Source organism: Roseibium sp. Sym1, from assembly GCF_027359675.1.
GTDB lineage: Bacteria > Pseudomonadota > Alphaproteobacteria > Rhizobiales > Stappiaceae > Roseibium.
In genome coordinates this window covers 4,278,248-5,193,975 of record NZ_CP114786.1, presented here as the reverse complement: position 1 = coordinate 5,193,975, position 915,728 = coordinate 4,278,248, and the positions used below count along the sequence as shown (strand labels likewise).

The window sequence follows — 915,728 nt, the reverse complement described above, 5'->3', positions numbered from 1 at the left end:
CGGGAATGACGTTATAGTCGCCCAGCAGGAGGAACGGGGTTTCCTCGGCAAGGCGCTGCTCGGCATGGGCGATCAGGCGGTCCATCCAGCCGAGCTTGTAGGGAAACTTTTCCGTTCCAAGAGGATTGCCGTTGGGCAGATAAAGGCAACCGAAGCGGAGTGCGCCGCGTTCGGCGGAAACACTTGCCTCGATATACCGGGCCTGTTCATCCTCGTCATTGCCGGGAAGACCGCGCAGAACGTCCTCGAGAGGCAACTTGGAGAGGAGGGCGACGCCGTTGAAGCCCTTCTGTCCGTGGGTCTCGACATTGTAGCCGAGATCCTCGAACACTGACCGCGGGAAGTTCTCGTCCACCGACTTGATTTCCTGAAGGCAGGCGATATCCGGCGCGGCTTCTTTCAGCCACTGTTGCACCACCTCGATGCGAGCCTTGATGCCGTTGATGTTCCAGGTCGCGATTTTCATGACGGTTGCCTCGGTTAGCAGGAAAGTGCCGGGGCAACCGGCCGGGAGAGGGAAAAAAAGAACTCAGATCGTGAAGCTGGTGCCGCAGCCGCATCCGGCAACCGCGTTGGGGTTGTTGATCTGGAAGGACTGGCCGATGAGGTCGTCGACAAAATCGATCTCGGATCCGCCCATATACTGAAGAGACACCGCATCGATCAGCACGGTCGCGCCCGGCTTTTCAATCACAAGATCGTCGTCCTCGCTGGCATCGACCACGTCATATTTATACTGCAGTCCGGAACAACCGCCGCCCTCGACGCTGACCCGCAGCATGCTGCCAGAGGGTTCTTTCGACAAAATGGCGGCAATGCGCTTGGCAGCGCGGTCGCTGACTGTTACTCGATTTTCAAGTGTTTCGGTCATGTTCAGCCGACTCGCTCATCTCCCGTCCAGGCGGGAACCGTTAAACCTGATTTGTTCAGATAAGTATGTTTTGCAACCGCCCGCGTCAATGCTGGCCGACTGGTCGCAGGGGCGACGGACACGGGAAACGCCAACATGGATGGCAGGTGAGATGAACGCGGATATCGGATTTGGCGCACAGGCACGGGCTGTATACGCGGAAAATCCCGTTGAGAGCAGAGGACGCCTTTTTCCGGAGCCTGAAAGTCCGACTCGGACACCGTTTCAGCGGGACAGGGACCGGATCATCCATTCTTCGGCGTTCCGTCGGCTGAAGCACAAGACCCAGGTATTCGTCTATCACGAAGGCGACCATTTCAGGACGCGGCTGACCCACACGATCGAAGTGTCCCAGATTGCACGGTCGCTTGCCCGCGCGCTGCGCCTTGACGAGGACCTTGCCGAATGTCTCGCACTGTCACACGATCTCGGCCATACGCCCTTCGGTCACGAAGGGGAAGACGTGATGCATGACTGCATGGCCCCTTTCGGCGGGTTCGATCACAACGCCCAGTCGCTCAGGGTCGTCACGCATCTGGAGCAGCGCTACGCGGAATTCGATGGGTTGAACCTTGCCTGGGAAACATTGGAGGGCCTCGTCAAGCACAACGGACCGCTCGTTGACGCTGACGGCCTACCGCTCGGCAAGTTCAGGGGCAGCCAGCTGCCGTTCGCAATCCGGGACTACGCCACCCGTCAGGACCTGCTGCTGGACACATGGCCTGGCGCAGAGGCGCAGGCCGCCGCGATCGCGGACGATATCGCCTATGACGCGCACGATCTGGATGACGGTATGAGGGCCGGTCTCATCGACATCGAAGATATGCGGGAGGTGCCCTTCCTTGCCGACATCTTGAGCGAAGTGGATCGCAAGTATCCCGGGCTCGAAGAAAGCCGGCGCATCCATGAAATCGTGCGGCGTTCCATCACCCGCATGGTGGAAGATGTCATCCGGCACGCCATCGGGAACCTGGAGGAACTGGCGCCGAAATCCGCCCATGACATCCGAATGGCCGGGCGCTGCCTGGTCGGGTTTTCGCCCGAAATGTCAACGGCGGAAAAGGAAGTGAAGCGGTTCCTGTTCGCGAGGGTCTATCGTCATGAAGACGTTCTCGCGGTCCGCCGCTTGGTGGCAAGGGTTGTGAGGGACCTGTTCGGGAAGTTCCTGAAAGAGCCTGACCTCATGCCCAAGCCATGGAATGTCGGTCTGGGCGCGTTGGATGAGGCGCAAATTGCGCGCAGGGTCTGTGACTATATTGCCGGCATGACGGACCGCTATGCCATTGAGGAACACCGCAGACTGTTTGACGACACTCCCGATTTAGGGTAGGCGCATGGGCAACTTTCTGGTCCCGTGGCGCCGGGGGAAGTCCCTCGCAGCGCACGGGAGCTTTGTGTTTGAATAGCCAAACCCGATCGGTGCTCGATGAATATCTTCGCGGACTTTACGCAGCGCGTTAAAAATATCCTTCAAGATCTTGATCTTAAAGACTCTGGCGGAAATGCTCCCGACCTTTCACGCGTCGTTGTCGAAGCCCCGCGCGATCCGGCCCATGGGGATCTGGCCACCAACGCGGCAATGGTTCTGGCGAAGCCGCTCGGCGTGAAGCCCAGGGACCTTGCCGAAAAGCTGGCGGCTCGCCTGAATGAAGACGGGGACATCACCGAAACAACGATTGCCGGGCCGGGTTTCATCAACATGCGCGTGGCGCCGGCCGTCTGGCAAAGGGTTGTGCTGGCCGTGCTGGAGCAGGGCGCCGAATTCGGTTCGATCAAGCAGAGCCCTGCGCCCAGGGTCAACGTCGAATATGTGTCCGCCAACCCGACTGGTCCGATGCATGTCGGGCACATCCGCGGAGCCGTTGTCGGCGACGCCCTGGCCAATCTGCTGGAATTCGCCGGCAACGAGGTGGTCAAGGAATATTACATCAACGATGCCGGGTCCCAGATCGATACGCTCGCCCGCAGTGCGTTCCTGAGATACAGGGAAGCACTTGGCGAAGACATCGGGGAAATCCCGTCGGGGCTCTATCCGGGCGACTACCTCAAACCGGTCGGCGCGCAGCTCAAGGCGGAATTCGGCGAGAGCCTGAAGGACAAGGACGAAACCGACTGGCTGCCGGTCGTCAAGGAGCGGGCCATCGCCGCCATGCTCGACCTGATCCGCGAGGATCTGGCCGCACTCGGCGTCAAGCATGAAGTGTTTTATTCGGAGAAAACGCTGCATGCGCGTGACGGCGCGAACGGCTCCAAGATCGACCACATGCTCGACACGCTCAGGGAAAAGGGCCTTGTCTACCAGGGCACGCTGCCGCCTCCCAAGGGACAGATGCCGGAAGACTGGGAAGACCGGGAACAGACCCTGTTCAAGGCCAGCGATTTTGGCGATGACACCGACCGTGCCCTGAAGAAGTCGGACGGGTCCTATACCTATTTTGCCGCCGACGTTGCCTATTTCCAGGACAAGTTCGAGCGTGGCTTCGACGAAACCATCTATGTGCTCGGCGCCGACCACGGCGGATATGCCAAGCGCCTGCAGGCGGTCGGCAAGGCCATTTCCGACGGAAAGACGGATGTCATCGTCAGGTTTTGCCAATTGGTGAAACTGATGCGCGACGGCGAGCCGGTCAAGATGTCCAAGCGGTCCGGTGATTTTATCACGTTGCGCGATGTCGTGGACGAGGTGGGAAGCGATGTCGTTCGTTACATGATGCTGTATCGCAAGAACGATGCCCCGCTCGACTTCGATTTCAAGAAGGTCACCGAGGAATCGAAGGACAATCCCGTCTATTACGTGCAGTACTGCCACGCGCGGCTTCGTTCCAACCTGCGCAAGGCGAAGGAAAAGTTCGCCGGGGAAGGATTCGAGGACACGGACCTGCAGGGCGCGGACCTGTCGCAGCTTTCCGACAGCGGAGAGATCGAGTTGATGGCCAAGCTGGCCGAGTGGCCCAAGACCGTCGCTGTTGCGGCCGAAACGCACGAACCGCACCGCGTTGCCTTTTATCTCTATGAACTAGCAACAGCGCTGAGCCGGCAATGGAACCGAGGCAAAGATCTGCCTCATTTACACTTTATTCAGTCCGGTAACTTGAAATTAACCCTAGCGCGTCTTGCTTTGGTTCGTGCAGTATCTTTGGTGCTTGTTTCAGGACTATCGATTCTCGGTGTGAATGCTCCTGAAGAAATGCGCTAGATTTTTCGTGGCTGCAAGAAACACAGTTTTGGTTTCCTAAAGGCCGAAGTGGACCGGTTTTCGTAAAGCTCATGTCACAAGACTACGAAACGAAAAGACCTGATTTGAGTGCCACCCGGGACGGGCCGGGCAACGGTTCACCTGCCGCGGAAGATCCGCTTGTGGAACTGGCGCGAATTGTCCACAAGAACAAGCAATCGGGGGCAAATGTGAGCAGTGGCCGCGTCGGCAGCACGGACTATTTCGCGGGATTGGAAGATGTCGCCGGAGATTCGGCGGAACCGGTTGGCGAACCCGCTCGCCGGGAGCCCGCCTTCACACCTGCACCGGTAGAAACCGCTCCGGCGGAAGCAAGGCTTGGCGATGATGCGCCGGAAACGTCTGTCACAGCGGCCGCACCGTCTGTCCAGCCTCTCGCAGAAAGCACAAGCGTCCTGAAGCCGGGCGGAGCGGGCAGGTCCTCGCATGTGTCATCCCTTTGGCCGGACATACAGACACCTGCAACCGAAATCGGGACGCGGGGAGAGGCGGCGGCCCCTGCCGGACCGAGCACGAACGAACCGGACCTATCAGCTGCAATCCGCGATGAGGTGTCGAGGACTTTCGAACCGGTTGCGGCCAACGACGCGACCGAACGGGCTCCCGAGCTTTCGGTTGACCTTGAACAGAACCTGACAGCTGAACTGGAAGACGAGTTGATCGGGGCCTTGCGTCAGTCGGTCGACGAAAACCAGCCGGCTGCGCCTGTCCCGGATGTGACGGTCGACGACGTTTTTACCCGGGACTTTAGCGAACCGGTCCGGGAGCAACCGTCCGTTTCGGCTCCTGCACCCTACCGGGTCGAACCGGAAACACCTTCAGAGAACGATCTTCGTTATGGCGTTTCGTCTCCCGCCGTGGAAAGTTTTGGCAGGGATACGTCGCCGGTCGGCCCGGTTATCTCTGCTCCGGACCGTTCGGCTGCGCCTGCTTCAGGTGCGATCCCTGTTGCATCGGCCCAGCCTGGAGACGGACATCCGGATCAACCGTTGGAACCGGCCCGGACTGCACCTGTGCAGCGTCCGAAAATTGACGAAAACGATCTCTTTGCAGCGTTGAACCCGGTACGGGAAAAGCCTGTTTCGAACCAGAGCCACATGCAGCCGGAGCAGACCGGCGACCCCGCAGGCATCGATGCCCTGTTTGCCGATCTGGATTTTCCGCCACCTGGAGATCGCAAGGCGGCTCCGGACGATACGCAAACTGCGGAAATCAGTGACCCATCTGGTGCTGCAGATATTGATGACATGACCTGGCCTGCAGCGGCCGCCGAAGTGCCGCGCACGGAGGAAGAGGAAACGCCTCCGCCGCCCGAGGGCTACGATCTCGACGCGGTTGCCCGGGCCATGCAGGAGAGCGACCCGAGCCTGACCGGGGCCGGTGTCTTGCCGCCACATTCGACCGCCGAGAAAAAGGCCGTTCCGCATGCCGGAAACAGGTCGCGTCGTGGCCTTTACGTCGCAGCCGGCGTCATGGGTGTCGCGGTGCTCGGCGCTGCGGGGTTCTTCCTGATCGACGGTGACGGGGTCGTTGTCCCCAGTGGTCCGCCTCCGGTGATCAGCGGGCTCCAGGAACCTCTGAAGATCTATCCGGAACAGAGCCAGGCACCGGCGGACAACCAGACTGCCAAGCTGGATTATTCCAGGGTCGATGGCTCGGGCACCTCCGGACCCGACAGGCTGGTCTTGCCTGAATCTCCGCAACCCGCCGAATTGCCGCCTGCACCCGCCGGCACCAGTGGCGGCGCCGATCTCGTGCCCGGCGCGCCCAAGCAGGTGCGGACCGTGATTGTCCGTCCCGACGGGAGTTTTGTAACGGAAGATGATCCTGCTCCGCCCGCGGCGAGCGCACCTTCTGCGCCTGTCACGGAGGCCCCTGCGCCGGCGAGCCCGGTTCCAGCGGCTCCGGCGCCGGCCACGGATACTGATGGGGCGCGTACAGTAACGACGACGCCTGTCGTGCCCGATGCGGGAAACCAGCAGCCAACCACTCCGGAGCCGGCTATAACCGAGACACCGGCTGTTGTGGCCGCGACCGAGGATCCGGCTGTCAGCGAACCGGCGCCTCCGGTGCCGACCGTTCTGCCACGCAAGAAACCGGAGGCGCCGGTCCGGGTCGCCAGCACGCCACCGGCCGCAACGGCTCCGGCAACGACGACCCGCAATGATGGGCCGTTGAACCTGACCCAGCAGCCGAGCGTGCCCGCGCAGACCGCTACGGGGGCGACCGGAACCATCGCATCGGGAACCTATATCGTTCAGGTGACGTCACAGCGATCGGCGGCCGCCGCCTCCGATGCTTATTCGGGCCTGCAACGTCGTTACCCGTCCATTCTCGGGAACCGCAACGCCGTAATCGTCTCTGCAAATGTCGAGGACCGCGGCGTGTTTTACCGGGCGCGGATTCCGACCACATCGCGCGACGAAGCCATATCGCTGTGTGAAAACCTCCAGGCCGCAGGTGGCGACTGTTTCGTCCGTCGGCAGCCCTGACATCCGCAAGTCCTGAAAAGGCCGTCGCCTCTCGGGCGGCGGTCCCGACGGCTACTCTGCGGCAACTGCCGGGCCTTCCTCTGGCAGTCCGGTGAGCAGGGGCGCCATCGACCGGTAGACGCAGGCGATCGCATCCATGGCGGTGCGTACGGCGGGTTCGCGTCGCAAATCCCTGTGAACAATGATGTGCTCTGCATTGGTCAGCTCTGCCAGCGGAGAGGTTAGCTGAACCAGATCCGGGTTCTGAACGCCCATGAACACCGGCAGCAGTGCCAATCCGGCGCCGGATGCCGTCATGTTCATCAAGGTGGTCATGGTGTTTGAACGCAACCGCGGTTGCGCGGGCAACCGGGTCTCCAGCCAGCGCATGTGCGATGGATACCAGAGATCGTCGGGGGCGAAGCCGAGCCACGAGCAGCACGTGTAGCGTTCCGCCGTGCGGGCGGCCGGGTTGTCCCTGACATAGGCCGCCGATCCATAGACGGCGTAGGCAAGATCGCCGATCTTCCTGGCAATCAGCGTGTCGGTTTCCGGCAGGCAGTTCCGGATTTGCAGTTCAATGCTGCGGGACTGGTGATTGACGTGCTGGTGGCTGGAAATCAATTCCAGTTCAACGCCGCCCAACAGGTTAGTCAATTCGGAAAACCGGTCGGTCAGCACACGCGCGCGAACCTCATCCACGGCAACCCTGACAACCTTCAGCGCCGAGCTCGGCAAGTCGGGCAGCACCCTTGCGGCCGCCTCGGCGTTTTTGCGCATGTCGTTCGCGAGCGGAATGAGACGCAGACCGGCCTCGGTCGGTTTCAGCCCGCTCGGCGTTCGATCGAACAGGCGGGCACCAATCCTGTCCTCGAAGGCCTTGAGCCTGCGGCTGAGTTGAGGCTGGCTGATATCCAGCGCCCGTGCGGCTCCGGAAAGGGAGCGCATGCGCGCGGCAGCATCGACCAGTTTCAGATCATCCCAATTCATGATGTTTCATATACCGAAATGCAGGAAAACCCGCAATGCTATGCGTATTTGCATGCCCCTCATGGGAATTTCCGGACTGCCGGCAGCCTCTTCAAGCTGTTATGAGGACCGTCCCCAAAGGAACCTTGCCTCATGAAAATCAACGCCGCACATCAAAAAACCGAGAACGTGGCATTGGCGCTTGTTCTCGCTCTTGCCGGGATGTCTGCCTTCACGCCGATATTCGCCGCAGGAAAGATTGCCGACGGCGTGCTGCCGGTTGCCGTGCTCGTGTGGCTGAGGTTCGTCGGCGGGGCCGTGACAATTCTGTCTGTTGCCGCGGTCCGACGCGTGCCCGTTTTCCTGCGGGCGAGCGCCCTGTGGAAGTTGCACCTCTTGCGCGCCTTTTGCGGTGTTGGGGGGCTCGGCTGTTCCATTTACGCCGCCAGCGTTTTGCCGCTGGCCGATGCGACGGCCATCGGCCTGATCAAGGGCATTTTCGCGATCGTCCTGGCCGGCCTGGTCCTGAAGGAGGTGGTCACCGGGCGCCACTGGGTCGCCGGCGGACTGTGCGCGCTTGGGGCCTATCTGGTCGTGCGCGCCGCAGAAAGCGGAACAGGTTACGGTGATCTTGCCGTTGCGGGTGTTGCTGCAGCCCTGATGGGCGCGTTGTTCATGGCCTGCGAGGCGCTGATCATGCGCTATGTCGCACAAAGGGAAGACACGATCACAATCCTCGCCTGCGTGAACCTGTTCGCGGCGGTCATCCTGACCGGGCCGGTGCTCTGGCTGATCGTTTCTCAGGAGATATCCTGGTCAGACCTCATGCTCTTTGCCTGGATGGGCCCGCTGGCGATCGTCGGACAGTCACTCAACCTGTCGGCCTACCGCCGCGCCGGAGCCGCGACCTTGGCGCCGGTTTACTATGGGTCAGTGATTTTTTCGGCACTTTTCGGATACGTCGTCTGGAGCGAAGTCCCGGCACCCATCGCCGTGGCGGGAGCGCTCCTGATCATCGCCGGCGGCGCTGTCCTGACCATTCCAAACCCGTTTCGCAGGACACGACGGACCTGTTGACTAACTGTCAGTCTTCGGACAGGAGCCGGTTGACGAGAAAGGGAAGGCTCTCGTCCAGCCGGTAATCGATGGACGAATGATTGTCCGGAAATTCCCTGTAAATATGCGCGACACCGGCCGCCTCCAGCTTTCCGTGCATGCGGCGCGCGCCGTAGACCAGGTTGTACTGGTCGACGTCGCCGCACTCGATCCACAGTCCCTTGAGGCTCTTGAGCGCGTCGACATGGTCGTCGACGATCCGTACCGGGTCCCAGGCAAGCCACGCATCCCAGCGTTCCTCGATGATTTCGCACGTCTGGGGGTCGACGGGCAGCCTGATGCCGCAGAACACATCGGGATCCGGGTCAGGGTCATAGGTCGCGGCCATGGCGAAGGTCATCAGGTCGTGAAGGGCGTTGCCGGGGTATTTCGGTCCTCGTTCGAAATCCTTGACGAAGGCCTCGATCGAACCTGCCTTCTCAATCGAGCGCAAGGCGCTCGGCATTTCCGGCAGGTAGCAGAGTTCGAATGCCATGTCGCCGGAATGACACGCGGCTGCCGACCAGATGTCGGAGTGTTGCATGGCATGTATGAGGGCGCCGTAGCCGCCGGAGGATTTGCCAAAGATGCCGCGTTTGCCGTTGCCGCCGCATTTGAAGCGGCTTTCCACATCTTCCAGCATCTCGGTGGTCAGCCATGTCGCCCAGGGACCCATCACGTCGCTGTCGACATACTGGTTGCCGCCGAGACGCGTGAAACAGTCCGGAAAGGCGACGACGACCGGCGGCAATTCGCCGTCATGAATGAGACGGTCCAGTCTTTCGGGGATATTTTCGCCGAAATTCTTCCAGTTGACATGTGCGGGGCCACCGGCCGTGAAACCGACGATGTCCACCAGGAGCGGCAGACCGCTGCCGTCATGACCGTGAGGCGTATAGACGACGATCTCGCGCGTTGCCGTGTCACCGAGCCGGTTGCGACCGAGTATTTCGGACCGGTGGGAGAACCTGTGCAGGCTTCCGGTGGGAATGTCGAGACGCGCACGCATGGAAGGCTCCGATCAGGTCTGGGTCTTGAGGCAATTAGAAAGCAAGTTCACAGCCCAGGCGCAAGTGTCCGGGTCTGACTTTCTTGACGGGTCACCACGTGGCGGCTAAGCCGGTTTCATGACCAAAGCCTTTGTCACCGGTTGTGCCGGACCGCGCCTGAGCGCAGACGAATTTTCCTTCATGAGGGCAGAAAGACCCTGGGGATTGATCCTGTTTGCCAGGAATATCGAAACTCCGGACCAGGTCGTCGACCTGACAAACACCTTCCGCGACGCCGTGGGCCGCGATGATGCGCCCGTTCTGGTCGACCAGGAGGGAGGCAGGGTCCAGAGGCTCAGACCGCCACAATGGCGCAAATACCCTGCGCCTGGGCTATATGGCGACCTTCATGACAGGGAACCCGATGCGGGGAAACGGGCAGCATGGCTGGGGGCACGCCTGATTGCGGAAGACTTGCGTTGCGTGGGAATCACCATTGATTGCCTGCCATGCCTTGATGTCCGGTTTCCCGATACGGTAGATGCCATCGGCGACCGTGCCTTCTCACAGAACCCGGACACGGTCGCCCAACTTGGGCAGGCCATGGTGGACGGTGCCCTTGCCGGTGGTGTGCTGCCGGTGATCAAGCACATTCCGGGCCACGGAAGGGCGCGCGTCGACAGCCATCTGGTGCTTCCGAGGGTCGAAGCAGACCATTCTTCTCTGGAAAGCGTGGATTTCCGCCCATTCAAGGCGCTTTCCCACGTGTCATTGGGGATGACAGCCCATATTGTATACGAAGGGATCGATGCGCAAACGGCATGCACCCAGAGCACGAAGGTCATCGGAGAGATCATAAGAGGCGAGATAGGCTTCGAGGGGTGCCTGATGAGCGATGATATCTCGATGAAGGCACTTGGCGGCGGTTTCGGGGAGCGGGCGCACAAGATCATCGAGGCCGGCTGCGACATTGTCCTGCACTGCAATGGCGACATGGCGGAAATGCGCGCTGTCGCCGCAGCCGTGCCTGAGCTGTCCGGCAAGGCAAAAAGCCGCTGCGACAGGGCGCTGCAAGGGTTGCAGACGCCGAATGGGGACTTTGACGGTCAGGCGGCCTGGGAGGAATTCCGGACCCTGACCGGTTGGCAAGGTGTTTGACCGGAGCGTTCATGAGCGAACTGGAAGGGAACAAACAGATCACCGAGGAAAGCTCCTTTGACCTGCTGACCTCGGTCAGTTCCATGGAGGACCGTACCAGCTCCGATCCGCAACTTGTTGTCGATGTGGAGGGGTTCGAGGGGCCTCTTGACCTGTTGCTCGGCCTGGCGCGGACCCAGAAGGTCGATCTGGCCCGGATATCCATTCTGGAACTTGTTGAACAATATCTTGAATTCGTGGCCGAGGCCCGTCGCATGCGCCTGGAACTGGCGGCGGATTACCTTGTCATGGCGGCTTGGCTGGCATTCCTCAAATCGAAGCTTCTCCTGCCCGAGCAAAGGGACGAGGACGAGCCGACGGGCGAGGAACTGGCCGCTGCGCTGGCGTTCAGGCTCCGCCGCCTGGAAGCAATGCGCGAGGTTTCCGAAAGACTGCTGGCTCGAAACAGGCAGGGCAGGGACGTGTTCCACCGTGGGGAGCCGGAAACCATGTCCGTGGAGCACAAGAGCATCTGGGAAGCATCCGTCTATGATCTCCTGTCGGCGTATGCGACCCAGAGACAACGCCAGTCGGTGACATCCGTCAGGGTGCTCAGGCGAACGGTCTGGTCTCTGCAGGAGGCACGCGAGCTTCTGACCAAACTGGTCGGGCGGGTGAGCGAGTGGGCCCCTTTGAACGCCTATCTCCGGGACTACCTTTACGACAACAAGGACTGGGCAACGATCGTTGCCAGCACATTTTCCGCAAGCCTGGAAATGGTACGCGAGGGCCAGGTCGAGATCCGGCAGGGTGAACCGTTCTCGCCGGTCTATATCCGCTCGATAGCCAAGGAGCAGGACCAGGGTGTCTGAGATGGATCTTTATGAAGACGTGCCGGATGAAATGCACGAACGCACCGCAGGAACGGACTTGTCGGGGCTGCGAATGGTCGAAGCCCTGTTGTTTGCCTCGGCCGATCCCCTGTCTCTTGAGGAACTGACCCTTCGGCTGCCGGACAACACGGATGTCCTGGGACTGCTGGAAGAACTGCAGCGGATGTATGCGCCGCGCGGCGTCAATCTGGTGCGGGTTGCGGGAAAATGGTGTTTCCGCACGGCGGAAGATCTGGCGTTTCTGATGCAGCGCAATGTCGAGGAGCAGCGCAAGCTGTCCCGTGCGGCGCTGGAGACCTTGGCGATCATTGCCTATCACCAGCCGGTGACCAGGGCTGAAATCGAGGAAATTCGCGGTGTGTCGACCTCGAAGGGTACCCTCGATGTCCTGCTGGAAACGACATGGATCCGGATGCGGGGCCGCCGGCGAACGCCGGGTCGGCCCGTCACCTATGGAACGACGGAGCAGTTCATGGTCCATTTCGGGCTGGACAGCATCAAGGATCTGCCCGGGCTGGAGGAGCTGAAAGGTGCCGGATTGCTCGACAGTGCCGTTCCGGCGTCCTTCCTTGTGCCGACACCAAATGACGACTCGGCATTGACGGAGGAGGAGGATCCTCTAGAAGACGGTTCTCTGTTTGACGAAGATGCGGACGATCCCGCCGGAGCCTGATGCCAGACCACGACAAGATGAGCAATTCCGATGGCTCCGGTCATCCGTTGCGCTGGGGCGCGCCGGGAACCGCCGGTGCGACGATCGCTGCCGGTCTCGTTTTTGAAAATGTTTCGCACGATTATGACGGCGTCGCATCCGTCCGGGATCTGAGTCTGTCGATTGCTCCCGGTGAGATCCTGTGCCTGCTCGGTCATTCGGGCTGCGGCAAGACAACGCTCATGCGCATTGCGGCGGGCGTTGAGCGGCAGAGGCGCGGCCGGGTGCTGATCAACGGCCGGAACATTGCCGACGACACCACCTTCCTTCCGCCGGAAAAGCGCGGTGTCGGCCTGATGTTTCAGGACTATGCCCTGTTTCCGCATATGAGCATTCTGTCCAATGTCATGTTCGGTCTGACCGGCATGCCGAAAAAGGAAGCGAGGGCGGCGGCGCTCAGCGCGCTCGGTCGCGTGGGTCTTGCAGATTATGCGGCGGACTATCCCCATGCCCTGTCCGGCGGCGAACAGCAGCGGGTCGCGCTGGCACGTGCGCTGGTTCCCCGGCCGGGAATTCTTTTGATGGACGAGCCCTTTTCCGGTCTCGACAAGCGCCTGCGAGACAATGTGCGCGACGAGACCCTGGCCGTGATCCGCGAAACGCGGGCCACATGCATCATAGTGACCCATGACCCGGAGGAGGCGATGCGCATGGGCGACCGGATCGCCCTGATGCGGCGCGGCAGGCTCTTGCAGCATGGCACCGCGGCCGACCTGTACAAGGAACCGGTCGACCTGTTCGCGGCACGGTTCTTCTCCGAACTGAACCAGCTTGAAGGTCTGGTCACGGGAGCCGGCGTTGAAACACCGGTCGGTGTGCTGGATGCCGCGGGTCTTGCGCCCGGTCAGCCGGTCGATGTCTGTGTCCGCCCCCAGGGCGTGATCGTGAACACGGCCGGGCTGTGTGGCGTACCGGGACGGGTTCGTTCCAAACGGTTTGTCGGAGAGGTCGATCTGCTCTCCATCGCAATCGACGGTCTCGACACGCCGCTGCAGGCGAGGGTGCGTGCCGGAAGCCCGTGGGAACGCGGAATGGACGTTGCGGTAACGACTGATCCGAAAGACGTGCTTGTTTTTCCGAGGCACGAGGCCCAGTTTTAGGTTAGAACGGCCCGTTCATCATTCCGGACGAAAGGTTCGAAATGATGATGTCAGGCATGTTGCAGGGAGGAAGCCCTTTTTGTTAGAAGGGCTCAACGGCTTTAAAGCCAATTATCAGGAGTTTGGCGTATGGGCATTAGTATCTGGCAGATCTTGATCATCGCAGTGGTGGTGGTTCTGCTGTTCGGACGTGGCAAGATTTCCGACCTCATGGGTGACGTTGCCAAGGGAATCAAGAGCTTCAAGAAGGGCATGGCCGAAGACGACACAGCCGACTCCGCGAAGACGATCGATCATCAGGCAAGCGAATCGGCACCGTCCGCAAAAGCTGAAGATCAGACCAAAGCGAGCTGATCTCAATCTGCATCGCGTCTCCTTAAGGGACGGAACATCACATGTTCGATATCGGCTGGACCGAACTCTTGGTGATCGCCTCGGTGGCGATCATCGTTGTGGGGCCAAAAGACCTGCCGCGCATGCTGCGCACGCTTGGGCAGACGATGGGAAAGATGCGGCGCATGTCGCGGGAATTCCAGTCGACCTTCAATGATGCCCTGCGCGAAGCGGAGCAGCAGGCCGACATTGCCGACATGAAGAAGCAGGTTGAAGATGTCGGCAACTTCAATCCTCTCGGCGATCTGAAGAAGTCGATCGAGGAGGATGGGGAAAAGAAGAAGGTCGTCGGCAAGAAGCCGGAGCGGCCGCTTCCGTCCAAACCGGCCAAGGAATCCGAGGCCGAAGCGTCTCCGGAACCTGAAAAGAACGAGACAAGCGCCCCGGAAAGGGCGCCTGATGCTGACGCAGTACCGGCCGATCCAGAAACCAGACCGGACACCCGGCCCGTGACGGAAGAAGCAAAAGCATGAGTCAGGATGAAATCGACGCCTCCAAGGCGCCCCTGATCGAACACCTGATCGAATTGCGCCAGAGGCTGATGTGGTCGATTGCCGCGATTCTGGTGATGTTTGTCGTGTGTTTCTACTTCGCAACCGACATCTACAACATCCTCACCGTGCCCTATCTCAGGGCCGCGCCGGATCCCGACGCGGTGCAGATGATCTTCACAGCGCCACAGGAATGGTTCTTCACCCAGCTGAAACTGGCGCTTTTTGGCGCCCTGTTCCTGGCTTTCCCGGTTGTTGCCAGCCAGATCTACATGTTCGTGGCGCCGGGCCTCTACAAGAACGAACGCGGGGCTTTCCTGCCGTTTCTGGTTGCGACGCCGATCCTGTTCCTGATCGGTGCCTGCCTGGTCTATTTCCTGGTCATGCCGATGGCGATGGGCTTTTTCCTGTCCCAGGAACAGCTGGCCGGGCAGGGCAAGGTCGCGATTCAGCACCTTGCCAAGGTGAGCGAATATCTCGGCCTGATCATGATCCTGATCTTCGCCTTCGGCCTCGTTTTCCAGTTGCCGGTCGTTCTGACCCTTCTGGGCCGTGCCGGCCTGGTGTCAGCGGACGGGCTGAAGTCCAAGCGCAAATATGCGATTGTCGGGGCCTTCGCCGCTGCTGCAATTTTGACACCCCCGGACCCGATCTCGCAGATCGGTCTTGCGCTGCCAACGCTGCTTCTCTACGAAGTCTCCATTCTGTCTGTCAGACTGGTGGAGCGGCAGCGCGCCGAGCGGGAAGCCGCGCGCGAAGCGGAAGACGCGGCGGCCTGATCGCGGCAAGCAATCGCTCTCCGGACGACAGACGAATGCAACAGCAACGACCGTCGTTCGGGAAGCGAAGATGTTTGATATTAGATGGATCCGGGAAAACCCCGACGCTTTTGACCAGGCCCTGGCAAAGCGGGGCTTTGAAGCCTCCGCGGCCAAGCTGATTGCGCTCGACGATTCCCGCCGCTCCCATATCACCAGACTTCAGGAAGCCCAGGAACGGCGCAATGCCGCCTCCAAGGAAATCGGCAAGGCCAAGGGCGCGGGCGACGATGCGCGCGCCCAGGAACTGATTGACGAAGTCGCCCAGATCAAGGCCTTCATCCAGTCGGGCGAAGAGCAAGAGCGCAAGCTGATCGCCGATCTTGAATCGGCCATGGCCGTGATCCCCAACCTGCCGCATGACGATGTGCCGGAAGGGGCGGACGAGGCCGACAACGTGCTTCTGAAGACCCATGGAGACAAGCCCGCATTCACCTTCAATGAGGCGCCGAAGGAGCATTTCGAACTCGGTGAAGCCCTCGGCGACATGGATTTCGCGGCCGCCGCCAGGCTATCCGGTTCGCGCTTTGTCGTGCTGAAGGGCCAGATCGCGCGGCTTGAGCGGGCACTTGGCCAGTTCATGGTCGACCTGCACACACAGGAAAACGGCTACACGGAAGTGTCGCCGCCTCTGCTGGTGCATGGCGATCCGCTCTACGGCACCGGCCAGCTGCCAAAATTCGGCGAGGACCTGTTCAAGACAACCACGGATCACTATCTGATCCCGACCGCGGAAGTTCCCCTGACCAATCTGGTCGCCGGCGAAATGCTGGGCGAGGACCAGTTGCCCATGCGGGTCACCGCCCTGACGTATTGTTTCCGGTCCGAGGCCGGGTCCGCCGGGCGGGACACGCGCGGCATGCTGCGCCAGCACCAGTTCCTGAAATGTGAGCTGGTGTCTGTCACGAAGCCCGAGGACTCGCTTGGTGAACTGGAACGCATGCTTGGATGCGCGGAACTGGTGCTGCAAAAACTCGGCCTGCATTATCGTGTCATGACGCTGTGTACCGGTGACATGGGCTTTGGCGCGCGCAAGACCTATGACATCGAGGTCTGGTTGCCGGGGCAGGACACCTACCGGGAAATCTCGTCCTGTTCGGTCTGCGGCGACTTCCAGGCTCGGCGCATGAATGCGCGTTACCGCCCGGCCGACGCAAAGAACCCGGTTCACGTTCACACGCTCAACGGATCGGGAATTGCCGTTGGCCGTGCCCTGATCGCGGTCCTTGAGAACTACCAGAACGGCGATGGCACCATCACCGTGCCGGAAGTCCTGCGGCCCTACATGGGCGGTCGGGAAAAGATCGGCTGACCACTGCCGGGCGCGCCGGCGCCCGGCTCCAGGTCGGACAACCCGGTTGCTAAGGGCGGCGATCCGAAAAACTTGCCGCCCTTTTTTCTTCAGCTTTGACGATTGTGTGCACACCGCAGCACCGAACCATCGTCCCAATTTTCTTGGAGCAGGCCGAACATGCGCATTCTGATTACCAATGACGACGGCATTCATTCGCCGGGTCTTGCTGTCCTTGAATCCATCGCCAGGACGTTGTCCGAAGACGTCTGGGTGATTGCACCGGAAACCGACCAGAGCGGCGTCGCCCATTCCCTCACGTTGAGCGATCCGCTTCGCCTGAGGCGCATAGACGAACGTCACTTCGCGCTGAAGGGGACGCCGACCGATTGCGTGATCATGGGAGTTCGCAAGGTTCTTCCGGACTTGCCGGACCTTGTTCTGTCGGGGATCAACAGGGGCCAGAACCTGGCAGAGGACGTCACCTATTCCGGAACCGTCGCCGGGGCGATGGAGGCGGCGATACTCGGCATCCGGTCAATCGCCGTTTCCCAGGCCTATAACTGGGATGTCAGAGCGGAGCCGGACTTCTCGACAGCAGAAACACATGCTCCGGACTTGTTCAGGAAACTGATTGGCTTCGACTTGCCTCCCTACACACTCCTGAATGTCAATTTTCCGGCCTGTTCGGCGGAAGAGGTCAAGGGCGTGAAAGTCACGGTTCAAGGCCATCATGAGCAAAGCGGGCTCTCGATCGATGAGCGGCAGGACGGACGCGGTTATCCGTATTACTGGCTGCGCTTTCAGGACCGCGGAAAATCGGTGCTTGATAATTCGGACCTGCAGGCGATTGCCGATGGATATGTCTCTGTTTCACCGCTACGCATAGATCTGACGGCCCACGATCTGGTAACACAACTGGCGGGGGCGCTTCAGTAATCCCGAGCGGGGAGCAACAGATGGCCGGCCAGACGCCCGAAGGAGACGACGGGGCAGGATCCACAGGATTGCCGGACGAAGCCGAAGCACGCGCGGCACTGGTGCTGGCGCTGAGGCGGCGGGGGGTCGGAGCGCGCGATGTTCTCGCAGCCATTGAGCGCGTGCCGAGGCGCTTGTTCCTGCCGGCAAGACATCATGGGCTTGCCTACGAAGATACGGCGCTGCCCATCGAGTGCGGGCAGACGATCACGGCGCCGTCCCTTGTCGCTTTTGCGGTTCAGGCCCTCGGGCTTTCGAAAGACCATGCGGTTCTGGAAATTGGAACGGGTTCAGGGTACCAGGCCGCGATCATGGGGCATCTTGCTGCGCGGGTGGAAACGCTCGACAGGTTTTCAACGCTCACGACCCTGGCGACCCGGCGTTTCGAGGCGCTCAGGCTTGAAAGTGTCAGGGCCCGTCAGTCGGACGGCCTCGAGGGGTTCAAGCAGAAGGGGCCGTTCGACCGGATCATCGTCACCGCTGCGGTTGAGTCGATTCCGGACTGCTGGGTTCAGCAGCTAAAGCCCGGCGGCCTGCTGATCGCGCCCGTTGGCCAAATGAATCAGGTGCAATCCCTGATCAAATTCCAAAAGACAGAAGGTATCATGACCGCCGAAACGCTGATGCAGGTGCGCACGGTGATGCTGCAGGCAGGTCTTGCAAAGAAGCTTTGAATCCGGCCATTTGACCGATTCTGTCATGAGAATCGAATTGTTGCGCGACCAGGGCGATATGGGCGCTTATTTACTATAATCAGCCGGCAGGCGGGTTAAGCCGCGACCTTCAATACTGAAAAATCCGGGTTTTTCGGGAATTCGTTTCACCGCCTTTAGCCTTTATAAACCTTACTGCCGTCTACTCTTAACCATATCAGCCATAGTTAGCGGTTAGAGTTAAGGCGATGAAAAAGCGGATGCGTACCCTCCGCAGGGATCTGATGGGCAAGGTGGCCACGGTAGCACTTGTAGCTGCGGCCCTTGCAGGATGTTCCAGCGCGACGGAACGGTTTGGGGAACCTCCCTATTATACCGGCAACACCCAGAATCAGCGCGATATACTGAACGGCTCCGTGCGGCAGCCGACCTATCAGGATATTGCCAACGGTCCGGGAGGGACTCCGGCCGGATTGCCTCCGTCCTCATCGGAACCGTTGACCACCGCCTCTGTTCCCAAGTCGACGCCCCGGATCCAGTCGGCGCCATTGCCCGCGGTCCCGGCCGCGAGTGCCGCGCCGGTGAAGGCGTCCCCGGTTGCGACATTGCCGGCACCTGAAGTGTCTCAGGAGGCCCGAAGCTGGAAAGGCTGGACCTCGGCTGGCGGGACACGCGTACAACTCCGCCAGGGTGACAACCTCAATTCCGTTGCCCGCCGCTATGGCGTTCCTATTCAGGCATTGGTCGCGGTAAACGGAATAGACGACCCGTCAAAGGTCCGCCCAGGTCAAAGCGTCGTTATTCCGACCTACGTTTATTCGGACCGGAACGGGCATGCCAGCACGACCGAAGGCGAGAACGGACGGGTCAAGCTTCCCAGGGTTTCGGCAGGCGACAGGGTGGTCACCGGCTCGATCCCGTCATCGGCCCGCAACATGCCGCGCCCGGATGCCAAACCTGCCGGGCAGCCCAGTTTTGCCGACATCAGCCGCGGCGAGGTCGCATCGGACACTGTCAGGATCGCGCGTGTCAGCACCTTGCCGAAACGCAAGCCCGGCACCTCTTCGCGCCCGCTGACCACGGCGTCGATCTCTTCCGGCACACCTTCGTCCGACGTGCCGGCGCCGCGCCGGCAACCGAAGGCGCCGGCTGCCCAGGTCGCCGCAGCTCCGTCCGGAACGGTTGAAAAGGGCAGCTTGCCTCAGCCGGCCCTGACCAAGGAGGCCCGTCCGACAGCACCGATCAAGACCCCGACCACTGTCGCGAGCGTGCGCGAAGACGACGTCAGCACCGAACAGTTCCGCTGGCCGGTCCGCGGCCGCATCATTTCCGACTTCGGCGCCAAGCCTGGCGGCGGCCGAAACGAAGGTGTCAACCTGGCGGTGCCGGAAGGAACGGCGGTTCATGCCGCGGATGATGGCACGGTCATCTATTCCGGAAACGAGCTGAAAGGCTACGGCAACCTCATTCTCGTGCGCCACAGCGACGGCTGGGTGTCCGCCTATGCGCATAACAGCGAGTTGAAGGTCAAGCGCGGGGACACGATCCGGAGGGGCGACGTCGTTGCACTCGCGGGTGCGACCGGCTCCGTCAACCAGCCCCAGGTTCATTTCGAGCTGCGCAAGGGCAACAAGCCGGTCGATCCGCTGAAACACCTGCCGCAGCGCTGATCCAGCCTATTAAGTGTATGAAAGAAAACCCGGCCTCGTGCCGGGTTTTCTTGTTCAGGGAAGTTGCTTGCCGAGACGCCCCGCAAGGTCCTGGATGAACTGATAGGCCACGCGGCCCGAGCGGCTGCCGCGGGTGGTTGCCCATTCCAGAGCCTGCGCGCGCAAGTCTTCTTCCGGGATAGCGAGCCCGAAATGGGCAGTGTAGCCACGCACCATGTCGAGATAGTCGTCCTGGCTGCATTTGTGAAAGCCGAGCCAGAGGCCGAACCGGTCTGAAAGGGAGACCTTTTCCTCCACAGCTTCCGCCGGATTGATCGCGGTCGAGCGTTCGTTCTCGATCATGTCCCGGGGCAAAAGGTGGCGCCGGTTGGAGGTCGCATAGAAGATGACATTCTCCGGCCGTCCTTCAATCCCACCTTCCAGGACCGCTTTCAACGATTTGTAGGACGTGTCGTCATTGTCGAAGCTGAGGTCGTCGCAAAAGACGATGAACCGGAAGGGAGCGGACCGGATGGCTGCCATCAGTTTTGGCAGGGACTCGATATCTTCGCGGTGAATTTCGATCAGCTTCACGTCACTCGTACCGGCTTCCAGGTTGACGGCGGCATGGGCCGCCTTGACCAGCGACGATTTTCCCATGCCGCGCGCGCCCCACAAGAGCGCATTGTTGGCAGGCAGCCCCTTTGCGAAGCGTCTTGTGTTGTCGAGCAGGAGATCGCGGACATGGCCGACCGCGCAAAGCAGCGTGATATCGACGCGGTTCACCTTCTCGACTGCCTGGAGTTCGCCCGGCTCGGGCACCCAGACGAACGCCTCGGCGGCCCGCCAGTCCGGAGCCTTGGCGGCGGCGGGCACGGCCCGGCCGATCAGCTCGATCAGGGAATCGAGTTTGGCATTCAAGGTGGCGATGTCGTTTTGCGCGCTCATTCTTCTTGCAAGCCCTGTCAAAAAGGCCCATGTCAGGCCCTGAGTTAAGTGGAGGCAGGAGTAACACGGTCAAGGAATCGCGAAAACGCCAGTTATTCCCATACCGGTACGCTGGAAACTGCTTGCAAAGCTTGAAATGAGACGCGCCGCCGTTATAGTCCGCGCGACCAGAACGAGAGCGTTTTTCCCGGTTGCCAGAAAATGGAGGACCGGATGACGAAGGCGCCCCCTTAGGAGTAGTAAATGTTCATCACCCCAGCCTATGCACAGGCAGCCGGTCCGGCAGGGACCTCCGGTTTCCTGATCCAGATTCTGCCGTTCGTGGCAATTTTCGCCATCATGTATTTCCTGATCATCCGGCCGCAGCGCCAGCGGATGAAACAGCACCAGGAACTTGTGGCCAACCTGCGCCGCGGCGACACCATCGTGACCACCGGCGGTCTCATCGGCAAGGTCGCCAAGGTCGTCGATGACGGCGAGATCCAGGTGGAACTCGGTGAGGGTGTGAAGGTACGCGTGGTCCGCTCCATGGTATCGGAAGTGCGCTCCAAGACCGAACCGGCCAAGGACAACGGCTGATTTCCAACGCGCCGCTTTGATGATTATGCCGGGCCGGTTCCAGATCGGCCTGGCCGCTTTTAAGGCTTGACCATGCTCTATTTCGCCCGCTGGAAGATCGTGCTGATCCTGCTTGTGGTTGCCGCAGGCATCATAACGACTCTGCCGAATTTCTTCTCCGCCAAACAGCTTGAAAGCTGGCCGGATTTCCTTCCCAAAAGCCAGATGGTTCTCGGCCTTGACCTTCGGGGCGGTGCCTATCTGCTCTACGAGATCGATCAGAAGGACTACATCCAGAAGCGCATGAAGCAACTGGAAGGAGAGATCCGCACGGCTCTGCGGGAAGATCCCCGGATCGGTTACACAGGCCTTGGCGTGCAGGGCGAAGCGGCCCAGGTGCGTATCCGCGACCTGACCCGCCTCCAGGAAGCAGAGGAACGGTTGCAGCCGCTGGTCAATCCGCTGGTCACCAACCTGTTCGGTGGGCAGCCCGTCAACGAATTTGACATCAGCGTCAACGAAAACGGACTGGTTCGCTTCACCTATTCGGAGCAGGGCCTCGAGGACCGGATGACCAACATTGTCCAGCAGTCCATCGAGGTCATCCGCCGCCGCGTCGACGAACTTGGCACGACCGAACCGAGCATCCAGCGGCAGGGAGCGGACAGGATCCTGGTGGAAGCACCGGGTGAGGATGATCCGGAACTTCTCAAGGATGTCATCGGGACGACCGCCGTGCTGACATTCCACATGGTCGACACGTCGATGACCGGTGAACAGGCCATGCAGACCCGACCGCCGGTCGGAACAGTAGTCATGATGTCGGTCGACGATCCGCCTTTCCCGTATTTGCTGGAAGAAGCTCCGCTTCTGTCGGGAGAGGATCTCGTCGATGCACAGGTGGCCTTTGATCAGCGGTCAAACGAACCCGTTGTGAATTTCCGCTTCAACCAGTCCGGTGCGCGCAAGTTTGCGCTGATCACGCAGCAGAACGTCAACAGGCCGTTCGCGATTGTCCTCGACGAGGAAGTCATTTCGGCACCGGTCATTCGCGAGCCCATTACCGGCGGTTCGGGACAGATCTCGGGCAACTTCACCGTCGACAGCGCCAACAATCTGGCGGTTCTGCTGCGCGCCGGTGCGCTTCCCGCCAAATTGACGGTCATCGAGGAACGTTCCATCGGTCCGGGTCTTGGCGCCGATTCCATCGAAGCCGGCAAACTGGCCTCGATCATCGGCGGCATTGCCGTGATCGTGTTCATGATCCTGGCCTATGGCAGGTTCGGTATCATTGCCGACCTGGCGCTTCTGGCGAACATCTTCCTGATCTTCGGGGCGCTGACCTTCCTGCAGGCGACGCTCACGTTGCCGGGCATCGCGGGCATCGTGCTGACCATCGGTATGGCGGTGGATGCCAACGTCCTGATCTTCGAGCGCATACGCGAGGAAGCCAGGGCAGGAAGATCGGTGATCTCGGCCATCGACGCCGGTTACAGCCGGGCGCTCGGGACGATCCTCGATGCCAACATCACGACGCTGATCGCGGCTGTGATCCTGTTCCAGCTCGGTTCCGGTCCGGTGCGCGGCTTCGCAGTGACGCTGGCAATCGGTATCTTTACCACCGTGTTCTCGGCCTTCACGTTCAGCCGGCTGCTTGTGGCTCTTTGGATCCGCCAGCGCCGTCCGTCCAAATTGCCGATCTGATCCGGGAGACAATCAAATGTTGCTGAGACTCGTTCCGGACAACACCAAAATCAAATTCATGTGGCTGCGGAAAGTCAGTTTTCCGCTGTCCATCCTGTTGGTGGTTGCATCGCTCGCCGGCTTCTTCATGGTCGGCCTGAATTACGGCATCGATTTCAAGGGCGGCACGATCATTGAAATCAAGACCGACGGCCCCGCCGATGTCGGCTCCATCCGCGCTCAGCTTTCCGAGCTCAATCTGGGTGACGTTCAGGTCCAGGAATTCGGTGCCTCGGATGACATCCTGATCCGTGTCGAGGAACAGCCGGGCGGCGAGTTGGCCCAGCAATCGGTTGTCAGCCGGGTGCGTACCATCTTCGAAGGCCAGAATGTCGACTTCCGCCGTGTGGAAGTGGTTGGCCCGCGTGTTTCCGGCGAACTGGCCCAGGCCGGGGCAATTGCCGTGATCGCGTCTCTGCTGGCGATCCTGTTCTACATCTGGTTCCGGTTCGAATGGCAGTTCGCGCTCGGAGCGATCCTGACCACCGCCAATGACGTCGTCATCACGGTCGGATTGTTCGTCCTGTTGCAACTCGACTTCTCGCTGTCCAGTATTGCGGCCGTGCTGACGATCATCGGTTATTCGCTCAACGATACCGTCGTGGTGTATGACCGTATTCGAGAGAACCTGCGAAAATACAAGAAGCGCCCCTTGCAGGACATTCTTGACCAGTCGATCAACGAGACGCTCTCGCGCACGACCATGACTTCCGTCACCACGCTGCTGGCGCTGTTTGCGCTCTACATTTTCGGCGGCGAAGTGATCCAGTCCTTCACGCTTGCCATGATCTTCGGCATCGTGATCGGCACCTACTCGTCGATCTTCCTGGCGGCACCGTTCCTGATCCTTTTCAACCTCAGGCCCGACGCACTCGACAAGAAGGACGACGACGGCAAGGAGGGGACAGAAGCCAAGGCGTCTGTCTAGGAACCGCTGCGAATGGAAATTCGAGACGCGCATTTTCCCGGCCGGGCGCCGCTGGATGCCTATGGCAACGGCGGCTTCCGGTTCGCGGACATGTCCCATCGAGGCTCCCTGCTTTGCATCCCGAGCGGGATTTACGGCTGGGCGGTTACCGAACCGGCCGACTTTTCCGAAGACGCCTTTCAGAAGGTCTTTGAGGAACAGGCGGATATCGAAGTGCTGCTGGTGGGAACCGGCCGGGAACTGTGTCCGCTACCGGCGTTTTTGAAGGAACGGTTCCGCGAGGCGGGGATCCTGGCGGATCCGATGTCGACAGGCGCAGCGGTGCGCACCTACAACGTGCTCCTTTCAGAAGACCGCGCGGTTGCCACCGCTCTCCTGGCAGTGGACTGAGGTCTCCGGAATGCCATATGTGCGGTTATGACCACTGATTTCGACCTCGCGGCCGACGTTGTGCGCCAGTATGACAAGGATCGTTATCTGAGCGCGCTCCTGGCACCCGAAGCGCACCGCCCCGGATTGATGGCGCTTTATGCGTTCAACACCGAGATCGCCCGGATCCGCGAACTGGTTTCAGAGCCGCTGCCGGGCGAGGTCCGGCTGCAGTGGTGGCGTGATCTTCTGGCGGGAACCGAGCACGGAGCGGTTGCCTCGAACCCGGTTGCCAACGCGCTGCTTCGGACCATCGACACCTATAACCTTCCCAAGCAGGGCCTGGTCGCCATGACCGAAGCGCGGGTGTTCGATCTCTACAACGACCAGATGCCCAGCCTGAACGATCTGGAGGGCTATGCCGGAGAAACCGTCTCGGGACTGATCCAGCTCGCCTGCCTGGTCCTGAACGGCGGGGAAGACCCGGGAACCGCGACAGCGGCGGGGCATGCAGGTGTCGCCTATGCTCTGACGGGATTGATGCGTGCGTTGCCATGGCACGCTTCCCGCCGGCAGATGTACCTGCCACAGGATATCTGTTCCAGGCACAATCTCGATCAGGAAACCGTCTTCCGTGGGGAAACCACCCCGGAACTCAACGCCGTGTTGGCCGAGTTGCGTGGCCATGTTCGCCATCACCTTGGGCGCGTACGTCAGGTCGCTGCGGAGGTTCCAGAAGATTGCGAACCGGCTTTCCTGCCGCTGGTCCTTGTCGAGCCGTTTTTGAAAAAGCTCGAAGCGCCTGAATTCGACCCGCTGAAACAGGTCGCGGAAGTGTCGCAGTTGCGCCGCCAGTGGCTGCTCTGGCGGGCGTCCGGGTCTGTCATGAAACGGATCTGACCGTCCCGGCGTTTTTCATTTTCAGGTGAACTGCAGGCGGCGTTATTCGGCAGCCTGGTTCCGCAGGCCCACAGATGCCCGCCACACGGAAAAGTCTTCCTTGGCGCGTCTGGTCATGGCGAGTTTCTTGGCGCGCGCCTTGTCCTTGCCCTTCAACCGATTGCCGTCAGCGTCCCTGGTCGGCGCCTCGATCGGCGGAAAAAGACCAAAATTGACATTCATCGGCTGAAACGACCCCGGCTTTCCGGCCCCGTCCTCGCGCGTAATATGCCCGCCGGTGATGTGGCCGAGCAGGGCGCCCATGGCGGAGGTTTCGGGTGGCGGCACGATGTCCTGGCCGCGCGCTTCCATCACCTCGAACAGGCCGGCGAGACAGCCGACGCTGGCCGATTCCACATAGCCCTCGCAACCGGTGATCTGGCCGGCGAAACGAAGACGCGGGTCGGCCTTCAGACGAAGGCCGTGATCCAGCACTTTCGGCGAATTCAGAAAGGTGTTGCGGTGCAGACCGCCGAGCCGCGCGAACTGTGCGTCTTCGAGACCCGGGATCATGCGGAAGATATCCGCTTGCGCGCCGTATTTCAGCTTCGTCTGGAACCCGACCATGTTGTAGAGCGTGCCGAGCGCGTTGTCCTGGCGCAGCTGCACGACGGCATAGGCCTTGACGTCCGGATTGTGGGCGTTGGTCAGCCCCATCGGTTTCATCGGCCCATGGCGCAGGGTTTCCCGGCCGCGGGACGCCATGACCTCGATGGGCAGGCAACCGTCGAAATAGGGTGTGCCCTCCCATTCCTTGAAGTCGGCCGTTTCCCCGGCCAGCAAGGCATCGATAAAGGCCTCGTACTGGTCCCGGTCCATCGGGCAGTTGAGGTAATCCTTGCCCGTTCCCCCCGGTCCGACCTTGTCATAGCGCGACTGGAACCAGGCCTTTGACAGGTCAACGCTGTCGAAATGCACGATCGGGGCGATGGCGTCGAAGAAGGCGAGCGCGTCCTCACCGCTTTTTTCCAGGACTGCCTCGGACAGGGCAGGCGACGTCAGCGGCCCGGTGGCGATGATGACCTTGTCCCAGTCTTCCGGGGGAAGACCGGCTATTTCCTGGCGCTCGATCGAAATACGCGGATGGCTTTCCAGCGCATGTGTCACGGCATTGGAAAATCCGTCCCGGTCAACAGCAAGCGCACTGCCGGCCGGCACCTGGTGCGCGTCGGCACAGGTCATGATCAGCGAACCGAGCTGGCGCAATTCGTGATGAATCAGGCCGACGGCATTCTGCTCCGAATCGTCGGAGCGGAAAGAATTGGAACAGACCAGCTCCGCGAGTCCGTCGGTCTGGTGCGCATCGGTTTTGCGCACCGGCCGCATTTCATGGAGCACAACGTCCAGGCCCGCTTGCGCGATCTGCCATGCCGCTTCCGATCCGGCAAGGCCGCCGCCGATGATATGGATGGGGGTCATTATTCGTCCCTGGGACAAGCCGGCAAGTCAATGGATGCCACCTGGCACGCGATTGCCGATCCTCTGTATTGAGTGACCTGATACAGAGTCCGGTCCATTTCCGCAACGGGCAACCGACGTCTGGCCACTGGTGGGGCACGCGGACTTCCGGGAGATCACCCCGAACACAAAAAAACGCCTGCCGGTGGGAGGAGGATCCGGCAGGCGCTTTTTGAAGTCTGCGCCCGAAGGTGCAGATGGTGCGATCCGTTGGCTGGGAGGAGGATGCCGCGGGATCGCGAAACTGACTTACTTTGCGGACATGCGCGCGTAACGGGCGATGTCGGCACGGGCAATGCCCAGGTCGTTCAGTTCGCGGTTGGACAGGTTGGACAGCTCGTCATAGGTCTGACGGAAGCGTTTCCAGTTGTTGAATTTGCGAACAACGTTATCGATCATGGTTTAGGCCTTTCGCTTTATCTCTTGGCCATGGCACCGCGGATCGGCGTCTGGCCCGTTCATCGTTGATGATTGGAAGATAGGGACTTTGTGCAGTGCGAGGTAGAGGGCAAATCGCGAAGCAGGTATGCATTTTTTGCAGATTAATAACCGGTTAAAGGGCTTGAAATGCCACAATTGCCCGCATCAAACGCATAACAGGCGAAATATTCATCTCGCATGTGCGAGATAAAATGTTCTCCAGAAAGCCCGTTTTCGAACAGCTGGCCAGGGCCGGTCTTTCGAAAGACCGGGCGGGTTTGAGTTGGCGAGGCTGCACCGGGTGTCCTCAGCCCGGCGACAAGGCCGGGCAAAGTTGTTGCTCCAGGGGCCTATGTGGAAAAGAGCTGTTCGAAAAGTTCTTTGGACCGCTTGAGCCCATCCTCCGTCAACCACACGGATTTGGTCTTGCCAACCGGGTCGCTGATATAGCCTTTTTCATGCAAACGTCCCAGCACGTCCCAGTCATGGCCTTTCCAGGCTCTTTGTCCGTCATGCAGCGTCAGGGTCAGAAGAGCCAGAACGGCGTCGTCGATCTTGTTGGAATCAATGGACATTGAAGGTCTCCATCAGCAGATGAATACATCTGTAGATTAGAGACATGACTGAAAGTGCTGTTCAAATGAAAATCAAGCGCCAGACAAACGAACGCCCGCCAGTGGGAGGAGGTACTGGCGGGCGTCGTTTCGACGTGACAGGGCTGGGAGGAGGATGCCCTGCGTGTCACACGCCCGTCGGCTGGGAGGAGGATGCCTAGGGACGCGATCTCTAAATGTGTTAGCCGATCTGACGGCGAGCGATAAACTTGATATCGCTCCGGCTGATGCCGAGGTCGGCAAGCTCACGCGAGGACAGGCGGGACAGTTCGTCGACCGCGCGGCGGTAGCTTACCCAGTTGCTGTAGCGTTGGCGCACTGTGTCAAACATTTTGTTTTCCTTATTAACCGAAACGCCTCAGCGTTCCGCGCCGTTGTTGATACCTATATATTTCACCGCTCGAATTAAAAGAAGTGCCATCTCTGCATGCCTGTCATGCACGTGGTGCAATGCAGCAAAGAAAATCCAGACTGGTCGAGGTGATTCGAAAAACACCCGTAAAAACAAACAGCAGCATTCAGTGTGCACTGCACATAGAATGCTGCCGTTGGGGAAAGCGCCTGCTGCTTTGTGCTATTCCGCCGCGTCCGGTGTGCGCTGAGGACGCCGCTGCAGAAGTTCCTGCAGAAATTGGCCGGTGTAGCTTTCCGCCACCTCGGCAACATCCTCCGGACGCCCGGCCGCGACGACTGTTCCGCCGCCGTCGCCGCCTTCCGGGCCGAGATCGACAATCCAGTCCGCCGTCTTGATGACTTCAAGATTGTGCTCGATCACCAGCACCGTGTTGCCCTGGTCGACGAGTTCATGCAGCACGTCGAGCAACTTGGCCACGTCATGGAAATGCAGACCGGTGGTTGGTTCATCCAGGATATAGAGCGTGCGTCCCGTCGAGCGCTTGGACAGTTCCTTGGCGAGCTTGACCCGCTGCGCCTCGCCACCGGACAAGGTCGTGGCCTGCTGCCCGACCTTGATATAGCCGAGCCCGACGCGCGCCAGCGTTTCCATCTTGTCGCGCACCGCCGGTACCGCGGAGAAGAAGTCAGCGGCTTCTTCCACCGTCATGTCGAGAACATCGGCAATCGACTTGCCCTTGAATTCGACTTCCAGGGTTTCACGATTGTAGCGCTTGCCCTTGCAGACGTCGCAGGTGACATAGACGTCGGGCAGGAAGTGCATCTCGATCTTGATGACACCGTCGCCCTGACAGGCTTCGCAGCGTCCGCCCTTGACGTTGAACGAGAACCGGCCCGGCTGATACCCACGCGCCTTGGCCTCCGGCATGCCTGCGAACCATTCACGGATCGGCGTGAAGGCGCCGGTATAGGTGGCCGGGTTGGAGCGCGGCGTGCGCCCGATCGGCGACTGGTCGATGTCAATCACCTTGTCGAGAACTTCCAGTCCCTCGATCCGGTCGTGCGGTGCCGGATTGTCGCGCGCACCGTTGAGTCTGCGCGCCGCCGCCTTGTAGAGCGTGTCGATCAGGAAGGTGGACTTGCCGCCACCGGACACCCCTGTCACGCAGGTGAACGTGCTCAGCGGCACGTCGACGTCAATGTCCTTCAGGTTGTTGCCGCGTGCGCCCTTGACCGAAATCCGGCGTTTCTTGTTGATCTTGCGGCGGCCGTCCGCGCGCGAAATCATCATGGCACCCGACAGGTATTGCCCGGTCAGCGATGCGGGCGTGGCCATGATCTCCGACGGCGTGCCTTTGGCGATGACTTCGCCGCCGTGCACACCCGCGCCCGGACCGACATCCACCACGTAGTCGGCGGTCAGGACGGCATCCTCGTCATGTTCGACCACAATGACCGTGTTGCCGAGATCGCGCAGGTGCTTGAGCGTTTCGAGCAGCCTGGCATTGTCGCGCTGGTGTAGGCCGATAGACGGCTCGTCCAGAACGTAAAGTACGCCTGTCAGGCCGGACCCGATCTGGGAGGCCAGCCGGATGCGCTGGCTTTCACCGCCCGACAGCGTTCCGGAGGCGCGAGACAGCGTCAGATATTCCAGACCGACATCGTTGAGGAATTTGAGCCGTTCGCGAATTTCCTTCAGGATCCGTCCGGCGATCTCGCTCTGCTTGTCGTTCAGCTGGGCCGGAAGGGCCTCGAACCAGTCGCTGGCCTGGCGAATGGAGAATTCCGTCACCTGGCCGATGTGATGCTTGGCGATCTTGACGGCAAGGGCTTCGGGTTTCAGGCGGAAGCCGTTACAGGCCGGACAGGCATGGTCGGACTGGAACCGCGCCAGTTCCTCGCGCACCCAGGTGGATTCGGTTTCACGCCAGCGGCGCTCGATATTGCCGATGACACCTTCAAAGGTCTTTTCCGTCCGGTAGGAGCGAACGCCGTCGTCATAGACGAACTCGATCTTGGCCTTGCCGGTACCGTGCAGGATCGCATCCTGAACCTCCGACGGAAGATCCTTCCAGGGCGTTGCCATGGAAATGTCGAAATGGCTGCACAGGGCTTCGAGCGTCTGGGCGTAATAGGGCGAGGTTGATCCTGTCTTGGCCCAGGGCAACACGGCGCCTTCGCGCAGCGACAGGGAATGATCCGGGACGACAAGGTCCTCCTCGAACGCAAGCGTGGTGCCGAGCCCGTCGCAGGTCGGGCAGGCGCCGAACGGATTGTTGAAGGAAAACAGCCTGGGTTCGATTTCCGCAATGGTGAAACCCGACACCGGACAGGCAAATTTCTCCGAGAAGATCAGGCGTTCCGGATCCCCGTTCTCGTCCGTCTTGTCGGCAAATTCCGCGATCGCGATGCCATCGGCCAGCTTGAGTGCTGTCTCCAGGGAATCCGCCAGTCTGCCGGCGATATCGTCGCGCACGACCAGACGGTCCACGACCACATCGATGTCGTGTTTGAATTTCTTGTCGAGGGCAGGGGCGTCCGCGATTTCGTAGAACGTTCCGTCGATCTTGACGCGCTGGAAGCCCTTTTTCATGAGCTCGGCGAGTTCCTTGCGATATTCTCCCTTGCGGCCGCGCACCATCGGGGCGAGCAGATAGAGCCTGGCGCCATCCTCAAGGCCGAGAACACGGTCGACCATCTGGCTGACGGTCTGGCTTTCGATCGGCAGGTCGGTCGCCGGGGAATAGGGGATACCGACACGCGCGAACAGCAGCCGCATGTAGTCATAGATCTCGGTCACCGTACCGACGGTCGAACGCGGGTTGCGCGAGGTTGTCTTCTGCTCGATGGAGATCGCCGGAGACAGACCGTCAATCTGGTCGACATCCGGCTTTTGCATCATCTCCAGGAACTGGCGGGCATAAGCGGACAGGCTCTCGACGTAGCGACGCTGGCCCTCGGCATAGATCGTGTCGAAGGCAAGCGAGGACTTGCCTGACCCGGAAAGACCCGTCATCACGATCAGCTTGTTCCGGGGCAGGTCGAGATCGACGCCCTTCAGATTGTGTTCCCGCGCACCGCGGATGCTGAGCATCTTGGTGGGGTCGTCCTTCCAGGATTCATCCGGCATTGCGCCCTTGGATGTGTTCATTGCAGTTCTTCCTGACCTCATGCGCGTGCTGCCGGTCGCGCGACGCCGTGCGCGCAGTTTCCCGTCACGTATCTGTCCGTTTGCCCCGATATAGCAGTTTAGCGCGCCGCTTCCAGTAAGGCGTTTTCCGGTAGCCTTCAAAATACGGCACTGGCTGCTCTGGCTGATTGAATCGGTTTTACAGAAATGATAAGAACAAAACAAGTACGGTAAGCTGCGATACGTCAGTAGGAAAGTGCCGGAGACGCCGGAACGCGCCGCAATGACCGGCTCCCGTTCCTGACAAGGCCGGTGCAGGCGGTCGGAACAAAAGCGGCGCAAAATGTAACCGGATGCAATCACGGGTGGAGGTCGTGCAGCTTGAGCGGAAAATATGCATGGCAATAGGCCGCAGCAGGCCCGCTGCCTTGTGGAAAATGGGTGCCGGGCCAGAAAAATGCAGGCGCAGCTGTTGGCTGGCCGCTAGGGTTCTGGTTTCTAGCAGCATGGCTTGAAGCGCGATGGAACGGCCAAGCAAGGCCGATGTCTCAACAATGGCAGCATCGCGCGTGAACAACAGGAGTGCAGAATGGCGGGCAGCGTCAACAAAGTCATTTTGGTCGGCAATCTGGGTGCCGATCCGGAAATCCGCCGCACGCAGGACGGGCGTCCCATCGCCAACCTGCGTATTGCAACGTCAGAATCCTGGCGCGACCGCAACACCGGCGAGCGCCGGGAAAAAACCGAATGGCACCGTGTGGTGATCTTCAACGAAGGCCTCTGCAAGGTTGCCGAAAGCTATCTGCGCAAAGGGTCCAAGGTCTATCTCGAGGGACAGTTGCAGACCCGCAAATGGCAGGACCAGAGCGGCCAGGACCGGTACTCCACCGAAGTGGTCTTGCAGGGGTTCAACTCCAACCTGACCATGCTGGACGGCCGCGGTGAGGGCGCCGGCGGCGGTGGCGGTCTGCCCGACTACGGCAACGAAGGCCAGGGCGGTGGCGGCTTCGGCGGTGGATCCGGTGGCGGATTCAGCGGAGGCAGCAGCGGTGGAGGCTATGGCGGCGGATCAAGCAGCGGCGGCTTCGGCGGACCTTCCGGCGGTGGCGGCAGCGGGCCGATGGACGACGAAATTCCGTTCTGATCGGACTTTACCTGATTGGTGCGGTGGCTGGAATCGCCACCGCACGGAGTGCATTTCACCCGCCGATCGTCGGATCGTAGGGCGTGCGTGGATCGTCGATCCCTTGCAAATACTCTTCGGACGTTCCGAGCCCGCAGTGATAGACGGCTTCCTCGGCACTGGTGTCGCCGCCCGATATGGGTGCGCCGTTGTAGTGCGCCAGTTCGTGAATGATGGTTGCCAAAACCATCCAGCGGCCCATGTTGAAGGCCCTGTCACCAACCGCGATTTCGCCACTCGGCATATGGATTTCGCCGTGAAGCGGCGAAATGGTCGGGCCGTAATTCACCCAGATGCCGCTGTCTTTGATGAGGCTTGTGAGGCTGCGCCCCATGGGCAGCGTCCGGAAGTAGGCGTTGCAGGACGGGTTGTTCCCGACCATGCGGAAAAGCTTGCCGCGCGCCCATTTCAGCTGGGTATATTGGGAGATGTCGAAATTCTTGTATTTCAGGACCGGAGATACATGGTCTCCGACATTGAATTGGAACGGCATTAAGGTCTCCGGTGGTGTTTCACCATTTCGAGAGACCGGTTTAGGAAGCCTTTTGACCTTGCTGAGTGATGCGCGTCACAGCGTTGCGGATTGGCACTAATAACAGGTCATTTATCCGACTGTTTCGAGCCGGCACGGCGCGCGCTTCTGCCCAGGCGCAATTCAGGATGGAGGGGTTTGCCTCGTCTCTACCATAGGCTTATACAGGCGCGGCATTATCGTCACACCAAAGTGAATTCAAAACCTGTGCAAGACACGTGCCCTTAACCGACTGCACAGGCCTGATGTAGTATTAACCAGTTGCAAACGGGGCGTTGGCGTGGTTTCAGACAACGAAACCAATTTGCCGGCACCAGCGTGACACATTGCCCGGCTAAGTGGTTCGGGCTACGGTTTTCCTGGCAGGGAACGAACAAAGCCGGTTGCATCGGGCGCTGCGGCCGGCCCCAGAAGATTTAAACATTTCGGGTTGAGACAATGCGAGCAGATGAAGTCAAACATGGCGTGCGGGTCCGGGGCCATGCGCTGGCAGGACGAACGAAATTGTTCCTTGGAAATTCGCTGAAGGCCGGCCTTATGGCATCGGTGCTGGCGACCGGCTTCAGTTTCACCGCCGTTGAAACGGCCAGCGCCCAGAATTTTTTCCAACGCCTGTTCAATCCGGAACATCAGCGCAGGGAACAGGAACGTCTGCGGCAGGAGCAGCTCCGGCAAAAGGCCAGCAAGGCGAGGGTATCCGCGCCACGCTATCTGAACTACGTGCCGGACAGCTGGAAGCAGGTATCGCTCGAGGAACTGTCGGAGAAGAAAACCGCCGAAGTTCAGCCTGAGGCAGCCGTGGACGAAGCCGGTCAGCCCGTCCCCACCACGCAGGCGGACACCGCGCCTGCGGCACCGGTTGTGCTGACCGCCTTTGATGAGGCCCGACCGGCGCTGAAGGAAATGTCCCTGACCGTCCTGCCGGAAGTCGGCGACGCCCTGATTGCCTATTATCGGGAACACCCGGACTTCCTCTGGCTTGAGGACGGCAAGGCGACCGTCAAAGCCGCACAGCTGCGCCGGGCGCTCGCGGAAGCGGGCACTTTCGCGCTGAACCCGGACGACTATTTTGTCGCCCTGCCGGCGGCCTCCGGCCTGGAAGGCGCGGAACGCGACGCCGCCCTGATGCGTTTCGAAATGGAACTGAGTGCCGCTGCACTCACCTATGTGCTCGACGCGACGCGCGGCCGGGTCGATCCGAACCGGATCTCGCAATATCACGACCTTCCGCGCCACGAGGTCGATCTCGTGGCCGCGCTGGAACAGCTTGAAGGCGCAAGCGATGTCGCAACCGCGCTTTCCGGGCACCAGCCCCAGAACGAGCACTTCAAAAAACTGACCGCGGAACTGAAGCGCCTGAAGGCGGAGGACGAGGAAGCGGACCAGATCGTCATCGCTCCCGGCACATTCCTGAAGGCGGGCAAGTCCAGCCCCGAAATGAAGAATATCGTCGCGGCGATCGCAAAGAACGGGTCTGACGAGCTGCGGACTGCCCATGCCGAGACCCTGGAAGCCTATGACGATGGCGAGGTCTACACGCCGGAACTGGTCGCCCTGGTCAAGGCCTTCCAGAAGGAAGCCAAGCTGACACCAGACGGGATCGTGGGTAAAAACACCATCAAGGCCATGGTCGGCGAAACCAACGCGGCGAAGATTGCAAAGGTCGAACTGGCCATGGAGCGCAGCCGCTGGATTCCGGAAGAACTCGGCGAACGCAAGGTGTTCATCAACCAGGCCGCATTCACCGCAACCTATTTTGCGCCGGGCGAAGTGCCGTTGCAGATGCGTGTTGTCGTCGGCAAGAAGTCCAACCAGACCAACTTCTTCTACGACAAGATCGAGATCGTTGAGTACAATCCCTATTGGGGCGTGCCGTATTCGATCATTGTCAACGAAATGCTGCCGAAACTCGCCAACGATCCAAGTTACCTGGACCGCGCGGGTTATGAGGTCTCCACGCCGGGAGGACGCAAGGTGTCGTCGGCATCCGTCAACTGGTATGCAGTGGCCGCCAAGCAGCAATCCATCAATGTGAGGCAGTATCCCGGCCGTTCGAACGCGCTTGGTGAAGTCAAGATCCTGTTCCCGAACAAACACCACATCTACATGCACGACACGCCTTCGAAGAACCTCTTCAACAAAGACATGCGCGCCTTCAGCCATGGCTGCATCCGACTGCACGACCCGAAGGCCATGGCAGCCGCCGTGCTCGGCAAGTCCAAGGACTATGTGACCTCCCGCATCGCCCAGGGGCAGAACGAGCAGGAACAGGTCAACGGCGACATTCCGGTCTATGTTTCCTATTTCACGGCCTGGCCGGACCTCGACGGGTCGATCGGTTTCTACTCCGATGTCTACGACCGCGACCGGCACCTCCTGAAGGCTCTGGAAAAGACCGAAGCGGTGCGGGCCAAGGCACGACCGTCCTGAGCTGATCGCTTGTCACCAAGAAACAACCGCCGGCATTCGCCGGCGGTTTTTTTGTCAGCTCGATTGCTCAAGACAGTCCGTCAGGGCATCAGACAGGGTCTTGAGCAGATCCGGGTACAGATCCTTGCCATTGTTGAGCCGGGTTCCCAGCGGATCCAGAACGCCGGTCCGGGCATTGCTACCTTCCATGACCACATCAACCAGCTTCGCCTCGAACTGGGGCTCCTGGAAAACACATGACACATCGAGTTCCTTGATCCGGTTGCGAACCTGACCGATGCGCTCCGCGCTCGACAAGGTTTCCGGAGACACGGAGATCGCGCCGCTGGCCTCGAACTCAAAATGATGTTCGAAATGATGATAGGCATCGTGGAAGACGATGAATTTCCCGTCTTTTACTGCCTGGAGGCTGTCTTCGATATCCCGTTCCAGCGCTTCGATCCGGTTGCGGAAGGCCTCGGCATTTTCCCGGTAGGTTCCGGCATTGTCCGGATCGGCAGCGGCAAGTGTTTCGGCCATTTGTGCCGCGATGGCGATGCCGTTGTCTGGATTCAGCCAGATATGGGGGTCCCGAACCTCACCCGCATGGTCGTTGCCGTGGTCATGTTCCGTTTCAACATGCCCCTCCTGATCATCGTCATGATCTGAATCGGAATGTTCGTCATGCCCATGGTCATCGTGTCCGTGTTCCTCTTCGGCGTGATGCTCACCGTCCTCGTGATCATGCGCCTCGAAATTGGCGCCTTCCCGCAGGCCGAGATGGGAAATGCCGGGTACATCCATCATTTCGACCACTTCAGCACCGGTGGCCATGGAGGAGATCGGCTTGGCAAGGGACGCGGTCAAATCCGGCCCGATCCAGAACACCACGTCCGCGCCCTGCAGCAGAAACGCCTGGGACGGCTTCAGGGCAAAGCCGTGCGGAGACGCGGCGCCGTCGATCAGGATGTGAGGCTCGCCCACGCCTTCCATCACGGCCGCGGCAATGGAATGCAACGGCTTGATCGTGGTGACGACGGACGGCGCTTCAGCCATGGCGTCAAATGAGGTCGCGGCAAGGCTGCTGCAGAAAGCGGCTGACAACAGGCCGCGTTTGCCGAACCCGGCCAGGTGCCGGGAAAACTGGAATGTCATTGAGCGTGTCCAACATGATGTTACTTTATAACGCGTAACTATATAACGTTTCCAATTGAGAAGCGCAAGGGAGCATGAGGGCGTGTTGACAAGCACGATCAACGGGCCACTTGGTTTGAGGCTAGCGGACAGGTAAGGTCCTGCGAAAACAACTGGATCAATACCCGCATGCTCTCCAGCGCCGACAACATGGCAGTCAGTTTCCTGCGCTCAGGTCCGCCGAGGGCCGCCCAGCTTATCGTCACCATATATGGCGATATCGTCGAACCACGCGGCGGCGTGCTCTGGATGGGCGATCTCATCAGCTTGTGCGAGGGGTTCGGTGTCAATGAATCCCTCGTGCGCACCGCTGTTTCCCGACTTGTCTCAAAGGGGCAGCTAGCCGGTGAGCGGGAAGGGCGGCGCAGCTATTACGGCCTGACCGCCGCCGCACGGGAAGAGTACCACCTTGCCGCCGAGTTGTTTTTTGGCCCGGCAGATGGCGATTGCGGCTGGTTGCTGACGATATGTCCGGACCCGGATGAACAGGTGATCCTGCTCCGGAACGGGTTTGTTCAGCTCGGCGGTGCTGTCTTCGCGGGCGCCGACAGGCCGGCCCGGCCTCGACTGGGTACGGCTTTCCGTGCAAAAGCACTGGAACCGGATGCGGACGAGCTCCGGAATTTGATGGCGGCCGCCTTCCAGCTGGAGGATCTTTCCAGGGACTATGCCGGCTTTCTGGATCGGTTCGACGCGATGCGAGGTTTGGCGGGAAGCGATCTGCCGCCCAAGGCGGCGCTGCTCTGCCGTCTGGCTCTTGTTCATTCCTATCGTGAAATTCGCCTGCGCGATCCGAGGCTGCCGCTCGCCGCGCTGCCGGAACGCTGGCCGGGCTTTGCCGCAAGAGACCTGTTCGCGGACCTCTACCGTCAACTGTCCGCTCCGGCCGATGTCTATATCGGTGACCATCTGCTCGCAAGGCACGGTCCTTTGCCGGCGACACCCGAGGCCGTCCGCAAGCGCATAGCATCCCTGACGCCAACCCCTTGATTTCATGATAAAAACAGGGCTGGAACACGCGCGCTTTAAAAGCATCACAATATTTTTGAAAAACAGACTTCTTCTGTGACGTGTTGTACGGTATCTTCTTCGAAAGTCCACATGACGAGAGGAGGCGTCATGTACGCACAGATGGTGAAAACAGACGCGGACAAGGTGCGTGACATTTCCGAGATGTCCGCAGAGGAGCGCGCGTTTCAGGAACGCATCGACCGGGGCGAGAAGATCGAACCGACCGACTGGATGCCCGAAGGCTACCGTAAGACGCTGATCCGCCAGATTGGCCAGCACGCCCATTCAGAGATTGTCGGCCAGCTTCCGGAAGGCAACTGGATCACCCGGGCGCCGACGCTTGAGCGCAAGGCCATCCTTCTGGCCAAGGTTCAGGACGAGGCCGGCCACGGTCTTTATCTCTATTGTGCTGCCGAGACGCTCGGGGTCAGCAGGGACGAGCTGATCGACCTGCTGCACGAAGGCAAGATGAAATACTCATCGATCTTCAATTACCCGACGCTGACCTGGGCCGATATTGGTGCGGTTGGCTGGCTGGTGGACGGTGCGGCGATCATGAATCAGGTGCCGCTTCAGCGGACATCCTTCGGGCCTTATTCGCGCGCCATGATCCGTATCTGCAAGGAGGAGAGCTTCCACCAGCGCCAGGGCTTCGACATCATGATGAAGATGGCCAAAGGGACGGAAGCGCAACGCCGCATGGCACAGGATGCGCTTAACCGGTTCTGGTATCCGTCGCTCATGATGTTCGGTCCGTCGGACAGGGACTCTGTTCATTCCGCCCAGTCCATGGCCTGGAAGATCAAGATCAACACCAATGACGAACTCCGCCAGAAATTTGTCGATCAGACAGTGCCCCAGGCCGAATATCTCGGTTTGAGCATCCCGGATGAACATCTCGCGTGGAATGAGGAAAAGGGCGGCTACGATTTCTCCGAACCGGACTGGAGCGAATTTTTCGAGGTGCTGAAGGGCAACGGCCCATGCAACCGGGAACGCATGGAAGCACGGGTCAAGGCCTGGGAAGACGGCACCTGGGTGCGTGACGGCCTGATGGCCCATGCCGACAAGAGGGCTGCGGCCCGGGTTGCAGCGGAGTAGGGCGGACATGAGCGAATGTCATATTGCCGAATTGAATGTTGCCCGTCTCAAGCATGACATCAAAGATCCGTGCATTGCGGATTTCGTCAAGAATCACACACGGGTAAACGCCGCGGTGGACCGCAGCGAGGGGTTTGTCTGGCGCCTGAGGGACGAGGCGGGGTCCTCTGTTTCAATGACCGCTGAGACCGAGCCTATGGTGATCCAGAACCTGTCGGTGTGGCGTGGCGTGTCCTCGCTGGAAAACTTCGTCTTCAAGACGGTGCACAAGCGTTTCCATGACCGACTGGCGGAATGGTTCGAGATCATGGACAGGATGCATTTCGTGATGTGGCCGGTGGCCGTCGGCCACGAGCCGACACTGGAAGGAAGCCCGGCGGATGCTGGACCGGTACAACACTGACGGATCGACTGATCAGGCCATTGGCTGGGACCATGTGCCTGAAGCCGTTTTATGGCGCTCGGCGCGCTGCTCCGGCTCAGCCGCCTAAACTTCGGGAGAATTCAAGAATGAAAAAGGAATGGCCGCTTTGGGAGGTCTTCATCCGGGGGCAGCATGGCTTGAACCACCGGCATGTCGGATCCCTGCATGCACCGGACGCCGAAATGGCGATCAAGAATGCCCGCGACGTCTATACGCGCCGCAAGGAAGGTGTCTCCATATGGGTGGTGCCGTCCGCACAGATTTCCGCGTCGGACCCGGGCGCGAAGGACAGCCTGTTCGAGCCGTCGATGGACAAGATCTACAGACATCCGAGTTTTTATGACATTCCCGAAGACGTCGGGAAAATGTGATGGCCGACACGACCGATAAGATCGCGAACGATATTCTGTTCGAATGGCTCCTGCGAAGGGGTGACACCGCTCTGGTACTCGGCCATCGGGTCTCGGAGTGGTGCGGGCACTCGCCTGTGCTCGAAGAGGATATCGCGCTCGCTAATGTCGCGCTCGACTTGATCGGGCAGGCGCGCATGTGGCTCAGCCTGGCCGGTGAGGTCGAAGGCAAGGGGCGCGGCGAAAACGAACTCGCCTATCTGCGCGACGCCTGGGATTTCCGAAACGTGCTCCTGGCCGAGCAGCCCAATGGCGATTTCGGCAAGACCCTGATGCGCCAGTTCCTGATCGACGCGTTCCAGGTCCTGATGCTGAAAGCGCTGGAAGGTTCAGCGGACACAAGGATCGCAGCGATTGCCGCGAAGGCCGGCAAGGAAGCGGCCTACCACCTGGACCGGTCCGCTGATCTGGTCATCCGCCTCGGGGACGGCACGCCGGAAAGTCACCGGCGCATGCAGGACGCGCTTGACCAACTCTGGTCTTATACCGGCGAGCTGTTTGCTTCCGACGAGGTCGATGCCGCGATGTGCGCGGCCGGTCTGGCTCCCGACGCCAAGGAGCTGAGGGAAGACTGGCGGAAAACGGTCGACGAGGTTCTGTCCGAGGCAACACTGACACCGCCGGACTCCGATTTTGCCCATCTGGGCGGCCTGACAGGGCGACATTCGGAACATCTGGGACATCTGTTGGCCGAAATGCAGTTCCTGCAGCGGGCCTATCCCGGCGCCACCTGGTGACACCATGCCTGTACCGACTGAGACGGTCTGGAAATGGCTCGCCGATGTTCCGGATCCTGAAATTCCTGTCCTGTCGCTGACCGATCTCGGCGTGATCCGTGACGTCCACTGGCAGGACGAGACGCTCGTGGTCACGGTCACGCCGACCTATTCGGGCTGCCCCGCAACGGCGGTGATAAATCTGGACATCGAAACCAAGCTGCGGTCCTGCGGCATCGAAAAACTGCGCCTCGAACAGCAGCTCAGCCCGCCATGGACGACGGATTGGTTGAGCGAAAAGGGCCGCGAAAAACTGCGCAAATACGGCATCGCGCCGCCGGTGACGGGAACGGGAAGCACGAATGCGGCAGAGGGGCGCCTTGCCCGCCTCACCGGAGGTGGTGACTTCGCGGTTGCCTGTCCACGGTGCGGGTCTGAAGACACGGAAAAAATAAGCCAGTTCGGCTCCACCCCCTGTAAGGCGGCTTATCGGTGCCGGTCCTGCCTGGAGCCGTTCGACTATTTCAAATGCCATTAAACACGCCTTGAAGAGCACTTGGGAGGACTAGCATGTCACGGTTTCACGCCCTGACGGTGACCGGCGTTTCGCCGGAAACACGGGATTCGGTCGTTGTGACACTGAAACCGCGGCCGGAAGACGAGGATCTGTTCCGCTTCGACCAGGGCCAATACCTGACATTCCGCCGAGACTTCGACGGCCATGAAGTGCGCCGCTGCTATTCGATCTGCGCAGGCACGGAAGAGGGCGCACTGAAGGTCGGTATCAAGCGTGTGGACGGCGGCGCTTTTTCCTGCTGGGCCCATGAAAGCCTTGCAGTTGGCGACACGGTGGAAGCCATGCCGCCGCGTGGAAGCTTCAATGCGCCGATCGCACCTGACCAGGCACGGTTTTATGTTGGCTTTGCAGGCGGCTCCGGCATTACGCCGGTCCTGTCGATCCTGAAAACCGTTCTGGCGCGTGAGCCCAATGCCCAGTTTACACTGGTCTATGCCAACCGGCAGATCTCCTCGATCATGTTCCGGGAGGAGTTGGAGGACCTCAAGAACCGTTATCTCGGCCGTCTGCAAGTGATCCATATTCTCAAGAGCGATGCCCAGGACACCGAACTCTTTTCCGGCCGCATCGACGAGGAGAAACTTGCCGACCTTTTCGACACGCTGATCGACCCGCAGGACATTGATCTCGCCTTCCTGTGCGGTCCGCACGGCATGATGGAAACGGTGCGCAAAAGTCTCGAAGCGCGCGGTGTGGACGCCGACCGGATCAAGCAGGAACTCTTCAAGTCCGACCAGCCCGGCCGCCTTCCGCCCAAGCTTCGGCCGGAGGTCGTCGACGGGTCCGCCAAGGATGCCGATCTGAAACTGACCATCGACGGTACCACCCGCGACATTCACATGGAGCCGGGCGAAACCATTCTGGAATCTGCCCACCGAAACAACATCGATGCGCCGTATTCCTGTTGTGCCGGGGTCTGCTCCACCTGCCGCGGCAAGGTATTGGAGGGCGAAGTCGAGATGGCCGCCAACCATGCCCTGGAAGACGACGAGATCCGGGACGGCTACGTGCTCACCTGCCAGTCGCGACCGCTGAGCAAGCACCTCGTGGTCACCTACGACGCCTGAACCTCAAATCCGAAAGCCATTTCATGACCGTTCATCCGCAGAAAACCCGTATTCTGGAAAGTTATCTGGCCGGAAGCTGGCGCCCCGGAAAGGGAGACGGCAAGCCTCTACTCGATGCGTCGACCGGCGCACCTGTCGCCACCATAGATGCATCGGGCCTGGATCTGGCGGAAGCGCTCGAATGGGGGCGTGCAACGGGTGGCAGCGCCCTGCGCAAGATGACCTATCACGAGCGCGCCCTGATGCTGAAGACGCTTGCCCAGGCACTGATGGACAAGAAGGAACTCTTCTACCAGGAAAGTTTTGCCACCGGTGCGACCCGCAAGGACGGCTGGATCGACATCGAGGGCGGCATCGGCACCATGTTCGCCTATTCCTCCAAGGCACGCCGCGAAATGCCGAACACGAAAGTGTTTGTCGAAGGTGCGGTCGAGCCGCTCTCGCGCGACAACAGTTTCTCAGGTCAGCACGTTCTGACCCCCTTGCGTGGAATCGCCATACACATCAATGCCTTCAACTTTCCCTGCTGGGGCATGCTTGAAAAGATCGCGCCCGCTCTGATCGCGGGCGTGCCATGCCTGGTCAAGCCTGCCAGCCAGACCGCCTACCTGACGGAGCTGATGGTCCGTCACATCCTGGCAACCGGGATCCTACCTGAAGGCTCCCTGCAGCTCCTGTGCGGTTCGGCCGGAGATCTTGTCGACCATGTCACCGGCCAGGACGTGGTCACCTTTACAGGCTCGGCGGCAACCGGCCAGATGCTCCGCCAGAACAAGGCGATCGTTCGAAATTCCACACGCTTTACCATGGAGGCGGACAGCCTGAACGCGGCCGTTCTCGGGCCAGATGTGTCACCGGAAGACCCGGAATTCCAGCTCTTCATCAGGGAAGTTGCTGGAGAAATGACTGTGAAGGCCGGACAGAAATGTACGGCGATCCGCCGCGTGATCGTTCCGGGTCCTATGGTGGATGCCGTTGCGGACGCGCTGGGGCAGCGCCTTGGCAAGGCGGTGGTCGGCGACCCGCGCGACGAGGCGGTCACGATGGGCCCGTTGGCCTCGAAAGGCCAGGTAGAGGAAGTGCACGCACGCATAGAGGACCTGACATCGGAAGCGGAGATCGTGTCGGCACCAACGCGCGACCTGGCTTTGGAAGGCGCTTTTGCCGGACCCGTGCTGCTTCATTGTGCCAATCCGCTGAAGGGCGAGGCGGTGCATTCCGTGGAGGCCTTTGGGCCGGTCGCGACGATCATGCCCTACGACACCGTGGAAGATGCGGTCGAACTGACTCAAAAGGGCAAGGGGTCCCTGGTGGCTTCGGTCTTCACCAATGATCCGCAGGTCGCCGAGGAAGCCGTGCTCGGCATGGCGCCGTTCCACGGGCGCATCCTGATCGGCAATCGGCGAAGCGCCAAATCATCGACCGGACATGGCTCGCCACTACCGATGCTCGTCCATGGTGGACCCGGACGGGCCGGAGGCGGCGAAGAACTCGGCGGATTGCGCTCGATCAAGCATTACATGCAGCGCACCGCGGTGCAGGGGGCTCCGAACCTTCTCGGCGCCGTGACCGGGCGCTGGATTTCCGGGGCGCCGGGCCACGAAGACAAGCGCCACCCGTTCCGCAAGTCCCTGGCGGAACTCAAGATTGGCGACAGGCTGGTCACTAGGTCGCGAGACGTAACCCTGCAGGATATTGAACATTTTGCGGAATTCACCGGCGACACCTTCTATGCCCACATGGACGCGGCCGCGGCCGAGAGAAATCCCTTTTTCGAGGGCAGGGTGGCCCATGGCTACCTGATTGTGTCATTTGCCGCCGGTCTCTTTGTCGACCCGGACGAAGGTCCGGTCCTGGCGAATTACGGTGTCGACAATCTGCGTTTCCTGACGCCCGTCAATGCCGGTGACGCGCTGAAGGTCCAGCTGACGGCAAAGGAAATCTCGCCCCGGATCACAGCCGACTATGGCGAGGTTCGCTGGGACTGCCTTGTCACCAACCAGAACGACGAGCCGGTGGCACAATATGATGTGCTGACCCTCGTCGCCAAGGAATGGCAACCGAAGACCTAGGTCCCGGTGCCAAAAGAACGTCGGCAACGCCGCTGATCAGAGAAACAATCAGCGCCCGTCGCGGCGGTCTGCGGCAGGTTCCCGCCAGCCGCATGAAACTGGGAACTCTTGATCGAGATCAGAGCATTCAGGATCGAACCGGATAGTATAGACGTGTTCACGGTCAGGCGTGGCGTATTCCGCCGCCAAAAGGCCGGACTCAAGCGCCAGCCAGGTCGCGCTGCATTTCCGCTGATCTGACTGGCACGATGCTCCACGGAACCTGAAGGGAGTAAGTTGATGAACACTGTCGCGGTCTGGTGTTTGCGCCTGCAAGGTGCCATCGCGTTTGTGCTGCCGGGCACCGCCCTGGCACAGTCCACCCAGGATTTCGACCGTTATGGCTGGGGCCACCACATGTCGGGATGGGGTGGCGCCTGGTACGGTATGGTCTTCGGCCCGATCTTCATGATCCTGGTACTCGCTCTGGTGATCGCCATAGCTGTGCTCCTCGTGCGCTGGCTTGGCGGCGCATGGCATGCGTCGCCCGGGCATCACCAGCCTCAAACCCACAAATCCGTCGACATCCTGAAGGAGCGCTATGCCCGGGGTGAAATCGACAAGGAAGAGTTCGAGGAACGGCGTCGCGTCCTGGGCGAATAACCCGCCCCGGAGCAGAGCAATCGTGCGGCGGTGCGGAGGGGACGGAAATGCCGGGAGCACCAGGGTGACGGGAACACAGTCACCCCGGCTTCCTCCATCACACTCCTACCGGGACCTGTTGTCGACGACTCGCTTGGCTTTGCCGGCGGACCGCTCCACCTGGCCGGGTTCGGTCACATCGATCACCGAAGAGACACCAACCACGCTCTTGATGTGATGCGCAAGTTCCCTGGCTGAAGCCTGACGTGCCTCGGAGGACGCGGCCGCAGGAAGGGCTTCGACGTGAACCGTCATCACGTCCAGCCGGTCTTTCTTGGCCAGCTCGATCTGGAAATGCGGCGACAGGCCTTCGCATTTCAGGATCTGCTCCTCGATCTGGGTCGGGAACACATTGACACCACGCAGAATGATCATGTCGTCGGACCGGCCGGTGATCTTTTCCATCCGGCGCATGCTCCGGGCGGTGCCGGGCAAAAGCCGGGTCAGATCACGCGTGCGGTAGCGGATCATCGGCAAACCTTCCTTGGTGAGCGTGGTGAACACCAGCTCACCGATCTCGCCGTCAGGCAGGACCTCGCCGGACTGCGGATCGATGATCTCCGGATAGAAGTGATCCTCCCAGATGTGCAGACCGTCCTTGGTCTCGACGCATTCATTGGCGACACCGGGGCCCATCACTTCCGAAAGGCCGTAGATGTCGACCGCGTGCATGTCGAAGGCCTGTTCGATTTCCTGGCGCATGGCATTCGTCCAGGGTTCCGCGCCGAAGATGCCGGTCGCCAGGGAGCTCTCGCGCGGATCGATGCCCTGACGGCGGAATTCGTCGAGGATCGACAGGAGATAGGACGGTGTCACCATGATGACCCGCGGTTTGAAATCCTGGATCAGCGTTACCTGGCGCTCTGTCATTCCGCCCGAGACCGGCACCACCGTGCAGCCCATTTTTTCCGCGCCGTAATGGGCGCCGAGGCCACCGGTGAAGAGACCGTATCCATAGGCGACGTGGATGATATCGCCCGGACGGCCGCCGGAAGCCCGGATCGACCGCGCCACCAGATGCGCCCACATCTCGATGTCATTGGCGGTATAACCGACGACCGTCGGTTTGCCCGTGGTGCCGGAGGAGGCATGAACGCGCACGATCTTGTCGCGGGGCACGGCGAACAGGCCGAACGGATAATGGTCGCGCAGGTCCCCCTTGGTCGTGAACGGAAACTTTGAAAGGTCGGAGAGCGTCTTCAGGTCGGACGGATGCACGCCCTTGTCGTCGAAACGTTTCTTGAATAACGGCACGTTTTCATAGGCATGGTTGAGCGACCATTTCAGCCGTTCCAGTTGCAGCGCCGACAGTTCGTCCCGGCTGGCGGTTTCGATCGGCTCGAGATCTCCGGGAAGCGGAGCCAGATTTTCCATTGTTTCCTCCCTTGGCGTCCGGTTGGCCGCCACCATCATTCCGGCAGTATAGTGCCCTTTGTTGTTCTTGAATTGCCGCGGAATTCCGCGATCACGTCGCCAGTCTGGTTGCTGACCGTCACATCATAGAGGCCGGACCGTCCTTTCCGGCTCACTTCCCGCGCCGTGGCCGTCAGCCGGTCGCCCAGATGAGCGGGAGCCAGAAACGAGATGTCACAATGCTGGGCAACTGTCACGTTATTGTAGGTGTTGCAGGCAAAGGCGAAAGCACTGTCCGCCAGCGTGAAGATATAACCGCCGTGGCAAATGCCGTGACCATTGGTCATTGCCTTGGTCACCGTCATGGACATGGTCGAGTGACCGGCCCGCACATGTGCCAGTTTCATGTCCAGATGCTGGGTGGCGGTGTCCTGTGACCACATGCGCTCGGCACAGGCCTTGGCGAGTTCGTCCGGGGTCATTTTCATGTCAGGCTCCGGTGAAACGGGCAGGGCGTTTTTCAAGAAAGGCTGTCACGCCTTCGCGATAGTCGTCGCTCCTCCCGGCCAGGCGCTGCGCGTCCCGCTCCGCATCGAGATGCGGGTCGAGACCCTGGTCAGCGGCTGCCTGGATCAGTTGTTTGGTAAGCGAAAGCCCCCTGGTCGCACCGGCGGCGAGCTGTGCGGCCAGCTTGCCGGCTTCCGCCATAAGGTCTTCATCCGGTATTGCCTTCCAGATCAGGCCCCAGTCTGCTGCTGTTTCCGCCTGGAGCGGCTCGCCGGTCATTGCGAGTGCCTTGGCCCGAACTTCCCCGATCAGCCGCGGCAGCAACCAGGTGCCGCCGGAATCGGGCACAAGCCCGATCTTGGAAAAGGCCTGGATGAACCGGGCAGACTGCGCGGCAAGCACGATATCGCAGGCAAGCGCGAGATTGGCACCGGCGCCGGCCGCGACCCCGTTGACGGCACAGACAACCGGTTTTTTCAGCGACCGGATCTGACGGACAAGGGGATTGTAAAGCGTCTCCAGTGTCACGCCGAGATCGGGGGCTTCACCGCCGCCGCGCATGTCCCGGTCGGACAGGTCCTGTCCCGCGCAGAAAGCCCGCCCGGCGCCCGTCAGCAGAACAGCCCGGATATCGGCGCTTGTCGCTGCGTCTTCCAGTCGGGCCCGCAGGGCCAGGTGCATGGATTCATTAAAGGCATTGAGCCTTTCGGGCCGATTCAGGGTAATCATCAGATAACCGTCCCGCCGTTCAGCGAGAACAGGTTCGGCGTCCGCCATGCGCTCCTCCCAAAGCATCACGCTTTTCTTCAAAAGCTCTGAAATTTGTGACATTAATGCACGACATCAGGTCCCGGTCAAAGCCGGATTTTGTCAATCGGGTACGCAGTCCGGCTTTGCCGGCCATAACAGCGGGCATCAGCCAGGGGTTTCGGATCATCCGGGAAAACATGGATAAAAACCAGTTTGGTGATTCAGCTGATATTTACTTTAATCGCGGATAGTTAGCCCGGGTAAGGTCGGCGTCAGGGCGCAATGTTCATTCGTAAATCCACCATCGAGAATTTTTCTCTGGATGTCCCTCTGGAACTGGAGGAGGGGCCTCCGCCCGTTGCCTATCGCCGGGTTCTGCAGATCCTGTCCCTGAGCGCCGTGTCCTTTCTGGTCTGGGCAGCATTCGGCCAGGTGCGTGAGGTGGCCAATGCCACCGGAGAAATCGTACCGGCCGGAAAGGTTCAGGCCGTGGGGCATCTTGAAGGCGGTATCGTTGCCGAAGTTCTGGTCCTTGAGGGACAGTTGGTCGACAAGGGAACACCACTGGTCCGGTTGCAGGAAACGGCCACGTCGAGCGACCTGGAACGCGTGCAGACGCGCTTGAGGTTCCTGGCAACGGAAGAACAACGCCTTGCAGGCAGCAGAACACCCTCGACGGATCCCAACGGCCTGAGGCTGAGTGGTGGCGCGGACTTCAGCGAAGCCCAGCAGGCTGCTTTCGACGCGCAGCGCAAGGCTTTGGAAACCGAGCAGCAGGCGCTGAAAGCCCGGATCAATGAGAAACAGGCTGAACTGACCAGCATTCTGGAACGCATCGAACTGCAGGAAACCCAGCTCGAGATAGAGCAGGAAAAATTCAATATCCAGCAATCCCTCTATGACCAGGGCTATACGTCAAAACGACGGTATCTGGACGCGAAATCCTCCCTTCAAAACGCACAAAGCGAAATGAGCGAGCTGAAGGGCATGCGCGGCCGCACCCAGGCGCAATTGGCCGAAGCGCAGGCGGGACTGGAACGATCCCTCGCGGTGGCTCAGGAAGAACTTGCCGAAGAGCGCAGCCGGGTTGTTCAGGAACGCAGTGAACTGGCTTTCGAGGCGGAGAAACAGCGCGACCGGGTCGACAGGCTGTTCGTACGTGCCCCGGTGAGCGGCCACATCAAGGCGCTTTATCTGAAAGGCGCCGGAAGTGTCCTGGCGCCGGGCGATGTTGTTGCCGAAATTGTGCCGAGCAACAGCGACCTCGTTGCCGAGGTGCGCGTCTCGCCGCGCGACATCGGTCATGTCGAGGTCGGCGATGAAGCGGAAATCGCCGTGACCACCTTCGACCCGAACATCGAAGGCACGCTGAAGGGCGAAGTGTCGGTCATCTCCGCCTCCAGTTTCCGCGACGAGTACGGCAACTACTATTTCAAGGCGATCATTCCGCTGGCGTCCAATTCGATCGGCCAGGGAGCCAGCGCGGAAACGATCTCGCCCGGTATGGTCGTGGACGCCAAGATCGTGACCGGTTCAAAATCCGTGCTTCAGTACATGCTGAAGCCCGTCACCCGCGCAATCGGGGATCCCCTCAGCGAACGGTGAGCCGGCGACTGCTCTCGCAAGCCACACAAACGACAAACGGCAAAAGACGTCCTGAACGGAGCAAAGGCCCCACCGTTTCCGATGGGGCCTTCTGTCAGTTGCCGCTGTCCGGTGACATCAGCTACCAGCGGATTTCCTCGACATCGTTGAAGTTGACGCGGCTGCCATCCGAGAAATCGATGTAGCCGTCGGCATCCTGCGACAGTTCCATGATGCCGTTTTCCGTGTCGGTGGTCTCGATGGAACCGTTTGTGATGGTCACCGTCCAGTCGGTGCCGAATTCGCCCGCCGACGTCACGCCGGGGCCGCCGCCGAGATCTATGACGTCGGTCCAGGCCGCGCCGGTGCCGGCATTGATCGTATCGCTGCCGTCGCCGAGACCATGCATGAACAGGTCCGAGCCGTCTCCGCCATTCAGGCTGTCGTTTCCGGTGCCGCCGATGATCGTGTCGTCGCCCGAACCCCCGAATATGTTGTCAACGCCGCCACGGCCGAAGATCAGGTCGTCACCGCCACCGCCGTTCAGATTGTCGTTGCCACCATAGGTGCCGCCATCGATCCGGTCGTCGTATTCACCGGTCGTGATGTTGTCGTCACCACCTACGCCATTGACGTAGTAGGACTGGCCGGAACCGCTGAAACTGCCGCTTTCGGTACCACCCGTGAACTGGCTGTCGTAGTTGCCATTCACGGAAATGCTGAATGTCTCGGAACTTTCCGAACCGTCCGCGGAGATGGCCGTCACGACAAGGTCGATCGAACTTTCCACCTGGCTGTCGAAGAAGGCGTGATCAGCGACGGTAACAACACCGTCTGCACCGATCTCGAACCGGTCGTCGCTGAGAGAATAGTTGACTGCATCGCCATTCGGATCGGTCGCCGTCGCTGTGATGCCGACCTGGGTGCCGGCTCCGTCCGTCTCATGAATGCTGTTGGTGGAGCCGTCCGAATCCGTCACGGCGCCGACGTCGGTTTGGATCAGGTCTGTGGCCGCGACATCGCCATCGGCAAACCGGAAATTCTCGACATTGGCAACCGTATCGACACCGTCCGGCGCACCGGCGCGCAGGTCTGTGACCGTGTAGCTGCCATCCACGTTTTCGACGATGTCATAGTCTTCCCAGTTGCCGGAATAGACGGCCGTGTCCGCTCCGGCGCCGCCATCGATGGAATCGTTGCCGGCGCCGCCTTCAAGCAGGTCAGCCGCCTCACCACCGACAAGCGTGTCGTTTCCGGCACCGCCTTCGAGTGTATCGCCCGGCACCTGGTAATCGGTGTCCAGCCTGTTTGCGTACATGCTCGCGTCGTCGACACTGATCGAATCCAGCGAGATGCCCTGGATCGGCTTGCTTGCCAACAGGTCGGAATCAGCGTTCGACATGTATTCCGGCGCCATGTAGACGTCGCCATTGTCCAACTGGATGACAACCGCCGAGAACGTCCCGGTGGTTCCGTCCGTGAACGTCACCGTGGCATCAAAAACCTGCAGGGAATCGAGCGCATGATCGGCACCACCGATTGTGAAGGTTTCCGCCGTCCCCGAGTAGTCGTTGTCCGCCAGCACACCGTCACCATTGGTGTCATTGGCGGTGACGCTCACGGTTTGGGTGTAAAGCGGGGAATTCGCGTTACCATAGGCGCCAAGCAGACTGGACGCATTCTCGCTCACGCCGTTGCTTTCATCCGTGTCGATGTCCGCCATGGTGCCAAGATGAATGAACGAATATGTCGAGCCGACCGTGCCGGTTCCGCCAATGGCGTCTGTCGCACCGCTCCCGGCAATCAGCGTATCGTCGCCGTCGCCGCCCTGGAGAGTGTCGGTTCCCGCGCCGCCAGACAGCGTGTCGTTGCCTGCTCCGCCGATCAGTGTGTCATCACCTTCGCCGCCGGACAGGTTGCCGCCATCATCATGGGCCGTGATCGTATCGTTGCCCGATCCACCGGTGATCGACGTTTCCGACACGCCTGAATCCGTGAACGTGGCACCACCGTCAGAAAGCTGAAGATCCTCGGCCACGTCCGCAACATCAAGTGTGAAGGTTTCCTGTGACGTCGAGCCGTCCGAAGAGGTGGCCGTGACGGTTATCGACACTTCAGGCTCGGTTTCGTAGTCGAAGCTTGCGCCGTCGGCGACGGTGACCGCGCCATTGTCGTCGACACTGAACCGGTTGTCGTCAACGGTGTAGCTGACGGTGTCCGACGCATTGCCGTCGGATGCAAATGCCGTGATGCCAACGCTGCTTCCAGCGCCTGCGTCTTCCGCCATGCCGTCGGCGGAACTGTCAGCGTCCGTTACCGCACTTACATCTTGCGCTACTAGGTCGCCCGCCAGAACATCGCCGTCAGAGAAACGGAAATTCTCGACATTGTAGACAGTGTCGGTCCCTTCGGGCGATCCGTCTCGCAAATCGATCACGGTGAAGGAGCCGTCGCTGTTTTTGGTGATCGAATAGTCGGCCCGGTTGCCGGAATAGACAGCGGTATCGGTGCCGCTGCCACCGTCGATGTAGTCGTTGCCGGCGCCGCCTTCCAGCGTGTCATTGCCCGACCCGCCATAGAGCTTGTCCGAGCCGGCGCCGCCCTCGATCGTGTCGTCGTCATTTTCACCGTACAGGCGGTCACTGCCGTCACCGCCGACCAGCGCGTCGTTGCCGCCGCCGCCATAGATGGTGTCGTTGCCGTCACCCCCGTCCAGGTAGTTGGCGTCGCTGTTGGGCTGCGTGCCGATTTCATCGTCGATGAAATCATTGCCTGCGCCGCCATAAACCACGTCGGCGCCTTCGCCGTAGAGAATGGCGTCATCGCCGGCACCGCCGTAGACGGTGTCGTCTCCGGCGCCACTGTAGATCGTGCTGCCGTCGTCATGGGCCGTGATGGTATCCGCGCTGTCATTCCCGGTGATGGATGTTTCTGCGACACCCGTATCCGTGAAGGTCGTCTGGCCCAACTCCATTTGATAGGCTTCCGCCACGTCGGCAACGGACACTTCAAAGGTTTCCTGGGAAGTCGATCCGTCAGTCGATGTCGCTGTGACGGTCAGGTAGATGGTCGGTTCGTTTTCATAGTCGAACGAAGCATTGGCCGCGACGGTGACCTCTCCGTTCTCGTCAATCGTGAACCGATTGTCGGAAATGGAGAAGGTGACATCGTCCGTGACATCATCGTCGCCTGCGGACGCAGTCACGCCGATGCTGGTACCCTCGGCCGCGTTTTCGGCAAGGCCGTTCGCCGCGGCGTCAATGTCGGTGACGGCAGAAACGTCGTACTCATCAACATCCGAGACGGCAATCGAGAAGGTCTCGGTGGAGGTCGACCCATCCGTGGACGTCGCCGTCACGGTGACGTCGATGGAACCTTCGGTTTCCGCATCGAACGAGGCCCCATCGGCGACGGTCACAACACCATTTTCGTCAACCGTGAAGCGGCTGTCGTCAACCGAGTAGGAGACACTGTCGGTCGCGTCGGCGTCGGTCGCGAGCGCAGTGACACCGACCTCCGTGCCGGCCGTCGCGTCCTCGGCAATCGTGTTGTCCGAAGCGTCGCTGTCGGTGACGGCAGAGACAGCGCTCTCGTTGACGTCGGAAACGGCGATGCTGAAGGTTTCCGTGGAGGTCGACCCATCCGTGGACGTTGCGGTCACGGTGATGTCGATGGAACCTTCGGTTTCCGCGTCAAAGCTTGCGCCGTCGGCCACGGTGACAACACCATTCTCGTCAACGGTGAAGCGGGCGTCGTCAACCGAGTAGGAGACGCTGTCGGTGGCATCGGCGTCGGTCGCCAGGGCGGTGACACCGACCTGGGTGCCGGCCGTCGCGTCCTCGGCGATGGTGTTGTCCGAAGCGTCGGTGTCGGTGACGGCAGAGACAGCGCTCTCGTTCACATCCGAGACGGCAATCGAGAAGGTTTCGGTGGAGGTCGACCCATCCGTGGACGTCGCGGTCACCGTGACGTCGATGGAACCTTCGGTTTCCGCATCGAAGCTTGCACCGTCGGCGACGGTCACCACACCGTTCTCATTCACGGTGAAGCGGTTGTCGTCAACCGAGTAGCTGACACTGTCGGTCGCATCGGCGTCGGTCGCGAGGGCCGTGACACCGACCTGGGTGCCGGCCGTCGCGTCCTCGGCAATGGTGTTGTCCGAAGCGTCGGTGTCGGTGACGGTAGACACAGCGCTCTCGTTCACATCCGAGACGGCAATCGAGAAGGTTTCCGTGGAGGTCGACCCATCCGTGGAACTTGCGGACACGGTGACGTCGATGGAGCCTTCGGTCTCTGCATCGAACGACGCGCCGTCGGCGACGGTCACCACACCGTTCTCATCCACGGTGAAGCGGCTGTCGTCAACCGAGTAGGAGACGCTGTCGGTCGCATCGGCGTCGGTCGCCAGAGCGGTAACGCCGACCTGCGTGCCGGCCGTTGCGTCCTCGGCAATGGTGTTGTCCGAAGCATCCGTATCTGTAACGGCAGAGACGGCAGTTTCATTGACGTCAGAAACGGCGATCGAGAAAATCTCGGTGGAGGTCGACCCGTCCGTGGACGTTGCGGTCACGGTGATGTCGATGGATCCTTCGGTTTCCGCATCGAAGCTTGCACCATCAGCGACGGTGACAACACCGTTTTCATTTACCGTGAAGCGGCTGTCGTCAACCGAGTAGGAGACGCTGTCCGTTGCATCGGCGTCGGTCGCCAGAGCGGTAACGCCGACCTGGGTGCCCGCCGTTGCATCTTCGGCGATGGTGTTGTCCGAAGCATCCGTATCTGTAACGGCAGAGACAGCGCTTTCATTCACATCGGAGACGGCAATCGAGAATGTCTCGGTCGAGGTCGAGCCATCCGTGGACGTTGCCGTCACTGTGATGTCTATAGAGCCTTCGGCCTCGGCATCGAACGAGGCCCCGTCAGCGATGGTGACAACACCATTCTCATCCACGGTGAAGCGGGTATCATCGACGGAATAGCTGACACTGTCGGTGGCGTCGGCGTCGGTCGCGAGCGCAGTGACACCGACCTGCGTGCCGGCCGTCGCGTCCTCGGCGATCGTGTTGTCCGAGGCATCGGTGTCAGTGACGGCGGACACGGCAGTTTCATTGACGTCAGAAACGGCGATGGTGAAGGTTTCCGTCGAGGTCGACCCGTCCGTGGACGTTGCCGTTACGGTGATGTCGATGGAACCTTCGGTTTCCGCATCGAAGCTTGCACCGTCGGCGACGGTGACAACACCGTTCTCGTCAACGGTGAAACGGGCATCATTGACGGAGTAGCTGACACTGTCGGTCGCATCGGCGTCGGTCGCGAGGGCCGTGACACCGACCTGGGTGCCGGCCGTCGCGTCCTCGGCGATGGTGTTGTCCGAGGCATCCGTGTCGGTGACGGCAGACACGGCACTCTCGTTGACGTCAGAAACGGCGATCGAGAAGGTTTCGGTGGAGGTCGACCCATCTGTGGATGTAGCGGTCACCGTGACATCGATGGAACCTTCGGTTTCCGCGTCAAAGCTTGCACCGTCGGCGACGGTGACAACACCATTCTCGTCAACGGTGAAACGGGCGTCGTTAACAGAGTAGCTGACGCTGTCGGTCGCGTCGGCGTCGGTCGCCAGGGCCGTGACACCGACCTGCGTGCCGGCCGTCGCGTCCTCGGCGATGGTGTTGTCCGAGGCATCCGTGTCGGTGACGGCAGAAACAGCGCTCTCGTTCACATCCGAGACGGCAATCGAGAAAGTCTCGTTGGAGGTCGAGCCGTCCGTGGACGTTGCGGTTACGGTGATGTCGATGGATCCTTCGGTTTCCGCATCGAATCTTGCACCATCGGCGACGGTGACCACCCCATTTTCATTTACGGTGAAGCGGGCATCATCGACGGAGTAGCTGACGCTGTCGGTCGCGTCGGCGTCGGTCGCGAGCGCAGTGACACCGACCTGCGTGCCGGCCGTCGCGTCTTCGGCGATGGTGTTGTCCGAAGCGTCGGTGTCGGTGACGGCAGAGACGCTTGATTCGTTGACGTCGGAAACAGCAATCGAGAACGTCTCGTTGGACGTGGATCCGTCTGTAGACGTTGCCGTCACGGTGATGTCGATGGAACCTTCGGTCTCGGCGTCAAAACTTGCGCCGTCGGCGACGGTGACGACACCGTTTTCATCGACGGTGAAGCGGGCGTCATCGACGGAATAGGAGACACTGTCGGTGGCATCGGCATCGGTCGCGAGCGCCGTGACACCAACCTGGGTTCCGGCGGTTGCGTCCTCGGCAATGGTGTTGTCGGAGGCGTCGGTGTCGGTGACGGCAGAAACGGTGCTCTCATTCACGTCGGAAACCGCAATCGAGAAGGTCTCGGTCGAGGTCGAGCCATCCGTGGACGTTGCCGTCACGGTGACGTCGATGGAACCTTCGGTCTCGGCATCGAAGCTTGCGCCGTCGGCAATCGTGACCACACCGTTCTCATCGACGGTGAAGCGGGCATCGTCGACGGAGTAGGAGACACTGTCGGTGGCATCGGCATCGGTTGCCAGAGCAGTCACTCCGACCTGGGTACCGGCCGTCGCGTCTTCAGCAATCGTGTTGGCCGATGCATCCGTGTCTGTAACTGCAGAAACGGTGCTCTCGTTTACATCGGAGACGGCAATCGAGAAGGTCTCGGTCGAGGTCGAGCCATCCGTGGACGTTGCCGTCACAGTGACGTCGATGGAGCCTTCGGTCTCCGCATCGAACGAGGCACCGTCGGCAACCGTGACCACACCGTTCTCATCGACGGAGAAACGGGCGTCGTCGACGGAATAGCTGACACTGTCGGTAGCATCGGCATCGGTTGCCAGGGCGGTGACACCGACCTGGGTGCCGGCCGTCGCGTCTTCGGCAATGGTGTTGTCCGAAGCGTCGGTGTCGGTGACAGTAGACACAGCGCTCTCGTTCACATCCGAGACGGCAATCGAGAAGGTTTCCGTCGAGGTCGAGCCATCCGTGGACGTCGCGGTCACCGTGACATCGATGGAGCCTTCGGTCTCTGCATCGAACGACGCGCCGTCGACGACGGTCACCACACCGTTCTCATCCACGGTGAAACGGGCGTCGTCAACAGAGTAGGAGACGCTGTCCGTTGCATCGGCGTCGGTCGCGAGGGCCGTGACACCGACCTGCGTGCCGGCCGACGCGTCCTCGGCAATCGTGTTGTCCGAAGCGTCGGTGTCGGTCAGGTCCGACACCGCGTATTCGTTTTCATCCGCAATCTGGAGAGTGAAGGTCCGTTCGGACTGGGAGCCGTCTGTCGAGGTTGCTGTCACCGTGAAAGAAACAGAACCCTCGGTTTCAGCGTCAAAGGATGCATTTTCCGCGATGCTGACGACACCCTGGTCGTCAATGACGAAGCGGGGATCATCGATCGAATAACTCACCGTATCCGAAACATCGAGATCATAGGCGGAGACTTCGATGCCGGCGAGACTGCCACCTTCGACATGTTCGGAGATCTCGTCCGAAATAGAGCCAATCGTGCTGATCGGGCTGACGTCATGTTCGTTGACATCACGAATGGCGATCGTGAAGGTCTCGGTCTGCGTGTCGCCGTCAGACGCTGTCGCAAGCACAACGATATCGTGGCTGCCGGCGGCTTCCGCATCGAGCGCGCCAGCCACGGTGACAATGCCCGTTTCCGGGTCGATGCTGAAAAGTCCACCTGCATCATCAAGCAAGCTGTAGGTGACGGATGTGCCGTCCGAGGCTTCGGCGGAAGCCCGAAGGCCGGTTGCCGCACCGATACCGGCATCCTCGTCAACAGCATCGACCGCAGTATCGATATCGGTTACTGCGGACAGGTCGGAAGCGACAACACTTTCGCCAGGGTCAACGTCGTCCGTTTCCGAGGCGGCCACGGTCCGGGGCTGGCTGTCCTGTGCGACGGCGCCGTTGTCCGCGCTCGTATCGAGATCGGAGGCTCCTGAAATTTTCGGCTCAGAACCGGTCAGGCGCTCAGTTGCACCGCCAAAGGAACCCGTGAAGGACTGGGCGCCACCGGAAGATGTTTCCTCGACAGGGAGGTCGCCGGCGGCAGAAACCGGAAGTTCTGTGTCCTGATCAAGCTGCGGTTCATCGCCGGAGACATCGGCAAGGGCAGGGGCCAAGTCGACAACATCGGCCTCATAAGCACCGTTGCCCGGTTCCTCCTCAAGCCCGAAATGCTGCTCTTCCGACTGGCTTCCAAGATGCAGGTTCGAATTGACCTGTTCCATGGATTCACCCATGTCCTGGTCAAGATGGTAATCGTGCGCCTTGTCGAGATGCTGGTCCCTGTTGTCGAGCAATCCGGAATGAAGGGCGCTGTCCGAATTCAGGGTTGTTCTCGTTTCCGTCGAACCACCGTCACTCGGACCGCCGTTTTTGTCTTCACGGGTTTCAGTATCGCTTGCCATCTCGGTCGCTTATCCGCAAAATTTCCGATCGTGCCACTGAATGCCACCGTCCTTAACAAAGCGAAAAATTCCTCTTAGAATCTGGATGTTAGTTCTAATAAAATTCTGAATTTACACTGTAGGGTAAACGCTTTTTAAACCCGAACCGAACAGTTTGAACGAGTAGCTACTTGATTCTGGCCAATTGATGCTGAGTTCGGTTTTTTCATCCTTCTTCCTGCCCCGAATGCGGGTAAGGCACTCGCCGAGCGGAAAGTGGATTTCCTCTCCCGGATTGCCGCGTGATGTTGTCATTGGCTCCGTCGTCGCGAACGTCATGAGCCTGGCGATGCCGCTCGCCATTCTTCAGGTCTATGACAGGGTGCTTCCCAACGCTTCAACCGACACGCTCCTGGTGCTCACACTCGGTGTTTCCGGAGTGCTGATCGCGGACGCCTGTATCAAGATCGCGCGCGCGGCAGTTGTTGGACGTCTGGGCGCCGGGTTCAATCACCAGGCGCATACGGAACTGTTCCGGCGCGTGCTCAATGCCGAACCGTCCCAGTTCTCCAAAACCCCGGTGTCCGTGCAGGTCCATCAGCTTCGGTCGCTGCAATCGATCGCCGATCACTATGGCGACCAGGGTCGCCTGCTTGCGATCGACCTGCCGGCCGGCGGGATCTTTCTCGCGGTGCTGATATTCATTGCCGGTCCGCTTGCGCTTGTCCCTGTATGCCTCCTGGCAGTCTTCATGCTGTTTGCCCTGAACCGGAACCGGGAGCTGCAGCAGGTCGTTTCGGATCGTGCGGATCAGGACGACCGCAAATCCGATTTTGTTCTGGAAGTGCTTTCGGGCGCCAAGACCGTCAAGTCACAGGCGATGGAAGCCTTGATCATGCGGCGTTTCGAACGCTTGCAGAGAGTGACCGCCGATCTCAGTGCCAGATACATGCGCCTGTCCGGTCAGGCCCGTGATGCTTCCTCGTTGTTTGGAACCCTCACCACCGTTTTCGTCGTCCTTTTCGGTGCCCTGATGACGATCAATGGCAACTTCAGCATCGGCGGCGTTGCCGCCAGCACCTTGCTTTCGGGGCAGTTCGTGCAACCGTTTCTGCGCGCCATCAACCAGCTGACCGACATGCAGCGCCTGAAACACGATTACAGCCAGGTCGAGGACCTGTTCGAACTGCCGGAGGTGCCTGTCCAGAAGCCCCTGCCGTTTGAAACGGACGGGTCGATCCACCTCGACAACGTGACCGTCGAAGTTGGCGACAACGGACGTCGCGTGCTCCAGGACATCAACCTGTCCATCGAACCCGGACAGTTCGTAGGCTTCCGTGGAGCGGACGGCAGTGGAAAATCCACACTCATGAAGCTGCTGACGGGCGAACTTACCCCCACGTCCGGTTTGGTCACCATCGGGGGCCAGCAATACGACGAGGACCACCAGCAAGATTTGCGCAAGAGCATCGCCTACGTTGACAATCAAACCGCCATCTTCAACGGCACAATTCTCGAAAACATCACCATGTTCGGCGCGGTGTCGGATATCAACCATGCCCGCATGGCGGCCAAGCTGATCGGGCTGGAAAAGGAGATCCACCTTCTGCCACGCGGCTATGAAACGCAGCTTGGCTCCGATCTCGGCGGCAAGGTGCCGACGGCAACCCTGCAACGGATTAGCATTGCCCGGGCGCTGGCCGGCGAACCCAAGATCCTGATCCTGGACGAAGCCAATGCCCAGCTCGACCAGCAGGCGGAGAAGGGGCTGATCGATGCCCTGATGCGACTGAAAGGCTATCTGACGGTTGTGATCATTTCGCATAGACCTTCCATGCTCGCCGTCGCCGATCGCCAGTTCGAATTGAAAGACGGGCGGCTTTGCGCCCTTGACGATGCCTCCAGACCCGGCAATGACCGCAAAGCGGGGCAGTCGGCGTGAGCAGGCCTCTCTTCAATCTCGATGGTGTCCACATCGGTGAAAATGCGGTTCACCGCCAATGGCAGGACCTTTCCGAGGAACTCGAGCCGGGGACTGACCAGGACAGTTCTTCTGGTCAGGGCGCCGGCGACATGGCGGCCGCCGAGCGATGCCTCGTACCGTTGCTGCGGGAAATGCGCTGGCAAGGCAACGATCGGCTGCTGTTTGAAGCCATGCCGCATTTCGATCGGGTTGAAACCCTGCAGCAGCTCAGGACCGTCCTGACCCGTCTCAACGTCCGGACGGAAGCCTTTCACGGACGCGTGGCGGAGCTCAATCAGGCGCACTTCCCGTGTCTGCGCGTCACCGAGGATGATGTTCAGGTCATCGCCGGAAGGGCGGAAACAGGTGATCTGCGAGCCTATTCCGGCAAAGACAACGAGGCGATCATCCTTGCTCCCGCTAAGGTATCCGTCAGCGAAATCTACCTGGCGTTTGAAGACAAGGACGAAACCGGCCAGACCCAGAGCAACCGAAGCTGGTTTTCCTCGGTTACCCAACGTTTCCGGACAAGCATCTTTTCCATTCTCGCGCTCGGTTTCGTACTCAACATTCTTGCGCTTGGCCCCCCGCTGTTCATCATGGCGATCTATGACAAGGCAATGGGGGCCAAGTCCACGGAAGTGCTGATTACCATGGCAGTGGGCATCGGTATCATTCTCGTTTGCGAAACCGCACTCCGGCGGACAAAGACCTGGCTGCAGTCCTATCTGGGTGGACGGATCGACGCGATCGTGGGCAACAAGACCTTCGAGCGGATCCTGCATCTGCCGTATTCCATGTTGTCAGAAGCGCCGATCGGGACCCAGGTGATGCGCCTGCGCTATTTCGACAGCGTACGCGACATTTTCCAGAGCTCGCTGTTCAACGCGATTGTCGATATTCCGTTCACGATGATCTTCATCCTGGCGATTTTCCTGATCGGCGGTCCGGTCGCCTATCCGCCGCTGGCCCTGCTGGCGATCTATGTACTGATGGCCGTCTACGTCCTGCCCAAGGTCCAGCGCGAAGTTGCGGCGGTGGGAGAACAGAAATCGAAACTCAACAGCTTCATGATCGAGACGTTCCGCAACCAGCGCGCGCTCAGGAACCTGTCGGTGGAGGGCATCTGGCTTGACCGCTTTTCACAGCTCTCGACCCAATTCAACAAACTCAACATCCACGCCCGCAACATAACCCACGTGCTGCAAACTGTGTCACAAACACTGATGACGGTGTGCGGCGTGCTTGTTCTGGGCATCGGTGCCATGCGGGTCATGGAAGGCGAGATGAGCCTTGGCGCCCTGATCGCAACCATGGCACTGAGCTGGCGCGTGCTGAACCCGATGAACCAGGCCTTCCTGAGCATCACCCAGCTGGCACAGAGCCGGACGGTCATCGAGCAGATCAACAATCTGATGCAGGTTCCGCTTGAGCGGGAGCCCGGCCATTTGCCGAAAATCGCCCGCGATATCAAGGGTGACTTGAAAATGACCTCGCTGGTCCTGCGCTATCCGGGGGCAACCGAAGCATCGTTGAAGGGCCTGGAACTGACCGTCAAACAGGGCGAGCTGGTTGCCATCACAGGTCCGAGCGGATCCGGCAAGACAGCACTCTTCCAGTCCATCATCGGTCTGTTTCAGCCGCAAGTCGGCTCTATCCTGTTCGACGGTCTCGACGTGCGCCAGCTAGACGCGGCCGAATGGCGCGCCTCCATAGGCTATGCCCCTGACGATCTCGACTTTTTCTATGGAACGGTGAAGCAGAACTTGCTCATGGCGGACCCGGGCGTGAGCGATTCCCGGCTGATCGAAGTCACCGGCCAGCTCGGCCTGCTGTCCTATCTGGAAGATCATTTCGACGGGCTGGAAACCCGCCTGAACGGTGAAGTCCTCAAACAGATCCCCGACAACATGAAACAGCGGATCGTCCTTGCCAGGGCCTTCGTAAAAACCGTGCCGCTCTATCTGTTCGACAATCCTGGCACTCACCTCGATTTCGAAGGGGACAAGAAATTCATGGCCATGATCGAGGCACTGAAGGGCAAGTCAACGGTCATCATCAACACCCAGCGCCCAAGCCACATGAAACTGGCGGACAGGGTGGTGGTGATGAAATCCGGCCAGATTGCAATGATGGGAACACCGGACCAGGTGGTGCCTGCCTTGATGGGCCAACCCGCCAAGGCAGGTTGAGCACCCGCGGGTTCGGGTGCGCAGTTCCTGACCCGATCACAGGACCGAGGTCATCCCTCCGTCAACATAGATGATCTGCCCCGACACATAATTCGACGCATCCGAAGCCAGGTAGATGGCCGTGCCGGCCAGTTCGTCCGGCGCTCCCCAACGGCGCGAAGGGGTCCGCCCCACGACCCAGGCGTTGAAGTCCCGGTCCGCGATCAGCGCTTCGTTCATGTCGGTCTCCATGTAGCCGGGACCGATGGCGTTGGCCTGTATCCCCAGCGGGCTCCATTCGGCTGCCATGGACTGGGTCAACAACTTGATACCCCCCTTGGAAACCGAGTAGGGCGCGATCGTTGCGCGGGCGACCATGGACATGACCGAGCCGATGTTGATGATCTTTCCGGAGCCCCGTTGGCTCATCCGGCGTGCGGCTTCGCGGCCGACAACAAAGGCTGCCGTCAGGTTGACGTCGAGCACGCGCTGCCAGTCTGCCGTTTCAAGGTCGAGCATCGGTTTGCGAAACTGGATCCCTGCATTATTGACGAGAATGTCGATCGAGACGCCGTCGGCGTCGAACCGGTCAAAGGCGGCCCTGACCGCGCTATCGTCGGAAACGTCGAAGGCTGCACAGGTTACGTCAAGACCGCTTGCAGCCAATGTATCCGCTGCTGTGGAGAGCCTGTCCTCGTCGGTGCCGTTAAGCACGATCCTGGCACCGGCTTGTCCCAGCCCTTCGGCAAAGGCGCGGCCGAGCCCCCTGGAGGACCCGGTGACAAGCGCTGTTTTCCCGGTCAGGTCAAAGAGTTTGAGAGACATAGACTTCCTCGGATCTTTCTCGAAAAGGAACATACGGGCACGCAGACCTTACAAGTGAACACGCCGACAGGGAAAATTTGTTTGAGTGGTCATCCGTCAGCCAGAAGGCGCAACCGCGCAAACGAAAACGGCCGCCCTGGGGCGACCGCTTCCTGAACCTGATGGTCTCACCGGATCAAAGCACGGATTTCACCGCTTTTTCCGTGGCGGAAACCACCTTGTCGATCTCGCTTTCCGAGATGCAGAGCGGCGGAGCAAAACCGAGAATGTCGCCCTGGGGCATGGCGCGGCCGATGACGCCTTCCTTCAACAGCGCACCGGCGATCTGGGGACCGGTCTTCGCGCCCGGATCCAGATAGGTTCGGCTGTCCCGGTCGGCCACGAATTCAACAGCGCACATCAGGCCTTCACCGCGAATATCGCCGACATTGGGATGATCACCGAGCGCATCCACAAGCGCCTTCTTGAAATAGGCTCCGGTCGAACCGGCATTGGCGACAAGGCCGAGCTGATCGATCAGTTTGAGATTGGCAACCCCGGCGGCGGCGCCGATCGGGTGCGCCGAATAGGTCCATCCATGACCGATCGGACCGAACGCGTCGGTGCCGTCTTCAAGAACCTTCCAGACCCTGTCGGAGACAATCGAACCCGACAGTGGCGCATAGGCGGAGGTCAGGCCTTTGGCGATGGTAATGAAATCCGGCTCGATGCCGTAGTGGGCGGACCCGAACATGGTGCCCAAACGGCCAAAACCAGAAACAACTTCGTCCGCGATCAACAGGATGTCATGTTTTTTCAGAATCGGCTGGATGGCATCCCAATAACCGGCCGGCGGCGGCACGATGCCGCCGGTTCCGAGCACAGGCTCGCCGATGAAGGCGGCGATCGTGTCCGCACCTTCGCGTTCGATCAAGGCCTCCAGTTCAGCCGCGCAATGCGCAACGAAGTCGGCTTCGGACATGGACAGGTCCTCCCGGCGGAAATAGTCCGGGGCGATCGTGTGCAGCACCGTGTCCAGCGGCAGGTCGAACTTCTTGTGGAACAGTTCCAGGCCGGTCAGCGAACCGGTCATCAGTCCGGACCCATGGTAGCCACGCCAGCGCGAGATGATCTTCTTCTTTTCCGGACGGCCGAGGATGTTGTTGTAGTACCAGACCAGCTTGACGTTGGTCTCGTTCGCATCCGAGCCGCCCAGACCGAAATAGACCTTGGACATGTTGTCCGGCGCCCGGTCGAGAACCATCTTCGCTAGGGTGATCGATGCCTCGGTGCCGTGACCGACATAGGCATGGTAATAGGCAAGTTCCCGGGCCTGTTCGGCAATCGCGTCGGCAATTTCGCTACGGCCGTAGCCGACGTTGACGCAGTAAAGACCGGCAAAGGCGTCGAGAAGACGGTTTCCGTCCCGGTCCTCGATGAAGACGCCACTGCCGCCGGTCACGATCCGGCTCGGGCTTTCGCCGCGTGCATGCTGGGCCAGATGCGTAGAGGGATGAAAGAAATTTTCCCTGTCCCAGGCATCCAGTTGGTCGTTTTTCAGCATGATGTTTTCCTTCCAGTTGAGGGCAGGGCGGCTCAGCGCCAGTCCCTGCAGACAAATTTGATTTCGGTGAAAGCTTCAAGGCCAAATCTGGCGCCTTCGCGCCCGAGACCCGATTGTTTGACGCCGCCAAAGGGGATCGGGTAGCCGGTCACCTTGGTGCGATTGACGGCAACCATGCCGTATTGCAGTGCCCGGCTTGCCCTGTAGATGCGGCGCGGATCCTGGGTGTGCAGGTAGGCTATGAGACCGTATTCACTGTCATTGGCCCGGTCGATCACTTCGTCTTCCGTGTCGAACGGAGCGATGGCAGCAACCGGACCAAAGGTTTCCTCCCGAAAGATGGCGGCGTCGGCGGGAACGTCGGCAAGAACCGTGGGTTCGTAGAAGAGCGGCCCGGCCGCGTGTCGCTTGCCGCCTGTCAGAAGCTTTGCCCCGAGGTCCAGGGCGTCCTTGACCTGCGCCTCCTGCTTGGCAACCGCGCGCTTGTGCATCAAGGGTCCGATATCCGGGTCGTCCAGGCCGGCGCCGACAGTAAGATCCGCCGTCCTTTGGGCAAAAGCTGAACAGAAGACGTCATAGATCGGCCTTTCGACCATGATCCGGTTGGCCGCGAGACAGTCCTGGCCGGACGTCGCGAACTTGGCCGCGATCGCCTGCTCGACGGCATGATCCAGATCGGCGTCCGCGAAGACGATGAAGGGAGCATGTCCGCCAAGTTCGAGGACAAGCCGTTTGACCGTGTCGGCGCTTTGCCGGTAAAGCAACCGGCCGATTTCGGTCGACCCGGTGAAGGAGACGGCGCGCACCCGCGGGTCTTCCATCCACGGCGCGACGATCTCGGGCGCCTTGCCGGGCAGAACGTTGAAAACGCCCGCAGGCAATCCGGCCCGGTCGGCAAGTTCCGCCAGAGCCAGCGCGGAAAACGGCGTTTCTTCAGATGGATGTACAAGCACGGTGCAACCGGCTGCCAGCGCCGCGGCTGCCTTGCGGGTGATCATGGCGCAGGGAAAATTCCACGGTGTGATCAGGGCAGCGACGCCCAGAGGTTCACGCCAGACTTCCATCTCCGCGTCCGCCAGGTGTGACGTGATGCTTTCGATGTTCGGCCGTTTAGCTTCTTCGGCGTAAAATTCGATGAAGGAAGCCGCGTAGTCGATTTCACCGCGCGCTTCGGAAATCGGCTTGCCCTGTTCCCGGGTCATGATCAACGCGAGGTCTTCCTTGTTCTCAAGGATCAGCGCGTGCCATTCGTGCAGATAGCGTGCCCGGTCCTGCGGCAACAGGCCGGCCCAGGCGCGAAACGCCTTGTCCGCCTTGCCGATGGCGTCATGCGCCTGCGCGCCCGTCAGCCTGGCGACGTCGCCAAGCCAGCTGCCATCGGCGGGATCGGTGACCGAGAAGACCGAACCATCCTCGGCATCCATCCAGCGTCCGTCGACGTAACCGAAACTGCGCACGAGGTGCCGGTTTTCGATCTGACGGAACAGGTCGGTGGCGAGCGGAGCAGCTGCGAGAGACAGGTTTTGCATGGCGAAGCCCTTTGTGTTGTCTGGGCTCTAGCCTAGGGGCGATGCGGGGAACGAAATGACCAAACTTCCCTGGATGAAGACGGCAATCGTTCCTAATCCATGCCGTCTTCGTCGGGTTCCGTTCCCAGGAAGCCGGCCATCAGGTTTTCCAGGGGAGGGGCTGCGCTCTGTTTCACCGGCTTGGTCACCACATAGGTGAAGTAACGAACCACGCTGAGCTCCCGGTCGAGCAGCCCGTCAATGAACCGCTGGTAGGTATCGATGTCCCGGGCAACGATCTGCAGCAGGTAGTCGAGCCCGCCACCGATTGCCCAGCAGGAAACGACTTCGTCGCAATCCCGGATCACCCGCTCGAATTTCTGGAAATATTCGGCACGGTGATGTTCAAGCTCGATTGTGACGAAGACCGTCACATGGGGCGCCAGGTTTCTGAGGGAAATGTCGGCCGAATATCCCTGGATGACACCAGCCTTTTCCAGCCGTTCCAACCGCTTCCAGCAGGGGCTCGGGCTTAGGTTGATACGTTTGGCGAGATCCGCTTTCGAGATTCGTCCTTCCCGGGCCAGAACATTCAGGATTTCCAGGTCTCGCTTGTCGAGTTTCAGCATGAAGACCTTCTCTGTCAGGCGAGAACGGTGGTGCCGGCGTTCGCCCGCCGGACCTTGCCGAGCGCCAGGGTGGCAATCGCCGTATCCTGAACCCCGGTTCCGGTCAGGTCACAGACCGTAATGTCATCGTCGGACTGCCGCCCGGCCGAGGCGCCGGAAATCACGTCGCCGAGTTCCCGGACATTCCCGGTGCCTGCGAGGAGGCCCGTCTCCAGGGCACTGCGCAATTCCCCCATCTTTTCGCACTGGCTGATCCGGTCACAGATAATGGCATCCGCAACAGCGAGGATCTTGGGATCCAGTTCGTTCTTGTCTTCCTGGTCCGAGCCCATGGCCGTAATGTGGAGACCGGGATGCAGCCAGTCGGCGCTCAGGACCGGGTCCCTTGCCGGTGTCGTGGTGATGACGAGCTGGCTTTGCGCAACCAGGTCCGCCGGTTCCGGGCAGGCGGCAACGTCGATCCCGAGAGTCGTTTTCATCTCCGCGGCCAACAGACCGGCCTTGTCGCCGTCGCGCCCCCAGATCAGGGCCCTTGCGGCGGGGCGCACCTTTGCCGCCGCGATCAGCTGCAATTTCGCCTGGACACCGGTGCCGAGGATACCGATCGTATCGACGTCCTGCCGTGCAAGGTGCCTGGCGGAAACAGCTCCGGCGGCGGCCGTTCGCACGTCCGTCAGGTAGCCGTTGTCAAGAAAGACCGCATCGACCAGGCCGGTTGTTGACGAAAGCAGAACCATCAGGCCGTTGAGGCTCGGCAGGCCGAGTGAAGGGTTGTTGAAGAACCCGGGCGACACCTTCAGTGCGAATCCTTCCAGGCCCGGTACATAGGCGGTCTTGACGTCAACTTCCGCGTTGGCCTCCGGCAACGCCATGGACAGGACCGGGGGCATAACGACCTTGCCGGTGGCCAGTTTTGCAAAGGCTTCCTCGACACAGTCTATGACCTCCAGATCGAGATGCACCGTCCGGCGCAGCTCCGCCTCGGTCACAAGCTTGATCTCATGCGCCATAGGAGGTTCCCTTCAGGTGATAGTCGCCGAGCATGATGTCCTGGCCGGTGACGACTTTCGTGAACTGGCCCATGTCCACATTACGGCCTGTGATGATCGTGGCAACAGGTCCGTCCAGCCCGGTCAGTTTTCCGGCGAGGCAGGCGGCGATGCCGACAACGCACGCTCCTTCGGCAATGTGGCTGTCTTCGTAGTAGAGCACCTGCATCGCACGGTAGATTTCTTCTTCCGTGACCAGGATCACCTCGTCGAGAAGATCGCTGCACATCTGGAAGGACAGCTTGTTGTCGAGCCCGATGCCGCCGCCAAGGGAATCGGCAAGACTGGCAACTTCCTGCACCTCTACGGGGTGCCCGGCATCCATCGATGCCTTCATCGCGGCGCCACGATCCATGGTCAGACCGACCACTCGTATCTTCGGATTGATGGTTTTGGCGGCAAGAGCCACACCTGCCGCCAGACCGCCCCCGGACAACGGCACGAGCAGGGTCTGCAGACCGGGCAATTCCTCGAGAATCTCGAGCCCGATCGTGCCCTGGCCCGCAATCACGTAAGGATCGTCGAACGGCGAGATCTCCGCGATGCCATCTGCCTGCGCCAGTTTCTGGCATTCGGCCAGCGCGTCGTCCTGACTGGTGCCGACAATGCGCGCCTCGGCGCCAAGAGCCCGGATGCCGTCGACCTTGGTCTGTGGCACAAGCGAGGACATGCAGATGACCGCCTTCAGACCCAGCTCGCGCGCCGCATAGGCGACGCCTCGGCCATGATTGCCCGTCGAGCAGCAGGTCAGCGTAATGGTACCATCGGGAACGTTCAGGGCCGCATTGGTGGCGCCCCTCAGTTTGAAGGCACCCGTCGGCTGCATCGTTTCCATCTTCAGGAAAAACGGCACGCCTGCCACCGAACTCAAGTGAAGGGACGGCACCAGCGGCGTTCTGGTCACTTTGCCGGAAATCGCCTTCTGCGCCGCCAGGATGTCCGCGAGCGAGAGTTTCATGAATGTCCTTTCGGTCCGCAACCTGGCGGCGATTCCAATCGATCCGCGCATCTCTGCTGCATCGCTCAATTGTGTACAAATAGGCTAGTGACGTTCATTTGACTCGTCAACAACGAAGATTTTTCTTGCAAGATCCCCTGAAGATGATGTCATTTGTATACAAATATGGCAAAGAGGAGCGAGCATGCCTGGTTTGGATTTACCGTTCACACGCGCCGAGTATGACCGCCGGCTCGGCCTGATCCGCGATGAGATGAGCGCACGCGGACTGGATGTCCTGTTTCTTGAAGACCCCTCGAACATGGCCTGGTCCACGGGGTATGACGGCTGGTCCTTCTATGTGCATCAGGGGGTCATTGTCTTCCTGGATGAAGACCCGATCTGGTGGGGACGGCGCCAGGACGCAAATGGGGCCCGGCGGACCGTCTGGATGTCCGATGACCGGGTCTGCGCCTATGCCGACAATTTCATCCAGTCCTCCCATCGCCACCCGATGCAGGATCTTGCGCGACTGCTGTCATCCAAGGGCTATGCCGGCAAGCGTATCGGCGTAGAACTGGAGAATTACTATTTTTCGGCCAAGGCCTATCTCACCCTGTGCGAAGAGTTGCCGAACGCGGAATTCCTGGATGCGACAAGCCTGGTCAACTGGCAACGCGCCGTGAAGTCCGACGAGGAACTCGTCTTTATGCGCAAGGCGGCGCGCATATCGCAGAAGATCATGGACGGTGTGTTCGAACGGGTAACGCCCGGTATGCGCAAGGCGGATCTTGTTGCCGAAATCTATGCGGATGCCATTCGCGGTCTCGATGACGCCTGGGGAGACTATCCTGCCATCGTTCCGCTGCTGCCAAGCGGCGCCGATGCCTCCGCGCCGCACCTGACGTGGGACGGCCGCTTCATGCAGGAGGGCGAGGCGACCTTCTTTGAACTTTCCGGCTGTTTCCGGCGTTATCACGCCCCGTTTTGCCGGACCGTCTTTCTCGGAAAACCTCCGCAATACATACTTGACGCCGAAAAGGCGCTGGTCGAGGGGCTGGAGGCGGGCCTCGAGGCGGCGCGGCCGGGCAACACCGCCGGCGACATCGCCCGGGCACTCGCCAAGCCTCTGGAAGCGGCCGGGATTGAACGAGGCGCGCGTGCCGGATATCCGATCGGAATTTCCTATCCTCCGGACTGGGGCGAGCGCACCATTTCGATCCGTGACGAGGACACGACGGAGCTGCAACCGGGCATGACGTTCCATTTCATGCCGGGTCTCTGGATGGACGGCTGGGGCCTGGAAATCACCGAAAGCATCCTGATCCGCGACGGCAGCCGGGCCGAATGCCTGTGCAACCGTCCGCGCGAACTCTTCGTGAAGACCTGAGGCACCCATGGGACCGCTGCATCTCCTCGACCGGACCGAAACGATCCTGGAAAAGCTGGTCGGCTTTCCGACGGTTTCCGCCGACAGCAATATCGACCTGATCAACTATTCCGCAGAACTGCTGGCGGATTGCGGTGCCCGGCTGAAGGTCTCCAGGGACCGGACCGGAACAAAGGCCAACCTGTTCGCAACGCTCGGACCGGAGACCTCGGGTGGGGTGGTCCTGTCGGGACACTCGGATGTGGTGCCCGCCGATGCCAGCGAATGGACCAGTGATCCCTTCCGGATGCGGCAGTCCGACGGCCGGCTTTACGGCCGGGGCACCTGCGACATGAAGGGTTTCATCGCCGCCATGCTTGCGAAAGCGCCCGAATACGCGGCGCTGGACCTCAGGAGGCCGCTTCATTTTGCGCTGACCTACGACGAGGAAGTCGGTTGCTTCGGTGCCCGGCACCTGGTGGAGGAACTCGGTGAGACGGATCTGAGGCCCTCGGTTGCCATCATTGGCGAGCCCACCGAAATGCGAGTGATAGAGGGCCACAAGGGCTGCTACGAATATACGACGTCCTTCCACGGCACCGATGGTCACGGATCGGAGCCCGACAAGGGGGTCAACGCCATTCACGTGGCCGCCCGTTTCATCAACAAAATGCTCGAACTTGCCGAGGAGATGCAGCAAAAGGCGGGTGCGGACAGCGCGTGCTTCTCACCTCCGTGGACAACCCTGCAAACCGGCCGCATAGACGGTGGCCTGGCACGCAACGTCATTGCCCGGCACTGTTCGGTGGACTGGGAAATGCGCCCGGTGCGAGATGAGGATGCCCGTGCAGTCAAGGCGGCCCTGGAAAGCTACTGTCAGGATGTTCTTCTGCCGAATATGCGTGCCGTCTATCCGGACGCGGACATTGTCACCGAGGTGATCGGCGAGGTCGCCGGACTTGCGGTCATGAACCAGAACGAGGCGCGGGATATCGTGAGCGCGCTGACGGGGGCCAATCTGTGTGATGTCGTCGCCTTCGGGACCGAGGCCGGCCTGTTCCAGTCGCTTGGCATGTCGGTGGTTGTCTGCGGGCCGGGATCCATCGCCCAGGCGCACCAGCCGGATGAATTCGTTTCCGTCGAACAGCTGGAAAAATGTCTGGGCATGCTGACGGGACTGGAAAGGACGCTGGTGCAGCCGGCATGACAGACTTGCCCGACATAGATACCGACGATGTCGCAGGCCAGCTTGAGCAGGCCGCCAATGCCCAGGAACGTTTCCAGATACTCTATTCCGTTCTGCGTGACCGCATCTGCGTGCTGGTCTATCCGCCCGGCACGCAACTGAGTGAAGAGGCGCTGGCGGCGGAATTCGGCATCAGCCGATCCCCCTTGCGCAAGGCGCTGCAGATCCTGGAAGCCGACGGTCTCCTGCAATCTCAACAGGGGGTCGGTACGCTGGTGACCGATGTCGACCTGGACGAACTCGACCAGGTCTACCAGTTGCGCATGGAACTCAACGAGTTGACCGGCAAACTGTCACCGGCCGTAGTTGACGGTGTCTTGCTGCAGGCCTTCGGCAAGATCCGTCTTCGCGCCGACGGCCTGCGGCAGTCCCCCAGCCGCCAGGGCTTTGCCCGGCTGAATATCGACTTCTTTCACATTTTCCAGCTCCTGAGTGAAAACAGGCCATTGCACGATGTCGCGGAAAAACTGTTCTACCAGACCTGCCGGATCTGGTTGACGCTTATTCCGGACCGGGACCTCGTGAAGGAGGTCGAAATGTTCTGCGACGAAGTCGACGAAATCACCAATGCCGTTGCCACGGACGATGTGCGGGCCGCAGCCCTGATCCGCAGGGCCCACCTGTCCATGGGGTTCCGACGGCTGCAAAGGCACAAGAATATGGTGGTGGACAACCCTGGTGAATAGGGGGGCAGACGCCCCTTGAGATCCGGGTGTACAAATCAATCAGGTGTTGATTAGAAGGTTTGTCGTCGTGTAGGACATTACCTCGGAGCGCTGCTGTTCCGCCGATTCAGCCGACTGTTTGGAAATGTCAGAGTGCATCCGGCAGTAGCGCTCAGCTCAAGTCTCGTCTGCGCGGCAATGTAAGTGCAGTGTTGCTATTGCCTGTGGGTGGCCTGACTTTAAGCCGCGTTCTGCCGCTGATCTTTTCCTCCAGTCGTGACACCGCGCCGTTTCAGGAACAGGGCCATAGAATCGCCGTCGCTGCAGTCTTTCCTGGGCAGTTCTCCGCTCCCTTCATACTTCGAGCACTACCGGGTTGTTTTGATCCTGGGGTATCGCCTAGTCTGGCGGCCGCCATTGTCTCCACGGCGCCGATGCCTTCGGCGATCTTGCTCTTTCTCGCGGGTGACGGCAGCGTTAATCCGATCTGAGGAGACAACATGCCACTGAGTTTCATTACTCTTCACGCCCGCGACATCGAAGTCACTGCATCGTTCTACCGCCCGCTGGGGCTCGACTTCGTAGAAGAACGACACGGGAGCGGGCCGCTTCATTTGGCGAGCGAAACAGCCGGGCTCGCGCTCGAGATCTACCCGGCTGAGAAAGTGTACGGGGACGGGGTCCTGCTGGGTTTCGAAGTTGAGGATCTGAAGGACTGTCGGAACCGATTAGCTGCTGCGGGCGTCACAATCATTTCAGACATCACCAATCGCAACGGTTTTCTGCGCTTCATTGCTCAGGACGCTGACGGACGGCGCGTCCTCGTTTCTCAAAATTCCAACTGAAGGGGTGCTGTTTCAAATATAGATTGCTGCCATCGGCCAAATCGCGGCACTTGCCAAATGTAAGCGCCTCCTTCGCGTCGGGACGTTCCGCGCTGCGTGACTGGTGCGTCTATGTTGCACGGAAAAGCGGGATGACGTGGAGATTCGCGGGCATTCGCCGGATATGGGCGCAACAAACGCGCAAGAATGCTGTTTGGTTTATTCGCAAATGCTTTGGCGAACAGCACTGACAGAATTGTGAAAAAGTTGGCTGGGGAACCTGGATTCGAACCAGGACTAACGGAGTCAGAGTCCGCGGGTCTACCGTTAACCTATTCCCCAACTTGAGCTCGCTGGTGGAGCCGCCGATCGCGCTTTGGTGCTGAACGAAGATGTCCGCCGCGATTGGTGTGCCGCATATACATCCATCATAATCGGGAATGCAAGACCCGTGTCCGACTTTTTTGTGAAATCCGCCGGCTGTGGACGAACCCGCGTTTGCTCAGGCGGCTTTCGTAACACGCGGTGCTTTTCCCGCGCGGGTCTTCCTGTTACAGTTTTGTCAACGACAGACGCAGTTCCCGTCCGCGCCCCTTGAAAAAGGCCGGCTGCAGCGGGGATCTGAAAGGCATAAACGTGACTCAGTCAGGTCAGGAACCGCCCGAAGACGGGCGACGTACCGCTGACGCGTCCGTTTCCAGCGGGACTCCAGGCGAGTCCAAGGGACCCGGCAGACGGCGGCGCAAGCGCCGGTCTGGCAAAGGTTCGAAAGGCAACATACCGGCCCCCGTTTCAAATGGCGCGGCCGGAGTGCCTCCGACCAACGGACCGGTCCCGGTCCAGGCTGAGAACGGACCCGTCGACACCGGCGCCCGGAGGCAGACCGCCTCGCAGGCACCGGATGAATCTCCGCGCCCGAAAGACCAGCAGCCCGCCCCCGGAAAGGGACGCAAGAAGCGCAGGCGCGGCCGGTCCCGTCCGGCAGGCGATTCTCAGTCCGCGGTGTCTTCGGCGCAGCAACCCGGCGCGGACGGTGCCGGACAGGTCGACGCACTGACAAGCGCCAAGGGCAAGAAAGCGGCGCGCAGGCGTGGCCGGCGGCGCCGGCAGGCCGGTGCGAACGGCAACCTTGCCAGCACGGGCACCAAGGTGCCGGAGAACGGTGAAAAGACCGCCAGGGCCGTGGACCGGGTTCCGGCCCCGGGCCGTCAGCACAAGAAATCCGAAGGTCAGCAACCGGCCGGACAGGGCGATCGGCCACGCGCAGAGCGCCCGGGCCACCACCACAGGCCCAGGATCAACGGTTCTCGCGCGAATGCACCGCTTTACGCCGCGCTCGATCTTGGCACCAACAACTGCCGTTTGCTGATCGCGCGCCCGGAAGAGCGCGGGTTCCGGGTCGTCGACGCCTATTCCCGGATCGTCCGGCTTGGCGAAGGTGTCGGCTCGAACCGCCGCCTGAGCGATGCTGCGATGGAACGTGCCATCGATGCGCTTGCACAATGTCACCGCAAGCTGGCGGACCGGGGCGTCGGCCGGTCCCGGCTGATTGCGACGGAGGCCTGCCGGGCAGCCGAGAACGGCGAGGAATTCATCAACCGGGTCAGGTCCGAAACCGGGCTTGCGCTGGAGGTGGTCAACCGGGAAACCGAGGCACGGCTGGCCGTCGCCGGATGCGCCTCGCTGGTGGATCACGAGGCGGACGGTGTCATCCTGTTCGACATCGGCGGCGGATCCTCCGAGATCGTCTGGCTGGACCTGCGCAACCGATGCGGCGCCCGTGGCTATGCCCTGACGCGTTTCATCCGTTCGTGGATTTCATTGCCCGTGGGCGTCGTCAATCTGGCGGAACGCCACGGGGGCGTCCATGTCACCCCCGATATTTTCGAATCCATGGTCGAGGATGCAGGCGATCACCTTGCCGCCTTCAGCCTGGCCGACAATCTGACGGAAGCTATCGGGTCCGGACGGGTGCACATGCTCGGAACATCGGGCACGGTCACGACCCTGGCGGGGGTGCATCTCGGCCTGCAGCGGTATGACCGGCGCCGCGTCGACGGCACCTGGCTGGAGGACGTCGACGTTGCGCGCATGATTGATCAGCTGCGCGACATGCCGTATGAGGCGCGTGTGGAAAATCCCTGCATCGGAGCGGATCGCGCCGATCTCGTTCTGGCAGGCTGCGCCATCCTGGAAGCCATCCGGCGGCGCTGGACCTGCTCCCGCCTCAGGGTCGCGGACCGTGGGCTGCGCGAGGGTATTTTGACAGAATTGATGGCTGCCGACGGTGTCTGGTCGAATCGGAGATCCGGCCACAGGCACAATCGAGGCCGCCAGAGGAACGGATCATGAGCCGAGGAAAAAAGGGAACGGGAGACCGCGGTCTTCACGTCAAGGTCAAGACCGCGGCCGGTCGCCGGGAATCGTCCACCCGCTGGCTGCAACGCCAGTTGAACGATCCGTATGTGCGCAGGGCCCAGGCCGACGGCTATCGTTCACGCGCGGCCTACAAGCTCATCGAGATCGACGACAAGCACAAGCTTCTGAAACCGGGATACCGGGTGGTCGATCTTGGTTGCGCCCCCGGCGGCTGGTGCCAGGTTGCCGTCGATCGGGTCCAGTCCAGCGTCGATGCCCCCAAGGTGGTCGGCATCGACTATCTCGACATGGATCATGTCCGCGGCACGACGTTCCTCAAGAAGGATTTCCTGGATGATGACGCGCCGGACGCGCTGATGGAAGCTCTTGGCGGCCACCGCCCCGACGTCGTGCTGTCCGACATGGCGGCCCCGACCACGGGCCACAAGCAGACGGATCACCTGCGCACGACTCACCTGTTCGAGATCGCGATTGACTTTGCGCGGCGCAATCTCGTTCCGGGCGGATCCTTCCTGGCCAAGGTGTTCCGCGGCGGTACGGAAAACGCCCTGCTTCAGGACCTGAAGCAGGAATTCAAGTCCGTGTCGCATCTCAAGCCGCCGGCCAGCCGCAAGGAAAGCCCGGAACTCTACGTGATTGCCAAGGGCTTTCGCGGCAGCGACCTTCAAAACGACTGACCCGAGGGGGACTGAGGCACAGGGCGCGAGCGTGCTATTGCAGCCGGCCCTGCGCAAACCCCTTTTCATTCTGTCACCTGCGTGTTATTGACCCGCGCCAACTTCTCCGGCACAGCCGAAGCGACTCGAAAAACGCTGACCTTCCTCGAAAGGCCGGCGTTTCAGCTATTTATTCAAAGGGGAATTGGCCATGGCATCCTTTTTTGTCCCGTCGACCGGACAGCAAGCCCTGACATTCGACGATGTTTTGCTGATTCCAGGACACTCGGAGGTCATGCCCGGCGAGGTAGATCTCAAGACCCGTGTGACCAGGGAGCTGGAACTCAATATTCCGATCCTGTCTTCCGCCATGGACACCGTCACCGAAGGTCGGCTCGCCATCGCCATGGCGCAGGCCGGCGGCATCGGTGTTATTCACCGCAACCTGTCGCTGGACCAGCAGGCCGAAGAGGTCCGCATGGTCAAGAAATTCGAATCCGGCATGGTTGTGAATCCGCTGGTCATCGGCCCCGACGCGACCCTGCAGGACGCGCTCGACCTTATGAAGCGCCACGGCATCTCCGGCGTTCCGGTCGTTGAAAATGCCGGTTCCGGCGCACAGGTCGCCGGCAAGCTGGTCGGAATCCTGACCAACCGCGATGTCCGGTTTGCTTCCAATCCGGACCAGAAGATCCATGAGCTGATGACCAAGGACAACCTGGTCACCGTCAGCGAGAATGTCAGCCAGGACGACGCCAAGCGCCTGCTGCATCACAATCGCATTGAAAAGCTCCTCGTTGTCGACGAGAACCGAAATTGCATCGGCCTCATCACCGTCAAGGACATGGAAAAGGCGCAGCTCAACCCCAACGCCTCCAAGGATCCCCAGGGTCGCCTGCGGGTCGCGGCGGCCACCAGCGTTGGCGAAGAAGGCTTTTCCCGCGCCGAACGTCTGGTCGATGCGGGCGTCGACATGGTGGTGGTCGACACGGCGCACGGGCACTCCCAGAAGGTCCTGGACATGGTCACCCGGGTCAAGAAATTGTCCAATTCCGTGCAGGTCCTGGCCGGCAACGTCGCGACCTCCGAGGCCACCAAGGCGCTGATCGATGCCGGCGCGGATGCCGTCAAGGTCGGCATCGGACCGGGCTCGATCTGCACCACGCGCATCGTCGCCGGTGTCGGCATGCCCCAGCTGACTGCCATCATGGAATCGGTCAATGAGGCCGACAAGCACGGTGTTCCGGTCGTCGCCGACGGCGGCATCAAGTATTCCGGCGATCTGGCCAAGGCGATTGCGGCCGGCGCGGGGTCCGTCATGGTCGGCTCACTCCTTGCCGGCACAGAGGAAAGCCCGGGCGAGGTCTATCTGCACCAGGGACGGTCCTACAAGTCCTATCGCGGCATGGGGTCCGTCGGTGCCATGGCACGCGGGTCCGCCGACCGCTATTTCCAGGCCGAGGTGCGCGACAGTCTCAAGCTGGTGCCGGAAGGTATCGAGGGTCAGGTGCCCTACAAGGGCGCGCTCAGCAGCGTGCTGCACCAGCTGGCCGGCGGTCTCCGGGCCGCCATGGGCTATGTCGGCGGCAAGACGATCGCTGATTTTCAGGAAAAGGCGCGGTTTGTTCAGATTTCCGGCGCGGGCCTGCGCGAAAGCCATGCCCATGACGTTACGATCACGCGGGAAAGCCCGAACTATCCCTCAAACGTCTAAACAGGCTCTGGCGGTCGAAGACCCGCAAGCCTGCAAAGGAACAGCATGAAAGACGGCGGACGCCTTGCGGCGGCAATCGAAGTCCTGACAGAAGTGGAAACACGTCACCGTCCGGTGCAGATCGCCTTGAGGGACTGGGGGGCGTCGCACCGCTTTGCCGGGTCCGGAGACCGCACGGTCATCGGCAATCTGGTTTTCGATGCCCTGCGCAACAAGGCCTCGCTTGCCGCACGGCTGGGGGACGGGTCGCCGCGCGCACTTGCGCTGGCAACCTATTGCCTGACTTGGGCAAAGGGCCTCGAAGCGCTCGTTGCCGTGCTGGAAGAGGACCGGCACGCGCCGGAAGCCCTGTCCGACAGGGAAACAACCTGCCTCACCACCGCCGAGCCGCCGGTTCTCACTCCGGCCCAGATGGCGGACGTCCCGGACTGGCTCTGGGGCCGGTTTCAGGCTGTCTTTGGCGGCGAAGCCGTCGAGGAGGGCAGGGCGCTCGCCACAAGGGCCCCGGTGGATCTGAGAACCAACACGCTCAAGTCGGACCGGGAAAAGATGCTCAAGCGGCTTGCCCATACCGGCGCGCTCGCCACACCACTGTCGCCCGTCGGGCTGCGGATCGAGGCCAAGCCCGGCCTGGGACGCATGCCGCACGTCCAGGCGGAGGAAGGCTATCGCAAGGGCTGGTTCGAACTCCAGGACGAAGCCAGTCAGCTGGCCGCTCACCTGGCGCAGGCAAAACCCGGAGACCAGGTGCTTGATTATTGCGCCGGTGGTGGCGGCAAGACGCTCGCCTTTGCGGCGGCCATGCAGAACAAGGGCCAGCTCTACGCCTATGACGCCGACCGCCTGCGTCTGGCTCCCATTCACGAGCGTCTCCAGCGGGCGGGCGCGCGCAACATTCAGGTGCGCGATCCGGCCAGTTCAAGCCTGGAAGACCTTGAAGGGCAGATGGACCTTGTCTTCATCGACGCGCCGTGCACTGGCACCGGTGTCTGGCGCAGGAGGCCGGATTCGAAATGGCGGCTCACCGAAAAGGCCCTGGAAGACCGCATCGAGGACCAGCATCACGTTCTGGACAATGCCCGCAGGTATGTGAAGCCAGGCGGGCGCCTCGCTTATGCGACCTGTTCGGTGTTGCCGGAAGAAAATCAGGACCAGGCAGCCTGGTTCCTGGAAAAAAATCCCGACTTCCAACCGATCTCCGCGCTTGAGGTCTGGCAGGAAACCCTTCCTGACGCAAAAGCGCCGCGCTACGTCTCGGAAAGGGGGGACATTTTGCTCACGCCCGCCTCGACGGCGACAGACGGTTTCTTCATTTCGCTCTTTCAACGCACCGGCTGATCTGCGGCACAGGCGCCAGTCAGGTGTGATCCTGACGGCGAAGGCCGAGAACGTTGGGGAGCGGGTCGTTTCCGGTTGCGGCCGCCTTTTGCGGCTCCTGAGCGGAGTTTCCTGACGGTTCCGCCGCCGGCGAACTTTCCGGTTGCGGCGCGCGGTCCGGGTCATGGTCGTCCGCTTTGGCAAGGTCCTCGATCAACTGCCGGATCGGGGGTTCCAGGCCGTTTCCGGCAGACATGCCCGTCAGCACCGAACGTGCCTGGTTCTGAAACTTGAGCGCGGCCAGGGCTGCACCGAGAGCATTGAACGGCTCCCTGGCCGTCTTGTCCCGATCGTGGGCCGCAAGGGCAAATTTAAGCGCGTTCTTGTGATCTGACTGCTTGCGGCACAGGGTGCTGAGCCGAACCAGCGCCGACGGTGACTTCGCATCGAGCTTCAGCGCCGCTTCGGCTGCCTCGCGCGCATCGTCCAGCGCCCCTTTTCCCAGAAGGGCATCCGAAAGAAGTTCCAGGGGCAGGGGATCGGCGGGAGCGTTTTCGCTGGCCCGTATGGTCAACTCGATGACCTCGTCATAGCGCTTGCGCAGCAAAAGCGTCTGGGACAAACCGATGAGTGCCGGGCCGTAGTCCGGATCTTTCTTCAGTGCCTTGCGATAGGCCGCGATCGCCGCCGCCTTCTGGTCCGTGTTCGCCTGCGTATCGGCAAAGAGTGTCAGGACGGCGGCGCTGTCCGGCAGCAGCTCGACGAGACATTTTGCCGGCACGGCCGCCTCATCTGCCTTGCCTTCCTTGAGGAGTACGCTCGCAAGGCCGAACAGGGCGTTGCGATTGTCGGGAGCCCTGTCGAGAACCTCACAGAAGTTTTGACGTGCGTTTTCGGTGTCCCCCTGAAGAAGCTGGCAATTGCCGAGGCTTGCACGCGCCTGCAAGTGGTCCGGTTCGGTAAAGACAATCCTGCGAAGTTGCGACTGGGCTTCTTCGAGATAACCGGTCTGCAGCAACGCGGACGCTGTCCTGTAGGCTATCTCGGTGTCTTCGGGAGACAGCTCCTGGGCTTTCAGATAGGACACGAGCGCCTTGTCCATCTGCCCCTCGGTTTCAAGGGCAACGGCTTCTTCAAACACTTCACGGGCAGCTGCGGTCATCAGGTTCGGGTATCCTAAAACCACCGGGCAATCGCTTTGTCCGAAGACCGGACGAAGCACACGGTGTCTCATTAAGGTAAGGAGCGGGAAGACTCGGGTCAAAAGGGAAGTTCAACCGTACACAGCTTGTCCGCCGAATTGTTCGCCGCAGAACTTGCCCCAGTTTGCGGCGCCAGAAAGGCGCCTGGCCGGAAAATCCTGTGAGGGATCGCAAGGGGTGTGAAATTCGGGTTCATTTTGCGCAAAAGACCGGTTAGAAGCTGGCCATGACCCAGCATCAACGTCTTCTCATTATCGACTTCGGTTCCCAGGTGACGCAGCTGATCGCGCGGCGCCTGCGCGAGCTCAATGTCTATTGCGAAATTCATCCCTATCAGAATGTGACGGATGCGTTTCTGTCGGAGTTTGCACCAAGGGCCGTGATCTTTTCCGGCGGACCGGATTCGGTCACGCGGGACGGTTCGCCGCGGCCACCGGAAAGCGTCTACAAGCTGGGCATTCCCATTCTCGGCATCTGCTACGGCCAGCAGGTGATGATGCAGCAGCTGGGCGGCCAGGTCGAAGGCGGCAAGATCTCGGGCGGTGGCGGTACGGCCGAATTCGGCCGGGCTTTCGTGACACCGGCGGACGCGAAACTCGAAATCCTCGAGGGCTGGTTCGCCGACGGCCGGGAACAGGTCTGGATGAGCCACGGCGACCATGTCAGCCGGCTCGCTCCCGGGTTCGAGGTATTTGGCACGTCCCCGAACGCTCCCTATGCCATCACGGCCGACCCGGAGCGCAATTTCTACGCGGTCCAGTTCCATCCGGAAGTGCATCACACGCCGAACGGCAAGAAGCTTTATGAAAACTTCGTGCGGCTGGCCGGTTTCACCGGTGACTGGACAATGGGCGCCTACAAGGACGACGCCATTGCCAAGATCCGTGAACAGGTCGGCGACAGGAAGGTTATCTGCGGTTTGTCGGGCGGCGTCGACAGTTCGGTCGCCGCCGTCCTGATCCACGAGGCCATTGGCGACCAGCTGACCTGCGTATTCGTCGACCACGGGCTGTTGCGTCTCAACGAGGCCGATGAAGTCGTTTCCATGTTCCGGGACCACTACAACATCCCGCTGATCCATGCCGACGAATCCGGCCTCTTCCTGGGAGAACTGGACGGTGTGTCCGACCCGGAGACCAAGCGCAAGATCATCGGCAGGCTGTTCATCGACGTCTTCCAGAAACATGCCAACGAGATCGACGGCGCCGAGTTCCTGGCGCAAGGCACGCTCTATCCGGACGTGATCGAAAGCGTCAGCTTCTCGGGAGGCCCGTCGGTGACCATCAAGTCTCACCACAATGTCGGCGGCCTGCCGGAAAAGATGGGGCTGAAACTGGTCGAACCGCTGCGCGAACTCTTCAAGGACGAGGTGAGGGCGCTCGGCCGCGAACTTGGCCTGCCGGACAGCTTCATCGGCCGTCACCCGTTTCCGGGACCGGGTCTTGCCATCCGCTGCCCGGGTGAAATCACCCGACACAAGCTGGAGATTCTGCGCAAGGCCGATGCCGTCTATATCGACCAGATCCGCAGACACGGTCTTTACGACGACATCTGGCAGGCCTTCGTGGCCATCCTGCCGGTGCGCACGGTCGGTGTCATGGGCGACGGCCGCACATACGACTATGCCTGTGCCTTGAGGGCCGTCACTTCCGTGGACGGCATGACCGCGGACTATTTCCCCTTCAGCCACGATTTCCTCGGCGAAACGGCGACCCGCATCATCAACGAGGTCCAGGGGATCAACCGGGTCACTTACGACATCACCTCGAAGCCTCCGGGCACCATCGAATGGGAATAGGTGGGCGCCCGGATAACCGGTGTGGGCACGCGCCGGTTGCTGAATGACCGACTTGCGGCCTGCGCGTCCCTACGATCGGACCAATCTTGATGTCCAGCCCCTTCCTGGATGCGGCCTCATGATTGGCCTTGTTTCACCATGCGCTATCGGACATTGAAAAGATCCGGGGTAACTGAGAGGCTCTTAGAAATGAGCCTTAACTGATCCCGGGAAGCGGTCGTGAAGATGCCCGCCTTTAAGCTGTTTCGACATGTCTTCTGTCTGATTGCAGACAAATATCACTATTCAAGTCTTTCAACGCCCAGACTGTCATGCATTTTTGAGAACTTCGTCGTTCAGCTGCATGGTGGCAAGGTACGATTTTCCTACGACCACAAAACTGAACGTTTTTGCGCCAGGGAAGGGAGTGTTCAGCGCTTCTTTGCAAATAAACGTCGCGGATATTGGCTGTATGCCAACGGGTTGGACACGCGCGGTAAGTTTCTCTTTTCCAGTTATTGCCTGGATAACGTGAAATTTCACGAAGGTGATGTCGTTGTCGACTGTGGAGCCAATTACGGGGATCTAACCCTGGAACTCTTCAAAAGATCACCTGGTGTTCGTTACGTCGGGATTGAACCAAATCCTGAGGATTTTGAAATCCTGGTCGAAAACCTTGACCCGAAAACCTGCCAACTCGTCAACAAGGCGCTTGGCGACTACAATCGAACGCTACCGTTTTACGTTTGCACGGACAAAGGCGATTCAAGCCTGATTGAACCACCGTCCTATTCCGAGGTTCTGGACGTAGAGGTTGTCAGGCTGGACGACTTATGCCGAGAGCTTGGATTGGAAAAGATCAAGTTGCTCAAGCTGGAGGCGGAAGGGTTCGAACCGGAAATATTGAGAGGCAGCGAAGGAGTGTTGAAAGACATCGAGTTCATTGCAGTTGACGGCGGATATGAAAGAGGAAAGCACAGGCAGCAAACATTTACCTGGATAACGAACTTCCTGTTGAACCATGATTTCGAGATCCTGGATATATTTTTTCCCTGGTGTCGGGCGCTCTACAAACGGCGTAATTCGTGATGCCCGCAAACTGAGGCGACAGGACTTTGATGCATGAGGCTTGGTGAACGAGAAGAGAACCGAATTGTCCGTTGATTTGTGCCCTGACTGCTCGAAATGCGCTTCGTTATGCTGCGTGGTCTTTGCTTTCGACAAGTCCGAGTCCTTTGCCATCGACAAGGCCGCCGGGGAAGTCTGCCCCAACCTCGACGATTGCGGCGCATGCCGTGTCTTCGCCGACCGGGATCGTCTCGGTTTCCGGGGGTGCATCACCTACGACTGCCATGGTGCAGGACAGGTCGTCACCCAGGAGGTGTTCAACGGGAGAAGCTGGCGTGACGACGCCGCTTTGACGGAACGCATGGGAGCCGCCCTGTCGGTGTTGCGCCAGATCCATGAACAGCTGCTCCTGCTGGATGCCGCCGGGAACCTGCCTCTTGATGATGACGAATTGCGGCACGCCGACAGGTTGAAGAGCATTCTTGCTCCGGGCACGCAATGGACAGAACAGAACCTGGCGACCTTCCCGCTCGCCGATACGAGAAGGCAAGTCGAGGCGTTCCTGACGGGTCTGCGACGCCACGTATCAGGGGGTTAACGGGCACACGAGATGCAGAAGGCGGCCGCCGGGTCGACTTCGAGCCGCTTTGAACTGATTTCCTCTCCGCATTCGACACAATATCCGTAATCGCCGCTGTCCAGCCTGGACAGGGCCGCATCGATGCGCTGGATGGTCGCCCGTCGCTGGCGTTCGGAAGCCTGGGCCATGGCCTGTCCCTGGAGCGCGTCCATGCGCGACAGCCGGCCGACGGATTGCTGGTCGAGTTCAACGGTCGCACGGGCTTCGCCTGAAATCTCGCTCAGGTCTTCCAGTTCCGCCTTGAGCGCCAGCAATGTGGCCCGAATGTCTTCCGTCTTGCGTTCCGGCATCACCATCCTCCGCTGGCAGCATGGCGATGCCGGTGGGCGTATGCAAGCCCGGGTAGCGGGGTCGTGGTTTTGTCAGAAACCTGAAAGCACGATCTTGCCGATGGTCTTGTTGCTTTCGATCTTCGCGTGCGCCAGGCGCAGATTGGCGGCATTGATCGGTTCGATCGTTTCGGACAAGGTTGTCCTGACGCGGCCCGCATCCACGAGATCGGCAACCTCGTTGAGGAGCTTGCGCTGCTCGTCAATGTCCGGTGTCTGGAACATGGACCTTGTGAACATCATTTCCCAGTGAATGGAAACCGCCTTCGTCTTGAACGGCATGATGCCGAGCTCGCCCGGGTCGTCGATCAGCAGGAAACGCCCCTGTGGCGCGATCAGTTCGGCGATATCCATAAGGTGCTGGTCCGTATGGGTGGTTGAAAACACATAACCAGGAGCGTCGAGCCCAAGTGCCTCGACCTGTGGGGCCATCGGCCTGGAATGGTCCAGCACGTGATGTGCGCCGAGTTCCGTCACCCAGGCCCGGCTTTCGGGCCGCGAGGCCGTGGCGATCACGGTCATGCCGGTGAGCTGGCGGGCAAGTTGCACGGCGATCGAGCCGACGCCGCCGGAACCGCCGATGATCAGCAGTGTCCCGGTGCCGGAAGGGACCGGATCCTTGACCTTGAGCCGGTCGAAAAGCGCTTCCCAGGCGGTGATGGCCGTCAAGGGCAACGCCGCGGCTTCGGAAAAGTCGAGGCTCTTGGGCTTGCGGCCGACAATACGTTCGTCGACCAGATGATATTCGGAGTTTGTCCCTGCTCGGGTGATATCGCCGGCATAATAGACCTCGTCGCCGACCCCGAACCCGCTCACGTCCGGGCCGACTTCGGCAACGACGCCGGCGGCATCATAACCGAGCACGACGGGCTGGCCGTTCTGCCCGGGCCGGGACTCGCGCACCTTCGTATCGACCGGATTGACTGCAATTGCCTTGATCTCCACCAGGAGATCGCGTCCGGATGGAACCGGGCGGGGCAGGTCGAGATCGACAAGGGCACTGGCATCGCTGAGCGGATGTGGTTCGTTATAGCCGATGGTACGCATGTGAAAACCTCCTGAATTGCGTACCGCCCAATTTGACCATAAAATCGCATGGCGCAAGAATGCACATTTTTGGCACTTACACACAAATTGGAACCATAGGAACAAAATGGATACCGGTAAGAAGGCTCGACCGAAGAAGGATACCTACGGGTGTCATCCGGGATGCGCGGTCGAAGCATCACTCAGCCTGATCGACGGCAAGTGGAAGGGCGTTATCCTGTTTCTGCTGCTGGAAAACGATGTGATGCGGTTCAACGAATTCCAGAAGGCGCTTCCGGATATTACGCAGCGTGTGCTCACCGCGCAGCTCAGGGCCATGGAAACGGATGGTCTGATCAACCGGACGGTCTACCCGGTCGTGCCGCCGAAGGTGGAATACCGCCTGACGGCACTCGGCGCCTCCCTCGAGCCCGTCATCCGGGCCCTGGCAAAGTGGGGAAACGACAAGAAATCCCTTTGGCCCAAGGGGTTCAAACGAGACAGTCACCTGCAGCAGGCGGGATGAGGCATCAATCCGAGCCGGGTTCCTTTGCCGCCTGTTCCTCTGCCAGCATTTCCTCGTGATGTTCCTGCGCCTGCACCTCAATGAACAGCCGTGTCACCGCCGGCATCTCCATCTTGATGGTCCGCTCGAGGGAATAGATGGTCTCTTCGACTGTTCCCGCAGTGACTTCGTCGATGAAGTCGACGGAAAGAGCCAGCAGAATGTCCTGCGGCCCGCGATGCAACGTCCGGATTTCGTTGAGGTTCCTGATGGCAGGCGTCGCATCGATGATCGATCCGATCTTTGCAAGCACTTCGGGGGACGCACCTTCGCCGATAAGCAGCCCCTTGGTTTCATAGGCGAGCAATGCGGCCGTCCCGCCCAGAATGATGCCGATGGCGATTGACGCGGCACCGTCCAGCCAAGGCAAACCGAGATATTGCACGCCGAGCAGTCCCGCAAAGGCGACGACGAGACCGAGCATTGCGGCGCTGTCCTCGAACAGGACCGTAAAGACCGTCGGATCCTTGCTGTCCCGGACGGCTGCGATAATCGATTTCTTGCCGCGCACTTGATTGAATTCCCTGTAGGCAACCCACCAGGCCACGGCTTCGAAAACCATGGCAAGCGCGAGAACGACATAGGCAACGACCGGGTCCGTGACCGGGTGCGGATGCAGGACTTTCTGAATGCCTTCATAAAGCGACACACCCGCGCCGACGGCGAAGATCAGGATCGCGACGACAAAGGACCAGAAATAGAGTTCCGCGCCATAACCGAACGGATGCCGCTTGTCGGCGGGCTGTTTCGACTTCTTCAAACCATAGAGCAGGAGGCCCTGGTTGCCGGTATCGACAAGGGAGTGGATGCCCTCGGACAGCATCGCCGAGGAGCCCGTATAGGCGGCTGCGGCGAATTTTGTGACGGCGATCAGAGAATTGCCGGCCAGCGCCGCAAAAATCACTTTCCTGGAACCATGTCCGGCCATTGGAGCCCCCGAGATGTGCGTTTCATGTTCATGTCGCCGGAGCCTATGACGCATTCGTGACTTTGTTCAAGCTGCTCGGGCTTTCTAGGATGGTTGGAGTACACGGTCACGGAGGGCAGGGATGCGGAAGGTCACGGCAACGCTTGCTGGTGCGCTGTTCGTTGTTTTGGGAAATGGCGTCGGTTCGGTCCAGGCCGATACTGTCGATATAGTCGCCGCGACGGCAAGTCACTCCGGGAACAGCTGGACTTTTTCGGTCACCTTGAAACACGGCGACACCGGCTGGGATCATTACGCAGATCTCTGGCAGGTGTTTTCCGCGGACGGAACAATGCTCGGTGAGCGCGTCCTGCTGCATCCGCACGTAAACGAGCAACCCTTCACCCGATCCCTTTCCGGCGTCGACATACCTGCGGACGTGAGCGAGGTGATCATCCGCGCCCGTGACAGCGTGCACGGCGTTTCAGCGCAGGAATACCGGCTGAAACTTCAGAAGTGATCCCGTTTCATGCGCGGATGAAGGCCAGCACGCCATCGGCGACGAACTGCACCGAAAGAGCCGCCAGCAGCACACCGAGCAGACGGGTGATCACCAGCTGCGCGGTGTCCCCCAGTAGACGCTCGATCTTGTCGGCCAGCAGGAACGCGCCCATGCAGCTCAACAGAATAATTGCGATCACCCCGCCGAGACCGGCATAGGTCAGCGTGTCCGGTGCCTGGCCGGACAGGAGGATGATCGCGGATATGGCGGCGGGACCGGAAATGAGGGGAATTGCAAGCGGAAAGATCGCAAGCTCGTTGATCGTGCCGTGATGAGCTTCGGACTCCACCGCCTTTTCGGCGGTTTCCGTCTTGCGCTCCTGGCGTTTGCCGAAGATCATCTCGATCGCGATCAGGAACAGGAGAATACCGCCAGCAACCCGGAAGGCGGACACCGAGATGCCCAGGACGTTGAGGACGGTCTGCCCCGAAGCATAGAAAACAAGCAGGATGCCCGCCGCCGTCAAGGTCGCCCGGATGGCAACCTTGCGCCGGTCGTGCTTGCTCATTCCCGCCGTAACGGCCAGGAACATCGGCGCCAGGCCGACCGGATCGATGGTCACGAATAGGGTCGCAAAAGCGTTGATGTAATAGTCGAGCATCTCGGGTTCCCGGAGCGGTTTTTCAGGCGCGTTCGAGGGCTTACTATAGAGGTTTGCCGGTTGCTTCGAGACGTCCTCCAAAAATCATTTTTCCAGCCTGTGCATACTCCTTGCAACCCATTGTTTTCATGTCCCTTTTACTATGGCGAAAAAGCGCTCCAGATTTGGACGGGTGCACTGAATCGGATATAAAAGGCACAGCAATAACAATGAAATGAGTGTCATCCTTGGCTGACCAGGACAACAGCACCCCCGCAGACGGCCTTCCGTCGGACATCAAACCGGTCTCCATCGTCGATGAAATGAAGCGCAGCTATCTCGATTACGCCATGAGCGTGATCGTGTCCCGCGCGCTGCCCGACGTACGAGACGGACTGAAACCGGTTCACCGGCGCATCCTGTATTCGATGCACGAGAACGGCTACGAGTGGAACAAGCCCTACCGCAAGTCGGCCCGTGTGGTCGGCGATGTCATGGGTAAATACCACCCGCATGGCGACAGCGCGATCTACGACGCGCTCGTGCGCATGGCGCAGAACTTCTCGCTGCGCCTTCCGCTCATCGACGGTCAGGGCAATTTTGGCTCCGTCGACGGCGACCCGGCCGCGGCCATGCGCTACACGGAATGCCGTCTCGAAAAGGTCGCCCACAAGCTTCTGGATGATATCGACAAGGAAACCGTCGACTTCCAGGAGAACTACGACAACTCCGAGAGCGAGCCGGTCGTCCTGCCGGCGAAGTTCCCGAACCTGCTGGTCAACGGCGCCGGCGGCATCGCCGTGGGCATGGCCACCAACATTCCGCCCCATAACCTGGGCGAAGTGATCGACGCCGCCATCGCCATGATGGAAAACCCGGCGATGTCGCTCGAAGAACTGATGCAGATCGTCCCCGGGCCGGACTTCCCGACCGGAGGCATGATCCTCGGCAGGGCCGGGATCCGCAGCGCGTTTGAAAGCGGGCGCGGCTCGGTTGTCATGCGGGCAAAGGTCGACATCGAGGAAGTCCGCAAGGACCGGAACGCGCTGATCGTCACCGAGATCCCGTATCAGGTCAACAAGTCCACGATGATCGAGAAAATCGCCGAACTGGTGCGCGACAAGCGCATCGAGGGCATTTCCGACATTCGCGATGAAAGCGATCGCTCCGGCATGCGGGTGGTGATCGAACTGAAGCGTGACGCCGTCCCGGACGTCATCCTGAACCAGCTCTATCGTTTCAGCCAGCTGCAGACCTCGTTCGGTTGCAACATGGTTGCGCTCAACGGCGGCAAGCCGGAACAGATGAACCTGTCCGACATGCTGCGCGCTTTCGTTTCCTTCCGCGAGGAAGTGATCCAGCGGCGCACGCGCTACCTCCTGAAAAAGGCGCGTGACCGGGCCCACATCCTGGTCGGTCTCGGCATTGCCGTCGCCAATATCGACGAGGTCATCAAGCTGATCCGCGGTGCGCCGGATCCCGCAACGGCCCGGGCGCAGCTGATGGAACGCAACTGGCCGGCCCAGGATGTCGAGGCGCTGATCCGCCTGATCGACGACCCGCGCCACATGGTCCAGGAGGACGGCACCTACAAGCTGTCCGAAGAACAGGCCCGCGCCATTCTCGACCTGCGCCTGCAGCGCCTGACGGCCATGGGCCGGGACGAGATCGAGGAAGAACTCAACAAGATCGGCGCGGAAATTTCCGATTTTCTCGACATCCTGCGCTCCCGGGCGCGCATCCAGGAAATCGTCCGCGACGAGATGCTGGAGATCAAGGAAGAATTCGCGACGCCGCGCAGAACGGAAATCATCGAGGGCGGCCCGGATTTCGACGAGGAAGACCTGATCCAGCGCGAGGACATGGTGGTGACCGTGTCCCATGGCGGCTACATCAAGCGCGTACCGCTCGCCACCTACCGGGCACAGCGCCGCGGTGGCAAGGGCCGCTCAGGCATGGCCACCAAGGAAGAGGATTTCGTCACCCGGCTGTTCGTGGCCAACACCCATACGCCGGTCCTTTTCTTCTCGTCGCGCGGCATCTGCTACAAGATGAAGGTCTGGCGTCTGCCCCTGGGTGGTCCGACCTCGCGCGGCAAGGCCCTGATCAACCTGCTGCCGCTGGAACAGGGCGAACAGATCACATCCATCCTGCCATTGCCGGAGGATGAGGACAGCTGGGCAGATCTCGACGTCATGTTCGCGACCGTGCGCGGCACGGTGCGCCGGAACAAGCTGTCCGACTTCGTCAACATCAACCGGAACGGCAAGATCGCCATGAAACTGGAAGAGGGCGACGGCATTGTCGGTGTCGACACCTGTTCCGAACATGACGACGTCATGCTGACCACCAATTTCGGCCAATGCATCCGGTTCCCGGCAACAGACGTACGTGTCTTTGCCGGCCGTAACTCCGTCGGCGTGCGCGGCATCCGGCTCGCCGATGACGATCGGGTCATTTCCATGCAGATCCTGCATCACATCGATGTCGATGCGGAGGAGCGAGCCGCATATCTGAAGCTGTCGCGGGCCATGCGCGGTGAAGCCGACGAAAATGGCAACGGGCCGGATGAAGACGGTGTGGTTGCCGGCGACCTGCCTCAGGAACGCTACGCCCAGATGAGCGCCGCGGAACAGATCATCCTGACGATCTCGGAAAACGGCTACGGCAAGAGGACCTCGTCCTTCGAATACCGGGTCACCGGTCGCGGCGGCAAGGGCATCACCGCCATGGCCGTCAACAACCGCAATGGCGGGCTGGTGGCTTCGTTCCCGGTCGAGGACAGCTACCAGATCATGCTGGTGACGAATGGCGGCCAGTTGATCCGCTGTCCGGTCGACGGCATCCGCATCGCGGGCCGCGCGACCCAGGGCGTGATCGTCTTCAAGACGGCCGCCGACGAAAAGGTCGTCGCCGTCGAAGGCATCTCGGAAGTGGATGAGGAAGAGGATCTCGCCGTGGACGGTGAAGCGGTGGAAGGCGGCGAGGGATCTGCCGAAGGCGGAGCTCCGGACACCCCGCCCGCGGATGACGGGGACGACACTCCGGAAAGCTGATCCGGAAAAACACCTCTGCAAAACGACAACAGCGGCCAGGGTGAAACCTGAGCCGCTGTTTGCCGTTACGGGGAGGAGGGTCTTTTGAAAAGAACCTAGTTGGCCGTCGGGTACCGGGCCAGGATGGTTTCATTGACGCTTGGCTTCGAGGTCTGAACGGTAACGAAGGACACGTTGCGGACACGGGCCGCGCCGGTCAGGGATGCCGCGCAATCCTCGCTCCAGGCACCCCATGCCTGGGATTTGCACCTGTCATTGCTCTGCGAGACGGCTACCCGGTCGCTCTTGGTCGCTGTCAGACCCTGTGTTGCCGGGTTGGTCAGGTCCTCGGCCTGGGAAGCGTTGCTCGGGTGCATGGTCATGACGCCCGCTGCAATCATTGTCAGGAGGGCCAGCACGAAGACAGCGGCCATCTTGACATGGACGGCCGGATCGACGGCCTTCGCACGAAAGGAAAACGGCTGCGCCGCGCTTTTCGGTGCGGTCCGGGGGGTATTGGTAGTGCTCCTCATGGTACTGGCTCCTGCTCACGCCATTTGATTTCGATGGATCCACCTTGGAACATTGCTGAAAAGAGAGATGTGACGGCCGTCACATCTTGTCAGTTATTGGCAGATAGGCGGAATGGGTCGGCTTTCCCTTGTTCGCTCATGTCAGGCAGAGTAAGGAAGGAGCCATGACTCGTATTGCGCTTTACCCGGGATCCTTCGACCCCGTTACCAACGGCCACATGGACATTTTACGCCAGTCACTCGCGCTGGCCGACATGGTGGTGGTCGCGATCGGAATTCATCCCGGGAAGAATCCGCTGTTTTCGTTCGAGGAACGGGTTGAGCTGATCCACGCTTCGGCCAAGGCGGAATTCACACCGCAGGAAGCTGAACGGATCGACGTGATCGCCTTTGACGATCTGGTCATCAACACCGCCCGAAGCCAAGGGGCGGCCTATCTTGTCCGCGGTCTGCGGGACGGCACGGATCTCGACTACGAAATGCAGATGGCCGGCATGAACGGAACGCTGGAGCCGGATATCCGGACCGTGTTTCTGCCTGCGTCCCCGAATGTGCGCCACATCACCGCCACGTTGGTGCGCCAGATCGCAAAAATGGGCGGGGAAATCTCCGCCTTCGTGCCCAAGCCGGTTGCCGAACCACTGCGCAATCGGGCACGACCCGTCAACTGATACGTTTCACACCGAACCTGGACCGAACCCTAGGAGTTTCCAGTGTCACGATTTTTTGCAATCCTCACTGTTCTGGCCTCGCTGTTTGTTCTTCCCGCAGTTGCCAACGCACAAGGCGATCCGGAGAACACGCTCTTTCTGGACCTGAAGGACGGCCGTGTTGTCATCCAGCTCCGTCCGGATCTCGCACCGAACCACGTCGCGCGCATCAAGAAACTTGCGCGGGACGGATTTTATGACGGCATCGTCTTTCATCGCGTGATCGAGGGCTTCATGGCCCAGACCGGCGACCCGACGGGCACCGGTCGGGGCGGTTCCCCGGAACCCGACCTGAAAGCGGAATTCTCAAGTGCCCCCTTCAAGCGTGGCACCCTCGGAATGGCGCGCGCTGCCAACCCCGACAGTGCCAATTCCCAGTTTTTCATCATGTTCGACGACGGAGACTTCCTGAACGGCCAGTACACCGTCTTCGGTGAAGTCGTCGACGGCATGGAATTCGTCGACAACATCACCCGCGGCGAACCGCCGGCAAACCCGGACAAGATCGTCAAGATGCAGGTCGCTGCGGACGCACAATAACGCACGGGACACGTGCCCCCATTCAAACAGACCCAAGGAGCTTACCCGATGGCCGATATCAAAGACGCCGAAAACACCTTGCTGATGGAAACCAGCCAGGGACCGATCGTGATCGAGATGAAACCGGATCTGGCACCGACCCATGTTGCCCGTATCAAGGAACTCGTGCGCGAAGGGTTTTACGACGGCATCGTGTTCCACCGCGTGATCGACGGCTTCATGGCGCAAACCGGCTGTCCTCAGGGCACCGGTACTGGAGGCTCCGGCCAGAAACTGAAAGCCGAGTTCAGCAACGAGAAGCATGTTCGCGGCACCTGTTCCATGGCCCGTGCCATGGATCCGAATTCCGGCGACAGCCAGTTCTTCATCTGCTTCACCGACGCGCCCTGGCTCGACGGCCAGTACACGGTCTGGGGCCAGGTGATCGAAGGCATGGACAATGTCGACAAGATCAAGCGCGGCGAGCCGGTCGCCAACCCGGACAATATCGTGTCCTTGAAAGTGGCGGCCGACGCGGCCTGATCGGGTTTTACCTAGTTCTGCAAGGGCGCGGTCTTTTCGGCCGCGCCTTTTTCGTCCCTCTCCGGAGGTCCGAGTATGTCGCTGCAGCGTGCGCTGAGATAAACACCGACGGGAAACTCCTGGACCGCCTGCCTTGAAAGTTCCAGTTCGGGCCCATCGGAGCGGGTCCTGTCAAACGCTTCAAGACCTCCGCTGTCAACGACGGCGTAGTCGGCGAAACCCTGTAACACCATATTCAGGGCCTGATCCATTGCTTCCACGAAAACGAATTCAGCGCCTGCCTCTTCAAAGGGTTTCCAGGCCTGTGGCATGGAAACAGTTCGCAACAAGGCAATCCTTTTGTCTTTGAAATAGTCGGCATTTTCCCAGGAAAAGGCCTCCGTTCTCCTAATCCTCGCAAGACCCAGTGTAACCTTGCTGTTACCTATCCTTCTGAACACATGTGGAGTGTTTTCCGAAGGCGGGTAGAGGGCCATGCACCAGTCGACGGTATCGACCGCGTTCTGGGCACGCGCGGGCGGCAGAAACCGCGCCCTGATGGTGATCGGGAGATTGCGTGCGATCAGGTAGTTACGGAGTTCCCGAAACACGAGACCGTCGTCCGCGCGCTCCGAACTGGTATAGGGCGGATACTCGACTGCTATGACATCAAGAGTGGCAGGCGTCGTCGCCAAGGCCCCTTGAACGCCCAACAGACTGAACAAAAGAACTGTAAAACGCATGAAAACGCCTGATCTGTTCATGCTTAACATAGTCGCTCCCGCGCACCCGTCGATAGTGGCATTCCTGACAAGCCATGTTCCGACATGACAAAAAGAACCGAACTGGCAGCGGCTGTGTCCCGCATTCCGCCGGTTGACCGCCAGGGGGCATGAGGCTAAGAGCGGAACACCCGGCGCCGGGGCAAATGCCAGGGCGTTGTCTTTCCCGACTGAAACAGCATCAAGGCCGCCATGCGCGTCGACCAGTTCGATTTTGTTCTTCCCAATGATCGCATTGCCCTGCGTCCGGCGCGTCCGCGCGATGCGGCCCGCATGCTTGTCGTGCATCCAGGCGCGGATCAGGAATTGAGCGACCGGGGCGTCAGGGATCTGCCCGGACTGCTGGAACCTGGCGATGCGCTGGTCTTCAACGACACGCGCGTGATACCTGCCCAGCTGGAGGGAACCCGCCTGCGGGGCGAGATTTCCGCCGGTATCGGCGCAACCCTGCACCTTAGGGCGGGGCCGGACCGATGGAAGGCCTTTGTGCGACCCGCGAAGAAGCTTCAGGTGGGGGACGATGTCCTGTTCGAGGGCTTCGGCACCCGATTGACCGCGGAAGTCGCCGGCAAGGCCGACGGCGGGGAGGTCCTGCTGGTGTTCGACCGTTCCGGGCCGGAACTCGATGCGGCAATCGCGGCCGTCGGGCATATTCCGCTGCCGCCCTATATCGCCCAGAAACGGGGCGAGGACGACCAGGACCGGCAGGACTACCAGACGATCTTCGCAGAGAAGGACGGCGCGGTCGCGGCCCCGACCGCGGGACTTCACTTCACGCCGGATCTTCTGCAGGCGCTTCGGGAGCGAGGCATAGAACAGCATCGTGTCACCCTGCATGTGGGCGCAGGCACCTTCCTGCCGGTGAAGGCGGACGACACGGACGATCACAAGATGCATGCCGAGTGGGGCGAAGTGTCGAAGGCGACCGCCGAGGCACTTCTGGCGGTCAAGGCGCGCGGCAACAAGGTCGTCAGCGTCGGCACGACGTCGTTGAGGATCCTGGAAAGTTCGGCCCGCAAAACAGGGGCAATCTCCCCCTTCAAGGGCGAAACCTCAATTTTCATCACCCCCGGCTACAAGTTCAGGGCAATCGATGCCCTGATGACCAATTTCCACTTGCCACGGTCAACCCTGTTCATGCTGGTCTCGGCATTTTCCGGCCTGGAGACCATGCGCGCGGCCTACGCCCACGCGATCGACCGGGAGTATCGTTTTTACAGCTACGGCGACGCCTCCCTGCTGTTTCCCGGCAACGAGGCTGTCTGAGGACGTTAGATGAGCGACACCACCAACACATTCGACTTCAAACTGATCAAGACCGACGGCGCGGCCCGGTGCGGAGAAATCACCACGCCCCACGGAACCGTTCGCACGCCGGCCTTCATGCCCGTCGGCACACAGGCGACCGTCAAGGCCATGTACCCTGAGCAGGTACGCGAGACAGGGGCCGACGTCGTGCTCGGCAACACCTATCACCTGATGCTGCGGCCAACCGCGGAACGGGTGGCGAGACTTGGCGGCCTGCACAAGTTCATGAACTGGCCGCATACGATCCTGACGGACAGCGGCGGATTTCAGGTCATGTCGCTGGCGCAATTGCGCAAATTGGACGAAGACGGTGTCCGGTTCCAGAGCCACATCGACGGGCAGAAATATCACCTGACCCCGGAACGATCCGTTGAAATCCAGGGGCTGCTCGGCTCGGACATCCAGATGCAGCTCGACGAATGCATCAAGTTGCCCAGCCCCAGGGAAGAGGTGCAGCGGGCTATGGAATTGTCGCTCAGATGGGCAGACCGTTCACGACGCCAGTTCGAGGACATGGGCGGACCCGGTAAGGGGCAGGGGCTCTACGGCATCGTTCAGGGGGGCGACCAGCCGGACCTGCGCATCCGCTCGGCGGAGGAACTGGCGAAGATGCCCTTCGAGGGGTATTCGGTTGGCGGTCTGGCGGTCGGCGAACCGCAGGATGTCATGCTGCAGATGCTCGACATCACCACTCCCGCGATGCCCGTGGACAAACCGCGCTACCTGATGGGGGTCGGTACACCGGATGACCTGTTGGAAAGCGTGAAGCGCGGCATAGACCAGTTCGACTGTGTCATGCCGACCCGGGCCGGACGTCACGGCCTGGCCTATACGCGGTTCGGGAAGGTGAACCTCAAGAACGCCCGCCACCAGGAAGATCCGCGGCCACTCGACGAAGAAAGTGCCTGCCAGGCGACAAGCGTTTACAGCCGCGCCTACCTCCACCACCTTGTGCGGGCAGGCGAGGGACTGGCGGGCATGTTGCTGACCTGGAACAATATCGCCTATTACCAGACGCTCATGCAGGGTATGCGCGATGCCATCGAACAGGGCCGCTTCGAGGACTTTTACGCCGAGACCAAGGCAAACTGGGCGAAAGGCGACATCCCGGCCCTTTAGAGCCGGTATCGCCCAACCTGATCCTCACCTGGTTCAGGCGGAGAAGCCGGGAGACGTGGTCAGGTAGCAACCCGAAATGCGCCAGGTTCCGTCATCCTGCTGCTCGAAACTGTAGAGAGCCAGCCAGTTTTTGCCCTTTGGTCCCGTGACGTAGACTTCCTGCGTCGGACCGAGTTTGGTCATCTTCGACTGACCGAACGTGACGCTCTTGGGATGGTAAACCGGCTGGTAGCCTTGCCGGACCATCTCCATGAACAATTCGGGGTTCTGGAACCGTTGTTGCAGGGAATTGGTTGCGAACGAAAACGCAGCCTTGGCATTGCCAGAGGCAAAGGCGCTCATCTGGTTCTTGATGATCTTCTGAAATGCCGAGGCGTCGAGGCTGTCTTCCGCCGTTGCGGCACTGGTCGCAAGCAGCACGCTTGTCGCGGCCGCCGCAGCCAACTTCCAGAAACGAGCATGAGCCATGGTCGGTGTCTCCTTTTCTGAACCCGACCAGTATACGGCTCGAAATCTTTCACAGATCTCTAATTTCCGCGAAATCCCCTACGTCAGCACAGGCCCGATTGCCGACAGATGAACGTGCGGACAGGCCCGGCGATCAACCCTGCCGCGAAACCGGCGCACACGCATTCGAATTTGTGTCGCGAAATCAAAGGCGCCAGAGACGGACACCCTCAGGAATCGATTCCCTGTCCAAGGCGGCCGGAATATCTGCCACGAGGCCTTTTTTGTCCTTCAGAACGGCTGTGAGTGTTTGCCAGCCGGTTTCTCCTTGGCAAAATTTCGAATGCGGAACGGCAAGCACAGCGACATCCGCCTCTCCGAATTGATCTGCCGGGGTCAGAGTGATTCCATATTCTTCCGCCACCTCATCCGGATCGGCCAACGGGTCATGGACAAGGACCGTTGCTCCGAATTTCTCCAGTTCGCGGATCAGGTCGACGACCTTGGAATTGCGCGTGTCGGGCACGTTGGCCTTGTAGGTGATGCCAAGCACCGCGATTTTCGGCGGGCTCGGCAGTCTGAGACGGACACACTCCTGAATTATCTTGCCGGCGACAAAACCTGGCATAGCCTCGTTGGTTCCCCGTCCGGCCAGAATGACCTGGGGTGTCATTCCGATCTCATGCGCCTTGTGCGTCAGGTAATAGGGATCGACACCGATGCAGTGACCTCCGACCAGCCCGGGCTGAAAGGGCAGAAAGTTCCATTTGGTCGCTGCGCCCTTTAGCACATCACGCGTATCGATCCCCATCAGGTGAAACAGCATGGCGAGTTCGTTCATCAGGGCAATGTTGAGATCCCGCTGGGTGTTCTCGATCACCTTGGCAGCTTCTGCCACCTTGATGGACGGCGCGCGGTGAATGCCCGCGGTCACCACGGTGCCGTAGACGGTTTCCAGCACTTCGGCGGCTTTTGCCGAGGACCCCGAGACGATCTTGGTGATTTCGGCGAACCCGCGTGCCGAGTCGCCAGGGTTGATCCGCTCCGGTGAATACCCGACCTCGAACCCTTCACCGAGCCGCAAGCCGGATTCCCGCTCCAGGATGGGTACCGCGACCTCTTCCGTGGCCCCAGGGAACACCGTGGATTCGAACACGGCGATCGCGCCGGGTTTCATGTTCCGACCGACAGTTTCCGCGGCCTTGCGGAACGGCGTCAGGTCCGGCCGTTTGACCTCATCCACCGGGGTCGGCACCGCGACGATCAGGATGTCCCGGTCGCCGAGGTCCTGTTCGCGATCCGAAAATGCCAGCGTGGGCTGTTCGAGTTCCGCGCTGGATACCGAGGCGGTGCTGTCCCGGCCCTGGCGCAATTCATCGAGACGTCTGCGGTTGATGTCAAAACCGACCACGTCGAAGCCGCAGGCTGCAAAAGCCGTGGCCACCGGTAAACCGACATAGCCGAGACCGATGACGGCAATCTTGAGGGACTTCAGGGAGCTGCTGGGCATGGACATTCCGGATATGGGCCAAGGGAAAGGGCCGGGTCCCCGCGAGGAGACCCGGCCCTTCCTAGTCTGTTCTCCAAAGGATTTTCAAGTCCGCTCAGGGCGGTTGGCGACTTATTCCGCAGCCTCGGGATGATCGATCATTTCCTGCATGAAGGGAACAAGGTCGTGAGCGAGTTTGGGATCGTCCATTCCGAACGCGATATTCGCGCTCAGGAACCCGACCTTGTTGCCGCAATCGTAGCTGCGGCCTTCGAATTTCAGGGAGGCGAAAGGCTGGTTCTTCATCAGGGCCAACATGCTGTCGGTCAACTGGATTTCACCGCCCGCACCCGTTGCCTGTTTGGACAGAAGATCAAATATTTCCGGCTGGAGAATGTAGCGCCCGGTAATCTGAAGGTTGGACGGCGCCGTGCCCTGCGGCGGTTTCTCGACCATGTTCGTGATTTTGTGGGCGTTCTTGCCGATTTCGTTGGAGAGCTCGACAATCCCGTAATTGTGCGTCTGGTCTTCCGGCACTTCCTCGACGGCGATGATGTTGCCCCCGGCATGCTCGTAGATGTCCACCATCTGCTTGAGACAGCTGACTTTCGACTTGATGATCACGTCCGGCAGCAGGATCGCGAACGGCTCGTCGCCGATGATGTCCCGGGCGCACCAGATCGCATGTCCGAGACCAAGCGGCGCCTGCTGGCGCGTGAAACTGGTTGCCCCGGGCTGCGGGCGATGCTGCTCCAGAAGCTCGAGCGCCGCAGTCTTGTTGCGCGCCCTCAGCGTGTCTTCCAGTTCGTAGGCCATGTCGAAATGGTCTTCGATGACCTGCTTGTTCCGGCCCGTAACGAAAACGATGTGTTCGATCCCGGCCGCCCGCGCCTCATCGACGACATACTGGATAATTGGCCGATCGACGATGGTCAGCATTTCCTTCGGCACAGCCTTCGTAGCAGGCAGGAATCGCGTGCCAAGTCCGGCGACCGGCAAAACCGCTTTGCGAATGGGCTTGTTCATTTCAGGCCTTCCAGTGCTGTTTGCAGCGTTTCAATATTATTTCGCCCACTCTTAAACAAGACCGGCGCAAATCTCACGCTTTAATAAGCGCAGTTCGTGAGCCATCGGTTAAACACGGCCGCTCTGTCTCGGCCCGGCGGGTTTGGCGGAACGCAATCGGGCCCGGAAACCCGGCGAACAGGAAAAATCAATAAGGACACCAATGTGTTGAAGCTGTGGCGTTCTCAGTGGCTCGCGCGCTAAATCGATTTAAATAACTTTTTGCACTGCGTCAGGCCAGTGTTGCGGGCGGCTCAAAAGAACGCTATGGAACACGCAAATTCTTGCTGGGTGCGAACCCACTTATCGGACGCCGTCTGAAAGACAGGCTTCCCTCTGACATTTGGTGGAAAATGACCGAGGCAAATCGAGAAGTATCCGTCGGTAACGTGACCTTCAGCAACGATGCGGCCTTCAGCCTCATTGCAGGCCCCTGTCAGCTGGAAAGCCGGGATCACGCCCTGGAGTGTGCGGCTGCCATCAGGGAGATTACCGGATCGCTGGGAATTCCGGTCGTATTCAAGGCGTCTTTCGACAAGGCGAACCGGACTTCCCTGGGAGCTTCTCGCGGGGTCGGCTTGAAGGACGCACTGCCGATTTTCGCAGAGATAAAAGAAACCTACGGGATGCCGGTTTTGACGGATATCCATTCCGAAGCTCAGTGTGATCCCGTCGCGGAGGTCGTGGACGTCCTGCAGATACCGGCGTTCCTATGCCGTCAGACGGACCTGCTCGTCGCGGCCGCGAAAACCGGGCGGGTCGTGAACGTCAAGAAAGGACAGTTCCTGGCACCCTGGGACATGAAAAACGTCCTGATGAAGATCGTGGAAACCGGCAACCCGAACGTCCTGTTGACGGAACGGGGCGCCAGCTTCGGCTACAATACTCTCGTGAGCGACTTCCGGGCCTTGCCGATCATGGCCGAAACCGGCGCACCGGTGGTTTTCGATGCGACCCATTCCGTGCAGCAACCGGGAGGCCTTGGTGGCTCCTCGGGTGGAGACCGGCGCATGGTGGCGGTCCTGGCGCGTGCAGCCGTGGCGGTCGGGGTAGGCGGGCTTTTCGTCGAAACCCATCCTGATCCGGACAATACAATTTCCTCTGACGGTCCGAACATGGTTCCGTTGAAGGACCTCAAGGCCTTGCTGTCTCAATTGCAAGCGCTCGACAACGTCGTCAAGACCGACACGGCAACCGAATAAACCCAGTCAGCCGCGCGTTTCGCGCGGCTTTCTCATAAGGAGCTGTTGCTCCCGCAATCGAGCCGGATCTCCGGCATTCCTCGCAACCGGACACAATCCGGCACACCTCAGTTCAGTACCATGCCACAAGGGAGTTTCTTCCATGACCGCCATTATTGATATCGTCGGCCGTCAGATCTTTGACAGCCGTGGTAACCCGACCGTTGAAGTCGACGTGTTCCTCGAAGACGGCTCCTTCGGCCGTGCCGCAGTTCCGTCTGGCGCCTCCACCGGCGCGCATGAGGCCGTGGAACTGCGTGACGGTGGCGACCGCTACATGGGCAAGGGTGTCCAGAATGCGGTTGATGCCGTGAATGGCGAGATCTTCGAGACCGTCGGTGGTCTTGATGCGGAAGACCAGCTGCAGATCGACCAGGCCATGATCGATCTCGACGGCACCGCAAACAAGTCCCGCCTGGGCGCCAACGCCATCCTGGGTGTTTCCCTGGCGGTGGCGCGCGCGGCGGCCCAGGCGTCCGGCCTGCCGCTTTACCGTTATGTCGGCGGCACCTCCGCCCGCACCCTGCCGGTGCCGATGATGAACATCATCAACGGCGGCGCTCATGCGGACAACCCGATCGATTTTCAGGAATTCATGATCATGCCGGTCGGCGCCGACAGCCTCGGCGACGCTGTACGCATGGGGTCTGAAATCTTCCACACGCTTAAAAAGGCCCTGAACGCGGCTGGTCACAACACCAATGTCGGCGACGAGGGCGGCTTCGCACCGAACCTGGAATCCACCGACGCGGCCATCGGCTTTGTCATGAAGGCCATCGAGACCGCCGGCTACAAGCCGGGTGAAGATGTCTACCTGGCGCTGGATGCGGCGTCGACGGAGTTCTTCAAGGACGGAAAGTATGTTCTGGAAGGTGAAGGCAAGACGCTGGCACCTGAGGAAATGGCACAATACCTTGCTGACCTGGTTGCCAAATATCCGATCATCTCCATCGAGGATGGTCTGGCCGAGGACGACTGGGAGGGCTGGAAGGCCACCACGGATCTCATCGGCAACAAGTGCCAGCTGGTCGGTGACGATCTGTTCGTGACCAACTCCGAGCGCCTGCGCAAGGGCATCGGCATGGGCGTTGCCAACTCGATCCTGATCAAGGTCAACCAGATCGGCACCCTGTCTGAAACCCTTGACGCGGTCGAGACCGCCCACAAGGCGGCCTACAGCGCGGTCATGTCTCACCGTTCCGGCGAAACCGAAGACAGCACCATTGCCGACCTTGCGGTCGCGACGAATTGCGGACAGATCAAGACCGGTTCGCTGGCACGGTCCGACCGGCTTGCCAAATACAACCAGCTTATCCGTATCGAGGAAGAACTCGGTCCGCAGGCCATCTATGCCGGCCGCTCCATCCTCAAGGGCTGACACACCCATTGCCGGCATTGGCCGGCCCAAAACTGAAAAAGCCCCGCAACTTCCGCGGGGCTTTTTTTGCGCTGGTGTCGGGCGGCTATTGCAGGGCCGCGGCCTGAGGATTGGAACGGGTTTCCTCCGCATGGAGAAGAGCGGCCGCAAGAGTTTCGGCCTTCTCTGCACCGGCCAGGACAAAACGTCCGTCGATGATAAAGCAGGGAACTCCGGTTATCCCGGACTCCTGCGCATTGCGGATCTGAGCGACAACCTTGTCGAGATCCGTTTCTGTTTCCAGAAGCTGCTCGACCAGGTCATATTGCATGCCGGCCTCCTTGGAGATGCGCACCAACGTCGACGATTTCGTGAGATCTTCACCGTCGAGAAAATAGGCCTTGAACAGGCGTTCGACGACCTCGTCCTGCAAATCGTCGTCGCGGGACCACAGGATCAACCTGTGACAATCAAGCGTGTTGGGTGACAACTTGATGTCTTCAAAAGCGAAGTCGATGCCTTCTTCCTTGCCTGCCGCGCGGATTTGGCTGTAAACGGCGCCAGCCCTTTCCAGACCGCCGAATTTGTCGCTCAGGTACTGCTGTCTGTCCTTGCCGGCCGCCGGAAGCGTGGCGTCCAGCTGAAACGGGTGCCAACGCACCAGAACATTCAGCTGCGGCACCTTGCGCAAGGCCGCTTCCAATCGCCTCTTTCCGATATAACACCACGGACACATCACGTCCGAAACGACATCAACGGTAATTGGGGCTGCTTCGGTCATGCGATTTCCTGATTTCCGGACTGATGTTCCAAGGCTAAAGGCTCTGACACAATTTCCAAGCCCGTTTTCATGGCAACGTTAAGGCAAGCCGCCCGCAAGCCTGCAACCTTCCAGTCTCAAAGAACGGTGTGGGACAGGATCGAATTTATCCGCTTCTGCAAACGGGCGGTCCCTTCCTCGTTCTTGAGCACCGCAACAGGACCGAGTTCCTTTACAAGGCACACCAGGTCCTCGTCCCGGCTGGTTGCGTCGGCGATCGAAAGCAAGGTCGCGTTGATTTCCTCCAGTTCGTCCGAGGAACTGACCTCTATACCGAAATTCTCCGGCTGCAGCCGCATCTCCCAGAGGTCAAGCCCGCGTTCCGCCAGCGCATTGCTGCAGGCTTCCAGATAGTTTGTGTATTCCACGACGCCAAGACCGCCGACAGTCACTTGCTGACGCAGCCAGACATGGCTTTCGGCCAACACACGATCGGCGAGCCGGCGCCGCTTGCCGAACCGGATCGCCGCATAAAGCCGCAGAACCAGGGTTTCCTTTCGGTTTTCTCCGACCAGCACGTCCGATGCCCCGTTACGGAACAAGAGCACCAGGTCCTCCTCTCGCTCGCACACGGCAAGAACCGGCAGGCCGGCGAAGCGGGAGTCTCTCCTGATCTGTTGCATGTAAAAGACGGCGTCATCAAAGGGAGCGTCGATCACGACCGCGTCAAACGCCCGTTTCGACATGAATTCGACGGCCATGTTACCGTCGAAAGCGCCAACCACTTCGACTTTCTGCTCGCTGGCGTCCTGCCATTCCAGGAACCGGCCACTCAATCCCACGACCAGGAGACTGCTTGACCCGGAATGGTGAGGTGCTGTTCCGAAACCGGGAATGCGGCCGAAGATGCGCCGGCGAAGCTGAGCTTCCTCCGAGCGCAGCAGCGCGCGCTGATGGATGCAGATCAACATCAGCAGCACTTCGTCGGGGACGATCCGGTCGATGATTGCCGTTGCCTGCAGATTGTCGGGCAACAGGTCGTCGCTGCCGGTCAGAACGTAGAACGGCACTTCGCAGACGAGCCCGCGGACTTGTGGAAGCAACCAGTCAAAAAAGGCATCACGCTGACTGTCTTCCAGACAGGTTATGTCGACAACAACTGCCGCGGGCAGGGCGGTGGGAAGCCGGCTGCGCCGTTCAAACATATTAACAAGCGATACGTCCAGATCCTCTGGCGCATCCCCACTGTCACTTCGCCGGGGTCGACGCCCGGCATACCAGTAAGGACCGCGCCACGAGAGCGAGGTTTCTACATCCATTCCCTGTCCCCATCTATGCCACGGCTGCAGGCAGGCGCTGCGTCCGCATGGTCAGCCGTTCCCGGCAGATGGTTCCATCCGAGTTCCGTGGCAATGTCTGTAAAATCAGCACACGATGGGGGATCTTGGCAAGGTCTACGCCTTCGGCATCCAGATAGGCAAAGAAGGCACCAGCATCCGGTACATGGCCTGGCTCGGGAACCAGAGCCGCATACATCCGCGCACCAAGCACCGGGTCCTCGACAATGAATGCCGCCGCCTCACGAATGCCGGGATAACTTGCATAGACCACATCAACCGTCTCGAGGTTGCCTGTTCCAAGGGCGTATTGTCCCGGAATCCCGAAACCTGAAATACCGCCTTCGGTGAGCTCGACCTTGATGTTGGTATTAAGGTATCCCGTGCCTTCCCAACGCACCCGGCGCTGCTCACCGTTGAGCGTGCGCCAGCCGATGTCGGGAACCATGGGTCCTTTCACCAGGAGCGTCGGCGTTTGCGTTTCGACCTCATCGGTCACCGCGATTTCGAGAAGGGCTGGCCCGCTTTCGCACCCGTTCGGCCCGCTATGCTTTCCCAGCGCTGTCGCCTTCATCTTGGCGGAGGGACCGCGTGCCTTCGCAATCAGCGCGAATTCATCGGCAATATGAAGATCGACCAGGCGCCGCCGGGCCACGAAGGTGGTCGGATGAGGCGCCGCGATGTTCCAGGCAGCCAGCAACGTGGTCTTGGTGTTGGTCAGCTTCCGGTCGAGGGTCTGCGCCAGCGGACCCGGTGTCATGACCACATCCGCCTCGACCTCGTTGGCATGCGCGGCGAGGTTGGCGAGGGAAGTTGGGTGGTGCAGATGAAGGGTGCCACCCGTCGCCAGCCAGGGAACCAGCCCGCCACCGAGGCCGGTGAGGCCGCTCAGGGAGTAGGGCAGGACAAGACTGCCGCCTTCCTTGAAATGCGCTTCGTTCACGACCATCTGCGCCGCGGATGTCCAGTGATTGTGGCTCCGGGAGACCGGCACGTTTTCCTCTCCGCTGCGGCTCCAGCAGATCGTGGCCACATGATCCGCCGCGTCGGGGCGCTCACGAGGCGTGAACTTCAACTCGTTGCCCATTTCGGCAAGCATCGGCCCGAGTTCGATCAATCCGTCGGGGACATCCTTGCCGAGCCCGAACACGAAACGCAGCGAAAACAGATCGGCGGCAACATCCCGTGCGGCGACGCCGACATCACGGGTTTCGACCCTGTCTGCCGCCACAAACCCCTTGGCCCCAATCGAGTTCAGGGCTTCGAGAACGTTTTTCTGGCGCCAGTGCAATGGAAGCGGCGACAGGATCAGGTCAGCGCGCAACGCGGCCAGAACGGCGATAACCGTGTCGACCGTGTTGGGCGCCTGAAGACCGATGACGTGGTCGGCTGCCAGTCCGACGGTCTTGTAGAAGGCCGCCAGCCGGTCAATTTCACGGTCGGCCTCGCCATAGGTCAGCTTTCTCGGCGTTCCGCCGGTCCATGTCGCGCGGTCGGGCGCGTCCACAAGCGCCAGGCGGCCAGGGTATTCGGCAGCTGTCCGGCTGAAGAGTTCGTCAAGCGGCACATCGGACCAGGCTCCGCTTTCGTGATACTCCTTCGACAGGTTTTCTTGGGTGGCTTTCATCGTGATTTTCGTCCATTGGTCCGATTATTGAGCCGCAGCAGACCACCAGGTGTCATATTCATGGCCGTAAAGCGAATCCTGCTGCGGGGGAACAACCTTGTTCCAATACGCAACCCAATCCTCAGATACATGATAGAGAGGCACGGCATAGGCGCCCGAGATGAGCACGCGATCGAACGCCCTGACGGCGTCGACAAACTCCTCCCGGCTGCGAGCCGCGACAATTTCATCTATGAGTGCATCAATCGCCGGTTCCTTGGCGCCGACAAAATTGAAGGATCCTTCGGCGTCGGCGGACTTGGAAGACCAGCGCCCGTATTGCTCCGCCCCCGGTGACAGCGATGCGTACCAGGTGTTGAACACCATGTCGAAGTCGCGCTTGGTGCGCCGATCCTCGAACTGGGACGGATCGACACTTCGCACGCTGGCCTCGATACCGAGAAGTTCCAGCGTCTTGATATAGGCGAGGGCGAGCTTCTCCTCGTCTTCGTTCTTGGCAAGAATTTCGAAGGTCAGCGGTTCACCGCTGTCCTGATGCACCAGCTTGCGGTCCTTCAGTCCATACCCTGCCGATCCGAACATGTTGAGCGCTTCGCGAAGGACCTTTCGGTCCTGACCGGACCCGTCCGCATCCGCGGGACGCCAGGTCCCCGCCATGACGTCCGGATCAACAACGCCGGGGAAGGGCGCCAGCAGCTCCTTTTCGCGATCGCTGGCCGGATGCCCGATGGAGGACAGGTCCGAATTGTCCCAGTAGCCGGCCGTCCGCTTGTAAAGGCCGTAATAGAGATTTTCGTTGACCCATTTGAAGTCGAAGAGCATGCGCAGCGCCTTGCGCGTGTTGACGTCCGAAAACTGCGCCCGGCGGGTGTTGAACGCGATGCCGCTCATCGGGGCGGGAATGCCAAGCGGCAGATCCCGCTTCACCACATCGCCATTTTCGGCAGCGGGAAAGTCGAACCCTGTGGCCCAACGGGCGGGATCGCCGAATTTCAGCGCAGTCACAAGTCCCTTCTTGAAGGCTTCCTGAAGCGTTGTCTCGTCGCGGAAGTACTCGATGCGGATCTCGTCGAAATTGTCGAAACCGGCTTTCACGGGCAAATCCTTGGCCCAATAGTCCGGGTTCTTTTCATAAACGACCAGACGACCCGGCTCGATCGTCTTGAACGTATAGGGCCCGGTCCCGACCGGCGGGGTCAGTGTCGATTTGTCGAACGTATCGAAATCGGTGTGTTTCTTGGAATAGATCGGGGCAAGGGCAATCAGCAGCGGCAGCTCCCGGTTGTCGCCGTTTTCAAAGACGAGCTTCAGCCGGTTGGGCGCCGTGACCTGCTTCTCCTTGATCGCCGCATACCAGTTCCGGTAGGGCGGCCGGCCCTTGGCTTCGATCACTTCCAGAGAAAAGATGACGTCCTCGACAGTCACGGATGACCCGTCCGAGAACTTGGCATCGGGATTCAGTTCGAACTCGATCCATTCCCGGCTGTCCGGCATGCGCACCCGCTGAGCCAGCAGGCCGTAAAGCGAAAACGGCTCGGCGTAGGAACGAACCAGCAGGCTTTCCAGGATATTGTTGCCGAACTCCCTTTCACGCATGCCGCGCGCAGATGTCCATCCGCCCTGGACGATAAAGGAATTCAGGCTGTCGAAGGTTCCTTGAACGCCAAGGGTGATGCTCCCCCCCTTCGGCGCCTCCGGATTGACATAGGGAAAGGCCTGTCCCTCTTCCAGGGCCGGTTGTCCGTGCATGGAAATGGCATGCGTCCAGGGAACGCTCTCGTCGTCCGCCCGCGCAAAAGACGCCGGAAGACTGACGCTCAGCACCACCGCCGCGGTGACGGCAGCCAGTTTCCTGGTGCTTTTGAGAAAAAAACTGGAGACAACCGCATTACACATGACCACCGCCCGAGATTCTGTTGATTCTCAGCGGCCAGAGTACCACAGGGACAATGCAAACGCCCCCAAAGCAACCAACAATCAGCAAGATATTCAGTTTTGAATAGGGTCACCGGCCTGCGTTGCAAATCGGCCACCCTCTTGCCCAAATTAAGTGTCTTACCATGGTTTCACGGTTCGAATGTTCTGACGGGCCTTGCGGTTGATAGCGGAATGCCTCAGAACAACGCGAAAGTTTCATACACGCACGATTGAGGACGTTTCGATGAAGAGTGTTTTGAAAAGAGGATTGACCGGATGCGCGGCCGGTGCGTTCCTGGCCCTGTCTTCTTTTGCAGGTGCTCCCGCAATCGCCCAAGAAGAAAAGAGCCCTTGGACGAAGGCGTGTAACACCAATCCGAATACGCAGAAGGAAATCTGCTTCATTTCGATCGAACTGCGCACCAACACGGGTCAGTTCCTGAGCAACATCGCAATTCAGGAAACCGAGGGTGAAGCCCGCAAGAAACTGCTGGTCGCCGTTCCGACCGGCGTTCTGATCCAGCCGGGCGTGCGCATCCAGATCGACGACGGCAAGCCGGTACAGGGCAAATACAGCATCTGTGCTCCGAACGCCTGTTACGCGGAACTGGCAATTGATGAGTCCTTCATCAACACCATGAAGCAGGGTGGCGAGATGATCGTCGCGCCGTTCAACCAGCAAGCCAAGGAAATCGTCTTCAAGATGACCCTGATCGGCTTCACCAAGGTGTATGACGGCGAACCGATGAACCTCGCCGAGCTTCAGAAGCGCCAGGAAGAACTGCAGAGCGAACTTCAGAAGCGCGCGGATGAAGCCCGCCAGAAGCTGATCGACGCCCAGAACCAGTAAAACGGCATCCACTGCCGGAAACGAACAAAGGCCGGATCCTCATCGGATCCGGCCTTTTTCATGAAAACGGGATGTCGGACTAGTGAATCTCGACACTGCGCGGCAGATAGGAGCCGTCGGTCTGTTCCTCGAAGATCTCCTCGACCTGGGGATGGCGCACCGGCTCGCCCGTCATGTCGGGCTCGAGATTCTGCTCGCTCACATAGGCAACATATTCAGTTTCTTCATTTTCAGCGAGAAGATGATAGAAGGGCTGGTCGCGCAGCGGCCGCACGTCTTCCGGGATCGCATTCCACCACTCTTCCGTATTGCTGAAGGTCGGATCGACATCGAAGATCACGCCCCTGAAGGGGTAGATACGGTGCCGGACGACCTGACCAATTCTGAATTTTGCCGTACGCATGGTTCTTCGTCCGCTTAGTGCATGCAATGCCGGGATACCGTTTTGGCTGCCTGCTTGCAAGCGTTGTAACATTAAACATTAGACGCGGAGCCTTGCGAATTTCTAAAGACCGTATACGGCAGCCTGCTCCTTGTCTTTCGAGGCAACCAGTCGGGCAAGGTCCACAATGACCTTGGCCTGTTTCCAGGTTGCATCGTCCTGCATCTTGCCGTCGATCATGACCGCCCCGGTGCCGTCCGGCATGGCCTCGATGATCCGCTTGGCGAAGGTCACCTCCTGCGGGTCCGGCGAGAACACCTTCTTGGCAATGTCGATCTGGGTGGGGTGCAGGGACCATGCCCCCAGGCATCCCATGAGAAAGGCGTTCCGGAACTGGCTTTCACAGGCCGCGGTGTCCGAAAAGTCTCCAAACGGGCCGTAGAAGGGTTTCAGACCGTGGGCGAGGCACGCATCGACCATCTTGCCGACGGTGTAGTGCCACAGGTCCTGTTGATACGCCGTCCGCGCCCCGTCGGTGCCCGCGTCCGAGAGAACGGCATAATCGGGATGCCCTCCGCCGACGCGGGTGGTTTTCATTCCGCGCGAGGCGGCAAGATCCGCAGGTCCCAGGCTCATGCCGTGCATGCGCGGGCTTGCGGCCGCGATGTCCTCGACATTGTTGACGCCTTCGGCCGTTTCCAGGATGGCGTGGATCATCACCGGCTTGGTCAGCCCGGCCCTGGCTTCCAGCTGCGCCAGCAACTGGTCCAGGTAATGAATGTCCCAGGCTCCCTCGACCTTCGGCAGCATCACGACGTCAAGCTTGTCGCCGACCGCCGGTACGATTTCCAAGAGATCGTCCAGGAACCAAGGGCTGTTGAGGCAATTCACCCGTGTCCAAAGACCCGTTGAACCGAAGTCGTTGTCCTGTGCCATCTGGATGAAGCCCTTTCGAGCATCCGTCTTGGCTTCGGCCGGGATCGCGTCCTCCAGGTTCCCCAGCACCACATCGACCTTGTTGATGAGCTCCGGCACCTTGGACCGCATCTTCTCGATATGAGGCGGCACGAAATGGATCATGCGCTCCAGCGTGACCGGGCGTTCACGGAACGGCGCCGGAGCACCGATGGCGAGCGGCTTGTAGTAAGCGCTTGGGGTTTTCATGAAACGGCTGTCCTCCACCTTTTTTTGAAGATGTAGCTATAGCGCCAATGCTGCGCTGCAACCATCCCCCGAAAGGAGGACCGGGACAAGGTCAGTCCTGTGAGGCGATGGAATTCATTCCCGCGGCACGCCGGGCCTGTTTCTGGGCAGAAGTCTTTCCAGGAGGAGCCCATTTCTTGTGGATCCACATCCACTGTTCCGGTTGTTCCCTGATCCAGCTCTCGAAGATGGTGTGGATCTGAGCCGTCGCGGTTTCGATATCACGCTCGCGGTCTTCGGTCACCGGAACGGAAATGGCCCGGCCTTCAATCTCGAAATTGACACCGGTCTTGCGGACCACGCGGCCGAGCACGATCGGCACGTTGCAGGCGCGGGCGAGGGACGCCGGCACCGGATTGGCATAGGCCAATCTGCCGAAGAAAGGCACCTTGATGCCGCGGGTCTCCCTGAGGTCGCCCATCATGGCCACAACGCCGCCGGTCTTGAGGGTCGAGAGGATCTTGCGGGCGGTCTGGTGGCTCTTCGACAGAAGTCCCCCCTTGTAGAGATCCAGTCGAAGGTCCCGCAGGGCCCTGTCGGCTTCCGGGTTGCGCAGGGCCTGGTAGACACCGGTTATGGCCAGCCCCTGACGCACCGCCGGTTGAACGCACAATTCCCAATTGGCACTGTGAAAAGACACGAACAGGCAGGCCTGGTTTCCCTTCAGGACATCTTCGGTAATCTCGTCCGTGATCGCCGTGAATCGATGATCCTGCTTCAGCAGCCGGTCGATATGAAACGTTTCCGCCGCGACGCGCCCGAGGTTTTCCCACATGCCGCGAACGATCTGCTCGCGCCTTTTCAACGGCATTTCCGGAAACGCCTTTTCCAGATGGTCCAGTGCGCGTTTATGGCGTGCGTTAAACGGCGCCAGCAAGCGCCAGCTCTTCCCCATGAGGAACGAGGCAACATCCACCGGGATCAGTCGGAACAGCCGGATTGCGCAATTGAGCGCGATGCCTTCCACGAAATTCTGCACAGCGGTCAGTCTGGGATGCTTGCGCTGTTTCATTTTCCGGGACATAGGGAACAAATGCTTTCAAGTTACGCAGCGTGGTCCGGTCAATGGGGTCTTTCCGTCCTGTTCCAGACGTTAGAGCCCTTGCGGCACAGCCTCAGACCTGATTGGAATGCGGTTCATCCGTACCGGCCAACAGATCAAGCGTCCTTAGCCAAGCCCGGCGCAAGATGCAAGCACCAACCCCCAACCATTCCATCCACCGGCAGAGCGCACCAAACCTGGAAATAGAATGCAGGACGTCATCACACTGGCCCTCCCGTTCTTCGGGCTGATCCTTCTCGGCTTTGCCGCCGGCAAGCTTCGGAACCTGCCTGAAGCTGGCCTGAGCTGGATGAACTTTTTCGTGGTCTACCTGGCCTTGCCGGCGCTGTTTTTCCGGCTCCTGTCGGAAACCCCTTTCGAACAGCTCGCAAACATATCGTTTGTCGCGGCAACGACCTTCACCACCTATATCGTTTTTGCGATTTCCTTTTGCATCGGCGTGGTGGCAACGCGCGGCAATATCGGCGAATCCACGATCCTCGGGATTGCCGGCGCCTATTCCAATGTCGGTTACATGGGCCCCGGCCTGACACTTGCCGTCCTGGGAGAGCAGGCGACGGTACCGACCGCGCTGATCCTGGCCTTCGACAATGCCCTGATGTTCATTCTCGCGCCGTTGCTCATGGCGCTTGCCGGCTCGGATGACGACAATTTCCTGGACACCCTGAAGCAGATCGCGGTCAGGATCTTCACCCACCCGTTCATCCTGGCGACGATTGCCGGCGTTCTTGCCGCCGCGTTAGAGTTCCAGCCGCCCAAGGCGGTCAACACGATGCTGCTCTACCTTAGCAACGCCGCGGCTCCCTGCGCCCTGTTTGCCATGGGCGTGAACATCGCGCTCAGACCGGTTGGACGGATACCGCTGGAACTGCCCCTGGTCCTGTCGGTCAAGCTGGTGCTGCACCCGGTGCTCGTGTTTCTGCTGCTGAGCTGGCTCGGCGGCTTCGAACCGCTCTGGGTGGCCACCGCGGTGCTGATGTCCTGCCTGCCGCCGGCGACCAACGTCTTTGTCATCGCCCAGCAATATGGCACTTACGTACAGCGGGCCTCGAGTTTCGTGCTGATCGGAACCGCGGTGTCCATTGTCACGGTCACGGCATTTATCTGGGCCCTGACAACCGGTTTTCTGTAGTTGGGTTTCTGCAGGTGGGAGACAGGTCATGAAGGACAATCCGGACGTACTGGCTCTGCTCAAAGGCTATCCGGACGACCTGAGGGACGGATTGCTGAAGCTGCGGGCCCTGATCGTGGAAACCGCGCGCAAAAACGACGCGATCGGGACGCTCGAGGAGACCCTCAAGTGGGGACAGGCCAGCTACCTGACGGTTCAGCCAAGAACCGGAACAACCATCCGGATCGACGCGGACAAGTCCGACGCAGGCGACATCGCGCTCTATGTCAATTGCCAGTCCTCGCTGGTATCCGACTGGCGCGGCCTGTTTCCCCAGTTCACCTTCGGCGGCGACCGCAGCGTCCACCTTCGCCTGGATGCGCCGTTGCCCGAGGAGGAACTGCGCCAGATGATCGGGATGGCGCTGACCTATCACCTCAAAAATCGCAAACCGGGGACCTCCTGACAGGCAGGAGAGGCCGATTACCCGCCGGGCCGAAGGGAACTTCCCGGCGTCATGCCTTCGCGCATAAGTATCCGGCGCAAGGGCCCGATCTTGCCGGCCAGATAAAGTCCAGTGCTGCGCGCCGCCTGCACGGGCAGGAAAGACGTCAGCAGCGACCTGTTCAACAGATCGACGGCATTGGTTCTGGTCCGGATGTCACCGCGCCGCTTGTTCTCATAGGCCGCAAGCACGGCTTGCCCGCCATGATCGGCTTGCCTGACGCGGGCGGACAGCAGCGTCGTTCTCAAGTCCAGTATGTCCCTCAAGGACAGATTGAGGCCCTGGGCTCCGATTGGTGGAAACACGTGCGCCGTTTCCCCGACAAGCGCCAGCCTCTGGCCGACAAGGCTCCTGGCATTCATGCCGGAAAGCGGAAAACTCTGCGGTTCGGACGCCAGTTTGAACGCTCCCAGAATCGAATGCGCGCGCCGTTCCAGCTCCCGTTCCAGCTGTGTCGGCGCCATCGCCAGCATTGCCTCCGCGCCGTCCGCTGTCTCGACGCAGACCAGCGCGGACTGGCGGCCGGGCAGGGGCACCAGCGTGAAAGGCCCGGTCGCTGTGTGGAATTCCGTGGAAACATGCTGGTGCGGCAGCCGGTGTTCCAGGTTGAGAACGACCGCGACCTGCGGATAGGACCACCGCTTCACCTCGATGCCCGCGCTCTCACGAAGCAGGGAGTTGCGGCCATCGGCGGCAACCGCCAGCCGGGCCGACACGGTCCTGCCACCTGCTGTGGTCAATCGGGCAGCATCCGGCTCGAACGTGGCTCCGACGACACTTTCGGCATAGGTCGCCAGATTGTCCTGTTGATCACAATACGTTTGAAGAACAGCATTAAGTTCCGAATTCAAGATATTGAATCCAAATACCTCCATGCCAAGTTCGGCACTGTCGAATGTCACTTCGGGCGCCCGGAACAAGCGGCCCGTTGCATCGATCATGCGCATCTTCTTCAAGGGCGCTGCATTTGCCTCAATGTCGGTCCAGACGCCGGTTTCACGCAGAAGATCGATCGATTGCTGCCACAGGGCGGTTGTCCTGCCGTCCGTTTTCGCAGGCTCCGGGGCGAACAGCGCGCAGGCAAAGCCCGCTTGCGCAAGCGCAAGCGCTGCGATCCGTCCGGAGGGACCGCCGCCGACGATGGCAATGTCATAAATGTCCGGCTGATCTTTTTGTGCCATGGCCCTGTCCATCCAAATGTGTTTGGTCTCCAATGTGCTCCTTACGAAAAAGAATGCAACGGGACCAAAACACGCAGGCGTACCAAATGCACATGTTTGCAATGGCCGAGGTTCATGAGAAAAATCAAAGGCCATGGCGACAAACACAGTTATGGTCGCGCCAAATTGTAATCAGGATTCAAACGACCGACACCTTGCGATGACACTCTTGACCAGCTTCAACGCGTCCCGGAAGACAGGCCAACCCGCACCGGATCACCGGCATAGCTGGCCGCTGGTGCTGATGGTAATCGTTCTTCTGAGCCTCGGCGGCTGGCTGTATCTCGCGGCCATGATCGCGGACATGGTGCCGGTCATGGACATGAGCGAAGCCGGTCCGGGGATGGGGATCTTCAATACGTTCAACCTGTTCGCCGGCCTGTCGGCGGAGGCGCGCGCCGCCCTGGCCGTGCTCTGCCTGCCCGCGGGGGCCACGTTCGGCATGCCCGGAGCGGAATTGAGCCTGGCGGACCTGGGCAAGATCTTCACCATGTGGTCGATGATGGCCCTTGCCATGATGTTGCCGACCGCCGTTCCCATGCTCCGCAACTATTCCTTCGAGGTCGCGGACCGCAGCGGTTCGCCGGCGACAGGCCGTGCAGCCGGCCTTTTCGCCACGTTCGGATACCTTGCCGTCTGGATCGGTTACGCCGTGCTGGCCACCGCCGCCCAATGGCTGCTCGCCCGCATCGGCGCCCTCACGGACATGATGGCCCCGGCCAGTCTTGCCCTGACCACTTCGGTCCTGTTCGCCGCCGGCCTCTACCAGTTCACACCGGCAAAACAGGCTTGCCTTGCCAGATGCTGGTACCCCCGATGGGCGTTTTCCGGCGGACACGCCGAGCCCGGTGCGTTCAACGGTTTCCGGGAAGGGCTGGTTCAGGGGTGGGCCTGCCTCGGTTGCTGCTGGGCCGTGATGACCGTGATGTTCGCGGTCGGCCTGATGAACATTCTCTGGATCGCCATGCTTGGAGGCCTGATGGCAATCGAAAAGGCGTTTCCCAACCGGTATTTGCCTTACATCATCGGGGCCGGGCTGCTGGCCTGGGCAGGTTTCCTGGTTTTCCTTATCCTGACCGGGCACCTGGCGGCCTAAATGGCGGCCGAAGCCGTCCGGGACTGTTTTTTCGGTTCACACTGTCATACGATTGCAATAAAGGTCGACGTCAGCGTCTGTGTGATCGATGGGCAATTGCAATGCCTCACGCAAAGAAAGCGCTAACGCAAAACGGTAATCGCGCAAATTTCTTGTGAGTGAGGACAGCCCCGTGACGGACATTACGCCAGGCAAAGCGAAGACCGAGCCTGCTCTGTTCCTGATCCACATCCTGACAGCGTCCGGTGCACCGATTGCCCTGATTGCGCTTCTGGCCGGAGCGCAGGGCAACTGGGCGGAAATGTTCGCCTGGCTCGGCCTGGCCTTCTTCGTTGACGGAATCGATGGCCCGCTGGCCCGGCGGTACAACATCGCAGAACGGCTGCCACGCTGGTCGGGTGCGTCCCTCGACTTTGTCATCGACTATGCCACCTACGTTTTCCTGCCGGCTTTTGCACTCTCCTGGAGCCTGATGCTGTCTTCGCCCTGGAACTGGATCTGCGGCGGACTCGTGGTCTTCACCGGCGCCCTCTATTTTGCCGACAACGGCATGAAGACGCCTGACGGGTCGTTCAAGGGCTTTCCCGCCGGATGGAACATGGTCATCTTCGGGCTGATGGTGCTGTCGCCCTCCGAAACCTTCACGATCTTCTTCGTGCTTCTGTGCTGTGCGCTGACATTTGCACCGATCCGGTTTGTCCATCCCGTGCGGGTGCGCCGCTGGCGCCTGGTCACCTTGCCGGTGACCCTGTTGTGGATGGGTCTTGCCGCTTTCGCCATTCTTGACGGAATGTCGCTGACCGGTCTTTCCGCGTCCCTGTTCACGGCAGCCAGTTTCTACCTGTTTCTGGTATCCGCGGTCCAGCAACTGCTCGACAGGGTCGACTGACGCAGGGCCGTTGGCCCCTGTGAAGGGCCAAATCCGAAAAGGTGTTTTGACCCACTTCGCGGCACGAGCCGACCCGCGCGGTCTTTTCGGTTGCCCGGGAAGCCATTAAGCTTGCCGCCAGACTCAACCAACGCAAGGCCGCTTACAGGCCTCAACGCTCCGGGGATAATTATGGTTCAAGCTGTCTGTGTTCATGAAACCGGTGGGCCGGAAGTCATGCGCTGGGAACAAGTCGATGTCGGCGAACCCGGGCCGGGAGAGGCCCGCATCCGCCACACCGCGATCGGCCTCAATTTCATCGACACCTACTTCCGCTCCGGCCTCTATCCTGCGCCCAACGGCACACCGTTCAGCCCCGGCAACGAGGGGGCCGGCGTCGTCCAGACCGTGGGCGAGGGTGTCACACACCTGAAGCCGGGCGACCGGGTCGCCTATGTCGGACCGCTCGGCGCCTACGCGCAGGAGCGGCTCGTGCCTGCGGACCGGCTAGTGGTGATCCCCGAGGGCATCGACGACAAGACAGCCGCCGGGATGATGCTGAAAGGCATGACCGCCCAGTACCTGTTGCGCCAGACGTTCAAGGTCGGTCCGGATACGGTGCTGCTGTTCCATGCCGCTGCCGGCGGTGTCGGGCTGATCGCCGGACAATGGGCCGCCCATCTCGGCGCCACCGTGATCGGCACGGCGGGATCGGAGGACAAGATCTCCCTGGCAAAGGCCCATGGCTACCAGCACATGATCAACTACCGCACCGAGGACTTTGTCGAACGGGTCAGGGAGATAACCGGCGGCAAGGGATGTGACGTCGTCTATGACAGCGTCGGCAAGGACACCTATCCGGGGTCGCTTGACTGTCTGAAACCGCGCGGCCTGTGGGTCAGCTTCGGCCAGTCCTCCGGCCCCATCACGGATTTCAACCTGGCACTTCTTGCACAGAAGGGCTCGCTCTTCGCGACACGTCCGACGCTTTTCAACTACATCGCCAGCCGCGAAGATCTCGAGGCCACGGCGGGTGAGTTGTTCGACGTGGTCAGGAAGGGCGTCGTGAAAATCGAGGTCAACCAGGAATATCGCCTGGCGGACGCCGCCCAGGCGCACATGGACCTCGAAGGACGCAAGACCACCGGCACCACCGTGCTGATCCCGTAAGGACCTTTCGATGCTGTCCGGCCGGGCCCAGGACCTGTCCCGCAATCTTTACAGCCCGGCCATGCGCTATTTCCTGGCCGTTGCAGAGGCCGGCTCGATACGGGCCGCCTCGCGCGAGCTCAATGTCGCCTCTTCGGCGGTGAACCGGCAGGTGCTCTGGCTGGAAGAGGCCCTGGGGCTGCAGCTGTTCGACCGGGTGGGGCGGCGATTGCGTCTCAGCCAGGCAGGCGAATTGCTGCTGGCCCATATCCGGCGCACCTATTCGGACTTCGAGGGCACCGTTGCCGAACTCGACGCGCTGAAAGGCCTGCGCCGCGGAACGGTGTCGATCGCAAGTGTCGAAAGCGTCGCCGAGAAACTCCTCCCGGCCGTCATCAGCGGCTTTCGCCGACACTATCCCGGAATACACGTCAACGTCTCGGTTTCCTCTTCCATCGAGGCCGCGCGCAAGGTGGAGGCTGCGGAAGCCGATGTCGGTTTTACCTTCGATCCACCGGACACCTCGGCGCTGACAATTGCGTTCCACCACGACCTGGTGATTGGCGCCCTGATGCGCCCGGACCATCCTTTGGCCGGCTCCAAGGCGCTGAGTCTTCTCGACTGTCTGAAATATCCGGTTGTCCTGCCGGCGGAAGGGCTGTCACTCCGAACCCGCATCGATGCTGTCCGGCGCAGCATTCCGGGCGCTTCGCGAACCTACGTGGAAGCCAATTCCCTCAGGCTGATGCGTGTACTTGCCCGCGAGGAACAGGTCATCGGTTTCCAGACTATGATCGGTTGCGAAGATGAACTCGCAAACGGCACATTGATCTTCAAACCCTTGACGGACAAGCCTCTTCAGGCAGACCGCCTGTGCGTGGTAACGTCGTCCCTGCGGGCCCTGGCTCTTGCGCCGGGCATGTTCTTCGACCACGCTGTGTTCGCTCTAAGGGACCAACTTCCACCTCTTGATGCCAAATAGGCAACAATACGGTCTCAAATGAGCGCTTTGGTTCTGAGTTTTTTTAAGGCACATTTTTCATGACAGTTTTGCGGCAGACGGCCGGACGAGGGAGACGACCAATGGGGCGTTTGACAAGGCGCGTTCTGAACACCCCCGGATTGGGCCACGGATTGGGCCACGGATTGGGCCACGGAACCTGGACACGGTATCCTGCTCCGGTTTCGTCCGTCTGTCCTGTAAGCGTCCCGCGTCTCTGCGGAAGGCGGTGACCGATGCGTGATACCATACGCTTCCTCAAGGCCGGTGAAGTGGTCGAGCTTGAGAATGTCGGTCCGACGGAGACCCTGCTTGACTACCTGCGCCTGCGCCGAAGACAGACCGGCACCAAGGAGGGCTGCGGGGAAGGCGATTGCGGCGCCTGCACGGTTGCGCTCGGGCGCCTGATCGACGGGCGGCTTGTCTACCAGCCCGTCAACAGTTGCATTCAGCTCCTCGGGATGATCGACGGCGCGGAACTCGTCACCGTGGAAGACCTGGTGGAGGACAGCCGCCTCCATCCTGTCCAGGCTGCCATGGTGGAACTGCACGGATCGCAATGCGGCTTCTGCACGCCCGGTTTCATCATGAGCCTGTTCACGCTCTATCACGCGGAAGATGCAAAAAGGTCCCGCAAGACCGTCACCGACTGGCTTGCCGGAAACCTGTGCCGTTGCACGGGCTACCGGCCGATCGTCGACGCTGCTCTCCAGGCCTGCTTCGACGCGGCCGACGACGCCTTTTCCTGGCGGTCCAACGAAACCCGCGAGCAGCTGCGCGCACTCGCCGACGGACGTGACGTTTTCATCGGGGACAGCGATTGTTTCTTTTCCGCCCCGGCCACGCTTGACGGCCTGGCGGCGCTTTACGGCCAGCATCCCGATGCCACCCTCGTGGCCGGTGCAACCGATGTCGGCCTGTGGATCACCAAGCAGCTGCGCGAATTGCCGAAAACCATCTGGCTGGGAAATGTCGAGGGCCTCGACAGGGTCGAAGACAGCCCGTCGGGTGTCCTGATCGGCGCCACGGCGACCTACCAGGCGACGGAGCAGGCCATGACCAGCCTGTCGGCGGATCTCGGCGAACTGTGGCGGCGCATCGGCTCCAAGCAGGTGAGGGCATCGGGTACCGTCGGCGGAAATATCGCCAACGGCTCTCCGATTGGTGACACGCCACCGGCCCTGATCGCCCTCGGGGCAACGCTTGAACTGAGTTCGGCGGACGGATCGCGCGCACTTCCAATCGAGGATTTTTTCATCGAATACGGCAAACAGGACAGGCAACAGGGCGAATTCGTCACTGGCCTGTTCGTGCCTCGATTGTCCGCCAACCAGGGATTCCGCTGCTACAAGATCTCGAAACGGTTCGACCAGGACATATCGTCCGTGATGGCGGCCGTCCGGTTGACCGTGGATGAGGAAGGCACGGTAACCGAGGCCCGGATTGCCTATGGCGGCATGGCGGGCACGCCGAAACGGGCCGCAACCGCCGAGACAGCACTCCTGGGAGCCTCGCTGGAGGATCCGTCCACCTGGAGCGGCGCAATGCAGGCCCTGCTTGGTGATTTCACGCCAATGACCGATATGAGGGCCAGCGCTGAATACCGAATGGAGACCGCGCGGGCGCTGCTCGCCAAGGCTCTCATGGAAATGAGCGGCACGGCGGCCGAACAGGTCCGGGTTCTGGCCAATCGGGAGGCTGGCAATGACCGCGCCGCTTGATCCCGAAGGCTTGACCCAGCCGCTGAAAACCGTCCGCAAGGCCTTGCCGCATGACAGTGCCGCCAAGCATGTCTCCGGTACGGCCATCTATATCGACGACATGGTCGAGCCAACCGGAACACTGCACGTTGTTCCCGGCTGGGCACGAGATGCCGTTCGGGGCCGGATCCAGTCCGTCGACCTGGACGAGGTGAAGTCCGCACCGGGTGTTGTGGCGGTGCTGACCGCCGCCGATGTTCCGGGCCTCAACGACTGTTCCTCCGCCTTTGGCGATGATCCCGTTCTCGCCGACGGCGACATCCTTTTTCACGGCCAGGTGGTCTTCGCGGTTGTCGCCGAGACGCGGGACCAAGCCCGCAAGGCCGCGTTGAAGGCCAGGATCGAGGTCGCCCAGATCACTCCGATCCTGACAGCCGACGACGCCGTCGACGCCGATACCACCGTCCTGCCCGACTACCAGTTCCGCCGCGGTTCGCCGGAAACCGGCATGACCGCGGCCGAAACGACCCTTTCCGGCACCATGAAGATCGGCGGCCAGGAACACTTCTACCTTGAAGGCCAGGTCGCCATGGCCGAGCCGCAGGAAGACGGCGGCATGCTCGTCCATTCCTCGACGCAGCATCCGACTGAAATCCAGCACACGGTTGCCAAGGTTCTCGGCGTTCCGGACGCGGCGGTAACGACGGAAGTGCGCAGGATGGGCGGAGGCTTCGGCGGCAAGGAAAGCCAGGCCAATCAATGGGCGGCGCTCGCAGCCCTGGCCGCATGCAGAACGGGCCGGGCGTGCAAGCTGCGGCTGGACCGGGATGAAGACATGATCATGACGGGTAAGCGTCATGATTTTAAGGTCAACTGGAAGGTCGGCCATGATGGCGAAGGCCGGATCCGTGCCGTCGACATGGAATTCCTGGCGCGGTGCGGCTATTCGGTTGATCTCTCCCTTGGCGTCAACGACCGAACGCTGTTCCATGCCGATTCCAGCTATTTCTATCCCGATGCCCTGATCCGGTCGCGGCGTCTGCGCACCGATACCTGCTCCAACACGGCCTTCAGGGGTTTCGGCGGACCGCAGGGCATGCTCGCCGCCGAACGCATGATCGACGCGATCGCCATCCGTATCGGCAAGGATCCCCTCGAGATCCGCAAGCTGAACTTCTATGACGGCGAGCGCAACCTCACGCCCTATGGCATGCCCGTCGAGGAATATCAGGTCATGCATGACCTGATTGCACAGCTTGAAGGGAGTTCCGATTACTGGGCGCGCCGCGAAGATGTCCGCGCCTTCAACGCGGAAAACGCTATCCTGAAAAAGGGTCTCGCGCTGACGCCGGTCAAATTCGGCATCTCCTTCACCCTGAAGCATCTCAACCAGGCAGGTGCGCTGGTTCATTTGTATACCGACGGTTCCGTTCACCTGAACCATGGCGGCACGGAGATGGGGCAGGGGCTCTACCAGAAGGTCGCCCAGGTCGTCGCCGAGGAGTTCGGCATCACGCTGGACAAGGTCCGCATCACCGCAACCAACACCTCCAAGGTACCCAATACCGGCCCGACGGCAGCCTCGTCCGGCACGGATCTCAATGCCATGGCCGCCAAGCTTGCCGCCAAGGAGATCAGGGCACGGCTCGTCACTTTCCTGTGCGAGCAGCACCAGTGCGGTCCTGATGCCATCCATTTCGGGGACAACAAGGTGCTGGTCGGCGAGCAGGGTTTCGCGCTCGCGGAGATCGCCAAACAGGCGCACATGGCACGCATCCAGATGTCGCATGCAGGGTTCTACGCCACGCCCGGCATCACCTGGGACCGGGACAATGTCACGGGCAGGCCGTTCTACTATTTCGCGTTCGGTGGCGCCTGCGCCGAAGTGACCATCGACACGATGACGGGTGAAATGACGGTCGACCGCGTCGATATTCTTCACGACGTCGGACACTCCCTGAACCCGGCGATCGACCTGGGCCAGATCGAGGGCGGTTTCGTCCAGGGCATGGGCTGGCTGACCACGGAAGAACTGGTCTGGGATGACAGGGGACGCCTGCGCACGCACGCGCCGTCGACCTACAAGATCCCGACCGCGTCCGACATCCCGGAGGACTTTACCGTCCAGCTTTACGAAAGCGCCGGCAATCCTGAAGCCACGGTCTACCGGTCGAAGGCTGTTGGCGAACCGCCGGTCATGCTGGCAAATTCGGTATTCTGTGCGATCACCGACGCGATCGCCAGCCTTGTACCGGGTGAAGTGCCCGACCTGGATGCACCGGCCACGCCCGAAGCCATCATGAAGGCCGTGCAGGATATGCGCAGGAGGCGAAACTCCTGATGAAAACCTGGTCACGGATTGCCGATTGTCTGGAACGCGACGGCGTTTGTGCACTTGTCACGGTCGCCGGGGTGGACGGCTCGACGCCGCGCGAAGCGGGCGCGCGCATGGTCGTGGCTGCAAATGGCGGATTTTACGGCACCATTGGTGGCGGCACGCTGGAATACGAGGCCCTGCGCAAGACCGTCAGGGCGCTGCGGTCGGGCGAGGCAACATTCTTCCTGGAGAAGGTGTCCCTGGGCCCGGACCTGGGGCAATGCTGCGGCGGGCGCGCAAGGATTGCCATAGAAGTCCTGACCACGGCGTCTCTGAGCCAGGCCCGCCAGCTTGCCGGCCGGGAAACCGGCGGGATGGTGTTCACGACAGAGGCCAGGGTCCTGAATGGCCAGGTTGGCACTCGGAAAGTTACCGGAGAGATCTCGAGATGCCCGTTTGCCATGGAAGAGGATCCTGAAACGGGCGGAAAGCGACTCGTAGAGCAATTCGGTGCCGAACGGAGACCGGTATTTCTGTTCGGGGCGGGGCATGTTGGCAAGGCGCTGGTGCTGGCGCTGGCACCGCAGCCCTTCGAGATCACCTGGATCGACAGCCGGGTGGAGCAGTTTCCCGGGCCGGTTCCGGCCAATGTACGACAGATTGCAACCAAAGACCCTGCCACGCAACTGGACCACGCGCCTGACGGAACCTTCGTTCTTGCCATGACGCATTCGCATGCCCTGGATGAAGAGATCATGGCGCGCGCCTTGCTGCAGCAGAGATTTGCCTATTGCGGCGTGATCGGATCGGCCACAAAACGTGCACGGTTCCAGAAACGGCTGAAATCTCGCGGGCTGAACGACTCGCTTGTTGCAAACATGGTCTGCCCGATTGGGGTGACGGAACTCAGATCGAAACAGCCGGCCGCGATTGCAGCCGGCATCGCGGTCGACCTCCTGATCCGGGACGAAGCCACTTATCAACAGGACACGGCAGGCAAACGGCTTGCACAAAACTGACAATCAGTCAGTAAAGCGACAGCCGCCAAGGGGGGACGATTGGCAGACAGAACGGAATCAGAGGTGGGCAAGGACACAGGCCGGATAGACAGGTCCGGCAAGGATGCGCTGCTGGATGCACGCGGCCTGACCAAGCGGTTTGGTGACATTCTTGCCAACGACCGGGTCGACCTTGTCATCAACAAGGGGGAAATCCACGCCCTTCTGGGCGAAAACGGCGCTGGAAAGTCCACGCTCGTCAAGATGTTCTATGGTTCTCTCGAGCCGGACGGGGGCGAGATCCACTGGGACGGACGACGTGTCGACATCGACAATCCCGCCGCGGCCCGCGATCTTGGCATCGGCATGGTTTTCCAGCATTTCTCACTGTTCGAGGCGCTGAATGTCGTCGAGAACATCGCGCTTGCGCTGCCCAACCCCGGAAATATGCCGGAGCTTGCCAGGCGCATCGAGACCGTCTCGCGTGACTATGGCCTGCCACTGAACCCCTACGACGTGGTCGCGGACCTTCCGGTCGGCATCCGGCAGCGCATCGAGATCGTGCGCTGCCTGTTGCAGGAGCCAAGTCTGATCATCATGGACGAGCCGACATCGGTTCTCACGCCACAGGAGGCCGATCAACTGTTCCTGACGCTTGAGCGCCTGGCCGGCGAAGGCTGCGCGGTGCTCTATATCAGCCACCGCCTGGAGGAGGTGAAGCGGATCTGCCATCACGCCACGATCCTGCGCCATGGCCAGGTCGTGCGCGAATGCGACCCCACCAGGGAAACGCCCGCCTCGCTTGCCAGCATGATGGTCGGCGCCGATGTTGCCGCCGTCAATGCCAGCGAACACAAACCTGAAGTCGGAGACATCCGGCTAGGCCTGAAGGGCCTGTCGGCCCGGGCGGCGACACCTTTCGCGACAGCGCTCAACACTATTCACCTGGACCTGCACTCCGGTGAAGTCGTTGCCATTGCTGGTGTCGCAGGCAATGGCCAGGGCGAACTGTTCGACGCGATATCGGGAGAAATGCCGGTCGCACCGGCCATGATCGAACTCGATGGCAAACCGTGCGGGTCCAGAAACATCACCTGGCGGCGCAAACAGAATGCGGCCTTTGTTCCCGAAGAGCGGCTCGGCCACGGCGCCGTCCCGGGCATGAAACTGTCGCAGAACATCATTTTGACACGCCACAGCACCGGTGATGGGCTTGTGAGCGGCGGCATGGTGGCCACACAGAAGGCCAGTGCGTTGGAGAAGCGCATCAAGCAGAATTTCGACGTGCGCATGTCCCACGACGATCCGGAGGCCCGGTCTCTTTCTGGCGGAAACCTGCAGAAGTTTGTCGTCGGCCGGGAGCTCGACCGCAAACCGGGCGTACTGGTGGTCAACCAGCCGACCTGGGGCGTCGATGCTGGCGCCGCGGCTCTGATCCGCCAGGCCCTGATCGACCTGGCCCGGGCAGGCTCCGCGGTTCTGGTGATCAGCCAGGATCTCGATGAAATCTTCGAAATTGCCGACCGGATCGCCGTCATCTCCAGAGGCTATCTGTCGGCGGCCGAACCTGCGGCCGACATGACCCGTGAACGGGTAGGCCTGTTGATGGCCGGCGGCGCGGAAACGCAAGGGGAGATTGCCTGATGCGGATCGAACTGGTCAAACGCAAGGAACACAGTCAGCTGATGCTGCTTCTGTCCCCCTTGATCGCGGTTGGGCTGACGGCAATCGCCGCCGGACTCATTTTCTCAATATCCGGCCACAACCCTTTGATCGCGCTCTACAAGTTCTTCGTGGAGCCATTGACGCAACAGTGGTCGCTGGAAGCCACGATCGACAAGGCGACCCCGCTGATCCTGATCGGCTGCGGTCTGGCGGTCTGTTATCTTTCCAACAACTGGAACATCGGTGCCGAAGGGCAATTCGTCATCGGCGCCCTGTTCGGCTCCGCCTTGCCGATCCTCTATCCGGACTTCGAAAACGTCGCGACCCTTCCGCTGATGCTGGTGTTCGGAGCCCTTGGAGGTGCACTCTGGGCGCTGATACCGGCGGTGCTGAAAACCAGGTTCAACACTAACGAAATCCTGACCAGCCTGATGCTGGTTTATGTCGCAAGCCTGCTGCTGGATTATCTGGTACGCGGCCCTTGGCGCGATCCCGGCGGCTACAATTTCCCGGAATCCCGTATCTTTTCCGACGCAGCAACCCTGCCGGAAGTTCTCGGCGGACTGATGAGCCTGTCGACGCCGATCACCATCGTCATCGCATTGGTTCTGGCCGTGGTCCTGGCCAAAACGCGGAAAGGTTTTGAAATACGCGTGATGGGCGAAAGTCCGCGGGCCGGCAGTTTTGCGGGTTTTTCCGCCAAGCGCCTGACATTGTTCTCTTTCGCGCTCGCCGGTGCGCTGGCTGGACTTGCCGGGACCATGGAAGTCTCGGGTGCGCTGAACCAGCTGCTGCCGACGATCTCGCCCGGCTACGGTTTCACGGCGATCATCGTCGCCTTTCTCGGCCGGCTGAACCCGTTCGGGATTATCGTCGCGGGCTTTGTCCTGGCCCTGTCCTATATCGGCGGCGAAGCGGTACAATCCGCCATGGGCGTTTCCAACAAGATCGCCAGCGTGATCCAGGGTCTTCTGCTGTTCTTCGTGCTCGCCTGCGACACGTTTATCCTTTACCGCATCCGCATGGTGTCTCGCCGTGTACCCGCAGGGGAGGCGTCCCATGTTTGAAGCTGTTCTTCTGACCGTCATCACGGCGGCCACACCGCTCCTCATTGCCGCCCTCGGCGAACTCGTCGTGGAACGCTCAGGTGTGCTGAACCTCGGCGTTGAAGGCATGATGATCATGGGCGCGGTGGTGGGCTTTGCCGTTGCCAACCAGACGGGTTCCGGAGCGCTTGGCGTGATTGCCGCAATTGCGGCCGGCATGGCCATGTCGGCCCTGTTCGGATTTCTGGTCCTGGTGCTGGTCACCAACCAGGTGGCCACCGGGCTGGCCCTGACCATCCTCGGCATCGGCTTTTCCGGCCTGATCGGCGAGGCCTTCATCGGCGTGCCCGGCCTGAAACTGCCCGAACTCTACATTCCGGGCCTGTCCGAAATACCCTTTATCGGCCCGGTGCTGTTCCAGCAGGACGCCATCGTCTATATCGGTTTCGCGCTTGTGGCCGCCGTCGCCTATGGCCTCTTTCGGACCCGGATCGGCCTGGTGCTGCGTGCGGTTGGCGACAATCACGGATCGGCCCACGCGCTCGGCTATTCGGTTATCCGGATCCGTTTCGCGGCGGTCCTGTTCGGCGGCGCCTGCGCGGGTCTTGCGGGCGCCTATCTTTCGCTTGCCTACACGCCGCAATGGGTTGAGAACATGTCCGCGGGCCGGGGCTGGATCGCGCTTGCGCTGGTGGTTTTCTCGTCCTGGCTGCCTCTGCGGCTGGTGATCGGAGCCTACCTGTTCGGCGCGGTCAGCGTCTTGAACCTGCACGCACAGGCCATCGAGATCGACATACCCTCGCAGCTTCTGTCGAGCCTGCCGTATCTTGCCACCATCCTGGTTCTTGTGCTCATTTCGGCGAACCGCAGACTGACACTGGTCAACACACCGGCCTGTCTCGGCAAGCCATTCGTTCCCGACCGTTAAGCCTCCCAGCAACCGGTCAGTCCCGGCGCCGATGCGATCAGGCGCGGGACGGAAAACAAGATCGCTTCGAGACGTCAAACCAGAGGGGAAACCACATGAAGTCTCTTTTGAAAACCACCGTTGCCGCAATCGCCTTCGCGGCGGCCGGCTCCGCTGCTCAGGCGGCGGACGTCAAGGCCTGCTTTGTCTATGTCGGACCGGTCGGTGATTTCGGCTGGTCGTACCAGCATGACCAGGGCCGCCTGGCGGTCGAGGAACATTTCGGCGACAAGGTCGAGACCGCCTATCTTGAAAGTGTTCCGGAGGGACCGGACGCCGAACGCGCCATCGAGCGCTTCGCGCGTGAAGGCTGCAACATCATCTTCACCACGTCCTTCGGCTACATGAACCCGACCATCAAGGTCGCCAAGAAGTTCCCGGATGTGAAATTCGAGCACGCCACCGGCTACAAGACCGCCGACAACGTGGCGACCTACAACTCCAAATTCCACGAGGGCCGCTACATCATCGGCCAGATCGCGGCGAAGCAGTCAGAATCCGGTGTCGCAGGATACATCGCCTCCTTCCCGATCCCGGAAGTGGTCGCGGGCATCAACGCCTTCCTGCTCGGCGCTCAGTCGGTCAATCCGGACTTCAAGCTGAAGGTCGTCTGGGTCAACACCTGGTTCGACCCGGGCAAGGAAGCCGATGCGGCAAAGGCCCTGATCGACCAGGGAGCCGACATCATAACCCAGCACACCGATTCCACCGCACCGTTGCAGGTGGCCCAGGAACGCGGCGTGCACGGTTTCGGCCAGGCATCCGACATGATCAACTTCGCCAAGGACGCGCAATACACGGCGATCATCGACGACTGGGCGCCGTATTACATCCACCGCGTTGAGGCGGTTCTCGACGGCACCTGGGAAACGGGCAGCACCTGGGACGGCCTCGCCGAGGGGCACGTGGTGATGGCGCCTTACACCAACCTGCCGGATGACGTTGTCGCGATGGCCAAGGCCACCGAAGACAAGATCAAGGGCGGCTGGGAACCGTTTACCGGTCCGATCACCAAGCAGGACGGCTCCGTTGCCGCAGAAGACGGCGTCACACTGGATGACGGCGCAATCTTGGGCATGAACTGGTATGTCCAGGGCGTCGACGACAAGCTGCCGCAGTAATCATAGCAAGGATCGGCCCGGAAACACTTTCCGGGCCGATCCCCCCACCCAATGGCATACCGGAAAATTTGGAGCGATGATCGAAGAATCAAAGCGTTCCATGAAACACGGAGCCCGGTTTCCCAGCCGCAACATCCCCTGGTGCGCTGCTTGGGTCACTTTCCTTGGCTCGATAATTTGGTCAATGTATCAGGCGCTTAGTAAAGCCGGTTGCGCTGACGGACCAGACGTAAACCCTACAACTGATTTAGATAAAAATTATCTTAATTTGTATCTACGGAAATCTCCTTAGTTGGGCTTTCAACTTGGGGAACCGAAATGACTTTCAATTCGGAAATTGATACACGCACTGAACGTCTAAAATTCATTGGACTGGATGTTTCAGATTGCCGATTGCTCAGCGAGAACAAGTCGCAAATATTGAATATCCTGCCTGACGTTCTTGAGGCTTTTTACAAGAACGTGGTGTGTTTCCCGGAGACAAAACAATTCTTCAGGGATGACAACCACATCGACCATGCCAAGAATGCTCAATTGCAGCACTGGGGCATTATTCTGGACGCGGATTTCAACGACAACTATTTCCAGTCGGTGACGGCCATCGGCGAAGTCCACAACAAGCTCGGCCTCGAGCCGCGCTGGTATATCGGCGCCTACTGCTTTCTCGTAAACGGTTTGTGCGAAAGGCTCTGCCAGGCGAGCAGGCTGCCCTTTGGACGCAGAAAATCGGACAACGAGTTGAAGCACTTGCGCAGCGCGGTGATCAAGGCCGCCATGCTCGACATGGATCTGGCACTTTCGGTCTATATCGAGGCCGGCAGGCGGGACAGACGTCAGACAATCCAGCAACTGGCCTCGGAATTCGAAAGTTCCGTAGGTCTTGCAACGGACAAACTGACCTCATCAGCAGCTTCCCTGTCCCAGGCATCGTGTCTCCTGTCCGGAGCCACCGAACAGACGGAAACCGAGACTCTTGCTGTCAGAAACAGCTCCGACGACGCGGCTGTGAATGTTCAGACAGTAGCGGCGGCGGCAGAACAGCTGTCAGCATCGGTTTCCGAAATAGGCAGGCAGGTTGGCGAATCCCATCGAATCTCCGATACGGCTGTGTCACAAAGTGCACTCGCGATAGAGTCGATGAGCTCACTCACCAGTGCTGTCAACAGGGTCGGCGAGATCATAGGTCTGATCAACGATATTGCCGACAAGACCAATCTTCTGGCCCTGAACGCGACAATCGAGGCCGCCCGCGCCGGGGAGGCGGGCAGGGGCTTCGCTGTCGTGGCGACCGAAGTCAAGGACCTTGCGGGCCAGACTGCGAAAGCCACTTCGGAGATCAGCGGACAAATTGAAGGAATTCAGTCGGTTACCGGGAAATCAGCGTCAGCAATCGACAATGTCAACAAGACCATCGCACAAATGAACGCTATCTCGGCATCCATTGCGACTGCCGTGGAAGAACAGATGGTGGCCACATGTGAAATCAGTTCCAGCATTCAAAAGGCGTCCGACGGCACCCAATCGGTCTTGAGATCCATCAGCGGCATTGCCAGCGCCTCGTCTCAGGTGGCGAAGGTCTCGACCCTGGTGGGAGCTTCCTCGTCTGAAATGGGGGGGCAAACGGCGGAACTGAAATCGGACGTTCAGAATTTCATGAAGACACTGGCTTTGGCGGCAAACTGACAGAGGAGCGGTGGCAGGGCCATGCTCCGGAGAATAATTCACACCGCTACAGCGGCCTCCCGTGGCCGCCCCGCCACAGCACCATAATGGCTATATAGTTCCGAATATTCGAAATCTACTTCGACATCGGAATCAACGCTCCCACCTGAAGCAATCCTCCACCAGACCGAACTCTTTTTTCTGAAAGTGTTCACATAAATACTTCAAACAACAAAATACTTTCTTCAATAAAGACGCGATGAAAAGAAATACTAAATATTAAGTAACTCGAAAATGACTATTTATCCATCGAATATATAGGGTTTTAACGAATTTTCGATTGATATATTCTTTAGGTCAAAAATATTACGTAGACACACGCCCGTTCTAGAATGCAATCGAAAGTTGGAAGGATCTTATGCGTCTTACCGAGCGCACAGATATTGCGGTTAGAATACTGATGCACTTGGCCATACTGAGAGGCCGAAAAATTTCAATTGACGATCTCGTCGACAACTATATCGGACACAGGTCCCAAGTCATTGCAGCGGTGCAGGAATTGCGCAAGGCGGGCATGATTGCGTCATCAACAGGCCGGAACGGCGGCATCTGGCTGTACAAGAACCCCCGCGATATCGTCCTTTATGATGTCGTTCAGATCTTCGAAACCGATTTCTTTCTCGTAAAGTGCCTGGCAGGACGCAACAGTTGCCATCTGTTTCGAACCTGTCGGTTCAAGGCGGTCCTGGATGACTCGCTGGAAGGTTTCTTTGATCCAATGAAAAAAACCACCATCTCGAACCTTGTTGAAGGCATGGATATCCACTCCTTCGAGCCGCAAACAGCCGGCAAGGCCTGAAAAGCAATCTAGCGCCAATCGCCGTCAACATTATTTGCCAAACGTTCTTGCGGAACAGCCTGGACTTGTCTTTCATGTGGCACCGATACCATTTCGAGTAGGCGGGCGAACTCAAGATGATTCAGAGACGCGAACTCATGTTTGCAGCCGTTTCTGCCACCGGCGGATTTCTGCCGGTTTCCAATGAAGTTGACGCCGATACGATTGAGAACGTGCATCCCGAAACGCCCGGCGGGACGGAGTTCGCCCTCGCCCTTGGAGGAGGAGCCGCCAAGGGATTCGCCCACATCCCTGTGCTGGAAGCCATGGATGACCTTGGCATCCGGCCGGCGGAAATCGTCGGAACTTCCATGGGCGCCATTCTCGGGAGTTTCTACGCCAGCGGCATGAGCGGCCGCGAGATCCGGGAATTCACCGTCGACCTCTTCACCCGGAAAACCCAGCTTTACCAGAAACTCTTCCTGACGGACGGCCGCACGTGGTCGTCGCTGTTCAATGTCTCGAGGCCAGCGGTCATTGACCCGCTGGTCCTGTTCGAGACAGTGTTTCCAGCCGGATTGGCGGACAATTTCGTCGACCTTCGTATCCCGGTGAAAATCATCGCAACGGATTTCTACACGCAGTCCCAGGTGGTCCTGGACGATGGTCCCTTGCTGCCCGCCATCGCCGCTTCTTCCGCCCTTCCCATGCTGCTGACCCCGGTTGAAATCGGCGGACAGGTCCTGATTGACGGTGGATTTGTCAATCCGACGCCTTTTGATGTGCTTCAGCAGGATGGCTATCTCAGCATCGCCATCGACGTGACCGGCAGCAGCTTCATCAAGGGTGGGGGACTTCCAAGCGGAATGGAGACCTGGATCGGATCATTTTCAATCACGCTGCATTCGCTTGTTGCCGCGAAGCTGGCTTGCACCCGGCCGGATCTCCTGATCGAGCCTCCCGTCGGACGCTTCAAATCAATGGATTTCTTCAAGGTCGAGGACATCCTGACAGCGGCGGAACCGGCCAGGGAAAGCTTCAAGCGCGGACTCGCCACCCTCCTGGACAAGACCTGAACCTGGCTATCTCGCCGGCGGACCTACAGGGGTGGACCGCGCTCTTCGAAAATTGCCTTCAAGTGCCGTGCCCTGTCTTCGGACCATCCATCCGGTTCCACCAGCGCTGCCCAGGCATCGATGTAGTCCGGCGCAATGTAATAGTGCCCGAAGCGCGGCACATCGAGGGCAAACAGCGAATCCAGCGCCAGCTGAAGCATGGTCACCACCGGGAACCAGGAAAACTTGTCCGAAACATCCGGAGCCCGTGGCGCCTCCATCCACGCAGGGGGCCGGATTGCGCTGTCGAAAGTGAAATTCACGATCGGATCGCTGCCGTAGTTCAGGAACACCGCGCGTATGGGCGCCCAGGGGGCGAAGTCACCATCGAGACCGCCATATTGATCGAGCACCCTGACAAGCGAACCATTGCCGTAGGTTGGGCGCCAGGCCGGGCTGCCAGGATTGCGCTGGTCGCGGACCTCGGACCAGAAACGGGAAAAGAAGGGCGATCCGGTCCACATGGCTCCCTGGATGGGGTCGCCGAGCATGTCGAGCAGCGGCAGGGTCGCCTGCGAATTGAAGGCTCCCTGGCTAAGTCCGTGAACATAAAGATCCGGCCTGCTGTCCTTCGGCATCTCCGTCCAGTGGTCATAGACTTTCTCGAAAAGGGCACGCGCCTGCGCGACGCCATAGTCGGGGTGGGACAAAAGCGACAAGACGCTGGTCAGATACGAATACTGGACGGACACTGTCGCCACGTCGCCACCGAGCATGAAGTCGATGGTGTCATGGGCACCTGGATCCATCCATCCGGTTCCTGGCGGAACCACGACGATCAGGGCGGAGCGGTCGAACCCGCCGACCCTTATCAGTTCACGCAAGGCAAGGTCCGCGCGCTCCTCGGCTGTATCGGCAGACCGTCTGCCGACATAGACCCTGACCGGGTCCTGCACCGCTCCTTCGAAAAATTCCGAGATCTCTTCGCGCGTCGGCGCGGTGGCGACATATTCACGGCCTCGACGGCCCATTTCTTCCCAGCGCACCAGAGACGCGGCGCTGCCGGTCTTCATGGGGTCCTCGGGCTTGTCCACGTCCGGTTCGATCAGCATGTCGGCCGCGAGGAACGAGGCATCCGCGGCCTTGAAGGCGGTACGAACAAAGGCACCGTCGACCAGCGCCCAGAAAAGCCATCCCACCAGAGCGACAGAAAGCACGATGCCGATCCTGCGCGGCAACAACCGCTCCAGGAAAACGGAAATCAGTCTGCGGACCATCCCGGCAATCCTGAAACAGAACCACAAGCCGAGTGCCAGTCCGCCACCAACACCAAAAATAAAGAAGGGAGCGGCTGAATCGAGCGGTGCCAACCCGACCGCTTCCCGTGTCGCGTTCTGCCAGCTTGCCGCCTTGGAGAGCGAATAGAGCATGATGCCGGCACTCACGGCAATTGCCGCCACCAGCCAGGCACGTTTCAACCTGCCAGCCTCGGGCAGTTCTAGATAGCGCCAAAGAGTTCTGGCCAGAAGCGCAGCTTCGTAACCGAGAACCGCCGCGACCGCGGCCAGCGTGGCCTGAACGAAGGGATCCCGCGGCATCAGGGAAGGGGTCAACGCGGCACCAAAGCAGCTGACCGCAACAATCAACGCGGCCGGAGACAATGCGTCCTTGATCCGGCGGAGAAAATACATCGGCGACATTCCTGACCTGGTTCGCGTCCGACTTGCAGGATTTCGTTACTCAGCGCGCACGTCAAGCCTTTGCGCGACGTCCTTTTTGGCGGGTGATTTCTTCCGGGATTTGCACATGTTTTTGAACGCACCGGTCAGAAATGACGTTGCGTATATTAATATTTAGAGGGTTTTAACGGTTGATGGTTCAAATACCCTAGGTCGTGTAGAGAAGGCATTTCAGCCTCAAACACGATCGTGTTTCAGCCTGTTTCAGCGCAAGTTTCGTAAAAGATTGCTGGATTAGGGTCAGGCTGAGCATTCATGCACGGGAAGAGGTTCGGAAGGGGTTCCGGCACATCCCGCACAAGACGGCAAACCGGGGGGCACCGGTTCGTCCAGGGCAGAGAGACCGAACCGGAAAGGATGTTTCAACGCTCCCGTTCAGGGGCAATTGTTTCTGTCATCAGGACGGTTGAGCCGATGCGGTTTGAAAAAGTTATTCAATTAGGCATTCCGGTGCTTTGCGGCGCATTGGCGCTGTTGCTCGGTCTGAATTTCCTGCTTCTCGTCCATACACAGACGAATATGCACCAAAGCGTCGAGTTCGAGAGGACGATTCTTGAACAAGCCCGGCAGATAAACACCTCCGAACCGGAAAAACTTGTCGCACGGTTTGCAGCGCTGCGGGATCCCGCTGATGCGCGTGCTGCCGCTCGATCCTTCGAGACCCTCCAGGCGGCGCTGGCTACCTGGCCCGGAGAAAGTTATCGGGATCTCGTGGGCCCGCCTGACGACATCAAGGCGAATATCGCCGCCATCCTTCGCAACAGCAAGTCTTTGCAGGGAAATCTCGACAACCTCGAGGGCTCCGTCACCGCCGGCCAGGTGCTGGCCGGCCTGCAGGTCGTCGGCGATGCGCTGGAGCAAATCAACCGGCGTGTGTACCAGGAAGTCTCCGGGGCCCGTGAGGCGGCACGTGACCGGTTTCGCTTCCATCAGATTCTGCAATCCGGACTGGTCCTGTCTCTGCTGCTTTCGATGTTCGCCTGGCTCTGCAAAACTTACAGCCGCAATGCCAAATTGAAGGCGGCAGTGAAGGAGAATTCCGAGCGTACCGATCAACTCGCCCTGCAACTGAGCCACGACAGAGTAACCGGACTGATCAATCATCGTGTTTTCGCTGACCAGGTGAGCGCCGCCGCCGGGGAAAACCTGGCGGACGGTCAAACGCTGAACATTTTCAACATCTGCCTCGACACAAGATTGCCCGCTCGCAACACATGCAGCCAGGCAACCGAAGAGGCTCTGCTCGTTGCAATCGCGGATTTGCTTCGCCATGCCGTCGACAGGTTCGAGGCGAAAACATGCCTGGCACGCTCGCCAGGCAAGGGATTTTTGCTTATGGCCGTTTCCGACAGGGAGATCGGCCAGTCCGCCGCCGTAGTCGCCGAACGCATTCACGACATTTTCCTGCGCCCCGTCCAAACGCCTCTGGGCACGTTTCTGATTTCGCCGGCCATCGGCTATGCCGACTCGTTAACGTCCGACGGGGAGCCGCCAGACATCATCGCAAATGCCGGTCTTGCAGTTGCAAATGCCGACGAATGCGGACACCGCCAGGTCATCGCCTACGTCCCGTCCATGCGGGCCGTAGTGGAACGCAAGGCCATCGTCGAAACGGCCCTGGCGCGTGCCATTGAAGCGGACGAATGCCTGCCGCATTTCCAGCCGCAGTTCAATCTTAAGACCGGACGGATTTTCGGTGTGGAGGCCCTGGCACGCTGGTACCACTCCGAACTTGGCTGGATATCGCCCTCGGAATTCATTCCGATCGCCGAAGGCAATGGCGATATCGTCTCGCTCGGCTGGAAAATCCTGGAAACGTCCTGCTCCGAAGTGCAGCTTCTTCCCACTGAACTGTCCCTGTCCGTCAACCTGTCGGTGGCGCAGATCCTCAGTGATGATGTCGTCGGCATGATGGACGAATGCCTCTCACGCACCGGCCTGCCGGCTTCGCGGCTCAAGCTGGAGGTCACCGAGTCAACCCTGATGAGTGACCTGAAACGCATTCAGGCCACATTGTCGGATTTGCGCGCTCTCGGCGTGGGCATCTCGCTTGATGATTTCGGCATCGGATATTCCGCACTGTCCTATCTGACGGATTTTCACTGGGATGAAATCAAGATCGACCGGTCCTTCGCCATCAAGGCAGTGAAGGACAGGAAGATGCGGGACATCCTGAAGATGGTTCTCGGCATCGCCGAAACGATGGGATCCACCGTAATCATCGAGGGTATCGAGACCGTCGAACAGCGCGACGTCCTCGTCGATCTCGGCTGCACCAACGGGCAGGGTTACCTGTTTGGCGGGCCGATGGCCATCGACGATATCACCACGCTGTTCTTTAATGACGAAGGCCAGCAGAACCTTGCCGGTATCTGACAGCCGTCAGTCGCCGGGGGTCCGGCTGGCAGTCGCGCGCGAACGCCTCAGGACCAGTCCCGCGGCCACGGCGGCACCCAGCCCCGCAAGCACCAGCGCAACATGGAAAGGCGACCCGAGCAGGTGGGCCATGGCAGAAGCAATGCCGCCAAGATCGTCATGTGCGCCGGCGTGAGCGAACGCCGGCAGGGAGGAAGCGGCCAGGAATATCAGGGTCAGAAACGGTTTCATTCTTCGATTTCTCCATCTGTTAGCCGTTGTGAGAGAATGTCGATCAGGTCCATGTCGGCGCGTTCCGTCAGCGAGACATAGGTGAACGTCATGGTTTCCCGCGCCTGGACCATCGACCCGGGGAAGGGCATGTAGACGAGCTCGCGGGAGGCGAAGGCGGGCGATGCCGTGCCGACTTGCCAATTGCTCTCGATTTTCGCGTCGACAAGGTGCTGAACCAGCCCGTCCCGTCCGGTCCGGTGAAAGGGAACACCTGCGAGCCGCAAGTAGCTTGTCTTGTCGTCGGCGCCGCGGAACCCGTCGATGAAGCTCGCCGAGAGCGCCTGCAATTCCTCCGCGCGGTCCGATGACGAGCCCCCGTGGACATGCGAGTGCAGATGATCACCGGCAGCATGATTGTGGTCATGCGGATGGTGATGATGATGGTGGTGGTGGTGATGGTCGTGCGAATGCGATGAATGGTGTGCCATGGTCACGCCACCTCCGGACCGGCCGGAATGCTGACCGGCTTGTCGATGATCCCCTTGTGCGCGCCCATCTTGCCGTGTGACACAAGCGTGCCGAGCACGTCGACGATGACACGCGTCGCCAGCAGCGCGGTTATGTCGGAGCAGTCGTAGGGTGGTGAGACCTCCACCACCTCGAGACCGCAAATCCCTTCCTTGGCCACCAGCGAGACCAGTTCCAGCGCTTCGCGGGGCAGGAAGCCACCCGGTTCCGGCCAGCCGGTGCCCGGCACGAACCCGCAATCGACACTGTCGATATCGAAGGAGATATAGACCGCGTCGGCATCCTTCCAGGCAAGCTCCAGGGCCCTTGCGGCCGTTTCGGCAAGGCCCAGTTCCTCGACATCGCGCATGGTGAAGATGTTGGTGTTGCGCTCCCGCGCCACCTCGACGCCTTCACGCGGAACCTGCCAGCCGCCGATGCCGATCTGCACGAGGTTCACCGCCGGCACATTGACCAGGTCCGTGGCGTGGAACCACGGTGTCGTGTGCATGCGTTCGTCGAGATCCTTTTCCTGGATGTCGATATGCCGGTCGAAATGAACGATGCCGATGCGTTTCGACGTGCACTGGGCAATGCCGCGCACACAGGGAAAGCCGATGGAATGGTCGCCGCCGATCATGATCGGCAGGGCGCCCGACGACGCTACGTGCGAGACCGCGCGCGTGATCTGGTCGAAGGTCTTCTCGATATTGGCCGGGATTGTGAAGATGTCGCCGACATCGCACAGGGTCATCTGTTCGCGCAGATCGACGCCCATTTCGTAGTTGTAGGGCGTATAGAGCGCGGAGATCTTGCGGACCCCCTGGGGGCCGAACCGAGTACCCGGCCGATAGGTGGTGCCGCCGTCGAAGGGAATGCCGATCACCGCCGCGTCATAGGCGCCGACCTTGGTGACGTCCTCGACATAGGGCGCCTTGAGGAAGGTGTTGATGCCCGCGTAATGGGGCAGCTCGCCGCGGGCAAATGTGGGGATGGACTTGTCGGTCAGGCTGTCGGATCCGGTGAGCCCCATGCGCAACGCCCAGGCCTTTTCCTTCTCCCAGGCGGCCGAGGGAAGGGTGCCTTCCTTTTCCGCCGCCTTCCAGCCCCTGAGCTGAAGCTTGTCGAAATCCGGGTGATGGCACCGGCGCGCCGGATCGCGTGAAACGGCTCCGGCCGCCCTGTGCCGGGTCGAGGGACCGCTAGAAGATGGATCGAACATGGGAAACCTCATGTGGGGTTGCTGTTTGAAAAGGGAGAAAGCGGCGCTTCGACCGCTGCGCCGATCACACCGGCAATGTCTTCCGGTCCATCGCCGCTGCGCCGGCCTGGCTCATCGAGGGGAAGGTCGTAGGTGATCGTCGCACCGTAGGCCTGGGGGGCCTGCGGGTCGTGGCGGATCTTGTCGAACACCAGCAGCCGCGTGCCGAGCTTGAAGGCCTCGTGGATGTCATGCGTGACCATGAAGATGGTCATGCCGAAATCCCGCCAGAGCCCGAGCAGCAGGTCGTGCATGTCGACCCGGATGCCCGGATCGAGCGCACCGAAGGGTTCGTCCAGCAAAAGTATGCCGGGTTTCTTGATGAGCGCCTGGGCAATGGCCAGCCGCTGCTGCATGCCGCCGGACAGTTGAGCCGGGTACTTGTCAGCCGCCGCGCTCAGCCCGATACGCTCCAGGAGGTCGGCGATCTCGTCGAACGCGGCCTTGCGGGGCGCCCCGAACAGTCGCCCTGACCAGGGTGCTGCCTCGAATTCCTTCGCAAGGATCAGGTTCTGGGCGACCGTCAGATGCGAGAACACCGAGTATTTCTGAAAGACAATACCGCGATCCGGCGTCGGCTCGTCGGGCAGGGGCGTTCCGTCCAGCAGGATCCGGCCCCGGCTCGGCAGCTCCTGGGAAAGCAGCATGCGCAGGAAGGTGGACTTGCCGCAGCCCGATGCACCGACAATGGTGCAGAAGGACCCGGTTTCGACATCCAGGTCGACCCGCTCCAGAACCGGCATGCCGTCATAGAACTTGGCCAGCCCCTGGACGGAGAGTTTCGGTGAGGCGGTCATAGCGCATCTCCTCCGAGATGTGCCCAGCGAAAGGCCCGGCGCGACAGTTGCAACAGCAAAAGGTCCAGCAGGAAGGCGAGCAGGGTGATCCAGACGACATATGGCAGGATGACATCCATCGCGAGATAGCGGCGCACCAGGAAGATCCGGTAACCGAGGCCGGACGTGGAGGCGATGGCCTCGGCGGAAATCAGGAAGATCCAGGCCGGCACCAGCCCCAGCCGCAACGCCGTGATCAGCCTGGGCAGCAGTTGGGGCAGGACCAGCCGGGTGATCATCTGCCAGACGGAAGCTCCCAGCGTTTCGGCCTTGATGACCATTTCACGCGGAATGTCGAGCACGGCCTGCGCCATGGAACGGATCATCACCGGGGCGGTGCCGATGACGATCAGCGCGATCTTGGCGAGTTCACCGAGGCCGAAGGTGATGAACAGGATCGGCAGGATGGTGATCGGCGGGATCAGGGAAAACGTGGCGAGATAGGGTGCAAGTGCGGCACGCACATGTGGAATGAAGCCGATGGCAATGCCGAATGAAAGCGCAAGGGCGGTCGAGACGGCCATGCCCGTTCCGAGACGCCAGAGGCTGTCATAGGTATCGAGCCAGAGCAGCAGGTCTCCGGAGCGCCGGTCCGGAACCGTGGCCATGCGCCAGAAAGCGGCCGCCATGCTGTCCAGCGACGGCAGCAGCTTGTCCGCCGGATTGTCCAGCCGCCTGTAGTGGCTGGCAATGGCATAGCCGATCACGGTCGCAGCGAAGGGCAGCAACCCCAGCACCAGGGTCGTTAGCCTGGAAGGTTTCCGGTTGATGATGCGCATGAAGGCTCTTCCGTCTCTGGCTGTTGGCCCGGCACGTCATGCGCCGGACCCTCGGTGTCGAAAACGGAAATTCAGAGCGTGCCGTCGGCCGCCATGACCATGAAGCTCGGATCGAATTTCAGCTTCACATTCGCCTTGTCGCCATAGACGGACCCGTCCGGAAAGGAGACCCCGACAAATTCCGGGCTCGGCGCGCCTTCACCGAGAATTCCCTTGTCGAACAGGAACTCGGCAACGAACTTCATGGTCTCGGGAAGTTCCGCGGACTTTGTGAAGGCCACGGCCTCCTCGGGCGTGAAGAACATCTTGGTGGTGGCAAGCTGGGCGTCATAACCGGCCAGATCCGTTCCGGAAGCCTCCGCCATGGCGGTGCGCGCCGCGATACCTTCGTCGCTGTCGGAGGACATGATGCCCATCAGTTCATACCAGGCACCGGTCAGCGCCTTGCCGAAATCCGGGTTGTCGGCAAGCGTTTCGGTGTTCACCATCATGATGTCGATGATCTCTCCGGGAATGCCGGCGCTGTCGAACACCTTGGTGGCGTTGGACTGGGCCTCGATTTCCGACAGGAGCGGGTTCCAGGTGACCACAGCGGTGACATCATCGGTCGCATAGGCAGCGATCATGTCGGCATCCGAGGTATTGACCACGGTGAGGTCCTGTTCGCTCAGGCCGACCGTGTCGAGCGCGCGGGCGAGCAGATAATGGGAGACCGACAGTTCAACGAGATTGACGGTTTGCCCCTTGATGTCGGCAAGTTCCGTCTTGTCCTTCAGGATGATGCCGTCATTGCCGTTGGAATAGTCGCCGACGATCAGGGCGGTCGTGTCGACACCACCGCCGGCCGGAATGGACAGGGCGTCCATGTTGGTCATGGAACAGCCGTCATATTCGCCGGCCGTGTACTGGTTGATGGATTCGACATAGTCGTTGATCTGAACGATCTCGACGCTGATGCCGTATTTGTCGGCCCATTTCTTCATGATGCCGCTGTCTTGCAGATAACCCCAGGGCATCCAGCCGACATAGATCGACCAGCATACCTTGAAGTCGGTTTTCACTTCGGCTTTCGCGGGGGCAAGCGACAGCGGCATGGTGAGCGCTGCGGCGAGGAGGGTGGCTTTGGCAATCGATTTCAGCATCTGTGCGCGTCTCCTGTCTTGGGCCGAACCCTGGATCGGTCCGACGTCCGTCATGAGATTTCTGCGCACGTCCGGGAGCCAGGTTCGCGCGCGCGAAACCTCGTGCAGTTGTCTCCCGGGTTTTTGTCCCGCCGTGTCACCAGCCTATGTGGGTCAGAGCCCTTTTTGACCGGCTTGCGCCTCTCGGTCCTGCGTCGTTGCCGACCGGATCCCTAGGCGCGCTGCACACCATCAGCAAAGCAAGGGGGATGCCAGAATTGTCCAGAAGTGTATTTACCCCATAATTACAGCCAGTTAGATCGCCGCTAGTGCAAGGTTGCGCATCGCCTGGAAAATCGCTCGGAGTGGAGTGATCAAATTTAAGGCAGTTCTGGACAGATATCGATCAGCGGTCCACTCAATCCGGCTTCCGGTCAAAGAGGCGGACCGGACACACTCTGCAGACGTCCTGGTCGGGTAGCCTCGAAGGCCTTTTTTGCCCGTTCGATATTTGCGAGGAACTGGTCGGAGCACGCGGCCCAGCTCTGTTTCAGGGCAGCTTTCCTGCAGGCATCGCGCGGAAGTTCAAGGGCCTTGAGGCAGGCCGAACGCAGGTCCTCGGACAAAACGCCGACATTGCCGTTCCCGATCACGTCAACGGGCCCCATCACGGGAAAGGCCGCGACGGGAGTTCCGCAAGCCAGCGCTTCGAGCAGCACCATGCCGAACGTGTCCGTCCTGGATGGAAATACAAACACATCCGCACCGGCGAAATGGCGGGCCAGGTCCTCGCCCGACTTTGCTCCGGTGAAGTGGACACCCGGATAGGTTCCTCTGAGACTTTCCAGCTGTGGGCCGTCACCGACAACAACCTTGGATCCGGGAAGATCCAGAGCCAGAAACGCTTCTATGTTCTTTTCGACGGCCACCCGTCCGACATAAAGGAAAACCGGCCGCGGCAGCGTCTCGGGAAAAACCGATGTCTCAAACGGGTGAAACTGGTCGACATCCACGCCACGCGTCCAGGGCATCAGGTTCCGGAAGCCCCGGGATCTCAGGTCGTTTTCCAGCATCGAGGTCGCAACCATGCAGCCGGAGCCGAAATTGTGAAACCGCCGCAGCCAGGCATAAAGCGGTCCCAGCGGCACGGGAAATCTGGCCGCGACATATTCGGGGAACCGGGTGTGGTAGCTGGTCGTGAAGCACCGGCCCATTTTCCGTGCGGCCGCACCGGCCAGAAGGCCCAAAGGGCCCTCGGTCGCGATGTGAAGATGTTCGCAGTCGAATTGTTCGATGAGCCTGCGAAGCCTGCGTCGCGTCGTGAGCGAAAGCCGGATATCGGGATAGGTCGGACAGGGGACCGTTCTGAAATCCCGGGGCGTGACGAATTCCACGCGGATATTGCGCTGCTCAAGCTCGCGGGCCGTGTATTCAAGCGTGCGGACGACGCCGTTGATCTGCGGATACCAGGCATCCGTTACAAACAGCACCGATGTCATGATGCCAGGTGACGCTTATTGAGATGGCTCGGCCAACCGGTGCCGGGAACGGGGCGACAAAGTATCTTTCAGGTCCTTAAATGCGAATATCCGGACCACTATCAAAGAGATGCCGCCTCAATGCAACTTGTCTCCAACCTCGGGTGATCTTCACCCGGGACCGGCGCCGCATCACTCGCCTTGCGCCGGCCAGACAGTGCGAGAAACTGACGGGATTGATCCCGCTTCACCCGCCGAATGAACAGATCTGCAGCAGCGGAGCCAGGTGCCGGTCCGTCAGGCCGAAGCAGCAGGAATGCGCCACCAGCAGAAAAGCAGTCAACGCGGAGCCTGTGGCGAGAGCCAGCAGGAGCGACGGGTCTCGCACGATTTCTGTCAAGCCGGTGTCTCGGCGCATGTCTGTCTGAACCATGTTTTATCCTATCACGTGTCATGAGACCGGCGCCATGCGGCGCCGGCATGCGGCTCTTCTATTCCGCAGGTTCCGAAGTGCCCCCGACGGCTTCGTCCTGTTTCTTGCCGCCGCCGAACAGACCGCCCAGCCAGCCTTTTTTCCGGGTGATTTCCCCGTTGGCGTCTGCCGCGGTCTCCTGTTGATCGTCCAGTTCGGCGTCAGCCTTGGGTGCAACCTGTTCCCCGAATGCGGCAAAGAACTCCCCCGCCAGACGCTTCGCGGTGGAATCGATCAGCCGGGATCCCAATTGGGCAAGTTTGCCGCCGACCTTGGCGTCAACATCGTAATGCAGGATGGTTGCATCCGGGCCGTCTTCCTCAAGACGGACCCTGGCACCGCCACGCGCAAACCCGGCAACGCCGCCAGCCCCTTCACCCTCGATGGTGTAGCCATTGGGCGGATCCAGATCGTTCAGCGTGACCTTGCCGCCAAACGTCGCCTTGACCGGACCGACCTTCAGTTTGACCTTGGCCTCGAGTTCCGTGTCGCAATGCTTGACCAACTCCTCGCACCCCGGAATGGCGGATTTGAGGATCTCCGGATCGTTGAGGGCCTCCCAGACCTTTTCCCTGGGGGCTTCGATACGCTGGCTGTCGGTCATCTGCATGGGCAAGTCTCCGTCAAGATTTTCAAATGTGGTGAACGTTCGTCCGGCGCTGGTTGGTCCTGCGAAGCAGCAGCAGCTCCGCCAGTATGGACAGTGCGATTTCCTCCGGAGTGATGGCTCCAAGGTCCAGGCCTGCGGGGCCCTTGACCGGTTCCAGGTCTTCCCTGGAAAGTCCCTTTTCCGCCAGTTTTTCCTTCAGCGCAGCCAGTTTCCTGCGGCTGCCGACAAAACCGATGTGTCGCGCGGGGACATTCAGGGCAGCTTCAAGCGCCGCCAGGTCGCCGCGCCCCTGTGTCGATACGATGATGAACGTTTCGCCTGTCCGTCCGGGGGTGTACGAAAACCCTTCGACCAGCGCCGCGGGTGTCCGGATGGTTTCCAGTTCCTCGCAAGACGCGCAGACCGTGATGTCGAACCCGATGGTCGGCGCCTGCGCGGCCAGGGCCTGGGCAACAGGGCTCGCGCCGTAGATGACGAGGGCAGGGCGTGGCAGCACCGGTTCGATGAATATGTCCATCGTACCCTGGCTCGGACACATGTTCTTTGCGAACTGAACCCCTTCGCGTTCCTCTCCGGGCGCAACGCCGCGTTCGGACAGGAGATCTTCCGGCTGAATGGATATCAGTCTTGTCTCGCCATCCTCGAAGGCTGCCATCGCGGCCTTGATGACAGCAGCCCGGGCACAGCCACCACCGATCCAGCCAGCGGCAACCGTGCCGTCCTGTGCGATCACAGCCTTGGCGCCAGCCTTGGCGGCCGTTACCGCAATTGTACGTACGACTGTTGCTAAAACAAAAGGTTGCGACTCTTTTCTCAACTCGTTCATCAACGTCGACAAGTCACCGGAAAGGCCGACGGTTGCGTCAGGCCGAAGCCCGGGAAGGTCATGTTTCATTGGTGCGTCTCCCATGGATTCAGAGCCTTGCCAGATACGGTTCGAGAGCTGCGAGACTGTCCAGATTGTGCGCCGGAGCGAACAGATCGACATGTGGCAGGGCTGCCTGCATGCCGGCAGTGGCCGGTTCATAGCCTTCCCAGCCCAGCATCGGATTGAGCCAGACAATGCGGCGGCAGCGCCGCCTGAGGCGTGCCATCTCGGCTCCGAGAATGTCCGGGGGGCAAGTGTCATAGCCGTCCGAAAGGATCATCACGCAGGTGCGCGAATGGAGAACCCGCGCGGCATGCCAACGGTTGAAATCCGCCAGCGCCTCACCGATTTTTGTTCCGCCACCGACCCCTTGCGCCATCAGGCCCATACGGTCGAGAGCGCGGCCCGCGTCCCGTTCGGACAAGGCCGACGAGACATGCACAAGACGGGTATGGAAGAGAAAGGCTTCCGCCTCCCTGAAATTGTCCAGGATCCCGTGTACGAAACGCGTGAAAACGCCGGTGTAGTTGTTCATCGAGCCGGAAGCATCCAGCAGCACGACCAACCGGAGCTGACGCTCACGCGGTCCCTTGTGGATCAGCTCGAGCGGCATGCCGCCATGGGCGATGGAGTGGCGGATCGTTCGACGGAGATCCAGCCTTGGGCCTTTTCTTTTCTGACGGTCCCTGCGTGTCAATCGAACGCGCATTGACCGTGCAAGACGTTCTGCGAGCTCATGCGCCTTCTTGAGAGCGTCTGGATCCTGAATGTGTCGAAAATCGACCTGGCCTAGATTTTCAGCGATGCTGGCGCCTTCGCGGCGACCGGAAGGGGTCTCGCCGGTGTCCTCATCCTCCTCGCCCGGCTGACGTTCGACGTCTCCGGCGATCGTTTCCTGGCGCTGCCCTCGCGCATCCACCAGTTCGCGCAGTGTCTTCATGCCCTTGGCACGGCTGGAGCCGGACACCTTCACGCCGGACTTGACGCCCCGTCCGAGCCAATAGGCGTCGAACACCTCGTCAAACCGCTGCCAGTCGGACAGGCGACCGCAAAAAAGCGAGCGATACGCCGTCCTGAGAGATGCCGGCCGCCCGGAAAGGCGAGAGCGCAGAAGGACAAGCGCATCCTGTGTTTCCGCCAGGCCCACCTTGAAACCGCTGTCGCGCAGGGAGCGGACAAAACCGGCCAGACGCAGGCGCAGCACGGCACCGATGTCTTCGCGGGTCTCGAGGGGAAGGGCGGTCATGGTGTCAGGCCACCTTGCCCAGAAGCCGGTCGGTCACGTCCCGGGTAACGCGCGCACTGTCTTCGCGGGTTTTCAGGACACAGGACAGCGTGTCGAAAACGAGTTCCCGGCCCTCAGCCAGGTTTTTCACACCCAGGCCAAGAAGGGCGGCGGCCCAGTCGATGGTCTCGGCAACGCCCGGCACCTTGACCAGATCTTCCTTGCGCAGCTTGCCCATCAACTCTGCAATCTGCAGCGCCAGCTTCGCGTCGAGGCCGTCTACACGGTTGAGCAGGATCCGTGCCTCCCGGTCCGGTGTCGGGTAGTCCACATAATGATAAAGACAGCGGCGGCGCAGCGCATCGGACAGCTCCCGCGTACCGTTGGATGTCAGCACCACACGCGGGACAGAGACAGCAGCAACCGTTCCGAGCTCCGGGATGGACACCTGGTAGTCGGACAGGATCTCCAGCAGAAACGCCTCGAATTCCTCATCCGCGCGGTCGATTTCATCGATCAGCAGCACGGGTGGTGTTTCCTTCCGGATGGCCGCCAGAAGCGGCCGTTCCAGAAGGTATTTTTCCGAAAAGACCGCCTCTTCGACGCTTTCCGCATCCGCGCCGGATCCCTCCCGCGCCTTGATGGCCAGCAGCTGGCGCTGGTAGTTCCACTCGTAGATCGCGTCGGAACGGTCGAGCCCCTCGTAGCACTGAAGGCGGATCAATTCGGTGTCTTCCAGGCGCGCCAGCGCCTTGGCGACTTCCGTCTTGCCGACACCGGCTTCGCCTTCCAGCAGCAGCGGCCGGCCAAGCATCCCGGTCAGCAGGAGGGCGGTCGCCAGCCCTTCATCTGCGATATAACCGGCCTCGGCAAGCTGAAGCGCAATCTGGTCCTTGGTCTGGGTCATGCTGGTCCGTTATTTCTTGGAACACAAACTTCGTCATTGCCGGGCTTGACCCGGCAATCCATGCCGTATCCTCCCGTTCCGATCAGCGTCTGTGGTGGAACCGGGGCAACGGCATGGATCCCCCGATCCCGTCGAGGGCTGGCCCATGGTCGAGCCATGGGATGACAAAGGTGAAGGGCGGCACCGCGGGACAATACCACGGCGCCGCCCTGTCATGTCTTACCCATGCGCCCCCAGGTCCCGGGCCGCCTGCCAGATCCGCCAGGCATCGTGCGGCATCTGGATATGGGTGTTCCCGAGGAACTGGAACGCGTCGTTGACGGCATTGGAGAAGGCCGGAACGCCGCCGACATTGGGACTTTCGCCGACGCCCTTGGCACCGATCGGATGGTGCGGGCTGGGCGTCACCGTGTAGTCGGTTTCCCAATGCGGGGTCTCGACCGCCGTCGGAATGAAGAAGTCCATGAAGGACGCCCCCATGACGTTGCCGGTCTCGTCGTAACGGATCTCCTGGCCCATCGCGATGGCGAACGCCTCCGTCAGCCCGCCATGCACCTGGCCCTCGATGATCATCGGGTTGATCCGCGTGCCGCAATCGTCGAGCGCATAGAAACGCCGTGTCTTGGCAACACCTGTATCGACATCGATGTCCATCACGCAGAAATAGGCGCCGAAGGGATAGGTCATGTTGGGCGGATCATAGTAGCTGACCGCCTCCAGGCCCGGTTCCATGTTGGGCGGCGGAGCATGATAGGCCGCCCAGGCGATCTCCTTCATGGATTTGCGCGCCTGCGGATTGCCCTTCACCTGGAAACCGTCGACGTCCCATTCCAGGTCGTATTCGGAGACTTCCAGCATGTGCGCGGCGATCATCTGGGCCTTGTTGCGGATCTTGCGGGCGGCCAGCGCGATCGCTGCCCCGGCCACAGGTGTGGACCGCGAGCCGTAGGTTCCAAGGCCGTAGGGCGCCGTATCGGTATTGCCTTCCTCGACCATGATGTCTGCGGCCGGAATGCCGATCTCCGTCGCAATGATCTGCGCCCAGGTGGTCTCGTGACCCTGCCCCTGGGATTTGGTTCCCATGCGCGAGATCACCGAACCAGTCGGATGCACACGGATCTCGGCGCTGTCGAACATGGCAACACCGAGGATATCGCAGTTCTTGGACGGCCCGGCACCGACGATCTCGGTGAAGAAGGACACGCCGATGCCCATGATCTCACGGGTTTCGCCGCGCTTGAACGCCTCCTGCTTGGCCTTCTGCTCGGCGCGCAACTCGCGGTAGCCGATCGTGTCCATCGCCTTCTGCATGGCGGTGTGATAGTCGCCGCTGTCATACTCCCAGCCGAGCGCGGACTGGTAGGGGAACTGCTCCGGCTTGACGAAGTTCTTCATCCGGAGATCCGCCGGGTCCATGCCGAGCTTCTGCGCCAGGATGTCCATGCCGCGCTCGATGCAATAGGCGGCTTCCGTCACCCGGAAGGAACAGCGATAGGCAACGCCGCCGGGAGCCTTGTTGGTGTAGACGCCGTCGACCTCCAGATGCGCCGCCGGGAAGTCGTAGGACCCGGTGACGATGTTGAAGAAACCGGCCGGCCATTTCGATGGATCGGCGCAGGCGTCGAACCCGCCATGGTCGGCCAGCACGTGTACTTTCAGCCCGGTCACGGTGCCGTCACTCTTGGCGGCGATTTCCGTCGTCATGTGATAGTCGCGGGCGAAGGACGTGGTGGACAGATTCTCCATCCTGTCCTCGACCCATTTCACCGGAACACCGGTCACGATGGAGGCGACGATCGAGCAGATATAGCCCGGATAGGCGCCGACCTTGTTGCCGAAGCCGCCGCCGATATCCGGCGCGATCACGTGGATCTTGTGTTCCGGGATGGTCGACAGCAGCGAGGCCACCGTACGGATGACATGCGGCGCCTGGAACGTGCCCCAGACCGTGAGCTCGCCCTTGACCTTGTCCATGGACGCCACGCACTGGCAGGTTTCCAGCGGCGAGGGATGGGTGCGGTGATAGGAGATCAGTTCCTTGACCGTGACATCGGCTTCCGCGAAAGCCTTCGAGGTCTCGTCCTTGTCGCCGACTTCCCAGGTGAAGATGTGGTTGTGGTGTTTGCGCGGTCCATGCGCGCCTTCGGTCTTGCCGTCCAGATCCGGCCGCAGCACCGGTGCATCCGGCACCATCGACTGGAACGGGTCGATCAGAACGGGCAGTTCCTCATATTCTACCTCGACCAGTTGGATGGCATCGTCGGCGATGTAGCGGTTTTCCGCGACCACGAAGGCCACTTCCTGGTTCTGGTAAAGCACCTTGCCGTCGGCGAGAACCATCTGCACGTCGCCGGCGAGCGTCGGCATCCAGGCGAGATTGACGCCCTTCAGGTCTTCCGCCGTCAGGACGGCGATGACGCCGGGCAGTTTCAGGGCCTCGGTTGCGTCGATCTTGGTGACCTTGGCGTGGGCATAAGGCGAGCGAACGAAGTCGCCGAACACCATGCCCGGCAGTTTCAGGTCGTCGACATACTGGCCCTTGCCCTGCGTGAAACGGACGTCTTCCACGCGCTTGCGCTTGCAGCCCATGCCTTCAAGGGCAGCCTCGCGCTGTTCCCGTGTCGGGGTCATGTCGTTCATTCCGCAGCCTCCTGGAAATCCGTGCCGTTCAGCTTGGCTGCGGCATACTGGATGGCCTTGACGATGTTCTGGTAGCCGGTGCAACGGCACAGATTGCCCGAGATGCCCATGCGGATTTCCTCTTCCGTCGGGTTCGGGTTCTCATTCAACAACGTATGCGCCCTTGTGATCATGCCCGGCGTGCAGAAACCGCACTGAAGACCGTGCATCTGCCGGAAGCCTTCCTGAAGCGCCGACAGGGTGCCGTCCGGATTGGCCATGCCCTCGATGGTGGTGAGTTCAGCGCCGTTGGCCTGGACGGCGAACAGCGTGCAGGATTTCACCGACATGCCGTTCATGTCGACCGTGCAGGCACCGCAATGGGAGGTTTCGCAGCCGATATGCGGGCCGGTCAGGTCCAGTTCCTCGCGCAGGAAATGGATGAGAAGCGTGCGCGGTTCGACAAAGCGCTGCACCTTCTTGCCATTGACGGTCAGGCTGACCGGGATCTGTTCAATGTCGCTCATTTTTATCTCCCTCAGCCCTGTGCCCGTTCGGCGGCCCGCACCAGCGCGCGTTCCAGCATGATGCCGGCCATCTTCGTGCGGTATTCTGCCGGTCCGCGGCCGTCGGAGGCCGGTTCCGTGATTGCCTCGGCGGCCGCAACCGCGCGTTTGACGGTGTCGGGATCAAGGGCCGATCCGGTCAGGATGGCGCCTGCCTCTTCCGCATGGAGCGGTGTGTCGGCCACGTTTGTAAGCGCAACGGAGCAGCTGCCGACCGTGCCTGCGGACATCGTCAGCACGACCGCCGCAGCCGCTGTGGCATAGTCTCCGACCTTGCGTTTCAGTTTCTCATAGGCGTAGCCGTGGCCCTCAGGCGGGACAGGGATCTTTACGGCCGTCAGGATTTCTTCCGGGGCGAGGGCGGTGAAATAGGCCGCCTCGTAAAAGTCGCGCGCCGCGACCTCCCGTGCACCATCCGGTCCGCTCAGGACATAGCGCGCATTCAGGCACTGCATCAGCGCGGGCATGTCGTTGCCCGGATCGCCGTTGGCGACATTTCCGCCAAGGGTGCCGACGTAACGAATTTGAGGATCGGCAATCAGCAACGAGGTTTCGCGGATAATGGGCAGTTTCGCGGCCAGCACGTCCGATGCGATCAATTCATGCTGGGTGGTCATGGCGCCGATGGTGACGGTGCCGCCATCCTCGGAAATGCCCTTGAGATCGGCAATGCCGCCCAGATCGACGAGATGCTCGGGTGCCGCCATGCGCAGCTTCATCATCGGGATCAGGCTGTGTCCGCCGGAAAGCGGACGTGCCTCGTCGCCATGACTGACCAGGATGGCGATGGCTTCGGCCACGGATGATGGCCGGTGATAGGTGAACTCACCAGGGATCAATGGTTTCTCCTCCCTCATTCGGTCCGCGCCGGGACCAGCAGCCGAAAAGGAGGCAACTCAAAATCAGGTGCCCGCCTTCCAGCCGGATACGCCCTGCCCGAGAGGACAGGTTGTCGCATGCCCCAAGCCTGCGAAGGAGTGCACCGCACGCTCAAGATGCCATGCACAAACAGGTGCCGAATTGCACGGATGACGGGTCGAATTGCACGAACTGCGACAGCCTTACTGACCTTGCCTGTCGGGCATCACTGACGAAACCAGTTTATTTACTCATAAAATCAATGAGATGCAGATTCCCTGGGCAATCTGAGTTATGCAACCTGAACGGGTCGCTGTTCATGCGGGTCCGCATGAATAGCGGGCATCGCCGCGGATGCCGCGCCGCACAATGAAGGCAAACGTGTAGGCAGCAACGTTTATTGCGCGGCCACGGACTGTCCCAGAGACGGCAGTCCATCCTCCGCAGTCGCTATCAGGCGCTTCTTGACGCGCCCCCATCTGGAGCGGCTGACAGGCACGCTCGGTCCGTCCGTGCCGGCCAGCACGAGCAATCCGCCGTCACCGGAGCGCCGAAAACTGACCACACGGGTCAGATTGACGATGTGGCTGCGGTGAACACGGTTGAAGGTCTTGGGGTCAAGCTGTTGCTCGGCTTCACTGATCGACAGGGGACAGAAATATTCCCGGCTTCCGTCATAGAGACGGGTGTAGTGGGCATCGGCATGAATGGCGACGATGTCCTGAACACCGATCTGGCCCTTCCGGCCATCCCGCTCGATTGGCAAATACCGTTTCGCAGGAACGGATGCGGAGCGCAGCGAACTGGCCGCGGCCTGCAATCCGGCAGCGGACTTGCGGCCAGAGGCCATCTGTCTCTTTTGCTTCGTTTCATCCGACTGCGTTGCGGATTGACGTTGATCCGTCGGCGCGTTGTCCGTTTCCTCCTGCGACGGGACCAGGGTGAGCAGGAACAGGCCGGAAACCAGAAAAGCGACACAGGACACCACGATCGCAAGCACGCCCGGACTGAACATCGGCGCCCGGATCTCGGAAACCGGCTGGATCAGCTCGTAGCTCAGTCCGGTCATGGCGGTGTAATGCATGGCAGCGATTGCAAGCGCCAATACCGCGGCCGAAACGACGAAATGCGGCCGGCGGCCGGGGCCGAACAGAAGCCAGATGGCGAACCCGGCGGCATTGAAGGCGATCAGGAAACTGCCGAACACATAGGAAGGATCATGCTGCATGGCGAGGGAGTCATGCAGCGCATACATGCCAAGGTAATGCATGGTGCAAATGCCGCTTCCCATGACGAAGGCTGCAAGCCCAAGGCGAACGGGCGTCAACCGGCCGTTGCTGGCGGCAAAAACGGCGATGCCGACCACGAGCACGCAGACCAGGAAGGACAGGACGGTCGGCAACACCAGAAAACTGGCGGTTACCGGCAGGCGCGCCGCCATCATGCCGACGAAATGCATCGACCAGATGGCCAGCGCAAGCGTCAGAGCGGCGCCCGCAAGCAGTTGGCGCCGGCGCGCGGCATCGGCGTCGCCAACCTGAACGGCCAGATTCAATCCGACAAAACTGCCCTGAAAGGCCATCACGAGGGACAGCGCCACGAGCCACGGCTCGTGTGTCACCGGCATGCCTCACCTCCCAAATTGCTCCGCCGCCTCACGCGGCAGGTTCCTCCGAGTCAGATGATAGGGGAAAGGCAGGAGACCGGCAAATGGGCTTTGGGAGGGGACGCAAGCCGCCCCTGAACGACTGACACCGACAGGCGTCGATTCCCGTTGGGGCTTTCCGCCCCATGCGCGCCGGTTTGGTTCTCACGCCGCAGCGCCGTCGCCTCGTCTCCAGCGATCCGGAAAACCCGCCCTTATACGAAATCCGCAACCGGACAGGGACGCTCGGATCTTCCCGCAGGGTCCCGCCGGAAACACTGGACGCCCCATGACCGCGCTGCAAGGATGCCGGAGGTTTCCCTTACGACAACCGGAGGAGCAGGGCATGACGAACTACCTGGCAGGCATAGCAATCTCACTGGCTGCGGTTTCGAGCGCATCCGCGCAGGAAGTAAGAGCCTCGCGCCCGGGCGACATCGCCGTCGTTCTGGAACAGGCGCCGGGCGTTGGCGGCATTTGCGGAACCGGCGCCGACGGACGCACCATGTGCGTCAGCCCGAGCCACGGTTACGCGCCGTCCTCCATTGCCGAAAACACCCGGACCCGCTTCGACGAGGAGGCACTGGAATCGGCCATCATCGCCGCGGCGATGGGAGACGCCATCCCGAACCCGGGCGACCAGTTCGCCGTCAGGTTCAACTTCGCCGGAGACGGCGATACCTTCGCGGGCGCCTTCAGCTTCGGCCTCAACGCAACCGATAACCTGAGACTGAACCTGAACGTCGGGCAGGGGGCCTCCAAAACCATCGCGGGTGGCGGTTTCAACCTGTCGTTCTGACAGGAACACAAAACACTCAAGCGGCGGACTTCGTCTTCGCAGCGCGCAGACACGAACAGGGAAAATGTCCATCCCAAACATTTCATTCAAATGAATGGGTCCTGGCTCTCGCCGCGTTTGTGTCCGTTGGACCCAACCTGTTGCCGCCGGGTTGGTCCTCCGTGAGCAAGGTTTGGCATTTGAGCGAAAGCGGCGCGCCCCAAAAAACCTGGTGCGCTCCCTTTGCCTTAGCGAAAGCTTCTTATCGCTTGCAGTGCCATGCCGCCGATGACTGCGACAAGCATCGACAACAGCCAGCGCAAGAAGGCCGTGGTGAGTTTTGCGCCTGTTTCGACCAGTCTCTTGCCGAGGAACCGCATGACGACATTCACGAATTCCACGACCCGCTCTGCCGCGGCAAGCGACGATGCTGCCATGCTGGCCAGTGCAGCGGCCATCTTGTCGAGCACCGTCGCCCCTCCGAACAAGGTGAGACCAATGACGGCTCCTGCGGCCTCAAGCAACAATCCGAGGATCTTTTCGATGAGCCGCAAGACAACGACCGAATGCATGGCGGGCCCGATCGCCGATGATTGAGCCTGGGCGAGCAAATCGTCGACCGTGTCCAGTGAAAAACGCCGATGGATGATCACCGGCATGCCCGACCAACCCGTGAGGCCGACGGATTTGCCATACGACTGCAGGAAATGTGCACTGACGCTGACCAGGGCGCCGGGCCCGCGCAGCAAATAGGCCACCTCTCCAACGGGTATGTGACAGAAGGGAAAAATCGGCACCATCGGCACAGGGTCGGTATCGTGATAGACGCGATAAACATTGCGCGCGCCAAGTGCGGCGGTGACCACCTGTGCGTGGCTGTCCAAGCCTGCTCTTGGCGCGCCATAGGTGTAAAGCTTGATGCTGGCGGTGCCGATCAGCGCTTCCGCCAGAATGGTGGCAGCCGCGCCCCCCAGGCTGTGACCGACAATATGGAGCGTGCCCGGATTTCTGCCGCGCAGGGCGGTTTGTACCTGCTCGAGAATGCTTGCTGCGACATTTCGGAAGCCTTCGTGAACGGGCAAACCGAGCGGACTGCGCGCGGCGCTCATATGCGCATCCGTTATGAGATCATGAACGGAGGTCGGTTCCGTCCCCCGGACGCAAATGAGTGTTTCACCATGCCTGGGTGTTCCTGCCTTACCGTGCGCAACGTAGCCGAACCCCGTCCGGCTCGAACCGCCCGGAACGCTGATGCCGGAGACGCCAGTGAAGCGTGAACCGGATGCAATATCAAACTGGTCTCCGCCCGTACCTGCGGCCTGGACCGCCGTCAGCAGATCCGTATCGAGCCGAATTGCATAGGCACTTTGTGCCAGCTGGACCGTCTGAGCGGGGGACAGGGCGAGGGACAATGGCTTTCTCCGCGTGTCGACGCTAGGCGAGCCGGCAAACTCCAAAATCATCGCCGGAATTGCTGGGCGTGTGGTTCAAATCGCAAATGAATCGAAGCGGGCGATTGCGTTCGCCTTCTCGTTCGTAATTCGTCTTGGTGTTGAGCCAGCCGCGATATTCCTTGCCCTCAAACTCGATATTGATCTTCTGGACAATGGTGATTTCCCCCGGGAGCAGGTTGGAAAACCCAGCGGAGCGACTGATCTCGGGAAACGAAAACTGGCCGTTCTTGTCGGTTGTAACGAAGTTTTCGGGAACTTCCCCGGGCTTCGACCAAAGGGTGATCTGCACCACCTTGGCGCCTTCAACCGGTTTTCCGTCCAAAACAACTGTTCCCGTTACTTCCGAAAAGAGAACATTTGTTCCAAACAGTGCCATGGCATTCGTTCCCAAAAAGACTAAGACAATTGTGGCCAGCAAAGGCACAAGTCTGTTTCGAAAAACCGACAATCTGAACATCGGGTCGAGAGCCCAACCTTAAAGGTCCGAAGAAAAAACACTTCGGGCGAAAATGTATCGGCAAATTAAATCACACCCTCGCTCGAAATAACAACCGCATAAGCGACGATCTCGATGGATTTGGCGGTAAATTGAACAAGCCAGCGTTTTCAGGCACGGTCGGCATTCGTTATCTGCCGTTGTTCCAATTCGACGGTCAACGTCAACCGCACATGTCCGAGCCCAAGACGTCCAGGCGCTTCGGGTTTTGGAAAGTCACCGCGACTTTTCACAGCAAATAAAAAGACGGGAAATGGCGGTGAGGGTGGGATTCGAACCCACGGTACGCTCTCACGCACGGCGGTTTTCAAGACCGCTGCCTTAAACCACTCGGCCACCTCACCTGAACAGCCGAAAAGCGCCTGGGCGGCGCGGCTGCCCGAACCGTTTCGTCTGTCGGAAGCGGAAAGTCAAGAGGGTGTTGGCATGGGGCTTAAAAAGATCCTCTGGGATGTTCCGGCGCCGTCTGCGGACAGGGGTGGGGCAGGATGTGCACGACGGGCACCGGAACATCACCAAAGGGTAGGGGCCGCCGGTCCGGTGTCGTGGGCAGGGTTTTGAACCGGCGGCCGAAGCTGGAGGTGGGGTCCAGCATTGCCGTGACAGGGCGGTCACGAGCAATGAGGTCACCCTAGGCGGATTTGACAGGGCCAGATGTGACCTACGTCACAACTGGCTCGAATGTCGATTTCCTCGCAACCGTGTCCTTCGCGCAACAGTGCCGGCCCGGACGATTGCACCGGATTTTCGACATATATTTCAGAGTGTTACAAAAGCGCCGCAACGGCATGCCGGGCTTGGTCCGGGCAAAACCGGTGGAGAGCGCAAATCAGACCCCATTCAGGCCTCGACGCCCGGTTTACTTTGAAGTAACAAAGTTGCGCTTTAACAAGGGCATAGGCAGGATGAACAGCGGGGGCAGTGCGTCTTGCGGGGACTGATCAAACGATCGGAACAATGCCTTTTGAGAACCGGTGCGGGCAAAATCACGCGCCGGGAAGATCGCGTGAGCTGCGGGGCCGCCAGCGCGTAAGTGAGTAGGACGGCAGTATGCAAGGGACAGGCGGGCAGTCTAGCCGGAAGGCGGATAGGTCTCATGGGGTAACAGCCGAGAGGGAATCGCGTCCTGCGCGCTCCGTCTGGGCACAGGTCCGGACAGGCCTGATCACGATTGCCGCTGTATCCGCGGTCGCCGCCTGCAGCTCCGCTCCCCAGGAAAAAGCCAAGTTCAGCCCGAAAAAATACGGCGTCAAGGGCAGCCCGCGCATGGTTGCCGACGGCAAGCCTGTGCCGAAGGGCGGTGGACGTTATATCGTCGGCAAGAAATACAAGATTGCCGGCAAGTGGTACTACCCGAAAGAAGATCCAAACTACAGGAAGGTCGGTCTGGCCTCCTGGTACGGCCCGACATTCCATGGCCGCAAGACCGCGAACGGCGAGATCTTTGACCGCAACGCGCTGACGGCCGCGCACACCACGATGCCGCTGCCGTCTTACGCCAAGGTCACGAACGTTGCCAACGGCCGCTCCATGATCGTGCGTGTCAATGACCGTGGACCTTTCCACGGCAACCGAGTCATCGATCTCTCCGAGCGGGTTGCCACCATGCTCGATACCAAGTCGGCAGGTGTCGGCAAGGTGAAGGTGGAATATGTAGGCCGTGCACCTCTCCACGGGCAGGACGAACAGTATCTCCTGGCGTCCTACAGCGGTCCGGGTGCCGTCCAGCCGGGCGCGAGCCGGCCGGGCACCCTGTTGGCGCAGGCCGAACCGCAAGCACCGATTGCCACACCGCAAGTCACTTTCGGCCGTGTACCGGCTCCGGCCACGCGTCCTTACCTGACCGTGGCGTCCGCTGCCCCGGCACGTCAGCAATCCCTGACAGTCGCCTTCGACCCTGCGATTGCTTTCGAAGCCGACCAGCCCGCCATCAAGGTTGCCTCGAACAACCGGTTCCAGCCGGTTGGTTCCGACCCGGCAAACCAGACGCTGGGCGTGCTTCGCGTACCGGCCGCCGGAACCTTGAGCGAAGGCAGCGCGGTTTCCTCCTTCGCTGCGAACCGCCGTGTATCCGACGCCCATTCCGCACTGGCCGACCTTGGCGGATCCGGCTTGTCGATGCGTCAGCTTGCAGCCAAACTGGAAAGCGGCAGCTAGGCGATTCCCGGTGCCGGGCACCCGGAATCGGCACGCTGCCGGCTCTGACAGTGTTCTTGCAAGGCAGACCCTTTGATGCGTCCGGTACGATTTGCTGCCAGATTCCGGTTTCAACTGAAATCATGCCTGCTGGCGCTGCTCTCGCTTGCCGCGCTTGACGCCGCTGTTTCCGAGGCACACGCAGCCGAAACCATCGTCACCAAGGCGCCGATGGCGTTTCTCTATGAGCCGTCGTCCGGGACCATCCTGTTCGCGAAGGCTCCGGACCAGACATTTGCGCCGGGCTCTCTCGCAAAGGTCATGACCGCGGCAACCGTGTTTCAGGCGTTGAAGGACGGCGACCTGAAATTGGACCAGCTCTGCAAGGTGAGCGAACATGCCTGGCGCACCGGCGGCGCGCCATCCGGCCGCGGCGCGACCATGTTTGCCGCGATCAAGTCGGAGATCTCCGTCGAGGATCTGCTCAAGGGCCTTCTGGTCCACAATGGCAACGATTCCGCCATCATCCTGGCCGAATGCCTTGATGGATCGGAAGAAGCCTTCGCGGGCCGGATGACCACGCTCGCGCAAGAGATCGGCATGAAAAACAGCCGGTTCGCCAACCCGACCGGCTATGCGGAAAAGCCCAGCCGGACGACGGTGCGCGACCAGGCAAGGCTCGCCGAGTACATCCTGGAAAGCCATCCGGACCTTTATCCCATGTTCTCCATTCCGGAGTTCACCTGGAACAAGATCTTTCAGCGCAACAAGAATCCCTTGCTGGGCGAGATCCGCAATCTCGACGGCCTCGGGGGCGGCGCGGACACGGAAGACGGCTATGCCGGCCTCGGTTCGGTCGACCGCAACGACCGGCGGGTGATCGCGGCTGTTGCCGGATTGACCTCCGACAAACACCGCCTGCAGACAATGAAGGAAGTGATCGAGGGCGCGTGGGAATACTTCACCGTCAAGACCATCTTCACCGCGGGCGAGACGGTCGCGGACGGGCGGGTCTTCGGTGGTGACCGGAGCAGCGTGCCGCTGATTTCCAAACACGACGTCAATGTCCTGCTTCCGCGCGGCACAACCCTTGAATACCGGATCCGCGTTGTCTATCCGGGACCGATCAACGCCCCTTTCCAGGCGGGACTACCGGCCGGTGAAATCCGCGTCATCGGCAAGGACGGCATCGTCTATCGCGCGCCGCTGGTGACGGGCGCATCGGTCGGAGAGGGCACCTTGATCGGACGCGCCCTCGACGGGCTCCAGGAACTGCTTTTCGGCTGGATCGGATAATACCAACCTCAACAGACAGACAGGCCCCCATCTGATGGCTCTGGTCCGGTTCGGCCGGCAAGGCGCCCTGCTCAGGACGGCCCGGTTGGCCGTGCAAGCAGCGCAACACTGTCCGGCAGGCCGGAGCAGGCCACCAAAGGTCGTGTTTTGGGACAGGTCAGCTGCGTCGCAGGATTTGAACGATCAACCATATCCCTCTGCAACCTGTTCCTTGCTGACCTGTCCCAAAACACGGTCAGATCGGTTCCTGTCTGTTGAGGTTGGTATAAGGTCTTTTGCTGCCGGCAGGATAGCTGCTAGAAGCAGGACTGGCGGACAATAAGACTATGAGGCGGGGCCGAAGACAGCGTGGCTGGACATTTCATCACCTTTGAAGGCGGAGAGGGCGCGGGCAAGTCGACCCAGATAGCCCGCCTGAAGACCTTTCTGGAATCCCATGGAAAGACGGTCGTCGTCACACGCGAACCCGGCGGGTCCCCGGGTGCGGAGAAGATCCGCCAGCTGCTCCTGTCCGGGGAAGCGAAGGACCTGGGGCCGCGCGGCGAGGCCATGCTGTTTGCCACCGCCCGGGCGGACCATGTCGACACCACCATCAAGCCGGCGCTTGAGCGCGGCGACTGGGTTCTGTGCGACCGCTACGCCGATTCGACGCGTGTCTACCAGGGCGAGGCGGGTGTCGATGCCGCCTATCTGAAGCTGCTGGAGACAGCAGCCGTTGCCGGAATTTACCCGGACCTGACGCTTCTGATCGACGTGCCCGCCGAAATCGGCCTGAGCCGTGTTGCCGAGCGTTCCAGGAGCGACGACAGCGGCGGTCCGGACCGGTTCGAAGGCGAGGCCCTGAAAGTTCACAAGCGCCGTCGCGAGATGTTTCTGGCTCTGGCCAAGGAAGAAGCTCATCGTTTTGCCGTAATCGACGGCTCGCGGGATCTGGACAAGGTCGCAGCCGACATCCAGAAGGCGGTGACCGGCGCTTTCGCCGAGGAATTCGAGGGGACCGGCGGTGCGAAAAAAGTGTCGGAGGCGGCAACCTGATGGCCCGGTCCAGCATCCCGATCGACATTCCCGAAGTGGACGCCCTGCCCGGATTTCCGCTGCCCCACGAAAGGGATCACCTGATCGGCCACCGCCAGACCGAACAGAAGCTGCTTGATGCCTACCGGTCGCAGCGGTTGCATCATGCCTGGATCCTCGGCGGTCCAAAAGGCATCGGCAAGGCGACCCTGGCGTTTCGCTTTGCCCGATTTGTCATCGCCAATCCGGATCGTTTCGGACCGGACGTCACCGCCGCGACCGATCTCTCCGTTTCGGCAGATCATGCCGTTTCCAGGCAACTTGCAGCTGGCGGCCATCCCAATATCCTGCATCTGCGCAGGCCATGGGACGAGAAGTCCAAACGGTTCAAGGCGGACCTTCCGGTCGACGAAGTGCGCAGGACCGTTTCCTTCTTCGGCACAACCGCCTCGGCAAGGGCCTGGAGGCTGTGTATCGTCGACGCGGCCGACGACATGAACACCAGCTCGGCCAACGCGCTTCTGAAAATCCTCGAGGAACCGCCGAAACGCTGCCTTTTCCTTGTGTTGAGCCACGCACCCGGCAGATTGCTGCCGACCATTCGCTCTCGCTGCCGCCGCATCGATCTGACGCCACTGAGTGAAGCGGAAATTGCCGAGGGTCTGCGCGACCTGGCGCCGGACGCGGTGCCGGGGCCGGAAGACCTGCATGAAATAGCGTTGGCCGCCGACGGCAGCCTGCGGTCCGCGATCACGCTTCTGTCCGGGGATGGACTGGCAATCGCCAAGGGCATGAAACGGCTCACGGACAACCCGGCACAGCTCGACCTTGCAGCGGTCCACGCCATTGCCGACCTGATCGCCGCGCGCGGACAGACCGACAATTGGGAAAACTTCCAGCATATCGTGCAGATCCTGTTGCATGAACGCATGCGCCGCGATCTCGGTTCCAGCCTGCAAAAGGCCCATGGCCTGATCGGGCTCTGGGAAAGCACCAACCAGGCCATACGCGACGCCGATGCGCTCAATCTTGACCGCAAACAGGTGGTTCTGGACTTCTTTTTCGCACTCCGCGCCGCCTGATCAAAAGGTCGTTGTTTCAGGCAAAGGCCATTCCATGGTATGGCGGCCTCACATATCGTCTTGGGCAGGTGCCCGGCCAATCCACCGGCGCCCCCAGGCACATGACGCAATTGAGTGAACACGGGTTCCGGAACTTTCATGCTTGTAGACAGCCATTGCCATCTCGATTTTCCCGACTTCGACGGTGAACGCGCCGACCTGATCGAGCGGGCCAGGTCAGCGGGTGTCGAGCTCATGGTGACCATCTGCACCCATATTCGGAAATTCGACCAGGTCCGCGCCATCGCGGAGGAATTTCCGAACGTCTATTGCTCCGTCGGCACCCATCCGCACAATGCCGGCGCCGAACGCGGCATTCCCGTCGAGGAGATCGTTGCCCTGGCCGAGCATCCCAAGGTGGTTGCGATCGGGGAAGCGGGTCTCGACTATTTCTACGACAAGGCACCCCGCGACGCCCAGGCCGAAGGCCTGCGCATTCACATCGAGGCGGCGCGCCGGACCGGCCTGCCGCTGGTGATCCATGCCCGCGACGCAGACGACGACATGGCCGCGATCCTGCGCGAGGAAATGGGGAAGGGGGCCTTCCCGGCCCTCCTGCACTGTTTTTCTTCCGGCCGCGACCTGGCACTCACGGGCGTCGAGCTTGGCCTGTATGTCTCCTTTTCCGGCATTCTCACATTCAAGCGCTCCGAGGACCTGCGCGAGATCGCGAAGGAATTGCCCGCCGACAGGCTGCTTGTTGAAACGGACGCGCCCTACCTGGCGCCGCAGCCGAGACGCGGCAAGCGCAATGAACCGGCCTATACCGCGATGACCGCAGCGGTCCTGGCCGAAACCCGGGGTGTTTCGGAAGCCGAGATCGCCCGCCAGACAACGGGCAATTTCTTCCGCCTGTTCAAAAAGGTCCCTCGCGCCGCCCATGTCACAGAGGCAGCCGCGTCGTGAGCATTGAACTGACCATCCTGGGATGCGGTTCGTCCGGAGGGGTGCCGCGGATCGGAAACGATTGGGGCAGTTGCGATCCGCTTGAGCCCAGAAACCGGCGCACGCGCTGTGCACTTCTTGTGGAAAAGCGTGTGGAAAATGCTTGTACAACCGTGTTGATAGATACCGGTCCGGATATCAGGAACCAGCTGCTGGCGGCCAATGTCTCCCATGTCGATGCCGTGCTCTACACGCATGCCCATGCCGATCATCTGCATGGCATCGATGATCTGCGCGCGTTCTGGGTGCGCAGCAAGAACCGGGTTCCGGTCTATATGGACGCGGAAACCCATGACCGCGCCCGGACGGCCTTCGGCTATTGCTTCAAAACGCCTCCCGGCTCCAATTACCCGCCGATCCTCGACCGTCACGAGATCCGCGCAGGCGAACCGATTACCATTACCGGTGCCGCCGGTCCCGTGACCTTCGATCCCATTGAAGTGGTTCATGGCGAAATGAACGCGCTCGGTTTCAGGACAGCGGACGCCGCTTACATTCCCGATGTCTCCGACATTCCGGATTCAAGCTATAACAAATTGAAAAACCTGGATATTTTGATCCTGGATTGCCTGCGTCGCCATCCGCATCCCAGCCATTTCTGTCTGGAGGACGCCTTGGCCTGGACGCGGAAAATCGCGCCCAAAAAAGCCGTTTTCACGAATATGCACAACGACCTGGACTACCAGACGCTGACGTTGGAATTGCCGGCGAACATCGAGCCGGCCTATGACGGCATGCGCCTTGAAACGTTGGAACTTTCCGGGCAGCACGCCGTAACGGTCGATGCAGGCTAAGCCGAAATTCAAAGCGCCGACCGAAGAGCGTCTGAGGCGTTCAGCGCTGCATTATCTGGAACGTTACGCGACCTCCGAAACCAACTTGCGCCGGGTATTGGAACGCAAGGTCCTGAGGGCCTGTGTGGCACTGGAGCTGGATCCGGCCGATTTTTCGGACATGATCGAGTCGGTGGTCGAGAGCTGTGTCCGCATTGGACTGGTCAACGACAGGACCTACGCGGAAACCAAGGTCGCCGGTCTCAGGCGCCGAGGCGGTTCGGCGCGCAAGATCGAAGCGCAGCTCGCGGCCAAGGGCGTTGATCGCGACATGATCGAAACCGTGCTGCAGGACGATACGCACACCGATGAAGATGCCGCACGCGTCTTTGCGCGCCGGCGCCGGCTGGGACCATACAGGACCACGGACAAGCGCGCCGAGCGACGCGACAAGGATCTGGCAGCCATGTGCCGCGCGGGTTTTGCGTTCGAGACCGCGCGACGGATCATTGATGCGACCGATGCCGCGGAGCTGGAAGACTAAACCTGGAAGCACGCGTCAAGTCAGGCTGAACCTGCAGGACGCCTTGGAGCCGGTTTCAAATTGCTTCTCCAAGCCATTGATCAAGCAGCCCTAATCCGCTCATTCAAAAATGTTCCATAATATTGATTATGCGAATCGCGCATTTGGCAGCCATTTGTAATGCGACACTTGGGCCAGTTAAAGATGCGACACTTCCCGTCCGTCTGACGCTGGTCAATGTCACGTTGGAAGGAAGACTGGCTTCGACACGCCTGAGCGCTGACGGAGCCGTAATGTCTTTGATCACCATGTCGCAACATGAGCTGAACCTGCTGGAAGCCGTTTAAAAGTTTCGAGATAGCCGATTGAGCGTCGTCCCGGATCGTAGGACATCAAAGCAACTAGATGACAATCTTACCCGACTTAAACAGCCTATTGAGTTCTCTAGCAGTTGGAATCTGCCCACCTGGTAGAATTCCATGCCGTAGGCCTTCTGGGTTCTCGGGTTTTTCATGCCATTCACCATCATATCTGAAGTGCCCCATGATCATCGCAAGGTTAATCACATCAAGGCTGTCTTTCTCTCTTGCTTGTTGTGCGAATGGCATCCTGAACCTTTCAGGCATCGTGTTCCATATTTGCAGGAGTTCCTCTTCTCGCAATTGAAACGAAGTCTTGTCTCCAACCCACAACAAAGCGGCTTCCATTTGTGGCCTAACTTTCTCGGTCCAACGATATTTCTGCGCATTCGTTTCACAGTAACCGGCGTTCAATAGCGTGTTTACAGACTCGGCAAAATAATGAGGAGGAGTAAACCACTCCCAGTCGACTGGGAGTGCCGCTAGTGCTCGGCGACCGTCAATGGACGACTCAAAAGAGCTGCCAAAATTGGCAGCCTCTTCAAGAAATACAGAGACCAACTCACCTTCCTGAATGAAATCGCCAATGTTAGCATCGCATAGGCTGGTTCTCGTGTCTGGTCCCTTGAATTGAATTTCTACTTTAGCCCAGGGCTCGTAACGTGAATATCGCAGTGTGCATATTCCAGATACTTGAATCTTCCGTAGGAACTTCTCAAACCGAGATGGGAGTTCGTCGTCTACTTCAATGGTAAAATACGATTTGTTCTCCACCTGCAAGTTCGGCACAAAATTCAGCGTGTCGATTGCCTCACGGTGTTTATGAGCTTGACCCTTCGTTATGTTCATCCACAACAAGGAATGAACCAATTCAACGAAAAGAATTTTCCTATTCATCTAAATGGTCTCAATTTCGTTGAATCTGCCTAAACTGAGTGTAGTTTGATCACAATATAACCCGCCCCCTCACCTTCCTTGCAACCCGGCCCAGCCGGTCGGATCGGGGGCTGACCGCTTCAGCAAGCGGCACTATCCGAGTGTCGCATTTCTATCGGGCTGAACCTGTCGCACCTCTAAATAGCTTTGACATCACTTCAGGACGGGTCGTGCTCTGCTTGGGCTCTGCCCCGATGCTTCCACACGGACGCTCAGCAACCTGCTGTACAAGAACTAAGTACCGTACAAAGGTTACAACGAGAGGTCGGTTTCCCGGAAAGGGTTTTCAGTCGCCCTCACTATCGTCACCCGGACAGGTTTGCTACATCCGCCTACACATCTGACAGGAATTCTGCCGCTCCATACCGCTCTACATGGAAACGCCATTTTTTCTTGTCATTGCTAAGACTTAACGTGAATAGGGAACGCAATGACGGATACCAAAGAGAAAATCAGGATCGGCATTTTGTACGGCGGCCTGTCCGCCGAACACGACGTGTCGGTCATGTCCGCCACCAATGTGATGAATGCCCTGTCCCCGGAACGCTACGACGCCGTTCCGATCTATATCACCAAAACCGGAAAATGGTTGTTGAGCCGCTATGAAGACGGCGTGCTGGACCGCCCGTCGGAAGGATCCTTTCTTTGTTTCCTGCCTGGTGGACATGGCAGGTTGATCGCCCTTGAAGCCGACGGCTCCTGCATTGAACTTCCGAAAATCGACATCCTCTTCCCTGTCCTGCACGGTCTACCCGGCGAAGACGGCGCAGTACAGGGACTGGCCGAAACCGCCCTCCTCCCCCTCGCCGGTTGCGGCATTGCCGGATCCGCCAACGCGCTCGACAAGGATCTCGCGAAACGCCTGCTGTCGGCTGCCGACGTGCCAACTGCGCGCGCACTCACGATACACCCCGGCAAGGTTCCCGGCTTTGAGGAAGTGGCCCAGGCGCTCGGTCTTCCCGTTTTCGTCAAGCCGGCGCGCCAGGGCTCTTCTGTCGGCGTCAGCAAGGTAACCTCGGCAAGCGAGTACGACACCGCGCTCCAGGAGGGTTTCCGTCATGATTCCAAACTGTTGGCGGAGGAATTCATCGAAGGCCGCGAGATCGAATGTGCGGTTCTGGAGGATCCGGACGGCGGTCTTTTCGTCTCCCGCTGCGGTGAAATCGTGCCGGCGGAATCCCACGGCTTCTACACCTATGACGCCAAATATGTCGACGGCGATGGCGCGGCCCTGATCGTTCCGGCCGATCTCCCCGGCAAACTGGAGGACGAGATCCGCGACACGGCGGCAAAGGCCTTCCAGGCGCTTGGCTGCGACGGCATGGCCCGGGTGGATTTTTTCCTGTGCAAAGACGGACGCTTTCTCGTCAACGAACTCAACACCATTCCCGGCTTCACCGACATCAGCATGTATTCCAAGGTGATGGCGGTCAGCGGTGTCGGTTACGCGGAGGTGATCGACCGGCTGGTCGCACATGGCCTGGCGAGGGCAAAGCGGAATTTGTGACCTCATGTCGGCTTCAACACTCCATCCGCCGTTCGAAAGAAAGAAGCAGCGAGACTTCAATCTAGTCTGACCACTCCAAGCAGCAGGTCAGATCATGATACTCAGAGATCCTCCCAACCACCTGAAACTCTTCTTTGTCATGCAGGGGTCCATCGTTCCGCGAATTGCCCCCCTGATCGGCGCCGTTACGGGTTTTTCCCTGCTTGTGGTCCTGCTGGACCGCTACGTGATACCGCTGCCGCATATATCGCTGGCGGCCACCGGTGTCTTCGGGGTCGCGCTGTCGCTGTTTCTCGGCTTTCGCAACAACGCAGCCTATGAGCGCTGGTGGGAGGCACGAAAGCTCTGGGGCGGCTTGGTTGCCGACATGCGCAGTCTCGGCCGGGAAAGCGAACTGTTCCTGACCGACGCGGCCCATCGGAGCCGTTTTTTGCGCTGTGCGGTCCTGTTCGCACATCTTCACCGTTTGGCGCTGCGGGGCCACCTGGACGGCAAGCCGCCGGAAATCTGGACGGGAGACGATCCGGAGCTGAAGATCCTGGCGAGCCCTTGCGCGGCGCTCGACGCGGCCGGCCGCGTCCTGTGTGAAGCGACCGAAACGGGGCATGTCGACGGCTTCGGACGCAGGGCCCTCAGCGAACGGCTGGCCTCTATCAGCCTTGCCCAGGCGGGCTGTGAACGGATCCGCACGACACCCCTGCCCTTTGTCTATTCCCTGCTCGTCCTGCGGACGACCTGGCTCTACTGTCTCGCGGTTCCCTTCGCCCTGATCGAAGGCACCGGGATCATCGCTCCGGTCTTCGCAGCCGTGATTGCCTATGTGTTTTTCGGTCTGGCCGCCGTCACCGAGGAACTGGAGCACCCGTTTGCCGACAGGGCGCACGGTCTGCCGCTTGCCGCCATGACAAGGACCATCGAAATCGCGTTGGCGGAGCGGGTTGGTGAACCCGTGCCGGAACCACTGCGTCCGAGCCACGGTGTCTTGCTATGAGGCAGCATGGCAATGCGCTCAGTCGTCGTAGCGCCCGCCCCGGCCCCGCATCTTCTTGATCTGGCCGCGCTGTTTCTTGGCATCCAGGCGCCGCCTCTTGGAGCCGAGCGTGGGTTTGGTCGCCTTGCGCGGCTTTGGCTTTTCCGTCGCCTTGCGCAAAAGATCCAGGAGGCGTTCCAGCGCGTCCTCGCGGTTGCGTTCCCGCGTGCGGAACCGGTCGGCCTGCAGCACGATTTCGCCGTTCAGCGTCAATCGGCTGCCGGCAAGACGCGCGGCACGCGACTTGACGTCTTCCGGCAGCGTTTCGTTGCCGGCGAGGTTGAAGCGCAATTGAACAGCCGTCGAGACCTTGTTGACATTCTGACCGCCCGGGCCTGAGGCGCGAATGAAGTCCTCGCTCAACTCGTCCTTGAGGATGAACAGGCGGCCTGTGACCGGAATACGCGACGCGGCGCCGATATGGGCATCGTCACCCGTCATCCGTCCGCCTGGCCGTTTTCCGGCGGCCAGCTCAGACCGGCGCCGTTCAGGATCAGCGAGGTCACGGACGCCACCGTCTCTTCGAAAAAGTCGGGGTCGGAGAGATCCCTTCCCGTCAAGGCCCTGATCTGGACCGAAAAGTCCGCGTAGTGCTGCGTCGTCGCCCAGATCGTGAAAATCAGGTGCACCGGATCGACCCGGCGCATCTTGCCGGCCGCGATCCAGTTCTCGATCACCTGGGACTTTTCGGCGACCAGCCGCTTCAGGTCGGTTTCAAGGATCGGCAGGATTTGCGGCGCGCCCTGCATCACCTCATTGGCGAACAGGCGCGAGGCTTCCGGAAAGGTTGCAGACATTTCAATCTTCTGGCGGATATAGGCGGCCAGCTCCGCCGCCGGCTCGCCTTCCGGCCTCAATGTCTTGAGCGGCGCCAGCCAGACCTCGAGAATATGGGCAAGCGTTGCGTTGTAGATCGCTTCCTTGGAGGAAAAATAATAGAGCAGATTTGATTTCGACATCCCGGCATCGGCGGCAATCCGCTCCACCGTTGCGCCCGAAAACCCCTTTTTGGAAAACTCCCCGAGAGCCGCGTCCAGAATCAGAGATCTGTTCTTTTCCTGGATCCGGCTCAGACCACCCGTCTTGAGTGGATCCTGCGTCTGCCCGCTCATTTCTGTCATATACCGTCCCGCTTCCCGTCACATGGGCCCGTATCTAGATCGCCCAAACGCGCTGTTTCCCGTGGTTTCGGGGCGGATCGGGCGGGATCAGAAGCCTCCGGAGCGCGTATGACCACAAATTAGTCATGACGGCCGGATTTGCATCTTGACCATTTGGTCAAATCCCTCCTAGGGTAAATTGACCAGATGGTCAGAAGGCTAGTCGATCCCCTCCTGCGCCGCAACGGGCCAATTCACCTGACGCGGGAGGTCTTGTTGGAGCGCTTCCTTCGGACCATCATGACACCGTCCGGCATCGGCCGGATGGCCGGCCAGAGAGATTTGGGCCCTTTCCGAAAACGAGGCAAAAGCCCGCCGGAAAGGCCCCGGGAACAGTTTGGGGAGAGGACCACAGCTGACGGCACTGCCTTTGGCATGAGTCGCATGCTATGCCTTCCTCCAGGGATCAAAACAACAGTCGGTTCCTTCCATTCTGAAGGGCCGCAAGGAGGACGTATGTCAGCACCGAGCCAGGCTGCCACAAACAATCTCGAAGCCTTCTGGATGCCTTTCACGGCCAACCGCCAGTTCAAGCAGGCGCCGCGCATGTTCGTGGCGGCCAAGGACATGCATTACACCACCGCCGAGGGCCGCCAGGTGCTGGACGGCACCGCCGGACTGTGGTGCTGCAATGCCGGTCACTCCCGCCCGAAGGTGGTCGAGGCGGTGCAGAAACAGATCGCCGAGCTCGACTATGCGCCCGCCTTCCAGATGGGCCATCCGAAGGCCTTCGAACTGGCTGCCCGGCTCGCCGCCATGATGCCCTCCCCGCTGGACCATGTGTTCTTCACCAATTCCGGCTCGGAAAGCGTCGACACGGCGCTGAAGATCGCGCTGGCCTATCAGCGCTCCATAGGCCAGGGCACCCGTACCCGCCTGATCGGCCGCGAACGCGGCTATCACGGCGTCGGCTTCGGCGGCATCTCCGTCGGCGGCATCGTCGCCAACCGCAAGACCTTCGGCACCATGCTGACCGGCGTCGACCACATGCGCCACACGCATGATCCGGAGCGCAACGCCTTCTCGCGCGGCATGCCGGAAAACGGCGCCGAATATGCCGAGGAGCTGATCCGCATCATCCAGCTGCACGACCCCTCGACCATCGCCGCGGTAATTGTCGAACCGGTCGCCGGCTCCACGGGCGTGCTGATCCCGCCGAAAGGCTACCTGGAGCGCCTGCGCGAGATCTGCACCCAGAACGGCATCCTGCTGATCTTCGACGAGGTCATCACCGGGTTCGGCCGCCTCGGCTCGCCGTTTGCGACCGACTTCTTCGGTGTCACGCCGGATCTGGTCACCACGGCCAAGGGCCTGACCTCCGGCGTCATCCCGATGGGCGCCGTGTTCTGTTCCTCCGATATCTACAATGCCTTCATGACCGGTCCCGATCACATGATCGAGCTGTTCCACGGCTACACCTATTCGGCCCATCCGGTGGCCTGTGCCGCGGCGCTCGCCACCCTCGACACCTACGAGGAGGAAGGTCTTCTGACCCGCGCGGCCGACCTCGCCCAGCATTGGGAAGACGGCCTGCATGCGCTGAAGGATTGCCCGAATGTCATCGACATCCGCAATCTTGGTCTGATCGGTGCGGTCGAGCTGACGCCGATTGCCGGCGAACCGACCAAGCGCGCCTTCTCCGCCTTCCTGAAGGCCTATGACGACGGCCTGCTGATCCGCACCACCGGCGACATCATCGCGCTGTCGCCGCCACTGATCATCTCGAAGGAGCAGATTGACGAAGTCTTCGACAAGCTGCGCAGTGTCCTGAACGCGATCGACTGAACCTCCAGCCGGGGGCGCTGCCGCGTGCCGCGCCCTCCCACCTGAACACCGGAACCTTGCAGCGATGGAACGTCCACAGGCAACGGCAGCACAACTGATCGATGACGACCGCGTGCGGGTGACGCGGTTCGACTTCGCGCCCGGCGCCGAAACCGGCTGGCACAGGCACGAGATGGACTATGTCATCACGGCGCTGACCGATTGCCGCATGCTCTTGGAGGAACCCGGCGGCGAAACCCGTGACGCCGTCATTCCCGCCGGTACCGTCTATCGCCGCGACAAGGGCGTCGAACACAATGTCATCAACGGCGGGGACGCTCCGATGTCCTTCGTCGAAACCGAATTGAAATAGGAGATCATCATGGCAGCTCCCGGCGAAAACCTCAGGATCAACGCGGACAGGCTTTGGGAAAGCCTGATGGAAATGGCCAAGATCGGCCCGGGCGTCGCCGGCGGCAACAACCGCCAGACCGTCACCGACGAGGATGGCGAAGGCCGCAAGCTGTTCCAGAAATGGTGCGAGGAAGCCGGCATGACCATGGCGGTCGACACCATGGGCAACATGTTCATGACCCGTCCCGGAACCGATCCGGACGCCCTGCCCGTCTATGTAGGCTCGCATCTGGATACGCAGCCGACCGGCGGCAAGTATGACGGCGTGCTCGGCGTGCTCGGCGGGCTGGAAGTGGTGCGCACCATGAACGATCTCGGCATCAAGACCAAACACCCGATCGTCGTAACCAACTGGACCAACGAGGAAGGCACGCGCTTTGCCCCGGCCATGCTTGCGTCCGGCGTCTTTGCCGGCGTCCACACCCAGGACTGGGCCTATGACCGCGAAGACGCGGAGGGCAAGAAGTTCGGCGACGAGCTGAAGCGCATCGGCTGGGTCGGCGACGAGGAAGTCGGCGCCCGCAAGGACAAGATGCACGCCATGTTCGAACTCCATATCGAGCAGGGCCCGATCCTGGAAGCCGAAGGCAAGGACATCGGTGTCGTCACGCACGGCCAGGGCCTCTCCTGGACGCAGGTGACCGTCACCGGCAAGGACAGCCACACCGGCTCCACACCGATGCCGATGCGCAAGAACGCCGGTCTCGGCATGGCGCGGATCCTCAACAAGGTCGACGAGATTGCCTGGTCGCACGCACCGCACGCGGTCGGTGCGGCCGGTCACATCGACGTCTATCCGAATTCGCGAAACGTCATCCCGGGCAAGGTGGTGTTCACCGTCGACTTCCGCTCTCCGGACCTTGCCGTCATCAAGGACATGGAAGACCGGCTGAAGATCGAGGCCCAGAAGATCTGCGACGACATGGGTCTTCAGGTCGCGTTCGAGAAGGTCGGCGGCTTCGATCCGGTCGAGTTCGACAAGGGCTGCGTGGAAGCGGTACGCAACGCCGCCGAGAGGCTCGGCTATTCGCACCAGAACATCATCTCCGGCGCCGGCCACGACGCCTGCTGGGTCAACAAGGTTGCCCCGACGGCCATGATCATGTGCCCCTGCGTCGACGGCCTGTCCCACAACGAAGCCGAGGAAATCTCGAAAGACTGGGCCAAGGCCGGAGCGGACGTCCTCTTCCACGCCGTGGTCGAGACGGCGGGGATCGTGGAGTAACCTGAAGAGCGAATTGGGGGAAGCCGGTGAAGGTTCAAACGTTGGCCGCCATTCTGATCGTCGTATCTGTCGCGATCCTCGGATTCGCGGGATACCAATGGCCGTTTGTCTTCGCAGTCTTCATGCAGTTTCCCCACTTCCTGTTCCTGTTCTTAGGTGCAGTCGCAGGCACCATCTTTTTTGGGTTTGCACTAAGCAGTGCCGTTGCAGGAATTCTGTTCGCACTCGGTGTGTACTTGATGGGTGTAAGTGAACCGGAAGCGCTTTTAGGGGCAGCGGCAAGCTTTATTGTTCCCTTGGCGGTTGTTCAGCTATTGGTTGAGGCCGTGAAATACCTCCGAAGCATTAGCTGTCGTCAAGGCAGCATCCCAAAATAGTGGTGAAATCCATGACCATCACCGGAAAAGCATTGGCGATCGTCGGCACGCTGCTCATGGCGCCCGCACCCGCCCTTGCCTTTTCCGTTGGCGACAGCTGGGACTGGCAGCTGACCGAGCCTGCCAATCTCGACCGGTCTGTTCAGGTGATTGACCTGCATCCGGACCTGGTCTCGCCCGGGGACCTTGCCGCCCTGAAGACAAAGGGCATCGGGACGATCTGTTATGTCAGCGTCGGCACGCTGGAACGAACCTCACCGGACCGGGCGGCCTTTCCGCAAGAGGTCGTCGGCAAGACCTATGGCGACTGGCCCGACGAGAAATTTCTCGACATTCGCCGGCTCGACATCCTGCTGCCGCTGATGACGGCGCGGTTCGAGAGCTGCAAAAAAATGGGCTTCGATGCCATCGAGCCGGACAATATGGATGTCCATGACAATGACAGCGGGTTTCCCGTGACCGCCAAGCACACCATCGCCTATGTTCGCCTGCTGGCAGCAACGGCACGGGGCATGGACCTGAAGATCGGCCAGAAGAACGTGCCCGACCTGACCGAGGATCTGGTCGACGCTTTCGATTTCGCAATTGCAGAGAGCTGCTACCAGGACCGAAGCTGCAAGTCCTATGTCGCCTATGTCGAAGCCGGCAAACCGGTCTTCGACGCGGAATATACCGACCGGCCGATCCATTTCAGCAAGGCCTGCGAAATCGGCAGAAAATACGGAATATCGATGATCCTGAAGGACCGGGACCTGACGGCCCCGGCTCTTTGGTGTCCTGAAGAAAACTGAAGAACAGACCGGTCGGACGTACCGGACCATCCAGCGCAAGCAAGAGGGGACCAAAATGGCCAGCAAAGTGATCAAGGGCGGCACCGTGGTGACCGCGGACCTCAGCTACGAAGCCGACGTGAAGATCGAGGGCGGCAAGATCGTCGAGATCGGCCCCAATCTCTCCGGCGATGAAACCCTGGACGCGACCGGCTGCTACATCATGCCGGGCGGCATCGACCCGCATACGCACCTGGAAATGCCTTTCATGGGCACGTTCTCGTCGGACAACTTCGACAGTGGCACCCGCGCGGCGCTGGCCGGCGGCACCACCATGGTGGTCGACTTCGCCCTGCCCTCGCCCGGCCAGTCGCTGCTGGAAGCGCTGCAGATGTGGGACAACAAGTCGACGATGGCCCATTGCGACTATTCCTTCCACATGGCGATCACCTGGTGGGGCGAGCAGGTCTTCAACGACATGCAGGAAGTGGTCCAGAAGAAGGGCATCAACACCTTCAAGCACTTCATGGCCTACAAGGGCGCGCTGATGGTGAATGACGACGAGATGTTCGCGTCCTTCTCCCGCTGCGCCGAGCTCGGCGCCCTGCCGCTGGTCCATGCGGAAAACGGCGATGTCGTCGCAACGCTGCAGCAGAAGCTGCTGGCCGAAGGCAACAACGGGCCCGAAGCCCACGCTTATTCGCGCCCGCCGGAAGTCGAGGGCGAAGCCACCAACCGCGCCATCATGATCGCCGACATGGCCGGCGTGCCGGTCTATATCGTGCACACCTCGTCGGAACAGGCCCATGAAGCCATCCGCCGGGCCCGCCAGAACGGCATCCGCGCCTATGGCGAGCCGCTGATCCAGCACCTGACGCTCGATGACAGCGAATACCGGCATGCCGACTGGGACCACGCCGCGCGCCGGGTGATGTCGCCGCCCTTCCGCGACAAGAAGCACCAGGACAGCTTGTGGGCGGGTCTTGCCTCGGGTTCCCTGCAGGTGGTCGCCACGGATCACTGCGCCTTCACCACGGATCAGAAGCGCACCGGCGTCGGTGACTTCACCAAGATCCCGAACGGTACAGGGGGCCTGGAAGACCGCATGCCGATGCTGTGGACCTACGGCGTCGGCACCGGCCGTTTGACCCCGAACGAGTTTGTCGCGGTGACGTCCACAAACATCGCCAAGATCCTGAACGTCTATCCGAAAAAGGGTGCCGTCCTGGTCGGCGCAGACGCGGATCTGGTGGTCTGGGACCCGACCAGGGAAAAGACGATCTCCGCCTCGAACCAGCAGTCGGCGATCGACTACAACGTCTTCGAAGGCAAGAAGGTCAAGGGTCTGCCGCGCTACACCCTCACCCGTGGCCGCGTCGCGGTCGAGGACGGCACGGTCAACCACAGCCAAGGCCACGGCGAATTCGTCGCCCGCGAACCGTTCCAGGCCGTCAACAAGGCGCTCAGCACCTGGAAGGAAGTGACCGCGCCGCGCAAGGTCGAGCGCACCGGCATCCCGGCCAGCGGGGTCTGACACGATCCGCATCTGCTATCCGGTCCCGAAACGACCGAATGGCACTGGAAATTCCCTCCTGCAGAGCCACTTTGCAGGCACGGCCGCCCCCTCTCCCTGTGGGAGAGGGCTGGGGTGAGGGAGCAAACCCTGGAGAGGGACGGAAAGATCTGTCCCCTCACCCGGACCTGCGGTCCGACCTCTCCCACGGGGAGAGGTGACTTGGAGACGACGCCAACGCGTCGAAGAGACGGACAAGCTAGATCCGCTGCTGGCGTTGCTTGATCAGCGGAATTGGGACCCGGACCTCGACTCGTGTAGCGAGGAATGACATGAACGCTCTAGCCAGCGCAAAGGACACCGAAATGGTGGAAACAACAACAAGCGCCAGCCCGAACCGGGTGATCGACATCGAGAATCTCTCGCTGACGTTCGAGACCAATGACGGCCCGGTTCATGCCCTCTCCGACATCGACCTGAAGATCGAGGAAGGCGATTTCGTTTCCTTCATCGGCCCTTCCGGCTGCGGCAAGACCACGCTTCTCAGGGTCATTGCCGACCTTGAACAGCCAACTGCGGGGTCCATCACCGTCAACGGCGTCTCACCGGAGGAAGCCCGGCTCAACCGGGCCTATGGTTATGTCTTCCAGGCCGCCGCGCTCTATCCCTGGCGCACCATCGCCAAGAACGTTGCCCTGCCGCTGGAAATCATGGGGCTTTCGACCGCCGAGCAGCGGGAGCGCATTGCCCGCAACATGGAGCTGGTCAACCTGACCGGCTTTGAAAAGAAGTTCCCCTGGCAGCTTTCCGGCGGCATGCAGCAGCGCGCCTCCATTGCCCGCGCCCTTGCCGTCGAGCCGGATCTCCTGCTGATGGACGAGCCTTTCGGCGCGCTCGACGAGATCGTCCGCGACCACCTCAACGAACAGCTCTTACAGCTCTGGGCCAAGACCAACAAGACCGTGGTCTTCGTCACCCACTCGATCCCGGAGGCCGTGTTCCTGTCGACCAAGATCGTCGTGCTGTGCCCGCGCCCGGGCCGGATCTACGACGTCATCGAAAGCGACCTGCCGCGCGACCGCAATCTCGACATCCGCGAGACCCCGGAATTCCTGAAAATCGCCCACCGGGTGCGAGAAGGGCTCAAGGCAGGGCATTCCTATGAGGATTGAGGAATAGGTGAACTGAAACCACTGCAGCGGTTTGCATATGCAATTTGAACAGCCCTTCCCAGGCCGCCTGAGGATCGATCAGGCAAATAATGGCTCAGTGATTACTGTGACGGCAAAAATGCGTCCTGCCTCGTTCATATTCCTCCTCGCCCTATTCTGCGCTTGGTCCGCGGTTGGGGTAGTGATGGTACAGGCGATCCAATCCAGATGGACAGACGTCGGCGAATCCGAATTTCTTTTGGGCTTTTCCATAATTTGGGTACCAGTCTGGCTCTATGTCGGCACCGCATTGCTCTGGATGTTCGCGGGCAAAGAGCAACTTGTTGTTTCAAATACCGCAGTAGCCATTCGCTTCTCGATGCCGGTTCTGAAATGGTCCTGGCATTACGATCCCGGCCGCATCGCGAAGGTCCGGAGAAACGCCGAGTTACCGGCATTCAGTGAACGCCAATACCTGGCTGAACCCTTCGACGGTTTGGGCCGAGTGGGTATCGTTTATGGCCGAAGGACAATCAATTTTGGCAAAAGGCTGGACAATTCAGAAGCAGATTCCGTGGTTGCTTTGTTGAGAGACAAGCTGTGTTTGAGAAATGAGGCGACATGAGTGAAACAACGTTTCAGGTGACGGAGCGCCTCAAGCGTCTCTCTGATGGCGGCGACACGGCGTTCCGCTTAAAAAACCGGATGCGCCTCGCCACTCTGGGTGTGTTGTGCCTGACACTCTTTATCGGCGTTGAGACACTCTGGACGAATTTGAAGGCCCTCGAACACCTGTTCGCCCCGAGGTCTTGGTACGAGCCCCTGCTGATTTGCGTCATTCTGGTTCTAGCCCTTTCCTTCAAGCAATTGTTTTTCAAAACACTGGCCAAGACCTTTGGCGATCCGACAATCACAATCGGCAAAGAACTCGTCAGGCGGTACCGTCTGCTCGGCATAACGGTGACCGATACCAACTGGTCTTTTGAGGATATTCAGGCGGCCGAGATTTGCCATCGGGACGACGGCAAGACCTATGGCGTCGGCCCCATTCCAGCACCAGGTCAGTACTTTGTGCTTCTGCGCTTCAGGAAAACCACGCAAATGCTGACCGACTGGATCGAAGAAACAGAGGCGAAGGCCCTGGCGGACGCGATTAACAGGCGCATCAGAGACAATCGGGAGCCAGCATGACAGACGAACTGCTCACCTCGGATCACCTCGAGCTGCGCCAGGCCGCCGGTTTTGCCGTCGTTTCCATTCGAAACACGCGCTTCTGGGTCTGGCTATCGGCTTTCTGCGCCAATCTGCTCGTAAGTGTTTGTCTGGCGTGGGAAATTTGGCAAGGCTTTACTCTGACGGGGTCGAACTACAGCCAGATCGTTGCAGGAGCTCTCGGCATTGCAGCTGTTCTCCAGACGATTACATGGCAACGGCTCAGCTTGTCGTATCGAAACGCCTGCAGAGTTGTCGTAACGAAGGACTTCATCACCATCGAACGAATTGGTCCATTTGGCAGGACACATCAGCCGCTCACCTCTTCCGCGATTGACGCAGTATGGCTAGAGCCCGACACATTCTCCCGACCATTTCATGGCTACCCGTATCGTCGAAAAAACCACCACGTCTGTTTGCGCCACGCTGGCGAAGACCTCAGACTGTTCAGAGGACTTTCTCATGCGGAAGCCCTGACGGTCGCAGCAGCGGTTTTACCCGGAACCAGTTGCCTTAAACTGGAAGATCACGCGACAACACCCAAGGTGCCCGCGCTCGGCAACGTGATTGCCATTGAGAATAACAACGTTCCCAGCATATCAGCCGAAAGCCGCCAATACATTCACATTGCCCGGGTTTCGAAGGGGACGGTGATCGCCTTGCGGCCGCACTTCGACTTGTCCTTTCTTGCGCTTGTCCTTTTGGTTTCGGTCAATGTGGCGATCCTTACGACGTCCTTCATCCGCCCTGACCTGGACCTTGACCTGGCGCATATGGTTTTTCTGTCACTGATGGCAGCCCTCCTGGTCAGCATCTATCTGCGCTTCGGCTTCGATGCTTTCAGGCGAGAAATTGTCACTCTGTCTGACGATACGATTCAACACCAAACCCAAAAGCTCTTGGGCCAATCCAGTCGCCGCTACCAGACGGCTTGCATACGCAATGTTTCGATCACCACCACCCGTGACAAGGTGTTTGTCGACACGGATTTCGAAAACAAGACCATCTTTCAGGTCTGTTTCGATTATGGCCAGACAACGCGAACGGTCGGATACCGCATGACCTATGCCGAAGCCAATTATCTGAGAGATGTCCTGACCAAATCAATCAAAGAACGGAGACTGGCGGCATGACCGACGTCCCCCTCACCTCGCCCCGCAGCACCAATCCGTTTGCCGGCCTGATGTCCGGTACGGTTGGTCCGGTGACTGTCGTGGTCCTGGCCATCCTGGCGATCTGGTACATAGCCGCCGTAGCGCTGAACATGCCGTTTCAGAAGGACATGTACGAACGGGCCGGCCAAAGCGACGTCGCTATCAGCCAGATGGTCACGGACACGCTCTTCCAGGAACGGCCCGTTTTGCCGGCGCCACACCAGGTGATCGTCGAGATGTGGGACACGACGGTGAACAAGAAGATCACCTCGAAGCGCTCGCTGGTCTATCACACAGGCATCACGCTCTCCTCGACGCTGATGGGTTTCCTGATCGGCACCACGCTCGGCATTCTGCTGGCGATCGGCATCGTGCATTCGCGCGTGCTCGACAAGTCGCTGATGCCCTGGATCATTTCCTCGCAGACCATCCCGATCCTGGCGATAGCGCCGATGATCATCGTGGTCCTGAACGCGGTCGGCATCTCGGGGCTGCTGCCGAAGGCGATGATCTCCACCTATCTCTCCTTCTTCCCCGTGACCGTCGGCATGGTGAAGGGGCTGAGGTCGCCCGAAGTCATGCACATGGACCTGATGCACACCTATTCGGCGACGCGGATCCAGACCTTCTGGAAGCTGCGCCTGCCCTACGCGGTGCCTTATCTCTTCACCTCCATGAAGATCGGCATGGCGGCCTCCCTGGTCGGTGCCATTGTCGGCGAACTGCCGACCGGTGCCGTGGCCGGTCTCGGCGCACGCCTGCTCGCCGGGTCCTATTACGGCCAGACGGTGCAGATCTGGTCGGCGCTGCTGATGGCGGCTTTCCTGGCCGGGTCGCTGGTCGCCCTGATCGGCGTTCTTGAAAAACTCACCCTGAAACGCATGGGGATGGCACGATGAGCACGATATCCGCTTCAAAACGCCGTCTCGACATGCCGGCGCTGCTCGCCTGGTTTGTGGTCGCCATGGTCGTTGTCGGCCTGTTCAGCCCGATCTTCGGGCCGGAATACCGCATCATGGACGTGCCGCGGCTGGCGCTCTGCCTCGTCATTCTGGCGATTGCCGGCGTGCGCTACGAACTCGGTTTCATGCGCAATCTCATCGGCGACCTCATTCTCGGCCTTGTCACCGCAATCGCCGCCTGGCTGCTCATCGCCACCGTCACGAACCATGCCGGCGAGGCAACGCTCGGCTTTTGGGCGCTGACCGCGGCCACCTGGGCGGCTGCCTGGCTGTTCGTCGAGCGGCTCGCAATCTGGAAAACCGCGTCACCGCTTGCCCAGAGGATCGTCAACCTGGCGATCCCGGCCATTTTCGGCTTCACCCTGCTGGTGCTCTGGCAATTGATCGTGACCGGAGCCGGCGTGCCGAAGGTCCTGCTGCCGGCGCCGTCCGAAATCTGGGTTCGGCTGACGACCTCCGGTCCGACGCTCTGGGCGGATTTCCAGCAGACCTTCCTGAAGGCAGTTCTGGCCGGTTACATCATCGGCTGCGGCTCCGCCTTCATCGTCGCGATCCTGGTGGACCGCGTGCCGTTCCTGCGCCGCGGGCTCCTGCCCATCGGCAACCTTGTCTCCGCGCTGCCGATCATCGGCGTCGCCCCGATCATGGTGATGTGGTTCGGCTTCGACTGGCCGTCCAAGGCAGCGGTCGTCATCATCATGACCTTCTTCCCCATGCTGGTGAACACGGTCTCGGGCCTGGCCGCCTCCGACGCCATGCAGCGCGACCTGATGCGCACCTATGCCTCCAACTACTGGCAGACGCTCCTGAAACTGCGCCTGCCCATGGCAATGCCGTTCATCTTCAACGCCCTGAAGATCAATTCCACGCTCGCGCTGATCGGCGCCATTGTTGCGGAGTTCTTCGGCACGCCGATCGTCGGCATGGGTTTCCGGATTTCCACCGAGGTCGGCCGCATGAACGTCGACATGGTCTGGGCGGAAATCGCGGTCGCCGCGCTCGCCGGCTCGCTGTTCTACGGTCTCGTCGCCCTCCTGGAACGCGCCGTCACCTTCTGGCATCCGTCGGTCAGGGGGTGATGTGCCGGAGTTTTTCTCATCGAGCGGCGCTATCGCGGTTACCGCGGTCGTCCTTGCCAGCGCGTTTGTCATGGCCAAGCTACTCGCCTTTCGAGAACGAAGTTGGGTAAGGCGGACAGCCAATGGAGTTATTAAACGCCAAAGCAACTCTGCAAAACTTTTTACTGTGGTTGTCGCCATCCTGGGGTTCTGTGGTGCGATAATGATCTCGTATATCAAATTAAAACTCTGGCTGAGTTAGCTCGACTCTTCTTCTGAAACTGGATTAACAATGACCCCCAGTCGCGACATTTCCCGCCTTATCGAAATCATGGCCGCGCTCAGAACGCCCGTGACCGGTTGTCCCTGGGATCTGGAGCAGGATTTTGCGACCATCGCGCCCTATACGCTTGAAGAGGCCTATGAGGTCGCCGACGCGATTGCCAAGAACGATCTTGTGGAGCTGCGCGAGGAGCTCGGGGACCTTCTGCTGCAGGTGGTCTACCACGCCCGCATGGCCGAGGAGGACGAGCATTTCGATTTCGGCGACGTGGTCGAGGCGATCACGAAGAAGCTGATCCGGCGCCATCCGCATGTCTTCGGCGATGAAAACGGCGAAAAGCCGGAGCTGGTCAAGGGCATCTGGGAACGGATCAAGGCCGAGGAACGCGCCGAAAAGCGCGCCGCCCGTGAAGCCCTCGGTCTTGTGGAGGAACGAAAAGGGTTTCTCGACGACGTGCCGACCGCCTTCCCCGCCCTTCAGGAAGCCGACAAGCTGCAGCGCCGGGCCTCGAGGGTCGGTTTCGACTGGAACGACGCCCGGTTGGTGCTCGACAAGATCCGCGAGGAAACCCATGAACTCGACGAGGAACTTGCCAGGGGCACGCCGGACAGGGACCGCATGACCGACGAACTCGGCGACACGCTGTTCGCACTCGCAAATCTGGCCCGCCATCTCGACATCGACCCGGAAGAGGCCCTGCGCAGGACAAACCGGAAATTCCGCAAGCGCTTTGCCGCCATCGAGGCCCATGCCGATGCAAACGGCACCACACTGGAAAAGATGTCCCTGGACGAGATGGAAGCGGCCTGGCAGGCGGCCAAGAAACGCTGATCAGCCGTCGATGAAGGCGGCGAAGGTTTCCCGGAACGGCCCGCGCTGCTTGTCCGTGACCCGAACCTCGGCGGTCACGAAATCCTCCGCATCGTTTCGTTCCAGCACTTCCGCCATCTGGTAGAGCCTGGCCAGCAAAGCGCCTTCCGCCACCGGGATACGCACGGTCAGAATGTCGTCATTCTGGGCCATGAAGGCATCGATCCGCTGCGAAAGCTGATCGATGCCCTCCCCCGTCAATGCCGAAAGGGCAATCGGACCCTCGTCTCCGGCATCCTCGAGAAGCTTGTCCCGGTAGGCCGGATCGAGGCAGTCGATCTTGTTCCAGACCTCGACAACAGGCGCTCCCGTCAGGGCATCGACGCCGAGATCGGTGAGTGTCTTCTTGACGTCTTCGGCCTGTGCATCCGTGTCCGGATGGGAAATGTCGCGCACATGCAGGATCAGGTCCGCTTCCAGAACCTCTTCCAAAGTTGCCCGGAAGGCGGCAACGAGATGGGTCGGCAGATCAGAGATGAAGCCCACCGTGTCGGACAGGATCACCTCGCGCCCATGAGGCAGCGTCACTTTGCGCAGGGTGGGATCCAGCGTCGCGAACAAAAGGTCCTTGGCGAAGACATCGGATTCGGTCAGCCGGTTGAACAGCGTCGACTTGCCGGCGTTGGTGTAGCCGACCAGGGCGACGACAGGTTGAGGAATCTTCTTGCGTTTCTTGCGGTGCAGGTCGCGGGTCCGGCGCACCTGTTCGAGCTGCTTCTGCAGCGCGATGATGCGTTCCTGGATCTGGCGGCGGTCGGCCTCGATCTGCGTTTCGCCCGGACCGCCCATGAAACCGGCGCCGCCGCGCTGGCGTTCCAGGTGGGTCCAGGACCGCACCAGTCGGCTCTTCTGCCAGGTCAGATGCGCGAGATCGACCTGCAGACGGCCTTCCTTGGTGCGCGCGCGATCACCAAAGATTTCAAGGATGAGACCGGTCCGGTCGATCACCTTGGTTTTCAGGCGCCGTTCCAGATTGCGCTGTTGCACGGGTGATAGCGGGTGATCGATGACCACAAGATCGAGATCCTCGCTGGCCACGATTCCAGCGAGTTCCGCAACCTTGCCCTCGCCGAACAGCGTTGCCGGCTTCGGATTGTTGATCTTGACGACGCCCGAATGAAGGATGGTCAGGTTGATCGCGGCGCTCAGTCCGATGGCTTCTTCCAGCCGGGCTTCCGGGCTGCGATTGCCGCGCAGGTCCGACTGGGCGGCATCCCGCGTCAGCAGGACCGGTTCGATGATCATCGCACGAAAAGGCTGGGGCAGACGGTCCACCCCAGTATTCTTCAATCTCAGCGATTTTTGACCCGGCTCCTCGGAACCGTTTGATTTAGAGAAATCGTCCGCGCGAGACTTCGGTTTCAATCAGCTTGCCTTTTCAGCGTTTTCCTCTGCCTGGTCGAACAGTTGAACAGGACCATTGGGCATTATCGTGGAAATCGCGTGTTTGTACACCAGCTGCGAGTGCCCGTCACGGCGTAGCAGGACACAGAAGTTGTCAAACCAGGTGACCACGCCCTGCAATTTCACACCATTGATGAGGAAAATCGTCAGAGGAGTTTTTTGTTTGCGAACGTGATTAAGAAAAGTGTCTTGAAGATTTTGTGCGCGCTCAGCCATCAGTCTTTTTATCCTATTTGCCCCGGATGCGGCCGAGCATCCGGCGTTTAAGCGGCCTGCCGTCAAAAGCCATTGAACTTCAAAAGCTTAGACTTTGCGGACCATCCGCCTTTTGTCTTGCCCACCAGTCAGGACCGTCTGCCTCGGCCCGTCATTGTCTCGTTTTTCGCAGCCAATAAGGCCAATCGAATCATACCGCCTGCAAATCAGTAGCAGTATGGAAGAGTTCGCGCAATCGGGTAGCGACGGAACCGGGATGCCCGTTTCCGATCATTTTGCCGTCCACACGTGTCACCGGCATAACGACGCTGGTCGCCGCCGTGACAAAAGCTTCCTTCGCGTCAAAGGCCTCTTCCAGGCTAAACGGCCTTTCCTCAAAGGTCAGCCCTTCCTTTTGGATAATGTCCAGGACCACAGCGCGCGTGATGCCGCGCAGGATACCGCTATCGGCCGGCCGTGTCACCACGGCGCCGTCCTTGGTAACGATCCAGGCATTGGTCGATCCGCCCTCGGTAACGAAGCCGTCGGCATCCACATACCAGGCTTCCTTGCCGCCATGTTCCTTGGCGTTCTGCTTGGCCAGCACATTCGGTAGCAGTGCGACGGTCTTGATATCAACCCGCGGCCAGCGGTTCTCCGGGTAACTGACGACTGCAATGCCCTGGGCGGCCTGGGCAGCTGCCGCGGCTGGATTGGTGGACCGCGCCGTGACGACGATCGACGGAGCAACCTCCTCCGGCGGGAAAAAGTGATCGCGCTTGGAAACACCGCGTGTCACCTGGATATAAACAAGCCCGTTGCGGACGCGGTTTCGACGGACAACCTGATGCAGGACGAAATCCACGGCGCTGCGCGTCATCGGCCAGTCGATGCGCAATTCGCTCAAGGACCGGCCAAGCCGGTCCAGATGCCGCGGGGCATCGACAATGTTGCCTTGCCAGACTTCGCAAACCTCGTAAACACCGTCGGCAAACTGATAGCCCCGGTCTTCCACATGCACCGCGGCATCCGCGTGACGTACATACTGACCGTTGACATAGGCAATCCGGCTCATGGGGCCTCCAAATGGCGGGTTCTGGGCGAACCGATTGGTTTGACTTGAAATTTTGACCTTATGGTCAGGTAAATGCAAGGCCTGAAAACCGGCGCCGTGCCTTAAAAGAAGTCAAGGCTGACGCGGAACATCTGCTCAACCTGGCGGACCCGGTTCGCAACCGCAAAGATCACGATCCTGTCCTGAGCCTGGATCTGCAGATCACCGTCGGGGGTGAGGACCTTGCCGCCCCGAAAAACCGCGCCAACGCGAATTCCGGACGGAAGATCAATCACCCGCAACGGCTTGCCGACCAGGGGGGATGTGTCCAGCGCTTCGGCCTCGACGATCTCCGCCGCACCGTTTTGCAGGGAATGCACGCCCCTGATCCGCCCGCGCCGCACATGCTGCAGGATCCGCGAGATCGTCACCGCGCGCGGATTTATGAAGGCGTCGATGCCGAGCGCGTTCGCGAAGGCGGGATAACTCGGATTGTTCAGAAGCGACAGCGAGCGCTTGCAGCCGAGCTTCTTGGCCATGACGGAGGACAGGATATTGACCTCATCCTCGTTGGTCAGCGCCACCATCGTGTCGGCGTCACCGGCATCGGCTTCGCTCAAAATGGTCTGGTCGAGAGCACTGCCGTGCAGGATAACCGAGCGTTTGAGGTCGTCGGCAACGGCCATGGCCCGTTCGCGCGAGGCTTCGATCAGCTTGATCTTCGTGCCCGACTGACGTTGCTCGAGGGCCTTGGCGACATAGAGACCGATATTGCCGCCGCCGGCGATCACGACCTTGGCGGCCTCGGGTTCCTCGTGACCGAAGATGCTCAACGTGCGCCGCACCTGATCCCGGCGCGCAACCACATAAGCAAGGTCACCGGTCAGGATGGAATCGCTGCTCTTGGGCACGAACAGGCGATTGTTGCGGTAGAGACCGACAACGACCGCACCCAGATCGGGAAAGAGTTCCGTCAGCTGGCGCAAGGGCGTGTCGACCACCGGACAGTCTTCCTCGCAGATGATGCCGACCACGACCACCTGGTCGTCGGCAAAGCGGACGGTTTCGACGGCGCCGGGCAGAGCAAGGCGCCGCAGAACCATCTCGCCGACCTCGATCTCCGGCGAGATGATCACGTCGATCGGCATGTTGTCGCGGGAAAACAGGTTGCGCCAGCGCCCCTGCAGATACGACTGTGCACGGATGCGGGCGACCTTTGTCGGGACGTTGAACAGCGAATGGGCAACCTGGCAGGCCACCATGTTGACCTCGTCGTAGAGCGTCACCGCCACGATCATGTCCGCTTCCTCGGCACCGGCCTGCGCCAGGATGTCCGGATGCGCACCGTGGCCGACAAAGCCGCGCACGTCGAGCTGGTCACCGATCGCGTTGATCAGCTGCGGCGAGGAATCGATCACCGAGACATCGTTCTGTTCAGCAGCCAGACGCTCCGCGATGCCGTATCCGACCTGCCCCGCGCCGCAAATCACGATTTTCATGGGAACAACCCTTTCCCGCTCTGCCGTTTCCTACAGGTGTCCACCAGACCTCAGGTCATGCCCAGGGTTTTCAGCTTCCGGTGAAGCGCGGAACGTTCCATACCGACAAATTCCGCCGTGCGCGAGATGTTGCCGTCAAATCTCTTGATCTGCGCCTGAAGATATTCACGCTCGAAAATCTCCCGCGCCTCGCGCAAGGGAACCGACATCAGATGCTCTCCGGTCCCGGACGTCGGCAGGTTGGGAAGCGTCTCGCCGATTTCCGCCGGCAGCAAGTCCGCCGTGATCGTGCTGTCGGGTTCGCCCCGGCTCAGGATCATCAATCGCTCCACATTGTTGCGCAACTGGCGCACGTTGCCGGGCCAGTCGTGGGTCTGCAGAACCGCCATGGCGTCATCTCCGATAGGCCTGAGCGGAATACCCGACGCCGCGGAGATGTAGTCCATGAAATGATGCACCAGAACCGGAATGTCCTCGCGGCGCTCGGCAAGGCCGGGCACACGCAGCGGCACCACGCTCAACCGGTGATACAGATCCTGCCGGAAAAGACCCGAGGCAATATGCTCTTCCAGGTTCTTGGAGGTCGAGGACAGGATCCGGATATCGACTTGCACCTTCTGGGTGCCGCCCACGCGCGAAAAGCTCTGCTCGACCAGCACTCGCAGGATCTTGCCCTGGGTCTCGGCCGGCATGTCGGCGACCTCGTCGAGATAGAGCGTGCCGCCATGGGCTTCCTCCAGAGCGCCGACCTTTCTCAGGTTGCCGTTTTCATCCTCGATGCCGAACAGCTCTTCTTCCATGCGCGCGGGCGTGATGGTGGCGGCATTCAACACGACGAACGGGCTTTTTGCCCGCGGTGAGCTGTCATGGATCATGCGCGCGGCCTGTTCCTTGCCGGCACCGGACGGTCCGACGATCAGGATACGGCTGTTGGTGCCCGCAATTTTCTGAATGGTCTGGCGCAGGTTATGCGCGGCGGACGAATTGCCGATGATCTCGTTGCTTTCACCACTGCGCTGCTTCAGGTCACGGATCTCGCGCTTCAGGCTCGAGGCTTCCAGCGCGCGCTCGACGATATGGATCAGCCGGTCCGCCTTGAACGGTTTCTCGATATAGTCGTAGGCGCCGCGCTTGATCGCGGAAACGGCCGTCTCGATGTTGCCGTGGCCGGATATGATCACCACCGGCAAGTCCGGATCCGTCTCCTTGAACAAGTCGAGCAGCGCAAGTCCGTCCAACCGGCTGCCCATCAGCCAGATGTCCAGGATGACCAGCGAAGGCTTGCGCTCCTTGACGGCGGCGATGGCGCTGTCGGAATCATGCGCGGTGCGCGTTCCGTAGCCGTCATCGTCCAGGATGCCGGCGATCATCTCGCGAATGTCTGTTTCGTCGTCAACGACTAGAATATCATGCGCCATGGGCAGTCACTGTCTGGTTGTGCGGTTCTGTTTCCGGTTCTGCCTCGGCATGAGCAGCCAAGGTCAAGCGAACCAGGGTTCCGGTATCGTCAGGGCTCGATTTGGGGGCGTCGAGCAATTCGATACCGCCCCCATGGTCTTCCAGGATCTTGCGGACAATGGCCAGGCCAAGGCCGGTCCCCTTCTCCCGCGTGGTCATGTAGGGTTCCAGCAGCCGTGCGCGGTTTTCTTCAGGCAGCCCGACCCCGTTGTCAATAACATCGACGACAACCCGGTCTCCGCCGCTGGTTTCTTCCGTGTACAATCGTGCCGTCACCTTGCCCTTGGGCAATTCGTCACCTGGTCGCGCCGCCACCGCCTCCGTGGCGTTCTTGATCACATTCGTCAGCGCCTGACCGACCAGACGCGCGTCGAACACAGCCGGCACCGCTTCGGAGGGCACTTCGGCGGTCACGCTGATCTCGGGATTGGCCACCGACTGCATGAAGGCGGCATCGCGGACAGCTTCGCGCATGTCGCCGGGCACCTTGTTCGGCTTGCGCATCCGGGCAAAGGAGGAAAACTCGTCCACCATCTGACCGATGTCGCCGACCTGGCGCACAATCGTGTCGATGCACTGATCGAAAACTTCGCGGTCGTCCTCGATCTTCTTGCCGTACCGGCGCCGGATACGCTCTGCCGACAGCTGGATGGGCGTCAGCGGATTCTTGATCTCGTGGGCGATGCGCCGGGCGACGTCGGCCCAGGCCGAGTTTCTCTGTGCCGAGACCAGGTCCGTGATGTCATCAAGCGTCACGACAAACCCGTGTTCACGCCGCGTCGACTGTTCCCTGGTGATGCGAACGTTGATCGTTCGCAGCCGCCCGTCCAGGGTGATCTCGACCTGGGTTTCCGGCAGGCGTTCAATGCCGTTCGCCTGAACCTGGGCGATACAGTCCGTCAATTCGGGCACGACCTCAACCAGCGGCTTGTTCAGAATCTGCACTTCGTCCAGTTGCAAAAGCTCAAGCGCGGACCTGTTGATCAGCATGATCGAGGCTTCGTCATCCACGCTGATCACACCCGTCGAAACACCGGACAGCACAGCCTCGTTGAACCGCCTGCGGCGATCGATCTGCTCGTTGGCGGCCAGAAGCGCGTCTCTCTGTCCAAGTAGCTGTCCGGTCATCTTGTTGAAGGTTTCACCGAGATTTGCCAGGTCACCGCCGGACTTTTCGGTCCGCACCTTGACGGCAAGATTTCCCTTGGAGACATCGTCCGCCGCCGAAATCAGCGCCCTGATCGGCGATACCAGCTTGTTGGCAAACCCGAAACCGATCCAGATTGCCGACAACAGCAGCACCAGGGCGACGCCCAGATAAACCAGTGCAAAGGCGACCTGGACGCCGAAGCGGCTGTTTTCCATCTGCTGGTATTGCGACGCACCGGTTTCCGCGAGGCGAAGGTAATCCAACACACGCGGATCGATGGCGCGCACGGCATAAAGGTAGAAATCGTCATAGGCGGACAGTTTCATCACGCCGCCGACGATATTGGAACTGCCCGGAGCGATCAGGATGGGGTCGCCTGACTTTGCCTTGAAGAAACTGTCTGCGGGTGGCAGTGGAACTTCCGCGTTCGGGTCGAGGACGACCCGCGTCACGACCTCCCCGTTCTCGTTGAGGATAAACGCGGCGAGAATGCCTCTCAACGACACCTGTGCCGCAAAGAACTGGTCAAATCGTGTCGGCTCGAAATCATAGACCGCCTTTGCCCTGTCGACATCATTGGTCATGGCGATCAGGTCGCCGCGCAGCACCCTGGCATGCTCCTGCAGGTAGGCCTGCGCCACCGTCAGGGCGTTGTCTATGATTTGCCGGGTGCGGTCCTCGAACCAGCGATCAAGGCCACGGTCGAGCGTCACCGCCGCAAGGATCGCCATGAGAACGGCCGGCACGGCCGCAACCAGACTGAACAGGGCAACGACACGCACATGCAGGCGCGCGGCGGCACGCCCCCTTTGGCGCGCCTGCCAGAGTTTCAGGATCTCGAAGGCAATGACGCCGAGCAGGATGGCGGCAAACGCACCATTGATCATCATCGCCGTCATGATGACATCACGGGTCGGGTCGATCGACGTCAACCCCATCAGAATGGCGAAGGTGACGCCGATGGAAACGAGCGCCACCACCATGATGGCAAGCCCCACGCGTCGCCAGATCCTGCCGGCGGCGCTGGATTGCGCAACGGTCTGCTGTTCAGATTCCAGTATCATTCGGCCTCAAACGCCTTGAACGCACGCACCCGGGCACGCGCACTCCCAGTTTGCGGCAAACTTATCACACAATGTTGCGAAATTGCGACAGAGCAAAAGGCATCTTGAAAAAATGCGGTGGACGACGAAAGCGGGTTGATTAACCTGTTGAAAATACGAAAGGCTTTCAGGTCCGGAACAAATAAAATTCGTCCATACGCCACTCCGGACCGGCCGCGTTTCCGCGAGCGGGTCGGTCAGCCGGGCGGTGGCACACCTCCGCGCACAAACCGCCTCTCGCTGGTGACCAAAATTGTCCCGATCAAATGAGCCCGAATGAACGCGGCATGCTCTAGCGGCTCAGACGCATCACCTGCACGTCCAGGTCCCGGATCTTCTTGCGCAAGGTGTTCCGGTTCACGCCCAGGAGTTCGGCCGCCTTGATCTGGTTACCGCGCGTTGCCGCCAGCGCGGCACTGATCAGGGGATATTCGACCTCCCGAAGGATCCGGTGATAGAGCCCGGGCGGCGGCAAGGCCTCCCCGAAAGTATCGAAGTAACCCGACAGGTAACGTTCCACCGAACTTCCCAGATTGACGTTCTCCGGGGTCTCCTCCTCCATCGAGGAAACGGTCGGCTGGCTCAGTTCCTGTTCAAGGAGGCTTTCACTGATGACGTCCTGCGGATAAAGAGCGGCCAGCCTGCGAACGAGGTTTTCCAGTTCGCGCACATTGCCCGGCCAGCGGTAACGGCGCAGGAGGTTCAAGGCCCCCTGATCGATCTGTTTGGCCGGCAGGCCTTCCTTTTCCACGAGCGAAAAGAAGTGACGGACAAGATCGGGAATGTCCTCGACGCGCTCGCGCAGCGGCGGCAACCGGATCGGCACGACGTTGAGCCGGAAATAGAGATCTTCCCGGAACAGCCCCTGATTGATCAGGTGGCGCAGGTCCTTGTTGGTTGCGGCAATGATCCTGACATCCGTCTTGATCGGCGTACGCCCGCCAACGGTGGTGTATTCACCCTGCTGCAAGACCCGTAGCAGGCGCGTCTGCGCCTCCATCGGCATGTCCCCGATCTCGTCCAGGAACAGGGTACCGCCATCCGCCTGTTCGAAGCGTCCGGAGCTGCGGTTCTGCGCGCCGGTAAAGGCGCCTTTTTCGTGCCCGAACAGTTCCGCCTCGATCAAGTCACGCGGGATGGCCGCCATGTTGATGGCAACGAAGGGACCGTTGCGACGCTTGCCGTAGTCATGCAGCGCACGTGCGACAAGCTCCTTGCCGGTCCCCGATTCCCCGTTGATCATCACCGTCAGATCTGTCTGCATCAGCCGGGCCAGCACCCGGTAGATCTCCTGCATGGCGGGCGAACGCCCCACCAGCGGCATGCCCTCGCCGGCGTCATCCAGGTCAACGGCGGTTTTCTTCTTTGGCTCCTCCAGAGCCCGCTGAACGATGCTGGTCAGTTCCTTGAGGTCAAAGGGCTTTGGGAGATACTCGTAAGCGCCTTTTTCCGAGGCTTTGATGGCCGTCATGAAAGTGTTCTGGGCACTCATGACCAGCACCGGCAGTTCCGGACGCATCTTCTTCATGCGTGGCAGCACGTCGAAAATATTCTCGTCCGGCATGACCACATCGGTAATCACCAGGTCGCCGTCGCCTGACGACACCCATCGCCACAAGGTGGAGGCGTTCGATGTCAGGCGGACCGTATAACCGGCCCGGGACAGGGCCTGATTGAGGACGGTGCGGATGGCCGCATCGTCATCTGCAACTAGAATCGTGCCGCTTGGCATGGTCAATCAGTTCCTTTGCTGGTCGGGCCAGGCTGGACCTCGCCCTCGCCCGTAAATGCGGGCATCAGGATCCGGAAAACGGTTTTGTGGCGCTGGCTGTCGCATTCAATGACGCCGCCATGGTCGCCGATGATCTTGGCAACAAGAGCGAGCCCCAGGCCGGAACCGTTGGTCTTGGTGGTGATGAAAGGCTCGAAGAGATGCGGCAGCAGGTCGTCCGGCACCCCCGGACCGTTGTCCTGCACGCAGAACTCCAGCGGCAGGCTGACCTTTTCCTCTGTTCCGGGTACGGACAACCTGACGCCAGGCCGGAATGCCGTCGAAATACGAATCTCGCCGTCGGGATCATCGCCGATCGCCTCGCTGGCATTCTTGATCAGGTTCAGGAACACCTGAATCAGCTGGTCCTTGTTGGCATAGACAGGCGGCAGTGACGGGTCATAGACCTCGACGATGCGTTTGTTGCGCGCAAACCCGGAATCCGCCAGGCGTTTCACATGATCCAGAACAACGTGGATATTGACGGGCTCACGCTCGATCGGGCGCTCGTCCGAAAACACTTCCATGCGGTCGACCAGCTTCACGATACGATCGGTTTCGTCCATGATCAGGCGGGTCAAAGCACGGTCTTCGCTGGGGACGGACTGCTCCATCAGCTGGGCCGCACCGCGAATTCCGGACAGGGGGTTCTTGATTTCATGCGCCAGCATGGCGGCAAGACCCGTGACCGTCCTGGCCGCCCCTCGGGAGGTCAGCTGCCGGTCGATCTTTTCCGCCATGGTGCGTTCCTGGAACATCAGCACCACTGCTCCGGGCCGATCGGACACCGGAGCCGCGTTGATGTCGACCATCTTGGGGGCGCCAATTCTCGGCGAGCCGATGTCCACCTTGTATTCGTTGACGGGGGCGCTGCGCTCGCGCACCTGTTCGATCAGGGTCAGCAAGGGACTGCCGAAAGGCACGAAATCGCTGATCGGGTGCCGGCGCAGGACGGACACGCTGGAGCGCATGAAGATCTCGGCCGCCATGTTCGCGGATTCGATCACGCCGTCCGGAGCGACCAGAAGCACGGGATGCGGCAAGGCATCCAGGATCGTCGGCCCGTCACTGGCAAGTGCGGCCGTCCGGCCGGATGGAGACGCTGTGTCCGTCACGCTGCTGTCCGTTCGTTCGATATCGAGAACCACTCGTTCGCCAGCCGGATCACTTCGGCGGGCCGATTGGAGGTCATCAGGGTTTTTCGGATGGCAATCGGGATGCCACCATCGGGTTGCACCGGATTGGCGTCGAGATACCAGCCGAGATGCTTTCTGGCGATGCGAAGACCGGGGGCCTCACCGTATAGGCTGAGGAGGGCCTCGTAATGGCTCACGACCAGCTCTGCCAGGTCGGAGCCGGCGGGCGCCCGCAACCGTTCCCCGGTGGCCAGGTAATGTCCGACATGTCCAGGCAACCAGGGCCGGCCATAGGCGCCACGACCGATCATGACCCCATCGGCACCGGACTGCTCAAGCATGCGAACTGCGTCTTCAACGCCTTTGCAGTCACCGTTGGCGATCAGCGGCAAGGACACTGCCTGCTTGACGGCAGCGATTGCGCGCCAGTCCGCCCTGCCCTTGTAGAACTGGCAGCGCGTCCGTCCATGCACCGTAATCAGTTGAACACCCGCGGATTCGGCACGGCGCGCGAGCTCCGGAGCGTTGATCGATCCCTCGTCCCAACCCAGCCGCATTTTCAGCGTGACGGGTATGTCGACCGCCGCAACCGTTGCCTCGATCAGTGTCAGCGCGTGATCCAGGTCACGCATCAGGGCGGATCCGGAATAGCCGGAGGTGACCTTCTTTGCCGGACAGCCCATGTTGATGTCGATGATGTCGGCGCCGAGACCAGCAATAACCTTCGCAGCCTCGCCCATCCAGTGCGCCTCGCGGCCGGCAAGCTGCACCACGTGCAGCCCCTCGTCCTGCGCTTCCGCGCGCATCTGGGTTTCCGCGTCACCGCGCACGAAGGATTCGCTGGCCACCATCTCGCTGACGACCATGCCCGCGCCATGGCGCGCGGCCAGCCTGCGGAACGGCAAATCGGACACCCCGGACATCGGAGCGAGAACGGCCTTGTTGGACAATTGATGCCGGCCAATCGACAGCGTTTTGGTCATCAGTGATACGGCTTCTCTTTTCTGCTCATTGACTGTGCAGAATTTGATTTGCCTATATTGTAGACAAATATCGCAATGCAACAAGTCAAAAATTGCGGTTCAAACAGGTTCTTGAGTAAGACATTCGGACGATTCAGTCCGGCACAGCCCGCAAGGAGACCGCAAATGACAAAACCCGCAGCCGCCCTGGTTGTTGCGGCGGGACGTGGAACGCGCCTTGCGGATCCCGACGATGCCCTTCCCAAACAATACCGCCGCCTGGCCGGCCGCAGCGTGCTGACCCATACACTGAATGCCCTGGGGAATCATCCCCGGATCAACCGCGTTGCCGTGGTCATACATCGCGATGATCGCAATCTTTATGACGAAGCCGTGGCAAGCCTGGATGAAACCAGCGCCGCCAAGCTGGTCTCGCCAGTGACCGGCGGCCAGACCCGGCAACAATCCGTTCATGCCGGGCTGCGCGCCCTGGAGGCAACCGGATGCGACCACGTCCTGATTCACGATGCAGCACGCCCGTTCGTCTCGTCCGCCGTTCTGGACAGGCTGTTCCAGGCGCTGGATGCCGGAGCGGACGGCGTCCTTGCGGCCGTTCCGGTTGTCGACACGCTCAAGAAGGCGGACGCTGACGGACGCTCGATCGAAACCGTCGACAGGACAGGCCTATGGGCCGCACAAACACCTCAGGCCTTTGCGCTGGGCCGGATCCTTGCCGCCCATGAAAATGCCGCCGGAGAAGGCCGGCACGACTTCACCGACGATACGGGACTTGCGGAATGGAGCGGAATGTCCATTGTGTTGAGCGAGGGCGATCCCGCCAACTTCAAGATCACGACCGCAGCAGACCTTTCTCGCGCGCAAACGGAAGCAGAATCCCGCACCATGGCCAAACCCGACGAGACCCGGCGGCCACTGGCCGAGCTGACCGACATGCGAACAGGTATCGGCTATGACGTGCATGCCTTCGACGACGGCGATCACGTGGTGCTGGGCGGGGTTCCCATTCCCCACTCCAGGTCGCTGAAAGGCCATTCGGACGCGGACGTCGTGCTGCACGCGATCACGGACGCAACCCTCGGCGCCATTGGCGACGGCGACATCGGACAGCACTTCCCGCCAAGCGATCCGCTATGGAAGGGGGCGTCATCCGACAAGTTTCAACTCGACGCCCTGCGCAGGGTGGCTGCATTGGGGGGGCGCCTCGCTCATGTCGATGTAACCATCGTCTGCGAGGAGCCCAAGATCGGGCCCCACAGGCAGTCCCTGCGCGAGTCCATTGGACGGATCTGCGACCTTCCCGTCAGCAGGGTGTCGGTAAAGGCGACCACGTCGGAAAAACTCGGCTTCACAGGACGGAAGGAAGGGATCGCTGCGCTGGCAAGCGTCACCGTGCGCCTGCCGTTCGGAAAGGAAGAGTGAACCGATGAGCGATCCAACACCTCACAGCCTGGAAGACCTTGCACCGCTGGCGGCACAGGTGCTGGATGCCCTGAAGTCTGAAAACATGATGGTCGCAACGGCTGAATCATGCACCGGCGGACTGATCTGTGGCGCCCTCACGGAAATCGCGGGCTCGTCCGCCGCCGTTGACCGGGGCTTTGTCACCTATTCGAACGAGGCGAAAACCGAATTGCTCGGCGTCCCCGCCGCGCTGATCAAAAAGGTCGGAGCAGTCAGCAAGGAGGTCGCGGTCGCAATGGCCGAGGGTGCCCTGGACAGATCCGATGCCGATATCGCCGTCTCGGTGACCGGCATTGCCGGCCCCGGTGGCGGCACCCCTGAAAAGCCTGTCGGCACCGTGCATATCGCCCTTGCCCGCAAGGGCAGTCCGACGGATCACGTACACTGCTGGTTTGCCGACCAGGGCCGCCGTTCGATCCGCCTGGCCACGGTTCACACTGCACTTATATCGATTTTAAATGCAATTTCCTGAGTAAAAACCCATTAACGCTCCAACCAGATGGCACTGGCTTCCCTAGAAGTGATCCGTATAGTCAGCAGTGTTGACCTAAAGGGAACTCAAGAACCATCATCATGATGAAGACCATAATCTTCCTGGCCGCCACTGTGTGTTTGGGCGGCACCGCCAAGGCTGACGCAATCATGCGGCCGGGTGATTTCTATCTGATTTCGCGGGACAGCGGCGGCAGTTTTGTTGGCAGCCACAAATTGTTCCAGGACCAGTCTAGAGGCCTCAGGCTGGTTTCCTATTGCCAGCGCGACTATTTCGTCCGAAGCCATTCCGTCGCCTGGACCCAGATTGAAACCGAACTCGGTCATACCGTTCGCGTGGAATACAATTTCGGCCGGGGCTGGCGCCCGATCTGTGATCATCCAGAACAACAGGTCACCTTGAAGGACATTGGCATCGACATCAGCGCCCGTGACCTGCTGGCCGGGCCCGATGACAGTCAAAACCCGCAAAGCCGGCTGTCGGCTGTCGGTTCGCTTTTCCAGGCTCAAAACGGCAACGGATCTTTCCTCACCCGATAGCGCCCCGGCGGATCAACACTGTTGATTTACGTGAGGAAAACAAACTCGTTAGACTTTTACTTAAAATACATTGCATTTCAAAAGACGTTTTACAGACAAGTCTATTACAGTGCCCCTCCAGAAATGCACTTGCGAAATGATTTCGCGATACAGGATATGGATATGTCAATCCAACGGACACTCTATACGGCAGGCGCGCTCTGTCTTGCAGGCACATGCGCCGAGGCCGGGAGCGGCATCCCCATCGCCGGGGACACCTATATCATTTCGCGCGACGGCCAGACTTTTCGCGGTTCTCACCGCATCTATAACAGGATGGCCGAAGGCCTGATCAAGGTCGAATATTGCGGGCGGTCCTACTGGGTGCGGTATGCGACGGTGGCGTGGACCCAGCTTGAGGTGGAACAAGACTACGAGGTCCGCGTGGAGTTCAACTGGGGCAAGGGCTGGCGTCCGATTTGCGAACACCCGGAAGAACAGGTCACGCTCAAAGGCCTGGGCGTCAGCGAAGACCCGCGAATTGTCGTCCAGAGTGATGGCGCCACCATCAGTCGGGTCAACCGGTTTGCCGTCATTCGCAAATCCTTCCAGACCGAGGGCGGCGACAATGCCGCCAAGTCCTATCACGGGAACTGACCGGACTTGCGAAAAGTAAGTCTCGGGTAAGCAGCAAGCAGTATGATTGGTTTCGACTAGGGGTAACGGGGCGACACTGAATAGGGAAATCTGACATGAAACGCTTACTGGCGTTCCTTGCAGTTCTGGTGGCTGGCGGCTTCGGTCTTGCCGGCAACGCCTTCGCTCAGGGCGATTTTTACATACGCTCGCAATATTCCAACGGTACCTTCACCGGCTTTCACGAAATCCTGACAAAACCCAAGGAAGGCTATCACGAGGCCCGCTACTGCGACCGGACCTTCTGGGTATCTTCGACAACGGTCGTGTGGACCGAAGAGGAAGCGGCGGCTGGCCGAAAGCTCATCGTCGAGGAAAACTTCGGTTCTAGCCGGCGCACGGTTTGTGCCGACTATGCGGATTTCGCGACGCTGGATGACCTGGGTCTCAAGAAGCGTGAAGTCGAGCAGATCCGCAATCGCAACGAACCGCTCGACATGAAATCCAGCCGCATCCGCGTCATACGCGATGCCTTCAAGCAGTTCAAATAGGGATCTGCGCCTTTTACTGGCTCGTGAGACTTTAAAGTCTTGAAAGCGTAACCAAACACACCGCGTCATCCTGAGGAGGCGCGAACGCGCCGTCTCGAAGGATCGGTAACACATTCTGGAACAAGCGGCCCATCCTTCGAGACGGACCTGATGGTCCTCCTCAGGATGACGCCAATTTTCAAGCACTTGTCGGGTGTTCAGCCAAACGAACGCAGCTGTCTCCTAGGCTCCGTACACCTCGTCCGCGCGGGCCTCGAAGGCGCTCGAGAACTTGCGGAAGGCCTTGTCGAACATGACGCCCATGAGCGAGCCGAGCGTGCGGCTGCGGAATTCATACGAAATGTAGAAGCCGACCGTCGAACAGCCCTCCCCGGCCTCCTCGAAGGTCCAGGTGTTTTCCAGGTGCTTGAACGGGCCGTCCAGATATTCCACCTGGATCTTGCGCTCTGCGGGCTTCAACTCCACCCGGCTGGTGAAGGTTTCCTTGAACAGCTTGTAGGCCACGGTCATGTCCGCGACCAGCACCGCGCGCCCATCCTCCAGCTCCTTGCGACCGCGCACATGCAGATCCTGGCAGAGCGGCACGAATTCCGGGTAGCGCTCCACGTCGGCGACGAGGCGGAACATGTCGTCCGCCGCGTGATTGACCTTGTGGCTGGAGGAAAAGCTGGGCATGCAGGGTCCTGTCGCTGAAAGCTCAGTGGCCGAGCTTGGCCTTGCGTGCCGCCCGCAAGTCGGCAAAATCCTCGCCGGCATGGTGCGAGGACCGGGTCAGCGGGCTGGCCGACACTTTCAGGAACCCCTTGGCATAGGCGATGCGCTCATAGCCCTTGAACTCTTCCGGCGTGATGAAGTCCATCACCGGATGGTGTTTCTTGGACGGCTGCAGGTACTGGCCGATTGTCAGGAAATCGACATCCGCGGCCCTGAGATCGTCCATCAACTGCAGCACTTCGTTGCGCACCTCGCCGAGCCCCACCATGATGCCGGACTTGGTGAACATTTCCGGATCGAGTTCCTTCACCTTCTGAAGAAGCCGGATGGAGTGGAAATAGCGCGCGCCCGGCCGCACCTTCAGGTATTTCGAAGGCACGGTTTCCAGGTTGTGGTTGAAGACATCGGGCTTGGCCGCGACAACAATCTCCAGAGCGCCGTCCTTGCGCAGGAAATCCGGTGTCAGCACTTCCACGGTCGTTTTCGGCGAGGTCTTGCGGATCGCGTTGATCACGTCGGCGAAATGGGTCGCACCGCCATCATCGAGATCGTCGCGGTCGACCGAGGTGATCACCACGTGTTCCAGGCCCATGGCGGCAACGGCATCGGCGACCCCCTGGGCTTCCTTCGGATCGACCGGCCCCGGCATGCCGGTGCGCACGTTGCAAAAGGCGCATGCACGGGTGCAGGTATCGCCGAGGATCATGAAGCTGGCATGTTTCTTCGACCAGCATTCGCCGATATTCGGACAGCCGGCTTCCTCGCACACGGTGACGAGGTTGTTGTCGCGCACCACGTTCTGGGTTTCGCGATACACCGGAGAGGTTGGCGCCTTGACGCGGATCCATTTCGGTTTGCGCTGAACGGGATTGTCCGGGCGGTGCGCCTTTTCCGGATGGCGCGGCCGCGCTTCGGAGGACTCTTTCGGGCGATTGAGCGTGTCGACGATCGTAACCATGGGCCTTAAGTGTCGTTATTGCTGGAAAAGGTCAAGCCATAAAGCCGTTGAGCCAGCTATGTGCTTAACGCGGGACTGATGTAGCTTTCGAGTTGCTTGCGCGCGTGGTCGCTCAAGGGATGGGACCTGCGTGTCGCCTCGTTCATCTGCACGATGACCGTGACGGCCCGGGCGACAGGTTTGCCATCCTGGAAGACCTGCTGAAACAGCTTGAAGGAACTGCGGCCGACTTCGCGGACGGCCGTGCCGATCTCCACTTCGCCGGGCCAGTTGATCTCGGCGAGGAAATCCAGTTCCAGCCGGGCGATCACGAAGGCCGCGCCCTCGTCCGCCAGTCCCTGGCCGATGATGATCTCGACACGCCCCGTTTCCAGGAACGTCGCGAACACCGCATTGTTGACATGGCCCTGACGGTCCGTGTCGGCGTAGCGCAGCTTGTCACGGGCCTTGAGCGGAAAATCGTCGATTGTTGTCAAAGCGACTGCCCCGCTCCTACTTGAACAGCTTCTTCCAGATGAAAAGGAACAGGATCGCACCGACAACGGCAATGATCAGCCGGTCGAGAATGCCACCTGTCACATGCAGATTGAGAATGTCGGCAAGCTCGCCGCCGAGCAACGCGCCGATGAGACCGACAACGAGGCTTCCCAGGAAGCCGCCCCGGCTGTTCAGCACCCGGTGGGCAATGGCACCCGCGACAAGACCGATGATGACGGTGATGATCAGACCCATCGCGGGTACTCCCTATTTGAATTCCCTGTAAGCAAAATATCCACCGACCAACGCGACTGGAAACGCGATAAATGCGCTCAACGGCTCCGGGAGCAACAAATACAAGATTACCGCCTGACCCAGCAAGGCTATGCCAGATATGAAAAATTTGACGTCATTCGACTGTTTTTTCAGCCAATCAATCATTCACATCTCAGCTTTTGCCGACGTTTATCACGCAATCAGGCGCGCCAGCAGAACCACGACGATCGCCCCGACTGCCGCCACGACGATCTCGTTCACATACGGATTGCCCAGGTTGATGTTCACGCCGACAAGCTTGAACAGGAAACCGCCGACAAAAGCGCCGATCAGACCGGTGATCAGATAGCGGATCAGTCCGCCGCCGCCGACCACGACACTTGCTAGCCACCCCGCCAGAATACCGATGGCGACCCAGATCAGAATTGCTTTCACATCCATGATTGAAGGCTCCCTTTGGCCTATACCCAGACGGCCTCACGTTACCCTTTTCAGAGATTGCGTCCAGCGCCGATATGGCCGGACCGGGCTGACGTATCCGTCTTGCAGCGGCCCTCCGGGCCACGAGATGGTTTCAGGCAGTCCGCTCTCCAGACGAAACGGCCCCGGCGGATCTTGTCACCGGGGCCCTGTCCGATCAGGCGTTCAGAACCTTGCCGTAAGCATCGAGCACCGATTCCTTCATCATTTCCGACAGGGTCGGATGCGGGAAGATCGTGTGCATCAGCTCTTCCTCGGTCGTTTCCAGGTTCATGGCAACGACAAAACCCTGGATCAGTTCGGTCACTTCCGCGCCGCACATGTGCGCGCCGAGAAGTTCGCCTGACTTCTTGTCGAAGATCACCTTGATCATGCCGTTGTCTTCGCCGAGCGCGATGGCCTTGCCGTTGGCGTTGAACATGTACCGGCCGACACGGATGTCACGGCCCTGTTCCTTGGCCTTGGCTTCGGTGAGGCCGACGGAGGCGACCTGCGGGTTGCAGTAGGTGCAGCCCGGGATCTTGCGGTGATCCATCGGATGAACGCCCTTCTCACCGGCAATCTTCTCGATGCAGATGACGCCCTCATGCTCGGCCTTGTGGGCCAGCATGGGCGGACCGGCGACATCTCCGATGGCATAGAGACCCGGCACGTTGGTGCGGCCGTATTCGTCGATGACGACGCAACCGCGGTCGGTCTTCACGCCGAGGTCCTCAAGACCGATATTCTCGATATTGCCCTGGACGCCGACGGCGGAGATCAGGTGGTCGGCCGTGATCTGGCTGACCTTGCCGTCCTTGGTCTCGACATGGGCGGTGATCGAATTCGCCGCCTTGTCGACCTTGGTCACCTTGGCTTCGGTGATGATCTTCAGGCCGCGCTTTTCCAGAGCCTTGCGGGCAAATTTCGAGATTTCCTCGTCCTCGACCGGCATGACGTTGGCCATCAGCTCGACCACGGTGACGTCGACGCCCATGGAACGGTAGAAGGAGGCGAATTCGATGCCGATCGCACCGGACCCCATAACGACGAGCGATTTCGGCATCTTGGCCGGTTTCATCGCCTCGAAATAGGTCCAGATCAGCTTGCCGTCCGGTTCGATGCCCGGCAGCGCACGCGGGCGGGCGCCGGTCGCGATGATGATGTGCTTGGCGGTGTAGGTGCCCTCGCCCTTCACGCCTTTCGGCACCGGGTTCTGAGGTTCGACCACCGGCTTGGTGGACTTGCCGACAACGACCTCGCCCGGCTTGGTCAGCTTGGCTTCGCCCCAGATCACGTCGATCTTGTTCTTCTTCATCAGGAAGCCGACGCCGCCATTGAGCCGTGCCGAGACACCGCGCGACCGCGCGACGACATCCTTGACGTCGGCCTTCATGGTGCCCTCCAGCGTCAGGCCGAAGCTCTTGGCATGGTTGGCGTGGTCGAAGATCTCGGCGGAGCGCAGCAGCGCCTTGGTCGGGATGCAGCCCCAGTTGAGGCAGATGCCGCCCAGGTGTTCGCGTTCGACAATGGCGGTCTTGAAGCCCATCTGGGCGGACCGGATCGCGGTCACGTAACCGCCCGGCCCGGAGCCGATGATGATCACGTCGTAATTGGTATCAGCCATGGTGTGTTCCCCGGCGCAAGAAGTCATAGTTCAAAAACGGCGCGGCGTTGCCGCCGCGCCGGAGAGCCTTCATCAGACCAGCATGCTCATCGGATTTTCGATGTAGCCCTTGAAGGCGGCCAGGAGTTCCGCGCCGAGGGCACCGTCCACGCAGCGGTGGTCGGTGGAGAGCGTCACGGACATGACGGTGGCAACCGCCAGTTCGCCGTCCTTGACAACCGGGCGCTTCTCGCCGGCACCGACCGCCAGGATGGTCGCGTGCGGCGGATTGACGACCGCGGAGAAGTTCTTCACGCCCATCATGCCCATGTTGGACACCGCCGTGGTGCCGCCCTGGTACTCCTCGGGCTTCAGCTTGCGCTCTTTCGCGCGCTTGCCGAGGTCCTTCATCTGGTTGGAGATCACCGACAGGGGCTTTTCTTCCGCGCTGCGGATGATCGGGGTGATCAGGCCGCCCGGAATGGACACCGCGACACCGACATCGGCATGCTTGTGCATGACCATGTTGTCGTCGGTCCAGGACACATTGGCATCCGGAACATCGCGCAGCGCAAGGGCCAGCGCCTTGATGGTCATGTCGTTGACCGACAGCTTGTAGGCCGGCTTGCCGTCCTTGTCGGTTGCCGCCGCGCCGTTGAGCTGGGCCCGCAGGGCCAGCAGGGCGTCCAGCTCCACATCCACGGAAACGTAGAAATGCGGAATGGTCTGCTTGGACTCCGTCAGGCGCTTGGCGATGGTCTTGCGCATGCCGTCATGCGGCACGAGCTCGTAGCTGTCCTTGTCGAACAGCTTGAGCACCTGGTCCGCGGATGGGCCGGTTGCCGGGGCCGCGGCAGCAGCTGCCTTCGGAGCCTCGGCGGCGGCCGGTGCGGCCTTGCCCGTTCCGGCTTCCAGGGCTGCTTCAATGTCGCGCTTGACGATGCGGCCGTGGGGACCGCTGCCGGACAGGGCCTTCAGGTCCAGCCCGTTGAGCTGTGCCAGACGGCGCGCCAGCGGCGAGGAGAAAATGCGTCCGCCATCGGCCGCCTTCGGCGCGGGCACCGGATCGGTCGCTGCCTTGGCGCCGACCTCGATGGCCGGTGCACTTTCCGGCACGGCCGGAACGGCATCGCCGCCGGACGGCGCCGGAGCGGCCCCGCCACCGGATGCATCGATGGCACTGGCATCCTCGCCGTCTTCCAGGAGCACGGCGATCAGCTCGTTGACCTTCACGCCCTGGGAGCCCTCGGGCACGACGATCTTGCCGACCTTGCCCTCGTCGACGGCTTCCACTTCCATGGTGGCCTTGTCGGTTTCGATCTCGGCGATGACGTCACCGGCGGAAACCGTGTCGCCTTCCTTGACCAGCCACTTGGCCAGGTTGCCCTCCTCCATGGTGGGAGAGAGAGCCGGCATGGTGATATTGATTGGCATGTCCGTGTCCCTCGCCTCAGGCTGTGTAGGTGACGGCTTTGACCGCGTCGATGACTTCCGGAACGCTCGGCAGGGCCAGCTTTTCCAGATTGGCGGCGTAAGGCATCGGAACGTCCTTGCCGGTCACGCGCAGGATCGGCGCATCGAGATAGTCGAAGGCCTTTTCCTGGACCTGGAAGGCGATCTCCGAGGAGACCGAGCACATCGGGAAGGCTTCTTCCACCGTGACGATCCGGCCGGTCTTGCGGACCGAGGCCAGCACCGTGTCGATGTCCAGCGGACGGATGGTACGCAGGTTGATGACCTCGGCGGAGATGCCCATGCCGGCCAGCTCGTCCGCGGCCTTCAGGGCGTAGGTCATGCCGATGCCCCAGGAAACCAGCGTCACGTCGGTGCCGCCGCGCTCGATCTTGGCCTTGCCGATCGGCAGGACGAAATCGTCCATGTCCGGGATCTCGAAGGAATGTCCGTAAAGGATTTCGTTTTCGAGGAAGATCACCGGATTCGGATCGCGGATCGCGGCCTTCAGAAGTCCCTTGGCGTCCGCTGCCGAATACGGCTGGATCACCTTCAGGCCGGGCACATGCGCATACCAGGAAGCATAGTCCTGGGAATGCTGCGCACCGACCCGGGCTGCGGCACCGTTCGGACCGCGGAACACGATCGGGGCCCCCATCTGGCCACCGGACATGTACAGCGTCTTGGCGGCGGAGTTGATGATCTGGTCGATCGCCTGCATGGCGAAGTTGAAGGTCATGAACTCGACGATCGGCTTCAGCCCGGCCATGGCCGCGCCGACACCCATGCCGGCAAAACCGTGCTCGGTGATCGGCGTGTCGATGACGCGCTTGGCCGAAAACTCGTCGAGCAGGCCTTGCGTGATCTTGTAGGCGCCCTGGTACTCGGCGACTTCCTCACCCATGACGAAGACGTCCGGATCGCGGCGCATTTCCTCTGCCATGGCGTCGCGCAGGGCTTCGCGCACGGTGGAGGACTTCATCGTGGTGCCCTCCGGAACTTCCGGATCCTCGGGCGTATCCATTGCCGGGGCCTGCGGTGTCGGAGCGGACGCAACGGCCGGAGCGCTCGGTGCCTCTGCCGCGGCAGGGGCCGGTGCAGCAGCGGGAGCCGAGGCAGCGGCGTCGATGGCGCTGGCATCCTCGCCGTCGGCCAGGAGAACAGCGATCTTCTCGTTGACCTTGACGTTGTCGGTACCCTCGGCGACCAGGATCTTGCCAAGCGTGCCCTCGTCGACCGCTTCCACTTCCATGGTGGCCTTGTCGGTTTCAATCTCGGCGATCACGTCGCCGGCGGTAACGCTGTCGCCTTCGGCTTTCAGCCACTTGGCGAGCTTACCTTCTTCCATTGTCGGCGAAAGCGCCGGCATCAAAATGTCGATAGGCATGATAATCCCCGGCGTTAAAGCAGAATGTCGGTGTAGAGCTCGGACACGTCCGGCTCCGGATCGGTCTGGGCGAACTCCGCGGCTTCGGCGACCTTGGCCCTGACGTCCTTGTCGATGGCCTTCAGATCGTCTTCCGACGCCCATTCCTTGTCCAGGAGACGCTTGCGGACCTGCTCGATCGGATCGTGCTCGGTGCGCATCTTCTGGACCTCGTCCTTGGAGCGGTATTTCGCCGGGTCGGACATGGAGTGGCCGCGATAGCGGTAGGTGATCATTTCAAGGATATAGGGGCCTTTGCCGTCCCGGCACCATTTCAGGGCCTTTTCGGAGGCAGCCATGACGGCGCGCACATCCATGCCGTCGACCTGTTCACCCGGAATGTTGAAGGACGCACCGCGCTGGGACAGGTCGGTCGTTGCGGACGCGCGCGAAACGCTGGTGCCCATGCCGTACTTGTTGTTCTCGACGACATAGACGACCGGCAGCTTCCAGAGCTCGGCCATGTTGAAGCTCTCGTAGACCTGGCCCTGGTTGGACGCGCCGTCGCCGAAGAACGCCATCGCGACGTTGCCGTTCTCGCGGTACTTGTTGGCGAAGCCGAGACCGGTCCCCAGAGACACCTGGGCGCCGACGATGCCGTGGCCGCCGTAGAAGTGCTTTTCCTTGGAGAACATGTGCATGGAGCCGCCCTTGCCTTTCGACAGGCCGCCGCGGCGCCCGGTCAGCTCGGCCATGACACCCTTCGGATCGAGATCCATCGCCAGCATGTGACCGTGATCGCGATAACCGGTGATCATCTGATCGCCGTCCTTCTTGGCCATCTGCAGGCCGACAACGACAGCTTCCTGCCCGATATACAAATGACAGAATCCACCGATGAGTCCCATGCCGTACAACTGGCCGGCTTTTTCCTCGAATCGGCGGATCAGAAGCATTTCACGATAGGCGTGAAGTTCCTGGTCCTTGTCGAACTCTGCGATCGCAGGCTTCGCCTTCTTGGCGGAGCTGCGTGTCCGGCTGGCACTCTTGGAGCTAGCGGAAGTGGTCTTTGATGCTGTGGCCATAACCCTCTTCTCGGCGTGAAGTTTCCCCTAAGACAGGTAGTGGCAACTTATCCTGTAGTCGCTGTCAATCCAATCCATCAATCTCGCACTGCGAAACGCACGCAAGTTAATGACTTGGCTTGATATTTTTGATTTTAACCTGATTTCCGTTAAGTAGCAAAAATGAACCTGTTTTCAGTTCATGCTGTAACGATGCCCCGGACGCAGCACGACCAGCTCGTCAGGGTGGACCAGATTGAGATTGAGCCTGGCCCGTTCGTCCAGCATGTCCGGATCGAGGCTCTCCGGGCGCAGCAGACTGACACGGGCGACGAGTGCCTCGCGCGCGGCGGTCAGCGTCTCGAGTTCGGCTTCCAGTTCGGAAACCTGGCGCTCGATCATGGCCCGGCCGACCATGCCCAATTCTCCACTCATCGCGTGAAAGCCGAAATAACCAAGCGCCGCAATGGCGATGGCGGGCGTGATCAGGCGGCGGAGAATGGATTTTTTACGCTGTCTCGTGGCTGCTCGGGGCACTCTTGGGACCTTAACGCTATACTCTGGCCTCTTGGTGCCACCACTATGCGGTTTTAGGTTTAATAGAGTCTTGAGACAGCCGATCAAATGCACGGTAAATGTGTATTGAAAGAGAGGAGCCGTGGACCCGTTTGCGAACGAACGCAAGGAGATGGTTGAAACCCAGCTGCGCCGGCGCGGTGTCAGCGACGAACGGGTTCTGGCAGCCATGGAAAAAGTGCCAAGGCACTTGTTTGTGCCTGAGGACCAGCAGGACCGCGCCTATTGGGACGGCCCGCTGCCCATCGGATCCGGCCAGACCATCTCCCAGCCCTATGTTGTTGCCCTGACATGCGAATTGCTGGAAATATCGCCCGAGGACACCGTCCTCGACATCGGTGCGGGCTCAGGTTACGCCGCAGCAGTCCTCGGTGAGTTGGCAGCTTCCGTCATCAGCATCGAGCGTTTGCCAGAACTTGCAGATCTGGCGCGGACCAATCTTGAAGCCGCCGGCTACGGCAATGTGGAAGTCCTGTGCGCGGACGGCACACTGGGTTGTCCTGACAAGGCCCCGTTCGACGCCATCGCCGTCGCCGCCGGTGCCCCGACCGTCCCCGAATCCCTCAAGCAGCAACTGAAGGTTGGTGGCCGCCTCGTGATCCCGGTCGGCCCTACGAGGCGCATGCAGGATCTTGTCCGGGTCCGGCGGATATCGGAAACGGAATTCAATACGGACGATCTGGGCGGAGTGGCTTATGTGCCGTTGGTGGGGGCTGAAGGATGGGCGGAAGACAGCTAATCTGGCAGCCAATGACAAGCTGTCTGTCCACAGCAATGTGAGGCACCCATAACACCCATAACAGTGACGCGACATGCACGGTAGAACAACGGTCGAAATGGACGAGGACGACCACTCCGAAGGACTGCAAACGAAGGAGAAAACGACATCAAGAACCAAAGCTGCATACTCGGCTCAAGCAAACAGCAACTGTCAGATCAATTCGGTTTCAGTACGAACCGCGGCTCAAGAGCAAGGCATCCCCTCAAGATTTCATTCGCAGCATGAAATAATTTTTCGCCAAACGTCGAAGTAAAAATTTCAAACAATAAATATTTTGGCCACCTGCATGCCATTTTCCGTTTTATTCAAACGCACCAGCTAATTGATCAGAAAAACTACCAAGTTATTCGCTTTACCAATTTCAAAAATTTTACTCCTTCCCCAATACCTCAAAAGCAGATAGACATTCCTCTGAATACAGATATATTTTCGAAAGCACTCTCGAGTTCCGGGTAACCTCTTTACTTTCATCACCCCAGAGCCCTCTTCCTTGAACAAACGAAATCACGTCCACAACATCCTCTTTAGAAAATTTCTTGCCATACATTTCCGCATCGCAAACATCGCTAATTATATAGCTAAGTATTTTTCTAGATTTATTGTAATTCACATGATTCACCAATGTATTTCTATAGATGTAATGAATAGTTTCAGATGCTCTTTCATGATTAATTCTATTTGCCTTTAGCGCACTCAAACACTGTGAAATCTCAAACAATCCATCTTCCAATGTCGGGATCTTCACTTGAAAGAATCCCACACAACTCTCGGGAATATCAGCTCCAGAAACAAGACGGAGACGATTGTTATCGTAAGTATTATTATAAGAAACACCCACGTTTGGCACACTGATTACGGCAGTACTCGCTGCATTTAAACTGTTAAAAATATTGAAAAACAGAGCGGCCGCAATAATTGGCAATTTTATACAATCAGTCACAGAGAGTCCCCAGCTCGAGAAAGGCAAACAAATTCGATATTGCACCTTATTCCGCTTACTGGAAGAGATTTGAAAATTCTTAATTCATTTTCCCAGTTTCGCCAGATTGCGCCGCTGGAGCAATCCAGCAACTGTCACCATCTCGCAGTACCAAAAGAACTTGTGCGCATCTTCCACTTTGTCACCTTTTGACACGCATTATCATATTGGCCAGCTTCGTGCTCTGCCCCAGTACCGCTACTGAACACAGAATAGATCGGTCCGACACACTCCGGATGGTGCAATCCCGCCCCCCCCTGAAACAGCAACTGAGGGTTGGAGGTCGCCTGGTGATTCCGGTCGGCCCTACGAGGCGCATGCAGGATCTTGTCCGGGTCCGGCGGGTATCGGAAAAAGAATTCAAGACCGACGATCTCGGAGGGGTCGCCTATGTGCCGTTGGTAGGGGCAGAAGGATGGGCGGAGGGGGACTGAGTCTTGCGGTCCACGCCCCTGCTTGATTGTTTCATCAGCTGCCAATCAAAAAGATTGTCATCCCGGCCAAGCGCAGCGCGAGCCGGGACCCAGGACTCCCGGGCAATTCTTAGTGATCTCACGCGAACGATGAAGAATCCTGGGTTCCCGCTTTCGCGGGAATGACACGCGTTTTCTGGCGGCCTTTGATGAAATCAAACCGCTGCCAGCCGCGCCAGCTTGGTCAGCACCGTCGCCGTGCCCTTGAGCCGCGCATCCGTTTTGTCCCAGTCGCGGGTCAGCACGATCTTCTGGTCCGGCCGGATCTTGGCGAGCACACCCTGCTCGGCAATGTAGGAGACCAGCCCCGCCGGGTTGGCGAATTCGGAATTGCGGAAGGTGATGACGATGCCCTTCGGCCCGGCGTCGACCTTCTCCACGTTGGACTTGCGGCACAGTCCCTTGATGTAGACGATCTTCAGGAGATGCTGGACCTCGTCGGGCAGCGGGCCGAAGCGGTCGATCAGTTCCGCGCCGAAGGCATCGATTTCCTCCGCCTCGGTGACATCGCCGAGACGCCGGTAGAGCTGCAGGCGCAGCTGCAGGTCGGCGACATAGTCTTCCGGGATCAGAACCGGCGTGCCGATATTGATCTGCGGCGACCATTGCTCGTCGCCGAAATCCGCGCCGCCGTCCTTGAGCTGGGCAACCGCCTCTTCCAGCATCTGCTGATAAAGCTCGAAGCCGACCTCCTTGATATGGCCGGACTGTTCCTCGCCAAGCAGGTTCCCTGCCCCGCGAATGTCGAGATCGTGGCTGGCGAGCTGGAAGCCGGCGCCAAGCGTTTCCAGGGACTGCAACACCTTGAGGCGCCGTTCGGCCGTCGCTGTCAGCGTCTTGTTGGCCGGCACGGTGAAGAGCGCATAGGCGCGTGTCTTGGACCGGCCGACGCGGCCGCGCAGCTGGTAGAGCTGCGCCAGGCCGAACATGTCCGCCCGGTGCACGATCAGAGTGTTGGCCGTCGGAATGTCGAGGCCTGATTCCACGATCGTCGTCGACAGCAGCACGTTGTACTTGCCCTCGTAGAAGGCGTTCATGACGTCTTCCAGCTCGCCCGGCGGCATCTGGCCATGGGCAACGGCGACTTTTAGCTCCGGCACCTGATTTTCCAGAAAATCCCGCCGGTCAGCGATATCCGACAGACGCGGACAGACATAGAAACTCTGGCCGCCGCGGTAATGTTCGCGCAGCAATGCCTCGCGCACCACCAGCGGATCGAAGGGCGACACGAAGGTTCTGACGGCCAGCCGGTCGACCGGCGGCGTCGCGATCAGGGAGAGTTCGCGCACGCCGGTCAGGGCGAGTTGAAGGGTCCGCGGTATCGGCGTCGCCGACAGCGTCATCACGTGGACGTCCGACTTCAGCTCCTTCAGCCGCTCCTTGTGCTTGACACCGAAATGCTGCTCCTCGTCGATGATCAGCAGGCCGAGATCGCGGAACTGCACCGACTTGCCGAGCAGCGCATGCGTCCCGACGACAATATCGACCGACCCGTCGCTCAAGCCCTTCTTGGTCTGGGTCAGCTGCCGGGCGGGAACCAGCCGCGACGCATGGGCGACATTGATCGGCAGCCCGTGGAAACGCTCGGAGAAGGTCTTGTAGTGCTGGCGTGCCAGAAGCGTCGTCGGCACGACCACGGCAACCTGGCGCCCGGACATGGCTGCAAGGAATGCGGCCCGCAGCGCCACTTCCGTCTTGCCGAAGCCGACATCGCCGCAGATCAGCCGGTCCATCGGGCGTCCCGAAGCCAGATCATCGAAGACGGCATCGATCGCGGACAGCTGGTCTTCCGTTTCCTCGTAGGGAAAGCGCGTCGCGAATTCGTCATAGACCCCTTCCGGCGTCTCCACCACGGGCGCCGTCTTGAGCGCCCGTTGCGCAGCCGTCTTGATGAGCCCGTCGGCAATCTCCAGGATGCGCTTCTTGAGCTTGGCCTTGCGCGCCTGCCAGGCGCCGCCGCCGAGCTTGTCGAGCTGGGCTTCCTGGTCTTCCGAGCCATAGCGCGACAGCAGTTCGATATTCTCAACCGGCAGGTAGAGCTTGTCGCCGCCCTGGTATTGCAGCTCAAGACAGTCATGCGGCGCGCCGACGGCCTCGATGGTCTTCAGGCCGATGAACCGGCCGATGCCGTGTTCGACGTGGACGACAAGATCGCCTTCCGAAAGTCCGGTGGCTTCGGTGATGACATTGGCGCCCTTGGCCTTGCGGCGCGACTTGCGCACCAGCCGGTCGCCCAGAATGTCCTGTTCACCGATAAAGGCGATGTCCTTGAGCTCGAAGCCGTGCTCGATGCCGAGCACGCAAAGCGCCGTGGTCTTTTTGGGCAGGTCCTCAACGCCCGTCAGCGTGTCAGCCTCGTGAACGGCCCCGAGGCCGTGGTCACCGAGGATCTGGCCAAGCCGGTCGCGCGAGCCTTCCGACCAGCAGGCAATCACCGTGCGCTTGCCCTGTTTCTGAAGATCTCGCACATGACTTGTCAGCGCGTCGAAAATGTTGACGTCGCCGGCGGCCCGTTCGGCCGCGAAACTGCGGCCCTGACGCCCCTCCAGCTCAATGACGGTCTTCCCGCTGCCCGGCGGCGGCGTAAACGGATCAAGCGAGGCCGTGGCCCTGTCTGCAATGGCAGCCGTCCATTCGGCTTCAGAAAAATAGAGGCTTGCCGGTTCGACCGGCATATAGGGCACGTTGCCGGCGCCCGTCCCCATTTCCCGGGCCTCCTGGCGCGCCTGGTAATATTCCTGGATCTGGTCGACCCGTTCACGCACCGCGTCCGCCGCATTGGTGTCGAGGACCACCGGTGTCTCGCCGATATAGTCGAACAGGGTCTCGAGCCGCTCGTGAAACAGCGGCAGCCAGTGTTCCATCCCGGCATAGCGGCGGCCGTCGCTGATCGACTGGTAGAGGACATCCTCACGGCTGGCGGCGCCGAAATTCGCCAGATAGGAGCGCCGGAACCGGGAGATCGCGTCTTCCGACAGCACCACCTCGCTCATGGGCACCAGGTCGAGACGCTTGAGCTGCCTTGAGGTGCGCTGTGTTTCGGCGTTGAACGAGCGGATCGATTCCAGAGTATCGCCGAAGAAATCGAGGCGGACCGGTTCTTCCGAGCCCGGCGCGAACAGATCGACGATTCCGCCGCGTACGGCATATTCGCCGGTTTCACGCACGGTCGGCGTGCGCGAAAAGCCGTTCATTTCCATCCAGGCGGAAATGCTGTCCATGTTGACCTGGTTTCCGGGCGCCATGGAGAGCGTCTGTTCGGCCATGAACGAGCGTTCGGGCACGCGTTGCAGGGCGGCATTCAGCGTCGTCAGGAGAATGGTCTTTCGGCCGGTCTCGAGACCGCGCGCCAGCTGACCAAGCGCCAGCAGCCTGCGTGCGCTGATGGCCGGGTTCGGCGACACCCGGTCATAGGGCAGGCAGTCCCAGGCCGGCAGCTGCAGGATGTCAATTTCCGGATCAAAAAATCCGAGTGCCTCGCTGATCATCGCCATGCGGGTGGCATCGCGGGCAATGAAGACGAGCGACAGCCCGCTCGCTGCGCTTTCAGCCATCACCCGTGCGAGCGCATAACTTTCGGCGCCATCGGGCACGCCGGCAAGCGTGACATTGGCGCGGTCCTTCAGCAGCCTGTCAAACACGGCATGCGTCCTTAAATCTTGTTATCTGGCAAACCCGGCCGGACCGGCGGCTTCGTGATAGGCAATGATCCGCCGGTAAAGCGGCCCGTCCCACTCGTCCGGCAAGGGCGTGCGGCCCGTCATCCAGGCGTAGAGATCCTGGTCCTGCGCGGTCAGGAGATGTTCCAGCTCGCGCAGTTCGTCTTCGCTCAAGCTGTCGATTTCCGCATCCGCGAACCCGCCCAGCAACAGGTCCATTTCCTTCATGCCCCGGTGCCAGCAGCGGAACAGGATCTTCTTGCGGCGGGGATCGCGCGTATCCCCGGTAGCTTCGGTGCGTGCGCCGGTCGTCTCGGACATGATAGGCCTATGTGAAGCTGCCGGCGCGCTCGCAGGCTCGGTCAATCGCTCGCCGCTGCGCCGGATCAGGTGAAATCGTGACGGATATATAACGTCAGAGTCTCGGCTTGTCAGCGCCCAGTTCACAGATTGTTCTATTTGTTGCGCACTTGTCTGTCTTCGTGGCAGAACAGGTCCTCCAGTTGCCGTGCACCCGCCGATTTTTCGAAGGTACTCTCACCGAACATGCGCCCACCGGTTCTCGATCCCCTGTTTGCTCCGGTTTCCACGCTTCCCGGAATAGGACCGAAGATCGCCAAGCTGGTCTCGGGACTGGTCGGCGGCCAGCCGGACCGCGACGCCACGGTGGCAGATCTCCTTTTTCACATTCCGCACAGCCTGATCGACCGGCGCCACCGGCCCGGGATCGCCTATTCGGAAAACGGCGACATCGTCACGTTGGATGTGATCATCGGCCGGCATATGGCACCACCGCGACATTCCAAGGCGCCTTACAAGATCAGCGCCCATGACGACACCGGCCAGATCAGCTTCGTCTTCTTTCATCCGCGCCGGGACTGGTTGGAAAAAACGTTTCCCGAAGGCGAGCGGCGGATCGTTTCCGGCAAGGTCGAATGGTTCAACGACCGTCCCCAGATGGTTCACCCGGACTATTCCCTGAAGCCGGAGGAAGCTGAAGAGATGCCGGCAATCGAGCCGGTCTATCCACTCACCGCGGGCCTTGCCGCAAAGACCCTGCAAAAGGCCGTCCGTGCCGCTGTCGACCGTCTGCCAAACCTGCCGGAATGGCTGAATGAAGCCCACCTCCACCAGACCGGCTGGCCGGATTTTTCCGAGGCACTCAAGACCCTGCATGCCCCGAAGGAGCAGCAGGACATCGACCCGGCCTCGCCCTACATGCAGCGCCTCGCCTATGACGAATTGCTGGCCAGCCAGCTGGCGCTGGCCATGGTCCGCGCCCATATGCGCACGCTTGGCGGCATCGCGCGGCAGCCGAAGGGCGACCTGCAGAAGGCGGTGATTGACGCCCTTCCCTTTCAGCTCACTGGCAGTCAGGCAAAAGCGATCCAGGAGATCAACGAGGACCTCGCCCAGCCTGTGCGCATGCTGCGCCTGCTGCAGGGGGATGTCGGCGCCGGCAAGACCGTGGTCGCCCTGGCCGCCCTCGCCCAGGTGATCGAAAGCGGCGCACAGGGCGGCTTGATGGCGCCAACGGAAATCCTGGCGCGCCAGCACTATGCGTCGATGAAGCCGCTCTGCGACAAGGCCGGCATCCGCCTCGCCCTGATGACCGGCAAGGACAGCCAGAAGGAAAGGCGGATCCGCCAGGAACAGCTCGATGCAGGCGAGATCGACCTGGTGGTCGGCACCCATGCGTTGTTCCAGGGCACGGTAACCTTCAAAAATCTCGGCATAGTCGTTGTTGACGAACAGCACCGCTTCGGTGTGCACCAGCGCCTGGCGCTGTCGGCCAAGGGCCAGGGGGTCGATGTCCTGGTGATGACGGCCACCCCCATCCCCCGTACGCTGGTTCTGACCGGGTTCGGCGATATGGACGTCTCCCGTCTCACCGACAAACCCGCCGGTCGAAAGCCGATCACGACGGTCTCCGTCTCGCTCGACCGTCTCGACGAGATCATCTCGCGCGTTGGCGCCGCCATCGCCGACGGCCAGAAGGTCTACTGGGTCTGTCCGCTGGTGGAGGAGTCGGAGAAGATCGATCTCGCCGCAGTCGAGGACCGGCACCGGGTGCTGGAACATGCGCTGCGGCAGAAGGTGTCCCTGGTGCACGGGCGCATGAGCGCGGACGAAAAAGACGCCGCCATGGCGGACTTCAAGTCCGGGGTCACCAAGGTCCTTGTCGCCACCACCGTGATCGAGGTCGGCGTCGATGTGCCGGACGCGACCATCATCGTGATCGAGCACGCCGAGCGGTTTGGCCTTGCCCAGCTCCACCAGTTGCGCGGCCGGGTCGGCCGCGGCGACAAGCCGTCATCCTGCGTGCTGCTGTACAAGGGCCCGCTCGGCGAAACGGCCGGAGCCCGGCTCAACATCATGCGCCAGACCAATGACGGCTTCCTGATCGCGGAAGAAGACCTGAAACTGCGCGGCGGCGGCGAGATTCTCGGCACCCGCCAGTCCGGCACGCCGGGCTTCCGGATCGCACGCGCGGAAGAGCATGCCGACCTGATGGAAGTTGCCAGGGATGACGCGCGGCTTATCCTGGAAACCGATCCGGATCTGGAAAGCAAACGCGGCGAGGCACTCCGATGCCTGCTCTACCTGTTTGGACGGGACGCGGCGATCAGGCTGCTGAGAGCCGGATGACGCTCATCTTGTTGCGAGACCCGTCAAGAACGCGGAGAAGAGTGCCCGCCCCTCGCTCCAGTCGCCAAGCCCGCTGGCTTCGTTGACATGTCCCCTGGCGCCGAGACCGATCACCGTTCCCCCCGCGTTTCTGGCAAGGGCCGCACCGACACCCTTCGGGTCATACGGATCATCTGAACTCACAAGGGCCAGGATGGGCCGGTCTGCGGCCTTGATCCGCGAAATTTCAAATCCTGCTGCAACGGCCGGAAAATTTGGCCCATTTGCATCGGGAATACCGACGAGAAAGGCACCGCGCCAAGGACAGGCCGTCACCGCGGCCCAGTGCAGAAACGCAAGGCATCCAAGTGAATGACATACGAATACCGCGCCCGTCCCGGTCCTATCCGCTTCCCGTTCGATAGCTTCAATCCAGTCCTCCAGCACAGGTTCCGTCCAGGACGCAGGAGATATCCGGACACTTCCGGCGAAAAGACCTTCCCAACTGCTTTGCCAGTGCCCCGGCCCGGAACTGCCGATTCCAGGTACCGATACGAGTTTCGTCATGCTGAAATTTCCTGTAATCCATAAGATGAGAGGCCATTATTTAGCCCGCATCACAGAAAATGAATGAGACTTCATCGGAAAAAGAACCGAAAATCCGATAGTTTCAAGGACACGGACCGAGCTGCCTTGCAAATCAAAATAGATCCCACCGACATGGCAATTCTTGAAATCCTGCAGGAAGATGGACGTCTGTCCGTGTCCGAAGTCGGCCGGCGGGTTGGTCTGTCGCAGCCGGCGACTTCGGAACGTATCAAGCGGCTGGAGGAACGGGGAATCATCGGCGGGTATTGCGCGCGGATCAACCCGCAGGCGCTGGGGCTGGCCATGCAAGCCTTGCTTCGGCTCAGGACCACACACGAGAACATCCCCCGCGCCTTGCAGCTCTTTGCCGAAACGCCGGAAATCGTGAATGTGGACCGCGTCACCGGCGAAGACTGTTTCGTCTTGCGTGTGATCGTTCCCCGCCCCGTCGATCTGGAGCGGATTGTCGATACAATTGCACGGCTGGGGCCGGTGACAACGGCGGTCGTATTGCGCCAGCAACGCGCAAAACCCATTTCGCGTCAGCTGATGAGAAGCACCGGCACGATGGAATGACAGTCCCGGTTCAGGACCCTCAGGCGTCTTCCGGCGTCCGGACACGCTCCAGCTGCTCCGGATCGACGACCTTGTCCTTCAGGGTCTCCGGATGTCTCGGACTGACAAGTCCGGCTGATATCACCAGCTTGGCGGCATCCTCGACGCTCATGTCGAGCTCTATGATGTCCTCCTTGGGAACGAACAGCAGAAAACCCGAAGTCGGATTGGGCGTTGTCGGCAGGAACACCGACATGGTGTCCGCCTGATCTTCCAGTCTTGCGGCGACTTCCCCCTTGGTATCGGTGGAGATGAACACGATCGCCCACAGGCCCTTGCGCGGATACTCGATCAACGCCGCCTTGGTGAAACTGTCGCCCCTCTGATCAAGTATTGTCTCAAAGATCTGCTTCAAGCCACTGTAAATATTACGAACCAGCGGCATGCGGCCAACGATGTTCTCGCCGACAGAGAGCATACTGCGGCCAAGAAAATTTGCGGCCAGGAACCCCACGATGGTCAGGACGAAGATCGCGACGATCAACCCGAAGCCGGGGATCGGAAAAGGCAGGTAGGTGTCCGGATTATAGAGTTTCGGCACGAACGGCTTCACCCACCCGTCAACCCACTTGATGAAGGTCCAGGTCAGCCACAACGTGATTCCGATCGGACCGGTGATGACCAGGCCGGTCAGGAAGTAGTTGCGAAGACGTGTTGCCGCACCAGGCCGGTGATGGCCTATCTTGTGCGCGTCTTCTGATTTATGTTTGTGCCGGCTCATGGGTGATACCTGCTTGAAGTCCCTGTTGGCGCACGTCATTTAAAGGATCAGACCCTAGATAAGCATCTTTATCGCGGGGCGGTATCCTACGCTCGATTAATTTTTTAGCGATCAACCCCAAAAATGCCGATTTCGGAGGCAGTGTTGCGGCGAACCACGTTCAAACTTCTGGGAACCGGATGTGTTGGCCTCGGCATAGTCGGTGCTTTCCTGCCCCTGTTGCCGAGCACCATATTCTTCATTCTCGCCGCCGCCTGCTTCGCACGCTCCTCGCCGGCTCTCGAGGCGCGTATCCTGAACCACTCCGTGTTTGGTCCTCCGGTGGTTGCCTGGCGGGAACATGGAGCCATCAACCGCAAGGCCAAGACGGTTGCGGTTGCCGGCATGGCCTTCGGCTACGGCATGTTTCTCTATACAGCCTCGCCTTCGCTATGGCTCGGGGTACTGGTCGGCCTGTTCATCGGCGGATGCGCCGTTTACGTGCTCACCCGGCCGAGCGGTCCGAAAAACACGTCCATTGACGAATGTTCAAACCAGGTCTGAGGTCAATCGTCGGGAATAAGCCTTTTGCCCATGGGCACGGCGGCCTCCTCGGCATATCCCAGCCCTTCGTAGAACGTCATGACCGCCTCGTTTCCGCGCCGGACGAACAGGTTGATCTTCGGGCAGCCAAGATCCTTGAGATAGGCCTCGCAATGGGTCATGAGCTTCTTGCCAAGACCGCCTGACTGATACTCCGGATCGATGCTGAGATAATAGATGGATCCGCGATGGCCGTCATGGCTGACCATGACGGACCCGACGAGCCTGTCGGCCACCAGAAGAAGCAGGAAAACCCCGTTCCTGTCGGACAGCTTGCGATCGATATCCTTGTCCGGATCGTTCCACGGCCGGGTCAGCCCGCACTTGTCCCACAAGGCGATGACCTGGGACCGGAACCGGTCCTCGAAAGGAATGATCCGGCTGCTGTCGGTGTCTTCCGCCATCTATTCGACCGTGACGGACTTGGCCAGATTGCGCGGCTGGTCGACATCCGTTCCCATGAAGACCGCCGTGTGATACGCGATCAGTTGAACCGGCAGCGCGTAGATGATCGGGGCAACGATATCGGACATGTTCGGCAGGATCACCGTGTCCCTGGCCGCATTGCCGCATTCGGCAGCGCCGCGTTCGTCGGTGATCAGCACGATCCGCCCGCCCCGTGCTGCCACTTCCTGCATGTTGGACACGGTCTTTTCGTAGATCGCATCATAGGGCGCGATGACGAAAACCGGCATGTTCTCGTCGATCAGTGCGATCGGGCCATGCTTCAGTTCCCCGGCGGCATAGCCTTCTGCATGGATATAGGACAGTTCCTTGAGTTTCAGGGCCCCTTCAAGGGCGAGCGGAAAATTGGTTGCGCGGCCAAGGTAAAGCGCATTGTTGGCCTTGGACAGCGGATGGGCCAGCTTCTCGATATCCGCCTCGCTTGCCAGGGCCTTCAGGGCAAGGCTCGGCACTTCCGTCAGTTCCGCCACCAGCTCCTGTTCGCGTTCCTTGCTGAGCACGCCGCGTTCACGGCCTGCCTGGAGCGCAAGTGCGGCCAGCACCGCAAGCTGGCAGGTAAAGGCCTTGGTCGAGGCAACGCCGATCTCCGGACCCGCAATGGTCTGGAACACCCTGTCGGACTCGCGGGCAATCGTGCTTTCCGGAACATTCACGATTGCCCCGATGGTCGCGCCATGCGTCTTGCAATAGCGGAGCGAGGCCAAGGTGTCGGCCGTTTCACCCGATTGCGAAATGAACAGGGCCGCGTCCTTGTCGCTGACCGGTGTCTCGCGGTAGCGGAATTCGCTGGCTATGTCGATTTCAACCGGAAGCCTGGCATATTTCTCAAACCAGTATTTCGACACGAGGCCGGCCAGGTAGGCTGTCCCGCATGCCGTGATGATCAGCCTTGAGAGGTCCTTGAATTTCAACGCGTCGGCGCCGTCGACATTTGCCTTTTGCGACGTGTAGTCGAAATACCGCGACAGCGTATGACCAAGCACTTCCGGCTGCTCATGAATTTCCTTGGCCATGAAGTGCTTGTAATTGCCCTTCTCCATCAGGCTGGAGGTCACGGACGACCGCGCTTCCGGCCGTTCCACCGGCCGGTTGTCCTTGTCGAATATGCTGGCGCCGGAGCGGGTCAGCACTGCCCAGTCGCCCTCTTCGAGATAGGTGATCCGGTCCGTAAACGGCGATAGCGCAATGGCATCGGACCCGAAGAACATCTCGCCTTCACCGTGGCCAACCGCCAGCGGCGAGCCTTTCCGCGCCCCGATCAGGAGATCCTCTTCGCCGGAGAACAGCATGGCGAGCGCGAACGCGCCCTTCAGGCGCGGCAGAACCTCGGCAACAGCCTCGCGCGCCGTTTTGCCCCGTGCGATCACCAGATTGATCAGGTGGGCAACGACTTCCGTATCGGTTTCGGTTTCCAGAACGGCACCGGTCGCCGCGATCTCGTCGCGCAGTTCGAGATAGTTTTCTATGATCCCGTTGTGGACGACGGCCACGCCCCCCGCCAGATGCGGATGGGCATTTGAAACGGTCGGCGCGCCGTGTGTTGCCCATCTGGTGTGGCCGATACCGGCCGTACCCGGCAGGGGCGATTTTTCAAGGACCGCCTCCAGGTTGCGCAACTTGCCTTCGGCGCGGCGCCTGACCAGGTGTCCGTCAACCAGGGTGGCAACTCCGGCGGAATCGTAACCGCGATATTCCAGGCGCTTCAACGAATCCACGATCCGCGGCGCCACTTCAACACGGCCCAAAACGCCAACGATGCCACACATGCAATATGCCCTTTGATAAATGAACCTGAAAGACCGCTATGCTTTAGACGACAGAAGCGATCATTCTGAAATCAATCCCTGTTTCAGAAAGTGACAAGGGACGAATTCGTCAGGATTTGCTGTCCTTTGCAGCCTGCAGACGATCGCGCAACTGTTTGGCCTTGCCTTCCTTGACCGTCTGCCGGGCGCGTCCGAATGCCATCGAATCCCGCTGAACGTCATCGGTGATGACACTGCCGGCGGCGACAAAGCTGCCGTTCCCAAGTTTGACAGGCGCAACCAGGGTCGAGTTCGACCCGACAAAACTGCCCGCGCCGATTTCCGTGCGGTGTTTCAGGTAGCCGTCATAGTTGCAGGTAATGGTGCCTGCGCCGATATTCGACTTCGAGCCGACACTGGCGTCGCCGATATAACTGAGATGATTGGCCTTTGCGCCGGAGCCGAAAGTCGCGTTCTTGACCTCCACGAAGTTGCCGACGCGCGTGTCGCTGCCAAGAACGGCCCCGGGGCGCAGGCGCGCATAGGGGCCGACAACACTGCCCTCGCCGACCGTGGCGCCCTCGAGGTGACTGAAGGCACGAATGCGGGCGCCCTTGGCCACCTTGACGCCAGGGCCGAACACGACGTTCTGCTCGACCGTCACATCCGCCGCCAGTTCCGTATCGTGAGAGAAAAACACCGTGGCCGGCGCCAGCATGGTGCAGCCGTTCTCCAACGCGGCACGGCGCTTGCGTGCCTGGAAGTCGGCTTCGCAGGCGGCCAGTTGCGCGCGCGTGTTGATGCCTTGCGTCTCGACCTCTGAACCGGTCACCGCAACAACCTTCAGGCCGCGCGCATTTGCGATCTCGACGGCATCGGTCAGGTAATATTCGCCCTTTGCGTTGTCGTTGCCGATGGCTTCCAGAAGGCCTTGTGCGTGAGGGCCTGAAAAACCCATGATGCCGGAGTTGCACAGGGTTATTCTGCGCTCCTCTTCCGAGGCATCCTTTTCTTCGCGAATGGCGACAAGGCGGCCGTTTTCGGTCAGCAACCGTCCATAGCCGAAGGGTCTTCTGGTTTCGAAGCCGAGCACCACAAGGTCTGCCCCGCCGGAAAGCGCCTTGCGAACCCGCCCCACGGTCTCCGCGGTCACCAACGGCGTGTCTCCGAACAGGACCAGTACATCATCGGCGGGAAATTCAAGTGCCGGTCTGGCGGCCAGCGCGGCGTGTGCCGTGCCGAGGCGCTCTGTCTGGACGTAGCACCTCGCCGAAGGCGCCAGCGAATAGACCAGCTTTTCCAGCGTCGGCATGTCGGGACCGGTGACGACCGAAATCCGTTCCGACCCGGCCTTTTCAAGCGCCTTGACGACGTGACCGACCAGAGGCAGTCCGCCGATTTCATGCATGACCTTCGGCAGATCGGATTTCATTCGGGTTCCCAGCCCCGCGGCCAGGACAATGGAAAGGCAAGAACGCGCTGTCATAAAAGGTCCAGTGTCAAATATCCGTGCGTCGCCGACGCGATTGCGCTCCTATATGCCCCGATCCACAGAACATTGAAAGATCTGACTGCGCAGCCGTTCAGGTTTGCGTTTCATTAACCATAATACGCACCAGATAGGGTATCTTCGCAGAGATTCGCAAACTGGCCCGGGAACCAGGAATATTGACAAGACGGCAGGCGAAAAAGTCCATTCGGGACATCGTCAGGGAGACCATCACGCCCTCGCGTGTCGGCCTGCTGTCCTGGGCGTCTGCAGCGGTCTTCATGGGCACCGTAGGACTGGCTTCCTATCAGTTCAGCTACGACCATTCCGGATTTGGTCCGGTGGACCGCGTTCCGGCCGGTCTCGCCCTGCCACCGGCAGGTGACGTCGACAGCACCGCCTCCATTTCCCGAACACCCACTCCCGGTGCTGCCCTCGAGGTGATGCAGTTACCCGCCGAGACGCCGACCGCGCGGTCTGTTCCCCTGGACTCGGGTCAACTCGAAGTGCTGCAACTTGAAATCGTTGGCCTGCGGCGTCGCCTGAGCGCCCTGTCGGAACAGAATGCGGCCTATTCTCGTCGGATCGCCGCGCTGGAAAAGCAGTCCGCGCTTGAAAAACTCGCCGGTGCGGGACGCTCGGGCAACAACGCCGCTGAGCCAGGCCCCGGTGTGGTGATCACGAAAGCGGTGCCGGCACCGCCGCCCTCTCCTCAACCGGTTCCGTCTCCTGCCAAGAATGCGGACAGGTCCAGCGCTTCAACGTCCGCTGGAGAAACGCACCAGGCCGCCGACAGTCCTGTCCCGCAACCATCCCCCGGGCAACCATCCCCCGAGCAACCGGCAAAAACCGCGCCAAGGCTGATCAACCTCTATCGAAACACGCCTGGTACGGAAGCGCAGGATGCCGCCGAGAACAATCCGAACGCCCCAGTCCGCATCGTCCGGAAACAGGACAGCATCCAGCCGCCAAAGGTCCGGCTTCCGGACAGCACCGATGCGCCGGTTTCAACGGGCTCCATCCCGACCGGAGCCGAAACAGCACCTCCTGAGGCCTTTGATCCCACGCCGACGCAGACAACGCTGCGCCCCAAGGTCATCACGCCTTCCACTCCCTCCGGACGTTTGCGCGGCGGTGGCGACAGACAGCTGAAACGAAGCGATTTCGGCGCCATTATCGGCCACTACCGGACGTCGGCGGCGGCCGCAAAGGCCTGGGCTGATTTCAAGACCCAGAACGAGGAACGCATGCGGGACCTGCGCCCGCTGTTGATGAACAGGAAGACGGCCGACGGCGGAGTTGCCCTCATGGTCGGTCCGTTCGCAAACGCAGCCGACGCCGCCCTGGCCTGTTTCCAGTTGCTGGATGTCGCGGAGCTTTGCCACCCGGCACTCTATGCGGGCGATCCTCTGGTCACGGCTGCCGAGTTCCGGGACAGCGCGTTCTAAAAGACCCATGCGGCGCGACTGCCTCTACGCCACAATCTGCCCCCACGACGCGAGGGGACAAGCCCGCGCCTCCGTCAGCCGATCGTCTGCAGGGCCGGAAAGGTCTCGAGCAGCCAGTAGGACAGCACCGCCATCTGGCCGGTCAGGAACATGACCCCGGTGAGAACGAGCACACCCCCCATGGTCTTCTCGACCGCGCCCATATGCCGGCGGAAGCGCTTCATGAACTTGAGAAACGGCCCCGCGAAAAGGGCCGCGATCAGGAACGGAATGCCGAGGCCGAGTGCGTAGGCACTCAGAAGAACGGCTCCCTGTTCGACGGTTTCCTTGGTTGCCGCAACCGCAAAGATCGCCGACAGGATCGGTCCGATGCAGGGTGTCCAGCCAAAACCGAAGGCCAGGCCGATCAAATAGGCGCCGAATGGTCCCGCGGGCTTCTTCTCAACATGGACACGGGCCTCCCTGTAAAGAAAGCCGATCCGGAACACGCCGAGGAAATGCAGCCCCATGACGATGATGGCAACCCCTGCGAAATAGCTGAAATAGTCCAGGTATTCCCGAATGAACTGCCCCAGGACACTTGCCGTCGCGCCCAGGAGCACAAAGACGGTCGAAAAGCCGAGAACAAAGAACAGCGCGCTGAAAAACACCCTTTGCGTGACAGCATTCCCCTCGTTTTCCTGCCCGCCCAGTTCCTCCAGCGACACGCCTGCGAGAAAACCCAGATAGGGCGGCACAAGGGGAAGCACACACGGCGAGACGAACGACAGCACTCCCGCGAGCGCCGCGCCAATGATTGTCACTTCCTGGATCATGTTTTTTCCCGGTCCATGTGAAAACGGATCTGACTGCCGGACAGATGCGGAGCGCCCTGTTTAGTCGTTCCGGTGGCCACCGCAAAGACAAATGCCGCTCACCTTTTGGAGAGCCGGCCGGTCGGTCCGCTTCTACTGGTCGGCGTCAGTTGCGGGCAATAGGCCGCGTTCACGGTAGAAGGTCAATGCGCCAGGATGTAGCGGTGCCGCCATGGCGGTGCCGACCATGTCTTCCACCACGAGATTGTTCAGCGCCGGATGCAGGCGCCGGAAACTGTCAAAGTGATCGAACAGGGCCTGGACCATGGTGGCGACAATATCCTCGGGCATTTTGGACGAGGTGACGAACGTCGCCAGCACCCCGAAGGATCTGACGGTTTCGTTCATCCCGTAAAGGTCCGCCGGGATCTCGGCGGCCATGTAGTAGGGAGCCTCGTCGAGAAGGCGCGTCACTGCGTCGCCCTCGATACCCAGCAGCCTGATATCGCACTGCTGCTGCGTTTCCTCGATGAGACTGGCAGGATGACCGATCAGGACGAAATACGCGTCGATGGTACCAGAGCACAATGCCTCGGCAAGTTGGGACGTGTTGAGGTCGGACAGGCTGTTCTGATCGGCTTCGGTCCAACCCAGGCGGCTGATCAGCGCGCCCCAGGATGCTGCGGATCCCGACCCGGCGGCACCTATGTTGATCCGGGCTCTCTTCAGGTCGTTGAAGTTCCGGAAGTCCGACTCGTCCCGAACCACAACCGTGGCGACTTCCCTGTGAAGCGAAAACACCGAACGCAGATCCTCGAACGGTCCGGCTTCTTCAAAGACGGACGTGCCGTTGAACGCATGGTATTGCCAGTCGGACTGGACGTAACCGAAATCGATTTCGCCATCGCGGATCTTTTCGATGTTCACGATGGATCCAAAGGTCGTCTCGACGGAACAGCGTACCCCGTGCTCGGCGCGGCTGCGATTGACGATTTTGCAGGTTGCGCCGCCGGACGGGTAATAGACACCGGTGACGCCACCGGTTCCGATGGTGACAAATTGCTGTTCAGCCTCCTGCCCCAGCGCGGGACCGAAAAGGGACAAGAAGCAGAAAAGTGTCAGCACGACCGCCAAGGGCGACAAATATTCTTGCGGCAGTCTCCCTGCCGGAATGACGTGCTTCAACAATGTGATCAAAATACCGTACTCACAATCCGCTGACCACGGCGCGTGCCGATCATCTAGGGATAACAAACACTCCGCAGATTGACCAGCACGCTTCGTATCGAAAGCCCTGACCTCAAGGCGAAAGTGATCGCACGGCAGAAGAAAGTTCCGTTTTTTTGGACCGGCGCGAAACAAGTCGTTGCCGGACACAAAAAAAGGCGCCGCCGCGCCTTGGTCTGCCCTGATATGCTCCGGCCCCTACCCCGGCCGGCCATACCCGGTGGATCTAGTTTGTACGCCCTCCCCGGATCACCTCGAAGAGTTTGCTCTTCAGCTCCTCTTCGGCCTCACCGTCCCGGAGCCCCTGGCGCCACTGGTCGAGGATCAGCCTCAGCCCGAGCGTCTCCCGATTGTGCGGCAGGTCGCCAATGAACGCGCCGAAAAATGCGTCCAGACGTTCCCGGTCAATCAGGCCCTGGTCTATCAATCCGTGAATCAGGGTCATCGTGGCAGCGATGTGTCCCTTCACGAAATCGAACTCGACTGAGTTCGTATGGGTGTCGATTGTCGTTGTGTGCATGTAACCTCTCATGTGCAAGATAACGTTACATCACAATGCTTTATTGCGCTACCTGACAGTTTTTGCAGGAGAATGATCATTATTTGCTTAAAAATGAAACCTCTTGATTAGTGAATTCAGACATGCCGAATGTTGTACTTGTCAATACTGTCGATCGGTATTTTATTATTAATGGTTTCACTGAAAAGGAAGCCTCCCGGCACCTTAATACGGATGCGATTGCAATGCTGAATTCCGCCCGGGAGTGCTTTCCCCAGGGCTTTTGAAAAAATCCAATTTGCCTCTTGCAATCAAATCGGTGTCGGCCTAAACACACGCCACCAACGCGGCGGCGCCGGCAACGACGCACCCGCACGCACCGGAAATTGGTGAGAGCCGATAGCTCAGCTGGTAGAGCAACTGACTTTTAATCAGTGTGTTTTGATTTAAATTCAATGCTTTAACTGTAAATTCACCAAAAATCACCATATTATAAATCAATACCTTACAGATATGCTGTAAATTATTCGGATATTATTTTATTCTATGTTGCACCTAAGGACGGCAGCTGACAGATTGTCCGCTTCAGAAAATCTGGACACGAAAACGCAGCTTCCTAAAAGATGCAAAATAAAATACGTCGCGCGCTAAAAAACCACATCAAGGCAAACAAAATTACGGTAAGCGCCTGGTGTCGACGTGCAAACGTTCCGTCGCGAACAGTGTACTCTTTCCTGGATGGCACGACGAACGATCTCGGCGCATCTAAACTCGTCGCTTTAGCTGACGCGGAGCAGATTGGAATCGACCAATTAATCAATCGAATTACCTTCGATAGAACCGAAGTGTTGGAATTAGCCGGCCCGATCGTGGAGCGATTGGGATCACTTGTCACCTTGGAGGAAGTGGCTCGCTGCACTGGCGTAACCCTGCCATCACTGCAGACTGAATGGGTCACCCCGAACGATCTGATTATCGACGTCTATTTGAGGACCGTTCCTGTGCTCGCAATCGAAAATTTATCTAAGGTACAGGGCCAAACTGTAAGGGAACGTTTTGCATCGTCAACAACACTAGCACTAGAATGGGTTTCAACTCACCGGGATTTCTACTTGGCAGCGCAAACCGCGATCCTCAATGCTAGTAGGAAACGAAGGAGTAATTTTCAGCGCGCGAACGAAGAAGTGATAAAAAAAATCGCAGACGAGATCCTTGATGGTTCCGCTGATCTTTTGATCGTCGATAAAGCCCAGAAACTGATGATGGCACGCATCTATCTGCTTGTCTTTCGACATTTCGCAATGTCATATGCGCATACCCTCGATCTGTCTGAAACCACTGTCAAAATTGATGATGTCATATCCTTCATGTTATACGCGAGAGTCGCGAAATAGCGCAACCTGTGCGCTGCATATAACCTTAACCAGCGAACAATTCCTATTGTAAGAAACCCTGCATAAGTTTGTAATAAAAGCTTCATGTAGGAGGGATTGGTATGGTCAACGGTCGCATTTTGAATGTCATTTCCGCCTTCATCGAGATCATTGAAGACAGCGATGAGATAATCATCGCGGCGCGGATTAAACCAGAAGTCCTGGATGCGTTGGCCGCGGCCGGTACAGATCTAGAAGACCTAGAAGACGACGCGCATGGAGAAGTCGAGACATGCGTATAAATTTCTGCTATGCATAGCGGAATTAATCACCAGAGATGAAAAGAAGATTGCTGTGAATAAAACTCAAGGGTGGTACGTGCCGGACATTGACAAAGGCGTTCCGCGGTTTGTTCACGGTGTTGGAAAATCAAACAAATTTCAGATCAACCACTTGAAAGCGGCATTCAAATACGTGACCAAGTGGCGTGTTGCTTTGGACATTGGTGCCCACTGCGGCTTCTGGACTGCCTCTATGGCCAAGCGCTTCGACGAAGTTCACGCTTTCGAAATGGCCCCGGATACCTTTGAGTGTCTGCGGATAAATATGTCCGAAAAACACAATGTAACAGAACACCACATAGGTGTTGGCGAAGAGCACGGTACCGGATCTATCTGTGAGGACGAAAAACGGAAAGGAAGCACGGGCTCGCGATTCATCGGCCCGGGAGAAGATTTCGAAGTCACTGCAATCGACGAGTTCGCCTGGCCGGCCGTCGATCTCATAAAGATCGACGTCGAAGGATACGAATATCAGGTTCTCAAAGGCGCCAGGGAAACCATCGAAAAATTCCGACCTGTCGTGATCATGGAAACTGGCGGCAAATTCGCACGCTCACGTTATGGCACAGCGAACGACGCCGCGGAAAAATTCCTTTTGAAACGAGGCTACAAAGTCGCCGAGGACCTGAATCCGGATAAGATTTTTGTTCCGAATATGTAGCCATTGTCGGACACTTAACGCCTCCTGCGCCTGGCCATTTTCACCTCTATTCTGGGTCGCTGTAACTCAAAAGCTCATCAGTCGACAAGATTGTCTTTTCCCCGCGTAAAGCAGCTTCAGCATCCGTTATAAAATCCCACGCTGAATGTTGAGGTCCGACTGCTTCAGCTATGCGGCGCCAAGCCGTGGTCTTGTACATCAGGAGCCCTCTTTGCTCCTCGGTTATCTTTTCCTTTTCGAAACACGAAACCGCGGGCCCAGTTGGAGTGATCACAGATACCTCAACATCCGGACCGACCACGATCACATCAACACCGGGGAAACCCTGACTATGTAAGGGCTTCCTGATTTCGTTATTGATCTTGGACACGGCTTCAGTCGTAGGTTCATACGGCAACCGGATCAGAACGATATCACCGTTTTTAACCGGCAGCCGTTTCACGTCATCCAACTTTATTTCTGACATCTCCTTGCCTTTTCTCTCTCGCGTAGACCAAAGCCAACGCTTTAGCAGCCGCAATTGTGGCGTTGCGATCTCGAGTCCAAAAACGATAGGGAGGGTTATGGCCAGGATAGAAATCTCTACCCTGGCGTGGAGCAACGATCATTGGCTCTACCTCCTGCCATTCTCCGCTCACCCTTTCCCAAACCACCCAAGCGCCGGTGAAAAACGGGAAAACACCGACATCACCATTCACGAACCCATCCGCGTGCGGTTCCCAAGTCATTACCTTGAATCCTCATTCCTCAAACAGTAGTTCTATGCCGTTTTCGTCAAAGTAGGTCGGGATATCAAAATCTCCTGGATTGCAGTCGGGACACTGAAACTCGACAATGGCAGTACCATCCGGATCCGTAACATCCTTCCGAACACGCTTTTCCGCCTTACAGCCCGGACATCGGAGGGTGACAAAATCGCCAGGTTGCACACCACAAGCGGCGTCGATCATCTGCTGTATCGGCGTTGGCACTTGACTCTCCCTTGTTCAAATATTGTCAGTTCTGATACCCACCGGCCCCAGGTAGATGGATAACGGTGTCAGCAGCGCTCGTTGGCGCTGCGTCCGTCCCAAAGCGCGCCTGGTAAACTTGTTCGCCTGCTGGCGTAATTTCGAAATCGTGAAGGTCATGCAGTGCGACAAACTCACCAGCAGCGAGGCCAAGACCTGCCCACACCAGCTTCATCGCCGCCTCTTTCGGGATGGATTGAGAACTTAGAATTTCAAGGCGATGGACGCGGGTGACACCCCTCTTCTTGGCTTGCATCAGGAGATCAAGAAAACACCACTGGGCATCGGTCAATTCATTCATTTGAATCATCACCCTGTCGATCAACCTGTCTTTCCGCTAAGCTCTTAATTGTCTCAATCGACAGATCAACGAGAAAAGCGGCGTCATGTTCATTGTTGTCTGTCATATTATGTTGAAGCTTCCGCAAGCGGTCGCATAACGTTATTGGGCAAATCTTGATTTCTGTTACACGCAACATGCTCAACTCCCTTAACTGGACGGTCGATCTTCCACGAAGGTACCGCTACACCAAAATTCGGCTGCGCTTGCATCATGTCCGCAGTTTGCCCATCGCGTAACCTTCCCGCATGAGCACTTTGCGCGCTGATGGAACGCACCGCCCGGACGCCATTCGACCGCCGGTCGATTGCCGCAATCACATTTTAGGCCCTCATCAACGCACGTCTGCACAGCAGTGGCTCCCTTATTCACACAGGCCTTCAGCCCACATCACTTCAATAAAATCTTCAACATCCTTGTCAACGCGCTCCCATCGCGCGGTGCATGCAGCCGGGAACGAGATATTTCCCTCCAAGGACGCCAGGATCCCACACCCAGTGGTATCGCATCCTTTCAAATCCACTCGATGTTGAAGGTAGCAATCCTATCACCGTAAGACTCCGAAGGCTGTGCAAAACGAAAGTTCACCAACTCGTCTCGCGTCGCTAATGAATAGAGAATTTCCTTCGCTCTGCCAGCGTCTTTTGGGTTGGTCCACCGCAAGATGTCAGGCACGGGTATGCGATGTTTGACGAACGCCGCGCGAACCTCATGGAGCGCGTGTTCGATATCACTTACAGCTTCAGAGTGGTTCACGTGTGCCATCCTACAGATTTTCCTTAGGGGGAACGCCAGGCCGCCATTTCAGTGGCTCGTCGTCTGTTGGATCTGCCAATGGTCGCCATCGATGGCGACCATCAGTACAGACCGCCGACTGGTAGTTGGCGCCGAATGGGGTCACATCGATCCAGGAAGAAAAAGAGCCATCTGGATCATCGCCTTCACTGCTTGGCATTTCCTTCAGACCCGTCTCGAGAGACTCTGGAACCGGCGGTTCAAGGGAACCTTCGAAGAGCATCCCTAGCTCAAAGCGCCACAGGCTTGTTCCACCGCAGACACCACACGTCAGAACGTCCAAGTAGGGGTTCTCCTCGTACGTCTTGAAGTGCCAGTCGCCAGACGACTGGGCCCACTGCCGGCACCAAGGGCATCTTTGAATGCCGCCAAAGGCGTGCATCATTTTCTCTTCGCGTTTGCGATCGACCCAACGGCCGATGTATTCGACAATGCGGCTCATAATTTAAAACTTTTTCATGAAATATACACCGATTGTCACGGTTGCCTCCTCAGAATGGTGATGCGTCGGCGTAACCGTCACGCCGAAGTCGGTAAGGCCATCTTCAACCTCTCGCGCTCTGCTGCCACCATTGATCATTAGCGTGACTAGGCGTAGAAACTCTTCAGGGTCTTCTTTGATCCTGTAACCAAAGTCATGGTTGAACTCGACAATCGTTCTCTGGCTCATGATTAAAATTCCGCTTCCGTTATTGGGATATTTTCCAAACGGCGTAACTGCTGCAACCGAGATTGCAATCCCCAGCTATTACTAAGGAGTCGCCGACGATACTCATCGTAAACACCGTCGTGATTGCTTTCTGAAATTGAATAAATACGAACAAGACCACGCTCAACAACCTCATGTGATCTGTTTGTGAGCGTCATTATTTCGTGCATACGATGCTCGATTTTGACAACCTCGTCAAAATAAATTCGCCCACACGCGATCGCGGACAAACCATATAAATAAAAATGTGTAGCCTTGCGCATATGGAGATACCAATCCTTAAAAGTCGCGCCCGGATGATTTCGGTTCACCCGGGAAAACCCACCACGTGACGTATGGCTGCGACGGTTTAGATCCGCTACTCCGGTATTTCTGAGGTCCGGTTCCTTGCGCCGATAGGTGACGGCCATCCAAAGCGATACCTACCTAGGCGTACCGCAATTTTCCGCACTGCGTTCCGCAAGCGGTCGAAGAGGAGCGTCGCTTCGCAAATACAGTGGGTGACGGGGATGACCATCTTTCGTCCTTCCGAGACATTTGAGCCGGTCACCAAACATGTCCAAGACGACTTGGCCGCGATTCATAAACGAACCATGAACACCCCAACCAGCAATGATGGGCCCAGAGGCGAGAGCAAGTCCTTGCCGCAAATAGGTGTCGTTCGCGGGCCCAACGGGATCGTCAGCCGCCTTCATGGCCGCTGGATCCGTCGCGCGAAATGCGAACAAGTTCCAAACAGCCAGGCCTGCACATCCCTCTCTCAAACTGAATGAAATACACCGACGGATTGTCCGATCGTCTTGAGTCGAGTCAGCAGTCGACGGGTTCAACATTATGAAGTGGCAGAGGCTGCCGAACCCCCATTTCCGCGTAAGGCAATATCTGTAGAGCCCGCAGGAACTGATTATAGCATCGCCTGATGTAAGCAAATCTGGCATCGGGTTTCCGTGTTTGAACGTTCTTAGCGTCACAATATAACGTATTTTGCGTTGACGCAAACATATTCTCATGGTAGCAAAATAGGCATGGTCACGGATAGCCTGACGGGTTCGGCGGGCAGGATAGATCTCCCGAGCCGCGGCGGGACACCGCGGCCACACATTTTGCTTTCGCCGCGGCTAGATCATTTTGATTGAGGAACCTCAAGGGACGCTATGGCTACCAGAGACATGATGCTTGCCCTTCCTGAGGTGAAGGCGCTGACCGATAAAATACCAGCTGCCGCCCTCCTCATCGAGCCTGACCCGATCCATCTGCGCTTCTTCCAGTATGCGAGAGACTCACGCATGCCGCTCAGAGATCAATGCCAATATTTGGGACTTCCTTGGATAGCCCGGAAGATCCCACCAGGGTTCGAAACCATCGCGGCCATCAGCGTTGCAAGATCGCTAGCGCCAAGCGTGTTTAGTGCCGCTATGCCGCCAAACGAGGAAGAGTTTCACGACTGGGTCAGCGAGATAATTCAGATAGACGAACTTATCATAAATGAAAGTGCTCGTCGCTGGTATGCGTTCCATTGTCTAGAACTGAAGAAAAAATCCGAAGGAAACTCCATAAGGGCTTTTCAGTTATATGCGGAAATGAGAGACACCTTCCCGAAGGTTTCTGTTGATCACATTCTAGAACATTATGAAACAAATCTTCGTAGATTGAGAACACAGCGCGAGTGTGAATTAGTTTTTTCTGGCATAGGGACAATTGGTCAACATTTTTACTCCGCACGTAATAGCTTTCGCTTTCCTACGTTACCTTCTAGAGACTATGATTTATTTGATGTGCAGTCACCTAGGCAGCATAACTACGAAAATGGCAGAACTGGTCCACACATATTGCTCAACTTTGAGATAACACTCTTGGACAGCCAAGAACAATTTAGGACCATTGGCGATGAGATGGAAAACTGCATTTCAGACAAAACGGAAGATACTCCAAGAGGAGTAAAAGTTGATTACTTCGACCGTTTCGCGACCGGTCGAAGTCATTTCGCCGTTTTTCGAATCCACAAAAACGCTATGGCGGTGGTTGAATACACTCAAGATTGGCGCCCAATCCAATATGAAGGACCTCAGGGCAGCAGTATCTCTGATGAGAGATTACTGGACGTGATTTTGAGGTTGTTCCCCGATCTGATGCAAAACTGGCCTGCCTCAAAAGACGAACGTGATACGACAAAAAAACGCGACCCAATGGAAGTGCGCATCAGTCTCCATGATTTCGAGACACTCCCAGAAACGATTGAGATTGATAGTCGAGGATGGACCGGAGACTGGAATGACTGAGCGCGCGTTCCCCCTCCAATGGCCAGAAGGCAGGCCACGGACTCCAAAAAGATCCGTGACAAGATCCAGATTTGATGTCGCACCTGGAGTTGCTCAAGCGCAGATGATTGGAGAGATCCAGCGCATGGGCGGGCGGAATATCGTCATTAGCACCAACGTGCAGACAAAACGTGATGGCACTCCATACGCCAAAGACATCGGCCGCATTCCAGACGATGCCGGCGTTGCTGTCTATTTCGAGCGCAAAGGCAGCCGTGTCTGCTTTTGCTGCGATCTATATCAAAAGATCTGGGAAAACATGCGCGCAATCGGAAAGACGATCGAGGCAATGCGCGGCATCGAGCGTTGGGGTAGCGCCGAGATGCTTGACCGGGCTTTCACCGGTTTTGCCGCACTGCCGGCGCCGGAAGGTCACAACCAACCTCACTGGACACATGTTCTGGGGCTTGATCGGCATTCGACACCACAAATGATCGAGCTCCGGTATCGCACCTTGGCTAAAAAGCAGCATCCTGACCACGGCGGGTCGGACGAAGCGATGGCTAGGCTGAACAAAGCTCGCCGGGAAGGCTTGGAGTCTGCCGGTGCCTGATCCTGTAAAGTTCGACCGTCCACTGCGTGCCACGCACCATTGCCGGCACTACAGCTACAATACCGCTGCGCCACTGAATGATCCGGCTCGCGGTCCCTGCTGTGCCGCCGGCGTCGATATGAGCGCACCAGGATCGTCTACGAAATGTATGCCAGATCCCACCGCAAATTGCTCGAGCAGGCAGGAGTATACTCCTGAAGAGAGAGCGGCGTGGGAGATGTATGCAGCCGACGGCATAAACCGGCTCGGCAACGCCATCCAAGCGCTTCCCCTTAACCTTCCGGAACGTTCCTCTGGAACGGTCAAGTGCCCGAACTGCGGTGGGACACTGAGCTACATGCGGTGGCGTGGTGGCGCCGGGATTGAGTGCAGTACGCCTAATTGCTGCGAGGCGCGTTTAAATATCGACAAAGGTGCGAAATGGCCCGTTGGAGGCGGTAACGATGGCTGAAACCAAGATCGAATGGGCCCATTTCACCTATAATCCGTGGATCGGCTGCACCAAGGTCTCGATGGCCTGCGACTTCTGCTACGCAGAGACAGAGAACAAATTCCGGGGATGGGCGCCGGGATGGGGGCCGAATGCACCTCGATATCGGACCAAGACCCGGGTTAATCTTCCAAAATGGAACCGTGCCGCGGCCGAGCTCGGTGTCCGGTACCGCGTCTTTGTGGCCAGCCTGGCCGATGTCGGCGACAATCATCGGTCGATCGATCCGGCGTGGCGCCGCCAACTGGTCGACGACGTGCGCGCGAACCGGAACCTGGATTTCCTGTTCCTGACCAAACGTCCGCAGAACATGCCGAAGCTCTATCCCGATCTGATGGAGGAGTGGCCGGATAATGTTTGGATGGGGGCCACAGTCGAGAACCAGGTCGAGGCAAACCGGCGGATACCTTCGCTTCTCGCCGTTCCTGCGCCGATTCTTTTCCTTTCATGTGAGCCGCTTCTGGAGTGGTTGAACCTTCACGAGCTCAGTTTGCCAGGCACCTCGAGGAAGCTCGACGCATTCTTCGGCTTGGACAGCAAGGGGGTTGCTCACTTCGATCGCGGAATCGATTGGGTCATTGCCGGCGGTGAGAGCGGCGGTCCGGCCCGACCGACGAAGCCGGATTGGTTCCGCTCACTGCGCGATCAGTGCGCCTCCGCCGATGTTCCCTTCTTTTTCAAACAATGGGGCGAATGGGTGTCCGTGTCTGAGGTTGCCGGTCCAGGAGCTCACTTCCAGTTTGAAGACGGCGCCACAGTTCGCCGGGTCGGTAAAAATCGATCGGGCAGAACGCTTGACGGCGTCCTGCACGACGAATTTCCTACAACCAGGTGGGTTGCATGACCTTCAGAAAAGACACCAATAGCGGCGATGACCCGAAGCTCGATACATCGTGCCCTGTTCCAGACGATTCCAAGCGTCCTGATGGGCAACATGTCGACCACTGGGTTCTACCGGACGAGGAACGAGCGAAAGGCTTCGTCCGCCCTGTACGCCGAAGCTATGCGCACTTGACCTGCGGTACTGTCACCAACATGCCGCTCAAGATCGCTGAAACGTATGCACGCGAACCATCCTATTACGGCAGTACCTTCTGCTGCGGATGCCGCGACTATTTTCCTGTCGGAGAAAACGGCGAGTTCATCTGGGTTGGAACAACCGAGAAGGTTGGAACATGACGACAAAGCAATCTCCACTCAGCGCCCTAAAGAGACAGGCAAATCATATCGCAGCAATGCTCAAGGCAGCAGAGCGCGGCGAGAAGATCGATGTGCAATTCGCTGAGAAAATCCGAGAAGCGCGTGGTCGCAGAACATTCAAATTTGCTGTGGTGATGGACGACAAGATCCTGACTATCGAGATGCCATGGACGCAGATCAAAGGCACCAGCGAGACCGGCTTGTCTGAATACATCGTGGGACAGATGCGCGAGAGCCGCGACACAGTTCAATAACTTGGTTCGAAAGGCCTGACGATATGAAACACGGCAGAAAAGATCACGACCGCATTCAAGACCCAGCAGGGAAAATTCCGGAAAATGAGCCGGTATTTTTGATCCGCGGTCAGGACTTGGCAGGGCCGGAAACACTCCGCGCGTATGCGATGGAGGCGCACCGGAATGGCGCATCTCAACTCCTCATTGACGCGACGCTGCGCCAGGCACGCGAGATGGAAAAATGGCAGCGGGAAGTAGCCCGCAAGACACCTGACATGCCGCGTCTGCGTGGTGAGTGAAAGAAGTCTGGGTGCCCAGCAAGGAGACCAAAATGAAAGAGATTGGAATTGGTATCATTTACGTATCAATCGGCATTGCGCTCGCACTAGGTGTGATTGGCGGCGGTTGGTACGCTTGGAAAACCGTCCAGGTATGGGGAGCGGAGATGTCCGGCCGGGCAATTCTGGCTGAGGCGGAGTTCAGTAAGCAAGCGCGGGTCAAAGAGGCCCAAGCGAAGCGCGACGCTGCAGCTCTTGAAGGCGAAGCGGAACTCACCAGAGCTGAGTTTGCAGCTAAATCAAATGCCGCGCTTGCCGACGGTCTCGGCGGCCCAGAGGCCTATCTTCGCTATCTCTACATTCGGATGTTAGAGGAACAAGGTGCGGCCGGCCAAGTGATCTACATCCCTACAGAGGCTGGGATACCACTGCTTGAGGCAGGTAAGCGATGATTCATTTCTTAAATCTGGTCAAAGCAATCTTGGGCGTGACGCTGGTCTTCGGCGTTGCATATGCTTTTCTTCCAGCCTTTGAAGCAATACCCAACGTGCCGCGATCGCACGATTACAAACTACTCTGGGTTTCAGCCTACAACCCTGTCCGAACGTGCCTGCTTCTCAGGGGTGAAAATTTCACCGGTTGTCATCCAACGCATAAGGAAGAGGTGACCGATAATCTGCGCTGAGACCGCAATATCAACCGAAAAACTGGATAAATTTCTGCAGAACTAACTGGTATAGGAACAATCCTACCATGACCGAACTCCCAAAACTCGCACTTTCAGTCAGGCAACCCTGGGCCTGGGCCATCATCCACGCCGGCAAGGACATCGAGAACAGATCATGGCAAGCTTTCAATCACGGTCTGAATCACCGCGGTCGCGTCGCTATCCATGCTTCTAAGGGAATGACCCGGGCTGAATACGACCACGCAGCGAATTTTATCCGAAACCTCGGCCATCCATGCCCACTCCCAGCCGATTTACAGCGCGGCGGAATCATCGGATCTGTTGAAGTTGTCGACGCAGTGAAAGAGAGCGCTAGCCCGTGGTTCTTCGGTCCACGCGGTCTGGTTCTCCGAGAACCACAGCCTTGCGAATTCATTCCCTGCAAGGGAGTGCTTGGATATTTCCAGTGGAGAGCGACAGGCAAGACGAATCTGGTGAGGCCAGCGAAATGGATGCTTCCGGAACTGCCGAAGCCGCAGGGTGACTTGCTGTGAAACCAGTCCGAATTCAGCGCAAGCGCACCAAAGGGTGGAACGCGCACGAGGCTGCCGGCAACGGTCTTCCGATCGCCTATGTCCACCGGCCGCTGAAGTGGGGAAATCCGTTCGTCTTTCCGAGAGGAAACAAGGTTGCCCAAGAGCGTGCGGTACATTGCTTTGAGACAGCCCTGCGAGGCGGCCGTTTATCGTTCAACTGTGAAGAAGTTCGTCGCGAACTTAAGGGTAGGAATCTCGGCTGTTTCTGTCGTTTGGAAGATCCCTGCCACGCGGATGTTTTGTTGGCGATCGCAAACGAGGTCGATTGAACAATGTTCGACCAGCATGAGCTCCAACCAGGAGAAGTCCTGAAAATTTTGAATTCATGGACCCTAGACGTCGTCAGGTCGTTCGAAAACACAACGGACAAGCCAATATTGATCGCTGCTGTTCCAAGCATCCGCGGCGACCTTTTCATACATGCACATCGCATCGCGTCGGAGCAGTCGATTCCAATTATCCATGATGACGACGATGGAACTGTCGCAATCAAACGGGCCGGCGTGATCCTGAAATCATGGATATATAGGGATGACAACGAGCGTAAGGCTAAAATGGCCCGGGCGTGGGAATGGATGGACGGATACAGAGCCCATGATAATAACCCTGTAACCGAACTCATCGCCACCGAGACGCCCGATTGAAGAAGAAATCAGCGCCCAAAGCTACCTTCACCCGTCGTCTCAAGCAAGGCGACATTCTGCATATGGAGCTAGGAGAAGATGGGCCCCAGTATTGGTTCGAAGATCCATACCTGTTGGTAGACCGCTCGGATTTTGAAAACGCCAGGAGCTTACACAATCTGATCCCGGCAGGTGATTGTCTTTTCTCCAACAGTCTCTCTCAAAGTTGGAGGTACGACAATTCACCTGTGCGCAAAGAACGTAAAATGCGTTGATTTGCGTTGACTGCCACGCATTTTACGTTCTACCCTCTGGGTGTTCGATATCTTGTACAATGCCATCTGGCTAGAGGGGAAAGTGATGTCCACCAAAGATCCGCTCAGCAAAATCCGAAGCCATGACAACTACAAAATGCTCGTCCGAGTTTTGCAGGAATTTGGGATATCCAACTATCAGGTCAAAAAGAAAGGCGAACATCCTTCTTTTGAGTTCACATTTTGCGGTACACCAATCGATTTTCATTTCGCGTCGACGCCCGGCTCACGCCGGACTCCGCATGATGAATCCTGTCGGTTACGGAATCTTCTCAAGACGACGCGGATCAATGCTGCGACCGGCGCCAGTGCCCAGGACACGCTCCAAACACAAGTGCTCTCAAATCCGCGCGTTCAGGACCGAAACGGCACGGCGATGACAGGAAGTCATGACGTGGCTTCATTCTTCTCAAAACGCCATGACAATGTCCTCCGAGACATCGACAACCTCATCGAATCCGCGCCGTCATGCGCCCTCAATTTTGAGGAGACGGCGGTCGAAGTACCCATGCCACGCGGCGGTAGCAAGCAATCCCGTGCCTTTCTGATGACGAAGGACGGGTTCACACTGCTCACCTTTGGGTTCACAGGCCGTGAAGCTGTTCAATTCAAATTGGACTACATTCAGGAGTTCAACAGGATGGAGCGTGAACTGTCGCAGCTCCCACCCGTCAGTCTTCTGGGTGATGAAGCCAAAACCCAGGTCGGCGGAATAATAAAATCCGTGGTCCATAAGGAAATGAAGAGTTTTGTCTCGTCGTTTATGCACCTTTTGGAAGAGAACAGGGGCATCTTCGACAATAGCCGTGCGAGCACGACCGACTTCAAACCGGCCCTTCAAATTCTGAAGGATCACAAAGTCCCGCAGCACGGGCGCCGCGGTCTGGTCAACAGCACATCAAGCCGGCTCCGCCGGTTCTCCATGAAAAATGGTTTCCAACTCCGTGAAAGCCCGGAAACCGGAAGATACCTTTTTCACGTCGACTGCATCCGCCAATGGCTCGAGGTCGAGGGCCACATGCTGATCAGGAACCATATCGATCGACATGCTGGTCAGGGCACACTCAATCTGGTGAGCAAGAGATGAATCCCAACAAAGTTGTGTCCTTCCTCAATCCGCGCCGTTTTCCGCTTCACAGCGAAACAGCGCTTCAAGATGCAATGTTCGAGGAGCTCAAAAAGGGCGGCTTCAGACCTCAGCGCGAAGTTCGGTTATCCAAATCGGACGTCATTGATTTGGTCGTTGGTGACGTCGGGATTGAGTGCAAGGTGAAAAAGAATTGGAGCAAGAATGAGATCCTGAAGCAGTTGGAGCGTTACTGCGCCCACCGACGGATAAGATCGATCATCCTCGCGACGAACATTCCCATGGCGTTACCGCTATGGATTCAGAACAAACCAGCACATTTTCTCAATCTAGCCAGGACTTGGCTTTGAATGTTGTTCCCTACGGCTCTTTGCAGCGCCGGCAAGATATTTGGCTACTTGAGAACATAAAGCCTCATGTCGCAATCCGATTGAAGGCTATATTCCCTCGTATCGACAAAACCCAGGTTGGGTCTTTTACACTTCCTTTCACGGAGGAAATGTCGACTGATTTGGCGTGGTTTGTCGAGCGCTACCCGCTCAGTATGTCTGAGGAAGATCGAGCGGCTCTACTGGCTGGGAAACAGGCTTTTGAGGAGCATCGGAACCAAACAGAAGAGATCTTCCTACCCAGCTGGCAACCGGATGTCGTGCATGGCTTTAAGCCCGGCTATGGCCTTTATAGATCTCAGGCGCAGGCCGTCAAACTCCTGCATCAAAGAAAGAATTTGCTTCTGGGCGATTCAGTTGGTTTCGGCAAAACATTCGTCGCCCTGGGCGGATTGATGGGGTCGCCTTATCTTCCGGCCGCGGTCGTCGTCCAACCGCATCTTGCGACGCAGTGGGTCAATGAGTTCGTCTCTCCGTACACCTACATGTCGGCGCACATAATCGAAGGCCGAAAACCCTACGATCTACCGTCAGCCAACCTCTACATTTTCAAATATTCAAACATTTCCGGATGGGTTGATGTTGCCGCGGAAAGCTATTTCAAGGGGGTCGTGTTTGATGAGGTGCAGGAGGGACGCACAGGTATGGCGTCTGATAAAGGAAGCGCCATGCGTGTTTTCGCCAACCATGCGCAACTACGTTTGGCGCTGTCTGCCACGCCAATTTTCAATTACGGATCCGAAATCTGGAACATCATGCAATATGTCGATCCCAGTCTCTTGGGCGACTGGGATGAATTTGTCAGAGAATGGTGCCGGATGGGCCCAGGCGGCAAATGGCTGGTTTCTGATCCGCAGGCGCTAGGATCATATCTCCGCGAAAGTCAGGTCTTCCTGAGACGGGTACGACAGGGACGTAAGGTCAACCGTCTGGTCATCGAAGTTGACTTCGACGAGGATATTGCCCGTACCGCTGAGGATCGAGCGAAGTCCCTTGCAATGAGGGTGGTCACCGGGAGCTTTGGCGAAAGTGGCCAAGCAGCGCGCGAGCTCGATGCTCTAGCGCGGCGCATCACTGGTGTTGCGAAGGCGAGAAGTGTCGCTGCATACGTCCGGATGCTGATTGCTGACGGCCGAAAGGTCATCCTTGCCGGCTGGCATCGTGATTGCTATGACATCTGGCTGGATGAAATGAAAGATTTCAATCCAATACTCTACACGGGATCGGAAAACGCCAAACAAAAAGACAAAGCGAAGAATGCGTTCATAAACGGTGATGCCAACCCGCTGATCATGTCTCTCCGTTCGGGTGCTGGCTTGGATGGCCTACAGAAAGTTTGTTCGACAGTTGTTATCGGGGAACTGGATTGGTCGCCGATGATCTACGAGCAACTGTTCGGCCGAGTCGACCGCCCGGGACAGCCTGAAGAAGAAATCACAGCCATTTTTTGTGTGGCAAACGACGGATCGGATCCTACCGTCACTTCGGTCAACTCCGTTAAACGTGACCAAGCGAGAGGGATCACAGATCCTGATGCCGCGGTGGAAATTATCCACTCGGATGAAACTCATATTCAGCAATTGGCCAAGAGGTACCTGGGCCGATGACTCGACTACCCTAGGTGTATCAATCACCACCCCAAATAGCATCTGGATTCCGCAAACTTGCGCCGATTAGGCTATTGACGAACTGCAATGCGCCGTCATAGGAGCCCCATCCGTTGGAGGGGTTCATTTTGATCAGTTCGTCGTGATGATCTTCCATATAGTCACGGATACGCCGAAGAGGTTGTAGGGCTTGTCTGCCTGTCATGCCGTAGTGAGAACGAATACCGGCGTCCGGAATTGCCGCATACCACATCGGCGCAACGTTGAAGGTGTAGTTAAAATCTTCGTCAGCAATATGCATGTCATAAGACATATGCTAGGCCTTTCTATCACTCTTCCGCGGCGGCAATCAGCTCCGCAATTTCACTGCGGTGGAAGCAATCCAAAAAACGATCAGCCTCGTCTGGAAACTCCCGGGAGAATTCATCTTCTCCCGGTAAAATTTTTCCGGTCCTCAGTACGACATATCCATCGAAACTGCAGTCGTGTTCCATGCACCAGCAGTGCACGCCATCATCGGCCATCTGACCTTTGCATTTTGGGCAATGTCGCGGCATGACAGGGCCTTTATTTTGCTGTGGCCAGCGCCTTGCGCTGATCCTTGATGAACTGGTCGATTTCCTGGACGACTTCGCCGGCGTCGGCGCGAGCTTCGTCCTGCATGATCAGGCGCGTCATGTTGAAGGTCACCTTCAACTCGTGAAGCTTGTTCAACGTCTCTTCCGCAATCTGCTTCGCCTGCTTTGCCATCATCCAAGCCTCTATGATCACGCTTTAAGCGTGGTGGTTTCGATCGTTTTCCAATGACCAAAGCGGAGCCACGTGAGCGGATTTTTTGTACGGACGGCGGGCGTGAATTTTTGTTTTTCAATCACGTGCTGCCAGTGCGGCCGGTCTCCGTCGATTTCAAACCAACGGGTGAAACGCCCGGGCATATCGGCTCCGCACTTCGCGCAAATCTCCGGCAGGAAAAACACGGTGATGAAGCTGCTACTGTCGCTCCGTTTTTCGACGTGTCCGCATTCGGAACAAACAGCTTTATGGATCTCCTGATAATTCACTTCCGAGGCCCTTTCGATTGCAATCTTGCTTGATGCCTGGCGATGCGCTCTTCGACACCTTGAACAAGGCCCTCGTTGAGCACGCCGGCGGCAGTCTTGTGATCTCGATAAAGAGCGATCAGAACTGTTGCGACAGCATGCTCCAGCGTGACCATGATCGATGCGGCGTCATCTGGGCCGCGCTCATCAAATATGGCCTTTGCGGCAATCAGTGCGCGTTGTGTGTCTTTCTTCGGTTCGCTCATTTTATCGCCTATTTGCCCGTAGGACCCCCGTCAGTACGTGTTCGAGTATGCGTTCGACAGGTCTTCATCGATTGCTTCACGCGGCGAAAACCCATCCTCAAAAAAGTCGTACCAGCACTGCAGGCCAGTGCTCTCATGAAGCGGCGTGTCATATGGCTTCATCGGCATGCCCTCCATCTCTTTTTCGAGGTCAGCGATATATAAGGCAAACAGATCCCTCGTCGCGGAACTCATGTGACGGATAAGTTTTTCGTCGTTCGGATAGGTCGTTTGCATCGCTCGACGGGCCTTTCGAGGCTGTTTCAGATATTCGCTACGATGATGTCATGCACGGTCTTATTCCGGGGTCTCCATATGTGCCCGCAATCGCTGCAAAAGACGGTTTCTCCGGTGTGCCTGTCGCTCCAGAGTCAAACCTCGATACGACTTTCCCGCTGCGAAACTCGGTCATCTGCTCAACCGACACACACTCGCTAAGAAAGATAATTTTTGAGTGGTACTTGGGACAGCGCGGGCGCATAGGGCAATTTCTGGTTACGGTTTATCTGCAGCGATAATTTCAGCCACCCGCTCACGATCCATCCAGACGACAATGCCCATTTTGTCGGTACCGCTCGGGCCGATCCGCTCGGGTGTCCCGAAGGTGATTTTCGTGTGGCCGTTGTTCATATTCATGCTGTCGGCGCAGTCATCCAGCTTCTGAAACTGGACCTTGTCGTCGCCGTATGCGGCTATCAATTCTGATAAGGTCATAGCTCAAATGCCTTTCTGATCACGAGTCCGCAAACCTGCAGGACGGATTGTGCAAGCCGTCTGCGGGACAACCGCAGCACGGGTGATGCTTCGGGTTTTGCTCCCGCGTAATCTTGTCCATGATCGGGTCTGTCAGCGCGAAAACGACGGAACCTGGAACAGGTCCGCGGCTCGCCTCTGAGCGTAGCTTATCCATCTTTGATTTCAGCCACTCATTGTCCATGCCGGCGCTCCGTTATTTGATCTTGCTTACGAGATAGAAGAAGGCAAAAACGCCGATCATCACGGCGGTTCCGAAGCCTCCGGCGAACCATCCAATGTTTGCGAGTTCTGGCATGTCGAAACCTCTCCTATTCGCACTCTAGCCCCACCACGTGACCATCATCCAACACTTGGTATTGGCGTGGCCGCGCATGTCGACTCTCTATTTTTCTTCTTGAGGTATACCCGTCAGTCGTTCCAGATTGCAGCGCTGAGGCGGGTAAATAACAACCCTTTGGCCGGTCGCGATTTCATGAGTGCGCACCGTAGCCCAAAGCCCCTTGAGAGAGGTCAGCGCTTCACCACCGAGCATCAAGCGTTGACCCATTTCCTGCAGCACCTTTTCAGCAAGTTCATCGCTATCATCGGACATGAGTGGCCTCTATTTTCTGAACTCACCCCTAGGGAGCTCTTCAAGCGTCCCGACAGGCCAGACAGCCGCGAGTGTTGCGCCCAGTTCTGGAAGGTATTGTGTCGTTACTTTTTGGAGAGAGCCGCCATCGATACTCAGGACCGCATCGCCCACGATCGGTCCTGGGCAGACAAAATAGAATTTTGGTTTTGTGCTCATGTGACGCAACAGCCGTTCTGATCAGTTTCAAACAGAACACATACCTTTACACTAGTCAACGCAAAAAACGTTGACGTATGAGCGTCAAAATGTTATCAGCCGGGATCTCGGAAAGTGAGGACTCTGCGTTGGCAAACAGGACGGCGAAAATTCTCGATTGTGAAACGTGCTCCGGAACCGGTGAAGTCATTGCCGATTGGGAGAAATATCTCGAGCAGCACGAAGATGCGCTTGCGGAGTGCGACGACTGTGACGGGAAAGGCACCAGGTCCGCCGATCCGGAGCACGCACACATCCGGGAGGCTTCGTGAGAATCCTACTATCAACCATCGAGACAATTCTCAGCTTCGCTCTGCTACCGCTGGTCATTTTGCTTGGAGTGGTGTCAATACCCATCCGAGCTAGTATGTCACTACGACTGGACGACGATTTTGCTGACGACATTGATCCGTCTGCTTCTCCAGGGGAATGATGAAACCGACCTTGTTTGTCGCAGGTTTGGGTCGTTGCGGGACAAGCCTTGTGCTGCAGATGCTTGATGCAGCTGGCATGAAATGCGCCGGCAAATATCCAGATTTCGAACCAGTGGAAATGAAATCCTTCAGCAAGCCGGTAGATACGTCTTGGTTAAAGAGTAACGCCGGAAGCGCAATTAAGTGGCTGGATCCGCACAAAGTTCGTGTTGCTACATCGGAAATTGATGCGTCCGTGATCTGGATGCACCGAGACCACCATCAACAGGCAAAGAGCCAAGCGAAGTTCATGGAGGCGTTGCTTGGCGTGCACCTGGCTCGGAGCGATATTTCAAAGTTGAAAAACCAGCTTCGGACGGAGACGAAGCTCGCTCTGCGCGCGACCCGCCCTCTTCCGTTGCACGTTATTTGTTTCGAGCGCCTGTTATCGGAGCCAGCCGAGACTGCGGCGAACATCGTGCAATTTTTGCATGGAACCGGCCACCAGTTTTCCCACGACCCAGTCAGCTTGATGGCGGATCAAGTCATTCCACGAAAGCCAAAGTGCATGCCCGATCTATCGATCGAAGCATTTCTAGTCGAACAATCAAGGTGCTAAAATGAAGGTCAAGATAACGTCATCTGGAGACATTCGTGGGACCAAGGTGGAAGACCTGGATACCGGCGCAGATCTCACAAGCATGGTGTCAGAAGTTAGGTTTCACCATGTTGCTGGTGAACAACCCAAAGCCGAGCTCTTCGTAAATTTTGTCGAGATCGAATCCTCTGGCATCGCGCTTTTGCGCGGCCAGAAGGACGGATGGGCAACACTCAGGGTGGTGAGGTCTATCACTTTTGCCGATGGCGAAACGATGGATTTCAGTCAGGGAAAAGATTCATGAAAACAATCTGCTTGTATCATGGCAACTGCGCAGATGGCTTCACAGCTGCCTGGATCGTTCGAAACGCTTTGGGGGAATGCGTCGAATTTATTCCCGCCACTCATGGAAGTGAACCACCTGACGTAACAGGCGCCGAGGTCATTATTGTCGATTTCTCGTACAAGCGACAGGTCTTGCTCGAAATGGCGAAAGAGGCTGAATCCGTCCTTGTTCTCGACCACCATAAAACCGCGCAAGAAGACCTGACCGCAGGAGAGGGAATTATTGATATCTCTGGTTGGTCGAGGCCATGGGGCATAAGCCGGCATCGCCTGAACGCGGCACAGGACCAACTCGAAGGCGCAATGCACGCAAATATTTATGTCGAGTTCGACATGGAGCGCTCCGGCGCGCAAATGGTCTGGGATTTTTTCAACTTGGATCAGCCACGAAAGAGGTTCGTCGATTTCGTCGGCGATAGAGATCTCTGGCATTTCAAGATGCCATGCTCGAGACAAGTTGCAGCAACTGTCTTTTCGTATCCATATACATTCGATGCATGGGACCATCTGGACACCCTGATCAGTTCAGACATCTATCTTGCCGGGGTTGTGGCACAGGGTGACGCCATTCTTCGCAAACATGACAAAGACGTCGCTGAACTGCTCGAGGCAACAACGCGAACGATGGTGATCGGCGGGGTAGAGGTCCCTGTAGCAAACCTGCCCTATACCATGTCGTCTGACGCAGCAAACTTACTCGCGGAAAAAGCACCGTTTGGCGCTTGCTATTTTGACAACAAGGAAGGCAAACGAGTGTTCTCGCTTCGGTCCTCCGAGAACGGGGCCGACGTTGCTGAAATCGCGGCCCGGTATGGCGGTGGTGGACACAAGAATGCTGCTGGCTTCAGAGCGCCGGCCGGATGGTGTGGGGACGGATCTAGGGACATCTGGAAGGAGCCAGATGTACAAGCAACGCCTCTACGCGGTAGCAATCGCGGAGACGCTATTGCGGAAGAAATAAAGGGAAAAAAATCAAAATATCCGGATTAGGATCCAGTCACCGGCAGGCAAAGATGGCGCAAGACTAGATGGTAAACTTTTTCATTTATTTGTTCGATGCTGCCATCATTCTCCAACACGTGATCTACGTCAAAAACATGTGTCTCAGACTCGTGTGAGCTCACCTCAAGTGCAGATCGGTCGATCCTGATAAGAATACCACCAAGACTTCTTATCGTCGCAACTTCATTGGGGAAACGAATGTCGTCACAAACGACATCGCCTTCTGGCAGTGTAAAGCGCCACGCGTTCATCCAGAGATCAGGGTCAATCATTTTTCGACCCCACTCCGTTCCGAGCGTCTGCATGGCATACCGCGGCGTGCGACCGCCGAGAACGTCGCAAGGCGTGGTTTTCATGTCTCCGTATAGATGGCGGTCATCCAAACCCAAGCAGCGTAACATCGACTTCAGAGGGCTGGCCATGGAATGGCGGGTAAATCCGCATTCATCGACGAGAAAACCAGCAACGGTCGACTTGCCTGCTCCCATACGACCAGAAAGACCAACAATCATTATCCGTTCTCCATCAGTGTTGATTGCAAATTAATGCAAAACACGACAAAGACAACGCATAAAATGTAACTATCTGTCCAAGCTTATGTTGTCACGCTTTTGGCCGGCCCGCACCACCATATGCGATTTCTTTGCCAACCTGGGTCTGAGATCCGCGCGTGCATCCGCTACAGTCGAACCGAGATTGTTCTCCGGCGGTATTATCAACTTGAAAATGTTGCACTGCTCTTTAACGAGCGAGACAAAAAAATATTGGGCGACCGCTGTAGCGATCGCCCATTGCCATGGCATCAACATTGCTTTTCTTACGGTCTGTGAAGGCTTTTTGTTAACAGTGCAACCACTGCGTCGAGGCGCTGATTCAACTCTTTTCGATGCTCTCTGAGCTCGGTGCTTACCCGGTCCATGGACTGGTCCAGACGGACAATGTGGCTATCCAGATCTGACCGTCTGACATACTGATCGCGCACTTCGTTGATACGCTCGTGCAATCGGTCATCACCGGCTCGCATCGATCTGAAGATCTGGCGGTCACGCACAATTACTCCACCAATCAGCGCAACAAGAAAACCGCCAACGCCGATAAGCGTCGAAAACAGCCAGGTTGGTACTTCCATGGCTCTACCCCAATTTTTATTTGAAATTTTCCAGCTAACGCCGGGATTTGAACATGCCGGCAACTGCATCCTTGGCACCGCCGATCATGCCAATGCCAAGTGCGCCTCCCACGAGGGCATAGGCCCACTGCAGAAGATCGTCACCGGTCCGCGGAAACGAACCGCCGAAGATCTTCACATAGACCGGAAGGCCGACCTGATACCAGAGGAGCACCGTCGTTTGCGACCAAACAACATATGCCCATGCCTTGCGCACCATTGGGTCACTAGACTGAAAACTAGCCCGAATGGTCTGCTGGGCTTCGCCAAATATATCGCTCGCCGCCGTTGCAAGCGATTCCGCGATCTGTGCTTGGGCCTGGGACCACGCAGCATCTGCTTTTGCTTCTGCCTCTGCGGCCGTCATTTCACCTTTAGCGACGGCATTGATGATGTCCTTGACACTCCCCATGAAGCCGCCGCCTGTGACAACCTTCGCCACCAGTCCTACGACGGGCCCAACAAAAGCGAGAGGCCCCATTATTTCTGCCTCCAACCAGCCGGGCCGGTAGTGACATGCCTAAGCACGATGTTGGCCACGCCGATGCCCAGGATCACACCGGGCGCATATTCCGGCGGCAGAACTTCACGCCAGTTGAAGACGCTCAAATAGTTCAACAGTTCGGCGATGAGCGCAACGATTCCAAGACCGCCGTTGAAGAGGACTGTTTTCCATCCAGACATGATGTTTCCTTAGGTTGGAACGCGCTTTCCGGTAATCACACCGCGGTAGCGCAAAATGAGGAAGATGATGCCGACTGCCAGCAGCGCCCCACCGCCCCATAGAGCCACACTGAGAAGAAAATCACCTGACTGGACCGCTGCGTCGGTCGATCCAGCTCCCATGCCTCCAGCAGCCGTTGGAGCGGCTGCTGCAGCCTGTTTCCCGCGCTTGGTATCCAGTGCTCTGATGAGCGCCGCCCGGGTAGCGGGACCGACAATCCCGTCGACCGTTAGATCATTGTTGCGCTGGAAGCTTTTCACCGCTTTGATTGTATTCTTACCGGCGACGCCATCGACGACGAGTTCGTAACCCAGCGCGGACAGTTGCTTCTGATATTGCATCACCTCATCGGTGCGGCTGGACACAGATGATGGAACCGACCTGATTTGACCGTAATTGCCATGTTCGATCAATTCCGCTTCTTCCCGCCGACGTCGCACGAGACCGGCCAAGCGGCGCCCATTAGCGGTCACGGCGGTTGTGCGTAGCCGCTTGGCCGCACCGGGCACATCGCGGGCTTTCAGAAGTTTCGCCCAGGTCCAGTTAAGCGCACCGGTACCGCAGTTGTAAGCCATCGAGCCCGAGCCGTCGTATTCGTGCTGGACTGTGGTACCGATTTTAGCGTTGACGGCCGCACCGTATTCGTCGTTGAAGACCTTCGGAAGGAGCACATCGACGTCAGTTCTGCTTATTGTGTCGCCAAGACGAAGCCCGCGCCCATATTTTGCGCGCCACCATGCCGCAAAAACCTTGGACCGCATGGTGAAGCCTGGACCGATCGTTATCACGCCCGCGGGGCAGCGATACGCCTTCAGCGGACAGCCTTCATGATCCAAGACAAACGACGTTCCTTCCCTGCTCAAACTTGGCATGGTTTCACCTTCCGGCACATGTGCCGTCTGATTTTTAAGTGACAAAAAAGCCCTGAAATCCGGGCGATGAACTTTCTCTACCGACTATGTGTCAGTGGGAGCGTCACGGTCTCTAGCTACGCACGTGCTCCATAGGCACGACATAGGATCCATCATCGTGCGTCATGACCCTGATGTTGGCATTGACTTTCCCCATTGGGCTTCCTCGACCTGGGCGGTGCAACCGCGCGCAGCCGTTGCCGGCACTTTCCAAGAGGTCGCCACCTTTCACCGTTACATTCTTGTCGATTCGGCAAAAACCGGCGCCAAGACAGCTAATAGAAGCGTCAACGTCGAATGGTGTATTCGGCTTATCCCACCCGACAAAAGTGCCATAAACTCTTCGAGATCCGGCCTTTTTCGAGATCTCAAATTTCACCAGGCGATTGTTATCAATCAGAACCACCTTCGCATCTATTTTGAAGGTCCTGGGTTGATCCTCAACTGTCTTTTCTTTTATTTCGACGGTCTCCGTTTTCTCACGCGTCACGACATCTGGAACACGGGAGATCACTTCACCTTCCTCGTTGAGGACGTCTTTCATGATGGGATTTCCATCCTCATCAATCAACGGCAACTCCTCAATGACAGGGTCCCTTGCGAGTTTTATTACTTTTTTTCGAACAATCTTGCCGTTTATTTCTTCGTGCTCGTACCCAATAACTTCGTATTCAGGTCCTAGCACCTGTTTTGTTTCGTACCTGATGTGTTCTACTTCGATCTTTACAGTCCTTGAGACCTCGATTTCAATTTCACTGTCGAGCTCAAACGCAAACAGGTCCAACTTGTCAGAAAACTCTTCTGTTACAATCTTTTCGCCGGTTACCGGGTCTAGAAACTCCAGGCCGCGCCACTCGCAAAGTTCATCGATAGTATCGCAGACGGTGCCGAAAGGAATGTCAGGTTTTGACCGGTCTGAAAGTTGCGACCAGTGAGCTGCATGGAAGGCATTGTAGAAGACGCTGGTGCCACTGATGGAGATACTTCCCTCAGTGGTGTTTGCTTGGGCGAAGGTAGCGATCGAGCCATCATCAGTAAGACGATTCAGATGAAGGCAATGGGTACCATCTGCAGTTATGCTCAACTGCCCAGCATCGCCGCGGAATTCGGCACCAACAGACGTTAGATCCTGCGCTACTTTCGCGCCGATATAAACGTCGTTGTTATTGTAGGCAAACCGTTGGTTGCTTCCAGAAAGGTATTTTACGACACCGTTCTGGTGATCATAGGTATCAATCCAGCGAACGCTGTTCCCAGGATTACCGTGGATATTGTGGAACACCCCATTGGTGCCAACAATGTACTGGTTCGACGCCTGTCCACCGCCGGAGACATTCGCCTCGAAGACAGCCGTGGGATTGTAGGTAGCATTGGCGCCAACGCTGGTGATCTGTGGGTCTGTACCAAGCGAACCAGTCGGCGTAAAGACATGCAGTGGCGCATCGGCAGCCGGCACATCATTGGCGTCCCAGCCTGAGCCAAGCGTCAGGCTGGTACGGACACCCACCATCAAGAAGCGTCTGATCGCAACTTGGCTTTCCAAATTAATATTACCGGGCCGGCTCTTACCAGTGATTGTAGCCGTAACGGCTGTGAAGAATGCTTCTCCGGGCCAACTCGCGTGACCCTTCCCGTAGATGTTGAATTGCGGCGACACATTGGTTGTCGGCGTAGAATCTGCACCGATGGTCAGCGAGTAGGAATCGGCAGCGCCAGATGCCCTGATGACGCCACCCGAGGTTCCTTCGAAGACGAAAAGCGATGTCGCGCCACTCAACGAAGCAGCCCAACCCTCTAGCGTCGTCGATAGGTCGAACACCAATAGCCATGGATCCGGACTCAGCGTCCCAGGCTGTTCGTTCAGTGAACTTACCGATGTGTTGTAATATAACTTGTTCGAACTCGTGACGAACTGAGCCAACGTGTAGGTGGTTCCACTATCCCACACACCTTGATAGTCGATCGTCGCGGTCGTGCTCGAACTGACTAACTGACGCCACTCAGAACCTGATCTGAAAAGTAGTGTTCCGACACCGTCGACGATATCGCCTACGGCAAGGTCAGTGCCGGACGCAGATTTGATGTTTTCGGCATCACCGCTGTTCAGCGCGATGGTAACCGTCGTACTGGTATTTGTTCCAGGCGGATCGCCCAGAATGAGAATTTTGACCTCTGCCGGGTCGACGCCGACTTCAGTGTCGGCCGTGATGGCGTTTGCTGAACCGCTGACGTTGGTGAGAACGGCCGCAGTGTGTGGCAATCCTGCTAGTCGATCCCATCCATCGGGTGAACCTGTCGCATCGTACCTGTAAACACCGTTATTGCTGTCCGTGCTGTCACCCCACACAAAGCCGCCAGTGTCGTCAGCTACACCCGTCTTACCCTGCAATTCGGCGAGCGTTCTGACATGAACGGCGTTGCTGGCGGCAATGCGGGATACCGACTTCAAATACTGCCGCAATTGGCTCTTGATCGGCTTATGCTCGGTGCCTGAGACGCCAATAACAGCGTTATCTCGTAGGATGACGTCGATATCGAGTGACATGCGTTTTCCCAACAAAAAAAGCCGCACAAGGCGGCTTTGAATTCGTACTGAAGTTGTTTAACTAGTTGTGCGCTGCAGGGCCGGACTAGGCTCGTAGGGCGACTCCAACCCGGAGCCGGTCACTGCTTTGACCTGGAACTCGTATGTCGTTCCCGCCATCAGAGCGATGTCTGTAGCGGAGACGCCAGGCTCCATGCTGGCGTATGCATAATTTCCGTCATCGTCCGGACTTGCGCCTTCGACAACGCGGTACCGAATGAAATGGTAATTTGCGTCTGACTGATCGGTAATCACGCAGGATGCCGTGGTGCCGCTTATGGTGACACTCAGCGTCGGCGCATCAGGCGTTAAATCATTATCTGGATCGGGCTGCACCTCTGGCGGGGTTACGCCTTCCGTTTCCTCGTCATAGGAAACGTCACTTTCAGTGAGTGCGATGACCGCAAATTCAACTCCGTTCACGACACCATTTCTATCCAAGATCAGTTCTGGGTCGCTGACGATCTCAAAGCTCGTATTGATATCGCCGTAATTGATTTTGATAAAACGCTCACCAAGGACGGACAGTCCATAGATGTTAGTAGAAACTTCCAGGCTTGTTCCTGTATTTATTCTATTCGCCGCGATTTTCTGTAAGTGTCTGCACTGCCCATGGTTGGCGGACATTATAAAATCAACCGACTTTACCTTTCTACCAAAACTCGAAAAGTTTTCGTGTTCATATTCTTTTGCATCTTGTTCAATATAACCGTGCGCCGGAGAAAGGTATTGACTTTTTATTACGGTCGCCTGTTCGGACTCGTACTTACCCTCCGTACGTTTGATGCGCGTGATGTGGTCACCTGTGAGAGTGACTGTCGGCTCAACCCAGCCACCGACTGAAATCCCTATTTTCCCATTTGAAGTAAGAACCAGCCTGCCGTTGCAGGCGTCAAACATCCTAATCAGCGTCGCCGACGGAGCTTCGCCATAGTTATTCCAACCGTGAAGTTCCCACTTAGCCCTTGTCGTAGCCTCCGGGCCCGCAACCACGAGATCGCACGTATCCGCCGCGGCTTTAAAGCCGTAGGTAGCATCATCGTCGTCAATGAACTCGGTGGGTATGCCGTGCCCATTCTCCAGGGCACTTGCAGTCAACTGATCGCGAATAACCAGGGCTGCGTTCGCGGAATATGCATCCATAGAAATTCGTGGATCATAGATTGTAGAATATTCCGCGACCGCGCTGATCTCAGTGTTGACCCCCTTCGGGAGCATATTGAACGTGTTCTTGTCACAGAGAAAGCGTGCCAAGATCATGACGGTGCCGAGCCCGCGCCAGTCGCTATCGACTTCTGCGGAAAATTCACTTGTCAATTCGGAGAACGCAGTCTGGGAATCGCTTCCGAGTTTGTAGGCGAATTGGGCCTTGCCGCTATACTTCGTGGTGGTGACGTTCAAACTTCCGTCGACAGTCACCTCTGTGCCGTCGATATACCAGTTTGTGAACTGGCTGATTGGACCATCGGCTACAGCGACAACCATCGTCATGTTGTTGCCACTTTGGCCCGCAAATACCGTCGTGCCCTTCTTTACCGACTGAAATAGCAGATGCCCTCCACCTCGGAGCTTTCCCCAACCTTTCCTTCGGTAGCCGACTGCGGCACGGGATATCTGCGTCTGTGACGAAGGTAAGGCAGCTGGCGTAACCGCCGGCTGAGACGAACGCCCAAGCGCCAGTGAAGCGACGCCGAGACCAAGTGAGATAATTGTCCCAATGCCGCCGATGGCTGAGATGAAACCGCCAATTGCGAAGCCGATCGACGCGCCGGCACCATAGAAACCACCGGCGGCCAAACCGGCAAGAGACAGCGCCCCACCAAACCCCGCGGCCGCTGAAAGGCCGCCGGCGAAAGCAGCAACCGCCGCGATTACCGGAGGCATCTCAGAAAGTCCATGCCCTGAGTAGGCGGGCATTTGGTATCGGAAACTTCCCTTGCGTTCCCAACACCCACCAGTAGCCATCTTTCATGATGGCGCCGACTGCCTGTCCTTCGACGACCACACAACCGACGTCACCATTCTGAGGAGTGGAGGTGCGCTTCATGCCAGCGGTTTTCAGGCCTTTGTCCATGATACTCGGCACGCCTCCGCAGGCCTTGACAAATACCATCGCTTCAGCTTCTGACGAATACCGGCCGCGCCACTCTGCTACAGGGTCAACACCTGTCTGTTCCCAGACCCACCCTCCTGGAAAAGCGCAACAATCATTAGAAATGTAGTCGCACGGCGCAGCAGTCAGAAAATATTCATCAAGCGACTTCATACGAGTTGAATCGTCTTTCCTCGCGCCAGGATTGGCACGTAATTGAACATTTTGTCAGTGTCGGAAGGGTATCGGCCCTTTTGGTCCGATTCCGTATAGCGGCCAAATCCTGCCTCTGACCTTTGGCTGAACAAACTCTCAACCATCAGGTTCAAGGTGTAACTCGGCTGGCTGGTCGTCGTTGCGCCCTCTTGAACTGACTGAATTCCGCGCATGACGTAGATCTGATTCAAAACAGCTGGGCCGACGAGGGTCAGATCTTCTGCCGTCAGCAGCATGAATCGTTCGATGATATACCGGCCGATCACTTCAGCCTTCTCGTCCCAAATCATTTCTTCGATCGCACCAGGCAGACCGTTTATCTGAAAGAGGCCGGTGTCGTTTTCCGCCTTGTTCGAGAACGGAAAGCTTGGAGCCGTCAACTGTCCTCGCAGACCTTGATACGTATTGTTGTCATGCAGTTTTCGATCAACGTTGCCGTTCCAAATATAGACGGTTTCGGACGCGAATCTGATCTCCCAGGCGCGCGCTATCCTTGCCCTTGCCGATGCGAGAAGGGATATTTGTTCGGAATTGTAGATGCCCATTATATTGTCGGCGCCGTATCTTCGATGAATTCGATCTTTGGAAACGACCAGTCGCCGTACTGAAACTCGATTGCCATAGCTTCAGGATCGATAAGTCTGGACTTCACAACAGGATAGACGAAGTCGACTTCGTCCCTTGGGAACGCGTCCGCTCTCAGTTCTGGTGCTATCGTTATGCTCGCAGATGAGGTCGACTGGCTGACAATGGAACGAACTTTGTACTGGTGAAGACAGATGGTAAAAACATCTCTGGTCTGGATCGTTCCGCACTCGATTTTTGTAATATTGATGGTTGTTGCACCGGCCGCGGCAAAGTCCGTGACAATGACGTGGGTCCCGCTCGAGATAAACTCGGTTCCATCATCAAACGTAGCTCCGTCCGAGAAGGTGCATGTCTCGATCTCACCAAACTTCGGGTAACGGCCTTTGTGATAGTAGGGAACGGCGATAGGCAAGTCGCGGCCCATGATTTGTCCATCCAGGGCCATCCATTCATCCAGATTGACCGCTTCGTGGACAGGGATTTCGATGAAGGTTGGTTTCCAAATACCCCGCCCAGGTATGCCGCCATTGTTCAAGCGACCGGTTAGGGAGAGTTGCTGCCCTCCACCGGATTGAGCACTGAAGCCCGGGTTAACGTGCCTAGGGGGAAGCAGGTCACGTGGCCACTCGATGTAGGTTGGAACTGACATGTCAACCTTTGTTCACGTTGTTCTGTGTTGCATAGGCGCTGAAGTTTTTCTGAACGTCTCTTGCAACTGCGGCCGCGGCGCCTGTTGCAGCACTCTGCGCTTCGGTTTGCACCATGAGATTGAACTCATCAGAAGCGGTGGCATGAACATGGACATCTACGCGCTGCGGCTGGACATATCCGCTCGTAATGGAAGACGCTGCATTTGAGAGCGCGCTGACTGTTCTGTCCATCTGGTTGCCACGGAGGACATGCTCCGTGTTTTCCAGGACGGCCAGGAATTCCTTGTTCTTCATTTCAGTGCCGGCATGAAGCCGCGGCGCATATGCAACTGCTGCGGCTGGTACCGGCCTACCTTTTTCAGCTGATGCTGCCGTGCCACCTTTATGCAGGATCCCTGGGATGATGCTGCCACCCAGAAGTCCACCACCACCGAGGATATTGCCAAACAAACTTCCGAAGAAGCCGCCGCCACCTCCACCACCACCGCCGCCAACGGTACTTGCAAGCGTCGCTCTCAACCGATTGACAATCGGTTCCACGACCAGCACCTGCACCCCGATGTTGATTAGTTGCTTGAGGAAGTTCTTGACCGCATCTTCCATGTTGTCGAAATCGGTGATCACCGATCCGGCCAAATTTCCGAAGGCGTTGGCGACATCATCGATCCATTGGTATTGACCGAACTGCGTCACATAGTCAGCCCAGGCGACACTTGCCTGGTCTGCGGAAATTTTGCCCTGCTGAACGAGGTTGTTGAGTTTTTGCTGCTGGTCGGCAAAGTCTCCAGCGAGCTGCGAGCCAGTGCCATACTGTTTTACAATATCCCGGTAGAGTTCAGCGCTTGCAATATCCTGCAGGGCGCTCCTGATTTCCAAGAGACCGGCCGGCGCCGTTGAAAGGTTACCGGAGTTGACCGCGTCGATGTATTGCCGGATTGCGGTTTCCGCATCTTTGATATTTTTTGCCCTGGAGACGACCTCGCGATCTATATCGCTTAGACCAGCAGCGGCCCCTTCCCTCCTGATCTTGTCGATAATATCTGCGGTACGCTCTGCTTCCGTACCTGCCTTTTTTGTCGCATTTGCAGCGTTTTCCGCGGCAACAAAGTCACGAGCGTATGCCTCTGCCTCTTTGCGGAGTGCATCCGTAACGTCGATGTGCGCCTTCTTCGCGTCGTCCAGATATTTCTTCTCGATGGAAGCCCGGCGCTGCGCGTCGCGGCCAAGGCGCGCATCTGAAAGCGCGGAAGCCTTATTTGTGTTGAAAGCCTTCAGACGAACCGCTTGATCGAGTGCATTCGTCTGTTCAACACTCTGAAGATTAGTGTTTGCTGCTTCGAAGGCTGTTTGAACGCGAACAACAATCGGATCTTTGGAAGCGGATCGAAGTTTCTCAACTTCTTTCCTCATGATTTCCAAGGCAGTCGTTCCGTCGTCCAGGATCAGCGTAGATCTCTTTACGCCGTCAGCTATTTCATCGAAATACGGCGTCGACACCTCTTTTTTAAGATCTTCGACTCCCTGCTTGAATTGGGTATATTCAATTTCCTGATTTCTGTAAGCCTGAGACAATTCACGAAGCTGATTTACTTCGTCTCTATAGTTTATATCACTTCGAGCTCGCTCTTGAGATTGATATAGACTTAGAAGACGTTCGATTTCTTTCGATGCATTCTTTACAGCGTCCTCAAGCTTGAAAATCTGCTTTTCTTCTTCTTGAATCCTTATCGCCAGGATGCTGCGACGCGCACCGTTATCATTGTCTGCAAGATCGCGAATATCCCCAAGTCGATCCCGAATAATCTGCTCGGCTTCGGCAATCTTTTGCGCTTCTGCCCTGGCACGAGCACCGAGCACACCGAGTAGTGTGATAGCGCCCGTAATCGCGAAGCCCCACGGTCCTCCGAATAGATTGACCAAACTGGAAACTTGCCGGCCAACGAACTGCTTGGCTTGCCCAAACGTCGTTGCAGCCTTCGTGGCGGACGCCAACTGCACCTTTGTTTCCCTGATAGCGCTGATATTGGCCCGGTAGGCTGCCGTGGTCTCATTAAGACGCGTTCTGACAACCTCGGATCCTTCGCGCTCGGCAGCGTTGCGCGCTTTCCTGGAAGCTGCGACTGCAGCATTACGCTGAACATCGAGTTCGGATATACGCTGCTGCTCCGCAGAGATATTACGAAGTGAAGCGAGATGTTGTTCGCCGGCTTTTTTCTGCGCGGCGGAATAGGTATCAGCCATTTGAACGCTGCGCTTTTCAATCGCAGCCAATTCATTTTCGATCGCACGCGCGTTCGATTTGATCTTTCGCTCAACTCCTCGGAAATTCTGCTCAGCTTCCTTCGTGAAATCCACGCTCCCGGCCGTACCCACCTTCACCTGAACAGCCTTGGTATAGGTGTCGCGTGCCTTCAGAAGCTCACGATTCAGAGCCAGACGCTCACCATCCAATTTAACAAGACGGTTCTCGGATGAGATCTGATCGGAATTGAGTTTGGCAATTCGCGCCGGGACCTTTCCAGCATCAGATGCCATGTCTGCATAAAGTTTGCGCAGGCGCGCGTTGGCTGCCAGACGCTCCTTATCCAGTTTATTGATTGCTTCGCTGGCTCGCAGCGATTCCGATTGCGCTGATTTGGATGCATATCCGAATGCACCTTGGGACAAATCAGACTTTAATTTCTGACGCTCGACAGCTGACGCACGTGCTGATTGCGTCAATCTATCTTGCTCCTCCTTCAGAGCAATAACGTTTTCTTTTGCTTGGCGAGACTCGTCCTTGATTGACTGATAGATGGTGCCAATACCACTTCTTGTGGTTCTCTCGCCTTCCGCACCTGTTAGCTGACCTGCAGGAATTGGCCTTTCTCTGCCGGCAGCATATCCCGCGGTGCCGGCCAAACCACCACCTATCAAGGCGCCTTCAAGTCCGCCTATCTGATAACCTGCGGCACCGCCAAGAGCTAATCCAAGACCACCGCCAAGAGCTCCACGGTTCCGCGCTAGGAACAGCGCCGCGGCCAGTCCTCCGGCTTTCGCGAGCAGTGGTATGATGCGGTCGAGGTTGTCTCCTATCGAAACGAGGCCATCGGCCAGGAGCTGTGTGACCCCATAGGATTTGTTCACACCTCCGATGAAGGAGGTGAACGAATTGTCGACAGAAACAAGCGCCTGGTCGAGTGTTCTTACAGACTTCGAGAACTTTTCGTCGATCGATGCGGAAATCCGGTTCAAGGACTGGAAAATGCTGTTAGCCGTGAGCTCACCAGCATAACCAAGTTCTCTGAACTTACCGATCGTTACGCCGAGACCTTTCGCTAGCTCCAAGCCGAGTGGCGTCTCAAGGACAGCTCTAAGCTCTTCACCGCCAAGGCGGTTTGACGCCAGACCCTGGGAAAGCTGAATAGCCGTAGAAGCCGCTTCTTGTGCGGTCGCGCCACCGAGTGTCAGACCTTTCTGAATTGTCTCTGCTGCGCGGAGGATTTCAGCCGGGTCTCTATCCGGCGCCGCTTTTTGAATACGTGAATAGAGAGTCGCGGTCGACTGCAGTGTCGACCGACTTCGCGCCGCAACAGCCTCAACTTCGGCAAAGCGAGCAGCCAGATCAGAACTATCCTTGGAAACGACTCTGATCTGGTTGGAAATGTTGGTGAAAGTGTCCGCATAGCGCAGCAGGACGTTGGATCCCAATGCCGCGGTAAATCCACCTGCAACTGCCGTCAACGCCAGAAGCGAACCACGCAGGAGAGAAGCGCGGTCGTTTACTGTTTCGAAGGCACGGCTAGCGGCAATAATTGAGTATGGACGGAAAGACGTCGAACCGGCCGAGGCGTGGAATCGATTGATTGATCTTTGCGTCAACCCGACGTCCCGTCGGATAGCACCGGTCGTCTGCCGTGTGACAGACGCCCCGCGCTGCATGTTTGCCGCAAACGGCTGAATATCGGCCGTCAGGGCAACAAAGATCGATCCGATCTGTGCGGCCATTATTTCTTCTTAATTTTCTTGGGCTTCTTACCAATCTGACCGCGTTTTTTCGCTTCCTCGAAGCGTTTTCGCGCCGCAGCAACGTGCTCTCGGTTTGCTTGCTCAGTCGCTGTTTCTGCGTCCCAGGCGGCTTTCGCTGATTTCGGAAAGAGTTTGTGGTCCATTCGCTGGTAGAGAGCAAACGTCCATGCCGTTTCGATTGCGCCCTGTTTGAGGCAAGCGATGTAGTCTTCCGTTTCCGCGGGGGTCAGTTCGTTGAATTCGTCTGGGCGGATTCCTGCCCGGTAGGCTCTGTCTCTGAGTTCGACAAGATACCGCCCGGGCTCGCGAGGGAAGGGTTTTCATCCTCCAGCTTTGCCGCCTGCTCCTTCGTCCACTCAACCTGTTCCGAATAGGTTCGACCGTTGGCCGCAAGTGTGAAGGCGTCGAGAAGTTTGTCGCGAAGCTTCTCGAGTGGAAGGTCTTCATTCAGATCTTCGATCGTCAAGTCGACATTTTTTCCCTGCTTCTCGAGACAGAGCGTCAACATGGTTTCGATAAGGTCGAAATCGTAGAAGAGAAGGCCTTTTTCGACAACGGCGAAATAATCGAGTCCATACTTGTTGAAAAGCGTTGCAAACCCAGGATTTTTGAGACGAAGTTCCATCCCCGTCCCAGCTTCCGGGAACGGAACCCTACGCATGCTGTTACGGCTCATGCGGCGCTACTCCATGTCGTCTGTCCGGTCACGCGAACAGATGCAGCCCCGCCAACAGGATCATTTGGGTTGATGTTCAGATCGCCAGGGTTTTGCACAAAGCCAACGCCGTATTCGGCCATGGCGATGCCGGCGCCGGACCAGTTGATCCGCCAGTTGAAGTTCGCACCGGAGATGAACTTGTCGAGTAGATCGACGTGCGTCGTTTCCGTCGGTGTGAAATGCAATTCAAGCGGAATCGTGCCCGGATCTTTGAACCCCTGCCGGTATTCACGGAAACCGCCGGACGACGCAAGGTGCGTGAAGTCAATTTCTTCCGCCGTGCGGCCGTTGATCCCTGTAGACGCCAAGTTCGCGATCGCGACCCATCCATCAGGCGATTCACCATCACTGATTTCAAACGTGATGCCACGGCCTGTAACGCCAGTGCTCTGTGTCATGCTATGCTCCATGGAAAGCGCATCAAGCGCCAAGAAAAAAGGGCCGCTGAAGCGACCCCGCGTTGGCTATCGCCACGTGACTAGAAAGTGCAAAACTCTTCTGTAGGTGGACATGTCGTTAGAATGGTCTGTGAAGTCCGTGTCGGCGAACATGATGTCCACCCCGGTGAAATCGCCGACTGTTTCCTTGACGACATCTTCCAGAGCCGCGAGGACGTTGTCCCCCAAACTTACAGCTGACGTTGGTGTCAGGCCGATGCAGTCTACCTGGACACGACCGGTGTAGAATTTACCGGCACCATCCAACATTTGCCGATCTCTGGTATCGGCGATATTGCAAACGGCAAACGGAGGTTTCGAGGTCTGCTTCGCCGCGATTGGATATATTCCACCCTTACCGGTTACCGAAGTGACAGCCGAAACCGACTTCAGTTTATCGACGGTAATCTGGATTGAACTCATCGTTTGGCCAGCCTGACAACCGCCGCCCTGATAATTGACCACGCTCCACGAGAGAAGTCATCGACGACATTGTCTTTTTCCTGCTCGTAAGCGGATGTGAAGAACGGCTTCGCACGTGCCCCTGGATGCATAATTCCACGACGCGGCTGCCAGTGCGGAGCGGTACCAAAATTTACGAGGTGCGCGATCTTTCGCGCTCTTGCGCCGAATGCAACCCAGAAGTTCCTCTTGTACCTGGTTCCGCGACGCTTCCTGACAACCACACCTTCATCCAGATGTCCGCCCTTGGGGCGCCTACCCGGCTGTCTGAGAGGCAATGCGTTCTGCTTCGTCCGCATGCGCAGAGGCTCCAAACTCTCTTTGCAAAGGACATCGAGCTGACGCGTCGCGACCGCTGCCGGCATCGCGCGCATGGCGCGGATGACGTCTTTGTCTCCAGTTACACCTGCTCTACGTGGCATTATGAAATCGTTAGATCGAAGGCAGCCAGGTCCGCGGTATCTCCATCAGAATCCGTCACACGCAAAACAATGTCCGCGAATGTGCCAGTCTCTGTTGGAGTTCCTGATAGAATCCCGACCTGTCCATTTTCATAGGAGTCGACGCTCAAGCCCGCAGGCAAGGCTCCGGAAGCGAGCGAAAACGTATAAGGCGGCGCTCCAGCCTGTGCCTGGAAGAGGCCTTGGTAGAGCGTACCGTTCGTTCCGGTCGTCGGCAGAGTACCGTAAATTTCCAACGTGGCGTCGCCAACGACCTGGTTCTGAAGCGTCGCCTCGATTGTGACGTCTCTCGCATCCCACTTGTGCGGAATGGCCGACCGAATATCATAGGTCCCGCCATCATAGAGAATTTGCATATCGGTCGACAGACCAACAACATCGTCATATTCGCAGCGGAAGTGGCAGACGACTTCACTGAAGCGACGACGGGATCCGGCATCAAAATGCTCCTTCCCGCGCTTGAACATTACCTCGCAAAAAACTTCATCCCGCCAGCTTTGCCAACCATAGGTAAGTTCGCCAAGATCGCTGATGCCATTCACAACACTGTGCTGGATGGTGATAATCTGATTTTTGGCGCCGGCTCGCACTAGACGTTCTCATAGGTTACCGGCACGCGCAGTTGATCGATGCAATCTTCATAAGCGTGCAATGTCGCGCGGTTGACGAGCAGAACGCGCGGTTCGTTGATTGTGGCTTCTTTATTGGCGAGGTAGTGAGCCGCCAGGATCTTCATTAACCGTTTCAGCGTCTCTGGGTAGGTCGTGTACCCGGCCGTAAAAGTGATCTCCACCGCCCGGGGATGAGACGCCAGAACCGGCAAGGTGGTATCCGGCAGGAATTCTATCTCGCTGCTGAATGAGTTCTTTCGAACAATGTAATTTGTTGAAGCCAGCACGCTCAGCGGGCTCTCACCACTCTCACTCAGATACTCGATCGAGGTGACGCTCTGCAGTGGTGGATATGGCAGACTGATCTTTCTGACCAGACGGCTTCCCACATAATACCCGGCCGGAAACTTCGGCAGATACATTTTCCAGGTCCGCGGGAGAACTGTTCGGTTCAACACACCATCGCGGCCATCGAGGTGGCCTAATGCTTCCTTGATTTTATCTTGGATGTCATCGTCGAGTTGCGTTGAGATCGTCGCCGTCGAAATGCGGAGGTGCCGGCGCATATCTGATACCGACACAATATCAGTCGCAGACTGCGTTGGTTCTACAATGACCTCGATATCGCGCATTATCGTGTGAGGTAGCCCAGATTGACACGCAGAGGTGTCAGGTCACGATTCCCCCCCTCACCCCGGCGCGGAGGTTTCTTTTCAACCTGTTCACGCTCGTTGTCTTCCGGGATTGGCTTCTTATCGGTCATCAGAAATCCACCTCACATTCTGTTTGGAGTTCGCTTGCGAGATCCCCTAGCCGGAAACACTTGAGAGAAGTTCCAGGGGAACAATTCACAACATCGACGTCGCGTTTCCGTAATTCATCGGCGAGTTCGGAAAACTCGCTGATCCGACGCTCATATTTCGGAGCTGTCTTGAAACAACCAGTTGGATGATCACCAAACCAATGTTGCCCCTTCATATCGATACCGACCAGAATGATCCGTCTCACCCCACAGTGAACAAGATGGTTCATAACCTGATAGCACCCGTTTCCACCGGTGCGGACGTAACCTGGACGGTCATCAAACCCGGTTGTTCCGGATTTTGTTATGGAACTGATTTCGATATTTGGCGCGTTGGTATCGATGCCGTTAGCTGATGGTGTTGCCAACCTGAGTTTGTTGCCAGGAAACCGGCTCAAATCGCCGTGGGTATTCCACCACTGACGGTCACAGGCGTAAATAAGATCAGCAAACCAGCATGGGTAGATTGCGTCATTGATGGCAACAACGCGGATCTTATCGGTCGCACGGGCCATACCGATCATGCGGCAGTGTGCAACGGAAAGGGATTCGCCACCACCAACAACAACGGTGGCGAATCCCAGGAACATCGCTTAGATGTCGTAGCCGAGCTTGGCGCTGGCTTTGGTGAGCGGCACGCGAGATCCGCCATAGAGGATCAGCGTCGCCGACCAGTTCACCGTATCGGTTCCAGATGCCGACAGGTTCGGCGTGATCTGTGCTCGCACGTACTGCTTGGCGCCGGCCAGGTTGATGTCGAACTCGAGCGTGCCGGATTCCGTCGATCCGCCTGAGTTCCCTGTTGCGGCTGTCGTCGCGGAAAAAGCATCTTCGTAATCGGCGACACCGGTACCGGCGGAATCCGACGCGTCTTGGAAGTTGCCGGCAAACGTCAGTGTTTCGTCCTGGCCGAGCGCAGCGGTGAATTCGATGACAAGCTTGGCGGACTGGACCATGCCCTTGTCTTCAATCAGTCGATTGATCCAAGCACCGTTGACCTCAGTTGCATCTCCAGCGCCAGCGGCTGTCGCCGACTGATTGCCCGTCACCCGGGCGGAACGGCTGGCAGCACCGCCGTCAAGAAAATCAGAACGCATCTCGCGTCTCCTTCGTGTTGAACCCAAGGCCCGGGCGGGCAGGGTTAGTCTGCCGGCGCGTCGCGCCGGTTAAGTTCTTCCTCGATCACATTGACAGCGTGTTCCTTTGGCTTGGCGCCGTCAGGAACCGCCCAGTCGTCGCCGGCAATCCTCTTCGCAAGAGCAACCTGTTGCAGGTAGTGTGCCTCACGCCAGGTGTCGGGAATTTCGATCTCGCTGACGCCTTGATCGATCGTCGATTTCTCGTTCTCCGGCTCCTGCTTCTTCTTTGATTTCGGATTCGGTAGCGGGATCGTGTCGAATTCAACACCATCAGGAGGGTCCACCGGATCCGCTTCGCCGTCGAGAATCGCTTGACGAGCGCGAGCAGGCAAGAGACCGCAGACATCTCCGGCCGAGAACGAACCGTTCTTGACTTTGAGTTTAACCGGAACCAGTCCGGTCTTTTTGATCACTTTCAGGACGGTCATATTATCTCCGTTGAAATTGATGGGGCCGGGGCCCCATCAGATCGCCCCTTACGAGCCCCACTTGACCGCGCGAAGCACCGCAACGGCTTCCAGGTAACGCGCGTCGACGTCCGCTTCGGCCGACGCCTTGATCAGCGTCAGATCATTCTGGAAGGCGGATGTCGTCGTGCCGCCGGAAGTGAACGAAGCTTCAGTCGAAACCGCAAAGCTCAACGCCGGTCCGTAGCCGTAGTAAAGATGACCGAACGCCATGAGGAAGATCTCGGACTCGTTGGTTCCGGTTCCGCCATTGATCGGAATCTGCGTCGTGACTCTAACGCGTTTGTTGCGGAACATCGGTGTATCGCCCTGGAGTTCAGGGAAATACCGGTTGCCGTTGCCATCGCGCAGATCCTGCAGATACAGAAGCGTGCGCGGAGACATGCGCCATTCCGCGCCGATCATCGGCAGGTTGGCGTTCATCATTGTCAATTCGAGCGCCTGGCAATCGGATTCGATCTGCGTCACCGTTGGCGATGCCGTGTCCGTTGCAGTCACCTCCGAGATACCATCGATCTTGGTGAGGCCGAGAGGCTCATACTCGGTGCCGGAACCAAGATAGGCCGCGAGATCGACTTTCGTGCCCATTTCCTGGGACATATCCATCTCGATCCAGCTGCGAACATCCGGCAGCGAGAACCGGATCAACTGATTGGTCACGGGAACCAGACAGTCGAGGAACTTGGTCGACATCTTGATCGACTTGAAGGTCGGTGTAGAGACGTTCGCCGGCTTTCCTTCACCGCGCCATGCAGCCGTTGCACCAGACGCCGCTGCCGGAACGCTGTAGTTACCGTTCACCAGGGGCACCTGCCGAAGACCAGCGCCCTGCAGGAAGGTCGTGTTCGGACGCAGAATATCGATGATCTCGTTCTGCATGTTCTCTGGCACCAGAACACCACCGGCCGCGGCCGCCGAGGAATTGGCAGAACGCGCAACAGCGAATTCCTTCGCCACCTCACCGTAGCCCGCCTCCTCCAGGTAACGCATCGTCGCTTTGTATCCGCGCGCTCCCTCGTCCTGGTAGGCCTTGGCCATGGCCGCGACCATCAGTCCGATCTTTTCGGAAGCCACAAGCTTCACTTTTGGCGTCGCCGGCGTGCGGAGCTCCGGATCAGCTGGTTCATCAGCCGGAAGAGCCGCCGCCGCACGCGTCGCTTCTGCGGACTTCAGTTGCTTGATCAGATTCTGCTGATCTTCGATGTCCTTGGTAGCCTGTTCAAAGGCGCTGACATCTTCTGCCGTTGCGTCTTCGGCGACAGCTTTGGTTTCAGCCGCGTCCAGCGCAGCCAGAAGATCCTTCAGCCGAGCCATTGCTTTCTCGAGAGCAGTCATTCTCGTTCTCCATAAAAAAAGCCGCCTTTCGGCGGCTGCATTTCCCTCGGGTTGGCCCGGTGGGGATTAAGTAAGTCCAAGTCCATCTTGCCGAGCAGAAGCGCGAAGTGCTGCGCTACGCTCTGTCAGAATTCTCACCATCTCCGGGTCGGCCGGCTCAGGCTTTTCGACCTCCACGGTCGGTTCGATACGCTCTTCTGTCTTTGCTTTTGTGAGCGAAGCAAAGCCTTCGAGAAGTCGTTCCAAGAGACCACTTGATCTGGTGAGTTTTTCATCGAGAGCCGACGTATCGGCATCGATCTTGACGGTGATCGTATCCGACACGTCCGCATCATCTTCCTCTGCGATATCCGCGGTTTCAGCGATGTCGTCGGCAGCCAGTTCGACCGTTTCACTCTGTTCATCTTCATCGGCGGTCGAATCCACCTCGCCACCATCATGGAGCCCGGACGCCTTCAAAGCTTGCTTCAGAGTGGAATGAAACTCATCATCTGGTTTGGAAGGTTCGACTCGATCTTCTTGGATCTTTTCCGTCGTCGTCCTGTAGGCGGCCTCGAAGTCGGCACGACGAAGGATAAGGCCCTCTGGAGATTTGGCCCAGTTATCAAGGATATCCTCGATAAGCTCGGCCGCGAGGCGCATATTGCCGTCGGCACTCTTCACCAACGATTCTGGAGATGCTGGCACAGGTACGATGCTCGCCTCGACAAGTTCACAAGCGTTGAACTTCAGACCCCATGTCGGCTGGCCGTCTTCGTCGAGAATCATTTCGGCCTGTTCCCAATCGGGGACAAACCCAATCGAACAGGCACGAACACCGCCATGCTCGATCATCCAGGCGGTCTCATCAATCTCTTTCACAGGCCCGCCTTCTGGCAGAAGCATCACATCACCCTCTAAGCGAGGCGGGCGACCCTTCAGAATCTTTTCCAAATTTCCCCAAGAACCGACCGGCCAAGAGCGGCTGCTATGGAAGAGAAGAGCAACAGGATTCTGCTCGAAACGCTTTGTGTTGATTCCGGAGGTAACGACGATGTCACCATAGCGATCTGTTGCTTGTGCATTCATAATGAAGCGCGCGGAACGTGATTTTGCGTCCCACGAAGCTGGTGCTTTCGCAGCTTTTACGATCGGAGCAGCGTCTGACCCGATATCGGAGCGCTTCGCGATGATCTCATCAACGCTTACTTTCCGTGGCATTGGATTACCTCATATTTCGATAGGGAAGCGCGAAGCGAGGCAATCTCTTCACGGAGCTGCCTAATCAACACGTCTTTCTCAGCGTGCGTTTTCCAACGACCGAGTTTCGTCATCGCGTGCCTGCGGCGACCTACATCTGACTTTTCTTCAGCCGACTTTCTAGAATGACAAGCAACGCATAAAGCTTGCAGATTACGAAGAGTTGTGAGCCCGCCACGATAAACAGGAAGCACGTGATCTACGTGCCACTCATGAAATCCACCGTCGAACAGAAGTTCGCGTTCACATTCTGTGCACCGGCCATTCGTTTTGTAAAAAACGAACATCCTGGTGATTTTGTTATTAAGACTTCGGGAACCTAAATCATAATCCTGGTTCTCGACCCACTTCACACGCGAACTAAGCCGATGGTTGTGTCCTAGATGTTTGACACAAATTTCATGGTGTAAATTGCATAAAGGATTAGAGACATATCTCCCATACTTTGTGAAATCAGTCTTGTAGAGTGTCCGCGTGACACCACGCTTCGTACTAGTTGAACTACTAACTGTAATTTCATTTCCACAGCCAGGCCAGGAACACTGCATCGTTTTCCTTAAATGGCCGTCTTTGCACGCACGACTACAGAACTGACCTTGATTTAATCTCGATACAGTACTGACTGGTTTGCTAAATTCGACTCCACAGGTTTTGCAGATACCAACAAATCGCTTCGTTTCTAGGAAATCTCTTTGACATCCAACACTGCAGAAAAACTTCCTGTTGGAGGATTCAATCTGGCTCTTTTTCCTGTAAGTAAGGGACCCGCAACCTGTACACTTGCATTCATTACCAGTGCGTCGGCATTTTCTTGAGCAAAACCTCGGGCGTCCCCTCTTCATTTGCGATGGATAGCGTTTGAACTCAGTTCCACACGTTTCGCAATGAAAGGCCTTGAGCGAAGATTTCATCACTCGTAACATTGCTTCAGCCATCTATGTCTCCATACTAGACGTAATGGTTAGACCTGCTGAAGTGTTCCAGCACTTCGGCAGGTTGTTATTTATTCACTCCTCAGTCTCTCAGGGGACCAACTTCAATACCTTTTCACCGGTGTCTGCTGTGTCGTCTGTTTCATTTTCAGAATCATCCGTCTCATCAGGTTTGCCGGCGTGTATCGGATCCCCATTCTCGTCGAGGATGGTCATATTGACCGGGACTATCCGAAATTTACCCTGACCATTCGGCAGTTCGTTGAGCCCGATGATGGCACGATATTCGTCCCAGGTAATGCCTCCGCGTTCCAATGAACGGACCGCACGCTCAGTCTCCGCCTTGGTATCCTTGATCGTCATTTCCTCGCGATCGTGGCGGAGGAAGTAGCGCGTCCTGTCTTTTCTGGAGAGAAGGCCGCGGTCGTACCGCGCCTCAAAAGAAGAAGCTATTGGGACAAGCGTGTCACCGACGTAAGCTTTTTCTTGGGTTTCAAGATTTTCATATTTAGACCCGTCGAGGTTGAAGACCTTGTGCGGAGGAACGCGCAGCAGCCGACACGTTTGGTTGATCTGCGCTTCGAACTGCTTCGTGAGCTCCATTTCGGCAGGTTTGGACGAGATGGATTCGAATTTGATTCCGGATTCCAGAACGATCGGTTCAACCAGGTTCCGGAAATTCAGCATCAGTTCACGAAACTGAGAGCGGAGCCGGTTGAAGGCTTCATCCGGCAGGACCCCCTCTCCTTCCTTGGTGAACACACCGCGGAGCTGGCCGGCCTCACCAAAAAGTTCCGATCTATATTCCTCTAGATTTTTGCCAGTCTGAAGAGATGTTGCACCGGCAGCCAGCGTGGAAAAACCGCTCATTCCATCCAGCATACGTGAGCGGACATGAACAACATCACGCTCAGGCAACCTGACGTACATTGCGCCTAGCAGTGCCTCTTCCTGCATGGTGCCGGCCGTGATCTCGTAAAACAGCTCTCTCTCAGGGCTGATCAACTCCCGAACGCGACCTGACTGGATCGGAATCAGTGCAATTGGCTCTCCGGATTCGTTTCTTTTAATGACCGAATAGGCATTCTTGGTAAGACAGGCCCAGTAGACCATCATCTCGGTGTAGTCTTGCCAGATGTGCCGGCTATTGGGCTCCAGAGCCAGGAACTCTGCAATTTTGTGCTCTGACGGTTTAACGATACGCGCCGTCTTGGGAGATGTTTCCTCGTAGAGCCGGAGTTTGGCCTTCCCGATGTCCTGGGCGATAACATCGCAGCAAAGCATGAACGCTGCCTGCTGAAGCGCATCCTTAACCGAAAAACTGCCAACAAAATTCTGATTCAGCCAACCTACAAACTCGTCCATCGTCATTTCGGCCGAGTGTTCGCGCTGGATAATTTCCTCTTCCCTTCGCGCCGGGAGATCACTGCGTGCCCACGGAGATTTCTCAGACATGTCGTTCCTCGTATCCAAGAATTCCACGGGTTAGGTATGGGTCGTCTTTGCCGGCATCGTCCTTGCTCGGATCTTTGGCAAAATCAGGTTCCAGACGACAGCCATTGGCGAAGCAAAGGGCAACAAATCCATCGATCTTGCGCGGGGAGTGATCTTTTTCCTTACGCGGCATGATCGAGCCGTTACCCTTGCGCTCTCCGTAAACGTTTTGCGCATTCCAGGCCAAGACCGGGTTACCGTCATGCCAGATCGTCTTAGCGATGATCCGCCCGAGCACATCGTCAGTTGGAGGGGTCATCGTGTCAGCTCGGTTCGGATAAACCATCACCGGCTTGTGACCATCCCACAATTGCTTCACCGTGTTGTGCGCCTGCGCCGGATCGCAAGCAATCACCTGGACATCAAACACTTCACAGTAGGCTTCGACCTCTTCTCGCACACGATCGTGATCCGCGAGAGGTCCCTCCGTCAGTTCAAGCCAGCCACCTTCGCGCCAGATCTCTATCTGATCGAAAAGTTCAGGATGGCTCACCGTTTCAGAATCTTCCGGAAGAAAATATTTTGCGAAAACCGCGATCCGATCGCCTGGCAATTCAAAGACAAGAGCGATTGAGCACATGTCCGTTTTTTGAGCCAGGTCGACGCCGATCCAACACTTCTGCCCTATGAAGTCCTCGAGGCAGATATCGCGTTTGCACGACTGCCAATTGGAAAGATCAATCAGGCTGGTACCTGATCCCGTCCAGATGTTGAACCTGGTTCTGGCCGCTTCGCCGCGTAGATCTAATCTGCGTTTTGCGACCTTCAAGCTAGTCTTGATCTTTATCGGGTCCAGACTGATGCCATACATTGGATTTGCCTTAATCAGCAAATCCTCATCGGTGAACAATTTCTCCCACAAAATCGCGCTGGTGTCCGGATCCAGGTAGTCTTCCTTGTCCAGGGTATAGATCGCCGCGAATAGGCTGTAGTCCTCTTCCGTTCCTTCCAGGACGCGCGTCGCATCGAGGAGTAACTCGTATCCTGGGCCCTCTGGCCGATAGCCGGCCGTTGTGATCATCCGTCGGAGTGCATTTGGTCTGGCGCCAAATGCAGAATCTACAACCTTATAGACTGATGCCGCGCCGGCATGTCCTTCTTCAAAAAGAGCCAGTGACGGATTTAAGCCGTCCTGTCGCTCGCCCAGCGATGTCAGCTTGAAAATCGTGCCTGAACCGCACCGCACTTCGTCTTTCGTCGTCTCCAGTCCGTACTCAGCAGCTAGGTCTTCATCGTTCTCGACCATTGCCTTGATATCGCCGAACAACGTATCGTCTGCTTGTTTTGCGGATGCTGCCGCAATCGGTATTTGTGGCGCCACCTGACCAGAGCAGCAAAGATCAAAGAGAGCCGCGATTGTGGCTTTGAGACTCTTGGCCGACTTCCTCGGAATCACTTCTATTGCGGTTGTCACCAGCCGTTCACCAGTAAACCGTCTCCGAAATCCCTGAATTGCCGATTCTACCCAGATCTGCCACGGTTCGAGAATAATGCTCGGATCCGGATTGCCATCCTCATCCTTTTGCGTCAGTTCCCAGGTGCCACTCTCGAAGTGCTGCAGGCGCTCTGCAAAGTCGCAGTAGTCAACCACATGTTCCGGCGAGTAGTAGAAATCATTCTCTGGATCCTTGGCCATCTCCAGCATGTGCAGGTAGCGTTCCGCGGCCAGAATCATCAGCCTGTTGTTCGGTAGGAAACCTGAAACAACCCCATCCGCATATGCCTTAGCGATCGCCGGGTAATCGACGAATTCCTCTACCTCTCCCTCAATTTCAATTTTGATCTTCGGAAGATCAACGAAGTCAGCGCGCCTTAGACTTCCTGTGCGCGAAGCCGCAACGCGCGAACTTGCTTTTTTGCCCTTGAGGCGAACCGATCGGTTTTGCGTCTTCTGCGACGCGGAGCGCTTGGAGCGCTCTTTGGAATTGCGTGACATCAGAAGCGGACGGAAACTTGTTTTGCTCAGCCAGATTTTTGATTTTTTCGAACAACCTGGCGGCTACCTCCGCCTGCATACAACTGATCTGCGTTAGTTTGTTCTGTTCGAAGAGAGCTGTCGTCAGTTCGTCGTACTTTTTTTTCCCAAGCTTACCGAGAGGCAGTTCCGGATCCGGGATTCGCGTCAACCACGGGCCGGAAACAATCTTTTCGGCAGCCCGAGCGTTGTAAACTTCTGCGCTGTTATCAGGCCTGAACGTGCCTCGACGCTTCTTCTCTTCATCGCTGAGGCGATTGTGGCCGCCACTGCCTATCCCACCCATAACTGAACTCCAGCGCCGCTGACGCAGCCGCTCAAGAAGCCCAACGTGTCAGCACCTCTCTCCATTCATCCGCATAGGGCGCGTCTTCGTATCCAGGCATGAACGGCACACCGTCCGTATGATGACAGATCTTGGGGTCGATGTTGTCACCGGAATGGCCGGCAAGCCAATTCCACTCCTGACCCAATTCCCCGATCTCCTCGTCCTTCAACCAGCAAAACTGATGAAGGTGCAGGCCGCGTTGGGTATTCACGAACTCTGGCGTCAAAACATTGTTCGAAGGGTGCTTGCAGTTGAAAAGGATGACCGAAGACCAGTTTTTCTTCTGATATGACGTCTGGATCTGGCCATCCATTTTTGTGGCCGATGTAGGTTGGTGGTCATGCTTCACGACCATGACAGCCTTGTCGCTGTCTGCCTGGTCGAAAAGTTCGCGGAGATTGGCACGAACCAGCATGTCGCAATCCATAAACAGCGCCCAGTCGGTATCGGCCAAAAATGGTACAAGGAAGCGCGAGATAGCGAACTCAGTCGCCATCGGAGCTCCACTGATCGTGTCCCAAAGGCGGCCCTCACGACGCTCGGTCGGCCGAGTATAGATTCCATCCTTTTGGAGCTCGGAGAGCACCAGGCCTCTGACCGGAATAGGAAGCGTGAGCCGAGACCTGATAGAGGTCCGTGCGACTGCAAATGCCGCCGCTTCACGGGGGTCAAATCCGATCCAAACACTCGCGCTCATAACTACTTATTCCATGCCAGGCAGAAGTCGCCACTCTTCCGCCACTGAACAACAGCCCCCCAGCTTTCCAGCAGTTTTACCGCGGCAGTTTGCTCGAGACCGTAGCGCTCTGCATTGCCTTTTTTCTGTTCGATGACCATCACAGGCTTATCTCGCTTCAGAAGGTGTTCACCACCCTGAATTACGAAATATTCGAAGCCTTCAACGTCGATTTTGACGAAGTCGATGTCCTTGAAATTAAAGCTATCGAGCTTTCTCATACGGACGCCACCGACACCGCCATCTCTAACAAAAGCATTGCCGGTGTTCTCCGGTGTGGAAATAACGTTGGCCTTTCCAGACTTGGCGCCGAGCACCGTCTTGTGCAGTTTAACGTTGCTGAAATCAGCCGTATTCAACCGATAACAGTGAACATGCTCCGGAACCGGCTCAAACGCGACCACAGATTCAAAATATTCCGCGATCACCATCGACCAGAGACCAACATGCGCCCCGATGTCCAACGCGTGGCGCATCTTTGAATTTCGCGCTTTCAGGACTTCGAGCGCTTTTTCGATCTTAGAATACTGGTAGGTTCCTTTACTACGGAACAAAGGTCCGGAAAGGAGATGGTCGGCAAAGTGAGTGTCAGCAGCTGGAAGAAAAACGCCATTTACCTGCTGGGTCTTACGCTGCGCCATTCCAATATTTCTCCGGTCTCTTGACTTTCAGGTCTCTCGCCCAGGAGATTCCTGTATCCTTTCGCTTGCCCTTCAAGTGATCAAGCCGCTGTCCGATTGGCCCGTTTGCAATAGGATGGGCCGTATACTCAGCTCCACCTGACAAACTTACAGGCTGCGGCATCAATCCTTTATCGACGACACGTTTGACAATTTGTTGGATCACGTAACTGTCGTGTGTTTCCGGATAGTCGAAAACATTTCCGGCTCGGTAGCACTTCTCGAGTCTCTTCAAAAACTCATGAGCACCTGGATGCGAGCAACGAAACATCATAAATCCGCATTCCGGATAGCTACGCTTCCGAAAGAGCCAGGCCATCGCCGCGGAGCGGTCAAAAAACTTCGAGAGCCAACCAGATGTCACATCGGCATGCGTGAACATGTCGGCGTCGGACCAGATCGCCACACCATCATCGAAACGGCCAACAAAGTCACAGACAGCAGCAACTTTATGAGCAAACCGTATGCAGTCGCGTCGATAATTGTAGGTCCCCGAGGCCATTCCTGACGCATCTGGAACAGGGCCATATTTCCTCTTGAACTCGGTGAGCCAGTCCGGCAGTGCCGCGACTGTCACTCCTTCTACATCTGGCTCGAAATCTTCGGCATAGACTGTCAGTTTGATGTTTTTTTCCCAACGTGCGACGAAGCTCTCTGCCATTCGCCGGCCATAACTTTCCCAACCGTCCTTATGGACGGTGGTCAATACCCTAAATCTTTCCATTGAGCAGCAATTTCCGCAGATGCCCCCAGGCCTCGCCAGATCGCAATTCATCTAAAGTCCACTGGCAATAGGCCAGATTGGAAAACCATTGGAGTCGATCGCTCTCACTTGCCAACTTCGGCTCTTCTATATCTTCGAGCGAGTGGGATGAAATCGGCGCGGCGACTGCCTGCCCCAAAATAATAGAAGGAATGCCGGAGACCATTGCATCGAAGCAAGAATTCGATCCATTCGTGATCAAGACATGTGATCGATCAAGCACCTGCCTGATACGCTCAGGCGCCGTTGAGAACTCTACTCCCTCAATTTCGACCGCTTCTTTCCATGATGGCTTAGGTCGATAGATTATAGGCCTGTTGGAGAGCTTCCGGATCCTTCGTACGAGCTTGTGAACGTATTTTGTCGGATGAGGCAGCCCAGCAAATTCGTGATATTTCGCAGATGACCCTGCGTATAGAACGTGATCACCAGAATCACGCCACTCTCTAGGCGTGATTTTCAGATCTTCGAAACGATCAACCGGCGCGCTCAAATCCATCAGGTATTTTGTTGGATGATGGTCGTTGACCGCCACACGCCAATATTTGCATTCTCGTTCGGATACCCCGGGTATCTGGTCCCGAATATATCCCTTGTCAAAGTAAACGATCTGTCGTCCAGCCGCTTGATGTCTTTTGAATAGTTTCTGGGTCTTCACCCCAAGCATACATGCAACATCGTGGTCGACGGCACCATTATAGAGCTCTGATGGTATCGCAACGGCTTCATCACCATGTACCTTAGCGCCCAAAACAACAGCCCAAGCAAGACGTCGATCGAGGTCCTTATCTGAATGCCAAAAAACAACCTTCAAGGAATTAATCCTTCGGACTTCAGATGGCGCCAGACCTGACCAGTTGCCATCTCGTTCAGGTTCCACTGGCAGTAGGCAATATCTGCAGCCCACTGCTCACGCCCGTCCGGATACAGCGGCTCCTCGATTTTGGATAAATCATCCAAAGCCAACGGAGTTGCCACACCACGTATTGCAAATGCCGGGATACCTTCGAGGATGGCATCTACCGCGGCATTGGAATGATGAGTGACCACCGCGTGACAATTATGCAGCGCATCGACAATACGCTGATCAGCAGGACTCACCGGACAGCCGGGGATCTTGATCCCATATCTGCAAGAAGGTTTTGGCCGGAAAATGATCGGTCTTTTTGAATATCTTTTGATATCCTCAACAGCCAGGCTCTCCCACTCACCTGGCTGGAATTTCTGGCTAATAGCACCCTTTCCACTCATTCCGGCTATGAGAATCTGCTTACCTGATCGTCTCCACGGTTTGATTTTGATCCTGAACTTTGAAAGCCGGTCTGTCGGATGTCTCACCGACTGAAAATACGCCGTAGGATGCCGGTCGTTTACAGAAACTTTGTGATATCCAGCCAAGCGCCCACCGTCCCGCCGTCCCCAATATCCCAAATCGATATAGACGGCAGTGGCACCACTTTTTTTATAGTCCTTCATCACTCGTGGAAGCCGGCCGGACATTCCGTAGAACACGGCGATATCGGAACATGCGCTGGTGAAAGCACTTTCCGAAATCATTTTGATCCTCATGCCGTTTCGTCTGGCGCCTTGCAACATCGCCTCGCAAATCGTTCTAGATCTGCGATTTCCCTCAATGACATAAGCATTTACTGAAACAGACATTCGAATGGCTCGCCTGATGCTATCTCATCGGCTGACCACTGTGCCCATGAAAGCCGATGAAGCATTTCACTTCTATCGCCTACGAACGGGTGCTCGATGTCGTGAATCCCCAACTTGGCCGCCGGACCGCCTATCCATTTCTCCATCTCATAAAAAACAGGCGTCCCAGCCACTATCGACTTTATCGCAGCTCCACTGGCCCACGTCACAGCCGCCCAACATCCCTCCAAAGCAGCGTAAGGATCGGTTCTGTCTTTCCCAGGATGCTGGCGAATGGTGATCGGCCGGTCAGTATGTTTCCTCAATCTTGAGGTCACGTCTTCGAGCCATCCTTGTGGACTAGCAACGCCAGGCTCTCCAATACCTCGCTGCGCCAGAACCAGAATTGCATCTCCGTGTCGACGCCACGGGCGAACATCTACCCCAAAAATTGGCCACCGGTTGGAAGTTCCCACGCTCCATTGTCCGGCGCCGTTGTGGTGACTACGCGCCAAAGCGTAGAAGTGGTTTCCGTGCTGATCTTTCCCTATCCACCCATTCTCCGCGATCAATACTCTAGCCCCAACAGCTTCATGGGCCAGGGCATAGGCTTCATCGCGTCGATATCTATTCCACAAAACTAGCAAATCACCACGTTGCGGATTGCTCAGCGGATGAAATTGAACTTTGTAACCATAGCGACTGAGGCCAATAGAAAAAGCATCTCGCCGGTAATGGGGACTTTCCCGGAGAAGAACAGAAGCAACCGGCGCCCTCAAAGGACATCTCTCCGCCAGTTTTCGCTTTCTTGCGCATCGATATTTTGCACAACATCCGGTGTGTCAACTATGATTTCGTTACGAACAGAAGTATGAATAGATCTGGTCAAAACAAATATTCTGATAGAAAGAATCATATTTATAATTGATGACGCAGTCAGCAGTACCCACGGAGCCCATTGCGGTAGCGAAATCATGCCGTCACTTCCCGGAACGGCTCCAAAAGCGGCCGCATTTTTTCGAAAGCCCGCTGCTCGATCTGGCGGATTCTTTCTTTCGAAACCCCCATCTGAGTACCGAGCTCTTCCAATGTCAGCGGATCGTGTGAAAGACGACGTTGGCGTATTATACTGGCTTCACGTTCGTTTAGAACTTCAAGTGCCCGCTTGACGGCTGCAGCGAGGGAGGATCTCTCGACAGAATATTCCATCGTCTCAGGGGTACACGATTTATCCTCAAGCGAGATCGCTATACCCGTCGGCTCTGATAGAGTGACATCTCCTGCAAGGAAGTAGAAGTATTTCTGAACCAGATTACGACTGATTTCCAAATCATCAGCAATGTTGTCGACAAAATTAACGTCCAGGGTGTCCCTATCTTGTTCCGCTAGTGACTTTCTATGCTTTCTTAGCGACCTGTGAATTGCCGCTTTGTCTGATTTGGAGATATAAAGACGCACGTTTGAATTTAAATTGTGTAGCTCTTCATACACATGAGCCTTCAACCACCACGAAGCATATGTCGAAAAACGAACCCCTTTAGATTGCTCGAACTTTTTGGCAGCAATTAATAAAGCAACAATTCCTTCCGAAAATAGAAAACGACGCACATCATCGCTTGTTTTAATACTGTAAACAAATCTACGAACAAGTCTTAGATGCGCCATCACCAACGTATGCATGGCATCGACATTGCCGTTATTCTTCCAATCAGCTATCAGTTGGGCTTCCTGATCTTTAGAAAGATAAGGAACGCGATCAGCGATATTGAAGATAGGATCTCGAGCCACGAAAATCTCCATGCTGGTTGCGGGAGCAGGATTTGAACCTGCGACCTTCAGGTTATGAGCCTGACGAGCTACCGGACTGCTCCACCCCGACAAATTTTCAGCATGAGATCAAACGCATTAAGCGACGATGCCCACAAATAGGCACACATCTGATCCCATGTCAACGTTTTTTGCATTGCTTCGACGCTCTTTGCATTGTGACTATCCAAGTAAAACTGGCATGGGTGGAGGGACTTGAACCCCCGACACTCGGTTTTGGAGACCGATGCTCTGGCCACTGAGCTACACCCAACTGGTCCCTGGAACCGGGCTCGAACCGGTGACCTACAGATCCACAATCTGTCGCTCTCCCAACTGAGCTATCACAGGGTTGGTGTCGGAAGGCAGGATCGAACTGCCGGCCACCGGATTATGATTCCGATGCTCTACCAACTGAGCTATTCCGACTTGTTTGGATTGGTTACCGCCTTGGAGGCGAGCACGATGTGACCGGCAAAAGTGCCAATCCAGGAGCCGAGTTCCTTTGGGAACCAAATCGAGAACAAAAACGTTACAGCCAATACCCAACCAAAAAAATCCATTGCATAGCCTTTCTCGAAATTGGTTCGCCCTCTTGGATTCGAACCAAGGGCCTTCGGTACCAAAAACCGATGTTTTACCACTCAACTAAGGGCGAATAGGCGCCGGGTTCTGCCCGGCGCCAGGGACAGCAACTTGCCGGTCTCCACCTCTCCACATCGTGGAGCTTGGTACGGCCGACGGGATTCGAACCCGCGAAGTCCCAGCTTGAAAGGCTGGTACCCTTGACCTCCAGGCGACGGCCGTAAATCATCGTTCAGAAACCTGTTGCCTGGCGGAAATCAATCGCTTGGTGTCCGAGTGACGTGCGCGACGATGGCGGCAGGAACCTTGTCTCTTATGCGGCTTGCAAAGCAGGCAACCAGCGCGACTAGATTTAGGTCGCTTCCTCTTGTGGTGCATGTTTCTCTCCGGATATTTCCGGTGCGCCCCTACGGCGCCCGGGTATGTTCCGAAACAATTTGAAACTCATTGTGCCTCGCAATTTAACTGGAGCGGATAGCCGGGATCGAACCGGTCGTCTGCTGGTTGGAAGCCAGCGGCTCTACCATTGAGCTATACCCGCGGCGGAAGCTGAGGGAATCGAACCCTCGGAACCATCAGGTTCTACGAGTTAGCAACCCGCTGCCTTACCACTCGGCCAAACTTCCAGTTTGTGAATCTGGCGCCCCCGGCTGGGATTGAACCAGCGACCTACCGCTTAGAAGGCGGTTGCTCTATCCAGCTGAGCTACGGAGGTGGGTGGAGACGCGAGCCGGAATCGAACCGGCGTGAGTGGATTTGCAATCCACGGCGTAACCACTCCGCCACCGCGTCACCATGGGCGGCACAAGGCGCCGCCCATATTCATGATCTGATGAAATCAGCCATCAACTCCGGAACCCCGGAATCGAAACCTACAACATCAAGCATCCCCCCGTCGTCAGGGTCCGCAATGGAGAATCCCGTTGAGGTCATCCCGACTACGATCAGTTTCGCGTTGATACCGGTCTTTTCACGATATTGGCGAAGAGCCTGCACAGCGTGGATCGAACCGCACCAGGTTTCGTTGTCCGTGTAGATGACAAACACGTCGACCGACAATCCGTTCTCCATTGCGTAGAGCATTGGCAGGGCGCAGTCGGTACCGCCGGCAGGGAGCCTGGATATGCCAGCCACCACGTCGGTCAGACGCATTTTGGGAGAGATAGAAAGCGGAAGTATGGAACGCAGCCCGCCGGCAAAAGCAACAACATGAGATCGCTGCTCCGTTGCCATCGTCACCATTGCCAAAGCTGCTGATGCTTCACGAGCCGTGAGAACACCACCAATTCGGTTTTCGGGCCAGGTCATAGAACCAGAAACATCCAGCGCGAGAAGATGACGCTTTCCTGTTGGCTCAACATTGGAAAACGCCTTGTAGAAAGCGCCATCCAAAGCATCCATAACCGCCGTCGAAGGAACCCACGAACCGCTCCCGCGGACGCTATTTCCTGCCCGATAAACTGCCAGCGCCTGCAAAATCGCGTACGGATGAATACGCGATTTCCGGAGACCTTCTTCATTCTCCAGGCGATCAGAGATTGCGGCTTCTGCATCCGACAAGGGTTTGATCACACCGATTTCAGTGAGACGGCCCAGGTTTCGAATAAGTGCAGTCATCCCCATCGACGGCAGCATCGCACGCCAAATATCCGGATCCCGATGCACGCCCGTCGGAATAGCCTCCCACGGAAGACGATGTTCCTTGATCAGAGGAATCATGTCGGCCGGCCGGTCCATAGCCATCACCTTGAGATGCGAGTCGACGATTGCGGGCAACGCGTCTGGATCATAATCCCGATCGACAATCCACCGATGCAACGCATCCCTGGCCGGATCTGCGTCTGGCATCGGATGTGCCAACCGCAATAGACGCTTGTGGTCATAGTCGTGACGTGATCGATATTTGATAGCCTGCAGAGCGAGCGTGTTGGTTGGCTTTTCGCTGTACCAGGCTGCAACGGCGCGCTTGAATCCACGTCCCCAGCCCTTGCCCAGTTTGACGCAGATATCAATGAACATGAATAGGTGAGTGGCAGTCCGGCATACGATCGGAATCGCCTCGTAGGCGAGAGACCGCACATGCACGTTTTCGTGCACCGCAGCTAGGGCCAGCACAAAAATTGCCGGATCGTTCTTCGGGGCCCGGCCGGAAACCGAAATCTCTTTGGCGCGCTCGATCGTGCGCATGGAGTCGTGGTTCAGACATTCAATGACGCACTTCGCATTCTCGCGAGTAAGGGCGCGCGCCTTCTGATAGTAGGTGGCGCTGTCGGCACCCAGAATCAAAAAACGGTCAAGCCGCGACCAGCAGTCGATCTGGAAAACGAATCCGCCAGCATTGTTTTTAACCTGGCGATCATCCATTGGTTCGGTCTGCGGTGTTTTCTTTGGATTGTAGAGATCTGCGTAGTTCATATTGGCTCCTTTGGCCAATTGGCTGGAATGAACGCTGAGGTGAAATTCGGACGCCCAACCATCGGGGCACACTCCGCGTTGGAGTGACAGGAATCGAACCAGCGATAACCAAATTTCGTTGGGCTCATTCCAGCCAATTGGCCGGTAATGCGAAGCCTACTGTACGACGCGAACACAGGGTGAAAATCGGGTGTTAGCGCTCTACCAGCTGAGCTATACGGCCGCCTAGCAGCCGCAGCCGGACTCGAACCGACGACCTCTCCTTCCAGATAGGATAACCAATTTTCGGGGGCTCGCGCCCTGAACAGTAAGGCGAACGCAGGGACACAAGTCGGGGTTTTTCTCTTGGCAAAAAAGATAACCAACTTGCTGGGGCTCGCCTCTTTTCAGAGACATATGGTCGGTGCAGCAGGATTTGAACCTGCGACCCCCTGGTCCCAAACCAGGTGCGCTACCGTGCTGCGCTATACACCGAATTTCAGAATTTGGAGCTTCCGGCAGGAGTCGAACCCGCGACTTCGAGATTCGTAATCTCGCACTCTGTCCGCTGAGTTACGGAAGCACTAAGGCGAAACCCAGGTCTCGCCAGTTTTCAGATCAACGCGCCGACCGCTATCAGGATGACGGTGCCAGCCAGTTGGTTCACCAACATAGCCTCTTGCGGCCCATTCCTCGAGGGCTGCTGCAGCGCGACCAGGCTCATAGCACCATCGGTCATCATAACCGAGCGGATTGGTGAAGGAGCCAACAACAATCGCCTGGGTGAACATGAAGTTGACGGTTCCAGCCCATCGGTCTTCGTCAATTTCGCGGACATTTGAATATTCGATCGACGAAAGGTAGGCGAGATACTCCTGTTTCGTAACCGATCGAGCAGTATCGAACATGAGCACCTCCTGTTTGGCTCCCGTCTCTGGATTCGAACCAGACTTCATCGATTAACAGTCGACAGCCCTCGCCTAGATGGCTCGACGGGATAAACTTTGGTGGAGCCTACCGGAATCGAACCGGTGACCTCGTGATTGCAAAACACGTGCTCTCCCATTTGAGCTAAGACCCCAATTTTCCTTCTTCGGCGCAGATTTCGTCCGGCTCGCAGAAATGCTCTTCCGCGGCGTGTTCAATGCAATCATACCCTTGCTCATCAAGCCACCGCTCGAGCGCCAACTGGCTCGAACAGGCTTCAACAATATGCTGCGGTACGCCGCCGGCATAGATCTGATACTTTCGCATTGCCTAACCCTTGTGGTGCCTGAGGGAAATTTCGAGCTTCCGACCTCCTGTGCTTCAAACAGGCGCTCTACCGTCTGAGCTACCCAGGCGAAACTAGGTGTACGACCACGAGGCCGAACGAAACAAAGAATACAAAGAAAAGTATCTTATTGTCGCGAGCCCACATAGTTATATCGCATAGAAAGAAAATGAATTTCATAGCAACTACATCGCGTAATGAACTAATTATAAATACCAATAGGCGAAATAATGCCAAAATATTAATCTTTATATTGTCCATTTTTCACACCTTTCATGAATTATTGGTGGGTGAGGAAGGAGTTGAACCTCCAAAGCAATGCGACCGGTTTACAGCCGGCTGGGCTCGCCACATGCCCGGGTTGCTCACCCAAAGGCACACGATCTCTCGAGCGATCGCGGCCAACACCCTGCCAGTACATCCGTGGTCAGGGCGAAAATGGCGGAAGCGGTGGGATTCGAACCCACGGAACACAATGGTTCGCTGGTTTTCAAGACCAGTGCCTTAAACCACTCGGCCACACTTCCAATTTGGTGATCTCGCCCGGACTCGAACCGGGGACCCCGGCGCTCGGAACACCGTGCTCTATCCTGCTGAGCTACGAGACCAAACCCGGCCGGCCGCCGCCGGCCGGGTTACTGTTGTGCGAGCTCGCTGTCCCAGTAAATGAAGTCGAGCCAGCTCTCGTGCAGTTCGGTCGTTGGGTGACTGACCTGCGCCGCCGCTAACTGCCAGGGCTTCGGCTTGAACGGCCGACGAATGGGGACCATGTCCATTCCGGAACCCTTTCGGGTATTACATGGTTCACAGGCAGCAACGATGTTTTCCCAACATGTCGTCCCGCCGCGGCTCCGCGGTAGGACGTGATCGAACGTCAGTTCGGTCGAAGGGAATTTCGTATCGCAATACTGACACCTGAAGCGGTCTCTGAGAAAGATGTTGAGCTTGCTGAAAGTGACGTGCTCGACCTGGTGTTGGTAGTGCTTCAGAGCAATCACGGACGGCAACGGCACCGAGCATGACGGGGAACGAACCACTTCGTCATATTCCGCGACAACGATGACCTTGTCCAAAAGGACTGATCGCACCGCGTCCTTCCAGTTCCAGGTGGAAAGAGGAAACGAACTTAGCGGCCGGAAATCAGCGTTCAAAACGAGCGCGCTACGCGCCGCAAAAGACATATCTCACCTCACGTTGCCCGGGGCGATGCGATGCCCCGGGTCTTTCTACTATATGATTGTGCAGTCATCCCCATACCACGGCCAGACCTCGCGGCGGTCGAGAAACCAACACAGCCTCGCATCTCGCAACCATCGGCTGGTGTCCGATGGCCACGGCAAACTCAATCGGGGGTCCAGTGGGCAGATGGTAAATCACCCGCATCAACTCGAAAATCTTCATGCTCAAGCTCAAGATTTATCTCCCATTTGATGGTGCAGCCGGCGGGGCTCGAACCCGCAACCAATCCGTTATGAGCGGACGGCTCTACCGGTTGAGCTACAGCTGCGAATCTTGTTTCAGTAAGGAAGCGTGTCTTCGAAGCACCGATGCTGCGGCCCATCCAGGACCACTGCACCAATGTTTTCGCAGGACAACATCTGAAGACGCAAAGCGATGTTGTTCCCAGGACCGATCTGGTTCATCAGCCAACCAACACAGTGTGCCTCCTCACCGGGCGGTGATTCATGACACGCAAATGCGTGGCCAGTGCCTCGAACACTTCCTGGTTCAGCGATCGTTTGGCGTAGGCTTTCGTGGAGCTCTTCAGAGTATCCGTCCGGGATCGTCCGTGGATCCGTCGAGATCTTCCAGGGACATTTTTCACATTGGCGAACACGCTTCAGCTTCCATTTTTCCATAGGTAACCTCCAGTCAGACGGACCGGGCTTGATACCGGCTCGGCTTCTGTGCAGGATCCGCCGCCGCAGCGTTGCTGAGGCGTGTACTTCGCCGTCCCCCTGTAAGAGCGTGTCCTTCCACGCCGCCGTCTGACTATTTTCAGTGCACCTCATCACTGTTTGTCCGCTTGACTGGCGAGGCCACCAAACCAAGACGCTCGATCTGCTATGCACCGATCACTTTGCCCATAGGGCGAAACTTGAGGCGACTGCCAGCCCGTTATCCACTCGCATCACCAAGCGGTCCGGGGCTAGTGTCTTTCCTCCTGCAACAGATGCTAGTGATGAACCCAGCATTATTGCTGTTCAAATTGGCTCGGCGCTTTGGGTTGTCCACGCCCGGTGCTTTTAGGCCGTCTACTCGGTTGCGAAGCCTGAGCCGTTCCTATGGTCGCCTTTCACATCGTCATGATCGGGTTGATAGTCCGCCGACATCCCTACACGCTGGCATGCTTCTGTGCTGCTACGCCGATTTCGTTGCCCTTCGGGCTTGTTTCCGCGGTCTAGACTGCTGGCACGTTACCTCGATCCGCCGCACGGGACAGCTCTCTCGCACGTCTGCGGGCGCTGTGTACCGATCTCAAAACTTAGGCCGGCACCCTACCGATTGGCCCGGGTCGCTGGGCGACAGCGAAGACGCAGCTACGGGCCAATAGCGTGCTGCATTCTTATTGCTCTCGAGAAATCATGAGGCGTCAAGATATTATTGTTTTGGCTACTCCGCTTTTTCCGAAAACTCTTCTGGCAGCCTACCAACCATCTTGGTCGCATCATATTTCTTCATATTTCTTGTGGCGCATAAATTACAAAATCTTACATAAAACTTTCCGCGCCTACCTCTCCAGAGAAAGTTTTCTTCAGATTTATCAGTTTTACATTCTTTGCACCACATTCGAAGTTCCCCCTGGTGGCGACCCTGGCGGGTTTCGATCCCGCGGCCTCCGACGTGACAGGCCGGCGCTCTCCCAACTGAGCTACAGGGCCAAAAGGTGAGGCGGGTCTCCCCGCCCCGAGTCTAGGGAGGAACGCCCAAGGAGGGCGCGCATGCCAGGCTGCCCCAGCGTGCCTTTGGAGAACGCGGCCGGATTCGAACCGGCGAGGAGGACAAGCCTCGACTGATTAAAAGTCAGATGCATTCGACCACTTTGCTACGCGTTCTGGTGCTTCCACTTGGATTCGAACCAAGGACCACACAATTATCAGTTGTGGGCTCTACCCCTGAGCTATGGAAGCGGATTTGGTACGGGCGACAGGACTCGAACCTGCACGGATATACCGCCGAAGCTTAAATTCGGTGCGTCTACATTTCGCCACGCCCGCATAACTTTCCCGGCGCGCAGCCAGCGCCGGAGGGTGTTGACGATAAAAGGACAGGATCGCCAAGACCACAAATGGTACGCCAGGAGGGCATCGAACCCCCACGCCGAAGCACCAGAACCTAAATCTGGCGTGTCTACCAATTTCACCACTGGCGCCTGGTGCCCCCGGCATGGAATCGAACCTGCGACCTGATGCTTACAAAACATCTACTCTGCCACTGAGTTACGGGGGCGCGTGAATTTTGCAGGATGGTAGCATCGCAACATCGCGTTGCACTGCCAGCAACATGTGTAGATGGTGGGTATCGAAGCAGGCACACTACCATCCAGCAAAATCCACTTTTGGCCGGCCGCCGGTCAGTGAGCACACTACTCCTGCTGATCGGCGGCCGATCATTTTCCTTGGATAATCACAATGTCAAAGAGCAGAAGATCCGGCGTACCGGAAAATCGAATTCAGTTGGTGAGCTGTCTTTTACCCAGCTCAGTTGCAATCCAAACGAAGTTTGTTCCGTCTGGATGCGAGGTCAAAAACCGTTTTCTCGTAAGTCGTTCCGCGACCTTCATCACATCAGCGAGTTCCACGTGAAAGTCCGAGCAAAGAACAGGCAAATGGAAGGGATTACCTGAGAGCATTCTCAGCTCCAAGTCGGTAAACTTTTGATTTGTCTGTATTTCTTTGGACATCGTCCTCTCCGCCTTTGGCGGAAAGTCCGCCCTATTGTGTCGTTCGCCCGACCGTCAACATGTATCGATTGAGGCTGCCCGGCCATGCATCCGCTCGACACGCAATTCCACTTTCCGAGGACGCATCCCTGAGCGTCTCAGTTTGGAATATCTGCAGTGTTGGTTGCTGGTGTCTCATGACAGTTCCGAAGCGACGTTGTTGATTTGGATACTGTCAGATGAAAAACGCATCGTCAACACGAAATTCACGTTTTTTGCGTTATTTTTCCAAGATGCCGCTATAATAGTTCGAAACCTGGTTGGCGGCCACGCTATACAAGACTTGATTGTCATCATTAAGTACTTGTAATAACTTACTTATTTCCTTCATATAGACAACTGAAAAGTCTGGATCATGCGACGTTATAGATTTCGTATTGTCAATCAAATCGGCCAATTTGATGGTTTTTGCGTCGGCGGGCGCCTTTGCGATGTGCTCGCGGTCGATTGTTTTCCTAGCCTCACGATTGCCGTCACCTGGCTTGGAAACATCAGTCAGCCAATAGACGAGTTCAGACACCTCTTCCCCGAACAGTTCCTTGATCGTATCGAGCTCGACAAGTAGTATCTTCCACGACGTCATGCAGAAGTGCCGCGGCAATCATCTCCGGTGTGTGGTCGACGCTGCGAACTAATTCTGCGACGGCAAGCGGATGTGATGTAAGGTTCGTCAGTGTATTTGCGCTTCTGGCCAACACCGTAGTGAGCGCCGGCAGCGAAGGACAATGCCAACCATTCAAGTTTGCTAGCTAATTCGAAATCATACTGTTCCATCCCGACTCCCTACCGAAACATGAACACTCTTGTAATCCAGGTCCGACAGCGGCGTATTGGTACCGTAAAGATGCGATCCATGCTGAATCGTAATCAAATTCACGATACCTGGATTATTTTGCAGCACGAATCATCTCCTTCAAAGACTCCAGCTCCCTGGAGAATGTAGGATCATCAGGGAGCATACGGCTAATCTTTCGGTGAGCGTGAAGAACCGTCGTGTGGTCTCGATTCCCGAAGCGACGTCCGATTTCGGGCAATGAACGAGGCGTCATTTCCTTAGCCAGGTACATAGCAATTTGCCGAGGCAGAACGACAACACGAGCCCTTCTCCGAGACAACATGTCTGATCTGGCTATCTCATAGTGCCTGGACACTATTCTCTGAATGACAGCAATTTTTATTGGTTGCGCTTCTTCAACTGCAATCAGATCCTTTATTGTTTCCTCAGCCTCGGCATAGGTGGGGACCCGCCCCATCAACTGATGAAACGCTAGAAAGCGGTTCATTGCACCACCAAGTCCGCGAATTGTCGACTTTACCGAAGAAGCGACATACCTGAGTACATCCTCCGAGACATCAAATGATGGGTAGGATTTCCTGATCTCAGCCACCTGAGATACCAGGATGTCAGTTCTAAGACCGAAATCTGACTCCCCCAACTGGACCACAAGCCCGCCAGACAGACGTGAACGGGTCCGTTCATCGAAATCCAACTCCAATGGCAAACGATCGGATGCGACAATAACTTGCCGGCCTTCGTCCAGCATGAGGTTCAGCATGTGCGAGAATTCTGTTCTGGCCTTTTTTTCATGCAAAAACTGGATATCGTCGACGACGAGATAGTCGATCGAATTAAGCACATGCCTTAATGTTGAGGCTGCTCGGGAGTTTAATGCTACAACGAACCGGTACATGAAGTGCTCTGCCGTCAAATAGAGCGCCTTCTTCCCGTTCCGCCGGATACTAGCCGCTGCAGCCTGCAATAGATGCGTTTTCCCCATGCCGGTAGCAGCTTGAATAAATAGCGGATTGAACAAATCATCCTTTTTCAGAACGACATTCTTCACCGCAGTTAAAGCCGTGCGGTTAGATGCGCTTTCCAAAAAACTTCCGAATGACGACCGCGGGTCCAATACCGATCCGTCCATCGCATCTGTGATGTACTTCGAAAGTACATCATCCGCCTTTGGCGGTGACTTTGCGGTTTGCGCGATTTTTTGTACCGCGGCCCGCCGACTCTGTGTGTTGGGTGTCAGTGCAACCGCGACTGAACGAACCGCGCCGCGAACTGAAAGTTCGATATTCTGCACTGTTTCACATTCACGCTTCCAAAAGCCTAGGATCTGGTTTTGGTAATGTTTCTGGATCCATTGCTTCAGAAACTGGGTTGGAACCGACAAACGGACCGTGCCGTCCTGAAATTCCTCAAAGTCTATCCGAGCGAACCAGCTGGTGAATACATCATCACCAAGCTCAGCATGCAGCTGCTTTTTGACTCGATTCCATTCTAGGGATTCATTATCTCCGCTCATGCCAACTCTTTATCTCTACGCAGTTCGCGTTGTCGCAGCATGGACATTTTAACGTTCTCGCGCGTCGGGCCGTCCGACACTCCGTATAAGCCGTGCGGGTGCCAATCGCGTGTGTATTCACTCAGAAAAGAGATCTTGTTTTCTGGAAATATTCTCCCGGAAACTTCAATCGGCAACGTGTCCCCATGGATTTGGTCCGTGCATGTAATAAAAATACCTGGCCTAACCTCAATCCTGTGCTTCACTCGCCAGAGATCGTAGTTGATGGCGTGCACAATTCCGTCAACATCAAGAGGAGCAAGCCTTAGCTCCCCTTGCCAGTCGTTGGGCGTGTTGGTTTCGTCAACCACCTCAACCCCCTTCAGGGACTTGGTTTCATTCCGCAATGGTCCAGCGCCGTGCCTCGTCGAGTAGGCGCGGGTCATGTAGTGAACGTCGACTGAGGAAATGCCCGCCTCGGCGCAAACGGCGGCGATGTTCGGCATGCCCGTATTAGAGCGTGTTACGTGAGGAAAGGCTCCGTAATCCTGGTCAAGCATCAGGCCTTGGGCGCCTTCGAAAATGACGGTCCCCTCCCGGCCGATGTCGGCGTCATCTCGTATACGGACGAGTTCGACAAACCTAGCACAGTCCGTTACGAAGGATTCCAGGATACCGTCATCGAATATGAGGTCGATTTCCTCGTCGGTCAGTTCCTCCACACCCAACTTCCGGAGCCTCCTGGAGACCCACTGGCTACGAATCCTTATCAGGATAACGCGCAGATCCTTCCCTAGGTCTGCAACCGTTATTTTAAAGAACCTTTTGCTCGACCGTTCGATGGTTTCGCCGAATCCCATGCCACAACTGCCGTGCCTGACATCGCCGCGCCGAGATTCGATGATCTGGTTGACCATGATGTCATAAGGCGTGGTCACCAGCGCACGCGGATCGATCGTTACATTCGTGTTGGCTCCGATCCTCCGGAGTTTCTCGACTTCAGAGAGGAAGAACATCGGATGCGAGACGAAGAATCTCGAGAGGTGTGTTCTCGCGCCGGCCAGCGCGCCAGAACCGACGTGATGGAAGACGTGCCGAATTCCCTCCGGCGTAACGACAGTGTGTCCTGCCTGAGCGCCGCCGTTGGTTCTGACGACCACAGCGCCTGAATTTTCGGCGGCGAGGAAGTCGGTCATGAGACCCTTCCCCTCGTCGCCGAATCCAGCACCGATAACCGCTTTCGCGATCGTAATCATGACGCGGCTCCGTCAGCCCAGTCGTTGAATACCCCGGCCACCGCCGGTCGCGAGATCCCTGGTCGCATTTGCAACGACAAGGGATGTGTCCCCGCTCCAACTAGCCACGACTTCCGCTTTGTTAGCGCCTTCGCAGATCTGGATCGCGGACACGATGGACTCAGCCACTTTGTCCGGGTCCTCGACGTAGAGGATCCGCTGAGGCAGGATCGGCTCGAACGTCCGTTTCACCTCGTCCAGACGGTGTCTGGCGTGCCCGACGGTAGACAGGATCACGTGGAAGACCTCGTAGGTCCTGGACGCTAGGTTGATGCAATCCTCCGCCGAGAGGTTCGCCTGAAGATCGAGTCCGAGGAACCTCTTGGCCTGTTCCTTGGTGACCCCGTCCAGCGTCGGTTCGTCGCCGATGGTGAAGAGGTATCCCTTCTTCCGGCGCTTTTCGAACGCGTCGGTCCTGGTCTTCATCGCGGCGAACACGTGGGGCAGCATGTAGCTCTCGCCGCCATTGGCACCGCCGCCACGCTCGATGTAGAGCTCCTTGAGCTGCTCCGCGATCTTGATGTCGCCCTCAAACTGCGTGACCTGAAGCGGTGATCTGTCACATTCGGCGTCCCCTACGGCCATCGCCATGATGTGTGGATCGGTGACCGGCTTTCGGTTGTAGATCTCTGTTGCGACCGTGTTGAGGCCCTTTCGGATCATGGTTTCCGCGATCATTCCCATGGATCCCGTGACGTCGGAGGCCAGGATGATCGGTGTTGAGGCCGGATTGACGTCGGAGTCTCTCGACTCGCGGAATTCAATCTTCGAGGGGTCAAACGGATCCTTCATACTTGAGGAAGTGAAGATTTCCGCGGAAGATTTCCCCGCAACGTGCTTCTTGCTGTAGTCGCTCCAGTCGGAGGGGCTCCATCTTGCGTATCCCATGACGTTCTCCTTTCGTCGTTACGCGCCGTAGATTTCGGCGGCCGTGCAGGACATTTTCTCGAACCGTCTTGGTCCAAACGATTCAACGAGCGCGGTCATCCACGCCTCGTAATCCGCGGTCGCCCGTGTTGCGGGAGGCAGCGAAATCCAGTTTGCGAACGGTTTCGGCACCGTTCCCTCGGTCAGCAGCTGACCGCCGTGCGTCTTCCCGAGGCAATCGAGAGCGACGCTCCGAACGAGGGTCACGTCGATCTCCGGCGTGGCCGTCTGCCCCTTCACCGCGATCCTCGGATAAACCTCCGTGGTTCTTCCCGGCAGAGCCGTCGGTCGTTCGCCTATCTTCGTCGCGAACCCCCACCCTCCGAGGAGATGGATGGAATGCCTTTCGGGCTGGATCATCAGGGTTTCGGGTCCGATCGCTCCGTGGACGATCCCCGCCCATTCCAGGTAGCAGACGATGTTCATCATCCCCGAGACGATCCAGGCTACGTGTTTGACCGGAATTTGTCCGCCATGGTGTTTGATCAGATCCTTCAGGAGGATCGATCCGCCGGGGCGCTTCACGATGGTGAGATGCCCGCCGTCCTCGAGCGCTTCGGACTTGCCGGCACGCGGTAGTAGAATTTCCATTTGCTTGCGCATCGTGTCGTTGGCGAACTTCAGGTTCTCGATCCTCGCCTTCTCCGCTCGACCGATGTCGCTCAAATCCGCTCCGTGGACGAATGAAACCGTCTTGGCGCCGATGAAGGTTCGTCCAGAATCCGTAACGCTCTCCTTGAGGAATTTGAGGCGAAACGTCTTTCCGTCGTCGGTCTTCAGAAGTGTCTCGAGCGTAGGAGCCTTCACGCCGCCCTTTAGGGCTATCTCCTTCAGCTCGACCAGCTTTTGGAGGACGTCCTCGGATTTCGGGTCGCTGCTTCGATCGGGGTGCCATGACATCGCGAGACTGTGGAAACGCTTCTTGATCTCGGCTGCATCGCCAGGAAAGAGAGTTCCTGCCTGTGCGGCACTTAGATTAAGAATCTCATCAGCTGTTTGCATGGCGGATGTCCGTTCAGAACTATGATCTAGACCGCTATTGGCGCGGCAATGTTCGGATGAGGGTCGTAGCCAACCAGCTTGAAATCGTCGAACTTGAACCCAAACAGATCCGTCACATCCGGATTGATCTTCATCTCCGGCAGAGCCCGGGGCGTACGGGCTAACTGTTCGCGGGCCTGGTCGAAATGGTTGGAATAGAGGTGCACGTCGCCAAAGGTGTGCACGAAGTCGCCAGGCTTCAGGCCGGTGACCTGGGCGACCATCATGGTCAGCAGCGCGTAGGAGGCGATGTTGAAGGGTACGCCAAGGAACACATCCGCCGAGCGCTGGTAGAGCTGGCAGGAGAGTTTGCCGTCGGCGACATAGAACTGGAACAGGCAATGGCACGGCGGCAGCGCCATTTCATCAACCTGTGCTGGGTTCCACGCTGACACAATGATCCTGCGATCTTCCGGTTTTGTCCGGATCTGATGAAGAATCGCTGCGATCTGGTCAATGGAACGGCCATCCGACGCCGGCCAGGAGCGCCACTGGTAGCCGTAGACCGGGCCGAGTTCGCCGTTCTCGTCGGCCCAGTCATCCCAGATCCTGACGCCGTGCTCCTTCAGGTAGCGGATATTGGTATCGCCAGATAGAAACCAGAGCAGTTCGTGGATGATCGATCTCCGGTGCAGCTTCTTAGTGGTGAGTAACGGAAATCCTCGCGACAAGTCGAAGCGGATCTGATGGCCGAAAATGGAGCGCGTGCCCGTACCGGTACGGTCGCCCCGGTCGACGCCAGAAGTCAAAATCAACTGCAGCAGATCAAGGTATTGATATTCAGGTTGCTCAGATTGCAGCAAACGTGAATGGTGCAACGAAGTGTTCACAGTCCAATCCTTTCCCGGAAAAGCGCCCAAAAGTTCTTTGATTGTGGCCGGTCATCCAGGCGCGTTATTTCCGGAATTCTGGAGGTCTCAGGAGATGGATTCAGAGCATCAAGAATTGCTGCCCTCAGAGAACCAACCGAAATCGCTGTCTGTAAGGTCCTACAGGGTAGAAAAACCGGGTGGTAGAGCCGATCGATTTCCAGATTGATTAGAAGCCCGTTTTGCGTCTCAGTGACTCTCGCGGTATCTGCCATCCCCTTCAGCATGCCGGCGAGAACAAGCATGATTTCCCGCTCACCAACCACCATTACCGTTTCCATGCCTGGCCGCGGCACATCGACGTACTTCTTCACCTGTGGGGAGGGAGAAGACTCGATCGGCTCATCATTGGAACGGGAAACCTGGTCAAGATAGGCCATCACCACCACCTGAATTCAGTATTAAGTGCAAAGAGAGTCCAGGCGGCATAAATCGCCGCCAAGGCGAAGCCATGCCAAAGACGAATCCTGGATGGCAAGATGATCGCCGCCGCAATGACAACCGTGAAGACCAGCAGTCCGACTCTGATCGATTGGATTGCCTCATGTTCCGGTATCGCAATACTTCCATGAAGTAGCGTATAAGCGAGAATTGGGGCCCCCAGAGCAACGCAGATATCAAACGTGTTTGAACCAAGGGCGTTTGCGATCGCGTCGTCGTATTCTCCCTTCATTGCCATCTTTACCGACATGATGGTGTCCGGTACCGATGAAGCGCCGGCGCCGATGAAAAGAGCCGTGATGATTGGGTGAACTCCCAAAATATCTGCAGCGGCAACGATTACGTCAGCCAGCAGAATACAGAACAGAACGATCAGTAATGTCGACCAGGCGATCTGAAACCAAGCCTTCCAACAAGGCAGAGCGTAAGGTTCGTCTTCAACGTCGTGTGCCGGAGAAATTAGCATAAAGGAGCAGTAAGAGGCGTAGAATCCCAACATCACGCCTGCATGCCATGCAGTAAAAACACCTGCTGAAAGAAAGTAGATGAGGATCAGTTCTGCAATCACCAGGAAGATAAAATCTCGCGCAACTGCTGACTTATCGATCTTTATACCAGCAGCCGTCTGGCTGGCACTGGCAAAACCTGCGGCCGCCAATCTGACCGCGGATGGCGCAAGCACAACAAAAATCACTGCCATCGGTATAACGTTGGAATTGAAGATCGCCGAACCTGCAGTCACCGCGATCCCGGCCCCAAGAAGTTCGTTGCCAGCGTAGGCACCACCACCAACCACGAACAAAAGACCGACTGTCGTAAAGAGCTCGGGCATCGAGCTCCCGATTGCATTGATCGTCGCCCCTTTGACACCCGTTGGGAGTGAACGTCCAAGACGATGAGCTGCCTCCTCAAACGGGTCACATGCCCAGGCAAGGCAATAGGACAAGAATGCCGCGGCGAGCAGCAGAGAGGTAAACGCGACACCAAACGGCATCTCGCGTAGAATCTCGTAATAATCGAAGGGCATTGTATCCTCGCTGGCGAGCGCTCTGCGCTCGCCACGACCAGAGTCTGTTTCAGAAGTCGAAAACGATCTCGTTGTCGTCGACGGAATCCTCGATTCCAGCCTTGTCGGCCGGCGTGATGTTGAGCAGCCCGGCATACTTGTCCGCCATCTTGACTTCGGCCGGATCGAGAACACCGTCTGCCTTCGCCGTCTTGTAGATGCACAGGTACACCGCGTGCCTGATGGGATCATCTTCACCGGCAATATCCTCGAGCTCCTTGTCGATCGCTGCCATGCCGCTGGCCTTGATCTTCTGGACCATCTTGTTCATGGTGGAATCGATGACATCCTCACTGAAAAGTCTCGTGACGAATTCATCTGCCTTCGCGCTGGCGCGGACCTGCTCAAGTTCTTCGCGGTCGATCCTTCCGTCCGCGGCCGCCATGCCGATCCCGCCGGCGAGGTAGGCTTCCAAGATATCTGTGTGTCCGGTGATGCGGCCAATCGCAGTCTGCGCAAACGCTTTGAAATTGAACATGAAATTTCTCCTCTAAGGTTACTGTTAACCGCGCCGTTTGTAGGATGGCACGTGTTCCGACCCTGCCTCTGTCGGCTTGGATGTGGACGGTTTCTTCTCGGCGCTCCTGGCCGTAGTGGGCGGCCGCTTTTTCACACTCGGCGCCTGCTTCTCAGCCGGGCAAAAACCGAATGTCTGCTTGATGCGGTGTGCATCACTGTTTGCGATCTGGAGCGAAAGACGGATTTCCTCGCATCTCGCGGAAGTATTGGTATCAGATGACCATACCGCAGCTGCCATCGAGACAGCAGCACCGTAGAGCATCAAAACCTGGTCGCACCCGGCAACCTTCTGGATGACATCGAGCGCTTTCAGGCGACGCGATCCCAGGTCACCGGCGCGGTATTGATCGTTCACTTGCTCGAAGTCCATCAGCACCTGAGACACAGACCAATGAGAAAGCCAGTCAACCGAACGAACGATGCCTTCAAACTGTCGTTTTTGGTCCTCTGACGCGGGAGATTTCATGTCAGGCGCAAACACACATGCCCACAAAAACGCTTCGTATTTTGACTTCAGCAGTTTGCGTTGCACGCTATCAACGGCGTCGGTCAAACCGATCGATGCCATGGCTGACTTTAAATCGATCATCTTGCATTCCTCAGTTCCGGACCTGGTCATACTCGCCGCACCGCGTAGCACGCCGCATCTCGGGCAAAATCTACGTTTCTGTTTGTCTTTACGTAGGCGTCGTTTTCCACACTTCGGACAGCTCGCCATATTTCAACCTGCGTACCAGAAACCGGCTTCACCTTTGAAACCCCACGCCAGTCTCCGGTTTGCAGAATTTCTGACACACGTCAGAAAGGATCGCGCATGCGATCCATGGCCGCTCCTGTGGGGTCAGGCACCAGGTCACGGCTAGTTGTTAGAAATCGAAGGCGGAGGCACTGCCGGCTCGGCATCGTCGTGGCTCATGTCTGCCAGCGCCAATTCCTTGAGGGATTCTTCGTGATCGGCGAACATGCTCTTCCGCAACGCATCCCTCTTTCGACGAAGTTCCGCCGACTTCATCTTGGCGATGGCAACTTCTTCCTGCTCGACGTTTTTGTCGAACGTAGACGTATCGATGCGCGACACGATCCAGAGCACAGCACCAGCCTCGTCAACGTCAATTTCAACATCAACATCAACAACCTTCGCCGTGGTCATGTCCCACCGGGTACCCGACGGCACAACGACCATGTCGTCTTTCTTGATCGTCGGATCCAGGGTTTTGAAGAGGGTCGATTTTCCGTTCGGCTCGTACTGGCACTCGATAGCGCGCAGCCTGTTGTTGATAAGAAATACGGCGCGTGAAAAATTCATGACGTTTCCTTTTTGAAACTGCGAACCACTTCCAAAATGGAAGTGGTTCGCAGGCCTCATCCGTCGTCGTTCAGTCGACCTGCGCCTTGCCGAGCATCTCGCCGAAATTCATAGACTCGGCCACGTCTGACTTGATGGCGTCGACGCAATCGAACCGGGCACCGTTCTTCTCGAGCTCATCATCGAGATAGTCCAGGAACGCGGCCGCCCCGCGGTCGTGACCGATCTGAATGAACAGGAACGTCAACTGCTTCTCGTGGTCGAGCTCGTTGACCGCATTCACGATGACGTCGACGCAATCCTTCTTGTCGGTGGCTTCGCCGTCCGTGAGCACGATAACAAAGGCATCCTTGCCGTTCGTTTTCCGAAGATTGACGGCCTCCTGCAGGGCGCCGGCCAGGCGCGTGCTGCCACCGGGCGAAACCTGTGCGAAGACATCCCTGACGCGGGCCCGATCGATGTTGTTGAACGTTTTCGAACTCGACGCGAAAGTGATCACGCTGATACCGTCGTCGTCGACTTCGTCCGCGAAACCAGCGATCTCTTCGCCGAGAGCCTTTGCCTCGTCCCATCTGGTGCCGGTGACGCCGGGACGTGTCGAGGGCTCGCCCATCGAACCGGAAGAGTCGAGCAGAAGGTAAAAGTCATATTCGCTCATCTGAGCGGGTGACATCACAGGAAACCCGCCAGTATCTGCAGTCTGCACTGCTGCTGTCGTATTCATAAACTTCTCCTGTTACCGCTCCATTCCATGAAGCGAGTTATGAAGACCAACCTGCAAGCATTTCACCTGCAACGATTTTCATCTTCGATTTTCTTCGCCGAAATGATGTTTGGGAACTCGGTCCAGTCGGCGAAGAAGCCAAGACCGAGAAAGTTGCCGATGAACGGAATCTGGTTTTTGTAACGCCGCGTTCCGGTATCAACGAAATCAAAAACACCGCCCACTGCCATCAGATCGCGCGTTTCCGCGGAGTTTGAATGGTAGACAATCAGGGGAATAACGAGATCCCGCGAGACATATTGGCTCGTTTCGCAAGTGTCGTGCCGCTGAACGATGAAGACCTTCCGGACGCCAGTACCACCAGCCTGCTCATCCAAGCGTTGGGTAACGATGGTGCCGGCGTAAGAATCCCGGGTCAGGAAAAAGTAAGTGGTTTTCCCCAGCCACGGCATCGCCCAGTATCCGAAGCAGAGAAGAGCGATCGTCACCACCTTGGTAACAATACCCTTGCTCGATAACCCAAAAAGCAACCCGACAAGCAAACCGAACCAGATCAGTTCATCGATAAAAGAAGCAAAACCAGGTACAAAAAGACTTGCGATCCAATTCAACGGTCCGGACAGGATCCAGAGCAGCACACCCACTCCAAACGCTGCCACTCCAACACCCACCACACCGGGAGACCGAATATCCGTTGACATGATAACTCCTCTCCCCAGACGTCGCCCCAGGCCAAAGACCAAGGGCGACGGTCACCGCGGGAGGGCTGGGGGGCAGTTGCATTCCGTGGCGACAAGCGGACGTTACGACGCATTACGCGTTTCGTCAACGCCTTTTGCGTTTTTTTTGAATATTTTTTGTAGCGTTGATCAATCGTTGTTGTTAACTGGCACCGAAACGGACCAAATATGACCTACCTATAGAGAAGCACATATGTGAACCGGAATGAGATCAGTTGGTTTTCATAGTTGGCGCGTGCGCCACAAACTATCGCTGGCCCAGGCAAGCCAGGTTTTAGGCTGCTCCAAGACCTCGCTTGTGAACTGGGAAAAGGGCAGGACACGCATCCCTCTTTACATCGCCCTCGCCTGCTCAGCTTACTCGTTTGGTCTTCCGCCAATGGATTAAGTCTATTTCCCAACACATTGAAACCGTGAAGGTCTTTTGCCGTACTCGGAACACCATTCGACGAGCAGCCCAAGATCCCCCATCTCGCGCGCCATAGTCTCCATACGCGCCTTCATACTGTCGTGGTGAAACGAACAGAGGCCTTGAAGGTTGCTCCAGTCATACCGAAGCTCCGGGAAGTCCGCGGCCGGCAATATATGGTCCGCCACCTCGGTTAAACCCACCCTCTCCTCCTGGTCGCAAAACCTGCAGAATGGGTTCCTGCGACGGAATGCCAAACTCAACCGATCCCACTTCGCATCGTAACCTCGATTTCGAGGGGACGTTCTTCTGATTGCATTCTTTACCTTTTTTGCCCTTCCGGCGGAAAAAGGTCGAAAGGTTGGTGGGTATCCAGATCGGGCCATGCTGTCAGAATAACGCAACATACATCGAGGTCGAGTTTTTTTGCCTACGCCAGCGGAAAATCACTCCATGCGCGGTCCGACCCGTCCGCCTCCCATCTCTTAAGCGATGACCCCATACCCGTCGAGGCCAGGCGGGGCCTGGTGGCTGGGGCATCGAGGGCGTCAAGGCGTGACAGGGGCGGGGCGTGACGGCTGTCGGGGTGCGTGCACGCTGGGGGACTATCTGGGCGGACTGACCGCAGCGGACGGGGCTGGCAGGCGGCTTGCTGGCCACCTGCCGTTTGACTGGGGACGGTTGTGCGGGCAGCTGGTGCTGACGTGCAAGAGGTCATGCCCTGGGCGTGTTACCTGCCGGTGCGGTGCTGCGCTGCTAGCTGACAGGGGACCGGGGCGGGGCTGCGTGCTCATTGGAGCTTTAGTGTAAAGCCTGCCCCCTGCCCCCGCTGCGCGCTGCGCGCGCCGGGGTTAGATGCTTTAGAATCTATACGGGGTGTAGGCATGTTGGGGGTGGTGCATTTGGCGCTGTCCCTCAGCCCGTTTCCCAGCTGCAAAAGAAATTAAAAAAAATAACGCAGAATGTGTTGCATTGGATTGCGAGTCGCTGTAACGTGTTTTGCGTCAACAGTGACAAGCAAGAGAGCGGTTCAAATGTTCAAGACAACCAAAACTGCAAACATGACAATCGTTACCGTCCGTGTCTTTGGCCGGTTCTTCAATCTGTCGTTCGGCAAGGCTGCTAGTGCAGCGACACGGGCCGCAAAACAACGTGCAGCCGAGCGCAAGGCTTTCATGGCACGGCACTTTATCGACCATGCAGAAGAAGCACGGAAAGCGCGCATTTACGCCACCCGTATTGTGGCCACGTATGCCAGCGGTTGCGATTGATTGCCCGGCAGTGCTGCCGGTCCGCTGGCAGCATCCCCGGCAACCATGTCAAAAGAGAGGAATTCTATCATGAGTGCGAAAAACGATGGAAAGGGACGTGTAAAGCATTCCCCTCCGCTGTTTGAGACGTTCTGGGCAGCTGGGAATAAACGCTTTGACCCAGAAGCACGCGCGGACGGTAACGGCGGCTTTCTGAGGCACGGCTACTACTGGTCCTCAGAAGGTTTCAAAAGTGACGGGCCTTTCTCAAGCCGCCGCATCGCCGAAGCTCGCGCGCTCAAAGCTATCCGGGATAGCTGCGAAGACGAATTGAGCGACTACACAGACGCTTGTGAGGCACGACAATGAACGACATTTTTCAAGCTATTGCGTGCGCTCTGGGTCTAGTGACTGCCGGTCTCTGCACAATCCAGCCGGAACCGCCTTCCTACGTGGTGATTGCCCGGACGACTGACGGGCAGGAATTCATTGCCGGTGAAGGCGACAATTGCCGCGACGCCTGGCGCCGTGCGGTTCTTCCTGAAAACGTCGCAGTATCTATCTGCGTCAAATCGAAGTGAGACGGACCAATGATCAATAGTTTTCTTGTCCAAGGTGACCCGCTCAATCCCGGTGAAACTGATCTAATCGCGCAAACAGTTGATTTGCCCTTAGGGGAAGCCCCTTACGGACTTGGTTGGACAATTTTGACCGGGAACGCACTCACAAATTTCTGGACACGTTTGGTCTTTCGTCTGGATACCGAAGAGAAATCGTAAACGTGACGCGCCCTAGGCCGGTCCGTGAGACCGGTCTCAGCCGCAGCACGCGGAAACCGCCAATAGTGGCAATCAAGAGGGATTAGCTATGCGTGCCGAAACAATCAACGTTTACCAGTTTGACGAATTGTCAGACGCTGCGAAAGAGCGCGCCCGTGATTGGTGGCGCGAGTGTGAAAATCAGGACTGGCACGGTTCCGATTATGTCTTTGAAGACGCGGACCGCATCGCCGAAATTCTGGGAATCCGTTTCCTGCAGCATGACGTCAAGTTGAACAACGGCAAGACGCGGACTGAACTGTCAATTTTCTACTCCGGTTTCTATTCCCAAGGGGACGGTGCGAGCTTCAACGGAAACTATGCCTATCGGCGCGGCTCCTGCCGGGAAATTCGCAAATATGCCCCACATGCTGAGGGCCTGCATTCCATCGCTGACAGGCTGCAGGATATCCAGCGCCGCAACTTCTACCGCCTCACGGCAGAATGCAGGCACTCCGGCAACTATTACCATTCAGGGTGCATGTCTGTTTGCGTCGATAATGGCAACGTCATTTTGAGCGATGCGACGGAAAAAGAGTTAACTGCCGCTCTGCGTAGCTTTGCTGACTGGATTTTCCACCAGCTGCAAGACGCGTACGAAAGCGACATGTCGAACGAGTCGGTGGACGAAAATATCCGCGCAAACGGCTACGAATTCACCGACAACGGAAAGTTTTTCTCAGGGAGTTGATGTAATGACGTTGGATGAATTCCGCGCTAGCGCGCGCCGCATAAATGCAACTGATCCGGCCTTGCCGGATCATATCGCCGAATTGGCGCAGCCCGACATATTCCCGTTCGTGTGGATTTATGAAGGCGAAACGTCAATCAACGAAAGGCCGGACGGCACCTTTCATTTGCATATCGAGTGCAGCGAATACGACTCCAATGATCGTGCCGGGCTTGAGCTAGTTCTCTGGGACTGGATCACGGAACTATGGGCAACCGCCGGACACTGACACCAACTCGAACCGACTAAGGCCGGTTCCGGTGGGCGCCAAACGCCCAAATTCGCAGAATGCGAAAAACGTCAATTGTGACACTTGAAAGGTAAAGCCATGAAACGCACAATACGTCACGAATTCCCCGAACGCATGCCGTTCTCGGACTCGCCCCGCGCAAAGGACCGGCGGAAAGCTCGCCGCGCCGCGCGCGCCGCAAAACGTGCGTGGCTGCAAGGCTAGAGCCACCAATTCCCCAGCACTCAACGGAAGGAAAACCAATGTCTCAGATTATCAACCTGCAAGCCAATCACGTGAATTCGGCAAACGCGGAAAGCATCGAAAACAAACTAGGGTGGATCCGTCGCCGGTCCGATCGGCAGTTTATCAATCCGGACTCGCTTCTCGATCACCTGCAGGAACGTTCCGCCCGCTCGACAACCGACTTGCGCGAGAACGCGGAAATTGAAGTTATCGCCAACGATCAGCCGCGCACAATGGACGAAATGAACGCTGTGACAATGCTTGTCAACGGGCAAGAGCTTGACTTCTCTCACTGGTCATTCGGTCAACTCTGCCAGCTCGCGAAAGCCCCGGCGGGTTTCTTGCGCTCCCTGCCTGGCATGCTGGTGCGTGACAATCTCGACTACGCCCTGAAGCACAACAGGGAAGTTGAACAAGTCAAGCTCTACCACGATGACACCCATTTGCGCGCTATCACCGGCCCGAAATATGGCCGCGTCGATGATGCAGAAGTTGTCGAGGCCGTTCAAACCATTCTCGACGGTGGCCGCTGGGTTCCAGCTGAAAAACATATGGGGCTGCGTGTCTCTGATCGGTCGCTCAACATGTTCTTGATTGACCGGGAAAACCCGATTGTGATCGGGAAGGCGCCGAACGGTGCCGACGATATCATGTGGCGCGGTCTGCGCATCTCCAATTCGGAGGTTGGTTATTCGTCCCTGAAAGTCGAGGGCTTCACCTTCCGGGACTACTGCCTGAATGGCTGCATTTTCGGCATGCGTGAATCCGAGACTATCCACATTCGGCACAGTCTCAACGCTCCGCACCGCTGGGCCCGGGAAGTTCAGCCGGCAATCGAGCGCTATGCAAATCAGGATGCAATTACCTTTGTGCAGGCCGTCGAGGCGGCACAGAGCGCAAAAGTTGCCGACGACAACGACAAGGCCCTCGCCTGGCTCAACAATCGCGGTCTGACCGCAAAACAGGCGCGCGCGGCAATCGAACGCGTTCAAGTCGAGGAAGGCCGCGACCCGCGCACGGCTTGGGACATGGTGCAAGGTGTTACTGCCATTGCCCGGAAAGTTGCCCATGTCGAGGAACGCGCCGACCTTGAACGGATCGGCGGGAAGATCTTCGAACGCGTTGCCGCCTAACCGGTGATCATGGCGCGGCACCGCCGCGCCACTCCCTGCAAATTCGCTACCTGTGCCCAACTCGAGTCCCTGACGCCTGCAACGTCACATAGGGGGGCCACTGTTCTTGCAGTCCTGAAAGGGAGTGAACCAAACAGCTCTAGCGATGCTTTGCAAGGAAATTGACGTCAAAGGGATCCGGTCCGCCGGGCCGGTTCCGACAATAAACCGGAGAAAGCCGATGCAAGAATATTGGGCAACGCGGGGACGGTTGAAAACCGGGCCGCACGAAAGTCGGGACGCTGCTTTGACTGCGTTCAGGGAAAAGCACCCGTTCAAAGGACCGGTTTATCTGGCCGGTTCCAAGGGCAGAAAAATAACCACCGGGTACGGCTCACATGGTCCGTTCTTCGATATCCGGTTTCATGACGCAATCGACAAATCAGAGGGCTAGAATGGCATATACCCCGCTCTATCAACAGCCCGGTTTCCGGCAGAGTGTCCCTTCGGAAGGCACATGGCAGCACGTACCGAAAGACGGTTTCGGCGGCATTACCTGGCGCAACGCTGACACGGGCGAAACCGTGGTGTGCCCGGTCATTTGGTACACCCTGCCCGGCAAGACTTACGCCACTTCACTGCGCTTCAATGCTGTCCGTGCTGAGCAATCCGCCGAACGGCGGGAAGCTGAGGGAATGCCTTGGTCTGCCGGTGATGCTGAAAAGATGCGTCAGGATGCAAGGCGATTGCGCGCCATGGCGATGCTCTGTGACCGGTCCCCGGATTACCCCGCCGGATCTATCGACTTTCGCGGCCTGTCCGATCCCACAACGCCGAAAGACGTTCAAGACACCATTGTGACCGACATTGAAGCCGGTTTCTGAAATTCAAACGCCTGCCAATTGTGGCAACATGAAAGGAACTACAAAGATGACGACGATCACCGCAACATATAGCCCGGAAGACAACAAAATCCGGCTTTATGCCTCTTCTCGCCTCGACGCTGAGACCTATGCGCGGGTCAAAGAGGCCGGTTTCAAATGGGCCCCACGGCAGGAGCTTTTCGTCGCTCCGAAATGGACGCCACAACGTGAAGACCTGGCGCTTGAATTGGCCGGGGAAATCGAGCCGGAAGAAATGACGCTTGCCGAACGCGCCGAAGCAAAGGCCGCGCGCCTTGATGAACTCGCCGAAAAACGCCAGCGGGATGCAAACCGCTTTGCGGCGGCGGCCAATGAGCTATCCCGCGCCTTCGAATTCGGGCAACCAATTCTTGTTGGTCATCATTCCGAACGGAAAGCCCGGAAAACACAGGAGCGCATGCATTCCAACGAACGCAAGGCGCACAAGGCAACCGATCTTGCCAATTATTGGCTCTACCGGGCCGAAGGCGTGGAACGGCACGCCAACCGCAAGAATGATCCGAAGGTCCGCGCCCGCCGGATCAAGACATTGCTTTCTGAATTGCGCGAGGTGCAAGGCAACTTGAACCACTATCACGCCGCCTTGTCGCTTTGGGAACGGTTCACCGAACCGGAAGCAATCAAAAAGCTGATTGGTATCGGCCAAATCGCCACCGGTCCGATAACCCGTTTCGGTGACTACATGGCCGTGGAAAACGGGGAGAAAACGCCGGAACAGGTACGGCAGGAAAGCATTGACCGGTTCGAGCGTGCGCTTGCCTCCGGTCGCTCCGAACGCTGGATTGTGCACATCCTCAATCGCCTGTCATTCGAGCGGGAAATGCTCGGTACAGTGCCGCGCCACGAAGGCGAATTGCGGGAAACCGCTATCCAGATGTTTGCCCGCGAACAGGGGGCATACAAGCCGAAGGCCACCAAAACCGAAACCGGCTATGTGTTGGAATCGTCGGTTCCGCTTCCGGCTCACATTGCCAACGGCAAAGCGCTGGAACTCGACGCGGACGAATGGCGCAAGCTGATGGCAGATTGCGGCTATTCCGTGCCGCAGAAATCGAGGAACGCCAAAGCCCCGATCTTGAATTTTGACGTGGCAACGGTCCGCATTTCCAGGTTTGGCCGGGATGACGAAATCAACGTGCAACACATGACCAAAGCGGAATACAGCGCGATTTACAGCGAACACCGGGGAACGTTTACCGCGTCTGATGGCTCGTTCCGGGTCCGTGTTTGCCTCAATCCGAAACACGAGGGGCCGCGCTATCAAGCTGGCTGGGTCGCCGTGTTCCTGACCGACAGCAAGGCGCACCCGATCCCGGAAAGTGATTGCATCGTGAAGGAAGCGGCATGAAATCGGATCTCTACAAGATGCCGAAGCGACCGCAACGGCTTCACGTCAGAAAGCGGGACCGGTTCGCCGGTCCCAACATTGAACCGGTGGAAGTGGTCACGGTCGACAAGTTCACCGAATGCCACGTCACGCCGGGGGATGTTGCCGCGCGCATGGTCGATTACCTGGGGTCGCAAGGGGATTACCTGACCCTTGAGCCAAGCGCCGGGACCGGCCAGTTATCGCGGGCGCTCTTGGCGTCCGGGTATAGCCAAAGCGAGCTTGTGCAGGTCGAACGGCACCACAAGCTTGCGGGACAGCTTCACCGGTTCGGAACCGTGGTCAATGCCTGCTTTCTGGAATGGTCCGCCGAACGGGCCGGAAAGGTGGAATTCCCCCGAATTCTCATGAACCCGCCTTTCCGGGAGGTCCGCAAGCACATGGCCGCAGCTGAGTCCCTGATGGGGCGCGGCGGCCACGATTGCCCGCCTGTTCTTGTCGCATTGGTGCCGGTCACGTTCTCGCATGACCGCGCCGAAGAACTGGAAACGCTGGGGCCTGACACTTTCCAGACAGCGAAGGTCTACACCAAAATTATCCGGATCACGGGGGCTTAACCCGTGCTTCTCCTAAAGGACCTTTGCGCCTTTGCCGCCGTGCTTTTGTTTGGGGCGGCATGGCTGAACCTGGACCGGCTTTGGATGCTCTTCTGAGCCGGTCCGCGAAACCGTCAACAGTGACGAATGGAAGGAAAACAAATGACCAATACCGACGATTTGGCGCAACGGATTGCACAAGCCCGGGGTATCTGCCCGGAGGTGTTCGACGCCTTGGAAGATGTTCTCGAAGAGGCTGAGAACACTTCCGCTATGGACGATGCCAAGGCCGGTGAAGACGACATGATGTTGAAGGCCGTCAACAAGGCCCGGTCCATTCTCGGCGATGAGCCGGTTGAAATCGAATCCAGCGACGAGGAGGAGTGATCGACATGAGTTTGTTTTTCAATCGCAGCCAAATGACCGGCGCATACATCATCGACAACGGCGAAGACGAAGTCGCCGAGGTTTTCCCTGATAGTGTCGGACATGACGAGGCAAAGCGCCTTGCCGCTCTGTTCGCAGCATCTGAGACCATGCACTCGGCACTTATTGCTGTCGCTGAATGGTGCGATTTGATCGAACAAAATTACCCTGAAATGGCCTTCACAAAACACGTCCGCGCGGCGATGGGGGCGGCCAATGGAGAGTCTCCGGAACCGGTGAAAAACTACGCCGTTACGGGCCGGGCCTATGGCGACGATGAGGCTTCAACCCGCATCTATAACGGCTACACGTGGAGCGTAGCTATCGCAAAATTCAACGGCGATTTGGCACCGGATGAAATCGATGACACCACCAAATTTCTTGAAGGTGAGGATTTCGAGGGCGTTTACATCGATTCCGTGATCGAAAGCGACTCTCCTCTCCAGATCAAGTAACCGGCCCGCGCCGGTCCCGTCAATCGTGACACTATGAAAGGACAAAAAACCATGACAAACGCACACGTCGAAACACTCAAGTCCAACGGCTATGAACTGAAACAGAACATGTTTGCCAATCCCGGTTATTACTGGGTGCCGCTCGGTGACCGGGATGACCACCCGACCACCTTTCCGACGCCGGAGGAAGCTGCGCGCCACTACTGCCAGCTTTACGAACTGGAGCCGCAGAAACTGCCGTGGTCAATCGTTATCAACTGGGATGACGGCGACGTTGCTGAGCAAGGCACATATGCCTGGGCCGGAATGGCTTTTGATATTGATGATGCCGAGATTGAAGCCCGGTCAGAGATGTTCAACAGCTATGCCGATAATATGAACTGGGAAGACGAGGAAAGGGAGGAAAAGCTCGAGGGCCTGGGCGACATCCTGTATTTTGGCGGATCCGTGATCGAATCCTACTCCGGTGCCAATATCTGGGCCGCTCCGGACGGGCTGCGCGCGCTGAAAGCCATCATGGAATTCATCGACAACGGAACACCGATCTACCCCGGCGCGCTGATCGTCGAAGAAACCATCAAGCCCGCAATAGCCAGATTGGAGGGCCGGTCATGAGCATTTACTTCATCGCCGCACAGGACGCTGTGAGCGAAGACGACCACAGTCTTTTTGTTGAAGCGTCAAATGTCCCGGAGGCAATCGACAGTTTCTTTTCCTACGTCGAAGATGATGAATTAGGATGGAGTAAAGAGCCTGGCGAGATTGAAGTCGTCAATATTTTCTCTCTACCTCAACCATCCGGAGGGACTCGCGTCTTGCCCTGGTTCGACCTGGCCGGAGCGGAATGTGTCACTGATCAGTGGGAAGGCCGGGACAATGCCTGACAGACAGCAAAAACCGACATGCCCGGAGTGCAACGGTACTAAAGCATACAAACCAGACTGTTGGCTTTGCCAAGGAGAGATGGTCATTCCAATCAAGAAAACCATCGAAGAAGGCTATTCCGTGAATGATCTGGAAGACGCATACGACGGCCAGTGCCGGTGTCCGGCGTGGGACTGCAACGGCGATCCCTGTGACCTTTGTGACGGCTACGGTAAGGTTGAACCCCATGTGATCGAGCAAGAGATTACCCGTGTCTTGCTTTGCGCCATGAATGGAACAGTCCCACCAAGATGCTCTTCTAGCTGGTTCGGAAGGGCCTATGAGAGTGACGATCTGCTTGCCAAATTCGCGGGTGTTGAATGCCGTGAACGAGGATGGATCTGGTGGTTTGTTTCGGTCTTCGGCGATGAAATAAGCCTGACACAAGCCGGCGAGGAAGAAGCCAGGAAACGACAAGTCGAATGGCTTCGCACCAAGGATGTTTCACTTCGCCATATCGATGATATTGGCCGCTTCGAAGATGATGGAGGCCCGCCTAGTCCATAATTAACTCAAACCGCCAATCGTGGCAATCGAAAGGAGAGTACAGATGACAACCTTCCAGGAATTTCAGAAAATCTGCCGTCGCAAACAGCGCGAATACATCGCGTCCGAAAAGACGCGTATGGCAGCTGCCCAGGAACTCTACTGGCAATATCGCCAAGCCATGAACGAATTGGGCCTGCATGATCTACGCTTGGACGAGATCACCGACCGCATTCATGAACTCGATCGCATGGAAAAACAGGTCGATGATCAATTCGGCGATAATCCGACTATGCGTTGGTCATTCTCGCGATTCCTGAAACGCAGCGATCAACCGGCGCCACACCAGAGAAAGGCTATTCTTTGATGAAATACATCGGCGACAAACCTGAAGAGGCTTGGTTTTCAGTTTCAACGGCAGAAAGAGACGCACCGCGCGGCGAGAATTTTCTAGTCTACTATCCAACCATTAGGTTTGTAAGAACCTATGTTCCACCGCGTGTTTTGCTTGGAAGAATGGTTCGTATCCACAAAGATCGATGGGAAATTTTCACGAACGGTCAGGCTCTTGGTAAACCGGCCCTTTGGAAACCTATAACCTTCCCAGATCCAAAAGATTACCTCCCAGACGAACTTGAAGAGGGTGAATATGTCAGATAGTCAGGCTCAGCCTAAAATGAAATTGTTTGTTGTTGGTGAAAGCAATCCTGACCCAGAAAACTGGCATCGATCTGGTGAGATTCATATCGTATTCGCGGTGAGTACTGAAGAAGCGCGCGAACTCTGCGGTGATCTCGTAGGGAGCAGTGATCCAGTGACCGAGTTGGACATGGCGAAAATTTCCAAGCCATGCCTCATCGCATCCGAAGACAGCACAGATCGAAGGTGGTAACCAGGTTAGCCTGACGGCTACAATTATCTTTACCAAGTCAAGTGTGACAAACGACAGGAGAGCAAACATGAATCCCAAGACCAAAGTTTTCGACCTCACCAAGCGGACGCAGCAGCCACGGAGGCAGTCGAAGCGTTACGAGATCGCTACTCAAAAACTCGACAATGGTTTCTCAGCCGCTGTGAGCCTTCCCGGCAAAACCACTGAGCATCTGTTCGACCCGGATGGCGACATTGCCCTCTATAACGGTCGCTGGCAGGCGCTTGGCGCGGCCGGGCTGCATCTGTGCGATATTCTGAACAGCCAGACCCGCTCGACGATGAAGCATGGTTACGAGCGCATCGGCGGCGCCGAGATTGCCGCCGCGCTGACTGAACTCGACATGACACCGACGGAACTTGCGATTCACTACGGAACGGACCTGCGGCGCGTTATGAAGTGGATCCACGGAGAAGAAGACGCGCCGGTGCCACTCGCTCTACTCCTGCGTCTCCTGACACTTCCTGGTGTCCGCGAAGTCGCGCAAGAACACACAGACAGCGTCACCTGGGACAAGCGCGATGGGTAATCTTCTTGTAGGGATGCTGTTGATCGCTGGTACCGTCGCATTGTGCTGGCGCAGTTTCGCACCATATTCGGACAGCAAAAAATTGCACAGCAAGCTCACCAGGTTTCACCGGGAGCGGAAAAACATCCCCATGGCGGAACGTCAAACGGAACTGAGGGTGAGAACAGCAATGGTGCGCGTGCGCCGGTTGGCGTCAGATGCTGTTGTACAGAGACCGCATGATCAGAAAGCCATAATCACGAATATCCTGAAGGATGAAGTGAAGAGCCTGGCCATGTTCGATCGCAACGCAGCGGAATATCTCCAGAAATGGGGGGCTGAGGCGGATGTTGGGGAGATTCTTTATTCCAAAGCCCTCGAGGCCGTCTACCGCGATTCGTGCGCAAAATCAGCGCCAAGGATTGGAGAACAAGAGGCGGTTGACATGATCGCCGCGCTCTCCCAAAAGTCATAGACTGTTTTTCATACCGTCGATAATCTTCTGCGCCGCCTTCATGAAGGTAGATTTCGGAAGATTATTCGACTTGTTGTAAAACCCAGCTGCGGACTGCAGTGCGTTTCTGACACGTTCCCCGACGACTCGCTTCTGCCCGCAGCCGGACTTACTCATCTCGGTGATTGTCATCCCGTAGCCAATGAACAGCACCAGGGCGGCGAATGCCTCTCCGCCGATGACACCCTCCAGATCGACAAGCCCTGACTGTGCGACTACTGCTGTTGGCGGCTTTGCCTCCCCTGCGCCGTCCACTCGCGGATCGAAACCAACGCAGGACAAACCATCAAAATTCGCAGCGTTAAATTCCTTCTCGAAACGTTGGCCGGCAGCTATCATCTCCCGGGTCCACTCCCTTGGATTTCGCTTATGTTCGACCATCAACCGGCCGGCGACGGCGTCCACGCGAATCCGCTTGCCTTCCGAGTTAATTCCTTCGGTCGGAGTCACCTTGAGATTTTGAATGTCCTGCAATTTTCGTTTGTGCTTGTCTTTGCGCCTGGCCTTTACAACCTTCTTTTCTGCCTCCCGTTCTTCTGCCCATTTTGTGGTTGTCTGTCGAGATTTATCAACTACCTTGTCCAATAGGCCGAGAGCCTGGCGTCGCGCCATCTCGACTCGCTGTTTTTGGGAAGATTTGTTTTCCAGGTCCTGTTTTTGCTGAATTTTCCTCGCATCACGCCTTGCTTTAGCAGCAAGACTTCGCTTTTCTTTTTCTGCCTTGCTGTAATAACCCTTTGGTTTCTTCTTCGTGTCGCTCATTGTGCTTTTGACGGAACATATTGTTCTTAATATGTACCTGACATCCCTGCTGCGAGTTCTAACTAGAATGGAAGATCATCAAAACCAGTGACCGGATGTTCTGCCATCTCAGGTCTATCTTCTTGTTGTGAAGATGAATGTTCTTTCGATGTTTGTACTTTCGGATACGTTTCTGGCATGTTGTCTATCGGCCTACCTACCCACCACATATAAGGTTTACTCAAACCTAGAACGCGGTTTTCCAGTAATTTTGATTGAACCCGCGCGAATTCCTGGCGAATGGCTGCTGCTTCACGTTCCGGCGATCCATCGTTCGTCAAATTCAGCTTTTTGGCTGTGGCACGGTAGTTGTCCCAATGAAGGCACGTCTTGCCAACCGGGACCTTGTTTTTCTGGGAGAACTCTTGGTCAGAATAAACGCCATATTCTTTGACTGCCTGGAAGTACTGAACAAGCACACGACGCTCGGCAGGGGTTGGCCTGAAGGCATTCTTAGGAGAAGAGCTGCGCCGGCGCTCTTTAGCCAACTCCTTCACACCAACAGGCAGGCAGATACACGAGGTGATAGATTTCCCATCAAACGCACGACGACCAACTTCGATCGACATCAGTTCATATTTTATCTCTAGGCCGTTCTCGCCGTCCTTCTGTTTTTCGAGAAGAGCGGTGCGGACGCCAGTTTCCTCATCCTTCGTGACCAGGATGGTTTGGTCGATATTCGCAACGATGGAGCTATGTCCCCGTACTTTCGTGCCGCCAGCGTTCATATGGTGTACAAGGCAGACATGTGCTCCTGTCGCTATTTGAATTCGATCAATATTCGACATGACCGCGGCCATGTCTTTTCCGCTATTTTCGTCTGCCCCTCCCTGTGCAGTCGCGAGTGTGTCAAAGAAAACCGCCGCCAAAGGAACATCATAATCCAGACAGATTCCGCGAATCTCTTCGATCACTCCAGCTGTGTCTCCATCCTTTCGGTAGAGGTCAACTTTTGACATCAAAAGCTCAAAGGGGATGTCTTGGTCTGCTGGAACGTCAAAGTATTTCCGAAACGCTTTCAGGCGGTTTTTGATACCGAGCGCGCCCTCCCCTGCCTGGTAAATAACAAGACCTTTCTTTGGAACCAGACGCTCGAAGAACGGACGTCTGAGCGCGATCGACATTCCAGCATGGATAGCCAGGAACGATTTTCCACTCTGTGAGGCACCCGCAATGATGGATTTTCCACCTTCAGTCAGAAAGTCGTCAATGAGATAGGAATATTCCGGTCCAGGTTTATCAAGATCTCGCCACCGCAGCCGGCCATACTTCGAAACATGCGGTTTGATGTATCGGATAGATTCCCGTTCAAATTCCTTGAGGGATTTTACGACGGGAAGAGAATTGATCGCGATCTGCTCGTCTGCAGATCGCACGTCGCTCCAATCCATTTCGAATGGAGCCATGTGAATGAAAACAGAAACATCATCCCGATGTCGTCGGCCGGCGGTGATCAAAGCAGCCCTGGTAGCCGAAGGTTCACTATCACCATCACCGAGCAGGTAGAGCTCCTCCACTTCGGCCGGAAGAACCATCCCAGGACGTTCTGGATCCGGTTGACAGTTCCGGATCGATTGTTTTGGGTTTTCAGGATGTGGAATTGAACCTGTCGACGAGCCGCACATATTGCCCAAAGAAATACCTGCGGCAAAACCCAGGTCTGCCTCCATCAAGTCCAGAAGCGCCCATGCCCGGGTGGTTTCAATTCCCTCCCCAATCACGAATTGGGGACGAATAGGCGAAAGGCGGATAAGACCGCCTTTGTGTTCACCGATGATCTTCTTTGCCTTATTGCGTGTTACATCTCCAGGCGGATTCAATTTCCCATTGCCGGCGGGATCCAGATAGGTCCGGTGGAGACCAATAATTCGCATCGCAACGTCACGAATAGCGGCGAGCAAGACGGGAAATTCGCCAAGTTTCTCGGTCTCCTCTGCCTCTGCATCCCTATAGCCGTGGTAAGGCATGCTCGGCACGAAGCGGAAATCGAATGTCCAGGAAGAATCCGGCGAGAGATTCCGATCATCCAGGTACTTCCAAGCGAGAGTGCTATCGATCCCATCCTGCTTTGAGAAAAGCTCTTGGCAGTATTTTCTGGTGTCCGCTTTTTTTTTGCGCTCGTCTGCCTCCTCGGCCGCACGCTGATCTTCCAGATCTTTCTGCCGAGCTGCACGAGCTACTTCCCGCTCTTGTTGCTCTTCAGGAGTAAGAACCCTTCGATCTGGTGTAGGAGCTTCCTCCCCGAGGATAAATTCGGCAGCCTCGAAAAAATCCTGCTTGTTTTTGCGTACATCGAGTCCTTGTACGTGGGCGACCATATCGAAAACATCGCCGCCGGCTGCGCCGCGGCACATGAAAACGCTCTTGTCGGTATTTACTACAAATCTGTCTTTGCCGTTACAAACAGGACAGGGCCCGCTGTACTCGTTCGCACTGCTTTTTCGGAGTTTCGCGTCAAGTTGTTCGGCTACCTTTAAGATATCGGCATCGCGAGCACGATCGAGCCATTTTTCAATATCGCTCACCCCGCTCTCCCAAGAACAGAGCGACAGAAGTCCCGAAAACCATCTGGATCAAAACTGGCAATTTCCAACGCGCGAGCTGCGGCTCGCCACATTTTAGCATCACGCATATCGCCACGATCCGGTTGAAAACCGGGTAGATTCCGTTTGGCGTTGAATGAAGCTTCTCTACGCTCAGCCTCTTCCAAGACGAGCAACGATAATTCCAGAAGGGAGAATTGTTCTTCGGCCATGCTCTAACCTGGCGACGAGAATAAGGCTTCCGCTTTTTCTTTCGCAGTAGCGACGCGCCGCGAAAGTGCTTCTTTTTGAATGAGACCATCCAGGCAAAAATTCACTCCGACCGCCTCGGCAGCGTCGTGAGTATCTGGTGTGAGGCCTAATTGTTCGCACCGTGCAATAGCTTTTGCCTTATAGTATTCTGTTCGCGCTCCCTTATCTTTGAAAGGCCTTCCAAAGTCGTCGGTATTCTTAGTCCTGAAACCAAGGAAATCGTGTCGCCATTTTTGAACGTTGATTTCCATCATGGGAACGCGGGCTATGTGAGCCGTAACCATCGTAACGAATGCGAACCCATACGCCCCGCGAAGCGAAGCCATCGACGTCATAGGCTTGAAGCGCTCAACTATCTTATTGTCGAACATTCCGCCTTCGCTGACCTCCCTTCGCATTCTGTTGGAAGGTAATGGTTCTTCCATCGCCAGTTTTTGAATCTTAGGCCCACGTCGAACACCGTCGTGGTTTCCGCACAGGAAATGGAAAAGCCACTGCTGATAGTGGTAACCTCTCTCAGCTATCAAAACGCTTTTCGAAGAAAAGGTTCCACATGAATATTTGCCGTCGATATTAATCGACCAGCCAATATTATTGGATGAGACGTCTAAGCCAGCGGTGATCATCTATTCTGATTTTATTTTTCAACACGCTTCAGGAAGTCTGGTATTTCGTCACCAGACGTTTCATCAGAATCAGAGATATCGTCCTTTTCCGAAGACTTCTGATCGGCTTTTTCCTGCTGCTTGATGACCTTGGTGTCGTTCGGATCGTTTGCGGCCTTCAGTTTCTTGATCTTGGTGATCGAAGCCTGACCCGCGTGCCAGCCCTCGGTATATTTTTCATATTCCGCGGTGCCCGGGTCGAATGGAGGTTTGAGTGTTTTCCCCTCCTGGCCGGCAATCTTGCCTTCCTGGAAAGCGCGTTCATCCGCCGGAACTCGATCCTCATCAAAAAGAGTGCCCTGCATATTGAGCGGCATACCCGCCCACCGCGCACAGCGCATGAGCCGATCCATTTCGTCCTTGAACTTCTGCTCGCCTTCCGGCGTTTCCAAATCGATCAACACCTTGATATCGGCGAGACCTTTTGGACCAAGATCGGTTTTGATTTGCTTGCAGTAGTTCTTGAACACTGCTTCTGCGGCTTTCTTTGCCGAGAGCACCTTTTCGTAGCCCTGCTTATGCTGCCGTGTGAGCGTCTCAATGTCCTCTTCAGACAAAGTGACTTCACTGTTGTGCCCCTTGCCCGGCTTCGAATTTTTACTTGATTTGGCCATAGTAACCTCAGAGAGCGTCAGATAGTGATTTGTCAGCCTTGAATTTCACCACAGTTTTCGCCGGCACGACGATAGCTTCGCCAGTTCGGGGGTTCCTTGCCGACCGCTGGGCTTGCTCCTTCGGCGCCAATACGCCAACACCTGGGAGCTTCACCGGAACACCCTCGGCGAGAAGACCGGTCACAACATTGGTGAAGTGGCAAAGTGCGGTTTTTGCTTCAGTTTTTGTCCACCCAGTGGCCTCGGCCAACTTGGTTACAACGGTATCCACTGAAGGTCGTTGAGTCTTCATCTTGAGCTTCCCTTGACATCCCCAGCAATCAAAACAACTGCACCTGGTCACCCCAGGTATCCCAAAGATCGTCATTTTCAGGTCGCGATCGTCCGAATAACTCGAGAACACGCACATCTGGTCCGATGTATTCCCTGATCCGCTCCCGCGCCTCTTCTGGCTTGCGCGAATGTTCGCGCCTATTTGCAATGATCAGTTCAGATACTGCCTTCACACGCATCGACTTCCCGCGTTTTCCAAGCACACAATCTTCGATATTCTTCATCGTCGTCAAACCTAGACCACGATGGAAATCGTCTATTGTCATGAACATCTTGGGTGCTTTTGGATTTAGTTTCACCCAACGCAGTCCCATTGCAGTTGGCCTAAAACCCCAGCTTTTCATGATCGGAATGTGCGCGCCGATGACGAGAAACTGTCCGGGAACCCAAAAAAACAAGGCACAATCGGTGTCGATAACCTTTTTCACCGGTAAGCTTTTTGCGTCCTCCAAACTAACCGTCTTATAGTGTCTTCTCGCGTTCCTACCTGGTCGGGCAACAGAATTTCCTTTATGGTTCCATGGGATATCAGCGTAGATACACCCATATGTGCGATCGATTTCGTCGAAAGATGAAATATCCTTCACACCTTCCGACGTACTCCACTGACCAGCACCATCCATTACCGAATCAACCATTAGAAAACCAAAAAAACGCAATTTGCGTTGACGGTCCACAATCCATGTGCTAGGCATTGCAATAAATCACACCCTAGAGAAACAAAGCGCGCTTCGTTTTCCTAGAAGGTGATTTCTATTGCCCTGTCATTTGGGGGGAACATTCTGCGAGAAATCTTCCTCCTTGATTGCCAGCAGGCAAGAACATGGATCGATCACATCGGACAGACCCTCTTGAGAAGGATCTACCGTGCAGAAATCCATGATGTTGAGGCGTAAACCGAGCTTTTTCGCAGCCGCAATTATCGCCTCGTTGTGTTTTGGCGGGATCCAACCTGTCTCCTGCCAACGCTGTACTGTAGTCCCATGTTTGTGACCGAGAGCTTCTGCCAAAGCCTTTCGTCCACCAAACACTTCTACAATTCTGTCGGCTTGAGAGAACTCGACTCTCTCGGCCATATAAACTCCTATTGCGCTTTGCGCATGTCTTTTACGTCACTGACGTTACGCATTTTGCGTGCCAACGTCAACGTGGAATTTGCTGTGTGCATGTGAAAAAATCTGCACGCACTGCCAGGAGACGAAAAAATGCATGTAAGTGAACGCTTTAGGAAGTTGAGAGAGCGCGCAGGTCTATCTCGTGACACCCTTGCGAAGGAACTTGGATACACCGTTGGTTCTAGCATTCAACGCTACGAAACCCCGGAACTGTTCAAGGCGCAAGCATTCAAACCAGAACTGGTTCGTAAGTTGAGGAAGGTCCTTGTCGGCCGCGGAGATCCTGAAATCACCGACAGCGAAGTGATTGCACTTGGACAGATTCCTGGTGAGGAGCTCCCCACAATACCGCCTCCCCCCAACGCGTTGCCTCCCCAAACGGTAGATGCGTCCGGATGGCAACGCATTCCAATTTTCGGACAAGCGGTTGGGGGTGCTGACGGTAGGTTCGAACTGAACGGAAACTTTATTGATTCGATTTTCGCGCCGCCGTCGCTTTCTTCGGTAAAAAACGCCTATGCAGTGATGATTGTTGGGGAATCCATGGAACCGCGATATATTGCGGGAGAAACCGTTTACGTGCATCCACACGTTCCAGTGCGCGCCGGCGATTATGTCGTTCTGCAAATCAAGGATAACAAAACAGACGACCTGCACGGCTACGTGAAACGTTTCAAGAGTCTCACGAAGGACAAACTCACCGTGACACAACTCAATCCGCAAAAGAGCCTAACGTTCCCTAGAGACTCCGTAGAGTCTATCCATAGAATCGTATTCTCAGGGTCAACGATGACAGCCATTTGAAATGGCTGTCATCTTGACTCCTACCGTGCCGATATTCACCGGGAAACTGACAGGCACGAGCTCCCTACGCGCATGCGGGTGAACCCTTCCGTCCTTGGCTATCGAGAGCCGTAGATCGTCATGCGCATAGGGGTGTGCCTGTCAGAGAAACTGACGAGCTACAACCTTTTAGGGTGCATCGTTGTAGCCTGGCTTTGAATTCGTCCGCCGCACCCTGCGTCGGGCCCGGCCGCTCCGCTGCGGCCTGAGTTCTGGACCTGTCCCTTTTTCAGCCGGCGCCTCGGTAACTCTCTATTGCCGCGGCCCTACACAGCCGGCTCCCATATCCGCGACAAAATAAAACGGGACATGTTTTTCCCATATCGGTCAAACTGTCAAATCATTTTTCAACGTCTTTTACGTTGACAACAACGCTCATTGCGTCTTAGCCTGAGTCCCCGCAAGGATTTTAGATACTCTATCGGCAGGTGCTCTCATGCAAACTGTTGTCGACGCGTTGGCAGCGTTTTGGGACAAGCAAAGACTGGTTGAGCGCATGACAGAGCCGCCGGTCGACGTTATCGGCAGTAAAGAGCACGACACAATGTTGTTGCGGTGTTTCTCCACGTTACTCAATTCTGGCTCGCTTGAAACGATGATCCAGACGCTCCGTGACAGTATCAGTTTGCACGAACGTTTTTATAGCGACCGCGGAGATCGTAAGGTTCACACGCAAGAATATATGGCAGCGTGGTTGGATTTCATCAACGTACAAAAAAAGTGGCTGAAAGAACTTTCAGCCCAGCTCGAAAGTACAACAAGCTCAGAACAGAGAATAAAATGCTGAAGGAAGCACTAGTTTCCTGGGTTATTTCTCTCGCTCAGTTTGATTATACAACTGGCACAGAAGTCGACATGGAATTGGTTATTGCGGTCGATATCTCCCAATCCATGGATAAGGAAGAACAGGAAGTGCAACGCGCCGGCTATGTCGCTGCCCTGACTTCCCAGGAGTTCCTGGATGCCATTGAAGTCGGCCCGATCGGCCGCGTCGCCGTCACCTACATGGAATGGGGCGGGGTCGATGAGCACTTTGTCGTCGCGGACTGGACGGTAATCCAGGATGCGGCTTCGGCAGCGCACTTCGCCTCCAAGATCGCCGAAGCACCTCTCCGTCAGGTGCAGCGCACCTCGATTGCCTCGGCACTCGAGAAATCCGTGCAGATGGTCCAGAACAACCAGTATATGGGCCTGCGCCAGGTGATCGACATTTCCGGCGACGGTCCGAACAACCAGGGCGGCTCCGTGACCGACATGCGAGACCGCATGATCGCAGCCGGCGTGACCATCAACGGCCTTCCCCTGATGATGAAGTCGAACAAGAACACCTGGCAGGCCATGCTCAACCTGGACCACTATTACGAGGACTGCGTCATCGGCGGCCCCGGTTCCTTCGCCATCCCCGTCCGGTCGCAGGAAGGCTTCGCCGACGCTATCCGCATGAAACTGGTCAGAGAAAGTGTCGGCCTCCAGCCACCTCCGAACATCCAGCGTTCCGCAGGGCGTGAAAAGATCGCTTGCGACCTATTCGATTGAGATTTTTATGTTCCACTATCCACCAGAAATCCTCGAGATGATCGAAAGTGATCCTATTCCAGGAATCTATTTCGATTTGCCAGAGGACTGCTACCATCGGATCAAAGCCCTTGGGTCCACCCGTATCAAAGGACTGGTCGTCGATCCAATCGAGGAGCAATTCGACCACCTTTACGGGCCAGATATTTCTGACAACGACTACATCAAATTTGGAAACGCAATCCACGCCAGGATGTTGGAAGGTCGCGAAGAATTTGAGCGTCGGTTTTACGTTTCCAAACCGTTGGACATTCCTGATGACGCCCTGGCAACCAGTGATGACCTAAAAGATTTCATCAAGAAAAATGGCGGATCGAATTATTCAAAGCTCAAAAAACATGAGCTAGTGGCGGCCGTTCGATCAATCGATGCAGAAGTCCCGATCGCGGACGAGATCAAGGCAAGGTGGGAAAAGGAAAACGCTGGTAAGACGGAACTTAGTGAAAAGCGATGGACACAGGTACAGGTCGCTTGTGCGTGGGTTCAGGAAGATCCACTTCTGTCTGCAGTTATGAAAGACGGTACATTCGTGCAAGGTGCCCCGGAGGTAACCCTCATCTACGAAGAGGACGGGATTTTCTTCAAGGCGCGTCTCGATCGCTTTCTACGTCATGCAGTGATCGACCTTAAAACCTACGCTCCCCGCAGCAAAGGTAAACTTGAACATCTTGCTATTAAGGTGATCGACAATCACCAGTACGATCTTCAGGAGGCCGCATATCAACGCGCCTGGCGGAAGTGCAGGGAAATCTTTTCCGTGTTCGGCTCTGCCTGCGTGTTCGGTAATGAGCCAATGGATGGCTTTCTCTCCGAATGTTTCGATCGAGACAGGCCAGATTGGTTCTGGATCATGATCAAATCAACCGGTGCACCACAGCCGGTCGTCATCAAATGGGACGCTTCCATCGCCCGCGCCACCGCGGCCGATCAGGTTGAAGGCGCCATCAAAACCTACAAAAAATTCTGCGCTGAATTTGGTTCCGATGAAGTTTGGATTCCTCAGCGTGAAGCCATCCACGTGGGCGACCAGGACCTGCCTGCATATTTCGGAGTGAATAGGTGAATCAAGCTGTCGCTATCCGGGAGTCGGCCGGAAAAATCTTCGCCCTTGCTGGTGAGGATATCAAACTGATCCTCAAGTCGTCATCGATCAATTTCGACCGGTTCCAGACGACGTTCATGACCGCCGTCGCGCACAATCCGGACATCCTGAGGTGTGACCAGAAATCTGTCATCACTGCTCTCATGCAGTGCGCTTCGGATGATCTTGTTCCGGATGGACGCGAAGCGGCATTTATTCCCTTTAAGACGAAGGTCAAAAATATCGATACTGGCAAGGAAGAATACCTTCTGATCTGCCAGTATCTGCCCATGGTTCTTGGCATCCGAAAGCGAGCTAGAGAACTCGGCGGCATCACAGAGATCATCTCGAAATGCGTCTACAAAAATGATTACTTTGACCACGACGAAGGTGACAACCCCTACATCAAGCACAAGCCGGCGCAGCTCGGTCAGGAACGTGGCGACATCATCGGCGCCTACGTCATCTTCAAGGATGACAGTGGTCGGATTGTTCATCGGGATGTTCTCCCGCTTGATGAAATCAACAAGGCTCGATCAGCATCGAGGGCCCAGAATAGCCCTGCCTGGCGCGACTACTTTGACCAAATGGCAATCAAGACTGCCATCCGCCGCGGTTCCAAGGGCGTTCCATCTATGCCCCGGGAATTGCGGAATATCATCGAACGGGAAGATCAATACGTCGACTTTGACGGGTCTTCCGGTTCCGTGATCGAAGGATCCGTCGGCGGCGCTTCCGCCAATCCACTACTGGAGCCTCAAAAACCAAAACAGGAAAAGGTCAAGGAACCGGAACCTGAGGTAGACGATGCTGAGGAGCTCAATGCCGACCTGCTTCGTGGCTATTCCGAAGAACTGATGAAGGCATCGACAAAGGACGGCCTCGAAAAGGAAGCGAAGAAGTTCTGGGACAAAAACGGCGGCTGGCCGCCGAAGTCGGAAACAGACAAAAAGAAGGCCGAGTTCATCTTCGCCGGTCACGAGAAGAGAATTCAGGGTGAAATTGACCCAGACGAACTCGAAGGCGGCATCGAACAGATGCTTTCTGCGTGATGCTGATCAGATCGACCGATCTGGAGACGACAGGTCTTCCAACTGAGGAAGACCCACAAGCCGTCTGCGAGATCGGTTGGTGCGATGTGATGGATGGTGTGGTTGGCAATCCGCAGCAGCAGTTCGCCAATCCAGGAAGAATGCTTCCACCTGAATCGAGAGCTGTTCATCACATCTTCGATGAAGAAGTAGCAGATGCTCCTCCTCCTGAAGAGGCGATGAAGGTTCTTCTGCACCCTCGTCCGAACTTCTTCGCCGCGCACAATGCCTCCTACGAGTTACAATTCTACGACTTCGACGGTATTCCGGTTTTGTGCACTCGCAAGATAGCACTTCGGATCTGGCCGGAAGCGCCAAGCCATGCACTACAGTTCCTGCGCTACTGGCTACCGCTACACCTCGACCACCACAAGGCGATGCCTCCACACCGGGCTGCACCGGATTCCTATGTCTGTGCTCATCTTTTACTGAAGATCTTGGACACGGGCGTCAGTTTCGAAGACCTGGTTACATGGTCGATGGAGCCTGCCCTTCACACCATGATCAATTTCGGGAAAAAGCACAAAGGCGAGAAGTGGCTAGACGTTCCTGCCGACTACCTCGAATGGATCCGGGACAAGAGCGACCTCGACGAAGAAACCAAATGGAACGCAAAATATTGGCTCGCCGAAAAACGAGAGTGTTACCTGCAACAGGCTGAGATCGAAGCTGAGCAATATGTCCGATCCTTCATCGAAAAGCTCCAGAACATGCTCAGCCTTAACGACCTTTATGGATGGGCTTCCGGCCAAGCCGGAGAGATGGAAATGTATGGCATCGTCAAAGGCACTGAGCGGCACAGCAAGTTGTCCGACGCATACACACGGCGCGCTGAAGAATTAAAGCAGACGGAACATGGTACCTAATCTGCCCGCTCCAGCACCTCCAAAAGGATACCGTCCGCACATACCAGTGCGTACGAAACTCTACGCCGCGATGATCAAACTGGGTCTGGATCCTGTTTTGATCCTGGATCACCGGAAACCCCTCAAACTGAAACTCGACAACGTCTTGTTGGCCCTTGGCCTCGATCTGGACGACGTTCAATGGGACCACAGGCCACCAATCCAACAGCGAGTCTGGGATCCAGTCAAAAGAGATACCGTTCCGCCAGCTAACGCCGCCGGTTATCTGGAACCGGTTGTTGGCTCAACCCATAGTGACAGAACGGATGGTCCAAAGACCAAGGCAGTCGCACGCGGTGACAAGACAGAGATAGCAAAGACCAAGCGTTTAGCGGCGGCACACAAGAAGTTTGTCGGCACAATCCTCGCCAAAGATGAGAAGAAACAATCCAGTCGATCTATCCCGTCAAGACCGTTCCCTCAGGGGCGCAGTTCATTTCGGAAAAGACAAAAATGACTATAACCCCAAGGCTTTTGACCAAGGAAGCCGCTGCCGGCTATCTGAGTATCTCGACGGGAACATTTGACCTATGGGTACACGATGGACGAATCCCGTGTGCGATCCGGGGAACTAAGCGATGGGACAAGAGAGCGATCGACGTCGCACTGGACAAGCTCAGCGGTTTGCAGGAAGAATCGAAATCGCAATGCGAAAAAACTGATTATGATGATTGGTTGAGAGGAGAATAAAGCGATCACATGGATAGTGTCCAAATTCCAAATTGGGTTCTTCCTGGGAGGAGCTTCCATCTCTATTTTGGACCGGACAACCCAGAAAACCGGAAGATCCATGTTCGAGGATTCGTGGATGGGAGAGTTATTGTACGGAGTTGGTGCCCTAAGCGACGGTGGATATATGAGGTGCTCGATTCTACCTGGTTCCTCGCGAATAATGATTTACTGAGACCGTACGGAGAGACAGATGGCTGATCACTTCAAAGGCATGCATCGGGTCCAGTCCACTCTCAACGATGGCACGTTGCGAGTTCGATACTATGCTTGGCGCCGCGGCCCCTGTTTCTGGACCAACGACGGCGCTCCTTTGAAGCCTCCATATCCCTCAAAATTCAAATCGGCGTTCGACGCTGCAAAATCTGCTGCTAACGCGTCCATACGGACCGAGGACCGAGGACGCATCAAGGGGGTGATCGAGGCTTACAAGAGTGATCATTCCTACTTGAAAAACAAAGCAATCACGCGCCGGGAATATGACCGGTCACTTGCCAAAATTGAGGAAAAATTTGGTCGAGCTAAGATTGGTGCCTTTAAGGATCCGCGGATGCGAAGGGAGGTAAAGAAGTGGCACCAGAGTTTTGCCGTAACGCCCAGGCAAGCGGACATGCATCTTGGCGTTTTGGTCAAATTGCTCAACTTCGCTAAAGACGAAGGAGATATCTCCGGACACTGCGCCGAGGATATCGATCGGATCCACACTGCAAACCGTGCTTCAATTATTTGGGAACCTGATGAGTTCGCACTACTTGGTCAGCACTGCATGGTCCCATCGATTTGGCCGATTTTGACGGCGGGATATAGTGGGTTGCGGCGGACCGATATCGTTACGATGCCGAAGACAGCCGATAAGGGCGATCACCTGAATTGGTGGACTAGCAAGAGCAACGGCATGAACGAAGTGGTCGTACCAATCGTTTCCGAGTTTCGCCAGATTTTGGACCAAGCCAACGAATATAGGGAATGCAAGGAAGAAAAGCGTGGTGCAGAATGCATGACGCTGTTTTGCAACTCCCTCGGTCGGGCCTACAGTCCGGATGGACTATCCACCGAATTCCAGAAGGCCCGCTCTGCAACCGGAGTCGATAAGCGCTTCCACGACCTAAAAGGAACTGCGGTTCACAACTTTGTCCAAGCAGGATTCAAGGATGATGAGATTGCGGAGATTGTGGGCTGGTCGACAAATGACGTAAAGCAAATCCGTCGGCGCTATGCTGATCGAAAAGTTATTGTGTTGTCTGCGATTTCCCGGCTAGAGAGAAACCGTTAGCTTCTACAGCCGAACTAAGACATGAGTTCCAAAAATACCCCGCTAAAACACATTGATCCGCGACCTGCCACGGTACTGGTGATTTAGATTCAACCTAAAATAACGCGTTGTGGGTATTGACACACAACCATATATCGTGCGCTCTTCGCATACACTACCTAGTCCACCAAAGAGTACGCGCGCGATCTCTGCACGCGAACTGTAGCCCATATGGTGTTTGATATGCTCGAGACGAACATTCGACCGGAAAACCGTGTCACCGCAGAATATTCCAAGACATGGGCCGCCAAGATACGCCGGATCAACCGGTTCCGTGGCCCGGAGAGCGCCGATGCGCTCGACATCCTTAATCTCATTTCCGCGGATTCGAACCAGCGTTACGGCCTGCTCAATGACGAGGCGGTCGGCGACGACATACGCCTCGGTTTTGACGCCTTCGGCCTGCCCCACGATGGCATCGACACCCTGCACCGCATTGTCGCCTGCGGCGAAACTTACCACCCTCAAAGCCGCATGAACGTGGTCACCACCGCCAAGCGGCTTGTTGAACGCGGCGAGATTGACACGATCGTCGAACTGGGTTCCGGATCCGGCGACAACCTGTTCAGGTGCTTTCACGCACTCGACTGGCCGTTCAGGGACAAGGTCGAGTTTTTTGGGCTTGAGTTCACCGAGCAAGGGCGTGCCGCGGCCGAGCTTCTTGCCGGCCGGCAGCCAGGCATCCGGTTCATCGGTAAGGCATTCAACTACTATCAGCCGGATCTCGATTTTCTGCAGGACAAGCCGCGGCGGATCCTGTTTCTGACAAATCACTCGATCGAACAGATCACCGTGCTGCCGGAGCAACTGTTCGAAAACCTTTTGGGCTTCCCGGACGCCAAGGTGACGCACAGCGAACCGGTCGGCTGGCAGGCACACCCGATGCTCCTGGAAGCACGCAGCAAGGATGACGCGGCCTTTTTCCGAAAGGTCCGCCGCAACATGATGCTGCGGCCGACCTGGCGCGAACGCTGGTCGCTTGACCCGACCGTCCGCGCCTATGCCGCGGCGCCGGTGTCGTTCAATTCGGCATGGTGGAGCCACCACAAAAGCTACAACACCAATCTGCTGCCGATCCTGGAGAAATTACAGAAGGTGGGCAAAATCTCGATCGACACGCTGGAAATCAACCACGCCGCCGGGAACCCGTTCAACGCGTCGACATTCATAGAATGGCGGCCGGCGTAAATACCTGCCATCTAATAAATTCGGTAACCGAGATAGCCGCACGCCAGACAAGAAATCCTTTTCTTAGGCGGGTTTGAAAGAAGAACGCCTGTCGGATCGGTGTCCACCAATTCAGCCTCGCATTCCGGACATGCTATTCCGTTCGGTTGCGGGCTCGCGCGGTCAGCGTCCAGTTTCTCTAATGCTGAGCCTCTGTAGCGATTATGATCTTCCAGGGTTTTCAACCGGCCAAAGCGCACGGGCCATTGAAAACCGCAAACAGACATGTCCGGCAGCATGTCGGCTATCCTCTTACAAACGCTTTTCATCGGTGTCACCTTCCTTAGTCTCGGTTCATTTTCCAGAAACGAGCTGGCGCGGGTCCGATACGTTCAAGACCTCCGTCTTCCCGACCTTCCAGAATGACAGCGTTAACAAAATTCTGACGAGCGGCGTTCTCGGTGACACCTTGGGTGCAGATATCGCGCTCCAGACCTTGAACGATCCAGTTTTCGCCCTCTTGGAAGGCCACTGTCTGAATCTCACTTGCCGGGGTCTTGAAGCCACCCGAGGAAAAAGCGCGGTCGATGCAATTTTTGCAAATCTGAGCGAATGCATACTCTTCGCCAGAAGTATCACACTGCAGCACCAAACCGGCGTTGCCGCACAGATCACACTGCTCTTGGGCGGCAACGCCCACACAGACGCTTTTTGAATATGCGCCGCACTTGGCGGAGTAGTACAAATCGCTCATGTATCGGCTCCTTAGATTGACGCTTCAATTTCTGAAGCCTTTCGCCGCAGTTCATCAGCCTGCGCTCTTTTTTCATCGGCTTGGAACTCATCCCAGATCTTCTGCGGGATCGCATCAGAAATCGCCAGAATGGCCTGCTCTTCGTTACGAGCCTTTCGGACGGACTCGACAGACCCGTAGCAAACCGCATCAACAGTGTTGAACCCAGCGCCGCGAAGCTGCGACCGAATTTCATTCAGGAGGCGTTTAAGGTCTTCTCCTTCTAAATGCATGATATCGCTCCGTTATTTCAATTTGGGTTTATTGAATTTTGAACTCCACCAAGACTTGGTGCTGTCGGCGACACACTTCCAGCAAGCGGGCGCGCGCTTCGGCCCCATGAACCGGACACCACACTGGCTGCAATTGTTCCAGTAGCTCGTGTCATGCGGCCAATCCAACTTGGGGTCAGCTGCTATCGCCATGCCCGGCCTTGCTTCGTCCATGCGTCACGGCGCTCCTCAGTTTCCGTCGAGAATTATCGAATTGAACGCGGCAATAACTTCGCGGGCCTTCCGGCGCGCATCGTTCCGACGCTGCCCCCAGTAGACACCAGCACCATCTGTCTTGACGAATGGTTCAAACGCATCCGGATCGATGATCGCCGCCAATTTTTCAAGGTTTTGCGTCGTCGCCACGGCCAGGCTCCCTATGAGTCACGCTGAATTTCAGCGACAGTTGCGTCCACCCACTCGACATGCTGGCCGCCAGTTACGCGGCAAGACGCCGTCTTCGATATCTTCTTTCGGGTCAATCGCCCTGCGCGCGCCAAACGATCCAGCCGGCGGCGCGTATCGCTGATATCCCAGCCGAAGCGCATCGCCACACCACAAGTAAACGCCCCGTCGCCAATCCACGAGACGATATCGTCATCGGTTAGCTGGGGAGCAATGCGAATGATATCAGCCACAGCCTCGCCCCCTATGATCAATGACATTTTTCGCCGTAGCAGACCGCCAACGCACCATCGTCGGTCTTGAACCAGCCCTCGCCGCCGCAGTCACGATACTCGGCTGCAGCCTCACCCTCGCCCCTCAACCAGGCGTCGGCGTGACGCTTGCACAGGCTGTCCCCGTCAATCTCTGTGATTGCCTGCTCGTCGCAATATGCGCACTTCGCCATCGTCTCGGCTCCTCAGTTCTCTGGCGTTTTTTCAAACTCAGCCGCTTCAATTTTGGCCCTGAGCCGGTCGGCATAGGTGATATTTTCAGCCACCAGCACGGCGGCAACAGCAATGTAAATACCAACAACGACAAACGCCAATTGCCAACTCATGGGCGCACCGCCGTCTCGTTCCTCTTTCACGGCCTCGGCTCCCTTGTTCATTCTTCTGTTTTCGAAATCTGAAGGCGCCGCCAATCGCATTCAGGGGCTGGCGGATCGGTCGGCGCGGGCCGACATTGCTTCAGCTTGCCAGTCCGCGCATCCTGAAGGTCGATGGTGCGGAAAGCTTTCTGCGATGTCTTACCGCCAGTGATTTTGTCCAAGATACTATTCGTCGTGGTCACGATCTCGGCTCCCTTGTTTATGATATTGGTTTGTCGAATGCATCGAAGGGGTTGAGGTCGAGGCCAAGCGCCTCTGCTTTCGACGTCGCATCGGCGGCCTTGTCGTTGACGGCCGAAATCAATGCGTCAAGAGCCTCGTGCACGCTGCACTCAACATCCTCGCTGACTGGCACGACTTCAACGCATTCCAGCACCATGGCCTTGATGATCCGGAGGCGCGCGAGAACCGCTTCCGCACGTTCAGCTTCGAATTTAGTGACGGGCTTATTCATCGTCTCAGGCTCCCTATTTGGTTTCGTGAATAAAGTTAAACGAACCGCTATCGTCACAATACCCAATGCATGTGTAGGCGTTCGGTGCGAGCACGAAGGAAATCAGGATCAAGAGGCACCCAACCAAGACCATCGCAGCGATATCGACACCCTCTCGCATCGCCTTCGGCTCCCTTATTTCCGTTCGATATTTCTGGAATCCCAGCAAGGCTGACAGACAATCCGCTGCGTCGTGCTGCTGCCGATTTGATTGATCGCGCGCTGTCCGAGATAACATCCGCACCAAGCGCAGTTTTCGAGGCCGTCATAGATCAATCGCATGTGCCCGCTCCTATTTTCGCTCATTAATTTTCAAACGAAACAATGCCTGATACGCGGCGGAATACGCTGCCTTCGCAATGGCTGACAGTTCGCCGGCAGTCACCACATCTTTTGCGTTCTTGGATAGATTGGCATCGGCCGCGCTCCAAACAGAGCTCTTGACCTGCTCGGCAACAGCGTCAATTTCTTGGTCTGAAATCACGGCCTCGGCTCCCTTATGATCACGATGTCTTAAATGCAATCCGATGGCATCCACTCGGTTTCATTTCCAGAGGCCCATCAGACGCCGACAACGTCAGTTGTCCATTGCTCATCTCTTTCAACCGATAACGGCGACCAAACTGATCGAAGAAGTCTATTCGACCGTCATTTACAACTTCACGCCAAGTCATGGATTGGTCGTTGTATGCTAGCACTTTCACGGCTTTGGCTCCCTTGTTTTATCGGCTATTCGCTGAATTTCGGATGGCTTGGCTTTGCCGCCACAGTTCTCGCTCGCCGTCTCGCTCGGCCTGTTCCTGTCGGCGCAGGTTCTCCCTGTTGTCGATAAGCGGCGCTTGACCACATAGAGAGCAACCCGTCATCCACTCGCCGCAGAGTTTGCAAATGTATGTTCCATCAGTGATGCCCATGGCCTCGGCTCCTCTATTTCCTGCCTGGTTTCCGACCGGACGGCCCCAGATACTTACGAATGCGGGCATTCGACCATTTGTAGGCACATCTTGCCTTAACAATCTTGCGAGCGTCTTCGTCAGTCCGATACCTGACGGTGTCCATCCAAATAAGCAGGGCTTCATCAATACTGTCCTGAGAGGGCGCCGGCCATTTCGGCCGACCACGACCAGCTTGTACCTGTCTGGCCCCTGCCAATGCGTCTAGAACGTCGCGAGACAATCTACCAGCGTCTTCGAGCAACCTATATGTTTCAGCGGTATTGATCACATTGATCGACACCCCAGGCTTTTCGACAATTTCGAGCAATGCCATTGCTACCTTGCGCGGCTGGTAGTCCGCGGAGCGCTCGAACGCAAAACATTTGAGAGAATATACCGTCAACTCGAATCCCGGGCGGATCGCAGTCAATGTCTCTTCCGTAGGTTCTGGCAAAATACGTTCGCATTCCGAAAGTGCCTCACGTTGACTTTGGAGAGACGGTAGGTCTTTTCTTTTAGCAATCAATCCATAGTGCATGCCTTCTTATATATTTTCAAAAAATGCAAGTCAACGCAATTGACGTTATCATATTTCAATGTTAGCGTGCATTCATAACGTGAAAAACGTTGCCCACAAATCCATGAGATCATGAGCTGAACCTCATTTGACGGAGAAACATGCAATGACAAATAGAACACCGAACCCCGCGGACATCCATGTTGGAAGCCGTGTCCGCATGAAACGCATTATGCTCGGCATGAGCCAGGAAAAGCTTGGCGAGCATCTCGGCATCACCTTCCAGCAGATACAAAAATATGAGAAAGGCACCAATCGGATCGGCTCTGGTCGTCTTTTCGATATCGCGAACGCGTTCGGCGTCGAGCCTGGTTTTTTCTTCGAGGGGCTGACATCTTCCGGCGATGTTTCCGTCGCAGACCAGACGATTATGGACGCAGCGAACGTGCCAGGTGCGTTGGATTTACTCCGATCGTTCGAGCGCTTGGGGCCCAAGTGCCGGCAGGCGCTTCTTCAGTCAGCCAAAGGCATGATTGAAGCGACGGCGTAGTTCGCATCAAACCAGTTTTTGCCTGATACGAACTTGGGTAGGCCCGTCATGTCCGACAGCGCTCAGAGATTACGGCAGTGCGCCGACACGATGCGCCAGCACAAGGCTGCTTCGATCGATGCGCACGAGCTTGAAAGCGCAGCCGACGAAATCGATCGTCTGCGATCTGCGCTGAACCGCGTGAGGACATCCATTTTCAATATTGAAAATCGGGCGTGCACGCCGGTCTTTGTGACGACCGAAATTGACCTTATCGACGCCGCTTTGCGCGGTCCTGAGAAACCCTAACCACAAAGGCCCGGCAATGCAGGAATTCTATCAACGTCTCGATGGGCGGATCTGCGCGATTTCACCCCTTGGCTCGGGCGAATACTTCTTTTGCGGTGACGCATTCGACTGCGACGGCTCGGAAGAGGGCCAGGATTCCAAGGCGCTGAAAGGCGGCCGCCTGGTTACCTGTCCGGACTGCGTTGACGCCATCACTTCACTGCGCAAAGCACTGCCCAAATTGCGGTGCCTGCGCGCGTAATCAGAAAGGCCCGGACATGGCGACCTTTCTCACTGCCATCGGGGTTTATGTGCTGGTCGTTGTTGCGCTCGCGCTCATCATAAAATTCGCCATAAGGGTGCTAAATTAGAAAGCTTCAGCATGCAGAATGAATGGTTGAAATCGCAGATGGATAAGCTTCGCGCTGAAGCCAGTCGTGGGTCGGTTCCAGGTTCCGTCGTCTTCGCCCTGACAGACCCGATCATGGACAAGATCGCGCGGGAGCAGAACCCGACGCATCACCAATGCTGTGGCTATCCAATCGGCGGATCGCACAACGCTTCATGCGTATTCTACGAAACGTAATCAGAAAGGCCCGCCATGGCAGTGCAACCAGTCAGACGACTGCTGACAATTCAGCACAAACTTCGCGAACTGCACGAGGCTTTGGAAGCATCCAGTTCAGTGAAAATCTCAGACGATCTGAAGGCAAAAGTGAAAGAGGCAGAGCACGCGGTTCGCGCAGCTTCTGACGAAGCTCACTATTGCGGCTTCGGAACGTAATCACGGAGGCCCGGCAGATGGACACCGACGACGTTTTGCACGCGATCAGCGCCCTACCAGACCCGCTGCATCCCTCAACGCAGATGGCGCGCAGGGCCGCTGCCGAAATCGAGCAGTTGCGCACTGCCCTGCTCCCTTTCGTTTTGTCTCACAACATTGCGAAACGGACCCTTGGACCATTTGCGGATGTCGGCCATCTAGACGCCATCGCAAAGCAGTATTTCAAGTTCAGCGATCTTGGTCACGCAGCCAAGGTTTACGGCGAAGTCAAAGACTAATCAGAAAGGCCCGGCCGATGGATGACTACGGCTTGATGTGCAACTGCTGTAAAAAACAGCCCGCCGAAACACTGACGGAAGATGGTGAGCCGCTGTGCCAAGAATGCATGGAAAGCTACGTTGAATGCTGTCGTGACGACGGCCAATGTGAAACACAGAAATAGAGGCCCGGACGATGATCGCGCGTTGGAGATTGATCGGCGACATGGGCGGCCATAGGGCCTACCAGTTGAACGGAAAGAAGCTCTCTGCCTTTGCCTACACGGGTGGTGCTTGGGCGATCTACGGGCCGCCGAAACAAAACGGCGACGCTCATGCAGGAGGACAGGCAAATAGCCTGCCAGAAGCCAAATCAACTGCCTCCAAGAAGCTCAAAGAGCTTGAGGCGGAAACCGTGTGAAGAAAGACCCTGTCATGGCATTTCGCATCAAACTGTTTGAAGTGAACGTCAGCGGATTTCCGCCTGTGAACTATGCAGCCGCCTCACGTGGGAAAGCTATCGCGTCAGCCTGGCGAGACTACACGCACGCCTATGACGTGTCGTTCAAAGAGTTCCTCAAACGCGCTTCCGCGCGCCGAGCACAGGAACCGGAGGACTTCGGGAAACCGATCATCGTCTGTGGCCAACCCGGCTATCTGGTGACTGGCGTGTATCCAAATCCGAGCGGCTATGTGCGCTTCGCCCGCGACGACGAAGACTATACACATTTCAGCCACCCTGCGGACGTTGAAGCCGCGTAATCGAAAAGGCCCGTTATGTCCAAAATCCCTTTGGAAATCATCGCAACTGCTGACCGTATCGTGAACACAACGACCGGCATTTTTGGCGACGGTGACGCCCGCGACCGGCTCACAAAACGGATTGCGGCCGAAATCTATAACGAGCATGCCGAACGCGTGAAACTGGCGAATCTTCTGCATGAGAAAGACGCCGCAATGGGCGTTCTGTTTCAGCGACTGGCAGACAACAATATCGATGTCAGTGACCTGATCCCGTAAACCTGATTCGAAAGGCCCAGACTATGTCCAAAACCATTGCAACGATCGCTGAGGAAACACCGCGGGAGTTCACCGGCGGCAAGTACCAGGTGGAATTTGAAGACGGCAAGGCCATCTTTTGGGACGCCGAAACTCCGGTCTTCGCCGCACCGGAACGTCTCGCCGCTACGCAGGAAGCTCGGGACGAACTGGCCGACGTTTTTGAAGCAGGTCGACATCGCGGCTACTTGGAGGGCAGGAGGTCCTTGAAAACCGAATTCAAGCGCTTGCTCGATCTGTAATCACGGAGGCCCGTCATGTGCGAAGCATCAGCCACGACATTCAAAAATGACCCGATGGGAGAGCATGGCGCAGACTGTTATTGCTGCCGCGAGTTCATCCCTGAAGGCAATACACAATGGGGCTTTACATGGGGAAGCGATGGCTGCTTTCCCGATGGCGCAAGCGCTATGTATGCCTGCTGGGAGTGTCGAGACATGTGGATCGAATGGATGCACGAAGCCGCCGAGCAGGGCCGCGATATTTCACACGAAGACGAGCCGGAAGCGGCGTAATCAGAAAGGCCCTGTCTTAAACCAAACACCGATTTTGGTTGAAAGTCAGAGGCAGGATTAAACCGAAGTAGAAAGGCACGTCATGTCCGTGAAAGTGCTCAAGGCAAAGCTTCAAGACGACCTTGATTGGTACACCAGTGAGATGGCGACCATGGCGCAGTCTGGTGACCGCAAATACATGCTCGCCATGGCGGTCTGTATCGGAGCATGCACCGCACTTCGTGACGCAATCGAAAAACTGAACAATTGAGGCCCGGCAGATCATGACCGAGGAAGACTTGAAGCTTTATCGCCGCCTGATCGCAGAACGGGACGCCGCCCTGGAAGAGGCTCACGACGCCCTGCGCAGCAATGCGTCCGACCGGGAAAAGAACAACGCTCGCGCGGCAATCGAAACGGTTCTGCCGCACCTTCAGAAATAACGATCAGAAAGGCCGCCAAAATGACCAAAGAAGAACGCACACGAATGATTGGCGCCCGTGACGGTTTGGCTAGCGCGCTTATCTCCGTGAACTCAATTCGCGACGGCATCACCGGTCCACGTGGCGCTTACCTTCCGCCAGAGAGGCACACACGCAAGCGCGCAGCGGTGGAGGCTCGTCTTCGCGAGATAGACAAAATTCGTGCCGCTATCCAGCGGCAGTTAGACGACGTGAAATCTGCCTTGGCAGCATAATCGGAAAGGCCCCAAGGCTATGAAATGCCCATATTGCAACGGCTCTGGAACCTGCGAAGCGACGTTCGGTGCACGGCTACGCGCCGCCCGGAACGACGCGCGAATGACCCAAGAAGCGGTTGCGCCGCAGCTCGGCATTTCTCGTGCTCAACTCGCCAATCTCGAAGCCAATCGCAGCGAGCCTTCCCTGAAGGTTCTGCGCTCCGCAATGGAAGTTTTCAGCCACAGCGCCGACTGGTTTCTTGGCAACGACAACTCGTGACTCGAAAGGCCCGGCAGATGCAAAAAACACCCAGAGAAGAGGCGGCGTATCTCGCTGGCCGTGCTGATGCTCAAGTGCTGGTGAACCTCTACTTCGCAGGCACGAAAGTTAGGGCGCCAGTCGTGACGGCCATTCAGACAGATGAGCAAGACCTTTTGGAGGAATTGCGCAGTGTCGAAGCCGGAGAAAAAGAGCTGACCATGCAGCACTTACGGGACGCACGGTTTTGCATCGAACGCCTGCTTGGTCGAATGGACAAAATCAAGAAGCTCACGCTGTAATCGGAAAGGCCCCAGACATGCAGTGGCAGACAATGGACACCGCCCCGAAAGATGGCCGAGAAGTCCTTCTTGAAGTCGAGCAGCGCGCCGGAATTCCCGGCAAGTGCCTTGTCGGCCACTACATGCCGGTAGGTCACTACATCGAAGATCACCCGCCCATTTCTGAGGGTTGGTATTTCTGGAATGGCTGCATGTTCGACAGGGCCAGCAAGCCCGTCAAATGGTGCGAACTTCCACCCACATCTGAAACAGCAAATTAAGACCCACGGCTATGGAAACAATCTGGAAATTCACGATCTCTCCGACTGACGAGGTGTCCATCCAGATGCCGGAAGGTGCCACTGTTCTTTCCGCAGGCGTGCAGGGGGAAACCATGTGTCTTTGGGCACAAGTCAATCCTGAGAAGAAAACGGTTGTGAGGCGCTTCTATGTCGTCGGCACGGGCCATCTGATGCCAATCGGATCACTGCGCTTCATCGACACCGTTCAGATGATGAACGGAGCACTGGTCTTTCACATCTTCGAAGCATGCTAACGGAGGCCAGGACATGAGTAACGACTTCACAACCAGGTGCGCCGAATGCGGCTCGTATTCCGAGGCCGCTGCTGCCGCTTGTATCTATTGTGGCGCAAATAAAGACCTTTCGGCAAAGCCGTTCCGCGAAGTTTTGGAGGACGCGCAAGCAGTCATCGAAACCTATCGCGACCCGGAAATAGACGCCGCGATCACGGCTATCGATGATGTATTGAAGGTTATGGGTAATGGCCAAATTGGCAATGATCGTGTTGAGCGAATTAACTTCGAGCGCGGCGCCGTTCGGATTCATACCTCCTACAGCGTGAGAAGCTGCGCGATGCACGATGAGTATGAGATCCCGAGCCACGTCATCGACGCGGACGATCCGGTGGAGGCTGGTCGACGCTATGGCAAAGAGCGTCGTGTCGCCGATGCGCGGAACAAAGTCGATGATGCTCGCAAGGCGCTTAAGTACGCCGAAGAGCAGTTGGAAGAAGCAGTAAAATAAAGGCCAGTTTGGACAGAGAGGTGTTATATGAGCGTTTGGACGCACGTCGCAGCCTGCATCCGCTTCGATGCACTCAGGCTTCCAGGAATTCCCTCCATGAAACCGGATCTTGGTAATACCTGCGACTATTACAGCGAAGACGGTGATTGGGGAAAATGCGATGTCCCGTGCGGCTCTGAAGGTAGTCTCATGACGCATCTCTGGGAGAACCCACAAGAACACCAATTAGCAGCCTATACCGTTACAATATGGGGAGATCTCCGAGACTATGACGACGTTGAAGAAATAGCCGCATATCTTCAGCGTGTCACCGACGGGAAGATGGTCCGGAATGGCGTTGCTACTGTTGAAGTTGAAGGTCGACAGCCGACCATTCTGATCTACCGGGAAAACGGTTGGGCTCGAGGAACATGCGCCGACGTCGATACCTTATGAAGAAAGGCCAATCCTGTGAAAGCGACCACCTGCATAGACGTTGCCTGCAACGATCCTGACAGCGGATTGTTCGCCAGCCGGGCGGAGTACATCCAACTCATGGACGGGGAAATCGAGCTTGAGCGATACCTTGGCGTCCGCTTCACCGAGCTTTCGGGAGGCATCCGCATCCACCGTCGCCGTTTCCAGATTGAAGCGTCAAAAGATTGGGTCGGAAACTGGTGTTGGAACCGGTACGCGATGACACGCGACGAGGCAAAGAAGTTCTTCGCAACGCTCCGGGACAACGGCTGGCAGTGCACGACCGGCCCAACCCATTTTTACAACTGGTGGAACCGTAAAGGCCGGTTCGCCCAAACCAATGAATAGAGGCACAGTTATGCCGTTTTTCTCAAACAGCGAAATCAAGTCTGCTCCACCAAGCTACGAGCCCGCGGCGGTCATCGACGGAAAATGTGTTGGGCCAAAGTGCTGCGGTGAAAAGATGGTCGATGACGGCGGTTGCTTGGAAGGCTGTTGTGACGATTACAAGTGCCTGAAATGCGGTCACACGGTCCGCATCGAATGGCCAGACTGAAACCCGTGCTGAGAAAGGTCATCGTATTGGGAAAGTTACCGACAGTACCAATCGACAAAACGGAATTCCAAGCTCGACTAGAGCGGCATCACATCCCCGCCGTAACAGCGGAAAAGATCGCACAGGAGGCGGTTCTCGAGGCTGAACTTTGGAACAACTGCGGTGAAGCCGGCGCATGGGCGACACGAGAAATCAGGCGTTTGCGTCTGGCATTGGACGAGGTCGAAGACCGGAGCAAGCGACATTGGCAGGAGCTTTCAGCCCTGCGTGAAGCGATCCAGGGCGGACCGTCTCCTATGTGCCGTGATTGCGCGGATGAGAACGGTACCTGCCCTTATTCCGGCTACCCTTGTGACCCGCAGGAAGAGGCTTTGGCGCGTGTGAAAGAGATGCGCGAAAAGCGCTAAGTAGCAGGACAACCTAACTCAAAACTCAAACCTCCGGGGCGGACACGAAAGAAGAATTACAACAACCTTCCGGAGAATTATATCCTATCGCGACAGCTGCAAAATCAGGTTTCTAAAATTGCTTACGACACTGATGATTTTTCGACCCAATGCAGATTGACGTTTTTTGCGTTTTACACTAACGTTAATTCACATCAATGATATCGGCCGGTTCGTCGGTCGCCGTTGTTGCCACCTCGAACTGTGACAAGACTAGAAACGCCTCGCAGGCCGTCACCTAAATCCAGACGGTTCCCGGACGCGGGATATAGGTCGGTTAGAGACCGACAGGTGGTAGCTCCCTATGGAGGTCGAATGCAGTCTGGAACCTCACCCAATACCACGAACGACAACGAAGTCGTCCGTCAAGCTGCTGCCATCGCAAGGCGGTTCGTGGGGCAAATTACGATCTCATCTGAGGCTGTGGCTGAGAAGATTGCTTCAGCAATTGAAGCTGAGCTTTTGACCGAAGCGAATAAATTCCGTCTGCGCATGCCAGGCTGTGGCGACACAAATTGTCAAAACGATCGCGAGAAGAAAATGCGGCCACTTTCTGATGGGGGATGCTGCGACCCCTGCATAGAGTCGATCGTCCACGCCCTTCAATCGTCCGGGATCAAGACGCGAGCTTCTTGTTGCGGACATGGCTTTCGTCCTGGCTGCATCGCACTTGCTGACGGCCGAGAAATCCATATCGCGCGCGACTTTGAAGAGAGCAGGCTGATCGATCAGTTGTTCACTACTGACATCAACGGAATAGATGAACATCAGGCGCTGATATCTGGGTACAAACGCATGCAGTCAGCGCTGGAGAAAATCGCCTGCCTAACGCAGTCCACCGATCTGCTCTGGTGGCAGGTTGACGCACGCAAAGCGCTTGGTGTCGATACATGACCGCAGAGACCACTAGTTCCGGGCTTAGGGTCATTGTCTGCGGTGGCCGGGACTACAACGACTACGACGCGGTATTTGCGGCTCTGGACAGGATACACGCGGAACGCCCAATCCAACATCTGTGGCACGGCAATTCCCGCGGCGCGGACACCTGCGCCCACGTCTGGGGAATGAATAGGAAACGCGAAGTTAGTGTTCATCCGGTTCCGGCGAAGTGGTCGATGCACGGCCGCCGAGCCGGGCCGCTTAGAAACCAGAAGATGCTCGGTAAGGGAATCGATCTCGTTATTGCATTTCCTGGTGGTGATGGCACAGCCGATATGGTTCGCCGTGCCCGCAAGGCTGGTGTTGAAGTCTTCGAGATTACTTAGATCATGGGAGCTGATAATGGGTGAAATCGCTGATGCTGCTTTGTGGGCTGAAGAGAACGGGATCGATCCGTGCGACATGAGCCCCGAGGATTGGATCGAGTACTACGAAGACACTCAACCGGCTTCCCCCAGTTTCATTCACGGAGAAGCGTCGATGTTCCTGCATTATATCGACGAAAACAGAGATGATGAATCTCCTCCTACAAGGTCCGAGACACTCCTGATGCTCTTTCCGGACTTAGCCGCTGATCGTGCGGCGGACCTTATCCGCGGTCTGGAGGCTCTAGCCGAGCTCGATGAACCGGCGGAAGAAGAGATCGATATCTGAGGAGCACTATGCCTATAAGTCCCCTTGTCGCGAGAAATCCTGAAGAAGAGCATGCCGCCAAATTGGCATGCTTCGCCGACTGCTCGAAAGCTACACACATCGACATGGAGCACGGCTGTTGCAGTATGTGCCGGTCGGTTGACGAATGCACCGGCTGGGTTCCCTACTTGAGCGATATCCAAGGTGCTGAGCCGGCGCCTGTCGTCCGGCAATTCGTCAACGAACACGACCGGGAAATTACGATCGCGGTCGAAGGTCCAAGTTCGATCCCAGAGAACGTGCTCACGCAAATGGAAGCGCAGCAGGTACGCAACGCGCTGAATGATACCTTGCCGGCGACAACGGCTGAGACCGATCTGCTTTTCCGGTCCTTCCTGGGGCTCAGGGTTCTTCGGACCATGTGCGAGAAAGCCGGCCTATCTGCCGCAGGGATCACAGAGGAGCTCCTGGAAGACATTATTGCCGCGCATCCGGAATTTCCGGCGCGCGCTATGCTTCGATAAGGAGCGACAAATGGAAGAGATGCCAGAACCAGTTTTTGCCGACGAAGAGATCGCTTTCGCCAACATCCTGATCCTGCTCAAGTCACCGATCGATATCCGCTGCGACTACACCAATTGGCGCGGCGAAACGGCAGAACGACACCTGCGTGTTCTCCATATTTGGCATGGAGCAACCGAATGGCATACGGATCCTGGCTTGATGTTGAAAGCAATCGACCTCGAGAGAGCGGTGGAACGCGACTTCAAGGTGGTCGACTTCGATCTATCGACGCTGCGTGCGGCTTAACAAGGAGATGGCCTATGTCCGTGAGTTCTGAATGGGTGGTACCAGCTATAATCTTCCTGATTATGGGCGCTGGGGCTGTTGGAGTTGGGCGAGCGTCCGGTTGGCAAGCCCATATCGAAAATAATCCACGTGGCGACATAACAGGGTATGTCTTGGGCATATTCCTTTGGATTGTTTCCGTGGTCAACGCGGCGTATCTCGGTGCGTTTTTTGTCGCTCAATAGGGGATTGATCTGATGACTTCATTCATTTCTGATCCTCACAAAGCAGTCCTAGATATCGAGGAAAAGGTCCGCGAAATCTGCGAGCGCGAGGGGACCGATCCGGCGGAAGGCACCATGTTGCTGCTCACTGCCGCCTGCCACATGGCAGACACCTATTCACGCAAGCCAGTGAAGGAGTGGGCGCCCGTCCTCGCTGAAAGTCTTGGCCACGCAATTGTTGCAGCCGATGAGTTTTTCTCGTTGCGGAAAGTGTGACCAACAAAAGGAACCTGAAAAATGGCCGGATGGATAGGTGTCGATTTGGATGGAACGCTCGCTCACTACGGAGGTTGGCTTGGTGCCGGTCATATCGGCGAACCGATCGCGCCTATGGTTGAACGGGTCAAAGAATGGATCTCGAAAGGTATCGAGGTGCGCATCTTCACCGCCAGAGCCTGGCGGGCTGATCCTGAAGAAATCTCGTTCATTCAAGACTGGGCAGAAAGGCACATTGGCGCTCGCCTTGCTGTCACCTGCACCAAAGACTTCGGCATGATCGAGCTATGGGACGACCGCGCGGTGCGCGTCCAGGCGAACAAGGGTGTGCCATGCTGTTCAGATAGCGACAGCGGCGCCGGACATGGCGGAGAAATGGTCGAAGGTAGGACGGTTACGTCCTCGAAACCCGGATCGCAAGAACGAGTTGAAGAGATCGACGCTCTCTTAAATAGTATTCGCCGGCGATTGATCAACGGCCACTTCAGTTTGATCATGCTCGAGAACGAAATACGAAAAAAACAGCCATGGGAATCAACACAAAGGATCTGGTCTGAATTCGAACCAACAGGCGGCTTCAAACTTTCTGTGTCGATGGATCTCTAAAGAGGTTCGATTCCAGTCATAAAAACGGAGGCACTCATGAAGCCAACAGAACTCACTGTATACGGTCTTGGCGATCTCAAGGAAGAGAGCGAGGAAGCGGCACTTGATTTCATTGAGGCAATCATTGATGGCGTCGTTGATGAGGTCTGCAGCCTGCAGGATCAAAAACTACCAATCGATATAGGCGCCAAGCTGACCATCACTGCGGACGAGCTCCGCACAATTCTCCGCCAACAAATTCTCGACTAGGATTAAGCGCGTGACCTGCAAACATGAAGATTTTTCCGCAAACGTCGATGTTTACCGCTTGAAGGACAGCGGCCGGTTCATGGCTGACGTCACAATCAAGTGCGCGCAGTGTGGTGAGCCATTCCAGTTCCTCGGCATCGAGCCTGGACTGAACCTCAATGGAGCGACGGTGAGTATTGATGGGCAAGAAGTACGTCTTGCGATCTGCCCGGCCGGCGCAAAACCATCCCCGCTGCAGCGAATGGCGACCGGCTTCACAGTATCGAATTAACGAGTGGAAGCGTGATGGCCGAGATAAAGAGGACATGGATGAAAGAGTGTTGCGGTCTGTGTCCGTTTGCTCATACCGGCACCCTCGCACTTCACCCTGATCGCGCCGCGGACTTTGCCTTCATGGCATCCAGTCCATATTCGGATTTTCCCTGCCACAAGACGGCGGTTGAAGTCGAAGACGACTATGAGGGCGGCGGTACTTCTTATGTGCGCGGTGAAAAGTCCCTCACCTGTCACGGCTTCAAAACGCTTCAGATGGCAGAGAATGCCAGTGAAGAACAATACGAGCAGGAAGGCTTCAAACCCGATGGCAATGGCTTTGAAGATCCTTACGAGATGATCGATTGCCACACCGAGATTTTAGAAAGAGACAGATCATGAAACTTGATCCCAAGGCCATAGAGGCGGCGCAAGCCGTTTGGGGAAATCGCATGTTTCAACCGTCCAAGGCCAATCTCGAAGCCGCCATCCATGCTTACTGCAAAGAAGCAGGGGTGGTGATGGTGCCCACACATGTCCTTAAGACTGCCGCCAATTGTATAAACGACTTGGCTATTGGTGCAGGCGGTTGGGCACATGAAGAAGTAGCCGACGAACTCCGCGCCATGCTCCAAGCAGCTCAGGAGGAATGAGATGAACACGCTCAGAAAATTTGTTGCGCAACTCTCAAGGGAAGAGTGCTGCGCAATTCACGAGGATTATTGCGAATTTGAGAAGAAAGGAATGATCGGAGACGGAGCGCTTCGAAAGACCACGAATGCCTTTCTTCAGACGATCAATCATGCGGATAGCGCCGCTTTGACTACTTGGATGGACCAGCTTGTCAAGGAAGTCTGGCGCCGGTTCGCCCTGAAGGATTTGGAGTCCTGAGATGAGTAAATGCAAATTCATTCTGGCGTGGGTCGGTGAGTGCGGCAAGGAAGATTGCGAGGAGCACAAAGACCTGAAGTGCTCAAGCTGCAAACACGTCAAAAAGACCGAACAGAAACATGCGCCCTGGTATCAGCAAGAGTCCTGAGATGACCTTGGAAGAATTCATTTTCGAGCAGCATGAGGCTGTGAACCGCTTTTATCGCTTCTGGCAAACGCAGCAGCAAGGCGAGAACAGAGAGCACTTTCCAGCCGAGATGGAGCCGGGCGATTGGGATGACCAGCTCCGCACGTTTGAAAGCTCCGAGGAGTCCTGACATGTCCAAGACCAAGACAGACGTAGTAGAGGTGGTGGAGACAGGTGACCGGAAGGTCGTGAACCGTTTCGTTGATGGACTTTGCTGGAAAGCTTGGCAGAGCGAAGGTGACTTTCGCAGGTGGTTGGAGAATGAACACGCGAAAGCCCGTAACCAGGCACTGGAGGAAGCTGCGAAGGCGGCAGAAGATCATGGCATTACCTTGCCGCTCGCGGTTGGTATTGTAGATGGAGCGTCTATTGCATTGAACCAAATCACCGCTGCCATCCGCGCTCTCAAGACGTAGAGCGAAATGGAAATAAGGAACATTCGCGAACAAGATTGTAAATTCCAATATTTTTGCTGTAAATTTGATTTCCACAGGGTCAATTTTTCCGATTTTTAGGGTTGCGTTAAGTGCCCGGAACTATTAGACAACAGTTCATTCCAGCACGTGGTGAGAGCCGATAGCTCAGCTGGTAGAGCAACTGACTTTTAATCAGTAGGTCCAGGGTTCGAACCCCTGTCGGCTCACCAAACTTTCCGAAGATCTTTTCCTTACATTCGACAGTCTGAGGATGCGTGGGCGAGTTGCCCCGCGAATGACGGTCCATGTCGGCCGCGCCTGATCCAGCTCAGCATTTGGTGGTCGAAATCGCTGTCGTCCCATAGACTTGCAATGTCCAAAAAAACGAGGCGGCCCTTGCGAACCGCCCCGTCTGTTTGTTCTTGAGTATCTAACGGCCGGGTCAAGCCCAGCCGATTAGCCTGCGTCCTATTCCGCCGGAACCGCCGCGGCATCCTTCTTGCCGCCTCCGAGCCAGCCCTTGACCGTCTCGCGGGTCGCCTGCAGGCAGACATAGAGGATCGGGATCATCAGAACACCGATACAGGTGGCGAACAGCATGCCGCCGAAGACGGCAAAGCCGATGGCCTTCTGGCTGGCCGCGCCCGCGCTGGAGGCCGTCATCAGCGGCACCACCCCGAGCAGGAACGACAATGCGGTCATCATCACCGCTCGGAAACGCAGATGCCCGGCCTCCACGGCGGCATCCCGGATGGATTTGCCGCCGTCGCGCTGTTCCATGGCGAATTCCACGATCAGGATCGCGTTCTTGGCCCCCATGCCGACCAGCATGATCATCCCGATCTGCGTATAGAGATTGACATCGCCTCCCGTCACGAAGACGGCAACCAGAGCCCCCATGATCGCAAAGGACACCGACATCAGGATCGCGACCGGCATCGTCCAGCTCTCGTATTGCGCCACCAAAAACAGATAGGTGAACAGGATCGACAGGAGCAGGATGAACAGCACGATGTTGCCGGACCCGAGCTGCTGCAGGGCCGTGCCGGTCCACTCGTAGGTGTAGCCAGGCGGAAGCGCTTCCTGGGCCGCTGTCTGAACCTCGTTGATGACGACACCCGTGGACGCTCCCGGTGCCGGATCGGCCATCACGGCGGCGGACCGGAACATGTTGTAGCGCGTCAGGATTTGCGGGCCGAGCACGTTCTGTGTCGTCAGGATACTGCGCAGCGGCACCATGGTGCCGTCCGAAGAGCGGACATAGAGTTCGCCGATGTCCTCGATCTTGTCGCGATACTTGCCCTCGGCCTGGATCATGACCTTGTAGACACGGCCGAAAATGTTGAAGTCGTTGATATAGTAGGACCCCAGATAGGCCTGCAGCGTCGTGAAGACGTTGGAGACATCAATGCCGAGTGTCTTGGCCTTTTCGCGGTCAAGATCGACAAAGACCTGCGGCACGTTTGCCCGGAAGGTCGAATAGGCCCTGCCGATATCCGGGCTCTGGTTGGCCGAATAGACCATCGAGCCGACAGCCGACGCCAGGTCCTGAGGTGTTCCGTCGCTCTGCTGCAACATCATCTGAACGCCGCCCGTGGTGCCAAGCCCCGGAATCGGCGGTGGGTTGAAGGCGATGATGTTGGCTCCGGGGATCGTGGAGAATTCCGCCCAGAACTTGGCGAGGATCGCATCGATCCGCAGATCCGGAGCCTGGCGTTCGGACCAGTTGGACATGGTCGCGATCACGAGCGCCGCGTTGGAGGACGTGGCACCGTTCAGGATGGAATAGCCGTTAACGATGACGATGTCCTTCACGCCGGCAGTCTTCGACGCCAGATCGACCACTTGCGCGGTAACCTGCTCGGTCCTTCCGAGCGCGGCGCCGTCGGGCAGCTGTACGTCCACCATCAGATAGCCCTGGTCCTCCGATGGCAGGAAGCCCTGAGGCAGCGAGCTGCCGAGTGTCATGATGACGGCGATGGCGCCGCCGACCACGACGAGCCCGATAAAGGCCACCCTGACTAGGCGGCGGACGATCGCGGTGTAACCGTTGCGAACCCCCGTGATCCCCTTGTCGAACAGGCCCATGATCCCGCGCGGCGGACCGGAACGGGCCTTGAGGATCAGGCCGCACAGGGCCGGTGACAGGGTCAGGGCGTTGATCGAGGAAATCACCACGGAAATGGAGATCGTTGCCGCGAACTGGGAATAGAGCCTGCCCGTGATCCCCGGCATGAAGATCGTCGGCACAAACACGGCCAGCAGCACGAGGGTCGTCGCGATCACCGGACTGGTGATCTGCTCCATGGCCTTTGCCGTCGCTTCCTTGGGGGGCAGGCCTTCATCGGAAATGATGCGTTCCACGTTCTCGACGACAACAATGGCGTCATCGACGACGATGCCGATCGCCAGCACCAGGGCAAACAGCGAGATCGTGTTGAGCGTCATGCCGAGTGCAAGCAGAATGGCGAATGTACCGATCAGCGAAACGGGAATGGCAACGGTCGGAATGATCGTCGCACGCCAGTTTCCGAGAAAGACGAACACCACCGAGACCACAAGCAGGAAGGTCAGGAACAACGTGGTGACCACATCATCGAGCGATGCCTGCACGAAATCGGTGGTGTTGAAAGGCACCCCGTATTTCATGTCGTCCGGAAAGTTCTTGGACAGGGTTTCAAGACGCGCCAACACGTTCTGAGACACCTGGAGCGCATTGGCGCCCGGTGCCTGGTAGATGGCTAGCACCGTGGCGGGCTGACTGTTGTATTCACCGGAGGCGTTGTAGAACTGCGCACCGAGCTCGACCCGGGCCACGTCGCCGATCTTGACGACCGCGCCGTCCTCACCGGTCCTCAGCACAATCTGTTCGAACTCTTCCTTGCTCGACAGCCGGCCCTTGGCCTTGATCGTGTACTGGAACTGCTGCCCGTCCGGAACGGGTGGCGCACCGATCTGGCCGGCGGCCACCTGAATGTTCTGATCCTGAACGGCATTGATGAAATCCGTCGGTGTCATGCCCAGGCTGGTCAACCGGTCCGGATCCAGCCAGATCCGCATGCCATAGGCGAAATCGGTCATGACATCCGCGCGGCCGACTCCCTGAACACGCGCAAGCGGATCCTTCAGGTTGATCGAGGCGTAGTTGGACAGGAACACCGGATCATAGGTGCCGTTCGGCGAATAGAGCGTGACCACAAGCAGCATGTTGGTGCTGGCCTTCTGGACAGTCACGCCATTGCTTGTCACGACGCTCGGCAACTGGCTGGTTGCCTGGCTGACGCGGTTCTGCGTGTTGACCGTGGCGATGTCCGGGTCAGTTCCGACCGAGAAAGTCACGTTCAGGGAATAATTGCCGCTGTCGTTGCTGGTCGACTGCATGTAGATCATGTCGTCGACACCGTTGACCTGGCCTTCGATCGGCGCGGCAACGGTTTCCTCGAGAACCTCGGCGTTCGCGCCTGTATAGGTCGCAGAGACGTTCACCACGGGCGGCGTGATGTTGGGGAACTGCTCGACCGGCAAAGCCACATAGCCGAGGATCCCGGCAATGGTAATCACAATGGAAATGACCAGCGCGAATTTCGGCCGGTAGATAAAAAAGCTTGAAAACATTTAGCTTTTCTCCGCCGGCTTGGAAGCAAGAACCGGGTCCACCTCGACGCCCGGGCGTACTTTCTGCAGCCCCTCGACAATGACTTCCGTGCCTTCATCCAGGCCCTTGTTGACGACAAAATTCGTGTCGATCTGCTGGCCGAGTTCAACGTAAGTCTGCTGCACCTTCTTGTCGGCGGTAACGGACAGCGCAAAGGCACCCTGCTGATCGCGCTGAATGGCAGCCTGGGGCACGACCAGGGCAGTTTCCGTTTGCGGAGCCTCGAGCACGACCGTCACATAGGTGCCCGACAACAGCTTCGTGTCGCTGTTTGCGAACTGGCCGCGGAAGGAAATGGTCCCGGTGGTCGCGTCCACCTGGTTGTCGATATAGACGATCTTTCCCTTTTCGCCGTAGGTCTGGCCATTCGGCAGAACCAGGCTGATGTCGGGCGATTCATCCGCCGAGATGTCCGCCGGATTGAGCCCGTGCGTTTTCACCGCATTGAGATACTGGGCCTCGCTGACGGAAAAATTGACATAGACCGGTGCAAGTCTGATCAACTTTGCCAGGGCGTCGGTGGTCGGACCGACAACTTCTCCCACACTATAGGTGGTCTTGCCGATCTGCCCCGGAAACGGAGCCTTGACATCGGTGTAGCTGAGGTTGAGTTCCGCCTGCTGCAACCCTGATTGCGCGGCTTCAACCGACGCCTCGGCCTGTTGCTTCTGTGCCAGCGTCGCCTCGTATGCGGCTTCGGACACGTGTCCCTTTTCGAGCAGGTCCTTGTCGCGCTTCTCGTCGGCGGCTTTCAGCGCGGCATCGGCCTTGGCGCTGGCAAGATCGGCCTTGGCCTTGGTCAGCGCCGCCTGATACTGGGCCTTCTCGATCGTGAAAAGCAGGTCGTCCTTCTTGACGATCGACCCGTCCGGGACGGCCTTCTCTTCCAGGAACCCGCTCACGCGGGCAACGAGGTCGACCTGATCGACGGCCGCAATCTGGCCAACGAAACGGGCGCTCTGGCGAATGTCCTGCTTGACCACTTTCGCAACGGAGACAGATGGCGGCGGTGCTGCGGGCGCGGCCTGCTTCTTGCTGTCGTCGGAACAACCGACCAGCAGAGCCGACGTCACCACAGCAAGCGCAAAGGATCGGGAAAAAGGGGAAAAACGAACAAAGGGCATCTAGAAACTCCGCAGGCAGACCGCCGGGTCGAGGCATGTGGCCGGAGTTCACTATAAAAGGACTTGGTGATTCAACAAGGGAAGATTGCAGGCACGCACGCTGCGCGAAAAGAAAAATTCCTCAGCGTTTTCAATTCGTGTAGACGGCACAACTGACTTTCGGCAGTCATGCCGTCCCGTGCGGGGCGCTGCCCTGGGCGGCAGGCGAGAGGATCAAGGTCAGGCCAAAAAGCTCGGAGGCACGCACGACGCTGCGTTCCTCAAGTCCCTCGCAGGCAATCTCCAATGCCGCGATCTGCGGCAAAGCGCCGATCACTTCGCTCATGGCGTTCGAACCGGCAAGCGCCTCGTACGCGAGCGGGTTCAGAACGACGATCTTTCCCCGCGCGGTGGTCACTTCAAGACCCAGGCTCGTTGCCCGCATTTCCCGCTGCCCGGCGAACCCGCCAAGAAACTCATGATGGTCGGAAGGGTCTTCGGCGACCAGGTATACGGCCCTGGGGCCGGTTGCCCCGTTTGCATGGCTCTGGAACTCGGGTTTCCAGAAATTTTCCGGATACCTGTTGTAACACGTGAAGTAGCCGATTCCCGGGCTGAGGGGATCGCCTACAATGGTCAGGTCGAAACCGACCTTTGCGGTCGTCCCGTCGGCAAGGTTGGCAACGCGTTCGAAGGAAAACGGTTCATAGATCCTCAAACCGGCCTTTTCGAAATCGGCACGATCAAGATCCGGCCCGGCGCTGTCGAGAACCAGCATGCTGGCCCCTTCCCGCTTCGCCAGGAAATCCCGGTTGAAAGCACCGAAGGAAAACGTGTCGCCGGATGCTTCCGGGATTTTGTCCGGCTCCGCCACGGTCAGCAGTTCGATGAAAAAGCCGTCCAGCTGTACAAGCCGGTTTGCCGTTCCCCAGGAATGCCGGTTTTCGGGCGTGACGGTAAAGCCAAGCGCGGAATAGGCCTTGGCCGCCGCGTCAAGATCCTTCACCGCAACGACGAGGTGATCAAGTCCGCGCAGCATGGACAATCCTTTGTTAGAGCGACTTTATACCAGACGGCTCTGTTGTACGGCGGCACCGATGAAGGACGCAAACAGCGGATGCGGTTCAAATGGCCGGGATTTGAGTTCCGGGTGATATTGCACGCCGACGAACCAGGGATGACCGGCGATCTCCACAGTTTCCGGAAGAACCCCGTCCGGGGACGTGCCGGCGAAAATCAGGCCGCATTTTTCGAGTTCTTCCCGATAACCGATATTGACCTCATAACGGTGCCGGTGACGTTCCGAGACACTGGTCGCGCCATAGATTTCGGCAATCTTTGACCCGGGCTTGAGGGCCGCCGGATAGGCGCCGAGGCGCATGGTACCGCCGAGATCGCCGTCCTCGCCGCGCACTTCCTTTTCGTTGCCCTTGGTCCATTCCGTCATCAGGCCGACCACCGGCTCCTTGGCCGGGCCGAATTCCGTTGAGCTGGCTTCAGAAATACCGGCGAGGTTACGCGCCGCTTCCAGAACAGCCATCTGCATGCCGAAACAGATGCCGAAATACGGAATGTTCCGGGTCCGGGCAAAATGCGCCGCCGCGATCTTGCCTTCCGCACCGCGCTCACCGAATCCGCCGGGCACCAGAATGCCATGCACGCCTTCCAGATAGGGACTGGGGTCCTCTTTCTCGAAGGTTTCCGATTCGATCCATTCGAAGTCCACCTTGACCCGGTTGGCGATCCCGCCGTGAACCAGCGCCTCGATCAGGGACTTATAGGCGTCCTTTAGGACGGTGTACTTGCCGACAATGGCGATCTTGACCTCGCCTTCAGGATTGGCCACCGCTTCGGAGATGCCTTGCCAACGGTCGAGAACCGGAGCCGGAGCCGCCTTGATGCCGAACGCTGCCAGGACTTCGTCGTCCAGGCCTTCCTTGTGATAGGCAATCGGCACGTCGTAGATCGACTTGACGTCATAGGCCGGGATGACCGCGCCCTCGCGCACGTTGCAGAACAGCGACAGTTTGCGTCTTTCCGTTTCCGGAATCGGCCGGTCGCAACGGATCATCAGAATATCCGGCTGGATACCGATTGACCGCAGCTCCTTGACGGAGTGCTGCGTCGGCTTGGTCTTCATCTCGCCGGCACTCGGAATATACGGCATCAGGGTCAGATGCACATAGACCACATCGCCGCGCGGAAGATCGTTGCCAAGCTGGCGGATCGCCTCGAAGAACGGCAACCCCTCGATATCGCCGACCGTTCCGCCGATCTCGACCAGAACGAAGTCATAGCCGTCATTGCCGTCGATCACGAAATTCTTGATCGCGTCGGTGACATGGGGAATGACCTGAACGGTGCCGCCGAGATAGTCTCCGCGCCGTTCCTTGGCAATGATGTCCTGATAGATCCGACCTGTGGTGATGTTGTCCTGCTGATTGGCAGGACGGCCGGTGAACCGCTCATAGTGACCGAGGTCGAGATCGGTTTCCGCGCCATCATCGGTCACAAAACACTCACCATGCTGATACGGGCTCATCGTGCCCGGATCGACATTGAGATAAGGGTCGAGTTTGCGGAGACGGACCTTGTACCCCCGCGCCTGGAGCAAAGCGCCCAGTGCCGCTGAAGCAAGACCTTTTCCAAGCGAGGAAACCACGCCGCCAGTGATGAAAATATATCGCGCCATGGACCAATACCATATCCTTGCCGAGGGCATCTTGGCCACTCGGGAGTTGCGTTCTCAACACATAAAAATGCCCTGCGAAATCAGCCGCAGGGCATATGTCAGGTGAATGGGCCGAACGGCCCGTGTGGCCGCCTTACTGCGCGGCCGGGACCTGGGGTCCGGAGGGTTCCTGAGGCTTCAGCGAATCGAGGATGCCGCCGGAGCCGCCTTCTGCCGGGGTTCCGGCCGGCGTGGTCGCCCCATCGGTTGCGGCAGGCGCCGCGTCGAGGATCGATCCGGGACGGTCCTGATTCTTCGCGATCAGGCTGAGTGCCAGCGATGTCACGAAAAAAGCAACCGCGAGAATGGCCGTCGCGCGGGTCAGGATGTTTGCCGTGCCTCGGCTGGACATGAGGCCACCGCCTCCGCCGCCGCCAATGCCGAGCGCGCCGCCTTCGGAACGCTGCAGGAGGACAACAAGCACCAGGGCCAGCACGACCATCAGGTGGATTACGATGACTACGGTTTCCATCGAACGCCATTCTGTAATGAATTCAAGATTGGCGGCCTTCTACACCAGACGCCGCCCGCTTTCCACCCTTCAATTGCGCCTTCGCAACAGAACCTTCAAGGACACCGCTCACGAATAGGCGTCCAATATCCCGAGGAAGTCGTCCGCCTTGAGGCTGGCGCCGCCCACGAGCGCGCCGTTTACATTGGCAACCGCCATGAGTTCCGCGGCATTGGCCGGCTTGACGGATCCGCCGTACAAAAGGCGCATGGCCGCCCCTTCCGCGCCGAAGCGGGCTTCCAGATTGTCCCGCATGGCCTTGTGCATTTCCTCTACATCAGCCGCGGTCGGCGTCAGACCGGTTCCGATCGCCCACACAGGTTCATAGGCGATCACGGTGTTTTCAGCCGTCGCACCGTCCGGAACGGATCCGTTCAGCTGGCGCGCGACCACCTCGATCGCCTGTCCGGCCTTGCGTTCCGCCTCCGTTTCTCCGACGCACACGATGGCAACAAGACCGGCACGCCAGGCGGCCTGCGTCTTGGCATTCACATCGGCATCGCTTTCACCATGATCGGTGCGCCGTTCCGAATGACCGGTAATCACCGCATCGGCACCGGCGTCGGCCAGCATCTCCGCAGAAATATCACCGGTATGGGCACCGGAGACCGCAGCATGGCAATCCTGGCCGCCAACGGACATCGCGCCACTCCCGGCCCTTTCGGCCAGCGCCGAAATCAGGGTGGCCGGTGCGCAGATCATGGTGTCTACAGCGTCCGCCAGATCATCGGAGATCCCGGCAATCATCTTGTAGAATTCCGCCTGGTTGGATTTGAGGCCGTTCATTTTCCAGTTTCCGGCCACCAGCGGCTTGATCCTAGCGCTCATATTCGGTGTCTCCCGCAGCAATTTTCATCAGTCGCCGCCTATAGAGCAGATGCGCCGATACCTTGCAATCTTCCAGAAAGCGGGAAAACACATTTCGTACTGGAACTTTGTCAATGCCTGCCTTGCGGCCTGGGCGCCTCGTCTTTATGATCCGCCCGCTCCGGCCAGGGCCGGGCCTCGGGTCAGCCTGTCCAACGGCTGCGGGAATGAAAAGAATACGGGAGACGTCATGCTTGACGCGCTGCGCAAGGGCGCTGGCACCTGGGTTGCCAAACTGTTTATCGCCCTGTTGATCTTGAGCTTCGCCGTCTGGGGCGTTAGCGGCTTTCTTACCGGCGTCGGGCAAAACACCGCGGCCAAGGTTGGCGATACGGAGGTCACGCTTGTCGATCTTGACCGGACCTACCGTCAGGACCTCAACCGCTTCAGCCAGCAGTTCGGCCGCCCGCTGACCCCGGCCGAGGGAGCTGCGCTCGGTATTCCGCAACAGACGCTCGGCAAACTCATCGCCGAGGCGGCCCTGAACGACACCGCCAGGGCCATGCAACTCGGCGTCTCCGATGTCCGGCTTGCCCAGATCATCCAGAGCGATTCGGCGTTCCAGGGCGTCGGCGGACGCTATGACAAGAATCGTCTGCAGCAGGTCCTGCAGGCAAATGGTTACCGGGAAGACGAATATGTGGTCGAGCGCCGCAAGGTCGCCGAACGCGGCCAGCTGGCGGAGGGCCTTACCGGTGGCATGAAGGCGCCGTCTGCCTATCTGCAGGCTTTTGATGCCTATCAGCGCGAAAGCCGTTCCGTAGACTACATGCTGATCACACCGGAATATATCGGTGAAATCGAAGCACCGGCCGAAGACGTGCTGACCAGCTATTTCGATGAGAAACTGGCGGATTTCCGTGCACCGGAATACCGTACGATCAGGTATGTGGAACTGACACCGGCCAGCCTTGCCCGTCCTGAGGACATCGCTGAAGCCGATGCCCGCGCGGAATACGATCGTCGCATGGAAGATTTCTTCCAGCCGGAACGCCGCAAGGTCCGCCAGATGTCTTTCCCGTCCGAGGACGCGGCCAGCGAAGCCGCGGCGGCGCTCGCCGAAGGCAAGTCTTTCGACGACCTGATGGCCGAGCGCAACCTGTCGAGCAACGACGTGGAGCTCGGCATCATGGCCAAGGCGGACTTCCTGGACGAAGCGATCGGCGACGCTGCCTTTTCCCTAGAGGAAGGTGCGACCAGCGGCACCGTCGACGGCCGCTTCTCGACGGTCATCGTCAATGTCGAGGAAATCCTGCCGGAAAGCACCCGTCCTTTCGAAGAGGTCAGGGACCAGCTCGTCGAAGATCTTGCCAAGGAACAGGCCGAACGGGAAATTCTTGATCTTCTCGACGAGATCGAAGATGCCCGCGCCGGCGGTGCTCTGCTCGAAGAAGTCGGCGAACGCTTCTCTCTCAAGGTGGAAACACCGGCGGCTTTTGACGCCTCCGGCAACGGTATAGACGGTCAAGCGGTCAACCTGCCCGACGCAGAAGGCCTCGTGGGTGAAACCTTCGAAAGCGATATCGGCATCGAGAACGACGTCCTTCAGGTGGGCGACCAGGGTTTCCTCTGGTTTGAAGTTGCCGACGTTACCCCTGCCCGCGACCGGACGCTGGACGAGGTTCGCGAAAAGGTGATCGAAGCCTGGAAGAAGGACGAGCTCGACAAGCGGCTTTCCGACGCTGCCGCCGATCTTCTCGCCAAGGTTCAAAACGGCACGCCGTTCATGGCGCTGGCGATCGAGACCGGGCTTGAGGTGAAAAACGCCCAGGGACTGACCCGGAACACGCCGTCCGGAGATCTCGGACGGGACGCCCTCGCCGCAATCTTCGGCGGCCCCGTCGGCACTGCTGCCGAAGCGGGGACGGAAAGCGGAGGCAACCGGCTCGTCCTGAAAGTCACCGAATCTTCCGTGCCTGATTTCGATCCATCCGCACAACAGGTGGCGGCACTGGGCACTCAGGTCTCCCAGCAACTCCAGGACACATTGCTCGGCCAGTTTATCACTGACCAGGAAGACAAGGCGGGCGTCACCGTCAACAACGCCGGCGTCAGCCAGGTCCTCGGACTGGACAGAAACTGATCTGAATTGGGTGGGATGACGACATGAGCACATTCAAGGACCTCATTGCCAAGGTTGCGGACGGTCATGCCTTGAGCCCTGAGGAAGCCCGGGACGCGTTCGAGGTGATCCTGTCCGGGTCCGCCACGCCCTCACAGCTTGGCGGCTTCCTGATGGCCCTGCGTGTCCGGGGTGAAAGCATTGCCGAAGTCACCGGTGCGGTTGCCACCATGCGTGCGAAGATGCTGCCGGTGAAGGCACCGGCCGGTGCCATGGATATCGTTGGCACGGGTGGCGACAATTCCGGCAGCTACAACATCTCCACCTGTACCTCGATCGTGGTCGCGAGCTGCGGTGTCCCCGTGGCCAAGCACGGCAACCGTTCGCTGTCCTCGAAGTCCGGTGCCTCGGAAGCCCTGGCGGAACTCGGGGTCAATATCGACATCGGGCCGGAGCAGATTGCCGAATGCATCCGCAAGGCCAACATCGGTTTCATGTTCGCTCCGCTCCATCACGCGGCGATGAAACATGTCGGTCCGACCCGGATGGAACTGGGCACCAGGACGATCTTCAACCTGCTTGGCCCCCTTTCCAATCCTGCCAGCGTGAAGCGGCAGATGGTCGGCGTTTTTGCCCGCCAATGGGTCGAACCGGTCGCCGAGGCGCTCAAGGAACTCGGATCCGAGCGCGCCTGGGTGGCGCATGGGTCCGACGGCATGGACGAGATAACAACCACCGGCACGACCTATGTGACCGAACTGAAGGACGGTTCTCTTCGCTCCTTCGAGATTTCTCCCGAGGATGTCGGCCTTCCCATCGCCGATCCGAAGGATCTGAAAGGTGGCCTGCCATCTGAAAATGCCCGGGCATTGCGCGAGGTTCTGGCCGGGGCGAAGAACGCCTATCGTGATATTGTCCTGTTCAACGCCGCCGCTTCGCTGATGATCGCGGACAAGGTGACCAGTCTGAAGGACGGCGTCGATATGGCCGCGAACTCCATTGACAACGGCTCGGCTGCGGACACACTTGAAAAGCTGGTCGCAGCTTCGAACGGATAAGACATGGCCGACATTCTCCAGAAAATCGAAGCCTACAAGCGCGAGGAAATCGCCGCCGCCAAATCGGCGGTGCCGCTCGGCGAGCTCAAGGCCCGGATCGAGGATGTCGCGCAACCCCGCGGGTTTCGCAGGGCCATCGAGGCCAAACACGCTGCCGGTGACTATGCGCTTATCGCGGAAATCAAGAAGGCGAGCCCGTCCAAGGGCCTGATCCGCGAGGACTTCGACCCGCCTCTTCTGGCCAAGGCCTATGAAGAAGGCGGTGCCGCCTGTCTTTCGGTTCTGACCGACACGCCTTCCTTCCAGGGCAAGCCGGACTATCTGACTGCGGCCCGTGCTGCCGTGAGCCTGCCTGCTCTGCGCAAGGATTTCCTCTATGACCCGTACCAGGTCTTCGAGGCGCGCGCCTGGGGCGGGGACTGTATCCTGATCATTCTGGCCGCGGTCGACGACGACACCGCCAAGGGTCTTGAGGACACAGCCTTCGAACTCGGCATGGACGTGCTTCTGGAAGTGCATGACGGCGAGGAACTCGACCGGGCTCTCAAGCTCTCCTCACCTCTTCTCGGGATCAACAACCGCAATCTCAAGACCTTCGAAACGAAACTGGAAACCAGCGAGGAGCTGGCGCCCCGCATCCCGGATGACCGGATATCCGTTGGCGAATCCGGCCTGTTTACGCCTGCCGATCTGGCACGGATGAACAAGGTCGGGATATCGACCTTCCTGATCGGCGAGAGCCTCATGCGCCAGGACGATGTCGCCACCGCCACGCGGTCGCTGCTGGCGCGCCCGCCCTTGTCTCAGGCGGTCTAGGACAGGCATGGGCGAGCAAACCCCTAAACTGACGCATCTGGACGAAGCCGGCGCCGCCAACATGGTGGACGTCTCGGCAAAGGACGTCACCCACAGGATTGCCGTCGCCCGGGGCACCGTCACCATGCGGGCGGAGACGCTGGAACTGATCCGCTCCGGCAATGCCAAGAAAGGCGACGTTGTCGGCACGGCGCGTATCGCCGGGATCCTTGCGGCGAAGAAGACACACGAGCTGATCCCGCTTTGTCATCCGTTGATGCTGTCGAAGGTGACGGTCGACATCGAGGCGGACGAAAGCCTGCCCGGTCTCGTGGTCACCGCCACGACCAAGGTCAGCGGCCAGACGGGGGTGGAAATGGAAGCACTGACAGCCTGCTCCCTTGCCTGCCTGACCATCTATGACATGGCCAAGGCGGTCGACCGCGGCATGGTCATCGGTGACATACGCCTTCTGGAGAAGGCCGGCGGCAAGTCGGGTCACTGGACGATTGAAAATGACGGCAGCCAGGGCGGAACCTGATGAGCCTGATGCCCGTTTCCGAAGCGCTACAGAAACTCCTTGCGGACGTCGTTCCAACAGAGACCGAACATGTGCCGCTGGCACAGGCGAATGGCCGCATCCTGTCGCAGCCGCTTGCCTCGACCCGGACCCAGCCTCCCTTTGCCGCTTCCGCCATGGACGGCTATGCCATCCGGCACGCGGACCTGAGTGACGGTGTCACCACGCTGGAAGTGATCGGCGAAGCCCCTGCGGGTCACGGCTTTTCGGGCTCTGTATCCGAGGGCCAGACCGTACGCATCTTCACCGGCGCGCCGGTGCCGGATGGCGCCGACACGATCCTGATCCAGGAAGACGCCAAGCGCGACGGTGACCGGATCACCGTGCTGGAGCGGCCCGCACCAGGCGCTTTCGTGCGTCCTGCGGGACTCGATTTTTCGGAAGGTGACGTGCTGCTGGCCCCTCCGCTCAGGCTGGCATATCGACACCTGGCTCTCGCCGCCGCCATGAATCATGCGCAGCTGCCCGTCCACAGGCGTCCCGTGGTGGCGATTCTGGCCACAGGGGACGAACTCGTCCGGCCAGGCACCGAACCCGGTCCGGATCAGATCATTGCCTCCAATCACGCCGGCATTGCCGCGCTGGTCGAGGACTGCGGCGGCGAACCGCTGGATCTCGGAATTTCGCCGGACGACCCGGTGGTCCTGGCCAAACATGTGCGCAACGCCATTACGGCCAACGCCGACATCCTGGTCACCCTGGGCGGTGCGTCCGTCGGTGATCACGACATCGTCCAGGACGTCCTTGGACAGGAGGGCATGGATCTCGCCTTCTGGCGCATCGCCATGCGGCCCGGCAAGCCGCTCATGGCGGGCCGGCTCGGCCGGACCAAGGTGCTGGGCCTGCCTGGCAACCCGGTCTCCAGCCTGGTCTGCGGCCTCTTGTTCCTGAAACCGCTGATCGGCAGGATGCTCGCGCAGGACGTCGAGACGGATGGTGCCCACATGGCGGTTCTGTCCGCGCCGCTGCCGCAGAACGACCGCCGTCAGGATTACGTCCGGGCGACCTTGTCGGAAGATGCCGAAGGGCGCCTGCACGTCACGCCATTTGGCCGTCAGGACAGTTCGATGCTGAACCTTCTCGCCCGTTCCGGCGCCCTGATCATCCGGCCTCCACACGCCCCCGCCGTTGACGCGGGCACGGATGTTCCCGTCCTGATCCTGTGAACCGCATGCCGCCGGCTGTCAGCGCTCCCTGAGCGCATGGGCAATCTGGTCGGTGACGGGTTTGACCAGATAACTCAGTACGGTCCGGTCCCCCGTTTGCAGAAATGTCTCCACGGGCATGCCGGGAACAAGTGCCTTGTCCCCAAGCTTGGCAAGTTCCTCTTCGGCGATCACCAGCCTTGCCACGTAGTAGCTGTTGCCTGTCCGTTCGTCCTCGTTGAGATCGGCAGAGACCGTCAGGAGTTCGGCATTCAATTCCGGCGTCGTGCGCTGGTCGAAACTCGGAAAGCGGACGCGCGCTCTTTGCCCCGGGGACATCTGGTCGATATCGACCGGTCGCACCTGGGCCTCGACAATCAGCTGGTCCTCCCGCGGCACGATCTGCATGACCGTTTCCCCCGGAGCTATGACACCTCCGATCGTGTGAACGGACAAGTTGTGCACATAGCCGTTGCGAGAGGCCAGGATATCGACCCTGGTCAGCTCGTCCTCCGCGGCAATTTTCTGTTCTTCGAGCTGGGCGATGCGCGAACGTACTTCCTGCAACTGCTCCAGAACCTCGGCGCGATAGGATTCCTCGATCTGCAGGATCTGGATCCTGCGCTCGCTGATGGCTTCCCGGGTCCTTGCGATCTGCGCAATCAGGTCGCCATATTCACCAGACAGCCGCGCCTTTTCCCGCTTGAGTGCCGTGACGCGGCTCTTGGAAACAAGCTGCTTGTTCAACAGTCCGCCAAGATCCGCCAGTTCCTCCTCGATCAGTTCGATTTCGGAATCCTTGGCTTCGACCTGTGCTTCCAGCCCCTGCGTCTGCCGGTCGAACTGGCGAATCTGCTCCTCGAGCTGGTTCTTGCGGCCTTCCTTGGAGTTGCGGCGCGCATCGAGCAACAATTGCTGGCCGCGTTCGATATCGCCCAGCTGAGCCTTGCGGTTTTCCGGCCATTCGATATTACTCAAGTCGTCGCGTTCGGCTTCGAGCCGGAGCTCCTGCGCCGTCAGCTCCGTCAACTGCTTGGTAATCACGGAGAGGTTGGCCCGGGTAACCGTGTCGTCCAGGCTGATCAGGAGATCGCCGGCTTCAACGACATCTCCGTCCTTCACCCGAATATCGCGCACGATGCCGCCTTCCCGGTGCTGGACGAGCTTGGTGCTGGTTTCCACCACGATCGTGCCGGAGGAAACGACGGCCCCGGAAATCTCCGTGAAGGTTGCCCAGCCACCGATGCCGCCAACCACCACCAAAGCAGTGAAAAGCGCGAACAGGAGATGATTGCGCACGGTCTTGCGGAGCTCCTGATCGGTGTCCGTAACCTGGTTCTTTCCCGTCTCATTGCCATTGCTTGCTGACATGGTCACCGTCCCGTTCCGACGACGGCACGTTGCTGCTGTACCGGCTGCACCACTTGCCTGAGCACTTCTTCCTTCGGTCCGAAGCCCGCCATCCTGCCTTCCTTGAGGCACAGGATCTTGTCCACCGTGGCAATCGCACTTGGCCGGTGCGCGATGATCACCACGATCGATCCCTTTTCGCGCATCGCCTTGATGGCGTTGGTCAACGCACCTTCCCCTTCCGCATCCAGGTTCGAATTCGGCTCATCGAGCACAACCAGGAACGGATTTCCATAGAGCGCCCTGGCCAGGGCGATGCGCTGCCGTTGACCGGCGGACAACAACCGTCCGGAGCGGCCGATCACCGTGTTGTAACCCTCCGGCAGACCGACGATCAGGTCATGCACATCTGCAAGTTTTGCCGCCTCGATGATCAGGTCGGGCGAAGCCCCGGGACTGAAACGCGCGATGTTGTCGGCAATTGTCCCGTCAAACAACTGCAGGTCCTGCGGCAGATATCCGATGAACTCACCGCGCCTGCCACTGGGCCACTGGCCGAGTTCGGCGCCGTCGTAGCGAATGACGCCCTTGAGGGTCGGCGCAGCGCCGACAAGAGCGCGCGCAAAGGTCGACTTGCCTGAGCCGGACGGACCGATTATGCCCAGACCGTCGCCCGCCTTCAGGTCGAGCGAAACGTTCTGCACATAAGGCATGGCTTCTCCGAACGGGCCGCAAAACACCTGTTCGACGGTTATCGATTCCTTCGGCAGCGGCAGATCCATCTTTTCCGGCTCCGCCTCAGCCACCTGCAGGACTTCACGCAGACGCTTGAGAGCCTGCCGGCTGGCGACGAAACCGCGCCACTGCGCAACCGCCTGTTCGATCGGGGCCAATGCGCGCGAGGTCATGATCGATGCGGCGATCATCACGCCCGGGGTGATTTCCTGTTGAATGGCAAGCCAGGCGCCGACCCCGAGAATAGCCGATTGCAGGACAAACCGGATGGTCTTGATCGCCGTTCCGAACAGGCCGGTCCGGTCCGCGGCCTTGCGCTGGGTTGCCAGATAGTCGCCGTTTTGCGCGTTCCATTTTCCGGTCAGCGCATCCTGCATGCCCATGGCGGTCAGCACTTCGGAATTTTGCTGCCCCATTTCGATGTCAGCGGACCGTCGTCCTGCATGTCCCGCCGCCTCTTCGGCCGGACCGCGCGACATGATTTCATTCAGGCCGATCAGGACCGAGATGATCACCGCGCCACCAAGCCCGACGATACCGAGCAAGGGGTGGAACAGGAAAACAATGCCCAGGTAAAGCGGCAACCAGGGAATATCGAAAATGGCCGCCGGCCCGGGACCGGACAAAAACTGGCGCACCGTGTCCAGATCCTGAACGGGCCGCAACCGTGCCGCTTTCCGCCCGAGACGAACCGGAAGATTGTTCGAGACCCGGTAAACGATTCCCGACAGTCTGGCATCGACGCGCTGGCCGAGACGGGCCAGAAGACGGCCCCGCACTCCTTCCAGCACCCCGTAAAATGCATATAGGACCACTGCGAGCGATCCGATCGCCACAAGCGTCGGTACGGATCCGCTCGCCAGAACCCGGTCATAGACCTGCAGCATGAAGACAGGGCCGGTAAGCATCAGCACGTTGATGACAAAACTGACGACCGCAACACCCCAGAAAGCGGTGCGCACGGGCCGGAACGCCATGGATACCGGATTGGCGCTTTGTCCGCCTCTTGCAGTCTGTTGTTTCGTTCCAGCCATCGGCCCCTCGTCGATCCCTATGTGGCGTGTGTCGTCCAGCAATACCCTGCCGCGGCCCGAGCGCATGTGCCACCAGTCACAAAAGCTGCTTTCTCAGTCTACCTGTACCGGGATTGCGGCAAAATTGCCAATGACCCGTTCCCGGGTGGCGGACGTCCGCAGTGTCCCGATCTGCCGTCGCCTGCCGATAGCCTGTGAACCGGGTTTGTTCCTGAAAGTCGTGACGGCAATCCATCAAAAAGAACCCGGCCGGAAGCCGGCCGGGTTCAAGCTGTCATACATGTGTTGCCGGTCAACCGGCCGCGGCAACTGCGCGTTTTGCCATGACGGTCACAAGGTTTGCCCTGTAGGCCGCAGATCCATGCAGGTCGGAGAGGAGATCGCCCGCGTCGGGGGCGATGCCGGCGACGGCCTCGGGTGCGAAATTACCCGCCAGAGCGCTTTCCATTGCCTGCATGCGGAAGACGCCGTCCTGTCCGGCGCCGGTCACTGCCACCTTTACGCTGCCGTCCTTGCCTTTCGCCACGAACACACCCGCCATGGCGTAGCGCGACGCAGGATTGGGGTACTTGGCATAGGCACTGGCCGCCGCGCCCGGGAACTTCACAGACACGACCACTTCATCATCCTCCAGCGCCGTCTCGAACATGCCGGTGAAGAAATCTTCCGCGGCAAGTTCGCGCTTGCTGGTGACAACCGTCGCCCCGAGCGCAACAAGGGCGGCCGGGTAGTCGGCTGCCGGATCGTTGTTTGCAATCGAGCCCCCGATGGTTCCCATGTGGCGAACGGCAGGATCGCCGATGCCCCCGGCCAGTGATGCAAGCCCAGGCAGCGTCTGCTTGACAAGGTCGGACGAGGCAACCTCGGCATGCGTTGTCGCGGCACCGATGGCGACGCCGTCGCCGTCGGCACAGATGCCCTTCATTTCGGCTATTTTCGTGACATCGACCAGGTCGGACGGCGCGGCAAGCCGCTGTTTCATGGTCGGCAGCAGCGTCTGTCCGCCGCCCAGGAACTTGCCGTCTTCAGCGTTTGCCATCAGCGTCGCGGCCTCGGCCACGGATCCCGCCTTGCGATAAGTCGTTTCATACATGTTGGGTCTCCCCGCAAAAAGAACGTGTTCAATGACGGGCGGGTTGCCCCGCCCGGATCCCTTATTCGGCCGCCTGTTTCAGGCTTGCCTGACAAAGTGCCCAGACCTTCTCCGGCGAGGCCGGCATGGCAAGGTCGTTGTTGCCGATTGCGTCGGTGATCGCATTGATCACGGCCGGCGGCGAACCGATCGCTCCGGCCTCCCCGCAGCCCTTCATGCCCAGAGGATTGCCCGGGCACTCGGTCACATGGGTTGACAGCTGGTAGGACGGAACGTCGTCGGCGCGCGGCATGCAGTAGTCCATGTAGGACGCCGTCAGAAGCTGGCCGGTTTCGTCATAGGATGCGTTTTCGAGCAGCGCCTGGCCAATGCCCTGCGTGATCCCGCCATGAACCTGGCCTTCCACGATCATCGGATTGATGATGTTGCCGAAGTCGTCGGCCGCCACGAAGTTGACGACCTCGGTCTTTCCGGTATCGGGATCGACTTCCACCTCGCAGACATAGGTACCGGCCGGGAACGTGAAGTTGGTCGGGTCGTAGAACGCACCCTCCTTCAGGCCCGGTTCCATGCCTTCCGGAAGATTGTGAGCGGTATAGGCCGCAAGCGCCACTTCGGTGAAGCTCAGCTTCTTGTCCGTACCGGCCACCTTCAGCTCGCCGCCCTCGATCTGGATGTCGCCCTCGGCGGCCTCCATCAGGTGAGCCGCGATCTTCTTGGCCTTCGCCTCGACCTTGTCGAGGGCCTTGACGATCGCCGACATGCCCACGGCACCGGACCGCGATCCGTAGGTCCCCATGCCGAACTGAACCTTGTCCGTATCGCCATGAACGATCGACACCGCATCGCTGTCGAGGCCGAAGCGTTCGCTGATCAGCTGGGCAAAGGTCGTTTCATGTCCCTGTCCGTGGCTGTGCGACCCGGTCAGGACCTCGATGGTGCCGACGGGGTTCACGCGAACTTCCGCCGATTCCCAAAGTCCGACCCCGGCGCCGAGCGAGCCGACCGCTGCCGATGGTGCAATACCGCAGGCCTCGATGTAGCAGGACAGGCCGATGCCGCGCAGCTTGCCGCGAGAGGCAGCCTCCGCCTTGCGTGCGGCAAACCCGTCAAAATCCGCAGCCTTCAGCGCCGCATCCAGCGTCGCGTCATAGTCGCCTGCGTCGTAACACATGATCACCGGCGTCTGGTGCGGGAACGTCCGGACGAAGTTCTTGCGGCGGAACTCGGCAGGCGACAGGCCCACCTCACGCGCCGCGGTTTCCATCATGCGTTCCAAGAGATAGGTCGCCTCGGGCCGGCCGGCCCCGCGATAGGCATCCACCGGTGTCGTGTTGGTGTAGACGGTCTTCACGTTGGCGTGGATCGCCGGAATGTCGTACTGGCCGGACAGCAGTGTCGCATAGAGATATGTCGGCACGGAGGACGAGAACAGCGACATGTAGGCGCCCAGGTTGGCAATCGTCTTGACCCGGAAGCCGAGAATCTTGTTGTCCGCGTCCAGGGCCAGTTCCGCTTCAGAGCGGTGATCGCGGCCATGGGCGTCGGTCAGGAAGGCCTCGGTACGGTCCGAAACCCATTTGACCGGACGGCCGACACGCTTTGCGGCCCACAGGCAGACCATTTCTTCCGGATAGATATAGATCTTGGAGCCAAACCCGCCCCCGACATCCGGCGCGATGACACGCAGTTTGTGTTCCGGCGCAACGTTGTAGAACGCCGACAGCACCAGACGGGCAACATGCGGGTTCTGGGACGTCGTGTAGAGCGTGTAATGCTCCTCGGCAGCGTCATACCCGGCCAGCGCGGCACGCGGTTCCATCGCGTTCGGCACAAGGCGGTTGTTGTGGATCTCCATTCGGGTGACATGGGCCGCCTTCTCGAAAGCCGCGTTGGTTGCGGCCTCGTCTCCGATCTCCCAATCGTAGATCAGGTTGCCTTCCGCTTCCGGGTGGAGTTGCGGCGCGCCCGGCGCAAGAGCAGCCACCGGATCGATCACGGCCGGCAGTTCCTCGTAGTCGACGACCACCGCGTCGGCCGCGTCCCGCGCCTGGGCCGCGGTATCGGCCACGACAACGGCCACCGCCTGGCCGACATGGCGCACGATCTCCGGTTCCAGGGCACGCCAGCCGCCCATTTTCATAGGAGTTCCATCCTTCGAATGGATCATCCAGCCGCAGATCAGGTTGCCGATGCCGTCCCCGATCAGCTGGTCACCGGTCAGCACGGCATCCACCCCGGGCATGGCCAGGGCCGCGCTCGCGTCGATGCCGGTGACCTTCGCATGGGCATGTGGCGAGCGGACGAAGGCCGCATGGCCCATGCCCGGCATGGTCATATCATCGGTATACCGCCCTTTTCCGGTAATGAAGCGCTTGTCTTCCTTGCGCAGGGCGCGGGCGCCAATCCCCTCTACTGCCATTTTTTCTCTCCCAATATCTGATCCGGTTCCGCCTTGACCGGAAAACCTCCTGCGACCGGCACTGCCGGTGTCCGCCCGATGGGCGCCTGATTGATCAAGACCTGGCGGGTCGCCACCTCCTGCCCGTTTCCTCCCGGCATCTCGGTGGCGCAAAGGTCTTTTGGTGTCTGGGCGCGGCGCAATCCGCGCGACAAATCTGGGAAAAGCCGCCTATTCAGCGGCCTGGGCCATGTCGGCCATCTGGTCGGAGGCTGCCTTGATGGCCTTGACGATGTTGTGATAGCCCGTGCAGCGGCAGATATTGCCTTCCAGCTCGTGGCGGATCGTGGCCTCGTCAAGATTGCCCGCACCGTGGCGGTTGATCATGTCGACCGCGCTCATGATCATTCCAGGCGTGCAGAACCCGCATTGAAGCCCATGATGTTCGCGGAAGGCAGCCTGAACCGGATGTAGGTTCTCCGCCGTTCCGATGCCTTCCAGCGTGACGACATCGGCTCCGTCGGCCTGGGCCGCGAGCATGGTGCAGGATTTCACCGCCTTGCCGTCGACATGCACCACACAGGCACCGCATTGCGACGTATCACAGCCGACATGCGTTCCCGTCAGTCCACGAACGTCCCGGATAAACGATACGAGCAGCGTCCGGTCTTCGACATCCGCCGACACCGTCTTGCCGTTCAATACCATCGTTACTTTCGACATGAATTTCTCTCCCTCATGAAATTCCGTATTCGTTGCCCGTGTAAATCCCGGTTTGCCACCGTGTTATGTGGGGGCTGCCGAAGCGCTTCGGCCGTCAAACCCCGATCTTTTCAAAAATTGGACCGCCCGGTCAACTCGCAAGAGCAAGAACGACGATCAGGGCGCCGAGCAGAACGAGACCCCAGACCACCGGACCGCCATAGGCGTTGCGACCGGCTGCGGCCTCGATGTTTTCCTCCGCCTTGTGAATCCGGTCCTCAACCGCATGCTCCGCCTCTTCAATCGCATGCATGACTTCTCCCGGCGCTTCCTCGATGGCAATGCGCTTGGCTTCTTCGGCAAGACCGGGATCGAGAGCTTCACCGTCATCCGCTTTTGAAGAGGTCTGGCTGTCCTGGCCGCCGACCTTCTCGGAAAAGGCCGTGAAAAACTCTTCCGCCATCTTCTTCGCCGTGGAATCGATCAGGCGGCTTCCGAGCTGGGCCAGCTTGCCGCCGACCTGCGCCTTGGCTTCGTAGGACAGCACGGTCTCCTCGCCCTCTTCCGCAAGCGAAACATCCGCGGACCCCTTCGCGAATCCGGCTACACCGCCCTTGCCTTCACCAGTGATCGTGTAGCTTTGCGGCGGATTGATATTCTCCAGAGTAACCGCGCCTTTGAACTTCGCCTTGACCGGGCCGATTTTCGAGGTGACCGCTGCGGTCATTTCGGTATCCGATGTCTTTTCAAGGCTTTCGCAGCCTGGAATGCAGGCCTTCAGGATTTCCGGATCGTTCAAAGCCTCCCAGACTTTTTCCCGCTTCGCCGGAATCCGATGGGAGCCGCTCATATCCATGTTGTTTTCTCCCCAGATCGCGCTGTGGCGTTTTTTGAAATGGCATTGGGGATGTGCGGCGCAGTCGTCGCACATCCTGAAAACGCGTCCCCTTCATGAGAGCGTGTTTCGTGCAAAACTTCAATCGCTTAAATGAGCGAGACGTCAGATTGGCAGGATGCGCTGAAGGCACAATGGCGTGAACGGCGTTTGACCGCGCGCCGCAAGCGTGTCCGAACCGCAATTCCAAAACCGCGGCTCGGGGGTTTGACCACCATGGATGGTCCTGCGCCCTAGCCGAAAGCCACGCCCGGTACCACCGCTTTGGAGATGAAGGTGTTCAGATCGTCCACGCTGAGAGGCTTGGAATAGAAGTAACCCTGCAGGTAATCGCAATGCAGGTCCTGCATGAGCTGCCGTTGGGCAGCGGTTTCCACGCCTTCCGCCGTCACACTCAGATCAAGTGCCTGTGCCACCGCGATAATGGATTTCACAACCGCAAGCGCGTCGGCGTCCTGATCCATGTTCATGATGAAGCTGCGGTCGATCTTGATCCCGTCAACAGGCAGTTTTCTCAAATAGCTGAACGAGGAATAGCCGGTCCCGAAATCGTCGATCACGACCTTGGCCCCCTTGTTGCGCAGCCATGTGAGCAGGGACAGCGTCACCTGGTCATTGCTGAGGAAAAGGCCTTCGGTGACCTCGAACACCAGTCTGTCCATGGGCAATTCAGCCTCCGAGATGGCATCCTCGATGTCCTTGTAGATCCGGTTGGTCTGGACCTGCCGGGGCGACAGGTTCACGTTCAATCGCACATCCCCGGACAGGCCGCTCATGCGGCTGAATTGCGAAAACGCGTTCTTGAACATCCATGCACCGATCTCGGAGATCAGGCCACTGGCCTCAGCCGCTTCAATCATGCGCGCCGTATTGAGAAAGGTTCCCGATGGTGTCCGGAACCGCATCAGGGCCTCGAACGCGGCAATGGATTCGTCCTTTGCATGCATGACCGGCTGGTAATGCAACGAAAACTCTGTCTGGTTGCTTGTGCTGGTCAAAAGCGAAGCCAGCCGCAGCCGCTCAAAGGCCGCCTCCTGCATCAAGGGATGGAAAACCGCGTGGTTGGTCAGCCCCTTTTGCCGGACATCATTGAGCGCAATCGAGGCAAATCGCACAAGTTCTTCCGCGTTTTGGCTGTCCGACTCATCCGACGCGAAACCGAGTCGCAGACGCAACGTGATCTGGTTGTCCTCAAGTGTGATCGGCTCCTGGAACGCTTCCTCGATCCTCGTCACAACGTCCTGAACCTTGTTGGCGTCACCGCCCTTCAGGAGGATGAGGAACTCGTCCCGTTCCTTCCGGGCAATGGTCAATGCATCCGGGAATGTCTGAGACAGGCGATGGCCGGTTCTCTTGAGAACCGCACCGGCCTTTTCGTCACCTATCCCGTCCACGATTACCCGATACCGCTGAACGTCTGCATGCACGACAAGCAGCGACGCATGACTGGCGGCGTTGCGCTGGAAGGTTTCGACAAAACCGGAATAGGTCGACAGACCGGTGACCCGGTCAACATAGGCAAGGTTGCGGATGTGCTCCAAAAGCCCGGTCTTTTCGTAACCAAGGGCAACGTTCGACACGAACAGCTTGACGACTTCCGAACCGACCAGCTCCTCCAGCGTGTCCATGGACATGCCGATATAGAGTGCTCCGGTCATTCCGTTTCGGGTTACCAGCGGCAGGGAAACGCCGGTCCCGATTGCGTAGCTTTCCTGCGTATCGATGCACCGCGCCACGCAACTGCGGATGGTGTCGTCGCTGATGACGTCAACAGGGAGGTCGACCTTGTCCTCGAAATTTCCGGTTGCCGCCAGAACGCGGATGTTGGACCGGTCCAGAACGCCGTAATCCGGCATCGTGTCAAGGCCGCACAACAGGCAGTCGACCGGTTGACCGACGAGGTCGGAAAAATGGACAAGCACGGTCGAAGCGAATTCGCTGAGCGCATTCTTTTCAACGATTGCCGAAAATTGCTCGTTGAGCTGTTGCAGCTTCTTCCGGTTGGTTTCAAGAGACATCACAAGCTTGTAACCGCGCAAGGCGGTGATGATTGCCGTGATCAGCTTGGTCCGCGAAAGCTCGGCCTTTTCCGTGTAGCCGTCGATATCGAACTTCATGATCACGTCGGTCTGCGGCGCATAGCCCGGCTGGCCCGTGCGCAGGATCAGGCGTGTGAAGTGGTTGTTGAGCTCCGAACGGATCCAGCTGACGAGGCTCAGACCGGCGGTATCGCTCTCCATGACCACATCGACTAGCGCAACCGCTATGTCGGTCTCCTTCTGCAGGAGATCGCGCGCCTCCTGTGCGGAAAGGGCATGAAGAAGTTCGAAACTGCGGTTTTCGAACACACATCCGGCAACCGCAATTTTGGTCACCTCGTGCACATCCGGATCGTCGTCGACGATAAGGATCTTCCACGGCGCTTTGCGCGGCGTCTTGATGTCGGGTTCCGAAGGAGCGAGAAAGTCCATCACCATGTCAATGCACCTTCGACCTGTGACGACCGGATGTATCCGCCGGCATCAGCGCGGGGAACTCGATCGTGAACTCGGTTCCGGCCCCAACATTCGATACGACGGATATGGTTCCGTTCAATGCCTCTGTCACCAGCTGGTAGCAAATTGCCATTCCCAATCCTGAGCCGCCTTTACCGAACTTCGTCGTGAAAAAGGGCTCGAAAACTTTCTTGAGGTTCTTTTCCGGAATCCCTACACCAAAATCCTGGCACGTGAATGCGATCCTTTTGCCTTCTGGCGTTGCACGCCCCTTTTCCTTGGGGACAATGACGCGAGAAGTCACTTTGATCTTCCCTTCGCTCCGGCCTTCGTAGCCGTGTTTGATGGCGTTTTCGACAAGGTTTGAGACAAGCTGGCTCACCGCGCCGGGAAAGCTTTCTACGACCACGTCGGCGTGCAGATCCATCTCGATCGTAAAAGGTGTTTTCTTCAAAGTCGGCTGGAGCGTGGCCAGGGTCTCGCGAATGATATGGTCGAAATTGAAGGAGCGCTTCTTCTCGCTCTGCCTGTCGACGGCCACCTGGCGGAAATTGCCAACCAGCTCACGTGCCCGTCCAAGCGTCTTCTCGATGATATTTGCCGTGTCTGAAATGCGCTCGACCTCGCTTTCCAGCGCCTCCTTGCTCAAACTCTGCTCTTCGAGTTCCTTGCGCAGATACCCCGTTGAATCCTTGATTGTCGTCGCGGCCATGAGTGCATTGCCAAGAGGGGTGTTCAGCTCGTGCGACACGCCGGCGACAAGGGCGCCGAGCGCCGCCAGATTGTCCGCCTGGATGAGTTCTTCCTGAACCAGCTTCAATTGTTCCGTCCGATGCGCAACCAGATCCTCGAGATTGGTCTGGTATTCCTGAATTTTTTGCAGATCCAGATGACGCCGCTGCACCATGGATTGCAGGCTTGATGCGAGAATGCCGATTTCGTCGGCACGGCCCGGCATCAACTCTGCCTTTGGCGGGTCCTCAATGAGCCGTGGCGTCGACAGGTAATCGACAACAGCCGACAGCGGCTGGCCGATCAGTTTTCGGAAAACGGTCCGAATGACAATGGCCAGAAGCAACAGATAAATAATGATCGCCGTCACGATGAAACCGACTGTCGACACGATTTCGTAGGATATCGCATTCCTGTCGATCAGAATGAAAACCTGCCCGATTGCATCCTTGTGCAGGATCGTGCTGGGCGAATTCAGCGTATACTGGAGCGCCTCCCTGGCGCGCGCGCCGGTCACGGGCTCACCGAAATTGCCCGTATCAGGTGTCTCGACCCAGACCTTTTCGACCACCTCCAGGCTTTCCAGACCACGAATGAGCTGCAGGGTCGCATCCGCGTTCACTGTCCAGATAGCTCGTTCGAACGGACGCTTGGTGGCCTGGAAAAACGCCTCGGTCACACCAATTGCACGGGCATGCGAAGCATCCCAGGTGATTTTGGTGAGAATGCCAATGAAGATGACGCCGAGAATGGCAAACAGGCCGAGCGTATAGAGAATAAAGGTACGCGACAGGCTGGAGCGGCCCATCTCCCTGGGAGCATATGGCAACGACGTACTGCCGCTAATACTCAAGACGCCCACCCTGATCCCGAGTGCCTGCTCCCCAGATTGAAAATCCGGCAAACGCCCCGCCTCGACAGCACCCGCCGACAAGCGGATCCCGAACCTTCCGAGCGGGCCGTTGGTTTTTTCACGTCCATCACAGACACATCTACATTGCCCCTTGCCCCATCCTCCGGCGCGCCTGTTAGGCACCGTTTGATAAGAGCGTCAGTGTGCTGATCATTGTGGCAAGGTTTTCTAAATTTTCCATAAAAATCAATTGTAAATAGAAACAGGCGTTGCACGACAACAAAAAGGAAAAACTTCAGCTTCCGCGGAATTCGAGCCACGTAACGATCGAGCGGCATCGCGTCATGCGATTTTTCCTGGCAAAACACTCATGCCAATCCGCTCCGGCGCAACCTGTTTCTTATCCTGTCCCCGCAAGCCTTTCAAAACACGAAGCTATTTTGATCACGCGTTCACCACGGACAGAAACGGCTTTCCTTGTACACATGTATCCGCGGGCGTTTCGACGGGCTGAGACGTCGCGGCAGTTGCCTGCACCGGCCGACGGCTGTCACTCACCTTTTGCTTGGCTCCGGACCCGTCCTTGAGCATGTAACCGATGTAGCGCGTGGATTCGATTGCATCAAAACCAAGCTTCTTGCGCAGCTTTTTGCGCAATTTTGAGATGTGGCTCTCCACCACGCATTCATCGACACCGTCATTCATGACACCGTAGACCGCATTGAAAATCTGCGTTTTCGTGACGCGGCGCCCCTTGTTCTTGACGAGATATTCGAGGATCCGGCGCTCCCGACGAGGAAGTTCCATGACATCGCCGCCCACGAGCGGATCACGCCCGTCGAAAAAAACCTCGATCGCCCCCGTTCCTGCGGAATTGTTGCGAGAGGTTATCCGGCGCCGGAAGGCACCGACACGAGCGATGATTTCCCGGACATGAACCGGTTTTTTCAGGACATCGTCCATCCCCGACGAAAACAGCTCAAGCGTGCTATCAAGGGTGGCGGTGTCCTCGAGCGCAACGATCTGCGCTTCGGGACAGCGCGACCGAATTGAGGCGACATAGCCGCAGCGTTCCGCGCATTCCCCCAGCAGGATCGCATCGACAGACCCCAGATCCTGTGCACAGGTAATCTCGAGCCAATCAAGCAATTCGGACGGTTGCAGTTCCAGGGAGGCATAGCCTTCCCTCTCGAAGGCCGAGGCATAGCCTGCGGTCACTATCTCTCGTGAATCAACTATAATGAACATGTCAGCCCCTTGGATTTTTCCAATACTGAATCCGTAGAATTGACGGTTCACAAGGTCAACATTTCTTCCCTGTTTCGGAAACTATTTCCAAACTTAAGGTGGTGGAAATTCTTACATGCACATAGAAATATAAATCAAAACTCTCAGACATTGCGAACAACTTGAGAGAAAATTTGATTTAAATAGGAATGTTCGCCGTAAATCGGGAAAATTATTAAGAAGACACTGCACACATATACAAAAATTGCCGCTATTAAAAGCGGCAATTTCCGTTTTCTACTGCTGTCACAAACTATAGTTACCCGTCGGCAGCCAGCGCCTGAGCGAGGTCGGCGAACGGATCTGAAGGCACCACCTGGTCAGACCGCTGGCGAAGGGCCTCATAAATCTTCGGCACCAGCCGGCACGCTTTCTCGAGTTTTTCGTCACCTGCCGCCTGAAAACCACCCATCAGGCGCAGGTCCTTGGTGTCCTCGAAATGGGAAATCAGCCCCTTGATGCTATGGATCAGATCCTGCTGGTCGGAGGTCCAGGCACGGTCCGCAAGGCGGGAAGTCGACCGGAGCACATTGACCGGAGGATACCGGCCGGCCTCGGCAATTTGCCGGTCAAGAACGATATGACCATCAAGGAGCCCCCGGATCGCATCCGAAACCGGATCGTTGTGATCGTCACCATCCACCAGGACCGAAAAAATTCCGGTGATGGACCCCTCCCCGCAACTTCCCGGGCCCGCACGTTCGATCAGTCGAGCCAGGTCGGCAAAAACGCTCGGCGGATAACCGCGCGCGACCGGCGGTTCTCCGGCGGCCAGCGCGACGTCCCGGGCCGCATGGGCGAACCGGGTGGCGGAATCGAGAATGAGGAGAACCTTGTGTCCCTGTCCCCTGAAATACTCCGCCACGCTCATTGCTGTCTTCGGTGCCAGCCGGCGTTGCATCGCGCTTTCATCACCAGTGGACGCGACCACGACGGAATTCGCCAGGGTCTCGCCGAGAATGTCGTCGATGAATTCCCGGACTTCACGTCCCCGCTCCCCGACCAGCCCGACAACCACAGTGTCGAATTCACCAAATCCGGCGAGCATGCCGAGGAGCGTGGACTTGCCGACGCCCGAGCCGGCAAACACGCCGACACGCTGGCCGACGCAGAGCGGCGTGAACAGGTCGATCACACGCACACCGGTTTTCACACCATCTGAAATCTTGCTGCGGTTCATCGCCGGAGGCGGTGCCCTGTCCAGCAGAAAGGCCTCCACGCCGTGGCTGAGGCTCCCCGCCCCGTCGATCGGTTCACCCAGGGCATTTATGATCCGGCCTCTCCAGCTCATGTCCGGGTGTATAGCCAACCCGCCCATGACGGAGGCGACGCTGCCGATACCGATATCGGTCACACGCTCCAGTGGTTTGATCACTACATCTTTCTCGTCAAGCCGGATGATCTCGCCTTGGCGGATGCCCGAACGGCCCTCGAATTCCACCAGATCGCCCAGGCAGACGATCCGCGAAAGCCCGGACACCCGTATCGCTTCGGAAGAAACCTGAGTGACACAGCCACTCAGCTTGACCGGACCGACTTCCGTTTGAAGCGCTGCAAGCGACGCCGACAATTGATCAAGAGTGTTCAGATGCGGTGCGTTGGGCATGGCGTTCCTGGAGGGCCTTCAAGACATCGAGCGGAAGATGGTTCGACTGGTGGGTGGCAAGCCGGTTGAGGCCGCTTTCATTCGGGATCGCCAAGACCGGCTGGTCGGCCGTTTCGTGCACATCCAGATAGGCAACCGAAGAGGCCGCGGTGGCGGCGTCTGCCCTTTCGTCAGGAGCCATCTCCCGATTGATAACCTGGGTCAGGGAGGGCACGGCCGCGACGTCACGCCCGGTCGACACCACTGTATCGCCAAGCAGCGCGGTCCCGGCGGCAAGCCCAGGAACTTCACCCGGACCCGTCTCGGGTTTGCGCTGCGGCACCGGAACCGGCTCCGGATTCTGTCCAGCGGCTTCTTTTGCGGTTTCGGCCAGGCGCTGTACCGGCGCCGGCGACGGATCAACCCCGCCGTCCAACCGGTCGCCAAGGGCATTGTAGGCCAGCATGGCGCCCAGACCGACCGGTCCGCCAAGGGCAAAGCCATAGAGAGCATTGCCGGTCTTTCGGGCCTGGTCGGAAATCTGGTCATTGGTCACGGAGCGGTAGAGTTCCGCGACACCGGGAATATGCTGCAGGGGATTGATGACATCGATGAAGTCGCCGAAGCTGAACCCGGCGCGGTCGGAATTGGGAAGCTCGGGCCGCAGGGAACCTGCATCCGGTCTGTTCGCAACTGCGTCAAGGTCGAGCGGGCGGCCGACCGGGGCTGTCAGGTCCACGGCGGTCATGAGGTTGCCCCCAGTTCGCGAATGGCCTTTTCCTGGCTTTCATTGCTGGTATCGATCATTTTTGTCGCGCTTTCAAAGGCGCGCGAAATCATGATCATCTTGGTCATTTCCCGGACGGGATTGATATTCGCCCCTTCGACATAGCCCTGGCGGATCCCGTGCTGATCGTAGATCTGCACCGGGATCACCGGCTTGTCGGGAATGACCGCGGAGTTTTCCGCCCGGGTCAGTGCCGCATCATTCGGGATCAGGAACAGGCCGATCTGGCCGATCACACCGAAATCGTCCTGCCGGATTTCACCGGACTGCGTGATCAGGGGCGGCCCCGCCTCCGGGTCCAGCGAGATCGGCTGACCGCCCGAGCCAAGGATCTGCTGACCGGTCAGCGTCCGCAAGGTTCCGTCTTCTGCAATTTGCAGCCGTCCGTCACGGGTATAGGACATGACACCGTTCCGGTCGCGGATCGCGAACCAGGCATCCCCCTCGATGGCAAGGTCCAACGGATTGTCGGTCTTGTTGAGACCGCCTGTCTGCCGCGAGATGTATTTTTCGCCGCCGGTGGCGAAACTCACCTGGTCCTGGCCGGCCTTCGAAATCAGTTCGGCGAACTTGACTTCGTCGGCCCGGTACCCGGCCGTGTTCATGTTGGCGACGTTGCGGGCGACCGTTTCCAGACGGTTCGACAGGGCGACCTGGGCCGACAGGGCCACATAGAGAGCGGATTGCATGGATCAAAAGCCTCCCAGGCGAAATTTCTGGATACTGGCGAGAAGCCCCTCGCCCATTGGAATGATGCCGTTGGAGTTGCCGTACAGGCTGAGCACCGGAGAATTCACCGCCACCGGACCATTGGCGAGATCGTACAGCGCGGAAAAGCGGCTCAGGAATTTCGACAGGTAATCAGCATCGCCGAACATGTCGAAGTCGAGATGCTCCTCCAGGTAGGCCGCCTGCTTGTCGATGTCGGTCATGGCGAATTCCTGCGGCAGGCCGAGCGAGGTATAGACCGCTTCCGCCAGGGCCCGGTCGGCCAGGACATCATAGGCATTCGTGATGTCAGGCGCCCTGCGTTCGAAATAGAGCGCCAGGCGCACGCCCTGGTTCTGCTCCCCCTCGCGAACCTCCAGGGTCTGCCGGTGAAATTTGGCGACGATCCCGTCCTGGGTGCGCGAAAAGGACGTGGCCGTTTCCCCGTAACGCTTGAAATTGAAGGTCTCGGCGAAAGTCTTGTATTTCGTGTCGGCGAGCTGATTGGCAAAGGCGGTGCGATCGTCCGTGCCTTCTTCCAGAACCTTGCGCATGAACGCCTTCGCATAGGTCATGTCTTCCAGCCCCATGGCCGTCATCGCGTAATTGAAGATCCGGTCGTCGGCGAGGAACTCGTCGATCGACTTAATGTTGCGGATGTTCTCCAGATAGTACTCGCTCTGCCGCTCGACGGTCGGATCAGCCGCCACCGTCTTCAACGAGCGCTCCATGTTGGTTCTGACCAGCTGAACCTGCGTCAGGGTATTGATCATTGTCTTTTGTTCCCGTTGCGCCCGGATTACGGGCAGGCTTGCGGGGAACTGTTGCGGTCAAAGCTTACGCCAGGCTGACGACAATACCGTCGGCCAACCGCGCTCCCGGGTCAGCTTCGGACAAGTCTCGGCCTCTAGCGTCTGCCCAGTCTGAGTTGAATGCCAAACCAGTTGGGAGCTGTTCGGTGACAATATTAATCGGCCTGATCATTGCGGGCGCATCCCTTATCGGCGGCTTCGCCGCGCTTGGAGGCAAGGTCTCCGTTCTCTGGCAGCCATGGGAGCTTCTCATCATCCTGGGCGTCGCCATCGGTGCCTTTGTTGTCGCCAACCCGATGAAAGTGATCAAGGGAACGGTGGTTGCCGTCTCCGATGCCCTGCGCAACGCCGTGCCTGACAAACGGGAATATCTCGACGTTCTGGCGCTGCTTTACGGCCTGATGCGTGAATTGCGGGCCAAGGGCCGCAACCAGGTCGAACCGCACATCGAGGATCCGAACACCTCGCCGATCTTCCAGAAGTATCCCTCGGTCCTGCGCAACGCCAACCTGACCACGTTCATATGCGACTATTTCCGGCTGATCATCGTCGGCAATGCGAGAGCCCATGAAATCGAGGCACTTGTCGACGAGGAACTTCATACCATCCATCGGGACCAGATGAAGCCGTTTCACGCCATGTCGAGCATTGCCGACGCGCTGCCGGCCATCGGCATCATCGCCGCCGTGCTCGGCGTCATCAAGGCAATGGCCGCGATCGACCAGTCGCCGCAACTTCTCGGCAGCCTGATCGGCGCCGCCCTTGTGGGGACCTTTGTCGGGATCTTCTTTTCCTATTCGCTGTTCGGTCCGCTGGCGGCAAAGATCCGCACCGTCAGGGAAAGCCGCCTGAGGACCTACATCGTGGTCAAACAGACCCTGCTTGCCTTCATGAACGGTGCCGACCCGCAAATCGCGCTGGAACACGGCCGCAAGACCATCTCCGATGTCGACCGGCCGACCATCGACGAGGTCGAGAACGAGACCATGAGCGCCGGCTCCGCCGCCAACACGGACACTGTCCAGGACCTCCAGGGAGCCGCCTAAGCCATGATCGAAGCAGCGACCGCCAGTTCCAGCGCCTCCAATTCCGAACGGGCGAAAATCGCCGACCGCCTGTTGGACGCCGCCGGCATCTCCGTCGACCGTCTCCCGATGCTCCCGGTTGTGTTCGACCGCATGGCCCGCCTGATGGCCGACGCGATGCGCCAGAAGTCCCCCTCGCCGTCCTACATTTCGGTGAGCTACGTGGAAAACAACCGCATCGGCGACGTGCTTGACGAGTTTGAATCCAACGCACTTGTCGCCGTGCTTTATTCGCCGGAATGGGACGCACGTGTCCTGGTCGGCTTCGACCGGGACTTCATCTTCACACTGGTGGACGTGTTGTTCGGTGCCGACGGCATCGAGCCGCCGATCGACGACGAACGGCCGTTCTCCAACATCGAGACCCGGATCGCCCGCACCATGTTCGAGGTCGCCGCGAAATCACTCGCGGAGAGCTTTGCGCCGATCGCTGAAACGACCCTGAAGATCGAACGGATCGAAAGCCGGATGGATTTTGCCGTCGTCGGCCGACGCAACAATCCGGCCGTCGTGGCCCGGCTTCTTCAGCAGGCCATCGGCCGGGGCGGCGAGGTCTTCGTGGTCATGCCGCACTCGACCCTCAACCCGCTGCGTCAACGCCTCTCCCAGGTGCTTTCCGGGGAAATGTCCGGCCGCGACAAGCAGTGGACCCAGCACTTTCATAACGAGATCCAGCGAACCGAAGTCAAGCTGGAAGCCATTCTGGAAGAACGTGAAATGTCCCTGGGAGAACTCTCCGATCTCAGGGTTGGCCAGGTGATCGAGCTTCAGGCCACCGCGCGTTCGCCCGTCACGCTCGCCTGCAACGAACAGCCGGTCTTCACCTGCCAACTCGGTCAGTTGAACGGCTCCTACACGCTGCAGATCGAGGAACTCATCCACGAGGAAGAAAAGGATCTGTTCGATGATCTCCGCAATCGTTGATGGCGTCCTGCTGGTCGCGCTGGTCGCGACCACGGTCCGGATGCTCACCATGCACCGGGAACTGCGCCGGCTCGGAAACTATCATGACGACTACCAGCGCATTTTCGAGCAGACCGCGCTGGCGCTCGACGGCATCGAGGTGTCGATCCAGGAAATCAATGTCAAGAGCGCCCAACTGCTCAACGCGCTGGGCAGCCGCATGGATGATGCGCGCGACCTGATCGCCGAGATCGACGGCCTGACGCGTGAAGCCAAGCGCCAGCAGTCGGTCCTCAAGGCCGAACTCAAGGAACTGTCGCGCGCCACCGCCCTGATGGGCGCCCCCAAGCGGCACGCGCCGGACCGGGACGATCTTGACCTGTTCATAGACGACACGGTGACCGACCGGTCTGCCGGTGTCTCAGCCAAAACCGTGCCGGCGGCCACCATTGGCCGCAAACCCGCAACCATTCATCGCGCACCGGCGACGGAACCGGCCCCGACGCGGATCCACCGGATCGACAACTCGTTGCAAAGCCCGTTCCGCACCGTCTCCATGTCTCAGAAGGATAAGATGTAATGTCCGACACCATCATAGATCACGTCGATGCCGAAGCCGGCCCGAAAGCAAAACCTGCCGACGCCACCAATTTCGCCAAGGTGGAAGCGCCGGACAAGGACCAGGGTGCGGAAACCATCGGCGACGACCGCAACCTGGACACCATTCTCGGCATCCCGGTGAACATCCAGGTGGTCCTGGGTTCGGCGACCATGCTTGTCTCGAACCTCCTGAAACTTGGCCGCGGCGCGGTCATTCCGCTCAACCACCGTGTCGGCGAGCCGATCGACATTGTCGTCAACGGCCGGGTCATCGCCCGGGGGGAAGTGGTGGTCGTGGAGGACGACAATTCCCGCTTCGGCGTGTCGCTGACCGAAATCATCAGCGGCCAGAACGGCGCCCTTGAAATGTGACGAGGGCCGTTGCCCCCCCCTTCCCGCCGTCCCCGATCAGGCAGACACCTTAAGGTATAGAGAGTATGACGAGCACCGCCAATGCTGCCGCCGCAACCGCGGCTTCCCTGGCCAGGCCACCGGCTCCGCCGGCCCGCCGCCTGAATGGCGTACAGCGCGTGGCCGCCCTGCTGCTGTCGCTGGGAAAGACCAGTTCGCAAAAGCTGTTGAGCCACTTCGACCAGGAAGAAATCCGCATGATCACGGTGACCGCCGCCCAGCTCGGCACGGTGGCGTCGGAGGAACTCGACAAGCTGGCGGAGGAATTCATCGAACAGTTCTCCACCGGCACGACCCTGTACGGCTCGGCCAACGAAGTGGAAAAGATGCTCGAGGGCGTGCTGCCGGAGGACCAGCTCGCCGACATCATGTCGGACGTGCTCGGCAATTCGAACCGGTCCATCTGGGACCGGCTCACAACGGTTTCCGAGACCGTCTTCGCCAATTACCTGCTCAAGGAGCATCCCCAGACCGCGGCTCTGATCCTGACCAAGATCAAGCCGAGCGCGGCGGCCAAGGTACTCGGCCAGATCAATGTCGAGACCCGCAATTCGCTGGTCCGCCGCATGCTTTCCATCAAGGCGGTGGTGCCGGAAATCATGCGCGACGTGGAAAAGACCATGCACGAGGATTTCATGCTCAACCTGTCGGGCACGCTGGAGGCCGACAGCCACGCCCGCATGGCCGACATCCTCAACAAGATGGACCGCGAGCACATGGAGGACGCGCTGGACAACCTGAACGAAGTCCGTCCTAAAACGGCGGAACTCCTGAAGGGGCTCCTGTTCACTTTCGACGACATCACCAATCTCAATGCCCGCACGCGCATGGCCATCTTCGACCAGATCCCGACGGACCGGATTGTCATGGCGCTCAAGGGCACCGACGGCAGCTTCCGGGAAGTGATCCTGTCATCGCTGACGTCGCGCGCACGGCGCATCGCAGAGCACGAGCTGGCGGCCGGAGAACCGGCGGCGCAGCGCGACGTGCTCGATGCCCGCAGCGCGATCACCAACCTGGCCCTGGAAATGGCCGGCCGGGGCGAGATCGAACTCAACCCGAAGCAGGACGAAGGGGCCTATTTTGCCTGACCGGACCTGCCTGTTGTTGACCTCGCACCGGGACGGGTAAGCGGGCGGGCCGATGTCGGAAGAAGACAAGGACTCAAAAACAGAGGAACCGACCGAGAAGAAGATCAACGACGCCGTTGAGAAGGGCAACACGCCGGTCTCCCGGGAAGCCCCGGTCCTGGCAACCTTTGTCGCGACGCTTCTGATCGGAAGTTTTGTTCTGACCGCGGCGGTGCGTCAGCTGATTGAAAAGCTGACGCATCTCCTGGACATTTCAGGAGGAGTGGATCTTGGAAACAGCGCCGACGCACTTCTGCTCACTCACGTGGTCTCCGTCGAGGTGCTTACCTTCCTGGCGCCGATCGTCGCCCTGCTCGCGGCGGCCGGCCTCACGTCGGCCTTTCTCCAGAACACGCCCCGCTTTGTCCTTCACCGGATCAAGCCGGACTTCTCGAAACTCTCGCTCATCAAGGGCTGGAACCGGATTTTCGGAGCCCAGGGTCTCGTGGAATTCCTCAAGGCGGTTTTCAAGTTCTCCGCGGTCAGCGCCATTGTCTATGGCCAGTTCCGGGCGAATGAAGCGGAATTGATCAACGCCATGTTCACCGACCCAAGTGCCCTGCCGGAAGTGATCCTGCAGATCTCCATGAAGCTGATCGCAGGTGTCTGCATCGTCACCATCCTGCTCGTCACCGTCGATATCCTGTGGTCACGCGCCCATTGGCGCAAGAACCTGCGCATGAGCAAGCAGGAGATCAAGGACGAGCACAAGCAGATGGAGGGCGACCCGATCGTCAAGGCACGTCAGAAATCCCTGGCCCGTGACCGCGCCCGCAACCGCATGATCGCCGCGGTGCCCCAGGCAACGCTGGTTGTTGCCAATCCGACACACTTCGCCGTCGCACTGCGTTATGACGGGGATCAAAACCCCGCCCCGACTGTTGTAGCAAAGGGGCAGGACCTGATTGCGCTCAAGATCCGGGAAATCGCGGAGGCGAATGACATTCCCGTGATCGAAGACCGCCAGTTGGCCCGGTCCCTGTTTGCGGCCACTGAGTTGGAGAAAATGATCCCGCCGGAATTCTACAGGGCAGTTGCGGAAATCATTTGCTACGTGTACTCACGCCAGTCCAATACTTCTGTATAATTTTATGTATTTGGAGGTCCGGGGAATGCACGATATGCCTGAAGGCAAAGGCGGAAAGCCGTCACCCTTGGAAAACGACCGACAGCGCCAGGTCGCCATCGCCGCCGCCCTCACCGATTTCATCGAGGACCTGAAACTCGTCGATGCGATAGATTTCATCGCCTATATCCGCTCCGACCGTCACGGCAACATCGAGGAACTGGTCAAGACCTCTGCGGAGCTCTTTTTCAAGGAAGGGTCGCTGCGCTACTCCATGGCCGCCCAGGCGGACCTGGACTGGGAAAAAGCCCCCAAGGTCTCCCTCGACCTTGAGTTCTTCAACAAGGGCGTCTGGATCTATTTCACCGTGGTGCTCGCCTCTCCGGACAACGCGGTCAACGTCTCCTATGTCGAAGTGCCGGATGCCGGCGGCAACAAGGCCAGGGAAACGGAGATGCTGCTGGAGGCGCTGAAGGATGCGCGGCTGAGGTAGGGAGAGCGTGTTTCAACTGCCCTCACCCAAACGCAGACCCGGCGACACGCGGGACAAAGGGTCTGTCAGCGACGGGTCCAGTATTTTCTGTCGGCACTCAACTTCCAACGGCTTTTCAGGGCACGCTTGTCGATCCACTTGCAGGAGGTCCAGGACGGGGGTCTGACGCATGTCATGTCCGTGAATGGACCCGACTTGTCGATCACGAGCTTGTTGCCCGGTATTTTCTGGCAGGCCGTTTTCGGCGGGTTTACCGGAGCGGGCTTGAAGCCTTTCGACAGGTCTTTAAATTCCTGCTTCGAAAGCTTCAAAGCGGATTTTCCCTTCGGCAGCCTCTTTCGCATGTAATCGATCATCTGATCGGATGGATCCCGATAATTCTTGTAGTATTTCAATATTTTCTTGTAGTCCTGCCGCGTGTCGCAAAAATCATAGACATCTGTCACTGCGAGCGACGGACCTGCTGGGAGAAGACACATCAAGGGTGTCAGCAAGACCAACCTCAAAAAAAGTTTCGGCATAAATACATCTCCGGTATTCAACGGCAGGATTAAGGGTGAACATTTGCTTGCCTCATGCGAAGCTTTTGTTTCAGTCCTCACAAAGTTTACCCGTGCTTGCCTGACAGGCGCGCTGGCGGGCAGCCTCGCGATGAAGCCACTGGTTCGAATCCTTTCTGGACATCTTTTCAAAGATGCCCTTGCAAGTGGCATTGGCGACCGCCCGGCCCGTGTACGTGTGGTAGAACCCCTCACGTTTCAAAGCTTCACAACGATTTTCGGGAACGCTTGAACCTGACGAAGAGGTTGATCCAGTCGATTGACACCCAGCCTGGGCGGCAAAAAGCACAACGAGTATTGCGGTCTTGAACACATTTACTGACAAAAAGCACCCCATGATCTACAGGATTTCTCGAGACATCACTTTCCACCGGTTCGGTCGCGGCAAGTTCAGCGATCGACCACTTCAGACGATTCATATCGACCATTTATCTGATATTTTTAACAATCGTAAAAGCTGCAATTTCTTTGTGGGACAATTGGAAAAGTGAAATGAGCAAGGGCGAGAGGCGCTGATCATGCTAAATACCTCATGCACGATCAGACCCATCACCCCAGCGCGAGCAGTGTTCCGAAGGCTATGGAATGAAAAAGATCCCCATCCCGGACGACCCCGCCCACATGGTCACAGCGATTGTCGCCTATGCCGGGATCGCCAAGCGGCTGCACATGGAAATGTCCAATCTGGCGGGCGGACCGGGCGTCGATCTTGATACGGTCAAGGCGGACCTGATCCGGGAGGCCAAGAGGGCCGTGCCGCAGGGAGATTTCGCCAGGGATGAGATTGGCGTCTACAAGACCATCTTCCAGGCGATCGAGACGATTTTCGACGCGGACGAGTGACATTCTGCCGATACCCGGCAAGACCGGCACCGGCGGCATCCCGCTCGGCAACTGCCGGCCCTCAATCGTCCTCCAGTAGTGGCGAAAGCCGCTCCATGAGCGCATGCAGCTCCTTGCCCACATGCCGCATTTCCCTGGCCTGTTCCCCTTCCTCGATATCGGCATAGATCAGGATCTCGACCGCTGTTTCCATCAGCTGAATATCGACGCTCGTCAGCTCGGCTGTGGCGCTCCCTGAAGCCAACCTGACCGATTTGACAGGCTCGGGCGGATGGTCATCCTCCGACATCGCTTTGTTCTCCTGAATGCGCACTGGACTTTTCCGGCAGCTGACCGCCATTCAAGCAAGTCAGTGACGAGACCGAAAGTCACCCTTCAATAAAAAAGGGGCGCCCAACCGGAGCTGGACGCCAATGGCCTGGGAGGCGGCAGGAGGGGACATGCTGTGGCAAGGCTACGCCTAGTGGGTGATGACGTCGGCCTTGTCGAAATAGTTGAACTCTTCAACCAGAACATCATGCACGATGTCCTGACCGAGCCGGGCGTTGGTCGACTGTTTCAGGCGGTTCTTGAACGTCTCCAGGTCATAGCGTTCCAGACCGCGGAAATCCAAGGTCTCGTCGGAATAGAGCACCCGGAAGGCCTCGTCGATCAGGAAGGGGTGCGGGGGAACCGGCAGCCGGCGCAGCGTGTCGCCGTCGGCGGTGAAAACCATCTTGATGACGACATAGCCCTGCAGCACGCCGTCGGCGAGAATCGGCACGTTGACCGGGTCAACTGTTTCGTAGTCGAGCCCGACAAAGGACGGCTCCGTGTCGCCGACCCGTTTCTGGGCGGCAAGGTATTGCGTGGTTCCATAGCCCGACGCCAGCATCGTCGCGGACATCCACAGACCTGCGGCAACGATCTTGATCATCGCGCCGGCTCCGGAAACGGCGCCTGGTAGGTACCGTCCGAATCGAAGTCGATCATGGTCCGCGACATCAGCTGTACCACCTCGGACACCGCATTCAGGTGCAGTTTCAGGAGAGCGACATTTTCCTCCAGCGCGGATTTGAACACGGCCAAATCCGCCTTGAGGTCATTGGAGTAGTTGACGGGCGCCACCAGCGCCCGGGCACGCATCAGATCCAGGAGAGCCTGGCTCTTGCCGTATTCGAACGTTTTCAGGTCCGTGGTCGGATCGGCGCGCAAGGCCCGGGTTTCATCGCGGACGGCATCGATCGCGCGCCGGACCGCCACGTTCAAGGGTGTGCAACGGAGCGGATCCGGCTGACTGGTTTGCACGACGATCCCGGTCGGGCCGGCATCAGAATCCGTGTTTTGGGAAACGGCAATATCCGGGCTGGCGTCCATTATGCTTTTTCTCCGTGCTCAACCGTTGCCTGGTTCAGACTGTCCTTGATGATGTCGGCGATGCCGACACCGCCGCTCGCCGCCAATTGCGTGGCAACCTGTTCGGCCAGCATCGATTTCCAGATTTCGCCGGCAGAACCCTTGCCGAACACCATCTCGGCGTCATCGGGCAGCATCGTCTCGACAAACTGGGTCAGGATCATCGCTTCGAATTTTTCCCCCGGCGACCTGGCCTTGCTGGCCACTTCGGAGCCTGCCGTGCGGAAACTGTTGTCGGCCGAAGAGACCCGGTTTGAAGCCCCCTGAAAGGCCAGCGAGAACCCCTCCCCGGAACCTCCGGCGCCAATCGAGCGGAGGCGGCTGGTTGCTTCCTTCAGGCCGGCCGGATCGGCGGCCTTGGCAACATCCAGGATCAGGTCTGAAGGTGGCGAGATTGCCATTCTCGGGCTCCGTTCGTCGATTTCATGGGCGCAAACAAGATCCGGCGGGCGACAGGTAAGGCAAGCAAGAAGCTCTGCCGGACCTTGTTTGCGGCTTCAGGAGTAGCGTGCCCAGCTTGCGGGAGGCTTGCGTCATGCCTCATCCGTAGCGCCGGTCGAGAAACTCCTGCAGGTCGCGCTCCTCGTCGGCGCGCTGTTCCTCGCCGCGCATCCTGGCGAGGCGCTCCGCCATAAGTTTCAGCATCAGGCGCTGGCGGTCATATTCGGAATTGACCTTGGCGCGCGCTTCCGACAGGCGCGCCATGTCCTCGATGATCCGGCGCAGACGCTCCGCCGCGTTCGCGATGAAGCGGTCATGCTGGGCCAGGTCACCGTTGGACAGGGCCAGCAGGATACGCCGTTCCTTTTCGCTGAGCTGGTAGACCTGGGCGTCGAGTTTCTGCAGGAGCCACGAGGAGAACAGAAAGATCTGCTTCTGCATCCGGAACAGGCGTTCGATTTCCTGACTGTTGCGTGCCATGGGTTTAACCTAACTGAAGCCAATGGAAGTAGCCGTCGAGGAAGATCATGATGGCTTCCGCGATGACCAGGTAGAGGAAGTAGAGACCGCCGGCGATGACGAACGGCATGGAGATGAAATAAACCGGGATCTGGGGCGTCAGCTTGTTGATCAGACCGACGGCGAAATTGACCACGACCGTGTACACGACGAACGGGCTGCAGACCCGCAGGGCCAGCAGGAAGGTGCGGCCGAGCTGTTCGGCAAACTGCTCCAGACCGGTCACCGCCGCAAGCGGTTGCCCCGGCGGGATCGCCTCGTAGGACGCCGCCAGCCCCCTCAGGATTTCCCAATGCTGGTTGGTGATGAACACCATTGCGGTTGCGGTAACGGTAAAAAGGCTTGCCACCGGCGGCAGCGTGTCCGTGCCGTCGATCGGCATCCCCGGCATGTTTGACAGTCCGATCGCCATGGAAACCAGCGTTGTCAGGGTCTCCAGCGCGGCCAGGAAGATCCGGCCGAGGAAACCGATGAAGGCGCCGGTCAGAAGTTCCGTTCCGATGAACCAGGCAACCGTTCCCGGCTGTTCGTCCGGAAGCGCCGCCTGCACGCCCGGCGCCAGAAGCGGCGACAGGGCCAGCGAGACGGACAACGCCACGAACAGGCGCACGCGCGCCGGGATCCTGTTGCTGCCGAAGCCCGGTATGATCATCAGGCAGGCCCCGATCCGGCAGAACAGGAGGAACACCGCCAGAAGCAGCGACGCGCCATACGTGCTGAAGAATAGCCCGCCGGCGGTCACGACACGCTTCCGAGTGCCGCGACGTCGACACCGCGGGCGATCTCGAGATGCGACAGGACCGGCAAGGTCGGGAACATGCGCTCGACGATCATGCGCACATACGGCCGGGCATCGGGTGCGGCGACGATGGCAAATCGGCTGCCCTCCTTCATCTGCTTCCTGACCGCTTCCGACATCTGCGTTCCGAACTCCTCCACCAGCTGCGGCTCGATGTCGAACTCGATGACGTCCCCCTTGGGATCGCGTTTCAGGGCGTTGTGGAAAGCAAGGTCCCAGCGGTTGCCGAGCCGAAGCACCCTGAGCGGACCGCCTTCGGCCAGGTCGCCGCAGATCTGCTGGGCAATGCGCATGCGCACATGTTCGACCACCTGCTCGGACCGGCGCACATGCGGCACGATCTCGGCAACGGCTTCCAGGATCAGGTTCAGGTTCCGGATCGAGACCCGTTCGGCGAGCAGCAGCTTGAGCACCGCCTGCAGGCCTGAGAAGGACGTGTGCGCAGGACAGATGTCGTCGAGCAGCTTCTGGTACTCGGGATCGAGCCGGTCGAACAGCTTGCGCATGTCCTTGTAGGACAGGAGCTGCGGCAGGTTGTTGCGGATCACCTCGCTCAGGTGGGTCAGGATCACGGTGATGTTCTCCGCCGGCATCAGTCCGCGGCGCTTCAATTCGTCCCGGTAGGCCTGCGGCACCCAGTAGGCCGGCATGCCGAAGGCCGGCTCGCGGGTCTCGTCCGCCGGCACCGGCAGCGGCGCGTCATTGTTCGGAATCACCAGGAGTTCCCCCACCTTGATCTGCTGGGAGGTGATGATCGTGCCGTGGATCTTGATCTGGTAGCTTTTCGGGTCGAGGGTCAGACTGTCGGTGACCCTGATGTCCGGCACGACGAAGCCGTATTGCTCGGCAAATTTCCGGCGCATCTTGGCGACCCGGCGCGACAGTTCGCCCGTCTTGGTCATCAGGTCGGCGGAAAGCTGCTTGCCGAGCACCAGCTCGACCTCCGCGGACTTCAGCGTTTCCTTGACGGAATCCTTTTCCTCAAGCTTCGCCTGTTCGTCCGCGGCGCGTTTCCTGTCTTCTTCCACCTTCTTCTGCGCCGCGATCCGCCGCGGAATTGTGTAACCGATGAACCCCATCAGACCGGCGAGCAGGAGAAACGGCAGCATCGGCAGGCCGGGCATCAGGCCGAAGACCGCCATCAGCACCGCGGCGACAAACAGCGCACGCGGGTATCCGCCAAGCTGGCCGAGCACGGCCTTGTCAGCAGAGCCTCTGGTGCCACCCTTGGAGACGAGCAGGCCCGCGGCAAGCGACACGATCAGCGCCGGGATCTGCGAGACTAGGCCGTCGCCGACGGACAGCTTGGTGAACACATCGGAGGCGCTGGCGACCGTCATGTCGTAGCGGGTGACACCGATGACAATGCCGCCCAGAATGTTGACGGCCGTAATGATCAGGCCGGCGATGGCATCGCCGCGCACGAATTTCGACGCACCGTCCATGGCACCGAAGAACGAGCTTTCCTCCTCCAGTTCCTTCCGGCGATGCTGGGCTTCCTTCTCGTCGATGAGCCCTGCGGACAGGTCCGCATCGATGGCCATCTGCTTTCCGGGAATGGCGTCGAGGGTGAACCGCGCACCGACTTCGGCAATACGGGTGGCCCCCTTGGTGATCACCAGGAAATTCACGGTGATCAGGATCGCGAACACGATCAGGCCGATGACGAAGTCGCCGCTCATCACGAACTGGGAGAACCCGTTGATGACATATCCGGCGGCGTTCAGCCCCTCGTGACCGTTGGCCAGGATCACACGCGTGGTCGCGATGTTCAGCGACAGCCGCAGCATGGTGGCGATCAGGAGGATCGTCGGAAAGGAGGAGAAGTCCAGCGGCTTCTGGATCCACAGGGCCACCATCAGGATCAACACGCTGAGCGCGATCGACATGGCCAGGCCGATATCGATCAGGAAGGTCGGGATCGGCAGGAACAGCACCGCCAGGATGACCACGATACCGAGCGCAAATGCGACGTCCCGGCGGCTGTCCGGTGTTCCGTCCGCGACCGGCGAAAGGGATGTGTCTGTCATGCCGTTCCTCTGCTGCGTCTCAACTGTGAGGCAAAGTCGCCTCCGAAGCTTGCGCGAGGCTTTTTGAGAAGTGGGAAATCAGGAATGACAGCTTGCGCATGCTGATAGGGAAACAGTCTGCGTAACGAAGTAATTGAAATCAGGCCTAGTCCCCTCTCCCATGGGGAGAGGGTTAGGGTGAGGGGTAAACTGGTCCGTATCCACGAAAGGTCTGCCCCCTCACCCGGCGCCTTGCGCCGACCTCTCCCAATGGGAGAGGTAACTCCGAAGGCAAACATCGGCACGTCGGGTGGACCGCGGACCAGAAGTTTCGACCGAACGCAATTTGGTCAACAGTGAACCGAAACGCTAGAAGCCGGTCTCGATCCGGCTGTAGATCAATGTCGTCAGCGTGTAGATCTGGCCGCCGATGAACGGACCGGCAACCACGATCATCACCAGTATGGCGACGATCTTCGGGATGAAGGTCAGCGTGATTTCCTGGACCTGGGTCAGCGCCTGCATAAGCGCAATGCCGATACCGACGATCATGGCCGGCACGATCGCGGGAGCGGACCCGACCAGGATCGTCCAGATGGCGGACCTGACCAGGTCCAGGGCATCAACTTCATTCATCAGGCTCGGATCCCTCAGGAAATGACCACACCAGGCCCAAGCAGGATGCCCTCGCCGTTGTCGAGTGCGAGCACGGTTCCGTCCGAATAGACCTCGACGCGCTCAACCACACCGGTGGTGCCGTTCGGGTCCGTGACGGTGCGGCCGATGAGATCGTCCACCTGTCCGAAGGACATGTTGGTCAGCAGGGTCTCCAGCTTGGAATTCATCTGAATAGACTGCTCGACTTGACTGAAGCTTGCGAGCTGGGACAGCTGTTCCGAGGCATCCATCGGCTGCGTCGGGTCCTGGTTCTGCATCTGGGCCATCATCAGCTGGAGAAACGCGTCGTAGTCGACGGTCAGCTGTTTCTGGGCCGTCGAGGCGGCTCCGGCGGTCTGGGTGGCGGCAACGCCTTCTACACTGGTCATGTCAGTCTCCTTAAACGGCGGCAAACCGCGGTTCGATGTCAAACCTGCCTTGGGCAGCGGGCCGGGATGCCGGCTGTTCCTTCCGCCCGTCCGGTGTCCCCTTGCTTTTTTCCGACACCATCAGGTTCGCCTCGATCGGGTAGAGCGCACGCACCACCTTCATGGCCTCGAACCAGCGTTCGGACCGGGCCAGATCCTCGACCTCGTCGAGGCGCATCAGGATTTCCCGGGTCGTGAAGGCGGACTTCACCGACCCCAGAACCAGGTGGAACATGTCCTGAACCGTGCCTGCGGAGGCCGGATCCATGATGATCGTCTGCAGAATGAAATAGAGTTGCCGCAAGGGCGTTGTCGCCTCTTCCGGCTGCAGCACATGGGCTTCGAGCAGGAACACGGCGTCATTCATGAGTTCGATGTTGGTTTTCTTGTCGGCCCGGATCACCGCGCCGTTGATGAACAGGCGTTCGCCCGCTTTCAGTCCGATTTTCATGAGTTACCCGTCCAGGCTGTCGCGGATGATGGAATTGATCTGGATGATGTCGGAAAAATCCTCCTGCTCCCATTGGCGCAGGGCTTCGACTTCCTTCAGGATCCAGATGCCGACCGAGATCAGGTTGGCCCTTGTCTCGATGGGCAACTCGTTGGCATCGTCGGCCAGCTGTTCCAGGAAATAGCTCCACAGGCGTCTGGTATAGAACAGGGCGTCGACCGCTTCGGGCGACTTGACCCCCTGCTCCCGGGCCACGCCCAGCTTGTCGATCACGATCGACATCGCCTCATGTTCGTTGAGCCGCTGGTCGGAGCAGAGATCATCCATGACCTCGGCATAGGACAGATTGTACATGGGCCCTCTCAAGCTTGTGTTTGATCCAGAAGGTTGGACAGGTGGTTAGGGTCAGAGGTAGTTGAGGATGCTCAGCCCCTGCATGCGGGCGGTCACCGCGTAGCTGGTTTCCAGCTGGGTCAAGGCGGTGTTGAGCCGCACGGAGGTTTCCTCCAGATTGACGTTCTCGAGATCGTTGACACGTCGGTTGAGGATGTCCGTCTGGACGGTCAGGCGTTCGCTGGCGAGCTTGACCTGCTCCTGGACATTGCCGAGCTTGCCCATCTGACTGGTGACGCCGGCGATGCCGCCGCCGAGCTTCTCGATGGCCTTGTTGACGACAACCTTCCAGGTTTCCCCGTCGAGGTCCTCGTTGCCGAGATCCGACATCATCGTGTAGGCAGCGGCCAGATCGCGGAACGCCTGCTCGTTGGCACTTACCGAGCTCGACACCGTTTCACTTGCCGAGATACGGCTCACCATCACGTTGCTGGACGCACTCGACCAGGTTGCTCCCCAGGCCGGATCCTGGAACATGGCGTCAAAGGCACCGTTCAGGTAGGTGTCCATGGCAGCCGGCGTGATCGCCGCTACGCCGGGACTGGTCAGGGGAATGCCGAATTCGGTGAGGAAGGCGGCGTCCGCGGCGACCTTGTTGGCCGCAGCCGGATCGGCATAGTCCGCAAGGGGTTCCTGGTCGGAGTTGATACCTGCAAAGACGAAATTGCCGTTGAGCTGCGTGTTGAGCCGGGACGTCAGCAGTTCCAGATTGCCGACGGCATCTGCCTTGACGATATCGGCACTGCCGTCGTTTTCCCTCAGTGCGACCAGCGTCGACAGGAAATCCTGTGCGTCGGACAGAATATCGCCCATCGCAGCCTGGCTCACATCCAGCCGCGAGGCCGCCAGGGCATTGGTGTCGATAATGCCGTTCAGAAAATGAAACTCGGCGCGGACCGACACCGCCTCCCCGGTCTTGGTTCCGAGGTCCAGACCGACATCATATTTGCGGCCCGAGGACAGTTCCACGCTCAGCTTCTGCACCAGGCTGGACTGGCCCTGAATCTGTCTGCGCGAGGCATCCGACATGGAAATTGTTGAGATATGGGTGGTTTTCATGGCTGGTTACCTCGCTGCCGCCAGAAGATCTTCGAGCATGGCATCGACCGCCGAGATCAGGCGCGTCGCCGCCGAATAGGACCGCTCGATTTCGAGCAGCAGCGTCATCTCCTCGTCGATATTGACACCGGTCTTGTTGTTCAGGTTTTCAGCGGTGCGGCCGAGAATGACGCTTTGGACCTCGACATTGCTGGTCATGGTCTTGCGGTTGCTTTCCAGCCAGCTCACCGACGACGAGGCAAATCCGCTCAGGGAATCCGTCGGGTCCAGCTCGACGCCACCGTCAAAGACCGTGTCCGCGTCGAAAGCGGAAACCAGTTCCTGCAAACGATCCGAATATCCGGCCGCCCCCGAAGGGTTGTAGTTGTAGTCCGGGTCGACCGGGTCCGAGATGCCACCGTCGCGCAGCCGGTCGAGTGAACCGCCCTGGTCCGGATCCGCGTTGGCATTCACAGTGATTTCGGCTGCGAGACCCGGTGCGAGAGTGGCCGCGGCAGGCATGCCCGGTCCGCCGGACCAGGTGAAGAGACCGGCCTGATCCGGTCCGCCCCCACCGCTCTGGTCGCTTTCGGCAAAGGCCTCGATCAGGCCACGGGCGATTTCATCAAGCTGCCCCTGATAGGTCACCGCCACGTCATCACGCAATTCGGCGAGGCCGTGCAGGCGCCCGGACTTGATCTCCATGACCGCCCCCGGGCCAGCCACCGGAACGCCGTCGACCATCACCGCGTTTCCGGTCGTGGTCGCGTCATAGACGACGGTCTGCTGGAAGGCGACCTCGCGCGCCGTGGTTTCGAACAATGTCACGCCACTGTCCGTGTAGACGACGATGTCGCCATGACTGCGGTTCAGCGTCGTGATGCCGATTTCCTCGGACAACTTGAGAAGCACCTGGTCACGGCTGTCCAGCGCGTCGGTCACGTCCGCGCCGGACTGGTTGCCGCGCACGACCACCGCATTGAGATCCTCAAGCTGCGTCAGCAGCGTATTGATCTCGCGCACGGAGGTCGCCATGTCGGTATCCGCATTGGCGCGGACCTCCTGAACCAGGGCACTGCCAGATTGCAGGGTCTGGACCATGTCCTTGGAGGCCTGGAGCACGTCCTGGGCCTGGATGGCGTTGTTCGGGTCGGACGCGTAGCTTTGCAGCGACAGTTTCAGCGCCCCGAGCCGCGCCGCCGCCGACATCTGGTCCTGCGTGTCTCCGGTCGTCTCGGACAGGCGCGTCAGGCCGGCGAGGACCGTTTCCTGCGAGGTGCCTGTCGACGTGGACTGCAACAGGGAATGATACAGCGCGCTGTCGGTGACACGGCCGATACCGTCGACCTTGAGACCTCCGGCCTGGCCGCTGTCGGTATAGGTCTGGCTGAGGAGAACAGATTTTCGCGAATAGCCGGGATCCTGGGCGCCCGAAACATTTCGGGCAATGACCGAGGATTCCGTCTGCCGGGCCGCGAGCGCGGACTGGGCGACCTTGAGGGCTACGGACAAACTCATGATGAAGACTTTCCAGTTGGCGGAGTTGCCCCGTTAGCGGACCAGGTTGACAAGCTGCTCGAGCAGGTCGGATCCGGCCTTGAAGACCTGCGAGTTCGCCGTGTAGGTGCGCTGGGACTCGATCATGGAGGTCAGTTCGTTGCCGAGATCGACATTGGAGTCCTCCAGGCCACCGACCTTGATCTTGCCCATGCCGCCCTCGCCGGCAAATCCGACACGCACGTCTCCTGAATCGAAGGACGGCCTGTAGATGTTGCCCGACTGCGGCGACAGGCGATCGGGGCTCGGCACGTTGGCAAGCGGGATCTGGTAGATCGCCCGCCGGTCGCCGTTGGTGTAGATGGCATAAAGCGTGCCGTCGTCGTCGAATTCCACGTTCTTGACCGAACTCGGAGTGTTGCCGTTGGCATCCACGTTGGTGACGACGAAGTCCGCGTCGGTATAGGTCGACTGGTCGAGATCGATGTCGAATGTCGAGCCATTCGGGACCGTGACGTTGATGGTGGTCGCGCTCGCGGCGGTCAGCTGACCATTGGTGCGATCGAATGTGAGCGTCTGGGTGTTGAGAGCCGGTGCCGCATAGGGAAATCCGCCGCCGGGAGCGGCATCCGCCGCATCGTAGATCGCGACTTCCCAATCGGAGTCCGCGGCCGTCTCGGTGACCTTGGAATAATAGACATCCAGCTTCACTTCGTTGCCGAGGTTGTCATAGACGATCATGGAGGTCTTGTGGGAGAACGTCGCGGTCGCCGCGTTGGCGGACGGCAGGTCGACGGCCGGAACAACAGGCGAGTCCTCGTCCACATTCACCCGCAGAAACGCCTCGTCGGTCGGCGTCGCCTCAAGCTGGTTCTGCGTGATGTTGATCCGTTCCAGACCACCCAGGCCGTTTGCGACCGTCGTCGGCGCGGTGTTGCCGCTGATCGGGTAGCCCTGCAGGTAATAGCCTGCCGTGTTCAAAAGATACCCGTCCCCGTCCGGCACGAAGTGTCCGGCCCGGGTCAGAAAGCTCTCGCCGGCTTCATTGCCCACGACGAAGAAACCGTTGCCGTCCACAGCAAGGTCGAGCTTGGAAGTTGTGAAGCTGATATTGCCCTGCTTCGAGATCTGATACTGCGTGTGGGCCTCGACCCCGCCGGAGTTGAACGAGCCTGCCCCTTGCGACACCACGAGCGAGGAAAACTCCGACTGAGCACGCTTGTATCCGTTCGTGCTTGAATTCATGACGTTCTCGGCAACGGTACCGAGCTTGCTCGATTGCGCGTTCATGCCGGAAACGCCGCTGCGCATCACTCCGAAAAGGCCCATGACCGATCTCCTGTGTCCAAATCAACTGGACGTAGTCAAACCGGTCGAACTTGCGTGAAGCTGTTCTCCTGAAAATATTTATTGTTGAAATTCAGATACTTAATTATCTAAAATTGTATCTATCGAACAAAGAAGGAAACAGTGACGTGTGCAGCGCCAATGTTTCCTCTTCAAGCGCCGCAGAACTGCTTGGATTTGCGCGTCCAGTTTCCGAATCCCGAAGCAACCATGTTGCGGATCACCGTACAGACATAGCGTTTTTGTGCCGGATCGTTGTTTGGGCCGGCATGGTAGCGCGCAACGGCCATGGTCCAGGACCCCTGGCGGCGGCGCAGATCCTTCAGAAACCGGGCGGCATATTGCACATTCGCGCGCGGCTCGAGCATGTGTTCGACCGAACGGAACTTGTTGCCGTGGTAATAGTGGTTGATCTGCATGCAGCCGATGTCGATCAGTTTCTTGCCGTGCTTTCGCGCCTGTTCCACATCCTGTTCCGCCGCCTTGCGGCTGGGCGGGAACCTGGATTTCCCCTCGATGTTGAGGGCGTAGGGATAGAGGGAATTGCGCCGTCCCGTCTCTGTCAGTCCAACGGCATAGAGAACCCCGAGCGGCACCCGGTATTTCTGGGCCGCCGCGATCATTTCACGTTCACAGACATTCTGCACCTCCGCGGCGACCGGAAGGGTGGCGGCAATGCTAAAGATAGATGCCGTCAGACAGGCTGTTGCCAGTGTCTTCCTCATGATCTTTTCCTCTCGATATGTCTGTTTCCGGAAACATGTTGCCGTGGGCCTCTTGTCCCCGACGATCCGGGTTCTGGCCGAAATTACCGTTGCCGGAATTCTGCGGCTGACCGTCGCTGAACGTGCCATTGCCGGACGTGTTCTGGTTCATCGCCGAATTGCCGTTGGCACCGGATCCGGCGGATATGGAAGCACGATCATCAGCGGCCTGGATCGTGATCGCGTCGGCCTTGAAGCCGGTGGTCCGGAGCATCTGGTCCAGCAGTTGCCGGTCCTGCCTCAGAAGGTCCGCGGTCTGTGCCTTGCTCGTCTGAAGCGTTACCTCAACGGTATCACCAACCATTCTCAGGGACACTTTGACGGTGCCCAGTTCATGTGGCGTGAGCTGGATATCCAGCGTTTTCAGCACAGGGCCTTCTGCCTTGTGGGTAACTCCCCCCTGCGCCGCCAGTCTGGTGTCGGAAGCCAGCGATTTGAGGGCGGAGCCAACCTGATCCGCCACCTGCTGCGCTGGGGACAGGCGCAGGTTGGGTGCGAAATGGGTTTCCTGCCGGAGAACCTTGACCGCGCCGGTGGCCTCTTCCGGCAGTGTTGAGCCGCGCGCGGAACTCGTCATGGACCCTGACGCTGTCTCCGGCTCCACGCCGAATTGCGCAAAGAGAGAAGAGGTTCCGGTTCTGGCCGCGCCGTCCCGGCCGGCCAATGCTTGAGGGGCTGGATCGGGTGCCCCCCCGGGCGTTCCGCTTCCTGGCGGTGTCCGGGCAGCCGCCGCGGCATGGGGACTTTGCCCCGGCTTGCGCGCCGGCACCGCACCCGGCGGCAGGCCGATCGTCGCAGCGGCAAGCTCCGCGCCGGCCTGCCTCCGGTCTCCGGCGGGACCGGCGTCTTCGCCTTCGCCGGAGGATGACCCGTCGCCCGAGATCCCCGACATCACGTTGTGCGACACCTGGCGCAGGGCATCGACGAGATTGCTGGTGGAAAAAGTGACCTGGCCGCTCGTCTTGGCGCCGTCCTGAGCCGTCTTGCCGTCCAATTCGCCTGTCCCTGCCCCGGCGCCCGCTTGACCACCGGACCGGTTGCCGGTGGAGGCACCGTGACTGTCCTCCTCACCGCTCCCGGCCTGCGTGCCTTCCCGTTTCATTCCCTGCAGGATGGACTGGAACGCCGCAGCGGCGTCCTTGGCGGCCCCTCCTCCCCGGCCGTCTGTGGCGACCTCCGCCGCCTTGCCGGATTTGGGGGCCTGCGGGATCAGTGCATCTGTCTTGACCGTCATTTTGCATCTCCGCGCAGCTCGAACGCCTTTCCCGTCCTGCCCAGCAGGGCTTCGGCCAGGTCCATGTCCGCAGTGACCCAGTCGCGCTGTTCGGGGTCTTTCATCGAGCTTGCAACGTTGAATTCGCCAATCACGTTGTCCGGCGGTTCCGGAAAATGGCGCACGGAATTGAGCACCACATAGACGCCGTCAAGCACCGCGCGATCCTGGTCCGACAGCATTTGCGGGTCGACCGACCAAAGCAGGTCCCGGTTGGCGGTGATCATTTCCGGATCGAGCCGGGTTGCGGCCAGGTAGATTTTCAGAATCTCGTGTTCCCTGGTGCCTTCGACCGCAAGCAGGAGTGCCTCCCCGGTTGCCTTGCGCGCCACGTTCAGATGCCCGGCAAGGAGGGCGGACCGGGCAAGTCTCAGGTAGAGCCCCCGCCGGGAGTCGGCATCGAATTCGTGAAGCACCGGATCGAGCAAGGCGAACTTGTCCTCGCTTTTGACAAAGCCGAGCGTGTCCAGGGCCAACGCGAAGCGGCGGCGGAAATCGCCCGCATAGACTGAACTTCGAAAGCGGCGCAGATAGCGGATGCTGAGAACACGAAACCGGTCCACATCCGCCATCATGCCGGCAACGAAGACTTCCCTGCGCAGGGCGGCTTCCTCGACAAGGCTTCCGGGCATCAGCAGGCTTGCGACCTGCAGAAGCTGCATCGCCCTGGCCGGATCGGTGCGGATGTACGGGGCGGCCTTCACCAGGGCCACATGGCCTCCGAGACCCGCAGGCAGATCCAGGGGGTCGATATCCTCAAGAAGCCCCAGCATGTCTTCCTCCCGGCCCTCGACATAGGCCAGCGAGGCCTCAAGAAGTCTCCGGTCCACGGCGGGTGCAGGTTCAAGCGTGAGCAGCTTTCGCATGACGCGCGGGTGCCCCCCACTCAGGAGGTGTACGACTGCCGCACGTGCATTGCGCGGTTCCTGCCACATGTCGGCAGGCATGTTGAAGAAGTCCCTGTCCATTTTGACCAGCAACGAGCGCTGCGCGCGCAGGGCATGGCTGTTGCCCTGCGCGATCTGCTCCTGAAGAACCTGCAGCGACCGGATCATCTCGAAGGGCCGGGCATCCCGTGTCCCGGTGCCCTGGGCTTCCGCACTCGCACCGGCAATGTGTGCGAAGGTTGCATACAAGGCCAGCAACAGAGCGGACGCGAACCTTTTGAAACAGTCTGACAGGCGCATCACCGCTCCTCCAGCAGGTAGATTTCGATACGGCGGTTGCCCGCCGCAAACGGATCGTCGGGATACTTCAGGTGCCGGTCAGCCGAGCCTTCGACACGATCGAAACGGCTCTTTGCAACGCCGCCCCGCGCGAGCATGTAAAGCGCCATGTGCGCCCGGGCAGAAGACAGGCGCCAATTATCGTATGTCTTGCTCCTGAACGGCCGGGCATCGGTGTGCCCCTTGATGACAATCTGGCCTGACGTCTCGGAGATCTCGCTGCCGATCCTCTCCAGCAGCTTGACCAGTTCCGGACGCGGCTCTGCAGAGCCGATGGCGAACATGCCGAAGTTCTGATCGTCGGTAAGGCTGATCAAGGCCCCCTCGCCCAGACGGTCCACCGTGATCTGGCTGGCGGTCTCTTCCAGGATGGTGCCATCCGTCTCCTCAAGGATATCGGACAGGCGTGCGACCAGGGTATCGGCTGCGCTTTCGGAGACATCGACATCCTCACCAACGACCGGCTGAGCGCCCTTCAGGGAGGTCTCGCCGACCTGCGTAAGGTCAGTGCGTCCCGTCACATGTGCAACGACCGGATCGGTGCTGGTGCCTGTTTCGGCGAACCGGCCGCTACCGGTGCGCTCGAACTCCGAGGTCCCCGCGTCTCCTGCGTCCGTCGCGGGTTCGACCGTTGCCGGACCGGGGCGCGGTCCGGCCTCCGCGAGCCCGGCTCCCGTGTCTTGCGAATGCCCCTCGTCGAAAGGCGCACCAAAAGCCAGGTCACCCTCCAGCCGCGCTCCGCTGTGACCGGCACCATCTCCCGGCGTTCCGACGGAAGCCGTTTCGGACCCGTCGACACCCCGTCCCGGCCTGAACTGCCAGAACATCGGATCGAAGGGGTCGCGATAGGCTTGCCCGCCCTGGGCACCTTCCTGCTTCTGAAGACCGGTACCGATGCCCCGCGGGTTGTCCTCCAGCGTCTCGGCAACACGGATCTTTTCCGCAAGCGTGTCCAGAACGGCATAGGGATCCGAGAACAGGATCGATTCCGAATGCAACTGCGTGAATTGTCCGGAGGCCGGCGCGCCTCCCTGTTCGGGGCGTTCCGGAACCTCTTCCGGCTTGTGTCCGGCCTCGATGCCGGACCCGAAATTCTCATCCTGGTCGACCGGCTCTTCGGATCCGCCCAGCTTGCCGTTGAACAGCTTCGTGCCGTTCTCGTTTGTATCGCCGCTGACAAGAGGATCGTTGAGGCCCTTCCGGTTGGGCGCCGTCGAGGCAAGCTTGACCGGATTGAAATATTGCGCGACGCCGCGGCGGACGCTGTCATCGGTGACATTGATCAGCCACATCACCAGGAAAAACGCCATCAGTGCGGTCATGAAGTCCGCATAGGCGATTTTCCAGACGCCGTGTGGAAGGTAATCTTCTTCCCAGCTGTTCTTGCGCCTGACAATGACGATCTCGTTCGGGTGGCCCTCGAGCATCAGTCGGCCTCCTTTTCAATCATGTCGACCTGGGCCAGCCACTGTCCCAGCCTCGTTTCGATCGTGGTTTCATCAAAGAGTGCAACCAGCTCCACCTGATCAGCCTTGTGAACCTCGATCCGGTCGCGGAACGACGGCAATTGCTCAAGGACCCTGGCCACCAGCGTCTCGGGACCGCGCAACCTGATGATCTTGTCGGGATCATGTTCGGTGAGCTGCCGCAGGTTCGAAGCGAAGGCGGCGACAAGCTGATCGACAATCCGCTCCTTCAGGAACGGCTGCAGCAACCTGGCCACGGAATAGGACAGGCGCTGTTCGACAATGTCGACAAAGCCTTCGATTGCCGCACTCACATTCGCCGCTTCGCGCATGTCAAAACGGACGCGCTCTTCTTCCAGCAATCGGGTGTGGTTCGCGCGCTCCTCTTCAAGAATGGCCTCGTAATGGGCGCGCATGCGGTCATCGCCTTCGGTGAGCCCACGCTCGAATTCGGCCTGGAGACGCTCTTCGGCACTCGGTTCGGCCGGGGGCATGTCCGTGGGCTCCAGCACTTCTGCCAGCGCCCCGTCATAGGCCTCGAAGGTCTTGAATTTCGGAACAGACAGAACGGGAATATGGGAGGCAGCGGAAGTCGACATCAGACGCGCTCCGATTCATAGAGCCACTGGCGAAGGATCGCGGCGGACTGTTCTTCGTTGTATTCCAGCAGCGATTCCAGTTTCCGCAAAGCGGATTGGTTGCGCTTGCTGTTGAGGTCCTGAAGCATGTCGGAATGATCCGGAGGCATCAGGAAGCCCTGTTCACCATCGTAAGGTTCGGCTGCGGCTTCCGACCCGTCCGGCAACATGCCCAGTTCGGCCATCTCCACCTGGGGCTTCGAGACTTGCGGAACCAGCGCGGCGACCGCGGGACGCAATCCGAACCAGATCACGAGCATCGACACCGTCAGAATGGCGAGTGCATTGATGATGTTGCCGGATTGGCGCAGCAGGTATTCCGAAACGCTGATCGGGGGGATCGGCTCCAGCGACTTGCCTCCGTCGACAAAGTCGACGATGGACACCTTGACGAGATCGCCCCGTTCACTTTCAACACCCGCGGACGATGCAACCAGGGCCTCGATTTCCGTCAGCTGCTCCTGGATCTGCACCTGGCTGGGATCGCCGCCAAGCGACTGCACCAGCCGGGCCTTGTCGACAAGCACGGCGATCGACAGGCGGTCGACCTTGTACCCATCCTGGGAGGTTTCAATCCGCTTGGAGGAAATCTCGTAATTGACGGTTTCCTCACGGCGTTCATTTTCCTCGCTCGAGCGCTCGCCATTGTCAGCGGCAACGTCTTCTTCGGGCAGGTTCTGCTCCACGGTGGTCGGCGCGGATACGCTGGAGTTCTGGGCGTTCTCGTTCTCCCGGACCGTCCGCACGGAGCGTTCGATGCGGGAATCCGGATCGAAGATCGTCTCCGCGATGGTCTTGCGGTCCGTGTTGAGCTCCGCCGCCACGCTGACCTGGAAATTGTCCAGTCCCAGATAAGGCGTCAGGGTCTTGCGGATATTTTCCTGGATGCGGTTGCTGACGGCCGTTTCCAGGCTGGCCAGCTGTCCGGCGGACGCCTTGGTCGGGTCCTTGCCTGCTGCCAGGATGCCGCCGGACGTATCCAGCACCGTTACCTTGCTGGCTTCCATGCCCGGGACGCCGGCGGCAACGAGGTGGCGTATGGCATCCGCCGTGCGAATGTCGTCCGGGACATCGGAACGGATGACCACGGAGGCCGAAGGCGGCTGCTGATCGCGCCGGAAGGATCCCTTTTCCGGCAAGACGATATGAACGCGCGCGGCGCGGATCCCCTTCATCAGCTGGATGGTGCGTGCAAGCTCGCCTTCCAGCGCCCGCACACGGGTGACTTCCTGCATGAAGGATGTCAGGCCGAGCGATCCCAGCTCGTCGAACAGCTCGTAGCCGGAATTGGCTCCCCTCGGCAGCCCTTTTTCGGCCAGCAGCATGCGGGCCTTGGCCGTCTGTGCATGGCTCACCATGACGGCACTTCCGTCTGAGCTGATGTCGAACTGGATACCGGCGTCCCGCAGGGCCGACCCGATCCGGGTCACGTCTTCTCCCTCAAGGCCCGTGTAGAGGACCGTCTGTTCCGGACGGCTCAGGTAGTAGGCGCCCGCGCCAACGGTCGCGATGGTAGCGAGCCCGACAAGAGCGAGCGCGACCAGTCTGCGCACGCCCAGTTCCATCAGATTTGCCCACAGTTTCTCGGCGTGTTCACGGCCCGGCATGCATAACCCCTTCATGCACGTAACAACTTGTTCGCGTCACTATCGGAAGCGGAGCTTGCGCGAGCCTGTCACCGGGGCGTTGATCTGGCGATATTCGCCAGATACAAAAAAGACCGCGCCCCGGAGGGCGCGGTCCTCTTTTCCAGATAATCGCGGGGATTAACGGAACAGGGACAGAATGTTCTGCGAACCCTGGTTTGCGATCGAAAGAGCCTGGATGCCGAGCTGCTGCTGGGTCTGCAGGGCCTGAAGGCGGGTAGACTCTTTGTTCATGTCAGCGTCCACGAGCTGGCCGACACCACGGTCGATCGAGTCGATCAGAGCGGACACGAAGTCCTTCTGCAGGTCGACGCGCTTCTTGGTGGAGCCGAGCAGGGTTGCGGAGTCCGTGATGGCGCCCAGAGCGTCATCGACGTCCGAGATCATGCCTTCCAGCGTGGTCAGATCGGCTGCGCTGTCCGTCAGGGCGGAGATGTCGATGGTATCGACAACGTTGCCGTTTGCCTGGGCACCGTCGAGAATACCGGTACCGCCACCAGTCGTGTCGTAGAGCTGGGTGGCAGTGATATCAACGGAGGTGGTCAGGACGGACACGGCACCGCCAACGCGGGTGAAGGAGCTGACGATTTCTTTCGACGTCACCGTGGTCACGTCGGAAGACAGCCAGTTTTCACCGTTGAAAACGGCGGATTCAGCAGTCGAACGCAGCTGGTTCTGCAGTTCGTTGATGTCGGACTGGATCTTGCCGCGGTCGACACCCGGGGTACGGGCGGCAACAAGCTTGGCCTTGATTTCGTTCATGACATCAACGGTGCTGTCCATGGCGGTGTACATGACGTCGACGGTCGCGGCACCCAGACCCAGAGAGTCTTCAACGGCGCTGAGAGCCATGTTGTCGGAACGCATGGTGGTTGCGATGGACCAGTAGGCAGCGTTGTCTTCCGCGCCGGCCACGCGATAACCGGTAGAGATGCGGTTCTGCGTCTCTGCCAGGTTGTTGCTGGTGTTCCGCAGGGTCTGCAGAGCGGTCATTGCGGAAGCGTTTGTCATCAAGCTAGACATGATATGTCCCTTTCAATGTGTCAGTTAGGTACTGGAATTGGCACGGGACATGCCGGGTTTGCACCGGCACAGCAGGAACAGCGTCATGCTTTTGAACCTTTGTCAGGCAACGGTTCAACCTGCTGTAAAATCGACCCTAGCTCCCCGAACTTGCGTGAAGCTTACGCCGACAGGATCAATTTGATCTTTTTCCCGGATCAGGAGATTGCATCAACAAGGCGATATGATCGCACGCGATAAAAACTACCGGAAAAACAGAAGGCGGAGCCGAATGGCCCCGCCCGTTTCCGCTTGAAAAACGGCAGTATTCTCATATGAACGATCGAACCAGACTGCCGACCAGCAAGTTCCAACCATCGATCAGGACGAAGAACAGCGCCTTGAACGGCAGCGAGATAACGGTTGGCGGCAGCATCATCATGCCCATCGACATGGTGATCGTCGCCACGATCATATCGATCACGAGAAAAGGCAGCGCGATCAGAAAACCGATCTCGAAGCCCCGGCGCAGTTCCGAGATCATGAAGGCCGGAATCAGCACCCTCAACTCGACCTCTTCCGCAGACGCGGCTTCACTGTCCGTGATCCGTCCGGCGGCAAGCTCGTCAAACAGCACGAGGTCTTCTTCCCGGACCTGGCTGAGCATGAATTCCCGGAACGGCGTTGTGATGCGGACATAGGCCTCCTCTTCGGAAATCTCGTTGTTCATCAGCGGTTGAACGCCGCTTTCCCAGGCCCGGTCGAATGTCGGAGCCATCACATAGAAGGTCATGAACAGCGCCAGCGAAATCAGGATGAGATTTCCCGGCGTCGTTTGCAGACCTATCCCGGATCTCAGGAAGGAAAACGCAATCACGAACCGGGTAAAACTGGTCACCATGATCAGGATGCCCGGCGCCAGGGAAAGCACCGTCAAGAGCGCGATCATCTGGACAATGCGTCCGCTCGCGCTGCCTTCACCGGCCGGCAGCAATGTGGACAGGTCGGGGACCTGAGCGGAAGCCAGGCTTGTCAAAAACAGAAGCGAAAAACATGCAAGGAACAGCCGGATCATTGGATCACCACCGATTCCAGGATGACTTCGTGGATCTGGCCCGCTGAACGCGTGCGTGCCCGCTCGGTCAGATCCTCTTTCAGATGCTGAAGTCCGACGCCGCCCTCAAGGTGGGACAGCGTGAGCGTTCTGAGATAGGACAGAAAGTCGCCTTCGACCTTCTTCTTCATGACCGCGATTTCGCCATCCATGTCGTCTTCAAGGAGCACCGAGGCCTGCAGCCGGATCCAGGCGTCTCCCGGGCTCGCCAGGTTGGTGACGAGCGGCTTGAGCGTCTGGAGCCGGGTGGACGCGGAAAACGGCAGTGTTTCCGAAAAGCTCTGCTGCTGGCGAAGACGGCCGCGAACCTCCTGCTCGGTCTGGTCGACAATATATTTCGCAAGGCCCGCCCCGGCCCCGGACCCTATCAGCGTCAGCAGAACAAGGGCCGCCAGAAATCCGCCCCCCCGGGACGATTGCCTGGCGGTCTCGATCGGTACTTCGATAATGTTGGACATATCAGTCTTTCTGCGGCTTGCCGAAATCAGAACGGTGTCACGATGTCGTAGATCTGCTGACCCCACCCGGGCTGCTGGACCTCGGAAATCCGGCCTCGTCCGCCGTAGGAAACCCGTGCTTCCGCAATCTTGTCATAGGGAATGATGTTGTTTGCCTGGATGTCGCGCGGGCGCACGATCCCGGCTATCTGCAGGATGCGCATTTCGTAGTTCACCCGCATTTCCTGGGAGCCGGCTATGACGAGATTGCCGTTGGGCAAACGTTCGGTGACAACGGCCGCGATGGAGAGCTGGATTTCCTCGGACCGGTCGATTGACCCGGAGCCGGCCGATCCGGAACCGGAATCCAGGTCGAAATTGGCCTCTCCTTCGGTAGAGTTGCCGTCCCAGCTCGTGCCGAGCGCACCGCCAATGCCGAGATCGGAGGTCCGCCGCCGGTCGGAACTGTTGTCCAGGTTGGCGCGATCGTTCATCTGGATCGTGACTGTCAGAACGTCGCCGACCTTTTTCGCCCTCGGATCGGCAAAGAAGTTGTCGCGGCCGCTGGCCCACAGGGAATTGAAGTCTTTCACGGCACCCTGACCGAACGTGTTGATCGGATAAACCGTTGCCGGCTGGGCCGCGAGGCCGAAGCCGACAGGAGACATCTCCGGGGCTCTGCCGACATCTTCCAGCTGACCGGCGCAACCGGCCAACAAAAGAACGCCAAACGGAATCAGGAAAACGCGCATCAAAAACTCCGTTGTATTTCCGGGTTGGTCAGCCCCATCATGGATTGGGTCAGCTGCGCTGCCCGGGACGGTTCCATCTCGTCGAGAATGCTGCTGGCGACCCGGGCCTTCAGTTTCAGGAGAACGCCGACAGCGGCCTCCTCATCGGTGGTCGAGAGCTGGGCGGCGGCGGCGTCGGGACGCATCCTGCCGATAATGGAGACAACCTGGTCTTCAACCTCGTCCAGAAGGCCTTCGCGCCGCTTGACCCATGTCTCGAATTCCCTCTCCTTGCGTTGCAGCTGATCGATACGATCCCTCAGCCTTGCCTCGAGGCTGATCAGCTTCCAGGTCTGCCACTTGATGCGGGCGTCGCTCGCCGCCTCGGCAATGTTCTTGCAATAGAGTTCGCTGTCCTGCGGTGGCAGGATCGTTTCCGTTTCGACTTCCAGCGTCGGTTTCTGCCGCGGTGACTGCGCGATGGCGGCTGCCCCGCCGAGAGTGACCGTAACTGCCGCGATTGCCAGGAGACCGAGTGTCCGGCTGCGGTCCAATTGAAGTGGCATTGCGCCTTCCCTTGTGCTGAACCCGTTTCATCGCACCTTCGACGATCGAGCTTGCGCGGGGCTGGCGGACAAACGGAAAACGCCGCTTCGAGAAGCGGCGTTTGAACAAGACCACGAAGCCTCCAGGGCCGGGTGCCTATTGCACCACAAGTTCCGCCTGGAGCGCTCCTGCCGTCTTGATTGCCTGCAGGATGGCAATAATCCCTGTCGGCCTGAGACCGATGCGGTTGAGACCGCGCACCAGGGTGGGCAGATCCGTGCCGCCGACCACGGCAAGCTGTCCGCCGCTTTCCTGGGCGTCGACATAGGTCCTTGGCACGACGACGGTCTGGCCGTTCTGGGAAAACGGTGAAGGCTGCGAGACTTCAGGTGCCTCCGAGATACGCACCGTCAGGTTGCCGTGCGTGATCGCGACCGTCGAAATCTGCACATCCTTGCCGATCACCACCGTTCCCGTGCGTTCGTCTATGACCACCTTGGCCGTTTGGTCCGGACTGACGCGGATCGCTTCGATCTCAGCGATAAATCGTGTCATGCTCATGTCCCGGGGTGGCGTCAGAACGACGGAGCGATAGTCCCGCTCCCTGGCTACAGGAACCCCGTAGCGCTCTCTGGTGAAGCGATTGATGGCATCGGTGATGCGAACCGCGGTTCTGAAATCCGGATTGGCAAGCTCCAGTACAAGACCCGGAATCTGAGAAAATTTAGCCGGCAAATCTCTTTCTATCAGGCCGCCATTGGGCACGCGACCGACGGTCGGAATTCCCTGGGTGAGGCTCTCCGCCTGCCCCAGTTCCGCGAAACCGGACACCGCGACGGGCCCCTGCGCCACCGCGTAGATCTGGCCATCAGCCCCAAGCAGCGGGGTCGCCACAAGGGTCCCGCCGGCAAGCGACGTAGCATCGCCCAGCGAAGAGACGGAGACGTCGATCGACGAGCCTTTTCCGATGAAGGAAGGCATTTCCGCCGTCACCACCACGGCCGCAACATTCTGGGTACGCAAGCGCTCTTCGCGCACATTCACCCCCAGGCTGTCCAGCATGGATTGGAGCGACTGCTCGGTGAAGGGCGAGTTTCTGAGTGTGTCGCCCGAGCCCTTGAGGCCGATCACCAGCCCGTAGCCGACAAGCTGGTTGTCACGCACGCCCTGAAGACTGGCGATGTCCTTGATCCGGACCATCGCGGACACCGGCATGGCCAGCAATACAGCCAGCAGACATATGAATAACCGGGCCATCAATCAATTCTCCACGCGAATGGTGCCATCGTCCTGAACACGGCCGGAGACGACCAGCCCGCTGTCGATGTTGCGAACCCGGACGAAACTCCCGGCGCCGCCGTTCTGCAGCGCTTCAACCTGCATGATGATGACAAGGCCCTGCTCCCGGAACACCAGGCGCGCCGGTTCCCCGCGCCGGACCAGCACAGGTTTTTCGACCGACCTGGAGGGAATGGGTTGTCCGGGCAGCAAGGTGCGACGGGCAACCATTCCGACCAGTTGGGACCGGTGCGTGCTGACCGCGAACTGCTGCGCGGTACGGCTGGGAAACTTGCGTTCGATCAGGTCCTGGTGCGAAATTTCCGTACCGGCGGCAATCGTCAGGCGCGGGACTGGAAGCTCGATGCCCCCTGCCCGGACGGCCGTTCCCGTGACGCAAAGCGCCAGCAGGAGGATCAGTGTTCGGATCGGCATGGTCTTCAAGCCTTTTGCTAGCGGATGCCGTTGGTCACTGTGCCGGCCATCTCGTCCGCCGCCTTCATGACCTTGGAATTCATCTCGTAGCCCCGCTGGGCATTGATCAGTGCGGTAATTTCCTTCACCGGATCCACGTTTGAGCTTTCCAGATAGCCCTGCCGGACCACGCCGAAGCCCGGATCTCCGGGAACGCCGGCAACGGGAACGCCCGAGGCTTCTGTCTCGCGGAAGAGATTGCCGCCGACAGGCTCCAGGCCGACGTCATTTGCAAAATTGGCCAGCGTCAGCTGCCCAAGTTCGCGTGGAGCCATCTCGCCATCCACCTTCGCGTAGACCTCGCCGGATTCGTTGATGACCACCTCGATGGTCTCCTCGGGAACGATGATGGCGGGTTCGACCATGTATCCATCAATGGTCACGAGGCGGCCATCCGCGTTCTTGTTGAAGGAGCCGGCCCTTGTATAGAGCGTTTCATCGTCCGGTCCCGTGATCTCGAACCAGCCACGCCCGTCCAGGGCAACGTCGAACTGGTTGCCCGTGTTGCTCAGGGACCCTTGCATGTGCAGCTTGCGGATCCCCGCCGTGCGAACGCCGAGACCAAGCTGCGCACCTTCCGGCACCGGGTCTTCGCCGCCGCGGTTGGGCACACCCTGCAGGCGTTCGGCCTGATAAAGCAGGTCGGAAAACTCCGCCTGCGACCGCTTGAACGAGGTCGTGTTCATGTTTGCGATGTTGTTGGCGACAACCTCGACATTGAGCTGTTGCGCGCTCATGCCTGTCGCTGCAATTGCAAGGGCTTTCATGGCTGGTCTCCTAATGGTTGCGCTGACCCCGGTCCCTGGCGGGGTTGCGGGTCAGATCGACATGCGGCTGATTTCCTGGTAGGCGCTCACCACCTTGTCGCGGATGGCGATTGCGGTCTGCAGCGTGGACTCGGCCGCCATCACGGCCTCGACCACCTGCTGCACGGACGCCTGGCCGTCGACACCGGCGATCGCTGAGGCCTCGCCCTGCTTGACCTTGTCGATGGCGTCCTGGGAAACCTGCGCCATCGCGTCGGAGAAGCTGGCGGCGTTGACCGAAGCGGCACCGCCGAGATCCGGAGTTGCCGCGGTGAAACGGGTCGTCGTCGCGGACTTGAGAACGCCGTCGGCAGCTGAAGTCAGCGAAGCGATTTCGTTGATCATGATCAGTTCCTCAAAAGGTCGATGTGGCGCATGACCATTTCACGGGCCTGGGTCATGACTTTCAGATTGGCTTCGTAGGAGCGGTTGGTCTCACGCATGTCGGCGAGCTCCAGAAGCGTGTTCACGTTCGGCATCTTGACGTAGCCGTTCTCGTCCGCCGCCGGATGACCCGGGTCGTATTCGACTGTGAAGGGAGCCTTGTCGGCGCCGATGCCCTTCACCGAGACGAGATTGGCCTGATGCGCCCTGCTGAACTCGCTTTCAAATGTGATGGTCTTGCGCTGGTAGGGATCATCTCCGGCCGTTTCCCCCGTGGAACGGGCATTGGCGAGGTTTTCGGAAACCACGCGCAGGCGCTCGGACTGCGCCCGCAGTCCTGCACCGGAGATCTGAAGAGTTGCGGCAAGCGGGTCGGACATCTTGTTTTCCTCTAGGATTTCACGGCGGCGAGATACATGCGATGAAAAGACTTCGCGATACTGGCGTTCAACGAATGATCGCGCGCGACCTCACCGGCCTTCATCAGTTCCTGTTCGACGCTGACGGAATTGCCCGAATGGCTGACTGCCCAGCTGTCCGCCTTTTCCACATCGGATGAGCGCGCCGCTTCCATGGTCTGGCCGAGATGGCCGCCATGGGTGGCCGTCATCGCCAGCTGGGTCTTGCTGATCACGGTGGTGAAGGGTTCCAGGTCTTTCGCCCGGAAGCCCGGTGTGTTCGCGTTGGCAATGTTTTCCGCAATGGTCGCCTGGCGCACGGACAACCAGTCATTGCTGCTCGACACCAGTTTGTTCAGGAAAACAGGCTCCATCGGAGGCCTCCTTTAAGCTCAGGTTGCCCCAAGTCCTAAAAGACCAAGCTTGCCCGAGGCTGGCCCGAACACCGGTATCCGGCTGCAAGGGCGCAAGGTCCACGCAATCTTCGCAGTGCATGCGTTGACTGTGCGCAGGTTCAATCGCCGCCTGCGCCCTGACTGGATGTCACGACCGGGAGATACCGATGATCTGGTGGCCAAGACCACTCGACAGCTTGAGAGAGAACCGGTGTTCAGCCGCGGTCCCAAGAGCAGTGCACTCACAGCGGCGCACCGGAACGCGATTGATTTTCGCCGCGCCGTTATCGGCCCTGTTCATGTGCGGTCCGCTTCAGGCCCAGCCGGTCGATTGTGCCGGCTACGCCAGGGCCTATGCCGATGCGCATGTGTCGGGAGATCCGGCCGACCTCGATATTGTCGACCCGGCCATGCGGGGAGCTGTTGTCGGCGGAGCGTGGCGCGGACCTAGCGGTGCGCGCCGGGGTGCGGTCGCAGGCGGTGTCCTGGGCGTCTTTGACTCGCTTGGCAACGACCCGGCTGGATGGCGCGGACTTTACGACCTAGCCTACAGGCTGTGCCGCAACAAGCAGTCACCGGCAAACCATCGACCTTCGACCCTGGGGGATCCCAGCTATCGTCCGGCGCCTTCGCCCTACCGCGAACCTCTCGCACCCGCCGCCCCGGCCGCGCCGCGAAAACCCTAGAAACAAGGTTGTTCCATGTTTTCCTTTTTGACCGCAAAACGGAACTCGATCACGAATGCCATTCAAAGGCGCCTGCACCCTCGCCAGCGCACGCGCCTGCGCCCAGCCAAGCTGGCCAGCCTTGACAACGAGTTTCTTTGCGACTGCACCATCAGGGACATTTCCGATGGCGGTGTCCGCCTTGTTCTCAGCGAAGACCATGATTTGCCGGAAGAGTTCTACGTGTTCGACGCGGTACCGAAAACCGTCGCCGAAGTACAGCTCAGATGGCGTGAAGGCCTCGCGGCAGGCGTGACCTATCTCGTTCCGCCTGCAAGTATCCGGCATTTCAAGAACACCGGCGTTCGCAAGCTCGCCCAGAGGCTTTATGCGCTCGATGGCTGAACAGCAGTATTTGTCCGACAAATATTTTGAAAGAACAGTCGGGAACCGTACCAAATTCGATGATTTTGTCACCTTTCGGCAACAACCTCGAACAGACAGACAGCATTTTCTTTTCCGGCGTGATGATCAAGTCTCAAAATTCTAGTGTTCTTGAAAATTCACCTGTAAAACGGCTTGGGAGACCAGCCCGGATATAAAGCTCTGGCAATGATCAACAATTCCGACCTCCCGAGCCTGAAGCATGGATAAAAACAAAAAGCCGACTTTCGAACTCCCCGACAAAGTTCTCACTTCACTTCCCACTGGCGCCGTCAAGGACATTGTTGAACTCCTCGGCAAAAGCATCATTCAAGGAACCTACGAAACCAACGCCGTTCTGCCACGCGAAGAGGAACTGGTCGACAAGCTGGGGGTCTCCCGGACCGTTGTCCGTGAAGCGATCAAGGTCCTGTGCGGAAAAGGACTTGTTCGCACGGCGCGGCGTTACGGTTCCCGGGTCTGCCCGTTCGAAAGCTGGAACCTGCTGGATCCCGATGTGATCCGCTGGCACGATCCCGCCAATCCCCGGACGGCACGGATCTATGCCGAAGCCACGGATCTTCGCATCATGTTCGAGCCGGAAGCCGCCGCGCTTGCCGCGGGAAATGCCAGCCGCGAGCAACGCGACATCATTTTGGCGGCCGCCAATTGCATTCACCTGCAGAACGGCGAAACGGACACGATCGGTGCCGACTACGCCTTCCACTCCACAATCCTGCAAGCCAGCGGGAACCTGATGCTGGCGCAATTGCAGAATGTCGTCTACGCCGTCCTGCTGTTCTCCTATGCCGCCGGGTCTCCAAGCGCATCAGAGGTAAAGGCGTCACGGCGCAATCATGTCGGCGTGGCCGACGCCATCGTGGGTGGAGATTCGGAACTGGCTCGTCTGCGCATGCGTGACATGCTGTCTCAAAACAAGGCGATAGCGGAAAAATTTGCTGTGTCCCGATCGAGCTGACGCTGTTCGGGCTCCTGCGAGCGCTCCTGGCCCTGGCAACGGCCACATTTTGCAGACAGGGACTTTGTCTATCCTGACGGTTGTGCATAGATGACGGCCGAAACCGCCACGGACCAATGTCAGGGATATAGATGAGCTTTTACACTCAGGACGAACTTGCTAAAGGAACGTTTGTCGGACGGGTCTGGCGCCCGGACATAATGGGACCGGCGATCGTGACCATTCGTGACACAAAGGTGGTCGACATCTCCACGAGAGCCGGGCCGACCGTTCGCGACATTTGCGAGATGGAAGATCCGGCAGATTACGTTACACGGGCCGAGGGCCATGTGATCGGCAATTTCGAGACGCTCGCGGCAGCCAATCCAGGCGATCCATTTTCGGCGCATTTCCTGGCGCCTTGTGACCTGCAGTCGGTCAAGGCCTGTGGCGTGACCTTTGCGAATTCCATGGTCGAGCGGGTGATCGAGGAACTTGCGGCCGGGGACGCCCAGAAGGCGGAGGAAATCAGAAATCGGGTTGGTGCCGTCATCGGTGACAGCCTGCGCAACATCAGGGCGGGATCACCCGAAGCCGTCAAAGTGAAGCAGACCCTGATCGAGGAAGGGGTCTGGAGCCCCTATCTCGAAGTCGGCATCGGACCGGATGCCGAGGTCTTTTCAAAGGCCCAGATCCTGTCTTCCGTGGGTCCAGGCGCGAAAGTGGGCCTGCACCCGATCTCCAGCTGGAACAATCCTGAACCGGAAGTGGTTCTTGCTGTGTCCTCCAAGGGAGAAATCGTGGGCGCGGCTTTGGGCAATGATGTCAATCTGCGCGATGTGGAAGGCAGATCCGCTTTGCTGCTCTCGAAAGCCAAGGACAACAACGCATCCTGTTCCATCGGCCCGATGATCCGCCTTTTCGATCAGAGTTTTTCACTGGCCGACGTGCGGTCCGCGGAACTCGAGCTTCGCGTCGAGGGAACGGACGGCTTTGTCCTGAAGGGGCATTCTTCCATGTCCCAGATCAGCCGGGATCCGGAAGACCTTGTTGGCCAGACCATCGGCCGGCATCACCAGTATCCGGACGGTCTCATGCTGTTTCTCGGAACCCTGTTCGCCCCGACCCAGGACCGGGATGTCGCCGGTGAGGGTTTCACGCACAAGATCGGCGACGTCGTGACCATATCCGCACCTGGCCTCGGACAGCTCCGGAACACTGTTGATCTTTCGACCGAATGCCCGGAATGGACCTTTGGCGTCAGCCATTTGATGCGCAATCTGGCCCAGCGCGGCCTGATCTGAGCCGGCGGGGAAGCGATGAGGCACCGCTTCCCGCAGACCGAATGCGCCACTCAATCCAGGTCGGGATAGCTGGCGTCGTAAAGATGTTCCCTGACAAAGGCTTCCAGATCCGCCGGCTGAGGAACCTGGGCGAGACCCGCGTCGAAGACAGTCTTCGCCACACGGGCCGCTGTCTTGACCGATGTCTCCAGAATGTCCGACTGCGGCGGGAACAGGGTTCCCTGTCCCAGCAGCTTTTCCGGGACCTGGTCGGCGACGGCCTTGGCCGCCTCGATGAACATCTCGTCGGTGACGCGTCTCGCCCGGGTCGCATAGATCGCCATCGCCACCGCAGGGAAGATATAGAGGTTGTTGGCCTGTCCGGGCCTGTAGGTCTCACCCGCATAGTCGACCGGCGGAAACTGCACACCGGCTGCAAAGATGACCTTGCCCTTCGTCCACTGATAGGCCTGCTCGGCCGTGCATTCGGCATGGTCTGTCGGATTGGACAAGGCAAAGACGACCGGGCGCTCGTTGAGGTCTGCCATGGCCTCCACGACCGACCGCGTGAACAGCCCCCCTACGGTGCTCACCCCGATCAGCGTCGTTGGCTTGACCGACTTGATGGCCTTGGTCAGGTCGCGCGTCGGAGCGTGCTTGTGGGCATATTTGCGCTGGAAGTCGAAGAGATCGTCCCGCTCGGACTGAAGAAGACCGTTGACATCGTACATCCAGATCCTTGACCGGGCCTCCTCTTCCGAGAGGCCTTCCGACACCATCTCCGAAACCAGGAGATCCGCGAGGCCGATCCCGGCCGAGCCTGCACCCGCGAAGAAAATGGTCTCGTCCTTGAGCGATCCGCCCTTGATCTTCAGCGCATTGATCAGGCCCGCGAGGGTAATGCCGGCGGTTCCCTGGATGTCGTCATTGTAGCAGCAGACCTTGTCGCGGTAGCGGGCCAGCAGATGCACCGCGTCACTTCCGGTCCAGTCCTCGAAATGGATGCAGCAATCGGGATAGCGCTCCTGAACCGCCTCGACGAATTCGTCGACAAACGGATAGAGCTCTTCGGTCGGCGGCCGCTTCTGGCGAATGCCGAGATAAAGCGGGTCTTCCAGCAACGGCTCGTTGTTGGTTCCGGCGTCCAGGAACAGGGGCAGGAGATGCTCCGGTGGCACACCCGCCGCGCCGGTATAGAGCTGCAGCTTGCCGATCGGAATGCCCATGCCGTTCGCGCCGATATCGCCGAGACCGAGAATGCGTCCGCCATTGGTAACACAGATGAAGCGAACATCCTTGTCCGGCCAGTCGCCAAGGACCTTGCTGACGTTGCCCTTGTGCGCGATCGACAGATAGACGCCTCGAGACCGCCGGTAGATATGGCCGAATTTCAGACACGCCTCACCGATGGTCGGATCGTAGACGATTGGCAGGAACCGGGTCGGATCCGACATGATGACCTTGTAGAAAAGGGTCTCGTTGGTATCCAGCAGTCCCGTCAGGTAAATGAACCGGTCTATGTCGCTGTGCTTGTGGTTCAGCTGCATCAGAACCCGTTGAACCTGCTGGTCGAGTGTTTCGACCACAGCCGGCAACAGCCCCAGAAGGCCGTATTTCTCCCGTTCCTCTACCGAGAACGCCGTGTTCTTGTTCAACACCGGGTCGTGGATTAGGTCCAGCCCCATCTTGCCGCTGCGGGATACTTTCATCATGGTCTCCAATGCAAGAAGCGATCGTCAGGGTCGTGTCAGAGCGACGGGTGAATCATTTTCGACGGATCGACGACCTTGTCGAATTCCGCTTCGTCGACATATCCGAGTTCCAGGCAGGCCTGTTTCAAGGTCAGGTCCTTCTCAAACGCATGATGCGCCGCATAGCTGGCCTTGTCGTAACCGATCACCGGACTGAGCGCGGTCACCAGCATCAATGACTGGTCCAGGTATTCCCGGATTTTCTTCCTGTTGGGCTCCATGCCCTCGACAAGGAACCTGGCGAAATTGGCGCAGCCGTCTCCCATGATCCGCACCGACTGCAGAATGGAATTGATCATGAGCGGCTTGTAGACATTCATTTCCAGATACCCGCCGGATCCGCCGATCCCCACGGAAACGTCGTTGCCCATCACCTGCGCCGCGATCATGGCCAGCGCTTCGCACTGGGTCGGATTGACCTTTCCGGGCATGATCGAGGACCCCGGTTCGTTGGCGGGGATCTTCAACTCGTAGAACCCGCAGCGCGGTCCGCAGGACATCAGCCGGATGTCATTGGCGATCTTGAACAGCGAGACAGCCAGGGTGCGCAACGCTCCGCTCAACATCACCAATGCATCGTGGCTGCCTTGCACGGCGAACTTGTTCGGGGCACTGACGAAGGGAAGAGCAGTCAGTTCGGCAATCTTCGCCGCGGACTTCTCGGCGAATTGCGGATGGGTGTTGATGCCCGTGCCGACGGCCGTTCCGCCCAGCGCCAGGGAAAGCACGTCTATCAGGGCGTGATCGATCCGGTCCATATCCTGGCGCAGCATCTCGGCATACCCCGAAAACTCCTGCCCCAATGTCAGCGGCGTCGCATCCTGCATATGCGTCCGGCCGATCTTTATGATGTCGTCCCATTCCCCGGACTTCGCCTTCAGACTGTCGTGAAGCGTCTGCACGCCGGGAAGCAGCCGATGCGTCGTCTGGATGGCCGCCGCCATGTGCATGGCCGTCGGAAACGAGTCGTTCGACGACTGGGACATGTTGACGTGATCATTCGGATGAACCGGGTCCTTGCTCCCCAGGACACCCCCGGCAATAGCGATTGCCCGGTTTGAGATCACCTCGTTGACATTCATGTTGGACTGCGTGCCGCTACCGGTCATCCACACGTGGAGCGGAAAATGCGCATCCAGCTGTCCGTCCGCCACTTCTTCTGCTGCCTTGACGATCAGATCCGCCAGATCCGGCTTGAGCAGCCCCAGATCGACATTGGTCAGCGCGGCGGCCTTTTTCAGGATACCGTAGGCGTGGATGAGCTCGATCGGGATCAGATCGTTGCCGATTGAGAAATGCTCAAGGGACCGCTGCGTCTGCGCACCCCAGTACTTGTCCTCGGGAACCTCGATCTCGCCAAGACTGTCACTTTCGCTGCGCATGCTGTGCTCCTGTCTGTCGGCTAGGATGTCTGTCGGCTAGGATGCCAATAGTGTTGAAGTCAATCTGCTGTCGGGGGACTTCAGCCCGTCGATGACATCAAAATGGTGCCGTTCCGCTTCCTCCTCGTATGCCGCGGACGGCCATGCATCTGCCAGCAGCCTGGACTGCCGGAGGAATTCCGGTCGTTCCGCGCCGCCAACCCAGGCGACGACCGGGCAGTCGCTCACCGGCTTCTTAAGCGCCGGGCTTTCGGCAATGGCATCGTCTTCACTCATCCTGAAGGCGTCATTCATGCTGGTGTTTCTGAGCGGCCGCAAATCATGCAGGCCGCTGATCGACACGACCCGTTCTATCCGTGCCAGCACCTCCGGTGGCAGCAGACTGTCCTCGCAGACCATGCGCGTCACGAGATGCCCGCCGGCAGAATGCCCTGTCAGCCGGATCGGGCCGGCGACACGAGCGGCAGCCCTGGAGATCGCCGCGGCAATCTGGCGGGTTATGTCGGCGATACGGACATCCGGCGCGAGGTCATAGGACGGCAGACATGTGGTCCAGCCCCTTGCAAGCGGTCCTGCTGAAAAATGCGACCACTTGCTCTTGTCGAATTTCATCCAGTACCCGCCATGGACGAAAATGACGAGCCCTTTCGATTTCCGTTCCGGATGGAAGATATCGAACCGGTGGCGCGCCCCGTCGCCATAGACGATGTCGAGGTCCTTCTCCATCCAGGACTTTCGGAACGCCTCCGAATCGTCTTCCCACCGCTCAACATAGCCGGACGCACCTGGAATATGCGCCGCATTGGCGTAGGCATCGTCCCAATCGGTAATCAGCGTTTCAGTCATCAACAGCCTCAGGCACCTTCTTCAACCAGAGGCATCATCCTGCACGATTTGTCGTGAAAGCGGAATGACCTGCTTTTCTCCACACCTTGCCAAATCAAAGCTGCCCGACCTAACGTCTCACGAACCATGAACTGCGGGAGATGAAACGCTGATGGTGGCGCGTTGTTCCAATCGAGTGATCAATCTGGCGCATTTCCTCACCAGGAACGCCGCCCGTTGGCCGGATCGGCCTGCGATCATCTGGCAGGACCGGACCTGGAGCTGGTCGGAGCTGGATGAACGTGTTTCCGCCCTCGCCCGCGCGCTCGAGACCGAATACGGTCTCTCAAGGGGCGACAGCCTGCTGGTCCAGGCCGAGAACTCGAATCAGATGATCGAGATCATGCTGGCCGCCTTCCGGCTCGGGGCGGTCTGGGTTCCCTGCAATTTCCGCCAGGCGCCGGGCGAAACCGCCTATGCCGCGGAAAAAGCCAGGGCGAAGGTCTTCGTGTGCGATGCGGGGTTTGCCGCCCAGGCCGCCGCCGTCAACACCGCCTGCCCTGGTCTCACAGGATGCATCAGCATCGGTCGCAGCGCCTTTGGCGCCGACTACGAGACGCTTGTGGCGAGCAACCATGGGACCAGCGTCGCCAACGCGCCTGTCGACCATACCGATCCCTGCTGGCTGTTTTTCACCTCCGGCTCGACAGGCCGGCCAAAGGCGGTGGTGCTCAGCCACGGCCAGATCGGCTTCGTCTGCGTCAATTACATGGCCGACCTCATCCCGGGAACGAACGAACAGGACGCCTCGCTCGTGATCGCCCCGCTGTCACATGGCGCGGGCCTGCAATTGATCGCACAATTGTCGGCCGGGTCCGCGCATGTCCTGATGCCAAGGGGGGGCTTCAGTCCCGCGGCCGCCTTCGAGCTGATCGAGAACCACAGGATCAGCAACCTCTTCACGGTGCCGACCATCGTCAAGCGCCTTGTGGAAGACCCTGCCGTCGACCGCTTCGACCATTCCAGCCTGCGTCATGTGATCTATGCCGGTGCGCCGATGTACCGGGAGGATCAGAAAACCGCGCTGCAGAAGCTTGGCAGCGTGCTGGTGCAGTATTACGGGCTCGGCGAAGTGACCGGGAACATCACGGTGCTGCGCCCCCAGGATCATCATCTCGAGGACGGACCGGACGCACGGGTGGGAACCTGCGGCACGGAACGCACCGGCATCGAGGTCTCCATCCAGGACGATGACGGCAACCATCTGCCGCCTCACCAGACAGGGGAAGTCTGTGTCATCGGCTCTGCCGTCTGCGCGGGGTATCTGGAAGACGATGCTGCCAATGCCAAGTCGTTCCGCAATGGCTGGTTCCGGACCGGCGACATCGGTCACATGGACGAACAACGGTTTCTGTACCTGACCGGCCGGGCCTCGGACATGTACATCTCCGGCGGATCCAATGTTTATCCGAAGGAGGTGGAGGAGGTCCTGCTCACGCATCCGGGCATTTCCGAAGTGGCCATTCTTGGCATTCCGGACCCTCAATGGGGCGAAGTCGGCCTCGCGGTATGCGTCGCCGCGACCGCTCCCCCGCCGCCTCCCGAAGCCCTGTCGGAATTCCTGACAGGCCAGGTCGCCCGCTACAAGATGCCGGCGCGCTATCTGTTCATCGAGAAAATGCCGACCAGCGCCTATGGCAAGATCACCAAGAAGCTGGTGCGTGAGCACCTCGTCGATAAGGGGCTCCTGTGAGACGTCCCGCCCCGAAGAACCTGTCCGACATCCGCCATCCCGGCCCTTCCGCCAGCGATCGCACGCCTCATATACGCTGCCGGGCGGAGCCCTTTGCTCCGCGGCTTGAGAGCGCTGTTGACCTTGTCCCTGCCCTCGGCGCTCTTGCAAAATCGGACGGCTTCGGTTCCGCCGTGCTGGACCTGAGCGGGCTGGTGCTGGGTCCCTTCGACTATGTGATGCCGGACCGGGCGATCGATGACCGCCACGCGGCCTGGTACAGCGACACCCATTCCTCGGCTGGCGCAACGCTTCAAGCAGCCGTTGCGATCCTCGGCTGGCGGGAGGGCAGCTGGTTTGCCCATGTCCATGCCTTTTGGCACGAAAACGGCCGTGACCGCCTCGGTCACCTGTTGCCGGCAAGCCTGAAGGCGGGTGCGCCGGCGAAGCTGGAGGGGTACGGCCTCAAGGGTGCCGTCTTCAGGGCGGCGCCGGATCCGGAAACCGAATTCACACTGTTTCGCGTCCATCCTGACCCGGCAACAGCCTCGGCGAAGCCCGACAACGCCCTGATCACGACGCTCGCTCCCTTTGCGGACCTTCATGTCAGCGTTTCGGAACTCGCGGGCAAGCTCGATACAAAGGCCTATGACGTTCTTGGACTTGGCAGCCTTGCGGGCGCCGCTTTCCAGGATGATCGCCCCATGACCGGGCTCATATCGGAGATCCTGCTGCTTCCCGGCGCCGGAACCGGAGGTAAACCGGACCTGACACTTCCGGTTCGGTGCGTCGATCTCGACGGCAACCTTCACGCGGGCGCGCTCCTGCCTGGCAAGGCACCGACACTGGTGACATGTGAACTTCTGATCCGGAACAGCGGCGATACGACTTAGCTCGCTCTCGCTCTGACGTTCTACCGGTTGCGATACCACCGCGGGATTAGAACAGTAAGAGAACATTTACCCTTGCAGAACACAATGGGAACAGGTACCATGTTCTTGATTTGTACCAACCCATTTCGCGGTAGGGGATGCCGATATGTTGACGCGCAAGCAGTACGAACTGCTCATGTTCATTCACGAAAGACTCAAAGAAACCGGTGTTCCACCGTCTTTCGATGAAATGAAGGACGCGCTGGATCTCAGGTCCAAGTCCGGCATTCACCGGCTGATCACCGCCCTTGAAGAGCGTGGCTTCATCCGCCGGCTGCCCAACCGGGCCCGCGCCATGGAGGTGGTCCGCCTGCCCGATTCGATCGCTCCCGGCCTCGGCGCACCGCGTCCACGCGGAAGTTTCTCGCCGGAAGTCATCGAAGGCTCGCTCGGAAAACCCGAAGCCTCCAAGGCCGTCGAGGAACCGGTTTCCGCCGGAGCGGAGATTCCCGTCATGGGTCGCATTGCCGCCGGCGTGCCCATCGAAGCCATCCAGACCCACAGCCATTCGATCACGGTGCCGCCGGAACTGCTCGGCAAGGGGGAACATTACGCCCTCGAGGTGCGCGGTGATTCCATGATCGAGGCCGGCATCCTTGACGGGGACACCGTGCTGATCCGCCGGACCGACAGCGCGGATAGCGGTGATATCGTGGTTGCGCTCGTCGACGAGGAAGAGGCAACGCTGAAGCGCTTGCGCAAGAAAGGCGCGTCCATCGCACTGGAGGCCGCCAATCCGGCCTATGAGACGCGCATCTTCGGTCCCGGCCGCGTTCGCGTTCAGGGACGGCTTGTGGCCCTCTTCCGGCAGTACTGACCGGGGCTGGCGCTTGACCTTACTCGTCGCGGATCGCAGAGCGCAGGCTTTGACGCGTGACGGAGCCAGGCCTGTGCCATGGGCGCGGTGGATCCGGTATGGCAAAGACCATGCGCTCGATAGCCGGCTTGAACCTGCGAACCGTTTCGCTTGAGCCTGACCTGTCTTCGCTCGCCGGGACAGCATCAGGCGGGTCGGGTCCGGTTTCCCTGTGCTTCAACCAGATGGACACCGCGCCACGCATCGACCGCAGTTTCTGATCGATGATGAGGCCGGCGCCACAGGCACCCGGAGCGATTAGATCGCTTACGATGATATCGGCATAGCGGCAATCGGCTTCCAGCGCCTCCAGCCTGCGCGGAACCGCAATGACCAGTGGGCCGTCCACCGGCTCCGGGCCATCGTGATCCGAGGCAATCCGGTGGGCCCTGACAACGCAACCTTCCCGGTCACATTGCCTTTGGGGTGATGTCATCTTGCGCGATTTGATCGCATCTCCCGACACGCCTTCAACCTGGAACCAGAGATCATTCACAAACGAGTTGGTTCTGCCCGCAAAACGCAGTTGCCCGCCCGCGTCGCGGGCGGCAAGGCGATTTCCCGAAGCTGAAATCTGCACATCGGGCGGACGAGACTGGCCTGCCAGATACAATCCGGCGACGAGCGGCAGCACCGCCGCGAACCGCTTGCGCCCCGGAAGAAGAAGCCCGGAAAACAGGGCCGCCATCAGCAGAGACGCCGCGCCGCCATCCAGTTTCCCGAACGCGCCGTTGCCCGCATCAAGCCCGGCGGTGAAATGTGCAATCTTCAACAGAAGCGAAACGCCCTGGGACATCACCCACAACGGGCCGGCGGCCAGGCCAAACGGCATCAGGGCGAGCGCCAGAACGCCCATCGGCATGACGAGAAGTGAGAAAACCGGCATGCCGAGCATGTTGCCGATCAGGCCGTAAGGCGCCACCCGCCCGAAATGATGTGCCCCGATGATCCCGGTGGCCAGGCCGGCGACCAGGGCCGTAACAAAAAGTCCAGCCGCCCACCGGCCGGCAAATCGCAGCAGCCCGGCAGCAACACCTTGTTGTTCCGGCCGGATGTCCAGGCCACGTTCACGGCGGCGCCAGAGATCGTAGACCGCCACCAGGCAGATCACCGCCGCGAAAGACATCTGAAACCCGGGAAAGAACAGCCGCTCCGGCGCCAGCACAAGCAGGACCAGCCCCGCCAGGGCGACGCTGCGCAGCGTCAATCCGCGGCGGCCGACCAATATCCCGAGAAAGACAAGCGCAATCATCAGGAACGACCGCTGCGTCGCCACGCCCGCACCGGAGAGCAGCAGGTAGACAACTGCGGCGGCAAGCGCAGCGAGCGCCGCCCATTTATGGGTCGGCCAGCGCAGCGGAAGCGAAGGAACAAGCGCCAGCAGCAACAGTGCGGCGCCGTAGGTACCTCCGGAAAAAAGCGCCATGTGCAGACCGGAAATGGCCAGGATATGCGCCAGCCCGGCGGCGCGCAGATCTTCCTCCTGTGCTTCGCCGATACCGCCTCGGTCACCAACCAGTACGGCGACAATCAGGGCTGCCTCGGGTCCCTCTTCCAGACTGCCGCGAACACGCTCGGCAAGATGCCTGCGCAGCTGAGCAACCAGGGCTGCGGCCTGCAAGCCGGACGCTTCCCGGGCAGGGCCGAGGTTCTCCGGCGGCCCGAAACTGAAGCCAGTGGCACCGATGCGCGAGAAATAGGCCCGGAAGGAAAAGTCGTAGCCACCGGGATGAACCGGTCCCGGCGGTGGAAACAACCGCGTCCTCATGCGCACGCGATCACCGACCCCTGCGTCACTTCCTCTAGGAACGCGCAAGCGAACCCTTTCGGGAAAACCGCGCCGGGAGGCCGTATGCCCATTGACGGTCTCGACCGCCAGGACGAGCCGGCCTTGTTTCGGACCGCCCTGCCACTCCAGCACCTGCCCGGTCAGCTCGGCATTCATGGGCTCGGCCAGCCTGGGCGCATCAACACCTGCCGTCCGCATGGCCCCGGCAGCGCATCCGCACAGGAAGGCAAGCAGGAGCAGGACCTGCCACCCGGCGGCTCCCTGTCGGCGAAATGCGGCAAGCGCGCCCAGCACCGTTCCGCACAGGACAAGTGCCAAGGCGATCCATGACGGCTCCACCGGCAGAATGACATAGACCGCAATCCCCGCGGCAAAGGCGAAGGCGCACCACAACAGGCCCTGCTCGTCCCGGAACCGGTCCTCGTCCGCAGATGCCGACGACAGGGCGGCGGAGCGCTTTAACAGCAGGCCGGCCAGCGACACGGAGCGCTTCATCGGCCTGGAGGAAAACTCGTGGGCTATTTCGGAATTTTGTGCCTCGAGGGTAACCGTTTCCGGACGGTTGTCATTGTCGGTCGAAGGATATGCCCCCGCTGCCAACACTTCTCCTCATTGCCGCGCACGAGAATCGGGCGCGCAGCCTATTTAGCCGCGCCGATGCCTGTGCTAAGACCGCGCCACCAATCAGGCGCTTTCAGCGCCGCCATTCTGACAGAGACTTTCAAAAAGCACCATGGCACAAGACATCGTCACGCGTTTCGCTCCGTCCCCGACCGGTTTCCTGCACATTGGCGGCGCCCGCACCGCCCTGTTCAACTGGCTCTTTTCAAAGCACTTCGGCGGCAAGATGTTGCTGCGTATCGAGGACACGGACCGGGCCCGCTCGACACAGGAAGCGGTCGACGCCATCCTGGACGGCCTGACCTGGCTCGGTCTCGACTGGGACGGTGACCCGATCTCGCAATTCGCACGGGTCGACCGGCACAAGGAAGTTGTCGACCAGATGCTCGCCGACGGCACCGCCTACCGCTGCTACTCCACGCCGGAAGAACTCGACGCCATGCGCGAGAAGGCCCGTGCCGAAGGCAAACCGCCGCGCTATGACGGCACATGGCGGGACAAGGATGCCTCGCAGGCACCTGCCGGCGTCGATCCGGTCATCCGCATCAAGGCGCCCCAGGAAGGCGAGACCGTGGTTGATGACATGGTCCAGGGCCGCGTGGTAATCCCGAACAAGGATCTCGACGACTTCGTGCTGATGCGGTCCGACGGCACACCGACCTACATGCTCGCAGTGGTCGTCGACGACCACGACATGGGCGTCACGCATATCATCCGGGGTGTCGATCACCTCACCAACGCCGCCCGGCAGACCCTGATCTTCAAGGCCCTCGGCTGGGACGTTCCGGCCATGGCGCATATTCCGCTGATCCACGGTCCGGACGGTGCGAAACTGTCCAAGCGCCACGGGGCCACCGGAGCAGAAACCTACCGGGCCATGGGTTACCTGCCGCAGGCGATGCGCAACTATCTCGCGCGTCTCGGCTGGAGTCATGGCGACGAGGAAATCATTTCCCTTGAAGACATGATCAAGTGGTTCGGCATGGATGCCGTCGGCCAGTCCGCCGCGCGCTTTGACTTCAAGAAGCTGGAAAACCTCAACGGTCACTACATGCGCGCGACGGATGACGCGGAGCTGCTGGATCACTGGAAGATCTACCTCGCCCACGCCGACAACGGTGAAGCGGTGCTTAGCTGGATGACCACCCCTGCCAACGAGCAGGTGGCCCTCGCTGCGCTGCCCGGCCTGAAGGAGCGCGCCAAGACCCTGGTGGAACTTACCGAGAGCGCTTCCTATCTGTGGCGCCAGCGGCCGCTCGATACGGACGAGAAGGCCCAGAAGATCCTGGACGATGACGCCAGGGCCATCCTTGGCGACCTTCACGGCGTGTTGTCCGGCATCTCCGACTGGGTGGCAGAACCGCTTGAAACGGCTGTAAAGGCTTATGCGGAGCAAAAGGAACTGAAGCTCGGCAAGGTCGCCCAGCCGCTTCGCGCCGCCTTGACCGGCCGCGGTACTTCTCCCGGCATCTATGATGTGCTGATCGCACTCGGACGCGAGGAATCCCTGGCCCGGATCAAGGATCAGGCCGCCTGACCGCCTCACGCAAACCGCTGCCCGTTGCGCACTTTTGCCTGCATCGGGCAGCCCCGAAGCCGACGAAAACCTTCTTTGACCAAAGCGTTATATCGGCCAGCTTGCGGCAGTGCGGTAAATGGGCTACGCAAGACGCGAAAATGTCTCCCGTGCCGTCCGACAACCGGAAACGGACCCCTTTCCCGAAGGGGTAGAAACAAGGACGGTGCACCCGGTTAACGCAGAGGGGTTTCTGAATGGCCGACAACAACGCCAAGCTCAACGTCGGTGGCAACGCCCACGATTTCGACGTACTTGACGGATCCATCGGACCGTCTGTCGTGAACATCTCGTCCTTGTACAAGGACACGGGCATGTTCACCTACGACCCTGGTTTCACCTCAACCGCATCGTGCGAATCCAAGATCACCTATATCGACGGTGACGAAGGCACGCTCCTGTATCGCGGATATCCGATCGAACAGCTCGCCGATCACGGCGACTTTCTGGAATCCTGCTACCTGCTTCTGTACGGTGAGTTGCCGACCAAGGCGCAGAAGGACGATTTCGTCAGTCGGGTCACCTATCACACGATGATCCACGAGCAGATGAACCGGTTCTTCTCCGGTTTCCGCCGCGACGCGCACCCGATGGCCGTCATGGTCGGCACCGTCGGTGCCCTGTCCGCCTTCTATCACGACAGCACCGATATCACGGATCCGCATCAGCGCATGGTTGCCTCGCTGCGCATGATCGCCAAGATGCCGACAATTGCCGCCATGGCCTACAAGTACCATGTCGGACAGCCGTTCGTGTATCCGCGCAACGATCTCGGCTATGCCGCCAACTTCCTGCACATGTGTTTCGCCGTCCCTTGCGAAGAATACAAGGTGAATCCTGTCCTGGCCCGTGCCATGGACCGCATCTTCATCCTGCATGCCGACCATGAACAGAACGCGTCGACTTCGACCGTCCGCCTTGCCGGCTCCTCGGGCGCGAATCCGTTTGCCTGCATTGCCGCCGGCATTGCCTGCCTCTGGGGCCCGGCCCATGGCGGGGCGAACGAAGCCGCGCTCAACATGCTGTCGGAAATTGGCTCCGTCGACCGGATTCCGGAATTTGTCGCCCGCGCGAAGGACAAGAACGATCCGTTCCGTCTGATGGGCTTCGGCCACCGGGTCTACAAGAATTACGACCCGCGTGCCCGCATCATGCAGAAGACCACACACGAGGTTCTTGGCGAGCTCGGCATCAAGGACGATCCGCTTCTGGACGTTGCCATGGAGCTGGAGAAGATCGCGCTCAACGACGAATATTTCGTCGATAAGAAGCTCTATCCGAACATCGATTTCTATTCGGGTATCACGCTTCGGGCCCTCGGCTTCCCGACCACCATGTTCACCGTTCTCTTCGCACTGGCCCGCACCGTTGGCTGGATCGCGCAGTGGAAGGAAATGGTGGAAGATCCGTCCCAGCGTATCGGCCGCCCGCGTCAGCTTTATACAGGAGCAAAGCTGCGCGACTACACGCCGATCGATCAGCGCCGCTGATCACGGCCGCCGTGGCGACGGCGGGACGAATTGGAATGTTTCAGAACGCCCCCGGTTTTCCGGGGGCGTTGTCATTTTGCCCTAACGGAACAGACCGGAACTCAAGAAATGAATTTCCGGCGATCGGCGCATTCGCGAACAGAGTATTCGGGACCCAGTTATCGGCGAATAAGACTTCGGCAAAGTCTCTCGGCAGCAAAACTGAACGAGAGGAAAACGTCCATCAACCTGCGCGCCTCTCTACTATTTTTTTAGTTTAACAACTACTTTTGCGTATTATTTGCACCAAATATATTTTTTTACTTTTACATTCTAATATTTATCACTCTTTTACAAATAATAAGGACTCTCCCCATAGCATACGTTGCAACAAGTTCGCGCGAAACGCGCTCGGGATCTTGAGGGGCTAATATGAATTTCCTGAAATTTGCGTCTGACATGAAGCTTGGCGTCAAGGTCGGAGGCAGCTTTGCAGCGGTCGTCGCGCTCACCGGAATTGTCGGTGGTGTTGGCGCCTACAGCGTCATGACGCTGTCGGAACGGATGGAAATTGCCAAACAGTCAACCTCCACCATCGCCCAGCTGCAGAACCTGGCTAGCAAGCGGGAGGATTTCCTGTCCACCCAGGACTTGCAGGCTGCCGATGCCGCCATCGTCGATATCAGCACGTTGCGCGAGGAACTGGGTGTGCTCGAAACCCAGCTCAAAGCGGATTCAGGGGCCAGGGTCGCCGTTACCGAAGCTTCGTCGGCGGTGAGCGATTTCCGCAAAGCTTTCGAGAAGGTGGTCGGGTTCACCCAGACCCAGTCGGAGAAAAAGGCACAGCTTGAAACCGCTGTCCGGAACCTGGAGCAAGCCGCTTCCCAGATCCTCGGCAAATCCCTGATGGCCCGGGACGGGGTCAGCCAGGACGAAACCAATGCCCGCAAGACGCTGGTCCTCGCCAACAAGGTCGGTCAGGCCGCTGCCGGCTTCCAGGAAGAAGCCCTGACGCTGCAAAACCTCTTCAACGCGGCCGCAAACAACGCAAAACAACTGGCGGACATCAAGAAGCGTGTCGCGGCCCTGGTCCCGTCCGCCAAACAGATGGCGGCAAACAGCTTTGAAGGCGTCGACCCCGGCAAGTTCTCACAGCTCGCGGCCAAGACCGCCGAACTCGAACAGACGCTCGACAAGCTGTCCCAGACCAAGGATTACATCGAGATCTTCGACCTCACGGATGCGGGCAAGGCCGGTTTTGACGTAATCGTAACAAGCGTGAAGGAAATCCGCTCCCAGGCAAATGTCGCTATCGACAATGTCTACGCCCAGGCGGACGAGATCAACCAGCGCTTTTATGTCGTCGACAGCGCCGCGGACACGGTCATGCAGATCGAAGCGGACGCCAATGCCGTCAAGGCTTCCGCATTCTACTTCATGCTGACTCCGGACGAAACGACCAAGGCCTCCGTCGCAGAGGGCATAGACGGGTTGAACAAGCTTGCCAGCCGCCTGGAAAAAAGCGCCAAGGATTTTCCGGCTATTGCGGACCAGGTCCCGCCGGTCAAGTCTTCGATCGACTCGTTCGCGGCAAGCTTCTCCGAACTGGCCTCCAACCAGTTTCAGCTGGGTGACCAGATCGAAACCATGAAGGACCTGTCCCAGACGGTCCAGGCACAGATTTCCAAAATCTCGGCGGATCAGGGCGCGGCCGCCCAGGCGTCGAGCGCCAGCGCCCTTGGCGTGATCACCCTGGCGCTTCTCGCAGCCGTGCTTGCGGGTGTCGGCATGGCCGTCGCCCTGAATTTCGCCGTCACCCGTCCGCTGCGCAGAACCACCGAAACCATGTCGCGCCTTGCTGAGGGCAACACGGATGTCGTGATTGACGGAACCGATCGTGGCGATGAAGTCGGCGACATGAGCCGAACCTTGCAGGTGTTCCGCGACAATGCGGTCGAACGCATCCGGCTGCAGTCCGAAACGGAGCAGGAACAGCAGATGCGGGCTGAACGCCAGTCAAGGGTCGAATCCCTGATATCCGAGTTTCGTGAAAAGGCCACAGAGGTGCTCGGCTCGGTGGCGGAAACCGCCCATACGCTGGACGGCACCGCGCAGGATCTCAGCACGATAGCAAGTCAGAATTCCAGCCTCGCGGAAAGCACCTACGGCGTGACGGACGAAGCCACCCGGAATGTCCAGACAGTTGCAAGCGCCGCGGAGGAACTGGCCGCATCGATCGCGGAAATCTCCCGCCAGGTCAACCAGACCACCCAGGTGGTGGACCGCGCCACGGAAGGAACCCAGGTCACCAACGAAAAGGTTCAGGGCCTGTCCACCGCCGCCACCAAGATCGGTGAAGTCGTCAGCCTTATCCAGGCAATCGCCGAACAGACAAATCTTCTGGCGCTAAACGCAACCATCGAGGCGGCCCGTGCAGGTGAAGCCGGCAAGGGATTCGCGGTTGTCGCGGCCGAAGTGAAGGAACTGGCCACCCAGACCTCAAGGGCAACGGAAGAGATTTCTTCCCAGATTTCCGAAATACAGGGGGCCACGAAGGACGCCGTGACCGCGATCGAGGCGATCACCCGGACCATGGACGAGGTCAACGAATACACCTCGACCATCGCCGCCGCCGTCGAGCAGCAGGGCGCCGCGACCAACGAGATTTCGGTCAATGTTCAACGGGCGGCCGAAGGCACCGGGTCGGTCAAGACCAACATGTCGGACCTCTCGCAGGCCGTCGCGCAGACCAGCCAGAACGCAAATCTTGTCCTGGGGGCGTCGAGCGAGGTGTCCCAGAAGACCGACACGCTCAAACAGGAAGTCAACCTGTTCCTCGACAAAGTCGCCAACGCTTAGCGCAACCTGGCGCCGGTCAGCGTGCCCCCGGACCGATCCCGTCCGGGGGAATCCTTTTTGAAATGAAGAAGTATCCCCTCGTCCGGCCACCATCTCGTGAACCTGAGGGCTATCCGGCCTGTGCGAATTTCATGGCTCGAAGCACCACGTCTGCCGCGGCCCCCCGCTGGCTGTAGCCGTCGGGCAACTGCATCACGCTGTCGAGTCGTGTGAGTTCCGCCATCTGCCGATCCCGTTCCGGTCCGGCCGAAAGCAGCCTCACGAGGTGATCCGAAAGAACTTCGGGCTTCACCTGGTCGTCAAGGAACTCCGGAATTGCCTTGCTGCCCAGAATGATGTTCGGCAGGACGAAGGAGTCAACGCTGGCGAATTTGAATATCCGGTTCAGATCCTTGAGACGCCGGAAAAACCAGTCGACCTTGTAGGCAACCACCATCGGCACACCGGAGAGTGCCAGTTCCAGCGACACGGTTCCGGACGCCGCGAGCGCAGCGTGGGCCTGCCGGAAGGCGCGTCTCTTGGCGTCCTGCCCGGTCACGATCTCAGGCTTCACCCGCCATGTCGCAACATCTTGTCGAATCCTATCCTCCAGGTGCGTCACCGCCGGCAGAACGACCTTCACGTCCGGCAGGCTCCGGCAGACCAGAGCGATTGTCTCCCCAAAGACCGGCAACAGGCGATCGATCTCGCTGCGCCGGCTGCCCGGCAACACCAGCAGAACGCGTTCCGCGGCCTCCAGTCCACCCCGTTCGCCGGCGGCCGGCCTGAGTTCCCCGGCCTTCTCGCTCAACGGATGTCCGACATAATGGGTTCTCGGCCCCCCCAGGCTCCGGTGCGCATCGGGTTCAAAGGGCAGGAGCGCGAGCAATTCATCTACATAGACGCGCATCTTGCGGGCACGGCCCGGGCGCCAGGCCCAGACGGACGGCGATACGTAGCCGACGATCGGAATATCCGGCGCACGTTTGCGCACGCGTTTGGCGACGTTGTGGGTGAAATCCGGACTGTCGACGATGACAAGCACATCCGGCCTGGCGGCAATCACGGCATCAACTGTCTGGTACACCCTGCGCACGATCAATGGCAGCCGGGCCAGCACGGCCGACAGCCCCATGACCGATACATCTGACATGTCGAAAAAGCTGGTCAGCCCGAGCGAAGTCATCTTCTCGCCGCCGACGCCACAATAGCGAACACCCTCCCCCAGGCGCTCGTTCAGAGCGTGGATCAGCTCTGATCCAAGCTGATCGCCTGATTCCTCACCGGCAACAATGCAGATTGTCGGCATGCGTCCGTTCATGCCGGGTCCAGATCCGCCGACCGGTCAATACCGATCAGGAAGAGTTTTGCCTGATCCGCCTTGCGGATCGTTTCATCACGCTCCGCAATCAGGGCGCCACTGGCCTCCACGGCAATGCCCGCCAGGCCGGCCGACACTGCCAGGTCGACGGTTCGAGGCCCGACCGCGGGCAGATCCACCCTGAGGTCCTGGTTCGGCTTGGCCGTCTTGACCAGCACGCCGGCGCGCCCCCTGGAGCGGATCCGACCGATCCGCCTGAGTTCCGCACAGCGCTCCAGCATCGCATCCGTTCCTTCCGCGCCTTCAAGCGCGACGACGCGTCCACCGACGGCTACGGCCGCCTGACCGATGTCCAGTTCTCCCAGTTTCTCTGTTGCCTTGAGCGCCAACTCGACGTCACCCCAATCGTCCGCTTTCGGACGAATGCTGCCCAGCACACCGCTTGCGGCCAGCAATTGCGGTGCCACATCCTTGATCCCCACGACGCGATACCCCTCGTCTTCAAACAGACGGATCACCTTGGTGAGCAGGCTGTCGTCACCGCCCGCCAATGCCCGAATGATCGTCGGCAGACGCTTCAAGGTCCCGAAATCCCCCAAGATGGAAGCAAAGTCGGGCCGTTTCGACACACCGCCGATGAGCAGGACTTCCCGGCAGTCCGTCTGTTGCAGAAACCTGTACAGGCGGCCTATTTCCCCCCAGCCAAGCTGGGTGTCAGCCCGTGCCCGGGTGTGTTGATCCGCCTCGCCCTTGATGGCGACGATCCGGAAATCCCGTCCAGAGGCGGCCAGGCCGTCCGCAATCTGACACGGCAGCGTACCATTGCCCGCTATCAGGGCAATGCGAGGCATGGTTCCCTGCGTACCCCCGGACATGGTGTCAGTCTTCGCTGCGCGGCGTACAGAACCTCCGGTCTTCCTTTTCCAGGATGAAATCCGTGACCGTCTTGACCAGCGGCTGATCCCCGGTCTCCGCGGCGACAGCTTCCGCCCGGCTGCGCAAGGTTCCGTCCTCGACTTCGAAGAGCGCCCGATAGGCCGCGCGCAGCGCGTGGATCTGTTCGCGTGGCAGCCCCTTGCGTTTCAGTCCGATCAGGTTCAGCCCTGCCAGACGTGCCCGGTCACCGATAACCGAGCCGTACGGTATCACGTCGAATTCCACACCGGTCATGCCACCAACGATGGCCCCGGTGCCGATCCGGGACCACTGGCGCACGGCACTCAGCCCACCCAGAATCACGAAATCGTCCAGTTCCACATGGCCCGCCAAGGTCGCATTGTTGGCGAGAATGGCATGATTTCCGACCTGACAATCGTGACCGACATGGGCCCCGACCATGAACAGGCAATTGTCGCCGACCCGGGTCACGCCGCCGCCGCCTTCCGTGCCGGGATTCATCGTCACGTGTTCACGGATCTGATTGTTGGCGCCGATTTCCAGACGGGTCACCTCGCCGGCAAATTTCAGATCCTGCGGCTTGTGGCCAATGCTTGCGAAAGGAAAGATGTGGGTAGCCGGCCCGATGGTCGTATGGCCGGCGACGGCAACATGCGCTTCCAGGATGACACCGTCGGCGAGTTTCACGTCGGGACCGACAACGCAATATGGCCCGATACGCACATTCTCGCCGATAACGGCCCCGTCTTCGACAATGGCCGTTGAATGAATTTCAGTCATACATCCTCACGCATCTACCAGCATTGCGCTGACTTCCGCCTCTGCAACCTTGGTCCCGTCGACCAGGGCCACGGCGTCGAACTTCCAGATATTCGAACGCTGCTTGATTTTCTTGACATGGAAGTGAACCTGGTCACCCGGCTCCACGGGCTTGCGGAACTTCGCCTTGTCGATGGTCATGAAATAGACCAGCTGCGGCGGCGCGTCATCGCCTCGGGCATGCACGCACAGCGCGCCCGCGGTCTGGGCCATCGCCTCGATCAGCAACACTCCGGGAAACACGGGGCGTTCCGGGAAGTGACCTGTAAAATGAGGCTCGTTGATGGTGACGTTCTTGATACCAATGCAGCTGTTGTCACCGTCCATCTCAATGATCTTGTCGATCAGAAGGAAAGGATAACGATGCGGCAGCAACTTCATGATCTTCATGATGTCTGCGCTGGCAAGTGTCTTGTTTTCTGCGTCTTCCATAAAATACCCCTGGGCGCGTTACTGCCGCAAAGTCATTGCTCGTTCAAATTACCGTTTACGATCCGCCGCCGCGCTCTGCAAGTTTTCTGACCGCAGCGACCTCACGGAACCACTGCTTCACCGGCTTTGCGGGCGTGCCGCCGTAGCGGCCTCCTGCGGGCAGGTCATCATTGACGACACTTACCGCCGCGACCTGGGATCCCATGCCGATCGTCACGTGACCGCGCACGCCCGTCTGGCCGCCGATGGCAACGAAGTCTTCCAGAGTACAGCTTCCCGACAGACCGACCTGGGACACCAGCACGCAGTGGCGGCCGACTACGACATTGTGACCGATCTGGACCTGGTTATCGATCTTGGTCCCCTCGCCGATCATTGTGTCCCGGTTTGCTCCCCGGTCGATCGTCGTGTTGGCGCCAATCTCGACATCATCCTGAATAATCACCCTGCCGACCTGCGGCACCTTCAGATGGCCTTGCGGCCCCATGGCATAACCGAACCCGTCCTGGCCGCAACACACGCCGGGATGCAGATAGACACGGTTGCCGAGAACCGAGTGCTGCACTGTGGAATTCGGCCCGATAACGCAATCACGGCCAATCTTCACGCCGCGCCCGATAACGGCATTGGCACGGATAACCGTACCTGCACCAATCTCGGCACCCGCGCCAATCACCACACCGGCTTCAACGGTCACCTCGTCTTCCAGGATTGCTTCCGGATCGATACTCGCACGCTCCGAAATGCTTGCGCCGACGGGGTCCCGCGGCTGCATTGCTTCCGGATAGAGATTGGCAAGCACTTTCGCCCAGGAACGATATGCGTCGGTGCAAACCAGGACCGCCACCCCTTCGGGCACCTTGTCCTTGTGCCGTTTTCCGACCAGGCACGCTGCTGCCGTGGTGGCCTCAAGCTGCTTGAGATAGGCCGTATTGTCGAAGAAGACCAGCATCCCCGGACCGGCGTCTTCCAGCGGAGCGACGCCGGTGATCTCAAGGTCGGGTTCGCCACGCATGATGTCGGCTTCCGCCCAGGAAGCGACTTCACTCAATTTTACCGGAACGGGTGTTTTGAAAAAAATCGGCTCGGACATGCTTTTATCCTTGTTGCCAGCCAACAAAAACGGCCGCCGATCATGCCGGCGGCCGTTTTTATCGCATCTGACCGCGGTTTAGAAGCGTGTACCGCCGCTCAACCGGAATACCTGTGTCTTGTCGGCATCGTCCTTGACCAGCGGGTAGGCGAAGTCAGCCCGCAGCGGTCCAAACGGAGATTTCCAGCGGATACCCGCACCCACCGATGCACGGATATTGAAGTCGTCGGAATCGATCCGTCCGCCATTGTTCTGGACCAGGTTGACCAGGCCGCTGTCCGCGTCCCACAGCGAGCCCGCATCGGCAAACACCGCGCCGCTCAGGCCGAATTCCTTCGGAATGGCCGGGAACGGGAACCGGGTTTCAGCAGACGCTGCGAAGAAGAAGCGGCCACCGATGGCATCGCCGGTCGTCGCGTCACGCGGACCGATGCCCTGGTTTTCGAAACCCCGGACAAGATTGCCACCCAGCATGAACTGCTCGGACACCCGCAACCGCTCGTCGCCAAGGGCGAAGATGTTTCCGCCGCGCACCGAAACGCTGCCAACGAGACCGTAGTCCGCCAGGATTTCCTTGTAGGCACGCGCCTGGGCTTCCGTCTTGATGTAGAAGCTGTCGCCACCGAGACCCGCGACTTCCTGACCGAACGAAGCGTAGAAGCCGTCGGACGGGTCAAGATTGCGATCCAGCGTGTTGTAGCGAAGCTCGTAACCGACAAGCGACGTCAGATAGGTACCGAGCGAGTCACAAACCGCCAGGGACAGGCTGTTCGTATTACAGTTGTTGATGCTCGTGGAGACGTTGTTCGGATCCGAGTTCTCTTCCTGGAAGATGTTGTAGAACAGACGAACGGTCAGTTCCTCTTCACGGAGCGGCAGAGTGAAACCAAACCCGCCGCCGGTCCTCTTCTGATCGAACGATCGGTAGTCGTTGGCATCATCCACCTTGCGGTACAAGTCGAGATCCAGCGCCACACGGCGGCCCATGAAGAACGGTTCAACGAAACGGAACTCGTAGGACTGCGTGTCCGTGCCGCCGCCAACGGCGATCTTCACGAACTGGCCACGGCCGAGGAAGTTCTTTTCCGTGAGCGAGATGTCGCCGATGACACCGTCAACCGTCGAATAGCCGACACCGAAGGAGATTTCACCGGTCGGCTTTTCCTCGACGCGGACATTGACGATCACACGGTCGGGTGAACTGCCCTGCTGTGTGGTGACCGAGACATTCTCGAAGAAACCGAGATTGCGCAGGCGCCGCTCCGCCTTGTCGACCAGCGCACGGTTGAAGGCATCACCTTCGGCAAGGTCGAACTCGCGGCGAATGACATATTCGCGGGTCCGGTCGTTGCCGATGATGTTGATGCGCTCAACATAGGCCCGCGGACCTTCCTCGATGTAGTAGATCAGGGAAATCGTGTTGTTGTCGTAGTCGCGCGCTCCCCGCGGACGGACGCGGGCGAATGCATAGCCTTCTTCCGAGACGCGCAGAGTGATGTCCTCGACCGTTTGCTCAACCCGCAGGGAGTTGAACGTGCGCCCGCTCTTGGTACGCACCAGGCGGCGCAACTCGTCAGGATCGACATCGGGGATCGTCGAAACGATCTCGACATCACCGATTTCGTATTTCTCACCTTCGTCGACGGTAAATGTCACGTAGAAGATGTTCTGCTCGCGATCGAGATCCGCACTGACGGAAACGATCCGGAAATCGGCAAAGCCTTTTTTGTTGTAGTAGCGGCGCAGCAATTCCTCATCCGCCGCCAAACGGTCCGGATCGTAGGTGTCAGTGCTGCGAAGCCAGCTCAGCAGACCGCTTTCCCGCGTGCGGATCACGTCACGAAGACGGCCATCGCTGAAGGAATGATTGCCGATAAAGCTGATCCGCTCAACGCCGGTCTTGGCGCCTTCATTGATTTCGAAGACCAGGTCGACGCGGTTCTGACCGCGGTCGATGAACTGCGGCTCGACGGATGCGCCGTAGCGCCCGGAGCGGCGATAGGCCTCCAGAATATTCTGGACGTCGGCCTGAACCTTGGCACGGGACAGCATGGAACGCGGCTGCGAACGCACCGCGGTTTCAAGTGCCTCATCGTTGATCTTGCGGTTACCCTCGAAGGAAACGCGATTGATGATCGGGTTCTCGGTAACCGTAACAACCACCGTTCCGCCACGCGGGGTAATGTCTACCGTGGCAAACAGGCCCGTCGCGTAGAGGGCCTTCAGGCTCTCGTCGACATCGAAGGCACTATAGGAGCGCCCGGGCACGATGGTCATGTAACTGATGACGGTTTCATCTTCGACACGGGTGTTGCCGTTGACCTGAATGCTCCGCGCAACCGCCGCATGGGCCTCGGAAACCAGAGACACAGGACCAAAGCCCTGCGGTACGGCCGAACCGATCGAAAAAATGGCTGCCGCAAGCAGAACGGCCCGTGTAAGTTTCTGCAATCGCTGCATTATTGCGCTATGCCTTTGTTTTTAATACCCCTCCCGGGAATCCGCACTTACCCCAGCAGATTCTCGGAACCGACGAGTGTTTTATAGGTTTTTACCGATAACGCAACCGCCCTTCCGGACTGAAAGCGATTTAGTCTGAAGACGTTGCGTCAATGTCACGGCTGTCATGAATCGGTGCCGACCAGCCGCATGATATCTTTCCAGGTGACAAAGACCATCAACATCAGAACCAATCCCAGTCCGATGCGGAAGCCGACATCCTGAACCCGCTCGCTCAAAGGCCGGCCGCGCAGGGCTTCGGCAGCGAAATAGACCAGGTGCCCGCCGTCGAGAATCGGCACCGGAGCAAGGTTGATCAGGCCGATGCTGACCGACAGCACGGCGGTCAGGGATATCAGCGGCAGAATGCCGAGGTCTGCGACCTGACCGGAAATCTGTGCCACCCGGATCGGGCCTCCCAGTTGGTCGGCGGACTTGCGTTGCGTGATCACGCCCCAGACATAGCTGACAGTGCCCTCGATGATCCGCCAGGTCTCCCTGCCCCCTTCAGCCACGGCCTCGAGAGGACCGTATTTGATCAGGACCACGTTTTCGGGGGTCGCCAGACCGCGCAGCCCGATATCGCCCGCCATCTGCCGTTCACCGAAAAAGACTTCCTTTTCCTTGGCGTCCGGCGTCACGGTCAGCGTGACCGGTTTGCCGTCTCGATCCACCTCGAATACGAGCGGCGTGTCGGCGTTCATGAGGACGACCTGGCGCAATTCGCTGAATGTCTGGATCTGCCGCCCATCGATCTCCGTAATGACATCCCCGGACTGGATACCGCCACGATCCGCGGCGCCACCTGCGAAGACCTCTTCCACGACAGGCCGAAGCCCCTGTTTGCCGATGGCGACAAACAGAGCAGCGAAGATGCAGATGGCCAGGACAAAATTCGCAAGCGGTCCGGCCGCCACCACGGCCGCCCTTTGCCAGACCGGCTTGGCGATGAAGGCGGTTTTGCGGTCCTCTTCGCTCATCTGGGCAATCAGTTCCCGGCTCGGTACGCTGGCAGAGTTTTCATCGCCGGCAAACTTCACGTAACCGCCAAGGGGAATCCAGCAAAGCTTCCACCTGGTGCCTTTTCTGTCCGTCCGGCCAAAAAGTTCCCGGCCGAAACCGACGGAAAAGGCGTCGACCTTGACGTTGCACCAGCGCGCGACGGCAAAATGCCCAAGTTCATGAAAAAACACCACGATTGTCAGCACGAACAGAAATGGAATGATGGTGCCGACAATGAGGGTATATGCGGAGAGAAGAAGGTCCATGAAGGGTGTCCGATCCAGCGCAGCCAGGATTGTTCCGTTGCACTGTACTAAAAGGAAAATTACGGCGTGTTAATGGTGAGCCCGATTTTTTCGCGTCCTGTCAACGCTATGAACACCTGGAATTGATCCACTTCGCGGCTCTGACCCTGGCCAGATGGTCGAGCGCCAGGACGTCCTCGACACTGTCCACCGCGGCAAGCGCGTTTTCGCTGTCAAGCTGTTCCAGAACAGCTTCAATGGCGGCGGGGATGTCCATAAAGCCTGCCTGGCGGGCAAGGAAAGCCGCCACGGCGATCTCGTCCACTGCATTGACGACGGCCGGAGCACCGCTCCCCGTCTTCATGGCGTCCAGGGCAATCCGGAGTGCTGGAAACCGGTCCAGATCCGGCGCCTCGAAAGTCAGCTGCGAGATTTCCGCGAGATCAAGCCGCCTGACCGGTACCGGCATCCGTTCGGGATAGGCGAGACAATGGGCGATCGGCGTGCGCATGTCCGGACTGCCGAGCTGCGCCAGCAAGGACCCGTCCCTGTATTGAACCAGCCCGTGCACCACCGATTGCGGATGGACGAGAACGCCGAGCTGATCGTGAGAGACAGGAAAAAGATGCGAGGCTTCAATGACTTCAAAGCCCTTGTTCATCATGCTGGCGCTGTCGATCGTGATCCTGGCGCCCATGTCCCAGTTGGGATGTTTCAAGGCCTGTTCCGGCGTCACGCCGGCCATGTCCGCCTTGGAAAACGTCCTGAAAGGACCGCCTGACGCGGTCAGGATCACCTTCTCGACCTGATCGGCACGCTCGGCCTCGAACACCTGGAAAATCGCATTGTGCTCGCTGTCGACCGGCAGCAGTTCCGCACCGGTCTCCCGGACCCTGGCCATGAAAAGATCGCCGGCGCAAACGAGGCATTCCTTGTTGGCAAGCGCGATACGCCGGCCGGGCCGGATCGCTGCCATGGTCGGTTTCAGACCGGCGGACCCGACAATGGCGCCGACAACAAGATCCGTCTCCCGGTCGACGGCTTCCAGAACCGCGGCCTCGCCCGCAGATACCTCGATGCCGGTTCCCTGCAGGCGTTCCGTCAACTCGCCGAGACGCGACTCTTCGGCCAGGATGGCTGCCCCAGCCCTGAGCTTTCTCGCCATTTCGGCCAGAAGATCGGCGTTGCTGTTGGCAACAAGGGCAACGACCTCGAACCGGTCCGGATTGCGTTCGATCAGGTCCGCGAGACTCTGGCCGATAGACCCGGTTGCTCCCAGAACGGTGATCCTGACCACATCCTTGCTGTCGTTATACGCGGGTGCACCCGCCATCGGCATTACTCCAAACTCAGCTCAGGCCAAGCCCCGCGATCGGGTCTGACAAGGTGCCCCCGGAAATCAGGCCGGCGAGGACCGCGACGATGGCGGCCGCAACCAGCCCGTCTATGCGGTCCATGATGCCGCCATGTCCGGGAATGAGCCTGCTGGAATCCTTGACCTCAAACCGGCGCTTTATGGCCGATTCCAGGAGATCACCCGCCTGGGAGACAATGGAAAGAACGGCAGCCAGCAGGGCCCAGGCCAGAAGGTTGTTCTCGCCGGTCACATAGGCGACACCTGTTCCGAAGATCGTGGCAAGCACAAGACCGCCGGTCGCGCCGGACCACGTCTTCTTGGGCGAGACCCGTTTCCAGAGCTTCGGCCCCCCGAGAGCACGGCCCGTGAAATAGGCGAAGATGTCGGTTGCCCAGACCACAAACAGAAGAAAGAACGTGACGACAAGGCCATTGCTGCCATCCCGCAAGGCCAGGAACGAAAAGAGGGCCAGACCACTGTAGATGGTGCCTTCCACGCCCCAGCGGCCCGATTTGGAAAATCCGCTGATTGCGAAAACGGCAAACGCCCCCAACAGCATGACACCAAGGCCGATCTCCGGCTGTCCGGCCACGTGCAAGACTGCTAGAGCCACCAGCCCCCCCTGTCCGGCAAGCGATGCCGCCGACTTCAGTGGCGTTCCGGTAATGGTGAACCACTCCCACAGGAACAGCATTGTCACGACCAGCATGAGCAGGCTGAAGACGATCCCGCCCAGGTAGGCGAGACCAAGAACGAGCGGCCCCAGAACCAGTGCGGACGCCAGTCTCACTCCCAGGTCGGACATTTTTTTCGAGGGGGGATCTTCCTGTGCCATGATGCCAGCCAGACGTCAGAACGTCTTGGCGCTCAGGCCACCATATCGCCGCTCACGCGCGCCGAAACAGTCGAGTGCCTGATCAAACGCGGCTTCGTCGAAGTCCGGCCACAGTTGATCGCAGAAATAGAATTCGGAATAGGCCGCCTGCCAGAGCAGAAAATTCGACAGCCGCATTTCGCCGCTCGTGCGGATAATGAGATCAGGATCGGGCAGACCGCTTGTGTCCAGAGCCCCGGCAATGGCGCTTTCGGTGACGTCTTCGGGACGCATTTCCCCCGCCGCCACCTTTTCCGACAAGGCCTGCGCGGCGCGCACGATCTCGTCCCTGGAGCCGTAGTTGAACGCAACCACCAGCTCAAGACCGGAATTGTCGCGTGTCAGCTCCTCCGCCTCCTGCAGAAGCGTGAGGATACCCTTGTCCAGATCTTTTCGCCCGCCAATGATGCGAATGCGCACATTGGCTTCATGCAGTTCGCTCAGGTCCCGTTGGACGAAGCGGCGCAGCAGCCCCATCAGGAAGGACACTTCCGTTTCCGGGCGGCTCCAGTTCTCCGAGGAAAAACTGTAGATAGTGACGACTTCGACACCGACCTTGCCGGCATGGCGGATAATCTTGCGTAGCGTTTCAAGCCCTTGCCGATGTCCTTCCGTCCTTGGCAGACCGCGTGCTGTCGCCCAGCGTCCGTTGCCATCCATGATGAAGGCAACATGACGCGGCAGCTTGGCGACGGTATCGTCCGTCGCTTGCGCTTGCAGGTCGCGGTCCGGGCTGACGCTCATTTGCTCTCCCAATTCACAGGGTCAGGTCCGGAACGATCAGACCTGAGAAATTTCCTGTTCTTTCTTTTCGAGCATCGCATCGACTTCGCCGATCATCTGGTCGGTGAGCTTCTGCACCTCGTCGGAGGCCACCCGGCTGTCATCCTGGGAGATCTCGCCGTCCTTTTCGGCCTTCTTGGCGTCGTCCATGCCGTCGCGGCGCACGTGACGGATCGCCACCTTGGCATTTTCGGCATATTTGTGAGCGACCTTGATCAGCTCCTGGCGGCGTTCCTGGTTGAGCTCGGGAATCGGCAGACGCAGCAGCTGGCCATCGACGACCGGGTTGAGACCCAGGTTCGATTCGCGGATCGCCTTTTCAACAGCGGCCACCATGGACTTGTCCCAGACCTGGACCGCAAGCATGCGCGGCTCGGGAACGGAGACCGTTGCAACCTGGTTGATCGGCATGGCCTGGCCATAGGCATCGACGGAAATCGGGTCCATCATGGAAGCGGACGCGCGGCCTGTCCGCAGGCCGGCAAATTCGGTCTTCAACACCGACAGAGCTCCCTGCATTCGGCGCTTGAGATCGTCCAGGTCCACACCTTCTACCGACATTTTTTCCTCACTGTATTTTTGCTTGGCGAATTCGGGTCGCTTCGGAACCGGACCGTGTCCAGCGCGCGTGGGTCATATCCTAAGCACGACCCGGTCCAGGTTTTCAACAGACCCGAGAGTCTCGGCGCGCGCCAACATGGCATAAACGTGCCGAAACACAAGAGCTTGTGCCGGGAATGAGCCTAAATCTTTCAGTCACCCACGACTGTGTAGGTACCGGTCTCCTGAAGGACGCTGACAAGCGCTCCGGGCGAATGGATCGAAAACACGATAACCGGAATGGAATTGTCGCGCGCCAGCGCAATGGCGGTTGTGTCCATGACTTTCAGGTTGCGCGTGATGACTTCCTCGTAGCCGAGTGTCTCATAGCGCTCGGCATCGGGATTGACCTTGGGGTCCTCCGAGTAGACGCCGTCCACCTGCGTGCCCTTCAGGAAGGCGTCGCATTTCATTTCCGCCGCGCGCAGGGCCGCACCGCTGTCCGTGGTGAAGAACGGGTTGCCGGTGCCGCCGGCAAAGATGATCACATCGCCATCTTCCATGTAGCGGTCGGCAACACGCTGGGAGAACGTCTCGCAGATGGACGGGACGGAAACCGCCGACAGGACACGGGCATTGACCTTCAGGCGGCGCAGGGCATCGGCCAGGGTCAGGCTGTTCATGATGGTCGCGAGCATGCCCATGTGGTCGCCGGTGACCCGGTTGCCACCCTTGGCCGCCACGGCTACACCGCGGAAGATGTTGCCCCCGCCGACGACGACGCCGACTTGGGCGCCGAGGGCCACCGCGTCGGCAATTTCCTTGGCGATCCTTTGCACGATGGCCGGGTCAATTCCAAAAGCCTGCGAGCCCATCAGCGCCTCGCCGGAGAGTTTCAGAAGGATCCGTTTCCAGCGCAAGGAATTCGTCATGGGTGCACCCTTTAAAAATTGTCTTTCTAAAAAAAAAGCGCCGGACTTGCCGGCGCTTTCTTCGGAGCTTACTGCCCGGTGGCGGCTGCCACCTCTGCGGCGAAGTCTTGCTCTTCCTTCTCGATCCCCTCGCCGAGGGCGAAGCGGACAAAGCCGGAGAGTTTGACGTCGGTGCCGAGTTCCTTCGCGAGCGCCTCGACGGCCTGTTCAACCGTTTGATCCGGGTTGATGACAAAAGCCTGCTTCACGAGGGTAACTTCCTCGTAGAATTTGCGCAAACGGCCTTCCACCATTTTCTCAATGATGTTTTCCGGCTTGCCGGACTCGCGGGCCTGCTCGGAGAACACCGTCTTTTCACGCTCGACCACGGCCGGGTCCAGCTCGTCGGTGCTCAGCGCCAGCGGGCTGGTCGCGGCAACGTGCATGGCGATCTGCCGGCCAAGCGCGTCCAGCTTGCCCTTGTCGCCGGAAGATTCCAGGGCGACCAGAACACCGATCTTGCCGAGGCCTTCAACGACCTTGCCGTGGATATAGGTGGAAACGACACCTTCATTCGCGCTCAGAACCGCGGAGCGGCGCAGGGTCATGTTCTCACCGATGGTGGCGATCGCGTCGGTGATGGCGTCGGTGACCGGCTTGCCGCCAAGGTCGGCGGCAGCAACGGCCTCAACCGAACCGTCGGTGCCGACGGCTACCTGGGCAACCTTGGAGACCAGCTCCTGGAAGCCTTCGTTGCGGGCGACGAAGTCGGTTTCGGAATTCAGCTCGATCACGGCAGCCTTGCTACCGTCGGCAGCCACACCGACCAGACCTTCAGCGGCCACACGGCCAGCCTTCTTGGCAGCCTTGGCCAGGCCCTTGGTGCGCAGCCAGTCGACAGCCGCTTCCATGTCACCGCCGGATTCGTTCAGGGCGGTCTTGCAGTCCATCATGCCAGCGCCGGATTTCTCGCGGAGCTCTTTTACCATCGCAGCGGTAATGCTCATCGATTGCCTCGTGCATGGGGGGTTTCAGATGAGACACGGTTTAGCCGATGGCTTTCCGCGCCTTTATGACGGGACTGCAACAATTTGCAGCCCGCCTTGCGAATTCAACATAAATCTGCCGCGCGGGACGCGGCAGAGATATTTCTTAGGCCTGAGCCGGTGCGGCTTCAGCTTCAGCTTCAGCGGGTGCTGCTTCGGCAGGAGCTTCTTCAGCCGGAGCTTCTTCGGCGGTTTCCGCCAGAGCTTCTTCAACCGGAGCTTCGTCCGATGCGCCGATATCCATGCCGGCTGCGCCCTGGGCGCGGGAAATGCCGTCAATGGCGGCACGGGCGATCAGGTCGCAATAGAGCGAAATCGCGCGGCCGGCGTCGTCGTTGCCCGGCACCGGGTAGGTGATGCCGTCCGGATCGGAGTTGGAATCGAGGATCGCGGCGACCGGGATGCCCAGACGGCGGGCTTCCTGGATGGCGATGGATTCACGGTTGGTGTCGATCACGAAGATCAGGTCCGGGATACCGCCCATGTCCTTGATGCCGCCCAGGTTCCGCTCGAGCTTTTCACGCTCGCGGTCCATGAACAGGCGTTCTTTTTTCGTCAGGGCGTTGGCAGCGTCGGAGGACAGGGTCTCTTCCAGCTTGCGCAGGCGCTGAATGGACTGGGAGATGGTCTTCCAGTTGGTCAGCATGCCGCCGAGCCAGCGGGCGTTGACAAAGTACTGCGCGGAGTTCCGTGCGGACGATGCAACAGCTTCCTGGGCCTGGCGCTTGGTGCCGACGATCAGAACGCGGCCACCACCGGCAACCGTGTCGGACACGGCTTTCAGAGCCTGGTGCAGAAGCGGAACGGTCTGGGACAGATCCATGATGTGAACGTCGTTGCGCACACCAAAGATGAACTGACCCATGCGCGGGTTCCAGCGGTGTTTCTGGTGACCAAAGTGCACACCAGCTTCGAGCAGCTGGCGCATGGTGAAATCGGGCAATGCCATGGCCCTTATCTCCTGAGTTTTCCGGTTTGACCTCCGCAAGAGGATGTGGACCGGAGGAGATGTTCCTCGCGGGCACCGGATGGACCCCGATAAGCTCAGGTTCCGCCCCTTGCGTGTGGAATGCGCGCCTTATAGTGGGGTCACAATTTTATTTCAAGGCCCAAGAACCGGTTTTATTGCGGAATGAAGCGGCTTGCGCCGCACTTGCGGGTCAGCCGCTGAGCATCTGCCTTTTCGAGCGACCTCGTTCGGAGCATCCCTTTCCGGACAGGCGATGCGGCACATCAGGTGCCATTTGACACAAGTCAAAGGCAAGATCGTCATAAATTCATATATTCGTATTTATGAATTAATGGAGGCTATGATGACCCTAGACTGGAAAATTGGAGGTTTGACACTTGGTGTGGTCTTCTTCCTCGCCGTCCTGCTTGTCAAACCCATCGGTGTTTCAACACAATTCGTGATCCTCGACGGCATCCTTTGGGACGCCGTCGATCCCGCCGTCGTCACGCAAACGGAAGACGGATACACATCGACGAACGCCTATCTCGCCAAGTCCGGCGGCAAGTATGCCAAGTCTGTATCCAATCCCGTGAACTACAGTTTTGTCTTCGTTCTGGCGATGATTGCCGGGGGCGCCCTCTCGGCCTGGCTCCGCGGCGGTGTCGGCGCGCAGGAACGCAAGGTGTCAGAACTCTGGCGGGCGAATTTCGGCGACAGTGCTCTCAAGCGCTATGCAGCGGCTTTTGCCGGCGGTTTCATCGTGATCTACGGCGCACGTCTGGCCGGGGGATGCACGTCCGGACACATGATGTCCGGCATGATGCAGACAGCCCTGTCCGGCTATCTGTTTGCCGCCGGTGCCTTCGCAGCCGCGGTGCCGACCGCGATGATGCTCTACAAAGAGGAGGTTTGAGCCATGGAAATCGTACTTGCTCTGTTGATTGGCGGCGCTTTCGGCGCAGTACTGGACCGGATCGGCGCATCCGATCCGAACGTGATCGGACGCATGCTCAATCTCACCAACCTGAAACTCATGAAGGCCATTCTCCTGGCAATCGGCACGGGTTCGGCGCTAATGTTCGGCGGACAGATGCTGGGCCTTGTCGATGTCGGCCACATGTCGGTCAAAACGGCCTATCTTGGCGTTCTCTTCGGCGGATTGCTGCTTGGGGCAGGCTGGGCGCTCGCCGGCTATTGTCCCGGCACAGGTCTCGTCGCTGCGGGTGCGGGACGCCGTGACGCCTTCGCCTTCATCGCGGGCGGACTTCTGGGGGCGGCCGCCTACATGATCAGCTACCCGGCCGCCAAGTCTCTCGGCATCCTTGACCCGATTCTCGGTGGCAAGACGACACTTGGGTCCGTTCCCGGCACCGACTACGCGGCCTTGACCGGCCTGCCGGGTGACATTCTCGGGATCGTGCTGGGTGTCGCCTTCGTGGTTGTCGCGTTTCTGTTGCCGGACTGGATTGTCCGCAGAGACACCCGCCTGCCTGCGGAATAAACCCGACCTCATCGCACGCGCTGCCGGCGTGTGCGATGAGGCAACCTGATTGCCAAGATGCCCGCAAAGTCTGTGGAACCCCGCCTGAACAGCTTTCCCTGTTGACGCCCTGCCCGCCTCTTTCTACCTGTTTGGTGCACAATCTCGTCAACCAGGATTCCGAACGTGACCACCAAGGGCATCAATCACCTGGGCCTTACCGTCCGCGACCTCGACCGGACCACCGCGTTTTTCACCGATGTGCTCGGCTGGAAGCTGCTGGCCCGGGACGACGGATACCCCCGCACAACCGTGTCGGACGGCACCGCGCGTTTCACGCTTTGGCAGGCGGACAAGTCCGGGCCGATGACGGCGTTCGACCGCAAGAGCAACATCGGCCTGCATCACGTTGCCCTCGAAGTCGGCTCGGAGGACGAACTCAACGAACTCGCCGGAAGGGTGCGGGACTGGCCGGGGATCACGATGGAGTTCGAACCGGAACCACTTGGCGGCGGACCGCGCAAGCACATGATGTTTTACGAGCCCGGCGGCATCCGGCTGGAAATCATCTGGCCCGCCGGCCAGTGACCGCTCCGGACATGGCCGGTTTGAAGCCTAGTCGGGCCTGACAAGCGTCGGCACGCCGAGATTTTCGATCAGCCGGGTCGTTTCCCGGTGCACCAGGGAAATGTTGCTGTCGCGCACCGTCGGCAGCATCGCCCTTGCCTTGCGCGTATCGGCATAGTCCAGCCTGGCGGCAATGAGCTCCTCCCCGTCTCCCGCTTGCGCCACGACCTGACCGAAGGCGTTCAGAATACGTGAACCGCCCCAGAAAGTCAGAACACCCTCCCGTCCGACCCGGTTGGCCATGGCAACGGGCGCGCCGTACATCATGGCGTAGAAATGCAGCGTCGTTGCCCAGGAGCGCGGATTGTCGAAATCCTCGCCGACCGCTTCGCGCCCGCTCGAGACCGGAGCCACCAGCATGGTCGCGCCATGCAGAAAAGCGAGATGCGCCAGCGCAGGATTGTAGAGGTCGGCGCAGATCAGGAGCCCCGCCTTCCAGTCCTCGCAGACCGTATGGATGTCGACAAACCTGCCGAGGGAATAGAACTTGGTTTCCACCAGCCGCCCGTAGGAGGGAATGTTGATCTTGCGGTGGATGTAGCGCAGCGTCCCGTTCCTGTAGACGCCGGCGGAATTGTAGAACTGCGCGCCCGGCCCTTCCTCGATGAACCCGACGACGATTTCCATGTCGCCCGCCGCGCGGCTAAGCGCGCACAGCCGCGCATCGCGAGACGTCATCGCCACGTCGAGGAGCTGTTCGGCGCCATCGTGCCCAACCAGAGAAAGCTCCGGAAACAGCAGCATGTCCGCTGCCGCCGACCGTGCCCGGTCGATGAAATCCAGATGCTTGTCGAGATTGGAGGCTATGTCACCGGTCGCACTGGCGACCTGTGCCACGGCGAGTGTCAGGAAACGCGGCACGGACACCTCCGGCGGGCCGACACTGGACAGTCCGGGTCAAAGGACACGGTCGAGCAACGTGTCGCTGTAGGGATAGCGCGACATCTTCGCGATGCCGGTTTCCGTGATCACCACCTGCTCTTCCAGCTTGACCCCGTCCATGGCGTCCACTTCGCCGATATAGCTTTCCACCGACACCACCATGCCCGGTTCCAGCACGCCGTCCCTGGAGTATTTGTCGAAGTCACCCTGGTGTGCGACCAGGGGCGTTTCGCCATGCAAGCCCACACCGTGAATGATGGACGGATAGCGGCGATCATAGAAGCGCTCCGGGATCTTCCAGGCTTGGCCGGCAAGCTCCCGGTAGCTCAATCCCGGCCTCAGAAGATCCATGTTGTAGTGGATCTGGTCGTAGGCCATCCGGTAGAGCTCCTTCTGGTAGGCGCTCGGCCGGCCCGGACCGGCATGGAAAGTGCGCGAGAAATCGCAGTAATAGCCGTGGCAACCGATCGTGTCCGTGTCGAGCGCGATCAGCTCGCCCGGCCGCACCGGCCGGTCACTGGCCTCGTTGAACCACGGATTCGTGCGCGGACCGGAATTGAGCAGCCGCGTCTCGATAAATTCCCCGCCCTGGCGGATGACATTGCCGTAAAGCACGGCAAAAAGCTCGTTTTCCGTGACCCCGGGCTTGATCGCCTGTTCAACTTCGTAGACGGCCGCTTCCGTACCCGCGACCGACTGGGCCAGGCACGCAATTTCCTCCGGTGTCTTGATCCGCCGGCAATGAAGCGTGTCCTGCATGCAATCGACCGCCCTAAGGCCTTCCGCTTCCAGAGACCGGACCAGGTTCACCGCCGCCCGGTCGAGACCGACCTTGGTGTTGCCGCCGGCATGCGCGCGCACCAGTTCGGCGATTTCCGCACCGAACGGATCGGAGGACTGGCCGTCCCGCTGGTTTACCGCCGACCAGACCACCTTCGACACCCGGTGTTCGTCGATGGTCTCCAGCCACATGGAGACATGCTCGCTGCCCGGATATTCGAACAGGATGATCGGTCCCTGCACCGGCACATAGATGTAGCGTGTGGAATTGCGCAGGAAATAGCCGAACATGTTGCGCGAACCGGTGGCATAACGCTGGTTGTTCGGGTCGAACAGGACCAGGGCCGCATAATCCTCCTCCACCATCATCGCCCGCAGACGCGCCAGCCGCCCGGCCCGCAGCTGGCGAGGCTCGAAGGCCTGCGGGATCGGATCCGTGTTGCCGGTCGGGGCCGACGGCACAACCGGGATTGTGGCCGGTTCGCAATCTGTCAGGGTTTCGCTTTCAACAATGCTCACGCCTTCGTTCCTTCTTCCGGTTTGCGCAAGGGATGGCCGCTGCCTCAATCCGCGAGACTGTCCGTGCGGACAACATCCTTCTTCAGCATCTCTTCGTGGATCGGCGCCATCCGGCCGAAAATGGCGCGGGCACGTTCCGGCCGGCCGATGAAGCCGGGTTCGCGGGCATAGGCGAAGATCACGGTGTGCCGTTCGCGTTCGCCCTCGACCGGGCTGACCCGGTGGAGCGAATTGCGGCCGAAGAAGATCTGCAGGTCACCGGGCGACAGTTCCAGCATCTTCAGGGCCGTGTGGTCACCATCGAGAATCCGCTGAACGCCCTCGAAGTTCTCTCCCTGCGGACCGCGGATGCCGGGCGCATACTGAAAGATACCGCCTGCGAGCGGCTTGCGCGTCTGCATCGAGACGATGAAGTCGTTGCTGTCGAAATGCCAGGGATGCTGCCGTCCCTCCTTCAGGACGTTGATGACGAGATCCGCCAGCGGATCGGCGAATTCGTGGATCTCCGGCTCGCCCACGACCGCGGCGATGAAAGCCTTGAAGGCGGCATCGTGATAAATGGTGCGGACGATTGTATCCGGTGCGATTCGATCGCCTGCGACAAAACCGTTGGTCCTGTCGTCGAACCGGTTCTTGGGATGCGCCGGCGGCAGGCCCGGATCGGCGGCGGAATTGTAGGGATTTGTCTCCGTCTCGTTGATATGCGCGTTGGGGGACAACCGTTCCGTTTCGGCTTCAAGCCGCTCCAGCATGGATGGCAACACGAAGTCCTTCAGGACCACACAGCCGTCACCGGCCAGTTGCCGGCGGCAGGTGGCCACCAGCTGCTGTCCCGCCGCGGTTTCCAGCCTGTCGACCGGGTAGCGCGCCAGGTCGATACAATCCTCCAGGCTGAACTTGAATATCTGCGTCTCGCTCATCAGCACCGTCTCCTTCGGTTCGGGCGACCTCATCTTGAAGCCGACCGTAGAAGACCTTTTTCGATGCGGGAAACGAGTTATTGATATTCTTTCTATGAGTAATTTTAATAGATAAATGGACAGCGATCTTCTCAAGGCCTTTGTCACCGTTGCCGACACGGGCGGCTTCAGTGCAGCCGCCAAATTGCTCAACCGCACCCAGTCGGCGGTCAGCCTGCAGATCAAGCGGCTGGAAGAGCATCTTGGCACCCGTCTCTTCACCCGCACGAGCCGAACCGTGGCGCTTACGCCCGGCGGCACCAGGCTTCTGCCTTTCGCACGCCAGCTGCTCAGCCTGCAGCAGGACGCCCGGACGGCCCTGAACCGGGACACGCCGCTCGAGCGCATCCGCTTCGGCCTGACGGAAGAACATGCGGCCGCGTACCTGCCGATCCTGCTGGCGAAACTCGCGCGGACCCATCCGGAGGTACAGGTCGAGGTTGTCTGCGACATTTCCTCAACGCTCGTGGAGCAGTTCCGGGAGGGCAAGCTGGATCTGGTGCTGGCCGTCAGGCATCAACCGACCCGGACCGGCCGTGTCCTGGGAGTGGAGCCGATGATCTGGGTGGCACATGAGACCTTCGACCTTGGCGATGGCATGGACCTGCCCCTGGCGCTCAATCCCGACGGCTGCATCTTCAGGGCGCATGCCCTGGCCGCGGTCGGGCGAACCGGGCGGCCCTGGCGGGAACCCTATGTCAGCCAGTCTCCCACCGGCGTCAACGTCCCGGTGCAGGCCGGCCTGGCGATCACGGTCAAGACACCGCGCAGCATTCCGTCCGGCTGCTGCGATATCGGCAGCCGATTCGGCCTGCCCGCCCTCGGGCTGGCGGAAATCGAGCTGCATGTGTCTCCGGCCCGCATTAGCGACGCCTTCCAGGATCTGGTGCGACTGGTGGAAACGCATTGTCGTGCAGGCCAGGCAGGAAAACGTCCCGCGGAGGGCCATGTTGCGTCTGGCGCCTGAAGCAACCGGGAACGCAAGCGCTGCACTTCGGGACAAGACATTCCGCCGAGCAGGGCCCTGGCAAGATCGATCACCGGCCCCCTGTCAAAATCGCCTTCGCCTCGGCATGACAGGATTTGCCGATACGGTTGGACCAGGCATAAAGACAGGCCAGTATACGGTCCGTCGCCGAGCCGACTCCGCCGCAGTAAGTCTTGATATCCCCGGCGCAGACCCGCCTCAATTGGGTGTCCCCGGCCGATCCCTTCAGGCTGTTCAGGCTGGAAGGCACCATTTTCCTGAAGGTGCCGCTGCTGGTGATCTTGGACAGTTCCGGTTTGCAGGTGCCGGAAATCCGGTTGTCATGGGCAAACAGGCAGGCCGAGATTCGGCCACGGCCTTCCGGGACGCCTTTGCACAGGGACGCAACATCGACCTTGCAGGCGGTCATCAGGGAATTGGCCCGCGCCGAACCGGCCGGTGCCGTAGTCAGAGGAATTGCCAGAGCGGCGGCGAGCACCGCCGTGTTGAGAATGCAGGCCATTTGCGCTCACCTTGAAGGTTGCAACGGCCCCCAGCCGACATTTTGTTTTCTGCACGAATTTTAGCGCATCACCCTGCCCTGCGGAAGAACAAGATCCGGACAGACTTTCGCTCCGCCGTCTTTCCCGGTGCACTCACGCCATCTGGACATCCGTCACGCCGGGGACTGCTTTCAGCGCACCGGCGATTTCCGGCGACAGGCGGAACCGGCCCGGCAATTTGACCTCGACCTCACGGGCGCCGTTTTCCAGGAGAACGATCACCGTGACATCGCCCTCCCCGCGCACCTGAAGATGCTTCGTCAGGCTCTGGATCGGGCGTTCATCCCGGACGAAAACGCGCATGCTCTTTTGCAGCCGCGCCGCCATTTGGTCGATCGGGTCGACCTGTTCGATCCGGAGTGAAGGCTCGTCATCGCGCATGTCCGCTCCGACGAGCACCACGACCGAGCGCCCGGCCTGCAGCACGTCCCGGAACTGCTCGAGTTTCTCCCGGAACAGAAGCGCCTCGTATTGGCCGGTGGCATCGGACAGGCGGGCAATGCCCATGCGCATGCCCGTCTTGGTCTTGCGTTCCTGCATGGAAACGACCGTGCCGGCCAAGCGCCCGTGCGATGCACCCTGCTTGACCGCCTCGGCGAACTGGGTCCAGGGCTGCGCCCGCATCTTTTTCAACACGGAGGCATATTCGTCGATCGGGTGGGCGGACAGGTAAAAGCCGATGGCGGCATGTTCGCGCTGCAGCTTTTCCTCGTTGGTCCAGCCATGAACGTCGTCGAGCTGCAACGGCTCCTCGCTGTCGCTGCCGCCGAAGAGCTCGTCCTGGCCGAGCGTCCGGTTTTCTTCCGAGCGCTGCGCCAGCCCCATGATCCGGTCAAGCCCTTCGAAGACCCGGGCCCGGTTTGGCTCCAGCTCGTCGAAAGCCCCGGCCGCCACCAGGTTTTCCAGCGTGCGCTTGTTGAGCGCCCTTGGCGAAATGCGCCGTGCAAAATCGCCGAGGCTCGTGAAGGGCGTATCGCCGCGCATATCAACGATATGCTCCACCGCCTGTTCACCGACGCCCTTGATCGCCCCCATGGCGTACAGGATCTTGCCGTCGGCAACGTCGAAATAGACCTGGGACCGGTTGATCGAAGGCGGCACGATCTCGATGCCCATGCGCCGCGCTTCCTGGCGGAAATCACCGAGCTTGTCGGTGTTGCCGAGATCGAGCGTCATGGACGCGGCCATGAACTCGACCGGGTGGTTCGCCTTCAGCCAGGCGGTGTGATAGGAGACCAGCGCATAGGCGGCGGCATGCGACTTGTTGAAGCCGTAATTGGCGAATTTCGCCACCAGGTCGAAGATCGTTCCGGCCTGGGTTTTGTTGATGCCGCGTTCCACCGCGCCGTCGACGAAGCGGGCGCGCTGCACTTCCATTTCCGCCGCGATCTTCTTGCCCATCGCACGCCGGAGAAGGTCGGCTTCGCCGAGCGAGTAGCCGGAAAGCACCTGGGCGATCTGCATCACCTGTTCCTGGTAGACGATGATGCCGTTCGTCTCCATCAGGATCGGTTCGAGCAGTGGATGCAGGCAGTCCGGATCCTGTTCGCCGTGCTTGACGGCGTTGTAGACCGGGATGTTCTCCATCGGGCCCGGACGGTAGAGCGCCACCAGGGCGATGATGTCCTCGAACCTGTCGGGCTTCATGCCGGCGATGGCACGGCGCATGCCCTGGCTTTCCAGCTGGAACACGCCGAAGGTCTCGCCCCTGGCAAGCATCTGATAGGTCTTCAGATCGTCGATCGGTAGCCCCGCCACATCCACGTTGATGCCGCGGCGCTCGATCAGCTTGACCGCGGTATCAATCACGGTCAGCGTCTTCAGGCCGAGGAAGTCGAACTTCACGAGGCCCGCATCCTCGACCATCTTCATGTTGAACTGCGCCACCGGCATGTCGGAACGCGGATCGCGGTAGAGCGGCACCAACTGCTCCAGCGGCCGGTCGCCGATGACCACGCCGGCGGCGTGTGTCGAGGCGTGGCGGTAGAGCCCTTCCAGCTTCTGCGCCATGCCCAGAAGCCGCTCGACGATTTCCTCTTCCCTTGCGGCCTCGCGCAGGCGCGGTTCATCCTCGATCGCCTGACCGAGCGTGACCGGGTTGGCCGGATTGGCCGGCACCAGCTTGCACAGCCGGTCGACCTGGCCATAGGGCATCTGCAGCACACGGCCGACATCGCGCAGCACCGCGCGCGCCTGCAGCGAACCGAAGGTGATAATCTGAGCCACCTGCTGACGGCCGTATTTTTCCTGGACGTAGCGGATCACCTCTTCACGACGGCTCTGGCAGAAATCGATGTCGAAGTCCGGCATCGACACACGTTCCGGGTTGAGGAAGCGCTCGAACAGGAGCGAGAAACGCATGGGGTCCAGGTCGGTGATGGTCAGCGACCACGCAACCAGCGAGCCCGCGCCGGAGCCACGCCCTGGTCCGACCGGTATGTCGTTGTTCTTCGCCCATTTGATGAAGTCGGCAACGATCAGGAAGTAGCCCGGGAACTTCATCCGTTCGATGATGCCGGTCTCGTAGTCGAGGCGTTCCCAGTAGTCCTTTTCCTCCAGCCCGGGCGCCAGTCCGTGGGCATCAAGGCGCGCCTGAAGGCCCTCACGGGCCTGCCGCTTGAGTTCCTCGGCTTCCGCGCGTTCCGCTTCTTCCGGATCGGCATCGGCCCCAGCGAACCGCGGCAGGATCGGCGCCCGCTTGAGCGGCCGGAAACTGCACCGCCTGGCGATCTCGACCGTCGAGGCAAGGGCTTCGGGCAGGTCCGCGAACAGCGCGCACATCTCCGCGCGGCTCTTGAAATAATGTTCCGGCGTCAGGCGGCGCCGGTCATCCTCGATCAGCACCCGCCCTTCCGAAATGCAGATCAAGGCGTCATGGGCCTCATAATCCTCGCGCTTGGGAAAGAAGGCCTCGTTGGTGGCCACGACCGGCAAATCAAGCTCGTAGGCGAGCGACAGGAAGGCGTCCTCTGTCTTGCGCTCCGCTTCCATGCCGTGGCGCTGGATTTCGACATAGCACCGGCCCGGAAAACGGTCCGCAAGGACTTCAAGGCGGTTCCTGGCGAGATCCTTTCTGCCGGCAAGCAGCGCAGCGCCGACCGGTCCGTTGACCCCGCCGGTCAGAACGATCACACCCTCGGATTTCGAAAAAAGATAGCTGGCGGATACATGCGGCCGCAGTCCGGTTTCGGTATCGAGAAACGCCCGCGAGCTGAGCTCCATCAGGTTGCCGTATCCGGTCTCGTCCATCGCGATGAGCACGACGTCCGCAAGCGCGGGCTCGCCTTTGCGGCTGCTTTCTAAACCGTCGTCGAAAAAGATCGAGAGCTGGCAGGCGGTAATCGGCTGGATCCCCGCGCCCCACGCTTTCCCGGAGAACTCCTGGGCGCCAAACAGGTTGTTGGTATCGGCGATTGCCAGAGCCGGCTGCGCATCGGCCTTTGCCAGGTCCAAAAGCTTCTTGATCGGCAAGGCGCCTTCAAGAAGCGACAAGGCGGAATGCACCCTCAGATGAACATAGCCCGGCCCCCCGGCCCCATTCCGGCCGGCTGCATCCGTTTCAGCGGATAGAGAAGAAACATCGGCGGGACCAGGCATAACGGCACTCACGGCTTGTTCTGAGAATCAGAACCCAAGTGAACCCGGTCCGGAGCCGCCTGTCGAGGCGACAGCAAGGTCGTCCCCGCTGTTCTTTGGATTCGCAACGCCGACCCGTAAACGGGACATGCGCCCCCTCAACAAGCAGCAATTGCGGCACCTGTCAGAGAAGCGATCAATTCATGCAGCGGAGCAGACCTGCAAAGGTATTGTCAATTGACGGAAAAAAGCACGTCGCCCCAAACTGCGAGTGTGGTGCAGAAACAGACGAGAGATCCGAAAGCGGCAAAATCACGAGCGATATGGAACATCACATCCTCCAACCCTTGCTGATTGCGTAAAAGGACTATGTTCTAATTTTGTTCTCTTTGCAAGCACTTTTTGTTCTCCTTGCAAACAGGCAAATCAAATTTGCTGAAAACTTGGGGTTTTCGCTTTGTTCACGACCGCCTGAGCAGCTCGACGGTGACCGGTTTTCGCCTGCCGGGCCAACGGGCCGAAGCCAAATACCGGTGGTCCTGACCCGGCTAAAGGGCCTTCACGAGACCGTTCTCAAGGGTGATTGCCCGGTCCATGCGCCCGGCAAGTTCCATGTTGTGGGTTGCGAACAGGGTGGCAACGCCGGACGCCCGCACGAGCGCAGACAAGGCATCGAAGACATAGGCGGCCGTGTTCGGATCGAGATTGCCCGTCGGCTCGTCGAGCAACAGGATGCGCGGTGCATTTGCCACGGCGCGCGCGACCGCGACGCGTTGCTGTTCACCGCCTGACAATTCCGATGGCCTGTGCAGTCCGCGCTCACCGAGCCGCAGGTAGGAGAGCAGTTCATTCGCGCGCTCGGCCGCCACCTTCTTCGGCAGGCCCCGGATCATCTGCGGCATCATGATGTTCTCCTGCGCCGTGAACTCGGGCAGCAGGTGATGGAACTGGTAGACGAAGCCGATGTCGTTGCGCCGGATCGCGGTGCGCTCTACATCATTGAGTTCCGAACAATTGACCGGACCGAGGAACACGTCGCCCTCGTCGGGGCGCTCCAGCAGCCCGGCGATATGCAGCAAGGTCGATTTTCCGGTGCCGGAAGCTGCGACCAGCGCAACCATCTCCCCCGCCTCGATCCGAAGGTTGGCTCCGTTGAGAATGTGCAGTTGACGGTCGCCTTCCTCGAAGCTGCGCGCGATGCCGGAAAGCTCGAGCGCTGCGGGAGCGAGGCCCGGTGCGCCTTGCGGATCAACGGCCATGTCCATCTCCCGTCTCCCTATTCATACCTGAGCGCTTCGACAGGATCGAGCCGCGCCGCGCGCCATGCCGGATAGACCGTCGCCAGCAGGGACAGGACCAGGGCCATGACAAGCACGGTCGTGGTTTCGCCGCTGTCGATTTCCGCCGGCAGTTTCGACAGGAAATAGAGTTCCGGCGAGAACAACTCGGTGGTCGTCATCCAGGAAACGAACTGCCGGATGCTCTCGATGTTGAGGCAGACGACCAGCCCGAGAACAAATCCCGCCAGCGTGCCGACACAGCCGATGCTGGCCCCGGTGATCAGGAAAATCCGCATGATCGCGCCGCGGGTTGCCCCCATGGTCCTGAGGATGGCGATGTCCTTGCCCTTGTCCTTCACCAGCATGATCATGCCGGAAATGATGTTGAGCGCAGCCACCAGAACGATCAGGAACAGGATGATGAACATGACGTTGCGCTCCACCTCCAGGGCGGAAAAGAAGGTCACGTTGCGCTGGCGCCAGTCCGTCACGAAGGTGGGTCTGTCCGCGCCCTCCTCGATCGCCGCCTTCATGATACCGACACTGTCCGGGTCGACCACGTAAAGCTCGACCCCGGTTGCCTTGGTATCCATGTTGAAATAGGCCTGCGCCTCCTCAAGGGGCATGAACAGGAAGGTGGCATCATATTCGCTCATGCCGATCTTGAAGATCGCCGTGACCGGGTAGGCCTTCAGCCGGGGCGTTACGCCCATCGGGGTCACACTGCCGCGCGGCGAGATCACGGTAATGTTGTCGCCGACGGTAATCCCGAGCTGTTGCGCCATGTTGGAGCCGATGGCAACGCCTTCGCCTTCGGCGAAACCGTCCAGCGTGCCCAGCTGGATGTTGTCCGCGATCAGGGGAATGCGGCGCAGGTCGCTCTCGTGAACACCGCGCACCAGTGCGCCGAGATTGCCGGCGGGGCCGGACACAAGTGCCTGTCCTTCAATGAAGGGGATGGCGGCCACGACATCCGGAACACGTTCGAGCCTGGATGCAACCTCGTCGTAATCCGTCAGGGGCATGTCGATCGGCTGAACCAGCATATGGCCGTTGATGCCGAGGATTTTGCCCAGCAACTCGGTCCGGAACCCGTTCATCACCGCCATGACGATGATCAGGGTCGCCACACCGAGCATGATGCCGGCAAAGGAGAAACCGGCAATCACGGAAATGAAGGTTTCACGCCGCCGCGATCGCAGGTACCGGCCCGCGATCATCCATTCGAAGGCGGAAAAGGGGCGGGTTGGAGCTGCCGGTCTGTGACCGTCCTCAACGTCCGCCGTGTCTGCCGCTGTCATTGTCCATCCACTTCAGCAATGCCCGGTGGCGCGCCTTGCGGCGCGCCGAATCCCTGCAACAAAGCATCGACGGACGGCTTCAGTCCGTCAATGCCGCGGTCAGCTTGTTCAAGGTGGCTTCCGGGGAAAGCATTTCCTTTTCCCCAGTTGCGCGGTCCTTGACCTCCAGAACGCCGTCCTTCAGTCCACGGGGCCCCGCCACCACCTGATACGGCAGACCGATCAGGTCCATGGTGGCGAATTTCGCCCCGGCCCTGGTATCCGTGTCATCGTAGAGCACCTCGATGCCCGCCGCCTCCAGCTTGGCATAAAGATCCTCCGAAGCCCCGTCCGTCAGTTCGTCGCCCGGCTTGAGGTTGACCAGTCCGACATGAAACGGGGCGACCGATTTCGGCCAGATGATTCCGTTGTCGTCATGATTGGCTTCGATCAAGGCGCCAAGAAGGCGTGACACACCAACCCCGTAGGAGCCCATGTGGACCGGAACCTCGATGCCTTCGGCGGTGGCCACCTTGGCTCCCATGGCGTCGGAATACTTGGTGCCGAAATAGAAGATGTGGCCGACTTCGATGCCGCGGGCCGAGACGCGATCGGCTTCGGGCAGTGCCGCGAAGGCGTCCGCGTCATGCATCTCGTCGGTGGCCGCATAGGGCGTCGTCCACTCCGTCACGATCGGAGTCAGGTCCGAGAAGAAATCCGTCTCCGCGGGCGGTGTCGGCATTTCCAGAAGCGACTTGTCACAGAAGACCTCGCTCTCGCCGGTCTCCGCCAGGATGATGAATTCATGGCTCATGTCGCCGCCGATCGGGCCGGTCTCGGCTTTCATCGGGATCGCCTTCAGCCCCATCCGCTCGAACGTGCGCAGGTAGGCTACGAACATGCGGTTATAGGCGTGGCGTGCGCCTTCCTTGTCGACGTCGAAGGAATAGGCGTCCTTCATCAGGAACTCGCGGCCTCGCATGATCCCGAAACGAGGGCGGACCTCGTCTCGGAACTTCCACTGGATGTGGTAGAGATTGAGCGGCAGGTCCTTGTAGGAGCGCACGTAGCCGCGGAAGATGTCGGTGATCATCTCCTCGTTGGTCGGTCCGAACAGCATGTCGCGCTCGTGACGGTCGGTGATGCGCAGCATTTCCTTGCCATAGGCATCGTACCGCCCGCTTTCACGCCAGAGGTCGGCGGACTGGATGGTCGGCATCAGCAGCTGGATCGCGCCGGCACGCGCCTGTTCTTCCTCGACGATCCGTTCGATCTTGCGCAGAACCTTCAGGCCGAGCGGCAGCCAGGAATAGATCCCGGCGGACTGCTGTCGAATCATCCCCGCCCGCAGCATCAGCCGGTGGGACACGATTTCCGCCTCCTTGGGCGTTTCTTTCAGGATGGGCAGGAAGTAGCGGGAAAGACGCATCTAGGTTCTCTCTGATTTTGGCATCGCCTGTTTTGAGCGCAGTCAAAGCGCATGCGGGCGCCAAACACAAGCCCTTTGCGAAACGCCGGCCGGCTTTTGCGGACAAGCGTGTCAAATTGGCCGAAATACGGGCGTTTTCCCAACCATTTTCACATCATGCCCTACCCGCAAGCAAACTAAGACCTTAGTAGCAATTGACGCCAAGGAAATAGGCAAGCAAAAAAATTGAGCTGTGCACGACAAATAGGTGACAAGCCGGAATCAATCAGCTAGTTTCCCTTCTCATAAGAAAAAGATGCCTCGGCAGAAATGCTAAGAAGCTTAAGGACATCGCGGTCTGAGTCTTGGGAGGAAGGACCCTCAGGCGCACCTCACGGTTCGCAGCCGCCCAGCCGGATTGAGCAATCGATCGGCAAGGGTTAAAGGGTCGAATTAGACGCGGAACTTTTAAAGGCAGAGCTTCGGCTCTGCCTTTTTTCTTTGCCGGCTTACAGCCGAATTCCCTGATAGTCGGAAACCCGGGCGCAGATCAGTCGCCGGGATGGGCGTAGTCACCGGCCGGCGGCTGCAAAAACGGGATGTCATCGAGCCCGAAACCGGAGTTGCGCAAGGCAACATACCCGGAAAACACGATTGTGGTGACAACGGTCGTGATCACGATCACCTTGAGGAACTGCGGCTTTTCCGGCGCGCTTGGTTCGCTCCCCTGAATCACCTCACCTGCCTCTTCCTGAGTCCGGCGCATGCCGAACGGCAGAATGGCGAACAGGATGATCCACCAGAGCATGAAATAGATTGCCAGGCCAAATGCCACGGACATGGTGTCAAGCCTCTTCCAGCTCGGTCAGCGTACCGAGAAAGTCCTTGGGGTGAAGGAACAGCACCGGCTTGCCGTGCGCGCCGATTTTCGGTTCGCCGTCACCCAGCACCCGCGCACCCTCGGCGACCAGCTTGTCGCGGGCGGCGATGATGTCGTCGACCTCGTAGCAGACATGGTGAATGCCGCCGGACGGGTTCTTCTCCAGGAACTTGGCAATGGGCGACTCCGCTCCAAGCGGCTCCAGCAGCTCGATCTTGGTGTTGGGCAGGTTGATGAACACCGTGCTCACCCCGTGATCCGGCTGTTCTTCCTTGGCAGAGACCTCCGCCCCGAGCGTGTCCCGGTAGACAGCCGTCGCCGCCTCGATGTCCGACACCGCGATGGCAACGTGATTGAGCCGTCCGATCATGAATTTCCCTCCACCAGACATTCCGTCTTCCACAGACCCCAAAAACTCAGCGTCATCCTGAGGAGGGCCAACGGCCCGTCTCGAAGGATCGGCAACACATTCCGCGACAGGCGGGCGATCCTAAGAGACGGACCCGCGGTCCGTCTCTGGATGAGGCTTCAGGGTTTTACCGCAGCCAAAACAGGATGCGTAGTTGACTATAGTTGGGTCACCATCACCTTGCAGAGCGTCTTTTTGCCCCAGACGCTCTGGATCTCGGACCGGGCCGCCCGCCGGGCTGCCTCTCCGACGAGGTCCTTGTCCTTGCGACGCCCCTTCGGGATGCTCCTGACCGCGCCGGTCACGGCCTTGGAGACAATGTCCTCCATGGGCTCGCCGTCATCGTCGGTGTCCGGAAGTCCCAGCAGCGTGATCGACGGATCCGTCAGCAGATCCCCCGCACGGTTGACGACCAGCGCAATGACCGCCGCGCCGGCGAAAGACAGTTTCCGCCTTTCCTTCACGCCGGTCACTTCCGGGTCATCGAGAATATCCCCGTCCTTGACCAGGATGCCGGAAGGTGCCTCGTCGATAACCCCGGCCCGTCCCGCCGTCAGCCGGACAATGTCACCGTTCTTGCCGCGCACCACTTCGCGAACGCCGAGGTCCCTGGCAAAGGCGGCATGGGCGCCAAGATGCAGGGGCTCGCCATGGACGGGAAGCACGACTTTCGGCTGGATCAGCTTGTAGAGCTGTTCCAGTTCACCGCGCCGCGGGTGGCCGGAAACATGCACCAGCGCATCCCGGTCCGTGACGATCTCGACATCCTTGTCGGCGAGATTGTTCATGACCGCGCCGACGTCCTTTTCGTTGCCCGGAATGGTGCGCGAGGAGAAGATCACCATGTCGCCCTTGGTGAGCGCGATGTTGCGGTGATCGCCTGCCGCGATACGCGCCAGGGCAGCCCGGCTCTCGCCCTGCGAGCCCGTGCAAAGCAGCACAGCCTTCTCGCGCGGCAGATAGCCAAAGGCCTCCTCGTCATGAAACTGCGGCAGGCCTTCCAGATAGCCGAGTTCGCCGGCCACTTCGATGACCCGGTGCATGGACCGTCCGACAACGACCACATCACGCTCATTGGCCGCCGCGGCTTCCGCGATTGCCCTGATCCTGGCGACATTGGACGCAAACGTGGTCACCGCGATCCGGTGTTTCGCCTTGGACATGACCTTGGTCAGCTCCTTGGCAACATCGCTTTCGCTGGGGCTGACACCGTCGCGCACGGCATTGGTGCTGTCACAGACAAGGGCCATCACCCCTTCCCGCCCGAGTTCGGCAAGACGGTCCATGTCGATCGGTTTGCCGACGCCGGGTGTCGGGTCGATTTTCCAGTCGCCCGTATGGAGGACCATGCCGGCAGGTGTGCGGATCGCGAGTGCGCAAGGCTCCGGGATGGAGTGCGCCATCGCGACGAATTCCACATCGAACGGCCCGATCTTGTGACGCTCGCCCTGCTTGACCACCGTAACGGGGACCTCCTCGGCCCCGGGCTCGCTCTCGGTCTTGGCCGCGAGCAATCCGGCGGTAAAAGCCGTCGCGAAGACGGGAACCTTCAAATAGGGCCACAGGTGCAGGATCGCGCCGTAATGATCTTCGTGGGCATGGGTAATCACCATGCCGGCGACGTTGTCGACCTCGTCCTCCAGGAACTTGATGTCCGGTACGACCACATCGATGCCCGGCAGTTCCGGACCGGCGAAACTCACGCCGCAATCGACGATCAACCAGGTGCGGTCATCTTCGGGGCCATAGCCGTAAAGGCCGAGGTTCATGCCGATTTCACCGACCCCGCCCAACGGCAGGAAGACGATGTCGTTTTCAGTTTTCTTGGCCGAAGCCATCTATTGCTCCTTTAAGCAAGCGCGTAAGCGACCCGCCCCGGCGTCAAACGCCAGGTAAAAACACGTCGCCCGCGTATAGGGTGCGCAACCGGCCATCGTCCTGCTTCAGGACCAGATGGCCGCGCGCATCCAGATCGGCAAATATGCCGCTTAATTCTTCCTGTGCGGTCCTGACCGTGATCCGGTTGCCCAGGTGGGCCGCCCGCTTCAACCAGCCGCGACGGATGTCGTCAAAGCCGCCGGGCTGCGCCCACACCGTCAGCTTCTCGGCCAGGGAAGCTGCAAGAAACTCGAACAGTCTCTCCGCGCTCACCTGAAACCCGAGACTTCTCAGATCCGTGGCCTGATAAAGCGAAAGCTCCGGGTGGGATACACAATTCACACCAAAACCGATGACCACAGCCTGCCGACCATCGGCAAGTGCTTCGGCCTCCAGAAGGATGCCGGACAGTTTTGCGCCTTCGACCAGCAGGTCATTCGGCCATTTCAATTGTACCAGTTGCAGTGTGCCGAGCGCTTTGTCAACGGCTTCCGCCAATGCGACCGCAGCCACAAGAGGCAATTCGCCGATACGGTTGGCTGGTTCAGGGGCCACCAGCAACAGACTGGCAAAGAGATTTCCCCCTGGCGAGGACCAGTCCCGGCCCCGCCTGCCCCGGCCTTCGGTCTGTTCCTCCGCGCGGACCCAGAGGCGGCCGGTATCCCCGGCCCTGGCACGGTCGAAACACGCCGTGTTGGTCGACCCGAGAGTAACGTGCTCTTCAACGCGAAAGTCCGGCGCACCGGGCGCCGGACGTTGGTTTGTTCCGCTTGTCATGTCACCGGTCAGAACAGCGACTGCGCCGCCGCGCTGGCCGCACTGACCACCTGTCCCGGCGCCAGCCAGAAGAAGACCACGAACACGGAGGACAGGCCCAGAACGACCTTCAGTTCCACCGGCATCCGTTCGAACGCCTCCGCAGGTTCGTCGAAGAACATGACCTTCACGATCCTCAGATAATAATAGGCGCCAACCACCGACATCAGCACGCCGATAACGGCCAGCGGATAAAGACCGGCCTCGACAGCGGCCACGAACACGTACCACTTGCCGAAGAAACCGACCAGCGGCGGAATGCCGGCCAGGGAGAACATCAGGAGCCCGAGCAGGATCGCCATCGGCAGATTGGTCTGGGAAAGGCCCGAGAGGTCATTGATTTCCTCCACCATGCCGTCCTTGCGGCGCATGGACAGGATACAAGCGAAGACACCGAGGGTCATGCCGAGATAGGCCATCATGTAAAAGATCACGCCTTCGACACCGGTCTGGGTGCCGGCCGCCAGACCGACAAGGGCATAGCCCATGTGACCGATCGACGAATAGGCCATCAGCCGTTTCAGGTTGCTCTGCCCGATCGCGGCGAAGGCCCCGAGTGCCATGGAGGCGATCGAAACGAACACAATGATCTGCTGCCAGTCGCTGGTGACGGGCTGGAAGGCCTCGATGACGATCCGTACCAACATGCCCATCGCGGCGACCTTCGGCGCGGCCGCGAGGAAGGCGGTAACCGGGGTCGGCGCGCCTTCATAAACGTCCGGCGTCCACATGTGGAACGGCACGGCCGAGATCTTGAAGGCAAGGCCGGCCAGGATGAAAGTCAGCCCGATCACGAGACCGATCGAGGCCCCCTCATGGGTCAGCGCTTCGGCAATGCCGGCAAAGGCGATCTGGCCGGAGAAGCCGTAGACCAGCGACATGCCGTAAAGAAGCATGCCCGAGGACAGGGCGCCGAGCACGAAGTATTTCAGGCCGGCTTCCGTGGAGCGGACGCTGTCCCGGTTGATCGCGGCAACCACGTAGAGCGCCAGGCTCTGCAGTTCGAGACCAAGGTAGAGCGCGATCATGTCGTTTGCCGACAGCATCAGCATCATGCCGAGCGTCGCCAGCACGATCAGGATCGGATATTCGAAATGATCGAAGGACTGGCTCTTGGCATAGGCCCACGACATGGCGATGGCGAAGAACGAGCCCGCCAGCACCAGCAGTTTCAGAAGATGGGCAAAATCGTCGAGGACGAAGGAGCCGCCGAAAGTGACGTCGAAGGTCGGCACGAACAGCAGTACCAGGAAGGTGCCGCCGAGCAGGCCCATCGCGCCGCCGAAGACGGCGTAGCTGACGCCCTTGCCGCCAAAGGCACCGATCATCAGCAGCACCATCGCTCCGAGGGCCAGGATGATCTCCGGCAGGGCCGGCATGAGATCTGGCAGTTGGGTCATGTCTGACATGGCTCTGTCTCGTCCTCGAAACCTTAGTGTGCTGTCGCGGCGGCTGCCGCGGCGTGCTGGGTGACCCCGGCGGCGTCAAGCGCCGCCGTGTAGTGAGTGATAAGATTGTCGACCGCGCCCTGGGTCACGTCCAGAATGGCCATCGGGTAGAAGCCGAAGAAGATCGTCAGCACCACCATCGGCAGCAGGATGGCCTTTTCCCGGAGGTTCAGGTCCAGGATCGACTTCAGGCTTTCCTTCTCCAGCGCGCCGAAGACGACGCGGCGGTAGAGGTAGAGCGCATAGGCCGCCGACAGGATCACGCCGGTTGTGGCGAAGAACGCCACCCAGGTGTTGACCTGGAAGGCCCCCATCAGCGTCAGGATTTCACCGACGAACCCGGACGTGCCCGGCAGGCCGACATTGGCCATGGTAAAGATCAGGAAGGCGACAGCGTATTTCGGCATCCGGTTGACCAGGCCGCCATAGGCCGAGATCTCGCGGGTGTGCATCCGGTCATAGATCACGCCGACACACAGGAACAGCGCGCCGGAGACGATGCCGTGCGACAGCATCTGGAAGATGCCGCCCTGCACGCCCTGCTCCGTCATCGTGAAGATGCCCATGGTGACGTAACCCATATGCGCCACGGAGGAATAGGCGATCAGCTTCTTGATGTCCTCCTGCGCCAGCGCCACCAGCGAGGTGTAGATGATCGCCACAATAGACAGCGTGTAGATCATCGGCGCGAACAGGTCCGAGGCAACCGGGAACATCGGCAGGGAGAAGCGCAGGAAGCCGTAGCCGCCGAGCTTCAGGAGAATGCCTGCCAGGATCACCGAGCCTGCCGTCGGCGCTTCCACGTGCGCATCCGGCAACCAGGTATGCACCGGCCACATCGGCATCTTTACCGCGAAGCTGGCAAAGAAGGCGATCCAGAGCCAGGTTTGCATTTCCGGCGGAAACGCGTTGCTGGTGACCAGCTCGGCGATGTTGGAGGTCTTGGCCGTCCAGTACATCGCCATGATCGCGATCAGCATCAGCACCGAGCCGAGCAGCGTGTAGAGGAAGAACTTGTAGGAGGCATAGACCCTGCGGGCACCACCCCAAACGCCGATGATCAGGAACATCGGGATCAGGCCGGCCTCGAAGAAGACGTAGAACACCACCAGGTCGAGCGCGCAGAAGACGCCGATCATCAGCGTTTCCAGCACCAGGAAGGCGATCATGTATTCCTTGACGCGCTTCTGGATGCTTTCCCAGGAGGCCAGGATACAGAACGGCATCAGGAAGGTGGTCAGGATCACGAACAGCACGGAAATGCCGTCGACGCCCATGCGGTACTTGATGTCCTCGGCGCCCAACTGCGCCGCGATGCCGCTCGGCAGCCAGTCCTTCTCCTCGATGAACTGGAAGCCCGGGTTGGCGTAGTCGAAGTTGCCCCAGATGAACAGCGACAGCAGGAAGGTCACCGACGTGGTCACCAGCGCGACCATGCGGATGTTTTTCTTGCTGCCCTCGTCATTGCCCGGAACCAGCAGGATGAACAGCACCCCCAGCAGCGGCAAGAACGTTGTGAGTGACAGAATTGGCCAGTCAATCATTAGTGTGCACCCCCGCCGGTGCCCGCACCGGTGAACATCGACCAGGTGATCAGCAGAGCCACCCCGATCAGCATCGCAAATGCATAGTGATAGAGATATCCGGTCTGCAGGCGGACGACCCAGGACGTGACGTTCTGGACGCGCGCGGCGACGCCGTTCGGGCCGAAGCCGTCAATCACGGTGCCGTCGCCCTTCTTCCAGAGCATGCGGCCGAGCCACTGTGCAGGACGGACAAAGATGAAATCGTAGAGCTCGTCGAAATACCACTTGTTGAGCAGGAATTGGTAGAGGCCGGAATGGCGCTCCGCCAACTGCTTCGGCATTTCCGGCGCGCGGATGTAGAACTGGTAGGCGACCAGGAAGCCGAGCACCATCATCACGAACGGAGACACCTTCACCCAGGCCGGCACCTCATGCATGGCATGGAGTATGTGATTGGTCTCGCTGACGAAGAGGGCCTTGTCCCAGAATTCCGAATAGCCCTCGCCGTAGAAGGAGCCGTAGAACACCATGCCGGCCAGCGCTGCGCCGATCGCCAGGATGAACAGCGGCACGGTCATGACCAGCGGCGATTCATGGACGTGCTTCATCACGTCCACCGGCGCACGCGGCTTGCCGTGGAAGGTCATGAACGTCAGGCGCCACGAATAGAACGCCGTGAGAGCGGCGGCGATGACGGTCAGCCAGAAGCCGTAGAGCGCCATCGGGTTGGCATGCTCGCCGACCGAACCGGCAAAGGCGGCCTCAATGATGGCGTCCTTGGAAATGAAACCGGCAAAACCGAGATGGGTGAACGGTATGCCGACACCGGTCAGGGCCAGCGTGCCGATCATCATCGTCCAATAGGTGATCGGAATGTGTTTCCTGAGGCCGCCCATCTTGCGCATGTCCTGCTCGTCGGAGACCGCGTGAATGACGGAGCCGGCGCAGAGGAACAGGAGCGCCTTGAAGAAGGCATGGGTGAACAGGTGGAAGATGCCGATCGAATAGGCCCCGACACCGAGTGCGACGAACATGTAGCCGAGCTGGGAACAGGTCGAATAGGCGATCACGCGCTTGATGTCGTTCTGAACGAGACCGACCGTTGCGGCAAAGAAGGCCGTGGTCGCACCGAAGAACACGATCACGGTCAGCGCGGTGTGCGACAGTTCCATCAGCGGCGACAGGCGCGCCACCATGAACACACCCGCGGTCACCATGGTCGCGGCGTGGATCAGCGCGGAGACCGGTGTCGGGCCTTCCATCGCGTCCGGAAGCCAGGTGTGCAGCAGGAACTGCGCCGACTTGCCCATGGCGCCCATGAACAGAAGCAGGCAGACGATGGTCATCGCCGAATGCGGATCCAGGTGATAGCCGAGGAAGGTCATCACCTCGTCATGGCCCTGGATGAAGGACGGCGCATCGTTGAAGATCTTGGTGAACTCGATGCTGCCGAACAGGTAGAACACACCGAAAATGCCGAGCGCGAAGCCGAAGTCACCGACACGGTTGACGACAAAGGCCTTGATCGCGGCCGCGTTGGCGGACGGTTTCTGGTACCAGAAACCGATCAGGAGGTAGGAGGCGAGACCGACGCCTTCCCAGCCGAAGAACATCTGCAGCAGGTTGTCGGCCGTCACAAGCGACAGCATGGCGAAGGTGAACAGGGACAGGTAGGCGAAGAAGCGCGGACGGTGCGGGTCGTGATGCATGTAGCCGATCGAATAGACATGCACCAGCGCGGACACCGTGGTCACGACGACCAGCATCACGGCGGTCAGCGTATCGACGCGGATCGACCAGGAGACCTTCAGGTTACCGGCATCGATCCAGCGGAACAGATCGACGATCTGCAGTTCCGAGCCGCCCAGCCAGAAGCCGAAGAAAACGATCCAGGAGAGCAGCGCCGCCAGGATGAGAAACCCGCTGGTGATATATTCACAGGCCTTGGCACCGATGGCGCGGCCGAAAAGGCCTGCAATCAGGAAGCCGATCAGCGGCAGGAACAGAATTGCGGAATACATCGGTTCCTACCCTTTCATCACGTTGACGTCTTCCACGGCGATGGAGCCGCGGTTCCGGTGGAATACCACCAGGATCGCCAGGCCGATCGCCGCTTCGGCGGCGGCAACGGTGAGCACCAGCATGGTGAATACCTGTCCCATCATGTCGCCGAGGAACGACGAAAAGGCGACAAAGTTGATGTTCACCGAGAGCAGCAGCAGCTCGATCGACATCAGGATGACAATCACGTTTTTCCGGTTCAGAAAGATCCCGAAGATCCCGATCGTGAACAGGATCGCCGCGACCGACAGATAGTGCGACAGACCGATTTCCATGGGCGCCTCGCCGTGCTCCCCTCGTTTACCCCAACCCGGCACCGCACGGAGGAGCGTGCATGTGCCCGGACATTATCGAACGACGCTTTTCCCGCGTCAGATACCTTTGCCCGTTTCCACCTTCCGGACCTCGATGGCGGTTTCGCGGTTGCGCGCAACCTGATCCGGAATGCTTTGACGTTTGACATTCGGCTTGTGGCGCAGGGTCAGGACGATCGCCCCGATCATGGCCACCAGGAGAACCAGGCCAGCGACCTGGAAGAAATAGATGTACTTGGTGTAGAGCACCGAGCCGAGCGCCTGGATGTTGCTCATCTCGGTCAGCGCCGGCGTCGGTTCGGAGCCGTGTCCGAGCACCTCGGGCGCAATGATCCAGGCGCCGAGACCCATGAGCAGCTCGACCATCAGGATCAGGCCCACGAGGCCGCCGATCGGCAGATACTGCAGGAAGCCCTGACGCAGCTCGACGAAATCGACATCGAGCATCATGACGACGAACAGGAACAGCACCGCGACGGCGCCGACATAGACGACCACCAGCAGCAGGGCCAGGTACTCGGCCCCGAGCAGAATGAACAGACCCGCGGAATTGACGAAGGCCAGGATCAGGAACAGGACCGAGGTCACCGGATTGCGGGACGCGATCACCATGAAGCCTGACGCCAGGGTGACGCCGGCAAACAGGTAGAAGAAGAGGGCTTTCAGGATCATTTCGAAGACCTGCCTGTCGTGTGGCCTTGCGGCCGGAACTGCGGGGCCCGGCCGGATTGCCGGGCTGAAATCAGAAGTCGGTTAGCTCCTAGCGGTAAGGAGCGTCCATTTCAATGTTGCGGGCAATTTCGCGTTCCCAGCGGTCGCCGTTCGCAAGCAGCTTTTCCTTGTCGTAGTAAAGCTCCTCGCGGGTCTCCGTCGCGAACTCGAAATTCGGCCCTTCCACGATCGCGTCCACCGGGCAGGCTTCCTGGCAGAAGCCGCAATAGATGCACTTGACCATGTCGATGTCGTAGCGGGTGGTCCGGCGGGTGCCGTCATTGCGGCGCGGACCGGCCTCGATGGTGATCGCCTGGGCCGGGCAGATGGCCTCGCACAGCTTGCAGGCGATGCAGCGTTCCTCGCCGTTCGGATAGCGGCGCAGCGCGTGTTCGCCACGGAAACGCGGGCTCACCGGGCCTTTCTCGAACGGATAGTTGACCGTAGGCTTCGGCTTGAAGAAGTAGCGCATCGCCAGAACAAAGGCGGACACGAACTCCTGCAGGAACAGCGATTTGACGGCTTGACTAAGTCCCATCGCTTTTTGCCTCTCTTTCCTCAACCAGCCAGCTGGTGGCCGGCCCAATAGCCGATGATCGGGAAGCCGATCACCGGAACTCCAAAAATCAGTGCGCTCCAGAGCGCCTTGTATCTGGCCGCGGCGCCACCGTCGCCGCCGGCCTGCCTGTTCTTCGTTTCCGCCGCCTGAAGCATGCCCTTCAGGATCTTCCAGTCGAGCCAGCCCATGTAGAGACCGACGGCGGCGCCGATCACGCCGGCGAGTGATATGCTCACGCCGCGCCCGGTGCCCAGCCCATGACCATCAGGACTGCGGCGACAACGACGACCATGCCCAGCGACAGCGGCAGGAACACTTTCCAGCCCAGGCGCATCAGCTGGTCATAGCGGTAGCGCGGCACCATGGCCTTCACCATGGCGAACATGAAGAAGCCCAGGAAACACTTCAACAGGAACCAGACCACGCCGGGCACCCAGGTGAAGGGTGCAAAGTCGAACGGCGGCAGCCATCCCCCCATGAAGAAGATCGTCATCAGAGCGCACATCAGGCAGATGGCGACATATTCACCGAGCATGAACATCATGTACGGGGTCGAGCCGTATTCCACCATGAAGCCGGCGACCAGCTCCGATTCCGCTTCCGCAAGGTCGAACGGCGGACGGTTGGTTTCGGCCAGCGCGGACACGAAGAACACCACGAACATCGGGAACAGCGGCAGCCAGTACCAGTTCAGGAAGCTGAGCCACGGCACCCCGAGCCAGGTCGCCAGGCCAGTCTGCTGGGATTCGACAATTCCCGTCAGGTTCAGCGTACCGGCACACAGCAGCACGGTGACGATCACGAAACCGATCGAGACCTCGTAGGACACCATCTGGGCCGCCGAACGCAGCGCCGACAGGAACGGATATTTCGAGTTCGAGGCCCAACCGCCGATGATGACGCCGTAGACCTCGAGCGAGGACACCGCGAAAACGAACAGGACGCCGACATTGATGTTCGCGATCACCCACCCGTCGGCAACCGGGATCACCGCCCAGGCAGCCAGTGCCAGCAGCACGGAAACCAGCGGCGCCAGAAGGAACAGGATCTTGTTGGAACCGGCCGGGATGACCGGTTCCTTCAGAACGAATTTCAAAAGGTCGGCAAAACTCTGCAGCAGGCCCCACGGACCGACCACGTTCGGGCCACGGCGAATCTGCACGGCCGCCCAGATCTTGCGGTCCGCCAGCAGTACATAGGCGACGATCACCAGAAGCACGACCATCATGACCACGCTCTGCAGCGCCATCAGGAGGAATTGTCCCAGATAGGTGGTCGTAAAGAACTCAACCATTTCGGTCCCCTGCCCCTTATTCTGCTGCTTCTGCCGCCCGCGTCTTCGCGAGCGCCGAACACTCGGCCATCACCTTGGAGGCGCGGGCGATCGGGTTGGTCAGATAGAAATCACGGATCACGTTGGCAAAACCGGCACTGTCCATTTTCGCTTTCGCATTGGCCAGCTTGCCGATATCCGCCGCGTCGCCCGCCTCGATGGCATCAATGCCGGTCATGTGCGGCACTGCTTCAAAGAGCTTTGCACGCAGCGCGCTGAGCGAGTCGAATTCCAGCGTCTGGCCGAGCACGGCCGACAGTGCCCGCAGGATCGCCCAGTCTTCGCGTGCTTCGCCCGGAGGGAACGCGGCCCGGTCGGCCATCTGCACGCGGCCCTCGGTGTTGACGTAGATCGCGGATTTTTCGGTATAGGCGGCGCCCGGCAGGATCACGTCGGCCCGGTGCGCGCCACGGTCGCCATGGGTGCCCTGGTAGACAACGAATGCTCCCTCCGGCACCTCGACCTCGTCGACGCCGAGCAGGAACAGGACGTCCAGAGCCCCCGGTTCGAGCATCGCACCCGTGTCCTTGCCACCTTCTCCGGGCACGAAACCCAGATCCAGCGCACCGACCTGGGAGGCCTCGGTGTGCAGGATGTTGAAGCCGTTCCAGCCGTCCTTGATCACGCCGAGCGATTTGGCGGCAGCGGCAATCGTTGCCAGCACTTCGGCCCCGTCCGGACGGTTGAGCGCACCCTGGCCGATGATGAACATCGGCCGCTCGGCCTTGGCCGGGGCATGCTTGACGAAGTCCTTCAGGCTGTCCGGTCCGGCACCGAGATAGGTCACCGGGTAGGTCAGGTCGGCGTTTTCGCCGATCAGGCCGATGGTCAGGTCGCCGCGGGTCCAGCGCTTGCGGATGCGGGCGTTCAGGACCGGCGCTTCCTGGCGCGGATTGGTGCCGATCAGCATGATCGCATCGGCATCCTCGATCCCCTGGATCGTGGAATTGAAGAGATAGCTGGCCCGGCCGTTCTTCGGATGCAGCGGCGAGCCCGGGAAACGGCTGTCGAGGTTGGCGACACCTAGCTTTTCCATCAGGCTCTTCAGCGCGAACATGTCCTCGACGCCCGCCATCTGACCGGCAAGCGCGCCGATCCTGTCGGCGGAAGCGCCCTTCACCTTGTCGGCAATGATCTGGAACGCCTCGCCCCAGGACACCGGCTGAAGCTTGCCGTCCTTCTTGGCATAAGGCCGGTCGAGGCGCTGGGTCTTCAGACCGTCCCAGATGTAGCGGGACTTGTCGGAGATCCACTCCTCGTTGACCTCTTCATTGAGGCGCGGCATCACGCGCATGACTTCCTTGCCGCGCGTGTCGACGCGGATTGCCGACCCGACCGCGTCCATCACGTCGACGCTCTCGGTCTTGGTCAGTTCCCACGGACGGGCGTGGAACTCATAGGGCTTGTGGGTCAGTGCGCCAACCGGGCAAAGGTCGGCCACATTTCCCTGCATCTCGGAGGACAGCGCTGCTTCCAGGTAGGTGGTGATCTCGGCATCCTCGCCGCGGCCCACCAGGCCCATGTCGGTGACGCCGCAGACTTCCGTCGTGAAGCGCACGCAGCGGGTGCAGTGGATGCAGCGCGTCATGATCGTCTTGATCAGCGGGCCGATTTCCTTGTTCTCGACCGCGCGCTTGTTCTCGTGGAACCGGGAGCCGTCGACGCCATAGGCCATGGCCTGGTCCTGCAGGTCGCACTCGCCGCCCTGGTCGCAGATCGGGCAATCCAGCGGGTGGTTGATGAGCAGGAACTCCATCACCCCTTCGCGGGCCTTCTTGACCATCTCGGACTTGGTCTCGACCACCGGCGGTTCGCCGTTCGGGCCCGGACGCAGATCCTTCACGCCCATGGCGCAGGAGGCGGTCGGCTTGGGCGGTCCGCCCTTCACTTCCACCAGGCACATGCGGCAGTTGCCGGCAATCGACAGCCGGTCGTGGTAACAAAACCGCGGAACCTCGGCGCCCGCCTCTTCACAGGCCTGAAGCAGCGTGTAGTCCGCCGGGACTTCCACTTCCTTGCCGTCGATGATGAGCTTCGTCATCCGTTGCTCTCCAAATCCCGTTCCGCTTACTCAGCCGCCACCATGGTCGAAGACGACTTCGACTTGGCGACATAGTCATCGATGCGCGCTTCGATGACAGGCCGGAAATTCTTGATCAAACCCTGAACCGGCCAGGCGGCCGCATCCCCGAGTGCGCAAATGGTGTGGCCTTCGACCTGCTTGGTCACCTTGAACAGCATGTCGATTTCCTCGTAGGAGCTCTCGCCCTTGACCATGCGTTCCATCACGCGCCACATCCAGCCCGTGCCCTCGCGGCAGGGCGTGCACTGGCCGCAGCTCTCGTGCTTGTAGAAATAGCTGAGCCGCGCGATCGCCTTGATGATGTCGGTGGACTTGTCCATGACGATGACCGCTGCCGTGCCGAGGCCGGAGCCCAGGCCGCGCAGCGTGTCGAAATCCATCGGCGCTTCCTTGATCTGCTCCGCCGTGCAGCACGGTACGGAGGATCCACCCGGGATCACCGCCAGCAGATTGTCCCAGCCGCCGCGAATGCCGCCGCAATGTTTCTCGATCATCTCGTCGAAGGGAACGCCGAGTTCCTCTTCAAAGGTCGCCGGCTGATTGACGTGGCCGGAGACGCAGAACAGCTTGGTGCCGGTGTTGTTCGGACGCCCGAGCGCGGAAAACCAGGCCGCTCCGCGGCGCAGGATGGTCGGTGCCACCGCGATCGATTCCACGTTGTTCACCGTGGTCGGGCAGCCATAGAGACCGACATTGGCCGGGAACGGCGGCTTCAGGCGCGGCTGGCCTTTCTTGCCTTCCAGGCTCTCCAGCAGCGCGGTTTCCTCGCCGCAGATATAGGCGCCGGCGCCGTGGTGGACGTAAATGTCGAAGTCGTAGCCGTTCTTGTTGTTCTTGCCGATCAGACCGGCGTCGTAGGCCTGGTCGATGGCCGCCTGCAGGCGCTCGCGTTCGCGGATGAACTCGCCGCGCACATAGATGTAGGCAGCGATCGCCCCCATGGCGAAACCGGCAACGAGGCAGCCCTCGACCAGCGTGTGCGGGTCGTGGCGCAGGATTTCGCGGTCCTTGCAGGTGCCCGGTTCGGATTCGTCGGCATTGACGACCAGATAGGCCGGACGGCCATCGGATTCCTTGGGCATGAACGACCATTTCAGCCCGGTCGGGAAGCCCGCGCCGCCACGGCCGCGCAGACCGGAATCCTTCATTTCCTGAACGATCCAGTCACGGCCCTTGTCGAGCAGACCCTTGGTGTTGTCCCACTGGCCGCGCTTCTTCGCGCCTTCCAGGCCCCAGTCATGCAGACCGTAGATATTGGTGAAGATCCGATCCTGATCCTTCAGCATCTCTTCCCCCTAGTCTTCGCTCTTGGAGGAGGCCACTTCGCCGGCTTCCACGCGCTTGGAAAATTCAGTCTCTTCACCGCTGGCGAGCAGCTTGGCCTGGTCGATCCAGCCGTCCCGCTCGATGCGGCCCTTGAACTTCAGCCGGCTGTCGACCCAGGCGATCTCTTCCGGGCCCCAGCTGGCGACCTGGTCGAAATGGAAGAAACCGAGTTCGTTGAGCGTCGCTTCCAGCTTGGGACCGACACCCTTCAGTTTCTTCAGATCGTCGGGTTTGCCGCCCCGGGCTTTCTTCAGAAGTTCTGGTGCTTTCTCGGCAACGTCCGCCTCGGCGGCAGACGCCGCCTTCGGCTTGGCCTTGGCGACAGGCTTCGGCTCTGCCGGTTTCTTCGCAGCCTTCTCGACCTTCTCGGCGGTCTTGGCGGCCGCCTTTTTCGGCGCCACAGCAGCTGCGGGCACATCGTCCTTTTTCGCGGACTTGGCGGCAAAAGCGGCCTTGACCTTGGCAACCGCGTCTTCGGCGGGCGTCGGCACCCCGTCATAATCGTTGCCGCCCGCGTTGATCGCGGCGCCGGCAAAGTCATGGGAGGCCTTCTCCGAGCCGTCGACCACATGCGGCGCCGGCAAGGTGCCCTTGGTGGTGTCGTCGATCTCCGTCAGAGACGTCTGACCGCCCTCGGCCATCGCGAAGCGGCGCCCGTTCTGCGGACCGGGCGTGACTTCCTTGCCGGCGGCAATGTCGTCGATCAGCTGGTTGAAGCTGTCCGGGGTCAGGTCCTCGTAGGTATCCTTGAAGATCTGAACCATCGGCGCGTTGACACAGGCGCCCAGGCACTCGACCTCTTCCCAGGAGAACATGCCGTCCTCGGAAATCTCGTGCATGTGCTTGGCAATGCGCGACTTGCAGATCTTGATCAGGTCCTCGGAGCCACGCAGCTGGCAAGGCGTCGTCCCGCAGACCTGGATATGGGCTTTCTTGCCCACTGGCTGCAGCTGGAACATGGTGTAGAAGGTCGCCACTTCCAGGACGCGGATCTTGGGCATGTCCAGCATTTCGGCGATGTAGCGGATCGCCGGCTCGCTGACCCAGCCGTCATTCTGTTCCTGCGCACGCCACAAAAGCGGAATCACCGCCGAGGCCTGGCGGCCTGCCGGATAGCGGTCGATCAGCTTCTTTGCCCACGCGAGGTTCTTCTCGGTGAACGCGAAGCTTTCTGGTTGTTCCGCGGCAAGTCGGCGAACTGCCATGGTGTTATCCCCGTTCTGTCAATGTGACCGGAGCCGGACGGGCGGCTGCCAGGGTCGAAAATTGGTGACGGGCCGGCCGCATCAGCGGTCGACCTCGCCGAACACGATGTCCATGGAGCCGAGCACCGCCGAGACGTCGGCGAGCATGTGGCCCTTGCAGAGAAAATCCATCGCCTGGAGATGGGCGTAGCCCGGCGCCTTGATCTTGCAGCGATACGGCTTGTTGGTGCCGTCGGCGACCAAATAGACACCGAATTCGCCTTTCGGCGCTTCCACGGCGGCATAAACCTCGCCGGCCGGGACATGGTAGCCCTCGGTGTAGAGCTTGAAGTGGTGGATCAGCGCTTCCATGGAACGCTTCATCTCGCCCCGCTTCGGCGGCACGATCTTGCCGTCGGTCGACGAGACCGGACCGGTTTCAACGGTCAGCTTTTCCAGGCACTGCTTCATGATCCGGACCGACTGGCGCATCTCTTCCATGCGGATCAGGTAACGGTCGTAGCAGTCGCCGTTCTTGCCGATCGGAATGTCGAAGTCGAGCTCCGAGTAGCACTCGTAGGGCTGCGACTTGCGCAGATCCCACGGCGCGCCGGAGCCGCGCACCATCACGCCGGAAAAGCCCCAGGCCCAGGCATCATCAAGATCGACGACGCCGATGTCGACGTTGCGCTGCTTGAAGATGCGGTTGTCGGTCAGAAGGCCCTCGATGTCGTCCAGCGTCTGCAGGAACGGATCGCAGAAATCCCAGATGTCGTCGAGCAGGTCGCGCGGCAGGTCCTGATGGACGCCGCCCGGGCGCACATAGGCAGCGTGCATGCGCGCGCCGCAGGCACGCTCATAGAATACCATCAGCTCCTCGCGCGGCTCGAAGCCCCACAGCGGCGGTGTCAGGGCACCGACGTCCATGGCCTGCGTGGTGACGTTGAGCAGATGCGACAGCAGGCGGCCGATCTCGGAGAAAAGCACACGGATCAGCTGGCCGCGCTTGGGCACTTCGATGCCGATCAGGCGCTCCACGCCGAGCGCGAAGGCATGCTCCTGGTTCATCGGCGCCACGTAGTCGAGGCGGTCAAAATACGGCACGGCCTGCAGATAGGTCTTCTGCTCGATCAGTTTCTCGGTGCCGCGGTGCAAAAGCCCGATATGCGGATCGACACGGGTGACCACTTCGCCGTCGAGTTCAAGCACAAGACGCAGCACGCCATGCGCCGCCGGGTGCTGCGGGCCAAAGTTGATGTTGAAGTTACGGACCTGAGCCTCAGCCATTTTGAGGTTCCTGCATTTTCTGCGTGAAATAAGCGATGACTTCGGGGCCGGTCATTCGGCGGGTTTCGTTCGCGAAAGCGTAATTATCCGGCTGTTCGTCAACGAAAATCTCGGACGTGAACTTGAATTGCGACGGGTCATCGAAAGCCTGGGCGGACATGGAAACATGCGAACCGTCCGCCATGCGCCACATCAGGGTGGATCCGCATTTGGAACAGAAGACGCGTTCGCCGTAATCGGAGGACTTGTAAACGCCGAGCGCATCGGAGCCCTCGACATCGACGCCGGACATCGGGCCACAGCTGACCGCCATGTAGGTGCCGCCGGTCCAGCGACGGCACATGCCGCAATGGCAAACGCCCATCTCGCCGTCGGTCGGCGTGGCGGCGAAGCGCACCGCACCGCAAAGACATCCACCTGAAAGCCGTTCGCTCATCCCTGCCCCGCCCCTCAGCTCGTCGTTGCTTTCTCGTCACCCGGCAGCACGTAGTCGGTGCCTTCCCAGGGTGACATGAAATCGAAGGAACGCATTTCCTGGTTCAGCCGGACCGGTTCGTAGACGACGCGTTTTTTCTCGTCGTCGTAACGGACCTCGACAAATCCGGTCACAGGGAAATCCTTGCGCAGCGGATGACCGTCGAAACCGTAATCGGTCAGGATACGGCGCAGGTCCGGATGGCCGGAGAAAAGAATGCCGTACATGTCATAGGCTTCGCGCTCGAACCATTCCGCACCCGGAAACACCGGAGTGAGCGAGGCAATCGGCGTCACCTCGTCGGTGGCCACCTTGACGCGAATGCGCTGGTTCTGGACCGGGGACAGGAAGTGATAGACGACATCGAAGCGCTTTTCGCGCGCCGGATAGTCCACACCGCAGATGTCGGTCAGATTGACGAATTTGCACGAGCTGTTGTCGCGTAGAAAGCGGACCGCGTCGAGAATGTCGGTCGCAGTCACGGTCAGCGTCAGCTCACCATACGCCACCTGCCAGGACACAAGGGACTCACCCAGGCCAAGCTCGATATGCTCGGCGAGTTCCTTCAACGTCTCGTCCATCCTGTTCGCCCTCACTCCAATGGAGTCCAAATTGACGGGCGCGGGGCGCCCCTCTCCTTCAAGATCCGCGGCCTTGCGGCCCCGGATCCCTATCTCTCAATCGTGCCCGTGCGCCGGATCTTCTTTTGCAGCATCATCACACCGTAAAGAAGGGCCTCGGCCGTCGGAGGACAGCCCGGGACATAGATATCGACCGGCACCACGCGATCGCAGCCGCGCACCACCGAATAGGAATAGTGATAATAGCCGCCACCGTTTGCGCAGGACCCCATCGAGATAACGTAGCGCGGTTCCGGCATCTGGTCGTAGACCTTGCGCAGCGCCGGCGCCATCTTGTTGGTCAGGGTCCCGGCGACGATCATCACGTCGGACTGGCGCGGAGACGCGCGCGGCGCGAAGCCGAAACGTTCAGCGTCATAACGCGGCATCGACATCTGCATCATTTCCACGGCGCAGCAAGCGAGACCGAAGGTCATCCACATGAGCGAGCCCGTGCGCGCCCACTGGATCAGGTTGTCGGTGGACGTGACGAGAAAGCCCTTGTCGGCAAGCTCGTTGTTCACTTCCAGGAAAAACGCGTCATCGGCGCCGACCGGCTTGCCCGTGTTCGGGTCGATCACGCCTTTGGGCTGCGGAGCAACGAGCGGCTCGGTGGTGGTCAATCCCATTCCAGCGCTCCCTTCTTCCATTCGTAGATAAAGCCGACGGTCAGGACGCCAAGGAACACCATCATGGACCAGAAGCCGAACCAGCCCAGTTCACCGAAAACCGTTGCCCAGGGGAACAGGAACGCAACTTCCAGATCGAAGATGATGAACAGGATGGAGACAAGATAGAACCGCACATCGAATTTCATGCGGGCATCGTCAAAGGCGTTGAAACCGCACTCATAGGCCGAGAGCTTTTCCGGATCCGGGTTCTTGTAGGCCAGAATGAACGGTGAAATCAGCAGCGCCAGGCCGATCACCAGCGCGATGCCGATGAACACGACGATCGGGACATATTCCCGCAAGAGATCTTCCATGTCTTTCGCGTCCTTGCATATGGAGGCGGATCCGGAGGAGATCCGGTGCCTGGGGCGCGTTCCCCATCGCCTCGTTATACCGGCAGGTCACGCTCATCCCGTCGGCTCAATGAAACCAACATGCGAGCGCACGCTTAGCTTACGCTTTGGTGCAACGCAAGACCCTCTCCAGGTCAAACTATTGCCATACTTGGACCAACTTTGCGCCGACCCTCATCAAACCCCCTGTTTCAGCCAGTTTGTGCCCAGGCAAAAACTTTGCACAACCCATGAGGAATTATGACGCACCCGGGACGGATTACCACCCCCGCACCAGAATCGGATTTTCCGGATGCCCGGCACGCAAAACTCAAGAAAAATGAATATGCTGCACCCTGCCGCGTCAGGCGTTCACCTGAAGAAATCCGGCGGTGGAAATGCAAAGCCGGGACACTTGTCGCCAAACAAGAGCGCATCACGTTCATGCGATACGTCAAGGTTTGAAAGGAAGTGTCTGGAAGACTTGAGGGAACCGTGAGTGGCGCGAGTGACGGGGCTCGAACCCGCGACCTCCGGCGTGACAGGCCGGCACTCTAACCAACTGAGCTACACCCGCACATTCACGGTATATTGCGCCCTTCCCGCTTCAGTACTCTTGTACCTTGTAAGGGAAGTGGCGCGAGTGACGGGGCTCGAACCCGCGACCTCCGGCGTGACAGGCCGGCACTCTAACCAACTGAGCTACACCCGCTTCGTCAGGCAACAAGCTGTCGCCCTGAAGTGGCGCTGATGTACGGCGGCTGGATGGCGAAGTCAAGCACCCTATTCCGTCCGAATTGCCGTTTTTTGACATTGCCGTGCCCAGCCCCCGGATTCTTCGGTATCGTTTACGCCATTGAATGTGGATAACTTTCTGTTTCGTAACGGAATTGTCGCCATGACACCGACCGGGCAAGACCTGCCGCGGGCCTCAGATTCTTTTGCCGGCGAGGTCTTTCGGAATTCGCTTCTCTGCTGCCGTTTCTCCTATTCCGCGGGAACTAGCCTCGTATCCCGGAGTTGTCCTTCCCTGGCGAGGATCGGCACCGCGACGGTCGCGAACAGGGCGTTGATATCCTTGAGGCTGCGCATCACTTCCAGATGGGCATTGCTCGATTCCATGCTTTGCACGGTTTTCGTTTTCAAACGGTCGAGGTGCCGGTTGTGGCTCTCCCGTTCAAGGGCGCGCATCTTGTCCTTCTCGGCAATCAGTTCGCGCGCGGAGGCAACATCTTCGGAGACCAGGACATTCAGGGCCAGCTCCATGTTGGCAAGGACGCGGTCATGCATGCGTGTCAGCTCCTTCAGCCCCTCCTGCGAAAAGCTGATCTTGTTCACTTGCAGTTCCAGTGCCAGCTCCAGGAGGTTCTTTGCGACAAGATCCCCCGCCCGTTCCAGATTGACCGCGAAACCGACCAGTTCCATGCCTCTTTCAGCCTGCCCGGCAGTCAGTTCACCGCGATTGACCTCGGCGATATAGAGCTTGATGGACGAATGGATGGTGTTGACGTGCCGGTCCAGCTGCTGAAGCCGCCGTATTTCGGCTTCGCTGCCCCTTTCCAGCATCAGTATGACCGGTCTTGCCATCACCTCGACCAGTTCCCCCATGCGCAGGAGTTCGCGGGTTGCACTGGCCAGGGCCAGCCGTGGATTGCCGATGAGCTGCCGATCGAGAGCGCTTTTGGGCAGAAGGCTCTCGCTTTCCTGCTCCTTCGACCTGTCGGGCACAAGCCTTTCCACGAGCCAAGAAACCGGCCCTGTCAGCGGAAGACAGGACACAACGAGCAACAGGTTGAAGGCGACATGCACGGCAACGATCTGCTGGGCCGGGTTGCCGCTGATCACGTCGAGAGGCGGCGCAAACTTCCTCAGGACCAAAAAGGCCAGAACCGCCCCGACCGCACGGAAGATGAAGTTTCCAAGAGGCAGCAGCCTGGCCTTCCTGTCCATGCCGCGCGTCAGCCAGAGCGCCACGATCCCTGCCCCGACATTCGCACCGAGCACAAGCGGGATGGCCGCGTCCTGTGCAAGACCCGCGTTCTGGACGAGAGCGGCAATCATCAGAACGGCGGCCACACTGGAGTGGACCAGAAAGGCCAGCAACGCACCGAAGGCCATCGCCATGGGCGCATCCTGCCCCAGGTAGCCCGCGACCTGCGGCATGAACCGGGCTTCCTTCAGGGGCGCGGTCGCCTCCCCAATCATCCCGAGGGCCAGCAGGATGAAGGCAATACCCAGGAGAATTCTCCCGGCCTGCTTGGCTGAGCGCGCTTCAAGCTTCAGGAAAAGCCAGGCACCCGCGGCAAGCAACAGCGGAATGAGCCAACTCAGATCGAAAACCAGAAACTGGACCACCAGCGCCGACCCGAGATCCGCCCCCAGCAGCACGGCCAACCCGGCCGCAGTGGTGATAAACCCGGAAGTCGCAAATCCGGCGGCCAGCATCGCAACGGCGGTCGCGCTCTGCAGCAGAATCGCCACCGCCACGCCGGAACCGGCCCCGGACACGGGTCCGGCCGAGGCCTTCCCGATGACGCGCCTCAGGGCCGGGCCGGCCGCGCGCTCGAACCCCGTACGCACCATCCTGACCGCGTAGAGAAGCAGCATAACTGCCCCGAACATCTTAATGACAACGACGATTCCCATATGGCTAATCTTCTCTCCACGCTGCAGGTTTTTACTTAGCCGGAGAAGTTTATGGGAATGGTATGAAAAAGAAAACACAGCATTCGAAGCCAAAACGAAACCGCACTGCGGATATGGCTTGCCAGGGAATGCGGCATGACGGAAATGACTGCGGGAAACATGCGTCCGGATCCAGGGCATTCAGCCCGAACGTTGCCGCGAACAGGCACAGCACCGCAAACCGTTCGCATCGTCGGCCAGGCTCTTCAAGACCTCAATCCCTGCGTCCAGAGTAAGATCTCCCGACTCGGCCGCCGGTCCGCATCAATCACGCGTTCGCGGTGTTCCGAAAGAGCGCCTTCAAAGACCTTTGATGCCCTGCAGCCGGGACATCCCAACCGGCCCGCGCATGAACCATGCCGGAAACCGAAGCCGAATTCAGCTCTTCACATAGCAGGGGTCTTTTACATAGCAGGGGTTCTTTACATAACAGGGATTCTTCACGTAGCAGGTCGCACCCACGGAACGGGCACTTTCTTGGGCACGCCCTTCCCGCGTCTCGTTCTCTGACTTGGTATCCGGCTCCCTGCCATAGACCTGAAGCGTATATTTCTTCTTCATTGCAGCACCTCCTGACCGTCACCTTCTGATCTCTGTTTGAACGCCAGGCATCCACCCTGACAGATGTTCAGCGTTTGCCATTTGCAGGTCTCGCAAGCGGTGCATGTCGGCACCTCCCAGCGCAGCGGGTCGATGACGTCATCCATCTTGCGGACGAGGTCTCCGCCGGTGGGATAGTCGGTCAGCTGCCCGAAACGGACATCCTTCAATGGACCACAGAAAAAGACCTCGAGCCCTGGTCCCACATCGATGGCGCCTGGGCAGGTGAACGACAGGAAGATACCCTTGTCCTTCAGCCGCTTGAGCTGTCCGTCATCGACCGAGCAGACCGGGACACAGCAGTCGGTTATCAGGTCAATGCCGTTCTCGGTACATCTCTCGGCAATCGTCTCCAGAAGCGGAAGCATGGCGGAGACGTCTTTAAAGGAGATATGTTCGTTGGTCTGCGCCGCGTTCGGCTTGGCAAAGTCGACGCGCAGTTGCCCGAGGTCGTAGCGGGACATGACCTCGAAGACGAACGCAACATCCTGTTCCGGTTGGTAGAGGTTCAGGCTGACGCTGAACGCGCGCTCCCCGCGAAGGCTCGAAATCCGCTGCAGATTGTCGTTCAGACGAGACCATTGCGTCCCCTTGTAGAACGACGGATGGTTGATGTTGATCATCAGACCGCAAGGCTGAGACCCGAGAAACCCCGCCATCTCCGGGGAGAAGATGCCATTGGTGAAGACGTTCACTGGCAACGGGCTACCGCCGGGCAGTGAATAGGCCGGTGACAGGGCGAGGCTCAGGAACTCCCTGAAGAGCGGGTGAAGAGTCGGCTCGCCACCCAGCAGATTGGCGCTGTCCTTGGTGCCTGCAACAATCAGCTCCCGGGCATAGTCGAGCGCGTGCCTGAACTCGGCGAGCGACATCTTGCCGGCATCCCCGTCGTGGCGGGACCTGGTGTTCAGGCTTCCCTGCAGAAAGCAATAGGAACAGGCGAGATTGCACGTGTCGACCAAAAGAATATTCATGGCATCACCTGTCCGAACAGCGCCGCGAGATAGCGTTGAAAGACCGAGCCCGGTTTTTCGTCGATGAACCGCCAGAAGAGCCCCGAAACGAAGTCCTTGCTCCAGCGGCACCTTTCGTCTCCGCGGGCCGGGTCGGAATCGACCAGCACCGACAGTCCGATATTTGTGCAGCCGTAATGCGCAAAGCTTGCTGCCGGGCAGGACCCGCCGCAAAAGGCCAGGATCGGACAATCCCGGCAGGCTGCAGGCGTCCCCGGCTCGCAGTTGCAGCAACCCGTGTTGCTGCAGAACAGGGAGGGGTCGTAGAAGCTGGTCACTTGCGGGCAGGTCGTCTTCAGCGGCGGGTGCAACAGTGCGTCGACACACGCCGGCTCGCTCACGTCCCCTATGAAAAAGTCGGACGTCAGGTCCCGGTGGCAGGAATAGGCACCGCCCCTCGGGTCGACCGCGAAATAGACGTCTCCCATGCCACAGGTCTGGATTTCCCCCCCGTTGGCGATGCGATGGAGAATGGAGGTCACCGGCCCGAAATCGAAAACGGCGCCGGTCTTCTCGAAGAGGTCGAGCACGTGCTCGAACGCTCTCGTGTATTGTTGCGACAGCACTGCGGGGTCCGGAGCACGAACCCCTGCGACGGTCCGGCCGTGGGCGACATCCTGCATCGGAATGAAGGACGCGGACCTTAGGCCCCAGCCGGAATATTTTACGACCGATTCGTAGACATGATCCTGGTTTCGGTCGCTCACCGTCGCGCGCAGCCCGACCCGGACGTCACTCTGAACGAGGCGGCGCAGGCCTTCCTCGATCGTGGCTCCGCTCTTCGGGTCCTTGCCCGGAAACGGCCGCTGCCAGTCGTTTGCCGCGACTGGGGGATCGAACGACAGGGAAACGTCGAAATCGTATTTTGTGAAGAAGGCTATCAGCTCATCGTCGATCTGGGTCCCGTTGTCGTCGATGGAGAAGCGGATGAAGACCTTCTCGCGCGCCGCCTGGGAAGCCAGATAATCCGCTGCCTCGAACAGGAAGGCACGGACCTTGCCTCTCAAGGACGGCTGGCCGCCGAAGAAAACGACATTCAGGCAACCGGTCCCCCATCTTTGCTTGATGAAGCCGATGAAGGTCCGGGCAAAATCCTGCAGGACCTCCTCGGACATGACACCGGTCTTGGGGACCGCCGGCAGGACATTGTCGCTGTCCATCACGTGGCAATAACGGCAGCGCAGATTGCAGGCATCGGTTATCAGAAGCGATACCTCGACAGCCGGTGCTTCCGGATGCGGGGAAAACGCCGACCACGGCGTGCTGCCGTCGGCCTTGTAGCGGACGAGCTTGGCTTCGAGATCGTCCCTCAGCCCCGCGCCCCGTCCCTGGGCGTTGTAGGCGCTGCGGACGCGCTCGATGCGCTCTGCGGGAGGCTCGGCATGCGCGAAGAGACCCTGCTCCTGGAACGTCTTCAGATAGGCATCCGCCTTCTCGCGCCCGAGCGTGCCTGACAGCGTGTCATAGGTGCAGCCCTCTTTCAGGGCAAGGACGGGCGCATCTGCGCCATCGAACACCATGTAGTGGTCAACCGGGGCTTCATAGTCGTTGAACACGGCAAACCGATCGGAAGCCCGGTCCGGAATAACCTTGGCGCTCGATACGAACTTGAGCGCGTGACGGTTCCGGTCGAGCCAAGCGTCATGAGCGTCGGCTGTGAACTCACTTGCTTTGACATGACTATTCATAGCCGATCACCCAGCAAGGGATCGTGCTGTCATTCCCGCCGGCGGCATAGTTGCCGCCCGTCATGAGCACCCTGCCGTTGACGGCGAGCGAGGTTGACCGGCCGCCGTCCAGGAAAACGGCATCGGTCACACCGCGCGCTTTCATGAACACGGCCATCTCGTCCGGCGTCATGCCGTAGTTCGCCGGATCAGGTCCGGGTGTCGCGACAAACACCATCACCCTGCCGCGATTGTCTATGCCAAGCGCCGACCGGGGGGCCTCACGGATGGCGTCATCCTGGAAATACTGGCCCGCCGGGTCCTTGAGGATCGATCGTGCGGCCTTGTTGACGCCACCTTCCAGGAGCCGGCCAAGGCCGCCCATGGCCATGGAGTACATCGCCGTATAGACCGCCTCCAGCTGCGTCGGGTCGTCCGGGAGCGGTTCGCGCTCATAGACCGTCGGCTGACCGAATGTGGTGATCGCGAACCCGAATCGCTTCTTTGCCTTCGGCTCGGCTGTTTTCCGGAAGTGCCCGTCACGGCGGAGCATGTCGCCAAGGATCGAGCCATTGAAGAAAAACGTCCCGTTGATGACGAAACTCCGGCCTTTTGTCGCCTTCCGATGCGCCAGGCTTGCGATGCTTGCGATGCCGCCACCACCGATATGCACGTCGAATGTCAAACCGGCGCCGGAAGGGCCTGCGGGCTGGATCCAGATTTCATGTCCACTTCCGGCGATGTGCGAATGTGTGAGCATGGTCCCTCCTCTACCCCGACCGCCCTACTCGGTTGGTAATGCGTCCAACATCTTCTGATACTTTTTCTGAACCGGCTTCCAGAGGGCCTGATCGCCGTCGTCATGAAGCACGTGGAAATTGGCGATGCGCAGGAGTTGACGAACGAGATCGCGGCACAGGGCCCGGGCGTTTTTCAAGTCGCCGGCCAGCAAGGCGGCAAGGTCGTGATGGATCCGGCTCATGGCACCGGCCTCGGCGGCGTCCTCGAGTTTCTTGAGTTCCTCGAACAGTTGTCCGGAATGCAGGCCCAGGGCATTGCCTTGGGCGAGAAAGCCGTTCTTCTCGGCTTGGCTTGCGGTGCCGGCCTTGATCTTGACATAGACCTCGCTCATGGCCGTCAGCGTGCTCTGAATCAGGCCCCAGAACGTGTTGACACCTTCGGACATGGCTATGCGCTTCCTCCCGGACCTGACGCAGACGCAGGCTGCCTTACAACGAGGCGATACCGTTGCGTAAGCAGCAGCTAACCCGCAGAGTACACTATGTATTTCCTTGCGGATCGCTGGGTTGTCTTGAGAAGAATTACAATTTTTGCTTCACCGTCACATTGATCCAGATCATGTGATCCTTCACCCATGCACCGGAAGGCAATCGCGGACGCGATTTCACGGCATCCGGACACGTTATGGTTCGGGATTTCAGGCGACATACGGGCGTAATATCGACCCTGGATGGTAAAACAAGAAATTGAGAAGAATGGTGGGCGATGAGAGACTCGAACTCCCGACATCTTCGGTGTAAACGAAGCGCTCTACCAACTGAGCTAATCGCCCTCTACGAGGTGAGACGCCTTGTATGGCCTCGCCTTTGACTTGGCAAGACCCAAAACGAACATTTTGTGCCCAATGCCGATTGCTGTGGATGAGCGATCCAGACACTGGCACACTGGTCTTTCAGGGAAAAAGGAGCCCTCGAAATGCGGCCCTCGCGACGCTCGGTGCTCATGGGACTAGGCCTTGGCCTGCTGGGGCCTGTCCCGCCATGGCCTGCCACAACTGCCTGGGCCCGGAAAGGTGTTTCGGCGGTCGTGATCGGCGCCGGGATCGCCGGGCTGGCGGCGGCTCGTCAGCTTGCGGATCTCGGCGTCGCCGTCACGGTCCTCGAAGCCCGGGACCGGATCGGCGGACGGTTGTGGACCGACCGTTCGTTGGGTGTACCACTGGATCTTGGTGCAAGCTGGATCCACGGAACCCGCAACAACCCGATCACGAAACTCGCACAAAGCTTCTCGCAGCCGCTGTTCAAGTGGGACTATGAGGATGCGGAGATCATCGACCTGACCGCGAACCAGGGGCGCCTGGAAGACAGAATTGACCTGTTGCAGGACCGTCTGGAGGACCTGGCCGATCGCAGCGTCAGCAGGTCGGACGGCAGTTCCGTCAGGGACGCCATCAGCCAGATCCGGAAAGACCGGCGGTTTGCCGATCTTTCATCCCTCGAACTGGATGCCTTGTTGGTCTACCTGGTGGAGCTGGAATACGCCGCCGACAAGGAAATGCTCGCCCTCGCCGCACTGGAGGAAGGCAGCGCCTTCGGCGGCGGGGACGCGATTCTGCCCGGCGGGTATGATCGTCTCGCGCAGGGTCTGGCCCAGGGTTTCGACATTCGCCTTTCGACATCCGTCGACAGCGTTGCCTATTCGGCGGCCGGCGTTTCGATCCAGGCAGACAACCGTGCATTTGACGCCGACTTTGCCCTCGTTACGGTGCCGCTCGGGGTTCTCAAGGCAGACAGAATCGCCTTCGACCCTCCCCTTCCCGAGAGCAAGCGCAGCGCCATCGCTTCTCTGGAGATGGGTCTTCTCAACAAGGTCTATCTCACCTTTTCCGGGCCCGTCCCGGACCTGGATGTCCTGAACCTTGTCCGGGTCTCCCACCGGCCGCAGGCGTTCCCGTTCTGGGTCAATCTCAGCGAACCGGCCGGGAGACCGGTGCTGGGCGTTCTCAATGCGGGCTCTTTCGCCCGCGAACTGGAACGCCTGGACAATGCAGGCCGCGTACAGGCTGCCCACGAAGCACTCGACACAATGCTCGACAGCCTCCCGCCCCTGGTGTCGGGACTCTCCACCGCCTGGGCAAGGGACCCTCAAGCCTTCGGATCCTACTCGTACCTGCCCGCCGGGACAGGTTTCTCGACACGCAGGCACCTGGCTGCTCCGGTCTTAGACCGGGTGTTTTTCGCGGGGGAAGCCACCAGCCCGGACTACCCTGCCACCGTCCACGGAGCCTATCTGAGCGGCCTGAACGCAGCCGAAAACCTGCTTGCGGCCGCGCGGTGAGGCTCAGCGGAAGCGGTAGGCATGCTCGAACATGCCATCCACGCCCCGCTGCGCTTCGGCCGCGCTGAAACCGTTGCGGCTGAAGAACCGCACCAGATCCGCGATCCCCTGCACATCGTTGGGACCGCGTGGAGGTGGCTGGTTCATAAGCTTGGCGGCGATCACCCAGCTCATCGTGTTTCTGAGGCGGTCGTTGCCGCCGGATTTCGTGTCGCTGACAGCCCGTTCGAAATTCCGGCCCCATGCCTGGTTGATGGCGCCGTCGATGGCCTCGATGCGGACGAAGCCGGCCTGCGCCGGGCTTCGTGCCCTGTTGAAGAGATGATCGATGTTGTAGCCGGCCAGATCGCTGGAGGAGACTCTCGTGCCGTAGACTTCCTCGATGAAATTGACCCAGGCCTGCCTGTAGCCGCTGTAACCGGCACGCACCCACACGCTGGCATTCTCGTCCGGATTCCCCGGGCGCTGAACCAGAGCCACATTCGTTAAGCTGCTGCGGCCGAGTTGACGCGCCTGGATGCTGTCGTCGTAGCTATCCAGAAACACCAGTCTGCCGAGCACCCCCGGGTGTTCGACCTGCATCTGCATCATGGGTTGCCGTACCCAGGCATTGTAGAGAGCCCGTTGGCGGTTGCGAATGATGGCATGCAGGGACATGGCGGCCTTTCGATGAACAGTCCGGAGCCTCGGTTTGCACCTCCCCGGCAGGAAGCGTGCATCAGATGAATGAGCCAACCGATGATTGTCAAGACGGACACAAAAAACCCCGTGTCCGGTATCCCGGACACGGGGTTTTCCGAAGAAATTCGCGTGCGAAGGCCTTAGGCGTTCACAGCGTCCTTCAGGCCCTTGCCGGCCTTGAACTTCGGCGTCTTAGAAGCCGGGATCTGGATCGTTTCGCCAGTCCGCGGGTTACGGCCTTCGGTGGCAGCGCGTGCGGACACCGTGAAGTTGCCAAAGCCGATGATGCGGACTTCATCGCCACTCTTCAGCGTCTGAGTGACTGCGTCAAAAGTAGCGTCAACTGCTTCGCCTGCCTGCGCCTTGGTGAGGCCGGTCTTTTCTGCAACAGCTGCGATCAGATCGTTCTTATTCATAGCAGATACCTTTCTAAGAAACGGCAGAGTGCCGACGATTCCTGTCAGCGCCGTTGCGCGAAATTCGGTTGATTTGACATGAAACGCAAGGGTTTTTTTCGCAGAAAACAGCCATTTTGACCTGTTTTTCAAAAGAAAAACCCCGGTTTTCCCGGGGTTCTTCATTTTCCGCACTGCAACATGGACTTTAGTGGGCCAGAACTCCCGACGTGTCGTCGTCCTTTTCTCGCGCCTTGGTTGCAGCTTCATACGCCGTCTGATCCCATTCGATGGGCTCCGGAAGGCGGACAAGTGCATTCTTGAGCACTTCTTCCATGCCGGAGACCGGGATGATTTCAAGCGAATTCTTGACCGAGTCAGGAATATCCGCGAGATCCTTGGCATTGTCTTCCGGGATCATCACCAGCTTGATGCCACCGCGCAGGGCCGCCAGCAGTTTCTCCTTCAGGCCACCGATCGGCAGGATCCGGCCCCGCAGCGTGATCTCGCCTGTCATGGCGACATCCCGGCGCACCGGAATTCCGGTGAGGGTCGAGATCACGGCGGTTGCCATGGCGATGCCGGCGGACGGGCCGTCCTTGGGCGTCGCGCCTTCCGGCACGTGCACGTGAATATCCTTCTTGTCGAAGGTCGGCGGCTCGATGCCGAAGTCGATCGCGCGGGAACGCACATAGGATGCGGCCGCAGAAATCGATTCCTTCATCACGTCCTTCAGATTGCCGGTCACGGTCATCTTGCCCTTGCCCGGCATCATCACGCCTTCGATGGTGAGCAGTTCACCGCCGACTTCGGTCCAGGCAAGACCGGTGACGACACCGACCTGGTCTTCCAGCTCCGCTTCGCCATAACGATAACGCGGCACGCCGAGATAGTCCTCGACCACTTCCGGCGTCACCGTGATGCTTTCCTTGTCGCTCATCAGGATGTCCTTGACCGCCTTGCGGGCCAGGGTCGCCATTTCACGCTCAAGGTTACGCACACCGGCTTCGCGGGTGTAGCGGCGGACGACAAAATGCAGCGCATCGTCGTCGATGGAGAACTCGCCTTCGCGCAGGCCGTGATCCTTTTCCGCCTTCGGGATGAGGTGACGGCGGCAGATTTCCACCTTTTCCTCTTCCGTGTAGCCGGCAATCCGGATGATCTCCATGCGGTCCATCAGCGGCCCCGGTATGTTCAGGGTGTTCGCCGTGGTCACGAACATCACGTCCGAAAGGTCGTATTCGACCTCCAGGTAGTGGTCCATGAAGGACGAGTTCTGTTCCGGATCCAGCACTTCCAGGAGCGCCGAGGACGGATCACCGCGGAAATCCATGCCCATCTTGTCGATCTCGTCGAGCAGGAAGAGCGGGTTGGATTTCTTTGCCTTCTTCATCGACTGGACGACCTTGCCGGGCATCGAGCCGATATAGGTACGGCGGTGACCGCGGATCTCGGCCTCGTCGCGCACACCGCCAAGCGACATGCGCACGAATTCACGGCCGGTCGCCTTGGCGATCGACTTGCCGAGCGAGGTCTTGCCGACGCCGGGAGGGCCGACCAGGCAAAGGATGGGACCGCGCAACTTGTTGGCCCGGCTCTGGACGGCAAGATATTCGACGATCCGTTCCTTGACCTTTTCGAGGCCGTAGTGATCCGTGTCGAGGACCTTCTCGGCGAAGCTGAGGTCATGCTTGACCTTGGACTTCTTGTTCCAGGGAATACCGATCAGCCAGTCCAGGTAGTTGCGCACAACGGTCGCTTCCGCCGACATCGGGCTCATCTGCTTGAGCTTCTTGATCTCGGCAGCTGCGCGCTCACGCGCTTCCTTGGTCAGCTTGGTCTTCTTGATCTTCTCTTCGAGTTCAGCAATTTCGTCGCGGCCGTCCTCGCTGTCGCCGAGTTCCTTCTGAATGGCCTTCATCTGCTCATTCAGGTAGTACTCGCGCTGGGTTTTCTCCATCTGGCGCTTGACCCGCGAACGGATGCGCTTTTCCACCTGCAGGACGGAGATCTCGCTCTCCATCATGCCAAGCACGCGCTCAAGCCGCTCGGCAACGGAGACCACGCCGAGGATTTCCTGCTTTTCCGGGATCTTGATTGCCAGGTGCGACGCAATCGTATCGGCCAGTTTGGAATAATCGTCGATCTGGTTGACGGCACCGAGAACTTCCGGAGAAACCTTCTTGTTCAGTTTCACATAGTTCTCGAACTCCGAGACCACGGACCGCGCCAGGGCTTCGACTTCGATGTTTTCGCCGTCGCGTTCGGGCAGGACCGTCGCGGCCGCCTCGAAATAGTCGGTGCGGCTGGAATACTCGCCGATCTGCGCGCGCGCGCCGCCCTCAACAAGCACCTTGACGGTATTGTCGGGCAGCTTGAGCAGCTGCAGCACGGTCGCGAGCGTGCCGACATTGTAGATCTGGTCCGGGTTCGGATCGTCATCCGCGGCATTCATCTGGGTCGCCAGAAGAATGTGCTTGTCCGTGGTCATGACTTCTTCGAGCGCCTTGATCGACTTCTCGCGGCCGACAAACAGCGGCACGATCATGTGCGGGAAGACAACGATGTCGCGCAGGGGCAAGACAGGATAGACAGCGGTGCTGTCCTCGGTGGCGCGAATTTCTGCGTCGCTCATTTTTTTTCCTTTCTCAGCGTGTCGCGGCCCCACTCAACAAAAAGGCAGCCGAAACACTGGAACACGGCTTCCGGACCCAGAGGTCCTGGTGGCCTGACCGCAGTACCCCGAATTGGGCGCACTGACGGACCGCGCAAGCCGTACTTGTCTCTATTAGGTGGACACCGGACCTGCCGGTGTCAAGGCAATCGCGCAACGACCGCAACTCTTGTCTGTTGACGACTCAGGGCGCCGGTGGAAAACCGCCACGGAAACCCTCAAACGCACGAAATTCAAAAAAAATGCCGCTCCCGGGGAAGCGGCATTTCTTCACGGTTATGTGCGTCCGCGCCGGGTCATCATGCGCTGGTCGCGGAGGTTTCTTCCCGATCCTCGTAGATGTAGAGAGGACGCGCCTCCCCTTTCACCACTTCCGGCGAGATCACGACTTCCTTCACGCCCTTGAGGCCCGGAAGCTCGTACATCGTGTCGAGCAGGATGGATTCCAGGATGGAACGGAGACCGCGTGCACCGGTCTTGCGCTCGATCGCCTTGCGGGCAATCGCCTTGAGTGCCTCCTCGTGGAAGGACAACTCCACCTGCTCCATCTCGAACAGACGCTGGTACTGCTTGACGAGCGCGTTCTTCGGCTCGGTCAGGATTGTCACCAGGGCATCTTCGTCGAGGTCTTCCAGGGTCGCGATCACCGGCAGACGGCCGACGAATTCCGGAATGAGACCGAACTTGAGCAGGTCTTCCGGTTCCAGTTCCGAGAACAGTTCGCCGATCCGGCGATCCTCGGGAGCGTGAACCTGGGCCTGGAAACCGATGGATGTCTGCGTGCCTCGATCAGAGATGATCTTGTCGAGACCGGCAAAGGCACCGCCGCAGATGAACAGGATGTTGGTCGTGTCCACCTGCAGGAATTCCTGCTGCGGATGCTTGCGCCCGCCCTGCGGCGGAACGGAGGCCACCGTGCCTTCCATGATCTTCAGAAGTGCCTGCTGCACGCCCTCGCCCGAGACATCACGCGTGATCGACGGATTGTCGGCCTTGCGGCTGATCTTGTCGACTTCGTCGATATAGACGATGCCGCGCTGCGCGCGCTCGACATTGTAGTCGGCCGATTGCAGCAGTTTCAGGATGATGTTCTCGACATCCTCGCCCACATAGCCGGCTTCGGTCAGCGTGGTCGCGTCGGCCATCGTGAACGGCACGTCCAGAATGCGCGCAAGGGTCTGCGCAAGAAGGGTCTTGCCGCAACCGGTCGGTCCGACCAGCAGGATATTCGATTTCGCCAATTCCACATCGTTGTTCTTCGATGCGTGATTGAGGCGCTTGTAGTGATTGTGGACGGCGACCGAAAGGACCTTCTTGGCGCTGCCCTGACCGATCACATAATCGTCAAGAACGTCGCGAATCTCCTGAGGGGTCGGGATTCCGTCCCGAGACTTCACCAGCGAGGACTTGTTCTCCTCGCGGATAATATCCATGCACAGCTCGACACATTCATCGCAAATGAAAACAGTCGGGCCGGCGATCAGCTTACGAACCTCATGCTGGCTCTTGCCGCAGAAGGAACAGTAGAGCGTATTCTTTGAATCGCTGCCGCTGGCCTTGGTCATGTAGTCAACCTCGCGTTTGTGGGGAGTTTCCCCTTATTCTGTCCGGATGCGGCCACTTTGTGGCTGAACCGGCTCCTGAGCGACGACGGGCGCCTCTTCACACCATGATGTCATCATGCTTCGCCAGTAAAAATCAATATAGGTTTAAGGCAAAGATGAAAACCCGGCATCTCTTGGGGATTTCCCGGCCAAAACCACGGAATCTGGTTCCATGCTTAAGGCCAGGTAAGCCCGCTTACTTGTCGTCATCAGCGCCAAGCGTCATGCGGTCAGAAATGACCTTGTCAACAATACCGAACTCCTTGGCACGCTCCGCGGTCATGAAGTTGTCGCGCTCGAGCGCCTCTTCGACCTGATCCAGGCTTTGTCCGGTATGCTTGACATAAATGTCATTCAGCCGCCGCTTCATGGCCAGGATTTCCTGGGCATGCAGCATGATGTCGGCGGCCTGGCCGCGGAACCCGCCGGACGGCTGGTGCACCATCACGCGCGCGTTCGGCAGAATGAAGCGCATGTCCTTCTCGCCGGCCGCCAGGAGCAAGGAGCCCATGGACGCAGCCTGGCCGATGCACAGCGTCGACACGGCGGGCCGAATGAACTGCATCGTATCATAGATCGCCAGCCCGGACGTGACGAGTCCGCCCGGGGAGTTGATGTAGATCGCGATTTCCTTGCTCGGGTTCTCAGCCTCCAGATAGAGAAGCTGGGCGCTGATCAGGGTGGCCACGTGATCTTCGACCGGACCGGTCATGAAGATGATGCGCTCCTTCAGCAGGCGCGAGTAGATATCGAAGGCCCGCTCGCCCCGGTTTGTCTGTTCGACAACCATCGGCACGAGAGTGTTCATGTAGATATCGACAGGATCCTTCATACCTCATCCATATGCTTGAGATGTTGCCCGGCGGTCACCGGACAGGAAACAGGCCTAGAAGCGCATCGAATCTGGGCCTGACTCGAAAAAAGCGACACCCCGTATATATGGGATGTCGCCCTCAACGCAAAGTCATGGCAGATGCGGCGTGAATGCAAGGTTAAAGCAAGCGCCGCATCTGGGGATGACGGGGAGAAAACCGGTCAGGCTTCTTCCTCGTCCTCTGCAACCAGCTTCTCCAGCTCGTCCTTGGTCACCGTCTTGTCGGTCACCTTGGCGAGCTCGAGCATGTAGTCGACGACCTTTTCCTCGTAGATCGGCGCACGCAGGCTCGCCAGGGCCTGCTGGTTGTTCTTGTAGAATTCGAACACCTGCTGCTCCTGGCCCGGGAACTGGCGGACACGATCATAGAGCGCGCGCTGCAGTTCCTCGTCGGTGACCTGGATCTCGTTCTTCTCGCCGATCTCGGAGAGAACAAGGCCGAGACGGACACGGCGCTCGGCGATCTTGCGGTATTCCGCCTTCGCCTCTTCTTCCGTGGTGTCCTCGTCCTCGAAGGTCTTCTCGTTGCGCTTCATGTCCTCTTCGACCTGGCGCCAGACCACATCGAATTCGCTGTCCAGCAGCTTTTCGGGAAGATCGAACGAGTAATGCTCGTCCAGCTTGTCCAGAAGCTGGCGCTTGACGCGCTGGCGGGTCATCTGGCCGAACTGGCCCTCGATCTGGCCGCGGACGATTTCCTTCAGCTTGTCGAGCGACTCAAGGCCGAGGCCCTTGGCGAACTCGTCGTCGATCTTGGCTTCACCCGGAGCGGCGACTTCCTTGACCACGACGTCGAACGTCGCCGCCTTGCCCGCCAGGTGAGCTGCCGGGTAGTCTTCCGGGAAGCTGACTTCGACGACCTTCTCGTCGCCGGCCTTGACGCCGACGAGCTGCTCTTCGAAGCCCGGGATGAACTGGCCGGAACCGAGCACCAGCATGCCGTTCTCGTCGGCACCGCCCTCGAACGGCTCACCGTCGATCTTGCCGAGATAGGACATGGTCACCCGGTCGCCATCCTTGGCCTTGCCTTTCTTGGCATCGAACGGGGTGTTGTTCTTGGCGATTTCGGCGACCTGCTCGTCGACTTCGCTTTCGTCGATCTCGACCACCGGACGCTCGATCTCGATGCCGGCGAAATCGACGATTTCGAACTCGGGCAGAACATCGTAGGTCATCTTGAAGGACAGGTCGGCGTCACCGGCCATGATCTTCTCGGCGTCTTCTTCCGGCAGATCGATTTCCGGGGTCAGAGCCGGGCGCTCGGAGCGCTCTTCAACGGCCTTCTGGGTGGTTTCCTGGATGGTGTTCGACAGGATCTCGGCCATGGCCTGGCGGCCATACATCTTCTTCAGATGGCCGAGCGGAACCTTGCCCGGGCGGAAGCCCTTGATGTTGGCCTTGGATTTCAGGTCGGCCATGTAATCGTCGAGCTTGGCGGCGAGATCACCAGCCGGAATGTCGATTTTCAGCTCGCGCTTGAGGCCCTCGGAAAGGGTTTCGGTTACCTGCATGGGTTTTGTCGTCCTCGATCCCGAGCGGCAATCCGCCCCGGAGGTTTCGTTTTTAAAATCCCGTGTGCCGCATTGCCTGCACTCCCCTTTTGACAGGAGCGTTCAAACGGCCATGCATCGCCCCGAACAGAGTCCGAGACGCACGATGGGAGCGCGATAAAGCTTGGACCTTGAAGTGTCAAGGGGAGAGCGGGGATTTGCGGGAGAAAACGCGGCTCATGAGCGGCTCAACCAACTTCCGTTCAACCTTCTCAGGTAGCTCAAAAAGCATGGTGCGGATGGAGGGACTTGAACCCCCACGCCTTGCGGCACCAGAACCTAAATCTGGCGTGTCTACCAATTTCACCACATCCGCATCGCGCAGGCTTTGGGCGCCCCGCGTTTGAAGCGGGGCCTCTATAGCACCGCTGATTTTCCCGTCAAAGGAAAAAGCGGGCGCTCACCTCAGCCCTGCCCGGTTTTCTCCACAAGCGCGCGGATCGCCGGTTTCAGCGCCGGCGCAAGGTCTTCCGCGGTCAGGCCCGGTCCCGCTTCCAGGCCGGCTTCCCCGTGCAGCCAGACCGCCTGGGCGGCCGCGTCAAAGCCCGGCACGCCCTGTGCGAGCAGACCTGCCGCAATGCCGGCCAACACATCGCCTGACCCTGCGGTTGCCAGCCAGGGCGGCGCGTTGCGGTTGATCGCCGCCCGGCCATCCGGCGCGGCGATGACCGTGTCCGGTCCCTTGAGAATGACAATTGCACCGGACTTGGCGGCCGCCGCGCGTGCGCGCTCAAGCTTTCCGCCTTCCAGCCCGGCAAACAGCCGCGCGAATTCACCTTCGTGCGGCGTCAGAATGACAGGTGAGCCGTTTCCCCTGATCCATTCGAACAAGGTTTCCGGGCAATCGGCAAAACTTGTCAGTGCGTCCGCATCAAGCACCGTCGCCCGCCCCGCCTTCAGGATGTCCCCGACTGCGGCACGGGTCCTTTCCCCAATGCCAAAGCCCGGCCCGATCAGAATCGCGTTCAGGCGCGCGTCTCCCAGCAGGTTCGCGATCGCGTCCTCTCCCGCCAGCTTTTTCAGCATGACGGCCGTCAGGTGACAGGCATTGACCATCACCGCGTCCGGCGGCGACGCCAGCGTCACAAGTCCCGCCCCTGCCCTCAGCGCCGCGCCCGCCGAAAGCCGAGCCGCGCCCGTGGCGGCAACCGGTCCGCCGAAAACAACCGCATGGCCTCTTGAATATTTGTGCCCGGCAGGATCGTGGGCCGGCCAGGCCTGCAGCCAGAGATCCGGACCGTTGGCGAACGTTTCTGGCGCGATCTCGTCGAGCACCTGCGCCGTGATGCCGATGTCGGCAACTTCGACGGCGCCGCAAAGCGCCCTGCCCGGATGCAGCAGATGCCCGGGTTTTTCGCGGAAAAAGGTGACTGTCGCCTGCGCCTTGATGGCGGCTCCGGCCGTGGCGCCATCCGCCCCGTTCACGCCGGATGGAAGATCAACCGAGAGCACCGGCTTTCCTGTCTTGTTGACGCTCTCGACAAGCTTGCCAACGGCACCGGTCAGCGGCCGGTCCAGCCCGGCCCCGAACAGGGCATCGACGATCATGTCCGAATCCGCCAGCAGCGCGGGGACATCGTCCGCAACCAGGGCATCATCAAGTGCCGGAACGCCCGGCAGTCCCATTCGGCCATACGCCTCAAGGGCATCTCCCTTCAAGACGTCTGCCGCCTTGAGCAGCAGAACGCTGACGCGGAACCCGGCGGCGGCCAGGCAGCGTGCAGCGATAAAGCCGTCGCCCCCGTTGTTGCCGGGCCCGCACAGCACGACAATCCGTGCTCCCTTCACGGCCAGACTGGCCGCGGCCCGTGCCACCGCCTGACCTGCCCGTTCCATGAGCACAATGCCTTCTACTCCGGCAGAAATAGTCATCCGGTCGGCCTGCGCCATCTCGTCCGGCGTCAGCAAAACCGCATTATCCCGTGACTTTCCTGGCTTCATTGTGCAGAGCTCTCCTGATGTCTTCGGCAAGGTGGCCGGGATCTGCAGTTTTGTCGAGTGCCTCTGCAGTGACGGCCGCGCCTCGGCAAATGCCGCCTATTTTTACGGCACTTTGCACACTTTATAATCACTTGATAGGTTGAAAGACCGCATGCTACCAACTGCACAGCCGGGATCTGCCGCTTTTGGTGGCGGAAATCCCGGCTCCAAAAAAAATTCCGGGGCCCCTCTACCGATTGGCACACATCGTGCTTTGAAGGTCGCAACGGTCCCGTCCGGGCCCGACGGGCTGATTTTGACCCGTTGTCCGGAAGAGATCCCGCCGACTACCTGGCCTGTTTAGTGGAGAGAGACACAAGGTGATGAAAAAGATCGAAGCGATCATCAAGCCCTTCAAACTGGATGAGGTCAAGGAAGCGCTTCAGGAGGTGGGCCTCCAGGGCATAACCGTGACTGAAGCCAAGGGCTTCGGCCGCCAGAAGGGCCATACGGAGCTCTATCGCGGTGCCGAATATGTCGTCGACTTCCTGCCGAAAGTGAAAGTGGAAATCGTCCTGGGCGATGACATGGTCGAAAAGGCCGTCGAAGCCATCCGTTCCGCCGCGCAAACCGGCCGCATCGGCGACGGCAAGATTTTTGTTTCCAACATTGAAGAAGCAGTTCGCATCCGGACGGGCGAGTCCGGCATCGACGCCATCTGACCCACCATTCCGGCATTCGCCGGTATTCCGAATTCCGGTCCGATAGTCCCAGAGCCAAATTTAAAGACACTCTGCCGGGCCGGAACCAAACCCAACCGTTCACACGAAAAATCAAAGGGATGGACAATATGACCACTGCCGCTGAAGTCCTGAAGGAGATTCAGGAAAAGGACGTGAAATTCGTCGACCTGCGCTTTACCGATCCGAAGGGCAAAATGCAGCACGTCACCATGGATGTTGCACTTGTCGATGAAGACATGTTCGCCGAAGGCGTCGCCTTCGACGGCTCGTCCATTGCCGGCTGGAAGGCCATCAACGAGTCCGACATGATGCTGATCCTGGATCCGGAATCCGCTCACATGGACCCGTTCTTCGCCCAGTCCACCATGGCAATCTTCTGCGACATCGTCGACCCGATCACCGGTGAAGGCTACAACCGCGACCCGCGCATGACCGCCAAGAAAGCGGAAGCCTACGTCAAGTCCGGTGGTTTCGGCGACACCATCTATGTCGGCCCGGAAGCCGAGTTCTTCATGTTCGACGATGTCCGCTTCAACGCCGACCCGTACAACACCGGCTTCATCCTGGACAGCTCCGAGCTGCCGTCCAACATGGGTTCCGAGTATGAAACCGGCAACCTCGGCCACCGTCCGCGCACCAAGGGCGGCTACTTCCCGGTCCCGCCGGTCGACAGCGCCCAGGACATCCGCTCCGAAATGCTGTCCGTCATGGGCGAAATGGGTGTGCCGACCGAGAAGCATCACCACGAAGTGGCGGCTGCCCAGCACGAACTCGGCATGAAGTTCGACCACCTGACCCGTTGCGCCGACAACATGCAGGTCTACAAGTATGTCGTGCACCAGGTCGCTCATGCCTATGGCAAGACCTCGACCTTCATGCCGAAGCCGGTCTTCGGCGACAACGGCACCGGCATGCACTGCCACCTGTCCATCTGGAACGGCGGCGAGCCGACCTTTGCCGGCAACCAGTACGCCGATCTCTCCGAGACCTGCCTGTACTTCATCGGTGGTATCCTGAAGCACGCGAAAGCCCTGAACGCCTTCACCAACCCGTCGACCAACTCCTACAAGCGTCTGGTCCCGGGTTATGAAGCTCCGGTTCTGCTGGCCTACTCCTCGCGCAACCGGTCTGCCTCCTGCCGCATTCCGTTCACCGCATCTCCGAAGGCCAAGCGCGTTGAAGTCCGTTTCCCGGATCCGACCGCGAACCCGTACCTGTGCTTCTCCGCGCTCCTGATGGCCGGCCTCGACGGCATCAAGAACAAGCTGCACCCGGGTGATGCAATGGACAAGAACCTCTACGACCTTCCGCCGGAAGAACTCGCAGAGATCCCGACCGTCTGTGGCTCCCTCCGCGAAGCCCTGGAAGCTGTCGATGCCGACCGCGACTTCCTGAAGGCCGGCGGCGTGTTCGACGACGACCAGATCGATGCCTATATCGAACTGAAGATGGAAGAAGTCGAGCGCTACGAAATGACCCCGCATCCGGTCGAGTTCGACATGTACTACTCCGTCTGATCCTTCGGGACCCGACGAGACGGAAAGGCCGGGCACCAGCCCGGCCTTTTTGCGTTTGCGGGCCCAACCGGTGCCCCTGTCTTGCAGTCCGGATGCCTTGCAGGATGTCAATACAAGACGTTTTCCGGAGGATCGCCGGAGGATCCCGTAACGCCGGCGCCGTACTGTTCTGCTGGGCGATATTCAGTCACCGTTTGGAGCACGTTCCCAACTGAAGATCAGTCCTGGCCCTTCGCCCAGGCCTCGAGCTGCGGGACGGCCCTCTTCGGACCAAGGGTCAGCCTGTAGAAATCAAACAGCCCGGGACGCACGGACGCGAGAAAATAGCAAAAATGAAGTTGAAAGAACCGGTAGCGCAGGTAGCGGTATCTCTGCGCGGACATCCGGTCGGGGATGCACACGCTGAACCGCCTGGGCTCCGGTCTTCCGCCGCTTCCCCGTGCGGGCAGCGCATAGCGCGCCACCGGGGGCGTTCGCCCGCCGCAAATGGGATCATGGGGGGAATAGAGATCCGTCCAGTCGACCCCGGACCCGGCAACGGCCGCCATCGCCTCGCCGAACCCGTGCTCCGCACCGTAACCACCGAGGCAGTCGAAGGCGGGCCCGAGCGTGACAAATGCGAAGCCTCCCGGCCGGCGGCCGATGTCCGGGTCCCGGCGCAGGACCGCTGCGAGAATATAGATCGCCACGAAGGTGCCGCAGCTGTGCGAGACGAACACCAGCTCTTCGTCCTCGTCCGCCTGCTTCGCTTTTGCCACGATAAGGTCGGCGCACTCCTCGATCCGCGCCAGCATGCTGGCATGATCGTGTCGCGCGAGCCGGGCAATGAAGTGCCAGCTGTTGACCAGATAACGGAAATAGGATCTTGGCTCCAGCCAGGACACCAGCATATGGACCGCCGCCATCCACAGTGCGCTGCCTCCGAGCAGAACGGTCCAGGAGACGAGACCCGCATATTCTTGCGGCACCAAAGCCGCCATACCGCGCAGGACGGTGGAAGCCATGAGAACCGGCGGCACCAGACAGGCCATCGCGTAGAGAAGAAGTCCGACGGCCGGGTATAGACAGAATATCCCGTGCGCCCAGTTGCTTCGGAAGACAGCCTGATAGCCGCCGGCGCGGGCGTATCTGAAAATGGATGCGACGGCATCGAACAGGGTACGCGGCCACGACCGTTGAAAGTCGGGCTTGATGATATCCCGCCAGCCCAGTTGCACGAAACGTGTCTCGACCTTGCCGTCCGGCCATGTCACCTGGCCGTTCCAGGTGACCGTGGATCCGCCGGGTTCCAGGCTCTCGGTGAGAGGGCTTAGGGCACCGTCGACGTTTCTGATGTTCAGAAAGCTTTCGAATTCCGTGCGGATAAGGTGGAAGGTTTGACGTGCAGGACGCAGATCATAGCCTGGAAAATAGAAGACCAGACGCTTCAATTCCTTTTTGATCTCAATCTCCTGTCTCCAAACCCGGCCGGATGCGTACCCTTGGCGAAGGAAACCGGCTCTCGGTTTCAACAGGCCACAGGCTCCTGTCATGCAACATGTCGACCGCGTCTTTCAAGTCATCACTGGACCGGAAAACGGAAAAACGGGATCAGAGATCTTGAAAGACCGGCCGGCACAAGCTTTTCCCACCCTCGAAAGTAGGTATTCCGAAAAGACGACAACCAAAGGCGGTCGCTTCAATTGACCGGAGATCCTTGTTGGCTCTTTTGCCGTTGGAACCTTGCCGCTCTCCTGTCGGCTTTTGCGGCCCGGACAAGGCCCTTTTGCCGAAGCCTGCCTTCAGCACCGCCCGTTCTCTTCGAGCCAGTCTGCGAGCGAGGGCCGCTTGCTCCGCCGCCAGCCGCGCATGGCGGGCGCGGCGATCATCGCGTTCAGAACGGCTTCCTGGGTGGTCTCGGCGGCAGCCTGGAACAGGACATCGATCCTGCCCTCCTTAAGAATATCGCAAGCGATGAAATCGCACTCCCCAAAATGAGGCAGCCGCCGCCCGGTTGAAAATGCCAGGGCGATATCACCGCTGCCATTGCCATAAAAGGCTCCGAGCCTGGCAAGGCCGGCGCCGGCACGTCTTGCAATCCGTTTCAGCTGGCGGCTTTCTAGGGAAACGTCCGTGGCCAGAACGACGATCACCGAGCCGCGCTCTTCGCCTTGCCTCTCTCCCTTGGGATGCGCCCTGCGTCCGTCCGGCAGGATCAAGTCGCCTGGCCTTCCGAAATTGGCCAGAACCAGGGCCCCGAGCGAGAACACGCGGCCATCCAGCTCGAATATGCGGGAGGCGGTGCCGATGCCGCCCTTGAAACCGAACGCGCTCATGCCGGTCCCTGCGCCGACACTGCCCTGTTCAAAGTCCGGTGAAGCCGCCGCAAGAGCGGTCTCAGCATCCTCCTCCGAAAGGGCCATCGCCTGAATGTCGCTCAAATAACCGTCATTGCATTCAAGGACAACAGGATTGACGGTGCCGGTCGAGCGGCCGATCTCCGGGTTTTCAGAAACAGCCCGTCTGATCAGGACATTGACGCCTGTCCCGACGCCAAAGGTGTTGGTCAAGAGGATCGGCGTCTCGAGCGTGCCCAGTTCGTCGACCTGAACAAGGCCGGCGCTCTTGCCGAAACCGTTGATCACCTCAACCGCCGCAACCGGCTTGTCGCGGAAGAGATTGCCCTGATGAGGCAGGATTGCGGTAAATCCGGTTCTGAGACTTCCCTTGTCCAAGGTGCAGTGACCGACGGTGATCCCGTCAACGTCGGAAATGGAATTGCTCGGACCGGCTCGAAGCGAACCGCAGACAAGGCCCGCGGATCTGGACGGTGAGAGAGGCTTTGCGGACATGGGGCACCTGGAAAGAGAGACCTGAGCCCGTTTTGATAGGATGGATTGTCGTTCATGCAAACGAAAAAGCCTCCCGAAGGAGGCCAATTCGTTATCGGTGCATGACAGCAGGATCAGTAGCAGACCTTGCGGTGCGCGACGACCACGTGACGGCCGTAATAGGGGTCCCAGCGGGTCACCGGCCGATAGCTGCAGCGCACGGGCGCATAGTAGCGCGGGCGGGCCTGGTTGGCGATGATGGCGCCGGCGGCAAGACCGATGATGGCACCGGCCGCGATTGCGCCTGCGCGGCGGTTCTTGGCGTGGGCTTCATTCGGAGCGATGGTGACGGCAGCGGTTGCCAGTGTGGCGACGGCGACGGTGGCGATTGCAAACTTGCGGAACATATCGGGTCCTCTCTGTTGGTTGACAGCGGGATCCTCACCGCTGATGAAAGTAACCTACACAATGACGAAGACGCCCACTGTGACCGTAATCACGTTGGGTCACTTTCCCATGGTTGTGCTAGGAAGGGACCGGAGCGTGTCTGGGCGAAGGGATTAAAGGGAGTTTCCCATGTGGGTGATCATGGCCGTTTCCATACAATTGCTCTCGGGCCCCAATTCCTGGGCCGTGGCGGATCAGGGAACGTTTGAAAGTGAAGACGCATGTGAGGCGGCGCTTTCGGAAGCGGTGCCGCGCACGCTTTCCGACGGGATGCGGCTCGCCTGGGAGCAAAGCGAACTGAAGTTTCTCTGCATCAAGGTGCGAGACTCCTGACGCAGACCGCGCCTGAAGACAGCTGAACGCACTGTACCGTCGGCGTCACCGGCCGGCAGATCCGGGGAGAAACAGATGTTGCAAGGTGCCATGATTGTCTGGTTCGCCCTGACGGCGGCCAGCCTGATTTTTGTTCTGTGGGATTCCCTCGCCAACGGCGTCACCAGTTGGGTGCAGCGGCTCGCCTGGATACTGGTTGTCGCCTATACCGGGCCGGTCGGGTGTTTCCTCTACCTGTTGACTTGCCGGCGCCCTTTTCCCGGAGGGCACGACCGTTTCACCAACAGGACCTGGAAACAGGCCATCAACAGCGAGATGCATTGCCTTGCGGGAGACGCCACCGGCATCGTGATCGCGGCCGCCATAGTTCCCCTGCTCGGGCTGACAAACGGCTGGGACGCTGTGCTTGAATATGGCGCCGGCTTCGTCTGCGGCCTGTTCATTTTCCAGGCCCTGATGATGCGCGGCATGTTTGAAGGCGACTATTGGAAGGCCGTCCGAAAGACCTTCTTCGCGGAAACCGTGTCCATGAACTGCGTCATGGCCGGCATGCTGCCGACCATGATAATCCTGAGCAGCTTTTGGCCGGACTCGGAAGACCCTCTGGCGGCTGAATTCTGGTTCCGGATGAGCCTTGCCTCGATCGTCGGCCTCGCGGCGGCGTACCCGGTCAACCACTGGCTGGTCGCTTCGCACCTCAAGCATGGCTGCATGACCCTGCCCGGCAAGGATGCCCTGGATCTCGGGCACAGGTCACCTGAAGCCGCGCTGCATGAAGGCATGACAGGCAACATGCAGCATCACGGCTCCGAAGGGACAATGCACGCAGGACACGGCAAAATGGAAATGCGGAAACTGTCCCTTCCCGTGCAGATCGTGCTGATCGTGGTCTCCTTCGCCATTCTGGCCGCGGCGGGCTTTGTTACGAGCATCTTTGTGCCGATTTCGTTTTGACCTGATCCCAGGCTCCGCTTGAAACCTCGCCGTCCATCACGGTTCCAACAGCGAACTGAAGCAGAGCCTCCTGTTTTCCGATCCGCAGCAATTTACAAGCCCGGCTGCACGCGCTAGAGCACTTCGCCAAGTAGGCCACCAGGCAAAAACAACGGACAGGCAGGCATGAGCGAGTTCAAATCGGACTTTCTAAACGTTCTCACCGAGCGCGGTTTCATTCATCAGATCTCGGACCCGAAGGGCCTCGACGACCTGTGTGCAAGGGAAACAGTGACCGCCTATATCGGATTCGATTGCACGGCACCGAGCCTTCATGCCGGTTCGCTCGTGCCGATCATGATGCTGCACTGGTTCCAGAAGACCGGCCACCGGCCGATTGCCCTCATGGGCGGCGGCACCACCCGTGTCGGCGACCCGTCGGGCAAGGACGAGTCGCGCAAGATGCTGACCGAGGACCTCATCGAGGAGAACAAGGCCGGCATCCGCAAGGTTTTCGAGAAGCTGCTCACCTTCGGCGACGGACCGACCGACGCCATGATGCTCGACAATGCCGACTGGCTCCTGAAGCTGAATTATGTCGATTTCCTGCGCGAGATCGGCCGGCATTTCTCCGTCAACCAGATGATCCAGCGGGATTCGGTCCGCTTGCGCCTGGAACGCGAGCAACACCTGTCCTTCCTCGAATTCAACTACATGCTGCTCCAGGGCTACGACTACCTGGAACTCTACCGGCGCACCGGCTGCCGCCTGCAGATGGGCGGCTCGGACCAGTGGGGCAACATTCTGTCCGGTACGGACCTTGTCCGCCGACTGGAAGAGGTCGAGGCCTTCGCGCTCACCTCCCCGCTGCTGACAACCTCCTCCGGTGCCAAGATGGGCAAGACCGCCGCCGGCGCAGTCTGGCTCAACGAGGAACAGCTGTCGGCCTATGATTACTGGCAGTACTGGCGCAACACCGAGGATGCCGATGTCGAGCGGTTCCTGAAACTGTTCACGGTTCTGCCCATGGACGAGATTGCCCGTCTGGCCGCCCTCCAGGGCTCCGAAGTCAACGAGGCGAAGAAGATCCTGGCAACCGAGGCGACCGCGCTGATCCACGGCCGGGACAAGGCAGAGGCTGCTGCAGAAACCGCCCGCAAGGCGTTTGAGGAAGGCCAGTCGGCGGAAGGACTGCCAACAGTCGAGATTGCCGCGGCGGATCTCGAGGCCGGACTGGGCGTGCTGTCCGCTTTTGTCACCGCGGGCCTGTGTGCCTCCAACGGTGATGTCCGCCGCAACATCAAGGGCGGCGCCGTCAGGGTCAACGACAAGGGCGAACAGAACGACAAGCGCCAGCTGACCCCGGCCGATCTGACGGATGACGGCATCATCAAGCTGTCCCTGGGCAAGAAGAAACACGTGCTGTTGAAACCGGTCTGACCGGCTGCCTTTCAGCGCAAGGACCAGGAAGTCGGGCACTGCCCGGCTTTTTCGTTCAATTGGGTTGAAATTCGAACATCTTGCGGAAGATTCCCGGCGCGATCGCCGAAATCGGATTGACCGACAGGTCCGGATCCGACACCGATCCCGACAACCGGTAGGTGACGCCAATCAGGCCTTCACCCGAATTGCCTCCAAGGGCAAATCCCAGAAGCGGGATCTTGGCAAAGAAGTTGTTGATCGCATAGATCGGAACGAACGTGCCGGTCAGGTTCAGCGTCTGCTGATCCAGGTCGACGGTTCCGCTGACCGTACCGCCAAGCGCGTTGCCTCTTAAAGCCCCCCGGCTGATCGTCATCAGGTCGCCGTCCCGGGAAAAACTGATATCGAGCGTGTCAAAGGAAGCGCTTCCCGTTTCGCCACGGGCACGGACAACCGAGCCGTCAGGATTGAGATTGGACCGGTTGTCACGCTCGCGAATCCGCCTGATCGCCGGGTCCTCGGTGATGCGCAGGGACCGCACGTTGAAATCGCCGACCCAGCTGTCTTCATCCGCCATGGCAACGCTGAGCGATCCCGTTCCCCCGCGCATGCGCTCGTAGAGGTCGAGGAACCGAAGTGTCGCGCCCGTGTTGGCGAAGCGTCCATTCGCGGTCTGGGTGCCGTTCTGCTCGGTGACGACAAATTCGAAATTGGAACGGTCGTTTACCTTCCCTTTCAGGTCCGCGGAAACCAGGCCCTTGGCCCCCGTCTCGACATGGCCGGTGAACTTGTCGATGGACTGGTTGTTGAAGCCGATCACCCGGTCGATTGTCGCCGCGATCCTGGCGCCGCCCGAAAAGTCTCCGGCCCCCTTGCTGCCGCCCGGGCTGCGCAAGCTGCGGATCAGGCCCCGGCTGTCAAAGGACGGCCCGGCAAAGATGATGTCGTAACGGCCGTCGGAGGCTCTCTGGATATCGACCTCGACATCGTCGCCCGGACGCAGCTTGAACGTATCGAATTCGGCCCTGACCAGATCACCGGCTGCGGAGAGGTTCATGTAACCTGTGACATCCACCCCTTCGGAAACGAGCTTGAAGTCCGTGACCTTGCGTTGACCATCCGTCTCGAGAAGCTTGAAGGACGCCGTGGCCGGAACCCCTTTTGCCTTCTGCCAGCCGAGGGCGAGCAGATGCATCTCCGTCTGTTTCAGGTCAATGACGAACTCCTGACCGTCACCCGCCTTGGCAACGCTCAACGTCATGCCCCCGTCGAGGAAGGCCGTCAGGTCGATGCCCTTGTCCTTAAGCTGCTCCGCCGTGACGCTGACCACGACATCCTGCCGCGCCGCGATCCCGGACTCACCCAGCGGCACCACGAGATCGATATCGGCGCGCAGACCGTCAAGAACACCCTTTCCTATGATCGCGACCTGCTCCCGGTTTGCTTCCAGGGAGACATCAGCTTTGGCCACGGTGTGTCCCATGATCGGATTGGTGTCGGTAAAATTCTTCAGTTCTCCGGTCGCCCGCCAGTCGACATCCGTCAGGTCGATCTGCTTGCCAAGCGGGAAACGCGCCTCGATATCGAGTTGCCCCTCCCCCTGGACGCCGCCCTTTTCCAGCCCTGCGCGATCCAGGACCTTGAACGGCGCCCGGTTGACAAGGTCTCCAAGGTCCAGGGCTTCCCCTTCAATTCTGGTGGTGAGAGCGGCAATCTTGCCCTCTCTCAACGGCAAATTGAAAATCTTGAAAACCGTTTCCGGCACCTGCACCATGCCGCCGGTGGCAGCTTTTGCGGATGCCGCCGTGGCATGAACGGTCAGCGTCTCGTCCCTCACCGTCATGGTCCCGCTCGCTCCGGAAATCTCCGGCACATCGCCGATCGGCGCCACGGCACCGCCGGTGAAAGTCATGTCCAGGCGCATGTCATCGCCCGACCAGCCCGCGTCGGGGTCGCGGTGATCAAACGCGGGCGGTCGAATTGCACCGGTATAGGACAGGGTCTCGATCAGGCCAGCCTTGACCCGCTCGTTGATCCAGCGCCGCGCCGGCGGCACGAGCGTGATCGGCCAGAGCTGCTTGGCAAGCGCCACCGGGATCTGCTCACCTTCCGCGGCGATCGCGAGATACGGTCCCTCGGGCGTGAATTGCAGGTAAGCCACTCCATGCGCCACCGCCTTGCCGGACCTGGCCGTAAACCTGTCGACGGACAACAATCTGTCTTGTGGGTCGAAACGCCCTCGAACCTGGATTCCGTCCATCATCTGAGGCGCTTCCGCGACGTCGGAGGACCCGAATTGGGGGTGTTCCGTGTCCAGGCTGATCTGCCATTCGCCGCTGTCATCCTTCGCCGGCGCGAGCACTCCAGTGAAAAAGACACGCGTGTTGCCGCGAATGACATGCGACCGCGTGATTTCGATTTCACCTTGTCCCCGCCGAAACACCAGCGACAGGGCGGCATCGTCAAAGGCAACCAGCGTCTTGCCCATCTGGAACCAGCCGTTGCGCACGCGGGCAACGGCATTGGCCGAGAGGAACTTTCCGTCCTTGCTGAGCCGGCTTTCGATCTTTGCCGACGCGGGCAGGCCAAGTCCCTTGCCCTGTACGAGACGCGCCTCCGGCCCAAGCAATTCGGCAAGCGTGATTCCGTTGACCACGACGCCGATATTTTTCTGCCGCGCATCCTCCGGAGCGCTGCGGGCCAATTCCATCCGCCAGGTCGAAACGTTTCCGGAAACCTTGGCAAAGGCCCGGATCGTTCGGTTATCTCCCCGAAAGATATCCGCGTCTATGCCTTTGAACCGCCTGGGGGACGCGCCGGCAAGTTCCACGGACGCGCTTCTGATGCGCACGAACCGCAGGGCGCGCCGGGCAAACTGGTCGTCGATGACATCGCTCACACGGTCAACAGCCTCCATGAGCGGTTCCATCTCCGGAACCTTGGCGGACCGGCCGTCCAGAACCACCTTCACGTGCGGTTCTTCCAGGTCAAGCCAGGAGAAATGGACCCGTCCGGACAGGAGGGCGTCACGATCAAGCGGGGCCAATATCTTCGGCAGGCTGATGCGAACGGGCGACGGACCGTCGATGTCCGCCTGCACGCCTTCGACAAGGACATTGATTCCGTCGGGCGCGGTGAAGTCGAGGCTGGCCTGCGCGATCTCAAGCGTGACAGGCCCGCGTGTTCCCTGAAGCGCGAGCAGACTGCCGAGCATCGGGACCCGCACGGGCCCGGACGCGAACAAGGCAACAACTCCTGCCACCATGCAAAGCAGGACTGCAACGGCAATCAGTCGCAGGCGCTTGCGCTTCTGCGGCATTGCTCGAACCGTTTTTTCTGCTTCGCCGCCTTGTGGCAAATACGTCAATCCACTTTTCTGCCTGCTTCGTATAGCAGGCGCTTCAGTTTGATTCTAAACGGGGCTCCGGGCTAACCCTTGGCATCGTTGAACGAGTCGAGCGTGCCAATTCATGATACTGCGAAAGCATCATGAAAAGCGACAGCAGCAAGCCGATAAGCGGCCGGATACCGGCATTAACGCACAAACTTTGACAGAAGGAAGGCATGATGGGGGAATTGACAGTCGGAGATATCGCACCGGATTTCGATCTTGAGGGCAATGGCGGCGCACGCGTGTGTCTGAGTGCCCTGATAGGAAAACCCGTGGTCGTCTATTTCTATCCCAAGGACGACACTCCGGGATGCACCAAGGAAGCGATCGCCTTCACGGGCCTGGCCGATGAGTTCGCAAAAGCCGGAGCCACCGTCATAGGGCTTTCGCCGGATACGGCCGCCAAACACGACAAGTTCGCGGCCAAGCACAACCTCGCGATTCGCCTGGGTGCCGACACCGAGAAAGCGACGGCCGAGGCCTACGGCGTCTGGGTTGAGAAGTCGATGTATGGCAGGAAATACATGGGTGTGGAACGCTCGACCTTCCTGGTCGGTGCCGACGGGAGAATTTCGCAGATTTGGCGCAAGGTGAAGGTGCCCGGACATGCCGAGACCGTTCTCGAGGCCGTCCGCGCGCTCTGAGCGCCTGCCGTGAACAGTTGGGGACAGATGTCTGACACTGCAACAGCCAAAATACCGGCAAGCCTTGTGGCCGGGGCCCGCGCCATCGTGCGCTCCCCGGACACGGCCGAGAAGGTTCGTCTTGCCTACGCCGTTTCCAAGGCCTGGTTTCAACGCGACCTTGCCCTGGGCACTCCCTCCCTGGACGGCGCCATGCCGGACCGTCCGGGGCGTCCGGACAGGCCGGAATTGCGGGCGCCGCGGGACATGCCCAAGCGCAGCCTGCGGGGACAGGCCGGACGTCTTGCGCTGATTCACTCCCTGGCACATATCGAGCTGAACGCCGTCGACCTGACCTGGGATCTGGTCGGCCGATTCGCCCACGTGCGTCTGCCGAGGTCCTATTATGACGACTGGGTGCGTGTCGGACTGGAGGAAGCCAAGCATTTTGCCATGCTACAGGAAAGGCTGGCACAGCTCGGCGCCACCTATGGCGACCTGCCCGCCCATGACGGCCTGTGGCAGGCGGCACAGGATACGGGGCATGACCTTGCGGCCCGCCTGGCCATCATTCCGCTGGTCCTTGAGGCGCGCGGCCTCGACATCACACCGCCCATGATCGAAAAGGCGCGCGCGATCGGTGACGAGCAGACCGCAAAATGCCTCGACATCATCTACAGGGACGAGAAGAACCACGTTGCCTTCGGCGCCAAGTGGTTCCGTTTTCTGTGCGACCGTCAGGGAAACAGACCGGAACCGGCATTCCATGGCTTTGTGCGACGCCACTTTCGCGGAGCGCTCAAGCCTCCCTTCAACGATCGCGCGCGTTCCGAAGCGGGACTAACCCCCGGTTTTTACAAACCTCTTGCACCGATCGTCGGGTAATTTCCGGCACCGTGAAGACGAATTATTAACCTTACCAAATTCTAATCAGACTCAGTTCTTTTGCAGAATGCAGGCAGTGACTGAGTGACCATGCGACAGCGCCAAGAATCGACGCGACCCTACCGGGCACCTACCGCGGCTCCCAAGCAAGCGGAGGCCCGGACAGACGTGAAAACGACGACCTACAACATGCGGCCGATGCATCTGGCGGGCGGCGCGCTGGCATGCGTGGCGGCGACACTCACCATTGCCGGCTCTATCGGATATTACGTGCTTCGCGGCGACATCATCGCGGAAGCAAGCGCCGAACGGACCGAGCTGGTTCTGGAATACCAGGATCATATCGACCGCCTGCGCGCGGAAATCGAGACGCTCACCAGCCGGCAGATGGTCGACAGGGAAACAGTCGAGATCCAGGTCATGGATGTTCTGCGGCGTCAGCAGGATCTCAACCAACGCCACGCCATTGTCGCCGACCTTGTTGCCCGCGCCGAGAGCGTCGGCATCTACCTGAGCAACGACAAGCCGCTCCCGCCGCAAAAGCCGTCTCTGGATGCCCGCGGACTGGCGTCTCTCGACGGCGACGATGCCACGGCCATCGGCGGCGAGAGCCAGCTGATTGAGGAGCCGGTCAAGGCTCTTGGACTGCGCGACGGCAACAGCAAGTCTTTCGATCCCCTGACGGTCCTGCAGCAACCGATTTCCGGCAGGGACGGCGTGCCGCAGGGCCTAAAAAAAAACTCTGAAAAACAGGCCGCACTCGACGCGGTAAAGGCCCATATTTCAGCGATGGATGTGGAAAGCACCGCCGCGGTAGACGCGATCACCGTCGCAACGGAAAGCCGTATTGACGAGATCCTCGGGATCACCAGCTCAATCACACCGGGCGTCAACAAAGCGCTACGGGAGCAGACTGCCATTGGCGGCCCCTTCCAGCCGATTACGGAAGAAAACTTTCCGGACCGCCTTGAACGCGCCAGGGTGGCACTGACGGCGTTGCGCCGGGTCAAATTCACCGCGCTGCGCCTGCCTGTGAAGCGGCCGATCCGCAACGGATCCGTTTCCAGCAGCTACGGTCCGCGTGTTGACCCCTTCCTGGGGCAACTGGCCCTGCACACCGGCATCGACTTCAAGGCCCCCTACGGCGCCCGTGTGTTTGCCACTGCTCCCGGAACAATCCTGAGCGCTGAACGCCACGGCGGTTACGGCAAGATGGTCGAGATCCGCCACGCCAACGGCTTTGTCACGCGATACGCCCACCTCAGCCGCATCCAGGTCTCCGCGGGCGACCATGTTCTTGCCGGCGATCTGATCGGAAATGTCGGATCGACGGGACGGTCCACCGGCCCGCATCTGCACTACGAAATCCGCAGGCATGAAAAGCCCAGCAACCCCGCGGCCTTCCTGGCCGCCGGAGACAAGCTGGCCGAGCTTTCCCTTTGAACCGCCACAGAAACAAGAACGGGGCCGATCGGCCCCGTTTTCGTTTGTCCTGAACCAGCACCCTATTCGACGTCTTCCACCTCGACGGGGTCGCCGCCAAAAACCCTTTGGGCCAGCGCCGCTTCCATGAACGCATCAAGGTCTCCGTCCAGCACATCGCCCGGCGACGTGCTTTCGACCCCCGTGCGCAGGTCCTTGACCAGCTGATAGGGCTGCAGGACGTAGGAGCGGATCTGGTGTCCCCAGCCGATGTCGGTCTTGGAAGCCGCCTCTGCATTGGCCGCTTCCTCCCGCTTTTTCAGCTCGGCTTCGTAGAGCCGCGCCTTCAGCATGCCCCAGGCGGTTGCCCGGTTCTTGTGTTGCGAACGCTCCGACTGGCACTGGACCACGATCCCGGTCGGCTGGTGCGTGATACGCACGGCCGAATCCGTCGTGTTGACGTGCTGTCCGCCCGCACCGGAGGCCCGGTAGGTATCGATACGGCAATCGCTTTCGTTCACATCGATTTCGATGCTGTCGTCGATCACCGGATAGACCCAGGCGCTGGAGAAGCTGGTATGACGGCGGGCGTTGCTGTCATAGGGCGAGATCCGTACCAGCCGGTGAACACCGGATTCGGTCTTCAGCCAGCCATAGGCGTTTTCGCCCTTGATCAGCAGAGTCGCCGACTTGATGCCCGCTTCTTCGCCGTCGTGGTATTCCAGCACCTCGACCTTGAAGCCATGTTTCTCGGCCCAGCGGCGATACATGCGCAACAGCATAGAAGCCCAGTCCTGGCTTTCCGTGCCACCCGCGCCGGAGTTGATTTCAAGATAGGTATCGTTTGCGTCGGCCTCGCCGGAAAGGAGGGACTGGAGCTGAAGCTTGTTGACCTTGTCCTTCAGGCCGCGCAGCGCCGCCTCCGCGTCCTCGACAACGGACTTGTCGTCTTCCATTTCGCCGAGTTCGATCAGCTCGACATTGTCGGACAGATCCTGTTCCAGCTCCCTGACGCCGCTGATACCGTCATCAAGCTGCTGGCGTTCGCGCATCAGCTTCTGCGCTTTGCCCGGATCGTTCCAGAGGTCGGGATCCTCCGACAGGGCATTCAGTTCGTCCAGACGGACAAGAGCCTGGTCCCAGTCAAAGATGCCTCCTCAGCAGGCTTATGGCCTGCTTGATTTCATCGACGATCGCTTCCATTTCGGCGCGCATCGGATACCTCGCTTGTTGTTCTGGATTCGGCCCGCCCGTCCAACAACAGGACGTCGGGCCGCGAATTGGAGCGGGACATTACCCGCGTGGCATGTCCCTGTAAACAGTCGGGGCGGCCTCCGCGAGAACGCGGCGCCGCCCCGTTGAAATCCGGGATCAGTAAAGCCCGCTTGTTCCGTTGAAGACGGCGCCGGCGGCTTCCGGCGACACTGCGGTGGGCACACCCATGGAGCTCTGGAAATCGATCACCGAATAACTGTCGTTCGGAGCCATTCCCGGCTTGAACGCTTCCAGAATCGCACCAGGTGTCCCCGGTGCAGCCCTTTGGCCCGTCCTGCGGTTGATGGCGATCAGCTGAAGTCCCTTGGGCACGCGGAACTCCACCGGCGGTTTTTCCGCGAGCGCCTGCTTGACGAAGTTCACGAAGATCGGAGCGGCAACCTGGCCGCCTGTGGCACCACGTCCCATCGGCTTGGGATTGTCGTAGCCGACGAACACACCGACCGCGAGATCCGGGGTGAACCCCATGAACCAGGCGTCTTTCTCGTCGTTGGTGGTTCCCGTCTTGCCGGCGACCGGGCGTCCGACGGCGCGAACACGCGTTGCCGTGCCGCGCTGGACCACGCCTTCCATCATCGAGGTGATCTGGTAGGCCGTCATCGGATCGAGTACCTGCTCCCGGTCATCGATCAGCGACGGTTCGCCCTGCCCTTCCCAGATGTCCTGGGTGCAGCCGTCGCAGATGCGGCTGTCATGCTTGTAGATCGTGCGTCCATAGCGATCCTGGATCCTGTCGATCAGGGTCGGACGCACCTTCTTGCCGCCATTTGCGATGGTCGCATAGGCGGTGGTCAGACGCAGCACCGTGGTTTCCCCGGCTCCCAGCGACATGGACAGCACCGGAAGCATGTTGTCGTAGATACCGAACCGCTTGGCATACTCGGCCACCAGCGGCATGCCCATGTCCTGGGCAAGACGCACCGTCATGACGTTTCTGGACAGTTCGATGCCCGTGCGCAAAGTCGACGGACCGTAGAATTTGCCGCCATAATTCTGCGGACGCCAGGTTCCCAGGCCCGGCCCCTGGCTGATTTCCAGCGGCGCGTCCATGATCACCGAAGACGGTGTGTAGCCGTTGTCGAGAGCCGCTGCATAAAGGAACGGCTTGAAGGACGAACCGGGCTGGCGGTAGGCTTGGGTGGCGCGGTTGAATTCGCTCTGCGCGAAGCTGAAGCCACCGACGAGTGCCAGAACACGCCCGGTATAGGGATCCATCGCAACCAGCGCGCCGGAGACCTTCGGGATCTGGCGCAACTCGAAGGTGCCGGGCGCGACATCGCTTTCCTGAACGTAGACCACATCGCCCGGCGCAAGAACGTCGGACACGGAACCTGGCGCCCTCCCGTTGACCCGGGCCCATTTCATGGTTTCAAGAAACAGCGCACCGGTCTGGCGTTCGTCGGACAGCTTTCCGCTGACCAGGTTTTTCGGCTGAATGCCAACCTGTGCCTGGTCGCTGCCGCTTTCCAGAACCACGGCGAGCTGCCACTCGGGAATGTCGCTGAGCGCCTCGACCTTGGCAAGGTCCACGCCCCAGTCGGCGCCAAGAGTGATCCGGTCGACCGGTCCCCTCCAGCTGCCGCGCTTGTGATCGAAATCGATCAGGCCGTCCATCAGCGACTTGCGCGCCAGTTTCTGCATTTCCGGATCCAGGGTCGAGCGCACCGACAGCCCGCCCTCGTAGAGACGCTTGTCGCCAAAGATATCGGCAACTTCGCGCCGGACCTCCTCGGTGAAATACTCGGCGGCAAACAGCCGCGAGCCGGTTTCGCGCGGCTTGACCACGATCGGCTTCTGCTTGGCTTCCTCGCCGTCCTCCGTGCTGATGTAGCCATCGGCCATCATGCGGTCGAGCACGTAGTTGCGGCGCGCGATCGCCGCTTCGGTCTTCCGGTAGGGATGATAGTTGCTCGGCCCCTTGGGCAACGCCGCCATGTAGGCGATCTCTTCGAGCGTCAGTTCATGCACCGACTTGTCGAAATAGATCAGCGAGGCAGCGGCCACGCCGTAGGCGCCGAAGCCGAAATAGATCTCGTTGAGATAGAGTTCGAGAATCTCGTCCTTGGTGTAGGCCTGCTCGATCCTGAGCGAGAGGATCGCTTCCTTGACCTTGCGCTCGTAGGCGGCGGAACGGCGTTGGCGCTCTTCGCTCACGAGGTCCGACAGGAGAAAGTTCTTCGCCACCTGCTGGGTGATGGTCGAAGCGCCTTCCGGGCGCCGTCCGGAGCCGTAGTTCTGAACGAGCCTCACGACCGCACGGGCAATGCCTTCCGGGTCCACCCCGATATGTTTGTAGAAGTTCTTGTCTTCCGCCGCGATGAACGCCTGCTTCACCCGGTCTGGAATCGCCTGGATCGGCAGGAACATGCGCCTCTGTGTCGCGTATTCGGCCATCAGGCTGCCGTCCGCGGCATGAACGCGGGTCATGACCGGAGGCTCGTAATTCTTCAGCGCTGTATAGTCCGGCAGATCCTCTGAAAGGGTCTGCAGATACATCCACACGCCGGCCGCAATCAGAAGCGCGAACACCGCCCCGATTCCGAACAGGTAGCCAAAAAACTTCACCAGGAATTTCATACCGCGGGCTCGTCTTTCCCCGTCTTTGAATCAGTCTGAGATCGTTGCGCTCAGTCGTCTCCGGCTTTTAACACGGAAACCTGAACACGGCACGCCCAGATACCGACTGTCGCACAAACTTGTCCGCCTTCCTCGTGCACTAATATGGCGATGCTGAGGCAATTCCGGCACGACCCTCCGGTTTTACAAGGCAATTCAATGTTTTTACTGCGATGGTGCCTCTTGCTGTCGGGCCAGCCGGGGCCTGAAAAACCCGTGCACGGCCTCCGTCATGGCACTGGCCATGCGCTCGCGCCATTCGTCTGAGATCAGAAGTTTCTCGTCATGTTCGTTCGACAGGTAGCCGAGCTCCACGAGAACGGAAGGCACGTCGTGCGCCTTCAGCACCCGGAAACCCGCCGACCTGTGCGGATTGTTGATCAGCCGGACGGCACTTTCCAGCTCGCTGACGAGAGACCGCGCGAAATAGACCGAGAATGACCGCGTCTCCCGGCGCGCAAGGTCCAGCAGGATATCGGTGACATCGGTAGGCTCCTCGTCCAGATCGACACCTGCGATCACGTCAGACATGTTTTCCGAAACGGCGAGATCCTCGGAAAGCTGGTCGGAGGCCTTGTCCGAGATTGTGTAGACCGTCGCACCACGCGCGAATTTCTGCCCGCGGCGCACGGAATCGGCATGGATCGAGATGAACAGGTCCGCTTCCAGCTCGTGACCGATCTCCACACGGCGCGACAGCGGCACGAACGTGTCGTCATCGCGCGTCAGTTCCACCGTGTAAAGCCCGCTTTCGTCGAGTTTCGCCTTCAACAGATTTGCGAAGTCCAGCACGATCGCCTTTTCCAGCGCTCCATGAACGCCGGTTGCGCCGCTGTCGATGCCGCCATGGCCGGGATCAAGGACAATCAGCGGCTTGTCCTTTTCCTTTGGATCCGTCAACCGGTCGCTCTTCGGCGCAGGTTTCGTGACCTGGGCGCTTTTCTTCACCTTCGATGATTCGACAAATGCGTCGAAATCCTTCGCGGACGAACGCACAAGATCCACGACCAGGCGGGCCGGCTGATCGTCAACGGCAGGCAGAAAGAAGGTCTTGTCGACCTTGACCGGGCCGGTCAGATCCATGACGACGCGCGACTTGCCGGTCGCGAAAAGGCCGAAACGCCAGTCGCCGACAAGGCCCCGCCCCTCCTTGCCGGCATCGGCCGGAAGGGAGAAGGTCACCTCCGGCAGGTCGATGATCAGCCGGTACGGGCTGGGCAGTCCCGAGATAACAGGTGTGACCTGACGGTCCATGTCGAGCACGAATCGCGTCCGCGACTCGTCGCCGGCCACCCGAGCCCCGGTGACGACCGGCTTGTCCGCCTCGGCAACCGCCGGCCCCGCCTGTGCCGATATGGCAGCCGCCAGCAGGGCGAGGACCATCGCCAAGCGTCTCAACAGACGTCCACCGCTCATCAGACCAAGATCCACCTGGGGTTTTGTATCACGTATCAATTCAATTGTTCCGGCCATCATGCTTTTGAACCGTGTGGCGGAGAACACGCCCGCCCTGTCATACGCCAACCGCGACCAGAGGAAAATGCCTTATCCAATTCACATTGCTTGCAATGCGGCGCGGCGGAACGTAATAGTACCTTACGGATTTCGGTTTGATACCGATACCTTCCCGGATGGCGGACATGGGTGTCTATCCACAACGTCATCGCATTCCCAGGCTTCCGGGCAGCAGGACAGAGGCCGTCCTGATGCTCCGCGACAGCGTCTGGAAGGCGGCGGAAAAGGTATCGGCACCTCTTTGAGACCGCCCCGCCTCGCAACGTGATGCCCTGATCAATTGGCAGTTTTTCCGGCGAGGTTCGCGGCGGATATGAAAAAGGGCGAACCCTTCCGAAACCGGATGCAGGTCAAGCGGCGAAGCCAAACCTGCACACCGGACAACAGTACAACGACTTAACTCAAGGGCCTGCGTTGCCCCGAAGGACCCGCGCGATGCACATGGTGATCGACATTCAGCAAGGAACCGCTTTTGCGGCCGCTTGCGTTGATCATACGACCGCGCCGGGCGCAGACGCCCTTGCACATCTTAGCAAAACAAGTACGGCAGCCATCCTCCTTTCGGGCGATGCGCGTTTTGCATACGCGCCCATGAGCGCTGCCGTGGAGACGTTCAATAATGGCAAACAAAATGCTGATCGACGCGGGCCACCCGGAAGAGACCCGGGTTGTCGTCGTGCGTGGCAATCGGGTTGAAGAATTCGACTTCGAGGCAGCAAACCGAAAGCAGCTGCGCGGGAATATCTATCTGGCGAAAGTAACGCGGGTCGAGCCTTCGCTTCAGGCAGCTTTCGTCGAGTATGGTGGAAACCGGCACGGGTTCCTCGCTTTCAGCGAAATTCATCCAGACTATTACCAGATCCCGGTCGCCGACCGCGAAGCCCTGCTCGCGGCCGAGGCTGCCGATCGTCAGCGTGACGATTCGGACGCGGACGAGAAACCGAAGCGCCGGCGCCGTTCCCGCGCCGCGAAGAACGAGGCAGCCGCCGAGACCGTCGCCAGCGAAAAAATTGAAGACGACGCGTCCGAGGACGCGGACGGCACCGCAGACGCCGCCGGTGACGAAAACGGCACCAGCGATGTGAACGAACAAGCCGCATCCGGTGACGAAGCCGAAGATGCGTCCGTGAGTGCGCGTTCCGACGACGAAACCGGCGACGCCGACGAGGACGACGCCGACGCCAGCGCCCAGGAAGACGAAGACGACACCGAAGAGGTCGAAGCGGCTCCGACCCGGGCACGTGGTCGCCGCCGCCGCCGCAAGAACGATGACGACGATGACGGCGAATCCGATGACGACGCGGTCGAGTCTGTCGGTGCCGAAGACGCCATGGAAGAAGTTCCGGAGCGTGTCGTACCGATGCGCAAGCAGTACAAGATCCAGGAAGTCATCAAGCGCCGCCAGATCATTCTGGTGCAGGTCGTCAAGGAAGAACGCGGCAACAAGGGCGCGGCCCTGACAACCTACCTGTCCCTGGCCGGCCGCTATTCCGTGCTCATGCCGAACACCGCGCGTGGCGGCGGCATTTCCCGCAAGATCACCCAGCCGACCGACCGCAAGCGTCTCAAGAAGATCGCCTCGGAACTGGAGGTGCCGGAAGGCATGGGCGTGATCCTGCGCACCGCCGGTGCCAGCCGCACGAAGGCCGAAATCAAGCGCGATTTCGAATACCTGATGCGGCTCTGGGAAAATGTCCGGGAGTTGACCCTCAAATCGAGCGCCCCAAGCCTCGTCTACGAGGAGGGCAGCCTGGTCAAGCGCTCGATCCGCGACCTTTACAACAAGGACATCAACGAAGTCCTTGTGGCCGGTGACGAGGGCTACCGCGAGGCGAAGGACTTCATGCGCATGCTCATGCCGAGCCATGCCAAGAACGTCCAGCCCTACCGGGACCCCTCGCCCCTGTTCATCCGCTATGGCGTCGAACCACAGCTCGACGCGATGTTCTCGCCACAGGTGACGCTCAAGTCCGGCGGCTACATTGTCATCAACCAGACCGAGGCGCTGGTCTCGATCGACGTGAACTCCGGCAAGTCGACCCGCGAGCACAATATCGAGGACACGGCACTTCAGACCAACCTGGAGGCCGCGGAAGAGGTTACCCGGCAGTTGCGTCTGCGTGATCTGGCCGGCCTCGTCGTGATCGACTTCATCGACATGGAAGAGTCGAAGAACAACCGGTCCGTCGAACGCAAGCTCAAGGATTGCCTGAAGAACGACCGGGCCCGCATCCAGGTCGGCCGGATCTCTCATTTCGGCCTTCTGGAAATGTCCCGCCAGCGTATTCGCACGGGCGTTCTGGAAAGCTCGACGACACCCTGTCCGCATTGCCAGGGCACCGGCATGATCCGCTCGGTGGAATCGGTTGCCCTGCATGTGCTGCGGTCGATCGAGGACAACCTCCTCAAGGGGGCCTCGCACAACCTGATCATCCGCACCACCACCCAGGTGGCGCTCTACATTCTCAACCAGAAGCGCACCAACCTGGTCGATCTCGAGACCCGTTTCGCGATCGAGATCGAGGTGCACGCCGACGATATGGTCAACGGCCAGCTTTATGTGCTCGAGCGTGGTGCTGCGGTCGACCGGGACCGTTTCCCCACTCCTTCGCCGACGGTTCAACCCGACACGATCGAGATCATCGACGAGGAAACCGAACAGCCCGACGACTACCTGGAGAGCGCACAGGACGACGATTCCGAGGGCGATGGCCGCCGCCGCCGCCGCCGCCGCAAGCGCCGGAGAGGCGGTTCGGACAATCAGCAGGACGATGGTGACAACCGTCAGGCGTCCGCGGGTGACGACGAAACCGACTCCGACAGCGCTCAGACTCAGGACGCCCGCTCGGAAGACGACGACAGCTCGGACGACGAGCCCCGCCGCAAGCGCCGTCGTGGCCGCCGGGGCGGTCGTCGTGGCCGCCGCAACGGCGAAGGTGACAACGCTGCAGCCGAGGCCGGTGACGCACAGTCCGCCGACGACAGCAATGCCGACGCCGAACAGCCGCAGGATGAAGCCGAACCCGCCGTCGCAGCGGAAATGGATGCATCCGAGCAGTCGGCCGAGCCCCCGGCACCGGCCGTCGAGGACGCAGATGCAGCAAGCGCGGCCTCTTCGGAAGAAGGCAACGAAGCCCCTTCGGAGTCTCCGGCAGACGCCACCACGGATGCGTCCCCGACCGAAGGGGAAGTTGCCGCGGAGTCCGAACGCGATGGTGAGGTTGCTACCGCAGGAGAAGAGGACGGCGATCAAGGCACGATTGTCGTGGAGACACCGACCTCCGAACAGCCAGTCGCCAACGAGACCGCGGAAAAGGCCGAGGAAGCAGCGTCGGCCGAACCGGTCGTGACCAGCGAAACTTCCGGTAACGAGCAGGAAGAAGACAAGCCGAAGCGCGTCGGCTGGTGGCAACGCGGCCGCTCGTTCTTCTGAGCCTGAGGTTTATCTGACAAGAGGAAAAGGCGGCCACCGGCCGCCTTTTCTGTCTGGTTCCGGCTTGCGCCGAACCATCCGGCCGTCAGGTGAGGAAACGGGACAGGCGCTGCAACGCCTCCTGCATGTCCTCATGCGCACCGGCGAACGAGAACCTCAGGAAATCGTGACCGTGGACCGGGTCGAAATCAACGCCGGGCGTTGCCGCGACACCGGCTTCCTGGAGGATCTGCCGGGCGAATGCGAGGCTGTCGGAGCTGAACCGGCTGATATCGGCATAGATGTAGAACGCCCCGTCGACCGGCAACAGCCTGTCGAGCCCTACGCGCGGCAGTCCGGACACCAGAAGATCGCGATTGGCCGCGTAGACGGCCTTGACGGCTTCCAGTTCCTGCACGGCGCCAAGAGCTGCGGTGGCCGCGATCTGCGAGAGTTCAGGCGGCGAGATATAGAGGCTCTGAGCAATTCGCTCGGCCGGACGAACCAGTTGTTCCGGCAGAACCATCCAGCCGATGCGCCATCCCGTCATGCAGTAATATTTCGAGAAGCTGTTGATGACGATGACGTTGTCCGACGTTTCCAGCGCGCTTTTCTGGCCCGCCGCATAGTCCAGGCCATGATAGATCTCGTCCGAGATGAACCAGATGCCGGCCTCTTCGCAATAGCGGACAAGATCATCCAGCGCTTCCGGGGTCATCATGGTCCCCGTCGGATTGGCGGGACTTGCCACCAGCACGCCTTTCACGGGGCCTTCCGCCTGTGCCCTGTCCAGAAGATCCGGTGTCAGGCTCCAGCGCGTTTCCGCACCTACCTCGATCTCCACCGGCACCAGTCCGAGGGCTTTCAGGATGTTGCGATAGGCAGGATACCCGGGCGCGGTCAGGACCACCCTGTCTCCCGGGTCGAAGGCGGCGAGAAACGCCAGGTTGAAGCCGGCCGAGGAACCGGTCGTCGCCATGATCCGTTCGACGGGAACATCGACCCCGTAGGTGCTCCTGTAATGAACTGCAAGCGCCTGGCGCAGCGGCGCGATCCCGAGAGCCTCCGTATAGCCGAGCCGGCCGTGTTCCAGGGCCAGGCGGGCGGCCTCCAGGGCGGCCCCCGGTGCCGGCGCCGAGGGCTGGCCCACTTCCATGTGTATGATCTTGCGCCCCTCGGCCTCCAGTCTTGCCGCTTCGGCCAGAACATCCATGGCAATGAAGGGGGCGACATCGCTGCGGCGGGAGGGCTGAAACGCGCTTTTGGTCATGGTGTCCTGCTGATACGGCTCGAAGGGACCTCCCCTATCGCGAATTTTCCGGCGCGATGCAACGCGAATGGTCGCCGCATGTGCCGGTATCGCCGCCCTCCGGCACCGTTTCTGACCTGTTTGTAATCCGGGTATTCTTGACCCGAACCACGGCACTCCATACCTTCGCCACAGAAAAGAACGATGAGCGTGGATGGCGCTCCTTGAGATCAGTGGAGAATACGAACCTTGCCGCGCACCCTGTCTGGTTCCACCCCGTTGCGACCCAAGTCCGGTTTCAGTCCAGTCCGGAAAACCATGGCCTCCGTCCTGTCCATGGCACTGCTGCTGCCGCTGGCAATCACGCCGGCTGCGGCGCAACGCGGAAAACTGCCCCTCGTGCGGGACGCGGAGGCGGAAGCCCTGCTGCGCGACTATGCCAAACCGATCTTCAAGGCAGCAGGAATTGCCAACTCGGAACCTGAGATCATCCTGGTCAATGACAAGAGCTTCAACGCTTTTGTCCCGAACAGCCGGCGCATGTTCATAAACATCGGCGTCCTGATGGAAGCCGACACTCCCAGCGAGGTCATCGGCGTCATCGCACATGAAACCGGCCATATCGCGGGGCGCCACCTTGTGCGTCTGCGCAGCGCGGCCGCGAATGCCCAGATCATGTCCGTGATCGGCATGATCGTCGGGGCCGGTGCCGCTGCGGCCGGTGCGGCTTCCGGCTCCGGCGGCGTGGCCTCGGGTGGTGGTGCCCTGATCGTCGGCGCCGGTTCTGTGGGCCAGCGTTCCCTTCTGTCCTACCAGCGCGGCGAGGAAGCCGCCGCTGACCGGGCCGCCTTGCGCTACCTGAATGCCACCGGCCAGAGTGCCCGCGGCATGCTCAAGACCTTCCAGCGCATGTCCGAACAGCAAATGTTCAAGAGCCAGTATGCGGACCCTTACGCACAAAGCCACCCGATGGCCCAGGACCGCTACAACGGTCTCCTGCGCGACGCCCAGAAATCGAAATATTTTGATCAGCCGGAGGACTATGTCCTGCAATACCGGCACGAGCAGGTGCGCGCAAAGCTCTTCGCCTACACCAGCCATCCGTCCGCAACCCTCAGGGCCTACCCGCGCAGCGACAAGAGCCCGGCCGCCCAATACGCTCGTGCGATCGCCACGATGAAGAGCCGCGGCAAGGGAGCGGTCAAGGAAATCGACGCACTGATCCGCAGCCAGCCGAACAATCCCTACTATTACGAACTCAAAGGCCAGGCCCTTCTGGAAGGCGGGGATCCCAAGCGCGCCATCGCGCCTTTCCGCAAGGCACTTTCCTTCAAGCCGAACGAGCCCCAGTTCCTGGTCTGGCTGGGTTATGCGCTGGTCGCCTCGAATGACAACGCGAGGCTGCCAGAGGCCGAACGGATCCTGAAACAGGCCATTCAACGCGACCCCAACTCGGGCGTGGCCTACAGTCAGCTGGCGATTGCGCATGGCCGGCAGGGCGAGCGCGCCGAGGCGGATCTGGCGACCGCGAGGGGGCTCATGGTCACCGGCGATTTCCAGGCCGCGAAGCGTTACGCGGCCCGTGCTCAAAAAAGTTTGAAGCGCGGATCGCCGGCATGGCTTCAAGCGGACGACATTGTCGCGTACAACCCACCTAATCTACCGAATCGCCGATAAGACCTGTGACACGCATGGCGGCGGATCCCACGGAAACGAAAACGCCGCCCGAGGAGCCCCTGATGACCAACTCACTGCAAACGATCCGGCCCCTTTATCCGCCGGTGCTGATGCGCATCCTTTCGATCTGCGCGCTGCTTCTGTCCCTCCTGGCCCTGCCCGCTTCCGCACAGGACCGCGACCGCGCGGAGATCGAAAAGATCGTACGGGAGTATCTTCTGGCAAACCCGGAAGTGATTGCCGAGGCCCTGACGGAACTGGACCGCCGCGAGAAGGAAGCCGCCGAAGCCGCGCGCCTGCAGACCCTGACCGACAGTGCCGACATTCTGTTCAACTCCACACGCCAGGTCGTGCTCGGCAATCCGGAAGGATCCGTCACGCTTGTCGAGTTCTTTGACTACAATTGCGGCTACTGCAAACGCGCCCATGGCGACATGGTCAAGCTGATTGAAGGCAATCCCGATCTGAAAGTGGTCCTGAAGGAATTCCCGGTCCTGGGTCAGGGCTCGGTCGAAGCCGCACAGGTCGCCGTGGCGGTGAACTCCGTAGCGCCGGAAAAATACGCCGACTTCCACGAGGAACTGCTGCTCAGCCGCGGTCAGGCCAACCAGGCCAGTGCCCTGGAAGCCGCCAGCTCTGTCGGCATCGCCGAGGAAGACCTGCTCGCCGCCATGAAAACGGATGAGGCAGGACAAACCATCGAGGAAGTCTATGCCCTTGCCAACCGGCTCGGCCTGACAGGCACACCGTCCTATGTGATCGGCAACGAGGTTGTCATGGGAGCCGTCGGCTATGACGCTCTCAACGAGAAAATCGATGCGCTTTTGAATTGCGATCAGACCACCTGCTGAACCGGAGCGCCCGGTATTAGGCTGTTGGAAACGTCGTAACCTCGATGTCAATGAGAAATCGGGGGTTTTCCTGATACAATTGAATCCCTATAAGAAGCTTGGCCCGCCTCCCGTGAGGAGACGGGCCAAAAGATCTTTGTCCGTCCGGAAGCGACGGCGCAAGGAGCGCGGTTTCACCGGGAAGTTTCTGACAGCCCTGCAGGACAGAGGGCTCCGGAACAGACGGGACAGACCCCATGAACACATGGAGCGGTCATCCCGTGGACCGGCCTGCCGCGCTGCTTGCGGACCGAGTATGAGAGCCAAACGACATGATGCGTAATGATAACAAGAAATTCGACACGGCCCTGATCCGGGATCTCGCCGTCCTGCTGGACGAGACAAATCTCTCGGAAATCGAACTGGAACAGGGTGACACCCGCATTCGCGTGGCCCGGCAGATGACGATCAGTGCGCCGGTCAATGTCGCGCCTCCGGCGGCACCTGCCGCAGCTCCCGCAGCCGCGGCCCCGGCCGCTGCGCCCGCAGCTCCCGCGGAACCGGCCTCGTCGGGGACCACCGTGTCGTCACCGATGGTGGGCACGGCCTATCTTGCACCGGAACCCGGTGCCCCCGTGTTCATTCAGGTTGGCGACAAGGTCACCGAGGGCCAGACGATCCTGATCATCGAAGCCATGAAGACCATGAACCACATTCCCTCCACCAAGTCCGGCACCGTGAAGCAGATCCTGGTTGACGATGCCCAGCCGGTGGAATTCGGCGAACCGCTCATCATCGTCGAATAAGGAGCCGATGTGGCCATGTTCTCCAAAATTCTCATTGCCAATCGCGGCGAGATCGCGCTGCGCATCCTGCGTGCCTGCAAGGAACTCGGCATCTCGACGGTGGCCGTGCATTCGACTGCGGATGCCGACGCCATGCATGTGCGCCTTGCCGACGAAAGCGTGTGCATCGGTCCGCCCGCGGCACGTGACAGCTACCTGAACATCCCGCAGCTTCTGGCCGCATGCGAGATCACCGGCGCCGATGCAGTCCACCCGGGTTACGGTTTCCTGTCCGAAAACGCCCGTTTCGCCGAGATCCTTGAGGCTCATAACATCGAGTTCATCGGCCCGACCGCGGAGCATATCCGCATCATGGGTGACAAGATCCAGGCCAAGCAGACGGCAAAGGACCTGGGCATTCCGGTCGTCCCGGGGTCGGACGGTGCCGTGACGCTCAGCGATGACGCGCATGCCATTGCCCGTGAAATCGGCTATCCGGTTCTGGTCAAGGCCGCCGCCGGCGGCGGTGGCCGCGGCATGAAGGTAGCCAGGAGCGAAGCGGAGCTGGACACGGCCCTGTCGACCGCCCGTTCCGAGGCAAAGGCTGCCTTCGGCGACGACGCGCTCTACATGGAAAAGTATCTCGGCAAGCCGAGGCACATCGAGATCCAGGTTCTGGGTGACGGCAAGGGCAACGCGGTCCATCTGGGCGAACGCGACTGTTCCCTGCAGCGTCGCCACCAGAAGGTCCTCGAGGAAGCCCCGTCTCCGAGCCTCAATGCCGACCAGCGCAACGAGATCGGCGAAATCGTCGCCACTGCGATGCGCAAGCTGAAATACCGCGGCGTCGGCACGGTCGAGTTCCTCTACGAGAACGGCGAGTTCTATTTCATCGAGATGAACACCCGTCTGCAGGTGGAACACCCGGTCACCGAGATGATCACCGGCATCGACCTGGTCAACGAGCAGATCCGCATTGCCGCGGGCGGCGATCTGGACATGACCCAGGACGACATAACGTTCGAGGGCCATGCCATCGAATGCCGTATCAACGCGGAAGACCCGGTCAATTTCACCCCTTCCCCGGGCACGATCACCTATTACCATCCGCCGGGCGGACTGGGGGTGCGGGTCGATTCCGGCGTCTATCAGGGCTACAAGATCCCGCCCTATTACGACAGCCTGATCGGCAAGCTGATCGTGCACGGCCGCAACCGCGTGGAGTGCATGATGCGCCTGCGCCGGTGCCTGGACGAATTTGTCGTTGACGAAATCAAGTCGACTATTCCGCTTTTCCGCGATCTGGTGGACAATCAGGACATAGCGAACGGTCAGTACGACATCCACTGGCTGGAAAAACACCTGGCTGAAAAGTCGAGCTGACCGCTGAAGGCCAAGGGGCCGGGCCCCTTGGCGCCTGGACAGTGAGGCCTTATGGCTGGTTACAAAGACGACATCGTGATGGAAATTACCCCGCAGGTGCTTCTGAAGGCCTATGCCTGCGGCCTGTTTCCCATGGCCGAATCCGCGGACGACCCCGGTCTGTTCTGGCTGGAACCGGAACGCCGCGGCATTCTTCCCCTTGACGGATTCCACCTGCCCCGGCGCCTGCGCCGGACGATCCGCAATGACGTCTTTGAAATCCGGGTAAGCACCGACTTCCAGGGCGTCATCGACGGCTGCTCCGAACCGATGCCCGGACGGCAGAAAACCTGGATCAACAAAGAGATCCGCCGCCTTTACGGCGAACTCTTCGAGATGGGCTATTGCCACACGGTCGAAGCCTGGCAGGACGGCGAGCTGGTCGGCGGCCTTTATGGTGTCAGCCTGAACGGGGCGTTCTTCGGCGAAAGCATGTTCACGTTCCGCACCGACGCCTCCAAGGTCTGCCTGGCACATCTGGTCGCCCGGCTGATCGTCGGCGGCTATTCCCTGCTCGACACGCAATTCGTGACGGAGCACCTCAGCAAGTTCGGCACGATGGAAGTCTCCCAGGCCGACTACAACACGAGGCTGTCGGAAGCGCTCAAACTCGAAACGGACTTCTACGCCCTCTCCCCGCAGGCCTGCGGCCAGGAAGTGCTGGACGTCCTCGACAACTGGCCGGCGCGGTAAGGCCGGTCCCGCATGTGTCATCCGTTCGCAAGCGGGGACCCAGGACTCTTCGTACGACGTCTCGGATGTATATCGCCCCCGCCCGGGAGTCCTGGGTCCCGGCTTGTCGCTGCGCGACGTCCGGGATGAAAATTGCGGGCGTGGTTCGGTTAGGCGGGCCATCCGTAGCCCAATACTCCACCCTTCGTCATTGCAGGGCTTGACCCACTGCTGTCCGGTTAAGCAGGAGCCTCTGTATGCAAACAGGTTTCGCCGCTTGTTCCCCTCTCCCCCCTTGAGGGGGAGATGTCTCCGGAAGGAGACAGAGGGGGGGCTCAACCTCTCGGCATACAAGGCCTTTTCCGAATACGAGGAACCGCTGCGCCCCCCCTCTGTCCGGTTCCCGGACATCTCCCCCGCAAGGGGGGAGAGGGGCGCAAGTGGCAAGGCACTGCGTGTCCCGGATCGGGAGAAGCGTAAATATCGACAAGAAATCAATGACCTGTTGTAACTGAGCCGAGTTAAACCGGACAGCAGTGGGTCAAGCCATGGGATGACGATAAGAAACGACAACAAAAAAGCCCCGCGCATGCGGGGCTCTCCAATCCAAATATGCAGTCTTGCGCCGATCAGTTGCCCGGCGTCCAGGCCTCGTAATCGCCGGTGACATCCGGGCGTTTTTCCGGGGTCAGGATCGAGCCGTGCGGGCGGTAGGCCGCGGGCGTGCCTGTCGGATTCGCCTTGTGGCCCTGCTGCCAGTGCTTGGCATGGTAGGTTTCCTCGCTCGGCGGCGTGTCGACACGGTGATGCATCCAGCCGTGCCAGCCCGGAGGAATGGAAGAGGCTTCCGCGAGACCGTTGTAGATCACCCAGCGCTTCTTGCCGGCCCGTTCCTTGTAGTACTTGTTGCCGAACTCGTCCTCGCCGACAAACTCCCCCTTGCGCCAGGTGAAGAAGCGGGTGCCCATGGTCTGGCTGTTCCACCAGGTGAAAAGTTCAAGCAGCAGAGTTTTCATGGCCCGATGAAGGTCCCTTGATTGCCGGCAGCAAAATTGCCGGTCACATGAACGTACGCTCCGCGCGGGCAGGCCTGCGCGAAGTTTTGCGGACTATGGCGTCAACGTCCGTGTCTGTCCAGAGTTCAGTCAGCAAAAATCGCGGGATTGCCGCGGGCCGGTCCCTATGCCGCAGTCAGGAGGAGACCGGCCGGCGTGCCGCCGCCAGCGCGCGGATCTTCAGTGGATCTTCACGCCCTTGACGGCGGCAAAGCTGGCGTTGCGGATATGCTTGGCCGCGGCGGAGTGCTTCTTCGCTTCCTTCGGCTCTTCCTCGGCCTTGGTCTTGCGCGGGCGCGCATAGGCCTTGGGCGTCTCGGGCTCTTTCTTGTCGAACGCCGCCTCGACCGCATCTTCCACTTCGGCCCGCTTCTGCACCGCGATTCGGTGATGAAGCCGCGCCCCGGCCAGCGACTGCATCTTTTCGGCCTGGTCGTCCATGGTCTTCTGGATGCCATAGATGTTGTAGAAGCCGGAATTCTCCAGGATCATCGGCCGGTCGTCGTTCAAAAGCCAGCGCAGGCGCTTGTAGAGGGTCGAGGGCGACACCGGCTTGACCAGGACATGATGGGCCCCGGCCCTCAAGGCCTTGTCCACCAGCGGCCGCGTTCCGTGGGCCGTGATGAACAGGATCGGGACATAGCACAGGGGTTCCATGTGCCGGTGCCGGACCAGGCGCAGGAACTGGTAACCGGAGGTCGGCGCCATGCGCCAGTCCGTGAGAATCACGTTGGGCGGTTCGGCGAGGCTGGCTTCCAGTGCTTCATCGACCGAATCATAGACCCGCACCCGTGACACCTTGAAGCTGAGCAGAATCGAACGGAGAATCGTTTGCATCGGCTTGCTGTCTTCAACGACAACAGCATCGATATCCTCCATGGCCAGTCCGAATGCGGCGTGATGTTTCATGAAATGCGGACCCTTTTCCCTAACCAGCCCGCATGAAACCAGACCCGGCTTAAACCCGGTTGAAATCGGTCCGCGCCATTTTCTTCAAATTTTCATAAAATTCGATCTACCCTCATCCACAGGGTTTCTCAGCGCCGGATCGGGCACTCCTTCGCCTGGAAAGCAAGCGCTATTTTCCTTGCGCTTCAGCCGTCCCCACTCCGCTCCCCACTATCCACACCGGCACACAATATTTTGCGTTTGCCCACAATCTCGGCACTACCTGTTGTCACTCACGCCTTGACCTTAAGAATTCATTTACATTAGTTTCCTAATCATTGCGATGTGCGTAGTCGGAAGCCCTGCCGGGCGCTCCCGTCATCCAAAACCACCAGTATCCGAGTACCGTTCCGGGTCTTTTTAACCGAAGCCGGGAGACGGGTTTTTGTGTGCCGAGTTTCCGGCGCATATCGTGACAAACCTGTTGATGAACACTATATATAGTGGATCAACATACGAGATACGCTACATACAGGATCGACAAGCCTGTAGCATGCAGGGCGACATCCGGTAACGAGGCAGGCGGTAACGCCACGCCGGGTGAGATGCGGTAAAGTCCGGTTCGGGGGAACCGGCGGGGATCTAAAGGGGACTTTGAGAATGCGGATCGAGCGGCGCTACACCAAGGAAGGTCAATCGCCTTACGCAAGCATCGAATTTCGGAACGCGACCAGCGAAATCCGGAATCCGGACGGCTCCATCGTGTTCCGGCTGGAGAACATCCAGGTCCCGGCACAGTTCTCCCAGGTCGCGTCCGACATCCTGGCGCAGAAATATTTCCGCAAGGCAGGCGTGCCGGCCAAGCTGAAGCCGGTCGAGGAAAACACCGTCCCGTCCTGGCTGTGGCGCCACGAGGCCGACGAGGCCGCCCTGGCCGATCTGCCCGAGGACGAGCAGTACGGCTCGGAAATCGACGGCCGCCAGGTCTTCGACCGTCTCGCCGGCACCTGGACCTACTGGGGCTGGAAGGGCGGCTATTTCGACAAGGAAGCCGACGCCCAGGCCTTCTATGACGAACTGCGTTACATGCTGGCGACCCAGAAGGTGGCGCCGAACTCCCCGCAATGGTTCAACACCGGCCTGCACTGGGCCTATGGCATCGACGGTCCGGGCCAGGGTCACTTCTATGTCGACTTCCAGACCGGCAAGCTCACCAAGTCCAAGAGCGCCTACGAGCACCCGCAGCCCCATGCCTGCTTCATCCAGTCCGTCGGCGACGACCTGGTCAATGAAGGCGGCATCATGGACCTGTGGGTCCGTGAGGCGCGCCTGTTCAAATACGGCTCCGGCACCGGCTCCAACTTCTCCCATGTGCGCTCCGAGGGCGAAAAGCTTTCCGGCGGCGGCAAGTCCTCCGGCCTGATGAGCTTCCTGAAGATCGGTGACCGGGCAGCCGGCGCGATCAAGTCCGGCGGCACCACCCGCCGCGCGGCCAAGATGGTCGTCGTTGACGTCGATCACCCGGATATCGAGGAATATGTCAACTGGAAGGTCAAGGAAGAGCAGAAGGTGGCCGCCCTCGTCACCGGCTCGAAGATCTGCCAGAAGCACCTGACCGCGATCATGCGCGCCTGCGTCAATTGCGAGGCCGACAATGGCGACTGCTTCGACCCGGCCAAGAACCCGGCGCTGAAGCGCGAGATCCGCGCCGCCAAGAAGATGATGGTGCCGGAGAACTACATCCAGCGCGTCATCCAGTTCGCCAAACAGGGCTTTTCCAAGATCGACTTCCCGACCTACAACACGGATTGGGACAGTGAAGCCTACCTGACGGTGGCCGGCCAGAATTCCAACAACTCGGTGCGCGTCACCGACGGCTTCCTCAATGCGGTCGTCGCCGACAGCGACTGGGACCTGACCGCCCGCAAGAACGGCGGCGTGCTGAAGACCGTCAAGGCCAAGGAGCTGTGGGAACAGATCGGCTATGCCGCCTGGGCCTCCGCCGATCCGGGCCTGCAGTACCACACCACCATCAACGACTGGCACACCTGCCTGGCCGATGGCGAAATCCGCGCGTCCAACCCCTGCTCGGAATACATGTTCCTCGACGACACGGCCTGTAACCTGGCGTCGCTGAACCTGATGCAGTTCCGCCGCGAGGACCGCTCCTTCGACATCGACAACTACGAGCACGCCGTCCGGCTTTGGACCATCGTTCTGGAAATCTCGGTGCTGATGGCGCAGTTCCCGTCGAAGGAAATCGCGGAACTCTCCTACAAGTTCCGCACGCTCGGCCTCGGCTACGCCAATATCGGCGGCCTCCTGATGACCTCCGGCATTTCCTACGATTCGGATGAAGGCCGCGCGCTTTGCGGTGCGCTGACCGCCGTCATGACCGGTGTCGCCTATGCGACTTCGGCCGAGATGGCCGGCGAGCTCGGCTCGTTCCCGGGCTACAAGAAAAACGCCAAGCACATGCTCAAGGTCATCCGCAACCACCGCCGCGCCGCCCACGGCGAAGCGGACGGCTACGAGGACCTGAACACCAACCCGGTCGCCCTCGACCATGCCTCCTGCCCGGACCCGATCATCGTCGAGCGGGCCAGGAAGGCCTGGGACCGCGCCCTGGAGCTCGGTGAAAAGAACGGCTACCGCAACGCCCAGTCCACGGTGATCGCGCCGACCGGTACGATCGGCCTGGTCATGGACTGCGACACCACCGGCATCGAACCGGACTTCGCGCTGGTGAAGTTCAAGAAGCTGGCCGGCGGCGGCTACTTCAAGATCATCAACCGCGCCGTTCCCGAAGCCCTGCGCGTGCTCGGCTATTCGGAAGCCGAAATCGGCGAGATCGAGGCCTATGCGGTCGGCCACGGCTCCCTCGACCAGGCCCCGGGCGTCAACCCGTCGGCGCTCACAGCCAAGGGCTTCACCGACGAGAGCCTGACCAAGCTGAAGGACGGCATGAAGTCGGCCTTCGACATCAAGTTCGTCTTCAACCGCTGGACCCTCGGCGACGAGCAGATGAAGGCGCTCGGCGTCACCGACGAGCAGCTGGAGGATCCGGAATTCGACCTGTTGACCTTCCTCGGCTACTCGAAGTCTGAGATCGAGGCCGCCAACACCCATGTCTGCGGCGCCATGACCCTGGAAGGCGCACCCTTCCTCAAGCAAGAGCACCTGCCCGTCTTCGACTGCGCCAACCCGTGCGGCCGCATCGGCAAGCGCTTCCTGTCGGTCGAAAGCCACATCCGCATGATGGCCGCGGCCCAGCCGTTCATCTCCGGCGCGATCTCCAAGACGATCAACATGCCGAACGATGCGACGGTCGAGGACTGCAAGGAAGCCTACATGCTGTCCTGGAAGCTGGCGCTGAAGGCCAACGCGCTCTACCGCGACGGCTCCAAGCTCAGCCAGCCGCTCAACGCCCAGCTTCTGGCCGATGAGGACGAGGACGAAGACGAGGCCATCGAGGATCTGGCCGCCAAGCCGGCCGCCGCCAAGGCCGAGGTTGTCGCCGAACGCATCGTCGAGCGCATCGTCGAGCGGGTCGTACGCGAACAGGAAAAGCTGCCCGCACGCCGCAAGGGCTACACCCAGAAGGCCAAGATCGGCGGCCACACGGTGTTCTTGCGCACCGGCGAATATGACGACGGCCGTCTCGGCGAGATCTTCCTGGACATGAACAAGGAAGGCTCGGCCCTGCGCGCCTTCATCAACAACTTCGCCATCTCCGTCTCGCTCGGCCTGCAATACGGCGTGCCGCTGGAGGAATATGTCGACGCCTTCACCTTTACCAAGTTCGAGCCGGCCGGCATGGTCCAGGGCAACGACGCGATCAAGAACGCGACGTCGATCCTCGACTATGTCTTCCGCGAACTGGCGGTCTCCTATCTCGGCCGCCACGACCTTGCCCATGTGCCGCCGGAAGCCTTCAACGGCCCGGTCAGCGCGGGCGCGGTCAAGAACATGGACAAGGGCTCCTCGGGCGGCGTCGTCTCCCACGGCCTGGTGCGCGGCCAGACCGAGCGCTTCCGCCTCGTCTCCGGCTCCGAGCCGGCCGGCGAGATCACCGAAGCGGTAAAGGTCGAACTGGCGGGCTCCGTCTCGGCGCAGACCTCGGCGGTGGCCACGGCCTTCGCCCGCGGTTCGGAAGGCGGCGCGGCGGCAGCCGTGGAAGTCTCCACCGCCCCGGCCAAGACCGCCGCACAGCAGATCGCCCAGGCGCGCATGAAGGGCTATGAAGGCGAAAGCTGCGGCGAATGCGGCAACTTCACCATGGTCCGCAACGGCACCTGCCTGAAATGCGACACCTGCGGCTCGACCAGCGGCTGCAGCTAAGGATCAACAGGTCTCCGCTCAAACGGAGGCCTGATTGCTTCGGCTGACACAAGCTTAGCCGGGAGTTCGCCCAGGCCGGTCAGTCCACCGGCCTCAGCGCGGCTCCCGGCGCCCAGACAACAAGAAAACCCGCTTGCCGGAGACGGTGGGCGGTTTTTTTTGTGTCTGCGGCTCTGTTTTCAGCTCCGGGCGCTGACGGGGCAAGAAGTGCGTCTTGGCGAATGCTTGAGCGGGGCCGGTAAGAGACTTGTCGGCTTACGTACTCCGACCGTCATCAGCTGACACTAATCGGCTCAGATTGTGGTGGCGGTTCCGGCCCGGAGCTGACATTAGGCACCTTACCAATCAGTGGCGGCTTTGCGCCCCCAGATTCGGTCGAATGCAGTTTGCTGATCTGATACTGAAAGCAGACAATCGCTGCGGTAAAAATCAAAGTCTCAGGATCAGCCAAAGCCGTCCCTATCTGTGTTAGCAGAACCGGTCGGCAGACCTATAATGCTTCTTCCTACAACGTGTTCAGAACCTCGCTACAAGCCCAAGCAACGGACCGTGTGTGACCGTGTCATAGGCAAAGCTTCCGGTGCCGGTTCGACCATTGTCGAAATCCACGCCTAGCGCCTTGTACTGTACATGCGTCGACCATGTTTCATTGAAGTGGTAGCCAATTCCACCCTGAACATTCCAGGTGAAATCAGAACCAACACCAAAGCCGCCGACATCACCGCGGGCATTCACCGACCATTTTTCGGTCATCTGGTAGAAGCCCCGCAAACCGATTACCGGATCCACCCAGCTATCTCCGCGGCTGACGTTGAAGTTGCCCGCAATCGTTCCCGTGGCATTCAGTCCCAAGGAAACATCCCAGTAGCGCGCACCACCGTAGACATCGACTGACCCTTTTTGACCGGCGAACGCCCGATAGCTCAGAAGTCCTTCGATAATCGTCTGCTTCACATCAAACCGCGCGCGACCGCCCGTCAGAGGCGTGTCCGTGGCGTTTCCAAGGTTGGTGTAGGAAAGATCGACAATCACGCCCACTTTCTGGCGGTACAGCGCTTCGGCGCGCGCCATCGCCGCAAAGCGCATATTGTTCAGGATATCGTCAAAACCCACATCTAAAGGCGTGTTCGGCAGACGGCCTACCTGTGAGGTACCCGTAATGTTTGCCCCGAATAAATATGGCGCGAACAGAAACTCCCAAGTGCGATTGATACGCTCAACCGGCTCTTGCATTGGCGTTGTTGTTTCCTGCAAGTCAGCTGCGTGCAACGTCGCATTCGTTGGTACGAAAACGAAAGGAACGCCGATTGCTGCGGCCGCCAGACAATTCCGAAGGTTGAAATGACCATTCAGTACGTGTTGGAACAAATGCATCGAAATGACCCCTTTTCTTGGCGCTATACCTCGCAACCTGTGCTTTTCAGCAAACGCAGTCGCTTCCGTCTTGCACCCAATAGAGACCGGCCCACTCCGCAAGAAGCGGGAGAGAACAGGATCGCGGCCGCCCTCGTCGCATGAGCACAGTTGTTGGATATTCGGCGCCGCATGGAAAGAACTGCCTTGTATTCAGTTGACTTTTTCGAAGCTCGGGAACGTCCAGCTACCGTTCAGTATTTCCTCTGTTGGCTCATAGAGCCGGATGGCGTAGTTCCAGCCGGGTGTGATGGGGATGCAGTTGATACGACCGTCATCGCATGCGCCGAAATGAATGGTGCGGGAGCCATCATCGTTCGGCTCGGCGGTGACGTTGTTGAAATTGTTCCGACCGAGCTCATTTGGTTCCATGTATCCGTCCGCGTTGTAAACGGTAATCGACCAGAATGCATCGACCGGCACGTCTTTTGCCGTCACGGCGAAGGGTGTCTCGCCATCGTTCTGTTCAACGCTGTCGACAACATACATGGCGGCGTTCGCCGGCAGTCCGCCCCAGCCGACCATGGCACCAACCATGTAGTCTACCGGGCGGACCTCATCTTCGAGCCCGAAGGCATGGCGGGCGTTGAAGCCGATATCCGCCGCAAGATCATTCATGGCCTTGCGCGCGGTGGCCAGTTTCGAAAGGTCCCAGTCCGGCGCGTCAAACGGACCCGCGCCTCCGCCGGAAACGGAAATCCCGTCTTGCGCGGCATGGGCGGCGGCTACGTCTTCGGGATCCGTCGGGTCAATGAAGGTGCGGAACACCACGGCGGCGAAGCGGGTCCCCACCCTGTTCTCGGTCAAGCGGTATGTGCCGGGTGCGGCTTCAACAAACATGTAGTGATCCTGGTTGATGACCTGCATCGACTGATAGCGCCCGCCGATCTCGGGCAGCGCGACCCCTACAGGCTCGGACAAATCCAGCATCAGCGAGGAGTAGACTGTGTCCACGTTCATCCGGATCACCGGCTGGTTGTCGACATCAACCGTCTCCCGTTGGTGAACGAGTTGTCCAATCTCCAGCCCGAAGGCCTTCATGTTGGCGCGGATCATGTGATCCGTCTCCGCCCGCACAAGGTTGTCGAGAGTGACATCCTCGGCGAATGCGAGGGTGGGGGCGCAGAGCGCGAGGGCTAGAAGAAATCTCATGGTGTTTCCTTCGTAGACAATACGCTTTGCGCCATTACCTGTTGACAGGTTCACGGCGCAAAGCGCTTCAGTGATTGTGGAACAACGCCCCAACAGGCACGACCACAGCTTTTTCAGGTATATAGCGGCCGAAAAGATCGATCAGCCGTGCAGCTTCCTCTGCATCGCCCATAACTTCAATTTCTCCGCTGGAGATTAGCGCCTCGGGTGTCTCTGAGCTGACAAAGACCTTGGCCCACGTCTCTCCCGCCATTCTCAGCACCAGATCAGGATCCCGATAGTGCTGGTCGGGTTCTGCCACGAACTCGGCCACCGCTCGGCGGATGTGCAGGCCCACGCTTCTATCGTCTGAGAAGTCAAAACGCATCATCGCTTCGGTGTTGCCACTGAGCTCCGGATTAATTCGGATCCGAAAGTGGTCAACATAAGTCGTCGGATCGGCTGCGATGACCTCGGGGGCGGGCGGGATGACCTTGGGTAGCGTCACCTTGCCTTCCAGCGCCAGGGCTTGCGACATCAGGTGGGCGCGATCATTGGCTCCGGTCGCGACATAAGCCATCTGGCGCAGCGCATCGGCCTTGGCCTGCCGCACCTCGGCATCTTGCGGGTCGAGCCGATAGAGATAATTCACCAGTTGCGCGGCCCAGGCGTATTCCTTCTTCTCCATCGCATCCGCCGCCGCCACCAGCACCGCCTCTCGCCCACCCATCAGCGGCACCATCCGCTCGGCCTCGTCCCACGGGGCGACCGGCTTCAGGTTGGCGGCGTCGTTGTCGTACCAGCCGACGCATTGATAGTGGATGGCGGGCGAGTAGCTTGAAATTTCTCCATAATTCTGAAGGTTGTGCGGCGTCTCGTTGAGGTACTCGGGGAAGGTGACAAGGTGCCGGAGTTCGTTCGGACCTTTCCCGCCGAGAATACCCCGCAGGCTCTGATCGAGCACGAAGCTCGCACCGTCGAGATAGCCCTCCAGAGTCCTCTGGATATTTTCCTTGCCCACGAGCGGGCGGGTGGCGGCAGAGATCAGCACCTCGGGCCGCAGATCGCGGTTCTGCTTGAGACCGGCGATCCACTCACGCGGGTCGCGAAACACGTCGCCCCGCACCGAGTAAAGCTGCGGCGGACTCGACCATAACATGGTGGTCATCAGGATTTCGCGCTCCGGCAGCCAGACAGTGGTGTGCACCTTGTCGTCCGAGCCGTACTTTGTGAAGAACTGCATTTTTACACCGAGCACGTCCATTTCCTGACCGTCCTCGACTGGCGTGTTGACCGGGATGAAGGCGCCCTCGTCGGGTTCCAGATTGGTGGGGACGACCCAAGCGTCCGGTCCCTCGCTGGGCATGAACGTATTGAACTGGATCATTACACGCGCCGTCAGATAGGGCCCGATTTCCGGGAAATAGGCTGGTGCCCCGCCTGCGTTCTTCTCGACCACATCGTTCAGATCAGGGTGACCGATCACCATGATATCGTCGTTCCCCTCGGCCAGGACGCCTGCCCCGAAACAGGTATGCGAATGACCGTAGATGATCGCCTTGACCGGCTTGTCGGATACGGTGCGCAGCGCCTCAAACATCAACTCGCCGTCATGCCTGGTGTCGCCGGTGTCGAAGGCAATCAGCCCGTCCGGGGTGTCGATCACCGCCATAGGGGCGAGGCCGTAGCCGCCGAAGACCCAGACCCCTTCCGCAGGGGTTTCGATGGTGGGTTCGGGCCAGGCAACGGTATCGATCCCGTCGAGAAGTCGCTTGTTGGTTATCGCACCGTTCTTTGCTGTCGCCAGTTCGACCGGAGCGCCCATGTATGCGTCGATTTGAGCCGTGGACGTCGAGAGCTCCCATGAACCGGGCGAGCGGGCGGCGGCGGCGGAGGGAACCAAAGCGCCGGTCGCGGACACGGCTACAAGCCCGGCAGTGGACGTCAGCAAATCGCGGCGGGTCACGCTCAGGCATTTTTCGCACATGGTTGATTTTCTCTCGGTTTATTTCACGGGCTCCACATCCGGGAAGGTCCAGCTTCCGTCGATGATTTCCGGACCCGGCTGGTACATCCGCACGGTGTAGTTCCAACCTTCCATGATCGGCAGGCAGTTCACCCGCCCGTCTTCGCAGCCGCCCAGATGGATTGTCATGGAGCCGTCATCGCTGCGCTCGCCCATAACCGAATTGACGACGTAAGCGTCGAGCTGGTTCGGCTCGAAAAAGCCGTTGGCGTTGTAGAGGCTGACGGACCAGAAAGCGCCCACCGGGACATCGGCGGGCACTTCTATCTTGTATTCACCGACCGGCAGTCGCGGCGTGACGCCGAGATAAAATGCCTCGTCTTCAGGAAGCAGGCCCCAGCCCGCAGCCGTGACGATAAAATGCAGAACGGCGTTGACCTCGTTTTTTGATCCGGCGGCGCCCGCGCTGCCCGCGGCGTAGCGTTCAAGCTCCAGCGCGGCCTGGACGATCCCTTCGAAACTCTCCTCGTCGTAATCGGGCAAAATGAAGGGATCGGCAGACGCCGCCTTGATGGTCATCTGGTCCTGAAGCGCATTGACCTCCGCGACGTCGTCGGGATCGTCGGCATCGACCAGCGTGCGCATGAAGATGATCACGTAGGGGGTGTCGAAGGTCTCCATGTCGAGCGTGTAGGTACCGCCGCCATGGAAGACCTCGTTGATGTAGTGATCCTGGTTGATGACCATCGCCGACATGTAGCGGTGGCCCGCCTCCGGCAGGGTGAGCGTCGCGCCCTCGGAGATGTCGACGACTACCGTGCTGTAGAGCGTGTCGCGATTCATCCGGATGGTGGGCTGATTTTCCACGGGCGTCGGCTCGCGAAAATGGAAGAAGCGGTTCACACCGCCCGCGAGCGCGACGTACTTGTCGATTTCTATGTCCGTCGCGACCCGCACAAAATTGTTGAGGGTGACCGGGGTCTCGCGCGCTTCCAGAAAGGCATCAGGGGTGTCCCCGAAGGACTGCGCGCCGGCACTCCCGGCGTATGCCTGCACGACGAGGATTGCCGTGAAGATCTTTCTGAACATAGCTTCGCACCTCTTCTGGACACGCAAAATTGCATAGGCTGGGGCAGATGTATCTGATCTGGATCAAGGCCTGAAGCGGGTTCGAAGCTGCCGTTGCCCCCTTTCACCAGGAAGCGACATATCATTGCTTGCTCGAATATCACGAGTGTTGCGGTGGGTAGGAGTGGTTCGGAGCAACCGCTATGTCTGCTTTCAACTTGCCGATGGTGGTGCCCGCCAAGAAGGCATGGAACCACGGTCGCATTATCGGTCAGAAGAGGCCACTGCTCCCAAAGCATGTCTGGGCGATCCGTGTTAGGCTCGAATTGGCTGGCGCCGTCCGTGATCTGGCGCTCTTCAATATGGCAGTCGATAGCAAACTGCGTGGCTGCGATTTGGTCCGGCTGAAAGTCGCAGACGTTTTCTCGGCTGGCGCTGTCAAGGAACGAACCTCAATCTTGCAGAGCAAGACAAAATCGCCGGTCCGGTTCGAGATCACCGAGGGCACCCGCAAGGCCCTTATGGAGTGGATCAGCAATCCGGTGATGACCGGCCACGAATACCTCTGGCCCGACCGTTTCCACGATCGCCCGCATATTTCAACGCGGCAATACGCTCGTCTCTTGAAAGACTGGGTGCGCTCGATCGGTTTGGAACCGAGCGCGTTTGGCACGCATTCCATGAGACGCACCAAGGTCGCCCAAATCTATAAATAGACCGGCAACCTTCGAGCGGTTCAGCTTCTTCTCGGCCACACGAAGATGGACAGCACCGTCCGATACCTCGGCGTGGAACTCGAAGACGCGCTAACGATCTCTGAAGGCGTAGAGATATGACGAAGTGGCCGGCGGCAACACCGGCCCATTACTGTCATTCGTTCAAAATGAAACGAAAGTCCGCTCTCCGCCCTTTCAAGGCATTGGATCAGCATGCAGCGAACGGCAGCTTTGCAGACCAGACCGAAATCCTGAAAACTTCCGACCTGAGGCTGCAAAGCGGTCATTCGCTCGGAGAAGAACTTGCAACGGAATGTGATCGCAATTCCCCACTCCAAACGAATTGGTGTGACCTGAATCCCTACCCCACTTATTCGCACAACGTGTCCTATGACACCGCCCAGGCGTGACACCCAGCCTCACCCCCGAACCCCAAATCCCGCCACCCGGCAGATTTCCCTCGCCTCATCCCCGTCCCTGCTCTATTGGACTCCCCCATGGCAATCACCCCGATTATTCAGAACAGGCAGGTGCCGTCCGCCCGCCGCACCGACAGCCTGCGCGGCATCGCGCTGATGGCAATGGGCATGTTCCTGTTTTCCGGCGTCGACACGATGGGAAAGTTCCTGACCGAAACGGTCCATCCCGTCCAGATCGTGTGGTTTCGCCAGAGCGGACTGCTCTTGGGCGTACTCGTCCTGATCGCTCTTCAGGGCCGGTCCCTCCTGAAATCGTCCAACCCAAAACTGCAGATCGGACGCGGCGCTCTGGCGGCCTGTTCGGCGACGCTCTTCATCGTCGGCGTCGGCTATGTTCCCCTTGCCGATGCCGTCGCGATCACCTTCGTGGCGCCCTTCATGGTCACCGTCATGGGGGCCCTGATCCTGCGCGAGCCGGTGGGCATCCGCAGGTGGTCCGCCGTCGTGATCGGTTTCCTGGGCACCCTGCTCGTCATCCGGCCCGGCATGGGCGTCGTTCATCCCGCAGCCCTCCTACTGGTCGTCGCGGCCTCCGCCTTCGCCCTGCGCCAGGTCCTGTCGCGTATCCTTGCCGGCGAAGACAGGACACGCACCACGGTCGCCTATACCGCCATCGTGTCCTGGGGCCTTCTGACGCTTCCCTTGCCGTTCATCTGGCAGACGCCATCGGGTGCACTGGAGCTCGGCCTGCTGCTTGCCATGGCCGTCCTGGCGGCGATCGGCGAGACCCTCGTGATCATGGCGCTGGACGCCGCCCAGGCGGTTGTCGTCGCGCCCGTCCAGTACAGCCTGCTGATCTGGGGGACCCTTTATGGTTTCCTCGTGTTCGGGCAGCTGCCGGACGGATGGACCTGGGCGGGCGCCGCGATCATCGTGGCGACCGGCCTTTATACCCTCAACCGCGAAAGGCTTGCCCTGCAGGCGCAAAGGCGCACCCGGAACGAGGCACTTGTGGAATGAATACCGGCCTTCAGCAGCGAGCGCGCGCGCCTCGGGCCAGCGCCGCCCCCGCCGCCTGAACAACCGGACAATCCCCCGTCACGCGATCAGCTGATGGTCATAGGCATACCAGGCGGAGGGATCGAGAATCTGCTCGGGGGTCAGGGCCTGCCCGATGATCGAGAACATCGTACTGTCGATCCTGTGCCCTTGCGGACCCCGGTTCCGGCCGGGGGCATAGGCAAGTCCGTGCTGACCCATCCAGAGTTCCCAGATGCGGTCGACATTGCAGTGGTTGAGGAAAAAGGCCGGGTCGTTGGGAGAGGTTCCCGGCGCCATGTCGCCGCCGATCCACGTGTGAACGCGGTTGTGAAGCTGCGGCCCCTGGACCCAGCCTTCCAGGATGTTCCGGTGGCTGATCACGCCCCGCCCCCAGGGACTGACATCATACTCGGTCTGGTCGAGCGCCGCGTCCACCTGGGCCTGCGTCGGCAGATCCGGCCAGCGCCGGTCCATGCCGGCTTGCCGGAAGACGGGTCTCGGGGTCACCGAGGCAATCTCCCGCCGTCTTGCGCCCGCGACAAGGCGCACCTGCATTTGCGCAAGCGGACCGCTGCGGACCCGGCCGCGCGCCTCGCCGAGATAGTCCGCCGACCAGAGATCCGTCCGCCACTGCTCCTGAACGGGCAATTCGCCGTCCGCGGCCCAGTCCCAGTAGGGCAGCCCGAAATCTGGATCGCCCAGGACCTGCTGGCACATTTGCTCCAGCCGGATCATGTACATGCGATGCCAGGGCAGGAAGATCGGCCCGCCGTGGGCGGCATTGCCGACGGAAAGATCCAGGTTCATGGCAAGGACGTGCCAAAAGACGAAAATGTCGTAGATCGAAAGCTCCTGCTCCTCTCCAATCATGGTCATCGGCAGATTGTTGGCTTGCAGGAAATTCGCCAGGTCGCTGGCCATCACGCCGGAGTTCGGCTGATCGAGCGCCACCATGGCCTGAAGAAAAGCGTCGCGCACCTGTGTGCTGACGAAGATGTTCTCGCGCGTTCCGGCCATCACCTGTCTCCCTCGTGCGATGCGTTGTGAGCGCCATCATGGCCACCCGCGCCTGCGCCGAGATCGTCACGCGCATAACTCGTCAGCCGTTCCGCATCGACAATGGCCCGGACCATGTCGATTGCGGAGGTGAACGCGTAGTTCGGCAAGCCGTGACATTGAACGGAGCCGTCATCCATGACCATCGTGTGGACGGTCAGCGGCTCGTCGTCGATCTCGATGACATAGGTGGTCCTGACCTTGATCCTGTGGCCCCGGTGCAGTGCCTCGCGCGTGGAGGTGAAGCTCTTTTGATGTCCGTGACGGCCGCTGCCGGGCCTGTAGCCCGCTGGCGGCACAAAACTGCCGGGATCCAGCGCGACACGCGGCGCCTCTCCCTTGCGACGGGATTTTTTCATGATGTCCTCCCAATCAAATGCGGGCATGCGCTTTAAAAAAATTTCGGGTGCTTATGAAAACAATCGCACGCGCCTGAAACACTCATAGATATAGTGCCAAGCATACCATAATTTCTGATTGCACGGAAGCGGCCGGCCGGAGGCAGGGCAATCGCATTTGACTAGGCTGTAGTGACAAATTAACGATTGGCAGCGCCGCCCGGAAATTGGGTCATTTAAAGGAGCGTGGAGGACGGACATGCGGGGCATATTCGACGACATGCGACGCTGAAAGGACCCAATTTTCGGACGGCCCCTTCGGGGTTGGTCCAGGATCGTCCCTGAAAGCGTTGGAAATGCTCGAAAGTGCGCTGCACTTCCTTGCGCTTTCCGCCTGTTCAGGAACGATCCTGACCCCAACGACGCCAGTCGTTAATTTGTCACTACAGCCTAACCTCCTGTCCGCAGTCACCAAATTTACCTCTCCCACAGAGAGAGGGAGCCATGCTCTGCCAAATGCGATTGCCCTGCCACTCTTTGGGGGAACCACGGTGAGATGTTGTCGCGCGGGTTCCGCCCCATCAAGCGCAATCCGGCTTGCGCCTGCCCGGCCGCGGCGGGGCCGCCCTCACCTGCTTGAGGCGTTTCCCGTCACCGCGCCAGGATCTTCGGCACCTTGTTCGGCCGCAGGCGATGGGCGTCGGGCATGCCGCTGCCCAGGAGGGGGCGCAGATACAGCCGGAAGGCGTCGGTCACGTCGTGACCGGACGCAGCGATGAAGTCGTCGGGCATGATCCGGGTCTTTCCCGCGACCCGTTCCAGCGGCACCAGTTCGTAGTCGACCGAGTAGTGGCCTGTCCGCTTGATCGTCACCGATCCGTCGCGGTCGCCGAACATGCCGTACTGGACGGCCTTTTCGCCGACTTCGCGGGCTTCGTTCTGGTCGACATCGGAGACGCATCCGACGAAGCTGCGCTGGATATAGCCGAGCGTGTCGCCCCGGACCCGCGTGATCTGCAGCGCGTCCTTGACCTTCTGCGTCAAAAGGTCGGCCAGCGCGCCGCTGCCGGACAATTGCACGTTGCCGTGCGCGTCGCGCTCGACCTCCTTGGCCAGCTTGGCGATGATCGGCTGGCCCGAGCCGTCATGGATGCCTTCGCTGACGGCGACCACGCAGCGCCCGTGGCGGTCATACACCTGCTTGACGTCCTTCAGGAACTGGTCGATCTCGAAGGTCCGCTCGGGCATGTAGATGAGATGCGGCCCGTCATCCGAGAATTTCTTTCCCAAGGCCGAGGCGGCGGTGAGAAAGCCCGCATGGCGCCCCATGACGACACCGATATAGACGCCGGTCAGTGCGGCATTGTCCAGATTGATCCCCATGAACGCCTGGGCCACATAGCGCGCGGCCGAGGGGAAGCCCGGCGTGTGGTCGTTTTCGACCAGGTCGTTGTCGATGGTCTTGGGAATGTGGATGCAGCGCAGATCGTAACCCGCCTTGCGCGCCTCGTCGTTGACGATGCGAACGGTGTCGGAGGAATCATTGCCGCCGGTGTAGAAGAAATAGCCGATCTGGTGCGCCCGCAGGACCTTGAAGATTTCCTGGCAGTATTTCAGATCCGGCTTGTCGCGCGTCGATCCGAGCGCGGAAGACGGCGTGTTGGCGACCATCTCCAGATTGTGGGTGGTCTCCTGGGTCAGATCGTAGAAATCCTCGTCCAGGATGCCGCGCACGCCGTGCACGGCGCCGTAGATCAGTTCGACGGAGCGGAACTTGCGCGATTCCAGGACCGCCCCCACCATGGACTGGTTGATAACCGCCGTCGGACCGCCGCCCTGGGCGACCAGTACCTTGCCGTGAAACATCAGAGCATCTCCTCCCGCCCGCATCTTTCCAAACCGGTCTATACAGACCGGCACCGGCCGCGGTCAACGAACAAGCGCCTGACCACGCGGCCAAGGCGACAAAACCGGACACATCAGGCCCACGGGCACATGGCCCATGCGCCAGAAAACCGTCAGCCCACCTTCGCGCCGGCCGGGATCGTCGGCCCGGCGGCGTTGAGGGCGTCGCGGGCAAAGCCCGCGGCCTGCTGGTATCTCGCCATGAAGTCCCTGCGCTCGGCCTCGGGAATGACATCGTCGATGGCGTCGAACTCGCCTTCGCAGCGGTCGTTGACCATGTTCAGAAGACCGAACGGGCCGGCGCCGCGGTTGCGCAGGATCAGCTCGGACACCGGACCGCAGAGCTGGTCGTTAAAACCGGCGAGCGCAGCGGCCCCGACCCCGTTCTCGATGAATTTCTGTCCCAGCGTGCGGGCATCGATCACCGCCTGGCTGGCACCGTTCGACCCGGTCGGATACATCGCATGGGCGGCGTCCCCCATCAGGGCGACCGGCCCGTCCACCCAGGTCGGAACCGGGTCCCGGTCGATCATCGGGTTTTCATAGGCGACGTCCGAGCCCTGGATCAGCGCCGGGACATCCAGCCAGTCATAGGTCCAGTCCTTGAAATGGTGGAGGAAATCGTCGATCCCGACCTGCCGGAACCAGCCCATGGTCTCGTGCTCTGACGGGTCGTCATAGGTGACCTCGGCAATCCAGTTGATCAGGGCCAGCCCGGTGTCGGGATCGGGTGCCGAGATCGGATAGATCACCATGCGCTGCCGATGGGTTCCAAGACCGACGAAGGAGGATCCGGTCCTGACCGGTTTCGCCCGGGTCGTGCCGCGCCACATCACGGCACCGCCCCAGTGGATCGGCGGCTGACCCGGATGCATCTGCGCGCGGATCGCGGAGTGAATGCCGTCCGCGCCGATCAGCACCGTCCCGGTTTCCCGGACAAGCTCGCCGTTTGCCTCAAGGGTCAGCGTCACCGTGCCGTCGGGGTTGATCTCGTAGCCTTGCGCCCTGTGACCGGCACGGACCCTGTCCGCGCCGGCAAGATCGCGGAACCGGCGGTAGAGCGCCATGTGGAACTCGCCGCGGTGAACGGCATATTGCGGCCAGTTGTAGCCGGCGAAGCGGCCGCGCGGTTCGGAGTAGATTTCCTGCCCCTTGCGGCCCACCAGGGCCCATTCCCTGGCCGGGACGCCGAAGGAATCCAGGTCGGCCTCGGTGAAGCCCATGTCCATCAGTTCCCGGACGGCGTTGGGCTGCAGGTTGATGCCGACCCCGAGCGGTTTCAGCTCGCGCACGGCTTCGAAGACGACGCAGTCAACGCCAATCTGGTGCAGCGTCAGCGCCAGGGACAATCCCCCGATCCCGCCGCCGGCGATGAGTACCCTCGGTTCGCTCATGTACATCTCCCGATCAGGCTTTCCCATTAGCACGTCCGGCCGTCATGTCGACAGGGCGGGACCGCACGCAACCGTCGGAAAATGCACCTGCATCAAGCGGGGACAGAGGGGTATTTCATGCCGGCGACTTCCTGCATCAACCGGATCACCTGGGTGCTGTATCCCGCCTCGTTGTCGTACCAGACGTAAAGGACAAGGCGGTTGCCGTCGACGATCGTGGCCTGGCTGTCGACCACGCCGGCATGGGTGGAGCCAACCAGGTCGGAGGAAACCAGCTCGGTCGAGGCCGTGTAGTCGATCTGGTCCTGGAACGGGGACTGCACGGAAATCCTGCGCAGGTAGTCGTTCATTTCCCCGGCCGTCGTCTCGCGCTTGAGGTTCAGGTTGAGGATGGCCATGGAGACATTGGGGGTCGGCACACGAACCGCGTTGCCGGTCAGCTTGCCCTTCATTTCAGGCAGGCACTTGGCAACGGCACTTGCCGCGCCCGTGCTCGTCAGCACCATGTTCAAGGGTGCGGAGCGTCCACGGCGGTCTCCCTTGTGGTAGTTGTCGATCAGGTTCTGGTCGTTGGTATAGGAGTGGATGGTTTCCACGTGGCCGTTCTCGACCCCGAACTCGTCGTTGATCACCTTGAGCACCGGCGTGATCGCGTTGGTGGTGCACGAGGCCGCGCTCAGGATGTCGTCGTCTTCGGTAATGTCACCATGGTTCACGCCAAAGACGACATTCTTGATGTTGCCCTTTCCCGGCGCGGTCAGAATGACCTTCGATGCGCCCGGGCATTTCAGGTGCTGGCCGAGGCCGTCCTCGTCGCGCCACATCCCCGTGTTGTCGACCACCAGCGCATTCTTGATGCCGTATTTGGTGTAGTCGACCTCGGCGGGCGAGTTGGCGTAGATCACCTGGATGTAGTTGCCGTTTGCGATGATCGCGTTCTGGTCTTCGTCAACCGTGATCGATCCGCTGAACGCACCGTGGACGGAATCGCGCCGCAGCAGGCTGGAGCGTTTCCTGAGATCGCCTTCCTTGCCGCCGCGCACGACAATTGCGCGCAGGCGCATCTTGTTCCCGGCACCGACGCGCTCGATCAGCATGCGGGCAAGAAGACGGCCAATGCGCCCGAACCCGTAAAGTACGACGTCCTGCGGTTCCTGCAGAATGGAGGTCTTGCCGGTGTTGATGCCGGCAAGCTGCTCTTCCAGGAAGCTCTTCACATCGCCGCCCTGCTCCATGTAGCGGTGACACAGCTTGCCGAGGTCGACACGGGAGGCGGCAAGGTCCATCTCGAGCATGGCCTTGACGATTTCGAGGCTTTTGGAAACTTCCAGCTCCTGCCCGGTAATCTGCAGGGCATACCGGTGCGCCTTGATGATCTCGATTGCGGAGTTGTTCAGCAGGCGCCGTCCGAAAATCCGGATGTTGATGCCGTAGTCACGGTAGAGATGACCAACCAGCGGGATCATCTGCTCGGCGGCGGATTGTTGTTCCTTCCAGTTATCGAAGTGATTATCCATAGCCGCCATATTCAACAACTCCTTATGGTCTTTTCAGCGCACCGATTGGCAAGTCTTTAACCTGCGCACGGGCTTTTAGCTCTTGTACAAACGCAATGTCCATAAGCCGTTTGAAGACTAATCGATTGAAATATGAGGAAGTGTTCCGGGTCGCGTCCCGACATCCCGGAACATCACCTCGGGAACCTTGCCGACGACCGGAAATCAACGCAGAGAAACCTGGTCTGATCGCAAAAACGCAAGGCAGATCCATGCAGATCTCAGACAAACTCAGGGGCGTGTGTAGAAGCCGTTAGTGCCCCGGGCGCGCAGCAGCGCGAGTCAGGACAGCCGATTCCTGAACCGGCAGCACCGCGCGCGGGAAACACCGACCACACGGCGGCAGAGAGACTGCGCCGTTCAAGCCGGAAGGGTCCCACCTTCGAACAGGGAGTGCTGTTTTTTTGGGAACCCTCTCGGGTCAGGACAAGGCGGCAAGGGCCTCGGCGTGCAGGGCCGGGTTGGCCGCGGCAAGGACCTTGCCCTCCGACTGCAGGCCAAGGGTCTCGCCCCTCCAGTCCGTGATCACGCCTCCCGCCCCCTCGATCACCGGCACCAGGGCCATGTAGTCATAGGGATGCAGGTTCATTTCAAAGACCAGATCAATGTGGCCCGAAGCCAGCAGCCCGTAAGCGTAGCAGTCGCCCCCGAAGCGGCGCATGGCGACCTTGCCTGAGAGCGCCTCGAACTGCGCGCTGCCTTCCGTGTCGAACGTGTCGGGCGTGGTCGCGTAAAGGATCGCGTCGGCCAGCCGGGTCCGGCCGCTACTGCGGCAAGGCGCACCATTGAATGTCGAGGGTTTGCCGCGAAGTCCCGTCCAGCGTTCGCCGGTCGGCGGTATCGAGATGATGCCGAGCTCCGGCGTCCCGCTGTGAAGGCAGGCGATCAGCGTGCCGAAGGTCGGCATCCCGGAAACGAAGCTCTTCGTGCCGTCAATCGGGTCGAGCACCCAGACATAGTCGGCTCCCAGGCGGGCGTCCTCGTGCTCTTCGCCAAGGATGCCGTGGGTGGGAAAGCGTTGGGCGATGCTTTCCCGCATGGCCGCCTCGATCGCGCGGTCAGCCTGCGTGACCGGCGAGAGGTCGGACTTTTGCTCCACGTCCAATGGTTTGCGGAAGTAGGTCATCGCCATGGCGTCGGCCGCATCGGCGACCCCTTGGGCAAAACGCGCCAGAATCTCTGTGTCGGGCAGCGTCGTGGAGCTCTGCATGAAATGTCCTTAGTCTGCGGGATTTTGGCCGGCCAAGGCGGTTAGCCAGCAAAATTAACTGTAGACAAAATCCACAAAAGTGCAAGACTACACAAAAATCCCCAAGTCCGTGCGCAGAGGGCGCGGCAATCAGAATGGGTCTCGGGAGGATCCGATCCGGGGCAGGCACTGGCAAAGGAACACGTGGATCAACAAGGAGAGACGACATGAAGACCTGGACCAAATTCACCTTGGCTTCGCTGTTTGCCGTCGGCATGGCGGCAAATGCCTCCGCCGACGAAATCACCGTCTACACGGCGCTTGAGGAAGAAGAGATTGCTGCCTATGTCGAGGCAGCCAAGAAGGCGATGCCCGAAACCGAGATCAACGTGCTGCGCCTGTCCACGGGCAAGCTGGGTGCGCGCCTCCTGGCCGAAGCGGGGAACCCGCAGGCCGACGTGATCTGGGGATGGGCCGTCAGCGCCATGATGGACCCGCAGATCCTGAAGATGCTCGAACCCTACGCGGCCAAGGGTGCCGATGTCCTGCCCGCCACATTCCGCGCGGAAGACGGCAAGTGGTTCGCTCCGATCGGATACATGGGTGCATTTTGCGTGAACACCGCACGTCTTGAGGAAAAGGGTCTGCCCATGCCCAAGAGCTGGAAGGATCTGGAGAACCCGGACTTCAAGGGCGAAGTGCTGATGCCCGACCCGAATTCCTCCGGCACCGGATACCTGCACGTCAACGCGGTTCTGCAAACCATGGGCGAAGAGGCCGGTTGGGCGCAGCTCGAAGCCGTCGATCCGAACATGGCGCAATATACCTCGTCCGGATCCAAGCCCTGCAAGTCCGCCCGGGTCGGCGAATACACCGTCGGCATCTCCCTGGCATTCACCGCGATGCAGTCCATCGAGGAAGGCTACCCGCTTGCCATGGTCTTCCCCGAAGAAGGCGTTGGCTATGAACTGGAAGCTTCCGGCCTGATGGAAAGCTCCGACAACAAGGCGGCGGCCAAGGCCTTCCTCGACTGGACAATGTCGGACGAGGCCATCGACCTCTATCAGAAGTACAAGGCATTGATTACGATTCCGGGTGTGGATGCGTCGCAAGCGGCCGAAAAAGCCGGCCTGCCGGCGGACATTTCGTCCGTGCTGGCGGATATCGACTTCGTCGAGGCCGCCCAAAACCAGACGGCCGTCAAGGAGACCTGGAAGGAAAAGCTGGGCCGCTGATCGTTCCCCGGGGCGGCAAAAGCTGCCCCGGCCTGCGCGCGGGCCTTCACCGGAGGCGCGCGTCCCCATGACAGGAGACCTGACCCGCCGTGTATCTGACCGTCCGCAACGCCACCAAGACCTTCGGGTCCTTCACTGCGCTCGACAATGTCTCGATCGAGATCGACCGTGGGGAATTCGTCTGCCTGCTGGGCCCGTCGGGCTGCGGAAAGACGACGCTCCTGCGGCTGATCGCAGGGCTGTCGGATCTGGACAACGGCGAAATCCTTCTGGAGGGGGCAGCGCTTTCGAACCTTCCCGCACGCAAGCGGGGTTTCGGGATCGTGTTCCAGTCCTACTCGCTCTTTCCCAACATGACGGTGGCCGAGAACATCGGTTACGGGTTGAAGATACGTGGCACGCCGCGACCCGAGATCTCGCAGCGCGTGACCGAGCTTTTGGAACTGGTGAAGTTGCCACAGGTCGCTAACAAGTTTCCCGGTCAATTGTCTGGTGGACAGCAGCAGCGCATCGCGCTGGCCAGGGCCATCGCCGTCGACCCGCGCGTGTTGCTGCTGGACGAACCCCTGTCCGCGCTGGACGCGAAGGTGCGGGCGGAACTTCGCGGCGAGATCCGCCAGGTTCAGCGTTCGCTCGGCATTCCGACCCTGATGGTGACGCACGACCAGGAAGAGGCGCTGGCGCTGGCGGACAAGATCATCTGCATGAACCACGGTGTCGTGGTGCAGGCTGGAACGCCGGAAGATCTCTATCACCGTCCGGCAACGCGCTTCGTCGCGGATTTCATGGGGATCAGCAACCTCGTCCCCGCCGACCCGATCCGTCGCGCATTTCCGGATCTGATGGCAAATCGACCGGAGGAGACGGACGCGGCACATGTTGCCTGCATACGCCCGGAACAGATCGGCCTGACCCCGGCGCAGGAAGGCAGCGCCACCGTGCGAAGTATCAGTTTCCTCGGCAATCTGCGGCGGCTCGAGGTGGACAGCGCAATTGGCCCGCTGGTCGTGGAGACCCACGGAAGCAATCCCTATCGCGAAGGCGACCGCGTCAATGTGAACATACCGCCGGAGGCCTGCACCTGGGTGGCTGACGACATGGCCCGCGAGCCGGCCGGGACCCACGCATGAGCGCTGTGGAGCCGATGATCACGTCCGTGCGCAGCAGACAACCGGATGCGGACCGACTGCTGACGCTTGTCTGTGTCGGACTGCCGCTGCTCGGGCTCGTCCTCTTTTTCCTCTACCCGATGGCGATCGTGTTCTTGCGCTCCCTGACGGTTGATGACGGCTATGGGCTTGCCAACTACACGCGGGTTCTGGGCTCGACGGGTTTCTGGCGCGCGACCGAACATTCCCTGATCATGGGAGGCGCGACGACGCTCCTCAGCGTTTTCCTGGGTTTCGTCATCGCGCACGGGCTCCATCGCTGCGCCTTCCGGGGCAAGTGGCTGATCCGCGGTGTGATTGTCCTGCCGCTGCTGGCACCGTCCCTGGTGCAGGCACTCGGGCTTATCTTTCTTCTGGGGCGCAACGGTGTTCTCAGCCGCGCCCTGGGTGTCGAGATCGAGATCTACGGGTTCTGGGGTCTGCTGATCGCCAACACGCTTTACGCATTGCCACAGGCGGTGATGATCATCGGAGCGGCGCTGGTCCTGCTGGATGCCCGCGTCTACGAAGCAGCGGAAGTCATCGGCGCCTCGCCGTCACGCCAGTTCCGCGACCTGACCCTGCCCGCGGCACGCTTCGGGATCCTGAACGCGGCATTCGTCTGCTTCACGATCACGATCACCGATTTCGGCAACGCTGCGGTGATCGGCGGGGACTATTCGGTTCTGGCAACCGAAATCTACTCCCAGGTGGTCGGACAGCGGAACTTCAACATGGGGGCCGTGGTCGGCATCATGCTGTTGCTGCCGACCGTCATTTCCTACGCCATCGAGCGCCAGGCGATGAAACGGCAACAGCATGGACAGCCCGCCGGCCAGGTACCGTACCGGCCATCCTTCGCGCCGGTCCGCGACACGGTCATGGCCTTCCTGTCGCTGGTGATCTGCGCCGGGATCGTCGCGGTCATCGGCATCGTCGTCTACGCAAGCTTCGTCACCCTGTGGCCCTACAACATGGCCCTGTCGTTCAAGCACTACGACATCACGCTCGCCGGTGGCTATTCCTCGCTCTGGATAACCATCGTGATATCGCTGATGGCAGCGGCCGGTGGAACCCTTGCCGTCTTCCTGCTGTGCCTGGGCCTGCGCCGCCTTCCACGCAGTGTGGCCCAGCCGATCCAGATGCTGGCCGCCATGCCGGCCGCGGTGCCCGGGATGGTTCTGGGGCTTGCCTATATCCTGACCTTCAATTCAACGGCGACGCCGCTCTACCTTCTCTATGGCACGGCCGCCCTCATCGCGATCGTCAACTTCTACCACTATCACACACAGGGCTTTCTGACGGTGATGACCGGCTTCCGCCAGTTGCCCCGCGCACTTGAGGAAGCGGCGGACAGCCTTGGCGCAGGCCTTGCGCGAACAGCCGTCGATATCGTCGCGCCCTTCATTGCGCCCATGCTCGTCTCGGTGTTCTACTTCCTGTTCATGCGATCCATGGTGACCCTGTCGGCGGTCGTCTTCCTCACCACACCGGACCTGAGCGTCGCGGCAGTCACGATCATGCGGCTTGACGATGCCGGCCTGACCTCGCAGGCGGCGGCCTTCTCCACCTGCGTGATGGCTGTCGTCAGCATCGCGCTCCTGGGCATGAAGGGAACGCTGGCATTGATGGGACACCGCAACCGGATCAAGGGGTCGGCCTGATGTGGGCAAAGGAACGTCACCGGCTCATCCTGTCGATGCTGAACGCAAGCCAGCAGGTGAGCGCCAACGACCTGGCGCAAATGCTGAACGTCTCTCGCGAGACCGTGCGCCGCGACCTGCTGGACCTCGAGCAATCCGGACAGGTCAACCGCGTCCACGGCGGCGCGGTCCTGCCAGAGCCGCGGTCGGAGGAGCCCTTCCGCCAACGGATGACGAAACAGATACGGGCAAAGTCCGAGATTGCCCGCAAGGCCGCCGGTCTGATCCAGCCCGGGCAGACAATCCTTGTGGACGCGGGCACCACCACAGCCCTGTTTGCCCGTGAACTGGCCAAGCTGTCGGATCTGTCTGTGATCACCAACTCGATCGATATTGCCACCACGCTGCAGGGGGCAGGCAAGGATGTGCTGCTGCTCGGTGGCCGGATGGCCGCCGACGTCCCGGCAACGGTGGGCGAGCTTACCCTGTCCGAGATCCGCCGGTTCCGGGTCGACCTGTGCTTCTCGGCTCCGGTCGCCGTGCATCCGACCAAGGGCGCGTTCTTCTACGACCTGCAGGAAGCCGAAATCTCCATCGCCATGGCGGCACAGGCCCAACAGACAGTCATCCTGGCCGACCAGAGCAAGCTTGGCAAAACCAGCAGGGTTCAGTCCTGGGAAACTGGAGAGATCGGCAGGCTGGTGACAAACAAGGCGGCCTCGGCAGAAGAGATAGCGGCCTTTCGCCAAGCCGGCATGGACGTCGTGAACTGAGAACCGCAAGACACTCGACAGGCGGGAGCCAATTGCACATCACGGCATAACTGTCCGGCACCTGCATGTGGCTGCGCAATCGGATACGGCCATACGATACCGTCTCTGCATGACCGGTCTTGAAAGAGGTTCGCCGCAGCGAGCCCCCTACCCCCGGCCGAACCGCTTCAGCAACTGCCGTGTATCGGGCTTCGAGCGGTGCCGACGGTCCATCGGGATGGCATCAACGCAAAGCACGTCCAGCGCACCGAGCGCCTCGGCTCTTTCACGCCAGTCCGGCAGGTTGGCAGTATCGCCCGAAAGAAACAGGACCGGTCTGCCCTTGCCATCCACCGCGAAGGCGGCGGCGGTGACGCCCGGCCACAGGCGGGCGGCGGTCTCGACAGCAAAAGCGAACAGGCCGTCCGTCGCCGCGCCGTGGCGGCCGAGCAGCCAGAGACGCCCCTGATCGTCGAGACGGCCGGCGTCGCCGGTACGGTGCCAGACGGTATCGCCCTCGATCAGCTTGGTTTCCGCATTGCGCGCCGGATCGAGATAGCCGCGATTGACATGCGGGCCGGAGACCAGGATTTCATCGTCGACGAATTTCACAGACGCCTCCGCAACCGGCCTTCCGACCGGCAGCCCGCCGCCGGAGGCAGCTACCTCCCAGTCCGTGTCGCTCAAACACTCCAGATGTGCATGGGCAATCGGCTCGGCTTCCGTGGAACCGTAGACATTGGTCAGCCCGATGCCAGGATGGGCGTCCAGGAAGCGCCGCGCAACGTCCGGATAAAGCGGACCGCCACCCGTCATCACCCTGCGTACGGTCTCCGGCAGGTCTGTGCCGATGAGCCTCGAGACAACCACCGGCGGCACCAGCAGCCGGGTCGCGCCGGTTGCCTTGACGAGCTTCACAAGGGCCTCAGGCGGCATGCGGTCGTGCCGTCGCAGGTTCCAGTTTGGCATCACGGCGGTGGTGCCGTGGCCGATGCAGGTGAGCACAAAGGCGGGAAAGGCGACGATGTCGATCTCGTCGCGATCCGAGGCAATCAACGGCGCTAGCGCCGCGTGCTGGGCCCGCATCAGGCCATGCGAGCGCTCGATGGCTTTCGGTTCACCGGTACTGCCGCTGGTGAAGGAGATCAGTGCCGGATCGTTTTCCCCGCGTGGGGCGCAGTCACTTCGCCCCTCCGGCCAGTCCCCCGAAGGCGACAGGCGCACGGGAATGCGCCGCGTCTCCGGCAGAATACGCGCGATCAGACCGACCAGCGTTGCCGCGAGCAGCGCTTTCGGCCGGGTTGCCCCAGCCGCATGCCGGAACCCGGCAAGGCCCATGGCCGGTTCGGGAAAAACCGCCACCGCTCCCAGCCGCCACAGGGCCGCAAGCCCGGCATAAAGGTCCAGACCGGGAAACAACCCGATCAGCACCCGGTCGCCTTCTCCGATCCCCTTCGCGGCAAATCCGGCGGCGAGCCGGGCCGAACGGGTCTCAAGATCGCCATAGGAAATCGCCGTGCCGGCCTTGTCGATGATCGCGGTGCGCTCCGGCCGGCGGACCGCCTCGGCAAGGAAGTCCTCGATGAGGTTCAAAGGACCCGTCCCATCAGGGCATAGCGGCGGAAGACCGTGCCGCCGAACTTGCGGCTCTGGGCCTCCGAGGCGATGCCCTCGCGCATCAGGGCGTGGATCACTTCACGATAGCCGAGTTCGCCCGCGAGTTCGTGCACGCGGTCAGCCATCACCCGGCCGGCGCCCGGCACCGCGCCGACATAGGTCTTCAGCACCACCGCGCCCTTGCGCATCGGATCGGGAAAGGCGAGCGTCAGCCCCTTGACCGCACCGGCCTCGTCGGTTGCCCGCAGGATCAGGCGCGGATCGGCATGGGCAAGCAGCGGTGCGTAGCGCGCGATGAACATCTCTTCCGGCACCGGTGTGAAGAACGGGGTTTTCGCAAAACCCGCCATGACCAGCGCGTGCGCGCTGGCGAGCAGCTTTTCCGGCTCGGTGCCGTCCCAGCTGTCGACGCCGAGGCCGGGCACCAGGCCCGCATAACCGCGGGATCCGGGCGCGGCCGTCGACGAGACATGCAGTTCGGCAACCTCGAACCCGGCCGCCTCGTAGGCAGCGAGATCATGCGGACCGGCGGAAGGCTCCATGAAAAATTCCGGGCTACCGTCTGACCAGACCGGCAGGCGGTAGGCGCCCCAGGTCGAACCGTCCATCGGCCCGACAACGGCCTCGAAACCTTCACCACGCAGCTTGTCGCAAGCCTCTCTCAGGAAGATGGCGCCGACCTCCGCGTCTGCGAACGTCCCGCAGCCGATGGATGCGGTGCGCCGCCCGTTCCAGGAGGGCACGTCACGGTGAATCTTCGGCAACGTCATGAAAGGACCTCATAGAGATAGACGGGAACGAGCATCACGAGAGCGGAAATGGCAAGCCGCAAGCCTGGCGGCCGCGCCTGCCAGGTCCGGGGGCACAGCATTTCGACGAGCACCACCATGGTGCTCACCGTCGCCACAACGGCAAACAGCGGCAGTTGCGGAACCCAGTTCATGAAGCCGATCATGCCGGGCAGCAGCAACCAGTAGGCCAGCAGAAAGACGGCCAGCGCGGCGGCGCTCCCGGGAGACCTGAACCGGCTCTCGCGTAAGGCAAAGGTCGCGTAGCCGGCGCCGATACCCACGAAACTCGCCGCGTAGAAGGCAATGGCGTTGACACCGAAGACATTGCCGATGACCAACCAGGCAACGCCCGTCATGATCAGTGTTGCGACGAAATCCAGGATCGATTCCGTGTCACCTTCCGTGGAGCGAGCCAAAAGTGCGGCAGCAAAGGCCAGCACGGGCATCACCGAATTGATCGGCGAAGCCACGATGGCGGACAGGAACAGCGCGACGGCAGCGGACCGCGCGGCATGGGGCGTCATGCCGAGATGCGACGCCGAAAGCCTGGCCAGCAGCAGCAATACAAGCCAGCCGACGGTCAGCGCCGTCAGAACAACGGGTGCGGACTGCGCCCAGGTGCTCAGCAGCACGAAAATGCCGACCGGGACAAAGAGATTGTCGAGACCACGCCAGCTGTCGGCCTCGACATAGGTCGCAAACACCGACACCAGCGTCGCCAGCAGGATCACGTTGGGTCGCGGGATCTCCGTTGCCAGTTGCATGATCACCACGGCGGTGATCCAGGTCACGACGAAGAAGGCGACGCTGCCCTCGACGCTCTTGACCCTGTCGCCGTCGCCGAAGCGCAGCCGGCCGTATTCCGTACCAACGAGAGCGGCGGCGGCATCGGACAGGGTCAGGACCGCGATCGGCAAGATGTAGAGCGCGGGATGGCCGGGCGAGAGCACGAACAGCACGGTGACGGCCACAAGGAACAGGAAGTCGCCCCAGGAGCGGCGTTCCACCGAATGCAGTGACGCGCCGATGCCCTCGGATGCGATCCCGGGAATGCGCAGCACCAGAAGCGCCGCAGCCGCCAGACCTGCAAAGACCAGGAAACCCTCCCGGGTCAGCAAAAGCGGCAGTACCATCGCGTGCACGCCGACGCCGACATGAACCACCTTGCGCTGGCTTTCGGCACCGATCACAAACCGCTCGGCAATCTTGCGAATGATCGCCGCCAGGGCGAACAACGCAATCACCGAGGCAACGGCAATCAGAACCTGCGCGGTCACGGGGCCACTTCCTCGATGACGAGGTCGGCATAGAAGAACGCCTTGTCGACCAGCTTCATTCGCGCCTCCAACTCCGGCAATCGGTGGACCCGGTCACCGAACGCCGCCGGCGCGGAACGCGGCGCCATCATGTTCCAGTAAACGAAGCGAGCACCCGGCGCGGCCCGCTGCAGCAACCGGCCATAGACCTGCGCGGTCTCTTCCAGGGACATGTACTCGAAGATGTCGGAGAGATTGAAGCCGTCGAACGCGCCCGTCTCGACCTGGTCAACCGGTCCCTGCACCAGAGTGATCCGGTCAACGCGGGCGGCAATCGTATCGTAATTCTCGGGTCGCCACGCCGTCGGCAGCACCCCGTCATTCGTGCCCGTCAGGATATGGCGCATATAGGGGTTCCGGCTCGGGTCCTGGTCGACCGCGGCGAAGCGGACCTTGCGCCGGACATGGGCTCCGGCGCTGCCCTCGACATGATCGAAGAAGGCGGGATCCCTGCCGAGCCAACCCATCACCGTTCGCGAAAAGAACAGGCTGGTCGCCAGCTTCCAGCGGCCATTGTTCCAGCGGTCCTCGAAAAAACGACCGCGCGCGGCTTCCTCGCGCGCGACAAAAACGCTTTCGATGGTTTTTCGAGAATGGATCAGCGGCAGGATATAGCGGCGGAAAAGGCGGAAATAGTTCTCGAACTTGCCGACATTTCCGGCACCGAACCGGTCGACATCAGGCGCAAGCCCCTGCCAGAACGAACGGGTTTGCGGATCGCAGTCGGCGGTCACGCGGGAAAGCAGTTCCCCTCGCCGCGTCGACGGCAGGACGCCGATCAGCTCGAGGAACTCCGGATGGGTGAGCGCACGAAAGGCTGCGATGCGCAGCTTCAGGCAGGCGATCTGCGCCGGCGACAGGTCCGCCGCGACAATCTTCTTCGGGTCGAGCAGCAACAGGGACAGCACATTGTCCCCGGCCGCGCAGATCGACAGGAAACGCTGGCCGGGCCGCGGATGCATGGCGCCCAGAAGCACGTCGGCATCCTCCCAGGCCCGGGCGTAGCGAATGGCGTCGAAACTGGCGCGCTGGTCAATGGATTGTGTCATGGAAGTTTCTTCACCCAGCCGTTGGAACCGTCGACCTCGACCCTGTCACCCGTCTCGATCCAGTTGCACGCGTCTCGAACCGCGACCACGCAGGGGATGCCGAGTTCCCGCGAGACGATGGCAGAGTGGGAGAGCACGCTGCCGCGCTCGCCGATCACCGCAGCGGCATTGGCAAAATGGGAAATCCAGCCCGGATCGGTGTGGCGGGCAACGAGGATCTCGCCCGCCTGGACCTGCTGTTCCGCAGGATCGTGGATGACACGGGCAATGCCTGTCACAACGCCGCCGCCACAGGCAGTGCCGCGGCGTTCGGTTTCGGTTTCGCCCGGATCGGCCTCCTGCGTGGTTGCCAGGCGCCGTGCACGGTCGATGACCGATCCGCGCACCAGGATCCGCTCCGGCGGGTCCGGCAGACGCCTTGCCGCGTCCTGCTCGCCACGGCGCAGCGCTACCAGGCCGGCGATGTTGTCACCGGGGGCCGCACCTTCTGCAATGGCAAGCAGCTCCTCCAGCGTGAGGAAAAAGACATCGTCCGCGGTCTCCAGATGGCCGGTCGCGGCAAGCGAAGATCCCATGGCGCGAAACACCCGCCTGGCGTAACCGAAGATGCGCGTGCGCTCGAAGCGCAGGTTCTCCCGGTCACGCACGCGGGCCTTGGCATAGGAAAGCACGCGCCCGGCGAGAAAGCGCCGAAGCGGCCGGCTTCGGAATAGCCGTTTCAGTTCGGCGTCCGGGGCGGTGCGCTCGTGTTTTTCCGCCGTGTGGGACGCCGAGGCCAGCACGGCCCGGAACAGCGCGCCCGGTTCTTCGTCAAGGGTCGGCTCCTCCAGTTTCAACTCGCCGATGCGACGATCCCCGAAGCGGTCCAGATAGTCCCTGAGCAACGGCCCGAGCTCCGGCAGAGCGAAAATCCCGTCCCGGTCGCCTTCGGCCAGCGTTTCCGCGGCGCCCGGTGTCGCCCGCACGACCTCGCCCATCTGCCGGATCAGACGTGCTGGTTCCGCCGACACGATATCGCCCTGCCCGATCATGACGTCGTTATGCAGTGCCAGACCGGCATCGCCCGCCCATTTCTCAAGCAGTGCACGCGAGCCGCCAAAGGCCATCATGCACATGAAATCATTGACGATCGGCGCGTCCCAGTCATCCAGAAGCGCCAGCTCGACGCGGCGGAATTCTCCGGCAAGTTCCGAAAGCGGGCGCCGGTTCAAACCGCTCCACGTATCACGCGGCGGCACGGTCTCGCCGATGCGTTTCATGAATCCGGCCCGGGTCTTTTTGAGGCGCAGGGCCGCCAGGGCGAGCCCGGCAACCATCCGGGCCGCCGAAGTGAACCCCCTGGAGGGCGCGATCCCCTCCATCACCTCATCGGGCAGCGGTTCGGACACCCCCATCATGGTTTCCATGTGCTGCCGGTTGCTGGAGAAGAACGGCAGCAGCGACAGCAGCCGGTACCAGTTGCCGAGGTTGTAGTACATGCGCCCGTCGATACGCGCGAGCATGTTGGCAAGTTCCGGCCCGTGCGCCCGCACCACCGGCTCCGGAATGCCGATCATGTCGAGGAACGTGCGATAGACCCGCGCATAGGCCGTCACCGCAAAACTGAAGGTCAGCGGTGACACCAGCCCCGGATAGCTTTCGACGATGTTGGAGTTGTCGAACACCAGCAGCCGGGTCTCCGTCGCTCCTTCCGGCAGAAGCTGTGTCGTGATCGGACGGGCCTGGAGAAGATGCGGCTCCACCGCTTTCTCGTCAAAGGCCCATTCGATGTCCTGCGGCGCACCTCTGGCGGCGGTGACGTCCATGCACAGTTTCGCGACCCTTCGGGCATCTTCCTCGCCGAGCGCACAGTCGCCAGCCGGCATTTCGAGGGTTTCGAATTCTGGTCTTGAGAACCGCCAGGTCTCGCCGCTGACCTCACCAGAAACCAGGGCCTCCCCGAGACCCGCCGTCGCCGAAACGAGGACCTGGTCGCGCCGCCCGCTGACCGGATCGCCGGCAAAGGCAACCCCGGCCGCCCGGGCCGCGATCATAACCTGGACGATGACCGAAGGCATGTCCGTTTCGCTCAGGCCGCGCGCACTCCGGTAGGCGGTCACGCTGTCCGCCAGCCCGGAGGCAAAAACCCTTTCGGCGGCCTCCGGAACGCCGTCCGCTGCGACCTTGAGCAGTGTCAGGAACTGTCCGGCATGGGAATCGGCGGCCCCGTCCTCGGCGCGCCCGGACGAGCGCACGGCAAATGCCGATCCCGACAGCGCAGCGACGGCTTCGGCAAGTGCAGCGCGGCTGTCCGGATCGAGACGGCCGTCCCGAAAGGTCTCGGGCGGGATCACGACAAACGGTGGCACCTTGAAGCCGCTTGCAGCAAGTTCCGCCAGCACGAAGGCCTTGCCGCCGACAATTTGCGCCGACGCGGCAACGGCCTCATCCAACCTGATCGGCCCGGTCACGATGCCCCTCCCAGCGACGGCGCGAACGCAGCCGCAAGATAACAGGCCAGCACCCAGACCCCCGACAGGGTTTCAAGACGTTTCTGGCGTTTTAGATCGGGATTGCGCGCGAAATCAAAAAGGGTCCAGGCAAATGGCAACAGGACCGCCAGGCCGCACAGCGCCGTGACCAGAGGACGCTGCAGGTAGACGCCGCAGATGACGAGCGCGAGGAAGGCGATAGCCGTCATCACCGCGAGCGCGATCAATGAGCGGTGAATTCCCCAGGCGGAGGAATAGGTCTCCACGCCCTCGCGCTCGTTTTCGGGCGCCCAGATCTTGCGCCCGAACTCGATGACGCAGCCATTGGCGAAACTCATCAGGAGGAAGGTCCAGATCCCGCTCGGAACAGACCCGGCCGGCACCCACTCGCATCCGGTCAGTACGAGGTCGATCAGCGGCATGATCGCCATGTGCGAGACCAGGTAGAGCGCCGGTGAACGGTGCAGAAACTCCGATGCAAAGAACTCGACGCTCATCAGGGCGAGCCAGACCCAGGCGATGATGACGAGAACCAACACGAACGGCGACAGGACAAAGGCGGCAAGGGCAGCGGGAACCGCCGCAATGCCCGCCAGCGACAGGATCAGCTTCAGGGACACCAGCCCGCGCGGGATCGGCCGCTCGGGCCTGTAGCGGCGGTCCGTGTCCGCGTCCTTGACCTCGTCCAGTGCGCGCATCTGCCAGAAAAAGACCATCACGATCAGGAAAGCCACCAGATATGCAGTGACACCGGGCAGCGGCCGGTCGGCGAGCCGGGCCGAGGCCGTCACCGAAGCGGCGGAAAAGGCGCCGAGAAGAGGAACGGTCTGCACCAGCGGAAACCGCTCGGCCTGATATCTCCACAGCCGCGCCGGCAGGGACATGTCCTGCTCCGGGCGCACGCTCACGACTTGCCGCCCCGGGCAAGACGCTTGTGCGCACTGCCGAACTGCCCGCCGGCAACGGCCGCCGTCAGGGAAAGTTCACCGCACAGGCACAGCGCAGCGGCGACTTCGGCCAGCGCCGTAGCGTTTCCACCGCCTTTCAGGCCAAGAATGTCGAGCCCGGCCGCCTGCGACGGCAAGCCCGTGCCGCCCCCCACGGTACCCAGGATCAGGTTCGGCAAGGTCACCGTCACCAGAAGGCCGGTTTCACTTTGTTCCATCCGGGTAAACCCGACAGCCGACTCGGCCACGCAGGCGACGTCCTGGCCGGTCGCCAGATAAAGCGCGGCGAGGCCATTGGCGAAGTGGGCCTGGGCGCCCACCTGCCCGGTCATCAGCGCGCCGAGATTGGCGATGCGGCCATATTCCAGGACCTGGTCGATCGAGGCGCCGAGCACGCTTTCGACCACCTCGCGCGGCATGTCGACCTGCGCGGTCACCCGGCGCCCGCGGCCGAGCATGGTTCCAAGAAAGCTTGCCTTCTTGTCGCCGGAGAAATTCGCTTCCAGGAACCAGGACCGGGGCTGCACGGGCGACTGTTCCAGGGCGTGCGCGCACAACGCCTCCGTCGCGAAGGTCACCATGTTCTGGCCGGAGGCATCGCCGGTTTCATAGCGGCACATCAGGAAAACGATCTCGCCGTCGATAACGGGATCGATGGAAAGCAGTTTGCCGTGGCGCGTGGTTGCTTCCGCTGCCGCGATCAGGCCTTGGACCGACGACACCGCCCATTCGACAAAAAGGCCTGCCTCGGCAATCGTGACAAACCGGAACGCCGGTGTTCTGAGCACCCCTTCCCCGAGCGTTGCCACGCTGACACCGCCGGATTTGCCGACAGCCCTGGCGCCGCGGGCGTAGGATGCCACCAATGCGGCTTCCGTGGTCGCCAGCGGCACGAAATAATCATCATGGGCGAAAACACCGTTGATCCGCAGCGGCCCGACCACGCCGACCGGCACCTTCACCGTGCCGACCATGTTCTCGATGTTCCCGGCATAGGCTTCCGCCTCCGCGAGCGTGCGTTCATCGGCGAGCACCGCCCGCGCGGATTGCTTTACACCGGCCTTGATCATCCGTGCCCAGATCCTTTCGATGGCTGCGGCGGACGGTTTCGGCAGCGTCATCAACGGTGTCGGCGCACCATCGCGCGGTTTCAGCCGGGCGGCGATCTCCACCGGTGATGCGGTCGACTTGAGCTTCTTGAGAAAATGGAGCGTTTTGGGTGGGATCGGCATGAGCTGGTGCTTGAATTACGAATGGACTGGACTGCGATCGAACCGTCGACCGATTGGAACAATGGCACGAAAAATAGTGTCGCCTTGTAAAAAATCCCCAAAGCGGAACTGCGAATCCGTTGAATGGGAGTGAGCCACGGCAAACCCCGAATGTCGAAACCTTTCTGCCCTGCGGATATGCCATGGCGCAATTCCGGTGCCGGGACCTTGGCCGGACCTGGAACACAAGGGAGGCGGCCGTGTTGCGGCTGACTGTCCAGGACCCGGACAGCCTGGGTGCCGGCGAGAATGGTCCCGGACCCGGCGCCTTGGAGGCGCGCGACAGTCTCGGCCGGATGACATCGTCGGAGGAGACACCAATGTCCTTTGTCGTCGTCGCCACCACCCAACAGGATGCGGACACGCATTGCAGGCGCCCCGGTTATGTTGAGAAGGAGCCAGCCACTGGACCGGAGTGCCCGGTCCCCCTACATGCTTATGCAGAAACCTGTTATGCCAGACGCCATGACCGCCACATCTTCCATTTTTGAGTTCGACAATTCCTACGCCCGGGACCTGCCCGGATTTTACGTGACCTGGGAAGGCGCGAAGGTTCCCGCGCCCGAACTGGTGCTGTTCAACAGAGCGCTGGCTGAGGAGCTCGGCCTCGAGGCGGACGCACTCGAAACGCCGAAAGGTGCAGAAATCTTTGCGGGTGTCCGTTTGCCGAACGGCGCTTCTCCGCTGGCCCAGGTCTATGCCGGACACCAGTTCGGCGGTTTCTCGCCTCAACTTGGCGACGGCCGGGCCCTTCTCCTCGGCGAGGTGGTCGACCGGCACGGCAAACGGCGGGACATCCAGCTGAAAGGCTCGGGCCCCACGCCGTTCTCACGCGGCGGCGACGGCAAGGCCGTGATCGGACCTGTCCTGCGGGAATATGTCCTCGGCGAGGCCATGCATGCACTCGGAGTTCCCACGACACGCGCGCTTGCCGCCGTCAGCACCGGAGAGACCATCTACCGTGATGGCCCGAAACCCGGCGCGGTGCTGACCCGCGTCGCGGCCAGCCATCTCAGGGTCGGCACATTCCAGTATTTTGCCGCCCGCGGCGAGACCGACAAGGTGCGCCAGCTCGCGGATTACGCGATCACACGTCACGATCCGGACCTTGCCGGCGCCGAGGATCGGTACCTCCACCTCTTCCGGCGCGTGATCGAGCGCCAGGCGGCACTGGTCGCCCGATGGGTCCTCGTTGGCTTCGTTCACGGGGTCATGAACACGGACAACACCGCCATTTCCGGCGAAACCATCGACTATGGCCCCTGCGCGTTCATCGATGCCTATGACCCGGCGGCGGTGTTCAGTTCCATCGACCATGGCGGCCGCTATGCCTTTGGCCGGCAGCCCGCGATCATGCAATGGAACCTCGCCCGTCTCGCCGAGGCTCTTCTGGCCCTGATCGAACCCGAAGATCTCGACAAGGCCGTGGAGTTGGCCAGCGCTGAACTCGGCCGCTTTCCAGACCTCTACAAGACCCATTGGCTCGATGGCATGCGCGCCAAGCTCGGACTGCAGACCGAAACCGGCGACGACCAGGCGCTGTTCGAGGATCTTCTGTCGGTGATGCACCAGCAGGGCGCCGATTACACGCTGTGTTTCCGCCGGCTATCCGATGCAGCAACCGGGTCGCCAGAGCCGTTGCGGGACCTGTTTGTCGACCCGACAGCGATCGATCCCTGGCTGGCTCGCTGGAACCGGAGACGTGCGCAGGAAGGACTTCCTGCCGAGCAGGTCAAGACCGCCATGGATGGTGCAAACCCACTCTACATACCGCGCAACCACAAGGTGGAAGAGGCTCTGGAAGCCGCCGAGAATGGCGACTTTGCACCGGTCAGGGCGCTGCTTCAGGTGCTCGCGTCCCCGTTCAGGGAGCAGCCCGGTCAAGAGGCTTATGCAGACCCCGCACCGGACAGTTTCGGTCCCTACCGGACGTTCTGCGGAACCTGACACGGTCCCAAACCAGTCATTTTCACCGCAAAGAACAATCAGACGCTGAACCGCCAGCACATTGTCATTCAGCAGCGGTGTGCTAACCTCACCTAAGGGAAGATACGTACCCAGGGTGGAGCACTTCACTCATGCGATTTAGTTCAAGAGTTTTCCAGGGCGTTGTCGTGGCGCTTTTGTTTGCTGCGCTGTCATCCATACCGACCGCAGATGTCCGTTTCATTGGGAGTCCGCCTGAGGCACTCGTTGAAACAGGCACTTGATCTGCCTGGAGGAGCAAAAACATGAACCCCATCCCCTCTCTTCTTGCATCCGTGGTGCTCTCAACTGCCGTACTGGCTCACGCCTCGCAGGCACAGGACACCGGTTTGCCGCCACTTACTCCAGATGATCTGCAGTTTTCGGCAAGCAACATGGACACCTCCGTTGATCCGGGAGAGGATTTCTATCGCTACGCGTCAGGCAAGTGGCTTGACCGGGTCGAGCGACCGGAAGACAAGGCGCGCTGGGACATCTTTACGATTATTGGCGAACGGCTGATCAAGCAGCTTGCGATCGTTGCCGAAACAGCCGGCGAAACATCCGCGGACGCGCCGAAGGGAAGCAACACGCAACTCGTTGGCGACTTCTACAAGGCCTACATGAATGTCGAGGCGATGGAGGCCGCCGGGATCGAGCCGGTCCGCGCTGAACTGGATCGGATCGACGAGATTCACTCGCTTGAGGATCTGACGCGGTTCATGGCCGAACAGGCAAGTACTTCGGGTCCGGCCCTGTTTGCGATTTTCGCACCGAGCGCGGATCCGCAAGACAGCAAGCACTTCGCGATCTTCTCCGCCGGTCCCTCCTTTGCCGTCGAAGACCATCATCTTGAACTGTTACGCAACAAGGAGGGCGACCCGCGCATACCGGCGTACCGCACCTACGTGACGGAAATCATGAAAATTGAAGGTTACAGCGAAGAGGAATCCGACCGGATTGCGGATATCACCCTCCGGATCGAAAGCGCACTTTACGAGGGCATGCTGACGCCGGAAGAAGGCAATGACCCTCGAAACCGTTACGGCAAGCTGGGCTTCGACGAAGTGCAAGCCCAGGTCCCGGAGTTCGACCTGGATGCCTATTTCAGGATTGTCGGCTTTGACATTCCTGAAACGGTCTATCTGTTTGAACCACGCGCGCTGCCGGTGCTCTCGAAACTCCTGAAGGAAACTCCGCTTGACGACCTGAAGGACTACGCCGCCTTCCGTGTCATCAACAAATACAAGCAGTTCCTGACCCCGGCCTTCGAGGAACCGGTCAAGGACTTCAATCTTGTCCTGACCGGCGCCAGGCAGGATCGCCCCCGCCAGGAGCACATGTATGATCTCCTGAAAGAAAATCTCGGCCAGCCCGCCAGCAAACTCTTTGTCGAAACCTACTATTCCGACGAAACCAGGGCCGAAGTTCTGGACATGGTCGAACGCATTCATGCCAAGTTTCGCGAGCGGGTCGAGACTCGGGACTGGTTGTCGGAAGATACCCGCGCCGAGGCCCTGAAAAAGATCGACAGCTTCTATTAAAAGGTCGGCTATCCCGACCATTGGGTCGATTATTCCAGTCTCGAGATCGGAGCCGATCCCGTTGCGAACATGCGCAATCTTGGCACCTTTTCATTGAACCGCATGCTCGACAAGATCACCAGGCCGGTCGAACACGAGGAATTCAACACCCAGTCGACACTGCCGATCGTCATCAATGCCGCCTACACGCCTTCCATCAACGGCTTCGAGGTCAACGCGGCCATCACCCAGCCGCCGGCCTACAGCCACGACATGGACGCCCCCTTGCGCTTCTGCCGGATCGGCGCGGTCATCGGTCACGAAATGACCCATGGATTTGACAGCGGAGGCCGCCGCTACGACGCGGAGGGCAACTTCCGCGACTGGTGGACGGCGGAAGACGCGCAGGCCTTCGACGCGGAGGCGCAGAAGCTGATCGACCAGGCGAATGCCTTCGAGGTCCTGCCCGGGCTGCAGGCCAACGGCGAGTTGAATGTCCGCGAAAACATGGCCGATGTCGGCGGCATCACCCTGGCCTATGAAGCACTGGAGGACTATCTGGCCGAACACCCGGAAGAAAATGTCGAGATCGACGGAATGTCACCGGCCGAGCGCTGCTTTGTCGGCTGGGCACAGTTCTGGACGGCCAAGACTTCGGAGCAACTGTTGCGCATGCTGGTCGCCGGCGATGGCCATCCGCCGAGCTCCTACCGTGCCGTCTCGGCGCTTCAGCACGTCGATGCCTTCTACGATACATTCGGCATCGAGGAAGGTGATCCGATGTGGCTGCCGCCGGAAAAGCGCGTGAACGCATGGTAGGTCTTCCGAAGTTCACCTTTGATCACATTGATCAGATAAGCTGCTTGATATGCCTGACCAGCGGTTTCAGAAAATCGCGATCTTTCCAGTACCTCGTATGGCTGAACGGCGTGATGCCGGAAAAGAATCCGGCATTAATCTGTCTGTCTTTGACGAGACGCTTGTAGTCTTCACTCAGTGTTTGCAATGGCCAACCAAGAACGTCGTCTTTGTCATAGTAGTTCTCCCAGCGAAAATTTTCGTTTGGCCTGGGAATGGGCCTGATGCGGTCGGACGGGTGACCGGCGACAAAAACGGGAATGTTGCAGCCGGTGGTGAACAAACGCTCGACCGTCCTTCCCCGGCAGACCTTCTCCTCTTCCGTCGACAGAGTCGGTGGCACAGACCAGATACCGTTTTTCGGAGTGCCGTCCTTGAGGGCGTCCCAGAGATAATTGGACAGGACTTGCCCGCCGAGAGACTGCGCCACGACAACGATTGGCGCATCGGCCCCATTCAGCTGAAAGAGCCGACGAAACGCGTTGAGGATCTCCTTCTGAGCCAGATAATAGGGACTTTCTGTCCCTTCCTTCCGGGATTCCAAGCTCGCAGCATCACAGAATCCGTAAAGCACGAACTGTCGCAATTCCAGCCAGTCGAGCTTTCGCTTCGATTTTGAAAAATAGGCTTCCTCGTGCGGCTGCAGAATATCCTGATAATAGACCGTAGTAGTTTCCATCCTGGAGCGCTGACTGTTCGACAAGCGATCGCGTACATCTTCGAAAAATTGATCTGCAAATGTTCTCTCAGTTTTTCCCATACCGTGAATGGCAATCAATCCAAGCTTTCCCATGCGATTTCCCCCAAAAGCCAGGGTCAAGACCCCTAAACCGGCAATAACAGGAAAACAGAATAGACAGGCTCGAACAGGCAATGCAATCCAGGAGTATATTGCGGGAACACGCACACATAACGTGCATCTCGCCTTGCTTTTACGACAATTGGCTGTCACCAGCGGTCTGCCGACAATCCGGTCGTGTGTCGCGCCGATCCGTTCCGGTGTTGGGCGACGGATGTGATATTGCACGGACCGCCAACACGGGTCCCCCTACCCGGCCAGCCGCTCGACCAGGAAGTCCATTTCGCTTTCCAGCGTGCCTTCACCCAGCCCGACAAACCGGGCCTCCAGGCTGATGGTGACAAGGCCGTGCACAGCGGCAAAGCACGTGCGCGAACGGGCCGCCAGGGCCTCCTCGCCGAGATCCGGGTTCAGAAGGCGCAGGGGCGTGGCAATGAAACCGAGCAGGGCGATATTCTCCTGGATATGCCATTCCGGCACCGGCTTGCCGTCCGGCACCTGGTGGCTGAAAAGGGTGATCCAGAGGTTCCTGTTGGCGCGGGCAAACTCCAGATAGGCCTGCGCCAGAACCTTGAGCTGCGCCAGCGGATCATCGATCTCCTCCACCGCCTCGCCCATCACTTCCTTGATACGTGCCAGCGTGACGGAATTGACGGCGATCAGCAGCGCGTCCAGATCGGCGAAATGCTTGTAGACCGATCCGACCGAGTAACCGGCGTCCGCGGCAATGTTGCGGATATTGACCGCGTCCATGCCCCCTGCCTCAACCGCGGCAGTGGCTGCCTCCAGCACCCGCCGGCGCGTTTCTTCGCTCTTTGCTTTCTGCAGTCCCGCCATTCCGGCACACCTTCTAAAAGTGAACTCTGTTCATTTTTTTCTTGACCTAACCTGATTGTTATGGCTTTGTCAAATAGTGAACGGTGTTCACTTTTAGGGAGAGACCATGTTTGAACCATTCATGACCCAATTGAGGACGTTGCTCCAGGGCAGCTTCCCGGCTGGTGACACCCGGCCATCCCGGGCGGCGCTTGCCGTCAACCTGCGTGAAGCCGCCGCTTCCGTCCGTGCCGCCCGGATTGCCCTGGCGCGTGCCCGGGCCGAACAGCAGCAGGACCGCAAGCGTCTGCAACAGATCAGGGCCTCCATCGAGGACCTGGAAAACCGCGCCAGAAACGCGTTGCTGAAGGGAAGCGAGGCACTCGCACGGGAAGCCGCGGAAGCCATCGCCTTGCTCGAAGACGAGAAGGCCGCGCTGGAGACCGCGACAACCGCTTTCGACGAGGACCTTGCGGCGCTCACGGAGACATTGCACCGGGCGCAGTCGCGCCTTCGGGCCCTGAAGCGCGGCGAACGCAGTGTCGATGTGCGTGCCCACGTCCTCAAGGCCCAGTCCTTCGATACGGGCCAGGGCCAGTCGGCGCTGGCCGCCGCCGAAACCTGTCTGGAGGACATCCGCCACCAACAGGAGCGTGACCGGCTTGCGGAACGCGAATATGCGGCGCTGGCCGTCGCGGACCGTCCCGAGGTCCTGATCGAGAAACTGGGAGACGCCGGCTGCGGCGCCCCCGTGAAGACCCGTGCCGATGACGTCCTGGCGCGGTTGAAATCGGACCTTCCCTGCCTGCTTGAAGCAAACCGTTGAGAAAGGACCATCCCATGCAGGAACCGACGATCAAGCATTCCAACAACTGGATGTTCTTCACCGCCGCCAGCTTCGGCGTCGCCGCCATCATGATGGCGCTCGGCATCTACAACCTGGAAGCCAGCTTTTCCGCCAAGGGCTTCTACGCCATGTCGGCGATCATGCTGGTGCACACCGCCGTAACCCTGACGAAGACACTCAGGGACCGCGACGAGGCGGACAAGTTCTACAACCGCCTGGAAGACGCCAAGACCGAAAAGCTGCTGATGGATGTCAGCAAGTCGGACAACGTCTGATCTGACCCCGAGACATTGACGGGTCCCGGCCCCCTGCCGGGATCCGGATCGGAAGACACGGACGGAACGCCCTCTGGCGTCTCCGAAGGAGGAACGCATGTCCACAACCCTGATGACGTCCAGGCGCTTTGCCCCGCTTTTCTGGACCCAGTTCCTGTCGGCATTCAACGACAACTTCCTGAAAAACGCGCTGGTGTTCCTGATGCTGTTTGAGGTCGCGTCCGCGCAGACCGGCGCCCTGATCGCGCTTGCGGGAGCCGTGTTCATCGCACCTTTCCTGTTCCTGTCCGCGCTCGGCGGCGAGTTGGCGGACCGTCACGACAAGGCGCGGCTGGCCCGGATCACGAAAGGCGTGGAGGTGGGCGGCGCGGTCATTGCGGTTGCCGGCATGAGCCTCGGGTCGCTGCCTCTTCTGTTTCTTGCCCTGTTCGTGTTCGGTGCCATGTCCGCCCTGTTCAGCCCGGCCAAATACGGCCTGTTGCCCGATCATCTTGCGCCGTCGGACCTGCCGCGCGCCAATGCCTGGGTGGAGGCCGGAACGTTTCTGGCGATTTTGTGCGGTACCATTTCCGCCGGCCTGCTGTTCGCGGCCGAGGCCCCGGCCCTTGTCTTCGCACCGCTCATGATCGCCCTGGCGCTGGCCTGCTACGCCTGCAGCCGGCAGATCCCGGCAGCCGCCGCCGCGGCACCCGATCTCAAGATCGACTGGAATATAGCCACCTCAACGTGGCGTGTCCTGGCGGATCTTGCCGCGGACCGGCGCCTGTTTCGCGTCGCCCTGATGAATGCCTGGTTCTGGCTGGTCGGCGCCATGGTGCTGTCGATCCTGCCGGTTCTGGTCAAGACCCACCTGGGCGGTGACGAAACCGCGGTGACCTGGTTCCTGACCGTCTTCGCCGTCTCGATCGGGATCGGTTCGGCCCTGGCTGCCTGGCTGTCCGCCGGACGGGTCGTGTTGCTGCCGGCCCCGGTGGCAACCGCCCTGATGGCCTTGTTCTGTCTTGACGCGGCTTTTCTCGTGGCCGGCCTTGAAACCTTCACGCCGACAGGATCGCTGACCGAATTTCTCGCCCGGGAGGGCGTCCTGCGCCTGAGCATCGACATGGCCGGTCTCGCGATTTCCGGCGGCCTGCTGGCGGTGCCGACCTTTACCGCCCTGCAGACCTGGGCCGACCCGAAGGTTCGTGCCCGGCGCCTGGCCGCGACCAATGCGCTTGGAGCAGCCTTGATGACCCTTGGCGGCCTCGCCCTTGCCGGGGCACAGAAGGTCGGCGTTTCCACACCGGCCATCCTGGCGGCCCTGGCCGTGTTGAATGCCCTTGCCTGCACGGCAATGCTGAAGTTCCTGCCGACCAGCCCGCTCAGGGATCTGGTCTCCATCATCTACCGCGCGGTGTTCCGCATGGAGGTCCGGGGGCTTGAAAACCTGGAGAAGGCCGGTGAAGCACCGATCCTGGCCCTGAACCATGTCAGTCTCCTTGATGCCGGCCTTGCCCTGACGCTGACCGACAAGGCACCCACCTTCGCGGTGGACCACGGCATTGCCCAGCGCTGGTGGGTGAAACCCTTCCTGCGCATCGCCAACGCCCTGCCGATCAACCCGGCCAAGCCGATGGCCACGCGCACGCTGATCAGGGTGGTCAGTTCCGGCGAACCCATGGTGATTTTCCCCGAAGGCCGCCTGACGGTCACAGGCAGCCTGATGAAGATCTATGACGGTGCCGCCATGGTCGCCGACAAGACCGGCGCGATGATCGTGCCTGTCCGCATCGACGGACTGGAACGCACGCCGTTTTCCTACCTGAAGTCCGGTCAGATCCGAAAAAACTTGTTTCCGAAAGTGAAGGTGACCATCATGGAACCGAGAAAACTCAGCCTGCCCGACGATCTGAAAGGCCGCAAACGGCGTGCCGCCGCCGGTGCCAAACTCTACAAGACCATGTCGGACTTGATGTTCAGAACCAGCCTGGAAAGCAACCGGACCATTCTGGAACAGGTCATCGCGACCGCCCGTGACCGCGGCAATTCGACAACAGCCCTGGAAGACCCGGTGGCCGGCACGCTCAGCTACGGCAAGCTGCTGACCGGTGTGGCTGTTCTTGCCCGCACGATCCGCAGGCGGACGAAGGGCGAGGAGACGATCGGCCTCCTGTTGCCGAATGCCAATGGTGCGGCCGTCGCCTTTCTGGCCACCATGTCTGCCGGCAAGGTGCCCGCAATGCTCAATTTCACCGCCGGCCAGGAGAACATCCTGTCGGCTTGCCGGGCAGCCAAGGTCAAAACGGTATTCTCGTCACGGGCCTTCATCAAGCAGGCCAGGCTGGAGCAACTGGTCGACGGGTTGAAAGATCATGTCCGCATCGTCTGGCTGGACGAGGTGCGCACCGAAATCGGCCTGTTGGACAAATTGCGCGGCCTGGCGACCCGTACCCGCCCGCTGGTCCCCCAAGAGGCCGAGGACACTGCGGTGATCCTGTTCACCTCCGGATCCGAGGGCAAGCCCAAGGGGGTGGTGCTGACCCACAGGAACATTCTGGCCAATGCCGCACAGGCCGCAGCCCGGATAGATTTCACGCCTTCGGACAAGGTGTTCAACGTCCTGCCGATGTTCCATTCCTTCGGCCTGACGGCCGGGACCATCCTGCCGCTGACCTCCGGCGTTCCGGTCTATCTCTATCCCTCGCCGCTGCATTACAGGATCGTGCCGGAGTTGATCTACGCCTCCAACGCCACCATCCTGTTCGGCACGGACACGTTCCTGAACGGCTATGCGCGCACGGCGCATGCCTATGACTTCCGGTCCCTGCGCTACTGTTTTGCCGGTGCCGAACCGGTCAAGCCGTCAACCCGGGAAACCTACATGGAAAAGTTCGGTCTGCGCGTCCTGGAAGGCTACGGCGTCACCGAAACGGCCCCCGTGATTGCCCTGAACACACCGATGTTCAACAAGCCGGGAACCGTTGGACAACTGATGCCCGGAATGGAGGCCCGACTGGAGCCGGTGCCCGGCGTCGAAGGCGGCGGCCGCCTGTTCGTCTCCGGTCCCAACGTGATGGTCGGCTATCTGACCGAGGACAATCCTGGCGTCGTCGCACCGCTCGTCGATGGCTGGCACGACACGGGCGACATCGTCGAGATCGATGCCGAGGGCTATCTCGTCATCAAGGGCCGGGCCAAGCGGTTCGCCAAGATCGGAGGCGAGATGGTGTCCCTCGCGGCCGTCGAGGCACTGGCCGGGCAGATCTGGCCGGAACACCTGTCTGCCGTGGCCGCGATCAAGGACGACCGCAAGGGCGAAAAGCTCGTGCTGATCACAGAGAACCCCGAGGCCGACCGTGCCGCCTTTGTGGCAGGGGCCAAGGAACGCGGTGCCCAGGACCTGATGATCCCCGCCGAAGTCCGTGTCGTCGAAGGCGTACCGGTTCTTGGATCCGGCAAACTCGACTTTGCCGGCATCAACCGGCTGGTCGAACAGGGCGCTGGCGTGAAGAGCGCCGCCTGATCAAGTCCCCGTCCCGGACATGCCATGTCCGGGACGGGGGACACTTGCGGGGGCACGTTTCTCCGTCAAGCGGGAACGGCCACCTCGTCCTTCGCTCTTTCCACCGCCGCAACGAGCCTGTCGACATCGTCCTGACGGGTCGACCAGTTCGACACGCTGATGCGAAAGCCTTTCCTGCCCTTCCAGGAGGCCTGGCCGAACCAGGCCTCCCCGGAAGACTGGACATGTTCCGCGATCCGGGCACAGGCCTCCTCATCGTCCGGGAGGGTCGCGAATACCTGGTTGAAATGCACCTGATGCGGAACCTCGAAGCCGAGACCGCGCAGGTCTCGCGCAATCCGCACGGCATGCCCGTGGAACCGGTCAACCATCTCCGCCACGCCCGTGCGTCCCAGCGACAGCAGCGCGGCCCAGGTTTCGGCCCCGCGGGCAGACCGGCTGAATTCCGGCGCCCGCATGGCCGGGTTGGCCGCGGTTTCCGGCAGATAGGCGGCCCCGATCGCCATCGACGCCTGCATCTCTTCCGGGTGACGGCACATCGCCAGCCCGGAATCATAGGGGGTGTTGAGGGTCTTGTGGCTGTCGACGACCCAGCTGTCTGCCTTCTCCAGTCCGGACAATGCCACGTTCAGGGACGGGCTGGTGCGGGCCCACAGGCCGAACGCGCCGTCGACATGCAGCCAGGCGCCGGCCTGACGGCACCGCTCACCCAGTTCGTCAAAGGGATCGAAGGCCCCCGTGCAGACATTGCCGGCCTGGGCAAGAACCAGCGTGCGTTCGTCAAGCTCGGGCAGGCTGTCGGCGCGCATCCGCCCTTCCTCATCGGTTGGTACCCATTCTATGTCCTTCGTGCCAAGTCCCGCCATGCGCACGGATTTCAGCACGGTTGCATGAATTTCCGCGCTGGCGACGATGCGCAGTTTCGGAGCCCCGAAGAGACCGTCCCCCCGTTGATGTCCGAGCCGGGCCAGCAACGCGTCGCGGGCCGTCACCAGCAACGTCATGTTGGCCATGGTCGCCCCGGTGGTAAATGCCCCGTCCGTTTCCGCAGGCAGGGCCAGAAGATCCCTGATCCAGGAAATCGCAGCCTCCTCCATCCGGATCACGGACGGTCCGGTAAGATCATCGGCAGTCTGGTCCCAGGCGGACAGCAAGGCGCGGGCGGCCGAGGCCGCCGGCAACGCGCCGCCGATCACATAACCGAAATAGCGGCCTGCGGCGGACGCGACCGTGCCCTCCCCGCCAACCGTCTCCATAAGATCCAGGATGGCTTCCACGTCGAGGCCGTTGTCCGGAAGATCCGGAGCCAGGGCACCAAGACGGTGGACATCCGGATTGACCTGGCGTTCCTTGAGCGTTCTGAGATAGCGTGCGCCGCGATCCGCCCCGCTGGAAAAGGCTTCCGCCTGAAGATCAAGAAGGCTAGTTTGCATGGTCTGTTCGCCAATCCATATTGAAGAGTATCTATATAGATGAATATCAATATAGATGTGAAGTCAAGCGCCACGGCCATGTCTGCCCTGTCGAGCCCCGTCCGGCTGCAGATCCTTTTGTGGCTGCTCGATCCCCGGCCCCATTTTCCACCTCAGCGGGACGGCGACCTCGTCGATGACGGCGTCTGCGTCGGCTTCATCACGGACAAGGTCGGCCTGAGCCAGCCGACCGTCAGTTCGCACATGAAGAAACTGTCGGAAGCTGGCCTGGTGAGCGGCAAGAGGATCGGCAACTGGATGTTCTACAAGCCCGACCGGCAGAAGCTCTCCGAGCTCGGGCTGTCCCTGACGTCTGCCTCCGAAACCGGCACCTGATCCTTGTTGCCACCGGCATTTCGGCACCCGAACCGCTTGCCTGAAGGGATGGCTTGCGGTGGCACGACTTCACGGATTAGTCTCGCGCCAGCGACCGTTGCGGCCCCTTGTTTTCATCTCACAGGAAGTTCAGACCATGTCCACGCCCGCCTATGACGACCAAAACGTCTTTGCCAAGATCCTGCGCGGCGAACTGCCGAGCCACAAGGTTTTCGAAGACGACAAGACCCTGGTGATCATGGACATCATGCCCCGCGGCGACGGCCACATCCTGGTGATCCCGAAGGCGCCCTCGCGCAACATTTTCGACATTGCGACCGACGATCTCAATGCGGTGATGGCAACCGTGCAGAAGATGGCAGGTGCAGTGGTCAAGGCCTTCGGCGCGGACGGCACCACGATCCAGCAGTTCTCCGAACCGGCCGGTGGCCAGGTGGTGTTTCACACCCATGTACATGTCATTCCACGCTTTGAAGGCGTGTCGCTGAAGCCGCATACCGGCGCGATGGCCGACAACGACCTGCTCGCCGGCCAGGCGGAAAAGATCCGCGCGGTTCTCACCTGACAAAAAAGCCGCGCCCGCGGCAAGGCGGGCGCGGCCTGGTTTTCCCGCCTGGATGATCAGCCGTCGAACCACCAGCGGCTGCAGGCACGGGCGCCGTCAAGCTCCCAGCTCGCTGCCAGCTGTTCGCCATGCTGAACGTTGCTGCGGCGGGCATAGACGAAGTTTCGGAAGAACGGGATGATCGTGCCGCCGTCATCATGGGCCAGGAGCGCCATTTCACGGTACATCTCTGCCCGTTTGGCGTCGTCCAGTTCCGCCTTGGCCATCAGCAGCAATTCGTTGAAGCGCGGATTTTTCCAGCGGCTCTCGTTCCAGGCGGCATCGTCCTTGTAGGCGAGCGAATACATCACGTCCGGCGTCGGGCGCGCACCCCAGGCAACCACGCAGAACGGTTTTTTCAGCCAGACATCCGAGTAGTAGCCGTCATTGGGCTCCCGCACCACGTTGAGGTTGATGCCCGCCGCCTTGGCGTGCTCCGCATAGAGCACGCACAGGTCGACCGCGCCGGAATAGATCGACTCTGCCGAGGAAATGTTGATGGACAGGCCTTCCGCGCCCGCCTTCTTCAGCAGGGACCTGGCCTGGTCCGGATCATAGTCGTGCTGGGGAATGTCATCGGGCCAGTACGGCATGGCCGGCGAATGGTGGAAGTCGTTCGCCTTGGTCGCCGCCCCGAACGCGATCTTCTGGATGATCTCGTCGCGGTTCATGGCCAGCTTCAGCGCGTTGCGCACGTCCTTGTTGTCGAACGGCGCCGTGTCGCAGAACATCGGCATCGTGATCGTCGAAGCGGACGGCACGTTGTCGATGACCAGGCTCGGATTGCGCTGCAGCAGTCCCATGGTCTTCAGGTCGATCAGCGACACCGCGTCGACATCCCCCGTCACAAGCGCTGTCTGGCGCGCGTTCGGGTCGGCGAGGATGATCAGCTCGACCCCGTCGAAATGAGCCCCGTCCAGATGCCAGCCGTCATGACGTGTCAGGGCGAAGCGGACCCCGAACTCGCCGTCGTCAATCTTGTAGGGGCCGGTGCCGTCGCCGGACTGCCAGTCAATCGTGCCGTCGTCATTCGCCGGACAGATCGCCAGGTGGTAATCGGTCATCAGCCAGGGAAGGTCCGCGTTGCCGGAAGACAGCTTGAAGACCACCGTGTGGTCCCCGTCCTTGACGATATCGGAGACATCCGTCAGCAGAGCCTTGGCGGCCGACGTGGTCTTGTCGCCGCGATGGTGGTTCATGGATGCGATGACATCATCCGCGGTCATCTTCCTGCCGGAGTGGAAGCTGACATTCTCGTTCAGCTTGAAGGTCCATTCCGTGGCATCCGCGTTGGCCGACCATTCGGTGGCAATGTCGGGTCCGAGCGACCCGTCCGGTTCGATCAAGGTGAGGTAGCTTCGGTGCGTGTGCGCCAGCACGATCATGGCGATCGTCAGATAGGTTCCCGGATCGTGGGTGTCTGAGGTGTTGCCGTCGTGGATCCCCACCTTGAACGTGCCGCCCTGCTTGGGCTGTGCCTTGGCGCTCGTTGTCCAAAGGCCCGTCGCGGCCGATGCCGTGACCCCGGCCGCCATGGAATAGTTCAGGAAATCCCGGCGTGAAATGCCACCTGACTGTGCCGCCCGTGCCAGGCGGTCCAGCATGTCCTTGTTCCTGGATTTTCCGGTCATGGTTGAATTACCTCTCCTGTCGATGTCTGCCCTCTAGCGTCGTATTGGTGTTCAAGTCCGATTTTGTGGGATTGTCAGAACTTTCAAGGGTGCTCCATTCGAAGTTTTCTGCTCTAAAAACGTCTTTTCGCCGAAATGGGCGCAAAAATTGCTCGCCGCCCGGGTGTCAGGCAACACCGGCATGAATGGCGGCGTCTTCCTGCTCCTTGGCCATGTTCTGGTCTTCCTGAAGCACTTTCACCACGGCCGGCCGTTCCATGAACCGGTCCGTATAGGCCTTGAACTCCTCCAGTTCCGGCACGATGCCGAAGGCCATGCCCCACCTGAGGCCCATGCCCCAGAGAACGTCGACCGCGGTCATCCGCGCGCCGAGCACAAAGGGGCCGGAGGCAAGCTGCGCGCGCATGTTCTCCATCACCGTGTCGAAGCTGCCGTAGGGCGACATGGATTGCGGCGGTTCCTCGCGTTTCAGCGCCCGGTCAACCAGCGCCGGTTCGAAACAGGAAGCCATATGGACAAACCAGCGCAGGTACGGGCCGCGAAGCGGATCGTTCAACGAGGGTGTCAGTCCGTTGTCCGGAAAGAGATCGGCAAGATAGAGATAGATCGCCACCTGTTCGGTGATCACCGCCGGACCGTGACGCAGTGCCGGCACTTTCCCCGCCGGATTGACGGCGAGGTAATCCGGGCGCCTGTTTTCGCCCAGCTTGAAATTCAAGACGTTGAGTTTGTAGGGCGCGCCGAGTTCCTCCAGAAGGACACGTACACCGGTTGCCCTTGTTTGCGGCGCGTAGAACAGTTCCACCTGGTCGGCCATTGTCCTCTCCTTACGCAGGATTGCGGTTCCCTTTCCGACAACTTACCGCATCCCGTTTGCCGCAGCCACAGGCTGTCTCGATCCGTCGACGATCCGGACCCGGAGACGTCAGTCGCGTTTTGCCACGACATGCGCCCAACGTCTTGCTGCTGACCGGGCTCAAGGGGGGCGTGCTGGTGTGCCGCGGAAGCTGCCCAGACAGGTCACGAACCACGAGGGCTGCAGAAGTCAGCCGAGACCCGAGAGAGCGTTGAGGCCAAACCAGCCGGCGATGAGAAACGCTTCCGCAGCCAGAACGCCGACAATGACCCGCTGCTTCGAGAGCAGAAATGCGGCAAAGCCGACCCCGGCGGCGGCCAACCTCAGCGAAAGCGGTGTCTCGGCAAGCATGCCTTGCGGAAACAGGATCAGCTTGGAAATGACGCCCGCGACCAGCGCGGTCGCCACACAGCGTACCCAGATCAGCAGTTCGCCGTCCTCGCGCAACCTGCCGCCGGCGAAAACGCCCAGCCAGCGCCAGATGTCGGTTGCCAGCCAGCCGGCGACCAGGATCATCACGAACGGCCACCACCAGGTGTCGCCGTGTCCCGCGGCGCTCATCAACCCGTCCATCAGCCAAGCCCCCGTCGCAGGACACGTGTACCCAGATAGGCGACCGTGCCACCGGCAAGCCCGGTCCACAGCAGGTCAAGGCCCGGCAGATAAAGGAAAAACAACGGTCCCAGCACCAGGCCTGCGGCCATGGCCACCTTGTCCGCATTGACCCGTGCCGCGCCCCAGAGCGAACACAGGAAATAGACCGGTGTCAGCAGCACGAGGGCTCCGGCGACCATGTCCGGCAGGCGCTCGACCAGCAGATAGGCCAGCCCCGTCATGCAGAACACGAACAGGGTCACCGCGCCGCCGAAACCGACAAAGAAAGGCAAGCGCCCTTCCCGCTTCATTTCCGGCAGGTTCTTCATGGCAAAGACCCACGCAGTCACGGCCACGAAGTGGGAGGCGATCAGCAATTGCCAGGTTCTGGTCTTGCCGGGCACCTTGACCAACGGCATCAGCGCCATGGTCATCGGCATCAGCCGGACGGAGGCAAGCGCCACGGCGATTCCCGCCGGAATCAGTCCCATGCCCGATGACAGCGCACCGGTCAGCACGACAATCGACGGCAAAGCCCAGATCAAGCCGGTCATGGCCAGCGTTTCGGCCAGTGTCAGTCCGGTCTCCCGGGCAAGTCCCGCATAGCCGACAAAGGCGGCCGTCAGGATGAGGGCGGGAATCGACACCGCCGCGCGTGCACCACGCGCCATCCAGATCCGCGCGGATTCCGGCGGGTCTTCTGGCGCTGGCGTGGGCGCGGACCGGGTTGAGGCAGTCATGGCGCTAAACTCAAGGGTTGGGATTTAGTAAGGAAGCCTTACCTTTTCGAGATGAGCCTGTCCAGTGCTCCGAAGGGCAAATGGCGCGTTACACCGACCGCGTCAGCCCGCCATCGATGCGAATGTTCTGCCCGGTCAGGTACGCCGCCGCGTCGCTGGCGAGATAGGAAATCAGGCTGGAGACCTCGTCGGCGCGGCCATAGCGGCCCATCGGGATGCGCGCCAGGCGGTCGTCCTTTTCCGGCAGGCTGTCGATGAATCCCGGAAGCACGTTGTTCATGCGCACGTTTTCCGCCGCGAACTTGTCGGAAAAGAGCTTGGCGAAGCTGGCCAACCCGGCGCGGAACACCCCTGAAGTCGGGAACAGCGGATCCGGTTCGAAGGTGGCGAAGGTGGAAATGTTGATCACGGCACCGCCGCCTTGCGCGGCCATGACCGGTGCAACCAGCCGGCTGGGCCGGACAACACTCATCAGGTAGTAATCCATTCCGAGATGCCAGTCCTCGTCGGAAATCTCCAGAATGTCCCCTTTGGGCCCGTGACCGGAGGAATTCACAAGAACATCAATTCTGCCAAAGGCCTCCAGGGATTTGTGCACAAATGACTTCAGGTCTTCATTGACCAGGTTGGACCCGGTGAACCCCAGTCCTCCAAGCTCGCCCGCCAGCGCCTCCCCCTTTCCGGACGAGGACAGGATCGCAACCTGGAACCCGTCCGCTGCAAGGCGCCGCGCAGCGTCGGCCCCCATGCCGGACCCGCCGGCCGTGATCAGAGCCACCTTCTTGTCGGTCATCTGTTTTCTCCCTTTTCTCGCCTAAAACAGCTAGGCGGTCGGAACTGCAACCGCAAATGATTTTGCTGAATGAAACGGATCAGCGTCTCGAATGAGTGCCGAGGCCCCTCATCCTGCTGCACGGCAATACAGCCGGAATATCAGGCGAGGAATGTGCCAGCCCGAACCACGGATTGTTCCTTGCCGGATGTTTCGAGCTGCCTGCCGGAGTTCTTCTGGTTGGCGGCGGGGTGAGACCGCAGCGGAGCGTCGGCCGGGATGGCTAGCCTCCTTGTCGTCCCGCGCGATGCGCAACGAAGCCCCGGCATGACGACATCGGGGTCGGCCGCCCACAAAAAAGCCCCGGATCACTCCGGGGCTCTTGTGACTGCGAAAGGCAGATCAATCGGCCAGCGGCACCTTGGGCACCAGGCTTTTCTTGGCCGTGCCGCCCTTGCCTGACGAAGACTTCGTATCCTTGGCGGCCGCGGCCTTGGCAGCAGGCTTGCGCTTGCGCTTCGGTTTCGGCTTGACGTCCGTCTTGGCCTTGGCCTTGGTCTTCGGTGGCGTTGCACGCTCCTCTATGCTTTCGAGCAACAGACCCTTGCCGTCCTCGGAGACCGACACCTTGACCATGCCGCCTTTCTTGAGCTTGCCGAAAAGGACCTCGTCGGCGAGCGGCCGCTTGATGTGCTCCTGGATGATCCGGCCGAGCGGGCGCGCGCCCATCTGGCTGTCATAACCCTTGTCGGCCAGCCATTTCACGGCATCCTCGGTCAACTCGAAGGTCACGCCGCGGTCTGCAAGCTGGACTTCCAGCTGCATGACGAATTTCTCGACCACCTTGTAGACGACTTCCATCGGCAGGTTGCCGAACGGAATGATCGCGTCGAGGCGGTTGCGGAATTCCGGCGTGAACAGCTTGTTGATCGCCTCGGCATCGTCGCCTTCCCGCTTCACCCGGTTGAAGCCGACCGGCATCTTCGCCATGTCGGCCGCACCCGCGTTGGTCGTCATGATCAGGATGACATTGCGGAAATCGACCTGCTTGCCGTTGTGATCGGTCAGTTTGCCGTGGTCCATGACCTGCAGCAGGATGTTGAACAGGTCCGGATGGGCCTTCTCGATCTCGTCAAGCAGCAGCACGCAATGCGGATGCTGGTCGACGCCATCGGTGAGGAGGCCGCCCTGGTCGAACCCGACATAGCCCGGAGGCGCGCCGATCAGGCGGGAGACGGTGTGCCGCTCCATGTATTCCGACATGTCGAAACGGATCAGCTCGACACCGAGAGACGACGCCAGCTGGCGCGCGACTTCGGTCTTGCCGACACCGGTTGGGCCGGAGAACAGGTAGCTGCCGATCGGCTTGTCAGGCTCACGCAGCCCCGCACGGGCCAGCTTGATCGCCGAGGCCAGCGTGCCGATGGCCTCGTCCTGGCCATAGACAACCCGCTTCAGGTCGGTGCCGAGGTTTTCCAGAACCTCCGCATCGTCCTTGGAGACCGATTTCGGCGGGATCCGCGCCATGGTCGCAATGGTGTTCTCGATCTCCTTGACGCCGATTGTCTTGCGGCGACGCGCTTCGGGCACCAGCATCTGGGAAGCACCCGTCTCGTCAAGGACATCGATCGCCTTATCCGGCAGCTTTCGGTCGGAAATGTATTTCGCTGACAATTCCACAGCGGTCTTGATCGCATCCTGGGTGTAGCGAACCTTGTGGAAGTCCTCGAAATAGGGCTTCAGCCCCTTCAGGATGTCGATGGCATCCGGAATGGACGGCTCGTTGACATCGATCTTCTGGAACCGGCGCACCAGCGCCCGGTCCTTTTCGAAAAACTGCCGGTATTCCTTGTAGGTGGTCGAGCCGATGCAGCGGATCGCTCCGGACGCCAGCGCCGGCTTCAACAGATTGGAGGCATCCATGGCGCCGCCCGAGGTTGCGCCGGCCCCGATCACCGTGTGGATCTCGTCGATGAACATCACCGCGCCCGGATAGTCCTCGACTTCCTTGACCACCTGTTTCAGGCGTTCCTCGAAGTCGCCCCGATAGCGGGTACCAGCCAGCAGCGAGCCCATGTCGAGCGAAAAGATCGTGGCGTCCTTGAGAACATCAGGCACGTCGCCATTGACGATGCGATGGGCAAGCCCCTCCGCGATCGCGGTCTTGCCGACACCCGGGTCGCCGACGAAGAGCGGGTTGTTCTTGGACCGGCGGCACAGGATCTGGATCGTGCGCTGGATCTCGCTGTCGCGGCCGATCAGCGGATCGATCTTGCCCTTCTCGGCCTTCTCGTTGAGATTAACGCAATACGCTTCCAGCGCATCGGTTTTCTGACTGGATTTCTTGTCGGTTTCCGCACCCGGCAGCACGTCTTCCTCTTCCGCGCCGTCAACGGGACGGGTCTCGGACATGCCGGGCCGCTTGGCAATGCCGTGGGAAATGTAATTGACCGCATCATAGCGGGTCATGTCCTGGTCCTGGAGGAAATAGGCCGCGTGGCTCTCGCGCTCCGCAAAGATCGCGACCAGCACGTTGGCGCCGGTCACCTCTTCCCGGCCCGAGGATTGCACATGAATCACGGCACGCTGAATGACACGCTGGAAACCGGCGGTCGGCTTGGAATCCTCGTCGCTGTCGGTAACCAGGTTGTCGAGTTCGGTTTCGATATATTCGACCAGGTTCCGGCGGATCGTGTCCAGATCCACATTGCAGGCCCGCATGACGGCCGCCGCATCCTGATCATCCAGCAGGGCCAGGAGAAGATGCTCCAGGGTTGCATATTCCTGCTGCCGCTCATTGGCGAAGGCCAGAGCCTGGTGAAGCGCTTTTTCAAGACTGCGTGAGAAGGAAGGCACGTGAATTGGTCCTCACTTTTTTTCCATGACGCATTGCAACGGATGCTGGTGCTTGCGCGCAAAATCCATCACCTGGGTAACTTTTGTTTCCGCGACCTCGTAGGAGAAGATCCCGCACTCCCCGACGCCGTGATGGTGTACATGCAGCATAATGCGGGTGGCCTCTTCCCGGTTCTTCTGGAAGAAGTTCTCCACAACATGAATGACGAACTCCATCGGCGTGTAGTCGTCATTCAAGAGCAGCACGCGGTAGAGGTTGGGCCGCTTGGTAACCGTTTTTGTCCGGGTGACAACAACCGTTCCGGCGTCACCACCGTCATTGTCATAATCAGAGCCCGCCGACATTGCCGTATCTATCGCCTCAATCACTCCGGCCATCACCAAGTTCCGAATTCCGGTCAGCTTGGCACGAGCAGCCGGTCCGGAGCACTCCCGAACCGCAGCATGCGCCGCAGACCGATGATCTTCTCTGGTAATCCTGCCGCGCCAGCCGCGCTCGCGCAATGGTCGATTTCATCAACATTCGGATAACAGCGCATTTGTGTCCGCTGCATTGCCGCTAAAGCTGAATGTAGGTTTCCTGAAAGCGATTAAAAGATGGGAGGCTAACGCAATTCAGCCGATCCCGAATGTGTGACCGCCCCTTGGCGAGGCTGTTCCGGCAAATCTGTGCATATACAAAAAACCCGGCTCGAAGGAGCCGGGTTTCGAACCTGATCCCGTCTTCCGACGGGGGATGCCAAGTGGTTATTTCGCCACTTTGCCCAGAACGCCTTCGTAAGGCTTGTAAGCGTCCTTGGACATGTCGGAGACCATTTCACCCAGCTTGGTCATTTCGCCGACGAAACCTTCGTAGGCGGTCTTGACGTAATCTGCCTGAGCTTCAAAAGCCTTGTCCAGAGACTTGGAGGCGACGAGCTTCTCGACAGCTGCGGTGCCCTCTTCGAAAGACTTCTTCTGGTAGTCGGCCATTTCGGCCGCGATCGCCTGAAAGCCCTTGCTGACCGTGCCGAACGACTCCATGGCCATGTCCATGTTGTCTTTGCCCAGCTTCTGGATTTCATCAAAGTTGTTCATCATTTTCACTGCCCTCATGCCGCGGACCGGATTCCTTTGAGCGAGTTTCGACCCACATGTGACACCGGCGCGCTATTCGCGTTACCTAACGAGATTTCGTCATAATGCACTGCACAATAAGTGTCAAGGCGATTTTGCATTGCAAAAACAACCTTTGCGCGAAACGCTCGAGACGTGACCGCCCGTTGGCGGATCCCTCCAAAGTGACAGACAATACACCCGCCACCACGTCATCGTGCAGTCGAACCCCGCCCAACGACACGCAACAAGTGGCAACACTTCAAAGACAAATTACAATTATACGCACCATGAAACAGTAGAAATCACAAAATAAATAAAACTTTAACGAATTACCACCTCACCAATACACGATTTTTTCAATATCATAAAAATTATATACTTGGATTGACAATTAACACTAAATTAACTCTGGCATAAATCTATTTTTTTAAGTGCTTTTTACGTCATCCATTTACACATTCGTAACCGTGTTTCCATCAAATAGCCCAGAGAGCAACGGGGCGGCGGCTTGAATCGCACGGGGGTTAGATCCAATCCGCACGGCTCCGCAAATCCAACCGCGTAACCCGGAATGGGATAGTCATTGTGTTTGGGATGCGTTTTTTTCGCAATGCACGGGCATTCACCCGCACTGCTAAGATCTTGACCCTCGGCGTGCTGGTGCTGGCTGCTCCGGCGACGGCCACTGCCAACTCCAAATATGCGGGCATCGTCGTCGACGCCAAGACAGGCAAGACGCTTTACGCCTCGTCCGCCGATTCCTACAGATACCCGGCTTCGCTCACCAAGATCATGACGCTCTACGTCGTCTTTGAAGAGCTGGAAGCCGGCCGGTTGTCGCTGGACTCGAATTTCACCGTTTCCAAATATGCGTCCGGTCGTCCGCCGTCCAAGTTGGGGCTGAAGCCCGGCAGCACCATAAAGGTCAAGGACGCGATCCTGGCATTGGTGACAAAGTCGGCAAACGACGTCGCTACAGTGGTTGCGGAAAACATCGGCGGCTCCGAAAAGAAATTCGCCGAACGCATGACCCGCACCGCGCGTCAGATGGGCATGTCCAAGACGACCTTTCGCAACCCGCACGGTCTGCCGAACAATGGTCAGCGGACCACCGCACGCGACATGGCAACGCTCGGCATCGCCATCCAGGAGCGGTTTCCGCAGTATTACGGCTACTTCAAGACCAGGGCCTACAAGTACAAGGGGCGGACCTACGGCAACCACAACAAGCTGCTGGGCCGCGTCAAGGGCGTTGACGGCATCAAGACCGGTTACATCCGTGCTTCCGGGTTCAACCTGGTAACCTCGGTCAACACCGGCGGCCGCCAGATTGTTGCCGTGGTGATGGGCGGCCGGACCGGCGCCTCCAGGAACGCACAGATGACCAAGCTCATCGGTCGCTACCTGCCCAAGGCCAGCCGCGGACACAAGAGCGCTCCCCTGATTGCGACACGTCCGGTTCAGCCGACCTTCGTCGCCGCTTCATTGAAGAACCCGCCCCTTCCGGCTGCGAAACCGGGAAGCGAGCCCGTGAAGGCCACCGGTGCCCCAATGGTTCTGGCCCTGACGGCAACCGGGACAGGTGCTTCCGTGCCCCTGCCCGCGCCCGCGCCGGCTGCCCCCGCGCCGGTTGTCCCCAAGGGACAAGTCGTGACCGCGGCGGCCACCGCTTCTCCCGGACCGGTCCCCGGATTCGGCGAAAACGTGCCCTTGCCGCCGAAAGCGATCAAGCGCCGCTTCGACAGCACGTTTGCCGTGGCAACCGCCTTGCCGCCTATACCGCCCGAGAGCCCCGACACGTCGCTGACCACCAATTCGATCTCCAGAACCAAGCTCCTGCAAGCAGCACGTGCCGAGCAGGACGGCGACAAGGTGCAGACGACCCAACCGGTCCCGACCCGCAACGTCAAGGTTCAAACCATCTCGGTCGCTGCGGCACCCGTGGAGACCATGCCGGCCGACGCCGCAGAGACCGCCGAGACAGACAGCGATTCCGTCACCGTCGCGACCAGTGACACCAGCGAGGCGGAACCGGGTTGGCAGGTTCAGATCGCGGCAACCGAAACCGAAGGCCAGGCGATCGCCATGCTGAAAGACGCAAAAGTCCGGACCGGAACCGCCTTGCGCGGCCGCGTCCCCTACACCGAACCGGTCGAGTCCGGCGGACAGACCCTCTACAGGGCGCGCTTCGTCGGCTTCGACACCAAGACCGCAGCGTGGAACGCCTGCAAAACACTTAAAAAGGCAAAATACGCCTGCTTCGCCATCTACCAGTAACCGCGTAACGGATGCCGTCAATGTCTTCTGAGAAGCGTGTCTTTAGCCTCGTTGATTTTCGCCGCGAGGAAACCGGAACCTCCCTGGTCGGGATGAACCCGCATCATAAGCCTGCGGTGCGCGGCTCTAATTTCCGCGTCCCCGGCATCGGGCGAAAGCCCCAGGATCTGGTAGGCCTCCTCATCTGTCATGGGGCCCGTGCCCGGCGCGCTTCCTTGCCCCTCTGCTCCATCCGGCTGGAAGTGTTCACGCCAGCTGGCAAGCCGGCGGTCGAGATAAGCTTCGACTAGCTGCCGGCTCTGACCGTCCTGGGCGGTCTCCCGCCAGAAGGCTTCAAGCTCCCGGTCATCCAGGTCATCCAGGCCGCGGCCCTGAAAACCGCCAGTGAGCACCGTCCCCGACATGACACCCGTGTCATGGTCAAGTTCCATTTCCACCATCGCCGTGCGTACCCGGGATCTCTGTCCGGCTGCCTTTTGCGGATTGTAACCGCCGGTCAGCCTGGTCAGCCCGGAATATCCCAGAACCCCGAGGCCGAGCCCCAGAAGCGGCACGGCCAGCACGACCCGGCCCGTCAACGCGAAGACCGCCGCCAACGCGATCAGGAACAGCCCTGCAATCGTGCGCACCGTTCCGGCAAGGGCTGCCGGATTGGCCGAGACGAACCGGTTCCCCAGCAGAACCAGCGCGGCGAGCAGAACAAGGCCGACAAGCAGGTAGATCATTCTGCGGACACATTCCGAAGATCAAACACGATCCTGCCTCGTTTCATTTTCAGTTCCTCTTCCTGACCATGCGTCGCACCCTGCCGGCAATGTAGACAGCCCCCGATCCAATTCAACCCGGCAGCCCCGCCGGCGCGGAGAGCCGTCATCCTTCCCCTGTCCGTGTTCCAAGGGATTTCAGAACGAATACGAAGGCAATCGCATTGATACAAAGAATTATGGCGATGGGTATGGCCTCGTTGTGCATTTGCGCAAGCACACCCAGGACAACCGCGACGACCGTCCCCAGAACGCCACTCGCAAAGCGGCCCGTGGCGACATAGAACTCACGGTCGTGATCCGAACCGATTTCGCCGAGATAAACCGCAAGCGACACGGTTGCGACCTGCGCCGCGAGCGCCGCCAGCACGAATACCGGCACATAATGATAGAATTTCAGCTCCGATGCCGGCACCGCAACGTCGATCACCAAAGCGAACGCGGCCGCAAGCATGGCAAAGAAGATGGCGGCAGCCAGGTTCGTTCCAACGGACCGGTTGGCAAGCTTGTGCAGCACCGGTCCGCTCAGGATCGCGCCGACGCTCATCGCAACGACGAAGGCTGCATAGGAGCCGGACTGATGCTTGTGAAGGCTTGCGGCATGGATGGCATAGAACGGCATCGCCTGCGTAACCGACAGCAGCAGGATGCGCGCGGTCATGTATTTGCGAAACCAGGCATCGCCCCAGCACAGGCGAAACCGCTGCAGGGCGCCGCCACGGGCCGGCCCGACCGTGGCGGCGCCTCCGCTTTCGGGCGCCGGCCCGCCAGCGGCGACGGCCCGATCGGGCTCGTTCACCGGGAAAAGCAGAACAGCTGCCGGAATGGCCACGAGAAGAGCCAGCCATGCCAGCGCCATGTGGCTACGGAGCGGATCGCTGTCCTTGAAAACGTGATAGGCGGCAAGCGCGATCAGCAACGCGGCAATGGCGCTCAGGATCCCTTCCAGGTTCAAGAGCCGCCCCCGGATTTCCCTGTCGAACAGGCTCGGCAGCAACGATGTGTAGGCAATGCCGCTGATACCGCGCCCGATGCCAATGACGATCGCGGCCCCCGCAAGGCAGGCCGCGGTGACCAGAGGCACCTTGACGTAAATCGACACGATGGCGATCACCAGCCCCACGGCAATGCAGCCGATCCCGATCATCGCATAGGACTTGCGCCTTTGCGCGCCCGACACAAGCGGGGCAGACAGAACTTCAGATGACCGGGTGGCCACCGTAAACAGCGGTACAATAACCGCAGCCAGAAAGACCGGTGCCCCGGCGGCAACGCAAATGAAGGGAAGAAAGATCTTTGGCGGTGCCAGCCTGCGCTTCAAGGAATAGAAAAGCCCCTGAACCAGGATGAGGCGCCAATTGTGGCGGGACGTCCGATTGTTCATGAACCAACTATTGTCGAAACGTGTTCAGATACAATCGCTTTCAGGCACTATCCAACGTCTTGACCGGTTCCGAAGACATTCTCTCAACCGGAGCCGGGCAACTGGCTCAGCAACAACCGGGCTCCGCGGCCGCCCTGTCTTTCCAGCTGCTGCAGTGCCTTGCGGCCGCCGCTTGCATAAACGGCAACCGCTTTGAGCAGGTCGGCAAGCTGTTGCGCCGCGCCCGCCTCGAAACGGCAATAGGCGCCGTTGGTCAGTCTCGAGATTTCCCGGAAGGCCTTTTCAGCGACGCTATCGCGCCCCTCCTGGAACAGGAAAACCGGAACGCCGAGCATGCCGAGCTGGCCGGCCTTGTCACACAGGGCATCCACGTCCTCTTCCATGCAGTCTCCGACGTAAACCAGCGCGGCAATCTTTTCCTCCTGAGCTGATTTGAGCGCGGCCGTCAGAACCTTGCCGATCTGCGTCCGTCCCCCCTGGCAGGAAATCCGGTTCATCACGGCAGCGAGTTCGGCGCCGCTGGAGAACCAGCGGGACGCCCGGCATTCCCCGAAGCCGCGGAAATAGACGAGCTTGATCTGCAGATCAGCGATCTTTCCGGCTTCCTGGAACATTTCCGACTGGATATGACAGGCCTGGTCCCAGGTCGGCTGCCGGCTCATGGTTGCATCCAGGGCAAAGATCAGCCGGCCGCGCTTTTCGGGCTCCAGCGTTTCGCTGGCCTTTTGCAGGAACGCGGCTACGTCCGAAACGGCGGACGGCGTGCCTGCCTCCTGCCTTTGCCGAACGAGCGGGTCACCATCGCGTTTGCCGGTCTTCGCCACCACGGAAGCTTCCTCCTGCCGTTACATGCCCTTCAAAGTGGGCCCGGCAGGCCGGTTTGGCAAGCGTGATCCGCGACGACCGGCACAGCCATCATGCGGTCCGCGGTTCCGTTGAGGAGGACCGGCGAGACGGTGCGCGCTTCCGCCGGAGCCAGGCTTCCACCACAAGCGCGTTCGGAACCCATGCAAGCCAGCTTATCAACGGATAGGCAACGTCGAAATCGATGTCTGCCACCATGGCAATCGCGAGGTAGATGCGCAAGGTGACGGCAGCAAATGTCAGCGCGGCCGAACGCAACATCCAGTCGCGGTGCCTGTCAAACTGACGCGTCATTGCAAAATAGAAGGCTGCTCCCGTCGTCGCCAGCCAGATCACCGCCAGAAGCGCAAAGCCCGTCGCTGCGAACGATCCGGCTGCGGTATAAAAGGCAAGCTGAATGCCAGCGACACCCGACACAAGGACGGCCGAGACATAAAAACGGCCAAGCCAGCGATGAAGCGCCGGGCGTCGGGACCTGAGGCCGGACACGAACTGGAAGGGCATCAAGGCAAGCGCGACCGGAGCAACGCCGATATGCGCATAAAGGGCAAGGGACCGTTCAGCCAGGTGATGCGCCATGAACTCCATGGCGCTTTCAACACCCAGGGGCAGAAACCGGTAGGAGACCAGCGCAATCAAAACCGAAAAAATCGCGGCGATGACAAACGCCAGCCTGCCGCCTGTCCTGACAACTCGCGTCATTCCACCTCTCCCCAAGTTAACTTGACACTGTCAAGATAGAAACAAACTTGACAGTGTCAAGCCAATCAGGAAAGAGATTTCCATGACGAATGCTCCCTCATCCCGACGCCGGCGGGACGGAACGCTCAGGACAGATCTCGTCGATGCGGGGGTCGCGCTTTTGCGTGCCCGTGGTCCCGATGGCCTGTCCCTGCGGGAATGTGCCGCGATGGCCGGCGTGTCGCACGCCGCGCCCGCCTATCATTTCAGAAACCTTGCCGGTCTCTCGACAGCCATTGCGGCGCGGGGCTTCAGGCTGTTCTGCGCGGCGATGACGGCTCGGCTCGAGGCGTCCTCGCCATCCCCGCTGGCCCGGCTCAACGCGATCTGTCACGGCTACCTGGATTTCGCGAGCGCGCACCCGGAGCTGTTCCTGTTCATTTTCTCGGGACAGAGCTTCAACGAGGACGACGATGATCTCCACGCGCATTCTGAGGCCGCCTACGCTATCCTGCGCGAGACTTGTGCGCCTCTGATACCGGACGGAACACCGCCCGAAGAAATCGAGATCCTCGTCTGGTCGCTCGTCCACGGCTATGCCCACCTGTCCATGACCCGCAAAAAGGACAAGCCGGGCGTTGTCGGCGGCTGGCCGTCCCTCGACGGCCTGCTGGTTCACCTGAACAGGGCACTTGCAGAGGCACCCTGAAGCAGGCGCAGCCAGGCAGCCGCGCGCCGGCAACGGGCCGTATCGGTCCGGAAATCCGGGGGCGTCTAAAGCAGGCAGAGCTCGGTGAGGTCGCGGCGCATGTCTTCCGGCATGGCCTGCAGGCTGCCGCCGGTCTTGAGATCCGCCGGCGCGTCCGCAGCCTTGAGATAGCGCCAGCCCTGGAAGGGTCGTTTGGGCTGGTACTGGGTCAGGATCAGGCGCGGTTCCATGACGAGGTCGCAACGCTTGATCCCCGCTTCATCGGTGAACGGCCGGATATCGATCAGGTGCTGGCGCACCTGGATCCTGCCCTTGATCACCCAGTAGAGCGACCCGCCATCGAGAAGTTCGTCCCGGCGCGTGGGCACCATCCGCGTCGTATGAACGGTTTCGGCCGGAATCCCGGAGCTCCGCGCGTTTTCCATGCGGAAATCGATCCAGGCCTGCAGCGACTCGACGCTGTCGGCACCGACACACAGTTTTACGAGATGCAACGTCATGAACCTGACGTAGCAGGCCTGCCGGCAGGGTCAAGATCAGGGGATGAAAGGGCGGTGGATTTTGCGCCTGTCCGCCGAGGTAGTGCTTGCGCGGTCTCGTCGAAACAGGTTCTCTCACACGATGGATGTGTTCGTTACAGGTGGCACCGGCAGCATTGGCGCTGCGGTGGTCCGGCAACTGGTTCGCGACGGTGCCGCCGTCATTGGGCTGGCGCGCTCGGACGCCGCCGCCGCGACCCTGCGCGCCGCCGGTGCCAGCGCCTATCCGGGCGACTTGCGCTCGCCGGAAAGCTGGGTCGGCCGGGCCGCCGCCTGTGACGCGGTGATCCACACGGGTGCGACGTTTACCGCCGAGATGGGACGGGTCGACCGGCAGTCGATGCTTGCGCTGAAGCAGGCGGCCAGGCATCGCCAGCAGCCGCTCAAGGTCGTCTATACCGGCGGCATCTGGCTGTTTCCCGGAAACGGCGCGGACCGGCCGATCACCGAGAAGACCCCTTTTTCTCCTCTGCCCGCATTCCGGTTCATGGCGGAGACGATCCGCACGCTCTCGCACGGCACCGGCCTCAACCTGGCGGTCGTGCATCCGGCGCTTGTCTGCGGCCGTGACCACGGACCGATCGCCGACATGACCAGGGCCTTGAAAGCCGGCAAGCCATTCGAAACCCGGGCAACGGCCGACACGATGTGGCCCTTGGTCGAAACCGGGGATCTGGCGGCTCTCTACCTGCTCGCGCTCAGACAGTCGCGCTTTCGCCTGTCACTGATCGCCAGCAGCATTCCCGGGATCTCCGTTGGCCACCTGGCCTCGCACATCTCGGCGCGTCACGGCCATCCTCTTGACATCGTGACGCTTGACCACCCCGCGGGCACCGCTCCCGACACCGACTGGGGCGCGGGCTACGCTCTGTCTCAAACCGTGGATATCAGCCACGCACAACGCGTCACAAGCTGGCAGCCAGACCACTCTACTGTTGAAGATCTCATCGTTTCCCTGTCAAAATAGACAATAACGCCCTCTCGCAACGTCTACGTCCCTAAACTCAGCATCAGGAAAAGACTTTCTAAATATTTCGGCGCCTAGAATTTTCAAAAATTCTGAAACTGGATTGCGTCTTGTCAAAATTACTCTGCACGTCCCTGCTTTTTTTCTGCCTGGTTCTTCCGCTCAAGGCTGATCCGGAGATTGCACAAGGCTATTTCGACGTTGTGAACACCGAGGGTTTCACGCAGGAAAACGGCGTTCGAACCCCCCTTCCCGTGGATACGACGGTCGGCGCGGCACGGGTCGAACAGGGTCTGGACGGTGGGCTGCGTGTTGATGTCAATGGAACGCGTTTCGACCTCTATCCTCTGGAAGACGGGCTGGCGGCCCTGGAATGGAATGCGGACGGCACGTCGCTGCTGCACGCCATCGATATTCAGGCCTTGTTCGGCAAGACCGGCGGCGAAGATGTTCCGGCCTGGGGCGCGGACCTGGCCTGGCCCGGCGCGGGCAAGGTGCAAATGGTGCTGCTGCCGCTCGGCGACGGCGCCTATGCCGGGTTTCTGATCAGCCGTCCGGGAAACAGGACGGTGGTCCGTCAAATGGAATTTCGTCAGGTCGCCGAGCGTTCCAATCGTCCGGCCTCTGGTCGGCCGGGCAGCAACAACGGCAGCTAAATACCTTTCCCCACGCGCTGAAATCACGTCAGGAGGAACACCGCGCCGCGGGCCGTCTCCCTGCCTCTTGTGAGACCTGGAATCAAAAAAGGCGCAGTCCGATGCTGCGCCTTTGATGTTGTCACGTCCCGCGGGCCTATTTGGCGGCGGCGACGGCTTGTTGAGCACTTTCCACGTCATTGAACAGAAGCACCATCGTCAAAGCGATGCCCACTGCAGCGACGGTCCAAATGGTGACGCTCCAACAAGATTTCTGCACGTTTTCGTCCATAAAAGCCCTACATGTGTTGTGCGGCGCCGGTCCCCTGCGAACTCAAATATGGCGCCATTGAGGCGAGGAGGTAAACGATCCCTTACCATTTCGCAAGCGCAAAAAAAGAGCAGCAGCCGAGACATTTTTGCAGACCTCCGATCCCCGCCGGATTTCAGGGACTTAAGGTCCGGCCACATCCCTTCTGACCGGTGAAAAACTCTGCTAAGACTGCAGCAGGTCGGGATTCGAACACCATGAAAATAGAAGGGCCCGCGATGCATGCGCTATCGCAAATGGACATAGCTGCTGCCGGCTGGTTTCTGATCGCCTGGTTCGGATTCAATTTCCTTGTCGACTTCAGTCCGTTGCGCAAGAAGACCCTGTCGAGTGCCATGGATGGTTACCGCCGGGGCTGGATGACATCGATGTGCCTGCGTGAAGTCCGCATCATGGACACGTCGATCATGTCGGGACTGCAGCAGGGCACGGCGTTTTTCGCGTCCACGTCGCTTTTGGCGATCGGGGGTGGCTTCGCGCTCCTGGATTCGACCGAGCGCATTCTCCAGGTTGCCGGTGACCTGTCCATTCCGGTCGCCGACAGCCGTGCGCTGTGGGAGGTCAAGGTGCTCGGCCTTATGCTGATCTTCGCCTACGGATTCTTCAAGTTCGGCTGGGCTTATCGCCTGTTCAACTATGCCAGCATCGTCATGGGCGCAGTGCCCGACAAGGGCCGGGCCACCGACGATGACATCCGCAAGATGGCCGCCCAGGCAGGCGAGCTCAACGTGCTCGCCGGCCGCCACTTCAATCGCGGCCAGCGTGCGCTGTTCTTCTCGATCGGCTTTCTCGGCTGGTTCGCGGGACCCTATGTCTTCGCCGCAACCACGCTGGCCGTTCTGCTGGTGCTGATCCGCCGTCAGTTCACGTCCAGGGCCCGTGCGGCGGTGCTGTCGGGGCAATACCCGAGCCTGGACCCGGCGGACAGGTCCGGGGAATACACCGACACCGGGTCATCGAACCCCTTCACCTGATACCGGCCGAAAAGACCGGACCGGCAGCCCATGAGATCGGCGATCGCATCGGAGACCAGCACCTGCCTTTGCAGGTCCTTGGCCAGTTCCGCAATCCGCGCCGCCAGGTTGACCACAGGCCCCACCACGGTGAAGTCCAGTCGCGTCTCGCTGCCGACATTGCCGTAGAACACGTCTCCTGCATGCAGAGCGATGCCGACACTCAGGTCGGGCGTTTGGACACACATGTTGCCGGCATTGATCTCGGCAATGCGCGTCAGCGTGTCATGCGCGGCCGAAAGGGCCCTGTGGGCCGCTTCCCTGGCATCGTCTTCGGACTCGTAAGGGAAGATCGCCATGACTTCGTCGCCGATGAATTTCAGCACCTCCCCGCCATGCGCCTCGACCGCGGCGGTCATCGCGCCGAAATACTTGTTCAGAAACAGCACGATCTTGTCCGCCGGCAGCGTGTTGGAAAGACGCGTGAAGCCCCTGATGTCCGCAAACGACACCACGGCCTTGATCCACTCGCCCTCGCCGCGGCGTGTCGTCCCGTCCAGAACCTTCGACCCCGCACGTGGCCCCACATAGGTGTCCAGCACGGTCTCAGCAGTGCGACGCAGCGTTTTCAGCTCACAGACCAGCGCAAGCGGCCTGATCAGGGAGTCAAAAACGCTGATATGGGAGTTCGTGAACCCGCCGGGAGCCTTGGTGGCGAAGCTGGCCACCTTCACGGACCCGTCCGAGAAAGGCATCGGCAACGCGATATAGTCCGAGTATCCGTCGTTCTTCAGTTGCTCGACAAACGGAAACTCCGCGGCCGCATCGGGATCGCGCTCGATTGCGACGCGCACCGGCTGCTGCGTTTCGTGAACCCGCCTGATCGGGCTTTTCAGATAATCGTCCGATGTTTTCGAATCCGCGGTGTAGAGGATCAGCTCGGGCTCGCCCGAACTCAGCCAGATAGACCCCTCCGCGCGCACGTTCGGATGCACGACCCAGATGCCCGTGGTCACGCGGTCGACCGGAACGTTGCCCGCCCGCAGGCGATCGCCCAGCTCACTGACGATCTCCAGCGTTCCCTTGAGCTGGGGTGCATCACTGTAAAGCCATTGTACGACATCAGCCGCAACAAGCGGCGCTTCGAGGACCATCTGCCCACGTCCTTTCAAACCCTGGATAACCGCCAGTATATGGTGGCAGTTGGTTGTCCGTAAAAGAGGTTGCGTTTCAAAAGCGGTTGAAAGTTGAAAGGGAATTGCCGCGTCAGGGAGCGGGAAAGAATGCGGTGCTCCGGCCGAGCAGCCGGTAGGCAATCAGGCCCACCCATTCGCGAAAGGCAACGTCGAACCGCCGCAGGCCCTTGGAGGCTCCGGAAAAACCAAGTGTGCTGTCCTCCTCCCCGCGGGTCCGGTAGTCAACCGGGTAGGCTATAACCCCGGTCCAGCCCGCGGTTTCAAAGACGCCCATTGCCCGGGGCATGTGATATGCCGAAGTGACCAGAAGCCATTTCTGTCCCGCAAGCGGACCGACAAGTTCCTTTGCCAGGACGGCATTCTCCCAGGTGTTCCTGGAAGCATCTTCCAGAACGATCCTGTCGGTCGAGATACCGAAATCCGCGAACAACCTTGCTGCGCCCTCCGCTTCGGTGGCCTGCGAGGAGACGATGACGCCCTGCCCTCCCGTATGAACGATCAGGGCATCGGGCAGTTGCGTTGCCAGCCGGGCCGCGATCGTGATGCGCTCGGCGGACGTGGTCAATGCCGTGTCGCCGCGCCCGCCGGTCACGATCGTGTCGACCGCCCCACCCAGCACGATAATGCCGTCCACCCCCGCAAGATTTTCCGGCCGGGAATACCGGTCTTCCAGCGGCAGGATCAGCCAGTTCGCTGCTGGCGAAAAACCGCAGATCGCAAGGCCCAGGGCCGCCGCCCAGATCAGCGCCCGCCCGGTTCCGCGCCAGGCGCGGCGCGCGCTCACAAGCAATCCGGCAAACATCATGATGAGGAGGAAATTGGACGGCTGCAAAAGAAAGCCACCGATCTTTGCGACGTAGAAAAGCATCAAGACTCCGACCGTTAACGACCTGAACACGCAGAGGAACGCGCGAAGCGGCCTTTTTTGAGGCTACACCGGCCCGACTTGAATCCGCAGACCGCAACCGACAGTAAATTACTGCGGCCGCCCAATCCGCACACCGCCGCCATCCAGTTAATTTACTCGACAACATGACAGATATGACAATATTCCCGCCATCGTATTTCCGAATACAATTGTATTAAATTGTGAGGCTGTGCCTTTATTTCAGTTATTACAACATTTTAATGAATTCACAACACTGATACCACTACGTTATCTTGTATAACGCGGAGGAATTCGATGAGCGCGCCAGTGGCAAAGGAACATGATTTTCCGGAACTGGAAAAGGCATCGATTCCGCTTGAAACATCCGGATTCTTCAACCAGATCATCAGGGAATTGTCCGGCGCCCTCCAGGATATCGTCGGATTGAACGAGGCCGAAGGTTTCATCACCCTGGTTGCCAACAGGATCGGCGAGCAGATCAACACGGACTACAAGAACGCGCTCCATGTCGACCAGATCCCAAAGCAGCACATCTCGGATGTCCTGATCGATCTGAAACGCCGGATCGAAGGTAAATTCACCGTCGAACACGAGGATGACAAGATCATCATCTTGCGGAACACGCGCTGTCCCTTCGGCGACAATGTTCTCGATCGCCCCGCGCTTTGCATGATGACCACAAATGTGTTCGGCAGAATTGCCGCCGACAGCAACGGCTATGCCCGCGTGGACATCGACAAGTCGATTGCCCGGAGAGACCACGAATGCCGCGTGATAATCCATCTTGTTCCCGACGAGGAACATGACAGTCGCAGCAAAGAATTTTACAAGGTGCGCTGATCGTGCCGCAATCCATCGCGATCATCGCCGCAACCATACAAACCATTCCACAGCCCATCATCATCCTTGATCCGACAGGTCGCATCCTGCTGGCAAATTCGAGTGCGCGGGAAAGTGCCGGACTGAGCGAGAAACAAAAGCTGTTCGACCAGGTTGTCGACGCGGAACGCGCAAGCGGTTTTTTCGAAATGTGCCGGTCCACGACAATGCCGGTACCGACGCGCCTGCAATTGAAGTCCGGCTTCCAGGGCGTCGCTTTTGGACATCGGCTTGCCATCCCCGAGACCAAACTCGACGGTGCCGTCATGATCCGTTTCGACGAAAGCATGAACCTGTCGGCGAAATTCGCGGCCCTGAATCACGACATCTATTCATTGACCAGCAAGGTGCGTCATTTCGGTCGGGAAAATTCCCAGCTTGAAAGCCTGGCGATCACCGATCCCCTGACCAAGGTATACAATCGCCGCGGGTTCGACAGGGAACTGGAAAAGGAATTCAGCCGCGCCACCAGATATGGTCACGTTTTTTGCATCACGCTGATCGATCTCGACCATTTCAAGGTTTTCAACGACACACACGGCCATCAACTGGGTGACGAGGTGCTTGTCCATTTCGCCGAACGGTGCCAGGAACACCTGCGTCAGACGGACGTTTTCTGCCGCGTCGGCGGTGAGGAATTTGCGCTCATCCTGCCGGAAACCGGCCTCCCGCAGGCGACGATCGTGGTCAACCGGATGCTGGAACTGATCAATGCGACACCGATGCATGCCAATGGGCAGCGCTATGCCTATACGGCCAGTGCCGGCCTGGCCGTTCTGCGAGACGGCGACACTCCGGAAAACCTTTACCTGCGCGCCGACCAGAACCTGTATGCCGCCAAGAAACAGGGACGCGCGTGTCTGATACACGATCTCGCCGGTCAGCTTGCGGAGACCTTTCAGGATGACGGCAGGCGACGGGAAGTGCCCACCTGACCCTCCGCCGCCGGCAGATGCCGGCTGACCAGGCGTCCACCGGATACCGACTTTCGCACCGGATGCCTTGTCAAGGAGCATGGCGGACGGACATGCGGGGCATATTCGACGACAGGCGACGCAGAAACGACCCGGTTTTCGGACGGCCCCTTCGGGGTTGGCCCAGGATCGTCCCTGAAGGCGTTGGAAATGCTCGAAACTGCGCTGCACTTCCTTGCGCTTTCCGCCTGTTCTGGAACGATCCTGACGCCAACGAGGCCAGTCGTGAATGTGTCACGACAGCCTGGTGATTTCCTTGCCACTTTTATAATTCTGTAAAGCTCTCGCCACATTTTACCGACACGTTCGCCACCCCGCCCCGGCCGGCGCCGTTGTCGACCGCTGCAGATATCATTGTTGTTTTTCACAAAGGTCCGAACCGTGATCAAGGTCACAGGGCATTTGCCCGGCTTACGGCACGCTGTCGGCATTGTTTCGAAGGCACTATCAAGGAAAGCCAGATGACTCTCTACATGAAGCTTGGCGGTCGCAAGATGATCCTGCAGGCCATGCCGCATCTGCTGTCTCGGCTGGAACAGGACCCGTGTTTCAACCTGGGCAATTTCCGTCAGGAATTGGAGCGGTCGGACGACCTGACCGAGTTCCTTGTCTTCCTGTCCGGGGGGGCGCCCATATATGAGGGCAAGCCGATCTGTGACCTGCTCTCGCCTATCTGCACCGACCGCGAGGTCTACGCACGTTTTGTCGACCATCTTGTCGCCGTCCTGCTGGGTGGATCGGCGGCAACCGGCGACGAGGCCGATCTGCGCATGCTCATGGACAGGTTGCGCCCGCATGTGCTCGCCCCCAGGCCGGTTGCTCCCGTCAAGGTCTTTGCCGTTGAACCGGAAATGCAGGGCGCGTGATCTGACAAAAAACGCCGGCCAGGGGCCGGCGTCTTTCATGTGCAGGAAACTGTTTCGTTCAGCCGAGTTCGTCGACGCTGGTAACGACCTTGCCGACAAGACCGTAATCGATGCCCTCTTCCGGGCTCATCCAGTAGTCACGATCCGTATCCTTCTCGATACGCTCGATCGGCTGACCGGTCGCGTCGGCAAAGATCTTGTTGAGCCGGTCGCGCATCTTGATGATTTCCTTGGCCTGGATCTCGATATCCGTCGCCATGCCGCCGGCACCGCCGGACGGCTGGTGCAGCAGGAAGCGGGTATTCGGCGTGCAGAAGCGCTTGTCCTTGGGAACCGACACGTAAATCAGGGCGCCCGCGCTGGCGACCCAGCCCATTCCCAGAATCCGGACTTCCGGCGAGATGAACTTGATGGTGTCGTGGATCATGTCGCCCGATTCCACATGCCCGCCCGGAGAGGACACGATAACGGTGATCGGATCGTTGGAAACCTGTGCCAGGGCCAGCAGGCGGGCACAGACGTCGCGGGCCATGTCCTGGCTCACCGGACCGGTGATCAGGACGGTGCGCGCTTCAAACAGATGCTTGTCGACCTGGATCGAAGGCTGGCTCTTGGCCTTTTCGTCCTCGTCATCATCGAGGCGTGCAGGCACCGTGGTCGAATAGTTTTTCATGCGCAGGATTAAGCTCCCTTGGCTGTTGGACCGGCCGAACCGGCAGTTTCTTCCGGTTGGCGGACGTATCCGCCACACCGGCTTTGAATCATGTGTAAGCGATGTGACGGGCGCTCGCAAATCATGAGGCTCTCCTTAGCGCGAAAAGAGTTATCAGATTGGCAACGACCGGCCCGTCATTCGCCTTGCTGCGACGGGTTGACGACCGGCTTTTCCTTCCGGCCGACAAGCAGATGCCAGACCAGCATCAGCCCGAACGGCAGCGACGGCCAGACAAACCAGAGTGTGCCGAGGCCCGAGGTCAGGAGATTGAGCACAAAGAAGAACGCGATCATGAATACACAACCGCGCACCTTGCGCGGTTGCGCCCTCAGCCAGCGGCGGGCCTGTTCGAACCCGTTTGCGAGAACCTGAGTGTCCCGTTCCCAATCCGGAGGAGGCATGGTCCCTTTCGGCTCAGCTTTGTCGCCATCGCGCGGCGCCCCGCCTTCCTGCGGCGCGTTCCGCCCGCCAAGCCGCACGGCATAGGTTTCAACGGGATCCGTCACGTTCTTGACGTGTTGAGGTCCCAGCGGATCGAAGCCCAGGGCCATCCTGGTCTTGACCTGGTCATAGACCGACTGGGACAGCATGATACCGCCCCTGGGAGCGAGTTCCTGCAGGCGGGCGGCAACATTCACGCCGTCGCCATAGATGTCGTCGCCCTCGACCATGACGTCGCCGAGATTGATGCCGATCCGGAATTCCATCCGGTTGAGGTCGGGCAGTTCCGCGTTTTTCAGGGAAAGCTCGTTCTGGATATCCACCGCGCACTGCACGGCTTCCGTCACCGACGAAAACTCGATGATGACGGCATCGCCCCAAGTGTTGACGATGCGGCCGTTGTGGCCCTCGGTCAATGACGACATCACCGACCTGTAGGCCTTCAGCCGATCAAGCGTACCATCCTCATCCCGCTCCATGAGCCTGGAATATTGTGCAACGTCCGCGCACATGATGGCCGCCAGACGCCGCTTGACCCGTTGCATGCTCTTACCCCTGATCTCACACACCTAGGAATGGGAAGGGCAATGGGAAATTGCAAGGACAAATAAACGTCTTTCGCCCTGACCGGCGAGTGCCCGAAGGGATGTCAAGGCTCTCCGGCAAGCCGCCGCAACACGGACAGCGCGTCTTCCGCGTGTTCCTCCGGCACGAAAACATGATCGTGGAAAAAGGCGGCAACGACATTCGCCGAAATACCCTTTTCGGCCAGGGCCGAGGCAACGGCAGCCGTCAGCCCGACAGCCTCCAGAGACGAATGCACGGTCAGCGTGATCCTGCGGAACCACTCGGCATCGCCCAGACCAAGCTCGCGGGCCCGCTCGACCGGCAGGATCGCGGTGAGGCCCTCCGTTTCGGCGAACAGGCCGATCGGCTCATACTCGGCGAGTTCACCCAGGGACTTCGTCGCGAAGGTGCAGAACACATACGGATCCGGGTCGAGCATCGGCCGCATCTGCGCAATCAGTGTGTCGAGATCTGTTTCGCCGCTCATGCCCGCTCCCGTCTCTAAAATTTCCTGCGCATCAATGGCCGTTTCGGACTGCGCCTTGCAATCTCTTCAAATCCGCTGCGCCGGAACACGGATGCAATCCCGACAAAGCCTTCGCCCCACTGAAGCGGCTTGTCCGATTCGATGGGACAGGCATCGAGGAAGGCCGCGCCCTGTGCCCGGACATGTTCGACGCCGGCCTCAAGCAACCGTGCCATCAGGCCGTCTTTCCGGTAGCCACTGCGGATATAGAAACACGTGACCGCATGGGTTGCACGGATCATTTCCCCTGTATCCGTTTCGAGAGGCTTCGAGGTCTTGCCGAGCTGAAACCGGACATAGTGTTCGCGCGGTCCGCTCGCAATCCAGCCGACAGGCAGGTCGCCATGGTAGGCAAGCAGCCCCGGCGCGGGTCCTTCGGTCACCTTGTCATTCAGGGCGTCCCGCCGCTCGTCCCGCGTGAGCGCCTGCCAGTCCTTGGCGCGCAGGAACGGCCACATGCACCAGCAGCCGGAACTCGCCCCGCGCTGGGGACCGAACAGGTCGACCAGATCGTCCCAGCGATCGGGTGTAAGCGGGTGAAAGGTAACGGCGAGTCCAGTCATGTGGCCTCTCTCCTTCTTTGCGGAAGAGAAGACCATGAATTATCTGCAATCGGCAATGCGCGGGACGGCGAAAGGTCTTGCCGGAGACAGCGCCGCTGTCCCTTCCCGACCATCGGCCTCAGCTTTCGAACAGGATATCGAAGCCACCGAACACCATGCGCTTGCCATCAAAGGGCATCTCTTCCGACGGATGGAGCTGATTGTGCTCCTCGATAACCCGTCTGAGGCCGACATCGCGTATCTCCTTGGACGGCCACAGCACCCAGGACAGGACCACCGTTTCATCCGGCATGCATTTGACCGCAAGAGGAAAGGACGTGACCTCGCCATCCGGCACGTCGTCTCCCCAGGTCTCCACCAGCTTGAGCGCACCGTGTTTGAGGAAGATCGGAGCCGACTTCCGCACGAAGTCCAGATAGGCCGCCTTGTTGGCCGTCGGCACGGCCGCGACAAATCCATCCACATAACCCATGACGTCCTCCTTGCTGCTCAGGCGGCAGCTTCCAGACCGGATATATCGATCTTCTTCATTTTCATCAGCGCGGCACTGACCCGCCCGGCGCTCTCCGGATTTCCGGACTGCATCAGGCGCGGAAGAGCCCTGGGAACGATCTGCCAGTGAATGCCGAAGCGGTCCTTGAGCCAGCCGCACTGCCCTTCTTCACCGCCGTCTTTCAAAAGGGCCTGCCACAGCCGGTCGGTTTCCGCCTGGTCTTCGGTCAGGACAGAGATGGAGGTCAGATGACTGGGCTCGACCTGCGGGTTTCCGTTCAGGATCATGTAGGGCGTGCCCGCCAGTGTGAACTCGGCCACGAGAACAGGTCCGCCCGGAACAGGCCTGACAATCGTTTCCATCCGGCTGCCGGGAAGAAGAGAAACATAGTAGTCTGCCGCCTCCTCTCCCTTTTCGCCGAAGAACAGGCAGGTCCTGACCTTGGCCTTCGGCTCTGGTACGGCACAGCTTCGGTTGCTTTTTTCGGCAATCGACACGGCGAGTTCGGCAAGCTGCGCGGACGCGGCCGTCCAGCCCGGCTCAAACCCCATCTCAAGATGCTTGTCCCGTCCTTCCGCGGTCGCATGGCGCGCGCCCCAGACCAGGCGCGTTACGCCATCCGGACAGTCGGAGAGTTCGACATAGCCGGTCATGAAGGCGTCTTCACGCGGCACGTACCCCTCCGCGAAGGCATCGGTGAAGGTCAACCGTTCACCGTCGACCACTTCCAGGAACATGCCCGTATTTTCGAAGCGTTCCCCGTTCGGTCCCGCCATGACGGTGTTCATGCGCCCGCCCGGGCGCACATCAAGATCGACCTCCGGAACGAACCAGGGCTTCGGGCAGAACCATTGTTTCAGAAGCTCGGCGTCCGTCCAGCAACGCCACACGGCGTGCCGTGGCGCAGCAATGTCCCGGCTGAGTTCCAGTGTCAGGCCATCCTTGCGAATATGGACTTCACTCATTGTCGTTTCCTCCCTGTGTCACACCGAACAGCAGTTCGACGTAGCGGATCAGATGTTCGATGCTGTCGACGGCGATTTGTGGATCATTGCCCGCCTTTGCCAGAACAAAACCGCCCTGGATGACCGTTTGTGTGTGCAGCGCCAGCCCTTCCGGCCCCTGGGGCAGGACTACGCCCCGCGCCGCCGCCGCTTCCGATATGTCCCCGACCAGTGTCGCCGCATGTCCGGTAATGCTCCGGTTGCAGGCCTCGCGGATCGCCGGACTGGTCTCGTAAACCTCCTGCACCATGGTTCCGACGAGACAGGTGAATTCAGGCACCGTGCCGGCGACAATCGCCTTGCGAAAGGCGAGATAGGCGAGAACCCTGTCGAGCGGATCCGCGTGTTTGTGAAACGGCGCCTCTTCGAAGAAGGCGCCGGTGGTCTGCGACCAGTAATCCGCCGCCGCGACCGCAAGATCGTCCTTGGACTTGAAGTGATGGAAGAATGCGCCCTTGGTCACCCCCGCCTCCCGGCACAGATCATCCACCGTGGTCGCCGAATACCCTTTTGTACGGATCACGCGAAGGGCGGCGTCCAGCAGCTTCGTCCGCGCATCCTTCCCTTTTCGAGTAGCTGTCTTGCTCATGATCAAAACATACCGACCAGTTGGTATGCTGTCAATTGATTGCGCGCAGACAAGGTCAGCGCTCCGTCTCGCCTGGGCGGTTTGCCGGAAACAACCACAGCTTGCCCTCCCGTTGGTGGGGCTGTCTCATGAGTTGTGCTATTTTGTATGGCATATGGGAGGTAAGGCTCATGACAACCTTGAAGCCGGACTGGGTCAAGGAAGCAAAGGCCTGGGACAAAAACGGGGATCCGGCCTACGATTCCTCGAAAGACCGCAATGTGGTCCTGGCTGAAATTGAGCGAAAGAAGAAGGCACTCACGGCGGTCGAAGCCGAAGCAGAGAAAACTTTCTCGGAGTTCTTCAAATCTGTATTCGATGTCGATCCGAAGACCATTGGCTACACGGCGGCGGGTGGTCTGAGCATCCTTGTCCTTTTCAAGCTGCTGGTGAAAAAGGCGGGAAAGGAAATTGCCGACGACTTTTTCGACACGCTCGGCAAAATGAAGGTGGACGAAGCGGTTGACGAAGTCCTGCCCCCTTCCCAGAGAACGTCACCCGGAAAGCGGCGCCTGAAATATGCCAAGAAGTTCGGTGGCAAGGTCCTGAAGCGGATTGGTATTGTCGAGCTGATCGTGTCGGCACTCACCGCCGCGGGGCTGTTCACAACAGGTGCCGTCTACTACAAAGCCCTCAAGAAACTTGACGAAAAAGAACGGATCCTGCGCCGGGCGCTCCGCTACGAGGCGCTGACTATCGATCCGACGACTTACCGGGAAATCGGCACTTTTGCCCCTCAGGTCAACGCGGAAAGGGCTGGCATAGCGGACAAGCTGGAAAAGGGCTGCGTGCTGCTCTGCCAGATCACCGAACGCTATTTCCTTTACGACGAAAAGAACGACGACATCATTTTCCGCGAAACCGATCACAAAGAGGAGTCCATGAGCCTGAACAACGGTCTTTGGGAACGAGAAATCCAATTCTATCCGATCGGTATTTTCGGATCATTCCTCGTTCGCATTTCGTTGTTCTGCCCGGAAACCAAAGACCTGACGGTTTTGACGGAGTATGAGCTGCCCTACAGGACCGATGTACCGCCCGGTGACGCCAAGGGCAAACTGACCAGCGAACACAATGATTGAGTCACGTAGGGTCACTTGAGCAACACGAAGGCCGCAGCCCCGCCAAACCGGCATCAAGGGCTTTGCCGGGTTCACGCAGGCATGCGGTCCGCGCACAGAGCCATGTTGCACAGCATTTCGAACATGATCGACACGCCGAGAAACGCCGTGCCGCCGCTGGTGTCGAATGGCGGTGACACTTCGACCAGGTCCGCGCCGGCGATGTTGACCCCGTCGAGCAGTCGGGCGACCTGAAGCGCCTGGAAGGAATTCGGCCCGCCGACCTCCGGCGTGCCCGTGCCCGGCGCAAAGGCCGGATCGACGAAATCGATGTCGTAGGAGACATAGGTTTCCTGCGTCCCGACGATCTCCTTCGCCTCCGCCATGACATCTTCGACACCGCGCGCATGGAATTCCTCGATCGCGATCACCCGGATCCCGACGCTGTCCGCGAAATCCCGGTCCTCGTTGTCATAGGCCGTGCCGCGAATGCCGATCTGGACCACCCGCTTCGGGTCCAGGAGCCCCTCCTCCACAGCGCGCCGGAACGGTGTGCCGTGGGTATAGAGCATGCCCCCGAAATAGCTCTTGTAGAGATCCGTGTGGCTGTCGAAATGAATCATGCCGAGCGGCCGCGTTCTGGCCAGAGACCGCAGGATCGGCAGCGAGCACAGGTGATCGCCGCCGGCGGAAAGCGGCCGAATGCCGGCGTCGACCACGCGGTCATAGAATGCCGTCATGCGGGTGAGACTGTCGTCGACGCTGGCCGGATTGGGTCCGACATCGCCAAGGTCGGCGCAATTGACCAGCTCGAACGGCCTGACACCGGTCGCCCCGTTCTGCGCCCGGATCATGGTCGACATGTCGCGCAACTGGCGCGGACCGTGCCGGGGACCCGGCCGGTTGGTGGTACCACCGTCCCAGGGCGTGCCGATCAACCCGATCCGGACATCCTTCAACCGCGGGTTGTCAAGGCCCACATGCGGCAGGCGCATGAAGGTCGGCACGCCGGCAAAGCGCGGCAGCTCGAAGCCGGAGACGGGATGAAAGAAGGCATTGGACATGGGAGGTTCCTGAAACAGGGAAGAACGCGCAGGGTTGTGGATACCCATTCAAGACCTGCCCGGCATGAAATTCAATCCGCCAGGGATCACCAGGGAACGGCCTTGCCCAGATAATCGAAGAAACCACCGCTCTCTTGTGCGGAGAGCCCCTCCAGGACGCCCAGCAGCCTCTTTGCCGCCAGATCCCGTTCCTGGACCTCAAGCCCGGTCTTGGCAAAACCGTCCGTCAGGGACGTGCGCACGGTGCCCGGGTGCAAGGCAACGCAGACCGCCTCGGGTTTCTTGCGTGCCAGTTCGACGGCCACTGTCCGCACAAGCTGGTTGAGCGCCGCCTTCGAGGCCCGGTAGGCATACCAGCCGCCGAGACGGTTGTCGCCGATCGAGCCGACCCGGGCCGACAGGGTCGCGAACACGCTGCGCCCCGTTTTCGGCAGGAGCGGCAGGAAATGCTTCATCAGCAAGGCAGGCCCGATGGCATTGACGGCAAAGGAACCGACAAGAGCATCCGGGTCGAGCTCCCGCCAGCTTTTCTCCGGACGACTGTTCTTCAACGCGAGGGCGCCGGTGGCATCGAAGACAAGACGGAGGTCGGACGACCTTGCCGCGACATGCTCCGCACAGGCCCGGATGCTGTCCTCGTCCAGAAGATCCAGCGACGGATCCGTGGCCCGGCCGAAGCCAAGCACCTCGTCATACTCCCGGGAATGCCGCAAGGCCTGCACAATTGCGGAGCCGATGCCGCCGCTTGCCCCGATGACCACCGCACTTCCCGTCATGTAGACTCCTTCCTGCTCAGGAAAGGATACGCAGCATCCGCGCTTCGGGATTGCCGCGCCGGTCAGACCGACGGTTGCCAGGCCCCCTCGACATAGACCGCTTCCTCGTCGCCCGGCCAGGGCGGCATGGAGATGCAGATGAATTTCAGCGGCTCCTTCCCACAATTCCGGTACTGGAAGGCCGTGCCGACGGGAATGTCGATGGATACGCCCGGGGTCAGCGAAACGACGGACTCGTTGACACCGTCGGAGCGCCAGATCTCGCCCTGCCCTTCGAGCACATGCCAGAACTCGGAAACGGTCTGGTGCCGGGTGGCCCGGTTGACCTGGCCCGCCGGAACCGTCGAATGGATCATGTTGCCTGTCGGGCCGTCCATGATGAAGCGGATGTCCGCCCCGGCCGGAGAACGCGCGTCGGGTTTCTCCGGCAGGTCTGTCTGTTTCATGCGGTCCTCACAGGGTCAGGCCGTCTTGTTGAAGATCTCGCGGCCGATCAGCATGCGGCGGATCTCCGATGTGCCCGCACCGATCTCGTAGAGCTTGGCGTCGCGCAGCAGGCGTCCCGTCGGGTATTCGTTGATATAGCCGTTGCCACCCAGCAGTTGGATCGCGTCCAGCGCCATCCTGGTGGCGTTTTCCGCCGCATAAAGAATCGCACCGGCGGCGTCCTCGCGGGTGGTCTCGCCCCGGTCGCAGGCCTTGGCCACCGCGTAGACATAGGCCTTGGAGGCGTTCATGGAGACATACATGTCCGCGACCTTGCCCTGGACGAGCTGGAACGTGCCGATCGGCTGGCCGAACTGCTCGCGCTCGTGAACATACGGAATGACCACATCCATGGCCGCCTGCATGATGCCTATGGCACCGGCCGCCAGAACCGCGCGCTCGTAGTCGAGGCCGGACATCAGCACGTTGACGCCCTTGCCGACCTCGCCGAGGACGTTTTCTTCCGGAACCTCGCAATCCTGGAACACCAGTTCACCGGTCTCCGATCCGCGCATGCCGAGCTTGTCCAGCTTCTGGGCGACGGAAAAGCCCTTGAATCCCTTTTCGACCAGGAAGGCCGTGATGCCCTTAGGTCCCGCATCCACATCGGTCTTGGCATAGATGATCATCGTGTCGGCGGACGGTCCGTTGGTGATCCACATCTTGGAGCCGTTGAGGATATAACGGTCGCCCTTCTTGTCCGCGCGCAGTTTCATCGAGACGACGTCGGAACCGGCCCCCGGCTCGGACATGGCCAGCGCGCCCAGGTGCTCGCCTGTGACCAGCTTTTCCAGGTAGCGCTTCTTCTGGTCGTTATTGCCCCAGCGGCGCATCTGGTTGACGCACAAGTTGGAATGCGCGCCGTAACTCAGGCCGATGGAGGCCGAGGCCCGGCTGACCTCCTCCATGGCGATGCAGTGTTCCAGGTAGCCAAGGCCGGAGCCGCCCCATTCTTCCTCAACGGTGATGCCGTGCAGACCGAGTTCGCCCATTTCCGGCCAGATCTCGCGCGGGAACCAGTCTTCGCGGTCGATCTTTTCCGCCAGCGGCGCAATGCGGTCCTGGCTGTAGGAGCGGACCGTGTCGCGCAGCATGTCGGCGGTTTCGCCGAGGTCGAAGTTGAAGGATGGAAAATCGTTGCGGATCATGTTGATACCCTCCCAGGCGCCTCAGGGCGCTCGTATTTCACGAATTCGGTCAGCGTGCCGGCGTGGTCGTAAAGACGCCGGGCGCGCTTGTTGTGATCATGTGTGTGCCAATAGACCTTGCCGCTTGCGCACGGCGCAGCGTCCGCAGCGGCATAGACCGCCTCGATCAGTTTCCGTCCGACACCACCGCCGCGCAGGCCGGGGCTGACAAACAGGTCTTCCAGATAGCAGGTGGCTTCGTTCGACCAGGTGCTGTCGTGAAACAGGTAATGCACGAAGCCGACGAGACGGCCATCACGAACCGCGACACAGCCGCTGTGGCCGGTCTCGGAGAGAAGCCGTTCAAACAGGGATCCTGTGACCCCGGGGGCAAGGTCCTGCTCGTAAAATTCCAGATAGGCCTGCCAGAGGTCCGTCCACGCCGGCCTGTCAGTGTGCTCAAGCGCCCTGATGATGACATCGCTCATCGCTCAATCCTTCACGCCGGAAACGCTCATGAGCGTGAACAGGCCGGTGGCGACATGCACCTGGGTGCTGTCGTCCAGGCCATAGACATCCGCTTTCGCTATTGTCAGCGTGCGGCCCGGCTTGACCACCCTGCCCCGGGCCAGCAGCACCGGCTGGTTGGCCGGATTGAGCAGGTTGATCTTGTACTCGCTCGTCAGAACGCCGAAGTCGGGCGCGAACAGCGACAGCGCCGCGTAGCCGGCCGCGCTGTCCGCGATGGAGGATGTCGCCCCGGCATGGAAATAGCCGTGCTGCTGGGTCAGTTCGGGCGCCATCTTGAGTTCGAGGTCGACGGCACCTGGCGACAGATGGGCAATCTGCACGCCGAGATGGCTCATGAATTTCTGCGCGGCAAAGCTGGAGCGGACACGCGCGTTCCAGTCCGGATCCCGGGGTGACAGGTCCATTACGCTTTCTCCGATCTTGCACCGGTCGAAAGCTCTGCCATGCGCGCATGCGCGCCGGCCTCGACCTCGTCCAGTTCGAGCAGGGTCAGCTCGATGTCCCGTTGTTTTTCCAGGAGTTCGGCCCGGCGGGCGGCGATCCTGTCCAGAAGCAGGCGCAGCTGGCCGGATTCGCCCGGTGCACTGCCATACATCTCGATCATTTCCCTGATCTCGTTCAGGGAAAAACCCAGCCGCTTGCCGCGCAATATCAGCTTGACACGGGTCCGGTCGCCCGGCGTGTAAAGCCGCTGACGGCCCCGGCGTGTCGGAGACACCAACCCTTGCGCCTCATAAAACCGAAGCGTCCGGGTGGTGATGTCGAATTCCTGCGTCAGCTGGGTAATGGTATAATAGCGCTGCATGCCCGCTCCTTGTTGAAGCGCACAGTTTCGCCTTTTTACGTTAAAGTCAACACGTCTGTTTTTTAGTTTAAAAAACAGATATTTAAAGAATCACAACTTCAGGCCATCCAGGTCCGCCTCGGAGTGCAGCACGTTCAGGTCAACATCGGTGGAAACGCCCTTGACCCGCCCCTTGTCGTGATACTGCCAGAGAACCCAGCTGCCTGCATAGTCCGGCTGGTGCCAGATCGATCGCGCCCACAAGCGACGGTTCAGTCCGCTGCCCTTCAGATAGGTCTCGTAGAACTCGTCCGGTGCATAGAAGATCACCTGTTTGCCCCGCGCCTTCTCAACCAAGGTGGTGAAGGCGCTGATCTCCCGCAGCACCTCGTCGGCGGGGGGCCGGCGCGCGCAATTGCCTGTCAGCTCCAGGTCGAGCACCGGGGCCAGCATGTCGCTGTCGCCCGGCAGGATGCTCAGGAAGTTTTCCGCCTGCTTTTTCCCCGGCTGGCACAGGCTGAAATAGTGATAGGCGCCACGTGCCAGTCCTGCACTGCCCGCCCCGGCCCAGTTGCGCTGAAAGGCGCTGTCCTTGAAATCCCCGCCCTCGCTGGCCTTCATGTAGACAAAGGCCACGTCATCGGCTGCCACCTCGGTCCAGTCGATATCGCCGAGATGGTGGGAGACATCTATGCCGCGCACGGGAAAGCTGTTCCGGTCCGGTTCCCAGCTCATGAAGAAAAACGCCGCTCCGACAATCGAAATGACCACGCCGACCACAACATAGAACAAGGTCCGCAGGGTTGCTTGCAAGACATTCATTCCACCACCCGAAATCGCTCAAACCAAACCGATAGTGCCCCAAAACAATCCGGAATCATGCCAAAAAATTCGGCCACAGCGGCGCGGCCGCCAACTCCAGGACATTGCCGTCCGGATCGTTGAAATAGAGGCTGCGTCCGCCGGCCGGCCAGGTGACCTCGCTGGTCACCTTGACATCCAGTCCAGTGAGATAGTCGCGCCAGGCGTCCAGTTGATCAGCCGGAATGCGGAACGCGAAATGGCTGTGGCCCCTGGTATCGTGGCCCGGCACGATGCCACCGGGCGTTTCGACATCCTCTCCCGTGTGCCCCCGGTGAAAAACCAGGAGCGCCTGGGCCGGTCCCGCGTCATAGGCAAAAAGGCGCTCGCCGGCGACCATTCGCTTCAGACCGAGCACCTGCGAATAAAACGCATGGGCGGCCTCCATGTCGTCCACATAGACCGCGGTTTCCAGAATTCCGTCCAGCTTCGGCCGCATGGCCTGCTCCATTTGCACCGTATCCCGTTGGCCAAGCATAACGTGCTCTACGGGACTGTCGAGCGGCAGCTCCAGGCTGTGGATCTGGACCTTAAAGCGGAAAGTCGGGTGCCGTCATGACGGGACTGAATTCGGTGACCTGGTAGTCGGCGACACGTTCGGCCTTGAAGGGATCCTGCTCCAGGACGCGTTCAAGGGCCTCCCTGCTTTCCGACCGCGCCAGGATCACGCCTCCCGTCCGGGGGTTCTTCGGGCCGGAAGCCAGGAACAGCCCGTCCGCATACTGCGCCTCGAGGAACGCCCGGTGAGGCTCCAGCAGCCGGTCAATCGCGTCAAGGCCAGCGGTATAGGTCAGGTCGATTACAAAGAGGTTCATTTGGGGCGGGGCTTTCGGCTTCTTGTCGACAGTCCGGCCTGCCGCAGGAGGACAGGCCGGAGACAAGCGGGTCAGGCGACGGTCAATTTGACGTCGATGTTGTTGCGGGTCGCATTGGAATAGGGGCAGACCTGGTGGGCCTTGGCAACCAGATCCTCGGCGACGGCCTTTTCCAGCCCCGGCAGCGACACCTCCAGCGCCACGGTCAGGCCGAAGCCGCCTTCGGAACGCGGCCCGATTCCAACCGTCGAGGTGACAGTTGTGTCCGCCGGGACGGCAATCTTTTCCTGACCGCCAACGAACTTCATCGCGCCGATGAAACAGGCCGCGTAACCGGCTGCGAAAAGCTCTTCCGGGTTGTTGCCGGCCCCGCCGGCACCACCGAGTTCCTTGGGCGTTGACAGCGTCACCTTGAAGGAACCGCTCAGGGTTTCCGCGGCACCGTCACGGCCGCCGGTTGCCTTTGCACTGGTTTTGTAAAGCACATCTACAGCCATCTGATCTCTCCATAGCGGTCTGTATTCACTGGTCAATCGTTTTACATCGTTCAACATTAAATCGTGTACGATATAATTTACCCACATATACGCGTCACGGTCGGGCGTCAACAGGTTGCGACCATATCGCGCGCGATTTATAACGGGCACATGAACGAGACGACAAACCAGATGTCGCTTCTGGACGCGATCGGATTGTCCGCGCCCGAAGAGACCAGGAAACCGAAAAAGGACAAGCCGGCCAAGGCCGCCAAGTCCGAGAAGAAACCGCGCAAGAAGGCAGCAGCAAAAGCCGATGCCAAGCCGGCGACAGAGGATGTCGCACGGGTGGAAGCAAGCGCTGCGGCAGAGGTTGCAGACGCCCCGGCCCCGGAGCCATCATCGGCCGTTTCAGACGCAGAAACGCCGGATACCCCCGCGGCTGCGAACGGGTCCCTGCCACTCGACCAGTTTCTGTGCTTTGCGCTTTATTCCGCCAATCATGCGATGCACGGGGTCTACAAGGCGCTCCTGAAGGACGCCGGCCTGACCTATCCCCAGTTCCTGGCGATGACCGTCCTGTGGGAAAACAACAATGTGCCCGTCGGCACGATCACGTCGAAGCTGCAGCTCGACACCAACACGCTGACCCCGCTTCTGAAACGGCTTGAAAGCATGGGCCTGGTGACCCGCACGCGCAATCCCAAGGACGAGCGGCAGGTCATCCTCAAGCTGACCCGCAAGGGACGTGCCCTGCAGAAAAAGACCGAGCATTTCGGTTCCTGCATCCTGTCCTCGACCGGCCTCGAGATGGGGGACGTCATGGACCTTCAATCCAGGATCATGAAGCTGCGCGACAATCTGCGCGAGGCCGGCATCGACGCCTGACCGGCGAAACGCCCCTAAGAACGTCTTAGGGATCTGCCGGGCGCAACAGCGTTTGGCAGATCGTGCGTTTCAGGACATCCTGTGCGACTTCTTCCGGCCAGCCGCAGTCCCTGGTCAAAAGCCCCCAGGTCTGCACGCTGAAGGACGCCCACAGATAATCCGAGGCTTCCCTCGCGGACCAGGCTGCCTGCAAGGCCCCGTCCCTTTCCAGCGATCCTGTCAGGATCACGAGCCAGTCCCTCAGTTCCGACATCCTGTCTTCCCACGCTGCAGAGGCATCCTCGTCCGTGGTCCGAAGCCTGATCAGGTCCGAGGCAACGGGATAGATTTCCTGAACGAACCGGATCCAGACCTCGACCGCCGTTTCGAGCCGCAGCCCGGGATCGGCGATTTCGAAAGCCTTGTCGAATCGCGCCTTGATGTCGAGCCGCTCGTCCGTGCGCCGCACCAGTGCCAGGAGCAGCCCGCCCCTGGAACCGAAATGGTCGTAGACCGACTGACGGCTGATCCCCGCGGCGCGCGCAATCTCCGCCAGCGACACCTCCGCTCCGCGCGTAGAAATCAGGTCCCAGGCCCGGTCCAGAATTTCGGCGCGCGTCCGCGCCATCCTGCCTTCACTTGACACGTGTAAAGTTTCTCCCATATTTGACACGTGTAAAGTTACGGAGAGCGCACATGAACGTCAACCAGCAGGTTTCCCAATTCACCCATTGGTACGGCCCGGGCAGCGACGGCAGCTGCCCGACCGCGGACCAGTGGTCGCACATTCTCGGACGCGACAAGGACAAGCCGGTCACGCTGATCAATTTCTTCAAATTGCGGGACAAGGCGCACTACCCGGGCGGAGACGGCGACGCCTCCGGCCAGGACGCGTTCTCGAGCTATGCCTCGGTCAGCGTCCCGGCAATGGAACGTGCCGGCGGGCATTTTCTCTTCGTTGGCCCCTTCCAGGGCATGTTCCTCGGCGACGACGAGGACTGGGACATCGTCGCCATCGGCGCCTATCCGAACCTCGGGGCCCTGACGGCGCTCTATTCCGACGAGAGCTATCGTGGCGCCTTCCACCACCGCACGGCGGCCTGCGCGCGCCAGAAGGTCCTGGTCTGCGGCGATTAAAGCGGCAGGCCGAACCACAGGGCGGCAATGCCGAGAAAGGCAAAGAAGCCGACCACGTCCGTCACCGTGGTCACGAACACGCTGGAGGCGATCGCAGGGTCGACATTGACCCGGTCCAGAACGATGGGGATCAACAGGCCGGAAAGGCCCGCGAACAGCATGTTGATGACGATCGCCCCCCCGATCACGATGCCGAGCCCGGGACTGGAGAACCACAGCCAGGCCGTGATCCCGATCAGCACCGCAAGGGCAATGCCGTTCAGCATGCTGACCAGGACCTCGCGGTTGAGCACGCGCAACATGTTGCGCGCGCTCAGCTCCTGGGTGGCGATGCCGCGCACCGCGACCGTCATGGTCTGCGTGCCGGCATTGCCGCCCATGGAGGCAACAATCGGCATCAGCACGGCCAGCGCAACCATCGCCTCGATCGTATCCTCGAACAGGGCGATCACCACGGATGCCAGGATCGCGGTGCCCAGATTGACCACCAGCCAGGTGAAGCGCGAGCGCGCAATGGTGACGACGCTGTCCGAAATTTCCTCGTCGCCCACCCCGGCGAGCGCACGGATGTCCTCTTCGGCCTCTTCCTGGATGACATCGACGATGTCGTCGACCGTCAGAACGCCGACAAGACGCTCGTTTTCGTCGACCACGGCGGCGGATACCAGGTTGTAGCGCTCGAACCGGCGGGCCGTCTCTTCCTGGTCCTCGGTCGCCAGCACCGCCTGTCGCGTCTCCTCCATAATGGAGGTGACCTTTTCCTTGCGCTTGGTGCGCAGGATCTTGTCCAGGTGAACCGAGCCGAGCAGCTTGAATTTCGGATCGACCACGTAGATCTCATAGAAGCTGTCCGGCAGGTCGCGCGCCTCGCGCATGTAGTCGATGGTCTGGCCGACGGTCCAGAACGGCGCCACGGCGATGAACTCGCTCTGCATGCGCCGGCCGGCGCTGTCTTCCGGGTAATCGAGTGCCTTTTGCAGCTGTGCCCGGTCCGCATAGGGCAGACCTTCCAGGATGGCCGCCTGGTCGTCCTCGTCCAGATCCTCGAGAATGTAGACGGCGTCATCGGAATCGAGATCTTCAAGACCCTCGGCAATGACGTCGTTGGGCAGCTCTTCCAGCAGCTGCAGGCGGACGGCCTCATCGATCTCGGTCAGGGCCGTATAGTCGAAGTCGTCCCCAAGCAGGCGAATGAAGGACGCCCGATCCTCCGATTCGAGCGTTTCCAGCAGGTCGCCGGTGTCCGCCTCGTGCAGGTCTGCAGCCAGTTCGCGCAAGCCGTACTGGTCGTTGGCACGGATGGCCGTTTCGACGGCGGCAATGAAATCCGGGTTGAGATGCTCTTCCTCGTCGCGAACGGGTATCGGCGGTTCAGGATGTGCGGTCACATCAAGCTCAGCTGCTTCGCTCATCCGGCACCCCCTTTTCGCCTGTTGATCTCAACCGGCACACCGGCGCCGGACCTCTCGTTCAGAACTAGCGTTTGCGAGGGAAAAGCGCCACCGGAAAAGCGAAACCGGTCCACAGACTTAGAGCGAAAACGCCCATGCACGGCCCAGGGCCCGCCATTGGCTGAACCTGTTCAAAACCCGGAGCATCCCTTGTCCCTTGCACTCTTGCGCAGGGTTTCCAGATAGGCCTCGACCTTGCCCGGCAGGATCGTTTCGTCGTCCGAGATGCAGCGCGGTGCCCGCCTGAACGCGCGGCGCGCCCGCTCGCTCTTCAGGCACACCCGTCCTTCCGCAAGAACCTCCTGCTCCGTGTACCAGAGCTGCTGGCAGGTCATCGCACCGAAGCGTCCGGGATTGACGGTGAGCGTCTGCGCCTCGGCTCTTGCCCCCGCCAGCAACAGCAGCACAAAACCGAACGCGGCAACCCGCTCGCGTTGGAACGGCCCGGTAAAAGCCGCTCGCGTCGCCTTCCACCGGCCACCGAAATGTCCGGATTTTCTCCTGTCGATCGCTATCGGTTCACCCTCCCGTGCTTGCAGGGACACAAAACGATGCAGGAATGCGGCATCAATAGGGTCGGGAATGACCGGCACACCCTTTCCGGAAGGTAGCAAACGGCTATTGCCACCTGCCAAGCCTTTCGGAATGGGGAGTGAATTCCGAGGAATAGGCCTCTGCCCGGGCCCGCAGCAGAAGCTGGCGGCCTTCCCTTGACCTGACGGAGACCAGCTCCGCCGGCGACACGTGCTCCCGCCAGTGTTTCAGGAAACTCTCGGCATGCACCTTTCGACCGGCAAGGGCATCCGGAACCGGATGAAAGTCCACCTGTGCCGTCCCGCCGAGGCCGCGCACGCGTCGCACAAGAAGGTACTTGGGTGTATCGACTGGCCCGAGCAACTGTTCGAGGCAGGTCAGGAACAGCGCCTGCTCCTTCGGCTGCGCGCCGTCCAGGCTGCACAGGTGGTCGCCATGCAAAAATTGCACGACCGGTGTCAGGCGGGCCGGCGCGCTCTGCAACTGCCTCGTCCCGGCCAGCGCCTGCAAGACCGCCTGTCCGATTTGCCTGAGGTTCCGGTCGAGGGACCGGTTCCTGAACCAGTGAACAAAGGAGCGGACCCCGCCTTGTTTCCGCAGGACCGTGAGCGCCAGTCCGAACACCACCAGGGCAACGGCAATCCCGACCGGTGCCGCAGCCTTGATCGCGGCGCCAAGACCGACACCGGCCACAAGGACGGCAACGGCCGCCACCCCACTGGTGCGTACCGCGCGACGATAGACCCAGGTCTGCGGCGCGCGGCGCACAGCCGCCATCGGTCTGAGCCGGGCCTCCGGAGCGCTCCTGAAAAGCGCTTCGGACCAACGCTCGACGAGCCCGGACCGGTCCGCGCTCCTGGCGAAGGTCGCCCCGTTCAGCCGCTCCGGTGCGTCCCCGCTCCACGCGACCCCGGCAAATCCGAGCCGGCCGAGTCCGGTTTCGATGAACGGTGGGTCGGACACGCTCAGCCCTTCAAACGCCTTGAACCGTCGCACAAGAAGCGCCGCATCCTGGCCGAGATCCTCGCGGATGGGTGCAGGTGACGGCAATCGGCCGGCGAGCCGGGCCGACAGGAAATCGACTCCGGGAATGCTCCCCTGCAGTCCGTTGTCTCTCGGCAGGTTCACACAGGCAAGATGCCAGATATTCGCGGTCTTCTGCGGATTGGCCGGATCCGTTCTGATGGCGCGGCCGCGCATCTGGTTGGACAGCATGAACGACCCGACGGTGCTGGCCAGAACCAGGCTGTTGATGCAGGGCGCATCCCAGCCTTCGCCCAGCAGCGATTGCGTTCCGACCAGCACGGTGACACCACCCTGCTCGAAGACCTCGGTGACCAGGTGCACGCTCTCATGCTGGAAGCCTGACGCCAGTTCGATTTCGACATAGTCCGGATCGTGCGGCAGGGAACGAATGCGCAGGTCGCCGCGCCCGATCCCCCTGGCAACGGCCGCCTCCTGGTAGAACGGCATGGCGGCAACCGGCAGAATGACCAGGGAACCGGTCAAAAGGCCCACCTTGTAGAAGTAATCCCCCCGCTGGCGCAGCACCTCGAACAGCGGCACCGCCCCGATCTTCACCGGTTCATAGACCCTCTGCCCGGGTGACGGCACCAGATCGCGATGGATGTAGTCGGTCAGGATGACCATGCGCAGCTCCGTCCCCAGGGCCGAGCTTTCAGCGGCAACGATCGACCGGATGCTCCGGATCTTGCCGAGGCTGTTGCGCAGCATCCGGTCGATCTTGTCCATGTTGGCGAGCATCGGTTTCCCGCCCCGCAATCCCCCAAAGCTTCGAAGCTCCTTCGATATCCGTTTCCTCGTGTCCGGATCGAACCACTCTGCACTCTCTCCGGAAAGGACCCCGTCCAGCAGTCTTTCCAGAAATTCCCGGTCGAGACCGGGTAATTCGGCAGCTTCGAGACTGAAGAGCGCCAGAGCCTCGGGCGACGGAGAGCGCCCGGCAGCCTTCAGGAACACCATGCCGGCAAGACAGAAGGCGGCATGTTTGAAAATCGCGTCTTCGTGCTCGGACGGTGACGCGAAGCAGGGCAGGTTTTCAAGCCTCTCCAGGAATGCCGGATCGTGCAGAAGATCGTGGGCAAAGCCGTTCAGGTTCTCGGCGAAGGCGTCGATGAAGGCGGTTTCCGCGTCCGTCGGCGCGGAAAAACACACGAGGTCCTGATGCGGGCAGAGATCCCCCGTCTTCACCAGCTCCGGAACCGAGATCTCGCAGTCGATCGGACCGCACAGCGCCTCGTAATTGTCCCACTCGCGCGCGTCCGTGTCATAGGGCGGGGTCGCGGTCAGCGAGACGGTCGTGACACGGCCCGGCAAACGTTGCTTCAGCTGAATAAGGGAACGCTGCCAGTCCTTGCGAAGGTGATGAGCCTCGTCGAACACCAGCGTCCCGATACCCTGGTCGATCAGACCTTGGAGGAGTTCCGGCCCCGAACCTGCCTCCGGAAAACCTTCTTCCTCGCCGGAAAGCCCGGTCATGGCGGCATGAAAGCCCTGATAGGTCACGATCGTGACCGGTCCGGGCCTCCTGATATCGAGCGAGATCCAGTGGGCGTCGGCGCCTTCTGGCAGGAACAGCTCCACAAGCCGGGCCTTCCACTGGGTGCGAATGGCCAGAGACGGTGCGAAAATGACGGCGGGCTTGCCGAGCCGGCGCATGACCTCCAGACCAAGGACCGTCTTGCCGGATCCCGGCGCGGCAACCACATGCAGTTGCGCATCGTCCAGGTGGCCGTCCAACTCGTCCAGCACACGCTGCTGGTAGCTGCGCCAGCCGTGTCTGAATTTCAGGTCTTGCACTATCTTGTCAAAATGCACGGCTCTCGCCCGGCTCCGGGAACGGTAACCCCGGAAGATGCGGGGGCTCGACAATATCGCGAGGTCAGGCGCCTCAGTCTCGCGCGCATTCCGGCGGGCTCGTGTCCATGGTCCAGTCGGCCACCCTGGTCGCGGGCAGCTTGGTCTTGAACTTTGTTTCGTTGTGAACACCGGACCCGGTCAGCAGGTTGACGTCACACTGACCGGCGGCGTCCGGATCAAGCGTGTCGTAGTAGCTGAAGGTATATCCGGCGATGAGGAATTCACCGCCACGATAGGCAATCGTGAGGATTTGCTCCCAACGGTCCCGGCCGATGGCGGAGTTTTCCGAATAGATCTTGAGAGACCCGTGTTCGTTCGCCTCCAGCCACGGCTCCTGCCCGTACAGGCCGCCGCGCCAGACGATATCCCTGGCGTGAACCGCCTCGACCCAGCCCTCGCCCGCGTCGGTATAGATGTAGAGATCCGCGCCTTCCTGCGTTTCGGACAGCACCGCACGATAGCGATAGATGTCGCCATCGACCGGCACGGTCGCCGATCCGGCGACAGATTGCGGGGCGATCATGGCCTCTTGGGCGGTGGCGACACGCGAAACAGCAATTGAGCAGCAGATAGCCAGCATCGACATCGAGACAAAGGCTTTGAAGGGCAGCATCATTGGGGCTCCGGCTCTCAATGGCCGTTCGCGACACAAGCTGGTCGACGCGGCAGGACATGTTGTTTGGCAGAAGAAAGCACATTCGGCGGGCCGCCAAAAGTCTGTTTGCGCGACAAGCCTTTCGGGAGCTGCAAGAGACCGGCTTCAAAAACCAAAAAGGCCGCCCGAGGGCAGCCTTTGATGCAACATCCGTTGCCGTTCGAATGGTGCGGTCGAGAAGACTCGAACTTCCACGGGTTTTACCCCACAGCGACCTCAACGCTGCGCGTCTACCAATTCCGCCACGACCGCATATTCGATTGTTCCCGGCGCCTGTCAGCGTCGAGGCGCTCCATGTAGCAAAAGGATTTTGGGGGCGCAAGTGCCCTTCTCGCAATAATTCACAGGCACGCGATTTTTCTTCAAGAAGCCAGGTTTGGCCCGTTACAGCGGCCCGTCGGTGCGCATCGGCCGGATCTCCGGCGGCCGCATCAGGACTTCGGTGATCGAAATGCCGATCCGCTCGCCGAGCAGCACCACCTGCCCCTTGGCAACCAGGGTCTGGTTGGCATAGATCTTCACGTCGTCGTCCTCGGCAACGTCCAGGTCGATCACGGCCCCGCGGCCCATCCGGAGCAGCTGGTGCACCGGCATCTCGTTCTCGCCGAGCACGACGGAGATATCGACTTTGATCTCATCGAAGGTGGTCATCGGACGTCTTGATCCTTAAATAGGGCGAACCCGCCAGCGCCAACCATACCACGGCACGGCCTGCCAGCTCAAAAAACAAAGAACTGTCATCCACATGTCACCCGTCGAAAGAGACACGATTTCCTTGAGTTTCCTGCCGGAATCCGGCGCTCCGCCGGTGGAATGGCGAATTTCCGACGACCTCGTCGATTACGACACGGCGCTTCGGGAAATGGACGAGCGGGTGAAGAGAATCATCTCAGGTGACGCCGGCGAACAGGTCTGGCTGCTCGAACACCCCCCGCTCTACACCGCCGGCACCAGCGCAAACGACGGCGATCTGGTCGCCCCCGACCGCTTTCCGGTCTACCGTACCGGCCGCGGCGGCCAGCATACCTATCACGGGCCCGGCCAGCGGGTGGCCTATGTCATGCTGGACCTGAAACGGCGCCAGCAGGACGTGCGCGCCTTCGTCTCAGCGCTCGAGGCCTGGCTGATCAACACGCTGTGGCAGTACCACATTCGCGGCGAACGGCGCGAGGACCGGGTCGGTGTCTGGGTGCGGCGTCCGGACCGGGGACCGACGGTCGAGGAAAAGATCGCCGCCATCGGCATCCGACTGCGCAAATGGGTCACCTTTCACGGCATCAGCTTCAATGTGGAGCCGGAACTGGAGCATTTTTCCGGCATCGTGCCCTGTGGCATCACCGAGCACGGGGTCACCAGTCTTGTTGACCTCGGCATTCCCGTGACCATGGCTGAAAACGACAGCGTGATGCGCGCGGAATTCGAGAAGATTTTCGGGCCGACCGTGTCTTCTTGAACTGTTCCGGTCCCGGTAAAACGAACGAAGGCAGGCCAGATGGCCTGCCTTTCTGTCTCGCAAACAAAAACGCCAACACTGGCCTGAAGACCGGACCACGTGCGGCAATGACGCATGGTACCGGGCCCTGGTGTGGCATCATCTACGCTGCCGGCTCCCGCAAAAACGATCTCAGCCTGTCCATACCGCCCGGCGCCCAGCCAAGTGCCCGCAGCTTGTCCGTGGCCATGATACCGGGCCTGTCGTCCGCGTTTTCCGGCAGTTTTCCGGAAGAGCCTGATGATCCGGCATAGAGCTCCAGCAGCTCCCGCCGGTCGAGCAGGAGATCCGACACGTTGAAGACATCGAACGGTTCGGACCTGTCTGTCTCGAGAAGCAATGAGACAGCATCGGCCAGGTCCGCGCCATGGACTTCCGTTGCCCGCCTGGGTGCGATGGTTTCCCCGCGCGTGAAAGCCCCGAACAGGGGCGACCATTTGTGGTCCTGCAGTCCCGGCGGCCGGCCATAGACCCCGGTTGCCCTGAGCACGCTTCCGCGGAATCCGTTTCCGCACAGTTCCGCCAGAGCCCGTTCTCCCGCGAGCTTGACGTCTCCATAGAGCGAATCCGGCCGCGGGATGTCCGTCTCGTGCAGCAGCTCGCCGCCACGGTGGTCGCCATAGACCGCCCGGCTGGAGAGAAACACACACCGCCGGCAGCCGGCAGCCTTGGCCGCCTCGAACAAGCGGCGGCTGCCATCCACATTGACGGCCCTGAAGGTTGCCGGATCGTCACCCTCCCCGCCCCGGAAACGGCCGGGTTCGTGCAGCAGCGCGCAATGTACCAGCGCGTCGGCCACGGGTAGGCCGGGATGGGGACCGGCCAAATCGAAGGGCTGAAATGCGGCCGGGAAACCGTCGACCTGTCGACGGCCGAGGATCGTGACCTGATGTCCGTCCCCGGTCAGCCGCGCCAGGATGAACCGGCCGACACTGCCGCTCGCTCCTGTCAGAAGAACCTTCATTCAGGACGCCTTGAGCGCCGCCCCGTCCAGCGGACCCGGCAACGCGGACATGTCCTCGGGGATGCCGTCGCCGGTGGCAAAGGCCTGCCAGAGATCGATCAGCGGCCGCAGCCGGTCCACCTTGTCATGGCCCGTTTCCCAGGGTTTTTCGTACTGGTAATGGAGCACATGGACCTGGCTCCAGTCCCACAGCTCCGGCAGGTTGAACCAGACATACTGCAGCATGTTGTAGAAGACCGGCAGCCCGTGCCAGTCGGGAAAGAAGCTCTCCAGGAAGGTCTGGTCGGTCCTCCGCCAGAACGCGTCCGGCTGATCGAGCCTGTCCAGCATGGCGGCAAAGGTGCCTTCGTCGGGCGCCGCCGTGAACACGCCGCTGTTCATGCGGTGAAAGTCCTTGAGGCTTTCATAGACATTCGGCGCGGCGCAGAATTCGGGATACCCGAACAGCTTGTCCAGGTTCTTCAGGACCAGCGCATCGGCATCGATGAAGACAACCCTGTCATAGTCGGTCAGTTGCCAAAGCCGCAGCTTGACGAAATTGTCCAGCGGCGTGTGGAACACCGGCTTGCCGCCCTTGGTGAACGGCGCCGCCTTGTGAAGGCGACCCCGTTCGTGGCGTTCGTTGAAGGCCTCGGAGGTCGGCAGGCGGTCGCAGCGCCCCAGACGGGGGCCGAAGCCCTTCAGGGTGTCCAGATCCTGCTCATCGACACCGGGCGTATAGAGCACCACCAGATCGGCGGATGTGCCGCTGTGGCGGAGCGAGCGCAGCAGCGCGGAGGCGCCGAGCACGTAGTCCTGGTTGGTCACCAGCGTCACATAGGCGAACCGGCTGCCCGGCGCCCTGTCGAATTCGGGAACGTCACCCATGCGCCGGCCTCAGGAGACGGATTTCAGGCGCGGATGCTCCGGATCGTGCTCGATCTCTTCGGCAATTTCCCTGGTCCATGCCGAGACGGCGGGCACACGGCTGCGGTCGACACGATAGGCATAGTTCTTGGCGACATCGACCACCTCGGTCAGCAGGCCGTCTTCCAGCGTGGTCGGGTTGAGGCCCAGCTCCAGGAACTGTTTGTTTTCCACCACCAGGTCGTTTTCCGCGGCTTCCTTGCGCGGGTTCGGCAGATAGGCGACCTTGGCGCCGGTCAGGCGCGAGATCAGCTCGGCCAAGTCACGCACGCGGTGGGTTTCGGTCATCTGGTTGAACACCTTGACCCGGTCCCCCTTGGCGGGCGGATTCTTCAGCGCCAGTTCGATGCAGCGGACCGAATCCTGGATGTGGATGAAGGCGCGCGTCTGGCCGCCCGTGCCATGGACGGTCAACGGATAGCCGATGGCGGCCTGGATCAGGAACCGGTTCAGCACCGTGCCGTAGTCGCCGTCATAGTCGAACCGGTTGATCAGCTGCTTGTGACGAAGCGTCTGTTCGGTGTGGGTGCCCCAGACGATGCCCTGGTGCAGGTCGGTGATCCTGAGACCGTCATTCTTGGCGTAGAACTGGAACAGGAGCTGATCCAGGCACTTGGTCATGTGGTAGATCGAGCCGGGATTCGCCGGATAAAGGATTTCCTGGGCTGCCTTGTCACCGTTCAGGGTCTCGACATCGACACTGAGATACCCTTCGGGAATTGCCGCGCCGACACTGGAATAGCCATAGACCCCCATGGTGCCGAGATGGACCAGATGGGCGTCCAGGTCGAGATCTACCATGGCGTTCAGGAGATGATGCGTGGCGCCGACATTGTTGTTGACGGTGTAGTTCTTGTGCTGGTCCGATTTCATCGAATAGGGCGCGGCCCGCTGTTCGGCGAAATGGATGATGGCATCCGGCCGGTTCTCCGCCAGCCAGGCCTTGAAAACCTCGTAGTCCCGGGCAATGTCAATCAGGTGGAAGCGGATGGTGTTGCCGGTTTCCTGCTTCCAGATCCGGGTGCGCTCCTGGATCGAATCCATCGGTGTGAGAGACTGTACGCCGAGTTCGGCGTCGATCCACCGGCGGCTCAGATTGTCGATGATGTGGACCTCATGGCCCTGGTCGGACAGGTGCAGAGACGTGGGCCAACCGACAAAACCATCACCGCCAAGTATCGCAATCTTCACTGAAACTCTCCCTGGATTGTACGTGGGGAACGATGGGGCGTTCCTATTGTTTCATCTGAAAGATCAGATCATTGCGATATTTCCATGACAACTCAACATCGAACTTCGCGATTGATACATCAAGGACCATTGGTCACGGGAAAGCCGTGTACCGGTCATGTCGTCGCGCGTATCTCGAACGCCCCGGTGGCCGGGCTGACAGGATCCAGATTCGTGACGGTATTGACCCGCGCCAGTGAAGGGCCATGCCAGAGCGCGTCCAGCATGTCCACGACCGTGTCCGAAGGTCCGGAAAACACGGCCTCGACCGCACCACCGGGAATGTTCTTGACCCAGCCGGACAGCTCCCGTGCTACCGCCTCGTCGGCGCACCAGGCCCTGTAGCCGACGCCCTGCACCCTGCCTTCGATCAGCACGTGAACGGTCAATGGATCTGCTGTCATCAAGCACTCCCTGTCAGTCGCTGGGAAGAGCTTAGAGCGCTTCGGAACCGGTTGCTAGGCCTTCGCGAGTGTCTCTGCGCGTGTGGCCCGTTTCTGCTCGTCCAGCATCACGATCAGTGATGCACCGACGATGACCAGAGCTCCCGGCCAGAAGGCGCCGCCCGGAGCAAACCCGAAGGCAAGAAACCCGACGGCAATGTTGAGTGGCAGCTTCAGGTGGTCGAAGGGCTGCACGAAGGCGGCATCGGCCTTCTGGTAGGCCAATGTCAGCAGGTAATTGGCCAAAACGGTCAGGACGCCGGCTCCCACCAGCAGCCACAACGCCGGACCCGAGGGCACGATCCCGCCCTCGCCCAGCGCCAGGAGCGCATTGACCGGGGTCAGCAGCAGCAGCAGGTAGACGGTGATGGAATCGGCCTGTTCAGTCGCGGTCAGTTTCTTGGTCACAAGGGACGTGCCTGCCCAGAAGGCCGCCGCAGCGACCGGCAGCAGTGCCGCCAGGCTGAAGGTTTCCGTCCAGGGCTCCAGAATCACCATGCCCCCGGCAAAGCCGGCAATCGTCGCCAGCCAGCGCACAGCTCCGACGCGCTCGCCGAAGAACAGCTTGGCACCGATGATCACGAAGAATGGCGAGGTCATGACCAGGGCGATCGCCTGCCAGATCTGGACCTGCGACAGGCCGGCTACCCAGAGCTGGATGCCGACCACCGCCAGGGCACCACGCAGGAGATGCCATCCCAGGTGCCGCGTCTTCAGAGCCGAAATGCCGCGACGCAAGACGAAGGGCAACGCAACGACAAGCCCGAGCGCATATTGCCAGAACGCCGCCGAGGTCGACGGCACGCCAAGCTGCATGGTCGAAGCCTGCAAGGCTCCGTTGACGAGGGCGAAAGAGGCCCCTGCCCCGATCATGGCAAGGGCGGCCAAAAGGGGTTTCCTGGAATTGGCCGACATGGCGCAGTCCTTTCCGAGCTTTGTTCCGTTATCAGTCAGAACAGTCTCAATAAGACACGCGCCCGCAGGCCATGGTGAAACGGCATGCGGCCAAGTTCTCTCTCATCCGGACTGTGACCGTCGGCTCCGGCGTCTCACCGGATCTGCTGACCCTTGCGTTCGTAGCCGCAAGGCGCTCGCGGGCTCCAGGTTTCCCTGATACCGCCGGTGGGGAATTGCACCCCGCCCCGAGAACTGCTCTCTCGTGTTCATTACGCCCACAACACGCGCAGCGCAATGGAAGCAATCAAAAAATTCAGTGATACTGAAATTTCGCCAATAAGGTCCGAGTTCGTGCCTCGGAGCGGTCTTGAAAGATACGGGGCCGGACATGAACCCGGCCCCGCTGTCAATTTAGCCGGCATCGTCCTTGGCAGCAAAAGTGACGCGGTGCGCCTCCCAAGAACCGGGAGGCTCAAGCTTGCGCAACAACGTGTTGATGACCGCGTCCGGCACTATTGCCGCCCTGGCCCGGTTCTGAGAGTACAGTTTGGCCGGCTCAGGCTCCAGATAGACGATCTCGACATGCGCACCGTAATCGCGCAGCAGTTTAAGAGGTTTCGCTCTCAGCTGGGCCGAAATGTTGGTGGCGTTCCAGACAAAATCCCGCCCGTTGCGCAAGTGATCGCGTGCCGCTTCATAGGCTGCCTGGATCACCCTGCCCTGATTACCCGTCGCAGGTTGACCAAGCTCGTCTCGCAAGGCATCGAGACTGACGACGGGAACATCCGGACGGTTCCTGGAAATCCAGGTGTCCTTTCCAGCACCCGGCAGTCCCGACATGACCGTCACGCGGCACCGGAAGTCTTCGAACGCCACGTAGTACGGATCCCGGTCGGGCTTTTCGAAAAAGGCGACCCGGCTTTCGTCATTTGCAAATGCAAAGGGCATTGCCAGGCAACCGGCGTCCTCGAACGTCTGGCGCGCCAGGGCGACATTGACCAGGATACTGTCCTGATCCGAACAGATCCGGCCCATCGCGTCGGCCTCGGCATGAAGGCACAGTAGATCCGGGCGGCACTTCCAGGATGTCTCGATGGCAAGACGCGCCGGATGTTCCCGTTCGATAAGCCAGAAGGGCAGTTGATGCGCGGCGATCAGACCGCACAGCTTTTCCCGCCAGGCGAAGGGAGCCCCTGCATCCCACAAGCACCGTCGGGCCATGGCCGCACCGACCCGGGAATGTCCCCTGGAGGTGATGCGGCCATCGTCTTCGGTCTTGGTCGTTGCCGGCTTGCCGACATTGTGGAGCACCGCCGCCCAGAACAGGCAGGAACGGTCTTCCGGGTTCAGTTGCCGCCAGGCTTCCATTGACACCAGCGCCTCCACGACCATGCGCGTATGGCGACCGACGTCTCCTTCCGCATGATGGACGGGGTCCTGCGGACAACTGTCCAGCAGCGAAAGATCCGGCCACAGCGGCCAGATTCGATCCCAGTCAGAGCGCCAACCGGGAGCGGTTGGCACAAGGTCTTGCAACTCGGCGAAAGACACTTTCTCAGATCGCGTCGGGATCATCATAGGCTCCTTTCACCGCCAGTTCGGGTGCGAAGATGTCAATCCCGTCCGCCAGACGATTGGGCAAGACCGGGCGGGACTGCCAGTGACCGTCCGCGTCCGTGATCGCCTGAATAAAATCCGCGCGGACGAACTTGAACCGTCCGGTCACGGACCTTCCCTCCTCCTGCTTCACGTAAAGCCCTTCCGCCAGATCGGAATCCTCCGTCTGCCGGTCGACCATCGCGAGGCGATTACCGGAAGCCAGCGCAGCCTCCCGCAGCGCTTCTCGCCAGTCTGCGGACTTGTAGAGCGACGGTTTGACCAAGCTTTCTAGCTGTGCGGCCGAGGTTAGTTCCCCCTGATAGACAACGGGAACCGGCATGACCGGCAGCCCGAACAGGGCGGCGCGACGCTCGGCGGTGCTCAGAAACCGTCCGCTTTCCCTGTCGAGAAGATCGAACTCGAGGAAGAAATGCGGCAGATGATCATAAAACACCGTGTGTTTGGCATAGAGCCATTCGCCATACATGACAAAGCGCGCGCCAAGCACCTCCCGGAACCTGTGCGCGTGTGCCGACGCCCAGGTTTTCAGAAGATCGAAATGCCGTTCGCGGTGTCCGCCTGTCAGGAAATGCCCCCGGCTTTGAAGCTGAAGCCGCCCGTCCCGGTCAAACGACACGGCACAATTTGCGCCATCGATTTTTTCTTCGACTACAAGTGTTTGCCCAGCCAGGCCAGACAGGGGCTGGTCGTCGGACAAGTCCCCCTGTTGCAGGCGTGACCCTTCCAGGTGACGCGTGCGTGGATATTTGATGAGATCCATGAGTTTGCTCAATGTTATCCGTGTCCGAAGCAACGCATTGATCCGTTCCCCGGTCCTCAATAAGACCGGTGGCAAAGGACAAACATGAACGGGAGCCACGGAAGGTGCACGTGTAGAAGCCCCGCTGCCGCGGAAGCTGTTTGAAACAACACTGTGCAAGATCACATTACATCGAACTGACCTGTCGGGTCTGGAGTGGCAATCCTGCTGTTATACGGAAGGCGCAAAAAAAGGGAACCGGTTACGGCCGATCCGGCCAACATGGCTGAAAGCCGTGTCCTTCGCACAACAGTCCCCAACGAGAACACCTGCGATTGACGGCCCCGTTGCGAGGGCATCGAGCCGCTTAGTCCGCACAGACCCGGTTCCGGCCGGCCTGTTTGGCCCGGTAAAGCGCGTCATCCGCGCGTACGATAACCTGGTTGACGGCTTCATTCTTGCCCGCCGTCGCCACCCCGATGCTCACGCGCAGCGGGATTTCCTTATCCTCATGCTGATGCGGAGTTGCTTCCACCGTGGCACGAATTCTTTCAGCGAGTTGGAAAGCCTCTTCGGGGTCGCAGTCTTCCAGAAGGATATAGAACTCCTCGCCTCCCGCCCGGGCGAAAACATGCGGATGGTCGAGCATCGTGTCGAGCAGGGAAACAAGATGGCACAAGGCCGTGTCGCCACAGGCGTGGCCATGCCGGTCATTGAGAAGTTTGAAATAGTCCACGTCCAGCACGAGCACGGACAAGGGAACGGACCGGTCCGCCTCCGCCGCGAGTTCGAAGAACCTGCGCCGGTTATAGGCTTCGGTCAGATCGTCGCGTTCCGCCGCGCGCGTGAGCTGGTCCTCGAGCTTCTTGCGCTCTGTAATATCGAGCATGGCCCCGGCAAGGCCGTTCACCTCACCGCTTTCCGAATCCCTCGTGACGGCCTTGTGAAAGGTCACCGTCCGGTATTCACCGGTCGCAAAGCGGACCTCCGCATCATAGATCTGGATCCCGCCCTCGCGCATCAGCGCTTCGTCGGCTTCCTCGTAGACCTTCGCCAGTTCCTGTGGCGCGACGTCATAGACACTCGACCCGCGAACCTTGGCCGCCGGAAGACCGATGAAGCCTTCGAAGGCCTTGTTGCAACCGCTGTAGATCCCGGCCCGGTTCTTGAAGAAGATCGGCGACGGCAGATTGTCGATGGCAGCCTGGAGGTTGTCCCGTTCAACGGCGAGATCCTGGCACCGGCGCCGCAGGCGGGCCTGTTTTTCCGCGATCCCTGCTCCACGCTTCAACGCCAGGGCGAGCTGCGCCGGGTCCCGCGAGGAGACAACTTCGTCCGCACCTCCAGACAAGAGGCGCATCTGTCTCTCGGCCCCCGGCACCTCCTCCACAAGCACGATCACGTACCATTGGTCTTCAACACGGGAGAGCAGCTCCAGACGAAGGCCGTCCGGTGCGTTTTCCTCCAGGAGGCAGATCTGGAAGGCGGCTCCCTCCTGTGGCTTGGAAAGATCGAACGGGTGCAGATGGTAGCCGCGCGGCAACACCGGCGGTCTCTTCCCGTCCGGAGCATAATAACCCACGCTCACCGCCTTATCGGGCGGCGCCGCTTTGCTATCGGCTCCGATGTCGAACATGATAGAGGCCAAGATCCTTTTCTGGAGCGCCCAGACTATTCAACATCGATAAATCCGGCGTTAATAATTCGAGCGATTGAAAACAATCGCCGGAATGGTTCTTTGCCCCGCTCGGGATGCCCTGTTCCAGAAGCCGCTGCCCTAACCTGTGCAGACCGGTTGCAGAAAATCGGAAATCTCGGCCGGCGTGCCGGCGATCAGCACCGGGTGCTCTTCCTCAAGTTCTTCCCGGCTGCCATATCCCCACAGAACGCCGATGCCGGCAACACCATTGGCATTGGCCCCGATGAGATCGTGTTTCCGGTCGCCCACCATGACCACTTCCCTGCCACCAAGGCTCTCCTCCGACAGGATATGGGCAATCAGCTCCGCCTTGGCGGAGCGCGTTCCGTCCAGCTCGGAGCCGTAGACCTTGCCGAAATAGGGCAGCAGGCCGAAATGCTCGACGATCTTGCCTGCATAAGTGTGCGGCTTTGAGGTACACACATGAAGCCGGGTTCCGGCCCCGGCCAGCGTGCGCAACAGGCCGGGAATGCCCTTGATCAGCGTATTCTCGTAGAGGCCCGTCGCCGTATAGCGCTCCCGGTAGTATGCGACCGCCCGGTCGAGCTCGCCCCTGTCCTGCGTGTCCAGCAAAACGCGGAAACTGTCCCAGAGCGGAGGTCCGATACACCAGCGCAGCTCCTCCGCGGCGACGGCAGGCGCCCCCATCTTTTCCAACGCGTATTGAATGGAGCGGGTGATCCCGTCGAATGGGTCGGTCAAGGTACCGTCAAGGTCAAACAGAACGGTCGTAAAGGGCAAGGGATTCTCCCGTGATCAGGCAAACGGAAACGACCCGCAACATCAAGTCGCGGGCCGCTGCACTAACGACGGATGAGACCGGCTGTCAATCCGCAAGGCTGACTGCCCGGCTCAGGAGAACTCCATGATCACGGCATCCACCGCAAGGCTGTCGCCGGGAACCGCCTTGATTGCGGAGACGGTGCAGTCGCGTTCGGCGCGCAGGACGTTTTCCATCTTCATGGCCTCGACCACGGCGAGCTGCTCGCCGGCCTTGACTTCCTGTCCCTCGGCCACCGCAATCGACACCACCAGGCCCGGCATCGGGCACAGCAGCATCCTGGACGTGTCCGGCGGCAGTTTTTCCGGCATCAGCTGGTCCAGCTCGGCAATGCGCGGGGTCATGACCCTGGCCAGGACCGAATAGCCCTGCCAGTCGAGCCGATAGCCACCGCGAACGGGCCGAACCTGAACGGTGACTTCGAGGTCCCCGACCTTGCCGGTCCACATCGGATCGCCCGGCGCCCAGCCGGCCTCCACGGTCGTGACCGGGCCGTCGCCGATCGCCACATCCAGTTCCACGGGTGTTCCCGGATAGCCGGCAGCCAGGCGGATGGGGACATAAGTCTTGTCGAGCTTGATCACCCAGTCCTCGCGAACGGCCCCGGAATGCGGCCGCAGCCGTCCCGGCAGATGATCGAGACGTTCCCGCTCGAGTGCCCCCATCGACAGCGTCACCGCGGCCAGAACCGCATAGGCCCGGTCATCGGGAACCGCCGGAACGAAGCCGTCCGGGTATTCATCGGCGATGAAGCTGGTGGCCAATTCGCCGGATCGCCAGCGTGGGTGGTTCATCAGCGCTGTCAGGAACGGCACATTGTGCTGAATGCCGTCGACATAGAAGGCATCCAGAGCCGCGCTCATGCCGTCGATCGCCTCCGCCCTGGTGGGTGCATGGGTCACCAGCTTGGCGATCATGGGGTCGTAGAACATCGAGATTTCCGAACCTTCGACAACGCCGGTATCGTTGCGGATCGTCAGGTGATCGGTCGTCATCTCCTCCGGCGGCCGGTAGCGCACCAGACGTCCGATGGAGGGCAGGAAATTCCGGTAAGGATCTTCGGCATAGATCCGGCTTTCCACCGACCAGCCGTTCAGCTTGATATCGTCCTGCTTGAGCTCAAGCGCCTCGCCGGCGGCAACGCGGATCATCTGTTCCACCAGATCGACACCGGTGATCAATTCCGTCACCGGATGTTCGACCTGCAAGCGGGTGTTCATTTCCAGGAAAAAGAAACTCTTGTCCTGTCCGGCGACAAATTCGACGGTGCCGGCGCTGTCATAGTCGACCGCCTTGGCCAGGGCGACGGCCTGCTCGCCCATCAGGCGTCTTGTTGCCTCGTCGACCAATGGCGACGGAGCTTCCTCGATGACCTTCTGGTTGCGCCGCTGGATGGAGCATTCGCGCTCGCCCAGATAGATCGCGTTGCCGTGCTTGTCGCCGAGAACCTGGATTTCGATATGGCGCGGATTCTCGATGAACTTCTCGATAAAGACACGGTCGTCGCCGAAGGAGGACGCGGCCTCGGATTTGGAACGGGTGTAGCCGTCACGCACTTCCTCGGCGTTCCAGGCAATGCGCATGCCCTTGCCGCCGCCGCCCGCGGATGCCTTGATCATCACCGGATAACCGATGTCCTCGGCGATCTCCACCGCCTGGTCCGGGCTCTCGATCACGCCCAGGTAACCAGGGACCGTGCTGACCTTGGCCGCATTGGCGAATTTCTTGGATTCGATCTTGTCGCCCATGGCCTCTATGGCCCGCGGGTTCGGACCGATCCAGACGATGCCTTCCTTGGCCAGCATTTGCGGGAAACTGGCCCGTTCGGACAGGAATCCGTATCCCGGATGAACCGCCTCTGCACCGGTTTCCTTGCAGGCGGCGATGATCTTGTCTGCAATCAGATAGGATTCGGCCGCTGTGGCCGGACCGATATGCACCGCCTCGTCGGCCATTTCGACGTGCAGCGCGTCGCGGTCCGCATCGGAATAGACCGCAACGGTCTTGATGCCCATGCGGCGGGCGGTCTTGATGACCCGGCACGCAATCTCACCCCGGTTTGCGACAAGTATTTTCGAAAACATGAATTTCCACCCGACTGGATCGTTTTCTAGTTTGTAGGCCGGGCCAGATTGGCGCGCAACTTATCCAAAGGGCGAGACGTGTTTTTGCGGAGCCGTAGCAATTCTCCGATTTTGCGCAAGATCGACGACAAAACTGGCATGAAACAGCCTCAGAAGTTCATGCTTATCCGAAAATTAACAAAGGTACTGCAGGAATTACGTAGGTGATTTAGGGAAAACCCAATGTTTAGATGCGTAGCGGGCACAATCCTGACGACCATGTTGCTGTCGAGCACGGTCTCCGCGGCCAGTTTTGGCAAGTGGAACAGCGGTGAAGTCAACGGGTTTACGCGATACTGGACAACCAACAGCCTCGGCGCGAGTTTCGTGGTCTGGTGTCATCCCCGGCGCACGGTCAACGGAACCCTGCTTCATATCGAAATCGACGGCGCAACGCCTTCACCCAACACGCGGATCAAGCTGATCATGGATCGGGAGATCCTCGAACTTCCCGTCAACGAACAGGGCTATATCGACAGTGGCTGCCCGACCTGTTCCGACAGTTTCGGCTATGTCTGGCACCGCTTGCGCGCTGCCCACACTCTGGCGGTCAAGTTTCACGACAACCGCTACGCCGGCTTTTCCCTGAAAGGGGCGCGCGAAATCCTCCCGGGACCGGTCTGCCCGACGGACTGGCAAAAGAAAAATCCCAACAGTTGAAACCGATAGCCTTTCGCAACGACCGACCGCCATCAAAAATGTCGAGGTTCCTTGTTTTTTAAGAGAATGTTAGCGCCGTCCTGACAATTTTATCAATAATCGGTTTGGGTACGGGTTATGCAGAAACTTCTTTTCACCTTGATTGCTTTCGTTTTCGCGCCCTTGTCCGCGCATGCGGCCGAGCATGGCAAGTGGCACAGCGACACCGCGCATGGATACGAGCGCTACTGGACCAGAAATTCCACCGGTGCGAGCTTTGCGATCTGGTGCCCGCCGGGGCACAATATCAGCGGTGTCCTGATCGGCATCGACATCAAGGGCCGCCGTCCGACACCGGACACCCTGGTCCGGATCGAACTCGACCACAAGCTCGTGAAATTCAAGGTTGGCCCGGACGGCTACATCCGCAACGATTGCCCGGCCTGTGGCGACAACCTGACCTATTTCTGGCACCTGCTGCGCTCTGCCGTGTATTTCAAGGTGCAGTTCGAGGACCGGCGCTACGCCGGCTTTTCCCTCAAAGGCGTCCGGGAGGCCATGCCGCATTCGGTTTGCTCGAACCAGGTTGCCTCGAACACGCGTTGACAGGCGCCGCACACGCGCGGACGACCGACCTATCCGTGTTTCCAATCACATCTCCGCCACGCTGTCTGCCACATATTGTGCGCCTCGGCTCACCTCGGGATATCATCGTCTGACGAGTTCCCGCGGTAGCTCAACCGTACATCTCGCAAGGCGTCTCATGCCGAGCCAGGAGGTAGACATGTGGAATAAGAAGTTTGTTGCAATTGCGTTTGCTTTTGCCGGTCTCACCATGACCACGGCGGCGGACGCGCAAAACAGGCGGCCGGACGTGCGCCAGATGACCTGTGCCCAGGCCCAGCAGATGGTTCTGCAGCATGGCGCCGTGGTGTTCACCACAGGCCCGCACACCTATTCGATGTTTGTATCGAACCTGAGTTATTGCGACCGCAACCAGGCGCTGTTCACCCAGTACGCCCAGACGCGGGACGCCCGCAAATGCCCGGTCGCCTATGAATGCAAGGAACCGCTGTTCCCGCGTGGCGGCTTCAACCGTTGGGACTGACACGGCGTGCCGCCACCGCACCAGGCGGTGACGCTTGTCCTTGAAAATCGAAGCTTCTCTCAAAATGGAGAGAAGCATCGATTTACCCGGCTAACATACCTCAGAGCGGGATGTTGTCGTGCTTCTTCCAGGGTGTTTCCACCTTCTTGGAGCGCAGCAGCGCCAGCGCCTTGGCCACCCGGCGGCGGGTTGAATGCGGCCGGATGACATCATCGATGTAGCCGCGCTCGGCGGCCACGAACGGATTGGCGAACCGGTCTTCGTAGTCCTTGGTGCGCTTGGCGATCTTGTCCTTGTCGGCAAGTTCCGAGCGGTACAGGATTTCGACGGCGCCCTTGGCGCCCATCACCGCGATTTCGGCGGTTGGCCAGGCATAGTTGATATCGCCGCGGATGTGCTTTGAACTCATCACGTCATAGGCGCCGCCATAGGCCTTGCGCGTGATCACGGTGATCTTGGGCACTGTGGCTTCAGCATAGGCGAACAGGAGCTTTGCACCGTGCTTGATCAGGCCGCCATATTCCTGCGCCGTGCCGGGCAAAAAGCCCGGAACATCGACAAATGTCACGATCGGAATACCGAAACAGTCGCAGAACCGCACGAACCGCGCCGCCTTGCGGCTGGCATCCGAATCCAGCACCCCGGCAAGCACCATCGGCTGGTTGGCGACAATACCGACCGTGCGTCCTTCGATCCGGCCGAAGCCGGTGAGGATATTGCCGGCAAAGTTGCCCTGGATCTCGTAGAAATCGCCTTCGTCGACGGTCTTCAGAACAAGCTCCTTCATGTCGTAGGGCTTGTTCGGATTATCCGGAATCAATGTGTCGAGGCTGGTATCGATCCGTTCAGGATCGTCGTAATTGGTTAGCTCCGGCAGATCGGCCAGGTTGTTCATCGGCAGGAAGTCGATCAGCCGCCGCATCTCCTGCAGCGCTTCCACGTCATTGTCGAAGGCACCGTCGGCAATGGACGACTTGGTCGTGTGAATGGAGGCACCGCCGAGTTCCTCGGCCGTCACTGTCTCGTTGGTGACCGTCTTGACCACGTCCGGCCCCGTCACGAACATGTAGGACGTGTCCCGGACCATGAAGATGAAGTCGGTCATCGCCGGCGAGTAGACATCACCGCCTGCGCACGGCCCCATGATCAGCGAGATCTGCGGAATGACGCCGGACGCCAGAACGTTGCGCTGGAACACCTCGCCATAGCCGCCCAGTGCTGCCACGCCTTCCTGGATGCGGGCGCCGCCGGCATCGAACAGGCCGATGATCGGTGCCCGGTTCTGCAGCGCCATGTCCTGCAGCTTGGTGATCTTTTCCGCGTGGGTTTCCGACAGGGATCCGCCGAACACGGTGAAATCCTTGGAAAAGACATAGACGGTGCGGCCGTTGACCGTGCCCCAGCCGGTCACCACCCCGTCGCCCGGGATGTGCTGTTCCTCCATGCCGAAATCGGTGCAGCGATGCTGCTTGAACATGTCGAACTCCTCGAAGGAGCCCTCGTCCAGCAGCACTTCGATGCGTTCGCGCGCCGTCAGCTTGCCTTTGCCGTGCTGCGCGTCGATGCGGCGCTGCCCGCCACCCAGCCGGGCCGTTTCCCGGCGTTGTTCCAATTCGGCCAGAACTTCCTTCATCCGGTCCTCCAATAAATCCTTGGATGTCGGCGTACCACGATCCTGCCACAAGAGCCTAGTCAGCACATGGGCTTATGGGGAAACTACGCCCTCTCAGGCCCTCCAGGAATAACCACACGGGTGATCCTTGTCACATATGTGCCGAATTTACCCGAATGCGGGTCAGCACAGCCTTTGCCCAACCTACATTCTGCCATAGCGTTATTGCATTCCGCGTCACGCAGAACTTGTTGCATCAGTTGATCGCACCGGGCCTGCCCGCTTGTCCTCCGTCCGGGAAGCGTTGCAGGCCGCGGCTTCATTTAAATCGGAGCACAATCATGTCCGAAAAGTTTGTGGTTGAACATTGCGAGGGCGTCGTCACGCTTGCCCGTCTCCAGTTCTTTGATATCAGCCGGTCAGACCTCAAGGAGGAACACAAGGCCTGGCTCAGGCGGCATGTCGTTCCGCTGCTGAGGGGCAATGGCAGCATCAGCGTGGTCGGCCTGTCCAGCAGAAGCGGCAAGGCCGCCTTCAACCAGGCCCTGTCCAAGAAACGGGCCGTTGCCGTCCAGCTCTTCCTTGAGGAAAGCCTCCAGAAAAGCTTCCCATTCGACCTCGTCGACGGTCTCGGCGAATCCCTGGCCGAGGAGATGGGCCAGGAAGATGGTGTCGAGGACGGCCAGTTCCGGGCCGTCATGATTTACGTGCACTCGCTGCCGACGCCGCCCAATCCGAAAGTCATCAAGACGCCGAAGAAGATGAAGCCGAAACCGAAGAAGGCCTCGACCTTGTGGGTCGGCATCGGCGAAAGCCATTCCGGCGACCTCGTCGCCGTTGGGCGCTACAACTGGAACGGCCGCCTCTACAGGGCCAGCGCGGATGACGGCGGTTTCGTCGACTATGTGGACCTCATGGCGGATGGCTGGAAGCTTGGCGGCGGTCTCGGCGGCAGCGTTGGCGCGATTGTGATCGTGGCCCATGGCGTGAAGTCGCCGCACGAGTTCAACAAGAAGGGGGAATGGTCCGACTGGGATCTCGATCTCGCCATTGGCGGCAAGCTGGGCGACGTCCTCAAGGGCCTCAAGGGCATCGGCAAGATCGTCACGACCATGGAGAAATACGAGGAACTCAGCCATGCGGCGATCGAGATCACCAAGAACAAGGGGTTCGTGAAAAAAGGCCTCTACACAATTCCGATGCTCGGCGTCGGGGCGGGCCTGCATGTCTGGACGGGCCGCAAATACGGAGATGTTTCCGTGATCTCGGTTGGCAGAACCAAGATGACTTAGGTCCTGCTTTCTCCTGCTTGCCAAAACGGGCCGGGACGTCCTGTCTTCCGCGCTTCCCGTTCCGGAAAGTCCCGCCGTGAACTGCACAGTGAACGCGCAATTCGCGGTGGCCGAACGGAAACCGGAAGTGCCACGGGACGCCCTCCCGGGGAGGAGGTTTCCAGTTCGCAAACGTCCTTGTCCGACCTGTGAAGCAGATTGTTGCGGCCATTTCCGGTGGACCTCGAAGAGGCGGCCAAACGGGACGAACATCAGGTTTTCGCGGCCGATTTCAACTCGATTTCAACTCGATGCCCAATTTGCAGGCACAGGCGCCGCGACATTGCTCTTTGACAGCTTTCAGAATTTTGCCATGATTGCTCAAGAAGGTAGCATAGGTGAAGGGGAGGCAATGTCGGACGAACGCACGTTCTTCAACGAAATGCTCGACGAGGCAGGCGCGCCGCGCCCGTGCTATGCAAGGCTCGCCAAGTGGCTGGACGACAAGCCCGCCAATTTCCTTTCCCGCAAGAGCAAGGACGCCGAAACGATCTTCCGCCGGCTCGGCATCACCTTTGCGGTTTATGGAGCCGAGGAAGCCACCGAACGGCTCATTCCCTTCGATCCGATCCCACGCATCATCTCGGCCGCGGAGTGGCGGCGCCTGTCCGCGGGCATCGACCAGCGCGTGCGCGCCCTGAACGCCTTTTTGCACGACATCTACCACCGCCAGGAGATTATTCGGGCCGGGCGGATACCCGCCAACCTCATTCTGCAGAACGAGGCCTTCCTGCCCGAAATGGCCGGCTTCACACCGGCGCGCAAGGTTTATTCCCATATCATCGGCACGGATCTCGTGCGGGTCTCGGAAAACGAATTCTACGTGCTGGAAGACAACACCCGCACACCGTCCGGCGTCTCCTACATGATGGAGAACCGCGAGACGATGATCCGGCTGTTTCCGGAATTGTTCCAGACCCACCACGTCGCCTCGGTCGACCAATACCCCGAGAACCTCTTGCAGACGCTGGAGAGCGTCGCGCCGGACCCCTCGAAATCCAACCAGACCATCGTCGTGCTGACACCCGGGATCTACAACTCAGCCTATTTCGAACATGCCTTTCTGGCGGATTCCATGGGGGTCGAGCTTGTCGAGGGCCGGGACCTCTTCGTCGATGCCGGCCATGTCTACATGCGCACGACGCGGGAACCCCGGCAGGTCGACGTGATTTACCGGCGCATCGACGACGCGTTCCTGGACCCCCTCACCTTCAATCCGGACAGCATGCTCGGCGTACCGGGTCTCTTCGACGCCTATCGTGCGGGCAATGTCACCATCTGCAACGCTCCCGGCACCGGCATCGCGGACGACAAGGCGATCTACGCCTATGTTCCAGACATCATCGAATTCTATACCGGTCAAAAACCGATCCTGAACAACGTGCCGACCTGGAACTGTTCCCGGCCGGATGATCTCGCCTATGTGCTCGACAACCTCGAGGACATCGTCGTCAAGGAAGTGCACGGGTCAGGCGGATACGGCATGCTCATCGGCCCGACGGCCTCAAAGCGGGAAATCGCCGAGTTCCGGAAAATTCTCGAGACAAATCCGGGCAATTACATCGCGCAGCCCACCCTGGCCCTGTCCGCCTGCCCGACCCATGTGGCCTCGGGTGTGGCGCCGCGCCATGTGGATCTCAGGCCCTTTGTCCTGATCGGGGACCAGGTGCGCATCACGCCGGGAGGCCTGACACGGGTCGCCCTGAAAAAAGGCTCGCTCGTCGTCAATTCCAGCCAGGGCGGCGGCACCAAAGACACCTGGGTTCTGGAGGATTGAGAAACAGATGCTTGGAAGAACCGCCTCTTCGCTGTTTTGGCTGTCCCGCTACTTTGAGCGTGCCCAGAACCTGACCCGCTTGCTGGAAGTGGCCTATCGCGGCGCCATCATGTCCCATACCGGCCAGGAACACGGCACCCACTGGACCTTTGCCCTGGCCAATTCGGGAACGGAGGCCGGCTACAAGGAGAAGTATGACGAGCTGACAATGCGTCAGGTCACGTCCTACATGATCTTTTCAAAGGACAATCCCTCGAGCATCCGCTCCTGCCTGGAACTTGGCCGCAACAACGCGCGCGCGGTTCGTACCGGCATCACGGCGGAACTCTGGGAAGCCATCAACACGACCTGGATCGAATTTGCCGAGACCAACCCCCAATCGGTCACCCAGGACAAGCTGCCCGATTTTCTCGCCTGGATTAACCAGCGCGCGCACCTGTTTCGCGGGGCCCTGCTCAACACGATCCTGCGGGACGACGGATATTTCTTCAGCCAGATGGGCAATTTCGTGGAGCGGGCCGACAACACGGCGCGCATCCTGAACACGCAATGCTGGTCGCTCCTGCCGGACAACGACATTGTCGATGACGGGGCCATGGAACGCTATCAATGGTCAGCCATCTTGCGCGCCTTGTCCGGGCGCCGGAGTTACCGTTTCGCCTATCCGAATTCCCGGCTGAAGGCCTTCAACATTGCCGAGTTCCTGATCCTGCGGACGGAAATGCCGAGATCCCTGGCCCACTGCTACGACTGGATCGCGGAAACGGCCGAGGATCTCGCCCAGTTCTACGGTTCCCGTGAACCAAGCCTCGACCTGGCGGCGGACCTGTCGCGCGAGCTCACGGAAAAACAGATGCACGAGATCTACCAGCAGGGACTGCATGAGTTCCTGACCGATTTCATCGGCAAGAACAACCAGTTCGCCCACCAGCTCTGCGAAGACTACAATTTCTCCTGACCTTTCAACCCGACCCGGTGCCATATGCGACTGACCGTCCGACACACCACCCGCTACCGCTACGAGACCCCCCTGGCCAACGCCATGCAGCAGTTGCGGCTGACCCCGGAAAACGGGCCCGCCCAGACGATCGTCGACTGGTCCATCGAAGCGCCGGGCATCGAACGCGCCACCACCTACAAGGACGCTTTCGGCAACCAGGTTCACATGGTGTCCCGCAGCGAACCGGTTGAGGACGTTGAAATCACCGCCACAGGCATCGTCGACACCACCGACACGAGCGGCGTGCTCGGTTTTGAGCCCGACGCCGGGGCCCCACCGCGGCTTTACACCCGCGTGACCCCGCTGACCCAGGCAAACCAGGCGATCCGCAAATTGGCGGCCCACGCGGAAAGTCACGACAAGATCGCCGGCTTTCACGCACTCATGCACGCGATCCGCGACAAGGTCGATTACAAGACCGGCGTAACGGAAACCCATGCCCCGGCGACATCCGTCCTGGCGGCCGGCGAAGGCGTCTGCCAGGACCACGCGCATATCTTCATCGCCGCCGCCCGCTCCCTCGGCATTCCTGCCCGCTATGTCTCGGGCTATCTGCTGCTGGAGGATGAACAGGCCTCCGAGGCGCACCACGCCTGGGCGGAAGTGATGATCAACGGTCTTGGATGGACCGGATTTGACATATCCAACACTATGTGTCCGACAGATCGCTATATTCGCTTGACGGTTGGCCTTGATTCCCGTTCTGCTGCCCCGATCAGGGGGATCCGTTTTGGCGGGCTGGAGGAAAACCTGCAGGTTGAAGTGGACGTGGTGCAGGCCGCGTTTCAGCAGCAACAGCAGTGAACGTCCATTCCGGACGCCGGAGCCGGTTGTTCCCCGACAGACTTTTGCGTGACCTTGCCTGAAGGGCTTGAGAATGACCTATTGCGTCGGCTTGAAACTGGACCGCGGACTAGTGTTCGCCGCGGACACCCGCACCAATGCGGGTGTCGACAATGTCTCCGTCTACAAGAAGCTGCATGTCTGGGAAGAGCCCGGTGACCGGGTGATCACGCTGCTGTCTGCCGGCAACCTGGCTGTCACGCAGGCCGTCATTTCGCTGCTCACCGAACACATAGGCACTGCAGATTCCGAACGTGCGACCCTGATGACCGCCAAGACCATGTTCCAGGTCGCCCGCCTGGTCGGCAGCGCCGTGCGCGAGGTCAAGGCGATCGACGGTGAAGCGCTTGCGGCCAGCGCCGACAATTTCTTCGTCACCTTCATTCTGGGCGGGCAGATCAAGGGCGAGGAACCGCGGCTCTTCCAGATCTACGCAGCCGGCAACTTCATCGAGGTCTGCGAGGACACACCGTTTCTGCAGATCGGCGAGCACAAATACGGCAAGCCCATTCTGGACCGGGTCACGCGCTCCGACATGCGTCTCGGCGAGGCCGCCAAGCTGGTGCTCCTGTCCTTCGACAGCACCCTGCGTTCCAACCTTTCGGTCGGCATGCCGATCGACATGCTGCTCTACAACACCGACACCTTCTCCACCGACCGCCAGGTGCGGATCGAACAGGACGATCCCTATTTCCAGAAACTCTCCCGCGGCTGGTCCGACAAGCTCCGTCAGGCCTTCGCCGAGATCGAGGAATTCGAGGTGTGACGCCAGCGCGGCCCTGTCAGCGCACCGTCACATTCGGGCATTAGAAGCAGTCCGGCCCCGTCCGGAGAATGAGACCCAATGAACCAGTCCAGCGCCGTCGCAGACCTCGAAGACGTTTCCTGGACCCGGGAACCCGCACAGGAACCACTTCAAGAGAACGACGCCGCGATCCATGCGGTCCGCGAAATGATCAAGGCCGACAAGCGCGGCCCTATTGTCGAGCTGCTCAAACGCTGGGACCCTGTCGACGTCATGCAGCTGCTCACACGGCTGCGCCTGAAACACGCCCGCAAGCTGTTCCAGTGGCTGCCGGCCAACCCGTCGATCAAGGTTGTCGCAGAACTGCGTCCGGAATTCCGCTCCCTTCTGATGGAAGAATCCACGCTTGAGCAGTTCCACGACATTCTGGACGGGCTGGATCCGGAAGACGCCGTCGAGATCCTGAACGAGTTTCCGGACGACGTCGCCCATGAACTGATCTCCCGCTTGGAGGATATCGACGAAATCGGCACGCGTGGCGGTTACGCCGACGATACGGCAGGCCGGGTAATGGCGCGTAAGTTCGTTGCCTTGCCGGAACACTGCACCACCGGCGAGGCCGTGGCCCAGATGCGCGCGGAAGCGGACCGTATCCGCAAGATCTTCACAGTCTATGTCACCGATGACGAAGGCAAGCTGACCGGAACCGTGGAGGTTGGCCGGCTGCTGCTGGCGCCCGCCGACACGCCGCTGCGCGACATCATGAACCGCGACGTGCTCACCGTCTCCGGCGACACCGACCAGGAGGAGGTGCTGCGCCTGGCACGCAAGCGCGACATGCGCACCGTGCCCGTGGTCAGCCCGGAAGGGTATCTGATCGGACGTGTCACCCCGAAGCAACTGACCCGGATCGCCTCTGACGAGGCCAACGAGGACATGCTGCTGATGAGCGGCGTGTCGGCGGAATCGCGCTCGGACGACACGGTGCTGAGAATTGTCAAAAGGCGCCTGCCCTGGCTGCTGGCCGGCCTTGTCGGCGCCAGCGTGGCCGCCACGGTCGTCGGTTCCTACGAGGACCAGCTCGCAGAAGCCGCGATCCTGGCGGCCTTCATTCCGGTCACCATGTCCATGGCCGGAAATGCCGGCCTGCAGGCCTCTGCCGTGGCCGTCCAGGGCATCGCGACCGGCGCATTGTGGACCAGTGACATCGTCTACAGGCTGATGAAGGAGCTGTTCGCGGCGCTCTGCAACGGCACCGTCGCCGGCACGATCCTGGGCTGCCTGGTTCTCGGAGCATCGCTTGTGGTGCCGCTGGAGGATCCGGCACGGCTTGCCCTTGCCACGTCCCTGTCGCTTCTCTGCGTGACCACCCTCGCCGCCATGGTCGGCGCCACCGTGCCCATCCTCCTCGACAAGATCGGCATCGACCCCGCCATGGCCATCGGCGTCTTCATCACCTCGTCCAACGACGTCCTCGGCGTGCTCATCTTCTTCCTGATGGCAACCACGTTCTATCTTGGGTGAGAAAGGATGCTCTTGAAAACTTCCAAACCAAAGAATCAGCTCGCCCGCGACGTAGATGAAGTGATCAAATGACGAGGTTTCGTGAACTCAGCGGACCCAAGACTCTTCATACTTCCGGGAAACAACGCTTAAGACACTCTGGCCCAAGCGCTCCTTACCCTTCCCGCAAGATCAGGGCCGCCGCGTCGAGTTCCTTGCGTTTGTAGGCGCGGATCTGGGCGGCTTCGGCGTCTTCGCCCCAGCGCTCGATGTTGAAATCCTCTTCCACGTGAGCCGCTTTCCAGACGGCGTCCGGGTCGAGACGGTTTTCCTTGAGCGCCAGCGCCAGCAGCGCGGAGCCGGTCAGGCTGGTCGCCGTGTGCAGCGCCGCCAGCCGCAATGGCGTTTCACCCGCAATGCGGCCGCGATAGGCCGCCAGGAGCGCGTCCGGTTGCGGGGCATGGATCAGCCCCTCGATCAGCACGAACCGGCCGCCGAGCAACCCGCCGGCCCAGTCGACCACCGGATCCCACAACCGCCGCTGGGTCTCGACCAGGGTCTCCGGATCGTCGGCGCGGTAGCAAAGCGCATCATTGCCGGCAAACCTGGTGACGTCGTCGGCGACCTCATCGAAGCGGATACTGACGGCGTCCTGGGCCGAATTGGCGATCCGGGTCAGCGGCATGTTCGCCGGGTTGATTTCCTTTTCCTGCGCTTCCCACTCTGCGGCAACGGCGGCACCGAGCGCCTCGCTGGGCAGGAGCAGAAGAGCCTTGCCCGGGGTCTTGACCGGCCGGCCATCCAGATGAATGGCATAGCCACCATCGGCGGCAACATGCGTGGCAGCCTTGTAGAAACGCTTGGGCAATTCGCGCTTCGAGAGTTCGCGCGCGCGCTGCTCGGGATCTTTTGCCGCTTCTTCCTGTGCCGCTTCAAGAAAATCGCGCATCAGATTGTTTCCTTGTCGAATTTCAATATTTCAGAAAGCGCATGATCGAGACGATCAAACTCGTCGATGATCCGATCTGCACCGCCTTCCACCAGCCGGGACTGGTCATGATAGCCCCAGGTGACGCCGAGCGCATGCGCGCCGGCCGCCTTGGCCATGGCCATGTCAAAACCGGTGTCGCCGACCATCAGTGTCCGGTCCGGGTCCGCCCCGGTTTCCGCCATGGCCTTCAGGACCATGTCCGGATGGGGTTTCGACGGCGACGTGTCCGCCGTCTGGATGGTGATGAAACGACCGTGAAGGTCATGCTTGTCCAGCATGTGCCGAACGCCTCGCATCGCCTTGCCTGTAGCAATGCCCAGAAGCAGGTCGTCACGTTGGTGCAACCGCTCAATCGTTTCACGCGCGCCCGGATAAAGCGGATCCAGATCCAGTCCCTGTTCCCGCCTTGCGATCTTCGACTGCCTGTACGCAGCCGCCATGGCCGGTACCTTGTCCAGATGGGACGGCCCGACCAGGTCGAAAAAGGCTTCCTCAAGCGATCGCCCGACAATCGACAGGGCTGTTTCCCGGTCCGGCATCGCAAGCCCGACAGCGTCAAACCCGACCTGCAATCCGTGCAGGATGGTGTTCTGGCTGTCCACCAGCGTGCCGTCGACGTCAAATAGGATCAGATACATGGAAGGCCTGTTCATGGGGCTGTTGCGGCCCGCATGTGCCGGGTTTTCGTCCAAGCGTCAAGGTGCATCGGCATGCACCGACGCACGACGCAGGGTTAGTCACGAAAGTCTGCCTGGAACCCAGTAATTTTACCAATAGGCAAAGTCTTCCCATGTTAACCCTCAATTAACCGCCAAACTTTGGATATCCCCTATTTTGGACGGGCGCCCGAAAATTGCCTCTTTATCTTGGGAAACGGTCTTACGATCCGGCGCTTCAGGTTTGGTTAACCACGTTTCTAAACGCACTGGTTACCTTAACCGATGATAATCATGAGTGCGGGTGGGCACGATCGTTTGGGGCAAGCTTGTCACCAAAACATACGGATTGAAACACGCGGCCATGTGAGGCCGCGCGCAAGGGTGGTTTGTCTGAATGCTAGGGAAACAACGGGACACGGGCCGCAACGGGCACAGGACTTCCGGAAAAGGCGGCCGGACCTTTTATGCGGTGCTCGCGGGGGCAACCCTACTCATCTCAGGTTTCGCAGCGACGATCGCCGGGTTGGGCACGTCCATCTCGCCGGTACATTTGTCCGCGGACAAGACCGAAGAGCGGGCCCTGACGCTGTCGCAAGTAGATCCTGCCGGTCCGCTTGCTCTTTCAGCGAAAACGGCATCGGGCGCCGGCATCTCCGCCAGCCTTGGCGTTGCCTACCTGCCTCGGCGCAACAACATGGCGGCAAAGGCTACCCTCAACCTGCGTGACGCTCAGGCCAAGGCAGCTGCAAGGCAGGCTCGGGCCCAGCAGGCAGCCAAGACCGCTCTCGCCGCCAAGCTTGCCAGGCTGAAACTCGCCCGCACCCTTCTGGCCGCCCGGGCGCGCACCGTGGCAGCCCAGACAACCGTCACCGTCGCAGCCTTGCAGACTGCCGGCACTTCTGCGCAAGCCGCCGCGGATATTGTCGCCAAGCCGGCACCGGTCGTCGTCGCGAGCCTTGCGACCACTGTGCCGGCCAAGCCGGGCGCAATCGTACCGCCGACACCGGATCTCAAGCCCGAACCGCCGGTCCGCTCCAAACCGGCAACGGCCACCAGACGGTCCGCCGAACCCGAAGACGCCTCGCCTGTTCTTGCCTATGCGCGCCCGGGCAACCCGGAAGACGACGAGGACGGCGTCTTTGGCGGTCTCGGAAAACTCTTTGGCGGATCCAAGGGCATTCCCGGCCCCGGCAGCAAGATTGCCATCTATGACGTAAGCGCAGCCACGGTTCACATGCCGGACGGCACCAAGCTGGAAGCGCATTCCGGCATCGGCCACCGGATGGACAATCCCAAATACGCCTATGTGAAGAACCTCGGCCCGACCCCGCCGAATGTCTACCGGCTGCGCATGCGCGAACGGCGTTTCCACGGCGTCGAGGCCATCCGCATGCTGCCGATGGACCGCGCCGCCATGAAGGGCCGCGACGGCATGCTGACCCACACCCGTCTGCTGCGCCGTTCGATCGGCTCTCACGGCTGCGTTGCCTTCAAGGACTACAACAAGTTCCTCAACGCCTTCAAACGCGGCAAGGTCAAGACGCTGATCGTGGTTCCGTCCATGAACAAGCTGCCGACCTACATGGCCATGCTGGAGCGCGGCGCGGGCGCCTGACCGGCTTGCGGCGGGACGCCGGATTGGCTATGCCCGACGGGTAGACGCCTTCCCCTGCCCCGCCGGAGCCCGCCTTGACCAAGATTCTCGCTTTCTTTCTGTTCTTGGTCGCCGCGATCCAGGTGATCAAGCCGCTCGGCTGGCCGGGTCTGAAACGGCGCAAGGACGCCTGGAAGCTCGTTGCCGGCGTTGTTGTTGTCACCTTTGCCTCTGTGGTCCTGACCGCCCTGTTCCAGGGGCTTTAGGCCCGGTTCGACCAGCCAGCCTCCTATGCCGGTGTCCCCGTCAATGTCCCCTACGCTTCACCTTCTCTGCGGCAAGGTCGCCTCCGGCAAGTCGACACTGGCCGACCGGCTTGCAGCCGGACCCAACACCGTTCTCCTGCGTGAAGACGCCTGGCTCTCCAGCCTTTTTGGCAAAGACATGCACACACTCAAGGATTACGTCGAATATTCCGGCCGCTTGAAACAGGCGATTGCGCCGCACGTCGTCGCGCTTCTGAAGAACGGCACGTCCGTCGTGCTCGATTTCCAGGCCAACACGATGGACGCCAGAGCCTGGATGAGGGACCTCGTTGAGCAGGCAGGCTGCGAACACGTGCTCCACGTGCTCGACATTCCGGACGCCGTCTGCAAGGCAAGGCTGCGACAGCGCAACGCCGCGGGCGCACACGAATTCTCCGTGACCGAAGAGCAGTTCGAGCGGATCAGCGCCCATTTCCAGCGTCCGGCGGAAAACGAGGGTTTCAACCTCGAAATCCATCGGGACCCGAGTTAGCCGTCAGCGCCTGTTGAGCGAATCGTCCGGGTCGTCGACCTCCGGATCGTAATCCGTGGCGTCGAAACCAAGAAGGTTCCAGGTCTGCTGCATATGCGGCGGCAGCGGCGCGGAAACGTCGATCTGGCCGTGGCCGGAGGGATGCGGGATCACGATCCGGCGCGCAAGCAGGTGCAGCCGGTTCTGGATGCCGCCCGGCAGCTCCCAGTTCTCGATGTTGAAATACTTGTCGTCGCCGATGATCGGGTGACCGATATGGGCGGCGTGGGCCCTCAGCTGGTGCGTGCGCCCGGTGACCGGCTTCATCGTCACCCAGGACAGTTTCTGGCCGGATTTTTCAAACACCGAATAAAGCGACACGGCGTGCTGGGCATCGTCGTCGCCCTGACGGGCAACCTGCATGCGCTCCTCGCCCTCGTTGCGGGCCAGGAAGGTCGAAATCCGACCCTGGAACGGCTTGGGAACACCGGCGAGGATCGCCCAGTAGATCTTTTGCGTGTTGCGGTGGCGGAACGCCTTGGTCAGTTCTTGCGCCGCCTGGCGTGTGCGCGCGACCAGGATGATGCCGGAGGTTTCCCTGTCGAGCCGGTGCACCAGGCGCGGCTTGTTGCCTTTGCGGTCGGTAAAGGCGTCCAGCATGCCGTCGAGGTGCCGCTTCAGGCCGGACCCGCCCTGGACAGCGAGGCCGGCGGGCTTGTTCAGCACCATCACCTGGCTGTCCTCGAACAGCAGCATGTCCTCGATGGCCTTGCGGTCGTCGGCAATCAGCTTGGTCGATTTCGGCCTTGCGTTCTTCTTGTCGTCCGCCGGCAACTCGACGCCGAGCGGCGGAATACGGATCGTCTGGCCCTTGGCGATGCGCGTGTTGCTCTCCGCGCGCTTGCCGTCCACCCGGACCTGCCCGGTGCGCAGCAGCTTCTGCAGGCGGCCGAAGCCGAGCCCCGGATAATGGGTCTTGAACCAACGGTCGAGGCGCATGCCCGCCTCGTCGGCGGTCACTTGTTTCTGTTCTATCGCGGACATTGTTTTCTCAAATTCGGTTGCGGGCACAGTGCCGCCACGCATATCCCTCGCCACCGCACACCGGCGGGGCAAAATCGTTCCGCTGCGTATAGGCGGAATCGTACAGGAATGAAAGGAATTCTTACGTCGCGACCTGCCGCATGATCATCAGTCCGGCAAAGACCGCGATGATCGACAGGGCGACCGACGCCAGGATGTAGACAAGCGCAAGATGGGTGTCGCCCCGTTCCCACAGGACCGACGTGTCGAGCGAAAAGGCGGAGAACGTGGTGAAACCGCCGAGGAAACCGGTCGCCACGAAATAGCGCAGGTCCTGGAGATTGCCGGTCTCCTGTTTGACCAGCCAGCCGATGAAGAGGCCCATGATCAGCGAGCCGACGATATTCACCGTCAGCGTGCCGACCGGAAAGCCGGGACCGAACAGCCGCAGCGTCACCATGGACACCAGGTGCCGGCCGCCTGCGCCGAGGCCACCGCCCAGCATTACCAGAAGAAGATGTTTCACCCTGCAGCCCCGACCCTGTTATTCACCGGGTGCAACGGGTTTGTGTTTTTCCCCCTGCCCCATCTGTTCGAAAATCTTGACCTGGTCATCATATTTCGGGTCGATGGTGCCGCAGACCCGGTCCCAGAACGAAAAGAAATTGGCGAAATTGTACTTGAAGCGCGAATGGTGCTGGTCGTGGAACGTGACACAGACCATGGGCGACGGCAGGCGCGACATCGGCGAGGCCCAGAACTCGAAACCGGAATGGCCGATCGTGCCGTTGAAATGGTCCCACAGACGGTGAACGATCAGCACCGGGATCGGGATCGGCAGAAAGATGACGGCCCACAGGTAATAGCTCTGCATCACGAAGGCATCGACAAGGTCGTCGGAATAGGTGCTCCAGACCGTCGGCGCGACGGAGCGGTGATGCTCGGCATGGAACCGGTAGAGCCACTTGGTATGCATCAGCCGGTGGCCCCAGTAGAACCAGGTGTCGAAGGCGATGATGGAGACGACGAACATCAGGATGGCCGACCACCAGGTCAGTTCCAGCGGCGCGACCAGCGTCCAGCCCTTCATCGACAGGAAAATGCCGCCCGCCAGGCAGCCCGCGGTCACGGTCAGCGAGTAGACGCTGGCACGGATTTCCTTCCACATGCGCTTCTCGCCGCGCCGGTGCTGCTGGATCCGCCGTTCCGGATGCCGATTCTGGATCTGCACCAGAACCCAGCCGGTCGCGAAATAGAGGAACACGTTCACACCGTAGCAAGCCGCGTAGATCGGCAAAAATTCGAGCAATACTGTCAGCGCCTGTTCAAGCATGTCTTGTCTTGCATCCAGTTGGTCGGTTGGCTGACACAGCGCATTCGCGTGCGGGCTTACCCGGTTGCCTTGATCTTGGTTTCTTCCGTATCCGGGATCTCCCCGGTCTCTTCCATGGACCGCACCAGCGCGTCGTATTTCGGGTGCACGGTGCCACAGACACGGTCCCAGAAGGAAAAGAAGTTACCGTAATTGTAGTGGAACTGCGAATGATGCAGATCATGGAAGGTCGTGCAAATCAGCGGTGAGGGAAAACGCGACGATTTCGACGCGAAATATTCAAAGCCCGAATGGCCGACCATCCCGGAGATCTGGTCGAACAGCCGCAGCGCGAACACGCTCAGCGCCGGCACCGGCAGGACGAACCAGACCAGGAAATAGAAAAAATGCTCGATCAAGGTGTCCACCGTGGTGGAACTGTCATTGCTCCAGACCGTCGGCGCGATCGAGCGGTGATGCGGCACGTGATACTTGTAGAGCGACGGCAGATGCAGGATCCGGTGTCCCCAGTAGAACCAGGCGTCGAACAGCACGAAGCAGACGGCGAACATGAGCGGAAACGACCACCAGCTCAATTCCAGCGGAGCCACCAGCGTCCAGCCGTGGCTTTGCGCGAAATACCCTGCGGACATCAGCAGAGACGAGGTCGCCAGCGCCTGCATCGAGGCACGGATCTCTTCAGCCTGTCGCTTCAGCCCGTCCCTGTGCTTCTGGATACGCCGCTCCGGATGACGGGCGTTGATCGCCAGCACCGTGAAGCCGGTGGCGAAATAGACCACCACCATGGCCAGATAGATCAGCGCGAAAACCGTCAGATAGTCGACCAGCATTGCCATCACGCCTGGTCCCGCTTGCCGGCGTAAAGCTCCTCGAAGCTTTCCACCCTGTCGTCATAGGTCGGATGGATCGTGCCGCAGAACCGGTCCCAGAAGGAAAAATAGTTGGCATAGTTGTAGACGAAATACTGGTGATGCTGGTCGTGGTAAAGCGTGCACAGCAGCGGCCACGGCTTGCGCGCGCTCCGGCTGGCGAAGTGTTCATAGCCGCAATGACCGATGGCGGCCGACACCTGGTCGAACAGACGGTGCCCGAGAAACACCAGCGGCGGGATCGGCAGCACGAACAGGACCAGGGCGTAGTAGGAATGCGCGAACAGCGTGTCGACGCTGGAGCCCGCGTCGTTCGACCAGACCGTCGGCGTGACCGTCATGTGGTGGGGCTTGTGGAACCGGTAGAAAAGCCTTGTGTGCAGGATCCTGTGGCCCCAGTAGAACCAGGTGTCGTGCAGGATCAGCGACACGACGAAAAACAACGGCACGGACCACCAGGACAGGGCGACAGGCGGAAACAGCGTCCAGCCGCGCATTTGCGCGTAAAGGCCGATCGCCAGGCAGGTGCTGGTGATCATCAGCTGTATCGTCGACGAGCGGATATCGCGAATTGCATCGTGGGTCGGCTGCCGTTTCTGGATCTTGCGGCCCGGGTGGCGGCTGTTCAACAGGGTCATGGCCATTCCCGTCGTGAACAGCACGACGAGGCTGGCGGCATAGAGCACCGCAATGAGGACGACAAACGCCTCAAGTCCCGTTCCGAAAGTCCTGATCCAAAAATCCATCAACCTGGGTACCTGCACGCTTTGCAACAGCTGAGATTGTGCGTAGCGAAAGAGCGGACGTCACGTCAAGGTAACACCGGGAGAAATTCGGGAACAGCTGTCTAGACCTCTTCGGCAACATGGGCGAAATCCGGGAAGATCGATCGGATCAGACTGTCGATCCGCTCGATTTCCTCCGTGATATCAGCAAGTTTGTCCCGTTCTTCTTCCAGGACGGCCAGAAAGATCCGGGCCCGTGCCTGATTGATCTGCGGCTGCGGCAAAGTGCCCTCTCCGGCCGCGGACAACACGATGCTGACAAGCCTGTCGGCCGCGTTCAGGCGTCCCCAGAGATAGTCATGTTCCCGCCAGCCCCGGTTGAAGAACGCTCCGAACGTGTTGAGCGACTTGCCCTTGAGGTCGAACCCCTCGGTATAGAGGCTCGTCGCGTCCCTGGGGCTGATCCGGTCGACAAGAATTTCGGTCACCTCCGAGAAGTCGTTGCGCTGCAACACCGGAAAGGTGATCAGGTCGAAGAATCCGAAGCCGATATAGGCCCGCATCAGCGACTGGTGACGCTGCTTGTCCAAGAGTGCGCGCGCGGTGTCCGAAAACAGCTCGTCCTGCAGCCGGTCCAGATCGGCCAGCCCCATCATCTGCCCATAGGATTTCAGGAGGGGGTCGACATGGTCTCCGGCCGAGCTTGAACCGGCCTCCAGGTCCCGCAGGAAACGCTGCGCCAGTTCGCGGCTTGCATGGCCGAAAAACTTCCCATTCCAGCGCCAGCCAAGATGATCGATCTGCTCGTAAAGCAGCGCTTTCATGTGGTCGAGCACGTCCGTGTCGGGCGGCGCCAGGTCCGTTTCAGGCCGATAATGGTAAAATCCGTTGAGCTTGCGGATCGCAAAGCGCAGCCGGCGGATCCGGTAGTCGACATCAAGATCCCTCAGCAGGGCAACGATATGCGGGTCGGTGCGGCCAAGCACGTCCTTGCTTGCCGCCGTCATCCGGTTGAAGCGGTCGGAAATCAGTCCGAGCAGCGCCTCCTCCTGGCCGCGGGCGTGTTCCAGGCCGCTCAGGCGTGACGTCAGTCCCGCCAGCCGGTCGGCCAGCGAATGCAGCTTGAGGGACTGGTAGTTCAGAAAGGCAAAGCCGGCCTGTTCGAACGCGGCCATGGTGGCCTGCTTGCGGCACTTGGACAAGATGTCCGGCGTCACCGCCCGGCGTTTTGGAATCAACCCGCTAACGGCTTGGTCGACCATCGGCCCGGCGGAATCGATCAATTGGGACAGCCAGCGGCTGCGCCGGTTGTTCTGTTCCAGCTCCTTCAGATCGTCGCCGATCGGTTCGTTTCGCGGAATATGGGCAAGCGAGGCCAGGATAACCCTGAAGAACCCGGGCAATTCGGCTTGCGTTCCCTCCCTGTCCTCGGGCTCCACCGGGGCGGGATCTACATAGATCAGCCGGCGGGCGACCTCACGGACCGCCGGCCGGTCCTGGATCACCTCGATGACCGGCGCAAAGGGCTTGTTCATGACGACGCTGCCGTCGACAAAACAATGCTGGCCCAAGGTGTCCCCGTTGAGGTTGAACCCGCGAGCCAGAAAGTCGTCGCGATGGCGCCACTGCAGGTCCTTGTCGGCAAGTACCCGTTCCATTTCCGCGACGGTCGCCGGCGGAAAGGCGCCGGGGAAAGAAGACGTCGCCCGGGCTGCGAACACCAACTCGGGTATGTTTTCCGCATCGAACTGGCTGTCGACATAACCGGGCGTGCGGTGGGCCGCATGGAAGTTCAGGATCCTGCGGTGGTCCCATTCCTCGACATAGTCCGGGTCGTCAAGGTGGATCCGGCGCTTGACACCATTGTAATCGGTGATGGTGACAAAGAGGTCCAGCGTCTGGCCGCGTGGTATGAGGCTTCGCCCCGTCCGGGCGTCCTGTTCCATCTTGGCGCAGGCATCCAGCATCCAGCCAATGAACCGCTCACCGGAAAAAGGTGGCGAAAACCAGCGGGCCTGCATGAACAGCCGGAGCTTCTCCCGTGTCTCGGCGCTCTTGATCTGTTTCTTCAGGCGGGAGGAGATCAACTGGTCCAGAACCGGCGAAACGGAAATTTTCAGATAGCGGGACAATCCGGATTGTGGTCTTGCCAGACGGGTGACATCGGCATTTTCGAGCCACATCTCACTGTGGCTGTCGAGCGGCAGGTCATGGGCGATCGCCCTTGCCAGCATGATCCCGTTGACACCGCCCGCCGACGCGCCCGCGATCGCGTCCACGACCACCCGGACATCGGCGACCGCGGACAAAAGATCCAGGAGCTCGCAATAGGCGGTTTGGACCGGTGGCAGATCGGGGATCCCGGTCTCGGGCGCCTGCTTGCCGGCGTTCCGGTCAAGACGGACGTTCGAGGCACGCACCACGTTCAGAATTTCGCGGCTCACGCCATGCATGTAGATGGCCAGCGAGACGCCGCCATAAAACACAAGTCCAAGTCTGAGTTCGATTTCCTTCATGCGATCACCGAGGCGCCCTCTCAACACCCTAGAACACAAAAATGGCCACAGTCTTTATCTGGGTGTAAAAAATGAGCACCAAAGCGGCATCGGCTGGCAACTTGGTCATATCAGGTCACTTTGGCGTGGGACTGGGACCGGGAGCCCCGTGACGCCTGCCTTTCCCCGGCACAGACGGTTACAAAATTTCCCTTTCCGGCCGAATTATTCCGCTAAGATAATTCCCACCGAAACGAATGATTCTTAAACATTCAGGTCTATGACCTGAAGCAGCGCCCCCGATCCCAGTCCTCCGGAAAGACATGGCGAAGAGTAGCAAGAAAACCTCACAGGACACTGCGGCAAACGTAGATGCCGAGGACGCTACCCTTCTTCGCGTCCTGCGGGAAGAAAACGAATACCTGCGTTCCGAACTGGAAGATCTTCGTGTGCTTTACGAGGCAACCATCGAGCATGGCGAAGCCGTCGAGGACCAGCTCGCGGATCAGTCCACCCGTCTGGAAAACCTGTCAAGGCAATTGGCCAAATACCTGTCGCCGCAGGTCTACCGGTCCATTTTCGAGGGCCGCCAGGAAGTCAAGATCGCCGCGACCCGCAAGAAACTCACCGTGTTCTTTTCCGACATCGCGGATTTCACCGAGACCGCCGACAGGCTGGAATCCGAAGAACTCACCTCCATTCTCAACCAGTACCTGACCGAAATGTCGAACATAGCGCTCAAACATGGCGCAACGATCGACAAGTATGTCGGCGACGCCATCCTGATTTTCTTCGGCGACCCGGAATCCCGGGGCGTGACGGAAGATGCGCTCGCCTGTGTCCGCATGGCTGTTGAAATGCAGAACAGGATGAAGGAGCTGCAGGGTGTCTGGCAGGAAGCGGGTATCTCCAAGCCGCTCAAATGCCGCATGGGCATTCACACGGATTATTGCACGGTGGGCAATTTCGGCAGTGACGACCGTCTCGATTACACCATCATCGGCCGGGGCGTGAACACGGCTTCCCGGCTGGAGAGCCTGGCCACCCCCGGCTCGGTCCTGATTTCCTTCGAGACCTATTCCCAGGTCAAGGATCAGGTCAAATGCGCCGAAAACGGCGAGGTCACCGTCAAGGGCATCGCCTATCCGGTGACGACCTACGAGGTCATCGGGCTCAAGGAATCGGCAACGGCCGAAACGAACCCCGACCTTGCCCAGGTTTCCATGCAGCTTGCGAACCTGCCCGAAACCATGACAGCGGAAGACAGGGAAAGACTGGTCTCCTCGCTCAAAAACGCCCTCGAGCGCCTGTCGCCGCCGGATGCCGGCTGACAGGCCCTCGCTCAGCCGCGTTCCCTGCGCAGCTTGTCCCAGTACTCCAGGCGCTTTCTGAGGTCGCGTTCAAAGCCGCGCTGAGGGGGATCGTAGTAGGTTTTGCGGCCCATGTTCTCCGGAAAATAGTCCTGACCGGAAAACCCGTCCGGGGCATCGTGATCGTACTGGTAGCCGGTGCCGTAGCCTTCTTCCTTCATCAGCTTGGTCGGCGCGTTCAGGATATGCTTGGGCGGCAGCAGCGAGCCGCTGGACTTGGCGTCGCGCATGGCAGCCTTGTAGGCCATATAGGCGCCGTTGGATTTCGGAGCCGTCGCCAGATAGATCACCGTCTGCGCCAGAGCCAGCTCACCCTCCGGGGAGCCCAGCATCTGGTAGGCATCGCGGGACGCATTGGCCTGGACCAGCGCGTTGGGGTCGGCCAGACCGATATCCTCCACCGCCATGCGGATGAGACGGCGCGCAAGGTACATCGGGTCCTCGCCGCCATCAAGCATGCGGCAGAACCAGTAGAGCGCCGCGTCCGGATCGGATCCGCGCACGGACTTGTGCAGGGCCGAGATCAGATTGTAGTGCCCGTCCGCGCTCTTGTCGTAGATCGGTGCGCGCCGCTGCACGATCTCCTGCAGGCGTTCCGCATCGAAGACCTCGTCCTCGTTGGCGGCCCGCCAGACATCCTCGGCCAGTGTCAGCGAGGAGCGGCCGTCGCCGTCGGCCATGCGGATCAGGACCTGGCGCGCATCCGCGTCGAGCGGCAGCTTCTTGCCTTCCTCTTCCTCGGCGCGGCTGAGCAGCTTTTCGATCGCCTCCAGGGACAGCGACTGGAAGGTCATCACGTGAGAGCGCGACAGCAACGCCGCGTTGAGTTCGAAGGACGGGTTTTCGGTGGTGGCACCGACCAGCGTGATCGTGCCATCTTCCATCACGGGCAGGAAACTGTCCTGCTGCGCCCTGTTGAAGCGATGGATCTCGTCAACGAAAAGCAGTGTGGCCCGGCCGCCCATCCGCCGTGCCCGGGCCGCCTCGAACACTTTCTTCAGATCCGCGACACCGGAAAAGATCGCCGAAATCTGCTCGAAAGCGAGATCCGTCTCGGTGGCCAGCAGGCGCGCGATCGTCGTCTTGCCCGTGCCGGGCGGCCCCCAGAAGATCAGCGAGCCGAGCGTCCGGGTCTTCAGCATCCGCGTCAGCGTGCCGTCCGGCCCGAGCAGATGATCCTGGCCGACGACATCCGCGAGGCGCGCAGGCCGCATCCGGTCCGCAAGCGGGCGCGGTCCCGCCTGGCTCAGTCCCGAGGCTTCGAACAGGTCGCTCACCCTCGCTCCCTAACCACGCAGGGTCAGTTGTGTCACCTTGCCGTCCCGCTCGATATCGAGCTGCCAGACGCGCGGCGGTTTCTTGGTGATCTCTTCCAGCATCACGGTCGTTTCGATGACCTGCCGGTTGACACCACGGATGATGTCGCCCGGGCGGAGCCCCACCCTGTCGGCGGTGCTGCCGCGCCGGACCTCGGAGATCACAACGCCCTCGATCAGGCCTTCCAGCCCGAGCTCCTCTGAAACGGCGGGCGAAAGGTTCATCACGGTCGCGCCCTCAAAGGGCGAATATTCGACCAGCTCGCGTGTGTCCCTCGGAACCGATTCTGGCGCCGGCAACAGCGACACGGTCAGGACCTGCTCCTTGCCGCTCCTGAGGATGACGAATTCCGTTTCTTCGCCGATCATCTTGGTGGCGAACCTGTAGCCGAAGGAATTGGGATCGGTCACTTCCTTGCCGTCGACGGCGATCACCAGATCGCTGACGCGGATCCCGGCCTTGTGCGCCGGGGAGTCCTCGAAAACGGCTGTGACCAGCACGCCCCGCGGGCGGTCCAGGCTGAGCGCCTCGGCAATCTCGGCACTCACCAGCTGCACCGTTGCCCCAAGCCAGGGCCGCTGAACCTTGCCGCCCTGGTCGGCCGCCTTCGCGACAAACCGCGCCATATGCGCCGGAATGGCGAAGCCGATGCCGTTGGATCCGCCGGAGCGGGAGAAGATCGCGGTGTTGATACCGACCAGCTTGCCGGTCATGTCGACCAGCGCACCGCCGGAATTGCCGGGGTTGATCGCCGCGTCGGTCTGGATGAAGAATTGAAAATCCGTGACACCGACCTGGGTACGGGCGGTGGCCGAGACGATGCCCTGGGTGACGGTCTGGCCGACACCGAACGGATTGCCGATGGCCAGCACGATGTCGCCGACCTCCAGGCTGTCGGAATCCGCGAAGGCCACATGTTCGAAGGGTCCCTCGCCGCGGATCTTCAGCACGGCAAGGTCGGTGCGCTCGTCCAGCAGCACGATGTCGGCATCGAACTCGCGCCGGTCGTTCAGGGCGACCCGCACCTCGTCCGCATCCTTGATCACGTGATGGTTGGTGATCACCGTGCCGTCCGCGGAAATGATCACGCCGGAGCCAAGCGAGGATTCCACCCGCTGGCGCGGCTTGTTGAAACCGCCGCCGGGCTGTCCGAAAAAGCGGCGAAAGAACGGGTCATCGAAAAACGGGGAGACCCGCTGCCGCTGCACGACCTTGCGGCTGGCATAGACATTGACCACCGCCGGCGCGACGGTCTTCACGATCGGCGCAAAGGACAGCTTGATCTGCGCCTGGTTCTGCGGAACCAGACGAAGATCCGCCGCAGATGGCTGGGCCGTCTGTGCGGACGCTGGTGAAATGCCGATCAGCGCAGCCAGTGCCGCGGCAGCCAGGGAACGCAGTGAGCCGGAAAGTGCCAAACGCATGGCGGGTGCCTCTTCTTCGAATCTTCTCATGACCAAGGAGATACATGGCAGATAGGGAGGAACCGAGGCAAATGCAAAAAGTGTCCTGCAAAGGCAAAAGGCCGCCGGACATGCGCCGGCGGCCCTGGTTTTTCGCTGGTCTTCAATCTCAGGCGGAGCGGACCTGCGCCAGGAAGCTGCGCACTTCCTTGTCGAGCTCGTCGGCCTGGTTCGCCATGTCGGCCGCTTCCTCGGAGAAGTTCTGCGCCGCCATGTTGGTATCGTTGGAGAGCGACGACACGTTGCGGATGTCCTCGGTGACCTTGGACGTGCCGCCCGCGGCGCGCTGGGTGTTCTCCGCGATGCCCTGGGTAGCATAGCTCTGCTCGGTTACCGCCGCAGCGACCTCGCTCACCGACTGGGTGATTTCGTCGATGGTCTTCTGGATGTCGCCGATGGCACCGACCGCATCGTCGGTGGCACCCCGGATCGCATCGATCTGCTGCTGGATTTCGCCGGTCGCCTTGCCCGTCTGGGACGCAAGGTCCTTGACCTCGGACGCCACGACCGCAAAGCCCTTGCCGGCTTCCCCGGCCCGCGCCGCCTCGATGGTGGCATTGAGCGCCAGGAGGTTGGTCTGGTCGGCAATGTCGGAAATCAGCGTGACCACCTCACCGATCCGGTTGGCCGCTTCGGCAAGCGACTTCACGGTGTCGTTTGTGGTCTCTGCGCGCTTGGTCGCCTCGGCCGCAACGCTGGAGGAGCGTTCGATCAGGGTGGAGATTTCCTGGATCGAGCTCGACAGCTGGTCGGAGGCAGCGGCAATGGATTCCACTTCCGCCAGGGTCTCTTCGGACATGGTGGCGGCATTGGCCGAGGTTTCGCCGGCGCTGTCGGTCATGCTGCGCATGGAGTTGGCGGATTCGCGCAGTTTTGCCGCGGACCGCGCCACACTGTCGACAACCGTGCCGACGGTCGCCTCGAAGTCACCGGCAAGACTTGCCAGCATCTCCTGACGCTGCTCGGCCTGACGTTGCGCTTCGTCGGCTTCTTCTGCCGCACGTCGTTCATTGTCCTCGGCGGCGTTCTGCCGGATCTGGAGAACGGCACGCCCGATGTCACCGATCTCGTCCTTGCGGCTGGCTGCCTTGATCTCCGCGCCGAGGTCGCCCGAAGCGATCGCGTTGAGCGCTCCCACAAGCGTGGTCAGCGGCCGCGTGATCGAGCGGGAGAAGAACAGGGCGATGACGGCCGCAATCGCAATCGTCGCAATCGACCACATGAACATCTGGTCGCGCATGTTGGCCACTGCGGCGAGGGTCTCGTCGACGCTCTTCTCCGCAACAACCGCCCATTTCTGCCCCTGGAAGCTCAGCGGCCTCGCCACAACGAGGTTTTCAACACCGTTATTCCCGGTGACAATGCCGGCGGCATCCGTGCCCGCGGCGGCGGTCAGAGCCGGCCCGTCCTCGATCTTGCTGACCAGTGCCGTCGGTTCTCCGGCCAACGGCATGTCGCTCAACAGCGTCCCATCCTCATTGACGACATAGACCTGACCGGTCTCGCCCATGTCCTCGCGGCTGGCGACGATATTGTCGAGAAACTGGGAATCGAACCGGACAACGGCTACACCGCTCAGGCTGATGGTGCCGAACGAATTCATGAACACCGGAGACGCCAGGAACAGGGACCCGGAGCCGCCTGCCGGCGCATAGGTCTGAAAATCGCTTGCGGCGACCTGCCCGACCTCAAGGCCCTTTGCGAGATTGTAGACCTCTTCAAGAGCGGTCCCTTCGGCGGGGCTTCCCTCACCCAGCTTTGTCAGGAACTCCTCCCCCTTGGTGACGGAATAGAGAACCAGACCGGACGGGTCGACCAGGTAGATGTCGGCATAGCCGCCACTCTTCCAGACATTGTAGAGTGCCGGATGCGCCTCGGTATGGCGCCAGGCATACATTGTCTTCTGTTCCTTGCCGGTCACCTGTGCACGCTCTGCAGCGGTTTGCGGCGCCTGGAACAGACTGAGAATCTCGTCTTTTTCCTTGGTGAGGTTCATGGTCGCGTTGCCAAGATTGCTCAGCGGATCGGAAACGCTCGAGGCCAGGTTGACCACTTCGTCCTGGGCAGCCGTCAGCACGGAATTCAGAAGGGCCGACCTGGCGGCAACAACCATGTCGAGTTCCGCCTTGGCAGCCTTTTCAAGGCCATCGCGCCCGGTCATGTAGCCGATCACGCCTACAGCCGTACACGCGGCAACGGTCACAACGATCATCAGTGCCGGAATAACGAAGGAAAGTCGAAGAGAAGGTGTCCTTGTCTTCGAACCCGAGTTCAATTTGCCTATCACAGTAGTTCTCCCCAGCCTCTTCCACATCTCCACGAGGCATTTGCGGATGCTAGGCAGTTTTCCTTAAATCATTGATAATCCGGCATCTCATTATTCGGCACGAACGTCTCGCGCAAAAACAAAAAAAGGCGGGCACAAGGCCCGCCTTCCCGATTTCTTGACCCGGCGCGATTTTTACGCCGCGTTTTCAGCTGCTTCCTCGGCCTCGGCACGCGCGCGGTCTTCCGCACCGCGGGCTTCCGGATCCCGGTCGACCAGCTCGATGACAGCCATCGGAGCATTGTCGCCATAACGGAACCCGGCCTTCAGGACGCGGGAATAGCCGCCGCTGCGGTCCTTGTAACGCTCGCCGAGCGTTTCGAACAGCTTGGCAACCATGGCCGCATCGCGAATCTGCGAAATGGCCTGGCGGCGGGCATGGAGATCACCGCGCTTGCCCAGGGTGATGAGCTTGTCGATGATCGGCTTCATTTCTTTGGCCTTCGGCAGCGTCGTGACGATCTGTTCGTGCTTGATCAGCGACGCCGCCATGTTTGCGAACATAGCCTTGCGGTGGCTAGAGGTCCGGTTGAGCTTGCGGCCGGATTTACCGTGGCGCATGGCCCTCTCCTTTTTCTGTCAGGCAGTCTGCTCGTTTCCTTGGTGAGCACTTGCCCGGTGGTTCCCAAAGGGACGCGTACGCCCCTTAATACTGATGGTCTTCGTAGCGCTTGGCGAGATCGTCGATGTTCTCCGGCGGCCAGTTGGCGACTTCCATGCCGAGATGGAGACCCATCTGGGCGAGAACTTCCTTGATCTCGTTGAGCGACTTGCGGCCGAAATTCGGGGTCCGCAGCATTTCCGCTTCGGTCTTCTGAATGAGATCGCCAATATACACGATATTGTCGTTCTTCAGGCAGTTTGCAGACCGGACAGACAGTTCCAGCTCGTCGACCTTCTTGAGAAGGGCCGGGTTGAACGCCAGTTCCGGGACGGTGTCCTCGGCGACTTCGCGCTGCGGCTCTTCGAAGTTGACGAAGATGGAAAGCTGATCCTGCAGAATGCGCGCCGCGAACGCCACGGCATCATCCGGCTTGACGGAACCATCGGTTTCGACAGTCAGGGTCAGCTTGTCATAGTCAAGAACCTGGCCTTCACGGGTGTTTTCCACCTTGTAGGAGACCTTCTTGACCGGAGAGTAGAGGCTGTCGACCGGGATCAGGCCGATCGGCGCATCTTCCGGGCGGTTCCGGTCGGAGGAATGGTAGCCCTTGCCGGTGTTGACGGTGAATTCCATGCGGATTTCAGCGCCTTCGTCCAGCGTGCAGAGCACCAGCTCCGGATTGAGAACCTCGACATCGCCGACGGTCTGGATGTCACCTGCGGTCACAACACCCGGACCCTGCTTGCGCACGACCATGCGCTTGGGGCCCTCGCCTTCCATGCGGATGGCGATTTCCTTGATGTTGAGCACGATGTCGGTGACATCTTCCCGGACACCCGGGATCGACGAGAACTCGTGGAGAACGCCATCGATCTGAACCGCTGTGACTGCCGCGCCCTGAAGCGAGGACAGCAGAATACGGCGCAGGGCATTGCCCAGGGTCAGCCCGTAGCCGCGCTCGAGCGGCTCGGCAACGACAGTTGCCAAGAAGCGCGGGTCGTCGCCCGGCTTGATCTCGAGTTTGGTCGGCTTGATCAGTTCTTGCCAGTTTTTCTGAATGGTCACGTTTTCGTCCCTTCGGCTATCCCGCCTGGCAGCAGGGCCAGGCCATTCTTTGCCATTTGGAGAAACAGGTACCTAAAGCCGGGAAGCCTTAGACGCGGCGACGCTTACGCGGACGGCAGCCATTGTGCGGAATCGGCGTCACGTCACGGATGGACGTGATGAGGAAACCGGCGGCCTGCAGAGCGCGCAGAGCAGATTCACGGCCTGAACCCGGACCACGGACTTCGACTTCCAGAGTGCGCATGCCATGCTCGGCAGCTTTCTTCGCGGCGTCTTCAGCGGCAACCTGAGCAGCATACGGCGTGGACTTGCGCGAGCCCTTGAAGCCGAGTGCGCCGGCGGACGACCAGGAGATCGCATTGCCCTGTGCGTCGGTAATCGTGATCATGGTGTTGTTGAACGTGGAGTTCACATGCGCAACGCCAGAAGAAATGTTCTTGCGTTCGCGGCGACGCACGCGCGTCGTGTCTTTAGCCATTCTTGTGTCCTTTTATTGATCTCGTCACTGCCGTAATGCCGGCAGCTCCACCACCAATCGCGGGGCGATGATTATTTCTTCTTGCCAGCGATCGGTTTCGCCGGACCCTTGCGGGTGCGGGCGTTCGTGTGCGTCCGCTGACCGCGAACCGGCAGGCCGCGGCGGTGACGCAGGCCGCGATAGCAGCCAAGGTCCATCAGACGCTTGATGTTCATTGCGGTGTCACGGCGAAGGTCACCTTCCACGAGGTAGTCGCGGTCGATGGTTTCGCGGATGGACAGAACTTCTGCGTCGGAAAGCTCGTTCACACGGCGGGCGGCATCGATATTGTTCTTTTCGATGATTTCCTGGGCGAATTTCGCGCCAATGCCGTGAATGTACTGAAGCGCGATGACAACGCGCTTGTTCGTCGGGATGTTAACGCCAGCAATACGTGCCACGTTCGTCTCCATGTTGTGCGCCGGACCGCTGGTCTGGCCGCAGTGGGTAAAGCCCGCGTCCGGTGGAGTCCGGCCCTTGCGGGTACGAAAATGCCGGGGCGATCCCGGCACAGAGAATGCCGGTCCCACATGCATGGAACCGGCTAAACTGTCAGCTAGAGCGCGTCGTTTAACGGCTCTAAACCTTTTCGTCAAGTCCTTGCAGAACGGAATCTATTGACGACGTCACATCTTCGATGGACTGCATTCCGTCGATCACCGAAAGCAGGCCCGTCTTCTCGTAATACGGGACCACAATCGCCGTGTCGCGGTTGTATGCTTCAAGACGTTGCTTGAAGACTTCCGGGTCGTCGTCCTTGCGCACCGGCTGGCCGGCGGCCTTGGCATCTTCCGCGCGCTTGATGATGCGATCGACAAGCTGGGACTGGTCAACCCGAAGCTCCAGCACGGCATTCAGCTTCAGGCTGTTGGCGTCGAGCATCTGGTCAAGAGCCTCGGCCTGGGCAAGCGTGCGCGGGAACCCGTCGAGAATGAATCCCTTCCTGGCATCGTCCTCGGCGATCCGGTCGCGGATGATACCGACAACGATCTCGTCGGAAACGAGACCGCCCGCATCCATGACTTCCTTGGCTTTGAGGCCTACCGGGGTCTGGGCTGCGACCGCGGCCCGCAGCATGTCTCCGGTGGACAGTTGCGGTATGCCGTATTTCGCGACAAGGTGCGCGGCCTGTGTCCCCTTCCCCGCTCCTGGCGGTCCAACCAGAATAAGCCTCATCGACGTTTCCCCCTGAGTTTCGCTTTTTTCACCAGCCCTTCATACTGATGCGCAAGCAGGTGGCCCTGGATCTGCGATACGGTATCCATTGTCACACTCACGACAATCAGCAGTGAAGTTCCCCCGAAATAGAACGGAACGCCTGTCGCCGAAATGAGGAATTCGGGTAATAGACAAACGATGGTGATATAGATTGCACCCACCACCGTAATGCGCGTGAGCACGTAGTCAATATACTGTGCCGTGCGCTCGCCCGGACGGATGCCCGGAATGAACCCGCCATGTTTCTTCAGGTTGTCGGCCGTGTCGCTCGGATTGAACACGATCGCCGTGTAGAAGAAACAGAAGAAGATGATCATGGCCGCGTAGAAGACCATGAACAGGGGCTGTCCATGACCGAGCGCAGCCGTGATGTAGGTCAGCCATTCGTTGCCGGACCCCTGGCCGAACCCGGACAGGGTCGCGGGAACCAGCAGCAGGGACGAGGCAAAGATCGGCGGAATCACACCCGCGGTGTTGAGTTTCAACGGCAGGAACGAAGTGTTGCCTTCGAACATGCGGTTGCCCATCTGCCGCTTCGGATACTGGATCAGAAGGCGGCGCTGCGCGCGTTCCATGAACACGATAAGCCCGATCACGACAACCGCGAGGATGATCACGGCCAGGATGATCCAGGTCGCAAGCGATCCCTGACGGCCCAGTTCGAGCGTCTGAACAACCGCTGACGGCAGACCGGCGACAATACCGGCGAAGATGATCAGCGAGATGCCGTTGCCGATGCCGCGCGACGTGATCTGCTCGCCCAGCCACATCAGGAACATCGTGCCGCCGACCAGCGTGATCACGGTGGACGCCCGGAAGAACCAGCCCGGATCGGTGACAACGTTGCTCGCGCCCTCGAGACCGACGGCGATGCCGTAGGCCTGGAACGCGGCCAGAATCACTGTTCCGTAACGGGTATACTGGTTGATGACCTTGCGGCCCTGCTCGCCTTCCTTCTTCATCTGCTCCAGAGACGGCACGACGGTCGTCATCAGCTGCATGATGATGGAGGCCGAGATATACGGCATGATGCCGAGGGCGAAGATCGCCATGCGCTCGACGGCACCGCCGGCAAACATGTTGAACATGCCGATGATGCCGGACTGGGCCTGGCTGAAGGCCTGCGCGAAGGCTTCGGGATTGATGCCGGGCAGCGGAATGTAAGTGCCCAGTCGATAAACCAAAAGCGCCCCCAGTGTGAACCAGATGCGCTTTTTGAGTTCTTCAGCCTTGGCGAAAGCTGAGAAATTGAGATTTGACGCCAGTTGCTCGGCGGCGGATGCCATGCCCTACTCCGGAATGCTTGCCCAGGAAATGGGTGAAGCCCAGGCTGTTAAGCCTGAGCTCCGAGAACGGCAACCTTGCCGCCTGCTTTTTCGATCGCTGCAACAGCGCCCTTGGAGGCACCGGCAACTTCAAAGGTCACTGCGGTGGTGAGCTCACCATTGGCAACGATGCGCACACCGTCACGGACCCGCTTGACGACGCCTGCTGCTTTCAGGGCCTCGACGGTAACCGTCTCGGAACCATTCAGCTTGCCTGCATCGATCGCCTTCTGAACACGGCCGACGGACACGGTGTTGTAGTCCTTGGCAAAAATGTTCGTGAAGCCGCGCTTCGGCAGACGGCGGTGAAGCGGCATCTGACCGCCTTCAAAGCCTTTGATGGCAACGCCGGAACGGGATTTCTGACCCTTGACACCACGGCCGCCGGTCTTGCCCTTTCCGGACCCGATGCCACGGCCGACACGCATGCGGTCGGAGGTGGCACCTTCGTTGTCACGAAGTTCGTTGAGCTTCATGTCTTTATCTCCTCACCCCGTTCTTACGCGTTGTCTTCGACGACGCGAACGAGATGCTGGACCTTATTGATCATGCCGCGCACTTCAGGAGTGTCCTTCAGTGTGGAACGGCGGTGCATCTTGTTCAGGCCGAGACCGACGAGCGTCGCGCGCTGGTCCTTCGGACGGCGCAGCGGGCTGCCGATCTGTTCGACCGTCACAGTCTTTTCGGTGTTCGCCATGGAACCTACCCTCTTTCAGCTGGGGACCGTAGCCGCCAAGGTCAAGCCTCGGCAGCCGCCGGTGCCGCCTCATCGGTGTTGTCACGACGCCGCGACTGCAGCACGGAGACCTTGAGTCCACGGCGGGCAGCGACGGAGCGCGGGCTGTCTTCCTTGGTCAGCGCTGCAAAGGTTGCGCGAACCATGTTGTAGGGGTTGGAAGTCCCCAGCGACTTGGCCACAACGTCCTGAACGCCGAGCGTTTCGAAGACGGCACGCATCGGACCACCGGCAATGATACCGGTACCGGCCGGAGCGGCACGCAGCAGCACCTTGCCGGCGCCGTGACGGCCCTCGACATCGTGATGCAGGGTCCGGCCCTCGCGCAGCGGCACGCGGATCATGGTGCGCTTTGCTGCCTCAGTTGCTTTCCGGATGGCTTCCGGCACTTCGCGTGCCTTGCCATGACCGAAGCCGACGCGGCCCTTCTGATCACCAACCACTACCAGCGCTGCGAAGCCGAAACGACGGCCACCCTTGACCACCTTGGCAACGCGGTTGATGTGAACGAGCTTGTCGACGAATTCGCTGTCTCGCTCGTCGCGATCGCGATTTTCATGTCTCGCCATTTTATACGTCTTCCGTTCTTAAGAGCGCCAACGGGCGCTGGTCAGAATTCAAGTCCACCTTCGCGGGCCGCATCAGCAAGCGCCTTGACGCGCCCATGATACATGTAACCGCCACGGTCGAACACGACCTGCTTGACGCCGGCGGCGGTTGCGCGCTCGGCCACAAGCTTGCCGACTGCTGCAGCTGCAGCCACGTCGGCGCCCGTTTTCAGGCTGCCCTTGAGATCTTTTTCGATCGTTGAAGCAGAGACAATCGTATGCCCCTTCGCGTCGTCGATGATCTGGGCGTAGATCTGTTTCGACGAGCGGAAGATAGAAAGGCGCGGACGACCGTTCGCGGCTTTCTGGATCGAACGGCGCACGCGATCGCGGCGGCGCTCGAAAGCTTGTTTGCTGTTCGCCATGATCTGGGTCCGTTACTTCTTCTTGCCTTCTTTGCGGACGATGAACTCGTCTGCATAACGAACGCCTTTGCCCTTGTAGGGCTCCGGCGGGCGGAATTCGCGGATTTCAGCGGCAACCTGGCCGACACGCTGTTTGTCGGTGCCGGTGATGCTGATTTCCGTGGGTTTCGGGCACACGATGTCGATGCCTTCCGGAATCGGATAGACAACGTCGTGAGAGAAACCGAGCGCCAGCTGAAGGTTCTTACCCTGGACCTGCGCGCGGTAACCGACACCGGTGATGGCGAGGTCTTTCTTGAAGCCCTCGGTAACACCCGTGATCAGGTTCTGAACCATGGTCCGGCTCATGCCCCACATGGAGCGAGCCGGCTTGGTGTCGTTGCGCGGATCAATCTTGATACCGTCATCCGTCATTTCGGCCAGAACGAGTTCGTTGAGCAGGAAAGACTTTTCGCCTTTCGGGCCCTTGATCGAAACCGTCTGACCGTCGATCGATGCCGTTACCCCGCTTGGCACGGGGACTGGCTTTTTGCCAATACGAGACATTTGACCAACCTTGTCGTTGTTTCAAAAGCGAGGAAGCCGCATCAGAAGACGCGGCAAAGAACCTCACCACCTACATTTTCGTCCCGCGCCTGATGGTCGCTCATGACGCCGCGCGGGGTCGAAATGATCGACACGCCCAGGCCATTAGAGACATGCGGGATGTTTTTCACCGACGAGTAAACGCGGCGGCCCGGCTTGGAAACCCGCTCAATCGTGCGGATAACCGGCTCACCGTCGAAATACTTCAGTTCGATTTCCAACTCGGACTTGCCGCCCTCGTAGTCAACCGTGGTGTAGCCACGGATGTACCCTTCTTTTGCGAGCACATCAAGTACATGCGCACGCAATTTGGAATTTGGTGAATTGACCTTGTTCTTGCGACGCATCTGGGCGTTGCGAATCCGGGTCAGCATATCCCCCAACGGATCAGAAATTGCCATCGGAGTTTCTCCTTACCAGCTCGACTTGACCAGGCCCGGGATCTTGCCCAGGGAACCCAGTTCACGAAGCGCAATACGCGACATCTTCAGCTTGCGGTAAAAACCGCGCGGACGGCCGGACACTTCGCAACGGTTGCGAACACGGTTCGGCGCGGAGTTCCGCGGCAGTTTCGCCAGCTTCAGGCGGGCATTGTAACGCTCTTCCAGGGACAGGGTGTCATCCTTGGCCATTGCTTTCAGAGCGGCGCGCTTCTCAGCGTATTTCTTGACAAGCTTCTCGCGGCGCTTGTTTTTTTCGACTGCGCTTTTCTTCGCCATCGTCGTTCCCTTCCTTGCCCGTTACTTCGTGAACGGGAAGTTGAACGCGCGCAGAAGCTCGCGCGCCTCGTCATCCGTCGGCGCCGTGGTGCAAACGATCACGTCCATGCCCCAGATCTGGTCGACCTTGTCGTACTCGATTTCCGGGAACACGATGTGTTCTTTGATGCCCATGGCGTAGTTGCCGCGACCGTCGAAGCTCTTCGGGTTCAGTCCGCGGAAGTCACGAACGCGCGGCAGCGCGATGGTGATCAGACGGTCCATGAATTCGTACATCTGCTGACGGCGCAGGGTCACCTTGGCACCAAGCGGCATGCCTTCGCGAACCTTGAAGGTCGCGATCGACTTTTTCGCCTTGGTGATGACCGGCCGCTGACCGGCAATCATGGCCAGGTCTTCAGCTGCGATACGTGCCTTCTTGGAGTCCGCGACAGCTTCGCCGACACCGATGTTCAGGACGATCTTTTCCAGCTGCGGAACCTGCATGACGTTCTTGTACTGGAACTTTTCCAGAAGCTGCTTGCGCACGACTTCATCGTAATGCGTCTTCAGACGCGGCACATTAGTGGTCTCAGCCATCGATCAGGTCTCCCGAGCGCTTGGCCACACGGACCTTGGTGCCGTCTTCCTGCACCTTGAAGCCGACGCGGGTCGCCTTGCCGTCCTTCGGATCGGCCAGCGCGATGTTGGAAACGTGGATCGGGGCTTCCTTGGCCACAATGCCGGCTTCCTGCGTCTGGGATTGCTTCTGGTGGCGGCGGACCATGTTGATCCCGCGGACCAGGGCCTTGTTGTCGGCCGGCAGCATCTGGATGACTTCGCCGGACTTACCCTTGTCACGGCCGGTCAGCACGACCACCGTGTCGCCTTTTTTAATTTTCGCAGCCATCAGAGCACCTCCGGCGCGAGCGAAATGATTTTCATGTGGTTCTTTGCACGGAGTTCGCGCGGCACCGGACCAAAGATACGGGTGCCGACCGGCTCCTTATTGTTGTTGACCAGCACGGCCGCATTGCGGTCGAACCGGATCACGCTGCCATCGGGACGGCGGATATCCTTTGCCGTGCGCACGACGACAGCCTTCATCACGTCGCCCTTCTTGACGCGGCCCCGCGGAATTGCCTCTTTGACGGAGACGACGATGATGTCGCCAACCTGGGCATATTTACGCTTGGAGCCGCCGAGCACTTTGATGCACATGACACGACGGGCGCCGGAGTTGTCGGCGACGTCGAGGTTTGTTTGCATCTGAATCATGACTGGCTGCCTTGTTCTTCTCTTGGCGCTCGGGTCACGGGCGCCTGATGCTCACTAATGAACAGCGGTCACTGGGTGACCACGGTCCAACGTTTGTTTTTCGAGACCGGCGCGCATTCTTCAATCTGAACAATGTCGCCAACCTTGTACTGGTTGCTTTCGTCGTGTGCGCGGTACTTCTTGGTCCGACGCACGGTCTTCTTCAGCAGCGGGTGCGTGAAGCGGCGCTCCACATTCACCGTCACCGTCTTGTCATTGGCGTCGCTGACAACGGTGCCCTGCAGGATACGCTTCGGCATGGCCGTCTCCTTACGCGTTCGCCGACACGCGCTTCTCGCGCATGATCGTCTGGATACGCGCGATGTCGCGGCGGATCTGCCGGACACGCGCTGTGTTTTCAAGCTGACCCGTAGCCTTCTGGAAGCGCAGGTTGAACTGCTCTTTCTTCAGGCCCTCGAGCTCCGAGCGGAGCTCGTCGAGGGTCTTGGCCCGTACATCGGTCGCCTTCATGGCTATAACTCCTCGCCTGCCTTACTCGCCGATACGCTGAACGAAACGGCACTTGATCGGCAGCTTGGCAGCGGCAAGACGCATGGCTTCACGCGCAACGTCTTCCGGCACACCGTCAATCTCGAACATGATCCGGCCAGGCTTGACACGGCAAGCCCAGTAGTCCGGTGAACCCTTACCCTTACCCATACGGACTTCAGCAGGTTTCGAAGAAACCGGCACGTCCGGGAAGATCCGGATCCAAACACGACCCGCACGCTTCATGTGGCGGGTCATAGCACGACGGGCCGCTTCGATCTGACGTGCCGTTACACGCTCCGGCTCAATCGCCTTCAGACCGAATGCGCCGAAGTTGAGGTCAGTGCCTCCCTTCGACAAGCCGTGGATGCGGCCTTTGTGCTGCTTGCGGAACTTGGTGCGCTTCGGTTGCAGCATCGTTCTTCTCTCGTCTTTCTTGTCTAACGAGCGGCAGGCAGCTTAACTTAAGCTGCGCGCTCGCGGCCCCGATCCCGGCGTCCGCCGCGATCACCCTGGTTACCTTCGGAGGCAGACGTCGCACGGCGTTCGGACGCCATCGGGTCATGCTCCAGAATTTCACCCTTGAAGATCCAGACCTTCACACCGCACACGCCGTAAGCCGTGTGAGCGCTAGCAACACCGTAGTCGATGTCGGCACGCAGGGTGTGGAGCGGCACGCGGCCTTCACGGTACCATTCGATACGCGCGATTTCCGCACCGCCGAGACGGCCGCCGCAGTTGATCCGGATGCCCTGGGCGCCGAGACGCATGGCGGACTGGACGGCCCGCTTCATGGCGCGGCGGAAGGCAACACGGCGTTCCAGCTGCTGCGCGATGGACGCGGCAACCAGGGTCGCATCGATTTCCGGCTTGCGCACTTCAACGATGTTGATGTGCACTTCCGAATTGGTGATGTCGGCGATCTTCTTGCGAAGACGCTCGATGTCTGCACCCTTCTTGCCGATGACCACGCCCGGACGACCGGAGTGGATGGACACGCGGCACTTCTTGTGCGGACGCTCGATCACGACCTTGGAAACGGCTGCCTGCTTCAGTTCCTTCATCAGCAGTTCGCGGATGCGGAAGTCTTCGTGAAGAAGGTCGCCGTACTCGTTCTTGTTCGCGTACCAGCGGGAGTCCCAGGTGCGGTTGATCCCGAGGCGCATGCCGATCGGGTTTGTCTTATGTCCCATCAGGCAGTCTCCTCAACTTCGCGCACAACGATGGTCAGGTTCGAGAACGGCTTCTCGATCCGGCCGACGCGTCCACGTGCACGGGCCTGGAAGCGCTTGATGACAAAAGCCTTGCCAACATGAGCCTCGGCAACCACGAGGTTGTCGATGTCCAGGTCATGGTTGTTTTCCGCGTTGGCAACAGCGGACATCAGGGTCTTCTTGACGTCCTGCGCGATGCGCTTGCGGGAGAATGTCAGGTCCGCAATCGCGGAGCCGACCTTTTTACCACGGATCGAAGCCGCAACGAGGTTCAGCTTGCGCGGGGAAATGCGCAGCATGCGGGTCATTGCCCGAGCCTCGTTGTCAGCGAGCGTCCGCTCACGCTTCGGCTTGCCCATCGTTACTTCCTCTTTGCCTTCTTGTCGGCGCCGTGTCCGTAGTAGGTCCGGCTCGGCGAGAACTCGCCGAACTTGTGACCAATCATCTCTTCAGACACCAGCACCGGAACGTGCTTTTGACCGTTGTAGACGCCGAAGGTCAAACCTACGAACTGCGGAAGGATCGTCGAGCGGCGGCTCCAGGTCTTGATGACCTCGTTCCGGCCTGACTCACGGACCTTGTCCGCTTTCTTCAGCAGATACCCGTCGACAAACGGACCTTTCCAGATCGAACGTGCCACGATCCTTGTCCTTTACTTCTTACGCGCGTGGCGGCTGCGGACGATATACTTATCAGTCTGCTTGTTGCGCCGCGTGCGCTTACCTTTGGTCGGTTTGCCCCAGGGGGTAACCGGATGACGACCGCCGGAAGTCCGGCCTTCACCACCGCCATGCGGGTGGTCGATCGGGTTCATGGCAACGCCGCGGGTGTGCGGACGGATACCAAGCCAGCGAGAGCGGCCTGCCTTGCCCAGGTTCACGTTGGCGTGGTCCGGGTTGGACACGGCGCCAATGGTTGCCATGCAAGTGCCGAGCACCCGGCGCTGTTCACCTGACATCAGGCGCAGCGTGGTGTAGCCCTGGTCGCGGCCAACGATCTGAACGAACGCACCGGCGGAGCGGGCGATCTGGGCGCCCTTGCCCGGCTTCAGTTCGATGTTGTGCACGATCGTGCCGACAGGAATGCGTGCCAGCGGCGCTGCATTGCCCGGCTTCACGTCGACGTTCTCGCCAGCGGAAACAGTGTCGCCGACAGCCAGGCGCTGCGGCGCCAGGATGTAGCTGAGTTCACCGTCCTCGTAACGGATCAGGGCAATGAACGCGGTCCGGTTCGGATCGTATTCAAGGCGCTCAACCGTTGCCGGCACATCCCACTTGCGCCGCTTGAAGTCGACAAGACGGTAGGTCCGCTTGTGACCGCCACCGCGGTTCGGAGACGTCAGGCGGCCGGTGTTGTTGCGGCCGCCGGTCTTGGACAGGCCTTCGGTCAGGGTCTTGACCGGCTTGCCCTTCCACAGACCGGAGCGGTCAACCTGTACCAGCTGACGGCGGCCTGGGGACGTCGGATTGAATGTCTTAAGTGCCATTTTCTTCTGGTCCCCGTCTTAGAGCCCGGTGGTCACGTCGATGCCGTGACCTTCCTGCAGCGTTACGACGGCCTTCTTGAAGTCGGACTGACGGCCAAGGCGACCGCGGAAGCGCTTGACCTTGCCCTTGCGGACCAGGGTATTCACTGCCGTGACCTTGACACCGAACAGCGCTTCGACTGCGGCCTTGATTTCCGGCTTGGTTGCGTCATTGGCAACCTTGAAGACAACCTTGTTCTCTTCAGAAGCCATCGTCGACTTTTCGGTGATTACCGGACCGACGATCTTGTCGTAGTGAGGAAGTTTGCTCATTTAAAGCGCTCCTCAAGTGCGGACACCGCGGCCTTGGTCAACACCAGGGTGTTGGCCCGCAGGATGTCGTAAACGTTGATGCCCTGAACCGGCAGAACATCCAGATGCGGGATGTTGCGCGAAGCCAGTGCAAAGTTGTTGTCGAGCTCGGCACCGTCGATCACCAGGGCGCTGGTCAGGCCGAGCTTTTCCAGCTTCGCCTTGAGAGCCTTGGTCTTGGCTTCGGCCGCCTTGGCGTCTTCAACCACGATGATGCCGTCTGCCTTTGCTTTCGCGGACAGGGCATGCTTCAGGCCGAGGGCGCGAACCTTCTTCGGCAGGTCGTGGCCATGGTCGCGAACGACCGGACCGAACGCCCGACCACCACCGCGGAACTGCGGGGCCTTCTTGTTGCCGTGACGAGCGCCGCCGGAGCCTTTCTGGCGGACGAATTTCTTCGTCGAACCAGTCACTTCGGAACGGCCCAGCGTCTTGTGGGTGCCTGCCTGGCGCTTGGCGAGCTGCCAGCGCACCACGCGGTGGATCAAATCGGTGCGCGGCTCGAGACCAAAGATCTCGTCAGACACCGTGATCGAACCGGCCGCCCCGCCTTCGAGGGTCTTGACCTGGAGTTCCATCACTCACTCTCCTTCCCGGCGGCCGCAGTCGCTTCGGTTGCCTTGAAAGCACCCGGAACCGGAACATTTTCCGGCAGCGCCTTTTTGATCGCGTCGCGGACCAGGATCCAGCCGCCCTTGGCGCCCGGAACAGAGCCCTCGACCATGATCAGGCCACGCTCAACATCAGTGCGCACAACCTTGAGGTTCTGCGTGGTCACGCGGGCATCACCCATGTGACCGGCCATTTTCTTGCCCTTGAACACGCGGCCCGGATCCTGACACTGACCGGTGGAACCGTGTGAACGGTGCGAGATCGAGTTACCGTGCGTGGCACGGCCACCGCCGAAGTTGTGACGCTTCATCGCACCGGCAAAACCCTTACCGATGGATGTACCGGTCACGTCGACGAACTGACCCTCGACATAATGGTCAGCGGTGATTTCCGCTCCCACGTCGATCAGGTTGTCCGCGGACACGCGGAATTCGGCGACGGTCCGCTTCGGCTCGACCTTTGCAACGGCAAAGTGTCCACGAAGCGCCTTCGGCGTGTTTTTGACTTTGCGGCCACCTGCACCGAGCTGCAGTGCAGTGTAACCATTCTTCTCATCGGTCCGCTGAGCTACCACCTGGCAATTTTCCAGCCGCAGCACCGTAACCGGAACATGCTCGCCAGCATCGTTGTAGATGCGGGTCATGCCCACTTTCTGAGCGATCACTCCAGAACGCATTGGATGTGTCCCCTTCGACCCGGCTTACAGCTTGATCTCGACGTCGACACCAGCGGCCAGGTCGAGCTTCATCAGCGCGTCCACGGTCTGCGGTGTCGGATCAACGATGTCGAGAAGACGCTTATGCGTACGCATCTCGAACTGATCGCGGCTTTTCTTATCGATATGCGGTCCGCGAAGCACCGTGTACTTCTCGATCCGCGTCGGCAGCGGCACGGGACCCCGTACCTGAGCACCGGTCCGCTTGGCCGTATTGACGATCTCCTTGGTGGAGGCGTCCAGAATACGGTGGTCAAACGCCTTGAGGCGGATCCGGATATTCTGACCGTTCATTGTTATTGTTCCCAATAAGACTGCGGGCCTGCCCGCGTGACATATTCAAATCTGCCGGCAGGCCCGGCTGTCGATTATTCGATGATGGATGCGACGACGCCGGCGCCGACGGTACGGCCACCTTCGCGGATAGCGAAGCGCAGGCCTTCTTCCATGGCGATCGGCACGATCAGCTCAACGTCGACGGAGACGTTGTCACCCGGCATCACCATTTCCGTGCCTTCCGGCAGGGACACCACACCGGTCACGTCCGTCGTGCGGAAGTAGAACTGCGGGCGGTAGTTGGTGAAGAACGGCGTGTGACGGCCACCTTCTTCCTTGGTGAGGATGTAAGCCTCGGCCTTGAACTTCGTGTGCGGGGTCACGGAACCCGGCTTGCACAGAACCTGGCCGCGCTCAACGTCTTCACGGCCGACGCCGCGGATCAGGGCGCCGATGTTGTCGCCGGCTTCACCGCTGTCCAGCAGCTTGCGGAACATTTCAACGCCGGTAACCGTCGTCTTGGTGGTGTCCTTGATGCCGACGATCTCGACTTCTTCACCAACCTTGATGATGCCGCGCTCGACACGACCGGTCACAACCGTACCACGGCCGGAGATCGAGAAAACGTCTTCGATCGGCATCAGGAACGGCTGGTCCTTCGGACGCTCCGGGGTCGGGATGTAGGCGTCGACCTGAGCCATCAGCTCGCGGATCGCGTCACGGCCGATGGCCGGATCGCGGTTCTCGACAGCAGCCAGCGCCGAACCCTTGACGATCGGAATGTCGTCGCCCGGGAACTCGTAGGAAGACAGCAGCTCGCGGATTTCCATTTCGACGAGCTCGAGAAGCTCTTCGTCGTCGACCTGGTCAACCTTGTTCATGAAGACGACCAGGGCCGGAACGCCAACCTGACGGGCAAGCAGGATGTGCTCGCGGGTCTGCGGCATCGGGCCATCGGCAGCCGAACACACCAGGATCGCGCCATCCATCTGGGCAGCACCGGTGATCATGTTCTTCACATAGTCGGCGTGGCCCGGGCAGTCGACGTGCGCGTAGTGACGGTTTTCCGTTTCGTACTCGACGTGTGCCGTGGAGATGGTGATGCCGCGCGCCTTTTCTTCAGGTGCGCCGTCGATCTCGTCGTAAGCTTTTGCAGTCGCACCGCCGGACTCCGCCAGAGTCATGGTGATTGCTGCAGTCAGCGTGGTCTTGCCGTGGTCAACGTGGCCAATCGTGCCAATGTTGACGTGCGGCTTTGTGCGCTCAAATTTTTCTTTCGCCATCGGATTACTCCGTTTCTCTATTTCTTAATGACTTCAAGAGGTTGGGGTCAGGCGTATTTCGCCTGAACCTCTTCGGCGACAGCCTGCGGCACCTGCTCGTAGTGATCGAACACCATCGAATACTGCGCACGGCCCTGGGACATGGAACGAAGGTTGTTCACGTAGCCAAACATGTTGGCCAGCGGAACCATCGCGGTGATGACCGTAACGATGCCCCGGTTCTCCGTACCCGCGATCTGGCCGCGGCGGGAGTTCAGGTCACCAATCACATCACCCATGTAGTCTTCCGGAGTGACAACCTCGACCTTCATGATCGGCTCGAGCAGTTTCGGGCCGGCCTTCTGGATCGCTTCGCGGAAACCGGCACGACCGGCGATTTCGAAGGCGAGCACGGAGGAGTCAACGTCGTGGTATGCACCGTCGGTCAGGGTTGCCTTGATGTCGAGCATCGGGAAACCTGCAATTGGGCCGGAAGACATGACGCTTTCGATACCCTTGGTGACACCCGGAATGTATTCCTTCGGGACGTTACCACCGACGACCTTGCTCTCGAAGACATAGCCTTCGTTCGGCTCGGCGGGCTCGATGGTAAGTTTGATCCGGGCAAACTGGCCGGAACCACCGGACTGCTTCTTGTGGGTGTAATCCACTTCGGCAACCTTGGTGATGGTTTCGCGGTATGCCACCTGCGGCGCACCGATATTCGCCTCGACCTTGAATTCACGCTTCATGCGGTCGACGATGATGTCCAGGTGCAGTTCGCCCATGCCGGCGATGATGGTCTGACCGGATTCCTCGTCCGTCTTCACGCGGAAGGACGGGTCTTCGGCTGCCAGGCGGTTGAGCGCGAGGCCCATCTTTTCCTGGTCGCCCTTGGTCTTCGGCTCGACAGCGATCTCGATGACCGGCTCCGGGAATTCCATGCGCTCCAGGATCACCGGCTTCAGCGGGTCACACAGGGTGTCGCCGGTCGTGGTGTCCTTCAGGCCTGCGATGGCAACGATGTCGCCGGCATAGGCCACGTCGATGTCTTCACGGGAGTTGGAGTGCATCTGCATCATCCGGCCGACGCGCTCGCGCTTGTCCTTCACGGTGTTGAGCAGGGACACGCCCTTGTTCAGGACACCGGAATAGATGCGGCAGAATGTCAGCGAACCGACGAACGGGTCGTTGGCAATCTTGAATGCCAGCAGGCCAAGCGGCTCTTCGTCGGAAGACTTGCGGGAAATTTCCGCTTCGGTCTTCGGATCGATGCCCTTGATGTCCGGAACTTCGACCGGGCTCGGCAGGTAGTCGACCACGGCGTCGAGCAGCGGCTGGACACCCTTGTTCTTGAAGGCGGAACCGCAGAACACCGGAACGAAGTCGTTGTTGATGGTGCCCTTGCGGATCAGTTTCTTGATCGTCTCCATGGAGGGCTCTTCACCTTCCAGGTAGGCTTCCATGGCGGCTTCGTCGATCTCGACAACGGTTTCGATCAGGGCGTCGCGTGCTTCCTGGGCACGGTCAACCTGGTCGGCCGGAATGTCGACGACGTCCCAGGCAGCGCCCAGGTTCTCGGACTGCCAGATCAGCGCCTTCATTTCCAGAAGGTCGATGACACCTGCAAAGTCGTTCTCGGCGCCCACATTCAGCTGCATAACCAGCGGAGTGCAGCCGAGACGCTTGCGGATCATCTCGACGCAGCGATCGAAATCGGCGCCAAGCTTGTCCATCTTGTTGACGAAGATCATCCGCGGAACGTGATACTTGTCGGCCTGGCGCCAGACAGTCTCGGTCTGCGGCTCAACGCCGGCGTTTGCATCCAGAAGGGCGACGGCACCGTCGAGCACGCGCAGGGAACGCTCAACTTCAATGGTGAAGTCGACGTGGCCCGGGGTGTCGATGATGTTCAGACGCTTTTCTTTCCAGAAAGCGGTGGTTGCAGCAGAGGTGATCGTGATGCCACGCTCCTGCTCCTGCTCCATCCAGTCCATGGTGGCTGCGCCGTCATGAACTTCGCCGATCTTGTGGCTCTTGCCGGTGTAGTAGAGGATCCGCTCGGTGGTCGTGGTCTTGCCGGCATCGATGTGAGCCATGATGCCGAAGTTGCGGTAGTCCTCGATTTTATGCGTGCGCGACATAGCGTCAGCCCTTCGAAGTCACAAATTACCAGCGATAGTGCGAGAACGCACGGTTGGCGTCGGCCATCCGGTGCGTGTCTTCGCGCTTCTTGACCGCGGTGCCACGGTTGTTTGCCGCATCGAGCAGCTCACCGGACAGGCGATCGATCATCGTGGTTTCGTTACGGTTGCGCGCAGCGGCGATCAGCCAGCGGATCGCGAGTGCCTGACGGCGCTCGTTCCGAACCTCGACCGGCACCTGGTAGGTCGCACCACCAACACGGCGGGAGCGCACTTCCACTTGCGGCATAACGTTCTCAAGAGCAGCGTGGAACACCTCGATCGGGTTCTCGCGCGCCTTGTTCTCGACGACGTCGAATGCACCGTAGACGATGCGCTCGGCGGCGGATTTCTTGCCGTCATACATGATCGAGTTCATGAACTTTGTGACGACAACGTCCCCGAATTTCGGATCCGGGTTGATTTCGCGTTTTTCAGCGCGGTGACGACGGGACATCTTACGTGCTCCTTACTTCGGCCGCTTGGCGCCGTATTTCGAACGGCGCTGCTTACGATCCTTGACGCCCTGGGTATCGAGCACACCACGGATGATGTGGTAGCGCACACCCGGCAAATCCTTCACGCGGCCGCCGCGGATCATCACCACCGAGTGTTCCTGAAGGTTGTGACCTTCACCCGGGATGTAGCCAATGACTTCGAAGCCGTTGGTCAGGCGGATCTTGGCCACCTTACGCAGAGCCGAGTTCGGCTTCTTCGGCGTCGTCGTGTAAACGCGGGTGCAAACACCACGCTTCTGGGGGCAGGCCTCCATGGCCGGCACCTTGTTCCGCTTCGGCGGATCTTTCCGCGGCTTGCGGATCAACTGGTTGATGGTCGGCATTCTTTGCCCTTTACCTTGTCCATCCAAAAATTCGTATGCAACTGCAGTCCCCGCTGACCCTGCAAGTCGTATGGACATGCAGAATCGCGCCCGCGCGCTCAAAATGAGCGGCAGGCGCTGCGAAAAACCAGAGGACCACGAGTTGCCCCGCGGTCATGCAATCGACGCGTATTCGCCTATGTAACCCGGCAGCGTTTAAGAGGATTGGGTCCTGCGCCTTGGTTAGCGCGGGACGGTTCACTCTTACCGCCTGCCCTTGGGATGCGCGGAAACTACTCATATGCACCCATTGCGTCAAGTGCTTTGTAGAAAAAACCGCGTTTCTGCGCCGCGCCCCTGCCCCGCCCGAATTTCCGGAATGATTTCCGGCAGATACGGCCTGCCGGCATGCAATTTACGGCGCGTTTTTGTAATTTTCTTTCGCGGCCGGATTCGGCACCTCGCCGAATTTCTGAATCAAGTCTGAATCCAATGAGTCAAATCGGGGCGATTCAAACGAACCGCAAGAAACGGAGACCCGGTTTCCGCCTTGAAATCACGGCCTGATTCCAGGTCCGCGCCGCACGGCGCACGACACATGCAGCCCCCAAGGCGCCGCCATGCCGTTTCCGCAGGTCTGCCCCTCTCCCGGCGCGACGCTTTTACAGGATCATTTCCGGTCCTGCCCCGCCGTCAGGCGGTGAAGGTCACGATGGCCACGTTGCCGGAAAGGGCGTCCTGATAGGCGCCCTCATAGACGGGGTCGTCCGGCTCGCCGTCCATGACGCCGATCTGATCGAGTTCCGCTTCGGCAAAGCCCTGCGCGGACAGTGATTCAAGTGTCTTGCGGACTGCGTCGTCGTCATCCGGCGCCGTCAGCAGCGCGTGAATGGTGATCGCGTCCTCGGGAGACGCGTCCTCATTTTCCCAGACGCGGCCGATCACGATATAGACCACCGGATCCAGGTCGAGTTCGTTGTCGTTCATGGTGAAATCTCTCGTCTTCATCCTGATACAAGAAAGGCCGCCCGGAGGCGGCCTTTCGATGTCTCGAAGTCGCGCCGGTTACTCGGCGGCCCCGGTCATGTCTTCCAGAAGCCCTTCCGCCGCGCTGTCCGAAGACTGCTGGCGCTGCGCTTCCTGGATCAGGTCGTCGCGATGCGTTGCGATCTTGCGGATGCGCTTCATCACCCCGCCGGTACCGGCCGGGATCAGGCGGCCGACAATGACGTTCTCCTTGAGGCCGACCAGCGGGTCGGTCTTGCCGTTGACCGCGGCATCCGTGAGAACGCGGGTCGTCTCCTGGAAGGAGGCGGCGGAGAAGAACGAGCGGGTCTGCAGCGACGCCTTGGTGATCCCGAGCAGAACCGGAACACCCTTTGCCGGATCGCGGGCGGCATCGACCGCCTTCTGATTGGCTTCCTCGAAGTCGATCTTGTCGATCTGTTCGCCGGCGAAGAACTCCGTGTCGCCCGGATCGGTGATCTCGATCTTCTGCAGCATCTGGCGGACGATCACCTCAATGTGCTTGTCATTGATGGTCACGCCCTGCAGGCGGTAGACTTCCTGGATTTCATTGACGAGGTAAGCGGCAAGCGCCTCCACGCCCTTGACGGCCAGGATGTCGTGCGGTGCCGGGTTGCCGTCGAGGATATACTCACCCTTTTCAATGGCATCGCCTTCCTGCAGGTGGAAGTGCTTGCCTTTCGGGATGAGGTATTCGACGGGCTCGACACCCTCTTCCGCCGGCTCGATGATGATGCGGCGCTTGTTCTTGTAGTCGCGGCCGAAGCGGATCGTGCCGTCGATTTCGGCGATGATCGCATGATCCTTCGGACGGCGGGCTTCGAACAGTTCCGCAACACGCGGCAGACCACCGGTGATGTCCTTGGTCTTCGCGCTTTCAAGCGGGATACGCGCCAGCACGTCACCAGCCTTGACGCTGGAGCCCGGCTGGACCGACAGAACCGCATCCACCGAGAGCATCAGGCGCGCGTCGGCGCCTCGGGCGTTCTTGGAAATCGCGCCCTTCTCGTCCTTGATGACGATGGCAGGCTTGAGATCCGCGCCACGCTGCGAAGACCGCCAGTCGATGACGACACGCTTGGTGATGCCCGTTGCCTCGTCGGCCGTTTCCTGAACCGAAGCCCCGTCAACCAGGTCTTCGAAGTCCACGACACCGTCGACTTCGGCAAGCATCGGACGGGTGTACGGATCCCATTCGGCAATCCGCTGGCCGCGCTTGACCTTGTCGCCTTCGTCCACATGGAGCTTGGAGCCGTAGGCAACACGGTGCACGGCACGCTCGTTGCCGTCGCTGTCGATGACAACGAGCGACATGTTGCGGACCATGGCAATCAGGTTGCCTTCGGAATCGCGCTCGACGGAGCGGTTGCGGATCTTGATCGTGCCATCGACGTTGGATTCGATGAACGAGCTGTCGACAACCTGCGCCGTACCGCCGATGTGGAAGGTACGCATGGTCAGCTGGGTACCCGGCTCACCAATCGACTGTGCCGCGATGACGCCAACCGCTTCACCCATGTTCACGGGTGTGCCGCGGGCAAGGTCACGGCCATAGCAGGTCGCGCAAACGCCGGTTTCGGTTTCACAGGTCAGAACCGAGCGGATCTTCACCTGCTGAACCTTCGCCGCTTCGATCGCATCGACATCCTTCTCGTCGATGAGCGTTCCCTTCGGAACGAGCACTTCGCCGGTCTGGTTGTTGATCACGTCTTCCGCGGTGGTCCGGCCGAGAACGCGCATGCCCAGGGAGGCGATGACGTTACCGGCATCCACGATCGGTGCCACGGTGATACCGCGCGTCGAACCGCAATCCGGTTCCAGGATGATGGAATCCTGGGCGACATCCACCAGACGGCGGGTCAGGTAACCGGAGTTCGCGGTTTTCAGGGCGGTATCGGCAAGACCCTTACGGGCACCGTGGGTGGAGTTGAAGTACTCCAGAACCGACAGGCCTTCCTTGAAGTTCGAGATGATCGGGTTCTCGATGATCGAACCGTCCGGCTTGGCCATCAGGCCACGCATGCCGGCCAGCTGCTTCATCTGCTGGGGCGACCCACGGGCACCGGAGTGGGACATCATGTAAACCGAGTTCATCGGCTTCTGGCGTCCGCTCTCCTCGTCGATCTGGACCGCCTTGATGCGGGCCATCATCTCGTCGGCGATCTTGTCGGTGCATTTCGCCCAGGCGTCGACAACCTTGTTGTACTTCTCGCCCTGGGTGATCAGACCGTCATTGTACTGCTGCTCGTATTCCGTCGCGAGCGCAGAGGTCTCGGCCACCAGGTTGTGCTTGGTGTCCGGGATGACCATGTCGTCCATGCCGAAGGAAATGCCGGCGTTACAGGCATTCTTGAAGCCGAGCTGCATGATCCGGTCACAGAAGATGACCGTCTCCTTCTGACCGCAGGCACGGTAAACCGTGTCGATCATCTTGGAGATGTCCTTCTTGGTCATCAGCTTGTTACACGCATCGAACGGCACTTCGTGGTGCTTCGGCAGAAGCTCCGCGATCAGCATGCGGCCCGGGGTGGTCTCGAAGATCTCCGAGGTCGGGTTGCCGTCGGCATCGACGGACTTGAACCGGCCCTTGATCTTGGAGTGCAGCGTGATGACCTTGTTGGCCAGCGCATGGTGGATCTCGCCGATATCGCCGAAGGCCATGCCTTCGCCCGGCTCTTTCTCCGCCATGATCGAGAGGTAGTAGAGGCCGAGAACGATATCCTGGGAGGGAACGATGATCGGACCGCCGTTCGCCGGGTGCAGGATGTTGTTGGTCGACATCATCAGCGTACGCGCTTCGAGCTGGGCTTCCAGAGAAAGCGGTACGTGAACAGCCATCTGGTCACCGTCGAAGTCGGCGTTGAAGGCCGAACACACGAGCGGGTGCAGCTGGATCGCCTTGCCTTCGATCAGGGTCGGTTCGAACGCCTGGATACCGAGGCGGTGCAGCGTCGGCGCGCGGTTCAGCAGAACCGGGTGCTCGCGGATCACCTCGTCGAGGATGTCCCAGACCTCGGGACGTTCCTTTTCAACCAGCTTCTTGGCCTGCTTGACCGTCGAGGAGAAGCCCTTGGCGTCAAGGCGCGAATAGATGAACGGCTTGAACAGCTCGAGCGCCATCTTCTTCGGCAGGCCGCACTGGTGCAGCTTCAGTTCAGGACCCACGGTGATGACCGAACGGCCGGAATAGTCGACGCGCTTGCCGAGCAGGTTCTGACGGAAGCGGCCCTGCTTGCCTTTCAGCATGTCGGACAGAGACTTCAGCGGACGCTTGTTGGCACCGGTGATGACGCGGCCGCGGCGGCCGTTGTCGAACAGGGCGTCAACGGATTCCTGAAGCATGCGCTTTTCGTTCCGGATGATGATGTCCGGAGCGCGCAGTTCCATCAGGCGGCGCAGACGGTTGTTCCGGTTGATCACGCGGCGGTAGAGATCGTTCAGATCCGAGGTCGCGAACCGGCCGCCGTCAAGCGGGACCAGCGGACGCAGATCCGGCGGGATCACCGGCACCACGGTCATGATCATCCATTCCGGGCGGTTGCCGGATTCCATGAAGGCCTCGATGACCTTCAGGCGCTTGGCCAGTTTCTTCGGCTTCAGCTCGGTGGTCGCCTCGGCGATTTCCTGGCGCAGCTTTTCGGATTCGCGTTCCAGATCCATGCTCATCAGGATCTCGCGGATCGCTTCGGCACCGATCATCGCGGTGAAGGCGTCTTCGCCATACTCGTCCTGAGCGGCGATGAAGTCTTCTTCGGACAGAAGCTGGTGCTGCTTGAGCGGGGTCAGGCCCGGCTCCAGAACCACGTAGTTCTCGAAATACAGAACGCGCTCCAGATCCTTCAGCGTCATGTCGAGCAGCAAACCGATGCGGCTCGGCAGGGACTTCAGGAACCAGATATGGGCAACCGGAGCAGCCAGTTCGATATGGCCCATGCGCTCGCGGCGAACCCGCGACAGGGTGACTTCAACGCCACATTTTTCGCAGATGACGCCCTTGTACTTCATGCGCTTGTACTTGCCGCAAAGACATTCGTAGTCCTTGATCGGGCCAAAGATGCGCGCGCAGAACAGGCCGTCGCGTTCCGGCTTGAACGTACGGTAGTTGATGGTCTCCGGCTTTTTGATTTCGCCGAAGGACCAGGACAAGATCTTCTCGGGGCTCGCCAGCGAGATCCGGATGTTGTCGAAGGTCTGTGCGGGAGCCTGCTGGTTGAACAGGTTCATGACCTCATGATTCATGATCCATCTCCTTCGATGCGCGGCCGGGGAGCGGGCCTTGTTGCCCCTCCCCGTCACCGGCATACCAAGTCATATTGGGTCCGTTGCCGGGGTTACTCTGCGGCGTCCGCAGTTTCTTCCTCGGCAATCGCGGGTGCGTCGGTACGTTGAAGTTCAACGTTCAGACCCAGGGACCGCATTTCCTTCACAAGCACGTTGAAGCTTTCCGGAATGCCTGCCTCGAAGGTGTCGTCGCCGCGGACAATGGCCTCGTAGACCTTTGTACGACCTGCCACGTCATCCGACTTGACGGTGAGCATTTCCTGCAGCGTGTAGGCCGCACCGTAAGCTTCCAGTGCCCAGACCTCCATTTCCCCGAAGCGCTGGCCACCGAACTGCGCCTTGCCACCCAGCGGCTGCTGCGTGACGAGCGAGTACGGGCCGATCGAACGGGCATGGATCTTGTCGTCGACCAGGTGGTGAAGCTTCAACATGTAGATGTAGCCCACGGTCACCTTGCGGTCGAACTCCTCACCGGTCCGGCCGTCATAGAGGACCGACTGGCCGCTCGGATCGTATCCGGCGATGTTGAGCGCCTCGACCACATCCGGCTCGCGCGCACCGTCGAAGACCGGCGTCGCGATGGACACGCCCTTCTTCAGCTGCTCCGCAAGACGCACGACGCCTTCGTCGTCGTACTCCTGGACGTTGTCGCCCTTCATGTTGTCGCCGTAGATCTCGACGATCTTGCCGCGCAACTGATCGATCTGGCCCGACTTCCTGTACTCCTCGTACATTTCGCCGATCCGGTGCCCCATGCCACGGCAGGCCCAGCCCAGGTGGGTTTCAAGGATCTGACCGACGTTCATGCGCGAGGGCACGCCGAGCGGGTTCAGAACGATGTCGACATGGGTGCCATCTTCCAGGAACGGCATGTCTTCGCACGGGTTGATCTTGGACACGACGCCCTTGTTGCCGTGACGGCCGGCCATCTTGTCGCCCGGCTGAAGCTTGCGCTTCACGGCAACGAAGACCTTGACCATCTTCATGACGCCCGGCGGCAGTTCGTCGCCGCGCTGCAGCTTCTCGACCTTGTCGATGAAGCGCTGCTCGAGACGCTTGCGGCTGTCGTCATACTGGCCGCGCAGGGCTTCGATCTCGGACATGAACTTCTCGTCGTCGGTGGCGAACTGCCACCACTGCGAGCGCGGGAAGTCGTTGAGAACGTCCCCGGTCAGCACGGTGTCCTTCTTGAAGCCCTTCGGGCCGGCAACGGCGGACTTGTCCATCAGCATCTCGGCCAGACGGCCATAGACGTTGCGGTCCAGGATTGCCTGTTCGTCGTCGCGGTCCTTCGCAAGGCGTTCGATTTCCTCGCGCTCGATCGCCATCGCGCGCTCGTCCTTTTCAACGCCGTGGCGGTTGAAGACGCGCACTTCGACGACGGTGCCCGACACACCCGGCGGCAGGCGCAGGGAGGTGTCGCGGACGTCGGAGGCCTTTTCACCGAAGATGGCACGCAGAAGCTTTTCTTCCGGCGTCATCGGGCTTTCGCCCTTCGGCGTGATCTTGCCAACCAGGATATCGCCCGGGTTCAGCTCGGCACCGATATAGACGATGCCGGCCTCGTCGAGGTTCTTCAGCGCTTCTTCCGAAACGTTCGGAATGTCGCGGGTGATTTCTTCCGGGCCGAGCTTGGTGTCACGCGCCATCACTTCGAATTCCTCGAGGTGGATGGAGGTGAAGACATCGTCGGAAACGATGCGCTCGGACAAGAGGATGGAATCCTCGAAGTTGTAGCCGTTCCAGGGCATGAACGCGACCAGCACGTTCCGGCCGAGGGCCAGATCGCCGAGATCGGTCGACGGACCGTCGGCTATGATGTCGCCCTTGTGCACCCGGTCACCGACACGCACCAGCGGACGCTGGTTGATGCAGGTGTTCTGGTTGGAACGTTGGAACTTCTGCAGCCGGTAGATGTCGACGCCGGACTTGCCCGGGTCGAGGTCCTCGGTTGCCCGGATCACGATACGGGTCGCATCGACCTGATCGACGATACCGGCGCGGCGGGCTCCGATGGCAGCACCGGAATCACGGGCCACGATCGGTTCCATGCCGGTGCCGACGAACGGCGCCTCGGCGCGGACCAGGGGCACGGCCTGGCGCTGCATGTTCGAGCCCATCAGGGCGCGGTTGGCGTCATCGTTCTCCAGGAACGGGATGAGCGCCGCGGCGACGGACACGAGCTGCTTCGGCGACACGTCCATGAGGTCGACCTTGTCGGACGGAACCATCATGTTTTCACCGGCGTGACGGCAGGTGATCAGCTCTTCGGTGAAGCGGCCCTCGGCGTCATAGACGGCGTTGGACTGCGCCACGTAGTGCTTGGCTTCTTCCATGGCCGACAGGTAGACGACGTCGTTGGTGACGGCACCGTCCTTGACCTTCCGGTACGGGCTTTCGATGAAGCCGTACTTGTTGACGCGCGCGAAAGTCGCCAGCGAGTTGATCAGACCGATGTTCGGGCCTTCCGGCGTCTCGATCGGGCAGATACGGCCATAATGCGTCGGGTGAACGTCGCGGACTTCGAAGCCTGCGCGCTCACGGGTCAGACCACCCGGGCCAAGGGCCGACAGGCGGCGCTTGTGGGTGACTTCCGACAGCGGGTTGGTCTGGTCCATGAACTGCGACAGCTGCGAGGAGCCGAAGAATTCACGCACGGCGGCCGCGGCCGGTTTCGCGTTGATCAGGTCCTGCGGCATCACGGTGTCGATCTCGACGGAGCTCATGCGCTCCTTGATCGCCCGTTCCATGCGCAGGAGACCGACGCGGTACTGGTTTTCCATCAGCTCGCCGACGGAGCGCACACGACGGTTGCCGAGGTTGTCGATGTCGTCGATATCGCCCTTGCCGTCGCGCAGTTCCAGCAGAACCCGGATCACTTCCAGGATGTCTTCCTTGCGCAGGACGCGGACGGTGTCCTCGCATTCCACGTCGAGACGCATGTTCATCTTCACGCGGCCAACGGCGGAAAGGTCGTAGCGCTCGTCGTCGAAGAACAGCGACTGGAACATCGCCTCGGCGGTGTCGATCGTGGGCGGCTCGCCCGGGCGCATCACGCGGTAGATGTCGAACAGCGCGTCCTCGCGGGACTCGTTCTTGTCGACCGCCAGCGTGTTGCGGATATACGGGCCGGTGTTGACATGATCGATGTCGAGCATCGTCAGGTCGTGATGGCCACGCTCGATCAGCTCTTCCAGCAGCTTGCCGGTGATTTCATCGCCGGCTTCGGCATAGATCTCGCCGGTCTGGGCATCGACGATGTCCTCGGCCAGGTACTGGCCGTGCAGGTCCTCGTCGGTGACCTTCAGGGCGGTCACGCCCTTTTCGTCGAGCTGCTTGATAGTCCGCGCGGTGATCTTGCGGCCACCCTCGATGACGACTTCGCCGCTGTCGGCGTCGATCAGGTCATAGGAGGCCTTCGTGCCTTTCAGACGGTTGCCGTCGAAAGGCATGCGCCAGGAGCCGTCCTTCTGGCGGGTGTAGTCGATCCGCTTGTAGAAGGTGTTGAGGATTTCCTCGCCGTCGAGGCCAAGCGCCATCAGGAGCGAGGTCACCGGAATCTTGCGGCGGCGGTCGATACGCGCGTGGACGATGTCCTTGGCGTCGAACTCGATGTCCAGCCAGGAGCCGCGATACGGGATCACGCGGGCGGCGAACAGCAGCTTGCCGGAGGAATGGATCTTGCCCTTGTCATGGTCGAAGAACACGCCCGGCGACCGGTGCATCTGGGAGACGATGACGCGCTCGGTGCCGTTGACGATGAAGGTGCCGTTGTCGGTCATGAACGGCATGTCGCCCATGTAGACATCCTGCTCCTTGATGTCCTTGACGGACTTGGCACCGGTGTCTTCATCGACATCGAACACGATCAGGCGCAGGGTGACCTTCAGCGGCGCGGCGAAGGTCATGTCGCGCTGACGGCACTCGTCGACGTCGTACTTGGGAGCTTCAAATTCGAAGGAAACGAATTCCAGCAGGGACGTGCCTGCAAAATCGGAGATCGGAAATACGGATTGGAAGACCGCTTCCAGGCCTTCATTCTTGCGGCCGCCGCCCGGCATCTCGTCGACCTGCAAAAACTGGTCGTAGGATGCTTTTTGAACCTCGATGAGATTGGGCATAGCCGCGACATCGCGGATGGAACCGAAATATTTACGGACCTTTTTGCGACCGTTGAACGTTTGGGTCATTGTCGCTCCTCGTATCGGCCGGGTAACGGCTTCCCGAAACGCCCCTTTTCCAATCGGGCCACCGCCCGGGCGCTTCGGAAAACCGTCCCCCCGGATCAGCCTGCCTGACGTGACCTCACGAACAAGCGGATCGGCTGATCAATCTATGGGGTCTAGGACATCCTGATCCGGCCTCTCCGGATCACCATGCCCTAGTGGGACGTTCGCCCCGGAAACGGGTCAGACCCGCCGGGGCAAGCAACGGTCCCGGCCAGGCCGGGACCGCCAAAGGCTCAAAAGGCCTTTATTACTTCAGCTCGACAGAAGCACCGGCTTCTTCCAGCTTCTTCTTCAGCTCTTCAGCTTCGTCCTTGGCAACGCCTTCCTTGACGGCCTTCGGAGCGGACTCGACGAGTTCCTTGGCTTCCTTCAGACCCAGGCCGGTGATGGCACGGACTTCCTTGATGACGTTGATTTTCTTGTCGCCGGCAGAAGCCAGGACAACGTCAAATTCGGTTTTCTCTTCAGCAGCAGCACCGGCATCGGCAGCACCGCCGGCAGCGGCAGCAACTGCGACCGGAGCAGCGGCGGAAACGCCCCACTTCTCTTCCAGGAGCTTGCTGAGTTCAGCAGCTTCCATGACGGTCAGTGCGGACAGTTCTTCTACGAGCTTTTCAAGATCGGCCATTTTCTTAGTACCTTACGTTCGAACCAGAGTTTGGTTTCGTGAGACAGTGTGTTTGGACGCCTTATGCGGCCTCGTCCTTCTTGGCGTACGCGCCGAAGACGCGGGCAAGCTGCCCGGCCGGAGCGGCGGTAACCTGAGCCATGCGGGAAGCAGGGGTCTGGATCATGCCAACCAGTTTCGCACGCAGCTCATCGAGCGACGGCATGGTTGCCAGAGACTTGACTCCATCCGGGTTCAGGTTGGTTGCACCCAGAGCACCGCCAAGGATTGCAAACTTCTCGTTTGCCTTGGCGAATTCGACGGCTGCTTTCGGAGCGGCTACCGGATCGTCGGAATGGACGATGACGGTCGGGCCCTGAAACAGGTCGGAGATGTGCTCAAGGTCAGTGCCTTGAAGGGCGAGTTTCACAAGGCGGTTTTTTGCGACTTTCACAGTGCCGCCGGCTTCACGCACGGATGCCCGCAATGCGGTCATCTGGGCTACCGAAAGACCTGCGTAGTGCGCGACAACAACAACACCGGTGTTACCCAGCTCGGTGTTGAGAGACGTCACGAACTCGTGCTTTTCCGCTCTTTCCACTTGCCTTCTCCATTTGGCGGCGTTGCCGCCGCCGGTTTACCTTTGCCGCCTTTCAGGCAGGTCCCGAACCCGGAACCGCCTTGGGGCGACGCTCAGGGTCCTGTCCCCTCACCCTCACGCAAGAAACGCGCGGCAAGGTCTGGTTCGAACCAAGTCTTCCGCGTCAACGGCGGAGAATTCGGTTCTCACCCATCTATGCAGGCCAAAAAGCTTAAGCCGGTCTCCCGGCACCTGCAGTCTCGGACAGGGCAACCCGGCGGCGTGCCGCCGGGTCTTTTCGGCCCGAAGGCCGAAATCTCTTCAAAACATCCGGAAAGTCCGGATTACTCGCCAGCAACGCTTGCGAGATCAACCTTCACGCCCGGGCCCATCGTGGAGGACACGGCAATGCGCTTCAGGTAGGAACCTTTTGCGCCGGACGGCTTGGCCTTCTGGACAGCATCCAGCAGAGCCTTGACGTTCTGCAGGATGGCGTCTTCGGAAAAGGACACCTTGCCGACACCGGCATGAACGATACCGGCCTTCTCGACGCGGAACTGGACGGCACCGCCCTTGGCGTCGTTGACGGCTGCGGTCACGTCCGGGGTCACGGTGCCGACCTTCGGGTTCGGCATCAGGCCGCGCGGGCCGAGCACCTTGCCGAGACGGCCGACCAGCGGCATCATGTCAGGCGTTGCAATGCAGCGATCGAAGTCGATCTTGCCGCCCTGCACTTCCTGGACCAGCTCTTCGGCACCGACGATGTCGGCGCCGGCGGCCTTGGCTTCGTCGGCCTTGTCGCCACGTGCGAACACGGCAACCTTGACGCTCTTGCCCGTGCCGTTCGGCAGCACGCACACGCCACGGACCATCTGGTCTGCGTGACGCGGGTCAACACCGAGATTGATCGCAACTTCGACGGTCTCGTCGAACTTGGTCTTGGAACGACCCTTCACGAGGCTGATGGCTTCGTCGAGGGCATAAAGCTTGTTGCGGTCGATACCGTCACGCGCTTCCTTGATACGTTTTCCAACCTTCGCCATGATCTTACCCCTTCACCTCAAGGCCCATGGAGCGGGCGGAGCCTTCGACCATCAGCATCGCTGCGTCGACGTCGTTGGCGTTCAGGTCCTTCATCTTGGCTTCGGCGATTTCCTTGACCTGGTCGCGGGTCACGGAACCGACGGTGCCGCGGCCCGGAGTCTGGGACCCCTTCTGCAGCTTGGCGGCCTTCTTCAGGAAGAAGCTGACCGGAGCCGTCTTCACTTCGAAAGTGAAGGACTTGTCGGAGTAGTAGGTAATCACGGTCGGGCACGGTGCGCCCTTTTCAACATCCTGGGTCTGCGCGTTGAACGCCTTGCAGAATTCCATGATGTTCAGGCCACGCTGACCGAGTGCCGGCCCGATGGGCGGCGACGGGGTCGCGGAACCTGCCGGCACCTGAAGCTTCAGGAAGCCTTCGATTTTCTTCGCCATGTGTCTCTCCAATCATTCGCAGCCGGACGGCAATCCAGCTGCCTGGGAGGCGGTGGTCCGGTCCCTCGAGGGAGCCCGGCGATGAGCTCCAGAACCTTCCACCCGTTTCATCCCGGCCGATTTCCGCAGGAACGCGGACCGGGCACTAAACGCCGCCCGTCTCCGGGCGGCAATCCGTCAGAGCTTGTCGACCTGAGCGAATTCGAGTTCAACCGGAGTTGCACGGCCGAAGATGGACACCGCCACCTTGAGGCGCGCACGCTCGTCATCGACTTCCTCGACAAGGCCGGAGAAGGACGCGAACGGTCCGTCGGACACGCGCACCTGCTCACCAACCTCGAAGGTCACGGACGGCTTCGGCCGGTCGACGCCTTCCTGCACCTGGTTGATGATGCGCATTGCCTCTTTTTCCGGGATCGGCATCGGCTTTTGATCCGCGCCCAGGAACCCGGTGACTTTCGGCGTGTCCTTGATCAGGTGGAACGCCTCGTTGGTCATCTCCATCTTCACCAGGACGTAGCCGGGAAAGAACTTGCGCTCCGCATCGACCTTGCGGCCGCGGCGCACTTCGACAACCTTTTCCATCGGGACAAGAATTTCCTCAAACAGATCGGACAAGCCTTTCTGTTCGGCCTTTTCGCGGATGGACTCGGCGACCTTTTTCTCGAAATTGGAATAGGCGTGCACAATGTACCAGCGCTTGGCCATGGATTTCTGTTCCGCTTCTTGTTCTTTGTCTTCAACCCGGACGGCAGTCAACGCCTAGCCGCCGACACCCAGCAGGTAACCGATCCCGAGGCCCATCAACTGGTCCGCCGCGAGAAAGAAGATCGACGCGATCAGGACCATGACGAACACCATGACGGTGGTCACCGCGGTTTCCTTGCGCGTCGGCCAAGTCACCTTGGACGTTTCCGCGCGGACTTCCTGGATGAATTTAAAGGGATTGGTCTTTGCCATTCCGATTCCGGTCTTTTAAATACGAGCGGGCGCGCGAAAATTCTTCGCGCGCCTCACTCGAGGAAACTCTTAAGCCCTCGAGGCAGATTAATCAAGAGCAAATTGGCAGGGGCAGCAGGGTTCGAACCCGCGACCTACGGTTTTGGAGACCGTCGCTCTACCAGCTGAGCTATACCCCTTCAAGATGTCCGCTTGCACGAACGAGCTCCTGATACCTCCATAAGCCGCATATCGCAAGACTTAAGAGGCGGAGCTGCCGGACACAAGCCCGGCAGCCCGAAATCATCTTATTCGATGATGGATGCGACGACGCCGGCGCCGACGGTACGGCCACCTTCGCGGATAGCGAAGCGCAGGCCTTCTTCCATGGCGATCGGCACGATCAGCTCAACGTCGACGGAGACGTTGTCACCCGGCATCACCATTTCCGTGCCTTCCGGCAGGGACACCACACCGGTCACGTCCGTCGTGCGGAAGTAGAACTGCGGGCGGTAGTTGGTGAAGAACGGCGTGTGACGGCCACCTTCTTCCTTGGTGAGGATGTAAGCCTCGGCCTTGAACTTCGTGTGCGGGGTCACGGAACCCGGCTTGCACAGAACCTGGCCGCGCTCAACGTCTTCACGGCCGACGCCGCGGATCAGGGCGCCGATGTTGTCGCCGGCTTCGCCGCTGTCCAGCAGCTTGCGGAACATTTCAACGCCGGTAACCGTCGTCTTGGTGGTGTCCTTGATGCCGACGATCTCGACTTCTTCACCAACCTTGATGATGCCGCGCTCGACACGACCGGTCACAACCGTACCACGGCCGGAGATCGAGAAAACGTCTTCGATCGGCATCAGGAACGGCTGGTCCTTCGGACGCTCCGGGGTCGGGATGTAGGCGTCGACCTGGGCCATCAGCTCGCGGATCGCGTCACGGCCGATGGCCGGATCGCGGTTCTCGACAGCTGCCAGCGCCGAACCCTTGACGATCGGAATGTCGTCGCCCGGGAACTCGTAGGAAGACAGCAGCTCGCGGATTTCCATTTCGACGAGCTCGAGAAGCTCTTCGTCGTCGACCTGGTCAACCTTGTTCATGAAGACGACCAGGGCCGGAACGCCAACCTGACGGGCAAGCAGGATGTGCTCGCGGGTCTGCGGCATCGGGCCATCGGCAGCCGAACACACCAGGATCGCGCCATCCATCTGGGCAGCACCGGTGATCATGTTCTTCACATAGTCGGCGTGGCCAGGGCAGTCGACGTGCGCGTAGTGACGGTTTTCCGTTTCGTACTCGACGTGTGCCGTGGAGATGGTGATGCCGCGCGCCTTTTCTTCAGGTGCGCCGTCGATCTCGTCGTAAGCTTTTGCAGTCGCACCACCGGCTTCAGCCAGCGTCATGGTGATTGCTGCAGTCAGCGTGGTCTTGCCGTGGTCAACGTGGCCAATCGTGCCAATGTTGACGTGCGGCTTTGTGCGCTCAAATTTTTCCTTCGCCATCGGCGTCGCTCTCTATCCACTCAGTTCGGTCGATACGGGTCGATGCGGGCTGCGCCCCGGCGCCTTGGACAAGTCCGCGAGCGACGAAATGCGTCCCGTAGAACATTCTTGTCAGGATTTCCGGGCGAAAGAGCCTTCCGTTCCGGACACTCCGATCAGCACCCATGATGGAGCGGGTGAAGGGAATCGAACCCTCGTCGTCAGCTTGGAAGGCTGCTGCTCTACCATTGAGCTACACCCGCACAACAACCGAACCAGGAACGATGGTGGAGGAGGTTGGATTCGAACCAACGTAGGCATAGCCAACGGATTTACAGTCCGTCCCCTTTAGCCACTCGGGCACTCCTCCATCTCGTCCTGCTTCACGCCGAAGCGATCAGGATGGCTTACCGAAGAGCCCGCCCGGAAGGGGCGAGCAATCCCGTGGCGCGTGTTATGCAGATAGGGCCCCGCCCTGTCAACGCCGATTTTGCAAAGAAATGAACAAAATCAGCGGCGCGCTCGAAACAGCCGCTTCGAACGCTCCGGATCACCTCGGGCGGTGACGGTTCCACAGTGCCCTGCACACTTCCGGATGTCACGGTTTCCCTACGTTTATCCCGAAAAACCCGCTTCCCACCCCTGCGCCTGTGGACAACTTCCGTCCTGGATCAGCCCCGTGCAGCCACGCGGCAAATCTGCGCGAACGCAAGCAAATGCGCCCCGGCCGGGCAACGCGGCGACCTCGATCCTCTTGCCGGGATTCTAATGTTGTTGTATCTACAACACATGAGCGCATCCCTCGACGACATCGACTTCCTGCATATGGGCCGCACCTGCCTCGGCCACGCTGCCCGTCGCACGGCCAATCTGCTGACACGCCATTATAACCGGCACATGGCCACGCTCGGCCTGGAGCTCACCCAGGCCCAGCTGCTCGCCGCCATCGCCGACGGCTCCGCATCATCGGCTGCGGAGATCGCCCGCTTCCTCGGCATCGACCGGTCCACCCTCGCCCGCAACCTGAAGCCGCTTGAAACCGCCGGCCTGATCACCCGCAGGCAGACGGGTGGCCGCACCGTCCTGCCCGTGCTGACGGCAAAGGGCGAAGAGAAGGTCGTCGAGATCCACACGACATGGCTGAAGGCGCAGGAAGAAGTCAGCGCCCTGCTCGGCCCGGACGGCGCCGATGCCGTGCGCGCCCAGATGTCCGCCCTGCGCAAGGCCGTGCACATCCTGGAAGACCGCTCCCCGGAAGACCAAGACGGCACCGCCGCCAACACCGCTTCCAAAACCAATTCCTGAGTCACAGACCTTTATGTTGGGAACATCATCATGAGCGACACCGAGACACTCACCGAAAACGGCAAGACCCATCAATTGGGCGCCCTGCCGAAAAAGGCCTTTCACGAAATGACCGGCCTCGACATTTTCGCGCGAATGATGGCCGGCGAGCTGCCCGCACCGCCGATCATGGTTCACTCCAATATAAGGATGAAGGAATTTTCAGACGGCCGCGCGGTCTTCACCGGCCTGCCGGCCAAGGAATTCCTCAATCCGCTCGGCACGGTCCATGGCGGCTGGATTTCCACGCTTATAGATACGGCACTCTCCTGTGCCGTGCACACGACGCTGAAGCCGGGCGAGTTCTATACGACCACGTCGCTGACCGTGAACATGGTCCGCCCGCTGCTGCCGACCAGCGGCGAGGTCATCTGCGAGGGCCGCATCGTCCACCGCGGCTCGCGCCTGGCGACCTCCGAGGGCGACCTGAAGGATTCCAACGGCAAGCTGATCGCACACGGCACAGTGAGCTGCATGATCCTGAAGCCGTCGTGAGGCCCCATAATGTAATGGTGGCGTTTCAGCCTCTTTTCCTTTTGTCGGAATACCGCTAGAGCTGCGCCATGAGTGACGACAGAAAACCCTTCCGCGCCGGCGGCAAGCCCGGCTTTCGCGGCAAGAAGAAATTTTCCGGCAAGCCGGCACCGCGCCGGCCCGGCCTGCCGCCGGAAGGCCCGGTGCTGCTTTATGGTCTCCACACCGTGGAAGCGGCCTTTGCCAACAAGGACCGCAAGCGGCTGAAGCTGTTTGCGACGGAAAACGCGCTGCGCCGCCTGGAAGAGCGCGGTGTGACAATCGACGTGCCGGTCGAAAACATGATGCCGCGCGCGCTCGACCGCATGGTCACAAAGGACGCGGTGCACCAGGGCATGATCCTGGAAGCCGATCCCCTGCCCGCCTATGGCGCGGAGCATCTGAAAGGCGCCCGGCTGATCCTGGCGCTCGACCAGGTCACCGACCCTCATAATGTCGGCGCCATCCTGCGCTCCGCCGTCGCGCTCGACGCCGACGCGGTCGTCACCACCGAGCGCCATGCGCCGGAAGAAGGTTCGGTGCTCGCCAAGGCCGCCTCCGGCGCGCTCGACATGATCAAGCATGTGCGCGTGAAAAACATGGGCCGCTTCGTCGCCGAGATGAAGGACCAGGGCTTTGGCTGTATTGCGCTCGACAGCGACGGCCCGGCGAGCCTTGAAGACACGCCCTTTACCGACAAGACCGTGCTTGTGCTCGGCTCGGAAGGAAAAGGCGTGCGCCAGGGTGTTCGCGAAGCCTGCGGCCTGACGGCCCGGCTCGACATGCCCGGTGCGCTGCGCTCCCTCAACGTCTCCAACGCCGCCGTGCTGTCGCTATATGTAGCACGGATGAAGATGGGGCTGTGAGAGGCGGCCGGCAGAAGATCACCGCCCCGTCGGCGGCGGCCCCTTCCGGCTCTGGGCCGGCCCCTCATAGGGCGTGAAGGTCTTCAGCGCCGAGACATCGAACCCGCCCGGGCAACCATCGGCGACGTAATCGTAATAGATCGCCCGGCCGCGGATGGCCCGGCTGCGGTCGGCCTCGAAGAACAGGCCGTAACAGGCCTTGTTGCAATAAAACAGCGCGCCCTCCTCCGCCCGGACCTTCCGGGTCCGGCCGCTCGTCTCTAGGATCTGCTCACCCTGCAGCAGTCCGCTCATCACATGGCAGACATCGCCGCCATAAGCCTGGCGGGTCGAGTCCTTGATGGCAAAGTGGATCGGGATGCCGGTGATCTCCTTGCCCGTGCGGTCAACCCGGTGCAGCCAGCGGTCACGGGCAAAATGCTGCGGCCGGCCGGACAGGCAAGTGAGCACATCCCAGCTCGACGTGGTTTTGACATTGTAGAAATATTGCCCCGAGGCATCCTTCATGCCCCGGCAGGGGTCGAGGTCCTTCTCGACCGCATTGGCCTTGTCGAACCAGCCAAGCGCCAGGATCGGAAAGCCGTCCATGGCATAGCCGATCGGCTTCTTGTCCTCCTCGACCCAGGCCGGTCCGAGGTCGTCGATCAGGCATTTCGGCGCGATGTGATAGTGATAATCGTCGCCGCGTCCCGCATGGCCGCCACACACATCCAGCTCGCCCGCCTCGAACGCGCTTGGCCGGCGGCCGGTGTCCCGGTTGGCGGGGCCTTGCGTGCTCGGATCGAAGATCGGCACGCCGTTGACGGCAACGCCCACCGGCCCGGCATCGGTTTTGGTCGGGCTGCGGGCCAGTTTCGGCTCCAGCAGGATCTCGAACCCGTAATTGTGCTCGGCCGGAAACTGCTGGTTGGTCGCCGTGATGCCGCGCATCATCGGGTCTTTCGGATCCGGCAGGCCGTGGGAGGAAAAGCGCGCCCTGCCGCGCTCGCAGGAAACCTTGCTGACCTCGTCGGTGTAGCAGGCCTGGTCGCATTTGCAGACCTTGATATCATGGGCGCCTGCGGGGGCGCCTCCCCCCGACAATGCCGCAGCCAGCACCGCAGCCACGCCGGCAAGTTCCAACATCCGCATCGCAATCCTCCCGCGTTCGCTCCCGGCTTAGCACGCCGAAGGCGACGACGGGAGCCATTCCGCACGATCGGCTCCGGGCAGGCAACCAACAAGTCTGCGCCAGCGACACCCCTGACCCTGTTTGCATCATTCCCGCCGGGCAAGGCGCGCACCGTGACAGGAGAGCCTCTACGAGTTCGCGCACCTCGGGATAGGATCGCATGTCCCGGTCTCCCTGCCCCCGGATCTCCGCGGCTTCGCATCCGGGACGACGACGGCACCGGCTCACCCGCGCTCCCGGTGATTATCCACAGTGGCAAAGCCCTTTTATCTGCCGTTTGAAGGGTTTAGGGGAATTTCCGGAATCGGAAGCTAAAAAATGCGGCCCGGGCATAGACAAGCGCGCCCAATCTGGTAGAAGCCATTCCCGGCGCCGGTATAGCTCAGCTGGTAGAGCACGTGATTTGTAATCTCGGGGTCGCGGGTTCGAATCCTGCTGCCGGCACCAATTTTCCAAATGTCCGATCCGGAGACATAGGTAACAGTTTGTACCGGAGACATGGGTTACAACCTCGCGCCGAACGGGTTGTCGATTGTCTGTAGTGTTCTCTGCTCCAGGTCGATGTATCCCAGATCATAGCTCATGAAGCTGATCAGCCAAATTCCCTCTTCCACTTCCTTGATCCCGAGTTTCTGACCGGCCAGAACGGTCGAGACGTTGATCTTCTTGCGATGCATGCAGATTCGTCCGCATGCGGTGACCAGGGCGTCCCTGTCATGGAAGGGGTAGTCCAGGTCCGGCAGGCCCTGATATTGCCTTGATGAGGCTGTGTAGACTTCCGCCGGTGTCTTCATTCTGAGCGCTTCATGAGGTCGTTCCTCGTTGAATTCCTTCATGAAGGCATCGAACTTGGCCTGCTGCTGAAGGCTGTTCATGCCTGGCGGTCGGGTGGCCTCCTTCTTCAAGGTCAGATGCATGCGTTCGTGCCGGCCGTTTTGCTGCGGGTGGCCTGGTGTCCGATCCGGAGACATAGGTAACAGTTTGTACCGGAGACATGGGTTACAACCTCGCGCCGAACTGTAGCGCGCAACTTCGTTTGGCGAATCGCGCAACTTCACTTGGCACCCAGATTTGTCTGGCTTCAACATGCTAAGATAGCAACGGTGGAGCTACTAGAGTGATCAACGTATCGGGTTGAACCTTCGTTTTGGACTTGGGAAGAGCGAAGGTAACGACACCGTTTTTCCGCAATGTGTTGAGAGTGTCTTTCACAATCGACTTGCTGACGGCAGCACCTACCAAAATGTGCACCCAAAGGTCACAGAAATTGGTGGGGCCGTGCTCTACCAAGTGTCGAACGACCAAATTTTCAGCGAGTTCTTTCTGACCGGGCGACCCAAATCCATGCGACTTTTGATAGCTTTCAGCCAGAAATTCATTGGAAAAGAGTGACACCTGATCTCCTGCAGCAATTGATTGCCGCGTTTCGATTTCTCGCAGTTCCACCCTGCGGTGTGTATGGCGAAACAATTCGATCGCATGTTCACTGTTAGATCCGAGCACAAGTCGCATTTGCATGCGGTCTTTACGGGGGTTCATTACCCCAAAGTCGGCTACATATTTCGCTGCCTTCAAATCAACAAAGGCTTCTTTCAATATTGCTAGAATGCGTTCCTCATTTTTTAGCGTGTCGGGCAGGGCATCGTAGCGTGATCGCCAACCCTCATTTGCGAGCAACGCAGAATAGGCAGCACGCACACCTTCGAAATCTGGGTATCGATTAATGTGCTCTGACATGAAGTTAAAGAGGAACTCTCCACGCTGAGTCTTCAAAAACTCAGCGATCTTCGCGTTTTCAACCTTGAAACCAGTAGGGTCGATAAAGGTAAATGTGAAGCCAGGAGTGATAGCTCTCGAAATGTCATCAAGATTGTCTTCAAAGCGACCTGAAAACAAAACAATTTCAACGCCGCTTTGTTGCCGTGCGTATTCTGATAGTTTTGCAAAGGAGTTGGGATCTTTCTCGCAAAAATAGAACCTAATCTTCAGACCAGAGATCCCCTTCGACTGAAGATCGTTTTTAACTGACGTTAGCACCTTAATTGATTGGGAAAACGATGTATCTTCCAGCGCACCCTCAGCTGACGTTTCCCAAGGCCCGGCAAAACCATCAACAAAGTTGAAAACCGGAGACCTACCCTGAAAAGTCTTAAATGCGGCGTCTTTTAAATACTGGGTCAAAAACAGGTGTTTGATGTAGGTCTGTTCGCGCCCATCATAAAGGTTGCGTTTCGGCGTCAATTTGCATCCCCCGATACATTCTCGACGACATTTTAGGTAGTTGGCTCAGTCGTGTCTCGTCTAAAGTGCGCTTAAAGCGTTCCTCACCTCTTTCGGGAATTCGCGAACAAGTTGCCCATCGACCAACCCGCCGCCTTTTCCGAACGGGTCAATCAGCTTGAAATCCCTTTTCTCGATGCTGGGTTGGCCGGTTAGCGGGTTGTTGTCGTAATTGCCCCATTGCTTGAAGAATGGGGCAATCCCTCGCGCCCGACAGTCAATCAGGATTTCTTCGACCCACAGAGGCTCGAGTGGTCTGGCACCATGTCCACTCTCACCGCCAACGATTAACCAGGTTGGCGCGGGGTCATTCTCCCTGATACGCATCGGTCCGATAGCAGGTTCATACGAGACAAACCAAACAACTGCCGGGATCTCATCAATATGCTTTTTTCGCTGATCGAAGCGAATTTGGTCTTCAGCAGTGAAGCCAAGCCACACGTTGCTCCAGCCTTCCGTACCCCAATCTCCTGGCAGCATTTTACGGATGTTCTGAGGTCGCTTTGTAAGCAACTGCCAGTCGAGATTCGGCGTGACCCGGATCAATTCGAACAAGTCGGCTCGCCATTCAGGGTCGACCTGGTTGTCGAAAACGTCTGCAAGAGAAGCGCAAAACACGCGCTGCCGCCGGCCATGCTTACGCTCGAACGCCTCCGCCTCGCGTTGCCATGCAAGAGGAGCTTTCCAATATGCTTCTGTGGTTCGCTTCCTGGGATGGTTTCCCCATTTCACATGGCCCGACCGCTTTGACCAACCTTCAGCGTAACAGTTATCACAGCCAGGACTGATCTTTGTGCATCCGGTCCATGGATTAAAAGTGCGATCTGTCCACTCAATCCCGGTGGTTTCAGCCATGTTAATATCCCTTACCTGTGATCAGAGGCTAACATCAAAGATCAAGGTTTAGAATCCTATAACTTGGCCAAAGTGCGATGGATTTTCAGTATCTGACTTTGCCCTGGCTGGAGCATGATCTGCTCGGTCGGACGGCGGCAGAACTTGCACCTGAGGGCCCTTACAATCCACGTCTCACCGATAAACACATATTCATAATGCAGTGAACATGGAACCGACGAGGGCGACGAAAAGTACGAAGAATGCAACCGCAAGACCTATGTCACAAAGATCCGTTACCAATCTTTGCAGGGGCCGCCTCGCACTAGAAACTGCTTTTTTGCCGTGACGCATCAATTCACTTTCGCTGATTAGGCCGCAGATCTTTGAACAGCACTTCGTTCGTTCCGTCACTTAAACGCCATTTACGCCGCCTTTGAAAGCCTTTCACTGGCAATTTCATAATACGCCCTTTCCCGCTCACAACCGACAAACCGCCGGCCGGCTCTGAGGGCTGCCAGACCCGTCGTTCCGGACCCCGCGAACGGAGCCAGGACCGTCCTGGCCGGGCAGACTTGAACCAGCGCATCTGTCAACGGCAGCGGTGGAGCCCACTCAGACAAGAAAAACCCGAACCTGCCGCACCTGTCGTTCCCCCCTCGCCCGACGACGCACGCCTCATCACAGCCGGAACCCTTTATCCGGCCCGCAATGCTCTTTTGAATTGAAACGTGCTGGATCAAACGGCCAACGCAGCGTAACCTAAATCAAACAGCATTCGGCAAACCCGGATTTGCTCAATTCATTTTGTGTGCGCGCCCGATTTACCAAGAAAATATAAGGTTTTAAGTCATGGAGATTTAATGAGCGATCATCCTTATCGTCGCGCTCCTGAACATTCCTTTTGGTCAAGAGCACTCACCAGAGGTGGAATGCTTGAGAGCTTTTTTGAGGGTCCCCCCCTCATCAGGGTCGGTGAAAAAGTCGTCTCGGCAGGAAGCTGCTTTGCCGCGAACCTGGTGCCTCATCTGGAAAAGGCCGGCCTGAGTTATCTGCGAACGGAAACAGGCCACCCGTCATTCGCCCGATACAGAAACGATAATTTTGGCTATTCCCTGTTTAGCGCCGCATACGGAAACATCTACACGACGCGGCAACTCCTCCAGTTGATGAAACGGGCGCTGGGAACATTCAAACCCGAAGAGGACAGATGGCACCTTGACGGTCAGGTGTTCGATCCGTTCCGCCCGGCCTTGCGGTATCCAGCGTCGTCGGATCGGGAATTCGATCTGCTGACAGCGCAGCATCTTCAGGCGGCCCTGGACGCTTTCAGCAATGCCGACGTGTTTGTCTTCACGCTGGGGCTGACGGAGGCCTGGGTGTCGGCTTCGGATGGCGCCGTGTTTCCCGCATGTCCCGGCACGATTGTCGGGACATACGAAGAAGACAAACATGTTTTTGAAAATTTCGGCGTTTCGGATGTTTCGTCAGACCTGTCCGAGTTCATTCAATTGATGAGACAGCGCAATCCGGGCGTACGCGTTGTCCTGACCGTTTCCCCGGTTCCGCTCGTCGCAACAGCGACGGGAGGCCACGTGGTGCCGGCCACCACCTTCAGCAAATCGGTCTTAAGGGTCGCCGCGCAGGAGGTGGCCGGCAAACACGACAATGTCGTCTATTTTCCCAGCTACGAGATCATCACCAGCCATACCGCTCCTTGCAGCTTCTTCGAGGCCGATCGACGAAGCGTCTCCAAGGCGGGCATAGATCAGGTCATGAGCGTGTTTCTCAGCCACTGCAAGACCGACCCGTCTCTGGCAACGGGCCCGGACGAAAGCACGGCACCGTCAATAGCCGCCCTTTCAGCCGCTCTTGTCGAAGCTGAATGTGAGGAAGCGATGATGGATCGGACCAGCCCATGAACCGGCCCATGAGGGGACCGGCTGCTCTGAAACCGGCATCGCCGTTGCGCTCTTGCCGGTCGGGTCACACTCTGCGTTCAGGTGGTGAAACAACATGATCCAAAGAATTCTAATAGCGGGGCACTCGCAATCCTTTTCCCTGGGCTTGCGCGGTCTGGGCAGTGACACTGAAGCCGTTGAAACAGATCCGATTGACGATGTGTTCTCCGGGCTGAACGGTCCTTTTCCGCGTACCGCCGGATACTGGGACGCGCTTGTCGCCAACTGCCGTGACCAGGTCGTGGCATTGACCTGGCAAGGAAGTCAGCATTATTCGCATTTCATGTTCGTAGACGAACGTCCGTTTGATTTTCATTGTTCGCAGCTTCCCGAAGCGCCCCTTGTTCCGGACGCGCAATTGGTGCCTGAAAGAATGGTGCGAACGCTTCTTGCCCGATCTCTTGGCAGTCTGTCGGCCCTTCTTGCGCGGCTGAGCGACGCAAAAAAGGTCATCGTGCTGGGCACGCCGCCCCCCAAGGGAGACAATGCCGCCCTGAGGAAGATCCTTCTCAAAAACAGTGAAGAACAGACCGGCAAGGAAATCGTCAATCTGGACTCGGGTCTGCTCCTGAAGGCAAGCGAAGACGGAATCAGCCTGAGCGATGTCCGGCTGACCGCCTCAACGGTGATGCTCAAGCTCTGGTCCGAGCTTCAGGATCTGATGCAGGAAACCGCACACAATCACGATGCCGACTTCCTGCCGTTTCCACATTCCCTGATCGGCCCGGACGGGTTCCTGCGACGTGAGTACTGGGCTCAAGACCTGACCCACACCAGCCGGGAAGCCGGTTCCGTTTTTCTGGATGAAATCCGCAACTATTATGGTGATCAATCGCCACGCCAGCCAGACGACGACACGCATTCAAAGACCCACGTCCAGTCTTCCCCTTTCGCCCCTCAAGGCAGCGCGCGTGGCGCCGGTGAAACCAGGCCGCAGACCAGTCAGAACGTCGGAATGTGTTCGCTCGCGCTTCATCAACAGAGCGAAATCGATCAGTTGAAGGTCGAAATCAACACGTTGAACAAGAGGCTGGGCAGGGCACATGAGGAAGCCGCACAATTGAAGGAGGTGGTCAGGCAATTGGAGACAAAAGGAGAAGACCACGCAGCCGGCAATCAGGCCCGGCCCGATTAGGAACTCCCCTGCGGCCGAGACCCTTTTTGGAGCCCCCCTGGCATGGGCAAATCGGGATCACGAATGCATGGCTGATTGCCGGCGTTCTTGGGCGCGGCATCATGCGCGCCTCCTCGGCGCCGAAGACTTCCAGCTCATGGCCGGCGACTAAAAACGAGCCAAATCCCGAGTCCGACCTCCTGCAGCCCTGCCGATGGCCAGCTGATGACCTGCTGCCGGCCAGTCACGCAGGACAAGTCACGCTGCTCCACCCACGCGCCGCTGATCAGAACAGGCTGTCGTCAGCGACCGTGGACCACCGACCGGAATCCAGGCGCACAAACTTCGTATCGCGCCTCTGCGTCTGTTCCTCTTCCGAGACATCAAAAGAATCTTCGGCACTCCGCAGAGCCAGGGCGATGCTTCCGACCTGCTGCGACTGAACGATGATTTCGGACTGGTCGAGGCTCAATTCCAGCGTTGCGGTCCGTTTGGGCGAAAGGTTCTTGGTCTCCTGTTCGCCGGCCGTTGTGGTATCGATGGCAAGAACGCGGATATTCTGCAGGATGGTATCGCTTATCATATTGTTATCGCTGAACTTTCTCGTCAGGATAACATCCACCTTGTCTCCCGGCAGGATAAAACCGCCCGCCGACGTTTCCTGCTCCACCCTGACGGCGATCGCGCGTTTTCCTTTCGGCAGGATCGCGGCCATGTAGCCCTTGTCCGTGCTGATCAGGCGCTCTGCCCGGATGGCTTCTCCTGCATAGATCCGGCCCCTGGCGATCATGCCGACGTAGCTTTTGCCGGCGGAGGGATCGCCACTCCTTGTGATCACCCCTTTTGTAAGGGTGCTCTCCGGCCAGTCGCGCCAGGTAATGTCAGCCGCCTCCAGCTTCTTGCCCAGGGGTATGTCGTTCACCGCGACCAGAACCCCCCTCGAGACGACGACAGGAGCCGGTTCTGCAGGTGGTTGCACCTGCTTGTCCATGACAAGACGGAACGCCATGAAGCCTGCACCCGCTGCAAATAACAGGACCAGTAAGCGAACGATCTTCATTTCCAATTCCAGTGCTTCCAGAGACAAGCTTCCAACTGGAGACACACTAGGACCAACGGGTCAAAACAAGACTTATGGGAAAGCAAAAATTCGAATCAATATGGAGCGGCGGCAAGCCCAGACCGGCCTTGCCATTATACAGAGCCGGTTTGACCGTCCGGCCCGGCGGGTCGACTTGGGTCGGAACCCGTTCATTTGGATGAAATGGCTCCTGCCCCGAAGACCTACTCCGCAGCCCGCTCACTGCGACCGGGAACTTCCGGATCGCCGGGTGTCACGTAACGTTCCTGGGCATTGGCCACCGATTTTCCGTCCCGGTCCAGGTTGGTATTGTAGGCCTGAGGCGGAAACGGCTTGACGGTGTGAATGGCGATGTTGGTTTGCATCGCGCTGCCGGCGCCGAAGGTGACCGTGTCGCGGTGGCTCATGTAGTCCGCACAGCCTGAAAGCAGCGCTGCCGGAAGCAGGAGGAGGAGCCGGTTAGTTCTTCTTGTAGACATAGCCAGCCTCGAGTTCCAGATCGACGATATGACCGTAGGGACCGATCAAACCGTCACCTTCGCGGTATTTGCGCAGCATGTCCTTGTTGACCTCCAGAAGACCGAGCGCAAACATCTCGACGTCGTCGGTGGGCCGTGTCTTGTCCAGTGGAGACGCCAGGTTTTCACCTGGATTGGCCGGTCTGACGAGACGCGGCGTCGCCACGATGACAAGATCCGTTTCCCGCTTCTGGAAGCTTGTCGACCTGAACAGGGCGCCGAGCACCGGAACCTGCCCCAGCCAAGGAATCTGGTTGATGTCCCGCTGGTCGATATTGTCCAGAAGCCCGGCCATGGAGAAACTCTGGCCGTCGCGGAGTTCGATGACCGCTTCGGCGCGCCGGGACCGGAAACCCGGATTGCCATTGACGTTGATCGACCCGTCAATGTCGCTGACTTCGGTCATCACACGCAGGTTGATACGGCTGTTGTCCAGGACCGTCGGGACGAATTCCAGCCGGACACCGAATGGACGGTAATCGGTGGAGGTTGCGACACCGCCGGCATTCGAGATCGCCGTCTGAATGGGCACTTCGCCGCCGACATGGAAGCGGGCGGCTTCACCGCTGATCGTGGTCAGGTTGGGCTGTGCTAGCCGGCGAACAAGTCCCTTGCCCTCCAGCGCATCGATAATGGTGTCGATCCGCAGGCCTGCGGTCTCGAGCACCTTTGCAACCAGTGTTCCGAAGGGCAGAGCCCCCTGCTGGGCCACGCTGGCACCGGATCCCAGAACGGCAATCAACCCGCCCGTGGAATTGTCGACGCCGGTCTGGACCCTGGCACCCGAGGTGCTGACGTTGCCGTTGTCGGATCGTCCGACCCAGTTGACACCGAGGTCTCGCCCGATCGCGCGGCTTGCTTCCAGAACCCTGATTTCCAGCGCGACCTGCTGCGGCCCGCGCACGCTGAGCGCGTTGATCACCGGGGATTCGGAAAACTGCTGCGCAACCTCGAGGACCTTCGCCAGTTCGGTCGTGTCGTTGACGCTGCCGTACAGCCTTATGCGGTTGCCGACGTTGGAAACACGGACCTGCGCACTTGGCGCCACCGCGCGGACCGCCTGGGCAACGTCATCGAAATTCAGCTGAACGCGAACCTCGATCACGCCGAGCAGCGTTTTGCGGTCGTTGTAAATCGAAATGTTGGTCAGGCCGGGCGTCTTGCTCTGTATATAGAGGGACTGACTGGAAAGCGGGACGATGTCCGCAACTTCCGGATTGCCGACCACCAGGTCGGAAAAGGCTCGGTTGGTCCGGACGGTCTTGGTGGTGCCCGGGGGCATGAGGACCTTCGAGACACTGCCGCCATTGACGAAAAGCGTGATCTCGTCGGTCTGGGCCTGAGCCGATGGCATGTTGGAGACGCCGACCGCGAGACCGAGGATCAAGGCGGCACCTGCCAGGATCGACTTGGCTCGCAAGAATTGGATGTTGCTAAGGCTGGTCAATTATCGCGCCACGTGGAACCACGTTCCTTTCACGGATCTGTTTGATCAAGGCGTCCGTTCAGGGACGCCTCGCCGACTCGGTATCATCCAGCTTATGTTCCTTACGATTAACACCCGGTGAAACGCCGATTTCCGCGTGGTGTCGAAACGTTGTTGGATGAGGCTTTCTGCGGGACCGTGTGGACTGCCGACCTGAGTTCCGGTTTGACCAGGCCAGGCGGATTGAAATTCCGGCCTGGAGAAAGAAGGCGTTCTCCGCCAAGGCATGAAAACGGCATTTTACCCGCGACCTTCGAAGCTACCTCTTCATTTCATACCTGACTTTTCCATCCTCCGTGGTAACCCTTCTGAAGAGGGACACCTCTTCCTCCGGAGTACCCGCACGAGGCAAAGCCGGGCCGGATGTTGTTGGGCTCGGCGCGAACCGCTGGGTATTTTGCCGGGACAATTCAGGTGCCAGCAGGAGTTCGGCCGTAACGGTTCCGAAATACGGCCCGTCATTGCGGATCATGGTGGCAATGCTTTCCACCGTGGTTGCCGGATCCCTGCGCCCCTTGGTGACAAGACCAATATCGGACTGAATGGCTCCCATGCGCTGGTCGATTTTTGCAAGCCTGTGCTGAACCCCGTTGTTCATGGTGTCCATGCGCGTCAGAAGCCGCTTCTCAAACTGCTGCAGCCCTGCCAGTTCCGCTCTGACCGTGTTCAGCTCCGAATTGGAAGACCACGAAAGAAAAAGCCCGGCGAAAAGCAACAGGGCAAGCGCTATGGACACAACATTCAGCGCGATCAGGACGCGAACATGTTTCAAAAGAAATATCTCGCGATCCCCGGAATGCTCGGCCGAAAGCAGAGACCGGGTCCACCCGGGCAACACCAGAGGCTTGATGGCTTTGTAGTCGGGGGAAATTTCGGCGTGTTTCATTTATCCCCGCTTTGCAAATGACACACTGTTACCCAACAGCTGCAGATTGTTTGCCGTGGTTGGATTGTTCGGATCGATGTCATAGGCCTTCAGAAAATAGCGGCGCGCTGCCACGAGATCGCCGCGCAGAAGGTGGGAATAGCCGACATTGTTCAGGTATTCCGGACGGCCGGGGATCATACCCCCAAGGATCCTGTATCCCTGGTCTGCACTGTCAAACCGGCCGACCATGTCGGCGGAAGCTGCATAACCGATCCAGGCCACCGGATCCTTGGGGTACACTTCGACCGCCTTCTTGTAGAGGGAATAGGCCTTGCCGTAGTTCTTCGCCTTGAACTGGACTTGCCCCTGTTTCAGAAGTTCGTCATCCCGGTAATAGGAGACGTCGGACAGGTCGTTGTTTGTGAAGGCGTCATCACCAAAGGTCGAAAGGTCCCCCAAATTGCCCGACTGGCAGCCGCTCAGGATGACAAGCAGGACTGCAATGACCGGGAACTTAAGACTGACCCACATTTTACTCTTACCCTTACAATCCACTCGCCCCGCAAGCCGACGCGGACGCTCCGCAGAAATTTCAGTATTCACACACTATTTTTCAGCAATTAATAACCATCAATGAAAAATGTTAAATATTTCCGAAAAGTAGTTATAGGGATTTTTGCGAATACACACTCCGTTATAATGACAATATTGCAGCTCAATAACATCAACACCTATTTCAACTTAAAATTGCTTACTCTGGAAACACGCTCTTCGTGATGTTTTCCTAAATCACGTCTCAGTCGGCTCTCTCGGTACGGCAAATGGAAAGGTTTGACGACGTGGCCAGACACGGCGTCGGCCTGGCTGGGAGCACCGCGCGCCAAAGCAAAATCGCCGGAGATTCTTTGGAAAAGGTCATGTGGCCGCGATCGTCAGATTGAGCGCAGCCTCATGCTGCGTCTCATGCCAGGAGGGCGACGCGAGCGGTTTCGACACCTATATGTAAAAATAAGTCACCCGGGTGTCCGGAGGGCGACGTCGCAAATGCCCCGGGTCGGGCTCCTATTCGACATCACCCATGTATTTTGCCTGGTCGATCAGTTCCTGGCACTTTTTCTCGTCACCGGACTTGCGGGCCTTGTTGGCCTCCTGCAGAAGCGCGCGCATCTTCTCGGCGACCGTGATGTCGATGCCCTCGCGCTCGCTGTGATCAACCGCGTATTCCACCTTGTCGATATCCTTGCTACACTCGGCACCGGCGGCGGTGGGGGCCGCCACCAAAACAAGCGCTGCGCAGGCCAATCCGGCCAAGGCATGTGAAATCCTGTACATGATCTTCCTCCCGGCTGTCTGGCCCGGTTGCTTGGGCCCGGCTTTTTCGCACCGGCGCGCCCGCATGACTCTTGCTCACATCATCCGCTGATGCAGATCCGTCATGATCCAGAGACTGCCGCCGACCATGATCACGATCAGCACTGCCGCAAAGGCCAGGAAGAACAGGTTCTCCGCGGGCGTCGACTTGAGGTCGAGGTGCAGGAAGAACACCAGATGCACCAGAACCTGCAAGATGGCGCCCGATGCGATCACAACATAGGCCTGCGTGCCGGTCAGCAAACCGGCGCCGACGACGCCGAAGGGAATGGCGGTCAGGATCACTGCCAGCACGAAGCCGATCAGGTAACGGGCAACAGGTCGGTCTGCTAGTCGGTACATTCCGTGCTCCTACATCACGCCGGGCAGATAGACGACCGAGAAGATCCCGATCCAGACGATGTCGAGGAAATGCCAGAAGAGGCCCAGCCGGAAGACCCTGGAGCGCACCGGCTGTGTCAGGCCTTTCACCAGGATCTGGCCGATCATCACAACAATGCCGAGACAGCCGAAGGCCACATGAAGACCGTGGGTACCGATCAGGGTGAAGAAGGCCGACGCGAAGCCGCTGACCTCCGGCCCTGCGCCCTTTTCGATCATGCCCCGGAACTCGATCAGTTCCATCGCCAGAAAGCCGAGCCCCAGAAGCAGCGTCACGATCAGCCACTGGACCTCGCGCATCTTGTGGCCCGCCCGCTGGGCGATCGAGGCAAAGCCGAAGGTCAGGCTGGAGGTGAGAAGCAGCGCGGTTTCGCCGGCTGTGAATCTCAGATCGAACAGGTCCCTGGAAGACGGCCCCGACGCAAAATTCTTCGACAGGACCACATAGGTGGCAAACAGCAGCGCGAAGATGATCGCGTCGGTCATCAGATAGACCCAGAAGCCGAATTCGCGGCTTTCCAGGGCGTGTTTTTCTTCTTCCTCGAGGATGGTGGCGTCGGACATCTGGGCGCTCCTCCTCAAACCGTTCCGGGCAGTGGCGCGCCCGAGGCGGCCCCACGCGGCGCGAAATCGCGCATGTCGTGAAGATCCGCCGGCGTGATCTGCGCCAGTCGTTCACGCTCGATCCTGGCGACTTCCGCCGCCGGCAGCACGAAGTCGGTGTCATCGTCAGAGGCGCGGATTCCGACACAGATCAGCGACAGCACCAATGAAAGCGCCACCAGCCACCAGATGTACCAGACGAAGGCAAAGCCGAGCACGAAGGCCAACCCGCCGAGCACCGGTCCGATCCAGGTGTTTTTCGGCATCACGATGTCTTCGTAGGTCTGCGGCTGGTAGGCCTCGCCGAGGATCTTCATGTCGTGAAACGCGTCGAGCCCCTTCACCTCCGGCAGCACCGCGAAGTTATAGGGCGCCGGCGGCGAGGACGTCGCCCATTCCAGTGTCCGTCCGTTCCAGGGATCGCCGGTGATGTCCCGTGCGGACCCCCAGTTGCGCGCGGAAACCCAGAGCTGGATGGCGATGCAGGCAATGCCGATCAGCACGCAGACGGCGCCGAGCGCGGCCACAACCAGATAAGGCTGCCAGTTCGGATCGGCGTAATGTTCCATGCGCCGGCTCATGCCCATGAAGCCGAGCACGTAGAGCGGCATGAACGCCAGGTAGAACCCGATGATCCAGAACCAGAACGAACGGATGCCCCATTTGGCGTCGAGCTTGAAGCCGAAAGCCTTCGGGAACCAGTAGTTCAGCCCGGCGAAATAGCCGAACAGGGCGCCGGGGATCAGCATGTTGTGGAAATGGGCCACCAGGAAAGTGGAATTGTGCATCAGGTAGTCGGCCGGCGGCAGCGCCAGGAGGACGCCGGTCACCCCGCCGATGACGAAAGTCACCATGAAGCCGATGGTGAACACCATCGAGGGGTGGAACTCGATCCGGCCCTTGTACATGGTGAACAGCCAGTCGAAGATCTTCACGCCCGTCGGCACGGCGATGATCATGGTGGCGATGCCGAAGACCGCGTTCACATTGGCCGAGGAGCCCATGGTGAAGAAGTGGTGCAGCCACACCGTGAACGACAGGATGGCAATGCAGGCAGTGGCATAGACCAGCGAAGTGTAGCCGAACAGGCGCTTGCGCGAGAAGGTCGCGACCACCTCCGAGAAGATGCCGAAGGCCGGCAGGATCAGGATATAGACCTCCGGATGGCCCCAGATCCAAAGCAGGTTGGCATACATCATCATGTTGCCGCCGTCGCCATTGGTGAAGAAATGGAAGCCGAGCGTGCGGTCCAGCGTCAGCTCGGCGGCGACCACCGTCAGGGCCGGAAAGGAGAAGGCGATCAGGACGGAAATGCACAGTGTCGTCCAGGTGAACAATGGCATGCGCATGAAGGTCATGCCCGGGCAGCGGTTCCGGACGATGGTCACGATGAAATTGATGCCGGACAGGGTCGAGCCGACCCCCGAGACGATCAGTGCCCACAGCCAGTAGTCGACCCCGACCCCCGGACTGTATTCGATGCCCGAATAGGGCGGATAGCCGGTCCAGCCGGCCTGGGAGAACTTGCCGACCACCAGCGAGACCAGGACCAGCCCGGCGCCGGCCGCGGTCATCCAGAGGCTGACGGAATTCAGGAAGGGAAAGGCGACGTCACGCGCGCCGATCTGCTGCGGCACGATGATGTTGATGAGCCCGGTCAGGAAGGGCATGGCCACGAAGAAGATCATGATCGTGCCGTGGGAGGAGAAGATCTGCTCGAAATGCTCCGGTGGCAGATAGCCCTCGCTGTTGAGGGAAATGGCCTGCTGGGCGCGCATCATGATGGCATCGACAAAGCCACGCACCAGCATCACCAGCGCCAGGACCACATACATGATGCCAATCTTCTTGTGATCGACGCTGGTCAGCCAGTCGGTCCACAGGACCTTCCAGGCACGCAAGTAGGTGATCAGCAGGAAGACGGCGATGCCGCCGCCAACCGTAACGCCCGCACCGCCCATGGCGACCCAGGAATAGAACGGCAGGGCATCGAAGGTCAGACGTCCCAGCATCACGAAGCCCCCTCGCCTGTCTGCGGTGTCTCTTGTTGATTTGGCATGCGTGCCGGCGCGTATTTCTTCATGATGGTCATGAACAGCTCCGGCTCGAACGAAGTGTAATAGCCCACCGGATTGGCGACGCTCTTCTTGTGCAGCTCCGCATAGGCGTCTGCGTCGAGCGTGGCGCCTGCTCCGGAGACCTTGTCCTGCCAGGCCTTGAAGTCCGTCTCGTTCAACGCGTGGGCCTTGAAGTGCTGGTCGGAGAAACCGTCGCCGGAATACATGGTGTTGCGGCCCATGAAGACGCCCGGCTCATCCGCGATCAGGTTGAGTTCGGAGCGCATACCGGCCATGGCATAGATCTGTCCGCCAAGCGCCGGGATCATCAGGGAGTTCATCACGGTGTCGGAGGTGATCTCGATGGAAAGCGGCCGGTCGGCGGGAAAGGCCAGTTCGTTGACGCTGGCTGTGCCGAGTTCGGGATAGAGAAACAGCCATTTCCAGTCGAGCGCGACCGCCTGGACCTTGAATTCCGGCTTGTCGGCGGCAAGCGCCTTGTAGGGATCGAGCCGATGCGTTGATTCCCAGACAAGCGTGCCGATGGCGATCACGATGGCGGCCGGAACCAGCCAGACCACTGCCTCGATGGCATTGGATCCGTCCCAGTCGGGCGCGTGCTCCGCCCCGTTTTCCCGGCTGCGATAACGCCAGGCAAACAGCAGCGTCAAGAGGATCGCCGGGATGGCGACGATCATCATCAGCCAGAACGCGGTATAAAGCAGGTCCCGCTCAGCCAGGGCGATCGGACCCTTGGGGTTGAGAACCGGCGCATCGGAGAGCGCGCACCCCGAAAGAACTATTCCGGACAAGGAAAGCAGCATCCACGGCGCCGCCGAGGCGATCCGTCTGAAAAAAGATCCGGCAATCACTTCGTACATGGCTCCTCCTTTTCAAGGGACAGAGGCAGTCATGATAGGAACCGCGTGGTCACGGGACTATGTGACTGGGTTCACAGGCAAATCGGAGACGGCGTGACGCACCGCCGGTATGGATCGAAAGTCTTACGCGGAGCCTAGCCGAGCACAGGCGCCTTTGAAAGGCCGCAATTTGGAGTTTCCCCAAACCGGCCAAATTCCGCGGTTTTCGAGCCTGCCGTACCGGGTCAGCGCGCTGCTCCGGACAGCTCGATCAGGGCCTGAAGCATCAGATTCGCCCCCTTTTCGATGTCCACCCAGTCGCTGTGCTCTTCCGGCGCATGGCTGATTCCATCCCGGCTCGGAACGAAGATCAGCCCTGATGGACAGAACCTTTGCATGGTCTGGGCATCATGCCCGGCGCCCGAGGGCATGCGCTTGGCCGGCAGGCCGTGCCGCTCCGCCAGAGCCGTGAGCCGGTCGGCGATATCCGCGTCGAGCTTCAGCGGCGACAGCCAGCTGCGCTCCCTGGTCTCGAGTCGAAGCCCGTGCCGGCCGGCAACCGCCGCCGCATTTTCCAGGAACCGCGACTTCAACGCCACCATGACCTCTTCGCTTGTGTCCCGGAGGATCACCGAAAACACGGCTCTACCGGGAATCGTGTGCGGATGGTTGGGCGTCAGCTCGACATGGCCGATCGTGATGCGGCTCTGGTCGGTACCATGTTCCTGAATGAGGTCGCGCACCGTTCCGGCCACCTCGGCAAGACCGGAAAACGCGTCGGCGCGCAAATGCATCGGCGTGGTGCCGGAGTGGTTGGCGATCCCTGTCAGCGCCAGCTCAAGGTAACAGACCCCGGAAACCTCCTCGGCAATGCCGATCGGCAGCCTTTCCTGTTCAAGGATCGGCCCCTGCTCGATATGCAGCTCGAGAAAGGCCCTGATCGATCCCGCCGGCCTGACGGCGCCGAGAATCTGTTCTGGGACCAGTCCGTTCGTCGTCATGGCCTGTGTCAGCCTGATGCCGTCCGCGTCCACGGCGCCCGCGATCCAGTCGGCCGTCACTTCGCCGGTGATCGCCTGCGAGCCCAGCATGCCGCCGAAACGCCCTTCCTCCTCCGAGGTTGCGGCCACCTCGATCGCGGTTTCCGGCTCCAGTCCGGCCTCTTTCATGGCCCGCACGCATTCCAGCGCGACACAGGCGCCGAGCGATCCGTCATAGGCGCCGCCATTGACCACCGTGTCGAGATGGGAGCCCGCCATGATGCAGGGGCCGTCCCTGGGGCCGAATCGGCCGAACAGGTTGAGTGCGCCGTCGTTCCAGACGGACAGGCCGTCGTCGAGCATCTGGGCGGCGAACCAGGCACGGCAGTCGAGGTCCTCCTTCGAGAAGCCCGGCCGGTTGTAGCCTCCTGTCGAAGGGTCGAATCCGTAGCTGTTGACCCCTCCCAGCAGGCTCTTCAATCGCTCCAGATTGATGGTTGCGGCAGGCTGCGGCATCCGGTTTTCTCCCCATTTTTCAGCGCTTAAGCGTTTCTTTGGCTCTGGAGTCGCAACCCTCAGGCGAAAATAAATATGAAATAATTGTTGAACGAATGCAATTAATCATGATTAATTATTTGCCAGAACACAACGAGGGGAATGGTCATGAAAAAGTTCCTAGCCGCGGCGCTCGCCTCGGCCTTCCTTGCCTTTGCGCCACAGGCGCAGGCGCAAACACCACCAAATGTGCTGGTCGTCGGTCAGATCGCCGAACCCAAGTCGCTCGACCCTCATGCGGTCACTGCGGTCAATGATTTCCGCATTCTCGTGAACCTCTATGACGGTCTGGTCCGCTACAAGGACGGCACCCTGGAGGTTGAGCCGTCGCTCGCCGAAAGCTGGACGATCTCGGACGACGGCAAGACCTATACGTTCAAGCTGAAGGAAGGCGTGACCTTCCATGACGGTTCGCCGTTCAACGCCGAGGCGGTGAAGTTCAACTTCGACCGCATGCTGAAGGAAGATCATCCCTTCCACGACACCGGCCCCTTCCCGCTGTCCTTCTTCTTCTCGACGGTCGAGGAAGTGATCGCCGAGGACGACACCACGGTGACCTTCAAGCTGAGCGCGCCCTACGCGCCGTTCCTGTCCAACCTTGCCTACCCGACCGGCCTGATTGTCTCGCCGGAAGCGGTCAAGCAGCATGGCAAGGATTTCGGCCGCAATCCGTCGGGCACCGGTGCCTACAAGTTCGGCGAATGGATCGCCAACTCCAAGATGGTCGCCGTCAGGAATGACGACTACTGGGACGGCGCGCCGGACCTGGAAGCCCTGATCTACCGTCCGATCACCGACGCCAACACAAGGATCGCGGAAATGCTCTCCGGTGGCCTCGACGTGATGGTCGAGGTGCCGCCCGACAGCCTGCAGCAGTTCAAGGACGATTCCACGTTCAAGGTGCTGGAACAGGCCGGTCCGCACGTCTGGTTCCTGATCCTGAACGCCAAGGAAGCACCGTTCGACAACAAGGCCGCCCGCCAGGCCGCCAACTACGCCATCAACAAGAAGGCGCTCGTCGAGAACATCCTGCAGGGCACGGCCGAAGTTGCCGCCGGCCCGACGCCGCCGGCCTTTGCCTGGGCGTATAACGAAGGCCTCGAGCCCTATCCGTACGATCCGGAAAAGGCCAAGGAGCTGCTCAAGGAAGCCGGTTACAACGGCGAGGAAGTCACCTTCTACGTCACCGAAGGCGGCTCGGGCATGCTGGATCCGATCGCCATGGGCACCGCCATCCAGGCGGACCTGCAGGCCGTCGGCATGAACGTCAAGATCGAGACCTACGAGTGGAACACCTTCCTCGGCAAGGTGAACCCGGGCCTAGAAGGCAAGGCCGGCATGGCCGAGATGGCCTGGATGACCAACGATCCGGACACGCTGCCCTTCCTGGCGCTGCGCACCGAGGCGATGCCTGACAAGGGCGGCTTCAACTCCGGCTACTATTCCAACGCCAAGGTGGACGAACTGCTGGAGAAAGCCCGCGAGGTCACCGACCAGGGCGAGCGCGCCAAGCTCTACAAGGAAATGCAGGAAATCGTCCAGGAGGACGCACCCTGGGTCTTCGTCGCCAACTGGAAGCAGAATGCCGTGACCAAGGCCTCGGTCGAGGACTTCAAGCTGCAACCCTCCTTCTTCCTGATGCTTCAGGACGTCAAGAAGCCTCAGTAAGCTGACAACGCATCCCGGCGGGCCACGCGGTCTGCCGGGATTTTCGTATCGGACGCGAAGGGCGCGATCTTTCGCAGGTCGAGCGTCACCACACCGAAAAGCGTCATCCTGAGGAGGCGCAAAGCGCCGGCTCGAAGGATCGGCAGCTCATTCGGCGCCCGGGGCCGATCCTTCGAGACGGACCTAACGGTCCTCCTCAGGATGACGTCTTGGTGTGTTGCGACACTCGGGATTTGCGGCCGCTCTACTGTCCGGCCGCCTGCAACTACGGGGGAGAGAGCAATGGCTGCCTATATCGCCAGGCGTCTGCTGGCCGCCATACCGGTCCTGTTCGGGCTGACCATCATCGTCTTCCTGATCATGGCCATGATCCCGGGCGACCCCGCAACCGCCATCCTCGGCTCCTATGCGACACCGGAAAACGTCGCCAAGCTGAACAAGGATCTCGGCCTCGACAAGCCCCTGATCCAGCAGTATTTCATCTGGATCGGCAACCTGTTCCAGGGCGATCTCGGCCGTTCCTACACGCTCAACCGGCCCGTGCTCGACGAGGTCATGGAGCGGTTCTCGGCAACGCTGATCCTGGCCGGCACCGCGCTGCTGCTGTGTTCCGTCTTCGGCCTGCTGGCCGGCATCGTCTCCGCCGTGCGCCAATATGGCTGGGCCGACAAGATCATCACGCTCCTGGTGCTGATCGGCATTTCAACCCCGTCCTTCTGGCTCGGCCTGCTCCTGATCCTGATCTTCGCGGTCAACCTGCGCCTGTTCCCGGCCTCCGGCATGTACGCGATTTACGGCGGCGGCGACCTGCCCGACCTGCTCTATCACCTGGCCCTGCCCGCAATCACGCTCTCCGTGGTGGCAACAGGTGTCATCGCCCGGCTGACCCGCACCGCCATGCTGGAAGTCCTGCGCCAGGACTATATCCGCACCGCCCGTGCCAAGGGGCTGTCGGAGCGCAAGGTCATCTACAAACATGCCTTCAAGGCGGCCCTTGTCGGCGTCGTGCCGGTGATCGGCATCCAGGCCGGCTTCGTCATCGGCGGCGCGGTCTATATCGAGACCGTGTTCCAGTGGCCCGGCATCGGCTCCATGCTGGTGACGGCGATTTCCACCCGGGATCTCCTCCTGGTCCAGGGCGGCGTGCTGGTCGTCGCCGCGGCCTATGTTCTCTTCAATCTGCTCGCGGACGTGGTGCAGACCATTCTGGATCCGAGGTTGCGTTGATGACCGAGACCAGCATGAGCGCCCCGGCGAAACCGGCCCCGAAATCCGCGCGCCCCGGCACGCTGGCCCTCCTTCTCAACAACTCGCTGGCGACCGGCGGCCTGATCGTGCTGGCCGCGATCTGCCTGCTTGCCCTCGCCGCCCCCATCCTGCCGCTACCCGATCCGGACGTGACCGCTCCGGCAGACCGCTTGAAACCGATCTTCAGCGACGGCCATCTGCTGGGCACAGACCATCTCGGCCGGGACCTCCTGTCCCGGCTGATCTGGGGCACGCGTGTGTCGCTGGCGGTCGGCCTCTCGGCCACGGTGATCGCCGCCTTCTTCGGCTCGCTGCTCGGCCTGGTGGCCGGTTATGCCGGCGGGCGCACCGACACGATCATCATGCGCGGCATCGACATGGTCATGGCCTTTCCCTATATCCTGCTGGCGCTGGCGATCGTCGCCGTGCTCGGCCCGGGCCTGTTGAACGCGCTTTACGCCATTGCCCTGGTCAACATCCCCTTCTTTGCCCGGAACATCCGCGGCATCACGCTCGGCCTCTCCCGGCGGGAATTCGTCGATGCGGCGCGCCTTTCCGGCAAGTCGCCACCGCAGATCCTGTTCCTGGAAATCCTGCCCAACGTGCTGCCCGTGATCGTCATCACCATGTCGACCACGGTCGGCTGGATGATCCTTGAAACGGCGGGCCTGTCCTTCCTCGGCCTCGGCGCGCAGCCGCCCCAGGCCGATCTCGGCTCCATGCTCGGCGAAGGCCGCAAGATCCTGTTCACCGCGCCGCATGTCTCCATCATCCCAGGCCTGATGATCTTCGCCCTGGTGATGAGCATCAATCTCTTCGGCGACGGCGTGCGCGACATTCTGGATCCGCGCCTGCGCGCCGGGTCCCTCACCCGCCCTGTTTCGCGCACCGCCGTGGAACGGGACAAGGCCGATGTTCCGGCCCCGTCAGAAAAAGGCGGTGTGCTGGATGTCCGCCAGATGCGCACAGAGTTCCAGATCGGCTCGTCCGTCTACAAGGCCGTCGGCGGCGTCGACCTGAACCTTCAGGAAGGCGAATGCCTCGGGGTTGTCGGGGAATCCGGCTCGGGCAAGTCGGTGACCGCCATGTCGATCATGGGCCTGGTGCCGACGCCGCCCGGCCGCATAGCCGGCGGAGCCGCCTACCTTGAAGGCGAGGATCTGTTCGCGGCCACCGACAGACGCATCCGCGACCTGCGCGGCGGTTCGGTCGCCTATGTCTTCCAGGATCCTTTGTCGACCCTGCATCCGCTGTTCACGGTCGGAGCCCAGCTCACCGAAGCCATCACCACCCACCAGCCGATGTCCGGGGCAAAGGCCCGGGACAAGGCCATCGAGCTTCTGTCGCTGGTACGCATCCCGAATGCGAAGGAACGCCTTGCCGCCTATCCGCACGAACTCTCCGGTGGCATGAGGCAGCGTGTCTGCATCGCCATGGCGCTTGCCAACGATGCCAAGGTGCTGATCGCCGATGAGCCGACCACCGCGCTGGACGTGACGGTGCAGTCCCAGATCCTGACGCTGATGAACGGCCTGCGGCGCGAACGCAACGCGGCGATCCTGTTCATCACCCATGACTTCGGCGTCGTCTCCGCCATCTGCGACCGGGTCGCGGTGATGTATGCCGGCAGGATCGTGGAAACCGGAACGACCGACGAGGTTCTCAACAATCCTCAGCATCCCTACACCGCCAAGCTGATCGAATGCGTGCCCGTGCTGGGCGAGCCCGAACGCCGGCTCGACGCCATCGAGGGCCGCCCGCCCGTGGTCAACAACCTGCCCGCTGGCTGCGCCTTCGCCGACCGCTGTCCCCATGTTCAGGCAGCGTGCCGGCAGGGTGAGATTTCGCTGGACATGTCCTCCGGAACCCGGGGCGTCCGCTGCCTCTTTCCGCTGACCTCGGGAGCTCGCGCATGAACGAGATGAGCCAGAATAACACCGGCCGGGACGCGCTGCTGACCATCGAGGCAGTCGAGCGCATCTTCGGTGGCGAGCGCAAGCTGTTTGGCGGGCACAACCCGGCCGTCCACGCCGTCCAGGGCCTGAGCCTTGAGGTGAAAAGGGGCGAGACCCTCGGCGTCGTCGGCGAATCCGGCTGCGGCAAGTCCACCCTCGCCCGGCTCGTCGTCGGACTGGACCTGCCCACCTCCGGCACGATCACCTTTGCCGGCGAGGACTTGACTGCCCTTGCCCGGAAAGACCGCAACGCGCTCGCCCGCAAGGTGCAGTACGTCTTCCAGGACCCGGTGGCCTCGCTCAACCCGCGCAAGACCATCCGCACCATCCTGGAAGCACCGCTGAAACACCTGACCGACCTTGATGCGAACGGGCGGGAACAACGGCTGGCGGAGTTGCTGCAGGCCGTCAACCTGGCGCCGGAATTCCTGGAACGCTACCCGCATGAATTCTCCGGCGGGCAGGCCCAGCGGATCGGCATTGCACGGGCGCTGGCCGCGGGACCTGAGCTGATGGTGCTCGATGAGCCGGTTTCCGCGCTCGACGTGTCGGTGCAGGCCCAGGTCCTGAACCTTCTCGACAAGCTGAAGGACGAATTCGGTCTCACCTACATCTTCATCAGCCATGATCTGTCCGTGGTGGAAAGCGTCAGCGACCGTGTCGCGGTCATGTATTTCGGCCGCATGGCGGAACTCGGCCCGGCAAAGGAAATCTTCAGACATCCCCTGCATCCCTACACGGACCTGCTGATGCGCTCCGCGCCAGCGCCTGGTCGGCACGACCTGATGTCGGAAGATGCTTCGGCTGAATTGCCGGACCCCTATAATCCGCCACAAGGCTGTGCCTTCGCGGCGCGGTGCCCGCGCAAGACGGAGCAGTGCCTGGCCGCAAAACCGGCACCGGACGAGGCTGGAAGCGCCGATACGGGTCATATTGCGGCTTGCCATCATCCGCTGGGGCAGGCATAGGCAGGGAAAAGAGCCAAAACAAAGACAATCCGGCTATGAAAATACCAGAAGGTGCAACAGACCCGAAGACCCGCAAACGCCTGCGGCGGCCCGACATGGTGGCCCAACAAATTCGTGAACAGATCGTCGAGGCGGCCTTGCGGCCCGGAGACCGCGTTCCGAACGACTGGCTGATGCCGGAGGCGGTCAAGGTTTCCCGCGGTACGTTGCGCGAGGCCCTCAAGGTTCTGGAATACCAGGGATTGATTTCAACACGGAGCGGGCCGGGCGGCGGTGTCTTCGTTGCTTCCGTCGAACCGGGCGAAGCCATCCGGCTGCTGGACAATCTGTTCCTGTTCGACCAGCCTTCGATCGCCGACATCTACACGCTGCGCAAGCAGCTCGAGCCTGAACTGGCCGCGGCGGTGGCCGGCAACCTCACGGAAGAGGCCTTCCAGTCGCTGCAGGGCTGTATCCGTCTCTACGAGGACGAACCGCAAACCGCGGAAGAGGAATACGACCAGCGCCTCGCGGAGCTCGATTTTCACGAAGAGCTGGCACGACACTGTTCGAACCCGATCCTCGCCTTCACCTGTTCCTTCCTGCTCAGCCTCCTGCGCGACATGACGGTGTGCCGGTCGATCTACAAGGAGCCGAACCCCGCACTGAGAGCGACCGGCCTGCACTACCAGGTGCAGCTCCTGCGCGCGATCAAGGCGGGCGACGCGGAACTCTGCCGCATGATCATGCGCAGCCACATGTTTGAGGCCGAAAGATACATGCTGGAACGTGCCGCCATGCGCACGCGGGGCGGCAAGTCAGCCAAGACCGGGAACGGGAACTGAAACGGCCTCCGTCTGCGTGCTGTTCGCCTTTCCAGCGGCGATCCCCGCAACTGCGACCCGGGCCATTCCACCGGTGAAACCGTACCCTAAAGCGCGACGGACATTTCGTCCCGCACTGGAACTTCCGCCTCCACGATACTGCGTTGCCCGAACACCTTGCCAATCGAGATCAGCACCGGGTGGTCCAGTCCCAGGCCTTCCACCCCCGACGCGAGCCCGTCCAGCGTGCCCTGCCAGCGGGTTTCCTCGGGCCGGGAAATCCCGGAGACGGCGACAGCGGGCGTGTCCGCAGACAGCCCCTCCCGGAGCAACCGCTCCCGGATGCGTGCGGCCATCCTCGCGCCCATGTAGAAGACGGTGGTCGTGGCCGGATCTGCAAGGCCCTGCCAGTCGACGCTCTCCGGCAGGCCGCCGTGACGGGAGTGCCCGGTCACCAGGCGGACCGACTGGGCATGGTCCCGGTGGGTCATCGAAATGCCGAGCGATGCGGCCATCGCCGAAGCGGCGGTGATACCCGGCACGACACTTGCCGCGATGCCTTCCGAGGCGAGCCGGTCGAGTTCCTCGCCGCCGCGGCCGAACACCATCGGGTCGCCCGATTTCAGCCTGACGACATGCTTTCCCTGGCGGGCCAGCGACACCATCATCGCGTTGATGTCTTCCTGGCGGCAGCTTTCCCGGCCGCCGCGCTTGCCGACCAGCATGCGCTTCGCTTCCCGCCGTGCCAGCTCCAGAACCGCATCGTCGACCAGATCGTCGAACAGGATGACATCGGCCGCCTGCAGCGCACGCACGGCCTTCAGCGTCAGGAATTCGGCATCGCCCGGCCCCGCGCCGACCAGCGTGACATGTCCCCGGCCCGCCGTCCTGGCATCGGCCACGAGTGTTTCCGCCAGGGCGTTTTCCCCGTCAGGTGCCTTCCTGCCCGCAAAGGCAAGATCGGAGAAACGCTCCCAGAAACGGCGGCGTTCCGCGCCGGCGCGCAGATGCTCCAGGGTCCTGGACCTGACACGCCCGGCAAGTTCCGCCCAGCTCTGCAGGCTTTCCGGCAACAGTGTCTCGATCCGCCGCCGGATCGCCTGCCCCAGGATCGGGGCAACACCGTTCGTCGAGATGCCGATCACCACCGGGGACCGGTTGACGATCGAGCCGAACTGGAAATCGCAATAGGCGGGTTTGTCGATCACGTTGACGGGCAGGCCCCTTGCCCGCGCCGCACAGGCGAATGCCCGCGCTGCGCCCTCGGTCTCCGCGTCGGCGATGGCCAGGCTCATGCCCTCAAAGCTGTCGTCCGCCCAGGGATGGCGATGAAAGACATATCTGCCGGTGTTTTCGCCCGTGACGGACGCGCTTTCGAAGGCGGAATCGAATTCTTCCGCGTAGACATGAACTTCCGCCCCCGCCGCGACCAGCAGCTCCGCCTTCCAGGCGGCAGCCTCCGTGCCGCCGGCGAGGAGGACCTTGCGTCCCTCCAGCGGGAAAAACAGCGGCAGGCATGCCAATGATCCCACCCGCGCCGGACGGCGGCGGCGTTTCACCTCAACTGGCTTGCGCGATGTCTGTCTCATCGAGGTCTTCCTTGTTCAGCTCGTCAAGCAGCGTCTGGATCTCCGAGCGGCAGGATCCGCAGTTGGTCCCGGCCTTGAGCTTGTCCCCCACGGCCTTGACGCTGGTCGCGCCGCAGCGCGCGGCGGCTTCGATCTGGTTGCAGCCTACCTGGAAACAGGAGCAGACAATTGCCCCGGGGTCCGGCCGGTCCGCAGGCGCCCTCCCGGCGAGCACCTCGGCGCGAACTGCGCCATCGTCACCTTGCATGGAAAACAGGCCACAGGCCCACTGCCGCGACACTTCCACGGGTTGGCTGGACAGGTAGAATGCCGACTGCAAGGCTCCGTCTTTCCAATTGGCCAGGCGGAGCCAGTCCCCCGCCTTGTCGCCGATGCTGACGGTGTCGTCCTGCGACGGGGCGAGAGCGGCCGCCAGCGCCTCGAAATCCGCGTCGTTCTCCCCGGCGAATTCAAGCCGGTACCCGCCTTCGATCGGCGCAAGCGCCCAGTAGGTTGCCGGCACGGTTTGCGGACGCTCGCGAAGCACGGCAAAGCCGAACCAGGCCATGTCCCGCTTGGCCACGGAAACCGGTGTGAACTTGGAACCGGGTTGACCCGAGTGAGGATCCGTCAAGGGAGCGACAACCGCGTCGACCCGGGCACTCGAGGCCAGATGACCGGTCCAGTGCATCGGTACGAAGACCTCCCCGTCCCTGCCCCTGTCGGTCACGAGTGCCCGGACGAGAACCGACCCGAACGGGCTGCTCACCTCGACAAGATCCGCGGCTGCGATGCCCAGACGATCGGCGTCATCAGGATGCAGCTCGGCGAAGGGTTCCGCGATATGAGACGTCAGACGCGCGGTCTTGCCGGTGCGTGTCATGGTATGCCACTGGTCGCGGATCCGGCCGGTGTTCAGAATGAAGGGATAGCGCCTGGCGCGTTTGCGGGGCGGCTTGAAGGTCACCGGCAGCAACCGGCCCTTGCGGCCCTCGGAATAAAATCCGCCATTGCCGAAGAAGCGGGTCTCCTTCGGACCCGAATCGGCCGGCTGCGGCCACTGGAATGGCTCCATGCCGGCAAAGACCATGTCGGAAACATCCTTGTAGGCACCGATGTCAAAGTCCCGCGTGCCGCCGTTCTGCCAGGCGGACAATGCCGCGTGCTCCCGGAAAATCGCAGCGGGGCCGTCGAAGTCGAAGGCGTCTTCAAATCCCATGCGCCGCGCGACTTCACAGAATTGCCACCAGTCCGGGCGCACCTCGCCGGGACGATCCAGAAAGGCGCGCTGCCGGGAAATACGCCGCTCGGAATTGGTGACCGTTCCGTCCTTTTCCCCCCAGGCGGACGCCGGCAGGACCACGTCGGCATGCACCAGAGCGCTGGCCGCGCGACTGACATCGGAGACGACCACGAAGGGGCAGCTCTCGAGCGCCGTGGCAACCGCGTCCGCATCCGGCAGGCTGTCCAACGGGCTTGTGGCCATGATCCAGAGCGCCTTGATCCGTCCGTCGGCAACCGCCTGGAACATGTCGACGGCCTTCAGGCCGGCCTTGTCCGCGATTACCGGGCTTTTCCAGAAACCCTGTACCGTCCGCCGGTGGGCCGGGTTTTCAATCGCCATATGGCCCGCCAGCATGTTGGCAAGACCGCCGACCTCGCGGCCTCCCATGGCGTTCGGCTGGCCGGTCACGGAGAACGGCCCCATGCCGGGCCGGCCGATCCGGCCCGTGGCCAGGTGCGTGTTGATGATGGCGTTGACCTTGTCCGTGCCGGCGACCGACTGGTTGACGCCCTGGCTGTACACCGTGACCGTTTTTTCGGTCTGCGCCACCATCTTGTAGAACAAGGCAATATCCTGCCGCGACAGGCCGGTCTTCTCGGCGATCAGGCCGATCTCGCAGGGACCTGCCGCTTGAATCGCCTCGTCAAAACCTTCCGTGAAACGCCTGATATAATTGGAGTTCAGCGCATCCGCCTCGGACAGGAAGGCAAGCAGGCCGTTGAACAGCGCAACATCGGTGTCCGGTTTCAGCGGAAGATGCAAATCCGCGATCGCGCAGGTGGCAGTCCGGCGCGGGTCGATCACGACGACACGCATCGCCGGATTGGCCGCCTTGGCGGCTTCCAGCCGCTGGAACAGCACCGGGTGGCACCAGGCCAGGTTGGATCCGACAAGCACCACAAGGTCGGCCAGCTCAAGGTCTTCATAGGTGCCGGGCACCGTGTCGCTGCCGAATGCCCTGCGGTGACCGGCCACCGAAGACGCCATGCACAACCGCGAATTGGTGTCGATATTGGCCGACCCGATAAAGCCCTTCATCAGCTTGTTGGCAACGTAGTAGTCCTCGGTCAGGATCTGCCCCGACACGTAGAAGGCAACGCTGTCCGGGCCGTGGTCCCGGATCGCCGAGGAGAATTTCTCCGCCACGAGATCGAGTGCCTCGTCCCAGGTGCTGCGCCTTGCCGAAATCTGCGGGTAAAGCAGCCGGTCGTCGAGAGACAACGTTTCTCCCAGGGCCGAACCCTTGGAGCACAGCCGGCCGAAATTCGAGGGGTGATCGGGGTCGCCGGCAACGCTCACCGAGCCGTCGTCGTGGCGGGTGGCGAGCACGCCACAGCCGACACCGCAATAGGGGCACGTCGTCCGGGTGGTCTTGTTGTTCTCGGTCATTCCATCTTCCCCGGAGCCAGATTTACCAGGCGTTATAGCCAAGATATTTTCCCGACATCTCGATCTTCACCCGGTCCCCTTTCGGGTTCTCGACACGGGTGACGGACATGTCGAAATCGATGGCGGACATGATCCCGTCGCCGAATTTCTCATGGATCAGGGCCTTGATGGTCGGTCCGTAGACACCGACGATTTCATAAAGGCGATAGATGCAGGGATCGGTCGGAACCGTCTGGGACCAGATCTTGGTCGGGCTCTCCTGCAGGATCAGGGCGGCTTCCTGCGGCAGACCGAGAGTTGCCGTCATCGCCTCCGCCTTGTCCGCAGGCATGGCGTTCATGCCCATGGCGGCCGAGTGGGTCCAGACCGGCGACATGCCGATCTTCTCGGCAATGCCTTCCCAGGTCAGGCCGGCCTGGCGCTTGGCGGACAGGATCATACCGGTGACATCTTCACGGGTGAGAGCAGACATGAAAACCTCCTATGGATTGCCGAAAACTTGATGAAACAGGACGGCGCAGAGCACCGCGAGGGCAGCCGAGACCAGTTGCCAGAACCGGACCGGGTCGCGCTGCGCCAACGGAACGGATTGATCGCTCACAAAGGCGGGATTTGGCCGGCGCAGATCTTCCATGAACGCGCTCAGGGCTTCGTATCGCTTGCCCGGAACCGGGTGCACCGCGCGGCGAAGGGCACCATCAACCCAGTCCGGGACACGGCCGGTAACGGCCGATGCACCGCGGTAGGTCAGCGCCGATTGTGCCCGCTCGCTGGTCGCCCGGGCCACGTCCGCACCATAGGGCAGACGGCCCGTCAGCATCTCGTAGGCAATCACGCCAAGCGAAAACTGGTCGCTCATCTCGGTGCCGAGATAGCCCAGGAACACTTCCGGAGCGGTATATTGATGGGTGCCGAGTATCTCGGCCTTGTCGAGCGACGGCGCGGCTTCCATCACGCCGGCGATGCGCACCGAACCGAAATCGATGATTTTCACCGTTCCGGCTTCATCGATCATGATGTTTTCGGGACGAAGGTCCTGGTGGACCATTTCCTTGCGGTGAAAGGCCCTCAGCCCCTTGACGATCTGCTCCAGAATACCCCTCACCGTCTCAAGGTCCGGCTGGGGATTGTCGATCATCCACTGGCGCAGGGTCTGCCCCTCGACGTATTCGCTCGCCAGAAACAGGCTTTCCCGGTCTTGCGGATAGGAGGCCGACTTGAGTACGTGTGGCGAGGACATCCGCCGGGCGACCCACTCCTCAAGGGCGAAACGGCGCAGATAATCCGCATCGCCGCGCATGTCCACGGACGGAAATTTCAGGGCGACCCGTTCGCCCGTGGTCTCGTTTTCCGCAAGATGGATGTGGCTGCGGCTGGTGGCGTGGAGCTGCCGCAAAAGGCGGAAGCCCTCGAAACGTCCCGGAACATTGGGCAGCGGCGGCGGCGGCAGCGTGCCCTCGTCCGCAAGGAGATCGGTCGCAGCCGGGTCCGCCACCGTTTCGACCCGCACGATCTGGATCGTGAGATTGTCGTCACTGCCGGCGGCAAGGGCCTGATCGACGATCGACCTTGCGGCGGCATCGAGCCCGGGTGCCTCCAGCACGGCGGCAGCCAGCGTTCTGGGCGGCAGAAATCCATGCACGCCGTCCGTTGTCTGCAGAAACACGTCACCTGGTCTCAGGTCCAGAACCGCATAGTCGATATCAACAGTCGGACCGATGCCGAGCGCGCGTCCGAGATAGCTTTCCGTTTCGGAGACCTGGACGGTATGGTCTTCCGTGAGCTGTTCCAGGCTCTGACCGTCAAGACGCCAGATGCGGCTGTCGCCGACATGAAACAGATGGGCCTTTCGCCCTTTCAGGACGAGCGCGGAGAACGTGCAGACATGTCCCGTGTCCCGGCTGCCCGCCAGCTTCGTCTGACCGTGGAGCCAGGAATTGCAGGCGGCGATGACACGGCTGGCCGCGGTCTTCACCGACCAGGCTTCCGAAGTGCAATAGTAATCCGACAGGAAGGATTTGACGGCGGTTTCCGCGGCCACCTGCGCCATCGGGCTGGAGGAAATGCCATCGGCGACGGCCAGCGCAACACCCTTGTGAACCAGTGCATGATCTTCCGGCACGATGGCGCCATGAAAGTCCTGGTTCTCGGACTTCCTGCCGGGCGACGAAAATCGGCCGGTTTCAACACGCAGGGCGTTTTGATGGACTTGCATCAGCACGGGAGCGGTTCCTGTGGGGGGAAATGCTCCGCCGCGATGCGGCGGAGCAGGTTTCGCGATTATTCGGCCGGTGCTGTGGCCGGGGCTTTTTCATAGCCCGCATTGCGCTTCGGCGACGTCTTGTAGTGGGTGGCGTAGATCATGCCCCCGACGAAGGTCAGACCACCGACCAGGTTGCCGACAACGACCGGGATTTCGTTGTAGGCAAAATAGTCAAACCAGGTGAAGTCGCCCCCGAGCATGATGCCGGACGGGAACAGGAACATGTTGACGATCGAGTGTTCGAAACCGAGATAGAAGAACACCAGGATCGGCATCCACATGGCCATGATCTTGCCCGAGACCGAGTTGGACATCATCGCGGCGACAACGCCGGTGGAGACCATCCAGTTGCACATGACCGCACGGATGAAGACCGTCAGCAGACCGGCCCAGCCGGCGGCGGCGTAACCGAGGGTCCGGGCCTCGCCGATCTTGCCGATCTTCTGACCGACGGCGTTCGGCTCCTGGCTGAACCCCATGGTGAAGATGACCGCCATGAAGACCGCCGTCGTGAGTGCTCCGGCAAAGTTGCCGGTGAAGACGAGACCCCAGTTGCGGAAGACCCCGCCCCAGGTACAGCCCGGGCGCTTGGCGATGACAGCCAGCGGCGCCAGCGTGAAGACGCCGGTCAAAAGGTCGAAGCCGAGCAGATACAGCATGCAGAAGCCGACCGGAAACAGGATCGAGGCCACCAGGAAATTGCCCGTGTTCACGGCGATGGTCACGGCGAATGCGGCGGCAAGCGCCAGAATGGCACCAGCCATGTAGGCACGGATCAGCGTATCCTTGGTCGACATGAAGATCTTGGATTCACCCGCATCGATCATTTTCGATGCGAATTCGGAAGGCATTACATAAGACATTGAAATTCCTCTCGATATGCGCTTTGGCCGCTCAGACGGCTTCGTGAGAAAAGGAAAGGTCGATGAGGACACTGCCGTCCTCCAACCGGACGGGAAATGCCGTGGTGCGGCCTTCATCGGCGCCCTGGGCGGAACCGGTCTCCAGGGATATGACCCAGTTGTGCAGCGGACACGTGACGCAACCGTCATGCACGATTCCCTGGCTGAGAGGCCCGTTCTTGTGCGGGCACTTGTCTTCCAGGGCGAAGACCTCGTCCTTGGCGGTGCGGAAGACGGCGATGGTCATGTCGCCGTTCTTCACGCACCGGGCTCCCTCCCTAGGGATGTCGTCAAGGGTACCGATTTGGACCCAGTTGTGTATGTCGGCGGTCATTCGGCAGCCTCCTTGGTCAGCACAGCCATCGGCTTGAACTCGTGTTTGTCCTTGCCGGAGACCCGCTCCGACCATGGATCGACCTGGGCAAATTTCTGGGAGAAGACAAAACGGTCGAAATAGGCCTTGCGCATATTCGCGTCGTCCATGATCTGGCGGCGGATCTCGTCGACGCCGATGCGCTTGGCCCACTTGTAGATACGTTCCAGGTAGCGGCCCTGTTCGCGGTACATCTGCGCAAGGGCAGCGACATGCTCGATCGCCTCGTCCTCGGTCTTGACCAGGCCCAGAACTTCCGTGCCCTTGATGTCCAGGCCGGCGGCGCCGGCGAAATGGATCTCGTAACCGCTGTCGACGCAGATGATGCCGATGTCCTTGCAGGTGGCTTCCGCGCAGTTGCGCGGACAGCCGGACACCGCCATCTTCAGCTTGGCCGGGGTCCAGGACCCCCACATGAACTTCTCCAGCTTGACGCCGAGGCCGGTTGAATCCTGGGTACCGAAACGGCACCAGTCCGTACCGACACAGGTCTTCACGGTCCTCAGCCCCTTGGCGTAGGCCTGGCCGGAAACGAAACCGGCCTTGCCGAGATCCGCCCAGACCGCGGGCAGGTCTTCCTTCTTGATGCCGAGCATGTCGATGCGCTGGCCGCCGGTGCATTTCACCGCCGGAATGTCGAACTTGTCGACCACATCGGCAATCGCCCTGAGTTCCTTGGACGAGGTCATGCCGCCCCACATGCGCGGGACCACCGAATAGGTGCCGTCCTTCTGGATGTTCGCGTGAACGCGTTCGTTGATGAACCGGGACTGGTAATCGTCCGCATATTCATCGGGCCAGTCGGACACGAGATAGTAGTTGAGCGCCGGCCGGCACTTGGCGCAGCCACCGGAAGATGTCCATTCCAGCTCCTGCATGACGGCAGGGATGGACTTCAGTTCCTTGGACTTGATCAGCCGCCGGACTTCATCATGCCCAAGCGGCGTACAGCCGCACATCGGCGTGACGGCCGCCGGATTGTAGGCATCACCGAGCGTGACCTGCATCAGCTGTTCAACGAGGCCGGTACAGGTGCCGCAGGAATTCGATGCCTTGGTATGCGCCCGCACACCGTCCAGGGTGGTCAGGCCCTTTTCCTTGATCGTCGAGACGATCTTGCCCTTGCAAATGCCGTTACAGCCGCAGATTTCCGCATCATCCGGCAAGGCTGCAACGGCCGCCGTAGGGTCCAGGGGGGCGCCCCCCTGATAGGCCTGGCCAAAGATCAGCGTTTCACGCATCTCGGAGACATCGGTCCCCTTCTTGAGCATGTCGAAGAACCACGGCCCGTCGGACGTCTCACCGTAGAGCACGGCACCGATGATCTTGTTGTCCTTCAGCACCAGGCGCTTGTAGACACCCGCCGAGGCGTCGCGCAGGACGATTTCCTCGCGGTCGTCGCCTTCGGCGAAGTCACCGGCGGAATAGAGATCCACACCGGTGACCTTCAGCTTCGTTGCGGTCACGGATCCGGTATATTCCGCGGTCCCGTCAAGCAGGTTGTCTGCAATGGCCTCGGCCATTTCGTAAAGCGGCGCGACAAGGCCATAGCACATGCCCCGGTGCTCGACGCATTCGCCCAGGGCGAAGATGTCCGGATCACTGGTGCGCATGTCGTCGCCGACGAGCACGCCCCGGTTGGTGTCCAGGCCGATGGACTTGGCCAGATCGGCGGACGGCCGGATCCCGACCGCCATCACCACGATGCTGGCCTCGATCTCGGTACCGTCGTCAAGGCGGATCGCCTTCACCTTGCCGGACCCGTCATCGACGATTTCATGGCTGTTGGCCTTGGTCCTGACATCGATGCTGCGGCTCCGGAACTCTTCCTCCAGAAGAAAACCCGCCGCCGGGTCGAGCTGGCGTTCCATCAGGGTCGGCATCAGGTGCAGAACCGTGACGTCCATGCCCTGCATCTTCAGGCCGGCCGCGGCCTCCAGGCCCAGAAGGCCACCGCCGATGACAATGGCGCGCCCGCCCCGGCCGGCGGCGTCCAGCATCTTGTCGACATCGTCGAGGTCGCGGTAGGTCAGGACCCCGTCAAGGTCCTTGCCCGGCAGCGGAATGATGAACGGGTTGGAGCCGGTGGCGATCACCAGCTTGTCATAGGACGCCGTGATGCCGTTTTCCGAGGTGACCGTCTTGGCGTCCCGGTCGATACCGCTGACGCGGGCGGCCTTGTGCAAGGTCACGCCATGCTCGGCATACCAGTCGTCGCCATGGGTGATGATGTCTTCGTAGGTTTTCTCGCCCGAAAGCACCGGCGACAGCATCAACCGGTTGTAGTTGACCCGCGGCTCGGCGTTGAAAATGGTGACGTCATAGGCGTCTGCGTCCTTCTCGAACAGATGTTCGAGCATCCGGCCCGGCGCCATGCCATTGCCGACAACGACAAGTTTCTTCTTGCTCATGTTCTGTCCCCTGCCTTTCATTCGGCTGCTTCGATGGCGGCCTGCTGCCGGGCCATGCGGGCGGCACGTTTTTCCTGAATGGATTTCAGCTGGTCCTCGCTCGGGTCCGCTCCGCCCTCGTAGGCTTCCAGGAAGTCCAGAAGCTCTTCGCGATAGGCGTAGTAATCCGGATGGGCGAGCAGCTCCTTGCGCGAGCGGGGCCGCGGCAGGTCGACGTCCATGATGTTGCCGATACGCGCATTGGGCCCGTTGGACATCATCACCACCCGGTCGGCGAGCAGGATGGCCTCGTCGACATCGTGGGTGACGCAGACCGCGGTCACCTGGGTGCGTTTCCACACATCCATGAGAACGTCCTGCAGCTCCCAGCGCGTCAGGCTGTCGAGCATGCCGAAAGGCTCGTCGAGCAGCAGGAGCTTGGGAGACAGGGCGAAGGCGCGGGCAATGCCGACACGCTGCTTCATGCCGTTGGACAGGTCCAGGGCCGCCTTGTGCATGGCATCCGCCAGACCGACCTTGGCGAGGTAATACTCGATCACGTCCCGCTTCTCGGCCTTGGACGCATCCGGGTAGACCTTGTCGACACCCAAAGCGACGTTTTCATAGGCCGTCAGCCAGGGCATCAGGCTCGGCGCCTGAAACACCACGGCCCGGTCCGGTCCGGCCTGGGTCACGTGGGTGCCGTCCAGCACGATGGCGCCCTCCGTGATCGGGTTGAGGCCCGCGACCATGGACAGAACCGTGGACTTGCCGCAGCCGGAATGGCCGATCAGGGTGACGAACTCGCCCTTCTTCATCTTCAGGTCGAAACCGTCGACAACGGTCAGCGGGCCCTTGGGCGTCGGATAGACCTTCTTGAGTTGCGAGAAATCCAGGAAACGATCCTGGATCGGCGACTCGGCCGCCCGCTCGTAGGCCGCTGGCAGCGCGTCGCCCGGTACGGGACGCTGGGTGATCGGGACGATGTTCGGCAGGACGATGTCCCGCTCAAGGTCCGCACCGCGTTCCGCGCCCACTTCCATCAGGTATTCGGTGACTTCCGCCCTCAGCCGGATGAAGTCCTCATCGTGATTGAGTTCGGCCCGGTCGCGCGGCCGCTTGAACGGCACCTTGAATTCCGGACCGAGGGTCGCGGAGGTGCCCGGCTTCAGCGGAACGATGCGATCGGCCAGGAGAATAGCCTCGTCGACATCGTTGGTGATCAGCACGATGGTCTTCTTTTCCTCGTCGCAGATCGCGGCGAACTCGTCCTGCAGCTTGGCGCGTGTCAGCGCGTCAAGTGCGGACAGGGGCTCGTCGAGCAGGAGCAGTTCGGGCTGCATGGCCAGAGCCCGCGCAACAGCCACCCGCTGGCGCATGCCGCCGGAAAGCTCCGCCGGCTTGCGGTCCTTGGCGTGGCCGAGGCCGACCATCTCGATATACTTGTCGCAAATGGCCTTGCGCTCGGAGGACGGCTTCTTCTTGAAGACACTGTCGACCGCGAGCGCCACATTGCCGCTGACCGTGAGCCACGGCATCAGCGAATAGGACTGGAAGACCACGCCCCGGTCGGGATGCGGACCGTCGATTTCCTTGCCCTTGAAGACGATCCCGCCGGTATCCGGCTCGATCAGGCCGGCCAGCAGGGAGATCAGCGTCGTCTTGCCTGTGCCGGAAAAACCGACAATGGCAATGAATTCCCCCTCGTCCACCTTCAGGTTGATGTCCTCGAGGACATCGGTCCTGTCGGCGCCTTCGCCGTAGGATTTGGAGACGCCGGAAATTTCCAGAAAGGACATGTCCGTCTCCTTAGCGGTTGGCCGAGAATGTGAAGGCGCGCTGCAGGGCGAACATCAGGCGATCCAGCAGGAATCCGATGATGCCGATGGTCAGGACGGCGACCATGATCTTTGCAAGCGACTGGGAGGAACCGTTCTGGAATTCGTCCCAGACGAACTTTCCGAGACCCGGGTTCTGCGCCAGCATTTCGGCCGCGATCAGCACCATCCAGCCCACGCCCAGCGACAGGCGAAGACCGGTGAAGATCAGCGGCAGCGACGAGGGCAGAACCAGCTTGGTGACCGTCTTCCACGTCGGCAGCTGCAGGACACGCCCGACATTCATGAGATCCTTGTCGACCGAGGCGACACCAAGCGCCGTGTTGATCAGGGTCGGCCACATCGAGCAGAGCGTGACGGTTACGGCGGAGATCAGAAGGGATTTCGACAGCCAGTCGACCGGATTGGCGTAGGTCGCCGAGACGATCATCGTGACGATCGGCAGCCAGGCGAGCGGCGAGACAGGCTTGAAGATCTGGATCAGCGGATTGATGGCCCCGTTGAAGGACCGCGACAGGCCGGACGCGATGCCGAGGGGAACGGCAATGATCGTCGCGATCAGGAAGCCGAGGCCGACGGTCTTCAGCGAGGTGCCGATCTGGTCGATATAGGTCGGCGAACCGGTGTAGCTGCGCCACTTGATCTTGTCGGTCTTGCCTTCGGCCTCGTATTTGGCGTTGCGCTTGTCCTGGCGCTCATAGAAGGCAGCCGCCTTCTCGCGCTCGCGCACATGATCGCCCCACAGATTGACGGTCTGTTCCCAGACCTGGGAAGGCCCGGGGACGGCACCGAGCGACGTCTGCACCTGCGGAGCCAGAACGCCCCAGAGAACGAGAAATGCGGCGATGCCCATCAAGGGGATCAGAAGCACGCGTTTCAGCTCTCCAAGCTGTTCCTTCGGGCTGTCGCCGGCTGCGATTTTCAGAAGCGGCACTGTCCAGGACAGCCCCAGGGCGTCCAGCCAGCCAGCCGCCCTGTTGATGCGTGTGAATAGCTTCTCCCGGCGTGCGGCGCGGGCAATGTCCTGACTGCCTGCGGTATCGGCATTGGCCATGATGACGATCCTTGTGTCGAATTTCTTCGGTTCGTTTGACTTGAAAAGGGGGGCGGCGGGGCTGCTCGTCCGCCGCCCAAGTTGGGGGAGATGCTCAGCCGCCGACGACTTCGGAGCCGTCCACGACCTGCTTGCCCTTCAGGCCGATCGGCAGGCTGTCGATATAGGCGTTGGGCTGCTTGCCGTCGTAGGCGATGCCGTCGATGATGTCGGCTGCCGGGGTCGGAGCACGGTAGCCGTCGCTGTCCCAGGGAAAGTCTTCCTTGGCGACATGGCCTTCCTCGACCAGCATTTCCGCGGCTTTCAGGTAGATTTCCGGTTTGTAGACCGACTTGGCGACCTCGTCATACCAGCTGTCCGGCTTGTACTCGCCGATCTGGCCCCAGCGGCGCATCTGTGTGAGGTACCAGACCGCGTCGGAATAGTAGGGATAGGTCGCGTAGTAGCGGTAGAAGACGTTGAAGTCCGGTACGTCGCGCTTGTCGCCCTTCTCGTATTCGAAGGTCCCCGTCATGGAGTTGGCGATCACTTCCTTGTCCGCGCCGACATATTCCGGCCTGGACAGGATCTCGACCGCTTCCATGCGGTTGGCGTTGTCGTTCTCATCCAGCCACTTGGCGGCACGGATCAGCGCCTTGGTGATCGCCAGCGTGGTGTTCGGGTACTCCTCGGTGAACTCCTTGGTCATGCCGAACACTTTTTCCGGGTTGTTCTTCCAGATCTCGTAGTCGGTGATGACCGGAACGCCGATCCCCTTGAAGACCGCCTGCTGGTTCCACGGCTCGCCCACGCAATAGCCGTAGATGGTGCCGGCTTCGAGGGTCGAGGGCATCTGCGGCGGCGGCGTCACCGACAGCAGCGCGTCTGCCTGGATCTGGCCGGAAATGTCGGTACCGGAATAGAAACCTGGGTGAATGTCGCCGGAGGCGAGCCAGTAACGCAGCTCGTAATTGTGGGTGGAGACCGGGAACACCATGCCCATGTTGAACGGCTTGCCGTCAGCCTTGAATTTTTCGACCACCGGCTTGAGCGCGCTGGCCTTGACCGGATGAACCGGCTGGCCGTCATCCTGCATCTCGAGATGCGGCTTCATCATTTCCCAGATCTCGTTGGAAACCGTGATGCCGTTGCCGTTGAGATCCATGGAGAACGGCGTGACGATATGCGCCTTGGTACCGAAGCCGATGGTGGCGGCCAGGGGCTGGCCGGCCAGCATGTGCGCGCCGTCGAGCTCACCGGTGATGACCCGGTCCAGAAGGACCTTCCAGTTGGCCTGCGCCTCCAGGGTCACGAACAGCCCTTCTTCCTCGAAATAACCGAGTTCATATGCAACGGCGAGCGGCGCCATGTCGGTCAGCTTGATAAAGCCGAAGGTAAGTTCGTCCTTTTCAACGTCCAGCATCTCCGCAAAGGCGGTCGATGCCGGGATCATCGCGGTGGCGGCCATCAAGGCGCCGAGTGCAACACGGCGGGTGAAAGTAAAGGTCTTTGCCATTGTTACGTCCTGTCCCTCTGTCATCCTGTGCCGCCTCCGGCTGTGCACAGGTCCAAAAAAAAGCCGCCGACCGATCTGCAGGCATGAAGAGGATCCATGCAGATCGGTGCGGCGGCTTTGCCTGTGCGCCCGCCAGTGGGCGCGGTATCTGTTAGGCCAGCGTCGGCCTCGAAACCTATAAAGCACGAAGCGTGCCAGTTTGGATTTCTTAGGAAAACTCCTGTTTTACAATAGGTTAACTGAGGTGATTTTTTAGGCGGACCGACAGCTCTGCATTTTTAATCGGCGAACTCGGCAGGCAATTGACTGATTTTTGTGCAATGCAGCGTGAGTGATGCTTATGCAGGCAGGCCCTGACAACGATCAAAACCGCACGCCGTCGAACATCTCGATGACATTGTCGGTCGAGACACCTGTCAGCCCCAGCGCGGACAGATAGGCGTCGGGCGAAAAGATCCGCTCGACATCCTCAAGGGCGTCCGCCGAGTGCACGGCCTGGCCCCAGCGGACCATCTGCTCGTAGAACCATTTGCCATGCGCCGGCATCGGCGCCGCCGTCGCGCCGCCGGCGAAAGTCAGGAAGCCGGGAACGCTTTTCGTGGTTGCCGGTCCCAGCCGGATCTGGCCGGACAGGGCCGCGAGGCAGGTCTCGGCCGGACAGGCCAGAAGATCGGGACGCGCGAGAATGTCGGCGAGCTCCCGATTGTTCTTGGGATCGGCACACCAGTCGGCCGCGGCGGAAAAAGCCCGCATCAGTGACGCCAGCGTTTCGGGGTTGGCTTCCGCCCATTTCTCGGTCACGCCCAGCACCTTCTCGGGACTGTCGGGCCAGATCGCCTGCTTGTAGGTCGCGATACGGCCTGTGCCGGCATCGACAGCCGCGGTGTTCCAGGGCTCGCCGACACAATAGCCATCCAGCTGCCCCGCCCTGAGCGCGTCGGCCATGACCTGGGGCGCAAGGACGGTGATTTCAACATCCCGGTCCGGATCGATCCCCGCGGCGGCCAGCCAGTAACGCAGCTCGTAGGCATGGCCCGAGAAGGGATGAACCACGCCGAAATGAAGCAGCGGCGCGCCGGCGTCCCGCCGGCGGGCGATCACATCGGCAAGCGCCCTGCCCGTCGACGCCGGATCGCCGGACGGATCCGCCCCGGCGTCCGCCATGTCCGCCCAGAGCGCCGTCGAAACGGTGATGGCATTGCCTCCAAGCCCCAGAAGCATGGGCGCCCGCATGGGAACAGCCAGGCTGGTCAGATTGAGGCTGGACGCGATCGGCATCGGCGCCAGCATGTGGGCCACGTCGAAATGCCCGACGGAAATGCGGTCCCGGATATTGGCCCAGGAAGTCTCCCGGATCAGCTTCAGCGCGATACCTTCCCGCTCGGCAAAGCCCATCTCCGCGGCCGCGACCACGACGGCACTGTCCAGGAGCGGGATGAAACCTGCGATGACGGGTCTCAGATTGGTTTCCATTATGCTCCCGTCCCCTGCTTGGCCGCCCCGCCCCGACCGGTCTTGTGATTTATCATCGTCAGTCTCCCAACAATCCGCTGGCGATCACCAGGCTTTGGGCAACATCGATGATTTTCCGGCTCTGATTCATGGCGGTACGCCGCAGCAAGTCGTAGGCTTCCTGCTCCGAAAGGCCCTTGGACCTCATCAGGATGCCCTTTGCGCGGTCGATGGTCTTTCTGTCGGCAAGTTCGGTGCGCACCTCTTCAAGCTCCTCGGACAGCCTGGAGAACGCCCGGAAACGGCTGATGGCCATGTCGAGGATCGACTTCACCCGCTCGCGTTTCAGTCCGTCGACGATATAGGCGGACACGCCGGCATCGACGGCGGCCTCGATGGAATGGCTGTCCGCCTTGTCGACGAACATGGCAATCGGACGCCGGACGGCCCGGCTGACCTGGAACATGTGCTCCAGCTGGTCACGATTGGGGTTCTCCAGATCGATGACGATCACGTCCGGATTGATCTCGGAAATCTGGCGCACCAGCCAGTCCATCTGGTCCACCAGAATCACCTTTTCGTGCCCCGCATCGCGCAGGCCCTGCTCGATGATGGAAGCACGGATCTTGTTGTCGTCGATGACCAGTATGGAAAGCTCGTCGCTCATGCCGCCATTATGCGCAGGGCTATTTTTTATGCAATCTTTTTGCTGCGTCGCAGCATGACTATTCACAGCGGCGTTCTGCTCAGGCCTGTCTCTATGATCAATTGCCGTTCAGGACCGCCGCGAACGGAAACTGCACTGGACACGGCCGCCTGCGCTCAGAAAGATGCGGCAGGGAGTATCCAGGAGAAGGACAGGACAATGCCGAACCCGTTCAAGGCGGACCAGCATGTTGCGCATATGGAAACCGTCATGGGGCTGACCATCGAGGACGACTGGCGCCCGGTCGTCGAGATGCATGTCACAGCGATCGAGAAGGCGGCCGAACAGGTGCTCGACTTCCCCCTGGAAGACGATGTCGAAGCCGCACCGGTCTTCAAGCCATGAGCGGGCCTGACGCGGACATGCGCGGCTGGACCGCCGCGCAAACGGCTGCCGCCGTCACCGGTGGCGATGTCAAGGCCCTGGAAGTCGCCTGCGCGGCCCTGCAATCGATCGAGAAGCTCAATCCGAAGGTGAACGCCTTCACCGAAGTCGTCTCTGAACGCGCCCTTGAGGAAGCGGGCGCGGTCGACGACGCGCGCGCCGAAGGCCGCCACCTGCCGTTGGCAGGCGTGCCTTACGCCGTCAAGAACCTCTATGACATCGAAGGCCTGACAACCCGGGCCGGCGCGAAGATCAACGGCGAAAACCCGGCGGCTGTTGCCGACGCCACCCTGGTCCGGCGGCTCAGGGAGGCCGGTGCGGTCCTGGTCGGCGCCACGCATATGGGCGAATACGCCTATGACTTCACCGGCGAAAGCGCCCATGACGGCATCTGCCGCAATCCGCATGACACCAGCCGCATGACAGGCGGATCCTCGTCCGGCTCCGCGGCCGCCGCCGCGGCCGGCATGGTGCCGCTCGCCATGGGCTCGGACACCAACGGGTCCATCCGCGTCCCCGCATCCTTCTGCGGCCTCTTCGGCCTGAAACCGACCTATGGCCGTCTCAGCCGGGCCGGCACCTATCCCTTTGTCGGCAGCCTGGACCATCTGGGCCCACTCACACGATCCGCCGGGGACCTGGCGCTGATCTTCGACGTGTTGCAGGGGCACGATCCGCTCGACCCGGCGCAGTCCTCGCATCCGGAAATCGAAACCCATGCGCGCCTCGAGGAGGGTATCGGCCAGCTTCGCATTGCCGTGGCGGGGGGATACTTCAGGGAAAAGGCCCTGCCGGAGGCGCTGAACGCCACGGACCTGGTCGCCAGCGCACTTGGCGCCGGTAGGGAGATCGACATTCCGGAAGCCGCCCGTGCCCGGGCCGCCGCCTATGTCATCACCGCGGCGGAAGGTTCCAGCCTGCACCTGAAACGCATCATCGAACGCCCCGGCGACTTCGACCCGGAGACCCGCGACCGGTTCCTGGCCGGCACCATGGTGCCCGCGGTCTGGGTCCAGCAGGCGCAGCGTTTCCGCAGCTGGTTCCGCGATCTCTTCCGCAAGATCTTCGAGAAGGTCGATATCCTGCTGGCGCCCGCAACACCCTTCCATGCGCTGCCGTCCGGCACAAAAACCTTCACCATCAACGGGGAAACCATGCCGGCCCGGCCGAATATCGGACTGTTCACGCAACCGATCTCCTATATCGGCCTGCCTGCGGTGACGGTGCCTGTCTGGCTGGAAGGCGCAAATCTGCCGATCGGCGTGCAGGTGATTGCCCCCGCCTGGCGCGAGGACCTGGCCCTGCGGGTGGCGCATCACCTTGAAAAAACCGGCGTTGCCGCAGCACCCGTGGCCGCGCTGGCGGCAAGCCGGGGCTGATGCTGCGGTGCCCGGCGCAACGCCGACGTGACGCCGGTTTCACCCTCGGCCTTCAGGTCCCGTTAAACGCTCTCCGGGACAATGGCTCCCGGTAAGGATACCTTGGGTCATGCAGCCACATACCAAGCAACCGGGACACTCCCTCAGGCCGGCGCGGCTGCGCCGCCGGACACTTGGCCTGATGTTCCTGGCGGCAGCCGCCGCTGCGCCGGTGGCCGCCGCCGAACTGAAAGTCATCGACAGCACGGACGCTCCCTGGCCGTCCATCGGCCGGGTCAATGTCGCCGGTTACCGCTCGACCTCCATGTGCACCGGCACGCTGATCGCGCCGACGCTCGTGCTCACCGCCGCGCATTGCCTCTACAACAAGAAAACCCTGAAGCCCTTCCCGGTCGACGACCTGGTGTTTGTCGCCGGCGTCCGCCGGGAGGACTATTCCGCCCGCCTGGAACCCGCCTGTATTTTCACCGCAAAGGACTACGTTCCCCGGCTGAAGCCGAAACTGCGCAACGTCCATGACGATGTCGGCCTGATCGTCCTGAAGGAGCCGAGCACGCTGACACCGGTGCCCGCCCTGACCCTGGAAGAAGCCGCGATCCTGACCAAGGACACCCGTTTCAAGTCCGTCGGCTACCGCCGCAGCCGCCGCTTCCTGCCGACGGTGGTGGAGGCCTGCAAGGTTATGGGCACCGCCGAAGACGCCTGGGTCACGGACTGCGCCTCGGAAGCCGGCGCCTCGGGCGGACCGCTTCTGGTCGAGACGCCGGACGGGCTGCGCGTTGCCGGGGTGATGTCGGCCAAGATCGACGACGTCCGCTCGGCGATCGTGCCGTTTTTTGAATGGCAGGAGTTGGTGGGGAACGCGAGTTGTGGAGTATCTACGGCGGCTGAAGTGCCTGGGCTAAGGTTGTCGGATGAAGAGAGTGACTAAGCGACTGCGCTTCACTTACCCGGTTTCTTTTTAAGGTCATCGTCGTTTTCAAAATGACCTCTAGTGTAAAGACGAAGTACCACTAGGGCCGACATGAAGCCGGAAAGAATTGCGTATGGTATCAATACCAGAAGCTGTGAAAAATCAGAAAGCTCATGTCCGTTAGAATGCCAGAGCATTGCCGTAAAAATAAACCAGTACACGAAGAACCAGAACTTCGAAGTATCCAAAAGCGCAAAAAACCTCGACTTTCTACTCAGCTTTTTCAACTGACTTATTGCTCCTTTTGCAGCACATAAAACGAAAACGTAGTGTTCTTTTTTTGAGTCCCGTCGGTGCGTTCAAATCAGAAAACACACAGATCGTCAGCTTAGTCTCATGAACAGCCGATTGAGAAGAAGCAAGCTCAAATTGCGTGCTTACCGCTCCCATTCAACCACACAATCAAATTTTCGCTGCCCCTTCGCACCAAGCGCGCTTTGGATCCCCCACATTGTCAACCTCGTCCCAAAGCCACATCCACTCGTCGCAATAAAAAAGGATCTTGTCGCCGTGTTCATCGGGTTTACGCACGAGAAAAACACCATGACTGTTTCTCTCCGCTGCCCGGCCTTCTTCAAAAACAAGTATTCTCATTGCGGACCTCCGGCCCAGCTGTCAGATGAACTCGCAATAATTTGGACAGCTCACCTTTGCAGATTGTGCTTCTTCAAACCTGCTCGAACCGCCCACAACGATACCAGCACGACGAGCACAAGATCCAAAACTGGCGACACCACTGTGAACATCAGTGAGTTCAGAATGGACTCGGAATGCTCCTTAAATTTTTGAAGGTCACCAGTTTCCCAAAACTCCATATTCCAAAATCCGGAATTCCAAACAAAAACAAAACCCAACGCCGTCGATAGCACGATCCAGACCAGACAGAACCGCCAGAATATGCTCCACCAGACAGGAAGCGTTTCTTTGTAGCTCATCGAGGATCAAATCCTTTGGTCGGTTGCATAGTCATTGTTGAAAATACGGAATAGCAATAACGCAGCTTCCGAGGTTCTTTCAATCAATTCATGAACTTTTCGCTGCCCCTCCGCGGCAAGCCCGGTTATGGTGCCCTCCGATTGCCCTGTCCGGGCTGGAGCGTCAGAGGACTACGCCGCAGGCCATGAACCAATCCCCGCCCTTGCCAGACGCCGAACACTACCAGCCGGTTTCGACCGAAAGGATCGCCTTTGTCGCCAGCGACACCGACGAAGCCCAGAAGGCGCGTCTGGAGCTTTCCCATCGCTACGGCAACGTGCCCGCCGCCGATGCCGACGTGATCGTGGCGCTTGGCGGCGACGGCCTGATGCTGCAGACGCTGCACCGCTTCATGGGCAGCGGCAAGCCGATCTACGGCATGAATCGGGGCTCGGTCGGCTTCCTGATGAACGAGTACCGCGACAACGACCTCAAGGAACGGCTCGCCAAGGCGGATACCACCACGATCCGGCCGCTGGAAATGACCGCGACCGACGAGGACGGAAACAACCACAAGGCCCTTGCGATCAACGAGGTCTCCCTGTTGCGGCAGACGTCGCAGGCGGCCCGGCTGAGGATCTCCGTCGACGGCAGGGTCCGTCTTGAGGAACTCATCTGCGACGGCATCATCGTTGCAACGCCCGCGGGCAGCACGGCCTACAACCTGTCGGCCCATGGTCCGATCCTGCCGATCACGGCGCAGCTCCTCGCCCTGACCCCGATCAGCGCCTTCCGGCCACGGCGCTGGCGCGGCGCGCTGCTGCCGAACTGGGCCCGTGTCGACATCGAGATCCTCGATGCCGCCAAGCGCCCGGTCAGCGCCTCGGCGGATCACACGGAGATCCGCCGGGTTACCCATGTCACGGTTCGCGAATCGAGCGACACGCAGGGCGTGATCATGTTCGACAGCGACCATGGCTGGGACGAGCGCATCCTGACGGAAATGTTCCGCTATTAGTTTCGAATGAATTTTTCGGAAACGCCCTGTTAAACATGAATGCCCATAATGCCCTCGCAGAAGTTGCATGCTGCGCCAGGAGACGAGGGCACCTTTGAACATGGCAGATACATCCAAGGATCAGGAGTACGAGTTCTTGACCCCACCGACCGATCTGCGTTCGAAGGTCCGCGAACTTTCCCCCCGCGAAGCCAAGAAATTCGATCCCGTCAAGGCGGCGGAAGCCGCGCTGCAACGGTTGTCGTCGCATTTCGGCAACTGGATGGAAAACGAGTCGAAGGATCTAACCAGCGCCTGGGAAGCCATCCGGATCGACGGGCTTTCCGAGGACAGGCTGGCAACCCTCTACCAGGCCGCCCACAACATCAAGGGACAGGCGCTGACCCTCGGGTTCCCGCTGGTCGGCCAGGTCGCGGCCGGTTTCTGCAAGCTCATCGAGAACATTCCCTCCCCGGACAAGCTGCCGCTCGAACTCGCCGCACGCTACGTGGAAGCCATCCGCGCGATGGTCATGGAAGGCGCCAAGGACGAAGCCAACAAGACCGGGGTCGAATTGCTCGACACCCTTCAGGACGTCACCGACGCCTATCTGGCCCAGTTTCCGAAAAAGGACGAAGAGGCCTGAGGGCTTTCTGTCGGTTTCCCTGAACATCTTTCACTGCTGACATTTGCAGCGGCTCTCGCTTTGCCTTCGCAATGACGCAAACAACATACCTGAAAATTCTACTTCTGATTGATTTCTGATGACTTACAATGAAAATGATAGTCGCATCTCGTCGTGAGAGCGGCCGGCGCAAATACGCCGAATGAAAAAACAAAGCTCGTTGTGTGTTTCCATGTCAGTCACCAGATCCCTGCGCAGACGCTCAACCGAGCCAGAAAAGCGGTTGTGGTACAGGCTTCGTGACCGTCAACTAGACGGACGGAAATTCCGGCGACAAGTGCCTGTCGACCGGTTTGTTGTCGACTTCCTGTGTCATGACGCGAAACTGATTGTCGAACTGGATGGTGGACCGCACGCAGAAAACATCCGGGCCGATCTGGCAAGAACCGAGATTTTGGAAAATTGCGGCTATCGGGTCATTCGTTACTGGAATTCGGAAATTTTGCAGAAATTAGAAAACGTGCTGGAAGATATCCTGGCACACCTCAACAGAAGAAAATGAAGTCTGTGCCAGCCCCCACTTTCAACGAAGAACGGAGACGGCAAGTCGCACGGCTTAGCCCCCTCTCCCATTGGGAGAGGGCTGGGGTGAGGGAACAAACGCCCGGGAGACAATGGAAAGTCTGCCCCCTCACCCGGACCTTCGGTCCGACCTCTCCCACAGGGAGAGGTAGCATGGGTGTCTGCCGAAACGGGTGAGGCCAATTGCGGACACTTTGCCCAATAAGCAAAAGCGCTCTGAAAATGGCACTGCTTAACTCCCTCTCCCGTTGGGAGAGGGCTGGGGTGAGGGAACAAACGCCCGGGTGAGACAGAAAAGTCTGCCCCATCACCCGGACCTGCGGTCCGACCTCTCCCACAGGGAGAGGTAACATGGGTGTCTGCCGAAACGGGTGAGGCCAATTGCGGACACTTTGCCCAATAAGCAAAAGCGCTCTGAAAATGGCACTGCTTAACTCCCTCTCCCGTTGGGAGAGGGCTGGGGTGAGGGAACAAACGCCCGGGAGACAATGGAAAGTCTGCCCCCTCACCCGGACCTTCGGTCCGACCTCTCCCACCGGGAGAGGTGACTGAAGCGCCTGACCCAAAAGCTCATGCCTCAGGCAGCAGCCGTCACCTGAAGGCCGCTGTTCTTGACCAGGAGGCGTGCTTCCAGCCGCGCAACGTCAATCGCAAAGCGGCGCAGGAAAGCGACCACGTCCTCGTCGCCGCCAAGGGCTCCGTCCTGCATTTCCGACAGCAGCGTTTCGGTCAGCATACGGGCTTCATCCAGCGGCAGGTCATAGGTGAAATCCGCATCGGCCTGCCGGGCGATATCGATGGCCAGCAGGAATGCCTGGTGGGCGCGCAAGGGCAGACCGGCCTTTCTGAGAATCGCCTGAAGAGCAGACCGGCGGACCGTGATCAGCAGCTTGCAAAGACGCGGCAGGGGCACCTGGCCGAGATTGGCCAGGGAGGCCGCGAAGAAACGAAGCCGGCCGCAGCAGACCGCCCGCAGCAGCAGCCGGGTGGTCAGCTTGCCGCTGAGCCGCAAATGCTCGACAAACCCGGTGAGGTCGTCATCGCCCGCCTCGAGAGCCAGCCGCAGGACGACCTTGTCCTCCGCGTCGCTGAGAAAGGTTTCACGCCGGTTTTCCGGGATACGTTCAAGCACGATCGGATGGTCGTCCAGGTTCTCGGCCAGCCGCATCAGCAGCTGAAACCGCGTGACAAGCGGCAGATCCCGTGTCTTCAGGAGCTGATCGCACAGATCGGGACGGTCCTCGAACCGCTGGGCAAGACGCAGCAGCGAGGATTGCAGCACGCGCGCGCTTCCGTTCTCAAGAAGCCGCCTGCAGGCCGCCTCGCAGCCGACCTCGCAGATCGCTGCACAGACAGACGCCTGCAACCCCGCCCGCGAGGCAATCGCGCATTGAACCGCATCGCTGCCTTCGGCCATGAGATCGACCAGCTCGACCTCGGAGAGTATCGGAGAAGCGCTCAGAACGGGCAGAGCGACTTCATCGACATCGCTGGCCAGACAGCGGATGACGTGGCCCGGTGCGCGGGGGCTCGCGCACAGCACTTTGGCAATCGCCTTGCGCACTGCCCGGCTTGGATCGTCGAGAAGAATTGTCAGTGCCGCTGCCATGCTGGTCCGTTCCTGGCTGCCTTCATCAGCGGCCAAACAGCGCTCCGCGAAATCCTGTGCAGCCTGGATATCCAGGGGACGCGCATCGTCATTGTTCAGGTTCAGAATGTCGTGTCGGGTCATGGCAGTAAAACGATCTTCCCAAATGTCGAGTCTCATCCTGACATCAAAGACTTAACGATCGGTTCACTATAATTTTGCCAAGGTCTTGGAATTCTGCCGCTCAGGCCGGCGGCAGCAAATCCCGTTGTTCTTCTTCCGCTTTCAACCGCAGGAACCTTGTGAGATCCAGCGGTCCGCCCTGATCGGACAGCGCCAGTTCCTGGGCCTGCACCTGGCTGGACGTTCCCGACAGGGCACTGAAAAGGGCCGCTTCCTCCACGGCTGCGAAGGCCGACGCGAACCGCGGATTGACCTCGGCCTGCGCGGACGCGTCGTCATTGCGGAACAGGGCCTCGAACGGATTTGCCGTTTCGGTCGCCTGGAACGCGGACAGCACACGCGTGGTGGCATCGAAGTCGCCACCGCCACCCTTGATCGAAGCCTCGCGCGGGTTCTGCGGCACGGACGGATTGGCGGCAGCCACGACGGTTTCTTCAAGGAACACGGCGCTCGGCGTCGCGGCCGGCTGTCCCGGGCGTCCTTCGGGAATCGGAACCGTCACCTCGGCAAGCTCCAGCGGGTTCTCGTCCGGCAGCTGCGGGACCGCAGCATTGGCGGCGGCCACCTGGGTTGACGGCACCGGCTTGGACTGCATGGCGAAGGCTGCGGCCGGATCGCCGGCAAGATGATCGAAATTGTTCTGGTTGATCGGCGCCCCGACGACAGGCTTTGCCGTTGGCAGCGCGGCCACGTTCAAGAGCTCGCCGGATGTACGCAGGTCCTTCTTGCCGCTCGCCTTCGCGATCATGGTGACCGCGTCATGTTTCGACACGATGACCTCGTAGACCTCCTGCATCGACCTGGCCTTGCCGTTGCGCTCGTAAAAGATCGGCTTGTTGGCGCGGGCCTGTGCGGAAAACATCTTGTCCGCGCGCATGTCCGGATTGGCGTTGGTCGCACTGATCAGCTTGCTTGCACCATGCGCGCCCAGGAAATGCGCCATGTAGAGCTCGCCATCAGTCGGCTCACGGCCGATCTTGTTCTGAAGATAGTTTGCGTTCTTCTGGGTCAGCGCCCCGGCCATCATCGACGAGATTTCCGGATCCTTGCGCAGATCCAGGATTTCCCGGCGCATCTTGGCGTCGCTCACATAGAACTTGCCGCTTTTCGACCGTTTGATGTGATCGGAATATTTCTCCAGGCCGTGTTTCGGCCCCGCTTCCTTCATTGTTTCCAGCCAGGTGGACTCAATGAACTGGAACAGTCCGGTCGCGCTCGACGTCTTAGCCTTGGCCGACGGGTTGAACGATGATTCCCGAGCGGCCGTCTTCACCAGATAGTCGAATGACGTACCTGTTGAAGTACTCGCAGACTGAAACGCAAGCTCGATCCGAGACGCGACCGAGGCAGTGTCAGCAACCCGCATGGTGCTTCCTCCTCGACGGAACTAAGTTATTACTTCGTTAACTTTCGCGCCGAAAAGGTTAACAAAACCTTAACGACCCACAGACAGGGCCGAAAGGAGCGTCAGGTGGATCTGTTTTTCTTGCTCACCTGAGCAAATCTGCCAATGCGTTCGTCGGCAAAAGTGGAAATCAAAGAATTTCGGGACTTTTCTTGGGAAAAACACGCCAAGAAAATACGCAGAGCAACGACTGAATACCGGCAAGAAGCTGAGTCGGCAACTGGTTAATGACAAAGCCCCCGACTCGCCCGGTGCCCTTCCCTATCTGGCTGGGAAGAACCTTCCCTTCTTCAGACCTTCGGCCGCCCCATCTGGAAGACTTCGGTCACGGCGGCATAGTCCTTGTAGCCGAGCCTGGAAAGCGGCTTGAAGAGGGTGACATCGAGCATGCCGTCGACAATCATCGCATCATCGATATGCACGCCGACGACCTGGCCGAACACAACATAGTTGTCGGTATCGTTTCCTTCGACGGTTTTCAGGCGCAGCGTCTGCAGGTGCTTGCACTCGAGCGCCGTCACCGCCCTGGCGACGCGGGGCGCCTTGACGAGACGTGACGCCGCCATCTCGAGGCCGGACAGGTCGAATTCCGAAATATCGTGCGACACGGCCGCAGAGGTCTGGTTCATGGCATCCTTGAGGTCAAGACTGGCCATGTTGCAGACGAATTCGCCGGTCGCATCGATATTGGCGACACTGTCCTTGTAGCCGGAGGACGAAAACATCACGATCGGCGGCGTGTCGCACACCGCGTTGAAGAAGCTGTAGGGAGCGAGATTGGCGCGCCCTTCCTTGTCCAGGGACGAGATCCAGCCGATCGGCCGCGGCGACACGATCGCCTTGAACGGATTGTGCGGCAGACCGTGGTCGTTTTTTTCAGTCTCGTAAAACATGGGTCAGTTGGTCTCGGTCCAGTTGGTCATCAGGTCGTCGAGCTCGGGACGTTGCCGCTCGACGGGGTGTTGGGTCGCGGTGCCGATATGAACGAACCCGGCGAAGCGTTCCCCGGAACGGGCTCCGAGATAGCGGGAAGCATCGTCGTCGAATGCGTACCATTCCGTCAGCCACTGAGACACGAAGCCGCTGGCGGAAGCCGCGGTAACGAGATTCATGCAGACGGCGCCGGCGGAAAGCTGCTGTTCCCAGACCGGTATCTTCGGGTGTTCCGCCGCCCGGCTGACCACACCGACGACCAGCGGAGACCGTGTGAAGCGGGTAAGCTCCTTTTCGCGGGGCTCTCCGGAAAGCGGCCCGTTGAGGGCTTCATACCGGTCAACCAGCCACGCACCGATCCGGGCCCCGCTTTCCGGCCGGTAGAGAATGAACCGCCAGGGCGCCAGTTTGCCATGATCCGGAACCCGTGCCGCGATGGTCAGAATATCCCTGACCTCGTCGTCGCTCGGGCCGGGGCCGGTCATGGTGACGGCAGGATGTGACCGGCGCCCGCGCAAGAACGCCAGTGTTTCCGGAGACCCTTTGAACGAACTCGGCATGGATGGTCCTGTCCCGCGTGTTGAATTGACATGTTCCACCTAATTCATTGACCGTAATTGTCAACTTTGAAGGTGGGGTCTTGAATTTGCCCAAATTTCAGGCCCATTAGGGAAGCAACGGGGCATGTAACAAAAACACTGGTTATATTTTTCGAACCACAATGATAATGAAGTGGGCATGTTGAAGACCGAAACCGTATCAGGCCGATCGGCATTGAAGCGCGCCGTCAGGGGCGCAGCACTGTGCGCGATGCTTTGCGCCGCCCTCTCGGCGGGCCTTTCCGGCACGTCTCTGGCACAGACCGAGGAGCTGCCGCCAGTTCCGGCCGGCAAACCGGACCCCAACGCGCCGCCGACGGCACCTGAAAACCCGATCATCAATCTGCTGGACCGGGAACCGGAGCCGCTCTTTTCCGACACGCCCCTGCCCTACGCGCCCACCACCACCGCTGCGCCCGGCCTCGGCAGCGGCCTGCAGCAAGGCGCTCTCTATCTCCTTGCCAAGCTCACCCCGGACAGCCCGCCGCTCGATGATGGCCTGATCTGGCGGATTTTTTCCGAGGTCACCAATGCCGACGGACGGCTCCAGCTGGTCGCGACCTCGAAGGGCGGCGATGCGGAATTCCGTCTTGATCCGGGCACCTACCTGATCCACACGGCCTATGGTTTCGCGCAAGCCACCAACCGCATCGTGATCGGCAAGGAAGTCCAGTCCAAGATGGTCACGCTCAACGCCGGCGGCATCAAGTTCGGCGCCGCGCTCAAGGACGGCGACGACCTTGACGGCAAACCGGTCTCCTTCGACATTTTCGGCATGGATTTCAACCAGCGCGGCGAACGCAACGTGATCGCAAGAAACGTCAAGCCGGGATCCATCGTCCGCCTCGGCGCCGACACCTATCACGTTGTCAGCCGCTACGGTGACGTCAACGCGGTCGTGCGCGCCGATATTCAGGTTCTGCCCGGCAAGCTGACCGAGGCAACCATCTTCCACAAGGCCGCCGGCATCACCCTGAAACTGGTCAACGAGCGCGGCGGCGAGGCAATCGCCAACACCACCTGGTCCGTGCTCAGCCCGGGCGGCGACGTGGTCGTGGAAGCGACCGGTGCCTTCCCCGACTTCGTCCTGGCCGAAGGTGAGTACGAAGCGCTGGCCCGCAACAACGGCAAGACCTATCTGCACACGTTCAAGGTCGACCCCGGCAATGACCGTGAAGTCGAGGTGGTCACCTCGCTGAGCGAACTGTCGGGCCAGCAGACGACCGCAAACAACTGACTTCAAATCAAGTTACGTCATTTGTTTCTGTCATCCCGTGGCTTGGCCAACCGTGTCCGGTTGAGGCGCAGCGTTTGAGAGAGTGCGCCTAATGCCGCCGTCCAAGCAGGCGTTTCCTGGTGTCGGCCGGGGCCATTTCCAGGACCCTGGTCTGCAGGAAATCCATGATCTCTTTCTGGTCGCCGAAACCGGACAGGGTCTCGAAAGGGATTGGCCGGCCGGCGCGGGCGGTCATCACCTTGCCCAGGATGCGCCGGAACTCGCGCACCAGCAGTGCCAGGCGAAGGGTCAGCGAATATCTGCTGACGAGATGGAACAGCCAGGAATTCTGGCCGTCGAAATAGAGCGGCAGCACCGTCGCCCTGGAGGCGCGGATCATCCTGGCGGTGAAGGTCTTCCAGGGAAGTTCCTCGGCCCGGCCGAAGGGCTTGGCCGCCGTGGCGACACCGCCTCCGGGGAAGACGATGATCGTGGTGCCGCCCTCAAGTAGGCGCAGCGCCTCCTTGCGGGTGGCCATGTTCGTCTTCAGCGCGTCCTTGGTTTCCTCGAAATCGACCGGCAGCGAGAACGGCCGGACTTCCGGAACCTTCAGGAGCTCGTTGTTGATGAGGATCTTGAACGGACGGTTCAGTTTCTCCGCCAGCGCGAGAATCGCCAGACCGTCTCCGATCCCGTAGGGGTGGTTGGCGATCAGCACCAGCGGCCCATCAGGCAGGTTCTCCGGTGGCCATTCGCCATCCGCCACGGCGACATTCAGGTTGATCAGGCCGAGAAGATCGTTCCAGATAAAGTCGGACGTGCCGACAATCGTGCTTTTCCAGACCTCGTAGGTGTCGACCAGCTTGCGGCGGCCGGACAGGCCTTCAATGGCACGGATCGTCCACCGCTTCAGCGGATGATGGTCCGGATTGGCATAACTGAATTCGGCGTGGTCCACGGTGGTCGTCTTGGCCTCTCGAAACGTCCGGCAAAGTTTCTACCCGATACCAGATATTCTGTTTCACGATTGTGACGGCGCATTGCCCTTCAAACCGGCGCTATGCCCGCATGGAAGGACAATGCGCAAACTGTCACATTTCACCTGGACCGACGGCAATCGCCTTACTTCAGGTCCGGCGGGGTCGCTTCCTCGACAAAGGCCGCGATTGCTTCGTCGAGCCCCATGGAGGTCTGGTCCTTGGAGCCGAGACGGCGGACATTGACCGTGCGCTCTTCCGCTTCGCGCATGCCGCAGACGATGATCACCGGAACCTTGGCCAGAGAATGTTCGCGGACCTTGTAGTTGATCTTCTCGTTGCGGAAATCGGTCTCAACCTTCAGCCCCTTGGCCTTGAGCATGTCGGCGACTTCCTGGCCATAGGCATCGGCTTCGGACGTGATCGTCGCGACCACGATCTGCTGCGGCGCGAACCACAGCGGGAAATGACCGGCATAGTTCTCGATCAGGATGCCGAGGAAGCGTTCCATCGAACCGCAGATCGCCCGGTGGATCATCACCGGTGTCTTCTTCTCGCCGTCGCTGTCGACATAGAACGCGCCGAAGCGTTCCGGCAGGTTGAAATCCACCTGGGTGGTGCCGCACTGCCATTCGCGGCCGATGGCATCGCGCAGGGTGTATTCGAATTTCGGGCCGTAAAACGCCCCTTCCCCCGGCAGGATGTCGGTCTTAACCCGGCCTCCGGACTGGGCCTCGATCTGCTTCAGCACATCGCCCATGATCGCTTCGGCATGATCCCACGCCTCGTCGGAGCCAACGCGCTTTTCCGGGCGGGTCGACAGTTTGACGACGATCTCGTCAAAGCCGAAATCCTTGTAGACCGACAGGATCAGGTCGTTGATCTTCAGGCACTCGTCCGCCATCTGCTCTTCGGTGCAGAAGACATGGGCATCGTCCTGGGTGAAGCCGCGCACACGCATCAGCCCGTGCAGCGCACCCGACGGCTCGTACCGGTGCACGACACCGAACTCGGCGAGGCGCAGCGGCAGGTCGCGGTAGCTCTTCAGGCCGTGCTTGAAGATCTGGACGTGACCGGGGCAGTTCATCGGCTTCAGCGCGAAGGTGCGTGCGTCTTCCGCGTCCGGATCGGCGGACTGGACCGCGAACATGTTTTCCTTGTACCAGCCCCAGTGACCGGAGGTCTCCCACAGCGAGGTGTGCAGCACCTGCGGCGCGTTGACCTCCTTGTAGGTGTCCTTCAACACCCGGCGCTTGTACGCGATCAGGTTCTGGAACATGTCCCAGCCCTTCGGGTGCCAGAAGACCACGCCCGGTCCCTCTTCCTGGAAGTGGAACAGGTCCATCTCCCGGCCGAGCTTGCGGTGGTCGCGCTTTTCGGCTTCCTCGAGCATGTGAAGGTAGCCTTTCAGCTCCTTCTCATTGTGCCAGGCGGTGGCATAGATGCGCGACAGCATCTCGTTGTTCGAGTCGCCGCGCCAATAGGCGCCGGCCACCTTCATCAGCTTGAAAGCATCGCCGATCTGTTTGGTGGAGACCATGTGCGGTCCCCGGCACAGGTCCAGCCACTGGCCCTGCTTGTAGATCTTCAGCTCCTGGTCTTCCGGGATCGCGTCGACCAGCTCGACCTTGTAGTCCTCGCCCTTGGCGGCAAAATAGGTCTTGGCTTCCTCGCGGCTCCAGATTTCCTTGGTGAACTGCGCACCGCGCGCGATGATCTCGCGCATCTTCTTCTCGATCACCGGCAGCTCGTCGGGATGGAACGGCCAGTCGTCGCCGCTGTCCGGATGCACGCGCTTGAAATCGTAGTAGAACCCGTTCTCGATCACCGGTCCGATGGTCACCTGGGTGCCCGGCCACAGTTCCTGCACGGCTTCGGCCATCACATGCGCCGCGTCGTGGCGGATCAGTTCCAGAGCACGCGGATCGTCTCTCGTGACGATCTCGATCTGGTGGTTTCCGGTGATCGGATCTGACAGATCCTTGAGGTCTCCGTCGAGGGTCATCGCCACGGCCTTCTTGGCCAGCGATTTCGAAATGCCCTCGGCGACGGCAAGGCCGGTGGTGCCCTGGTCGTAGTCACGCACGGAATTGTCGGGGAAAGTCAGCTGAATCATCATGTCTCTCCTGCTCACTCCTGCAGACAAGGCAGGTAAGCTGTTCAAGGGTTCGGAACGGGCCGGGCATACGGGATTCAGCCTGTTCGGGCAACCTTTTCCGAGGCTTTTGCCTTGAATTTCTGGCCACAATGATGTCAGCGCGTCTCCAGACGGCGCACGAACCAGCGGATCACCTGGTCCCAGACGGCATCCTTGTCGGCCTGATCCTCGACACCGTGTTCGAGGTTCGGGTTGTCATTGACCTCGATGACGACGATCCGGTCGCCGATGACCTTCAGGTCGACACCGTAAAAGCCGTCTCCGATCAGACGGGCCGCGCGCACGGCAATCTCCACGACGGCTGGAGGCGCCTCCGCCAGCGGGACAGACAGGTGTCCGCCCTCGACCGATTTCTTGCCGCTCTCATGGCGCACGATCTGCCAGTGTTTCTTGGCCATCTGGTACTGGCAGGCGAACAGCGGCTCGCCGTCAAGCACGCCGATGCGCCAGTCGAAATCGGTCGGGCAGTATTCCTGTGCCAAGAGGATGGCGCTGTCCTGGAACAGTTCCTTCAGTTTCCCGCGGATCTCCTCGTCTCCGGCAACGCGGAAGACACCGCGGCTGAAGGATCCGTCCGGGATTTTCAGCACCACGGGCGACCCAAGCTGCGCTTCCAGGTCTCCGGCTTCTTTCAGAGAGGACAACACGACGGTTTTCGGCGTGGCGATGCCGTGGCTGGCGAGCAGTTCCGTCAGGTAGACCTTGTTGGTGCAACGGATCATCGACACGGGATCGTCGATCACCGGCATGCCTTCCTGCACCGCCCGGCGTGCGAAGCGGTAGGTGTGGTTGTCGATATTGGTTGTCTCGCGAATGAACAGCGCGTCGTATGCGCCAGTTTGTCCAGGTCGCCCTTGCCGATGGGGACCACCTCCACGCCGTGCCGGGCCGCAATCCTGGCCATGTGCTTCAGCGAGGCAACCGAGCTTGGCGGCAACACCTCCTTCGGATCGGACAGCACCGCCAGGGCGTATTTCATGACGGCACGCTGCTTGGGCGCGCGCCAGGGCCGGGTCGTGTAGCTGTCGATCGCCGCGACAAAACGGGCGCGCTCGTCCGCAGACAGGTCATTGACGGCCAGAACACGGATCCGCCGGATTGCGCGCCAGTCGCCTTCTTCCAGAAGGACCTCCAGAACCGGTGCCCGGAACCAGTCGAACAACAGCCGCGCGAAAGGTTCGAGCCGGCCGTCATCGATTTGGCCGAGATGGACCAGGATCCGCTTGAGCTGACCGGCATCCACGTCCCCCATCTTGCGCAGACAGCGGTTGAGCCGGTCCTCCAGCTCGGGCAGAGCATGCTGGTAGAGCTGCTTGCGCGAGAGTTCGATCATGGTTTCGACACCCGGCACCACCCGGTGCTGGCGCGCTTCGGCCAGCAGCGAGGCATAGTAGCCCGCGCCCTGATAGGCATAGGAACGCGACAGGTTGAGAATGGTCGGCTTGGCACCGGCAAAAAGCTTCGGATGCGTCAGGTAGTCCTTCACCGTCATCACCTTGTGCGGTGTTTCGGTGTTGGAGAGGTCTTTCAGATGATCGACCAGAATGACCCAGGAAGACATCGGATCAGGCGTCCTTCTCTATCAGGATCTGCGCACGGACCGCGCTTCGGCCCCAGCGGGCCATGCGGTCGAATTCGGCATGGGGAATGGGCAGGTTGGCGGCATCGGCCGGGCTCTCGTGACGCTCGTGTTCCAGCCAGGGATCGTGAACGATCAGGTGCCTTTCGTCCGCGCCGTGAACCAGCACCCAGTGCGGAACCTTCTGACCGAACATGCGGTAACCGGAAATGAGAACGATCGCGAACGCTCCGGCCGCGACAGCTTTCCCAAGCCCGGCGGCCTCCAAGGGCTGATCCGAGCGGGAAATCCCAAGGCGCAGCGCTTCCGCGCGGTAGCCTTCCTGGACGAGCTTCAGGATCTTGCGCTTTTCAGGATTGCGCACGGACGCCAGGAACAGGGGTCCGTCCGGCGCCAGGCGCACTTCCACCTTGAGCCCGCGCCGGGCAAGCGCATTGGCAAGCCCGAAGGGGCCGCAACCGCCGTGTCCCGAAGCCAGATAGATGGTTGTCGCTTCACGCCACAGGTCCAGTTCCTCCAGCGGTCCGGCGGTGATCCTGTCGTCAAAACCGCTCAGCGCCATCAGCGCACAGGCAGGACCGCAGGTGAAATCGGTGGTCTGGGAATAGTAGGGCGCCCTGCCCGTTCCGAGTTTCGGTCCATGCAGGAGCTTTTCCAGGCGCAGTGCCGCGCAGCCATCGTCGTAATAGCCCGGAACCTGTCCGATCTGCCGGTAGCCGAAACCCGAATAGAGTTTTTGCGCAGCGGCGTTGTCCGCGCGCACCTCGAGACGCAGAACAATGCGGTCGTGGTCGAAGGCCGCCGCTTCGGCGGCCTCGAGGAGCCTCGCCCCAAGGCCCTGCCCTCTGCACCCGGGCGCAGTCGCCAGCGAATAGAGCCGGGCCAGTGCCGTGCCGGCGCGCAAAAGCAGCAGCGCATAGCCGACAACGGAGTGTTCATCGCAGGCGACAAGAACGCAGGCGCCCGGGCTCTCAAGGAACCGCTTGAAGCTTCTGCGGGAGATCCTGTCGCCATCAAAGACGCTGTTTTCAATGCGAAGCAGATCGGCGAGGTCGGCAAGCGCGGCCTTGCGGATCACAATGTCCCCGGTTCCGGCCTGGGGAAGAGCATTGTTCATGGCGCTTCGGGAGCCCCATCAACCGGTGTGCCGCGCCCGGCAGCCATCCAATATTGGCGACGGTCTGAAAGGGGCAATGCCCTCACGTCAGACCGATCGGCGGCGCCAAGGCAAATACGCCGATTTGACGGGTCTGTCATTCTGTATTTTCGGCGCGGCACCACAATTTTGGAACGCGCCGAAGCTGCGTGTTTCGAGACTTCCGAAAAAGACCGAACCGGAGCTCTGTCAGCTTTTGCGCTCCGCCACGACCAGTGGCGGCGGACGCCGCCGGATCGGCTGTGATTTCACGATTGAAGTGCTTGTTTCGGCCTTGTCGGAAATCTTGTCGAGAATATCGTCCAGGAGCTCGATCGACGGCACCGCCAGGCGGGCAACGAAACAGTCATCCCCGGTCACCTTGTCGCATTCGCAGAATTCGGGGATGTCCTGGATCAATTGCCGAACGATATGCAGTTTTCCGGGAAGCGGCCGGATTCGGACAATCGCCTGCAAACCGTAGCCCAGCGCCTTGGGATCGATGTCTGCGGTAAACCCGCGGATGACACCCCTGTCCTGCAAGCGCCGGATCCGTTCCGAGACGCCGGGGGACGACAGACCGGCCTCTGCCGCGAGCTCCTTCAGCGACATCCGCGCATCCCTGATCAGGGCTTCGATAATTTTGCGGTCCGCGTCATCGATTTTCATAAAGTCACCTATTCAGGCTCAAGAACCTTCCAAAATAAGAGAATATCGGAAATTTTCCTAATTTTGAGAATAGAATCGATGAATGCGCCTTGCCACACTTGCCTCATTGAATTTCCAAGGAGGCAACATTGGACACAACCCTGCGCGGCGCGGCCGAAATGACCGCCGCCATGACCATTCTCGGCACCATTGGACTGTTTGTTGTTCTGTCCGGTCAGGGAGCGATCGACGTTGTCTTCTGGCGCTGCGCCTTCGGAGCATTGGCGCTGCTGGTGATCTGCACGATGCAAGGCTTGATCCGTCGGCAGCTCACCTGGAAACAGGCTGGGGTTGCGGCCGTCGGCGGTGTCGCCATCGTGGTCAACTGGGCGATGCTGTTCAGCGCCTATGGCGAGGCCTCGATCGGTGTTGCAACGGCGGTCTACAACACCCAGCCCTTCATTCTGGTCGGCTTCGGCGTCCTGTTTCTGGGCGAGCGCATGACGGCGACCAAACTCGCCTGGCTGGCTCTGGCCTTTGCCGGAGTGGTTCTCATCGTCCAGACAAAGTCCGGCAGCGCGGATTACGCGGGCACCAACTACGCCCTTGGAATTGCCCTGGCCCTTGGCGCCGCCTTCTTCTGGGCCGTCGCCGCCCTGCTGACCAAGAAACTGACCGGCACCCCGCCGCAGCTGATCGCCCTGATCCAGGTCTGCGTCGGTATCCTGATGCTGGCCCCGTTTGTCAGCTGGACCGCCTTGCCCGCAGGCACCACGGCCTGGGGTGCACTGCTGACACTCGGCGCGGTGCATACGGGCATCATGTATATCCTGATGTACGGCGCGGTTCAGAAACTGCCGACCTACCTGCAGGGTGCCTTTTCGTTCATTTATCCCGTGGTGGCGATCCTGGTCGATTATGCCGCCTTTGGCCACAAGCTGCAGGCCCTGCAGCTTGTCGGTGCCGGCGCGATCATTCTCGCGGCCATGGGCATGACCTTCGGTTGGCGCCTCGTGAGAACCAAGAAGGCAGCCGTCTGACTTTTACGATCCGGCGGCGGCCTTTGCCCGGTCCTTGCCCGCCTTGCGCAAGGCGGCGTCGCGGACCTGTTTGGCAACGGCCTCCGTGCCACCGCGCGTTTCCTTGATCATTGCCAGGTCCTCTTCGCCGGACGTATCAAGCGGCGCGATCGCGAGGTCCGAATAGGCACGACGGTTCGGATCCGCCTTCACGCGCCGGTAGATCCGGTAGACCCGCCAGACGGACGACACGTAAGCCCAGTGCTTGTAGACGATCTCGCCAAGATAGCGCGGATAGAACACCAGCGGATTTTCACGCGGCAGCGTGCTGCGGCGGTCGGAGCGGAATTTCAGGCGGAAATAGCCGCCCTCCAGCGGATGTACGCCCTCGCATTCCACCATCAGCTTGAACCACATCATCAGGAACAGCTTGTTGCCGGGCCGGCCTTTTCTGTGCGCCGCCGCCCGGCGCAGCACGGTCTCGATGTGCTCGTCCGAATAATAGCTTTCCCAGGCCGCGTGATAGGCCTCCTCCCACTCCGTGTCGCTCATCTTCGGGTGGTGGCTGACACGGTGGTTGAGGTCGTACTTGTTGAGATCCGGATCCATCCAGATGCCCTTGTCGAGCAGAACCTTGTGATCCTCGGAGCCCGGCAGCGGCGTCAGGTAGAAGAACTCCAGCAGGTCGAGCGGCAGCTCCTTCTTGATGATCTCCACATCGTGCAGGACGGAGGCCTTGGTGTCTCCCGGAAAGCCGATGATGTAGCCGGCATAGGTGGTTGCGCCATGGGCGCGCCATTTCTGGAGCATCTCCCGGTATTCGGTGATCTTGTTCTGGCGCTTCTTGGCCGCCAGCAGGTTGTCCGGGTTGATATTCTCCAGGCCGATGAACACCCGGTTCACGCCGGCGCGCGTTGCCTTTTCGATGAAATTCTCGATCCGGTGACAGAGCGTATCCACCTGGATGATGAACTTGATGTCGAACTTTTCCTTTTCACGCAGCTCGATCAGCCTGTCGAACAGCGGTTCCCATTCCCGGTTGCGGGCAAAATTGTCGTCGGTGATGAAGAAACGGTCTATGCCTTGCGCGACATTGTCGCGAATGATCTGCTCCAGATCGTCCGCGGACCGGAACCGGCTCTTGCGTCCCTGAACATTGATGATCGTGCAGAACGAACACTGGAACGGACAGCCCCGGCCGAGATCGAAGCTGGAATGGGACCCGGCCGTGAACTGGATGTGTTTCGTCGGCAGGATCGGCGTCGGCTCTCCCTCGAGCGAAGGCAGATCGGCCATGAAATTGTAGAGCGGCTTCAGATCGCCCGCGATCGCATCGCGAAAGACCATATCGAGCCGCCGGTCCTCCGCCTCGCCTGCAAAGTAGCTGACACCTTCCTTCTGCAGCTGCACCATCTCTTCCGGCATCTCGTCGAGCATGGAAATGCAGCCGGACACGTGAAAACCGCCGATTGCCGTCGGCAATCCCTCCTTGAGGAACTTCCGTGCCAGATCCGTCGCCCGCGGAAACTGGTTCGATTGCACGCCGACCAGCGCGACCAGGGCCTTGCCGCCGGCCTTTCGGATTTGCTGAGCGATCCTCTCGGGCCTCACCCGCTTGTTCGTTTCGTCATAAGTATGCAGGTGAATGCGCACATCGTCGCCCAGCGCCTTCCGGTCACGGACCGCCTCCGCAAGACCGTTGAGACTTGCCAGCGTGTTGGAGGGAATGGCTGAGCGCAACCACTGGATCGGATAGCCGTCGTCATCATAATGGGTCGGCTTGATCATCACGAAATGAAAGTCGCGCACGTTTCTGGCCCTCCACCTGTTGGGCCAGAGCGTTGCACCCTCTTTCCGCCGGGTCAATGATCTCTTGGTCGATAAGCCAATTGGCCTCAGTCGAGCCGATGTTTTTCCGGAATATGCGCACCGGTCCAGCGGCCGTAGCGCCAGGGCAAGTACCAGACGGCCTCCTGCGGCAAGCTCTCAGGCACCGGATCGAAGCCCGAGGCTCCCCAGGGATTGCATCTCAGGATCCGCGCCAGACCGATCCACCCTCCGGCCCAGAAGCCGAAGGTTCGGATCGCCTGTTCGGTGTAATCCGAGCAGGTCGGCGCATAGCGGCAGCCTCGTCCCATGATCAGCGAAAGAGAATGGCGGTAGAGCCAGATGAGACCGATTGCGAGCCGCCCCGGAAGGGAAAGCGGTCCGCCGGAATTGGGAGGATGTGGGTCTGGAGCGCACATGGTTGCCCGGCCTTTTGGGTGTGCCGCTACGCCACCACGCTGTTTTCCGGCGCCTTGGCCTCGATCTGGTCAAGCGCGTCCACGACCGCGTCGAAGGTCAACAAGGTGGACGCATGCCGCGCCTTGTATTCTCGCACGGGCTCCAGGAATTTCAGGTCCGCGAAGCGCCCCGTCGGCGGCTCGCCGCCTTCCTTCAACATGGCGCGCATCGTCTTTTGCACCTCGCGCAACTCCTCGGCGGTTGCACCTATGATGTTTCGGGCCATGATCGACGACGATGCCTGGCCGAGCGCGCAGGCCTTCACATCATGGGCGAAGTCGGTCACGACCCCGTCCTTCACGGAAAGATCGACGACCACGGTCGACCCGCACAGTTTGGAATGGGCCTTGGCGCTGGCGTCAGGATGCTCGAGCCGTCCGATCCGCGGAATGTTTCCGGCGAACTCCAGAATCTTCGCATTGTAAATGTCGTCGAGCATAACTCGCCTCTTCGTGAATGCCTGTGATGCGCGACACATTGATGGCGCATAGCTTTCCTATATATAGATCAGACGCCACAGCGTTTTCGCAAGGGGCAGAGTGGTCGCAGTTGGTCATCCTGAATGCCGCAAAGGCGCTTGAAACCGGCTTCTCCCGCTCAGAAACTGTGCGTTCGCATTTTGCGTGGAGTATGATACATGTCCGCGGCCCTGACGCCCGGGCTTCATGATCTGTGCACCTGCGAGCGCCGTATGACGAGTGACAAGGGTAAAGTTGCGAGGATCCCAATGGACGCTGTCCTCAAGCCGGTTGAAAAAACCTTCGACAGAAAGACGCCGGACCAGTTGCATCGGCCAAGCCGGGAAGAGGCCGAGGCGGCCGTTCGCACGATTCTCGCCTGGACCGGCGACGATCCGGACCGGGAAGGGCTTGTCGAAACGCCCAAGCGTGTCGTCAAGGCGCTGAGCCAGCTCTACAGCGGTTACTTCGAGGACCCTGCCGAGCATCTCGCCCGGACCTTCGAGGATGTCGGCGGTTACCAGGACATCGTCCTGGTGCGCGGCATTCCGTTCCATTCCCATTGTGAACACCACATGCTGCCCTTTATCGGCGAGGCGCATATCGCCTATTACCCGGCCGAAGGTGTCGTCGGCCTGTCCAAGCTGGCGCGCGTCGTCGACATCTATGCCAAGCGCCTGCAGACCCAGGAAAACTTGACGGCACAGATTGCATCGGTCATTGACGACGCGCTGGCGCCGCGTGGCCTGGCGGTGATGCTTGAAGCGGAGCATCAGTGCATGACCATGCGCGGTGTCCAGAAACCGGGGGTCTCAACGATCACCACCCAGTTCACCGGCGTGTTCCAGGATGATGCGGCCGAGCAGGCCAAATTCATGTCCCTGGTGCGCGGCAAGGGATAGGTTTTACCCCTTGCCGGTCTTCCCGAAGGCAAGGGCTTCCACAAGATGTGTCAAGCTGAATTTACCGAGCGCGGCGACAAGAAAGCTGTCGAGGACGGCGACCTGTTGATGCCGAAATTCGACGCCGACGGCCTGATCGCCGCGGTCGTGACAGATGTTGCGACCGGTGATGTCCTGATGGTCGGCTACATGAACGCAGAGGCCCTGAAACGGACCCTCGAGACCGGCGAAGCCTGGTACTGGAGCCGGTCGCGGCAGAGTTTCTGGAAAAAGGGCGAGACCTCCGGCCAGGTCCAGACCGTCCATGAAATCCTGACCGACTGCGACCAGGACGCCCTGGTGCTGAAGGTTTCCGTCGCCGGCAATGGCGCCACGTGCCACGTCGGCTACCGCTCCTGTTTTTACCGGAAGATCGTCATTGCGGATAATGGCAATGTGCGTCTGGAACGCGTCGAGGCGAACAAGGTATATGACCCCGCGGACGTCTACGGCAAGAGCTGACCCACACCGGACAGAAACCCGCGAATGCCCGCAAGCTCTTGATTCGATTTGATACTTTCGAATATTTGAATATTATTTTTACGTATTTTCCCTTATATCACCGCTCCTCAGCTTGCACCTAAGATTTGTCCGGGTGCGAAGAAACAAAACAAGTGCGCCTCCAGTGTCCGCAAGCTTGAGGGAGAGGCCATGGCGGAAGACAGCGTTCATGCCGAACGAAACCAACGTTTGGTGTTTTTCCTGTCCGCCGTTGCGTTTGCACCGGTTTTTGCCGTCGCCACTGGCATCGAGGACTCGGGTGTCGTCCGGATGACACGGTTGCTGCCCGGCTCGACGGCCTGCTGAGCTCATGTCTGCAGATCCGACATTTTCTGCGAGTCGCAGAGCGTTCCTGAAATTGCCCCGTCAAACGCGGGAAGTTTCCATCCGGCCCCCCCGGTCCGATGAGGCGTCGATAGCCGCGCATTGCACCGGGTGTGCGGATTGCGTCACGGCCTGCCCTGAAAAAATCATCGTACTTTCGGAAACCCAGCGCCCTTTTCTGAATTTCGACAAGGGCGCCTGCACCTTTTGCGGCGCGTGTGCCGAGGCCTGTCCGACGGATGCCATCGATTCCTCGCGAGAACTCGACTGGCCGTGGAAGGCTGAGGTTCAAAACACCTGCCTTTCCATGAACGGCGTCATGTGCCGCACGTGCGAGGACGTCTGCGAACCGCGTGCCATCCGGTTCAAGCTCGCACTCGGCGGCATATCGGAACCGCTGGTTGACTTTGCTCAATGCACAGGGTGCGGCGCATGCGCACACTCCTGCCCAGCTCAAGCGATCCGCATCATTCAATCCCAGGATCAAACGAAGAAGGTCACAGCATGAACATTTGCGGCTGCCTCGTCCATGCAACGGCTGAAAAGGCCGACGCTGTTCGCAGCGGAGTTGAGGCATTGGATGGCGTCGAAGTTCACGCGGTCAGCGAAGACGGCCGTCTTGTCGTTGTCGTCGAGGACACGGAGACGAAAAAGGCCTCGGAACAGATCATGGCCATGCACCAGATTCCGGGCGTGATTTCAGTCACGCTCACCTACCATCATTTCGAAGACCTTGCAGCGGACGATACTGCTTCTCTGCCAGCCCAATCTAGCCAAGTCGGAGACCAGACTCATGACAACCTCTGAATCCCGCAGGACATTTCTGAAGGCGACCGCGGCTGCCGCGACGGCCTCTGCCGCAGGTATCACACTGACCAACACCCCGGCTCTTTCACAGCCCGGGTCCGCTGATATCCGCTGGGACAAGGCTCCCTGCCGATTCTGCGGGACGGGGTGCTCGGTTCTTGTCGGAACCAAGGAAGGACAGGTTGTCGCCACCCAGGGCGACCCGGACGCCCCCGTGAACCGGGGCCTGAACTGTATCAAGGGATATTTCCTGTCCAAGATCATGTATGGCCAGGACCGCCTGACAACGCCGCTGCTGCGCAAGACAAACGGCGTCTTCGACAAGAACGGCGAGTTCGAGCCGGTGAGCTGGGACGAAGCCTTCGATATCATGGCCGAGAAATTCAAGGCGGCGCTGGCGAAGAAGGGGCCGACCTCGGTCGGCATGTTCGGCTCCGGACAATGGACCGTCTGGGAAGGGTATGCCGCAGCCAAGTTCATGAAGGCCGGGCTGCGTTCCAACAACATCGACCCGAACGCCCGCCACTGCATGGCCTCCGCCGTGGTCGGCTTCATCCGTGCCTTCGGCATCGACGAGCCGATGGGCTGCTACGACGACCTGGAGCATGCGGACACTTTCGTGCTCTGGGGCTCGAACATGGCCGAGATGCACCCGATCCTCTGGTCGCGCCTCACCGACACCCGCCTGACCAAGCCCGGTTGCGAAGTCCACGTCCTGTCGACCTATGAGCACCGCTCCTTTGAACTGGCCGACAATGGCCTTGTGTTCGCGCCGCAGACCGACCTTGCGATCCTGAACTACATCGCCAACTACATCATCCAGAATGATGCGGTGAACTGGGACTTCCTGAATGCCCATGTGAACATCAAGAAGACGGATACCGATATCGGGTACGGCCTGCGGGACGACAACCCGCTCCAAATGGAGGCCGCCAACCCGAATTCCGGCAAACTGTCGGAAATGAGTTTCGACGAATATGCCGCGGCGGTTTCCGAGTACACGGTCGACAAGGTCTCCGAACTCTCCGGCGTTCCGGCTGCCCAGCTGGAGAAACTGGCCCAGCAATATGCCGATCCGAACCGCAAGGTGATGTCGCTGTGGACCATGGGTTTCAACCAGCATTCCCGTGGCTCCTGGGTCAACGGACTGATGTACAACGTGCATCTCCTGACCGGCAAGATTTCGGAGCCGGGCAACTCGCCCTTCTCGCTGACCGGCCAGCCGTCCGCCTGTGGCACGGCCCGCGAGGTCGGCACCTTTGCCCACCGCCTGCCGGCGGACATGGTGGTCGCCAACGACAAGCACCGCGAGATCTGTGAAACCGCCTGGAACGTCCCGGCCGGCACCATTCCGCCGAAGCCTGGCTTTCACGCCGTGTTGCAGAACCGCAAGCTGAAGGACGGCGAGCTGAACGCCTACTGGGTCCAGTGCAACAACAACATGCAGGCCGCGCCCAACATGAACGAGGAAGGCTTCCCGGGTTATCGCAACCCGGAAAACTTCATCGTCGTGTCCGATCCCTACCCCACCGTGACGGCCCTGGCCGGGGACCTGATCCTGCCGACCGCCATGTGGGTGGAAAAGGAAGGCGCCTACGGCAACGCGGAACGCCGCACCCAGTTCTGGCGGCAGCAGGTGCAGGCTCCGGGCGAAGCCAGGTCGGATGTCTGGCAGATCATGGAGTTCTCCAAGCGCTTCACGGTTGAAGAGGCCTGGGGCGAGGAGCTGGTTGCCAAGAAACCGGAACTGGCCGGCAAGACGCTTTACGAAGTCCTGTTCAGGAATGGCGTCGTCGACAAATACCCGGTCTCGGAGACGGCGGAAGGCTTCCACAACGACGAATCCGAGCATTTCGGCTTTTATGTCCAGAAGGGCCTGTTCGAGGAATATGCCGGCTTCGGCCGCGGTCATGGTCATGATCTGGCACCGTTCGAGACCTACCACCAGGCACGCGGGCTGCGCTGGCCTGTGGTCGACGGCAAGGAGACGCTCTACCGTTTCCGCGAGGGCTATGATCCCTATGTCGAGGAAGGCAAGGGCGTCCAGTTCTACGGAAAGCCGGACGGCAAGGCGAACATCATCTTCGCACCTTACGAGGTTGCCGCGGAAAGCCCCGACGAGGAATTCGATCTGTGGCTGTGCACCGGCCGCGTCCTGGAGCACTGGCATTCCGGTTCCATGACCCGACGGGTGCCGGAACTTCATCGGGCCTTTCCGTCGGCCGTCTGCTACATGCATCCGGACGATGCCCGGGCGCGCGACCTGCGCCGCGGCCAGGAAATCCTGATTTCCACCCGCCGGGGAGAAATGCTCACAAGGGTCGAGACCCGGGGGCGCAACAAGCCGCCGCAAGGTCTGGTGTTCGTGCCGTGGTTCGACGAGAGCCAGCTCATCAACAAGCTGACACTCGACGCGACCTGCCCGCTGTCGAAGGAAACCGACTTCAAGAAATGCGCCTGTAAGGTCGAACGCGCCTGAAGCGCACCAAGGTAGCCAGCCATGTCCGCCACCTCGCAGCCAAAGTCTCCCGACCGCCGCCGTTTCCTGACGGAAACGGCGCGCGTCGCCGGTGGCTGTGCGGTTGCGGGCACCTTCCTGGCCTATGTGGCGCGTGATGCCCGCGCTCTGCCCGCGGAGGCCCTGCGCCCCCCCGGAGCCATGCCGGAGGCCGACTTCCTGTCGGCCTGTATCCGGTGCGGACTGTGCGTGCGGGACTGCCCTTACGACACGCTGAAGCTGGCCGAACTCGGCGAGGACGGCCCGGCCACCGGAACGCCCTATTTCACGGCGCGCGATGTGCCCTGCGAGATGTGCGAAGACATCCCCTGCGTCGTCGCCTGCCCGACCGGTGCGCTCGATCCTGCCTTGAAGACGATCGACGATGCCCGCATGGGAACCGCCGTTCTCGTGGACCAGGAGAATTGCCTCAATTTTCTCGGCCTGCGCTGCGATGTCTGTTACCGGGTCTGCCCGGTGATCGACGAAGCCATCACGCTGGAGACGTCGCACAATTCGCGGTCCGGCAAACACGCCCTTTTCGCCCCGACGGTTCATGCCGACTACTGCACGGGCTGCGGCCTGTGTGAAAAGAGCTGCGTCTTGCCCGAAGCCGCCATCAAGGTCCTGCCGACGCGTCTGGCGCGGGGATCTTCCGCCGACCATTACCGCAAGGGCTGGGAAGAGAAGGAGCGCAAGGGCGCCCCGCTCGTCGAAGGCATCATCGATCTGCCCGACCGGATGCCGGCTCCAGCCGGCAGTGCGCCGGATGCCGCCGGCGGCTTCGAACCGGCTTTCAAGCTGCCCGGAGGTAGCCAATGAGCGCCAAGACAAGGCTTCCGACCGGCCAGGAGGCGACCCGGGTCAAGGGCTGGTTCGCAGCGCATCGCTATCTCGTGCTCCGCCGCCTGTCTCAGGCCTTCTTTCTTGGCCTGTTTCTGCTCGGTCCCTGGTTCGGCATCTGGTGGGTCGCCGGCACGCTTGCCGGATCGCGCACATTCGACGTGCTGCCGCTGACGGACCCGCTGGTCCTGCTGCAAAGCATCGCCGCAGGTCATCTGCCCGAGCTGACGGCCCTGGTCGGCGCGGTGATTGTGCTGGCCGTCTATGCGCTTGTCGGCGGAAGGGTCTATTGCTCCTGGGTCTGCCCGATCAATCCGGTAACGGATGCCGCCCATTGGCTGCATGACCGTCTTGGCCTGCAAAAAGGCTGGCAACCGAAACGCTCGACACGCCTTTGGGTGCTGGGCACCGTTCTCATGGTCAGCGCGCTGACGGGTACGATCGCCTGGGAAATGGTCAATCCGGTCACGATCGTGCACCGCGGCCTGATCTTCGGCATGGGCTTTGCCTGGGCCGTCGTTGCGGCCGTGTTCCTGTTCGACCTTGTGGTCTCCCGGCGCGGTTGGTGCAGCCATATCTGTCCCGTCGGCGCTTTTTACGGCCTCGTCGGCAGCAAGAGCGTGCTGCGCGTGAGCGCCGCAAATCGCGCCGCATGCGACGATTGCATGGACTGCTACGCCGTCTGTCCGGAAAACCACGTCATATCGCCCGCCTTGAAGGGCAAGCCGGGCGAGACACCCGTGATCCTGTCACCTGACTGCACCAATTGCGGCCGCTGCATAGATATCTGCGCGGTCGATGTTTTCGCCTTCACCCACCGATTTGACCAACGCGTCGGGGAGGCTGCCAAGCCGGCAGCGGACGCGCCATCAGAATACGCCGCTTGAACGGAGCAACGGAGAATTGACATGAAACTGCCGGTCCTTGTGGGAATATCCACCCTTGCTATCACGACAGTTCTCGCTGGACTTGCGATTGCGCAGTCTTCGGGGCCTGTCCAGAGCCTGCGCGGCGCCGATATCGAACAGTCGCTTCCCGCCGACACCGTTCACAAGCAGCTGGAAGGCCGCATCGCGCGCAACTACCGCCAACAGCCACCCCTGATCCCGCATTCGATCTCTCAATACCAGATGGACAAGCGCACCAATCAGTGCCTGAGCTGCCACGACTGGACAGTGGCCGGCGAACGCGGCGCACCGACCCTGTCCATGACCCATTATCTCGACCGCGAAGGCAACCAGCTGGACACGGTCGCCGGCACCCGCTGGTTCTGTAACCAGTGCCACGTTCCCCAGGCCAATGCGCCTGAACTGGTCGGCAACAGCTTTCAACCTTCCAACGCAGTTCGCTGACGCGGGAACAGGAGAAAAGAGATCATGTCAGATCCGAATGAAACGCCGAAGGGCGGCCTGATCCGCAGGCTCTGGAACGGCTTCTGGAGCCCGGTCTCCGCATTCAGCGTGGGCTTTATAGTAATTGGCGGTTTCCTGGGCGGGATCCTGTTCTGGGGCGCATTCAACTGGAGCCTGGAGCTCACCAACACCGAAGAGTTCTGCACCTCGTGCCACACGATGGAGACGAACCTGGGTGAGTACCGGCAAACGATCCATTACAACAACCATTCGGGCGTCAGGGCCATCTGCTCCGATTGCCACGTGCCGCACGAATGGCAATACAAGGTCAAGGCCAAGGTCATTGCGGTCAAGGATGTCTATCACGAGATCATGGGCACGATATCGACGCCTGAAAAATATGAAGAGCACCGGCTGGATATGGCAGCACTCGTCTGGCGCAAGATGAAGGCTTCCGACAGCCGGGAATGCCGCAACTGCCATAATTTCGAATATATGGATTTCACCATTCAGGAAACCCGTGCCGCTTCGGAGCACCAGCGCGCCATCGACGAAAACATGACCTGCATTGACTGCCACCAGGGCATCGCCCACGAGCTGCCGCCGGGATATCTCGAGGAGTACAAGCGCGTGACGGAGGAACTGCAGGCTGAGAACGCACCGGACCTGCCGAAAACCGATGACGTGGCAGCCATCCAGTCCTTTGTCGGCAAGCTCTCCAACTGAGGTCGGCGCCCGCCATCCCAATAGATAGAAAAGGCTAAACCATGCTTGGCATTCTCGATCTGCTCGGAACGATTGGGGGAAACATCCTCAGCCTGCCGGGCATCCTGGGTCTTGCGCTCGGGATGATGACACGCAACTGGATCGTGGCGGCAATTCTGGGTGCTCTGGTCGGCGTATTTGAAACCGTGGTCTTTGCCGGGTTTCATTTGGTCGAAATCAGCAGCCTCGATCTTGCGGTCGCGATTATCGTCGGAGTTCTGGCGAGCAGCCTTGGCTGTGCGATCCGGCACAAGGGAGCGACCGTCTGAAGTCGCTCTCCGAAAGACATTCCGAAGGTTCCAACTGAAAACAGGAGGCTGGCCGCAACGGCCAGCCTTTTTGGTCAGGCCATGGTGATATAGCTGCGCATTTGCTCGGCTTCGAGCTCGACCTGGGCGATCTTGAACTTGACGACGTCGCCGATGGAGATCACTCCGGTCAGCTTGCCGTCCTTCACCACCGGCATGTGGCGGAACCGTCCCTGGGTCATGCGCGCCATGACCTCGTTGATGTTGTTTTCCTCCGAGCATGTGACCACGTTCTTGGTCATCACGCCGGATACCGGCAACTGGAGGGCCGACGGGCCCTGCGTACCGATCACGCGGACAATGTCACGCTCCGAGATGATACCCTCGATCGCGTTGTCGCCACTGCAGACGACCACGGCACCGATCTTGTACTTTGCCAGGGTTTCACAAATTTCGGCGAGCAGCGCATCGCTTTGCGCAGTTATCGTTTCGTGGCCTTTCCCACTCAGGATCGCGGCTACGGTCATTCAAACACCTCCCATGGCATCAGCGGCCTCGCGTCATACGGGACAGAACCATCATGGCAAAAAAATCTGTCCGCGCAAACCGTTGTGGCGATGTTCCTGTGCGTCCCGGCGGCCCCGCCCTAACGGCTGCGCCGCTGCGGCACCGGATCGAGCAACGGGAACAGCGCAAGCCCGGCCAGGAAGCCGCCGATATGGGCCTGCCACGCGATGCTTGCCGACATGCCCGGCCCCGAACTGCTTGTCAGGCCGAAGACCAGGTTCAACCCGAACCAGACGGCAATAAACACCAGAACCTGCTGATTTCTGAAACATTCGCCGAGCGGCTGCGCGGGAACGAAATAGGCATTGCGGTCGGACCTCCGGAAGGCCCCCAACGGGCCGCCGAGTTCAAACACGAAACGGATGGCGGCCGCCATCTGACCTGAGATCGCCGCCGACGCGCCAATCATCGGAGCGCGGTCCCCCCAATTGGTTGCCAGGTGAGCAACGGCCCCACCGATGGCGCACAGGGCCGAAAAGACCAGGAACCGGCCGACACCAAAGCGGCGGGCAACGGCCGTACCGAAAATGGCCATCCACAGCAGATTGAAAATGATGTGCATCGCGCTGCCATGCAGCAGCCCATAGGTGACAAAGCCCCAGATGCTGGACATCATGTCGAGTGGCGTCAGGCTGGAGAACTCTGAATATTTCAGTGGGAAGAAGGCAAACAGGTAGACAATCAGATTGTCCAGATCGGTCGGCAGCAAAAAAACGCGCACGACGTGGATCGCAACCAGGATACCTCCAAGCCACACGATCACGTTCGGCAGATTGAACATCGGCGGCGCGGAAGGTCCCTGGGGTTTCCGCTCCCGTTTGGCCTGTTCGCGCCGGGCACGTTCCTTGTCGAATTCATAAACGTTCATGAAGCCTCAGCCTTTCCCGGGTCCATGTCTTCTTCTAAGCAAGATCTGGGACAAAACAAGGGCAGTGCGTCGTGCGTCGGTGCAGTTCGCACACTATGGTGAATTCAGGCCCCCGGCTCTGCACTGCTGTCAAATGAAAAACAAAACGCCGGCCATCCCCAGATGACCGGCGCCTTGCGATGCCCCCCGAAATTCGGTCGCGTCCCCACGCGTCCGTCATCGGACAAACAGTTCACGAACGGTTGGCGCTTGTATTCCCTCGGACCGGCTCTTGGTGGCTGTTTCCGAAGGCCCGCGGCCTTGCCTGTAACAACAGGGTCCTCCCACCCGCTGACTTCGTAAACCAGGCGTTAAGCTGCCAGCCCGAACACGGCAAAACAAGCTTTACCGAAAATTAACCTTAACCCACCCCGGAAAACCGTCGCACACGCTCGCCGGAGCACTTGGCACGCCCCCTGCTTAGTACCCGTCAGAAACAAACAGGGAAACGTATTCGTCCCGTTTTGAAACAGGCACTGTCTTGAGACGAAACACGGGACGAGATTTGGCACAGAGGCGAAACCAGATGAAACATGGCGTCACGCAAACTCTCTATAACTACTGGGACAACCTGCGCGGTGCGCGGCCTGCCCCCAACCGGAGTGAAATCGATCCGGGCGAGATCCGCGGTCTTCTGGGCGACACCTTCATCCTGGAAACGAACGGACCGCAGGATATACGCTACAGGCTTGCAGGCACCCGGCTCTGCTCGGCCCATTGCCGTGAACTGAAGGGCCGCAATTTCCTGCGTGGCTGGAGCGTGAAGGACCGCGAGGCCCTGGAAAGCCTGATCGCCGCGATAACGGAAGACGCGGCGGCCGCCGTCATCGGCATCAGCGGTCACACGGAACGGGACCAGATCCTGCACATGGAAATGCTGCTCGTACCGCTCAACGTGCCCGGCGAAGGCCGCATCCGCATCCTCGGCAGCTGCACACCAATGGAAAAGCCCTACTGGATCGGCCTGCATCCCATTTTGAACCAGTCGATCACCAGCCTGCGCCTGGTCTGGCCGGATGAACGGCCGTATTTCGTCGATTCGCCGGCAACCGTTAATCCGATTCTGCCGCGTTTCACCGCTGAAGGCATGACCATGCCGACACCGCCCCTGCCGCAGGGCGCCGAGCGCAAGGTGGGGCATCTTACCGTCTATTCCGGCGGCAAGACCTGACGCCGCCTGCCTGTTTCACATCTTTGCCGGATTCGTGCCGGATCGGGATTCGCCCGGTCCGGCATTTTCTTGGGCCCGCAAGGTCGCCCCCCCTTGCTCCGGATATATTGCCGGCGCGTGTTTCGCCCCCCGAACTTGGGGAAAACGCGCTCCAATCGCCTCAAGTGGCCCGCACAAGGACCAGGCGTTGATTTTTATGGCCACCGTGTCTAGACCTGAGCGCCGTAACGGCTACACTCTTACACATCGTTAACCCCAGCTGCTTAATGTGATTAAGAGACGTCTTCACAATCGCATCTCAGCCGGGGGAAGCGCATTTTGCGCACGGTTTTGGATAGAACAGGCATGAGCGCCGGAGTGGCAACAGCACCAGAAGGAAGCAAATCGCTTCAAGTCACTGATCGCCGGCGACATCAACGGGTTCAGGTTAATATTCTGGGCCGGTTCATGCTTGAGGACCGTCGCGAATATCCCTGCCAGGTTATCGACATGTCGCCGGGCGGCATGGCCATGATTACACCCGTGTCCGGAAAGGTCGGCGAGCGCGTGGTCGCCTATCTCGATCACCTGAGCCGCGTCGAAGGACGCATCTCACGCCAGATCGATGGCGGCTTCGCTGTTGAACTGCGCAACACGGCGCGAAAACGCGACAAGATTGCCAATGTACTGACATGGCTGGCGAACCGGGATGAGCTCAATCTTCCCGAAGACCGCCGTCACGACCGCTTCGTGCCGAAGAACCCGATGACCAAGATGATCCTGCCGGACGGTTCCGAACATGTCTGCCGGATTATCGATGTCTCCCTGTCCGGCGCGGCTCTGGCCACCGATATCGTTCCCGGAATGGGCGATCCGATCACGCTCGGCAAGATGACCGCCCGCGTGATCCGCCCCATCGAGGGCGGCATCGCCGTGGAATTTGCCGCGGTCCAAAGCAGGGAATTGCTGGAACTCCACATTTCCGCTCCGGAAGACGACTGAACCACGCGCGCCTCGCCGACAACGACATGCAACCGTCCTGCTCCATGAGCATCAGGACGGTTTTTTCTTGCAAAATTCAGGCTATCACTGCGCCCTGACCTCAGTTTTTCAACTTTTTTTCAGTCCTCAGCCAGCCTGAAAGAGACGCCACGACGCTTCTGCGCACCTGCCATGGCCTGCCTGGCAGGCACGCATGATGACCGGCGCCTCCCGGCAACCCGACCGTTTTTCAATAACTTGCAGAGGATCGATTCAATTTTAGGAAAATTTTCGGCAAATTCTATTCAAATAAAACTCAAACATAAATCAAATTATCCTAAAATAAAAATCAAATAAACATACAGTTTTACTTTGAAGATTTTCTCGAAGTAAAAGGCATTGAGTCATCGTTACGTCAGCCTTGGGGAGGGCGTGACGATGAAATTACTTAAGTCTACTTTACTGGCATCAATCCTGGCTTTGAGCTCCGTCGTTTGCGGCACATCTGTGCAGGCGGATCCCGGCCGTTTCATGATCATGCGCACCGACGTGAAGGCGCCGGTGGGATATGTCCAGTTTTGCCGCGACAACAACTGGGCCTGTCCCAGGGAACGCTATGATCCGGTTGTCGTCCGCCTGGACGAAGAACGATGGAACGAACTGATCGCCATCAACAAGGACGTGAACCGCAGGATACGTCCGATGACAGATGCCGACCTGTTCGGCCAGGAGGAATTCTGGACCTATCCGGTCGACGGTTACGGTGACTGCGAGGAATACGTTCTGGAGAAGCAGCGCGTCCTGATCGAGGCCGGCTGGCCCAAAAGTGCGCTGCTGATCACGGTTGCCAAGGACCTTCAGAACTCGGGCCATGCCGTACTGACGGTGCGCACCGATCATGGCGACATGATCCTCGACAACCAGATCGAGGCCGTGCTGCCCTGGTATTCGACGCCTTACCGCTACATCAAGCGCCAGTCCGCGCGTTCGCCCGTGCAATGGACGGGCATTTCGGACACCCGTGTGACGACGGTCAGCAGCGTGTCCAACTAAGGTTTGGGAATTGGCCGGGACCTCCGGCCTCTAGGACGATCCGGTCGCGTCCCCACCCTCCCCATCCCTACCACGACCGGATCCAGGGAACCGGCCCGCCCCCCGCAGGCCGGTTCCCGTTTTTTCGGGACCGACACCGTGAAACCGGGCGGCCGCCGATCATGTTCCGGACTTGTAAAAAAGGGCGATTGTGCGCGCTTCGTGTCACGCCTTTTGCAGCGGCCTTCAAAACATCCCTGTTCCAGCAGGGATCTCCACCTGGAATGACAGATTTTCGGACACGCGCGCGACCGTTTCGTTCGCCTGCACCCGAGGTTTTGCCGCCGGCTTACGTCTTCACGAGGCAGCAGCCGCAACCGAAAAGGGAATTGTTTACAGCACCACCCAGAATTGACTATCCGAGCTTTTCCGGCTACTTTATTAACGTATTCTTACCTTTCAATTTGGACAGGTATCATGCAAAATAATATTTATGTTGAATTAATTGAACGGGCACGATCAGACCCCCAGTTCTTTCACCGGCTGGTATTTGACACTGACGCAGCGTTATCGGAATTTCAGGGCCTCAAGAAGCGGGAAGAAAAACGGTTTCGCGCACTGTCGCCGGAAGATGTACTGGGTGTCCTGACCGGGCGTTCTTTGGGCGACATATCGGGATCCATCGAAGCCTGCACGAAAAACACCTGTCTCGGCAGCACCTGCGGCACGACCTGTACGTCGGAGAGCTGCGACAGCACCTGCGACGGAAGCTGCCACGGCACCTGCTCGGGCGACACCTGCAAAATAACGTGTGACACTTCCTGTTATGGCGGCAACGCAACCTGTTCCGGAGAAAGCTGCAGCTCGACATGCGCAAGGGAATCCTGCAACGAAACCTGCAGCGGCGAAAGCTGCAACTACACTTGTGGGACCGACACCTGCGGAAACACTTGCTCCGGCGAATCCTGTGACATGACAAGGCCATTCATCGTCGATGTCGGCGAACCCGCCTTCGAGTCGATCAAACACATGTTGAAGGGATCGGGCCTTGCGCCCTACGTGAGTTTTCTGCCCAGGACGCGCGACATCGACCCGCCGGAACTCATTCCGGCACCCGCGCCGAAATTTCCCGATTGATCCGTGTCTCGGGAAGAGCACCGTCGCTGTGCCGGACGAGGAAGGTATAAAGCCGCTGCCGAACCGGCCTGCAAGAACCTTCCGTTCGACCGAATGGCCACATCCGGAGACACACCCGATGGCACCGTGGACCGGTTACCCTCTCGTACCGCCGCACAATTCCTGCAATGACCGAGCTGACGCCGCCGTTTGAGTCCGAACCTGCGCCCGGCCTGGAGAAGGCTTCCGATCCGGACGGATTCTTTCGCGCGGATGATGAGGACGCCTACACCGCCCTTGCCGAGGAAGCCGGTCTGACATGGTCTCGTCGGGGTATTTGGGCGAGTTGCGGCAGGGCTGTGGGGTCGCAGGGATGGAAACTGCATGTTTCCGTCACCCCCCAGGACGGACCGAAGCTGTTCAGGCTGCTGTTTCCGCTCCTTGCGCGCGGCAACACCGCCTTCAAGTTCATCGCGACCCCCTCCCTTCTGCGGACCTTGAACGAGGCGGGATTCGGCGAAACGCAGGTCGGCAAGGCGGTTACAATTTATCCGGAGAACGACGACCGTGCGGCGGCGCTTGCGGCGGAACTCGTGCCGCTGACAGCAGGCCTTCGCGGACCTGAAGTGATAACGGACCTTGCACTGGGCGGTACGGTCCATTCCCGCTTCGGCAGCTACAATCCGATCATGACACGCAACCGGCTCGGCCAGATCGTGGAACAGATCCGGTTTCCTGACGGATCGCTCCGAACGGATCAGTATGAGGCACCCTATCGCGTTCCAGAAGGCCTTGAGCACCCGTTCTCCGGCCTGGTGCCGGACACAGGAACCGATGAACTTTCCCTTTCCGGAGGCTCGGAATTACTCGGTCCCGGCTACCTGTTGCTCAATGTGCTTCGTGTCAACGCCAAGGGCTCCATCTTCCTGGCGCTCGACCTGCGCAGGCAGGAGGCGGTTCGATACTGCATCGTCAAGGAAGGCCGGAAACATACGTCCTCCGACCCGAACGGGCGCGACATGCGTGACCGGCTGAAACACCAATGGAAGGTCCAGAACGCGGTGCGCGACCTCAAGTCTGTGCCCACGGTTGACGACTATTTCGAAACAGACAAGGGCCACGGCTATCTGCCGATGGATTTCGTGGAGGGTTACGATTTTGAGACCACTTTCGGCACCTATCCCTGCAATGTCTGGAGCGATGAGGAAAAACGCGACCGCCTGCTTTTTTTCGCGCGCTTGTGCGAAGCGGTTGCCGACCTGCATGCCCAGGGTATCGTGCATCGCGACCTGACCCCTCGCAACGTGCGCATCACTTCCTCCGGGACGATTGCGCTTCTCGATTTCGAGTTGTCCTGGAGCCCTGGCGACGAGGGGGTGCCGTTCACCCAGGGCACGCCTGGGTTTGTCTCGCCGCAGCAGCTCAGGAACGAGCGACCCGATCCGGCGGACGATGTCTATTCGATCGGCAGTCTGCTGATCTGGTCCCTCGGCAACGTGGATCCCCAGTATCTGGTTGCGGACGATGCCGCGGACCTGGAGCGGAGGCTGCGGAAGCTTGTGCCGGCGCGACCGGAGCTCTGCAGGCTGATTGCGGATTGCTGGGCCGAGCGACCCGGCGATCGTCCGGCGCTTTCAGACCTGAAGGCTTTCCTCGAATCAGAGGCACAGTCCCTTTCCGCTCCAGGGAAAGCCGTCCGTTCCGAGGTCGCGAGGGCGCCACGGCGGGACTTCCTGACGCAGGCCTTTCACGGTCTGTTCGAAGCGGTTCCCCGGTCAGACGAAACAGGACTGTGGTTGTCGCATCTCGACGAAAAACCGAGGCGGGACGGCCGTGCCCAACACCAGAATGGCGGCCAACTTGGCAATTTGCGCAGCCTTTACCGCGGCGTGGCCGGCCCGGTCTATGTCTGCGCGAAATTCGCCGACCCGTCCTGGCTGACCCCTTCCCGGCGCGACATGCTGGTGCGGGCGATCGACTGGCTGTTGGCGCACTACAGGACCCGCGACGACCAGCTTCCCGGACTTTACTTCGGTGAAGCGGGCGTGGCACTCGCGATCTCCCATGCAGTCAATTCAGGCTTGGTCTCGGGGGGGGCCTGGTTCAGCGGATATCTGGAGGAAGCCTTGAGCGGGCCTTTGGATTGGCCCGACCTCACTCATGGCGCCGCGGGCCAAGGGTTGGCGGCGCTTGCCTGCGAGGCGGTTGCTGGTCCGGTCATTGATTTCCGTCCTTCTTTGCGCAGGGCCGCGCAATACCTCCTGGACGCGCAGCGGGAGGACGGAGGGTGGGATATGCCCGATGGCGTACCCGGCATGACGGGCAAGCAATACACCGGCTTTGCGCATGGTGTCGCCGGTATCCTGGCGTTTCTGGTACGCTACGACCACCGCTGTCCGGATGCAGCGGTCAACGCTGCCTGGAGACGCGGTTTTGCCTGGCTCGATCGGTTGGCCGCCCACAATGGTGACAACGGGCTTGTCTGGCCGATTGCTTCGGACGAGGAGACACGCTGGTTCCGCTGGTGTCACGGCTCACCCGGCATCGCCATGGCCTATCTCGACGCCTATGAGGCGACAAGAGAGAACCACTTCAAGGAGAAGGCAATCGCCGCTCTTTCGCATTTCGGCGAATATGTCCGTCTGACCAACTACAGCACTTGCTGTGGACTGACCGGGCTGGGCGAGATTCACCTCAGCGCCTGGCAGATCCTGGAACGGGAGGAGGATCTGCGCAAGGCGCTTCGGATCGGGGAAACCCTGGCCGCGCTCTCCCGGCTGCGGGGCGAAGACAGCCGTGTGTGGCAGGTCGACGACGCCCCTCACGCGACGGCCGACCTCATGTGCGGCAGCGGCGGTGTCTGCCATTTCCTCGCCCGCCTTGCGGCAGTTCCGGAAGCTCGCCCGGGATTTCCAGGCTTGAGCTGACGCCGGCGGAAAGCTCTCATGAGCAACAAATGCACGGCCGCGCTCCGAAAATCCTCTCACCCCGCGCACTGGAGCATCGGGCGTAAGGTCCGCACACGGAAGACAACACCAGGAATTCGGCCCTCCCCACCCTTCGATCCCCTGGCAAAGGGTACAAGCCGTTCCGGCGGTATCAGAGTTCTTTCAGTCCGGCCTTGAAACGGCGCCAGTTGCGCACGTAGCCCTCGGCGGAACCGGCGATGCTCGCGGCAATCTCGTCCGGCAGCGTCTTGACGACCTTGCCGGGCACGCCCACCACCAGAGAATTGTCCGGGATGACCTTGCCCTCGGGAATGAGCGCATTTGCACCGATGATGCAATTCGAACCGATCACGGCGCCGTTGAGCACGGTCGCTCCCATGCCGACAAGCGCATTGTCCTTGATGGTGCAACCGTGAAGGATGGCCTTGTGGCCGATGGTGCAATCAGTACCGATCGTCAGCGGAAAGCCCATGTCGGTGTGAAAGACGCAGCCGTCCTGCACATTGGACCGGGCACCGACCGTTATGGGCTCGTTGTCGCCGCGCAGAACCGAATTGAACCAGATGCTGGCAGCATCGTGAAGAACCACGTGCCCGATCAGGGTCGCGTTTGGCGCCACCCAGTAGTCCCCTGTTTCCGGGAAAACGGGAACACGTCCGTCGAGAGCGTAAACCGGCATGTGACCTCAGGAAAAACCGATCATGATCAGGGCGACGTTGATGACCATCACACCGGAGCACATGCTCCACATACCGGCGATGGTCGAGGAGGCAACGAGCCAGCCCAGAGGCCGCTTCTCGATCCGGCGGCCGCGAATGGCGTTGCGCATGATGATGAAGGGGCCGGCAAACACGCACAGGAAGAGACCCGCCAGGAAGGGCAGAAGTCCCTCTCCGTCAAATGCGAACCGGGGCGGCTGTTGGGTGATCAGCTGATAAAGACTGCCAAGGACACCGGCGGCCACAAAGCCCGCACAGGCGATATATCCAACGATAAGAAAATCGAACAGCACAGCCGTTAACCCCTTGTTAACTCTTTCCCGCGGAAAGTGATTAAGAATTCCTAAAGGGTCAAGAGCAAAGACTGTGCCGGATCGGCAAATGGGCCAAATCCTCGACAACAGGCCGATAAACGCGGCCATGCAGGTTTCCCCTGCCGGGACAGATGTTCCGTTTCAGGACACTATGTGCCAGATCAGTGCGCTTGCCCGAAGGCAGGTCGTGCCATGATCCCGCTGTCCCTGCCGGAACCCAGCAACTCCAAGCCGCGTCATTTCACCTGGTTGTGGCTGGCCATCTGCATTCTCTCCGCTGTCCTGTTTGCTGAAAAAGCACTCAGCCTGTCGGCGGCGTGGCGGGAGACGTCGGCGGCACGCGCCCGCGAACCGGTCGCCGTTTCGGTTGGCCCCGTCCGGATCCGCCTGCCGGAGAACCTGATCGCATCGCAACAGCAGCGCCGCCTGTCCCGATCCGGAAATGCCCGCTTCGGCAGCCTGCGGCTGGCATTGCACTGGCCGGATCTCTCCGCCATGGAGGAATACGCGTCAGTCCCGGAAGGCAGTGCCATCCTGGTGGATCTTGAAAGCAACCCCGGACGGGAAAGCCTCCGGGCGCGGCTGGAACCGTTTTACCGCCGCCTTGCAAGGGGCGGCGAGCAGCCCGGTCCCGATGGCCTGAAGATCCTGACCCTGTCGGCACGCGCGGCGCCGGCCACCGACCTGATCGCGCATGATCCCTCGATCCAGGGCGGTTTCATCACCCGCTGCCGCAAGGAAACACCTGCCGGCACGGCAGTCTGCCATCGCGCCATCGGCATTACCCCCGGACTGGAACTGCGCTACCGCTTTGACCAGACCCTGCTGCCGGACTGGCGGCGGCTGGACGCGGCCCTCTACGCCAGGGCCCGGACTTTCCTGGTCAACCAGTAGGCGCACGGCCCGCGGCAAGCCTCTTGGACCCAAAAATGAAACGGCCTTTCGATCTGATCGAAAGGCCGTGCTTCAATCTCGGGGCGTGTGGAAATCAGACCTCTTCCAGATCGATTTCCAGAATGGCCATCTGGAAGTTCCAGCTGAGATCCTCGTCCTCGTCGTCACGGAAGATCACGCCGATAAATTCCTCGCCGATATAGACTTCCGCGCTGTCGTCCTTGCGCGGCCGCGCGCGGACCTGAAGGCTCGGCAATTCGAATTTCGAACGCATATAGGCTTCGATCTTGCGGATTTCATCGGGCTTCACGGCGATCTCCTGTTATTGCCTTGGCTTTTTGACTGGCCGGGACCCTACAGGACCACGCGCAATTGCCAAAGCCTTTCCCGCATCTATCCCCGTCTTCCTGTGCGCCTGCAACATGGCTCACTCGGCCGGGTCTTCCTCGCCCAGAAGCTGATTCATGCTGCGTGCGGGTTCCGGACATCCGGCTTCGCCGACGATCTTGGCCGGAACGCCGGCAACCGTCGTATTGGCCGGGACATCCTTGAGCACCACGGAGCCCGAGGCGATCCGCGAGCAATGGCCGATCTCCAGATTGCCGAGCACCTTCGCTCCGGCTCCCAGCAGCACGCCATGGCGGATTTTCGGATGACGATCCCCGCCGACCTTGCCGGTGCCGCCAAGGGTGACGCCCTGGAGGATGGAGACTTCGTCCTCGATCACCGCGGTACCGCCAACGACGATCCCCGTGCCATGGTCGATGAAGATACCCCGGCCGACCGGAACGGCCGGATGGATGTCGATCTGGAAAACTTCCGAGGCCCTGCTCTGCAGATAAAGCGCGAAGTCCTTGCGGCCCTTGCGCCAGAGCCAGTTGGCGAGCCGATGGGTTTGAAGACCGTGAAAGCCCTTGAAATAGAGCACCGGCTCCAGGTACCGGAAACAGGCGGGATCGCGGTCGAAAACGGCAACGATATCGACCCGGAAGATCTTGGCAAGCTCCGGCTCGTCCGCCAGCGCTTCGAGATAGGTCTGCCTGATCAGCGATGCGGAAACAATGTCCCGGCCGAGACGATCACCCAGGCGGTGCAGCACCGCTTCTTCCAGGCTGTCATGGTTCAGCACGGTTTCATAGACAAACGAAGACAGGGCTGGCTCCTGCGCCACCATCGCCTGCGCCTCATCCCGCAATTGCTGCCAGACCGGATCATGGGTCGAAACCTGTTTCAAGTCGGACTTGCTGATCGGTGCCGACATGGCCTGTCTCCTTTTCAAGCCGTCACGTTCGTGTCCCTAACATAGGACTGTCGTCTGATATTCCAAAATGAAACTTGCTGATATCAGATATGACCTCCTGTTATGAAGTAGCAAAGTGCTGGATTTCCGGCCGATTGCATATTTGAAAACCAGGTTTTGAGGAATGAGCATGACTTCGCAAGCCACCGGGTCCACCGGTCATGAAAACCCGCGTCTGACGGTCAACGGCGCGGTTGCCGAACTGTGGCTCAACGCCCCGGCAAGGAAGAATGCCCTCCCCCTGTCCGCCTGGCAGGCAATACCCGCTCTGCTGGACGGACTCGGTAAGAACGCTTCGGTCCGCGTCTGCGTCGTGCGCGGGGTCGGCGGCAAGAGCTTCTGCGCCGGGGCGGACATCTCCGAGTTTGCCGAGATCCGATCCACACCGGCAGCCGCCAAGCACTATGACGATATCAACGTGGCTGCCTTCAAGGCCCTGAAAGCCGTGGCCGTTCCGGTCATCGCGGCCATCGAGGGCCCTTGCCTTGGCGGTGGTTTGGGGTTGGCCCTGGCCTGTGACATGCGCATTGCCGCGCGTTCGGCGTTTTTTGCCATTCCCGCGGCCCGGCTGGGCCTGGCCTATCCGCCGGAAGCCCTCGGGGATCTGCTGGAAGCCGTCTCCCCGTCCGACGCCAAGAGGCTTCTCTTCACGGCGGAGCGCCTCGCCGCGGACGAGGCCTTGCGCACCGGCCTTATCAACGAAGTTGTCGACGACACGCAACTGGACCAGCGGATCGACGCCTTGTGCTCCATCCTGTCCAACAACGCTCCCTTGTCGCTGAAAGCCGCAAAGCGGGCCATCAACCACCTGTCCAGGCCAAATGTCGCCGGTGAAATGGCAGACCTGTTGGAGGATGCGGAACTCTGCATTGACAGTGCGGACTACCGCGAGGGGTGCAAGGCCTTCCTTGAAAAACGGTCGCCGCGGTTCACGGGCGGTTGACCCCCGCCCCTTCTGAATCAAGACGTTCGAAACCGAAGACAACCCGCTGGCGGGACTCGCGTTTTTCCCTCACGCGGGCTCGGCGCCGGCATTCAATCCGATCAGGAACTCTTCGACCGCGCCCGCGAAAACATCGTTCTTGTCGCCGGCGACCATGTGGCCGGCATCGCGGATATCCGTGAACCTGGCATGGGGCACCTGCTCCTGGAACTCGCGCACGTGGTCCATGGACACAAGCTCGGAATTCTGTCCCCGGATCAGCAGGACGGCGCAGGACAGGTTGCCGGCAGCGCTCAGCACCTCGTCCTGGGCATGGTCGGCCTGGTCCGGATCCTCATGCCGCTTGGTCTTCAGGAACGCCGGATCCCAGTGCCAGCGGTAGCGGCCGTCCTCGTGCAGCCTCAGGTTCTTCGAAAGACCTGACAGATCCTTCGGCCTCGCGCGGTTCGGCAGGTAGCGGGCGATGGCATCCGCCGCCTCTTCCACCGTGGCGAAACCCTGCTCGACCCGGTCGCTCATGAATCCGATGATCTTGCTGACGCCGCCCATGTCGATCCTGGGCGTGATGTCGACGAGAACAAGGGCCGCCAGGCCTCCGGGATTCTCCTGCCCCTCCGCCAGCATGCCGGCGAAACCGCCGAGGGAAGCTCCGACGACAACCGGTTTTTGACGATGGAGCGCGCCGACCTGACGGGTCACACCGACAAGATCCCGCGCGAAATCCTCAAAGGCATAGTTGCCGGAGGGTACCCAGTCGCTTTCGCCGTGCCCGCGCTGGTCCAGCGAGTAAACAGGATGGCCCAGATCGGCGATGCGCTTGGAGGCGGCATCCCAGGAATGGCGCGTCTGCCCTCCGCCATGCAGCATGATCACCGGCTGTTCGCCCGACCCGTACCGGTCCGCAACCAGCCTGTTCTTCTCGACACCCTGGAATTCAACACGCTTCGGACCCATGAGACCAACCACATCCTTTCTTGCCGCGGATGCCATTCCAGGGCATCCGCCAGACCTTTAAGCTTCGACGTTGTTCAGGAAGGCAAGCACGCCCTGCTTGTGGACCTTGTCGCCGACGGCCACCATGTGGTCCCGCCCCGGGATCTCCAGCACGTCCGCATGCGGGATCAGGGCCGCCAGTTTCTGGGGCGAACCGGCAACATCGTCCTTGGTTCCAACCGCGACCAGCACCGGACGCTCGATACGGGCAACGTCCTCTTCACTGATCTTCTGGCGAGAAGAGCGCATGCAGGCCGCCAGAGCCCGGCGGTCCGACCCGGTCTGCTCGGCGAAGGCGCGGAAGGCCTTGCCGGTCCGGTCGGTGATGTCCTTCAGCCGCTCGGCTTCCAGTGCCGATGCAATCGGTTCCGGATCGCCTATCCCCGAGATCATGCCGTAGCCGAGACCTGAAAAGACTGCCCGGCGCACCCGTGCCGGATGGTTGAGGGTCAGGAATGCCGAAATCCGGGCGCCCATGGAATAGCCCATGACATCCGCACGCTCGATCTGGAGATGATCCAGGAGCCGCCTGGCGTCTTCCGCCATGACGGGCGCCCCGTAAGCAGCCGGGTCATAGAATTTCTGGCTGTCGCCGTGACCACGATTGTCGATGGCAATCACGCGCCGTCCGTCGCGGACAAGGAGATCCACCCAGCCGGGATATTGCCAGTTGACCTGCTTGTTGGACGCAAATCCGTGAATCAGCAGGATCGGATCCCCTTCTCCCTCATCCAGATATGCGATCCTGACACCATCGAATTCGAACTGCGGCATGAATTTGCTAACCCTTACGTAAACGGAAAACGCAATTGTGGGACACAGTAAGGGGTTTGGGTCTGTAAGGTAAAGCCCATTTCACGGCGGCCCGGTACGGGTCTGCGGCGGTGGATCGCAACACAAAGCCCCTACACACGCCTTTAACAAATGGATATGGTCCGGGAAATTTGCTATCGGGAACCGACCCTTTCAAGAAGAGGAATTTGACAATGGCGGATCACGTCGTCCCGCATTTTCAGAATTCGAGCGGACACGATTCCGTTGCGATCGGTGCACGGGAATTCATGTGTATCGGAGCCAATCCTCCGTTTGATCATCCGCATGTTTTCCTGGACATGGGCAGCGAAAACGAAGTGGTCTGTCCTTATTGCTCCACGTTGTACAAGTTTGACGCGACCCTGAAGGAAACTGAGTCCTCGCCTTCGGACTGCACCTGGGCGCCGGCCGCCGCCTGAAAAGAAACGGTGTCATGAGCGCGAATGGCGAGGCCGACCTCCCGATCATCATTGCCGGCGCGGGAATTGGCGGCCTGACGGCGGCCTTGTTCTTGCGTGACAGAGGCCACCAGGTCGTCTTGCTGGACAAGGCGAACGTGCTCAGTGAAGTCGGCGCCGGACTTCAGCTCTCGCCCAATGCCTGCGCTGTGCTTGACCGCCTCGGGCTCTTGCAGGAACTCGAGCCTCACGCGAATGCACCGGACAATTTGCGCATCTGGTCCGGCACATCCGGCCGCCAGCTGGCAACCGTGCGCATGGGGTCTTTTCTCAAGATGCGTCACGGCTACCCGTTCTGGCAGATCCACAGGGCGGATCTGCAGCGGGTGTTGCTCGACAAGGCCCGGGCAACACCGGGAATTTCCATCAAGCTGGCTTGTGAGGTCATGGATCTCACGTCCACGCCCTACGGGAACCTGACCTGTATCTATCAGGATGCCGACATGACGGGAAATCTCGCCTGCAAGGCGCTGATTGGCGCCGACGGGGTCTGGTCAAGGGTCAGGCGCCTGGTGCCGGGCCATGAAAACGCGCGCTTCAGCGGTCAGGTCGCCTACCGGACGACGGTGCCCATTGACGCCGTGCCCCGTCGATGGACCACCGACCCCGGACTGTGGCTGCACCGCGATTCCCATCTCGTGCATTACCCCGTCAAGGGAGGACGGCACCTCAATATCGTCGCCCTGGCCGAAGAGAACTGGCAGGACGAGAGGTGGTCGACCAGGGCCGACAGGGAAGCGCTGCTGCACCTGTTCAGAAACTGGCCCGCGGAAATACGCAACCTGCTCGGATCTTCGGACGAATGGCTGAAATGGGCGCTCTGCAGCGTCAAGGCGTCCGGCCCCTGGTCACACGGCCATGTTGCCCTCCTCGGCGACGCGGCCCATGCCATGCTGCCCTACATGGCACAAGGCGCCGCAATGGCCATAGAGGACGCTGCCATCCTCGCCAGGCATTTGCCGGTGGATGTTGAGAACGTGCCGGCCGCCTTGCGCGCTTTCGAGTTCCATCGCAAGGCCAGGGTAACCCACGTCCAGAAGGTTTCTTTCGACAACGCCCGCACCTACCACTATTCGGGCGCGCTTGCCCTGGCGCGCGATACCGTCCTGCGGCTGTCAAAACCCACCAGCCTCGCGACACGCTTCGACGACATTTATGGCTGGACACCGGAACAATAACCCCGCTTTTGCTTGAGCCGCGCCGTAAGCTGCGATAAAGCCAATCCCCATCCAGGTGCCAGGGAGTTTGAAGATGACCGGTCAGAAGACAGTCAACGTTGTGACCGCAGCGTTTCTGGTGATCGGCGACGAGATCCTCTCCGGCCGTACCAAGGACAAGAATGTCGGGTTTGTCGCCGACTATCTGACCTCTCTCGGAATCGACCTGAAAGAGGTCCGCATTGTTCCCGACGAAACCCCTGAAATCGTCGAGGCGGTCAACGCACTCCGGTCTAAATACGATTACGTCTTCACGTCGGGTGGCATCGGACCGACCCATGACGACATCACCGCGGAAAGCATCGCCGCGGCCTTCGGCGTACCGCTGAACCTGGATCCCAGGGCCGTGGCCCTTCTCGAAACGCACTATGCCCCCGGTCAGTTCACCCCCGCACGCCAGCGCATGGCACGCATCCCGGAAGGCGCCGACCTGATTGAGAACAAGGTCTCCAAGGCGCCGGGTTTCAGGATCGGCAACGTGCATGTGATGGCCGGCGTTCCGTCCATCATGCAGGCGATGATGGACGCAATTGCGCCGACCCTTTCGACGGGTACGAAAATGCTGTCCGAAACCGTCGCCGCCGACATGCCCGAAAGCCGGATCGCCGAGCGGCTGTCCGCGATTCAGGATGCCCATCCGGAAACGCTGATCGGTTCCTATCCGAGAGCCACCGACGGCAGATTCACAACCCAGATCGTTGTTCGTTCACGGGACGAGGCCGTCCTGCAGGCCGCCGTCAGGGACGTCGCCGCAGCCGTTGCCGAGCTCTCGGGATAATTTGAAGGACCAGACATGGAAAACCCCGCCCAAAACAAAGCCTTCCCGGTCTCCTGGGACATGTTCCACAGGGATTCGCGCGCCCTTGCCTGGCGCCTGTCCAGCGAAGGTGAATGGAAAGCGATCGTCTGCATCACCCGCGGCGGACTTGTGCCGGCCGGCATCGTCGCCCGCGAACTGGGCATTCGCACCATCGAAACGGTCTGCATTGCGTCCTATCACGACTATGACAGCCAGGGATCGCTCAAGGTCATCAAGCCGATCGACCCCAAGGTCGTTGATCTCGAAGGGGGAGAAGGCAGCGGCGTTCTGGTGATCGACGACCTGGTCGACACCGGCAAGACCCTGAAGGTTGTGCGCGAAATGCTGCCCAAGGCACATTACGCCACCGTCTATGCCAAGCCGGTCGGCGTGCCGATGGTCGACACGTTCATCACGGAAGTTTCCCAGGACACCTGGATCTATTTTCCGTGGGACATGGGATGGCAATTCCAGCCGCCGCTCTCGAAGGAAACCGCCGGCTGATCTGCCGCCCCGGCACGAGGCACCGCAACCGGCCGCGAACCGAGAAGGCGGCCATTGCCGGCATATTCCCGACATCAGTTACACCGGCCGATCGAGCATCCTGTTCGATCGGCCGTTTTTGTCTGCATGAACCATCCAAGAGGGATGTCAAGACGTCGCGAATCCGGTTCAATGCCGCAAAAGCGAAGCCCCTTCGTGGTTGCGATCCGTTGTTCACAGACATGCATCGTGCAATCACGAAGACCTCAACGGGATACGGAATGCTCAACCGACGCCTGTTCCTAGCCTCTGCAGCGGCTGCTCTCGCCGCTGGCTGCCAGTCAGGCCATCACAAGGGACCGCTGCCGCCGCGACCTTCGCCCGCCAACGCGCCGGCGACGACCGGCAGCAGCATTGCGCCGGAATACCAGCAATTGTACCGGGCCATGCCGGAGGAACGCTTTCCGATCCCCGCGGTCGATCTGAGCAAGATCGATCCCGTCTACTACCGTCAGCTGGTCGACTACTCGGCGCCGGAACCGGTGGGCACCATCGTCGTCGACACCCCCAACCGTTTCCTCTACCTGACCATGGAGGGCGGCAAGGCGATGCGGTACGGCGTCGGGATTGGCCGGGCGGGCTTTTCCTGGGGTGGACGGGCCAGGATCCAGCACAAGAAAGCCTGGCCCACCTGGACCCCGCCGGCGGAAATGATCGCCCGCGAACCGAAGCTCGAAAAATACCGTGATGGCATGCCGCCCGGCCCGCAGAACCCGCTCGGCGCACGTGCGCTCTATATTTTCGAAGGCAACCGGGACACGCTTTACCGCCTGCACGGCACGACGGAGCCCTGGTCCATCGGACGGGCGGTTTCGTCAGGCTGCGTCCGCCTGCTGCAGCAGGACGTGATCGACCTCTACAAACGTGTCCCGGAAGGAACGCCGATTGTCGTCAGGCAGGCCTGAGAAGCGCGTCGTCACCCGATCTCGATGACCACCGGCTTGACCGCGTCGATCCCGTCGAGGCGTACGTCACAGCCAATGGCATAGACCTCGACACCCGCCTTGCGGGCGGCAGCAAAGGCTGCCGCATAGGCCGGATCGATGTCTCCCGCCAGGTTGAGGCGGGCGCAATCCGGCCTCTGGACCAGGAACACCATGGCGGCCCGGTGGCCTTCTGCCACCATGTCCGCCAATTCGACAAGGTGCTTCGCACCGCGTGCCGTCACGCTGTCCGGAAATTCCGCAAGCCCGGGCTGACGCATCAGGTGCACATTCTTGACCTCGACATAGGTCCTGTCCCCCTCGCCGCCTTCCAGAAGGATGTCTATCCGCGAGTTCTTGCCGTATTTGACTTCCCGTCTCAGGGCGTCATAGCCGGCAAGCCCGTCGATGCGGCCCGCGGCGAGTGCTTCTTCCACGAGCCTGTTCGGATGCGCCGTGTTGATGCCGACAAGGGCGCCATCTGCCTCGATCACTTCCCAGGAAAACTTGAGCTTGCGCTTCGGATTGTCCGACTGCGACAGCCAGACGCGGGATCCGGGTTCCTTCAGGCCGAGCATCGACCCCGGGTTGGCGCAATGGGCGGTGACCGCATTGCCGTCATCCAGGAGCACGTCGGCCAGGAATCGCTTGTACCGCTTCACGAGACGGCCGCTGACAAGCGGCGCTGAGAATTTCATGCCAGGTATTTCCTTTTCGAAGCTCGGAGGCCGCCGGCAATCTCACTTCGACCAGAAATCGGGATCCAGCAGCACGAGAACGGTGAACAGCTCGAGGCGGCCGACCAGCATCGCAAAGGACAGAAGCCACTTGGCGCCATCGGGCAGAGGTGCGAAATGGCCAGCCGGACCGATCATGTGACCGAGACCCGGCCCGACATTGCCGACCGAGGTCGCGGCCGCGGAAATCGCGGTCACCAGATCCAGGTCGAAGAAGGACAGGGCCACCGTGATGATGCCGACCGATCCCATATAGACCACCAGGAAGGCCAGGACCGAGAAAGACAGTTCGGGGGTCAGCCGCGTGCCGCCATATTCTTCCGACATAATTCTGTGCGGCCGTACCATGCGGCGCAAATGCGCGCGCACCGTCCCGAAAAACACGAGAAACCGGAAGATCTTGATCCCCCCGGTCGTCGACCCGGTGCAACCACCGACAAACATCAGCAGCAAGGTAATGCCGACCACCGGCGCACCCCACTGGGAAAAATCGCCGAGCGCGTAGCCGGTCCCCGTTACGATCGACACCACGTTGAAGGTCGCCTTGAGCAACGCCTCATCGAACGGGAATTGCATGTTGACGCCGAGATAGACCGTCAGTGTCAGGGAAACGAGTGCCAGGAACCCGAGCAGGGCCCGCACCTGCGGGTCGCGCCAGAGCTGCAGTGGATGTCCGCGCAGCGCCTGCACGATCAGAACGAAAGGCAGGGCCCCGACCACCATGAAGAACACCGCGACCCAGCCCGAAGCCGGGTTGGTGAAATAACCGAAGGACAGGTCATGGGTGGAAAACCCACCGGTGGCGATGGTCGTCAGCGCGTGGTTGAAGGCATCGAAAAGCTGTATGCCCGTCGCCAGGTAGGCGGCGATGCAGGAAACGGTCAGGAACAGGTAGGCCAGGCCAATCAGCCGGATCAACTCCACGGAACGGCTGACGATCTTTTCCGAGCGGTCCGAACTTTCGCTTTGAAACAGCTGCATTCCGCCGATCCTGAGGAACGGCAGAAGCACGATCGCCATGACGACGATGCCGATCCCGCCCATCCACTGCATCAGCGAACGCCACACGAGCAGTCCCGGCGGCAGGCCGTCGAGGCCTGTCAGCACGGTGGATCCCGTGGTGGTAAACCCGGAAACGGCCTCGAACACGGCATCCGCGTAGCCGACGCCGAGCCACAGGAACGGCAAGGCCCCGAATGCGGGCAATGTTGTCCAGGCAAGTGTGGTGAGAATGAAGGTCTGGCGCGTGTCCAGCCCTTCGCGCAGCGAACCTCCGACGGCAATTGACAGGAGCATGCCGACCATGCCGGTCAGAAGCGCCGAGAACACGAAAGCCTGCCAATCCGCGTTCTTCTGGGCAACGTCCACGATCGCCGGAATGAGCATGGCGGTGGCCAGGCCGACATAGAGGAAGCCAAGAACATTCAAAACGGGTCGGAGAGAAATCAAGCGGCAATCATCCCAAAAATACCGGACCGGACGGTTTCCAAGCCGTTTCCGCCTCCCGTCCTACCCGCTTTCGGGTCAATTTCCAATGGGGCGCGCGCGCCGTCCCCGGAAGATGGCCCGGCGATCGCGCACCGCAATCTGCCCGCGTCACCGCAATCCGGCTTTTGGGCCGGAATTTTTTCCTCGTGTTCAGAATTTCGTAGCGAATGTCAATTACCTTTACGTGCTATGATAGAAAAAACTCCCTATACGTGAATTTAACAAGGATACGGTGAAATCAAACGTTTTGGTCTACACACGCTTGTGTTTCGGATCAGCTGCATCCTCGTCATAATGGTGCTTTGCAGCATCGGCCTGGTTTCGGGGCTGAGCTATTACGAACTGTCCGAAACGACGCGGGATAACTCCAAGATCCGAATTGACCGCGCGGCGCGTGCGGCGGTTGCGATCCTGTGTTTCGGAACCGACTCCGCCTTTCATCCGGACTATGATGACAGCGGCAACCCCCTCGCCTTGCGCATCGCCGCCGGGTCCGGCGCGGAACTGATGGGTCCGAGCGACAGGCTGACCCGCCTTGTTCAGGCCATGGGCCAGACCAACCAGGGCGCGGCCAATCTGTTCAAATGGGTTCCCGAAACCAGGTCCTTCGACCGTTTTGCAACAACCTTCCGGTCTCCTGACGGCAGCCCGCCTCCGGCCTTCTCGATCGTCGAGGGACATCCGGCATTCGTCAGCCTGGCCTCGGGCCATCCCTATGTCGGCAACGTTCCGGTACAGGGCCGGTTGCGGCTGGCCTACCTGACACCCGTTCTGGAGGGAGGTGGTGCCATCGCAGGGGCCCTGGCGGTGGATGTCGGCTGGGTTGACGATCTCATGCTTGCGGAACAACGCCTGCAGACCCGGATGGCGACAGCCGCAATCATGATCCTTGTCGCGGTTATTCTGGTTGGCGGACTGCTGCTGCGCTTTGAACTGCTGCCCCTGCGCCAACTCGCCCGCATGGCAGACGAACTGGCAGGCGGCACGCAGCCAAAGGACATTCCCTTCACGGAGCGCAAGGACGAAATCGGCGACCTCGCCCATGGACTGGAAAAGGTCACCGACCTGCAGGACAAGCTTCAAAAGCTTGCCTATACGGACCCGGTCACGACAGCCGGCAACCGGGCACGCTATTTCTCCGATCTCAGGAAATCGCTCAAGCGCAGCCAGGACGAGACCTTTTCTGCCTCTCTCATTCACCTGGATTTCAACGGCTTCGCCAAGGTGAACGACACATTCGGCCAACAGGTCGGCAACCGGATCCTGCTGCAAGCCTATGTGCGTCTGGCCAACATCTTCGGTCCCCACGCGCAGATAGCCCGCATTTCCGCGGATGACTTCTGTATTCTCCTGCCGTTCGACGGCGAAGGCAGCGTTGCCGAGGATTATGCCGTCCAGGCGCTCGACATGCTGTCCGCACCGTTTCACCTCGAAGAGGGTGAAATCCGGGTGGAACCGAGCATCGGCATCGCGCTACTTCCCCGTGATGCCGCAGATGTCGAAACCGCGCATCGGGTCGCGGGCCTGGCGCTGCGCTCGGCCAAGGACAAGGACGGGGCATGCTACGAATTCTTCTCGCCGCCGCTCAACGAGCGCGTCCAGAAGGAAATGCTCACGGAAACGCTGCTGAGAGCCGCCCTCAAGACCAGACAACTCACCCTGCATTACCAGCCGCAGGTCTGTCCCGCGGACGGACGCCTGGTCGGACTGGAGGCTCTGATCCGCTGGCCAAGCGAAAAGCGCGGTTTCATTCCACCGGGTGAATTCATTCCGATCGCCGAAAAGACGAGCCTGATACTGGAACTCGGACAATATGTATTGGAAGAGGCCTGCAGGCAGGCCGGCGACTGGCGCCGCGCCGGCTTCGATTTCGGACATATTTCGGTGAACGTTTCCCCGTTGCAGTTCCGCCAGCCCAATTTTGCCCGGACCGTGCGGAAGGCCTTGGACCTTCATGGCATGCCACCGCACCAATTGTGCCTGGAAGTCACGGAAAACGTCTTCTTCGACACCAGTGAGCAGTCGGTGCACGACATTCTGTCCGAACTGCAGAGGATCGGGGTTCAGCTGTCCCTGGACGATTTCGGTTCGGGCTATTCGTCGCTGACCTATCTTCACAAGCTGCCTTTCCAGGAGCTGAAGATCGACCGCTCCTTCATTGCCGGCGCGGACCAGAACACGCAGAAGGAACAACTGTTCCAGGCAATTGTCGGCCTCGGCCGAAGCCTGGGCCTGCGCGTGATCGCGGAAGGCGCCGAAACGGAGGGGGAATTTGCCCTGACAGTGACCCACGGCTGCGACGTGCTGCAGGGCTACTACTGCGCACCGGCGGTTCCTGCCGGCGACGTTCAGGCACGGTACAAGGCCTTTCATGACGCGCTGGAAAGGCGCCGGGGCACACAGGGACGAGCGGCCCGCAAACGCGCCTAGACGCCTTCAAGCCGATCCGGCGCGCCGTTGTTTCCTGCCGTTCGGCCAGGAAACCGCGGCACCTCAGCCCGAGAGTTTCCCGGTCATGAGGATGGGAGCGGCATCCAGCTGATGCGCATTCATCATTTCTGCAATGCGTTCGATCGCCGAGACCAGCTGCTCCCGGTCGTCCGGTGCGAGCGCGTCGAATTTCTTCTCGAATTCCTCATGCAGCAGTCCCGGCAGGTCGGACGCGACCACCTCCCCCTCGCTGGTCAGCCTGGCATGAACGATTCGACGGTCAGAGACCGACCTGTAGCGTTCGATGAGCCCTTTTTCCTCCAGTTTGTCTAGGATTGTCACGACCGTCGCCGAGCTGAGATCCGCGTTCTCCGAAAGCGCCTTGGTGGTTACTTCTCCAAGATCGCGAACGCCTTGAAGAACAACGATTTGCGGGATTGTCAGTCCGGTCTGCCTGGACACCTCCCTGGAGCGCAAGTCAATGGCCCGAACGATCTTGCGGATGGCCTTGACCACTTGCGATGATTCCATCGCCTGCATTGTTACCCCCCTATTCATTTGAACTCTAATGATTAGAGTTCTATATAGTGCTCGTCTTTTCAGGAAACGGAGAAATTTGTCAATATGTGCGGCATTTGCGGCGAAGTGGTTTTTGGTGGCGCTCAAGCGGACGTCGTCCGGGTTTCCCGGATGGCCGAGGCGATGGAAGCGCGCGGACCCGACGGCATGGGCGTGACCCAGCGAGGCCGGGTCGCCTTTGGCCACCGGCGCCTCAAAATCATTGACTTGAGCGAGCGCGGTGCACAGCCGATGACCGACATGGCGCTTGGCCTGTCCCTTGTGTTCAACGGCTGCATCTACAATTACCAGGAACTGCGCGAAGAGCTGAGCGCCAAGGGGTACGCCTTCTTTTCCACCAGCGACACCGAGGTCATTCTCAAGGCCTGGGCCGAATGGGGCAAGGACTGCTTCTCCCGCTTTCACGGCATGTTCGCCGTCGCCATTCACGAGCACGAGAGCGGCCGCATCCACCTGGCCCGCGACCGGTTCGGCATCAAGCCGTTCTACCTGAGCGAGGCCGGCGGCCGCCTGGCCTTTGCCTCGTCCCTGCCCGCACTGCTGGCAGGCGGCGGCGTCGACACCTCGATCGACAAGGTCGCCCTGCACCACTACATGAGCTGGCACGCAGTGGTTCCCGCGCCGCGCACGATCCTGAACGGCGTGCGCAAGCTGCCCGCCGCCACGGTGCGCTCGATCGAAACCGACGGAAGCTCGAACGATTACACCTACTGGGCACCGGGTTTTGAAAAGTCCGCCGAAGACCTGGCCCGCAGCGCCGACGACTGGCGCGACGCGGTGCTGGAAAGCCTGCGCACCGCCGTGCGCCGGCGCATGGTTGCGGATGTTCCTGTCGGCGTGCTCCTGTCCGGCGGGGTCGATTCCAGCCTGATCGTCGGTCTCCTGGCAGAGGAAGGCCAGAAGGGCCTGGCGACCTTCTCCATCGGCTTCGAGGAAGCCCACGGCGAAAAGGGCGACGAATTCCAGTATTCGGATCTGATCGCCGACCATTACGGCACCAATCACAACAAGATCTTCATCCCGTCCTCGCAGCTTCAGGAAAACCTGCCCGGCGCGATCAGGGCGATGTCGGAGCCGATGGTCTCCTACGACAATATCGGCTTCTACCTGCTGTCCCGGGAAGTCTCCAAGCACATCAAGGTGGTCCAGTCCGGCCAGGGGGCGGACGAGGTCTTTGCCGGCTATCACTGGTATCCGAAAATGACCGGGTCGAACCAGCCGGTCCAGGACTATGCCGCCGCCTTTTTCGACCGGACCGAAGCGCAGATGGCGGAAGCCGTGTCGCCCGCCTATCACTGCGACCGCGACGAAAGCCTTGCCTTTGCCGAGGCCCATTTCGCACAGGCCGGTGCCGAGGATCCGGTCGACAAGGCGCTCCGGCTCGACACCAACGTGATGCTGGTGGACGACCCGGTCAAGCGGGTCGACAATCATTCCATGGCCTGGGGGCTTGAGGCACGGGTGCCTTTCCTCGATCATGAGCTTGTCGAACTGGCCGGCCGCATACCGGCGGAGTTCAAGCTTGCCCAGGAAGGCAAAGGCGTTTTGAAGGAAGCCGCCCGCCAGGTGATCCCGAGCGCGGTGATCGACCGCCCGAAAGGGTATTTCCCCGTGCCGGCGCTGAAATACATTCAGGGCGACTATCTGGACATGGTGCGCGACACGCTGTCCAGCCAGGCAGCCAGGGACCGCGGCCTTTTCAATCAGGCTTACCTCGACAAGCTGTATGCGGATCCGACCAAATACATCACGCCGCTGCGCGGCTCCGAATTGTGGCAGGTCGCGCTGCTGGAGATGTGGTTGCAGGCACAGGAGGTCTGAAACATGGCCGAAAATGAACCTTCCCGCCCGAAGGGCGCGTTCGACCATCGCCTGAAGCGCATGCGCGAGCACGGGCTCAAGCCGGAATACCGGCTTGAACAGGAAACCGAGGCCCAGAAGGACCGCTACATCAATTGCGGCTGGGGCCGCCTCGTGTTCGCCAACACCTATCAGGACACCGGCAAGCTGGTCGAGGTCCTGCGCAACGAGCGCCCGGACCGGCGCGACATCGCCTTCTACGTGCGCGATCCGCATGTGCTGGTGGGCTCGGCACCGCAGGAACTGTTCCTGGATCCGTCCCACACGTTCCGGCTGAACCTGGCGACCTACCGTCCGGCGCGCAGCCGGCGCAGGGGGTTCACCGTGCGCCGGCTGTCCTCGCGCAGCGACGCGGAGGCAATCAACGAGCTCTATATCAGCCGGGGCATGGTTCCGGTGCCGCCGGAATTCTTCTGGTCGGACCTCGATCCGCGCACCACGACGATCCTTGTGGCGGAGGAGGACGACACCGGCACGATCGTCGGCACGGCCATGGGGATCGATCACAACCGGGCCACCAGCGGAGCCGACCAGGGCAGCTCGCTCTGGTGCCTGGCCGTTTCGCCCCAGGCCCGTTTTCCCGGTGTCGGTGAAGCGCTGGTACGCCGTCTGGCCGAGGTCTTCAAGGGCAAGGGCATACCGCACATGGACCTCTCGGTCCTGCATGACAACGAACTTGCGATCGGACTTTACGAGAAACTGGGATTCGAGCGCGTGCCGTATTTCACGGTCAAGCGCAAGAACACGATCAACGAGTCCCTGTTCGCCGGCCCGGCGCTCGAGGACAAGCTCAATCCCTACGCAACGATCATCGTAAACGAGGCGCGCCGCCGCGGCATCCAGACCGAGATCATAGACGCCCAGGGCGGTTTTTTCCGGCTGTCCTACGGCGGCCGGTCGGTCGCGTGCCGGGAATCCTTGAGCGAATTCACCAGTGCCGTCGCCATGTCCATTTGCGACGACAAGGCCACCACACGCCGGATCGTCGAACGTGCCGGCGTCGAGGTGCCTGACCAGGTGCTTGCCGGTTCGGCCGACGAGATCTCGGCCTTTCTCGACAAGCACGGTTCGGTGGTCGTCAAGCCGGCGCGCGGCGAACAGGGCAAGGGCATCGCCATCGGCCTGACCACGACCGAAGACATCATGGCGGCCGTCGAGGTTGCACGGACCTTCTCCAACGATGTCCTGATCGAGGAATGCGTCACCGGCCAGGATCTGCGGCTCGTGGTGATCGACTACAAGGTCGTTGCCGCAGCCCTGCGCAAGCCTGCCGAAATCACCGGGAACGGCAAGGCCACCATCCGGGAGCTGATCGAATTCCAGTCCCGACGACGCTCCGCGGCCACCGGCGGTGAATCAAGAATCGTTATCGACGACGAGGTCGACAGGTGCCTGCAGGCAAACGGCTACACCCTGGAGGATGTCCTGCCGGAAGGCCAGGTCCTGCCCGTCAGGCGAACGGCCAACCTGCACACCGGCGGTACCATTCACGATGTCACCGGAGAGACCCACCACACGCTCATTGATGCCGCCATCAAGGCGGCCCGGGCGATAGAAATTCCCGTCACAGGCATTGACTTGATGGTCAAAGACCCCCGACAACCTGAGTATCGCTTCATCGAAGCGAACGAACGGCCGGGGCTGGCAAATCACGAACCGCAGCCCACGGCCGAGCGCTTCGTGGATTTCCTTTTCCCCCTGTCGGTGCCACAGCCGGTCAGGACGACCTTGAACAGAGCCGGGACATGACCCTTCTGAACATCGACATTCCTTATCTGACGGAGAAACTTCAGGACCTTCTAAAAATCCCGAGCCCCACGGGGTACACAGACGAAATCGTTCGGCACGTCTGCAAGGAACTCGAAAAACTCGGCGTCTTTTACGAAATCACGCGCCGCGGCGGCGTACGTGCACGTGTGTCCGGCATCAAGCGCAAGCCGGCCCGAGCCTTCGTCTCGCATCTGGACACGCTCGGCGCCCAGGTGAAGTCGTTGAAGGACAATGGCCGCCTGGAACTGGTGCCCATCGGGGCGTGGTCCGCCCGCTTCGCCGAAGGCGCCAGGACCACGATCTTCTCCGAAAGCGGAGCTTACACCGGCACGATCATGCCCCTGAAGGCATCCGGTCATACCTATAACGACGAAGTCGACAAACTGCCCGTCGGCTGGGACTTCGTCGAGCTGAGGGTTGACGCCTATTCCAAGAGCACCGACGACTTGCACCGTCTCGGAATCGATGTCGGAGACTTTGTATCGATCGATCCGGCACCGGAATTCCTGGACAACGGGTTCATCGTGTCGCGCCATCTCGACAACAAGGCGGGGGTGGCCGTGATGCTGGCGGCGCTGAAGGCGCTGGTGGAGTCGGACATCGAACCGACGGTGGACGTGTTCTGGCTGTTCACGATTGCCGAGGAAACCGGTCATGGTGCCCAGTCGATCCTGACACCTGACATCGCTTCGCTCGTGGCAATCGACAACGGCACGACCGCCCCGGGCCAGAATTCGGACGAGTTCGGTGTCACCGTCGCGATGGCCGATCAGACCGGCCCGTTCGATTACCACCTGACGCGGAAAATGGTTCAGCTGTGCCGCGACAACGACATCAAGTTCCAGAAGGACGTGTTCCGCTATTACCGCTCGGATGCGGCCACCGCGATCGAGGCGGGCGCGGATGTGCGCACGGCCCTGATCACCTTCGGCGTCGATGCCAGCCACGGCTACGAGCGCATCCACATGCATGCGCTGCGGTCCCTGGCCGAGCTGGCCACCGGCTACGTGCTCAGCCCGGTCGAGATCCAGCGCGACGCCCGTGAATTCGCCGACCTCAAGGGCTTCACCCGCCAGCCGACGGCGGACGCGGACCAGACGCTGGCCCCGGAAGTGGACGAGCCGTTGCCCGAGCCGGCTGCGGAGCCGGCCGCCGAATAGGTCTTGTCCGGAAGATACCTGCCGCGAAAATTTCGCGGCAGGTGTGGCCTTCAGCTATTCCAGCAGCTCGGCAATCATGTGCCAATGCCATGAGCCCGGCTTGCGGTGCAGCTTGTCTTCCAGGGAGCGCAGTTCGAAGCCGCCGAAGAGCTCCACCAGCTCGGCCGCGTTGCAATAGAAATGCGGGTGATCCTTGTCGTCGTCGCCGTCACGCACGAACGTGTCCCGCGCCACTTCCGTTCCAAGGCCGAAATTTCCGTTGCGCTTGGACAGCATGGTCCCCTGGTAGGTTCCGCCCGGCTTCAGCACCCGCGCGATCTCGGAAATGGCGCTTTTCACGATCTGCGGATCGCCGTGATAGATCACGTTGAAAGAAAGCACGTAGTCGAAGGAATTGTCCTCGAACGGCAGGTCCGTCATCGGAGCTGGCTGCGCCGTGATGGTCAGGCCTTCGGCCCCGGCGTTTTTTCTCAGCTCCGCCAGACCGGCTTCCGCCATGTCCACGGCATGTGTGTCAAAGCCGGCCCGGGCAAAGGCAAGCGCATGGCGGCCGACGCCGCAGCCGAGATCCAGCGCTCTGACAGGTCCAGTCTGCTGCAGCGAGACGATCAGCGCCGCGACATCATCGGCGGGTTTCACCCAGTCGGCCCGGCCTTCTTCCGTTTGCCAGCGCTTGTCCCAGGCAAAATAGGCGGTGTCGGTCTTTTCAAGGGTCTGCATGTCACTCATCGGGATGATCCCTCCAGAATACGGCTGCGGGCAAAGCTGCCGAGCCGTTCAACAAAAAGAACCAGCACGAAGATCATCAGGATGATGGTCATGGCGAGCTGGTAGTCGAAAAAGTCCATCGCCACCTTCAGCTCGATACCGATCCCGCCGGCCCCGACAAGACCGAGCACAACCGAAGACCGGGTCGCCTTTTCAAGCGCGAACAGGGAGGTGGTGATGAAGGACGGCATGGCGGCCGGAACCACCGCACAGAAGATCGTGTCGAACTTGCCCGCGCCCGCGGCCATCAGCGCCTCGCTCGGCCCCTTTTCGACATCCTCCATGGATTCGGCGAAGAACCGGCCGCAGAAGCCGACCGTGTCGACCGCAATCGCGAGGGTTCCGGCAAACGGCCCGAGCCCGACGGTGATGACGAAAACCAGCGCCCAGACGAGGTCCGGAACGGTGCGGAACAGGGCGATCAGCAGCCGCGATGCGCTGTAGAACACCCGGGAGACGGCCGTCTGCCGCGTCAGGCCTTTCGCTGCCAGAAGAGCCAGCGGCAGACTGATGACGATCCCGATGATGGTGCCGGCCAGCGCCATCTGGAAGGTCTCGATCAGAGCCCTGGTGAGCTGCGGCAGCCGTTCGAGCGAAGGCGGCCAGGTGCGGGACAGGAAATCGGCCATGGCCGGACCGCCGGAGACCAGCGCGGAAAACGACCAGCCTGCGCCCTGGAACGACCAGATGACGAAGGCGGCCAGCGCCACATAGGCCGTGAATTGCAGCGCGCCCGGGCGTTCGAACCGGGTCGGCATCGGGCCATGTCTTGAAAGAAATGCCTCAGCCATAGTGTTTGCCCAGATCTGCTGCCGCGAGGGTTGCGCTTTGCTGGTCCAGAACGATGGCGCCCTGCTTGATGGCCAGCACCCGATCGGAATAGTCGAGCGCCTGCTGCACATTGTGGGAGGTGAACAGCAACGTGATGCCCTCTTCCCGGGTCAACTGGTGAAAGAGATCCATGACCTCCCGACCGGCGACCGGGTCGAGGCTGGCAACCGGTTCGTCCGCCACGATCATCCTGGGGTCCTGCATCAGGGCCCTGGCGATGGCCACACGCTGGGACTGGCCACCGGAAAGCTGATCCGCACGTTTTCTGGCCTGATCCGCGAGACCGACCCGCTCCAGGCAGGCCATGGCGCGCTCGCGCAGATGCGACGGGGCGAGCACCTGCGACCAGCCACGCATGCCACCTGCCCTGCCGAGATTGCCGTGAATGACGTTGGTCAGCGCCGACACACGCGGCACCAGGTTGTGTTTTTGAAAGACAAAGCCGACGTCAGCCCGGATGTGCCGCAGCTGGTGCGTCTTTGCCGACGAGATGTCCTCGTCAAACAGTGTCAGGGATCCGGCTTCAGGCTCGACCAGCCGGAGCGCGCAGCGCAGCGCGGTCGACTTGCCCGCGCCGTTGGAACCGATCAGGGCGACCGCCTCGCGCCGATGCACAGCGAAGGAAACGCCTCGCAACACGGCACGGTCCTTGCCGAAGGACTTTCGAAGACCTTCCACACGAAGCTCGCACGGAGCCGCTTCGGTATGCGGTTCGTCATGAACCGCCGGCGCGGAAACGCCGACGGTCTGAAGCAGGACTTGCGGCATCATTCGCCGATGAAGTTGTCGTATTGCGGGAAACCGGCGGTGGTGTACATGGAGCGGACCAGGTCGTAGGCACCATCCTCGATGGCCACCAGGTCCATGCCGGAATACTTGTCGTTTTCCTCATGCTGCAGGATCGCCGTGATGATCGCGTCCTTGTTTTCCAGGATGGCATCGCGCACACCCTTGGCGGCGTCCGGGTCGACATGGGCGGCAACCATCAGCATGTCGTTCGGCAGATCGCCGGAACGGGCAATCACGCGGAAGAAGCCGTTCGGCACGCTGTCGTCCTTGTTGCGCACGTTCAGCCAGGAATTGTGATTGGTGCCGATCGCAGCGACATCGCCCTTCTTGAGCGCCTCGTGGGCAATGTTGCGCGAGGTGTGCAGTTTGTCGATGTCCTTGACCGGATCGACGCCATAGTCAGACATCAGCTGCATCGGGCACAGCATGTTGGAGGTGGAGCCGATGTCACCGAAGGCGACCTTCTTGCCCTTCAGATCCGCCGGGCGGATGATGCCGCTGTCGGCGCGCACGACGATGGCGCAGAAATAGTCCGGGCGGCCGAGACCGATCAGCGGCGTCGCTTCGGTCAACGTGTTGATGACGATGTACTCGGCCGGACCGGTAACGACAAAATCAACCCGCTTGGCGCGCAGGGCCTCGGCGGCTGCGGTGCGGCTCGTCACCGGGAAGAACTCGAACGTGTGGTCGGTGGCATCTTCAAGAGCCTGCTTGAACGGACCCCATTCGACCTGAAGCCGCTCCAGGCCTTCAACATCCGTGACAGCCATCTTGAAGGTGTCGGCGAAGGAAGACGTGAAGGAAACGGCGAGAGCGGCGGCCGCGACCGCGGCGGTTTTCAAAAAGCGCATATCGGAAACTCCTTTGGATGCCGGGGCAGTACCGGCAAGGCGACAGGAGCGTAACGACAAGCGCGCCGCCGAAAATGAACCTTTTATGTAAAAACAACGACATTTACACCGGGAAACAATCATCCAACCAGTCACGCCGGACAAGTTGGCATCAAATTCGATATAATCTGCTTGATGATATTTCTTAATTGGCAAAATACTTTAGGGAAGCTGTCGCAAAACTTCATAAAAGTATAATCGTATAGACATCTGCATTCCGTGGTTTTTTGCTAGGTCGCTCCCCGTTTCTCGGAGGGGCGCATGCTGGTTATTGAGCAATTATCCAAGACATTCGGTGATCTGACGGCGGTGGACGGCGTTTCCCTTGCCATCCCCAAGGGACAGATGGTCGGTGTCATCGGCCGGTCGGGTGCGGGCAAGTCGACCCTGCTGCGCATGATCAACCGGCTCGCCGACCCGACCCGGGGCACGATCACCAATGAAGGGCAGCCGGTGACGTCCCTCAGGGGCCGCGACCTGCGCCTGTGGCGCGCCAATTGCGCGATGATCTTTCAGCAGTTCAATCTGGTGGAACGCATGGACGTCCTGACCAATGTCATGGTCGGACGGATCGCCCATACCGGTTTTCTGCGTTCCATGGCCCGCTCCTTCACGGATGAAGACCGGGCCCGTGCCATCGAGGCTCTGGACCGGCTCGATCTCGTGCCCCAGGCGCTTCAACGCGCCGGGACGCTCTCTGGCGGTCAACAGCAGCGCGTCGCGATTGCCAAGGCCCTTGTCCAGAACCCGCGCATCATGCTGGCGGACGAGCCGATCGCCTCGCTCGACCCTGCGAACGCCACCCGGGTGATGGAAGCCCTGCGCGAGATCAACCGTACCGACGGCCTGACCGTCCTGGTCAACCTGCACACGCTCGACACGGCTCGCGCCTATTGCGACCGCATCGTCGCCATGCGTGCCGGACAGGTCCGCTTCGACGGCACGCCGGAGGCGCTGACCACGGACAGGGTACGCGCGATCTATGGCACGGACGATTTCGAAGGCGATATCGACGAAGCCGTCACCTCGACATCCCTCGCCTCACAAGCGTCTCCGCAACCGTTCAAGGCGGTCGGAACCTGAGCGCGCGGCAGCGGTCCGCCGCCAGCCACGCCAACCCCGCGGACACACCCGCATCTTCCGCCGGCGCAGCCGGCACCAAAGGAGCACTACGATGAAGGCCATTCTCGCAGCAGCCGTTTCCGCAGCCGTCCTGGCGGCGTCCCCTGCCCTCGCGGACAGCTGGAAGGATCAGTACAAGACCGTCAAGTTCGGCATCCTGTCCGGTGAAAACGAAAAGGACCGGATCGCGCGCTACACGCCGTTCGAAAAATACCTGGAGAACGAACTCGGCGTCGAAGTCGAGATCTTCACCGCCGGGTCCTATGACGGCGTGATCCAGGCGATTGCCGCCGACCAGATCGAGTTCGCCTTCTTCGGCTCCTCGTCCTACGCCGCCGCCTACACCGAAACCAACGGCGGTGTCGTGCCGCTGGTCTCCCGCCTGCAGAAGGACGGTTCCACCGGCTATTTCTCCGTCGTCGCCGTACGCTGCGACAGCGGCTACAAGACGCTGGAAGACCTGAAGGGCAAGACCCTGGCCTTCGCCGACCCGGACAGCACCTCCGGCTACGCGGTGCCCTATTTCAACCTGAGCAAACAGGGCTACGAGCCGAAAACCTATTTCGGCGCGATCCCGTTCTCCGGCGCGCACGAGACCGGTGTGCTCGGCGTCTACAACAAGCAGTATGACGCAGCGGCCACCTACATCACCAATGAGGAAGACGGCATCCCGCAGCGCATGGTCACCAAGGGCATGATCGACGAAGGCTCGATCTGCACCATCTGGAAGTCCCCGGAAATCACCTCCGGTCCGCTGGCCGCCCGCACCAACCTGCCGGACGGCCTGATCAAGGACATGCGCAAGGCCATCATGGACATCCCCGAAAACGACACCCTGGCCTTCATCGAGATGACCGGCGGCGCAGACAGCACCCAGGACGGCTGGATCGAGGTCGACCATGACCGGTACCAGTGGATCGTCGACATGCGCGACTGGCTGAAGAAACAGCGCCGCGGCGGCTGATTGTTCCACTCATTGAAGGGAGGCGCGCACGGCGGCTCCCTTTTTCCTCAACGGAATTTCCCAGTCATGACGACACTCTCGCCAACCATCGGCCGGTTCGAGGTCGACTACGCCGCGGCGCGCAGGCACGCGCTGCGCGTGAACACGGTTTCGGCCGTCCTCTTTGCCACCTGCTTCTTTGCGGCCGCCTGGGTCGGCGGTTTCTTCGACATGACCGACGTGACGCTGGCCAACGGCGACCGGGTGTCGATGTGGAAGATCTGGGCCGGACTGCCACGGCTTGGAGAATATCTTTACAAGACCCTGCCCGTTTTGCACCGGGACACGCTCGGCGCTGACATCGCCGACTGGTTCTGGCGCTGGAAGGTCTGGCTGAAGCTTCTGGTCGAGACCATCCTGATCGCCTATATGGCAACGCTTCTGGGCATTGTCGGCGCGTTCCTGCTGAGTTTTCCGGCCTCGCGCAACCTGTCGCCGAACCGGTTCGTCCTGAACATCACGCGGCGCACCCTGGAAATCCTGCGCACCGTGCCCGATCTTGTCTGGGCGCTGATCTTCGTCTTCTGTTTCGGCGTCGGTCCGCTCGCCGGTGTGCTCGCCATCGGACTGCATGCCACCGGGGCACTCGGCAAGCTCTATTCCGAAGCCAATGAAAACGCCGACATGCGCCCGCTGGAAGGCATCAAGGCCTCCGGCGGCTCCTGGTTCGACCAGATCCGCTACGGCATCGTCCCGCAGGTGATCCCGAACATCATCAGCTACACGCTGCTGCGTTTCGAGATCAACGTGCGCTCCTCTTCCATCATCGGCTTTGTCGGCGCCGGCGGCCTCGGCCAGGAGATCCGTGTGGCCATGTCCCTGCAGGAATACACCGACCTGTCCGCACTGTTCCTGATCATCTTCGTGACGGTGATCGTCATCGACATGCTGAGCGAAAAGGTCCGCCACCGCATCATCGGCCTGACCGGAAAGGGCGTTTGACCATGACCGACCTGACACCTGACCTGGAGCGGGCAAGATCCCTCGTCCCCGGAGCCTTCGTGACGCCGCGCAGGACCGTTGTCCTCCGCCTGGCCGGCTGGGCGGCCTTCCTCGGCCTGACCGTCTGGTGCCTGTGGGCCTTCGGCTTCTCGCCCGCGCGCCTGCTGGAAGGCGCGATGCGCTTCGGCAACGTGCTGTCCTTCATGTTCCCGCCGCATGTCTGGACCACCTGGGCGGAGTGGCGCGAGATCCTGAAGGGGCTCGGCGAGACCGTTGCCATGTCCTTCATGGGCACCCTGCTCGGCGCCGTCATCGCCTTCCCGCTCGCCTTTCTCGGCGCCAGGAACATCATGCCGTCCAGTTGGTTCCGTCTCGGTGTCCGGCGCGGCTTCGATGCGCTGCGCGCGATCGAGCAACTGATCCTCGCCCTGGTCTTCATCCGCGCCTTCGGCCTCGGCCCGCTCGCGGGCATCCTTGCCATCGCCGTCTCGGAGATCGGCACCTTTTCCAAGCTGTTTTCCGAAGCCATCGAGAACACCTCGACCAAGCCCGTCGACGGCGTAAAGGCCTCCGGCGGCGGCAACCTGCAAACCGTGCGCTTCGCCATCCTGCCCCAGGCCCTGCCGGTGATCCTGTCGATCATTCTCTACAATTTCGAGAGCAACACGCGCTCCGGCACCATCCTCGGGATCGTCGGCGCCGGCGGCATCGGCTTCCTCCTCGCCGACCGCATCAACGCCTACCGCTGGCCGGAAGCCTGGACGATCATCTTCCTGATCATCTTCATGGTCTACCTGATCGACGGCCTGTCCGGGTACTTGCGCAAAAGGATCATCGGGGAGTGAGAATTGCGGATGGGGATCATCCGTAAACTTGATGTTGGAGACACCTGCATGTACCGCCAGTGAACGGCATGGATCCCATGGTCAAGCCCACTGCTGTCCGGTTAAGCAGGAACCTCTGACCACAATCAGGCTATGCCGCTTGTTCCAGTCTCCCCCCTGGAGGGGGAGATGTCTCCGATAGGAGACAGAGGGGGGCTCAACCTCTCGGCAAACAAGGCCTTTTTCGAATTCGCGGAACCGCTGCGCCCCCCCTCTGTCCGGTTCCCGGACATCTCCCCCTCCAGGGGGGAGAGGGGCGCAAGCGGTAAGGCGCTACGTGTCCCGGATCGGAAAAAGCGGAAATATCGACAATGAATCAATGACCTGTTGAACATGGACCGAGTTAAACCGGACAGCAGTGGGCTTGACCATGGGATCCATGCCGTTACGTTTCCACGAAATGCGGTCTCAGCAAGCGCCGTGATCCGCCCGCTCAGAGCACCCGCGTTCCGGCCCGCCAGGCCTGTTTCACGAACGGGTGGCCGTCATGGACGCCGACATGGAGAAGGTCGGCGCGTTTGCCTGCCGCGATCTCGCCGCGGTCCGCCAGGCCGGCCACCGCCGCCGGATTTTTCGTGACCATGCGCACGGCCGCCGGCAGATCCGCCGCCAGACGGTCGTCCGCGGCCACCATGAAGGCACAGTCGAGCAGCGAACGCGGCACGTAGTCGGACGCGAGAATGTCGACCAGGTCTTCGGCCAGCAGGTCCTTGACCGCGACATTGCCGGATTGCGACCCGCCCCGGATGACATTCGGCGCACCGCCGACCGCATGCATGCCATGTTGCCTGGCCTTGCGCGCCGCTTCCAGGGTGCAGGGAAATTCGGAGACGGAAATGCCCTCGGCCAGCGCCTCGTCGATATGCTCCAGTTCGGTATCGTCGTGGCTGAGCAGCGGCAACTTGTTGAGATGCGCCAGTGCCACCACGGCGGGGCGAACCCCGGCGCTGATCTCATCGGAGTGATTGAGCAATTCCTGCGTCACCCGCTCGGCCTCGTGGCGCGGCTCGCCGGTATCGGCCATCCGCCGCTGGATATAACCCTCGATGTTCTTGCTCTGCCGCCGGCCCGGCAGATGCTCCATCACGGAGACCATGCGCACGATGGCCTTGCCGATATTTTCTTCCGTCAGCCGCGCGGTCTGGTCGTCGGTGATTTCGCAGCGCAGATGCACCAGGTGTTCGGCGCGCAGCATGCCGGCCGCCTGGGCCCTTTCCAGCGCGTCGATCATCGGCGCCAGGATCTCCCGCCGCTCCGGGTTCTTGATGGTGGCGCCGACGCACAGGCTGTCGAACACGGTGGTGATGCCGCTGCCGATGATCTGCGCGTCATGGGCCATCGCCGCGCGCAAGGGGTCCCAGCGCACATGGGCCCGGGGATAAAGGTGTTTCTCGAAATGATCGGTGTGGATGTCGACCAGCCCGGGCAGCAGGTAGTCGCCGTCAAGATCCAGCCCGGCCTGCGGCGCGCGCCCGGTGTCGACGGCCACGATCCTGCCGTCGGCAACGGACAGGTGCCCGCAGACAACCTCTTCGCCAAGCACGATCCGGGCGTTTTTCAGGACGGTCAACTCGCTGCCGGTCGGCACGGTTTTGTCGGCAAAGGTCATCGGGGGTCCTCGTGGGCGACTGACAATAGGCGGTCTGGTGACCGGGGCATCGGCTGGGCGTCGGGCGGAACAGCCTTCTACCTCCATTTCCCGCGTGAATTGTGACAGTTTGGGCAAAAGACAGTGACAATGCCGGGACGGCTTTGCAAAGACTTTTCGGCGCGCAGGCAGTTCCTTTCTAACTGCAAGAGGCACAAGGGCGCGTGGAAAGATCCTTGGGGGTCCGCGCCTGTACATGCACGACCTGACATGGAAGGAGAAACGAACAACCTGAAGTCAATTCCGCGCTCAAGCAGGCCGAAGGCCGGTAGCGCAAACAGATATCGTGCAGGTGAAAGGAGTAACCTAAAACCGGAACCGCGCTCATGTAGCGCAAAGCGCGACAGCGCAACAAAGAATGGTGCGGGCGACGGGACTCGAACCCGTACAGCCTAGGGCCGAGGGATTTTAAGTCCCTTGTGTCTACCAATTCCACCACGCCCGCAGACCCATTTCACGTAGCGGCCCTGAAAAAAAAGCGCAAGTCGGGAGCACCGGATTTGCCCGATCGGGGATCAAGTTTCCACGCTCGTCGCATTTTGACGTAACTGATGCTGGAAATTGGCGGCTGCTGGCGGTATGTGATCAGGTAACTCAAAAACAACCGGCCCGGCCGCGGCACTGAACTGACAAGTCGGCCTGCCCGGACCAGTGCGAGACACGGACACCCCATGGTCAGCTATATCGACGCAGCCGAAGCCCCCCTGAAGAACACCGGCCAGGTGCGCCTTTACGGTCCCGAGGATTTCGAGTGCATGATGCGTGCAGGGCAGCTGACGGCGGCCTGCCTTGATGAACTGGCCGCGATCGTCAAGCCGGGCACGACCACCCAGGAGATCGACGATTTCGTCTATCAGTACGGCCGCGACCACAACGCCCTGCCGGCGACCTTGAACTATCGCGGCTACACCAAGTCCTGCTGCACCTCGATCAACCACGTGGTCTGCCACGGCATTCCCAACGACAAGGCCCTGCGCGAGGGCGACATCGTCAACATCGACGTGACCTTCATTCTCGACGGCTGGCACGGCGATTCCAGCCGCATGTACCCGGTCGGCCAGCTGAAACGCGCCGCCGAGCGCCTGATCGATGTCACCTACGAGTCGCTGATGCGCGGCATCGAGGCGGCGAAACCCGGCAACACCACAGGCGATATCGGCCATGCGATCCAGACCTATGTGGAAGCGCAGCGCTGTTCGGTGGTCCGCGATTTCTGCGGCCATGGTCTCGGGCTTCTGTTTCACGACACGCCCAACATCCTGCATTACGGCCGTCCGGGCGAAGGCGTCGAGCTGAAGCCTGGCATGATCTTCACCATCGAACCGATGGTCAATCTCGGCCGTCCGCACGTCAAGGTCCTGAGCGACGGCTGGACCGCAGTGACGCGCGACCGCTCCCTGTCGGCCCAATTCGAGCATTCCATCGGCATCACGCCGGACGCCTGCCAGATTTTCACCACTTCGCCGGGAGGCATTCACAAGCCCGGACGGCCTGACGACTAGGAGCCCATGAGCGAAAGGACTTCCGAAGAGGCCGCCCCGGCGGCTCCGGACCACAAGGACCACCGCCTCAGACTGAGGCAACGGTTCCGTAAAACGGGCGAGCAGGGTCTCGCCGATTACGAGCTTCTGGAATTCCTTTTATTCTCCGCCCTGCCCCGCCGGGACACCAAGCCGATCGCCAAGGCGATGCTGCAGCGTTTCGGCTCCTTTCCGGCCGCCCTCGCCGCTCCGAGGGAACGGCTGAAGGAAATCCCCGGCCTTTCCGACATCAGCATCGATGCGCTCCAGGCCGTGCATGCCGCCGTCATCCGGTATCACTCCGCCGAACTTGACCGCAAAAGGGTCCTCAACAGCTGGCAATCGGTGACCGATTACCTTCAGGCCGCCATGGGCCACAGCGATGTCGAGCAGTTTCGCGTGCTTTTCATGGACAAGAAAAACGCCCTGATCGCCGATGAGGTCCAGCAGACCGGGACCGTCGACCACACGCCGGTCTATCCGCGCGAAGTGATCCGGCGGGCCCTCGAACATGCCGCGACGGCGATCATCCTGGTTCACAATCATCCGTCGGGTGACCCGACGCCGTCCCGTGCCGATATCCGGATGACCCGGCAGATCATCGACATTGCCGAACCGCTCGGCATCACCGTTCACGACCATATTGTCGTCGGCCTGCGTAAAAATATCAGTTTTAGAAGTCTCAACCTGATCTGAGCCCAGTCTTTTCGACTAAGCCCCGAAAAACAATAAAACGTCTTTTACCAATTAGAAAAACAGAAACGGCATTTTTTCTGATTTACCAATATTTTACTATAGTTCTGGGTCTTTCCTTAACCGAGATCGACAATACTCGCCCAAACAACTGGGCAGATGTATGTACAATTCGTCTAAAAACTCCGGCAGACGGATAGCCAACGCGATCATCATTCCGATGGTCGTGGTTGTCACGACATCTGTAATCAGCATTTTCGGTCTGATGCACTGGTCGGCGCGCCTGTCGGACGAAACCGCTGTCCAGTCCCAGCACAAGCTGATTGCCGGCGCGCTGCAGCTGACGAAGAACTATCTGGTCAAGCTTCAGAGCGGTGTCGTCATCTGGGACGAAGCCTACCACCGCATCAACGGCTCCGAGCCCGACCAGGGCTGGATCTACGACAATGTCATGCACTGGCTGTTCCAGAACCACGGCTTCACAAAGTCGATTCTCATTGATCGCGATTTCGAGCTGGTGTCGATCTACGCCCAGAACCACACCAGCAAGTGGATGACCCCTGACCTGTTCGACGCCCTGCGTCCCTCGGTCGCCAAGGTCCGGGCGCGCTACATCACCTCGTTCAAGCGAACGCCGTCCGGCCTCTTCAGCTACATTCCCAAAAGCAGCGACGCGCGCCGCTCGATTGCCGAAACCGGCATCGTCGCCCTGGATGGTGAACCCTTCCTGTTCAGTGCCGCAGCCGTGATCCCGCAGATCCAGTCGATCTCCAGGGACCGGTTTCCTCCGTCCGTTCTCGTGAGCATGGTGCCTCTGCGCGGGGAAAAGCTGAAGGACATCTCGGAAATGTCGCGGCTGGACGGTTTCGTGCTTGCGAGCATGCAGAACGAACGTCCCGGCGTAGGCCGGTTCCAGCTCAGATCGCCACTGGGTGCGGACGTCGGCATCATCGCCTGGCAGACCACGGCGCCGGGCACACAGATGATGCAGCGGATCAACCCGTTTCTTGCCCTGGCTGCGTTCATGATTGCGGCCGTGGTGATCGTCGTGACCCTCTTCACCCGCCAGATGACCCGGCGCCTGGCCAGAAGTGAATCCAAGGCGGTGCATGCGGCTCACCATGATGCCCTGTCCGGCCTGCCGAACCGGTCGCGGTTTCATGCTCTTCTCACCGATATTCTGGACGAAAGCAGCGAAAACGGATCCAACACGGCAGTTGTCTACATTGACCTCGACCATTTCAAGGACATCAACGACACGCTTGGCCATTCAGCGGGCGACAAGGTCATTGTCGCCGTGGCCCAGCGCCTGCGCCGGGTGATTCCGGAGACCGGCATCGTCGCGCGCATCAGCGGCGACGAATTCGCCATGGTCATCAAGGACTGCGAGGACGATGTCTGGCTGGAATACATCCTCGACCAGGTCCAGGACGAAATCGGCCGCCCCATCATGATCGGGCGCCGCGAATTGTTCGCCAGCCTGTCCATGGGTGCCGCCGTCGCCCCGCGGGACGGCAATGATCCGGACGAGCTGCTGCGCAAGGCGGATATCGCCCTCTATGACGCCAAGGCCAACGGACGCAACCGGCGCTCGTTCTTCGAGGCCAACATGGAACATCACGTCCAGTCCAAGGACAAGATGTCCCGGGAACTCCGGATGGCGCTCAAGAACGACGAGCTGGACCTGGCCTACCAGCCGCAGTCCGACACCAGTGCTAAACGCATTGTCAGCGTGGAAGCGCTTGCCCGCTGGACCAAGGAAGACGGCACCGTCATCGCCCCGTCCCAGTTCATTCCCGTCGCCGAAGAGACCGGCCTGATCAACGATCTGGGCCTGTGGGTGCTGAACAAGGCCTGTGCCAAGGCGCACGAATGGCCGGGCATCGTCGTGTCGGTCAATGTCTCGCCCAACCAGTTCAAGCATCCGCGCTTTGTGGAAAAGGTGATGGCGATCCTGGCGTCCAACAACCTGCCGCCGCAGCGTCTTGAAATCGAGGTCACGGAATCCGTCTTCGCGGGCCGTAACGATTCTGTCCTGCAGGCGCTGCGCCGCCTGAAGAACCTGGGCGTGAAGGTTGCCCTGGACGACTTCGGCTCCGGCTATTCGAGCCTCAGCTATTTGCGCCGCTTCCCGTTCGACACGCTCAAGATCGACCGCGATTTCGTTTCCGACATGAACGGAAACCCGGAGGCGGAAGCCATCCTCGTGTCGATCATCCAACTGGGCAAGGCGCTTGGCATGACCATTGTCGCCGAGGGCATCGAAACCATCGAACAGATCCGCTTCCTGCAGGCCCACGACTGTCACCGGATGCAGGGCTATTTCATCTCCAGGCCCCTGAACGAGGCCGCGCTCACCCAGTTTCTGGAGGAGTTCAATTCCGATGGCCCGGGCACCTTCGGCACCGACCTGACCCTTCAGGCACGGGTGGCCAAGGCCTGAACAATCAGCCCGGATCCGGAACACCGTCAGAACGCCAGCCCCTAGGTCTGAAGCCCCATCAGGGTCCTGGTCTCAACGGCAAATGACGCAAAGCTCGCAAACGGCGCGGTCCGCGCGCGACTCAGCCAGGGTCGGTCCGGATCCTGCTGGACGAGCCGCAGACCCGCCTGCCCGAACTCTCCCCGCACCATGTCCCTGAACCAGGCCACATGCTGGGCATTCCGGCGCTCTTCCAACCGGCCGCATGCAGTCAGGTGTGCCTTGTGAAGGTTCAGGTGGTCCACCAGCTCCGGAACACCGGCAGCGGTCTGGGACGAGACTTCACACACCGGCACTTTCCAGCCATCGCCACCGGCGCGGGCCAGCGACAGTGCCCCGGCAACATCCGAGGCCGCCCGGCGCGCCAGCGCGCCCATGTCGGCCTTGGTCACCGCGACGACATCGGGCAGTTCCATGATCCCGGCTTTCATGAATTGAAGGCTGTCTCCGGACCCGGGCTGGATACATAGCACCACCGTGTCGACCGCGTGTTTCAGGTCGCCCTCCGACTGGCCGATCCCGACCGTCTCGACAATCAGACGGTCGCAGACGGCCCGAAGCACCGCGATCGCCGCGACGGCCTCGTCCGACAAGCCACCGAGACGGTCACGCGCGGCCATGGAGCGCACGAAAACCCCGTCATCGGCAGGATCGGTCTTCAGCCGGGTCCGGTCGCCGAGCAGCGCACCGCCCGTCAAGGCCGACGACGGATCGATCGCCAGAACGCCGACCCGCAGTCCGTCCGCCCTGAAGGACCTGATCAGGGCATCCGTCAAGCTGGACTTGCCCACGCCCGGGGGCCCGGTCAGGCCAAGGACCTGTGCAAGCGGCTGTGCGGCCACCGCGTCCAGAAAGGCGGCTGTCTCCGCCTCGTCCGCGTGGGTTTCCAGACGGGTCAGGACACGCGCAAGCTGACGCTTGCCGCCTGCGCGCAAATCCTTCAGTTGCGGAAATTCTCCGCTCAACAGGACCTCCCTCGCCCCTCGGCCGTGCCCGGTCCGGCTGCTCAGGCGCCGGACTTTTTCTTCAGGGCCGACTGTGCCGCCGCCAGCCGGGCGATCGGCACGCGGAACGGCGAACAGGAGACATAGTCGAGCCCGACCCCTTCGCAGAAGCCGATCGAAGCCGGGTCGCCGCCATGCTCGCCGCAGATGCCGAGCTTGATGTCCGGACGGGTCGAGCGGCCACGGTCCACACCGATCCGGATCAGCTCGCCGACGCCTTCCTGGTCCAGCGAGACGAACGGATCCTGCTCCAGGATACCCCGGCTCTGGTAGGTGCCGAGGAAGGAAGCCGCGTCATCGCGCGAGATGCCAAAGGTCGTCTGGGTCAGGTCGTTGGTGCCGAAGGAGAAGAACTCGGCGGATTGGGCGATTTCGGCGGCTTTCAGGGCCGCGCGCGGAAGTTCCACCATGGTGCCGATCTGGTAGGTCAGCTCCGTTCCGCTTTCCGCCATCACGGCCTTGGCCATGGCCTCGATGCGTTCGCGCACCAGGTCCAGCTCTCCCTTGAGCCCGACCAGCGGCACCATGATTTCCGGGACGACCGGCGCACCGGTCACCTTGGCCGCCTCGACGGCGGCCTCGAAGATCGCCCGGGCCTGCATTTCGGCGATTTCGGGATAGGACACCAGCAGGCGGCAGCCGCGATGGCCGAGCATCGGGTTGAATTCCTCCAGGGCCAGCGCCCGGTCGCGCAGAAGCTCCGGATCCGCGCCCATGGCCTTGGCCACCTCGGCGAGTTCTTCCTCGGATTTCGGCAGGAACTCGTGCAGCGGCGGATCGAGCAGACGGATGGTCACCGGCAGACCGTGCATGATCTCGAACAGGTCGGTGAAATCCTGCCGCTGCATCGGCAGCAGCTTGGCGAGCGCCGCCCGGCGGCCCTTCTCGGTTTCCGCGAGAATCATCTCGCGCACGGCGACAATCCGCTCGCCTTCGAAGAACATGTGCTCCGTGCGGCACAGCCCGATTCCCTCGGCGCCGAATTCCCGGGCGACCTTGGCATCCTGCGGCGTTTCCGCATTGGTGCGCACACGCATGCGGCGGCCACGGTCGGCCCAGCCCATGAGCGTGCCGAAATCACCCGACAGCGTCGGCTGAAGCATCTCGACCTCGCCCACGAGGACCTGGCCGGTCGCGCCGTCGATGGTGATCGTGTCGCCTTCCTTCAGCTGTCGGCCGGCAGCGTTGATCACCCCGTTGCGGTAGTCGATGCGCAGCATGCCGGCGCCCGCGACACACGGTTTGCCCATACCGCGGGCGACGACGGCCGCGTGGCTGGTCATGCCGCCACGGCTGGTCAGGATGCCTTCGGCCGCATGCATGCCGTGAATGTCTTCCGGGCTGGTTTCCACCCGCACCAGGATGACCTTACGGCCGTCCGCCTTGGCCTTCTCGGCCTCGTCGGAGGAAAACACGATCGCGCCCGAGGCGGCGCCGGGCGAAGCCGGCAGGCCGGTGGTGACGATGTCCCTCTCGGCCTTGGGATCTATCGTCGGATGCAGAAGCTGATCCAGAGCCCCCGGCTCGACCCGGAAGATCGCCTCCTCCTCGCTGAGCACGCCTTCGGCGACCATGTCCACGGCAATCTTGAGGGCTGCCTTGGCGGTGCGTTTGCCCGCCCGGGTCTGCAGCATCCACAGCTTGCCCTTCTCGATGGTGAATTCCAGGTCCTGCATGTCCTTGTAATGCGCCTCCAGACGGTCGCAATAGGACTGGAATTCCGCAAAGGCCTCCGGCATCAGCGCTTCCAGGGACGGGCTGGTCGACCCGGCTTCGACACGCGCCTTTTCCGTGATGTCCTGCGGCGTGCGGATACCGGCGACGACGTCCTCGCCCTGGGCATTGACCAGGAACTCGCCGTAAAGGGCCTTTTCGCCGGTGGACGGATTACGCGTGAAAGCGACGCCTGTCGCCGAGCTTTCGCCCATGTTGCCGAAGACCATGGCCTGAACGTTGACGGCCGTGCCCCAGGACGCCGGCAGATCGTGCAGACGGCGATAGGTCACCGCACGCGGCACCATCCAGGAACTGAAGACGGCGCCGATGGCGCCCCACAACTGTTCCTGCGGATCCTGCGGGAACGGGCGTTCCAGCTCCTCTTCCACCAGCGCCTTGAACTTCTCGATGATGCCCTGCCAGGCGTCAGCGTCGATATCCGTGTCGAGCGACAGTTCATTGCGCTCCTTGTGCTCTTCCAGGATCTCCTCGAACTCGTGATGATCGAGCCCGAGCACGACATCGGAATACATCTGGATGAAGCGGCGGTAGCTGTCATAGGCGAACCGGCGGTCGCCCGCTTCGCGCGCGATGGCCTCGACCGTCTGGTCGTTCAGGCCCAGATTGAGAACGGTATCCATCATGCCGGGCATGGAAACGCGGGCACCGGAGCGGACCGACACCAGCAACGGCCGCTCGGCGTCGCCGAATTTCCGGTTGGTCGCAGCGCCGACCTTCTCCAGCGCCTCGGCAACCTGGGCAGCCAGGGCGTCCGGATAGGATTTGTCATTGTCGTAATACCAGGTACAGACCTCGGTGGTGATCGTGAAACCGGGCGGGACCGGCAGTCCGAGACTGCTCATTTCAGCAAGGTTCGCACCTTTTCCGCCCAGCAGATTGCGCATGTCCGCTGCGCCTTCGGCGGCACCATTGCCGAAACTGTAGACCCACTTGGTCATATGTCACTCTCCTCACTTGCGGCACCCGGCGGTTGTGTCACCGCACCCGGGATGCATTCCCGTTCGACAGTCGCTTGTCCGCCTGCCCGAAGTGCTTTCGCACGAAATCAGTCAATCCGCCGGGCAAGGCTCGGAGCCGCCCGGTCATATTGCACCGCACATTCCTGCTACGGCAGGTCCCGACCTTCAAGCCTTTTTTGGCATAAAGCCGCATCCTCATACCAAAAGACCCGGTAAATCCGACGATGTGCAAAATCAAAAGGATTTAATCCCTCAGAAAGTTGTCGGGGCCGCCTTGCCGGTCAGCCTTAAAGACGCCATTGTCAAAGGCAATAAGCAACAATCAACCAGACGAAAGACCAAAGTGCGAGGAATGATGACACAAAAGACCGGCGCTGTTGCGAAATCGAGCCGCAGGCAGCTCAGGCTGAAACTCCTTGCGCTGGTCAGCGTGCTTGCCCTTGTTCCGGCCGCGGCCGTCGCGGAGACGACAGCGGAACCGGAAAACTACGGAACGCCGTCCGGCCTGCCTTTCACCCTGTCCGGAAGCTACCTGTCCGGCCGTCTCGCCGGATTTCAGAAGGACTACGCCCAGGCAGCGGCTTTTTATGAGGAAACACTGGCGGCAGACCCGGCCAACACCATGCTGCTCGAGCGGACCTTTCTGCTGAAGCTGGCCAATGGCGATGTCGATCAGGCCGTCCGGTATGCCGGCGACCTCGAGGCCGCCGGTCTGCAAAACTTCCTTGCCCAGCTGACACTCGGCGGCGCCAAGATGGTCGAAGGCAAGTATGCAGAAGCCGACACGGCTCTTTCCAAGGGCCGCAACGGTCCGCTGGCGCAGCTTTCCATCGGCATTTCGCGAGCCTGGGCGCTTTTCGGCAATGGCAAGATCGACGAAGCTCTGGAGGTCATTGACGGCCTCAACGGGCCCGACTGGTTCGAAGTGTTCAAGGCCACGCACAAGACCCACCTGTTGTTTGCCGCCGGCCGCAACCAGGAAGCGCTCGAGGCCGCTGAAAACGCCTACGCGGTCGATCAGGGTGCCATCCGTGTTGTGGATGTCTATGCCCGCGTCCTGACTGCCAACGGCCGGCAGAAGGAAGCCCTGGAAGCCCTGGACCGTTACGACGAACAATTCCGGGGACATCCCAAGCTCGATCAGACCCGTGCCATGATCGGCAATGGCGATGTAATTCCGCCGATGGTGACCGACCCGGCGTCCGGCATGTCGGAAATTCTGTATGGTCTCGGAGCCGTGATCGGACGGGACGGCGGCGAGGAACTGTCGACGTCCTATCTTCAGCTTGCGCTTTATCTCGACCCGACTGCCGAATTCGCGGCAATCGCTCTCGGCAGCGTGTTCGAACGCATGGAACAGCCGGACCGTGCCATAGAGGCGCTGGTGATGGTTCCCGCCGACAGTGTTCTCAAGCGGGAAGCCGAGATCCAGGTCGGTCTGAACTACAACGAACTCGACAAGCTCGATGAAGCCAGAGCCCACCTGGAAGCGCTGATCGAAGACGACCCTTCCGACCTGGAAGCCGTCATCGCGCTCGGCAACATTCTTCGGTCACACGAGATCTACGATGATGCCAACAAGGTCTACACCCAGGGCATCGACACCCTCGACGCGTTCGAGGAGAAGCATTGGCCGCTGTTGTATTTCCGTGGCATTGCGCGTGAACGCCTTGGCGAGTGGGAACAGGCCGAAGCCGATTTCCGCAAGGCCCTCGAGCTCAATGAAAACCAGCCGCTGGTCCTGAACTATCTCGGCTATTCACTGGTCGACCAGGGCCTCAAACTCGACGAAGCGCTCGAGATGATCAAGACGGCGGTCGAACTGCGGCCTACGGACGGATACATCGTCGACAGTCTCGGCTGGGTCTTTTTCCGCCTCGGACGGTATGAGGAAGCGGTCAAGGAACTGGAACGCGCCATCGAACTGCGTCCCGCGGATCCGGTCATCAACGACCATCTGGGCGATGCCTACTGGATGGTTGGACGCCGCAACGAAGCACGGTTCCAGTGGAACCATGCCCGCGATCTCGGGCCGGAGGAAAAGGAACTTCCTAAGATCCTGAAAAAGATCGCCGACGGCCTGCAGGACGTGCCGGGAACAGACGCGGCCAAGGCCGAGACCGGCAAGAACGGCGGCTGACAGGACCCGCGCCATGGTGCTTGCCTCAATGTCCGGGCCCCGGGTGGAACTCGCCCGGGCGAAAGTCAATCTTGCCCTGCACGTCACCGGCAGGCGGCCTGACGGTTACCACCTGATCGACTCTCTCGTCGCCTTTCCTCAAATTGGCGACCGCGTCGCCCTTGAACCGGCCCCTGGCCTGGACGTCAAGCTGGAAGGTCCCTTTGCCCGGGACCTGGCCGGCCCCACCGACGACAATCTCGTCCTGAAGGCCCTGAGACGCTTCTGCGAAAAGGCAGGCATTGCCCTGCCCGACGTTCAGCTGACCCTGACCAAACGACTGCCGGTCGCCTCCGGTATCGGGGGCGGCTCCAGCGACGCGGCCACAACCTTGCGCCTTATGGAGGACTTCACGGGCATTTACCTGCCGGAAGACGACATGCACGCGCTCGCGCTCTCTCTCGGGGCCGATGTGCCCGTGTGCCTTTTTCCCGAACCGCAGCGCATGTGCGGGATCGGCGACGAGCTGTCCACCGCTCCCGCCCTGCCCGCTTGCGGCATCGTGCTGGTCAACCCCAAGGTCGGCGTCTCAACGCCGGAAGTCTTCGCTGCACTGGACAAGCGGGACAATGCCGCCCTGCCGCTCCTGCCGGAAAGATTCGAAACGCTTGCCCAATTGGCCGCTTATCTGGAAGGGTGCCGCAACGACCTTCAGGCACCGGCGGCTGGCCTGTGCCCGCAGATCGGCTCGGTGCTTACCGCCCTGGAAGCGGACGGCAGAATCGAGCTCGCCCGGATGTCCGGCTCCGGCGCGACCTGTTTCGGACTGTGCGAACGTTCCAATGCCATGGATATCGAGCGGAGCCTGCGAGCCGATCATCCGGACTGGTGGATTGCGTCCGGTCCGCTGACCTGAACCGGCCCTGAACCCGCCTTCGCCAGAGGGCGGATTTTATTCATTTTTTCAATACCTTGCGTGGATTAGCTCACACGAGAGATACAAAATGCCACCGCATCTGCCAGAGCGTTGTTATGCGCACCCGGCGGCAATGTTTCCAGCGCTTTCAGCGCGTTGCTGCCATACGTCCGGGCCCGCTCCACGGTGTCGGCCAGGGCGTCGTATTTCTTCAAAAGCGCGATAGCCTGTTCCAGGTCGCCATCGGCAACCTCCTCGCCTTCCAGGCAGCGTTTCCAGAAGGCCCGGTCAGCATCGGTTCCACGAGCCACGGCCAGCACCACCGGCAGCGTGATCTTGCCCTCCCGGAAGTCGTCGCCGACATCCTTGCCGAGATCCGCCGATGACCCGCCATAGTCGAGGGCATCGTCGACGAGCTGGAAGGCATAGCCCAGTTCCATGCCGTAGGTGCGCGCGGCCTGCTTCATCGGCTCCGGCTGTCCGGCGATCACCGGCCCGACCTCGGCGGCAGCGGCAAACAGCGCCGCTGTCTTGGCCTCGATCACGCGCAGGTAATCGGCTTCCGTGGTGGTGATGTTCTTGGCGGCGCCCAGTTGCAGGACCTCCCCTTCCGCGATGACAGCGGACGCGCTCGAAAGGATGCGCAGGGCCTCAAGCGAGCCCACATCGACCATCATCTTGAAGGCCTGGCCGAGGAGATAGTCACCGACCAGAACGCTTGCCTGGTTTCCCCAGAGCTTGCGCGCGGCCAGCTTGCCGCGGCGCATGTCGCTTTCATCGACGACATCGTCATGAAGAAGCGTGGCCGTGTGCATGAACTCGACACTCGCGGCCAGCGTGACGTGCCCCTTTTCCTCGTAGCCGAACATTTCGGCACAGGCGAGCGTCAGCATCGGCCGCAGCCGCTTTCCGCCTGACGAGATCAGGTGTTTGGCGATCTCCGGGATCAACTCGACATTCGAGCCGGCTTTCGACAGGATCAGTTCATTGACATCGGCCATTCCCGCGGACACGAGGTCCACCAGAGCCTGGATGCTCGGCTGGCGCGGCTGATCGTCAGAATAGGTTGCAACAACGGCCACTTACGGCACTCCCTGAATATTTGTGCGGACAATATGGCGCGAACGCCTCCGGGGCAAGCCGCCAATCCATTGACAAACTGTTGAAATGCCGCGATCAGCAGGTTTTGCTGTCCGCCTGTGGCCAGGGGCCCGACACCGTGCCTGCAAGGGCCGAACCGCTAACGCCGGGAAACTAATGGAAGAACTCGTCAGAACCAATGATCCCGTCCTGATTTCCTTTCTGGAATCGATTCTCGAAGAGGCAGGCATCAAACATTTTGTCGCAGACGGCAACATGAGCATCCTGGAAGGTTCTCTCGCCATGATCCCGCGGCGCATTCTCGTGGACAGCGACCAGGTCCAGAAGGCACGCATGCTGGTGCGCGAAGCCGGACTGGAACATGAGCTGCGGCCGGAACGCGGAGAGGACTGACGGTGACCGTGCCTTCGGAACCAACCGGCCAGGAAACCACACACGATGCCTTTCTCGGCGGCAAGGTCTATGTGCGCCAGCCCAGGCGCGGCCGGCACCGGGCAGGCCTGGATGCGGTCTACCTGGCCGCCGCGTTGCCGGACGGCACGCGAGGTCATGTTGTTGACCTTGGCGCGGGCGTCGGGACCGCGGGTTTCTGCGCCGCGGCACGCCTTGAAGACATTCAGGTCACGCTGGTCGAAATCGATGCCGCCGTGCTGGACCTGGCGCGGCTCGGCCTGGAAGATCCGGCAAATGCGGCCTTTGCCGGAAGGGTGTCCGTTCTTGAAGCCGACATCACCGCCAAGGGCAGTCTGCGGCACGCCGCCGGCCTCACCCCGTCTTTCGCCGATCATGTCATCATGAACCCGCCCTATTACGAAGCCGACCGGTTCCGCGCGTCGCCGAACACGGCGCGTGCCGGTGCTCACATGCTGGATGATCGCGGGCTCGAACCCTGGGCGCGAACCGCAACGGACATTGTCCGCGAAGGCGGCAGCCTGACGGTGATATTCCGCGCCGACGGCCTGCGGGAGCTCCTGAATGTGCTTCAGGGCCGGTTCGGGGCAATCGATGTCATTCCCCTGCGTCCACGGCCGGAAGCCCCTGCCACCCGTGTCCTGGTTCGTGCGATCCGTGCCAGCAGGGGTCCCATGCAGCTCCTGCCGGGTTTTGTCCTGCACGAGGGCGACGGATCCGACTTCACACCTCAGTCCCGCGCCGTCATGCGCGACGGCGAAGGTCTCGGGCTGACGGCGCGCTGAAGCCGCCGCGCCCGATCAGTGGATCACGATTTCGCCGTCCGCATAGCAGAAATCGACTGGTTGAATCAGCTTTTGATGGGCAACGCGCACCGAATGGATGCTGCCGTCGATTTCCCGTTCCCAGAAGCTCAGAAAGCGGTTCAGTTCAGGGAATTTGGGCGCAAGGTCTTCCGTCTGCCACAGAAAGCTCTGCAGGAGCCTGGGATGATCCGGCAGATGGTAGAGGATCTCCGCGGTCAGCAATCCGAATCCGAGAAGCCGTTTTTCAAAGTCAGAGCTGGTTTTCATGCCAATCCTTTCTTCGTTGGAAGAAAAGAGTGTCACGTATCTCCGGTTAACCAAACCCGACTTTGGGAGAATTATTGTTCATAAACAGAACTTTAGCAGCACACTTACGCCACTGCTAACAATCGTGTCCAGGGACTTGAAGACCGCGTCACCTGGATTGGATGGAGCTGAGATAGCCCAGAAACGCGTCGATGTCTTCCGGTGCGAAGGCAAATTCCGGCATGTTGTCATGCGCGGTGACGATGCCTTCCGCCAGAGGCTCCTCCAGGCTTTCCAGCGGATAGCGTTTGGACAGGTCGCGGAAAGCCGGCGCCCCCTCCTGGGCGCTGACGTCCTCCGCCGTGACGGCGTGGCAAGCCGCGCAGTGGATTTCGGCAAGCTCCCGGCCCGTCGCCAGGCTGACGGGATCATCCGGATACGCGCCGTCGGAGGCCAGGGCGGCCGGTGCGGCAAACAGGACAGCGGCGGCACATAAGTGCGGCTTGAGACGCAACACGGCAATCCCCTCCCTTGAATCGTTTGCGCTTTTATAGAAGGTTCGGACAGGAATGCCCATAAGGAGGAACACGGGGGACGCCACAATTTGTGGTCCCTGCGCAATGTTGTTGGTGTTCGATACCCTATATAACCGGAACAAACGCCTTACCCCGCCGGAGGAAACATGATCCCGCTGCCCGATTCCATTGATGACACCCTCGCCCTGATGGACCAGGCGGGCTACGTGGCGGACCGGTCTCTGGCCACCGTCCTGCATCTTGCCCTCAAGATGAAACGGCCGCTCTTCCTGGAAGGCGAGGCAGGGGTCGGCAAGACGGAAATCGCCAAGGTTCTGTCCTCGACACTCGGCCGCGACCTGATCCGCCTGCAGTGCTACGAGGGCCTGGACGTTTCTTCCGCGGTCTATGAATGGAACTATCCGGCCCAGATGGTCGAAATCCGGGTGGCGGAAGCCGCCGGCGACACCGACCATTCTGAACTCTCCAAGTCGATCTTCGACGAGCGGTTCCTCATCAAGCGGCCGGTGCTGCAGGCCCTTGAGCCGTCGCTCAATGGCGCTCCGGTCTTCCTGATCGACGAACTCGACCGCGCCGACGAGGCCTTCGAGGCGTTCCTGCTGGAGGTGCTTGCCGACAACCAGGTCACCATCCCCGAACTCGGCACGGTCAAGGCGGCCGAACCGCCCATCGTCATCATCACGACCAACCGCACCCGTGAGATCCACGACGCGTTGAAACGCCGCTGTCTCTATCACTGGGTCGACTACCCCGATGCCGAGCGCGAGCTGGAAATCGTCCGGCGCAAGGTGCCCGGCGCCGCCGAACGGCTGGCGGCGGACGTCGTCGCCTTTGTCCAGAAACTGCGCGCCGACGAGGATCTCTTCAAGCAGCCGGGCGTTGCCGAAACGCTGGACTGGGCCACAGCGCTATCCGAACTCAACGAAATCGCACTCGACCCCGACATGGCTTCCGACACGCTCGGCGTTCTCCTGAAATACCAGGACGACATCGAACGCGTCCGCGGATCCAAGGTGCGCCAGATGGTCGAGGACATCCGCAAGGAAGCCCCCCAGCAGCAATCCATGCCGGCGGTTTGAGTGCATTGGATCGCCTGATGCATTTACCGCCCCCCAGCGCCTGCAAGATCACGCGTTCATGTGCAGGAAAGAGGCGCAATGATCTTCAGTGTCACCCCGGGCGAGCAGCGCGAGACCCGGGGCCCACTCATTTCCAGAGAGTTTCCATGGCCCTTTGTGGTACTGCGGCACACTCTCCCCTGTCGACAAGCGGCAAGCCGAGTAGGCCCCGGATCTGCGCTGCACTTGTCCGGGGTGACAGCGTGAGAAGCGGTGACATGAGCCCGCTCATCTTTGGAGGCTCTCATGCCCGCCTCCCCTGAATTGCGCTCCCGGATCACGGACAACATCGTCTATTTCGCCCGCACGCTGCGCAAGGCCGGAGTACCGGTCGGGCCGGCCTCGGTGGTCGATGCCGTCACCGCGGTGGAGGTCTCCGGCATCGAGAACCGGGACGATCTCTACTGGACTTTGCATGCGGTCTTCGTGCGAAAACGCGAACAGCGGATCCTGTTCGACGAAGCTTTCCGGATCTACTGGCAGAGCCGCGGCCTGATCGAGAAGATGCTGGCCGTGTTGTCGCCGGTTGCCCCGCCCCGCGGCGAACCGGAAAAGCCGAAGGCCGGACAGACCCGGGTCTCCCAGGCCTTCGAAGCGGCAAAGGAGCGGGTGGCGGAGGAAACCGTGCCGCAGATCGAGGTGGATGCCAAGTTCACTGTTTCCGGCCGGGAACTTCTTCAGACCAAAGACTTTGCACAGATGACGGCGGCCGAAATAGAGGACGCCAAGAAGGCCCTGCGGTCCATGACCCTGCCGATGGACCGGATCCGGCTGCGGCGCCTGAAGCCTGCGCCCAAGGGCCGGGTCGACCCGCGCCGCACCCTGCGCGCCTCCATGCGCGCGGGCGGCGACATCATCGACCTTAAGTTCCGCAAGCAGGCCGAAAAGCGCCCGCCCCTTGTCGTTCTCTGCGACATCTCGGGCTCCATGAGCCAGTACTCGCGCCTGCTGCTTCACTTTCTCCATGCGGCAACAGCGGAACGGCGCGATGTGCACACGTTCCTGTTCGGCACGCGGCTGACCAATGTCACTCGGCAGCTCAGGATGAAGGACCCGGACGAGGCCCTGGAAGCGTGTTCGGAAGGTGTCGAGGACTGGTCGGGCGGGACGCGCATCGCCTCGGCGCTGCACGATTTCAACCGGCACTGGTCGCGCCGGGTTCTATCCGGAAAACCGACGGTGCTGCTGATCACCGACGGGCTTGAACGCGACTCGGACGAGGATCTCGAACGCGAGATCGACCGGCTTCACCGGTCCTGCCGCCGCCTGATCTGGCTCAATCCCCTGCTGCGCTTCGAAGGCTTCGAGGCCAAGGCCAAGGGCATCCGCGCCATGCTGCCTCACGTCGACGAATTCCGCGCAGTACACTCGCTCGAGGCGGTGGAAGATCTGGTCGCGGCTCTGACGGGCTCCGGCAAGGTCACGGAACAAACCGATCCGAGACGTTGGCTTCGGGCCTGACCTTGCTGCCGGGTTCACATTCTCCCACGCCGGCCAGGCAGATAATTGCAGCGGCGCAGGACTTTGCCGCCGGGCACGTCCTAGCTCTCCTTGCGATAGAGAATCGTCCCACGCTGGTTGATCAGCATGACCTCGCCCGACACGGGATGCACATAGACCTCGACGCGCTGGCCTTCAGGGGTCGTTCCATAGACTTCCCAGCAGCCGCCATCTTCCTTCATGCGGCGCACCTGCCAGCCTTCATTGACCAGTTTCTCGCTGACCTGGGCCTCCGTCAGCCAGGACGCCCGGTCGGTCGGCTCGCATTCAAAGACACCGGTTGCGCAGGCGGGAAAGGCGAACAGGCCGGCCAGCAGGGACTGGACGGTGTAGACCGTGTAATTCATCTCAAATCTCCTTCGATGCGTGGTTATGACGAAACGGGTGTGGAGCTTGTCCCCGCCCCTGACAGACGGAAGACGCGATAGGCCTCCAGGCCGGCAAGCGGCAGCAAATGCACCAGTGCGGCGCCGAGATTGTTGTGCACGAAAATCCAGTGAAGCAGCGTTGCAACCGCGGCGACATAGACCGTGCGCTGCAGTGGCCGCCAGCTGCGTCCAAGCAGCCTCACGGAGACATCGTTGGAGGTCAGACCCAGGGGAATGAAAATGAAAAATGCCAGCCAGCCGGTCCAGATGCCGAGGCTCCAGAATTCGCCCATGACGGCTTTCGCCGACCCCATGTCAACCAGATAGAGCACCGTGTGCAGCGCTGCATAAGCAAAGGCGGCAACGCCGAAATACCGGCGCCGCCGAACCATCCAGAACCAGAATCCCGATTTCGGGAACAACAACCGGAATGGCGAGATAAGCATGGCGACGATCATGAAACGTGCGGCAAACTCGCCGGTCGGATGAAGCAGAAATTCCGTGGCCGGACGGCCGTCTTCCGCAGTGGTTCCGCTCACCAGCGCCACCACCATCGGTATCGAAGGCAGTGCCAGGAGTGCCCAGAGAAATAAACGTGAATTCAAGATGCTTCGCATGACGTCACTTGCCCGTTTGCAATATCTTGCGCCTTTGATTTTCAAAGACTAGCAGGCAGGTGTCGCGCATCTTTGCCGGAAAGATGCTGACTTTGTCGCAATGTGTATCAAGCCCCCGAAACCCCACCGGCGTCGTGTTGGGGCACTAGACGCCGGCAGGGTCTTTGGAGGGGTCGTTGGGGACCCGTGGCAACAATATATTCAATATTATGAAACTAAATGCGACACGCTGTCCCGCACGGACCTGATTGGGATCGTTAAAAATCACACTCGAACGCAAAGACAATCCACACTACACTCGAAAGCTGTATTCCCTGACCACACGAACCTGATTGTTGTTTTTGACAATGACCAAACCTGACCAATCAAGTCTGGAAAGAATGCTTTATAATCAGGCGCTTGGTTGTTCGGTTCTGCTTGTTGCCCTGTTCGGCCTGGCCCACAATTTTTTCCTGTCGGCCGGAGGGATGCTCGGCGCACCGCTGCCCTCCACGCATCCGCTGACCGCGGCGGGCCTTGTCATTCTGGCAATTGCGATGTTCTTCCGCGCGCAATGGCACCAGGCAGCCTGGCTGAGGGTGCCCCTGTGCCTTGCCATGATCCTGATTTCCGGGCTCCGCGTCGCCGAAGCCCTGTTTCCCTCGCACATATCCTTTTTTGCGGCAGGCAGCATGACGACCTTTCTGGAAAGTGCCGGTCTCCACGGTCGTTTTTCCGTCGAAACGGCTGTCTTCCTTGCCGCGTGTTTCTGTTTTGAATTGACCCATGAACGCCAGGGAACGCTCAGGCTGCTTCTGGTTTCGATTTGTCTGGCGGTGCTCTCGCTCGGATTTACGGAGACCGTCTACGCGTTCTTTCTGTGGGGCAACGAGCTTTCCGTCATCACCCAGTTCGCCATGTGGTTGGTCTCGGTGGACCTCCTTGTCAGGATTCGGAACCAGCAGCCCCTGCGGAGTTTTTTCTCTCCAGGCAAACCGAACTTCTATCTGCAGTTCACCGCGCTTGCGCTTTACCTGTTGCCGATGATCTTGGGTGCCGTGCTGCTCAACAAGCTGCATATCACTGCGGAAAAAAGCGCACCGTTCGAACTCGTTTTCGCGGCGACGAGCTGCGTGCTGCTTGCAATCGTGGTCACGCTCGGCACCTACCTGGATCGCGATAGCGCCGGGGAATCGGCATCCTCTATGATCGGGTCAAACGGCAAGTCACCGGCAGACACCCGAAGGTCTGATCCCGCACGGCGAAAAACACGGAAGGTCTAGGTGACGGCTTCAGGGAAGCGCCACAACGGGCGTTCTGACATTCACCCGTTGAAACAGGTCCTTGATGTCGTGATTGGCCATGCGGATGCAGCCATAGGACACGGCGCGTCCGATGGAGCCCGGCCTGTTGGTGCCATGGATGGCATAATTGCCGTTTGAAAGCGTCATGGCGGCCACGCCCATGGGATTGTTCGGCGCGCCCCCCTTGATCAAGGTAGGCAAATGCGGGTGATCCCGGCGGACTTCTGCCGAGGGCGCCCAATCCGGCTTGATGTATTTGGCCGTGATGAAAGCTTGCCCGGTCCACGATTTCCGGCGTTTGCCAACCGCCACCCTGTAGCGGATTGCCCTGTTGCCGCGCAGGACCAGGTAAAGCTGCTTTTCGGAATTCCTGATGACGATGGTGCCGGGCCGGAACCGGTTATCGGCGAAACCGACCAGCTCGGCCGCATCCGCAGGCTCGCTGGCCACAAGGCAACTCAGCAATGCAAATGTCGGCAGGAGAACGCGCAACAATATGGCCGGACGCATGACAAACCCCGATGTTTCGGAGAGACACTAGCCTGCGACAGGGCTTGAAAGAACGGCCAGCGCGCTATTTTCTTAATCGAAGGTTAATGAGATAACGGGCACGCAACAGACCTGCGCGCGACATGTGCAGCGTCCAGAGTGACGCGTGTCACTATGCCGGCCGGACTTTACAGGGATACTTCGACAACGGCTCCGGACAAGAAGGCCGCCCCGAACCTCGGGGAGAATTCACCGTTTCCAAAGGCGTCAAGACGCCCGATCGAGGACCTTTGTTATGATCAGTACCCAATCCCGACCCATTGGCATCAAACGCCTGCTCAGGGCATCCTTCACCGCCGTTGCCGGCCTGCTTGCCGTCGCCGCAGTCCCCCTGCAAGCGACAGCCGGCCCGCTGACTGGCACCTACACGCTCTCCCCGGCGAATGTCGATACCGGCTTTTCCGTCAAGGTGCTTGGCGGTCGTCCGGTCACAGGCGAGTTCAAGACCGTGTCCGGCAAGATGATCCTCGATCAGTCCAGACCCGAAAATAGCCGGGTCAGCGTCAAGGTCGACCTCACAAGCGTTCACACCAACAACGACAAGGTCACCGGTTTCCTGAAGAGCGCGGCCATGTTCGACGTCGCCAAATACCCGGTCGCGACCTTCAAGAGCACACGCGTGCGCATCACCGGTGCCAACAGCGCGGATGTCGAAGGTGTTCTCACCCTGCGCGGCCAGACCAAACGCACCAAGCTTTCCGTCAAGCTCACCGGCACCAAGGGTAACGGCCGCGTCGGCTTTGAGGTTTCAGGTGGCTTCTTCAGAAGTTTTTACGGCATGAAGGCCGGCCAGCCGCTCTATGCGGACAAGGTCAACCTGAAGATCAGCGGGACCGGTCGCCGAAGCTGATCCGGGTCTGTTTCCATTCCAGAAAAATGCGCGCACCCTGCTCCAGGTGCGCGCTTTTCCGTTCCGGTGTCCAAATTCGACCCGCGCACAGTCTATCGGCGCTGGGGAGCACCGTCACGCCACTCGAACCAGACATAGGCAGGTACACCGGCATCGCCCTTGTCATCAAAGGAGATCGAGCCAAGGACAGTCTCGAAGACGCCTGTCTCAAGCTCGGCGGCCACGTTCTTCAACGTGGTGCTGCCCGCATTTTCGGCCGCCCTGGCCCATGTCTGGACCGCCGCGTAGGTGGTCAGCGCATACCGTTCCGCCGGCAACCCGGCTTCCTCAAGCGCGGCAACCACCTTTTGGGCCGATGGCATCTGGCGCGGAATTTCGGGATAGGTCAGCAAGGTCCCTTCGCCCGCCGGTCCGGCCACCGACCAGAACTCGTCCGTCATCAGCGCATCGCCGGAAATCAAGGCCGCCTCAAGCCCCTGACGCTCCATTTCCAGCCTGATCAAACCCGCCTCGGGATGATACCCGCCAAGATAGACCACACTGACATTCTCAAGAGCGAGCTGTGTCACCAGATCACGGTAGTCGTCCTTGCCGGCGTCAAATCCGAGCGACATGCTTTCGCTGGTTCCAAGACCGTTCATCACCGATTTGACCGCATCGACAAGTCCCTTGCCGTAGGCGGTCTTGTCATGAAGGAGGGCGATGCGTTCGCCGGCATGATTCCCGGCCAGATATCGTCCGGCAACCTCGGCCTGCTGATCATCGCGCGGCGCCAGGCGAAACACGCCCCGACCGGCGCGTTCGTCGGTAAATTTCGGCAAGGTCGTCGCCGGCGAAATCTGGACGATGCCCGCCTGCGCGTAAACCTCGCTCGCGGGAACGGAGGCACCAAAGCAGAAATGCCCGGCGACGAAGACGACCCCCTTGCCGATCAGCTGGTTGGCGACGGCGACCGCCTGTTCCGCTTCACAACCGTCGTCGACCGCTTCCAGGATGAGTTCCTGACCGTTGACACCGCCGGCCGCGTTGATATCGGCAACGGCCTGTGCGGCTCCCGCAAGCATTTGTTCGCCAAAGGCGCCGAACTGCCCGTCCATGGGTCCGGCAACAGCGATATGAATGTCGGCCATGGCAGGAGCAGAAGAAACACAGGCAGCCAATAGGCCCAGGCTGGCTGCAAGTTTGTGAATGATCATACGCCACTCCGGCAATCGGTTGTCTGTCTCCTATCCCTAGCGCGTGCAGGAACCGAGCTCAATCCGCCGCCCTACAAATTGCTGGTGCTGGTCCCGGCAGGCACCATAAACCATCTTGAAACATGGCTGACGGCTTGACCGGCCGAAGGCCTAGGCAGTACCTCATGGCGCGCTTAAACTTCCGCGGTACACGATCGATCTATTTGATTCCCGCGCCGCGCGCCCAAGGAGCTGAATGAATGTCCTCTTCCCCGCCGGATCCGAAAGAACAGGACAGGCTGCCGCTGGACACCACGAGCTTTCGCGAGGCCATGAGCCGCATTGCCGCCGCGGTTCATGTTGTGACCACCGACGGACCGGCCGGACGCATGGGCGCAACCGTCTCCGCCGCCTGTTCGGTCAGCGACAACCCGCCCAGCATTCTCATTTGCCTCAATCGTGAAATCCGCATTCACGACGCGGTTCTCGAAAACCGCTGTTTTTGCCTCAACACCCTGAGCGACGATCACGAGGCAATTTCCGATTCCTTCGCCGGACGCGACAAGCTGGAGATGCCCGACCGGTTCGCCAAGGGTCAGTGGACGGAACTCGCCACCGGCTGCCCTGCCCTCGACAGCGCGCGGCTCAGCGTCGATTGCGAAGTTCACACGGTCATGGAGATGGGCACGCATTCCATCATCGTCGGCACCGTTGCCGATCTGCGCATGACCGATCCGGGCAAATCCCTGCTTTACGTCAGGCGCGGCTACAAAAGCCTCGACACCTGAGCGCCGCGCGCGCAGACTTTCCCCTCTCCGCATCGTTTCACGGGACCCCTTCATGATCGGCCAACGCAATCTGATTACCGATGTCCCCGGCCTGAAGGTCGGCAATGCATCCGATCAGGACCTGAAATCCGGTGCGACCGTGCTGGTTCCCGATGAAGCGGCCGTGACGTCCGTTGCCATTCACGGCGGTGCTCCGGGAACCCGTGAAATCGCTCTGCTCGAGCCCGAGCAGACCGTCGACCGGATTGACGCGATTGTCCTGGCGGGCGGTTCGGCCTTTGGTTTGGACGCCGGCGCCGGAGTCCAGGGACGCCTTGCCGAACTGGGTTACGGTTTCCAGGTTGGTCCGGTCCGCGTCCCGATCGTGCCGACCGCCATCCTGTTCGATCTTCTGAACGGCGGTGACAAGAGCTGGGGTCAGGCGGCGCCCTATCGCGATCTCGGACGATCGGCGCTGGACGCCATCGGCCACGATTTTGCGCTCGGCTCGGTCGGTGCCGGAACGGGGGCGACGACCGCCAACCTGAAGGGCGGGCTCGGCTCCGCCTCGCAGGTCCTGGACAACGGCATAACGGTCGGCGCCATCGTCGCCGTCAACGCCCTCGGGCGGGCCACGGTCGGCGACACCGCGCATTTCTGGGCCGCCCCGTTCGAGGTCGGAACGGAATTCGGAGGCCGCGGCCCGGCACATCCACTGCCGGCCGACTGCACCACGGTGCGTACCAAGCTGGACGGGTTGAAAGCGGGCGCAAATACCACGATTGCCGCCGTTGCGACCGATGCGGTGCTGACCAAGGGAGAAGCCAAGCGCCTTGCCGTCATGGCCCATGATGGTCTTGCCCGGGCACTTTGGCCGGCGCACACACCGCTGGACGGAGACCTGGTCTTTGCCCTGTCGACAGGCCAGCGTGCGCTTGAAAACGGACTGGAAGACATGGTCCAGCTCGGCGCCTCGGCCGCCTCCTGCCTTGCACGGGCGATCGCCAGGGGAATCTATCACGCGACTCCGGCGGCCGAAGACCCGTTGCCGACCTGGCAGCAGCGCTTCGGAAGCTGACGGGCAGTCCTCGCACGGCGCGTTCGACCGGACCTTCACCTTGTGTGGCAGCCGCCTCCCCGGAAGACCGCCCCAAACCATCCGATGCGTTCCTTCGGGCGGAAGCGGCTGAAGGTCCGGCCCCACCAAACCGCAGGCCGGTTTTCTGTTCAGACTTGATCCCCGCCGGTTACGCGTTTTTACTGCGGCAGCAGTCACAGCCCGCGAGACAGAAAATGCAGCCGCGCCGCAGAGCAATATCCGTCCACGCCGTTCACCTCGCCTTCTTGCTTCTCGCCGCGGGGATCCTCGTTGCAAGCGGCGCAACTGTAAAGGCCATGGGCACCGGGCTGGAAAAAGTCCTGGAAGACAAGCTGCGTGATCCCTTTGACGGCGATTTCGACGCCTTGATCAAACGGGGCTATATCCGGGTCCTGATCCCGTTCTCGAAAACCGGCTATTTCATCGACAAGGGTGTGCAGCGTGGCAGCGCCGTCGATCTGATGACGGAGTTCGACAAGCATCTGCACAAGCTGCATGGAAAAAAGGTCCGCGATGCCAAGCTTGTCCTGATCCCCACCCCCCGGCACCGCCTGTTCAGCGATCTGTCGCAAGGACGCGGCGATATCGCTCTCGGCAACCTGACCATCACCAGGGACCGCCAGGACCTCGTGTCCTTTTCCGCTCCGTTGCTGACGCAGGTTCACGAAGTTCCCGTTACCTCCGACACGGTCGACACGATATCCTCTCCGCAGGCGCTGTCGGGAAAAAGCATCACCGTGCGCAAGTCGGCCTCCTATTTTCAAAGCCTCAAGTCCCTGAACGAAACACTGAAAAAGGCCGGCAAGGCACCCGTTGAAATTGTCCCGGCCGACGAACAGCTGGAAGACGACGATCTGCTGGAAATGGTATCGGCGGGAGCCGTCGAGACCGTCATTGTCGACCGGCACAAGGCAGACTTGTGGCTGCAGGTGCTGGACGGGCTGAAAATCCACCCCGATGCAGCGGTTCGTACGGACGGTGAAATCGCGATCGCCGTGCGCAAGGCCGCGCCGAAACTCCTTGAGCAGGTCAACGGTTTTGCGGCCACGGTCAAAAAAGGCACACTGTTGGGCAATATCCTGTTCAAGCGGTACCTGAAGGAAGCCACCTACCTGAAGGACATGCGCAAGAAGGACTACCAGAGCGCGCTTGCCCACTTTCGCGGGATCTTCCAGAAATACGGCACAGAATACGGCGTCGACTGGCTGCTGATCGCCGCCCAGAGTTTCCAGGAATCACGGTTTGATCCGAAGGCGCGCAGCAATGCGGGTGCCGTCGGACTGATGCAGATCAAGCCTGCAACCGCCGCCGGCAGCCCGATCAATATCGACGGGATCGATGCGGACGCGGACAAGAATGTCCATGCCGGCGTCAAGTACCTGCGTTTTCTGGCAGACCACTATTTTCCGGGATTGAAAACCAAGGAAGCCAATCAGGCGTTTTTCGCCCTGGCCGCCTACAACGCCGGGCCCAGCCGCTTCGAACGGCTGCGCGAGAAAGCCCGCAAACACGGATATGATCCGGACAAATGGTTCGGCAACGTGGAATGGATTGTTGCCTCCGAGATCGGCCGGCAGCCGGTCGACTACGTCGGCAACATCTATCAGTATTATCTTGTCTTTTCGAACGAGCACAAACACCGGCAGGCCGTTGCCGACGGGGCGGCGGCAGGGAAATAGTATTTATGCGGGATCACGCGCGCGCTCCGAGACCAGCCGCACGGGCAAGCATCTTTGTCCGTCCGTTGTCGTCCGATCCGCGAATGGGCGAGAACATGTGATAGCCCTTCGGTTTCAGGCCGCAAAAGTCGAGGATCTGCTTCTCGGTCTGCTTTCTGACGCCTGAACCGTATATCCAGCGGAAATACCAGCCGGGCGTATCGGAAGTCACGAGAACCTCCGCCGTGCGCCCCTTGAGCAGCTTCTCCGGCAGGGGTTTGCCGCTGACATACTTGAATGCGGCCCCGGGCAACAGAATCCTGTCGAAAAGGCCTTTCAGCTTGGCCGGCATGCCCCCCCACCACAACGGATGCGCCACGACGAAATGCTGGCACCATCCGATATCCTCCCAGATCGCTTCAAGATCCGGTTCCAGCGGTTTGGCATCCCTGAAACTCGAGACGCCGAAATCGGGATCGAATGCCATGGCCGACAGGTGCCGGAGCCTGACATCGTGCCCTTTATCCGTTGCCTGGCCTGCGTAAGCCTTGGCGAGGGCACCGCAGAACGCGCCATCGGCTGGATGTCCGTCCAGGACAAGTATGCGTGTCATATCACTTCCCATGTCTGTTAGTGGTCACGGCAATTCAAAAAATTGACCGCGGTCAGTTTTTGACAGCGTTATACAGATGCGTCAAGATATTTTTTGACCACGGTCAATTTTAATGAGGTTTCATGACACGCAAACCACAGCAACGCAGCATTGCCACGCGCGCACGATTGCTGGCGGCAGCCCGTGATCTCAGTCAGAAGCATGGCTTGGAACTGGTCACCGCCGACGCGATTGCCAAAGAGGCCGGCGTGGCCAAGGGCACGGTGTTTGCGCATTTTGGCGACATGGACGGGCTGTTGTCCCACGTTCTGCTCGACCGGCTGAACGCCCTGCGCGCGACAGCCGCGGTGGATACAGGCCAGGCCGAACACATCGCCGATCCGGTCGGCCTGGTCACCCGGCGCATGATGGCCCTTGTGTCCGTGATCACCGACAGTCCGACAATCCTGCGGTTGTTCCTGGACAACATCGGCGTCACCAAACCGAATTGTGCCGAAGAGTTCGTCGCCACGCTTGACGGACTGGACGCGGACCTGGCGGATTTCCTCACGGTCTGGCAGCAATCACCGACGCTGCAGCCTCGCCTGCGCCGGGACAGGCAGCCGGCAGAACTGGTCGACGGGCTGATTGCCTTCATGATCCATGGAGCCATTCTGCTGAAAAGCCACCAATTGACGGACCCCAAGTCCCTGGAGGCGCGCCTGCGCCGGCATGTGGAAGCCTTCCTGATTTCGGACGGCTGACATCCTCCGGGCCCAGCCGGCCGGTCAGGGCCTTGTCACTCCAGCCTAGTCGGGACTCTCGCCCGGCCAGGAGACCACGTGGTGCTCGTAGTCTTCCAGGGCCATCCCGTCCTCCGGCACCGTTCGGCCGCGGACCGATATGCCGGCCTGATGGACCGTTTCCGGATCCCCTGAAACCAGCGGATGCCACCAGTAAAGGTCCCGGTTCTCCGACACGAGGCGGTAGGCGCAAGTGGGCGGAAGCCAGGAAAGTGTTCTGACCTCTTTCGGCGTCAACTGAATGCAATCGGGCACGGTTTTTGCGCGATTGGCATAGTCCCGGCAGCGGCAGCTGTCGCCATCCAGAAGCGTGCAGGCGACATCGGTCCACACGATCTCGCCCGTGTCCCAGTCTTCCAGCTTGTTCAGGCAGCACCGGGCACAGCCGTCGCACAGCGATTCCCATTCCGCACCGCTCATGTCGTCCAGCGTCTTCGTCTTCCAGAAAGGAAGCGCCTCCGCATTGTCGTTTGCGCTCATCGGTAATTGGTGCCTTTTGGGTGCCGCGTCTGACCGGCGCCTAGCATGCCGGGTCTGCCGCGACAAGTTGCAGGTGTTGAATAGTGTTTGAAAAGAAGGCTTTTTCCGGGAAATATCGCTAAACTGGAATCACATGGTCCGGAAGATTGACCGGTTTTCCTTGATTGGAAAAACCGCTAATTTGGACCAGCCCCAATCGACCCGGAGACACTGTTCGCGTGACGGACAACCCGCATCCACAAGACACCGGCCCTTCCGAGGCTCCGGCCGCAGAGCCTCCGGTCAAGCGGCACAGGATTCGCCGGTTCTTCCTCGGGATCGATGCCTTTGTCGACACCGCGCTGTGGAGGATGGGGGCCGCGCTTCGCCGCGTGTTCGAGGGATATGACGCGTTCTTGCGGCGGTTCCGCGCCAAGGGGATCTGGCGCTTTCTGGCCGAAGTCTCTTCCGAGGGGCTGACCTATGGCCTGGCGGGTTTCATCGTCGTGCTGGCGTTTGCGCAACCGGCCTTCGAGGCCACGCGCTATGCCGACTGGAAGACCACCGACGACTTCGCCGTGACCTTCCTCGACCGCTTCGGCAAGGAAATCGGCCGCCGTGGCATTGTCCTCAATGACAGCGTGCCGCTGGAGGAAATTCCCGATTCGATGATCAAGGCAACGCTGGCAACGGAAGACCGGCGCTTCTTCAGCCACTTCGGCATCGATTTTTTCGGCACCTTCCGTGCCATGGTGGAAAATGCCCGCGCAGGCGGCGTGGTCCAGGGCGGATCGACCCTGACCCAGCAGCTCGCCAAGAACCTCTTCCTCACCAATGAGCGCAGCCTCAGCCGCAAGATCAAGGAGGCCTATCTGGCGCTCTGGCTGGAAGCCAACCTGACGAAGCAGGAAATCCTGAAACTCTATCTGGACCGCGCCTATATGGGCGGCGGCGTCTTCGGCGTGACCGCCGCCTCGGAGTTCTATTTCAACAAGAACGTGCGCGAACTGACCCTGTCCGAAAGCGCCATGCTGGCCGGCCTGTTCAAGGCTCCGGGCAAATATGCGCCGCATATCAACCTGCCTGCGGCGCGAGCCCGTGCCAACGAGGTGCTGACCAACATGGTCCAGGCACGCCTGCTGACCGAGGGCCAGGTGATCGGCGCCCGCCGCAATCCCGCGTTGGCGGTTGACCGCTCGCAGGAGCAGCTTCCGGAATATTTCCTCGACTGGGCACTCGACGAGGTGAAGAAACTCGCGCGGCGCAACCCCGCGCTGTCCCGGGACCGCATCGTCACCGTGCGCACCACGCTCGACCCTGCCTTGCAGCGGCAGGCGGATCTTGCCGTTGAAACGATCCTCAGGGAAAACGGCAAGCTGCGCGATGCCAGCGAAGCCGCGCTGGTCTCCATGATTCCCGACGGCGCCGTGGTCGCAATGGTCGGTGGCCGATCCTACGGCGAGAGCCAGTTCAACCGGGCCGTGAATGCCCTGCGCCAGCCGGGCTCTTCCTTCAAACCCTTTGTCTACATGACGGCCTTCATGAACGGATACGAGCCCGAGAGCATCGTTTCGGACAGGCCTGTGTGGATCGGGAACTGGTCGCCGAAGAACTACAACAGGAGTTACCGCGGCCCGGTCACGCTGAGACTTGCGCTGACCAAATCGATCAACACGATCCCGGTGCGCCTGTCGCTGGATTTCGGCCGCGAGAAGATCATCGAGACCGCCTATGCCATGGGCCTCACCCACGAGCTGGAAAATTCGATTTCCCTGCCGATCGGCTCGTCGGAGGTTTCCGTCATCGACATGGCCTCGTCCTATTCCACTTTCGCCAATGGCGGCTTCAAGGCCCCCGCCTATGCCATCCTTGAAGTCAAGAACAGCAACGGCAAGGTGCTCTACCAGCGCGACCGCGATGAACCTGCACCGGTGCGTGTGCTGCCGGAGGACAAGGTCCACCAGATGAATGATATCCTGGTCAACGTGGTCGAGGCCGGAACGGCCCGCAGGGCGCGGATCGATGGCGTTGTCGCTGCCGGCAAGACCGGCACCACCAATGCCTACCGCGACGCCTGGTTCGTTGGCTATACCGGCAATTTCGCGACTGCCGTCTGGTTCGGCAATGACGATTTCTCATCGACGCGGCGGGTCACGGGTGGCAGTTTGCCCGCCATGACCTGGCAAAAATACAACGAGTTTGCGCACAACGGCATCGAACTCGCGCGCATGCCGGGTGTCGACGCGGAGAACCTGCCACGCCTGGCACGTACGGCCCCGTCCCGGCAGACCGACAAGGAAACGGAAACGGCACAGCCGCGCGTCCTGAAACGGCGCACCCAGGACCTCCTGCTCCGAATCGGCCAGGACCTGCGACAGCTGCTGGGACGGCAAAGCGCCCGCGCGCCGGTCCCGGCCGACACCAACGCCGTGGCGGTGCAATGAGCGAAACATCCTTGCGCTCCATCCATGGCGAGACGAACTGGCTCGACACCGATCTGCCGCGGGCAATCCGGCCTTACCGCAGCCATCCCCTGCGCACGCTGGCCACCGTCACGCTGGTGGTGCTGCTGGCAGCTCTTCTGGGTATCAGCTCCGCCTATCTCATCATCGAGCGCGAGGAACCGCTCAATGCGGTGACCATTGGACCCTGGCATGCCTATCCCAAGGCGGGCACGGCCGAAGCCGATCCTTATTCCGTGGCGATCTATACCCGTGGCGCGGTCATTCCACTGGCTTCCGGCGAAGGCCTCGCCCTGGTCGCCCGCAAGGACAGCGCCGGCCACCAGCTGGATCCGACCTGCATCTACCGGATCGCGGGCCAGACCCCGTCCGCGCGGCTGTGGACACTGACCGCGGTCGACGGTCATGGACGGCTCGTCGACACCCTGCCCGGCCGGGTCAACCTTGCAAGCGACACGCTGTTGCGCGCGCCGGACGGAACCTTCGAAATCAGCGCGGCGCGCCGACCACACTCGGGCAACTGGCTGCCGCTGGCTGCCAATGCCAAGGCCGGCGACGGCCTGCGTTTTGTTCTGAGGCTGTATGACGCTCCGGTCACGACCGGCGCCGCTCTGGACGGTGTCAGCATGCCGGTGATCGACAGGCAGGGCTGCCCATGACGCTGTCGCCACGCTTTTCCATGACGGTCGGCCTGCTGGCAACACTGTGCCTGGCGGCGATCATCCACATCCTGGTCGTGCTCGCGATCCCGAAAAACATTCAGCACAGTGCCTATGACAATGTCGCCAGCCACGGGCCCGACCGGCAGTTCAACCTTCTGCCGGATGTCCGTCCTGGTGCGGAGGCGCTTCCCGACCTCGACCCTGCCATGAAACATGCCGCCTGCCGCTTTCAGCTTGCGGACGGACCGGTCCTCTTCGATGCCAGCATACCGGTTCCGTTTTGGTCCATTGGCCTGTTCAACGCGGCCGGCGAGGCCGTCTACAGCCTCAACAACCGCACCGCCGGCGCGGAACGCCTGTCCATGCTGGTCCTGACAACGCAACAGCTGTCCATCCTGCGTGAAAATCCGCCGGAGAACCTGGAAGACCTGATCGTGATCGAAACGGAAGCGCCGATCAGCGGTTTTGCACTCCTCAGGGCCTATGTGCCGCACGCCTCCCGTGCCGGCACTGTCGATCAGGCACTCAAGTCGGCCAGCTGCGGCGGTATCTGAGAGCGATTGGCCGATGAAACGGCCTGGCCGCAAGCTCCGAGCCATGGACAGGCCATGCGGGATCGCCGGCAGTGCCTCGCCTGTACTGTCGCGTTCCCGAACCAGGGTGTCACCCTGTCGGTTCCACGGAGCGCGACATGCCGTTGCCTCCCCCTTCAGGCACCGGGTCTGCCGTTGTGGACAGAACGCGCTGCATGGTCCTGAACGCCACTTTGCAATGGCACGGATGAGGTCTTTCCCTGTAGCGTGGATCTCGAGAATCTGGAGTTCAAGAACCGGGGGCCGGGGCTACGGATTACCGACTTTACGCCGCAGGCGCGGTATTGCACTTCATACCCTTTGTACTGGGCTTTGGAGCCGGCCGGATTGATACCGGTCTGTACTCGGGAAGAAATCATCTCGGCCGGTTGTCCCAGGCCTTCGCCCTGCTGGTGTTTCTGTGGATCGGGTTTGCGCTGGTAATTCCCCAAAGCTTTTTCACGGTCGTCTACGAGGTCCTGCTGATTATTGAAATGCTGTCTTTCGGCGTGTTTTATGCCTGTTTCGCAGCGATACTCTATTTCGCGGGACGCGCGTCAGGACGTGATTATGTCTGAGAACACGGGACGCGCCCCGCAAACGGGCCACCAAATGCGCCAGGCTGCCTGACGACGGGGACCGTGGTCCCTATTTCTGGACGGGTTCCCGCTCCAGGCCCCAGCCCTTGTAAATTCGCGAGCGCCGCACGGGTTTGTCATCGCCGTAGCGCTTGTCCGGGTCACAGCCGGCTTCGGCGATGCGCACCTGGCCTTCCAGTTCGCGAATGGCGTTGTTGACCTTCCAGACCCTGTCCCTGGTCGGAGTTTCGATCTCAAGACCGTCCAGCGCCTTCTTGTAGGCGATGATGCGGTAGCGCAAGGCTTGTCCCACCCATTTGATCATCACCCGGTTTTCCCAGACACGCGCCTTGGCGCCGTCATAAGTCTCTTCAGTCGTCACCGGCTTGTTCTGCAGGATGCGCAGGCGCTCGTCGTCAGCTTTCTTGACGCGAAGGGCGACCTCGCAGAAGGGCATGACCAGTTCCGCGTCACCGGACGCGTCGGCTGCGATCTTGTCGTATCGTGCGTCCGAGGACTGGAACTTGTCCGAGCGCAGGTAGATCAGGTAGAGATCCGGCGGCACCCTGCCCTCGACCTCGGGCAGAACCCGCGTGCGCGACAATTCAACCATGGTGCCGCCGATCCAGTCCTTGGTCCAAGGCGGACGGATCAGCGTCCAGCCGCGGTTGCGCATCAGTTTTTCGTCGTTGGTGTAGTTGAATTTGGAGACCGGGTCTCCTCGCAGCCGCGCGGCTTCGTCCCCGGCAGCCGGCATCAACTTGTCATGGATAACGGAAGGTCTCGCGCGGTCGAAATCGCCGGTCGGGCGAACGCATGCGGCCAGCCCGGCGGCAACCAGCAGGGCGCTGACGATCCTGATGCCCTGCCCCATGCCCTGCCTGCTGTCCGCTATGGACGCGGCGGTGCTTTGAACCACGTTGCCTAAGCCCATCGGGCGTGTCTCCAGACCGCTGGTCGTTTGGGTCCCCACAAGCGGCTGAGAAGGCCAGGACTGTCAGTCCTTGTCGGAGCCTACAGGTCCCGCCGCTTTTCCGATGGTCGCGATTCGTGCGGCAAGATCAAGGTCGTGACGCTCGTACCGGACGCCTGGGAAGAGGATAACTTCACCAAAACTGTCGCAACTGTCCGAGCGGCGTTGATTGGAGCGGTGACCTACGCGTGAAGTTGGCCGTTGTGCTGATGAAAAGTCCAACAAAGTGCCCATCGTCTCCTCCTTCGGTTCCGGTCTCCCCGGACGGCGTATTACCGGCGGGGAACGGTCAAACGGGCGACGCATTACTTCCTGCTTCTTCATTTAGAAGTCGTCAGGGTTAACAGCATGCTAACGCTTTTCCGGCAATTTGAACCAAATCAGTTCCACCGGTGGTCCGGACTTTTGTATTTCGTAGACGGGTCTCATGCGCCAAACCCAGCATTTCAACCAGCCTGTGCCAACCTCCTCTTCATCATCCAGAGCGCCCCGGAGCAACGGCAGCGACCGCGGCGTGCTTCTGGCCGCGAGTGAACTCTTCGTCGGCAGGACGCGTCATGATGTTGAAGAAAAAGAGATATTTCTCGAGCTGGCCCAGAACCTGCTGCCGCTGACATCCTTGCCGGACAGGCGCAGGATAGCGGCGTTGCTGGCCGGTCACCCGGAGATTCCGGACACTCTCCTTGAAATGCTGGCAGCCGACGACGACGACCTGACCGCCTATCCCGCGCTTCGTTACAGTCCAAGGCTTTCTGTGGATCTCCTTCTGCGCACCGCGAGGACCGGCCCGGACACTCTGCGAACGGCGATCGCCAACCGGCCGTCCTTACGCGATTCGGTCATCAGCGCCCTGTGCGATCATGCAGGCGCCCAGGTCATCAGGATCCTTCTTGAACGCGACGACATCATCCTCACGCAAGCTCATCAGACAAAATTGAGTTGCCGTAGTGACATCGTTGCTACTCTTGGTTTAGAATTGGCCGGTCAGGACGCATTAAACCCGGATGGACTCATGGGACAATTCCTGCACTTGCCAGATCAGCTGAAACCGAAAGCCATCGCCGCGGCAGAGATGACGAGCCTCGTCAAACAGGCACAGGCCCCCGGCATGGCCCAGGGCAGTCGCCCGTCCGGCAGCCGCCTGAAACTGCAGGACGCATTGGTGCACGAGGCGCTTCACCAGAACCGGTCCCGCTTTGCCGATCTGCTCGGCCAGGGCCTCGGCCTGCGGCAACCGACATGCGACCTGTTGCTCAGGCAGGATCAGGCCGAAGGCCTGACCATCGCCATGAAAGCGCTCGGCTTCTCCGCCTCACAGCTCACAACGGTTCTGATCCGGCTCGGCGCCGATGGCCTGACACTCGAACGTCTGCGTGCCCTGCTCCGCCTCTACCGGACCCTCAGCCATGGCGCCGCCGAAGTTCTTGTCGGACAGTGGACCCTGCATGATCAGGGAGCGCAGGCTGTTCCGGTCACCGCTCCGACGCAAAACGTCCAGTATCAGGAAAGTGTCCGGCGCGAGGCTCAAGCCACCGGCACACCGGTCCCGGACACCGCGGACGCCAGGAAAAAGGCCGGTCTCTGAGGCTCCCGCCGGCCAACGCGGCAGACGGCTCCCGTTTCAATACCGAAACAGACCTTCCCCCGGGTCCGGTGCATCGTCCTGTGCGAGGGGCAGATCCACACGGCCGTCACGGGCTTCGATCTCGACAAGCCAATAATCCGGATCCATCCGGGCTTCGCTCTTTAGGCGGGCGTCCAGCTGTTCACGATCGCATTTCTCGAAAATGCATTCGAACAGGCGCCCCTGGGGCTGGTCGGAAAACATCGCCTGGGGTGCAGGGCCGTAGAAGTCGTAACTGCCGTCCAGCCTGTCCACACAGACAAACACCGCACCGGCCTCCGGTGCGCCCTTCTTGGAAACGGCGGCAAAGCCCCCTTCACCGAAAATCCGCCGGACAAGGGCGCTGACAAAAAAATCCGTGGTAACGCGCATGCTGCCTTCCGTGTTCGCCCGCGCGCCGGCGCCGCAAGCGTGAGCCGCAGCTTTACGCCACGGCCCGCCCTCCGGCAACTATCCCGACAGCTTCCGGCCGCTGACCATTTCCAGGCGCTCGATCACCTTCGGCCCCGGTTCACCGGTCATGGGCAGGCCACGGTCGAATTCGAAGCGCCTGATGGCGGCGTTGGTGTTCGCCCCCATGAGGCCATCGGCCTTGAGCGGCCCGTACCCGAGTTCGGACAATGCCTTTTGAATTTTCATCAGTTTCGGATCGGCATCGACCCCGGCAACCGCATCGCTATCGGTGACACGGTTGCTTGTGCCTGCAAAACCCGGCTTTGCCCGTGGCACCGGCATGTGGCCCTCCGCGGGCGCGTCCCCCTGCAAGAGCACCAGGGCGAGCAGCGCTTCGCTGGCCTCGCCAGTCTCCACCTGGCCCGAGCGCCGTTCGAAGGAGCGGATCGCGCGTTCCGTTGCCGGACCGTTGAGCCCGTCCAGAGGGCCTTCATAAAGACCTATCTTGCGCAAGGAAATCTGCAGATCGAGCACGAGGGTCGAGATTTCCTGAACCTTCAGTCCCGGATTGCGCCCGTCAGGTTCGGGAACCTGCAAGGCATCGGATCTGTCCCTGGTCGCAAACAGCGGTGCCGGATGACGGCCCGGCTGCAAACCGACCGCATTGGCAACGATCAGGCAGGCAGTCAGCCCCATGACGACCGTGCCGCCGGCTGCAACCGGATTGTCGAGCGCAACATGTCCCGCTTTCGACATGAAGCTTTCCGGGTGCTTCGCCGCCTGGGTCTTTGACTTCTTCGCGTTTTTTCCCGCTTTTGCCATGCCGCCCCTATGCCGATTTTGCCAGCGGCCTGGCAGCCGGTTTGCCGGCGCCGAGGGGCAAGTGAACAACCACGCAGTCTCCCGCACCCTTCATGGAACGTACCGACAGGCTGCCGCCGGTCTGCACCAGCAGCTTGGAGGCACTGTCGAACACCAATTCGGACCCGTCGACGCACCATGGCATGCCGGACGGCCTGTTCCTGACTGTCAGCAGGCAATCGAGACCGGTGGCGGAAATTTCCGTCGATACGGTCAAGAGAGCGCCTTCCCCGCACGTTTCGATCATGTCCGCCAACAGAAAATAGAGGGCCTGGCGCACACATTTGGGCCTGGCTGCAACCATTGGCAGGTCGGCCCCCGCCGCGAGATCCAGCATCACGCCCCGTCGTGCAGCAACTGGCGCAAGCAGGTCGCGGCACTGTTCAAGGCTGGCGGTAATGTCGCTCATGCCGGGATCGCGGGCATCGAGAGGTTCCCGTTCCGTGTCAGCCGCGCTTTCGAACGCCATCCTACCGGTCGGCAACGACTCGCCCAGCGGAGACGCAGCTGAAACAGGCACAGGGTCCGTTTGGCGACCGTGATGCTTCCGGTCCGCAATTGCCTCCTCGGGCTCCGGGTCGGAAAATTCCACCAGGCTCCTCGACAGTCTTCCGGCAGGGAATTCGCCATCGGCCGGTGTCCGGGTTTCCGGCACGTCCCGGACGTCCGCACTCAAGGTGAGCAGCAAGGAGTGTTCCGGTTCCGTCGCCAGCGACCCCGCAAGTCCGGTTGGCCGCAATGTCAGAGCCAGGTCGATATAGTCGGCCTGCCCGATTTCCCCAGGCTGAGATGCGCCCACCCTAAATCGAACCGTCAGGCTTCTGGTGTCTCCGCTGTGACGGGCGCTGGACAAGCATGTCAGGTAAAGCGGCCTGTCGGCGACGTGCAATCGGGGAAACAGCCAGTCCTCGCCATCGGCGATCGGAAGGGGGCCGATCAGTTTCGTGATGGGCCCGGCCAGAATCCTGATCGCACCGTCGGCGGAAAGTTCGCAAACCACATCGGACATGCCCTGCCCAACCCTCTGCAGCGTCTCCTGCGATCGCCGCTCCACGCGCAGCGCCAGCAAACGGTCGAGCGTCAGCCTGAAACAGAGGACACCGGTATAGAGCAGAGCGCCCAGGGTCGCATAGAACGGCACGTTTGCGTCCGGCACGGCGATCTGCGTCGCCGGCAGCGGCATCAGGGCAATGCCGGCGAGCAACGCACCACACAAGAGGGTCAGCAGGACAGGCGTCCGGCGGTCGGTCGAAAAGGCCGTTTCCATCAACGGAACAAGCAGCCACACCAGCGCAAACGATCCGGTGCCGCCCGTCAGCAGGCAAATGCCGGCCACCAGACAGGCAAACAGGCCGGAAGACAGCCCGATCACCCTGTTTAACCCTCCCGAACGGGAGAGGAACAGCGCAAGCGGCCACTGGCTCACCATCCACGTCAGCACCAGAAGAACCGCGGCATGCGGCGGCCCTGCAAGCGCGAGATGCAACGGCAGGACAATCAGCGCGGCCGCGCCGCTTGCGAAGCTGCTGATCAGAAAGGACCGGTGCAACGGCGCCAAAAACGGGTCTGAAGCCGCGGCAGGATGAATCATCCCGTCGACCCGGACCACCCAATGCCTGAACATATTTCCAATGAATTTCAGAAGGTTACGCACTCTACTCTACCACACAACAGCGACAATCACCGCCGCTCGCACCCCTTGTGCGGGTATTGTCCGCCGGAGCACTTAAGGAACGATAAAGGATGAATTGGGAATGCGCTTTTTTTTCCGAAATCCTCGCGATTTCAACACGTTGCCCCGAAATCGTTCAAATTTGATTCAATTTTTCAGAAAATTCCCCTTAAATGCCTGTTTTATTTTACGAAAATTGGACTTTCCCGCTCAACCGGGCATTCTCATGTCACTGCTATGGTGCCCTCATAACAAGCGTGCCGGTGGCAAGAAGGCATGCAACGACAGAACTGACACTATGGGTAGCGACATGTTCTTTCTCCTGAGAACCGCCTTCTGGCTCACCTTGGTTCTGGTCCTGATCCCTTTGGGATTCGAACAGGACGATGAACCTTCGGTGGAAACAGTCGATCCGGTTTCTGCCTTCCTGGCCGCGCAGGCCACCGTTTCGGATCTTGGTGGGTTTTGTGGACGCAATCCGCAAGCCTGCGAGACCGGCGGCGACGCGTTGGCGGCAATCGGCAGCCGTGCCCGCGACGGCGCACGCATCGTCTACGAGTTTCTCGACACACAGATCGCCGACAATGCCGAATCCGAACCCTTGCTGACCGGATCCACCGGAACCGCCACTGCAGGTCACCCGATCCAGAAGCTGGCCGGACGCACCGACTGGCAACCGGACTTGAACACCGTCTCCCCAGTGGAGACAGATTTTGGGCCGGTGCCACGGCCCAAACCACGCTCAGGTCAGAAGACCTGAGCAGACAGGCCGTTGAAGACCCTATGACCTCCTGGGTCCGATAACGGCCGATTGCGCCCCGCTGTTGCGGTGCCATCTGTGGCACCGCAAAGACGGCTTCACTTCAGCGGTTCGTTCCGCTGCGCCGCAGATGGATAGCTGCCCATTTCATCTGCGGCGTATTTTTGTGTCCGTCGCCCGCAGATTTTCGTCCGGTTTTCACAATTCGGCCAGGCCGCGAGACGGGATCGCCGTCATCATCGTTTGCACTTGCGCCCATGCAGGCTATATGAAGGCGCAAACGACCTGCAAAGACCGGTGCCATGACAACCAGCCTGGACGAAATCCTTGAGACGTTTGATTTTCTCGACGACTGGGAAGACCGCTACAAATACCTGATCGACCTCGGCAAGGAATTGCCGGATCTCTCAGAGAACGAAAAGACCGACGCCAACAAGGTGCGCGGCTGCGTGTCTCAGGTCTGGCTGATCACCTCCGTGGACAGGAATGCCGACGGTGCGCCGGTTCTGACCTTCAAAGGCGACAGCGACGCCCTGATCGTCCAGGGCCTCGTGGCGATCGTGACCGCGCTGTTCAGCGGAAAACCGGCGCGCGAGATTCTGGAAACGGATGTCGAGGCGATCTTTTCCCAACTTGGCCTGCAGGATCACCTGACGCCGCAACGCTCCAACGGGTTGCGCTCCATGGTGGGCCGTATCCGTTCGGACGCGCAGCAGGCCCTGGAAGCCGCCTGACCGGCGCCGCTTCGCGTCCAGCGCGCGCCTCCTCCCCGACGATGAACTTAACGACGGGGTAATGCGCCGTTGGCGCAAGGTGTGCAGTTCGCGCAGTTCCGGCTTCCCGACAACAAAAAAGGGAGCTGCTCAATGAGCAGCTCCCTGTATTCCGGTACACGAAATCGCGATCCTTACTTGGACCGTTTGCGCTGCTGGCCAAGACCCATTTTCTTGGCAAGTTCGGAGCGGGCAGCGGCGTAGTTCGGCGCAACCATCGGATAGTCCGCGCCCAGGTCCCACTTTTCCCGGTACTCTTCCGGGGTCATGTTGTAATGGGTACGCAGATGGCGCTTCAGCGACTTGAACTTCTTGCCGTCTTCGAGACAGATGATGTAATCCGGCATCACGGATTTCTTGACGGGAACGGCCGGCTTCAGCGGCTCCGGCTCCGGCTCGCTGGAAGCATTGGCGGTCTTCTGCAGCGCGCCGTACACTTCGTTGATCAAGTCTGGCAGATCTGTTGACGCAACCGTGTTGTTGCTCACATAGGCCGACACGATGTCTGCGGTAAGATCAATCAGATTTGCATCAACCGGACTGTCAGTCATATTTCACCCGTTCTCTACTGAATTCAATTTATCTGCGGTGTTTACCTGCAAACTATCGGGGGCGTAGCCGGTTCTGGAAATTCCGTTACTTGCGAACCCGTAAATCAAAAACGATTCTACTTCGCAGGAAATCGTCACAGCCTTATATAACCGCACTTCAGAAACGACAACCCCGAAATTCAAATAAAAATTGCGTATACGCAATAAAAATCAAATTCTATAAATATTGACTGTATCTTGTGCACCCGCTTAGACAATGGACGGATAGTATTGCCCGGGCTCCTGACTATTCAGCCGCAGACAGGCCTCTTCCGGCCTCAGCCCTTGGGACGGACTGTTTCTGCAAGGGCATCCACCTTGGTATCGGCGCACGGGCGATAACCGGCCGCATAAGCAGCTTTCGCCAACAAATGGGCCGAAATTGGGGCAGTCAGGAGGAAGAAGACCACTCCGGCGATGGCGCGCGTGACCACGGCCAGGTCGCTGGCGTGAACCGCAAGCGCCAGCAACATGACACCGGACCCGAGCGTGCCGGCCTTCGAGGCGGCATGCATGCGCATGTAGACGTCCTTCAAACGGATGAGGCCGACCGACGCCACCAGGGCAAACGAAGCTCCCACCACCAGCATGACGCCGGTGACAATTTCAACAATCGCGGTCATTGACCTGCCTCCCGGCGTTTGATGCTCTCCTCGACCTCGTCCATGATGGACTTGTCCCCGGCCTGGCCGCGGTTGAGAACGAAGCGCGCAAAGGCGACCGTTGCCAGAAATCCGACCAGCCCGAGCGTGATGGCGATATCGATGTAGAGGTAGTAGCCCGTGGACACGCCGATGGCGGCGATGAATCCGATGCCGACGGCCACCAGCATGTCGAGGGCAACCACCCGGTCGGGCAGGCTCGGCCCCTTCACGGTCCTGAAGACGATGACAAAGAAGGAAACGGTCAGGAGACCCAGGGCGATATGGACGCTGACTTCGAGAAAGCCGGAGGCGAATGTTTCGAAGGGGCTCATCTGAACACCTCCAGGATCTTCCGCTCGAACCCGTTCTTGATGTCATCGATCGTGGCCTGCGGGTCGGGAACATCTATGCAGTGCACATAAAGTGTCTTCCTGTCTTCGGAGACATCCACCGACAGCGTGCCCGGCGTGAGCGTGATCAGGTTGGCCAGCATGGTGATCTCGAAATCCCGGTCGACGGTCAGCGGAAAGGCAATGATGCCCGGCTGCAGCTTGATCTCCCGCCGCAGCACGATCATGGCAACGCGCCAGGCGGACAGAACCAGTTCATAGACGAAAAGAAGCGCCAGACTGAACCCCTTGACGACGCGCTGGGTATAGGCCGCCGTCCCCACCTGTTCGCGGATCAGGTAAAGGCCGCCGAAGCCGAGCAGAAAACCGAAGGCCAGATTGACCTCGGAGAAACTCCCGGTGACCGCAGCCCAGGCAAGCATCAGAAGGATATTGATGAGAAAGAGACTGGTCATCCCTCGCCTCCAAAGACCGAGCGCAGATAGCCGAGCGGCTCGATGACGCCACTTGCCCCCCGCGTTGACAATTCAAGCATCCACTCCGGCTGAAGGCCGAAATAGACGACGAGCGCGGTCAGGATACCAAGCGGCAGCCAGACCGCGCCACCGGACAATTGCACCGAATTGCCGGTCGAAACCGTGACGGACTGGCCATCCGGCGTGCCTTCGGGTCCACCGCGCCAGAAGGCAAAGATCCAGACCCGCCCTATCGCGAGGGTTGTCAGGAACCCGCTGACCAGGATGGCGGCGGCCAGCCAGGGACGGCCGTCCTGAAAGGACGCGTCCACAAGAACCACCTTCGGCCAGAAGCCGGAAAAAGGCGGCAGGCCCGAAACGGCAAAGCCCAGCACAAGAAAGACACCGGCAAACGCCGCGCTCTTTTGATAGAGCCCCCCGAGTTTCCTCAGCTCGTAGGACCCGCCCATCATGTCCATGATGCCCGCGGCCATGTAGAGCGCGGTCATGACGATGATGGAATGGACCGCGTAGAAGATCGCACCGGAAACGGCCAGCGTGGAGCCGACGGCGACACCCGCAAGCATCGCTCCGATCCCTGCGATCACAAGATAGCCGAGCAGGCGGCGGACCTCGCTCTGGGCGAGAGCGCCAAGGGCACCGGTCATCAAGGTGACGATGGCGACCAGGGCGATGACGTCTGCCATGTAGTCGCGCGAGGCAGGCAGGATCAGCACCATGACCCGGATCAGCGCGTAGACACCGACCTTGGTCAGCAGGCCGGCAAACACCGCGGACACCACGATATTCGGCGTGTGATAGGAGGCCGGCAGCCAGAAATTGACCGGGAACGCTGCCGCCTTCATGGCAAAGGCCAGGAAATACAGTGCCGCCACCGTGGCCAGCGTGCCGGAGGCCGGATTGTCCAGCGCGGCCACCTTCTGGGCGAGGTCGGCCATGTTGAGCGTGCCGAAGATCCCGTAAAGCAGACCTGTCGCGATCAGGAACAGGTTGGTGCCGATCAGGTTCAGCACCCCGTATTTGACCGCCCCGTCCAGCTGGATCCGGTCGTTGCCGAGCACCAGCAGGCCGTAGGAGGAGATCAGCAGCACTTCGAACCAGACATAGAGGTTGAAGATGTCACCGGTGATGAAGGCGCCGCAGACACCGGTCATCAAGAGAAGCAGGAACGGATAGAATCCGTAGCGGCGGCCTGTGCTGCTCACCGTTGCGGCCCCGAAGATCCCCGCGCACAGCGCAACGACCGACCCGATCAGCGACAGGGTCGCACCAAGCGCATCCACCGTGAAGGCAATGCCGAAGGGCGGCAGCCAGCTGCCCATGACCATGGTGATCACACCCTGGTCGAGAACGCGGACGAGCAGTCCGAGATTGGCCAGCACCAGAAGCGCCAGGAACCCGATCCCGAGCCTGGGCTGTAGATCCGTGTTCTTGCGCAGCATGAGGCACAAGGACCCGCCCAGGATGGTGATGAGCGTCGGTGCCACCACCAGCCAGTCACCGGCCGGAACCGCGCCAATGATCATGGCCTGGGATAGATCGACGGAAACGGAAGAACCGGCCATTAAACTTAGTACCCTTGCGGCGGAGTTTGGTCGTTTTCGGGTTCGGCGATGCGCATTTCATTGACTTCGTCGGTTCCCAGCTCCTGATAGGCCCGGAAAGCGAGGACCAGCAGGAAGGCAAAGAACGAGAAGGAAATGACGATGGCGGTCAGCACCAGCGCCTGGGGCAGCGGGTTGGCCGTGGCAACTTCCGGCGTATAGAGATGTTCCGGGATGAGCGGCGGCACTTCGCGCGTCAGCCGCCCGTTCGTGAAGATGAGCATGTTCACGGCATTGCCCAGGATGGCGATGCCGAGAAGCATCCGCACCAGCTGCTTCGAAAGCATCAGGTAGACGGCGACCGTAAAGAACAGGCCGATCAGGATGACGACGCCGGTTTCCATCAGTCGGCCTCCCTTTCTTCCAGCGCGAGGGCAATCGAACCGATCGCCCCGACCACAACCAGGTAGACCCCGATATCGAAGATCAGCGGCGTGGACAGCGGGATTTCAACGCCGAACAGCTTCACGTACCACCATTGACTGGTCATGAAAGGCTGCCCCTTGAAAAACGAGACGATGCCCGCCAGCGCACCGATGAAGAGACCGAAACCGGCGATGCCCATCGGGTGAAACACGATCGCGCGGCGCACGGAGGCAACGCCGCAGGCGACACCGAAGATCGCCAGCGCCGAGGCGGCGATCAGCCCGCCGATGAAGCCTCCCCCCGGATCGTTGTGACCGCGCAGCAGCACGAAGATCGAGAACAGGACCATGAGCGCGGACAGGTAGGGCGCGATGGTGCGGAAGATGATCGTGCGCATCAGCGTGCCTCCGCCTGCTGGGCCTTGAGCGCATCCTGCTCCGAGGCCTCTGCCGTCTTGTCGGGTTTGGTACGCACGCGGATCAGTGCGAGGACACACAGGCCCGCCAGCACGACCACGGTAATTTCGCCGAGCGTATCAATGCCGCGGAAGTCCACCAGGATCACGTTGACGATATTGCGGCCGTGGGCGATGGACCTGCTGAACTCGGTGAAGAAATCCGACAGGCGGCTGTCGAAAGGCTGCTGGGTGATCGCCAGCAGGGTCAGGGACAGTCCCAGGCCGACAGCGGCCGCGACGAGCCCTGTCGCGAGGGCGGCGGACAACGGACGATGGTCGCTCGGCGACAGGTTCAGGCGCGTCATCACGAGAGCCAGAATGACGACCGACAGAGTCTCGACCATGAACTGCGTGAAGGACAGGTCCGGTGCGCCGAACATCATGAAGATCAGCGCAACCGCAAACCCCTGGATGCCGAGCGAAACAATCGCCGTCAGGCGCGTCTTGGCAACCAGCACCGCGATCAGGCCCAGAACGGCGATCAGCAGGATGCCCCATTCATAGAAACGGTATTCCGGCATTTTCGGCATCGCCGGGAAACTGTTTGTGAGATAGCCCGGCAAGAGGACCGCGAGGCCGGTGAACAGGAAGATCAAAACCATGTAGGTCTGCATCTTGCCGTTCTGCAGCACCCGGGTCACCCGGCTGGAAAGGGAGACAGTGCCGGCAACGAACTGGTCGAATCCCTTGTCGGGGCCCCAGCCGATCACCTCCAGCACGGAGGCAATGATCGCACGCAGGCGGTCGATCTGCGTGAACAGGACGATACCGAGCCCGATGGTAACCAGCGACAGGATCAGCGGAGCATTGATCTTGGTCGGCCAGAGATGAAGTTCGACCGACTTCGGCTCGCCCATCAGCGACGACAGGGTCGGGCCGACAAAAAGCTCACCGGTGGTATGGGCGATCAACGCCAGCCCGAGGCCCAGAACGGACAGGACAACAGGCCCCGCAAAAAGAAGCACCGGCCCCTCATGCGCATGTTTCGGCGTCCCCACCTTCGGCCCCAGGAAGGGCTTGATGGCAACGGCGGCGGCGATCACCAGCATCAGGGCATTGCCGACCACCGCGGTGACGGTGATCGGACCGCCCCAGAACTCCAGCCAGCCGGAGGTACCGTAATAGAGCACTTCCTTGGCGATGAACCCGATGAAGGGAGGCAGTCCGGCCATGGACAGTGCCGCCAGGCATGCGGCCGCGAAAGTGATCGGCATGGCCGAGCGCAGCCCGCCCAGCTTGGTAATATCGCGGGTACCGGCCTCGTGATCGATGGTGCCGGCGACCATGAACAGCGCCCCCTTGAACAGGGAGTGTGCCAGCAGGTAGAGCACCGCCCCTTCCAGGGCCTTCTCGTGGCTGGTGCCGGTCAGCATCACCAGGAGACCGAGTGAGGCCACGGTCGTATAGGCCAGCATCAGCTTCAGGTCGGTCTGGCGCACGGCCAGGATCGTGCCTACCAGCAGCGTCAGGCCGCCGAAGATCGGCAGGACCGTGGTCCATTCCGGCGTCCCGCCCAGCAACGGCTGCATGCGCATCAGCATGTAGACGCCGGCTTTGACCATGGTCGCCGAATGCAGATAGGCCGACACGGGTGTCGGCGCTTCCATCGCATTGGGCAGCCAGAAATGGAACGGGAACTGCGCCGACTTCGTAAAGGCGCCGCCGAGGACAAGCAGGAAGATCGGCAGGTAGAGACCCGTGTCCTTGATAATGTCCGGCGAGCCGAGCAGAACCGACATCTCGATCTCGCCCGTCGCCGCGATGATCAGGATGAAGCCCGCCAGCAGCGCAAGGCCGCCGCCCCCGGTCACCACCAGCGCCTGGAGGGCCGCCCGGCGGGACGCCGCGCGCAGATGATCGAACCCGATCAGCAGGAACGAGGTGACGGATGTCAGTTCCCAGAAGATGAACAGGGAGATCAGGTTGTTGCCGAGCACCAGTCCGAGCATCGCGCCCATGAACATGAACAGGAACGAGAAGAACCGGCCCTGCTGGGGATGGCCCTTCAGATAGCCGCCCGCATACAGGATGATGAAGGTTCCGATGCCGGAGATCAGCAGCGCGAACAGCGTCGACAGGCCATCCACATAGACCGAGAAATTCACGCCGTAACTCGGCGCCCAGGCCTTGCTGGCGACAAAGCTTTCCCCTTGCGAGACCGGTTCGACGAACCCGGTGAAATGGAGGAAAATCAGGGCCGGAACGATTGCCAGCGGCCAGGCCGCATTGTGCTTGAACCAACGGGTCAGGAACGGCGCCACAGCTGCCGCGGCAAAGGGGGCGAGCACTGCATAAAGTGTGGTGTCGTCGATCATTGCTGGCGTCATGCGGCTCTTTCGTCACAGTTCACAATGGTACGGCGGGCACCGATTTCATCGAATCAGCGCTGGTCTGCCGGATAATAGCGTTCCGGCAGGGTTATGACATGTCTTAGGCAGTTGATTTTGCCTCTTCAAGCGCGGGCCGGTCGATTTTCGGACTTTTCGCGCGGGCCCCTTAAGCAGTTTGGACAGTGCCTGAAGCCGGGTTCGCCAAAATCGGTCCACCATGACCGCCAGCGGCTGCTTTCACCGATGTATCGCAGCAAATTGTCTCCGGGTTTCGGCCTGTTCAGGCTGTTCGTGGAAACTGATCAATCCCCGATTTGCCGGTGACCGCGCTTGCCACTTGATTTCGCAGCGTGAATACCGTTCAGTTTCATATTACCATGCGTTGCAATCTGAAATCTGTGCGAGGCTGAGATGGTGCTGGAGAGCAACAGGAAATCCCCGTCGGGCCAGGGACCGCTCCACCCGTCCAGCATCGATTTCGAAACGCTTGTCAACCTGAGCGGCGAAGCCGTCGTGCTGTTGTCGCTGAAGGGGGATCTTGCTTTCCTGTCCCCGGCGGCGGAACGGCTGTTCGGCTGGGACGCCTACAAATTTGCCGACCACCTCAGCGACCTTGTCTATATCGGCGCGACGAATGCCGACGCCGAACTGCTGCACAGGATTCTTGCCGGCACCGGCGACCCGGATGCCCCCCTGCCGCATGCCGACCTGCAGCTTCGGTCCGCGCTCGGCGCACTGGTCTGGGCCGAGGTCACCGCCCACTTGCTGAGAGACCCGTCCGGCAATCCCTACGCCTTTGCCGTCTATTTCCGCAGCATTGAAAAGCGCAAGGAACTGGAAGGCTTGCTGGAGGCAGCCACGCTGACCGACCCGCTGACAGGTCTTTACAACCGGCGCGCCTTCGAGGACAGCCTGCGTCGGGAATGGGCAATTGCATTGCGCGAGAGAACCCACACGAGCCTGATCAAGGTCTCTCTCGACCGCTTCGAGGCCCTGGCCGATCACTTCGGTCCGAGCGCGGCGGAAGACTGCCTCAACAAGGTCGCCACGACCCTGAAGGAAACGGCGCGCCGGCCGGCGGACATCGCGGCCCGGACCGCAACATCGGAATTCTCGCTGCTGTTGCCGCGCACGCATGAAATGGGCGCGGAAACCATCAGCGCCTATATCCACCTCGCCATTCAGGATCTCGGCATTCCCAATCCCGAGAACACGGCGGGCAACGGCATCGTCACCGCATCGGTCGGCGCCGCCTGCGCAGTGGCGGAACAGACCGGCGTCGCCGAAAGTTCCGAAGTCATCCTGGCCGCCGCCGAGAATTGCGTTTTCCAGGCCCGGCAGGAAGGCGGCAACCGGGTCAAGACCGTGATGAATTCCCTGTCGCGATAATCCCGTCCGCCCCGGGATACCGGGTTAGGCTTTGGTGACAAATCAACGATTGGCAGCGCCGCCCGAAAGTGCGCTGCACTTCCTTGCGCTTTCCGCCTGTTCGGCAACGATCCTGCCCCCAACGATGCCGGCCGTGAATTTGTCACTTCAGCCAAGTCATTTCATTTGAAATTGCTTTGACGCACACGTTATCGGGAGGATCTTGCCGCCATTCCGCTCCTTGCCTATGTCTTACGAAAAGAGCAATAAAGGAATGTGCAGATGAGCAACGACACCGCGCAAAAGACAGGTTGGGTACCGCAAGTGAAAAAGACCACCGCTGAGTGGATGGAACAGCTGACACCGGAGCAGTTTTACGTAACCCGCCAATCCGGAACGGAAAGGCCGTTCACGGGCCCCTACTGGGACAATTCGCTGATCGGCCGCTATGACTGCGTGTGCTGCGCCGCGCCGCTGTTCATGTCGGACACGAAATTCGACTCCGGCTGCGGCTGGCCGAGTTTCTTTGAAAGCATCCACCCGGAGGCCATTCGTGAACTGGATGACCATTCCCATGGCATGATGCGCACCGAAATCCGCTGCAACAGCTGCGACGCCCATCTGGGGCATGTCTTTCCCGACGGCCCGAAGCCGACCGGGCAGCGTTATTGCATGAACGGCCACGCCATGAATTTTGTTCATGGCGGACGCAAACCGGCGGACAAGAAATGACCGTTGAAACGAGCATCGATTACTGAGAGGGGCCGGAGCGTGGACGGCCCGTTGACGCTCCCGGCCCCATACACCAAGCAAAAACACCTCGGCGCCCAAGACTTTTAGACTTCAGTTACGAACCCTTGGCATAATTCGCGATAGTACTAAATGGCGATCCGGGGGGAAGCACTTGTCTTTATTACAGAGGCTCTTGAATACGGACATTCGTGCCCTGGCACTTGGCATCGGTCTTTTTTGCGGCGCAACCCTGCAGGCGGAAGCCGCGAAACTCACGGCCTTCACCGGCTACCTGCCACCCCTCTCCATCAACGAAAGCCACAAGGGCATCGCGGTGGAGCTGATGGAACTGGTCGCCGAAGAAGCCGGCCTGGAAATCGACATCCATTTCGCGCCCTGGAAACGTGCCCAGCTTCTTGCGGAAAACACCCCCGGCTCCCTGCTGTTCACCGCCGCCTATTCCAAGGCCCGCAGCAAGAAGTTTCAGTATATCGCTCCGCTCGTCTACACGGAGAGTGCCTTCGTGACCCTCGACCAGCCGCTGGACACGTTCGAGAAGGCAATTGCGACAGGCAAGGTCATCGGTGTGCATCTCGGCAGCCAGCGCAGCCGGATCCTGCATCGTTTCGGGGTCCGGAATGTCGAGGAGATCACCTCCGCCGAGCAGATGAGCACAATGCTGCGCACCGGCCGGATCGACGCCTGGTACACGATGTCGATCCGGGCAAGCTACGTTTACCGGCAACAGGGATTCGATCCGGGGGAACTCGTGATCGGCGCGCCGGTCACCCACGGCACCCAGTGGCTTGCCGCCAACAAGGACCTCGATCCCGAGATCCGGGCCCGACTGGCTGCAGCCGTGTCCAGGGTCTGGCGCGATCCGCGCTACTGGCAGATCGTCGACCAGTATTCACGATAAAGGCTGCGTCACGCCGCTCCGACAAACAGCGCCCAGGCCATCAGCACGTTGCCGAACAGGGCGACGGTATAGGCAATCGACCGGGGTCCGGGAATTCCGCTCAGATAGAAAGGCACATAGGCGAGCCGCCCGAAGAAGAAGACCTGCGCACCGGTCACCGCGAGCGCCATGTCGGTTCCCGGAACGACAAAGGCAAGCACCGCGGGCACCAGAAAAAAGGGCAGGTTTTCCTTCATGTTGACGAGTGCCTTGTCCGCCCGGCCGGCATATCTGCCCTTTTCAGGCAGGACGTCTCGTCCGCCGGCGTGTTGCCACAGGCTCTCGGACGGCAGATACAGCGCGGCGCTCAGATAGATCTGTGCCAGGTAGAGAACAAGTACGGCCAGGATCCACGTCGTCATCGGTTGCTCCAGTCTTCGTGTGTTGCGCGAGATCGAAGCGGAGCCTAAGACTTTCCGGAGCCCCGGCAATTCCCTTGCGGGGAATAAGGAAGAGAGCCCGCATGAGTGAGCAGCGTCCCGCCTTCGGCATGACCCTGAAAGCGCTGCGTCACGAGCGCGGGCTGTCCCAGGCCGATCTGGCCGCGAAACTAGGCTCCACGCAGCGCCATGTCTCCTTCCTCGAGACAGGCCGGGCCTCGCCCAGCCGCTACATGATCCAGCGGATCGAACGTGAACTCGCCCTTCCGGTCGGCCGCAGCCAGGTGCTTTACGAGACGGCCGGCTTTGCCAGTCCCTACAAGTGCCGCGCTGAGGATTCACCCGACGTTGTCGAGGCGCTCGATCTCATCGAAAAGCGGTTGCTCGCCCATTGGCCGTTTCCGGCCTACGTCCTCGACAAACGCTGGACCATCCTGCGTCAGAATGCGCCCGGAAAACTGTTTCTGTCCGGATTCACGGACACGGGCAACCAGCCCCCGAACCTGTTCCGGATCTTCCTCTCATCCGCCTTCCGGGAACGTATCCTGAACTGGCGGGAAGCCGCCCCGATCTTTGCCGCCCGGCTCTATCGGGAAGCCGCAGAGGATCCTGAACTGGCGGATCTGTTGGAAGAGGCGCGGGCTGGAGGCCTGCTCGACGGTCTCGAAGAGACCTTTCGCGAAGACGTCCCCGTTTTCGTCCCCGTTGAGGTGATGGCACCTGACGGCAGCCGGTTGCGGATCACATCCCTGCTCGGCCAGCTGGCCTCCGTCCAGGATGCGGTGATCGAGGGCATGACCATTGAACTGATGGTGCCGATGGACGAAAGCTCGGAAACCTGCCTGCTCGCGGCGGGCGCCCTTTCACAGCTCAACGCCGCGGAATAGGCCGGTTCAGGCCACCGGCGCGGTGGTCTCGGGCGCCCTTTCCCTCTGCACGGCAAGGATCCGGCCGATATTGACCTCGATCCAGTCGGCGAAGTCACGCACCTTGACCGCCACTTCCCGGCCGATCGGTGTCAGGCTGTAGTCGACATGGGGCGGCACTACGGGATGTGAATGGCGGTTGACGAAACCGTCCGCCTCAAGCGTCTGCAGCGTCTGCGCCAGCATCTTCTCACTGACCCCGCCAACCTTGCGCCGGAGCTCGGAAAAGCGGTGTTCGCGTTCCAGAAGCGCAATCAGCACCAGGACACCCCAGCGGCTGGTCAGGTGTTTCAGCACCTCCCGTGACGGACAGTTGCGGTTGAAGAGCTCCCCCCGGCGCACGATCTCGGACAACGGCTTGCTGCTGTCCGGTGCAGATCCGGGCGATGTTTCGGGGGCGTCCGCCATCAAGTTTTCCTGCCTTGTGCCTGCGAGATCGAAAAATCTCAAAACTAACCTTTTTGTACGTACTAACAAAAAGTAAGCACCTCGTCTACATGGCAATTGTCGCATCGAAAACCGAACACCAGCCCAAGGAGAAACACGATGATCGCAGTCACGGGGGCCAACGGCCAGCTGGGCCGACTTGTCCTGAAACACCTGGTAAAACAGACCTCCCAACCAGTCCGTGCCCTTGTCCGTTCACCGGAAAAGGCACAGGACCTTGCCTCTGCCCGGGTCTCGGTCGTCAAGGGGGACTATGACGATCCGGCAAGCCTGTCCACCGCCCTTCAAGGTGTCGACCGGCTGCTGATGATTTCCGGATCCGAAGTCGGCAAGCGCGTACCGCAGCATGCGGCGGTCATCGAGGCGGCAAAGGCAGCCGGGGTCCGCTTCATTGCCTATACCAGTCTTCTGAACGTGCCGAAGTCGAGCCTGATCCTTGCCCAGGAACATGTAGCCACCGAAACGCTGCTGGCGGAAAGCGGCATTGCCCATGCGGTGCTGCGCAACGGCTGGTACGTGGAGAATTTCGCCGGAACGGTCGCAGCGGCCCTTGCCCATGGCGCTGTCGTCGGCGCTGCTGGAGACGGAAGGTTCTCCGCGGCCGGACGCGAAGATTATGCCGAAGCCGCGGCCCGGGTGATCGCGGGAGACGACCTGTCCACGCGCGCTCTCGAACTGGGCGGGCGACCGGCCTTCACCCTTGCGGACCTGGCCGTGGAAATCTCCCGCCAGAGCGGACGGGAGATCCCGTTCACCAATCTGCCCGAGGAAACTTATGCCGGGATCCTGGTCCAGGCCGGCCTTCCGGACGGCTTTGCAAAGGCGCTTGCCGATGCGGACAGGGGCGCGGCTGCCGGTGAACTTGAAACGGTTTCCACCGCCCTGGAGGACCTGACCGGGCATCCGACGCGGACCTTGCGCGACTTCGTGACGGAAGTCCTGGCCCAGCAGGGCGAACAGGCCTGATCGGACTTGCATCACACCGGAAGTCCTCCGGGACTTCCGGTCCATTCATTTCAAAAACTGTTCATTGGCTTCAAGGATATTTGTTGGTTCCGGCTTGCCGGACCTGATAGGCAGGAACGGAATATTTCCGGAAAGCCGATGATGACTGTTGCCACCGCGCCCGATCCTTACGTCCAGGACGGCCCCTATGCCTGGTTCCGCCTGGCGATCTCGATCCTGCTGAGCACGCTTGGCGGGGCGGGCATGTGGGCGGTTGTCGTGGTGCTGCCGGCTGTCCAGTCGGATTTCGGCATCGACCGGGCCGACGCGTCCCTGCCCTACACGGCGACCATGCTCGGTTTTGCCGCCGGCAACTACCTGCTCGGCCGGGTCGTCGACCGCTTCGGCATCGTGCCGCCAGTGATCGGCTCCGCCATTGCACTCGGCGCCGGCTTTTCACTCGCGGCCATGGCGCGGGATATCTGGCTGTTCTCCCTGGCCCAGGGCGTTCTGGTCGGCCTTGGCACGGCGGCGACCTTCGGGCCGCTGATCGCCGACGTCTCTCACTGGTTCGTCAAGCGCCGCGGCCTTGCCGTTGCCTGTGCCGCCTGCGGCAACTACCTGGCCGGCGTGCTCTGGCCGACCTTCATCCAGTGGAGCCTTGCAACAACCGACTGGCGCGAGACCTACCTGATGATCGGGGTGATCTGCCTCGTGACCATGGTGCCGCTCGCCCTGATCCTGCGCCGCCCGCCTCCGGAAACCGCCTTTGCCGCCGCGCCCGGCGCCCGGTCCTTCGGTGATCAGACCACCGGGCTTCGGCCGGGAAGCCTACAATGGCTCCTGGTGCTGGCCGGTATCGGCTGCTGTGTGGCCATGTCGATGCCGCAGGTCCATATCGTTGCCTATTGCGTCGACCTCGGTTTCGGCGTCGCGCCCGGCGCGGACATGCTTGCCCTGATGACGGGAGCCGGCGTGATCAGCCGCCTCGCCTCGGGCTTCGTCGCCGACAAGATCGGCGGCGTGAAGACCCTCCTGATCGGCTCGGTCCTGCAATGTGCCGCGCTGTTTCTCTATATCCCGTTCAACGGCCTGGCCTCGCTCTACCTGGTCTCGCTGATCTTCGGCCTCTCCCAGGGCGGCATCGTGCCGAGCTACGCGGTGATCGTGCGCGAATACCTGCCCGCCAGGGAAGCCGGCCAGCGGGTCGGCCTGGTGATCATGTCGACCATCCTCGGCATGGCCCTTGGCGGCTGGCTGTCCGGCTGGATCTACGATCTCACCGGCTCCTACTCGATGGCCTTCCTGAACGGCATCGCCTGGAACCTTGTGAACATGACGATCATGGTGTTCATCCTGCTCAGCGGCCGTCCGCGCCGGCCTTCGACCGCAGCAGCGCAATGAAGAACACGCCGCCGATCAGGCCGGTGACGATGCCGATCGGCATGTCCTCCGGCGCCATCAGCGTGCGTGCGAGAATATCGGCCCAGATCAGGAAGATTGCCCCGAGCAGCGCGGAGACAGGCAGCACGCGCGTGTAGCTGCCTCCCGTGAGGCCTCGGGCGATATGCGGGATCATCAGGCCGACAAACCCGATGATCCCGGAAAAGGCGACCATCACGCCCGTGATCAGCGCACCAGCGACAAACACGGTCAGGCGGAACCGGGCGACCGGAATTCCGAGGGTGGCCGCGGTTTCGTCACCGATGGTCATGGCGTTCAGGTCCGCGGCCCTCAGCAGCAGATACGGCGTGACGAGCAACAGAATTCCAAGCGGAAACAGGAGGTGGCTCCACTTCGCCAGGCCAAGGCCGCCCAGCATCCAGAACACCACCGTATGTGTGGCCCGTGGATCGCCCAGGAAGATCAGGATGTTGGCAACTGCCATGATCACGAAGGACACCGCGACACCGGCCAGAACCAGCTTGTCCGCGCTTGCCGCCGAGGCAAAACGCGTCACGCCAAGCACGATCAGCGTTGCGGCCAATGCGCCGGCAAAGGCCATCAGCGGCACGGTCAACAGACCCAGAAAGAGGCCGGTATGCAGCAACGCCAGAATGGCGCCGGCCGCCCCGCCCGACGAAATCCCGAGGAGATGCGGATCCGCGAGCGGATTGCGCGTAACCGCCTGAAGCGCCGCGCCCACCAGGGCCAGCCCGGCGCCGACGAGACCGGCCAGCAACACCCGCGGCAGGCGGATGTCCCAGACGATCGCCTCGCGCCCCGCCGACCAGTCCGCATCGGCCAGTCCGGGCCAGACCTTGTTGGCAACGACCCCGAACACGGTGCCGGACGGCACGGAGACCGCGCCGACGGACACGCCCACCACCACCGACACGGCGAGCGCGACAAGCCCGCCCGATATCATCAGCGCAATTGCGGGTCTTGCCGCGGACCGGCGCTCCCGACCCGTCCGGGCCGGTTCCGGAACGGGACCGCCGGCCGCCTTCTGCAACAAGGATCAGTCTCCCCAAAAGGCGTCGGCGAGCGTCTTCACCGCCCTGATGTTGCGCGGCCCCGGCGTAGCCTCGACATAGTCCAGCGTCACGAAGCGGTCGTTCCTGACCGCATCGATACCCGCAAGCGCCGGATTGTTTTTCATGAAGTTGCGCTTCTGCTCCGCGGTGACATTGCCGTAGTTGACGATCACCACCACTTCCGGGTTCTTCTCGACAACGGTCTCCCAGTCGATCCGTGCCCAGCTCTTTTCGAATTCGTCGAGCACGTTGACGCCACCTGCCGCCTCGATCAGGGCGGTGGGCATGGCATATCGTCCGGCCGTGAAAGGCTTGTCCTCGCCGCTGTCATAAACAAACACCCGCGGCGGTTCCTCATCCGCACCGAGAGTGGACGTGATCCGGTCCAGTTCCAGCTTGTAGGCGGCGACCAGGTCGTAGGCGGTGTCCTCGACACCGAAGATCCTGCCGAGATTGAGCAAGTCGTTATACATGTCATCCATGGAGACCTTCGGCTTGTCGCCGATATGAATGCAGGATTCGGTCAGTTCGTAGACCTCGATGCCGAAGGGAGCCAGCGTCTCCGGTGTCACTTCACCGCCGACTTTCATGCCGTAGTTCCAGCCGGCGAAGAAGAAATCCGCATCCGCGCCGATCAGCACCTCCCTGCCCGGATATTTTTCGGCAAGTTCGGGCAGTTCGGCGACCCCTTCGCGCATTTCCTCGTCAAGCGTCTTCCAGCCGGAAATCCCGGTATAACCGACCATCCGGTCGCTCAGGCCGAGCACCAGCATCATCTCTGTCAGGTTCACGTCGTTGGAGACCGCCGCCTTGGGCGGTTCCTCGAAAGTGACCTCCCGGTCACAGCTCCGGATTGTGGTTTGTGCAAGCGCCGGGCTCGCGACCAGTGTCGCGGCAAGGCCAAGAACCAGACGTTTCATGAAAAAGCTCCGTGATTAAAGATGAAAACTGAAGTGAGGCGCGCGGCCCGGTGCAGGGTCCTGGCGGCTGACGCGGACCGAATAGGCGTGTTCGATATGCGCGGGCGTCAGCACCTCGTCCGGGCGACCGTGGGCAACCTGCCGTCCCCGATACAGCAGCAGCACCTGATCGCAGAGTTGCGCCGCCAGGTTCAGGTCGTGGAGGCTGGTGACGACGGTGATGTCGAGACTTCCGATCAACGCGACGATCTCGAGCTGATGGCGGATGTCGAGATGATTGGTGGGCTCATCCATGACCAGCAATTGCGGTTCCTGCGCCAGGGCCCTGGCCACCATGACCCGCTGGCGTTCTCCGCCGGAGAGCGTGCCGAAGGACCGTCCGGAAAAATCCAGCAAGCCCATTCGCTCCAGCGCATCATCGACGAGATCCGCGTCCCTGCGTCCGCCGCCGGCAAACCCCGAGCCGTGCGGACGCCGGCCAAGGGCCACGATCTCCCGAACGGACAGCGCGAAATCCGTCGGCTGCTCCTGCAGGACCGCCGCCACCTTGCGCGCCGTTTCGCGCGCGGACATCTGCCAGAGATCCCGGCCGTCCAGAGACACCGTCCCCTCCACCGGCCTGTGAAACCGGTAAAGAAGGCGCAGCAGGGTCGATTTGCCGGCGCCGTTGGCACCTGCAATACCGAGCACCTTTCCCGGGGCAAGGTCAAAACTGACGTCTTCAAGCAAGGCCCTGCCCCGGCCCGGCCGCCAGCCGACGTTTTTGACGGACAGTGCGGCACCGCTCATGACAGCGCTGCCGGATCGACCTGCGTGACGATCATGGCCGCGGGAATGCGGGTCAGGTCCGTCTGCCCCACCGGGCCTTGCCCGTCCGCGGCCTGTCCCCGTCCCTCTTCCCGCTCGCGGTAAAGGTCCGCAAAGGCGATGAGATCGTCGATATCCGTCTCCGGGGCGACATCGCCGAAGAGGTAGGTGGACTTCCCGCCCGCCCTGAAGGCCAGCATGCACGGACGCAAGCATCCCGCGATGCAGGCCGTTCCGGATATTTCGAAATCGTCGCCGACCACCGGCACCGTCAGCTTCACCGCGTCCTGCAGTTTCCGGAGGAGGTCATAACCCGGCCCGCAGCTTCCGCCCTTGTGAGGGCAGACCGTGCAGACAAAGATCCTCTGGGTCTCAGCGCTCATCGGCCAGCTCCTTCCCGGCACAGGGATGCGCCGGTTGGGCATGGCCACCCCGGCACTGTCCCACCTTGCATCGTCCAAGCGGCTGTTCATGGTCTCCAACCGCGTATCCATTTTGTAATGTTATTACATTACAACTGTGCCGGTTTGCAAGAGCGTTTGCATGGCCGTTCGGGCACATTGCCCTGGCGGCACGATCACCGAGACTGCCGGCAGGTGCCAGCAGACCTGAATGTCTGAAAGTGCGAGAAACGTCTGTCCGGTTCATATCGCCCTCCGCGATTGCGCGGGGCGTCTGGAAACCGAATGCCTGTCTGTGTCAGCAAGGGCTGATGTGCCATGTCACTCGCTCCTCCGGGGCACCCCGCCCGGGTTGAAGTTGAAGATGAAATGGCAGGTCTCCTGACTTGCGGGTCACAGCTTGCCTGGTCCTTCCCGGGGTTACCCAGTGGTGTTCCAGGGTCGCTCGCCGCTCACAGTTGCGGGGGCAGTCACGGATTTGGTGCCTGTTGGCTACGCCGCACCGTGTTCCCTTTTAATCCCGATCCGGATGCCGGATTCGGAAACCATTCCATCCTGAGTGACCGAATTCGCACATGGTGTCAATTCTGCAATTGGAATGGGCTTCTCCCGCGACGAAGGTTACCTACTTTTTGCCGACGCCACCGCCAAGTTCCTCGATCCGGTCGCGATCGACCAGGCTCCACGGCAGACCGGCATGGCGATGAATTCTCTTGCCGAGCCTGGGGTAGTCGGCGACATCATGCGCAAGCCTTTCTCCCACGACAATGCAACGCAGGACCTCGGTTCCCGTGTTCCGTATCGAATGAGGCTGTCCCGACTTGCGGTAACCGATGAAGTCGCCCGGACCGATCTCGTGCTCCTCTTCTCCGATGACCGCGGTTGCGCTCCCCGACAAAACGAAAACGCATTCGTCCTCATGGTAATGGCAATGATGTTCCGTCGTCTCGAAGCCGGGCTCGACCTCTATCAGATGGAACCCGAATCCGGTCAGCCCGGTCGCGTCGCCCAGCGACTTGTTCAGCCGCTGTGCATTTGGATTGAGGAAATGGGTCTTTTGGGTCCCCTCCATTGCGGCGATGTCATCCCGGGTCAGGATATAGGTGTCGTTTGGCATCAACGGTGTCCTCGAAATAATCAGTCAACTTCACATAGCAGATCCGGATGTCTTGTCGCCTGCTGTTGACTGGTGTGGCACGATGCCCCCTGATAGGCGCTCGGCCCGCCTCAACAATCGCCGGGCGTCAGGCACCAGGACCGGCCGTTTCCCGCTCTTCCCGCCTGGACCCTCTTGCCTTCGCGCCGCAAAGCCCCTACCTCCGGAGCCATGAAACAGGATACCTTTCCCCCGCGCGCGGACGCGCGCCCTCTCACCCTGGAGACCCACGGCATCGAGCGTCAGGACGGCTATTCCTGGCTGCGTGCCGACAACTGGCAGGAAGTCATGCGCGACCCGTCGGTCCTGGATGACGACATCCGTGCCTATCTGGAGGCCGAAAACGCCTACCAGAAAGCGCAAATGGCATCCACGGACGCGCTTCAGGAACAGCTTTTCGCGGAGATGCGCGGCCGCATCAAGGAAGACGACAGTTCCGTCCCATCCCCGGACGGCCCCTTCGCCTACGGCCTGAGATTCGAGACCGGCGGCCAGCAGCCGATCTTCTTCCGCACGCCTCGCGACGGCGGCAAGGAAACGGTCCTGCTCCATGGCGACAAGGAAGCCGAGGGCAAGGCCTACTTCAAGTTCGGTGCCGTCAGCCAGTCGACCGGCCACAAGCTGGTGGCCTGGGCCTATGACGACAAAGGCTCGGAATACTATTCGATGCGCTTTCGCGACACCGCGACCGGCAAGGATCTCGACTACGTTGTCGAGGATACCGGCGGTGGCGGCGTCTTCTCCGCCGACGACAGGTATGTCTTCTACATCCGCCTCGACGCCAATCACCGGCCCTCGAAACTGTTCCGCCACGAGATCGGCACCGACCCGTCCGAGGACGTGCTTGTCTACGAGGAAGAGGATGCCGGCTTCTTCATGGGCGTCGGCAAGACCCAGTCCGGCGACACGATCGTCATCGATATTCACGACCATGAGACCTCGGAAGTCCGGACCATTCCGGCAAGCGACCCGACCGCCGAACCGACGCTGATCGCGCCGCGTGAAACCGGCATCGAATACTCCGTCGAGGATCACGGCGACCTTTTCTACATCCTGACCAATGCCGGCGACGCGGAAGACTTCAAGATCGTCACCGCGCCCAAGTCCGACCCGGGCCGGGACAACTGGACCGACCTGGTACCCCACAAGCCGGGCTGCCTGATCCTGTCCCATTGTGTCTACAAGACGTTCATGACCCGTCTTGAGCGCGAGGACGGCCTGCCGCGTATCGTCATCCGGCGCCTCGCCGACAACATCGAACACGCGATCGCCTTCGACGAGGAAGCCTATTCGCTCGGCATGGGCGGCGGCTACGAATTCGACACGACCACGATCCGCTTCACCTATTCCTCGATGACGACGCCGTCGCAGACCTTCGACTACAATGTCGACACCCGCGAGCGTGTCCTGAAGAAGGAACAGGAAGTGCCGTCCGGCCATGCGGCCTCGGACTATGTCACCCGCCGTCTGATGGCGCCCGCAGCGGACGGCGAAACCGTGCCGGTATCCGTGCTCTATCACAAGGACACGACGCTCGACGGCTCTGCGCCCCTGCTGCTTTACGGCTACGGCTCCTACGGCATCACCGTGCCGGCCAGCTTCAACACCAATGCCCTGTCCCTGGTCGACCGGGGATTTGTCTACGCCATTGCCCATATCCGCGGCGGCAAGGACAAGGGCTTTCGCTGGTACAAGGACGGCCGCCGGGAGAACAAGAAGAACACCTTCACCGATTTCATCGCGGCCGCCGATCATCTGGTGGCGGAGACATTCACCGCCCATGACCGGATCGTCGCCCATGGCGGATCCGCCGGTGGCATGCTGATGGGCGCTGTCGCCAACATGGCGCCCGAGAAGTTCGGCGGCATCATCGCCGAGGTTCCCTTTGTCGATGTGCTGTCGACCATGCTCGACGACACACTGCCGCTGACGCCGCCGGAATGGCCGGAATGGGGCAACCCGGTTACCGACAAGACCGCCTACGAGTACATCGCGTCCTATTCGCCCTATGACAATGTGGCCGCGAAGGACTACCCGGCGATCCTGGCGGTGGCGGGTCTGACCGACCCGCGCGTCACCTACTGGGAACCGGCCAAGTGGATCGCCCGCCTGCGCGCCACCGGGACAGGCGACAGCCTCCTGATGCTGACCACCAACATGGAAGCCGGCCATGGCGGCGCCTCCGGACGGTTCGACCGGTTGAAGGAAGTCGCGCGCAACCAGGCCTTCGCCCTGATGGTGGCCGGCAAGGCCTGATCGCGCGACCACTCACGCCGAATTGAAACGAGAACCGGGTCCGCTTGCGGGCCCGGTATTTCTTTTGCGCCGAAAAGGCTTAGGCTGGGTTTTCATTTCAAAAACCACAACTTTCAATGGGGATGTCATGACCAAGTCATCGTGCCGGGCAATCCGCTTCGGAACCGCTTTCACAGTCGCAGCGGCGCTGCTCGGGTCTGCCTCCATTGCCGGCGCCGCCGAGTTGCGCTGGTCCTCGCCGACCGACCCGCAGACCATGGATCCCCACGCGGTCAGCTCTGCGCCGGTGCTCGGTTTTCTCAACAACGTCTATGAGGGCCTTGTCCGCCGCAACAAGGACATGGCGATCGAGAGCTCGCTGGCGGAAAGCTGGGAACCGCTCGGCAGTGACGGCTGGCGTTTTCATCTGCGCGACGGCGTGACGTTCCATGATGGTGCCGCCTTTACCGCGGAAGACGTCCTGTTCTCTTACCAGCGCGCCGCGTCCGAGGCGTCCGACGTCAGTTCCTGGTTCGCGCCGGTGAAAGAAGTCAGGATTGTCGACGACCATACGATCGATTTCCTGACCCACGCTCCGGATCCGATCTTTCCCGATTCCATCGCCAATTTCATGATCCTGGACAAGGACTGGGCGGAGGCCAATGGTGCCGAACTCCCGGCCAAGGAAACGGAAACCTTCGCGACCCTCAATGCCAACGGCACCGGCCCGTTCAAGCTGGTGGCGCGTGAACCGGGTGTCGAGACCGTCCTGGAAGCCAACGACGGCTGGTGGGACGATGCCGAACATAATCTCACAAGGGCCACCTTCCTGCCGATCGCCAATCCTGCGACGGCGGTTGCCGGTCTCCTGAGTGGCCAGGTCGACCTGATCGAACCCGTGCCGGTCCAGGATGTCGACCGCATCGAACGCCAGGACGGCCTCACCCTGCACAGGGGCATCGAGGCCCGCGTGATCATGCTGGGCTTCGGTCACGGCCACGATGCCTTGAAATACTCGGAAGAAACGGTGGACGGGAACCCGTTCCAGGATGTGAAGGTGCGCACCGCCGTGCAGAAGGCCATCAACGCGGAAGCCCTTGTCGACAAGATCATGCGCGGCAACGCGGAAGTCGCCAGCCAGCTGGTCAGCCCGCAGATGAAGGGCTACAGCGATGCCGCCAGCGAACGCATCGGCTACGACCCCGAAGGCGCCAAGGCCCTGCTGGCCGAGGCCGGCTATCCGGACGGCTTCTCCTTCGGCCTGAAATGTCCCAACGACCGCTACATCAATGACGAGGCACTGTGCAAGGCGATGGCCGCCCTGCTCGCGCAGGCCGGCATGAAGGCAAGCCTCAACGCCATGCCGGTACGCAACTACTGGCCGGAACTGCGCGAGGGCAATTTCGACATGTACCTGCTCGGCTGGTCCCCCGGCACGTTCGACGCCGAGCACCCGATCCGCTTCCTGGTGACCAGCAAGAATGACGAGAAGAAACTCGGCAGCTGGAACTTCGGCGGCTATTCCAACGCCCGTGTCGATGAGTTGCTGCCGCTGATCCAGCGCGAGATCGATCCGGAAAAGCGCCAGGCCATGCTGGACGAGGTCGCCATGATCGTCCGGGACGACGTCGTCTATGTGCCCTTGCACATCCAGCCGCTTCTGTGGGGATCGAAATCGAATATCGACCTGACCCAGCGTGCGGACAACTTCCTCATGCTGCGCTGGATCACCGTCAACTGAAGCACCCGCAAACCGTCGGTTCCGCTCCCTTCACGGTGCTTGAGGCAAATCTGCCGCGTTGGCTTCGGCCATCCCGGCAAGGCGCTTGGCACTCCTTCGTGACTTGATTTTGTCCAAGTCTTCGGATCATGTGACACATATTGCAAATCAGTCTGTTATGGCCTTGTCAAAAGGTCAGTACCGATCACTGGAGCCCGCCATGCATCCTTCCTGCCGCAGTCACTTCTCCGCGCTCCGTCGGATGAACGCTGGGCTGCGCGTGGCCGCGGTCCTGTCAATGGCCGTCGCTCTCGTGGCCTGCCAGTCGCAGTTCCAGAAACCTTCCGACTTGCTGTTCGCCCCGACCTTCAACAAGACCCGGCAGGAGATTCCCTACACTTACAACACCCCTTATGACTGCCGGTCCTTTTCCGGGTCGGGCTGGAAGGGTATCGCCAGCGGCCGCGTCGAGAATTTCGACCTGAGCTACCTGATCTCACAGGCCGGCTGCTTCAAGTCCCAGCAGGAATGCCGCGCCTGGATCCTGTATATGCGCAGCTATATTGACATGCCGCGCTATATGCGCTGCGAACCTTTCACCGCTTAACGTCGAGGGTCGGGAACCCATCCCTGCAACACCGGGATGGCTGCGATGTGCCTGGCCATGTGGTCGCGCAGGCATGTTGCGCGCGCGCTCAGCAGCCGTCCGGTCGGCCAGACCGCATAAAGCTCCCTCGTCTGTCCCTGCCATCCGCTCAGGACCGGCAGCAACCGGCCACTTTCAAGATCGCCGGAAATTTCACTGACCGGCAACAGGGCCACTCCCCGGCCATCCGCGGCCAGCTGACGGGCCAGGCCGATATCGTCGACCGCCACGTGAGCATCCACATGCACCGTTTCCCGTTGACCGGTCTGGTGGTGGGCAAGATGCCACTGCGGCAGGGCCGCGACACGTATCAACTTGTGACGGCCGATCTCCGAAGGATCACGGGGCAAACCGGCTTCCCCCAGATACGCAGGAGCGGCAGTCAGGATCGTGGCGACGCAACCGAGCCGTTTCTGGTAGAGGCGCGGGTCAGTCTGGGGACCGGCACGCAGGGCCAGGTCCACCTGGTTCTCCAGCAAGTCCTTGTTCTCGTTGCTCAGGGTCAGGGTGAGCCGGATGTCCGGGTGATCTCTCAGGAACGCGGACCACATGGGCTGCAGGATCCCGACCGAAATATTGGTTGGCGCGGCCGCCTTCAGGCTGCCCTGCAGGGCGTGGAGATCCGCGTTCAGGCCCCTGAGCGCGGCCTCGGCGTTGAGAACCAGATCCGCGAACGCATCGAAATAGGCTTCTCCTTCCGAGGTCAGCGCAAACTTGCGGGCCGAGCGGTGAACAAGCTGTGCGCCGATCTGCTCCTCCAGCCGCCGCAGCCGGCGGGTCACGGTGGCAGCCGGCAATCCCAGATACGCTGCGGCTTTCGCAAGACTGCGCCGTTGAGCGATGTGAATGAACAGGCCGATATCGTCGAGCATGATTCCACTTTTGCAACAATAACTCCCAAAGTTCGATATAGATTGTCAAAACAATAATCAATACGTCTCCGTCAGTCCTCAGACTGAACAGGAGACATCCATGAGCAACTATTTCATCAGCGCAGGTATCGAACTTCAGGAAGGCGCCGACCTCGGGGAAGCCGAAGCGGGATTGCGGCGTCTCGTGGCAGAGACACAAAGTGAACCGGGATGCCGATTGTTCGAAATCCGGCAGAACCTTCAGGATCCGGCGAAGTTCACGCTCTGGGAATGCTGGACGGACAAGGCAGCCCTCGCCGCCCATTTCGAGATGCCGCATACCCGGGCCTACCTGGCGAAGAACCTGACGCAGGTCAGCTATATCGAGGAACTGGGCGAAATCGGCGCGACCAGTCCACTTCAGGCCTGAGCCCCATGAAGAGCCGCCTGATCGCAACAGTGCTGATGTCCTTCGGCCTGTCCCTGATGATGTCCTGCTGGGTCACTTTCATCAATCTGGGGCTGACGGAGGCCTTTCTCGGCCAGTGGATGGCGGCGTTCCGGCTTGCATGGCCGGCCGCCGCCGTCCTCGCCTTTCTCCTGGGCCCGCCCGTCAACCGGGCAACCGCCTTCCTCGCCGGCAAACTTCCCTGAGCAATTCCGGAGCCCCAATGTCCATCATCCGAAAGAATATCGAACAACTCGGCCTGCCGGCCGGTCCTTACACACATGCCGTCATTCATAGCCAGACCCTGTACACATCCGGCTTCACCGCGTTCGGCACCCCGGCCCAGACCGGGTCGGCGCACGCCCAGACACGGGCCGTTCTGAACCAGCTCGAAACTCTGGCACTGGAGTTTGGCCGTTCGCTCGAAGACCTCATCAAAGTGACTGTCTTCGTAACCGATCCCACCGATATTCCGCAGATCCGGGACGCCCTGTCCCAGGCCTACGGAGATGCGGTGCCGGCAAGTTCCCTGCTGCTCATCTCCGCGCTGTTCGCACCCGGGTTGAAGATCGAGATCGAGGCGATCTTTGCGGTCTGAACACGTTCAATCGTCGCCCGGACCGACCGGCATCACGTAGATACGTATTTTTACGTAGTTGATGCGCGACACAACTGCTCTACAACCAAAGTAGGATCGCACTGAGACAAAAGTATAACTGTGCACGGGCGATGCGACCCAAAACAAAAAAACAATCGGAAAAACTGGCCACCTGCTCGCAGGTGGTTTTGTTTGACGGCACCTCTCATGGCGACAGCGCTTTCCGGAAGAACACTGTTTCGCTGATCGGGGTGTCATAATAGGCCGGCACTTCCTCAAAACCCGCAGCCTTGTAGAGCTTGATCGCGCCCGTCATGGTCGGCAACGTATCCAGCAGCATTTCGCCGTAGCCGGCATCGCGGGCCGCCGAGACCACCTGCGCGACCAGTGCGGCGCCAACACCCAGGCCCCGCCCCTCGGGCAGAACATAGAGCCTTTTCATCTCGCTGGCGCCCTCATCCCCAAAGGCTCTCAGGCCGACGCAGCCCAGAACGGTGCCGTCCGGGCGCCTTGCCAGGAACAGCCCGCCTGACGGCGGTGCGTATTTTCCCGGTAGTCCCGCCAGTTCTTCTTCAAAGCCCTGGTAGGACAGATCGATCCCGAGCCAGTCCACATAGGCACGAAACAGAGCCCTGACATGGGCAAGGTCGTCCGCACCGCTGGCCGGTGCGATCTTGAAACTGTGCAAAGAGGTCATGAAAGATGGGCGCCCATGGATAGAATGAAAGGCTCAGGACCCTGCCGCCGAAACCGGAGGAATCGCTTTCAGGTATACCGCAATCGCGTCCCGGTCGCCCGCCGGCAATCTGGCCATGTTTTCCTGCACATGAACCATCTCGCCACCCACGGAATCGTATTCCGGTGTGAAGCCGCTCTCCAGATAATAGGCGATATCGGACGCGCTCCAGCTGCCGAAACCGCCATCAACCGGCGAAATATTGGGGATCCTCCCCTCTCCTGTCGGCGCGGGCGCACCGCCGAGCCAGTCGGCCAGGATCAGACCGCCGGCAAAATCGCGCGCCGTGTGGCATTCCCCGCAATGTCCGGGCCCCTCGACAAGGTAGCGGCCGCGTTCCCAGAGAGCCATGTCAACTTCCGCCCCGCCGGCAGGCGCGGCGATGACCGGCGACGGATCGAGGAACAGGCGCTTCCAGAGTCCCAGGCCGCGCCTGATGTTGAACGGAAAGCCCAGTTCGTGGCCAGGCGCCTTGCCTTCAACGGCCGGAAGGGTCTTGAGAAAGGCATAAAGGTCCCCCAGGTCATCGCCGGACATGCGTGCATATGACGTGTAGGGAAAGGCCGGATAATAGTTGCGTCCGTCCGGAGAGGTGCCATGGGTCATGGCATTGGCCAGGTCGGCCAGTGACCAGGCTCCGATCCCGTCGGCCTCGCTGGAGGAAATGTTCGGCGCGACAAAGGTTCCGAAGGGCGTTTCCAGACGCAGACCGCCCCCCAGCTTCAGAAGCTCATCGCCTTCGGCGCCTTTGGCGGCATGGCAGGACGCACAGCCTCCTGCCCAGAACACCAGCTCGCCCCTGTCCGGATCGCCCTCCTGAAGCGCGGCATCCTGCGTCTGACTCAGGCGCGTTGGGGCGGAGAGGCCCCAGCCGGTGCCGGCGGCGATCACGCCTAGGAGGAACAGGACAGTGATCGCCTTTTTCAACGGCCTCTCCAGAGATCAGTTCAGAACAAGACCGCTCAGGTCAGTTCTTCTTACGGTAAGTCTCGTGACAGGATTTGCAAGTACCGAAGATCGGTCCCATGGCCGCCTTGAAGGCCTCCACGTCGGCAGGTCCATCCTTGCCGGAAGCCTCGACGCCCTTGGCGGTCGCTTCAGCGAGTTTGGCGAGTTCCGCCGCGAACCCGTCCGGATTTTCCCAGATGCTCGGCGCCGCTCCGGTTTTGCCCTGATCGGAGCCCGCCGGGAAATAGTCGCCAAATGTCAGGGCAACAGCGCGTGCCGTCGCAATCGCCGCCTTTCCGGCTGCCGGCGAATAGGCGATTTCGCCTTTCATCATGCCGCCGCCGAGACCGGCCGCCGCCCCCATGGACGACATGATGGCCTGGCGCGTCGCGATCGGATCGTCTGTCGCCTGGGCCGGCATGGTTGCCAGAACCAGCCCGGCTGCCATGGCCGCACCCGCGAATTTCCGGAAATTTCGCATCACCTACTCCCTCTGATTCAGGCGTCGAAGACGCCTTGTTCAACCAGGAGTACAGCGCAGATACCGACCGGTAATAAAATCACGCTCTTGTGAACTCGGGAAAAAACCTACGAACACACCGTCAACAATTCGGAAACAATATCAAAAAACCCCGGCTCCTGAGAACCGGGGTTTTCCTCGAACCTGCTGCCGGAATGGCTTATTTGGCAGCTTCGTACATTTCCAGGACGTAGTCCCAGTTGATCATGTTGTCGATGAAAGCTTCCAGGTACTTCGGACGCGCGTTGCGGTAGTCGATGTAATAGGAATGCTCCCACACGTCGCAGCCGAGGATCGGCGCCGCGCCGTGAACCAGCGGGTTTTCGCCGTTCGGTGTCTTCATGATTTCCAGCTTGCCGTCCTTGACCGCGAGCCATGCCCAACCGGAGCCAAACTGTCCGACACCCGCGGCGATGAAGTCGGCGCGGAACTTGTCGAATCCGCCCAGGTCGCTGTCGATCGCGGAAGCGAGTGCGCCCGGAAGCGACTTGCCGCCACCGTCCTTCTTCATCCATTTCCAGAAGTGGATGTGGTTGTAGTGCTGACCGGCATTGTTGAACAGCGGCGCGTTCTTGCCGTAGCTCTCCTTGACGATCTCTTCCAGGGACTTGCCTTCAAGGCCGCTGCCCGCGAGCAGCTCGTTGCCCTTCGTGACATAGGCCTGGTGGTGCTTGTCATGGTGAAACTCGAGCGTTTCAGCAGACATGTACGGGGCCAGTGCATCATATGCATACGGCAGGTCAGGCAATTCAAAAGACATGACAAACTCCTCAAATGGTCGGTGACCGGCGGCTCCTCCGGGTTGCCCGCAAGGACCGCGTCGAGCGGCAAAATAGGATTGCAGCGGCTTGTGGGCAAGGTGGGAACGCGAAAATAAAGAAATTTTTTTCTTTTCAAAAAGCCTGGTCGTTCAGAAACCGGGCACACTCGTCAAAATGACAAGCAAATTCCATCTGTATTCACAAAATTGCCTCAAAGTCAAAAATTGTGACCTTCAGCACTGCAAGACATGGAAAGAATGATCAGAATACGACCATAAATAACCGCCTAGCAAAATGGAATTGGAGAGCGAAATGAACTTCAATAACACTTACGCGATCGCAGCACTGGTTGCCGGCGGCATTCTGCTGGTCACCACGATGACTTCAACTGAAAGCCCCAGAACCGAAAGCAATCTGGGAGATTGCCGTGGCACCGCGGCATTCCGGTGCGATGACGAGACGATCAGCTTTCCCGACAGCTGCGACGGCGAAAACACGATCCGTTGCAATGACGGACGAAAGACCATCATTGTCCGGGTCCGGAACTCCACGGCATGGGAGCGCTTCATCGCCTGATTGCCGATCCTCGTTTGCAACGCCCCGCAACGTGCGCCAATACAAACATGTCGTCTCCCGGCATGAGCCGCCCGCCTGCTGCCAAGGCCAACCGTCCGCTCAGGCATCATTGGCACATGACAAGATGCCCTTGCCATGCAAGATTGTGGTCCCCTGAAATGCCCCGCCTCCTTGCCGCGCCGCGTCAAGTTTCCTGACGACGAGGACACCATGTCTAGCATCGCCCGCTCTCCGGCCGCGCTCGCCTTTGGCGGTTTTCTGGCGCTGGCGGCGGCGATGGGCATCGGGCGGTTTGTCTACACGCCGATCCTGCCTTTCATGAGCGAGGCCCTGCGCCTGCCGGCCGACGACGCCGGCCTGATCGCGTCAGCCAATTTTCTCGGTTACCTTGCCGGAGCACTCATCGGGGCCTCCCGCTCCCTGCCCGGCAGCCCCCGGCTCTGGTTCCTGGGAGGGCTGCTGGCCAGCGCCCTGACAAGCGCGGCCATGGCGCTGACAACGTCGCTTGCCGCATTCCTGGCAATCAGGTTCCTGAGCGGCATTGCCAGCGCCTTTGTGCTGGTGTTCTCGACGACACTGATCCTCGAGCGCCTGGCCGGTGCCGGCAGGACAGGCCTCGCCGCCTTGCATTTTGCCGGGGTGGGCTGCGGCATTGCCTTCTCCGCGCTACTTGTGTCCGCGCTCGCGTACCTGTCCGCCGACTGGCGCGCCTTGTGGCTCGCCAGCGGCGCGGGAACGCTCATCTTTCTTGGAGTATCCACCCTTCTGGTGCCGTCTGAAAACGGTGGCGGACCAACGCAGGCGGCGCCGGCGACAACCGCTTCCAAGGTCCCGGCATCCCCTTTTTCGAGCGGCAACAGGATCCGCCTGATCCTCGCCTATGGCCTTTTCGGCTTCGGCTACGTGATCACGGCCACCTTCGTCAACGCGATTGCCCGGGCAACCCCTGCCCTGCAACCGACGGAACCCTTTGTCTGGCTCACGGTCGGACTGTGCTCCGCCCCCTCGATCTATCTCTGGAACAGGGCCGCCGCACGGATCGGCGCCCGCAAGGCCTTTGCCCTTGCCTGTGTCCTCGAATCCGCCGGGGTCGCGCTGACCGCGATCACCCTGAACCCGCTGCTGTTCCTTCTCGGCGCGGCATTGCTCGGCGCAACCTTCATGGGCATCACGGCCCTGGGGCTGATGGAAGCCAGGCGAGAGGTGGGCGCGGACGGGCCTGCCGCCATCCGCCGGATGCTGGCGGTGTTGACGGCGGCCTTCGGCATCGGACAGGTGGCCGGCCCCTGGTTTGCCGGCCAGCTGCACCATGCGACCGGGTCGTTCTCGGCGCCTTCACTGGCGGCAGCCACGGCCCTTCTGGTGGCCGCGGCGCTGGTCGCCCGCTGACAGGCCCGCAACACTCTCAGCCGTGGGAGAAATCCCAGTAGAGATCCCGTGCCCGGGCCGCAATCGGTCCGGGCTGCAGGTCGCGCTCTTCAATCCGTTTGACCGGAGTGACCTTGTTGTAGTTTCCGGTGGAAAAGATCTCGTCGGCCTCGAGGAACTCGCCATAGTCCATTGTCCGCTCGAAGACGTCATAGCCGGCGCCCCTGAGAAGCCGGATCACGCGCTGACGGGTAATGCCGTTGAGAAATGTACCGTTGGGCGCGGGCGTATGGACCTTGCCGTCCTTGGCCATGAAGATGTTGGCGGAGGTCAGTTCGGCGACGTTGCCGAGCATGTCGCGCACCACGGCGTTGTCAAAGCCACGCCCCTTGGCTTCCACCATGGCACGGGCATTGTTGGGATAAAGACAACCGGCCTTGGCGTTGACCGGCATGCATTCCATGGTCGGGCGCCGAAAAGGTGACAGCGTGATGCTCATCGCCGCGTCCCTGGGCGCCATCGGCGCGTCGAACAGGCACAGGCAGAAGCGCGTGCTTTCCGGATCGCCGACAATCACGCCCGGACCGTCGCCCTCAACCCAATACATCGGCTTGACGTAGATCTGCTGGTCACTGCTGAACTTCGCGCAGCCCTCGCGGGTGAGTTCCGCCATCTCGCCGGCCTGCATGGTCGCCTTCATGCCGAGTGCCACGGCGCTGTCGTTGACGCGTTTGCAATGCAGATCGATGTCCGGCATCACGCCCTCGAAGAAGCGGGCGCCGTCAAACACGCTCGAACCGAGCCAGGAAGCGTGGGTCCGCGGCCCCATGATCGGTGGATTGCCCTCATGCCAGGTCCCGTCGATCCAGGTCCAGGTGTCGCTCCATCCGCTCATGTCTCTTCCCTTTTCTGCTGCGGTTCTGCAGGTTTTGCGCCGACACAACACCGGCAATCTCCCAAGGTCAATAGCTTATCCCAGAAATCCGGAAAGTTGCGGTCTTTCTTCGCAGTCCATGTCGAAACCGGGAAGGTTTTATTCGCCCTTCCTCCCAAAACAGACAGAATTTTCCAACGCCATTTCACCAGCAGCGCCGCTCGGTCACCGCCACGGAAAGTCGGCGGTTGACTTCCACAGGCGAACCTTTTCACTGCACCCCGGTCTGGACAGGAGGAGACGAAATGGAGCAGCGCATCTCGATGACCACGCTCGTGGTGGACGACATCGCCGAGGCAAGGCGGTTTTTCGAGGCCGGCCTCGGCTGGCAGGTCAATGCGGCTCCGTCGCCGGACGTCGTGTTCTTTCAGGTGATCGGCGGCGTGCTCGCCCTTTACAGCAAGGCGGCCCTTGCCGAGGAAATCGGCCGCGACGTAACGGACGCGAGGACAGGCGCGATCACGCTGGCCTGGAACGCCCGCACCGCGGCGGACGTCGACACCATGTTTCATGAAGCTCTGGCCGCCGGAGCCAAGGCAGTCAAACACCCCGAGAAGGCCTTCTGGGGCGGATATTCCTCCTATGTGGAAATTCCCGGCGGGCATCTGCTGGAGATTGCCCATAACCCCTTTTGGACCATCGAACCCGACGGGGCCGTCACATTGCCCACCGCTTGACAGGTCGCCATTTTCCGCCCTGCGACTTTTTTCGCACACCACCACGCTTGACGCAGCTGTCCCCAGGCTGTTCTCTTCCGCGGTTTCCTAAAACCGGAGTTCCAGATTATGGCGCATGCCGCTTATGTGTTTGATGCCTATGGCACCTTGTTTGATGTGCATGCCGCAGTCCGCAAACATGCCGAAAAACTGGGCCCAGACGCCCAGCGCCTGTCCTCGCTCTGGCGGGAAAAGCAGCTGGAATATTCCTGGGTCCGGGCCCTGATGGGCAAGTATCTGGATTTCTGGGAATTGACCCAGCAGGGACTGGACACGGCCTTTGCGCTGGTACCGACCGCCGACAAGTCCATGCGCGACGATCTTCTGAGCGCCTATTGGGAACTCGACTGCTACCCGGAAGTTCCGGAAGTCCTGACCGGCCTCAAGGCGACCGGCTCCAAGATCGCCATCCTGTCCAACGGCTCGCCCGCCATGCTGGAAGCTGCCGCCAAGGCCGCCGGGCTGACCGAACTGTTCGACGAGATCTTCTCGGTCGATGACCTCAAGACGTTCAAGACGGATCCGCAGGTCTATGAAATGGTGACGACCCATTTCCGCATCTACCCCGAAGAGGTCTCCTTCCAGTCGTCCAACCGCTGGGACATTGCCGGCGCGACCGCGTTCGGCTTTCGCACCGTGTGGATGAACCGGGCCGGCATGCCGGATGAATATCCGGATCTTTCTCCGAAGGCCGTGCTTGCCGACCTGACGGGGCTGGCGGCACTCGGCTGACACGCCTCCCGGCAACCGGAAAAAGTGACGTAAAGTTACCTCTCACGCCTCAAGACTGGAATTTTTCTAAATTAGCGACAGTGGCCGGGATTATTTCCTTTTCAGAAAAGATGTTTTGAACCTCCTGCAAGGTTGCAGGTTTCTGAAACTGTAATATCCTTTTGATTGGTTGGGAGAAAAAGAAGAGCGGCGATCTTCCGCGCTGGCAAGTAAAGCCCTTTAAGAACAATAACCTGCAGAGAAATATTAGGGCCTTTCCATGTCACGGAAGATCAGGAGCTTGATCAAAGCTCATGGTCAGCCGCTCATTTCTCCCTAGCCGATTGGGAGGACGACATGAAAAAGTTGACTACACGCCGTCAGGCATTGCGCACCCTTGCCGGTGCCGGAACGGCCGGAGCCGCCACCCTGGCGGCCCCCCACATTGCATCGGCCCAGGGTCAGACGACCACCTGGAAGATCCAGACATCCTGGCCGGGAGGCGCGGGCCTGCAGATCTTCAAGGACTGGTGCGCGACCATCGAGGAAAAGACCGGTGGCGAACTGGCATTCCAGCCCTTCGGCGCCAACGACGTTGTCGGCGATTTCCAGCTCTTTGACGCGGTGAAGAACGGCGTGCTCGACGCGGTCAATCCGTTCACCATCTACGCCCAGGGCATCATTCCCGCCGCTACCTTCCTGACCAGCTACCCGCTGGGCCTGCGCAATCCGCATGAATGGGACGTGTTCTATTATTCCCTCGGCGGACTGGAGATTGCCCGCGAACTTTATGCGGCGCAGAACATGATGTTCGTCGGACCGGTGCATCACGGCCCCAACATCATCCACTCCAAGGTGCCGATCCGTTCGATCGACGATTTCCGTGGCCGCAAGATGCGCCTTCCCGGCGGCATGGTTGCGGAGGTGTTCACCGAGATCGGTGCGGAAACCACCGTCCTGCCGGGCTCCGAGATTTTCCCGGCGCTTGAAAAGGGCACCATCGACGTCGCCGACTATGTCGGCCCGGCGGTCAACTACTCCCTCGGCTTCAGCCAGGTGACCGATTACATCTCCATGGGCCCTCCGGGCTTCATGTCGCTGTACCAGCCAGTCGACCTCATGGACATCACCGTGGGCATGGATGCCTGGAACGCGCTCAGCCCGCAGATGCGGCAGTTCGTCGAAATGGAAACCCATGTCTATTCGGACATGCACCATGCCGCCATCCAGAAGGCCGACCAGGATGCCTGGGCGAAATTCATGGCGGACGGCACGGAGATCACGCGCCTGAGCCAGGACGACGTCGAACTGATGACGGAGGTGGCCGTGCCGATCTGGTTCAACTACGCGAACCGCGACAAGGACAGCGCGCGCATCTTCAAGATTCAGCTCGACTACATGATGTCGGGGTCGCTCGGTTATGTGACTCCGGAGCAGATCGAAGGTCTGGAACTCAAGCTTTAATCCCTTCGCCACTTGCTGAGAATCGAACCCGCGCAGCCCTCTGCGCGGGTTCTGTCGGGATAAGTCGGGGCAATTGCCCCAGCGGAAGGACGAGGCATGCCTCATTTGGACTTTACACTGCCGCATTGGGCCTACTGGATCGGTCTGATCCTTTTCCCATTGGTCGCGGCCAGCCTGGCCAGACGGCCAAGGGCGAAGGAGCGGCGGTATACGCTGGGACTCGGCTATTTCATTCTGGTCACCGGCGGCATTCTCGGCCTTCACAGGCTTTACCTGAAAAACCTGATCGGGCTGGTCTATATCCCCGTCTTCATCTGCATCCTGTATGCAAACGCACAAAGCCAGGACGCCCGGTCTGTTGTCTCCGACATGGACAACCTTGTGCGCCAGTCGGAACGGACACTTGAGCGCGAAGGCGACCGGGCCCGGACCGCCGAGGCCGACCTGCCCGCCCTGCGCCAGAAGCTGGCAGAGGCCGAAGCCGGTGCCGAAGAAGGCAGCTTTGCCCTGCGCCGCGCCGAACGCGACGTGCGCCGGGCGGAACAGCGGCTCGAACAGGGCCGCGAACGCATCGCCGAGGCCGAAGCCGCGCTTGAAACCGCCCGGCCGGCCGCAGCCGGCGCCCTGGAAACGCTCAATTTCTGGGGGAATTTCGCGAAATACGCCTTCTGGCTCCTGCTTGCCGGCGTCGTGATCGACGCCGTGCTGCTGCCGCGCATCGTAAGCCGGGCAAACGCCAACCTTCCGCCCGAACGCGAGCTCAGCGAAGCCGAGTTGAAACTCAAGGCACTGGAAGAGGCCGAACGCAAGGATGACGCCGACCATGTGTCCAGGGGATGGACAGGCTGGATCGACCGGCTGTCCCTGTTTTGCGGCGAATTCGTGAGCTACTGGGCAGTGATCGCCGTCATCGTCTACTATTTCGAGGTGATGAGCCGCTATGTCTTCGGCAGCCCGACCAACTGGGCCCACGAGGCCATGTACCTCATGTTCGGCATGCAATACCTGATCGCCGGCTCCTACGCCATGCTGACGGAATCGCATGTCCGGGTCGATGTCTTCTATGCCCCAATGTCGAAACGCCGCAAGGCGGTGGTGGACCTGCTGACTTCGGTGTTCTTCTTCATCTTCGCCGGAACGCTGCTGGTCACGTCCTGGATCTTCGCCTTCGACGCCATCGCCGTGCCTTCCGGCAATTCCCTGATTTCGGACTGGGCGCGCGGCGAGATCGGCGTCAGCGAGGTCGTGGCAAGCTGGAATCTCGCCCAATGGACGGATCCGAATATCCGCTGGGGCGAAATCAGCTTCAACGAATGGGAAGTGCCGCTTTGGCCGATGAAATGGGTGATGGTGCTCGGAGGGCTCCTCCTTGTGCTCCAGGGCATTTCGAAATTCGCGCAGGACATACGCGCATTGACGGGCAGGGCTTGATCACATGGGACTGGAAATCGGAATTGAGTGGCTGACACTCATCATGTTCGGCTCGCTGCTGGTCCTGCTCATGGCGGGACTGCCCCTGGCCTTCGTCACGGGAGGGCTTGCCTGCGTGTTCCTGTTCGTGCTCGGCGACGAACGTGCCCTTAACATCGTGCCCTCGCGCATATTCCCGCTGATGACCAATTACCAGCTGTCGGCGATCCCGCTGTTCATCTTCATGGCGTCGATGCTTGAGCGGGCGGGCATCATCAATGACATGTTCGACGTCATCTACAAGGTGCTCGGCGGCGTCAAGGGCGGCCTGGCGGCGGCAACCATCATCGCCTCGACGGTGCTGGCGGCAATGGTCGGCGTCATCGGCGCCGCTGTCGTAACCATGGGGATCATCGCCCTGCCCGCGATGCTGAAGCGTCATTATGACCCGAAAATCGCCATGGGCTCGATCATGGCCGGCGGCACGCTTGGCATCCTCATCCCCCCTTCCATCCTGGCGATCATCTACGCGGTGGTGGCCGAACAGTCGGTGGGCGAACTGTTTATCGGCGCGGTCGTCCCCGGCCTTCTGCTGTCGGGCATGTATGTGCTCTACGTGATCATCAGCAGCGTCATCGATCCGAAGAAGGGGCCGCCGATTCCCGTGGAAGAGCGCATCCCCATGCGCGAGAAAATCCGGCTGCTGTCCAACATGTCCGCTCCGATCGCCCTGATCGCGATCGTGCTCGGAGTGATCTTCACCGGCGTCGCAACGCCGGTCGAGGCCGCGGGCATCGGCACGTTCGGCGCGATCATCGTCGCCGCCATCCACCGCAATCTCGACTGGCAGACCCTGCGCGAGGCGTCGCTGACCACCCTGAAGGCCTCGGCCATGGTGATCTGGATCATGTTCGGCGCGACCATCTTCGTCGGTCTCTATGTCCTGGAAGGCGGCCAGCAATTCGTGCAGGGTGCGCTCGAGGCGACCGGCCTCGGCCCCTGGGGCATCCTGATCATCATGCAGATCGTTCTGGTGGTGCTGGGCATGTTCCTGGACTGGGTCGGCATCCTGCTATTGTGCGTGCCCATCTTCGTACCGATCATCAAGGCGCTCGGCGCGGCTTCCTTCGGCCTCGACAATCCGGACGACCTGGTGCTGTGGTTCGGCGTGCTCTATCTGGTCAACATGCAGATGAGCTTCCTGTCGCCGCCCTTCGGTTATGCTCTCTTCTATCTGCGCGGCGTCGCACCGCCCGAAATCCCGATGACGGATATCTTCAAGTCGGCCCTGCCGTTTCTGGGTCTCCAGGTCGTCGGGCTGGTGCTGTGCATGCTGTTCCCGGGGCTGATCACCTGGTTGCCCAACCTGGTTTACGGCTGACACGGATTGGACGAAAGCAACTGCGCCTCTGCAAGGCGCGGTTGCCTGTGCCCGCAGCAGCCTGGATGCCAGGGAAGTAACGGAGCGCAATCGCGTATTGCCGGCACAAGCGCCTCCCCGGTCGAGCCGGGTGTCGCCGGAGGCATGCCTTTCGGGATGCCTTAACAGATCCGCGAAGTCCAGGACCTCCTGCCGGTCGCGGCCCGAACACTCAACCTGAAGAAGAGACTGTCAAAGTAAATTCTCAAATATAATCCTTATTGACGCTTTTCCCCACAAGATACTGAGTTTGAATTCCTTTTTTTTCAAAACAACACTCAAAATCCCCGCCTGGAAAATCAATTGTTAACAATATCATTTAAGTTTACATATACAACTTTTGGTATTTTATAACGAATTCTTGCGATCTTCCCCTAAGACAGATCGGCAAGAAAATGAACCACTACATAGACAATTGCTATGATCCGGCGAAACTCATCCAGTGCCTGGCAGCCTCACCGCATCAAGGCATATCGGTTCTCGACGCCAACCTGAAACTGGTTCTGATCAACGACGCAGCCCTGCGGATGCTGGACATTCCGGCCGATATCATACAGTCGGATCCCTATCTGAGCACCATCTTCAAATACAACGCCGAGCGCGGCGACTATGGTCCCGGAAACCCGGAACAACAGATCCGCGAACGCATCGAACTCGCCCACAGGCGCGAGCCGCACGACTTTGTCCACAAACGCCCCGACAGCAGGGAAATCAGGGTCCAGGGAACTCCGCTGGGAGACAACAGGTTCGTCACTTTCTACACCGACGTGACCCAGGAACGGCGCCAGAGCCGGATCCTGAGGGAAGCCAGCGAGTTTTTCGAAAAAAAACTGCGGAAGAAAACCGAGGAGGCAAAATCCACGCGCGACATGCTCCTCAACGCCGTGAACGCGATTTCCGACGGCGTCATGATTTCCAACGTGATCGATCAGGCCATCCTGGCCAATGATCACTTCCGGGAATTGTGCCCCATCGTCGACGATTACATCCGGGAAGAGAAGACTGCGACCGAACTCATCGATACCCAGTTCAGGAACAATCCTTCCGTTGACCTGAACGAGATCACCAAGAACAACGAAACCCTTCTGGAATGCCGGCTGCCGAACAAGCGCTGGTATCGTCTCCTGAGTTCCCCCACTCGGGACGGACACACGATCTGGACCTTTTCGGACGTCACATCCTACAAGAAGCAGCATCGCCTTCTGCAGCAACACACCAATCAGCTGGTGAAACACCTGCAGCAAGAAAAAGAACTGAACGAAATGCAGCGCGCCTTTGTCTCCATGGCCTCGCACGAATTCCGCACGCCGCTTGCCATCATTGACAGCAATGCCCAGAGGCTCACGCGTTCGGCCAGAAAGCTCACGCCTGAAATGGCGACCGACCGCTCGGAGCGCATTCGCAGCGCGGTTGAGCGCATGCAATACCTGCTGAACCAGTTCCTGAACGCGTCGCTGACCGACAACGGCGAAATCCAGCTCAACATTTCGGCGGTTTCGCTGCCGCAGGTCATCGGTGAAGTTTGCGCGCAAGCGGCCAAGATGCACCCCGATTACACGTTCCACATCGAAACGGACCGGCTTCCCGATGAAATCGAACTCGACAGGCGGCTGATCGAGCAATGCCTGATGAACGTTGTCTCCAACGCCGCCAAATACTCGCCGAAGGAAAAGAACATCTTTATCGAGGGCAGCAAGAACGACAGGTTCGCGATCATATCGGTGAGGGACAATGGTCTGGGCATTCCGGAAAGCGAACTGCCGAGAATCTTCAACCGTTACTTTCGCGCCTCCACGTCGAGCGGCATCGCCGGCACCGGCATCGGCCTCAGCATGACCAACATGCTGATCCGGAAACACCGCGGCAAGATTGAGGCGCAGAGCAAGGTTGGCGAGGGAACGACCGTTTCCATTTATCTGCCGAGAACCGACTGTCCTGAATTGTCGCAGGCAACCGCACAGGCGAGCTGAACGGATGGATATGCCCATGGACGAGAAGAAGGCCACGATACTGTGCATCGAGGATGAAGAGGAACTCCTCGAGGATCTGTGCGAGGAATTGCAGGAAGCCGGCTACCGGTTCCTGAAGGCAACGGACGGGCGCGAAGGCCTTGAATGTCTGAAGCAGGAAAAGCCCGATCTCATCATCTGCGACATGATGATGCCGAACATGGACGGTCAGGCGCTTTTGAAGGAGCTACGAGGCAATTTCTCGAAATTCGACGACGTGCCGTTTGTCTTCCTGACCGCAAAGGCCACTCGTGACGACATTATCGCGGGCAAGCGGCTGGGTGCTGAGGAATACCTGACAAAGCCGGTCGATTACGATCTCTTGCTGGCGACCGTGGAATCCAGTCTGGCGCAGGTCGAGCGGATCCAGAACCGGGACCGCAAGAAACTCATGCAAATCTACCAGATGTTCAAGAAGCAGCGCGGAACGGAACGGGAGATCCGGGTCGCCTTCGTCACCGACAATCCCCAGACGATCGCACCCTTGTCCACCGCGCTGACCGACCTGGGCTGCACGATCAATTTCGTCACGGAAAAGCAGCTTGCGCACAAGACATTCGATCTTTCCAACACCGACATTGTCTTTCTCGTCTACAGCAAGATCGTGCACTACTACCTGCGATACATTGCCGACAAACGCGATAGCAAATGGACCGGAACGTCCGTTCTCCTTGCGCCGTCGACACTGAGTTCAAATCAGAAGGACGCTTTTCTGGAGAACGGGATCGACGAGTGCATTCATTATCCCTACCCGCCCATAGACATCTTCAAACTCATCATCAAGCGCTTGAAAAACGCCGCCTGAACGCTCCAGCGGTGCCGGGGTGCGGGCTTCCTGAAACGGGAAACGGGTCAAGGCAGCCCGGAGACAGCCTGACCCGGCTTTTCGGTCCGGTCTGATCGCGCGGTTAATCCGTTCCGTAAAATCCGATTCAACTGCTGCGGACCGACACAAGTCTTCCAAAAGCTTCGTGAGTTACAACTCTCCTTGTAAGTTTCATCACTGGCTGAAATTCGGATACAAGGAGGACTGCGACGTGCCATCGACAGACGCAAAACATGCAGGCAGGACCTCTCCCGCGACAAGAGCGAGACTGCGCGGCGGAAAACTCATGGACATGGCAAGGGCCTTGATCACCACCTGCACGCTCTATGATCTCGAAAACGGCAACACCGGCATCATCGTGCCGGGTGGCGAAGGCGCCGACCTGCCGGAGACCTTCTACATCGAGGACGAGGGCGACCACAGCCTCGGCCTGGCACGCGTCACGACCAGGGCCCGTCCCCATCTGGAGATCGCCTATATCGACCCGCCTGTTCCGCTGAATGCGTTTGCCAGTCGTGATGTTGGCAGACGACGCTCCGCCTGAGCTGCCTCTCTGAGACGGCCGGGTTTTCGAGAACCCTATTCCGCCGCTTCCGCAGAACCGTAGCCCAGTTGCTCGTTGAGCTTGCCGATCAGACCGATCGCCGCCTCGGCGATGACTGTGCCTGGCGGAAAGATTGCAGACGCACCGGACTTGTAGAGTTCATCGTAATCCTGAGGCGGCACCACGCCACCGACCACGATCATGATGTCTTCCCGGCCCTCATCCGCGAGTGCCTTCCTGAGCGCCGGCACCAGCGTCAGGTGACCTGCCGCGAGCGAGGACACCCCGACCACGTGAACGTCGTTTTCCACCGCCTGGCGGGCAGCCTCTTCGGGGGTCTGGAACAGCGGGCCGATATCGACGTCGAAGCCGAGGTCGGCAAAGGCCGAGGCAATCACCTTCTGGCCCCGGTCGTGCCCGTCCTGGCCCATCTTGGCCACGAGGATGCGCGGCCGGCGGCCATCGTTGTCCTCGAAGGTCTCCACCAGCTTCTGAACCTTGTCGATCGTGTCGGCCATCGCGCCGGCCTCCCGTTTGTAGACGCCGGCAATCGACTTGATCTCGGCCTTGTGCCGGTCGAAAACCTTTTCCATTGCCAGAGAAATCTCGCCGACCGTGGCTTTCGCCCTGGCCGCCCTGACGGACAGGTCGAGGAGGTTGCCCTCGCCCGACGAAGCGCATTGGGTCAGGGCCTCCAGCGCCGCCTGAGTGTCCGCCTCGTTACGCTCCGCGCGCAGGCGCTTCAGCTTGTCGATCTGCGCCGCGCGCACCTGGGCGTTGTCCACCTTGAGGACGTCGATCGCCTGTTCGCTCTCGGGCTTGTACTTGTTCACGCCGACCACGGTCTGGGCGCCACTGTCGATCCGCGCCTGGGTCTTGGCGGCGGCTTCCTCGATACGCAGTTTCGGGATGCCCTTCTCGATGGCTTTGGCCATGCCGCCGAGCTCTTCCACTTCGCGGATATGGGCCATCGCCTTTTCGGCAAGATCCGCGGTCAGTTTCTCGACATAGTAGGATCCGCCCCAGGGGTCGATCACCTTGGTGGTGCCGCTTTCCTGCTGCAGGAACAATTGGGTGTTGCGGGCGATGCGGGCCGAGAAGTCCGTCGGCAGCGCCAGCGCCTCGTCGAGCGCATTGGTGTGCAGCGACTGGGTATGTCCCTGGGTCGCGGCCATGGCTTCGACACAGGTCCGGATGACGTTGTTGAAGACGTCCTGTGCGGTCAGCGACCAGCCGGAGGTCTGCGAATGGGTCCGCAGCGACAGGGACTTCGGGTTTTTCGGCTGGAAATTTTCTTCCATCAGCGTCGCCCAGATCAGGCGCGCGGCACGCAGCTTGGCCACTTCCATGAAGAAGTTCATGCCGATGGCCCAGAAGAAGGACAGCCGCGGCGCGAACTGGTCGATATCCATCCCGGCGGCAACCCCTGCCCGGGCGTATTCGATGCCGTCCGCGATCGTGTAGGCCAGTTCCAGATCCGCCGTCGCTCCGGCTTCCTGCATGTGATAGCCCGAAATCGAGATCGAGTTGAAGCGCGGCATGTTCTGGGACGTGAACTTGAAGATGTCCGAGATGATCCGCATGGAGGGCTGCGGCGGATAGATATAGGTGTTGCGGACCATAAACTCCTTCAGAATGTCGTTCTGAATGGTGCCCGACAGGTCCTTCTGCTGAACGCCCTGCTCTTCCGCGGCCACGATGTAGAGCGCCAGAACGGGAAGCACCGCGCCGTTCATGGTCATGGAGACGCTCATCTTGTCCAGCGGAATGCCGGAAAACAGGGTGCGCATGTCATAGATGCTGTCGATCGCCACGCCCGCCATGCCGACATCGCCGGCCACCCGCGGATGGTCGCTGTCATAGCCCCGGTGGGTTGCCAGGTCGAAGGCCACGGACAGGCCCTTCTGGCCGGCCGCCAGGTTGCGCCGGTAAAAGGCGTTGGAGTCTTCGGCCGTTGAAAATCCCGCATACTGGCGCACGGTCCAGGGCTGCTGGACATACATGGTCGGATAGGGTCCGCGCAGGAAGGGCGGCAGGCCCGGCCAGGTGTCAAGGTGTTTCAGCCCTTCGAGATCCGCGGCGCCATAGACCGGCGGGACTTCGATTCCCTCAGGCGTCTCCCAGGCGTTCGCGTCGCCGCGTCCGGCTTCCGGTACGCGGTTCTGGAACGGTTTGTCGGCGTAGTTCGGGATCCTGCTCATTGTTGGACCTCCAGATCGGTAAGCTCGGCGCCGTAAATCGCCTCTAGCCTGTCATGCGCGCCCTCAAGCAGGGCCAGAAGATCGCATCCGGCGAAGAGGTACTTGTCGATCCCGGCAGCCTCGTAAGCGGCCTCCTGCGCGCCCGGGCGCCCGGCGAGATACACCAGGTTTGCCCCTGCCGCCTTGAGCGCCTCGGCCGCGGCAACCGCCTGGGCCTCGTAGACCTCGTCGGAGGACACGAGACAGGCCAGGACCGCGCCGCTGTCGCGGAATGCCTGGACCAGGTCCTGCAGTGTATCATAGACAGCGACACCGACGGGCTTCACCCCGCCGGCCGCAAAGGCATTTGCGGTCCAGGTGGCGCGGGCCGTGAACTGCGCGAGACCGCCAAGTGTCGCCAGGAACACCTGCGGCGCAACCGCCTTGCTCGTTTCAAGGGCATCCGCCCTTGCCCTCAGGGCCTCAAACGGTTCCGCCAGCCGGCCTGAGCCGAGCGTCGGCTGCGACGTGTCGCGCGGCAACTGCTCCAGCCGCATGCCGAGATCCCGCAACGGGCCGCCCTGAAGCGCCAGCCTGCGCAATGCCGTGAAACGTTCGCCGTTGCCCGGCTCGGGCAGGTCCTGCGAGGGAGACGACGGACCTGCAAGACCGGACGCCTTGTTTTGTGCCATCACGGCAACCTTCTTTTCCGACAGATCCGGAAATTCACTGACACCGGTGATCGGACGCTTGCGCCGGGCTATATCGGAGGTGCGCGCCTCCCGGGCCGAGGTGATCCGTTCCTGCACCAGGCCCGTGCGCACGGCGTCCATCAGCCCCCCAGCCGCCTCGATCTCCTGGAAAAGCGACCAGGCGGTTTCGCACAGCTTGCCGGTCCGGTCCTCGATGGCACCGGAGCCGGCGGCGGGATCGGTAACCTTCGCCAGATTGCTTTCTTCCAGCAGAATGGACTGGGTGTTGCGTGCCAGACGGCGGGCAAATGCGTCCGGCAATCCGACGGCAAGCGTATGCGGCAGCACACAGATACTGTCGGCACCGCCGATGCCGGCGGCAAAGGCGGCCACGGTGTTGCGTAGCAGATTGACCCAGGGGTCACGGCGCGTCAGCATCCTGTAGGATGTGCTCATATGCAGCGGCATTGCGGTCTGCGGCAATCCCGCTCCGGCGAGGACCGAGGACCAGAGCGCCCGGACCGCGCGTGCCTTGGCGATGGTGCCGATCTGGGCGGCATCGGCTATGACGGTGAGGGAAATGCGGTCTGCCCAGGTTTCCGGAGCCAGGCCGGTGCCTTCGAGCATCCTGAGATGCTCCGTGGCGCCGGCAAGCACAAGCGCCAGCTCCTGCGCAGGCGTCGCACCCGCCTCGTGCCAGATCCGCCCGTCGGCCTTCATCATCCGCACCGGACTGCCGAAGGCGTGTGCGGAGACGATGGCGTCCCGGAACTGCCGGAAGGCGTTTTCCATGTCTCTCGGCGCGACCCCGTTCGCGGCAGCCCAGCCATAGGGGTCGAACCCCGCCGTCAGGTGTATGGAGGATGGATCGATCCGGTGTTTTTCCAGATAGGCCAGCAGCAGCGCCAGCACTTCGATAGTCTTGCTGCCCGCCTCGAAACGCAGGTCGATGAGGTTCAGCTGGACGCCGTCAAGCAGCCTTTCAAGCCCGCCTGGATCCTCGACATGGATGCCGTTGCCATGGGCTGCCGCGGCACCCGAAAACACCAGCTCAAGTCCGCTCGCGCCACCTTCCAGGTCCTCGAGGATTTGCGCATTGGCCTCCCCCGCATCCGGAATGTCGATCCTTTGCACAATCGACCAGTCCTGCCGCGCGCCGCGCAGCGCGCGGGCCGGCGTGTCGAGGCGGCGCGAGTAAAGAGGAGCGATCTCCTGGCCGTCATCCGTCTCGCCGAAAAGTTTCTGGCGCGGCGCTCCCTTGAGCGCCTTGTCGACGGCACTCCACCAAGCCGCTTCGTCCGCGGAATAAAACTGTTCAGGACCGGTAAAGCTGTTGGGCATCGTTTTCATCTCCCTGGCCCCGTTTTAGTCCCTGCCTGCAAAGATTGGCAACTCAGCAGAAAGGGTAAGCTTTCCGCTTCGGCGGAGGTCTTTCTCACGGGATGTTGCCGCACACGGCAAGACTCAAATTGGGCATTACTTAATTCGGGAAACGAAAAAATCCGACTTCGAGCAAACCGGATGTCTGCTCCAGAACAACCGCGAACGCTGACCTTTCTGGGATACTACTTATTTGGCGCAATATGATGGTTCTTTGCCAATTTTTTGGCGGATTAAGCTAAGTTTGCCAGTTTTCCCTATTGGTATGATCATCAATTGTATTGTAGCGTATGTGTGCTGACGCATGGGAAATTCTACCCGTATAACAAATGCGCGGCACCCGGATCCGGCCTGCCCCTCACCTGGAACAGCCGGAAACGTTTCACCCATCAGCGGCTGGTCCGGCATTTGTCGGCCCGGGCGCAAATAGCGGCATATCAAGCCGCAAAGGATGTGCACAATGCTTGATCAAACGGAATTGAAAAGCAAACTGAGAGCCATCTCGGAAGCAAACGCCGCCCATCATGTTCTCGACATTCTGGAATCCAATCTGCGGCGCATGGGGGCGACGCATATCCTCATAACCGGCCTGCCGATGCCAAACCGTCCGATCGACAATCTGGTGCAACGGTTCCGCTGGCCCGACCAACGCAATGACGGAATTGAAAGCACGTCGCTGTCGGCAAATGACAGCGCACTCATGCTTGGCCTAGGCTCAAACAGGGCCAGGGTCTGGACCATCTCCGCCGGCGACATGGAACATTCCGACCTCCTGGCCTCCGCGGGCGAAGGCAGCCAGATCGTGGTGGTTCCGGTCACGGAGCTCTATCCCTTCCAGGCCTTCGTGTTCGCAAGCGGACCGTCGCTGCAGGTCAACAAATACGACCTTTCCAACCTGGAAGTGCTGTCGGCAGCCGCCTTCTCGCGCCTGCGCGAACTCGGGGTAATCTCCGGTCAGCGCCCGGGCGCTCTGTCCACCCGCGAACGCCGCGTGCTGGAACTGACCGCCTACGGCAAGACTGCCGGCGAAATCGCCGACGTGCTCGACATTTCCCAGCGGACTGTCCACGCACATTTGCAAAATGCCAGTGTTAAGTTGAACGCTTCGAACAAGACCCACACGGTGGTTGAAGCGCTTCGCTACGGCCAGATCAGCGTTTAATACTGGCGCATGCAAGGCTGATGAGTTTCAGGGGCTAATGAAAGGCGCGCTTCCGGCGCGCCTTTTCTTGTTTTGGAACCTTGCGTCCGCAGTGACCTCAGTAGGTCATCATCGGCGGCAGTTCCTTGGCCTGGTCGACCCACTTGGTCACCTGGCTCTCGCTCGGCACCTGACGCACGAGTTTCTTGTCCTCGTTCACTTCGGCCATCTTCTCTGCCAGGTTGGCCGCGTTGCGGTGCTTGAGTTCCTTCACCGTGTCGACGCCGGCCGCTTCCAGGAGCTCGGAATATTCCTCACCGACACCGCTGATGCGCATCAGGTCGGCCATGTTGGCCCATTTCAGGATCCGTTTTCCGTCAATGCCGGTTTCCTCTTCCAGCGCCTTGCGCCCCTTCGGATCCTTGGCACGTTCCAGATAGGCCTCGGTCGTCTTGATGCCGAGCTCGCCGAGCTTGGCAGCATAGGTCGGACCGATGCCCTCGATTTCGTCGATGGAATAAGACATCCGCACAGAACTCCCTAAATCACTCCGCAGCCGAACCGTGGGGCGGTCAGACGATTTGGCTCAACCCCGGAATTTGTGAAACCACTTCATTCACAACGTCATCCCCCGCTTTTTCCTTAGCATAGGAAATGAGTTCCTTGGCAACACTTTGAACGCCATCCATGTCGAGGCCGATCCCATTGAGCTCGCTGAGGGCCGCCATGGCCCCCATGCCGCCGCCCATCATGCTGCCAAGCCCTCCAAGAAGACCCCCGCCGCCACCGGCCGACTCGCGCGCGGCGACCAGCTCCTGCGCCCCGGGCAGGGCATCGAAGATGAGCTGCATCTTGTCGTCCGGACCTTCCTTGTTCAGAAAGCCGAGAATGATACCGATCGCGCCTTTGGCCGTGTCTTCATCGATCCCGGCAGCCGCCATGATCCGGTTGATGAGGTCTTCCATGAAAATCTCCCGATTGAACTTCGGCAGCCGGCTTGCCGGCGCCTTCTCCGGCTCCTCTATACAGGCCCTGGAGCGCATTCGTCGATGGCCAATTCCGGGTCTGTCCGGCAATCCGCGCGCCGACACGCCGCCGGAGGCGCGTTGACCGAACAGAATGGTTCTCTCTCGTCATGAAAGGTTCTAGTCTGCGCGAAGAATTCAGGATTCGGGGGAAAACGTGACGGCAAAAGACGGTATCTTCATTGGCGCCAGCACCAGGGACGAAACGCTGACCCTCAAGCTCGCCAACCGACACGGGCTGATTGCGGGCGCCACCGGCACCGGCAAGACCGTTTCGCTGCAGATCCTCGCGGAAGGGTTTTCCAGAGCCGGCGTGCCGGTGTTTTGCGCCGATATCAAGGGCGATCTGTCGGGCCTTGCCGCCGACGGCGTCTCCAAGGACTTTCTGGAAAAACGCGCCAGGGAAGTCGGTCTCGGCAAAAGCTATCGATACGAATCCGTGCCGGCGGTGTTCTGGGACCTGCTCGGCGAGCAGGGGCACCCGATCCGCACGACCGTTTCGGAAATCGGCCCCCTGTTGCTGGCGCGCCTGCTGGAACTCAACGACACCCAGGAAGGGGTTCTGAACGTCCTGTTCGAACTTGCCGACGACGAAGGCCTGCTGCTTCTGGACCTGAAGGATCTCAGGGCAATGCTGGCCCATGTCGCCGAACGCGCTTCGGAACTCTCGACGATCTACGGCAATGTCTCCAAGGCATCCGTCGGCGCCATCCAGCGCCGCCTCCTCGTGCTGGAACGCCAGGGCGGCGAGAACTTCTTCGGCGAGCCCGCGCTCGATATCCGTGACTTCATCCGCACGGCTCCGGACGGGCGCGGCATCGTCAATATCCTGGCAGCCGACAAGCTGATGACGTCGCCCCGTCTCTACGGCGTGTTCCTGCTGTGGCTCCTGTCGGAACTGTTCGAGGAGCTTCCCGAGGTCGGCGATCCGGACAAACCCCGCCTGGTGTTCTTTTTCGACGAAGCGCATCTGCTGTTCTCCGATGCCCCCAAGGCCCTGGTTGAAAAGGTGGAACAGGTGGTCCGCCTGATCCGTTCCAAGGGGGTCGGTGTCTATTTCGTCACACAGAACCCGCTCGATGTTCCGGAAACCGTGCTCGCCCAGCTCGGCAACCGCATTCAGCACGCGCTGCGTGCCTTCACGCCGCGCGACCAGAAGGCCGTGCGCGCGGCCGCCGAGACATTCCGTCCCAATCCCGACCTTGATACGGAACGTGTCATCACCGAGCTGGGCGTCGGCGAAGCCCTGGTTTCGACCCTTGAGGGCAAGGGCATTCCTTCCGTTGTCCAGCGCACGCTGATCCGGCCGCCCTCGTCCCGTCTCGGCCCGGTGACCCAGGCCGAAAGGAGAACCCTGATCCAGTCGAGCCCTGTGTTCGGAATCTACGACCGCACCAAGGACCGAACCTCCGCATATGAAATTCTGACCGGCCGCGCGGAGGAGACCCAGCGCCAGGAAGAAAAGCGACGGGAAAAGGAAGACAGCTACGCGAAGAAGCACGGAGAGCCGCGGCGCTCCCGCTCGGGCTTCCAGCTGCCCGATTTCGGTCGCGACGACCGGCCCCGCCAGGAAAGCCGGCAACGGCGCAGCAACCGCCGCAGTCAGCGGGACACGGTCCTGGAAGCAGGTCTCAAGTCAGCGGCGCGAAGCCTTGGAACCTCGTTGGGCAGGGCCCTCGTCCGTGGCCTGCTCGGGTCGCTGAAACGCGGCAACTGAGGTCCCGGCATGGCTGATGACAGGGCACATCACATGGCCATCGAACGAAAGGCCCTCGGCGTCGGCAAATGGGCCAACCTGTTCATGGCCTTTGCCGGGCTTCTGACCGCGTGGCTCTCGCGCTCAGACGCCATGCTGGTGGACGGGCTCTATTCGGCGGTCAATTTCCTGTCGGCCATCGCCGCCGCAAGGATCGGTGCCCGTGTCGGCCTGCCGCCAACGCGCGCGCGGCCCTGGGGACACGATTTCGACGAGGTGCTTTACGTCACCTTTCGCAGCCTGATCCTGATCGGGGTCCTCGTTTTTGCCGCCGTTGTTTCGGGCATGAAGATCTGGACCTTCTTTTCCGGCGGCACGGTGCCGGAACTCATCTTCGGGCCGATCGCGGTCTATGCTGTGGTGATCGTCGCCATCTGCCTGGGTCTCGCGATCAATTTCCACATAGCCTACCGCAGAACCGGCAGGAAAAGCGCGATCCTGAAGACGGAAGCCCAGGCGGCCCTGATCGACGGCGCCCTCAGCCTGGGGTCAGGTGCCGCCCTTCTCTCCCTGCCCTTCCTGGAAGGCACGTTCCTGGGGCCCTATGTCCCGATCGGCGACGCGGTCATCGTGCTGGTCCTGATCCTGGCAATCGTCTGGCAGCCCCTGTCCACCTTCCGCACGACCCTTGCCGATCTTGCCGGTGTCAGCGCTCCGGGTGCCACCCACGCCAAGGTCGCACGCGCCGCCAGGGATCTTGCCCGTGAAAAAGGCTACAAGGTTCAGCGCTCGGCGGTTCTGCAGGCCGGGCGCGTGCATTGGGCCGTTGTCTATCTCGACCCGGAAGGTCCCGTTCTCGCAAAGGACGTGGATGCGTTTCGGGATGCCCTGGCCGCACGGCTGGAAGACCTGATTGGGGCAACCCGCGTCGAAATCGTGGTGACCGCAACCGGCGGATTGGCTGCGCCCCGGCTTACAGCCAACGCACAACCACCACAGATTCCCTGAAGTAACAGGATGGTTACCCCTTGAAGTTAATGCTGCGGGTCAGACAACCGCAGGTGAATGGCAATGCAAAATCGGGGCAATGGGACACGGACATCACATGGCAGTGCCGGTTGGGCGCGTGTCCTCCTGCTCTGGCTGACCGTCCTGCTGCTTGTCCCGGGTGCATCGGCCCGGCTGAGCGCGCAGGAGTCCCGCCCTTCATCCGCTGTGGGCGAAGAAGGTCAAGGTGAGCTCGATCCCGAACGGATCGCGCTCGCGCGCGATTATCTCCGGGACAATCCGATCTCCCCGCCGGATACGACAAGCCCCCGCGCGACCATGGAGAGCTTCGTCTTCATCATGAACGAGGTGGATGCGCTGTGGCTTGCCGTTCGCCAATCCTACGACAACAGCAACCGTTGGTTCCTGACCACGGAAGAACGTCAAAAGCTGGTCCTCGTTCGGGCCCTTCTGGACAAAGCCGCCCAGACCTTCAACCTGAGCGAGATACCCGTCACCTCCCGTGACAACGCCAGCATTGAAATCGCGCTTCAGCTGCAGGAAATCCTCGACCGGATCCCGACACCGGTGCTCGCCGACATTCCCGGGGCGCCCGCCGGCAGTTTCGTGCACGCGAACGGTGCGTCCGATCTGCCGGAACACTGGACAGTGCCCGGAACCAGCATCAGCATCCGGCGCCAGGACACCGGGGAAGCAAGGGGCCACTACCTGTTTTCAAAGGATTCGGTCGCACGCATTCCCGAAGACTATGCCGTGGTGCGCGCGTTACCGCTCAGGGCGGACCGGGGCGAGGACCTGTTCGAATATTATATCTACACGCCGGGAAACCTGGTCGCGCCGCTCTGGTACGATGTCATCGAGGCCGGTCCGGCCTGGCTGCATTTCCACTTGGCGGACCAGGCCTACTGGCAGTGGCTGGCGCTCATGGTATTGCTCGCGGCTTTCGCCGGCCTGCTGGGCATTTATGTACGCTGGCGCAGGTGGCGCGCGGTCTCGGTCAATGAAGGCGCACGGATCGGCCAGGCGCTCGTAAATCCGGTCCTCGTGATCGTCGCCGCCAACCTGTTCCGTTACCTTTGCGAAGACCAGATCAACATTACCGGCACGGCTCTCGTGGCCATCGGCACGACGACTACGGCAATCGTCTGGTCCGCAACGGCATGGCTCGTCTATCAGGTTCTGCAATTGCTGTATGTCTGGATTGCCGCCAGTTCCGGTCCGGAAAAGAAAGGACTGGATGCGAGCCTTCTGCGGACCGGGTTCAGGGTCTTTTCCCTCGGTGTGGCCCTTGTTGTTCTGGGATACGGCGCCACCCGGATCGGCATTCCGATTTACGGGGTGATTGCGGGTCTGGGTGTCGGCGGCCTTGCCATCGCACTTGCCGCGCAACCGACCATCGAGAACCTGATCGGCGGCATCATTCTCTATGCCGACCGCATGGTGCGCGTCGGCGAGTTCTGCCAGTTCGACGACCTTGCCGGCACGGTAGAATCCATCGGCATCCGCTCGACCCGTATCCGCGCGCTTGACCGGACCCTGATCACCGTTGCCAACGCGGATCTCGCCAAGCGGAAAATCATCAACTTCAGCCAGCGGGACCAGTTTCATTTCCGGCACAGGTTCGGACTGCGCTATGAAACCGGCGCTGCGGAACTGAAGGAAATCCTGACCGCGCTGCGCGCCTATCTGGAAAGCCACGACAAGGTGCTTGCCGAAACGATGCGCGTCCGCCTGATCGGCTATGACGATTACGCCGTCACCGTCGAGGCCTATGCCTATGTGCTGGCTCCGGCCTATGCCGACTTCCTGGAGATACAGGAGGACATGCTGTTCGAAATGCGGGCCCTGATAAAAGCCGGGGGATCCGAAATCGCCTTTCCCTCGTCAACGGTCTACCTGTCCCGGGACACCGGCCTTACCGGTTCCGGGCCCCTTGCTCACGAGCCTTCTTCCGGCGACAAGGACACGCAGGCGGCCTGATCAGCCGAAGGGATGCGGCCGGCCGGATACCTGTTGCCAATATCCATTTGCGCTGGCCGCCGCGTTGTGGCCTGTTAGGGCCTTCTCCAAGGGGCCTGAGTCTTCCGGCCCGATTCATTCCGTTCCAAGTTTCAAGGATCCGTCATGAGTTCCATCGACAAGGTCCTGGCACGCATCGATGCCAATCTCGACCAGAGCCTCCAGCGCCTGTTCGACCTTCTCAAGATCAAGAGCATTTCCACCGATCCCGAATTCAAGGGCCCCTGCCGCGAAGCCGCGCAGTGGCTGGCCAGGGAATTGACCGGGATCGGCATCGAGGCCTCCGTGCGCGACACGGCCGGCCATCCGATGGTTGTCGGGCATCGCAAGTCCGGCAAGCCCGGCCCGCATGTGCTGTTCTATGGCCACTACGACGTTCAGCCGGTCGATCCGCTGAACCTGTGGGATCAGGACCCGTTCGAACCGGGCATCCAGACCCGCGAAGACGGCAGCAAGATCATCGTTGGCCGCGGGTCCGCCGACGACAAGGGCCAGCTGATGACCTTCGTCGAGGCGGCAAGGGCCTATATCGAGGAAACCGGCGATCTGCCCGTCGATGTCTCGATCCTGTTCGAGGGCGAGGAGGAATCCGGCTCCCCGTCCCTGCACCCGTTCCTGGAAGCCAACAAGGACGAACTCTCCTGCGATCTCGCCCTCGTGTGCGACACCGGCATGTGGGACGCAAAGACCCCGGCGATTTCGGTCATGCTGCGCGGCATGGTCGGTGACGAGATCATCGTCAAGGCCGCCAGCCGCGACCTGCATTCGGGCATGTATGGCGGCTCGGCCCAGAACCCGAACCATATCGTCGCCAGCATCATTGCCGGACTGCATGACGAAAACGGCAAGATCACCCTGCCCGGTTTTTATGACGGCGTTATCGAGATGCCGGACGACGTCAAGGCCATGTGGGACACGCTCGGCTTTTCCGTCGAGGAGTTCCTGGGTGATGTCGGCCTGAAATACCCGCGCGGCGAAACCGACCGCATGCCGCTGGAGCATATCTGGACACGCCCGACCGTCGAAGTGAACGGCATGTGGGGTGGCTACCAGGGCGCCGGGTCCAAGACGGTCATCCCGGCCGAGGCCCACGCCAAGTTCACTTTCCGCCTTGTCGGCGACCAGGATCCGGCCAAGATCCAGCAGGCTTTCCGGGACTATGTGCGCTCGAAAGTACCTGCCGACTGCAGCGTCGACTTCATCGCCAAGGACGGCAGCCCGGCCCTCCGGCTCGATTTCGCGATGCCGGTCCTGGAAAAGGGCAAGAAGGCGCTCCAGGACGAGTGGGAAACCGACGCCGCCCTGATCGGCATGGGCGGGTCCATTCCGATCGTCGGCGATTTCAAGCGCATGCTGGGCATGGATTCGCTGCTGATCGGCTTCGGTCTGGACGATGACCAGATCCATTCCCCGAACGAGAAATACAACCTGACCAGTTTCCACAAGGGCATCCGCTCCTGGGCACGCGTGCTGAAGGAACTGGCTGAAGACTGACCGTGAGACGCGCACGGCCCCGGCCGTGCGCACAGTCTGTGCGAGGGAGACACATATGAAAGCCATTTGCGTCTTTTGCGGTTCCAGCTTCGGAACGCGCGAGACCTATGCGGAGGCCGCGAAGGAAACCGGCCGGACGATTGCCGAACAGGGCTACACGCTTGTTTATGGCGGGGCGAAGGTCGGCCTGATGGGCACCGTGGCCGACGCGGCCCTTCAGGCCGGCGGCAAGGTCATCGGCGTTCTGCCGAGGGCTCTTGAGGACAAGGAGATCGGCCACGAGGGACTGACCGAGCTGCACCTCGTCGGCTCCATGCATGAGCGCAAGGCCAGGATGGCGGACCTGTCGGACGCCTTCATCGCCCTGCCAGGCGGTGTCGGCACGCTGGAGGAAATCTTCGAGGTCTGGACCTGGGGCCAGCTCGGCTATCACCAGAAACCCTGCGGTTTCCTGAACATCGACGGCTACTATGACGATCTGATCCGGTTTCTGGATCACCAGACCGAGGAAGGTTTCACCAGGGACGTGATGCGCCAGATGGTCCAGATCGCCGGCGCCCCCCGGGAGCTGATCGGCCAATTCGAGAACTACTCGCCGCCATCGGCCCCGAAATGGATCAAGCGGGAGGAGACCTGACCTCCCGCCGGACCCCTCGAACCCCCTGCGGAACCTGCCGGAAACTTTCCACAGGGGCGCGAGCTCCCTTTGCAAACAGGGCGTTACTTGGTAAATCCCTCAAGGCTTCGCACGAGTGGAGCCTCGTTGTTCCTTGTCGAGTATTATTATGCGTCCAACTGCCATCGGTTATGCGTGTGCCATTGCGATTATCGGGTCCGCCTGCACGCCCACGGGCGAGCTTGACGGCAACTCGGGCCGCCTCGTGCGAACCTCGAACGAAACGCTCGTGCAGATCACCGAGGACCATATCGGCGGCATCAACGGCGACACCTCCTATGGCCAGAAGGCGATCGAGGCCGCCCTGCCCGGCTTCACCACCGAAGGCATCCAGACCGCTGTCGAAAACAACACCGAATGGGCGCTGGCCGCCTTCAACAGCGACGGCTTCCAGGTGCTGCAGGTCTTCAAGGGCCAGAACGGCAAGGTTCGGACCGTCCACGGCGTCACCCACCATCTGCAGGGCCCGAACGGCGAACGCATCGGCATGACCTTTTCCGAGGTCGGTTCCTCGCGCGCCGACTGCAGGGTCGGCAAGAACCTGTGGCGCGGCATGGCGATCTGCCATTCCAACGGCCACCCGAACGTGGAACTGGTCTACGCCATCCCCGGCTACCAGGGCCCGTTCGACCAGCTGCCGGCGGAAAACGACCTCTTCGACGCACAACTGCAGCGGATCCTGTGGACGCCGAAGAGCTGAGTTTTTCGGACAGGCCGGACTATCGCTTTTCGAGAATAGTCTGAACCGACTTTAGCTACCTCTCAGCTCTGCCTCTAACGCAAAAGTCGGCAAAGCTTGTTTCAAACAAATCTCGAAATGCTTTGATAGGCACAGCCTTCACCACAAACTCCAACGTCATCCTGAGGAGGACCGTCAGGTCCGTCTCGAAGGATCCGTTCCTTGCTCAGGAGCTTGCAGCAGATCCTTCGAGACGCCGCTGACGCGGCTCCTCAGGATGACGGTATTGGGTGTGGCAGCTCCTTTCGGACGGGCCTGTCTAATCAGCAAAGGTTAACCCCTCTGACCGCCACCTCTCCTCAAGCATGCGCCTCAGAGCGCACCATCACGTTCCCGACCGGCCGCCAGACGGTTCGCATCTTCAACGTCTGTTTCCGCTCGTCTCAGCAGGCTTTCTTGAAACACAGTCAGTCCGACTGCCGTATGCGGATCCCCAGCAAATAGCCCGCGTGGAAATAAAGTCCCAAGTATACAAAACCGAGCGGCGGGATCAGAAGGACCGCAATATAAAGCAGTCCAAAAGTGAACATGTAGAGCAGCCCGGAGCCCAAATTGTCTATATTAGCTACCACAGGCAACAACATTCCAATCACAGACAAGACTGTAAAGGGCACAGACAAGAAGCCAAGCATCTTACGTCCCAGGGATCCGCTCAGATAGGGCGCTTTCTGGTATCCGGTGACTGCTCCGTAAATGAAAATAGCGATTGAAACGAAAACTGCGGCTAAGACAAAAATCATCGAAAAACCAACCCACGGCGCACATCGGCTAAACCCTATGCGCCTAAAAATTGAAATTCCATCTATAACTTACCTATTCAATGAACACCGTTAACATGTTTGCAATTCAGCTTCTTTTGCGACTTTAGCTTCCAATACTCAAATTCTTTCTTTCTGAAGCAACTTTCCAGAATCCATAGATGTCATCCTGAGGAAGCGCGTCAGCACTGTCTCAAAGGACAGGCCATTTGTTCCGAGCGCATGCCCAATCCTTCGAGACGCCGCTGTCGCGGCTCCTCAGGATGATGCAGTTGGGTGGGGCAGCTCGGCAGGACGAGGGAGAGGATTTGGCAACCCGAAACCCCAGACCGTCACCAATGTGCTTCAAACATGCGCCTCCGAGCGCACCATGACCTCACCGACCGGCCGCCAGACATTGCGCATCTTCACGGTCTTTTCCGCTACATCGGCCAGGTCCATCAGCAGCGGCATGCCCCGGTCCTTCAGGAACGGCAGGGATTTGATGTCGCCGCCCGTCCAGGGCAGGAACGGATTGCGGCGCATGTGCCAGTGGATCTCGGAGCGGACGGTCGGCTTGTCCGACGGCGTGCGTCCATGAAAGGCGAAGGTGTCGGCAACAATCAGAGTGTTTTCAGGCACCACCATCTTCTTTGGCTGCGGCAGGCCGAGGGCGGCAAGTTCATCCGCCCTGATACGGAAGGAGCCGTTGGCATGATGGGAGCGCTTGTCCTTGGACGCCGTCAGCGAGCACTCGTATTCCCATTCCAGCCGTTCCTTCGTGAGCTTGTGTGAACCGGGAACGAAGAAGAACGGGCCGTCCTCCTCGCCGACATCCTGCAGGAACAGCCAGGCTTTCGACGTGGCGTGGAACGTGTCGGCATGGGCATCCGACTGCGGATCCTTCTTCTGAACCTTCTGGGGCTCCACCAGCACCGTCTGGATGAAATTGAGCGGCTGACCGCCTTGCGAGGCCGCGTAGCGGATCATGTCGAGCGCGCGCGGATCGCGCACCGCCTGTCCAAGCGCCTGGTTGCGCCCCAGCACATCCGGCGGCAGCAGGGTCATGCGCGTCACCGCCTGGCCCTGGCGCATCTCGCGCGCCTCGAGCGGCTGGGAGAACACTTCTTCCTTCAGCTGCCGGTAGACCTCATCCGGCAGAAAGTTCTTCACCAGGAAATAGCCATTCTCGTCAAAGAACGCCCGCTGCTCCGGGTCCACAAGTCCGGCCAGCCGGGCGCGACGGCTCGCGGCGAGGTCCGCGGCCAGCTTGACCCGCTTCTTGTGCAGGCCCCAGCTGTTCAGCCTCTCGCTGCCAAGCAGAGGGTTCTTGCGCGGTGACTTGTCGGTCCCGGCAAGGCCCAGAACCCAGAAAGGAGCTTTGAGATAGGACAAAGGCGTCATGCGGCACCGGAAGTCAGTTGTTTCGAAGTGGCCGTATCTAACACGCTTTTTCCGCTCCCGTTCAATCTTTTGGGCTTTCCCGGCGCTGATTTGTCCCACAACCGGATGTGCTCCAGGACAGTTCTCCCTTTGGCGGCAGTGACCTTTTCCGATTCCTGCGTTAAAGCCATGGGTCATGACAGCCAAGGCTTCCTCCCTCGACCCGGCAAAACTCGCCGGAGATCTGCGCTCCGGAAAACGCGCCGCACTGGCACGCGCGATCACGCTGGTCGAATCGAAAAAGGCCGAGCACCGGCGCCTCGCCCGTGACCTGATCCAGGAGCTGCTGCCACGCACCGGCAAGGCCTTGCGTGTCGGCATCACCGGCGTACCCGGTGTCGGCAAGTCGACCACCATCGATACGCTCGGTTCCAACCTGACAGCTGCGGGTCACAAGGTTGCCGTTCTGGCGGTCGACCCGTCCTCCACCCGCACCGGCGGCTCGATTCTGGGCGACAAGACCCGCATGGCCCGCCTGGCTGTCGACACCAATGCCTTCATCCGTCCCTCGCCGTCTGCCGGCACCCTCGGCGGTGTTGCGGCAAAGACGCGGGAAACAATGCTTCTGTGCGAGGCAGCGGGCTTCGACGTGATCCTGGTGGAAACCGTCGGCATCGGCCAGTCGGAGACGACCGTTGCCGACATGGTCGATTTCTTTCTGGTCCTGATGCTGCCGGGCGCCGGCGACGAACTCCAGGGCATCAAGAAAGGCGTTCTGGAAATCGCCGACATGATCGCCGTCAACAAGGCCGACGGCGACGGTGCCCTTCGTGCCCGGTCGGCGGCTTCCGACTATCGCGCCGCCCTGCATATCCTCGCGCCGAAATCTCCCAACTGGACACCCCCGGTGATCACGATCTCCGGGCTGGCCAACGAGGGCCTCGACCACCTGTGGGAACAGATCGAGGTCTATCGAGACCGCATGGAGAAGAGCGGCGAATGGGGCGACAAGCGCAGCCGGCAGCAGGTCGCCTGGATGTGGGACATGCTGCAGCAGCGCATGATGGAAGCCCTGAAGACAAACACCGGCACGGCTGAACGCCTGAAGGCGCTTGAGGACGAGGTGCGGGCCGGCCGGACTGCCGTCTCGCTTGCCGTCGACGAACTGGCGACGCTGATGGGGTTGAACACATGACCGCAGAAGGGTGGAAAACCGTTCTGGTCACGGGTTTCAGGCCCTTTCCCGGAGCGCCGGTCAACCCGACCGAACACCTGATGCAGTCCCTGCCAGGCCGGCTCGGGGAAGTCACCTCAACCGTGCGCTTTGTCTTTCACGTGTTGCCGACCACATGGGCGGGGCGTCACGAAGTGACCGGCAAGTTGCGGCGTGACATCCGTCCGGACGCGATCGTGCATTTTGGCGTCGACGGCACCCGGTCAACGCTCAACATCGAGACCCGCGCGGTCAACAGGGCCGAACAGGTCCGGCCGGACGCGGCCGGCGAGACCGCGCCCGCTGCACAGCTTGCCTCCGGTGCGGAAGAAACCCGGATGTCGACGCTCCCGGCAGGCGCACTGTGCGAAGCCGCCCGCGCCGCGGGCGCTCCCGTGGAACTCTCAGCGGACGCCGGCACCTATCTCTGCAATGCCACTTTGTGGGATTCGATCGGCTCCGGCATTCCGAGCATCTTCATCCATGTACCGGCCCTGCCGGAAAGCCCAAACGATAAACGACCTGCCTTTGCCGTGGTCGAAACGGCGGCCGTCCGGATCCTGGAAGAGGTTGCCCGGCGGTTGGGGTAACCGGCTTTTCACTGCCCCCTTCCAAGTGCCTATCACCACCCACAGCGTCATCCTGAGGAGGACCGCCAGGTCCGTCTCGAAGGATCGGCCAAACACTCCGGAACAAGTGGCCGATCCTTCGAGACAGCGCTACGCGCTTCCTCAGGATGACGCAGAATGATCAGGAACTGCCCTGCAGGACCGGTTTCTCAGAGGCCTCAATCCCGCTCCAGCAACCGCTCCACCTGGCCGATACAATCGCCCGCCATCTCGGACGACAGTCCGGCCCTGCCCAGCACCCGCAAGCCGAAATAGACCGACAGCACGCCTCTCGCGGTTGCTCTTGCCAAGCTGTCTTCAAACCCGTCGTCCAGCAGCGCCCGGCGGAAACCACCTTCCAGGCGGTGGGTCATCGCCTGCAACCGCTCCTCCGCCGCGCCGCCACCGGCCGCCTTGTCGATCAACGCGTTGCACAGAAAGCAGCCCAGCCGGTCACCATCGGCATGCACGACCGCCGCAACCCTGCTGAACAGTCCGAGGATTCGCTCCCGGCCACTCCCCTGCGCAGGGTCGCCCAGAAAGGCGACCGTCGCGCTGATCACCTCGTCATTGTACCGGTCCAACGCGGCGATGTAGACGGACTGCTTGTCCCGGAACGCCTTGTAGAACGAGCCCTTGGTGATCTCCATGGCGGTCAGCAGTTCGGAGAGCGAAGCTTCCTCGTAGCCGACGTCCCAGAACAGGGCTATGGCCTTGTCCATCGCAACGTCCGGGTCAAACTCGCGCGGTCTGGCCATGCCTACCTCTTTTCCTGTCGCTCACGATTTCCTCACCGCAAGGTCACGTGCATGTGTTTTGTACCAATCGGTTCCTAACTATATATCCGAAACACCGGGCGGATCGGACAGCTTGCACCTAATTAGGAACCAAATGGTACCGAAAAAAGGCAAAGGTTTCAATCTGGTCCCCCGGCGAGCTTCAACCCCTTGGGAGAATTTCCATATGTTTGCAAATCTGATCCGCGGTTCCCTCGCCGCGCTTGTTGTTGTCACCGGCCTTGTTTCGAACGCCCTTGCCGGAGGTTTTGATGTCAACACCACCATCACCGGTCTGGCCCTGCGCGGTGTCGACCCCGTTTCCTATTTCGTGGACGGCGAGCCGCACGACGGCAGCATTGCCATCACCGCCGTGCACAATGGTGCCACCTACCGCTTCGCTTCGGAAGAAAACCGCGACCTTTTCAAGCAGAACCCGGACAAGTACCTGCCGCAATACGGCGGTTTCTGCGCCTTCGGCACCGCCATGGGCGTCAAGGTCGACGGCGATCCCGACCTCTGGAAGATCGTCGACGGCAAGCTGTACCTCAACCTCGCGCCCTCGATCCAGGAACGTTGGGTCAAGGACATCCCGGGCTTCATCGCCACCGCCGACACCAAGTGGGGTGACCTGGAGAACGTGAACCCGAGCGACCTTTGATCGGTCTTTGCCCCTGAAGACCGATTGACCGGCCGGCCGGGCCCCTTCCCCGGCCGGTCTTTCCTGTCCGCACCAGCCACACGCAAAGGCTTTTCCGACCGGCACGCCTCTTGCGAAGTCCAGCACAGACACCGAACCCGTTCCCGATCCGGGACGTTTTTGAGCAATTGGCTGGGCCGATGACACACAGACGACCGAAACTGAACCGCCGTGCGTTTCTTGCCGGGACAGCCTTGTGTCTTTCCGGGACAGTCGCTTCTGCACAGATGAAGGTCGCCGACCTGCGCGGCTCGATCGATTCCGAAGATCTCGGACTGCTGCCCAACGCCGCCGACGACCAGACCGCCCAGTTCCAGAACGCGGTCAACCGGGCCGTGGAACGCGGCCGGGCGCTGTTCCTGCCGGCCGGCACCTACCCGGTCGCCAACCTGCGCCTGCCTTCCGGCACCCTCATCGTCGGTGTGCCCGGGCGCACGCGTCTTGTCTACCAGGGCGGCGGCGGCCAGCTGATCCGCGCCGAGGGCGTCTCCAATATCGGTCTGACCGGCGTGACCTTCGACGGCGCCAACCGCTCGATCGGAGACTTCACCGAAGGCCTGCTGCATTTCATCGGCTGCAGGAACGTCACCCTCGACAATTGCGAGATTGCCGGGTCTTCCAAGATGGGTTTGTTGATGGACCGCTGCTCGGGCCGCGTGGAGAACTGCACCATCTCGGGGGCGGCGGAAGCCGGATTGCGCTCCAACGAGGCCACAGGCCTTGCCATCACCGGCAACACCGTCACCGATTGCGCCAATGGCGGCATCTGGGTGCATCGCTGGCGCGAGGGCGAGGACGGCACCATCGTTTCCGGCAACCGGGTGGAGCGCATCGGCGCCCGCTATGGCGGCACCGGCCAATTCGGAAACGGTATCAACATCTTCCGCGCCCATGGGGTGATGGTTTCGAACAATCGTGTCACCGACTGCGCCTTTTCCGCGATCCGCTCCAACGCCGGCTCCAACGTGCAGATCATCGGCAATTCCTGTCTCCGCTCCGGCGAGACCGCGATTTATTCGGAGTTCGGTTTCCAGGGCGCCGTGATCGCCAACAACATCGTCGATGGCGGCACGATCGGCATCTCGATCGCCAACTTCTTGGACGGCGGCCGCATGGCGGTTTGCTCCGGCAATCTGGTCCGCAACATCAAGAAGGACGGCCCCTACCCGCCGGAAGTCGCCGGTTTCGGCATCGGCATTGCCGTCGAGGCCGACACCACGCTGACCGGCAATGTGGTCGAGGGCGCCCCGAAATTCGGCCTGATGCTCGGCTGGGGTCCCTATATGCGCAATGTTGCCGCCTCGCAGAATGTCATCCGCGATTGCGGCACCGGCATTGCCGTTACAATTGTCGACGGCGCCGGCTCGGCGGTGATCACGGGCAACATCGTCCAGGGATCAAAATCGGGAGCCATCAACGGCTACAAATGGCTTGAGAAAGCCACCGGCGAACTCAACAACGTGTCCGAGTTCCCGAACCTGACCGTCCACGGCAACCAGGTGGCCGCCTGACACCACTGAAGCAAACCGTCACATGGCCCCGCCACACATTCAGTCGTCATCCTGAGGAGGCGCGAAGCGCCGTCTCGAAGGATGGGCAGCCAAGTTCTGAAATTGCCGCCCATCCTTCGAGACGCGCGTGAACGCGCTCCTCAGGATGACGTTGTCTTTATGGCCTCACGCCGCACCAAGCGCGAACCGCAGCGACAGGCAGGACAGGCCGCCATCGACCTTGCGGGCCTCGTGTGTCGGCAGGACGACGGTCCTGAACCCGGCCGCCTCGATCGCCGCCTGTGTCTTCGGATAGCCTTCCGGCACCAGCACCACGTCGTTCACCCGGATGACATTGGCCGCATAGTCCTCGCCTTCAGCCACCTGCACGATCTTGCGGTCACCGAAGAAACCGCTGTCGGCCATCGCCCTTGTGGCCAGGATGACATTGTCCCCGAGCGTCGAGCAGGCCGTCTTGAAATGCAGGACGCCTTCCGGTGTCTCGCAGACCTCGGCTTTGTAGCCCCACTCGCCCAGCAGCTTCGCGAAGGCGTCCGCGCCCTCCCGGTCGGTGCGCGCCGACAGGCCGATCAGGATGACATCGTCGAGCATCAGCACGTCGCCACCGTCCACATGACCGGAGCCCGGCAGTTCGACCACCTTGCCGAAGCGGGCAACGAGCGCGGCCCGGATTTCCCGCCCCTCGCCCTCCCGGCTCGCCGTGCCGGGACGCAACCGGATCGCCCCCTCCGGCAGACAGAAGGCCGGGTCCTCGACAAAGCAGCTGTCGGGAAAGGCCTCCAGCGGCGGCAGAACGTCGACGGTCAGACCGGCCTCTTGCAGTGCCTTCACATAAAGCCCATGTTCTTCGCGGAATTTTTCCCCGCTCGGGTCACCTGAATCCACGGCGCGGATCCCGTTGGCGACACTGTCGGCGGGCGTGCGGGTGATCGCGTGGGTGAAACGGAAGGACAGGCCGGGGCGATGCGCCATGAGACAACTCCAGTGACAAGGACAAGCGCCCAACCAGCCATTCGCAAGGCCGGTTTGCAAGACGTCGATGCCCTCAAATCCTGTATCGACCGCGCCTATCAACCGGTAAAATCGAACCTTCCGGACCTGCCGGATGTCTCCGCAGGTATTGCCGACGACATACGCGATCATCACGTCCTTGTCGCCGAGTTGGGCCGCAGGATCACCGGCTGCGCCATCTTTTCGCTCAAGGGCTCAAGGGCCCACCTGATGAACATCGCCGTTGACCCGGATGTGAAAGGACAAGGTCTGGGCAGGTGCCTGATCGAGCATGTGGAGCGCATAGCACGGGACGGCGGCGCTACCGAAATTCACCTTGCGACCCACGTGGGCATGCCCGGAAACGTCACGCTCTACAGTCACCTTGGATGGAGTGAAACTTCAATAACCGGCAACAAGATATTGATGAAAAAGGATCTTTAACCCAACTCGATTCACACCCAACGACGTCATCTTGAGCAGCCGCGTCAGCGGCGTCTCGAAGGATGGGCGGCACAGTCAGAACAAGCGGCCGATCCTTCGAGACGGACCTGAAGGTCCTCCCCAGGATGACGTCGTTGGGTGAGCCACTTCTGTACCAGCCCTACGGCAGCGCGGCCTTCAACGCCGCCAGGAAGTCCTGTCTCGGCCGGATATGGCCGGCCTGGATCCCGCGCCGGGTCAGGATCGGCGGATTGACCAGCCCGTCCAGAAGCGCGGCCTCGTCTTCGTTCAACTCCAGAAGAGCTTCCAGCACCGTCGCCATCATCACCTCGGCGGCGCGCGTTGCGCCGTCGTCGCATTTGAGAGCGATACCGAAACCGAGTTCGGGCACCGAACCGCAGAACACGCCCTCGGCCCCGGTCTTGACGAAGACCCGCCCGCGGAACCCTTCCATCACCTTTGTGCAGAACCTGTCGGCGCCGGCGACCATGTAAGGCTCGTTGATGCAGGCGTCGTAGAGACGCTGTGCGGCGTCGGCGCGCTGCGGTTCCAGGCCCTCGCCCGTTCCGAACGCGGCAAAGGCCCGCGCGAATTTCTGCAATGGTGTCGCGTAGGTCGGAATGGAACAACCATCCGTGCCGCAGACGTCCTCCGACAGCGTGTCGCCGGTCAACTGTTCCATCACCAGCTTTATTTCCCGCTGCACAGGATGACCGGCGTCGACATACCCCTTGGTGTCGACTCCCATCACCTTGGCAAGGCCGAGAAACCCTGCATGTTTGCCCGAACAGTTGTTGTGCAGCCCGCAGGGTGTCTCGTCGGCCAGGATCAGCTTGGCCGCGTCTTCCATGCGCTGCGGCCATTGCGGCCCGCATTCCAGGTCGTCCTCGCTCAGTCCGGCCTTCATCAGCATGACGCGCGCCGAATTTGCGTGAACCTCCTCGCCGCTGTGCGAGGCGCAAGCCAGCGCCAGTTCGGCATCGGACAGGTCCAGCGCATCGGCCGCCCCCGATTCCACCAGCGGCAGGGCTTGCAGGGCCTTGATGGCGGAACGCGGAAACACACGCGCTTCGACATTGCCGATTTCACAGACAGGTTTGCCCGCCGTATCGACAATGGCAATACTGCCGCGATGAACGCTTTCGGTCACGGAGCCTCTGGTGACGTCGACCAGCGCGGGATTGTCCATGTAGTTTCTCATTTCAATAGGGTCGCTCGAATTCGAGGCTAGGCGGATTCGGCCCGCGCCGCAGTCAGAAAAGCGGCAAGCCGTGTCAGCGCCTCGTCAATGACAGTGTCCTGTTTGCAAAAACAGAAACGGATATAGTCTGTCGGCGCGTCGGAACCATAGAAGGCCGACACCGGAACGGCAGCGACACCGGCCTGCGTGACCAGGGTCTCGCAGGCCTCAACATCCGTCCGGCCGAGACCGAGACCGCCGATGTCGCAGGTCAGGAAATAGGTCGCCGCGCAAGGCAGAACCGAAAACCCGAGTCCGGCAAGACCGGCGGCCATGCGGTCGCGCTTGGACATCAGGTCCTGCGTCAGACCGGCGAAATAGCTGTCGTCCCTGCCAAGGCCGTAGGCGACCGCCTTTTGCAGATTGGGCGGCGTGGTGAAGGTCAGCCACTGATGCGCCTTGGAGATCGGATCCATCAGCCCGGCCGGTCCGGTGACGTACCCCACTTTCCAGCCGGTCAGAGAAAAGGTCTTGCCGGCCGAGCCGATCCGCACCGCGCGTTCGCGCATGCCGTCGAAGGTCATCAGCGGCCGGTGCTGTGCACCGTCGAACACCAGATGCTCGTAAACCTCGTCACAGATCGCATAGACGTCGTGCTCGATGCACAGATCGGCGATCAGCTGCAGTTCACGTTCGGAAAAGACCTTGGCGGTCGGGTTCATGGGATTGTTGATCAGGATCGCCTTGGTCCGCTCCGAGAAGGCCGCTCTGAGGGCATCCTCGTTCATCGACCAGTCCGGCGGTGTCACACGCACGCGTACCGGAATGCCACCCGCCTGTTTCACTATCGGCAGGTAACAATCGTAAAGTGGTTCGATCAGGACCACCTCATCCCCGGGAGACACCAGCGCGATAAGGCAATCCGCCAGCGCTTCCGTCGCCCCCGAAGTCACCATGACCTCGCTCTGCGGATCGACGTTCAGCCCGTAAAAACGCTTGTTGGCGTCGGCAACCGCCTGGCGCAGGGCGGGAAGGCCCAGCATGGGCGGATACTGGTTCGGCCCCTCGACCAGCGCCTCGGCTGCGACGCGCCTGATGTCTTCCGGCCCGTCCACATCCGGAAACCCCTGCCCCAGGTTCACGGCTCCATGGGCCATGGCCAGGCGCGACATGGTCTCGAACACGGTGGTGTCGATGCCGGTAAAGACCGGATTGGTCGGTTTCATGTATCCTCCCGGACGCCTTTTTGCCGGTTCTAGTCTTCACATGAGGCGCCGTCGAGCAAATTTCATGCGGCGGCGCGTCAAAACATGACATTTTTACAGAAGCTTCGTTTGACTCTCCGCCAGCTCGGCGATCAGATAACGCTCGATCGTGGCACGCGCGGGAGGACATGCAATGCTTGGTGTGGTCATCGGAATTCTGGCGATTTTTCTGGGCGCGGCGATCATGCTGCGCCGAACGGGGGCCCACGCCGGCAGTCATCGCCTTGTCAGGCTGTTCGCAAGCCGCATCATGGGGATTGTCCTGATTGCGATCGGCGGTTTCATGCTGCTGTCCACGTCCTTCATCTTTGTCGATGCCAACCAGGTCGGCCACCTCAAGCGCATCTACGCCTTCAAGGAACTGCCCGAGGGCCGCATCATCGCGCTCGACGGCGAAAAAGGCCCCCAGGCCCAGATCCTCGGCCCCGGCTTTCACTTCATTCCGCTGGTCCGCGTGCTCTACGATTTCGAGGAATGGGACGTCATCACCATTCCGGAAGGCTATTACGGCCAGCTGACGGCGCTTGACGGGAGCGCCATGCCATCGGGCATGTTCATGGCGCCTGCCATTTCGGACGAGAATGTCGGCGAGATGCTGAACGCGGCCACCTTCCTGACCAATGGCGGGCTCCGCGGTCCGCAGGAAACAGTCCTGAAACCGGGCCAGTACCGCCTCAACCGCTACCTGTTCGATGTCCGCCTCGACGAGAACACCAACGCCACCATCATCCCGGCCGGCCATGTCGGCGTGGTCAAGTCCAATGTCAGCCAGCCCGGCATCAACTGCGTCGAGGAGGAGGTATCCGCGTCCACGGCGTCCCGCGAGGCACTGACCGTGCCCCTGGTACCGCGGGGCTGCGTGGGCATCTGGAAGGAACCGCTGTTTCCGGGCGCCTACTACCTCAACCGGCAGGCCTATGAGGTGACCCTGGTCGATACCCGGGTACAAACCTGGGAATACAAGGGCGGCTACACCAAGCGCATCATCGACCTGTCCGTCGACCAGCAGGGCAACATCCAGCAGACCGAGCGATCCGTGCAGGAACAGATCCCGGGCGACGCCGCCGACCGGGCGGTTTATGTCAAGGTCGAGGGCTGGGACATCCCGCTGGAACTGCGTGCCCTGGTGCAGGTCGATCCCGACAACGCGCCGGTTGTCGTCGGCTCTGTCGGCGGCCTGCAGGAAATCGAGAACCGTATTCTGACCCCTGCGATCCGCTCAATCGTGCGCAATGTCGCCGGCGCCTCGATCCGTGTCCAGGACAGGAACGAGGACGGCACACTGGCGCAGCCGGCCAGTTACACGGTCCGGCCGACCCGCGTGCTCGACCTGATTGAAAACCGGGACGCGATCGAACAGACCATCGAGCAGCAGATCAAGGTGGAAGGCAACAAGGCCGGCGTGAACATAAGGGAGATCCGCCTGGGTGAACCGGCCATTCCGCCTGAACTGCTGGTCTCCCGCCTGCGCGTTCAACTTGCGGACCAGCTGTCGACCGCCTACGAGCGTGAGACGGATGCCCAGCAGAAGCGCATCGAGACCGAACAGGCGCGCTCGACCGCCGACGAGCAGCCCCGCCTTGTGGAAGCGCAGATCGCGGTCCAGGTGGCCAATCAGCGTGAACAGGAACGCGCGGCCCTCGGCCGTGCCGAACGCCAGTTCCTGGAAGAACTCGCGCGCGGCCAGAGGGCCCAGGTGGACGTGCTCGGCCAGGACCGCGTCGCCCTGCTGCAGGCGCTTGAAAAGCTGCTGACCTCGCTGGAACGCAAACCGGAACTGGTCGGGCTTGTCGGCAAACTGGTCCCCAACACGGTGGTCGGTGGCGACAGCGGCTTCGCCGGCGCGGCGGCCCTGCTTGGTGCCAGCCTCGGCCAGGCGCAGCAGGCGGGAGCAAACCGCTCACCGGCGGGTCAATAAGCGAGCAGGCGCCCCTGGGCGAAGGTGTCAGCTCGGCCCTTCGCCGTTGTGGGCACTGCCCGTGGACATGACGTTCCTGAGGGCGTTTTCGACCCGGGGAACCAGGGCCCGATGGCCTTGCGCAACGGGTGTCAGGCCTGGCGCGTCAAACCCGGACAGAACAAGCGGGTCGTTCGCGTGCAAGGCAGTCCCGGACCAAAACGACAGCAGCAAACACAACAGGGCAGCACGGCGCGTCATGCGGCAGTCCTTATCCTGGAGCCGCACAGCACCCATCAGGTCATTCCGATCCGGTGCAGCACGTTCTCTTCCGGAACCGCCTCCCCGGGGACGTCGTCGTCCGGCCTGGCCTCCCTGGCCTCTTCAAGCTGCCTCCTGAGAACAGCCTCTATCCTCGGCACCAGTGCGGCATGTTTTTCATGCAGGTAATGGTAGAAGGAAACGGTCCGCAACGACGGCGTCAGCGGGAACACGTCCTTCAGCTCGCGTTCACGGACAATCCTTCGGCCGGTTCCCTCTCCCACAATCACCAGATCGAGCCGGTCGCGCAGCAGCATTTCAAACAGCTGTTCCGGTGTCTCGGCGGTCCAGACCTCGGAAAAACCTTTGGCAAGTTCAGCCGCAAACCGCGCCCCGGACACATGGCCGATGCGCAGGTGCTTTAGCTCGCCAAACGATTTCCCGTGCAGCTCCGGCTTGTTTGCATAGGCAAATGTCCGCGCTTCGATGATCGGAACATCCACACGGATCAGGCTCTCGTGAGCCGATCCGGCGATCTTGACGCGTACCAATTCGCCATCGGTCTTTCCCGCGGCCGAGTCCAGAAGCGCCCTGCGGGGGCTGGAGATAACGGTCTCGATCCGGATGCCGAGTTCTTCATAGGCACGGGACAGGATCCGCTCGGCCTTCGGTGTCAGGTTCGGAGCATCGAAACCGGAAAAGCGCAGCGTGTCCTGGGCGCGGGCGGCGTCAATGAGAACGAAGAGGCTGATGAAGGCACACAGGGTGAGCCGGCGCATCTACATTCTCCCGATCTGAAGAAAACCGCTCAAGGCAAACATCCATTTCCTTCGCGTCGCCAGACACGACGGCGCGACCTCTGAAAGACCAACCCTACGTGAAACAAAGTCGCGTATGCAACCTGTTTGCAATCCGGTTGCATATTGTGACAGGACCACGGCGAAAAATACTCGGACGGCCACTCCGGCACCTGCGAACCGGTCGCGTAGACCGGCAGGAAATCAGGAGCGCGCACGGACTTCGCCAGAAAGACCAGCACAAGCGCAATGCAATTACTCCGAACAAAAATCAAAATAACAACCCATGATTATTGCCGCGAAAAAGCTTTATTCAGGAATAATAGAATATTACTCAAACAAATTCTGCAATCCCGTAAATTATACTCATGAATATATTAAATTTAATCTTAAATAAACTACACTGAACCCGTTCTTCCGCGACCTTTTTCGTGTTCCAACAGCCTGGCCTGTGGACTTTCCAGATGTCTGCATGGCAGCGTCCCGGCCGAAAACTTGCTGCAATGCAAAAAATCGATTAGAAGACCTCAACTTGATCCAGGTCAAAGAGCCAGAGTCGGGCAGGTCTGGCGCTGACCTTACAATAACCATCACATTATCTGGAGCAGCTCGTGTCAGCACGTGCCGAGGGCGTTGCGCCTGTCAAACATGTAAAAATGGATGCCTCGCGCATCAAAACCGAACTTCTCGCCGGTCTGACCGTGGCTCTTGCACTGGTTCCCGAGGCAGTTGCGTTTGCGTTCGTCGCTGGGGTCAACCCGCTGGTCGGGCTTTACGCGGCTTTCTTTGTCGGCCTCATCACCGCCTGTATCGGCGGGCGGCCCGGCATGATTTCCGGTGCAACCGGCGCGCTCGCCGTGGTGATGGTCGCGCTCGTGGCCCAGCACGGTGTCGAGTACCTGTTCGCGACCGTGGTGCTGATGGGCATTCTCCAGATCGGCGTAGGCCTGCTCAAATGGGGCAAGTTCATCCGCATGGTGCCGCATCCGGTCATGCTCGGTTTCGTCAACGGCCTGGCAATCGTGATCTTCCTGGCCCAGATGGGACAGTTCAAGGTCCCGGACGGCGCCGGTGGCCTGACCTGGATGAGCGGCTTCCAGCTTTACCTGACGCTTGGCCTGGTCGCGCTGACCATGGCCGTCATCTGGTTCCTGCCAAGGCTCACCAAGGCTTTCCCGGCGCCGCTGGCCGGTATCCTGGTGGTGACCGCCCTCGTGCTCGGCTTCAACCTGGACACACGCTCGGTCGGCGACCTGGCCTCCATCGCAGGCGGACTTCCCCAGTTCCATATCCCGATGGTCCCGCTGACCCTGGAAACCCTTCAGATCATCTTCCCCTATGCCGTCATCCTGGCCGCCATCGGTCTGATCGAGTCGCTGCTGACGCTCAATCTTGTCGCCGACCTGACCAACACCAAGGGCGGTGCTTCCAAGGAGTGCCTGGCCCAGGGCACAGCCAACGTGGTCACCGGCTTCTTCGGCGGCATGGGCGGCTGCGCCATGATCGGCCAGTCGATGATCAACGTGAAATCCGGTGCCCGCACCCGCATCTCCGGAATTGCGGCGGCCCTGTTCCTGCTGTCCTTCATCGTGGTTGCTTCGCCGCTGATCGAACGGATCCCGGTGGCGGCCCTTGTGGGCGTCATGTTCATGGTGGTCATCGGCACCTTCGCCTGGACCAGCCTGAAGATCGTTCACAAGATCCCGCTGACCGACGCGCTGGTGATGATCGTGGTCACCTGTGTCACAGTCTATGCCGATCTGGCGGTCGCCGTCGTTGTCGGTGTCATCATCTCCGCACTGGCCTATGCCTGGAACGCGGCAAGCCGCATCAGCGCGCGTATCGGCACCAGCAAGGAAGGCTGGAAGGTGTATCGTCTGAGCGGCCCTCTGTTCTTCGGCTCGACCACCGGCTTCACCGACCTGTTCAATCCCGCGAACGATCCGGATGATGTCGTCGTCGACTTCATCGACAGCCGCGTGGTCGACCATTCGGGACTTGAAGCGATCGACGCCCTGGCCTCCAAATACGAAGCTGCCGGCAAGCGCCTGCACCTGCGACATCTCTCGCCGGACTGTCAGCGCCTCCTTGAAAAGGCGGGCAACCTTGTCGAAGTCTCCGTCCTGGAAGACCCGGACTACGAAATCGCGGTCGATTACGGCCACAAGTTCGACGAAACGGAAAAGGCCTCCTAGGGTACGGACGCCCAAAGCCGGACCCGCAGGCGCCGCCCTGCGGGTCTTTTTTTGACCGGTCTCGATTGCCGGGCCCGGATTGCCCTTCTCCAAAGTGTCCGCAACAGATATTGATCTTGTGGTTCGTTCCTGACCGGCAGATGGATCCGTACCTTGGCAGCGCGCAGAAAGCTCTTTATCACACCGACCCTGGCAACCGTGATCGGCGCCTTCGTGCTGGTGACGGCGGCCGCGATCCTGGTCATCCAGGCGGTGACATCGGCTGCTGTCGTGCGCGAGCTTGGCGGTACGCTGGTCGATATCGGGATGGATTCGGCGGAAACCGCGTTCGTCGAACAGCTCCACGCCGTCACCGAAACGGCCGAATTCACGCGCTTGTCGTGGGAACGCGAGGAGCTCCGTTTCGACGACCCCGAACTGCTGACCGGTTATCTTCACGGCGCGCTGGCGCCGATGGAGCAGGTTTCCTTCCTCATTCTTGTCGATGAAACCGGCCGTGGTGTCGATGTCGACCGCGGCGACGCGGACGGCACCCTTCTTGGCGGCGATATCGACCTTGCGGCGGACCTGCCTATCCTGGTTCCCCTGACGCAACAGGCACGGCAACAGTCCGGCGCCTTCTGGAGCGAACCGTTCTACATGCCCGGCCGCAAACACACCTATTTTGTCTTTGTGCGCCCGCTTTTCGATGGCAAGACCTACCGTGGCAGCTTGCTCATCGGCATGTCGCTGGACCGTGTTTCGGAAATAACCTGGCACGCATCGACCGACGACATCACTGTTTTCCTGATGCAGGAGAACTCTCGGAAGATTGTCGGCCACCCGGACCTGCACAGGAAGTTCGACAGCCTCACGAGCGAAACCCCGCTGCTGCACGTCTCCCAGGTTCCGGACGATTTCCTGAAATCCTTCGAGGACCTGCCGAAGCTTAAGAACGCCTCCTTCGGTCTTTCGGACAACCTCGCCCTTCATGAGGGCTATGATGGCAACGGCATCAGGCGTTTTGTCATTCTGGAACAGAAGAACGACAACCTTCTGGGCTTGCCAGTGCGCATCGGCGTCCACTTTCCGGCGGAATTCCTGGACCAGCCGCTCAAGCAGTTGCTGGCCGCTGCCGTTGTCGGCGCCGGGCTGCTGCTGCTTTCCCTGATTGGTGCGGTCCTGCTTGCCCAACGGATCGCCCGGCCCGTGCAACGGGCGTCGGGCGCGGCCAAGGAGGTTGCCAGCCTCAATCTGACCGCCGTGGAGCCCCTGCCCGCCAGCGTGATCCGGGAACTGGACGACCTGTCCAAGGGCTTCAACGCCATGGTCAGCGGCCTGACGGCCTTCAACCGTTATCTGCCAACCACCCTGGTTCAAAAACTCCTGAGCGAAGGCCGCGCCGAAGCGCCGCCGGAGGAACGTGAGGTGGCGGTGCTCTTTACCGACATCGCCGGATTCACTTCCGTCTCCGAAGGAATGTCCGCGACCGAGACCGCCGCATTCGTCAATCACCACCTTTCGCTGCTTGGCGCGGAGATCACCCGCGAGGGCGGCACGATCGACAAGTATATCGGCGACAGCGTGATGGCGTTCTGGGGCGCGCCGGAAACACTCGACAACCCGGCGGAACCTGCGGCCCGGGCCGCAATCGCAATGGCCCGCGTCATCCGCGCGGACAACGCGGAGCGCGTCGCCCGTGGAGACGCCCCGGTGCGCATCCGCATCGGCCTGCACATGGGACCGCTGGTCGTCGGCGACATCGGCGCCCCCGAACGGGTCAACTACACGGTGATCGGTGACACGGTGAACGTCGCTTCACGCCTGGAAAGCCTCGGCAAGGAAATCGACGACAAGGCGGACGTCATCATCCTGGCTTCCGAAGAGATCACCCATAACCTCGACAGCACGATCGACCGCCAGTCGATCGGTCTGCAAACGGTCAAGGGCAAGGCCGAACCCATCGACGTGATCCGGCTGCTGGTTTGACGCGGCCCCGGGCGGGCTATGACTTGTAGGCAATCGCCGCGCTTGAGGGGCCTTCGAGAGGAATGACCTCAAACCTGCTGAAGCCGGCTTCGCGGCACCACGCGACAAATTCCGCATTCGTGAAGTCGAACGCGTCGCCAAGCTCGATCAGCATGGTGAGCGAGATGAACAGGCCGAACGTGTTGGTGCGCCGGGCATCGTCGATCAACGCCTCGATCGCAATGAGCGCGCCGCCGGGCGGCAGGGCATCATAGGCCTTCTTCACCAGATCCTTCTTCCGCTCCAGGCTCCAGTCGTGAAGGATCATGCCCATGGTCACGATGTCGGCCTTGGGCAGGGGCTCGGTGAAGAAATCCCCCGCGACCGCCTCGACCCGATCGTTCAACCCGTCCGCGGCGATCTTGCCGGCGGCGATTTCCGTCACGGCGGGAAGATCGAAGCTCTTGCATCGGATATGCGGATGCGCGGCGGCCACCGTGCGCGAAAGCAGCGCATCGGCTCCGCCCACATCCGTCATGGTGGCATAGCGGTCAAACGGAAACGCCTTCGCCAGGGTCTCGAAATTGCGGATCGAAGCGCCGTTCATTGCCTCCATGAAGGCATGCAGCCGTGCCGGGTCGCTGTAGAGTGTTTCAAAGAACGGGGCGTCGTCGTGTTTCGTTTCGCTCTGCGGTTTTCCGCTTCGCACGGCCTCCACAAGATCCGCCCAGAAGCGGTAGTTGCGCTGGTCCCAAAGCTCGAGAATGCCGCCGATATAGTCCGGCTTGTTGCGAACCAGGAACGCGGCCGTTTCCTCGGTATTGTGATACAGCGCGCCCTCTCCGTCCCCTGTGCGCCCCAGCAGTTCCGCCGAGACCAGCAGGTCCAGCAGATCCATGGCGGGCCGCCGCCGGAACCCGTACTCCTCCATGATCTGGTCAAGGGTCAATGGTCCGTCGGCGAGTTTGGTATAGAGGCCGAGACCGACGGCGGACAGCAGCGCCCTGGAGACGCCGTAGCCGCTTGCGACCTTCATGATGTTGTCCGGACTTGGTGGGGTCATTGCATCCGTCTCAGGTTGAACCTGCGGCTATCGGCTCCGCTGCAACACCTGCTGCCGCCCGATCGGGGAAAGCCTTTGCCAGGCCGGTCCTGCGCAGATGTGAACTCCGAATTTCTGCCGATACTAGAGGCTTTCTTGCCGGAACGCCACGATCCCGCCGGACCTGGAAACAGGCGGCAGGTAGACCACCAGGTCACGTCGCCCTCGTCGGACGCGACGGCCCGCCCGCGACGGGTCAAAATCCGCCGGTTTGCGGATACGCTCGGCCGAAACCGGAACGAAGGCCTTTGCCTCAACCCGGCACCGCTGGCACGGTCCGGCGAAGATCCGGCTCGTCGTGGATGAAGGTCAGGTTGAGCGAAACCGGGCGTTCGGCGCTGCGGTTTCCGGACGTGCTTACAACCTTCCGCGCGGCTTCCAGGCTGTCCTCGTCAAGACGGATCCCGATGCCCGGCAGCCTCGCCAGGAACGCCTCCAGTCCTTCGGCTGAAATCTCGAGCCTGAACACTGTTGCGATGTTGGACAGCAACGTGTGCCCCTCCACCCAGCCACCGGATTTCAGAACGGCATCGTTTACCTCGGTCATCGCCGTGTGGCGATCCGTGCGGGTAACGGCCGACAGCATGACAATCCGGGTTTTCAAGGGTCTTCCTGATCAACGGTAAATCGGGGACCGTTCCCATATTAGACCGCTTCGCTTTCTGCGCTACCCCCAATGCCTGCTTCTCGGCGGCACCTTGGCGACCGGTTGATCTTCCCCGCCAAGTTATCCCGGGAACCAACATGAACCGGGAGGACAAATAAGACATTCGTCAGCGGAAAAAAGGCGCCGCCCGGTAGGGGCGGCGTCAAACCTCTGTCAATCCGGCGCCCCGGGGGCCACTGCGAAATCAGCGCACCAGGATGTTGCGGAACTGCCAGGGATCCTTGGTGTCGATGTCTTCCTTGTAGAAACCGGGACGGCCTTCCAGCGGCGTCCAGTCGGTGTAATAGCCTTTCACGGGACCGAGATAGGGCAGCTGGATTTCAAGGCAGCGCTTGTAGTCCATCTCGTCTGTCTCGACGATGCCGGCTTCCGGATTTTCCAGCGCCCAGACCATGCCGGCGATGACGGCAGAGGTCACCTGCAGGCCGGTGGCGTTCTGGTAGGGCGCCAGCTTGCGGGTTTCCTCGACCGAAAGCTGCGAGCCGTACCAGTAGGCATTCTTCTTGTGGCCGTAGAGCAGCACGCCGAGCTCGTCGATGCCGTCCTGGAGTTCGTCCTCCTCCAGAACATGGAGCTTTTCCTGGATCTTTCCCGCGGAGCCGAACAGCTCGTGAAGGGACAGGACCGCGACATTTGCCGGATGGTAGGCATAATGGCAGGTCGGCCGGTAGGTGACCTTCTTGCCGTCGCCGACGGTGAAGAAATCGGCGATGGAGATCGCCTCGTTGTGGGTGACCAGGAAGCCGTATTGCGCGCCCGGGGTCGGGCACCAGGTCCTGACGCGGGTGTTGGCGCCCGGTTGCTCCAGGTAGATTGCCGCCTTGCAGCCCTTCTTGTGTTTCTTGGCGTTGCCCGGTTTCCAGGTCTCGTGGGTCCCCCAGCCGAGCTCGGCCGGCTGGAAGCCCTCGGAAAGGAACCCTTCGACCGACCACGTGTTCCAGAATTCGCCGGCCGGCTTCGGGTCCTTGGCCCGCTGGGTGTCGCGCTCGGCAATGTGGATGCCCTTGACGCCGGCCTTCTTCATCAGCTTGGCCCAGTCCTTGCGGGATTTCGGCTCCTTGAACTTGATGCCCGTGTCCGTGGCGATGTCGACAAGCGCCTGTTTCACGAACCAGGACACCATGCCCGGATTGGCGCCGCAGCACGAAACAGCCGTGGTGCCGCCCGGCTTCCTGGCCTTTTCCTTGCGCACGGTTTCCCGCAGGGCGTAGTTGGTGCGGTCGGCCGCGGTCGCCGTGTCGTCGAAATAAAACCCGGGCCAGGGTTCCACCACGGTGTCGATATAGAGCACGCCAAGCTTGCGGCAGAGCTTCATCAGGTCGAGCGAGGACGTATCGACGGAGAGATTGACCACAAATCCCTGCCCGTCGCCCTCGCTCAGGAGCGGGGTCAGCACGTCCTTGTAATTCTCGGGTGTCAGCGCGACCTTCTCGAACCTGTAGCCCCGGTCGGTGACCAGCTTGGCATTCGTGTCGACCGGATCGATCACCGTGAAGCGCGATGCGTCGAAATTGAAATGGCGTTCGATCAGCGGAAGCGTGCCCTTGCCGATGGAGCCGAGCCCGATCATCACCACCGGACCGGTGATGGTGCCGTGGATGCCCCCTTTTGAAGCCGCGGCCTTGGGCACTGCCTTCTTGACCGGCGCCTTTCTGGCGGCAGGTTTGCGGGCTGGAACCTTCGCCGGTGTGGCGGTCTTGGCGGCCGCCGGCTTCGTTACCGCCGGTTTTGCGGCGGCGGGCTTCCGGCTGGCGGGCTTTTTGCCGGCGCCGGCATTGTCGGTCGCCGCCTTGGAGGCTGCCGGTGTCTTTGCAGCCGGTGTCTTGGCTGCCGCTGTCTTGGTGCCTGCAGCCTTGGTAGCGGGTTTTGCAGGAGCGGGCTTGGCAGAAGCGGTTTTCCCGGCGGGCCTGGTGGCGGCAGGTTTTGCAGCCGGCGTTTTAGCGGCTGCGGCCTTCGTTGCGGCCGGTTTCCTGGCAGCCGGTTTGCTTGCCGGGGTTTTGGCAGAGGACGTCCTGCTTGCCGGGGTCTTGGCGGCGGCGGATCTGGAGCTGGCCGGCTTGGTGGCAGCAGGCTTCGAGGCCGAAGTTTTGGCCGTTGCGGATTTTGCTGCCGGCTTACGAGCAGCAGCCGGTTTGCGGGCCGTTTTCCTTGCCGGTTGTTTCGGCGCGCCGCCGTTGCTGTCGTCGGTCATATATCAAACTCCAATCTTTTCCGTTGCGCGGCCCGTGTCACGAATACGGGTTCGGCTGCCGGGAGCCCCTCACCACTCAAGCGCACTGATTGCACCTTTCCTGCAAGATGTGACGGGTTTTGGCCGGAAGATCAAGTCTTGCAAGGAGTTTTCATGAGCGGGAAGTCGCATACGTGCCTGGCTGCCTGTGATCGTCAGGAAACAAGTGCAAAAGCGGAAACGCAAGAGATGACGGTGAAAAATCACCGTCATCCTTCGGGACACGACGTCACACGATCTTCGAAACGGAATATAGGTCTTCGGACGACGCGAGCGGTGCCATTGGATCGAGCAGGCCGGCGGCGGAGAGCATGCCGTCCAGACCGGACACGTGCCCCGGTGCCAGCTCCAGCCCGAGAAACCGGTCAAAGGCAACCGGACCCGGCAGCGAGACATCGTCCAGAAGGCCCGCTTCGAAACCGAAGCGCGCGTAGTAGGGCAGATCGCCGACCAGGATCACCGATCCGTGGCCATGCATGGCAGCCTGGTTGAGCGCATGGCGCATCAACCGGTCGCCCACCTTCAGTCCCCGGCAAGCCGGGTCGACGGCAAGGGGTCCGAGCAACAGGCTCTGAAAGCCGTTGCGGTCCGCCACAGACCAGAGCCTTACCGTTCCGACCAGCTTGCCAGATTCGTCCAGCGCCGCAAATGCGAACACCGGCAGACGCCCTTCACGCAGGCGCTCCGAGGTTTTTGCAAAGCGCTCCTCGCCGAAGCTCTGGTCGAGCAGCGCCTCACGGGCACCGACATGAACCGGTGCCTCGTCGACAATGTCGATCATGGCCTTGAGCCCTTAGATGACGTGGGACGCCAGCGGCGCGAAGCCGTTGAAGCCGACCGTGGAATAGGTTGTGGTATAGGCGCCGCAGGCCTCGATCAGCACCTTGTCGCCGATGGACAGGCTCACCGGCAGCTCGTAGGGCGTCTTCTCATAGAGAACGTCGACGCTGTCGCAGGTCGGCCCGGCCAGCACGCAGGGTGTGGTCCGCTCGCCGTCGCGCCCGGTGCGGATCGGATAACGGATCGCCTCGTCCATGGTTTCGGCAAGGCCGTTGAACATGCCGATGTCGAGATAGACCCAGCGGGTTTCGTCCTCGGCGGATTTGCGGGAAATCAGCACCACTTCGGCTTCGATCATGCCGGCATTGCCGACCATGCCGCGGCCCGGCTCGATGATCGTGGACGGCAGGCGGTTGCCGAAATGCTTGGTCAGCGCGTGGAAAATCGCCTCGCCATAGCTCGGCACACCCGGAATGTCCTTCAGGTAACGGGTCGGGAACCCGCCACCCATGTTGACCATCTTCAGCTCGATGCCGCGCTGCGCCATTTCCCGGAAGACGTCCGCCGCCATGGCGAGAGCGAAATCCCAGGCCGAGAGGTTGGCTTGCTGGGAGCCGACATGGAAGGAGACACCATAGGCAACGAGACCGAGGCGGTGGGCATGCTCAAGGACGTCGGGCGCCATGTCCGGGTCACAGCCGAACTTGCGGGAGAGCGGCCATTCGGCGCCGGCACCATCGCACAGGACGCGGCAGAAGACTTTGGAGCCCGGAGCGACGCGGGCGATTTTTTCGACTTCCTCGACGCAGTCGACGGCGAAGAGGCGGATGCCATACTGGTAGGCGCGCGCAATGTCCTTCTCCTTCTTGATGGTGTTGCCGTAGGAAATGCGGTCGGCGGTGGCGCCGGTGGCCAGCACCATTTCGATCTCGCCGACGGAGGCGCAGTCGAAGGACGAACCGAGGCTTTCCAGGAGCGACAGGATTTCCGGTGCCGGGTTGGCCTTCACGGCGTAATAGACGGAGGTGTCCGGCAGGGATTTTGCGAAGGCTTCGAAATTCTCGCGCACGATGTCGAGGTCGACAACGACACAGGGACCATCGTCGTCCCGGCGGCGGAGGAAGTCGCGGATACGGTCGCTCATTGGGGGGCTCCCCTCTCACAAATCAGTCCGCAGTCGCGCATCAAGTCGGCTGGCGCGCTGCAGGTCACGTCGCAGGATGCCACGATACGCACCGGGCCTCCCCCGGGATGGAACCGGAGGCCGGGTTGACCGTAGCGACGGTTGGGCAATGCGTCTGACGATCAGCGCAATGCTTTCCCGCGTCGGGATGCCGTTGATTGGATCGGGAGATACCGAGCCGCACGTCGGGCAAGGATGTAACAAGTGCCTCTTCAGTGACCCCGGAGGTTGGAAACCCCGGCAGAGACCAAAAAAGCCCTCTTACGTCGTTGCTTTAAGCCGTCCGGACCTGCAGCCCGCCCCTTGGCGGTGTAATTGGCTGCTGCCCCTTAAGAGTTGTCTTGTGAGACACCCCATGAACGACCACGGGCACGTGCGAATTTGGGCAGCGCGTATATGCGCCCGTTTGCCACAGGACGCAAGGGAAAATTTTGACTTGCGGGGACTTTTTTTGCGTGGGTTAACAAGGCCATGTCACTCAAGGCCGCCTGTGATGCCTTCTGACCGGATTTCATCCGGACAGACCTTGCAAAACCGGCCCTGCCTGGACGACGCTGCCCGCCACGCCACCATGGGAAGGTTGCAACATGAAGATCGGCAAGCTGGATCACGTCAACCTGCGCACGACGCAGCTCGACAGGATGGTTTCCTGGTACAATGACATCCTGGGCATGTCCGCCGGCCCCCGGCCGGACTTTGCCTTCCCGGGCGCCTGGCTCTATGCCGGCGATGCCGCCGCCATCCATCTGGTCGGTATCGAGGGAGACCCCGCCGTCGGCTCCGAAGAACATCTGAAACTCGAGCATTTCGCCTTCACCGCCACCGGTGCGGACGCATTCGAGACCCGGCTGAAGGACCGCGGCGAAACCTACCGCCGCTCGGTCCAGCCAGGGACCGGGACCGTCTCGTTCAATGTCTGGGACCCGGACGGCAACCACATTCACATCGACTTTGCTCAGGGGGAGTGAGGGAACGTTTCGAGCTGAAACCCAAGTTCCAATTGGTGAATGCGCCCCAAACCGTGGTGTCATCAACTCATTGCGCTCATTTCGTCTCTGATTTTTGCATTTAGGATGACGATGATCTTTCTCATGAGTGCGGAGATGGCTACGATAGGCTTCTTTCCGTTTTCAATAAGCCTTTGATAGAAGGCACTTAACGGTCCTTTTGCTCGCGATCCAGCCAGTGCGGCCATAAAGACGCCTTTGCGAACTTCGGGTCGTCCTCCCCGCATTTTGCGGTAGCCTTTTAGGGTTCCGCTGTCTCTGGGGTGCGGCGCCAGCCCCGCGAGGGAAGCAGCCTGCCTTCGGGTTAGGGTACCCAGCTCTGGCATCGTTGCGAGCAAGGCAATGGCTGTCCGTTCCCCCACACCAGGCAAAGAACAGCAGATCTGCATGCGTCGTGACAGGGTCTGGGAGGAGGCGATCAGGTCTTCGATCTCCTCGTCGATCCGGTCGATTTGCCTCTGCACACAGGCAATGACGGTCTTGAACGATCTCACAAGTCTCCTGTTGTTGGCAGGGGCCTTCAAGCGATTGGTCTCGGCTATCTTGATCGCCATGAGCCCCTCCCGCCGGCTTACCAACGCAGCCAGCTCCCCTTGTGCCTCGTCTTTGGGTTGGAGCAGCGGGAGCTGTTTCCAGCGTTCTTCGCCATATTGAGCAAGTGCCTTGGCATCGATGGCATCGGTTTTTGCCAGCCGGCCGAAAGACTTAATGAACGCCTGGACCTTCAGGGTGTCGGCCCGGTGGCAGGCAACGCCTTGCGCTATCAGCTCACTCACCAGGAGAGCCTCGTGTCCGCCAGTGGGCTCGCACACAACCAGTGCGTCCGGACCAAAAGAGGCGACCAGTTTGGCGATCGCGTCCCGATTGTTGTCGATACTCGTCAGTCTCTGCTGTGTCTGATCAAAGACCACCAAAGTGTCTTTGGAAACATCAATACCGACCACATGGGACGGTGCACATTCAAGAACGCTCATGAAGATGGTATCCTGTTCATGCTTCGGATTGTTTGCGGGCGTGCGACCAGCGGCCCATCCAACTCTCCAAGCGGGAAAAGGAAGCGACAGAGAACCTTGATGACAACGGGTGAAAACCCTATCCCGGCTCGGTCGTCTGTCACTGGTCTCCCGGAATTGCAGTCCGGGAGACCAACCCCACTATAAAACCTCTTCAGACAAACAACCCCGGACAAGCGCAGCGCAGATCCGGGGCCTACTCGCGGCTCAACTTGTCGAAGCTGAAGCTAGTGACACTGAAGCTGGCTACATCAAATCGATTCTCTGGAAACGAGTAGGCCCCGGGTCTCGCGTTGCTCGCCCGGGGTGACATCCAGAGTGTGGGGCGAACAACAATTGGATGCGACGATTTGGGAGAGTTCCTGGCCCTCTCAAAACGTCTCGAACGAGATTCTATCCTCCGGCACCCCAAGCCGTCGCAGATCCTCCGTCACGTCCGCCAGGAAGGCAGCCGGACCGCACAGCAGGTAGCGGGCGTCGGGGCCATTTACGAGGTTGACCAGCAAGTCGCCCGTGATCCGGCCCTGCTTGTCGAACACCCCCTCTTGATCATCGGCCTCGGTGGGCCGGCTGTAGAGCGTGCGCAGGCGAATATTAGGCTTGCCGGCCGCCAGTCCGGCGGCTTCTTCGCGAAACGGATGGTGCGCACCGTCCCTGACGCCATGAACGAACCAGACCGGGCGTGCATCGTCGGCTGCGGACACCTCGTGCAGCATGCTGACAAGCGGCGTGATGCCGATCCCGGCTCCCGCCAGAACCAGGGGAGCGCGGCCTTCCGGCAAGGCGAAATCCCCCGCGGGCCTGCCGCTTCCGATCACGGCACCGACTTCCAGAATGTCGTGCAGGATACGGGACACAAGACCCTGCGGCTCCCGTTTGACCGAGATGCGGTAGGTCCCGGCTTGCGGTTTGCCGGAAAGCGAATAGCTGCGCCGGACCTTGCCGAGACCGCCCGCCAGGTGAAGTTCAACGGGCAGATGCTGGCCGGCCTCGAAGGGAGCCGGAGGGCCACCGTCGCGGGTTTCGAAATGGAAAGACGTCACGTCCGCGCTTTCGCGAACCTTCCGGACCAGTCTCAGGTCCCGTGCGGTGTCCGCGTTTTCCTGCCAGCGCAGGCGCAGCGCATCGGTGAGCTCGACGATCGCGTCGATTTCCAGCGTCACCAACTGGCGCGCGCCCGGCACGCCGGCGACCGCATCGGAGTCCCAATCGATGCTGGCCCGACCCGACACCTGAAGCAGGCTGCCGGAGGCAAAATCGACGAACAGCAGACCTGTGCGAGGGT

912 protein-coding genes, 36 tRNA genes, 4 pseudogenes and 3 riboswitches (2 of these 955 running past the window's edge) are annotated in these 915,728 nt (G+C 60.1%); of the genes and pseudogenes, 387 read left to right on the top strand and 565 right to left on the bottom strand.

All coding sequences use genetic code 11. From position 1 onward, the window contains the following. Positions 1–466: the 5' portion of an exodeoxyribonuclease III gene (xth, locus tag O6760_RS24165; RefSeq protein ID WP_269582206.1), read on the bottom strand. Its footprint begins 317 nt before the window's first position; 466 of the gene's 783 nt are visible here — the first part of the coding sequence; it begins with the start codon at positions 464–466; its stop codon lies off the left edge, out of view. A 63-nt stretch (positions 467–529) separates the two neighbouring features. Then, positions 530–871, bottom strand: a complete 342-nt coding sequence (erpA, locus tag O6760_RS24160; protein WP_269582205.1) for an iron-sulfur cluster insertion protein ErpA — start codon at positions 869–871, stop codon at positions 530–532. A gap of 139 nt (positions 872–1,010) precedes the next feature. On the opposite strand from erpA, the gene O6760_RS24155 reads away from it, so the two are divergent. The 3 genes from O6760_RS24155 to O6760_RS24145 all read left to right on the top strand — a co-directional run bounded on the left by O6760_RS24155 (position 1,011) and on the right by O6760_RS24145 (position 6,637). Continuing rightward, positions 1,011–2,240 carry a deoxyguanosinetriphosphate triphosphohydrolase gene (locus O6760_RS24155; protein ID WP_442969826.1) on the top strand — a complete coding sequence of 410 codons (1,230 nt, stop codon included), beginning with the start codon at positions 1,011–1,013 and terminating at the stop codon, positions 2,238–2,240. Between the two features lie 96 nt (positions 2,241–2,336). Then, the gene (gene argS, locus O6760_RS24150) at positions 2,337–4,106 is read left to right on the top strand and encodes an arginine--tRNA ligase (RefSeq protein ID WP_269582204.1); all 1,770 of its coding nucleotides are present in this window, start codon (positions 2,337–2,339) and stop codon (positions 4,104–4,106) included. A gap of 104 nt (positions 4,107–4,210) precedes the next feature. Further along, positions 4,211–6,637 (top strand): SPOR domain-containing protein, encoded by a 2,427-nt coding sequence (locus O6760_RS24145; protein WP_269582203.1) that lies wholly within the window; start codon positions 4,211–4,213, stop codon positions 6,635–6,637. Positions 6,638–6,688: 51 nt separating this feature from the next. Here O6760_RS24145 and O6760_RS24140 read toward each other — a convergent pair whose 3' ends face one another. Beyond that, positions 6,689–7,606: a LysR family transcriptional regulator gene (locus O6760_RS24140; protein ID WP_269582202.1), complete on the bottom strand. Its 918-nt coding sequence runs from the start codon at positions 7,604–7,606 to the stop codon at positions 6,689–6,691. 132 nt (positions 7,607–7,738) lie between these two features. Here O6760_RS24140 and O6760_RS24135 point away from each other — a divergent pair, with 132 nt between their 5' ends. Beyond that, entirely contained in the window at positions 7,739–8,662 is a 924-nt protein-coding gene (locus tag O6760_RS24135) for a DMT family transporter (protein WP_269582201.1), read from the top strand. Positions 8,663–8,669: 7 nt separating this feature from the next. Here the strand turns inward: O6760_RS24135 and O6760_RS24130 are convergent, their stop codons facing one another. Continuing rightward, a complete protein-coding gene (locus O6760_RS24130) occupies positions 8,670–9,689 on the bottom strand; it encodes an alpha/beta hydrolase (RefSeq protein ID WP_269582200.1) in 1,020 nt (339 codons plus the stop codon). Between the two features lie 118 nt (positions 9,690–9,807). On the opposite strand from O6760_RS24130, the gene nagZ reads away from it, so the two are divergent. From nagZ to O6760_RS24075, 11 genes are all read left to right on the top strand, one after another. After that, positions 9,808–10,827, top strand: coding sequence for a beta-N-acetylhexosaminidase (gene nagZ / locus O6760_RS24125; RefSeq protein WP_269582199.1), 1,020 nt, complete (start codon positions 9,808–9,810; stop codon positions 10,825–10,827). Positions 10,828–10,838: 11 nt separating this feature from the next. After that, positions 10,839–11,678 carry a segregation and condensation protein A gene (locus O6760_RS24120; RefSeq protein WP_269582198.1) on the top strand — a complete coding sequence of 280 codons (840 nt, stop codon included), beginning with the start codon at positions 10,839–10,841 and terminating at the stop codon, positions 11,676–11,678. Position 11,679: 1 nt separating this feature from the next. Beyond that, a complete protein-coding gene (gene scpB, locus O6760_RS24115) occupies positions 11,680–12,372 on the top strand; it encodes an SMC-Scp complex subunit ScpB (RefSeq protein ID WP_442969825.1) in 693 nt (230 codons plus the stop codon). Next, positions 12,372–13,511 (top strand): ABC transporter ATP-binding protein, encoded by a 1,140-nt coding sequence (locus O6760_RS24110; protein WP_269582197.1) that lies wholly within the window; start codon positions 12,372–12,374, stop codon positions 13,509–13,511. The genes scpB and O6760_RS24110 overlap by 1 nt, the downstream gene beginning before the upstream one ends. A 129-nt stretch (positions 13,512–13,640) precedes the next feature. Continuing rightward, the gene (locus O6760_RS24105; RefSeq protein ID WP_269582196.1) at positions 13,641–13,865 is read left to right on the top strand and encodes a twin-arginine translocase TatA/TatE family subunit; all 225 of its coding nucleotides are present in this window, start codon (positions 13,641–13,643) and stop codon (positions 13,863–13,865) included. A 41-nt stretch (positions 13,866–13,906) separates the two neighbouring features. Then, a complete protein-coding gene (gene tatB / locus O6760_RS24100) occupies positions 13,907–14,377 on the top strand; it encodes a Sec-independent protein translocase protein TatB (protein WP_269582195.1) in 471 nt (156 codons plus the stop codon). Further along, positions 14,374–15,174, top strand: a complete 801-nt coding sequence (gene tatC / locus O6760_RS24095) for a twin-arginine translocase subunit TatC (protein WP_269582194.1) — start codon at positions 14,374–14,376, stop codon at positions 15,172–15,174. Before tatB ends, tatC begins: the two co-directional genes overlap by 4 nt. A gap of 70 nt (positions 15,175–15,244) precedes the next feature. Beyond that, positions 15,245–16,525 (top strand): serine--tRNA ligase, encoded by a 1,281-nt coding sequence (gene serS / locus O6760_RS24090; protein WP_269582193.1) that lies wholly within the window; start codon positions 15,245–15,247, stop codon positions 16,523–16,525. Between the two features lie 159 nt (positions 16,526–16,684). After that, positions 16,685–17,443, top strand: a complete 759-nt coding sequence (gene surE / locus O6760_RS24085; protein ID WP_269582192.1) for a 5'/3'-nucleotidase SurE — start codon at positions 16,685–16,687, stop codon at positions 17,441–17,443. Positions 17,444–17,463: 20 nt separating this feature from the next. Then, positions 17,464–18,156 carry a protein-L-isoaspartate(D-aspartate) O-methyltransferase gene (locus O6760_RS24080; protein WP_269582191.1) on the top strand — a complete coding sequence of 231 codons (693 nt, stop codon included), beginning with the start codon at positions 17,464–17,466 and terminating at the stop codon, positions 18,154–18,156. Positions 18,157–18,395: 239 nt separating this feature from the next. Beyond that, positions 18,396–19,805, top strand: coding sequence for a M23 family metallopeptidase (locus tag O6760_RS24075; protein WP_269582190.1), 1,410 nt, complete (start codon positions 18,396–18,398; stop codon positions 19,803–19,805). Between the two features lie 54 nt (positions 19,806–19,859). Here the strand turns inward: O6760_RS24075 and O6760_RS24070 are convergent, their stop codons facing one another. Continuing rightward, positions 19,860–20,732, bottom strand: coding sequence for an ATP-binding protein (locus tag O6760_RS24070; RefSeq protein WP_269582189.1), 873 nt, complete (start codon positions 20,730–20,732; stop codon positions 19,860–19,862). A gap of 243 nt (positions 20,733–20,975) precedes the next feature. Between O6760_RS24070 and yajC the strand changes: the two genes are divergently transcribed. The 5 genes from yajC (at position 20,976) to O6760_RS24045 (ending at position 25,230) form a co-directional block, all read left to right on the top strand. Beyond that, a complete protein-coding gene (gene yajC, locus O6760_RS24065) occupies positions 20,976–21,311 on the top strand; it encodes a preprotein translocase subunit YajC (protein ID WP_269582188.1) in 336 nt (111 codons plus the stop codon). A gap of 72 nt (positions 21,312–21,383) precedes the next feature. Next, on the top strand, positions 21,384–22,994 hold the full coding sequence (secD, locus tag O6760_RS24060) for a protein translocase subunit SecD (protein ID WP_269582187.1): 1,611 nt from the start codon (positions 21,384–21,386) through the stop codon (positions 22,992–22,994). 16 nt (positions 22,995–23,010) lie between these two features. Beyond that, a complete protein-coding gene (gene secF, locus O6760_RS24055) occupies positions 23,011–23,961 on the top strand; it encodes a protein translocase subunit SecF (RefSeq protein WP_269582186.1) in 951 nt (316 codons plus the stop codon). Between the two features lie 12 nt (positions 23,962–23,973). Continuing rightward, a complete protein-coding gene (locus tag O6760_RS24050; RefSeq protein ID WP_269582185.1) occupies positions 23,974–24,351 on the top strand; it encodes an Mth938-like domain-containing protein in 378 nt (125 codons plus the stop codon). 27 nt (positions 24,352–24,378) lie between these two features. Beyond that, positions 24,379–25,230: a phytoene/squalene synthase family protein gene (locus O6760_RS24045; RefSeq protein ID WP_269582184.1), complete on the top strand. Its 852-nt coding sequence runs from the start codon at positions 24,379–24,381 to the stop codon at positions 25,228–25,230. Between the two features lie 42 nt (positions 25,231–25,272). Here the strand turns inward: O6760_RS24045 and trmFO are convergent, their stop codons facing one another. From trmFO to uvrA, 5 genes are all read right to left on the bottom strand, one after another. Continuing rightward, positions 25,273–26,688 carry a methylenetetrahydrofolate--tRNA-(uracil(54)-C(5))-methyltransferase (FADH(2)-oxidizing) TrmFO gene (gene trmFO, locus O6760_RS24040; protein ID WP_269582183.1) on the bottom strand — a complete coding sequence of 472 codons (1,416 nt, stop codon included), beginning with the start codon at positions 26,686–26,688 and terminating at the stop codon, positions 25,273–25,275. A gap of 288 nt (positions 26,689–26,976) precedes the next feature. Beyond that, on the bottom strand, positions 26,977–27,126 hold the full coding sequence (locus O6760_RS24035; protein ID WP_269582182.1) for a DUF1127 domain-containing protein: 150 nt from the start codon (positions 27,124–27,126) through the stop codon (positions 26,977–26,979). A gap of 371 nt (positions 27,127–27,497) precedes the next feature. Then, complete coding sequence (locus O6760_RS24030; protein ID WP_269582181.1) at positions 27,498–27,722, bottom strand: DUF6429 family protein; 225 nt, start codon at positions 27,720–27,722, stop codon at positions 27,498–27,500. A gap of 220 nt (positions 27,723–27,942) precedes the next feature. Then, entirely contained in the window at positions 27,943–28,092 is a 150-nt protein-coding gene (locus O6760_RS24025; RefSeq protein WP_269582180.1) for a DUF1127 domain-containing protein, read from the bottom strand. A 243-nt stretch (positions 28,093–28,335) separates the two neighbouring features. Next, positions 28,336–31,245, bottom strand: coding sequence for an excinuclease ABC subunit UvrA (gene uvrA / locus O6760_RS24020; RefSeq protein ID WP_442969937.1), 2,910 nt, complete (start codon positions 31,243–31,245; stop codon positions 28,336–28,338). Between the two features lie 589 nt (positions 31,246–31,834). Here uvrA and O6760_RS24015 point away from each other — a divergent pair. Next, positions 31,835–32,389, top strand: coding sequence for a single-stranded DNA-binding protein (locus O6760_RS24015; protein ID WP_269582179.1), 555 nt, complete (start codon positions 31,835–31,837; stop codon positions 32,387–32,389). 55 nt (positions 32,390–32,444) lie between these two features. Here the strand turns inward: O6760_RS24015 and O6760_RS24010 are convergent, their stop codons facing one another. Then, positions 32,445–32,921, bottom strand: coding sequence for a hypothetical protein (locus O6760_RS24010; RefSeq protein WP_269582178.1), 477 nt, complete (start codon positions 32,919–32,921; stop codon positions 32,445–32,447). A gap of 543 nt (positions 32,922–33,464) precedes the next feature. On the opposite strand from O6760_RS24010, the gene O6760_RS24005 reads away from it, so the two are divergent. Further along, on the top strand, positions 33,465–35,390 hold the full coding sequence (locus tag O6760_RS24005; RefSeq protein WP_269582177.1) for a L,D-transpeptidase family protein: 1,926 nt from the start codon (positions 33,465–33,467) through the stop codon (positions 35,388–35,390). A 54-nt stretch (positions 35,391–35,444) separates the two neighbouring features. Here O6760_RS24005 and O6760_RS24000 read toward each other — a convergent pair whose 3' ends face one another. Beyond that, positions 35,445–36,524, bottom strand: a complete 1,080-nt coding sequence (locus O6760_RS24000) for a zinc ABC transporter substrate-binding protein (protein ID WP_269582176.1) — start codon at positions 36,522–36,524, stop codon at positions 35,445–35,447. Between the two features lie 168 nt (positions 36,525–36,692). On the opposite strand from O6760_RS24000, the gene O6760_RS23995 reads away from it, so the two are divergent. The 9 genes from O6760_RS23995 to O6760_RS23955 all read left to right on the top strand — a co-directional run bounded on the left by O6760_RS23995 (position 36,693) and on the right by O6760_RS23955 (position 44,583). Then, positions 36,693–37,553, top strand: coding sequence for a PaaX family transcriptional regulator (locus O6760_RS23995; RefSeq protein WP_269582175.1), 861 nt, complete (start codon positions 36,693–36,695; stop codon positions 37,551–37,553). Between the two features lie 129 nt (positions 37,554–37,682). Then, positions 37,683–38,675, top strand: a complete 993-nt coding sequence (paaA, locus tag O6760_RS23990; protein ID WP_269582174.1) for a 1,2-phenylacetyl-CoA epoxidase subunit PaaA — start codon at positions 37,683–37,685, stop codon at positions 38,673–38,675. A 7-nt stretch (positions 38,676–38,682) separates the two neighbouring features. Continuing rightward, positions 38,683–39,078 carry a DUF3291 domain-containing protein gene (locus tag O6760_RS23985; protein ID WP_269582173.1) on the top strand — a complete coding sequence of 132 codons (396 nt, stop codon included), beginning with the start codon at positions 38,683–38,685 and terminating at the stop codon, positions 39,076–39,078. A gap of 107 nt (positions 39,079–39,185) precedes the next feature. After that, positions 39,186–39,470 carry a 1,2-phenylacetyl-CoA epoxidase subunit PaaB gene (paaB, locus tag O6760_RS23980; protein WP_248151048.1) on the top strand — a complete coding sequence of 95 codons (285 nt, stop codon included), beginning with the start codon at positions 39,186–39,188 and terminating at the stop codon, positions 39,468–39,470. Next, complete coding sequence (paaC, locus tag O6760_RS23975) at positions 39,470–40,246, top strand: 1,2-phenylacetyl-CoA epoxidase subunit PaaC (protein WP_269582172.1); 777 nt, start codon at positions 39,470–39,472, stop codon at positions 40,244–40,246. The genes paaB and paaC overlap by 1 nt, the downstream gene beginning before the upstream one ends. Positions 40,247–40,250: 4 nt before the next feature. Next, complete coding sequence (gene paaD / locus O6760_RS23970; RefSeq protein ID WP_269582171.1) at positions 40,251–40,763, top strand: 1,2-phenylacetyl-CoA epoxidase subunit PaaD; 513 nt, start codon at positions 40,251–40,253, stop codon at positions 40,761–40,763. Between the two features lie 32 nt (positions 40,764–40,795). Next, positions 40,796–41,869, top strand: a complete 1,074-nt coding sequence (locus tag O6760_RS23965; protein ID WP_269582170.1) for a 2Fe-2S iron-sulfur cluster-binding protein — start codon at positions 40,796–40,798, stop codon at positions 41,867–41,869. Between the two features lie 23 nt (positions 41,870–41,892). Beyond that, positions 41,893–43,941 (top strand): phenylacetic acid degradation bifunctional protein PaaZ, encoded by a 2,049-nt coding sequence (gene paaZ, locus O6760_RS23960; RefSeq protein WP_269582169.1) that lies wholly within the window; start codon positions 41,893–41,895, stop codon positions 43,939–43,941. Between the two features lie 279 nt (positions 43,942–44,220). After that, the gene (locus tag O6760_RS23955) at positions 44,221–44,583 is read left to right on the top strand and encodes an SHOCT domain-containing protein (protein WP_269582168.1); all 363 of its coding nucleotides are present in this window, start codon (positions 44,221–44,223) and stop codon (positions 44,581–44,583) included. Positions 44,584–44,688: 105 nt separating this feature from the next. Here the strand turns inward: O6760_RS23955 and paaK are convergent, their stop codons facing one another. Genes paaK through paaG form a run of 3 tightly spaced genes read right to left on the bottom strand, consistent with a single transcriptional unit; the run spans position 44,689 to position 47,259 of the window. After that, the gene (gene paaK, locus O6760_RS23950) at positions 44,689–45,996 is read right to left on the bottom strand and encodes a phenylacetate--CoA ligase PaaK (RefSeq protein ID WP_269582167.1); all 1,308 of its coding nucleotides are present in this window, start codon (positions 45,994–45,996) and stop codon (positions 44,689–44,691) included. A 35-nt stretch (positions 45,997–46,031) separates the two neighbouring features. After that, entirely contained in the window at positions 46,032–46,457 is a 426-nt protein-coding gene (gene paaI / locus O6760_RS23945; protein ID WP_269586345.1) for a hydroxyphenylacetyl-CoA thioesterase PaaI, read from the bottom strand. 7 nt (positions 46,458–46,464) lie between these two features. After that, a complete protein-coding gene (gene paaG / locus O6760_RS23940) occupies positions 46,465–47,259 on the bottom strand; it encodes a 2-(1,2-epoxy-1,2-dihydrophenyl)acetyl-CoA isomerase PaaG (RefSeq protein ID WP_269582166.1) in 795 nt (264 codons plus the stop codon). A 255-nt stretch (positions 47,260–47,514) separates the two neighbouring features. Here paaG and O6760_RS23935 point away from each other — a divergent pair, with 255 nt between their 5' ends. Next, positions 47,515–48,837: an HlyD family type I secretion periplasmic adaptor subunit gene (locus tag O6760_RS23935; RefSeq protein WP_269582165.1), complete on the top strand. Its 1,323-nt coding sequence runs from the start codon at positions 47,515–47,517 to the stop codon at positions 48,835–48,837. A 121-nt stretch (positions 48,838–48,958) separates the two neighbouring features. Here the strand turns inward: O6760_RS23935 and O6760_RS23930 are convergent, their stop codons facing one another. Beyond that, a complete protein-coding gene (locus O6760_RS23930; protein ID WP_269582164.1) occupies positions 48,959–57,238 on the bottom strand; it encodes a cadherin domain-containing protein in 8,280 nt (2,759 codons plus the stop codon). A gap of 274 nt (positions 57,239–57,512) precedes the next feature. Here O6760_RS23930 and O6760_RS23925 point away from each other — a divergent pair, with 274 nt between their 5' ends. Beyond that, the gene (locus O6760_RS23925) at positions 57,513–59,159 is read left to right on the top strand and encodes a peptidase domain-containing ABC transporter (RefSeq protein WP_269582163.1); all 1,647 of its coding nucleotides are present in this window, start codon (positions 57,513–57,515) and stop codon (positions 59,157–59,159) included. Then, positions 59,156–61,372: a peptidase domain-containing ABC transporter gene (locus O6760_RS23920; RefSeq protein WP_269582162.1), complete on the top strand. Its 2,217-nt coding sequence runs from the start codon at positions 59,156–59,158 to the stop codon at positions 61,370–61,372. The genes O6760_RS23925 and O6760_RS23920 overlap by 4 nt, the downstream gene beginning before the upstream one ends. Positions 61,373–61,408: 36 nt before the next feature. Here O6760_RS23920 and O6760_RS23915 read toward each other — a convergent pair whose 3' ends face one another. The 6 genes from O6760_RS23915 to eutB all read right to left on the bottom strand — a co-directional run bounded on the left by O6760_RS23915 (position 61,409) and on the right by eutB (position 67,863). Then, positions 61,409–62,176, bottom strand: a complete 768-nt coding sequence (locus O6760_RS23915) for an SDR family oxidoreductase (RefSeq protein ID WP_269582161.1) — start codon at positions 62,174–62,176, stop codon at positions 61,409–61,411. A gap of 175 nt (positions 62,177–62,351) precedes the next feature. After that, complete coding sequence (locus O6760_RS23910; protein ID WP_269582160.1) at positions 62,352–63,719, bottom strand: aspartate aminotransferase family protein; 1,368 nt, start codon at positions 63,717–63,719, stop codon at positions 62,352–62,354. 32 nt (positions 63,720–63,751) lie between these two features. Beyond that, positions 63,752–65,248, bottom strand: coding sequence for an NAD-dependent succinate-semialdehyde dehydrogenase (locus tag O6760_RS23905; RefSeq protein WP_269582159.1), 1,497 nt, complete (start codon positions 65,246–65,248; stop codon positions 63,752–63,754). A 92-nt stretch (positions 65,249–65,340) separates the two neighbouring features. Next, positions 65,341–65,856 carry an Lrp/AsnC family transcriptional regulator gene (locus O6760_RS23900; protein ID WP_269582158.1) on the bottom strand — a complete coding sequence of 172 codons (516 nt, stop codon included), beginning with the start codon at positions 65,854–65,856 and terminating at the stop codon, positions 65,341–65,343. A gap of 14 nt (positions 65,857–65,870) precedes the next feature. Beyond that, entirely contained in the window at positions 65,871–66,866 is a 996-nt protein-coding gene (locus O6760_RS23895; protein ID WP_269582157.1) for a cyclodeaminase, read from the bottom strand. Beyond that, positions 66,856–67,863, bottom strand: coding sequence for a hydroxyectoine utilization dehydratase EutB (gene eutB / locus O6760_RS23890; protein ID WP_269582156.1), 1,008 nt, complete (start codon positions 67,861–67,863; stop codon positions 66,856–66,858). The genes O6760_RS23895 and eutB overlap by 11 nt, the downstream gene beginning before the upstream one ends. 184 nt (positions 67,864–68,047) lie before the next feature. Here eutB and O6760_RS23885 point away from each other — a divergent pair, with 184 nt between their 5' ends. From O6760_RS23885 to O6760_RS23870, 4 genes are all read left to right on the top strand, one after another. Further along, positions 68,048–69,232: a M24 family metallopeptidase gene (locus O6760_RS23885; protein WP_269582155.1), complete on the top strand. Its 1,185-nt coding sequence runs from the start codon at positions 68,048–68,050 to the stop codon at positions 69,230–69,232. Between the two features lie 7 nt (positions 69,233–69,239). Further along, a complete protein-coding gene (argE, locus tag O6760_RS23880; protein WP_269582154.1) occupies positions 69,240–70,418 on the top strand; it encodes an acetylornithine deacetylase in 1,179 nt (392 codons plus the stop codon). Beyond that, a complete protein-coding gene (locus O6760_RS23875; RefSeq protein WP_269582153.1) occupies positions 70,415–71,143 on the top strand; it encodes a GntR family transcriptional regulator in 729 nt (242 codons plus the stop codon). Before argE ends, O6760_RS23875 begins: the two co-directional genes overlap by 4 nt. A gap of 479 nt (positions 71,144–71,622) precedes the next feature. Then, the gene (locus O6760_RS23870) at positions 71,623–71,967 is read left to right on the top strand and encodes a VOC family protein (RefSeq protein ID WP_269582152.1); all 345 of its coding nucleotides are present in this window, start codon (positions 71,623–71,625) and stop codon (positions 71,965–71,967) included. Positions 71,968–72,214: 247 nt separating this feature from the next. Here the strand turns inward: O6760_RS23870 and O6760_RS23865 are convergent. Then, positions 72,215–72,288 (bottom strand) — tRNA-Gln (locus tag O6760_RS23865). Positions 72,289–72,756: 468 nt separating this feature from the next. On the opposite strand from O6760_RS23865, the gene O6760_RS23860 reads away from it, so the two are divergent. From O6760_RS23860 to O6760_RS23845, 4 genes are all read left to right on the top strand, one after another. Further along, entirely contained in the window at positions 72,757–74,298 is a 1,542-nt protein-coding gene (locus tag O6760_RS23860) for a Ppx/GppA phosphatase family protein (RefSeq protein WP_269582151.1), read from the top strand. After that, positions 74,295–75,002 carry an RlmE family RNA methyltransferase gene (locus O6760_RS23855; protein WP_269582150.1) on the top strand — a complete coding sequence of 236 codons (708 nt, stop codon included), beginning with the start codon at positions 74,295–74,297 and terminating at the stop codon, positions 75,000–75,002. The genes O6760_RS23860 and O6760_RS23855 overlap by 4 nt, the downstream gene beginning before the upstream one ends. A gap of 190 nt (positions 75,003–75,192) precedes the next feature. Beyond that, on the top strand, positions 75,193–76,695 hold the full coding sequence (guaB, locus tag O6760_RS23850) for an IMP dehydrogenase (protein ID WP_269582149.1): 1,503 nt from the start codon (positions 75,193–75,195) through the stop codon (positions 76,693–76,695). Positions 76,696–76,740: 45 nt separating this feature from the next. Then, on the top strand, positions 76,741–78,033 hold the full coding sequence (locus O6760_RS23845) for an RsmB/NOP family class I SAM-dependent RNA methyltransferase (protein WP_269582148.1): 1,293 nt from the start codon (positions 76,741–76,743) through the stop codon (positions 78,031–78,033). A 19-nt stretch (positions 78,034–78,052) separates the two neighbouring features. Here O6760_RS23845 and O6760_RS23840 read toward each other — a convergent pair whose 3' ends face one another. Further along, positions 78,053–79,174, bottom strand: a complete 1,122-nt coding sequence (locus tag O6760_RS23840) for a tetratricopeptide repeat protein (RefSeq protein WP_269582147.1) — start codon at positions 79,172–79,174, stop codon at positions 78,053–78,055. 266 nt (positions 79,175–79,440) lie between these two features. Between O6760_RS23840 and guaA the strand changes: the two genes are divergently transcribed. From guaA to O6760_RS23825, 3 genes are all read left to right on the top strand, one after another. Then, positions 79,441–81,012: a glutamine-hydrolyzing GMP synthase gene (gene guaA, locus O6760_RS23835; RefSeq protein WP_269582146.1), complete on the top strand. Its 1,572-nt coding sequence runs from the start codon at positions 79,441–79,443 to the stop codon at positions 81,010–81,012. Between the two features lie 225 nt (positions 81,013–81,237). Beyond that, positions 81,238–82,080: an FkbM family methyltransferase gene (locus O6760_RS23830; RefSeq protein WP_269586344.1), complete on the top strand. Its 843-nt coding sequence runs from the start codon at positions 81,238–81,240 to the stop codon at positions 82,078–82,080. 64 nt (positions 82,081–82,144) lie between these two features. Next, entirely contained in the window at positions 82,145–82,657 is a 513-nt protein-coding gene (locus O6760_RS23825; RefSeq protein ID WP_269582145.1) for a hypothetical protein, read from the top strand. On the opposite strand, the gene O6760_RS23820 is transcribed toward O6760_RS23825, so the two are convergent. Both O6760_RS23820 and O6760_RS23815 read right to left on the bottom strand, forming a co-directional pair. Continuing rightward, positions 82,654–82,995 (bottom strand): TraR/DksA family transcriptional regulator, encoded by a 342-nt coding sequence (locus tag O6760_RS23820; RefSeq protein ID WP_442969824.1) that lies wholly within the window; start codon positions 82,993–82,995, stop codon positions 82,654–82,656. The two genes, O6760_RS23825 and O6760_RS23820, sit on opposite strands and share 4 nt — an antisense overlap. 66 nt (positions 82,996–83,061) lie before the next feature. After that, entirely contained in the window at positions 83,062–84,075 is a 1,014-nt protein-coding gene (locus O6760_RS23815; protein WP_269582143.1) for a zinc-binding alcohol dehydrogenase family protein, read from the bottom strand. A gap of 106 nt (positions 84,076–84,181) precedes the next feature. On the opposite strand from O6760_RS23815, the gene O6760_RS23810 reads away from it, so the two are divergent. Beyond that, positions 84,182–84,580 carry a winged helix-turn-helix transcriptional regulator gene (locus O6760_RS23810; RefSeq protein ID WP_269582142.1) on the top strand — a complete coding sequence of 133 codons (399 nt, stop codon included), beginning with the start codon at positions 84,182–84,184 and terminating at the stop codon, positions 84,578–84,580. 4 nt (positions 84,581–84,584) lie between these two features. On the opposite strand, the gene O6760_RS23805 is transcribed toward O6760_RS23810, so the two are convergent. After that, positions 84,585–85,547: a cation diffusion facilitator family transporter gene (locus O6760_RS23805; protein ID WP_269582141.1), complete on the bottom strand. Its 963-nt coding sequence runs from the start codon at positions 85,545–85,547 to the stop codon at positions 84,585–84,587. A gap of 121 nt (positions 85,548–85,668) precedes the next feature. On the opposite strand from O6760_RS23805, the gene O6760_RS23800 reads away from it, so the two are divergent. After that, complete coding sequence (locus O6760_RS23800) at positions 85,669–86,046, top strand: hypothetical protein (protein WP_269582140.1); 378 nt, start codon at positions 85,669–85,671, stop codon at positions 86,044–86,046. 7 nt (positions 86,047–86,053) lie between these two features. On the opposite strand, the gene O6760_RS23795 is transcribed toward O6760_RS23800, so the two are convergent. Beyond that, positions 86,054–86,689, bottom strand: a complete 636-nt coding sequence (locus O6760_RS23795; protein ID WP_269582139.1) for a MarC family protein — start codon at positions 86,687–86,689, stop codon at positions 86,054–86,056. 302 nt (positions 86,690–86,991) lie between these two features. Between O6760_RS23795 and gyrA the strand changes: the two genes are divergently transcribed. Further along, positions 86,992–89,724, top strand: a complete 2,733-nt coding sequence (gene gyrA, locus O6760_RS23790; RefSeq protein ID WP_269586343.1) for a DNA gyrase subunit A — start codon at positions 86,992–86,994, stop codon at positions 89,722–89,724. Positions 89,725–89,819: 95 nt separating this feature from the next. Here gyrA and O6760_RS23785 read toward each other — a convergent pair whose 3' ends face one another. After that, a complete protein-coding gene (locus O6760_RS23785) occupies positions 89,820–90,236 on the bottom strand; it encodes a phosphopantetheine adenylyltransferase (protein ID WP_269582138.1) in 417 nt (138 codons plus the stop codon). 164 nt (positions 90,237–90,400) lie between these two features. Here O6760_RS23785 and coaD point away from each other — a divergent pair, with 164 nt between their 5' ends. From coaD to O6760_RS23770, 3 genes are read left to right on the top strand one after another with little or no spacing between them, the layout of a single operon-like run. Continuing rightward, entirely contained in the window at positions 90,401–90,907 is a 507-nt protein-coding gene (coaD, locus tag O6760_RS23780) for a pantetheine-phosphate adenylyltransferase (protein ID WP_269582137.1), read from the top strand. A 42-nt stretch (positions 90,908–90,949) separates the two neighbouring features. Continuing rightward, on the top strand, positions 90,950–91,486 hold the full coding sequence (locus tag O6760_RS23775) for a peptidylprolyl isomerase (RefSeq protein ID WP_269582136.1): 537 nt from the start codon (positions 90,950–90,952) through the stop codon (positions 91,484–91,486). Between the two features lie 48 nt (positions 91,487–91,534). Further along, positions 91,535–92,008: a peptidylprolyl isomerase gene (locus O6760_RS23770; protein WP_269582135.1), complete on the top strand. Its 474-nt coding sequence runs from the start codon at positions 91,535–91,537 to the stop codon at positions 92,006–92,008. 11 nt (positions 92,009–92,019) lie between these two features. Here the strand turns inward: O6760_RS23770 and O6760_RS23765 are convergent, their stop codons facing one another. Next, a complete protein-coding gene (locus tag O6760_RS23765) occupies positions 92,020–92,730 on the bottom strand; it encodes a hypothetical protein (protein WP_269582134.1) in 711 nt (236 codons plus the stop codon). A gap of 231 nt (positions 92,731–92,961) precedes the next feature. Between O6760_RS23765 and queA the strand changes: the two genes are divergently transcribed. Both queA and tgt read left to right on the top strand, forming a co-directional pair. Continuing rightward, positions 92,962–94,035 carry a tRNA preQ1(34) S-adenosylmethionine ribosyltransferase-isomerase QueA gene (gene queA, locus O6760_RS23760; protein ID WP_269582133.1) on the top strand — a complete coding sequence of 358 codons (1,074 nt, stop codon included), beginning with the start codon at positions 92,962–92,964 and terminating at the stop codon, positions 94,033–94,035. A gap of 9 nt (positions 94,036–94,044) precedes the next feature. Next, positions 94,045–95,196 carry a tRNA guanosine(34) transglycosylase Tgt gene (tgt, locus tag O6760_RS23755; protein WP_269582132.1) on the top strand — a complete coding sequence of 384 codons (1,152 nt, stop codon included), beginning with the start codon at positions 94,045–94,047 and terminating at the stop codon, positions 95,194–95,196. Positions 95,197–95,229: 33 nt separating this feature from the next. On the opposite strand, the gene O6760_RS23750 is transcribed toward tgt, so the two are convergent. The 3 genes from O6760_RS23750 to galU all read right to left on the bottom strand — a co-directional run bounded on the left by O6760_RS23750 (position 95,230) and on the right by galU (position 98,158). Then, positions 95,230–95,664 carry a DUF4864 domain-containing protein gene (locus tag O6760_RS23750; protein ID WP_269582131.1) on the bottom strand — a complete coding sequence of 145 codons (435 nt, stop codon included), beginning with the start codon at positions 95,662–95,664 and terminating at the stop codon, positions 95,230–95,232. 184 nt (positions 95,665–95,848) lie between these two features. Beyond that, positions 95,849–97,153 carry a nucleotide sugar dehydrogenase gene (locus tag O6760_RS23745; protein WP_269582130.1) on the bottom strand — a complete coding sequence of 435 codons (1,305 nt, stop codon included), beginning with the start codon at positions 97,151–97,153 and terminating at the stop codon, positions 95,849–95,851. A 111-nt stretch (positions 97,154–97,264) separates the two neighbouring features. Continuing rightward, on the bottom strand, positions 97,265–98,158 hold the full coding sequence (gene galU, locus O6760_RS23740; RefSeq protein WP_269582129.1) for a UTP--glucose-1-phosphate uridylyltransferase GalU: 894 nt from the start codon (positions 98,156–98,158) through the stop codon (positions 97,265–97,267). A 392-nt stretch (positions 98,159–98,550) separates the two neighbouring features. Here galU and kdsA point away from each other — a divergent pair, with 392 nt between their 5' ends. Next, entirely contained in the window at positions 98,551–99,399 is an 849-nt protein-coding gene (gene kdsA / locus O6760_RS23735) for a 3-deoxy-8-phosphooctulonate synthase (protein ID WP_269582128.1), read from the top strand. 142 nt (positions 99,400–99,541) lie between these two features. Next, positions 99,542–100,816 carry a phosphopyruvate hydratase gene (gene eno, locus O6760_RS23730; protein ID WP_269582127.1) on the top strand — a complete coding sequence of 425 codons (1,275 nt, stop codon included), beginning with the start codon at positions 99,542–99,544 and terminating at the stop codon, positions 100,814–100,816. 85 nt (positions 100,817–100,901) lie between these two features. Here the strand turns inward: eno and O6760_RS23725 are convergent, their stop codons facing one another. The 4 genes from O6760_RS23725 to O6760_RS23710 form a co-directional block, all read right to left on the bottom strand. After that, positions 100,902–101,576, bottom strand: coding sequence for a DsbA family oxidoreductase (locus O6760_RS23725; RefSeq protein ID WP_269582126.1), 675 nt, complete (start codon positions 101,574–101,576; stop codon positions 100,902–100,904). Between the two features lie 116 nt (positions 101,577–101,692). Further along, positions 101,693–102,760 (bottom strand): hypothetical protein, encoded by a 1,068-nt coding sequence (locus O6760_RS23720; protein WP_269582125.1) that lies wholly within the window; start codon positions 102,758–102,760, stop codon positions 101,693–101,695. Positions 102,761–102,887: 127 nt separating this feature from the next. Further along, positions 102,888–104,519: an AMP-binding protein gene (locus tag O6760_RS23715; RefSeq protein ID WP_269582124.1), complete on the bottom strand. Its 1,632-nt coding sequence runs from the start codon at positions 104,517–104,519 to the stop codon at positions 102,888–102,890. Between the two features lie 24 nt (positions 104,520–104,543). Next, positions 104,544–106,415: an extracellular solute-binding protein gene (locus O6760_RS23710; RefSeq protein ID WP_269582123.1), complete on the bottom strand. Its 1,872-nt coding sequence runs from the start codon at positions 106,413–106,415 to the stop codon at positions 104,544–104,546. 265 nt (positions 106,416–106,680) lie between these two features. On the opposite strand from O6760_RS23710, the gene O6760_RS23705 reads away from it, so the two are divergent. Next, on the top strand, positions 106,681–107,286 hold the full coding sequence (locus O6760_RS23705) for an invasion associated locus B family protein (RefSeq protein WP_269582122.1): 606 nt from the start codon (positions 106,681–106,683) through the stop codon (positions 107,284–107,286). 79 nt (positions 107,287–107,365) lie between these two features. Here the strand turns inward: O6760_RS23705 and hspQ are convergent, their stop codons facing one another. The 3 genes from hspQ to O6760_RS23690 all read right to left on the bottom strand — a co-directional run bounded on the left by hspQ (position 107,366) and on the right by O6760_RS23690 (position 109,883). Next, positions 107,366–107,689 carry a heat shock protein HspQ gene (hspQ, locus tag O6760_RS23700; RefSeq protein WP_094070739.1) on the bottom strand — a complete coding sequence of 108 codons (324 nt, stop codon included), beginning with the start codon at positions 107,687–107,689 and terminating at the stop codon, positions 107,366–107,368. Between the two features lie 102 nt (positions 107,690–107,791). Beyond that, positions 107,792–108,832, bottom strand: a complete 1,041-nt coding sequence (locus O6760_RS23695; RefSeq protein WP_269582121.1) for an HpcH/HpaI aldolase/citrate lyase family protein — start codon at positions 108,830–108,832, stop codon at positions 107,792–107,794. Between the two features lie 91 nt (positions 108,833–108,923). Further along, on the bottom strand, positions 108,924–109,883 hold the full coding sequence (locus tag O6760_RS23690) for a lysophospholipid acyltransferase family protein (protein WP_269582120.1): 960 nt from the start codon (positions 109,881–109,883) through the stop codon (positions 108,924–108,926). Between the two features lie 238 nt (positions 109,884–110,121). Between O6760_RS23690 and O6760_RS23685 the strand changes: the two genes are divergently transcribed. Together O6760_RS23685 and O6760_RS23680 are read left to right on the top strand one after the other, a co-directional pair. Beyond that, positions 110,122–111,066 (top strand): AEC family transporter, encoded by a 945-nt coding sequence (locus O6760_RS23685; RefSeq protein WP_269582119.1) that lies wholly within the window; start codon positions 110,122–110,124, stop codon positions 111,064–111,066. Positions 111,067–111,094: 28 nt separating this feature from the next. Further along, positions 111,095–111,511, top strand: coding sequence for a DUF1801 domain-containing protein (locus O6760_RS23680; protein ID WP_269582118.1), 417 nt, complete (start codon positions 111,095–111,097; stop codon positions 111,509–111,511). A 17-nt stretch (positions 111,512–111,528) separates the two neighbouring features. On the opposite strand, the gene O6760_RS23675 is transcribed toward O6760_RS23680, so the two are convergent. Then, positions 111,529–112,731 carry a UbiH/UbiF family hydroxylase gene (locus O6760_RS23675; RefSeq protein ID WP_269582117.1) on the bottom strand — a complete coding sequence of 401 codons (1,203 nt, stop codon included), beginning with the start codon at positions 112,729–112,731 and terminating at the stop codon, positions 111,529–111,531. 199 nt (positions 112,732–112,930) lie between these two features. Between O6760_RS23675 and O6760_RS23670 the strand changes: the two genes are divergently transcribed. The 14 genes from O6760_RS23670 (at position 112,931) to O6760_RS23605 (ending at position 130,273) form a co-directional block, all read left to right on the top strand. Beyond that, complete coding sequence (locus O6760_RS23670; protein ID WP_269582116.1) at positions 112,931–113,866, top strand: DUF2182 domain-containing protein; 936 nt, start codon at positions 112,931–112,933, stop codon at positions 113,864–113,866. 172 nt (positions 113,867–114,038) lie between these two features. Further along, positions 114,039–114,755 (top strand): CDP-alcohol phosphatidyltransferase family protein, encoded by a 717-nt coding sequence (locus O6760_RS23665; protein WP_269582115.1) that lies wholly within the window; start codon positions 114,039–114,041, stop codon positions 114,753–114,755. Between the two features lie 171 nt (positions 114,756–114,926). Continuing rightward, the gene (locus O6760_RS23660) at positions 114,927–115,904 is read left to right on the top strand and encodes a quinone oxidoreductase family protein (RefSeq protein WP_269582114.1); all 978 of its coding nucleotides are present in this window, start codon (positions 114,927–114,929) and stop codon (positions 115,902–115,904) included. A gap of 10 nt (positions 115,905–115,914) precedes the next feature. After that, the gene (locus tag O6760_RS23655; protein WP_269582113.1) at positions 115,915–116,865 is read left to right on the top strand and encodes a LysR family transcriptional regulator; all 951 of its coding nucleotides are present in this window, start codon (positions 115,915–115,917) and stop codon (positions 116,863–116,865) included. A 254-nt stretch (positions 116,866–117,119) separates the two neighbouring features. Further along, entirely contained in the window at positions 117,120–118,604 is a 1,485-nt protein-coding gene (xdhA, locus tag O6760_RS23650; RefSeq protein ID WP_269582112.1) for a xanthine dehydrogenase small subunit, read from the top strand. Then, positions 118,588–120,924 (top strand): xanthine dehydrogenase molybdopterin binding subunit, encoded by a 2,337-nt coding sequence (gene xdhB / locus O6760_RS23645; RefSeq protein ID WP_269582111.1) that lies wholly within the window; start codon positions 118,588–118,590, stop codon positions 120,922–120,924. The genes xdhA and xdhB overlap by 17 nt, the downstream gene beginning before the upstream one ends. Beyond that, positions 120,924–121,919, top strand: a complete 996-nt coding sequence (gene xdhC, locus O6760_RS23640) for a xanthine dehydrogenase accessory protein XdhC (RefSeq protein ID WP_269582110.1) — start codon at positions 120,924–120,926, stop codon at positions 121,917–121,919. Before xdhB ends, xdhC begins: the two co-directional genes overlap by 1 nt. 63 nt (positions 121,920–121,982) lie before the next feature. Then, positions 121,983–123,542 (top strand): ABC transporter ATP-binding protein, encoded by a 1,560-nt coding sequence (locus O6760_RS23635; protein WP_442969936.1) that lies wholly within the window; start codon positions 121,983–121,985, stop codon positions 123,540–123,542. After that, entirely contained in the window at positions 123,539–124,630 is a 1,092-nt protein-coding gene (locus O6760_RS23630; RefSeq protein ID WP_269586341.1) for an ABC transporter permease, read from the top strand. Before O6760_RS23635 ends, O6760_RS23630 begins: the two co-directional genes overlap by 4 nt. Continuing rightward, the gene (locus O6760_RS23625; protein WP_269582109.1) at positions 124,623–125,537 is read left to right on the top strand and encodes an ABC transporter permease; all 915 of its coding nucleotides are present in this window, start codon (positions 124,623–124,625) and stop codon (positions 125,535–125,537) included. The genes O6760_RS23630 and O6760_RS23625 overlap by 8 nt, the downstream gene beginning before the upstream one ends. 95 nt (positions 125,538–125,632) lie before the next feature. Next, a complete protein-coding gene (locus O6760_RS23620) occupies positions 125,633–126,697 on the top strand; it encodes a BMP family ABC transporter substrate-binding protein (RefSeq protein WP_269582108.1) in 1,065 nt (354 codons plus the stop codon). 318 nt (positions 126,698–127,015) lie between these two features. Beyond that, positions 127,016–128,380, top strand: coding sequence for a globin-coupled sensor protein (locus O6760_RS23615; RefSeq protein ID WP_269582107.1), 1,365 nt, complete (start codon positions 127,016–127,018; stop codon positions 128,378–128,380). Positions 128,381–128,777: 397 nt separating this feature from the next. Further along, positions 128,778–129,218: an RrF2 family transcriptional regulator gene (locus tag O6760_RS23610; protein ID WP_269582106.1), complete on the top strand. Its 441-nt coding sequence runs from the start codon at positions 128,778–128,780 to the stop codon at positions 129,216–129,218. Between the two features lie 116 nt (positions 129,219–129,334). Beyond that, positions 129,335–130,273: a patatin-like phospholipase family protein gene (locus tag O6760_RS23605; RefSeq protein WP_269582105.1), complete on the top strand. Its 939-nt coding sequence runs from the start codon at positions 129,335–129,337 to the stop codon at positions 130,271–130,273. A 23-nt stretch (positions 130,274–130,296) separates the two neighbouring features. On the opposite strand, the gene O6760_RS23600 is transcribed toward O6760_RS23605, so the two are convergent. Further along, positions 130,297–131,943 carry an alpha/beta hydrolase gene (locus tag O6760_RS23600; RefSeq protein WP_269582104.1) on the bottom strand — a complete coding sequence of 549 codons (1,647 nt, stop codon included), beginning with the start codon at positions 131,941–131,943 and terminating at the stop codon, positions 130,297–130,299. 303 nt (positions 131,944–132,246) lie between these two features. Between O6760_RS23600 and O6760_RS23595 the strand changes: the two genes are divergently transcribed. Next, positions 132,247–134,367, top strand: a complete 2,121-nt coding sequence (locus tag O6760_RS23595; protein WP_332306203.1) for a putative bifunctional diguanylate cyclase/phosphodiesterase — start codon at positions 132,247–132,249, stop codon at positions 134,365–134,367. Between the two features lie 6 nt (positions 134,368–134,373). On the opposite strand, the gene O6760_RS23590 is transcribed toward O6760_RS23595, so the two are convergent. The 16 genes from O6760_RS23590 to O6760_RS23515 all read right to left on the bottom strand — a co-directional run bounded on the left by O6760_RS23590 (position 134,374) and on the right by O6760_RS23515 (position 150,314). Next, positions 134,374–134,598 carry a hypothetical protein gene (locus tag O6760_RS23590; RefSeq protein ID WP_269582103.1) on the bottom strand — a complete coding sequence of 75 codons (225 nt, stop codon included), beginning with the start codon at positions 134,596–134,598 and terminating at the stop codon, positions 134,374–134,376. Continuing rightward, positions 134,595–135,068, bottom strand: coding sequence for a hypothetical protein (locus tag O6760_RS23585; protein ID WP_269582102.1), 474 nt, complete (start codon positions 135,066–135,068; stop codon positions 134,595–134,597). The genes O6760_RS23590 and O6760_RS23585 overlap by 4 nt, the downstream gene beginning before the upstream one ends. A gap of 2 nt (positions 135,069–135,070) precedes the next feature. After that, positions 135,071–136,309: an agmatinase family protein gene (locus O6760_RS23580; protein ID WP_269582101.1), complete on the bottom strand. Its 1,239-nt coding sequence runs from the start codon at positions 136,307–136,309 to the stop codon at positions 135,071–135,073. An 8-nt stretch (positions 136,310–136,317) separates the two neighbouring features. After that, positions 136,318–137,145, bottom strand: coding sequence for an ABC transporter ATP-binding protein (locus O6760_RS23575; RefSeq protein WP_269582100.1), 828 nt, complete (start codon positions 137,143–137,145; stop codon positions 136,318–136,320). After that, on the bottom strand, positions 137,142–137,963 hold the full coding sequence (locus O6760_RS23570; RefSeq protein WP_269582099.1) for an ABC transporter permease: 822 nt from the start codon (positions 137,961–137,963) through the stop codon (positions 137,142–137,144). Before O6760_RS23570 ends, O6760_RS23575 begins: the two co-directional genes overlap by 4 nt. 71 nt (positions 137,964–138,034) lie before the next feature. Next, positions 138,035–139,105, bottom strand: coding sequence for a putative urea ABC transporter substrate-binding protein (locus O6760_RS23565; RefSeq protein ID WP_269582098.1), 1,071 nt, complete (start codon positions 139,103–139,105; stop codon positions 138,035–138,037). Positions 139,106–139,215: 110 nt separating this feature from the next. Further along, a riboswitch (guanidine-I (ykkC/yxkD leader) is annotated at positions 139,216–139,332 on the bottom strand. A gap of 186 nt (positions 139,333–139,518) precedes the next feature. Next, the gene (locus tag O6760_RS23560) at positions 139,519–140,583 is read right to left on the bottom strand and encodes a glycosyltransferase family 4 protein (protein WP_269582097.1); all 1,065 of its coding nucleotides are present in this window, start codon (positions 140,581–140,583) and stop codon (positions 139,519–139,521) included. Positions 140,584–140,809: 226 nt separating this feature from the next. Next, a complete protein-coding gene (locus O6760_RS23555; RefSeq protein WP_269582096.1) occupies positions 140,810–140,995 on the bottom strand; it encodes a hypothetical protein in 186 nt (61 codons plus the stop codon). 58 nt (positions 140,996–141,053) lie between these two features. Further along, positions 141,054–141,644 carry an SRPBCC family protein gene (locus O6760_RS23550; protein WP_269582095.1) on the bottom strand — a complete coding sequence of 197 codons (591 nt, stop codon included), beginning with the start codon at positions 141,642–141,644 and terminating at the stop codon, positions 141,054–141,056. A 22-nt stretch (positions 141,645–141,666) separates the two neighbouring features. Continuing rightward, positions 141,667–142,539, bottom strand: coding sequence for an XdhC family protein (locus O6760_RS23545; RefSeq protein WP_442969823.1), 873 nt, complete (start codon positions 142,537–142,539; stop codon positions 141,667–141,669). A gap of 19 nt (positions 142,540–142,558) precedes the next feature. Beyond that, positions 142,559–143,758, bottom strand: a complete 1,200-nt coding sequence (locus O6760_RS23540; RefSeq protein WP_269582094.1) for a vWA domain-containing protein — start codon at positions 143,756–143,758, stop codon at positions 142,559–142,561. Positions 143,759–143,762: 4 nt separating this feature from the next. Continuing rightward, positions 143,763–144,644, bottom strand: coding sequence for an AAA family ATPase (locus tag O6760_RS23535; protein WP_269582093.1), 882 nt, complete (start codon positions 144,642–144,644; stop codon positions 143,763–143,765). A 219-nt stretch (positions 144,645–144,863) separates the two neighbouring features. After that, positions 144,864–147,284: an aerobic carbon-monoxide dehydrogenase large subunit gene (locus O6760_RS23530; RefSeq protein WP_269582092.1), complete on the bottom strand. Its 2,421-nt coding sequence runs from the start codon at positions 147,282–147,284 to the stop codon at positions 144,864–144,866. Continuing rightward, a complete protein-coding gene (locus O6760_RS23525) occupies positions 147,281–147,790 on the bottom strand; it encodes a (2Fe-2S)-binding protein (protein WP_442969822.1) in 510 nt (169 codons plus the stop codon). The genes O6760_RS23530 and O6760_RS23525 overlap by 4 nt, the downstream gene beginning before the upstream one ends. 11 nt (positions 147,791–147,801) lie before the next feature. Next, positions 147,802–148,668 (bottom strand): FAD binding domain-containing protein, encoded by an 867-nt coding sequence (locus tag O6760_RS23520; protein ID WP_269582091.1) that lies wholly within the window; start codon positions 148,666–148,668, stop codon positions 147,802–147,804. 416 nt (positions 148,669–149,084) lie between these two features. Then, entirely contained in the window at positions 149,085–150,314 is a 1,230-nt protein-coding gene (locus O6760_RS23515) for an MHYT domain-containing protein (RefSeq protein ID WP_269582090.1), read from the bottom strand. Between the two features lie 364 nt (positions 150,315–150,678). Between O6760_RS23515 and O6760_RS23510 the strand changes: the two genes are divergently transcribed. Further along, positions 150,679–151,131: a hypothetical protein gene (locus tag O6760_RS23510; protein WP_269582089.1), complete on the top strand. Its 453-nt coding sequence runs from the start codon at positions 150,679–150,681 to the stop codon at positions 151,129–151,131. Between the two features lie 227 nt (positions 151,132–151,358). On the opposite strand, the gene O6760_RS23505 is transcribed toward O6760_RS23510, so the two are convergent. From O6760_RS23505 to O6760_RS23495, 3 genes are all read right to left on the bottom strand, one after another. Continuing rightward, entirely contained in the window at positions 151,359–152,522 is a 1,164-nt protein-coding gene (locus tag O6760_RS23505) for a lipase family protein (protein WP_269582088.1), read from the bottom strand. A gap of 22 nt (positions 152,523–152,544) precedes the next feature. Then, positions 152,545–152,940: a DUF6795 domain-containing protein gene (locus O6760_RS23500; RefSeq protein WP_269582087.1), complete on the bottom strand. Its 396-nt coding sequence runs from the start codon at positions 152,938–152,940 to the stop codon at positions 152,545–152,547. Between the two features lie 374 nt (positions 152,941–153,314). Beyond that, positions 153,315–153,404, bottom strand: a tRNA-Ser gene (locus O6760_RS23495). 706 nt (positions 153,405–154,110) lie between these two features. On the opposite strand from O6760_RS23495, the gene O6760_RS23490 reads away from it, so the two are divergent. The 7 genes from O6760_RS23490 to O6760_RS23460 all read left to right on the top strand — a co-directional run bounded on the left by O6760_RS23490 (position 154,111) and on the right by O6760_RS23460 (position 160,889). Continuing rightward, on the top strand, positions 154,111–155,217 hold the full coding sequence (locus O6760_RS23490; RefSeq protein WP_269582086.1) for a septal ring lytic transglycosylase RlpA family protein: 1,107 nt from the start codon (positions 154,111–154,113) through the stop codon (positions 155,215–155,217). 75 nt (positions 155,218–155,292) lie between these two features. After that, on the top strand, positions 155,293–156,492 hold the full coding sequence (locus O6760_RS23485; RefSeq protein ID WP_269582085.1) for a D-alanyl-D-alanine carboxypeptidase family protein: 1,200 nt from the start codon (positions 155,293–155,295) through the stop codon (positions 156,490–156,492). A 348-nt stretch (positions 156,493–156,840) separates the two neighbouring features. Beyond that, entirely contained in the window at positions 156,841–157,527 is a 687-nt protein-coding gene (tmk, locus tag O6760_RS23480; protein ID WP_269582084.1) for a dTMP kinase, read from the top strand. Further along, positions 157,527–158,588, top strand: coding sequence for a DNA polymerase III subunit delta' (locus O6760_RS23475; RefSeq protein WP_269582083.1), 1,062 nt, complete (start codon positions 157,527–157,529; stop codon positions 158,586–158,588). Before tmk ends, O6760_RS23475 begins: the two co-directional genes overlap by 1 nt. A gap of 138 nt (positions 158,589–158,726) precedes the next feature. After that, positions 158,727–159,533: a TatD family hydrolase gene (locus tag O6760_RS23470; protein WP_269582082.1), complete on the top strand. Its 807-nt coding sequence runs from the start codon at positions 158,727–158,729 to the stop codon at positions 159,531–159,533. After that, positions 159,530–160,366 carry an MBL fold metallo-hydrolase gene (locus O6760_RS23465; RefSeq protein ID WP_269582081.1) on the top strand — a complete coding sequence of 279 codons (837 nt, stop codon included), beginning with the start codon at positions 159,530–159,532 and terminating at the stop codon, positions 160,364–160,366. The genes O6760_RS23470 and O6760_RS23465 overlap by 4 nt, the downstream gene beginning before the upstream one ends. Continuing rightward, entirely contained in the window at positions 160,356–160,889 is a 534-nt protein-coding gene (locus O6760_RS23460; RefSeq protein ID WP_269582080.1) for a regulatory protein RecX, read from the top strand. The genes O6760_RS23465 and O6760_RS23460 overlap by 11 nt, the downstream gene beginning before the upstream one ends. Positions 160,890–161,269: 380 nt before the next feature. Here O6760_RS23460 and O6760_RS23455 read toward each other — a convergent pair whose 3' ends face one another. After that, positions 161,270–162,124 carry a hypothetical protein gene (locus O6760_RS23455; protein WP_269582079.1) on the bottom strand — a complete coding sequence of 285 codons (855 nt, stop codon included), beginning with the start codon at positions 162,122–162,124 and terminating at the stop codon, positions 161,270–161,272. 469 nt (positions 162,125–162,593) lie between these two features. On the opposite strand from O6760_RS23455, the gene O6760_RS23450 reads away from it, so the two are divergent. Both O6760_RS23450 and O6760_RS23445 read left to right on the top strand, forming a co-directional pair. Further along, complete coding sequence (locus O6760_RS23450; protein WP_269582078.1) at positions 162,594–163,670, top strand: D-alanine--D-alanine ligase family protein; 1,077 nt, start codon at positions 162,594–162,596, stop codon at positions 163,668–163,670. Positions 163,671–163,764: 94 nt separating this feature from the next. Then, positions 163,765–164,661 (top strand): bestrophin family protein, encoded by an 897-nt coding sequence (locus O6760_RS23445; RefSeq protein ID WP_269582077.1) that lies wholly within the window; start codon positions 163,765–163,767, stop codon positions 164,659–164,661. An 18-nt stretch (positions 164,662–164,679) separates the two neighbouring features. On the opposite strand, the gene arfB is transcribed toward O6760_RS23445, so the two are convergent. Together arfB and rutR are read right to left on the bottom strand one after the other, a co-directional pair. Continuing rightward, positions 164,680–165,141 (bottom strand): alternative ribosome rescue aminoacyl-tRNA hydrolase ArfB, encoded by a 462-nt coding sequence (gene arfB, locus O6760_RS23440; RefSeq protein ID WP_269582076.1) that lies wholly within the window; start codon positions 165,139–165,141, stop codon positions 164,680–164,682. Beyond that, on the bottom strand, positions 165,138–165,812 hold the full coding sequence (gene rutR, locus O6760_RS23435) for an HTH-type transcriptional regulator RutR (protein ID WP_442969935.1): 675 nt from the start codon (positions 165,810–165,812) through the stop codon (positions 165,138–165,140). Before rutR ends, arfB begins: the two co-directional genes overlap by 4 nt. Positions 165,813–166,316: 504 nt before the next feature. Here rutR and O6760_RS23430 point away from each other — a divergent pair. From O6760_RS23430 to mazG, 13 genes are all read left to right on the top strand, one after another. After that, complete coding sequence (locus tag O6760_RS23430; RefSeq protein WP_269582074.1) at positions 166,317–167,645, top strand: aspartate aminotransferase family protein; 1,329 nt, start codon at positions 166,317–166,319, stop codon at positions 167,643–167,645. 64 nt (positions 167,646–167,709) lie between these two features. Beyond that, complete coding sequence (locus O6760_RS23425) at positions 167,710–167,997, top strand: cupin domain-containing protein (RefSeq protein ID WP_269582073.1); 288 nt, start codon at positions 167,710–167,712, stop codon at positions 167,995–167,997. A 9-nt stretch (positions 167,998–168,006) separates the two neighbouring features. Further along, positions 168,007–169,263, top strand: a complete 1,257-nt coding sequence (locus tag O6760_RS23420) for a Zn-dependent hydrolase (protein WP_269582072.1) — start codon at positions 168,007–168,009, stop codon at positions 169,261–169,263. Positions 169,264–169,289: 26 nt separating this feature from the next. Next, positions 169,290–169,640 carry a hypothetical protein gene (locus O6760_RS23415; protein ID WP_269582071.1) on the top strand — a complete coding sequence of 117 codons (351 nt, stop codon included), beginning with the start codon at positions 169,290–169,292 and terminating at the stop codon, positions 169,638–169,640. A gap of 11 nt (positions 169,641–169,651) precedes the next feature. Continuing rightward, positions 169,652–170,431, top strand: a complete 780-nt coding sequence (locus O6760_RS23410) for an endo alpha-1,4 polygalactosaminidase (protein ID WP_269582070.1) — start codon at positions 169,652–169,654, stop codon at positions 170,429–170,431. 55 nt (positions 170,432–170,486) lie between these two features. Beyond that, the gene (gene hydA, locus O6760_RS23405) at positions 170,487–171,944 is read left to right on the top strand and encodes a dihydropyrimidinase (protein ID WP_269582069.1); all 1,458 of its coding nucleotides are present in this window, start codon (positions 170,487–170,489) and stop codon (positions 171,942–171,944) included. A gap of 344 nt (positions 171,945–172,288) precedes the next feature. Then, entirely contained in the window at positions 172,289–173,095 is an 807-nt protein-coding gene (locus tag O6760_RS23400; RefSeq protein WP_269586337.1) for an ABC transporter ATP-binding protein, read from the top strand. Between the two features lie 37 nt (positions 173,096–173,132). Then, positions 173,133–173,699, top strand: a complete 567-nt coding sequence (locus tag O6760_RS23395) for a hypothetical protein (protein ID WP_269582068.1) — start codon at positions 173,133–173,135, stop codon at positions 173,697–173,699. Beyond that, entirely contained in the window at positions 173,696–174,265 is a 570-nt protein-coding gene (locus O6760_RS23390; RefSeq protein ID WP_269582067.1) for a hypothetical protein, read from the top strand. Before O6760_RS23395 ends, O6760_RS23390 begins: the two co-directional genes overlap by 4 nt. Further along, positions 174,262–175,419, top strand: a complete 1,158-nt coding sequence (locus O6760_RS23385) for a hypothetical protein (protein WP_269582066.1) — start codon at positions 174,262–174,264, stop codon at positions 175,417–175,419. Before O6760_RS23390 ends, O6760_RS23385 begins: the two co-directional genes overlap by 4 nt. Positions 175,420–175,469: 50 nt before the next feature. After that, positions 175,470–176,339 (top strand): ABC transporter permease, encoded by an 870-nt coding sequence (locus tag O6760_RS23380; RefSeq protein WP_442969934.1) that lies wholly within the window; start codon positions 175,470–175,472, stop codon positions 176,337–176,339. Continuing rightward, the gene (locus O6760_RS23375) at positions 176,336–177,481 is read left to right on the top strand and encodes an ABC transporter permease (RefSeq protein ID WP_269582064.1); all 1,146 of its coding nucleotides are present in this window, start codon (positions 176,336–176,338) and stop codon (positions 177,479–177,481) included. Before O6760_RS23380 ends, O6760_RS23375 begins: the two co-directional genes overlap by 4 nt. A 271-nt stretch (positions 177,482–177,752) precedes the next feature. After that, entirely contained in the window at positions 177,753–178,574 is an 822-nt protein-coding gene (mazG, locus tag O6760_RS23370) for a nucleoside triphosphate pyrophosphohydrolase (protein ID WP_269582063.1), read from the top strand. Here the strand turns inward: mazG and hflX are convergent, their stop codons facing one another. The 9 genes from hflX to dusB all read right to left on the bottom strand — a co-directional run bounded on the left by hflX (position 178,575) and on the right by dusB (position 190,366). Next, the gene (gene hflX / locus O6760_RS23365; RefSeq protein ID WP_269586336.1) at positions 178,575–179,858 is read right to left on the bottom strand and encodes a GTPase HflX; all 1,284 of its coding nucleotides are present in this window, start codon (positions 179,856–179,858) and stop codon (positions 178,575–178,577) included. Positions 179,859–179,978: 120 nt separating this feature from the next. Further along, positions 179,979–180,236, bottom strand: coding sequence for an RNA chaperone Hfq (hfq, locus tag O6760_RS23360; RefSeq protein ID WP_173006241.1), 258 nt, complete (start codon positions 180,234–180,236; stop codon positions 179,979–179,981). 187 nt (positions 180,237–180,423) lie between these two features. Next, positions 180,424–181,287 carry a D-amino-acid transaminase gene (locus O6760_RS23355; protein WP_269582062.1) on the bottom strand — a complete coding sequence of 288 codons (864 nt, stop codon included), beginning with the start codon at positions 181,285–181,287 and terminating at the stop codon, positions 180,424–180,426. A gap of 101 nt (positions 181,288–181,388) precedes the next feature. Next, a complete protein-coding gene (gene trkA / locus O6760_RS23350; RefSeq protein ID WP_269582061.1) occupies positions 181,389–182,765 on the bottom strand; it encodes a Trk system potassium transporter TrkA in 1,377 nt (458 codons plus the stop codon). Positions 182,766–182,815: 50 nt separating this feature from the next. Continuing rightward, positions 182,816–184,183 (bottom strand): nitrogen assimilation response regulator NtrX, encoded by a 1,368-nt coding sequence (gene ntrX / locus O6760_RS23345; protein ID WP_269582060.1) that lies wholly within the window; start codon positions 184,181–184,183, stop codon positions 182,816–182,818. Beyond that, positions 184,173–186,437: a sensor histidine kinase NtrY-like gene (locus O6760_RS23340; protein WP_269582059.1), complete on the bottom strand. Its 2,265-nt coding sequence runs from the start codon at positions 186,435–186,437 to the stop codon at positions 184,173–184,175. Before O6760_RS23340 ends, ntrX begins: the two co-directional genes overlap by 11 nt. Before the next feature lie 331 nt (positions 186,438–186,768). Then, positions 186,769–188,208 carry a nitrogen regulation protein NR(I) gene (gene ntrC / locus O6760_RS23335; RefSeq protein WP_269582058.1) on the bottom strand — a complete coding sequence of 480 codons (1,440 nt, stop codon included), beginning with the start codon at positions 188,206–188,208 and terminating at the stop codon, positions 186,769–186,771. 2 nt (positions 188,209–188,210) lie between these two features. Then, complete coding sequence (locus O6760_RS23330) at positions 188,211–189,362, bottom strand: two-component system sensor histidine kinase NtrB (RefSeq protein WP_269582057.1); 1,152 nt, start codon at positions 189,360–189,362, stop codon at positions 188,211–188,213. Beyond that, positions 189,359–190,366, bottom strand: a complete 1,008-nt coding sequence (gene dusB / locus O6760_RS23325) for a tRNA dihydrouridine synthase DusB (protein ID WP_269582056.1) — start codon at positions 190,364–190,366, stop codon at positions 189,359–189,361. Before dusB ends, O6760_RS23330 begins: the two co-directional genes overlap by 4 nt. Positions 190,367–190,531: 165 nt before the next feature. Here dusB and O6760_RS23320 point away from each other — a divergent pair, with 165 nt between their 5' ends. The 5 genes from O6760_RS23320 (at position 190,532) to O6760_RS23300 (ending at position 194,025) form a co-directional block, all read left to right on the top strand. Then, positions 190,532–191,785 carry a bifunctional 2-C-methyl-D-erythritol 4-phosphate cytidylyltransferase/2-C-methyl-D-erythritol 2,4-cyclodiphosphate synthase gene (locus O6760_RS23320; RefSeq protein ID WP_269582055.1) on the top strand — a complete coding sequence of 418 codons (1,254 nt, stop codon included), beginning with the start codon at positions 190,532–190,534 and terminating at the stop codon, positions 191,783–191,785. A gap of 4 nt (positions 191,786–191,789) precedes the next feature. After that, positions 191,790–192,299: a CinA family protein gene (locus O6760_RS23315; protein ID WP_269582054.1), complete on the top strand. Its 510-nt coding sequence runs from the start codon at positions 191,790–191,792 to the stop codon at positions 192,297–192,299. Between the two features lie 101 nt (positions 192,300–192,400). Then, entirely contained in the window at positions 192,401–192,859 is a 459-nt protein-coding gene (locus O6760_RS23310) for a hypothetical protein (RefSeq protein ID WP_269582053.1), read from the top strand. 162 nt (positions 192,860–193,021) lie between these two features. Then, a complete protein-coding gene (locus O6760_RS23305; protein WP_269582052.1) occupies positions 193,022–193,495 on the top strand; it encodes a hypothetical protein in 474 nt (157 codons plus the stop codon). A gap of 95 nt (positions 193,496–193,590) precedes the next feature. Then, entirely contained in the window at positions 193,591–194,025 is a 435-nt protein-coding gene (locus O6760_RS23300; protein WP_269582051.1) for a hypothetical protein, read from the top strand. 222 nt (positions 194,026–194,247) lie between these two features. On the opposite strand, the gene O6760_RS23295 is transcribed toward O6760_RS23300, so the two are convergent. From O6760_RS23295 to O6760_RS23250, 10 genes are all read right to left on the bottom strand, one after another. Beyond that, positions 194,248–194,700, bottom strand: a complete 453-nt coding sequence (locus O6760_RS23295) for a type II toxin-antitoxin system RatA family toxin (protein ID WP_269582050.1) — start codon at positions 194,698–194,700, stop codon at positions 194,248–194,250. 22 nt (positions 194,701–194,722) lie between these two features. Continuing rightward, positions 194,723–195,697, bottom strand: coding sequence for a lipoyl synthase (lipA, locus tag O6760_RS23290; RefSeq protein WP_269582049.1), 975 nt, complete (start codon positions 195,695–195,697; stop codon positions 194,723–194,725). A gap of 56 nt (positions 195,698–195,753) precedes the next feature. Next, positions 195,754–196,173: an acyl-CoA thioesterase gene (locus O6760_RS23285; protein WP_269582048.1), complete on the bottom strand. Its 420-nt coding sequence runs from the start codon at positions 196,171–196,173 to the stop codon at positions 195,754–195,756. Between the two features lie 16 nt (positions 196,174–196,189). Further along, positions 196,190–196,429 (bottom strand): GlsB/YeaQ/YmgE family stress response membrane protein, encoded by a 240-nt coding sequence (locus O6760_RS23280; RefSeq protein ID WP_269582047.1) that lies wholly within the window; start codon positions 196,427–196,429, stop codon positions 196,190–196,192. A 213-nt stretch (positions 196,430–196,642) separates the two neighbouring features. Next, positions 196,643–196,891: a GlsB/YeaQ/YmgE family stress response membrane protein gene (locus O6760_RS23275; RefSeq protein ID WP_269582046.1), complete on the bottom strand. Its 249-nt coding sequence runs from the start codon at positions 196,889–196,891 to the stop codon at positions 196,643–196,645. Positions 196,892–197,087: 196 nt separating this feature from the next. Beyond that, positions 197,088–198,536, bottom strand: a complete 1,449-nt coding sequence (lpdA, locus tag O6760_RS23270) for a dihydrolipoyl dehydrogenase (protein ID WP_269582045.1) — start codon at positions 198,534–198,536, stop codon at positions 197,088–197,090. A 72-nt stretch (positions 198,537–198,608) separates the two neighbouring features. Then, entirely contained in the window at positions 198,609–199,949 is a 1,341-nt protein-coding gene (locus tag O6760_RS23265) for a pyruvate dehydrogenase complex dihydrolipoamide acetyltransferase (protein ID WP_269582044.1), read from the bottom strand. Between the two features lie 16 nt (positions 199,950–199,965). Beyond that, positions 199,966–201,354 carry a pyruvate dehydrogenase complex E1 component subunit beta gene (locus tag O6760_RS23260; RefSeq protein WP_269582043.1) on the bottom strand — a complete coding sequence of 463 codons (1,389 nt, stop codon included), beginning with the start codon at positions 201,352–201,354 and terminating at the stop codon, positions 199,966–199,968. A gap of 14 nt (positions 201,355–201,368) precedes the next feature. After that, the gene (gene pdhA / locus O6760_RS23255) at positions 201,369–202,418 is read right to left on the bottom strand and encodes a pyruvate dehydrogenase (acetyl-transferring) E1 component subunit alpha (RefSeq protein ID WP_269582042.1); all 1,050 of its coding nucleotides are present in this window, start codon (positions 202,416–202,418) and stop codon (positions 201,369–201,371) included. A gap of 174 nt (positions 202,419–202,592) precedes the next feature. Beyond that, on the bottom strand, positions 202,593–202,934 hold the full coding sequence (locus O6760_RS23250; RefSeq protein ID WP_269582041.1) for an FtsB family cell division protein: 342 nt from the start codon (positions 202,932–202,934) through the stop codon (positions 202,593–202,595). Between the two features lie 121 nt (positions 202,935–203,055). Here O6760_RS23250 and O6760_RS23245 point away from each other — a divergent pair, with 121 nt between their 5' ends. Beyond that, positions 203,056–203,712, top strand: coding sequence for a protein-L-isoaspartate(D-aspartate) O-methyltransferase (locus O6760_RS23245; protein WP_269582040.1), 657 nt, complete (start codon positions 203,056–203,058; stop codon positions 203,710–203,712). 412 nt (positions 203,713–204,124) lie between these two features. On the opposite strand, the gene O6760_RS23240 is transcribed toward O6760_RS23245, so the two are convergent. Further along, a complete protein-coding gene (locus O6760_RS23240; protein ID WP_269582039.1) occupies positions 204,125–204,694 on the bottom strand; it encodes a hypothetical protein in 570 nt (189 codons plus the stop codon). A gap of 275 nt (positions 204,695–204,969) precedes the next feature. Between O6760_RS23240 and O6760_RS33390 the strand changes: the two genes are divergently transcribed. Then, entirely contained in the window at positions 204,970–205,167 is a 198-nt protein-coding gene (locus O6760_RS33390) for a hypothetical protein (RefSeq protein WP_332306202.1), read from the top strand. Positions 205,168–205,361: 194 nt separating this feature from the next. Here O6760_RS33390 and mfd read toward each other — a convergent pair whose 3' ends face one another. Together mfd and O6760_RS23225 are read right to left on the bottom strand one after the other, a co-directional pair. Next, positions 205,362–208,847, bottom strand: coding sequence for a transcription-repair coupling factor (gene mfd / locus O6760_RS23230; RefSeq protein ID WP_269582037.1), 3,486 nt, complete (start codon positions 208,845–208,847; stop codon positions 205,362–205,364). A 21-nt stretch (positions 208,848–208,868) separates the two neighbouring features. Further along, on the bottom strand, positions 208,869–209,186 hold the full coding sequence (locus O6760_RS23225) for an FAD assembly factor SdhE (protein WP_269582036.1): 318 nt from the start codon (positions 209,184–209,186) through the stop codon (positions 208,869–208,871). 225 nt (positions 209,187–209,411) lie between these two features. On the opposite strand from O6760_RS23225, the gene recG reads away from it, so the two are divergent. Next, positions 209,412–211,514, top strand: a complete 2,103-nt coding sequence (recG, locus tag O6760_RS23220; protein ID WP_269582035.1) for an ATP-dependent DNA helicase RecG — start codon at positions 209,412–209,414, stop codon at positions 211,512–211,514. Positions 211,515–211,517: 3 nt separating this feature from the next. Here recG and O6760_RS23215 read toward each other — a convergent pair whose 3' ends face one another. Beyond that, complete coding sequence (locus O6760_RS23215; protein ID WP_269582034.1) at positions 211,518–212,060, bottom strand: RBBP9/YdeN family alpha/beta hydrolase; 543 nt, start codon at positions 212,058–212,060, stop codon at positions 211,518–211,520. A gap of 153 nt (positions 212,061–212,213) precedes the next feature. On the opposite strand from O6760_RS23215, the gene O6760_RS23210 reads away from it, so the two are divergent. After that, positions 212,214–212,657, top strand: a complete 444-nt coding sequence (locus O6760_RS23210; RefSeq protein WP_269582033.1) for an Lrp/AsnC family transcriptional regulator — start codon at positions 212,214–212,216, stop codon at positions 212,655–212,657. A gap of 19 nt (positions 212,658–212,676) precedes the next feature. Here the strand turns inward: O6760_RS23210 and O6760_RS23205 are convergent, their stop codons facing one another. After that, positions 212,677–213,417 carry a DUF502 domain-containing protein gene (locus tag O6760_RS23205; RefSeq protein WP_269582032.1) on the bottom strand — a complete coding sequence of 247 codons (741 nt, stop codon included), beginning with the start codon at positions 213,415–213,417 and terminating at the stop codon, positions 212,677–212,679. Between the two features lie 123 nt (positions 213,418–213,540). Here O6760_RS23205 and O6760_RS23200 point away from each other — a divergent pair, with 123 nt between their 5' ends. Next, entirely contained in the window at positions 213,541–213,960 is a 420-nt protein-coding gene (locus tag O6760_RS23200; protein ID WP_442969821.1) for a YbaN family protein, read from the top strand. A gap of 2 nt (positions 213,961–213,962) precedes the next feature. Here O6760_RS23200 and O6760_RS23195 read toward each other — a convergent pair whose 3' ends face one another. The 3 genes from O6760_RS23195 to glmU form a co-directional block, all read right to left on the bottom strand. Further along, on the bottom strand, positions 213,963–214,403 hold the full coding sequence (locus O6760_RS23195; protein ID WP_269582030.1) for a GNAT family acetyltransferase: 441 nt from the start codon (positions 214,401–214,403) through the stop codon (positions 213,963–213,965). After that, positions 214,404–216,230: a glutamine--fructose-6-phosphate transaminase (isomerizing) gene (gene glmS / locus O6760_RS23190; RefSeq protein WP_269582029.1), complete on the bottom strand. Its 1,827-nt coding sequence runs from the start codon at positions 216,228–216,230 to the stop codon at positions 214,404–214,406. It lies immediately after the preceding gene. 109 nt (positions 216,231–216,339) lie between these two features. Next, on the bottom strand, positions 216,340–217,695 hold the full coding sequence (gene glmU, locus O6760_RS23185) for a bifunctional UDP-N-acetylglucosamine diphosphorylase/glucosamine-1-phosphate N-acetyltransferase GlmU (RefSeq protein ID WP_269582028.1): 1,356 nt from the start codon (positions 217,693–217,695) through the stop codon (positions 216,340–216,342). A 182-nt stretch (positions 217,696–217,877) separates the two neighbouring features. Here glmU and O6760_RS23180 point away from each other — a divergent pair, with 182 nt between their 5' ends. Further along, complete coding sequence (locus O6760_RS23180; protein ID WP_269582027.1) at positions 217,878–219,146, top strand: hypothetical protein; 1,269 nt, start codon at positions 217,878–217,880, stop codon at positions 219,144–219,146. A 74-nt stretch (positions 219,147–219,220) separates the two neighbouring features. On the opposite strand, the gene O6760_RS23175 is transcribed toward O6760_RS23180, so the two are convergent. The 3 genes from O6760_RS23175 to O6760_RS23165 all read right to left on the bottom strand — a co-directional run bounded on the left by O6760_RS23175 (position 219,221) and on the right by O6760_RS23165 (position 221,687). Further along, positions 219,221–219,961 carry a cytochrome c biogenesis CcdA family protein gene (locus tag O6760_RS23175; protein WP_269582026.1) on the bottom strand — a complete coding sequence of 247 codons (741 nt, stop codon included), beginning with the start codon at positions 219,959–219,961 and terminating at the stop codon, positions 219,221–219,223. 132 nt (positions 219,962–220,093) lie between these two features. Continuing rightward, entirely contained in the window at positions 220,094–221,065 is a 972-nt protein-coding gene (locus O6760_RS23170) for a TAXI family TRAP transporter solute-binding subunit (protein ID WP_269582025.1), read from the bottom strand. 328 nt (positions 221,066–221,393) lie between these two features. Continuing rightward, positions 221,394–221,687 carry a hypothetical protein gene (locus tag O6760_RS23165; RefSeq protein WP_269582024.1) on the bottom strand — a complete coding sequence of 98 codons (294 nt, stop codon included), beginning with the start codon at positions 221,685–221,687 and terminating at the stop codon, positions 221,394–221,396. 602 nt (positions 221,688–222,289) lie between these two features. Between O6760_RS23165 and O6760_RS23160 the strand changes: the two genes are divergently transcribed. The 3 genes from O6760_RS23160 to O6760_RS23150 all read left to right on the top strand — a co-directional run bounded on the left by O6760_RS23160 (position 222,290) and on the right by O6760_RS23150 (position 224,041). Then, positions 222,290–223,060 (top strand): hypothetical protein, encoded by a 771-nt coding sequence (locus O6760_RS23160; protein WP_269582023.1) that lies wholly within the window; start codon positions 222,290–222,292, stop codon positions 223,058–223,060. 101 nt (positions 223,061–223,161) lie between these two features. Next, positions 223,162–223,341: a hypothetical protein gene (locus O6760_RS23155; protein ID WP_269582022.1), complete on the top strand. Its 180-nt coding sequence runs from the start codon at positions 223,162–223,164 to the stop codon at positions 223,339–223,341. Then, positions 223,316–224,041: an FkbM family methyltransferase gene (locus tag O6760_RS23150; RefSeq protein ID WP_269582021.1), complete on the top strand. Its 726-nt coding sequence runs from the start codon at positions 223,316–223,318 to the stop codon at positions 224,039–224,041. Before O6760_RS23155 ends, O6760_RS23150 begins: the two co-directional genes overlap by 26 nt. A gap of 46 nt (positions 224,042–224,087) precedes the next feature. Here O6760_RS23150 and O6760_RS23145 read toward each other — a convergent pair whose 3' ends face one another. From O6760_RS23145 to O6760_RS23110, 8 genes are all read right to left on the bottom strand, one after another. Then, entirely contained in the window at positions 224,088–224,492 is a 405-nt protein-coding gene (locus O6760_RS23145) for a hypothetical protein (RefSeq protein ID WP_269582020.1), read from the bottom strand. After that, complete coding sequence (locus O6760_RS23140) at positions 224,485–224,739, bottom strand: hypothetical protein (protein ID WP_269582019.1); 255 nt, start codon at positions 224,737–224,739, stop codon at positions 224,485–224,487. Before O6760_RS23140 ends, O6760_RS23145 begins: the two co-directional genes overlap by 8 nt. 42 nt (positions 224,740–224,781) lie before the next feature. Continuing rightward, positions 224,782–225,012 (bottom strand): hypothetical protein, encoded by a 231-nt coding sequence (locus O6760_RS23135; RefSeq protein WP_269582018.1) that lies wholly within the window; start codon positions 225,010–225,012, stop codon positions 224,782–224,784. Between the two features lie 25 nt (positions 225,013–225,037). Beyond that, positions 225,038–225,376, bottom strand: a complete 339-nt coding sequence (locus O6760_RS23130; RefSeq protein ID WP_269582017.1) for a hypothetical protein — start codon at positions 225,374–225,376, stop codon at positions 225,038–225,040. Between the two features lie 781 nt (positions 225,377–226,157). Further along, the gene (locus O6760_RS23125) at positions 226,158–226,628 is read right to left on the bottom strand and encodes a hypothetical protein (RefSeq protein ID WP_269582016.1); all 471 of its coding nucleotides are present in this window, start codon (positions 226,626–226,628) and stop codon (positions 226,158–226,160) included. Between the two features lie 3 nt (positions 226,629–226,631). Next, the gene (locus tag O6760_RS23120) at positions 226,632–226,856 is read right to left on the bottom strand and encodes a hypothetical protein (RefSeq protein WP_269582015.1); all 225 of its coding nucleotides are present in this window, start codon (positions 226,854–226,856) and stop codon (positions 226,632–226,634) included. 2 nt (positions 226,857–226,858) lie between these two features. Beyond that, positions 226,859–227,305, bottom strand: a complete 447-nt coding sequence (locus O6760_RS23115) for a hypothetical protein (RefSeq protein WP_269582014.1) — start codon at positions 227,303–227,305, stop codon at positions 226,859–226,861. Between the two features lie 12 nt (positions 227,306–227,317). Further along, on the bottom strand, positions 227,318–227,728 hold the full coding sequence (locus tag O6760_RS23110; RefSeq protein ID WP_269586335.1) for a DUF1643 domain-containing protein: 411 nt from the start codon (positions 227,726–227,728) through the stop codon (positions 227,318–227,320). 336 nt (positions 227,729–228,064) lie between these two features. On the opposite strand from O6760_RS23110, the gene O6760_RS23105 reads away from it, so the two are divergent. From O6760_RS23105 to O6760_RS23040, 14 genes are all read left to right on the top strand, one after another. Next, a complete protein-coding gene (locus O6760_RS23105) occupies positions 228,065–229,174 on the top strand; it encodes a hypothetical protein (RefSeq protein ID WP_269582013.1) in 1,110 nt (369 codons plus the stop codon). Beyond that, positions 229,167–229,766: a J domain-containing protein gene (locus tag O6760_RS23100; protein WP_269582012.1), complete on the top strand. Its 600-nt coding sequence runs from the start codon at positions 229,167–229,169 to the stop codon at positions 229,764–229,766. The genes O6760_RS23105 and O6760_RS23100 overlap by 8 nt, the downstream gene beginning before the upstream one ends. 443 nt (positions 229,767–230,209) lie before the next feature. After that, entirely contained in the window at positions 230,210–231,100 is an 891-nt protein-coding gene (locus O6760_RS23095; protein WP_269582011.1) for a phage Gp37/Gp68 family protein, read from the top strand. Next, positions 231,097–231,435, top strand: a complete 339-nt coding sequence (locus O6760_RS23090; RefSeq protein ID WP_269582010.1) for a hypothetical protein — start codon at positions 231,097–231,099, stop codon at positions 231,433–231,435. The genes O6760_RS23095 and O6760_RS23090 overlap by 4 nt, the downstream gene beginning before the upstream one ends. Beyond that, entirely contained in the window at positions 231,432–231,710 is a 279-nt protein-coding gene (locus O6760_RS23085; RefSeq protein ID WP_269582009.1) for a hypothetical protein, read from the top strand. Before O6760_RS23090 ends, O6760_RS23085 begins: the two co-directional genes overlap by 4 nt. A 23-nt stretch (positions 231,711–231,733) precedes the next feature. Next, the gene (locus tag O6760_RS23080; protein WP_269582008.1) at positions 231,734–231,991 is read left to right on the top strand and encodes a hypothetical protein; all 258 of its coding nucleotides are present in this window, start codon (positions 231,734–231,736) and stop codon (positions 231,989–231,991) included. 32 nt (positions 231,992–232,023) lie between these two features. Further along, a complete protein-coding gene (locus O6760_RS23075) occupies positions 232,024–232,422 on the top strand; it encodes a hypothetical protein (protein ID WP_269582007.1) in 399 nt (132 codons plus the stop codon). Continuing rightward, positions 232,419–232,655, top strand: coding sequence for a hypothetical protein (locus O6760_RS23070; RefSeq protein ID WP_269582006.1), 237 nt, complete (start codon positions 232,419–232,421; stop codon positions 232,653–232,655). The genes O6760_RS23075 and O6760_RS23070 overlap by 4 nt, the downstream gene beginning before the upstream one ends. A gap of 68 nt (positions 232,656–232,723) precedes the next feature. After that, complete coding sequence (locus O6760_RS23065; RefSeq protein WP_269582005.1) at positions 232,724–233,191, top strand: ASCH domain-containing protein; 468 nt, start codon at positions 232,724–232,726, stop codon at positions 233,189–233,191. After that, the gene (locus tag O6760_RS23060) at positions 233,188–233,502 is read left to right on the top strand and encodes a DUF4326 domain-containing protein (RefSeq protein ID WP_269582004.1); all 315 of its coding nucleotides are present in this window, start codon (positions 233,188–233,190) and stop codon (positions 233,500–233,502) included. The genes O6760_RS23065 and O6760_RS23060 overlap by 4 nt, the downstream gene beginning before the upstream one ends. A 3-nt stretch (positions 233,503–233,505) precedes the next feature. Continuing rightward, the gene (locus tag O6760_RS23055) at positions 233,506–233,877 is read left to right on the top strand and encodes a hypothetical protein (protein WP_269582003.1); all 372 of its coding nucleotides are present in this window, start codon (positions 233,506–233,508) and stop codon (positions 233,875–233,877) included. A 339-nt stretch (positions 233,878–234,216) separates the two neighbouring features. Next, a complete protein-coding gene (locus O6760_RS23050; RefSeq protein WP_269582002.1) occupies positions 234,217–235,257 on the top strand; it encodes a Rha family transcriptional regulator in 1,041 nt (346 codons plus the stop codon). After that, positions 235,254–235,607 (top strand): hypothetical protein, encoded by a 354-nt coding sequence (locus O6760_RS23045; RefSeq protein WP_269582001.1) that lies wholly within the window; start codon positions 235,254–235,256, stop codon positions 235,605–235,607. The genes O6760_RS23050 and O6760_RS23045 overlap by 4 nt, the downstream gene beginning before the upstream one ends. Next, entirely contained in the window at positions 235,553–237,253 is a 1,701-nt protein-coding gene (locus O6760_RS23040) for an SNF2-related protein (RefSeq protein ID WP_269582000.1), read from the top strand. Before O6760_RS23045 ends, O6760_RS23040 begins: the two co-directional genes overlap by 55 nt. Before the next feature lie 19 nt (positions 237,254–237,272). Here O6760_RS23040 and O6760_RS23035 read toward each other — a convergent pair whose 3' ends face one another. From O6760_RS23035 to O6760_RS23000, 8 genes are all read right to left on the bottom strand, one after another. Beyond that, positions 237,273–237,566, bottom strand: coding sequence for a hypothetical protein (locus tag O6760_RS23035; protein ID WP_269581999.1), 294 nt, complete (start codon positions 237,564–237,566; stop codon positions 237,273–237,275). A 16-nt stretch (positions 237,567–237,582) separates the two neighbouring features. After that, the gene (locus O6760_RS23030; RefSeq protein ID WP_269581998.1) at positions 237,583–237,777 is read right to left on the bottom strand and encodes a hypothetical protein; all 195 of its coding nucleotides are present in this window, start codon (positions 237,775–237,777) and stop codon (positions 237,583–237,585) included. A 43-nt stretch (positions 237,778–237,820) separates the two neighbouring features. Then, entirely contained in the window at positions 237,821–238,006 is a 186-nt protein-coding gene (locus tag O6760_RS23025) for a hypothetical protein (RefSeq protein ID WP_269581997.1), read from the bottom strand. A 14-nt stretch (positions 238,007–238,020) separates the two neighbouring features. Beyond that, on the bottom strand, positions 238,021–238,314 hold the full coding sequence (locus O6760_RS23020) for a hypothetical protein (RefSeq protein WP_269581996.1): 294 nt from the start codon (positions 238,312–238,314) through the stop codon (positions 238,021–238,023). Next, complete coding sequence (locus tag O6760_RS23015; RefSeq protein ID WP_269581995.1) at positions 238,311–238,559, bottom strand: GntR family transcriptional regulator; 249 nt, start codon at positions 238,557–238,559, stop codon at positions 238,311–238,313. The genes O6760_RS23020 and O6760_RS23015 overlap by 4 nt, the downstream gene beginning before the upstream one ends. Positions 238,560–238,589: 30 nt before the next feature. Then, positions 238,590–238,835, bottom strand: coding sequence for a hypothetical protein (locus O6760_RS23010; protein ID WP_269581994.1), 246 nt, complete (start codon positions 238,833–238,835; stop codon positions 238,590–238,592). A 258-nt stretch (positions 238,836–239,093) separates the two neighbouring features. Beyond that, positions 239,094–239,312: a hypothetical protein gene (locus O6760_RS23005; RefSeq protein WP_269581993.1), complete on the bottom strand. Its 219-nt coding sequence runs from the start codon at positions 239,310–239,312 to the stop codon at positions 239,094–239,096. 424 nt (positions 239,313–239,736) lie between these two features. Further along, entirely contained in the window at positions 239,737–239,946 is a 210-nt protein-coding gene (locus tag O6760_RS23000; RefSeq protein ID WP_269581992.1) for a hypothetical protein, read from the bottom strand. A 326-nt stretch (positions 239,947–240,272) separates the two neighbouring features. On the opposite strand from O6760_RS23000, the gene O6760_RS22995 reads away from it, so the two are divergent. The 4 genes from O6760_RS22995 to O6760_RS22980 all read left to right on the top strand — a co-directional run bounded on the left by O6760_RS22995 (position 240,273) and on the right by O6760_RS22980 (position 242,529). After that, positions 240,273–240,455, top strand: coding sequence for a hypothetical protein (locus O6760_RS22995; protein ID WP_269581991.1), 183 nt, complete (start codon positions 240,273–240,275; stop codon positions 240,453–240,455). 157 nt (positions 240,456–240,612) lie between these two features. Next, positions 240,613–241,215 (top strand): hypothetical protein, encoded by a 603-nt coding sequence (locus O6760_RS22990; protein ID WP_269581990.1) that lies wholly within the window; start codon positions 240,613–240,615, stop codon positions 241,213–241,215. Between the two features lies 1 nt (position 241,216). Further along, positions 241,217–241,498, top strand: coding sequence for a hypothetical protein (locus O6760_RS22985; RefSeq protein ID WP_269581989.1), 282 nt, complete (start codon positions 241,217–241,219; stop codon positions 241,496–241,498). Further along, a complete protein-coding gene (locus O6760_RS22980; RefSeq protein WP_269581988.1) occupies positions 241,495–242,529 on the top strand; it encodes a DHHA1 domain-containing protein in 1,035 nt (344 codons plus the stop codon). The genes O6760_RS22985 and O6760_RS22980 overlap by 4 nt, the downstream gene beginning before the upstream one ends. On the opposite strand, the gene O6760_RS22975 is transcribed toward O6760_RS22980, so the two are convergent. The 74 genes from O6760_RS22975 to O6760_RS22625 form a co-directional block, all read right to left on the bottom strand. After that, positions 242,526–243,053: a deoxynucleotide monophosphate kinase family protein gene (locus tag O6760_RS22975; protein ID WP_269581987.1), complete on the bottom strand. Its 528-nt coding sequence runs from the start codon at positions 243,051–243,053 to the stop codon at positions 242,526–242,528. The genes O6760_RS22980 and O6760_RS22975 overlap by 4 nt on opposite strands. A 305-nt stretch (positions 243,054–243,358) precedes the next feature. Then, complete coding sequence (locus O6760_RS22970; RefSeq protein WP_269581986.1) at positions 243,359–243,670, bottom strand: hypothetical protein; 312 nt, start codon at positions 243,668–243,670, stop codon at positions 243,359–243,361. A gap of 34 nt (positions 243,671–243,704) precedes the next feature. Beyond that, a complete protein-coding gene (locus O6760_RS22965; RefSeq protein WP_269581985.1) occupies positions 243,705–244,121 on the bottom strand; it encodes a hypothetical protein in 417 nt (138 codons plus the stop codon). A 68-nt stretch (positions 244,122–244,189) separates the two neighbouring features. Continuing rightward, on the bottom strand, positions 244,190–244,393 hold the full coding sequence (locus tag O6760_RS22960) for a hypothetical protein (protein ID WP_269581984.1): 204 nt from the start codon (positions 244,391–244,393) through the stop codon (positions 244,190–244,192). A 9-nt stretch (positions 244,394–244,402) separates the two neighbouring features. After that, positions 244,403–245,269 carry a glycoside hydrolase family protein gene (locus tag O6760_RS22955; RefSeq protein WP_269581983.1) on the bottom strand — a complete coding sequence of 289 codons (867 nt, stop codon included), beginning with the start codon at positions 245,267–245,269 and terminating at the stop codon, positions 244,403–244,405. Between the two features lie 148 nt (positions 245,270–245,417). Further along, positions 245,418–247,889, bottom strand: coding sequence for a hypothetical protein (locus tag O6760_RS22950; RefSeq protein WP_269581982.1), 2,472 nt, complete (start codon positions 247,887–247,889; stop codon positions 245,418–245,420). 57 nt (positions 247,890–247,946) lie between these two features. Then, positions 247,947–249,812, bottom strand: coding sequence for a fibronectin type III domain-containing protein (locus tag O6760_RS22945; RefSeq protein ID WP_269581981.1), 1,866 nt, complete (start codon positions 249,810–249,812; stop codon positions 247,947–247,949). Between the two features lies 1 nt (position 249,813). Beyond that, the gene (locus O6760_RS22940) at positions 249,814–250,194 is read right to left on the bottom strand and encodes a DUF6950 family protein (protein ID WP_269581980.1); all 381 of its coding nucleotides are present in this window, start codon (positions 250,192–250,194) and stop codon (positions 249,814–249,816) included. Then, positions 250,191–250,781, bottom strand: coding sequence for a hypothetical protein (locus tag O6760_RS22935; RefSeq protein WP_269581979.1), 591 nt, complete (start codon positions 250,779–250,781; stop codon positions 250,191–250,193). Before O6760_RS22935 ends, O6760_RS22940 begins: the two co-directional genes overlap by 4 nt. Then, positions 250,781–251,473 (bottom strand): hypothetical protein, encoded by a 693-nt coding sequence (locus O6760_RS22930; protein WP_269581978.1) that lies wholly within the window; start codon positions 251,471–251,473, stop codon positions 250,781–250,783. Before O6760_RS22930 ends, O6760_RS22935 begins: the two co-directional genes overlap by 1 nt. Before the next feature lies 1 nt (position 251,474). After that, positions 251,475–255,461: a tape measure protein gene (locus O6760_RS22925; RefSeq protein ID WP_269581977.1), complete on the bottom strand. Its 3,987-nt coding sequence runs from the start codon at positions 255,459–255,461 to the stop codon at positions 251,475–251,477. 247 nt (positions 255,462–255,708) lie between these two features. Then, complete coding sequence (locus O6760_RS22920; protein WP_269581976.1) at positions 255,709–256,158, bottom strand: hypothetical protein; 450 nt, start codon at positions 256,156–256,158, stop codon at positions 255,709–255,711. Further along, complete coding sequence (locus O6760_RS22915) at positions 256,155–256,598, bottom strand: phage tail tube protein (RefSeq protein ID WP_269581975.1); 444 nt, start codon at positions 256,596–256,598, stop codon at positions 256,155–256,157. Before O6760_RS22915 ends, O6760_RS22920 begins: the two co-directional genes overlap by 4 nt. Positions 256,599–256,664: 66 nt before the next feature. Further along, a complete protein-coding gene (gene gp17 / locus O6760_RS22910) occupies positions 256,665–257,102 on the bottom strand; it encodes a tail completion protein gp17 (RefSeq protein ID WP_269581974.1) in 438 nt (145 codons plus the stop codon). A gap of 418 nt (positions 257,103–257,520) precedes the next feature. Then, complete coding sequence (locus O6760_RS22905; protein WP_269581973.1) at positions 257,521–258,150, bottom strand: phage head completion protein; 630 nt, start codon at positions 258,148–258,150, stop codon at positions 257,521–257,523. Next, on the bottom strand, positions 258,150–258,803 hold the full coding sequence (locus O6760_RS22900; protein ID WP_269581972.1) for a hypothetical protein: 654 nt from the start codon (positions 258,801–258,803) through the stop codon (positions 258,150–258,152). Before O6760_RS22900 ends, O6760_RS22905 begins: the two co-directional genes overlap by 1 nt. A gap of 130 nt (positions 258,804–258,933) precedes the next feature. After that, complete coding sequence (locus O6760_RS22895; protein ID WP_269581971.1) at positions 258,934–259,563, bottom strand: hypothetical protein; 630 nt, start codon at positions 259,561–259,563, stop codon at positions 258,934–258,936. A 3-nt stretch (positions 259,564–259,566) separates the two neighbouring features. Continuing rightward, positions 259,567–260,070, bottom strand: coding sequence for a hypothetical protein (locus O6760_RS22890; protein ID WP_269581970.1), 504 nt, complete (start codon positions 260,068–260,070; stop codon positions 259,567–259,569). Positions 260,071–260,114: 44 nt separating this feature from the next. Next, positions 260,115–260,540: a hypothetical protein gene (locus O6760_RS22885; RefSeq protein ID WP_269581969.1), complete on the bottom strand. Its 426-nt coding sequence runs from the start codon at positions 260,538–260,540 to the stop codon at positions 260,115–260,117. A gap of 48 nt (positions 260,541–260,588) precedes the next feature. Further along, positions 260,589–261,914 carry a phage major capsid protein gene (locus O6760_RS22880; protein WP_269581968.1) on the bottom strand — a complete coding sequence of 442 codons (1,326 nt, stop codon included), beginning with the start codon at positions 261,912–261,914 and terminating at the stop codon, positions 260,589–260,591. Between the two features lie 66 nt (positions 261,915–261,980). After that, the gene (locus O6760_RS22875; RefSeq protein ID WP_269581967.1) at positions 261,981–263,114 is read right to left on the bottom strand and encodes an HK97 family phage prohead protease; all 1,134 of its coding nucleotides are present in this window, start codon (positions 263,112–263,114) and stop codon (positions 261,981–261,983) included. Beyond that, positions 263,099–263,440, bottom strand: coding sequence for an HNH endonuclease (locus O6760_RS33485; RefSeq protein WP_442969820.1), 342 nt, complete (start codon positions 263,438–263,440; stop codon positions 263,099–263,101). The genes O6760_RS22875 and O6760_RS33485 overlap by 16 nt, the downstream gene beginning before the upstream one ends. Before the next feature lie 735 nt (positions 263,441–264,175). Further along, positions 264,176–265,540, bottom strand: coding sequence for a phage portal protein (locus O6760_RS22870; RefSeq protein WP_269581966.1), 1,365 nt, complete (start codon positions 265,538–265,540; stop codon positions 264,176–264,178). Further along, positions 265,533–267,254 (bottom strand): terminase large subunit, encoded by a 1,722-nt coding sequence (locus O6760_RS22865; protein WP_269581965.1) that lies wholly within the window; start codon positions 267,252–267,254, stop codon positions 265,533–265,535. The genes O6760_RS22870 and O6760_RS22865 overlap by 8 nt, the downstream gene beginning before the upstream one ends. 127 nt (positions 267,255–267,381) lie before the next feature. After that, positions 267,382–267,840 (bottom strand): hypothetical protein, encoded by a 459-nt coding sequence (locus O6760_RS22860; protein ID WP_269581964.1) that lies wholly within the window; start codon positions 267,838–267,840, stop codon positions 267,382–267,384. 31 nt (positions 267,841–267,871) lie between these two features. Beyond that, positions 267,872–268,378, bottom strand: a complete 507-nt coding sequence (locus tag O6760_RS22855) for a hypothetical protein (protein ID WP_269581963.1) — start codon at positions 268,376–268,378, stop codon at positions 267,872–267,874. 203 nt (positions 268,379–268,581) lie between these two features. Further along, on the bottom strand, positions 268,582–269,259 hold the full coding sequence (locus O6760_RS22850) for an FkbM family methyltransferase (RefSeq protein ID WP_269581962.1): 678 nt from the start codon (positions 269,257–269,259) through the stop codon (positions 268,582–268,584). Further along, the gene (locus tag O6760_RS22845; RefSeq protein ID WP_269581961.1) at positions 269,246–269,959 is read right to left on the bottom strand and encodes a hypothetical protein; all 714 of its coding nucleotides are present in this window, start codon (positions 269,957–269,959) and stop codon (positions 269,246–269,248) included. Before O6760_RS22845 ends, O6760_RS22850 begins: the two co-directional genes overlap by 14 nt. 49 nt (positions 269,960–270,008) lie before the next feature. Beyond that, positions 270,009–270,875: a hypothetical protein gene (locus O6760_RS22840; RefSeq protein WP_269581960.1), complete on the bottom strand. Its 867-nt coding sequence runs from the start codon at positions 270,873–270,875 to the stop codon at positions 270,009–270,011. After that, positions 270,872–271,723, bottom strand: coding sequence for a hypothetical protein (locus O6760_RS22835; protein ID WP_269581959.1), 852 nt, complete (start codon positions 271,721–271,723; stop codon positions 270,872–270,874). The genes O6760_RS22840 and O6760_RS22835 overlap by 4 nt, the downstream gene beginning before the upstream one ends. Positions 271,724–272,674: 951 nt before the next feature. Then, positions 272,675–273,490 carry a sigma-70 family RNA polymerase sigma factor gene (locus O6760_RS22830; protein WP_269581958.1) on the bottom strand — a complete coding sequence of 272 codons (816 nt, stop codon included), beginning with the start codon at positions 273,488–273,490 and terminating at the stop codon, positions 272,675–272,677. A 14-nt stretch (positions 273,491–273,504) separates the two neighbouring features. Next, a tRNA-Met gene (locus O6760_RS22825) sits at positions 273,505–273,582 on the bottom strand. A gap of 124 nt (positions 273,583–273,706) precedes the next feature. Then, positions 273,707–273,783: transfer RNA gene (locus O6760_RS22820), tRNA-Trp, on the bottom strand. After that, positions 273,784–273,860 (bottom strand) — tRNA-His (locus O6760_RS22815). It lies immediately after the preceding tRNA gene. Position 273,861: 1 nt separating this feature from the next. Next, positions 273,862–273,937, bottom strand: a tRNA-Met gene (locus O6760_RS22810). 154 nt (positions 273,938–274,091) lie between these two features. Then, positions 274,092–274,166, bottom strand: a tRNA-Gln gene (locus O6760_RS22805). A 71-nt stretch (positions 274,167–274,237) separates the two neighbouring features. Continuing rightward, positions 274,238–274,315: transfer RNA gene (locus O6760_RS22800), tRNA-Glu, on the bottom strand. Positions 274,316–274,559: 244 nt separating this feature from the next. Then, positions 274,560–274,634, bottom strand: a tRNA-Gly gene (locus O6760_RS22795). Positions 274,635–274,636: 2 nt separating this feature from the next. Further along, a tRNA-Ser gene (locus tag O6760_RS22790) sits at positions 274,637–274,719 on the bottom strand. A gap of 92 nt (positions 274,720–274,811) precedes the next feature. Continuing rightward, a tRNA-Cys gene (locus O6760_RS22785) sits at positions 274,812–274,885 on the bottom strand. Positions 274,886–274,915: 30 nt separating this feature from the next. After that, the gene (locus O6760_RS22780; RefSeq protein WP_269581957.1) at positions 274,916–276,508 is read right to left on the bottom strand and encodes a TROVE domain-containing protein; all 1,593 of its coding nucleotides are present in this window, start codon (positions 276,506–276,508) and stop codon (positions 274,916–274,918) included. 397 nt (positions 276,509–276,905) lie between these two features. Next, positions 276,906–276,982 (bottom strand) — tRNA-Pro (locus O6760_RS22775). A 12-nt stretch (positions 276,983–276,994) separates the two neighbouring features. After that, positions 276,995–277,070 (bottom strand) — tRNA-Arg (locus tag O6760_RS22770). A 1-nt stretch (position 277,071) separates the two neighbouring features. Further along, positions 277,072–277,395 (bottom strand): hypothetical protein, encoded by a 324-nt coding sequence (locus O6760_RS22765; RefSeq protein WP_269581956.1) that lies wholly within the window; start codon positions 277,393–277,395, stop codon positions 277,072–277,074. A 97-nt stretch (positions 277,396–277,492) separates the two neighbouring features. Further along, positions 277,493–277,568, bottom strand: a tRNA-Ala gene (locus tag O6760_RS22760). After that, complete coding sequence (locus tag O6760_RS22755) at positions 277,559–277,741, bottom strand: hypothetical protein (protein ID WP_269581955.1); 183 nt, start codon at positions 277,739–277,741, stop codon at positions 277,559–277,561. Before O6760_RS22755 ends, O6760_RS22760 begins: the two co-directional genes overlap by 10 nt. 13 nt (positions 277,742–277,754) lie before the next feature. Next, positions 277,755–277,830: transfer RNA gene (locus tag O6760_RS22750), tRNA-Phe, on the bottom strand. Positions 277,831–278,044: 214 nt separating this feature from the next. After that, positions 278,045–278,131, bottom strand: a tRNA-Tyr gene (locus O6760_RS22745). 68 nt (positions 278,132–278,199) lie between these two features. Next, positions 278,200–278,287, bottom strand: a tRNA-Ser gene (locus O6760_RS22740). Positions 278,288–278,291: 4 nt separating this feature from the next. Next, positions 278,292–278,368: transfer RNA gene (locus O6760_RS22735), tRNA-Arg, on the bottom strand. 27 nt (positions 278,369–278,395) lie between these two features. Then, positions 278,396–278,941, bottom strand: coding sequence for an HNH endonuclease (locus O6760_RS22730; protein ID WP_269581954.1), 546 nt, complete (start codon positions 278,939–278,941; stop codon positions 278,396–278,398). A gap of 250 nt (positions 278,942–279,191) precedes the next feature. Next, positions 279,192–279,267: transfer RNA gene (locus O6760_RS22725), tRNA-Ile, on the bottom strand. Between the two features lie 10 nt (positions 279,268–279,277). Beyond that, positions 279,278–279,619, bottom strand: coding sequence for a DUF6283 family protein (locus tag O6760_RS33480; protein ID WP_442969819.1), 342 nt, complete (start codon positions 279,617–279,619; stop codon positions 279,278–279,280). 947 nt (positions 279,620–280,566) lie between these two features. Continuing rightward, positions 280,567–280,642 (bottom strand) — tRNA-Asp (locus O6760_RS22720). 85 nt (positions 280,643–280,727) lie between these two features. Further along, positions 280,728–280,816 (bottom strand) — tRNA-Lys (locus O6760_RS22715). After that, positions 280,817–280,891, bottom strand: a tRNA-Ile gene (locus O6760_RS22710). Positions 280,892–280,896: 5 nt separating this feature from the next. Further along, a tRNA-Leu gene (locus O6760_RS22705) sits at positions 280,897–280,978 on the bottom strand. A 72-nt stretch (positions 280,979–281,050) separates the two neighbouring features. Then, a tRNA-Leu gene (locus tag O6760_RS22700) sits at positions 281,051–281,133 on the bottom strand. Between the two features lies 1 nt (position 281,134). Next, positions 281,135–281,210: transfer RNA gene (locus tag O6760_RS22695), tRNA-Thr, on the bottom strand. Positions 281,211–281,433: 223 nt separating this feature from the next. Next, on the bottom strand, positions 281,434–281,664 hold the full coding sequence (locus tag O6760_RS22690) for a hypothetical protein (protein WP_269581953.1): 231 nt from the start codon (positions 281,662–281,664) through the stop codon (positions 281,434–281,436). A gap of 259 nt (positions 281,665–281,923) precedes the next feature. Then, positions 281,924–282,286, bottom strand: a complete 363-nt coding sequence (locus tag O6760_RS22685) for a hypothetical protein (protein WP_269581952.1) — start codon at positions 282,284–282,286, stop codon at positions 281,924–281,926. After that, positions 282,216–282,401, bottom strand: a complete 186-nt coding sequence (locus tag O6760_RS33475) for an HD domain-containing protein (RefSeq protein WP_442969818.1) — start codon at positions 282,399–282,401, stop codon at positions 282,216–282,218. Before O6760_RS33475 ends, O6760_RS22685 begins: the two co-directional genes overlap by 71 nt. A gap of 189 nt (positions 282,402–282,590) precedes the next feature. Beyond that, the gene (dnaA, locus tag O6760_RS22680; protein ID WP_269581951.1) at positions 282,591–284,012 is read right to left on the bottom strand and encodes a chromosomal replication initiator protein DnaA; all 1,422 of its coding nucleotides are present in this window, start codon (positions 284,010–284,012) and stop codon (positions 282,591–282,593) included. Continuing rightward, the gene (locus tag O6760_RS22675) at positions 284,009–285,247 is read right to left on the bottom strand and encodes an adenylosuccinate synthetase (RefSeq protein ID WP_269581950.1); all 1,239 of its coding nucleotides are present in this window, start codon (positions 285,245–285,247) and stop codon (positions 284,009–284,011) included. The genes dnaA and O6760_RS22675 overlap by 4 nt, the downstream gene beginning before the upstream one ends. Before the next feature lie 12 nt (positions 285,248–285,259). Continuing rightward, on the bottom strand, positions 285,260–286,174 hold the full coding sequence (locus O6760_RS22670) for a hypothetical protein (RefSeq protein ID WP_269581949.1): 915 nt from the start codon (positions 286,172–286,174) through the stop codon (positions 285,260–285,262). A gap of 18 nt (positions 286,175–286,192) precedes the next feature. Continuing rightward, positions 286,193–287,215: a J domain-containing protein gene (locus O6760_RS22665; RefSeq protein ID WP_269581948.1), complete on the bottom strand. Its 1,023-nt coding sequence runs from the start codon at positions 287,213–287,215 to the stop codon at positions 286,193–286,195. Between the two features lie 26 nt (positions 287,216–287,241). Continuing rightward, positions 287,242–288,054, bottom strand: a complete 813-nt coding sequence (locus tag O6760_RS22660) for a thymidylate synthase (protein ID WP_269586334.1) — start codon at positions 288,052–288,054, stop codon at positions 287,242–287,244. 26 nt (positions 288,055–288,080) lie between these two features. Beyond that, positions 288,081–288,503, bottom strand: a complete 423-nt coding sequence (locus tag O6760_RS22655; protein ID WP_269581947.1) for a hypothetical protein — start codon at positions 288,501–288,503, stop codon at positions 288,081–288,083. Next, a complete protein-coding gene (locus tag O6760_RS22650; protein WP_269581946.1) occupies positions 288,503–289,591 on the bottom strand; it encodes a sodium:calcium antiporter in 1,089 nt (362 codons plus the stop codon). The genes O6760_RS22655 and O6760_RS22650 overlap by 1 nt, the downstream gene beginning before the upstream one ends. A 49-nt stretch (positions 289,592–289,640) precedes the next feature. Continuing rightward, positions 289,641–290,108, bottom strand: coding sequence for a tellurite resistance TerB family protein (locus tag O6760_RS22645; protein WP_269581945.1), 468 nt, complete (start codon positions 290,106–290,108; stop codon positions 289,641–289,643). 24 nt (positions 290,109–290,132) lie between these two features. Further along, positions 290,133–290,738: a hypothetical protein gene (locus tag O6760_RS22640; protein WP_269581944.1), complete on the bottom strand. Its 606-nt coding sequence runs from the start codon at positions 290,736–290,738 to the stop codon at positions 290,133–290,135. A gap of 270 nt (positions 290,739–291,008) precedes the next feature. Beyond that, complete coding sequence (locus O6760_RS22635) at positions 291,009–291,455, bottom strand: hypothetical protein (RefSeq protein ID WP_269581943.1); 447 nt, start codon at positions 291,453–291,455, stop codon at positions 291,009–291,011. A 70-nt stretch (positions 291,456–291,525) separates the two neighbouring features. Further along, a complete protein-coding gene (locus O6760_RS22630) occupies positions 291,526–292,179 on the bottom strand; it encodes a VWA domain-containing protein (protein ID WP_269581942.1) in 654 nt (217 codons plus the stop codon). Between the two features lie 62 nt (positions 292,180–292,241). After that, on the bottom strand, positions 292,242–292,880 hold the full coding sequence (locus O6760_RS22625) for a hypothetical protein (protein WP_269581941.1): 639 nt from the start codon (positions 292,878–292,880) through the stop codon (positions 292,242–292,244). Between the two features lie 244 nt (positions 292,881–293,124). Between O6760_RS22625 and O6760_RS33470 the strand changes: the two genes are divergently transcribed. The 20 genes from O6760_RS33470 (at position 293,125) to O6760_RS22530 (ending at position 304,764) form a co-directional block, all read left to right on the top strand. Next, positions 293,125–293,307 (top strand): helix-turn-helix domain-containing protein, encoded by a 183-nt coding sequence (locus O6760_RS33470; protein ID WP_442969817.1) that lies wholly within the window; start codon positions 293,125–293,127, stop codon positions 293,305–293,307. Positions 293,308–294,362: 1,055 nt separating this feature from the next. Further along, positions 294,363–294,599: a hypothetical protein gene (locus O6760_RS22620; RefSeq protein WP_269581940.1), complete on the top strand. Its 237-nt coding sequence runs from the start codon at positions 294,363–294,365 to the stop codon at positions 294,597–294,599. A 69-nt stretch (positions 294,600–294,668) separates the two neighbouring features. After that, the gene (locus O6760_RS22615; RefSeq protein ID WP_269581939.1) at positions 294,669–294,947 is read left to right on the top strand and encodes a hypothetical protein; all 279 of its coding nucleotides are present in this window, start codon (positions 294,669–294,671) and stop codon (positions 294,945–294,947) included. Then, positions 294,944–295,159: a hypothetical protein gene (locus O6760_RS22610; RefSeq protein ID WP_269581938.1), complete on the top strand. Its 216-nt coding sequence runs from the start codon at positions 294,944–294,946 to the stop codon at positions 295,157–295,159. Before O6760_RS22615 ends, O6760_RS22610 begins: the two co-directional genes overlap by 4 nt. 286 nt (positions 295,160–295,445) lie before the next feature. Next, positions 295,446–296,087 (top strand): antitoxin of toxin-antitoxin stability system, encoded by a 642-nt coding sequence (locus tag O6760_RS22605; protein ID WP_269581937.1) that lies wholly within the window; start codon positions 295,446–295,448, stop codon positions 296,085–296,087. 4 nt (positions 296,088–296,091) lie between these two features. After that, on the top strand, positions 296,092–296,355 hold the full coding sequence (locus O6760_RS22600) for a hypothetical protein (protein WP_269581936.1): 264 nt from the start codon (positions 296,092–296,094) through the stop codon (positions 296,353–296,355). 209 nt (positions 296,356–296,564) lie between these two features. Then, a complete protein-coding gene (locus O6760_RS22595) occupies positions 296,565–297,734 on the top strand; it encodes a DUF932 domain-containing protein (RefSeq protein ID WP_269581935.1) in 1,170 nt (389 codons plus the stop codon). A 434-nt stretch (positions 297,735–298,168) separates the two neighbouring features. Next, entirely contained in the window at positions 298,169–298,597 is a 429-nt protein-coding gene (locus O6760_RS22590; protein ID WP_269581934.1) for a hypothetical protein, read from the top strand. A gap of 46 nt (positions 298,598–298,643) precedes the next feature. After that, on the top strand, positions 298,644–299,984 hold the full coding sequence (locus O6760_RS22585; protein WP_269581933.1) for a DUF3560 domain-containing protein: 1,341 nt from the start codon (positions 298,644–298,646) through the stop codon (positions 299,982–299,984). Beyond that, a complete protein-coding gene (locus O6760_RS22580; RefSeq protein ID WP_269581932.1) occupies positions 299,981–300,580 on the top strand; it encodes a methyltransferase type 11 in 600 nt (199 codons plus the stop codon). The genes O6760_RS22585 and O6760_RS22580 overlap by 4 nt, the downstream gene beginning before the upstream one ends. A 141-nt stretch (positions 300,581–300,721) precedes the next feature. Further along, positions 300,722–300,946 carry a hypothetical protein gene (locus tag O6760_RS22575; RefSeq protein WP_269581931.1) on the top strand — a complete coding sequence of 75 codons (225 nt, stop codon included), beginning with the start codon at positions 300,722–300,724 and terminating at the stop codon, positions 300,944–300,946. A gap of 5 nt (positions 300,947–300,951) precedes the next feature. Then, positions 300,952–301,440 carry a hypothetical protein gene (locus O6760_RS22570; protein ID WP_269581930.1) on the top strand — a complete coding sequence of 163 codons (489 nt, stop codon included), beginning with the start codon at positions 300,952–300,954 and terminating at the stop codon, positions 301,438–301,440. A gap of 51 nt (positions 301,441–301,491) precedes the next feature. Continuing rightward, positions 301,492–302,055, top strand: a complete 564-nt coding sequence (locus tag O6760_RS22565) for a hypothetical protein (protein ID WP_269581929.1) — start codon at positions 301,492–301,494, stop codon at positions 302,053–302,055. Beyond that, positions 302,052–302,324, top strand: a complete 273-nt coding sequence (locus tag O6760_RS22560; protein ID WP_269581928.1) for a hypothetical protein — start codon at positions 302,052–302,054, stop codon at positions 302,322–302,324. The genes O6760_RS22565 and O6760_RS22560 overlap by 4 nt, the downstream gene beginning before the upstream one ends. Further along, positions 302,317–302,871, top strand: coding sequence for a hypothetical protein (locus O6760_RS22555; RefSeq protein WP_269581927.1), 555 nt, complete (start codon positions 302,317–302,319; stop codon positions 302,869–302,871). The genes O6760_RS22560 and O6760_RS22555 overlap by 8 nt, the downstream gene beginning before the upstream one ends. Before the next feature lie 43 nt (positions 302,872–302,914). After that, positions 302,915–303,217: a hypothetical protein gene (locus O6760_RS22550; RefSeq protein WP_269581926.1), complete on the top strand. Its 303-nt coding sequence runs from the start codon at positions 302,915–302,917 to the stop codon at positions 303,215–303,217. Further along, positions 303,217–303,510, top strand: coding sequence for a hypothetical protein (locus tag O6760_RS22545; protein ID WP_269581925.1), 294 nt, complete (start codon positions 303,217–303,219; stop codon positions 303,508–303,510). The genes O6760_RS22550 and O6760_RS22545 overlap by 1 nt, the downstream gene beginning before the upstream one ends. Then, positions 303,500–303,742, top strand: coding sequence for a hypothetical protein (locus O6760_RS22540; RefSeq protein WP_269581924.1), 243 nt, complete (start codon positions 303,500–303,502; stop codon positions 303,740–303,742). Before O6760_RS22545 ends, O6760_RS22540 begins: the two co-directional genes overlap by 11 nt. Positions 303,743–303,809: 67 nt before the next feature. Continuing rightward, positions 303,810–304,310, top strand: coding sequence for a hypothetical protein (locus O6760_RS22535; protein WP_269581923.1), 501 nt, complete (start codon positions 303,810–303,812; stop codon positions 304,308–304,310). Further along, the gene (locus O6760_RS22530) at positions 304,303–304,764 is read left to right on the top strand and encodes a hypothetical protein (RefSeq protein ID WP_269581922.1); all 462 of its coding nucleotides are present in this window, start codon (positions 304,303–304,305) and stop codon (positions 304,762–304,764) included. Before O6760_RS22535 ends, O6760_RS22530 begins: the two co-directional genes overlap by 8 nt. Here O6760_RS22530 and O6760_RS22525 read toward each other — a convergent pair. The 8 genes from O6760_RS22525 to O6760_RS22490 form a co-directional block, all read right to left on the bottom strand. Continuing rightward, complete coding sequence (locus O6760_RS22525; protein WP_269581921.1) at positions 304,759–305,565, bottom strand: hypothetical protein; 807 nt, start codon at positions 305,563–305,565, stop codon at positions 304,759–304,761. The two genes, O6760_RS22530 and O6760_RS22525, sit on opposite strands and share 6 nt — an antisense overlap. 62 nt (positions 305,566–305,627) lie before the next feature. Further along, entirely contained in the window at positions 305,628–308,129 is a 2,502-nt protein-coding gene (locus O6760_RS22520; RefSeq protein WP_269581920.1) for an AAA family ATPase, read from the bottom strand. Next, on the bottom strand, positions 308,126–308,359 hold the full coding sequence (locus O6760_RS22515) for a hypothetical protein (protein WP_269581919.1): 234 nt from the start codon (positions 308,357–308,359) through the stop codon (positions 308,126–308,128). Before O6760_RS22515 ends, O6760_RS22520 begins: the two co-directional genes overlap by 4 nt. Positions 308,360–308,362: 3 nt before the next feature. Continuing rightward, positions 308,363–309,025 carry a hypothetical protein gene (locus O6760_RS22510; RefSeq protein ID WP_269581918.1) on the bottom strand — a complete coding sequence of 221 codons (663 nt, stop codon included), beginning with the start codon at positions 309,023–309,025 and terminating at the stop codon, positions 308,363–308,365. 11 nt (positions 309,026–309,036) lie between these two features. Beyond that, the gene (locus O6760_RS22505) at positions 309,037–309,678 is read right to left on the bottom strand and encodes a hypothetical protein (protein ID WP_269581917.1); all 642 of its coding nucleotides are present in this window, start codon (positions 309,676–309,678) and stop codon (positions 309,037–309,039) included. A 7-nt stretch (positions 309,679–309,685) separates the two neighbouring features. Then, positions 309,686–309,970 carry an HU family DNA-binding protein gene (locus O6760_RS22500; protein ID WP_269581916.1) on the bottom strand — a complete coding sequence of 95 codons (285 nt, stop codon included), beginning with the start codon at positions 309,968–309,970 and terminating at the stop codon, positions 309,686–309,688. Between the two features lie 28 nt (positions 309,971–309,998). Next, entirely contained in the window at positions 309,999–310,688 is a 690-nt protein-coding gene (locus O6760_RS22495; protein WP_269581915.1) for an MT-A70 family methyltransferase, read from the bottom strand. Between the two features lie 87 nt (positions 310,689–310,775). After that, positions 310,776–311,087, bottom strand: coding sequence for a carph-isopro domain-containing protein (locus O6760_RS22490; RefSeq protein WP_269581914.1), 312 nt, complete (start codon positions 311,085–311,087; stop codon positions 310,776–310,778). Between the two features lie 129 nt (positions 311,088–311,216). Here O6760_RS22490 and O6760_RS22485 point away from each other — a divergent pair, with 129 nt between their 5' ends. The 9 genes from O6760_RS22485 to O6760_RS22445 all read left to right on the top strand — a co-directional run bounded on the left by O6760_RS22485 (position 311,217) and on the right by O6760_RS22445 (position 319,850). Beyond that, complete coding sequence (locus O6760_RS22485) at positions 311,217–311,930, top strand: helix-turn-helix domain-containing protein (protein WP_269581913.1); 714 nt, start codon at positions 311,217–311,219, stop codon at positions 311,928–311,930. 475 nt (positions 311,931–312,405) lie between these two features. Next, positions 312,406–312,756, top strand: a complete 351-nt coding sequence (locus O6760_RS22480; RefSeq protein WP_269581912.1) for a hypothetical protein — start codon at positions 312,406–312,408, stop codon at positions 312,754–312,756. A gap of 68 nt (positions 312,757–312,824) precedes the next feature. Continuing rightward, entirely contained in the window at positions 312,825–313,505 is a 681-nt protein-coding gene (locus tag O6760_RS22475; protein ID WP_269581911.1) for a DUF1194 domain-containing protein, read from the top strand. Between the two features lie 7 nt (positions 313,506–313,512). Then, the gene (locus O6760_RS22470) at positions 313,513–314,607 is read left to right on the top strand and encodes a PD-(D/E)XK nuclease-like domain-containing protein (protein ID WP_269581910.1); all 1,095 of its coding nucleotides are present in this window, start codon (positions 313,513–313,515) and stop codon (positions 314,605–314,607) included. Further along, positions 314,604–315,677 carry a recombinase RecT gene (locus O6760_RS22465; RefSeq protein WP_269581909.1) on the top strand — a complete coding sequence of 358 codons (1,074 nt, stop codon included), beginning with the start codon at positions 314,604–314,606 and terminating at the stop codon, positions 315,675–315,677. Before O6760_RS22470 ends, O6760_RS22465 begins: the two co-directional genes overlap by 4 nt. Then, positions 315,677–316,582 (top strand): 3'-5' exonuclease, encoded by a 906-nt coding sequence (locus O6760_RS22460; protein WP_269586333.1) that lies wholly within the window; start codon positions 315,677–315,679, stop codon positions 316,580–316,582. Before O6760_RS22465 ends, O6760_RS22460 begins: the two co-directional genes overlap by 1 nt. Positions 316,583–316,628: 46 nt before the next feature. Continuing rightward, positions 316,629–317,078, top strand: a complete 450-nt coding sequence (locus O6760_RS22455; RefSeq protein ID WP_269581908.1) for a hypothetical protein — start codon at positions 316,629–316,631, stop codon at positions 317,076–317,078. A gap of 465 nt (positions 317,079–317,543) precedes the next feature. Continuing rightward, positions 317,544–318,623: a tyrosine-type recombinase/integrase gene (locus O6760_RS22450; RefSeq protein WP_269581907.1), complete on the top strand. Its 1,080-nt coding sequence runs from the start codon at positions 317,544–317,546 to the stop codon at positions 318,621–318,623. 222 nt (positions 318,624–318,845) lie between these two features. Next, a complete protein-coding gene (locus tag O6760_RS22445; protein WP_269581906.1) occupies positions 318,846–319,850 on the top strand; it encodes a hypothetical protein in 1,005 nt (334 codons plus the stop codon). A gap of 11 nt (positions 319,851–319,861) precedes the next feature. Here O6760_RS22445 and O6760_RS22440 read toward each other — a convergent pair whose 3' ends face one another. The 11 genes from O6760_RS22440 to O6760_RS22390 all read right to left on the bottom strand — a co-directional run bounded on the left by O6760_RS22440 (position 319,862) and on the right by O6760_RS22390 (position 323,914). Then, on the bottom strand, positions 319,862–320,128 hold the full coding sequence (locus O6760_RS22440; protein ID WP_269581905.1) for a hypothetical protein: 267 nt from the start codon (positions 320,126–320,128) through the stop codon (positions 319,862–319,864). 44 nt (positions 320,129–320,172) lie between these two features. Then, positions 320,173–320,583: a hypothetical protein gene (locus tag O6760_RS22435; RefSeq protein WP_269581904.1), complete on the bottom strand. Its 411-nt coding sequence runs from the start codon at positions 320,581–320,583 to the stop codon at positions 320,173–320,175. Positions 320,584–320,594: 11 nt separating this feature from the next. Then, complete coding sequence (locus O6760_RS22430; RefSeq protein ID WP_269581903.1) at positions 320,595–320,855, bottom strand: hypothetical protein; 261 nt, start codon at positions 320,853–320,855, stop codon at positions 320,595–320,597. Positions 320,856–321,083: 228 nt separating this feature from the next. Next, positions 321,084–321,260 carry a hypothetical protein gene (locus O6760_RS22425; RefSeq protein WP_269581902.1) on the bottom strand — a complete coding sequence of 59 codons (177 nt, stop codon included), beginning with the start codon at positions 321,258–321,260 and terminating at the stop codon, positions 321,084–321,086. A gap of 11 nt (positions 321,261–321,271) precedes the next feature. Further along, positions 321,272–321,532, bottom strand: a complete 261-nt coding sequence (locus tag O6760_RS22420; protein ID WP_269581901.1) for a hypothetical protein — start codon at positions 321,530–321,532, stop codon at positions 321,272–321,274. 17 nt (positions 321,533–321,549) lie between these two features. Beyond that, complete coding sequence (locus tag O6760_RS22415; RefSeq protein WP_269581900.1) at positions 321,550–321,744, bottom strand: hypothetical protein; 195 nt, start codon at positions 321,742–321,744, stop codon at positions 321,550–321,552. A gap of 12 nt (positions 321,745–321,756) precedes the next feature. After that, on the bottom strand, positions 321,757–321,948 hold the full coding sequence (locus O6760_RS22410) for a hypothetical protein (protein ID WP_269581899.1): 192 nt from the start codon (positions 321,946–321,948) through the stop codon (positions 321,757–321,759). Next, entirely contained in the window at positions 321,945–322,130 is a 186-nt protein-coding gene (locus tag O6760_RS22405) for a hypothetical protein (RefSeq protein ID WP_269581898.1), read from the bottom strand. Before O6760_RS22405 ends, O6760_RS22410 begins: the two co-directional genes overlap by 4 nt. Positions 322,131–322,147: 17 nt before the next feature. Beyond that, positions 322,148–322,402 (bottom strand): hypothetical protein, encoded by a 255-nt coding sequence (locus O6760_RS22400; protein ID WP_269581897.1) that lies wholly within the window; start codon positions 322,400–322,402, stop codon positions 322,148–322,150. 331 nt (positions 322,403–322,733) lie between these two features. After that, entirely contained in the window at positions 322,734–322,979 is a 246-nt protein-coding gene (locus O6760_RS22395; protein WP_269581896.1) for a hypothetical protein, read from the bottom strand. 389 nt (positions 322,980–323,368) lie between these two features. Further along, complete coding sequence (locus tag O6760_RS22390) at positions 323,369–323,914, bottom strand: hypothetical protein (protein WP_269581895.1); 546 nt, start codon at positions 323,912–323,914, stop codon at positions 323,369–323,371. A 199-nt stretch (positions 323,915–324,113) separates the two neighbouring features. On the opposite strand from O6760_RS22390, the gene O6760_RS22385 reads away from it, so the two are divergent. From O6760_RS22385 to O6760_RS22220, 35 genes are all read left to right on the top strand, one after another. Further along, on the top strand, positions 324,114–324,443 hold the full coding sequence (locus O6760_RS22385; protein ID WP_442969816.1) for a helix-turn-helix domain-containing protein: 330 nt from the start codon (positions 324,114–324,116) through the stop codon (positions 324,441–324,443). A gap of 48 nt (positions 324,444–324,491) precedes the next feature. Further along, positions 324,492–324,731, top strand: coding sequence for a hypothetical protein (locus O6760_RS22380; protein WP_269581893.1), 240 nt, complete (start codon positions 324,492–324,494; stop codon positions 324,729–324,731). 16 nt (positions 324,732–324,747) lie between these two features. Then, positions 324,748–324,972, top strand: a complete 225-nt coding sequence (locus O6760_RS22375; RefSeq protein WP_269581892.1) for a hypothetical protein — start codon at positions 324,748–324,750, stop codon at positions 324,970–324,972. Further along, the gene (locus O6760_RS33465; RefSeq protein ID WP_442969815.1) at positions 324,914–325,081 is read left to right on the top strand and encodes a DUF983 domain-containing protein; all 168 of its coding nucleotides are present in this window, start codon (positions 324,914–324,916) and stop codon (positions 325,079–325,081) included. Before O6760_RS22375 ends, O6760_RS33465 begins: the two co-directional genes overlap by 59 nt. A 430-nt stretch (positions 325,082–325,511) precedes the next feature. Beyond that, the gene (locus O6760_RS22370; RefSeq protein WP_269581891.1) at positions 325,512–325,772 is read left to right on the top strand and encodes a hypothetical protein; all 261 of its coding nucleotides are present in this window, start codon (positions 325,512–325,514) and stop codon (positions 325,770–325,772) included. A 175-nt stretch (positions 325,773–325,947) separates the two neighbouring features. Continuing rightward, positions 325,948–326,172, top strand: a complete 225-nt coding sequence (locus O6760_RS22365) for a hypothetical protein (RefSeq protein WP_269581890.1) — start codon at positions 325,948–325,950, stop codon at positions 326,170–326,172. A 14-nt stretch (positions 326,173–326,186) separates the two neighbouring features. Next, on the top strand, positions 326,187–326,513 hold the full coding sequence (locus O6760_RS22360) for a hypothetical protein (RefSeq protein ID WP_269581889.1): 327 nt from the start codon (positions 326,187–326,189) through the stop codon (positions 326,511–326,513). Between the two features lie 15 nt (positions 326,514–326,528). Next, positions 326,529–326,771 (top strand): hypothetical protein, encoded by a 243-nt coding sequence (locus O6760_RS22355; RefSeq protein WP_269581888.1) that lies wholly within the window; start codon positions 326,529–326,531, stop codon positions 326,769–326,771. 23 nt (positions 326,772–326,794) lie between these two features. After that, the gene (locus O6760_RS22350) at positions 326,795–327,052 is read left to right on the top strand and encodes a hypothetical protein (protein ID WP_269581887.1); all 258 of its coding nucleotides are present in this window, start codon (positions 326,795–326,797) and stop codon (positions 327,050–327,052) included. A 15-nt stretch (positions 327,053–327,067) separates the two neighbouring features. Continuing rightward, positions 327,068–327,325 (top strand): hypothetical protein, encoded by a 258-nt coding sequence (locus O6760_RS22345; RefSeq protein ID WP_269581886.1) that lies wholly within the window; start codon positions 327,068–327,070, stop codon positions 327,323–327,325. Positions 327,326–327,407: 82 nt separating this feature from the next. Then, on the top strand, positions 327,408–327,575 hold the full coding sequence (locus tag O6760_RS22340; RefSeq protein WP_269581885.1) for a hypothetical protein: 168 nt from the start codon (positions 327,408–327,410) through the stop codon (positions 327,573–327,575). Between the two features lie 13 nt (positions 327,576–327,588). After that, a complete protein-coding gene (locus O6760_RS22335) occupies positions 327,589–327,747 on the top strand; it encodes a hypothetical protein (RefSeq protein ID WP_269581884.1) in 159 nt (52 codons plus the stop codon). 357 nt (positions 327,748–328,104) lie between these two features. Beyond that, on the top strand, positions 328,105–328,263 hold the full coding sequence (locus tag O6760_RS22330; protein ID WP_269581883.1) for a helix-turn-helix domain-containing protein: 159 nt from the start codon (positions 328,105–328,107) through the stop codon (positions 328,261–328,263). A gap of 17 nt (positions 328,264–328,280) precedes the next feature. Further along, positions 328,281–328,544 carry a hypothetical protein gene (locus O6760_RS22325; RefSeq protein ID WP_269581882.1) on the top strand — a complete coding sequence of 88 codons (264 nt, stop codon included), beginning with the start codon at positions 328,281–328,283 and terminating at the stop codon, positions 328,542–328,544. A 17-nt stretch (positions 328,545–328,561) separates the two neighbouring features. Continuing rightward, a complete protein-coding gene (locus tag O6760_RS22320) occupies positions 328,562–328,804 on the top strand; it encodes a hypothetical protein (RefSeq protein ID WP_269581881.1) in 243 nt (80 codons plus the stop codon). 11 nt (positions 328,805–328,815) lie between these two features. Continuing rightward, the gene (locus tag O6760_RS22315; protein WP_269581880.1) at positions 328,816–329,079 is read left to right on the top strand and encodes a DUF7352 domain-containing protein; all 264 of its coding nucleotides are present in this window, start codon (positions 328,816–328,818) and stop codon (positions 329,077–329,079) included. 13 nt (positions 329,080–329,092) lie between these two features. After that, positions 329,093–329,569: a hypothetical protein gene (locus tag O6760_RS22310; RefSeq protein WP_269581879.1), complete on the top strand. Its 477-nt coding sequence runs from the start codon at positions 329,093–329,095 to the stop codon at positions 329,567–329,569. A gap of 96 nt (positions 329,570–329,665) precedes the next feature. After that, on the top strand, positions 329,666–330,004 hold the full coding sequence (locus tag O6760_RS22305) for a hypothetical protein (protein ID WP_269581878.1): 339 nt from the start codon (positions 329,666–329,668) through the stop codon (positions 330,002–330,004). A gap of 15 nt (positions 330,005–330,019) precedes the next feature. Beyond that, complete coding sequence (locus tag O6760_RS22300) at positions 330,020–330,373, top strand: hypothetical protein (protein WP_269581877.1); 354 nt, start codon at positions 330,020–330,022, stop codon at positions 330,371–330,373. Between the two features lie 195 nt (positions 330,374–330,568). Beyond that, complete coding sequence (locus tag O6760_RS22295; RefSeq protein WP_269581876.1) at positions 330,569–330,988, top strand: hypothetical protein; 420 nt, start codon at positions 330,569–330,571, stop codon at positions 330,986–330,988. A gap of 354 nt (positions 330,989–331,342) precedes the next feature. Beyond that, on the top strand, positions 331,343–331,921 hold the full coding sequence (locus O6760_RS22290; protein WP_269581875.1) for a hypothetical protein: 579 nt from the start codon (positions 331,343–331,345) through the stop codon (positions 331,919–331,921). Next, positions 331,918–332,292, top strand: coding sequence for a DUF2493 domain-containing protein (locus O6760_RS22285; RefSeq protein ID WP_269581874.1), 375 nt, complete (start codon positions 331,918–331,920; stop codon positions 332,290–332,292). Before O6760_RS22290 ends, O6760_RS22285 begins: the two co-directional genes overlap by 4 nt. Positions 332,293–332,308: 16 nt before the next feature. Beyond that, complete coding sequence (locus O6760_RS22280) at positions 332,309–332,620, top strand: hypothetical protein (RefSeq protein ID WP_269581873.1); 312 nt, start codon at positions 332,309–332,311, stop codon at positions 332,618–332,620. A gap of 167 nt (positions 332,621–332,787) precedes the next feature. Then, positions 332,788–333,123, top strand: a complete 336-nt coding sequence (locus tag O6760_RS22275) for a hypothetical protein (RefSeq protein WP_269581872.1) — start codon at positions 332,788–332,790, stop codon at positions 333,121–333,123. Positions 333,124–333,133: 10 nt separating this feature from the next. Further along, positions 333,134–333,409, top strand: a complete 276-nt coding sequence (locus O6760_RS22270) for a hypothetical protein (RefSeq protein WP_269581871.1) — start codon at positions 333,134–333,136, stop codon at positions 333,407–333,409. Positions 333,410–333,645: 236 nt separating this feature from the next. Next, on the top strand, positions 333,646–333,888 hold the full coding sequence (locus O6760_RS22265) for a hypothetical protein (protein ID WP_269581870.1): 243 nt from the start codon (positions 333,646–333,648) through the stop codon (positions 333,886–333,888). A gap of 21 nt (positions 333,889–333,909) precedes the next feature. Continuing rightward, complete coding sequence (locus tag O6760_RS22260) at positions 333,910–334,494, top strand: hypothetical protein (protein ID WP_269581869.1); 585 nt, start codon at positions 333,910–333,912, stop codon at positions 334,492–334,494. A 36-nt stretch (positions 334,495–334,530) separates the two neighbouring features. Continuing rightward, positions 334,531–334,743 carry a hypothetical protein gene (locus O6760_RS22255; protein WP_269581868.1) on the top strand — a complete coding sequence of 71 codons (213 nt, stop codon included), beginning with the start codon at positions 334,531–334,533 and terminating at the stop codon, positions 334,741–334,743. 10 nt (positions 334,744–334,753) lie between these two features. Next, entirely contained in the window at positions 334,754–335,014 is a 261-nt protein-coding gene (locus tag O6760_RS22250) for a hypothetical protein (protein WP_269581867.1), read from the top strand. A 14-nt stretch (positions 335,015–335,028) separates the two neighbouring features. After that, on the top strand, positions 335,029–335,397 hold the full coding sequence (locus O6760_RS22245) for a hypothetical protein (protein ID WP_269581866.1): 369 nt from the start codon (positions 335,029–335,031) through the stop codon (positions 335,395–335,397). Beyond that, positions 335,394–335,648, top strand: a complete 255-nt coding sequence (locus O6760_RS22240; RefSeq protein ID WP_269581865.1) for a hypothetical protein — start codon at positions 335,394–335,396, stop codon at positions 335,646–335,648. The genes O6760_RS22245 and O6760_RS22240 overlap by 4 nt, the downstream gene beginning before the upstream one ends. A 1-nt stretch (position 335,649) precedes the next feature. Beyond that, positions 335,650–335,886 (top strand): hypothetical protein, encoded by a 237-nt coding sequence (locus O6760_RS22235; protein WP_269581864.1) that lies wholly within the window; start codon positions 335,650–335,652, stop codon positions 335,884–335,886. 149 nt (positions 335,887–336,035) lie between these two features. Continuing rightward, positions 336,036–336,203 (top strand): hypothetical protein, encoded by a 168-nt coding sequence (locus O6760_RS22230; RefSeq protein WP_269581863.1) that lies wholly within the window; start codon positions 336,036–336,038, stop codon positions 336,201–336,203. 1 nt (position 336,204) lies between these two features. Beyond that, complete coding sequence (locus O6760_RS22225) at positions 336,205–336,489, top strand: hypothetical protein (protein WP_269581862.1); 285 nt, start codon at positions 336,205–336,207, stop codon at positions 336,487–336,489. Between the two features lie 154 nt (positions 336,490–336,643). Beyond that, positions 336,644–336,719: transfer RNA gene (locus O6760_RS22220), tRNA-Lys, on the top strand. Positions 336,720–336,957: 238 nt separating this feature from the next. Here O6760_RS22220 and O6760_RS22215 read toward each other — a convergent pair. The 6 genes from O6760_RS22215 to tpiA form a co-directional block, all read right to left on the bottom strand. After that, on the bottom strand, positions 336,958–340,104 hold the full coding sequence (locus O6760_RS22215) for an efflux RND transporter permease subunit (RefSeq protein WP_269581861.1): 3,147 nt from the start codon (positions 340,102–340,104) through the stop codon (positions 336,958–336,960). Further along, a complete protein-coding gene (locus tag O6760_RS22210; protein ID WP_269581860.1) occupies positions 340,105–341,268 on the bottom strand; it encodes an efflux RND transporter periplasmic adaptor subunit in 1,164 nt (387 codons plus the stop codon). 166 nt (positions 341,269–341,434) lie between these two features. Then, a complete protein-coding gene (locus O6760_RS22205) occupies positions 341,435–342,286 on the bottom strand; it encodes a VOC family protein (RefSeq protein ID WP_269581859.1) in 852 nt (283 codons plus the stop codon). 24 nt (positions 342,287–342,310) lie between these two features. Next, positions 342,311–343,939, bottom strand: a complete 1,629-nt coding sequence (locus O6760_RS22200; RefSeq protein WP_269581858.1) for a CTP synthase — start codon at positions 343,937–343,939, stop codon at positions 342,311–342,313. A 133-nt stretch (positions 343,940–344,072) separates the two neighbouring features. Further along, on the bottom strand, positions 344,073–344,450 hold the full coding sequence (gene secG, locus O6760_RS22195; RefSeq protein ID WP_269581857.1) for a preprotein translocase subunit SecG: 378 nt from the start codon (positions 344,448–344,450) through the stop codon (positions 344,073–344,075). 108 nt (positions 344,451–344,558) lie between these two features. Next, positions 344,559–345,317: a triose-phosphate isomerase gene (tpiA, locus tag O6760_RS22190; protein WP_269581856.1), complete on the bottom strand. Its 759-nt coding sequence runs from the start codon at positions 345,315–345,317 to the stop codon at positions 344,559–344,561. A gap of 229 nt (positions 345,318–345,546) precedes the next feature. Between tpiA and O6760_RS22185 the strand changes: the two genes are divergently transcribed. From O6760_RS22185 to O6760_RS22165, 5 genes are read left to right on the top strand one after another with little or no spacing between them, the layout of a single operon-like run. Next, positions 345,547–347,439 (top strand): SurA N-terminal domain-containing protein, encoded by a 1,893-nt coding sequence (locus O6760_RS22185; protein ID WP_269581855.1) that lies wholly within the window; start codon positions 345,547–345,549, stop codon positions 347,437–347,439. Between the two features lie 23 nt (positions 347,440–347,462). After that, on the top strand, positions 347,463–348,476 hold the full coding sequence (gene trpD, locus O6760_RS22180; RefSeq protein ID WP_269581854.1) for an anthranilate phosphoribosyltransferase: 1,014 nt from the start codon (positions 347,463–347,465) through the stop codon (positions 348,474–348,476). A gap of 3 nt (positions 348,477–348,479) precedes the next feature. Then, entirely contained in the window at positions 348,480–349,292 is an 813-nt protein-coding gene (trpC, locus tag O6760_RS22175; RefSeq protein WP_269581853.1) for an indole-3-glycerol phosphate synthase TrpC, read from the top strand. A 7-nt stretch (positions 349,293–349,299) separates the two neighbouring features. Further along, a complete protein-coding gene (gene moaC, locus O6760_RS22170; RefSeq protein ID WP_269581852.1) occupies positions 349,300–349,812 on the top strand; it encodes a cyclic pyranopterin monophosphate synthase MoaC in 513 nt (170 codons plus the stop codon). Next, entirely contained in the window at positions 349,812–351,017 is a 1,206-nt protein-coding gene (locus tag O6760_RS22165; RefSeq protein ID WP_269581851.1) for a molybdopterin molybdotransferase MoeA, read from the top strand. Before moaC ends, O6760_RS22165 begins: the two co-directional genes overlap by 1 nt. A gap of 18 nt (positions 351,018–351,035) precedes the next feature. On the opposite strand, the gene O6760_RS22160 is transcribed toward O6760_RS22165, so the two are convergent. The 13 genes from O6760_RS22160 to O6760_RS22100 form a co-directional block, all read right to left on the bottom strand. Beyond that, a complete protein-coding gene (locus O6760_RS22160; RefSeq protein ID WP_269581850.1) occupies positions 351,036–352,367 on the bottom strand; it encodes an HlyD family type I secretion periplasmic adaptor subunit in 1,332 nt (443 codons plus the stop codon). Between the two features lie 2 nt (positions 352,368–352,369). Beyond that, positions 352,370–354,115 carry a type I secretion system permease/ATPase gene (locus O6760_RS22155; RefSeq protein WP_269581849.1) on the bottom strand — a complete coding sequence of 582 codons (1,746 nt, stop codon included), beginning with the start codon at positions 354,113–354,115 and terminating at the stop codon, positions 352,370–352,372. Positions 354,116–354,407: 292 nt separating this feature from the next. Next, positions 354,408–355,208, bottom strand: a complete 801-nt coding sequence (locus O6760_RS22150) for an FAD binding domain-containing protein (protein ID WP_269581848.1) — start codon at positions 355,206–355,208, stop codon at positions 354,408–354,410. A 61-nt stretch (positions 355,209–355,269) separates the two neighbouring features. Next, positions 355,270–357,630: a xanthine dehydrogenase family protein molybdopterin-binding subunit gene (locus O6760_RS22145; RefSeq protein ID WP_269581847.1), complete on the bottom strand. Its 2,361-nt coding sequence runs from the start codon at positions 357,628–357,630 to the stop codon at positions 355,270–355,272. 210 nt (positions 357,631–357,840) lie between these two features. Beyond that, positions 357,841–358,332: a (2Fe-2S)-binding protein gene (locus O6760_RS22140; protein WP_269581846.1), complete on the bottom strand. Its 492-nt coding sequence runs from the start codon at positions 358,330–358,332 to the stop codon at positions 357,841–357,843. A gap of 130 nt (positions 358,333–358,462) precedes the next feature. Continuing rightward, positions 358,463–359,167: an SRPBCC family protein gene (locus O6760_RS22135; RefSeq protein WP_269581845.1), complete on the bottom strand. Its 705-nt coding sequence runs from the start codon at positions 359,165–359,167 to the stop codon at positions 358,463–358,465. Positions 359,168–359,439: 272 nt separating this feature from the next. After that, positions 359,440–361,683: a bifunctional diguanylate cyclase/phosphodiesterase gene (locus O6760_RS22130; RefSeq protein WP_269581844.1), complete on the bottom strand. Its 2,244-nt coding sequence runs from the start codon at positions 361,681–361,683 to the stop codon at positions 359,440–359,442. A 1-nt stretch (position 361,684) separates the two neighbouring features. After that, positions 361,685–363,367: a sensor histidine kinase gene (locus O6760_RS22125; RefSeq protein ID WP_269581843.1), complete on the bottom strand. Its 1,683-nt coding sequence runs from the start codon at positions 363,365–363,367 to the stop codon at positions 361,685–361,687. Between the two features lie 363 nt (positions 363,368–363,730). Further along, on the bottom strand, positions 363,731–364,585 hold the full coding sequence (locus tag O6760_RS22120; protein WP_332306201.1) for a response regulator transcription factor: 855 nt from the start codon (positions 364,583–364,585) through the stop codon (positions 363,731–363,733). Between the two features lie 247 nt (positions 364,586–364,832). Next, the gene (locus O6760_RS22115) at positions 364,833–366,179 is read right to left on the bottom strand and encodes a FliI/YscN family ATPase (protein WP_269581842.1); all 1,347 of its coding nucleotides are present in this window, start codon (positions 366,177–366,179) and stop codon (positions 364,833–364,835) included. Next, complete coding sequence (locus O6760_RS22110) at positions 366,148–366,906, bottom strand: hypothetical protein (protein WP_269581841.1); 759 nt, start codon at positions 366,904–366,906, stop codon at positions 366,148–366,150. Before O6760_RS22110 ends, O6760_RS22115 begins: the two co-directional genes overlap by 32 nt. Then, the gene (flgF, locus tag O6760_RS22105) at positions 366,903–367,634 is read right to left on the bottom strand and encodes a flagellar basal-body rod protein FlgF (RefSeq protein ID WP_269581840.1); all 732 of its coding nucleotides are present in this window, start codon (positions 367,632–367,634) and stop codon (positions 366,903–366,905) included. The genes O6760_RS22110 and flgF overlap by 4 nt, the downstream gene beginning before the upstream one ends. Positions 367,635–367,637: 3 nt before the next feature. Further along, a complete protein-coding gene (locus tag O6760_RS22100) occupies positions 367,638–368,426 on the bottom strand; it encodes a DUF1217 domain-containing protein (RefSeq protein ID WP_269581839.1) in 789 nt (262 codons plus the stop codon). A gap of 185 nt (positions 368,427–368,611) precedes the next feature. On the opposite strand from O6760_RS22100, the gene motA reads away from it, so the two are divergent. The 7 genes from motA (at position 368,612) to O6760_RS22065 (ending at position 374,153) form a co-directional block, all read left to right on the top strand. Beyond that, positions 368,612–369,511, top strand: a complete 900-nt coding sequence (motA, locus tag O6760_RS22095) for a flagellar motor stator protein MotA (RefSeq protein WP_269581838.1) — start codon at positions 368,612–368,614, stop codon at positions 369,509–369,511. Between the two features lie 3 nt (positions 369,512–369,514). Further along, entirely contained in the window at positions 369,515–370,474 is a 960-nt protein-coding gene (locus tag O6760_RS22090; protein WP_269581837.1) for a flagellar motor switch protein FliM, read from the top strand. Continuing rightward, positions 370,455–371,033, top strand: a complete 579-nt coding sequence (locus O6760_RS22085) for a hypothetical protein (protein WP_269581836.1) — start codon at positions 370,455–370,457, stop codon at positions 371,031–371,033. The genes O6760_RS22090 and O6760_RS22085 overlap by 20 nt, the downstream gene beginning before the upstream one ends. Then, positions 371,033–371,425, top strand: coding sequence for a flagellar motor switch protein FliN (gene fliN, locus O6760_RS22080; RefSeq protein WP_269581835.1), 393 nt, complete (start codon positions 371,033–371,035; stop codon positions 371,423–371,425). The genes O6760_RS22085 and fliN overlap by 1 nt, the downstream gene beginning before the upstream one ends. Before the next feature lie 65 nt (positions 371,426–371,490). After that, positions 371,491–372,555, top strand: coding sequence for a flagellar motor switch protein FliG (locus tag O6760_RS22075; protein WP_269581834.1), 1,065 nt, complete (start codon positions 371,491–371,493; stop codon positions 372,553–372,555). A gap of 52 nt (positions 372,556–372,607) precedes the next feature. Beyond that, positions 372,608–373,681 carry a flagellar biosynthesis protein FlhB gene (gene flhB / locus O6760_RS22070; protein ID WP_269581833.1) on the top strand — a complete coding sequence of 358 codons (1,074 nt, stop codon included), beginning with the start codon at positions 372,608–372,610 and terminating at the stop codon, positions 373,679–373,681. Between the two features lie 25 nt (positions 373,682–373,706). Further along, entirely contained in the window at positions 373,707–374,153 is a 447-nt protein-coding gene (locus O6760_RS22065) for a hypothetical protein (protein ID WP_269581832.1), read from the top strand. Between the two features lie 65 nt (positions 374,154–374,218). Here O6760_RS22065 and O6760_RS22060 read toward each other — a convergent pair whose 3' ends face one another. Continuing rightward, the gene (locus O6760_RS22060) at positions 374,219–374,674 is read right to left on the bottom strand and encodes a hypothetical protein (protein WP_269581831.1); all 456 of its coding nucleotides are present in this window, start codon (positions 374,672–374,674) and stop codon (positions 374,219–374,221) included. Between the two features lie 624 nt (positions 374,675–375,298). Here O6760_RS22060 and O6760_RS22055 point away from each other — a divergent pair. Further along, positions 375,299–375,556 carry a hypothetical protein gene (locus O6760_RS22055; protein ID WP_269581830.1) on the top strand — a complete coding sequence of 86 codons (258 nt, stop codon included), beginning with the start codon at positions 375,299–375,301 and terminating at the stop codon, positions 375,554–375,556. Positions 375,557–375,617: 61 nt separating this feature from the next. Here the strand turns inward: O6760_RS22055 and O6760_RS22050 are convergent, their stop codons facing one another. From O6760_RS22050 to flgB, 31 genes are all read right to left on the bottom strand, one after another. After that, positions 375,618–375,845 (bottom strand): hypothetical protein, encoded by a 228-nt coding sequence (locus tag O6760_RS22050; RefSeq protein WP_269581829.1) that lies wholly within the window; start codon positions 375,843–375,845, stop codon positions 375,618–375,620. A 171-nt stretch (positions 375,846–376,016) separates the two neighbouring features. Then, a complete protein-coding gene (locus tag O6760_RS22045) occupies positions 376,017–376,472 on the bottom strand; it encodes a hypothetical protein (protein WP_269581828.1) in 456 nt (151 codons plus the stop codon). Further along, positions 376,469–376,912, bottom strand: a complete 444-nt coding sequence (locus O6760_RS22040; RefSeq protein WP_269581827.1) for a hypothetical protein — start codon at positions 376,910–376,912, stop codon at positions 376,469–376,471. Before O6760_RS22040 ends, O6760_RS22045 begins: the two co-directional genes overlap by 4 nt. Beyond that, positions 376,912–377,352 carry a rod-binding protein gene (locus O6760_RS22035; protein WP_269581826.1) on the bottom strand — a complete coding sequence of 147 codons (441 nt, stop codon included), beginning with the start codon at positions 377,350–377,352 and terminating at the stop codon, positions 376,912–376,914. Before O6760_RS22035 ends, O6760_RS22040 begins: the two co-directional genes overlap by 1 nt. A gap of 139 nt (positions 377,353–377,491) precedes the next feature. Next, positions 377,492–377,872: a flagellar biosynthesis protein R gene (locus O6760_RS22030; RefSeq protein ID WP_269581825.1), complete on the bottom strand. Its 381-nt coding sequence runs from the start codon at positions 377,870–377,872 to the stop codon at positions 377,492–377,494. Between the two features lie 4 nt (positions 377,873–377,876). Then, entirely contained in the window at positions 377,877–378,653 is a 777-nt protein-coding gene (fliR, locus tag O6760_RS22025; RefSeq protein ID WP_269581824.1) for a flagellar biosynthesis protein FliR, read from the bottom strand. Continuing rightward, complete coding sequence (flhA, locus tag O6760_RS22020) at positions 378,650–380,740, bottom strand: flagellar biosynthesis protein FlhA (RefSeq protein ID WP_269581823.1); 2,091 nt, start codon at positions 380,738–380,740, stop codon at positions 378,650–378,652. Before flhA ends, fliR begins: the two co-directional genes overlap by 4 nt. Positions 380,741–381,088: 348 nt before the next feature. Further along, positions 381,089–381,355 carry a flagellar biosynthesis protein FliQ gene (gene fliQ, locus O6760_RS22015; protein ID WP_269581822.1) on the bottom strand — a complete coding sequence of 89 codons (267 nt, stop codon included), beginning with the start codon at positions 381,353–381,355 and terminating at the stop codon, positions 381,089–381,091. Between the two features lie 14 nt (positions 381,356–381,369). After that, a complete protein-coding gene (gene flgD / locus O6760_RS22010) occupies positions 381,370–381,765 on the bottom strand; it encodes a flagellar hook assembly protein FlgD (RefSeq protein ID WP_269581821.1) in 396 nt (131 codons plus the stop codon). 10 nt (positions 381,766–381,775) lie between these two features. Then, positions 381,776–382,255, bottom strand: coding sequence for a flagellar biosynthesis repressor FlbT (gene flbT / locus O6760_RS22005; protein ID WP_269581820.1), 480 nt, complete (start codon positions 382,253–382,255; stop codon positions 381,776–381,778). Between the two features lie 3 nt (positions 382,256–382,258). Further along, complete coding sequence (flaF, locus tag O6760_RS22000; RefSeq protein ID WP_269581819.1) at positions 382,259–382,609, bottom strand: flagellar biosynthesis regulator FlaF; 351 nt, start codon at positions 382,607–382,609, stop codon at positions 382,259–382,261. Between the two features lie 51 nt (positions 382,610–382,660). Continuing rightward, positions 382,661–383,707 carry a flagellar hook-associated family protein gene (locus tag O6760_RS21995; protein WP_269581818.1) on the bottom strand — a complete coding sequence of 349 codons (1,047 nt, stop codon included), beginning with the start codon at positions 383,705–383,707 and terminating at the stop codon, positions 382,661–382,663. Positions 383,708–383,713: 6 nt separating this feature from the next. Beyond that, a complete protein-coding gene (flgK, locus tag O6760_RS21990) occupies positions 383,714–385,204 on the bottom strand; it encodes a flagellar hook-associated protein FlgK (RefSeq protein WP_269581817.1) in 1,491 nt (496 codons plus the stop codon). Between the two features lie 33 nt (positions 385,205–385,237). After that, complete coding sequence (locus O6760_RS21985) at positions 385,238–386,512, bottom strand: flagellar hook protein FlgE (RefSeq protein ID WP_269581816.1); 1,275 nt, start codon at positions 386,510–386,512, stop codon at positions 385,238–385,240. A gap of 170 nt (positions 386,513–386,682) precedes the next feature. Then, entirely contained in the window at positions 386,683–387,255 is a 573-nt protein-coding gene (locus O6760_RS21980) for a transglycosylase SLT domain-containing protein (RefSeq protein WP_269581815.1), read from the bottom strand. Then, a complete protein-coding gene (gene fliK, locus O6760_RS21975) occupies positions 387,209–388,528 on the bottom strand; it encodes a flagellar hook-length control protein FliK (RefSeq protein ID WP_269581814.1) in 1,320 nt (439 codons plus the stop codon). The genes O6760_RS21980 and fliK overlap by 47 nt, the downstream gene beginning before the upstream one ends. Further along, on the bottom strand, positions 388,525–389,754 hold the full coding sequence (locus O6760_RS21970) for a chemotaxis protein (RefSeq protein WP_269581813.1): 1,230 nt from the start codon (positions 389,752–389,754) through the stop codon (positions 388,525–388,527). The genes fliK and O6760_RS21970 overlap by 4 nt, the downstream gene beginning before the upstream one ends. Further along, positions 389,754–391,220: a MotB family protein gene (locus O6760_RS21965; protein ID WP_269581812.1), complete on the bottom strand. Its 1,467-nt coding sequence runs from the start codon at positions 391,218–391,220 to the stop codon at positions 389,754–389,756. The genes O6760_RS21970 and O6760_RS21965 overlap by 1 nt, the downstream gene beginning before the upstream one ends. Then, the gene (locus O6760_RS21960; RefSeq protein ID WP_269581811.1) at positions 391,220–391,858 is read right to left on the bottom strand and encodes a hypothetical protein; all 639 of its coding nucleotides are present in this window, start codon (positions 391,856–391,858) and stop codon (positions 391,220–391,222) included. Before O6760_RS21960 ends, O6760_RS21965 begins: the two co-directional genes overlap by 1 nt. Then, positions 391,858–393,504 (bottom strand): flagellar basal-body MS-ring/collar protein FliF, encoded by a 1,647-nt coding sequence (gene fliF / locus O6760_RS21955; protein ID WP_269581810.1) that lies wholly within the window; start codon positions 393,502–393,504, stop codon positions 391,858–391,860. The genes O6760_RS21960 and fliF overlap by 1 nt, the downstream gene beginning before the upstream one ends. Before the next feature lie 159 nt (positions 393,505–393,663). Then, complete coding sequence (locus tag O6760_RS21950; protein ID WP_269581809.1) at positions 393,664–394,566, bottom strand: flagellin N-terminal helical domain-containing protein; 903 nt, start codon at positions 394,564–394,566, stop codon at positions 393,664–393,666. Between the two features lie 310 nt (positions 394,567–394,876). Further along, a complete protein-coding gene (gene fliP, locus O6760_RS21945) occupies positions 394,877–395,620 on the bottom strand; it encodes a flagellar type III secretion system pore protein FliP (protein ID WP_269581808.1) in 744 nt (247 codons plus the stop codon). Further along, the gene (locus O6760_RS21940; RefSeq protein WP_269581807.1) at positions 395,617–396,117 is read right to left on the bottom strand and encodes a flagellar basal body-associated FliL family protein; all 501 of its coding nucleotides are present in this window, start codon (positions 396,115–396,117) and stop codon (positions 395,617–395,619) included. Before O6760_RS21940 ends, fliP begins: the two co-directional genes overlap by 4 nt. 26 nt (positions 396,118–396,143) lie before the next feature. Further along, a complete protein-coding gene (gene flgH, locus O6760_RS21935; protein ID WP_442969814.1) occupies positions 396,144–396,851 on the bottom strand; it encodes a flagellar basal body L-ring protein FlgH in 708 nt (235 codons plus the stop codon). Next, a complete protein-coding gene (locus O6760_RS21930; RefSeq protein ID WP_269581805.1) occupies positions 396,848–397,393 on the bottom strand; it encodes a MotE family protein in 546 nt (181 codons plus the stop codon). Before O6760_RS21930 ends, flgH begins: the two co-directional genes overlap by 4 nt. 136 nt (positions 397,394–397,529) lie before the next feature. Next, complete coding sequence (gene flgI, locus O6760_RS21925; protein ID WP_269581804.1) at positions 397,530–398,630, bottom strand: flagellar basal body P-ring protein FlgI; 1,101 nt, start codon at positions 398,628–398,630, stop codon at positions 397,530–397,532. A gap of 3 nt (positions 398,631–398,633) precedes the next feature. Next, positions 398,634–399,086 carry a flagellar basal body P-ring formation chaperone FlgA gene (gene flgA / locus O6760_RS21920; protein ID WP_269581803.1) on the bottom strand — a complete coding sequence of 151 codons (453 nt, stop codon included), beginning with the start codon at positions 399,084–399,086 and terminating at the stop codon, positions 398,634–398,636. A 17-nt stretch (positions 399,087–399,103) separates the two neighbouring features. Then, on the bottom strand, positions 399,104–399,892 hold the full coding sequence (gene flgG, locus O6760_RS21915; RefSeq protein ID WP_269581802.1) for a flagellar basal-body rod protein FlgG: 789 nt from the start codon (positions 399,890–399,892) through the stop codon (positions 399,104–399,106). A 51-nt stretch (positions 399,893–399,943) separates the two neighbouring features. Then, on the bottom strand, positions 399,944–400,276 hold the full coding sequence (locus O6760_RS21910) for a flagellar hook-basal body complex protein FliE (RefSeq protein ID WP_269581801.1): 333 nt from the start codon (positions 400,274–400,276) through the stop codon (positions 399,944–399,946). 2 nt (positions 400,277–400,278) lie between these two features. After that, positions 400,279–400,695: a flagellar basal body rod protein FlgC gene (flgC, locus tag O6760_RS21905; RefSeq protein WP_269581800.1), complete on the bottom strand. Its 417-nt coding sequence runs from the start codon at positions 400,693–400,695 to the stop codon at positions 400,279–400,281. An 11-nt stretch (positions 400,696–400,706) separates the two neighbouring features. Then, a complete protein-coding gene (gene flgB, locus O6760_RS21900; RefSeq protein ID WP_269581799.1) occupies positions 400,707–401,087 on the bottom strand; it encodes a flagellar basal body rod protein FlgB in 381 nt (126 codons plus the stop codon). A gap of 287 nt (positions 401,088–401,374) precedes the next feature. On the opposite strand from flgB, the gene O6760_RS21895 reads away from it, so the two are divergent. The 4 genes from O6760_RS21895 to O6760_RS21880 all read left to right on the top strand — a co-directional run bounded on the left by O6760_RS21895 (position 401,375) and on the right by O6760_RS21880 (position 404,458). Then, positions 401,375–401,794: a hypothetical protein gene (locus O6760_RS21895; protein ID WP_269581798.1), complete on the top strand. Its 420-nt coding sequence runs from the start codon at positions 401,375–401,377 to the stop codon at positions 401,792–401,794. Between the two features lie 15 nt (positions 401,795–401,809). After that, complete coding sequence (locus O6760_RS21890) at positions 401,810–402,178, top strand: PilZ domain-containing protein (RefSeq protein WP_269581797.1); 369 nt, start codon at positions 401,810–401,812, stop codon at positions 402,176–402,178. Between the two features lie 241 nt (positions 402,179–402,419). Next, positions 402,420–403,175 (top strand): FadR/GntR family transcriptional regulator, encoded by a 756-nt coding sequence (locus O6760_RS21885; RefSeq protein WP_269581796.1) that lies wholly within the window; start codon positions 402,420–402,422, stop codon positions 403,173–403,175. A 131-nt stretch (positions 403,176–403,306) separates the two neighbouring features. Then, positions 403,307–404,458 (top strand): fumarylacetoacetate hydrolase family protein, encoded by a 1,152-nt coding sequence (locus tag O6760_RS21880; RefSeq protein ID WP_269581795.1) that lies wholly within the window; start codon positions 403,307–403,309, stop codon positions 404,456–404,458. Positions 404,459–404,508: 50 nt separating this feature from the next. Here O6760_RS21880 and O6760_RS21875 read toward each other — a convergent pair whose 3' ends face one another. Genes O6760_RS21875 through O6760_RS21865 form a run of 3 tightly spaced genes read right to left on the bottom strand, consistent with a single transcriptional unit; the run spans position 404,509 to position 408,416 of the window. After that, complete coding sequence (locus O6760_RS21875; RefSeq protein ID WP_269581794.1) at positions 404,509–406,149, bottom strand: NAD-dependent malic enzyme; 1,641 nt, start codon at positions 406,147–406,149, stop codon at positions 404,509–404,511. Between the two features lie 35 nt (positions 406,150–406,184). After that, a complete protein-coding gene (gene fumC, locus O6760_RS21870) occupies positions 406,185–407,570 on the bottom strand; it encodes a class II fumarate hydratase (RefSeq protein ID WP_269581793.1) in 1,386 nt (461 codons plus the stop codon). Between the two features lie 36 nt (positions 407,571–407,606). Continuing rightward, positions 407,607–408,416, bottom strand: coding sequence for an alpha/beta hydrolase (locus O6760_RS21865; protein ID WP_269581792.1), 810 nt, complete (start codon positions 408,414–408,416; stop codon positions 407,607–407,609). Between the two features lie 151 nt (positions 408,417–408,567). Here O6760_RS21865 and O6760_RS21860 point away from each other — a divergent pair, with 151 nt between their 5' ends. The 3 genes from O6760_RS21860 (at position 408,568) to lexA (ending at position 411,876) form a co-directional block, all read left to right on the top strand. Next, positions 408,568–410,148, top strand: a complete 1,581-nt coding sequence (locus tag O6760_RS21860) for an acyl-CoA synthetase (protein ID WP_269581791.1) — start codon at positions 408,568–408,570, stop codon at positions 410,146–410,148. Continuing rightward, entirely contained in the window at positions 410,145–411,020 is an 876-nt protein-coding gene (locus O6760_RS21855; protein WP_269581790.1) for a hypothetical protein, read from the top strand. The genes O6760_RS21860 and O6760_RS21855 overlap by 4 nt, the downstream gene beginning before the upstream one ends. A 145-nt stretch (positions 411,021–411,165) precedes the next feature. After that, complete coding sequence (gene lexA, locus O6760_RS21850) at positions 411,166–411,876, top strand: transcriptional repressor LexA (RefSeq protein ID WP_269581789.1); 711 nt, start codon at positions 411,166–411,168, stop codon at positions 411,874–411,876. A gap of 19 nt (positions 411,877–411,895) precedes the next feature. Here lexA and O6760_RS21845 read toward each other — a convergent pair whose 3' ends face one another. Next, positions 411,896–414,304 (bottom strand): ComEC/Rec2 family competence protein, encoded by a 2,409-nt coding sequence (locus O6760_RS21845; protein ID WP_269581788.1) that lies wholly within the window; start codon positions 414,302–414,304, stop codon positions 411,896–411,898. A gap of 133 nt (positions 414,305–414,437) precedes the next feature. On the opposite strand from O6760_RS21845, the gene gltX reads away from it, so the two are divergent. From gltX to O6760_RS21830, 3 genes are all read left to right on the top strand, one after another. Continuing rightward, positions 414,438–415,862 (top strand): glutamate--tRNA ligase, encoded by a 1,425-nt coding sequence (gltX, locus tag O6760_RS21840; RefSeq protein ID WP_269581787.1) that lies wholly within the window; start codon positions 414,438–414,440, stop codon positions 415,860–415,862. A 236-nt stretch (positions 415,863–416,098) separates the two neighbouring features. Further along, complete coding sequence (gene gltA, locus O6760_RS21835; protein WP_248150830.1) at positions 416,099–417,391, top strand: citrate synthase; 1,293 nt, start codon at positions 416,099–416,101, stop codon at positions 417,389–417,391. Between the two features lie 411 nt (positions 417,392–417,802). Further along, positions 417,803–420,229, top strand: a complete 2,427-nt coding sequence (locus tag O6760_RS21830) for a methyl-accepting chemotaxis protein (RefSeq protein WP_269581786.1) — start codon at positions 417,803–417,805, stop codon at positions 420,227–420,229. A gap of 109 nt (positions 420,230–420,338) precedes the next feature. Here the strand turns inward: O6760_RS21830 and lpxB are convergent, their stop codons facing one another. From lpxB to rpsB, 14 genes are all read right to left on the bottom strand, one after another. After that, positions 420,339–421,529: a lipid-A-disaccharide synthase gene (lpxB, locus tag O6760_RS21825; protein WP_269581785.1), complete on the bottom strand. Its 1,191-nt coding sequence runs from the start codon at positions 421,527–421,529 to the stop codon at positions 420,339–420,341. Further along, positions 421,526–422,380, bottom strand: a complete 855-nt coding sequence (locus O6760_RS21820; protein WP_269581784.1) for an LpxI family protein — start codon at positions 422,378–422,380, stop codon at positions 421,526–421,528. Before O6760_RS21820 ends, lpxB begins: the two co-directional genes overlap by 4 nt. Positions 422,381–422,408: 28 nt before the next feature. Next, on the bottom strand, positions 422,409–423,206 hold the full coding sequence (lpxA, locus tag O6760_RS21815; RefSeq protein WP_269581783.1) for an acyl-ACP--UDP-N-acetylglucosamine O-acyltransferase: 798 nt from the start codon (positions 423,204–423,206) through the stop codon (positions 422,409–422,411). A 6-nt stretch (positions 423,207–423,212) separates the two neighbouring features. After that, entirely contained in the window at positions 423,213–423,677 is a 465-nt protein-coding gene (gene fabZ, locus O6760_RS21810) for a 3-hydroxyacyl-ACP dehydratase FabZ (protein WP_269581782.1), read from the bottom strand. A 55-nt stretch (positions 423,678–423,732) separates the two neighbouring features. Beyond that, complete coding sequence (gene lpxD / locus O6760_RS21805) at positions 423,733–424,770, bottom strand: UDP-3-O-(3-hydroxymyristoyl)glucosamine N-acyltransferase (protein WP_269581781.1); 1,038 nt, start codon at positions 424,768–424,770, stop codon at positions 423,733–423,735. Between the two features lie 78 nt (positions 424,771–424,848). Further along, a complete protein-coding gene (bamA, locus tag O6760_RS21800) occupies positions 424,849–427,230 on the bottom strand; it encodes an outer membrane protein assembly factor BamA (RefSeq protein WP_269581780.1) in 2,382 nt (793 codons plus the stop codon). 164 nt (positions 427,231–427,394) lie between these two features. Then, on the bottom strand, positions 427,395–428,537 hold the full coding sequence (gene rseP, locus O6760_RS21795; protein ID WP_269581779.1) for an RIP metalloprotease RseP: 1,143 nt from the start codon (positions 428,535–428,537) through the stop codon (positions 427,395–427,397). A 106-nt stretch (positions 428,538–428,643) separates the two neighbouring features. Next, positions 428,644–429,849: a 1-deoxy-D-xylulose-5-phosphate reductoisomerase gene (locus O6760_RS21790; RefSeq protein ID WP_269581778.1), complete on the bottom strand. Its 1,206-nt coding sequence runs from the start codon at positions 429,847–429,849 to the stop codon at positions 428,644–428,646. Between the two features lie 16 nt (positions 429,850–429,865). Continuing rightward, entirely contained in the window at positions 429,866–430,708 is an 843-nt protein-coding gene (locus O6760_RS21785; protein ID WP_269581777.1) for a phosphatidate cytidylyltransferase, read from the bottom strand. Positions 430,709–430,723: 15 nt separating this feature from the next. Beyond that, on the bottom strand, positions 430,724–431,491 hold the full coding sequence (locus O6760_RS21780) for an isoprenyl transferase (RefSeq protein ID WP_269581776.1): 768 nt from the start codon (positions 431,489–431,491) through the stop codon (positions 430,724–430,726). Positions 431,492–431,527: 36 nt separating this feature from the next. Then, positions 431,528–432,091, bottom strand: coding sequence for a ribosome recycling factor (gene frr, locus O6760_RS21775; RefSeq protein WP_269581775.1), 564 nt, complete (start codon positions 432,089–432,091; stop codon positions 431,528–431,530). A gap of 191 nt (positions 432,092–432,282) precedes the next feature. Next, positions 432,283–433,002, bottom strand: coding sequence for a UMP kinase (pyrH, locus tag O6760_RS21770; RefSeq protein ID WP_269581774.1), 720 nt, complete (start codon positions 433,000–433,002; stop codon positions 432,283–432,285). Between the two features lie 68 nt (positions 433,003–433,070). Next, the gene (gene tsf, locus O6760_RS21765) at positions 433,071–433,988 is read right to left on the bottom strand and encodes a translation elongation factor Ts (protein ID WP_269581773.1); all 918 of its coding nucleotides are present in this window, start codon (positions 433,986–433,988) and stop codon (positions 433,071–433,073) included. Positions 433,989–434,133: 145 nt separating this feature from the next. Next, positions 434,134–434,976 carry a 30S ribosomal protein S2 gene (gene rpsB / locus O6760_RS21760; protein ID WP_269581772.1) on the bottom strand — a complete coding sequence of 281 codons (843 nt, stop codon included), beginning with the start codon at positions 434,974–434,976 and terminating at the stop codon, positions 434,134–434,136. A gap of 364 nt (positions 434,977–435,340) precedes the next feature. Here rpsB and O6760_RS21755 point away from each other — a divergent pair, with 364 nt between their 5' ends. The 3 genes from O6760_RS21755 to O6760_RS21745 all read left to right on the top strand — a co-directional run bounded on the left by O6760_RS21755 (position 435,341) and on the right by O6760_RS21745 (position 437,047). Next, the gene (locus O6760_RS21755; protein ID WP_269581771.1) at positions 435,341–435,892 is read left to right on the top strand and encodes a YeeE/YedE thiosulfate transporter family protein; all 552 of its coding nucleotides are present in this window, start codon (positions 435,341–435,343) and stop codon (positions 435,890–435,892) included. Positions 435,893–435,895: 3 nt separating this feature from the next. Next, the gene (locus O6760_RS21750; RefSeq protein WP_269581770.1) at positions 435,896–436,480 is read left to right on the top strand and encodes a YeeE/YedE thiosulfate transporter family protein; all 585 of its coding nucleotides are present in this window, start codon (positions 435,896–435,898) and stop codon (positions 436,478–436,480) included. A gap of 165 nt (positions 436,481–436,645) precedes the next feature. Further along, positions 436,646–437,047 carry a VOC family protein gene (locus tag O6760_RS21745; protein WP_269581769.1) on the top strand — a complete coding sequence of 134 codons (402 nt, stop codon included), beginning with the start codon at positions 436,646–436,648 and terminating at the stop codon, positions 437,045–437,047. Positions 437,048–437,074: 27 nt separating this feature from the next. Here O6760_RS21745 and O6760_RS21740 read toward each other — a convergent pair whose 3' ends face one another. The 3 genes from O6760_RS21740 to O6760_RS21730 form a co-directional block, all read right to left on the bottom strand. Further along, the gene (locus O6760_RS21740; RefSeq protein WP_269581768.1) at positions 437,075–437,947 is read right to left on the bottom strand and encodes a nitrilase-related carbon-nitrogen hydrolase; all 873 of its coding nucleotides are present in this window, start codon (positions 437,945–437,947) and stop codon (positions 437,075–437,077) included. Between the two features lie 36 nt (positions 437,948–437,983). Then, positions 437,984–439,243 (bottom strand): M24 family metallopeptidase, encoded by a 1,260-nt coding sequence (locus O6760_RS21735; protein WP_442969933.1) that lies wholly within the window; start codon positions 439,241–439,243, stop codon positions 437,984–437,986. A 68-nt stretch (positions 439,244–439,311) separates the two neighbouring features. Continuing rightward, entirely contained in the window at positions 439,312–440,187 is an 876-nt protein-coding gene (locus O6760_RS21730; RefSeq protein ID WP_269581767.1) for a HalD/BesD family halogenase, read from the bottom strand. A gap of 115 nt (positions 440,188–440,302) precedes the next feature. Here O6760_RS21730 and O6760_RS21725 point away from each other — a divergent pair, with 115 nt between their 5' ends. After that, a complete protein-coding gene (locus tag O6760_RS21725; RefSeq protein ID WP_269581766.1) occupies positions 440,303–441,193 on the top strand; it encodes a LysR family transcriptional regulator in 891 nt (296 codons plus the stop codon). A gap of 70 nt (positions 441,194–441,263) precedes the next feature. Here O6760_RS21725 and O6760_RS21720 read toward each other — a convergent pair whose 3' ends face one another. The 33 genes from O6760_RS21720 to O6760_RS21560 all read right to left on the bottom strand — a co-directional run bounded on the left by O6760_RS21720 (position 441,264) and on the right by O6760_RS21560 (position 476,751). Continuing rightward, complete coding sequence (locus tag O6760_RS21720) at positions 441,264–441,716, bottom strand: cysteine rich repeat-containing protein (protein WP_269581765.1); 453 nt, start codon at positions 441,714–441,716, stop codon at positions 441,264–441,266. A gap of 133 nt (positions 441,717–441,849) precedes the next feature. Then, entirely contained in the window at positions 441,850–445,353 is a 3,504-nt protein-coding gene (gene dnaE, locus O6760_RS21715) for a DNA polymerase III subunit alpha (RefSeq protein WP_269581764.1), read from the bottom strand. A gap of 527 nt (positions 445,354–445,880) precedes the next feature. After that, complete coding sequence (locus O6760_RS21710; RefSeq protein ID WP_269581763.1) at positions 445,881–446,597, bottom strand: ABC transporter ATP-binding protein; 717 nt, start codon at positions 446,595–446,597, stop codon at positions 445,881–445,883. Between the two features lie 11 nt (positions 446,598–446,608). Further along, positions 446,609–447,913 carry a lipoprotein-releasing ABC transporter permease subunit gene (locus O6760_RS21705; protein WP_269581762.1) on the bottom strand — a complete coding sequence of 435 codons (1,305 nt, stop codon included), beginning with the start codon at positions 447,911–447,913 and terminating at the stop codon, positions 446,609–446,611. Positions 447,914–447,992: 79 nt separating this feature from the next. Then, positions 447,993–449,321: a proline--tRNA ligase gene (gene proS, locus O6760_RS21700; protein WP_269581761.1), complete on the bottom strand. Its 1,329-nt coding sequence runs from the start codon at positions 449,319–449,321 to the stop codon at positions 447,993–447,995. Positions 449,322–449,850: 529 nt separating this feature from the next. Next, entirely contained in the window at positions 449,851–450,141 is a 291-nt protein-coding gene (locus tag O6760_RS21695) for a DUF1467 family protein (RefSeq protein ID WP_269581760.1), read from the bottom strand. Between the two features lie 4 nt (positions 450,142–450,145). Beyond that, positions 450,146–450,550, bottom strand: coding sequence for a methylmalonyl-CoA epimerase (gene mce, locus O6760_RS21690; RefSeq protein WP_269581759.1), 405 nt, complete (start codon positions 450,548–450,550; stop codon positions 450,146–450,148). A gap of 197 nt (positions 450,551–450,747) precedes the next feature. Continuing rightward, positions 450,748–452,427 carry a ribonuclease J gene (locus tag O6760_RS21685; RefSeq protein WP_269581758.1) on the bottom strand — a complete coding sequence of 560 codons (1,680 nt, stop codon included), beginning with the start codon at positions 452,425–452,427 and terminating at the stop codon, positions 450,748–450,750. Positions 452,428–452,470: 43 nt separating this feature from the next. After that, positions 452,471–453,244, bottom strand: a complete 774-nt coding sequence (locus O6760_RS21680; protein WP_269581757.1) for a biotin--[acetyl-CoA-carboxylase] ligase — start codon at positions 453,242–453,244, stop codon at positions 452,471–452,473. Between the two features lie 8 nt (positions 453,245–453,252). After that, positions 453,253–454,692: an NADH-quinone oxidoreductase subunit NuoN gene (nuoN, locus tag O6760_RS21675; RefSeq protein ID WP_269581756.1), complete on the bottom strand. Its 1,440-nt coding sequence runs from the start codon at positions 454,690–454,692 to the stop codon at positions 453,253–453,255. A gap of 23 nt (positions 454,693–454,715) precedes the next feature. Continuing rightward, positions 454,716–456,275, bottom strand: a complete 1,560-nt coding sequence (locus O6760_RS21670) for an NADH-quinone oxidoreductase subunit M (RefSeq protein ID WP_269581755.1) — start codon at positions 456,273–456,275, stop codon at positions 454,716–454,718. Further along, complete coding sequence (nuoL, locus tag O6760_RS21665; protein WP_269581754.1) at positions 456,275–458,278, bottom strand: NADH-quinone oxidoreductase subunit L; 2,004 nt, start codon at positions 458,276–458,278, stop codon at positions 456,275–456,277. The genes O6760_RS21670 and nuoL overlap by 1 nt, the downstream gene beginning before the upstream one ends. 6 nt (positions 458,279–458,284) lie before the next feature. Then, entirely contained in the window at positions 458,285–458,593 is a 309-nt protein-coding gene (gene nuoK, locus O6760_RS21660; protein WP_094070939.1) for an NADH-quinone oxidoreductase subunit NuoK, read from the bottom strand. Between the two features lie 96 nt (positions 458,594–458,689). After that, positions 458,690–459,304, bottom strand: coding sequence for an NADH-quinone oxidoreductase subunit J (locus O6760_RS21655; protein WP_269581753.1), 615 nt, complete (start codon positions 459,302–459,304; stop codon positions 458,690–458,692). An 88-nt stretch (positions 459,305–459,392) separates the two neighbouring features. Next, positions 459,393–459,881, bottom strand: coding sequence for an NADH-quinone oxidoreductase subunit NuoI (gene nuoI / locus O6760_RS21650; protein WP_006934709.1), 489 nt, complete (start codon positions 459,879–459,881; stop codon positions 459,393–459,395). A 20-nt stretch (positions 459,882–459,901) separates the two neighbouring features. Further along, positions 459,902–460,138, bottom strand: a complete 237-nt coding sequence (locus O6760_RS21645; RefSeq protein WP_269581752.1) for a hypothetical protein — start codon at positions 460,136–460,138, stop codon at positions 459,902–459,904. After that, positions 460,135–461,196 carry an NADH-quinone oxidoreductase subunit NuoH gene (nuoH, locus tag O6760_RS21640; RefSeq protein WP_269581751.1) on the bottom strand — a complete coding sequence of 354 codons (1,062 nt, stop codon included), beginning with the start codon at positions 461,194–461,196 and terminating at the stop codon, positions 460,135–460,137. Before nuoH ends, O6760_RS21645 begins: the two co-directional genes overlap by 4 nt. 16 nt (positions 461,197–461,212) lie before the next feature. Continuing rightward, positions 461,213–463,276: an NADH-quinone oxidoreductase subunit NuoG gene (nuoG, locus tag O6760_RS21635; protein ID WP_269581750.1), complete on the bottom strand. Its 2,064-nt coding sequence runs from the start codon at positions 463,274–463,276 to the stop codon at positions 461,213–461,215. A 26-nt stretch (positions 463,277–463,302) separates the two neighbouring features. Then, the gene (nuoF, locus tag O6760_RS21630; protein WP_269581749.1) at positions 463,303–464,604 is read right to left on the bottom strand and encodes an NADH-quinone oxidoreductase subunit NuoF; all 1,302 of its coding nucleotides are present in this window, start codon (positions 464,602–464,604) and stop codon (positions 463,303–463,305) included. 9 nt (positions 464,605–464,613) lie between these two features. After that, on the bottom strand, positions 464,614–465,849 hold the full coding sequence (locus O6760_RS21625) for an NADH-quinone oxidoreductase subunit E (protein ID WP_269581748.1): 1,236 nt from the start codon (positions 465,847–465,849) through the stop codon (positions 464,614–464,616). Positions 465,850–465,930: 81 nt separating this feature from the next. Next, positions 465,931–467,115, bottom strand: a complete 1,185-nt coding sequence (locus O6760_RS21620) for an NADH-quinone oxidoreductase subunit D (protein ID WP_269581747.1) — start codon at positions 467,113–467,115, stop codon at positions 465,931–465,933. Then, complete coding sequence (locus tag O6760_RS21615) at positions 467,108–467,551, bottom strand: GFA family protein (protein WP_269581746.1); 444 nt, start codon at positions 467,549–467,551, stop codon at positions 467,108–467,110. The genes O6760_RS21620 and O6760_RS21615 overlap by 8 nt, the downstream gene beginning before the upstream one ends. 14 nt (positions 467,552–467,565) lie before the next feature. After that, a complete protein-coding gene (locus O6760_RS21610) occupies positions 467,566–468,171 on the bottom strand; it encodes an NADH-quinone oxidoreductase subunit C (protein ID WP_269581745.1) in 606 nt (201 codons plus the stop codon). Between the two features lie 89 nt (positions 468,172–468,260). Next, positions 468,261–468,839 carry a NuoB/complex I 20 kDa subunit family protein gene (locus O6760_RS21605; RefSeq protein ID WP_269581744.1) on the bottom strand — a complete coding sequence of 193 codons (579 nt, stop codon included), beginning with the start codon at positions 468,837–468,839 and terminating at the stop codon, positions 468,261–468,263. Further along, on the bottom strand, positions 468,830–469,195 hold the full coding sequence (locus tag O6760_RS21600) for an NADH-quinone oxidoreductase subunit A (protein ID WP_269581743.1): 366 nt from the start codon (positions 469,193–469,195) through the stop codon (positions 468,830–468,832). Before O6760_RS21600 ends, O6760_RS21605 begins: the two co-directional genes overlap by 10 nt. Positions 469,196–469,713: 518 nt before the next feature. Then, positions 469,714–469,790: transfer RNA gene (locus tag O6760_RS21595), tRNA-Asp, on the bottom strand. Positions 469,791–469,848: 58 nt separating this feature from the next. Continuing rightward, positions 469,849–469,925 (bottom strand) — tRNA-Asp (locus O6760_RS21590). A gap of 275 nt (positions 469,926–470,200) precedes the next feature. After that, positions 470,201–471,859, bottom strand: a complete 1,659-nt coding sequence (locus O6760_RS21585) for a Na/Pi cotransporter family protein (RefSeq protein ID WP_269581742.1) — start codon at positions 471,857–471,859, stop codon at positions 470,201–470,203. Positions 471,860–472,455: 596 nt separating this feature from the next. Continuing rightward, on the bottom strand, positions 472,456–473,472 hold the full coding sequence (locus O6760_RS21580) for a radical SAM protein (protein ID WP_269581741.1): 1,017 nt from the start codon (positions 473,470–473,472) through the stop codon (positions 472,456–472,458). Continuing rightward, positions 473,469–475,199 (bottom strand): radical SAM protein, encoded by a 1,731-nt coding sequence (locus tag O6760_RS21575; RefSeq protein WP_269581740.1) that lies wholly within the window; start codon positions 475,197–475,199, stop codon positions 473,469–473,471. The genes O6760_RS21580 and O6760_RS21575 overlap by 4 nt, the downstream gene beginning before the upstream one ends. After that, the gene (locus O6760_RS21570; RefSeq protein WP_269581739.1) at positions 475,192–475,938 is read right to left on the bottom strand and encodes a phosphodiester glycosidase family protein; all 747 of its coding nucleotides are present in this window, start codon (positions 475,936–475,938) and stop codon (positions 475,192–475,194) included. Before O6760_RS21570 ends, O6760_RS21575 begins: the two co-directional genes overlap by 8 nt. 24 nt (positions 475,939–475,962) lie before the next feature. Next, positions 475,963–476,364: a hypothetical protein gene (locus O6760_RS21565; RefSeq protein ID WP_269581738.1), complete on the bottom strand. Its 402-nt coding sequence runs from the start codon at positions 476,362–476,364 to the stop codon at positions 475,963–475,965. Between the two features lie 311 nt (positions 476,365–476,675). Next, positions 476,676–476,751: transfer RNA gene (locus O6760_RS21560), tRNA-Val, on the bottom strand. Positions 476,752–476,894: 143 nt separating this feature from the next. Here O6760_RS21560 and O6760_RS21555 point away from each other — a divergent pair. Beyond that, positions 476,895–478,256: an FAD-dependent oxidoreductase gene (locus O6760_RS21555; protein WP_269581737.1), complete on the top strand. Its 1,362-nt coding sequence runs from the start codon at positions 476,895–476,897 to the stop codon at positions 478,254–478,256. Between the two features lie 3 nt (positions 478,257–478,259). On the opposite strand, the gene O6760_RS21550 is transcribed toward O6760_RS21555, so the two are convergent. The 8 genes from O6760_RS21550 to O6760_RS21515 form a co-directional block, all read right to left on the bottom strand. After that, a complete protein-coding gene (locus O6760_RS21550; protein WP_269581736.1) occupies positions 478,260–478,913 on the bottom strand; it encodes a hypothetical protein in 654 nt (217 codons plus the stop codon). Positions 478,914–479,077: 164 nt separating this feature from the next. Further along, positions 479,078–479,353, bottom strand: coding sequence for an HU family DNA-binding protein (locus O6760_RS21545; RefSeq protein WP_094070955.1), 276 nt, complete (start codon positions 479,351–479,353; stop codon positions 479,078–479,080). Between the two features lie 187 nt (positions 479,354–479,540). Beyond that, on the bottom strand, positions 479,541–481,967 hold the full coding sequence (lon, locus tag O6760_RS21540) for an endopeptidase La (protein ID WP_269581735.1): 2,427 nt from the start codon (positions 481,965–481,967) through the stop codon (positions 479,541–479,543). A 338-nt stretch (positions 481,968–482,305) separates the two neighbouring features. Next, a complete protein-coding gene (gene clpX / locus O6760_RS21535; RefSeq protein WP_094070957.1) occupies positions 482,306–483,571 on the bottom strand; it encodes an ATP-dependent Clp protease ATP-binding subunit ClpX in 1,266 nt (421 codons plus the stop codon). A 235-nt stretch (positions 483,572–483,806) separates the two neighbouring features. Next, positions 483,807–484,442, bottom strand: a complete 636-nt coding sequence (locus O6760_RS21530; RefSeq protein WP_269581734.1) for an ATP-dependent Clp protease proteolytic subunit — start codon at positions 484,440–484,442, stop codon at positions 483,807–483,809. A 203-nt stretch (positions 484,443–484,645) separates the two neighbouring features. Next, positions 484,646–485,995: a trigger factor gene (tig, locus tag O6760_RS21525; protein WP_269581733.1), complete on the bottom strand. Its 1,350-nt coding sequence runs from the start codon at positions 485,993–485,995 to the stop codon at positions 484,646–484,648. A gap of 270 nt (positions 485,996–486,265) precedes the next feature. Beyond that, positions 486,266–486,350: transfer RNA gene (locus O6760_RS21520), tRNA-Leu, on the bottom strand. 89 nt (positions 486,351–486,439) lie between these two features. Next, the gene (locus O6760_RS21515; protein ID WP_269581732.1) at positions 486,440–487,975 is read right to left on the bottom strand and encodes an NAD(P)H-hydrate dehydratase; all 1,536 of its coding nucleotides are present in this window, start codon (positions 487,973–487,975) and stop codon (positions 486,440–486,442) included. A gap of 362 nt (positions 487,976–488,337) precedes the next feature. Between O6760_RS21515 and O6760_RS21510 the strand changes: the two genes are divergently transcribed. Together O6760_RS21510 and glnA are read left to right on the top strand one after the other, a co-directional pair. Then, positions 488,338–488,676, top strand: coding sequence for a P-II family nitrogen regulator (locus O6760_RS21510; protein WP_094074571.1), 339 nt, complete (start codon positions 488,338–488,340; stop codon positions 488,674–488,676). Between the two features lie 128 nt (positions 488,677–488,804). Then, positions 488,805–490,214 (top strand): type I glutamate--ammonia ligase, encoded by a 1,410-nt coding sequence (gene glnA, locus O6760_RS21505; RefSeq protein WP_269581731.1) that lies wholly within the window; start codon positions 488,805–488,807, stop codon positions 490,212–490,214. A gap of 218 nt (positions 490,215–490,432) precedes the next feature. On the opposite strand, the gene O6760_RS21500 is transcribed toward glnA, so the two are convergent. The 3 genes from O6760_RS21500 to O6760_RS21490 all read right to left on the bottom strand — a co-directional run bounded on the left by O6760_RS21500 (position 490,433) and on the right by O6760_RS21490 (position 493,431). Beyond that, positions 490,433–491,644: a hypothetical protein gene (locus O6760_RS21500; RefSeq protein WP_269581730.1), complete on the bottom strand. Its 1,212-nt coding sequence runs from the start codon at positions 491,642–491,644 to the stop codon at positions 490,433–490,435. Between the two features lie 351 nt (positions 491,645–491,995). After that, complete coding sequence (locus O6760_RS21495) at positions 491,996–493,045, bottom strand: DmpA family aminopeptidase (protein WP_269581729.1); 1,050 nt, start codon at positions 493,043–493,045, stop codon at positions 491,996–491,998. A gap of 113 nt (positions 493,046–493,158) precedes the next feature. Beyond that, positions 493,159–493,431, bottom strand: a complete 273-nt coding sequence (locus O6760_RS21490) for a tyrosyl-tRNA synthetase (protein WP_269581728.1) — start codon at positions 493,429–493,431, stop codon at positions 493,159–493,161. A 169-nt stretch (positions 493,432–493,600) separates the two neighbouring features. On the opposite strand from O6760_RS21490, the gene O6760_RS21485 reads away from it, so the two are divergent. From O6760_RS21485 to tyrS, 3 genes are all read left to right on the top strand, one after another. After that, entirely contained in the window at positions 493,601–493,804 is a 204-nt protein-coding gene (locus O6760_RS21485) for a hypothetical protein (protein ID WP_269581727.1), read from the top strand. 75 nt (positions 493,805–493,879) lie between these two features. After that, a complete protein-coding gene (locus O6760_RS21480) occupies positions 493,880–494,758 on the top strand; it encodes a DUF4396 domain-containing protein (protein WP_269581726.1) in 879 nt (292 codons plus the stop codon). A gap of 165 nt (positions 494,759–494,923) precedes the next feature. Next, positions 494,924–496,177 (top strand): tyrosine--tRNA ligase, encoded by a 1,254-nt coding sequence (tyrS, locus tag O6760_RS21475; RefSeq protein ID WP_269581725.1) that lies wholly within the window; start codon positions 494,924–494,926, stop codon positions 496,175–496,177. 55 nt (positions 496,178–496,232) lie between these two features. Here the strand turns inward: tyrS and O6760_RS21470 are convergent, their stop codons facing one another. Further along, a complete protein-coding gene (locus O6760_RS21470; protein ID WP_269581724.1) occupies positions 496,233–499,478 on the bottom strand; it encodes an AsmA-like C-terminal domain-containing protein in 3,246 nt (1,081 codons plus the stop codon). Between the two features lie 248 nt (positions 499,479–499,726). Here O6760_RS21470 and O6760_RS21465 point away from each other — a divergent pair, with 248 nt between their 5' ends. From O6760_RS21465 to O6760_RS21455, 3 genes are all read left to right on the top strand, one after another. Beyond that, on the top strand, positions 499,727–500,194 hold the full coding sequence (locus tag O6760_RS21465; protein ID WP_269586330.1) for a peroxiredoxin: 468 nt from the start codon (positions 499,727–499,729) through the stop codon (positions 500,192–500,194). A gap of 27 nt (positions 500,195–500,221) precedes the next feature. Further along, positions 500,222–501,058, top strand: a complete 837-nt coding sequence (locus O6760_RS21460) for a ferritin-like domain-containing protein (protein WP_269581723.1) — start codon at positions 500,222–500,224, stop codon at positions 501,056–501,058. Positions 501,059–501,226: 168 nt separating this feature from the next. After that, positions 501,227–502,501: a M23 family metallopeptidase gene (locus tag O6760_RS21455; RefSeq protein ID WP_269581722.1), complete on the top strand. Its 1,275-nt coding sequence runs from the start codon at positions 501,227–501,229 to the stop codon at positions 502,499–502,501. Between the two features lie 62 nt (positions 502,502–502,563). Here O6760_RS21455 and prfB read toward each other — a convergent pair. The 3 genes from prfB to O6760_RS21440 form a co-directional block, all read right to left on the bottom strand. After that, a protein-coding gene (gene prfB / locus O6760_RS21450; RefSeq protein WP_269581721.1) for a peptide chain release factor 2 occupies positions 502,564–503,695 on the bottom strand; the annotation gives its coding sequence in 2 pieces (ribosomal slippage) (positions 502,564–503,625 and positions 503,627–503,695; 1,131 coding nt in all). A 156-nt stretch (positions 503,696–503,851) separates the two neighbouring features. Further along, positions 503,852–506,323 (bottom strand): penicillin-binding protein 1A, encoded by a 2,472-nt coding sequence (locus O6760_RS21445; protein WP_269586329.1) that lies wholly within the window; start codon positions 506,321–506,323, stop codon positions 503,852–503,854. 213 nt (positions 506,324–506,536) lie between these two features. After that, complete coding sequence (locus O6760_RS21440; RefSeq protein ID WP_269581720.1) at positions 506,537–507,787, bottom strand: N-acetylmuramoyl-L-alanine amidase; 1,251 nt, start codon at positions 507,785–507,787, stop codon at positions 506,537–506,539. A 718-nt stretch (positions 507,788–508,505) separates the two neighbouring features. On the opposite strand from O6760_RS21440, the gene O6760_RS21435 reads away from it, so the two are divergent. Next, positions 508,506–511,319 carry an Rne/Rng family ribonuclease gene (locus O6760_RS21435; RefSeq protein WP_269581719.1) on the top strand — a complete coding sequence of 938 codons (2,814 nt, stop codon included), beginning with the start codon at positions 508,506–508,508 and terminating at the stop codon, positions 511,317–511,319. Between the two features lie 85 nt (positions 511,320–511,404). Here O6760_RS21435 and O6760_RS21430 read toward each other — a convergent pair whose 3' ends face one another. Then, positions 511,405–512,568, bottom strand: coding sequence for a pyridoxal phosphate-dependent aminotransferase (locus tag O6760_RS21430; protein WP_269581718.1), 1,164 nt, complete (start codon positions 512,566–512,568; stop codon positions 511,405–511,407). 297 nt (positions 512,569–512,865) lie between these two features. Here O6760_RS21430 and O6760_RS21425 point away from each other — a divergent pair, with 297 nt between their 5' ends. From O6760_RS21425 to aat, 5 genes are all read left to right on the top strand, one after another. Beyond that, positions 512,866–514,224: a M48 family metalloprotease gene (locus O6760_RS21425; protein WP_269581717.1), complete on the top strand. Its 1,359-nt coding sequence runs from the start codon at positions 512,866–512,868 to the stop codon at positions 514,222–514,224. 62 nt (positions 514,225–514,286) lie between these two features. Beyond that, positions 514,287–515,075: a DsbA family protein gene (locus O6760_RS21420; RefSeq protein WP_269581716.1), complete on the top strand. Its 789-nt coding sequence runs from the start codon at positions 514,287–514,289 to the stop codon at positions 515,073–515,075. A 314-nt stretch (positions 515,076–515,389) separates the two neighbouring features. Further along, positions 515,390–515,860, top strand: coding sequence for an acetyl-CoA carboxylase biotin carboxyl carrier protein (gene accB / locus O6760_RS21415; protein ID WP_269586328.1), 471 nt, complete (start codon positions 515,390–515,392; stop codon positions 515,858–515,860). Positions 515,861–515,875: 15 nt separating this feature from the next. Beyond that, positions 515,876–517,222: an acetyl-CoA carboxylase biotin carboxylase subunit gene (gene accC, locus O6760_RS21410; protein ID WP_269581715.1), complete on the top strand. Its 1,347-nt coding sequence runs from the start codon at positions 515,876–515,878 to the stop codon at positions 517,220–517,222. 51 nt (positions 517,223–517,273) lie between these two features. Then, positions 517,274–517,954 carry a leucyl/phenylalanyl-tRNA--protein transferase gene (gene aat / locus O6760_RS21405; protein ID WP_269581714.1) on the top strand — a complete coding sequence of 227 codons (681 nt, stop codon included), beginning with the start codon at positions 517,274–517,276 and terminating at the stop codon, positions 517,952–517,954. A 608-nt stretch (positions 517,955–518,562) separates the two neighbouring features. Here aat and O6760_RS21400 read toward each other — a convergent pair. Both O6760_RS21400 and O6760_RS21395 read right to left on the bottom strand, forming a co-directional pair. Further along, positions 518,563–518,949, bottom strand: coding sequence for an NADH:ubiquinone oxidoreductase subunit NDUFA12 (locus O6760_RS21400; protein ID WP_269581713.1), 387 nt, complete (start codon positions 518,947–518,949; stop codon positions 518,563–518,565). Positions 518,950–519,168: 219 nt separating this feature from the next. Beyond that, on the bottom strand, positions 519,169–519,897 hold the full coding sequence (locus tag O6760_RS21395) for a response regulator (protein ID WP_269581712.1): 729 nt from the start codon (positions 519,895–519,897) through the stop codon (positions 519,169–519,171). A gap of 639 nt (positions 519,898–520,536) precedes the next feature. Here O6760_RS21395 and O6760_RS21390 point away from each other — a divergent pair. Beyond that, entirely contained in the window at positions 520,537–524,217 is a 3,681-nt protein-coding gene (locus O6760_RS21390) for a vitamin B12-dependent ribonucleotide reductase (protein ID WP_269581711.1), read from the top strand. Positions 524,218–524,733: 516 nt separating this feature from the next. Here the strand turns inward: O6760_RS21390 and O6760_RS21385 are convergent. The 4 genes from O6760_RS21385 to O6760_RS21370 all read right to left on the bottom strand — a co-directional run bounded on the left by O6760_RS21385 (position 524,734) and on the right by O6760_RS21370 (position 529,816). Continuing rightward, positions 524,734–525,591, bottom strand: coding sequence for a hypothetical protein (locus tag O6760_RS21385; RefSeq protein ID WP_269581710.1), 858 nt, complete (start codon positions 525,589–525,591; stop codon positions 524,734–524,736). Positions 525,592–525,783: 192 nt separating this feature from the next. After that, positions 525,784–526,782: a DUF1214 domain-containing protein gene (locus O6760_RS21380; protein WP_269581709.1), complete on the bottom strand. Its 999-nt coding sequence runs from the start codon at positions 526,780–526,782 to the stop codon at positions 525,784–525,786. A gap of 67 nt (positions 526,783–526,849) precedes the next feature. Further along, a complete protein-coding gene (locus O6760_RS21375) occupies positions 526,850–528,748 on the bottom strand; it encodes an alkyl sulfatase dimerization domain-containing protein (RefSeq protein ID WP_269581708.1) in 1,899 nt (632 codons plus the stop codon). An 18-nt stretch (positions 528,749–528,766) separates the two neighbouring features. Next, positions 528,767–529,816 (bottom strand): DUF1214 domain-containing protein, encoded by a 1,050-nt coding sequence (locus O6760_RS21370; RefSeq protein ID WP_269581707.1) that lies wholly within the window; start codon positions 529,814–529,816, stop codon positions 528,767–528,769. Between the two features lie 203 nt (positions 529,817–530,019). Here O6760_RS21370 and O6760_RS21365 point away from each other — a divergent pair. The 3 genes and pseudogenes from O6760_RS21365 to O6760_RS21355 all read left to right on the top strand — a co-directional run bounded on the left by O6760_RS21365 (position 530,020) and on the right by O6760_RS21355 (position 531,950). Continuing rightward, positions 530,020–530,631 (top strand): annotated as a pseudogene (locus tag O6760_RS21365) (tyrosine-type recombinase/integrase). Beyond that, positions 530,628–530,921: a hypothetical protein gene (locus tag O6760_RS21360; protein ID WP_269581706.1), complete on the top strand. Its 294-nt coding sequence runs from the start codon at positions 530,628–530,630 to the stop codon at positions 530,919–530,921. Before O6760_RS21365 ends, O6760_RS21360 begins: the two are co-directional and overlap by 4 nt. An 87-nt stretch (positions 530,922–531,008) precedes the next feature. Beyond that, positions 531,009–531,950 carry a DMT family transporter gene (locus tag O6760_RS21355; RefSeq protein WP_269581705.1) on the top strand — a complete coding sequence of 314 codons (942 nt, stop codon included), beginning with the start codon at positions 531,009–531,011 and terminating at the stop codon, positions 531,948–531,950. A 78-nt stretch (positions 531,951–532,028) separates the two neighbouring features. Here the strand turns inward: O6760_RS21355 and O6760_RS21350 are convergent, their stop codons facing one another. The 6 genes from O6760_RS21350 to hisN all read right to left on the bottom strand — a co-directional run bounded on the left by O6760_RS21350 (position 532,029) and on the right by hisN (position 539,430). Beyond that, the gene (locus tag O6760_RS21350) at positions 532,029–532,988 is read right to left on the bottom strand and encodes a tyrosinase family protein (RefSeq protein WP_269581704.1); all 960 of its coding nucleotides are present in this window, start codon (positions 532,986–532,988) and stop codon (positions 532,029–532,031) included. Then, a complete protein-coding gene (locus tag O6760_RS21345) occupies positions 532,988–533,386 on the bottom strand; it encodes a hypothetical protein (protein WP_269581703.1) in 399 nt (132 codons plus the stop codon). Before O6760_RS21345 ends, O6760_RS21350 begins: the two co-directional genes overlap by 1 nt. Positions 533,387–534,016: 630 nt before the next feature. Then, on the bottom strand, positions 534,017–535,231 hold the full coding sequence (locus tag O6760_RS21340; RefSeq protein ID WP_269581702.1) for a 6-phosphofructokinase: 1,215 nt from the start codon (positions 535,229–535,231) through the stop codon (positions 534,017–534,019). Positions 535,232–535,383: 152 nt separating this feature from the next. After that, the gene (locus O6760_RS21335; protein ID WP_269581701.1) at positions 535,384–536,664 is read right to left on the bottom strand and encodes a flavin-dependent oxidoreductase; all 1,281 of its coding nucleotides are present in this window, start codon (positions 536,662–536,664) and stop codon (positions 535,384–535,386) included. Between the two features lie 92 nt (positions 536,665–536,756). Continuing rightward, positions 536,757–538,190 (bottom strand): glyceraldehyde-3-phosphate dehydrogenase, encoded by a 1,434-nt coding sequence (locus tag O6760_RS21330; RefSeq protein WP_269581700.1) that lies wholly within the window; start codon positions 538,188–538,190, stop codon positions 536,757–536,759. Positions 538,191–538,641: 451 nt separating this feature from the next. Continuing rightward, a complete protein-coding gene (gene hisN / locus O6760_RS21325; protein ID WP_269581699.1) occupies positions 538,642–539,430 on the bottom strand; it encodes a histidinol-phosphatase in 789 nt (262 codons plus the stop codon). 206 nt (positions 539,431–539,636) lie between these two features. On the opposite strand from hisN, the gene O6760_RS21320 reads away from it, so the two are divergent. The 4 genes from O6760_RS21320 to O6760_RS21305 all read left to right on the top strand — a co-directional run bounded on the left by O6760_RS21320 (position 539,637) and on the right by O6760_RS21305 (position 544,208). Beyond that, positions 539,637–540,644, top strand: a complete 1,008-nt coding sequence (locus O6760_RS21320) for an ABC transporter substrate-binding protein (RefSeq protein ID WP_269581698.1) — start codon at positions 539,637–539,639, stop codon at positions 540,642–540,644. Between the two features lie 89 nt (positions 540,645–540,733). Further along, on the top strand, positions 540,734–541,774 hold the full coding sequence (locus tag O6760_RS21315; protein WP_269581697.1) for an ABC transporter ATP-binding protein: 1,041 nt from the start codon (positions 540,734–540,736) through the stop codon (positions 541,772–541,774). Further along, positions 541,771–543,456, top strand: a complete 1,686-nt coding sequence (locus tag O6760_RS21310; RefSeq protein ID WP_269581696.1) for an ABC transporter permease subunit — start codon at positions 541,771–541,773, stop codon at positions 543,454–543,456. Before O6760_RS21315 ends, O6760_RS21310 begins: the two co-directional genes overlap by 4 nt. After that, entirely contained in the window at positions 543,456–544,208 is a 753-nt protein-coding gene (locus O6760_RS21305; protein WP_269581695.1) for a DeoR/GlpR family DNA-binding transcription regulator, read from the top strand. Before O6760_RS21310 ends, O6760_RS21305 begins: the two co-directional genes overlap by 1 nt. 147 nt (positions 544,209–544,355) lie before the next feature. Here O6760_RS21305 and O6760_RS21300 read toward each other — a convergent pair whose 3' ends face one another. From O6760_RS21300 to O6760_RS21270, 7 genes are read right to left on the bottom strand one after another with little or no spacing between them, the layout of a single operon-like run. Next, positions 544,356–545,780, bottom strand: a complete 1,425-nt coding sequence (locus O6760_RS21300) for an AMP-binding protein (RefSeq protein ID WP_269581694.1) — start codon at positions 545,778–545,780, stop codon at positions 544,356–544,358. Then, positions 545,777–546,574, bottom strand: coding sequence for a hypothetical protein (locus tag O6760_RS21295; protein ID WP_269581693.1), 798 nt, complete (start codon positions 546,572–546,574; stop codon positions 545,777–545,779). Before O6760_RS21295 ends, O6760_RS21300 begins: the two co-directional genes overlap by 4 nt. After that, complete coding sequence (locus tag O6760_RS21290; RefSeq protein WP_269581692.1) at positions 546,571–547,872, bottom strand: hypothetical protein; 1,302 nt, start codon at positions 547,870–547,872, stop codon at positions 546,571–546,573. Before O6760_RS21290 ends, O6760_RS21295 begins: the two co-directional genes overlap by 4 nt. Then, positions 547,869–548,960, bottom strand: a complete 1,092-nt coding sequence (locus tag O6760_RS21285) for a DUF3419 family protein (RefSeq protein ID WP_269581691.1) — start codon at positions 548,958–548,960, stop codon at positions 547,869–547,871. Before O6760_RS21285 ends, O6760_RS21290 begins: the two co-directional genes overlap by 4 nt. After that, complete coding sequence (locus O6760_RS21280) at positions 548,957–551,410, bottom strand: PEP/pyruvate-binding domain-containing protein (protein WP_269581690.1); 2,454 nt, start codon at positions 551,408–551,410, stop codon at positions 548,957–548,959. Before O6760_RS21280 ends, O6760_RS21285 begins: the two co-directional genes overlap by 4 nt. Continuing rightward, a complete protein-coding gene (locus O6760_RS21275; RefSeq protein ID WP_269581689.1) occupies positions 551,407–552,339 on the bottom strand; it encodes a UbiA family prenyltransferase in 933 nt (310 codons plus the stop codon). The genes O6760_RS21280 and O6760_RS21275 overlap by 4 nt, the downstream gene beginning before the upstream one ends. Further along, complete coding sequence (locus tag O6760_RS21270) at positions 552,336–553,610, bottom strand: hypothetical protein (RefSeq protein ID WP_269581688.1); 1,275 nt, start codon at positions 553,608–553,610, stop codon at positions 552,336–552,338. The genes O6760_RS21275 and O6760_RS21270 overlap by 4 nt, the downstream gene beginning before the upstream one ends. A 492-nt stretch (positions 553,611–554,102) precedes the next feature. Between O6760_RS21270 and O6760_RS21265 the strand changes: the two genes are divergently transcribed. The 3 genes from O6760_RS21265 (at position 554,103) to O6760_RS21255 (ending at position 557,956) form a co-directional block, all read left to right on the top strand. Beyond that, positions 554,103–555,596: a protein adenylyltransferase SelO gene (locus O6760_RS21265; RefSeq protein WP_269581687.1), complete on the top strand. Its 1,494-nt coding sequence runs from the start codon at positions 554,103–554,105 to the stop codon at positions 555,594–555,596. Positions 555,597–555,880: 284 nt separating this feature from the next. Further along, positions 555,881–557,158: a M13 family metallopeptidase gene (locus O6760_RS21260; RefSeq protein ID WP_269581686.1), complete on the top strand. Its 1,278-nt coding sequence runs from the start codon at positions 555,881–555,883 to the stop codon at positions 557,156–557,158. 69 nt (positions 557,159–557,227) lie between these two features. Then, positions 557,228–557,956 (top strand): M13-type metalloendopeptidase, encoded by a 729-nt coding sequence (locus O6760_RS21255; protein WP_269581685.1) that lies wholly within the window; start codon positions 557,228–557,230, stop codon positions 557,954–557,956. A 31-nt stretch (positions 557,957–557,987) separates the two neighbouring features. On the opposite strand, the gene O6760_RS21250 is transcribed toward O6760_RS21255, so the two are convergent. After that, a complete protein-coding gene (locus O6760_RS21250) occupies positions 557,988–558,788 on the bottom strand; it encodes a hypothetical protein (RefSeq protein WP_269581684.1) in 801 nt (266 codons plus the stop codon). Positions 558,789–559,043: 255 nt separating this feature from the next. Beyond that, positions 559,044–559,631, bottom strand: coding sequence for a TetR/AcrR family transcriptional regulator (locus O6760_RS21245; RefSeq protein ID WP_269581683.1), 588 nt, complete (start codon positions 559,629–559,631; stop codon positions 559,044–559,046). Between the two features lie 106 nt (positions 559,632–559,737). On the opposite strand from O6760_RS21245, the gene O6760_RS21240 reads away from it, so the two are divergent. From O6760_RS21240 to O6760_RS21230, 3 genes are all read left to right on the top strand, one after another. Further along, positions 559,738–560,436: a PspA/IM30 family protein gene (locus O6760_RS21240; RefSeq protein ID WP_269581682.1), complete on the top strand. Its 699-nt coding sequence runs from the start codon at positions 559,738–559,740 to the stop codon at positions 560,434–560,436. A gap of 14 nt (positions 560,437–560,450) precedes the next feature. Next, the gene (locus O6760_RS21235; RefSeq protein ID WP_269581681.1) at positions 560,451–560,732 is read left to right on the top strand and encodes a YiaA/YiaB family inner membrane protein; all 282 of its coding nucleotides are present in this window, start codon (positions 560,451–560,453) and stop codon (positions 560,730–560,732) included. A gap of 97 nt (positions 560,733–560,829) precedes the next feature. Continuing rightward, positions 560,830–564,234: an acyl-[ACP]--phospholipid O-acyltransferase gene (locus O6760_RS21230; RefSeq protein ID WP_269581680.1), complete on the top strand. Its 3,405-nt coding sequence runs from the start codon at positions 560,830–560,832 to the stop codon at positions 564,232–564,234. Between the two features lie 65 nt (positions 564,235–564,299). Here O6760_RS21230 and O6760_RS21225 read toward each other — a convergent pair whose 3' ends face one another. Further along, the gene (locus O6760_RS21225; RefSeq protein WP_269581679.1) at positions 564,300–565,667 is read right to left on the bottom strand and encodes a pyridoxal phosphate-dependent decarboxylase family protein; all 1,368 of its coding nucleotides are present in this window, start codon (positions 565,665–565,667) and stop codon (positions 564,300–564,302) included. A 39-nt stretch (positions 565,668–565,706) separates the two neighbouring features. Between O6760_RS21225 and O6760_RS21220 the strand changes: the two genes are divergently transcribed. Together O6760_RS21220 and O6760_RS21215 are read left to right on the top strand one after the other, a co-directional pair. Further along, on the top strand, positions 565,707–566,042 hold the full coding sequence (locus O6760_RS21220; protein ID WP_269581678.1) for an ArsR/SmtB family transcription factor: 336 nt from the start codon (positions 565,707–565,709) through the stop codon (positions 566,040–566,042). A 136-nt stretch (positions 566,043–566,178) separates the two neighbouring features. Continuing rightward, on the top strand, positions 566,179–566,607 hold the full coding sequence (locus O6760_RS21215) for an HIT family protein (protein ID WP_269581677.1): 429 nt from the start codon (positions 566,179–566,181) through the stop codon (positions 566,605–566,607). A 56-nt stretch (positions 566,608–566,663) separates the two neighbouring features. Here O6760_RS21215 and O6760_RS21210 read toward each other — a convergent pair whose 3' ends face one another. The 8 genes from O6760_RS21210 to O6760_RS21175 all read right to left on the bottom strand — a co-directional run bounded on the left by O6760_RS21210 (position 566,664) and on the right by O6760_RS21175 (position 575,175). Further along, on the bottom strand, positions 566,664–568,277 hold the full coding sequence (locus tag O6760_RS21210; protein WP_269581676.1) for an ABC transporter substrate-binding protein: 1,614 nt from the start codon (positions 568,275–568,277) through the stop codon (positions 566,664–566,666). A gap of 166 nt (positions 568,278–568,443) precedes the next feature. Continuing rightward, positions 568,444–569,094, bottom strand: coding sequence for a glutathione S-transferase family protein (locus O6760_RS21205; protein ID WP_269581675.1), 651 nt, complete (start codon positions 569,092–569,094; stop codon positions 568,444–568,446). 228 nt (positions 569,095–569,322) lie between these two features. After that, positions 569,323–569,694 carry an AzlD domain-containing protein gene (locus tag O6760_RS21200; protein WP_269581674.1) on the bottom strand — a complete coding sequence of 124 codons (372 nt, stop codon included), beginning with the start codon at positions 569,692–569,694 and terminating at the stop codon, positions 569,323–569,325. A gap of 11 nt (positions 569,695–569,705) precedes the next feature. Then, positions 569,706–570,467 (bottom strand): AzlC family ABC transporter permease, encoded by a 762-nt coding sequence (locus tag O6760_RS21195; protein WP_269581673.1) that lies wholly within the window; start codon positions 570,465–570,467, stop codon positions 569,706–569,708. Between the two features lie 88 nt (positions 570,468–570,555). Beyond that, positions 570,556–571,260, bottom strand: a complete 705-nt coding sequence (locus O6760_RS21190; protein ID WP_269581672.1) for an SDR family oxidoreductase — start codon at positions 571,258–571,260, stop codon at positions 570,556–570,558. A gap of 381 nt (positions 571,261–571,641) precedes the next feature. After that, complete coding sequence (gene clpA / locus O6760_RS21185) at positions 571,642–574,095, bottom strand: ATP-dependent Clp protease ATP-binding subunit ClpA (protein WP_269581671.1); 2,454 nt, start codon at positions 574,093–574,095, stop codon at positions 571,642–571,644. Between the two features lie 12 nt (positions 574,096–574,107). After that, positions 574,108–574,440: an ATP-dependent Clp protease adapter ClpS gene (gene clpS / locus O6760_RS21180; RefSeq protein WP_148587335.1), complete on the bottom strand. Its 333-nt coding sequence runs from the start codon at positions 574,438–574,440 to the stop codon at positions 574,108–574,110. Between the two features lie 402 nt (positions 574,441–574,842). Beyond that, positions 574,843–575,175, bottom strand: coding sequence for a phasin family protein (locus tag O6760_RS21175; protein ID WP_269581670.1), 333 nt, complete (start codon positions 575,173–575,175; stop codon positions 574,843–574,845). Positions 575,176–575,835: 660 nt separating this feature from the next. On the opposite strand from O6760_RS21175, the gene O6760_RS21170 reads away from it, so the two are divergent. Next, positions 575,836–577,470, top strand: a complete 1,635-nt coding sequence (locus tag O6760_RS21170) for a serine hydrolase (RefSeq protein ID WP_442969813.1) — start codon at positions 575,836–575,838, stop codon at positions 577,468–577,470. Between the two features lie 17 nt (positions 577,471–577,487). On the opposite strand, the gene O6760_RS21165 is transcribed toward O6760_RS21170, so the two are convergent. The 4 genes from O6760_RS21165 to O6760_RS21150 all read right to left on the bottom strand — a co-directional run bounded on the left by O6760_RS21165 (position 577,488) and on the right by O6760_RS21150 (position 581,184). Further along, positions 577,488–578,195 carry a DnaJ domain-containing protein gene (locus O6760_RS21165; protein ID WP_269581668.1) on the bottom strand — a complete coding sequence of 236 codons (708 nt, stop codon included), beginning with the start codon at positions 578,193–578,195 and terminating at the stop codon, positions 577,488–577,490. A 145-nt stretch (positions 578,196–578,340) separates the two neighbouring features. Further along, a complete protein-coding gene (locus tag O6760_RS21160) occupies positions 578,341–579,618 on the bottom strand; it encodes a hypothetical protein (protein WP_269581667.1) in 1,278 nt (425 codons plus the stop codon). Between the two features lie 83 nt (positions 579,619–579,701). Next, the gene (locus O6760_RS21155) at positions 579,702–580,445 is read right to left on the bottom strand and encodes a VWA domain-containing protein (RefSeq protein ID WP_269581666.1); all 744 of its coding nucleotides are present in this window, start codon (positions 580,443–580,445) and stop codon (positions 579,702–579,704) included. Positions 580,446–580,533: 88 nt separating this feature from the next. Next, entirely contained in the window at positions 580,534–581,184 is a 651-nt protein-coding gene (locus O6760_RS21150) for a DUF2306 domain-containing protein (RefSeq protein ID WP_269581665.1), read from the bottom strand. An 82-nt stretch (positions 581,185–581,266) separates the two neighbouring features. Between O6760_RS21150 and O6760_RS21145 the strand changes: the two genes are divergently transcribed. Then, positions 581,267–581,872 carry a TetR/AcrR family transcriptional regulator gene (locus O6760_RS21145; protein WP_269581664.1) on the top strand — a complete coding sequence of 202 codons (606 nt, stop codon included), beginning with the start codon at positions 581,267–581,269 and terminating at the stop codon, positions 581,870–581,872. A 65-nt stretch (positions 581,873–581,937) separates the two neighbouring features. Here the strand turns inward: O6760_RS21145 and O6760_RS21140 are convergent, their stop codons facing one another. Next, the gene (locus tag O6760_RS21140; protein WP_269581663.1) at positions 581,938–582,372 is read right to left on the bottom strand and encodes a DUF1489 family protein; all 435 of its coding nucleotides are present in this window, start codon (positions 582,370–582,372) and stop codon (positions 581,938–581,940) included. 121 nt (positions 582,373–582,493) lie between these two features. On the opposite strand from O6760_RS21140, the gene O6760_RS21135 reads away from it, so the two are divergent. The 3 genes from O6760_RS21135 (at position 582,494) to O6760_RS21125 (ending at position 585,318) form a co-directional block, all read left to right on the top strand. After that, positions 582,494–583,378, top strand: a complete 885-nt coding sequence (locus tag O6760_RS21135; protein WP_269581662.1) for an NAD-dependent epimerase/dehydratase family protein — start codon at positions 582,494–582,496, stop codon at positions 583,376–583,378. Positions 583,379–583,488: 110 nt separating this feature from the next. Continuing rightward, complete coding sequence (locus O6760_RS21130; protein WP_269581661.1) at positions 583,489–584,034, top strand: hypothetical protein; 546 nt, start codon at positions 583,489–583,491, stop codon at positions 584,032–584,034. 507 nt (positions 584,035–584,541) lie between these two features. Next, on the top strand, positions 584,542–585,318 hold the full coding sequence (locus tag O6760_RS21125; RefSeq protein WP_269581660.1) for a DUF599 domain-containing protein: 777 nt from the start codon (positions 584,542–584,544) through the stop codon (positions 585,316–585,318). Here O6760_RS21125 and O6760_RS21120 read toward each other — a convergent pair. Both O6760_RS21120 and O6760_RS21115 read right to left on the bottom strand, forming a co-directional pair. Then, the gene (locus tag O6760_RS21120) at positions 585,204–586,451 is read right to left on the bottom strand and encodes an adenylate/guanylate cyclase domain-containing protein (RefSeq protein WP_269581659.1); all 1,248 of its coding nucleotides are present in this window, start codon (positions 586,449–586,451) and stop codon (positions 585,204–585,206) included. The genes O6760_RS21125 and O6760_RS21120 overlap by 115 nt on opposite strands. Before the next feature lie 112 nt (positions 586,452–586,563). Beyond that, a complete protein-coding gene (locus O6760_RS21115; protein WP_269581658.1) occupies positions 586,564–587,361 on the bottom strand; it encodes a YdcF family protein in 798 nt (265 codons plus the stop codon). 315 nt (positions 587,362–587,676) lie between these two features. Between O6760_RS21115 and O6760_RS21110 the strand changes: the two genes are divergently transcribed. From O6760_RS21110 to O6760_RS21100, 3 genes are all read left to right on the top strand, one after another. Then, on the top strand, positions 587,677–588,222 hold the full coding sequence (locus O6760_RS21110; RefSeq protein ID WP_269581657.1) for a methanogen output domain 1-containing protein: 546 nt from the start codon (positions 587,677–587,679) through the stop codon (positions 588,220–588,222). A 2-nt stretch (positions 588,223–588,224) separates the two neighbouring features. Next, the gene (locus tag O6760_RS21105; RefSeq protein ID WP_269581656.1) at positions 588,225–589,196 is read left to right on the top strand and encodes a GGDEF domain-containing protein; all 972 of its coding nucleotides are present in this window, start codon (positions 588,225–588,227) and stop codon (positions 589,194–589,196) included. Positions 589,197–589,696: 500 nt separating this feature from the next. Next, complete coding sequence (locus O6760_RS21100) at positions 589,697–590,101, top strand: Clp protease ClpP (RefSeq protein ID WP_269581655.1); 405 nt, start codon at positions 589,697–589,699, stop codon at positions 590,099–590,101. Positions 590,102–590,159: 58 nt separating this feature from the next. On the opposite strand, the gene O6760_RS21095 is transcribed toward O6760_RS21100, so the two are convergent. From O6760_RS21095 to O6760_RS21060, 7 genes are all read right to left on the bottom strand, one after another. Next, entirely contained in the window at positions 590,160–590,774 is a 615-nt protein-coding gene (locus tag O6760_RS21095; protein ID WP_269581654.1) for an ATP-dependent Clp protease proteolytic subunit, read from the bottom strand. A gap of 176 nt (positions 590,775–590,950) precedes the next feature. After that, positions 590,951–591,802, bottom strand: coding sequence for an adenylate/guanylate cyclase domain-containing protein (locus O6760_RS21090; RefSeq protein ID WP_269581653.1), 852 nt, complete (start codon positions 591,800–591,802; stop codon positions 590,951–590,953). A gap of 104 nt (positions 591,803–591,906) precedes the next feature. Continuing rightward, positions 591,907–592,311 (bottom strand): ACT domain-containing protein, encoded by a 405-nt coding sequence (locus O6760_RS21085; protein WP_269581652.1) that lies wholly within the window; start codon positions 592,309–592,311, stop codon positions 591,907–591,909. Between the two features lie 14 nt (positions 592,312–592,325). Continuing rightward, positions 592,326–592,913 (bottom strand): GNAT family N-acetyltransferase, encoded by a 588-nt coding sequence (locus O6760_RS21080; protein WP_269581651.1) that lies wholly within the window; start codon positions 592,911–592,913, stop codon positions 592,326–592,328. Positions 592,914–593,031: 118 nt separating this feature from the next. Next, on the bottom strand, positions 593,032–593,385 hold the full coding sequence (locus O6760_RS21075; protein WP_269581650.1) for a DUF1428 domain-containing protein: 354 nt from the start codon (positions 593,383–593,385) through the stop codon (positions 593,032–593,034). A gap of 17 nt (positions 593,386–593,402) precedes the next feature. Then, positions 593,403–594,371 (bottom strand): VOC family protein, encoded by a 969-nt coding sequence (locus O6760_RS33385; protein WP_332306200.1) that lies wholly within the window; start codon positions 594,369–594,371, stop codon positions 593,403–593,405. Further along, positions 594,364–594,999, bottom strand: coding sequence for a TetR/AcrR family transcriptional regulator (locus tag O6760_RS21060; RefSeq protein ID WP_269581649.1), 636 nt, complete (start codon positions 594,997–594,999; stop codon positions 594,364–594,366). Before O6760_RS21060 ends, O6760_RS33385 begins: the two co-directional genes overlap by 8 nt. 101 nt (positions 595,000–595,100) lie before the next feature. Here O6760_RS21060 and O6760_RS21055 point away from each other — a divergent pair, with 101 nt between their 5' ends. After that, positions 595,101–596,120 carry a hypothetical protein gene (locus O6760_RS21055; RefSeq protein WP_269581648.1) on the top strand — a complete coding sequence of 340 codons (1,020 nt, stop codon included), beginning with the start codon at positions 595,101–595,103 and terminating at the stop codon, positions 596,118–596,120. 71 nt (positions 596,121–596,191) lie between these two features. On the opposite strand, the gene speB is transcribed toward O6760_RS21055, so the two are convergent. The 11 genes from speB to O6760_RS21000 form a co-directional block, all read right to left on the bottom strand. Next, the gene (speB, locus tag O6760_RS21050; RefSeq protein WP_269581647.1) at positions 596,192–597,163 is read right to left on the bottom strand and encodes an agmatinase; all 972 of its coding nucleotides are present in this window, start codon (positions 597,161–597,163) and stop codon (positions 596,192–596,194) included. Between the two features lie 86 nt (positions 597,164–597,249). After that, positions 597,250–597,939 carry an SDR family NAD(P)-dependent oxidoreductase gene (locus O6760_RS21045; RefSeq protein WP_269581646.1) on the bottom strand — a complete coding sequence of 230 codons (690 nt, stop codon included), beginning with the start codon at positions 597,937–597,939 and terminating at the stop codon, positions 597,250–597,252. 62 nt (positions 597,940–598,001) lie between these two features. Beyond that, positions 598,002–598,385, bottom strand: coding sequence for a cupin domain-containing protein (locus tag O6760_RS21040; protein ID WP_269581645.1), 384 nt, complete (start codon positions 598,383–598,385; stop codon positions 598,002–598,004). A gap of 15 nt (positions 598,386–598,400) precedes the next feature. Next, positions 598,401–599,573, bottom strand: a complete 1,173-nt coding sequence (locus tag O6760_RS21035) for an isovaleryl-CoA dehydrogenase (RefSeq protein WP_269581644.1) — start codon at positions 599,571–599,573, stop codon at positions 598,401–598,403. Continuing rightward, positions 599,570–600,040: a GNAT family N-acetyltransferase gene (locus O6760_RS21030; RefSeq protein WP_269581643.1), complete on the bottom strand. Its 471-nt coding sequence runs from the start codon at positions 600,038–600,040 to the stop codon at positions 599,570–599,572. Before O6760_RS21030 ends, O6760_RS21035 begins: the two co-directional genes overlap by 4 nt. Before the next feature lie 3 nt (positions 600,041–600,043). Next, positions 600,044–600,487, bottom strand: coding sequence for a PaaI family thioesterase (locus O6760_RS21025; protein WP_269581642.1), 444 nt, complete (start codon positions 600,485–600,487; stop codon positions 600,044–600,046). Beyond that, entirely contained in the window at positions 600,487–600,888 is a 402-nt protein-coding gene (locus O6760_RS21020; protein WP_269581641.1) for a MerR family transcriptional regulator, read from the bottom strand. The genes O6760_RS21025 and O6760_RS21020 overlap by 1 nt, the downstream gene beginning before the upstream one ends. Positions 600,889–600,978: 90 nt before the next feature. After that, a complete protein-coding gene (locus O6760_RS21015; protein WP_269581640.1) occupies positions 600,979–601,689 on the bottom strand; it encodes a glycoside hydrolase family 25 protein in 711 nt (236 codons plus the stop codon). A gap of 55 nt (positions 601,690–601,744) precedes the next feature. Further along, positions 601,745–602,167: a VOC family protein gene (locus O6760_RS21010; RefSeq protein WP_269581639.1), complete on the bottom strand. Its 423-nt coding sequence runs from the start codon at positions 602,165–602,167 to the stop codon at positions 601,745–601,747. A gap of 91 nt (positions 602,168–602,258) precedes the next feature. Next, positions 602,259–602,543: a YciI family protein gene (locus O6760_RS21005; protein ID WP_269581638.1), complete on the bottom strand. Its 285-nt coding sequence runs from the start codon at positions 602,541–602,543 to the stop codon at positions 602,259–602,261. Positions 602,544–602,614: 71 nt separating this feature from the next. Next, positions 602,615–603,040: an organic hydroperoxide resistance protein gene (locus O6760_RS21000; protein ID WP_269581637.1), complete on the bottom strand. Its 426-nt coding sequence runs from the start codon at positions 603,038–603,040 to the stop codon at positions 602,615–602,617. Between the two features lie 150 nt (positions 603,041–603,190). Here O6760_RS21000 and O6760_RS20995 point away from each other — a divergent pair, with 150 nt between their 5' ends. After that, positions 603,191–603,907 carry a MarR family winged helix-turn-helix transcriptional regulator gene (locus tag O6760_RS20995; protein WP_269581636.1) on the top strand — a complete coding sequence of 239 codons (717 nt, stop codon included), beginning with the start codon at positions 603,191–603,193 and terminating at the stop codon, positions 603,905–603,907. Between the two features lie 25 nt (positions 603,908–603,932). Here the strand turns inward: O6760_RS20995 and O6760_RS20990 are convergent, their stop codons facing one another. Then, positions 603,933–604,514: a TetR/AcrR family transcriptional regulator gene (locus O6760_RS20990; RefSeq protein WP_269581635.1), complete on the bottom strand. Its 582-nt coding sequence runs from the start codon at positions 604,512–604,514 to the stop codon at positions 603,933–603,935. A 68-nt stretch (positions 604,515–604,582) separates the two neighbouring features. Between O6760_RS20990 and O6760_RS20985 the strand changes: the two genes are divergently transcribed. Beyond that, the gene (locus O6760_RS20985) at positions 604,583–605,023 is read left to right on the top strand and encodes a DUF1330 domain-containing protein (protein ID WP_269581634.1); all 441 of its coding nucleotides are present in this window, start codon (positions 604,583–604,585) and stop codon (positions 605,021–605,023) included. On the opposite strand, the gene mgtE (O6760_RS20980) is transcribed toward O6760_RS20985, so the two are convergent. The 6 genes from mgtE (O6760_RS20980) to O6760_RS20955 all read right to left on the bottom strand — a co-directional run bounded on the left by mgtE (O6760_RS20980) (position 605,020) and on the right by O6760_RS20955 (position 611,194). Then, a complete protein-coding gene (gene mgtE / locus O6760_RS20980; protein WP_269581633.1) occupies positions 605,020–606,435 on the bottom strand; it encodes a magnesium transporter in 1,416 nt (471 codons plus the stop codon). The genes O6760_RS20985 and mgtE (O6760_RS20980) overlap by 4 nt on opposite strands. A gap of 170 nt (positions 606,436–606,605) precedes the next feature. Next, on the bottom strand, positions 606,606–607,067 hold the full coding sequence (locus O6760_RS20975) for a hypothetical protein (protein WP_269581632.1): 462 nt from the start codon (positions 607,065–607,067) through the stop codon (positions 606,606–606,608). Positions 607,068–607,092: 25 nt separating this feature from the next. Next, a complete protein-coding gene (locus tag O6760_RS20970; RefSeq protein WP_269581631.1) occupies positions 607,093–609,828 on the bottom strand; it encodes a DEAD/DEAH box helicase family protein in 2,736 nt (911 codons plus the stop codon). Between the two features lie 91 nt (positions 609,829–609,919). Next, positions 609,920–610,504 carry a hypothetical protein gene (locus tag O6760_RS20965; RefSeq protein ID WP_269581630.1) on the bottom strand — a complete coding sequence of 195 codons (585 nt, stop codon included), beginning with the start codon at positions 610,502–610,504 and terminating at the stop codon, positions 609,920–609,922. A 204-nt stretch (positions 610,505–610,708) separates the two neighbouring features. Beyond that, a tRNA-Leu gene (locus tag O6760_RS20960) sits at positions 610,709–610,795 on the bottom strand. 132 nt (positions 610,796–610,927) lie between these two features. Next, complete coding sequence (locus tag O6760_RS20955) at positions 610,928–611,194, bottom strand: FliM/FliN family flagellar motor switch protein (protein WP_269581629.1); 267 nt, start codon at positions 611,192–611,194, stop codon at positions 610,928–610,930. Between the two features lie 94 nt (positions 611,195–611,288). Between O6760_RS20955 and lipB the strand changes: the two genes are divergently transcribed. Next, positions 611,289–611,996 carry a lipoyl(octanoyl) transferase LipB gene (gene lipB, locus O6760_RS20950; RefSeq protein WP_269581628.1) on the top strand — a complete coding sequence of 236 codons (708 nt, stop codon included), beginning with the start codon at positions 611,289–611,291 and terminating at the stop codon, positions 611,994–611,996. A 142-nt stretch (positions 611,997–612,138) separates the two neighbouring features. Here lipB and O6760_RS20945 read toward each other — a convergent pair whose 3' ends face one another. The 10 genes from O6760_RS20945 to O6760_RS20900 form a co-directional block, all read right to left on the bottom strand. Further along, entirely contained in the window at positions 612,139–612,999 is an 861-nt protein-coding gene (locus O6760_RS20945; RefSeq protein ID WP_269581627.1) for an NAD-dependent epimerase/dehydratase family protein, read from the bottom strand. Then, the gene (locus tag O6760_RS20940; protein WP_269581626.1) at positions 613,000–613,866 is read right to left on the bottom strand and encodes a glycosyltransferase; all 867 of its coding nucleotides are present in this window, start codon (positions 613,864–613,866) and stop codon (positions 613,000–613,002) included. Positions 613,867–613,875: 9 nt separating this feature from the next. Beyond that, positions 613,876–615,096 (bottom strand): NAD-dependent epimerase/dehydratase family protein, encoded by a 1,221-nt coding sequence (locus tag O6760_RS20935; RefSeq protein ID WP_269581625.1) that lies wholly within the window; start codon positions 615,094–615,096, stop codon positions 613,876–613,878. A gap of 155 nt (positions 615,097–615,251) precedes the next feature. Beyond that, positions 615,252–615,539 (bottom strand): acylphosphatase, encoded by a 288-nt coding sequence (locus O6760_RS20930; protein WP_269581624.1) that lies wholly within the window; start codon positions 615,537–615,539, stop codon positions 615,252–615,254. A 54-nt stretch (positions 615,540–615,593) separates the two neighbouring features. Continuing rightward, positions 615,594–616,493 carry a DMT family transporter gene (locus O6760_RS20925; RefSeq protein ID WP_269581623.1) on the bottom strand — a complete coding sequence of 300 codons (900 nt, stop codon included), beginning with the start codon at positions 616,491–616,493 and terminating at the stop codon, positions 615,594–615,596. A gap of 90 nt (positions 616,494–616,583) precedes the next feature. After that, positions 616,584–616,732: riboswitch (FMN riboswitch) on the bottom strand. A gap of 154 nt (positions 616,733–616,886) precedes the next feature. After that, positions 616,887–617,843, bottom strand: coding sequence for an AAA family ATPase (locus tag O6760_RS20920; protein WP_269586326.1), 957 nt, complete (start codon positions 617,841–617,843; stop codon positions 616,887–616,889). 187 nt (positions 617,844–618,030) lie between these two features. After that, entirely contained in the window at positions 618,031–618,855 is an 825-nt protein-coding gene (locus O6760_RS20915; protein ID WP_269581622.1) for an RNA ligase family protein, read from the bottom strand. A gap of 346 nt (positions 618,856–619,201) precedes the next feature. Next, positions 619,202–620,470: a sensor domain-containing diguanylate cyclase gene (locus O6760_RS20910; protein WP_269581621.1), complete on the bottom strand. Its 1,269-nt coding sequence runs from the start codon at positions 620,468–620,470 to the stop codon at positions 619,202–619,204. A gap of 141 nt (positions 620,471–620,611) precedes the next feature. Continuing rightward, a complete protein-coding gene (locus O6760_RS20905) occupies positions 620,612–621,274 on the bottom strand; it encodes an HAD family hydrolase (RefSeq protein ID WP_269581620.1) in 663 nt (220 codons plus the stop codon). A 111-nt stretch (positions 621,275–621,385) separates the two neighbouring features. Continuing rightward, positions 621,386–623,398 (bottom strand): acetyl-CoA carboxylase biotin carboxylase subunit, encoded by a 2,013-nt coding sequence (locus O6760_RS20900; protein ID WP_269581619.1) that lies wholly within the window; start codon positions 623,396–623,398, stop codon positions 621,386–621,388. 222 nt (positions 623,399–623,620) lie between these two features. Here O6760_RS20900 and O6760_RS20895 point away from each other — a divergent pair, with 222 nt between their 5' ends. The 3 genes from O6760_RS20895 to O6760_RS20885 all read left to right on the top strand — a co-directional run bounded on the left by O6760_RS20895 (position 623,621) and on the right by O6760_RS20885 (position 625,184). After that, complete coding sequence (locus tag O6760_RS20895) at positions 623,621–624,097, top strand: hypothetical protein (protein WP_269581618.1); 477 nt, start codon at positions 623,621–623,623, stop codon at positions 624,095–624,097. 117 nt (positions 624,098–624,214) lie between these two features. Next, positions 624,215–624,682: a hypothetical protein gene (locus tag O6760_RS20890; protein WP_269581617.1), complete on the top strand. Its 468-nt coding sequence runs from the start codon at positions 624,215–624,217 to the stop codon at positions 624,680–624,682. Positions 624,683–624,860: 178 nt separating this feature from the next. Next, a complete protein-coding gene (locus tag O6760_RS20885; RefSeq protein WP_269581616.1) occupies positions 624,861–625,184 on the top strand; it encodes a hypothetical protein in 324 nt (107 codons plus the stop codon). 100 nt (positions 625,185–625,284) lie between these two features. Here the strand turns inward: O6760_RS20885 and O6760_RS20880 are convergent, their stop codons facing one another. Continuing rightward, a complete protein-coding gene (locus O6760_RS20880; RefSeq protein WP_269581615.1) occupies positions 625,285–626,817 on the bottom strand; it encodes an acyl-CoA carboxylase subunit beta in 1,533 nt (510 codons plus the stop codon). 320 nt (positions 626,818–627,137) lie between these two features. Between O6760_RS20880 and O6760_RS20875 the strand changes: the two genes are divergently transcribed. From O6760_RS20875 to mgtE (O6760_RS20850), 6 genes are all read left to right on the top strand, one after another. Continuing rightward, the gene (locus tag O6760_RS20875) at positions 627,138–628,088 is read left to right on the top strand and encodes a hypothetical protein (RefSeq protein WP_269581614.1); all 951 of its coding nucleotides are present in this window, start codon (positions 627,138–627,140) and stop codon (positions 628,086–628,088) included. A gap of 391 nt (positions 628,089–628,479) precedes the next feature. Then, a complete protein-coding gene (locus O6760_RS20870) occupies positions 628,480–629,904 on the top strand; it encodes a circularly permuted type 2 ATP-grasp protein (protein ID WP_442969812.1) in 1,425 nt (474 codons plus the stop codon). A gap of 7 nt (positions 629,905–629,911) precedes the next feature. Further along, on the top strand, positions 629,912–630,862 hold the full coding sequence (locus O6760_RS20865; RefSeq protein WP_269581613.1) for an alpha-E domain-containing protein: 951 nt from the start codon (positions 629,912–629,914) through the stop codon (positions 630,860–630,862). Between the two features lie 24 nt (positions 630,863–630,886). Next, complete coding sequence (locus O6760_RS20860) at positions 630,887–631,708, top strand: transglutaminase family protein (RefSeq protein WP_269581612.1); 822 nt, start codon at positions 630,887–630,889, stop codon at positions 631,706–631,708. A gap of 73 nt (positions 631,709–631,781) precedes the next feature. Then, a complete protein-coding gene (locus tag O6760_RS20855; RefSeq protein WP_269581611.1) occupies positions 631,782–632,513 on the top strand; it encodes a proteasome-type protease in 732 nt (243 codons plus the stop codon). Between the two features lie 78 nt (positions 632,514–632,591). Further along, positions 632,592–634,016 carry a magnesium transporter gene (mgtE, locus tag O6760_RS20850; protein ID WP_269581610.1) on the top strand — a complete coding sequence of 475 codons (1,425 nt, stop codon included), beginning with the start codon at positions 632,592–632,594 and terminating at the stop codon, positions 634,014–634,016. 154 nt (positions 634,017–634,170) lie between these two features. Here mgtE (O6760_RS20850) and O6760_RS20845 read toward each other — a convergent pair whose 3' ends face one another. Further along, positions 634,171–634,944, bottom strand: coding sequence for an ATP12 family chaperone protein (locus tag O6760_RS20845; RefSeq protein WP_269581609.1), 774 nt, complete (start codon positions 634,942–634,944; stop codon positions 634,171–634,173). Beyond that, entirely contained in the window at positions 634,944–635,624 is a 681-nt protein-coding gene (locus O6760_RS20840) for an HAD-IA family hydrolase (protein ID WP_269581608.1), read from the bottom strand. Before O6760_RS20840 ends, O6760_RS20845 begins: the two co-directional genes overlap by 1 nt. Positions 635,625–636,039: 415 nt before the next feature. Here O6760_RS20840 and O6760_RS20835 point away from each other — a divergent pair, with 415 nt between their 5' ends. The 3 genes from O6760_RS20835 (at position 636,040) to O6760_RS20825 (ending at position 638,037) form a co-directional block, all read left to right on the top strand. Further along, complete coding sequence (locus tag O6760_RS20835) at positions 636,040–637,260, top strand: DUF2778 domain-containing protein (RefSeq protein WP_269581607.1); 1,221 nt, start codon at positions 636,040–636,042, stop codon at positions 637,258–637,260. A gap of 74 nt (positions 637,261–637,334) precedes the next feature. Then, on the top strand, positions 637,335–637,505 hold the full coding sequence (locus O6760_RS20830; RefSeq protein ID WP_269581606.1) for a hypothetical protein: 171 nt from the start codon (positions 637,335–637,337) through the stop codon (positions 637,503–637,505). A gap of 43 nt (positions 637,506–637,548) precedes the next feature. After that, on the top strand, positions 637,549–638,037 hold the full coding sequence (locus tag O6760_RS20825) for an AAA family ATPase (protein ID WP_269581605.1): 489 nt from the start codon (positions 637,549–637,551) through the stop codon (positions 638,035–638,037). Between the two features lie 3 nt (positions 638,038–638,040). On the opposite strand, the gene O6760_RS20820 is transcribed toward O6760_RS20825, so the two are convergent. The 6 genes from O6760_RS20820 to O6760_RS20795 all read right to left on the bottom strand — a co-directional run bounded on the left by O6760_RS20820 (position 638,041) and on the right by O6760_RS20795 (position 644,482). Continuing rightward, on the bottom strand, positions 638,041–639,060 hold the full coding sequence (locus O6760_RS20820; RefSeq protein WP_269581604.1) for an RluA family pseudouridine synthase: 1,020 nt from the start codon (positions 639,058–639,060) through the stop codon (positions 638,041–638,043). Between the two features lie 121 nt (positions 639,061–639,181). Further along, the gene (crcB, locus tag O6760_RS20815; RefSeq protein ID WP_269581603.1) at positions 639,182–639,565 is read right to left on the bottom strand and encodes a fluoride efflux transporter CrcB; all 384 of its coding nucleotides are present in this window, start codon (positions 639,563–639,565) and stop codon (positions 639,182–639,184) included. A gap of 18 nt (positions 639,566–639,583) precedes the next feature. After that, a complete protein-coding gene (locus O6760_RS20810; protein WP_269581602.1) occupies positions 639,584–640,372 on the bottom strand; it encodes a sterol desaturase family protein in 789 nt (262 codons plus the stop codon). A 56-nt stretch (positions 640,373–640,428) separates the two neighbouring features. Then, positions 640,429–641,208 carry a sterol desaturase family protein gene (locus O6760_RS20805; RefSeq protein ID WP_269581601.1) on the bottom strand — a complete coding sequence of 260 codons (780 nt, stop codon included), beginning with the start codon at positions 641,206–641,208 and terminating at the stop codon, positions 640,429–640,431. Continuing rightward, a complete protein-coding gene (locus tag O6760_RS20800) occupies positions 641,208–641,987 on the bottom strand; it encodes a sterol desaturase family protein (protein WP_269581600.1) in 780 nt (259 codons plus the stop codon). Before O6760_RS20800 ends, O6760_RS20805 begins: the two co-directional genes overlap by 1 nt. A gap of 101 nt (positions 641,988–642,088) precedes the next feature. Beyond that, positions 642,089–644,482, bottom strand: coding sequence for a patatin-like protein (locus O6760_RS20795; RefSeq protein ID WP_269581599.1), 2,394 nt, complete (start codon positions 644,480–644,482; stop codon positions 642,089–642,091). A gap of 467 nt (positions 644,483–644,949) precedes the next feature. Here O6760_RS20795 and O6760_RS20790 point away from each other — a divergent pair. Beyond that, a pseudogene (locus O6760_RS20790) lies at positions 644,950–645,792 on the top strand (adenylate/guanylate cyclase domain-containing protein); the annotation flags it as partial. A gap of 11 nt (positions 645,793–645,803) precedes the next feature. Here the strand turns inward: O6760_RS20790 and O6760_RS20785 are convergent. The 47 genes from O6760_RS20785 to O6760_RS20555 form a co-directional block, all read right to left on the bottom strand. Continuing rightward, the gene (locus tag O6760_RS20785; RefSeq protein ID WP_269581598.1) at positions 645,804–647,108 is read right to left on the bottom strand and encodes a replication-associated recombination protein A; all 1,305 of its coding nucleotides are present in this window, start codon (positions 647,106–647,108) and stop codon (positions 645,804–645,806) included. A 9-nt stretch (positions 647,109–647,117) separates the two neighbouring features. Then, the gene (locus O6760_RS20780) at positions 647,118–648,572 is read right to left on the bottom strand and encodes a DegQ family serine endoprotease (RefSeq protein WP_269581597.1); all 1,455 of its coding nucleotides are present in this window, start codon (positions 648,570–648,572) and stop codon (positions 647,118–647,120) included. 148 nt (positions 648,573–648,720) lie between these two features. Further along, entirely contained in the window at positions 648,721–650,823 is a 2,103-nt protein-coding gene (locus tag O6760_RS20775) for a methyl-accepting chemotaxis protein (protein WP_269581596.1), read from the bottom strand. A gap of 249 nt (positions 650,824–651,072) precedes the next feature. Further along, positions 651,073–651,498, bottom strand: a complete 426-nt coding sequence (gene rplQ, locus O6760_RS20770; protein ID WP_269581595.1) for a 50S ribosomal protein L17 — start codon at positions 651,496–651,498, stop codon at positions 651,073–651,075. A gap of 85 nt (positions 651,499–651,583) precedes the next feature. Continuing rightward, positions 651,584–652,606, bottom strand: coding sequence for a DNA-directed RNA polymerase subunit alpha (locus O6760_RS20765; protein ID WP_148632511.1), 1,023 nt, complete (start codon positions 652,604–652,606; stop codon positions 651,584–651,586). A gap of 88 nt (positions 652,607–652,694) precedes the next feature. Beyond that, positions 652,695–653,084 (bottom strand): 30S ribosomal protein S11, encoded by a 390-nt coding sequence (rpsK, locus tag O6760_RS20760; RefSeq protein WP_006936427.1) that lies wholly within the window; start codon positions 653,082–653,084, stop codon positions 652,695–652,697. Positions 653,085–653,155: 71 nt separating this feature from the next. Beyond that, positions 653,156–653,524 (bottom strand): 30S ribosomal protein S13, encoded by a 369-nt coding sequence (gene rpsM, locus O6760_RS20755; protein WP_269581594.1) that lies wholly within the window; start codon positions 653,522–653,524, stop codon positions 653,156–653,158. A 178-nt stretch (positions 653,525–653,702) separates the two neighbouring features. Further along, positions 653,703–654,299 carry an adenylate kinase gene (locus O6760_RS20750; RefSeq protein ID WP_269581593.1) on the bottom strand — a complete coding sequence of 199 codons (597 nt, stop codon included), beginning with the start codon at positions 654,297–654,299 and terminating at the stop codon, positions 653,703–653,705. Continuing rightward, the gene (gene secY, locus O6760_RS20745; protein WP_269581592.1) at positions 654,296–655,627 is read right to left on the bottom strand and encodes a preprotein translocase subunit SecY; all 1,332 of its coding nucleotides are present in this window, start codon (positions 655,625–655,627) and stop codon (positions 654,296–654,298) included. Before secY ends, O6760_RS20750 begins: the two co-directional genes overlap by 4 nt. Before the next feature lie 47 nt (positions 655,628–655,674). Then, complete coding sequence (gene rplO, locus O6760_RS20740; RefSeq protein WP_269581591.1) at positions 655,675–656,142, bottom strand: 50S ribosomal protein L15; 468 nt, start codon at positions 656,140–656,142, stop codon at positions 655,675–655,677. A gap of 23 nt (positions 656,143–656,165) precedes the next feature. Beyond that, entirely contained in the window at positions 656,166–656,363 is a 198-nt protein-coding gene (gene rpmD, locus O6760_RS20735) for a 50S ribosomal protein L30 (RefSeq protein WP_006936433.1), read from the bottom strand. Positions 656,364–656,404: 41 nt separating this feature from the next. After that, positions 656,405–656,971, bottom strand: a complete 567-nt coding sequence (rpsE, locus tag O6760_RS20730; RefSeq protein WP_269581590.1) for a 30S ribosomal protein S5 — start codon at positions 656,969–656,971, stop codon at positions 656,405–656,407. A gap of 41 nt (positions 656,972–657,012) precedes the next feature. Continuing rightward, a complete protein-coding gene (gene rplR / locus O6760_RS20725; protein WP_269581589.1) occupies positions 657,013–657,375 on the bottom strand; it encodes a 50S ribosomal protein L18 in 363 nt (120 codons plus the stop codon). A 12-nt stretch (positions 657,376–657,387) separates the two neighbouring features. After that, entirely contained in the window at positions 657,388–657,921 is a 534-nt protein-coding gene (gene rplF, locus O6760_RS20720) for a 50S ribosomal protein L6 (protein WP_269581588.1), read from the bottom strand. Between the two features lie 41 nt (positions 657,922–657,962). After that, positions 657,963–658,361 (bottom strand): 30S ribosomal protein S8, encoded by a 399-nt coding sequence (rpsH, locus tag O6760_RS20715; RefSeq protein WP_269581587.1) that lies wholly within the window; start codon positions 658,359–658,361, stop codon positions 657,963–657,965. A gap of 12 nt (positions 658,362–658,373) precedes the next feature. After that, positions 658,374–658,679, bottom strand: a complete 306-nt coding sequence (gene rpsN / locus O6760_RS20710; protein ID WP_269581586.1) for a 30S ribosomal protein S14 — start codon at positions 658,677–658,679, stop codon at positions 658,374–658,376. Between the two features lie 21 nt (positions 658,680–658,700). After that, a complete protein-coding gene (gene rplE / locus O6760_RS20705; RefSeq protein WP_269581585.1) occupies positions 658,701–659,258 on the bottom strand; it encodes a 50S ribosomal protein L5 in 558 nt (185 codons plus the stop codon). Further along, positions 659,251–659,568, bottom strand: a complete 318-nt coding sequence (gene rplX, locus O6760_RS20700; RefSeq protein ID WP_269581584.1) for a 50S ribosomal protein L24 — start codon at positions 659,566–659,568, stop codon at positions 659,251–659,253. Before rplX ends, rplE begins: the two co-directional genes overlap by 8 nt. Continuing rightward, on the bottom strand, positions 659,568–659,936 hold the full coding sequence (gene rplN / locus O6760_RS20695; RefSeq protein ID WP_008191626.1) for a 50S ribosomal protein L14: 369 nt from the start codon (positions 659,934–659,936) through the stop codon (positions 659,568–659,570). Before rplN ends, rplX begins: the two co-directional genes overlap by 1 nt. A 68-nt stretch (positions 659,937–660,004) precedes the next feature. Beyond that, positions 660,005–660,235 carry a 30S ribosomal protein S17 gene (rpsQ, locus tag O6760_RS20690; RefSeq protein ID WP_269581583.1) on the bottom strand — a complete coding sequence of 77 codons (231 nt, stop codon included), beginning with the start codon at positions 660,233–660,235 and terminating at the stop codon, positions 660,005–660,007. Positions 660,236–660,245: 10 nt separating this feature from the next. After that, positions 660,246–660,446 carry a 50S ribosomal protein L29 gene (gene rpmC, locus O6760_RS20685; protein WP_265962071.1) on the bottom strand — a complete coding sequence of 67 codons (201 nt, stop codon included), beginning with the start codon at positions 660,444–660,446 and terminating at the stop codon, positions 660,246–660,248. 21 nt (positions 660,447–660,467) lie between these two features. Then, positions 660,468–660,881: a 50S ribosomal protein L16 gene (gene rplP / locus O6760_RS20680; RefSeq protein WP_265962070.1), complete on the bottom strand. Its 414-nt coding sequence runs from the start codon at positions 660,879–660,881 to the stop codon at positions 660,468–660,470. 47 nt (positions 660,882–660,928) lie between these two features. Further along, positions 660,929–661,657: a 30S ribosomal protein S3 gene (gene rpsC / locus O6760_RS20675; protein ID WP_269581582.1), complete on the bottom strand. Its 729-nt coding sequence runs from the start codon at positions 661,655–661,657 to the stop codon at positions 660,929–660,931. Beyond that, positions 661,657–662,037 (bottom strand): 50S ribosomal protein L22, encoded by a 381-nt coding sequence (gene rplV / locus O6760_RS20670; protein WP_269581581.1) that lies wholly within the window; start codon positions 662,035–662,037, stop codon positions 661,657–661,659. Before rplV ends, rpsC begins: the two co-directional genes overlap by 1 nt. A 2-nt stretch (positions 662,038–662,039) precedes the next feature. After that, positions 662,040–662,318: a 30S ribosomal protein S19 gene (gene rpsS, locus O6760_RS20665; protein WP_022998243.1), complete on the bottom strand. Its 279-nt coding sequence runs from the start codon at positions 662,316–662,318 to the stop codon at positions 662,040–662,042. Between the two features lie 12 nt (positions 662,319–662,330). Beyond that, positions 662,331–663,164 carry a 50S ribosomal protein L2 gene (gene rplB / locus O6760_RS20660; RefSeq protein WP_269581580.1) on the bottom strand — a complete coding sequence of 278 codons (834 nt, stop codon included), beginning with the start codon at positions 663,162–663,164 and terminating at the stop codon, positions 662,331–662,333. Positions 663,165–663,182: 18 nt separating this feature from the next. Then, positions 663,183–663,476: a 50S ribosomal protein L23 gene (locus tag O6760_RS20655; protein WP_029061773.1), complete on the bottom strand. Its 294-nt coding sequence runs from the start codon at positions 663,474–663,476 to the stop codon at positions 663,183–663,185. After that, positions 663,473–664,093, bottom strand: coding sequence for a 50S ribosomal protein L4 (gene rplD / locus O6760_RS20650; protein WP_269581579.1), 621 nt, complete (start codon positions 664,091–664,093; stop codon positions 663,473–663,475). The genes O6760_RS20655 and rplD overlap by 4 nt, the downstream gene beginning before the upstream one ends. Continuing rightward, positions 664,093–664,803 (bottom strand): 50S ribosomal protein L3, encoded by a 711-nt coding sequence (gene rplC, locus O6760_RS20645; protein WP_269581578.1) that lies wholly within the window; start codon positions 664,801–664,803, stop codon positions 664,093–664,095. Before rplC ends, rplD begins: the two co-directional genes overlap by 1 nt. Positions 664,804–664,827: 24 nt before the next feature. Beyond that, entirely contained in the window at positions 664,828–665,136 is a 309-nt protein-coding gene (gene rpsJ, locus O6760_RS20640; RefSeq protein WP_006936455.1) for a 30S ribosomal protein S10, read from the bottom strand. Between the two features lie 74 nt (positions 665,137–665,210). Further along, a complete protein-coding gene (gene tuf, locus O6760_RS20635) occupies positions 665,211–666,401 on the bottom strand; it encodes an elongation factor Tu (RefSeq protein ID WP_269581577.1) in 1,191 nt (396 codons plus the stop codon). Positions 666,402–666,448: 47 nt separating this feature from the next. Continuing rightward, positions 666,449–668,524 carry an elongation factor G gene (gene fusA / locus O6760_RS20630; protein ID WP_269581576.1) on the bottom strand — a complete coding sequence of 692 codons (2,076 nt, stop codon included), beginning with the start codon at positions 668,522–668,524 and terminating at the stop codon, positions 666,449–666,451. A gap of 25 nt (positions 668,525–668,549) precedes the next feature. Continuing rightward, entirely contained in the window at positions 668,550–669,020 is a 471-nt protein-coding gene (gene rpsG / locus O6760_RS20625; protein ID WP_207140529.1) for a 30S ribosomal protein S7, read from the bottom strand. Between the two features lie 12 nt (positions 669,021–669,032). Beyond that, positions 669,033–669,404, bottom strand: a complete 372-nt coding sequence (gene rpsL / locus O6760_RS20620; RefSeq protein WP_006936459.1) for a 30S ribosomal protein S12 — start codon at positions 669,402–669,404, stop codon at positions 669,033–669,035. A 672-nt stretch (positions 669,405–670,076) separates the two neighbouring features. After that, a complete protein-coding gene (locus tag O6760_RS20615; RefSeq protein ID WP_269581575.1) occupies positions 670,077–670,370 on the bottom strand; it encodes a regulator in 294 nt (97 codons plus the stop codon). 78 nt (positions 670,371–670,448) lie between these two features. After that, the gene (gene rpoC / locus O6760_RS20610; protein ID WP_269581574.1) at positions 670,449–674,648 is read right to left on the bottom strand and encodes a DNA-directed RNA polymerase subunit beta'; all 4,200 of its coding nucleotides are present in this window, start codon (positions 674,646–674,648) and stop codon (positions 670,449–670,451) included. A gap of 92 nt (positions 674,649–674,740) precedes the next feature. Continuing rightward, positions 674,741–678,880, bottom strand: a complete 4,140-nt coding sequence (gene rpoB / locus O6760_RS20605; RefSeq protein ID WP_269581573.1) for a DNA-directed RNA polymerase subunit beta — start codon at positions 678,878–678,880, stop codon at positions 674,741–674,743. Between the two features lie 286 nt (positions 678,881–679,166). After that, positions 679,167–679,547, bottom strand: coding sequence for a 50S ribosomal protein L7/L12 (gene rplL, locus O6760_RS20600; RefSeq protein ID WP_269581572.1), 381 nt, complete (start codon positions 679,545–679,547; stop codon positions 679,167–679,169). A gap of 61 nt (positions 679,548–679,608) precedes the next feature. Beyond that, the gene (gene rplJ / locus O6760_RS20595) at positions 679,609–680,127 is read right to left on the bottom strand and encodes a 50S ribosomal protein L10 (RefSeq protein WP_269581571.1); all 519 of its coding nucleotides are present in this window, start codon (positions 680,125–680,127) and stop codon (positions 679,609–679,611) included. A gap of 323 nt (positions 680,128–680,450) precedes the next feature. Further along, the gene (gene rplA, locus O6760_RS20590) at positions 680,451–681,149 is read right to left on the bottom strand and encodes a 50S ribosomal protein L1 (protein WP_269581570.1); all 699 of its coding nucleotides are present in this window, start codon (positions 681,147–681,149) and stop codon (positions 680,451–680,453) included. A gap of 4 nt (positions 681,150–681,153) precedes the next feature. Next, a complete protein-coding gene (rplK, locus tag O6760_RS20585) occupies positions 681,154–681,582 on the bottom strand; it encodes a 50S ribosomal protein L11 (RefSeq protein ID WP_094071112.1) in 429 nt (142 codons plus the stop codon). Positions 681,583–681,759: 177 nt separating this feature from the next. Beyond that, the gene (gene nusG / locus O6760_RS20580) at positions 681,760–682,290 is read right to left on the bottom strand and encodes a transcription termination/antitermination protein NusG (RefSeq protein WP_269581569.1); all 531 of its coding nucleotides are present in this window, start codon (positions 682,288–682,290) and stop codon (positions 681,760–681,762) included. A gap of 54 nt (positions 682,291–682,344) precedes the next feature. After that, positions 682,345–682,542 carry a preprotein translocase subunit SecE gene (gene secE / locus O6760_RS20575; protein ID WP_269581568.1) on the bottom strand — a complete coding sequence of 66 codons (198 nt, stop codon included), beginning with the start codon at positions 682,540–682,542 and terminating at the stop codon, positions 682,345–682,347. A gap of 103 nt (positions 682,543–682,645) precedes the next feature. Further along, positions 682,646–682,721 (bottom strand) — tRNA-Trp (locus O6760_RS20570). A 108-nt stretch (positions 682,722–682,829) separates the two neighbouring features. Continuing rightward, the gene (gene tuf, locus O6760_RS20565) at positions 682,830–684,020 is read right to left on the bottom strand and encodes an elongation factor Tu (RefSeq protein ID WP_269581567.1); all 1,191 of its coding nucleotides are present in this window, start codon (positions 684,018–684,020) and stop codon (positions 682,830–682,832) included. A 168-nt stretch (positions 684,021–684,188) separates the two neighbouring features. After that, positions 684,189–684,262 (bottom strand) — tRNA-Gly (locus O6760_RS20560). A gap of 22 nt (positions 684,263–684,284) precedes the next feature. Next, positions 684,285–684,369, bottom strand: a tRNA-Tyr gene (locus O6760_RS20555). Between the two features lie 419 nt (positions 684,370–684,788). Here O6760_RS20555 and O6760_RS20550 point away from each other — a divergent pair. The 3 genes from O6760_RS20550 (at position 684,789) to O6760_RS20540 (ending at position 686,722) form a co-directional block, all read left to right on the top strand. Beyond that, positions 684,789–685,304 carry a MarR family winged helix-turn-helix transcriptional regulator gene (locus O6760_RS20550; RefSeq protein WP_269581566.1) on the top strand — a complete coding sequence of 172 codons (516 nt, stop codon included), beginning with the start codon at positions 684,789–684,791 and terminating at the stop codon, positions 685,302–685,304. A gap of 30 nt (positions 685,305–685,334) precedes the next feature. Then, entirely contained in the window at positions 685,335–685,838 is a 504-nt protein-coding gene (locus tag O6760_RS20545) for a PaaI family thioesterase (protein ID WP_269581565.1), read from the top strand. A gap of 68 nt (positions 685,839–685,906) precedes the next feature. Continuing rightward, on the top strand, positions 685,907–686,722 hold the full coding sequence (locus tag O6760_RS20540; RefSeq protein WP_269581564.1) for a TrmH family RNA methyltransferase: 816 nt from the start codon (positions 685,907–685,909) through the stop codon (positions 686,720–686,722). A gap of 18 nt (positions 686,723–686,740) precedes the next feature. Here the strand turns inward: O6760_RS20540 and O6760_RS20535 are convergent, their stop codons facing one another. Continuing rightward, a complete protein-coding gene (locus O6760_RS20535; RefSeq protein WP_269581563.1) occupies positions 686,741–687,853 on the bottom strand; it encodes a YHYH protein in 1,113 nt (370 codons plus the stop codon). A 411-nt stretch (positions 687,854–688,264) separates the two neighbouring features. On the opposite strand from O6760_RS20535, the gene O6760_RS20530 reads away from it, so the two are divergent. Next, positions 688,265–688,340, top strand: a tRNA-Thr gene (locus O6760_RS20530). Between the two features lie 56 nt (positions 688,341–688,396). Here O6760_RS20530 and O6760_RS20525 read toward each other — a convergent pair. From O6760_RS20525 to O6760_RS20510, 4 genes and pseudogenes are all read right to left on the bottom strand, one after another. Next, a pseudogene (locus O6760_RS20525) lies at positions 688,397–688,846 on the bottom strand (integrase core domain-containing protein); the annotation flags it as partial. 136 nt (positions 688,847–688,982) lie between these two features. Further along, the gene (gene tcmP, locus O6760_RS20520) at positions 688,983–690,134 is read right to left on the bottom strand and encodes a three-Cys-motif partner protein TcmP (RefSeq protein WP_269581562.1); all 1,152 of its coding nucleotides are present in this window, start codon (positions 690,132–690,134) and stop codon (positions 688,983–688,985) included. A gap of 60 nt (positions 690,135–690,194) precedes the next feature. Beyond that, positions 690,195–691,028 (bottom strand): DUF5131 family protein, encoded by an 834-nt coding sequence (locus O6760_RS20515; protein WP_269581561.1) that lies wholly within the window; start codon positions 691,026–691,028, stop codon positions 690,195–690,197. Between the two features lie 404 nt (positions 691,029–691,432). Beyond that, positions 691,433–691,603 (bottom strand): DNA methyltransferase, encoded by a 171-nt coding sequence (locus tag O6760_RS20510; RefSeq protein ID WP_269586324.1) that lies wholly within the window; start codon positions 691,601–691,603, stop codon positions 691,433–691,435. 267 nt (positions 691,604–691,870) lie between these two features. Here O6760_RS20510 and O6760_RS20505 point away from each other — a divergent pair, with 267 nt between their 5' ends. Together O6760_RS20505 and O6760_RS20500 are read left to right on the top strand one after the other, a co-directional pair. Then, entirely contained in the window at positions 691,871–692,929 is a 1,059-nt protein-coding gene (locus O6760_RS20505) for a GSCFA domain-containing protein (protein WP_269581560.1), read from the top strand. A gap of 94 nt (positions 692,930–693,023) precedes the next feature. Next, positions 693,024–694,103, top strand: a complete 1,080-nt coding sequence (locus tag O6760_RS20500) for a hypothetical protein (RefSeq protein WP_269581559.1) — start codon at positions 693,024–693,026, stop codon at positions 694,101–694,103. A 265-nt stretch (positions 694,104–694,368) separates the two neighbouring features. On the opposite strand, the gene cpaB is transcribed toward O6760_RS20500, so the two are convergent. From cpaB to O6760_RS20445, 11 genes are all read right to left on the bottom strand, one after another. Further along, the gene (gene cpaB, locus O6760_RS20495) at positions 694,369–695,142 is read right to left on the bottom strand and encodes a Flp pilus assembly protein CpaB (protein WP_269581558.1); all 774 of its coding nucleotides are present in this window, start codon (positions 695,140–695,142) and stop codon (positions 694,369–694,371) included. A gap of 224 nt (positions 695,143–695,366) precedes the next feature. Further along, positions 695,367–695,570 carry a hypothetical protein gene (locus O6760_RS20490; protein WP_269581557.1) on the bottom strand — a complete coding sequence of 68 codons (204 nt, stop codon included), beginning with the start codon at positions 695,568–695,570 and terminating at the stop codon, positions 695,367–695,369. A 52-nt stretch (positions 695,571–695,622) separates the two neighbouring features. Next, the gene (locus O6760_RS20485; protein WP_269581556.1) at positions 695,623–697,128 is read right to left on the bottom strand and encodes a type II and III secretion system protein family protein; all 1,506 of its coding nucleotides are present in this window, start codon (positions 697,126–697,128) and stop codon (positions 695,623–695,625) included. 298 nt (positions 697,129–697,426) lie between these two features. Next, a complete protein-coding gene (locus O6760_RS20480; RefSeq protein WP_269581555.1) occupies positions 697,427–698,053 on the bottom strand; it encodes a hypothetical protein in 627 nt (208 codons plus the stop codon). Then, positions 698,054–698,566, bottom strand: coding sequence for a tetratricopeptide repeat protein (locus tag O6760_RS20475; RefSeq protein ID WP_269581554.1), 513 nt, complete (start codon positions 698,564–698,566; stop codon positions 698,054–698,056). Between the two features lie 531 nt (positions 698,567–699,097). Further along, a complete protein-coding gene (locus O6760_RS20470) occupies positions 699,098–699,367 on the bottom strand; it encodes a hypothetical protein (protein WP_269581553.1) in 270 nt (89 codons plus the stop codon). 75 nt (positions 699,368–699,442) lie between these two features. Next, positions 699,443–699,748, bottom strand: a complete 306-nt coding sequence (gene cyoD, locus O6760_RS20465; protein WP_269581552.1) for a cytochrome o ubiquinol oxidase subunit IV — start codon at positions 699,746–699,748, stop codon at positions 699,443–699,445. A 9-nt stretch (positions 699,749–699,757) separates the two neighbouring features. Further along, complete coding sequence (gene cyoC, locus O6760_RS20460; protein ID WP_269581551.1) at positions 699,758–700,351, bottom strand: cytochrome o ubiquinol oxidase subunit III; 594 nt, start codon at positions 700,349–700,351, stop codon at positions 699,758–699,760. Positions 700,352–700,365: 14 nt separating this feature from the next. Then, positions 700,366–702,402 carry a cytochrome o ubiquinol oxidase subunit I gene (cyoB, locus tag O6760_RS20455; protein WP_269581550.1) on the bottom strand — a complete coding sequence of 679 codons (2,037 nt, stop codon included), beginning with the start codon at positions 702,400–702,402 and terminating at the stop codon, positions 700,366–700,368. Beyond that, entirely contained in the window at positions 702,402–703,328 is a 927-nt protein-coding gene (gene cyoA / locus O6760_RS20450; protein ID WP_269581549.1) for a ubiquinol oxidase subunit II, read from the bottom strand. The genes cyoB and cyoA overlap by 1 nt, the downstream gene beginning before the upstream one ends. A 224-nt stretch (positions 703,329–703,552) precedes the next feature. Next, positions 703,553–704,803 (bottom strand): Zn-dependent hydrolase, encoded by a 1,251-nt coding sequence (locus tag O6760_RS20445; RefSeq protein WP_269581548.1) that lies wholly within the window; start codon positions 704,801–704,803, stop codon positions 703,553–703,555. A 147-nt stretch (positions 704,804–704,950) separates the two neighbouring features. Here O6760_RS20445 and O6760_RS20440 point away from each other — a divergent pair, with 147 nt between their 5' ends. The 5 genes from O6760_RS20440 to O6760_RS20420 all read left to right on the top strand — a co-directional run bounded on the left by O6760_RS20440 (position 704,951) and on the right by O6760_RS20420 (position 711,505). Further along, complete coding sequence (locus O6760_RS20440) at positions 704,951–706,510, top strand: ABC transporter substrate-binding protein (RefSeq protein ID WP_269581547.1); 1,560 nt, start codon at positions 704,951–704,953, stop codon at positions 706,508–706,510. Between the two features lie 282 nt (positions 706,511–706,792). Then, positions 706,793–707,737: an ABC transporter permease gene (locus tag O6760_RS20435; protein ID WP_269581546.1), complete on the top strand. Its 945-nt coding sequence runs from the start codon at positions 706,793–706,795 to the stop codon at positions 707,735–707,737. After that, the gene (locus O6760_RS20430) at positions 707,737–709,674 is read left to right on the top strand and encodes a dipeptide/oligopeptide/nickel ABC transporter permease/ATP-binding protein (RefSeq protein WP_269581545.1); all 1,938 of its coding nucleotides are present in this window, start codon (positions 707,737–707,739) and stop codon (positions 709,672–709,674) included. Before O6760_RS20435 ends, O6760_RS20430 begins: the two co-directional genes overlap by 1 nt. Continuing rightward, positions 709,671–710,681, top strand: a complete 1,011-nt coding sequence (locus tag O6760_RS20425; protein WP_269581544.1) for an ABC transporter ATP-binding protein — start codon at positions 709,671–709,673, stop codon at positions 710,679–710,681. The genes O6760_RS20430 and O6760_RS20425 overlap by 4 nt, the downstream gene beginning before the upstream one ends. A 35-nt stretch (positions 710,682–710,716) precedes the next feature. After that, positions 710,717–711,505 (top strand): FadR/GntR family transcriptional regulator, encoded by a 789-nt coding sequence (locus O6760_RS20420; RefSeq protein ID WP_269581543.1) that lies wholly within the window; start codon positions 710,717–710,719, stop codon positions 711,503–711,505. Positions 711,506–711,591: 86 nt separating this feature from the next. On the opposite strand, the gene cysG is transcribed toward O6760_RS20420, so the two are convergent. The 12 genes from cysG to O6760_RS20360 all read right to left on the bottom strand — a co-directional run bounded on the left by cysG (position 711,592) and on the right by O6760_RS20360 (position 728,160). Next, positions 711,592–713,073, bottom strand: a complete 1,482-nt coding sequence (gene cysG, locus O6760_RS20415; RefSeq protein ID WP_269581542.1) for a siroheme synthase CysG — start codon at positions 713,071–713,073, stop codon at positions 711,592–711,594. Further along, entirely contained in the window at positions 713,045–715,726 is a 2,682-nt protein-coding gene (locus O6760_RS20410; protein WP_269581541.1) for a nitrate reductase, read from the bottom strand. The genes cysG and O6760_RS20410 overlap by 29 nt, the downstream gene beginning before the upstream one ends. 22 nt (positions 715,727–715,748) lie before the next feature. Further along, complete coding sequence (cynS, locus tag O6760_RS20405; protein ID WP_269581540.1) at positions 715,749–716,198, bottom strand: cyanase; 450 nt, start codon at positions 716,196–716,198, stop codon at positions 715,749–715,751. A 9-nt stretch (positions 716,199–716,207) separates the two neighbouring features. Continuing rightward, the gene (locus tag O6760_RS20400; RefSeq protein ID WP_269586323.1) at positions 716,208–717,941 is read right to left on the bottom strand and encodes a bifunctional protein-serine/threonine kinase/phosphatase; all 1,734 of its coding nucleotides are present in this window, start codon (positions 717,939–717,941) and stop codon (positions 716,208–716,210) included. A 65-nt stretch (positions 717,942–718,006) separates the two neighbouring features. After that, complete coding sequence (locus O6760_RS20395) at positions 718,007–718,852, bottom strand: formate/nitrite transporter family protein (RefSeq protein WP_269581539.1); 846 nt, start codon at positions 718,850–718,852, stop codon at positions 718,007–718,009. A gap of 31 nt (positions 718,853–718,883) precedes the next feature. After that, positions 718,884–719,225, bottom strand: coding sequence for a nitrite reductase small subunit NirD (gene nirD, locus O6760_RS20390; protein WP_269581538.1), 342 nt, complete (start codon positions 719,223–719,225; stop codon positions 718,884–718,886). After that, positions 719,222–721,675, bottom strand: a complete 2,454-nt coding sequence (gene nirB / locus O6760_RS20385) for a nitrite reductase large subunit NirB (protein WP_269581537.1) — start codon at positions 721,673–721,675, stop codon at positions 719,222–719,224. Before nirB ends, nirD begins: the two co-directional genes overlap by 4 nt. Before the next feature lie 17 nt (positions 721,676–721,692). Further along, entirely contained in the window at positions 721,693–723,453 is a 1,761-nt protein-coding gene (locus tag O6760_RS20380) for an ABC transporter ATP-binding protein (RefSeq protein WP_269581536.1), read from the bottom strand. Positions 723,454–723,463: 10 nt separating this feature from the next. Then, positions 723,464–724,546, bottom strand: a complete 1,083-nt coding sequence (locus O6760_RS20375) for an ABC transporter permease (RefSeq protein ID WP_269581535.1) — start codon at positions 724,544–724,546, stop codon at positions 723,464–723,466. Positions 724,547–724,640: 94 nt separating this feature from the next. Then, entirely contained in the window at positions 724,641–726,041 is a 1,401-nt protein-coding gene (locus O6760_RS20370) for a CmpA/NrtA family ABC transporter substrate-binding protein (protein WP_269581534.1), read from the bottom strand. 363 nt (positions 726,042–726,404) lie between these two features. Next, positions 726,405–727,514, bottom strand: coding sequence for a CmpA/NrtA family ABC transporter substrate-binding protein (locus O6760_RS20365; protein ID WP_269581533.1), 1,110 nt, complete (start codon positions 727,512–727,514; stop codon positions 726,405–726,407). Between the two features lie 58 nt (positions 727,515–727,572). Next, a complete protein-coding gene (locus O6760_RS20360) occupies positions 727,573–728,160 on the bottom strand; it encodes an ANTAR domain-containing response regulator (protein ID WP_269581532.1) in 588 nt (195 codons plus the stop codon). Between the two features lie 198 nt (positions 728,161–728,358). Between O6760_RS20360 and O6760_RS20355 the strand changes: the two genes are divergently transcribed. The 3 genes from O6760_RS20355 to O6760_RS20345 all read left to right on the top strand — a co-directional run bounded on the left by O6760_RS20355 (position 728,359) and on the right by O6760_RS20345 (position 730,893). Next, a complete protein-coding gene (locus tag O6760_RS20355; RefSeq protein ID WP_269581531.1) occupies positions 728,359–728,544 on the top strand; it encodes a DUF4089 domain-containing protein in 186 nt (61 codons plus the stop codon). Further along, positions 728,541–729,962 carry an AtzE family amidohydrolase gene (locus O6760_RS20350; RefSeq protein ID WP_269581530.1) on the top strand — a complete coding sequence of 474 codons (1,422 nt, stop codon included), beginning with the start codon at positions 728,541–728,543 and terminating at the stop codon, positions 729,960–729,962. The genes O6760_RS20355 and O6760_RS20350 overlap by 4 nt, the downstream gene beginning before the upstream one ends. A 109-nt stretch (positions 729,963–730,071) precedes the next feature. Continuing rightward, entirely contained in the window at positions 730,072–730,893 is an 822-nt protein-coding gene (locus tag O6760_RS20345; protein WP_269581529.1) for a trypsin-like serine peptidase, read from the top strand. A gap of 444 nt (positions 730,894–731,337) precedes the next feature. Here O6760_RS20345 and O6760_RS20340 read toward each other — a convergent pair whose 3' ends face one another. Both O6760_RS20340 and O6760_RS20335 read right to left on the bottom strand, forming a co-directional pair. After that, positions 731,338–731,529: a hypothetical protein gene (locus O6760_RS20340; RefSeq protein WP_269581528.1), complete on the bottom strand. Its 192-nt coding sequence runs from the start codon at positions 731,527–731,529 to the stop codon at positions 731,338–731,340. 50 nt (positions 731,530–731,579) lie between these two features. Then, positions 731,580–731,870: a hypothetical protein gene (locus O6760_RS20335; protein ID WP_269581527.1), complete on the bottom strand. Its 291-nt coding sequence runs from the start codon at positions 731,868–731,870 to the stop codon at positions 731,580–731,582. Between the two features lie 185 nt (positions 731,871–732,055). Here O6760_RS20335 and O6760_RS20330 point away from each other — a divergent pair, with 185 nt between their 5' ends. The 3 genes from O6760_RS20330 to O6760_RS20320 all read left to right on the top strand — a co-directional run bounded on the left by O6760_RS20330 (position 732,056) and on the right by O6760_RS20320 (position 734,034). After that, the gene (locus tag O6760_RS20330) at positions 732,056–732,868 is read left to right on the top strand and encodes an NAD kinase (RefSeq protein WP_269581526.1); all 813 of its coding nucleotides are present in this window, start codon (positions 732,056–732,058) and stop codon (positions 732,866–732,868) included. 136 nt (positions 732,869–733,004) lie between these two features. Beyond that, complete coding sequence (locus O6760_RS20325) at positions 733,005–733,493, top strand: Hpt domain-containing protein (RefSeq protein ID WP_269581525.1); 489 nt, start codon at positions 733,005–733,007, stop codon at positions 733,491–733,493. Between the two features lie 181 nt (positions 733,494–733,674). Then, positions 733,675–734,034, top strand: coding sequence for an endonuclease domain-containing protein (locus O6760_RS20320; protein WP_269581524.1), 360 nt, complete (start codon positions 733,675–733,677; stop codon positions 734,032–734,034). Positions 734,035–734,631: 597 nt separating this feature from the next. Here the strand turns inward: O6760_RS20320 and O6760_RS20315 are convergent. From O6760_RS20315 to O6760_RS20300, 4 genes are all read right to left on the bottom strand, one after another. Beyond that, positions 734,632–735,786: a DUF2336 domain-containing protein gene (locus O6760_RS20315; RefSeq protein ID WP_269581523.1), complete on the bottom strand. Its 1,155-nt coding sequence runs from the start codon at positions 735,784–735,786 to the stop codon at positions 734,632–734,634. A gap of 100 nt (positions 735,787–735,886) precedes the next feature. Further along, positions 735,887–737,191, bottom strand: coding sequence for a transglycosylase SLT domain-containing protein (locus O6760_RS20310; protein WP_269581522.1), 1,305 nt, complete (start codon positions 737,189–737,191; stop codon positions 735,887–735,889). A gap of 329 nt (positions 737,192–737,520) precedes the next feature. Then, on the bottom strand, positions 737,521–738,123 hold the full coding sequence (locus O6760_RS20305; protein WP_269581521.1) for a flavin reductase family protein: 603 nt from the start codon (positions 738,121–738,123) through the stop codon (positions 737,521–737,523). A 3-nt stretch (positions 738,124–738,126) separates the two neighbouring features. Beyond that, positions 738,127–738,723, bottom strand: a complete 597-nt coding sequence (locus tag O6760_RS20300; protein ID WP_269581520.1) for a nitroreductase family protein — start codon at positions 738,721–738,723, stop codon at positions 738,127–738,129. Between the two features lie 178 nt (positions 738,724–738,901). Here O6760_RS20300 and O6760_RS20295 point away from each other — a divergent pair, with 178 nt between their 5' ends. Beyond that, positions 738,902–739,999: a hypothetical protein gene (locus O6760_RS20295; protein WP_269581519.1), complete on the top strand. Its 1,098-nt coding sequence runs from the start codon at positions 738,902–738,904 to the stop codon at positions 739,997–739,999. Positions 740,000–740,087: 88 nt separating this feature from the next. On the opposite strand, the gene O6760_RS20290 is transcribed toward O6760_RS20295, so the two are convergent. From O6760_RS20290 to O6760_RS20270, 5 genes and pseudogenes are all read right to left on the bottom strand, one after another. After that, on the bottom strand, positions 740,088–740,936 hold the full coding sequence (locus O6760_RS20290) for a lysophospholipid acyltransferase family protein (RefSeq protein WP_269581518.1): 849 nt from the start codon (positions 740,934–740,936) through the stop codon (positions 740,088–740,090). A 164-nt stretch (positions 740,937–741,100) separates the two neighbouring features. After that, complete coding sequence (gene thrS, locus O6760_RS20285) at positions 741,101–743,071, bottom strand: threonine--tRNA ligase (protein WP_269586322.1); 1,971 nt, start codon at positions 743,069–743,071, stop codon at positions 741,101–741,103. Between the two features lie 137 nt (positions 743,072–743,208). Beyond that, positions 743,209–744,674: pseudogene (locus O6760_RS20280) on the bottom strand (RimK family protein). Positions 744,675–744,678: 4 nt separating this feature from the next. Next, on the bottom strand, positions 744,679–745,809 hold the full coding sequence (locus tag O6760_RS20275; protein WP_269581517.1) for a peptidase C39 family protein: 1,131 nt from the start codon (positions 745,807–745,809) through the stop codon (positions 744,679–744,681). Between the two features lie 228 nt (positions 745,810–746,037). Beyond that, positions 746,038–746,496 carry an Lrp/AsnC family transcriptional regulator gene (locus tag O6760_RS20270; RefSeq protein WP_269581516.1) on the bottom strand — a complete coding sequence of 153 codons (459 nt, stop codon included), beginning with the start codon at positions 746,494–746,496 and terminating at the stop codon, positions 746,038–746,040. A gap of 128 nt (positions 746,497–746,624) precedes the next feature. Between O6760_RS20270 and O6760_RS20265 the strand changes: the two genes are divergently transcribed. After that, positions 746,625–747,515, top strand: a complete 891-nt coding sequence (locus O6760_RS20265) for a DMT family transporter (RefSeq protein WP_269581515.1) — start codon at positions 746,625–746,627, stop codon at positions 747,513–747,515. Between the two features lie 3 nt (positions 747,516–747,518). Here the strand turns inward: O6760_RS20265 and O6760_RS20260 are convergent, their stop codons facing one another. From O6760_RS20260 to O6760_RS20250, 3 genes are all read right to left on the bottom strand, one after another. Then, positions 747,519–749,282, bottom strand: coding sequence for a B12-binding domain-containing radical SAM protein (locus O6760_RS20260; RefSeq protein ID WP_269586321.1), 1,764 nt, complete (start codon positions 749,280–749,282; stop codon positions 747,519–747,521). Between the two features lie 107 nt (positions 749,283–749,389). Next, positions 749,390–749,740, bottom strand: coding sequence for a membrane protein insertion efficiency factor YidD (yidD, locus tag O6760_RS20255; protein ID WP_269581514.1), 351 nt, complete (start codon positions 749,738–749,740; stop codon positions 749,390–749,392). Positions 749,741–749,766: 26 nt separating this feature from the next. Then, a complete protein-coding gene (locus O6760_RS20250; RefSeq protein WP_269581513.1) occupies positions 749,767–750,219 on the bottom strand; it encodes an iron-sulfur cluster assembly scaffold protein in 453 nt (150 codons plus the stop codon). A gap of 288 nt (positions 750,220–750,507) precedes the next feature. Here O6760_RS20250 and folE point away from each other — a divergent pair, with 288 nt between their 5' ends. The 11 genes from folE (at position 750,508) to O6760_RS20200 (ending at position 758,537) form a co-directional block, all read left to right on the top strand. After that, complete coding sequence (folE, locus tag O6760_RS20245; RefSeq protein ID WP_269581512.1) at positions 750,508–751,140, top strand: GTP cyclohydrolase I FolE; 633 nt, start codon at positions 750,508–750,510, stop codon at positions 751,138–751,140. Between the two features lie 45 nt (positions 751,141–751,185). Then, positions 751,186–751,641, top strand: coding sequence for a phosphoribosyl-AMP cyclohydrolase (hisI, locus tag O6760_RS20240; protein WP_269581511.1), 456 nt, complete (start codon positions 751,186–751,188; stop codon positions 751,639–751,641). Positions 751,642–751,830: 189 nt separating this feature from the next. After that, the gene (locus tag O6760_RS20235; protein ID WP_269581510.1) at positions 751,831–751,986 is read left to right on the top strand and encodes a hypothetical protein; all 156 of its coding nucleotides are present in this window, start codon (positions 751,831–751,833) and stop codon (positions 751,984–751,986) included. Between the two features lie 4 nt (positions 751,987–751,990). Further along, on the top strand, positions 751,991–752,512 hold the full coding sequence (napF, locus tag O6760_RS33460; protein WP_442969811.1) for a ferredoxin-type protein NapF: 522 nt from the start codon (positions 751,991–751,993) through the stop codon (positions 752,510–752,512). Beyond that, positions 752,437–752,811, top strand: coding sequence for a chaperone NapD (locus tag O6760_RS20230; protein ID WP_269581509.1), 375 nt, complete (start codon positions 752,437–752,439; stop codon positions 752,809–752,811). Before napF ends, O6760_RS20230 begins: the two co-directional genes overlap by 76 nt. Continuing rightward, positions 752,798–755,290 (top strand): nitrate reductase catalytic subunit NapA, encoded by a 2,493-nt coding sequence (gene napA / locus O6760_RS20225; protein WP_269581508.1) that lies wholly within the window; start codon positions 752,798–752,800, stop codon positions 755,288–755,290. The genes O6760_RS20230 and napA overlap by 14 nt, the downstream gene beginning before the upstream one ends. A gap of 21 nt (positions 755,291–755,311) precedes the next feature. After that, positions 755,312–756,130, top strand: coding sequence for a ferredoxin-type protein NapG (gene napG, locus O6760_RS20220; protein ID WP_269581507.1), 819 nt, complete (start codon positions 755,312–755,314; stop codon positions 756,128–756,130). After that, on the top strand, positions 756,127–757,038 hold the full coding sequence (napH, locus tag O6760_RS20215) for a quinol dehydrogenase ferredoxin subunit NapH (RefSeq protein WP_269581506.1): 912 nt from the start codon (positions 756,127–756,129) through the stop codon (positions 757,036–757,038). The genes napG and napH overlap by 4 nt, the downstream gene beginning before the upstream one ends. A gap of 21 nt (positions 757,039–757,059) precedes the next feature. Continuing rightward, a complete protein-coding gene (locus O6760_RS20210; protein WP_269581505.1) occupies positions 757,060–757,503 on the top strand; it encodes a nitrate reductase cytochrome c-type subunit in 444 nt (147 codons plus the stop codon). Positions 757,504–757,527: 24 nt separating this feature from the next. Next, positions 757,528–758,229 carry a NapC/NirT family cytochrome c gene (locus O6760_RS20205; protein ID WP_269581504.1) on the top strand — a complete coding sequence of 234 codons (702 nt, stop codon included), beginning with the start codon at positions 757,528–757,530 and terminating at the stop codon, positions 758,227–758,229. Positions 758,230–758,270: 41 nt separating this feature from the next. Further along, complete coding sequence (locus O6760_RS20200; protein ID WP_269581503.1) at positions 758,271–758,537, top strand: hypothetical protein; 267 nt, start codon at positions 758,271–758,273, stop codon at positions 758,535–758,537. Between the two features lie 74 nt (positions 758,538–758,611). Here the strand turns inward: O6760_RS20200 and O6760_RS20195 are convergent, their stop codons facing one another. Together O6760_RS20195 and O6760_RS20190 are read right to left on the bottom strand one after the other, a co-directional pair. Continuing rightward, positions 758,612–759,043 (bottom strand): CBS domain-containing protein, encoded by a 432-nt coding sequence (locus O6760_RS20195; protein ID WP_269581502.1) that lies wholly within the window; start codon positions 759,041–759,043, stop codon positions 758,612–758,614. A gap of 119 nt (positions 759,044–759,162) precedes the next feature. Continuing rightward, positions 759,163–759,951: a rhomboid family intramembrane serine protease gene (locus O6760_RS20190; RefSeq protein WP_269581501.1), complete on the bottom strand. Its 789-nt coding sequence runs from the start codon at positions 759,949–759,951 to the stop codon at positions 759,163–759,165. A gap of 565 nt (positions 759,952–760,516) precedes the next feature. Here O6760_RS20190 and O6760_RS20185 point away from each other — a divergent pair. From O6760_RS20185 to O6760_RS20165, 5 genes are all read left to right on the top strand, one after another. After that, entirely contained in the window at positions 760,517–761,161 is a 645-nt protein-coding gene (locus O6760_RS20185; protein ID WP_269581500.1) for a PAS domain-containing protein, read from the top strand. A 345-nt stretch (positions 761,162–761,506) separates the two neighbouring features. Then, positions 761,507–762,142: a PilZ domain-containing protein gene (locus O6760_RS20180; protein ID WP_269581499.1), complete on the top strand. Its 636-nt coding sequence runs from the start codon at positions 761,507–761,509 to the stop codon at positions 762,140–762,142. Between the two features lie 510 nt (positions 762,143–762,652). Continuing rightward, entirely contained in the window at positions 762,653–763,174 is a 522-nt protein-coding gene (locus O6760_RS20175) for a transglutaminase-like cysteine peptidase (protein ID WP_269581498.1), read from the top strand. 951 nt (positions 763,175–764,125) lie between these two features. Further along, positions 764,126–764,290: a hypothetical protein gene (locus O6760_RS20170; RefSeq protein ID WP_269581497.1), complete on the top strand. Its 165-nt coding sequence runs from the start codon at positions 764,126–764,128 to the stop codon at positions 764,288–764,290. A gap of 167 nt (positions 764,291–764,457) precedes the next feature. Beyond that, on the top strand, positions 764,458–767,196 hold the full coding sequence (locus O6760_RS20165) for a class III lanthionine synthetase LanKC N-terminal domain-containing protein (RefSeq protein ID WP_269581496.1): 2,739 nt from the start codon (positions 764,458–764,460) through the stop codon (positions 767,194–767,196). A 172-nt stretch (positions 767,197–767,368) separates the two neighbouring features. On the opposite strand, the gene O6760_RS20160 is transcribed toward O6760_RS20165, so the two are convergent. Both O6760_RS20160 and O6760_RS20155 read right to left on the bottom strand, forming a co-directional pair. Beyond that, positions 767,369–767,896 (bottom strand): gamma carbonic anhydrase family protein, encoded by a 528-nt coding sequence (locus tag O6760_RS20160; protein WP_269581495.1) that lies wholly within the window; start codon positions 767,894–767,896, stop codon positions 767,369–767,371. 6 nt (positions 767,897–767,902) lie between these two features. Further along, positions 767,903–768,358 carry a DUF6949 family protein gene (locus O6760_RS20155; RefSeq protein ID WP_269581494.1) on the bottom strand — a complete coding sequence of 152 codons (456 nt, stop codon included), beginning with the start codon at positions 768,356–768,358 and terminating at the stop codon, positions 767,903–767,905. Positions 768,359–768,442: 84 nt separating this feature from the next. On the opposite strand from O6760_RS20155, the gene O6760_RS20150 reads away from it, so the two are divergent. Further along, positions 768,443–769,144 (top strand): hypothetical protein, encoded by a 702-nt coding sequence (locus O6760_RS20150; RefSeq protein WP_269581493.1) that lies wholly within the window; start codon positions 768,443–768,445, stop codon positions 769,142–769,144. Between the two features lie 94 nt (positions 769,145–769,238). Here O6760_RS20150 and O6760_RS20145 read toward each other — a convergent pair whose 3' ends face one another. Together O6760_RS20145 and cysE are read right to left on the bottom strand one after the other, a co-directional pair. Continuing rightward, positions 769,239–769,454 carry a DUF3126 family protein gene (locus O6760_RS20145; protein WP_269581492.1) on the bottom strand — a complete coding sequence of 72 codons (216 nt, stop codon included), beginning with the start codon at positions 769,452–769,454 and terminating at the stop codon, positions 769,239–769,241. 117 nt (positions 769,455–769,571) lie between these two features. Continuing rightward, positions 769,572–770,405 (bottom strand): serine O-acetyltransferase, encoded by an 834-nt coding sequence (cysE, locus tag O6760_RS20140; protein WP_269581491.1) that lies wholly within the window; start codon positions 770,403–770,405, stop codon positions 769,572–769,574. 169 nt (positions 770,406–770,574) lie between these two features. Between cysE and O6760_RS20135 the strand changes: the two genes are divergently transcribed. Continuing rightward, positions 770,575–771,387 carry an enoyl-CoA hydratase-related protein gene (locus O6760_RS20135; protein WP_269581490.1) on the top strand — a complete coding sequence of 271 codons (813 nt, stop codon included), beginning with the start codon at positions 770,575–770,577 and terminating at the stop codon, positions 771,385–771,387. Positions 771,388–771,456: 69 nt separating this feature from the next. On the opposite strand, the gene O6760_RS20130 is transcribed toward O6760_RS20135, so the two are convergent. Continuing rightward, the gene (locus tag O6760_RS20130) at positions 771,457–772,377 is read right to left on the bottom strand and encodes an alpha/beta fold hydrolase (RefSeq protein ID WP_269581489.1); all 921 of its coding nucleotides are present in this window, start codon (positions 772,375–772,377) and stop codon (positions 771,457–771,459) included. Between the two features lie 21 nt (positions 772,378–772,398). Then, positions 772,399–773,154 carry an alpha/beta fold hydrolase gene (locus O6760_RS20125; RefSeq protein WP_269581488.1) on the bottom strand — a complete coding sequence of 252 codons (756 nt, stop codon included), beginning with the start codon at positions 773,152–773,154 and terminating at the stop codon, positions 772,399–772,401. 212 nt (positions 773,155–773,366) lie between these two features. On the opposite strand from O6760_RS20125, the gene O6760_RS20120 reads away from it, so the two are divergent. From O6760_RS20120 to O6760_RS20100, 5 genes are all read left to right on the top strand, one after another. Beyond that, positions 773,367–773,612, top strand: a complete 246-nt coding sequence (locus O6760_RS20120; RefSeq protein WP_269581487.1) for a zinc-finger domain-containing protein — start codon at positions 773,367–773,369, stop codon at positions 773,610–773,612. Positions 773,613–773,626: 14 nt separating this feature from the next. Then, positions 773,627–774,829 carry an FAD-dependent monooxygenase gene (locus O6760_RS20115; RefSeq protein ID WP_269581486.1) on the top strand — a complete coding sequence of 401 codons (1,203 nt, stop codon included), beginning with the start codon at positions 773,627–773,629 and terminating at the stop codon, positions 774,827–774,829. Between the two features lie 73 nt (positions 774,830–774,902). Then, positions 774,903–775,646 (top strand): competence/damage-inducible protein A, encoded by a 744-nt coding sequence (locus tag O6760_RS20110; protein WP_269581485.1) that lies wholly within the window; start codon positions 774,903–774,905, stop codon positions 775,644–775,646. A 15-nt stretch (positions 775,647–775,661) separates the two neighbouring features. Continuing rightward, the gene (gene gpt / locus O6760_RS20105; RefSeq protein ID WP_269581484.1) at positions 775,662–776,171 is read left to right on the top strand and encodes a xanthine phosphoribosyltransferase; all 510 of its coding nucleotides are present in this window, start codon (positions 775,662–775,664) and stop codon (positions 776,169–776,171) included. A gap of 260 nt (positions 776,172–776,431) precedes the next feature. Further along, positions 776,432–777,115, top strand: coding sequence for a L,D-transpeptidase (locus O6760_RS20100; protein ID WP_269581483.1), 684 nt, complete (start codon positions 776,432–776,434; stop codon positions 777,113–777,115). 11 nt (positions 777,116–777,126) lie between these two features. Here O6760_RS20100 and sfsA read toward each other — a convergent pair whose 3' ends face one another. Both sfsA and O6760_RS20090 read right to left on the bottom strand, forming a co-directional pair. Next, on the bottom strand, positions 777,127–777,831 hold the full coding sequence (sfsA, locus tag O6760_RS20095) for a DNA/RNA nuclease SfsA (RefSeq protein ID WP_269581482.1): 705 nt from the start codon (positions 777,829–777,831) through the stop codon (positions 777,127–777,129). Positions 777,832–777,873: 42 nt separating this feature from the next. Further along, positions 777,874–779,298 carry a TrkH family potassium uptake protein gene (locus O6760_RS20090; RefSeq protein ID WP_269586320.1) on the bottom strand — a complete coding sequence of 475 codons (1,425 nt, stop codon included), beginning with the start codon at positions 779,296–779,298 and terminating at the stop codon, positions 777,874–777,876. 354 nt (positions 779,299–779,652) lie between these two features. Between O6760_RS20090 and O6760_RS20085 the strand changes: the two genes are divergently transcribed. Then, a complete protein-coding gene (locus O6760_RS20085) occupies positions 779,653–781,788 on the top strand; it encodes a putative bifunctional diguanylate cyclase/phosphodiesterase (protein WP_269581481.1) in 2,136 nt (711 codons plus the stop codon). A 63-nt stretch (positions 781,789–781,851) separates the two neighbouring features. Here the strand turns inward: O6760_RS20085 and O6760_RS20080 are convergent, their stop codons facing one another. Beyond that, positions 781,852–782,328, bottom strand: a complete 477-nt coding sequence (locus O6760_RS20080; protein WP_269581480.1) for a MarR family winged helix-turn-helix transcriptional regulator — start codon at positions 782,326–782,328, stop codon at positions 781,852–781,854. Between the two features lie 84 nt (positions 782,329–782,412). On the opposite strand from O6760_RS20080, the gene O6760_RS20075 reads away from it, so the two are divergent. The 3 genes from O6760_RS20075 to O6760_RS20065 are packed head-to-tail and all read left to right on the top strand — an operon-like array spanning position 782,413 to position 787,157. Beyond that, positions 782,413–784,188: an N-acetylglutaminylglutamine amidotransferase gene (locus tag O6760_RS20075; RefSeq protein ID WP_269581479.1), complete on the top strand. Its 1,776-nt coding sequence runs from the start codon at positions 782,413–782,415 to the stop codon at positions 784,186–784,188. A gap of 3 nt (positions 784,189–784,191) precedes the next feature. Then, positions 784,192–785,976: an N-acetylglutaminylglutamine synthetase gene (gene ngg, locus O6760_RS20070; protein WP_269581478.1), complete on the top strand. Its 1,785-nt coding sequence runs from the start codon at positions 784,192–784,194 to the stop codon at positions 785,974–785,976. Continuing rightward, positions 785,973–787,157, top strand: coding sequence for an osmoprotectant NAGGN system M42 family peptidase (locus O6760_RS20065; protein ID WP_269581477.1), 1,185 nt, complete (start codon positions 785,973–785,975; stop codon positions 787,155–787,157). The genes ngg and O6760_RS20065 overlap by 4 nt, the downstream gene beginning before the upstream one ends. 54 nt (positions 787,158–787,211) lie before the next feature. Here the strand turns inward: O6760_RS20065 and O6760_RS20060 are convergent, their stop codons facing one another. From O6760_RS20060 to O6760_RS20045, 4 genes are read right to left on the bottom strand one after another with little or no spacing between them, the layout of a single operon-like run. After that, positions 787,212–787,886: a class I SAM-dependent methyltransferase gene (locus tag O6760_RS20060; protein WP_269581476.1), complete on the bottom strand. Its 675-nt coding sequence runs from the start codon at positions 787,884–787,886 to the stop codon at positions 787,212–787,214. Further along, positions 787,883–788,683, bottom strand: coding sequence for a phosphonate ABC transporter, permease protein PhnE (gene phnE, locus O6760_RS20055; RefSeq protein ID WP_269581475.1), 801 nt, complete (start codon positions 788,681–788,683; stop codon positions 787,883–787,885). Before phnE (O6760_RS20055) ends, O6760_RS20060 begins: the two co-directional genes overlap by 4 nt. Positions 788,684–788,708: 25 nt before the next feature. Continuing rightward, positions 788,709–789,527 carry a phosphonate ABC transporter ATP-binding protein gene (gene phnC, locus O6760_RS20050; protein WP_269581474.1) on the bottom strand — a complete coding sequence of 273 codons (819 nt, stop codon included), beginning with the start codon at positions 789,525–789,527 and terminating at the stop codon, positions 788,709–788,711. After that, a complete protein-coding gene (locus O6760_RS20045; protein ID WP_269581473.1) occupies positions 789,524–790,396 on the bottom strand; it encodes a PhnD/SsuA/transferrin family substrate-binding protein in 873 nt (290 codons plus the stop codon). Before O6760_RS20045 ends, phnC (O6760_RS20050) begins: the two co-directional genes overlap by 4 nt. A 300-nt stretch (positions 790,397–790,696) precedes the next feature. Between O6760_RS20045 and phnC (O6760_RS20040) the strand changes: the two genes are divergently transcribed. The 4 genes from phnC (O6760_RS20040) (at position 790,697) to phnE (O6760_RS20025) (ending at position 794,347) form a co-directional block, all read left to right on the top strand. Continuing rightward, a complete protein-coding gene (gene phnC, locus O6760_RS20040) occupies positions 790,697–791,518 on the top strand; it encodes a phosphonate ABC transporter ATP-binding protein (RefSeq protein WP_269581472.1) in 822 nt (273 codons plus the stop codon). A 91-nt stretch (positions 791,519–791,609) separates the two neighbouring features. Continuing rightward, entirely contained in the window at positions 791,610–792,521 is a 912-nt protein-coding gene (phnD, locus tag O6760_RS20035) for a phosphonate ABC transporter substrate-binding protein (protein ID WP_269581471.1), read from the top strand. Between the two features lie 66 nt (positions 792,522–792,587). Continuing rightward, the gene (gene phnE / locus O6760_RS20030; protein ID WP_269581470.1) at positions 792,588–793,502 is read left to right on the top strand and encodes a phosphonate ABC transporter, permease protein PhnE; all 915 of its coding nucleotides are present in this window, start codon (positions 792,588–792,590) and stop codon (positions 793,500–793,502) included. A 2-nt stretch (positions 793,503–793,504) separates the two neighbouring features. After that, positions 793,505–794,347, top strand: coding sequence for a phosphonate ABC transporter, permease protein PhnE (gene phnE, locus O6760_RS20025; protein WP_269581469.1), 843 nt, complete (start codon positions 793,505–793,507; stop codon positions 794,345–794,347). Between the two features lie 472 nt (positions 794,348–794,819). On the opposite strand, the gene O6760_RS20020 is transcribed toward phnE (O6760_RS20025), so the two are convergent. Then, the gene (locus tag O6760_RS20020; protein WP_269581468.1) at positions 794,820–795,995 is read right to left on the bottom strand and encodes an alpha-D-ribose 1-methylphosphonate 5-triphosphate diphosphatase; all 1,176 of its coding nucleotides are present in this window, start codon (positions 795,993–795,995) and stop codon (positions 794,820–794,822) included. Between the two features lie 398 nt (positions 795,996–796,393). After that, positions 796,394–796,479: transfer RNA gene (locus O6760_RS20015), tRNA-Leu, on the bottom strand. A gap of 226 nt (positions 796,480–796,705) precedes the next feature. Here O6760_RS20015 and map point away from each other — a divergent pair. The 3 genes from map to O6760_RS20000 all read left to right on the top strand — a co-directional run bounded on the left by map (position 796,706) and on the right by O6760_RS20000 (position 800,690). Then, complete coding sequence (map, locus tag O6760_RS20010; protein ID WP_269581467.1) at positions 796,706–797,536, top strand: type I methionyl aminopeptidase; 831 nt, start codon at positions 796,706–796,708, stop codon at positions 797,534–797,536. 6 nt (positions 797,537–797,542) lie between these two features. Further along, the gene (gene radC / locus O6760_RS20005) at positions 797,543–798,250 is read left to right on the top strand and encodes a RadC family protein (protein WP_269581466.1); all 708 of its coding nucleotides are present in this window, start codon (positions 797,543–797,545) and stop codon (positions 798,248–798,250) included. A 160-nt stretch (positions 798,251–798,410) separates the two neighbouring features. Next, positions 798,411–800,690 carry a bifunctional diguanylate cyclase/phosphodiesterase gene (locus tag O6760_RS20000; protein WP_269581465.1) on the top strand — a complete coding sequence of 760 codons (2,280 nt, stop codon included), beginning with the start codon at positions 798,411–798,413 and terminating at the stop codon, positions 800,688–800,690. Between the two features lie 41 nt (positions 800,691–800,731). Here the strand turns inward: O6760_RS20000 and meaB (O6760_RS19995) are convergent, their stop codons facing one another. Beyond that, on the bottom strand, positions 800,732–801,694 hold the full coding sequence (meaB, locus tag O6760_RS19995) for a methylmalonyl Co-A mutase-associated GTPase MeaB (RefSeq protein WP_269581464.1): 963 nt from the start codon (positions 801,692–801,694) through the stop codon (positions 800,732–800,734). 41 nt (positions 801,695–801,735) lie between these two features. Next, positions 801,736–804,408: a pyruvate, phosphate dikinase gene (gene ppdK, locus O6760_RS19990; protein ID WP_269581463.1), complete on the bottom strand. Its 2,673-nt coding sequence runs from the start codon at positions 804,406–804,408 to the stop codon at positions 801,736–801,738. A gap of 373 nt (positions 804,409–804,781) precedes the next feature. Here ppdK and O6760_RS19985 point away from each other — a divergent pair, with 373 nt between their 5' ends. Beyond that, on the top strand, positions 804,782–806,569 hold the full coding sequence (locus O6760_RS19985) for a tetratricopeptide repeat protein (RefSeq protein WP_269581462.1): 1,788 nt from the start codon (positions 804,782–804,784) through the stop codon (positions 806,567–806,569). A gap of 13 nt (positions 806,570–806,582) precedes the next feature. Further along, positions 806,583–807,464 carry a 4-(cytidine 5'-diphospho)-2-C-methyl-D-erythritol kinase gene (locus O6760_RS19980; RefSeq protein WP_269581461.1) on the top strand — a complete coding sequence of 294 codons (882 nt, stop codon included), beginning with the start codon at positions 806,583–806,585 and terminating at the stop codon, positions 807,462–807,464. Positions 807,465–807,529: 65 nt separating this feature from the next. Here the strand turns inward: O6760_RS19980 and O6760_RS19975 are convergent, their stop codons facing one another. Then, positions 807,530–808,546, bottom strand: coding sequence for a polyprenyl synthetase family protein (locus O6760_RS19975; RefSeq protein WP_442969810.1), 1,017 nt, complete (start codon positions 808,544–808,546; stop codon positions 807,530–807,532). 175 nt (positions 808,547–808,721) lie between these two features. On the opposite strand from O6760_RS19975, the gene O6760_RS19970 reads away from it, so the two are divergent. Both O6760_RS19970 and O6760_RS19965 read left to right on the top strand, forming a co-directional pair. Further along, complete coding sequence (locus O6760_RS19970) at positions 808,722–808,958, top strand: putative signal transducing protein (protein WP_269581460.1); 237 nt, start codon at positions 808,722–808,724, stop codon at positions 808,956–808,958. Between the two features lie 2 nt (positions 808,959–808,960). Continuing rightward, positions 808,961–809,761, top strand: coding sequence for a tRNA1(Val) (adenine(37)-N6)-methyltransferase (locus O6760_RS19965; RefSeq protein WP_269581459.1), 801 nt, complete (start codon positions 808,961–808,963; stop codon positions 809,759–809,761). 15 nt (positions 809,762–809,776) lie between these two features. On the opposite strand, the gene O6760_RS19960 is transcribed toward O6760_RS19965, so the two are convergent. Together O6760_RS19960 and O6760_RS19955 are read right to left on the bottom strand one after the other, a co-directional pair. Beyond that, on the bottom strand, positions 809,777–810,049 hold the full coding sequence (locus O6760_RS19960) for an usg protein (RefSeq protein ID WP_269581458.1): 273 nt from the start codon (positions 810,047–810,049) through the stop codon (positions 809,777–809,779). Between the two features lie 148 nt (positions 810,050–810,197). Next, positions 810,198–810,545, bottom strand: coding sequence for a c-type cytochrome (locus tag O6760_RS19955; RefSeq protein WP_269581457.1), 348 nt, complete (start codon positions 810,543–810,545; stop codon positions 810,198–810,200). A gap of 165 nt (positions 810,546–810,710) precedes the next feature. Here O6760_RS19955 and O6760_RS19950 point away from each other — a divergent pair, with 165 nt between their 5' ends. Both O6760_RS19950 and O6760_RS19945 read left to right on the top strand, forming a co-directional pair. Beyond that, positions 810,711–811,643, top strand: a complete 933-nt coding sequence (locus tag O6760_RS19950) for an AAA family ATPase (protein ID WP_269581456.1) — start codon at positions 810,711–810,713, stop codon at positions 811,641–811,643. A gap of 285 nt (positions 811,644–811,928) precedes the next feature. Beyond that, entirely contained in the window at positions 811,929–813,143 is a 1,215-nt protein-coding gene (locus tag O6760_RS19945; protein ID WP_269581455.1) for a vWA domain-containing protein, read from the top strand. An 80-nt stretch (positions 813,144–813,223) separates the two neighbouring features. On the opposite strand, the gene O6760_RS19940 is transcribed toward O6760_RS19945, so the two are convergent. Further along, positions 813,224–813,529 carry a PepSY domain-containing protein gene (locus O6760_RS19940; protein WP_269581454.1) on the bottom strand — a complete coding sequence of 102 codons (306 nt, stop codon included), beginning with the start codon at positions 813,527–813,529 and terminating at the stop codon, positions 813,224–813,226. A gap of 23 nt (positions 813,530–813,552) precedes the next feature. Next, positions 813,553–814,089, bottom strand: a complete 537-nt coding sequence (locus tag O6760_RS19935) for a sulfite oxidase heme-binding subunit YedZ (RefSeq protein ID WP_269581453.1) — start codon at positions 814,087–814,089, stop codon at positions 813,553–813,555. A gap of 458 nt (positions 814,090–814,547) precedes the next feature. Between O6760_RS19935 and O6760_RS19930 the strand changes: the two genes are divergently transcribed. Next, complete coding sequence (locus O6760_RS19930) at positions 814,548–815,429, top strand: hypothetical protein (RefSeq protein WP_269581452.1); 882 nt, start codon at positions 814,548–814,550, stop codon at positions 815,427–815,429. A 9-nt stretch (positions 815,430–815,438) separates the two neighbouring features. On the opposite strand, the gene O6760_RS19925 is transcribed toward O6760_RS19930, so the two are convergent. Next, complete coding sequence (locus O6760_RS19925) at positions 815,439–815,960, bottom strand: L,D-transpeptidase (RefSeq protein ID WP_269581451.1); 522 nt, start codon at positions 815,958–815,960, stop codon at positions 815,439–815,441. 274 nt (positions 815,961–816,234) lie between these two features. Here O6760_RS19925 and O6760_RS19920 point away from each other — a divergent pair, with 274 nt between their 5' ends. Then, positions 816,235–816,849, top strand: coding sequence for a YceI family protein (locus O6760_RS19920; RefSeq protein ID WP_269581450.1), 615 nt, complete (start codon positions 816,235–816,237; stop codon positions 816,847–816,849). 92 nt (positions 816,850–816,941) lie between these two features. On the opposite strand, the gene O6760_RS19915 is transcribed toward O6760_RS19920, so the two are convergent. Next, positions 816,942–818,045, bottom strand: coding sequence for a branched-chain amino acid ABC transporter substrate-binding protein (locus tag O6760_RS19915; protein WP_269581449.1), 1,104 nt, complete (start codon positions 818,043–818,045; stop codon positions 816,942–816,944). A 239-nt stretch (positions 818,046–818,284) separates the two neighbouring features. On the opposite strand from O6760_RS19915, the gene O6760_RS19910 reads away from it, so the two are divergent. The 3 genes from O6760_RS19910 (at position 818,285) to O6760_RS19900 (ending at position 821,569) form a co-directional block, all read left to right on the top strand. Next, positions 818,285–818,812 carry a flavin reductase gene (locus O6760_RS19910; protein ID WP_269581448.1) on the top strand — a complete coding sequence of 176 codons (528 nt, stop codon included), beginning with the start codon at positions 818,285–818,287 and terminating at the stop codon, positions 818,810–818,812. Between the two features lie 52 nt (positions 818,813–818,864). After that, complete coding sequence (locus tag O6760_RS19905) at positions 818,865–819,869, top strand: P1 family peptidase (protein ID WP_269581447.1); 1,005 nt, start codon at positions 818,865–818,867, stop codon at positions 819,867–819,869. A 215-nt stretch (positions 819,870–820,084) separates the two neighbouring features. After that, positions 820,085–821,569 (top strand): transglycosylase SLT domain-containing protein, encoded by a 1,485-nt coding sequence (locus O6760_RS19900; RefSeq protein WP_269581446.1) that lies wholly within the window; start codon positions 820,085–820,087, stop codon positions 821,567–821,569. A 13-nt stretch (positions 821,570–821,582) separates the two neighbouring features. On the opposite strand, the gene O6760_RS19895 is transcribed toward O6760_RS19900, so the two are convergent. Next, positions 821,583–822,161 (bottom strand): NAD(P)H-dependent oxidoreductase, encoded by a 579-nt coding sequence (locus O6760_RS19895; RefSeq protein ID WP_269581445.1) that lies wholly within the window; start codon positions 822,159–822,161, stop codon positions 821,583–821,585. Between the two features lie 122 nt (positions 822,162–822,283). Here O6760_RS19895 and O6760_RS19890 point away from each other — a divergent pair, with 122 nt between their 5' ends. Next, positions 822,284–822,904, top strand: coding sequence for a TetR/AcrR family transcriptional regulator (locus O6760_RS19890; protein ID WP_269581444.1), 621 nt, complete (start codon positions 822,284–822,286; stop codon positions 822,902–822,904). Positions 822,905–822,949: 45 nt separating this feature from the next. Here O6760_RS19890 and O6760_RS19885 read toward each other — a convergent pair whose 3' ends face one another. Then, positions 822,950–823,423 (bottom strand): YcgN family cysteine cluster protein, encoded by a 474-nt coding sequence (locus tag O6760_RS19885; RefSeq protein WP_269581443.1) that lies wholly within the window; start codon positions 823,421–823,423, stop codon positions 822,950–822,952. Between the two features lie 350 nt (positions 823,424–823,773). Between O6760_RS19885 and O6760_RS19880 the strand changes: the two genes are divergently transcribed. The 4 genes from O6760_RS19880 to O6760_RS19865 all read left to right on the top strand — a co-directional run bounded on the left by O6760_RS19880 (position 823,774) and on the right by O6760_RS19865 (position 827,676). After that, positions 823,774–825,846: a transglycosylase domain-containing protein gene (locus tag O6760_RS19880; RefSeq protein WP_269586318.1), complete on the top strand. Its 2,073-nt coding sequence runs from the start codon at positions 823,774–823,776 to the stop codon at positions 825,844–825,846. Then, positions 825,843–826,523, top strand: a complete 681-nt coding sequence (locus O6760_RS19875; protein WP_269581442.1) for a DUF1214 domain-containing protein — start codon at positions 825,843–825,845, stop codon at positions 826,521–826,523. The genes O6760_RS19880 and O6760_RS19875 overlap by 4 nt, the downstream gene beginning before the upstream one ends. Then, positions 826,520–827,080 carry a DUF1254 domain-containing protein gene (locus tag O6760_RS19870; RefSeq protein ID WP_269581441.1) on the top strand — a complete coding sequence of 187 codons (561 nt, stop codon included), beginning with the start codon at positions 826,520–826,522 and terminating at the stop codon, positions 827,078–827,080. Before O6760_RS19875 ends, O6760_RS19870 begins: the two co-directional genes overlap by 4 nt. Before the next feature lie 323 nt (positions 827,081–827,403). Further along, positions 827,404–827,676 (top strand): hypothetical protein, encoded by a 273-nt coding sequence (locus tag O6760_RS19865; RefSeq protein ID WP_269581440.1) that lies wholly within the window; start codon positions 827,404–827,406, stop codon positions 827,674–827,676. A gap of 70 nt (positions 827,677–827,746) precedes the next feature. Here the strand turns inward: O6760_RS19865 and O6760_RS19860 are convergent, their stop codons facing one another. Next, positions 827,747–828,610 (bottom strand): hypothetical protein, encoded by an 864-nt coding sequence (locus O6760_RS19860; protein WP_269581439.1) that lies wholly within the window; start codon positions 828,608–828,610, stop codon positions 827,747–827,749. 466 nt (positions 828,611–829,076) lie between these two features. On the opposite strand from O6760_RS19860, the gene O6760_RS19855 reads away from it, so the two are divergent. After that, positions 829,077–830,234 carry a DUF2336 domain-containing protein gene (locus O6760_RS19855; RefSeq protein ID WP_269581438.1) on the top strand — a complete coding sequence of 386 codons (1,158 nt, stop codon included), beginning with the start codon at positions 829,077–829,079 and terminating at the stop codon, positions 830,232–830,234. 36 nt (positions 830,235–830,270) lie between these two features. On the opposite strand, the gene O6760_RS19850 is transcribed toward O6760_RS19855, so the two are convergent. The 3 genes from O6760_RS19850 to O6760_RS19840 all read right to left on the bottom strand — a co-directional run bounded on the left by O6760_RS19850 (position 830,271) and on the right by O6760_RS19840 (position 833,118). Further along, entirely contained in the window at positions 830,271–830,645 is a 375-nt protein-coding gene (locus O6760_RS19850) for a DUF1491 family protein (protein WP_269581437.1), read from the bottom strand. A gap of 78 nt (positions 830,646–830,723) precedes the next feature. Next, positions 830,724–831,422, bottom strand: a complete 699-nt coding sequence (locus tag O6760_RS19845) for a peptidoglycan-binding domain-containing protein (protein ID WP_269581436.1) — start codon at positions 831,420–831,422, stop codon at positions 830,724–830,726. A gap of 73 nt (positions 831,423–831,495) precedes the next feature. After that, the gene (locus tag O6760_RS19840; RefSeq protein ID WP_269581435.1) at positions 831,496–833,118 is read right to left on the bottom strand and encodes a hypothetical protein; all 1,623 of its coding nucleotides are present in this window, start codon (positions 833,116–833,118) and stop codon (positions 831,496–831,498) included. 163 nt (positions 833,119–833,281) lie between these two features. Between O6760_RS19840 and O6760_RS19835 the strand changes: the two genes are divergently transcribed. Next, entirely contained in the window at positions 833,282–833,959 is a 678-nt protein-coding gene (locus tag O6760_RS19835; RefSeq protein ID WP_269581434.1) for a DUF5330 domain-containing protein, read from the top strand. A 302-nt stretch (positions 833,960–834,261) separates the two neighbouring features. Further along, complete coding sequence (locus tag O6760_RS19830; RefSeq protein WP_269581433.1) at positions 834,262–834,693, top strand: SufE family protein; 432 nt, start codon at positions 834,262–834,264, stop codon at positions 834,691–834,693. A 173-nt stretch (positions 834,694–834,866) separates the two neighbouring features. On the opposite strand, the gene O6760_RS19825 is transcribed toward O6760_RS19830, so the two are convergent. The 8 genes from O6760_RS19825 to O6760_RS19790 all read right to left on the bottom strand — a co-directional run bounded on the left by O6760_RS19825 (position 834,867) and on the right by O6760_RS19790 (position 841,546). Beyond that, on the bottom strand, positions 834,867–835,283 hold the full coding sequence (locus tag O6760_RS19825; RefSeq protein ID WP_269581432.1) for a MucR family transcriptional regulator: 417 nt from the start codon (positions 835,281–835,283) through the stop codon (positions 834,867–834,869). 317 nt (positions 835,284–835,600) lie between these two features. Continuing rightward, on the bottom strand, positions 835,601–835,945 hold the full coding sequence (gene mnhG, locus O6760_RS19820; RefSeq protein ID WP_269581431.1) for a monovalent cation/H(+) antiporter subunit G: 345 nt from the start codon (positions 835,943–835,945) through the stop codon (positions 835,601–835,603). Continuing rightward, positions 835,942–836,298 (bottom strand): cation:proton antiporter, encoded by a 357-nt coding sequence (locus O6760_RS19815; RefSeq protein WP_269581430.1) that lies wholly within the window; start codon positions 836,296–836,298, stop codon positions 835,942–835,944. The genes mnhG and O6760_RS19815 overlap by 4 nt, the downstream gene beginning before the upstream one ends. Continuing rightward, complete coding sequence (locus O6760_RS19810; RefSeq protein WP_269581429.1) at positions 836,295–836,771, bottom strand: Na+/H+ antiporter subunit E; 477 nt, start codon at positions 836,769–836,771, stop codon at positions 836,295–836,297. The genes O6760_RS19815 and O6760_RS19810 overlap by 4 nt, the downstream gene beginning before the upstream one ends. Then, entirely contained in the window at positions 836,768–838,357 is a 1,590-nt protein-coding gene (locus tag O6760_RS19805; RefSeq protein ID WP_269581428.1) for a Na+/H+ antiporter subunit D, read from the bottom strand. The genes O6760_RS19810 and O6760_RS19805 overlap by 4 nt, the downstream gene beginning before the upstream one ends. A gap of 5 nt (positions 838,358–838,362) precedes the next feature. Continuing rightward, on the bottom strand, positions 838,363–838,740 hold the full coding sequence (locus O6760_RS19800; RefSeq protein ID WP_269581427.1) for a Na+/H+ antiporter subunit C: 378 nt from the start codon (positions 838,738–838,740) through the stop codon (positions 838,363–838,365). Beyond that, positions 838,740–839,159, bottom strand: coding sequence for a Na+/H+ antiporter subunit B (locus O6760_RS19795; protein WP_269581426.1), 420 nt, complete (start codon positions 839,157–839,159; stop codon positions 838,740–838,742). The genes O6760_RS19800 and O6760_RS19795 overlap by 1 nt, the downstream gene beginning before the upstream one ends. Then, entirely contained in the window at positions 839,159–841,546 is a 2,388-nt protein-coding gene (locus O6760_RS19790; RefSeq protein ID WP_269581425.1) for a putative monovalent cation/H+ antiporter subunit A, read from the bottom strand. The genes O6760_RS19795 and O6760_RS19790 overlap by 1 nt, the downstream gene beginning before the upstream one ends. A 414-nt stretch (positions 841,547–841,960) precedes the next feature. On the opposite strand from O6760_RS19790, the gene O6760_RS19785 reads away from it, so the two are divergent. From O6760_RS19785 to O6760_RS19775, 3 genes are all read left to right on the top strand, one after another. Then, positions 841,961–842,938 carry a GGDEF domain-containing protein gene (locus O6760_RS19785; RefSeq protein WP_269581424.1) on the top strand — a complete coding sequence of 326 codons (978 nt, stop codon included), beginning with the start codon at positions 841,961–841,963 and terminating at the stop codon, positions 842,936–842,938. A gap of 261 nt (positions 842,939–843,199) precedes the next feature. Next, the gene (gene msrB / locus O6760_RS19780) at positions 843,200–843,649 is read left to right on the top strand and encodes a peptide-methionine (R)-S-oxide reductase MsrB (RefSeq protein ID WP_269581423.1); all 450 of its coding nucleotides are present in this window, start codon (positions 843,200–843,202) and stop codon (positions 843,647–843,649) included. Between the two features lie 193 nt (positions 843,650–843,842). Next, positions 843,843–844,568 (top strand): substrate-binding periplasmic protein, encoded by a 726-nt coding sequence (locus O6760_RS19775; protein WP_269581422.1) that lies wholly within the window; start codon positions 843,843–843,845, stop codon positions 844,566–844,568. An 8-nt stretch (positions 844,569–844,576) separates the two neighbouring features. On the opposite strand, the gene O6760_RS19770 is transcribed toward O6760_RS19775, so the two are convergent. After that, positions 844,577–844,969: an MAPEG family protein gene (locus O6760_RS19770; RefSeq protein ID WP_269581421.1), complete on the bottom strand. Its 393-nt coding sequence runs from the start codon at positions 844,967–844,969 to the stop codon at positions 844,577–844,579. Positions 844,970–845,070: 101 nt separating this feature from the next. On the opposite strand from O6760_RS19770, the gene O6760_RS19765 reads away from it, so the two are divergent. Then, entirely contained in the window at positions 845,071–845,874 is an 804-nt protein-coding gene (locus tag O6760_RS19765; RefSeq protein WP_269581420.1) for a helix-turn-helix domain-containing protein, read from the top strand. 6 nt (positions 845,875–845,880) lie between these two features. Here O6760_RS19765 and O6760_RS19760 read toward each other — a convergent pair whose 3' ends face one another. Beyond that, positions 845,881–846,321 carry a winged helix-turn-helix transcriptional regulator gene (locus O6760_RS19760; protein WP_269581419.1) on the bottom strand — a complete coding sequence of 147 codons (441 nt, stop codon included), beginning with the start codon at positions 846,319–846,321 and terminating at the stop codon, positions 845,881–845,883. 138 nt (positions 846,322–846,459) lie between these two features. Here O6760_RS19760 and O6760_RS19755 point away from each other — a divergent pair, with 138 nt between their 5' ends. Together O6760_RS19755 and O6760_RS19750 are read left to right on the top strand one after the other, a co-directional pair. After that, positions 846,460–847,326: an SDR family oxidoreductase gene (locus O6760_RS19755; protein WP_269581418.1), complete on the top strand. Its 867-nt coding sequence runs from the start codon at positions 846,460–846,462 to the stop codon at positions 847,324–847,326. Between the two features lie 141 nt (positions 847,327–847,467). Next, positions 847,468–848,709, top strand: a complete 1,242-nt coding sequence (locus O6760_RS19750) for an MFS transporter (protein ID WP_269586317.1) — start codon at positions 847,468–847,470, stop codon at positions 848,707–848,709. Here the strand turns inward: O6760_RS19750 and O6760_RS19745 are convergent. From O6760_RS19745 to O6760_RS19725, 5 genes are all read right to left on the bottom strand, one after another. Next, on the bottom strand, positions 848,666–849,673 hold the full coding sequence (locus O6760_RS19745) for a FecCD family ABC transporter permease (protein WP_269586316.1): 1,008 nt from the start codon (positions 849,671–849,673) through the stop codon (positions 848,666–848,668). The two genes, O6760_RS19750 and O6760_RS19745, sit on opposite strands and share 44 nt — an antisense overlap. Before the next feature lie 93 nt (positions 849,674–849,766). Then, the gene (locus tag O6760_RS19740; protein ID WP_269581417.1) at positions 849,767–850,702 is read right to left on the bottom strand and encodes an ABC transporter substrate-binding protein; all 936 of its coding nucleotides are present in this window, start codon (positions 850,700–850,702) and stop codon (positions 849,767–849,769) included. A gap of 15 nt (positions 850,703–850,717) precedes the next feature. Continuing rightward, positions 850,718–851,491, bottom strand: a complete 774-nt coding sequence (locus tag O6760_RS19735) for an ABC transporter ATP-binding protein (protein WP_269581416.1) — start codon at positions 851,489–851,491, stop codon at positions 850,718–850,720. Then, positions 851,488–851,892, bottom strand: coding sequence for a DUF1636 domain-containing protein (locus O6760_RS19730; RefSeq protein ID WP_269581415.1), 405 nt, complete (start codon positions 851,890–851,892; stop codon positions 851,488–851,490). The genes O6760_RS19735 and O6760_RS19730 overlap by 4 nt, the downstream gene beginning before the upstream one ends. Positions 851,893–852,264: 372 nt before the next feature. Next, a riboswitch (cobalamin riboswitch) is annotated at positions 852,265–852,475 on the bottom strand. A 60-nt stretch (positions 852,476–852,535) separates the two neighbouring features. Then, positions 852,536–853,027, bottom strand: coding sequence for a cupin domain-containing protein (locus O6760_RS19725; RefSeq protein ID WP_269581414.1), 492 nt, complete (start codon positions 853,025–853,027; stop codon positions 852,536–852,538). A gap of 210 nt (positions 853,028–853,237) precedes the next feature. Between O6760_RS19725 and O6760_RS19720 the strand changes: the two genes are divergently transcribed. From O6760_RS19720 to O6760_RS19710, 3 genes are all read left to right on the top strand, one after another. Then, the gene (locus tag O6760_RS19720; protein WP_269581413.1) at positions 853,238–855,322 is read left to right on the top strand and encodes a S9 family peptidase; all 2,085 of its coding nucleotides are present in this window, start codon (positions 853,238–853,240) and stop codon (positions 855,320–855,322) included. Between the two features lie 127 nt (positions 855,323–855,449). After that, positions 855,450–857,042 (top strand): ABC transporter substrate-binding protein, encoded by a 1,593-nt coding sequence (locus tag O6760_RS19715; RefSeq protein ID WP_269581412.1) that lies wholly within the window; start codon positions 855,450–855,452, stop codon positions 857,040–857,042. A 199-nt stretch (positions 857,043–857,241) separates the two neighbouring features. Then, entirely contained in the window at positions 857,242–857,628 is a 387-nt protein-coding gene (locus O6760_RS19710) for a hypothetical protein (protein WP_269581411.1), read from the top strand. On the opposite strand, the gene O6760_RS19705 is transcribed toward O6760_RS19710, so the two are convergent. After that, complete coding sequence (locus O6760_RS19705; protein WP_269581410.1) at positions 857,625–858,539, bottom strand: LysR family transcriptional regulator; 915 nt, start codon at positions 858,537–858,539, stop codon at positions 857,625–857,627. The two genes, O6760_RS19710 and O6760_RS19705, sit on opposite strands and share 4 nt — an antisense overlap. Positions 858,540–858,639: 100 nt before the next feature. On the opposite strand from O6760_RS19705, the gene O6760_RS19700 reads away from it, so the two are divergent. The 3 genes from O6760_RS19700 to O6760_RS19690 are packed head-to-tail and all read left to right on the top strand — an operon-like array spanning position 858,640 to position 859,564. Then, on the top strand, positions 858,640–858,948 hold the full coding sequence (locus tag O6760_RS19700) for a putative quinol monooxygenase (protein WP_269581409.1): 309 nt from the start codon (positions 858,640–858,642) through the stop codon (positions 858,946–858,948). Positions 858,949–858,953: 5 nt separating this feature from the next. Next, complete coding sequence (locus O6760_RS19695) at positions 858,954–859,172, top strand: DUF2798 domain-containing protein (RefSeq protein WP_269581408.1); 219 nt, start codon at positions 858,954–858,956, stop codon at positions 859,170–859,172. Between the two features lie 17 nt (positions 859,173–859,189). Continuing rightward, positions 859,190–859,564: a RidA family protein gene (locus tag O6760_RS19690; RefSeq protein WP_269581407.1), complete on the top strand. Its 375-nt coding sequence runs from the start codon at positions 859,190–859,192 to the stop codon at positions 859,562–859,564. Positions 859,565–859,769: 205 nt separating this feature from the next. Here O6760_RS19690 and O6760_RS19685 read toward each other — a convergent pair whose 3' ends face one another. From O6760_RS19685 to O6760_RS19670, 4 genes are all read right to left on the bottom strand, one after another. Further along, entirely contained in the window at positions 859,770–860,261 is a 492-nt protein-coding gene (locus O6760_RS19685; RefSeq protein WP_269581406.1) for a GNAT family N-acetyltransferase, read from the bottom strand. 33 nt (positions 860,262–860,294) lie between these two features. Further along, positions 860,295–861,227 carry a cytochrome c gene (locus O6760_RS19680; RefSeq protein ID WP_269581405.1) on the bottom strand — a complete coding sequence of 311 codons (933 nt, stop codon included), beginning with the start codon at positions 861,225–861,227 and terminating at the stop codon, positions 860,295–860,297. 40 nt (positions 861,228–861,267) lie between these two features. After that, positions 861,268–861,729, bottom strand: coding sequence for a c-type cytochrome (locus O6760_RS19675; RefSeq protein WP_332306199.1), 462 nt, complete (start codon positions 861,727–861,729; stop codon positions 861,268–861,270). A 199-nt stretch (positions 861,730–861,928) separates the two neighbouring features. Next, entirely contained in the window at positions 861,929–862,528 is a 600-nt protein-coding gene (locus O6760_RS19670; RefSeq protein WP_269581404.1) for a superoxide dismutase, read from the bottom strand. A gap of 313 nt (positions 862,529–862,841) precedes the next feature. Between O6760_RS19670 and O6760_RS19665 the strand changes: the two genes are divergently transcribed. Next, positions 862,842–863,105 (top strand): hypothetical protein, encoded by a 264-nt coding sequence (locus O6760_RS19665; RefSeq protein WP_269581403.1) that lies wholly within the window; start codon positions 862,842–862,844, stop codon positions 863,103–863,105. A gap of 210 nt (positions 863,106–863,315) precedes the next feature. Continuing rightward, complete coding sequence (locus O6760_RS19660; RefSeq protein ID WP_269581402.1) at positions 863,316–864,494, top strand: YbfB/YjiJ family MFS transporter; 1,179 nt, start codon at positions 863,316–863,318, stop codon at positions 864,492–864,494. Positions 864,495–864,510: 16 nt separating this feature from the next. Here the strand turns inward: O6760_RS19660 and O6760_RS19655 are convergent, their stop codons facing one another. Then, complete coding sequence (locus O6760_RS19655; protein ID WP_269581401.1) at positions 864,511–865,368, bottom strand: branched-chain amino acid aminotransferase; 858 nt, start codon at positions 865,366–865,368, stop codon at positions 864,511–864,513. 284 nt (positions 865,369–865,652) lie between these two features. On the opposite strand from O6760_RS19655, the gene O6760_RS19650 reads away from it, so the two are divergent. The 8 genes from O6760_RS19650 to O6760_RS19615 all read left to right on the top strand — a co-directional run bounded on the left by O6760_RS19650 (position 865,653) and on the right by O6760_RS19615 (position 874,507). Next, positions 865,653–866,084, top strand: a complete 432-nt coding sequence (locus O6760_RS19650) for a VOC family protein (protein WP_269581400.1) — start codon at positions 865,653–865,655, stop codon at positions 866,082–866,084. A 108-nt stretch (positions 866,085–866,192) separates the two neighbouring features. Next, a complete protein-coding gene (locus tag O6760_RS19645) occupies positions 866,193–866,855 on the top strand; it encodes a haloacid dehalogenase type II (RefSeq protein WP_269581399.1) in 663 nt (220 codons plus the stop codon). Positions 866,856–867,191: 336 nt separating this feature from the next. Further along, entirely contained in the window at positions 867,192–868,298 is a 1,107-nt protein-coding gene (gene dctP / locus O6760_RS19640; RefSeq protein ID WP_269581398.1) for a TRAP transporter substrate-binding protein DctP, read from the top strand. Positions 868,299–868,394: 96 nt separating this feature from the next. Beyond that, complete coding sequence (locus tag O6760_RS19635) at positions 868,395–869,729, top strand: TRAP transporter small permease subunit (RefSeq protein ID WP_269581397.1); 1,335 nt, start codon at positions 868,395–868,397, stop codon at positions 869,727–869,729. A gap of 4 nt (positions 869,730–869,733) precedes the next feature. After that, the gene (locus O6760_RS19630; protein WP_269581396.1) at positions 869,734–871,089 is read left to right on the top strand and encodes a TRAP transporter large permease; all 1,356 of its coding nucleotides are present in this window, start codon (positions 869,734–869,736) and stop codon (positions 871,087–871,089) included. A 434-nt stretch (positions 871,090–871,523) separates the two neighbouring features. Beyond that, entirely contained in the window at positions 871,524–873,098 is a 1,575-nt protein-coding gene (locus O6760_RS19625; protein WP_269581395.1) for a sensor histidine kinase, read from the top strand. Between the two features lie 16 nt (positions 873,099–873,114). Then, positions 873,115–873,942 carry a response regulator gene (locus O6760_RS19620; protein ID WP_269581394.1) on the top strand — a complete coding sequence of 276 codons (828 nt, stop codon included), beginning with the start codon at positions 873,115–873,117 and terminating at the stop codon, positions 873,940–873,942. A gap of 232 nt (positions 873,943–874,174) precedes the next feature. Next, positions 874,175–874,507, top strand: a complete 333-nt coding sequence (locus tag O6760_RS19615) for a hypothetical protein (protein WP_269581393.1) — start codon at positions 874,175–874,177, stop codon at positions 874,505–874,507. A gap of 35 nt (positions 874,508–874,542) precedes the next feature. Here the strand turns inward: O6760_RS19615 and scpA are convergent, their stop codons facing one another. Together scpA and O6760_RS19605 are read right to left on the bottom strand one after the other, a co-directional pair. Then, entirely contained in the window at positions 874,543–876,708 is a 2,166-nt protein-coding gene (scpA, locus tag O6760_RS19610; protein ID WP_269581392.1) for a methylmalonyl-CoA mutase, read from the bottom strand. After that, positions 876,705–878,720, bottom strand: coding sequence for a methylmalonyl-CoA mutase family protein (locus O6760_RS19605; protein ID WP_269581391.1), 2,016 nt, complete (start codon positions 878,718–878,720; stop codon positions 876,705–876,707). Before O6760_RS19605 ends, scpA begins: the two co-directional genes overlap by 4 nt. A gap of 499 nt (positions 878,721–879,219) precedes the next feature. On the opposite strand from O6760_RS19605, the gene O6760_RS19600 reads away from it, so the two are divergent. Then, positions 879,220–879,921, top strand: coding sequence for a helix-turn-helix domain-containing protein (locus tag O6760_RS19600; protein ID WP_248154015.1), 702 nt, complete (start codon positions 879,220–879,222; stop codon positions 879,919–879,921). Between the two features lie 97 nt (positions 879,922–880,018). Here O6760_RS19600 and O6760_RS19595 read toward each other — a convergent pair whose 3' ends face one another. Beyond that, positions 880,019–880,426 (bottom strand): DUF4332 domain-containing protein, encoded by a 408-nt coding sequence (locus O6760_RS19595; protein ID WP_269581390.1) that lies wholly within the window; start codon positions 880,424–880,426, stop codon positions 880,019–880,021. A gap of 46 nt (positions 880,427–880,472) precedes the next feature. Then, on the bottom strand, positions 880,473–880,865 hold the full coding sequence (locus tag O6760_RS19590) for a DUF2780 domain-containing protein (protein WP_269581389.1): 393 nt from the start codon (positions 880,863–880,865) through the stop codon (positions 880,473–880,475). On the opposite strand from O6760_RS19590, the gene O6760_RS19585 reads away from it, so the two are divergent. From O6760_RS19585 to O6760_RS19555, 7 genes are all read left to right on the top strand, one after another. Further along, the gene (locus O6760_RS19585) at positions 880,864–881,010 is read left to right on the top strand and encodes a hypothetical protein (protein WP_269581388.1); all 147 of its coding nucleotides are present in this window, start codon (positions 880,864–880,866) and stop codon (positions 881,008–881,010) included. The genes O6760_RS19590 and O6760_RS19585 overlap by 2 nt on opposite strands. 72 nt (positions 881,011–881,082) lie before the next feature. Then, positions 881,083–882,642 (top strand): helicase HerA-like domain-containing protein, encoded by a 1,560-nt coding sequence (locus O6760_RS19580; protein ID WP_269581387.1) that lies wholly within the window; start codon positions 881,083–881,085, stop codon positions 882,640–882,642. A 9-nt stretch (positions 882,643–882,651) separates the two neighbouring features. Then, positions 882,652–883,629, top strand: a complete 978-nt coding sequence (locus O6760_RS19575; protein ID WP_269581386.1) for a cation transporter — start codon at positions 882,652–882,654, stop codon at positions 883,627–883,629. Between the two features lie 63 nt (positions 883,630–883,692). Next, complete coding sequence (locus tag O6760_RS19570) at positions 883,693–885,609, top strand: mechanosensitive ion channel domain-containing protein (RefSeq protein ID WP_269581385.1); 1,917 nt, start codon at positions 883,693–883,695, stop codon at positions 885,607–885,609. Positions 885,610–885,753: 144 nt separating this feature from the next. Next, the gene (locus O6760_RS19565) at positions 885,754–887,142 is read left to right on the top strand and encodes a dipeptidase (RefSeq protein ID WP_269581384.1); all 1,389 of its coding nucleotides are present in this window, start codon (positions 885,754–885,756) and stop codon (positions 887,140–887,142) included. A gap of 55 nt (positions 887,143–887,197) precedes the next feature. Continuing rightward, positions 887,198–887,779, top strand: coding sequence for a TIGR00730 family Rossman fold protein (locus O6760_RS19560; RefSeq protein ID WP_269581383.1), 582 nt, complete (start codon positions 887,198–887,200; stop codon positions 887,777–887,779). Positions 887,780–887,912: 133 nt separating this feature from the next. After that, positions 887,913–888,518, top strand: coding sequence for a DUF1131 family protein (locus O6760_RS19555; RefSeq protein ID WP_269581382.1), 606 nt, complete (start codon positions 887,913–887,915; stop codon positions 888,516–888,518). 1,142 nt (positions 888,519–889,660) lie between these two features. On the opposite strand, the gene O6760_RS19550 is transcribed toward O6760_RS19555, so the two are convergent. Further along, positions 889,661–890,698, bottom strand: coding sequence for a phytanoyl-CoA dioxygenase family protein (locus O6760_RS19550; protein WP_269581381.1), 1,038 nt, complete (start codon positions 890,696–890,698; stop codon positions 889,661–889,663). Between the two features lie 175 nt (positions 890,699–890,873). Between O6760_RS19550 and meaB (O6760_RS19545) the strand changes: the two genes are divergently transcribed. Both meaB (O6760_RS19545) and O6760_RS19540 read left to right on the top strand, forming a co-directional pair. Then, positions 890,874–891,872, top strand: coding sequence for a methylmalonyl Co-A mutase-associated GTPase MeaB (gene meaB / locus O6760_RS19545; RefSeq protein ID WP_269581380.1), 999 nt, complete (start codon positions 890,874–890,876; stop codon positions 891,870–891,872). Next, positions 891,869–892,480: a pyroglutamyl-peptidase I family protein gene (locus O6760_RS19540; protein WP_269581379.1), complete on the top strand. Its 612-nt coding sequence runs from the start codon at positions 891,869–891,871 to the stop codon at positions 892,478–892,480. Before meaB (O6760_RS19545) ends, O6760_RS19540 begins: the two co-directional genes overlap by 4 nt. 197 nt (positions 892,481–892,677) lie before the next feature. Here O6760_RS19540 and O6760_RS19535 read toward each other — a convergent pair whose 3' ends face one another. Continuing rightward, complete coding sequence (locus tag O6760_RS19535; RefSeq protein WP_269581378.1) at positions 892,678–893,256, bottom strand: TetR/AcrR family transcriptional regulator; 579 nt, start codon at positions 893,254–893,256, stop codon at positions 892,678–892,680. Positions 893,257–893,461: 205 nt separating this feature from the next. Between O6760_RS19535 and O6760_RS19530 the strand changes: the two genes are divergently transcribed. Together O6760_RS19530 and O6760_RS19525 are read left to right on the top strand one after the other, a co-directional pair. Next, complete coding sequence (locus tag O6760_RS19530; RefSeq protein WP_269581377.1) at positions 893,462–893,935, top strand: YHS domain-containing (seleno)protein; 474 nt, start codon at positions 893,462–893,464, stop codon at positions 893,933–893,935. Between the two features lie 179 nt (positions 893,936–894,114). Further along, the gene (locus O6760_RS19525; protein ID WP_269581376.1) at positions 894,115–895,485 is read left to right on the top strand and encodes a TIGR03808 family TAT-translocated repetitive protein; all 1,371 of its coding nucleotides are present in this window, start codon (positions 894,115–894,117) and stop codon (positions 895,483–895,485) included. 165 nt (positions 895,486–895,650) lie between these two features. Here O6760_RS19525 and O6760_RS19520 read toward each other — a convergent pair whose 3' ends face one another. Continuing rightward, positions 895,651–896,457, bottom strand: a complete 807-nt coding sequence (locus O6760_RS19520; RefSeq protein WP_269581375.1) for a dimethylarginine dimethylaminohydrolase family protein — start codon at positions 896,455–896,457, stop codon at positions 895,651–895,653. A 12-nt stretch (positions 896,458–896,469) separates the two neighbouring features. On the opposite strand from O6760_RS19520, the gene O6760_RS19515 reads away from it, so the two are divergent. Beyond that, entirely contained in the window at positions 896,470–896,919 is a 450-nt protein-coding gene (locus O6760_RS19515; protein ID WP_269581374.1) for a GNAT family N-acetyltransferase, read from the top strand. Positions 896,920–897,079: 160 nt separating this feature from the next. Here the strand turns inward: O6760_RS19515 and O6760_RS19510 are convergent, their stop codons facing one another. Next, positions 897,080–898,108 carry an asparaginase gene (locus tag O6760_RS19510; RefSeq protein WP_269581373.1) on the bottom strand — a complete coding sequence of 343 codons (1,029 nt, stop codon included), beginning with the start codon at positions 898,106–898,108 and terminating at the stop codon, positions 897,080–897,082. Between the two features lie 38 nt (positions 898,109–898,146). Continuing rightward, entirely contained in the window at positions 898,147–899,325 is a 1,179-nt protein-coding gene (locus tag O6760_RS19505) for an aminotransferase (RefSeq protein WP_269581372.1), read from the bottom strand. Positions 899,326–899,497: 172 nt separating this feature from the next. On the opposite strand from O6760_RS19505, the gene O6760_RS19500 reads away from it, so the two are divergent. Further along, entirely contained in the window at positions 899,498–901,282 is a 1,785-nt protein-coding gene (locus tag O6760_RS19500) for an SPFH domain-containing protein (RefSeq protein ID WP_269581371.1), read from the top strand. 27 nt (positions 901,283–901,309) lie between these two features. Here the strand turns inward: O6760_RS19500 and O6760_RS19495 are convergent, their stop codons facing one another. Then, the gene (locus O6760_RS19495) at positions 901,310–901,522 is read right to left on the bottom strand and encodes a hypothetical protein (protein ID WP_269581370.1); all 213 of its coding nucleotides are present in this window, start codon (positions 901,520–901,522) and stop codon (positions 901,310–901,312) included. A 35-nt stretch (positions 901,523–901,557) separates the two neighbouring features. Beyond that, complete coding sequence (locus tag O6760_RS19490) at positions 901,558–902,301, bottom strand: hypothetical protein (protein WP_269581369.1); 744 nt, start codon at positions 902,299–902,301, stop codon at positions 901,558–901,560. Positions 902,302–902,975: 674 nt separating this feature from the next. Here O6760_RS19490 and O6760_RS19485 point away from each other — a divergent pair. Further along, a complete protein-coding gene (locus O6760_RS19485) occupies positions 902,976–904,514 on the top strand; it encodes a SulP family inorganic anion transporter (RefSeq protein ID WP_269586314.1) in 1,539 nt (512 codons plus the stop codon). A 153-nt stretch (positions 904,515–904,667) separates the two neighbouring features. Further along, positions 904,668–906,482 carry an adenylate/guanylate cyclase domain-containing protein gene (locus tag O6760_RS19480; protein WP_269581368.1) on the top strand — a complete coding sequence of 605 codons (1,815 nt, stop codon included), beginning with the start codon at positions 904,668–904,670 and terminating at the stop codon, positions 906,480–906,482. A 16-nt stretch (positions 906,483–906,498) separates the two neighbouring features. Here the strand turns inward: O6760_RS19480 and O6760_RS19475 are convergent, their stop codons facing one another. The 3 genes from O6760_RS19475 to O6760_RS19465 all read right to left on the bottom strand — a co-directional run bounded on the left by O6760_RS19475 (position 906,499) and on the right by O6760_RS19465 (position 909,800). After that, the gene (locus tag O6760_RS19475; protein ID WP_269581367.1) at positions 906,499–907,524 is read right to left on the bottom strand and encodes a methyltransferase; all 1,026 of its coding nucleotides are present in this window, start codon (positions 907,522–907,524) and stop codon (positions 906,499–906,501) included. A 292-nt stretch (positions 907,525–907,816) separates the two neighbouring features. After that, positions 907,817–908,167 carry a hypothetical protein gene (locus O6760_RS19470; protein ID WP_269581366.1) on the bottom strand — a complete coding sequence of 117 codons (351 nt, stop codon included), beginning with the start codon at positions 908,165–908,167 and terminating at the stop codon, positions 907,817–907,819. Between the two features lie 247 nt (positions 908,168–908,414). After that, positions 908,415–909,800, bottom strand: coding sequence for a homospermidine synthase (locus O6760_RS19465; protein ID WP_269586313.1), 1,386 nt, complete (start codon positions 909,798–909,800; stop codon positions 908,415–908,417). 52 nt (positions 909,801–909,852) lie between these two features. On the opposite strand from O6760_RS19465, the gene O6760_RS19460 reads away from it, so the two are divergent. Next, entirely contained in the window at positions 909,853–910,578 is a 726-nt protein-coding gene (locus tag O6760_RS19460; RefSeq protein ID WP_269581365.1) for a hypothetical protein, read from the top strand. Positions 910,579–910,689: 111 nt separating this feature from the next. Here the strand turns inward: O6760_RS19460 and O6760_RS19455 are convergent, their stop codons facing one another. Together O6760_RS19455 and O6760_RS19450 are read right to left on the bottom strand one after the other, a co-directional pair. Next, positions 910,690–911,241 carry a GNAT family N-acetyltransferase gene (locus O6760_RS19455; RefSeq protein ID WP_269581364.1) on the bottom strand — a complete coding sequence of 184 codons (552 nt, stop codon included), beginning with the start codon at positions 911,239–911,241 and terminating at the stop codon, positions 910,690–910,692. Positions 911,242–911,253: 12 nt separating this feature from the next. Next, on the bottom strand, positions 911,254–912,384 hold the full coding sequence (locus O6760_RS19450; protein WP_269581363.1) for a type III PLP-dependent enzyme: 1,131 nt from the start codon (positions 912,382–912,384) through the stop codon (positions 911,254–911,256). A 626-nt stretch (positions 912,385–913,010) separates the two neighbouring features. Between O6760_RS19450 and O6760_RS19445 the strand changes: the two genes are divergently transcribed. Next, positions 913,011–913,391, top strand: coding sequence for a VOC family protein (locus tag O6760_RS19445; RefSeq protein WP_269581362.1), 381 nt, complete (start codon positions 913,011–913,013; stop codon positions 913,389–913,391). A gap of 62 nt (positions 913,392–913,453) precedes the next feature. On the opposite strand, the gene O6760_RS19440 is transcribed toward O6760_RS19445, so the two are convergent. Both O6760_RS19440 and O6760_RS19435 read right to left on the bottom strand, forming a co-directional pair. Further along, positions 913,454–914,404 (bottom strand): IS110 family transposase, encoded by a 951-nt coding sequence (locus O6760_RS19440; RefSeq protein WP_269580683.1) that lies wholly within the window; start codon positions 914,402–914,404, stop codon positions 913,454–913,456. A 410-nt stretch (positions 914,405–914,814) separates the two neighbouring features. After that, positions 914,815–915,728: the 3' portion of an FAD-binding oxidoreductase gene (locus tag O6760_RS19435; RefSeq protein ID WP_269581361.1), read on the bottom strand. It continues 739 nt past the right edge of the window; the window shows 914 of its 1,653 coding nt (coding positions 740–1,653); the start codon falls outside the window, past its right edge; it ends in the stop codon at positions 914,815–914,817.

Coding starts and splice junctions, on each gene's coding strand:
- erpA (WP_269582205.1), bottom strand. CDS start 871: ATGACCGAAACACTTGAAAATCGAGTAACAGTCAGCGACCGCGCTGCC.
- O6760_RS24155 (WP_442969826.1), top strand. CDS start 1,011: ATGGCAGGTGAGATGAACGCGGATATCGGATTTGGCGCACAGGCACGG.
- argS (WP_269582204.1), top strand. CDS start 2,337: ATGAATATCTTCGCGGACTTTACGCAGCGCGTTAAAAATATCCTTCAA.
- O6760_RS24140 (WP_269582202.1), bottom strand. CDS start 7,606: ATGAATTGGGATGATCTGAAACTGGTCGATGCTGCCGCGCGCATGCGC.
- O6760_RS24135 (WP_269582201.1), top strand. CDS start 7,739: ATGAAAATCAACGCCGCACATCAAAAAACCGAGAACGTGGCATTGGCG.
- O6760_RS24130 (WP_269582200.1), bottom strand. CDS start 9,689: ATGCGTGCGCGTCTCGACATTCCCACCGGAAGCCTGCACAGGTTCTCC.
- nagZ (WP_269582199.1), top strand. CDS start 9,808: ATGACCAAAGCCTTTGTCACCGGTTGTGCCGGACCGCGCCTGAGCGCA.
- O6760_RS24120 (WP_269582198.1), top strand. CDS start 10,839: ATGAGCGAACTGGAAGGGAACAAACAGATCACCGAGGAAAGCTCCTTT.
- scpB (WP_442969825.1), top strand. CDS start 11,680: ATGGATCTTTATGAAGACGTGCCGGATGAAATGCACGAACGCACCGCA.
- O6760_RS24110 (WP_269582197.1), top strand. CDS start 12,372: ATGCCAGACCACGACAAGATGAGCAATTCCGATGGCTCCGGTCATCCG.
- O6760_RS24105 (WP_269582196.1), top strand. CDS start 13,641: ATGGGCATTAGTATCTGGCAGATCTTGATCATCGCAGTGGTGGTGGTT.
- tatB (WP_269582195.1), top strand. CDS start 13,907: ATGTTCGATATCGGCTGGACCGAACTCTTGGTGATCGCCTCGGTGGCG.
- tatC (WP_269582194.1), top strand. CDS start 14,374: ATGAGTCAGGATGAAATCGACGCCTCCAAGGCGCCCCTGATCGAACAC.
- serS (WP_269582193.1), top strand. CDS start 15,245: ATGTTTGATATTAGATGGATCCGGGAAAACCCCGACGCTTTTGACCAG.
- surE (WP_269582192.1), top strand. CDS start 16,685: ATGCGCATTCTGATTACCAATGACGACGGCATTCATTCGCCGGGTCTT.
- O6760_RS24080 (WP_269582191.1), top strand. CDS start 17,464: ATGGCCGGCCAGACGCCCGAAGGAGACGACGGGGCAGGATCCACAGGA.
- O6760_RS24075 (WP_269582190.1), top strand. CDS start 18,396: ATGCGTACCCTCCGCAGGGATCTGATGGGCAAGGTGGCCACGGTAGCA.
- O6760_RS24070 (WP_269582189.1), bottom strand. CDS start 20,732: ATGAGCGCGCAAAACGACATCGCCACCTTGAATGCCAAACTCGATTCC.
- yajC (WP_269582188.1), top strand. CDS start 20,976: ATGTTCATCACCCCAGCCTATGCACAGGCAGCCGGTCCGGCAGGGACC.
- secD (WP_269582187.1), top strand. CDS start 21,384: ATGCTCTATTTCGCCCGCTGGAAGATCGTGCTGATCCTGCTTGTGGTT.
- secF (WP_269582186.1), top strand. CDS start 23,011: ATGTTGCTGAGACTCGTTCCGGACAACACCAAAATCAAATTCATGTGG.
- O6760_RS24050 (WP_269582185.1), top strand. CDS start 23,974: ATGGAAATTCGAGACGCGCATTTTCCCGGCCGGGCGCCGCTGGATGCC.
- O6760_RS24045 (WP_269582184.1), top strand. CDS start 24,379: ATGACCACTGATTTCGACCTCGCGGCCGACGTTGTGCGCCAGTATGAC.
- trmFO (WP_269582183.1), bottom strand. CDS start 26,688: ATGACCCCCATCCATATCATCGGCGGCGGCCTTGCCGGATCGGAAGCG.
- O6760_RS24035 (WP_269582182.1), bottom strand. CDS start 27,126: ATGATCGATAACGTTGTTCGCAAATTCAACAACTGGAAACGCTTCCGT.
- O6760_RS24030 (WP_269582181.1), bottom strand. CDS start 27,722: ATGTCCATTGATTCCAACAAGATCGACGACGCCGTTCTGGCTCTTCTG.
- O6760_RS24025 (WP_269582180.1), bottom strand. CDS start 28,092: ATGTTTGACACAGTGCGCCAACGCTACAGCAACTGGGTAAGCTACCGC.
- uvrA (WP_442969937.1), bottom strand. CDS start 31,245: ATGCCGGATGAATCCTGGAAGGACGACCCCACCAAGATGCTCAGCATC.
- O6760_RS24015 (WP_269582179.1), top strand. CDS start 31,835: ATGGCGGGCAGCGTCAACAAAGTCATTTTGGTCGGCAATCTGGGTGCC.
- O6760_RS24010 (WP_269582178.1), bottom strand. CDS start 32,921: ATGCCGTTCCAATTCAATGTCGGAGACCATGTATCTCCGGTCCTGAAA.
- O6760_RS24000 (WP_269582176.1), bottom strand. CDS start 36,524: ATGACATTCCAGTTTTCCCGGCACCTGGCCGGGTTCGGCAAACGCGGC.
- O6760_RS23995 (WP_269582175.1), top strand. CDS start 36,693: ATGCTCTCCAGCGCCGACAACATGGCAGTCAGTTTCCTGCGCTCAGGT.
- paaA (WP_269582174.1), top strand. CDS start 37,683: ATGTACGCACAGATGGTGAAAACAGACGCGGACAAGGTGCGTGACATT.
- O6760_RS23985 (WP_269582173.1), top strand. CDS start 38,683: ATGAGCGAATGTCATATTGCCGAATTGAATGTTGCCCGTCTCAAGCAT.
- paaB (WP_248151048.1), top strand. CDS start 39,186: ATGAAAAAGGAATGGCCGCTTTGGGAGGTCTTCATCCGGGGGCAGCAT.
- paaC (WP_269582172.1), top strand. CDS start 39,470: ATGGCCGACACGACCGATAAGATCGCGAACGATATTCTGTTCGAATGG.
- paaD (WP_269582171.1), top strand. CDS start 40,251: ATGCCTGTACCGACTGAGACGGTCTGGAAATGGCTCGCCGATGTTCCG.
- O6760_RS23965 (WP_269582170.1), top strand. CDS start 40,796: ATGTCACGGTTTCACGCCCTGACGGTGACCGGCGTTTCGCCGGAAACA.
- paaZ (WP_269582169.1), top strand. CDS start 41,893: ATGACCGTTCATCCGCAGAAAACCCGTATTCTGGAAAGTTATCTGGCC.
- O6760_RS23955 (WP_269582168.1), top strand. CDS start 44,221: ATGAACACTGTCGCGGTCTGGTGTTTGCGCCTGCAAGGTGCCATCGCG.
- paaK (WP_269582167.1), bottom strand. CDS start 45,996: ATGGAAAATCTGGCTCCGCTTCCCGGAGATCTCGAGCCGATCGAAACC.
- paaI (WP_269586345.1), bottom strand. CDS start 46,457: ATGACCCCGGACGAACTCGCCAAGGCCTGTGCCGAGCGCATGTGGTCA.
- paaG (WP_269582166.1), bottom strand. CDS start 47,259: ATGGCGGACGCCGAACCTGTTCTCGCTGAACGGCGGGACGGTTATCTG.
- O6760_RS23935 (WP_269582165.1), top strand. CDS start 47,515: ATGTTCATTCGTAAATCCACCATCGAGAATTTTTCTCTGGATGTCCCT.
- O6760_RS23930 (WP_269582164.1), bottom strand. CDS start 57,238: ATGGCAAGCGATACTGAAACCCGTGAAGACAAAAACGGCGGTCCGAGT.
- O6760_RS23915 (WP_269582161.1), bottom strand. CDS start 62,176: ATGTCTCTCAAACTCTTTGACCTGACCGGGAAAACAGCGCTTGTCACC.
- O6760_RS23910 (WP_269582160.1), bottom strand. CDS start 63,719: ATGCTGAAAAACGACCAACTGGATGCCTGGGACAGGGAAAATTTCTTT.
- O6760_RS23905 (WP_269582159.1), bottom strand. CDS start 65,248: ATGCAAAACCTGTCTCTCGCAGCTGCTCCGCTCGCCACCGACCTGTTC.
- O6760_RS23900 (WP_269582158.1), bottom strand. CDS start 65,856: ATGCTGAAACTCGACAAGCGAGACCTGGAAATCCTGAATGTTCTGGCC.
- O6760_RS23895 (WP_269582157.1), bottom strand. CDS start 66,866: ATGGCGCATGAGATCAAGCTTGTGACCGAGGCGGAGCTGCGCCGGACG.
- eutB (WP_269582156.1), bottom strand. CDS start 67,863: ATGAAACTCTCGCTCGCGGACATCCTGGCGGCGCAGAAGGCGATTTCC.
- O6760_RS23885 (WP_269582155.1), top strand. CDS start 68,048: ATGCCTGGTTTGGATTTACCGTTCACACGCGCCGAGTATGACCGCCGG.
- argE (WP_269582154.1), top strand. CDS start 69,240: ATGGGACCGCTGCATCTCCTCGACCGGACCGAAACGATCCTGGAAAAG.
- O6760_RS23875 (WP_269582153.1), top strand. CDS start 70,415: ATGACAGACTTGCCCGACATAGATACCGACGATGTCGCAGGCCAGCTT.
- O6760_RS23870 (WP_269582152.1), top strand. CDS start 71,623: ATGCCACTGAGTTTCATTACTCTTCACGCCCGCGACATCGAAGTCACT.
- O6760_RS23855 (WP_269582150.1), top strand. CDS start 74,295: ATGAGCCGAGGAAAAAAGGGAACGGGAGACCGCGGTCTTCACGTCAAG.
- guaB (WP_269582149.1), top strand. CDS start 75,193: ATGGCATCCTTTTTTGTCCCGTCGACCGGACAGCAAGCCCTGACATTC.
- O6760_RS23845 (WP_269582148.1), top strand. CDS start 76,741: ATGAAAGACGGCGGACGCCTTGCGGCGGCAATCGAAGTCCTGACAGAA.
- O6760_RS23840 (WP_269582147.1), bottom strand. CDS start 79,174: ATGACCGCAGCTGCCCGTGAAGTGTTTGAAGAAGCCGTTGCCCTTGAA.
- guaA (WP_269582146.1), top strand. CDS start 79,441: ATGACCCAGCATCAACGTCTTCTCATTATCGACTTCGGTTCCCAGGTG.
- O6760_RS23830 (WP_269586344.1), top strand. CDS start 81,238: ATGCCCGCCTTTAAGCTGTTTCGACATGTCTTCTGTCTGATTGCAGAC.
- O6760_RS23820 (WP_442969824.1), bottom strand. CDS start 82,995: ATGGTGATGCCGGAACGCAAGACGGAAGACATTCGGGCCACATTGCTG.
- O6760_RS23815 (WP_269582143.1), bottom strand. CDS start 84,075: ATGCGTACCATCGGCTATAACGAACCACATCCGCTCAGCGATGCCAGT.
- O6760_RS23810 (WP_269582142.1), top strand. CDS start 84,182: ATGGATACCGGTAAGAAGGCTCGACCGAAGAAGGATACCTACGGGTGT.
- O6760_RS23805 (WP_269582141.1), bottom strand. CDS start 85,547: ATGGCCGGACATGGTTCCAGGAAAGTGATTTTTGCGGCGCTGGCCGGC.
- O6760_RS23800 (WP_269582140.1), top strand. CDS start 85,669: ATGCGGAAGGTCACGGCAACGCTTGCTGGTGCGCTGTTCGTTGTTTTG.
- O6760_RS23795 (WP_269582139.1), bottom strand. CDS start 86,689: ATGCTCGACTATTACATCAACGCTTTTGCGACCCTATTCGTGACCATC.
- gyrA (WP_269586343.1), top strand. CDS start 86,992: ATGAAGCGCAGCTATCTCGATTACGCCATGAGCGTGATCGTGTCCCGC.
- O6760_RS23785 (WP_269582138.1), bottom strand. CDS start 90,236: ATGAGGAGCACTACCAATACCCCCCGGACCGCACCGAAAAGCGCGGCG.
- coaD (WP_269582137.1), top strand. CDS start 90,401: ATGACTCGTATTGCGCTTTACCCGGGATCCTTCGACCCCGTTACCAAC.
- O6760_RS23770 (WP_269582135.1), top strand. CDS start 91,535: ATGGCCGATATCAAAGACGCCGAAAACACCTTGCTGATGGAAACCAGC.
- O6760_RS23765 (WP_269582134.1), bottom strand. CDS start 92,730: ATGCGTTTTACAGTTCTTTTGTTCAGTCTGTTGGGCGTTCAAGGGGCC.
- queA (WP_269582133.1), top strand. CDS start 92,962: ATGCGCGTCGACCAGTTCGATTTTGTTCTTCCCAATGATCGCATTGCC.
- tgt (WP_269582132.1), top strand. CDS start 94,045: ATGAGCGACACCACCAACACATTCGACTTCAAACTGATCAAGACCGAC.
- O6760_RS23750 (WP_269582131.1), bottom strand. CDS start 95,664: ATGGCTCATGCTCGTTTCTGGAAGTTGGCTGCGGCGGCCGCGACAAGC.
- O6760_RS23745 (WP_269582130.1), bottom strand. CDS start 97,153: ATGCCCAGCAGCTCCCTGAAGTCCCTCAAGATTGCCGTCATCGGTCTC.
- galU (WP_269582129.1), bottom strand. CDS start 98,158: ATGAACAAGCCCATTCGCAAAGCGGTTTTGCCGGTCGCCGGACTTGGC.
- kdsA (WP_269582128.1), top strand. CDS start 98,551: ATGACCGAGGCAAATCGAGAAGTATCCGTCGGTAACGTGACCTTCAGC.
- eno (WP_269582127.1), top strand. CDS start 99,542: ATGACCGCCATTATTGATATCGTCGGCCGTCAGATCTTTGACAGCCGT.
- O6760_RS23725 (WP_269582126.1), bottom strand. CDS start 101,576: ATGACCGAAGCAGCCCCAATTACCGTTGATGTCGTTTCGGACGTGATG.
- O6760_RS23720 (WP_269582125.1), bottom strand. CDS start 102,760: ATGTTTGAACGGCGCAGCCGGCTTCCCACCGCCCTGCCCGCGGCAGTT.
- O6760_RS23715 (WP_269582124.1), bottom strand. CDS start 104,519: ATGAAAGCCACCCAAGAAAACCTGTCGAAGGAGTATCACGAAAGCGGA.
- O6760_RS23710 (WP_269582123.1), bottom strand. CDS start 106,415: ATGTGTAATGCGGTTGTCTCCAGTTTTTTTCTCAAAAGCACCAGGAAA.
- O6760_RS23705 (WP_269582122.1), top strand. CDS start 106,681: ATGAAGAGTGTTTTGAAAAGAGGATTGACCGGATGCGCGGCCGGTGCG.
- hspQ (WP_094070739.1), bottom strand. CDS start 107,689: ATGCGTACGGCAAAATTCAGAATTGGTCAGGTCGTCCGGCACCGTATC.
- O6760_RS23695 (WP_269582121.1), bottom strand. CDS start 108,832: ATGAAAACCCCAAGCGCTTACTACAAGCCGCTCGCCATCGGTGCTCCG.
- O6760_RS23690 (WP_269582120.1), bottom strand. CDS start 109,883: ATGAAACAGCGCAAGCATCCCAGACTGACCGCTGTGCAGAATTTCGTG.
- O6760_RS23685 (WP_269582119.1), top strand. CDS start 110,122: ATGCAGGACGTCATCACACTGGCCCTCCCGTTCTTCGGGCTGATCCTT.
- O6760_RS23680 (WP_269582118.1), top strand. CDS start 111,095: ATGAAGGACAATCCGGACGTACTGGCTCTGCTCAAAGGCTATCCGGAC.
- O6760_RS23675 (WP_269582117.1), bottom strand. CDS start 112,731: ATGGCACAAAAAGATCAGCCGGACATTTATGACATTGCCATCGTCGGC.
- O6760_RS23670 (WP_269582116.1), top strand. CDS start 112,931: ATGACACTCTTGACCAGCTTCAACGCGTCCCGGAAGACAGGCCAACCC.
- O6760_RS23660 (WP_269582114.1), top strand. CDS start 114,927: ATGGTTCAAGCTGTCTGTGTTCATGAAACCGGTGGGCCGGAAGTCATG.
- O6760_RS23655 (WP_269582113.1), top strand. CDS start 115,915: ATGCTGTCCGGCCGGGCCCAGGACCTGTCCCGCAATCTTTACAGCCCG.
- xdhA (WP_269582112.1), top strand. CDS start 117,120: ATGCGTGATACCATACGCTTCCTCAAGGCCGGTGAAGTGGTCGAGCTT.
- xdhB (WP_269582111.1), top strand. CDS start 118,588: ATGACCGCGCCGCTTGATCCCGAAGGCTTGACCCAGCCGCTGAAAACC.
- xdhC (WP_269582110.1), top strand. CDS start 120,924: ATGAAAACCTGGTCACGGATTGCCGATTGTCTGGAACGCGACGGCGTT.
- O6760_RS23625 (WP_269582109.1), top strand. CDS start 124,623: ATGTTTGAAGCTGTTCTTCTGACCGTCATCACGGCGGCCACACCGCTC.
- O6760_RS23620 (WP_269582108.1), top strand. CDS start 125,633: ATGAAGTCTCTTTTGAAAACCACCGTTGCCGCAATCGCCTTCGCGGCG.
- O6760_RS23615 (WP_269582107.1), top strand. CDS start 127,016: ATGACTTTCAATTCGGAAATTGATACACGCACTGAACGTCTAAAATTC.
- O6760_RS23610 (WP_269582106.1), top strand. CDS start 128,778: ATGCGTCTTACCGAGCGCACAGATATTGCGGTTAGAATACTGATGCAC.
- O6760_RS23605 (WP_269582105.1), top strand. CDS start 129,335: ATGATTCAGAGACGCGAACTCATGTTTGCAGCCGTTTCTGCCACCGGC.
- O6760_RS23600 (WP_269582104.1), bottom strand. CDS start 131,943: ATGTATTTTCTCCGCCGGATCAAGGACGCATTGTCTCCGGCCGCGTTG.
- O6760_RS23595 (WP_332306203.1), top strand. CDS start 132,247: ATGCACGGGAAGAGGTTCGGAAGGGGTTCCGGCACATCCCGCACAAGA.
- O6760_RS23590 (WP_269582103.1), bottom strand. CDS start 134,598: ATGAAACCGTTTCTGACCCTGATATTCCTGGCCGCTTCCTCCCTGCCG.
- O6760_RS23585 (WP_269582102.1), bottom strand. CDS start 135,068: ATGGCACACCATTCATCGCATTCGCACGACCATCACCACCACCACCAT.
- O6760_RS23580 (WP_269582101.1), bottom strand. CDS start 136,309: ATGTTCGATCCATCTTCTAGCGGTCCCTCGACCCGGCACAGGGCGGCC.
- O6760_RS23575 (WP_269582100.1), bottom strand. CDS start 137,145: ATGACCGCCTCACCGAAACTCTCCGTCCAGGGGCTGGCCAAGTTCTAT.
- O6760_RS23570 (WP_269582099.1), bottom strand. CDS start 137,963: ATGCGCATCATCAACCGGAAACCTTCCAGGCTAACGACCCTGGTGCTG.
- O6760_RS23565 (WP_269582098.1), bottom strand. CDS start 139,105: ATGCTGAAATCGATTGCCAAAGCCACCCTCCTCGCCGCAGCGCTCACC.
- O6760_RS23560 (WP_269582097.1), bottom strand. CDS start 140,583: ATGACATCGGTGCTGTTTGTAACGGATGCCTGGTATCCGCAGATCAAC.
- O6760_RS23555 (WP_269582096.1), bottom strand. CDS start 140,995: ATGGTTCAGACAGACATGCGCCGAGACACCGGCTTGACAGAAATCGTG.
- O6760_RS23550 (WP_269582095.1), bottom strand. CDS start 141,644: ATGCAGATGACCGACAGCCAGCGTATCGAAGCCCCCAGGGAAAAGGTC.
- O6760_RS23545 (WP_442969823.1), bottom strand. CDS start 142,539: ATGAAACATGACCTTCCCGGGCTTCGGCCTGACGCAACCGTCGGCCTT.
- O6760_RS23540 (WP_269582094.1), bottom strand. CDS start 143,758: ATGACCGCCCTTCCCCTCGAGACCCGCGAAGACATCGGTGCCGTGCTG.
- O6760_RS23535 (WP_269582093.1), bottom strand. CDS start 144,644: ATGACCCAGACCAAGGACCAGATTGCGCTTCAGCTTGCCGAGGCCGGT.
- O6760_RS23530 (WP_269582092.1), bottom strand. CDS start 147,284: ATGAACGACATGACCCCGACACGGGAACAGCGCGAGGCTGCCCTTGAA.
- O6760_RS23525 (WP_442969822.1), bottom strand. CDS start 147,790: ATGAGCGACATTGAACAGATCCCGGTCAGCCTGACCGTCAATGGCAAG.
- O6760_RS23515 (WP_269582090.1), bottom strand. CDS start 150,314: ATGCCGGTGACACACGAGCCGTGGCTCGTGGCGCTGTCCCTCGTGATG.
- O6760_RS23510 (WP_269582089.1), top strand. CDS start 150,679: ATGACGAACTACCTGGCAGGCATAGCAATCTCACTGGCTGCGGTTTCG.
- O6760_RS23500 (WP_269582087.1), bottom strand. CDS start 152,940: ATGGCACTGTTTGGAACAAATGTTCTCTTTTCGGAAGTAACGGGAACA.
- O6760_RS23490 (WP_269582086.1), top strand. CDS start 154,111: ATGCAAGGGACAGGCGGGCAGTCTAGCCGGAAGGCGGATAGGTCTCAT.
- O6760_RS23485 (WP_269582085.1), top strand. CDS start 155,293: ATGCGTCCGGTACGATTTGCTGCCAGATTCCGGTTTCAACTGAAATCA.
- O6760_RS23475 (WP_269582083.1), top strand. CDS start 157,527: ATGGCCCGGTCCAGCATCCCGATCGACATTCCCGAAGTGGACGCCCTG.
- O6760_RS23470 (WP_269582082.1), top strand. CDS start 158,727: ATGCTTGTAGACAGCCATTGCCATCTCGATTTTCCCGACTTCGACGGT.
- O6760_RS23460 (WP_269582080.1), top strand. CDS start 160,356: ATGCAGGCTAAGCCGAAATTCAAAGCGCCGACCGAAGAGCGTCTGAGG.
- O6760_RS23455 (WP_269582079.1), bottom strand. CDS start 162,124: ATGAATAGGAAAATTCTTTTCGTTGAATTGGTTCATTCCTTGTTGTGG.
- O6760_RS23450 (WP_269582078.1), top strand. CDS start 162,594: ATGACGGATACCAAAGAGAAAATCAGGATCGGCATTTTGTACGGCGGC.
- O6760_RS23445 (WP_269582077.1), top strand. CDS start 163,765: ATGATACTCAGAGATCCTCCCAACCACCTGAAACTCTTCTTTGTCATG.
- arfB (WP_269582076.1), bottom strand. CDS start 165,141: ATGACGGGTGACGATGCCCATATCGGCGCCGCGTCGCGTATTCCGGTC.
- rutR (WP_442969935.1), bottom strand. CDS start 165,812: ATGAGCGGGCAGACGCAGGATCCACTCAAGACGGGTGGTCTGAGCCGG.
- O6760_RS23430 (WP_269582074.1), top strand. CDS start 166,317: ATGTCAGCACCGAGCCAGGCTGCCACAAACAATCTCGAAGCCTTCTGG.
- O6760_RS23425 (WP_269582073.1), top strand. CDS start 167,710: ATGGAACGTCCACAGGCAACGGCAGCACAACTGATCGATGACGACCGC.
- O6760_RS23420 (WP_269582072.1), top strand. CDS start 168,007: ATGGCAGCTCCCGGCGAAAACCTCAGGATCAACGCGGACAGGCTTTGG.
- O6760_RS23410 (WP_269582070.1), top strand. CDS start 169,652: ATGACCATCACCGGAAAAGCATTGGCGATCGTCGGCACGCTGCTCATG.
- hydA (WP_269582069.1), top strand. CDS start 170,487: ATGGCCAGCAAAGTGATCAAGGGCGGCACCGTGGTGACCGCGGACCTC.
- O6760_RS23400 (WP_269586337.1), top strand. CDS start 172,289: ATGGTGGAAACAACAACAAGCGCCAGCCCGAACCGGGTGATCGACATC.
- O6760_RS23395 (WP_269582068.1), top strand. CDS start 173,133: ATGCAATTTGAACAGCCCTTCCCAGGCCGCCTGAGGATCGATCAGGCA.
- O6760_RS23390 (WP_269582067.1), top strand. CDS start 173,696: ATGAGTGAAACAACGTTTCAGGTGACGGAGCGCCTCAAGCGTCTCTCT.
- O6760_RS23385 (WP_269582066.1), top strand. CDS start 174,262: ATGACAGACGAACTGCTCACCTCGGATCACCTCGAGCTGCGCCAGGCC.
- O6760_RS23380 (WP_442969934.1), top strand. CDS start 175,470: ATGTCCGGTACGGTTGGTCCGGTGACTGTCGTGGTCCTGGCCATCCTG.
- O6760_RS23375 (WP_269582064.1), top strand. CDS start 176,336: ATGAGCACGATATCCGCTTCAAAACGCCGTCTCGACATGCCGGCGCTG.
- mazG (WP_269582063.1), top strand. CDS start 177,753: ATGACCCCCAGTCGCGACATTTCCCGCCTTATCGAAATCATGGCCGCG.
- hflX (WP_269586336.1), bottom strand. CDS start 179,858: ATGATCATCGAACCGGTCCTGCTGACGCGGGATGCCGCCCAGTCGGAC.
- O6760_RS23355 (WP_269582062.1), bottom strand. CDS start 181,287: ATGAGCCGGATTGCCTATGTCAACGGTCAGTATGTACGTCACGCGGAT.
- trkA (WP_269582061.1), bottom strand. CDS start 182,765: ATGAAAATCGTGATTTGCGGCGCGGGGCAGGTCGGATACGGCATCGCG.
- ntrX (WP_269582060.1), bottom strand. CDS start 184,183: ATGGCGCATGATATTCTAGTCGTTGACGACGAAACAGACATTCGCGAG.
- O6760_RS23340 (WP_269582059.1), bottom strand. CDS start 186,437: ATGATACTGGAATCTGAACAGCAGACCGTTGCGCAATCCAGCGCCGCC.
- ntrC (WP_269582058.1), bottom strand. CDS start 188,208: ATGCCAAGCGGCACGATTCTAGTTGCAGATGACGATGCGGCCATCCGC.
- dusB (WP_269582056.1), bottom strand. CDS start 190,366: ATGACCAAAACGCTGTCGATTGGCCGGCATCAATTGTCCAACAAGGCC.
- O6760_RS23320 (WP_269582055.1), top strand. CDS start 190,532: ATGACAAAACCCGCAGCCGCCCTGGTTGTTGCGGCGGGACGTGGAACG.
- O6760_RS23315 (WP_269582054.1), top strand. CDS start 191,790: ATGAGCGATCCAACACCTCACAGCCTGGAAGACCTTGCACCGCTGGCG.
- O6760_RS23310 (WP_269582053.1), top strand. CDS start 192,401: ATGATGAAGACCATAATCTTCCTGGCCGCCACTGTGTGTTTGGGCGGC.
- O6760_RS23305 (WP_269582052.1), top strand. CDS start 193,022: ATGTCAATCCAACGGACACTCTATACGGCAGGCGCGCTCTGTCTTGCA.
- O6760_RS23300 (WP_269582051.1), top strand. CDS start 193,591: ATGAAACGCTTACTGGCGTTCCTTGCAGTTCTGGTGGCTGGCGGCTTC.
- O6760_RS23295 (WP_269582050.1), bottom strand. CDS start 194,700: ATGCCCAGCTTTTCCTCCAGCCACAAGGTCAATCACGCGGCGGACGAC.
- lipA (WP_269582049.1), bottom strand. CDS start 195,697: ATGGTTACGATCGTCGACACGCTCAATCGCCCGAAAGAGTCCTCCGAA.
- O6760_RS23280 (WP_269582047.1), bottom strand. CDS start 196,429: ATGGGTCTGATCATCACCGTCATCATCGGTCTTGTCGCGGGTGCCATT.
- O6760_RS23275 (WP_269582046.1), bottom strand. CDS start 196,891: ATGGATGTGAAAGCAATTCTGATCTGGGTCGCCATCGGTATTCTGGCG.
- lpdA (WP_269582045.1), bottom strand. CDS start 198,536: ATGGCTGATACCAATTACGACGTGATCATCATCGGCTCCGGGCCGGGC.
- O6760_RS23265 (WP_269582044.1), bottom strand. CDS start 199,949: ATGCCAATCAATATCACCATGCCGGCTCTCTCTCCCACCATGGAGGAG.
- O6760_RS23260 (WP_269582043.1), bottom strand. CDS start 201,354: ATGCCTATCGACATTTTGATGCCGGCGCTTTCGCCGACAATGGAAGAA.
- pdhA (WP_269582042.1), bottom strand. CDS start 202,418: ATGGCCACAGCATCAAAGACCACTTCCGCTAGCTCCAAGAGTGCCAGC.
- O6760_RS33390 (WP_332306202.1), top strand. CDS start 204,970: ATGGTGCAATCCCGCCCCCCCCTGAAACAGCAACTGAGGGTTGGAGGT.
- O6760_RS23225 (WP_269582036.1), bottom strand. CDS start 209,186: ATGTCCGAGACGACCGGCGCACGCACCGAAGCTACCGGGGATACGCGC.
- recG (WP_269582035.1), top strand. CDS start 209,412: ATGCGCCCACCGGTTCTCGATCCCCTGTTTGCTCCGGTTTCCACGCTT.
- O6760_RS23215 (WP_269582034.1), bottom strand. CDS start 212,060: ATGACGAAACTCGTATCGGTACCTGGAATCGGCAGTTCCGGGCCGGGG.
- O6760_RS23210 (WP_269582033.1), top strand. CDS start 212,214: ATGGCAATTCTTGAAATCCTGCAGGAAGATGGACGTCTGTCCGTGTCC.
- O6760_RS23205 (WP_269582032.1), bottom strand. CDS start 213,417: ATGAGCCGGCACAAACATAAATCAGAAGACGCGCACAAGATAGGCCAT.
- O6760_RS23200 (WP_442969821.1), top strand. CDS start 213,541: ATGCCGATTTCGGAGGCAGTGTTGCGGCGAACCACGTTCAAACTTCTG.
- O6760_RS23195 (WP_269582030.1), bottom strand. CDS start 214,403: ATGGCGGAAGACACCGACAGCAGCCGGATCATTCCTTTCGAGGACCGG.
- glmS (WP_269582029.1), bottom strand. CDS start 216,230: ATGTGTGGCATCGTTGGCGTTTTGGGCCGTGTTGAAGTGGCGCCGCGG.
- glmU (WP_269582028.1), bottom strand. CDS start 217,695: ATGACAGCGCGTTCTTGCCTTTCCATTGTCCTGGCCGCGGGGCTGGGA.
- O6760_RS23175 (WP_269582026.1), bottom strand. CDS start 219,961: ATGATCCAGGAAGTGACAATCATTGGCGCGGCGCTCGCGGGAGTGCTG.
- O6760_RS23165 (WP_269582024.1), bottom strand. CDS start 221,687: ATGCACACAACGACAATCGACACCCATACGAACTCAGTCGAGTTCGAT.
- O6760_RS23160 (WP_269582023.1), top strand. CDS start 222,290: ATGCAAAATAAAATACGTCGCGCGCTAAAAAACCACATCAAGGCAAAC.
- O6760_RS23155 (WP_269582022.1), top strand. CDS start 223,162: ATGGTCAACGGTCGCATTTTGAATGTCATTTCCGCCTTCATCGAGATC.
- O6760_RS23150 (WP_269582021.1), top strand. CDS start 223,316: ATGGAGAAGTCGAGACATGCGTATAAATTTCTGCTATGCATAGCGGAA.
- O6760_RS23125 (WP_269582016.1), bottom strand. CDS start 226,628: ATGAGCCGCATTGTCGAATACATCGGCCGTTGGGTCGATCGCAAACGC.
- O6760_RS23120 (WP_269582015.1), bottom strand. CDS start 226,856: ATGAGCCAGAGAACGATTGTCGAGTTCAACCATGACTTTGGTTACAGG.
- O6760_RS23115 (WP_269582014.1), bottom strand. CDS start 227,305: ATGGCCGTCACCTATCGGCGCAAGGAACCGGACCTCAGAAATACCGGA.
- O6760_RS23110 (WP_269586335.1), bottom strand. CDS start 227,728: ATGTTGAACCCGTCGACTGCTGACTCGACTCAAGACGATCGGACAATC.
- O6760_RS23105 (WP_269582013.1), top strand. CDS start 228,065: ATGATGCTTGCCCTTCCTGAGGTGAAGGCGCTGACCGATAAAATACCA.
- O6760_RS23100 (WP_269582012.1), top strand. CDS start 229,167: ATGACTGAGCGCGCGTTCCCCCTCCAATGGCCAGAAGGCAGGCCACGG.
- O6760_RS23095 (WP_269582011.1), top strand. CDS start 230,210: ATGGCTGAAACCAAGATCGAATGGGCCCATTTCACCTATAATCCGTGG.
- O6760_RS23090 (WP_269582010.1), top strand. CDS start 231,097: ATGACCTTCAGAAAAGACACCAATAGCGGCGATGACCCGAAGCTCGAT.
- O6760_RS23085 (WP_269582009.1), top strand. CDS start 231,432: ATGACGACAAAGCAATCTCCACTCAGCGCCCTAAAGAGACAGGCAAAT.
- O6760_RS23080 (WP_269582008.1), top strand. CDS start 231,734: ATGAAACACGGCAGAAAAGATCACGACCGCATTCAAGACCCAGCAGGG.
- O6760_RS23075 (WP_269582007.1), top strand. CDS start 232,024: ATGAAAGAGATTGGAATTGGTATCATTTACGTATCAATCGGCATTGCG.
- O6760_RS23070 (WP_269582006.1), top strand. CDS start 232,419: ATGATTCATTTCTTAAATCTGGTCAAAGCAATCTTGGGCGTGACGCTG.
- O6760_RS23065 (WP_269582005.1), top strand. CDS start 232,724: ATGACCGAACTCCCAAAACTCGCACTTTCAGTCAGGCAACCCTGGGCC.
- O6760_RS23055 (WP_269582003.1), top strand. CDS start 233,506: ATGTTCGACCAGCATGAGCTCCAACCAGGAGAAGTCCTGAAAATTTTG.
- O6760_RS23050 (WP_269582002.1), top strand. CDS start 234,217: ATGTCCACCAAAGATCCGCTCAGCAAAATCCGAAGCCATGACAACTAC.
- O6760_RS23045 (WP_269582001.1), top strand. CDS start 235,254: ATGAATCCCAACAAAGTTGTGTCCTTCCTCAATCCGCGCCGTTTTCCG.
- O6760_RS23040 (WP_269582000.1), top strand. CDS start 235,553: ATGGATTCAGAACAAACCAGCACATTTTCTCAATCTAGCCAGGACTTG.
- O6760_RS23035 (WP_269581999.1), bottom strand. CDS start 237,566: ATGTCTTATGACATGCATATTGCTGACGAAGATTTTAACTACACCTTC.
- O6760_RS23030 (WP_269581998.1), bottom strand. CDS start 237,777: ATGGCCGATGATGGCGTGCACTGCTGGTGCATGGAACACGACTGCAGT.
- O6760_RS23025 (WP_269581997.1), bottom strand. CDS start 238,006: ATGATGGCAAAGCAGGCGAAGCAGATTGCGGAAGAGACGTTGAACAAG.
- O6760_RS23015 (WP_269581995.1), bottom strand. CDS start 238,559: ATGAGCGAACCGAAGAAAGACACACAACGCGCACTGATTGCCGCAAAG.
- O6760_RS23010 (WP_269581994.1), bottom strand. CDS start 238,835: ATGCAAACGACCTATCCGAACGACGAAAAACTTATCCGTCACATGAGT.
- O6760_RS23005 (WP_269581993.1), bottom strand. CDS start 239,312: ATGACCTTATCAGAATTGATAGCCGCATACGGCGACGACAAGGTCCAG.
- O6760_RS23000 (WP_269581992.1), bottom strand. CDS start 239,946: ATGTCCGATGATAGCGATGAACTTGCTGAAAAGGTGCTGCAGGAAATG.
- O6760_RS22990 (WP_269581990.1), top strand. CDS start 240,613: ATGATGAAACCGACCTTGTTTGTCGCAGGTTTGGGTCGTTGCGGGACA.
- O6760_RS22985 (WP_269581989.1), top strand. CDS start 241,217: ATGAAGGTCAAGATAACGTCATCTGGAGACATTCGTGGGACCAAGGTG.
- O6760_RS22980 (WP_269581988.1), top strand. CDS start 241,495: ATGAAAACAATCTGCTTGTATCATGGCAACTGCGCAGATGGCTTCACA.
- O6760_RS22975 (WP_269581987.1), bottom strand. CDS start 243,053: ATGATTGTTGGTCTTTCTGGTCGTATGGGAGCAGGCAAGTCGACCGTT.
- O6760_RS22970 (WP_269581986.1), bottom strand. CDS start 243,670: ATGGAAGTACCAACCTGGCTGTTTTCGACGCTTATCGGCGTTGGCGGT.
- O6760_RS22965 (WP_269581985.1), bottom strand. CDS start 244,121: ATGGGGAGTGTCAAGGACATCATCAATGCCGTCGCTAAAGGTGAAATG.
- O6760_RS22960 (WP_269581984.1), bottom strand. CDS start 244,393: ATGTCTGGATGGAAAACAGTCCTCTTCAACGGCGGTCTTGGAATCGTT.
- O6760_RS22950 (WP_269581982.1), bottom strand. CDS start 247,889: ATGTCACTCGATATCGACGTCATCCTACGAGATAACGCTGTTATTGGC.
- O6760_RS22945 (WP_269581981.1), bottom strand. CDS start 249,812: ATGCCTCCGGTAATCGCGGCGGTTGCTGCTTTCGCCGGCGGCCTTTCA.
- O6760_RS22940 (WP_269581980.1), bottom strand. CDS start 250,194: ATGAAGTCGCTTGATGAATATTTTCTGACTGCTGCGCCGTGCGACTAC.
- O6760_RS22935 (WP_269581979.1), bottom strand. CDS start 250,781: ATGGGCATCTACAATTCCGAACAAATATCCCTTCTCGCATCGGCAAGG.
- O6760_RS22930 (WP_269581978.1), bottom strand. CDS start 251,473: ATGTCAGTTCCAACCTACATCGAGTGGCCACGTGACCTGCTTCCCCCT.
- O6760_RS22925 (WP_269581977.1), bottom strand. CDS start 255,461: ATGGCCGCACAGATCGGATCGATCTTTGTTGCCCTGACGGCCGATATT.
- O6760_RS22920 (WP_269581976.1), bottom strand. CDS start 256,158: ATGAGCCGTAACAGCATGCGTAGGGTTCCGTTCCCGGAAGCTGGGACG.
- O6760_RS22915 (WP_269581975.1), bottom strand. CDS start 256,598: ATGACACAGAGCACTGGCGTTACAGGCCGTGGCATCACGTTTGAAATC.
- O6760_RS22900 (WP_269581972.1), bottom strand. CDS start 258,803: ATGCGCGATATCGAGGTCATTGTAGAACCAACGCAGTCTGCGACTGAT.
- O6760_RS22895 (WP_269581971.1), bottom strand. CDS start 259,563: ATGTTCCTGGGATTCGCCACCGTTGTTGTTGGTGGTGGCGAATCCCTT.
- O6760_RS22890 (WP_269581970.1), bottom strand. CDS start 260,070: ATGCGTTCTGATTTTCTTGACGGCGGTGCTGCCAGCCGTTCCGCCCGG.
- O6760_RS22885 (WP_269581969.1), bottom strand. CDS start 260,540: ATGACCGTCCTGAAAGTGATCAAAAAGACCGGACTGGTTCCGGTTAAA.
- O6760_RS22880 (WP_269581968.1), bottom strand. CDS start 261,914: ATGACTGCTCTCGAGAAAGCAATGGCTCGGCTGAAGGATCTTCTGGCT.
- O6760_RS22875 (WP_269581967.1), bottom strand. CDS start 263,114: ATGCCACGGAAAGTAAGCGTTGATGAGATCATCGCGAAGCGCTCCGAT.
- O6760_RS33485 (WP_442969820.1), bottom strand. CDS start 263,440: ATGTTCGTTTTTTACAAAACGAATGGCCGGTGCACAGAATGTGAACGC.
- O6760_RS22870 (WP_269581966.1), bottom strand. CDS start 265,540: ATGTCTGAGAAATCTCCGTGGGCACGCAGTGATCTCCCGGCGCGAAGG.
- O6760_RS22865 (WP_269581965.1), bottom strand. CDS start 267,254: ATGATTCTGGCCGCGGAACGCTACCTGCACATGCTGGAGATGGCCAAG.
- O6760_RS22860 (WP_269581964.1), bottom strand. CDS start 267,840: ATGGGTGGGATAGGCAGTGGCGGCCACAATCGCCTCAGCGATGAAGAG.
- O6760_RS22855 (WP_269581963.1), bottom strand. CDS start 268,378: ATGGCGACTGAGTTCGCTATCTCGCGCTTCCTTGTACCATTTTTGGCC.
- O6760_RS22850 (WP_269581962.1), bottom strand. CDS start 269,259: ATGGCGCAGCGTAAGACCCAGCAGGTAAATGGCGTTTTTCTTCCAGCT.
- O6760_RS22845 (WP_269581961.1), bottom strand. CDS start 269,959: ATGGCAGAGAGCTTCGTCGCACGTTGGGAAAAAAACATCAAACTGACA.
- O6760_RS22835 (WP_269581959.1), bottom strand. CDS start 271,723: ATGTCTGTTTCAGTAAATGCTTATGTCATTGAGGGAAATCGCAGATCT.
- O6760_RS22780 (WP_269581957.1), bottom strand. CDS start 276,508: ATGAACTACGCAGATCTCTACAATCCAAAGAAAACACCGCAGACCGAA.
- O6760_RS22765 (WP_269581956.1), bottom strand. CDS start 277,395: ATGTTCGATACTGCTCGATCGGTTACGAAACAGGAGTATCTCGCCTAC.
- O6760_RS22755 (WP_269581955.1), bottom strand. CDS start 277,741: ATGCGAAAGTATCAGATCTATGCCGGCGGCGTACCGCAGCATATTGTT.
- O6760_RS22730 (WP_269581954.1), bottom strand. CDS start 278,941: ATGTCTTTTGCGGCGCGTAGCGCGCTCGTTTTGAACGCTGATTTCCGG.
- O6760_RS33480 (WP_442969819.1), bottom strand. CDS start 279,619: ATGGAAAAATGGAAGCTGAAGCGTGTTCGCCAATGTGAAAAATGTCCC.
- O6760_RS22690 (WP_269581953.1), bottom strand. CDS start 281,664: ATGTCCAAAGAAATACAGACAAATCAAAAGTTTACCGACTTGGAGCTG.
- O6760_RS22685 (WP_269581952.1), bottom strand. CDS start 282,286: ATGACGTCGTGGAAGATACTACTTGTCGAGCTCGATACGATCAAGGAA.
- dnaA (WP_269581951.1), bottom strand. CDS start 284,012: ATGAGCGGAGATAATGAATCCCTAGAATGGAATCGAGTCAAAAAGCAG.
- O6760_RS22675 (WP_269581950.1), bottom strand. CDS start 285,247: ATGATTACGATCGCGAAAGCGGTTATCGGTGCTGGATTCGGCGACGAG.
- O6760_RS22670 (WP_269581949.1), bottom strand. CDS start 286,174: ATGGGATACGCAAGATGGAGCCCCTCCGACTGGAGCGACTACAGCAAG.
- O6760_RS22665 (WP_269581948.1), bottom strand. CDS start 287,215: ATGCAAACAGCTGATGAGATTCTTAATCTAAGTGCCGCACAGGCAGGA.
- O6760_RS22655 (WP_269581947.1), bottom strand. CDS start 288,503: ATGGCCTATCTTGACCAGGTTTCCCGTTCCAATGATGAGCCGATCGAG.
- O6760_RS22650 (WP_269581946.1), bottom strand. CDS start 289,591: ATGCCCTTCGATTATTACGAGATTCTACGCGAGATGCCGTTTGGTGTC.
- O6760_RS22645 (WP_269581945.1), bottom strand. CDS start 290,108: ATGTTCAATTTCAAAGCGTTTGCGCAGACTGCGATTGGCCGCATCACC.
- O6760_RS22640 (WP_269581944.1), bottom strand. CDS start 290,738: ATGATCGATTTAAAGTCAGCCATGGCATCGATCGGTTTGACCGACGCC.
- O6760_RS22635 (WP_269581943.1), bottom strand. CDS start 291,455: ATGAATTTTTCACGCGCCGTATTTCTTATCAACAACAGGCTGCGCGCT.
- O6760_RS22630 (WP_269581942.1), bottom strand. CDS start 292,179: ATGAATACGACAGCAGCAGTGCAGACTGCAGATACTGGCGGGTTTCCT.
- O6760_RS22625 (WP_269581941.1), bottom strand. CDS start 292,880: ATGTCAACGGATATTCGGTCTCCCGGTGTGGTGGGTGTTGGAGTGGCA.
- O6760_RS33470 (WP_442969817.1), top strand. CDS start 293,125: ATGAGATCAGTTGGTTTTCATAGTTGGCGCGTGCGCCACAAACTATCG.
- O6760_RS22620 (WP_269581940.1), top strand. CDS start 294,363: ATGTTCAAGACAACCAAAACTGCAAACATGACAATCGTTACCGTCCGT.
- O6760_RS22615 (WP_269581939.1), top strand. CDS start 294,669: ATGAGTGCGAAAAACGATGGAAAGGGACGTGTAAAGCATTCCCCTCCG.
- O6760_RS22610 (WP_269581938.1), top strand. CDS start 294,944: ATGAACGACATTTTTCAAGCTATTGCGTGCGCTCTGGGTCTAGTGACT.
- O6760_RS22605 (WP_269581937.1), top strand. CDS start 295,446: ATGCGTGCCGAAACAATCAACGTTTACCAGTTTGACGAATTGTCAGAC.
- O6760_RS22600 (WP_269581936.1), top strand. CDS start 296,092: ATGACGTTGGATGAATTCCGCGCTAGCGCGCGCCGCATAAATGCAACT.
- O6760_RS22590 (WP_269581934.1), top strand. CDS start 298,169: ATGGCATATACCCCGCTCTATCAACAGCCCGGTTTCCGGCAGAGTGTC.
- O6760_RS22585 (WP_269581933.1), top strand. CDS start 298,644: ATGACGACGATCACCGCAACATATAGCCCGGAAGACAACAAAATCCGG.
- O6760_RS22580 (WP_269581932.1), top strand. CDS start 299,981: ATGAAATCGGATCTCTACAAGATGCCGAAGCGACCGCAACGGCTTCAC.
- O6760_RS22575 (WP_269581931.1), top strand. CDS start 300,722: ATGACCAATACCGACGATTTGGCGCAACGGATTGCACAAGCCCGGGGT.
- O6760_RS22570 (WP_269581930.1), top strand. CDS start 300,952: ATGAGTTTGTTTTTCAATCGCAGCCAAATGACCGGCGCATACATCATC.
- O6760_RS22565 (WP_269581929.1), top strand. CDS start 301,492: ATGACAAACGCACACGTCGAAACACTCAAGTCCAACGGCTATGAACTG.
- O6760_RS22560 (WP_269581928.1), top strand. CDS start 302,052: ATGAGCATTTACTTCATCGCCGCACAGGACGCTGTGAGCGAAGACGAC.
- O6760_RS22555 (WP_269581927.1), top strand. CDS start 302,317: ATGCCTGACAGACAGCAAAAACCGACATGCCCGGAGTGCAACGGTACT.
- O6760_RS22550 (WP_269581926.1), top strand. CDS start 302,915: ATGACAACCTTCCAGGAATTTCAGAAAATCTGCCGTCGCAAACAGCGC.
- O6760_RS22545 (WP_269581925.1), top strand. CDS start 303,217: ATGAAATACATCGGCGACAAACCTGAAGAGGCTTGGTTTTCAGTTTCA.
- O6760_RS22540 (WP_269581924.1), top strand. CDS start 303,500: ATGTCAGATAGTCAGGCTCAGCCTAAAATGAAATTGTTTGTTGTTGGT.
- O6760_RS22535 (WP_269581923.1), top strand. CDS start 303,810: ATGAATCCCAAGACCAAAGTTTTCGACCTCACCAAGCGGACGCAGCAG.
- O6760_RS22530 (WP_269581922.1), top strand. CDS start 304,303: ATGGGTAATCTTCTTGTAGGGATGCTGTTGATCGCTGGTACCGTCGCA.
- O6760_RS22525 (WP_269581921.1), bottom strand. CDS start 305,565: ATGAGCGACACGAAGAAGAAACCAAAGGGTTATTACAGCAAGGCAGAA.
- O6760_RS22515 (WP_269581919.1), bottom strand. CDS start 308,359: ATGGCCGAAGAACAATTCTCCCTTCTGGAATTATCGTTGCTCGTCTTG.
- O6760_RS22510 (WP_269581918.1), bottom strand. CDS start 309,025: ATGATCACCGCTGGCTTAGACGTCTCATCCAATAATATTGGCTGGTCG.
- O6760_RS22505 (WP_269581917.1), bottom strand. CDS start 309,678: ATGGCCAAATCAAGTAAAAATTCGAAGCCGGGCAAGGGGCACAACAGT.
- O6760_RS22500 (WP_269581916.1), bottom strand. CDS start 309,970: ATGAAGACTCAACGACCTTCAGTGGATACCGTTGTAACCAAGTTGGCC.
- O6760_RS22490 (WP_269581914.1), bottom strand. CDS start 311,087: ATGGCCGAGAGAGTCGAGTTCTCTCAAGCCGACAGAATTGTAGAAGTG.
- O6760_RS22485 (WP_269581913.1), top strand. CDS start 311,217: ATGCATGTAAGTGAACGCTTTAGGAAGTTGAGAGAGCGCGCAGGTCTA.
- O6760_RS22480 (WP_269581912.1), top strand. CDS start 312,406: ATGCAAACTGTTGTCGACGCGTTGGCAGCGTTTTGGGACAAGCAAAGA.
- O6760_RS22475 (WP_269581911.1), top strand. CDS start 312,825: ATGGAATTGGTTATTGCGGTCGATATCTCCCAATCCATGGATAAGGAA.
- O6760_RS22470 (WP_269581910.1), top strand. CDS start 313,513: ATGTTCCACTATCCACCAGAAATCCTCGAGATGATCGAAAGTGATCCT.
- O6760_RS22460 (WP_269586333.1), top strand. CDS start 315,677: ATGCTGATCAGATCGACCGATCTGGAGACGACAGGTCTTCCAACTGAG.
- O6760_RS22450 (WP_269581907.1), top strand. CDS start 317,544: ATGGCTGATCACTTCAAAGGCATGCATCGGGTCCAGTCCACTCTCAAC.
- O6760_RS22445 (WP_269581906.1), top strand. CDS start 318,846: ATGCTCGAGACGAACATTCGACCGGAAAACCGTGTCACCGCAGAATAT.
- O6760_RS22440 (WP_269581905.1), bottom strand. CDS start 320,128: ATGCTGCCGGACATGTCTGTTTGCGGTTTTCAATGGCCCGTGCGCTTT.
- O6760_RS22435 (WP_269581904.1), bottom strand. CDS start 320,583: ATGAGCGATTTGTACTACTCCGCCAAGTGCGGCGCATATTCAAAAAGC.
- O6760_RS22430 (WP_269581903.1), bottom strand. CDS start 320,855: ATGCATTTAGAAGGAGAAGACCTTAAACGCCTCCTGAATGAAATTCGG.
- O6760_RS22415 (WP_269581900.1), bottom strand. CDS start 321,744: ATGGCGAAGTGCGCATATTGCGACGAGCAGGCAATCACAGAGATTGAC.
- O6760_RS22410 (WP_269581899.1), bottom strand. CDS start 321,948: ATGAACAAGGGAGCCGAGGCCGTGAAAGAGGAACGAGACGGCGGTGCG.
- O6760_RS22400 (WP_269581897.1), bottom strand. CDS start 322,402: ATGAATAAGCCCGTCACTAAATTCGAAGCTGAACGTGCGGAAGCGGTT.
- O6760_RS22390 (WP_269581895.1), bottom strand. CDS start 323,914: ATGCACTATGGATTGATTGCTAAAAGAAAAGACCTACCGTCTCTCCAA.
- O6760_RS22385 (WP_442969816.1), top strand. CDS start 324,114: ATGAAACGCATTATGCTCGGCATGAGCCAGGAAAAGCTTGGCGAGCAT.
- O6760_RS22380 (WP_269581893.1), top strand. CDS start 324,492: ATGTCCGACAGCGCTCAGAGATTACGGCAGTGCGCCGACACGATGCGC.
- O6760_RS22375 (WP_269581892.1), top strand. CDS start 324,748: ATGCAGGAATTCTATCAACGTCTCGATGGGCGGATCTGCGCGATTTCA.
- O6760_RS22370 (WP_269581891.1), top strand. CDS start 325,512: ATGGACACCGACGACGTTTTGCACGCGATCAGCGCCCTACCAGACCCG.
- O6760_RS22365 (WP_269581890.1), top strand. CDS start 325,948: ATGATCGCGCGTTGGAGATTGATCGGCGACATGGGCGGCCATAGGGCC.
- O6760_RS22360 (WP_269581889.1), top strand. CDS start 326,187: ATGGCATTTCGCATCAAACTGTTTGAAGTGAACGTCAGCGGATTTCCG.
- O6760_RS22355 (WP_269581888.1), top strand. CDS start 326,529: ATGTCCAAAATCCCTTTGGAAATCATCGCAACTGCTGACCGTATCGTG.
- O6760_RS22350 (WP_269581887.1), top strand. CDS start 326,795: ATGTCCAAAACCATTGCAACGATCGCTGAGGAAACACCGCGGGAGTTC.
- O6760_RS22345 (WP_269581886.1), top strand. CDS start 327,068: ATGTGCGAAGCATCAGCCACGACATTCAAAAATGACCCGATGGGAGAG.
- O6760_RS22340 (WP_269581885.1), top strand. CDS start 327,408: ATGTCCGTGAAAGTGCTCAAGGCAAAGCTTCAAGACGACCTTGATTGG.
- O6760_RS22335 (WP_269581884.1), top strand. CDS start 327,589: ATGACCGAGGAAGACTTGAAGCTTTATCGCCGCCTGATCGCAGAACGG.
- O6760_RS22330 (WP_269581883.1), top strand. CDS start 328,105: ATGACCCAAGAAGCGGTTGCGCCGCAGCTCGGCATTTCTCGTGCTCAA.
- O6760_RS22325 (WP_269581882.1), top strand. CDS start 328,281: ATGCAAAAAACACCCAGAGAAGAGGCGGCGTATCTCGCTGGCCGTGCT.
- O6760_RS22320 (WP_269581881.1), top strand. CDS start 328,562: ATGCAGTGGCAGACAATGGACACCGCCCCGAAAGATGGCCGAGAAGTC.
- O6760_RS22315 (WP_269581880.1), top strand. CDS start 328,816: ATGGAAACAATCTGGAAATTCACGATCTCTCCGACTGACGAGGTGTCC.
- O6760_RS22310 (WP_269581879.1), top strand. CDS start 329,093: ATGAGTAACGACTTCACAACCAGGTGCGCCGAATGCGGCTCGTATTCC.
- O6760_RS22305 (WP_269581878.1), top strand. CDS start 329,666: ATGAAACCGGATCTTGGTAATACCTGCGACTATTACAGCGAAGACGGT.
- O6760_RS22295 (WP_269581876.1), top strand. CDS start 330,569: ATGGCCAGACTGAAACCCGTGCTGAGAAAGGTCATCGTATTGGGAAAG.
- O6760_RS22290 (WP_269581875.1), top strand. CDS start 331,343: ATGCAGTCTGGAACCTCACCCAATACCACGAACGACAACGAAGTCGTC.
- O6760_RS22285 (WP_269581874.1), top strand. CDS start 331,918: ATGACCGCAGAGACCACTAGTTCCGGGCTTAGGGTCATTGTCTGCGGT.
- O6760_RS22280 (WP_269581873.1), top strand. CDS start 332,309: ATGGGTGAAATCGCTGATGCTGCTTTGTGGGCTGAAGAGAACGGGATC.
- O6760_RS22270 (WP_269581871.1), top strand. CDS start 333,134: ATGGAAGAGATGCCAGAACCAGTTTTTGCCGACGAAGAGATCGCTTTC.
- O6760_RS22265 (WP_269581870.1), top strand. CDS start 333,646: ATGACTTCATTCATTTCTGATCCTCACAAAGCAGTCCTAGATATCGAG.
- O6760_RS22260 (WP_269581869.1), top strand. CDS start 333,910: ATGGCCGGATGGATAGGTGTCGATTTGGATGGAACGCTCGCTCACTAC.
- O6760_RS22255 (WP_269581868.1), top strand. CDS start 334,531: ATGAAGCCAACAGAACTCACTGTATACGGTCTTGGCGATCTCAAGGAA.
- O6760_RS22245 (WP_269581866.1), top strand. CDS start 335,029: ATGGCCGAGATAAAGAGGACATGGATGAAAGAGTGTTGCGGTCTGTGT.
- O6760_RS22240 (WP_269581865.1), top strand. CDS start 335,394: ATGAAACTTGATCCCAAGGCCATAGAGGCGGCGCAAGCCGTTTGGGGA.
- O6760_RS22235 (WP_269581864.1), top strand. CDS start 335,650: ATGAACACGCTCAGAAAATTTGTTGCGCAACTCTCAAGGGAAGAGTGC.
- O6760_RS22230 (WP_269581863.1), top strand. CDS start 336,036: ATGACCTTGGAAGAATTCATTTTCGAGCAGCATGAGGCTGTGAACCGC.
- O6760_RS22225 (WP_269581862.1), top strand. CDS start 336,205: ATGTCCAAGACCAAGACAGACGTAGTAGAGGTGGTGGAGACAGGTGAC.
- O6760_RS22215 (WP_269581861.1), bottom strand. CDS start 340,104: ATGTTTTCAAGCTTTTTTATCTACCGGCCGAAATTCGCGCTGGTCATT.
- O6760_RS22210 (WP_269581860.1), bottom strand. CDS start 341,268: ATGCCCTTTGTTCGTTTTTCCCCTTTTTCCCGATCCTTTGCGCTTGCT.
- O6760_RS22205 (WP_269581859.1), bottom strand. CDS start 342,286: ATGCTGCGCGGACTTGATCACCTCGTCGTTGCGGTGAAGGATCTTGAC.
- O6760_RS22200 (WP_269581858.1), bottom strand. CDS start 343,939: ATGGCGCGATATATTTTCATCACTGGCGGCGTGGTTTCCTCGCTTGGA.
- secG (WP_269581857.1), bottom strand. CDS start 344,450: ATGGAAACCGTAGTCATCGTAATCCACCTGATGGTCGTGCTGGCCCTG.
- tpiA (WP_269581856.1), bottom strand. CDS start 345,317: ATGAGCGCTAGGATCAAGCCGCTGGTGGCCGGAAACTGGAAAATGAAC.
- O6760_RS22185 (WP_269581855.1), top strand. CDS start 345,547: ATGCTTGACGCGCTGCGCAAGGGCGCTGGCACCTGGGTTGCCAAACTG.
- trpD (WP_269581854.1), top strand. CDS start 347,463: ATGAGCACATTCAAGGACCTCATTGCCAAGGTTGCGGACGGTCATGCC.
- trpC (WP_269581853.1), top strand. CDS start 348,480: ATGGCCGACATTCTCCAGAAAATCGAAGCCTACAAGCGCGAGGAAATC.
- moaC (WP_269581852.1), top strand. CDS start 349,300: ATGGGCGAGCAAACCCCTAAACTGACGCATCTGGACGAAGCCGGCGCC.
- O6760_RS22165 (WP_269581851.1), top strand. CDS start 349,812: ATGAGCCTGATGCCCGTTTCCGAAGCGCTACAGAAACTCCTTGCGGAC.
- O6760_RS22160 (WP_269581850.1), bottom strand. CDS start 352,367: ATGTCAGCAAGCAATGGCAATGAGACGGGAAAGAACCAGGTTACGGAC.
- O6760_RS22155 (WP_269581849.1), bottom strand. CDS start 354,115: ATGGCTGGAACGAAACAACAGACTGCAAGAGGCGGACAAAGCGCCAAT.
- O6760_RS22150 (WP_269581848.1), bottom strand. CDS start 355,208: ATGTATGAAACGACTTATCGCAAGGCGGGATCCGTGGCCGAGGCCGCG.
- O6760_RS22145 (WP_269581847.1), bottom strand. CDS start 357,630: ATGGCAGTAGAGGGGATTGGCGCCCGCGCCCTGCGCAAGGAAGACAAG.
- O6760_RS22140 (WP_269581846.1), bottom strand. CDS start 358,332: ATGTCGAAAGTAACGATGGTATTGAACGGCAAGACGGTGTCGGCGGAT.
- O6760_RS22135 (WP_269581845.1), bottom strand. CDS start 359,167: ATGGATATGAGCGGCTCCCATCGGATTCCGGCGAAGCGGGAAAAAGTC.
- O6760_RS22130 (WP_269581844.1), bottom strand. CDS start 361,683: ATGGTGATGGACTTTCTCGCTCCTTCGGAACCCGACATCAAGACGCCG.
- O6760_RS22115 (WP_269581842.1), bottom strand. CDS start 366,179: ATGCCCAACGCACCGCATCTGAACACTCTTGATCAATTGTCGGCGTCG.
- O6760_RS22110 (WP_269581841.1), bottom strand. CDS start 366,906: ATGACCGCCGTGGACCTGACAGCCCCGGTCGGCCGCCCGCTCGACCTT.
- flgF (WP_269581840.1), bottom strand. CDS start 367,634: ATGCAATCCGCTCTCTATGTGGCCCTGTCGGCCCAGGTCGCCCTGTCG.
- O6760_RS22100 (WP_269581839.1), bottom strand. CDS start 368,426: ATGATCAATACCCTGACGCAGGTTCAGCTGGTCAGAACCAACATGGAG.
- O6760_RS22090 (WP_269581837.1), top strand. CDS start 369,515: ATGATCGAAGCAGCGACCGCCAGTTCCAGCGCCTCCAATTCCGAACGG.
- O6760_RS22085 (WP_269581836.1), top strand. CDS start 370,455: ATGATCTCCGCAATCGTTGATGGCGTCCTGCTGGTCGCGCTGGTCGCG.
- fliN (WP_269581835.1), top strand. CDS start 371,033: ATGTCCGACACCATCATAGATCACGTCGATGCCGAAGCCGGCCCGAAA.
- O6760_RS22075 (WP_269581834.1), top strand. CDS start 371,491: ATGACGAGCACCGCCAATGCTGCCGCCGCAACCGCGGCTTCCCTGGCC.
- flhB (WP_269581833.1), top strand. CDS start 372,608: ATGTCGGAAGAAGACAAGGACTCAAAAACAGAGGAACCGACCGAGAAG.
- O6760_RS22065 (WP_269581832.1), top strand. CDS start 373,707: ATGCACGATATGCCTGAAGGCAAAGGCGGAAAGCCGTCACCCTTGGAA.
- O6760_RS22060 (WP_269581831.1), bottom strand. CDS start 374,674: ATGCCGAAACTTTTTTTGAGGTTGGTCTTGCTGACACCCTTGATGTGT.
- O6760_RS22055 (WP_269581830.1), top strand. CDS start 375,299: ATGAAAAAGATCCCCATCCCGGACGACCCCGCCCACATGGTCACAGCG.
- O6760_RS22050 (WP_269581829.1), bottom strand. CDS start 375,845: ATGTCGGAGGATGACCATCCGCCCGAGCCTGTCAAATCGGTCAGGTTG.
- O6760_RS22045 (WP_269581828.1), bottom strand. CDS start 376,472: ATGATCAAGATCGTTGCCGCAGGTCTGTGGATGTCCGCGACGATGCTG.
- O6760_RS22040 (WP_269581827.1), bottom strand. CDS start 376,912: ATGGACGCCAGCCCGGATATTGCCGTTTCCCAAAACACGGATTCTGAT.
- O6760_RS22035 (WP_269581826.1), bottom strand. CDS start 377,352: ATGGCAATCTCGCCACCTTCAGACCTGATCCTGGATGTTGCCAAGGCC.
- O6760_RS22030 (WP_269581825.1), bottom strand. CDS start 377,872: ATGGCACGCAACAGTCAGGAAATCGAACGCCTGTTCCGGATGCAGAAG.
- flhA (WP_269581823.1), bottom strand. CDS start 380,740: ATGACAGACACATCCCTTTCGCCGGTCGCGGACGGAACACCGGACAGC.
- fliQ (WP_269581822.1), bottom strand. CDS start 381,355: ATGAATGAAGTTGATGCCCTGGACCTGGTCAGGTCCGCCATCTGGACG.
- flgD (WP_269581821.1), bottom strand. CDS start 381,765: ATGACCAGTGTAGAAGGCGTTGCCGCCACCCAGACCGCCGGAGCCGCC.
- flbT (WP_269581820.1), bottom strand. CDS start 382,255: ATGAAAATCGGACTGAAAGCGGGCGAACGCCTGTTCATCAACGGCGCG.
- flaF (WP_269581819.1), bottom strand. CDS start 382,609: ATGTACAATCTGTCCTATGCCGAGGTCATGGATGATCTCTGCTCCGAC.
- O6760_RS21995 (WP_269581818.1), bottom strand. CDS start 383,707: ATGAAAACCACCCATATCTCAACAATTTCCATGTCGGATGCCTCGCGC.
- flgK (WP_269581817.1), bottom strand. CDS start 385,204: ATGAGTTTGTCCGTAGCCCTCAAGGTCGCCCAGTCCGCGCTCGCGGCC.
- O6760_RS21985 (WP_269581816.1), bottom strand. CDS start 386,512: ATGGGCCTTTTCGGAGTGATGCGCAGCGGCGTTTCCGGCATGAACGCG.
- O6760_RS21980 (WP_269581815.1), bottom strand. CDS start 387,255: ATGAGGAAGACACTGGCAACAGCCTGTCTGACGGCATCTATCTTTAGC.
- fliK (WP_269581814.1), bottom strand. CDS start 388,528: ATGACGGTCAAGACAGATGCACTGATCCCGCAGGCCCCCAAATCCGGC.
- O6760_RS21970 (WP_269581813.1), bottom strand. CDS start 389,754: ATGCGCCTGTCAGACTGTTTCAAAAGGTTCGCGTCCGCTCTGTTGCTG.
- O6760_RS21965 (WP_269581812.1), bottom strand. CDS start 391,220: ATGCTCGAGGGCCACCCGAACGAGATCGTCATTGTCAGGCGCAAGAAC.
- O6760_RS21960 (WP_269581811.1), bottom strand. CDS start 391,858: ATGTCGACTTCCGCTGCCTCCCATATTCCCGTTCTGTCTGTTCCGAAA.
- fliF (WP_269581810.1), bottom strand. CDS start 393,504: ATGCCGGGCCGTGAACACGCCGAGAAACTGTGGGCAAATCTGATGGAA.
- O6760_RS21950 (WP_269581809.1), bottom strand. CDS start 394,566: ATGTCTAGCTTGATGACAAACGCTTCCGCAATGACCGCTCTGCAGACC.
- fliP (WP_269581808.1), bottom strand. CDS start 395,620: ATGATCCGGCTGTTCCTTGCATGTTTTTCGCTTCTGTTTTTGACAAGC.
- O6760_RS21940 (WP_269581807.1), bottom strand. CDS start 396,117: ATGTCCAACATTATCGAAGTACCGATCGAGACCGCCAGGCAATCGTCC.
- O6760_RS21930 (WP_269581805.1), bottom strand. CDS start 397,393: ATGCCACTTCAATTGGACCGCAGCCGGACACTCGGTCTCCTGGCAATC.
- flgI (WP_269581804.1), bottom strand. CDS start 398,630: ATGGCCCGGTTATTCATATGTCTGCTGGCTGTATTGCTGGCCATGCCG.
- flgA (WP_269581803.1), bottom strand. CDS start 399,086: ATGCCGATCCGAACACTGATCCTCCTGCTGGCGCTTTGCGTCACGGGA.
- flgG (WP_269581802.1), bottom strand. CDS start 399,892: ATGAAAGCCCTTGCAATTGCAGCGACAGGCATGAGCGCGCAACAGCTC.
- O6760_RS21910 (WP_269581801.1), bottom strand. CDS start 400,276: ATGATCAACGAAATCGCTTCGCTGACTTCAGCTGCCGACGGCGTTCTC.
- flgC (WP_269581800.1), bottom strand. CDS start 400,695: ATGTCCGACCCGCTTGCCGCAACTCTTCAGATCTCCGGTGCAGGACTG.
- flgB (WP_269581799.1), bottom strand. CDS start 401,087: ATGGAGCCTGTTTTCCTGAACAAACTGGTGTCGAGCAGCAATGACTGG.
- O6760_RS21890 (WP_269581797.1), top strand. CDS start 401,810: ATGTTTTCCTTTTTGACCGCAAAACGGAACTCGATCACGAATGCCATT.
- O6760_RS21885 (WP_269581796.1), top strand. CDS start 402,420: ATGGATAAAAACAAAAAGCCGACTTTCGAACTCCCCGACAAAGTTCTC.
- O6760_RS21880 (WP_269581795.1), top strand. CDS start 403,307: ATGAGCTTTTACACTCAGGACGAACTTGCTAAAGGAACGTTTGTCGGA.
- O6760_RS21875 (WP_269581794.1), bottom strand. CDS start 406,149: ATGATGAAAGTATCCCGCAGCGGCAAGATGGGGCTGGACCTAATCCAC.
- fumC (WP_269581793.1), bottom strand. CDS start 407,570: ATGCGCAGCGAAAGTGACAGTCTTGGCGAGATCGAGGTTCCCGAGGAC.
- O6760_RS21865 (WP_269581792.1), bottom strand. CDS start 408,416: ATGACTGAAACGCTGATTACCGATTGGGACGATGCCTACGCCAATGCG.
- O6760_RS21860 (WP_269581791.1), top strand. CDS start 408,568: ATGGTGGCGCGTTGTTCCAATCGAGTGATCAATCTGGCGCATTTCCTC.
- lexA (WP_269581789.1), top strand. CDS start 411,166: ATGTTGACGCGCAAGCAGTACGAACTGCTCATGTTCATTCACGAAAGA.
- gltX (WP_269581787.1), top strand. CDS start 414,438: ATGGCACAAGACATCGTCACGCGTTTCGCTCCGTCCCCGACCGGTTTC.
- gltA (WP_248150830.1), top strand. CDS start 416,099: ATGGCCGACAACAACGCCAAGCTCAACGTCGGTGGCAACGCCCACGAT.
- O6760_RS21830 (WP_269581786.1), top strand. CDS start 417,803: ATGAATTTCCTGAAATTTGCGTCTGACATGAAGCTTGGCGTCAAGGTC.
- lpxB (WP_269581785.1), bottom strand. CDS start 421,529: ATGAACGGACGCATGCCGACAATCTGCATTGTTGCCGGTGAGGAATCA.
- O6760_RS21820 (WP_269581784.1), bottom strand. CDS start 422,380: ATGCCTCGCATTGCCCTGATAGCGGGCAATGGTACGCTGCCGTGTCAG.
- lpxA (WP_269581783.1), bottom strand. CDS start 423,206: ATGACTGAAATTCATTCAACGGCCATTGTCGAAGACGGGGCCGTTATC.
- fabZ (WP_269581782.1), bottom strand. CDS start 423,677: ATGGAAGACGCAGAAAACAAGACACTTGCCAGCGCAGACATCATGAAG.
- lpxD (WP_269581781.1), bottom strand. CDS start 424,770: ATGTCCGAGCCGATTTTTTTCAAAACACCCGTTCCGGTAAAATTGAGT.
- bamA (WP_269581780.1), bottom strand. CDS start 427,230: ATGCAGCGATTGCAGAAACTTACACGGGCCGTTCTGCTTGCGGCAGCC.
- rseP (WP_269581779.1), bottom strand. CDS start 428,537: ATGGACCTTCTTCTCTCCGCATATACCCTCATTGTCGGCACCATCATT.
- O6760_RS21790 (WP_269581778.1), bottom strand. CDS start 429,849: ATGGCGGGTGCACCCGCGTATAACGACAGCAAGGATGTGGTCAGGATC.
- O6760_RS21785 (WP_269581777.1), bottom strand. CDS start 430,708: ATGGCACAGGAAGATCCCCCCTCGAAAAAAATGTCCGACCTGGGAGTG.
- O6760_RS21780 (WP_269581776.1), bottom strand. CDS start 431,491: ATGAGCGTCAGCCCGGACCGCGACCTGCAAGCGCAAGCGACGGACGAT.
- frr (WP_269581775.1), bottom strand. CDS start 432,091: ATGTCGGTAGAAGGTGTGGACCTGGACGATCTCAAGCGCCGAATGCAG.
- pyrH (WP_269581774.1), bottom strand. CDS start 433,002: ATGACGAATTCCTTGCGCTGGAAACGGATCCTTCTGAAACTCTCCGGC.
- tsf (WP_269581773.1), bottom strand. CDS start 433,988: ATGAGCATTACCGCTGCGATGGTAAAAGAGCTCCGCGAGAAATCCGGC.
- rpsB (WP_269581772.1), bottom strand. CDS start 434,976: ATGGCATTGCCCGATTTCACCATGCGCCAGCTGCTCGAAGCTGGTGTG.
- O6760_RS21755 (WP_269581771.1), top strand. CDS start 435,341: ATGACCCTAGACTGGAAAATTGGAGGTTTGACACTTGGTGTGGTCTTC.
- O6760_RS21750 (WP_269581770.1), top strand. CDS start 435,896: ATGGAAATCGTACTTGCTCTGTTGATTGGCGGCGCTTTCGGCGCAGTA.
- O6760_RS21730 (WP_269581767.1), bottom strand. CDS start 440,187: ATGAGCGAGACGCAGATATTCAAGTTCAGCCTGGAGGATTGTATCGAC.
- O6760_RS21725 (WP_269581766.1), top strand. CDS start 440,303: ATGGACAGCGATCTTCTCAAGGCCTTTGTCACCGTTGCCGACACGGGC.
- O6760_RS21720 (WP_269581765.1), bottom strand. CDS start 441,716: ATGGCCTGCATTCTCAACACGGCGGTGCTCGCCGCCGCTCTGGCAATT.
- dnaE (WP_269581764.1), bottom strand. CDS start 445,353: ATGCCTGGTCCCGCCGATGTTTCTTCTCTATCCGCTGAAACGGATGCA.
- O6760_RS21710 (WP_269581763.1), bottom strand. CDS start 446,597: ATGGACATGGCCGTTGATCCGCAAGGCGCACCGGGCCTCGCTCCCGCA.
- O6760_RS21705 (WP_269581762.1), bottom strand. CDS start 447,913: ATGACAGCGGCAGACACGGCGGACGTTGAGGACGGTCACAGACCGGCA.
- proS (WP_269581761.1), bottom strand. CDS start 449,321: ATGCGTCTTTCCCGCTACTTCCTGCCCATCCTGAAAGAAACGCCCAAG.
- O6760_RS21695 (WP_269581760.1), bottom strand. CDS start 450,141: ATGTCCGTGGCATTTGGCCTGGCAATCTATTTCATGCTCTGGTGGATC.
- mce (WP_269581759.1), bottom strand. CDS start 450,550: ATGATCGGACGGCTCAATCACGTTGCCATCGCGGTGTCGGACATCGAG.
- O6760_RS21685 (WP_269581758.1), bottom strand. CDS start 452,427: ATGGCTTCGGCCAAGAAAACTGAAAACGACATCGTCTTCCTGCCGTTG.
- O6760_RS21680 (WP_269581757.1), bottom strand. CDS start 453,244: ATGACAAGCGGAACAAACCAACGTCCGGCGCCCGGTGCGCCGGACTTT.
- nuoN (WP_269581756.1), bottom strand. CDS start 454,692: ATGTCAGACATGACCCAACTGCCAGATCTCATGCCGGCCCTGCCGGAG.
- O6760_RS21670 (WP_269581755.1), bottom strand. CDS start 456,275: ATGATTGACTGGCCAATTCTGTCACTCACAACGTTCTTGCCGCTGCTG.
- nuoL (WP_269581754.1), bottom strand. CDS start 458,278: ATGTATTCCGCAATTCTGTTCCTGCCGCTGATCGGCTTCCTGATTGCA.
- nuoK (WP_094070939.1), bottom strand. CDS start 458,593: ATGGAAATCGGTCTGTCGCACTATCTGTCGGTCGCGGCGATCCTGTTC.
- O6760_RS21655 (WP_269581753.1), bottom strand. CDS start 459,304: ATGATCCTGAAAGCCCTCTTCTTCTACCTGTTTGCCGGCGTCACCCTG.
- nuoI (WP_006934709.1), bottom strand. CDS start 459,881: ATGGGACTTAGTCAAGCCGTCAAATCGCTGTTCCTGCAGGAGTTCGTG.
- nuoH (WP_269581751.1), bottom strand. CDS start 461,196: ATGGTTGAGTTCTTTACGACCACCTATCTGGGACAATTCCTCCTGATG.
- nuoG (WP_269581750.1), bottom strand. CDS start 463,276: ATGACGAAGCTCATCATCGACGGCAAGGAAGTGGAAGTCCCGGCGGAC.
- nuoF (WP_269581749.1), bottom strand. CDS start 464,604: ATGCTGAAGGATCAGGATCGGATCTTCACCAATATCTACGGTCTGCAT.
- O6760_RS21625 (WP_269581748.1), bottom strand. CDS start 465,849: ATGGCAGTTCGCCGACTTGCCGCGGAACAACCAGAAAGCTTCGCGTTC.
- O6760_RS21620 (WP_269581747.1), bottom strand. CDS start 467,115: ATGGCTGAGGCTCAGGTCCGTAACTTCAACATCAACTTTGGCCCGCAG.
- O6760_RS21615 (WP_269581746.1), bottom strand. CDS start 467,551: ATGAGCGAACGGCTTTCAGGTGGATGTCTTTGCGGTGCGGTGCGCTTC.
- O6760_RS21610 (WP_269581745.1), bottom strand. CDS start 468,171: ATGGACGAGACGTTGAAGGAACTCGCCGAGCATATCGAGCTTGGCCTG.
- O6760_RS21605 (WP_269581744.1), bottom strand. CDS start 468,839: ATGGGATTGACCACCACCGAGCCGCTCGTTGCTCCGCAGCCCAAAGGC.
- O6760_RS21600 (WP_269581743.1), bottom strand. CDS start 469,195: ATGGAAGATCTCTTGCGGGAATATGTCCCGATCGTCGTGTTCATCGGC.
- O6760_RS21585 (WP_269581742.1), bottom strand. CDS start 471,859: ATGGGAATCGTCGTTGTCATTAAGATGTTCGGGGCAGTTATGCTGCTT.
- O6760_RS21580 (WP_269581741.1), bottom strand. CDS start 473,472: ATGAATATTCTTTTGGTCGACACGTGCAATCTCGCCTGTTCCTATTGC.
- O6760_RS21575 (WP_269581740.1), bottom strand. CDS start 475,199: ATGAATAGTCATGTCAAAGCAAGTGAGTTCACAGCCGACGCTCATGAC.
- O6760_RS21570 (WP_269581739.1), bottom strand. CDS start 475,938: ATGCTCACACATTCGCACATCGCCGGAAGTGGACATGAAATCTGGATC.
- O6760_RS21565 (WP_269581738.1), bottom strand. CDS start 476,364: ATGTCCGAAGGTGTCAACACGTTCTGGGGCCTGATTCAGAGCACGCTG.
- O6760_RS21555 (WP_269581737.1), top strand. CDS start 476,895: ATGCGGCCCTCGCGACGCTCGGTGCTCATGGGACTAGGCCTTGGCCTG.
- O6760_RS21550 (WP_269581736.1), bottom strand. CDS start 478,913: ATGTCCCTGCATGCCATCATTCGCAACCGCCAACGGGCTCTCTACAAT.
- O6760_RS21545 (WP_094070955.1), bottom strand. CDS start 479,353: ATGAATAAGAACGATCTGATCGCAGCTGTTGCAGAAAAGACCGGCCTC.
- lon (WP_269581735.1), bottom strand. CDS start 481,967: ATGAGCGACGCAGAAATTCGCGCCACCGAGGACAGCACCGCTGTCTAT.
- clpX (WP_094070957.1), bottom strand. CDS start 483,571: ATGACCAAGGCCAGCGGCAGCGATTCAAAGAATACGCTCTACTGTTCC.
- O6760_RS21530 (WP_269581734.1), bottom strand. CDS start 484,442: ATGAAGGATCCTGTCGATATCTACATGAACACTCTCGTGCCGATGGTT.
- tig (WP_269581733.1), bottom strand. CDS start 485,995: ATGCAGGTAACCGAAACCCTTTCCGAGGGCCTCAAGCGCGAGCTGAAA.
- O6760_RS21515 (WP_269581732.1), bottom strand. CDS start 487,975: ATGAAGCCAGGAAAGTCACGGGATAATGCGGTTTTGCTGACGCCGGAC.
- O6760_RS21510 (WP_094074571.1), top strand. CDS start 488,338: ATGAAAAAGATCGAAGCGATCATCAAGCCCTTCAAACTGGATGAGGTC.
- glnA (WP_269581731.1), top strand. CDS start 488,805: ATGACCACTGCCGCTGAAGTCCTGAAGGAGATTCAGGAAAAGGACGTG.
- O6760_RS21495 (WP_269581729.1), bottom strand. CDS start 493,045: ATGTCCGCAAAGCCTCTCTCACCGTCCAGATCCGCGGGCCTTGTCTGC.
- O6760_RS21490 (WP_269581728.1), bottom strand. CDS start 493,431: ATGTTCCGCAAGTTTGCAATCGCCACCGTCGCCGTCGCCACACTGGCA.
- O6760_RS21485 (WP_269581727.1), top strand. CDS start 493,601: ATGTGGGTGATCATGGCCGTTTCCATACAATTGCTCTCGGGCCCCAAT.
- O6760_RS21480 (WP_269581726.1), top strand. CDS start 493,880: ATGTTGCAAGGTGCCATGATTGTCTGGTTCGCCCTGACGGCGGCCAGC.
- tyrS (WP_269581725.1), top strand. CDS start 494,924: ATGAGCGAGTTCAAATCGGACTTTCTAAACGTTCTCACCGAGCGCGGT.
- O6760_RS21470 (WP_269581724.1), bottom strand. CDS start 499,478: ATGCCGCAGAAGCGCAAGCGCCTGCGACTGATTGCCGTTGCAGTCCTG.
- O6760_RS21465 (WP_269586330.1), top strand. CDS start 499,727: ATGGGGGAATTGACAGTCGGAGATATCGCACCGGATTTCGATCTTGAG.
- O6760_RS21460 (WP_269581723.1), top strand. CDS start 500,222: ATGTCTGACACTGCAACAGCCAAAATACCGGCAAGCCTTGTGGCCGGG.
- O6760_RS21440 (WP_269581720.1), bottom strand. CDS start 507,787: ATGAGCGGTGGACGTCTGTTGAGACGCTTGGCGATGGTCCTCGCCCTG.
- O6760_RS21435 (WP_269581719.1), top strand. CDS start 508,506: ATGGCAAACAAAATGCTGATCGACGCGGGCCACCCGGAAGAGACCCGG.
- O6760_RS21430 (WP_269581718.1), bottom strand. CDS start 512,568: ATGACCAAAAGCGCGTTTCAGCCCTCCCGCCGCAGCGATGTCGCCCCC.
- O6760_RS21425 (WP_269581717.1), top strand. CDS start 512,866: ATGGCCTCCGTCCTGTCCATGGCACTGCTGCTGCCGCTGGCAATCACG.
- O6760_RS21420 (WP_269581716.1), top strand. CDS start 514,287: ATGACCAACTCACTGCAAACGATCCGGCCCCTTTATCCGCCGGTGCTG.
- accB (WP_269586328.1), top strand. CDS start 515,390: ATGCGTAATGATAACAAGAAATTCGACACGGCCCTGATCCGGGATCTC.
- accC (WP_269581715.1), top strand. CDS start 515,876: ATGTTCTCCAAAATTCTCATTGCCAATCGCGGCGAGATCGCGCTGCGC.
- aat (WP_269581714.1), top strand. CDS start 517,274: ATGGCTGGTTACAAAGACGACATCGTGATGGAAATTACCCCGCAGGTG.
- O6760_RS21400 (WP_269581713.1), bottom strand. CDS start 518,949: ATGAAAACTCTGCTGCTTGAACTTTTCACCTGGTGGAACAGCCAGACC.
- O6760_RS21395 (WP_269581712.1), bottom strand. CDS start 519,897: ATGAAACATCACGCCGCATTCGGACTGGCCATGGAGGATATCGATGCT.
- O6760_RS21390 (WP_269581711.1), top strand. CDS start 520,537: ATGCGGATCGAGCGGCGCTACACCAAGGAAGGTCAATCGCCTTACGCA.
- O6760_RS21385 (WP_269581710.1), bottom strand. CDS start 525,591: ATGCATTTGTTCCAACACGTACTGAATGGTCATTTCAACCTTCGGAAT.
- O6760_RS21380 (WP_269581709.1), bottom strand. CDS start 526,782: ATGAGATTTCTTCTAGCCCTCGCGCTCTGCGCCCCCACCCTCGCATTC.
- O6760_RS21375 (WP_269581708.1), bottom strand. CDS start 528,748: ATGTGCGAAAAATGCCTGAGCGTGACCCGCCGCGATTTGCTGACGTCC.
- O6760_RS21370 (WP_269581707.1), bottom strand. CDS start 529,816: ATGTTCAGAAAGATCTTCACGGCAATCCTCGTCGTGCAGGCATACGCC.
- O6760_RS21360 (WP_269581706.1), top strand. CDS start 530,628: ATGACGAAGTGGCCGGCGGCAACACCGGCCCATTACTGTCATTCGTTC.
- O6760_RS21355 (WP_269581705.1), top strand. CDS start 531,009: ATGGCAATCACCCCGATTATTCAGAACAGGCAGGTGCCGTCCGCCCGC.
- O6760_RS21350 (WP_269581704.1), bottom strand. CDS start 532,988: ATGGCCGGAACGCGCGAGAACATCTTCGTCAGCACACAGGTGCGCGAC.
- O6760_RS21345 (WP_269581703.1), bottom strand. CDS start 533,386: ATGAAAAAATCCCGTCGCAAGGGAGAGGCGCCGCGTGTCGCGCTGGAT.
- O6760_RS21340 (WP_269581702.1), bottom strand. CDS start 535,231: ATGTTTCACGGCAAGGTACTGGTCGCCCAGGGCGGCGGTCCGACGGCG.
- O6760_RS21335 (WP_269581701.1), bottom strand. CDS start 536,664: ATGAGCGAACCGAGGGTACTCATCGCCGGCGGCGGGATCGGGGGATTG.
- O6760_RS21330 (WP_269581700.1), bottom strand. CDS start 538,190: ATGGCGGCTATGGATAATCACTTCGATAACTGGAAGGAACAACAATCC.
- hisN (WP_269581699.1), bottom strand. CDS start 539,430: ATGCAGAGCTCCACGACGCTGCCCGACACAGAGATTCTGGCGCGTTTT.
- O6760_RS21320 (WP_269581698.1), top strand. CDS start 539,637: ATGAAGACCTGGACCAAATTCACCTTGGCTTCGCTGTTTGCCGTCGGC.
- O6760_RS21310 (WP_269581696.1), top strand. CDS start 541,771: ATGAGCGCTGTGGAGCCGATGATCACGTCCGTGCGCAGCAGACAACCG.
- O6760_RS21305 (WP_269581695.1), top strand. CDS start 543,456: ATGTGGGCAAAGGAACGTCACCGGCTCATCCTGTCGATGCTGAACGCA.
- O6760_RS21295 (WP_269581693.1), bottom strand. CDS start 546,574: ATGACGTTGCCGAAGATTCACCGTGACGTGCCCTCCTGGAACGGGCGG.
- O6760_RS21285 (WP_269581691.1), bottom strand. CDS start 548,960: ATGACACAATCCATTGACCAGCGCGCCAGTTTCGACGCCATTCGCTAC.
- O6760_RS21270 (WP_269581688.1), bottom strand. CDS start 553,610: ATGCCGATCCCACCCAAAACGCTCCATTTTCTCAAGAAGCTCAAGTCG.
- O6760_RS21265 (WP_269581687.1), top strand. CDS start 554,103: ATGCCAGACGCCATGACCGCCACATCTTCCATTTTTGAGTTCGACAAT.
- O6760_RS21260 (WP_269581686.1), top strand. CDS start 555,881: ATGAACCCCATCCCCTCTCTTCTTGCATCCGTGGTGCTCTCAACTGCC.
- O6760_RS21255 (WP_269581685.1), top strand. CDS start 557,228: ATGCGCAATCTTGGCACCTTTTCATTGAACCGCATGCTCGACAAGATC.
- O6760_RS21250 (WP_269581684.1), bottom strand. CDS start 558,788: ATGGGAAAGCTTGGATTGATTGCCATTCACGGTATGGGAAAAACTGAG.
- O6760_RS21245 (WP_269581683.1), bottom strand. CDS start 559,631: ATGGCGGGACTGCAGAAAGCAAAGAGCGAAGAAACGCGCCGGCGGGTG.
- O6760_RS21240 (WP_269581682.1), top strand. CDS start 559,738: ATGTTTGAACCATTCATGACCCAATTGAGGACGTTGCTCCAGGGCAGC.
- O6760_RS21235 (WP_269581681.1), top strand. CDS start 560,451: ATGCAGGAACCGACGATCAAGCATTCCAACAACTGGATGTTCTTCACC.
- O6760_RS21230 (WP_269581680.1), top strand. CDS start 560,830: ATGTCCACAACCCTGATGACGTCCAGGCGCTTTGCCCCGCTTTTCTGG.
- O6760_RS21225 (WP_269581679.1), bottom strand. CDS start 565,667: ATGCAAACTAGCCTTCTTGATCTTCAGGCGGAAGCCTTTTCCAGCGGG.
- O6760_RS21220 (WP_269581678.1), top strand. CDS start 565,707: ATGAATATCAATATAGATGTGAAGTCAAGCGCCACGGCCATGTCTGCC.
- O6760_RS21215 (WP_269581677.1), top strand. CDS start 566,179: ATGTCCACGCCCGCCTATGACGACCAAAACGTCTTTGCCAAGATCCTG.
- O6760_RS21210 (WP_269581676.1), bottom strand. CDS start 568,277: ATGACCGGAAAATCCAGGAACAAGGACATGCTGGACCGCCTGGCACGG.
- O6760_RS21205 (WP_269581675.1), bottom strand. CDS start 569,094: ATGGCCGACCAGGTGGAACTGTTCTACGCGCCGCAAACAAGGGCAACC.
- O6760_RS21200 (WP_269581674.1), bottom strand. CDS start 569,694: ATGAGCGCCGCGGGACACGGCGACACCTGGTGGTGGCCGTTCGTGATG.
- O6760_RS21195 (WP_269581673.1), bottom strand. CDS start 570,467: ATGACTGCCTCAACCCGGTCCGCGCCCACGCCAGCGCCAGAAGACCCG.
- O6760_RS21190 (WP_269581672.1), bottom strand. CDS start 571,260: ATGACCGACAAGAAGGTGGCTCTGATCACGGCCGGCGGGTCCGGCATG.
- clpS (WP_148587335.1), bottom strand. CDS start 574,440: ATGTCGGCGGGCTCTGATTATGACAATGACGGTGGTGACGCCGGAACG.
- O6760_RS21175 (WP_269581670.1), bottom strand. CDS start 575,175: ATGATGAACAACTTTGATGAAATCCAGAAGCTGGGCAAAGACAACATG.
- O6760_RS21165 (WP_269581668.1), bottom strand. CDS start 578,195: ATGATCTACCTGCTTGTCGGCCTTGTTCTGCTCGCCGCGCTGGTTCTG.
- O6760_RS21160 (WP_269581667.1), bottom strand. CDS start 579,618: ATGAACAATCGGACGTCCCGCCACAATTGGCGCCTCATCCTGGTTCAG.
- O6760_RS21150 (WP_269581665.1), bottom strand. CDS start 581,184: ATGACGCGAGTTGTCAGGACAGGCGGCAGGCTGGCGTTTGTCATCGCC.
- O6760_RS21145 (WP_269581664.1), top strand. CDS start 581,267: ATGACGAATGCTCCCTCATCCCGACGCCGGCGGGACGGAACGCTCAGG.
- O6760_RS21140 (WP_269581663.1), bottom strand. CDS start 582,372: ATGACGTTGCATCTCGTAAAACTGTGTGTCGGTGCCGACAGCGTCGAG.
- O6760_RS21135 (WP_269581662.1), top strand. CDS start 582,494: ATGGATGTGTTCGTTACAGGTGGCACCGGCAGCATTGGCGCTGCGGTG.
- O6760_RS21125 (WP_269581660.1), top strand. CDS start 584,542: ATGAAAATAGAAGGGCCCGCGATGCATGCGCTATCGCAAATGGACATA.
- O6760_RS21120 (WP_269581659.1), bottom strand. CDS start 586,451: ATGGTCCTCGAAGCGCCGCTTGTTGCGGCTGATGTCGTACAATGGCTT.
- O6760_RS21115 (WP_269581658.1), bottom strand. CDS start 587,361: ATGCTTTTCTACGTCGCAAAGATCGGTGGCTTTCTTTTGCAGCCGTCC.
- O6760_RS21110 (WP_269581657.1), top strand. CDS start 587,677: ATGAGCGCGCCAGTGGCAAAGGAACATGATTTTCCGGAACTGGAAAAG.
- O6760_RS21100 (WP_269581655.1), top strand. CDS start 589,697: ATGACTCTCTACATGAAGCTTGGCGGTCGCAAGATGATCCTGCAGGCC.
- O6760_RS21095 (WP_269581654.1), bottom strand. CDS start 590,774: ATGAAAAACTATTCGACCACGGTGCCTGCACGCCTCGATGATGACGAG.
- O6760_RS21090 (WP_269581653.1), bottom strand. CDS start 591,802: ATGCAACGGGTCAAGCGGCGTCTGGCGGCCATCATGTGCGCGGACGTT.
- O6760_RS21085 (WP_269581652.1), bottom strand. CDS start 592,311: ATGAGCGGCGAAACAGATCTCGACACACTGATTGCGCAGATGCGGCCG.
- O6760_RS21080 (WP_269581651.1), bottom strand. CDS start 592,913: ATGACTGGACTCGCCGTTACCTTTCACCCGCTTACACCCGATCGCTGG.
- O6760_RS21075 (WP_269581650.1), bottom strand. CDS start 593,385: ATGGGTTATGTGGATGGATTTGTCGCGGCCGTGCCGACGGCCAACAAG.
- O6760_RS33385 (WP_332306200.1), bottom strand. CDS start 594,371: ATGAGTGAAGTCCATATTCGCAAGGATGGCCTGACACTGGAACTCAGC.
- O6760_RS21060 (WP_269581649.1), bottom strand. CDS start 594,999: ATGAGCAAGACAGCTACTCGAAAAGGGAAGGATGCGCGGACGAAGCTG.
- speB (WP_269581647.1), bottom strand. CDS start 597,163: ATGTCCAATGCCTTCTTTCATCCCGTCTCCGGCTTCGAGCTGCCGCGC.
- O6760_RS21045 (WP_269581646.1), bottom strand. CDS start 597,939: ATGACGGGAAGTGCGGTGGTCATCGGGGCAAGCGGCGGCATCGGCTCC.
- O6760_RS21040 (WP_269581645.1), bottom strand. CDS start 598,385: ATGAAACAGACAGACCTGCCGGAGAAACCCGACGCGCGTTCTCCGGCC.
- O6760_RS21035 (WP_269581644.1), bottom strand. CDS start 599,573: ATGATCCGCAACGATTTTCCATCCTTCAACTTCGACCTCGGCGAAACC.
- O6760_RS21030 (WP_269581643.1), bottom strand. CDS start 600,040: ATGAGCGATGTCATCATCAGGGCGCTTGAGCACACTGACAGGCCGGCG.
- O6760_RS21025 (WP_269581642.1), bottom strand. CDS start 600,487: ATGGACCTGTCACCCCGGGATCCGGACTGGAACGCGCGTGTCCGCTCC.
- O6760_RS21020 (WP_269581641.1), bottom strand. CDS start 600,888: ATGCAGCGCTATTATACCATTACCCAGCTGACGCAGGAATTCGACATC.
- O6760_RS21015 (WP_269581640.1), bottom strand. CDS start 601,689: ATGAATGTCTTGCAAGCAACCCTGCGGACCTTGTTCTATGTTGTGGTC.
- O6760_RS21010 (WP_269581639.1), bottom strand. CDS start 602,167: ATGCGGCCGAAGCTGGACGGAATTCTGGAAACCGCGGTCTATGTGGAC.
- O6760_RS21005 (WP_269581638.1), bottom strand. CDS start 602,543: ATGAACCTCTTTGTAATCGACCTGACCTATACCGCTGGCCTTGACGCG.
- O6760_RS21000 (WP_269581637.1), bottom strand. CDS start 603,040: ATGGCTGTAGATGTGCTTTACAAAACCAGTGCAAAGGCAACCGGCGGC.
- O6760_RS20995 (WP_269581636.1), top strand. CDS start 603,191: ATGAACGAGACGACAAACCAGATGTCGCTTCTGGACGCGATCGGATTG.
- O6760_RS20990 (WP_269581635.1), bottom strand. CDS start 604,514: ATGGCGCGGACGCGCGCCGAAATTCTGGACCGGGCCTGGGACCTGATT.
- O6760_RS20985 (WP_269581634.1), top strand. CDS start 604,583: ATGAACGTCAACCAGCAGGTTTCCCAATTCACCCATTGGTACGGCCCG.
- mgtE (WP_269581633.1), bottom strand. CDS start 606,435: ATGAGCGAAGCAGCTGAGCTTGATGTGACCGCACATCCTGAACCGCCG.
- O6760_RS20965 (WP_269581630.1), bottom strand. CDS start 610,504: ATGATGCTGCCCTTCAAAGCCTTTGTCTCGATGTCGATGCTGGCTATC.
- O6760_RS20955 (WP_269581629.1), bottom strand. CDS start 611,194: ATGACCACCTTCGATGAGATCAAAGTCGATATCTCCGTCGTGCTCGGC.
- lipB (WP_269581628.1), top strand. CDS start 611,289: ATGTCACCCGTCGAAAGAGACACGATTTCCTTGAGTTTCCTGCCGGAA.
- O6760_RS20945 (WP_269581627.1), bottom strand. CDS start 612,999: ATGAAGGTTCTTCTGACAGGAGCGAGCGGCAGTGTCGGCCGGTTCATC.
- O6760_RS20940 (WP_269581626.1), bottom strand. CDS start 613,866: ATGGGTGACGTTCCCGAATTCGACAGGGCGCCGGGCAGCCGGTTCGCC.
- O6760_RS20930 (WP_269581624.1), bottom strand. CDS start 615,539: ATGACAGCAGATCCATTGACCGTTCACGTGCTGATCGAAGGCAGGGTG.
- O6760_RS20925 (WP_269581623.1), bottom strand. CDS start 616,493: ATGTCGGCCAATTCCAGGAAACCCCTTTTGGCCGCCCTTGCCATGATC.
- O6760_RS20920 (WP_269586326.1), bottom strand. CDS start 617,843: ATGGAAGCCTGGCGGCAACTGAACCCGGAAGACCGTTCCTGCCTGTTC.
- O6760_RS20915 (WP_269581622.1), bottom strand. CDS start 618,855: ATGGATCTCATCAAATATCCACGCACGCGTCACCTGGAAGGGTCACGC.
- O6760_RS20910 (WP_269581621.1), bottom strand. CDS start 620,470: ATGTTCGACATCGGAGCCGATAGCAAAGCGGCGCCGCCCGATAAGGCG.
- O6760_RS20900 (WP_269581619.1), bottom strand. CDS start 623,398: ATGTTTTCGAAAATACTTGTCGCAAACCGGGGTGAGATTGCGTGCCGG.
- O6760_RS20895 (WP_269581618.1), top strand. CDS start 623,621: ATGTTTAGATGCGTAGCGGGCACAATCCTGACGACCATGTTGCTGTCG.
- O6760_RS20890 (WP_269581617.1), top strand. CDS start 624,215: ATGCAGAAACTTCTTTTCACCTTGATTGCTTTCGTTTTCGCGCCCTTG.
- O6760_RS20885 (WP_269581616.1), top strand. CDS start 624,861: ATGTGGAATAAGAAGTTTGTTGCAATTGCGTTTGCTTTTGCCGGTCTC.
- O6760_RS20880 (WP_269581615.1), bottom strand. CDS start 626,817: ATGAAGGAAGTTCTGGCCGAATTGGAACAACGCCGGGAAACGGCCCGG.
- O6760_RS20875 (WP_269581614.1), top strand. CDS start 627,138: ATGTCCGAAAAGTTTGTGGTTGAACATTGCGAGGGCGTCGTCACGCTT.
- O6760_RS20870 (WP_442969812.1), top strand. CDS start 628,480: ATGTCGGACGAACGCACGTTCTTCAACGAAATGCTCGACGAGGCAGGC.
- O6760_RS20865 (WP_269581613.1), top strand. CDS start 629,912: ATGCTTGGAAGAACCGCCTCTTCGCTGTTTTGGCTGTCCCGCTACTTT.
- O6760_RS20860 (WP_269581612.1), top strand. CDS start 630,887: ATGCGACTGACCGTCCGACACACCACCCGCTACCGCTACGAGACCCCC.
- O6760_RS20855 (WP_269581611.1), top strand. CDS start 631,782: ATGACCTATTGCGTCGGCTTGAAACTGGACCGCGGACTAGTGTTCGCC.
- mgtE (WP_269581610.1), top strand. CDS start 632,592: ATGAACCAGTCCAGCGCCGTCGCAGACCTCGAAGACGTTTCCTGGACC.
- O6760_RS20845 (WP_269581609.1), bottom strand. CDS start 634,944: ATGCGCGATTTTCTTGAAGCGGCACAGGAAGAAGCGGCAAAAGATCCC.
- O6760_RS20840 (WP_269581608.1), bottom strand. CDS start 635,624: ATGTATCTGATCCTATTTGACGTCGACGGCACGCTGGTGGACAGCCAG.
- O6760_RS20835 (WP_269581607.1), top strand. CDS start 636,040: ATGCTAGGGAAACAACGGGACACGGGCCGCAACGGGCACAGGACTTCC.
- O6760_RS20825 (WP_269581605.1), top strand. CDS start 637,549: ATGTCCCCTACGCTTCACCTTCTCTGCGGCAAGGTCGCCTCCGGCAAG.
- O6760_RS20820 (WP_269581604.1), bottom strand. CDS start 639,060: ATGTCCGCGATAGAACAGAAACAAGTGACCGCCGACGAGGCGGGCATG.
- O6760_RS20810 (WP_269581602.1), bottom strand. CDS start 640,372: ATGCTTGAACAGGCGCTGACAGTATTGCTCGAATTTTTGCCGATCTAC.
- O6760_RS20805 (WP_269581601.1), bottom strand. CDS start 641,208: ATGGCAATGCTGGTCGACTATCTGACGGTTTTCGCGCTGATCTATCTG.
- O6760_RS20800 (WP_269581600.1), bottom strand. CDS start 641,987: ATGGATTTTTGGATCAGGACTTTCGGAACGGGACTTGAGGCGTTTGTC.
- O6760_RS20795 (WP_269581599.1), bottom strand. CDS start 644,482: ATGAAGGAAATCGAACTCAGACTTGGACTTGTGTTTTATGGCGGCGTC.
- O6760_RS20780 (WP_269581597.1), bottom strand. CDS start 648,572: ATGCGTTTGGCACTTTCCGGCTCACTGCGTTCCCTGGCTGCCGCGGCA.
- O6760_RS20775 (WP_269581596.1), bottom strand. CDS start 650,823: ATGATCGTTGTGACCGTTGCCGCGTGTACGGCTGTAGGCGTGATCGGC.
- rplQ (WP_269581595.1), bottom strand. CDS start 651,498: ATGCGCCACGGTAAATCCGGCCGCAAGCTCAACCGGACCTCTAGCCAC.
- rpsK (WP_006936427.1), bottom strand. CDS start 653,084: ATGGCTAAAGACACGACGCGCGTGCGTCGCCGCGAACGCAAGAACATT.
- O6760_RS20750 (WP_269581593.1), bottom strand. CDS start 654,299: ATGAGGCTTATTCTGGTTGGACCGCCAGGAGCGGGGAAGGGGACACAG.
- secY (WP_269581592.1), bottom strand. CDS start 655,627: ATGGCATCCGCCGCCGAGCAACTGGCGTCAAATCTCAATTTCTCAGCT.
- rplO (WP_269581591.1), bottom strand. CDS start 656,142: ATGAAGCTCAACGAACTTCGTGACAACGAAGGTGCCACCTCCGACCGC.
- rpmD (WP_006936433.1), bottom strand. CDS start 656,363: ATGGCGAACACCGAAAAGACTGTGACGGTCGAACAGATCGGCAGCCCG.
- rpsE (WP_269581590.1), bottom strand. CDS start 656,971: ATGGCGAGACATGAAAATCGCGATCGCGACGAGCGAGACAGCGAATTC.
- rplR (WP_269581589.1), bottom strand. CDS start 657,375: ATGGCGAACAGCAAACAAGCTTTCGAGCGCCGCCGCGATCGCGTGCGC.
- rplF (WP_269581588.1), bottom strand. CDS start 657,921: ATGTCTCGTATTGGCAAAAAGCCAGTCCCCGTGCCAAGCGGGGTAACG.
- rpsH (WP_269581587.1), bottom strand. CDS start 658,361: ATGGCAATTTCTGATCCGTTGGGGGATATGCTGACCCGGATTCGCAAC.
- rpsN (WP_269581586.1), bottom strand. CDS start 658,679: ATGGCGAAGAAAAGCGCAGTCGAAAAAAACAAGCGCCGCGAGAAGCTT.
- rplE (WP_269581585.1), bottom strand. CDS start 659,258: ATGGCTGAGACCACTAATGTGCCGCGTCTGAAGACGCATTACGATGAA.
- rplX (WP_269581584.1), bottom strand. CDS start 659,568: ATGGCTGCGAAAATTAAAAAAGGCGACACGGTGGTCGTGCTGACCGGC.
- rplN (WP_008191626.1), bottom strand. CDS start 659,936: ATGATTCAGATGCAAACAAACCTCGACGTCGCCGACAACTCCGGCGCC.
- rpsQ (WP_269581583.1), bottom strand. CDS start 660,235: ATGCCGAAGCGTATCCTGCAGGGCACCGTTGTCAGCGACGCCAATGAC.
- rpmC (WP_265962071.1), bottom strand. CDS start 660,446: ATGAAGGCGACCGATGTACGGGCCAAGACCCTCGACGAGCTCCGCTCG.
- rplP (WP_265962070.1), bottom strand. CDS start 660,881: ATGCTGCAACCGAAGCGCACCAAGTTCCGCAAGCAGCACAAAGGCCGC.
- rpsC (WP_269581582.1), bottom strand. CDS start 661,657: ATGGGACATAAGACAAACCCGATCGGCATGCGCCTCGGGATCAACCGC.
- rplV (WP_269581581.1), bottom strand. CDS start 662,037: ATGGGCAAGCCGAAGCGTGAGCGGACGCTCGCTGACAACGAGGCTCGG.
- rplB (WP_269581580.1), bottom strand. CDS start 663,164: ATGGCACTTAAGACATTCAATCCGACGTCCCCAGGCCGCCGTCAGCTG.
- O6760_RS20655 (WP_029061773.1), bottom strand. CDS start 663,476: ATGAGCAAACTTCCTCACTACGACAAGATCGTCGGTCCGGTAATCACC.
- rplD (WP_269581579.1), bottom strand. CDS start 664,093: ATGGAACTCCAGGTCAAGACCCTCGAAGGCGGGGCGGCCGGTTCGATC.
- rplC (WP_269581578.1), bottom strand. CDS start 664,803: ATGCGTTCTGGAGTGATCGCTCAGAAAGTGGGCATGACCCGCATCTAC.
- rpsJ (WP_006936455.1), bottom strand. CDS start 665,136: ATGAACGGTCAGAATATCCGGATCCGCCTCAAGGCGTTTGACCACCGT.
- tuf (WP_269581577.1), bottom strand. CDS start 666,401: ATGGCGAAAGAAAAATTTGAGCGCACAAAGCCGCACGTCAACATTGGC.
- fusA (WP_269581576.1), bottom strand. CDS start 668,524: ATGTCGCGCACGCATAAAATCGAGGACTACCGCAACTTCGGCATCATG.
- rpsG (WP_207140529.1), bottom strand. CDS start 669,020: ATGTCCCGTCGTCACCGCGCTGAAAAACGCGAAATCAACCCGGATCCG.
- rpsL (WP_006936459.1), bottom strand. CDS start 669,404: ATGCCGACCATCAACCAGTTGATCCGCAAGCCGCGGAAAGATCCGCCG.
- O6760_RS20615 (WP_269581575.1), bottom strand. CDS start 670,370: ATGAACGACAACGAACTCGACCTGGATCCGGTGGTCTATATCGTGATC.
- rpoC (WP_269581574.1), bottom strand. CDS start 674,648: ATGAATCATGAGGTCATGAACCTGTTCAACCAGCAGGCTCCCGCACAG.
- rpoB (WP_269581573.1), bottom strand. CDS start 678,880: ATGACCCAAACGTTCAACGGTCGCAAAAAGGTCCGTAAATATTTCGGT.
- rplL (WP_269581572.1), bottom strand. CDS start 679,547: ATGGCCGATCTTGAAAAGCTCGTAGAAGAACTGTCCGCACTGACCGTC.
- rplA (WP_269581570.1), bottom strand. CDS start 681,149: ATGGCGAAGGTTGGAAAACGTATCAAGGAAGCGCGTGACGGTATCGAC.
- rplK (WP_094071112.1), bottom strand. CDS start 681,582: ATGGCGAAGAAAATCGAAGGCTTCCTGAAGCTTCAGGTGCCGGCAGGT.
- nusG (WP_269581569.1), bottom strand. CDS start 682,290: ATGGCCAAGCGCTGGTACATTGTGCACGCCTATTCCAATTTCGAGAAA.
- secE (WP_269581568.1), bottom strand. CDS start 682,542: ATGGCAAAGACCAATCCCTTTAAATTCATCCAGGAAGTCCGCGCGGAA.
- tuf (WP_269581567.1), bottom strand. CDS start 684,020: ATGGCGAAGGAAAAATTTGAGCGCACAAAGCCGCACGTCAACATTGGC.
- O6760_RS20550 (WP_269581566.1), top strand. CDS start 684,789: ATGAGCGCATCCCTCGACGACATCGACTTCCTGCATATGGGCCGCACC.
- O6760_RS20545 (WP_269581565.1), top strand. CDS start 685,335: ATGAGCGACACCGAGACACTCACCGAAAACGGCAAGACCCATCAATTG.
- O6760_RS20540 (WP_269581564.1), top strand. CDS start 685,907: ATGAGTGACGACAGAAAACCCTTCCGCGCCGGCGGCAAGCCCGGCTTT.
- O6760_RS20535 (WP_269581563.1), bottom strand. CDS start 687,853: ATGCGGATGTTGGAACTTGCCGGCGTGGCTGCGGTGCTGGCTGCGGCA.
- O6760_RS20515 (WP_269581561.1), bottom strand. CDS start 691,028: ATGGCTGAAACCACCGGGATTGAGTGGACAGATCGCACTTTTAATCCA.
- O6760_RS20505 (WP_269581560.1), top strand. CDS start 691,871: ATGAGCGATCATCCTTATCGTCGCGCTCCTGAACATTCCTTTTGGTCA.
- O6760_RS20500 (WP_269581559.1), top strand. CDS start 693,024: ATGATCCAAAGAATTCTAATAGCGGGGCACTCGCAATCCTTTTCCCTG.
- cpaB (WP_269581558.1), bottom strand. CDS start 695,142: ATGAAGATCGTTCGCTTACTGGTCCTGTTATTTGCAGCGGGTGCAGGC.
- O6760_RS20490 (WP_269581557.1), bottom strand. CDS start 695,570: ATGAGCCACCGCGACACGGTCACCTTCGGCGCCGGCAGCGCGATGCAA.
- O6760_RS20480 (WP_269581555.1), bottom strand. CDS start 698,053: ATGAAACACGCCGAAATTTCCCCCGACTACAAAGCCATCAAGCCTCTG.
- O6760_RS20475 (WP_269581554.1), bottom strand. CDS start 698,566: ATGTGGGTCAGTCTTAAGTTCCCGGTCATTGCAGTCCTGCTTGTCATC.
- O6760_RS20470 (WP_269581553.1), bottom strand. CDS start 699,367: ATGTACAGGATTTCACATGCCTTGGCCGGATTGGCCTGCGCAGCGCTT.
- cyoD (WP_269581552.1), bottom strand. CDS start 699,748: ATGTACCGACTAGCAGACCGACCTGTTGCCCGTTACCTGATCGGCTTC.
- cyoC (WP_269581551.1), bottom strand. CDS start 700,351: ATGTCCGACGCCACCATCCTCGAGGAAGAAGAAAAACACGCCCTGGAA.
- cyoB (WP_269581550.1), bottom strand. CDS start 702,402: ATGCTGGGACGTCTGACCTTCGATGCCCTGCCGTTCTATTCCTGGGTC.
- cyoA (WP_269581549.1), bottom strand. CDS start 703,328: ATGTACGAAGTGATTGCCGGATCTTTTTTCAGACGGATCGCCTCGGCG.
- O6760_RS20445 (WP_269581548.1), bottom strand. CDS start 704,803: ATGCCGCAGCCTGCCGCAACCATCAATCTGGAGCGATTGAAGAGCCTG.
- O6760_RS20440 (WP_269581547.1), top strand. CDS start 704,951: ATGAAAAAGTTCCTAGCCGCGGCGCTCGCCTCGGCCTTCCTTGCCTTT.
- O6760_RS20435 (WP_269581546.1), top strand. CDS start 706,793: ATGGCTGCCTATATCGCCAGGCGTCTGCTGGCCGCCATACCGGTCCTG.
- O6760_RS20430 (WP_269581545.1), top strand. CDS start 707,737: ATGACCGAGACCAGCATGAGCGCCCCGGCGAAACCGGCCCCGAAATCC.
- O6760_RS20425 (WP_269581544.1), top strand. CDS start 709,671: ATGAACGAGATGAGCCAGAATAACACCGGCCGGGACGCGCTGCTGACC.
- O6760_RS20420 (WP_269581543.1), top strand. CDS start 710,717: ATGAAAATACCAGAAGGTGCAACAGACCCGAAGACCCGCAAACGCCTG.
- cysG (WP_269581542.1), bottom strand. CDS start 713,073: ATGAGACAGACATCGCGCAAGCCAGTTGAGGTGAAACGCCGCCGCCGT.
- O6760_RS20410 (WP_269581541.1), bottom strand. CDS start 715,726: ATGACCGAGAACAACAAGACCACCCGGACGACGTGCCCCTATTGCGGT.
- cynS (WP_269581540.1), bottom strand. CDS start 716,198: ATGTCTGCTCTCACCCGTGAAGATGTCACCGGTATGATCCTGTCCGCC.
- O6760_RS20400 (WP_269586323.1), bottom strand. CDS start 717,941: ATGCAAGTCCATCAAAACGCCCTGCGTGTTGAAACCGGCCGATTTTCG.
- O6760_RS20395 (WP_269581539.1), bottom strand. CDS start 718,852: ATGTCTTATGTAATGCCTTCCGAATTCGCATCGAAAATGATCGATGCG.
- nirD (WP_269581538.1), bottom strand. CDS start 719,225: ATGACCGCCGACATACACAACTGGGTCCAAATCGGTACCCTTGACGAC.
- nirB (WP_269581537.1), bottom strand. CDS start 721,675: ATGAGCAAGAAGAAACTTGTCGTTGTCGGCAATGGCATGGCGCCGGGC.
- O6760_RS20380 (WP_269581536.1), bottom strand. CDS start 723,453: ATGTCCTTTCTGGAAATTTCCGGCGTCTCCAAATCCTACGGCGAAGGC.
- O6760_RS20375 (WP_269581535.1), bottom strand. CDS start 724,546: ATGGCCAATGCCGATACCGCAGGCAGTCAGGACATTGCCCGCGCCGCA.
- O6760_RS20370 (WP_269581534.1), bottom strand. CDS start 726,041: ATGGCAAAGACCTTTACTTTCACCCGCCGTGTTGCACTCGGCGCCTTG.
- O6760_RS20365 (WP_269581533.1), bottom strand. CDS start 727,514: ATGGAAACCAATCTGAGACCCGTCATCGCAGGTTTCATCCCGCTCCTG.
- O6760_RS20360 (WP_269581532.1), bottom strand. CDS start 728,160: ATGAGCGACGAGCTTTCCATACTGGTCATCGACGACAACAAGATCCGT.
- O6760_RS20355 (WP_269581531.1), top strand. CDS start 728,359: ATGCCGAACCCGTTCAAGGCGGACCAGCATGTTGCGCATATGGAAACC.
- O6760_RS20350 (WP_269581530.1), top strand. CDS start 728,541: ATGAGCGGGCCTGACGCGGACATGCGCGGCTGGACCGCCGCGCAAACG.
- O6760_RS20345 (WP_269581529.1), top strand. CDS start 730,072: ATGCAGCCACATACCAAGCAACCGGGACACTCCCTCAGGCCGGCGCGG.
- O6760_RS20340 (WP_269581528.1), bottom strand. CDS start 731,529: ATGAGAATACTTGTTTTTGAAGAAGGCCGGGCAGCGGAGAGAAACAGT.
- O6760_RS20335 (WP_269581527.1), bottom strand. CDS start 731,870: ATGAGCTACAAAGAAACGCTTCCTGTCTGGTGGAGCATATTCTGGCGG.
- O6760_RS20330 (WP_269581526.1), top strand. CDS start 732,056: ATGAACCAATCCCCGCCCTTGCCAGACGCCGAACACTACCAGCCGGTT.
- O6760_RS20320 (WP_269581524.1), top strand. CDS start 733,675: ATGAAAAAACAAAGCTCGTTGTGTGTTTCCATGTCAGTCACCAGATCC.
- O6760_RS20315 (WP_269581523.1), bottom strand. CDS start 735,786: ATGACCCGACACGACATTCTGAACCTGAACAATGACGATGCGCGTCCC.
- O6760_RS20310 (WP_269581522.1), bottom strand. CDS start 737,191: ATGCGGGTTGCTGACACTGCCTCGGTCGCGTCTCGGATCGAGCTTGCG.
- O6760_RS20305 (WP_269581521.1), bottom strand. CDS start 738,123: ATGTTTTACGAGACTGAAAAAAACGACCACGGTCTGCCGCACAATCCG.
- O6760_RS20300 (WP_269581520.1), bottom strand. CDS start 738,723: ATGCCGAGTTCGTTCAAAGGGTCTCCGGAAACACTGGCGTTCTTGCGC.
- O6760_RS20295 (WP_269581519.1), top strand. CDS start 738,902: ATGTTGAAGACCGAAACCGTATCAGGCCGATCGGCATTGAAGCGCGCC.
- thrS (WP_269586322.1), bottom strand. CDS start 743,071: ATGATTCAGCTGACTTTCCCCGACAATTCCGTGCGTGACTACGACCAG.
- O6760_RS20275 (WP_269581517.1), bottom strand. CDS start 745,809: ATGAACAATGCTCTTCCCCAGGCCGGAACCGGGGACATTGTGATCCGC.
- O6760_RS20270 (WP_269581516.1), bottom strand. CDS start 746,496: ATGAAAATCGATGACGCGGACCGCAAAATTATCGAAGCCCTGATCAGG.
- O6760_RS20260 (WP_269586321.1), bottom strand. CDS start 749,282: ATGATCAAGCCGACCCATTATGATGACGACGGCTATCCGATCCAGTGG.
- yidD (WP_269581514.1), bottom strand. CDS start 749,740: ATGTGCGCTCCAGACCCACATCCTCCCAATTCCGGCGGACCGCTTTCC.
- O6760_RS20250 (WP_269581513.1), bottom strand. CDS start 750,219: ATGCTCGACGACATTTACAATGCGAAGATTCTGGAGTTCGCCGGAAAC.
- folE (WP_269581512.1), top strand. CDS start 750,508: ATGGACGCTGTCCTCAAGCCGGTTGAAAAAACCTTCGACAGAAAGACG.
- hisI (WP_269581511.1), top strand. CDS start 751,186: ATGTGTCAAGCTGAATTTACCGAGCGCGGCGACAAGAAAGCTGTCGAG.
- O6760_RS20235 (WP_269581510.1), top strand. CDS start 751,831: ATGGCGGAAGACAGCGTTCATGCCGAACGAAACCAACGTTTGGTGTTT.
- napF (WP_442969811.1), top strand. CDS start 751,991: ATGTCTGCAGATCCGACATTTTCTGCGAGTCGCAGAGCGTTCCTGAAA.
- O6760_RS20230 (WP_269581509.1), top strand. CDS start 752,437: ATGCGCACACTCCTGCCCAGCTCAAGCGATCCGCATCATTCAATCCCA.
- napA (WP_269581508.1), top strand. CDS start 752,798: ATGACAACCTCTGAATCCCGCAGGACATTTCTGAAGGCGACCGCGGCT.
- napG (WP_269581507.1), top strand. CDS start 755,312: ATGTCCGCCACCTCGCAGCCAAAGTCTCCCGACCGCCGCCGTTTCCTG.
- napH (WP_269581506.1), top strand. CDS start 756,127: ATGAGCGCCAAGACAAGGCTTCCGACCGGCCAGGAGGCGACCCGGGTC.
- O6760_RS20210 (WP_269581505.1), top strand. CDS start 757,060: ATGAAACTGCCGGTCCTTGTGGGAATATCCACCCTTGCTATCACGACA.
- O6760_RS20205 (WP_269581504.1), top strand. CDS start 757,528: ATGTCAGATCCGAATGAAACGCCGAAGGGCGGCCTGATCCGCAGGCTC.
- O6760_RS20200 (WP_269581503.1), top strand. CDS start 758,271: ATGCTTGGCATTCTCGATCTGCTCGGAACGATTGGGGGAAACATCCTC.
- O6760_RS20195 (WP_269581502.1), bottom strand. CDS start 759,043: ATGACCGTAGCCGCGATCCTGAGTGGGAAAGGCCACGAAACGATAACT.
- O6760_RS20190 (WP_269581501.1), bottom strand. CDS start 759,951: ATGAACGTTTATGAATTCGACAAGGAACGTGCCCGGCGCGAACAGGCC.
- O6760_RS20185 (WP_269581500.1), top strand. CDS start 760,517: ATGAAACATGGCGTCACGCAAACTCTCTATAACTACTGGGACAACCTG.
- O6760_RS20180 (WP_269581499.1), top strand. CDS start 761,507: ATGAGCGCCGGAGTGGCAACAGCACCAGAAGGAAGCAAATCGCTTCAA.
- O6760_RS20175 (WP_269581498.1), top strand. CDS start 762,653: ATGATCATGCGCACCGACGTGAAGGCGCCGGTGGGATATGTCCAGTTT.
- O6760_RS20170 (WP_269581497.1), top strand. CDS start 764,126: ATGACAAGGCCATTCATCGTCGATGTCGGCGAACCCGCCTTCGAGTCG.
- O6760_RS20165 (WP_269581496.1), top strand. CDS start 764,458: ATGACCGAGCTGACGCCGCCGTTTGAGTCCGAACCTGCGCCCGGCCTG.
- O6760_RS20160 (WP_269581495.1), bottom strand. CDS start 767,896: ATGCCGGTTTACGCTCTCGACGGACGTGTTCCCGTTTTCCCGGAAACA.
- O6760_RS20155 (WP_269581494.1), bottom strand. CDS start 768,358: ATGGCCGCGTTTATCGGCCTGTTGTCGAGGATTTGGCCCATTTGCCGA.
- O6760_RS20150 (WP_269581493.1), top strand. CDS start 768,443: ATGATCCCGCTGTCCCTGCCGGAACCCAGCAACTCCAAGCCGCGTCAT.
- cysE (WP_269581491.1), bottom strand. CDS start 770,405: ATGTCGGCACCGATCAGCAAGTCCGACTTGAAACAGGTTTCGACCCAT.
- O6760_RS20135 (WP_269581490.1), top strand. CDS start 770,575: ATGACTTCGCAAGCCACCGGGTCCACCGGTCATGAAAACCCGCGTCTG.
- O6760_RS20130 (WP_269581489.1), bottom strand. CDS start 772,377: ATGGCATCCGCGGCAAGAAAGGATGTGGTTGGTCTCATGGGTCCGAAG.
- O6760_RS20125 (WP_269581488.1), bottom strand. CDS start 773,154: ATGCCGCAGTTCGAATTCGATGGTGTCAGGATCGCATATCTGGATGAG.
- O6760_RS20120 (WP_269581487.1), top strand. CDS start 773,367: ATGGCGGATCACGTCGTCCCGCATTTTCAGAATTCGAGCGGACACGAT.
- O6760_RS20115 (WP_269581486.1), top strand. CDS start 773,627: ATGAGCGCGAATGGCGAGGCCGACCTCCCGATCATCATTGCCGGCGCG.
- O6760_RS20110 (WP_269581485.1), top strand. CDS start 774,903: ATGACCGGTCAGAAGACAGTCAACGTTGTGACCGCAGCGTTTCTGGTG.
- gpt (WP_269581484.1), top strand. CDS start 775,662: ATGGAAAACCCCGCCCAAAACAAAGCCTTCCCGGTCTCCTGGGACATG.
- O6760_RS20100 (WP_269581483.1), top strand. CDS start 776,432: ATGCTCAACCGACGCCTGTTCCTAGCCTCTGCAGCGGCTGCTCTCGCC.
- sfsA (WP_269581482.1), bottom strand. CDS start 777,831: ATGAAATTCTCAGCGCCGCTTGTCAGCGGCCGTCTCGTGAAGCGGTAC.
- O6760_RS20085 (WP_269581481.1), top strand. CDS start 779,653: ATGGTGCTTTGCAGCATCGGCCTGGTTTCGGGGCTGAGCTATTACGAA.
- O6760_RS20080 (WP_269581480.1), bottom strand. CDS start 782,328: ATGCAGGCGATGGAATCATCGCAAGTGGTCAAGGCCATCCGCAAGATC.
- O6760_RS20075 (WP_269581479.1), top strand. CDS start 782,413: ATGTGCGGCATTTGCGGCGAAGTGGTTTTTGGTGGCGCTCAAGCGGAC.
- ngg (WP_269581478.1), top strand. CDS start 784,192: ATGGCCGAAAATGAACCTTCCCGCCCGAAGGGCGCGTTCGACCATCGC.
- O6760_RS20065 (WP_269581477.1), top strand. CDS start 785,973: ATGACCCTTCTGAACATCGACATTCCTTATCTGACGGAGAAACTTCAG.
- O6760_RS20060 (WP_269581476.1), bottom strand. CDS start 787,886: ATGAGTGACATGCAGACCCTTGAAAAGACCGACACCGCCTATTTTGCC.
- phnE (WP_269581475.1), bottom strand. CDS start 788,683: ATGCCGACCCGGTTCGAACGCCCGGGCGCGCTGCAATTCACGGCCTAT.
- phnC (WP_269581474.1), bottom strand. CDS start 789,527: ATGATGCCGCAAGTCCTGCTTCAGACCGTCGGCGTTTCCGCGCCGGCG.
- O6760_RS20045 (WP_269581473.1), bottom strand. CDS start 790,396: ATGCGCTTTTTGAAAACCGCCGCGGTCGCGGCCGCCGCTCTCGCCGTT.
- phnC (WP_269581472.1), top strand. CDS start 790,697: ATGCTGGTTATTGAGCAATTATCCAAGACATTCGGTGATCTGACGGCG.
- phnD (WP_269581471.1), top strand. CDS start 791,610: ATGAAGGCCATTCTCGCAGCAGCCGTTTCCGCAGCCGTCCTGGCGGCG.
- phnE (WP_269581470.1), top strand. CDS start 792,588: ATGACGACACTCTCGCCAACCATCGGCCGGTTCGAGGTCGACTACGCC.
- phnE (WP_269581469.1), top strand. CDS start 793,505: ATGACCGACCTGACACCTGACCTGGAGCGGGCAAGATCCCTCGTCCCC.
- O6760_RS20020 (WP_269581468.1), bottom strand. CDS start 795,995: ATGACCTTTGCCGACAAAACCGTGCCGACCGGCAGCGAGTTGACCGTC.
- map (WP_269581467.1), top strand. CDS start 796,706: ATGGTCAGCTATATCGACGCAGCCGAAGCCCCCCTGAAGAACACCGGC.
- radC (WP_269581466.1), top strand. CDS start 797,543: ATGAGCGAAAGGACTTCCGAAGAGGCCGCCCCGGCGGCTCCGGACCAC.
- O6760_RS20000 (WP_269581465.1), top strand. CDS start 798,411: ATGTACAATTCGTCTAAAAACTCCGGCAGACGGATAGCCAACGCGATC.
- ppdK (WP_269581463.1), bottom strand. CDS start 804,408: ATGACCAAGTGGGTCTACAGTTTCGGCAATGGTGCCGCCGAAGGCGCA.
- O6760_RS19985 (WP_269581462.1), top strand. CDS start 804,782: ATGATGACACAAAAGACCGGCGCTGTTGCGAAATCGAGCCGCAGGCAG.
- O6760_RS19980 (WP_269581461.1), top strand. CDS start 806,583: ATGGTGCTTGCCTCAATGTCCGGGCCCCGGGTGGAACTCGCCCGGGCG.
- O6760_RS19970 (WP_269581460.1), top strand. CDS start 808,722: ATGGAAGAACTCGTCAGAACCAATGATCCCGTCCTGATTTCCTTTCTG.
- O6760_RS19960 (WP_269581458.1), bottom strand. CDS start 810,049: ATGAAAACCAGCTCTGACTTTGAAAAACGGCTTCTCGGATTCGGATTG.
- O6760_RS19950 (WP_269581456.1), top strand. CDS start 810,711: ATGATCCCGCTGCCCGATTCCATTGATGACACCCTCGCCCTGATGGAC.
- O6760_RS19945 (WP_269581455.1), top strand. CDS start 811,929: ATGCCCGCCTCCCCTGAATTGCGCTCCCGGATCACGGACAACATCGTC.
- O6760_RS19940 (WP_269581454.1), bottom strand. CDS start 813,529: ATGAATTACACGGTCTACACCGTCCAGTCCCTGCTGGCCGGCCTGTTC.
- O6760_RS19930 (WP_269581452.1), top strand. CDS start 814,548: ATGCTTTATAATCAGGCGCTTGGTTGTTCGGTTCTGCTTGTTGCCCTG.
- O6760_RS19925 (WP_269581451.1), bottom strand. CDS start 815,960: ATGCGTCCGGCCATATTGTTGCGCGTTCTCCTGCCGACATTTGCATTG.
- O6760_RS19920 (WP_269581450.1), top strand. CDS start 816,235: ATGATCAGTACCCAATCCCGACCCATTGGCATCAAACGCCTGCTCAGG.
- O6760_RS19915 (WP_269581449.1), bottom strand. CDS start 818,045: ATGATCATTCACAAACTTGCAGCCAGCCTGGGCCTATTGGCTGCCTGT.
- O6760_RS19910 (WP_269581448.1), top strand. CDS start 818,285: ATGTCCTCTTCCCCGCCGGATCCGAAAGAACAGGACAGGCTGCCGCTG.
- O6760_RS19905 (WP_269581447.1), top strand. CDS start 818,865: ATGATCGGCCAACGCAATCTGATTACCGATGTCCCCGGCCTGAAGGTC.
- O6760_RS19900 (WP_269581446.1), top strand. CDS start 820,085: ATGCAGCCGCGCCGCAGAGCAATATCCGTCCACGCCGTTCACCTCGCC.
- O6760_RS19895 (WP_269581445.1), bottom strand. CDS start 822,161: ATGACACGCATACTTGTCCTGGACGGACATCCAGCCGATGGCGCGTTC.
- O6760_RS19890 (WP_269581444.1), top strand. CDS start 822,284: ATGACACGCAAACCACAGCAACGCAGCATTGCCACGCGCGCACGATTG.
- O6760_RS19885 (WP_269581443.1), bottom strand. CDS start 823,423: ATGAGCGCAAACGACAATGCGGAGGCGCTTCCTTTCTGGAAGACGAAG.
- O6760_RS19880 (WP_269586318.1), top strand. CDS start 823,774: ATGGGGGCCGCGCTTCGCCGCGTGTTCGAGGGATATGACGCGTTCTTG.
- O6760_RS19875 (WP_269581442.1), top strand. CDS start 825,843: ATGAGCGAAACATCCTTGCGCTCCATCCATGGCGAGACGAACTGGCTC.
- O6760_RS19870 (WP_269581441.1), top strand. CDS start 826,520: ATGACGCTGTCGCCACGCTTTTCCATGACGGTCGGCCTGCTGGCAACA.
- O6760_RS19860 (WP_269581439.1), bottom strand. CDS start 828,610: ATGGGCTTAGGCAACGTGGTTCAAAGCACCGCCGCGTCCATAGCGGAC.
- O6760_RS19855 (WP_269581438.1), top strand. CDS start 829,077: ATGCGCCAAACCCAGCATTTCAACCAGCCTGTGCCAACCTCCTCTTCA.
- O6760_RS19850 (WP_269581437.1), bottom strand. CDS start 830,645: ATGCGCGTTACCACGGATTTTTTTGTCAGCGCCCTTGTCCGGCGGATT.
- O6760_RS19845 (WP_269581436.1), bottom strand. CDS start 831,422: ATGTCGAAAGCGGGACATGTTGCGCTCGACAATCCGGTTGCAGCCGGC.
- O6760_RS19840 (WP_269581435.1), bottom strand. CDS start 833,118: ATGATTCATCCTGCCGCGGCTTCAGACCCGTTTTTGGCGCCGTTGCAC.
- O6760_RS19835 (WP_269581434.1), top strand. CDS start 833,282: ATGCGCTTTTTTTTCCGAAATCCTCGCGATTTCAACACGTTGCCCCGA.
- O6760_RS19830 (WP_269581433.1), top strand. CDS start 834,262: ATGACAACCAGCCTGGACGAAATCCTTGAGACGTTTGATTTTCTCGAC.
- O6760_RS19825 (WP_269581432.1), bottom strand. CDS start 835,283: ATGACTGACAGTCCGGTTGATGCAAATCTGATTGATCTTACCGCAGAC.
- mnhG (WP_269581431.1), bottom strand. CDS start 835,945: ATGACCGCGATTGTTGAAATTGTCACCGGCGTCATGCTGGTGGTGGGA.
- O6760_RS19815 (WP_269581430.1), bottom strand. CDS start 836,298: ATGAGCCCCTTCGAAACATTCGCCTCCGGCTTTCTCGAAGTCAGCGTC.
- O6760_RS19810 (WP_269581429.1), bottom strand. CDS start 836,771: ATGACCAGTCTCTTTCTCATCAATATCCTTCTGATGCTTGCCTGGGCT.
- O6760_RS19805 (WP_269581428.1), bottom strand. CDS start 838,357: ATGGCCGGTTCTTCCGTTTCCGTCGATCTATCCCAGGCCATGATCATT.
- O6760_RS19800 (WP_269581427.1), bottom strand. CDS start 838,740: ATGGAAACCGGCGTCGTCATCCTGATCGGCCTGTTCTTTACGGTCGCC.
- O6760_RS19795 (WP_269581426.1), bottom strand. CDS start 839,159: ATGCGCACGATCATCTTCCGCACCATCGCGCCCTACCTGTCCGCGCTC.
- O6760_RS19790 (WP_269581425.1), bottom strand. CDS start 841,546: ATGACGCCAGCAATGATCGACGACACCACACTTTATGCAGTGCTCGCC.
- O6760_RS19785 (WP_269581424.1), top strand. CDS start 841,961: ATGGTGCTGGAGAGCAACAGGAAATCCCCGTCGGGCCAGGGACCGCTC.
- msrB (WP_269581423.1), top strand. CDS start 843,200: ATGAGCAACGACACCGCGCAAAAGACAGGTTGGGTACCGCAAGTGAAA.
- O6760_RS19770 (WP_269581421.1), bottom strand. CDS start 844,969: ATGACGACGTGGATCCTGGCCGTACTTGTTCTCTACCTGGCACAGATC.
- O6760_RS19765 (WP_269581420.1), top strand. CDS start 845,071: ATGAGTGAGCAGCGTCCCGCCTTCGGCATGACCCTGAAAGCGCTGCGT.
- O6760_RS19760 (WP_269581419.1), bottom strand. CDS start 846,321: ATGGCGGACGCCCCCGAAACATCGCCCGGATCTGCACCGGACAGCAGC.
- O6760_RS19755 (WP_269581418.1), top strand. CDS start 846,460: ATGATCGCAGTCACGGGGGCCAACGGCCAGCTGGGCCGACTTGTCCTG.
- O6760_RS19750 (WP_269586317.1), top strand. CDS start 847,468: ATGACTGTTGCCACCGCGCCCGATCCTTACGTCCAGGACGGCCCCTAT.
- O6760_RS19745 (WP_269586316.1), bottom strand. CDS start 849,673: ATGATATCGGGCGGGCTTGTCGCGCTCGCCGTGTCGGTGGTGGTGGGC.
- O6760_RS19740 (WP_269581417.1), bottom strand. CDS start 850,702: ATGAAACGTCTGGTTCTTGGCCTTGCCGCGACACTGGTCGCGAGCCCG.
- O6760_RS19735 (WP_269581416.1), bottom strand. CDS start 851,491: ATGAGCGGTGCCGCACTGTCCGTCAAAAACGTCGGCTGGCGGCCGGGC.
- O6760_RS19730 (WP_269581415.1), bottom strand. CDS start 851,892: ATGAGCGCTGAGACCCAGAGGATCTTTGTCTGCACGGTCTGCCCTCAC.
- O6760_RS19725 (WP_269581414.1), bottom strand. CDS start 853,027: ATGCCAAACGACACCTATATCCTGACCCGGGATGACATCGCCGCAATG.
- O6760_RS19720 (WP_269581413.1), top strand. CDS start 853,238: ATGAAACAGGATACCTTTCCCCCGCGCGCGGACGCGCGCCCTCTCACC.
- O6760_RS19715 (WP_269581412.1), top strand. CDS start 855,450: ATGACCAAGTCATCGTGCCGGGCAATCCGCTTCGGAACCGCTTTCACA.
- O6760_RS19710 (WP_269581411.1), top strand. CDS start 857,242: ATGCATCCTTCCTGCCGCAGTCACTTCTCCGCGCTCCGTCGGATGAAC.
- O6760_RS19705 (WP_269581410.1), bottom strand. CDS start 858,539: ATGCTCGACGATATCGGCCTGTTCATTCACATCGCTCAACGGCGCAGT.
- O6760_RS19700 (WP_269581409.1), top strand. CDS start 858,640: ATGAGCAACTATTTCATCAGCGCAGGTATCGAACTTCAGGAAGGCGCC.
- O6760_RS19695 (WP_269581408.1), top strand. CDS start 858,954: ATGAAGAGCCGCCTGATCGCAACAGTGCTGATGTCCTTCGGCCTGTCC.
- O6760_RS19690 (WP_269581407.1), top strand. CDS start 859,190: ATGTCCATCATCCGAAAGAATATCGAACAACTCGGCCTGCCGGCCGGT.
- O6760_RS19685 (WP_269581406.1), bottom strand. CDS start 860,261: ATGACCTCTTTGCACAGTTTCAAGATCGCACCGGCCAGCGGTGCGGAC.
- O6760_RS19675 (WP_332306199.1), bottom strand. CDS start 861,729: ATGCGAAATTTCCGGAAATTCGCGGGTGCGGCCATGGCAGCCGGGCTG.
- O6760_RS19670 (WP_269581404.1), bottom strand. CDS start 862,528: ATGTCTTTTGAATTGCCTGACCTGCCGTATGCATATGATGCACTGGCC.
- O6760_RS19665 (WP_269581403.1), top strand. CDS start 862,842: ATGAACTTCAATAACACTTACGCGATCGCAGCACTGGTTGCCGGCGGC.
- O6760_RS19660 (WP_269581402.1), top strand. CDS start 863,316: ATGTCTAGCATCGCCCGCTCTCCGGCCGCGCTCGCCTTTGGCGGTTTT.
- O6760_RS19655 (WP_269581401.1), bottom strand. CDS start 865,368: ATGAGCGGATGGAGCGACACCTGGACCTGGATCGACGGGACCTGGCAT.
- O6760_RS19650 (WP_269581400.1), top strand. CDS start 865,653: ATGGAGCAGCGCATCTCGATGACCACGCTCGTGGTGGACGACATCGCC.
- O6760_RS19645 (WP_269581399.1), top strand. CDS start 866,193: ATGGCGCATGCCGCTTATGTGTTTGATGCCTATGGCACCTTGTTTGAT.
- dctP (WP_269581398.1), top strand. CDS start 867,192: ATGAAAAAGTTGACTACACGCCGTCAGGCATTGCGCACCCTTGCCGGT.
- O6760_RS19635 (WP_269581397.1), top strand. CDS start 868,395: ATGCCTCATTTGGACTTTACACTGCCGCATTGGGCCTACTGGATCGGT.
- O6760_RS19630 (WP_269581396.1), top strand. CDS start 869,734: ATGGGACTGGAAATCGGAATTGAGTGGCTGACACTCATCATGTTCGGC.
- O6760_RS19625 (WP_269581395.1), top strand. CDS start 871,524: ATGAACCACTACATAGACAATTGCTATGATCCGGCGAAACTCATCCAG.
- O6760_RS19620 (WP_269581394.1), top strand. CDS start 873,115: ATGGACGAGAAGAAGGCCACGATACTGTGCATCGAGGATGAAGAGGAA.
- scpA (WP_269581392.1), bottom strand. CDS start 876,708: ATGAGCAGGATCCCGAACTACGCCGACAAACCGTTCCAGAACCGCGTA.
- O6760_RS19605 (WP_269581391.1), bottom strand. CDS start 878,720: ATGCCCAACAGCTTTACCGGTCCTGAACAGTTTTATTCCGCGGACGAA.
- O6760_RS19600 (WP_248154015.1), top strand. CDS start 879,220: ATGCTTGATCAAACGGAATTGAAAAGCAAACTGAGAGCCATCTCGGAA.
- O6760_RS19595 (WP_269581390.1), bottom strand. CDS start 880,426: ATGTCTTATTCCATCGACGAAATCGAGGGCATCGGTCCGACCTATGCT.
- O6760_RS19585 (WP_269581388.1), top strand. CDS start 880,864: ATGAAAATCTCCCGATTGAACTTCGGCAGCCGGCTTGCCGGCGCCTTC.
- O6760_RS19590 (WP_269581389.1), bottom strand. CDS start 880,865: ATGGAAGACCTCATCAACCGGATCATGGCGGCTGCCGGGATCGATGAA.
- O6760_RS19575 (WP_269581386.1), top strand. CDS start 882,652: ATGGCTGATGACAGGGCACATCACATGGCCATCGAACGAAAGGCCCTC.
- O6760_RS19570 (WP_269581385.1), top strand. CDS start 883,693: ATGCAAAATCGGGGCAATGGGACACGGACATCACATGGCAGTGCCGGT.
- O6760_RS19565 (WP_269581384.1), top strand. CDS start 885,754: ATGAGTTCCATCGACAAGGTCCTGGCACGCATCGATGCCAATCTCGAC.
- O6760_RS19560 (WP_269581383.1), top strand. CDS start 887,198: ATGAAAGCCATTTGCGTCTTTTGCGGTTCCAGCTTCGGAACGCGCGAG.
- O6760_RS19550 (WP_269581381.1), bottom strand. CDS start 890,698: ATGACGCCTTTGTCCTATCTCAAAGCTCCTTTCTGGGTTCTGGGCCTT.
- meaB (WP_269581380.1), top strand. CDS start 890,874: ATGACAGCCAAGGCTTCCTCCCTCGACCCGGCAAAACTCGCCGGAGAT.
- O6760_RS19540 (WP_269581379.1), top strand. CDS start 891,869: ATGACCGCAGAAGGGTGGAAAACCGTTCTGGTCACGGGTTTCAGGCCC.
- O6760_RS19535 (WP_269581378.1), bottom strand. CDS start 893,256: ATGGCCAGACCGCGCGAGTTTGACCCGGACGTTGCGATGGACAAGGCC.
- O6760_RS19530 (WP_269581377.1), top strand. CDS start 893,462: ATGTTTGCAAATCTGATCCGCGGTTCCCTCGCCGCGCTTGTTGTTGTC.
- O6760_RS19525 (WP_269581376.1), top strand. CDS start 894,115: ATGACACACAGACGACCGAAACTGAACCGCCGTGCGTTTCTTGCCGGG.
- O6760_RS19520 (WP_269581375.1), bottom strand. CDS start 896,457: ATGGCGCATCGCCCCGGCCTGTCCTTCCGTTTCACCCACGCGATCACC.
- O6760_RS19510 (WP_269581373.1), bottom strand. CDS start 898,108: ATGGACAATCCCGCGCTGGTCGACGTCACCAGAGGCTCCGTGACCGAA.
- O6760_RS19505 (WP_269581372.1), bottom strand. CDS start 899,325: ATGAAACCGACCAATCCGGTCTTTACCGGCATCGACACCACCGTGTTC.
- O6760_RS19500 (WP_269581371.1), top strand. CDS start 899,498: ATGCTTGGTGTGGTCATCGGAATTCTGGCGATTTTTCTGGGCGCGGCG.
- O6760_RS19495 (WP_269581370.1), bottom strand. CDS start 901,522: ATGACGCGCCGTGCTGCCCTGTTGTGTTTGCTGCTGTCGTTTTGGTCC.
- O6760_RS19490 (WP_269581369.1), bottom strand. CDS start 902,301: ATGCGCCGGCTCACCCTGTGTGCCTTCATCAGCCTCTTCGTTCTCATT.
- O6760_RS19485 (WP_269586314.1), top strand. CDS start 902,976: ATGGATGCCTCGCGCATCAAAACCGAACTTCTCGCCGGTCTGACCGTG.
- O6760_RS19475 (WP_269581367.1), bottom strand. CDS start 907,524: ATGACCCCACCAAGTCCGGACAACATCATGAAGGTCGCAAGCGGCTAC.
- O6760_RS19465 (WP_269586313.1), bottom strand. CDS start 909,800: ATGATCGGGCTCGGCTCCATCGGCAAGGGCACGCTTCCGCTGATCGAA.
- O6760_RS19455 (WP_269581364.1), bottom strand. CDS start 911,241: ATGATCGACATTGTCGACGAGGCACCGGTTCATGTCGGTGCCCGTGAG.
- O6760_RS19450 (WP_269581363.1), bottom strand. CDS start 912,384: ATGAGCGACCGTATCCGCGACTTCCTCCGCCGCCGGGACGACGATGGT.
- O6760_RS19445 (WP_269581362.1), top strand. CDS start 913,011: ATGAAGATCGGCAAGCTGGATCACGTCAACCTGCGCACGACGCAGCTC.
- O6760_RS19440 (WP_269580683.1), bottom strand. CDS start 914,404: ATGAGCGTTCTTGAATGTGCACCGTCCCATGTGGTCGGTATTGATGTT.